Consider the following 922329-nt stretch of genomic DNA (forward strand, 5'->3'; position numbering starts at 1 on the left):
GAGGACTTAAAATATAGCGTCCCATAATCGCTAAACGTGTGGCCGGGGCCTCTTCCGGACGTGGTTTTTCAATCAGATCACGGGACCGGTAGATACGTTCGCCTATTTTTTCTCCGTCCACGATGCCAAATCTGGAAACCTGTTCTAAAGGGACTTCATGGACCGCGACAATACTGGATCCATACTGTTCGTAGATACTAATCATTTGTTTCAGACAAGGTATCTGGGCGTGAATGACGTCATCTCCCAGTAAGACCGCGAAAGGCTCGTTGCCGATAAACTTACTTGCGCAATAGATGGCATGGCCTAAGCCGAGAGCTTCTTTTTGACGGACATAAAAAATATTCGCCATCCGTGAAATATCTTGGACTGCCTCCAATAGTTCGTCCTTTTTGGTGTTTCTTAAGAACGTCTCCAGTTCGACGGCGCGGTCAAAATGGTCTTCTATGGCTCGTTTATTGCGACCGGTAACGATGACAATGTCTTCAATCCCCGATTGAACGGCTTCTTCAACGATAAACTGGATTGTTGGTTTATCCACAATAGGCAGCATTTCCTTAGGCTGAGCCTTTGTTGCCGGTAAAAAACGCGTGCCAAGTCCTGCTGCCGGAATGATTGCTTTGCGAATTTTATGCATACTTACCTCTTATTATTTATTATTTTATATAAATTTTATAACGGAAAATCTAAAAATATTACCATTTATAACTTAATCACAGGCCATGGCCGGTGTGCCGAAGATAAACGTGCCAAAACGCTAAAAACGTAGAAATGACTGGAGCATAACTGATAGGATTCAAGCATTTAATATGGATTTTAATAAAAACAAGCCCGCTTTGTTGAAACATCCTTCTGAATGAACTTGACTGGGAGCTTGAACGAAGAGGGCACAGAATTGTCCGCTATGCGGACGATATGCTTATCTTCTGTAAAAGCAAAAGGGCGGCGGAAAGAACACTGGCAAATCTAATCCTGTTCATAGAAAAGAAATTATTCCTCAAAGTCAACCGGGAAAAGACAGAAGTAGCTATGTGGGTAAAGTTAAACTCTTAGGTTATGCGTTCTACATTAATAAGAACAATGACGTAGGTCTGCGAGTACACCCCAAAAGCGTTGTAAAGATGAAAGTGAAGACACGCCAAATAACATCTAGAAGTAACGAAATGGGATACGAGCAGAGAAAGTTAAAACTCAAGCAGTTCATAACCGGTTGGGTCAACTGCTTTAAACTTGCGGATATGAAGGCACTGCTGAAAGAAACCGATAAATGGTTACGGAGACGTATCCGGATGGTTATCTGGAAACAGTGGAAAAGGGTAAGAACGCGATATGCGATGCTCAAGAAATTGGGCATTGTTGCGTGGGTAGCATGGAAAGGTGCAAACATAAGAAAAGGTTGCTGGCGTTGTGCCCGTAACCCGATTATTGCTAAAAGCATTTATTTTTCGGTCAACCTGTTGACTAACAAAATAAAATCATCCATTTTACGATGAACCTTCTCGAAAAGCAGACCGCCGCAAAACCAAACGGGAGCAAATCCCAACGTAATAAAACCGTTTATCGCCAGTGAATCTGTATACTCCCAGGGATAAACGCCAAGAACTTTAAGTAAAATTAGACCGCTGATATACTCAATTCCCCAAATCACCATTAACCAGATGAGTCCCCTCAGAGGCCACCTCCAATGTGAAATCTTATCATGCAAGGGCTCAAGAAATACAGCGGAGCCATAGATAAAAAACATCCACAGGTTTGTAAAGCCCATCATCCGAAAATCACCATGAATCAGAGAATTAAGGCCAGTCCATAGGATTTCAAGGCTCCAACCCATAAGTCCATAAAAGAAATATCGTCTTAGCATAATCTTAGTTTGTAACAGGAGCAGCGGATTTACTAATAGTAATATCTACCTAAATATCCACATATTGAAGTAGAGATCCTCCGATACCCATGGCAATATTATTCAGCGCACATGAATAGTTCGGATAATGTACCCAACAGAGCTATTTCTTCTTTACGTACCAATCCATGACGGAATCTTCTGTTTGATGCCGGATCGACAGCACGGGCTATGAGTTCCAGGCTTAAGGGTGCAATTGAAAAATCACGACATTCATCCAGAGAATAAAAACCGGCCTGCATCACCTCAAAAGGATCATGCATAACATCGCCACCGATATAATCCAGAAGAAAAGCAATATAGATATCTGAAGTTTCGCACCCCTCAAAACCCTTGTATCTCTAATTTAAAGGTATCCTAATGCCAGTGGTTCCTTCTGATTATTACCGATTAACTGGCATTTTTAAGGGCTATAAGCTGATTACTAAGAAAAGAATTCTCAAATAGTTCTTTCAAATGTTCATATTCACTGGAATTCCTAAATTCCAAAATGTCCACTAAACCAGACTTGGCGATGCTGGTGATCACCACTTGCAGCAAATCATCAAATAATTCCCAGAGCCGCTCCGCTACATTCTTCTCTATGAGTTCGTCCTTGATTTCCGCAAATAATCCTTCTAAGGATTCGTAGGCGTTTACTCGTCGAAAATAGGCTAGGAGTGTATAGAGGAGATAGCAGGTCGTGATATGGGCAATCTGCGCATCGAAATCCCTCGATTGACAAGTCCCGAGCTTCAAATGCTGCTTGGCTTCCTTAAAAAAGACTTCGATGGTCCAACGGATACTGTAAATCTCCAACATACTCAATAAACTAAGAGATATATCCGTCGAGAGGAACAGTCTAAATTTCTTTTGATAGGGAAACCGGCAAAAATACAGTTTGATTTGTCCGATTCCTTCATAATCAACAAGGACTTCGAAATAACGGATATTCCGTTTCCTACAGCGTTTTTCGTTTCCCTCACTTTTGAGGACCGATTTTAATTGGCTGGCATTAAGGGAAGTCTCTTTGTAGCGATACTTCCTCGTATCTTGCCGAACACCACAGACCAAATGCATCGATTTTTTGTCTAATCCTCGAATCGTTTGAATGAACTCGTAACTGCTGAACCAGCTGTCAACCAGGACATATTTAGCCTTAAACCCCTGTTTTACCGCCCGTTTTATCATATCCAGACCGTTCGAAATTTTGCTAACATGGCATTCTCTGATCCGTTTAGCCCCAGCAGATTTGGGGTCTCGTTGCTTTTTGAACCGTTCTTTACGGTGCCTTGCCTTTTTTAAGGGCTTTTCCACTTGTAAAGTGAAGTCTATAGGCGTGAGGCTTTTACCATCGAAGAAACCAAGGGTTAAATTTTTAAAGCCTAATTTGCTACCTTTCTTCCCTGCAACATGGTCAAACACCTGGGTCATTTGTTCAATTCTTCGACCTGTCTTAGCAAGAGTTGTATCATCTAGAATGAAAGCGGACTTTTCATCCACTTCGTTCGTAGGATTAACCAATCGTTGAAACTGTTTGGATATACCGATCAGCAATGCTCTCCAAGGCATTTTTTCATTGTTCTTCAGTCGATATATGGAATCTTTCTTCATAGTAGTAACCTTTTGGAAATCGCTTTTATATAACGCGTGGACACTTTTCAGTAACATTAGGGGCAACATCAACATTAGTGAGAGGATTTCCGCGGAACTGTAACCATCCTGTTTCAGAAAACCAACTTTGCGGCAAAGCGTTTTAAGCTTGAACGTCTTCATAACTTCACATATAATATTGTTAATCGAATAGCCGTGATTTTGGAGTACGTTTTCAATTTCTTTGACAGGTTTCCGCATGATAACACCTCATTTTTGGTTGATTTGGAGTAGCATCTTATTATACCAAAAACCTAGTGTTCATGCGGATTTTTATCGTTTTTTCGTCTTATTCTAAGCCGAATTTTCGGCTGTTTTATGGGTGCGAAACTTCAGTAGATATCATGCTTGATATTGGGTATATCCTCGGGATAATCTCTTACAGCCAAAATACTAACCGGCCGAGTCAATATTCCAGTCTCTTCTCTGACCTCTCTCACGGCAGCATCGGCAATCTTTTCATTTTGTTCGACATAGCCGCCGGGTATCGTCCATCGTCCCTTGCCGGGGTTATTGGCGCGCTGAATCAGCAAGGCTTTGCCGTCCTTGAGCACAACGCCGCCTACCCCTAATGAGTATTCTCCCCAATGGATATAATCGCAGGCCGGACAGGCCTGACGCATTTTGTCTTCGACCATACGCTGTTCTAACTCCGCCGAACAGACAGGGCAATATTTGAATGCGGTATAAAACGACGGCATGACATGTTCCTTCTTTCTAAGCTTTGCCTAAAAAATTGCGACTATTCATTATTCTATACGGAATACAATCAGAAGCAAATTTTATTTGAATAAAAAGCAAAATATTTATATTTAATTGAGGTACGAAGGATAAACAATATCTTTGTAGAACTACTAAATAAGGACTATTATCGACTTGATTTTCTACCTATGGGGGTTTTATTGATGAAAAATGAAAAGGAAAAAGAAATCTGGCTGAATCCTGAGGAACTTCAACAGCTTTTGGAAGGCGGGTTATACTGGAAAGACGTCGCACCAAAAATGAGCCTGGAGAACACGGATTCCTTTAAGAGACAGTTTAACATAGATAACGGTCCCCAGACTGAAAATCCCACGGCAGAAGAGGCTGTTTATACGCCTATTTCAGTTACTGCACAGGACGAAGAGGGGGATTCTCTTTTCAAGGACGATGCTGTTTATGAGGAAAACGCCGAAGAGTTAAGAACCATCCTTTTAGGTGACCGCAATGCTGTAAATGATGAACTGCAGGCGTCATTCATTTCCCAGGCGGCATCCCTAGAAGACGATTTCATTACAACCTTTGGAAATGAGGCTGACTTAGAAGACGCCACGGATGAATCTAAGAAGTTTAATAAAAACATGGAATCCGAAGACGATATGGTTTTTAATGATTCTGCCAATGACATTAATCAGTCGGAAGTAAAAACGGAATTCTTAAACTGGGAAAGTAAAGAGCCCTTAAGCGATAGGTTTGACCAACGGGATATGGAAAAAACGTTGATCATGAGTAATTTAGCCGATAGTCTGCGGATAGAGGATACTGAAGTGGGAGAGGACGAAAGAAGCAGTTTTTCCAATTTGAACACTCCAAAAAATCAAAGACAGGCAGATTACAATACGAATGATTTTGAAGATGAGGATGATGACGATGATCTTCAATATAAAGAAAGAAGTGCTTTTAGCGGATTGCTGGTCATTGGTTTAATCGCTATTGTTGCTTTAGTAACCTTTGGGCTCTGGTATTTCTTCATATCTTAAAGAGAAAAGTAACTCAGTTTTCACATTGATGAGCTATTAATTTTCGCCTGTTAACCACCTGTCCGATAATAGAGATATTTCGGATAGGTTTTTTCGTATATCAGAAAGTATAAATCTTTTCTAATATATCAAAGTGCAATTGACGGTCATGGATGACCTAATGCCGCGGACACCATGGACGGTGTAGTAGCGGCAAGGCCATGGATGGCATTGGAGCGAGCGAAAAAATTTATAAAAATAGTTTTCAAATCATGAAAAAAAGGGTAGAATAATATAAAGGTCAGAAAAGGTCATAAAGTCAGTAAAGGTCAACTTAAAGCGAGGATTGGATGAAATGAGTAATTTGGCAGACCGGATCGAGGAGTATCTAAAAAAAGTGATCGAACAGACCAATGAAGGATTTATCGTCCTGCAAAGAGGTTATCTTGCCGACTTCTTTTCTTGTGCCCCATCACAAATCAACTATGTTCTGACAACACGATTCACAGCGGAACGGGGATACCTTGTCGAAAGCAGAAGGGGTGGCGGAGGCTATCTCCGAATCGTCCGGCTGGGACTGGATCCTGAAGGCAAATTTCAGAGACTTATGGCTGAACTTATCGGAGACGATCTGTCTCAGGAGAGAGCGAGCAATCTGATTGACCGATTGAAAGAGGAAGAAATATTTACACAAAGAGAAGCGCTTTTGATTAAAACCATCTTTTCCGACAGGTTATTATCAGGGTTAGTCAATTGCCCTTCACATCTTCGAGCGCGTTTGATGAAAGAGATACTGGCGAATATGTGTCGGGATGATATTGATGCTTAGTTTATCCTTTTACATTCGATAGGGGGGGATTGTCATGCTTTGTCAAAAGTGTCATCAGCGTGAGGCTGTTGTCCATTTTACAAAGATAATCAATGGTCAAACATCCGATCTTTATTTATGCCAGGAATGTGCTTATAAGGCACAACCACCGGCCCAAAACGTTTATCCCAACATGGTCGCTGATTTTTTACAAGCATTGTTTGGGGCAAGTCCTTCACCATTAAATCAAGCTGGTCAGACGGCGGGTGAAATTCCACTGCAGAAATGCTCCGGCTGCGGCATGACGTTTGCGCAGATTCGGCAAGCTGGAAAAATGGGCTGCAGCCGATGTTATGATGAATTTGAGCCCCATATGGAATTGCTCCTGCGCCGAATCCATGGGCGTGGAAACCATGTCGGAAAAATCCCGGCTTCAGTTGGCGCTGCGTTTAAGAGCAGACAAGAGATAGTCAAGCTAAAAGAACAGCTCATGGGCCTTGTTCAGGCAGAAAAATTTGAAGAGGCTGCTGTTTTAAGAGATAAAATCAGAGACCTTGAAAACGCTGTCGGAGGTGAAAGCGAATGAATCGCGAATTGCTTGCTAAAGACAGCTATTGGATGAAGGATACGCGGGAATACCCTATCGTCTTAAGTACACGTATAAGGCTGGCCCGCAACCTGGCGGATAGTCCATTCCCGCATGCGATGTCACCAAGCGACGCCGAAAAGGTGGAAATGAAGGTAACGGAGGCATTCGCTGACTTTGATTTTGCCGGCGAAGCGCTTAACTATCTTCCAATGAAGATGCTGGTCCCTATAGAAAAAAAGGTTTTGATCGAAAAGCATTTGATCAGCCCTGATTTTGCGTCTAACGATCAGGCGCGGGGTATTGTCCTGTCTGACAGTCATAAGGCAGCAATCATGGTCAATGAAGAGGATCATCTTCGGGTCCAGGTTTTATTGCCGGGCAATAGTCTGAAAGAGGCGCTTCATCTGGCAGGCATCCTTGACGATTATTTGGAAACACGTCTGGATATTGCTTTCAAGGAGAAATTCGGGTACCTGACAACCTGCCCGACGAATGTCGGTACCGGCTTAAGAGTATCCGTGATGGTCCACCTTCCGGCCTTGGTTTTGACAAATCAGATTCAACAAGTTCTCGGAGCCATGACTTCTCTGGGCTTAGCGGTGAGAGGACTCTACGGTGAAGGTTCTAAGGCTTTTGGCAATATTTTTCAGATTTCAAACCAGGTGACCTTAGGAAGAAATGAGGAAGATACACTGACCCATCTGGAGTCGGTGATCGGACAATTATTGGAGCGAGAACTCACTATGCGCGAAGTACTGCGCAAGGAATCCCAACTCCTGGTAGAAGATAAGGTGTGGCGAGGCCGAGGTGTTCTGGAGAATGCCAGAATACTCAATTCCGAAGAAATATACTCGCTTTTATCCGAGGATAAGCTGGGCGTTGACCTGGGGATACTTCCTTCTGTATCCTCCGGATTTATTTCAACCCTGATCAATTCGATGCAAGGATGTTTGCAATATAACCTGAATGAACAATTGGATCCTTCCCGCCTTAATTTCGAACGAGCAAACTTTGTCCGCAGAGTATATGCACAAAAAACAAGCAATAATGTCATCTAGGGGATAACCTTCAGCAAGGTTAGCATACAACACAGAGTATAAATCATTGGGTTATGAAATTTGAATTCAGAGAAAGGAATGATTAATAATGGCTAAAAAATTCACGCAAAAGGCGGAGAGGGCGCTTTCTCTTTCCGAACTCATCGCTAAACGTCTGGGTCATAAAGTTATTGGAACAGAACACCTTCTGTTGGCGCTCATTGAGGAAGGTGAAGGCATAGCGGCACAAGCCCTTCACGGATTAGGTCTTGAGCCGGAAAAGGTCAAGGCGAAAATCGCTCAAATTGTAGGATCCGGTACACCTTACGAAGGTGAGGTAGCGCTTACCCCACGTGTAAAGCGTGTCATGCAGCTGGCAGCAGAGGAATCTCAACGCCAGGGAGTTAACTACATTGGCACCGAACATCTCTTACTTGGTCTTATAATCGAGGGAGAAGGAATTGCCGCACGCGTACTCGCTGACTTGAAGGTCAGTCCGGAAAAAGTTTGGGAACAGGTGATCATGCTTCTGGGTGGAGAGACGGAAGGTATGCCGCTCCCCGGCAGCGGCGGCAATTATAGTAACGCTAAAACCGGCCAGCCAGGCAATACGCCAACTTTGAATGAATTTGGTCGGGATCTGACCGTTATGGCTTTTGAGGGTAAGCTGGATCCTGTTGTCGGAAGGGAAAATGAGATTGAGAGAGTCATTCAGGTTTTAAGCCGCCGTACGAAGAATAATCCCGTGCTGATCGGCGAGCCGGGCGTTGGCAAAACAGCGATAGCTGAAGGATTGGCACAGCGTATCGTCAATAATAAAGTACCAGAAATTTTAGCGGATAAGCGGGTTGTGACTCTGGATATATCGTCGATGGTTGCCGGTACCAAGTATCGCGGCGAATTTGAAGAAAGAATGAAAAAGGTGATGGAAGAGATCCGCATTGCGGGCAACATCATTGTGTTTATCGATGAACTGCATACGCTTATAGGCGCCGGTGCGGCGGAGGGGGCTATTGATGCAGCAAATATCCTTAAACCGGCTTTAGCCAGAGGTGAGATGCAATGTGTAGGAGCTACAACCCTTGATGAATATCGGAAACACATCGAACGTGACCCGGCATTGGAGAGGCGTTTTCAACCCATCACGGTCGATGAACCAACCGTAGAGGAAACGATCGCGATCCTGCATGGACTAAGGGATCGTTATGAAGCACACCATCGGGTAAAAATTACGGATGAAGCGATTGAGGCTGCTGCCAGTCTGTCTGACCGGTATATTTCCGACCGGTTCCTGCCTGACAAGGCGATTGATTTGGTTGATGAGGCCGCTTCCAGAGTACGGCTTCGCGGTTTCACGGCACCTCCGGTTTTAAAAGATCTGGAAGAGGTTGTTGAGAACCTGAAGCAAGAAAAGGAAGACGCTGTTAAAAGGCAGGATTTTGAAAAGGCTGCGGCAATTAGAGACGAGGAGCAAAAAAAGCGGGAGGAACTAAGTGAGATCCGCAAGAATTGGGTTGAGAACAGAGAAAAAGCAATGATGTCCGTTGGGCCGCAGGATATTGCTAAGATCGTTTCGAGCTGGACGGGAATCCCGGTTGATAAACTCGCTGAAGAGGAAAGTGCTAAACTGCTTAAACTCGAGGAACTCATGCATGAGAATGTGATTGGACAGAATGATGCGGTTTCAGCCGTTGCTCGTTCTATTCGCAGGGCAAGAGCAGGTCTCAAAGACCCAAAACGTCCCATAGGCTCCTTCATCTTCTTAGGACCAACAGGGGTCGGCAAGACGCAATTAGCCCGGACTTTAGCCGAGTCGCTTTTTGGAGATGAGAACTCCCTGATTCGCATCGATATGTCGGAGTATATGGAAAAACATGCTGTCTCTCGAATGGTCGGTTCGCCTCCGGGGTATGTCGGCTACGATGAAGGCGGTCAATTAACAGAAGCCGTCCGAAGGAAACCGTATAGTGTTATTCTTTTTGACGAAATAGAAAAGGCTCATCCGGAGGTCTTCAATATTCTGCTTCAGGTTCTGGAAGACGGCAGGCTGACAGACTCTAAAGGCCGCTTAGTGGATTTTCGAAATACCGTATTGATCATGACGTCCAACGTCGGAGCATCCTTCCTGAAAAAAGAATCGTTGGGATTTGTTTCTGCACGCAGCGCAGAGAGTGACTATAAAGCGATGAGTTCCAGAGTCATGGAAGAACTTAAAAAAACCTTCCGTCCGGAATTTCTGAATAGGATCGACGAAATGGTTGTTTTCCACGAACTTCAGAAGGATGATTTAGTGAAAATAACGAAGATATTGGTTAAGGACGTCAGTAAACGGCTGAAAGAACAACACTTCGAGTTGACCTTAACTGACGCGGTGTATGATTATCTGGCTGAAGAAGGTAACGATCCCACCTATGGCGCGCGTCCCCTAAGAAGGGCGATTCAAAAGCTGATAGAAGATCCGCTTTCGGAAAAAATCTTAGAGGGAGTCTATCAAGCCGGTGACCAGGTAATGATCGAAATAGCAGACGGTAAGATTGAGTTTGCCAAACCTGAAGAAAAGAAAAAGGTGGCATCTTCAAAAAAAGCAAGCAAGAAAAAAGAGGATAATTGATCCTATTGCAAATGGATAATTGGGAAGGGGAGGTCGGATTTTTGGCTGGTTCAAAGACAAAGTTCTATTGCCGCGAATGTGGACAGGAGAGTGCCCGATGGTTGGGGCGATGTCCCGGATGCGGCGAGTGGAATACATTGATCGAGGAACGCGTGGAAAAATCCAAGCCCGCTGACAGGAGAGGGATCGCACAGGCGATCCCTCTATCTGAGATTCATACGATTGAAGGACAGCGGATGGATACCGGCAGCGCAGAATTGAACCGTGTGTTTGGTGGCGGAGTTGTTCATGGTTCTTTCGTACTGCTCAGCGGTGAGCCGGGGATCGGAAAGTCCACGCTTTTCTTGCAGATGGCAGATTATTTATCCAAAACGAACGATGTCTTATATGTTTCGGGTGAAGAATCTGCCCGGCAAATCAAGTTAAGAGCAGACCGCATGGGAATTAACTCCGAACGCGTACATATTCTTGCGGATAATTCATTGGAAGCTGTCCGTGCCGAAGTACTTCAAAAAGGCTATTCCGTTATTTTTATTGACTCTATCCAAACGATGACCCTCGAGGATATCCAATCGGCACCGGGAAGTGTCAGTCAGGTAAGAGAAGGGGCATCGTTTCTTTTGAAATTAGCTAAAGAAAACGAAATCACGGTATTTCTTGCCGGGCATATAACCAAAGAGGGTGCCATCGCGGGACCGAGGGTATTGGAGCATATGGTCGATACGGTTCTCTATTTTGAAGGAGATCAGCATCATCTTTTTCGTTTGCTGCGTGCCGTCAAAAACCGCTTCGGTCCTGCGAATGAAATTGGTGTTTTTGAGATGAGAGGAAATGGCCTGATCGATGTGACCAATCCTTCGATGTTTTTTATGGGAGATAACTCACGGGCACAGGCCGGCTCCGGTGTCGCTATCATTATGGAAGGGACACGCCCCATTTTGGTAGAAGTTCAAGCACTGGTTACAGCATCCGTATTTGCTCCTCCCCGGAGGACCGTTAACGGAATGGATTACCATCGCCTGCTGATGCTTTTGGCCGTGTTGGATAAACGGGCAGGGTATACGTTTGGCACCAGAGATGTCTTTGTCAATATAGCCGGCGGATTGGAAGTCGATGAACCGGCGGCAGACCTTGCGATCATCGCCTCCGTCATGTCGGGAATCAAGGAAAAGCCTTTAGGCAAGATCGCTTTTGTTGGCGAATTGGGATTAACCGGTGAGATTCGGGGAGTTTCGCATATTGAACAGCGAATTAAGGAAGCAGAAAAATTTGGTTTTCAAACGTGTCTAATCCCCGAAATCAATGCAACAAGCTTAGGCAGTACAGAATGCCGGATTTTCCCGGTAAAGACAATTGAAGAAGTATTAGACTATCTTTTTTAAAGGCAGAACCGGCATAATGGCGTTAAGGCACAATAAAAAGAGGAGTCAACGACATCCTCATACGTACTACTATCTTCAATTACCAATATACAATATGACTTAGTGTATGACCGGCAATCGAAATCCATTAATCTTCCTTTAAGCTAGGTTATCTAAAATTAAAAACCGTAAGTGTTTTTAATTTTTCCTCCTCCTTTTCCATGATATCATTCACAGATAAACCCAGCGCATTGGTCAGTGCAAATATATAAAACAGCTGGTTTCCCAGTTCGGTTTCAATGACTTCGCGACAATTGGCGCAGAGAGAACCGTTGAGATGATTCGACAATAAATACTTCAGGTCGGCAATGGTTGCGTTTTCAGGAATCGAATTTTTATGGGCATCAACGCGGATACACCCGCAAGAAGTGACCGACTTTATTACGGCCCGGTTGACACGCGAGGAAGCCTCTTGCCCTTTTGACAGGATATCAAGGATACTTTGGTGTCGAATCAACATATCATCTACAATTTTCGGGAAATCGTCTTTAATTAGGTCCATAACCATTCACTCCTTTCCACCAATTTAATTAATTATAGACAGCTTTTTGTCCAATTGTCAATTTTATCAAATCGGGAAATATTCGTGATAATTTAGGTTTTATGAAATAATTTGTCGTATACTTTGAAAGGGTCAGAACAAACTGTTATAATTATTGAATACCGGGCAAACAGAAAAAATAAATAAGGTACAAATTATTAGATAGCATGGGATTTAGGTATAAGAAAATGGTTTTTTAGCCAAAATATTGAAAAGGGAGGTGATACGATGCTTAGCAAAATTGTTCGCGGCATCATTACGCTGCTGTTTGGCGCAGCAGGCATTTATCTGAATTATCTATTACTCAAGGTTATTGAACTACAGCAGGTACTTGAATCAATCATTGGGCTTGAAGTTAAAACATTCTGGACTTATATCATCTTTTTTATTTTACTCTCAGTCATTGGCTTCTTTCTCGCCCCGGTACTTATGCGGCTGTTTATGGGACTTGTTAAATGGATGGAAAGCAGGCTTACCCGTATGCCGATCAGTGATTTGGTCGGGGGTGCGCTCGGTGGGATTGTCGGTCTGTTGATTGCAAGTCTTATAAGCAGTTCTTTTTCAGATGTCAAGTTTCTTGGACCGATTCTGTCGGTGATTGTCAGTCTCTTCCTGGGGTATGTGGGTCTTATCATTGGAATGAAACGGAAAGAAGACATTTTAGGTTTTTTTAATTCGTTATCCAAATTAAGAAGCGAAAGAAACGAAAAGGATAAAGGTCGGGATAAAGGAAAGGGAAAGCACTCCGGTGCTGATCAAACAGACTACAAGGTGCTGGATACCAGCGTGATCATTGACGGACGGATCGCAGATATCGTTAAGTCAGGTTTTCTGGATGGCATCCTTCTCATCCCGGGATTTGTACTGGAGGAATTACGCCATATAGCTGATTCCTCGGATGCAATGAAGAGAAACCGTGGTAGAAGAGGATTGGATATCCTCAATCAGATTTCCAAAGAAGCTATGATTAAAGTGGAGATCTACGAAGGCGATTTTGAAGATATCGCTGAAGTAGACAGCAAACTTGTCAAGCTGTCAAGCATTCTGGGAGCCCCGATCCTTACTAATGACTATAATCTCAATAAGGTGGCTGAACTCCAGGGGATTAAGGTGCTGAATATCAACGAATTGGCCAATGCGGTCAAACCTGTTGTTCTTCCGGGAGAAGAAATGTATGTTCAAATCATGAAGGAAGGCAAAGAAAACGGGCAAGGTGTAGCCTATCTCGATGACGGGACCATGGTCGTGGTAGACGGCGGAAGGAAGCATATCGGTCAACATACGACGGTCTTAGTAACAACGGTTCTGCAGACGGCTGCAGGTAGGATGATATTTGCAAAACCAAAAGGGATACAGGAGAAGTCCGTTGAGGAGTTTTCTCATGAAATCAATGCGTTCGGATAATATTGCTGTCATTGTACCCGCTGCCGGGCGGGGGAAACGGATGGGGGGTCAAGGCAACAAGCTTTTGCTTGAACTTGCCGGGACCCCTGTCCTTATTTATACACTAAAAACAATGCAAGATTGCCCATATATTAATGAAATAATTATTCCGGCGTCAAACGAAGACATCGCGGTGATCAAGGGACTGGTCAGCGATTATCACCTGTCGAAGGTAACCGCTGTCATTGAGGGAGGCGCAGAAAGGCAGGATTCTGTATTTCAGTCACTTCAAGCCGTTAGTCCAGATATAGAATTTGTCATGGTGCATGACGGAGCAAGACCTCTATTAAGACCCGGTGATCTCGAACTGTTTCTTGAAAAGACTGTTGATATGGATGCGGCCATCATGGCAGTACCATTGAAGGATACGATTAAGAAAGTTGACGACCAGGGGTGGGTCCTGGAAACGCCTCAAAGAGATAAGTTAAGGGCGGTTCAAACTCCTCAGATCTTTCGCCGGACACTTTTGGAAAAAGTGCACAAAATAGCAAGGGAAGAGACTTATTATACAACGGATGATGCATCTCTGCTGGAATGGCGGGGCTATCCGGTAAGTGTCATTGAAGGGTCATATGAAAATATCAAAGTTACGACGCCGGAAGACATGCTTTGGGCAGAAACGATATTAAACCGGCGCAAAGGGGAAATACCAATGAAGCGTGCTAAGACTGGGCTAGGTTATGATGTCCATGCACTTGTTGAAGGGCGACCGCTGATACTCGGAGGGGTGGAAATTCCTCATACTAAAGGTCTCTTGGGACACTCTGATGCGGATGTCCTTATCCATGCCGTGATGGACGCAATCCTTGGGGCGTGTGCCCTAGGGGATATCGGCAAACATTTTCCCGACAGTGATCCTCAATACAGGGGGATTTCCAGCAAAACACTTCTCGCTGAAGTGGTCAGACTTATCGAAAATGAGGGTTATCAGCTGGGTAACTTGGATTGCATCATTATCGCCCAGAAACCAAAGGTTTCACCTTATATAGACCAGATGCGGATAAACCTAGCTGAAATTCTAAGAGCTAATATTCAAAGCGTTTCCGTAAAAGCGACGACCACCGAACAGCTTGGGTTCGAAGGACGTGAGGAAGGAATCAGTGCCCAGGCTATCGTTTGTCTTATCCCCGTGTAAGCTGATATAATATACTAGTGCCATGTAAACCCTAATTCCTGTACATCCTTGCGGCAAATTTCATGTAATACTGCGTTGTCGTCAATCGGCATACGCTCGGTATGCCTCAATCCTCCGCCTTGTCTTACAAGAAATCTGCTCGCAATTATATTACAGTTATAGAGTTTACAAGGCACTAGGGTAAATCAGATACGACAGAAGAAGCGAGGTTTATTAATCATGACAGTCAAAGTAAGATTTGCTCCCAGTCCTACCGGGCCACTGCACATAGGAGGCGCCCGGTCTGCCCTGTTTAACTATTTGTTTGCTGCGGGCAGAGGGGGTACTTTTGTATTTCGTATAGAGGATACCGATCTGGAACGCTCCAGCCGGGAATCGGAGCAGGATATCATGAAGGCTTTGCATTGGCTGGGTATCACCTGGGATGAGGGAATTGACGCCGGCGGCGATTCCGGGCCATACAGACAGACGGAAAGACTGGATACATATCAACATTATACCGAGAAGCTGATGCAAAGCGGGCAAGCCTATTATTGTTATTGTTCAGAAGCTGAACTGGAACAAGAACGGCAGGAACTGAGCGCACGCGGTGAAACTCCGCGTTATCTCGGCAAATGCCGCCATCTGACGCCTGATCAGCGACTGGCATACGAAGCGGAGGGACGGAAGCCTGTCGTCCGTTTTAAAGTGCCGGAGGGTCAGGATATCGTTATCAATGATTTAGTTCGGGGAAAAGTGGTTTTTGAAAGCGACGGCATCGGGGATTATATTATTGTCAAATCAGACGGAATCCCAACCTACAACTATGCGGTGGTCATCGATGATGTCCTTATGCATATCACCCATGTTGTTCGCGGAGAAGAACATCTCTCCAATACACCGCGCCAGGTCTTGATTTATGAGGCATTGGGAATGAAAGCACCGGATTTTGCCCATATTTCGTTGATCCTGAATACGGAAGGGCGTAAGATGAGCAAACGGGATGGGGATACAGCCGTCATGGACTACTATCATAAGGGCTATTTGCCGGAAGCGGTTGTCAATTTCATCGCGCTTATGGGTTGGTCGCCATCCGGAGAACAGGAATTTTTTACGATGGAAGAGCTTAAACAGGCATTTTCCTTGGAAAAAGTATCAAAAAGTCCGGCGGTGTTTGATCTCAACAAGCTGAATTATATTAATGCTCATTACCTGAAACAGAAAGAAGCTGCGGATTTAGTGGAATTGGTCCTTCCGTTTTTACGAGATAAAGGGATTTTTCCGGCGGCTGTCCTCAGTGAGTCAGAAAGGCAATGGATTACCGCGTTTGTTGAGGCTGTAAAGGAAAAAATAAACTGCTTAAGTGAAGTGAAAGATTATATTCATTACTTTGTTGGTACAGAAGTGGATGACTTTACAGAGGAAGCCGAGGCAATCATGCAGGCAGATACCGTATCGGCGGTATTGGATCTTTTCGCCAGCAAAATCCGCCAGGCGGAAATACTGGACATGGCGACATCAAAATGTATACTGAAGGAAATAACCAAGGAGTTGAGCTTAAAAGGGAAAGATGTCTTTATGCCGGTGCGTATTGCGCTTACGGGACAGATGCACGGACCGGATCTTGATCGAATTATGGCTCTCTTGGGTAAGGATAATATCTACGGGCGTTTAGCTCAAACGGCAGGGAGGAGATCATAATGACTATCCGATTATATAATACGATGACTCGCCGCAAGGAGGAATTAATTCCGCGGGAAGCCGGTAAGGTATCGGTTTATGCCTGCGGCCCGACAACCTATAATTATTTCCACCTCGGTAATGCCCGGATGCTTGTCGTCTTTGATATGATTCGGCGTTATTTGATCCACAAGGGATTTGATGTCACCTATGTGCAGAATTTTACTGATGTGGACGATAAAATCATTAACCGGGCAGCACAGGAAGGGATCGACCCTTTGGTTCTGGCAAGTAAATATATTGATGAATATTTTGTTGATGCCAAGGCTCTGAATATTTTGCCTGCGGATATCCATCCCAAGGCAACGGAGCATATTCAGGATATGATCGAAATCATTACAAAGCTTGAGAAAAAAGGGCTTGCCTACAATGTTGATGGGGACGTTTACTACGCCGTGGATAAATTCCCCGGCTACGGCAAACTATCCGGACGGACACTTGAGGATATGCAGGCTGGGGCACGCGTCGATATCGATGATAAAAAACATAACCCGATGGATTTCGCCCTGTGGAAAAAAGCCAAAGAGGGTGAACCCTACTGGGAAAGTCCCTGGGGTCAAGGTCGGCCAGGATGGCATATCGAATGTTCAGCCATGTCCCTAAAGTATCTGGGCCCCGGGTTTGATATTCACGGCGGCGGCGGTGACCTGGTCTTTCCGCATCATGAGAATGAACTCGCCCAGTCAGAGGGAGCGTCTGATGGGCAGCCATTTGCCAGGTACTGGATGCATAACGCGTTTATTACGGTGAATCAGGAGAAAATGTCTAAGTCATTGGGGAATTTCTTTCTGGTAAGGGATGTAACAGAAAAATTCCCTGGGGATGTGATCCGGTTCTATCTGCTGGGGACGCATTACCGAAGCCCGTTGGACTTTGATGATGAGAAACTGGTCATGGCATCCAAAGGACTTGATCGTCTAAAGAACAGTATCCGACTTGCCAAGGAAGCGATCGGAAAGGCGCCTATAGCAGTGGGTTTGACAACAGAGAATGGTGGCGAAGACGTTGTTGAAGCTGCAAAAATAGCTCAAAATGCCTTTGAACAGGCCATGGATGACGATTTTAACTCAGCTCAGGCCTATGCAGCACTTTTTGAGCTATCGCGAGCAATCAATACCTACGTTTCTAAAGGACAGATTGAAGCACAGGCACTGCAGGTCTCTGCGCAGACACTGATTGCACTGTCCGGTGTTTTGGGATTTGACCTGGAGGCAGAGTCTGAGGCGGATCAAACGGATTCCGGAAAGCTGGGGCCGGTCATGGATCTGGTCATGGAGATACGTGCTAATGCCCGTAAGAACAAAGATTGGGCCACAGCGGATCTCATCCGGGACCGGATTAAAGAAATTGGCATTATTATCGAAGATACGCCTGAAGGAGCCCGCTGGTATATTAAATAACGTGCTGAGGGAAGGGACTATCTTGGAGAATCATCACCGTCCTGATCAAACAAAAGGTAATAATGACCTGCCGGACATATGGTCGGTCAAACTGGATAAACGGTGGCAGGATATTAATATCCTGCTGCTTGCCTATATAGGCGATGCCGTTTATGAGTTATGGGTAAGGAAGCATCTTCTTGAGCAGAATATCACCAAAGTTCAACAGATGCACAAACGTGCGATTACTTACGTTCAGGCGAAAACCCAGGCGGGGATATTGCGATACCTCATGGATGAACTGGACGAGACAGAAAGAGAAGTCGTACTCCGGGGACGAAATGCGAAAGGGCATTACCCACGCAATGTCGATGTTGTCACCTATCGGCATGCCACTGCGTTTGAAGCCCTTGTGGGCTACTGGCATATTACGGGACATACCAGCAGAATGAGCGGAGTATTTATCCGCTTAGACGAAATATTGGAGAAAATCGCCGCAGATACTTCAGGGAGAGGGGAATCTGAAGGATGAGGATCACTCATTTCGAACATACGGGACTTGAAAGAATTATTACGTGGGCAAAGCGGAATAATATCCAAGAAATGCCGGAGAGGGATCTGAAGGAGGTATTGAAGACGATCAATATTTCCTTCGTGGCTGAAGGCATCAACAGGGTCCAAAGCATGCTGCTCTGTGAATTGAAAGCTTCTTATGTCCAGCAGAGCCAACGCTATGTGGCAATGGGCGACGATGCTTATGTCTTTCCGGATCTTCCGCCGAATGAAAGCCGGCGGGCCGTAGAGTTAGGCCAACGGGCCATGGAGCTTTACGCGAAAATGGGCGCATTAAAAAATGGCAGTTTTAAGGGACGCCCCAAACCGGAACATTACCTCTACGGTATCCCAATAGAAGATGCGCGCTATATTCTGCCATTAGGGGCAAAAACAAATCTGGCTTTTGCTATGACCGGTGATAAATTGACAGAGCTCTACCGACTTCTCTCTGATTACCGATATGGGGATGTGTTTTGTGAGTTTAAGCAAGAATTGAGCGCCTGTCTTCCAGGAGAGCTCCTTCGGGTTATGCCTCAAAATGTGGACGGCAAGAATAGCGAGATTATTGAGGATTTCTACCGCGAAGACTTAGCAAAAATCACTCCAGTGGAAGATGTTGTTCTGCTGACCAGTTGCCAGGATCCAAACACAAAGGCCGGATTGGGAGCGTTAACCAGTACGCAAAGCAAATCGTCTTCCGAGATACTGAAAGCCTGGGGCGATGAAGCGGACAAAAAGGCCCGGGAAACTGTGCAAAGAGTAATGGGATACGGCCACGAAAGCATAGCTGAGCAGGCTCGAACCACATTTGGGATAATGTGTTCTTTCGTCACCTACCACCAGCAGGTTCGGCACCGTCTTCCGGAAATGTACAGGGAGGACTTATTGCATGTCCTCTTGGATTTGGAGAGGCCTGTTGTTATACCGGACAGTATTCGCCAATCACCTTTTTATAATGACTATGTGACATTGACTGATGATTTCCGGAAATTTGCTAAGGATATCTGTTTACAACATGGATTGGATAAAGCCCTGCCATTTATCCTTAATTGTCAGCTTATAAAAATCGTCATGTCCACAAACGCGCGAATTGATAATGCGATGCTCTCGGAAAGAACCTGCTTGAATGCCCAATGGGAAATAAGACAGCTTGCTGTAAAAAAACTCAAGATTCTAAGGGGACTATCCGATGTTCTTTATGAAAAAGCACTTCCACCATGCCTTATCAGCAAATGTAAGGAAGGCAAGATGGCCTGCGGGAGAGTGCAGGAAGTCAGAAAAATGTTCCTGGGTTAAGAATTAATCCATTGATAAATATTTAACAGTTATAAAATGCTTATCGAGGTGGCACGATGAAAGCAATCGTATCGGTTGATCGAAATTGGGGAATTGGCTATCAAGGAGATTTGCTGATGAAGATTCCCGATGATATGAAATTCTTTAAACAGATGACGGTCGGGAAGGTCGTTGTCATGGGAAGAGGGACTTATGAGTCTCTGCCTGGGAAAGAGCCGCTGAAAGACAGAATCAATATCGTCATCAGTTCCAATAGCCAATTTCAGGATGACCGGGTCATTATATGCCGCTCTTTGGATGATTTGTTGCTTGAGTTAAAAAAATATCCGTCGGATGACATTTGTATTATTGGCGGAGAGTCGCTTTTTAAACTCATGATGCCTTATCTGGATGAGCTCTATGTCACCAAGATAGGAGCGGCTTTTCCGGCGGATACATTCTTTACTGATGTTGATCAAAATGAAGATTGGAAAATAGCCTCCGTCGGCGAAATGAAAAATTATAATGGAATTGACTATCAGGTGGTAAAATATATACGGAAATTATAGGTGTACACTGCTTGCTTATTGTCAAAAATGTAACACACCACCTGATGTTGTGCTAAGAAAATTGAAAAATGCTTTACTGGAAGGTGAAATATTTTGGGTGAAAATATCGTATGTGGACGTAATGCTGTCAATGAACTGCTCAAATCCGGTAATCCAGTGAATAAGATCGTGATGAAAAGTGAAAAAGAAAACGGTCAGGGCAGGAATGCCGATATCGTCCATCGGTGTAAAGAACGCGGCATACCCTTTCAATTTGTGGACAATGCGGTTCTGGATAAATTGAGCGCAGGTGAAAAGCATCAGGGCATTGTTGCGCTATCGGCAGCCAAAGAATATGTAGAGCCCTCGGATATTATTGCTATTGCCCGGCAGAAGGGTGAGGATCCATTCATATTGGTACTGGATGAGATCGAAGACCCGCATAATTTAGGGGCGCTTCTGCGAACAGCAGATGCAGCCGGTGTTCATGGCGTGATTATACCCAAAAGACGAAGTGTTGGTTTGACACCGGCCGTCGGCAGAACCTCTGCCGGTGCAATCGAATACGTGCCTGTAGCCAGAGTCGCTAATCTTGTTCAAACCTTGAAATACTTAAAAGATGAAGGCTGCTGGGTATCCGGGGCGGAAGCCGGCGGCAAAGATATTTACCAGGCTGATTTAAAAGGCCCCAGAGTTGTTGTCATTGGCGGAGAAGATAAGGGTTTAGGCCGCTTGGTCAAGGAGACATGTGATGAAGTGATTTCACTGCCAATGCTTGGAAGAATTGCATCCTTAAACGCCAGTGTTGCGGGCTCAATCATCCTCTATGAGGTCCTAAGGCAGAGAAATAAAGGTTGAACCGACATATACCGTCAAACTTCGTCTTGACGCTGTTTGTACAATTCAGGTATAATTAATCCGGTGTAAAGCGCATAAACAAGGCTTCAGCGTTTCCTTCGGGATTGCATTCGGGAGGGATGGACTTGACCTATAGCATTCAGACAGAGATTCAAGAGGATTTCGAAGCTAATGAATACATAGCCGATGAGGAACTAGTAGAGTTAGCGAAGATAGGTGACGCAGAAGCTCAGGAGTACTTAATCAACAAGTACAAAAATTTTGTTCGAGCTAAAGCACGCTCGTATTTCCTGATCGGCGCAGATCGGGAAGACATTATTCAGGAAGGCATGATCGGGCTTTATAAAGCGATTCGTGACTTCCGTGGGGACAAGCTGTCGTCGTTTCGCGCATTTGCTGAGTTGTGTATCACCCGCCAAATCATTACTGCTATTAAAACAGCAACCCGACAGAAACATATCCCCCTTAACTCCTACGTATCGCTAAACAAACCCATTTACGACGAGGATTCAGACCGAACCTTGCTTGATGTTATCTCGGGGACGAAGATTACGGATCCGGAAGAACTTATCATCAGTCGGGAAGAGTTTGATGATATTGAAGAAAAGATGGGCGAGATACTCAGCTCGCTCGAATGGGAAGTTTTAATGTCCTATCTGGAAGGGAAATCTTATCAGGAGATTGCTGTCGACCTTGACCGACATGTCAAGTCTATTGACAACGCACTACAGCGAGTGAAAAGGAAGCTTGAGAGATACCTGGAGCATCGGGGAGCTTAGGTAATACGTCCTAAAAAATACCACAAAAAAACTTGCTTTTTTTATTGACAACACACAACGATATTTGTTACAATACACTAGTCTCTCCTGCCGATGTAGCTCAATTGGTAGAGCAGCTGATTTGTAATCAGCAGGTTACAGGTTCGAGTCCTGCCATCGGCTCCAAGTGAAAAATGGGTAGGTGGCCGAGTGGTTAAAGGCGGCAGACTGTAAATCTGTTCCGAAAGGTACGGTGGTTCGAATCCATCCCTGCCCACCATTTTGATCTTAAAGATAACGATTTCTTATTGAAAAACAGTTGCCAGAATTAGCATGAATAACAGTCTGAATCTTAGATATAATAAAATAGTTATCGTCGCGGGGTGGAGCAGTGGTAGCTCGTCGGGCTCATAACCCGAAGGTCGTCGGTTCAAATCCGGCCCCCGCAACCAAAGAAATTAGAATAGGCATAAACTGCCTATTTTTTATGCCTATTCTAATTTCTTTTTTCATCCTAAACTCCCGTAAAATTATAATATACAGATTGGTTCTATATCAAAACAGTAGAAAGCCAAGCATGAACATCGGGTGAGGACAAACCACAGGCTGTCAGGATATCCCTTTGTTTTTTCGTTATCGGCGAAAGTAGCCTTTTCCCCTCAAGTGTATGAACATACTTCATTTTTCGAAGCTCCTTCATAACCGACGATAAAGTCAAATTAGTTTCGGACATATAATCCCGAAGTTTGTTAAGCCAAAAGCTTAGAGTTTTTTATTTTTCTGACATCCATTTAATTGAATTGACATCCAAAATCGATCTTTCATTCTATTTTTTGGTATGCTAGTATATAAATAAAAATTAAAATCATAGACAATAAGGTAAAGGCTTTATAATTGATAAGACTTTTTTCCTGGCTTCATACTCAAGGAGCCTGTTACGCACTGATTCCGAATCAAGACCGTTTTCCAGGGAGATCATGAGGTTATCAATTTTCGAATTCAATAATGCTATTTTTATTCACATTTTTGGTAACAAATACATAATATAACAAAGACTATTCGATCTCTTATATATTTAAAGGGGGATACTCAATGCTTTCTGCAATAACAAATGCTTTATCTTGGTTGTTTACTCGTATCTGGGCTGTTTTACCAAAAATTCTTCCTTATCTTAATAGTATTTTCCAGCAAACTCAAACTGCTTAAATTAAGCAAGCAAAGCCCCGAGGAAGAGATCCTTTGGGCTTATTTTTTCGATACACCTCAAATCAGGTCTGCGTTCCACAGTTCCGGCGACAAGCAGAGCATGGATTGCGTAGCGCAACGGTCCATGGATGGACCTAAGTTAAAAAATCGCCAAGGAGGGCAAAAGAATTTTAACTTCCTCAATGCAAATTCATGGAGGGCACAAGAGCCGAAAGCGGAATGTGGTATGCAGACCAACCTCAGAAAAAAAGCTTACGTGTTTGTTTGCGAAGTTATTTAGAATACACTGTACTAGTTTTTATGAACCGTAAAAAGCAGCCAGCGGAACGTGCCTGGCTGCTTTTCTTGTTTTTATAGACCTGATTGTTGGGTATAATTTTTACATAGGGAAAATTTCGTGCTGCTCCCAAGACTCGACAATCCAGATTGCCTGTCTGTATGAATATCCTCTTCCTATCATATAAGCAATTAAAGCAGCTTCAGTAACAGCATGATTTAGACTTATGGGTGTCTCACGTAGGCTATGTTGTACGGCGGGCATAACTTCTTTAATGGCTTGGTTATATTCTGGCGTAGCCGGTGGAACTCTCACTTTTTTTACCCCCTTTCTAACTATGGATGCTTTACAATATGTTTTGGCTAAGGTAGAGGTGTGTGCATAAAAAAACCACACAATCTGTGTGGGAAAGAGATATGGGTTATTCGGATATAATAGCATATCCAAAACATGGGAAAATGTGAAGAAAGTTATTCGCTCTTTCTGTACCTGAAAAGCAGCTATGTCCTGATCAGTTAGCCGGTACTGCGATTTCTCAAAAAGATATTCCACTAAATACATACCAATAGGTTGTCCCAAATTCGACATCAATGTCGAATTTGGGACAACCCTTCAGAGATTACTACGCATCAACTGGCAGCACACATCGTCTTTTTCACTGCATAAACTATGAAAAAGGAAGTGTGTCGTCTTGAAAATTCATGTTGTCAGTGCCGGTGAGAGCATCTATCTCATTGCCAGGAAATATGGTGTTTCTCCCCAGAAAATTATTACGGATAATGAATTGGCAAATCCCGATCAATTAGTTGTTGGACAGACGCTGGTAATTATCCAAAGTACCCGCAGACATACAGTTGCCGCCGGTGAATCTCTCTATAGCATCGCCCGAAAATACGGCGTCAGTCTGCAGGCGGTGTTAACGGCGAATCCTCAGATACCTAACCCCAGCCAGATCGTTATCGGTCAAGTTATTACAATACCAGGAGAAAGCCAAACTTATGGAACAATAGAAGTCAATGGCTATGCCTTTCCGAATATCGCGATGGAAACACTGCGTAAAACGCTTCCTTATCTTACATACCTAAGTATTTTCAGCCATCAAGTGAATTCTGACGGCAGTGTGACCAACATCACGGACTCTCAGCTTATACAGGCGGCGAGAGCGGCTAGAGTAGCCCCGTTGATGGTGATAACCAATATCCAGAGCGGCGGCAGCTTCAATAGTGACCTGGCGAGGTCCATCCTGAGGAATCCGACTGTTCAAAATACGTTAATCAATAATATCATAAGGATCTTGAGAGAAAAAAACTATTATGGCCTGGATATCGATTTTGAGTACATCTATCCGGCGGACAGAGAAAACTATAATAACTTTTTGCGGCGGGTCGTCAACACGCTTCGACCCTTAGGATATTCGGTGACGACAGCATTGGCACCGAAGTTATCGGCCGAGCAAAAAGGAGTACTCTATGAAGCCCATGATTATCCTGTTCACGGTGCTTTAGCCGACCATGTCATTCTCATGACCTATGAATGGGGCTACACCTATAGTCCGCCAAAGGCTGTTGCGCCGTTAAATGAGGTGCGGAAAGTGTTAAACTATGCTGTATCCGCTATCCCAAGGCAAAAGATTTTTATGGGAATTCCCAACTATGGTTATGACTGGACACTTCCTTATGTAACAGGGACTGCTGCTAAGACAATTTCCAATACCGCTGCTGTTGATCTTGCCAGAACAAAGGGTACAATGATTCAATATGATGCGACGGCGCAATCGCCTACTCTAACCTATTATGAAGCAGGCAAGAAACATGAGGTTTGGTTTGAAGATGCCCGAAGCATCTATGCCAAACTGACCTTAGCCCATGAGTTCCGTCTGGGAGGCGTTAGCTATTGGACGATTGGCCGCTATTTTCCACAAAATTGGCTTGTTCTGAGGTCTTTATACACCATAAGAAAAGTATTATAACTTTCCTTTGATCATGAACCGTCTATGGTCATCGAATAGGTGACCCGATGTCGCTGTCTTTGCCAGAAATAGAAAAGACGTTAACTGGCATTGACTTTTTTTTATATAAAGCTTAAAGTGAAATCGTGTAAAAAAGAAGTATATTTTTATCCTTCCGAATTCTAATAATGAACAGGAAGATCTCTGTCTTTTAGATGTTGCTTGGTGAGAGTCTATGTGCACTGGTGGAGGGTAAGATGAACAATAGCGATGATTTAGAGAAACTGCGAATTATTTTGCCCATACTGGCAAAGACATCCGGTGGCTATGCTACGATTACGGATTTAGATGGCAAAAGATTATATACTATTGACTGGAATGGAAATGAATTAGAAAGCTATAGGGGCGAGATATATGAGCTGGCGAGAGAGGCTGCACAGCGAAATGAGCCGCAAATCGGCTATTCTCAAATCGAAGATCAGGCCGACGCCTGGGCATTGAAGGTAGGTAATTATGTTCTGTCCTGCAGCAATGTGGAACGAATAAAAAAAGAACAAAAATTTGTTGATGCCTTGGTCAAGGCACTTCCGATGATTGCCCAAGTTGCAGGCGGAGAGGCGGTTATCTTCAATGAAAGAGGCGAGCGCTTATACAGCTTTTTTTCGGATGGAAAGGAACGACACGAATTACGAGGGCAAATCAGTGATCAGGCCAAGCAAGCGATGCTGTCCCAGGAACCCTTTGTTGGAAAGTCATTTTCCACACATGGGGCAATGGCCGTACGTATTCCCATCACTGAAAAAATTGGTTTTGGATTTAACAACGAAAAAGTTGTCAGCAAACAACAAAAGCTTTACGATGAAGTGAAAAAATTTCAGAGTGCTAAATATCGTTTTGAAGACATCATTGGTGAAAGTGAACAAATAACAAAAACAAAAACATTGGCTAAATTTATTGCCGAGGGTGTGTCTTCCATTCTTATTTATGGAGAGACGGGAACGGGTAAGGAGTTGTTTGCTCAATCGATCCATAATGCCAGTGAACGCCGTTACCAGCCGTTTATTGCGATAAACTGCGGGGCGTTACCCGCTTCACTCATTGAAAGTAATCTATTTGGATATGAAGAAGGTGCTTTCACCGGGGCAAAGAAGGGTGGCAGCGTCGGGGCTTTTGAACAAGCAAACGGTGGTACAATATTTCTTGATGAAATAAGTGAGTTGGAATTTGGCCTTCAAACGAAGTTACTGCGTGTACTGCAGGAAAGAGAAGTCGTGCGGGTTGGCGGATTTAAAGCTAAAAAAGTGGATGTCCGGGTTATCGCTTCAACCAATAAACAACTTGCCCATTTGATTGGGGAAGGAAAGTTTAGGGATGATCTTTATTATCGGTTAAACGTTGTTCAGCTCACTGTACCGCCTTTAAGGGAACGTCAAGATGATGTTATTTTACTGACGCGATACTTCATTAACAAATACGCTTATTCTTTGGGAAAAGCTGCTGTGGATATTGATGACAACACGCTTACAATCCTGAAAAAATACTACTGGCCAGGAAATGTTCGTGAACTTCAAAACTGCATTGAATCGGCTATGAATATGATTCGAGGCCAAGCCATGCTGCTGCCGGAACATTTGCCGTTATACTTATGGCAAGGGGAGAATCAGAATGAAGCCTTACAGATTAATTTTAACCATGAATCCTTGAATTTGCAGAAAGCCGTTATACAAACAGAAAAGATGATTATTAAGAAAGCCCTGGAAATGAATCAGTATAAGAAGGCTAAAACGGCTGAAGTGCTAGGAATAAGTACCCCAACCTTATGGCGAAAACTCACTGAATATGGAATTGAATAAATATTTATTGTTGCTTTTTGCGATAAGTTTGTCAAAAGCGTGATAATATCGCTTAAACCATTTCAAATATGAATTAAAAACATTCACAACTGAAATTAATGAACGAAGAAACAACGGACCCCATTTCAACTATGAAATGGGGTCCGTTGTTTCTTCGACAAATTATGGTCTTAAATTATCTAGCTATTTAAGAATCATTACATAATTGAATTATATAGCGTTAGTATTTCTGTTGCTCTATATGAAGCAGAATAAAGCTAGAACCCGATGAAAAGCCACTTTTGATGCTTTTGACATTTAGTTTTGGGCAATTTGATAGATCGTAAATTAAAATATGGCGTGAAATGTTATTAATATAATTTGAGTTTTCGGGAATAATTACTTTCTGATTGGTTGGTACAAAAATTGCAATATATATAGGCACATCAAAACACAGTCAAAGACAAAGTGGGAACGCGTTTTTTACGCATTTCAGCTCGTAAGATCATGGATGCAGTAAAAAATGCAGAAATGGTTTCACCCGATAAAGGAGGGATTAATAGACCGGGATTGAAAATCTACGTATCCGACACCTTATTAGAAACAAGGGAGGAAAAGAAATGCCAGAAAAACCCAAAACACCAGCTTATAAAAAGACTGAAAAATGGTGGTTAATACTCGTTGTACTATTCTACGTCCTGTACAACATACCGGGGGTTCCTCAATATGGCGATGCCAGAGGGGCGATTATTCATGGGGCATTAACGATTATACCAATCTGGGTCATCGTTTATGTCGGCATGTATATCTTAAATCGTCAAAGGAAACTCAAAGTTAGACAGGATGCGGTTGCCTCTAGTGATAATAACTCAGAGGAGGGTGTTTGATGTTATCAGTAACTTCAACATGGGCAATTTATATCATCTACATGGGTGCTTTAATTATCTTCGGGGTTTTTGTTTGGTGGCGTGACCGGCATAAATCAACGACGCACTTTTATACAGCGGGGAATTCAATTCATTGGTTTGTTCTTTGTATGACATATATTGCTGCGCTGATGAGTACCTGGGTGTTCTTTTCCGGTCCGGGAGGATATTACCGCGGCGGTTTCGGCTATTATATGTCGGAACTCAGCTATATGCCCCTGTTCCCGGTGCTCACGTATTTTGTCATGAATAAAGTATGGCTGATCAATACACGGCGAGGCTACGCCACACCGGCGGATATTTACGCGGACCGCTTTAAGAGTCCTGTATTGCGTCTGATTCTGGCTCTTGTGTTTTTTGCTGTTTCCATGCCTTATGCAGCGGCAATTTATGTCGCCTGCGGTCAGGCCGCAAATGTTGCCAGCGGCGGGCTGATATCAAACACATCCGTTATTATCTTCGTCGGTATTACAGCTTTGTTATTTGTGCCTTTTGGTGGTGTTAAATCCGTCGCTTGGGCAGCCACAGTCCAAGGCTGGATTTTTATGATCGCCTTGTGGACCATCGGGATCAGCGCCTTTGTCGTTGGTTTCGACGGATCGTTCGGGGATGCAGTGGCCAGTGTTTGGACCAATTCAAACAATTGGTTCTCTTATCCCGGTCCTGCCAGCTGGGCTCCCTATTCGGCGAGACTTGGGTATCCCCTCGCCTGCGCCATCGGCTGGACAATCATGCTGCCGGATGTATTCATTCGCGCGGGCTATTTCGGGAAGGACCTTGCCGCTCAGCGCCAACTCATGCGTTTCCAGCCAGCACTGCAGTTAATCGTATGGACCGGGTGTATGGTTATCGGGTTCGTTGCGATTGCGCTCGTACCTGGATTATCCGGAGCCGATACCGAGCTGGTAATACCTTACTTGATCACCGAAATTATTTCGCCGGAAATGATGGGATTTGCGATCATTCTTATGTCGCTGTTCGTCTGGGGTGTTTTAGCCAAAGGTTTATCTGCTGCGACGTCACACCTTTTAGTCGCAGGCTCCATCATCTCAGAAGATATTCTGGCCAAACTGCTTAAACTCAAGGTCTCCAAGAACACCCATATGGTTATCGCCCGCTTAGCCGTTGCCGCACTCGGCATTGCCGCTATGGTCTTGGCGATCAACCCGCCCGACCTGATCTGGACATTGATTATGTTCGCCATTGCTCTGGTTATGCCGATCTTCCCGGTACTTGTTGCCACCCTTTATTGGCGGAGAGCAACAGCCCCCGGAGCGATCTGGGCTTCGATTATCGGTGTTATCGGCGTTATCGTAACCTATAAAATGGGTTATGGTGATGCGTGGTATGGCTTGTTCGGTATGATTGCCGCAGCAGTTGTTTTGGTTGTCGTTTCACTGCTTACAAAACCAATGGATAAGGCTGTTTTGGACGAATTCTACGGACAACTTGAAGCAGCTGAAGATGAATACTATGAGCAGGAAGCTGCTCGTGGCGCGGCTAAATAAGTCGCGGGGTTTTACTGAATACTATTTTATTGAATACTAACAGAATTAATTAGTCGTTCGTTGACTGCAAAGTCATAAGAGGCGCAGTCAAAGCAGGGTTTATCTGCTCTGCTTTGACTGCAGACTCAAAGATATATTAGATATATTGAGGAGACAAGTTCTTAAGGAAATAAGGATCAGAAGCTAATCACGTGTGATTGTCAGCGTGCCTTAAGATCGTATAAGGTGGATTAAATAAAAGAGGGAACCCGGCAATTTACAATTGCTAGAAATATTTTTAGGAGGAAATAAAAATGATTACGTATGCCGATCTTGCTGAGAGTGTAATTCTGGGTGATGAGGATCTCGTTATTGAACAAGTGAATAGCCTAGTGGCTGCAGGAAACAATCCGTTAGAGATCATCAACGACGGACTCATCGGCGGAATGAACGTGGTGGGTGTCCGCTTCAAAGCCGGCGACATGTTTGTACCGGAAGTCCTTATGTCAGCCCGCAGTATGGCAGCGGGTGTAGAAATCGTTAAACCCTTGATTTCCTCGTCCGATATGGGCGCGTCCATCAAGGTCCTGCTGGGAACAGTTAAGGGCGACTTACACGATATCGGGAAAAACCTGGTTCGGATCATGATGGAAAGCAGCGGACTGGAAGTTAAAGACATTGGAATCGACATAGCACCGGAGGCATTTGCAGCGGCAATAAAAGAATACAACCCGGATATCCTGGCCATGTCAGCGCTGCTGACAACGACGATGAACCAAATGAAAGCCACCATCGATAAGCTGGCCGAGGAAGGTTTAAGAGATAAAGTGAAAATCATCGTCGGCGGTGCTCCCATTTCCCAAGAATTTGCCGACAGCATCGGAGCTGACGGTTTCGCACCCGATGCAGCATCTGCTGCAGATCTTTGTAAAGAACTTGTCAAGAAGTAAATTGTTAAACATGAAGCACGTGATATAAGGGGAGGTATAACCATAATGGCAACGGGATTAAAGGTAAGTATTTTAACAGCAGAAGAACTGGCATTTCTGAAAAGCAAAGTCAAGGCGCTCCTCACGGAGAAGGGCTTTAAAATTGAACACAAAGAAGTTGCTGAGATCTTAAAGAAAGCCGGCGCTTCGGTCTCGGATCAAGGTTTAGTCAAATTAACGGATGCGTTATACGAAGACGCGTTGGCAAAAGTACCGCGTGAGTTCACCTTAGCCGCTATCGATCCGCAATTTGATTTAAAACTCCCTCATCCGAAAGGTCTGTTCCATACCCGGACGAACACCGGCGGTATGTACTATCCCAATAACATTGACAGCGATGAGTATCATCATATCCTGATCGAAGAAGTGGCCGAGTTCATACGCCTCATGGATAATCTGCCAAATATCGACTTCTGGTCACTGCCGTCAACGAATCCGGTCAATTTCCCGGCAGAAACGATCGATATCCATACATTCGATACAGTTCTGCGTAATACGCGGAAACATGGATGGGTACAGCCTTATGAAGCCGAAAATATTAAATACCTGATCGAAATGGCCGCGGCTGTGGTTGGAGGAAAAGACAAGCTGCGTGAAAGACCGATCATCAGCGCGATCTGCTGTTCCGTTCCCCCTTTGACCTATAAATACATGGATATGAATATCATCTATGAATGCGCGAAAGCGGGAGTTCCGCTGCAACCGTGTTCATTGCCCGCAGCTGGCGCCAATGTGCCCATCACCCCGTCCGGGATTGCCTTGATCGCAGTGGCTGAGACACTGGCCATGGCCTTGATGGCCCAGATCATTGCACCGGGGACACCGTGTGTATGCACACCGCTGCTATTCGAAATGGATATGCAGACAACGTCCACAACCCAATCAGCAATGTCCACCACACTAGGTAGAATGATTGCGATGCAGCTGCTCCAGGATGGCTATGGCATACCCGCTCATACCTATGCAACGGGTACAGATAGCTGCATAATGGATGCCCAATCGGGATTTGAACAAGCATCCTTAAGTCACATGGTTGCTTTGGCAGGAGCTTCTGTTCTCGGCGGCGCAGGCCAGCTGGAGACAGCAAAGGCTATTAACCCCATTCAGCTGATCATCGACAATGACGTATTTGGTATGGTCCGGCAACTGAAGGGCGGCGCGGTCATCGATGAAGAATCCGTTGACTGGGCGGATATCATTTCCCTCGGTGAGCATGAGGGCTTTGTCGATAAGAAACACACCTTTAAGCACTTTAGAGATGCTTATAAAACAAAAGTATTTTCCCGTGACACCCGAACAGGTTGGGTGGAAAAAGGCAGCAAAGACATTGTAGCCCGGGCGAAAGATGCGTTTGCGAATCTGAAACAGAACTATGCTCCTATTGAGCGTTCGGCGGACGTATTAAAAGAACTCGATGCGATTGTTAAACGGGCCGATGAAGAACTGGGCAAATAAATAGAAAATCCGTGACGCGTAATGAGGCGATAATCACACTAACTTCACTGGGATAAGAGGGCGCAGCGGCGATAAAATGGATGGGGACGCAGACATGCGATCGGTGTCCCCGCCAGACTATCGTTTGCAGATCGAAAAAGAACGGGATAGTGACTCGACAGCGAAAAGAAGACTTCCGTATGAGTAATGAGTGTCATGCGTAATTGGTGGCCGACATGGGCAATTATTGATTATAAGGATGCGATGATATGCTGAATTTGAAAGAATATTACCAACCGCAATCGCTGCAAGCCGCTCTGAAAATATTGGCAGAATCAGACGGGGCATTAAAGCCTTTGGCCGGCGGAACCGATATTGTTCCGGCATTGGGTAAAGGCGAATTAAATACGGCAGGATTGGTTGATTTATCGAAGATAGAAGAAATCCGGGGAATCCGGCTGGAAGGCGATGAGATACGGATTGGCAGTGTGACTGCTTTTTCACATATCGAAGCGTCTTCAATTATACGGGAAAATGTGGTGTTGTTGGCGCAAGCGGCTGGGGCAGTTGGTTCTCCGCAAATTCGTAATTCAGGAACAATTGGCGGCAATATTGCCAATGCTTCACCGGCTGCGGATACAGTGACAGCACTTGTAACCTTAGATGCTGAGGTGAAGCTTAATTGTTTAAATGGGTCGCGTATTGTTCCTGTATGTGATGTTCTGCGTGGCGTCGGAAAAACCACTATTGAGCCGCAGGAAATCATTACGGAAATCATTTTTAAGATACCCCCTGCCGGCAGTAAGACCGGATTTATCAAATTAGGACGCCGTAAAGCGTTAGCGATTGCCAGAATGAGTATGGCGGTTATCTATAACCTAGAAAATGACCATATAACCGATGCCCGTGTCGGGATTGGTGCAGTAGGGCCTAACCCAAAGCGGTATCCCGTACTGGAGGAATCGCTGATAGGGAAACAACTCACTGATGATTTAATCGATTATTTTGCTAATAGGTCACAACAAGAAGTCACTCGCGTATTAGGCACCCGTCCCTCCGCTGTTTGGAAAAACGAGGCGGTGAAGGGTATTGCCCGGGATTTACTGAGTGCCTTATTTATGGAAAGCAGACAGGGGGTGCGATGAATGGCGGAGTTTCATTTGGAAACAACAGTCAATGGCAAATCCATAGTTAAGAATATTGACCCAAGTATGCGTTTGCTTGACTTTCTCCGTAATGTCCTGCATTTGACCGGTACAAAGGAAGGATGCGGGGAAGGGGAATGCGGCGCTTGTTCTGTCATTCTGGATGGGGAACTGGTAGACTCCTGTTTAGTTATGGCACCTCAAGCTCATGGTAAAGAGGTTATTACGATTGAAGGACTTGCTGAAAGCGGCGAGATTGCTCCATATCAACAAGCGTTCATGGAAGTTGGGGCCGTGCAGTGCGGATACTGTACACCCGGAATGATTCTGGCGGCAAGGGTATTGCTGAACAATAATCCGAAACCGTCTAAAAAGGAAATAACCCGGGCCATATCCGGCAATATGTGCCGTTGTACAGGTTATACGAAGATCATTCAAGGGGTACAAACGGCAGCGTCACTTAAAGAAGCCAAAGATCAACAAAACGTTGATATCGAATTCGAAAACCTTGCCGAAATGGATGCGTCCCGTCATGCTGCGAAAGAAGGTGTTACCCGTGAATGACTATACCACAGTGGGAAAGTCAGTTATGCGTATTGATGGACTGCAAAAAACGACGGGTGAAACAAAGTATGCCGGTGACATCGCTCTTCCGGGTGCGCTTTGTTTAAAAGTATTACGCAGCAAAATCGCTCACGGTCTGGTCAAAAATATTGAGATCTGTGAGGCTATGAAAGTCCCTGGCGTGGTGCAGATATTCACGCATGCTGATGTACCTGGGATCAATGGTTATGGCATAATTGTCAAAGATCAGCCGATGCTTACAGATAAGGTACGTTTCAAAGGGGATGCGGTGGCATTAATCGCTGCCGAGGATGAGGTCAGTGCTGAAAAAGCCATGGCGTTAATCAAGGTTACGTATGAAGAACTGCCCCCGCTCTACGATGTTCTGGATGCAATGAAAGAAGATGCGCCGGCCATTCATGAGAAAGGGAATATCCTCGGGATTTATAAGATCAAAAAAGGCGACGCAGAGTCCGCACTGCAATGTGCGGATGTGGTGATTGCCAGAAAATATACAACCCAGCGGATTGAACATCTCTATATTGAAACCGAAGCAGGCGTCGCGTATATGGATAATGACATGCTTGTCATCAAGGCAGGTACGCAGAATCCGCATTACGATCGGCGTGACGTGGCCCGGGTCTTGGGTCTGCCATTGAATAAAGTCAGGATAATGCAGACGCCGACTGGCGGCGGTTTTGGCGGCAAACTGGATATTTCGGTGCAATGCTTCCTGGGATTGGCGGCTTTAAAGCTGGGTCGTCCGGTAAGAATGGTTTATGACCGCGAAACGTCCTTTATCGCTTCCGGTAAACGCCATCCTTTCTATATTGATTTTACGACAGCAGCAGATAAACAAGGTAAACTGGTTGCTGTTAAAGTAAGAATCATTGGCGATACAGGCGCATACGGCTCCTATGGACCGGCAACATTGAATCGCGGAGCAGTACATGCCACTGGACCGTACGAAGTTCCAAATGTCGATATCGAATCTTATTGTGTTTATACAAACAATCCATTCAGCGGAGCGATGCGAGGTTTTGGCACACCGCAGATGGCATTTGCCACGGAAAGCCAAATGGATCTGGTAGCAAACGCCGTGGGAATCAGTCCGGTGGATATACGCCGCCGCAATATTCTTAAAGAAGGGTCGCTGACTGCAACTCAGCAGCAACTGAATTCCAGTATCGGCATCGGTAAAACAATCGAGGCAGCCTGGGAAAAAGCACTTCAGGTCATGCCCGGTCTGGGGGATGAAAACAAATGAAAAAACGTGGATATGGTATAGCAAATATGTGGTATGGCATCGGCAATACAGCTGCTCCTAATCCATCCGGTGCATTTGTTGATTTTCTGGATGACGGGTCGGCGATTGTTATGACCGGCTGTGCGGATATTGGGCAGGGTTCAACGACGATCCTTGGGCAAATTGCCGCAGAAACCTTAGGCATTGGTATAGACGAGGTTGTGGTAATTTCAGCGGATACGGAAGTAACGCCAGACGCCGGGGCAACCTCGGCATCACGGCAAACGTATATTTCCGGGAACGCTGTTCGTTTGGCGGCTGAAAAGATCAGAGACCAGGTTATCCTCAAGGCTGCTGAAATATTGAAACGGGAGCCCGAAACAATCAGTCTCTCTAACGGTTCTGTCTTTGCCAATCATACGCCCAGTGGGTTAACCATCAAAGAAGTTATTGCCAAGTGCCGCAGCAATGGGATCTTAACCCTGGCCCATGGGTCCTATAATCCGTCCACCACATTGCTTGACCCGGAAACAGGCAAAGGTATCCCTTACGAAACCTATGCATTCGCGACACAGGTCGCTGAAGTAGAGGTTGATACGGAGACCGGTATCGTTGAAGTTCTAAAAATTGTCGCCGCGCACGATGTCGGTAAAGCTATAAATCCACAAAATGTCGAAGGACAAATCGAAGGCGGCTGTGCGATGGGTATTGGGTATGCTCTGATGGAGGAAGTCAACATGAAGGAGGGCGAAATCCAAAACCCGGCTATGTCCACCTATCTCATTCCAACGGCAATGGATGTACCAGAAGTGTATTCCATTATTATTGAAGAACCAGCTGACAAAGGCCCTTTTGGGGCCAAAGGAGTCGGTGAACCGGCCTTGGTTCCGACGGCAGCGGCTATCGCCAATGCAGTCGCCGATGCCATCGGTGTCAGGATCTATGATTTGCCGATGACCCCGGAGAGAATCGTGGCGGCGCTCCAGGCGGCCAAGGAAAAAGTAGAGTAAGAGAACGCGTTAAGTGAGAAACACGATATATCATGTTTTGGGAGGTATTATCATATGGCAACAATCGCTTTCATAAACATCGGAACGATCCTGACGGGGGATATGGATGAACCAATAAGCCAAGCAAATACCATCGTCGTTCAGGACGGAAAAATAGCGCGAGTCGGCAACGCGGATATCCTCGAAGGATTTAAGCTCGATAAGACCATTGATGTTTCCGGAATGACGGTCGCTCCAGGGTTGATAGACTCCCACGTTCATCCGGTAATTGGCGACTACACCCCGCGTCAGAAAACACAGGACTATCTTGACAGTGCCATCCATGGCGGCGTAACCACCTTTATCTCGGCAGGTGAACCGCATGTCCCCGGCCGACCCAAAGATCCGGCCGGAACGAAAGCACTGGCCATCCTGGCTCATAAATCCTTTAATAACCTGCGTTCATCGGGTCTCAAAGTTCACGGCGGCGCAGTCATACTAGAAAAAGGGCTGGTTGAGGCTGATTTTGCCGAGATGGCCAAGGAAGGTGTCTGGCTGGTAGGGGAAGTCGGACTTGGCAGCGTCAAAAAGCCTGAAGACGCGGTACCTATGGTCAATTGGGCGAAGAAATACGGCATGAAAGTAGCGATGCATACCGGCGGAACCTCCATTCCAGGAAGTTCTGTGGTGGGGGCGGACGATATCATTGCCGTCCAGCCAACCGTATCTTCTCATATCAACGGCGGACCTACCGCGATTTCTCCGCAGGAAGTCGACAGGCTGATCAATGAAACAACTATGGCTCTGGAAATCGTCCAATGCGGCAATCCGAAAATTGCAGATTATACCGTTCGCCAATTGGCAGCAAAAGATGACTTGGGTCGGGTTATTTTAGGAAATGATTCCCCATCCGGTTCTGGTATTATCCCTCTCGGGATCCTGAGGACCATTTGCCTCATTGCTTCCATGTCGGATATCCCAGCGGAAAAAGTTGTTGCTATGGCTACCGGAAATACGGCACGTGTCTTTGGTTTGGATACTGGTTTAATCAAAGAAGGCAAAGAAGCTGATTTGATTGTCATAGATACGCCGATCGGCTCTATAGGCAGCAATGCGTTGGAAGCAATAGCAGCCGGTGATATCCCGGCAGTCGCTCTCGTGATGATCGATGGGATTATTAAAGCGAACAAAAGCCGTAATACACCGCCCTCGGCACGAGACTGTATAGTTGGTTAAGTAATTATTTATCCATGAGGATAACGGGGAGATGATAAGATGGCGGTAATTATTGATAAGGCACTCTGCACGGGCTGCGCCTTGTGTGCCAGAGAATGCCCGAATCAAGCGATAATGATGAAAGATAAAAAGGCAGTCATTTTGGAGAACTGCTCCAGCTGCGGGATCTGCACCCGCGTGTGTTCAAAAGGGGCAGCGATGAAAATGGCAGATATTAATGAAGGTGCAGTGAAATGCACGTCATGCCCGGTACAGTGTGAAGTACCGGCTGGGTTTGTCGGTGCTTGCCAACGTTACCGCAATGAGGGCGGACAGCTTATCCGAAATCGGCAATTAGTTACGGATACCGCTCCGGGAGGCCCGCTCATAACCGCAGTCGGAGCCGGAACGAACTATCCGTGCTGCAAGCCGGCACCGTATATTGTTCAGGACACCGTCGACGGAGTTGAGATGGTTACGGTTGTTACGGAAGCACCCTTAAGCTACAGCGGCGTAAAAGTAAAAATTGATACCAATTTGCATATCGGTGAAGAGGGAGCTAAGGTCAAACGCAACGGCAAAGTTGTGGGTATGGTTGATATGGAAGAGTATGGCTCCAAAATGCTGACCATTGGCGGTGCCAACCTGCTTACCGGTAAAGATGGATTTATCGTCGCCCGAACCGTTGTGGAAATTGCCAATAGTGAACGCGTCACGTTGAAAGTGGACGATAACGTCCTGGAACTTCAAGTCGGATTCCCCCCGATCATTAATGGGGTCGAAGATCGCAAGATGCGTGTCGGCTGCGGAAGTGCTACCATTGGAATGTTTGCCGCCCGCTTAAAAGAAGCGGCGGATGAAGTTATCATCTTAGATTATCACATTGTCGGATTACTTTCGGAGCATATGGCAGGGGAAGCGGTTGGTTTGAATTGGAGCGGGGTCACTCCCAATGCCAGAAGAAGCACCCGCGGGCGCTACTTCGGAGAACATGGCCATGGTTGGGGCGGAACGGATATTGAAGATCCGAAGGATGCCATTAAATCCATTGACATGTCCTTAGCCAAGGCAGGAATGACTATCCTTGTAACGGAGACCACGGGAAGAATGGCAGCCCTGTTTGAAATACAAAACGACGGTTCCGTAAAAGAGATACCGATGACGACGGAAGCACAGGATGCGGTGGATACGATCCGTGACACCAGTGAAAATGCACGCGTATCCGCGCTGTATGTCGGAGGCACAGGCGGAAGTGCGCGCGCCGGTGTTGCGGTAAATCCTGCCCGTGTAACCCAAGCGGTTCATGACGGTGATGCGGTATTAACCATCGGCGGCGCAAAAACCTTTGTACTGCCCGGCGGGGGTATCAACTTCATGGTCGATGTGGAGAAAGTGGTGCCTAAGGCCTTTACCTGGGTTCCGACGCCGGCAACCGTCGCTCCGGTCGAGTATACCATGCCATTGGATAAGTACCAGAAAATCGGCGGACACATCGATGCTATTAAAAAACGAAGTGAGATCATCAACCAGCCGGAATAATCGGAAGAGGGTAAGAAAATGATCACTGTTCTAGCAGAAGATCGGGTGTTTTTGGATTATGGACCGGTACAAATGACACTCACGGCCAGATCAGAGGGCCGTGCCATGACGGAAGAACTACAGGATGCGGCTAAATATGTGGTTCGCCTATTGTCCGATTTAGCTGCGGTTCAAAAGCAGGCAAAGGATATTCTCACTTTGGACGCACCGGATTTAAGGGTTTATCCATTGCCGCTCCAGCTGATGGTGCAAGCTGTTCTTGATGCAGGGGGCCGGACGTTAACGCCGATGGCTGCCGTAGCAGGAACATTCGCTGACTTGGCCGGGGACTGGCTGATAGAAAAAGGTGCCACCAAAGTACTGGTGAATAATGGCGGGGATATCGCGATCCGCTTGCTGGGAGAAGAAAAAACAAAGCTGGGCTTGATGCCGAGCATAGAATCTTGCGAGTATAGTCATGTCATTGACCTTAACTCGGGAAACAATATCGGAGGGGTGGCGACGAGCGGGCGGGGAGGACGCAGTTTTACCAAAGGTATTGCCAGTGCAGTCACCATCATGGCCAGGAACGCCCGCACCGCAGATGCTTGTGCCACGCTGGTAGCTAATCACTGTGATATCGCCGATCCAGCTATCATCCGTCTCCCGGCGGAACAACTGGATCCGAATACAGATATAAAAGGGCACTTGGTCACCGTCAACGTTGGGTTTTTAAAACCCGAAACAAAGGTTAAGGCTTTGGAAAGCGGCGTGCGCAAAGCCTTGGAATTAAAGAATGAAGGCATTATTTGCGGCGCAGTACTTTTTCTTGATGACTATATGGCGATGATACCGGAAAACGTCTGTCAACCTGTAATAATTGAGGGAGGGCTAAATAATGGAAATTAGAAAAATCATTACCATTGTGGAAGAAACGCATAAAGACGGTGAGAAATGTGTCGCCGTTCCAACACGCAAGGCGGCGGCAGTTGCTGTCATTAAGAATCCATTCGCCGGACAGTATGCAGAAGATCTAACGGAACTGATGGAAGTCGGTGAACAATTAGGCTCCCTGCTTGCGGAAAAAGCAGTGAAGGCGCTGGGAATTCCCAAAGAGCACGTGGAGAGCTATGGTAAGGGCGCCATTATCGGGGAGAAAGGCGAGCTCGAGCACGCCGCAGCTATCCTACATCCCCGTCTTGGAAAACCGTTCAGAGATGAGGTAGGCGGCGGCAATGCGATTATTCCCTCAGCTAAAAAGCTTGGCGGCGTAGGAACGGGTTTAGATGTCCCCGTACATTATAAAGATGCCGCATTTGTTCGGACACACTATGATGCCATGGAAGTGAGAATTGCCGATGCGCCAAGGGCTGATGAACTTGTTGTCGCACTGGTTGTGACTGACGCCGGACGTCCGCACCCACGGATTGGCGGTCTGCAAAAAGACGAAATAAAGGGTGAAGACGGTCTTCGTTAAGAACGGTACAGATTAAGGAGGTGTTTCCATTGAAAGTCGGGTTTATAGGCATAGGCGCCATGGGAAAACCGATGGCCAAGAATATAATGAGCGCCGGATATCCGTTGGTTGTAAACGACGTCAATGACGCTGTTGTTCAAGAACTGGTTGCTGATGGCGCAATACGGGCTGAAAGCCCGCGTGAACTGGCTCAAGAGGTCGATGTCGTTATTCTGATGCTGCCCAACGGGGCTATTGTGGAATCGGTCCTATTTGGGGAACAAGGAATAATTGCGGGTGCAAAGCCTGGATTTGCCATTATTGATATGTCCAGCGTGTCTCCCACATTTACCGAAAAAGTGGCTAACGCAGCAGCGGCGTATCAGGTTGACTATATTGATGCACCGGTCAGCGGCGGCGTAAAGGGAGCAACGAACGGAACGTTAACGATTATGGTCGGTGGGGAAGCAGACGTAGTGAAGCACTATCAACCGCTGTTGGAAGTAATGGGTAATAAAATCTACCATGTCGGAAAAGTCGGCGCGGGTGATGCTGTAAAAATTATCAATAATTTGCTGTTGGGCGTGAATATGGCTGCTGTTGCCGAGGCGTTTGCTTTAGGGACTAAGTTAGGACTGGATCCCCAGGTTCTCCTGGAGATTATTAATGTCAGTTCCGGCAGCAGTTATGCCCTCGCAGCGAAAATGCCCAACTTCGTTTTTAAAGGTCAGTTTGAACAGGGATTTGCGATTGATTTGCAATACAAAGATTTAGAACTGGCAATTCAGACAGCAAAAGAGGCCAAAGTACCGATGATATTAACGAACCTCGCCCAACAGGTCTATGAGCAGGCCCGTGCTGCCGGATTGGGAAGAGAAGACATTTCAGCTGTCATCAAACCGCTTGAAGAGCTTTTAAAGATCCAAGTCAGAGTGTAATACTAATTTGGAGATGATTGCCGTGGAAAAGATTATTGCATTAATTCAACAAAAGGGATATGAAATCGGCCAATTAACCATCGGCGAAATTGTAGAAGTAGCGGATGATTTAGGTGTCCGTGCCAGTGAAGTCATCATCGCTGAGGGAATGGCGCAGAATACAATGACCCGGGAAGAGGTTATCGATGCGATGATCAATGCTTTTGCGCATAACCTGTATGCTTCGGAAGTGGGGCTTACATCCGGTTCCAGTATGCTTCTTGGCACGGTGCCCCAAGAACTTGTCTATAATAATTTCTCACATTCGCTATTCAAAGATGAAATTATTAACAAGATCTTGGTGTATACACTGGCCGCTCAAGTCGGTAATCATTCTTGCGGGTTGCAGCCCTGTGCCGGGACAGGCGATTCTTGCGTCTATACCGGGATATTCAGAGCGCTCAAGGAGATCATTACAGATAAAGAAGAACTTGGCCGGGTTCTTGCTGTGATGTTAAAAGTCGGGACTATTTTCCGGGCGGGAAAAACCACGACGGGCTGTAATATGGAAGGCTTTGGTGCCAGCGCGGCGGCCATGGCGGCCTGCATGGTCGAATTTCGCAATGGGCGACCCAAAGCAATAGCGAAAGCAATCGTTCTGGCGTTATCGCCAACCATTGCCGTTCCCTGCACGCCCAGGGTCATGGTATCCGGATTGTGCGCAACCCATATCGGCGGCGGTGTGGTTATTGGGAATTTAGCAGCTAACCTGGCACTGAATACCAATATACCGTTGGATGTTCCGGTGGATGTCATGATCGCTATGGCGGCGGCAGTACACCCGGTTTCAGCAAAGTATGTTGTTCCTGTTGTTAATGAGTATATGCAGCCGTTCTTTAAAACGAATACCCATGTGGAATCCTTTGTTGATGATTCCGTCAAGGATGCTGAGCAGAAAAATATTAAGGGTACGATGGAAAAAGCCTTAGGCGAAGCGCGTACACTCGCTAAAAAGGCGAATTCGATCGTGAAGCCTTTTGGGGAAGCCGTCGTGGGAGGGAGCAGCCAGGCCGTAGGGTCACCGACCAATGCGGGACGTATAGCCTATGCTTTAGCCAAAGGAGAGATTACCGGGGTCAAAATAGAGTTATATCCGGAACTGTTTGCCCGGCGCGGTATTAATGTACCCGGGATTTTAATGGCGGCAGTTTTGGGTGCCAGTACAGATAACGGTCAAACCTACCGCGATATTATGCAAATCGTGAAAAATAAAAAGATAAAGGTAGAGATAAAGCAAGTCGATGAGCCGCAAATGCAGCGAATCACCATCTACGCCACGGAGCAGGGCTCAATGGTTGAAACCTTAAATCGAGGCGGCGCACGTCTGGTACTGAAAGATGCCAGGCCCTCGCTGGATCAAGCAATTATTGCCGCTCAAAGGTTGGGGATTGTACTTGTGGATTAAGCGAAGCGGAGGGGAAGCAGAGTGAACCAAATTGAAGAATATTTGGCAGTGGCAGCTGGAAAAAGTGAGGTTCACGCCGGTGATGATATCACAGTAAATGTTGATCTGGCGATAGCCCATGATATTACCGGGCCAATGGCTGTGGAACAATTCAAGAAAATTGGTATAGATCACGTTTTTGATGCAAAAAAAGTAGTTTTCGTTCTTGACCATATTATTCCAGCTGCGACCGTCGAGGCAAAAGTATTGCACAATGTGCTTAAGGATTTTGCCAAAGATTATGGTGTTCAACTTTATAACAAAGGGGAAGGGGTTATTCACCAGGTGGTTGCCGAAAAAAATCGTTTAAACCGGGGGGCGATTTTGGTCGGCGCTGACTCGCATACGTGTATGGCGGGTGCCTATGGCGCTATTGCCATACCGGTGGGAGCGACTGAATTAGCCGCTGTCATGGCAACCGGAACCCTTGATTTGGAAGTGCCCGAGGTTTTTGAGATTCGTTTAGAGGGCAAACTAAATCCCGGTGTTTATGCAAAAGATGTCATCCTGCATTTAATTGGCTATTTTGGGACGGCGGGATTTACCGACCAGGGCGTTATATATACCGGAAGTTTGGTCGACGAATTAACAATCGATGATAAAATGACCATATCCAATATGGGCATTGAAATGGGAACCATGATTAGTTATTTCGCCGATCGGGACCGTCCCGTTGGAACGGTCAAAGAGGTCTATACATTCCAGGCTGAGGATATCCCAGCCAGGGTAGCCTGTCCGCCTAACCCCGGTAACGTCGCCAGCGCGTCGGATCTCAGTGGGGTCAACATATCGCAAGTGGTTATTGGAAGTTGTACAAATGGACGATTCAGCGATATGCTTGTCGCCGCTAATATTCTTAAAGGGCGCAGGGCGGCCGAAGGCGTAACGCTGCTCATTATTCCCGCTTCTGCCGAGATAGCCAAGGAAATGGAGGAGCAAGGATTAAACCGGATATTCCGAGAAGCCGGGGGAATTGTTACCAGTCCGGGATGCGGTCCTTGTTTTGGAGCCCATATGGGACTGTTGGCATCGGACGATGTCGCTGTATCGACGACAAACCGTAATTTCCCGGGCCGGATGGGTCATCGGGAGGCCAAAGTCTATCTGGCATCGCCGCGTGTCGCTGCGGAGAGTGCCATTGCCGGAACGATTGTACCGCCGGGTACGGTGGTGCCTTTAGGAGGTTTAGAAAATGAGTTGGCATAGTCAGTTGCGTGGACGTATATGGAAATTAGGCAAAAATATCGACACTGATCAGATTCTCCCAGGCTATGCGATGGCAGCACCGATGGAAAAACTCAAGGACTATGCGCTAGCCGGCAGTGAAATACAGGATTTTGCCAGTAGGGTACAGTCCGGAGACATTCTTGTGGCCGGTGAGAATTTCGGCTGCGGTTCCAGCCGGGAACAAGCGCCGGTTGCCTTGAAAGACGCCGGTGTCAGTTTAATCATTGCCAAGTCATTCGCCAGGATATTCAGACGGAATGCGATAAACATCGGTTTGCCCGTTCTTATCTGTGACCTTGAACAGCATGTTGAAAACGGACAGGATATTGAAGTGGATCTTGTGTCGGCCGAAGTAACTGTTAGTGCAAGTGGCAGTAAGATCAGCGGAACGGTTCTTGCCCCCAACGTCTTAGAGACGTTGGAAGCGGGCGGGCTGATAGCAAAAGTCCGTAAACAATTAAAGATTTCATGATCATTTGCTCACAATAGTTAGGAGGAAATCGGATGCAAGAGAAAACAAAGAGAATTATTAAAGAAGATTATGAACGGGTCCAAGCTTTTGAAAAAGTTTTTGGCGTTGAAATGCCAAAGGTAGGCCCCGATGGTTCAGTTACCGGTTTACCGGCACCCTTTCCCCGGGTGGTGAATGGGGTTGAACGCAGCGGTTATCGGATTGCGGAATTGGGCCGTCAGGCGGCGCTTACAGGAATTCCTGTGCAAAACCCCATCTTAGGACGGAATTCGGCAGAGGAAACTTATCAGGAATCTTTGGCCATGTACAGCGTTGCCGAAGAACAAAAAATCACCTTGTTCCACTTTGTCCATGCCGAAGCTACCCGACATATTGATCCTCTGGACGGCGCTGAACTGATTGAGCAATCCCGCGGTAAAGGCGGTATTACTCCGGCCGGTGAGCGCGAATTTATCGCCATGGGCGGAGGATCAAAGCATCCGGTTCGTATTAATGCTACCGGAGACACCCCGCACTTATCCATTATTAATTCGTTAATTGCCGGTTTTGACGGCACCGATATCGGACCTGTCATTCATGTTCATTTTGGCGGCCGGGGGGTTCATGATTATAAGACGAAAGTCTTAAACGGATATAGAGCACTGCAAATCTGTGCCGAAAACAATATCTTCGTGCAGACCGATTCCCATAAACACCTGAATAATATCGGCGGCACGGACGGAATGGCCTTGGCAATGTGTTTACTCGCCGAAGGATTGGCTGTTCATGCCGGCTTGGACAGAGCGCTGAGCGGTATTCAGATGAACGTTGCCGGAATCAATCTGCTTGCGGACTTAGCTGTGATGCGGGCTTTCAGGCAACTGGTGTGGAGTGAATTCCTGATTGTTGTGCCGGAGACATTTCAAAATCCGCCTGCGGATTTAATTGCCGAGCAGGCTCACTTCGCCCGGATGGCAGTCAGTGCCAAATTAGGCGGCGCCAACTTTTATCGGCCTAAGGCGGCGGAAAACGTCGGGATCCCGACAGGGGCGTCCATGGGCAAGGCTATTTGGGCCACCCAAAATGTATTTGAAAATACCGCTCTGGTGAAAATCAGCGATCCGTATATCGATGAGCGTCAGGCTGAAATTGTCACGGAGGCTTTGGCCGTCCTCACCCGCGCATTGGGATTATCCAAAGAGCTGACACCGGAAGAAGTCGGTCCGGATCTCTGGCTGCGCTATGGAGATGAAGAATTAATTGATCTGATTGTCGCTGCCGGAAAGAAAGGGGTTCTGGACGCACCCAATGCGGCAGCGTGGGACCTGAAACGCGGCGTTAAAACATACCGTGGAAAAGATGGCATTCGCCGTTATGTGCCGTGTTATGGACCGTGTGATATTGCTGAGGATAAAGTTTGTTTTACTTGCGAAAAAGTCGTTGTCGAAGCGAAGAAGCCCATCATAAAAAAGGAAAAAATCCTTTTGGCAACCGTAGGTGCTGATGCCCATGTGGTTGGTATCAACGTCATCCGGGAAGCATTCGAACAAGCCGGTTATGAAGTGATCTACCTGAGGGGGATGAATCTGCCTGAGACGGTAGCCGAAATCGCCGCCGAGACCAAAGCGGATGTGGTTGGCATCAGTAATCTCTTGGGATTGGGTTCCATGCTGTTCCCGAGGGTCGATAATCGTTTGAAGGAACTGGGGATCCGGGATAATGTCCTGCTCATTGCCGGCGGACGGATCGCCGAGAAGGAAGAAGAGCATGCCAAGATTGAACAAAAAATGAAAACAGAGGGAACCGGTTTCTTGGGTGTCGATAGTTTCTTCGGGCCCGGAACTGACCCACAAGATGCAATCAAGTGGGTAGAAGAGAGAGTACAAAGGGGGAATTAAGGTGACAGAACAACGCAGAATTCGCTGTGCTATTTTAAGGGCAGGCACAAGCAAAGGGATGTTCCTCATGGAAAATGATTTGGCTTCCGATGCAGCGCAGAGGGACAGAGAAATATTAGCGATCTTCGGCAGTCCAGATGTCAGGCAGATTGACGGCCTGGGCGGAGCAGATCCGCTGACGAGTAAAGTAGCCATCATTGGACCGTCAACCCGGGATGATGCGGACGTGGATTATACATTTGGTCAGGTGAGCATTAATACGGCGATGATCGATTATTCCGGGAATTGCGGAAATATTTCAGCCGGTGTGGGTCCGTTTGCGATTGATGAAGGTTTGGTAAGAGCCGTTGAGCCGATTACCCTTGTTCGTATCAACAACACCAATACCGGGAAGATTCTCATAGCGGAAGTGCCTGTGAAAGACGGAAAAGCGCAAGTTAAGGGCGACTACAAAGTTGACGGTGTTCCCGGGACAGGGGCCAGGATCATGTTGGACTTTGCCGGTACCACAGGTTCCGTAACAAATAAGATGCTGCCCACAGGAAATGTTGTTGATGTGCTAACAATTGAAGGGTTTGGCAAGATCGAAGCATCGATTGTGGATGTTGCCAATCCGATGGTTTTTGTCAGGGCTAAAGATTTAGGGCTTACGGGCACGGAAACGCCGGCCCAGATCAACGGAAACAAAGAAATGCTGGATTTGTTGGAAAAAATCCGCGGGAAGGCAGCCACGATGATCGGTATGGCCAAAGATGAAGCTGGTGCCTTGAAGAACAGTCCGGCATTCCCGATGATTGCTTTTGTGAGTGAAGCTCAAAACTATTGTGACTTTACCACAGGCAATGAAATCACGGCTGATCAGGTTGATTTTGTATCACGGCTAATGTTTATGCAGGTGGTCCACAAAACCTATGCGGGCACAGGAACAACCTGCACGGGAGCGGCTGCCAAAATCCCCGGCTCCATAGTCAATCAAGTAACGCATTCCGAATCGCCTCTGGTCAGGATCGGACATCCGGCAGGGGTTATCGATATTGAAGTTCAGGTATCTAAAGAGGGTGATGGGATTAAGCTTGAACGCGCCGCTTTTGGCCGGACAGCCCGTCGTATCATGGATGGCTATGTTTACATTCAATAAATAAGAATAGAGGGGTTGTCAAGGAAGTGATTCACATGCCCCGAGTCGATCTTTTAGTCTATGATGTGGGAAGTACGTATACCAAAGTCTCCGCGTTTATGAAAGAGGGTGCCGGTTATAAAATGGTCGGTCACTCTCAGGCACCAACCACTGTGGAGAATATTGAATCCGGACTGACCAACGCCTGTCACAATCTGGCAGTTGAGCTGCAGTGGAACAAAGTAGAGGCATCCTATACGCTGGCAACGAGCTCAGCAGCAGGGGGATTGCGCATGGTGGCAATGGGGTATATGCCCCGAGTTACGGCCAAAGCAGCGAAAGAAGTAGCGATGAATGCCGGGGCCAGGGTTTTGGAGATTATCTCGCACGAGACGCCTTTGGATTTTCGTCTCGAAGTGTTACAGGAAATAAAACCCGATATCATTCTTCTGGCGGGGGGCACAGACGGCGGTGATCAGGACTCTCTTCTGGAAAATGCAGAGGTTATAGTCAGCAGTAAAACAAAAGGGGTCGTTATCATCGCCGGGAATATTCAAGCCCAACCTGCGGTGGAAGAAATATTAATAAGGGGTAGGATTGCCAATAAACGAGTACCTAACGTCATGCCCACCATTCATGAACTCAATGTCAAGCCAGCCCGGGAAGCCATTCACCAGGAGTTTATTCGTCAAATCACCCGTGCTAAAGGTCTGGAAAAGCTTATAGAAACTGTCTCCAACGGACAGGTCATACCCACGCCGGGGGCAGTACTCATGGGAACAGAGCTTATCGCTCAGGGGACCCATGGTAAGGCGGGCTATGGCAATGTGGTTGTTATCGACATTGGTGGGGCAACAACGGATATCCACTCAGTCTTACCGGACTTTGCCAACCTATCTAACGAGGAAAAAGGGTTGGTTATCTCCAACGAAAAGCAGCTGTCCTATCGTACGGTTGAGGGAAATCTGGGCTTAAGGGTGAGCGCTACCGGTATTGTGGAAACAGTTGGCACCAATGAGGTATTGGCGAAAGTCGGTTTAGCCGGTCAGGAGTTAGCGGATGAGCTGTTAAATTATGTTCAGTATCTTGAGAAGAATCCGGCACATATCAGCAGGGATAAACAAGAGATTATTTTTGATCACGCGTTAGCTATCAGTGCCATAGAAATTGCATTGAAACGCCATGCCGGTTATATTGCCCAGAGCTTTGACCCGGTTCTCGGGATCATGCCGGGAACACCCGTAGGGCGCGATTTGAGAAAAGTGGAGCGGGTTATCGCTGTCGGTGGGATCTTCGTTCATACGTCCAAAGAAGATTCCATGAAGATCTTAGAAAAATCGTTGGAAAATAGAGGGATTTCCTTACTGCCGGAAAAGCCGGAGTTTATCGTCGATCGTTACTACCAATTATATACGGTTGGAGCGATGTCTGAAGTATTTTCGGATCAAGCGCTGGATTTAGCAGAGAAATATATTTTAGAGGGTAATAATGAGTGAAGGAGTTATTCATCATGAATAAGGGTAAAGAATTAAGGAAATTATTAGCAGAAAAAGAAATACTGATTGCCCCGGGGGCACATGATGCCTTAACTGCTAAGATCATCGAAAAAGCCGGTTTTAATGTCGTTTACATGACGGGTTATGGTCAGGCAGCCAGTCATTTGGGCACAGCGGATGTCGGGCTCATGACGATGACAGAGATGCTTTCTCGGGCAAATAACTTTGCCAGTGCCGTCACTATTCCGGTCATCGCGGATGGTGACACGGGATTCGGCAATGCGGTCAACGTTATGCGGACAGTCCAGCAATATGAGAGGGCGGGAGTCGCAGCAATTCAATTGGAAGACCAGGTCGCCCCCAAAAAATGCGGTCACATGATTGGACGCCAGGTTATTCCCATGGATGAGATGGTAGGCAAAATCAAGGCAGCTGTCACGGCAAGGGATAATCCCGATTTTGTGATTATTGCCCGTACGGATGCACGGACGATTCATGGCATTGATGAAGCGGTCCGCCGTGGAAAAGCATACGAAGAAGCCGGCGCGGATATCATCTTTATTGAATCACCGGAATCCGTGGATGAAATGAAGCAGATTACATCAGAATTTAAAGTACCTGTTTTAGCTAATATGGTCGAAGGCGGACGGACACCGCTTCTTACCGCAAAAGAGTTGGAACAGTTGGGCTATGATATCGTTATCTTCCCGACGGCATCAACCTACATGGTCGCTCAAGCCATGAAACGTTTGATGGATGAACTGATGAAAACAGGAACCACTGCAAACTTAATGAATGAAATGATCCCATTTACCGAGTTTAATGATTTAATCGGACTGACAAAGATTCGTGAACTGGAAGCGGAATATGTCATCGGATAAGCGGATTATCATAGGTGATCTTGGTTTTTAAATATTTTATAATTTTGGAGGAATGAAAATGATTATTGTAGGCGAATTAATCAATGCAAGCCGTAAGGCTATCAAAGAGGCAATCGAAGCACAGGATGCGGCATACATTCAACAAGTGGCAAAAGACGAGTTTGAAGCGGGATCGAATTATCTTGATGTCAATGCAGGCATCTTCGTAGGTAAAGAACCGGAATACCTGCAATGGTTAGTTACCAAGGTACAGGAAGTTGTTAATTGTCCCTGTTGTATCGACAGCCCCGATCCGAAGGCGATTGAAGCCGCTTTAGCGGTGCATAAGGGTGTCGCGATGATCAATTCTATCTCGTTGGAAAAAGAACGTTATGATGCCTTGCTGCCTATCGTCGCGGGAACGGATTTAAAAGTGGTGGCGCTGTGCATGAGTGATGATGGAATGCCTGAAACCGTTGACGATCGTTTGAAGATTGCCGATAAACTGATCAATGGACTTGTCCAAAGCAATATCCCGCTTGATCATATTTATGTGGATCCATTGGTACAACCGCTTTCGACCAACAGCATCTTCGGTGTTGAATTCATCAACTCTGTCGAAGCGATTACGACGAAGTTCAAAGGCGTGCATACAATGTGTGGCTTGTCTAATATTTCCTATGGTATGCCGGAACGGAAATTCATTAATCGCACATTTGCAGTTATGGCTGTAAGTAAAGGATTAGACGGTCTAATTATTAACCCCTTGGACAAAATGATGATGGCCAGTTTAGTTACCGCGGAAGCCTTGGCCGGACGGGATAACTACTGTGTCAAATATCTGAAGGCCTATCGTAATAAATTATTTGAGTTTTAATCGAAGGAACCCATGTGCAGGCAGGTGAGATTATGTTACGGTCTGCAGAATTGAATAATTGCATGACGTACGGTTCCCTATGGGATATGACTGAGTACGCGCGTGTTGTTACCTTTATTGGTGCAGGCGGAAAAACGACGTGTCTGCGATCGATGACACAAGAAATTGTCACTGCCGGTCAATCGGTAATTTCATCGACGACAACGAAGGTTTTTCCGGAAGACGCCATCCCCTGCTGGAAAAGTGATAATCCTCCGTATCAAAGGCACGGCGCTTGCTTTTGGTATATTAATGAGTTGGCTGAAGGGGGGAAATGGATCGGGCCATCCCTTGAGATGATCGATAAGGCGATTGCCCAAGATCCTAACCCCCGACGCTATTGGATCATCGAAGGAGACGGAGCGCGGGGACTTAACCTTAAATGCTGGGATTCCCATGAGCCGCAAATTCCACTTATTTCTGATTGTGTTGTTCTGGTTGTGGATGCCGGTCTCTGGGAACACGTGCTGCAACCAGAGCATGTGCATCGGCCAAACATTTGTCCTGATCTTATCGGCCAAATTTGGAATGCAGACAATGCCTGGTGTTATCTTTTACGTTCACCTGCTTTTTCCCGGCCGTATGAAGGTATGTCCTGGATCATCCTGTTTAATTCCAAGAAGGCAATGGATGTATCCTTGCTGTTAAATCAACTTCGTTGTCAATGGGTCAACGGCCATCAGGGCGGAGACCAAATGAAACATATACCCAAGCACTTGCGATTGGCTGCCGGAGATGCCAAAAAGGGGGGACTGCAGTGGTTAGACTTGTGGTGATGGCCGCCGGTCAAGCGACGCGGATGGGACAGGATAAGCTTGTTATGCCTTGGAAAGAAACCACGGTACTTGGCTACGTTTTACAGTCTGTTCATGAGGCGATAACCCTTCAGCAGCATCTTCTGCCCAACGTTTTTTCCGCCAATGGGATCATGGAAATTGTCGTTGTTGCCCGGCACCCCATTGACTACTATTTATCGGAAGAAGAAAGGTGGCAATTTCACCTTCATGACGGGATTTGGATCGAAGAGCCGACCCCAAAGCCGCTCTCGGATACGATTCGCTCCGGTCTGCAACATATAAACAATCACGTTCGCTATATTGGGTTTCTGCCCGGGGATCAGGTCGGCGTCACGGGACATAAGCTGGCCGCCTATTTGCTTCAGGTTTCGCAAAGTCATGCAGGCTTTATTGTTCCGATGGCCGGCATGAAGGCTGTGTCGCCTGTGTTCTTTCAGCAGCGATATGTGTCCGAGCTGAGGGAGCTCCAAAATGAAGAAGGTGGGAGAACTATCCTCTATCGGTATCCTGAACAGTGGTGGAAATACCCCGTGGATGAATGTTTTGCCTATGATGTAGATACCATGGACCAATACAACGCACTGAGAGGTCAAGTATATACTTCATTGAATAAGGAAGATATAAAATGAAGAAAGTACGCATGATGGAAGGACCGATTGTTTTAATTCGGGGAGCGGGAGAACAGGCTTCCGGCGTGGGATGGGTGCTTGCTAAAGCGGGATTTCGGGTGGTCATGACCGAATTGGCAGAGCCATTAATGATCCGCTGGCCTGTTTGTTTCGGCAATGCCGTCTATGAAGGGCGATGGCAGGTTGAGGGTATTCCTGCTATCCACCTGGACGATCCGCTGGCGTGTCAAGCTGCTTGGCAATCAGGAGAAATCCCGATACTTATTGACCCAAATTTGAAAAGCTTATCCGCCTTAAGTCCCCTTATCGTGGTTGATGCGATCCTGGCCAAACGTAACACGGGGACAACGCGAAATATGGCTAAGTTAACATTTGGCTTAGGTCCGGGTTTTACGGCAGGGATCGATGTTGATGTCGTGATTGAAACGAATCGTGGCCACGACCTGGGACGCTTGATTTATGAAGGCAGTGCGCAGCCTAATACGGGTATCCCAGGTGAAATTGGGGGCAAAACATCCCGACGCGTCCTCTATTCACCCAAAGCCGGGATATTTAAAGCAAAACGGGCCATTGGAGACTATGTACACACGGACGATTGCGTCGGTGAAATTGATGATGGTGTCTCCTCCGCAGCGGTCTTTGCTTTATGTGACGGTATCTTAAGAGGATTATTACGAACCAATACGGCAATCTCACAAAAGGTGAAGATTGGCGATGTCGATCCGCGAGGACGTCAGGACTATTGCCGGACGATCTCAGAAAAGGCCAGAGCTTTAGGCGGCGCAGTATTACTCGGCATTGCAGAGAGCGGAATTCTCTATGTATCTTATGCGATAGAATAACATCCGTTAAGTTTATTCCACTACATTCGTTGTTACTCCTTTCACTTACGCCTGTATCCGAAGGGCAGTACAGATGAAAGGTGTTTTTGTTGTGCCAATTTTTAATTGGATTTATTCCTGTTCATACCAGTAAATGATAAAGGAGGAAAAACAAATGGCTAAATTAAAAACAATGTCGGGGAATGAAGCTGCAGCGCACGCTTCTTATGCGTTTTCAGAAGTTGCAACCATTTTCCCAATCACCCCTTCATCCGACATGGCAGAATTTGTTGATGAATGGGCAGCCCATGGCCGCAAGAATATATTCGGCCAACCGATGAAAGTCGTGGAAATGCAGTCCGAAGGCGGCGCCGCCGGTGCATTTCATGGCTCACTGCAAGCCGGTGCGTTAACCACGACCTATACCGCATCCCAGGGACTTCTGCTTATGATCCCAAATATGTACAAGGTATCCGGGGAATTGCTCCCGGGAGTCTTTCACGTCAGTGCCCGTGCCATCGCGGCGCATGCGCTTTCTATCTTCGGGGATCATCAGGATGTCATGTCCGTTCGGATGACCGGATATGCCATGCTCAGCTCCGGCAGCGTCCAAGAAGCCATGGACATGGCGTATCTCGCGCATCTTTGCGCCATCAAAGCACGTGTACCTTTCCTTCATTTCTTCGACGGATTCCGGACATCTCACGAGATTTCCAAGATCAGTGTGCCCGACTACGAGGAAGTAGCCACACTCTTGGATCACGACGCCCTGAAGCGATTCAGAGACAATGCCTTGAATCCGGAGCGGCCCTGCCTGAGAGGAACGGCGCAGAACCCGGATATCTACTTCCAGGGCAGAGAAGCGTCCAACCTGTTCTATCAGGCTGTTCCCGCTATCGTCGAAGATTACATGAATCAATATAAAGAACTGACCGGCCGGGAATATAAACTGTTTGAGTATTACGGCGCACCGGATGCCGAGCGGGTCATTATCGTCATGGGCTCCGTCGGTGATACCATCAGTGAAACCATCGATTATCTGGCAGCCAAAGGCGAAAAGGTCGGGGTTTTACGGGTTCGTTTATTCCGTCCGTTCTCCGTGGATCATTTCCTTAAAGCCTTACCGGCCACCGTCAAGAAAATAGCCGTTTTAGAGCGGACCAAAGAACCCGGTTCCATTGGCGAACCCTTGTACCTGGATGTCGTCGATGCCTTCTACGATAAGGCCAATCAACCGGTCATCGTGGGCGGACGGTATGGACTGGGATCCAAAGATACCACACCGTCGCAGATCCTGGCGGTGTATGAAAACTTAAAAGCCGACCAGCCGAAGAACGGATTCACCATCGGCATCGTCGATGACGTCACCTTCACCTCGCTGGAAGAAAAAGAATTCATCGATACCACACCGGAAGGGACGATCAGCTGTCAGTTCTGGGGACTGGGAGCGGACGGGACCGTCGGAGCCAACAAACAGGCGATCAAAATCATCGGCGACCATACCACCATGTACGCCCAAGCCTATTTCTCCTATGACAGCAAAAAATCCGGCGGCACCACCGTATCGCACTTGCGTTTCGGGAAGAACCCGATCAAGGCGTCCTATCTGGTCAATACCGCAGATTATGTGGCCTGCCATAACCAATCCTATGTGGATAAATATAACCTCTTAAAAGGCCTGAAAAAAGGCGGAACCTTTGTCTTAAACTGTCAGTGGAGTGCCGAAGAACTGGATGAGAAACTGCCGGAAGCGCTGAAGCGGGTCATAGCCGACAAAGAAGCCCAATTCTATATCATCGATGCCGTCAAGATCGCCAAAGAGCTGGGACTGGGCAACCGGATCAATATGATCATGCAGTCCGCCTTCTTCAAACTGGCGAAAGTCATCCCCTTAGACGACGCACTGCAATACCTGAAAGATTCCATCGTCAAAACCTACGGCAAAAAAGGCCAGGATATCGTGGATATGAATAATAAAGCCGTGGATGCCGGCTGCGATGCTCTCGTAAAAGTGACGATCCCAGCCGCCTGGGCTCAGGCAGATCCGAAGAAGGGGCTGTTCCTGGGTGACGAGAACGAACCGGCCTTCATTAAAGACATCGCTCGGGTGATGGCAGCCCAGGAAGGCGACAAACTGCCGGTAAGCGCCTTTACCGGCCGTGAAGACGGCACATTCCCCGCCGGGACCTCCGCCTATGAAAAACGCGGAATCGGTACGGCAGTGCCTGAATGGATCAGCACCAACTGTATCCAGTGTAATCAATGTTCGTATGTATGCCCGCATGCCGCCATCCGTCCGTTCCTTCTGAGTGAACAGGAAGCAGCCAATGCACCGGAAGGCTTTGTAACAATTAAAGCCGTGGGCAAAGATCTGGCCGGACTGCAATTCCGGGCCCAGGTCAGCCCGCTGGACTGCACCGGGTGCGGCAACTGCGCCGACGTTTGCCCGGGGAAAGAAAAAGCCCTGGTCATGAAAGACGTGGAAGAAATGACACGGATCCAGGCCCCGCTGTGGGACTATGCCATGACCATACCCGATAAAGAAGACAAAATCACGAACAGGAATTCAGTGAAGAACACGCAGTTCTTAAAACCCCTGCTGGAGTTCAGCGGCGCCTGTCCGGGGTGCGGAGAAACGGCGTATGTCAAGCTGATCACCCAGCTGTTTGGGGACCGGATGATGATCGCCAACGCCACGGGCTGTACCTCGATCTGGGGCGGCAGTGCACCATCCATACCGTATACCGTGAACAAGGAAGGCAAAGGGCCGACCTGGGCCAATTCCCTCTTCGAAGACAATGCGGAATACGGGTACGGCATGTATCTGGGTGTAGAGCAGCAGCGCAGTCAGCTGGCGGAAGAAATGAAGCAAGCGCTGGCACTGGATATCCCGGCGGCCATGAAAGATGCTTTCCAGGAATGGCTGGCCAATAGGAATGACGGTGAAGGTTCCAAGGCGGCGGCTCAAAAAGTATTGGCAGCATTTGCCGGTATGGATCCCAAAGGCGATGCGCTGTTAACCGGCATCTGGAATAAGAAAGAGCACTTAGTCAAGAAATCCCAGTGGATCATCGGCGGCGACGGCTGGGCCTACGATATCGGGTACGGCGGATTGGATCATGTACTGGCATCCGGGGACGATGTCAATGTGTTGGTACTGGATACGGAAGTATACTCCAATACCGGCGGCCAGGCATCCAAAGCCACACCCCGGGCAGCCATCGCGAAATTTGCCGCCTCCGGCAAGAAAATCCGGAAGAAAGACCTGGGCATGATGGCGATGAGTTACGGTTATGTCTACGTGGCCCAGATTGCCTTAGGATCCAATATGAGCCAGACCCTGAAAGCCATTCAGGAAGCCGAAGCGTACAAAGGCCCCTCGCTCATCATTGCCTATGCGCCGTGCATCAACCACGGTATCCGTTCCGGTATGGCCACCAGTGTGACCCAGGCGAAGAAAGCGGTGGAAGCCGGCTATTGGCACCTCTACCGTTACAATCCGGATTTGCTGGAAGAAGGCAAGAATCCATTCAGTTTGGATTCCAAAGAGCCCACGGCATCGTTCCGGGATTTCATTATGTCGGAAGTGCGTTACAGCTCGTTGTTAAGAACCTTCCCGGAAACAGCGGAGGAGTTGTTCACCGGTGCTGAGAAGTTTGCTAAAGAGCGGTATAAGTCCTATAAACGCCTGGCAGATCAGAATTAATGGAGAGCTCGTAGACCATTCTCGAATCAGTTACTCAAATTACGCCATCGTAAGGTCGCCTGCACAATGTCGCTGTCAAGAAGGTATTAAAAGAACGGTAGACTTGTACATCATTCTTGTATTTTTCTTTACGCCTCAAATCAGGTCTGTGTGCCACAGTTCCGGCCGACAAGCGGAGCACGGATTGCGTAGCGCGGCAGATAGCGCCATGGATGGCGCTATCTGCCGAAAGCGGAATGTGGCATGCAGACCCAGCCCAGATTATTGTTGCTTCTGTCATGGTATTTAAAGAGTGATGTACTAACAATCAGGTGTGTGGCAACCCACACCTGATTTAAAAATAGGCTGAAGTGAATATTGTAATTCCTGACAAGAAAAACATTCAAACATAATTCTTTGACATTGTTGAATACTAATAAGCAGGTTAAATATATCCCGGCATCAATTTAAAAATATAATCAGATGGAAAATGTTGAAATGGATAGGGCGATGAGATAAAATATTATTGCACTATTTAACAAGCAATGATTGATACGGGACCGACATCACCATAAGGTCGGTTTTTATATTTAATGATTCTGGTTAATACATATAAAATATCTGGGAGGTAATATTATGCCACTGGTAACATCAACTGAAATGTTCAAAAGCGTTTATGGGAAATGTGCTGTTGGCGCATTCAACGTCAACAACATGGAAATCATTCAAGGGATCGTTGAAGCAGCAAAAGAAGAACAAGCCCCATTAATCCTGCAGGTTTCCGCCGGAGCCCGCAAATATGCCAAACATGTCTATCTCATGAAATTAGTTGAGGCGGCTGTAGAGGATACCGGATTGCCGATTTGCCTGCATTTGGACCATGGCGAAGACTTTGAGGTCTGCAAGAGCTGTATTGACGGCGGTTTCACCTCAGTCATGATCGACGGATCAAAACTTCCCTTTGCCGAAAATATCGCGGTCACGAAAAAGGTTGTTGAATATGCGCATTCCAAGGGCGTTGTGGTCGAGGCTGAACTGGGCAGACTAGCCGGTGTTGAGGATGATGTCAATGTCAGTGCGAAGGATTCCTCCTATACGGTTCCCGAGCAGGCAGCAGAGTTTGTTCAAAAAACAGGCTGTGATTCCTTGGCGATTGCTATCGGCACCAGTCACGGCGCCTATAAGTTTAAAGGAGATGCCAAGTTGGATTTTGAGCGTCTGCAAACAATTGCCTCACTGCTTCCGGGCTTCCCGTTGGTTCTGCATGGTGCGTCGACCGTTCTGCCGGAATTTGTGACCAAATGCAACCAGTACGGCGGCGAAATCAAAGGGGCGCAGGGTGTTCCCGAAGAAATGCTCCGGCAGGCCGGTACGATGGGAATTTGCAAAATAAACATCGACACGGACTTAAGGCTGGCCATGACCGCTTCCGTCAGAGAATACTTAGCCTTAAACCCAGCAGATTTTGATCCCCGTCAGTATCTAAAACCGGCACGCGAAGCCATTAAGAATATGGTGAAACATAAAATCAAAGATGTGCTCAACTGCAGCAACATGTTGATTGATTAAAGGATAAAATAGGTTAAATTAATCGGCACTTCATGTGGCAAGGTATATTTAAGCGGGGGCTGTTGCACAACGAACGTAATTTTTCGTGGGCAATAGCCCTACTTTTGTGCCCAAACCAAGAGCGAATGCGGGCTTGAATAGTTCGCATAACGCCATTATCTATACAGGTCGGTTTATTAATAAAAAATCCACCCCAGCCGTAAATTATCATTCATTATGACAATATACTAATGCAGGGTGGTGTTAACAATGAATGATGTTTTCAGCATGAGTTATCTTAGTTTTGGCAATACCTCTAAATATATCGAACAGGTCGATAAAACCAAAGGAAATTTAAACATGGTTGCCCCTAATTATTTTGAGTTGAAGCCACAAGGGACTCTCAAAATCACTTCACAATGTGATCCCGTTTTCATTCGGCACATGCATGAACGGGGGATTACGGTTGTCCCTTTTCTTAGCAACCATTGGGATCGGGGGCTTGGCCGCGCAGCTTTAGCTGAGAGAACTCTGCTTGCGGGTCAATGTGCCGATTTTATCGCGATGAACGATTTAGACGGTGTCAATATTGATCTAGAGAATGTGACGGACGCTGACCGGGAAGCGTATACCGATTTTGTCCGGCAGCTGCGCGAAAGGATTCCGGCTCCTAAAGAAGTATCCGTTGCTGTAGCGGCGAACCCCAACGGATGGACAAAAGGCTGGCATGGTTCCTATGACTACGCTGAGTTAGCAAAATACGCCGATTATCTCCTGATCATGGCCTATGATGAGAGCTATACCGGAGGACCTGAGGGACCGGTTGCGGGCTATCGTTGGGTAGAACGCGCGATTCATTACGCCTTAATGAAAGGCGTGCCACCAGAAAAAATAGTCCTCGGAATTCCGTTTTATGGCCGCTATTGGAAGATAGGACAGGCGGTGGGAGGTATAGGTATCTCCAATAAACGTGTTGATGAATTGATTGGCCAGTATGGTGGTACTGTTATTTTTGATGATACCGCCAAATCACCGCGAGCAGTCATGACGATCTCGGGTGGAAGTATCCCGGCACCAGTAGCAGGTAAGGTTCTTACCCCGGGGACATACCATATCTGGTATGAGAATAACGATTCGATACGGGCGAAACTCTCACTGCGGCGTCAATATAATCTCAAAGGGATCGGAAGCTGGAGCCTTGGCCAAGAAAATCCGTCTTTATGGCAGTCCTATCGTTTCTGGATCCAGTAGACCATTCTCGAATTAGTTACTCAGATTACTTCAGAGTAAGGTCGTCTGCAATACAGGACATTTTGCCTGAAATTATTCGATTTCTGGTATCGGTATTTGGTATCAATATTTTGGTATCGATATATAAAACCGGCCACGCAGATTATTTGGCAGCTTCGACGGAATGGACATAACCTTTATTGACCAAATGATTCCACGATAAAAGACTGATAAAGGCAGCAATAAAATACATTATTCCAATGATCACGATTCTGTTCGTCCAATCCAAAGAAATAAGTATCATTCCAAAACTTCCGAAAAGTGTCATAATAAAGTTTAAAAGGGAGGAGACACTGCCATTATCTCGTGGGTGCTGTTCAAATATAATATTGGTGGAAGGGGGCCGTAAAAGGCCGCAGGCAAGTGTCGAGGGAATTAAAGTCAGAACAAAAAATAGGGGTGAATGACTGCCAAACAGGGCAATCAGAAAACCGCTGAGTGCGGTGATGATAAATGCGGAATTGATTATAGTTTGATCAGAATGGCGCCGACACAATTTGATATAGAGAAATGGTGCAATGACAGAAGCGACGGCATTGGCTGCAAAAAAGAAGCTGTATAGTTGCTCAGACAAACCAAACTGATCGATATAGATGTAGGAGGAACTCGATACGTAGGCCATAAGCGGAATCGCTCCAAGCGAGAAGGTCACGGTCAAGGACGAAAAGCCGGGATTGCGGAGAACAGTTCCCAGTCTGCAGATGGATTGAAAAACATTGCCTTCTGTTTTTTCTTCTAATGTTTCCTTAAACAAGATGATACCGATTAAGGATATAAGGCCGATAAGGCTAAGAAAACCAAAAATCCCCCGCCAGGTCGTCACTTTCAAAATAAGGGCCCCGACAACGGGTGCGATAATGGGAGCCATAAAGATCATCGACTGCACAACAGCTAAAATAGAAACGCGTTCTTTTTCGTCATAGACATCTTTAATAATGGCCATGGAAACAGCGGAAAGGGCACCGCTTCCCAGGGCTTGAAGTACTCTATATCCAATCAAGAGATAGATACTGGAGGCAGCGGCGCATAGAATGCTTGAGATTATATACACAATTATACCGAAAAGCAGCAGAGGTTTTCGTCCAAATCGGTCACTTAAGGGCCCGAAAATGAGTGAGCCAACGGCATAAAAAATAAAGAAAAAGATCAAGGTCATATTGACCACACCGGCAGTGGACTGAAAACTATCCGCCATATGCGGCAGAGCAGGCAGATAAAGGTCTGTTGTCATAGGTACAAATGCACTGAGTAAGGCAATAAGAACAATCAGACCACGATTTCCAAGATATATTTGTTTTTTAAATTTTTCATTTGTCATGATAGTTATCGGAAGCTCCTTATTCACATCAACTATTTGATTTCAAATCTTTTTATATTATATACGATGGTGTTTGGAAATGCAATACCAACTTGAATACTCATGTATATTCAGGTTGGCGCATATCAACGGCTAAAATAAAGGATCGCTTTATTATTCAAGCGATCCAACTCACTATTAATTCTGATAGCCACGCTTTTTATCAAGTGCTTCGTCTCGGATTTCTGCCCGCATATTGTCTAAGGCATCCTGTCTGCGATCATTTTTTGCTTCCAGATCCTCTTTCGATTTTGGATCATCTGTCCTTGCGATCATTTCATCCGCCAGTTCCATATTTTGAATGGTGTGGTTAATATTTTTTTGGATTCGGTCTACGTTATCCCTGCGATCATCGGGTTTGCTTTTCACCGCGGCGTTCCTCCTTAAAAAATCTTTTGTTTATTGTTTGAAAAGTAAGGCGGTCTTATTCAGACCCGACACGTAAACATTTTATATTTGAGTTTAAAATACATAAGAATTAATCGGCGTATAAGTGTTAAGAGGAAAACACACGCGACTATAGAATTTTATGGTGTGCTTTTAAAAAAAGTAAAAGAAAAATAGTTGATAGGAAATGGACAATGAAAGACGTTGATAGAACGAATAACAATCACGACGATAGGATAAATAACACCAGAAAAAAAGCGAAAATGGAAAAAGCTGATTTTGAGGTCCACGTAACAGAGTATGACGAAAAAAACGCCCAAGCTGAGGCATGTGGAGACGCTGAGAATCACGGTGGATATGAAGACCCCGAAGACCCTGAAGATTCAGCAGATCCGGTACGTCGCACCTGGGCAAAAAAAATTTTGGCGATGATAGTTATTCTTGCTTTCCTTGCTATTTCTTTGCCGAATATGCCATACCTTTTATCTGAACAACTTGGCTTTCTTGATGAAAGCAGATCGTTGTTGGAGGATGACCTCGTCAAGAACTGCCGTCCGGCTGTTGTCAGTATTGAAACACAGTTGAAAGCAAATAAAGCTGAGAAAGGTGCAAAGAAACAAGGAACGGGATTCAATATATCTCCTAGCGGGAGAATCATCACGAACCGGCATGTTGTTGAAGATGCAGAAGCAATTACCATTCGATTTGCGGATGAAAAAGAGTATAGTTCAACACACTGTATAATTATCCCGGACGCTGACATTGCTATTCTCTCAATCAAAGGAAAGGATCTTCCTGCTCTGTCGCTAAATCGAAAGGATCCGCTTAACCATGGGGATACAGTGACTGTTATCGGCGATCCGTTGGGATATGAAAAGATTGCACAACGTGGCCAAGTTGGACGGTATTATCAGATCAATGAAAGCAAGATCCCTGTTTTTTCAGTTCATATTGCGATCAATCCCGGCAATAGCGGAAGTCCTGTCATTAATGATAAAGGCGAGGTCGTTGGTATTATATTTGCAGCAGCTACGATTGAAGAGGATGATTATTCGGGTTCTCACGGACTGGCAATTCCATTTCATGCCGTACCCGAGAAATACTTTACAGAGTGATTTTCAAAACGTATTCTATGATCTGTTTAATTAAAATAACAATTTAATTAAAATAACAATATAAAATACGATATAAAAAGTATCTCATTTCAAATAACAGATAAAACAGCGTATGTTCTCAATTAGCGTATGTCATTTATAAGGGGAAAAAGGTATAATCGTTATAAGCGATAGGGATCGCAACCAAATCATAACTGTAAAGGAAATAAATCAATGAATATCGGTGCTAGAACATTAAAAACCGCACTGGCTGTTGCGATCAGTGTCTATCTCTGTGAACTGCTTCATATAGGCCCTGCTTTGTTTGCAGCTACCTCAGCGGTGGTTTGTATGCAGAAATCACTGGGCAGAAGCTTTAAAACTGCGCTCGAGGAAATTACCGTCAATGTGATTGCGATTGCCGTGGCAGTTACTTTGGGGTTGTTGATACCGATCCAATTCTTGAGTATGGCCCTGGCAACGATCATTTTAATTGTGTTTTTTACAAAGGTTATTAAAGTGCCGAACCAGATCGTCCTGGCGGTAATATCCGCAATTTTTATCTTAGCTTCACCACAGGATGAATTTTTGACCCAGGCAACCTCGCGATCTCTGGCTTTGTTAATCGGTTTAATCACAGCCAATGTGATTAATTTGACCATTGCTCCCCCCAGCTATCATCGATCGCTGCAAGCCAAGCTCATTGAGCTGAATAACTTTTCTGCCCAGATGCTCATCGATGCTGTTAACCGCTACCATTATATTAATACCATCACAGATGAGGAGAAGGGGAAAAACAAAGCTGAACTTATCATGCTGTATCAGGAAGCGGACAGTCTATACGACCTTGTTCGTCAGGAATGGAATGTGACTTGGTTCGGGATAAGAAAATCAACAGGAAAGGGACACATATCCAATGATTTTTATAAGGAGTACAAAAATTATTGCCAAGGTATATGGCAACGGTCACAAGACTTAATCTTCTTAGCAGAAGAAAGAAAGGCCCGTCGTGAGAAAGCAAATGCCCAAACGGTAAGTCCGGAGTTTGACCGAATTTTTGAAATGCTCCATCATGTTATATTTAGTGCTACTAGTTACAATCAGCAGCTTCAGCTAAAAATTAAAGGTGAAAAAACAGCTCCTTTACCGGAGCTGCATGTTTGGAGTAAACTGCATGAAATTATCAACGAATGGCAGGAAAGCAAACCGGACAATTCTTTTTATGCCCATGCACTCACAGAATTATCCGTGGTGACATACAGCATTCGATGGTTTGCCAAAGAATCCTCACGCCTTTTAAATATGGAATAACTGACGGGCATTGTCCCAGAGTATCTTTTGATTCTCTTCTTGGGTTAAACCTAAGGACAAAAATCTCTCAATTTCTGCTTCGGGGGACCACATCGGATAGTCCGTACCAAACAGGACTTTATCCACGCCATGAGTACGAATAATTCTCACTGCGGTTTCTCTGTCCGTCAGCATGAGTGAACTTGATGTATCAATGTAAACATTTTTCTTATAGACACTCTCATTGAATTCATCCCATAGGCTCCATCCTCCCAAGTGGGCGGCGATAACTACGAGGTCGGGGAACATGTCCAAAACACGAGCGAGTCTTCGCGGACTGGAATAATCTGTGCGGATGTCGCCAATATGAAAAAGGATCGGAAGCCGGCCTTCAGCCGCTTGATATATTGGGAGCAAAGCAGCATCATCAATATTGCATTGCTGAAAATCCGGATGGAGCTTTAAGCCTTTTATGCCGAGTGATGCCGCACGTTCTATTTCCAGCTGCGGATGAGGATACTCAGGATGAATCGTTCCAAACCCAATAAACCGGTTATCCTTGCAAACATCCGCGATAAAATCGTTGATGGATTCAACCTGCTCCGGTCGCGTAGCAGTTGAAGAAACCAGAAAATAATTGATTCCGGCATTGGTACCTGATGTCAGAAGGTCGGAGACCGTCCCTTTCCCAGGTTCCATTTCCGGAATAAGTTCATCATAAAAAGATAATATGGAATCAACGGCTTTGTAAGATATTTTTTGAGGAAAAATGTGGGCATGGGCGTCCATGATATTGGGAAAATTGGGGTTCGCCATAAAAAAGACCTCTGTTCTTTAATATTTTGTTCTATCCAATAAAAAACTAGCCAAATTATTGTATAGATATGGTATACTTGTACAATATTAATAATCCTAAAACAGCTTACGGATTTTGGCAAGAGTAATTTGGTCATGGATGACCTAATGCCGCGAGGTCATGGATGACTAGGAGCGGCAATTGTAGTTTATTGTAGTTTATTCGCTATAATAAAGTAATCTTCCTTGACAAAGACTTTATTATTGTGTTAAATTATTCTGTGCGACTTGTAAAATATGTAGTTTAATGCCATGGCTGGGGGGGTGTTCCGGATGCGTGTTGCGATCACATTGGCTTGTACTGAATGCAAGAATAGAAACTATCAAACCAATAAGAATAAAAAAAATGACCCAGATCGTATAGAGATAAAAAAGTACTGCAAAACTTGCAAAAGTCATACTGTTCATAAGGAAACGAAATAGTACGGTTCGGAAGATTTTCCGTTAAGGATGTGAGAAGATGGCAGTAGCAAAGAAAGCAGAAAACACAGGCTCTAAAGGCGGCTTTCTTGATAGGCTCAAAAACCCCGGTAAACGGTTTGGCTTTTTCCGTGAAGTTTGGCTGGAATTGAAGAAAGTGCATTGGCCGACACGTCAGACGTTGCTGACCTATACCGGCGTAGTGCTTGTTTCGGTTATTATTGTTGCCATATTGGTTTGGATTGTTGACAGCGGGCTGACCTTTGCGATGGATCACTTGCTGAGTCTGTAGTATTTATAGTGAATCTTTCTTAGGAGGCTTTCGGTTGATGACGAAGAACTGGTATGTTATTCACACTTATTCCGGTTATGAGAACAAGGTGAAAACAAATCTGGAAAAACGTGTTGAGTCCATGAATATGGAGGACAAAATATTTCGCGTTTTAGTTCCTATGGAAGATGAAATTGAAATCAAGAACGGCAAGAAGAAGGTTTCAAAGCGCAAAGTATTTCCGGGTTATGTTTTAGTAGAAATGGATATGACGGATGACTCTTGGTATGTGGTGAGAAACACGCCCGGAGTAACAGGGTTTGTCGGCAGCGGCAGCAAACCGATACCGCTCTTGGAGCACGAGGTTGCTGTTATTTTGCGCCAAATGGGTCTTGAAAAGGTTCGTACCAAAATCGATGTTACGGTTGGCCAATCTGTCAAAGTCATCGCCGGTCCCTTTAAAGATTTTATTGGCGTTGTCAAAGAAGTCTTGGATGAGAAACAAAAAGTCAGGGTCTCGGTTTCTATGTTTGGAAGAGAGACGCCCGTCGAGTTGGAATTTGGGCAAGTGGAAAAGCTTGACTAAATAGATATCCTTACAGCAAGGAGGTGTAACTATGGCAAAAAAGGTAATTGGATTGGTAAAATTGGCTATCACTGCAGGTAAGGCAAATCCGGCACCTCCGGTTGGTCCTGCTTTGGGTCAGCATGGTGTCAATATCATGGGATTCTGCAAAGAGTACAATGAGAGAACCAAGGATCAAGCTGGATTGATCATCCCTGCCGAGATAACGATTTATGAAGACCGCTCCTTTACATTTATTCTGAAGACGCCGCCCGCATCCGTATTGCTGAAGAAAGCAGCCAACATTCCGTCTGGTTCTGCTGTACCCAATAAGCAAAAGGTTGCAAAAGTGACGAAGGATCAAGTAAGGGAAATCGCTGAGCAAAAGATGAAAGACTTAAATGCAGCGAGTGTTGAAGCAGCCATGCGTATGGTTGAAGGAACCGCGCGCAGTATGGGAATCGATATTATTTAAGATTCCATGGAACACGTGGGAGGGTTTAACCCGAAGACCACTAGGAGGTTTAAGAAAGATGCCTAAAAGAGGTAAAAAGTATCTGGATGCTTTAAAAGCATTTGATAATCAGGCTCTGTATGAGCCAACCGAAGCGATTGGCGTTGTCAAAACAAATGCCAAAGCGAAATTTGACGAGACTGTAGAAGTTGCTTTCAAATTGGGAATCGATACCCGCCATGCTGATCAGCAGATCCGCGGAGCGGTGGTATTACCCCATGGAACCGGCAAAACCTTGACTGTTCTTGTTTTTGCCAAGGGAGAAAAAGCAAAAGAAGCTGAAGCAGCGGGCGCTGAATTTGTCGGTGCTGAAGATATGGTAGAAAAGATCCAGCAGGGGTGGTTTGGTTTTGACGTTGCCGTAGCGACACCCGATATGATGGGAACTGTCGGTAAATTGGGTAAACTTTTGGGACCCAAAGGACTCATGCCGAATCCAAAGACTGGAACCGTATCCTTTGATGTCGACAGAGCAGTCAAAGAAATCAAAGCCGGTAAAGTGGAATATAGAGCAGATAAAGCTGGTATTATCCACGTGCCGATTGGTAAGGTTTCTTTCGAGCAGGATAAACTGATGGCTAACTATAAGACGATTGCTGAAGTTGTCATGAAAGCAAAACCTGCAGCTGCTAAAGGACAATATGTCCGAAGTGTAACGGTATCTTCCACCATGGGACCGGGAGTGAAAATCAATCCTTTAAAAATAGTTTAAAACTATTTTTAAAGACTGAGATAGACTGGGTTTATAAAGTGAATAACATTTCCGCTGTAGAAAGCAGGAGCTTTAGATGAGCTTAATTGCCTGCCGAGGTGGAGTCAAGTGCCGTCTTTATATCACAAAAGACTGTGAAAATCTTGCCTCTGCGTTTCTGCAGAGGCATGTTTATTATCCATGACTGGATCAATACCGATTTTCTATCATCCATTAATTGCAGAAGCTGAAAATTCACTTTTGTTATGGAAGATAGAACCGTAACGTTTGGAAGGAGGTGTATATATGCCAAATTTTGATGAAAAGCAAAAAGTAGTCGAGGATATCAAACAGAAGTTTCAAGGGGCTTCCGGTGTCGTGCTGGCTGATTACAGAGGACTCACTGTGGCTCAGGTAACAAACTTAAGGGTGGAACTGCGTCAGGCCGGTGTCGAATACAGAGTATTAAAAAATACGATGGTTCGTCGCGCTGCTGATGAAATGGGTATCAAAGGCCTTGATGAATTTCTTGAAGGGCCGACTGCTTTAGCCTTTTCCGCCGATCCTGTTGCTCCTGCAAAAATTCTCAGTGAATTCAGCAAGAAGACTAAGACACTGACAATCAAAGCCGGAGTACTTGAGGGACGTGTCATTGACGCAGATAAAGTCAAAGACCTTGCTAACCTTCCCTCCAGAGAAGTCCTTCTCTCCCAGGTACTTGCCGGAATGCAGGGCCCGCTTCAGGGTATGGTCAATGTTCTGCAAGGACCTATCCGCAAATTTGGTTACGCTTTGGAAGAAGTTCGTAAACTTAAAGAAGCCCAAGCGTAGGTCGCAGTACGGGATTCGACGCCCGAGGCTCGATGCATGTGGAGATGCTGGCACGATCAGACATCTGACATTGGGAATCGGACGGTATCGGATGTGAACAAATTAAATATTCGGTTAAAAACAAAAAATTATGAATTATATTAAGGAGGAACCCCTAATGTCCAAAACTGCTGAAATTTTAGAAGCCGTAAAAGGCATGACTGTTCTTGAACTCTCTGAGCTGGTTAAAGCTTTTGAAGAAGAATTCGGTGTAAGCGCTGCTGCTCCTGCTGCCGCTGCTGCTCCTGCTGCCGCTGCAGCTGCACCTGTTGTTGAAGAACAGACTGAGTTTGATGTTATCCTGACCAGCGCCGGTGCTGCAAAAATCAACGTGATCAAAGTTGTTCGCGAAATCACCAGCCTGGGCTTAAAAGAAGCCAAAGACCTTGTTGACGGCGCTCCGAAGCCTGTTAAAGAGAAAGTTGCCAAAGATGAAGCAGAAGCTATTAAGGCTAAATTGGTTGAGGCCGGTGCCAGCGTAGAAATCAAATAATTGATTCTGCAATAACGATAATATCCTAATTGATATGACAAACACAGCCGGTTCTGCCGGCTGTGTTATTTTTTATTTTGCCTTCGGAATAAGACGGTATCCCAAATTCGCAATCGCATGCGAATTTGGGATGTTTTTGTGATCCTTCGCCTTAACGGTTGCTCCAAATTCGTCACTGGTGACGAATTTGGAGTATATTTTTAACGGCATTCATTGTCTATATCTTATTTAAGCCAATAATGATAAACTTTCTTTAAGGATTTGGAACAAAATCCTTTATTATTATGATTTTTATGGGTATAATAGAATATATTTGCACTATTTGGTAAATGGATATAATGGGGTTGATTGGAAAAAGAGATGACAGCTTTTAGCTATCAATGAAAATTATTCTTGACATTTGCGAATTCTCTTGTTAAGATTAATAACTGTCACTGTATTTTTGGCTAAAAAAACCAATAAAGTTGGGAGATAATAGTGTGGATGTATTGCATCTCATATGAGATAGCTCCATAAACATTGAAGCGAGGTTTTTCGTAAAAAAAGCCTTGCTTTTGGTTGTTTATGCCCTCCGTACTTTTATATGCCTTATCGATGCAGCACATGTCATGTTTTATGGGATCACTGGACTACATAACTAATTTACTTATTTATGTGCTTTTTTAAATAATAATTTGAAACATTCATTATTTCTTACGTGTTCTTTGTTAGTTTGTACAAAAAAATCGAATTGTTTCTTGTTTTGCTAGTGAATGACTAGTCTTCTGTTGGAACGAGAACGATCAGGAAATTATACTGGAAGGGTGAAACGGCATGGTTACTCCTATCAAAGTTGGAACAAGAGAACGGGCAAGTTATGCGAGGCTTAGGGAAGTTCTGGATATGCCCAACTTAATCGAAATTCAACAGAATTCCTATGAGTGGTTTCTGAGAGAAGGGCTGCGCGAAATGTTTCGCGATATTTCCCCCATTCAGGATTTTACCGGAAATCTGGTTTTGGAATTCATAGATTACAGTCTGGGCGATCCAAAGTATGAGGTAGAAGAGTGTAAAGAGCGCGATGTCACATTCGCAGCACCGCTAAGGGTTAAAGTCCGTCTTATTAATAAAGAAACGGGTGAAGTAAAAGAGCAGGAAGTATTTATGGGGGATTTCCCACTGATGACGGACAAAGGCACGTTCATTATTAATGGTGCCGAACGTGTTATCGTCAGTCAGTTAGTGCGGTCTCCGGGTGTTTACTATTCTGAGACAATTGACACCAGCGGCAAAAAGCTCTATGGCGCAACGATAATACCTAATCGCGGTGCATGGCTTGAGTTTGAAACGGATATCAATGACAATATTTTTGTCCGGGTGGACAGAACACGTAAACTGCCGGCAACAGTTCTGGTCAGAGCTCTGGGTTATGCAACAAATGGCCGTATACTCGAGGCATTTAACGATAATGAAAACATTCGAATAACTCTGGAAAGAGATAGTACGGAATCGACGGAAGAGGCACTGGTTGAAATATACAAACGGCTGCGCCCGGGTGAACCGCCTACAGTTGAGAGCGCCCGCGGACTCTTGGAATCACTTTTCTTTGATCCCAGACGGTATGATTTGGCAAAAGTCGGACGATATAAATTAAACAACAAACTCGGGCTTGATATTCCCCAGAACATTCGTCACCTGACATCTGAGGACATCCTGGCGTCTGTTTCTCGGCTATTGAATATTATAAATGGTGAGGGACATACGGATGATATCGACCACCTCGGCAATCGGCGCCTGCGTTCTGTTGGGGAGCTCCTGCAAAACCAATTCAGGATCGGTCTCTCCCGTATGGAAAGGGTCGTTAGGGAAAGAATGACGATTCAGGATATTGAGGGGATCACCCCCCAGGTCCTGATCAATATTCGTCCGGTTGTAGCGGCCATTAAAGAGTTCTTTGGAAGCAGCCAGTTATCGCAGTTTATGGATCAGACCAACCCTTTGGCTGAATTGACGCATAAGCGGCGCTTAAGTGCCTTGGGCCCGGGGGGCCTAAGCAGAGAGAGAGCGGGCTTTGAAGTGCGTGACGTACACCATTCTCACTATGGCCGTATGTGTCCGATTGAGACGCCTGAAGGACCGAACATCGGTTTAATTGGCTCTCTAAGTACGTACGGAAGAATTAATGAATATGGATTTATTGAGGCCCCGTACCGTAAAGTGGAAAATGGCAGGGTCACTGACGAAATTCATTACTTAACGGCTGATGAAGAAGAAAAATATATTATTGCCCAGGCTAATGCCGCCGTTAATGAGAACGGCCAATATATGAGTGAAAAGATCGAAGCCCGTCACGGTGAGGATTTTGTACTTGTTCCGCCTGTCAATATTCAATACATGGACGTTTCGCCGAAACAAATGGTTTCAATTGCCACAGCGCTCATCCCGTTCCTTGAGCATGACGACGCTAACCGTGCGCTGATGGGTTCCAACATGCAGCGGCAGGCTGTGCCTTTGCTTAGGACGGATGCTCCCTATATCGGTACCGGTATGGAATATAAAGCGGCTGTTGACTCCGGTGTTTGTCTGGTGTCACCCAAAGAAGGAACCGCAGTCAGGGTCACTTCGGATGAAATTATTATCCAGAACAACGACGGGACCACGACGCGCAACAAGCTGTTAAAGTATTTGCGCAGCAACCAGGGAACGTGCATCAACCAACGCCCGATCGTAGTCAAAGGGCAGAAAATTACCGCCGGTCAGGTCATTGCTGACGGCCCGTCCACAGATAATGGTGAATTAGCTTTGGGGCGTAACGTGCTTGTCGCCTTTATGCCCTGGGAAGGATATAACTATGAAGACGCTATCCTCATCAGTGAAAAACTGGTGAAGGAAGATTACTTTACGTCTATTCATATCGAAGAATATGAAGCCGACGCCCGTGACACCAAACTCGGACCGGAAGAAATAACCCGGGATATTCCCAATGTTGGTGAAGATGTACTGAAAGATCTTGACGAACGCGGAATCATTCGTATCGGTGCAGAAGTTCGCCCCGGAGATATCCTCGTGGGCAAAGTCACTCCGAAAGGAGAAACGGAACTGACTGCAGAAGAAAGGCTGCTAAGGGCTATCTTCGGCGAAAAGGCCAGAGAAGTTCGGGACACGTCACTTAGGGTTCCCCACGGCGAAGCCGGCAAAGTTGTTGATGTCAAGGTATTTAAACGCGAAAACGGTGATGAGCTGGCCCCGGGTGTCAACCAACTTGTCAGAGTCTATATTGCTCAGAAACGTAAGATTTCAGTCGGTGATAAGATGGCCGGAAGACACGGAAACAAAGGTGTTATTTCCAGAATCATGCGGCAGGAAGATATGCCGTTCATGCCGGATGGGACACCCATTGAAATTGTGCTTAACCCCCTGGGCGTACCTTCCCGTATGAATATCGGGCAGGTACTGGAGACACATCTGGGCTGGGCGGCAAGAGCACTTGGAATCTATATCGCGACACCGGTATTTGATGGAGCCAGAGAAGAGGACGTCTTTGAGACCTTGGCAAAAGCCGGCTTGCCGAATACCGGGAAATCAGTACTCTTTGATGGTCGAAGCGGTGAACCATTTGATAATGAAGTCACGGTCGGCATCATGTATATGCTGAAACTCCACCATTTGGTTGATGATAAAATCCACGCCCGTTCAACAGGACCATACTCCCTTGTTACGCAGCAGCCACTTGGCGGGAAAGCCCAATTTGGCGGTCAACGTTTTGGAGAAATGGAAGTCTGGGCACTCGAGGCTTATGGTGCATCCTTTACTTTACAGGAGATACTCACCGTTAAGTCTGACGACGTAGTCGGCAGGGTAAAGACCTACGAATCTATCGTTAAGGGCGAGAACATCCCGGAACCTGGCGTGCCGGAATCATTCAAGGTACTCATCAAGGAATTACAGAGCCTTGGCTTGGATGTCTCTGTGCTGTCTGAGGAAGACCAGGAAATTGAAATCAAAGATATGGATGAGGATGTTACTGAAGTCGCCCATGAATTAGGGATGGATGATCAATTCTCAGTTATCGGTGCCAATGATGAAAGCGGGATCGGGTTCGATAACGAGGATACAGCCGGTACGGATGATCTTGATGAGGAAGACGAAGATTTTGCCGCGATTGAATCACCAGGGCCGGTGCTTGTTGACGATTATGCCGACGACATGGCTGACAGCCTGGAAGAAAACCTGGACGATGATTTTGAAGATGATTTTGACCAGGAATTTTAATTCAGCCAAAGTCAGACCGATCTAAGGAATAGTCCCGATTGAAAAAAGCTTGCTGGGCGAAAGGAGAAAATACCGTGCTTGATGTAAATAATTTTGAGAGGATGCGTATCGGTTTAGCTTCCCCGGAAATGATCCGGAAGTGGTCCTATGGTGAAGTTAAGAAACCCGAAACCATCAATTACCGCACCTTAAAGCCCGAAAGAGAAGGCCTTTTCTGTGAGAAAATATTTGGACCTACCCGTGACTGGGAGTGCCATTGCGGAAAATATAAGAGAGTCCGTTATAAAGGGATCATATGTGATCGCTGCGGTGTCGAAGTGACACGTTCAAAAGTCCGTCGTGAGAGAATGGGTCATATTGAGCTTGCAGCACCGGTTTCCCATATCTGGTATTTTAAAGGAATACCCAGCAGAATGGGGCTTCTACTGGATATGTCTCCGCGTTCTCTGGAAAAAGTTCTTTATTTTGTTGCTTACATCGTTGTGGATCCGAAAGATACCTCTTTAATAAAAAAACAGTTGTTAACAGAGACAGAATACCGTGAAGCCAGAGAAAAATACGGTAATGGCTTTAAAGCCGAAATGGGTGCAGAGGCCATCAAGGAACTCTTGAGGGAAATTGATCTGGATAAGCTGAATTCGGAGCTCCGAACTGAGCTTAAAGAAGTCTCGGGGCAACGCAAAATCAGAGCCATTCGGCGTTTGGAAGTCGTTGAGGCATTTAAAAAGTCCGGAAACAGCCCGGAATGGATGATTCTCGATGCGATCCCGGTTATTCCGCCGGAACTTCGCCCCATGGTCCAGCTCGATGGCGGGCGGTTTGCCACTTCGGATCTCAATGACCTTTATCGCCGTGTTATCAACAGAAATAATCGTTTAAAGAAGCTGCTTGACCTGGGAGCTCCAGATATCATTGTGCGTAATGAAAAACGGATGCTTCAAGAAGCCGTGGATGCTTTGATCGATAATGGCCGCCGCGGCCGGCCGGTTACCGGTCCTGGAAACAGACCGCTCAAGAGTTTGAGCGATATGCTGAAGGGTAAACAGGGACGCTTCCGTCAAAACCTGTTAGGAAAACGTGTTGACTATTCCGGTCGATCCGTTATCGTTGTCGGCCCGACACTGAAACTTTCTCAGTGCGGACTGCCCAAAGAAATGGCTATTGAATTATTTAAGCCTTTTGTTATGAAGAATCTTGTTAACGAAGGCTATGCCCATAACATTAAGAGTGCTAAACGCATGGTAGAAAGAGTCCGGCCTGAAGTTTGGGATGTACTGGAGAAAGTTATTGCCGAACACCCTGTTCTCCTGAATCGTGCGCCAACGCTTCACAGATTGGGTATTCAAGCCTTTGAACCCGTTCTTGTCGAAGGTAAGGCACTGCAGATCCATCCGCTGGTTTGTACGGCATATAATGCTGACTTTGACGGCGACCAAATGGCAGTACACGTACCTTTGTCAGCCGAGGCGCAAGCTGAAGCCCGTTTGCTCATGCTTTCATCACATAATATTCTCAATCCAAAGGATGGACGTCCGGTGGCTTCGCCGACCAAAGACATGGTTTTAGGGTGTTATTATCTGACCATGGAAAGACCCGGTGCGCTAGGCGAAGGTAAAATATTCAAAGACCATGACGAAGCCGTTTTAGCCTATCAATCGAAAGCAGTTCATCTGCAGGCTATGATCAAAGTACGTAAGGATGGGAAATTGCTCGAGACAACGGTTGGCCGTTTGATATTCAATACGGTTATTCCGGAAGAGGCCGGCTACATCAATGAAATGGTAACAAAGAAATCACTGGATAGAATTGTTGCCAAGACCTATCGTTTCTGCGGTTATGAGAAAACAGCCTTACTTCTGGACGGTATTAAGAATTTAGGCTTCAGATACTCGACACAAGCCGGTGTTACCGTTGGTATTGACGATATTCAGGTCCCCGAATTGAAACGGTCTATATTGGCAGAAGCCGATGTTGCTGTCGCCAAGACAGAACAGCAATACCGCCGCGGTCTTATCACCGATGAGGAACGTAAGATTCTGGTTATCGAGATATGGACGAAAGCCAATGATGCCGTAACCAAAGCATTGATGGATTCTCTGGATAAGTTTAATCCTGTTTATATGATGGCTAACTCCGGTGCCCGTGGTAACATCCAGCAGCTGCGTCAGCTGGCGGGGATGCGCGGATTGATGGCTGACCCGTCCGGAAGAACGATCGAATTGCCGATTAAAGCAAACTTCCGTGAAGGACTTACCGTTCTTGAGTACTTCATCTCATCACACGGTGCTCGTAAAGGTTTGGCTGATACGGCACTGCGTACAGCCGATTCCGGTTACCTGACCCGCCGTCTTGTTGACGTATCACAGGACGTCATTGTCCGGGAAGACGACTGCGGCTCGGATAAAGGGATCATGGTTGAAGACATCAAAGAAGGCAGCGAAATGATCGAAAAACTGGAAGAGCGTCTGGTTGGACGTTACTTGGTCAGAGAAATCATTCATCCGGAAACAGGAGAACTTTTAGCTTCACCGGATAAGGAAATTAATGAAGAGCAAGCGAAGGCGATAGCCGACGCCTTTGAAAAAGTGGAGATCCGCTCAGTGCTGAACTGCAAGACCCGTTACGGCGTATGCAAAAAATGCTATGGTCGGAATCTTGCTACCGGTCGCCAAGTTGAAATCGGTGAAGCCGTCGGGATTATTGCTGCTCAATCTATTGGCGAACCCGGAACACAGCTTACGATGCGTACATTCCATACCGGCGGAGTTGCCGGCGATGATATTACCCAAGGTTTGCCGAGGGTTGAGGAATTATTCGAAGCGCGCAAACCGAAAGGCCAAGCGATCATTACTGAAGTTGGCGGAACGGTCGCGATCAGGGAAATCAAGGGGCGCAGAGAAGTCGAAGTCACAACCGAAACCGGTGAGCAGGAAGTCTATACGATCCCGTTTGGTTCCCGTCTGAAAGTCAAGGAGGGTCAAGTAATTTCCCCCGGTGATGAATTGACGGAAGGCAGCGTCAATCCGCACGATACGCTCAAGATCAAAGGCATCACCGGTGTTCAGGTATATCTCTTGGGTGAAGTTCAGCGTGTTTATCGTCTGCAAGGGGTTGATATCAATGATAAACACATTGAAGTCATGGTCAGGCAGATGCTGAGAAAAGTCAAAATCGAAGAATCCGGCGATACCAGCCTGCTGCCTGGCGGACTGATCGATATCTTCGAGTTTGATGAGGAGAATGAAAGAGTCATTGCTGCGGGCGGTGAACCTGCTGAATCACGTCCGGTGCTGCTCGGAATCACCAAGGCATCCTTGGCAACCGATTCATTCCTGTCGGCTGCATCCTTCCAGGAAACGACCCGTGTCCTCACGGAAGCTGCTATTAAAGGGAAGGTTGACCCCTTGATCGGTCTCAAAGAGAACGTCATTATAGGGAAATTGATTCCTGCCGGGACAGGGATGAACAAATACCGTAACGTAAAAATTACCGAAGAAGGGGTCTTGCACTCCTCGTAAGAGGGGTGCCCTGACCCAAAGATATACCGTGTGTACGAAATTTGTATTCTTGACACGGAAAAAGGCTACTGCTAAAATAGTATAGTCTGATTTTAAAATAGGGGAGGAAAGCATTATTAAATGCTTGATGCATCTATTAAAAAGGCACAAAATGTGGTTGTTGGCATAAAGCAAACCATACGATCCCTGGAAAAAGGCGAAGTTAGCTGGGTTTATCTTGCCCAAGATGCCGATGCAAAAATGATTCGCCCTATTCGGGAAATGTGTGCCGCCAGACAGATCGAAATCAAAGAAGTGCCGACGATGTCCGAACTAGGCAAAGCCTGTGGCATCAAAGTGGGAGCTGCCGTCGCAGCAGTGCTGATAAGCTGAGACGGAGTATGCCTTCGACATTTTTTTGGTTCATTAACATTATAAAAACATCAAAAAATGATAATCTTATTGGAAGGAGGTGCAGCTATGCCGACAATTCACCAGCTTATCCGCAAAGGGAGAGAAAAAGTTATTGCGAAATCTACCGCTCCGGCTCTGCAATGGGGTCATAATTCGCTGAAACGCAAAGATTTCCCATCCGGTGGTTCGCCTCAAAAGAGAGGGGTATGTACAAGAGTATATACCACAACACCGAAAAAACCGAACTCTGCCCTGAGAAAGGTAGCCCGTGTCCGTCTGACAAATGGCATTGAAATAACCACGTATATCCCTGGAATTGGCCACAATCTTCAAGAGCACTCCGTTGTTCTTGTTCGCGGAGGTCGTGTTAAGGATCTTCCGGGCGTACGTTACCATATCGTTCGCGGCGCATTGGATACTACCGGTGTTCAAAACCGCAATCAGGCCCGTTCCAAATATGGAGCGAAGAGACCCAAGAAGAAATAATTCGACAGCAAGATGGCAACTATAGAGTAGTTATGCTCGTAGTACGTTGAGAAAGGAGGAATACTAGTGCCCAGAAAAGGTTATATTGCTAAAAGAGAAATCCTGCCTGATCCGATCTACAAGAATAAGACTGTCTCCCGATTTATCAACCAGATTATGTTAGATGGTAAAAAAGGCGTTGCGGAAGCGAATTGCTACAATGCATTCCAAATTATTCAGGAAAAGACAGGCAAGGACCCGATAGAAGTATTTGAAGCAGCATTGAAAAATGTGATGCCCGTACTGGAAGTCAAAGCACGCAGAGTCGGTGGTGCCAACTATCAGGTGCCCATCGAAGTCCGTGCTGACCGTCGTCAGACCCTCGGCATTCGCTGGCTGGTGGAGTATGCCCGTAAACGGGGAGAAAAGACCATGCAGGAGAAGCTCGCCGGTGAACTGATGGATGCAGCGAACAGTACTGGCGGTTCGTTCAAAAAGAAAGAGGATACCCATAAGATGGCCGAAGCAAACAAGGCATTTGCACATTATCGCTGGTAATCATACAGAGAAGTGTTTGGGGTGTTACTTTTAGATTTTTATTTTCTGGAGAAAGGCTGATAATAAGTGGCAAGGCAAGTTCCCTTGGAGAAAACTCGGAATATCGGTATCATGGCCCATATTGATGCTGGAAAGACCACAACAACAGAGCGCATTTTGTTTTACACTGGCCGCGTTCATAAAATCGGTGAAGTACATGATGGTGCAGCGACTATGGACTGGATGGTTCAGGAGCAGGAACGTGGTATCACCATTACCTCTGCTGCTACTACCTGTCAATGGAACGGGCACAATATTAACATCATCGATACACCCGGACACGTTGATTTTACAGTTGAAGTTGAACGCTCGTTGCGTGTTCTTGATGGTGCTGTTGCTGTATTCTGTTCGGTTGGCGGTGTTGAACCTCAATCAGAGACAGTATGGCGCCAAGCCGACAAATATGGGGTACCCCGTATCGCCTATATCAATAAGATGGACAGAGTTGGGGCGGATTTTTTCCGTGGAGTCTCCATGATTGTTGATCGATTGGGATCCAATCCTGTTCCTATCCAAATTCCGATCGGTGCGGAAGATAAGTTTATAGGTTTTATTGATTTAGTTACCATGAAAGCAACTGTTTACACCGACGACCTTGGAACCGCGAGTGACACCAGTGATATTCCTGCTGATCTGCTAGAACTCGCTCAGGAATATCGCGAAAAACTCCTCGAAGCAGTTTCCGATGTCGACGAAGAAATCATGATGAAATTTCTTGAGGGCGGAGAAATTACAGAGCAAGAGATCAAACGGGCGATCCGTATCGGTACTATCGGTTTGAAATTCATTCCGGTACTTTGTGGGTCATCCTTTAAAAACAAAGGCGTACAGCCTTTGCTTGATGCTGTCGTGGATTATATGCCCTCACCTCTCGATGTTCCTGCTATTCAGGGTGTCAATCCGGATACCGGTGAAGAGGATGTTCGTAACTCGGACGACAATGCACCGTTTTCTGCGCTGGCATTTAAGATTATGGCCGATCCTTATGTCGGGAAACTCACTTTTTTCCGGGTTTATTCCGGGACATTGAGTGCGGGTACGTATATTACGAACTCGACGAAAGGCAAGAAGGAAAGAATTGGTCGAATCCTTCGGATGCACGCGAATCACCGTGAAGATGTGGATGAAGTCCGGGCCGGCGATATCGCCGCCGCTGTCGGGATCAAAGAAGTCAGCACCGGTGATACCCTGTGCGATGAAAAGAGCAGGATTATTCTTGAATCCATGGTGTTCCCCGAACCGGTTATCCATATCGCCATTGAGCCCAAGACCAAGGCCGATCAGGAGAAACTTGGCGGATCACTGGCCAAGCTGGCAGAAGAAGATCCGACGTTTAAAATGCGGACAGACGAAGAAACCGGGCAGACCATTATATCCGGGATGGGCGAGCTCCATCTTGAGATTATCGTTGACAGACTGCAGAGAGAATTCAAAGTAGACTGCAATGTAGGCCGTCCTCAGGTTGCTTATAAAGAATCGATCCGCAAATCGGTCAAAGCCGAAGGTAAATATGTCCGTCAGTCCGGCGGACGCGGACAGTATGGTCATTGCTGGGTTGAATTCGAACCCCTCGAACAGGGCACAGGTTATGTATTTGAAAGTAAAATCGTCGGCGGTGTTATTCCTAAAGAATACATCTCCCCGATCGGCGCAGGCATCGAAGAGGCCCTGCAAAATGGTATACTTGCCGGATATCCGGTTCTGGATATCAAAGCAACCGTTGTAGACGGATCCTACCATGATGTTGACTCTTCGGAAATGGCCTTCAAAATTGCCGGTTCAATGGCCTTTAAAGCCGCTGCTTCCAAAGCAGATCCGTGTATCCTCGAGCCTACGATGAAGGTGGAAGTCACTGTACCGGAAGAGTATATGGGTGACGTTATGGGTGATTTGAACTCACGCCGAGGCAGAATCGAAGGGATGGAAGCACGTTCGGGCGCCCAGATCATCCGGGCCTTTGTACCGCTTTCAGAAATGTTTGGTTATGCCACAGAATTGCGTTCCCGTACTCAAGGCAGGGGCGTTTACAGCATGCAGTTTGACCACTATGATGAAGTGCCCAAAAATATCGCCGAAGGCATCATCGCCAAGCGGCAGGGGGCTTAGTAAATAAGCTGCACTTAGCCTGTAGGAAGAATAACGCTTTCTGCAGACGAAAAAATTAAAAAGGTATAAATTTTTTTAAGGAGTGAAACAAAATGGGTAAACAAAAATTTGACCGCACCAAACCTCACGTTAACGTTGGAACAATTGGCCACGTTGACCATGGTAAAACGACCACGACTGCTGCGATTACATTTGTATTGTCTAAGGTAGGTGGCGCAGTCGCTACTGCTTTCGATCAAATCGACAAAGCACCTGAAGAGCGTGAGCGTGGCATCACCATTTCCACAGCCCACGTTGAGTATGAAACAGCTAACAGACACTATGCGCACGTTGACTGCCCAGGCCACGCTGACTATGTTAAAAACATGATCACCGGTGCTGCCCAGATGGACGGCGCTATCCTGGTTGTTTCCGCTGCTGACGGCCCGATGCCGCAGACGCGTGAGCATATCCTCTTAGCCCGTCAGGTAGGTGTACCTTACATCGTTGTATGGCTTAACAAAGTTGACATGGTAGATGATCCGGAACTTCTCGAACTGGTTGAAATGGAAGTTCGTGAACTGTTAAGCGAATATGAATTCCCCGGTGATGACATTCCTGTAGTTCCCGGTTCCGGCTTAAAAGCTCTGGAATGCGGCTGCGGACAGAGAGACTGCGAATGGTGTGGCAAGATCTGGAATCTGATGGATGCTGTTGACAGCTATGTACCAGAGCCGGAGCGTGCTATTGATAAACCGTTCCTGATGCCTGTAGAAGATGTATTCACAATTACCGGACGTGGTACGGTTGCTACCGGCCGTGTTGAGCGTGGTATCCTTAAAGTCGGCGACGAAATCGAAATCGTCGGCATGACAGAAAAACCCCGCAAAACTGTTTGCACAGGCGTTGAAATGTTCCGTAAATTACTCGATCAGGCTCAGGCCGGTGACAACATCGGTGCGCTGCTCCGCGGTGTTGAGCGTAAAGACATCGAGCGTGGTCAGGTTCTGGCGAAACCAGCCAGCATCAAACCGCACACCAAATTTACCGGAGAAGTTTACATTCTGAGTAAAGAAGAAGGCGGACGTCATACACCGTTCTTTAATAACTACCGTCCTCAGTTCTACTTCAGAACCACAGACGTTACCGGTGTGATCAAACTGCCGGAAGGCGTTGAAATGATTATGCCTGGTGACCGCGTCACGATTGAATGCGAACTGATTACGCCAATTGCTATGGATGAAGGACTTCGTTTCGCTATCCGTGAAGGCGGACGTACCGTTGGATCCGGCGTTGTAGCCAAAGTTGTTGAATAATATGGTTTGCTGATAGCCGAAATGGGGAGCTGCCAGAGGAGAATCAAAGCAGCTTCCCTTCCGGCGCTTATCGCCAGTTTGATATGTCAGATTTTACGCAAAAGGTTGCTGCCTGCAGTGACTCCGCTGCAGAGCAGGGAATTTTTGCGCTCATCGCCTGTATAACAGGCACAAAATTTAGGAGGTATAATCATGAATCAAAAAATCAGAATCAGACTCAAGGCTTTTGATCACAAGACATTAGATCAGTCGGCAGAAAGAATTGTTGATACGGCGAAGAGAACGGGTGCCAGTGTTAACGGCCCGATTCCGCTGCCAACAGAAAAAAGTATTTACACCATTCTGCGTTCTCCACACGTGAATAAGGATTCCCGCGAGCAGTTTGAAATGCGGACTCATAAGAGATTGATCGATATCATTGATCCGACATCAAAAACCGTTGATGCATTGATGCGCTTAGATCTTCCCTCTGGTGTAGATATCGAAATTAAATTATAATTCTACTGGTATTTGCCAAACATTTGTGGTATAATAGATATGTTTGTGGCGCGAAACACCCGGGGGTGTGGAACATCCGGGGAATCGCAGTTGCACAGAAAATAAATTTATAACGCTATTGTGCTCCGTTTTGTGCGGTGCACTTCAAAGTGTCTAGGAGGTGGCGTCGTGTCTAGAGGAATTCTAGGAAGAAAAGTGGGTATGACCCAAATCTTTGCAGAAGACGGAAAGGTAATTCCGGTTACTGTCGTTCAGGCCGGTCCTTGCTTTGTTCTGCAGAAAAAAACAACAGCAACGGATGGGTATAATGCCATTCAGGTTGGGTATGACGAGAAAAGAGATAATCTCGCAACGAAGCCTGAGAAAGGTCATTTCAAGAAGTCCGGTATTAAAATTTTACGTTTTGTAAGAGAGTTTAAGACTGCAGATGTAGATTCTTATGAAATCGGTCAGGAGATCAAGGCGGATGTCTTTGCGGTAGGGGATAAAGTCGATGTTGTCGGCACATCCAAAGGCAAAGGGTTTGCTGGGATGCATAAGCGTCACGGATCTCGCCGCGGTCCGATGGGTCATGGTTCCAAGTATCATCATCGTACGGGTTCCATGGGCGCGAAAGGGCCGGCTCGTGTTTTTAAAGGAAGAAATTTACCTGGCCGCACAGGTGGCGAGCGTGTAACTGTTCAAAACCTGGAAGTCGTGCGGGTTGATACTGATAAAAACTATATCCTGGTCAGAGGATGTGTGCCAGGTGCTAAAAAGAGCCTGCTGATACTGAAAGAATCGGTAAAAGCGAAATAATTCGCCGGAAAGGAGGATATGCAATGCCTAAGGTACAAGTTGTAAATATGCAGGGATCTCCTGTTGAAGAAATTGAATTAAATGAGTTGATTTTCGGGATCGAACCCAATAACAGCGTTATGCACTCTGCTGTTGTTGCTCAGTTAGCCAATGCCAGGGTTGGTACTCAATCCGCATTAACCCGGAGCGAAGTACGGGGCGGCGGACGCAAACCATGGAGACAAAAAGGTACTGGCCGTGCGAGAGCCGGTACGATTCGTTCTCCCCTTTGGAGAGGCGGCGGTATCGTTTTTGCACCGAAACCGAGAGATTACAGCAAAAAGCTTCCCAAAAAAGTAAAAAGGCTGGCGCTGTGCTCCGCACTGTCCAGCAAGGTTATTGACAACAGCCTGATTGTCGTTGATCAAATTAGCTTTGAAAAGCCAAAAACCAAAGAAATGGTCAAAATGCTTGAAGCGCTTAAAGTCAGTAAAAAAGCGATGGTTGTTTTAGAAGGCTGCGACGAAAACAATGTGATGACTTCAGCACGCAACATTGAAGGTGTCATTATCTCTCGTGCTGATACGTTAAATGTTGTTGATCTTTTGAAATATGATTATGTCGTATTTACGAAGGCGGCTGTGATGAAGACTGAGGAGGTGCTGAGCAATGCGTGATGCACGTGACGTTCTGATTCGACCGGTCGTTTCTGAGAAATCTGTCGGATTGGTTGAAGAAAATAAATACTCCTTCTGGGTTAGCACGGCTGCAAATAAGATTGAAATTAAAGCTGCTGTTGAAAAGATGTTTAAAGTCAAAGTTGCTGACGTTCATACCATGAAGGTAGTTGGAAAAGAAAAACGCCAGGGCCGTTATGTTGGCAAGACTCCGGATAGGAAAAAGGCCATCGTGACTTTACAGCCTGGCAACAAAATCGAAGGATTTGCAGGTCTGTAAGCAAAGGAGGGAAAGTAATGCCAATTAAATCATACAAACCAACATCACCTGGACGCAGACAGATGACTGCGCTCACGTATGAGGAGATAACCAGGACAGAACCTGAACGTTCCCTTCTCGCTCCCCTGCGCAGAAAGGGCGGAAGGAATAACGAAGGCCGTCTGACGATTCGTCATCAGGGCGGCGGTCATAAAAGACGCTACCGTCTGATTGATTTCAAACGGAATAAAGATGGCATACCGGCCAGAGTGGCCAGCATCGAGTACGATCCGAACCGTTCCGCAAATATCGCTCTTCTGAACTACGCCGACGGTTTCAAAACGTATATCATTGCACCAAACGGTGTGAAGGTTGGTCAGGAAATCGAAAGTGGTGAAAAGGCCGATATCAAAATCGGTAACACGTTGAAGCTTAAAAACATACCGGTCGGTACGCTTATTCACAACATCGAAATGAAACCGGGAAAAGGCGGTCAGCTCGTACGCTCTGCAGGTGCTTCGGCCCAGCTGATGGCGAAAGAGGGCAGTTATGCGACACTTAGACTTCCTTCGGGTGAAATGAGAATGATCCATATCGAGTGCCGGGCTACCATTGGTCAAGTCGGTAACCTCGATTACGAAAATGTCACCATTGGTAAAGCCGGAAGAAACCGCTGGCTGGGAATTCGTCCGACGGTTCGTGGTTCTGTTATGAACCCGGTAGACCATCCCCACGGTGGTGGTGAGGGACGTAACCCGATCGGGCGTAATCCGGTCACTCCTTGGGGTAAACCTGCCCTTGGGGCAAAGACCCGCAAGAAGAAAAACCAGAGCAATCGATTTATTGTAAAGCGTAGAGATAAGTAGTAAGCGAAAGGAGACCTCATAATGGGCAGATCTCTAAAAAAGGGACCGTTTGTCGAAGTTCGTCTGCTGCAACGGATCGAAGATATGAATAAGAGTGGCGAAAAAAGAGTATTAAAAACGTGGTCCAGACGTTCCACCATTTTCCCGCAGATGATCGGTCATACGATCGCGGTTCATGACGGAAGGAAACACGTACCGGTATATGTTACTGAAGATATGGTTGGACACAAACTTGGTGAGTTTGCAATGACCCGGACGTATAAAGGACATGCCGGAAGCGAAAAATCGAGCGGCTTACGCTAGTTGAGAGGAGGTAAAGAAAAATGGAAACAAAAGCAGTAGCTAAATTTATCCGTATCTCTCCTCGCAAGGTGCGCCTGGTTGTCGATTTGATTCGCGGCAAAAAGGTCGAAGAAGCAATGGCGATCCTCAAATTTACACCGAACATCTCCGCTGAGCCGGTGAGCAAGGTACTCAGATCTGCAGTTGCCAATGCTGAACACAACCTGGAAATGAGTCCGGATGATCTATTTGTTACCAAAGTATTCGTTGATCAGGGACCAACCTTGAAACGTATCATGCCCAGAGCGCAGGGTAGAGCTGACAGGATTCGTAAACGGACCAGTCACATTACCGTTGTTGTCGGGGATAAGAAGGAGGATTAGACTAAGCATGGGTCAAAAAGTTAATCCCAAAGGTCTTCGTATTGGCATTATCCGTTCCTGGGAAGGCCGCTGGTATGCTGATAAAAATTACAGTGAGCTCCTTCACGAAGACTTAAAGATTCGAAAATTTGTTATCGAAAAACTCCAACAAGCCGGAGTGCCTAAAGTAGAAATAGAACGTGCTGCAAACCGGGTCAAAGTCTCTGTACATGCTGCCAAACCGGGTATCGTTATCGGACGTGGCGGGGCAGAAGTAGAAAACCTGCGTAAAGCACTGGAAGTAATGACCGGTAAACAAGTTGCAGTCAATATTGTTGAAATCAAAAAACCTGAACTGGATGCCAAACTCGTTGCTGACAGTGTTGCACAGCAGCTGGAGAAACGTATCTCCTTCCGTAGAGCAATGAAGCAGACCGTGGGTCGTACCATGCGTTCCGGCGCTCAGGGAATCAAGATTTCCTGCAGCGGACGCTTAGGCGGTGCGGAAATTGCGCGTACCGAGTGGTATAACGAAGGCAAAGTGCCGCTTCATACTCTGCGCGCGGATATCGACTATGGATTTTCTGAAGCCAATACCACGTATGGCAAAATTGGCGTAAAAGTATGGATCTACCGTGGAGAAGTTCTTCCGACCAAGAAGGCAGTCCAGGAGGAAGGAGGAGTATAAAATGCTAGTACCAACCAGAGTAAAGCATCGTAAACAACATCGTCCCAGCTTAAAAGGAACAGCCCAAAAGGGCAACAAGGTTGCTTACGGTGAGTATGGACTCATGGCTCTCGAAAGTGCTTGGATCACCAATCGTCAGATTGAGGCAGCACGTATTGCAATGACCCGTTACATCAAACGTGGCGGTAAAGTATGGATAAATATCTTCCCCGACAGGCCGATTACGGCAAAACCTGCTGAAACCAGAATGGGAAGCGGAAAAGGTACTCCCGAGTACTGGATTGCAGTCGTAAAACCGAACCGGGTCATGTTTGAACTGGCCGGGGTTTCTGAGGAAGTTGCCCGCGAAGCATTAAGACTCGCAATGCATAAACTTCCAATAAAATGCAAGTTCGTCCGTAAAGAGGATCAGGTCGGAGAACAGGCTGGAGGTGGCGTAGATGGCGAAGAATAAAGATTTCCGTGACATGACCGATGAAGAGCTTCTGAAACAAGTTGACGGGTTGAAAACGGAATTATTCAATTTGCGTTTCCAAATGGCTACGGGACAGCTGGACAATCCGATGCGGATCAGAGAGGTTCGTAAAGGAATCGCCAGAGGCAAGACCATTCTCCGTGAGCGCGAGCTCAAGCGTGCTTAAGGCAGGAAAGGAGGCAGAAACATTGGAAAGATCACAGCGTAAAACCCAATCTGGAAAAGTTGTCAGCGACAAAATGGATAAGACCATCGTTGTCGTTGTTGAAACCCGTAAAAAGCACCCGATCTATCATAAGACGGTTAAAGTAACAAAAAAATACAAAGCGCATGATGAAAATAACGAGGCAAAAACAGGTGACACTGTCCTCATTATGGAAACCAGACCCTTAAGCAAAGAAAAGAATTGGCGTTTGGTAAAAGTAGTTGAGAAAGCAGTTGTTCTCTAAGATCTCGAGAATTTTAAGCAGCTAAGAAAGGAGGTTCCGCCCAATGATTCAGGCTGAATCGACCCTTAAAGTGGGAGATAATACCGGTGCAAAGAAATTATTATGTATCCGTGTATTGGGTGGTTCTAAACGTCGTTACGCAACAATAGGTGATGTGATCGTTGCTGCTGTTAAAGAAGCAACACCAGGCGGCGTTGTCAAAAAAGGTGATGTTGTCAAAGCTGTTGTTGTTCGTACTAAGAAAGAAATAAAAAGACCGGATGGTTCGTATATCCGTTTTTCCGAAAATGCCGCTGTCATCATCAAAGATGATAAAAGTCCGAAAGGTACGCGTATTTTTGGGCCGGTAGCCCGTGAACTCAGAGAAAAAGACTACATGAAAATTGTGTCGCTGGCACCGGAAGTACTCTAATAAATCCGGACGGAGGTGAATGATAAATGTCCGCCGAAAAAACAAAAGTGAACGTAAAAAAAGGCGATATGGTGATGGTTATTACCGGTAAGGATGCCGGGAAAAAAGGTAAAGTGCTCGAAGTCCTTCCGCAAAAAAGCAGAGTTGTGGTCGAAAAGGTCAACGTCGTTAAAAAGCACCAGAAACCGACCAAGGACAACCCTCAGGGCGGAATCATGGACAAAGAAGCGCCGATCCATAGTTCAAATGTCATGTTGTTCTGTACAGAATGTAATTCTGTAACCAGAAAAAGTATAAAAGAGACCGGCGAAGGAAAAGTTCGCGTCTGTAAAAAATGCGGAAGCAATTTACCTGACGCAAATAAGAAGTAATTCTGGAAGGGAGGTACTCTGGTGGCCCGCTTAAAAGATTATTATAAAAATGAAATAACCCCGGCACTGCAGAAGAATTTTAACTACACGAACGTGATGCAGACACCGAAGCTGGATAAAGTCGTGATCAATATCGGATTAGGGGAAGCGATTCAAAATCCGAAAGCGATTGACTCAGCTGTTGATGACATCATGACCATTACAGGACAAAAACCTGTGGTAACACGCGCCAAGAAGTCTATTGCTGCGTTTAAACTTCGTGCAGGAATGCCAATTGGAGTAAAGGTGACCTTAAGAGGTGACCGGATGTATGAGTTTGTTGACAGACTGATCAACGTTGCACTTCCTCGGGTAAGAGATTTTCAGGGAGTATCCGCTAAAGCCTTTGATGGAAGGGGTAATTACACCCTTGGTATCAAAGAACAGCTGATTTTCCCGGAAATCAATTTCGACAAGATCGATAAGCTCAGAGGTATGGATATTGTCTTCGTGACAACGGCGAAAACTGATGAAGAGGCAAAAGAACTTCTTAAGGGGTTCCGGATGCCATTCCGTGACTAGATAAGAAGGAGGCTTAAACTATGGCCAAGACGTCAATGAAAGTTCGTCAATCGCGCCAACCAAAATATAGTGTTCGCGCCCATAACCGCTGCAAGATATGTGGCCGTCCTCACGCTTATATGAGGAAATTTGGAATATGCAGGATATGCTTCAGAGAATTGGCTTACAAGGGCGAACTGCCCGGTATAACCAAGGCTAGCTGGTAAGCATTATTGGAGAAAGGGGGAAAACCAAGTGTCAATAGTATCAGATCCTATCGCCGATTTCCTGACCAGGATCCGGAATGCCGGTATGGTTTATCACGATAAAGTCGAAATACCTGCCTCTAGTATTAAGAAGGATTTGGCCGAACTGTTGAAACAGGAAGGCTTCATCAAGGATTATGAATATATTGATGATAGCAAGCAGGGGGTTCTGAGGTTATATCTCAAATATGGCCCCAACCGGGAAAGAGTCATCAGCGGACTGAAACGAATCAGTCGTCCCGGCCTGCGCGTATATGCAAAAAAAGACCAGATCCCGAAAGTATTGGGTGGTCTGGGAGTGGCTGTGATATCTACCTCCAAGGGCATTATGCCTGACCGAAAGGCTCGCACTGAAGGTTTGGGTGGAGAAGTCATCTGCTATATTTGGTAAAGGATGGAGGTGTAGAATATGTCTCGAATTGGTAGAAAAGCGATCGCTATCCCCAGTGGTGTCGAAGTAAAGATGGATGGCCAGATCGTTACCGTAAAAGGTCCCAAAGGAACGCTCACAAAAGAATTTCGTCCTGAGATCGCGATCCAGGTCGAAGAAAATACAATCACAGTTTCCCGTCCCAATGACGAACCTTTCTACCGTTCGCTGCACGGACTGACCCGCACCCTTCTCGCCAATATGGTAGAAGGTGTGTCCAACGGATTCAGCAAAAACCTGGACCTTGTGGGTGTTGGCTATCGTGCTGCGCTCCAGGGAACAAAGCTTGCCCTGACAGTCGGTAAATCTCATCCTGTGGAAATGCTGCCGCCAGATGGGATCGTAATCGAAGTCCCTGCCCCGAACAAAATCGTCATCAAAGGGATCGATAAAGAACAAGTCGGCAATTTTGCTGCAGACGTCCGTAAGCAACGTGAGCCTGAGCCGTATAAAGGCAAAGGTATCAAATATGAAAAAGAAGTCATCCGCCGCAAGGAAGGTAAAACCGGCGGTAAAAAGTAAGGTAAGGGCAAAATCTCTTGCTGCATAGAAAGGATGAATCTACGTGATTAATCGTAAAGATCGCAGACTGGCTTTAAAACAAAAGCATAAAAGTGTCCGCAAAAAAGTTTACGGAACTGCTGAAAGACCGCGCATGGCCGTCTTCAGAAGCTTAAACCATATCTACGCTCAGATCATCAATGATGATCTCGGAATAACACTTGCCGCCGCTTCCTCGCTTGACGCAGAGTTTAAAGCAGCTGAGTTGTCTGGTGGAAATATTGAAGGCGCCAAGAAAGTTGGCGAACTTATTGCCAAAAGAGCTTTAGAAAAAGGTACTACCCAAGTTGTCTATGACCGCGGCGGAAGCCTCTATCACGGAAGAGTTGCTGCTCTGGCTGAAGCCGCCAGAGAAGCAGGACTCGACTTCTAAACCTTAGAAAAGGAGGGAAAATCATTGTCAAACATTGATCCGAGCAAATTGGAACTTACCGAAAAAATTGTTCATATTGCCCGTGTTGCTAAGGTTGTCAAAGGCGGAAGACGTTTCAGCTTCAGTGCACTGGTCGTCGTTGGCGACGGTAACGGAATCGTCGGTGCAGGACTCGGCAAAGCGAGCGAAGTCCCGGAAGCGATCCGCAAGGGCGTTGAAGATGCCAAGAAAAACTTAATCGCGATCCCCTTAAAAGGAACGTCCATCCCACATCCGATTATTGGCCAATTTGGCGCTGGCGAAGTTCTTCTGAAACCGGCTTCCAAAGGTACCGGTGTTATTGCCGGGGGACCTGTACGTGCCGTGCTCGAAGTAGCAGGGGTTAAAGATATACTCACAAAATCACTGGGATCTTCCAATGCCCATAATGTTGTCAACGCCACTATGGCCGGACTTAAAGCCTTGAAACGTGAAGGTGATGTGGCCAAACTTCGTGGCAAAGCAGTGGAAGAAATTATCGGATAACGGCCACGGATGGCCTAATATCGCGGGCACCATGGACGGTGCAGGAGCGATAAGGCCACGGATGGTCTAAATGCCGCGGTTCCACGGATGGAAAGGAGCGGCAAACTTACAACAATAGCGCAGTACCAAGTAAGGAGGTGTCCATTTTGAAACTCCATGAACTCAAACCTGCAGAAGGTTCGACGAAATCACGCAAACGCGTTGGAAGAGGAAACGGTTCCGGACTGGGAAATACAGCCGGTCGTGGCAGTAAAGGTCAGAAAGCCCGTTCCGGCGGCGGTGTTCGCCCGGGATTTGAAGGCGGTCAGATGCCCATTACCCGCAGACTTCCTAAACGTGGTTTTACAAATATCTTTGGCAAAGAATATCAGGTCATTAACATTTCCGACCTGGAAGAAAGATTTGAAAACGGAGACGAAGTAACCATCGAAGCATTATTCGCTTGTGGGCTGATCAATAAAGTCAAAGACGGAGTCAAACTTCTTGGCGACGGTGAACTGACAAAACCATTGACTGTTAAAGTTCATAAGGTCAGCAAAACTGCAGCAGACAAAGTTATCGCTGCCGGCGGAAAAGTAGAGGTGGAATAAATTGATACTTGAGACCCTGAGAGATGCCTGGAAAGTTTCGAGCATTCGAAAAAAAATAGCTTTCACCCTGCTCATGCTTTTGGTATTCCGAATTGGATCCCATATTCCAATTCCGTTTATGGACCGGGATTTACTCCAAAATATGATGGGCAGCGGTGGATTATTTGACTTCTTCAATACATTCTCCGGCGGTTCCCTCAAACGTTTTTCTGTTTTTGCCTTAAGCATCATGCCGTATATTACGGCTTCAATCATTATCACTCTATTGACAGTGGTTGTTCCTTATTTGGAGAGACTGTCTAAAGAAGGCGAACAGGGACGAAAGAAAATTGCTCAGTTGACACGTTATGCGACGGTCGTGCTCGGATTTATCAATGGATTTGGTCTCACCATCGGCTTAAGAAATGCGCTGACGATTCCTCAAGAAAACCTGCGTTACCCTATTTACATTATGGTTGCGCTGGTACTGACTGCAGGAACGGCGTTCTTGATGTGGCTGGGTGAACAAATCACCGAAAAGGGCATCGGCAATGGTATTTCGTTGATCATCTTCTGCGGTATCGTCGCTGGGATACCTGACGTCGTTAAAAATATGGTTAGCCTTTTAAAGGTTGGCGAATTAAACTGGTTTGCGGTATTGGGGCTTGCGATTATTGCAGCTGCCATTATCGCTGGTGTTATTTTCATCCAGGAAGGGCAAAGACGCATCCCGGTCCAATATGCCAAACGCGTGGTCGGGAGAAAAGTCTATGGCGGACAGAGTTCGCATATCCCGTTGAAAGTCAATCAGGCCGGCGTCATTCCGATTATCTTCGGTGTATCGCTGGTAGCCTTTCCGGCGACGATCGCAACGTGGTTCCCAAGTGATTCCGGTTTCGCCACCTTCGCTAATAAATGGATGACAATGAACGGCGAACTGACATCGATCCCGTACCTGGTGGTGTATGCCCTGCTGATTATCTTCTTTACGTTCTTCTATACAGGCATCACGTTTAATCCCATCGATGTCGCAGATAATCTCAAGAAATACGGCGGATTCATACCCGGTATTCGTCCCGGTCGACCGACTTCGGATTATTTGTTTAAAATCATGAACAAGATTACCTTAGCAGGCGGGATTTTCCTGGCGATCATTGCAGTTATTCCGAGTCTGATCATGGGATTCACGAATATTACTAACATCTATTTGGGCGGAACCTCGCTCTTAATCGTTGTCAGTGTTGCCTTGGATACTATGAAGCAGATGGAAAACCAATTGCTGCAGCGACACTACCAGGGATTCTTAAAGTAGGAGGCAAAACAGAATGCAAATTATACTCATGGGTCCTCCTGGCGCAGGCAAAGGAACTCAGGCGGAGCAGCTGATCGAATATTTCAAGATCCCACATATTTCTACAGGCGATATGTTCAGAGCTGCGATTAAACAACAAACTCCTCTGGGACTAAAGGCAAAGGAATATATGGATGCCGGTGGTTTAGTTCCGGATGAAGTAACTATCGGGATTGTCGCAGACAGATTGGCTCAGGCTGACTGTCAGAATGGCTTCCTCCTGGACGGGTTCCCCCGTACGGCTGCACAGGCGGATGCTTTGGCGAAGATCCTAAGTGATACGCACATTACGATTGACGGTGTCATCAATATCGAACTGAGCGAGTCTGATCTCCTGGAAAGACTTACCGGGAGACGGGTGTGCAAACAGTGCGGCGCTACCTACCACACGGTCTTTAATGCGTCTAAAGAACACGGCGTATGTGACAAGTGCGGCGGCGAACTCTACCAACGCAGTGACGATACACTCGAAACAGCTCAGAACCGGTTAAAGGTCTATAATGACCAAACGGAACCTCTGATTGCCTATTACAGCAAATTGGGTTTACTCAAGCAGATTAACGGCGATCAAGAGATCAAACAGGTTTTCAGTGATGTTCTTCGTGCTCTGGAGTAGTCTATTATGATTGAGCTTAAAAACAAAGAACAGCTGCAGCGGATGCGTAAAGCAGGACGGATCGTAGCTGAAACTCTGGAACTAATGAAAGAACTTGTAGCTCCCGGAGTAACAACAGAAGATCTGGACCGGGCAGCAGAAGAATATATCGTCAAATGCGGCGCGATCCCCGCTTTCAAGGGTTATAACGGGTTTCCCGCAACACTGTGTACCTCTGTTAATGAAGAGGTTGTACACGGGATCCCTGGTTTAAGGCCTTTAAAAAGTGGAGATATTATCAGTATTGACTGTGGGGCAATCATTGACGGGTACGTCGGTGACTCGGCAATCACCTTGGCAGTGGGTAAAATAAGTACCGAACACCAGAATCTGCTGGTGGTAACAAAAAACTCACTGGCAAAGGGAATTGCTCAAGCCCATAAGGGAAATCGGCTTTTCGATATTTCGCATGCTGTCCAGACCTATGTCGAAGATAACACTATGTCGGTTGTACGGGACTATGTCGGTCACGGAATCGGCAGAAAAATGCATGAAGAACCTCAAGTACCCAATTTTGGCAAACCCGGGAGGGGGCCGAGACTCGAGGTAGGGATGGTCCTGGCAATAGAACCAATGGTCAACTTAGGAGGCTATCACGTGGAAACTCTTGAGAACCAGTGGACTGTAGTAACCAAAGATCGCCGAGCATCGGCGCATTTTGAACACACAGTGGCTATTACTGAAGATGGCCCTGAAATACTAACTCGAATTTGAGGCTGACCCGATAAAAAAATGTCAAAGGAGGGATACAAGAATGTCTAAAGAAGATGTTATTGAGGTCGAAGGTAAAGTACTGGAGCCGCTGCCGAACGCCATGTTCACGGTGGAGCTCAACAATGGTCATAAGGTACTGGCGCATGTCTCGGGCAAGATCAGGATGCATTTTATCAAAATCCTGCCGGGAGACAGAGTCACTGTGGAGCTTTCTCCCTATGACTTGACCAGAGGAAGAATAGTATATCGATTTAAGTAAGGAACAAGGGAGGGATCACAGTGAAAGTAAGGCCTTCTGTGAAACCGATTTGTGAAAAGTGTAAAATCATTAAACGGCACGGCAAAGTTATGGTTATATGCGAAAACCCTAAGCATAAACAACGTCAGGGCTAAGTCGAGGTTCGAAGTTCGATGTTCGATGTTCGATAATCTGCATGTCAGAACGGCAGAGACTGCGAATTAAGAATATCGCGCGACGTACAGCGAATCGCAACGAATTATAGTAGATGCCAAGCCAGAAGGTGAAGCATATTCACAGCATGTCATCAGCAGATGCGAAAAACAACGCAGTAGCTATTTGTTAACTGCAGAACTGTAACTCAGAAACAGGATTCGAACATCGAATCACGAATATCGAATATCGATTACGGAGGTGTTAAACTTAGATGGCACGTATCGCAGGGGTGGATATACCTCGGGACAAACGCGTTGAGATTTCTCTGACCTACATTTATGGCATCGGAGTATCTCAATCCAGAAAAATCCTGGCAAAGACCCAGATCAATCCGGATACCCGGGTTAAGGATCTTACAGACGATGAAGTCGCTAAAATCAGGGAACTACTTGATAAAGAATACATGGTTGAAGGCGATCTGCGTCGCGAAGTGTCCCTCAACATTAAGCGATTGATGGAAATTGGCAGCTATCGTGGCCTTCGCCATCGTCGCGGACTCCCGGTGCGGGGACAGAGGACCAAAACCAATGCCCGTACAAGGAAAGGTCCGGCAAGAGCAATTGGCGGGAAGAAGAAAAAGTAAAGGGGGGCATTGAAGCATGGCACGTAAAATTGTTCGTACCAAAAGAAGAGAACGTAAAAATGTTGAAAGCGGCGTAGCGCATATCAAATCCACTTTCAATAATACGATCGTTACCATAACCGACACAACGGGAAATGCACTTTCCTGGTCCAGCGCCGGTGCTTTGGGTTTCAAAGGTTCGCGTAAAAGCACACCTTATGCCGCTCAGATGGCTGCAGAAACCGCTGCCAAAGCAGCTATGGAACATGGACTTAAAATTGTCGAGTGTTTTGTAAAAGGTCCCGGATCAGGTCGTGAAGCTGCAATCAGAGCATTGCAAGCCGCTGGTCTGGAAGTTAATCTTATTCGGGATGTAACACCGGTTCCGCATAACGGATGTCGGCCGCCCAAGCGCAGAAGAGTATAGGGGGTGTAAGAATGGCAAAATATACAGATTCAGTATGTCGTCTGTGCCGGCGCGAAGGTCAGAAGTTGTTCCTGAAAGGGGATCGCTGCTATACCAATAAGTGTGCCGTTGACCGCCGGGCTTATGCTCCTGGTATGCATGGACAAAATAGAGGCAAGAAACCGACAGAGTACGGTATCCAGCTTCGTGAAAAACAAAAAGTTCGCCGGATTTACGGCGTCATGGAAAAACAGTTCCGCGGGTATTTTGATAAAGCTGCCCGTCAAAAAGGGATGACAGGGGAAAACCTGCTCCGCTTATTGGAACGCCGCTTGGATAATGTTGTTTACCGACTTGGTTTTGCTGCATCCAGACCGGAAGCACGTCAGCTGGTTACCCACGGTCATATCACCATCAATGGGAAACGGGTCGATATCGCCTCCTATCTGGTACGTGTCGGCGAAGCAATTTCTATCAAAGAAACCAGCAGAGACAATAATCGGATCAAGGAAATGGCAGAATCCATCAAGGATCGTGCAATTCCTGCTTGGCTGAGCATGGATGCCAACAGTCTGACCGGAACAGTCATTAATCTGCCGTCCCGTGAAGATATCCAGATTCCGATTGAAGAACATCTTATTGTCGAGAAATATTCTCGTTAAACTTTTCCGGGAAAGAAGGGGTGTATTCCGATGCTTGAAATCGAGAAACCCAATATCGAGTGTGTTGAGAGATCAGAAGATAATACCTATGCCAAATTCGTCATTGAACCTTTGGAGAGAGGCTATGGCATTACTTTGGGGAATTCCCTGCGTCGTATCCTGCTTTCTTCTCTACCCGGGTCGGCAGTTACTTCAGTCAAAATTGAGGGAGTACTCCATGAGTTCTCAACCATTCCAGGAGTCTTAGAAGACGTAACAGAGATAATCCTCAATATCAAATCCCTTGCGCTGAAAGGTTTTACCGATGAATCGCGTGTGCTCCGTCTGGAGTGCGAAGGGGAAAGGGTTGTCACAGCTGGAGACATTATCACCGGTCCCGATATTGAGATCTTAAATCCTGACTTGAAGATCGCCACGTTGGATAAAGACGGGCGTCTCTTCATGGAAATGAACGTCGAACGGTCCCGCGGATACGTCTCAGCTGAGAAGAACAAAAAAGCAGATCAGGTAATAGGTGTTATTCCTGTCGATTCTATCTTTACGCCAATCTATAAAGTTAACTATGCTGTTGAAGACACCCGTGTCGGAATGATGACGGACTTTGACAAACTGACATTGGAAGTATGGTCCAACGGCAGCATTACTCCGAAAGAGGCCACAAGCCTTGCAGCCAAGATTTTGAGTGAGCATCTGCGGCTCTTTATCGGACTGAACGATAATCTGGGTAATGTTGAAATCATGGTGGAAAAAGAAGAAGAGGCCAAAGACAAGATCCTGGAGATGACTATTGAAGAACTCGATCTCTCCGTCAGATCTTATAACTGCCTGAAACGCGCCGGCATCAACAGTGTAGAAGAATTAACGCAAAGAACAGAAGAAGATATGATCAAAGTACGCAATCTTGGGCGCAAATCTCTGGAAGAAGTCGAACATAAGCTCAGAGAACTTGGGCTGGGATTCCGTACTCCTGAAGATTGACCTAAAGGGGGGATCACAGTTGGCATACCGTAAGCTAGGAGTTAACATGAGCCGCCGAAGGGCTATGTTAAGAAATATTGTTACTTCCCTGTTGAAACACGGGAAGATCGAAACGACGGAAGCAAGAGCAAAAGAACTGAATGCGCTGGCAGAGAAGATGATTACCCTTGGCAAAAAGGGCGATTTGGCAGCCAGACGTCAGGTAATGGAATATTTGCTGGATGAAACTGTCGTGAAAGACCTATTTGATACGATTGCACCAAAATACGCCGATCGGCAGGGTGGTTACACCCGGATCATGAAATCCGGCTATCGTCGTGGAGATGCTGCCGAAATGGTTATAATTGAGCTTGTAGACTAATTGATGGTTCAATAACCGAAGTTCGAAGTTTGAGGCAATAATCGAGGTCCGAGTCCGAGGCTTGGCGTCGGAAGTCTCTGAACATACCTGATGTTCGGCTTCGAACTTCACATTGGATCATTCGCTCTGTCTTTGCATCAAGGTGCTCAATCTGCTTTCATAAAGTAATCGATTTACTGGAGAAAGAACATGCGCAACATCCTTCTGCGATTAGCCTACGATGGTACAAACTACCATGGATTCCAGCGCCAACCGGAGGAACATGGATTAACGGTCCAGGGAGAACTGGAAAAGGTCTGGAAGAAGCTTTTTGCCGAAGAAGTTAAGGTCATCACAGCTGGCAGGACTGATACCGGTGTCCATGCTGCGGGGCAGGTTGTTAATTTGAGCTCAGAGGCCCGTATACCTGAGGATAAAATACCAAAGGCGATGAACAGTATCTTACCTTGTGATATTCGGGTACTGGAAGCCAGGGATGTCCCGGCAGAATTTAACGCTAGAAAAAGCGCTAAATGGAAACGATATGATTATCGGATTGACAACGGGAAAATTCCAAACGTATTTAGACGGTTATATTCCTGTCACGAGCCGATTCCACTGGATACCAAGGCCATGCAAATGGCAGCATCTTTTCTCGAAGGGACTCATAACTTTAGAGCATTTGCCGCTGCCGGATCTTCGGCCAAAAGTTTTGTCCGGACCTTGTACCACTGCAAAGTCAGTCGTATGGACGGGCAAATCATGATTACATGCATAGGCAATGGTTTTCTTTACAATATGGTAAGAATCATTGCCGGGACACTCATGGATGCAGGTAAAGGACGAATCGACCCAAATGCTATCCCGATGATCCTGGAATCTCAGGATCGTACCAAAGCCGGTGCTACCGCGCTGGCTAAGGGTCTGACTCTGACGTTTGTCGAATATGACGGGACTGATCCCATAACGATTTTCCCGGAAATTGAGCCTTGATGCCTGTAAACATGAAAGAAAAAGTTGACTTCAACGTTTATTTTCGATAAAATTTTTTAGTAGTCTTTTTACCAAAACGTGAATGAGCCCTCACGTCAGGTGATGATATACTGAAAACCAAAAATTAATGGCAATGGACGCGATTAAAAATGGAGGGAACAACATGACCACCACACAATTTGCGAAAGCCCATGAGGTGGACCGTAAATGGTTAGTCATTGACGCAGACGGTGTCTCTTTGGGAAGAGTGGCAGCAGAAGCCGCCCGCTTGCTCAGAGGAAAACATAAACCAATCTTCACACCGAACGTTGACACCGGTGACTTTGTCATCATCGTCAATGCTGAGAAGACACTGCTCACCGGCAATAAACTCGATCAGAAAAAATACCGTTGGCATTCCGGATATCCGGGTGGCTTGAAAGAAGTAACCTACCGGGTGCTTATGAGCAAAACACCGGAAAAGGCCATGGAACATGCTGTTAAAGGAATGCTTCCTCACAATAAGCTTGGTGCCCAGATGTATAAGAAATTCAAAGTATACGCAGGCCCGGAACATCCGCATCAGGCACAGAAACCTGAAACATGGAATTTGAAATAGATTGGAAGGAGGTTAAAGCATGGCAGCACAGCTTCAATATCAAGGTACAGGAAGAAGAAAAAATGCAGTTGCACGGGTCAGATTACTGGCCGGCAACGGACAATATAAAGTGAATGAACGCAGCTTAAGCGAATACTTTGGCAAGAAAACCTTAGAAATGATTGTTCAGCAGCCTCTGGAAATCACCGATACCCTCGGAAAATATGACATTATTGTCAGAGTGCACGGTGGCGGAACCACAGGCCAGGCAGGCGCAGTCAGACACGGCATTGCCAGAGCATTGATCAAAGCCGACGAAAGCCTTCGTCCGGCATTAAAACGTGCAGGCTTCCTGACACGTGACCCACGTATGAAAGAACGCCGTAAATACGGACTCAAAAAAGCCCGTAAAGCACCGCAATTCAGCAAACGCTAGGACTTTAGAAACAGAATCCCTCAGCCGTATATGGTTGGGGGATTTTTTTGTGTTAATAAAGTATTAAATAATTTTGAATATCATAAAAAACTAACAGATACAAAATATGGTGAAATGGCCTCCAATTTATTCTTTCCTAAAATTAAGACTGATACAAGAGAAGGTAAGTTCATAGGTTACATTATTACTCAGATCAACCTTGGATTAACAGGAGTAATAATATCGTATTTGCTTTCCGCTACAGGTCGTGATAAAGCGGTAATCAAAGGTGTAGGAGTTACTACATCAGCATGGCTGTTCTATTATGGAGTTGCTTCAAGATTAAGTACTAAGCAATAAGCCTGGACAAAATTTACACCACTTCTCAGTCTTATCGATTATATTAGTTTAGGAGGTTTATGTGGTATTCTTACTCATTGCTCGGTATAAGAAGAGCAAGAGTATCTCAGTGGAAATTCATTATTATCTGGGTTTGTATTATTGCATAAATTATTGCCGATTAAAGGTAGCTTTGTTTTATTAGAATTTATCTTAATATCTGGAAAGATACTATCATCTCCAAGCTTTGAGATGCAATAACCACATACAGAGCCTGAAATAGTATGTATTATAAAACTATATATAGGTGTATGAGCTCTTTTCGCCTTTGTATCCAAGACCTCTTTATATATCAGCCCATTAAAAGTTAACCAAGACAATGCATAAACCCCTATTCCCTTTAATATCGGTTTATCACGTCCAGTAGCAGATAATAGATAACTTGCTGAGACTCCCATAATACAATTTGATATATTATTAACCAAGGCTGATACAATTTTGCCAGAAAGTGTATTTGATTTTGACCTCTCCACAAATAAACTTGCGGCATGATTATAGTAATAATCGGACAGTCTTAGTTTGTTTGCTATTAAATCAAGTGCAGTTCCAGGAATAGCAGCAATAAGGCTAGATATAATTCCAAGAGTAATACGATCCTTTATTTTTGCCATCTAGATTTTCCTCCCGTATTATTTAATTGATACTATTCTTTCCATTGGGAGTCATAATATTTCTGGAAATTATACTTAATAAGTATAAGTATAAGGTTATGGATAAGATGCGTTGAACCATCTGCGAGAGGTTATAGCTGGGATAAACTCATATAAGTGTTTACTAGACTCTATACATAATACACGCATATGACACAAAAACGCCGGAAGTCCGCTTATAGTGCGTATTCCAAATTCAGCAAACGTAATACCCCGCATATACAGAATCCCTCAAACACGCATGGTTGGGGGATTTTTACAACTATGAGTTATAACTGTAAAAAACTTAATTACTCATTCAATTCGAGTTTTATAAGTACATATTTTGTTCAGAAGATAACCTTCAAGTATTCCATTAAAAACTATATATCCAAATAATGCAACCCAAGGGACAATTAGGGAATTCTTATCCCCCTGTGAAACAATTATTAGAAAGACAAAATAAGGCCCCGATGCACTCATTGTAATGCTTTTTGCATATAAATAGTCTTTTCCAGTTAAGAATAGAGTAAGACTTAATAATACGCCAGTGGCGACGGATAATCCGATTGCATCGATCATCCCGTGGATTTGAGCACTAGGCATCATTGTTAATTTTCCCCCGTAGAAAACTCCTGCCATAACATGCCAAAACGTTTTATATTGTATACCTACTGCAAGTAATAACGCGTTATACAGTAGGTGTGCAATCCCTCCAAATAATCCTGCAATTATTCCGGCAAAAAACCAGTCGTTAAATTTCTTCATGATTTCCTCCTAAAGATATTTCGTTATTATCATGGTAGAAATTTATAATAATATGCATTATATAGAATGAAGCCCGCATACAGAGCGGACTCCTAATTCAGAAAACGTTAATACCCCGGATATTCAGAATCCCTCAAACATGGTTGTTGGGGGTATTTATTATAATCACGTTATTCCGGCTTCTTTAATCCAAACACAGCTCTGGCACTCTCCGCTTGAGGATCATGTTTGATGTTTTTGGAATGAAACTCTCCATCCTCCTTTCTATTGTTTTTTGTGTTTCGCTTATTGTTACCATTGGGCATAGGAATGTCCTCCTTTACACGTCGTTATGCTTAATCGATTTTTTTTTGGCATTCTTATTTTGATTTTGGTTTTCTTGAGTCAGAGGAATTTGACCATTTGCCTTTTCTATTCGCGCTCTTTTATTATCCGGTTGACTGTCTTTGGGCATCGATAAACCTCCTGATTTAAACGAATATCCGCTAAGCTTAGTATTTCAAGTTTAACAAAGATCATTCTTAATGAGGGCACAAGAGCCGAAAGCGGAATGTGGTGCGCGGACCGGACCCGAAAAGAATATATTTGTCTAATTATTCAAAGATCATAATACGAGAGCACCTTGCGAAAATACGGTCTTGGTTCACAACGGGCTTCTCGGGCTTTTCACGAAGTAACTCATCCCTGGCATAAGATGATGATAACAAATCAGAAATTGAGGAGGAAAATGCGATGAGCCTTCAGTTAAACAGAACGCTTAAAATTGGCATGAAAGGCGACGATGTGAAACTGCTGCAAAAAGCACTCATCGACTTAGGGTACGATCCCGGAACGCTTGACGGCGTGTTTGGTTCCCGCACCCAATTAACAGTGATGGCCTTTCAACGTAATTTCAGGCTATTACAGGATGGCATTGTGGGTCCGGCCACGCTGCTGGCGTTGAATAAAGCATTGACAGAACCCGTTTTACTTAAAGTGGGTTCTCGAGGTCCGGAGGTAGCCACCATTCAGTCTGCGCTGAGAGAATTAGGCTATGGTCCGAGCTTAGCGGATGGCGTATTTGGACCAGAGACCCGAGCCGCCGTGATTTCCTTTCAAAAAGATTATGGGCTTAAACAAGATGGTGTAGCCGGTCCTCAGACCTTTACCGTGTTGGATCAGGTACTCCGGTATCGAAGAAGGTAAGCTTAATTTCCATAATGAAAATGCTTGCCAAAACGATAAGTAATCTCCGCTTATCGTTATTTCTTGTGCCCCAAAAAGTCGGTAAAATCACCTTTTTTTTTACTGACATACCTGGCCCGTTATATGCATTAGATAATTATCGTGGGAAATAGAAGTGTCAAAATATTAGGAAGGAGAGAAACTATGGCTGAAGAAATCAAAAACAAAAATGACGAAGAGTTTCAGCGCCCCGATTATTTTAAGGAGAGCGAAGAGAAAATTACGGCAGGTAATTTACCATGGCGCTGGGAAGAAGACGGATTAACAGTCACCCGGACAGCAGCATGGGCGGCTCCCGGTTGCCATGATGGTTGCGGAGCCTTGGTTTATACCGACAAGAACGGCCGCTTAGTCAAGGTAGAAGGAGACGAGGAAAACCCATTCTACAATGGTCGTCTCTGCATCCGTTGTCTCGCTTTGCCTGAAGTGGAGTATCATCCGGATCGCTTGCTTTATCCGATGAAAAGGGATAAGGCTGATCGTGGGAAGAACAAGTGGCAGCGCATCAGCTGGGATGAAGCCTATGATATCATTGAAACAAAATTCAATGAGTATAAGCAAAATTTCGGGCCGGAATCCGTCGTATTCAGTCTTGGTACCGGTCGCGGAACTTCCGCTTACATGACCAGACTCTGCTATTCATTTGGAAGCCCCAACTATGCCTATTTTCAGAGCGGCGCCGCCTGCTATGTACCGAGAATCTCTGCCTCAATGACCATGATGGGTACCTATACCTGCCCGGATTGTTCCCAATACTTTATCGACCGTTATGACAATCCGAAATGGAAAGCACCCGGAGTTATCTTCATCTGGGGTAATAACCCGATTATTTCCAACGCTGACGGCAATATGGGTCACTGGATCGTTGACTGTATGAAACGGGGTTCCAAGCTGGTGGTTGTCGATCCGCGTCTGACCTGGCTGGCTGCTAAAGCCGATCTCTGGCTCCAGTTGCGTCCGGGAACGGATGCTGCTTTGGCCATGGCCATGAACGACTACATTATCAAAGAAAAGCTCTACGATAAAGAATTTGTTGAGAACTTCGTTTACGGATTCGACGAATTTGCCGAAAGAGTTGCCCAATATCCGGTGGAAAGAGCCGCAGAAATTACCTGGGTTCCGCAAGATAAAATTATTCGAGCCGCCAAAATGATGGCCACGAAGCCCGTATCGGTTCAATGGGGACTTGCCCTGGACCAGACCAGAGAAGCCATCAACGGAACCCTTGCCGTAGCCGCTCTCTGGTGTATTACCGGAAACCTGGATATCCCCGGCGGTATGATCCCGGTTCACCACCCATTCAACATTCAGGTATGGGCACCGCCCGATCCTCAAGAAATGCTGCCGCCTGAGGTTTGCGCTAAGAGAATCGGCGGTAAAGAATATCCGATGTATGATTACGGCGGTGTCGTACTGACCCAGCCGGATTTAACCGTTGACGCCATGTTAACCGGTATACCCTATGAAATCAAAGCCCATTGGATTCAATCCACCAATCCCATTGCCTGCACCGCGCAAGACGCCAAGGACCGCATGCTGGCCGGCTTCCTTAACGCGGAGTTTAATGTTGTCGTGGATATGTTTATGACACCCACCGCGATGGCTTGTGCAGAAATCGTACTTCCTGTCGCTACCTTCCCGGAAAGAGACGGAATCCGCGAAGTCTATTACTATGTCCAAACAACCAATAAAGCCATGGAGCCCGTCGGCGAATGTAAGTCGGATATGCAGATCACTTATGAATTAGGCAAACGCTTTAATCCGGAAGCATGGCCGGGTGACACCTTGACCGAATTCTTCAGCTACACCATGAAAGAGATGGGAATGACCTTTGAAGAAGTCAGAAAGGAAAACTGGGTATATCCGGAATATAACTACGGAAAATACTTAGAAGGCAAGCAACGTCCGGATGGTATCCCCGGATTCAATACACCCACAGGCAAGATCGAGCTGTATTCTACCCTGTTTGAAGAATGGGGCATGGACCCGCTTCCGTTCTTTGAAGAGCCGGATCAAAGCCCTGTCAGCACACCGGAGATCATGAAAGAGTACCCGTTGGTGCTTACAACCGGCGCGCGTCGTTGGTCCTTCTTCCATTCGGAACATCGTCAAATCAGCAGACTGAGGGCAATCCATCCGGATCCCCTCGTCGAGATTCACCCGCAAACCGCGAAAGAACTGGGGATCAATGAAGGTGACTGGTGCTGGATCGAAAATACCATGAATAAAGTTAAAATGAGAGCCCATCTCACCCTGGGGATTTCACCGAAGGTTGTCAATTGTGACCATGCTTGGTGGTATCCGGAAAGAGATCCTGAAAAGCTGTACGATGTATTTGAAGCCAATGTAAACCTGTTAGTTCCGGCTACATTCGGCCGCAGTGGATTCGGTGCAAACTGCAAATCATTAATCTGCAAGGTCTATAAGGCATAGGAAGGAGATAAAAAAATGTCGCAAAACGGTTTGTTGATCAACTATCAATTTTGCACCGGCTGCCACACGTGTGAAGTAGCCTGTCAAATGGAGCATAAACTCCCTGTCGACCAATGGGGAATCAAATTAGCGGAAATTGGCCCATGGCAGATCAGTGAAGAAAAATGGCAGTATGAATTTGTACCGATCCCGACGGATCAGTGTGATCTTTGTGCTGACCGTGTGGCTAAAGGCAAAAAACCAACCTGTGTCAAGCACTGTCAGTCCTTGGTCATGGAATACGGCCCCATTGAAGAATTAGCTCAGAAAATGGCCGGTAAACCCAAAATGGTTTTATTTGCCCCGAAATAAACCAGAAGAATGAATACAAGCAAGAGATGCTTCATCTCTTGCTTGTATACCCTTAACAAATAAGCAAAACAAAAAGACTAAAAAATAAATATATAAAAAAATGCGGTGCTGTATGACTACTGTCTATAAAGTAGGATTACGGCACCGCCTTCTTCTCTATAATTAACCGCAGCCTTCCTGCCAAGGAATCGAATGGCGTTCTATCATTTATGCGTTTATCCATTATCGCCGATAATGATTTTGCTTTCATACTTCTGGGTTACAAAAATATAGATGAGTGCAAAGACAGCAAAAGCGGCAAAAATTTTGCCGGCGAGAGTAAAGACATCCCGTGTCGATTCGGCTAACGAACCGAGCCATGGGGTAAAATATCCGGATAAAAATTGACCGGCATATATTGACAGGCTTAACAAGGTAACGGCCATCGTTTTGGCCGGTTTTGAAGCCACTTGGGCAACCCGGGTCATCATATAGGGGAACATACAACCCAAGCCGACACCGGTAAAAATCGATCCGATATAGATCAGCGGCATGCTGTGCGCTGTGCTGTAAACGAAATAAGCAAAAGCAAACATCACCAGACCTAATAAAGCTAAATAGCGTTTCAAGTGTTTAAAGAGATACCCAAAAGCAAACGACATGGTTATGGAAGCCACGGTAATTAAGGAAGTCGCCAGTCCCACTTGGGCAGTATTTCCCATCTTTTCAGTGGCCACGAAGATAGAGACATAATAAAGGTTGACCATAGCGACGGTCATGAAGATCAGCATGGCCCCGGCTGTTAAATAGACAGGTAAGCCAAGACGGGTCTTCTGCACTGTGAATCCGGCTGCCTGCGTAATGGAACGATCCTTCTTTTCAGGTGGAAAAGCCGGGAGCAGAATGGCCTGCATGACAATGACAACAACGAATATCAGGTAAAAATAAAACGCATGCCGCCAGTTGGTAAGGGCAACATAACCAGCTGCGATACTTAAAAAGAAGGAGAAGATGCCGCCGACAGCGTTGGACCAGCCGATCATCTGGGCTCTCTCTTTGCCATTGAACAGGTGGGCGATTATCGATGGGGCTAAGGGGTAAACGATACCCATTCCGATCCCTTCAAAGGCGCGAAAAATGACCAGAGCTTCAAGATTGGGAGAGTACATGCTGCCGAAACCGGATGCAACAAAGATGAAGCTGCCAAACATCAGCATATACTTTTTACTGATGAAACGGGACAAATAACCGGTGATCAGAATCGCCGGTATCATCAAAAGCGATGGCAGGGATATTGTCTGATTGAGCAGAACAGGAGACGCATCAGGAAACTCTTGCATGATGCTCCCTAATAACGGAATCATTAATGCACTGGCCACCATGCCGTCAACACTGCTGAATAGTAACGACGCTTTGAGTAGAACACCTCTTATACCCTTGTAAACCGTGTCAGTCATGATAGTTTCCTCCCAAAAATAGTACTCTGTATGGTTTATGCACTGGACCGATGAGTACGATGTCTATTTTAATAATAGAAAGAAGACAATATAATCTATCAAAGGAAAAGTGTACTTAACTGCAAGAAATTCAATGGATTTCTTTTCTATAGTTTTAGCAAGAGACTTCTAATCAAAACGTCTTTTTTAGTATATCAGAAAAACTCTAAGTGACTTTCTGTTCCAGAAACAGCGTTGCGTGTGATCGATTGCTCTTGAATCAGATTGGATAAAGTGACAGGGGACGCACAATCATTTAGTTATACGTCCCCTTAGTCTCTAATCAATGACGCCAGGAATTCAATTGGTCCATTGGATTAGGAAAATGGTGTATCACGCCTTTTTCAATTGGATATCACCGATATTGATGCTCTTATTGACGTGTACTTCGTCGATCTGGTAGGATAGATATCCTCCCTTTTCCATGCTAATAGAATATACACCATCCGGTAATTTATTAAACCAAAAATCGCCAAAATCATCCGTTTTGGTTACGCGTATTTCCCCTGATGCTTTGTCAATCAGGGTGATTGTGACGTCTTCCAGATCCTCATCAATTTGTGCGTCCCAGACCTCCCCCGATACAAAATTCTTTGGCAGGTTTAAATAGTAGACACGGGGTTTGGATCCGGACTCCGGAAGCAGAACTTCTGCCTGGCTGATCAGATCCGCAAAATCTTCTTCTTCCCCGAAGAGCAACGCATCCGTGCAGCACGCCTCCACACAGCGGGGAATTTGGCCTTCATCCAAGAGGTGAGCGCAGCCGGTGCATTTCTGAGCCAGCTTAAGTTCTTCATTCCAGTAAATCGCGCCGTAGGGGCAAGAATTTACCAAAGACGAATTTCCTTGGGCCTTTTCCGGATCGATGATCACCATGCCGTCGGGGCGTTTATAGACGGCACCGCTGCCCGCCGTGATACACGGTGCGTCATCACAATGCATACAGGGTGTCGGCGTGTAGCTGACTCTGACCTTCGGAACACTGCCGAGGGTCTTTTCATTGACTTTCATCCAAAAGTGGCCAATTTCCGGCTGGGGTTTGGCAATCGGTGTCCAATCATTTTCGACGTGCTCATCTTTGCAGACGATCTGACAGTTATAGCAGCCGTTGCATTTGGCAACATCAAATATAAATACCTTCATTATTTATTACCTCCTTCGATCCAGCTGTCAAAGACAAGACCGTAAGCCGGATCATAGTCGCGGGAGAACGCATCCGGGTACTGTGCTTTCAGCGCATCCAGGTCTACTTTTTCTACGCCGACCAGGAAGCCGCTGGTGACTTCGCCTACGCAATTGCCTGATGTGACTTCTGTCGGACAGATCAGGTTATTGGCACCGCCGCGGTCAAGTTCTCCCTGCACGATGGGATCAAGTCGCGCACCGTGGTCCTGATAAACAACGCCGGGCATGATCCGTTCGGTGATATAGGCGCCGCCGAGGACACCGCCCCGTTCATTGTAGAGTTTGACCACATCACCGTTATGGATATCCATCTTTTCTGCATCAACCGGATTAATCCACACGGGCTCATAGAGATAACCGTCAGGACCTTTGACTTTACAGGTGGGAATTTCACGCAGCCAGGTAATATCGTCCATGTTGGCGTGAATGCGCCAACGGGGATGGTTCGAGACAAGCAGGAACGGATACTTTTTACCGCGTTCCAGATAGGTCCGTTCCTGATGGCGTTCATTGTGGGAAATCCAGCGGGGAACAGGCTTGCGTTCTTCATCGTCCGGGAAGTGTTCGGCTAATCCCACACTGAAGAATTCCAATTTACCGGTGGGTGTCGGTAAGGGATAGTTGACCGGGTCATTGGCAAATTCACTGTAGCCGGGAGCCCGATCTTCCCATCCCTCACGGATCGGAACAACGAAATATTGGTTGTCTTTCCAATCATCATAGCTGATCATGGTTTCCACCCCGGAGTTCATAAAGCCGAGAATAATTTTATCTTCAATGGACATTCCCTGGGTATATTGTTCATACAAGCCAAGTTTCTTGGCCACTTCGCAGACGGCTTCATAGTCGCTCTTGGATTCACCGACGGGCTCGACGCATTGTCCTTCATAAACCAGCATTTCATATTGCCCGCACTGGGTATCCGCCGCAATATCTTCTGTTTCATAGCGGGTATTGGTAGGCAGAATAATATCCGCCATTAAACAGTCATTTTCCATCCAAGGATGCTGGACCACAACGCATTCGATCTCCGTGCTCCGTAAGGCTTCGATAAATGAGTTTCCGCCATTCCAGCAGGTTGTCCAGCAGGGGGAGTCACTCCAGATCATATGGATCCGCGAACCGCCCTCGATGGGGAACTGATAGCGGTCAAATTGATCTTCCCGGGGCATGGATGCCACGACCCGGCCATACCAGCTTAATGTTTCGTTAGTTAAAATCGCTTTGGGGACAAGAGTCTTGGGGATGAACTGCCCGTTAGGTTCCAGCATGGCACCGCTATAGGCTGCACCCGCAGAAGGCGATATGACAGAAGCGGGACCGGGGTTAGCCACATCGATGCCGAAGAAGCCCCACTCCAGCATTTTAAGCTGGCCCTTTCCAGGCTGGCCAAGACCTTGCATGCCAAGTAAGCATACTTCCAGGCGCCCGGGTTCATGTGAGAAAGCAGAGCGGATAAAGGAGCCGCCGTTCCCATGGACAATGGATGTGGTTTCCTTAGCCCAACGGCGAGCCAGTGCTTTAATATTGCGTGAAGGTACACCGCAGATTTCCGCAGCCCAAGCCGGTGTCTTAGGGATACCGTCATCCTCACCCAGAACCACTTTCTTGAACTCATCAAAGCCGTGGACATGGCTGGTTACATAATCCTTTTCAAAGGTGTCTTCAGTAATCCAAATATAAGCGATTGCCAATTGTAATGCCGAGTCGGTATTGGGTTTAACCGGAATCCAGCGATCAGCATGGACAGCGGCAGCATAGTTCAAGTCCGGTGAAATATAGATTTGTTTAATACCCAGGTCAGCGTACCAATAGGTCAAACGACTGGCTGTCTGACCTCCCCAACCCCAGGGTGTGGTTTCCTGATCGCAGCCCCAGAAGAGCAGATTCTTCGCATGTCGGGCGATGTCTATCCAGAGGTTTTGCTGGCGGCCTTGACCCAAAGTCGTGCCGTCTCCGCCCCAGATATGTTTGGCTCCCCAGTACCAGCCTTCCCAGCTGTCCGGCTGACGGGCCTGAACGGTAAATCCGCCCAGAAGATTGAGCAAATGGGTTTGGCAACCGTGGGGTGCATGAACGACTTTACTCTCACCATGGCCGTCGCATTGCGCCAGAACAGTGGTTGCTCCATATTTTGCATACACACGTTTTAATTCTTTGGCAATGAGCTCCGTTGCTTCGTCCCAGGAAATCCGGACATATTTGCTGATGCCGCGGTTTTGGGGATTTCGTTCACCCTCCGGATGCCAGTCCACCCGTTTCAGTGGGAATTTAATCCGGTTGGGGGATGTGACCCTCTTCTTATAGGCGTAACTATAGGGTGCATTTAGTGTCTTTTCTTTCGGTTCAAATACTTTGCCTCGGACTTCCAGTCGCCACTTATTTACATCTTTCTCCGTGTATTTATCGAAGTAATAGAGGGGGCGGGTTCGTACTATTTTCCCATCGCAGATTTCGACCTGCTGGGTATTCGTCCCGCTGCCATTACCGCATAATCCGGAATGCTTGAATCTGATGGTGATGTCTTTGGAATTAGGCTTAGTCATTAATAGTTCCTCCTTTACCTTAGATTAAATCGGATACTTTTATGAATTACTGCAGTCTCTATTATCTAATGCAATTTCTATGCCATTAGGCACCATAGAGATCCGGACCGCGCTATTCGTCTATCTATGGATAAAAAAAGACCTGAAGACATGCATTTGCCTTCAGGGGATGTTACCAAGATGAAAATGGTTGCCAAAACGAAAATGGAAGAGCCGTGTTTTTGGTTTTGTTTAAGGAATATCGATCTCGTATTCTTTTAATTTCCGATAAAGCGTTGTCCGCCCAATGCCGAGAATCTTGGCTGCCTTGGAAGTATCATTGTTAGTGCTGTTCATGGTCATTTCGATGGCATCCTTTTCCAATTCCGCCAGCGAAGCCAGGGCTTTCCTGGTAACAAGCGGATTGTCATCCCGGGCAGTTATTTCGTCCGGCAAATCTTTGGGTGTGATCGTCTCTCCGTTACACATATGGACAGCAAACACCATCGCGTTCTCCAATTGTCTGGCGTTCCCGGGCCACGTGTAATCAATAAGGACATGAAGTGTTTCTTTACTGAGTACCGGCGGTGTCATTCCGATTTTCTGGCAGGTCGTTTCCACGAAATAATTGGCTAATACCAAAACATCCGCGTTGCGTTCCCTTAATGGCGGTATAGTGACCTTGAATACGGCCAGGCGGAAATAAAGATCTTCCCGGAACTGGCTCGTTTGGATCATGTTATATAAGTTCTTGTTGGTTGCGGCAATGATTCGAACATTCACGGGGATGTATTTTGAGCCCCCGAGCCGCATCACTTGCTTTTCTTCCAATACCCTCAAGAGAACAGGCTGAATTTCGATGGGCATATCACCGATTTCATCAAGGAAAATCGTACCGCCATTGGCCAGCTCAAATTTTCCCGGACGTCCTTTTTTTTCAGCGCCGGTAAAGGTACCGCCTTCATAACCAAATAATTCGCTTTCGATCAGCGTTCGGGGCATTGAGGCGCAGTTGACGGCAATGAAAGGGCCATCCGGGCAGAAACTATTATGAATAGCCTGAGCGAATAATTCCTTACCCGTACCGCTCTCTCCCATCAGGAGGATATTGGCATTTGTTTTAGCTATTTGTTTGGCCATATTCAGTGACCGTAATAGAGGTTCGCTGTTGCCTTTGATATCCGTGAACGTATAACTGGCTTTTGTTCCGCCCCGATGACCGACTAACCGGTCAATCCGGGAAGATCGGGTCAGGCGAATCACCGCGCCGTTAAAGCGGGTCTTTTCATAATTGGATATGGGTTCGATGGACATGATATATCTTTTTTCCATAAAGTCATTGCTCATGGAAACCTCAACATCGTGAACAGGAGAGCTCGTCCGGATAACATTTTCGATATTCGGATCATAGCCAAAATACTTGGTATAGTGATGGCGGAAATCATCGCCTTGGTTAATACCGAATATGCGGCAGGCTTCTTTATTGATATTGGAGATCATGCCATGATCGTCCAGGGTAATGAATCCTTCCTCAATAACAGACAAGGTGGCTTCCAGCGTTTGGTAAGCTGTTTCCAGCTGTTCATTTTTCTGTTTGAGTTCCAGTTGGCTCGCGATTGCCTTGGCCATGGATGAAACCCAGCCCAAGGAATGAGCCCGGGTACTGTCCGGTTGGCTCCAGGCACCGAAAGACTGGATGATACCCAAAGTACCAATGACATCGTTGTTGCTGTTGACAATGGGGGCAGAAGACGCAATGTTGTTTACCCGTTCCATCAGATAATTACTCGGACCTACCAGTTGAACGGGGCGTTTATGCAAAATACTCAACGACGTCGCCGTCGTCCCGGTAATCTCTTCGCGGCAAGAGGAAGTACCGATACCATAGTTCTCATTCTTAACGGAGTTGACTTCGTTACGATCCCCAATGATAAATAGAACCACACCGGTACTGTCCGTGAGTAACATCAGATAATTGGAAATAGTCAACAAGGGTATGAATTTTCGAATGAAGGGAATAGCTGTTTGCAGGAGCAGCTTATTGGCTTGAAGTAACGCACGGATTTCCTTTGGCTCAGGTGTTTTGTGCTCTTTCTCATGATGCGGATCGATTCCGTATGCCCGGGAACGGATCCACGATTCGGCGACTTCCGGGGCAATATACGCATTATTTCTTGGATCCTCATCATTTTCTATGAAGCGCTTTTTAGCCAGAACAATCTGGTTCAGATTTTCCGGGGTGGTCTCGTAATCAATGATTGGACGGTCATCAAAGTTTACCATGTCGTCTCCTCTATCCACTTTATTTCTATTTTGAAACACAAGCGTGCTATGAATTTTAAACCTATTTCTATTTTAACATAGATTTTCAAAATGGTAATGTACTTTTAAGGAAATATGCTATTCTGAAAATGCATTTCCATTGTTAATATGCCATCACAGATTTGTTTTTTGAAGAAAGGGTCAAGACGAATGTATTTATTCCTAACGCCATAGATATAGACTGTAGGGAAGGGGGATAAAACATGCGAATAGATAGATTATTCCATCGAAATAAACCCAGGCCGGTTGTCCTATACGTCGCTGCCGGGGTTCTGGTGATCGCCATATGCTTAGGCCTATATCATACGGCGGTCAACACAAACAAGACTGCGGGTGATATCCCCGGATGGAGTTGGGTGCTCGGAGGGGTTACCGTGACAATTGATGCCGGCCATGGTGGTGTTGATCCGGGTGCAGTCGGTGCGCATTCGTTGGAAAAAGATATCAATTTGGAAGTAGCAAAAAGGCTGCAGCTGCTTTTACGACAAGCAGGAAGTAATGTTATTATGATAAGAGAAACGGACAGGGATTTTGGGACGTCAACGAGCCTGATGCAGCGCAAGCGGGAAGACTTGGCCTATCGGATCCAAACAGCTGTAAACTCCCAAGCAAAGATATACCTTAGTATTCATGCGAATAGTTTCCCGGATGAACGGCAGCATGGTCCCCAGGTATTTTACCATCCCGATTCAGAGGAAGCGAAGTTTCTGGCAAAATCCATCCAAGATAGCATGAATAAAATTGCAACGAAGAAACGAGAGGCCAAAGCGAACCAAAGTTATTTTATTTTAAAGAAGACCGATATGATTGCGGTAACCATCGAAGTTGGTTTTATCTCTAACCCGGAGGAGGAAAATAAGTTAATTGACAGCGCTTATCAGCAGCAATTAGCCATGGCTATTTTCGAAGGAGTGGGAAACTACTTGAGCAATGACCGTCCGGTTGTGGCAGATGATTGAATCGCGGAAAAATTCAATTAAAAAAAGGAAGTTTTCAGATGAATCCCGAATAGTATGCCTAAATTAATGAACGATGAATACATATGGGGACTTCAATGGAACATGTGAAGAACAACATCATAAAGGCCGCCGCAGATAGGCATCAGGATATTTGGGATCTTGCTTACCGGATCGGGATTCATCCTGAGCAAGGTTATTTGGAATATCAGGCCTCACATCTTCTTTCTTCTTATCTTGAAACGAGAGGATTTGTTATTGAGCACAGCCTGAATGGTATGGCTACTGCTTTTTTCGCGCGTCATAAAGGAAAGCAGCCGGGCCCGACAATTGCTTTTCTGGCGGAATATGACGCCTTGCCGGACCTGGGGCATGCCTGCGGACATAATTTGATCGGCGCTGCCAGCACGGGTGCAGCGGCTGTCTTGAGTATGATACCGGAAATGCCCGGAGAGGTCTGTGTTATTGGCACCCCCGCCGAGGAAACCAGTGGCGCTAAAGTGACCATGATCGAAAACGGAACCTTTCAGGGACTGGACGCGGCATTGATGTTTCATCCCGGAAACGCCAACGTACCGGAAATTGGCAGCCTGGCGCTTGATGCGATAGAGGTCACCTATTACGGTAAGTCCTCCCATGCGGCCCTCGTTAATCATAATGGCATTAATGCCCTTGAAGCCGTCTTAAATCTATTTAAGAAAGTGAAGCGGCTTAAATATTGGCTTGCAAAAGATGAAAGAATCGACGGTATCATCATCGAAGGAGGGAAATCACCGAATATAATCCCGGATAAAGCAGTTGCTCGATTTTATCTGCGGTCTGGGCGGCGTGAGGACCTGGAGATACTTCGTCAACGGTTTATTAATGCAGCCCAAAAAGCCGCTGATGAGGAAGGTGCTCGGCTGGACGTTTGCTTCTACGAGCATTCCTATCATGAGATGGTGACGAATAAACCGCTGGCACATACATTTGCGAATAATTTGCGGACATTAGGGGTAACCGACATCGAATCGCCCCAATCCATTCTGGGATCAATTGATATGGGCAACGTCAGTCATGTGGTACCGGCATTGCACGCTTATTTAAAGATGGGCGAAGGAAAGGATATTCAGCATACATCGGAGTTTGCGAAAGCGGCAGTATCTGAACCGGGGGAAAAAGTCCTTTTGCTTGCGGTCCAAGCACTTGCTTTGACCGGCTGGGATGTGCTTACCGATCGTCGGCTTCTGGAGCAGATCAAGAAAGATTTTTTTTAAAGCATGCAATATAATGCTTTCGTATTTTGGGCTGGGCCGCCTGCACAACGCCACTTTCGGCTCTTGTGCCCTCCATGAATTTGCATTTAGGAAGTTAAAATTCTTTTGCCCTCCTTGGCGAATTTTAACTTAGGTCCATCCATGGACCGTTGCGCTCCGCAATCAGTGCTCCGCTTGACGTCGGCATTGTGCAGGCGACCTTACTCTGGGGTAATTTAAGTATCTAATTCGAGAATGATCTACTATTTAACGAACGCTAAGTAAATAGACATTCAATTATTAATAATTTGTTTAGATTCTGTTTACGGATATTCAAGATATTGGGAGTATGATTATACTTGGAAGTCTTCCAATTTATGAAAAGGAGTAATTACAGATGAGAATATCAAAAAAAGTGGTACTGCCGGCTGTGTTTATCGCGGGGATTCTGTTGTTTGCCACGACAGCTTTTGCGGACATCGTCAATAAAAGCGGCTATGATACACTGAAAGATGGCGTGAAACAAACAGCGGCAAGCTGTTCGGAGAGTTTTAACAACTTCACCCTGGATTTTTCTTATGCCGTCAAATATAAAGGCGAAACCATCAGCTCTGAAAATGAGGTTAAAAAGTATGATCGCCAGAATGGGGCAACCGAAGATAATTCCTATAGAATGAATCCGGATGGCACTACTTACAGATCGTATTATTATATGGATAAAAGCACATGGATCACCGGCAATGACATCGGTACGAGCAATGAAAGCTATGTTTATACGGAATATACTGAGGGAAGGGAAACCGATACCGATCGCTTTAGCAATCCGTTCAAACAGAGTGAAGCCGCGGATATTGAGAAAATCGTGGATGCCGTTGTGGGAAGTTTGAAGGACCAAGTTGTGGTACAGGAGAATGCCGACGGCAGTAAATCCCTTTCGGGATCCTTATCCGAAGTCCAGATTCCGGCATTGGTGAATGCTGTGGCTTCCTTGCAGGTTAAACAGGCCTTTGCCGGAGATAATAGCTTAAGAGCTAAAATTCCTGCCCTAACCCAAGATATCTATGTCAAACAAATCGAAGGTTCGGCAACCATTGACCCGGACGGAGCTATGAATTATCTGTTGGCAACCTTAATTCTTTCCGGTAAAGACGCTCAGGGGCAGGTCCATGAAATTACCATGGAAGTGCTTGTTAAACTAACGGATGTCAATGCCACGGTAGCTCAAAAACCGGATCTCACTGGTAAAAAAGTTGAGAAAGTAACAGGGAAAAGCAGTTCCGGTCCGCAGATTTCCAATCCGGAGATGTTTGCCGGTACCTACAGTAATGCCATTATCATTCAGCAGGACGGCAAGTTTATCAAGATTGGGGAACGGTATCTCCTGATAGCCCATGCGGATAACACAACCATTGCCGGAAGATATTACGAAGAATATAAAGAAGGCTATGAAACGTATGCTCAGAATGCGCTTGCCTTTACCTTTGATGCCAATACCTCTGAGCCTGAAAAGCAGGATGCCATGTTTGAATTCATAGACAGCGCAGGGTTGAACCGGACAGGGAGTATCTACCTGGATGAACGAACCGCCAAGATCTATTTCAATCTCAATATCCCGAGTGATTCCTATGACCCGGTATTCATGCCGGTTTTGGAATGAAGGACTTAAGGAAACACAACGAAAAAATCACTCACCGTATGAAAACAGGAGCTGCCGGGGATTCCCCGGTAGGCTCCTCGAGGTGTATATTGGGGGAAACTGAATGGAAAAGGTAATTGAGATCGTCAGCCTGACCAAAAAATATAAGAATGGCCGTGGTATAGAGGATATCTGTCTGGATATCTATCAAGGTGATATTTTTGGTTTTCTTGGCCCAAACGGTGCCGGGAAAACAACAGCAATGAAGATCATGACCGGTTTGATTCGACCGGATCGCGGCGATGTCCGAATTTTTGGCCATAGCATTACCGAAGCCTATGAGCTGGCCATGGCAGAGGTTGGCTGTGTTATTGAAATAGCGGACTCCTATCCCTTTTTGACAGCCTATGAAAACCTGAAGCAGCAGGCGCGCTATTATCCCGGAATCGATAACCGGAGGATTGACGAGGTCCTGGAACTGACAGGAATGCTGAAGTATAAAAAGGAAAAACCAAAGAAATTTTCCTTGGGGATGAAGCAACGCTTGGGTTTGGCTGCGGCAATTCTGTCCAGACCAAAGGTCCTGATCCTGGACGAGCCGTTAAACGGACTGGATGTGGAAGGAATGATCGATGTCCGTAATATGATTAAACATATGGCCGAACAGGAAAGAACGACATTTTTTATATCCAGCCATTTGATTCATGATGTGGAACTGACCTGCAATCAAATTGGGGTTATTTATAACGGAAAGATGCTGAATGTGGATACAACGGAGAATATCCTCAAGAATTACGCCACATTGGAAAACTACTTTGTCAGCGAGGTGGAACAAAATGGCCGCGTTTAAAGCTGCTTTGATCAATGAAATCGAAAAGCTGTGCAAAAAAAAGAAAGCCCTCGCCATCGTCATCATTTCACTGGCCGTGATCGTCATAGGGCAGCTTGTGGTCGTCGGCGTCAGAAACGGTTTTGGTGTTAGAGGGACAGGCAGTCTGGAATTCCCCGTCTTAGTTCTATCTGTGGTCGTCAACACCATATTGCCCCTATTTACTGCGCTGATTGCCATCGATTGTTTTTCAGGTGAATTTTCTCATAATCTGATGCGGGTCACCTTGACACGGCCCGTAAGCAGATTGAAAATATATTCAGCCAAAATGACGGCTATTGCCGTGTTTATCCTGGCTAATCTGCTGATCTTGATGGTCTTATCGATGCTGGCGGGTTTTCTGTTTAACGCGAACTCGGCATCGTTAGCGAGCTTTGGGCGAACGGCGCTGGCCTACGTCATCAGCTTATTTCCCTTGCTGACGCTGGCCTTAGGGGTCGTACTTCTGGCGAACATATTTAAAAGCGGTACCTCCGTGTTCTTTATTGCCATCATTGCATTTTTGGCCATTAAGGCATTTGGCATATTCTTTTCCCAGTATTCAAGCTTGTTGATTACCTCGCAGCTGGATTGGTATAGTTTATGGCTCTCACATAGTATTTCATTGTCTAAAATTGGACGGGACATAGGGCTGATGCTGGGTTACGCACTGATGTTTTTTACCGCCGGTTTTTATCTGTTCGATAAAAAAGAGTTTTAAGAGGATCGGACATGAATCTAAAGAAACGCTTAATTGCAGCCAATGCAGCCACCGTGGCCATACCGTTACTGATAACGGTACTGGTCGCTGGGGCTTATTTGTTTATCTACAGTGCACTTTATGGCAATCTTTATTCCTGGGAAGAATACCAACACGCATCACGGGTCGAAGCTGTTCGGCTGGATTCAGAGCGGATGGTTCAGCAGAAGGGTGCCGGGGCCATCGATAATGATCTGTTTCGGCAGCAGTTAAGCGATAAAATGAGTGAGATCGGAGGGAAAGTTCTGATCCTGCGGGAGGGTAGCCTGGTTTATTCTTCGGCAGACAATGCGGTTTTCAGCAAAATCGACCTGGCTAAGGCAGTGGAGGCGGGGCAAGGAAAACAAGGCAGTAATACCATAGATATAGCCGACCGGTCGTTTAAGGTTCATGTTATTGCGCTGAATTCACACGACGCTGACAGCACCGGCAACTCGGGTAACTCCGGTAACTTGGCTAACACAGCTAATTCAGATAACATTACCGTGCTGCTGCTGGTGCCGGCCGACGCCTCTTCCCAAGGACTCATTTCGTTTCTTACCGTAATCATACTGACATTTTGTCTCTCTTTTGTGATCACCAATATCCTCATTTCTTACGGGTTTTCACAAGCTATCTTGAAGCCGCTTAATCACCTGCAGAAAGCGGCAGCGGATATCCGAACCGGAAACCTGGATAGTCCCATCGCTGAGGAAGGCGACCATGAAATAAAAGCATTGTGCCGTGATATGGAGCTGATGCGAATCAAGCTGAAGGAATCCATCCTCACCCAGCTTAAATACGAGGATAACCGAAAAATGCTCATATCCAGTATCTCGCATGATCTCAAAACGCCGGTAACGTCAATTAAAGGCTATGTCGAGGGTATTTTAGACGGGGTCGCACATACTCCGGAAAAGATGGAGAAATATCTAAAAACGATCTATGTGAAAGCAGAGCAGGTCGATACAATGATTGATGATCTCCTGTTATATGCGAAACTGGACGTGAATCAACTCCCGTTTAATTTCGAAAGGACTGACATTCAAGAATTCATTCAACATTGTGTGCTGGAAAGCGATCCGGAACTTGAAAAACACGGCATCACGATAGACGTAGTCAACGATCTTAAACAGCCAAGGGACGTATTGCTGGATCAGGAACGCATGAAAAGAGTCGTTATGAACATCGTTGATAACTCCCGTAAGTACATGGATAAAGACCACGCCTTGATCCGGGTCCATTTAAGAGAAAGATCCTCCCGGGTTATCCTTGAGTTTCAGGATAACGGGTGCGGGGTCAAAGAAGAGGATCTGCCCCATATCTTTGACCGGTTTTACCGTTCCGATCAGGCCAGAACAGGCATCGCAGGCAGCGGGCTTGGCTTGGCGATCGCCAAGCAGGTGGTTGAAGGGCACAAGGGGAGTATCTGGGCTGTATCCCATGGTGACGAAGGAACCAGTATCCTGATTTCGTTAGCCTATCTTAAAGATGCTTGAACCAAGAGAACACATCGGGTATTCTGTAGATAATACGATTTCGAAGAGGCATTATGAAGAAAATACTGATAATTGAAGATGACCGGAATATTGCGGAACTTCAGAAGGATTATTTAGAGGTTGAGGGGTTAGCGGCTGATATTTGTACAGACGGCGCTGCCGGATTGAAACAATTTCAGGAAAATAGCTATGATCTCCTCATCCTCGATATCATGCTTCCGAATCTTGACGGCATGGAGATTCTGCGCTGTTTGCGGGAAGAAAAAGAAGTCCCGGTCATTCTTGTCTCCGCTAAAAAAGAGGAGATCGATAAAATAAAGGGATTCAATCTCGGTGCCGATGACTATATCACCAAACCATTCAGTCCGGGAGAACTGGTGGCCAGGGTCAAAGCCCATCTGCTTAATTATGAAAAGCTAAAGGAAAAATTCAATAAACATCACCATGCAGGCGGCGTTGAAGGCAGTGCCGTTATAGTCCGAGGCCTGCGGATTGAGAAAGCCGCCCGCAGAGTATTTATGCATGACCGGGAGGCGAATCTTGCCCAGAAAGAATTTGAACTGCTCTTATTCCTCGCTGAGAACCCCAATCGGGTGTTCAGTAGGGACGAACTATTCGAAAGAGTATGGGGACTTGAGGCCTTTGGTGATTCAGCGACGGTCACGGTGCATATCGCCCGTCTTCGGGATAAAATAGAAAGCGATCCGTCAAACCCGCAGTATATTGAAACCGTATGGGGAGCGGGGTATCGGTTTCGAGTGTGATTACCGGAGCGGATACTTGAAGGCTGTACTTAGATTGCCGCCGAGGGCAAGGCAATGGTACAGTGTATTCTAAAAAACTAGGAGTCTGACCGACGAAACGTTTTCGTTGAATATCTATGCATTTTGATGAGCAGAACATGGCTTATTCGTGCATAATTCATGCTGTTTTGAATAAATATTCTTGGTTTTTCTTTCGTCGGTCAGACTCCTAGTACACCGTTCGTTTAATATGTTAGGTATTATTCGTATTTGGGGCTGGGCTGCCTGCACAATACCACTTTCGGCTCTTGTGCCCTCCATGAATTTGCGTTAAGGAAGTTAAAATTCTTTTACCCTCCTTGGCGAATTGCAATCGTTAACAGGAAGTTCAAATTCTATTACCATCCGTGGTGAATTTGAACTTAGGACCATCCATGGTCCGTCATCCATGGACCGTTGCGCTCCGCAATCCGTGCTCCGCTTGACGCCGGTATTGTGCAGGCGTCCTTACTATGGAGTAATTTGAGTAACTAATGAGAGAATAGTCTACTAGGTACATCATTCTTTAAATTCATTCACAATGACCCAGTAGTAGGTCTGGGTGGCTCAGTTCCAGCGCCGAGCGGAGCATGGAGGCGGAGCGCGGCTGTTTGCGCCATGGAGGGCGCAACAGCCGAAAGCGGAATTGAGGCACACAGACCAACCCGAGAATTCTCATTTGATGACATATTTAGAGAACGTTGTACTAGTACTAGGCATGTGTTCACCTTGTTCACAATGTAAATAATTGGTTCATGTTAACCAAAATACTAAACAAATGCGTTAGAAAGAAGAAGATCGTCTTGAGAAAAAGAAGAACTAACAATAACAGATCCCGTAAACCATTAAAGGTAGGATTCTTTGTGATAGCGATACTATTTGTTGCTGCCAGTTTGATGGCTTTTTTTGGCGGACCGGAAGCCGTCGGGGTATTTTCACTGAACGATTCAAGCCAAGTACAAAACGCGCAAGACACGCAAGACACCGCTTCCGCCGTCCAAAACCAACCAAATGGATCATCGGGTACTGAGGAAAACACGAACGGGAATAATCCGGAGGCAGCAGACAGCAAACAAGGGACTGAGGAGGAACAACCGGGAACAGTACAGGCTGGGGATAAGGAGACTAATCCCAGCGGAGATTATCGAATCGATGTGGATTTGGCTAAACAAATTGTCACGATCTATTTTCAGGGCAATGCCGTTAAACAGTTCACAGCGTCTACCGGGGTGAATGATTCAACGCCGCGCGGTGATTTTGAGATCCAGAACCGGGGCGAATGGTTTTTCTCCGAGAAATATCAACAGGGTGCTAAATATTGGGTTTCCTTCAAAGACTGGGGTGTGTATTTATTTCATTCCGTCCCGATGGACAAAAATAAGAACATCATCCCTGAGGAAGCCGCTAAACTTGGAACCCCGGCTTCGCATGGCTGTGTCCGATTAGAAGTAGAAAACGCGCAATGGCTATATGAGACGATCCCTCAGGGGACGAAAGTGCATATTCATTAGTTCGGAGAGATTTAAGGAATTACAACGAGGTTTTGCGCGATGTTTCCGTTGCCGAGCCTGTCTTTTTAACGAAAAATGGTTTACATTCTCAATTTTACCATTTTTATGAAGGTATTTTTTGTAACTGACAGGTTTTACGGGTATTCGACAAGAATTGTGTGCCATAATAAGCAAGGAGTTAGGGCTGAACGAGAACTGCTGCGACCAAGGAAATAGCGTTACTGATCTTATCGGATTAGAGATATAACTAAAGATAACTTTTCTTGCTTTGCTATGCAGTTAGCCTATATTTGCGCTGGAACTTATTTGTGTTACCAGCTTCTGTTTCGTGAGAGGAGTTAAAAATGGCTATATTTGCACACGGCGAAAAGCAAAGTTTTAGAGAATTTAGAGAAAAGGAATATTTTAGTCAGGAACTCACATATACAAATTATTACAGGATGCGCTTTTTTAGCTTAATAATTATTGCTGTTATGATAATTCTTATGTTCATTATTGATCTGCCAAACTTGCAAAAGGGCTTCGAAGCCGTTGGCAATGAATACAAGGTACTTTTCTTTTTGCACTTATCCACCGGACTATCTATGCTTGTTTTCTTCGGCTTTTCCTGGCGAAAGCTCAGGCTGCAATCTACCAAGTTCACCAGGTGGGATAAATTGCTTAATTTCCTCTTCAATTTTAATATTGCAATTATTTGTGCGTTGTTTTCGGTTAACGATCAGCGGATAGACGGGCAAATAACGCTTTATATCCTTGGAATATATGTAATTGCCATAGTTAATTACCACCATCCTGTACGGAGTTTGTCGATCTATTTGGCAACCCATATAATCTTCATTCTGGGAATAACCGAATTACAGACTAACGCCCTTCTTTTACGCGGTTATTATTTCAATAGCACCGTCATAATCATCTTAGCATGGTTTATATCCAACATGCTTTATTACGCTAAGAAAAGGGACTTCTTAGCGGAGAAAGCTCTCCAGCAAAGTGAACAGAGAGCGCTGGCTTTGGTCGAAGATCTCAAAAAAATAGACCATCAGAAGAACCAATTTCTTAACAGCCTTTCCCATGAACTGAGGAACCCATTAGCCGCAATGATGATGAGCCTTTCTATTATTGAACTTGCAGATCCCGCATCTGCGCAGGTGGCTCAAGCTATGGAGATCTTCAAGCGGCAGACGATTCAACTCACTCGATTAGTCGATGACCTCATGGAAGTAACCCGGATCACCCAGAACAAGATTAAACTTAAAATAGACTTAATCGAGCTTAATAGCCTGGTTATAAGGACAGTGGAAGACTATAAGCATATGTTTGTGGAAAAAGAGATAAGGCTTGAAGTTGAAAATAATTTTCAACCGGTATATATACTTGCTGATTCAACCAGGCTGATCCAAATTATCGAGAACCTGTTGTATAACGCCTTGAAATTTACCAACGTTGGAGGGGGCGTTCAGGTTATTGTTTCGAAAGATGAAGACCAGGGCGAGGCTGTGATAAGTGTTAAAGACACCGGGATTGGTATTAAGCAAGAACTTCTGGAAGATTTGTTTCTGCCATTTGTACAAGCGGATATTTCGCTGGACCACAGCAGCGGAGGGATCGGTTTGGGCTTAGCTATTGTCAAAGGGATGGTAGAATTACACGGCGGGAAAGTTTCAGCCCGGAGCGATGGTTTAGGAAAGGGGGCTCAGTTTATCGTCCAACTTCCGCTTGCGGTTAATCGAGAGCCTCAAACGAGCTTTAAGCAACAAAAAGACCGGAAAAAATCCGGCAAACGACGGATATTGGTTATTGATGATATTCCGGATGTGGCGGAGATCTTGTGTTCCTTGCTGCGTTACTTAGGCAATGACGTTGTTTCTGCTTCCGATGGCATAAAGGGATTGGCCAAAGCAAAAGAATTTCAGCCGGATATCATATTTTGCGATATTGGGTTGCCCGGTATGAACGGATATGAAGTGGCACGCAATTTGCGGAGGGATGGGCGCTTGCATGACGTCTATTTGATTGCCCTATCGGGGTACGCCCAGCCGGAGGATATTGAACGCTCCCTAGAAGCCGGCTTTAATATTCACGTTGCTAAGCCAATAGATTTCGCTAAATTAGAAAAAATCTTAGAGGAAGATAATCAACTAGAGTATGGCCAAGCCTAGACTTCCAGGTTAACTCGCATATTTACTGCGATTGGGGGTGCATTTATGGTTTCCCATAAAATCTTATATCCTCTTACCAATGCCCAAAAATCCATCTGGTTTATTGAAAAATTTTATACAGACACACCATTTGTCAACATATCATTTATGGTCGAATTAAAAGAATGCATCGATTACATTCTGTTAAATAAAGCAATTAATCTTGTTATTAAGAATAATGACGCGGTGCGCACGCGTATCGTGGAAAACGGCAAAGAGCCTCAGCAGTATTTTTCAGAATACATAGAGCGGCAATTTGAGCTTCTTGATTTTAGCTATGTAAATGGCAGAGAGGAATTAAGCTATTGGGAGAAGTTAAGAAGCCGTGAACATTTCAAGTTATTAGATTCTGACCTCTATGACTTTGTAATGATTCGGCTTAGCGATCACGAAGGCGCTTTTTTCGGTAAGGTCCACCACATTGCGGCTGATGCCTGGAGTCTGACCAATCTGGTTAGTCAAATCCTGCAGAACTACTGTAAATTACGGGACAAGGAAGAAGTCGTGTGCGAAGAAAGACCTTCCTATAAAGATTGTATTCAGACTGAAATAGAATTTTATGGCTCGGATCGATATCAAAAGCATAAAGCCTTTTGGAATGAAATATTTTCGGATCCTCCGGAATTCACTCTTTTCAATAATAAAGCCGTTCCGAATCCGACGGCCGCTGAACGGAAAACCTTTATTTTGCCGAGCGACCTGACCGCTATGGTCAAAAAATTCAGCAGTGTGGAAAAGGTTTCTCCATTTTGCATTCTTTATGCCATCTTAGCCATACTTATTTGGAAATTGACTTCCAGAAAAGATATTGTTATTGGGACTCCCGTCCTTAACCGCAGCGGTGTCAAAGAAAAGAATACCATGGGAATGTTTATCAGTGCGATTCCTTTTCGTATGGAATTGAATGATGATCTCGATTTTGGATCCTTGGTTAAAAAAGTAAGCCAAAAATGGGGAATGTTGCTACGACATCAAAAATACCCTTTAGAACAGATTGTCAAGTATGTCCATGAAACCCATGCCAGACATGATAAACTATTTGATATTTCGTTATCCTTTCAGAATGCCAAATTCGACATTGGCAATATTAATTATGACATAAGATGGCTATTCAATGGGTCGCAGCTTGATTCCCTGACCCTCCACATCAGCGACCGTGAAGACAGCGGAAATTACACGATGGACTATGATTATTTAACCGATGTCTTCTCGGGAACAGATATTCATCGATTGCATCAATACTTTGTGACGCTCCTTCGTAATGCTATCGATAGTCCGAATTTGCCGCTTTCGGACATCAGGATCTTATCCGCTGGGCAGGAAGCTGATTTGCTGTGGAAATTTAATGATACCAGTCAGGAATACCCCAGGGAAGAGACTATTGTTACTTTGTTTGAGAAACAAGTGAGTTTAAATCCTGAAAAAGTTGCGGTGATCTTTGAGAATAGGGCAATAACTTACTTGGAACTGGATCAGCAATCTAATCAACTGGCCGGGGCACTACGGGCGCAGGGAGTAGAAAAAGGCGCGGTTATCGGTTTGGTAATGGATCGGTCCGTGGAAATGCTTGTCGCCATTTTGGCTGTTTTAAAGGCCGGAGGGGCCTACTTGCCTATTGACCCTGTTTATCCAATGGAAAGAATCAATTACATGCTGGAGAATAGTCATTGCCGGCTGGTATTGACCTACACCATAGATAATCCTGACCTACTATTGAAATCGCCTACATTTAACCTTCATGATCAGGAAATATTTAAAAAAGGCATAGCAAAGCTGGATGATGGACCGAAGCCGACGGATTTAGCCAATATCATTTATACTTCCGGCTCAACCGGAACTCCCAAAGGGGTAATGATCGAACACAGGGGATTGAACAACCTGATCCATTCTTTTTTAAGATCAATAAACTGCTCCGACATGACGGTTTTAGCGATTTCTTCATTTTCATTTGATATGTTCTTTGTCGAAACAATTTTCCCCTTGGTAAAAGGGATGCGTATTATCTTAGCTAACCGGCAAGAAGCTGTCGTTCCCTATTTGCTGCTTAATCTCATCGAAAATCACCATGTCGATTTTCTGCAAACAACGCCTTCTTTAATGAAATTAATCCTTAATGACCAAAACGCAAATAAGTTGCGGTTTTTGACAACAATTATTCTTGGCGGAGAGAGTTTTCCGGAACAACTATTAAGTGAACTTAAAAGAATTACGCAAGCCGACATCTTCAACGGTTACGGACCAACAGAATGTACAATTTGTGCGACCATAAAACACCTCAAGGAACAGGAACCCGTAAGTATCGGCAAACCTTTAGGCAATACCCAAATATACATTCTGGACGAAAAACTGAAACCCGTTCCGATTGGTGTATCAGGAGAAATCTTCATAAGCGGCGACGGTGTGGCACGGGGATACATTAACAACGAAGGGTTAAGCAGAGAAAGATTTATTGAGAATCCCTTTATTCCCGGTTGTAAAATGTATAAGACAGGGGATATTGCTCGCTGGCTGAACAATGGTGAAATTGAATACTTGGGCCGGAATGACAGTCAAGTTAAAATAAGAGGGCTAAGGATTGAGTTAGGGGAAATCGAAAGCGCCCTGCAAAAGTACGATAAGGTGAAAGAAGCCGTTGTTTTATGCAATGAAGACCGTCACCAAAAGAAGTACCTCTGTGCCTATGTCACGAAGCATGCTCAAAGTTACCTATCACGCTCTGATTTAAAGGAACATTTAGCAAAGAATCTTGCCAATTATATGATTCCGGCGCATTTTGTTATACTTGACAGCCTTCCCCTGACCTCAAACGGAAAAGTTGATAGAAAGGCGTTGCCTGAACCGGATATTGGGGCTGAACACAAGCTTGCCTATATTCCCCCCCGCAATGAATTAGAAGGGAAACTGGCCTTTCTTTGGCAGGAAACGCTGAAAATAACGCAAGTGGGAATCGACGATGATTTTTTTGCGCTGGGCGGCGACTCCCTTGCCGTATTGGAGGTTCTATCCGGTCTTTTTCCCAATGATTGGGGATTATCCGCTCAGGACTTCTATGATTTTCCAACTATCCGAAAACTATCGGAAAAGATCACAGGGTACAATTCAGTTCCGGTATGTGTACAAACAAACGAGCAAGAATTTCCTAAAGCAGTTAGCATTGAATCGAAATTCTCAAATATTAACACGGGTAATATCCTTTTAACAGGGGCGACCGGGTTTTTAGGAATTCATATCCTGTATGAACTGCTTGCTACGACCAGGGATACCATTTACTGTTTAATTCGCGGTAAAGACCCGGAGAAGAACCTTTATCAACTACTGGATTATTACTTTCCATTTTTCGCCCAAAGGCTGCTGCCTGGCAGAGTCATCGTCGTCAATGGGGATGTTTCCCACGAGAATTTTGGGCTTTCGGTGAAGGATTATCGTCATTTGAGCCAAAACGTTGATAGAATTATTCATGCGGCAGCATTGGTTAATCACTATGGTAATTATGATTCATATTATCGGGTTAATGTTAAAGGAACAGAGGAAGTTATTAAATTTTGTATGAATCATGCCAAGAAGTTAAACCACATCTCGACAATCAGCGTGGCTGGGAACTATAGGAATTATGATCACATAAACCAAAAGTTTACCGAGCGAGACTTTTATATCGGGCAGGATTATAAAGCCAATGTTTATGTAAGATCTAAATTTGAGGCGGAGAATCTCATTTTCAAAGCTGCTGAAAATGGGCTGAATGCCACTATTTTTCGGGTTGGGGTCTTAACCGGAAGATATACTGATGGGCAGTTCCAGATTAACATCCACCAAAATGCCTTTTATCGGCAATTAAAAGCTATTTTCTTATTAGAATCTGTGCCAGAGGACTACCTAAGAAAGTCTCTGGAATTTACCCCGGTAGATTATTGTGCACATGCTATTGTTAGCTTGCAAGCACTTCAGGAGTGTTTACCGGTTTATCATGTCTTTAATCATCACATGATTAGTGCCAATAAAATGCTTCAATTTTTAAAAACCATCGGAGTTAATATCAATGTTTTGTCACAAAACGCGTTTGATGATCTATTAACATCTTTTGCTGTGACTAACTATGGTAAAGAGATTCTTAGCGGAATTATTCCCAGTATTAATTCTAGCGGCACAATTGGCCTTGATTCTAACGTGGAGATTGGTTCATCCTTAACTCTCACGTATTTAAGTCAAATCGGTTTTGAGTGGCCTGAAATTGATAAAGAGTATGTCTTAAAAATTCTATATCACATGCGAGCTACGGGATTTTTGCAAAATGATGGTATAGAAGAAATAAAAAAGGGATAACAGAGGATATTATTTCGTTTATTGTATATATATGAAATAGTATAAAGAAATATGATAAGTTATTTCATATTTAATTGACAAAACGAAATAACGATGTTATTCTATGTTCGTTATTTCAGGTAAAGGAAGTGCGATATGAAAAACCGCGCCGGGGAATTCAAAACTAATTTAACGGGCGAGCTCCAATATAAATCCTATTTTCCTAGACCGTTACCACCTGTCCCATCCCTTGAGTTGGATGAAGAAACCATCAAAATGCTAGTCAACGCAAATCGAAGCATCGGCATATTAGAAGGGTATTCCAGACAGATCCCGAATATTGAACTGTTTGTTTCGATGTATGTCCGCAAGGAAGCACTCTTATCTTCGCAAATTGAAGGGACCCAAGCAACATTGGATGACATACTTGACCCCAATATTGAGGAAAACACCAATCAGAATGTTTCAGATGTTATTAATTATATTAAAGCCTCACAATTTGCAATGGCCCGTCTAAATGATTTGCCAATATGCAACCGGCTGATCAAAGAAACGCATCAGATCCTGATGCAGAATGTCCGCGGAAGTGAGAAAAACCCGGGGGAGTTTAGAAACAGTCAGAACTGGATTGGGCCCGCAGGCAGTACATTGAAGGATGCCCGATATATCCCTCCGAATGTTGAGGATATGACAATAGCGATGTCAGACCTGGAAAAATTCATTAACGAAGAGGACGACCTGGAACCATTGATTAAAGCCGGATTGATTCATTATCAGTTTGAGACTGTTCATCCGTTCTTGGATGGCAACGGCAGGATCGGAAGATTATTGATTGCGCTTTACCTGATTGATAAACAAATAATGAGCCATGAGACTCTCTATATTTCCTACTTTTTGAAAAGAAACAGAATCGAATATTATGATCGGTTAACCGAGGTCAGAGCAAAAGGTAATTATGAGCAGTGGATAAAGTTCTTTCTCCAAGCTGCCTATGAATCGGCAAAAGACGCCATTGAGACGATGGAAAAATTGATTAAACTGCATGAAAAAAATCATGGTATCATCAAAGGCAAGGGAAAATCCGCCAAGACAGTCATCAAGGTATTTGATTACCTGGAACGCAGCCCAATTATTGATATCAAAAAGACAAGTCAAGAACTTAATCTCTCCTTTAATGCGGTATCCAATGCCGTAAACAAGCTCATTGAACTCGGAATACTAAAGCAAACGGAAAATGTTCGTCGCAGCCGCGTTTTTGCTTATGAGGAATATCTCGGAATTCTTAGGAAAGATACCTGATTGATATAGCGGTTGCGTCCAAATAACACCGCTGATAGTACTGGCGGCTAACATAGGTTTCCTTATCACACCGGGAAAGCAGGTCATAGAATCTGTCCCGGTGTTTTTTTCTGTTCATTTTTCAGCCTGGGTTTTGCAAGTCTGGACAAAGCTTTGAATTATATAATTGAATTCTGCTGCTTAAGATAAACTGCTATTTACTGGTTCGTAATAAGTTCAAATATTATTGGAAACTAAAAAGGAAACTTGAAAATAAGAGAGAATTAACAAATGTGTATAATTTAGTAAATTAAATTCTATTAATATCAATGTAACTTATCTAAACGTTTATTTAGCAATCTTCTTACAAGGCGGTACAGAAAATGGAAGTAACTGAGCATAATTTAGCCAAGACACGGATACTTCAGATTTTTAAATATTTACAGGCGTTAAATCAGTTAAGAAATCCTGTTATCCGGGATATTGATCTTCAACCGTGGTGTTTATGGTTTAAGGATCTTCCAGATTATAAGACAATAGGTAGAGGTCAATTTGAAAATAATGACTCCGATACGGTTTCCAATAGTATCGAACAATCAAACAGTTATGTGCTAAAAGTCCAGCGGCCAGATTTAACGGATGCACCACTGCCACCAAAAGAATATAGCTCAATCCTTAAAGATTCTTGGAAGAAGCCTGACCAGACTATTCATTTTCATTTAGAGAGTATTGCGCTAACAGGCGAAGAGGAAGAGGAAGAGCTTACCGATACGAAGGTACTTCATACGTACTTAAAAGAGCCTTCATTTGAAGAATGGTATAAAAGAAGAGAAATATGGGTGGAAAAAGAAATTTCGGCCCGGAAAGCTATGAGTATCTATAACCGGCTTTTTGAGTTATATGCACGGTTGGAAAAAGAAGCCGAACAGTATGAAATAGTTCTTGGTGATGGGTTATTAAGCTGGAACCACACGACTGGGAAGATTCATCATCCCATCTTACTAATGGGACTTAAATTGGAATTTGACCCTTCTGTACCGGAATTTTCGCTGCTGGAATCAGAGCAGCCGATCGAGATATATACAGCACTCTTTCGTTCAATCTCTGAGGTTACCGGAATAGCATTAAATCATTTACAGGAGGAGTTGGAACATAGTCAGTTCCATCCTTTAGGTGCACAGGAGACCGAAGAATATTTAAAACGGGTTGTTACGCAGCTATCTCCGTATGGACAATTATTTGAAAAAGAAGAGAGAACCCAAACCTCAGACACGCCTTGGATAATTCGCGAGCCTCTGGTATTTATGAGAAAACGGTCTCTTGGTTTTAGCAAAGCCATTGAAGAAATTATTCAAGATATTCCAGAGAATGAAGAACTCCCCGGATTTTTGAAAAATGTTGTTGGGATTGAGTATGAAGAAAAGCCCCAGGACTTTGAAGATACCATAAGAACCATGGACCCCAACGGTGAAGATGAAAATATTCTATTAAGCAAACCGGCTAACGCCGAGCAACTACTGATTGCTGATCGCTTGAATCATTCGAGTGCTGTACTTGTTCAAGGCCCACCTGGAACAGGGAAGACACATACGATTGCCAATTTGATTGGTCATCTTTTGGCGCAGGGCAAAAGCATTTTAGTAACCAGCCATACGTCGAAAGCCCTTTCTGTTCTCCATGAAAAGATCGTTGAACCCATACAGCCTCTTTGTTTAAGTGTCTTAAAAGACGACAGTCGCAAGCAATTGGAAAGCGCATTGGATGCGATAACGGAACGTCTTACTAATAGTAATCCGGAACAGTTGGAGCAGGAAGCTGCCACTCTGCAACAAGAAAGAATTAAATTATTGCAGGAGCTCCGGAATACACGTGAAAAACTTCTGCAAGCACGATCAGATGAGTATCGAAAAATCATTATTGCTGGCGAAGAATACGATCCATCTCAGGCTGCACGCTGGGTAGGAAATAATAAAGAAAAACTAAGTTGGATTCCTGGGCCTGTTCAACTGGGGATAGCTTTGCCCTTGTCAGAACGGGAATTGATTGAGCTTTATCGTACCAATACGGCTGTATCCGTAGAGGATGAAGCTGAATTAAATACGATTCTGCCAGACTTCAAGAAACTATTAACCCCTCAAGAATTTGAGGAAATTGTTAATCTCTATAAAGCTCTTTCTCAGGAAGATCTTTGTTATGGCAAGGAATATTGGGATACAAATAGAAATACGGATGTTCAAGAACTTGAAGCCCTATTCCAAGAAGTACGGACGGGAGTTCAGATTCTGCAAAAAGCTACGGAATGGCAGTTTAGTATGATTGAAGCTGGAATGTTAGGTTCTGAACATATTATTCCCTGGCAAAACCTCTGCGCTCAAATTGAGAGTACCTATGGAAAATCGTCCCAAGCTAAAGAACTTATCCTTGAATTTAATCCATATATTCCTGAAGATTCAATCACTGAAGAGATGCAAACCACGATTAAAGAAATAATTGATCATCTAAAAGAGGGAGGATCACTGAATTTCTTTAAACTGCTAACCAAAGCGCATTGGAAAACTTTTATTAATCAGGTTAAGATCAATGACAAACCGCCGAGCATCATCGACCATTTTGAAGCTCTCCAAAAGTACCATGACTTAAAGATTAGTCGGAAGAAATTAATGGAACGTTGGGAAAGACAAGTTACTGTAGTGCAAGGACCTAGCCTACAGGAATTAGGTTTTGAACCAGAGTATTCTTGCCATCAATACCTTTCCCATATTCAGGAATCAATTAATTGGCATACAAAAAGCTGGCTTACTTTAATCGAAAAAATGGAGCATTTAAGTTTTTTCTGGACTGCTTTCTATAATCAATCCGAAGTTCAGCTTGGGAAACACGGGGAGCTGTTGCGGTTAAGAAATGCTGCAGCTGAGGATTTAATCCAAATAATGAGTACACAAATCCGGCGCCTGCAGCTAAAACAAATCGAAACACAGCTCCATGAATTAAGGATAAGGCTGGAGAAAGAAAGCAGTACATCCTCTCATATCTCTCAACGACTTTTAGAAGCAATTCAAACTTTAGAACCGCTTCTTTACCGACAGTCTTTTCAGCGGCTTGTCGACATAGAAAACCGTGCTTCTGACCTAAAGGTAAGAAGGGAACTTTTGGCCAAACTGGAAAAAGACGCCCCGGCTTGGGCTTCAGCCATCACACAACGGTTCGAGGGTCATGGCGCAGGATTACTGCCTGGAGATCCAGGTGAAGCTTGGCAATGGCGGCAATTAGAAGATGAGTTAGCTGATCGTTCCAAAAAATCGATGGAAGAGCTCCAAGGGCAAATTGTAGAACTTGCCAAACGTTTGCGGGAGAAAACAGCAGTGCTTGTTGATAAGAAGGCGTGGGCCAAGCAGGTCCGCAGAACAACAATAACCCAAAGACAGGCACTTAACGGCTGGAGACTTCTGATGCAACGAATAGGTAAAGGAACCGGCAAACGGGTTCCAGAGTTAATGGCGGAAGCTCGAAGGCTAATGCCGGCTTGTCAAAGTGCTGTTCCTGTTTGGATTATGCCCTTGAGCCGAGTTGTAGAAAATTTTAATCCAAGGACAAATTCTTTTGATGTTGTCATTATTGACGAAGCCAGTCAAGCTGATGTCTTAGCTTTATCTGTGCTTTATATGGGCAAGCAGGTTATTGTTGTCGGGGATAATGAACAAGTAAGCCCTTCGGCTGTTGGACAAAAACAAGAAGAAACCGATAAGCTAATTGAAGAAAATTTAAAAGGAATCCCCAATGCCAAACTATATGATGGGCTTTTTTCCATATATGATTTAGCAAGTACTGTCTTCCAGCCCCTTTGCCTCCGCGAGCATTTCCGATGTGTGGCTCCCATTATTCAATTCAGTAATTACCTTTCTTACGAAGGTAAAAAAATAAAGCCTTTAAGAGACGATAGTACGTCAATGGTTCATCCGCCGACGATTGCTTACCGTGTCAAGGACGCCTTTAGCCAGAGGAAAGTAAATGAAAAAGAAGCAGAGGAAATTGCATCTTTAGTTGTTGCTTGTACTGAACAACCAGAATATCAGAACGCAACGATCGGAGTTATCTCTTTAGTGGGAGAGGAACAAGCGGTTATCATTGACCGCTTCCTGCAAGACCAGCTTTCGGCTGCGGATTATAAAAGAAGGCGAATTCAATGCGGGAATGCTGCCCAATTTCAGGGAGATGAGAGGGATATTATCTTCCTTTCTCTGGTTGATACGGCTATGGAAGAAGGACCGCTCAGTAAGCGGGCTGAAGGTGCCAATGATATGTATAAGAAACGATACAATGTTGCCGCCAGCCGAGCTAGAGATCAGATGTGGGTGGTCTATTCCATGGATCCGGAACGGGATCTTAAACCGGGGGATATTCGTGGGGAATTGATTAAGCATGCGAAAGACCCGCAAGCAATTCTTCGCCTGCTGGATACTGCAGGGAAAGAGACTGAATCCGAATTTGAAAAGCTTGTACTTTTCCGGTTGCGGCAAAAAGGTTATACAGTTCATCCGCAATGGAAAGTGGGCAGTTACAGGCTTGATATGGTGGTAGAAAATAAAGGTAAGCGTATCGCGTTGGAATGTGATGGTGATAAATGGCATACGCCGGATAACCTAGCTGAAGATATGTCACGGCAGGCAATCTTAGAAAGACTTGGTTGGCGCTTCATTCGGATTAGAGGAAGTGAATTCTTCAGAGATCCTGAAATGGTAATGCAGTACGTCTACGATAAATTAGCTTACTTTGAGCTTTTTCCGGAAAATACTCAGACAGACGATGAACAAAATGATGTTAAAGAAAACGATAACGAATTAAAGGATCGTGTTATCCGGCGAGCCGCCGAAATTCGTAGCATTTGGAACGGAGGAGAAATTGATGAAAGAGAACCTGAGTCAACTAATGAAGCGGTGCAGATAGCTAAACCATCAGAAACGTCTGATACTTACGAATATAAGCCTGACTCTTGTTTGATAGAATTGGTAACCGTTGAAAAAACTGAACCTATATTAGGACAGCAAAAGGAAGAAGATTTAGCCTTAGAAGAAAAGCTGCCTATAATAGAAGAAAAGAAAATTGAAGCTATAGAAGAGGTGAAGCCTGAAATACCTCAAACTGTATCCACACCGTTTGAGCTAATTTCTTTTCTTCAACAACACAACTTAGAATTTATTGATAATCGTCATAAAGGCGGAACAGTCTGGATAATCGGTAACCAAGATTTATCCCCATTAATTGAGAAATTAAAGACGTTCGAATATCTGTTTCGGTTAAAGCCGGAAGGCGGCAGAACGACCAAGAATCGTCCAGCTTGGTATTTACTCGGAGGTAAATCATAATGAAAGAATCGGTAGAACGATTTTCTAATAATATAAAGACGCAACTTGTTGATTTTACTGAACATCTGCTTGCAAAGGTGAAGGAAAATGAAGAAACCAATCTAAAAAAGGATGCAGATATTGAAAATCTCTCCAATCAATTAGCACAGGCCTTGCAAGAGAATAAAGAACTAAAAAATATTATTGCCAGTCAGGATTTTGAGTTAGACAGGCAGCGACAAATAGCCGATTTATCGACTTCGGATAGTCAGTTGATCATTATTTACCAGCCTCAAGATATTTTTAGTTATCCTCGTCACATTATACGTTGGTATTTTAATGAAGTGGATTTTTCCAGATTATCTTTTGAGGACCTTTCAGCGGCTATCAAGGGCTTATTGGAGTTTGGTGATTGTGAAACCATTGACGAGATCATCTATTATATCTGTGATTCCTGCTTGGATAAACTAAAACCAGCTGAAGTTCCAGTGTTGCTAGATATAATAAGAGATTATCTGGATATGCAGTATAAGAAACAATATTATTCTCCATCGGGTATTTATTATTTCCTTAATTCACTTCACATAAAGAATTGGACGAGCCTGCTCAAAGAAAACGGATTTGTCCAGCATTCAATGGGTATCCTTGAAGATCTGATCTTTCGAATCGAGGATTTTTCATTTACGATCAAGGAACCGCTTACGTTGTTAAAAGTATATATCGATCTAACCTTAAATGATGAAGCTAAGATGTGGTTGAAAAGAATCCTCACCTACATGGTTCCCGAGGCGGAAACGGATAGCAAAACACAATTGGAATTTCTATATATTGGATTCTGCTATCAACTTGATCAACAAGTGCTTGAATTTTTCCCGGAATTAAATGAGACTACTGCTGATAATCACTTATCTGAACTGAAAGCCTATATGGCTTACCAGAAAGCAGTCAATCGGCAAATGAATATCCAACAGGCTCTTGATACCATTCAAAGTCTTAGAGATGAACCACCGGTTATTGAAAAGTCTTTAAGAAAAAAAGTCTATGATCAGATGCTCGAAAAGCTCAAATTCAAGTTTTTAACTGAAATAAACCTTCCCCAGCAAGAAAATCAAAAAGATGAGAGCCAAACGTTATTTGATATGTATGAACTGGATAGCCTTGATCTTGTATTCCCAAAACAAGATCCAAGTCAAGAAAACACTGTGGATGGATGCTATACTGATAAATGGAATGAAGAATCTGACCTTAAGAAATTAGGCTATAGAACATCTTTATCTAGCTCAGAACGATGGGATGTTCTGGTTCATCGTGCTTTACCTAAGCTTGGTTATCAACGGGTATGCCAATACCTGAAATGGTTTATCGAACAGAAAAGTAGGATAAAACAAAAAGATTTCAGTCATGCTATAGCTATTTGGCAGCTGGATTTAAACAAGTTGAACAAATATATAATCGAGCATAATAAAATTAAAGATAGATTGTAATTTTAGAATATAAATACTAGACACTCTTGTTAGCTCTTTAAATTCTATTGATACTACAATTATGATGAGATAGTTTTATGATTCGAGGGTACTCCTATGCACGAAGGACGCCGAATCCGCCTGAAAAGACGCTTTCTTGAAGAAGGCCTCGATAGCTTTGAAGATCATCAAATTTTAGAGCTGTTGCTATTCTATGCCATTCCGTGCAAAGACACCAATGAACTTGCACATGTTTTAATCGAGAAGTATGGCTCTTTGTCCAAAGTCTTTGATGCTGATCCTAATGAATTAACCACTACGCCGGGTTTGGGAGAAAACTCAGCTGTTTTGCTGTCATTAATGCCATCTTTGGCCCGAATTTATTTCAAGGATTGCTGGGGAAGCGGACCCAACCTTGACAGTACGGCTAAAGCAGGAGAGTATATCTTAACTCTCTTCGCGGGAAGACCCTATATGATGGGATCATGATCAAAGTTATGACTATTATGTTGATAATCTATGTGGGAAGATTGTGCTAGAGCATCATGATGAAGAATATAAAACGAAAGATTCAGAAGTTATCGGAGATTTCCGTAGTCATTACTTTTATCATTGTGACCCAGATGGAAATTTTCTTGATATGCTTGATTCAGCCGATTCAATTGATGGTGATCTTTGCTTAGCTATCGGAGCTATTAAACATTCGAAGAAATGGAAGGAATTATACGAGTATTCTTCTGGAATCTTAAATATTGATAGATTTTATCTTAAACCAGAATTTAGGGGGAAAAATTTGGATATTATATATTTCCTGTACTAGTTGATGTCTTATCCAAACGAAAAGAATCGCTCATTACTATTATTCCTGAACCAATTAATGATATGGTAAGAGAACTAAGGAAAGATGAATCTTACATCAAAGGAACTTCGGAATACAAAAAGGCATTATCTCAGATGCAAACTTTTCTTAAACACTTTGGCTTTGAGCGCATTTATAAACAGCAAGTATGGGCTGCGGCGCTCATGGACGAATTGTTTTATAGCAGATGAAGCAATTTAATATTATATTATGTAATACCTCCTGAAAAAAATATTCGGGAGGTTTTGTTTCAGTTAAGAAACTCATACATTATACCTTGCCATTAAAAATCATTAAATTAATAGATGGTAATTAGTGAATCATTACAAATTCTGTAAAGGAATAAGATGGAATATGTCGAAATTACATTTGATTTAGTATTTATTTGTTTCAAGAATTGAAGGATGTAAAATGGCACAGCGAAAAAATGAGTTTTCAGAACATATGTCTTTTGAATTCCTGGAGTTGTTGCGCAAGAAGAATCCGGCCTGGCGCTTATTGGCTTCACCGCAGGCTCCCCTGATTGCTGCCTTCCTATATAAAGAGTTTATTGCGGAAAACCGGCGTCAAATCGCTGAGCAAGAGCTAATTGGCCGACTGGAAAGTTTTATTGACCAGTTGAATCAGGGTCGGAGCGATAACCTGTTTCCACGCTCAGGACGGGAGTACCTGGATGAATGGGCAAATGATCATCATGGATGGCTGCGCAAATTCTATCCTTCAGGACAGGACGAGCCCCATTTTGATGTAACCTCACTGGCTCAGAAAGCAATTGAATGGCTGCTGAATCTAAGGCAGCAAACCTTTATCGGCACGGAATCACGGCTGATTACTGTTTTTGAACTCCTTCACCAAATTGTAGAGCGGTCCGAGACGGATCCCAAGCTTCGTCTGGTGGAACTTGAGCGGCGAAAAGCTGAAATCGATCAGGAAATTACCCAGGTAAAAAACGGGCAAGTAGAACTATTGGATGAAACGCAAATCAAAGAACGCTTTTGGCAGGCGATGACAACAGCGCGGGAGATCCTTGCTGATTTTAGGGAAGTTGAACAGAATTTTAGAGAATTGGATCGTGGCATGCGGGAACAGATTGCTACTTGGAACAGAGGGAAAGGGGAATTGTTGGAAGCGATCTTTGAAGAACAAGATGGGATTTCCCAGTCGGAGCAAGGAAAAAGCTTTGCAGCATTCTGGAAATTTCTTATGTCTCCATCTTACCAAGATGACTTTGAGGAAACACTGGCAAGAGTTGTGCAATTAAGACCGGTGCAGGAAATGGGCGCGAGCCGGAATATTCGTCATATTCATCATGACTGGGTGAATGCCGGGGCTCATGTTCAAGAAACAGTAGCAGCCTTATCTCAGCAATTAAGACGCTATGTGGATGAGAATTTTCTGGAAGAAGAACGCCGGATCAATCAAATTGTACGGGAGATCGAAGGAAAAGCTGTTACTGTCCGTAACAATCCCCCGATAGAATGGGAAATAGACATTGACGGGGTGAAGCCTGATATTCAATTGCCGCTGGACAGACCGCTCTTTACACCGCCTCAGCGGCCTGTAATTATTGATGATACGATAGATGTTGGAACGGAGGATGTTCCGGCCGAAGCGCTCTTTTCCCAGGTTTATGTAGATAAGGAAAAGTTAAAGAGCCAAATTGCTTATCTGCTGCAGGCTCAGCACGGGATCACGCTGTCCAAAATCATTGAGCATTACCCTTTGGAGTTAGGTCTCAGCGAGCTGGTAACTTATTTGGTGATTGCCAGCGAGAGTCCACAAGTGGATTTTTATCCTGATGATTTGGAAGAAGTATGCTGGAAGGATGAAAAGGGGAGAGTGCGGATGGCAAGAATGGCCAAAATACTTTTTAGACGCGCTTAAAAGCCTGTCTTTTGGAGGATTATCAATATGAGTCAATTGGATGATTTCGCGTTTTCACGGACTTTGGTGGCACTTTTTAAAAATGTCGTGTTTAAAGAAGCGGAGCCGGAACACTGGAAAGTGATTACTGATCAAAAAAACAGAATAGAAGATTATGTGAGCAAGATCGGGTTGACACTGATTGTAGACGAGATGGACGGTTACGGGTATTTGAAGCAGCGATCATATGGAGAAGGTGAAGAGGAGATCCCACGCTTGGTGCCCCGTCACGCGCTGAGTTATCCGGTTAGTCTCCTGTTAGTTCTGCTGCGGAAACAATTGTTGGAGTTTGATTCGACAACCGGAGATCAGCGACTCATTGTAACCAAGCAGCAAATCGTCGAACGAATGAGTTTATTCTTGAAGGACACAACGAACGAAGCGAAACTTGTAGGAGATATAGATAAACATATGGAGCGTGTTGAAAAGATGGGTTTCTTACGCCGCTTGCGAGGCAGCGAAGACAGTTTCGAAGTGCAACGTATTCTCCGTAGTTTTGTCAATGCTGAGTGGCTGAACAATTTCAACGAGCGGCTGGGTGCGTATCAACGGTATGCCGGCGGTGAATTCAAGGAAGAGGAGTAGCGGTCATGAGTTTGTTTAATCTTGAACAAGATCCAGGAATGCTATTCGGAGCTACGCCAGGATTCCGTTTATCCAAGCTTGAGGTATTCAATTGGGGTACTTTTGATGGGAAAGTCTGGTGCTTTACCCCACAAGGACAAACAGCACTGTTAACCGGTGATGTTGGTTCAGGTAAATCGACGCTGGTCGATGCTTTGACGACGCTTTTGGTATCACCAAGGAAAGTCGCCTACAACAAAGCAGCCGATGCCAGTGCGAAAGAACGGTCGATCACTTCTTATGTACGCGGCTATTTCGGACAGAAAAGAAGTGCTGAAGGATCGGGTCAACCCGATTCCTTGCGAGATCCCAATCATTATACGGTCATCTTAGCCACATTTCAGGATCAAGGTTTGTCTCAGTATGTTACGTTAGCGCAATTCTTCTGGTTTCAGGACCCGCAAAAACTTCCTGTTCGTTTTTATGTCGTAGCAGATAAGGAAATGGCAATTGCTAAAGATTTTTCGAAGTTTGATAAGGATGTCCGGATTCTGAAAAAGCGTCTTAAGAATAGTGACAGGGTGTATGTGTTTGAGGATTATACCCGGTATGCTGAATCATTTCGCCGGAAATTTGGCATTGAGCAAGAGCAGGCTTTGGACTTGTTCCAACAGACGATTTCCATGAAGAAGGTTGAGGCGCTGACAGATTTTGTGCGGGCCAATATGCTGGAGGCTCCTAATACAAATGAGGATGTAGAAAAACTGATTAATCACTTTCATGATTTGAACTGTGCGCATGAAGCTGTGATAAAAGCAAAAAATCAGATTCAGAAGTTAAACCCGATTGTTGAACAGGGCGGCCTTTACGGTCAGCTGAATCAGAAACAGAATTTGCTAACCAGCGCACGCCGTGCACTGGGACCGTGGTTTGCCGAGCAGATGGTTGTCTTACTGACTGAAAAGATGACCAATCTTGAGCGAGAGTTGGCTTTGGCCACGGCAGCACGTGAACAGGCAGAAGTGATCAAGGGCAATATTGAGATAAATATTAGTGATATTGAGAAAGAAATTTATTCAAATGGCGGCAGTGCACTTGAAGCGCTAAAAAAAGAAATTGAAAATTGCCAAAAAACACTTGAACGTGTTCGGAAGGATCTGCAAAATTATACGAAGCTGGCTCAGGTATTGAAACTGCCTTTACCCACATCTTTGGAGATCTTCGTGAATAACCGTCAAAAACTGCCGGAATTAAAGTCTGCCGAAGAAAAACTACGGGGGACGTTAAAGGAAGACCTCGAGACGGCTCTAACAGAAAAGAATGAAGCAGATCGGGAATTGAAAAAAGTGACGGCAGAACTTGAGTCGCTGCGTTCCCGAAAATCCAGTGTACCCCGGGAATTTATTGAGAAACGGAAACAGCTCTGCGAAAGTCTACATATTGCCGAAGAGGAACTGCCATTTGTGGGTGAACTGCTCGAAGTTAGAGCGGAAGAAGGGAGCTGGGAAGGCGCAATTGAAAGATTGATGCACAACTTTGGTCTATCCATGTTGGTTCCGGAAGAGCATTATCCCTCTGTCCTGCAGTGGGTGGACCGAACATCTCTGGGAATGCGGTTGGTTTATTATCGGGTTCAATTTGAGAAGGTCCAGCCTTTTTCCGGGCATCGCAATCCTTTGGCAGTTTCGGAAAAACTCAATATAAAAACGGATTCGCCATTTGGCATTTGGCTGACCAGAGAACTACAGCAACGCTTTGCGCATATCTGCTGCGAGGATATGGACCAATTCCGCCGTGAACAGCAAGCAATTACCAAGGCGGGCCAGATAAAAGCCAATGGGAGCCGCCATGAAAAAGATGACCGGCACAACATCAATGATCGCAAGCGTTATATCTTAGGATTTTCGAATCAGAAAAAAATTGCTGCCCTGGAAGAAATGGAACGGAATTTAATAGAAGAGGTTCAATTCTACGGGGCGGAAGCAAACGATATTCATGAGCGCCAGAACGCCGGGCAGACGCGGTTGAATGCCATCAATGACTTGGACAGTATTACGAACTTTTCAGACATTGATAGTGGACCAATCGAGAAGGAGATCGCAGATAAAGAGAAAAGAAAGTCGGAACTAGAGCAGGAAAGTGATATACTCCAAGGGCTTCAAAGGCAGTTGAAAGATCTAAAGAAGCAAAAGTCCGACCAGGAAGCAATTTTCGACGATGCTCGAAAAAACGAGATAACGTTGGAAAATAAGCTTAAGGAGATAATTCAGGAGAAAGAACGCAATGTACATATCGCCAGTGAAGCTTCACCAGGTATGCGCGAACAGGAATATCCGTTTTTGAAGAAGCACGCAGCAACGGCTTTACAGAATAGTAAACTGACATCGGAAAATGCGAAAACGCTGGAACGAAACTATTCTGATTGGATTGATCGAGAGCGCGAAACACTTGACAAAGAGATTGACCGGCTAAAGGGTAGGATCATTAGATCGATGTCGGAGTACAATAACAGCTATCCTGAAGAAACCAAAGAGGTCGTTTCCGATATCGAGACTCTCCCAGAATATGAACGTATGTTGGCACAGCTTGAAAAAGACGGATTGCCGAAATTTGAATTGCGCTTTAAACAGTTACTGCATGAAAACACCATTAATCAGATTGCTCTATTTCAAGCAAAATTAAAACAAGAACAAGATACCATTAAGAACCGGATCGAACAGATCAATGGATCTCTCAGCACTATTGACTATAATGAGGGACGGTATATCCGGTTGGAATATGATGAAACCTATGATTCCGATATTAAGGATTTTCGAGTACAGCTTAAAGCCTGCACCGAAGGCGCTTTGACTGGCTCAGAAGATGAACAATACGCTGAAGCCAAGTTTTTACAGGTCAAGACCATAATCGAGCGTTTCCGAGGCAGACCCGGAGAGACTGACAGCGATGCGCGCTGGACTAAAAAAGTAATTGATGTGCGCAATTGGTTCTTATTTGCCGCTTCGGAAAGATGGCGCGAGACCGATGAAGAATATGAGCATTATACCGATTCCGGCGGCAAATCTGGGGGACAAAAGGAAAAACTGGCCTATACCATATTAGCGGCAAGCTTGGTTTACCATTTTGGTCTGGAAGGGCAGGATAGCAGGCCGCAATCCTTCCGCTTTGTTGTGATCGATGAAGCCTTTTTGAAAAGTTCGGATGAATCGGCACGTTTTGGGCTGGAACTGTTTCGAAAGCTCGATCTTCAGCTCCTGATCGTGACACCGTTACTCAAGATACCCACGATCGCGCAATTCATTGCCCATGTCGGCTTTGTGCATCATGATGATGTGAAGCATCAATCCATGCTTCGCAATATCTCAATTGAGGAATATGAGCGTGAACGAAAAGTCCGGGAGGCAGCGCATTATGTCAACCAAGTGGTCTGATCCAAAGTGGATTCGGGAGGAATTAAACAAAAAATGGGAATCAGGACGTATTCTGCGCTCAATATTCGAACAAGATGATTTATTTCCGCTTCAGATATCTCTGAAAAAACCACTGCGAAATGAGGTTAACGAGAATTTCGCAGAAATCTCCAGATGGATCAAATTACTAAAAGATCATTGCAAAGAGAAAATTGGTTTTGGATATGAATTAATCGAAAAAGAAATGGTTCTACGGCAAGCCGGGCGCAACCAAATGCCTACACATGCTATTATTCCGACAGTGCAGGATGCCTTGCGGTTGATTAAAAAAGAATACGAAGCGAATAGGTTTGTGGAACTTTCCCGAGTGATTCAATCATCGTGGCCAAATTTAGATGAATGGATTGGTAAATATCCTCATAAAGTGCTTGATGTAGGTAATGAATGGAGCGGAATTCTGGCAGTGCTGACATGGTTCTATGATCATCCCCGATGCGGCTTATATATGCGGCAGCTAGATATTCCGGGGATAGATACTAAGTTTATTGAACAGCGAAAAGGAATTATAACGGAACTATTAAATATCATTCTACCAGAAGATGTGATTGAGAAGAATGTCCCTTCTTTTGAACAGCGTTATGGATTACGGGTTAAGCCAGTAACGGTCAGATTGCGTATGTTGGATCAAGAACAGTATATTTTTGGTCTTTCAGATATGATAATCCCGGTTGAACAATTAGCGCTATTGAACCCGCCGGTATCCAGAGTTTTTATTACCGAAAATGAAATCAATGGATTGTGCTTTCCGGATGTCAGGAGCAGTATGGTAATTTTCGGGTTAGGTTACGGTGTGGATGTACTAAAGGCTGTTCCCTGGTTAAAAGAGAAGGAAATCTATTATTGGGGCGATATTGATACCCACGGGTTTTCCATGTTGGATCAAGTTCGAAGTTTTTTACCGCAAACTCGATCCATGCTTATGGACGAAAGGATTCTGCTTAATCATCATCATTTATGGAGTGTGGAAGAAAAACCTTTTTTCGGCCAACTAACTCGGTTAACGGCTGATGAGTATAAGCTTCTTTGCTTGCTTCAAGGGAATTCATGGGGCAGGGGTGTCCGGCTAGAGCAGGAGCGGGTTTCTTTTCAGCAGGTAAGAGATGTGATAGAAATTATTATCCCTAGATAATAATAAAGGATATCCCGATAGATAAATATTAATAAGGTTATAACTTTAGAGGTTTTAGGATTCTTTGCTAACCCTTTCTGGGGTTAATCCCTTAAAAAACTCTTCATAATCAACATCAAAAATCTCCTTAAATAAAATCAGATCGCTGACATAGATGTTCCTGACTCCTTGCTCAATATGGGCATAATTTGCCCTTGACATGGAACGGCCTAATAATTGAAGCTTGGTTACCATATCCGTTTGGGAATAGTTGAGGCTTTTTCTTAAACGTTGAATATTTGCCCCAATATGCAGATCTTGTAATAATTTTTGCATCATGCGTTCCTCCAGCTACGATACTATATAGTATCCATTTTTTATTGATTTTAGCAGGAAGAAAAAGTAAAATAGATACCAAGTGGTATCTAGCGGGATATATTTTAGACTTTGCTTCGCAGATGCTGGGAAATACTTCGATTATTAAGGTGATATAAATTGGTGGATTATAAAAAGATGTACACGGAACTGTTCAATAAAGTAACTGGTATCATTGAGCAACTACAGGAAATTCAGCAGCAAACAGAGCAAATGTACATAGAAAGCTCGGAACCAAAAATTATTCGGTTAGTGCGGGAAGATGATATGGTTAGTCCAGAGCGGAATGAGTAAAGGCATTAATCTTTTACATCATTTTCATCTTGATCAATATTTTCCTGTACTTTCGGAGCTGTTCGGGACGCTTTCTCTATTCTCTTTAACTTGTTCATCGTCTTAGTCATTAGCTTATTGGCATGTGCTATATATAATTTACATGTATCCGGGTCCGCTGCGGCCATTTCTTTGATGGCGATAAAAAGATCATCGAATCCTTTGGCTATCAGCTCAAAGCGGGCATCTGCCTGGGTCATGGAGAGGTTAAGCTTTAAAAGGCTGTTTTCTTGCTCTATCTGGGCAATGTGCTTGGCTTCTGCATTTTCATTTTTCAGGATGTCAAGCTTCCGCTTCAGCTACAAAACATTTCCCTGCTCGGCCCATACCGCTTGCAGGTTTTCAATGGCTTCTTTTTTTGCCCGATCGCGCTCATCGGATAATTTAGTGATTTTATCTTTTTGCTCAGCACAGACTTTCTGCAGGTCATCATTATCGGCAAGATCCTGGTTTCTCATAGATACTGCCTGCTGCAGCTGCTGCTTACTCATGTTGCCTGCGTCATTCTCAGCGATAAACTCATCCCGTTCCTCTTCCGGGAGCCCGAGAATAATGAGTGCTTGGGTGTTGGTGTAGGTCAGATTCGTCACTGGTGACGAATCTGATATTTCCTGACCTTCGGATGAGACTTGCAGTTTAGCCTCACATTCATCGAAGATTTGCATCATCCTATCTGCCGTTCTTTGAGAATAAATGCGGCAGCAGCGCTTTGGCTTCCTTTGAGGCGTTTTGTCAGCAAATCACTCATAGTATCCCGCACTTTCCTGTTCTTTCGTGACATAATATGGGATAAGCCTGACAATAGTGACAATGGATGGAGACAAATTGACTATTTATCAGCTCTTAATTTATAGGAATAATAAGATTGAAGAAGGCAATAATATTGTTGGTATTATTCCGATGATGCGGTATACTAAAAAAGACTCAGGAGGTGAAGATATGGAATACTTAACGGTAAAACAGGCTTCGGAGCGCTGGGGCATATCCGATCGGCGTGTTCGCGTGCTTTGTGAGGAGGGGCGGATACACGGTGTAATCAGAAAAGGACGTTCTTATCTTATTCCGGCAGATACACTAAAGCCAATTGACGGACGCAGTCTCCGTGGCAAGGAGATTCCGGAACAATATGCGGCACTCTTTGCGTCTGTCGATGGGATGAAGGCGGAGCTTGACCGTCGGCGTCCGCTGACAAGCGGGGAATTAAAGCGTTTGCAGGACGAATTCCTCGTGGAATTCACGTACAACTCAAACGCGATTGAGGGTAACACGCTGACACTTCAGGAAACGGCACTTGCCTTGGAGGGCGTGACAATTGACCAAAAACCGCTCAAAGATCATTTGGAGGCGGTGGGACATCGCGATGCATTCCTTTATGTCGTTTCTCTTGTCAGTGAAAAGGTTCTTGTTTCGGAACGGATTATACGTGAAATTCACGCGCTTGTTTTGATTGACAGACCGGAAGACAAGGGTGTATATAGGAGAATTCCAGTAAAGATCATGGGTGCACACCATGAACCTATGCAACCTTATCTTATTCCTGTTCAAATGGAGCGGTTAATTGCGGAGTTAGCCAACCATAACCGGCATGTCATAGAAAAGGCAGCGCTGTTTCATTTGAATTTTGAGGGAATCCATCCGTTTATAGACGGAAACGGGCGTACCGGTCGGTTGATATTGAACCTCATGCTCATGCAGGCGGGCTACCCGCCCATTGATGTGAAATTTTCCGACAGGAGAAAATATTACGCCTGTTTTGACAGTTATTATCTGGACAATGATGCGTCGCCGATGGTGAATATGGTCGGAGAGTATGTAAAAGAAAGACTTTCACAGTATTTGAACCTATTGCAGGATTAAAAAATGGGTAATTATTCAAAACAGATATTGAATAATTATGCGTTTGTATGTATAATTATAAAAACAATCATTCTGCCGCCATCGGTGTTTGGAGGGAATAATTATGATCACGATTGGCATTCTTGGCGTAACCGGCTATACAGGACAGGAACTGCTTCGATTATTGAATAATCACCCCGAGGTCAAGGTAACTTACCTTGGCTCCTCGAGCTCAGCAGGTAAACGTATTTCAGATATATGCCCCCATTTTCAGGATAGTGTGGATACCGTACTGGAGACAGAAGACGTACCTGATGTCGATGTCGTCTTCATGGCCTTGCCGCATGGCATTGCATCGGCCAGGGCAAGGGAGCTGCTGCAGCGAGGTATTAAGATTATCGACCTTGGCGCCGATTTTCGGCTAAAAGACGTTGCGACCTATGAGAGTTGGTACAGGGTAGCTCACGCGGACCCTACGCTCTTGAAGGAGGCTGTCTACGGGCTGCCTGAACTTTACCGAGAACAAATCACCGGCAAAACCCTGATAGCCAATCCGGGCTGTTATCCGACAGCATCCCAGTTAGCACTCGTACCGCTGCTTCGCGCAGGGCTGATTGAAATGAACGGCATCATTATTGACGCGAAATCAGGCGTCTCAGGGGCTGGACGCGGGATCGTCCAAAACCTGCATTATTCTGAAGTGAACGAAAATTTTAAAGCGTATGGGGTTGGCGTTCACCGACACACACCGGAAATCGAACAGCAATTAAGTGATGCGGTAAATTCACCGGTGGTTATTAACTTTACGCCTCACCTCGTACCGATGACACGCGGGATACTGACAACGATTTATGCCGCCATCACGAGCGGCGTCAGTGAAGAGGATCTGAAGAACTGCTGGCATTTGATGTACGACAATGAACCGTTTATCCATGTGATGCCGGAAGGTGAATGGCCTCAGACAAAATACGCCTACGGCAGCAACCACGCCTATCTGCAGCTTCGATATGATCCGCGCACCAACCGCGTTGTCCTTGTCTCGGCCATCGATAATCTCGTTAAAGGAGCATCCGGCCAAGCCATTCAGAATATGAACATCCTGTTCGGGCTCCCCGAAACCACCGGCCTCCAACACACCGCCCTCTGGCCGTAGGTGACAAAAGGGGCGGGGGACAAAAGGGACGTAGGTTTTTGTCTCCTTTCTAGTACAACCTTCTCTAACTCTTTGTACACTTCCCTGTTACATTTTTTAATACCCCAAATCAGTCTGGGTGCTGCAACAAGTCCGGCGTCAAGCAAAGCACGGATAGCGAAGAGCAACGATCCATGGAGGGCGCAAAAAAGGCCTTATCTGGCCTTTTTACTGCTGAAAGCGAAATTGTGGCAACCAGTCCAACCCCAGACGCTTATTTTTACAGACTTGCTTATTGATTTAGCGAACGTTGTACTAGGAGTCTGACCATTCTTGAATTACTTACTCAAATTGCTCCAGAGTAAGGACGCGTGCACAATACCGACGTCAAGCGGAGCACGGATTGCGAAGCGCGGCTCTTTGTGCCATGGAGGGCACAAGAGCCGAAAGTGGTATTGTGTACGCGGCCCAGCCCCATATACGAATATTTGCTAACTTATTTAAAGAACGTTGTACCAGTCAGAAAAATAATGTCCTATCAAATCAATAAAGACCGCAAAAGGAGGAAGTGTTATGTGGAAGCAGATTGATGGCGGAATTTCCGCACCGCTTGGTTTTTTTGCCTGCGGTGTTCAAGCCGAAATAAAATATAAGGATAAATATGACCTTGCGCTGATCGTGTCCGATGTACCGGCCAGCGCATCCGGTGTATATACCCGGAATGTGGTAAAAGCCCATCCGTTGGTATTGACTGAAAACCACCTGCAGAAGGGGAAGGCCCAAGCGGTTGTTGTCAACAGTGGGAATGCCAATGCCTGCATGGGTGAGATCGGCGATCAAGCCGCCATGGAAATGGTAAAAAAGACAGCGCAGGAACTGGGGCTTTCCCCCGAGGATATTGTGGTATCCTCAACCGGCGTCATTGGACAGCCGCTTCCCCTGGAGAAGGTCGTCCCGGGTATTCATTTAGCCGCAGAAAAGATTGCTTCACTAAAAGGGAGCAACGATACCGGTGCGAAAATGGAAGCAGCCCATCATGCCGCGTTGGCTATTATGACCACCGATACCATGGTTAAGGAGATGGCGTTTGAGCTCGAATGTGCCAAGGGCAGCATTAAGCTGGGGATCATCGCCAAGGGATCCGGGATGATCCATCCCAATATGGGCACCATGCTTGGTTTTATTACCACGGATGCCAAGGTTGAGGCGTCTGCATTGAAATCGTTGCTCAAAGAGGCCACGGATGAAAGCTTCAATATGGTCACCGTGGATGGCGATACCAGCACCAATGATATGGTCGTCATGTTAGCCAACGGAATGTCCGGGATTCAGCCGGAAGGTACCGATTGGGAGAATTTCTCGGCAATGGTGCGTCACGCCTGTTGTTTGATGGCCCAAGCCATCGCCCGGGATGGCGAGGGTGCCAGCAAATTTATTGAAGCGAAAGTGACCGGAGCCGCTTCACTGGACGCGGCAAGGCAAATTGCTCGCAGTATATGCGGGTCGAATTTGGTTAAATCGGCCATGTATGGTGAAGATGCCAATTGGGGCAGGATTCTCGCCGCCGCGGGTTATTCCGGCGCGACGTTTGATCCCAAGCAAGCGGATATCTATTTAAACGGACTTCAAGTAGCAGCCCATGGCCAGGGTCTGGCTTTTTCGGAAAATGACGCTGCCGCACTGTTAAAGAAAGCGGACATTGTGGTCGAAGTCGTTCTTGGCGACGGGGATTACAGCGCTGTTGCCTGGGGTTGTGACCTTACTCATAAGTATATTGATATTAATGCAGACTACCGAACCTGATCCGATATCAGGGTAACATTTCCGGAATTAACCTGTACACATACAGATTCATCTAAAGAAGTTAACAAGAAGTTAACAAACGATTAACGTAAGCAAATAGTTCGTGTGAGCGAGGAGTGATCGGCGGTGGAAAAAGCCATTGTCAACATGAATAACTTGGATAAAGCGACTGTTTTGATCGAGGCGCTGCCCTATATTCAGAAATTTACAGGAAGCACGGTTGTGATCAAATACGGCGGCCATGCCATGATCGATAAAGAATTAAAAGAAAAGGTAATGTTGGATATCTTGCTTTTGCACTCGGTGGGCATCCGACCGGTTATTGTCCATGGCGGCGGACCGGAAATTAATGCCATGCTGAAACGTGTCGGTAAAGAAAGCACCTTCATCCAAGGCTTGCGTGTTACGGATAAGGAGACGATGGAAATCGCCGCTATGGTCCTTGTCGGTAAACTGAATACAGAGATTGTGTCCTTGTTGAATGGTTTCGGCGGCAAAGCCGTTGGCTTGAACGGACAGGATGCCAAACTGCTGGTGGCGGAGAAAAAACCGATGCAATTAGAGAACGAAGACGGACAGGTGGAGGAAATCGATCTTGGCTATGTCGGTGAAATAAAAAAAGTCACCCCCGGGATCATCACCAGCCTGCTCGATCAGGGATATATTCCCGTTATTTCGCCATTGGCCGGCGGTGATGACGGAGAAAGCTACAATGTGAACGCCGATACGGCGGCCGGAACTATTGCCGGGGCGTTAAAAGCGGATAAATTCCTTCTGCTCACGGATGTCAAAGGGATCATGCGGGACATCAACGACCCGGATTCACTGATTTCGGTGATCGAGCGGCGTGAAGTCCCGGCGATGATGGCTGCCGGGATATTCAAAGGCGGTATGATACCAAAAGTTGAATGTGCTGTAGACGCTTTGGAACAAGGAGCCGGCACAGTTCATGTTCTGGACGGGCGACAGCCCCACGCGATACTGCTCGAGCTGTTTACCGACGGCGGGATCGGAACGATGATCAAATAAACAGAAAGGAATGAAAATGAAATGATTGAAAATAAATTAAATCAACCGATGAACACAGAAGATATCATTAATATGGGCAAGGAAAATGTGATGAATACCTATGGCCGGCTGCCCATGGCCCTGGTCAAAGGGTTGGGCACCCATATTTGGGATAGTGATGGGAAGGAATATCTGGACTTTGTCGCCGGTTTAGCCGTCACCTCATTGGGGCATGCCCATCCGGACATTGTTGCTGTGATCAGGGAACAGGCCGGAGAAATTCTGCATACGTCGAACCTGTATTGGATCCCCAGCCAGGTGAAATTGGCCAAAATGCTTACCGCCAATTCATTTGCCGATAAGGTATTCTTCTGCAACAGCGGGGCTGAAGCCAACGAGTCGGCAATTAAGTTGGCCAGAAAATACGCCAAAGAACACCATGGGGACCATAAATTCCACATCGTATCACTGAAAAATTCGTTTCACGGCAGAACCTTGGCAACCCTTACAGCCACTGGACAGACCAAATATCACCAGGGCTATGCTCCTCTTCCGGAGGGATTTTCCTATATAACCATGGATGATCAGACCGAGCTGGAAGGAATTATTAACGTCGATACAGCCGCGGTGATCATCGAACCGGTCCAGGGCGAAGGCGGTGTATATCCTGTCTCCAAGGAATTTTTGCAGAGAGCAAGAGAATTATGTGATCAGTATGGCGCCCTGTTGATTTTCGATGAGGTTCAGTGCGGACTGGGTAGAACCGGCAAATTATTCGCGTATGAATGGTCGGGTGTCACGCCGGATATCGTCACCTTAGCCAAAGCCCTTGGCAACGGGGTTCCGATAGGCGCGATGTTGGCAACAGACAAAGCAGCCGCATCCTTCCAACCCGGCGATCATGCCTCAACCTTTGGCGGCAACCCTCTGGCAACCGCCGTGGGGTGCAAAGTAATTGAAATCATGACCGGGGACGGATTCCTTGCGAACGTCAATACCAAAGGCGACTATTTCCAAAACAAACTGCAAAGTCTCGCGGATAAATATAACTTGCAGACGAAGGTCAGAGGATTGGGCCTAATGCTCGGCCTGCCGGTTGGTGAAAAGGCCCCTGCTATCGTCAGCGAGTGCTGCGCAAACGGACTGCTGATCAACTGTGTGGGCGGAAAGACACTGCGGTTCCTGCCGCCGTTGACAGTGAGTATCGAAGAAATCGATCAGGCGATGGTCATCCTGGAGCAGGCGTTCGAGAAAATGATCTAACGGTATCAAATAACTACTGATACGCATTAATATGTAAAAGCGATAGCATCCTACTCCTTTTCTTTTAGCAATAGGGCACTATCGCCTTCTTTGTGTCAGGAGCTATCAATCTATCTGCCATCTTCCTAATAAAATGAGTAATAATATGAAGCTTATTTTATAGCATTAGAAAAATATACTACCCCTTATTGATTCTAAGCAAAATCAAATGGGAATAGTACATATTGTGCAGCTATTTAGAAGGTGGTATAATATGGATAAGAAAATTATCAAATTGAAGAGAGGGGGCAATGGTATGATGAAGCAAAAATTCAAATCGCTGAATCTAAGTAAGCTAAATGGAAAAAAAACTACTATTGTTTCATCTGAGAAAGCTTTAGAAGACATTACCCCTATTAACTGGTCTAAAGATGTCCTGTCCGGAAAAAAGAAAGTCAGAATAGATACTGGTAAATAGTATGGAGTTACCTTGATGTGTAATGTTGGAGATATTATTGTAATAGAGAATTATATGCATAAGGGAATTAATCTAAGTAAGCATTCATTTGTAGTTTTAAGCGATGACTCAGGACAAATACAAGGATTGGATTATAATCTAATATGTAACGTGATGTCTTCTTTCAAAAATGAAGAACAAAAAAAGAAGAAACTAAGTTACCCAGGAAATTTTCCAATTGTTCCTGATGATTATGGAGCCATTGATGGTAATAACAAAAGTGGATATATTAAAGCCGAACAGTTGTATTATTTCAACAAAGATAAAATAGAATATATTGTAATTGGACGTTTATGTGAAGATATTTTTAAGCTATTGCTGGAATTTATCGAAGAAGAATTGTCTGAGTATGAACAAATAATTGATAACTTATAAGACCCCATAGCGGGGTCTTATTAAATTTCTGGAACTAAATTAATTGACTTTCCGCTGAGCATGTGATGATTTAAAAAAGATACTAGAGATATTATTCTGTAAACACCATCGTAAAATAACTCGTCGTCTCCATCGTGTCATTTTGCATAATGATCCCGGAATTGGTATTCTCCAGCAGGGTGAACGTGTTAATCCCTTGCTTTTGGGCCAGAAGGAAGGCTGCCGTCAGCGATGCGGGAGAATCCAAATAATCGCTGTTTAAACGAAAGAGTGCCGGGTAGTTAAACTGTTTCATGTAGGTTAATGTTTCCTGGTCCTTTAATTGGGCCTCGTTTCGGGTCAGGTAATGGGAAAAATCAACCGAAGCCATCAGTACGGAGCGTTCGGTGAGAACAGGCTGAAGAACATCCAAGAGTGCTTCCACTTCCTGGCGGCTGACACCATGATGAAGGATGATTGGTACGATTCGGGTATCGGGAAGATAGTGGCGGATCAAGGGTACCAGCGAGCCAATAGCGTGTTCTGTAGAAAGAGTCTCTTCGTCTTTGACGGCGAGATGCTGTGATAATAGAAGATCGACAATCCCGGGATCGGTTTGAACGACACCTTCAGGTGTCTGCCAGCCGTAGGTTCCTGTAATGATGGGATTCCCTTTGTTGGTATGATTCGGGCCGATCAGGATGATGACATCGGGTTTCTGAGGAGCTAGCAGCTGCAGGACATCAGAGATCAGACGGGCTGCAGTCAGGTGATGGGGAATAACGGCACTGACGATCCGGCCATTAATCGCGGGATTAGCCGAAAAGGGAGAAGAAGATTCAGAAACGCTTGCCAGCACCGCCCGCCATTCGCTATTCGTTATAAAGCTGGGGTGAGTAGGTTCTTGAACCGAATTGACTGAGTCCCGTTGATCACAACCGGTCAGAGACAACACGATCATCCCGGAAAAGAGAACCAATAAGACAACGTAAGTTAAGGAGAAGGCGGGTTCTCTTTTTTTATTGTTACTCGGAATCATTTAATCACAACCTTGCCCTTGTTGCCGCTGGTGTATACCGTCGGGTTGCTGATATTGCTTAACACGGGATTTTCACAGTTGAATTCGCCTGGGGAAACCACCCGGGCCAGATAAGTGATGGTTTTATCTTCCTGCGCCTTGGAGGCATAGAAAACAAGACGCTGGCCGTTGGCTTCGCTGGGATAATCCCAGTAGTCATTATTCGAAGCCTGCTCTTGATAATTATAGGGGCGCGGAATAAAGGCCAGACCTGCCGGCAGGATATCCACCACCTCATAGACGCCTTGGGGTGCTTTATCACCGATATCATAGGTGATCGTGATTTCCACCAGATCGGAACGCCCGAATTGTGTCGTCTGTTTGGCATTAACACGATAGTTCCGGCTGATACTCAAATCCTGTCCGGCTTGTGTTTCTCCCGCGGGAATCGGCACGGTGTAACTGCTTATTACGCCGACTTTGCCATTGATCCCGCTGAAGGTGATCTTATTCAGGTCTTGAGGCAAGAGTGTCATCTCGAACAGTTCCATATCGTTCAGCGTTTTCTTGACTTTGCTTCCGTTCAGTTCATAGGTAAAGCTGACGGGGGTGGTCTTCATATATTTCAGGTTATAGGTCAGTATCTGCAGTTGTTCCACAGAATTAAGAATATCCGTACCGGTGTTTTCCAGTAAGTACTGGTAGAGCTTATTTTTTGTTGATTCATCCAAACGGGCTGCCAAAAGGGCCATCCGGGTGGTGGCCTGGATAATCTCATCCTGATCCTTGCCAACATTGATTCGGAGAACGGAGCCCAGATCCTGCCCGTAGGCACTCAGCAATTTCTGATAGACCTCTTGGGCATAGGCGCCGTCTCCCAGTTCAAGCAAGGCTAAAGCCAGGTTGATTTGGACTTCCGGTGCCAGGTCTTTCGCTTGGAGCGCATTCTCAATCTGCAGGAGAACAGGTTCATTGAGGGCGGCAAGTCCCATCAGGGCCAGACTGGGATCGTCACCCTTTTCCTCCGCTGCTGCCAAGGCCTTATCGAAATAGGCGATCAGCGCATGGTGATCAAAGATATCCGGGGTTGTTACCGCTACCATGGCGGTCAAGGCTAATTCACTTTCACCATGAGGAAGAATACTGATGCCGCCGTCAGACTGTTGGTAAACCAGCAATGATTGGGTGTCTGCATCCTCTCCGAAGATCGAACTGTCGGAGAAATACGTTTTCAGGAGTTTGCGCGCTTCCTGAGCGGCTAATTTTTGCTCGAGACGGCTGCCGTTACTCCAAGCCAGCTCGTATAAACCGCGGAGATATTGGCTTTTCTCATAATTACTGAAGATAAGTGTCGTTGGTTGCTCTGCGGACCCCGCGATGCCCTGGCCTTCTTGCAGGAGGGCTTGTTCAGAAACAGTGCGTTGCTGGAAGGTTTTAGCGACAATAAACTGCCGTGATAGGGTATCGGTGGCTGTCGCTTGATTTCCTGATACGGTCAGCGTATATTCACCCGCTGTCAGGACAGGGAGTTTCCAGTCAAGTGAGGCAAAGGCTTTAACTGATTCTGTCCATGTTTTTTCATTACCCTGTGGGTCGGTGAGCTTGAGACGATAGGACACCGTTTGGTTGCTCTTTAAGGTGGTGCCATAGGAGCGCAGAAGAATAACCGGCGCATCCCCCGCAAGGTAGGTGTCATTCATCGTCATATCGATAAAGAAGGGAAGCGTGACCGGTATTTTGGATGTCCCGCTGCCGGCATGAAGATCAGAGGTGAAGGCCTGATAGGTGACCCGCCAGGAAGTCAGGTTATCCGGCAGGGTAAACGCGGTGGTTGCCTGACCGTTATTATCGGTCTGCAGGGTCGTAAATAATACGGTATCACGGAAATCACTGCGTTCACCGCCGCCTTCCCCGCCGGATTCGGCACCGCCTCTAAAATCAGGGTGATCGTGGGATTTTCGGGTCATGACATAGAGATAGCGATAATCGCCGTAAAGTGCTTCCACCAGATTGACGTACTGATCCTGTAGATGAAAGAGGGCTTCGTCAACAAGATTGATATTAACCTGTGCACCTATGAGCGGATTACCTTTCGCATCGGTGACCTTCGCCATGAGGGATACCTGTTCCCCCGGCCGATAGTCCTTCTTGTCCGTGGTCACGGTGACGGCGAGGGTTTTGGTATTCGCCGCAAACGGGATATTTACCATAGTGACATCATTGTACTTATAGCCGTCAAAGTAAACGGCATAGACATTGACATTGGGGATATAGGCCTGAGTAAAATCAAAGCTGTATTGGGAACTGGCGCTGACCTGATAAGAATCGATGACGCTTTGGCCATGGAAATAAAGAATATTATTACCGGTTGGCACGAGTGGTTCTTCATTGACCATCAGGGTCACCGTGACTTTTTCTCCCGGGGTATAAACGGCAGTCTCTGTGGTGCCATCGTTGGTGGTACCTACGGTTTGCGCATCTTCCAAGTGGTAATAGGGTGTACCGGAAGAATATTGACTGCCGATAAAAATCTGTCGGGTAAATGCCCGTCCGCTGGCATCCGTGGCCGTAAGCTTGAGATAATAGGACTCTTTCGGATCCAGTTTTCCGGTATAGGTCACGGTGCCATCGGCTCCTGTGGTCAAATCAAAGGTGGCGACTTGCTTCGCTGAATAGGTATAGTAGTATGAAGGGACAACCTTTTTGCTGATATAGTCGTAATGCTGTCCGGATTTGACTTTGGTCATCACTTCCTGGAAGAGGGCTGCTTTGATCCGGCTGCCTGTAACCGGGCCCTGAAGAAAATTTTCTTCCGTGGGGTATTCCCCGTTATTGATCTTGCTTAAATCCACGGATGACAGTTTTGCATTCAGCGTATACGTATTGGTTTGCCGTTTGGCCTCTCCGGTAATATATACGTTGCTTTTAAAGACGTAGATTGGATCGATGGCGGAGAGCTCACCGGCTTCAGGTAAGACGGCATTGACGAATAAAGTGGTATAACGATACGGTTCGTCATTTTGCGCGGGGAAGACGGCTGTGTAAGGGATAGCAGCCTCGCCCCGGGAATTGGTTGTGATACTGTTTTGAACATCGTCTGTCTGATAATGGAGAGATAAACCGGGAACGGGTGTCCCTTCGAAGAAGGAGGCTTTGGCCAGGAAGTTGACTTTCTCTCCGGCAAACACCGCCTTCTTATCCGCTGTTAACGTGAGCTGATAGGCAGGCTTCCGGTAATTCTCCACACTTAAGGAACGACTGATCAGCACGGTGTCGCCGGCCTTGACACGCAACTCATAATAACCCGGTTTAAGGATGGGCAGCTGGATTTGGCCGGTAAATGTTTTATTTTGGACGGGGACTTTGGTGGTCAGGATGGGAGCCACTTCCCGCCCGGAATCGTAATAATATTCATAACCGTACAGCTCAAGCGTGAGTTCATTGACCGGGGTGACACTCTTTCCTTGGCTGCTTTGATCCCTGGCGGCAACAATGCCCCAGAAATTCACAGTGTCTCCGGGTTTATAAAGTTCGCGGTCCAGGTAAAGGTATTTCCAGTAATCGGAAGGGATGGTGCTTTGGGATGCGTTTTGCTCACCTGTGCTTTGAAGGGGAACAAGTATTTCTTTCCCACCGCTCTGGAGATAGGCATAGTTGTGTTTATTTTCGAAATCACTATTGAGATTTTCCTTAACCAAAACAGTACCGGAGGCATCACCCTTGGCGGTGATATTTTTATTGGCAATACTGACAGCCACATTGGCTGCCGGTTTTTTTGTCTGGAGATCATTCACCCAGAAAAGCGTCTTGTCTTGACCCTGGGCGAAATAGACGGCTAAGTCGGTCACTTCGAACCAGACCTGTCTGGTGGTATCGCCTGCTTTCAGTTCAGCAGCATAATAACCCGCCTGGAGCTTTTCCGGGAAGACGACATATTTATTGTACGGATCTGTTTGAAGCAGCTTGATTTGATACTCTGCTGTTTTATAGGAAGGGTCGATCTTTTCCAGATAACGGTTCCAGGTATAGTATGACCACTGAGGAAGTGCATCCCGTTTTTCCAGAGAGGTTTGGAATACACGATAATCGGGATAACGGTAAAGTACTAGCTGGACATCCGAGGCAACGTCATTATCGCTATAGTTACTGTTGTAGAAATAGACGGGGAAGACCGGCGGCTCAGTGGTACTGAACTCGGTCAGAGAGGTGTCCAGATCAAACGAAAACAGGGGCGTGTTCGAATCGGTGCTGGCAGTCTCAAAACGAAGGGAGTGATCCTCCGCCAGGGTATCCGACGTACCGGGTACGGTGTAACCCTTTTTTAAGGTGACCGTATATACCGTGGAGGGCTGCAGGGGTTTTTGGGGAACAAAGACCAGTGTATTTTTATGTTTTTCAAATGTGCCGTCCACCGCCGGAGAAATGGCAAAATAATCGGTGATAGCGTCAACATTCCCAAAATCGGCGGTAAAGGTTAACTCAATACCGGTGTCGATGGGAACCATGGTACTTTGATTGCTGGGCAAACTCCGCAAGACCATAAATGTCGCTTTGGTTTGGAAAGCCCAACTCTGCTTTTCCTGATCGGTTCCTTCCGGATCGTATGACAACCGATAAACCGTATTCGGTTTTAACGTTTCTTGAGGGGTTATCGTATAAGTAAGGCCTCTGTCCTGTTTATCCAGAGTATAAAGAAACTCGGGATATGTCTTCAATACGGCTTTAACCTGTTTTTCGGAAAGGGGTTCACTGCTGGTCAGTTGAAATGACGTATTTGTTTCCACACCGAGTCTGTCGGAATCCGTGGCTTTAATGGTGACCTCGGAGGCGAGAACCTCTCTTTGTCCAAACCAGTTGCTATTGATACCGTAAATTACGGAGGCAGCCAAGAGGATCACTAACCCGATGGCAACACCTTTTTTCCAGGTCATTTTTCTCAGATTATTACTCTTTTCTTCCCTCATGCTTTAACCATCCTTTCGTCTTAAAGCATAAACTTTGTGATTCTACACAAGTACTACCTTATTAATATCTCCGCTGACAGGCAATATGCTAAGAAGCTGATGTTTTTATGTATTAAAAAAATCTAACATAACGTATTCGATACAGCAGGGCAGATATCCTGTGGCCAGCCGAACGAATATTTATCCCTATACTATGACTGCCGTGACGCGGTCAATCTGATGAGACCCCAGTACTCTATTTAATAATCCCCGTAGTTTAAGAAAACAAAGGTACTAAATAACAAAATATATGTAGAAAAAGGATGAAATTTTTTATTCTTTACGCTATTATAAAGAGGAATTGTTTCGTTGACACCATAGATTTCACCACAAAAACAACAACGTCGATGATGAACATCTGGAATAATAATAAGTATATAGAAGCTAAGAAATAAATCTGCAAAGATGATGAGTGAAAGGATTGGAAAATATGAAGCTGTCCCAGCGCATTCTGGGTATGAAGCCGTCTGCGACCCTGGCTGTCGACGCGAAGGCCAAGGAATTGAGGAGTCAGGGGAAAAATGTTATTTCCTTTGGGTCCGGAGAACCTGACTTTACATCACCGGAGGCCGCCTTCCGATACGCCAAAGAAGCTATGGAAACGGGTAAAACGCACTATACGCCGACACCGGGTATCCCGGAGCTTCGCAGAGAGATTTGTTCGTATTATCAGAAGGAATTTGGTTTGGAATTTCTGCCCGAGCAAGTTGTGGTCGGTTCCGGTGCCAAGCCGTGTATTTATGAAGCCTTAGCTGCTATTGTTGATCCGGAAGACGAGGTTATCCTGCCTGCGCCGGCTTGGGTCAGCTATATTGAACAGATCCATTTACTTGGCGGCAAAACCGTCATTGTGGATACAGAAAGCAATAATTTCATACCAAATATCGAAGACATTGAAGCCGCAGTGACAGATAAAACAGTGGCGTTGCTGCTGAACTCGCCATCCAATCCCACCGGCATGGTCTATAACGAAAATACAATTCGTGGCTTAGGAGAGATAGCGCTTAAGCATAATCTCTGGTTAATATGGGATGAGATATATGAGCAGCTGGTATATGGAGACAACAAGCACTGCAATCCCCTTCAGCTGATGCCGGAACTTGCAGCCAGGACAATCATCATCAATGGCGTCAGCAAAGCCTATGCGATGACCGGATGGCGCATTGGGTATTCTATTGCGCCCAAACCACTGGCCTTAAAAATCAATGACTTTCAAAGTCATTTGACCTCCAATGCCAGCTCGATTGCGCAATGGGCTGCGGTTGGGGCGATGAGAGAAAGCATGGACGATGTAAAAAATATGAAGGCGGCTTTTGAGAGCAGGAGACGATTGATCTGCGATTTATTACGGGCAATGCCGCACATTGCTTTTCGTGAACCGGAAGGTGCTTTCTATGTCTTTGTTAATATTAAAAAATGTATCGGTATGACCTATGAAGGGCAATTAATCACGGATGATATGGACTTCTGCAGCAAGCTGCTTGAAGGGCAACTGGTTGCAGTGGTTCCCGGCAGTGCCTTTCTGGCACCGGGATACTTACGGATTTCTTACGCCAGTTCCCCCGAGACAATCACCGAGGGGATGCAGAGGCTGCATGCATTTTTAAATAAGCTTCAATAGCTTAATGAATGTTAATAAGAAGGGCAAGAGATCCTATTCGGAATACTCTTGCCCTTTAAGATGTTCAGTGAGATACGCATTACCTTTGAATGCCTATGGGTTCGCTTATTCAGTCTTTCGCCGGCGGCATATCCATAAAGCTGTTTGTGGCGTTTATATGGTCAATTTCCTTAATAATCTGTTGGATTAGTTGCGGAAATACGGCTTTGATTTCTTCAGATACTTCCATTCCCCAATCCAGACTTTTTGGCTGAACACCGTAGATCAACGTTTGCGGTGCATTGCCGAGAAGATCGGCAACATTCAGGACCTCGATGATACCCACCTGGTGAAACGATACTTCAAAGGCATCCGGCAGTATGCGGATATCCTCCGGTCGAAATCGGAAAACGCTCCCCGGTTCCGACTTGGCGTTCACGGCATCGACTAAGATCAGAAAATCAACGTCCTTGATCAGATGAACAAGTTCCAATCCGGCAGTTCCGCCTTCGATGAGCTCAACATTATCGGGCAGAGCGTCCTTATCAAACGCATCGAGAATGCGAACACCTAAACCTTCATCGCTCAATAATACATTGCCGACACCCATGATCATAATTTTTGGTGAGTTCATACACTGAAGTCCTTTCCCTTAAATGTTTCAGCTGTTTGCAGACGATTGTTCCGCTTCTGCTGCCGGGTGCTGTTTGCTCTTTTTACTGGTCTTCCCGAAAAACATCACCATAAACTGTTCAGCAGCTTCAGTAAATACCAGATAAAGGTGAGCGATAATGATCAGAATAAACAGCCAAGTAATGATATAGTGGATTCCTCTGACGGCACCCATGCCGCCGAGCAGCATGGCAGCTCCCGCGAACTTCATCGGCAGATAGAGAATGAATCCGGTAATCGCCTGTAGTACCCCTAAAACGGGTAAGGCAAGATAGGCGCATTTCTGAAGCGGATTATATTTGCCTGTCTTAGGATGCTTTTTACTGATGAACAGATAGTATTTCAGCTGGGGAATAAAGGTTTTCAGATCCTGTTTATTCAGGAGGATATCTTTATAATCCTTATGTTTCCCAAAAACGGCGTAATAGACACGTACAATCCCGTTAGCCAGGAAAACATACATAAAGAAAAAGTGGAGTCCCCGGACTAAGGCCATATCCGCTCCCTGAAAAGGGGAGTGAATGATAAAGCCTGTCGGGATAAAGACAATAAAGCAGATGAGATTAATCCAGTGAGAAATCCGCTGAAAAAGCGGGTGATCAGATACTGTAGCCATTGTATTTTCCCCCTCTTTCTTTAAAAGCCGACGCGGAATTCTTTGATTTCGTTGCTCTTGGGATCGATGAGGTGAATAGCACATGCCAAGCAGGGATCATAGGAGCGGATGACGCGAACGACATTGATGGGATTTTCGGGATCCGGTACAGGAACACCGAGCATCGATTTGTCAACGGGGCCTAAAAGACCGTTTTCATCCGTGGGCGAGAAGTTCCACGTCGACGGAACGACCATTTGATAATTTTCTGTTTTATGGTCTTTCACTTTGATCCAGTGGCCCAATGCACCGCGGGCGACTTCAATTAACCCTGCACCCTGACCACTTTCGGGGATCTCCCAATGGTCGGTATCATGGATCTTAAAGTTAGGCTTGCCCATTTCAATGATCAGGGAATCGACCCATTCCACCATCTTCTTGGCCATCAGAAGGGTTTCTACGGCACGAGCAGCATGACGGGCGACCGCTCCGGGTAAAATCTTGTATTTCGTGATGACATCCATCAGTACTTTGGGCTGCATCACCAGCATCCGGGCCAGCGGGCCGACTTCCATGGGTTTGCCTTCATAGCGCGGTGCCTTGACAAAGGTATACCCATCTTTCTTTTCCAAATCAACCACGGTATCTTCTTCATACGGTGTTCTGCCTTTATCGCTCTTATACCAGGCATGAGAGATGTCTTCCGTAATCTTATCGCTATTAAACGCATGAACCGTAGCCAGATTATTGTCAAGAATGATGCCGGGTGCGAACAACAAGTCTTTTCCTGCCGCGTCTCCGGCAAATCCGCCATAGGACATATAATTGCCGTAACTGCCGCCGACACCCGCTTGGGCTAAAGGCAGTAACGGACCGGTACCAAAGGTCAAGACGTCTTGCAGGTAGACATTTTCCACAAAATCAATTTGTTCCATCAGCATCGAACGGTATTGGAAGACCTGCTCCAGATTTGGCAGCATGGTGACGCCGCCAACAACAATGGAGGATTGATGCGGTTGTTTTCCGGCGAAGATAGCAGACATTTTCTTCGCTTTCGCCTGCATTTCCAATGCTTTCAGATAGTGAGCCACTGCCATTGTCACCAGTTCGGGGTCACTGACACAATACTGATCGGGAGTATAGCGCGGGGTCAAGGGTGCTGTATCGCCGGCGGCGACAAGTTTCATAATCTTGCTTTTGACATTGAGCAGACCGGCGTCACTGCCGCTGTATTTGGCGATAGCCATAATATCGATATAATCGAGCGCAGACAGATGATAGAAGTGCAGAGGATGATCATGAAGGAGTGTCGCACCGTAAATAAGATTACGAATAAGCCGGCCGCCATAGGGGACTTCAGCGCCAAAAGCGGCGTCTAAAGCTAAGGCCGAAGCTAAACCGTGGACGGTGGCGCAAACGCCGCAGGCTCGTTCGGTAACATAGCTGGCGTCCCTGGGATCACGACCGATAACCAGATTCTCCAGGCCCCTGTACATGGTGCCAATGACGCGGGAATCAGAAACGACGCCATCGGTTATCTCGACTTCTATTTTCAAGTGACCTTCAATACGGGTAATGGGATCAATAACTATTTTTTGTGCTGCCATCGTTTATTCCTCCTCGTGTCCATGTTTTTTGCTCAAACGGCCGGTTGCTGCCGACGCAGCCAGATGAACCGCAACGCCTGCGACTGCCACACCGCCTACCACTTTGCCGGCGGTATCCACATTGACGGGCCCGACGCCAGGTAGTTTGAACATCTCTTGTTTTTGATACAGCGGGCTGAAGTTCGCGAAAAATCCTGTTTCGGAACAGCCTGAACAGGGTGAACCGGCGTTGATGCAGAAGTTGGTGTTGTCGTTGTACCAAACCTGGGCACAGTCGGTATAGGTTTTTGGACCTTTACAGCCCTTGAGAAGCAGACAATAGTCTTTCTGAGTGGGATCGTTCCAGTCTTGTAAGAAATTGCCGGCTTCGAACTGACCCCGCCGCGGGCAGTTGTCATGCAAAAGATTGCCATAAAACACAGTAGGACGGCCCTGATCATCGAGAGGCGGAACGTCGTTGTAGGTAAGATAATAAACAATCGTACCCAACATGGTCGCCGGTTTGACCGGACAACAGGGCAGATTGATCACCGGCTTGTTAATATTATTTAATTTCAAAAGGTCGCGGACACCGACAGCACCGACTTCACAGGCACCCGGGATACCGGCACCATCTGTGGCGCAGCTGCCGACAGCAATAATTGCTTTGGCTTTCTGTGCCGCTTCAAGGACGGTTTTTCTAAAGGGTTTTTGGGCAACCATACAGTACATGTCCATGGCTTCATTGGGGGGTATAGCACCTTCAACAACCAGAACGAAATCACCTTGGATGGCCTCATGATAAGCTTCTTCTGCCACATAGCCCTGACCAGCCATAATGGTTTCGTGATAACGGATCGACAGCATATCCAGAACAACCTCTGCAGCGGATGGATTAAGCGTCGCCAGCAGTGATTCTGAACAGCCGGTGCACTCCATACCGTGGAGCCAAACAACCGGCGGCTTATTTAATGCTTGTTCGACGGCATTGGTTACCTTTGGACCCACTGCGGCAGGCAGTCCCAGTGCAGCTGTGGTTGCTGCCATCAGCTTGAGAAAACTACGCCGAGATACTCCTCTGGCTGCTAAATGATCTAACTTCTTCATCTGCAATACCTTCCTCCTTAAATATACTAATACTTTTGAATATTAAAAATATTGAGAAAATAATTTTTTGCATAAAAAGTTCCCCTGTAAATTGTGAATAATTTTACAATGTTTTTCTTTTATGCAATTTTTGAATTTCACTAATTAAATACATGCAAGAAGTGTGCCAAAATAGGCAACCATAATGAAAAACTCGAAAAGTGCATTAAATGCGGGACTTTTTGCAAAAGGATGTTATTAAAATTCCAGATAAAAAACTCAAAATGATAAATTTGATAAAGAAATTCTCAAAGTGATTGTTTTTTAGGATTACTTAGTCAATATGAAATTTTCTCTGTGTGTTGCCCAAGAGACATTGTGTTCAGTAAAATGTCACACGATGAACTGGCGTGATACATTAGTCTGTGTAGAATTTGATACTTCCCACCCCCATGCTGATATCACATACGATTTGCACTGATTGTGTTTGGAATCCGGGCGAAATATACGTATCGCCGTCTTTGATCAGGCCAAGATCAGACAGGTTATTATCTGTCAGAGCACTTTTCAGCGTAATCTTCAGGCCGGCATCCTTCGGTACGTGAATATCCAGATCAGATGCACCGGATTCAATAGTAACGTCTGTGAACTTATTTTGCTTGCCAAGATAGAGATCGATATCGGCAGCGCCGGTTCCCAGATCAAGATGGCTAACCGGAATTTCCGTCAGGTCCAGGCTTCCTTGGGCAGCGCCGAGATCAATATCCATATCCCAAACAACGTCCGTGTTTAGGGCAAGCTTACAGTAGAGTTTGTCAAAATCATAATCTGTAATAAAATTATCGTTTGCTGTGGTAAAGTCAACAACCGCCATTTTACTGTCATTCTCCAACCGGTAATCATATTTGAGGTCGTAGTTGGTCTCAAAATTCAGCAGACCCTGGTCCGTGCTTGTTATCGAAAAATCACCCGCGCCATAGGGTAAGCGAAGTTGACCTTCCTTTGTCCCCGTATCCTTCATAATTGTCTTGGTATGGCGAGGGAGTCTGTCACCGGCGTCATCGCCTTGATATCGGTTGTTGGCATTATAACCATAGATCCCATAGGCCATAACAGATAGAATAATAATGATCCAGACGATAAGTTTGATTAGGGGTTTCTCCTTAATCAGGATACTGATTCCGATACCGATGAGGATCAACGGCCAAAGCTGTCCAAGTGCTCTGAAAAATATATTAACGTATGAAAACGAGAAGATGTCCAGATTACCAAGCAGCCAAATGACACCAATCAGAATGATGACGATCCCGAGGGTGAGGTTTTTCTTCATGGTCTTTTCTCCTTTGCAAATAAAACATACACACCGACAGCAATCAACGCGATGGGGAAAACCACACTAAAGTCAAACCAGCCAAAGAAACGGTCACATAAGAAGAGCGCACCGATAACGATCAGGGCAGCCCCCAGGATTCGGATGCCTTTTTCTTTATTGACAGCCGCATTTCTCTGAGATTCGTAGCTATCGCCGGCAGCGGATGCATCCTGGAAAGTATCAAACGGGCTGATCGGTTTCTCGGGAATAACAATCCAGCACACAATATAAGCAATGATCCCTATGCCGGCAAAAAGCGCCAGAACCCAAATCAGCCTAACGATTGTCGGGTCAATTTCAAAATATTCTGCGATGCCGGCACAGACGCCGCCAATGACGTTATTGCGGGAAGATCGGTATAATTGCTTATTCATAATTATCCCCCTTAAAATCCCATTATTATCTGGGTAACGCACTAAGCGCTATATGAGACCTGCATGGACATAGGTTGATAAGGTTGCTAAAAAGGCTTTGCATTTTATTATACTTGATGCTCTTGGCACTTACCACAGAAAATTGAATTTTCTAAATGTGAAAATATTCTCAAAATTTTTTTGTTAAAAACTATTAATATAAGACATAAAAAAAGCTCCGCCTTGTCAGAACAGTTTTGCTATTAGAACTGTCTGCTTCCAAGGGGAGCTTATCCATGTGCGGGGAGGTTAAGTCACGCGATGATTATGCTACTGCCCTTCATATCCGGATCCTCAATTTGGGATTCGGCGGTGGTGAAGGTAATGACCTTATCCGGTTTTCTTACAAATATTTATAGTTATTAGCTTGCAATAATTTAGAAATAATTAATTTATACGGTTTGCCTTTGGCGAGCTGGCATTGCGGCCGGATGATAAATGTCCTTTCCGCTTTTTGGCCAAACCGTTCATTATTTCCGGGAATAAGATTAGCTCCGATCGTTGTCATTCTTGCCGGAACAAGAGAGAATTTCTACATTAAATTAAAACGGTATATGAAATAGACAGCGAAGGTCACTATTGTATGAATAATAACCCCTCCAATTGGCAAAATAACTTTGCATCATGTCTTTGGAGGGGATCTTTATTCTTGAATCGGAAATTATAAAAATAAATGATAACAGAACCGGAATAAGTAATCAGATCAATCAGGATAATAATCAGAAAAATACAGTTGAACTCCTTCGCCTCGGTATCGATGTCGGATCCACGACAGCCAAACTCGCACTTTTAGACCAGAATGACACCCTGCTGTACAGCAGGTACATACGGCATTATTCCGATATATGGCGTACGCTGAAAAAACTCATTGACGAGGTTTATCAAAAATATGCTGACGGACAACGGGTTGTGACGGCAGCGGTTACAGGCTCCGGCGGCATGGCTGTTGCGGAGCATTTGCATATCCCGTTTATTCAGGAAGTGATTGCTTGCAGCAAAGCAGTGGACAGGTTTCTGCCCGGTACGGATGTCGTTATTGAACTGGGCGGGGAGGATGCTAAGATCACCTTCTTTGAAAACGGATTGGATCAGCGGATGAATGGTATTTGTGCCGGCGGGACCGGCGCTTTTATCGATCAGATGGCGGTTCTGTTAAAGACCGATGCCGCGGGTCTCAATCAACTGGCGGAAGGTTATCGGACAATCTATCCGGTGGCAGCCCGCTGCGGTGTTTTTGCTAAAACAGATATTCAGCCGCTCTTAAACGAAGGGGTGCGCAAGGAAGATATTGCCGCGTCCATCTTTCAGGCGGTGGTCGATCAGACCATCGGTGGGTTAGCCTGCGGGCGCAAGATTAAGGGGGAAGTCGGGTTCCTGGGAGGTCCGCTGCATTTCCTGCCCCAGCTCAGACGCCGTTTTCAGGAAACACTGGCTTTAAAAGACGAGGAGATGATTATCCCTGAAAATGGGGAGGTCTATGCGGCCATCGGGGCTGCCCTCGCCTCGGCTCAAAAACATGAATCAGCACAGGAGTTGGCATGGACATTTGAACAATTCCATCAAAAATTCAAGATCGATAAAAATCTGTTCAAATACGAAACGGCTGCGCTGGAGCCGCTTTTTGTTGATGAGAGTGATTACCAACGTTTTGTTGCCCGTCAGGCTAAAAACAAAACAAGAAAAGCCGGGCTGGAGCAATATAAGGGTAATTGTTTTCTGGGCATGGATATTGGGTCTACGACGGCGAAGGCGGCGTTAATTGACAAAGAGGGGGAGCTTCTCTATTCTGCGTATATTAATAATGAAGGAAGTCCTCTCGATGCAGCGGTATCGATTTTAAAAGAGATATACGCTAAACTTTCAGCAAACGTGCAGATCCGATACTCTGCTGTAACCGGTTACGGCGAGAATCTGGTGAAAGCCGCGCTTTCTTTTGATATGGGAGTTGTTGAAACGATTGCCCATTATCAAGCAGCTGAACATTTTTTGCCCGGAGTGGATATGATTCTGGATATAGGGGGCCAGGATATGAAATGCCTGCGTATCCGCGACGGTGTCATTGATAACATCATGCTCAATGAAGCGTGTTCCTCCGGCTGCGGATCGTTCATCGAAACATTTGCACGATCGGTGAATATGACAGTTGAGGATTTCGCCAATCAGGGATTGATAGCAGAAAAACCGGCTGATCTTGGCTCTCGTTGTACAGTTTTTATGAATTCGAAAGTCAAACAGGCACAAAAAGAAGGGATGACAGTCAGTGACTTATCTGCCGGTCTAGCATATTCCGTTATTAAAAATGCTTTATACAAGGTCATCAAAATAAAAAGTCCGGAAGACTTGGGTGATAAGGTTATTGTCCAAGGTGGGACTTTCCTGAATGATGCTGTGGTTCGCAGCCTGGAACAAATCACGGGTAAAAAAGTGATCCGCCCCGATATCGCTGGTATCATGGGTGCCTACGGTGCAGCTCTCATTGCCTGTAACGCCTGGCAAGAGGGAATGGCATCGACCCTCATACCCCTTGAACAAGTAAACCAATTCGGGGTATCGACGAGCGCCAAACGCTGCGCGATGTGTACTAACAACTGTTTGTTAACCGTTAATCGCTTCAATGACGGACGTAAGTTCATTACCGGAAACCGTTGCGAAAAGGGTGCAGGACGTGATCTTTCTCTGAATATTCCTGATCTCTATGCGTATAAGCTTAAACGGTTATTTGAATATGAGCCTCTTCCCGAGGCACAAGCTTATCGGGGAACCATTGGGATTCCTCGCGTGCTTAATATGTTTGAGAACTACCCGTTCTGGTACACTTTCTTTACGCAACTTGGCTTTCGGGTTGTTCTCTCGCCGATGTCCAACCAAAAGATTTATAAGGCTGGTATTGAAACCGTGTCATCGGACACAGCCTGCTTTCCGGCCAAATTAGTCCATGGTCATATAGCTGCTCTTGTCGACCGAGGGATTAACTTCATTTTCTACCCGTGTCTCCCTCGGGAAAGAAAGGAATTTGCAGGTGTAGATAACGCATTTAACTGTCCGATTGTCAACGGGTATGCGGAAGTCATCAAAGCAAATATGGATATTCTCAGAGATAACGGGGTCGTTTTTTGGAATCCCTTTCTTCCTTATGACAATAAGGAGAGGCTTAGTCACCGTTTATATGAAGAATTTAAGACGTTACAGCGTAGTGAAATAAAAAAACAGCCTAATTTTAAGGGACTGTCTTCGATAACCCGGAAAGACGTAATCACGGCGCTGGAAGCTGCCTGGCTTGAAGATCACCACTTTAAGGAGGATATCCGGCACAAAGGAGAAGAGGTCATCGCTTGGCTTGAAAAAAATAACAGCAGAGGGATCGTACTCTCCGGACGGCCATATCATCTGGACCCGGAGGTCAATCACGGAATCCCGCAAGTGATCACGTCACTGGGGATGGCGGTGCTGACAGAAGATTCTGTTGCGCATATGGGAAATGTTCGGAGGCCGCTAAGAGTGCTTGATCAATGGATGTACCATTCGCGTCTTTATGAAGCAGCTGATGTTGTCGCGCGTCGGGCTGACCTTGAGTTAGTTCAACTGAATTCATTTGGCTGCGGACCGGATTCGATTGCTGCGGAACAAGCCCAGGAGATCCTGCATCGCGCAGGGAAAATCTATACGCTATTAAAGATTGATGAGGTCAATAATCTGGGTGCGGTAAGAATAAGACTTCGCTCTCTTCAAGCAGCGATGGAAGCCAGAACACACTGGCGGGAAAAAGATGGCGTGCACGAATTTCAGGCAGAGCAGTCCTTAATGCAAGAAGAGACGCGGCCAATCTTTACGAAACACATGCGTAAAACGCATACCATTCTTGCACCACAGATGGCCCCCATCCATTTTGAACTTGTCCAAGCGGTGGCCCGTTCTGAAGGATATAAACTGGAAGTTCTTTCTGAGGTTGAGAAAGAAGATATCGAAGAAGGTCTCAAATACGTCAATAATGACTCCTGTTATCCATCTATTATTATTATTGGACAATTACTGAGAGCTTTAAAATCCGGTAAATACGATGTCGGACATACCGCTCTTATTATGAGTCAGACAGGTGGTCCCTGCAGAGCCAGCAATTACCTTGGGCTTTTGAAAAAGGCGCTTCAGGCCAATGGCTTTGAAAATATTCCAATCATATCGCTGAATGTTGCCGGGCTGGAGAAAAACCCGGGGTTCAAGCTTTCCCTGGCTATGGGACACAAAGCCGTCATGGCAATCATATACGGCGATTTACTGATGAAGGTTCTTTATCGGGTCAGGCCCTATGAAGTCGATGCGGGAACGACAGAAGAGTATTTGCGTAAATGGCTGCATATTTGCAAAGCGAATCTCCGCACGGGGGACCGTCCTGTTTTTCGTGAGAACCTAAAGGGAATTGTCCGGGATTTTGAAAGTATTCAGATTTATCCTTACCGTAAGCCACGTGTGGGTTTGGTGGGTGAGATCTTAGTCAAGTTTCATCCGGCGGCAAATAATCACATGGCCGAATTCATCGAAAAAGAAGGCGCCGAAATGGTCGTTCCCGGCCTGATGGAATTTTTCCTGTACTGCGGCTATGGCAAGGAAATAGAGAATAAATTCCTAGCGGGTAAAAAGATTACCGCAACCCTCGGCAATCTCTTTGTCCGCTATGCTGAAAGCTATCGTGACGATCTTCGGGAAGCTTTAAAAGAAAGTAAACGGTTTGATGTTCCGCCAACGATTAACGAGCTGGCTGATAGTGTAAGGCCGCTCTTGTCACTATGCAACAATACCGGGGAAGGATGGCTGCTCACCGCAGAGATGGTAGAACTGATCCAGCAGGGAGCAAACAATATTGTCTGTATGCAGCCATTCGCCTGCCTACCGAATCATATCACGGGTAAAGGCATGATCAAAACATTGAAAGAACGTTATCCCCAACTGAATATCGTCACCATCGATTATGATCCCGGAGCCAGTGAAGTTAATCAGATCAACCGAATCAAGCTTATGCTCGACAGGGCCTTTACCAAGTCCTATCCCCCAAATGGCCAAAAGGTATTACCGGATAACAAAATGGGGACCATGCATTAATAATTCAATCCGGAGCCTTGTTATACGGAAATTTTCTCGTCGAGTAAAGCATGTTTTAGGTGTTACAAGGTACTAGAATTTGTAGAAATCGTAAGAAATAACGCGGAATTGAATTGCCGCATTGGCTCATCCCCCTATTATAAATGAAAAAAGTGACTATAGTTTCTTTGCTTATTTTTCATTAATGAAGTATATTATAGTTTGGGTGTGTGCTAAGATAATGATGGATAAACAGCGAATATTAATGATATTAGTCAAGAAAAAAAGCAGTTAAACGAAGGTATAAGGCCATATGCAGGCATGGAGGAGGAATAATTGTGCCTAAAAAAGAAAATGACTTTTTTCTATTGATGAAAGATAGCGCTGAGCTGATTTGTGAAAGTTCACAGCTTTTACTGGAAGCAGTTAAAGATCCTGCTAGTTTTCCGGAAAAAATGAAAGAACTCAATGATTTGGAGCATCGTGCCGATGACATAACCCAAAAAATCATCGACAACCTGAATAAGACTCTGGTTACCCCTATGGACAGGGAAGATATCTATTCGTTAGCAACTACCATGGACGACATTATTGACTTTATTCAAGGTGCACTGGAACGGATGATCATGTATAAGGCAATACCGCCCCATTCGGGTGTTTTAGAGTTAATCCAGGTGTTGGACGAATCCAATCGTATCATTAAGACATCCATAGACAACCTTCCCAATATTCGAACGAAGTTGGATATGATTTTGGAAAACACAGTAAAAGTGAACAAGCTGGAAAGCGAAGGGGACCGCCTTTACCGCAGCGAAGTCGGCAAATTATTTGAAGAAGAAAAAAATCCGATTGAAGTCATCAAATGGAAAGAGATCCTGGAACACCTGGAAGATGCTACCGACCGGTGCGAAGATCTCGCCCTCGTGATCAAAGGGGTCGTGCTGAAATATGTCTAGTATAACGATTGCCCTTGTCCTTGTTGTCTTATTTGCTGTTGTCTTTGATTTTATTAATGGATTTCACGATACAGCTAACGCCATTGCAACGTCAGTCTCAACGAGGGCATTGTCGCCGCGGGCCGCTATTATTATGGCTGCAATACTTAATTTTGTTGGGGCGATGTACAGTACAGGGGTAGCAAAAACCATTGCCAAGGATATCATTGATATTAATAGCGCTACATCCCAGGTCATGGTAGCGGCGTTGATCAGTGCGATATTATGGAATTTGCTGACCTGGTATTTTGGAATTCCCAGCAGTTCTTCCCATGCGATTATTGGGGGGATTTTGGGTGCGGGAATTGCCAAAGGCGGTTTAGCAATTGTGCAGATTGCCGGGATAAAAAAGGTTATCATTGCTCTTTTATGTTCCCCAATTATTGGTATGGGTTTAGGATTTTTAATTATGACCATTCTGTATTACCTCTTTCGGAATAAGGCTCCGATGAAAACAAACAGTATTTTTCGACGTCTGCAGGTAGTTTCTGCCGCAGCCCTGGCCTTTAACCACGGTTCCAATGATGCTCAGAAATCCATGGGGATCATTACTCTGGCGCTTATTGCTGCCGGTGCCCAAACCACTTTGGACGTCCAGCTCTGGGTTAAAATATTATGCGGCGTAGCCATTGCAGCCGGAACAGCTGCGGGAGGCTGGCGCATCATTCATACCCTTGGTGGGAAGATCTTTAAAATTGAACCGATCAACGGATTCGCCGCTGATTTGTCTTCTTCAATCGTCATTTGGCTGGCGACAGCCTTACCGGGACTGCATCTGCCGGTGAGCACCACGCATGTCGTATCCGGTTCGATCATGGGAGTTGGCGCTGCGAAACGTATTTCCGCAGTGCGATGGGGCGTCGCTCAGCAAATGTTGACGGCGTGGGGATTAACGATACCTTCAACAGCAATTGTTGCAGCGATTGCCTATTTTATCATCTCCTTCCTGGGTAACCTTGTGATGTAACTGCTTTTACAGTAATATTCGGCATGATATAATGGATAAGAACTACATAGAATTGCGTGCTTTTCTTATAATCCTCAGAGTTAATCCTGTTTTAACTCTGAGGATAGTATCTTTTATAGACATAGTAAGCAGTTATTAATTTTTCAAAAGAATTATTGAATATTTATGCATGCATTGGTATAATAATGCAATACGTCAGTATATTAATGCATAGCGTGGTGGATTAATCTGTAAAGGAGATAGAGGCTATGATTGAGTTAAAAAAGGAACTGTTCAAAGGTAGGGATTTTATTACCTTGAACGCGTTTACTGCAGAAGAGATAGCGCATATGATTGATGTTGCGATTGCACTGAAACAGGATAGGAAAAATGGGATTCCTCATCCGGTTCTCCAAGGGAAAGTTCTGGCGATGATTTTCACGAAGTCATCAACCAGGACACGAGTTGCCTTTGAAGCAGGCATCTATCAGCTGGGTGGTTCCGGCATGTTTCTCAGCGGCAGAGATATCCAATTGGGCCGTGGGGAACCGATTGCCGATACAGCCCGTGTTCTTTCGCGGATGGTGGACGGGATCATGATTCGGACCTTCAGTCACCAGGAAGTCCTTGATCTTGCTCAATCTGCCTCTATCCCGGTCATTAATGGGTTAAGTGATTTCCTGCATCCGACCCAGATACTGGCGGATATGGTTACCATCAAGGAACATAAAGGACAAGTGGAAGGAATGAAGCTGACCTATATCGGGGACAGTAATAATGTGGCTAATTCCCTGATCCTTGGAGGAACAAAGATGGGAATGCATATTGTCATTGCATCGCCGCAAGGTTACCAACCCGTACCGGAGATCTTGGATATGGCTTGGAAGAATGCGGCTGTAAGTAAAGGATCGGTCATGGTTGTGGAGGACCCGGTGGCTGCCGCAAAAAATGCAGACGTGCTTTACACCGATGTGTGGGCAAGCATGGGTCAGGAAGAAGAGTCGGAGATCCGCAAAAATGTCTTTGCGCCATACCAAATCAATGATGAGGTTCTTCAAGCTGCGCACCCCGAAGCCATTGTGATGCACTGCTTGCCGGCTCACCGGGGGGAAGAGATTACAGATAAGGTGATTGAAGGACCCCAGTCGGTGGTTTTTGATGAAGCGGAGAATCGGCTGCATGCACATAAAGCGATCATGGCACTTGTCATGTAGTTAAATCATTAAGAAATAGTATAGAAAATTCTACTATTAAAAGGAGATTGAAGATGGCTAAAGTAGTATTGGCTTATTCCGGGGGATTGGATACCTCGATTATTATTCCCTGGCTGAAAGAAAATTACGGTTATGATGTTATTGCTATGGCGGCAGATCTTGGGCAGGGAGAAGAACTTGAACCACTCCATGAAAAAGCCCGTAAGACTGGTGCTGAAAGACTGTATATTGAAGATTTGCGCGAAGAGTTTATTACTGATTTTATATTCCCAACACTGCAGGCCGGTGCCGTATATGAAGGGAAATATCTGCTGGGTACGTCCTTTGCCCGTCCCCTTATTGCGAAGCGTTTGGTAGAAATTGCTGAAAAGGAAGGCGCGGTGGCTGTTGCGCATGGGGCGACCGGCAAAGGAAATGACCAGGTCCGTTTTGAACTCGCTGTCAAAGCGTTGAATCCCGATCTTAAAATCATTGCACCCTGGAGAATATGGGACATCAAATCCCGGGATGATGCCATTGACTATGCCAAAGAACGTGGTATTCCTGTTCCGGTAACCAAGGATCGTCCTTATAGTATGGATCGTAATCTCTGGCATTTAAGCCATGAAGGCGGCGATCTGGAAGACCCCTGGAACGAACCTAAAGAAGATCTCTACCTTTTAGGGGTTGCCCCGGAGAATGCCCCTGACAAGGCAACGTATATTCAGATCGATTTTGAAAAGGGAATTCCGATGGCCATCGATGGTGAAACGCTTTCACCCATCGCCCTCATCGAAAAACTGAATGACCTTGGCGGGAAAAATGGCATTGGCATCGTGGATATGGTCGAAAACCGACTTGTTGGCATGAAATCGCGCGGCGTCTATGAAACACCCGGGGGCACGATTCTTTATGCCGCTCATCAGGCATTGGAGCTTCTGACTCTGGATCGCCAAACCCTGCATTATAAAGAACAGATTGCGTTGAAATATGCGGAAATGGTATATGACGGCGTCTGGTATTCCCCGCTCAGAGAGGCACTGGATGCCTTTGTTAAGGTGACCCAAAAGAATGTCACCGGGACGGTCCGTATGAAGTTATACAAAGGCAACTGCGTACCGGTGGGAATCAAATCGCCTTATTCTCTGTACAATGAGGAGTTTGCGACTTTTGGTGAGGATGCTGTCTATAATCAAAAGGATGCCGAAGGCTTCATTAACCTGTTTGGGTTACCGCTCAAGGTCCGTGCCCTGATGGAAAGAAAGTCGGGACTGCGCTAAATTTTTTTCCAGAAAGGGGTTTTACCATGAAATTATGGGGCGGTCGTTTTGAAAAGGATACCGATTCTCTCGTTGAAGATTTCCATTCATCGATATCCTTTGATCAGCGTCTTTATAAGTTTGATATCCAAGGCAGTATAGCCCATGCCAGAATGCTCGGTACCATTGGCATTCTCTCATCAGAAGAAACGGAAAAGATCATACAGGGCCTTGAAGCAATACTCGCCGATATCGCCCAAGGAAAGATAGAATTTGAAATCGGAGCCGAAGATATCCATATGAATATCGAAAAGCTCCTCACGGAACGGATCGGTGACACCGGCAAAAAGCTACATACCGGCCGAAGCCGTAATGACCAGGTGGCTCTTGACTTTCGTCTTTTCTTACGAGAGGAGATCGATCATACAAAGGATCTCTTGGCAGCGCTGCTGGATACACTGCTTGAACTTAGCGACAAACACATCGAAACCTGGATGCCCGGCTATACCCATCTGCAGAAAGCACAGCCCATAACCCTCAGTCATCATCTGATGGCCTATGTCCAGATGTTCCTTCGGGATTTAGGGAGACTGGGTGATACCCGCAAACGGCTGAACCTATCCCCGTTAGGTTCCGGAGCTCTGGCAGGAACAACTTTTTCTTTGCGTCGAGACGATGTGGCAGCAGAACTTGGCTTTGACGGGGTGACCCTCAATAGTCTGGACGGGGTCAGTGACCGGGATTTCGCCTTGGAATTCTTGTCCGGCGCCGCTATCATGATGATGCATCTCAGCCGATTATGTGAGGAGTTAATCATCTGGTCCAGTGGGGAGTTTTCTTTCATCACCATCGACGACGCCTATTCCACAGGCTCGAGCATCATGCCGCAGAAGAAAAACCCGGATGTTGCCGAATTAGTCAGAGGGAAAACAGGAAGGGTCTACGGCGATTTAATCACATTGCTTACAGTGATGAAAGGCTTACCCTTGGCATATAATAAAGATATGCAAGAAGATAAAGAGTGCGTCTTCGATGCCGTGGATACCATCCAGAAATCGTTGCTCGTCATGCGACCGATGCTGGCTACGATGAAAGTTAATGCCGACGTCATGGAGAGGGAAGCAAAGAAAGGTTTCACCAACGCAACCGATCTGGCAGATTACTTGGCAAAAAAGAATGTCCCTTTCCGAGAAGCTCACGCCATTGTCGGTAAGCTCGTTTTAGCGTGTTCGCAGCGATCCTGTGCACTCGAAGATTTGACCTTGGCCGAGCTCAAAAAAGTATCCGATTGCTTTGAGGAAGATCTTTACGACGCAATTTCACTGCAGACCTGTGTCCAGAAACGCCGTGTCATCGGAGGGCCTGCCCCGGAGATGGTACGTGAATCTATCCGCTTAAGTAAATCCCAACTGCAGGAACTTGTTTGGTGAAAAGGTAAAATATAGTCGAGAAAACGAGTATATAAAATCATTGTGTAATCTTATGGATTATAATAAAACATTGTAAGAATATATTAAGAATATGTACTTATAATGTAACAATAATGTGTAAAAATCAAAAATAAATACACCCTGCGATGTTCGGCGGAAATCAAGGAGTGCTGGAAAAAAACCGTAAGCTGGTTAAGGATTTTGTGGATAAAATTGTGGATATTGTGGATTAAGTTAAAAAAATGCTTTAGAATAAATCATAAAGATTAACTATCATGTCTAAACTTAGCGTAATATTCGCAAATGATCTTTGCAAAAATACCATATTTATGCGTGTTTTTACGGTTATTGAAAAAAGCCGCTGCGGGTGGCAGCTATTTTTCGTTATATCAGAGATTAGAGGGAAGAATTGGATGAAATTACGGATTGGACTGGATATCGACGGCGTTATTGCGGACAGCTTTCCTGTCTTTACGGAAGAACTTAATCGGAAGTATGGAAAAAGTATTCCTCAAATAGACGATTACGACTTTGGAAAGGTTTATGATGTCGATTGGGAAGAGTTAAACCACTTCTTCAATCAAAATATGGAATATCTTTTTTCTACACCGGACCCGGTATGCGGCTCAGTGGAAAGTATTCTCTCATTGGTTGAAACAGGACATGAAATCGTTTATATCACAGCCAGAAAGACCGGGGCAGAAGAAGAGATCACGTTGAAATGGATGAAAGAAAAGCAGATTCCACACGCCGCCAGCGTATTCACCGGAGGGCTTAGTAAAACAATGGCGGTGAAAGAACACGGTATTGACGTATTTGTCGATGATTTTATTTCCAATTCCACAGAGATTGCTTCCCTTGGTGTTCCTGTACTATTAATGGATGCGCCCTATAACCAAGGCCATCTTCCGGATGGGGTCATCCGCTGCTATAATTGGAACGATGTTGTCATGCATATCGACAGGATCAGTAAAAATTAACCTACCAGAATAACGGGGGGGACAAAGGGAACGTTGGGAGACAAAGGGGACGTAGACCTTTGTCTCCTTTTTTAAGGGGACAAAGGTCTACGTCCCCTTTGTCCCCCGCCCTTTCGTCCCGGCTGTCTCCCGTCCCCTTTGTCCCCCCGTCCCTTTTGTCTCCCTAAATTTTGAAGAACAGATATTCTTCAAAAGTAATATTTTGTTTGTAAAGTGTCGACGCGAGTTCCACACCAACATAGCGAAGGTGCCAGGGTTCGTAGGTATATTCGGTCAGGTATTCCTTGCCTTTGGGATAGCGGATAATAAAGCCGAACCGGTGGGCGTTCGCTATCAACCAGGAAAATTCATCTGTGGCACCAAATGTTTCTTCAAGTCCAAAATTAACACTTTGGGATGTGACATCCATAGCCAGGCCGGTTTGGTGCTCGCTTTGCCCTGGTTTAGCACTGATTTGATTGGCTTTTTCCTCGCTGCCATACCGGCGGACAAAGTTGGCAAAAAGCCCTTCTTGGGTCTGATAGGAGCGATAACCGGAAACGCCGTAAAGAATAATATTTTGTTCTTTAGCAGCGCTGAATAGTTCCTCTAACTTGGTCGCAGCTTCCTGACGAAGCATTCTTTTTGGAGCTTGTTCTTTAAAAGTGAAAGGAATATTTACATTGACAAGATCTGACGGGACATAGTCGGCTGGCAGGTCATTTTGCTTATTGACAAGAACCGCTATGCTGTTCACATCGTGATAGTCGATAGTTCCTTGAGCAGCGGCACCCACCCGAAGCAGGAATGTATCCACCGGAATAGCCGACTGGGTATTTTGCGGATTGTCCTGCGCGGACGGTAAATCCGTGTTGGGATTTGTTTTTGTGTTGACATTCGTACTGGAATTGGGAGTATCCGTCGCTGTGGTTTGGTTACAGCCGCTTGTGAATAAGGTAATAATTATACCAATAAGGATAAGCGTCTTTTTCATGATGTCTCCTGGATAAAAAATTGGGTATTATGTTTGCTACACTCTTTGGCACACGTGATGCTGTAGTATATTGCGTTTAGCAAACAAGATTTTGGCCGACTTTGTAAACATCACCGGCACCCAGTGTAATCACAAGATCATTTTTCTCAAGGGTTTGATCGAGATAGGAGCTTATTTCTTCAAGGGTGGAAAAATACCGTGTAGTAATACCCGTTTCCTGCATTAATGCCGCAAGCTTAGCCGATGAGACGGAATGGGTTCCCGCTTTTTTTTCTCGCGCAGAGGAAAAAATCTCTGCGATAACGACCTCGTCCGCATCGTGAAATGCCTGAGAAAATTCATAGAGTAGTTTTTCCGTGCGGCTGAATGTATGGGGTTGAAATACGGCCCGAATCCTGCGGTTGGGATAGGATAATCTGGCGCCGTTCAAGGTGGTCTGGATCTCTGTTGGATGATGAGCATAATCGTCCACGATAACCGCGCCGTGTTTTGTCCCCAGTCGTTCAAATCTTCTTTTTGTCCCGTTGAAATTACTCAGTGCTTCCAAAATGACCGAGACAGGGATGTTTAATTTTATGGTTAAGGCGATTGCGGCTAAAGCATCGAGAATGTTGTGTTTACCTGAAACGGTCAGATGCAGATTGCCGAGTTTTTGATCTCCGAGCATGACGTCAAACGTACTGCCGGCGTCGTCAAATACAATATTTACTGCTCGAACATCGGCTTCCGGAGAAAACCCAAATGTCGTAACAGGTGCTTTTGTCTTTATTCGAGAGCGATTGAGGTCTTCATGCCATATAATGAGGTTTCCACTGGCGGGAAGTTTCCAAGCCAGTTCACTAAATGCTGAAATGACATCATCGAGATCTTTAAAATAGTCAGGATGGTCTAATTCCATATTGGTTATCACTAAATGTTCGGGAGCATAATTTAAGAAATGTCTGCGGTATTCACAGGATTCTGCCAGAAATAACTCGCCCTGACCGGCATGGGAGTTCCCCCCGATACAAGGGACGTCACTACCGACGACAATGGAAGGATCCAGCCCCGCGTCAAGAAGTATCTTACCTGCCATAGCAGTCGTCGTTGTCTTGCCATGAGTTCCGGCAACACAGACGCCTTTTTTCTTAGCCATAAGCTGTCCTAAAAACTGCGCATACGTCAGCACAGGAATTTTCAACGCGATAGCTCTGGCTATTTCAGGATGACTGTTATCATAGGCCGCCGATGTCACAACCAAGTCGGCACACGTGACATTCTCGGGATCAAAATCTAAAACTGTGATGCCGGCTTTCTCTAAAACAGCATCCGTAAAGAACCGCTGGGGTACGTCAGACCCGGTGATACAAGCATCTATGATCATAGGGGTTATTTGAGAAAGGGCACTCATTCCGGTTCCCTTAATACCTACAAAATGAATATGTAATGGCAATGGTCATCTTTCCTTCCGGTATTCTAATCCTACTACATTATACCCAAATAGTGAGCAAATGGTATCACATATAAAGTCGATTCTGAGATTTTTTAATTACACCTGGCCTATAAATTATGACCGTTTAGCGGCAGATACATACTGTTAGCCTGCTAACCCGAGTCAAAGGCCACATATTCTATTATAATACAATCAGACTTAAAATATAGTATATTTCATTGAATTCATAATTTTGTCTTTCATCATTGTACAGATCGTGTCAGAGGGGCGAATGGAGGGGTTATCATGTCCGGTTATGCGCTTTTACAAGATGTTAATATGCCATATGATAGAGAACTGGAAGGGCTCGTCGAAGAAGATAATTTTGTCAGTTATTATCAGATGGAGTCTTCCTTATATAATTACCCAAAAGTGCTAGGGGCAGGAGTCATTATCAGCCGTCAGGATGGCGAAAATCCGGTGCTTAAGGTATATCTCGCGTTAGAAGATTCATTCCTGGGCAAAGAAGATAGAGAAACGTACTGCAGTGAAGTAGAAAGCTATATCCGTAAACGGTTTTCTTTGAAGGCGCCGATCAAAGTCCATATCCATGAGAAATTGCCGATGACCAGATCCGGTAAAGTCATGCGTTCCGTCCTGCGCAATTATGAAGATTAGTATTCAATAATATAACAAAACAATTGAAATATCAAAAAATGAAAGAATCATTAAACAAAGCAAGAGACTCATCAACGGAATTTCATAAATTTACAATGAAAAAAACCTTCCTGCTGGAAGGTTTGTAAAAAAGTATAAGTGCATTAAATGAAACTAAATGAGTAAAACGAAGATAATATAATAATATATGTTTATTGCTGATTAATCAATAAAATATTCTATCCAAAATAGTATATTTAAACCAATAAATCTAAATTGTAATAATTATATACTTCTTGTGTTAATATTTTGGTTAAATATTATAATCCAGTATTTGCCGATGAAGGACAGGCATATTTTTTAGGTTGCAGGCTAAAATAATAGTGGGGAAAGGAAAAATACCGTAAGGTAGATACCTTTCTTAAAGGCTATCCGCCCTGTAGCGGAAGAAGTACCCGTCAGTTTATACTGGCGGGTACTTGCCGTCTAGCGTGATTAATAATAAAGGTATAGATAATTTTACATTCTAAGTATAAAATTGCATTTAATTTGAAAAGATATTAACAAATATATTTCAAATTCATAAGGAGGCATCTTTGTAAATGAGTACTTGGCAGAAAATCTTGCTGGCCATTGTTATCATCGGTGCAATCAACTGGGGACTTATCGGTTTCTTCCAATTTGATCTTGTTAAGGCATTACTTGGCGGGATCAGCCCTATTCCCCCGAGAATTGTTTATGCAATCGTTGGTTTAAGCGGGCTATATTGCATAACATTGCTGTTTAAACCTCGGGAGGAATTTGAAAGAGAAGGCCGGGTCCAACATAATCCCTAAGCTGAGTGGGCAAGTGCAAAAGTAGTATGAAAACAAGATACAGAATAGTATGAAAAAATGAAACAGAGGATACTGTTTGCCAGCGGTGTCCTCTGTTTCTGGTATAATACTACCACCATTCTTGAATTTTCTTTACACCTCAAAATCAGGTCTGCGTGCCACAGTTTTCTTATATTTGTTTCAACGAATGATGTCTTGACGCTTTTTCCTTGGAATCTCTGTAATAGTGATTAAGTTTTCTTAAGTTAGTGATCCACAAATAAATCACATAGGGGATAAAAGCCGTAAGCAATATCGGTATCTGAGACATCAGGATGAAATCAAAGAAACCATGCAGAACCAGCGGAACAATTAATGCTTTTCGTAGGTTTGCTTTTTCTGACTTAGAGTCTTTTGAGAATTTAGCTAAAGACAGATAGTAACCCATCGTTACCCCAAGCAGAACATGCGTTGGCACTGAAAATATTCCCCGGGAAAGACCTACATAAGGGTTTGCTGAAAAGTTGATGACGACATACATAATATTTTCCACCATCGCAAAACCAAGCGAGGCGAATACGGCATAGACAATACCATCCAGTTTTTCATCAAACGCTCGGTTACGATAGGCGGTAAGAAGTACAACTTCCCTTTTAAAGAACTCTTCTGTAAATCCTGCGACGATAAATGCGCTAAAAAAAGCTGCGGCAGCACCGGTGAATATATTGAGTGATGTAAGAAACCGTTCAATATAGACGATGGGGATCACAGCCAAAGAGCCCAAGATAAACACTTTAAAAATCAATTTGAGAGGCTCTTTATCATAACGGTCTGTAAAATAGACGGCTAGACCAAGTGCAATTACGGGTGTCAAGGCAATAACTATTAGGCGTATGTCTGTGATAACGATCATCCTCCTCCATATTTCTTTGTTTTTACTTATTATTATCGTCAGCAGAAAGTTCAATCATACAACCCGGTAAATTTGGTATCTTTGAAAGTAATTCCTATATATCATTCATTTTACCATTAATATTTGGATAAATTTTTACACAAATTTTTTGTTATTTAATAAAATTTGCCCTTAACAAAGTAAAAATCGTATGATATACTGTTTAAGCTAATGCAATCAAGTATAGCTTGCCGATGTGGCTCAGGGGTAGAGCAGCTCACTCGTAATGAGCAGGTCGTCGGTTCGATTCCGACCATCGGCTCCACAGGAGATAATTGCTGGATTTGCCAGCATTTCAGGTTAAAAGGCATACAAATAAGAGCAATTCATCTTTTAGTGAAAAATAAGGGGTGAATTGCTTTTGTTTTTCCTAAACTCTGCAATAAAAATGTAGAGGTGGATTGATTATGCGAATCTCAATGAAGAATGAAAGAAATGTGTCTTTGGAAGAGGGATTTAAAGAGGTATTGCAGTATGCCAATGTAAAAAATTTGTCAGGAGCAACAATACGAAACTATCGAATGACTTATGATTATTTTGAAAAGTATTTTGGGGCAAACAGATTATTGGCAGAAATCAATGATAAGGTAATAGCAGAATATACAATTTTTCTAAAAGCAAATTTTCATATGAATAGTATTGAGAGCATTAACACTTGCCTGAGATATTTAAGAGCAATGGTCAATTATTGGGTTGAATTAGGCTATGTCTCCAAAATAAAAATCACTCTTCTTAAAGGGAATACAAAAATAAAAGAGGCATATACGGATGATGAACTAATAATTCTTCTAAAAAAACCAGATACTAAAAAGTGTTCTTTCCCTGAATATAGAACATGGGTCATAATAAACTTTTTTGTTGGTACAGGGTGCAGGGTAAGAACTCTGGTTAATGTTAAGATTAAAGACATTGATTTAGAAAGTGCCATAATAAAATACTCGGTGACAAAGAACAGAAGACAGCAAATTATTCCAATTACAAAATCGTTAACAAGTATACTTGATGAATATCTAAAATACAGAAAAGGAGTAGAGAATGACTATGTTTTTTGTTCAGAAACAGGAACAAAGCTATTGGAAACAAGTGTTTCTCATTCGGTTTTAAAATATAATAGAAAAAGAGGTGTTCAAAAAACTTCAGTTCATTTGTTCCGACATAGTTTTGCTAAGAATTGGATTCTTGCAGGCGGTGACATATTTCGTTTGCAAAAGATTTTAGGTCATCAAAGTATCGAAATAGTCAAAGAATATGTAAATATGTTTTCGGATGATTTGAAGAGGGATTTTGATAGATATAATCCTCTTGAAAAGTTTTGTTTCGATAGAAAGACAATTAGACTAAGATAATTACAATACCCCTCAGAGCCACATAAAGCACTTCTGAGGGATTTTTTAATTAGTTGTTAGTTATAGAAAAGATGATTTTGAAGCGGAATTTAAACTATAAAGTGTTGGCTATGTGGAGTAAGGAATAGCAGAAAAAATAAATGTTTGCTTAAGAATTGCAGGAAGGGAATGGTAACTGTAGAAATAAGAGGTTAGACTTTTGGAATATATTTGGAGAAATAATTTATGATAGTAATTTATGACAATTTCAGTATTATAAAAAAACTTTCGCATTGCACCTTAATAGAATATACCACAGTATATGGAATTAAAAAGAATGCTATCATTCTTAATGATGCGAAAAGAATTATTTGCGATTTAGATAAGAACCAGAACTTTCATAATTTTTATGAGCAAATTTTAGAAGAGCAGAATAGAAGGTTTTATTCCAACAAAACATTAGGATTTACCATAAGGTTAATAGGTGACTATGAATTTAATAAAAATGAATATATTGTAAATATTCCATATAATTTAAAACTGAAATTTATATATCAAAGTTCTCGTAGTTTACATTTTATGTCTTGTACCTCTCAACTTTCTAAAAATATGAATAAGGTTATAAAACTTATTTTGAGCCAAGCTAGTAAAGAAGATATGAGGGAACTCCTCAATCACCAAATAAGTAAAATAGATAACAGTATGATTGTATTCTATGAATTTGATGAAGATAAAATAATTAGTCTCAGTAAAAAAAGAGCAAATGAGAAACGTGAATATAATAGAGAAACATATGAAATATTGATGGAAAAATATTATGAAGAAAAGGCATTAATGAACGGAAGGAATTCTAACATTGAACATAAGAAGAATGAACTACCAAAGGAAATCATTAAGGAAACAAAAAGTGAAATACAAGTAAATTCCTTATATAAAGATATCAAGCATATAGAGATAGTGCCAAAAGAGCCAAATGATCAAATAGAGAATGATTTCATATCTGCCAATGTATTGATTGTAAGTTCTGTCAAAGACGAAATGAAAAATAAAAAAATAATAACGAACATAAATATATCCGTTGAAGATAATTTATTAATTCCAACTAAGGGAAGCCTCGAACCACAAAAGAAGCTTAGAACATTTACAGCAACAAACCGAAATCTAACCATCGTAAAATATCTTAAAGCCTTATATCAAAATAAATGCCAAATCTGCGGTGAAGCAATAGAAGTATCCCCTGATAACTTTCTTAGCGAAGTTCATCATATAAGACCACTGGGGGAACATAATGGAGCTGATGTCATTGAAAATATGATTGTTCTATGCCCAAATCATCATGCAATGTTTGATAGAGGTTCAATCACCATTGATCTTTATACAAAAACGGTAATCCATTTTAATCCAAATAATCCGTTGAATAATGAGCAAATAAAATTAAAACATGATATCGACCGGAATTACATTGAATACCATAACCAATATATTTTTGTGAATACTGCAAAAAGTCAGATATCAAATTGTCAGGTAGAAGTTACTAATGATATTGAGGTTTTCCAATATCGCTCGGTTGACTATGGGGATATTGTAACTTTGCAAGATATTCAAAACGGTGAAATATTTGATGTGAAGCTAGAAGATAAATACAATAAAGTATTAATGAAGCCATTAGAAAAGAATTTGATTGGTAAATTCCTTGATGATACTATTGAACATAATGGTTTTTGCTATAAAATAATAACATTCCGGGAAGAAAATATTAGTAAAAAATGAAGCTTTCTATGTCTTTGCGGAAATTAATTGTAATATTCATTATTGCAAGAAAAATTGTTTCAACTCTTCATCAGCTTCATCAGTTTTATAAAAATAATAAAAAAATCTATTGACAGAACAATTTCGGTATTATCTACTTGTAATAGAAGCAGTGGGAGATTTATGCATATTTTTAAATTTCCTAGATTATCCAAAAAGGATAGGTGATTTTTTAGAATTCAAGAATTAATACAGCTACATAAACCAAGCCGGTAAGTGCTGTAATTATAATGAAAATGGCACTTTTTTTATTATCTTCAATATTTAGAAATTAAAATAACACAGCTTAATTTTGCTGTGCTTACTGTGTTTGCTTTGCATTGATATTGTACTTGTTTGGATTACATACCAACAGGTTAAATATACTATTAAATTAAAGGGGGTGGTCTATGCCTTTATACCAGTTCTAAGATATTAAATTAAAGGAGGTGAAATCTATAATCTTATTGTAGTTTTTAGTTAGTTCTTAAAAAGTAGCAAAAATGCATTCCCAATACACTTTTGTATTGTATGTCAGGGCGGCGTATGTTGTCAAGATAAAATTGAAATTTTAAAGCAGCAGAATTATAAAATCAATTAATGAGAAGGGGAAAAACAAATGAAAATAAAAGATAATAATAAAACAAGTAATATTCAGGTTCCTCAAAATGTTCAAGAGGGACTTCCATATTTCACTGAAATAATGGCTAATTGGGTTGCCAATCAAAGCCACTGTGATGAAAAATCACCTAGTAAAAGAAAGTCATTTATAGCAAAAAATATTAAATTCTCAGAGGAATGGACTGGCTCGGTCGGATTACTTAACTATTATTTATTTCACAATAAAAATAATTATGTGCCTGGCAAATCATTTTTAAAAAGAATAAATCCTAATTTGGGGTTTTCGCCAGAAAATTGTGTAATCGTACATAAGAACGAAGTATTCAATACTCATAAAAAGAGTAAACCAAAAAGAGAAAAGAAAGACAGTATTGTTGACAACGAAATCAAAATTGTTCCCACTAATAATTCTGAAGAGTTATTAAAAATACTTTTCGAGTTAAATTTGCAACCAACAACCATTATAATGCTTGCGAGTAATGAAGGGAGAAGAAAATAATTTGAAGACAGCTAAAATAGATAAATACACAAAAGAAATTCTTGCTGAGTTGAAAGAAACTCAGCAAACCGTAGTAATCAATCCTTCGCAGGATTTTTATATAAATAGTATGGTGTATACCTTCGTACATAATGACATCTATTATTTGGTTAATTCTGATAAAAAAATAGTTAAATATGATGATTTCGAGGATATGGGTATTAAGTTAAGAAACGGAAATATTCCTGCAATGTGTAATCTAAGAGCAGTAACGGCAGTTGATTTTATCAAAGGCATTAGAAAAGTCAGTCTATATCAATGCTTTGACAAAATAAATACACATATGAAAAAGTATATTGTCTTTGAAGACGATAGAATTTTTCCAATATTAGCTTTGTGGGTTATTGGTACATATTTTTATAAAATATTTAGATATTATCCGTATATTTGGCTAAATGCTGATAAGGGAAGTGGCAAAAGCAGAGTCATGGAAGTGATTGTACCATTAGCGTTTAATGCAGTAATGGCAGTCAATCATTCGGAGGCTTCGGTCTTTAGACTCGTTGATGTTGATGGAGCAACGTTGTTGATTGACGAATTTGAAAAGTTAAAGAAGGATAATCAACAGGGAATTATGACATTGCTAAATAGTGGATTTAATGCTGAAGCTACTGTCATAAGAAATGAAAGAAGAGGAGATTCCTTTAAACCTGTAGCCTTCTCATCGTATTCGCCAAAAATGTTTGCAGGAATTGATGATATTTCTGATGTACTAATGGACAGATGCATAAGAATAAAGATGTTTAAGAAACCGAAAGGTATTGAAGTCCAAAGATATAAGATCGACAATGAAACTGATAAGTTCCTAAAAGATTTAAGAGATGATCTATATATATGTGGCTTACAATATGCAAATCCAATTAAGGAAACTTATGATAGCAACATTATTGAATTGCCGTTTGAATTGTCAGATCGTGAAAAAGATATTTGGGAAGTCTTGTATTCTCTAGCTCAATTCATCGATAATGAGAGTAATACTAATTTAGAAGAGGAGATTAAACAGTTTTCAATAGAATCCAGCAAAGAAAGATCTAAAGCAAATATTGAAAAGAATGATTCCTATAAACTGATTAGTATACTCATTGACATTATTCCGACGTTACAACCAGTCAAAATTGATGGGAATACGATGTTTTATGATTCGGATAAAGTATTCAATAAGTTTAAGGGGACTGAAGAGTTTAGCTGGCTAAAATCAAAGAATTATCTCACGACAATGCTTAACAATAAATTTCATATTTCTTGTGAGAGGGCTACGATTAACGGTAAAAAGACCAGAATGTACTGCATTTCAAATAATCAATTAAAGGAGTTGGTGGATAGGTATAATCTGAATGAGGTTATTGATTTGGCTAATATATCATAATTGGTCTAGTGGTCTCGGTGCGGTCTCGTAAAAATGTAGTATTATCAAGGGTTTGAGGGTTGTTAGACCAATAGACCAAAGAATAATATAATAAATATAAGGGATATTTTTCAGTAAACTATTTCTTGTCATACTTTGAAAATGTGCGGTCTTGTGGTCTTGAATGCTGAAAAACGCTTGAATAGGGCGTTTTTGGAGAAGTGTTCGGACTGCAAGACCGATTTATTTGTAAAAATATCACTTCTATTAATGGATTCATGTTATCGAGTACGAACATTACAATATTTTTTAATCTTAGCCTAAGATTAAAATGCTATTTCTCTAATTTATGAAATCGGGAGCAAACTGAAGAAATACTGCGAAATAATGAGAAACCCTACCGTACGGAAAATCGTCTAATTTGAACAAATTTAGGCTTATATGGACTTTGAATATTTGTATTCTTGATGGTAATATTTACACAAATATTGTAAGTGCTTACATGATATTAAAGTGAGGAGTGATTCAACCTATGAATATCTACTATGAAGCACAAAGAGAACTAAATGGGTTTTTGTTTGAATGTCCAGATTTAAGGGCTGATTTAGTAAATTTGATAAATTATTATACAGATGAAAGGTTTCTATTATCGGGTTATACTCAAAAAATAAGTGCTTTATTTAAAACTGCAGCTAACCCACATGGTAAAAAAGTATTTATGAACGAGATACAATCCGAAATAAACAATCAAATAAATCGTCTCTATCAGAAACATGGACAATTATTTGAAACATTTGTTGATATAATAAGGAATTATGCTTGGAATGAAAAAATAAGTTATTGTGAACAAGCGAGGCTTATTATGGGTGAATCCCCAGAATCTGTATTTAAGAAAAATAATGCTTGAAATTTGAATTCTTGATAGTGGCCTATAACCCTAAACAATAATCTAAATAAATGAAATCATAGTCATATCTTAACAGTATTGACTATGATTTTTTGTTGTAGTAAAATAAAGGCATAGAACGTAATCAAAACTTATGGTCATAATGATAATCTGGAAAGAGGTAAATGTAATGAAAACTATAGGCTATGCCAGAGTTAGCACAAGACAACAAGCGAATAGCGGAAATAGTTTAGAGGAACAAGAAAAGGTTTTAAGAGAAAAAGGTTGTTCTGAAGTTTATAAAGAAAGCTATACTGGCACAAAAACGGATAGACCAGTATTTAATGAAATGCTAAGTATACTTGAGGCTGGTGATACACTCATGGTTACAAAGCTTGATAGATTTGCAAGGACGGCCACAGAAGGCGTTAATTTGATTAGAGAATTAATGGCTAAAGGTATTGGCGTTAATATATTGAATATGGGTATGGTAGAAGATTCACCGATCGGTAAAGTAACATTAACGGTGATGAGTGCATTTGCCGAATTTGAACGAGATATGATTGTGGAACGGACTCAGGCTGGTAAAGCAATTGCAAAGACAAAAGCAGGATTCAAAGAAGGTAGACCAAAGTCATTTACCGATACTCAAATAAATCACGCTTTGGATTTGCTTGAAAACTATTCATATACACAAGTGGCCGAAATGACAAAAATCAGTAAGGCTACTTTGACTAGGGAATTAAGAAAAAGGGAGGCGGAGTTAGTGTCAAATGTTGATAACCTGTATTTGATTAACAATTATTTACAGAGCAATTTGACTCGGGGAGAAAGCGTTGATGCAATTACAGCTGCCAAATGGTTAGATGAAGAAAAGCTACTTGAGGATTCTGTAAGAACACCTGGTCTTCCACTAAGAAATTTACTTAGAAGAGGTTTAATAAAAGGGGGCAGACAAGAACCCAATCATAGATGGTTTATTGATTTTGTAGAATAAGAATTGTATTTAATAATTCTATTGATAAATGGGGTATATATGAAAGATAAACATATTAAAGTATATGCAACCTATAGTCATATTTTTGGTTATAAATATGATAAAAGTGAATTAATAGAAATCATTAATGATCTACCATTAGGCACTATCTTCCCCATTATTTCACAATTGCTTTTTTCGCCCAAGTTGGCTAATAGTCAGGTAATTAAGGATAGTTTTATTAAAGATTTAGAAAATATTGATTCTGATAAACTTTTTTCCATTAGGGAAAAAATCGGTGATTCAATTATATACACGCCTCAAAGCTTACTTACAACTTGGAAATGGTTATTAGCTTATGGAAATCCAGATAATTTAGACAAAACGGTAGAACCAGTACAGGGTTTACGAAATATTTTATTCTTAAATTTGGCAATATCAGATTACTTATTTCCTGAAAACGAAACTAATGAAACAGATATTATTTATGAGTTATTGAGAAATATTTCTTTTAATTCCTACGAAGATATTGGTTCATCAATAGGAAGAGCGTATTATATTTATTGTGACATAGCTATAAAAAAGGAACTATTTATTGAGAATGAGTACATCGATTTTAATAATGATTTTATTAAGAAGAATGGTTATTCTATTGAACTACTACTTGCAATTTTATTTGGGTTATACTCATCTTTTATACAAGAATCTAGCATTACGAACAACTGGAGAAAAGATATTACAGTACTTTTTTCAAAAACATCTATTCCATCAAATATTTCTGAAATAATTAATCCATTACTATTAAACTATTCCGATGCTAATTTATGGGCTGTAAAAACAATAGAATATCCATGGAACTATCAATGTTTTAAAGATAAACCATTTTTCCAATTTGAAGACAAGACAATTATTCCGATATCTGGGAAAATGTTTACAGAACAAGTTTTTCACGAACTGTTTTACAGGGTTAGAAATTGCTATGACGAAGACGATGTTAGGTTTATTAGTTTTTTTGGTAGACCTTTTGAGATTTACATTGCAAATTTATTGGAAAATTGTGCAAAAATGTCATCACTAAAATATGAGGTAATCAAAGAATTTAGATATGGAAAAGATAATAGCAAAAAATCTCCTGATGCGTTTTTAAAGCTAGAGAAAAAACTCATCGTTATAGAAGCAAAAAGTCAAAGAATAAAAGCTGATGCTATTGAAATCAATGACAATAGCCTATTGGAAAAAGAAAAGCAGCGGTTAGTTTTGTCGCCATTAAAACAAATGTGTAATAGATTATCAGAGATTATGATCTGTGAATGTCCGATTGACCTTTCTTCGATTTCCGAAATCTATCTTATAATAATTAATGTATCTGATTTTCCAACTTTACCACCGATTGAAAAAGAATTTTCAGAACAACTAAAGGAGTATAGTAATCTTCCCATAAGAGGATTCATTCATTTAAATATTATTGAGTATGAAATATTATGTTACTTACTAAGTAGGAAAAATGGTCGACCAATAACACGAATCTTAGAAAACTATATTGATACATATGAAAAAACATCTTTTAGAAACTTTCTTAAAGATTCATCTATTCCATATAAACGCCCAGATATAATATCTCGCTATTTAGATAGAGCCTATAAAAGATTCAATGAAATTTTATTCCCGAAAAAATAATAATCAGATGTTCAAAACGAAATAGAATATCAAAGAAAAACAGGTATCACAGAAGGGTGAAAACACTTCCTGTTTTTTAATCAGAGTGGGGCGTAGTTTACATCAATTAAGCTTTTATTGGTTTCCCTACATATGAGAGCTATTGCTTCCACAGACTGCTGTTAGAAAATATCCGAGACATACAATTTCTAGCTATATCTGAAAAGGGAATACCGGATATTCCTTTTTATTATTTTTATGGGTAATTACCTCCATAGCCATATTACTCTATAATTTATGATGTCTTATTAGAGGAAAAGGTAAGGTAATATAGAATATAGAAGTATTAAGTAAGACATCAAGAGAGGGCGAAATAAGCTATGACTTATCCCGTAATATCTTTGTTTAGCGGTGCCATGGGGTTGGATTTAGGATTAGAAAAAGCTGGTTTGGACATTAAAATTGGACAAGACTTCGACCCGTGGTGTGCTAAAACTGCTACATCCAATAGTAAACCATTTGTTTTAGGGGATATTCGTCAATTGCTTATTGAAGACCCTTCTTGCAAGTTTCTACTTGAACCTGCTGGATTGATACCTGGAGAAGCATTCGCCGTGGTCGGGGGGCCGCCATGCCAACCATTTAGTACAGCTGGAAAACGACTAGGAACGCAAGACCCTCGTGGAAGTCTTTTTATGGAGTTTGTAAAAGTAATTAAGGTCGTTCGTCCACGGTTTTTTATAATGGAAAATGTTAAGGGTTTACTATCTGCTGCAATTAAGCATGTGCCGCTAGATGAACGTAACGGAAAACCAGTAGACCCCGAGGAACTTCCTGGTTCAGTATTTCACTTTATTAGAGAGACATTCCAGGAATTGGGATATAAACTTGTTCACGGTATTTTGGATGCATCTCATTATGGTGTACCACAATTTCGAGAGCGTTTATTTATTATTGGCTCTCGAGACTATGAAGATATTTTTTTACCCGTACCTACGCATTTTCAATTTCATCAAGACTTAGGTTATCGCTGGCTAACCTTGCGAGATGCCATAGAGGATTTAGAAGGCAATCCTGGCCCGTATACGACGTTTTCAGCAGAAAGATTAAAGTATTTAAGGCTTGTCCCTATGGGCGGTAACTGGCGTAATTTACCTCCTGATATTGTTGAGTCGGCAATGGGTGGAGCATATAACAGTGGAGGAGGAAAAGTTGGCTTTTATCGTCGTTTAGATTATGAGCAACCCTCTCCAACTCTTGTAACAAGTCCAGTACAAAAAGCAACAATGCTTTGTCATCCAATACAGGATAGGCCGTTATCAATTAGAGAATATGCTCGGATACAACAATTTCCTGATGATTGGATAATTGAAGGTAGCATTAGTGATTGTTATCGTCAAATAGGCAACGCTGTTCCCCTAGGATTAGGAAAAGCAGTTGGGCAAATGTTGTTAGCGGTTGCAAATGGAACGGCTAAAATTAATACAAGACGTTTTCGAGGGACTTCAATTCATGATAATTTGGCTAGAATTCAAAATATTATGTTAGAAGCTAATTAAAAAAGGTGTTGTTTTAATGGTTAATTCTTTGGAGTTAGAACAAAAAATCAGTGACTTATTGGACGACTTTTACAGAAGACGTATTGATAAGATTAAAACTTTGAAATTGAATCATGCATTATCAAGAAAAAATCCCTATTTGTATAGAGCAATAGGGGTTCAAAAAGCATCGGATATAGTTGAGGGGTTATTATCTGCCTATATGTCCAGTAGTGATGAAGGGATTTTTGGTGACGCTTTTTTTGAGCCATTAGCAAAGTTTGCTTCTGGCGGTGTCGTATCACCATCCGAAGGGGTGGATGTGGCTAGAGAAACGGAAGCAAGCTACTCTGCCATAGCTGTAAAAAGCGGGACGAATGTTTTCAACGCTCAAAGTCGAAGAAGACAAGGTGATGATTTTAAAGCATTAGAAAACCGTTTGCGAAAATTACAGAAACATTTTGATCCGGTCGTTGGTTATTGCTATGGGAAAAAACAGCAGAGCAAGAATTCTAAAGCAGCATTCCGAGAACTTGCAGGACAGGCTTTTTGGGAGTTTATTACTGGTGATTCTGACTTTTATCTAAAGATAATTCAGTTAATGAAAGATAAACCTCAAGAGCATTTGATTGAATATAAAGCTGCTTGGGACTCAGCTATTAATCGTTTTACGCATGAATTTATCGAAGAATTCTGCGATGAAGATTATAATATTGATTGGGAAAAGCTAGTAAAATTTAATAGCGGGTTACCACTTCAAAAGGGGAAATGAAAACATTACTTGCTAAACAGATACTAGATGTTTTAACGAAGAGGAATAAACTCTTCGTTTTCTACTTCAATCGGTATGCTCACTTTTCAATATTCTTAACAGGATACAGAAAATGACTATTGCCAACGTTTTTAAACATTGGTAATATTAGATAAGCAGAGTAATGATGAATTGCTTAATTAAGTCTATGAAAACTTGAAATGCTGATTATAAGCCACGATGTGGCTCAGGGGTAGAGCAGCTCACTCGTAATGAGCAGGTCGTCGGTTCGATTCCGACCATCGGCTCCACTGAAAACATAGACACCGCAATGATTTGCGGTGTTTTTGATTTTATAAACTAAGCTTATTTGTCCTAACACTGCAATGCGTTGCAACCCGATTATTTTCGTTGTAAGATTATAGCAATCTGGATAAGCAGCAGCCATATTTTCCAACTGCAACAAAGGAGTATGAGAAGACAAGGGGGAATTAGATGATCAGCGCAGCAGATCAAAGGTTTCGTGAGCTGAATAGGCTGTATGAAACGGCCTTTGGCGAACGCATACCACTGATGATGATCCCGGAGACTGAAACAATTGATGGTTTGTGGAAAAATATCCACGATAGCCTGGTTGCTGGAAAGAACTTACTACCTGAACTATATGAATGGATAGATGATGTCTTATATTAAGAACCACTTTCTTTATTAAGGTGGGTTTTTCGATACTGTTCATACCCCTAAGACGTGTCATGAAGCGTTGAACGTTTAATCTAACACCAAAAGAAAGCCAAACGTTGCTTTACAATAGTGGAAGTCAGAAATAACAAAAACACAGGAAAAGTCAAAAAAGCCATAGGGCTTTTTTTTGTGTCAGGAAGTAAATACCTTTAATAAGACAAATTCGAGCGAGCATATTAATGAATATAGAGTAACTGTAAAGAGGTGGATCGCTACAATAGAGCAATAAGTAACTATTTTGGATGTTTTAGTAAGTTTAAATCTGGTGAATCTATTAAGGAGTGATTTGATCTGCCCATTTACAGCCTTCAAGGATGACGTTTTATGAACAAATTACCATACATTTTAATTTTTTTAATGACCATAGCAGATACTTTGTTTACCGCAGTGGGAATGACTAAAGGAATCATCGCGGAAGCCAATCCAATCATTAAATGGATTTTTAGCGTTAATACAACACTAGCTTCCGTTACCGTAGTCATGTTTGTCGGTGTCTTGCTATTAATGATTTACAGATTCCGAAACCACATACGTTGGATAAAATATGGTCTGGGCTTGTTGGTTATAGCAAAGGTAGGAGTTTTAATACTGCACTTGAGGTGGATTATAGAAGTTATATAGTACTGATTATGAAAATTGATACCCTCAATAACAAAAAAACGACTATGATCTGTGAAGATTAAGTCGTTTTCTTTCATAAGTTAATATCCCTTAACGAAGTATACCTTATAGTAATGTACTCTGTTTAATTATTCCAGGCGGATACTTCCTTGCGTATCCAGCCGGCTAATTCATCAAAGCCCTGACCGGTCTTTGCAGAAACTTCAAAAATAATAATATCGGGGTTTAATCGGGTTGCGCGTTCCCTAACAGCAGCAAGGTCAAAGTCAAAATAATCCAAGCAATCTATTTTATTGATGATCATGATATCGACAGTCTGGAAAATCAAGGGATATTTCAGGGGTTTATCGTCGCCCTCGGGCACGCTGAGGATCATGGCTTTTTTGGACGCACCGGTATCAAATTCAGCGGGACAAACAAGATTTCCAACGTTTTCCAGAATGACAAAATCCAGATCGTCAATTCCAAGGTTGTCAATTCCCTGTTTTGTCATATAGGCGTCAAGGTGACACATACCGCCGGTATGAAGCTGAATTGCCTTAATTCCAGTCTTGGCAACTTTTTCGGCATCCACAGCGGAATCAATATCAGCTTCCATGACCCCAATGTTCATTTCATTTTTTAATTTTTCAATGATGCGCAGAACAGAGCTGGTTTTACCTGAACCAGGAGAGGACATAAGATTAAGCAAAAAGGTTTTGTTCTTCTTCAGCTCGTCTCTAAGTTTATCTGCCTCCATATCATTGTTTTCAAAAATGCTTTGTTTAATTTCGATAATTTTTACACTATCCATTAAAAACACCTCATTATGATATTTCTTTTTTCTTATTTTATCATAAGAGCTTAATAATACAAAATATAGCATTTGACATTTATGTGTTTGTACAATAAAATTTTTAGCAAATATATCTTCTGGGATAATCGATTGAAAAGTTAAAATATTTTTGCTAAACTTTTGTCACGGGCAAGAAACTTGTTTGTTTAATATAAACAGTCCTATATTAAACAAAGGAACTTATTGGCAATACATTTGAGTATGGAGGCACAGATGATAGATTTAAAGATATTAACGGATGCCGTTGGTGACCTTGATGAAGACGCCCTTATGAATATGCTGAACAATTTTGTTGCTTCACATCCTTCGCCAGAAGAAGGTCAGGCAGTTGTTGCGGCTTGTCAACTGGGAATGGCTAAAGTCGGTGACTTATTCGAAAGTGGCGAATACTTTGTTGGTGACCTTATTTTTGCTGGCGAACTTCTTACCCAATCTATTGAGATTCTCAAGCCTGTGATCGGCGGGGGAAACACAGCTAAGGTAGGAAAAATCGTTGTCGGAACAGTAGAAGGTGACCTGCACGATATAGGGAAGAATATCTTCAGGAGCATGTGCGAAGCTGCCGGATTCGAAGTCATTGATCTGGGAATTGACCAGAGTCCCAGTGCATTTGTTCAAAAAGTAAAAGAAGTACGACCCGATGTGGTGGGTATGAGCGGTGTATTGACTTTAGCGTTAGACTCCATGAAAAAGACTGTCGAGGATTTAACTACAGCCGGAGTACGTGACAGTGTCAAAATCATCATCGGTGGTAACCCGGTAACACAAGAAGCTTGTAAACAGATTGGTGCCGACGCCTTTACCACTAATGCTGCTGAGGGAGTAAAGATCTGTCAGGCTTGGGTTCAATAGATAACACGTTAAGTACGGAATTACGACAGGTCCTATAAAATTTTTCAAATAATTGCAAAATTTTTTAAAAAGAATATTTACAAAGCTGAAATAATGTATTATAACCTGAATTCCGAAGCAAATTAGATAAAATAACAGCGCAAACCCTTGGTATATAAAGGATAGCGCTGTTTTTGTTTTATCAAATTCTCATGGTGTAATTTAGCTCTTTTTAGTATCAGCTAAAATATTTTTTATCTCTTTTAGCGTGAGGAACTCTTTTGAAAAATCAACGCCCAAGACATCTTTCAATGCTAAAGATATCTCATCAACATGATCAAAGATGTATAGGTTTTTGTCTACTCGCGTACATTCTATTTTTCGTAAGCTATCAAGAATGTGCGTTGCCGAATACTTTCCATCAAATTGGTGCTGAAGAATCCGAATGATGGCCAGAGCCATAAAACAAATAAGGAAGTGCGATTCTATGCGGTCTTGCTTGGAAAGGTAAATCGGTCTGGTTTTTAGGTCGCTCTTCGTGATTTTAAAAGATTCTTCAATCCGCCAAAGCCCACGGTAGATTTCGATGATTTCCGTATCAGACTTATCCAGTTCACTGGTAACGATGGCATAGTACCCATCAAATTTTTCTTCTTCCCGAAGTTTTGCCTCATCAAATACCGGTCGTTTGTTTGCGGTAATGATCTCGCCGGTTTCTTTATCGTATTCAAGATTTTTAACGTATTTGGCAGCACCGTAGGAAGTGGCCCTATTGTACTTACCAGGGTCTCTTACAAGCTCCATCGCTTTAAGTAAAGCCGGTTCTCTTTCAGCTTTGGCACGTCGATCATAGTCTCTTGAATAAAAAATGATCTGCTTTTCATCAATGCGTTTTTTCACCGGTTTATTGTCGTTTCCGACGACACTGATCTCTCTGGGATAGATTCGTGATTTAATCTTGTAGTCATCGCCGATCCAAGTATAGCCGTCCTCATCAAAGACATAGTCTTTCAGTTCCTTATGAGCCCCTCGAACGGTCTGGCTGTACACATACCCGTCGCCGCGCATGACGTGGTAGTTAATGTTCTTTGCTGTGTTGTTTCCCTTATCGGCGACAATAATAACACGACCTATGTCATACTCTCTTTTCAGCTCAGCCAGCATGGGACGCACCGTTTCGCAGTCATTGGTGTTTCCCGGGAAAAGCTTGTAGGAGATTGGGATACCCATCGTATCCATAAATAAACCCATCTGAATGATTGGATCAGGGCGATGTTCTTTAGAGACACCTTTCTTCTTCATGTCGTCTTGTTCGTCGATCTCGAAATAGTAATTGGTTACATCGTAGTATACCAACTCTGTCGTTCTGCCGCAGAGAGCTTTAACCTTGTTATGGAGATGGACCTGTAAGTCATCTCGGTACTTGGCAATGATACTTAATGCTCCGTACACATTATCCAGCGAGAAATCCATATTTTCAAAGTACCGGTCTTTGTTCTCGAAGGCTTTTTTCTTTGAAGCCGGATCTCTAAGGCGTTCAAAGATCAATAACTTAACAACATTGTTCAGGATATATTCAATATTCAGATTCCGCGCCCTGTTAACAAAAAAAGTATGGAGTTCAAGATCGTGATATATCTTACTTAATGCAGCATAGCCGAAATACTTTCTGTTCATATTACCAATAGTTAGAGTAGCAGCCCTGTTAATCTTAATCTGATCGATGGATTTAGATAGCTTCTCCTCAGCATCCATTTTTTCAACGACTGAAGTGAAGTGTTCAATTGGATCGGGATATATTTTTTCAAGGACATCCACGTAACCAAACGATTCAATGGTTCGCGTTCGCGATTGTTTTCTTACAGGATCATAAAAGTTTGTGGCAGCTGACAAATAGGTTCTGCCTGTCTTAGAGTGAAATGCTTTTTTTAAATACATGAAAACACCTCGCGTTCACTTAGACTATATACTTAATTATATCACAATACGTTACATTACGCCATATAAATATGATTTAATTTGACTAAAAATATATTAAAAAAACCTTGCATTTGCAAGGCTATTGCTCACTTATTATTAAATTATTGCTTCTGAATTAGGGAGTAAAGATCTGTCAGGCTTGGGTTCAATAGATAACACGTTAAGTACGGAATTACGACAGGTCCTATAAAATTTTTCAAATAATTGCAAAATTTTTTAAAAAGAATATTTACAAAGCTGAAATAATGTATTATAATGACCTCACAAATCGATAATAGCAAACTTGTCGAAAGGCAAGGACGCAAAGCTACGGGCCTAAAACCTTCGGGTTATGGTCGCCGGGTTGCCGAAAGTGTAGGACATCAGTATATATGCCCTCTTTAGGTAACCCCCTAAAGAGGGCTTTTTGTATAGGCTGAAAAGGTATGTCGATTTGAACACGAAGAGGGTTATACAATGAATGCATTCATTATTCTGATTTCCGGTATACTCGCCGGCTTACTCATGGAGAAGATCACAGTTCTTCTCGTGAAGAGAAGAGTGAAGGAAATCGAAACCCCAAAATTTACGGGAACACCTCTCCGCAGCATGGTCTGGGCGCTGCTCAATGGATTAAGCTGGCTTGCTGTGTACCTTTTAGATGGCCTTAGCGCAAGAGCCATCGAATGTGCACTGGTCATCTCGGTGGTCATTATTATATCCGCCATAGACATTTCGATCAAGAAGATTCCCAATGAGTTGCTCTTGTCCCTTCTAATTATTCATACCGGCGTACTTATTGCTGAGGGACAAATCAACAGTATTCTTCCAGCGATATTTGGACTCGCAACCGGATTCTTCGTCTTTATGCTTCCTTTCCTTGTTGGCAAAAGCGCTGGCTTTGGTGATCTCAAATTCTCTGCAGTGGTCGGGTATATATTAGGTGTCCATGGCGTTCTGCTATCAGTTATTATCATGGTTGCCCTGCTTATCCTGTTTACGCTTTATCTAATCGCAACCCGTAAAGGGGGCTTGAAAACAAGATTGGCGCTGGGTCCTTTCATGGCAGCAGGCGCTCTGGCGGTTATGATCTATAATTTGGCATTAGGACAGAATCTCTTTAGCTTCATTACCCTATTTACGCTCTAATCGTACAGGTATAAATCCAAACCAATGATCTTAAATAATTATTTTGTTTTAATAAAGGAGGAGAACCCAAATGAAACAAATCGCGAAAAGATTCTTTAAAGAGGAAGACGGACAAGGTATGGTCGAGTATGGACTTATCATCGGACTGATTGCTATCGTTGTCGTTGTCGCGTTAGTTATCCTCGGACCGAAGATTGCCAACCTGTTTAATAATGTCAGCAACAAATTGTAATCCCTAAATTGGCTTAAATTGAATTTGATCTGTGGTGAAACACCTTGTTTTAGCTGCGCTCTGTTGATCTTATGAACTCGGGGTGCAGCTAAAGCACTATTTGGCTGTATTGCGGTTTTCGAAGGATTACGAAGGCTGTGATTGCAGCAAATGCTTGATCCGGAAGGAATGATCCCATTGCTGAAACAATTGTTAAAAAAAATAAAAGGGAATAAGGGGCAGGCTGTGGCAGAGTTTGCACTCATCCTTCCGATACTTCTGCTTATTCTGGGGGGGATTATTGACTTCGGCTGGATCATGATGAACCAGAACGCAGTCGATCACAGTGCCAGAGAAGGCGCGCGGTATGCGATTGTTCATGCCATAGAACCCAATGCAGTAACCAATATCCAGAACTATACGAAGGCATTGACGCCGTCTTTTATCTCCGGATCACTTGTGGTTACGGTAACCTTTTCCAATACGACTTATCCGAGGGAAGGCAATGTCACCGTATTGACTTCCAGCGACGTCAGCATATTGACACCGATTGTAGGAGTATTTGTCCAAGGCGATACAATTCATCTCGATTCTTCATGTACGATGAAGGTGGAATAATCATTGAGAAACATCACTATTACATATAAAACCAAACAATTTAAAATTCTGTTAAAACGATACCTATCCATAGCAGTGAAAAATGAAAAGGGTGTCGTGGCTGTTATCGTCGCTTTTGCCATGGTCGCCATTTTAGGAATGGCAGCCCTGTCGCTAGATATGGGTACAGCCTATTTAAGCATGGGGAAAATGCAGAAAGCGATTGATGCTGCGGCATATTCAGCCGGGAGACAGCTCCCGGTTCGAGTCGATGATTATTATGCTATTAATGCGATAAAAGAAAAAGCCGCGCAATATGCCAGCATCAATGGGTGTGATACATTATCTGCAAGCGATGTCACTTTGGGGGGTGCGGTTTTTGACTATTACACCAATATACAAATCCAAACCCAAGGCAGTGTGGATACGTCCTTTGCCCGTATTTTTGGCGTTGATTCTTTAGACTTCACCAAAAAGGCCATGGTCAAGATGTCCGCCATTGAGCAAACCACAGGTTTGACTCCCTTAGGCGTGGAAAAAGTAGAGTTCCAGCAAATTGTTCAGAAACAATTAACTGACGGTATACAAAAAGCCGTATTGAAGAACAGCGCCGGCGGAGGCATCGGACCGTTTTACAGCATTTTGGATTATGACGGAAAAGGCGGCCAGGGTGTGGACTATAGTCGGGATTTAGGACCATTGGGCTATACCGGGGTTGTAAAAGTTAACGATATATTATTTAAGGGGTTTGGGGCCAAAGTGGGTATCAGCAATGAAATTTATGAAGCGCATGCCTGCCCTCATTATCCAGCTTGTACACCGGAGAATTATGTATATGGCTGCCCGAGTATATTGAAAATACCGGTTTACACCGTTGTGGATAAAAAAACGATACGCGTGGATGGTTTTGCTGCTTTTCTCCTGCAACCGCGTACCGAGGAAGAAAAATCCTCTGATGCGATCGTTGGGATCTATGTAAAATCGCTCAGTACGGGCACAGCCAGCGGAGGCGATGTCACCGAGTCCGATTTTAACTGGCTGCAGACCTTAATGCTTGTAGAATAATGGAAAGGCGAGGATTGGTGTGAAAAAGCTTATTATCTTAGCACTATTACTGGCCGTCATAACCGGAATGGCGGGCTTCTTATTTCTTTCTAATTTGGAAAAGAAGGTGGAGAAGAATGCCTTGGGAGGGACAACACCGGTCGTCGTCGCCAAAGTCCAGATCCCGGAACGGACAAAGATCACACCCGAGATGGTCGAAGTAAAGAATATGCCCACGGAAGCCGTTAATCCGCTGGCGGTAAAGGACGGAAACAGTATTGTCGGGCGGGTCACGAAAGTAACGGTAGAATCCCAGGAGCAACTATTGACGTCGAAGCTGGTGGGTGAGGCAGATCGTGACGTAGAGCTTGCCTATGCTGTCAAAGAAGGATATCGGGCCCTCTCCATCCGAACGGATGATATTGACGGCGTATCCGGATTTCTTGTTAAAGGGGATCGCGTTGATCTTATCATGACTATTGATTTAAGAATACAGAGTAAGAACGAAACCGTCACAACGGCCACGATGGTCGCAGAAAATCTGGAGGTCTTAGAAATCGGACTCAAGCAATCCCCTGAAGATGGGTCTCAGCTATACACCGCGGTTACCTTAGCTGTTCCAGCTAAGGATGTTTTAAAGGTCAACTATGGTATAACCAAAGGAGACTACCAGCTGGTTCTGCGTTCAGCCGCGGATAAGACCATCGTTAATCCGCCGGATATAGTGTACTATTACAAAGAGTAATAAATGTTATCACGACTGAAATCCTTTCCTGGGAAGGAAGTAGCAGATGGAAAAAATTAAGGTTATGCTTATTGGGGTCGATGGCAGTAAACTATTTGAACTGAAAAATCTTCTGCGGCATGAGGATGTCGCCATCATGGGCTATACCAAGCTTGAGGATGGCGCCCTGGAGAAAGTATACAGCTTGAATCCCCATGTCGTTCTTGTCCAGTGCGGCAGTGAATATGACAGCTCCGTTAAGCTTGCCGAGCAGGTCTATGTTGAACTTCCCGGCTGCAGTGTCATCCTTCTGTGTGACAACACCGACAACAGTATCGTGGAGCGCGCGATGCTCGCCGGTGTACGCCGGGTACTGCCAATGCCGATCGATGGGGATACGCTCGTTGAAAACATCAAGACAGAATTCTCCATTGAAAAGCTTCGGCTGCAAAAAAGCAAGCATACAGCGGCGGTCAACCTACAATCCAAAGTCATTACTGTGTTTGGAGCTAAGGGTGGTATCGGGAAAACCACGATTGCAGTCAATCTCGCAGTCTCTTTAGCGCAGATGGGCAGTAAAGTTGCTGTCATCGATGCGGACTTGCAATTTGGCGATGTCAATGTGTATTTTGACATTGAAACAAAGAATACAATCGCCGAATTATCTCAGGGACAGGATACCGCCGATATTGATGCGATCAGGCGATTTACCGTTTTGCACCATTCAGGCGTCAACGTGTTATGTGCACCGAACAGTCCTGAATATGCTGAATACGTTTCACCGAAGAATATTGAAACAATCATTAATACCATGCGGCCGTATTATGATTTTGTTATTGTCGATACACCACCGCTATTAAATGATATTTCACTGGCCGCCATTGAAAATGCGAATTTGGTACTGCAGATCACGGGCATCGATATCTCAACGGTGCGCAATACAAAAACAAGCCTGAATATATTAGGATCGCTCCAACAGACCGATAAAATTGAAGTGATTGTTAATAAGTTTACCAATAGTATTATTACCGTAAAAAATATTCAGAAGATCATTGATATGCCCATTAAAGGACAAATACCTTTTGATTACAAAACAGCGTTGGAAAGCCAGAACAAAGGTGTCCCGGCAGTACTTGATGCTCCTCGGTCACCCATGGCTAAAGAACTGGTGAGGCTGGCCAGCGTTGTCGCTCAGAGCATAAATCCCAGCAACAGATAATACGTTGCAACAACATATTTATAACCGTATGGGCAGGTGAAACGGTATGGGACTTCTGGATAAAATTGAAAGGCAGAAGGGGACCCAACAAAAAGGCGACGAACATGAGGAAATAAAAAGAGCCGCTCGCAACCTGGATGCTTACTTAGATTTGAAGTTAAAGATCCACCAGGCAGCCATCGACGAAATCAATAAAAAGCAGATGAATGCACCCAGCCGTGAAATAGCCGAGGACATTCGCAAGATTATCGATGGTCTGATCAACATTGAAGCGGAAGACATAAATATTTCCCAGCGCAGTAAGCTCGGCGAAGAGATCCTTGACGATATCGTTGGTTACGGACCGTTGGAGGCCTTAGTCAAAGACAATACGATTACAGAAATCATGGTCAATGGACCCAAGCGAGTATATATTGAAAAAGACGGAAAAATCCAGCTTTCGGGTATTGTATTCCGGGATAATGACCATGTGATGAATATTATTGACCGAATCGTATCCTCCGTGGGCAGACACATCGATGAGTCCAGCCCCATGGTTGATGCCCGGCTTGATGACGGCTCCCGTGTCAATGCCATTATTCCGCCCTTATCGTTAATTGGTCCGGTGATTACGATACGTAAATTCTCCAAGACACCGATTCGGGTGGAACAGCTCTTGGATTTTGGTTCTTTATCAAAAAAAATGGTGGCCTTCCTGGATGCCTGTGTCAAAGGCAAACTGAATATTATCGTATCCGGAGGGACAGGAAGCGGTAAAACCACGTTATTGAATGTCTTATCCAGTTTTATTCCGGACACTGAGAGGATCGTTACGATTGAGGATGCTGCCGAGCTGCGGCTGCTGCAGGAACATGTGATCACGCTGGAAAGCCGGCCGGCTAACCTGGAAAACAAAGGGCAAATAACCATCCGTGACCTCGTTGTCAACGCCTTGCGTATGCGCCCGGACAGGATCATTGTCGGTGAGGTTCGTTCATCAGAAACATTGGACATGCTGCAAGCAATGAATACGGGTCACGACGGCTCTCTTACTACGATTCACGCCAATTCCCCAAGAGACTCTCTGTCCAGGATCGAAACCATGGTATTAATGTCGGGAATGGATCTGCCCCTCAGAGCAATTCGGGAACAAGTATCTTCGGCAATCGATATCATAGTCCAGCAGTCCCGGATGCGGGACGGGACACGTAAAATTATCAACATTACGGAAGTCAGCGGCATGGAAGGTGACACGATCATCATGCAGGATATCTTTAAATATGAAATGTCCGGTGAATTTGACAGTCATGGCAAGATCAGAGGAAAGTTTGTCAGTACCGGCGTCAGGCCGCTGTGTGTGGAAAAGATCAATAACAGTGGGATCATGATCAATCCAGACTGGTTTGTAACCGACTGATATCCGAGGTGAAAGACGATGGAAAAGGTCATTTTGACGATACTCATCATGATGGAACTGTTTCTGATCATCATGATCATTCTGCAAGTAGGTTATAAAGATAAACTGCTTATTAAAGCGCGTTTCAAACGAGTCATGTCCATCACCGGTCCAGACGAAAGACAAATTATTAAACAAGCCAAGCTGAAGCGAAAGAATAAATTAAAAGAGAAAGATAAAGAAGCGGGACGCTTGGGCAAGCTGCTGACGAACCTGGAAAATGAATTATCCTCTGCGGGCGTGTTAATGCGCTCTTCAGAATATTTAGCTATCTGGGCATTTGCCTCGATCGGGATTCCACTGATATTTTATCTCATCACACGCAATGCCATTGTGGTTATGGCTATTCTGGTTATCGGTTTTGCTCTGCCGCCATTGTTGTTGCATCGCAAAAAGCAAAAACGCGTCGATTTATTTGAAAAACAGCTGGTGGAAGCGATAGCAGTCATGTGTACAAGCCTTAAAACAGGACTAACCTTACAGCAATCAATGATGAGTATTGCCAATGAAATGCCTGAACCGATATCCAAAGAATTCGGACGGGTTCTCAGGGAGATCAGCCTGGGAAGCAATCTGGAAAAAGCACTGTTTAGCATGGCGGATCGGCTTAATAGCAAGAACTTTATGATCATCGTCTCTGCAATTTCGATTCAGCGGCAGATTGGGGGCAATTTGTCGGAAGTGCTTACGAATCTTTCAACCACCATCAAAGAAAGATTTCGGATCAAAAGTGAAATCAAAGTAATGACCGCGACCGGCAGGACTTCGGGCTTAATTGTCGGATTTCTGCCTATCGCCATGCTGCTGATGTTTATGTTGATCAATCCCTCCTTTGTGCATGCCTTTTTTGATTCCACAGCGGGCATTATTCTTATTTCGGTAGCAGCGCTTCTTGAGACAATCGGGTTTCTATTCATCCGGAAAATCGTCAACATTAAGTATTAGTGTTATCGAATATAGTCAGGAGAATAAAACATGCAGTTTTTTGTGATTAGCCTATCGGCATTGGTTTTTGTCCTTACCCTGATCCTATTCTACAAATGGGCCAGGATGTCCGATCACAAGTCCAGAAGAATCAAGGCCATTAAAGGGAAAGGCAAAGTTCAAATCGATGAGGAATTGGAAAAGCCTTTTGTCCAAAGGGTTATCCTGCCCTTTTTTACAGCACTGACGAAGTTAATTTCTAACCTGCTGCCGAAACGCAAGTCGAGCAAGAGGAATGAAAACAGCAGCAAGTATCAAAAAACGGAGAAGAATTTAAAACTGGCCGGTTTGACTTGGAATATCAATGATTACAACGCTCGTCGCATCATTTTGCTCGGTGGACTCTTTTTCATCTCGTTGATCGGTGTTTTATTCGCATCAGCTAAACCGGAGTATGCTTTTCTGATTATCGCGACGACCTTAATTATCGGCTATATGCTGCCAATACTGTATATTCGAATGCGGATTAATCGGCGTCAAGAAGAAATAACCAACCAGCTTCCTGACGTTATGGATCTTCTGGCTGTATCGGTTGAAGCCGGATTGGGGTTTGATGCTGCTTTAGCAAAGATCAACGAGAAAATGAACGGTTTGCTTATCGATGAATTCAATGTTGTCTTGAACGAAATAAAATACGGTAAGCCCAGACGATCTGCCTTAAAAGATTTAGCAGAACGGACACCGGTTGAGGAACTCAAGACATTTGTCAGTGCGATGATCCAGGCAGAGCATCTCGGAATCCCTATTAAAAATGTATTGAACACACAGGCGCAGCAGATACGTACTGCCCGCAGGCAAAAAGCGGAAGAAAAAGCTGCGAAGGCACCGATTAAAATGATGCTTCCCCTGGTGCTCTTTGTCTTACCGGTGCTCATTATTATCATTCTTGGTCCAACAGTTCTGATCCTGATGGAAAAATTTGGATAAACCCAGGTCAGTGTCGCAGCGTGAAATAGGTGAGTGAAGGAACGGTGTTACCAGTGAAGAGATGCAAGATCCAAATCGGTGAAACGCTCATAGCCGACAATATTACCGTTGCCGACAGTTTCGTCAGTCGACTGGTCGGACTATTGCGTCATAAGCAGCTGGCAGTTAACGAAGGTATGTTGATAATCCCGTGCAGCCAAGTTCATACGTTTGGCATGAAATTTAATATTGACGTGTTATTTTTAACCCAGAATAATCAAATCGTTGCCATAGAACAGAAAATGACACCGGGAAAAATGAGCAAAATAGTGAAGAATTCCCATCACGTTCTCGAGCTCCGGGCTGGAGCAACATCACAGTTTGGCTTACACATCGGCAATCAATTAGAAATTGTTTCGATATAACAGTACGGTATACGGAAGGAGAGTTAAACTTGAAACTAAGCGAATTACGTGAAGGTGCAGAGGCTACCCAAGAATTCGGTTTTTCCAAGGTTACATTTGGCGGGTATCATCGTGAGCAGGTGGAGGAACATATCAAATTACTGAATGACCGTCTGAATAAAGCAGAAGCTTCCTTTCAAAATGAACTCGAAGAATATCAGGCCATGACCTTAATGCTGACAAAAGAAAGAGATGAATACCTCAGGCAGTCCAACAGCGCAAATCGCATCAATCAGGAACTAAACCAAAAATTGGAGACCTTGTCTGAAGAACTCTTACACCATAAAGAGCAAATCAAAGAACTCCATGAAAAAAATGCCCAGCTTGAAGAAAACACGATCACAGAAAAAGATATTGAGACGTATGAAGCAACACTTCAACGCAATAATGAACTGGAAAAAGATTGTCGTAAGCTACAAGAAGAAAACAGTGAACTAAAGAAGGTTAACAATGCCAATAGCGAACTTGAAGAAACCAATAACGAATTACGTACACTGACTGAGAAACTTCAAGCCCAAGTTGACGAGCTGTTAGCTGATGAAGGCCAAGCCGAAGAAATTGAGGCTCTGAAAAGAATGAATCTCGAGCTTGACAATACAGTGGAAAAATTAAACTTACAAATTCAAATGCTCATTGAAAATCAGGTCAGCAAACAGGAATATGACAGCATGGTTTGTGAATTTGAAAATTTGCAAAAGGAATATGGGGAGTTAATCACAGAAAAGATCATGCTTGTGACAGATAAGAAAAATTTACAGGATGAAAATAGCCGAATCACTGAAGCTCAGGATAAATTAATCCAAGAAAAAAGCAAGCTGGTTGAGGAGAATATAAAATTGAAACTGAATACGCGGAAACTAATCTCTGTCTTTGATGCCAAAGCGTATGAATTTACTCAGTACAGGGATCAATTCACCCGTCAGATACGCAATGATGTGCTGAATGTATTAAAGATCCTCGATACGGAGCAGGCGAATTCGGCAAAAATGCTGGATAGCGGGATAGAGGGAATTGATGATTTTATGCTTGAGCTGAGTAAACCCGAATAACTAATCGGGAGACAAAGGGGACGGGGAGACAAAAGGGGAGACAAAGGGGACGTAGACAGTTGTCTCCTTCTTAGGGGACAACTGTCTACGTCCCCTTTGTCTCCCCTTTGTCTCAATAGAAAATAAAATAAGTGACACCGTCATAATTGACGATGTCACTTATCTCTCGATGCCGATTATTTCTTTTTAGAAAAGGCGAGAAGAATAACTTCTTCATTTAAATTGCGGTGTTTCGTATTAAGCTGGGATTCCGCTTGTTGGATCTGAGTTAATTGTTCCTGGTCGAGTTCGGCATATTCAATGTCCGAATGATGCATAATAGGATACTCCTTTCAACTTAAAATCGGTGTTGATAGAGATCAATTCCGCCCAAGACAATATGAGCGAGACCAAAACCGATTATACCCGCGCTTAACAATGGGAACATTTCCCGCTTGTTCATGCCGTTTTTCTTCATATCATTGACCCTCATCGCAACACCCGCAGCGGTGACGGCAGTACCTAAAGCGCTTGGTATCAAACCTTGACGTACCATATTTGATTCCTCCTCATCATTCTTTCACTATGTATTTTCTGCTAAAACAGCGATTTTTATTGAATAAAAATATTGGAAAAATGCGAACATTAAAACTTAAGCCGCAAAAAAATATTACCCCTGCGTCCAGGAGTAATAAAGCTGCGCTTAGTCTAAAAAAATATGTATCTGAGAATACTTTAGCACACTGAAATATTAGCGGTCAATAGGATAAATGCAGGATAAATCTCTACCTTGTCAATCCACTTGCTTTTTTGTCCAGCGATTGCTGTCCCGGAGGCGATATTTTTCCATCATTTCCTCAAAAGATTTTTCCAGGTCTATATCGAGGGAATTAGCCATACACATGATGATGAACAGGATATCAGCCATTTCTAAGGCGATATCACCTTCCTGCTCGGAAGGTTTTTTGGGCTTTTGTCCATAGCGATGATTGACTTCTCTGGCAAGCTCACCAACTTCTTCAATCAACCTGAGCATCATTGAGGAGGGTTGCCAATACCCTTCTTCAAATTGCGAAATCCAGTCATCGACAACTTTTTGCCAATCTTTAATATCCATGAACAAAGCCTCCTCAATTCATTGCAATTATTTTACTTTATGTGTAATTATACTGGCTATTATACGGGGTTTTCAGGTATAATTTTAAGTGAATTTCTATTACCAGGCAAGGAATTCTAGAATATACGTAGAATATCGTACTATTAATTATTCTAAGGAGTGAGACTGTGGCATATCTGCACATGTGGATGGATGCATTTCAAACGACGGATATTGTGGATATTGCCGTGGTTGCCATTATTATTTATCAGCTCTTGATGTTGATAAAGGGGACGCGGGCTGTCCAGCTGATCAAAGGCCTTTTTGTGCTAATGGTGATCTATTTATTAGCCAGGCAGATGCAGTTGGACACCTTATCATGGATATTGAATAAGGTCTGGGGTATGTTGCTTGTCGCTATCCCAGTGGTTTTTCAGCCGGAATTGCGACGCGCACTGGAGCAGATCGGCCGTGGTAAATTTATCACGATGCATCCCGGAACAACCGGTGCTGAAGAGTACAAAAAGCTGATCGAGGAACTTGTCCGCTGCAGTCAGGTACTGTCCCAGAGCCGGATAGGGGCTCTGATAGTTATTGAGAAAACAACCGGGATTCAGGAATATATTGAAACCGGCGTTAAAATTGACGGTGTCGTTTCTTCTGAATTTCTGGTCAATTTGTTTATTCCGAAATCACCCCTCCATGATGGGGCTGTAATCATCCGCGGTGACCGTGTCGCTGCGGCAGGTTGTTTTTTGCCACTGACCCAATATAACGGTCTGCAGAAGGATTTGGGAACACGACACAGGGCTGCGCTGGGTCTTTCTGAGGTATCCGATGCACTGATCATTATTGTTTCAGAAGAAACAGGCGTCGTTTCTACAGCCAAGAACGGCAAGATGACCCGATTCCTCGATGAGAAGAGCCTTCGCGATCTCTTGAAAAATGAGATTCTGGTGGAAAAGGCGAAGCGGATCAATCCGTTCAAGCGAGGTGACAGCAATGCGTGAGCTTTTGGCATTACGGGACATTATTCGTCGCAATATGGGATATAAAATTATTTCCATTGTGCTGGCCGTCATCTTCTGGGCGTCCATCGTCAGTACCACGAATCCGTCGCTGCTTGGCCAAAACAGCCTGCCGACACAGCTTGTCACCAAGAACCAACCCTCCAATCTGGCTATTATCTCTTCTATTCCCACGATTACCATATCATTAAATGATTCTGCCCAGACACAGAATATCAGTGAGTTTGAAGCCTACATTGACCTCAAAGGGGCTACTGCCGGGGAACATACCTATGAAGTTAGTATAGATAGTCCGGATGCCAAGATGATTAAAAATTGGAGTCCAAAAACCGTCACACTGACTTTAGATTCTGTTAAGAATAAGATTGTGACAGTTCAGCCGACGATTATTGGTGAGCCTGCTGAGGGCTATGATGTGGGGACATTGATCCTTAAGCCGGAAGTTGTTAATATTCGCGGACCCGAATCCATTCTGGAAAAATTAGATAGTGTCAGTGTGGAAGTCGATCTCTTGGGATTAAGTGAGAGTAAACGAATATCGCTTCCCGTGAAATTTAGTGATTCGCAAAAAAGTATATCGACTTCGGACCCGACGCTGCAGTCGGTGAAGTTTTATCCGGATACAATTGAAGTTATCATCCCCATCTTTGAAAAGGGCAACGCCAGCAAAATGGTTCCGTTACATGTGGATACCAAAGGAACACCGGCGGAAGGCGTTGAGGTACGCCAGATTATACCGGTACCCTCGCAAGTCAAATTAATCGGACCCGAGAACGCACTAAAGGGAATAACGTTCTTAAATTTAGGGACGATAGATATTGAAGGGCTGAGCGACAGTAAAGAATATGATATTGCGCTGAACTCGATAGCATTACCGAGTGGTGTGACCTTCGCTGCAGGAACGAAGATCAGTGTGATGGTCACGGTTGCTCCGAAAGCGGTTATGCAGAATATCCAGGTATCTGTTGAGGTCAAGAACACAGGAGAAGGACTGACGGCTGAAGCGATCACCCCGATTACGGTCACCGTCAGCGGGTATCCGGATACACTTAAAACCTTAAAGGCTGCAGATATCAATGCCTGGGTAGATGCCAAGGGGTTAAAGGAAGGAACCTATAGTGATACCACCGTCCTGTGGGAATTGCCATCGGGTGTTACCATGGTGAATATCCCAAAAGTTGAGCTGGTGCTGAAATCAGTGACAGCCAACCCACAATAATCATACCGTGATGAATATCAGAGGATTTGATGCAGAGAAGAACAGCAATAGAACCTGATAAGAATAGCCTATAGAACCTTTTACAGTAAACAGTAAACGATAATAATAAACGATTTGGAGTTATTTGTGAATCTTGTTTGGACGGATATAAAACTGCCTGTAGATCAGGATGTTGCGGAGTTACCGGACATCCTGGCCCGCAGGTTAAAGCTCCGCCGGGAATATATAAAAAACTGGCAAATAGTTAGGCGTTCGGTAGATGCCCGTAAAAAGCCGGAGATTTTTTTTGTCTATACGGTTGCTTTTTCTATTCCATCTCCCGGATCGGAATTTAGAAGAGTACTGGCGCGGTATCCGCAGCTAAGGGAGAGATCTGTGGATGAAGTCCGCATTATCAATAGCATACCTGAGAAGCGGCTTTCTTCTCGGCCTGTGATCGTTGGGTCCGGGCCTGCCGGCTATTTTGCGGCGTTGACCTTAGCAGAGAAAGGCTACCGGCCGCTTGTTTTGGAGCGAGGCGATGATGTTGAAACCCGCAGCAGCATTGTCAGCGGCTTTTGGCAGGGGCAGAAGCTGGATCCAGAGAGTAACGTCCAATTCGGCGAAGGCGGTGCGGGTACGTTTTCGGACGGGAAATTAACGACCCGGATCGATGACGCCCGAGTAAGGAAAGTGTTAGAGACTTTTTGCGCCTTTGGTGCAGATCAAGAAATTTGCTATGCAGCAAAACCGCATATCGGAACAGATGTTCTTAAACATGTTGTTGCGGCCATACGGAAAAAGATCCAGGATCTGGGCGGGGAGGTTTGTTTTCGTACCCGTGTATCCGGACTGATCATTCGCAACGGACGCCTGGAAGGGCTCGAAATAGATGCAAAGGATTCCTTGTTCGCGGAGGCTGTCATTCTGGCCGTGGGGAACAGTGCGCGTGACGTCTATGAATTTCTTCAACAATCGGGGATATCCTTGGAATCGAAACCGTTGGCCATTGGATTGCGAATTGAGCACCCTCAGGAATTGATCAATCTCTCGCAATATGGGGTTATCCGTCATCCGCGGCTTGGTGCAGCGGATTACCAGCTAACCTACAAGGATGCGGCTACCGGCAGAGGGGCTTATACCTTCTGCATGTGTCCCGGCGGGCAGGTCATCGCTTCTTCCTCGGAAGAAGGCGGTATCGTAATTAACGGTATGAGTAATTCCAGGCGGGACAGCGGCATCGCCAATAGTGCTGTTGTGGTCACGGTCAGCCCCATGGATTATGGTTCGAGAGACCCTCTTGCGGGGATTACCTTTCAGCGAGAATGGGAACGAAAAGCTTTTCAGGCCGGAGGGAATAACTACTATGTCCCCGCCCAGACAGTACAGGATTTTCTGAACCATAAGCTAAGCGGGGAATTTGCCTTAAAACCAAGCTACCAGCCGGGTTATGTACCCAATGATCTGCATGCGGTGCTGCCGAAGGAAATCAGCGGTGTTCTGGAGAGGGCACTAATGGCTTTTGATCAGAAAATTAAAGGGTTTGCCGGAACCGAAGCCACCTTGACCGGCATTGAGTCGAGAACCAGTGCACCGGTGCGAATCCTGCGGGATGAGTCAGGACAGTCAGTGAACGTCCAAGGCTTGTTCCCTGCCGGTGAAGGCGCAGGTTATGCCGGCGGTATCACGAGCTCTGCTGTAGACGGCATTAAAGCGGCAGAAAAATTAATGGCCCACTATGCGATGAAAGAATAGTCCAAAGGCAAAGAATCGCGTATAATCGAAATCAGGACGATACCAATGCAAAACGCTTTCAGTACTAGTAAGAGAATGTCAATCGCGATAGATATAAAGGAGGAACTAAGTTTGGCAAGGCTTTTTGGAACCGATGGGATCAGAGGAAAAGCAAACAGTGAACTTACCCCGGAACTTGCTTTCAAACTGGGAAAGGCGGGGGCTTATGTCCTGGGTAAAGGGAAGGAACATGCCCAGATTATCATCGGCAAAGATACCCGGATTTCCGGCAGCATGCTGGAGGCAGCGCTTGCAGCAGGCATTTGTGCCATGGGAGTTGATGTCATCAAAACGGGTGTCCTGCCGACACCGGGAATCGCCTATTTAACGCGTACGCTCCAAGCGGATGCCGGCGTTGTTATCTCGGCTTCCCATAACCCGTTCGAAGATAACGGTATTAAGTTTTTTGCCGGAAGCGGCTACAAGCTTCCGGATGAAATGGAAGATGAAATCGAAGCCGTACTCAATCGGCTCGACGAGCTGGAATCACCTTCCGGAAGCCGGATCGGGACAATCATGGATATGGATGACGCCTCAGAAAAATATGAGCAATTCTTAATCAACACGGCACCATCCTCGCTTGAAGGTTTAAAAATAGTACTCGATTGTGCCAATGGGGCTGCCTATAAAATCGGGCCTAGGGTCCTGACCGACTTGGGTGCCGAAGTTATCCCCATCTTCAATCAGCCGAATGGGACGAATATCAACGTTCAATGCGGCTCTACCCATCCGGAAGCACTGGCGAAGGCAGTTGTCGAGAGCGGCGCGGACATCGGTCTGGCCTGTGACGGCGATGCAGACAGGATCATTGCGGTAGATGAAAAAGGTCAAATCATCGATGGGGATTATATCATGGTTATCTGTGCCAGCGCGTTAAAGGAAAACGGCAAGCTGGCCCAGGATTCGTTAGTCGTGACGGTGATGAGCAACATGGGATTGCATAAAGCCTGCCGTCAAGCGGGGATCCACGTGCTGGAGACAACCGTCGGCGACCGTTATGTCATGGAAAAACTGAAGGAATCTGGTGCGGTATTAGGCGGCGAACAATCCGGACATATTATCTTCTTAGAACATAACACGACCGGGGATGGCTTACTTTCTGGGTTGCAGCTGCTGGATGTGCTTAAGGCCAAGCAAATGCCGCTGTCGGAATTAGCGGCTCAGATGCGGCGCTTCCCGCAGGTGCTGCTTAACACACGGGTTGACAACAAGGATAAGGTCATGGCGAGTGGCCAGCTGAAAGAGAAAATTTCGGAAGTTCAACAGCACCTCGGCGAAGACGGACGGATTCTGGTGCGTCCATCAGGTACGGAATCGTTGATCAGGGTTATGCTGGAAGGACCTGATCAGGAGGAACTTGCCAGCCTGGCACAGGCAGTTGTTGCGGTGGTTAAATCGATCGATTGCTGATGTTATGCATTTTCCGTTTTGCCTCTGGAAAGAGACGGTATCCCAAATTCGCAAGCGGTTGCGAATTCGAGATATTTTTTTAAAACGTTGCACATATAACGTTATAAATAATAATATAGTAATATTCATAACGATTTAATGCTATTTTTGGCAATCTGATCCGCCTGTGAACAAAAGTTCACAGGTTAGGACTATCTCTCAATAGGAAAATCGATTATAATAGGTGGAGTGTAGCCAGGATGCGGGAGGTGTAAATGAACAAGAGAAGATAATAACGTTTACTAAATCGAATAACTGAATAGTCAAAATGATCAAGACGGTCAAATAATTTAGCGCCAGAACCCGACTAAGGGTTGACGAGGTAGAGGTTAATCGAAGTTTTCGGCGGGTGCCTCTCGGTGGCTTGTCATCGTAAGATTTGCTACAAAAATGAGGAGTAATCTTCAGAACAAAGAGTGGATCAAACAAGAGCAGGGGTTTCTGTGAGAGACCCGAGTATTCTTATGCCATTAAGGACATAGAATTTAGTTTCATTTGCCATCGTGTTAATCGATGCGGTGCGTTGTTAATCCAGCGATGGCGTTACTAATTTCTTTGTTCAGCCAATTTATGAGCTTTGTCATTATCGGCCGTCTTCTAAACGGCTATTTTTTATTCGGATATAGCTAAGTTTACACATCGGCGATGCCTATCTGTGTAATTTGAGAGGAGAAAAAGGTATGTGTGGTATTGTTGGATATTTTGGAGAAAAGCAAGCTGTTCCCATATTGGTTGAAGGTCTAAAGAAATTAGAATATCGCGGCTATGATTCTTCGGGGATCGCCGTTATGGAAAAAGGCGGGATCCGGATTACGAAGAGTGTTGGTAAATTAGCACATTTAGAAGAAAAACTGACCAATCGAAAGTATGTCGCCAATATCGGGATCGGTCATACCCGGTGGGCGACCCATGGCCGGCCGTCAGATAATAACGCGCATCCCCATATGGATTGCCATGGTGATTTTGCCGTCGTACATAACGGGATTATTGAGAACTATCTGGCCTTAAAAGAGTGGTTAATCGCAGAAGGGCATCACTTTCGCTCAGAAACGGATACAGAAGTGCTCGCGCATCTGGTTGAACATTTCTATGAGGGTGATCTTCAGGAAGCAGTAAGAAAGGCTCTGGCAAAAGTATCGGGATCCTATGCTGTCGTCGTCTTAAGTTACAAAAATCCGGATATTTTGGTTGCTGCCCGTAAGGACAGTCCGTTGATCGTTGGTATCGGAGATGGCGAATATTTTATCGCCAGCGATATCCCGGCTGTTCTGAAATACACCCGGAAAACCTATATCATGGAAGACGGAGAAATGGTGACCGTGTCTGCCCAAGGGTTGGCTTTCTGCAATAGTATCACCGGCGAGTGCGTTTTTAAGGACGTTTTTGAAGTGACCTGGGATGAGACAGCGGCTGAAAAAGGCGGATATGAACATTTTATGATCAAAGAGATTTTTGAACAGCCCAAGGCGTTACGCGATACACTGGCCGGGAGGCTTAACCATACGAAAGTGACTCTTCAGGAAGTCGACCTAACACCGGCTGAAATCGCTCAGTTTAATAAAGTGGCGATCGTGGCCTGCGGGACCGCTTATCATGCCGGACTGATCGGTAAAAGACTGATCGAACAGTGGGCGAAGCTGCCGGTGGAAGTGGATATTGCTTCCGAATTCCGCTATCGTTCCCCGCTGATTGATGACAAGACGCTGGTCATCGTTGTCAGCCAATCGGGAGAAACAGCCGATACCCTGGCCGCGTTGCGCGAATCAAAGAAGAAAGGTGCCCGCGTCATAGCCATCACTAATGTGGTTGGCAGCTCTGTCGCACGGGAAGCGCATGATGTCATTCATACCTGGGCAGGACCGGAAATCGCTGTCGCTTCGACGAAAGCCTATACGACCCAGATCGAGGGTATGATCCTGTTAGCCTTGTATCTTACCCAAGCCAAAGGGACGATGCCACAGGAATGGATTACTGAAATCATTGCCGAGTTGGGCAAAATTCCGGATAAAGTAGAGATCTTGTTAAAAGACGGTGCGGAGAATATTAAAGCTTTAGCTAAATATTTTGAAGAGACAGATAGCTCATTCTTTATCGGACGTGGCCTCGATTGGTGTGTTGCTCAGGAAGGCGCGCTGAAACTGAAGGAAATCTCCTATGTCCATGCCGAAGCCTATGCTTCCGGCGAATTGAAGCACGGTACTCTTGCCCTGATTACACCCCATACGCCGGTTATTGCGCTGGCAACCCAACGTGATCTTTACGAGAAGACCGTATCCAACGTCATCGAAGTCAAAGCCCGGGATGCGATGGTCATTGGATTCACCTTTGAAGGCAACACGGATTTACATAAGTCCGTGAATGATATCTTTTATATTCCGGAGACCGTCAATGAACTGGCCCCGATCCTGACGGTGATTCCGCTGCAGCTCTTAGCTTACTATGTGTCTGTAGCCAGAGGAAATGACGTGGATAAGCCGAGAAATTTGGCTAAGTCGGTAACTGTAGAATGATATAATTCGAATTAATGTCCACTTTTTGTGGATTTAAAATAAAGTTTGTTCGTTTAAAATAAAGTTTGTTCTTTTTGAAATAAAGTTTGTCTAAAAAGCTTTTTGAACAAATGATAGCAGCAGATTGGATTTATTGGACATTAAGATTAAAAATGTCACAAATAGTCTAATTTGATATAATAAAAGACCTTGTTTAAAACAAGGTCTTTTATTATATCAAATTAATTAATTGGAAAACCGAAGTTGCTTTATAAGACTCCAAGCAGTAACAAATCTACATTGAAACAACCAAGTGCGTTAATTATACTTTGAATCTCCCTGATATTCACATGATACAAACTAAATTTATGAGATCTCGTAAAATTCGATATAAGGATCCTTAATATAATCTGCTTCTAAAAGCAAATCATATACGTGTTTTTTCTGCTTAATAGATTCATTATAGATATTTCTTAGATCATTTTTTGAAAGCGTATTTTTTCCTTTTTTAGAATCTTTCGTATTATCTTTTTTGATATTTAGATTACGTGCATTTTCAAATACTTCAGTTCTTAGTGAGGATATATCAGTGAGGTCAGTCGTGCTTTCAATAGCAGTGTTTACTATTGTCTTAAGTTCATGATCTGATAGATTCTTAAAGATTCCGAACATCTTCAGTTCTTCATAAATATTATTAGATATATTTGTTATTGATGTTTTGTTCAATTCTTGTTTATCCTTAAGCAACTTACTATAAGCTCCATGTGACTTATAGGCATTTTCAATACTATTTATTATTACTTCATAATCAATTATAACATCTTCATATCTAATAAGTTTCTCATAATCATTTGTTCTAATAGCCTTAATAATCTTCTGGACAATAAAAAGGTCTTTTTTAGCCGTTTTTCTGATTAGCGCGGGAGTAATCAGTTCCTTTTCTGTAAATAAAGCTCTACCTTGAACCAAAATAAAGAGATTAACAGCAATAGCTGTGATTCCCTGTGATTGTTCATACATTACCTCATTTAGCTCTGGTGTAAGGGGTATTTTTTCTTTAAGATACTGAAAATACCACATTGATTCTAAGAACAAATCCCATTCTACATCTTTATCCATCTTATCCCAGAGTATTCCTGCTTCGCTGCATACTCTTCGACCAGACTTTAGTTCCTTATCAAGCAGTTTCATTGCCTTAAATGTTCCTATTAGGACCAACGGGATACCAACAATATTGGTTAAAGTAACTAAAAAATTAAGAATGTCTTCAGATTCAGATTTTGGCTTAATAAGAAATTGTATTTCGTCTATTACAAGTAATCCAATTCCATGAAGTGAAGATAAATAGGCCATATGTATCATCATAGTAGATGTAGTTTCAGAGTTATATTTACTAAAATAATCAGTACTTTCCAATACACCATCTACTGCTTTAAAAAAATTTTTACATAAGGTTTTTAAAGATCCATCATAAGGGCTATCAATTTTTAACCATACTATTTGAGTCCTTGTAAGTGGGACCCCTCTGTATTCCTGATGGTAAATTACCTGCGGATACATCAATAATATTTTTTCAACAGCAGTAGTTTTACCAATGCCACTAATACCAATAATACTTATGCTATCTGCTGTTGAACGTAAATAAGAATCGAATTCTTTACTGACTTCTTCATCAATTATATTCTTTTTACTTTCTTTTACAGTATTTAATATCTGTAATCGTTTAAGAAACTCTTTTGTAATGGGATTTCTTGCAAGGTATCCTCTTCTTATCAGGACAGAGATACTCTTCTCGATATCAAAATGAACCGGTAAAGGTTGTATAAAGCTTCTAAGTCTACGAATCAAATGAAAACGGACGTTTTTCGAGTAATCTAATTCATCCTCTGTTATTAATGGATAAAATAAGAGGTTTTCAGCTACTTCATCCTCACTGAAAATGGGAGGAAGAGATTCAATAAAAGGATTCCCTTCATAGTCCTGAACTATTTGAGTAATATATTTTGCTTGATCTACAACAGCCCCCTTTAAAAGAGGATTTTCTGTAGGGAAATTATTTTTTGTCACCTTGATATTCATCCTTTTTATTTCTAAGTCTATTCAGAAGGTTAAGATTTTCTTCCTGTAATTCCTCGTCTATTACGTTTATCTGTAAAACAGGAGCTTTATCGTCATATCTGTTAGTTCTTGCAAGAGTGAATGCCTCCTCCTTGCGTATTAACTCCTTTTCTTCGACCCTGTTTTGCTGGATATTGCTAAGTCTAGCCTTTTTGGATTCTTCTGGAAACTCCTTCTTTACATTATTTGTAAGCATTTTAGCGTTAGATATAATCCTTCGGCCTTCTGATTCTCTATCTGCAATCATCTGGCTTTGTTCGCTATATGAAGCCTTCTGTAATTGCCTCATTAGGTCTTGGTTAAATAATAATTCATCTAATGACCATTCACTAAACTCTTTACACTTAGGTAACAAAGAACATGTAGTATAACTTTTCCATTTTGCGTCTGGAATGTATATATTACTTAGTTTCCTTGGGTCATAGACTATTTTAATCTTCTCTTGAGTACGATCAATAAACCATTGTTCTGCTATAGCCTTTTCTGAGCTATAGAATAAGTCCTTATGGAATTTAATTCCTTCCCTCGTGATATTCGCAATATCCACAGGGAGGGTATTCAATCTAAGATTATCCCTATCACATTTTTTAAAACCAACAGTTTTCCTAGACAAGCCCCAATTCCACAAATTGATGGGGGTTGGCTCTATTTCATGTGAATACATTTCTGTATCCAGGGGATAATCGGAAATGACCTTTTTATTATGTAACAAGATGCTATCGATCATCAGTTTAGTAAAATCATCCATTGTCAACGTTGCATCTAATCTGTAGTCGTGATGGTGATTTGCTCGGGCCTCTCTTACTTCTCGAAATTCCTTCTCTACAGCACCTGGAGATAAACGTATAATTCTAGAATTTAGTGTTCTAAAGTATCTTTCGACAATTCCTTTAAGGTCACCACGATAAGGTGGTGCAAACTCAACACGTATTCCCATATTACTAGTAAGTCTTTCGGATTGTATCCCTTTAAATTCACCGTTGTCTACTAAAAAGATTGTAGATAATAAGGAATTTGGCCATTCGCTTGGATTGATTAGTATCCCATATTTTTTACATAATTCCACTTTATCTTCTAAAATACTATCTATCGCTACCAAAGCTGCTAGCCAAGAAGGCCCTTCCAATGTAACATTAAAACCTACAATTAACCTAGAAAAAACATCGATAATAACATAAACTACAGGTCGCCCTATGATTCTTCGCCTTTCCCTATTTAACAAATAAATATCTGCAATTGTTGCATCAATTTCATATCGCCATCCAGGCCCAAAGGTTTCCATATTAGAATTACCAAGCAATTCTCTATAATGTGTTAGGAAAAAGTTTTCTCCGCGACTTTTTGTACTTCGATATTCAATTTTAATATTATTCTTAAACCAATAATTAAACTGGTTGTATGTGGGGGTCAAATTTTCATCCCATCTTTTATACTTTGTTTCCTTTCCTATAATATATTTGTCTGAAAAATAGTGATCCTTCATTATTTCATAAACATCTGTTATCGTCGTTTTGCTATTATAATAACGATCTACGGAAGTTTGAAATATTTCCTTTATATTGTTATCAACGTTAATTCCGTTGACAATAACACCTCCTAGTCTAACCTTTGGGGGCCTCCCTCTTTTCTTCTCCGTACAATTTCTGGATTTTCCTCTTGCTCCGGAGTTGGAATAGTCAGGAAGAAGAGCGTTTTTCGTCATTCCTCTTTGCCAAAAACGTATCATTATTCTTTGAACTTTATAGACCGGTACGTTAAATTTAGTTGCAGCATCTTCTAAGGAGCTTTGTCGATAATTCCGAAATAATACTTTTGGTTCTATTGCATTCCAGAGATAATCCGCTATTTTCCATTCATTATCTCTTTTTTCCTTGTCAGAAGGTTTTATACTATCTTCATCAAGAAACTGAAGATAGGGATCATTGATTTCTCTGATCAGATTGTTATTAATTGCTTCTTCCAATTCTGAAATTCTTATAGTATTTGGCAATTTCAATCCGGATTCAAGTGGAATGGAATAGGCATAAGAGTAACCTGGACTAACCCAAATAATCCTCATTTTCCCTGCAGATTTAATATTTTGTAATACCGTATTTACATGAATCTTCACACTACCGCCTCTTTAAGTTGAACTTTGTTGAACATTAAGGATAATGGTTTATCTAAATTGATTTTCTCCTGAGATAAATCAGTAAATACAGCTTTTGTTTTTAATAAATGATAATATATTGAAATACCTGAACCAGATATTAACCCTAATCGGTCATCAAACTTCTCAGTAATATCTCGAATAATTAATGGCTGTGTATGTTTATATAATCCCTCAAATAATTCATTTACAAATCTCTCAACTCTTTCGAGGGAGAAATCTTCAAAGAGGGCTAAATCTTCTACATTGTGATAATCGTATATCATTGAGATATTGTCAGCTAATGTTTTATTTATCTGATGTTCTGTTACTATACCCCAGTCAACCCCTTTTCGTTCCCAAAATTGTCTTTCTAGTTCAAATTTTTCTAACTGACGAGGATTCAATAAGTCATCCTTGGGTTTAATAGTCCGAGCAAAATACTTAAGTTTATTACCTTTTTTGCCGGTTAATAGCATATCCGTAGTTAAGACGAAAGCGTGCTTTGTCTTGTTGTCTTTTGGATGATTAATTCCTAATTCCTCTGCAATTAGTAAAGTTTCTTCAAGGGGAAGGGGATATTGTTCACGGATATCAATAATATAATCAGAGTATTCCGCAATAAAGAAATAATTTCTTTCATTATCTGAAAGAAAATGATGAGTTCTTTGACATTTATATCCACGAATTTGATGTTCTCTTCCAAGTGAAGATACATCTCTAACTGTTAACCATGGTTTATAGTCTTTTCCCACTCCTTGGCCTCTACCTTCATCGATCCATCTTTTATACTTTGTTTCGTTCATCGAGTAATTCCTATTTGGCATATGTACCTCCATATCCGCTATATTATACCATTTTTAGTATATATTCTAAACAATCATTATTTCAGAAACTAAATATTAAGCAAAAGTATTATATATATAGGAATAAACGGAAATAATCATTGGGGAAGTAAACTTAAAATTAACGTAAAATATGAAGTTAATTTCTCTAGTAAATTAGACTGATGAAAGAAGATATTATGATGTTTTTTCCTGACCCGTATCCAGATGAAATCTTATATAGTACTTTTGCTAGGTATCATTTTTATAGTGGAAATAAGAGCTATAGAGATACCCTAGAAGAGTTATTTGGTAGCGGTAATATAATGCCTAGTGTTTTATTTCCAAGTAAAATTGAATCTGTTTCAAGACGGATAAAAAATGGTAAATATTTACCAGATTACCTTATCCAAAATCATACGCTATTTCCATTATATATTCAGTTACAAACATTCGAGAAAAGACAAAATCTAATAAAAGCTATCAAACATGGAGATAGTGAAGGTCTCTATGCATCTCTAGGGGTAGCAGCTGGCAGCATTTGCTCTAAAAAACATTTATATTACTGCCCAGTATGTGTGGAAGAAGAAGTTTCAAACTATAACGAGGCTTATTTTAAAAGAACCCACCAAATTCAAGGTGTTTTTGTGTGTCATATACATAGGTGCCTTTTAAGAGAATATCCAGTTGATTATCGGAAATACAGTAGAATCGGGTTTATTAGGCTTGACCACAAAGTCATTTCAAATAGGGTTGCTTATAATATTGAATTGCCGAAAGATACAGATCATTTTAGAATATCGCAAGCCGCTAACTACTTTTTGAATCACCCTTTAGAGGAAGTAAGTCTAGAAATAATTAAACAGAAATACAAAGAATTGTTATATGACCGAGGGCTTGCAAAACACAGTGGACAAGTAAATCAATTAAAACTATATGAACAATTTATTGACTATTATGGATCAGACTTTCTTAAGTCGTTAGAATCTTTTCCGCAAAAGGACAACGGATATTGCTGGTTAAAAGTAATAACAAGGAAAATAACCAGAGCTATCCACCCCATCAGGCATATATTACTTATCCTTTTTTTAAGTAATAATGTTGAAGAATTTCTAAATTACAAGAAAAAGCAAGAGCCCTTCGGCAGGGGTCCTTGGATCTGTCTTAATCCAGTAGCATTTCATTATAAACAACCTGTAATATCTAATGTTAATATTACAGAGGATACAAAAACAAAAGAACCTGTTGGCACATTCAATTGTTCTTGTGGTTTTATTTATTCAAGAAGGGGCCCTGATACTTCGCCGCAGGATATATATAAAATTGGAACAATTAAAGCTTTTGGGGGATCATGGGAAAATACTTTGGAAAAAAAGCTTTCTCAAAAAACATGGAGCTTAAGAGAACTCGCAAGAGAAATGAAGTGTGATCCAAAGACAATAAAAAAGTATAGTCAAAAACTTAATAAATCATTAGATGATTCTGTTATAATTAATAAAACAGAAAAGTTAAAAAAGGGAGATTGCTACACAAAATCACTCATTTGTTATTTAGAGTTGAACCCTGACTGTTCGAGAACTCAGATTAGGAAAAAGTTCAATAGAGAATATGCATGGTTATACAGAAATGATAAACCTTTATTAGAGAAAGTATTGCCTTCTTCAAAAAAGTCTCCTACAAAAAAATATAACAGAGTTGATTGGGTTCAAAGAGATTTTGAAATAGGGCATGATGTTAAAAAAGCACTCTCAGAAATAAAGCAATTGGAGGATCATGAGAGGATAACGTTAGCGTTAATTGGCAGGGCAATTGAGAAAGAAGACTTACTTAGGAAGTATAAGCAGAAGCTACCTTATACAATGAGAGTAGTATCTAGCGAATTAGAAACAATCGAGGATTATCAAATTCGGCGAATCGGAAATATTAGTAAAAAACTTTACAAAGAAAAGGGCAAGTTAAGAAAATGGGAAATCCTTAAAGAGGCGGGATTAGACCAGAAAAAGTTATCTATTCGGATCGTAAATGAAATTGAAATGGTATTAGAAGCAACTAAAGCATGAAATAAACGGATTTTTCTTATTTTGATTGCATTTTATGATATAGATATTTGGAGAAGATGCGATGTTGAGTTACTTCCCAGACCCTTATGAAAACGAATTATTATACAGCACAATTGCAAGATATCACTATTACTCAGGAAATTTATCTAATGCTCATACTTTAAAAGATCTTTTTAATATCTCCACAGTTAAGCCTTCAATTTTCATTCCTATAGGAATAAAAACATTGGCTGATAAAATTCGGAATAAAAAATACACTGTAGATTACTTACTACAGAATCATACTATATATCCATTATTTAGTCCCTTTTTAAATCAGAAAACTAGGAATCATATTATAAACGGGGTAGATTCCGGAAAGGGTAGGCTAAATAGTCTTAGAATCATGCGGAACTATGATAATTTAAAATACTGTCCTTTATGCGCTAAGGAAGACTATAATAAACACACAGAAGCTTATTTTCGTAGGGAGCATCAAATACCGAATCTTAACATTTGCTGCCACCATAATTGTAAATTAAAAACTTATCCAATTTCTAGACTTAATGTAAGTCCAGATTCCTTCATTCGTTTTAACTACAGTTTAGTCGAAAAGGAGATAAATGATAATCGTGCATATACGGATCCAATAAATGAAAAACTTGATAAGGTATTAGTTAATAGCGCGTATCATTTATTGACAAGCAATTTCCAGAATGCTGAGAATTCATTACGGCAAAGATATTTATATTTTCTTAGATCAAAAAACTATATGTTCAGTAGAAATAAAATTAATGAACTTAAACTAATGACTGATTTTAAAAACTTTTATACTGAAGAAAGTCTTAGTTATTGGAACTTAAACTTTGACGAAAAACATAAATATAACTGGATACGACGATTTTTACAACGTCCAGATGGATCTCAAGATCCAATTAAAAATATCTTGCTTATTTATTTTCTCTGCGGTGATTTATATTATTTCTTTAGTATCAATATTAACGATGAATTAAATTTTCCATTTGGGGAAGGTCCATGGCCATGTTTAAATCCAATAGCAGAGCATTACGGACAGAATGTTATTACGAATTTTGAATTAGTAAAGAATCGTAGTATAATGGGATACTTTAAGTGTTCATGTGGTTTTACTTACAAAATTAATATCTTTGATAAATCGAGATTTACTAATTTAACAGGTTCCAATATTGTAGAATTTGGATATGAATGGGAAGAAAAGCTAAAGGGATTAATTCTTAAAGGATACGGAATTACACGGTTAGCAATGGAAATGAAATGCTCAGATAAAACCATTTTAAGATGCTCAGAAAAAATTGGCTTAAGGGATAGAATTAATAGTGATAAAAAATATTCGCATTATATTTTTAATAAGAATATAAATCAGGATCAAAAAATGGTGAATTACAAGAAGCGAATACTAAATTACATAGAAAAATATCCACAAGCAACAAGAAGCCAGATAAGAAGAAATCTCCATAGCACGATAAGTTGGCTTAGATTAAATGATCCAAATTGGCTAGAGGATCATTTGCCTAGCAATAAAAGCCCTAACTTTACATATAATAACGAACAATATTGGCATGAGAAAGACGACAAACTATATAGCAAAGTGTTAGAAACATACAATCTGATTAAAAATCAACCGATGAGATTAACTAAAGGACGTATTTTTAGTAAATCAGGTATAAAAGTGAATAATTTTATAAAGTTGCCAAAAACCAAGGCTATTTTTGATAGTATAGTTGAAACTATACCCCAATTTGTGACTAGATTGGTTGACTTTCAATGTAGGAAGTGTTTTGAAGAGTATGGAGAAATTAATATCACAAAAGTAAGAGCTGGATGTAATTATTATATGCGTACAAACTTACAGAAGTTAATTAACGAAAGGATGGATTATAATATAAGAATACTTGTGAGAAGTACGAATAGTGGTTAGTGGGCAAATAAGACGGGTTGACCACTATATGTAGTGGTTTTATGGTTAGAAATGAGCAAAAGCGGGGCAAATAAGTGCATTTTTTGCCCCGCTTTTTTGGGCTATTTATAGATGACATTGGGTATCTTGATAATGTTACCCTATTATTGATATTTCGGAGTGCAATTTTATTTACTTGCCGATACAAATATATGTGTCATTTACCATTGGTATTTATTTGTGCTTTTACTTGATTTTTAAAAATTGTCTTTAGCATCGGAAACAAAAAATGCTCTTTATTCAAAGAGTAAAAATTCCACACAGCTTCTTGTCGCTTTATTAGCAGCCCATTATCTGTTAGTATTTTTAAATGATATGAGAGAGCAGATTGTGCTGTAGCAAAGTATTCACTTAAGCTGCATACACATTTCTCCTCATTTTGGTAAAGGTAGAAAAGGATATTTAGCCTAAGCTTGTCCGACAATGCTTTAAAACAAGTTGCATAGTTGGAAAATGAAGAATCTATGATTAACGCCTCCTTTTATATCAAATAAAATCGATAAAAATATCAAATATCCTTGATATAACTAATTATATGAACAATTCCTATTTACGTCAATAATGAAAAGGGAGGCGAGAGATACTCTCCCCAACCTCCCAAATCTAGTTCATACACCCATCTCATCCTGTATATATTTTTTAATTTCATCTTTACTTGGGACTCTACCCATAGACTTTACTTTCTCATTTATAACAATGGCCGGAGCCTTCATAACGCCATATGCCATTATCGTTTCCATATCTTTGACTTTCTCGACTGTCGCGACTATACCTATTTCTTTAATCACTTCATCGGTTTTCTCTTTCAGACCATAATCAGAACAGCAGGATACCAAGACTTTAATATTCATTGAAAATTCAACCCTTTCATATTTAGAAAATAATAAGACTTTATGACCTACAGCCAGGAAGTCAATTGTTCCAAGAATTCCCGGCTGTAAGCTCAAAATGATTGTCTGGCTATTTCACCGGTTTAAAAGGTCCCTGTAAGCGGAGTGATTTATTGCCCGGTAGCGTTATATTTGTGTAAACTATACCTTTTTCGAAATCCTCAATATGGGTTACGGTTGTTTGATTTTCTTCCTGCCAGCCAACCATAAATATACCTGGCCGAATGGGCATTACGCTTATCTCAACAGTTTGGGTAAATCCCTTGTGCTCGCCTTTCAGTCCATAAATTGTCATTGAATTCACAGAGTGATATTCGAACTGGACAAGAATATCTCCCCCCAGGTCAGCTTCATAGGTGTGGCCTACAGCTGGGAAACTGTCTGCTTCTGGGGTTCCGATTTTAAGAAAATTAATATCAGGCATCTTTACCTGCCTCCTTTGTTGTCTCGTACAGACCATAGTCGCAACGACATGATACTAGACTTTGCTATTCATCTTGTAATCAATCCTTTCTTGTTTTGATATATCACTAATCTGCATGAATGCAGGTACAATGATTGGTTTTTCTAGACTAAAATTATATTGAAAAAGTAGCCTATAAATACAATGGTAACTGCCATAATTCCTATAAATACTGCAAGTAATCTAGGCTTTAAAACCTTGCGGAGTATAATCATTTCCGGCAGACTTAAGGCAGTTACCGCCATCATAAACGACAACGCCGTACCCATAGGGACTCCCAGCTTAGTGAGTTCGCTGACAATAGGCAGTGTGCCTGCAGCATTGGAATACAGGGGTATACCAATAAGAACGGCGATTGGAACTGCAAAAGGATTGCTTCTTCCAGCATACTTAGCGAGCCAATCACCGGGAGCCCAACCATGTATGGCAGCGCCAATGACCAGTCCAACAATGATATACGGCCATATTTTTTTTACTAGATCCAGAGCATAACTCCATGCATCTGTAATCCGCTGTTTCCAGGAAGGCTTTACTATCTCAACATCGCCTATCTTAATGCTAAATACATCGTCCTCAAGATATTTTTCCATCTTCAATTTGCCAATAATGGCTCCTGCAATAATTGCTACAGTTAACCCGGTTGCCATGTATAATAAGGCTATCTTCCAGCCGAACAAAGCCCAAAGCATAGTAACAGCTACCTCATTTATCATAGGTGACGCAATGAGGAACGAGAATGTTGTTCCCAAGGGTACTCCTGCTCCAATAAATCCAATAAAGACAGGAACGGCAGAGCAGGAGCAGAAGGGGGTTGCAATACCCAGAACGGCGGCAACAACATTACCGATAAATCCTCTGGCTTTTCCTTGCTCCCCTAAAAGCTTTCTTGTTCTTTCTGGCGGAAAAAAACTCCTTATGATTGATACGACAAATGTTATCGCGATAATCATTAAGAATATTACAATTGTATCTGTGAAAAAGTATTCTACGGAGTCCTTGAAACGTGCCGAATCCAGGAATTCCGGATTCTGGCTGAACAAGCTAAAGATCCATTTTAGCAACGCGGTTAGCAAATTGTATAAAAAACTTGATATATGACCTATTAATGAAAACACCTATACCACTCCTCCAATTTTGAAAACTATTTAGTTATTGCTGTTGTACTTGCTGAGTTTGCTGCGCTCTTTCTATAACAATGCTTTTTTTAGTGATAAGTACGATTAATGTCAATAGAACTAAACCTACAGTATAGACAGAGAACAATGTTACATAGTTATTGCTCCCAAGTATCCTGCTACCAATAGCCGTGCCGATACCTCCGCCGCCCATATAGCAGAAGGCTACCAGGGATGTGGCGACTCCTCTCGACTTTGCAGCAAATTCAGAAGCGAGTGTAAGGAAGGTTGAGTGTGCCAGCATAAGACCTAAACCTAACAACGCGATACCGATTATCAGCAATGGAAGTATATTCGCTGCAAGCACGTTAATAATGCTTGCTAATGTCGCACTTATAAGACCAATGATGACAGTCTTTTTATATCCTATTTTTGCGGACAGTTTTGCTGCCAAACGTCCTCCTGCAATTGCCATCACTCCAAAGACTGACATTATCAGCCCGATAATGAGGTTGTTGAAATTATATTGATTTTCGATAAAGCCTCCAAGGAAAGAAAATGTTCCCATAATAAGGAGACCCTCAAGAATTACAATAATGTATATACCGCTACTTTTGCCGTTTTTCAGCAAACCTCCCATGGGTGCAAATAATTTACTGTCTTTGTTTGTAACAGCAGGTATGCCTTTGCTGACAGTAAACAACAATATTGTTGGGATGACAGCCAGTATTGCGTAAATCGCAAATACGCCTCGCCAATTGAAGAAATAGGCGATTGTACCACCGATAATCGTACTTAGTCCCTGCCCGAGGAAGCCAATGCCCAAAAATGTGCCGATTGCCGATTGGCGCTCATTCAGCGGAAAAACATCACCGATTAAAGCAAAGGATACCGGCATTACCGAACCAGCAAACATACCGGTCAAAGCCCTGAATATTGCCAGGTCGGTGAGACCGGAGGCGATAGCGCATAATGCCGTGGCGATAGTGAAGAATACCATAGTCACATTGATGACCTTTACTCTGCCGAACCTGTCTCCAAGGTAGCCGTATAAGGGCTGAAACAGGCCAAATGGTATCATGTAGGCTGTAATAATTAACGCCGCACTTCCGACAGTTACGCCGATATCCTTTGAAATGGTAGGAAGGATAGGCGATACAACCCAATTGTCCGCCATGACTACAAATGCAGCCAAGCCAAGTATTGATAAAATCTTTTTCTTATTCATAATTGAATCCTCCATAAACTTTTTGCTTAACAGTTACAGCAACCTGAACTGCTGCAGCAGCCATTTGCTGCGTCACCAATATATTCGATTGCTCCTGAAGGGCAAAGAGTACGGCATCCTTTACATCCCTCGATACAGTTTGGGGATTTACTACTACCGGACGTGTATTTTTTAACGCAAATACATCGTTAGTACATTTGTTAAAACAAGCCCCACATTCGTTGCAACCCTCATAGTTAATTACCGGATACCAAGTTTTTGACATTTTAAAGACCCCTTTCTCAGATTTTATTATTAGAAACATACGATGATTTCTCATAATGATTTACAGCATAAGGCTTTTTCACCTGCTCAATCTTGTACAAACTATGTCTGCTGAGAGTGCGTTATAGAAGAGTGAATAGGTTATCCTTTGCGGGCTTGTGAGGTATGCGCATTTGTTTCTATTTATCAAAACTATTTTATATATACATCAAATAATTTTGATGTATCCAAGTATAGAGTACATATTTCCACATGTCAATACATCAAAATAAATTGATATAAGCATTCGATTGCGCTTAGTCTAAATCTATTAAATCGAGAACATTGACAGTTTTGAATATCTACTATAATATATAAACATATCGAAATATATCAATGTATTAATGATTGAGGCGATTTACTTGGAAAAGAATTATAAAGATTACGCTTTAACAATGAAAGCATTATCTGATGAAACAAGACTGAAAATATTTGATATGTTAACCGACGGTGAACTATGTGCCTGCAAAATTCTTGAAGTGTTTAACATTACGCAGTCCACGCTTTCATATCACATGAAGATCTTATGCGAGAGCGGTCTGGTGATTGGCAGGCGGGATGGCGTCTGGATACGGTATTCCATTAATCATAATAAACTTGAAGTCATTGCCGGTTTCTTTAACCAGGTTACGAAAAATAAATAATAACAATTTGACTTAAACTAATCAAAATAAAGAGAAGAAGGTGACGCAAATGGTATTTGGATGGTTAAACGACCAATTGCTTAGAATGGAATGGCTTTCGAATTTGGTGAAGCTCTTGGTCGAGAATATATTTGGACTCAGTATTCAGGAACGTTTTGGTGGCGGGCTTCACTTTTTTATCTATGACGTGATAAAAATATTTATTTTACTTTCCGTTTTGATTTTTTTAATTTCATATGTTCAAAGCTTTTTTCCGCCGGAAAGAACAAAAAAAATACTGGGACGCTTCAATGGTATTTCAGCCAATATTTTAGGAGCGCTACTTGGCACGGTTACACCATTTTGCTCGTGTTCTTCGATTCCGCTCTTTATTGGATTTACCAGTGCCGGACTTCCCATCGGAGTTACCTTCTCGTTTTTAATATCGTCTCCTCTGGTGGATTTAGCTTCCGTGATTTTGATCGCAAGTATTTTTAATTGGACGACGGCTATTGCCTATGTCGTTGTTGGTCTGATTCTGGCCGTGATCGGCGGAACGGTGATTAGCAAAGCAAAAATGGAAAAGTATGTAGAACCGTTTGTATTCAATAATAGAATGCTGGAGATGGAGCAGGAACAGTTGACAACCTTGGAAAGACTGGGTTTTGCTAAAGATCAGGTTAGGGACATTGTGAAAAAAGTGTGGATATATATTCTAATAGGTGTTGGCATTGGCGCTGCGATTCACAACTTTATTCCAGAGGATGTTATTTCCTTACTACTGGGTCAGGATAAATGGTATTCCGTCCTATTGGCCACTGTGGTGGGCATCCCGATGTATGCCGATATTTTCGGGACATTGCCGATTGCCGAGGCTTTGGTCGCCAAGGGGGTGGGTTTGGGAACGGCCTTATCGTTTATGATGGCCGTAACCGCACTGTCTCTGCCCTCCATGATCATGCTTAAAAAGGTGGTCAAAACCAAACTCCTGGTCGTATTTGCAGGGGTTGTAGCCATAGGCATACTGATCATCGGCTATTCTTTTAACGCTTTTGCCTATTTGTTGATGTAGGGGGGAACATTTTTTGAGCACATATATGCTTTACGGCGTAACAATTGGTTTCTTGCTAATTTCTCTTTTTAAAGACAAAAAGAAAACCAAAGTGTCTTTAAAAAAGGCATGGAAGTCTTTCGAAAATATTCTCCCAGAATTCTTAGTAATTATTTTATTGGTAGGCGTGTTGCTGGCAATCATTAATCCTGAAGTTATTTCCAAAATAATTGGCGAAAGTTCTGGATGGCTTGGTGTAGTCATAGCAGCAGTTGTCGGAGCCATTACTTTAATCCCCGGCTTTGTGGCCTTTCCGACTGCGGCGATGATTTTACAAGGTGGAGCAGGGTATATGCAGATTGGAGCCTTTGTGTCCACACTCATGATGGTAGGTATTGTTACCATGCCCGTCGAAATAAAATATTTTGGGAAGAAGCTGACTATCTTAAGGAATTTATGTGCGTTTCTGTTCTCCTTTGTAGTGGCCTATATAATTGGTCTGGTAGTAGGTGGCATATGAAAGTAATACTGAAAAGATACCAGGCATTTGGAATTGTGACTTTACTGCTTGTTCTTCTAACCTTATTCAACCAGAGCACGGGGCTCAAGGCGATTGGTATTGCGGCCTATTCCTTTAAGGAAATGCTCCTTGTGATACCGCCTGTCTTTATTCTCCTGGGGTTACTTGATGTCTGGGTGCCAAGAGAAACGATGATCAAATATATGGGTGAAGGTTCCGGGATAAAAGGGATTGTGTTGTCAATCCTGATTGGTTCCGCTGCAGCTGGCCCCCTGTATGGCGCATTTCCAGTGGCGGCAGTCTTTATGAAAAAGGGCGTAAAGTTTAGTAATATTCTTATTTTCATTGGGGCCTGGTCAACCACCAAAATCCCGATGCTTTTATTTGAAGTGTCATCTCTCGGCGTTAAGTTCGCACTCACCCGGTTACTGATTGATATCCCCGGAATTATTATCATTGCCTATATCCTGTCAACTTTAATATCCAAAGAAGAAGTTGAGAGAATATATCTAAAAGCGGAAAGTCTCAGTAGATAACCTATTATAAAGATAAAAAAGGAGAGAAATGAATGTCAAAAACATGGTATCCAGTGATTGATTATGGAAAATGTATGGAATGTGGCGTTTGCACCGACAAGTGTCAGCATGGGGTTTATGACCAACAAAAAGCGCCGACGCCTATTGTAGTCCAGCCTGAGAATTGTGTTCACGGGTGTCGCGGCTGTGGAGAGCTTTGTCCTGCAGAAGCGATCAGTTATGTTGGGGAGAACAATCGGCAGAGTAATTCTTGCGGTTGCGGCTGTTCTGATGACAGTGGTGGTTGCTGTGGCTAGGCAAACTGTAAATGATTCTGATGATCGTGATCGAAAAAACAGCAAAGTAGCTAAAATTGTTGTGCCGCTGATCATCGTAATCATCGTTGCAGGTATTTGGATGGTAAAGAATTCTCAGAAAACAGTCCAGCCGGGTATAGCAGATAATGCCGACTTTGCACTCAATGTAACGGACCAGTTGGACCTAGATCAGTTAAAATCTTATGGCCTACCGATTATTATCGACTTTGGAGCAGATTCCTGTGTGCCGTGCAAAGAAATGGCACCTGTCTTAAAAGAACTGAACGAAGAACTGCAGGGAAAAGTAATCATTAAGTTTGTTGATGTCTGGAAATATCAGGCGTTGGCTGAAGGATATCCCATTCGCGTTATCCCAACCCAGATTTTTATTGACGCTGAAGGAAATCCCTATACTCCCAGTGATCCGGAGGGTATGCAAATGAATCTCTACACTTTGCGGGATTCTGAAGAACATGTCTTCACCAGCCATGAAGGCGGTATGACCAAGGAACAGCTGTTAAACGTCATCCGGGAGATGGGGGTCAACTGATGCAGGCACTGATTAATCAATGGCTGGAAGTTATTTCTTTGACAATCGCCTCAAATATGTGGATGGCACCTTTATTTGCATTGTTGGCAGGAGTTTTGACCTCTTTTACCCCTTGCGCCCTGGCGAGTGTACCGCTTGTCATCGGCTATGTCGGAGGGACGGCCAAGCAAGAGCCGAAAAAAGCCTTTGGCTTGTCTGTCACCTTCACCGTTGGTATGGCGGTTACGTATACCGCGTTGGGGACAGCGGCCTCTCTTTTAGGAAGGCTTCTGCAGACAACAGGTTCCTGGTGGTATTTATTGCTCGGAGTACTCATGCTATTAATGGCGCTGCAAACCTGGGAAATCTTTAACTTTATTCCTTCCACCTATGCACTAAGCAAGAATAGTAAGAGAGGACTTATCGGGGCCTTTATCGCGGGTATTTTAGGCGGCTTTTTCTCTTCTCCTTGCGCAACCCCAGTCTTAATCGCACTGCTTGCCATCGTCACTAAAGAAGGAAATTTTTTATGGGGCGTATTGCTACTCTTGTTGTATTCAGGAGGACATAGTTTTTTGGTCCTGATAGCCGGAACTTCCGTTGGTTTTGTCCAAAACATTTCTGCCAATAAACGCTATGGGACGGTTAGTAAAGTATTAAAGCTCTTGATGGGGACAATAATTCTATTGATTGCGTTTTATATGTTTTACTTAGGGTTTTAAATCTAACAAGTGAAGGAGTGTCTAGATCATGATTATTAAAATTTTAGGATCAGGTTGCAAAAATTGCGTTGCCCTTGCCGAAAATACCAAAGTTGCCTTGGCAGAAGCAGGAGTTACTGCCGAAGTAATGAAAGTTACCGATATTCAAGACATCATGGCCTATGGTGTTATGTCTACGCCAGCATTAGTTATCGACGAAAAGGTGGTATCCTACGGAAAAGTCCTGAAATCAAAAGAAATCGTCAAGATTTTACAAACTGTGAGGTAATAAGATGTCTCCGGAAGAACTTTGGCTTAGGTATAATCCCAAACTCAAAAATTATATTCTAAAACAAGTACCGGATCAGTATTGCGCGGAAGATATCCTGCAGGAAATAGGTCTGCGGATACAAAGAAATGCCGACGAAATTCAGGAGATCACGAATGTAGATGCCTGGCTTTATCGCATCACGCGAAATCTAATTGTGGATTATTACCGCTGCGCGAAGAAGTATACGTTGATGGAAGATATCGCTGATGTTGCTGATTTAGCGGAACCGGATGCAGCCGGGCTGGAAAATTACAATAAGGAAACAGTGGAATGCTTGCTTAAACTCGTGGCATACCTGCCGGCTATCGATCAAGAAGCTATTCTGGAATGCGATTATAAGGGGACTAAACAAAACGTCCTGGCTGAAAAGTGGGGAATAAGCAAGTCGGGAAGTAAAAGCCGGATTCAGCGGGCGAGAAAAAGATTAACTGCTGTGATGCAGGGCTGCTGTGAAGTCAAAAAAGATCACGCAGGGAATATCATTGAGTTTAATCATAAAGACCATGCCGGAACGAAGTTTTCCTGTTTAAAGTGCTAAAATCGTGCGTCCTTTTCTAAAACGTACCGTCTTAATAATTGAAGTTTGTATTCAAACATTTTTATAGGAGGCATGGAAATGAAAACACTGAAAATTGAATGGAAACACCTTGATTTAGAAGGGGAGACCTGTGATCGTTGTTATGATACGGGCGAGAATCTGGCTAATGAAGTAAAACGATTAAACAGGGCCTTACAGTCAAAGGGCATTGAGGTCGAATGGATCGAAACCAAACTTGACAATACGCAGATACCTCAATCGAATACCCTCCTCTTTAACGGAGTTCCCATTGAGGATATCTTAACTATTGAGGTATCAGAGAACTACTGCGATTCCTGTACCACCTTGCTGGGTACCGAAACCTACTGCCGGACAGTAAAGTATGACGGCAATGAGTATGAAGATATTCCCGCCAAGGCCATCCGTCAGGCGGCTCTCAAGGTTTTGGGCATAGAGGAAGAAGCGTCGATGACAGGAAAATCAACAGCAGGAAAATCTTGCTGTAGCTGCGGTAGCGGTTGCTGCTAATGTTTACTGAAAAAGGATATAATAAATCGGGGGGCTAGAGTCCTCCGGTTTTTTTATTTTATGGTTTTGATACCGAGAAAAAATACTAGAATTTCAGCAAAATAGATTGTATATAAAAACTTTTGCTGATAAAAAAAATACTTCCCTAATTAAAAAAACGAGATATAATAGTTATATAACCGCATAAACGAATATACAAATAGAATAGGAAGTGGATAGATGAAAAATATTGAAGATATCCTGAAAGCTTTAGCGGATGAAACCCGATTACGGATCATTAACTTACTGTATGAAAAGGAGCTTTGCGTTTGTGATATCCATGAAGCTTTAAATATAACACAGACCAAAGCCTCAAGGCATCTGCAATATTTAAAGCATGCCGAGCTCGTAGGCGATAGAAAGCATGCGCAATGGATCTATTATTCAATAAAGAAAGATGAGTCATTATCATTTATCGATAATCTGATCTTAAATAACATGAGAAATTCAGAACAATTCCAAAAGGATTTGGAAAACCTAAAGGAATGGCTTAAACGCAAAAGTATTGATTGTGATTAATATTTGTGTATTTGGAGGTTAGTCGATATGGAAAAGGAAAATCATGTAAGGTTGTCGTTTTTAGACAGATTCCTGACACTCTGGATATTTGTTGCCATGGGTGTTGGTGTTTTAGGCGGTTATCTATTCCCAAACCTAGCCGTATCTTTGGGAAAGTTTAGTACGGGGACGATATCCTGGCCCATTGCGATCGGACTGATTGTGATGATGTATCCGCCTTTGGCGAAGGTAAAGTATGAAGAGATTGGCAAAGTGGTCCAAAATATAAAGGTTTTCAGCTTTTCCCTCATTCAGAACTGGATTATCGGTCCGCTTTTAATGTTTGTTTTAGCCATTATATTCTTAAGGGATATGCCGGGCTTTGCGATTGGCTTGATCATTATCGGTTTAGCCCGCTGCATTGCCATGGTGATTGTCTGGAACACCTTGGCCAAAGGCGATAATGAATATTGCGCAGCCTTGGTGGCGCTCAATTCCATTTTCCAGATACTTTTGTATTCGGTTTATATCTATCTGTTCGTGACACTCATTCCTAAGTGGCTGGGGCTATCCTGGGGCGGGCAAATTATTGATGTATCCATATGGGATGTGGCTAAAAGTGTCCTGATCTACTTGGGGATTCCTTTTGCAGCCGGTTTTATTACCCGGTTTGGGCTGATCAGAGCCAAAACAAGAGAGTGGTATGAAAAAGTATTCATTCCCAAAATATCCCCATTAGCTTTAATCGCACTACTTTATACGATCATCATCATGTTTATTACCAAAGGTCAGGAAATAGTAACAAACCCAGTGGGAGTAGTTCGGATCGCCATTCCCTTATTAATCTATTTTGCAGTGATGTTTTTCGTCAGCTTTTATATGTCTTACAAGGGCGGCTTCAAATATGAGCAGACCGTAACCTTAGCTTTTACGGCGGCCAGCAATAACTTTGAACTGGCTATTGCTGTAGCTGTAGCTGTCTTTGGCATTGCTTCCGATGTGGCTTTTACCGCTGTGATTGGTCCTTTAGTGGAAGTACCGGTGATGATTGCCCTAGTGAATGCCGCACTAGCCTTAAAACGCAAATATTATAATCAGCAGGGTTTGCCACGAAGAAATAAAGAAGGTGTAAAGTAATGAAGGAAAAAATGGCAACTGAAATACCGGACAGAATTAAAGTAGCTTTTGTCTGTGTTCACAATTCCTGCCGCTCCCAGATGGCGGAAGCTATCTCCAAAATAATTGCTTCGGAGAGTTTTGAAGCCTATTCGGCAGGTACTGAAATTAAAGGTAGTATTAACCCTGATGCGGTAGCCGTGATTAAGGAACTCTATAACGTTGACATGAATCAGTCACAAAAACCGAAATTAATATCGGATATTCCGCCAGTTGATGTTGTCATTACAATGGGATGCAATGTAAATTGTCCGTTCGTACCCTGCAAATACAGGGAAGATTGGGAACTTGAAGATCCAACGGGGAAAGATAGACAGGAGTATATTCGCACGGCTAAAATCATCGAAGAAAAAATACTAAATCTAAAAAACAGGAAGAGCAGTTTAGTATAAAATATCCCATGATGCTTAAATATAGATGGAATAATTTCCTATCTAAGATGTGTTCTGAAAAAAACAGGGCACTTTTTCTTTTTTCAATAAAAAATATTGTAAATAACATTTTAGAGACATATAATAAATACATAATTATATACTTATATATTAAAGTGTAAGGAGTAAGTTGCGTATGTATGAAGATCAATTCAAAGCTCTGGGAGAACAGACGCGTTTGAAGATTATCAAATTGCTGTCCAGTAAAGATTTATGCGTGTGTGAGCTTGAAGAAATTATGCAATTCAGCCAGCCGCGTATCTCTCAACACCTCAAGGTTTTGAAACAAGTCGGCTTGGTCAAGGAGCGAAAAGATGGACAGCGCCGGGTATGCAGTTTAGACACAACACTCCTAAATAGTACGATGGAAGAGTTTATAGATTATATTGCTAAACCGCTTAAGGAAATCCCAGAATTGAATGAAGAGTATGAGCGGTTGCTGAACCTTGACGGTGAATCATGTTCAAGAAAATTAAAAGAATAGAATCGATCTTTTTCATAAAAGGATGAGGGATATGAATCAACTGGAAACGTTTCTGGCTGTCTTGGGAGGCGGCCCGGCGGGATATGTGGCGGCCATACGAGCGGCTCAACTCGGTGCGAGTATCGTTCTCATCGAAGAAAAGGAGCTGGGTGGTGTCTGTTTAAACCAAGGCTGCATTCCAACGAAAACCTTTCTTCAAAATTCTGCTGTCATGAGTCTTGTTAGCAAAAGCAGGGAATATGGAATCGAAAACTCAGCCTCTCGAATTGACTGGTCATCAGCCTGGTTCCGCAAAGAACGCGTCGTCAAAAGTTTGCGTCAGGGAATCAATCAACTCATGGTAGAGAATACGATTACGGTTATCAGAGGAAAAGGGCACATTGTCACTCCGAGTAAAATCATTGTGATGACAGAGGAAGGAGAACAGTGTATATCCTGCCAGAAGATTTTGATTGCTGTTGGTTCCGAACCGTCTCTTCCGAATATTCCAGGTATTGATCAGGAAGGGGTTATGACCAGCAATGAAGCTTTGGAGCTTACGGACTTACCTGAATCTCTCATCATATTAGGCGCTGGCGTTATCGGCTTGGAATTTGCTGAGATGTTTCAGCAAGCCGGTACGAAGGTAACCGTCATCGAAGAGCAGGATCGGATTTTGTATCAGGAAGATCAAGAATGTTCGGAGGAACTCTACAAAATCCTTAAGAGAAGCGGGATTGTTTTTAAGCTGGGCACTCTCGTACAGAAAATTACTAAAGAAAATGTTAATTTCCAGATGACCGTTTTAGAGAAGGGCAAAGAAGCAATTTATTCTGCACCCAAAATATTGGTTGCAACCGGCAGAAAACCTCGGACTAAGATGTTAGGACTTGAAAACATCGGTCTAAATCTGAATAATAACGGTGCGATCCAGGTTGACGATACATTAGAAACGACGTGTGCAGGCATTTATGCCGCCGGAGATGTTACCGGAGGCAGGCAGTTAGCCCATTTGGCTTTTGCACAGGGGAAGTGCGCAGTAGAAAATGTCTTAGGTTTGACTAGTAAAATCAATAATTATGCGGTTCCGTCGTGTATCTATACCCATCCGGAATTGGCAACGGTAGGCATGACTGAAGCTGAGGCGATAAGTTACGGAATCCCCATTCAAGTTGGCCGTTTTTTCTTTCGGCAAAATGGCCGAGCCTTGGCCAATAACCAAAGAGACGGTTTTGTAAAAATAATGATGCATAAAGACAGCCATATCATCTTGGGTGGACAGATTTTGGGGGAACAGGCTTCAGAGATGATTTCCGAGTTGACTTTGGCCATTGCTCTTCAGGCAAAGGCAGAAATTATAGCTGACATGATCCATCCGCACCCGACCTTAAGCGAGGCGGTCATGGAGGCATGTGCTGATGCAGTAGGAAGATCCATTCATAAGAGTAGGAAATAAAAGGAGGAATCGGTGATGGAAGAAAAAGAACGTTTGGGATTCATTATGTGTGTATGTACAGGAAAATGTCCGGGTTTTCAAGCAATGGATATCTGGGACTTCATTAATCAGGTCCGAGTGGAATTACCCGTAGAATATGCTTTCATTCATCCCCAGCTATGCGAGGAGGATGGCGACCGTTTCCTGGCTGACTTCTTAAAAGCTAACCGCAAAGTGATCATCGGCGCGTGCGCACCCAATATGCAGAAAAAAATGTTCAAACAGGCTTTCAAAGACGCGGGACTGGATGTGGAAAAAGATTGTGTGATGCTGGATATCCGCGATATGACCAATGAAAAAGCTTTCGGTATTGTCAAAGATGCGCTTAAGAAACTAGGCTTTGAAGGGGATGAGGAAGAATGAGTGAATCCACTTTTATGGGCGTTCCCAGAGACAGGATTGACTGGAGCCCACGAATCGATTACACAAAGTGCAATTACTGTATGGAATGCGTAGAATTCTGTCCGCATCAGGTGCTTGAAGTCAATATGGACGCTGAAAAAAAGCTGATCGTGAAAAATCCGAACAATTGTGTTATCTTCTGCCGGGCCTGCAGTAAGACGTGCGGCCTTGACGCGATCGATTTCCCCAACAAGAATGAAACAACCGCACATATCAAGGAAATCAGAAAGGAAGCTGGCGGAAATGAGTAAGTCCTATGCCATTCTGCCCTGTAATGGGCTGGATAAACCTGCCGGCTGTCTATCGAAAGAATTGGCGCTGCAAATTAAGGAACAAACAGAGAGCAGCGAAATCATCTGCCCGACCTTTGTCCGGGTATCCGATGCGCCGTATAGAAAAATATTGGATGAAAAAGAGCTTTTGGTTATCGACGGCTGTGGCACACGCTGTGCAGGAAAACTTGCAGCAGAAAAAGGCTGGAAAATAGCAGCGAAGGTAAATGTCTCAGATGAGAGTAAAAAATACGGCATATCCCTGGGAACTTCTTTGCGGGTAGAAGAAGACGGTCTCCGGTTATGTGGTCAGATCATTAACAATTTGCTGCAAGAACAAACAACTCCGGAATCAAATACAGGCGCTGCTTCGGGTGAGGGAGTAGCTGACGCGTGGTTCCCCCAGAGTTTGGCTTATGAAACCTACCATAAAGATAAATTCATTTTCCGGCTTCCTAAAAATGAAAATTTTTACTTCAATGAAAACGACTGTTGGGCCTATGTTTCCGGTCATAAAGCCCGTATCGGCGTCACGGATTTTGTCCAAAAAAGTCTGTCCGATATCATGTTCTTTACGCCTCCCGGACTGGGTATAACCGTGGAACAATTTGAGGATGCCGGTTCAATTGAATCCGGTAAAGCGGTTTATGAAATCATTTGCCCTGTTTCCGGTAAATTTACAGCTGTCAATTATGAATTGCTGGATCACCCAGAATACATTAATGAAAACCCCTATGAAAAAGGTTGGATCGCAGAGGTTGAACTTTCAGATTTCCCCAGTGACCAGGAACTCTTACTCCAATTTGACGGCTATTTTGAAGTGATGAAAAGAAAGGTAGATGAATTTCATGTCTGAAAAAGTGAAAGTCGTTCCCTGTAGTGGGATCGGCAAAGTTCACGGTTTACTCGCCAGAGAGCTTGCCTTAAAGGTGGCCAATGAACTGTGCGCGGAAATTACGGAGACGCCCTGTCTGGCGTACATTGTAACCGAGGATCCGGAGATCAAGGAGAAGATCGCCCGAGGCAAATGTGTCACAATTGACGGCTGTCCTAAAATGTGTGCAGCCAAAAGCGTTGCCCATGCCGGAGGGGATATTGCGGAAGAAATCAAGATCATTGAAATACTGAAGAACTATCGCGGCGTGCAGCCTGGCAATGCCACCGCACTCAATGACGATGGCTGGAAAATTGTCGACGAAGCGGCGCTCAAGGTGGCAGCGCGTGTGCAACAAGTTTATGAAGGTGAGGTATGATGCAATGGAATCAATAGGAACAAAGCCACCAACGACCCCAGTTAAGGTGGGTGTCATTTCTTGCAGCGGGGAAGATTGCCTGGGTGGCACGATTTCGCGTTTAGCGACGCGTAAAATTCTGGAACGAATTCGTCTGGGAGAAGCGGTGACCATTTGTCTGCCATTATTCATTGCCGGAGGGGAAGAAGAAAGAGCTTTTGCAGCTGTTTTCCCAACCATCACCGTGGATGGCTGCAATAAATGGTGTGCCAAGAGAGCAACTGAAAACTTAAGCGGGAAGGTCAGTGACACGGTTCTGGTTGCCGATATTATCGGCGCGGAAGTAGCGGAAAGTGCCGTACTTTCTACCCGAAATCTTACCCCGGAACATATGGGAATGGTGGATAAAGTCGCAGAGGAAATAAGGGTGAAACTGGATCGTCTGGCTGACCAAAATCGGAGGTAACCAAAATGTTGGAAATACAACTTAACAAGTCCGTAGGTGTCATTTGCAAAGTTGGCAGGGTGTTTGTGAAAAAGGGGGATATCGTTCATAACGATGATGTCCTATTTACGGTGGAATCACGCAAAACACAGACAGTTATTCATGCTAATTTCGAAGGCAAAATCACCGGCGTAAATCTCGTCGGCGGGGGTGCGGTTAAGCCAGAAACTGTTATCATGACGGTGGATGGAAAAACAGCAAACGAATCAAAGGTACTGATAACAAATTCCAGATAATCAATTATCCAATCCGGGAGGTAATTATAATGCTGGGAGTCAAGGTGAATGATTATATCACGTCGACCTGTAAAATTAGCGGTATTTTTGTCAATGCAGGAGATTCTGTGAGCTGCGGTGATGACTTGTTTAGTGTGGAATCCCAAAAAATGAGCAAGGTGATTAAAGCGAATTTTGAAGGAAAAATCAACTATGTTAACTTAGTTAAGGGTGACGAGTTGATTGAAGGAGCTTTTGTTATTACAGTAGATGGCGATGTCATTGAGAAATCTGATGACATTGTGGTGGAACACATATAAATATTAAGGGATTTGTTTTCCCTAGGACCAATTCCTTGGAATCATATGTATAAGGAGGTTATGGAAGTGCTTGAAGTAAGAATTAACCAGCTGACCGAGGTCTGCAAAGTGAACAAAGTGTTTGTCCAAGAAGGGGATATCGTTAAAAATGGTAGTGCGATATTCAGTATTGAGATTAAAAAGTGCCAGATCGTTTATAACTCAAACTTTGAAGGTAAGGTCGTAAAAGTCTTTCTTAATCCGGGTAAAAAACACAGTTCGGAAGAACTCGCCCTGCTAGTGGAAGGGAAGGTTACCGGAGAATCCAAAACATTTATGATTGAACAAAAGGTCGTACCGGCTAATTCTTAACTTAGGAGAAGTACATGTCCAAGTTAAAACTTAAAGTGATGGAACCGAAGAGTCATGATCCATGGCTAAACCTGGCAATAGAAGAATATTTACTTCAGGCCAAAGCATCGGAAGAAATTATCCTTCTACTCTGGCAAAATGCGAAGACAATTGTTATTGGCGCGAATCAGAATCCTTGGAAAGAATGCAACATCGGTCTTTTAGAAGAAAACGAAGGTAAGCTGGCTCGCAGGATTTCAGGAGGCGGTGCTGTTTACCATGATCTGGGAAACTTGAACTTCAGCTTTTTAATGGATCAGTCCGATTACAATTTGGCAAGGCAACTTAAAATTATCACGGACGCCCTGGTGGAGCATCAGGTTATCGCTGAATTTAAGGGCAGAAACGACATTCTGGCTGACGGGAAAAAATTCTCCGGAAATGCGTTTTACCAAAGCGGCAATAAAGCTTTGCACCATGGAACTCTCTTAGTTAATTGTGATTTCTCAGAAATGACCAAGTATTTGCAGGTTTCAGAGAAGAAAATTCAATCGAAAGGCATTGACTCGATCAGCGCCAGGGTCATTAATCTCAGAGAATTGAATCCAAACATAACAATCAACGGTTTAATAGAGAGCATCAAGAAGCTGTTTGCCATGAGTTACGGAGAAAATTATGTCCAAATGACTGAGAATGAACTCGACGCGGACAAATTAGACGTAATCTATCAAAGAAATCGTTCTTGGGAGTGGCGATTCGGAGATACTCCCGAATGCCAAATATCTTTTTCCAACCGCTTTTCGTGGGGAGAGCTCGACATTAACTTAAATGTCGATAAAGGGTTGATCAACGATATTCGAATATATTCCGACGCCATCGATGTTCGTCTGGTGGAAACGATAAAAGAACTTTTCATTGGCTTGCCGTTAGATGCTGCCGTTATCCAAAAAAAGTATAAAGATTATACGGGGGAGCAAGCGTACAAGGATGTCATCAACTGGTTTATTAAAGAAGTCAATCATTATTAAGCCAGTAATATAGTGAGCGCTGATCAACAAGTAAAACGAATTTGTTTCTGTTGCTGAGAGTTTTAAAATTGGGGTTAAGGAGGAGGCGGCATTGCCGCTGACTACGAAGATGGTGAAAAATTGTTCGAACTGCGGGTTGGGAATTCCTCAGTCTGACGGCCAAATAAGCTGTTTTAAGTATAGAACTTTAAATAAGGACGATGAAGATAAAACTTCCTGTCTATTTCATATCGAAACAGTGCTGGAGGATGGTGTTCCCTTGCTTCCTATGCAGCATTTATTGTTAAAGGAAGTAGAAATAAAGCAACGCGGCATGATAGGCCCATTGGGACCAAACTGATTTTGTATGCAATTTTTTATTAGCGCCCTAGCTTGATATTGACAATAAAGGACAGTGCTTAATTAAACAAGTTGAGTCGTTGGAGGATAATAAATGAATAAAGAAATTCTCGAGAAAGTGACGCGCTCAGTAGAAAACATAGGGGGAGCAGGGGATCAAGGGTGTGCCTGCATGTCAGATTTCCTTACTGATCCAAGTATATGGGTTGCTTATGATGTTTTTAAAGACTTAGATGTTAAAGATGACTGGAAGTCAAACGTGTTAAATCAAAACAAAGAATATTACATCCCTGTGGGTGACAATAATCAGCCTGTTTTATCAGAAGAACTGATTATGAGGTTGGGATTGGAAGGGGCATCTTCAGTACGTGTCGTCATCCATGAGAATAAAATAGAACTCTACCCCAATATCCACAGTCTGTCCAAGTTATATATTGAACCAACGTCAAAATGTAATCTGGGCTGTCAGACCTGTATCCGTAATACATGGGAAGAACCGTTAGGCTCAATGGGCCGGGATGTCTTTGATAAGTTGCTCGAACAGCTCAAAGAGTTTAAGACTTTGAGGACCGTTATGTTTGGCGGTTTTGGGGAACCAACGTTTCATAAAGACATACTCTATATGATTGCCAGTGTCAAATCTCTCGGTCTCAATGTCGAATTAGTGACAAATGGGACATTGTTGAATGAGGAAATGGCAAAAGGACTTATTGCCAGCGGACTTGATACGTTATGGGTTTCCTTTGACGGAACAAGTGCGGATAAATTTAATGATATCCGGGAGGGAGCCAGTTTTGAAGCGGTCGTTCAAAATCTGATCCGATTAAAACAGCTCAATTACGAGAGACCTCATCCGATGAAAGTTGGTATTGCTTTTGTTGTCATGAAAAAAAACATTGATGAACTGAGCAATCTTGGGGCTCTGGCCAAAAGGGTCGGAGCACAGATGGTATCTGTGAGCAATGTGATTCCTTATAGCAGGGACATGGTAGAACAGATGGTGTGTGATTTGGATGTTGAAAAAGTTCATCAGACAAATTACCTGGGTTCTGTACCAGTTAACATCCCGATCATCGATAAAACAGAGCTGACAAAACAGCCGTTATATGAGCTATTTCGGGACAACAATAACATCAGTATCATGAAAAACAAAGTTGGGGCAGAAATCGAAAGCTGCAGATTCATCAAAGAAAGATGCACCTTTGTTCGTTGGGACGGAAAAGTCAGTCCGTGCATGGGGTTGCTTCATTCCTATAAAACTTATGTCGGAATAGCTAAAACCGAAAGGGAGATTTTACATTATGCCATCGGGGATATCCGGGAAAAGAAACTCACAGAAATCTGGGACTCCAAGGAGTATCATGCATTCAGAGAAAAGGTTGATACATTTGATTTCTCACCCTGCCTCAAATGCTCCATCTGTGATCTGGCTGAGAAAAATGAAGAAGACTGTTTCGGGAATACCTTCCCGACCTGCGGCGGGTGTCTTTGGGGACAGGGAGTCATTCAGTGCCCGTAATAAAAATAAGTAAAAACAAAAGTTAAAATTATAGGAGATAGAAATGGACGTTAAAAAAATACCGTTAATTCTTGGACTAGCTGGCTTTGTTGTTATGGCAGATAATTGGGTCGTATCACCGATTTTGCCTTCGATTGCGGGAGATATTGGAGTCGATGTTGCCCGGGCGGCACTGATTATTACCGCCTATATGATCCCTTTCGGTTTGTTCCAATTAATCTTTGGATACTTGGCAGATAGGTTTGGCAAGAGGCAAGTGGTCAGCTTTTCTATGGTCATCTTTACGGTTGCGACAGCGCTTTGCTCTCTGGCTACCGGATTGACTGATCTATCGATATATCGGTTCTTGACAGGAACCTTCGCTGCTTCCATCATGCCGATTTCAATGGCTTTGATTGGCGATCTCTTTCCGATGCAGGAACGTCATGCTGCTATTGGGACTTTCATGGGAATCGCCATGCTGGGGCAGGGCGCAAGTATGCTGCTCGGCGGTTCAATTGCCTATTTCTTTAATTGGCGGGGTGTTTTTGCTGTCTATGCTTTTATAGCCATTATCGTCACGGCACTTTTACTGACGACCGGCAAAAAAATTCCATCAGAAAAAGGCCGCGCCATCAAAAAGGAAGAGCTCCTCAAGCCCTATAGTGATGTTTTGAGTAAACCGCGCCATTTAATCATTTATCTGATGGTCATTTTTGAAGGATTCTTTCTGGCTGGTATTTTCTCATTTCTTGGTGCCTTTATCAAAGTTACCTATGGTTTTAATAACTTTTTGATCGGCGTGGTCATGACCTTATTCGGCATAATGGCAGTAGCCGGCAGCCGTTTATCTGGAAAAGCGGTCCCGAAATTCGGACGTAAGAAAACAATAGCGATTGGACTTGCCTTGACCGTGATTAGCGCTCTATTTTTTTCAGTATTAGGTAATATTCTCGGTGTTTTCATTATTGGAATTGGGCTCTTCGGCTTTGGCCAAATGTTTGCTCACTCGACATTCTTAACAATCGCTACCGGATTCTCAGAAAAATGGCGGGGAGTCGCCATGTCGTTTATGCCATTTTGTATGATGGGCGGCGGTGGTCTGGGGACAGCATTTGGCAGCACCATTGTCGGCAATCAGAGTTACACCCTGCTTTTCATCCTGTACGGTATCGGGCTGACTCTGTTGACCTTAGCTGTAATGATTAGTAAAAATGATCTTTTTGCCTGAACATTTAGAAGAAAATGGTACTATTTCTATCAGACATTGCGTTATAATAATTTTGACACATAAGTTATGAAAATATTTTTCAAAATAAAAACAAATAGGGAGGACAAAGGTAATTATGAGAATGCTTGCTGAATTGTTTCCGGAATTTGCTCAAAAACTGGACGAAATCGATGAGTTGTATAAGGAGAAACGTCTGATCGACGAGAAAACCTATCAGTTTATCTGCTTTGCCGTATCGATCAAAGCCCGTTCCAAACCGTGTGTGATTAAGCATTATAAAGGCGCCTTGGATGCGGGAGCAACCCCGCGTGAACTAGCGTACATTTTCGCACTGGTTATGAGAGAAGCCGCAGGTGCTGACGACTGCTGGACGCATGACGTTCTAGGGGATTGGACAGAGATTGTGGCCGGTAATGTCGACTGCGGCTGTCAGAAATAAGTTTTGTTGCCATTGCTCAAAAAATCGCATCTAAAAATATATAGGACTTTAGCATCAGTTAATCTAAAATCAATATTAAGCGGACTTTCAATACGAGCTTAGAAAAGTTATTTAGACTATTCTAAGCTTTTTTTCTTCGGCAAAAATCAGAAAAGGACTTAAAAATAGTTGACGAAAGCAACTAAAGTGGCATACAATATAGTTGATTACGTCAACTATATTGTATGGTGGTTGGTCAAATGGATAAAAGGATAAGGACTATTTATAATTTACTCCAAGAGCTTTCCTGGCAATTTGGAGATCATGGGTTTAATGGAGAATGTTGTGCTGATCTTTCCTTAGTCGAGTATATGGCATTGAAAAAAATTCTGAATACCAGAAGTATTCCTATTCAGGAGATTGGAATCGCTTTGAATTTTACAAAGAGTGGTGCCACTCGGATTATTGATCGCCTGGAGCAAAAGGGATATGTTATACGGGAACAATCGCCAAGTGATGGGCGCGTGTGCTGTGTAACGGTTACGCTCAGAGGCGTTGATACAATGACAAATATAATTGAGAGATATTCAGAATATGTACAAGGCATACTGAAAGAGTTCGAGCCTGAACAAATTGAACAAATCGAAAATTCATTGGAAATGCTGGTTGCAGCAGTACAAAAAAATAAACCATTTGAATGCGGTTTCTGATAGCTGAAGGGAGGATACCATCTTGAACACGTTCATGGTCACCCTGAAATATTTTATTACGATTATGGCGGAGCTCACGGTTCTTTTTATAGGAATCAGCACGATCATCGCCTTAGCGTTAATGTATATTCCTCAGGATAAATTAAAAAATTGGATGTCGAGTAAAGGTGTCTGGGGCAATATAATGGCGGTACTTTTTGGCGCTGTGACACCGTTCTGCGCATGTTCCACCGTACCTTTAACGCTTGGTTTTTTGCAGGCCGGGATTCCGTTCGGCACGGTAATGTCCTTTGTTATCGCCTCACCTTTAATGGACCCTCTTGTATTTTCATTGCTAACGGCATTTATGGGCTGGAAAGTGGCTGTTGGATTTCTGCTTCTGACATCTTTATTTGCGGTGGCTTTTGGAATGCTATTAGAAAAAATGGGCTGGGCAAATCAAGTCAAAAAAGTTCGCCTCAAGGAATCTGGCTACAGTACTGAAGTTGAGACAAAAGAATTTAAAGGTAGATTGAAAATGGCTTTTTTAAAAGCCTGGGGAGATTTTAAAGGCGTGTTTATCTATATGGTGGTTGGTGTCGCGATCGGAGCAGCGATCTATGGTTATATGCCAACGGATCTTCTAGCAAAAGTGGCCGGACCCGATAATCCGTTTGCTGTTCTTGTCGTCGCGTTGATCGGCATGCCGTTATATATTCGGGTAGAATCTGCAATCCCTATCGGTCTTGCCTTGCTTGGAAAAGGGGCCAGTATTGGTGCTGTCATCGCCTTCATTATTAGCGGGGCGGGTATTGCTATCCCTGAGTTATCTATGCTGGCAAGTGTATTTAAGAAAAAAATCATTATCGCTTTTGTTATTATTGTTTTCGTTACCGCAGTCCTATCGGGATTGATTTTCAATATGCTTTTGTAAGCATATTAAAATATAGATTAAAGCAAAGGAGTCATGTTTTATGAAAAACGAAGATGAAAAAAAGGGCCTCTTTGGTCTTTTTGCCGGAGGTAACAAAAACAAGAAGGATTCATGTTGCTGCTGTAATTACGAAATAGAAGAGATTAGCGATGAAAATGACGATACCAAGCAAGAGTCATCAAAAGAGGATAAGGATAGTTCTGACTGACAGCAGACAAAATGTTAAGCAATCAAAAAACCTTAGACATATACCAATAGTCTAAGGTTTTTTCAACAGCATATTGTTAACTTATATCTACAGTTATATAATGGAGGTCATAATTATATCATTATATGATTATGTGTTTGGGGCAAAGCTATATTAATGGCTCACTTATATCAAGCCCTTACTGTTAACACATTGGTTTCGATATTAATGACTTCGAATGAGGAGGTGTTAATTTTGGGAATTTATTTGGACAATGCCGCAACATCATTCCCTAAGCCTCAAGCTGTTATTCAATCAATGGTTGATTTTATGATTGAAAATGGCTGCACATCCGGTCGCGGCGCTTATGAAAAGGCAATTGAAGCTGACAGTCGCATTTATCAAAGCCGTAAGGCGATTGCTCGTTTGTTTAATTTTAATGATCCAAAAAAGGTTATTTTTACGTCCAATGTAACGGAATCATTGAATTTGGCGATCAAAGGGATCCTAAAAAAGGGTGATCATGTCATTGTCAGTAGCCTAGAACACAACGGCGTATGGCGGTGCGTTAAAACAATGGAAAGAGACTTAGGAATCCGTATTTCCAAAATACCGTGTTCTGCGGAAGGCTATACACTAGCAAGAGATTTAGAAAAGCTGATCCGTGAAAATACCGCTTTAGTCGTCATGACGCATGCTTCAAATGTTCTTGGTACCATTCAGCCTATTGCGGAAATTGGCCAAATTTGCAGACAATACCGTATTCCGTTTCTGGTTGATGCGGCACAAACCGCCGGGGCTCACTACATTGATGTCGTAAAGGATCAAATTGATTTGTTAGCTTTTACCGGGCATAAAAGTTTGTTAGGACCAATGGGAATAGGCGGTCTCCTTATTAATTGGGAAGGAGATATTTGTCCGCTTAAATCTGGCGGAACAGGCGGTGATTCCGCCTATGAGTATCAACCGGATTATTATCCGAACAAATTGGAAACCGGTACTTTAAACGTTCCGGGAATTATCGGTCTGCATGAAGGGATAAAATTCATCGAAAAGGAAGGTCTGGACAAGATCAGGAAGAAAGACGCTGAACTAGCGGATTATGCGCTGGCGAGATTAAAAGAAGTTGATGATATTATCCTGTACGGTCCTCAAGACAGCGGCAAAATAATCGGAGTCATTTCTTTTAATTTAAAAAGTAAAGCCTGTGAGCAAATTGCTTATGAATTGGATCAAAATTTTGGCATCATGATCCGCGCCGGGTTACATTGCGCCCCGAGCGCCCACCAAATCATAGGCACTGAAAAATCAGGGACTTGCCGAATCGGGATAGGTTATTTTAATGAAAAACAAGATATCGATCAGTTAGTTGAAGCCCTAAAATCAATCAGTATAAATTGACACGTTATTAAAGGGGTGTTTACTATTTACCTGGAAAAGATCCAAATTACATTTATCGAACCGTGTACAGCCGATATTCAAAAAATGAGGTTTAAGGCAAAATTTTCGAGAGATATTGCCGGCATCTTGCCCTTTTTAAACCGGCGGCTAAAGTCGGGGCAATACAATGATCAAGCAAAAACCCTGACCTACAATCAAGGTATTATGATGATTACCATTCAGCGGGATACTTTGGCAGTTGCTAAAATCGTTAATGAGTCTGAAGCTTATGAAATGAGTGATTATATTAAGGATCTCATCAACGAAACATACGAGATGAAAGACTCACTAATACCTTTGTATGAGCAACGTAAGAAGCCATCTGCTCTCGAAATTTATAAATATTTACCTAAAACGAATTGTAAAATGTGTGGAGAGTTATCTTGTATGGCTTTTGCTGCCAAGCTCATAGCTTCAACAAAGAATATTGAGTTATGCACTTCTCTATTCAATAAGGATAAAAAGGATAACGTGCAAGAAATTAGAGGACTATTGGATTTTTAACTAATTACATTTGATTATTGTCATATAATTTAATATGAATTTCTAAGCTCACCAACTATACGAATCAACGGAACGACATTTCTTTAAATGTTACTGAAACTTCTTGTAAGGACTGCGGAGATAATTGCAGAGACTCTGTAGATTGTAGATCCTGGGTTTATTAGGTGTTGAACATGATTCTTCTAATCCCTAGATAATAAAAATCTAGGGGTTTTATTTTTAATAGTTCCCTTTTTCAACTGTAGCTTAACGACTACCCCCTTTATTGAATTATCAAATAATAAATATATATTGGCTTCATGTTTGGGGAACAAACAGCAAATGGACTATTGTTGATGGGGATAAGGTTAAGCTTCATAATATCAATCGGGGACTCCTTTATACTGCTTCTGATGCAGGTTGGCTAACATCAACTGAATCATATAAAGCTCAAGTAGTAGCTAAATTCTTACAGGACGCAACTTTTATTTCAAAATGGTACGATTTAGCCGCTGAGATTAAAGATACCCCTTTTGATGTTGTCCTTGCATTGGCAAATGAAAGAAATGTCCGAACTGCCCTAGCTCATCGGAACGCTCCAGTTTTACTTCATGCAACAACAGGAGAAAACTGGTTAAGCCAGTTACATCGACATGTTGCCGGAGCAGATGATTGTATTGAATGTCGAACTAGTGAGGTAGCTAATTTACATATGGAATGTTCTATAGGGACTGTTAAAACGACTGAAAAAGAGAATCAATCTAATGATGCCGCATTGCCTTTTCTATCAGCAACTAGTGGTCTAATGCTCGCAACTTTGCTACAGAAGCTTGAAGCAGGTCTTATAATGGAAGATTTTCATAATGATTGGCGGTTCGACTTTTTGTCCACTAAACGAATGGCGTCGGCTGGAAAACGACGTTGCAGAGAAGGTTGCGCTATTTGGCAGCCTCTAGAAGTACGCCGATGTGCAAATAAAGGTAACCGCTGGCTTCACCTTGATAGATAATGTGCTAGAAATATAATTCAGACGTGATTCGAAAGTCATATGATACATATATAAGCCCTATTTAGTAAATCTATTGTAAATCAATATACCTATTTTGCTAATAAGTACTAATTTGTATAATAAATCCGCTCAATAATAAAGCTCATATTCTAATTTTATAAACATCAAAAAGTCATTTCTGGGTTGAAAAAATAATGAGAACCTTATATTTTCAACAATGTCCAAACACAGGTAGACTTGTTAAATAAGAGTTCAAAATCTTTGAGAGCTCCTCTAAGATTACCTTGACATCGAAAAGTGATGTAAGATACATCGGCTTGTTTATCTTCAATCTGGTACAAAACTTTTCTAATTTGTATTACCTCAAAACAGCCATCTTTAATCATTCTAAGTCGCATCGGCCTAGGCGTACCATTACTTGAAAAAACTGCAATTACTTCGATTGCTTTCATAACGATTTGTATGAATATCACCTCGGACGAACGTATGTTTGCAATAGTGTGTACCTCAAAGCGAATTATTATGCTATTATTTAACGATATTCCTTAATTTAAGACTTAATTATCAAAATTAGAACGTAGAATTACCAACGCACTCCAAATACTACATTTGGCAATAAGCATAGTCACTTTTGTGTAATTTATGTGTGATAATGAATAAAACAATTACCGAGGAGCTATTTATGAAAAATAACAAGCAAAGGTATTTATCAATAGCTGATATTGCTGGCAAATTTGATGTTTCGGAACAAACGGTTATTGAATGGATTAAAATTGGAAAAATCAAAGCAACATATTTTAATCAAGGGAAATGGGATATCTTGGAAAGTCAGTTCCGAACTACATCTGAACAGGATCATGAACGTAGATCAAATTTTAAAAAGTTATGGAATAAAAGAGATCGACTTCCGGAAGAGAACAGAGAACAATAAGGAAGAGCACAAAACAACGTTAAAGACCATTTGCAAATTTAGATGTTCCCATTGACAATCCCTCAAAATTTGACCGTCTGATCCGATGGGTAGTCGCATGAGTAAAATGCTTGATGCCAGAGAAGCTATTGTAGACATCTACTGCAAACAACTTTCAGCCAGTGGCAATGAAAAGGTAACTGTCGAAATCTCGTTAAATACGTAAGTCGTAACGCCTTGGTTCCTATTCCTAAAGTCAATTCCATTGTGGAATTAAAATTGAGTATTACCAACACATTGGGAGCCAATAATGTACAATCTTTACTTTCCTATAACCTATATTTTGTTATGGCGCATGGCTATAAGTAGCTGTTTAAAAGAACAAACTTTATTATAAAATTACACTTTTGGCGTGATAAAAAATAGTTTTATCGTTGCTTAAAATAGTTTAATAAAAATAGTTTTGTCAAAATATTATAAGAGATTTGATAGCCCAGAGAATTGGGCTATTTTTTGTAGATTTTGCTTTTTAAATTACAGCACTCTCCAAAAAAAATATGAAATTTGTCGGGGAAATTGCAGCTTATTGCAGTAAACAACTTTTGTCATTAGTTAAGAAAAATCTGGTGGTTATATGGCTGACGAAATTAAAGTTGATAAATATACTCTTATCTACATCGTTTTGGCTTCATGTGAAGCCAAAACGGCTATAGAACAGTATCTACAAGGCAATCTGTAATTATATATTATTGACATATGACCGAAATAATACTAAGATAAACTTAAAAATAAAAGGACAATGAGTCAATGAAAATTGCTGTAACAACCGATGGAAATACCCTAGAAGATTTGGTGGCCGAAGAATTTGAAAAGAGCGCTTTTTTGTTAATTGTAGAGACAGATAATTTGAGTTATAAGGTTTATAAGACCGATACGCAAACGGATGGGTCAGGTCTGGCCATGGCTCAAAAAATAGTGGATGAAGACTGCGAAGCGCTTATTTGCGGCCCGATCGACGAACCGGCGTTTGAAATCATCGCCGACGCTTGTATCACCCGCTATTTGGGTGCTAACTATCCAGCTGCGACTGCTTTGGAGCGGATGGCTCGCCATCAACTGGCATTAATTCCTGCATACAACGGCGAGGAAAGGGATTCCGAAAGTCATGAACATGGCGTCAGCTTTTTTCATAACCCTGAAGAATGCACCTGTGGCGCTTTTTCAGACAATACTGGCTTGGATAGTATAGAACACTATACTGATATTGCCATTGAGCATTTTATGTGTCCGAGAAATATTGGGAGCATGGTTAATGCCGATGGCGAAGCCACGTGCGGAGACCCTGAATGCGGAGACAGCATGACCGTTTTTATCAAAGTAGAAGATAATATTATAAAGGAAATAAGCTATTTGGTTTTTGGGTGTCCGGGCGCAGTTGCTACCAGCAGTATAACATCCGTCTTAGCCAAAGGGAAGACACTGGAAGAAGCGCAAAAGATCACGGAAGAAGATGTCATTGAGGCGCTGGGGGGATTACCCGAGAATAAAAGGCATTGCTCGCTTCTCGGAGTCGAGGCTTTAAGAAAGACAATTGATGATTATCATAGAAAAGTCAAAAAATAGGATGTTGCCTAAGCCGTGTAAAAACATTTTGGAATTCACTATGCCATAGGGCAATGCGAAGAACCCGTGAAAAAAGGCGTTAGCGGACTGCATTTTTATACCATGGATCGAAGTAAATCCGCAGCCAGTATTGTGAAAGAGAGTTAACAGATCGGATATAATTCCGGGTTGAAAATTGCCGGCAGCTTTTGGTCAAATGGTCAGAACTACCGGCAATTTTACAAAAATTTTGGGATATATGTGTGATTACAAATTAAATAGGGGTGGTTTATTTGGAAAATTCAATATTGAGCGTTCTCAGGCAAAATAATTCAGAGAAATTTGTATTGGCAACGATCATACAGACATACGGTTCGACGCCAAGAATGCCGGGCACAAAAATGCTGGTTGGCGAAGATGGCTTACTCGCGGGAACGATTGGTGGCGGAATGGCAGAGAAGACTGTCTGTCAAAGGGCGCTGCAGCTTTTGCAGATGAATGAAAGCACTGAAATAACTGCTGAAATACAATATGGATTGCCAACATGTGGGGGTAGTGTTGATATACTTATGGAACTTCATCCAGACAAGAATTTTTGGCATTTTGTCAATGATATTCAGTCGAACGGAAAAGAGGCGGTGATCTTGACAGCCTTATTTCCACCGTACCAAAAAAGCATTCACGGTATTGATGCAACAGTCGTCCATGGTGTAGCTCAACCAAATCTGAAATTGTCAGACCAAGATAGGCAAAGGATTTTTCAAGATAAGCGTACTGTAATTATTGGTAAGGAAAAAGAAATTTGGCTCGCGGAACCATTGGCGAGAATCGAAAAACTATTAATTTTGGGAGCTGGTCATGTTGGTAAATGGGTAGCCTATGGGGCTAAGCCGCTTGATTTTCAAGTTACAGTTATTGATGAAAGAGAAGATTTTGCGCAATTAGAACAACTTCCGGGAGCGGATGCGGTTATCTGCCGTGATTTTATTTCAGGGATTCAGAGTTTTCAGCCGGATACTGATACCTATGTTGTGATTGCAAGCTGGAGCCATCAGACCGATGCGGATTGTCTGGAAGAAGTCTTGAAATACGAGGTTCCTTATGTTGGAATGCTGGGGAGTACAAAAAAGATATCCGGAATTGTCAGCAATTTGCAGAACAAAGGTATTACTACCGAAAAACTTGAACAGTTAAGGGCGCCGATCGGTTTGGATATTCGAGCAAAAACTCCTCAGGAAATTGCAATTGGTGTATTGGCCGAGATCATCTCTATCAGAAGAAGAGAATAAATTCTACATAAACAAAGTGGGAAAAATATTAAGGCGTATAAATAACTAACATTAAATGTATAATACGCATAATAAAGGGGGGAGTTATGCGGATGTTTAATATGAACGATAACACCATCGGTATTTTAGATATTGTGATCAGAAGTATACTATCGGTTTTAGTCTTATTTTTATTAACCCACTTGCTGGGGAAAAAGCAGCTTTCTCAATTAAGTTTTTTTGATTACATCATCGGTATTTCTATTGGTTCTATAGCAGCATCCTTAGCGATCGATGATGAGATTCCTTATCTGCATGGAGCGTTAGGAATACTAATTTATGGAGGGTTTGTATTGCTATCTTCTTATCTATCCCGCAAAAGTTTTCGAGCCAGGAAATTTTTATGTGGAGTGCCGACCATACTTATACAGAATGGCAAATTAATCGAACAAAATTTAAGAAAGGCCCGGTTTCATATTAATGAAGTATTGGAAGAATGCAGGAATAAAGGAGCATTTAGCATTAGTGAAGTAGAAACTGCAATACTTGAAACCAGCGGGCAAGTTAGTATTCAACTTAAAGCACAAAAACAGCCTTTAACCCCTGAAGATATGAATATTTCCCCTTCAGCTAAAGGTATTGCTGCTAATCTGATCATTGACGGGACGGTCTTGACAAAACATCTTACCTTGGTAAATAGAGATGACAATTGGTTAAAGGAGGAACTGAAAAAACAAAATGTTCATTCACCCCAAGAAGTATTACTGTGTTCTCTTGATTATAACGGTACTTTGCATGTAGATTTAAAAAAAAGTGATCCGGTACCCTTAGATGTACTTGAATAGTGTTCTTAGATGTGTATTTTAACCAGAAAACCAATGCTTTCTGGCTAATGGAAGAATTAGAAGAGCCGGGTTTTACTTTCATTACCCGTTAAAGATTTATAGTAGTGGCGATGTCCCTGGTCGATTGTTGTAGGACCTTGATATTCATGAGTATGCCCGCCTCCGGCGAATGGTATTGCCGGTCCTGTCACTCCTGAGTATTGATGACAGTGCGCATTGTTATAAGTTGTTATGCCATCATAAGAATGAACATGAGAATCACCGTAAGGGATTTCATAACTGGACACACCATTCATTCTATGAAGATGACCATGATCATAAGTGGTTTCGTTATAATAATCATGAACGTGATGACCTTTCACTTGTTTTGTTAACACTCCTTTTCACTATTCTTATTTTGTTAAGTTATCCAATAACAATAATATAGAGATGCTGGTTGACTAATTTAAAATAACTACGAAGGCTAAATAATCGCAGAAGTGAGAATTTGTCTTCGTGGTTTTTTATTTGTTTTATCCTTTATTAAAAAAGGTAATGACACAGCAGAAAATGATTATTGACATATGCAATTTTTTTGATCCCGCAATCAATTATGACAAGTCGATCGATCAGACAGAAGATCCCATCGTCATGGCCTTTAACGATACGATAGAGTACCTTCAAACTGATTGCCATGCGTATATTGGTATGCATGGCTATACGCATCAATATGGGAATTCCAGATCCGCTGATGGGTATGAATTTAACCATTTTGGACCATGGGCAGCAGAGGAAAAAATGCAGCCATTGATATTCAAGCAAGAGGATTTTGGAAGGCCGTGCATCGTGGCCAGGCATCCGACGTCGGCTCATGGCGATTTTGATATTGCTTATAATGTTATATTTAATAGAACATGATAGATATTTTTCTTTTGATCAGGATACTTTATAATTGATTTATGATTAAAACGAAATAATTTCCGAACGAAATAAAAGGAGAACGTATGTTGTATGAACCAGGCCATCTTGTTTGTCCTATTAATCATGGTCATAAATATTACCTTTGTGTCGCTGACTACCGTGCGGTTTATTCTGGTGATCAAGGGGTTAACCGCCTATGCTTCGCTATTGTCCATGGTTGAAGTGTTTGTGTATATTTCGGGATTGACAATTATTCTGAACAACTTGAACAGCTACTGGAATATTGCTGCTTATTGTATCGGATACGGTATCGGCGTGTTTCTGGGAAGCAAAATTGAAGAAAAGCTTGCGCTTGGGTACTTAACAGCTCAGGTTATCATTGATACCTTGGATGATCCGTTAACCGAAGTGTTACGGGAACGTGGTTTTGGCGTTACGAGCTGGTTAGGCGAGGGTAGAGACGGAAAACGCACGGTTATGTTGGTCTTAGCTAAGAGAAACCGCCAGCAGGAGCTGATGGAAATTATTGATCAGTCCTGTCCCAGTTCGTTTGTCTTCTTTCAGGAACCTAAAAACTTCAGAGGGGGCTTTCTAGCAGGAAGAAGGTAGCAGCTTTATATTTGGAGGAGATTATGTAATAGTATTCGATGGAAAACACAAAATATTTTAGTTAGTGTCAAAGACCCGCGCTTTGAACCTACCTTGACCGAACCTAATTGATCTCCTATAATAATATATAGACCCACATGCCGCGATGCGGCACCATCAAAGAATGAAAACCACAATCTTGGAAATTAATACCCTATACAGCTAGCGAATCGAGTTCAATGTTGAAAGTTGCAAATTAAAGGGACTTTTGTACTCGATTAGCCCAAGGTTGGAGCTAAAAATCGTCTGTGGGTCTAGGGAAATGTTTTATCATTGGGTAATAAAAAACTATGTTTTCAGGGTAGAATTTATTAGATTCAGTCGACAAGCTGAGATTAGAAATAAGAATTAAGAAATAGAATATTAAGCACAGAAAATATTAACAGTAACTGCTATCAAAAAGCTAGTTTTGTAGCTATTAATTTCAAAATTTTATAAAAGTTGATGATGAAAAGATTGGCTGGCAAGTGAGTAGAGCGCGAGATAACTCAAAGGAGTGATCTTATGCCATCTAATAATCGGACTGTAAACATGGGAATCTCTTGTGTAACTGAAAGTGATCATTATAGAGTTTTTGAATCCCTACCTCATTCACTATTTATTCTTGATCCGAAGGGGAATGTTTTATTATCAAATTCTACTCCTCCTGTGACATTAGGAATGACTTTGGATCAATTTTTAAAGTCCAATGTGAAACAGCTTGTTCAGGAAGGATTTTATGATCATTCGTTTTCAGCTGAAGCAGCTCAGGATAAATGCGAAAAAGGAGGGTTAATCAAGACAAAACTGAATATCTCGATCATCTCATTGAGTACACCTGTACTTGATGAAAATGGAAAAGTCAAACTCGTTGTGACAACCTCCTTGCCTAAACTCGCAATGGAGAAATTAAATATTAGAGAAGTGCAAGAATATAACGCGCTTCGCAACAGGGAGATTGAATATTTACGTACGCGGGTTCTTGAAAGCGACAAAGTGATTGCTGAAAGTCCCTTAATGCGCAAAGTTTTCCTTTCAGCCCATGCGGTTGCCCAGACTGACAGTACAGTCATGTTGTATGGAGAGTCCGGAACAGGGAAGGAAGTTCTTGCTCAATATATTCACCGGCACAGCAAAAGGGAGCAAGGACCTTTTGTCACTGTTAATTGTGCAGCCTTGCCCGAGCAATTAGTCGAATCCGAGCTCTTCGGTTATGAGAAAGCTGCTTTTACAGGAGCATCTGCACATGGAAAAGCGGGACTGTTTGAAGCAGCTAACCACGGTACGCTGTTTTTAGACGAAATTGGGGAGCTTCCCCTTTCTTTTCAGGCAAAACTGTTGAGAGTGGTGGAAAGCGGTCAATTAAGACGAATTGGAGGACTCAATGACCGGCCAATTGATGTTCGATTGGTTGCTGCGACGAACAGGAACTTAGAAAAGATGACGGAAGTTGGTTCGTTCCGGAGTGATTTGTTTTATCGTCTGAATGTTTTTCCGATTCACATTCCTCCGCTGCGTGAACGACGGGAAGATATTATTCCTTTGGCCACCATGTTTATGGAATTGTTTAGAAAAAAATATAACCCTGCTGCCGAACTTGACTTGGATACTCTTCTCTCTCTGCAATCCCATGATTGGCCGGGAAATGTCAGGGAATTAAGAAATGTGATCGAAAGACAGGTTATCAATAGCCTAATGATTACATCATCAGGAAAAGATTTGGAACAGATATCATCTTTATTACCAAGAGAATATCAAGATGATTACTTATTAGGCCATAAGGGTACTTTAAAAGAAGTTCTTAGAGATGTTGAAAAGAAATATATCACCAAAGTTTTGATAGAATCCGGTGGTAAATTGGGTTTAACTGCTGATAAACTGGGTATCTACCGAACAAGCTTATACCGCAAACTTAAAGAATTTATGATAGAAAACGATCTATAATTTAGAATGTAAAATAAATAAAGATGTCTTTAAACTACACAATGTTTAAAGACATTTTTATTTATGCACCAAGAAGTGACTCACACGTGTAGATGATTTATTTTTGGATAAACTAAAATGAACCAAAAATGCAACATAACAATTTTGCTTATAGCGTAAAGCTCTATTAACGGTACACGGATAGGCTGACGAAGAATCAAAATACCTGTTGTTTTTACTGTTTCTCAAGAAACATGAAGTACCAAGGCGTCTGGCCCGATAATTGCAATTGAAATAGGGTGTAAAGTTCAGTCATTATTTCTCAATCATTATTTAAGGAGGGAACAATAATGCCGGAAATTATTACTGCGGAACAAGCTGCTGAATTGATAAGAGATGAATCTACGGTAGCAGCAAGTGGTTTTGGTCTTGCCCAATGGAGTGAAGAGGTGGCTCTTGCTATCGCGAAAAGGTACACCGATACCGGTCATCCTAAGAATATCCAATTAGTCCATAGTGCTGCCCTAGGTGACTGGAAAACCAGAGGTGTCACCCATCTGGGGATCGAAGGACTTGTCAAAAGATGGATCGGTGGTCATATCGGTTCAGCCTTTGATCTGATAAAACTTTTGTATGATAATAAACTTGAAGCATATTGCTTACCGCAGGGAGTTATGGTTCAGCTTTGGCGGGAAACAGCGGCTAAAAGAGCCGGGCTGCTTACCAAGGTAGGCTTAGGAACTTTTGTTGATCCCCGGATTGACGGAGGTAAGATGAATCCCGTCACCACGGAAGACATTGTCAAAGTCGTCGAATTTGAAGGGGAAGAATGGCTGTTCTATAAAAGATTCCCGGTCGATTATGCTTTAATCCGCGGAACGACAGCTGATGAAAACGGCAATATTACCATGGAAAAAGAAAGCATGATTATGGATGGTCTCCCGCTGGCTCAAGCCACCAAAAACAGCGGCGGCAAGGTTATTGTCCAGGTTGAGTATTTGGCGAAAGCCGGTACGCTGCATCCCAAACAAGTAGTCATTCCCGGTATTCTGGTAGATTATGTCGTTGTGGCCACCAAACAGGAAGCTTGCTGGCAAACTGAAGGTGTGTACTATAATCCGGCTTTTAGCGGGGAGATTAAGATTCCTTTAAATGCTATTCCCCCGCTTCCCTTGGATGAACGCAAGATTGTAGCCCGTCGGGCTGCCATGGAGCTGATTCCTAATGCTGTGGTGAATTTAGGCGTGGGCATTCCCAGCGATGTTGCAGCCATTGCCAATGAAGAGGGCGTCAGTGAGATGATGACCATGACAACTGAGTCCGGCGGTGTTGGCGGTGTTCCGGCCAGCCTTCCCCACTTTGGAAGCTCCTATAATGCGGAAGCGCTCGTTGATACCTATGCTCAGTTTGACTATTATGACGGTGGTGGTATTGACGTAACATTTGTTGGTCTTGCTCAAACCGATAAAGATGGGAACGTTAACGTCAGTAAATTTCGCGGTAGGGCTATTGGAATCGGTGGTTTTATGAATGTGACTTCCAATGCAAAAAAAGTTGTCTATTGCGGTACCTTTACAGCCGGAGGATTAGAAGTGAAGGTTGAAGAAGGTAAGCTCAGTATCGTTCAGGAAGGAAAAAACAAAAAATTTGTTGACGCTGTAGAGCAAATTACCTTCAGCGGTAAGTATGCTCAGAAGAAAAAGCAACCGGTTATCTACATTACGGAGCGGGCTGTGTTTGTATTAGAAGATGGAGGACTGACGCTCACAGAGATTGCTCCCGGCATAGATTTACAAAAAGATATCTTGGACCTGATGGAGTTCCAGCCCAAGGTTTCCCCGAACTTGAAAACAATGCCGGCTGAGATCTTTCAGCCTAAGTTCGGAATTCTCAAAGAAGCTATTGAAGCCAATAAGAAAGGTTGATGAAACGATGCTCGATAAGTCTCTTACTCCTGAACAACAAGAATATCAGCAACTGGCGCGGGATTTTACCGCGAAGCATATTATTCCTGTAGCGTCTGAATACGACCGCACCGGTGATTTTCCCGAGTTCATTCTTAAGGAAGTTAAAGAGGCCGGAATAAATTGTATGGCGGTACCAAAAGAATATGGCGGACCGGGACTGAGTTCGCTGATCCAATCCATCGTTGTCGAAGAATGGGGTTACGGTTGTGCCGGATTTGCAACAACGCTAGCAGGCAATGGATTGTCAACATATCCCGTACTCATCGCCGGAACTGATGAACAAAAAAAGTCTTTTTACCCCTATATCGTAAACGGCGGAATGGGAGCATTTGCGCTAACAGAACCGGGGGCCGGTTCAGATGCAGGTGGAGTCGCCACGGTGGCTAAACGTGAAGGAGATGAGTACGTCATTAATGGCACCAAGTGCTTTTGCACCACAGGCAGCTATGCCAGTGTCTTCATCATCTTTGCTTCTACCGACCCCAGTCTGGGAACCAAGGGGATCAGCGCCTTCATCGTAGAACGGGAGCGCGAAGGCTTAACGATTGGGGCTGTTGAGCATAAACTGGGTATCCGCAGTTCCAATACAGTCGAAGTTCTGTTGAAAAATGTCAGGGTACCTGCTGCTCACTTGCTTGGGCAAGAAGGTGACGGGATGAAGATTGCCATGAAAACCTTGGATATGGCCAGACCGATTGTTGGTGCTATTGGCGTGGGTTTAGCCCGGAGAGCCATGGACGAATGCATTAAATATGTCAAAGAAAGATTGGATATTAACGGAAAGCCCTTGGCAGCACATCAGAATGTTCAATTCAGAATAGCCGATATGGCCATTCAGGTGGAAGCTGCCAGGCAGCTCTTACGCCGTTGCATGAGTCTCAAAGAGGCCGGTTTGCCATATTCCAAAGAATCTGCCATGGCCAAGACATTTGCTACCGATACGGCGATGAAAGTATCGGCTGAGGCAGTTGATTTAATGGGTGAATTTGGGTATTCGTTGGACTCGGTTGTAGAAAAGTTAATGCGTGATGCCAAAGTGATGCAAATATACGAAGGAACAAACCAGATTCAACGGATGGTTATTGCCGGACAGTTGCTTAGATAGGAATAAGGAGGATTAGCATGAGTTACGCTTTAAGCGAAGAACAAAGTTTAATTCAGCAAGTAGCGCGGGAATTCGCGCAAGAATATGTCGAGCCTTTGGCTGTAGAAATTGATCTTAAGGATGAGCATCCTGCAGAGTTACTGCAAAATATGGGTGAACACGATTTTCTGGGATTGTTCATTCCTTCAGAATATGGCGGAGCGGATTCGGATTATTTGAGCTATGTTTTGGCAGTGGAAGAAATCTCCCGTTTAAGCGGCTCCGTGGGATCCATTCTCATCAACCATAGTTCCCTTGCGGTATACGCTATAAACCGTTGGGGATCTGGGCAGCAGAAGGAGAACTATCTGCCTGGAATGTGCCAGGGGAAAAATATAGGCTCATTTGCCTATGCTGAAACCGGTGCTGCACCTGGAGTTGGATCGGCAAAACTGGTGGCTACCCAAGAGGGTAACGGTTATGTCCTTAATGGCCGCAAGTCGTACGTGGCCAACGGCGGGGTAGCTGATATTTATGTCGTTGTGGCTTTAACCGATCCAGAGGCCGGAATGAAAGGAATGAGTGCTTTCATCGTAGACGCAACGACCCCAGGCTTATCTGTAGGCCGTAAAATTGAAAAAATGGGGTTGCGCGGCTGCCAGTCCACCGAACTGATTTTCGACAATGTGCAGGTAACGAAAGAAAACCTGCTTGGTGCGGAAAACCAAGGGCAAGCCATCATTGCTGAAGCTTATGCAGTTGCCGCGGTGGCCAAAGGTGCTCAGGTTGTCGGAATTACCCAGGCAGCTTTAGAGGATGCGGTCAAGTATTCTCAACAGAGGGTTCAGTTCCGCCGCCCGATTTCGAACTTTCCGGCCGTTCAGGCCATGTTGGCCAGGATTGCAACAAATCTGCATATGACTCGTTTAGCTGTCTACCATGCCGCAGGCTTGATTGACAAGGGAGAGCCGTTTGCTTATGAAGCCGCTATCATTAAGAATTTTGTATCGGAAATAGGACACAGCTCCCTTATTGAGGCTATTCAAGTTGAAGGCGGTTACGGATATAGCCGGGATATGCCCGTATCACGCTTGTTCCGGGATCTGAAAGGCACGATGATTGCGGAAACTTCAGAGGAGTATCCTATTAAAACCATTGCCGCAGGGTTACTCGCCTGATGAAAATGAAAGGGTGGGGGTTAAGAAGTATTCCCCCTAGGAAAGGAGAAAAAAATGCCAAGAATTCTAGTTTGCTATAAATGGGTTTTAGATGAGCAGGACATTAAGATTAATCGCGATAACCTTTCCCTGGATACCAGTAAAGCCAAATATAAAATCGGTGAATATGACCGCAACGCCATAGAAGAAGGGGTACTACTGGCAGAAAAACTTGGAGGCAGTGTCGATGTGCTTACCTTTGGTACCGCTGCCGTCAAACAATCCTTGAAAGATGTGCTTTCACGCGGTCCTGAAAAAGCGTACTTCATTGGCGATCCTCTGGCTGAAAAGGCAGATGCTTCGGTGACGGCAGCGGTTCTGGCCGCAGCCATCCGGAAAATTGGTCCTTACGACATCATTCTCTGCGCAGAGGGAAGCACAGATGAATATAATCAGCAGGTTGCACCGCGGTTGGCTAAAATGCTCGATATTCCTGCTGTTACCTTTGTCAATAAACTTTCTCTTGAAGGGAATCAAGTGCAGGCAGCGCGTAAATTAGGCGACTGCACCGAAGTTCTCCATGTTGAAGGGGCCGCTGTGGTCAGTGTCATGCCCGAAATAAACAAACCGCGTATTCCAAGCCTTAAGCAGGTTCTGGCTGCAGCAAAAAAACCTTCCGAGGAACTAAAGCTTACTGATTTGCAGCTGGATGAGAAAGCGCTTACGCCGAAAGTTATCAAGCTGTCCATTCGTGGATTTGTGATGAACCGTAAGAACATCATTCATAAAGAACTCAGTCAGACTGATAACGTGGCCAAGCTTGTGGCTGAGCTTGCCAAAGAAGGAGTTTATTAAACCAAACCGACAATGGAAAGGAGTTAAAAAGATGCAAGGAATATGGATTTATTCTGAAGATAGCACCATTGCCAAACAATTGCTTACTGCCGGTCTTAATCTGAAAGAAGCAATGAATCAGCCTTTAGGGGTAATCACATTGGATGCAGGACAAGCAAAATCACTGATTGACTCAGGCGCAGATAAAGTCGTTGTCTTGAAAGGAGAAAATAACTGGCCGGAAAGCTATGCGGAGGCTATCGGCAAGTTTGCCGTTCAGGAAGAAACGGGAGTACTTCTCGTTGGAGGAACATTGCGTGGTAAAGACCTGGCTGCCAAAGTAGCCGTATCTTTAGATGCCGCGTTGGTAACAGATGCTCAAAGCATCAAAGCTGCAAATGGCTCCCTGGAAACAACCAGGCTCATGTACGGCGGGCTGGCTGTATGTACTGAACAGGTCTCGCTGCCGGCGGTTCTTACCGTACCGCCAAGTAATTTTGAGGAAGCCAAGCCGGTAGAGGGCAGGAAAGGTGAAACCAGTACCATAGATGTTTCAGAATTTGACCAACGAATTTCAGTTAACGAAGTATGTCCGATTGTACGACAGGGTGTGGATATTACAACGGCTGGCAAAATTGTCTGCGTTGGCCGCGGAATCAGCCAAAAAGAAGACTTGAAAATTGCCGAGGAACTGGCGCAGGCCATGGGCGCGGAAATAGCTTGTACCAGAGGTATTGCTGAAGATTACCACTGGTTGCCTGAAGAAAGGTACATTGGAATATCCGGACAGAAAGTGAAGCCGGAAGTCTACATCTCCATCGGCGTTTCTGGTCAGGTTCAGCATGTGGCCGGAATCAGGGATTCTAAAATTATTGTGGCGATAGATTCGAATGAAAAAGCTCCTATATTTGAAGCTGCAGATTATGGTATCGTGGGCGATCTCTACGAAGTAGTGCCGATGCTAACCGCAGCCCTTGGAAAAAAATAAACCGGCGCAAACAATGAGGAGGTGAATACCGGAATGTCGGGAGACGACAAATTTGATGCCATAATTATCGGAGCAGGCCCTGCCGGTTCAGCTTGTGCCTATACCTTGGCGAAAGCAGGCAAATCCGTATTGATGATTGAAAGAGGAAATACACCAGGAAGTAAAAACGTCACCGGTGGAAGGTTATACTCCTATGCCTTGGATTTGCTTGAACCAGGCCTTTGGGAAGAAGCTGCCCTGGAAAGAAAAGTAACCCATGAACAAATTATGATGCTCAGTAAGGAGCAGAGTGTAAAAATTGATTATTCCAATCCGGCCTATAACCTGGAAGGGCAGATTCCCCATTCCTTTACAGTTCTAAGAGCGGTATTTGACGAATGGCTGGCAGGTAAAGCTGAAGAAATGGGAGCCATGGTCGCTTGCGGAATCCTGGTCGATGACTTGATCGAAGAAAACGGGCGCATCGTAGGCGTCAAAGCAGGCGAGGATGATATGTATGCTGATGTGGTCATTGCGGCAGACGGCGTCAATTCTTTTATCGCTCAAAAAGCCGGAGTTTTTGGAGATCTTGAAGCGTCAACCCTGGGAGTAGGCGTTAAAGAAATCATTGAATTACCGGCTAAAACTATTGAAGAACGTTTCAATCTAAAAGACGGGGAAGGTACAGCCTTGCTTATCCTTGGCTGTACTGAGGGAATTCACGGAGGAGGATTCCTGTATACCAATAAAGAGAGTATCAGTCTGGGATGTGTATTTACCCCAACCGAGGCTGCTGAGAACGGGAGACAAATACACGATATTTTCCAGGACATGAAGATGCATCCTGCCATTCTGCCCTTATTGGAAGGGGGTCAAACCGTAGAATACGGAGCGCATCTGGTCAGGGAGGAGGGTTTTAGGGGAATTCCCCAAAAGCTTTACAAAGAAGGTCTTCTGGTGATAGGGGAAGCTGCTGGCTTTGTTATTAACGTAGGCTATTCCATCCGTGGAATTGACCTGGCCATTGTCAGCGGGATAGCTGCTGCTCAGGCCATCATTTCCGGGAAAGCACCGGGACCCGCTTATATGGAGCAGTTGGCAAGTTTGAAGCTACTCCCCTCCATGAAAGCGGTGGACCGATACTTTGATCTTCTGGAGATTCACCGCCTATATTCAACCTATCCCAATATTGCGACAGATGTATTCCATCTCTTATTTACCGTGGATGGCAATGAACCGCCTAATGTTAAGAAAGAAATGCTAAAAATCCTTAAAGAAAATAACTTATCTGTTTGGCAACTGATGAAAGACGGAATAAGGGGGGTTAAGTCGATATGAGTATAGAAAAAATGGAAGCAACGGAACTCCTGGGATTCAATAAATTTGAAGTGGATGAGGAAGAACCGCATATCGTTTTAGACAAGGAAATATGCAAAAAATGTCAGGAGAAACCTTGTCTAACAGTATGTCCGGCTGTATTATACACGCTGGATAAAAACGGGGATATCAGTTTCGACCATGCAGGCTGCCTGGAGTGTGGCACTTGCCGGGTAATGTGCAAGAACAAAGGGATACAAAAATGGACCTATCCCCGGGGGACCTTTGGCGTGAATTTCAGGTACGGGTAAAACCGGCAACCCTTGGAAGTGTTTACTAAAAACAGTTGGTTACCGGGGACCTGCGTAAAGGTATGCCCAAGCACCGCCATCGTCAGGCTGCTTTCCAAAAGTAGGCAATAATTATTTGTTGATAGATTGTTACCAAGCCATGACATGACAGTCCGCAGGAGGATGAACATGAACTTAATCAGTATTATGCAAGAAAATGCCGGCCTGTTTTCTGACTCTGTCGCGGTTATTGACGGTGCGACCGAAAAATTCATAACCTATAAAGAGCTTTGGCGTCAGGTAAATGCTGTGGCCAGTGGATTAAAATCAATCGGAATAGCAGCCGGAGACCGTATAGGTTTATATCTGCCCAATGGCGCTGAATTCATTATTTCCTATTTTGCCATACTGATGATCGGGGCCATTGCTGTTCCCTTTGATATTTTATTTAGAAATTTTGAAATCAAATATATTTTAGAAAACTCATCGGCTAAAGCCGTTATAGGATTGGAAAGAGAACTAAGTCGGTTGCTTTCAATGCGTAATGAACTTCCAAATCTGCTATCGGTGGTTGGAGCCGGCGACCAGATGAATATTCAAGTAGATAGAAGATTGTCAGACTGGATCCAGGCCGAATGCCTGAATTATACAGAACCGGTTCAAATACTGGATAGTCAGCCTGCTGCGATTCACTATACATCGGGGACTACAGGGCGAATGAAGGGTGTCGTTCTCTCCCATTATAATATTGCGGTGAATACAAAAATTAACGGACATTATCTGCTTGGGTTGAACGATCAGGATAGGGTGTTAGGACTGTCGCCGTTTAATCATGTATACTATTTCCAGGTTGTTCTTGGGCCTCTGAGTGTAGGGGCTGCTGCTGTGACTTTGCCACGTTCTTCCCCACGACTGGCGCTGGAAGCAATTGAAAAATATCGGATAACGCATCTTTCGACAGTGCCAACCATGTTCCGTTACCTTCTTCAGCAATTTAAGGAAAAGAAATATGATTTAAGTTCCTGGCGAGTCGCCGGTTCCGCAGCCGCCAATATCAATCCGGATCTGGTTATGCAAATCAGGAATACATTTGGAGTTGATTTCTTTGATACCTATGGCAGTACCGAAGCGAGTTCAACCATAACCTATACCCGGCTGCGTCATTACAAAAGCGGATCGGTAGGAATGCCTGCCCATGGTTATATGGTAAAGGTAGTGGATGATCAGGAACTGGAGGTACCCGTAGGTGAAGTCGGTGAATTAGTTGTCCGAGGACCGGGTATTTTTAGAAATTACTGGGAATTGCCTGAAAAAACAGAAATAGCTTTTACGGTAGGCGGATGGTATAAGAGCGGGGATATAGCTCGTCTGGATCATGAAGGGTATGTCTATATCATTGGCAGAAAAAATGACATGATCATTTCCGGTGGTTATAAAATCTATCCTTTGGAAATAGAAGAAATGTTACTGAGCCATCCGGAGATAGCCGATGCCATCGTCGTCAAGAGAAAAGATCCCAATCTGGGAGAAGTTCCTGTAGGTTACGTCATTTTAAAATCCGGAGCAGAATTAACACCGGATCAAATCATAACTTTCTGCCAGGAACGGTTGGCAAAGTACAAATGCCCGCGAATAATTGAGATTAGATCAGATTTCCCACGCTCACCTTCAGGGAAAACTTTAAGAAGATGCCTGGAAAGTGAGAATAATAAGACACAGGAGTAATGCAGTTCCAGGATAATATTTCCAACTCTATAACTTTATGTCCAAAAAATGTGGCCAAAATTTATCAACAAGACTTGCAAAACGTTCGATTGCCGTGTCAAAATAGACTTAGATCAGCTGCTTTGAACAGCTAATCGAACAACCGGCGTTGAAAAAGTACCTGATCACTTCGCAAAGGGAGGGGGCTTGTTCGGCGCCTTCTTTATTGGACTTCTAAAAAGCGTAACAAAGAAGGGTTTTGGCTGTAAAAAAGAGCTCATTTTTTTGGGGCTATGAACTGTTATTTATTTCCATAAACTGCATAATTTTTTTTTTTACAGATAGTATTTTGACAATACAATGGCTATGATTATTTATCACCGATATAATTTAGCTTTTTATGCAGGCATATTGGAATTTTGATCGAATATATAAAAATCGCCATTGAATATAGCGAACCATGTTGATATCAATCGAATTATAGGAACTTATGAGCGGATGTGAGTCGTATTTTAAAAAAAAATGACTATATCGATATATTTAAAGAGTTCATGAAATATGTCGTTGCCGGAGGAATCGCGTTTATCGCTGATTTTTCCGTTCTATTTGTATTTCACGAGTATGTCCTGAAGGATCTGGCGTACTCGCTGTACATAGCGACATTTTTGGGGTTCATGGCCGGATTAACAGTCAATTATTTTCTTTCTCTAAAATTTGTTTTTTCCGCAGCGAGAAATACGTCCTTAGGACGCGGGTTAAAAAATCAAATGATATTTACCCTGATCGGCGTTGCCGGATTGGCCATTAACGAATTGGGTATGGTTATCGGTGTAGCGATTCTGGCTTTAGATTATAAGATCATTAAAGTCGTCGTAGCGGGGATCGTGATGGTTTGGAATTACGGTGCACGTAAACTTTTTATTTTTAATCGCAAATACCTTGCCCAGCACCATGTCATGGTAGTCTCAAAAGAAACAAAGAATGAAGAACAGGGAGAATGGTGAACGAATGCCTAAAAAAGCGCTTATCATCGGTGGAGGCCCGGCGGGGTTGACAGCCGCCTATACGTTACTGAAGCAAACTTCGATCATCCCCGTCATCGTTGAAAAAGAAGATTTTGTCGGGGGGATATCGCGGACAGCCAATCACAATGGCAATCGGATCGATATCGGAGGGCACCGTTTTTTTACCAAAAGTCCGGAAGTTCTAAATTTGTGGCACGCACTGATGCCGGTCCAGGGCAAACCGTCTATCGATGATATTCTGCTTAATAATAGCGAAAAAATTCTTGTTCCGGGTGGTCCGGATCCCGAAACTGTCGATAATGTTTTTCTCATCCGCAGAAGGGTATCCCGGATTCTTTACTTGCGAAAATTCTTTGATTACCCTATCAGCCTCAAACTGCAGACACTGACAAATCTAGGCTTTATCAATGTTATCAAGGCCGGCACGGCCTATGTCACTTCACAGGTATTCAAGCGGGAAGAAAAAACACTGGAAGACTTTATGGTCAACCGTTTCGGAACAGCCCTTTATAAAATGTTTTTTAAAGATTACACCTACAAAGTATGGGGCAAAGATCCCAGTGAAATCGCTGCGGATTGGGGGGCTCAACGAATCAAAGGCTTATCGTTGACAAAGGCCGTGATTCATATGCTGAAAAGCCCGTTTATGAAGAAGGACCTGGCTCAGAATAGCGTTGAAACCTCGCTTATTGAACTGTATACCTATCCCAAAAAGGGGCCGGGACAATTGTGGGAGGTCATGGCGGACCAGATCCGCGCCATGGGCGGGGAAATCCGATTGAATACCACGGCAGAAAAGTTTACATTAGCCAATGGAAAGCTTGTCTCTGCTGCCGTCAGGAACCATGAAAGCGGATTGCTGGAGAATATGGAAGCAGATTTCGTTATCTCCTCCATGCCGATCTGTGAGCTTGTGTCTGCTCTGGGACCGGATATCCCGGCAGAGGTTAACGCGGTGGCATCCGAATTACCCTATCGTGACTTTATCACCGTCGGGCTTCTGGTTAAGTCCATCAAGTTAAAGAATACAACGAAGATCCCAACCGTTAAGGATCGGGTACCGGATTGTTGGATCTATATTCAGGAACCGGATGTGAAAGTCGGCCGCTTACAGATGTTTAACAATTGGTCACCGTATATGGTTAAAGACTTTGAAAGTACAGTCTGGCTTGGTTTAGAATATTTCTGTGAAGAAGGCGACACCATGTGGACCATGTCCGACGATGATTTTATCGCATTCGCCATTGATGAAGCAGAAAGAATCGGTATACTAAATAAAGGCGATATCCTGGACAGTGTACGGATCAAGGTGCAGAAAGCGTATCCAGCCTATTTTGGAAGTTATAGCCGTTTTGATCTTGTCAAGGAACACTTGAATACCTATTCCAATCTATACTGTATCGGACGAAACGGACAGCATCGCTATAATAATATGGATCATTCCATGATGACCGCTATGGAGGCAGTCAGGCTAATTCAGAACGGCGAGAGCATGAATGACTCTCTGTGGAATGTCAATGCGGAAAAGGATTACCACGAAGAAGCAGACAAAAAGTGAGGATAGCAAATGGATCTGGGGCATACAACACGGAATGATATTTATGGTAAGACCCGGAGATTCTTATTCCTTATTTTCCTCTTGCCGTGTATGGCGAATTCTCTCCGGGAGATTGATAACGATTTCTGGTTTATTTTGAATCATGGTCGCTATGTTCTTGAACATGGGTTTCCGACGATAGAACCGTTTTCCATCCATGCCGGACTGAGTTTTGTTATGCAGCAGTGGCTGACTGCGGTTATTTTCCAGCTCATTTATACCGCACTTGGAACCGTCGGGATCAAACTTTTAGTATTTGTCTGTTATGTCATTAGCATTAGTGTTTTTTATAAATTATGCATGAGGTTGTCCAGGAATTTTTTCTTCTTATCCTATCTCTTGACCATTGCATTCAGCTTACTTATTTCTTTTTTTATGGTGGAACGCCCCTTTGTTCTGATGACGCTGATTCTTTTAGTTGAGATATACGCACTTGAAGCGTACGCAGAAAATGCAGATAAAAACAATGCGCGACGCCTGATAATTGCCTTGCCTATTTTATCGATACTCTTAGTCAGTATACAGGCATCGATGTGGCTGATGCTTTTTGTATTGCTACTGCCCTATGTTATCGGCTCATTTCGATTTAAAATCGGTGCCGTTTATGGGGAAACGCTGCCGAAGAAACCGATAGTTATCACGGTGGTATTAATGGCGGCAGCGGGTTTTGTCAACCCGTACGGCGGCGATGCCATGACCTATCTTCTCCGCTCCTATGGCGTCGATGAGATTAATTCACTTGTTGCTGAGATGTACCCCACAACAGTGACCAGCGGACTAGGGATGATTATGTTCGGGATGATCGTTGTGATTTTCCTTGCCTTTGTCTTATACCGGAACGACCGCATGCCGGTCCGGTATGTCTTGCTTGTTCTTGGCACGGCGTATCTAGGTCTGTCTTCCTACCGCGGTTTCATATTCTTTATTATCTGCGGGATATTCCCCCTCGCCGCTCACTACCGCGATTTTAAGATCCCTGAACTGAGTGGCAATAGCAGTCCGCGCACCTTGAAAATAAGGAAGATACTGATTGCTTTAGTGGGGTGCGCATTGATCTGTTTAGTGATTGCCGGCGGCAGCCAATATAAGAATTTAGCCTCCACACCAGGCAATAGTGAGTTGCTGAATGCCGCAGTGGCCGTGGTAAAGCAGGATCAAGAGCAGGGAAATGTCATCCTCTATACAGGATATAATGACGGGAATCTGGCAGAATATAATGGGATAAGGGCATATCTAGACACCCGGGCTGAGGTGTTTATCAAGAACAACAATCATAAAGAGGATATTCTTAAGGAATATTATGAACTGCAGACCGGCAGGCTGCATTATAAGACATTTCTGGAAAAATACCACTTTACGCATCTCATCTTAAATAAGAACAGCACTGAATTGCTTAGGACATATGTCGCACACGATCCTGAATATGTGATGATTTATGCCAATGACAGTTATGAAGTATACCGATTAAAAGCCTATAAAGGGGGAATATGATGACGGAGTATCATGCAGCCGCTTGGGTGATTCCTATGGAAAGCGGACTGAAAAAGAAACATATCGATAAGGTACTGCGGATGTTGCCGGAAGATAGCGAACTGGTCCCATTTGAAATTTTGGGGGAAGGTTCTTGCGCTTATGGGTTTGCTACAGTGGCCGTTATCGAAGAGGAAAACGGCCTGGGAGCGGTTATTGATCTGCTGGAGCCACTCGTCGAGGATTGGACGGAGGACGCCTCCGACTGCACGGTGACATTGCCCGGAGGGAAGAAAGCTTTTATCGGCTGTGACTATCGAACCGTTCTAGTCGGCAGAATAGAGCCCGAAGACCATCACCGTTAAATATGAAGCATTGGTTTAACCTATAGTGATCACTTTATCAGCCTGAGCCATTAAGTCCATATTCAGGTACATGTTCCCGATTTCGCCTACTTTGACCTGGTCCTTCAGATTATAATAATCAAGACAGATTCCGCACGCATAGAGGGTGACTCCCTTTTCGACCAGTGTCTTTAAGGTATGAAGCACGGGAGCTTCTTCTGTGACTAATTTGACGCCTTCATTGAGGAAAAGGATATGTGAGGGTAGGTTGTCGCCTTCACTCAGACTATATAAATAAGAATACATTAGTTTTTCGCCAAGAACAGCTTCTCCTTTTCCGAATCCTTTACCGGATATTAACAGAACATAATTCATTTTTTATTTGCTCCTTTAATGATTTTTTCTATTCCATTACGACAGTTTTCTCTATCAGAATGCCGTGTTCATTTAAGAATAACCCCACAGCCGACTGATTAATCGGATCGATTTGAATCGCCAGGCCGCATCCTTGGCTAATTTTCGGCGGAACTGGAATAAGTAAAAAGGGCCAGGAGCCGGCAGCAAGGCATTGTTCCGCTTCAAGTGTTTTATGGACAGACCCGAAAATCAGAGCACATTTTTCTTCCTTTTTCACTGGTCTAACCTCCGACAATGGCTTTGAGAGCATCGAGCAGGCCCCGAATGTCGTCGTCATTCTGGAAATAATTCAAACTTATACGCAGTGCGCCCTGATCGATGGTTCCGGCAGTCCGATGGGCGAGGGGTGCACAATGAAGTCCGGAGCGGGTTACGATATCGAAACGGTGATCCAGTTCCAGTGCAACCTCATCCGGTGTAAAATGATTGAAGATACAGGATACCAGGCCGACTCGGAGCTTGGGGTCATCCGGTCCAAGGATCCGAATCTCCGGAATAGCCCTTAATCCTTCCAGAAGTAGGGACATCAGGTCGAGCTCGTGTTTGCGGATCTTATCCAGGCCTTCGTTCAGAATAAAATCAACCGAGGAACCCAAGGCAGCTATACCGGGGGTATTCCGTGTGCCGCTCTCCATTCCTTCCGGCCAGGTATCGGGTTGTTCCAAGGTTAGAGAATGGAGGCCGGTACCGCCGAAGATCAAAGGATTAATTTTTAACCCCGGCCGGGTATAAAAACCACCCACACCTTGCGGGCCCATAAGGCTTTTATGACCGGTAAAAGCTAAAAAGTCGATCTGCATTGTATCGACATGGATGGGGATAACCCCGGCGCTTTGAGCGGCATCGACCATAAACAGACAGTTGTGCTTTTTGGCGACCTGCCCGAGTTCAGCAATGGGCAAAATTCGTCCCAAGACATTGGAGGCATGCGTGAAGCAGAATAACCGGGTATTCTGCTGAATGCACGCTTCGACATCGTCTATAGTCAGCAGACCATCGTGACTGCAGGGAACTGCCGTATAACTGACTCCCTTGGCTTTTAAATATTCCAGAGGACGGACGACGGCATTATGTTCGAGAGAACTGATGAGCACATGATCGCCCGGTTTAAGCAGACCCTGAAGTCCTACGTTGAGAGCTTCGGTCACATTTTGCGTAAATACGATCCGTTCGCTGTCGGTAATACCAAAAAGTGCGCTCAGGGATTTTCGCGTAAACAACAGCCCGCGTCCTGCTTGTAAGGACGCGCGATTGACGCCGCGTCCTGCATTACCGGCTTGTCTTAAAATACGGTCATGCGTGGCATAGACAACTTCCGGTTTTGGCCAAGACGTTGCTGCATTATCAAAGTAGTGCAAGGTATTCTCCCCTCGATTCGTTATCGTCGTTATATGCGTCATATGCATCATATTCTTTTTGGTCTTTTTAGTTTGCATATTCTTTATAGTCTTTATTATCTTTATAGGGTAGGATCATGTTTAACACGGATAGGGAATTGCCTGTTAGTGGCGATACCGATTCGTATTTATTGATTTAATCGATGGTGTATGATAGGTTTAATTTTAGCACAACACCTTATTCTTTGCACTTAAGGCATGGAACCTATCGGAATAATCCATAGATCATAGGCTATCATATCGAAAATTTCACTGAATACGATCATAGGCATCAGCCTATCTATTGGACAATCAGCGCGTAGCCCATCTGGGATTTTACGGCGTTCATGGCGGGGGTATCAATGAAACGATTTCAAACATATCACATTTCCGAAGACCACAAAGGATTATCCCTTGAGCATTATCTTAAAACAATACTGGCGTATTCGGGAAGAACCATTCAAAAATTGACCAGGCTTAATGGGATCAAACTTAATAATAAAAATGTCTTTCTGCAAAGGAGACTTCAGCAGGGCGATGTGTTGGCGGTACGGATACCCGATGACCGGTCTTATGGTGTTCTGCCTGAGAAAGGGCCTGTAGATATACTCTACGAAGATCAGGGAGTGATTGTGTTAAATAAACCGCCGCATCTGCTTGTCCATCCTGCGGGGCATACGTCAACGGGGACACTCGCCAATTTTCTGGCCGGTTATTTTCAGCAAAAAGGCGATGTGATTACCATCCGTCCTTTACACCGGCTGGATCGGGATACATCCGGCTGTATTGTTTTTGCCAAGGATTCCCGAACCCAGACGTTTTTAGAAAAAGGATTGTCAGATGGCCGTTTTAAACGCACGTATTGGAGCGTTGTCGAAGGGAAGATTGAACCAGCAAGCGGGATTATTGACATGCCGATCGGACCGCATCCAACCTTGCCCAACAGGCGAGCCGTTGACATCAATGGAGAAAGAGCGCTGACCCGATACACAACATTAAAAGCTTCAGAAAAATGGACACTCTTGGAGCTCAATTTGGAAACGGGAAGAACTCACCAGATTCGCGTCCATTTTGCCCATTTCGGGCATGCTGTGGTTGGCGATAAAATGTATGGGAAGCGCTCTCCACTGATTGACCGACAAGCCTTACATGCTAAATCAGTGACCTTTGTTCATCCGGCAAGCGGACAGCTTATTGAGGTACAAGCCCCGTTGCCTCCTGATTTGGCAAAGGTGATTGACGATTGATAAGATTAGATCTTACCACCACCAGGTCCGATAGCGGTATCTCGGTCCCCAACCTCCGAAGAAAACGGGAAATCCAAATGGAAAGCCAAAGAAAAACATGCAATATCCCCCCTATTGATCACATGGAAAAATTAACCATCTGGTATACTATATGGTTACCGGGGGTAGAAATTATCTTGTCTTTATCCATATAACAGATTTCTGTTGAAAAACACAACGCTATTGCAGTAACGACCTTTAGTAGGCATTACAGGCTATTTATGAGCGAACGATTAACAATTATAGCATCTCTGTAATGAGACTGCGCTTTGTCATGCTGAATTCGATAAACGCTTGAGCCCAAGGGGATAGCGTCCTTTTTTTATGATATGCAAAGTATAATATTCGCTTCTCGGGAAGCTCAACGACTTCGCTGGCGTTGAGCTTTTTACTTCTGACATAGTCTGCGGCGGCAATTTCGGAAATAATGGATATGCCGATTCCTTCTTTAACGCCTTCTTTAAGGGCTTCCAGATTGTTGAAGTAGCCTATTGTTTTCAGATGAGAAAGATTTATACCATACAGAGCTAGCATCCTAACGAGGTTAGCTTGTGTACCTGAATCGGATTCCCGGAAAATAAACGGATGATTTTTCAATTCTGTCAACGAAATCCTGGGTGGCAAAAGCAAATCACTTGCAGAAATCAGGACTAATTTTTCTTCGATATAAGGTAAATAGACCAGCTGGTCTTCCTCGTATTGCTTGCCGAGCATGCCGATTTCGGCATCGCCGTTGATGAGTTTTTCAGCAACAGACTCAGAACCACTTTGCACTACGGCGAAGCGGATCCCGTTGTATTTCCCTAAAAACTGAGAAAGAAGACGCGGGAGTAGATAATGAGCAGGAACACTGCTGGCTGCGAATCGTAAATGGCCTTCTATTGTTGGTGCCCCGTCTTTCATTTCCCAAAGGGCTCTATCCTTCAAGTTAAGAATCTCTATAGCCCAGGGATAGAGCTTTTCGCCAAACGGTGTTAAAACAATCTCTTTGCCAAGACGATCAAAGAGTTTACTGCCAAAGTATTTTTCCAAATTGCTGATATGTGTACTCACCGTTGATTGGCTTAAAAACAATGCTTGAGCCGCTTTAGAAAAACTATTTTTTTCGGCAACCTGTTTGAAAATTTCCAATTGATGGAGCAGCATCAGCAATCTCCTTTCTAAAGTAGAGAAAATAGTGCGTTGATAAATCTAATAGTATTGCTTTTAACGATAGATATCAATCCTATTTATAGATATCTTGTATTTAATATTTTCTGGACAGATTGATATAATGAATGGAGTCTGACTGGGACTCACAAATAGCAGGATAAAAGGGGATCAGCTATGACACTGACAGTTGGTATTGATATAGGGTCTGTTTCTACAAAAGGTGTACTTTTTGATGGAAAGCAATACGAACACCGAATTATTCCCACAGGTTGGAGCCCTTCCCAGGCGGGTAAGGACGTGTTAGCTCGTCTCCTGGAACCACAGGGACTCAGTCCGGACAATATCGACCGAATCGTTGGCACAGGTTACGGACGGATCCAGGAAGGGATGTTTGATCAAACCTACAGTGAAATTACCTGTCATGCCCGCGGGGCCCATTTCCTGTTTCCGGGAGCCGGCGGCCTTATTGATATCGGCGGTCAAGACAGTAAAGTCATCTCTTTCGGGGAAAGAGGAAAGGTTTTAGACTTTGTCCTCAATGACAAATGTGCGGCAGGAACGGGCAGGTTCCTTCAGGTCACGGCGCAGGCGCTGGGGCTCGAAGTATCGCAGCTGGCAGAGCTTGCTGAGGGGGCTGCTCCTGCAGCCATTAACAGTATGTGCGCTGTTTTTGCTGAGTCAGAGATCATCGGTTTACTGGCACAAGGGATACCGGTGGAAATGATTGTTTCCGGATTACTCCATTCTATTGCCAAACGCATCACTATCATGTCCGGGAAGATCCGTTTTCAGGATACGATTGTATTCTGCGGCGGGGTCGCTCAAAATACGGTTTTGCAGGATTTGATCCGCCTGGAAATTGGCTGCAGGCTCGCCGTTCCATCCTGCCCGCAGGCGGTTGGGGCCCTGGGTGCTGCGGTACTTGGTCATGACCAAATAGGAATACCATGTTAACACGAAACCGATAAATGCTTACGGCTGTAAGGTTAAAACGATGGTAAGAATACAAAACACGAGGAGGAATAAGATCTATGCGTGCTCAAACCATGGCTTACTTCGACCAGCTGATTCCAAGCGGGATGGTAATGGCAAAGGAAGCAAAGGAACAAGGTAAAAATGTTGTCGGTTACTATTGTGTTTTTTCTCCAATCGAACTGATTGAGGCAGCGGGTGCCGTACCGGTTGGTCTTTGCGCCACGAAACTGGAACCCATCGCTGAGGCGGAAAAAGTATTGCCCCGCAACCTTTGTCCGTTGATCAAATCCAGTTATGGCTTTGTTGTCAGCGGTAAATGTCCTTTCTTTCACTTTGCGGATATTGTTTTAGCCGAGACGACCTGTGACGGCAAAAAGAAAATGTATGAACTTTTGTCGGAACATAAGCCGATGCTTGTTCTGGATATTCCCAATAGTTTCACTTTGGAAGATAAACAGGAACATTGGGTCAAACAGATCTATCGGGCCAAGGATTATTTCGAGAAGAATCTGGGAGTCCAGATCAGCAAAGAGAAGCTTTCCGAAGTAATCACGATCTATAATGAAGAAAGAAAACTTCTGATGGAATTAGTCGGTCTTAACAAACAGCATCCGACACCGATTTCCGGAACGGACCTATTGAAGGTTTTATGGGGAAAGAGCTTCCAGTTTAAACGCGAGGAATATACGGCGAAAGTCAACGAATTGATTGCGGAATTAAAAGAAATGACTGCCCGAGGTGAGAGTGTGTCTCAGCCCTCCAGTAAACGTATCCTCATCACCGGTTGTCCGACCGGAACGGGTCAGGAAAAAGTCATGCAGATCATTGAAGAAGCGGGTGCGGCTGTTGTCCTTCAGGAATCCTGCAGCGGGATCAAAGGGCTGGTCGATCTGGTTTCGGAAGATATGGACCCGTTTGAAGCCTTAGCTGAAAAATACAGTAAGATTCCCTGTTCCTGCAGTTCCCCGAATACAGGTCGGTTAGAACTGCTCAGCCGACTGGTTGACGAATACAACGTGGACGGGGTAGTGGATATTACCCTTCAGGCCTGCCATACGTATAATATCGAGTCGTACTCCGTTAAGGAACATCTGAAAAAGAACCATAATATCCCCCTGCTGCAGATTGAGACAGATTACAGTGACGCTGACCGCCAGCAAATTAAGCTGAGAGTCGACGCTTTTCTGGAGATGCTGTAAAATGGCGGTTTGCAGTAAGTATGTGCTAGAAAAGTAAACCGTTCTTAAATATCTAGACAATTCTTAATAAATAAGACCCTCATCCTTTTGAAAACAATTTATTGGCAAAAGGGTGAGGGTCTTAATCATCATACTTTCATTTCGTTGATAATTATATACGCATGCCAATTGGTACATAAAACAGATAGAGTTTAATCACGGTTAACAGGATAATGAAGACGGCATGTGGCAGTAGGCCAGCGGTGTTACTCTTTGTCGAAGATGGCCTTGCCTTCTGCAAACAAATGGAACAGTGATTAATGTGTGATCAAAATGTGAAACGTCAATTTTTGATAAAAGCAGAACCCTCACCATCCGCAACCTATCTGCGTATGCTGTGTTTAGGCAAATAATGAGAGGATGGGCGGTATGGATAATCCGGCTAATGAACGCACGCCGCAGCTCATTGCGGCTGAAATAAATATGATCACCAGCCAAACAAAAAAAATTCTGCTCAGCAGCGCCGTAGAAATTGGCCGCCGTTTGCAGGAGGCCAAGGAACTGCTCAAACACGGAGAATGGGGTAAGTGGCTGGAAGAGTCTGTGAGCTATTCCCAGAGCACAGCTAACAAGTTGATGCGCCTGTACGAAGAGTACGGGCCCAAACTGCTTTCCACCTCTATCGTAGATGGCAGCTCAAATTCGGAATTGATTCCGAATTTGACTTACACTCAAGCCATTCTCCTGCTGGGATTACCGGCAGAAGAGCGGGAGGAGTTTCTGGCGCAAAATGATGTCTGCAGCTTGACAACCCAGGAGCTGCAGCAGGCGCTTAAGGACAGGGACCAAGCCAATCAGGCAAAGGACCAGGCGCTTCAGGAAAAGGAAGTGGCATGCCAGGAGAATGAAGTGCTAAAAAAAGGCCTGGAGACTATCGACAGCACAATCTCCGAATTAAAAAAGGAGCAGGCTAATACCCTGTCAAGGCTGACGAATCCGGAAAATGTCAAAGCAGAAGCTCAATCTGCCAACAATGCCTCCTCTGCCGGTAATGCCCCCTTTGCAACGACAGCCCCTTTTACCCACAACCTTAAAACCGAGCGCGCCCCCGACGATCACATCAAGTATGTAGAACAATGCGACGCTTACTGTAAAACAATTGCCGATACCTTCTTCGCTCTGACGACGGCACTTACCAATCTGGCTCATCTCGATCCGAAGCTGAAAGAAGAAAAAAGAAAACAAGCTAATAAGCTGATTAACTACATGGCGGAGACGGTTAAAGAGTGGCCGCCTCCCAGAAAGCCCCTTCGGGGTAATTCCTGATTTTTGCAGCAGAAAAGCAAAATTATCTTTTTCAGCCGCTGGTGGGAAATCATTTTCAATAACAATACAACCGAAGATGTATATCAATACCATATAAAATAAAACGCGCTCCTAATCAGGAACGCGTTTTTCACTCACTTAAGGTTTGACAGTATGTAATTTAGCATTATTTTTCATCACGCCCCTTTTTTTGAGTTCGTACACTAATGTTGTCATGTAAGTATAAAATTTGACAGGGTTAAATATTATTACTTTCGCGAAGTTAAGAAAGAATAATCCTCTAAAAACAATGCACACACGTAGAGAAGGATCCGAGCGGTTGACATACTATAAACAATTGATTATGATATTCTTACCCCTCCCCTGGTAGGGGGTGGTGAGGAAGGGTGGATAAACATGAATACGCAAAAAAACCAAGCTTTACAGGCGTTAAAAACATCGAAAGGTCAAATTGAGGCGATTATTAATATGATCGAAGATGGCAGATATTGCGTTGATGTTTCTAATCAAATCATTGCAGCGCAATCACTTTTAAAAAAAGCAAATTTGCTGATCCTTCAACAACATATGGAGCACTGCGTTACGGAAGCTTTTGAGCACGGTAACGGTAAGGAAAAGATTAGTGAGATCATGCAGATTCTTGCCAAATTGACTAACAAGTAACGATACTATCCGTACAATTCATGAATAAAAATGAATGAATCACGATGAATTACCGGATTCTAAGGTTACCATGTCTTTTTTAAGGAGGGAACAAAGTGACGTCTAAGTCGTTAAAAATAGAAGGGATGACCTGTGCCGCCTGTGCTAAAGCTGTAGAAAGAGTGACCAAAAAGCTAGATGGCGTATCGGAAACCAACGTCAACTTCGCCACAGAAAAGCTAAATATCAGCTTTGATGAAGGGATTGTTTCAGTCGCTGATATTCAGGCTGCGATAGAGAAGGCAGGCTATAAAGCAATTACCGATTCCGTCAGTAAGAACCTAAAAATAGAAGGAATGACCTGTGCGGCCTGTGCCAAAGCCGTAGAAAGAGCAGTCAAAAAGCTGGAGGGTGTAAACGAAGCCAATGTCAATCTAGCTACTGAAAAACTGAGCATCCGTTTTGAGCCTACGCAAGTCAGGATATCGGATATCAAAAAAGCGATTGAAAGAGCCGGATACAAAGCTTTGGAAGAAGATACCGCCGTTGACGAAGACAAAGTAAGAAAAGATCAGGAAAGACAGGTGCTTTGGCAAAAGTTTATTCTGTCTGCAGTTTTCACCGTGCCGCTGCTGACCATTTCCATGGGCCATATGTTTGGGGCTCCGTTTGGTTTTCATCTTCCGGATCTCATTGACCCGATGCTGAACCCGTTCAACTTTGCTCTGATCCAGTTAATCCTTGTCCTGCCCGTAATAGCAGCAGGCTATAAATTCTTTACGATTGGCTTCAAAACATTATTTAAAAGAAGCCCGAACATGGATTCTCTGATTGCGATCGGGACTTCAGCAGGGTTTTTGTATGGCGTTTTTGCTGTGGTCCAGATTTCAGCCGGAAATTCGGATTATGCCAATCATTTGTACTTTGAGGCAGCCGGTGTGATCATTACCCTGATTACCTTAGGAAAATACCTCGAATCCGTAACCAAAGGCAAGACATCGGAAGCCATTAAAAAATTGATGGGGCTTACCCCCAAGACCGCGATCATCATCAGGGATGGCCTGGAAAAAGAAATCCCCATTGACGAAGTAGAAGTTGGCGATCTTATTTTTGTCCGACCCGGAGAAAAAATGCCTGTGGACGGAAAAGTTGCCGAAGGGAGTACTTCCGTCGACGAATCCATGCTGACGGGAGAGAGCATCCCGGTGGAAAAGCATCCCGGAGACCCTATTATCGGAGCAAGCCTGAACAAAAACGGCACCATCACCTATGTTGCGACCCGGGTTGGTAAGGATACGGCACTTGCCCAAATCATCCAACTGGTGGAAAATGCCCAGGGATCGAAGGCGCCGATTGCCAAGCTGGCAGATATTATCTCCGGTTATTTTGTCCCGGTGGTTATTGGTATCGCCCTTCTGTCCGCGCTGGCCTGGTATTTCGTTGGCGGAGAGTCCGCTGTATTTGCCCTGACGATTTTTATCTCGGTACTCGTCATTGCTTGCCCCTGTGCTTTAGGACTGGCTACACCCACAGCGATTATGGTGGGGACAGGCAAGGGTGCGGAGCATGGCGTTCTAATCAAAAGCGGAGTCGCTTTAGAAACCGCACACCGCATCAATACCATTGTCTTTGATAAAACGGGGACCATTACTGAAGGAAAACCTAAAGTAACCGATGTTGTCGTCTTTGGTGGTTTATCTTCCACAGAAATTTTGCAGCTGGCTGCTTCTGCGGAAAAAGGATCGGAGCATCCGTTGGGAGAAGCCATCGTTAAGGATGCGGAATCAAAAGGACTCGGTTTAAAGAAGCTGGACGCCTTTGCGGCGATTCCTGGGCAAGGAATTCAAGTAGTGATAGAAGGGCAAACCATTCTGCTCGGCAACAAAAAACTGATGGATGAAAGCAGTGTTCCTTTGAAAGAGTTTGAAGAAGTCTCTGACCGATTGGCGGAAGAGGGGAAGACCCCCATGTACATTGCCCTGGATCGGCAGATGGCTGGGATAATTGCTGTCGCCGATACAGTCAAAGAAAACAGCCGAAGAGCCATTCACGTCCTTCATGAAATGGGCATTAACGTGGCCATGATTACCGGGGACAATAAGAGAACAGCCGAAGCGATTGCCAAACAGGTAGGAATAGACAGAACCTTAGCCGAAGTCTTGCCGCAGGATAAAGCACTGGAGGTGAAAAAGCTCCAGGAAGAAGGCTGGAAAGTGGCCATGGTGGGTGATGGGATTAATGATGCGCCGGCACTTGCCCAAGCAGATATCGGAATCGCAATTGGTTCCGGTACGGATGTGGCGATGGAATCGGCGGACATAGTGTTGATGAGAAGCGATTTGCTGGATGTCCCCACAGCGATTCAATTAAGTAAGAATACGATAAAAAATATCAAACAGAATTTATTTTGGGCTTTCGGCTATAATATCCTCGGAATCCCAGTGGCCATGGGCATCTTATCTCTCTTCGGCGGACCGTTGTTAAACCCAGTCATTGCGGCAGCGGCCATGAGTTTTAGTTCGGTTTCTGTACTACTCAATGCCCTGCGATTAAAAGACTTTAAGCCTGTAAGATAGAAAGGAGTAATACGATGAAAAAGAAAATTGTTATCGAAGGAATGAGCTGCAACCATTGTGTAAATCACGTGAAAGAGGCCTTAAGCGAACTTGCCGGGGTTACCGATGTCGCGGTGGATTTGGCTGGGAAGAATGCCGTCATCCAAACAAGCAGTGACATACCTGATGAACAGATCACCGCGGCGATTGAAGATGCCGGCTATGAAGTCAAGGGAATTGAAGCGTGGAAATAAACCATATTCATCCAAAATTCACTGCGTTATCATGACGTTTCCTTCAGGAAATCAATACCGATAGAGGAAAACAATTGTAAAATAATACCTAGAGGAATATTTCTGATTATACAGAAATAATACAGGCGAATACGTGTATTGGGGGAGGAATCCTTTTGGTACTCGAGCCAAATATGAATGTACTTCTTTCCACTCAATGGGAAATGAAGACAATGCCGGACTTGCAAAGCCTTATTGATTCTCTTCCTTTTTATGTAATCATTGTCAACGAAGACCATGAAATCGTTCTGGCAAATAAAGCCGTCGAGCAAAAGCTCAATGTGGAACTCAGAGATATTATTGGTAAGTATTGCCCCAAAGTGATTCATGGAAGTGACGGGCCTGTTCATTTTTGCCCGCTTGAAGCATCGGCTGCTCATAATAAACCTATTGAATTTGAGTATTTTGAACCGTCGATGACAAGCTGGATTTCTTCAGCAATTTACCCGATTGAAGGAATGGTAGCGAAAAATAAAAGACTGTTTTTTCATATGGTTCAGGATATCGATCAACGGAAACGGACAGAAGCGGAACTATTACAAACGGTAAAACGATTGGATAAAGTCATCCATTCTACGGTTAAAGCGATTACTAAAACGGTTGAAAAACGCGATCCATATACTTCCGGTCACCAGCAAAGAGTGAGCAGGCTTGGCGAAGAAATAGCCAAATTAATGGGCTTATCTGATGAGCAAGTGGCAGGAATCGTGGTTGCAGGACTGGTTCATGACATAGGAAAAATTGCTGTTCCTCTGGAAATTCTCAGTAAACCCGGTAAAATTAACGTTTATGAATATCATCTGATCAAAGATCATTCCGAAACGGGATATGACATATTGAAAGAGATTGAGTTTCCATGGCCCGTGGCGGAGATCGTGCTCCAGCATCACGAGCGAATGGATGGCAGCGGGTATCCCCGAGGATTGAAAGGAAATGAAATCATCCAGGAAGCCCGCGTACTCAGCGTAGCAGATGTGGTGGAGGCTATGTCATCCCATCGACCCTATCGTCAGGCTTTCGGTATGGAATTTGCACTTAATGAAATTAAAAAAAATAAAGGGATAATGTATGATCCGGATGCTGTCGAGGCCTGCCTCGAAGTGATTCAAAAGGGATTTTATTTTGCGTAGACGCCCCTGATAGGGGGTTGATTCGAAGCAATATTACCGTCGTAAAGGATTTTAATAATATCGAATAAGCCTTAACACTAATAATAACGCACAAAATCATCAATCCTATGGATAGAATGGATGGGATGATCGACAGCGATGAAATAACACAGGAATATGAGGGGACTTAACTATGCAGAATCAGTTTTCCCGGACAGAACTGTTAATCGGACAAGAAGGTCTGTTAAAACTACAGAACAGTAAAATCATCATCTTTGGTCTGGGCGGGGTTGGTTCATATACAGCCGAAGCTTTAGTCAGAGCGGGTGTAGGCCATTTTAAGCTTGTGGATTTTGATGAAATATGCTTAACCAACATTAACCGGCAGCTTCACGCTCTCCATTCCACAATTGGCAAGTCTAAGGTTGAGGTGATGAAGCAAAGGATGTTGGATATAAATCCAAAAGCAAAAATAGAGACCGTCCAGTCCTTTTATCAGGAGGAAGGTGGAGCGGGTTTCTTTGCAGAAAAGCCGGACTATGTGGTGGATGCCATTGATACGGTAAAAAGCAAAGTGAGCTTGGCCAAAGAATGCTGCCAGAGGGGGATACCCCTCATTTCCTGTATGGGAGCGGGTAATAGACTTGATGCCCTGAGCTTTCGTGTTGCCGATATCTCGAAGACAAGCGGCTGTCCTTTAGCAAAATCCGTACGGAAACTTCTGCGGGAGGAAGGAATTACGACGGGATTTAGAGTTGTCTTCTCACCGGAACCGGCGCTAAAACCGCTGGTACAGGAAAACAGCTGTGCATCCGATTGCATCTGTCCCAGCGGTGATGCCCACTGCGCCGTGAAACGTCAAATTCCTGGCAGTATATCCTATGTACCTTCAGTGGCGGGTCTTATCATGGCTGGGGAAGTCATAAACGGTCTCATCGCGGCAAATTATCATGAGGTTACACCACAATAAGACTAATCGCCGTCGTTTCGAACCTGGCTATGAAAGACGTCCTTTTCCCGATCATGGCTAACGGGGTGTACTTCGGAAATGACGCGTTTAACACCTCTTGCTCTGGAAGCAGCATTGGCTGCAGCTTTGATTTCATCTTTGTCGTCAGAACGACCAACTAAATGAACGCTGCCGTGGTAGCTTTTAGCCCCAATATGCTTTGTATCGACGCGGGGATCTGCCTGAAGTTCTTCAGCCACTTCAAACTCAACACCTCTGTCGGTGATCAGGCCATCGGTAGATATCGTCAGGCCGTTACTCACATGGACAACGCCGGGTATATTCTTGACGAACCGTTCTAATCGTTCCTTTTCCGAAAGGGTATCAACAACTCCTAATAGCTGAACTTCTTCTTCAATAACGTCAACATGGATAGCGTAGCGGTTACCAAGCTCTTCATCTTTTTCAATCGCTGCTTCGACGCTATTCTTTAATTCGATATCTTTGGAATTAGACATAGTGCGGACTCCTTTTTTACTGGCAGTATTATTGGCGTGACTACAAAAAACACTTAGACTTTGACTGCGATTTTATGGTAGCAACGACGTTATTGCAGGATCGTAATTGTTTTATTCTGGTCATCAACGTCTATATAACCATGTTCTTTTAAATTTCGAAGCCACGCAGAAATCTGCTCCATAGAATCCAGCAGGTGGTTCTTGAAGTCCACTTCAGCACCCGCAAGATTCAAGAGGGAATATACACCGGCCTCGGATGCTGTCAGAGTCTTGCTGAAAATCATGTTACGCAGAACAGTTTGGTTGATTCCCATTGAATTTTCGATATGATATTTCATCATCTTTCTTAATCTCCTTACGATGCGTATTGGTTATCTTAGTATTTGAATTCGCAGGGCATTTATTCTAAAAAATGTTCTCAATGGAAACGGTGGTGAATACGATAAATAGCCTCGATATTTTCTCAATGAAAGGAGGTGTATGCCCATGTTCACAAAACACTGGATGCTGCGCGAAACCGCTCATTGTAAAGAAGGCTGCATAATTTAGTCCCGGGGAAGACGGTAAACTCTCCGCAAGAGCCCACATGATAATGGGCTCTTTTCTATATGCGTCCGGCTGCGGTAAGTGATATCGAATGATATCGGATAGGCTGAGTATTAAGCCGAGATATTTTGTGATATAGTATATGTGTTGACCGCAGAATGAGAGGGTATGGCCCATGGATATGAATATTAAACTGGACCTGCTGCGACAGGATTTGAACCAAATGAAGTATGTCATTGTTGCTTTTTCTGGCGGAGTAGACAGCACTTTTTTATTGAAAATAGCCTACGATATACTGGGAAATAACGTTATGGCCATCACCGCCAGATCCTCGACTTTCCCAGAGAGAGAATTAAACGAGGCTATCGGTTTTTGCCGGCAGAATGGAATCCAACAACAAATAATTGATTCTGAAGAACTTGATGATCCGCTCTTTGTCAATAATCCGCCAAATCGTTGTTATCTTTGTAAGAAACAGCTGTTTGAAAAGATCTTTCAAATAGCTTCAGAAATGGGTATTCCGTATGTTGTGGAAGGTTCAAACAAGGATGATCTCAACGATTATCGGCCGGGAAGAAAGGCTTTGCTTGAATTGGGGATCCAAAGTCCGTTGCTCAAAGCAGGCTTGACGAAAGAAGAAATAAGGCAGCTATCTAAGGCCATGGGACTGGCGACCTGGGATAAACCATCTTTTGCCTGTCTCTCATCACGCATTCCTTATGGTGAAGCAATAACAAAAGAAAAACTAACGCGAATTGACCTTGCCGAACAGTACCTGGTCACGCTTGGATTTAAACAAGTCAGAGTAAGGTGCCATGGCGATCTGGCACGGATCGAGGTTTTGCCTGAGGAAAATCCACGGATTGTTGAGAAGCAGATGGCAAACGCCATCTATGCTGCCTTTGCCAAATTCGGATTCCAATACACGGCCCTTGACCTGAAGGGATATCGCAGCGGCAGTATGAATGAAGGAATTCTGGCTGATACGTGATCTGAGACGACATGCAAATAGATTGTGAGGGAAGGGATGGATCAGTTTGGATGCGGAAATTTTAGCAGTTGGCACGGAACTCTTGATGGGGCAAATCGCCAATACCAATGCGCAGTATATCTCCGGGCGATTACAGGATATTGGGATCAATGTCTTTTATCATAGCGTCGTCGGGGATAACCCGGAACGCCTTCGGGCATGTCTGCAAATTGCACTGAATCGTTCAGACAGTGTTATTATGACCGGAGGACTGGGGCCGACTCAGGATGATTTAACGAAAGAAACGGTGACTGACATCGTTGGAAGAAAACTGGTATTGCACGAACCCAGCCGTCAGCGAATCACCGATATATTTCAAAGAACCGGATGGACGATGACGGATGCGAATCTGAAACAGGCTTATCTTCCTGAAGGCAGTATGGTTATCAATAATGATCATGGGACAGCACCGGGGTGCATTATCGAAAAAGATAATAAGGTATTGATCATGCTGCCAGGTCCGCCTTCTGAGATGAAACCGATGTTCGAACAAAGCGTTGTACCTTATTTGGAGGGAAAATCCGGGTACAGGATTGTTTCCAAATACCTGAATATAGTGGGGATTGGCGAATCCTATCTTGAGACGCAGTTAATGGATCTTATCGATGGTCAGACCAATCCAACCATCGCGACCTACGCAAAAGAAGGCGAAGTGACGGTTAGACTTACGGCAAGACTGCCTAAAGATGACACCACTGACTTAATCGCACCACTCGAGGCGATAATTCGGGAAAGAGTAGGCAATGCAATTTATTCCACAGGCTTTGAGAGTATAGAGGAAGTCGTTGGCAGACTACTCCAGGATAATAATTTATCCCTAGCCATTGCGGAGACGGTAGCCGGGGGTACACTCGCTTCAAACCTATGCATGATACCCGAAATACCCAAAGGCCGATTTCATAGTATGACGGTGGATCATAGTGGATCGATTGACCAGGACAGTGCGATTAATCAAGCCCAAACCATTAGGGAGTTCTTTGACACAGATCTTGGGGTTGCAGTTATTGGCAGCATTGGGGAAGCTGAAAACAACGGTTTGGAGCAAACAGATACTGTATATATAGCTCTTGCTTCCAGAAATAAGGATAACCCGGCAGTGATTGAACGTCATTTGTTCGGGGATGTGAACCGAAAACGTCATTCGGCGGTATTGCATGTTTTAGACATGATCCGCAATTATATCCTAAATATGCCTGAAACCAATAAGCGGCATGATATTTAGAAGAAGCAACGTGAACGTACCAATTTGGTGCGAAATTGACTTAGGTTATCTTACTTTGTTACAATACCTTAGAAACCATAACTCATTCCGAGGGGGAACAAGATGGTTAAAAAACAGGAGCAAATGACTCAGCTGATTTCACATATCGCTTCCAGTTACCAGGAACAGCCCAATTCTTATACAAAGATCACCTGTCAGCTTCCCAGCCGGGATGCAATTATTGAAATTATCCGTCTCTTGCGTGAATTATTATTTCCTGGATATTTTGGCAAGCAGAACTTAACGGATAATACTCTGGACTATCACATTGCCAATCTCTTGATTGAGATTAATGAAAAGCTGACCCAACAGATAATGTATGCCCTTCGTTACGCGCTTCATACCAAGGAATCCTGGGATAACGTGGATGTAAAAACACAGGCAGAAGATATCAGTTGGCAGTTTTTAAGCAAGATCCCGGAAATAAGAGAATATTTAGCGACAGATGTGCAGGCCGCTTATGATGGAGACCCTGCTGCCGATGACAAGGCAATTATTATCTTTGCCTATCCCGGACTGTTAGCTATCAGCATTTATCGGATGGCACATGAATTATATTTGCTCAACGTACCGCTTATACCCCGGATCATGACCGAATATGCCCATAATGAAACCGGGATCGATATCCATGCAGGTGCTGAAATTGGCAAGTATTTCTTTATCGATCACGGTACTGGCGTTGTTATTGGACAGACAACGATCATAGGTGATAACGTCAAAATTTATCAGGGTGTAACGCTGGGCGCGCTGTCTACACGCGGCGGTCAAAGTCTGAGAAACCATAAACGCCATCCCACGTTAGAGGATGATGTAACCGTTTATTCAGGTGCTTCCATATTCGGCGGCGAAACGGTCATTGGTAAGGGGGCGGTCATAGGCAGCAATGTCTTTATTACGCGGTCTGTTCCGTCCGGAACACGGGTCATCATTAAGAATCCAGACCTGATCTTTAAAGAACACGAGGCACATAAAGATAAAGGCGAATTGACAAATGAACTGAAACTCGAAACATAAAAAGTTATCGTTAACAAAATAAACCAGATTTCAAAAGGGGCGTTGTACCACGAACGTAAAGGTTCATGGACAATAGCCCTTTTTTTACCTCTATCAAATAGAATAATGATCAAAGGAATTACAGCTCATTTTGTTGTATTCTTCCATCAGACTGGCCAAAGTATATGAATCCAGTACGTTAACCATCGCATTTTTAAGCTCTTCCCATACCCTTTTCGTGACACAAAACTCGGCACGGGAGCACCCCGTATCGTGGGCGTCGTTAACACAATCAACGGGGGAGATCGGTCCCTCTAAAGCCCTGATGACATCACCCACAGTGATATTTTCAGGATCTTTCCCTAATATATAGCCACCTTGAAATCCACGGATACTTTTGATTAAGCCGTTTTGTTTCAGAGTAATAAGCAGCTGCTCTAAATAACGTTCAGATAAATTCTGTCGTTTAGAAATACTGCTAATGGTTACCGGCCCGGTATGCTGGTTCAGCGACACATCCAAAATTGCTCGAAGACCATATCTTCCTTTTGTTGATAACTTCACGCCAATCCTTCTTTCATAAATTCCTATAAAGTGTAAAGGTCTTAATCAGCACCTTCTGCTATGCAATGGCATTTTAAGTCCCTAAAATCGATAGTTTCAATATACCATACTCGGACAACATGAGGTAGTCAATCATTGACAGACTCTCGAATAACACGAACATCACCGGTCAATTGTCTGGCACGAAGACGCATAATATAAAAAAAACTGTTAATAGTATTGACAAATTATCAAATCATCACTAGGATAACGCTCATAACTTTAAACACTACTAAAACTATAGACATTATATATTATCTATTATATATTATATATACGTTTAATTATTGATAGCAAGGAGGAACCGTTAATGGGCAGAATTTTTGAGGAACTCACGGACCTAATTGGAGGGACCCCATTAGTTCGATTAAAGAAAGTAACCGCGGGTACAAAGGCGAGTATTGTGGCTAAATTGGAGTCATTTAATCCTGGCGGCAGTGTTAAGGACCGTATCGCCTTAAATATGATCAAAACGGCGGAAGATAATGGTCTGCTTAATAAGGAAACAGTTATTATTGAACCGACCAGTGGCAATACCGGGATAGGGCTAGCGTTTGTCACAGCGGCCAGAGGTTATCGTTTGATTCTCACGATGCCGGATACAATGAGCATCGAAAGGCGCAGTCTGTTAAAGGCATACGGCGCGGAGCTTGTATTAACACCGGGTGCCGAAGGCATGAAGGGCGCCATTCAAAAGGCATTAGAACTCGCTGAACAAACGCCTAATTCCTTTATTCCTCAGCAGTTTGAAAATTCAGCCAATCCGGAAATTCACCGTAAAACAACAGCGGAAGAGATTTGGAACGATACCGACGGTCTGGTTGATATTATTATCGGCGGTGTTGGCACCGGCGGAACGATTACGGGAGTGGGTGAGGTCCTTAAATCCAGAAAGCCTGACGTTAAAGTAATTGCCGTCGAGCCCTATGATTCACCGGTTCTTTCTGGCGGTAAACCGGGACCGCATAAGATACAGGGTATTGGTGCGGGGTTTGTCCCTCAAGTTCTTAATCCAGGTATTGTGGATGAAATTTTTAAGGTAACGAACGAACAGGCTTTTGATACCGGTCGTAAGCTGACACGGGAAGAAGGTATTTTAGTGGGCATTTCATCCGGTGCGGCAGCGTACGCCGCCTTGGAAGTGGCAAAACGTCCGGAGAATGAAGGGAAATTGATTGTTGTCATCCTGCCGGATACAGGTGAACGCTATCTGAGTACGGCTTTATTTCAGGAGAGTTAATTTATATATACTGCGAATGAACGGATGCAGTAACCCGGTTGGTGATAGCTGCGTCATAAAAAAATATACAAAGCAAGAGGTGTGTTACTATGAGCAAAGAGAACTGGAAATTTGATACCTTGCAGGTCCATGCCGGTCAGGTTTCTGATCCGACGACCGGATCCCGAGCCGTCCCGATTTATCAGACAACATCCTACGTATTCAGAGATGCCAAACATGGCGCGGATTTATTTTCCCTGGCAGAACCGGGCAATATCTATACTCGGATCATGAATCCGACGACGGATGTCCTGGAGAATCGGATTGCTGCTTTAGAAGGCGGTGTAGGTGCTCTTGCCGTTGCTTCCGGTTCTGCTGCTATCACCTATGCCATTCTTAATATAGCCGGTGCGGGCGATGAGATCGTATCGGCCAGCACACTCTACGGGGGAACATATAACTTATTCTCGGCCACGCTGCCGAAGCTGGGAATCAAAACTCATTTCGTCGATCCGGATGACCCAGCGAATTTCCAGGAAGCGATCACAGAGAAGACAAAAGCGATTTATATCGAATCCATCGGCAATCCCGGTATTAATCTTATTGATATCGCGAAGGTTGCCACTATCGCTCATCAGAACGGGATTCCATTAATTATTGACAATACGTTTGCCACACCGTATTTATTAAGGCCTATCGCGTTTGGAGCAGATATCGTTGTTCATTCTGCAACGAAGTTTATCGGCGGGCATGGTACGTCAATCGGTGGGTTGATTATTGACAGCGGAAAATTTGACTGGGCAGCCAGCGGGAAGTTCCCGGGGTTCACAGAGCCTGATCCGAGCTATCATGGATTGGTTTATGCATCCCTCGGAGCTCCGGCTTTCATCCTCAAAGCCCGTGTCCAGCTTTTAAGAGATACCGGTGCAGCTTTAAGTCCGTTTAACTCCTTTCTCTTTATTCAGGGTTTGGAAACATTGTCACTAAGGGTCAAACAACATGTGGAGAATGCCTGGAAAGTCGCCAGATATTTGCAGGATCACCCGAAGGTCTCCTGGGTCAATTACCCCGGATTAAAGGGTAATCAATACTTTGATCTGGCATTGAAATATTTTCCCCAAGGACCGGGTTCAATTTTCACATTTGGCATCAAAGGCGGTGCGGAAGCAGGGATTAAATTTATTAATAATCTGGAGCTCTTCTCCCTGCTCGCCAATGTCGCCGATGCAAAATCCCTGGTGATTCACCCCGCCAGTACGACCCATGCCCAGCTTTCGGAAGAGGAACAGCGGGCTGCCGGGGTGACCCCGGATATGATCCGTTTATCCATTGGAATTGAAGATGGCGAAGATATTATTGCCGACCTTGAGCAGGCATTTGGTAAGATTGATAATTAAGTTAACAACGGGAGATATTTAATGAGCAAGTCTGTGGTAGTTGCAATGAGCGGTGGCGTCGATAGTTCCGTTGCCGCCCTGCTTTTGAAAAGAAAAGGATATGATGTTATCGGTATCACGATGCAGATTTGGCCGCAGCCGGAGGATAAAGCAAAAGCCTGCTGTAGTTTGGAGGCAGTGGATGATGCCCGTCAGGTTGCGGCGAAACTGGACATTCCCTATTACGTCATGAACTTCCGGCAGGAATTTGCGGAAAAGGTCATTGATCGTTTCTGCACGGAATATCTCCGCGGCAGAACACCCAATCCCTGCGTTGACTGCAATAAATACTTAAAATTTGACTCACTGCTGAATAAAGCCCGGGGTCTGGGCGCTGATTTTATTGCGACGGGACACTATGTCCGGAATGACTATGACCCTCAGGCAAAACGCTGGCTTTTAAAAACGGGAATCGATCCTTCGAAAGATCAAAGCTATGCGCTGTATAACCTGACTCAGGAACAGCTTGCCCAAACGCTCTTCCCGCTGGGGACATACCGTAAAGCGGAGATTAGGGAAATCGCTGCCGAAGAAGGATTGCCTGTGGCACATAAAGCCGAGAGCCAGGACATCTGTTTTGTGGAGGGAACAGCCGGTGATTTTATCAAGGAATACCGTCAGCTCAAAGACGACAGAAGTTTGGGGAAAATTATCGACACTCAGGGTAATGTTCTGGGCCGGCATAAAGGGATCTACCGCTATACCGTCGGTCAGCATAAAGGGCTCGGTCTGGCGCTGGGGTACCCTGTCTATGTAACCAAAATAGATGCTGATAACAATACGATTCAAGTCGGAAGGAGAGAAGAACTCTTTAGTTCAGGTCTCATTCTGGAAGAGGCTCATTTTATTTCCGGTGAGATTCCTGAGCAGACTCAAGAAATCCAAGTCAAGATCCGTTATAATGCCCCGAAAGTTCCGGCAGTCCTTTTACCGAAGCTTGAAGGTGAAATTGAAGTGGCTTTTCAGGAATGTCAGCGGGCAGTAACGCCGGGGCAGGCAGCCGTCTTTTATGACGGTGAACATGTCTTAGGCGGGGGAATTATCCGTTCTGCAATAGAATAATTTGCGAAAAGTATTGAAAAATAATAGAATATCGGATATAATTTCACTTGCGAAAAGAGGCATGGAGCCTTTTCAGCAAAGAATTTTTGACCGTTTTCTGTGGGGAACACAGGGGACCAAGGCCATACGGACAGCCGGGTCAAAAGCCGAAAATGGCAACTTTGTTGCCTTATTGATTGAGCCAACATCACACTTGTGAAACGGTCAATAAGAGTAGTAAAAGTAATTCCTTGCTATATAGACTCTGAAACCTCGAAAGCAGAATAAATAACTTTGCATCCATGACCAGTACGTGTTTCCAGCGGATGTGAAGCCAAATAAAAGTTTTTCTTGATCGTTGCGCTTAGGTGTGATTGTAACTGTATACACTACAGTTGCAGCCTAAGTTTTTTTTCTGCCCACGGATGGGAAACTGTCGCGAACACCACGGATGGTGTAGGAGCGATCTGCCCATGGAGGGGCAACTGTCGCGAACACCACGGATGGTGTAGGAGCGACCATTTCAGAAATTATACGATTGGAGGAAACTATTATGGGAAAAGTATTAGTCATTGGTTGCGGCGGGGTCGCTGGGGTTGCTATCCATAAGATCTGTCAAAACCATGAGATCTTTAGCGAGCTGTGCATCGCCAGCAGGACAATATCAAAATGTGATGCCCTGGCTGAAAAACTGGGCGGTGGCAAAACAAAAATTACGACCGCACAGGTCGATGCGGATAACGTCGAAGAATTAATCGCTTTAATTAATAAAGAGAAACCCGATGTCGTTCTCAATTTGGCACTTCCCTATCAGGATCTGCATATCATGGATGCCTGCCTGGCGACGAAGACGCACTATATCGATACGGCAAACTATGAGCCGGAAGATACCGCTCATTTTGAATATAAATGGCAGTGGGCGTATCGGGAAAAGTTTAAAGAAGCAGGAATTACCGCGCTGCTTGGTTCCGGCTTTGATCCGGGTGTGACCAGCGTATTCAGTGCCTATGCCCTGAAACATCATTTCGATGAGATTCATGAGATCGACATTCTTGACTGCAACGGCGGTGACCACGGCTATCCGTTTGCAACCAATTTTAATCCGGAAATTAATATCCGTGAAGTGACGGCTAACGGAATGTATTGGGAAAACGGCCAATGGGTCGTCACGGAACCGATGGCCATCAAACGCGAGTATGATTTTAAGGGTGTCGGAAAAAAGGATATGTATTTGCTGCATCATGAGGAGATCGAAAGCCTTGCGTTGAACATCAAGGGCATTAAACGGATCCGCTTCTTCATGACCTTTGGGCAAAGTTATCTGACCCATCTCAAATGTCTGGAGAATGTTGGCATGACGAGTATTGAACCTATCCTATATAACGGTATGGAAATTATCCCGCTTCAATTCCTCAAGGCCGTACTGCCTGACCCGGCCTCCCTCGGGCCGCGGACGAAAGGTAAGACCAATATCGGCTGTATTTTCAAAGGAATCAAAGACGGGAAGGCGAAGACATACTATCTTTATAATATCTGCGATCATGAGGAGTGCTATCGCGAAGTCGGCAGTCAGGCTATCAGCTATACAACGGGTGTTCCGGCAATGATTGGTGCCATGCTGGTAATGAACGGGACATGGCAAAAACCCGGTGTCTATAATATGGAAGAATTCGATCCCGATCCATTCATGGCGGCGCTGAACAAATGGGGCTTGCCTTGGGAAGAAGACTTTGCCCCAGTATTGGTACCCTAAAGTATCACGTTTTCGCTGAGTTAGATTGTGATCGTGCTAAAAAACTTCAATGATCGGATGTACAGAATGATTGATAAAATGGACTTTATTGATAAGATTCCGACTCCCAGTTATGTGATTGATGAAAACCTCCTGATAAAAAACCTTGAGATATTGAAAAGTGTCCAGGAACGAAGCGGGGCCAAAGTTCTGCTCGCACAAAAAGCATTTTCAATGTTTCGGGTATATCCGCTGATATCCAGGTACCTATACGGGACGACCGCCAGCGGACTCTATGAGGCGAGACTTGGGCGGGAACAATTTGGTAAAGAAGTGCACATTTTCAGTCCGGCTTACCGGGAGGATGAATTTGAAGAAATTTTAGCTGTTGCCGATCATATTGTCTTTAATAGTTTTGCTCAGTGGAAAAAGTTTGGCCAACGGGCTCTCGCAGCGGGAAAAGAGTGCAGTCTCCGTGTCAATCCGGAGTGTTCGACCCAGGAGGGCCATGGGATGTATGATCCTTGCGGTCAGTATTCAAGACTGGGTGTCACAGCGGCCAATTTTGAACCGGATCAGCTGGAGGGCCTGGCAGGACTTCATCTGCATACGCTTTGCGAACAAAATGCAGACGCACTGGCAGTGACAGTTGACGCTATGGAAAAGACATTCGGAAAGTATCTGCACACAATGAAATATCTGAATCTTGGCGGTGGTCATCATATAACCCGTGAAGACTATGACATTGAACTGTTGATACGAACGATCAAGCATTTGCAGGTGGTTTACGATGTGGAGGTGTATCTGGAACCGGGGGAGGCTATTGCCTTAAATGCAGGGTTTTTAGTATCTTCCGTATTAGATACTCTGCATAACGGTATGGATATTGCCATACTGGATGCATCCGCAGCTTGTCATATGCCGGATGTGTTGGAGGTGCCGTATCGTCCGAATATTATCGGTGCGGGCAAGCACAATGAAAAAAAATACACTTACCGTTTTGGCGGACCAACCTGTCTCGCCGGGGATATTATCGGCGATTATTCGTTTGATGCACCGCTCCATCCGGGTGATCGTCTTGTTTTTTGTGATATGGCGATTTACTCCATGGTAAAAAATAATACTTTTAACGGGATCCGTTTGCCGGATATCCTTCTGCTCAAAACAGATGGCGCAATAGAATTAGTACGCAGCTTTGGTTATGAAGATTTTAAGAATCGTCTGTCCTAACGCTACCTAATACTGCTGGAATGGAAAGGAATAAAATGAACAAGCTGATTAGGGGCTGGCAATATCGTCGGAAATAGATTATACTAATTTGATGAATGACAGCGCAGCAAGGAGGGACGCATTATGCCGATAAAAATTCCGGATGATCTGCCGGCCAAAGAAATACTGGAAAATGAGAATATATTTATTATGGGAGAAGATCGGGCTGTTCATCAGGATATTCGCCCATTAAAGATAGCTTTGCTCAATATCATGCCGACAAAGATAGTCACAGAAACGCAATATCTGCGGCTGATGAGTAATTCTCCGTTGCAAATAGAGATTACTCTGTTGTATACCTGGACACATAAACCGGCAAATACATCCGAAGAGCATTTAAGCCGTTTTTATAGCTCGTTTGACGAAGTTAAGGGCCAACGGTTTGATGGTCTGATTATTACCGGCGCTCCGGTGGAAAATCTTGAATTTGAAGAAGTGGATTATTGGGAAGAACTCAAACAAATCATGAAGTGGAGTTTGACGAACGTCTATTCTACGCTGCATGTCTGCTGGGGTGCCCAAGCGGGTTTATACTACCATTATGGCATTCCTAAGTATCCGCTTGGCAGTAAAATGTTTGGTATATTTCAACACCGGATCACCAATAACACGAACAATCGATTCCTGAGGGGATTTGACGAGATATTTAATGCGCCGCATTCCCGACATACAGAAGTACGGATCGAGGATATCCAGAAGCATCCTGAGCTGGAGGTATTGGCCATGTCAGATCAGGCTGGGGTCTACATGGTAGCCGGAAAACATGGCAGACACCTTTTTATTACCGGACACCCTGAGTATGATGCATTGACATTAAAGACCGAGTACGACCGGGATATCAACAAAGGATTGGATATTGCGGTGCCGGTCAATTATTTTCCTGATAATGATCCTAAAAAGACACCGATCGTCACGTGGAGAGGCCATGCTAATCTTCTCTTCTTGAACTGGCTGAACTATTATGTATATCAACAAACGCCGTTTGATTTGGGTCAACTGACCGACACGGATTAAAGACATGTTTTATGTCTATATCGTTGAATGTAAAGACGGAACACTTTATACCGGTTGGACCGTCGATATAGCAGACAGACTCCAAAAACATAACCAGGGCAAAGGCGCAAAATATACGCGTTCCCGGTACCCTGTTGTTCTAAAATATCTGGAGCAGGCTGCTTCTAAATCAGAAGCATGTCAGAGGGAATACCGTATCAAGCAATTGAGCAGAGAGCAAAAAAACCAATTGATTGAAAAAGGATTTGGATAATTTTTCTTCGCATAGACATCCGGTAGCAGGTAAAACATTATAATAATTCGCAAATGAAACACAGTAAGACCCAATCCGTGAAAGACTTGGGTCTTACTGTGTTTCATTTGCTTTAAAGTTTCAGTTCAAATTACTTTAGGGGAATTCCGGAATCCCGCTCGTATTTTTGGAGTAACGGATGTATCGTTACAGCCAGGATCAGACTGAGATAGGCACATATAAAACCAAAAGCTAAAAAGTCAAGCAGCCATGACCAACTGAAATGAATGGTACGGTGAAGAAGAAAGATGCCTAAACCACACCAGAAGCCTTGGCAAAACGGACATCCAAATAATTTGCGGAAGAAATACCCCTTTCCCTTGAGATAGTTGCGTATTCGTTTAAAAAGGACAAAATCGAAAAAGAAAAAGCGGAGACTCAAGGCGAATAAGATTTCCAGAATCATGAAAATCACCTTTTTGGTTTATAGGATAAGAAATGATATATACCATTATATGGTAATAATCGCTTTGGCGTGATAACAAAAAAAACATAGCCGGCGACAAAAACTCGGTGCCGGCTATGTTTTTTCTTATTACTTATTTTCCGCCAAGGTTTCGCTGTCTTTCCATACGTGTACGCGTATTCTTCTCCAAATACCGTTTGCGAAGGCGAATATTGATCGGAGTAATTTCAACATATTCATCATCATTGATATATTCCAAAGCTTCTTCAAGCCCCAGGAGTCTTGCAGGCTCCAGTCTCAAAGCATCATCGGAGCCGCTGGCCCGCGTATTGGTCAGCTGCTTTTTTCGGGTAACATTGATGTCGATGTCCTGTTCGCGATTACTTTCCCCAACAATCATGCCTTCGTACACTTTGGTCGCGGGATCGATAAACATCCGACCGCGGTCTTGCAGTTGGAAGAGAGCATATGAGGTGGATTCTCCCGGATCGGAGGCGATCAGCACGCCGCGGCTGCGTCCTTGAATATCACCGCGATAGGCTTGATAGGAGTGGAAAACATGGGCCATGATTCCTTCTCCCCGTGTTTCGGTCAGAAAATCGCCTCTGAAACCAATAAGTCCACGTGCCGGGATCAAGAACTCCAAGCGTGTAACTCCGCCGGACATCGTAATCATATTCTGCATTTCTGCTTTTCGAGTGCCCAGCATTTCAATCACCGTTCCCATGGCGGAATCCGGAATATCAATGGTAAGATGCTCAAAAGGTTCACATTTGACGTCATCGATATGTTTGATAATAACCTCCGGTTTCGAAACCATGAGTTCGAATCCTTCTCTGCGCATATTTTCTATAAGGATCGAGAGGTGCAATTCACCGCGCCCTGAAACCTGGAAGCAATCGGTACTTTCCGTTTCCTCCACGCGCAGACTGACGTTAGTTTCAATTTCTTTAAACAAGCGATCCCGCAGTTTACGTGAAGTAACGTGTTTTCCTTCCGTACCAGCCATTGGCCCGGTATTGACCATAAATAACATGGTCAGGGTAGGTTCATCGATTTCAATTGTTGGCAGCGCTTCAGGATTCAGGGCATCGGCCACCGTTTCACCAATATTGATATTGGGAATACCGCTGATGGCTACAATATCACCGGCATCGGCTTCGGGTACGTCGACTCGGTTCAGGTTTTGAAAGGTAAATATTTTGCCGACTTTCACTTTTTCGATGGATCCGTCCCGTTTGATGACGGCTACCGGCGTATTGGCGGTGAGTTTCCCTCTGAAAATCCGGCCAATAGCGATCTTGCCAAGATAATCGTTATAATCGAGGGTCGTTGCCAGCATTTGCAGCGGGCTGTCCGGATAGGATTCCGGCGCGGGGATTTCTTTCAGAATAGTTTCAAAAAGTGGGACCAAATCCTCAGCCATGTCATTGGGTTCATAGCCGGCTGTTCCCTGGCGGGCGGATGTGTACACCAGCGGGAAATCAAGCTGTTCGTCGTTTGCTCCCAACTGCATAAACAATTCCAGCACCTCATCAACCACTTCATAGGGGCGTGCTTCGGGCCGGTCGATTTTATTGATGACAACGATCGGTTTCAGATTAAGTTCCAGGGCTTTGCGCAGGACAAACTTTGTTTGGGGCATGGGTCCTTCAAACGCGTCAACAACGAGAAGGACGCCGTCAACCATCTTCAGGACGCGTTCAACTTCACCGCCAAAATCGGCATGACCGGGTGTATCGACGATGTTAATTTTTATCCCGTTCCATTTGACGGATGTATTTTTGGCAAGGATCGTTATGCCGCGTTCTTTTTCCAGGTCGTTAGAGTCCATAATTCTCTCTTCGACCTGTTCGTTGGAACGAAAAGCACCGCTCTGCCTGAGCATAACGTCAACAAGGCTGGTTTTGCCATGGTCGACGTGGGCAATAATTGCCAGGTTTCTTAGATTCTCTGCGTACATTAAGGCATTCTCCTGTCATGACTTGAATCCTATTACATCACAATTGCTTCTCACCCATCAACAAGGAGAAGCAATTATTATTTCTCTCGGTTTGCTTTCTTCAAAGCCGTACCAAAAAAGAGTTAAATAATAGTTCAATTTTTTCTCGTAACCTTTAATATTATAATACGTTTAAACTTTTTTTCAAATTAATTTATTTTTAGATAATATGTTGCTTTTTTTTATTATGTTTCAATCGAACCTTATATTTTATACTACCGGTTCTGCAATTTTTGCATAATTAAGTACGGCAGGCAGGCTTGCCAGATCGGGCAGAGAAAGATATAATCTTTTTGGACGTACAGTGAATGGCTGTACTTACTCGGTATTTGTAGATCTGTACATTAAAATAGTTATAATCATGATGGTGCAAATGAAAGACTTATGATTAAGCTCACGATCACGAAAAACACACAGAATAGACATAAAGGAGCATCATGATGAGAAATCAAAGGCGATATTACAGCGCAAGATATTACCGTAGAAAAAATAACACGTCATTGCGTTTTGGCATATTATTGGTTGTCCTTGCAATAGCTATTGTAACCGGATCCAGAATCTTATCCGATGAATCATCAAAGGATATCCAGACAGCATCAAGCTATGGTGCACAATCCTCCGAACACTCCCGGGGCGATGCAGACGCGTCTCGACTGATCCGGCAGGCCGATGTTGCTGCTGGAACAAAAATCGATCAATATAAAGGCGTAGCTGTCTATTCCAATGGAACAGACTATATGTCCAGCCACGGCCTCAGCTATAGTGATGATGGATACTATTACGGTTATAAGTGGCAATGTGTCGAGTTTGTTAAACGTTTCTACTACGAGGTCTACCATCATGAAATGCCTGACGGTGCCGGCAACGCGAAATACTTCTTTAATCCGATGCTGGGTCAGGGAGAATTGAATGAGCAGAGAGACCTCATCCAATATGACAACGGCGGCAACGAAAAGCCCCAAGAAGGTGACCTTCTGGTATTTAATGAAAGCGCCTACGGGCATGTTGCTATTATCTGCGGTGTTGGTGAAGACTGGATCGAAGTGATTCAACAGAATTCGGAGGTGCCAAGGGAAAAATATCGTCTGGAAAATAAAAACGGGTTGTATACGATAACCGGAGAACGTGACCCGGCAGGGTGGTTAAGGATGAACAGCCGTTAAGGTAAGAGACATGGCATAGACCCCGTGTCTTTTTATTTATGTTTTTTTGACTATCTGAATATTCTACGGGAATGGTGCAATACTAAATCGTAAAAATAAACGATGTTAGGAGCACCGGTATGAGGATTCCTAATCATATCGGGGTCATTCCCGATGGCAACAGAAGATGGGCGGCACAAAGGGGATTGCCGAAGGAAATGGGGTACCGGGAGGGATTGGAGCCCGGTCTGAAATTACTGAGGTTATGCCGGGACATGGGAGTTAAAGAGCTGACTTATTATGGATTTACTGTAGATAATACAAAAAGACCAGCACCCCAAACAAAAGCATTTATTCAAGCCTGCATTGAAAGCATCGCCATGATTGCTGAGGAAGATGTATCTTTGCTGGTAATGGGTAATACACAATCAAAAATGTTTCCTCGAGAGCTTCTGCCCTATACACGCCGAACCAACGTGGGAAAAGGCGGTATGCGTGTTAATTTTCTGGTGAATTACGGCTGGGAATGGGATTTGAGCAATCTGCTTGCGGCACAGCAGCATAGAAAAAAAGTAACTAAAGGAATCAAGTCCAATGATATTTCCAGGGTGGATCTTTTAATTCGCTGGGGAGGAAGAAGAAGACTTAGCGGGTTCTTACCTGCCCAAAGCGTCTATGCTGATTTCTACGTCATCGACGACTATTGGCCGGACTTTCAAGAGAAGCATTTTTATGATGCGTTAAATTGGTATGATTCTCAGGACATTACACTTGGAGGTTAAACCAACACATCCAGGTTTTAATCCGTTTTGAAAAATATATATTCGGTAGTCTTGACAGCCATATTTCCTGCTGGTATGATTTAGAGAAATCATACGTGAAAGACGATGACAGGGAATAATAAGCCCCGAAGTGCGTGTGCAGAGAGCCGCTGGTTGGTGTGAAGCGGTCAGGACTAAAGGCTGAACTCCCCCTAGAGTTGCCGGCTGAAACCATTAAGAAGTAGGACCGGACGGAAACTTCCACCGTTAAAAGGAAGGGGATATCGGAAAATTGCCAGGCTCTTTTCCCGCATCCTGTTGAGTGAACGGCTTTGGCCGTTAACATGAGTGGTACCGCGAAAGTAAGCTTCGTCTCATTAATTTGAGACGGAGTTTTTTTATTCACTCACCATGGATGCATTGATTAAGGGAACAGCGATTCAATCATCAAAAAAATATTGGAGGTCGTATTTATGCGTAGATTGTATTTATTTGACACAACATTAAGAGATGGGGAGCAATCCCTTGGAATTACCTTAAACGTCAAGGAAAAACTTGAGATTGCCCAGCAATTGGTCCGGCTTGGCGTTGATGTTCTTGAAGCGGGATTTCCCGCTTCGTCCCCCGGCGATTTCGAATCGGTAAGTACACTGGGAAGAGAACTCAAAGGGGTGACCGTCTGCGGTCTTACCCGCTGCATAAAAAAAGATATTGATATCTGTGCTGAAGCATTGAAAGGGGCGGAAATCGGCCGGATTCATACCGGCATTGCGGTATCACCGATCCACATGGAGAAAAAGCTGAGGTTAAAGCCGGAAGAAGTAATTCAGATGGCTGAGGAGGCTGTCCGCCACGCTAAGAAATATCTGCATGATGTTGAGTTTTACGCCGAAGATGCATTTCGCAGTGAGCGCACCTTTCTTGCCCGGATATTTGAACGGGTAATCAAAGCAGGGGCCACGGTTATCAATATCCCGGATACGGTAGGGTATGCGACGCCATGGGAATTTGGTGAATTGGTAGCGTATATTAAAAATAACGTTGCTAATAGTGACCAGGTTAAAATAAGCGTACACTGTCATAATGACTTGGGAATGGCAACCGCCAACGCGTTAGCCGGTATAATGGCCGGTGCGGATCAGGTAGAAGGAACAATCAATGGTATTGGTGAAAGAGCGGGAAATACCGCTTTGGAGGAAGTCATCATGGCTATTAGCACCCAGAAAGAGCGATATGGCGTCGATATGGCGGTTCATACCCGCGAAATTGCTTCGGCCAGCAGGTTGGTTTCAAGCATAACCGGTGTTCCTGTCCCCAGTCATAAGGCTATCGTTGGAGTGAATGCATTCATGCATGCATCCGGTATTCATCAGGACGGTATTCTGAAAGCGAAACAGACGTATGAAATCATCGACCCCGAAAGCGTAGGCGTGCCGAGAAATCAAATCATTCTTAGCGCGAGATCAGGACGGCATGCATTGAAACACCGACTCGAAGAATTGGGGTATCTGATTGCAGATGATAGGTTAAATGATATTTACAATGACTTTTTGCAGCTGGCCGATAAGAAACAAGAGATTTATGATGAAGACCTGCATGCACTTATGGGAGCATCGAATCCCGAAGGCAGCAAAATAAAAATCATTAAGATATCCGTTGCTACTTCCGGAACACAGTCGGCAACTGCTGCTGTTACTCTAGAAATCGAAGGCGCAGAGGTTACCGATGCGGCAATCGGCAATGGTCCGGTGGATGCGGTGTTTAATGCCATTGATCGCATTTCCGGTAATGAAGCCCGTTTGGAGGATTACAGCATCAAATCAGTTAGCCGGGGCAAGGAAGCTTTGGGAAATGCCACGGTTAAGATTTTCAGTGGCGGCAATTACTATGTCGGCAAGGGCATCAGCACCGATGTCATTGACGCCAGCGCCCATGCTTATGTAGATGCTTTATCTAAAATAAAATAAGGGGGGACAATGGGGACGGGGGACAATGGGGACGTAGACTTTGTCCCCTTGGCATAGAAAAAGGGGACAAAGTCTACGTCCCCATTGTCTCCTAGAATATGTTCCGGCCGGAGAAAATCTCCGTCATTTCGTGTTTGATTCGTTGTTTGATTCTTCGGCGTTTGCTTGAAGAAAGTTCATCTTTCTCCGCACCGAACAGATAGTGATCCAGATCAAATTCCTTTAGAAGCATTTTTGTATTAAAAATATTATCTTGATAAACATTAACGTCGATCATTTGGTATCGGTTCCGGGTTTCCTCTGAAATAAAGTTCTGAATTGAATTGATCTTATGATCAATAAAATATTTTCTACCGGTGATATCCCGTGTGAATCCCCGAACGCGATAGTCGATGATCGCAATATCAGGTTCAAAACTGGTTATCAGATAATTCAGGGCTTTCAATGGTGAAATATGGCCGCAAGTTGAGACATCAATATCTGCTCGAAATGTACTGATCCCTTTGTCAGGATGGTTTTCTGGATAGGTATGGACAGTGATATGACTTTTATCTAAATGTCCTACTAAGGCTTGGGAATCGGGACCTGGAGACTCCGTGTCTGTTATTTCAATACCATGCTGACTAATAATTTGATTTTCGGCAACGAGCATGGTTACGCTGGCACCCTGTGGGTCGTAATCCTGATTAGCGACATTTAAAATATTTGCTTCGATTATTTCAGCCACCGAGGTGAGAATTTTGACAAGGCGATCGGCATTATATTCTTCATCAATATACTCGATGTACCGTTTATGTTGGTCTTGGCTTAAAGCGTAACAGATGTCATAAAAATTAAAGCTCAGTGTTTTAGTGAGGTTGTTAAATCCATACAGTTTTAATTTCTTGTTTATCGGCTTTATTTGCATTAATATCCACCACTTTTTCTTTCAGCTTCGGCAACAACTTTTAGTCTATTATACATTTTTTTGACCATTTTCTATATATAATCGTCATATTTTATAAATTATTTCACCCATCATATTTTATTAGGTACTTAAATAATTCTGTGCTCTGTATTTTGTGTCTTATTTCATGGTTATGCTATTACCATGGTTAACCATAAAAGAATATCTTCTGTATCCTTTGTATCAGCAAGTTTATGGTATATAATTTATAGGAATAATTCGTGATGGTGAGTGAAGTAAATGAGGATTGGTTTTTTTGACTCCGGAGTCGGAGGCATCACGGTTCTTTATGAGGCTTTAAAACAATTGCCGCAAGAGGATTATATTTATTATGCGGATACCGATCATGTTCCATACGGGACGAAAAGCAAGGAAGACGTGCTGCGTTACGCTTTGGAAGCGGTTGAATTTATGGCAGCCGAGGGGATTAAGGCTTTGGTTGTCGCTTGTAATACGGCGACAAGCATTGCGATAAATACACTGCGGCAACGGTATGATTTCCCTATTCTAGGTATGGAACCGGCAGTAAAGCCTGCTGTAGAAAAGTGCTGTTCGAAAAGGATCTTGGTCATGGCAACGCCATTGACACTTAAAGAAGAAAAGTATCAAAACCTTGTTACCCGTCTAGACCACGATCATTTAGTCGACGGCCTGGCATTGCCTGAACTTGTTACCTATGCTGAGGAATTTCAATTTGACCCAGATGAAATAAAAACCTATTTAAGGAGTAGACTTAACGGTTATGACCTCGACCAATATGGTACAGTCGTGCTCGGCTGCACGCACTTCCCCTATTTCAAAGGAATTTTGAAGCAGTTATTTCCTGAAGGCACCAATATCATTGATGGGAGCGCGGGTACGATCTGCTATTTAAAAACGGTTCTGGGGCAAAGGAACCTCCTGTCTTCCAGCGGCCAGGGGAATATTTTGTTTTACTCCTCCGGCAGAAGGGAACCCTTAAATTCGAGGTATACTCACTATCTTGATTATCTTCACCATTCTAAAATCTAAGGGAGAATCATCTCCCTTTTTTAGGTGAATACCTTCTGACTTCCAGATCCTCGACGGTTATTAGGCCTTCCTGAACAGCATCATCCAAGAATGCGAGAAATTCCTTTAAGTATTCGGCGCTGTCAATGACCTCGACGATAATTGGTAAATCACTGGACAAGTCCAGTATTTTCGATGTTTTGATTCGAGAGTTAGCACCAAAACCTTCGAGGCCCTTAAAAACTGTGGCTCCGGCCAGTCCCAACTCCTTGGCCTTTAAAACTATGGCGTGGTAAAGATTTACACCATGATATTTGCTGGCTTCTCCGATATAAATCCGAATTCTTTGGGCTTGACCGGATATTTTAACCATTAGGGATCCTCTCCTTATTAACATTAACACATACAAATTAATAACATGATAGTTTCTAATGCCAGTTTACTTCACAATTAGTTTTGTTAGAACCATCCCAAGCCATACCGCCAGCAGACCGACGACGAGACTGCCGATGCTGTTGAATAACGCAGTCTTTACATCCCCGCTCTTAATGATATTCAGAGTCTCCAGACTAAAGGTGGAAAAAGTTGTGAATGCGCCAATAAAACCAACCGATAGAAATAAACGGGTATTAGAACTCAGGATAAGGTTTTCGACACCGAGAACATAAACAATTCCTATAATGAAACATCCCAGCATATTGACGGCAAAAGTACCCCATGGAAATGCGTATAGAAATTTCTGAGAAATCCAGCTTGACATGGCATAGCGTGCGACAGCGCCAAATGCCCCGCCGAGACCGATGACGAGGTATACTGACAAATTCAAAAGAAACCATCCCTTCCGCACGGATTAAAGTGATATTCCCCAAAAGTATATTAGCAGTATAGCATTTATTACTGCCGGATGACAACGCAATGGTTTTTCTAAAAAGGATACCGTTATTACTATCTGATTTTAAATTTAGAGTACACTGTTATTTAACAAATTTCGAATAAATAAATTGACGAAAAGGGCAATTTGAGTTATATTATGAACGAAGATGATAATCATTATCACTAAAAAATTATATATGGTTTGACTCTGTTTAAGGAGTGAAAAAAGATGTTAACCAATGACCAACTAACCATGGATAAGATACCTGTCGAAACGAAAGCGAAAATTGTGAGAATCAATATGGACAGACTGCTTAAGAAAAAGTTGACTGATATGGGTTTGATTGCAGGTACTGAATTCAGAGTCGATGGACAGGCGCCATTAGGTGATCCGATCAAGATCTCGATCCGGGGTTATCAACTGGCGATCAGACGAAGTGATGCCAAAAAAATTGACGTGGAAAAGATTTGATGCACATGAAAAATAACAATTTCACAATTGCTTTAGTCGGAAATCCAAATTGTGGCAAGACAAGTTTATTCAATGTTTTGACCGGTTCCAGACAACATGTCGGCAACTGGCCGGGAGTAACCGTTGAAAAAAAAGAGGGAACCGCGTTTTTGAATGGCAGAGAGATAACCGTCATCGATCTTCCGGGAACATATAGTTTTTCGGCAAGTTCTGAGGACGAAATCGTTGCTGTTGCGTACATTATGGATGAAAAACCGGATATGATCATCAACGTCATTGATTCAGCCAACTTGGAACGCAACTTGTACCTGACACTACAGCTTATAGAAATGAACATGCCCTTAGTTGTTGCTTTGAATATGACAGATGAAGCAGAAAAGAAAAATATCTACATCAATAAAGAAAAGCTCTCGGCAACACTCGGTGTTCCGATTATTAATACGGTAGCAACAAAGAATATCGGTATACAAGAACTTCTGGAAGCTGCTTTAGCTGAAGATACACTGAAGAGAACTTCTGTACTTGATTATTGGAAGGGATTGATTAACGAATTTAAACCGCTGACAGATGCATTTGCGGATACAGGCAGCTTCGATAAAGAAACGAGAACCTATTTAGCCATGCGGGCGTTGGAGGATGACGCTTATGCAAAGAATCTTATCGATAGTAATGCGTCACTCAGAGAAATTATTCAAAACGAAAAAAAGATGGTCAACGATCGCTTGGGGTTCGAGCCGGCGATGGTTATTGCCGATAAACGGTATAGTTGTATTGCAGAGATTATCGAAGCCAGCGTTCGGAGAGAAAAAACAGTAAAAAAAGATATCACAGACATGATCGATACGGTAGTCACAAACAAATGGCTGGGTATTCCTTTATTTTTTGGAATTATGTTTGTTCTCTATCAGTTTACGATGGGATTTGGCAATAATTTTCTAGGCGGCTATGTCGAGCTGGCTTTTCAGATGTTAGCTCAGTGGGTTTCTGTACTTATGGCGGAATCGCCGCTTCTGCTTCGTTCATTTGTAAGCGATGCCCTTATTGGCGGGGTCGGTTCCGTACTCGTATTTGTTCCGTTGATGTTTACAATGTATTTTCTAATCTCTTTTCTTGAGGATAGCGGCTATATGGCACGTGCGGCGTACGTCATGGACCGGTTAATGCAGGCGGTAGGTCTCCACGGCAAAACTGCCGTGGCGATGATTGTGGGCAGTGGCTGTAATGTTGCTGGAATTATGTCTACGCGGACTTTGGATACCCGGAAGGATAGAATGATCGGGATACTCATCAGTCCGTTTATCTCCTGCAGCGCCAGGCTTCCGGTATATGCGCTGTTTGCAGGCGCTTTTTTCAAGGACATAAAAATCGGTTTTTTACCCGTTGCCGGCTTGGTGATTTTTTCACTCTACCTGCTTGGTATTATTGTTGCTGTCGCAGCCGGGAAGTTGCTCAGCAAGACGGCATTTAAACAGGAAAAGTCTTATTTTGTTATGGAACTTCCGCCTTACCGCATGCCGACATTAAAGAGCTTGTTCCGTCATATGTGGGAAAAAACAGAGTCCTTCGTTAAAAAAGCAGGCACGACGATCTTGGGTATTGTCATTTTGCTTTGGGCGCTGTCGGTTTTCCCGTTTGGTGTTGAGCCTGGAAGCGCAGAGAGCGTTTTGGGCAAGATCGGTGCGGCTATTGCACCCGTATTATCGCCCGCCGGCTTTGGAAGTTGGCAGTCCGCGGTATCTCTTGTCGTCGGAATCGGAGCCAAGGAAGCCATCATTGCGACGCTGGGGATGGTTTACGGAACGGGAGAGAACACCCTCAGTGCAATTTTACCACTCTATTTCACTCCGCTTTCGGCCTACGCGTTCATGGTTATGACGCTGCTCTACTCACCCTGTGCCGCTACCATCGCGATTATTAAGAAAGAGACTAATTCTTGGCAATGGGCGATACTTTCGGTAGCCTATTCACTGATAATCGGCTGGACCGCGGCGACGCTGATCTATCAGCTGGGATCATTAATCGGGTAATTAGTCAAGGCAAAATATAAATAAAAATAGTTATATAAGCGGAGGAAATCATGCTGATCAGAGTACTCAAAGAAATTGCAGGAAAGGAAACAAATTCTCTTACCGGTTTAGCCAAGAAGATGAACCTTCGTGTTGATATGTTAGTCCAGATGTTAAAGAATCTGGAGCGAATGGGATATCTCGAGTTTGATGATGCTTCCTGTGCTGACGATACATGCAGAGAATGCGGCGTATGCTGCACGAAGAAAAATAAAGAGGATAAGCAAATCAAAGAGATCGTGACGGGACAGTGGAAGCTTACGGAAAAGGGCAGAGGAGCTATCTGATTTCTTCACATATTCAGACTTGCACAGTACCACACGTCATTTTCAAGCTGACGTCTGTCGTTTGGGGCGAAGTTATAGGGCCCTCTGTTATGGGATAGGGTGCCTTGCTTAGTTAAACGAAGGTATCGCTAACACTACTCTTTTTGTAGGTCTGCGATACCTTCGTTCTTTGTTTACCATTTCTATTTACTGGATAAAAGCAATATTAGTCAATAAATTTTACTCCGCTTCAGGCATGGCCTGATTCATCAGGTCGTTCATATCCATCACTTCTACACCCGACGGAAGATCAAAGGTGCTGTCGGGTACCGTTCCGGTACCAATTTTAATATTTTTAAATTCCATGGTTATTGTTTTTCCGTCCACTTCCTGTTGGACTTTTACGATCATGCCGTTTTCTTCATTGATCCATTCCTTGGCGTTGAATTCTTCGCTGCTTACTGTAATAACTCGGCATTTCATACCATTGACCGTTTCTGTGCCGTTGACGGTATAGGCGGTATCCGTCAGCCCATTAGCATAATCCAAAGGGGTTGCGTTGTCTACACCTTCATATTCCGGAATTTTTACTTTAAAGGCCATATTTTGCATAATGGTGATGCATTCACCGCTGGCAAAGTCGAAATAAGAGGTGCCTTTGACACCATTCATCGTGGTTTCGGCTTTCATTTTCTTATTTTTATACCAGACCTTGCTGTCGGCAGTTGTTCCGTCGCCAACCATAACGAGTTCATAGGACATTTCGTTAATTGTCTGGCCTTTGCTGATAAGTTCAGCAACAATTGTCTTATCATCTTTCACGGTCTGGGTTTGTTTGGGTGTTGACGTTGCAGACTGAGACGACGATGACTGATTCTGGTCTGCAGTTTTCCCCCCGCCGCAGCCTGAAAGAATCCCGGCACACAACAAGATAATCACCAATAGATAAACAAGGCTTATTTTTCTTTGTGACATCAGATTTCCTCCCTAAAAATAGAATGAATGTCGTATACGCCATCAAACTGATTCCATAACAATCAATGACCTTGAGAATAGATCGGAACGGCACTAATACATTATGTTTGGTGCGACTGTTATATTCGAGTTAGGATCTTATTGAATTGAGATATTATTTTCGTTAAGACCATTTAAAAATCCTTTTTTTAGAAAATATAAATCAATACGTTACATTTATTTAGCATTCTGTGTAGAACATGGTATAATATTTAAAGTTAGCCATTAATGATGCAGAAGCATCGCATAACACATTTTGGGAGGGTTGGTAATGATGAATAACAATGTTGAAACCCGAGAGTTTCAGACAGAAATCACACAGCTGTTGGATATTGTTATTAATTCTCTCTATACAGAAAGAGAGATATTTTTAAGAGAACTCATATCCAATGCAGCGGACGCTACGGAAAAACTGCGCTATTGCAGACTCACCGAAAATGAGACCTGTGAAGCGGAGCAGCCTCTAGAAATTTATATTGATACGGATGAAGAGGCCCACACCATCACAATCACCGATAACGGTATTGGTATGACTCACGAAGATCTGATTGAAAACCTTGGTACGATTGCCCATTCCGGCTCCAAAGAATTCATTAAGCAGTTGACGGAGTATGGGAAAGTAGGGCAAGGAAATACCGATTTAAGCCTGATCGGGCAGTTTGGGGTTGGTTTCTACTCGGCTTTTATGGTTGCCGATACAGTGACAATCTACACGCGTTCATTCCGCCCGGGGTCTGAAAGCTGGATATGGACCTCTCAGGGGACCGGCAGCTATTCCATTGAACCGGGTGATCAGACAAATTATGGGACAAAGATCGTTCTCCATTTAAAAGAAAACGCCTATGATTTCTGCAAAGCAGATGAAATCAATCGGATCATCAAGCAGTACTCAGGCTTTGTTCCTTATCCGGTCAAAGTCAACGGCGAGAAGGTCAATACCGTACAAGCTATCTGGACGAAGAATGCCTCGGAAATCAGCGATGAGGAATATACCGAATTTTATAAATACATCGATAATGCCTATGACGAACCGTTATATCGGATGCATTTTACTGCGGATGCACCTTTGGCTATTAAAGCACTGCTTTTTGTCCCAGGCGAAAATTTTGAACGGTTTGGTTTTAGCAAAATGGAACGCGGCGTGAACCTCTATTGTAAAAAGGTAATGATCCAGGAAAAATCCGAAGCGATCGTTCCCGAATGGATGCGTTTTGTCAGGGGGGTCATAGACAGTGACGACCTGCCGCTGAATATCTCCAGAGAAACGCTCCAGGACAATGCGCTGATAGCGAAGCTTAACCGTGTCGTCACAGCGCGATTTTTGAAATTCCTTGAGGAAAAGGCCAAGGATGATGCCGCTAAATATAATGATTTCTGGAGGAAATTCGACAAATTCCTGAAAGAAGGCGCTGCTTCGGACTATACGCATTGCGACGCCTTGGTCCGATTGCTTCGTTATGAATCCAATATGACCGGCGAAGGTGAGTTAATCTCATTGGAAGACTACGTCAGCCGGATGAGAGACGAACAAAAGGCAATTTATTATGTCAGCGGAGCAAACCGGCAGGTCATTGAGTCTGGCCCCTATCTGGAAATATTCAAGGATAAAGGAATCGAAGTGCTCTATACGTATGAACCGATCGACGATTATATCCTCAGCAACTTGCCTGACTTTAAAGGCAAGAAAATGATTGCGGCTGAACAGGACAGCGCTGATTTGCCGGATATGCCTGAGGAGGACAATGCCAGCGCAAGTGAAATCCAAGGGGATGAGCTTAATGAGTATCTCGAATGGTTTAAACAAACATTGGGTGATAGAGTCACTGAGGTTCGTGCCTCTAAACGATTAGTGGACAGTCCAGCGGTGGTGTTAAGTGCTTATGGTACTCACAGCATGCAGAAGATGATGCAAATCGTCAATAAAGACTTGAATAACATTCCTGCAGGAATCTTGGAGATCAACAGCAAACATCCCGTAATTAAGGGTATCAATGAACTCCGAAAATCCGGTGACCTTTTCGCGTCTGCAGCAGCCGAACAGGTTCTTGAAAATTCACAGATCGCAGCCGGTCTCATCATTGATCCCAGCAGTATGGTCAACCGGCTATACAGCATTCTGGAAAGAGCGGTCGAGAAAAAGAACTGATTGAAGCATACCATGAAATAAAAGTACCCGCATAGAAAGACTGCCTGTCGTGAACGATTACGCATATCGAACCGGGCAGTCTTTTTTTATTATTAAAATCATTGTTATTTTATCTGTTAGATGATATCATGTATGACGCCAATAACTATATTTCGGAGTGATCTTTATTTCTATTCTGCTTTACGGATTGATAGCGGGACTCATTACCGGTCTGGGCGCGGTCATATCCATTTCAATCAAAAACATTACGCATAAGATTCTCTCGGTTTCCTTAGGCTTTGCTTCCGGGATCATGATCGGAATATCGGCCTTAAGTCTCATTCCGACAAGTTTGAATATGAGCAACGCGGGCATTACCATTGCAGGATTTGTCGCTGGGGGGCTTTTTCTGTTCATGGTCGATATTTTTATGCCGCATATTCATAAGGTCGAGGCAGATTGGGACGGATATGCCAAGATGGGCTACTTTATCGCGCTGGGCATCGCCTTGCATAACCTACCTGAGGGGATCGCTATCGGTGCGACTAGTGAAGTGTCGTATCATATGGGCCTGGTGACAGCGGTAACGATCGGTTTACATAACATTGCCGAAGGTCTTTGCGTAGCTATGCCGTTGTGTCTTAGTAACGTTCGAAAAAGCAAGATTGTTATCATTACGACAATGACCGGTTTATCGACTGTCGTTGGTACCGCCATGGGGATGCTCATCGGGAATATTTCGACGATTTTTATTGCGTTTTTCCTGGCGTTTGCGGCAGGGGCAATGATTTACATCACCAGTGATGAGCTCATTCCAAAAAGTCATAGTTCACATAGTGAATATGCTAACGTGGGAATCATGCTGGGTTTTATTATTGCCTTAATCCTGTCATAACAGGAAAACTAATTCTAAAGCAAGTGCCCTCACCGCGTTGACTTTCAACGTGGATATCGCCGCCGCGATGACGAACAAGTTCAGAGACAATGGCCAGGCCCAAACCGGAGCCCTGGCCTTTTTCGTGGGTCCGAGAGCGGTCTGAGCGGAAAAACCGTTCAAAGATATGAGGAATATCCTCGGGAACGATTCCTTCGCCGTTATCTTTAATGGAGAGGTGCAGCCTGCCCTTATCCATACCGGTATCGATCGAAATGATTCCGCCTGCTGAGGTATGCTGGATGGCGTTGTTAATTAGGTTGTACAGGATCTGCTTCAGCTCATCCGGCTTGAGGGGCAATAGCTGTTCACTATCCGGCGATTTCAGGTCATCCTCGGCAAGTGTCACGATATCTTTTCCATTGAGCATGAGGATACGATCATGCAGCAGGGGGGTAAGTAACGGGAGCAATTCCGGCAGAATATCACCCAGACTGGACGTATACCGGACCAGACCATCGGTGCTCTCTTCCTGGGTGATCCGATTAAGGGTTAATAGTCCTTCCGTCAGTCGGATGAGACGTTCAGTTTCAATAAGCATAGTTTGATGGGCGGTTTCCAGGGTTTCTTTATCTGTGGTTCCGGTCCGCTGTAATATTTCTAAAAATCCCCTGATCGATGTCAATGGCGTACGAAGTTCATGCGATGCATCGGCTATAAATCGTGCCATTCGATTCTTGGCTGAACGTTCGGTTTTCAGAGCATTTTCCATTTGGCCAAGCATATGGTTAAGTGTTTCCCGAAGCTGCAGAATCTCGGAGGCGGCATTACTCATCGTGGGAAGACGCAGGTCGTAGCGGCCGTTGGCAATTTTGCGGGCAGTAGAGGAGATGATCAGCAGCGGTTCTAATGGTTTTTGCAGGGCAAGTGCGGTCAAAAAGGTACTGAGCAGGATAATAATAATCGCATTGAATACAAAACTACGGAGGTTCTTGTTTAATATCGCTTCCTCTTGGGTTAATGGTTCACCGATCAGGGCATAACCGGCATAAGCCGGAGCTGTAGCAGGCTTCTCCATCTGAAGACTGTTTAACGAAGTCGGCGTGTTTAATATCGTTGTAGCCAAAAACATATAGTTGACCTTTTTATCATCCTCATAAGTGAAGCATTCGCCGGTTCGTGCCTTTTCCGCAAGATCAAATGGCAAACCGCTGCTATTCAAATTAGGGATAGAGCTTTGTTGTCCGTAACTGTAAACAATCGATTTGAGTGTGTAATCGCTGGTATAAAAGGCTACAAAATTCCCTGGACGAAGTTCCGCAAATCTACCGGGAGGAAGCTCATCGTTTAGAATCCATCCCGGCATGTTATTCTTAATGGAAAAGTAGTCCGATAGCAAATTTTGCTCGACACTCTGATAGAGTGAATTCTTAATAGAATTATATTGGATAAAGCCAATCATCGAAAAAAAGATAATATGACAAATCCAAAAACGGACCAGAAGCTGGCCGACCAGGGATTTTCGCCAAATATTCAGATTCTCCAGTGGATGGACTTTCATAAAACAGCTCCTGTCGTCACTAAGCTTCGGTCTGAAGGCGATAGCCTAAACCGCGAACCGTTTTGATGATGTTATGATCAAAATCTTCAAGCTTCTCACGCAAATAACGAATATAAACCTCAACGATGTTATCTTCACCTTCAAAATCATAACCCCAGATATGATTCAAAATCTGCTCCTTGCTTAACGTTTGGTTGGTGTTCCATAAAAGATAGGATAGAAGCTTATATTCGGTTGGGGAAAGTTGAAGGGGGTGATTATCCAGCAGAATCATCTTTTTTAGCTCGTCCACTGTAAAGCGCCCAATCTCTTTTTGTCCCGACAAGTCAGGAAAACGGTTGCGTAGCTGGACCTCAATCCTGGCCAAGAGTTCTTCAAAATGAAACGGTTTAACTAAATAATCATGCGCACCCAGACGAAGACCTTTGACAATGTCTGATGAAGTGTCTTTTGCTGTCAGCATGATCATCGAAGCTCCGGATATTTCTGGGATGATCTCACATAATTCGTATCCGTCCATAACCGGCATCATAATATCGAGAATGATTACATGGGGTTCGAACTCAGGTATAGTATCCATCGCTTTTTTCCCGTTTTCTGCAGCGCGCACATCGTACCCTTCTTGTTTAAGTCCCATGGTCAGCATTTGACGAATCGAAGCGTCATCATCGACAATCAGTATTTTAAATTTGTTGGCCAAACCAAATCCCCCCTATTGATACAATGAATATATACCATTAATCTGAAAAGAAACTGAATGATTTCAATGATTTTTGCATGTTTATTGTCTTGCTAACCTCATTTTAATAACAGGATGATGATCTTACAACTTTTTTTCTGTACGAATTCTTAAACGGGTGATACAATAAAGGATAAATCTTTAAACCCGGAGGCTGAAAATATCACAGCTGTATATTGGGTTTGAATGAAAAAATGAATTGGAGATGGTGTTGATGAGTAAACAAACCTTAATAGACCTAATTGCGGAAAAAGTGCTGGTCATGGACGGCGCAATGGGTACCATGCTCCAAATGAAAAATCTATCGACAGCCGACTTCGGCGGACCTGAAAGCGAAGGGTGCAATGAGATCCTGATCTTGACTCGTCCTGATATCATACGAGGGATTCATGAGGCGTATTTGGAAGCCGGAGCCGATATCATTGAGACGAATACATTTGGCGGGACACGAATCGTCCTGGATGAATATGGGCTTGGTCAAAAGGATATTACGATTAATACTGCGGCCGCGCGGCTGGCATGTGAAGCTGCTGAAAAATGGTCTACGCCGGACAAACCGCGTTATGTGGCGGGATCAATCGGCCCAACAACTAAAATGCTATCGCTTTCTGTGGATATAACGTTTGCAGAAATGGAAGAAGCGTATTACCGACAAGCGCTGGGATTACTCCAAGGCGGGGTTGATCTGTTTGCAGTGGAAACATGTCCGGATACATTGAATATCAAGGCCGCTGGGTGTGGTATTAATCGGGCAGCAGCTGAGGTCGGTCGTGGTGTTCCGCTAATTGTATCAGTAACCATTGAACCAACAGGCACGATGCTTGCCGGACAAAATATAGAAGCGTTATATATTTCTATCGAACATTTAAAACCGCTTGCGGTAGGGATGAACTGCGGGAGCGGGGCAGACCAAATGACAGGTCATTTAAGAACGATAGCGGGAATAGCTTCTTGTGCAGTTAGCTGTTATCCGAATGCGGGACTGCCTGACGAAGAAGGGGGATATCGGCAAACGCCGGAAGAGTTCGCAGATAAAATGACCCGTTTCGCTGAAAATGGGTGGCTCAATATTGCAGGCGGATGCTGCGGCACCACTGACAAGCATATTCAGGCATTGGCTAGGGCTTTATCAGGCTGCAAACCGCGCCCAACCGGGTTATCTCTGAAAAGCAGTGTATCTGGGCTGGAACCACTCTGGCCTGAAGAGGAAAACCGTCCCCTGATCGTGGGTGAAAGAGCGAATGTGATTGGCTCTAGAAAATTTAAGGAGTTGATTGCTGAGGGACGGTATGAAGAAGGGTCGGAGATTGTTCGGAACCAGATTAAGAAGGGTGCTCAGGTTATTGATATTTGTGTCGCTAATCCCGACCGTGATGAGCTTCAGGATATGATCCGTTTTCTCCCGCAGGTTGTCAATAAGGTCAAAGCGCCATTGATGCTTGATACGACGGATCCACAGGTTTTAGAAGCAGGACTTCGTATGGTCCAGGGTAAAGCAATTATCAACTCAATCAATCTGGAGAACGGATTGGAACGCTTTAATGATGTTGTGCCGCTAGTGAAGAAATACGGTGCGGCTGTCGTTGTCGGGTTGATCGATGAACAGGGGATGGCACTGACCAGAGAACGAAAACTGGCAGTTGCCGAACGCGCGTATAACCTGCTGGTCAGCCAATTCGGACTATCCGCTGCGGACATTATTTTCGATCCGCTGACCTTCCCGGTTGGCACCGGGGATACTCATTATTTGGGCTCAGCTGTGGAAACAATCGAAGGACTTCGTCTGATTAAGAAAAAATACCCGGAATGCAAAACGATCCTGGGCGTCAGTAATGTCTCGTTTGGTCTGCCTGCCGCAGGCAGAGAAGTATTGAACGCTGTTTTTGTCTATCATAATACGCTGGCCGGATTAGACTATGCCATCGTCAATGCCGAAAAGTTAGAACGCTATGCATCCATTCCGCAGGCAGAACGGAAACTGGCTGCGGAGCTGCTTTTAACTACAAATGAACAGACATTAAAAGCTTTTACGGATTACTACCGGGAGAAACAGACCGTAGAAAAGACATCAATAGCGACGCTTACACTTGAAGAGCGGTTAGCCTCGTATATCGTTGAAGGAACGAAGAGCGGGCTGGAAAGCGACCTGCAGCAGGCAATGCTGAAATACACACCGCTGGATATTATCAATGGTCCGCTGATGAAAGGAATGGAGGAAGTTGGAAGGCTGTTTAACCAGAACCAACTCATCGTCGCCGAGGTCCTGCAGAGTGCCGAGGTCATGAAAGCGGCTGTGACCATTTTAAAACCGCATATGGCAAAAGCGGAAGAAGCAATTAAAGGCAAGATTCTTTTAGCTACGGTCAAAGGCGATGTTCACGATATCGGAAAGAATTTAGTTGAAATCATTCTATCAAACAACGGTTATCAGGTTATCAACTTGGGGGTCAAAGTCAGCTCTGAGCAATTGATTGCGGCGGCAAAACAAGAACAGCCGGATGCTATCGGGCTATCCGGATTGCTTGTCAAATCGGTACAGCAGATGCTTTTGACGGCTCAAGATCTGCAGGCTGCCGGTATAGCCTTGCCTTTGATACTCGGTGGAGCGGCATTATCCCGAAAATATACCGAGGAAAGGATTGCACCGCTATACGGCGGACCGGTACTTTATGCCCGGGATGCGATGGACGGTCTAAACTTACTTAATCACGTAATGAAAAATAGTGAAAATAACCCCCACGCTAAGTATACGGCAATTGCGGAGACCCAAACGCGTATAAAAACAGTAACAGCAGCTAATGAAAAAGCGCCTGATCCCGTTCCGGAAACCGATTTGGAGGAGTCAACCGACCATACAGCAAACCCGTGGGAGTTTCCGCTATATCGACCGCAGAGCACGGATCGTTACCTTATGCGGGATTATCCGCTGGAAGAACTGATACCAGCGCTTGATTTGCCCTTTATCCTCCGACGTTATCTTGGGGTCAAAAGAAATCCGCATCACCTGTTGAAAGAAGAATTGAATACGGCGGCCCAAGCGCTGGCTGCAGCACAAGCACACGATCAGAACCAGCTCAGGTTCGAAGAATATTTGTGTATTGTCGAGGATTTTCTTAAGGAAATTGCTGAGAAGAAATTGATCACCGTCCATGGTGTCTATGCCATTTACCCTGCATACGCTGCAGGCAATTCCATTTGCATTCTTGATTCCAGGGACGGCCAATCTGTTCTGGAGGAATTGCGCTTTCCGCGACAGCACAAAGCGAATGGGGAAAAAGGTCTGTGTCTGGCTGACTTTATCAGGCCACAGCCTGAAATTATAGGCAACGGAACGGTGCGAGACATCGCGGATTCGGATTACATCGGTATCTTTGCGCTAACAGCCGGCAAGGGTATCAGGGAAAAGGCGCATGCTTACAAGGAAGAAGGGGAGTATTTAAAATCCTTCTTGCTTCAAGTGCTGGCACTGGAACTAGCCGAAAGTTTTGCGGAAAAAATGCATGAAATTATACGCCAAGCTTGGGGCATAGAGATGCGCACAACGTTAACCAACGCCAATGGTTCAGCAGGGAAACGCCCCATAACATATCAAGGTATCCGGGTTTCACCGGGTTATCCAATATACCCGGATCTGGAGGAACAGGGCAAACTTTTCAGGCTTCTCAAACCGCAGGATATTGGGCTGGAACTAACGGAGAGTTGGATGATGGATCCGGAGGCTTCGGTTACTGCCGTTGTTTTTTCACATCCCAATGCCAGGATTTTCAATATTTTACGGTAATATTCTATAAGTTGCCAACAAATTGAGGTATAATCAAAGACCGTCCCTAATCTTGCAAGTGATTTGAGGGCGGTCTTTTTTATTATTCATTTGTTCGATCGTATTTTTTTATAATATTCCCAGCATTGGCAGCTATGATCAGCCTTAAAGTCGTGGATTCAGATGTTTTATAGGTGTTTTCTTATTGTGACAGGTTATTTGCTGATTGTCATAGCATTGAATTTGTTTAATAGTCAAAATTATAGCGCCTTCTGCTAAACAGACTGGATTGATAAGACGTATCCACGTTAGGACCTAAACCCTGTGATTCATGAAAAATCGGTGAATTTGGCTGTTCCGGCGCTGGAGGAAAGTGTGGAACCTGTGATGGCTGATGCTGATTAACCGAATGCGTTCCCGGGTTCGTTGGTGGACTCGTTATTGGATTTGGTATTTCCGATGGGAGATGAAAATGATTGCTGTAGTTAAGCAGCGTGTTTCTGTTTCTTCTTCCGAACAGCCCTGAATTTCCCGAAGGCCCAGCGTTGTGCCTTGTTTTAGAATTTTTTGTATCCTTGCGTTTATTTTTTTTGTTTTCTTTTTTTCGCGAACTAAAAATGCGGGCTAGACCTTTTTTGTTTACGGATTGAATTGACTCCTGAAGCGGCTGATCAGAGGATGTCGTCTGGGATGGCGGATTGGAGGAATCGGAAGTTGGCACTAGGGTTGATAAATTTGACGGCAGTGTCTTTACGGGCGTTCCAGGAACTCCGAGAAGTGTTGAAAGATTTCCTTTAAACAGCACGTTATTAATCATGGGGTAAGCGACACGGTTAAACAAAAATGTTCCGCTTCTGCGGGCGAGAGGGATGCCAACCTTTTTAGCCAGCGGAAGTCCTATTCTTTTAGCCAGAGGGATACCGACTTTTTCTGTTAGAAAAGGGCTAATTTTGGCTGTGATGTAGGGCTGGAGCTCTCTCATAATAATCGGAGCTGCTTTTTGTATAAGATAAGAGGATTGTTCAAGAGCCATAATAATTTCCTCCTTGTGGTTATAATGGTAAATAATTACATTAAAGCATATGCGCCATATGGGGTTGTGTGTTTGTACACCATAAATTTAAGTGTAAATAATCGTCAATACCAAAAAGAAAGCAAAACGTAAGCATAATCGATCTATCGGCAATTATTTGGATAAAAACGCCTTAGAAAGCTATTGCTTACTAGATATAGTATTGGTAAAATAAAACATATACAATATATAGGTTGATACTACAGCTATAGGAAGGATGAGGGTATTGCGCTGTCCTTTTTGTCAGAGTGATGATACTAAAGTACTGGATTCCAGGCAGATCGAGGAAGGAACAGCTATCCGACGCAGACGGGAATGTGATGTCTGCACCAAACGATTTACGACATACGAACGATATGAAGATTTCCAATTGAGTGTTGTGAAAAAGGATGGTCGAAGGGAACTATTTTCTCGGCATAAGCTCTTGTCTGGTTTAAACAGGGCTTGCGAAAAACGGCCGGTTTCCGCTGAACAATTGGAAACAATGGCTACCGATATCGAAAGAGAAATGCGCGATTTGAACGATCGTGAAGTACCCAGTGAACTTATTGGTGAAGCCGTCATGAAACGATTGTTTGAAATCGATGAGATTGCCTATATTCGTTTTGCTTCGGTTTATCGGCAGTTTAAAGATATTCAGAAGTTTATGGAAGAATTGAACGGACTGGTAAAACGACGCAAGTAAACTTCTGGCACTTCATTTACACGCCAAGTCGAACACGATGAGAACAAGGTATTTACAGTGATACAAACCATTATATCACTCAGTATTCTTTAGGTTTGCCTATTTACAAAATATAGAGAAGCGGGAGGATACACCATGTATGTTATGAAAAGGGATGGAAGAAGAGAAATATTTAATCAGGAAAAGATTTTGAAAGCGGTTGAAAAAGCGTTCATTGCCACTGAAACACCAAATGTCTCGCATTGGGCAAAAATTGTTACTGACAGAGTACTTTTTGAACTCGAAGCGGTTTACAGTAAGAACGAAGGATTTCCGATCGAACTGATTCAGGATAAAGTTGAAGACATCCTCATGCATACAGGGAATACGAATGTGGCCAGAGCCTATATCCGGTATCGCTTCCAACATGAAATTATTCGCAACCAGGAAAACGCGAAAAACGATAATAATAAACTATTTTCTGAATACCTGGGTCTTGGGACCTGGGAAATCAAAGAAAACTCGAACATGGGGTTTTCAGTTCAGGGTCTGAATCGCTTTGTCACCAGCAAAGCAACAAATGCTTTCTGGCAATCCCTGCTGCCTGCAGAAGTAGGTAAAGCGCATGACTCCGGAGCCATACATAACCACGATATGGGAGATCTTGCGCCCTACTGTGTTGGCTGGGATCTTAAAGATCTTCTACTCGTCGGCTTCAGAGGAGCTGAAGGCAAGACGACATCCAATCCGGCTAAGCATTTTCGTTCGGCACTGGGCCAAATTGTTAATTTCGTTTATACGCTGCAAGGGGAAGCTGCCGGTGCTCAGGCCCTTTCCAGTTTTGATACCTATTTAGCTCCTTTTGTCCGAGCTGATAATCTAGATTATAACCAAGTAAAACAAGGTATTCAGGAATTTATATTCAATGTCAACGTTCCAACCCGGGTGGGCTTTCAGTCTCCGTTTTTCAATATTACGCTCGATGTAAGGGCCGGCGAATCGGCAATTAAAGACGAGCCGGCTGTTATCAACGGCAAATTCTTGGATACACCTTACCGGGACTATCAGGCGGAGATGGATATCATTAATCTCGCTTTCTGTGAAGTCATGCTGGAAGGCGATGCCGATGGCAATGTCTTCAGCTTCCCAATTCCGACGTATAATATTACCAAGGGGTTTGACTGGAACAGCGAGGTATCCCGAGCGATTTTCAAAATGACAGATAAATATGGCATACCGTATTTTGCCAACTTTATCAATTCCGATATGAATCCGGAGGATGCCAGGAGTATGTGCTGTCGCTTAAGATTGGATAACCGTGAGCTTAGAAAGCGCGGCGGCGGTCTTTTTGGTGCGAATCCATTGACTGGAAGTATTGGGGTGGTTACCTTGAATCTTCCGCTTTATGGCTATCTGGCTAAAGGCAATTGGGATCAGTTCATCGCGTTGATTGATAATCATATGAACATTGCGCGCGGCTCACTCCAGACCAAACGCAAAACGTTGGAAATTTTAACAGATAACGGCTTGTATCCTTATACCAAGTTTTATTTGAGAGATATCAAAAAGCGTTTCGGCAAATATTGGACGAACCATTTCTCCACCATCGGTTTAGTTGGAATGAATGAAGCTATCCGCAATTTTACCAGCGATGCTGACGACATTACCACTGTTTTCGGACAGAATTTTGCCAAGGAAACACTCAACTACATGCGTGATCGAATCCAGCAATTCCAGGAAGAGGACGGCGATCTATATAATTTGGAAGCTACGCCGGCTGAAGGCACCAGTTACCGATTAGCCAGGATCAATAAGAAAGATTATCCGGATATCATCACTGCGGGTGATAATGAACCGTATTATACCAACTCCACGCATCTGCCTGTGGGCTATACCAGCGATCTTTTCCGAGCCGTAGAACTGCAGGATGACCTCCAGACACTGTATACCGGCGGGACTGTGCTCCACGGTTATCTGGCCGAGAGTCTGGATGATCTTGCCGTTGCGAAAGCGGTAGTGCGCAGGGTATTTGAAAACTACGAGCTGCCTTATTTCACCCTAACCCCGACCTTCAGTATTTGTGAGAATCATAAATATCTCAAGGGTGAACATTTTACCTGCCCGGAGTGTGGCAGAGAAACCTTAGTTATGACCCGTGTCACCGGATTTTATCGTCCGATTTCCGCAATGAATCCCGGCAAACAAGAAGAGAAACATCAAACCGTTAAGTACCGAATTGCCGGCGTAACGCCAAGTCTTTTCGATGGTGTAGCGAAATAATACTTTGGTGAATAATATGTTGATGCATTTAGAACCATTTTCTTTAGTGGATTATCCCGGGCATATTGTAGCAACGGTCTTTTTCGGCGGCTGTAATTTCCGGTGCGGCTATTGCCATAATCCCTCTTTGGTCCATATCACGGAGAAGTCTCAGACTTCTCCGTCTGCTGTGGTTGCATTTATGAAATCCCGGAAGGGCTTATTGGATGGTGTTTGTCTCACCGGTGGCGAGCCTTTGCTATCGATTGATCTGCTGCCTTTCGTCAGAGAAATCAAAGAGCTTGGATTCAAAGTAAAACTCGATACAAACGGAAGTAATTTGGAAAAACTTCAGGAAATCGCTGGGTATTTAGACTATATTGCGATGGATGTCAAATGCCTCCCTGAAAAATACGACGCGTTGACCGGGTGCGCGAACAGCGGCAGTATGATAACCCGTACGATTAATTGGATAAAAAATAGCGGGATCCCCTATGAATTCAGAACAACGGTGCTTCCAGTGTGGCATCCCATTGAAGATCTGCATGCGATCAGGGAGTTTCTCGAGTCTGAAACAACGTGGGTACTGCAGCAATTCCATCAGCCACCGCCACCTCAGGCAGTTTTGGATGGCATGATCTATGAGGGTTACTCTGAGGTTTGGCTTAAGGAAATAGGAAAGATATTAAACTGCTCTGTGCGTGGTACTCGGTAAGTAATGATGACTCAGGGTGAAAGAAAAATAAGGACATATTCTCAACTAAGGAGCATCGAATCATGGCAATGATAATAAGAGAATTTCAGAACGCGGATGTACCGGCGATGGTTGCTATTTGGAATCACGTTGTCGACGAAGCGAATGCCTTTCCGCAAATGGAAAAATTGACAGAAGGCGATGCTAACGAATTTTTTGCTTCCCAGACGTTTACGGGAGTAGCGCTATTAGATGACAACATTGTCGGATTATACGTATTGCATCCCAATTATATTGGACGCTGCGGTCATATCGCCAATGCGTCTTATGCCGTTGATAGAACTTTTCGGGGCTTGCATATGGGCGAAGAACTGGTACGGCATTCGATAAAAATGGGGCGGAAATCCGGATTCCAGTTACTGCAATTTAATGCGGTTGTCAGTACGAATGCCGGTGCGATTCATCTCTATGAGAAAATCGGATTTCATCGCGTAGGGGTAATTCCAAAAGGCTATTTGAATGGCTATGGAAATTATGATGATATTATCATTTATTACATCGAATTATAGTTATAATAATCCCTTTATCAATAGGGGACGCATCTTACAATGTCCGTCGAATTTTGGTTGTAATGATTTTAACGAAAGAAATCTCTTAACTTTGAAGTAGAAAAATCGAAAAGAATACACACTATAGTGTAGGTAAATAACCAACCACATGGTGAATAACCGGGAGGAAAGTATGAACAAAAAACGTTGGATTTCTTTAGCTGTCATTCTTGTTTTGCTGATCGTGTATATCCGAACTGATGTTATGGCGGGGGCAAAGAGAGCCGGTCTATGGAGTGAATCCCTGAACCCACTGGCTTCACAACCGTCATTTACTACGGAAACATATCAGGCCGGAATAGGTCAAACCATTGCTATTCTAAATGTTAACGGAACAATCCAGGATACGGGTGATACGCTCACCGGAACCAATAGCTATAACCATCAATTATTTTTAATGGAATTAGAGGATGCCTTCCAGAACCCTGATATTAAGGCCATCATCCTTGCCGTTAATTCACCGGGTGGTGGTGTCTATGAAAGTGATCAGATCTATCAGAAAATAAAAAGCCTCAAGGAAAGCTACGAAAAACCGCTTGTTGTTGCGATGGGTTCTATGGCAGCCTCCGGCGGTTACTATATTTCCATGCCGGCAGATAAAATCATAGCCAATCGCTATACAATGACCGGATCCATCGGCGTCATCCTGTCAACATATAACTATAGTGAGCTGGCAGAAAAAGTAGGCATCGAAGAAATAATCTTTAAGAGTGGGAAAAATAAGGATATTATGAATCCGATGCGTGACATGACGTCTGAGCAGATACAGATTATGCAGGCGATGATCAATGAGTATTACGGCTATTTTGTCGATATCGTCGCAGAGGGCAGACATATGGACCGCAAAACAGTCATCGGAATTGCAGACGGCAGGGTCTATACTGCCACCCAAGCAAAATCACTTGGACTAATTGACAGTATTGGTGATCTGGACAATGCCATCAGTGAGGCAGCAAAAATGATCAATGAAACAAGTCCAACAGTCATTCAATATAAAAATGAAGAAGGTTTCAATTTCGAGAGGCTTATCTATCAGGCTATGCCCTTGAATATGACGGGGGTTATAGAGGAATTGCAGAACAAGGCGGTGCCTACCGCGATGTACCTGTATCGCTAAAGGAAGGTGATCGAAAATGGAAATAGTGATCGATGAAAACATAAGCGAGCAAGTTATTCCCAACGAAAGTGTTATATCGTTAAGAGCAGCAGGCTTTTGGAGCCGGGTTGCGGCTTTTCTGTTTGATGTGATAGTCATCGGCATGAGCAGCCGGATATTTTTCAATTTAGTTTGGCCGTCCGGACTGGAAAACGCAGGGATCCAATCGTTTGTTATGGTCAATAGCCTTTTTCCGGGCATATGGGGCTCGTTGTATTTTGTGTTGATGACGAAATTCTTTGGGCAGACGCTGGGCAAAATGATTATGGGAATCCGGGTGGTCAACAAAGACGGACGTCCTTTAAGCTGGATCACTGTGGTGATGAGAGAAGTGGTTGGACGGACTATGTCACAGCTTTTAGGCAGCTATCTGGGCTATCTGGTTTGTGCGTTTCATCCCCGTAAACAGGGATTAACGGATATCATCAGTGATACGTACGTGGTCTATGTCCAAAGTCAGAAGGGCAGGGCAGTGGAGATTCCGGCACAATCAGCAATGAATGAAACAGTTTAATAACGATCTTGACCTATTAGCCTAGTACTCTGTAACACCTAATTACTTACATTATCGCCGGAGTAATGCAAGTTTTAGGTGTTACAAAGTACTGTTGAAATGGAGTTATGCAAAAGAAGAGGCCAACCCCGGGCTTCTATTTTCTTATTTGACGGGTAAAGTCCTGCAAGTTCCTTACAATTTATGGTATACTATATGTATTAGGAATCAATTAATCGTTAGATAAATCATCTGAGAAAGGCATGTTGAACGTTTATTTTGAGGAAGGTTGTGATGGATTGAAACGCATAGTGACACGCGAATTCAGACAGAATATGGTTTTTCTTATTATTACAGTAATGATTTCTCTTTTAATACGGACGAATGTGGCTGTAGCGGCGTTTGTTCCAACAGGCTCAATGCTGCCGACGATTCAGCTTCAGGATCGTATTATCGTCGAGAAGATTACATATAAAGTCCAGGACATAACGCGAGGAGATATTGTTGTATTCCATCCGCCAGAGTATGTCCAAGCAAAGGGCCCGGATTGGGTAAAAAGAGTCATTGGGCTTCCCGGCGAACGTGTTGAAATTAAAAATGGGATGGTATACATTAACGATTACCCCCTTGAAGAAGACTATATATTAGAAAAGCCAACATATGATTATGGACCGATCGTTGTCCCCGCGGGAACTTATTTTGTGCTTGGGGATAATCGTAACGAAAGTCGTGACAGTCATGAGTGGGGAGTTTTAGCAAAGGAAAACATTATCGGCCGTGTCGTCTACACGATTTGGCCTATCGATCATATGGGTGCAATGACCCAAGCACAAAGCCTAACCGCTGATCCAATCATTACCACCGGTAATTAATAACTAATCGCGTATTCTCATTCTTGGTGCTTTTTCAAGACTATCTGAACCTGATTTTACTTGCTTTTAATGGAACAAAGGCTTTTAATATATATAAACGATTTAAATGCGAGTTCACATAAAGGAAGGGTGATCCAGCGTGGGTATGACGGATATATCGGATTTTACCGAAATCATGGAAATCATGGCTGATACTGATTCTGCTGATTTAGCAGACACAGAAGGCAAGGGTAATATTCATCATGCATGGGGTATGCCCATTGCGACAAATAACCTAAGCACATATATGAACGCGAAGAGTGATTATCGCTTTTTAGTTGTAGGGGATTCCATATCCAAAGGGGTTGTCTATAATGAAGACCAAGGTAAATATTCGATTCTCGACTCTAATTATGTTGCCATCCTTCAAAACAGTTTGAAAGGAATCATCTTTAATGCGGCAAAATTTGGAAATACTGTGAAACGGGGGATCGAACGGTTAAACCAGGACTTATCCAAAGCCAAACCGGATATTGTTCTGATTGAGTTTGGCGGCAATGACTGTGATTTTAATTGGAAACAAGTGGCCAGTGATCCGATGGCTGAACATATGCCAAATACAGATTTTAACGTATTTGCCAAGACCTTGAGAGAAACTATCCACGCCTTGAAAAATAATAATATTGTCCCCGTGCTTATGACCTTGCCCCCGTTGGATGCGGACAGGTATTTCCAGTGGGTCAGTAAAAACAGCACGGAACTGGGGAAAAACATACTGACTTGGCTTGGCAGTGTCAATAAAATTTATTGGTGGCAGGAACGCTATAATTCAGTGATTGTCAGTCTTGCTCAAGAAACCCGGACACGGTGGATCGATGTCCGCAGCGCGTTTCTTAAGACACCGGACTTTACACAATTACTGTGTATCGATGGGATTCACCCCAATGAAGCCGGACACAAAATTATTGCGCAAAAGGTTATCGACTATTTAAAAAGAGATTATTTATTTCTCTTGAAGGATACAACTTCAGGATAATACCAGGAAATTCTTTAGAACTGAAAGAATTTCTTGCTGTTTCCTGCATGAGTGGCATAGATAATTAAGGAGCTTGTAAAGAGTTTAATTATGTTCATTAATATATTCTTTAATCGGGTATCAGGCTTAAAGAATAACCGAATTCCTGTTCTTGTCTTTGTCTTATTCATTATTGCCCTTATTGTTGTGAAATTTGTCTTCATTGACATTGTGTATATTGGTCAGCAATATGAAAAGAACAGGATCATGACATCTTCGGGTGAGAAATTTAAATCAGGGAACTTATCTGTGGATTATTCGATAGATCAGACACTGCAAGATATTGAATCTCTTCAATTAAATACGGTGAACGTTCCGATTATCATCGATATCCCTTCTTTAACCTCAAACACGATGAGAATCAATGCCGAAAGTGAGAAGAAGGCAATAAAACTGATTCGGATGCTGCGATATCGGGGAATCAACGTGATCCTGGAGCCTTATCCGTATATCCAGAATGGGGAAAAGTATGAAACAGCGCTTTTGCCGGACAATGTGGATTTATGGTTTACAAACTGGAAGGCAGTTCTTCAGGAATTAATTCATGATGTGGCCAAGCCGAATAAGGTATACGCGATCTGCATCGGATCCAATTTTGAAAAATTTGAAGATCGGACAGATTATTGGACGGATGTTGCTGATTTTGTCCGTCAGGAATTTCAAGGAAAAATGACTTACCGTACGAACTGGTGGTATACGGCTGTATGGAACACAGACAACGATCCACAAAACGACACGTATACGCCGAAGTTAAATAATCCAATATTCGGCAAAGTCGATTTTATTTCTGTTGCTGCTTACTTCGAACTTTCTGACAAAGAAACCAATACGGTGGAGAATTTGATCAGCGCTATCTATAAAACGAAAATTTACAACAGAGAACAGAACATTTACAGTGAGTTAAAGAGTCTGTCAGGAAAATGGAACAAACCGATATTCTTTGGAGAATTAGGATTTCCGAAGCGGAATGGAGCCGCCACTCATCCTTGGAACCCAATCCCGACGGATATTATGAATGGCCAGGAGCAGGCTAATTGCTTTGAAGCATATCGGCGGGTATTCACCCCCGAGCCATGGCATATGGGTTTTTCAGTTTTTGCCATCGGCAAGATTGATTCGGAAAAAAACTACTACCCTAGTTTTCAAAGCGCTGAAATAATCAGGAAATGGTATATAGAATGACTAGTCCAAGGAGAAATATAGCCACGGTTGCTAATCACCTTTGGTTAATGCAGGTTGTGTATCGCTTGAGTGTACAGCTTCCGATTGACCAGTAGTAGGAAGTTCATATTTATAACCGCTGATGATCGATGAGACCGTAGCGTCATCATCCAGTATATCTTGACGAAAGACAAGATAGAGGTGGATCAGAAGAAAGACAACATAAGCCCAAGCTAAGACATGATGAACCATTCGAACCATATTTTCATTATGCATGAAGGGTATGACCCAGGAAAAAAGCATGCCGCCAACCCCGCTTGGGTCAGTTCCTACGCGCATGGCAAACCCGGTAAAGATCATGACAACACCAAAAATCCAGATAAATACAATATAGGATATTTGAGCCAACGCATTATGGCCGAGGTGTCCTCTATGTTCGGCGCGCATAAAAAGATAATAACGAATGGTATTGATTAAATCCTGCCAAAAGACTTTTTTCCAGAAACGGATTTTTGCATACTCATTTCCTGCCCAGAACCAGAAGGCACGATATATCATATTGGCAGTAAAGATAAAGGCAGCGATTCCGTGCCAATAACGCATCGTCCCTATAATAAAATGCATTACAGCCTCGCCAGGGGCGACCAGAATCGGATTGGCGATATACATGCCGGTTAGAAACAGAACGGCAATAGCGAAGGCATTGATCCAGTGAAACAATCGGACAGGGAGTTCCCAGACATAGACAGGCCGGCGTATCGCTATATGCTTCATAAATCGTGCCCTCCGGGAGTTATTAAGTGGGTTGCACATGCAATACAGGGATCGAAGGAGTGAATGGTTCTGAGTAACTCCAGAGGCTGCCCTGAGACAGCCATGGGGGTATCCAGCAAAGAGGCTTCATAGGGTCCTTTTTGACCCGATGCATCCCGGGGTGAAGCATTCCATGTCGTAGGAACAACAGCCTGGTAGCTTTCAACTTTACCATTGCGGATTTTGATCCAATGGGCCAATGCACCGCGGGGGGCTTCAGCCCACCCCACGCCGTGTGCTTCATCTGGCCAACGGCTGGGATCCCACTTTTCAGGGTTAAACGTTTGGGTATCTCCTGCTTTGATATTGGCGATCAGGTCGGCATAAAACCCTGCTAAATGGTCAACACAGTATTTTGTTTCCAACGCCCTGGCTAAGGTTCTTCCCAGGGTGGAGTAAAGCGCATTAAGAGGGAGATCAAGTCTTTTCAGCGCATTATCCGTCAGTTCTTTGATCTCTTTATTGCCTCTGGCATAAGCAATTAATAGCCGCGCAAGAGGTCCTACTTCCATCGCATGTCCCTGCCAACGCGGTGACTTGATCCAGCTGTACTTCTTTGTTTCATCCAGGTTTGTATAGGGGGGCTTGGGGCCGTCGTAGGCTGGATCCGTATGCCCTTGCCATGGATGAAGTCCGGTATCGGCGTCCGGGTATTTATACCAGGCGTGGGACACAAACTCCTGGATTTGGTTTGGATCTTTTAAATCGAGGTCATAAACCTTATTTAGGTTTCGGTTTAGAATAATACCGGCGGGAAAAAGATAACTGTTCGCCTCATGGATATCAGTAGTCGGAACACCGCCGTAGGACAAATAATTGCCGATTCCGCCGCCCCAGAGGTCGTGTTTATAGAATCCGGCAATAGCAAAAACATCCGGGATAAGTACTTGGTCAACAAAGGTTTGGGCTTCTGCGATTTTTGTTTTAACGAGATTCAAACGCTCCATATTGATTACATGGACATCATCCAGGTTGATGGTTGAAGAATGCCCGCCGACTAAGTAGTTCGGATGGGGATTCTTTCCGCCAAATACCGTATGGATCTTGGCGATCTCTTTCTGCCAGTTTAAAGCCTCCAGATAGTGGGCGACAGCCATAAGATTAGCCTCGGGCGGCAGTCGATAAGCCGGATGTCCCCAGTAGGCATTCGCAAAAATTCCCAGCTGACCGCTGTTGACAACATTCTTAACTTTATTTTGTGTATCGCGGAAATACCCTTCAGAGGCGTTGGGCCAAGCGGACAGTGACATCGCCAGCTGGCTGGTGGCTTTCGGATCTGCTTTCAAGGCACTGAGCACATCAATCCAGTCAAACCCATGCAAATGGTAAAAATGGATTACATGGTCCTGGGTAAATTGGGTTAGTGTCATGATGTTGCGGATGTAATTGGCATTCTTCGGTATGGGATAGTTTAAGGCGTCTTCTACGGCACGGATAGAGGCAATGGCGTGGATATGGGTACAGACGCCGCAGATCCGTTGAACAAAGGACCAGACATCGCGAGGGTCCCTGTTTTCAACAATTTTTTCGATTCCCCGAAAAACGGTACCGGAGCTTACAGCATCTGTGATTCGATTGCCATCAACCACAGCCTCTATCCGCAAATGACCTTCGATCCGGGTAATAGGGTCAACCACAATACGTGTTGCCATTGAATCCAAACCTTTCTTATCATTTAATCAGTTTTGTTTCCCACTTTTTTTAAATTCTATATTCGGCTCACGCTTTATAATAACAATGGTGTCTATTTCCTAATCGGGACACCGCGTGTATTTGTCCCCTTCTGCTATTTGTTCAGCGAGTGTCTTTTTCGGAATCAGATCCGTCTTTATTGCTTCGGCCCCTGACGGCAGAAGTGACTGCGCCATGAACGATTACCCCCGCTCCGGCAATGCCTAAAGCTGCCAGTCCGATTTGATCTGGATTTTTACCGATGACATCGTTGGGTATTTCGGCTAAATGAGTATAAAATGGTGTGCTGGAATCATACCAATTATTCTCGGAACAAGCCATACACGGATGTCCCGATTTTACAGGGAAACTGACACCATCGTTCCATTCCGTTACCGCACAGGCATTGTAAGCAACAGGGCCTTTGCAGCCCACCTTGTATAGGCACCAGCCTTTTTTTGCGCCCTCATCATCGAACTGTTCGACAAACTGGCCCGCATCAAAAAAAGCCCGACGAGTACACCCGTCATGGACGCGCTTTGAGTAAAAGGCCTTTGGTCTGCCAAGGCTTGTGAGTTCAGGGATGGTACCGAAGGTAATATAATGGACGATTGTGCCGGTGATCACTTCTGCTATAGGCGGACACCCAGGAACATCAATAACCGGCTTGTCTTTGACAATCCGACGAATGGGCACCGCCTGCGTTGGATTGGGGTGAGCGCCTTGAATACACGCATTCGTGGCACAGGATCCGTAGGCAATCACCGCAGCAGCGCCGGCGGCACATTCCTGAAGCAATTCGTTAGCGGTAACTCCTCCGATGGTACAGTAAATACCGCCTTCTCCTAACGTTGCACTGCCTTCTACCACCAGAACGTAATTACCGTAATGTTCGTTCATTACTTTTTTCCTGGCAGCCTCGGCCTGTTCTCCTGCAGCGGCTTGCAACGTTTCCATATAGTCGAGGGAAATCATATTTAATATGAAATCAGAAAACAGGGGATGAGATGAACGGATCAAGGATTCACAGCAGCACGTGCACTCCTGAAGATTCAAATAGATGACCGGCAGTCTCGGTTTCGTTTCCAGGGCGTTGGCGATACGTGGAATGGCAGTGGCTTCTAAGCCTAACATTCCAGCCATCATCGTGCAGAATTTAAGAAAATCCCTGCGTGTAATCCCTTTTTGAACTGCCCAGTGATAATAACTTTCCATAGGTGATTCTCTCTTTCTAATTCTCACCCCATATTTTGCATTTTTACGGATATTTTTATGTACGTGCTCACATTTTATTTGCCGAAGCAGCTTACTGAGCCTAAGCAGCCTGGTTAAGACAGTTATACGTATTTATCTTGCACTATTTTTGCATTCAAATGAAAATCCTTATACAATAAGTTTCAGGGGGAGAATTAAGTGGAAAATAAACATTACTTCTTACTGCGAGAACAAAAAACCGTCCAAGTCATGATCGATATGTATTGCGGACATCACCATAAGGGCAAAGAGCAAAGCCAAAAACGCTGCAATGACTGTCAGAAACTATACGAATATGCCTTAAACAAGATCGAAAAGTGTGTGTTTGGATTAGATAAACCAGTGTGCTCCAGCTGCACGAGACATTGCTATCAAACGGACCAAAGGGAACAGATCCGAAAGGTCATGCGCTATGCCGGACCGCGTATGCTATACCGTCATCCGATTTTAGCGGGATATTATTTTATCAATAAACACAAATCAAGACGCAATAGAGCCAAGTGACAGGTGACAAAAGGGACGCAGGTGACAAAAGGGACGTAGACCATTGTCTCCAAAAAAGGAGACAATGGTCTACGTCCCTTTTGTCACCTGTGCCTTATGTCACCAAAATCGCCATCGATGGCGATTTTGTATCTGAACACATGGCGGTGATGATTCGGCAATTTTCGATAACCCCTTGGCAAAAACAAAGAAGAGAAGGGTGTGCCTTCTCTTCTTTGTTTTTCTGAAGGGTTTAGTGCCATGTCAATCTATGGTTAACAAGGTACTCAAAATTAAAGTAGAAACAGCATTTCAGCGTAGGTTGGAAGCGGCCAAAGTGCGTCATCCACCAACGTTTCCAGCTTATCCCCATAGGTTCTCAACTCGGCCATTGCTGTAAATACTTTGTCACGGTAGGTAACAGCGCCGGTATGAACCTCAGTAATATCAGCAGCTTCTTGAACAGCCTTTTCCAAAGCAGTCGTCTTTGCTTTAAACGTACTTAATGTGGAACATACTTCGTTAATTACATCTTCCTGTGCTGAGGTATCCGCAGCAGAAACGACAGATTTAACGCTTTGCACAGAGGCAGCGAGGTCACCGGCAAATTTTGCTGCTGCAGGGAAGATCATTCTGTTGGCCATGTCAATCATGGTCTTTGCTTCAATATTGATGATCTTATTGTACTGTTCAAGCAGGATCTCGTAACGGGAATGAACTTCTTGTTTACTCAGGACACTATGCTTCTCTAAAACAGCGACATTTTTATCCACTATGAAGCATTCAACGGCTGCAACCATGGATTTAATATTGGGAAGTCCGCGTTTTTCCGCTTCATCGACCCATTCATCCGAATAATTATTGCCATTGAAGATTATCCGGTTGTGTTTCGTCAATATATCTTTTAAAACCGCTTGGAGTTCACTATTGAAATCCTTGGCCTTTTCCAGTTTGTCAGCAATCTGGCAGAGACTTTCGGCGACAATGGTATTGAGTACCATGTTTGGACCGGCAATGGAGTTGCTGGAACCAACCATGCGGAATTCAAATTTATTCCCGGTAAATGCAAACGGAGACGTTCTATTACGATCCGAGTTATCTTTGGGTATTTCCGGAAGAGTAGAAACGCCCACGGTCAGCGTACCATTGGGGATAGAACTTTTGACACCGCCGTTTTGAATCTGCTCGACAATATCGGTCAGCATATCGCCAAGGAACATGGAAATAATCGCAGGAGGGGCTTCGTTGGCGCCCAGGCGGTGATCATTCCCAGGGTTAGCTGCTGAGAGTCGGAGAAGGTCGGCGTATTCATCTACGGCTTTGATTACGGAGCACAGGAAGGTAAGGAACTGGGCGTTATCGTGTGGGTTATTGCCCGGATCAAGCAGATTCTGTCCATCGTTGGTGCTCATGGACCAGTTGTTGTGTTTGCCGGAACCGTTAACGCCTGCGAAAGGTTTTTCATGAATAAGGCATACCAAATCGTGGTGGAGAGCAACCTTTTTTAACGTATCCATGACCAATTGATTATGATCTGTGGCAACATTCGTCGTTGAGAAAATCGGGGCGATTTCAAATTGAGCCGGAGCAACTTCGTTATGTTGGGTTTTTGCCAGGATCCCCAGTTTCCAAAGCTCTTCATTTAGCTCTTTCATGAAAGCAGCGATACGTTCTTTAATGCTGCCAAAATAGTGATCTTCCATCTCCTGGCCTTTGGCAGGGGGTGCTCCAAAAAGTGTTCTGCCGGTAAGAATCAGGTCCATACGGGCATCAAAGAATTTTTTATCGATCAGAAAGTATTCCTGCTCAGGTCCCACGGTCGAAATGACCCGACTGGCCGTTGTATTGCCAAAAAGTCTTAAAACCCGGATAGCTTGTTTGGATAAAGCCTCCATGGAACGCAGAAGAGGTGTTTTCTTGTCCAATACTTCACCGGTATACGAATAAAATACTGTCGGGATCGTCAAGGTTATTACACCATTTTTGTCTTCCCGGCAAAAGGCCGGCGATGTGCAGTCCCAAGCAGTATAGCCTCTGGCCTCAAAGGTTGCCCGAATGCCACCGCTAGGGAAAGAAGAGGCGTCAGGTTCACCTTTAATTAATTCTTTGCCGGAAAACTCCATGATGACTTTACCATCATCGGTAGGTGAAATAAAGGAATCATGTTTTTCAGCTGTAAGGCCTGTCATGGGCTGGAACCAGTGGGTATAATGGGTGGCACCTTTCTCGATGGCCCAGTCTTTCATCGCATTGGCGACGACTTCAGCGACGTCGAGTTCAAGCGTTTTTCCCTCATTAATGGTTTTTTTCAAGGCTTTGTAGGTTGCCTTGGGTAGCCGTTCTTTCATGACGGCATCATTAAAGACGTTCATTGCAAAGATATCCATTGTTCAGAATCCCCCTTCAGATTAGATAAAATGAGATCGACTTATCCATTTTTAACACATGGATATTAACGTTTGGATTAAATAGTCATTATAAAAACAAAAAGGCAAAGAAAACTATCCTCACGGTAAAAACCGTTGAGGAATAAGCATCTTTGCTCAAAGTTCTTATAAAGCTATTAAAAAATTAACATACCAGCAGTAAATTAGCAAGAGTTTTTTCCTGTGTATACAATATAAATAGTTTAATATAAGTAAGGATAGTAATTTTATTCAGCAGGATAAAGAATTTAAAAAAAGAAATTATAGTATGGGAATCATTTTTTGTATCATAATCATTTAATTCTTCAGTCATACTTAAGCATTATTAAACACATGGAGGTATTTACCATGAGTCTTGTGTATGTTGGATTTGTTCCACATCCCCCAATCATGATCCCGGAAGTTGGGCGGGGTGAAGAAAAAGGCTGCCAACAGACAGCGGATGCTTTTATTAAGCTTGTTGAAAATGTTATAAAAATGGATGTCAATACGGTTCTGATTGTATCACCGCACGCGCCGTTATCACGGGAAGGGTTGATTTATCTTGAGGGGGAACAGCTTTCCGGAAATTTCAGCCGATTTGGTGCAAGTCACGTCAGCCTGTGCTTTGAAACTGATCAGAACATTCTGATAGCAATAAAAGAAAAGTTAACGGGGTCTGTCCCAGTGACAGCCGAATTAGATCATGGGTCGCTTATTCCTCTCTACTTTCTGCAAAAAGCAGGATGGACAGGGAAAATTGTTGTTGTTGCTATGCCGCTGGATAAACCGGAACGTTTTGGGAAAATTATTGGGGAAATACTCAATGATTCCGAAAAGCGGTGTGCACTCATAGCGAGCGGCGATTTATCGCACCGACTGAAAGAAGACGGGCCGTATGGTTTTCATCCCTCCGGGCCTAAACTGGATAATCTTCTTGTTAAGGGGCTGAAAAAGGATACCACTCTAATTCGCGCGATACCCGAATCGCTAATTGAGGAAGCCGGACAGTGCGGTTACAATTCATTGTTGTTTGCCCTTGGGGCCAGAGAAGGTGCCATTAAGGTTTTGTCTTATGAGGGACCCTTCGGTGTCGGTTATCTTGTCGCAGAGATATATCGCTCATCGCCTGTAGCTGGTTACGCCCGTGAATGTTTGGAATATTATCTAACCTCTAAGGCTTTTGACAAGCAGACGGTTCCTGGCGACCCTTTACTTAAAGAGAAAAGAGGATGCTTTGTCACGTTATATAAAGATGGGACGCTTCGTGGGTGTATTGGGACAATCCAGCCGGTGAGAGAAAATCTTGCTTCTGAAATTAAACACAATGCAATTGCCGCAGGTACTCAAGATCCGCGTTTTTGGCCGGTTCAAGAGGACGAATTGCCCTTGATCACGGTATCGGTAGATGTTCTCGGCGAGACGGAGAAGATACCCGGTCCGGAGGAATTGGACCCGAAGCGTTATGGTGTCGTTGTCCGGCGGGGTGGCCGAGTTGGATTACTGTTACCTCATCTGGAAGGGATCGATACGGCTGAGGAGCAGGTCCGTATCGCCAAACAAAAAGCGGGGATTGACCCGAAAGAAGACGTAGAGTTCTGGCGCTTTGAAGTCGATCGGTATTATGAATAACGTAGTACTTGTACAACCTATATGAAATAACTACTCACAAGAATAGCCCAAACATTTACTTCAGATTAGGTTTACGTGCCACAGTTCCAGCGATAAGCGGAACATGGATTGCGGTGCGCGGCTGTGACGGTCACGGATGACCTAATGTCGCGGACACCATGGAGGGTGTAGGAGCGACAAGGTCACGGATGACCTAGTACAGCATTCTATAATTTTCTTTACACCTCAAATCAGGTCTGCGTGCCACAGTTCCGGCGACAAGCGGAGCACGGATTGCGTAGCGCGGCTCTTTGCGCCAAGGATGGCGCAAGAGCCGAAAGCGGAATGTGGCATGCAGACCAGCCCAGATTATTACATCCTTCTGTCGTGGTATTTAGAGAACGTTGTACTAGGATAAAGGGGATGGAAACATGGCGGATTTTATTCAATGTGGATTATGCCCGCATCATTGTAAGCTTAAAGAAGGACAATCCGGCTTCTGTAAAGCAAGGTCCTGCATCGGCGGAAAAGTTGTTTCCTTGACTTATGGCGAAATGGCTGCGTTTCACCTTGATCCCATTGAGAAAAAACCACTTTATCATTTTTACCCCGGAAGTCGGATCTTTTCCGCAGGCGGCTTCGGTTGTAATCTTCGCTGCTTCTTTTGCCAAAACCATGAGATATCCCAACACGTCAGTCATGGTCAGTACGTAACACCACAGCAAATGGCGGCAATGTCCGCGGAGAACGATTCTTTGGGGATTTGCTTTACGTATTCGGAGCCGCTCGTATGGTATGAAATGCTCATGGAAACAGCACCTTTAGTCAAAAAACAAGGCGGTAAGGTAGTGCTTGTTTCCAATGGTATTATTGAGGAGGAGTATCTGAATAATCTTTTACCCTATTTGGATGCCGCTAACATTGATATCAAGGGATTCAGCGAAGAGTTTTACCATCAGCATACCGGTGGTAAGCTCGAATGGGTATTGAAAACAGTGGAAAAACTTGCCGCCAAGGTTCATACTGAGATAACAACGTTGGTGATTCCGACCTTGAATGACAGTCCGGAGGAAATAACAGCCCTGGCCCGTTGGCTGGCTCAATTGGATATGCCTATTGCTTGGCATTTGAGCCGCTATTATCCGATGTACAAAAGTAATATTCCGGCAACCGATATGGGGCATTTGCGCGTGCTGTGGGACCAGGTTAAAGACATTTTGCCTTATGTCTATCTCGGAAATATGCCCGGCGGAAATACCACCTGCTGCCCAAAATGCGGACGGGATGTTATTCGCCGCGACAACGGAATACGAATGGAGACCAAAGACAGCAAATGCCCGGATTGCGGTCAGCTGATTTGGGGACAGGGTCTACGGTGAGTAAACTGTGGAGGCGACAAGCTTGCATAAAAAATACAATACAGTATACAAATCCAACCGCGTTGTATACAATATTTATCCTTAAAATGGCTTTACAACGCGCCAAATAGATATTATAGTACTGGTAAGAGAATTGATTCAGCTGAAGATAACAATACTCACCGGATACCGTCAAGAACGAACGATTATATAATTGTTCACCAAGTTAATAACCAAGGCAATGGGGCCTCAAAGAAGCAATCGCTTTTTTGAGGCCTTTTATTTCAAAAAAAGATTGTAGGTCTTCATAGATCTAAAAAGGAGGAGTTACTATGAGTTTCAATCAGGGCGATATTGCTTTTATGCTGATTTCCAGCGCACTTGTTCTTTTAATGACACCCGGTCTGGCCTTTTTCTATGGAGGATTGGTAAAGAAACGGAATGTATTGTCCATTATGATGCAAAGTATTGTTCCAATGGGGCTAGTCACTATCATATGGGTAGTATTGGGTTACTCACTGGCTTTCGGTCCAGACATTAAAACAATCATTGGTGGTCTCGATCATGTGCTCCTAAAGGGAGTCGGTGTTGAGGCCAGAAGTGAAGGCGCAACCATTCCACATCTGCTGTTTATGATTTTCCAAATGATGTTTGCCATTATCACCCCCGCATTAATGTCCGGTGCCACTGCCGAAAGAATGCGTTTCAAAGCTTATGTTTGGTGGATAGGGTTATGGAGTTTGTTAGTATACTCCCCCCTTGCTCATTGGGTATGGGGTGGTGGCTGGTTAGGCAGTCTGGGAGCCCTTGATTTTGCCGGTGGTACAGTTGTTCATATTAGTTCTGGTATCTCAGCCCTAGTGGGAGCTATTGTCATCGGAAAGCGCGTTAATATGCGAACAGACCCTACCATACCACATCATATGCCCTATGTGATCTTAGGCGGATCATTACTCTGGTTCGGTTGGTTTGGCTTCAATGCAGGTAGTGAGCTTGCGGCAGACGGAGTTGCTGTAATAGCCTTCGTAACGACTCATGTTGCAACGGCTGCCGCTCTTCTAGGCTGGATCATCGTCGAAAAAATACATCATGGTAAAGTCACTGCTTTGGGTGCCATGTCCGGTGCTTTAGCTGGATTGGTTGCAATTACACCGGCCTGTGGTTTCGTCACCCCGACATCCGCAATTGTCATTGGATTGTTGGCAGGCGGTATCTGTTACTGCTCGGTTGTATTCCTGAAAGCCAAATTTGGATACGATGATGCACTTGATGCTTTTGGTATCCACGGTGTTGGCGGAACTTTTGGAGCCATTGCGACTGGAATTTTTTCCACTTCCGCAGTGAACTCTTTAGCCAGCGACGGTCTCTTTTATTCAGGTGATTTTCATCAGGTGCTAGTACAATTGATCGCTGTCTTAGCAACATACGTATATGCAGGCGTTATGACTTTCATCATCCTTAAAGTAATTAGTGTCTTTACACCGCTTAGAGCAACAGATGATGACCAGGTTACAGGTCTTGATACAACGCAACATGGAGAGAGTGCTTATATGGATGCGGACGCATTTTTGACAAGTTCAGCAAAATAAGTTAATCATGATTAAACCGGGATTCGGATGTGGAACAACTGTTGCGGTTGGAAAGCATCTGGATTCCGGTTTTATTAGTTGAAGATTAGCTTTATGATCTTACTTGAATATGTGTTATAAGACCCCTCAAGAATTTTTGGGGGTCTTAATTTGATCTTCCAGCTGTTGAAACGTTTGTTGTTAATTCACTCCTTGGCTGGCCACTTGTAGAGATTATCTCTATTTTCAGCGTATAATGATCTGAATAATACATCGAATCTTTGCCGGTTTTCCTGTTTATTTTGATACATTTCTTTATCAGCATTTCTGTAGATTTCATCAACATTGCCAGGATGGGCATCTCCCAATGCTGCACCGATTGAAAAACTAACAGGCATAAACGGGTTTTGTTTATTGTGTTTTGCCAGTTCTATTTTAATTTTTTCGCAGACCACTTTTAATGAATCAGAGGGGCTGCATGGTAGGATGATGGCAAATTCATCGCCTCCTACCCGCGCCACGACATCGCTTTGCCTCACGGAACGACGGAGAATTTCAGCAGTGACACTAATGAGAACATCGCCGGCTTGATGTCCCAACGTATCGTTTACAACCTTCAGCCCATCTACATCACATTCAATTATCGCTACCGGATTAAACCTTCCAGAACCTATTCTCAACAATTCCTCATTAAAAAAAGCGCGGTTGTATACCCCGGTAAGGTCATCATGAAAACTTATATATTTCAGCCTGTCTTCAATTTTTTTTCTATCGGTGAAATCGGTAAAAATGATGACTGTACCTTTATATTTTTCACTAACATCCAACATGCGGTGAAATCGGATCACCAAATTTCTGGTTTCAGATCTGGGTAACTCTAAATTCTTCTCAATACATACTTCAGTGTCATGACCATGAATAAATATCGTGAATTCTTCAACAAGCCAGGGTAATATTTGTTCTAAACCCTGACTATTTTTGTGATTGGAATAATACGTCGCTCCCGTAATGCCTGCATCCCTAAGAAACCCTTGCGCAGCTTTGTTCATATTGTCAACCCGGTTATCTTTATCCAGAATAATGGCAGGGGTCGGAATACTTTCAAAGATGGTTAAATATTTATTCTTCTCGTTGGTCATCAGTCGGTTGGTATTCTGAAGATTCATCATCAGCGTCTCTTTTGTTTCTCTGGTCCATTCACTGCAAAAAGCGACTTCCACGCGGTCAAAAAACCTATTAATAAATGCGATAAAGTAATCACGGTCTACATTATGTTCGCTGTAAGATTCTGTTAGCAGATCAAGATAAGATTGACGGTAATATTTCATCAATCCTAGGAACATTTCTAAGGTGATCCCGCGATTGCGGTGGCGCTGTGCTTCCAGTAATCCAAAGGCTGCGATTTGATCATTGGCATAGTCTTCATCCACATTTAATTCAGGTATACACGAATAGGATTTGAGGGCGTTCGTTAATGCCTCCGATAACCCACTTATCGAGGTACGCCAGGCTTCTTCGAGGGTTGACGTGTATTTCGTATAATTATGAAGTTTTGCATATTCCAAGGTACGCCGCATGAGAAATATTTCGCTTTGCTCAATTAGATTAATCAAATTCTTCATACTATTACCCCCTCTCCCCCAATTTAAGCAAAAGAGCTATAAAAGAGCTTTAACTTAAATGAATTAAATTCGACAAAAAAATGTAAATTCCTCTCTTCTTCTTAAGGAAGGATTATGGTAAAACGCGTGAATGAAAGCTTGATGGCAAAACAATTTATCATTTTTCTGCATAAAAACGCGTGGATAAGATGACTTCTATCTAATCCACGCCTTCAATATTGAGAAGTCCTAAAATCGACCTTTAAATCTTATAAACAGGTGGCTCCAGAACATATCCTTTGAGTTTTCCATACTCCAAAAACTTGTCATATAGTTTGATTTCTTCAAACAAAAAGGTCATGAAGAGATCCCTGATTACCGGAGAAGTACTATGAATCCTATTCATGATCATTTGCATTAAAAAGATGATTTTTATAGTGTAATACAGGAAGTTTTAACCAGAATCATATATATCATCAGTAAAGCCTATATGAACCGATACTGGAGTTCGGACTTTATTTCCCCCGATTTGGGGCACCATGCCACCCATATGAGAATTCTTGAACTAATTAGGAATCATGATGCGGAACAAGCAAGAAAGGCTATGATTGAACATTTTGAATTCGGAAGAAAATTCAATCAATTGTATTTTAATAGATAACAGTTGTACTGGTACATGCTATAAAAAGGATTGCTTGGTAAGAAGCAGTTCTGCTTCTTCATGTATAAGCGGTTTACTGAAAAGAAATCCTTGAGCACTGTTGCATTGTATGTCTTTAAGAAAAATGAGTATTTCTCTAGTCTCAATTCCTTCGGCAACAACTTCTAATCCCATACCGTGAGCTAAAGTAATGATCGTTTTGGCAATCAATTTTTGTTTGTTGTCTTCTAAAATATCAAAGACAAAATCCTTATCTAATTTAATGATATCAATTGGCAGCTCTTTTAAATAATTCAGAGATGAGTAACCTTTCCCAAAATCATCCAATGCTATTCGTATTCCATAATGCTTTAGCCTATGTAATACATGGATCGTATTATTGATATTCTCAATAGCAGTACTTTCTGTGATTTCCAGTTCAATGTTAGACGGTGACACTCTCGTTTCGGAAAGAATCTTTTCGATAGTTTCAGTGAAATTAGGCTGTTTAAACTGCCTTGCCGATAGATTAATGGAAATATTTAAGTGTTCGTGTCCCATATCATGCCATCCTTTTAACTGATGACACGCAGTGTGCAACGCCCATTCTCCGATAGGAATGATTAGACCAGTTTCTTCTGCTACCGTAATGAATTCCGTAAGTTTGATAAGGCCCTTTTTCGGATGGTACCATCGTATTAACGCTTCAAAACCCTTAATCTTACCACTAATTAAGTCAATTTGTGGTTGATAGAACAAAACAAGTTCATTCTTTTCTATCGCTCTTCTTAGTTTGTTTTCGATGTCTACCCAGTCCAATAAACTCTGATTCATTGAATTTTCATAAAAGCGGAAACCGTTCTTTCCGGAGTTCTTTGCATGATACATTGCAGTATCAGCATTTTTTAATAGTGTATCCACATTTTCTCCGTGCTCGGGATATATCACTATTCCAATACTTGCAGTGATAAAAAACTCATATCCATTTAAAACAAACGGTTCTCTAAAATCTGCCGAGATCCTTTCAAGAATCGATAAAATCTGAATATTATTATCTATATTACGTAATAATATGCCAAACTCGTCCCCTCCCAGACGGGCCACAGTATCGGCTTTCTTGACACAGGAGCTTAACCTTTTGCCAACTTCCATCAATAATAAATCCCCATGAATATGGCCTAATGTATCATTTACAGATTTAAAATTGTCCAGATCTAAATAGAATAACACTGCTTTTTTCTGATTTTGATCAGCCTTGGCAATGTATGAGGATACCTGTTCAAATAATAGGGTTCTATTAGGTAAGTTGGTCAATTGGTCATAGTGAGCTAAGTATAGCAGCTCTTCTTCCGACTTTTGGAGTTCGTCATATTGCTGCCGCAGTTCTTCCTCCGAAGCTGATATTTGTTCATAGGTAACCTCAAGTTTATTATATGCTAACGCCAATTTCGAATAACTTTCGTTGAGTTTTTGAACCATATTTTCAAAAGCTCTAGCTAAGCTCCCTACTTCGTCCTTAGAATGAACATTGACCGTTGTGACGCTTAAGTCTCCTCCGGCAACTCGGTTAGCTTCTTTTTCCAGAACCTCGATCGGCCTTACAATAAATAAAGTGACGTGAACTAGAATCAATACAACCAGAATAAGTACCCCGATAATAATACACATGGATATCTTAGTAAATGATACCAGATTATTATTTACCTCTTGCAAGGGTACAGTAATTGCAATCGACATGTCGGTTCCTGGGACTGGTGCGTATGCGATATATCTTTCTATGCCCTTATATACATAATTGCCGAACCCTTTTTCACCTCTCGCCATTTTTCTCACGGCTTCTTTAAATGATTCAGAACTATCAGGGTCGGTAAGACAATTTTCTCTATTAGCAACATGGATATCAGGGTGGATTACGGTAAGCCCGTCGCTGCGAACGATGAAGGCATAGCCGCTTTGTCCCACTTTAACCGACAGTATGTGTTGTTCAATATCTCTGACAGTAACAGGAATGGCAATCTCACCGGTGACTTTTCCGTTATTGACGATAGGCGCAACCACAGATACCACAAGTTTACCGGTGGATGGAGAAATCAAAGGGCCTTGAATGATTGTTTCACCACTTAATACCCTATTAAAATCTTCAAGTGTGGATACTTTAGCTACGATACCGTCTGCCCCAAAAAAATGTCCATCGGGATCAGCCCAGAGAATATTTTCAAATAACGGATTGTTTTTCCACTCAGATCTAAGATAAGTTAACCCTGCTTCACGGTTACCGTTTAATAATACAGGCGATCTGGCAATTGTACCAACTTCAGCCTTTCGGATGTCAAACCACATTTTGATGATTTCTGCCTGACTATCGGCTGTTTTTACTAACTCATTCTTAATATTTTTAAGAATTACATTCCTTGACTGCCAATAGTTTAGCCCCGCAAGAATGCTAAGTGATATGGTAAAAATTAAAACAAAAATTATGATTATTTTTATCCTTATACTTTTCATTGTGGTTCTCCCATTAACGTAGATGCGTTCGGAAATTATTCCCTAAGATTCAACATCTTTCTCAGGATTTCCTTTTATTGCGCATAATAATTTGTAAGCGCTGGAACAATACCGTCGGAAAGAACAACCTCCCCACTGATACACTAAAAAACAAGTGATCATGGGGAGGTTTTATAATGATTCAAGTTCATACAAATTTTATATTCTAGTACAACGTTTTCTAAATAACTGGACATTCAGCTACATAGCACGGTCTGCGTACCACTATTCCAGCGCCAAGCGGAGCATGGAGGCGAAGCGCAACGGTCCATGGATGGACCTAAGTTAAAATTTGCCAAGGAGGGCAAAAGAATTTTAACTTCCTTAATGCAATTTATGGATGGCGCAAGAGCCGAAAGCGGAATGTGGTGCGTGGGCCGGACCCTAAAAAATCTATTTGTCTAATTATTTAAAAATCATAATACTAGAAGCTTAATTTGAAATCTAAAAGATTTCTTTTTGGCGATTTCTAATTAAAGTATAGAATAAATTGTCATTCGGGAACTAACGTGATATTTAAGAATTTGTTTTAATCAGATAATCTAAATTCAGAGGGATTTTGCTTTCATCGCCTCTGCGGATATTGTCGAACCCGCATTCGAACAACATCTTTCTGCAGCGCGCCATATCCATTCCCCGGTTTTTTGATGTATCGGCTTGGCTATCACGCGGGTTTGCTCCGCTCTCCGCAGTGATAATGTTGGCACCCGATGCATAACTTAATTCATTCGGTTCATGAACCCCCATATAGGCCATAGTGGGAACGGTCAGAGAGCAAAGGGAAATCGTCGCAACAATATGTGCTAGCCTTAGCTCGCTGATTTGACCGTATTTGGCAAGGGGAGAATCAGGAACTGCGACTCTCCGCATTGCCGCGTGCTGAGTTATCCCGATTTCAATGCCGATAAAGATATTGCTAACCAGCTCGTCAACGCCATGCTCCGGGCCTATTGGCTCGCAACAAGTATATAGTTCAAGCCCTGCATCAAGCGCGTTCTTCATTGTTTGAAGACGCTCTCTGGGATCAAGCTTGGTATCAACACCTTCTCTGATCCGACAAACATGGTAGACTCCTGTAACTCCTGCGCTCTTCATCTCTTTAAATGCTTCCAGACTACTGTCTCCGACATTGGCCCATATCTGAGTAGACTTTGGAGCCAATGCTTTCGCCTTACTTATGATTTGCAAATACCGGTCTAGATCATAAGAGTGCATTGTCATAAGATATAATCCATATAAATCATCGTACTGACAGAAGCTCGCTATTTTTTCTTCCAATTCCTCATCACGGAGATGGTTATCTTTGAACCGCGTATGATCCTCTCCGAAAGTACAGAATTTGCATCCGCCGGGGCAAGATGTCACATCAACTCCGATTTGACCTAAAATGATAGCGGAATTATCATTCTTACTCCTGATAATGCTTGAAGCAGCAGATCTGAGTAAACCTGACTCGAAGCTGAGCTCATCAATTGTCAAAAGGTATCTGCAATCCTGCCGATCAAGCGGTATGTTGCTCCAAGCTTTTTCCAGTATTTTATCGAGTTGAGGCGAGATTTTCATTAGTCTGCTCCTTATCCTTTAACTTAAGTTGCGTTACAATTTTATGGCAAGCGGTGCGTATCTTTTTATTCCATTGGCTATGACACTTGTTATTCCGATGCCCACGCTAGAGATAAGCACAATTTCTGAACATGATGTTTTGCCGGGCCATGGGAGTATCAGCATATGAGAACGTACACCGCTGACGGTGTAATCCGTATCGCCGACTTTGGCAAAACCTTTTATGCGATAGGTATAGGGAGCAATAAATTTAAGAAATCCTTGCAATTCATCCAGCGTAATATGGTTCAGAATCTTCAAGATAAAGGTTTGCGGTCTGTTTTCCGGGGTGTTGGAAGAGGCTTTACTTGTTACTTCTGAAGGTTTAATCTGGCGAAATAGTTGCGCAATATCCAGATTGCAGTAGCTCGTAAAATAGATCGGAACATTTGGGTTAACCGTTTTAACCACATTTAGAATCTTGGATTTAACTTCGTCATTAATCAGATCCTCTTTGTTGACAATAGCAGCACCTGCATAGGTCAATTGTTTCCGGACAGCTGGAAGCACACTTTCCAGTTCCAGAAAGGCTTCGCCGTCCAATACGCAGAGGGAGCCGCAGTATCGGCAGGGATGAACCGTTTCTGCCTTTATAGCTTGTAGGATTTGCCCCATACTGCTTGGATCGGCAAGGCCGGAGGCTTCGATCAAGAGGTATTCGATCTCTCTGGAGGACATTTTGATGATGGCCTTGACAAAATTTTCTTTGATACAAGCACAAAAAATTGACCCGTTGGAAAGCTCTGACATGGGTATCCCGTCTTTCTCTATCAGACGGGCATCGATGTTGATTTCGCCAAATTCATTGACGATCAGTCCAATTGGCGTATCATCAAAGTGTTGGAGCAGACGCTCAAGAAGCGTGGTTTTTCCCGAACCCAGGAAACCGGTTAGCAGGATGATCTTGATCACAAACATCCCTCCTTTTTGACATATCAGAAAAACTCTAAATGACTCTTTGATTAATTTCATGGGGTTATCTTATTTGTCATGTTTTTTATTGTATCTTTTAGTAACTTCGGTAATGAGCTCATCGCTGTCAGGGATAATTGAAATGTAGACGCTCTCTCCGTCAATACACATGGTGGGAAGGTTTTTGAGTCCCATTTTTGCGGTTCTAGCGATATCCTCTTTAATAAAGTATTTGTAAACAACATAGTCGGCCATGTCTTTGATTTCATCGTAGATATCGGTAACGCTCTTTACCATATAGGTGCAAGCTGCACACTGCTCAGGATCAAGGGTAAACAACTCGATATAGACTTTGTCCCTGCTTGCATAATCAGGAATCGTAATTTCAATGTCATCGAATCCGCTTGACGAATAGTTGGCAATCATCGACCGGACTTCATCCGGACGATGAACCGCCATCGCACAGGCAACGGTATTCTCTGGCGGTACGTCATAGGGCATGTCACACCCTGGGCTGATAATGAGGTTCTTTTTGTTGTCAATACTGTCAATTAAATCCAGAACGCCTTTCATATTATCTTGTTGGGTCCCAAACAGCATCGTTGTTGTTAATGGAATATTGCCGCTTAATGCAATATTGTACTGGTCGGTAATCACTTTGGCAGCAACCATATCGACATTTTCATCGACAGCCATGGAGTCCGGATACGTCTCGCACATGACTTTAATTTGATAGGATGCATTGCCGCAGACAAAGAAGGACGACTTAACACCTTTCATCCGGATATAATCAAAGACGGCTTTGAACGGTTCATGCAGCAGCTTTGAAAACGACTTCGGAGAGATCTGGCTGACAAGGGGATCAACGACGGCAATGACATCCATCCCTGCTTCAATATATAAGTCGGCCATTTTCTGTGCATATTCGGCACAAAAAGACGTGAGCTGGACAACATAATCCGGATTTTTATTGACGTCTTTAAAAAACTCGCTTCCGCGAAGATGCGAGGCCAACGTCAATGGTCCGCAGATCAATCCGTAAAGCGCCGTTTGATCACCGACTTCTTCTTTCATTACCCGCATCGCTTCCAATACGATCGGTATGCGTCCGGATTCTGCCGTCGGAAATTTGCATTTGCAGGGAATCCCTTTTTCTTTGTCAAAGAGGTGAGATACCACAGAGGGTGGATTGTAATCAGCCCATAGCAGTTCGCACCCTAGAATTTCGGCTTCAATCTGCAAGTCAAAGACAATTGGCATCCCGTCCGGTTGATATAATCTGTAGACTTCCCGCAGACATTCAATTAATTTTGCGGAATCTGTTAAAATTTCTTTTCCCGTGTAACCTTTAAGTTTTCCGGCATGAACACCGGCGAAAGGAATCCATGGGAGCTGTCCATTGGTATCCTCGTGATTCAGTACCTTCATCAGCAATTCTTTACTCATGCTTGCGTCCTCCTAATGGTTTGAATTAAATAGTTATCCAGCGGCCCTGCGTATTATGCAACGTTTTAGCATAAAAAAAGACGCTTACCAAATGAATGGCAAAGCATCGTTGCTTTGGATCGCCTCTTAAACAAAAGTTTAATATTTATAAACAGTGTAAATCACGGTTTTAAAATTGTTAAGCTACAATTTGAAAGGATTTTTAGGATACAATTCAGCGGTGATGATAACGTTTTAGCATAAAAAGATCAAAAGAAATTGTATCCCGAAAAAATTCCGGAATTGTATCTTTGAACTCGGGCATGAGCAATCTATAATACGAACATAGAGTTGACACAGCGGACAAATCATATCGGGATATCCTAAGAGACAATGGAGTCGCAAATATTTTGTGATTCCTTTTTTTATTGAACGCTTTTGGGTGTCGTCGCCGGGATATAAAACAGTCCTGTGTCAAATCAAAGCATATTGTTAGCTTTTAGTTCTGCGTTCCGGGCAAACGGATCAGAATGACAAAAAGCAAGATATGAAGTTCCATAAACAATAAATTTTATAATTAAGGAGGAGAGAAACACGTGAGCAAAGAGATTTTTGAAAAACTCAAAAATTCGATTGTGGAGATGGACAGCGATTTAGCTGAAGAAGCGGCTAATGAAGCAGTTGAAGCAGGTCTTGATCCGTTGGAATGTATTAGTTCCGGCCTTGCGGAAGGCATGACGGTTATGAGCAACTTGTTCGACGAAGGCGAGGCGTTCGTTCCTGATCTTATGATGGCTTCGGAGGCATTTGAAACAGCAGTAAAAATCCTGACGAGTTCACTGTCCGACGAGGAGAAAAACAAGACTTCCTACGGAAAAGTGCTGATCCATACTGTACAGGGAGACATCCACGATATCGGGAAGAACATTGTGAAAACAATGTTTTCGGCCAACAACTTTGAGGTGATTGATTTGGGCCGCGATGTGCCTGTATCCACTGTTATCGAGAAGGCCGAAGAATATAAAGTCGATATCATTTGCGGATCCGCCCTCATGACAACCACAATGGCATCCCAAAGAGATATCATCAACCTTCTGATCGAAGACGGAATTCGCGAAAAATACATTGTGATGTTTGGTGGTGCTCCTGTATCTGCTAAATGGTGCCAAGATATCGGGGCGGATGCCTATGGCGACACAGCCAACGAGGGTATCGCAATTGCCAAAGAGTTAATGGCAAAGAAAAGAGGTGCATAATTCGTGAAATCAATTGGTAAAGGCGTTACAGTTTTTGATGTCTATGACCGGGCAAAATCCGGCCCAAAAGTAGAGGAAAAGGAATGGGATTTTAATATTATCCCCAAGACCGCTACCAAGCTGAAAAAGCAATACGGAATCAAGATGGACAAAAAGACCATTATTCCGGAAGACAAGGAATTGATCGACAATCTGTTCAACGCAGGGTTGGATATGCTTGTGGAATGCGGTGTCTATTGTATTGACACCGGTCGTGTAATCAAGTATACACGCGATGAAGTATTACATGCCATCAAAGTGGCTCCTGACCATTTCACTTACGGTGAAGGTAAGGAAGCGATCAATGTTGTTCCTAGATCATATGCCTCGGCAAAGGCTCCTGTGATTCAGGGAGGACCTACCGGTTCCCCTTGTTCGGAGGAAATGTTTCTGCCAATTCATCAGTCTTATGCCCAGGAACGGATCGTGGATACCATTGTTGACGGCGTTTTGCAGACCGTCATGGGCAAAGACCCTGTACCGGGTTCCCCGTGGGAAATCATGGCTGTGCGTTCCGAGGCCTTACAAGTTCGTGAGGCACAACTCAGAGCGGGACGCTCAGGAATGGGATTGTAGGGGAACGAGACTTCTTTAAGTGCTGCCGGAGTCATCGCTGCTGACTTCGAAGGCGGCATGAGGCCTTCTGATTCCCACGAGGTTTCTCAGCTGAATGAGCTCAAAATCGACGTAGGTGCGTTGGTTGTTGGTGCCCATTACGCTACAGCTGGTGTAAACGTCATGGTAGAACAGATGCCTATTTTTGGCGGATACGCGGGTGGTTTGGAAGAGACCACGATCGTTGATGTCGCCACAACTTTAAATTCATTTGTCATGTTACAGGCCACCTGGCACTTAGATGGGCCCGTGCACGTACGCTGGGGCATTACAACGGCGAGAGAGGCTCTTGCTGTTGCGGGTCACGCGGCACGTGCCATTGAGGAAAACACTCATCTGATGCTGGGAAATCAGTACTATACTTTGGCAGGTCCCTGTACGGTGATGTGCTTGCTGGAGACAGCGGCGCAGGCCATTACAGATACGGCCAGCGGGCGCGAGATTTTGTCTGGTGTCGCAGCCGGTAAAGGTGTTGTCACCGACCTCTTTACCGCAATGGAAGCGCGTTTTATGGGTGAAGTTGCCCACGCAGTCGCTGGTATGGATCTTCATGAAGTAAACATCCTTCTCGATAAACTGGTTTCGATGTACGAAAAAGATTACAAAACAGCTCCTGCAGGGAAAACCTTCCAGGAATGCTACGATCCAAAGAAACTGGTTCCTACCGAGGAATACATCACGGTTTACGACGAAGCTGTTCAAATTATGACTGATTTAGGCCTGACCTATTGGAATGATTAATTTCCATCAGGCATAAATACGAAAACGGTATTCATCTGCCGACAGTCCGTAGGTTAAACGCTTACTGACTCAGGGTGGTTCGTAAGTTCCAGTACCTTGTTAACCCTAAAATTGTAATATAATGGCGGCAGATTTTTTGTAAGACAAGACGGAGGATTGAGGCATACCGAACGTATGCTGATTGACGACAACGCAGTATTACAAAAAATCTGCTGGCAGAATATATGAGATTAGGGTTAACATAGTACTCGCTGCGGGCTGTTGTCAGATGACCACATGGAGGGTGGATCGTAGTGATCTTACGGACTCTAAATCCGTACAGCCGGGTGCGACTCCGGGACTCTCCGCCATAATGTATTTCGGTATAGGTGTCTGGTAATCTCTAAACATTCCGATATGGGACAGGGTTGTTTCATAGAAGAATGTTAACGGGGTTGCAGGCATCTATTTTATTATAATTCAGACGTTTGGGGATGGTATCCATGTTATGTACGCTTGTTTTTCAGCCTTTTGGCACAAGAGTAACACTACAGGAAGGAAAAACATTGCTGCAGGCAGCTCAGGAAGCAGGCGTGCACATACCTGCTTATTGCGGCGGGGAGAAATCTTGCGGTAAATGCAAGATCAAACTCGTTGAAGGAAACTTTGAACAATATCAGATCACTTCGTGTGCAGGTCATCTCTCACCGTTAACAGCGGAAGAAAAGATTCTGCTTTCCGAATCGGAACGCCAGTCAGGATACCGTCTGGCCTGTATGACGCAAGTTCAGGGCGACGTTGTATTGGAGGTACCTCATGAAAGCCGGTTGCAGCCCCAGGTAATTCTTGAGGCAGGAGAAGTCAGAGAAATCCCTTTGGAACCGGCGGTGAAAACATATTATCTTGAGCTTGGTACAGCAACCTTGAAAGATAATCGGGATGATTTCACAAGGGTAAAAGAGGCGCTTTCCGTTTATAAAGAATTGGATGAAAATCTAACCATCGACGTTGAAGCACTGCGCATGCTTTCCCCAGCCATACGGACGGGAGGGTGGAGAATCACCGTTTACATTCTGTATGGCAGGCAAATCATTGGCGTAAGCCCAGGAAGGATTCGCACGTATTACGGTGCAGCAGCAGACATCGGAACGACGACGGTTGTCGTTTACTTGTACGATTTAAGTACTGGCAAGCTCTTGCAGACAGGTTCTTTTATCAATCCGCAGGTACGCTATGGCGATGACGTTATTTCGAGAATATCGTATTGCATGGCCAATAAAAACGGTGTGAAGATTTTACAAGAACTTTTGGTTGATGAACTCAATAAAACCCTGCAAGAGCTGGCGGCAGCCGAAGGATTCTCTTCCGAAGAGATCTGTGAGCAGGTTTTGGTTTTCAATACGGTGATGGCATGCATCGCCCTGGGTTTTTCGCCGGAAGCCCTGGGTGTATCCCCGTTTATTTCTCCCATAGCGCAAGCGTTGGATATTCCAGCCCGAGAACTTGGGATCCGGATCATGCCCGGAGGAAATGTCCATTGTCTGCCTTCGGAAGCGGGCTTTATCGGAGCAGATAATGCGGCGGTTTTAATTGCGGAAGGGCCCCATAAGCAGGATAGAATGAAGCTGATTATTGACATCGGGACAAACAGTGAAATATGTCTTGGGAATCGTGAGAAGCTATATTCCACCTCCTGTGCAACGGGGCCGGCGCTGGAAGGGGCTCAGATCAAATGTGGGATGCGTGCGGCTAAGGGGGCAATTGAAGCAGTTAAAATCAATCCGGTCACGTTGGAGCCTGAGCTAAAAGTAATCGGAACAGAGGGGACGGTGCCGGTTGGAATTTGTGGTTCCGGAATCATCGATGTGATCGCCCAAATGGCCGTGACCGGAATCATTGAACCCGACGGAAGGTTTTCGTCGAATGCAGAATCCCAGAGGATTCGTTTGGGGGACAAGGGAAAAAAAGAGTATGTCCTGTATTTCGGAAAAACACAGGAGGAACGGGACATTGTTGTAACAATGGCAGATGTTAGAGCGGTACAGCTTGCCAAGGCGGCATTGTACGCGGGTGCCAAAACATTGATGCAGCGGTGCGAAATCGCCGTTGTGGATGAGGTCGTCCTTGCCGGCGCTTTTGGCAGCTATATCAATCAGGAAAATGCGCTGAATCTGGGACTGTTCCCGGACTGCAGCTATAAAAACATCAAAATATCAGGAAATGCGGCCGGTGCCGGCGCCCAGATGGCACTATGCAACAGTGACAAGAGGCGCGAAGCTGAAGCGGTGGTCCGCAGGGTGGAATTTGTTGAAACAGCCATGAGAGAGGATTTTGCCAAGAGCTTTTCCCAGGCAATGGTGATTCCGCACAAACACGATCCATTTCCAATCAACAAACCCATGGCCTTTTCCTGCCCGGGTATTCACAATGGGAAAGGGGAGGCATGTGCATACCCCTTAAGCAGCCCCGACGAATTGTTGAACAAAGAGGTTCTCCTCAAAAGCCTGTTGGTAACTGCTTTAGCCGAAAATTCGCGAAAGAGCCTGCCGGAAGGCATGATTGACCTGCCGGGCCCGTTTGCGGCCTTAGGGTATATGGTTTCTCCTGTATCCCTTTATACTTTCGGAAAAAAGCACTCGGAAATGCTTGAAGCAGTCCTGAGCCTGATATTAAACGAATTGTCCGCATATGCCAAAGCGGCAATCGACCATGGCGTGAAAATCATATCCTATGCCGATCCGGCAGGTGACATGGAATATGTGGGGGAGCGGTTCTACAAACAGTTCAGCGGGAAATATAACCGGCTTTTCTTTGGGCAAATAGAGCCCCAGCTGAAAGAGGCGTTGATTCACGTATGCGGTAAGACTTCGTATTCCATGGAAAAGGCAGGATACCTGTTGGCAAGGCCATACCGGGTAGATGCATCAAAGAAATACCGGGATATCTTGTTTGAAGAAACGAAAAATTCCAAGGTAAAATTTTTAGGGCATCACTGTATCAATCAGGAAAGACTACGGGAACCCATTATTTATCGGCTGGAAATGATTTAAGTGAGCGGGAGGATGATTGCATGCTGGAAACACTGCTTAGAAAATGCCTGAAAGGGAATCAAATATCATTCGGTGAGGTTGAATATCTGCTGAGCCGAACAGAAGAAAGCGAAACCAATCAGATTTTTGCAGCTGCAAGACAGGCGCGGCAGGCCGCATTCGGGAATAAAGTTTTTCTCTATGGCTTCGTGTATTTTTCAACATTTTGTCAAAACAGCTGTACGTTTTGTTATTACCGCAAAGAAAATGCCAATCCTCACCGATACCGCAAAACACTTCGGGAAGTGGTCGCCATCGCTGAGGAGCTGCAGAAATCCGGGGTGCATTTGATTGATTTAACCACGGGAGACGATCCTTTTTATACAAAACACCCGGAGCGGCTTGCTTCGATTGTCAAGGCAGTCAAAGAGAAAACAGGGTTGACAGTCATGGTTTCGCCAGGTTTGCTTGACCGGCGCGGACTGGAACTGATTCAGCTGGCAGGGGCCGATTGGTTTGCTCTCTACCAGGAGACACATCGGAAAGCACTGTTTACCCAATTACGGCAGGGACAGAGTTATGAAAAACGGATGCTTGCCAAGCGGTATGCGCAGGATTTGGGGATGCTGCTGGAGGAAGGTCTATTGACCGGTGTTGGCGACACGCTGCAGGATCGTGTTCATTCCTTCAGCGAAATGAGGCAGCTGGGAGCGGCTCAGATCAGGACGATGACCTTTATCCAGCAAGAAGGAGCACCGCTTAAAGGAACGGTGAATCCGGAATATCATAGCGAACTGATGAATATCGCAGTCATGCGGTTGCTGTTCCCGGATGAATTGATTCCGGCTTCGCTGGATGTCGAAGGGCTGGCCGGCCTTGAAAAAAGGCTGATGGCCGGGGCTAACGTGGTCACCTCGATCATTCCGCCCGAACAAGGATTCTCTGGAGTTGCCAACTGCAAGCATGATATTGATGAAGGCTACCGCACAGTGGCAGGTATTCAGAATACGTTAAAACGATGCCACCTGGAGAATGCCGATACCCAGGACTACAACCGCTGGGTTGCAGACAGAAGGAATGCGGACAAAGCCAACGTTCGGACAGGCTGCCGATAATATATTCATTTTAGAGGGAGTCATTTTATGATAAACATACTAATCATCGGTGCGAAGCTGCAGGGGGTTGAGGCTATCTATCTGGCGAAGAAGGCGGGATATTATGTTACGGTGATTGACCATAACGCAGAAGCCCCGGGCCGCGATCTGGCGGACGAATTCATTAATGCGGACATTTTTGATGAAGAAGCTGTGCTTTCGGTATTGTCCAAAGCGGAGGTCGTGCTCCCGGTCATTGAGGATGCGGACGTCCTGGCAAAAGTACAAGCGTATGGGCAACGGTTGGGTCTGAAAGTCTTGTTTGATCTCAAGGCGTACACTATTTCGCGTTCAAAAACCAACTCCAACGACCTATTTTTTAAGAATAACCTGCCGGTGCCAAAAATTTATCCGGACTGCACTTTCCCGGTTATTTTAAAGCCGGACGGAGAAAGCGGCAGCAGGAATGTCATCAAGGCTTACAGTCAATCCGAAATTGAAGCGTACCTGGAGGGACATATTGGGGAACAAACCGTCGTCCAGGAATATCTAGAGGGTGCGTCCTATTCCCTTGAGGTTATTGGAGACGGAGAACACTTTTATTTTCCGCAAATCACCGAGGTCGTGGTGGCTGATGATTACGATTGCAAACGGATTATTGCTCCCGCCGCTATAGGAGAAACGGAAAAGCAGCAGATGCTGGCAATCGGCCAAAGTTTGGCGGAGAGTCTGAAAATTAAGGGCATTTTCGACATTGAAGTCATCAGCCACAAGGGGAAGCTGAAACTATTGGAAATTGATGCGAGGCTGCCGAGCCAGACACCCGTCAGCGTCTATCATTCCACAGGGATGAACATGGTGCATATGATGACGGAGCTGGCACTGGGAAACAGCGAAAGCGTCAGGATCCTGCCGGCAAAGCAGGTTTGCATCTATCAGCAGATACACGTCAGCGGTGGGAAAATCACGGTGGCAGGTGAACATATGATTGCGTCCTGCCGGCATTTAAAAATTCGCGAGGGCCTTTTCGGCTGTAAGGAAGCGATTACCGACTATGAGGAAGGCAGCCATAATTGGAAAGGAATCATTATTGTTGTTGGGGAAAGCCAGGAAAAGGCATATGCGGCTTTTGACAGGTTCATTGGGCAGATGAAAAAAGAACTGGAGATAGAAAACTGGGAATTAGTTGATTGAAGGGAGGTAAGTACTAGCGGTTATGTCAAGACTACTGAAGTCCGATATCAATTTCATTAAAGCTCAGATCGGGGCTTATGACGAACATTTTAGAGAGCAGACAGGCTGTAAAATGGCGGAAATCGCCAAGAAAGCGGTTGGCTATACACAGGAGGAGTGCGTGGTCAAAACGGCAGTTGTCCCGGTTACAAGCGGTTTGGGTCTGATATCGGGATTCTCACAGGCTGTGGGGGCAATTCTTCGTTACGCAGGGGCAGAGGTGATGATTACGGAAAAGACGGATGTCGCCGGGCTTCAGCACGCCTTCATGTCACCATGCAAGCTGGCATTCATGGCTGATGATGACGTTTGTGCGGCTTTTGGCATCAACGCTGCTGCCCATTCCGACAATGGCTGGGCTACGGGAAGCGGTTTTGCCGCCGCCCTGACAGAGGCGATGAAAAAACAGGGGATTGATCCAGTTGGGCAACGGGTGCTGATTATTGGCTCTGGACCTGTGGGACAGGCGGCAGCCGAATATATCGCCCAGCAAAATGCGGTGCCGGTTATCTGTGATTTGGATCAGCACAAAGCTTCCGCTTTAGCAGCATCACTGCGGAATTCACAGTGGGTTTCAGCACCCGCGCCTGTCAAGGAGTATGCCTATATTGTGGATGCCAGCCCGGCTGGGAATTTTATTACGGGAAAGGACGTAAGGGCAACGACAATTATCGCGGCGCCAGGTATGCCCTGCGGGGTAACGCCTGAGGCGACAAAGAAAGCGACGGTTATTCATAATCCTCTAGAACTGGGGATCATGACCATGTATTTTGATTGCCTGAAACAGCTGGAGGGCTGACTTATGGAACAAGCAAAAAAGGATTCCCAAAAACAAAAAAATATACGATTCATATCCAAGAATCAAAGTCTCTTTCGATTAATCGACAAAGTAAAACTCTGGCCGTCGCGCACCGGAACACTGCACGGGGTTAAAACACTGGAAAACAGAGGAAATAACATGGTTGTGACAACGCACTGCGGGGAGACGTTTGTTGTCTGGAATTCGAAAAACAGCCGAAGCGCACGGTGGCTGCGCAATCGATGGTGTAAATATCCCTGCGAAAAGTGTAAAATTCCTGAGTGGAAGCTGACCAAATACTCACAGACGGTATTTACGGATAACAGAAGATAGGTGATAATATTGAGCATGGAATTTACGGAAACGCAAAAAAACAGGCTGACGGAGCTGGGAGTCAAAAGAGAAGCCGCAGCTTCGAATTTTAATACGGCCATGGAAAGAGATCAGGCATTTAAAATAATTGAAAAGACGGCAGCTGAGAAAAACAAGGAAGACTTGCGACAGCTGCTTGGAGTCAGTCATAAACCTGCGCTGTGCCGCCTGCAGCAGGAATTGGCGGACGCGTTGTGCCGCAACGGATTTACTCAAGTGACTACCCCAACCATCATCACGTCAAAAGCCATGGAAAAGATGACAATTGACCAGAACAATCCGCTATATAAACAGGTATTTTGGCTCGATGCTAAAACCTGTCTGCGTCCGATGCTTGCGCCGAATCTTTATGAAGTCTCACGCAAAATAATGACCAGCCAGAAGCTGCCGCTGCGCATTTTTGAAATCGGGTCCTGTTTTCGCAAGGAATCGGAGGGCAACTCCCATTTAAAAGAATTTACCATGCTCAATCTCGTCGAGTGGGGAACACCCGAGGACGAAAGAATCGACCGGCTGAAGGGCTTGGCAGAGCTTGTCTTAAAGACTGCCCAAATCGACGATTATTCCCTCCAGGAAGAGGACTCGGTCGTTTATGGCATCGGACTGGATGTGGTAAGCAAAGATGGCTTGGAGTTGGCATCCACTTCGATGGGGCCGCATCCGCTGGATGATCAATGGAATATGACCTGTTCTTGGGTCGGTATCGGCTTTGGGTTGGAACGGCTGCTCATGCATCGGGAAAAGCAAAACGGAATTCAGCGTTATGCGAAAAGCAATGTTTTTCTGGATGGTGTTTGTTTAAAGATCAAATAACGCTGTGCTGAGGACAGAGGGAGAAGATGCCAATGAAAAACCACGTGATTCGCTTAGATAAGAATCAGGGAAAGGATCTTGCCGAAAAAGCATTTCGGGATATGTGCGGTTATAACAGGGGAAAAACAGTCTCTCCAAAAATCATTGAGCGATCACTGCGAAGCTTGGATGATGTGGATGATCAAATTGCGATTACTGTCTTAATCTCGGAATATGAAAAACCGTATTATGACGGAACTGAAATGATACTGGACGGACAAGCGTTTTTCTGCCAGGCATTGGCCCAAATTCCGGCGGGGGAGATTGAGCGGGTTTACGTCTACCTGCTGACTGCCGGCGAGGTGGATTTGAGCGGTGCCAGCGGCTTAAATAGTGTCTACTATGATATTTGGCAGAATGCCTATGTGGACGCCGGACAGGAAATCTTAAGACGCCATCTCCAGGGGCTAAGCTGCAACCACGATAAATTCGTATCAGGGAATTTTGGACCGGGATATTTCGGAATGGAAATTTCTCTGGTCGAGAAGATTTTTTCCATACTTGACGCAGACAAAATAAATATGAAATTGCTCAGCGGTGGTTTTATGTACCCCCTTAAAAGCTATGCCGGATTTTTCGCAGTTACAAGCAGCAAGCAAAATGTTGCTGAAATCGACTGCGATAATTGCATGTCTTCGGGGAAAACTTGTGTGTACTGCAGGGCGGGAAGAAAAATGAAACAGGCGTTATTCTCGTGATATCCAATAAGTGAATAAACATTTTATTATTGAGCATAAAAATAACCGGAACACATATTAGAAATGCTGTTGACCATAGCAATTTTCAACAATTGTTTTGCTGAGACAGTTATTTTATAATGATTATAATAGCTTTGTATGTGTCAATCGTGAGAGAGGGATTTTTGTGCTTATTCTTAATAACAACGGCCGATCTTTGTATGAACAATTATACGAAGCCTTGCGGCAGAGTATTCTACAAGGAGATCTGAAAGAAAACGATGCTCTTAAGCCGATTCGGGTTTTGGCAGAGGAACTGCAAATCAGTAATAACACAGTAAGCAAGGCCTATCTGCAATTGCTGGATGAAGGCTATATTCGATCAGTCCAAGGCAGCGGGTATTATGTGGAAAACGTGGAAACACTAGAGATTTCAAGGGCGTTAGCCGGTACAGTACCGGAGAAAATAGTAAAATCGGGAAATAGTTCAGAAGGTGCAGCCTCGGAGCAGTCTGCCCAGCTGAAATATGATTTTAATTATGCGAGCTTTGAATCAAGCTTTTTCCCTTGGACAAAGTGGCGAAAGTATACGCTGGACGCGATGCTCGAGGAATCCTACGCCATGGATATCGCATATGAATGCAACAAAGGAAATGTAAAATTAAGAGAAAGTCTGTGCAATTATGTGAACACCAGCCGGGGTGTAAAATGCACTTTAGATCAACTTGTTATCTCTGCCGGCACACAATTTGCGATGGATATTATACTGGAATTATTGCCCGAGGAAATACACACCATAGGCGTAGAAGACCCCAGCTTTATTGGTATGCAAAAAATCTTTACAAATAAACGGTTTTCAATCAAAATGCTCCCCCTTACCGATTCCGGTATTGATATGGATGCCTTAGAAAACTCAAAATGCCAATTGCTTTATTTAACGCCTTCCCATCAATTTCCCACCGGAGTCACGACATCTTTAACAAAACGTCTGCAGATTCTCGAATGGGCAAAAAAGAATCAGGCCTATATTATTGAAAACGATTATGATAATGAATTTCTGTATGGAGAAAAACCGCTTCCGTCTATTGGGTCTTTGAGCAGCGGGCAGAATGTTATTTATTTGAGCACCCTGTCAAAGGTTCTCTCTCCTTCGATACGGTGTGCATATTTTGTACTGCCATACAATCTCATGGCGGTTTATCAAGAAAAATACAAATATTACAATTCGTCACTTCCAACTTATCATCAAACGGCATTAGCTTATTTCATCAGGGATGGGCACCTGGAAAGACACGTACGAAAACTCTCTCAGCTGCATCGGAGAAAATACGAGATATTCAAAAAAGTAATGCAGGAGCAGCTTGCAGACAGCGTTAAAATTTATCCGACGCCAGCGGGTTCGCATGTATTAATCCAAATAATGGGATGTATGAATCAGGAAGATTTGATAAATAAAATGAGACTAAGGGGATTTGGCATTTACGGCACAAAAGTCTACTGGCAGAACCAGCAAAAAGCTCCGGAAAACATTTTTCTTTTTGGGTTCAATTCTCTGCCTGAGGAAGAAATGGAAGCGGCGATTAAGGGACTTGCCTGTGCCTTAAAGGAGATTTTATGAAGTTTTAGGCTATAATCAAATGGAAATATAATGAAACAAATAACATGGTGTAAAGGAGAAAAACATGGCTATCCTGGTTACAGGCGGCGCCGGATATATCGGCAGCCATACCGTCTCAGAACTTACTGCCCATGGTGAAGATGTTATCGTTTTAGATAATCTTCAAAAAGGACACCGTCAAGCCATAAACAATGTTGTTTTTTATCATGGGGATATCCGTGACCCTCAAGTAACAGATCGTATTTTTAGTGAAAACCGGATCGATGCCGTCGTCCATTTCGCAGCAGATTCTCTGGTCGGTGAAAGCGTGGCAGATCCTTTGAAATACTATGATAATAATGTCATTACGGCGCAGCGTTTGTTAACCCAAATGAATAAGCATCATGTTAAAAAGATTGTTTTTTCATCAACAGCTGCTGTATATGGTGAACCGGTCAATATTCCAATTAAAGAAACCGATCGGACACTTCCTACCAATCCGTACGGTGAAACGAAGCTGGCTATAGAAAAGATGCTGCATTACTGTGACCGGGCTTATGGCATCAAATACATTGCGTTGCGCTATTTTAATGCAGCCGGTGCGCATCCGTACGGTACTATCGGTGAAGATCACCATCCGGAAAGTCATCTGATTCCAATCATTCTGCAGGCTGCCTTGGGTCAGCGCGGAGAAATAGCGATTTATGGCAACGATTACCCGACACCGGACGGAACGTGTATTCGTGATTATATCCATGTCATGGATTTAGCCCAAGCGCATCGCTTAGCACTTCAAAGACTTAAGAATACTGAGGAAAGCGACGTTTATAATCTCGGGAACGGGAAAGGTTTTTCTGTATTCGAGGTCGTAAAAAAAGCACGAGCCATAACAGGTCATGCTATCCCGGCCAGCATCGTAGCCAGGCGTCCCGGCGATCCCGCAGTCCTTGTGGCATCATCGGAAAAAGCAAGGACCTTGCTTGGATGGACGCCGCACTATCACGAATTAGATGAAATCATAGCTAGCGCCTGGAAGTGGCACAAAGCAAACCCGGGTGGATTTGGTAACTGATTGGACGTTGGCATTTTACCGATTCTTGGTTAATAAAGGAAGTCATTATGCATAAAAGGTATCATACCCTTAATGAACACTTACGCGAGGTTTTTGGTGAAAAGGTTATTAAAGTATCTCTTGATGCTGGATTGAGCTGTCCAAATCGGGATGGGACATTGGGCAGCGGTGGCTGCATCTTTTGCAGCGAAATGGGATCCGGTGATTTTGCAGGGCAAAGAGGTTTATCCATTAAGGAGCAGTTTGACCAAGTCCGGGCTAGGACAGTCAAAAAATGGCCCAGAGCAAAATATATTGCCTATTTTCAATCATTTTCTGCGACCTACGGTCCAGTGGACTATCTCGAAAAAATATACAGAGAAGCCCTGGCAGTTGAACATGTTGTTGGAATATCCGTATCGACAAGGCCGGACTGCCTGAATGAGGGAATTCTTAATGTACTGGAAAAATTGAACAGAGAAACATATCTATGGGTGGAGCTTGGACTGCAATCAGCACATGACCAGACTCTTGCCTGGATGAACCGGGGACATGACTTTCGATGTTTCCTGGAAGGGGTTCAAAAACTCAAGCAACGGAATATCCGCGTATGTGCCCATATGATTATGGGAATTCCAATAGAGACCAGAGAAGACATGCTGCAGACGGCTCTTACGCTTGCCAAGCTGCCTATTCAGGGTGTTAAAATTCATTCACTGCATGTTCTTCGCGGGACAAAACTTGCCGAATTGTACGTACAAGGAGGACTTAAGCTTTTGTCCATGGATGAATACATCCGTCTGGTTACAGATATCCTCGAGATTCTCCCCCCGGAAATGATCGTTCACCGGTTGATGGGGGATGGACCACTTAACGATGTCATTGCTCCCGAATGGACACGACGTAAATGGGAAGTTTTGAACGGGATCGATCAGGAAATGGAACGGCGCAACAGCCAGCAAGGGATTAACTGTATTCCCTAGTGTTATAACAAAAGCCGCGTATCCGAAAAACGGTTTGATGGGTTTATGATCCGCAACGAAAATTGCTTACGGTTCATCGTCGGTACAATGATTTTCATAGTACACAATTTTCCCTTCCCAAGTCTTTAATACAGCCCTATGTTCATCAAGGGACAACAGATACTGTGGAAGAAGCGGAGTTTTACCGCCGCCTTTTGGAGCATTTATGATATACGTCGGAACCGCAAGACCGGATGTAAACCCCCGGAGAGCTTCCATAACCGCAAGTCCTTGCTGAATGGAAGGGATAAAATGGCGGGTGCCTTTTACGTTTTTAGCATGGAAAATATAGTAGGGACGAACCCGGATCTTTAACAGCTCCTGGTTCAATTTTTTCATGACATGGGGGTCTGTATTGATTCCTTTTAAGAGCACGGCCTGATTGCCAAGAATAACACCGGCGGAAATCAGTTTGTCAGCCGCTAACTTTGCCGCAGGAGTCACTTCCTTGGGATGGTTGAATTGTGTATTCAAATAAATAGGTGGATACTTGGCTAGAATCTTGATCAGATTATCGGTAATGCGCATGGGTAACGTTACCGGTACCCGGGTACCTATACGCTTAATTTCGACATGAGGGATGGCGTGTAGTTCCGAAAGGAGCCAATCCAGTACATCATCACTTAATAGGAGTGCGTCTCCCCCGGTTACCAGGACATCCCTGATCTCGGGATTCATACGAATATAATTGAGGGCTTCTACAAGTTCCTGGGTTGATTTATGTTCATCTGTTTCTCCAATATTTCGGCGGCGCTGGCAATGACGACAGTACATCCCGCACATATTGGTCACGTTAATAATCAATCGATCAGGATAACGTCGGGTAATGCAGGCGGCAGGTGAATTCAAAACTTCACCCATAGGATCTGTCTCGCCATACTTATCCTGCAGTTCGTCTATGCTTGGTAACCCTTGCATGGCAATAGGGTCACGCGGGTTGCTAAAATCCATTAGGCTTAAGTAATAGGGGGAAATTGCCCAACGGTAAACACGACCAACTTGGGTAATCTCCATAATTTTCTCTTTAGTCATTGGGAAAATAGCGCTTAGAATGCTGGCGTCAGTAATTCTATGGGCCATCTGCCAGCGCCAATCATTCCAATCTTCCAGAGAGGCATTAAAGAAATGGCAAATTCTGTCTCTTTGAGAATGGTACAACTCCGATATATTAAATCCAGTAGGAATGATGGCAGCCTTTTTAAGATAGGGTTGGGCATGATGTCTTAGCTCAGCGGCTCGTTTCAAAGCAAATGAACGGGATTCATGATCATTTCGATATAAAGCAATCGCCATAATATCCCCTCCTCATCAATCAGGAATTCCAACACCGTATAAAGAAAAAAGCAGATATAAGTAAAATATTTACTGCCAACCAATCATAACATTTAAAGTTGTCAGATGCAAGGGGGAAATAATTGCATAATTTGCGCATTTTAATAGAAATAGTGTGAATGATTACGAATAATCCGGCTAAAATCGTGTAAATCATCTTAGATGACAGTATTTAACCGGCAAATAGGTTATCTGTGTCAAAAGTAGGGTATAATGCCTAAAAAACCATTGTCATCCCTATTCCCCTGGGGTAGAATTGTAACAACAGGAAAAGTAAAGATTTATTACGTACGCGAAAGTAAGGGGTTTAAATTGGAACAGGCAAGGTATCAGGAAATCGCCTATGAAATTGCACATGCTGTCGTTCTTGGGGAGTATCATGAGGGCGATAAGATTCATGGAAGATCGACGTTAGCCGGAAGATTCAATGTTTCTCCTGAAACCATCCGCAGAGCCATAGCAATCCTGCAAAGCGAAGGTGTCGTTGAGGTCAAACAGGGCAGCGGTATCGTTGTGGTTTCACGTACGGAAGCTGAAAAATTTCTAAAATCCTTTGACCAAAAAAATGAGATCCAAGCATTTATGGATGAGTTAAAAAGTTTGATGGATAAACGAAAAGAAATTGATAAACAGATTGACACCCTTTTACAAAAGGTTTCTACGTATGCCGATCGATTTATTACGCGCTGGAATGATGTTCAGGAAATAGAGATTCCGCAGGATTCAGCAGCGGTAGGTTCAACATTGACCGAGCTAAAGGTAAGAGAAAAGACTGGCGCAACGGTTGTCGGTGTCGTTCGTAACGGTGTCGAGAACTTTTCGCCCGGTGCGGACTTCCTTTTAGACGCAGGTGATATTTTACTTCTCGTTCTAAATTCAGAGGAAGGAAGAAAGAAAATCCAGACCTTACTTAAAAAGGGCGTGAAGAAACGATTATGACAGAAAACGTTTTGAAAACAAGTAAAGCCAAAGTAAAGATGATTACCATTTGGAATAGGAATAAAGATACTGTACTCTTGCTGGTTTTTATTTTAGAAATAATACTCGGTATTTATCTGGAAAATGCTTACCTTCTTGCTGCCTTTATGATCTTGGATGCCTGTTATTACTACTGGGAAAAAAAGAGAATGGAGAAAAAAGCAGCACCCCAAAATACGATGCAGCGTGAAGCATTGAGCGTGAAAATAGCACATGAGACACTGCCTTATATGCGCGGTGGGTTAAATGAACAAAACGCAGCAGAAATCGCAAGGATCATACAGGATATTTCACAGGTCGCGGCCGTCTCGATCACTGACTGTGAAAAACAGCTGGCGTATCTTGGGGCCGGCTGTGAGATGCACCATCCTGGGGATAAAATCCTGACTGAAGCCACACGGGAAGTCATACGGACGGCTAAGTATAAAATAGTAGAGACACAAGCCGGATTAAACTGCCCCATGTTCGGGAGTTGTGATTGCCCGTTAGCAGCAGCAATCATTGTCCCTTTGGTTTGCCGCGGCAATGTTGTCGGGACGTTTAAACTCTATGAGACAAAAGGTGGAGCAATATCGCCGGATATCGCTCGCTTAGCCATTGGAATGGGTCAGATCTTAAGCCTCCAGGTGGAAATCGCCGAGTTGGACCATCAGGCGAATTTGGCCATGGAAGCTCGTCTCGATGCCCTGCAGGCACAGATTAATCCGCATTTCTTTTTTAATGTGCTTAATACGATTATTGCCACCAGTCGGACGAATCCCAATCGTGCCCGGAGGCTGCTGATCCATCTGGCAGAATTCTTCCGGAAGGCATTAAAGTCCAGGGGTACTCAAATCTCGCTGTTGGAAGAAATGGAGTTCGTAAATAATTATTTTGTCTTGGAAAAAGCGCGTTTTGGGAAAAAACTGAAAATAAAGCATGAGATTCCGAGGGATCTTATGAACGCAGAAGTCCCCCGATTAAGCATCCAACCGTTAGTGGAAAATGCGGTGAAACATGGTATTACCCCCATGCTTACACCGAATGGTATCGTAACCATCAACGTAACAAAAATGGAAAAGGACGATGGAAACTCCGAACTGATGGTGAAAGTGATAGATAATGGTATGGGTATCGAAGAAGAACGATTAAAAGATGTTCTTCTACCCGGTGTCGGTTCCGGCAACGGCGTAGGACTTGCCAATGTTCATGCCCGGCTCAAGGGAATGTACGGCGAAGAATACGGTTTAACGTTTGAAAGTAAACTTGGAGAAGGTACGACCGTAACCATGCGGCTTCCCTATTCGGAAATCATCAAGCCGGATAGTCCTGTCAACAGGTCCGATGACATCATGACGCTGACGGATAATAATATGGCATTAATGGATAATGATGCGAATGGATAGAAAAGTTGCCTTCATTAGGAATAATGTTTAGAAATGAGGATCAGCGTGTATCCTGGAATTGATATAATTGAAATTTCACGGTTTGAGCAAGCATACAGACGACACCCCAGATTAGCCGCTCGTCTATTTACGGAAAAAGAACTGGCTCTGCTCGAGAATAAAAACATCGCTTCTTTAGCGGCTCGATTTGCCGGTAAAGAAGCGGTTTTAAAGGCTTTGGGGATTGGACTTAGCGGTGTTTCCTGGCATGATATTGAAATATTCCAGAACACAACAGGAGAACCCTATGTTGTACTTAGTGACAGAGCGTGTATCATAGCCCGAGCAAGAGGGGCCGGCATAGTGCGTCTCAGCCTTTCTCATACCAAGGAGATGGCAATTGCGTCGGCCATTTTGGTATAAACGCTTTTTTCATTTGACGCAGTACGCTATAATAATAAAAGTATATTCAATAAGAAATATAATTTTCCGAGGAGGGCTATAAGATGCGTATTGTAAGTGCCGGACAAATGCGCAATATTGATTCCCATGCCATTAATGACTTCGGCATCCCGGGATCAATTCTCATGGAAAATGCTGCTCTGGCTGTGGTTCGGGAAATAAAATCCCTTCTGGAAGTTGGCGGAAAATGTCTGCGCGGACAAAAGGCCGTCATACTTGTCGGTAAAGGAAACAACGGCGGTGACGGTCTGGCTGTCGCCAGGCACCTCCGCATTTTAGGGATGGAAGTAACTGTTTTTCTCTTTGCTGTCCCCACCGAACTGCAAGGGGATGCCAGGTTAAACTATGATTTATATCAAAAAATGGGTGAAAAGATTATCCCGGTTGATGATGAAAAACAGCTTCGTTTGTTCAAACTGGCACTGATGCAATCGAATGTGGCTGTTGACGCACTCTATGGCACCGGTTTTAAAGGGGCTATTCCTGAATTTATCCAGGGTTTCATTGAAGATTTGAATAAAACAGATCTTCCTGTTGTTTGCATTGATATCCCCAGCGGGTTAGAAACGGATACCGGAAAAGTACATAATATTGCGGTAAAAGGGGATGTCACTGTTACGTTTGGGCTGCCAAAGCTGGGGCATTTTCTGGGAGAAGGCCTGATTTATACAGGAAGGCTGGTGACGGATCCGATTTCTATACCGGAAATTGTCATCAGCGAGGAAAAAATATTTGCCTACCTTTTAACGGATGAAGTTATCAAACCGCTCATCCCGATTCGGCATCCATTAGGGCACAAAGGGACACATGGCAAGGGGATATTGATCGGCGGATCATTGGGGATGAGCGGCGCCGTCATGTTAGCCGGGCGTTCTGCTCTACGCTGCGGTATCGGACTGCTTCAGATCGTAACACCGGAAGCAATCGCGGAAACAGTTGATCTGGGTGTAATCGAAGCAACCGTTTGGCCGGCGCCGGACTATGAAATGCTCTCAGCCAATGCCTGGCTAAATATCAAAGAGCGGCTGACGGATGCAGATGCTTGTGCTGTTGGACCGGGACTTAAGCAAACGGAGTCATTTCTTGCAGTTATAAAAAATATACTTGTAGAGACAAATATTCCAGTCATACTCGATGCCGATGCGTTAAACCTGATGGCGAAGGAACCGGAACTCTTAAGTGCCAGGAAAGGTAAGGGCAATCTCATTTTAACGCCGCATCCGGGTGAAATGGCACGCTTATGCGGTATGACACCAGCGGAAGTACAGGACGACCGCCTTAAGATTGCGATGGCTAAAGCTGTTGAGTGGGGAGCTATCATCGTTCTTAAGGGGGCGGGTACCATTGTGGCATCACCTGACGGGAGAGTATTCCTTAATATGACCGGGAATACTGGCTTGGGTACAGGCGGTACCGGGGATGTCCTGACTGGCAGTATCCTATCCTGGACTGCCCAAGGCGTGCCGCCACTTGGTGCAGCGTGTATGGGAGTATACCTTCATGGTAAAGCAGCGGATTCCTTGAAAGAGCAATATGGGTTATCTGGCTATACCGCATCGGAAGTAACGGAGTATTTGCCCAAGGTTCGCAGAGAAATTGAAGAGCAAAAAAATTAATATATGGACAGAACACATGAGGAGAATAAAATGGAATTTTTTCGTCCGGTTTGGGCAGAAATTGATTTAGGCGCATTGAAACGAAATTTCAGAAGGGTAAAAAGTTTCACCAAAAGTGATGTGATGCCCATTGTCAAGGCAGATGCCTACGGACACGGTGCCATAGCGGTAGTCCGCGCTTTAAGAGAAGAAGGGGTAACTCGTTTTGGCGTTGCGATATTAGATGAAGCACTGGAATTGCGGAAGGAATTTCCGGATATTGCCATCATGGTCATCGGACCGACGCTCCCGGAGTATTCGGAGATCATGGTCAGAGATGATATTATCCCGGAGGTATTTCAACTGCGCCAGGCTGAGGCCCTATCGGCTGCGGCCGAGAAGTTGCATAAAACAGCCAGGCTGCATATCAAAGTGGATACAGGGATGGGCAGGATCGGGTTTCGGGATAATGCGTTTGAAGCGATTCAAAAGATTGCCGGGCTTCCCGGTCTTTTTTTGGAAGGAATCTATACGCATCTCGCTACTGCTGATGGCACCGATCTGACCTATGTCTCCAAACAGCTAACGCTATTTAATACCCTTCGTGATCAGTTACGTGCTGCCGGAATTACTATTCCGATCCGCCATGCGGCTAATTCTGCAGCGATCATCCAAGTGCCTGAAAGTCATTTTGAACTTTGCCGTCCGGGGATTATTTTATATGGACTTTTGCCGATGACGCATACCGGCCAGGAAGCAGGATTTGAACCGGTACTTTCATTGAAGACGCGTATATCTCAATTGAAAACAATCCGCAAAGGGGAGAGTGTCGGATATGGCAGGACCTTTGTTGCGGAACGTCCGACGCAAGTGGCGACGCTCCCGATCGGCTATGCTGACGGTTGGCGGCGGTCATTGTCCAATAACGGTGAGGTCCTGATCAAAGGGAAACGGGCGGCGATCATCGGCAGGATCTGTATGGACCAAACGATGGTGGATGTGACCGATATTCGCGGGGTAGACGAAGGGGACGAAGCGATCTTAATCGGCGATTGCGGGGAAGATCGAATTACAGCCGATGAAATTGCGGGCCGTTGCGGGACTATCAGTTATGAGATCACCTGCGGCTTGACCAAAAGAGTGCCGCGAGTGATAGTAGACAATGATATTTAGAGAATAATATTGTCGAAAATAATAGTTGATTCCATTATAAAAGGGCGCTATAATGAGTCTGGATTATATCCAAAAACGATTGAATCCAACTTAATGGATAATTGAATACGTGTAGAACAGGTGTTGAATGATGCAGGCAGCATCATTTAGTGAAAAGGAAAGTCGGGTTAAAGCCCGCGCGGTCACGCCGCTGTAATAGAGGAGTTCTTCAGGAATGCCACTGGGAAACTGGGAAGGTCTGGAGAATGATGATACTGGAGCCAGAAGACCTGCCTGTTTGATCTCACCGTTATACTCTACGAGCGATAGAGAGGTGTGTGGTATTTCAAAAGGTATTTCCTTCGAATATAACCTCTCAACATAACGAGTTGAGAGATTTTTTTTCTGTTCACGGATGAACAACTGGGCCGAACAAAGATCATTCATAATTCGCAGTACCTTGTTTATTGCAAACTATCGGCTTAGTCCATATGGAGAGTTGGCGCTTCACTTATGTCACGGATGACAAGAAGAAATCCGGAATATCAATTTACGGCTTCCAATAAATCGGATATCTTCTGGAGATTTCGATATACTTCAAATAAAGTTAATTGAGCTTTACATAGAAATAAATTTAAACTAAGGAAATAAGTACTTATGGACCAGGCAGAACTTTATGTCCTCAAACAAAATAAAAAACTGCGCTGCGGCTTCACGACAGGATCCTGCGCGGCGGCAGCAGCCAAAGCCGGAACTGTGATGCTGCTGAGCGGCGAACTGTGTACGGAAATAGCCATTGCTACACCGAAAGGCATCGTCACCACGATGAAAGTACTGGAAATACAGCGGGATGATCATCAGGTGACCTGTGCCGTCAAAAAAAACAGCGGCGATGATCCGGATGTGACCGACGGGATCCTCATTTTCGCTACGGTTGCCAAAGCGCAAGAGCAGGCTATTCGCGTCGACGGCGGCACGGGAGTTGGCCGGGTCACAAAGCCCGGACTGGCCTGCCCAGTAGGAGAAGCAGCAATCAATCCGGTTCCCCGAAGTATGATCATCGCGGAAGCAGAGAAAGTCTGCAACGCGCTGGGCTATGAGGGTGGTCTCACTATTACGATTTCTGTTCCGGAAGGGGAAGCGGTTGCCAGGAAAACTTTCAATCCCCGTTTGGGTATCGTCGGCGGGATTTCGATTTTGGGGACTTCCGGCATGGTTGAACCCATGAGCGAGAAAGCGTTGATCGATACGGTTCGGCTTGAGATGAACCAGCAAAAGGAAAAGGGCTGCCGCCATCTGTTGGTGTGCCCGGGAAACTACGGGGAAACATTTGCCCGCGGGACATTAGGATTACAGAATACCTTGGTCCAGTGCAGTAACTATATTGGTGAAATGCTCGATTTTACCGTGGAATTGGGCTTTGACAGCCTGCTTTTGATCGGACATGCCGGAAAACTGGTTAAGCTGGCTGCCGGTATCATGAATACCCATTCTCGCTATGCGGACTGCCGGATGGAGGTTATCGCCGTTCATGCAGCCCTTCACGGTGCTTCGCGGGAGATCGTTCAGGAGATCATGCGTTGTCTGACAGCACCGGAAGCGGTTGCCGTTTTGGACCGCTATGGCCTCCGCAACGATGTATTCGCGTCGATTATGTTAAAAATCAATGACTATGTACATTACCGTCTGCAAAACAAAGTGAAAGCCGGTGTGATCTTGTACACTAACGAACAGGGCATCTTGGGCAAAACTCCGGAAGCAGATGAAATCATAAATAAGCTTAAAAGGATGGAAACAGCATGAACGCAGCATTATATGGAATAGGCGTTGGGCCTGGGGACTTTGAACTAATGACGCTGAAGGCGATACGGATCATCAAAGAAGCAGACCTGATTGCTGTTCCGCGTACCGATGAAAAAGAAATGACCGCCTGGAATATCGCTAAGCAGGCCGTTGATCTTTCCCAAAAAGAAATACTCGAACTCTATATGCCGATGACCCGGGATGCTCAAATACTGGCACAAAGCCATCAAAAAGCGGCTGAGCTCATCATGGACCAGCTCAAACAGAACAGGTCGGTGGCGTTTCTGACCCTCGGGGACCCGTCAATCTACTCGACATATATTTATTTGCACAACCGAGTACTGGATGCGGGTTATGATGCCCGGCTGATACCGGGAGTCCCCTCTTTCTGCGCAGTTGCCGCCCGGCTCAACACCCCCCTTTGCGAGGGAGCGCAGCCGCTGCACATTATTCCGGCATCCTATGAGGGATCCTTCGATTATCTGAGTTGGGGCGGGACCAAGGTCCTAATGAAATCCGGCAAAGAATTCAGCAACGTGAAGGAAGAATTGCTCAGCAGAGACCTGGTTGAGGATACCCAGATGGTAGAATGCTGCGGTATGCCCACGGAGAGAGTGTATCATGATATCCGAAATGCCAAGGGGAAAGCAAGCTATTTTTCGACGATCATTGTCAAAGAAAAGGAGATCACCAAATGATTTATTTTGTTGGAGCCGGTCCGGGAGCAGTTGATTTGATTACCGTGCGCGGCAGAACGCTCTTAGAACAGGCCGATGTTGTCATCTATGCCGGTTCATTGGTTAATCCGGAACATTTGAGCGTTACAAAAAAAGAATGTGTCATTTACGACAGTGCGAAAATGACGTTGGAAGACGTGATCGCAGTGATGGTTCCTGCCGAACGGGCTGGAAAAAAAGTGGTTCGCCTGCATACCGGTGATCCGAGCATTTACGGTGCGATCCGTGAACAAATGGATCTGCTCGATGAAGAAAAAATTCCTTACGAAGTGGTTCCCGGAGTCAGCTCTTTTTTCGGTGCAGCTGCCTCCCTAAAGAAAGAATATACCTTACCGGACATCAGTCAGACTGTGATCATCACCCGGATGGAAGGCAGAACTCCGGTACCACCGAAAGAAGATATTGCGCTATTGGCATCCCATCAGGCCACCATGGCGATTTTTCTCAGTACCGGGATGCTGGATAATTTAAGTGCTAAGCTGATCGCAGGCGGTTATACAGCTGACACACCGACGGCCATCGTCTATAAGGCCACATGGCCCGACGAGAAACATTTCCATTGTACGGTAGGGACCTTGGCCCAAACAGCCCGCGACAATCAGATCACCAAGACCGCGTTGATTCTCGTAGGATGGTTTTTGGGGGATGTCTACGACCGTTCCAAACTCTATGATCCGACATTTACCCATGAATTTCGGGAAGGTAACGATTCGCGATCTTGAAAATGAGGGTTGATCATGAAAATAGGCATCCTGGCCTTTACGGTCAACGGTGCGGATCTCGCACAGAAAATAAAAAAGGTGTTTGCATCCCAGGGTGATGAAGCCCGCTGTTATCTGCCGGAAAAACTTTGCGGACAAATCGGCGGCACGGAGCTGGCAGAGCCGATCCTGCCTGATTTAATAAGCTTCACGGGCAGACTGTTTACGGCGAATGAGGCCTTGGTATTTGTCGGGGCCTGTGGGATCGCAGTGCGGGCCATCGCCCCCTTCGTCCGGGATAAGACGGCCGATCCGGCAATTATATGCCTTGATGAAAAGGGAAAGTTTGTCATTCCGCTTTTGTCCGGTCATATTGGCGGTGCCAATAGGCTGGCCGACAGGATTGCTGAGTCGCTGCAGGCCGTCCCGGTGCTTACTACCGCTACAGATGTCAACAATCTCTTTGCCGTTGACGAATGGGCCGCAGTCCATGATGCCTGGATATCCGATATGAAAGCAGCGAAAGAAATCTCAGCGCGGCTGCTGGCAGCTAAGCCTGTGGGCTTTTACAGCGAACTGAAAATTGAAGGAAAATTGCCCCGACTAATCCAAAAGGATCGACCTGACCTTGATCTTGGCATTTGTGTTTCGCTGAATGCCAAGATACACCCATTTACACACACGTTGAATATTGTTCCGCGGACGGTATATCTCGGGATCGGCTGCCGGCGAGGTACGCCGCAGAAAGAGATCGGAGAGCTCGTATTGGAGCAGCTGGAAAAAAACAGGATCAGTCCCGAGGCGGTTGCAGGGATTGCCAGCATCGACCTTAAGGAAGATGAACAGGGTTTGCAGGACTTTGCTGCCCAAAATAGCCTGCCGCTGCATTTTTATACGAAAGACCAGCTTCTTACCGTACCGGGTAACTATACAGAGTCAGAATTTGTCAGCACGATTACCGGTGTCGGTAATGTTTGTGAACGGGCTGCCGTACTGGCAAGCGCCGGTGGGAGCCTGATCAGTCCGAAAGTATCCGCTCATGGGGTGACCGTTGCTCTGGCCCAGAAGGAATGGAGGGTTAGCTTTGAATATTAGAATGATCGGCATCGATCATGAAAAAGCGTCCTTAAAGGAACGTGAACTGTTTGCCTTTACGCCGACTCAAAGCAGACAAGCGATGGAGGCTGTTGTCAAAAGGGACGGTATGGAAGGGGCCGTGATTATTTCCACCTGTAACCGTACGGAGCTATGGCTCAGCGAAAAAGAGGGTTACATGGTTGATTTGGCCCAAGTTCTATGTGACCTGAAAAACTTGGAGAAGACAGAACGGGAAAACTATGAGCACCTCTTTGTCCTTCGCCGTTCCCAAGAAGCGTATGTTCACCTTTTTCAGACGGCCTGCGGACTCAAGTCCCAAATTTGGGGCGAAAGCCAGATTTTGTCCCAAATCAAAAACGCCATCGAGGAAGCCAGAGAAGCCAACACAGCGGACCTTTATTTGGAAAAGCTGTTCCAGATGGCAGTGACCTCTGCCAAGAAAGTTAAAACAGAGATTAAGCTGACCGCAACCGATGTGTCGGTGGCGACCAAAGCGCTGGAGAGAATTCAGGAAGTTGTGCCCTCTCTGGTGAATAAACGCTGTCTGGTCATCGGCAACGGCGAGATGGGAAAGATCGTCGCCAGCCAGTTAGCATTGTGCGGCGCAGAGGTTTATATTACCTTAAGACAGCATAATCATAAGACATATGTCTTACCGAAGCGTTGCAAGGGTGTAGATTATGAAGAACGTTATGCTGAAATGGCGGAAATGGATATTGTGGTCAGTGTGACGTCCAGCCCGCATTATACCGTGAAAGCGGAGGCCTTGGCTGAAGTCCTGGCCCCCGGGTATGGAACAAAAGTTTTTTGTGACCTGGCCGTGCCGCGGGATATTGAACCTACGGTGCGTGAAATAGATAATATCATTTTACTGGATATGGACAGTCTGGGACTGGCGAAGGCAGAGCTTCGAAATAAGCGTTCTTTAGCTGCAGCAAATGCCATCATTGAGGAACATATCGCGAAGTTTATCGCCTCCTTTGAAATCCGGAACTATCTGCCCCTTTTGCAAAACATATCCAGTTCAGCTTCGGAAAAAATCTGCCGCAACTTGCAAAAAGATCTGGAGAATCTCGATTTAAGTGATCAGGAAAAGACGGCATTTGAAAACCGATTGGCCCAAGTCGCAGAAAAAGTAGTCAGCTCGGTACTGTATGGATTCAGAGACAGTATTGATCGCGATCTTTGGAATGAGTGTTTTACAAATTTAGAGAAAGTGATAAGGTAAAAAGAGACGATGAAAATATATGTGGTAGGCTTAGGACCGGGCGGTCCGGAACAAATGACCAACCGTGCGCTGGAGGCACTCCGGGAAAGTGACATCTTAGTTGGCTATACGTTCTATATCGATTTGATCAAGGATCAATTCCCCGGGAAAGAAATAATTGCCACCCCGATGAAAAGAGAAGTCGACCGCTGTCGGACAGCCATCGAAAAGGCTTTGGCGGGTGCGACAGTGGCAGTGGTTTCCAGCGGCGATGCCGGAGTGTATGGTATGGCAGGGATCGTACTGGAACTTGCCGAGCCTTATCCCATGCTGGAGGTTGAGGTCATTCCGGGAATTACCGCTGCCTGCAGCGGGGCCGCCGTTCTTGGAGCGCCTCTCATCCATGATTTTGCCGTGATTAGTCTCAGTGATTTATTAACGCCCTGGGAAAAGATCGAAGCCCGGTTGGCGGCGGCAGCCCAGGGGGATTTTGTTATTGTACTCTATAATCCGTCAAGCATGAAACGGCACGATTATTTGCAAAGAGCGTGTGATATTGTAATGCGTCATCAAAGCAATGGTGTACCGTCGGGTATTGTGCGCAGTATTGGCAGAGACGGCGAAAACTACGAGCTTGTCTCCAGTTTGACGGAATTACGAGAGAAAAAAGTGGATATGTTTACGACGGTCATTATTGGAAATTCGCAGACACGGATCATTCATAACAAACTGGTGACACCAAGGGGATATAAAAAATGATGAAAAAGCCGGTATTCTGGATCATTGCCGGGACAACTGAAGGAAGGGAATTGGTCGGTGCGCTGCGCCGCAGCAACGCCGAAGTCTATGTTTCAGTGGCCACCGATTATGGCCGGGAATTGATTCAGGCTGGCAGGAATATTCACATTCAGGCCCGGCGTTTGAGCCCGGAGGAAATGAAGGCTTTCATCGGGGAGGTTAAGCCGGACTGCGTGATCGATACTACGCACCCTTATGCCCGGGTCGTAACGGATAATATCCGGGAAGCGTGCCTTGAGACATCAACAGACTATATCCGGCTGCAAAGAGCAGAGGATCAATCATACCAAGAAAAAACAGTATCTGATCCGAAAGTATCGGATAATATCATCAGCGTAAATAGCAGCAGGGAAGCAGCCCAGATATTAAACGAAACCACCGGCAACATTTACCTGACCTGCGGGAGCAAGGAAATCGACGCCTTTACTATAGTCCGGGACTACCGGGAAAGAGTTTTTGCCAGAGTCCTGCCCATGCCGGAAGTGATGGCAAAGTGCGAAATGCTTGGCTTCAAAAAGTCCAACATCAGCTATATGCAGGGTCCTTTTTCCACGGAGCTGAATATCGCGATGCTGCAAGCAGCCAAGGCTGACTTCCTGGTCACCAAGGATTCCGGTATCGCCGGAGGATTCCGGGAGAAAATGGAGGCAGCCCGGGAACTCGGTATTACCGTTATACTGATTAAGCGTCCCGAGCCTGGCGCCGTGGTAACCAATCAAGGGGAGCAGACAGATCAGGCAGATAATACAGATAAGGTAGATATTGTAGATCCACATCAGACAGTATGGTCAGGGCAATGTACCATTACCGCTAAAGACGAGCTTCTACAAAAATTGGTTACAGACTATTCGTTGGAATGGCAGCAGGAGCATCCTTGGTTTCCGCTCTTTATCTCCCTGGAGAATAAAAAAATTGTTATCTTCGGGGGCGGGAAAATCGCGGCAAGAAGAATCAGAACCTTGCTGCAATTTAAGGCCAGCATAACGGTGATTGCCCCAGAAATCATTCCGGAGCTTGAAGCAGACCTCGCAATCAATGAAACGTGTTCCGTGTATCGCCGCCACTATACTGAAGGAGACTGTCAGGGTGCATGTCTGGTCCTGGCCGTAACCAGTGATTCCCACGTAAACCGACAAATTGCTGAAGAGTGCACACGCCATGGCATTCCAATCAGTGTTGCGGATGCCAAAGAACTCTGTACATTCTATTTCCCGGCTGTGATCCGACGAGGAAATATGGTGATCGGGCTGACGGCCAGCGGGGAAGACCATAGGGGGGTCAGGAAGGCTGCAGATAAGCTCAGACTGCACGTGGATGAATTACTGGAATGACACGCCAGTTGTTCGGAATGAAACCGATACACATCGCGACATAATAACCTAATTTAATCATGACAGTATCGCTTAAGTCAGATTTGTTAGGAGATAAAATAACAGGTTTAACCAGAATAGAGGTAGCCGCATGGGAAAAAGGAAAATAATCGTTGGCAGCCGGGATAGCAGGCTGGCGGTAATCCAGTCAGAGATGATCATGGGAATGATCCGGGAAAACCATCCTGAACTGGAACTGGAGCTTATCACCATGAAAACCACAGGGGATGTTATTTTGGAACAAACTCTTGATAAAATCGGTGGTAAAGGTCTTTTTGTCAAAGAATTGGATAAAGCCTTGAACGAGGGTGTGATCGATATCGCGGTACACAGCCTGAAAGATATGCCGGCTGAACTTCCGAAGGATCTGCCTATCGTGGCTTTTTCCCAAAGAGAAGATCCCAGAGACGTCTTGGTCCTGCCACTGCATATGGAATCGATGGCGAACATGGACAAAGAGAAAGCGGTAGGCTGTTCCAGTGCGCGACGGACGATCCAGCTTCATGATCTTTATCCGGGATTTCAGGTCAAACCGGTCCGGGGCAACGTAATAACCCGCTTAAGAAAACTGGATAGCGGCGAATTCAGTGCCTTGTTGCTGGCTTATGCCGGACTCAAACGCTTATCATTGGAAAGTCGGATCAGTAAAATTTTCTCTACTGAGGATATGATCCCTTCAGCCGGCCAAGGGATACTCGCAATCCAAGGCAGAAAAGGGGAAGATCTTAGTTTCCTGCAATGTGTTAATAACAAGGATTCACAAAGTGCAGCGCTGGCGGAGAGAGCTTTTATCCAGACACTGGACGGAGGATGCAGTTCGCCTGCTGCCGCCTTTGCCGAGGTAGCCCATAATGAAATCCGGATCACGGGTCTGCATGTCGATGTCATTACCGGCGCCCAGGCGAGAGGTACAATCAGCGGGAACACCGAGGATGCTGCGGAATTAGGACATCGTTTAGCCGTGAAACTGCTTTCGGAGGTAAAATAAATGGAAAACAGGAAGACAGGAAAAATCTGGCTGGTCGGAGCAGGCCCGTCGGATGCAGGACTTTTAACGCTGAAAGGTCTTCGTGTCCTGCAAGATGCGGAAGTCGTCGTCTACGACAAACTCGTCGGGATTGAGATATTGAATCTTATTCCAAAAGAAGCGAAAAAGATCGATGTTGGCAAACTGCCGACCTATCATCGTGTCCCGCAGGAAGAAATCAACCGGATCCTGCTGGCAGAAGCACTGGAGGGCAAACGTGTCGTCCGCCTGAAAGGTGGAGACCCGTTTATGTTCGGACGGGGCGGCGAGGAGCTGGAACTTTTATCTGAACGTAAGATCCCCTTCGAAGTGGTACCCGGCGTCACATCCGCCATCGCTGTTCCGGCTTATGCAGGGATCCCGGTGACGCACAGAGATTTTTGTTCCTCACTGCATATCATTACCGGCCATACCAAGGAAGGCGAGGCACCCAATATTGATTTTCAGGCTGCGGTCAATATGAAAGGAACCCTGGTCTTTTTGATGGGGGTCTCCGCAGTTAAAAGTATCTCCGAGGGACTATTAAATGCGGGTATGGCTGCCGATATGCCGGCAGCGGTCATTGAAAAAGGAACCACAGCCAGGCAGCGCAGGCTGCTGACCACTGTCGGCTCGTTGCCCGAGGACGTGGCCAAAACAGAAATTCATAACCCAGCAGTCATCGTGATTGGAAAGGTTTGTTCTCTGGCGGAGAACTTCGAATGGGCAGGACTGCGTCCCCTTGCCGGCAAACGGGTGGTGGTCACCCGGCCCGAGAAACTCAATTCTGTGCTCAGTCAGAAGATCCGTGATCTGGGCGGAGAAGCGGTGGAGTTTCCGTGTATCCAAACCAGAGCAATTCGTGAAAATCCTGAATTTAATGCTGCTTTGGAACAGATCAGGGACTATCATTGGCTGGTGTTTTCCAGCGCCGTCGGTGTGGAGACCCTTTTTGATAAAATGAAGGAAATGAAGCGCGACATCCGTGAACTCTACGGGCTTAAGATTGCGGTTATCGGCAGCGGAACAGCGAAGCCGCTTACGCAGCGCGGCATGTATGCGGACTATATGCCGGAAACCTTTAATGTGGCCAGTCTGGCCGAGGGATTGACCAAAGTCCTGGCTCCAGGGGAAAGGGTTCTTGTCCTCAGGGCCCGGGAAGGATCCGATGATTTGAATCAGATATTCGACCGGGAAGGCATTGTCTATGATGATATTCCCGTCTATGATACTGTTTATGAAGCCGACGGCAACAGCTTTTCCAAGGATATTATACAGGCCTATGATTTTGATTATGCCGCCTTTACGAGCGCTTCCACAGTGAAAGGCTTTGTCAATGCCCTGCCGGAGCTTGATTTTACCAAAGTTAACGCCGTTTGTATTGGGGAGGAAACGGCGAAGACTGCCGAGGCCTATGGTATGCATTGTATTACTGCTGAAAAAGCGACGTTGGACAGTATGGTTGAGGCGATTGCCAATCTCATTGGTAAATAAGTTGAACTGGACTTGTTGATACTTTTATTGATGATTAAGAAATAAATGATTGAATAAAAGTTTAGTGTAAGTACCGAAGGAGGACCCTATGGATGTAATCAGGCCAAGGCGATTAAGAAAAGACCCAATTACCCGGGAAATGGTACGTGAAACCCGTCTGGCGAAGAGTGCACTGATCTATCCGTTGTTCATCACGGAAGGAAACGGGATTGAAGAAAACATTGCGGCGATGGACGGACAGAAACGGTACAGCCCGGACCGGGTCGAATATGCGGTTGAATCGGTTATCAAGGCAGGAATCAACAGTATCCTGTTGTTCGGTGTACCGGAACACAGCCATAAGGATGAAAGCGGCAGTGAAGCCTTTAACGAAAACGGAGCGCTGCAGCAGGCAGTGAGGAAAATCAAAACAAGTTTTCCCCAGTGCAATGTCATCACGGATGTCTGCCTCTGCGAATATACCAGCCATGGCCACTGCGGTTTGCTGGACGGCCGGGAAGTGGATAATGACAGGACACTGCCGATATTGGCAAAAGTCGCAGTTTCTCATGCCCAGGCCGGCGCGGACATGGTGGCACCATCCGATATGATGGACGGCCGGGTTCAGGCTATTCGCGAAGCACTTGATCAGCATCATTTTACTAATATCCCCATCATGTCTTATTCAGCCAAATATGCATCTTCTTTTTACGGCCCGTTTCGCGAGGCGGCAGGGTGTGCGCCATCCTTCGGCGACAGGAAAACCTATCAGATGGATTATCACAATCAGCGGGAGGCCTTGCGTGAATCGGAGCTCGATGTCCAGGAAGGCGCAGATATCTTGATGGTCAAACCGGCCTTAGCTTACCTGGATGTGATAGCCCGGATGAAAGATACATTTGATCTGCCGCTGGCGGCCTATAGCGTCAGCGGAGAGTACAGCATGATCAAGGCAGCAGCCAAGGCGGGACTCATCGATGAGGCCGCCATGGTCTGCGAAACCACCGTCGCCATTTTCCGGGCAGGGGCTGATATGCTTATTACCTATTTTGCACCGGAAATTGCCGCTTATATCACGGAAGGCAGAATAGGCTAAAGAAAGACAAGGCAGGTATAGGGTATGAAATCGGAAATATTATACGAAAAAGCTAAGAAGCTGATGCCGGGCGGTGTCAACAGTCCGGTGCGCAATTTCCAATCGGTGGGCGACACACCGCGTTTCATCAGTCGCGCTCAGGGCGCCAGACTTTACGATATCGACGGCAATGAGTATATCGACTACATCGGTTCCTGGGGACCGATGATCCTGGGACATGCCAACCCGGAAGTATTAGAGGCAGTAAGAAGAGCAGCCGAAAACGGCTTAAGCTTCGGTGCAGCCACCGAAGCGGAGGTCATTATGGCCCAGTTGATCTGTGATTTGGTCCCGTCTGTGGAAATGATCCGGATGGTTAATTCCGGGACTGAGGCGACCATGAGCGCCGTCCGGGCGGCTCGCGGCTTTACAGGGAGAAATAAAATTATTAAATTTGAAGGCTGCTATCATGGGCATAGTGATGCAATGCTGGTCAAAGCAGGCTCGGGCGTCATTTCTTCCGGCGTACCCAGCAGTCTTGGGGTTACACCAGGCTGTGCCAATGATACGCTGACTGCGGTTTTTAATGATATCGGCAGCGTCCAGGATTTGTTTGCAAACAACAAAGATCAGATTGCAGCCGTGATTGTTGAGCTTGTGCCGGCCAATATGGGCGTCGTTTTGCCGAAACCCGGATTTCTCCAGGATCTGCAAAGAATATGTGCAGAGAACGCGGCCCTTGTGATCGCCGATGAAGTCATTACGGGATTTCGGCTTGGACTAGGTGGAGCGCAGGAATATTATGGCCTTAAACCAGATATGACCGCTTTCGGAAAAATCATCGGCGGTGGGATGCCGGTGGGGGCCTATGGCGGCCGCAAAGATATCATGCAGCAGATCGCACCCTGCGGCGGTGTTTATCAAGCCGGGACCCTGAGCGGAAATCCTGTGGCTATGGCTGCCGGGATTGCCCAGCTTACCAAACTGAAAAATAATCCTCAAATTTATAGTCATATTGACAGCCTTTCAGCAAAGTTCAGCAGTGGACTTAGAGAACTTCTGAAAGTGACCGGAGTAGCAGCGACGGTTAACGCCATCGGCTCGCTCTCAACCCTGCTGTTTACAGAGCAGGAAGTTCATAACTACACCGATGCCTTGACCTGTGATACAAAGCGGTATGGCCGCTTTTTCAGCGCCATGCTGAAGCAGGGGATTTACCTCGCACCTGCCCAGTTCGAAGCGGCATTTATCTCTTATTCCCACACGGAAGCGGATATCGACAGGACGCTGGAATGTGCGGAAAAGGCTCTTCGGGCGCTCTAAAAAATTTGTCCATGGATGACATTGACATTCGACTGACTTATGTCGCAGTTGATATGGATCGCTTATTATTCTGGATTAAATTAAATTGCTGATTAAATTTAAAGAGAAGGATGAGAGTAATGACGGGAATTTTAATATTAGCTCACGGCAGCAGACAAAGCGAAACGGAGAATACACTGAAGGAAATCATCGCAATGGTTCAAACAGAGCTGAAAACGACAATCAGCGCTGACCTGATTACCTATGCATTCCTACAGTTCTCTGAAAATAATTTGGAAATGGGCTTAAAGAAGCTTGTTGACCAGGGTGTTAACAAAATAAAAATCATACCTTATTTTCTATTTGATGGCGTTCATATCCAGGAGGATATTCCGGCTGAGATCGATGAATTCTTAAAGGATAATCCCGGTGTGGAAATCAGTTTTGGTAAAACATTGGGAGCGGATAGAAGATTGGCGAAGATCCTTGTTGATCGGATAAGTGACATGACAGGTGAAGTCTGATGCTTACGGTCAGCATCATTGGGATGGGTCCCGGAAATCTGCTGCAGCAGACCCAGGAAGCCGTGGAGGCCATAGCGAAAAGTGACTATCTGATTGGGGATAAACGCATCCTGAAGGAATTGGCATTCCCGGATAAGACTCAGCATACGGCGACTCATGTCCCCCAAATAATGGAACTGATGAAAGAATTTCTGACTGAGGGCAGAGCTGAGGTTGCCGTTGCCGTACTGGTATCAGGGGATGTTGGTTTCTACAGCCTGGCGAAATCGCTGCTCCGCGCCCTTGAAACGGAAAATATAACAGACCTTAAGAATGTCCGTTTGATTTGCGGCATTGGGTCACTTCAGTATTTTTCCTCGAAAATCAAAACAGCCTGGGACGATGCGGCAATCTGCAGTCTGCATGGCCGGGAAGGGAACATTGTCGGCAACGTGCTGAATAACCGGAAGGTATTTGTCTTGACCGGCGGAGACCAGAATCCGGCTGCCATTTGCCGAAAACTGTCTGATTTCGGTTTAGCGGAGGTTAAAGTCAGTATCGGTGAGAACTTATCCTATCCAAATGAGCGGATTGTTACCGGGACAGCCCAAGACTTTACCAAAGAATCCTTTGCTTCCTTGAGTGTCATGATGATTGAAAATCCTGCTCCATTGGAAAGAGCTTACATAACGCATGGCTTGCCGGATGAGTGGTTTATACGCGGTGATGTGCCCATGACCAAACAGGAAGTTCGGGCAGTCTCGTTATCAAAGCTGCGTCTTAGGCAAAGTGACATCACCTATGACATTGGTGCGGGTACCGGTTCTGTTTCCCTGGAAATGGCACTGCAGCAGACCCATGGTTTTGTTTATGCCATCGAGAAAAACGAGCAGGCCGTTGCGTTGATTCACCGGAATAAAGAACAGTTCGGGGCTAAAAATCTTATCATCATCACGAATACAGCCCCTGAAGGAATTGCAGAACTGCCACCGCCGGATAGGGTTTTTATCGGCGGGAGCGGCGGCAATCTGAAAGAAATATTGGATACGGTGTATGCCAAGAACAACGATGCCGGGATCGTGATCAATGCCATTACGTTGGAGACCTTGAACGAAGCAATGGCTTATTACCGGGATCGTACGGCATACGAGGTTGAGCTCGTGCAGGTAACCGTAGCCCGATCCAGGAAATTAGCGGACTATCACCTGCTCATGGGTCAGAATCCGGTCTTTGTGTTGTCGGCCTGGCCTGCCGGGCAGAATGCAACAGGGACTGCAACTCAGACAGAAACTAAGTAACGCTGGCAAAAAGATAAATGATGAAAACAAAAAAGAACGAGTTTACCATAAAGTCGGAAGGTGAATGATGATGGACTATCAATTTGAAAATGTACTGCCTGAGGAGATAGAAAAAAGAAGCTTTGCCATTATTACTGAGGAACTGGGGGATATAACCCTGGATCCCGAGAAAGCACCGATCATTAAACGCGTCATTCATACTTCGGCGGATTTTGATTATGTGCAGAATTTATGTTTTTCGGATAATGTGGTACAGATTGCCCAGGATGCGCTTCGTAACGGGGCATCGATCTTAACGGATACCAAGATGGCCAGCGTGGGTATCAATGCCGGGAAGCTAAAAACCTACGGCGGGAAAGTCTACTGCTTTATGTCCGACCAGGATGTGGCGCTGGAGGCGAAGGAAAAGGGCAGCACTCGGGCGGCTGTTTGTATGGATAAAGCGTGTACCATCGAAGAACCGCTGATCATTGCTGTGGGGAACGCGCCAACGGCGCTGATTCGCTTGGACCAGCTTATCCGGGAAGGCAGGATCAATCCCGTGTTGGTAATCGGGGTCCCTGTTGGTTTTGTCAATGTCGTCCAGTCTAAGGAATTGATTATGCAGTCCGGCGTTTCGTTCATTGTGGCCAGAGGCCGGAAAGGCGGAAGCAATGTTGCTGCAGCCATTTGTAACGCCCTTTTGTATTCGCTGACCTAGTGCCTTGTAAACTCTAATTCCTGTACATCCTTGCGGCAGATTTCATGTAATACTGCGTTGTCTTGTCGCTCCAATGCCATCCATGGCATCCGCGACATTTGTCCATCCGTGGACTTTAATCGGCATACGCTCGGTATGCCTTGCCTCCGACGGCCAAGGATGGCCTAGTGTCGCGATGCCATGGATGGCAAGGAGCGACCGCCTTGTCTTACAAGAAATCTGCTCACAATTATATTACAGTTTTAGAGTTTACAAGGCACTAAAATTATTGTTGTGCCACCATGGTAAGAAAGAGCCCCCTGTAAGCATTATTGATGCATGCAGGGGGCTCTTTTTATTCTTTTTGTCTCTGGATAGGAACGGTATCCCAAATTCGTCACCGGTGACGAATTTTATACAAGACCCTGAGCCATCATGGCATCGGCAACTTTCAGGAATCCGGCAATATTAGCGCCTACGACCAGGTTGCCTTCATGGCCATATTCTTTCGCAGCATCGCTGGCGTTGCGATAGATATTAACCATGATGTCTTTAAGTTTAGCATCGACTTCTTCGAAAGTCCAAGAATAACGCATGCTGTTTTGGCACATCTCCAGAGCGGAGGTGGCAACACCCCCGGCATTGGAAGCTTTGCCAGGAGCAAAGATGACGTTGTTGGCATGGAATACTTCAACGGCTTCCGGTGTGCAAGGCATGTTGGCGCCTTCAGCAACCGCGAAGCATTTGTTGGCAACGAGTGCTTTTGCAGCCGCTTCATCTAACTCATTTTGGGTAGCGCAGGGAAGGGCGATGTCACACGGAACAGTCCATATTCCTGCACAGCCATCTTTATACTCAGCCTTCGGATGGAATTCGAGATAATCCTTAATTCTTCTTCTTTCCACTTCTTTGAGCTGTTTAATGGTTTTTACGTCGATTCCGTTTTTATCATAGATATAACCATTGGAGTCGCACATAGCCACAACATTGGCACCCAGTTCAATCGCTTTTTGGGCAGCGTAAATGGCAACGTTACCAGAACCGGAGACGACAACGGTAGCCCCTTTGAATGATTTACCGGCATCTTTGATCGCTTCGTCAATAAAATAGACGCAGCCGTAGCCGGTTGCTTCGGTACGGGCTAAGCTTCCGCCGAAAGTAAGCCCTTTACCGGTAAGTACACCTTCAAACAGATTCGTGATCCGCTTATATTGTCCGAACATATATGCAACTTCTCTGCCGCCAACACCGATATCACCGGCAGGAACGTCAGTGTCTGCACCGATATGTCTGTAAAGTTCGGTCATAAAGCTCTGGCAAAAACGCATGACTTCAGCGTCTGATTTGCCTTTAGGATCGAAGTCACTGCCGCCCTTGCCGCCGCCGATGGGAAGACCGGTCAGAGAATTTTTGAAGATTTGCTCGAAACCTAAGAACTTGATGATTCCGAGGTTTACGGATGGATGGAAACGCAGACCGCCTTTATAGGGGCCAATGGCGCTGTTGAATTGAATACGGAAACCGCGGTTGACTTGAACATTTCCTTTGTCATCAACCCAGGGAACTCTGAACATGATTTGACGCTCCGGTTCAACGAGCCTTTCAAGAATTCCGGCTTTTTCAAGTTCAGGGTGTTTAGCAAATACCGGCTCTAAAGATTCCATTACTTCTTTTAGTGCTTGGTGGAATTCAGGCTCGTTAGGGCTTCTTTTAATAGCCTGTTCCATGACCTGCTGAGTGTAAGACATATTTTTTCCCTCCAGAAATTATAGAGTTTTCAATAATGGTATTCTACAATATTATTTTACGTTTGAACATAATGTAACAAACAATATAATGTATACATAATAACGTATTTTACGTTCAGAATTTTTAATATAAAATATTTAAAAATAAATTTAAACAATAATTCCAAAAATATGTAATAAAATTAAAAAAAAGAAAATATTTTTAATGAATACAATATTTTTTAGATAAAACAGTATTGTTATTTTTAATTATTTGGTAAAATCGTAAAGATAATAATGATATAAACTCCAAAAGAGGGTGTGTAATATGGAAAACTATCTATCTCCGAAAAAACAAGGTCTCTATGATCCAGTCTTTGAGCACGATGCCTGTGGTATGGGCTTTGTCGTTAATATCAAAGGAAAAAAATCACACGACATTGTCGAAGAGGCTCTGACAGTCTTGGAAAACTTAAGTCACCGAGGTGCCAGCGGTGCGGAAGAGAATACCGGGGACGGTGCCGGAATACTCGTTCAAATACCTCATGATTTCTTTCTGCGAGAATGCGATGTTCTGGGTTTTGAACTCCCTGCGCAGGGAATGTATGGCGTCGGTATGATTTTTGCCCACAAGTACGACGATTTCCGCTTCACACAAATGGATACATTTGAGAAAATTGTTCGAGAAGAAGGGCAGAAAGTTCTGGGCTGGCGTGAGGTACCCATCGATAAAACAAAGGTTGGCTTAAGCGCTAATGCGGTAATGCCAAGGTTTATTCAGGTTTTTGTCGGCAGAAATCCTGAACTGACCGATGAAATGGATTTTGAAAGAAAACTTTACGTTATTCGAAAAAGAGCAGAAAAGACCATTATTCCGATGTGCGAAGATAAGGGCGGTTCATTTTACATTGCCAGTCTTTCCTCGAAAACCATTGTTTATAAAGGAATGCTGACTGCGGAACAGCTGCGGAATTTCTATCTTGATCTTTCTGACCTGGATTTTGTTTCCGCCTTAGCGATGGTCCATTCCAGATTCAGTACGAACACCTTCCCCAGTTGGGAGAGAGCACATCCCAATCGCTATATTGTCCATAATGGAGAAATCAATACGATCAGGGGCAATGTCAACTGGATGAAGGCCAGACAAAAATGCATCGATTCGCCGCTGTTTGATGATATTTCGAAAGTATATCCCATCGTTGACGAGTCAGGAAGTGACTCAGCCATGTTTGACAACAGCCTTGAATTCATCTACCTTACCGGAAGATCGCTGCCGCATGCCATCATGATGATGATTCCTGAACCATGGGAAAAAAATGACTTGATCTCCAAGGATAAAAAGAACTTTTATGAATTCAACAACTTCATCATGGAACCTTGGGACGGACCGGCGGCTATGGGCTTTACGGACGGAACGGTTATCGGCGGTGTTTTAGACAGAAACGGATTAAGGCCATCACGTTACTATGTGACCAAAGACGATAAAGTTATTTTGGCTTCTGAAGTCGGCGTTATGGACATTAAACCAGAGAATATCCAATACAAGGGCAGGCTGGAGCCCGGTAAAATGCTCCTGATTGATACGGCTGCACAGAGAATTATTTCAGATGATGAAATCAAACAACGCGTTGCGGGTATGCATCCTTATGAAGAATGGAACAAGAAGCATATTGTTTACTTGAATGCATTGCCTGTTGAAGATGAACCGGATAAACCAATAATCGCTGACCTCATCGCGCAACAGAAGGCCTTTGGTTATACACAAGAGGATATCACTAAGATAATCCAGCCTATGGCTGCTAACGGTATTGATCCGATAGGATCAATGGGAATGGATTCTCCCTTAGCCGTTCTTTCCGAACGACCGCAAATGCTCTATGATTATTTCCAGCAACTTTTTGCTCAGGTTACGAATCCGCCAATTGACGGCATCCGCGAGGAAATCATTACATCAAGTTCAGTGCTTCTCGGCAATGCGGGAAACCTGCTTGATCCTGACCAAACAAATACGTACGCAGTTTATTTAGATTCACCGATTCTGACAAATTCCCAGCTTAAAACAATAATGAAATTAAATACCGGCAGATTCAAAACAGCGCGGATATCTATCCTATATCGTGCAGCGGGCGGCGTCCGCGCGATGGAAAGGGCTTTGGACAAGATTTATCGCGAAGCAGATAAAGCCATTGCTGAAGGCACGAATATCCTTGTTCTTTCTGATCGGGGCGTCAATAAAGAATTTGCTGCCATACCCGCTTTATTAGCCTCCTCAGGACTTCATCATCATCTCATTCGCCGAGAAATACGAACCAGTGTGGGGATTGTCCTGGAGACAGGTGAAGCAAGAGAAGTTCACCATTTCTGTACACTGATCGGGTATGGGGTTACGGCAATAAATCCGTATATGGCCTATGAAACCATTCATGATTTGGCTCTTAAAGGCATGACCGATGGATTAAGTTATCACGAAGCAAAAAAGAACTATATCAAAGCGTCGGTCAAAGGGATCTTGAAAGTCCTGACCAAGATGGGTATTTCCACGATGCGCAGTTATCATGGCGCCCAAATCTTTGAAGCGGTTGGTTTGAAAAAGGATTTGATCGATAAATATTTCACTCAGACACCATCCCGGTTGGAAGGGATCGGTCTCGAGGAGATTACCGCTGAAAACCACATGCGTTTTGAAAGTGCTTTTGACGAGAATACACTTTATGCCGACACCCTCGAAGTTGGCGGCTTTTATCAATGCAAAAACACCGGAGAGATCCACCGCTACAATCCGGAAACGATTTACCTGCTGCAGCGGGCTTGCCGGGAAGGAAATTATAATCTCTTTAAAGAATATTCTAAAAAAATCAATGAGGAAGAAATATATTCACTGAGGCACCTGCTGGACTTTAAGATAAGCGCTGGCGATACCATTCCTATCGAAGAGGTGGAACCGGTCGAAGCCATCGTCAAACGCTTTAAAACCGGCGCCATGTCCTATGGATCGATCAGTAAGGAAGCTCACGAATGCATGGCGATAGCCATGAACCGACTTGGAGGCAAGAGCAATAGCGGTGAGGGCGGTGAGGATCCCGAACGTTTTCAGAAATTGCCCAACGGAGACAGTATGATCAGCGCCATTAAACAGGTTGCTTCGGGACGGTTCGGGGTGACGAGCAACTATTTGATTAATGCCACTGAGCTGCAGATAAAAATGGCCCAGGGAGCAAAACCCGGCGAAGGCGGACAGCTTCCGGGAAGAAAGGTTTTTCCGGCTATTGCTAAGGTCCGTCATTCGACACCCGGTGTGGAATTGATTTCACCGCCGCCGCATCATGATATTTATTCTATCGAAGATTTGGCTGAGTTGATCCATGATCTGAAAAACGCTAACAGAAATGCACGGATCAACGTGAAACTGGTGTCTGAGGTTGGGGTTGGAACTATCGCGGCGGGTGTGGCTAAAGGCAAAGCCGATGTGATTCTTATCAGCGGTTATGACGGCGGAACAGGAGCATCTCCCAGAACCAGCATTAAGCATACCGGCTTGCCTTGGGAGCTGGGTCTGTCAGAGACACATCAAACGCTTGTGCTCAACCGCTTAAGAGACCGCGTCGTTCTGGAAACAGACGGCAAGCTTCTTTCAGGAAGGGACGTTGTGATTGCAGCCCTTCTCGGCGCCGAAGAATTCGGATTTGCGACAACGCCTTTAATTACCATGGGTTGTGTCATGATGCGCGTGTGTAATTTAAATACGTGTCCGGTCGGAATTGCTACCCAGGATGAAGAGCTGAGAAAGAACTTCACCGGAAAGCCGGAATACGTTGAAAACTTTATGGTGTATGTCGCTCAGGAAATGCGTGAAATTATGGCCAAACTCGGCTTTAGGTCCGTCAACGAGATGGTTGGACGTACAGACAGACTGAAGCACAAGGATAACGTGAAGAATTGGAAAGCATCACACGTTGATCTATCTCAGGTTCTCTATCAGCCGTATGCCGGCGCAGATATCGGCCGGTTTAAAATGCAGGAACAGAACCATGGATTAGAAGAGTCTTTGGATATGCGCAAACTGTTAAGAATGTGCAAACCGGCTCTCGAACAGAAAAAATCAATTCGGGCAAAACTGAAGATCAACAATGTCGATCGCGTTGTGGGAACGATTGTTGGCAGCGAAATAACGAAACGTTTCGGCGAGGAAGGCTTGCCCGAGGATACGATCAAGCTGACCTTTGTTGGTTCAGCCGGGCAGAGCTTTGGTGCTTTTACACCCAAGGGGATGTCCCTGGAGTTGGAAGGGGATGCCAATGACTATATCGGCAAGGGCTTGTCCGGCGGAAAAATCAGTGTCTATCCGCCTAGAAATGCCGATTTTGAACCGGATAAAAATATTCTTATTGGTAATGTTGCCTTTTATGGGGCCACCTCAGGTGAGGCTTACATCAATGGTATAGCCGGAGAGAGATTCTGTGTCAGAAACAGCGGGGTCAAGGCTGTTGTTGAAGGGGTCGGTGATCACGGCTGTGAATATATGACTGGGGGCAAAGTGGTCATCTTAGGTAAAACAGGAAGAAACTTTGCAGCGGGGATGTCCGGCGGTATTGCGTATGTTCTCGATTTAGATGAAATCTACTGTAATAAGTCATTGGTACTACTGGAGAAAATCTGTTCAGAAAAGGAACTGAAAGAAGTCAGAGAAATGATACGCAGGCATGTCACTCATACCGGAAGTCCGCGAGGCAAGGCAATCCTGAATGGGTGGACACAATATGCCCCACGCTTTACAAAAGTCATTCCCAAGGACTATAAAGAGATGATGGAAAGAATTGAGAAGGCTTATGCGGCGGGATTACGCGGAGAAGAAGCGCTGACGGCAGCCTTTGAAGGGAGGGTTTGATCATGGGAAAAGCAACCGGATTTTTGGAATACAAACGTATCGATCCTCTAAAAAGACCACTGGACGAGAGAATTAAGGACTATAATGAGGTTAAGCTTCATCTGGACCCCGAGGTGATTAAAACCCAGGGCGCGCGGTGTATGGACTGCGGTGTTCCTTTCTGTCACGGAGGGATACTACTGAATGGCGGAGCTTCAGGTTGTCCTGTGCGTAATTTGATTCCGGATTGGAATGAACTTGTCTATAATGGACAATGGCGTGAAGCATACAAGCGTCTCGCCAGGACAACACCCTTCCCTGAATTTACTTCTCGGGTGTGTCCTGCACCCTGTGAAGGGGCGTGCACAGAAGGGCATATTATGGAACCCGTTACAATCAATAGTATTGAATACGAAATTATTGAGAGAGCGTTTGCTGAAGGCTGGGTGACACCCAAAAAAGCAAAGCCTACCGGTAAGAAGGTTGCCATCGTCGGATCCGGGCCATCCGGACTGTCTGCGGCCTATTATCTGAATGCTGTTGGGCATCAGGTGACAGTCTATGAACGGGATGATCGTGCCGGCGGGTTAATGATGTATGGTATTCCGAATATGAAACTGGAAAAACGCTTTATTGAGAGACGTCTTGATGTCCTAAAAGCTTCCGGGGTTGAATTTATTCTTAATGCCGAAGTGGGAAAATATTTGAAAGCCCAGGAGCTGGTGGATAGTTATGATGCTGTCCTGTTGTGCACAGGTGCTACCAAACCGCGGGGATTGGATGTTGAAGGAAAGGATCTTAAAGGTATTTACTACGCTGTAGACTTTTTGAAAGCAACAACCAAAAGTCTTCTTAACTCCAATTTAAAAGATGAGAGCTTTATCAGTGCCAAAGGAAAGAAGGTCATTGTCATCGGCGGCGGTGATACGGGAACGGACTGTGTCGCCACAGCAATTCGGCATGGATGTGAGAGTGTTATCCAATTCGAGATCCTGCCGGAACCGCCGCAAAAACGCGTTGAAGAATCGAATCCCTGGCCGGAGTGGCCGAAACAACTGAAAGTGGATTACGGACAGGAAGAAGCCATTTATCTTTACGGAAAAGATCCAAGAAATTACTGTATTTCCACGACAAAGATTATTGGTGATGCCAAAGGGGAGGTCAAGGAAGTACACACCGTGGATATCAGTTGGGTTAAAGATGCTGCCGGCAGGCTTGTTCCTCAAATTGTTCCCGGCAGTGAAAGAACATGGGAGGCGGATCTGATACTTCTCGCGATGGGTTTCCTGGGACCGGAAGACAATATCGCTAACGAACTAAAACTGGAAAGGGATGCCCGAAGCAATATTAAGGCGGAATATGAGGTCTTTGAAACGAATGTTGATAAGGTTTTTGCAGCCGGAGACACACGCAGGGGCCAAAGCCTCGTGGTGTGGGGATTCCAGGAAGGGAAGCTTGCAGCCAGAGAAGTCGATAAATATCTTATGGGTAAATCCGGTATTATGTAACCTTTCATGGTCCTGTCAGAAAGCAATGCGAAATGATTGAAGTTTTTCTGAAAGCTTCTGATTCTTGACGATTCGTGATGTGTGCAGATACCAATAAAACCAGGCAATGGCGATGGATCATTCGTTTCATTGCTTGGTTTTTGCCTAATAATAGGAAAAGGTTGATGGGCTTCTTTTTAGCTCGGTTATATTGGAAACATGTATTTCAAAGGTGGTGTTAAATCGATGACTCAGCGCGAAAGGATTAATTCCGGGCTCCCGGGGATGGATGACGTTCTTGATCATCTTCGGATCGGGGATAATGTCGTACTTCAGGTCGATAATATTACCGATTATGAGGCATTTGTGCTGCCTTTCGTCAAGGAAAGCCTTGATAAAGGCAGGAAGGTAATCTATATGCGGTTTGCACGGCATTATCCCATCATCGAAAATGAAGATAATGTTACTATTTATCATATTGATGCTGAACACGGCTTCGAAACCTTTTCTACCCAGGTCCACCAAATAATTGGGACGGAGGGCAGAGAAGCATTTTATGTATTTGACTGTCTTTCAGATCTTCTGTATTCCTGGGCCACAGACTTGATGATCGGTAATTTTTTCCAGATTACCTGCCCCTATTTATTTGAACTGGATACGGTTGCGTACTTCGCTATTTATAAGAATATGAATTCGTATGAAACGATCTCAGCGATTCGTGAAACAACCCAAGTACTGCTGAATATTTACAATGTCCGTGGTCAAACTTATTTGCATCCAGTGAAGGTCATTGACAGATATTCACCGACGATGTATCTTCCCCATATTAAACAAGGACAAGAATTTATACCCCTTACAAGCAGCAGCGATGCATCAAAACTTTTCGCTGACATGTCATTGAATGTCTTTGATGCATCTCGACGGCATCTTGATTACTGGGACCGGATGTTTTTGAAAGCATCTGATGCCTACGAAAAGATAAGGTACGGCCACAATCCTTCTAATGAGGAAAAAAAACTTGTAGAAAAACTTTGCCGATCAATCCTAAGCCGGGATGAGAACCTGCTGGAATTATTGACAGTCATGTTTTCACTTGAGGACCTGCTGCAAATAAAGTCTAATTTGATTGGGTCCGGATTTATCGGAGGGAAAGCAGTAGGGATGCTTTTGGCCCGAAAGATCCTGCAGCAGGAAAAAGGCTCGCCTTTTAAGAAAATTCTTGAACCTCATGATTCTTTCTATGTAGGTTCTGACGTATTCTATACCTACCTGGTAAAAAATGGTCTCTGGAAAATGCGGATGGCGCAGCGGAAGCCGGATAATGACCACTATTTCTCGCTGGCCAGAGAGTTAAAGAGCCGAATGCTTGACGGCGTGTTTCCCGAGAATACCAAAAATCATTTGATCAGGGTGTTGGAGTATTTTGGCCAATCACCGATTATTGTCCGGTCAAGTAGTTTATTAGAGGATGGCTTTGGCAACTCTTTTGCCGGAAAGTATGAAAGCGTTTTTTGCACGAACCAGGGAACGCTGGAGCATCGCTATCAGGAATTTGAAAGCGCAATTAAAAGGGTCTATGCCAGTACAATGAGTGAAGAGGCTCTAATGTACCGCCTCAAACGTGGATTGGCGGAACAAGATGAACAAATGGCGCTGTTGATTCAAAGGGTTTCAGGATCTTATCGACAGAATTATTTCTTCCCTGACCTGGCAGGTGTAGGATACTCAAATAATATCTATGTGTGGGATAAAAAAATGTCTCCTCGGGCAGGTATGCTGAGGCTTGTTCTTGGGTTGGGCACCCGGGCGGTCAATCGAACTGCCGGTGATTATGCCCGAATCGTTGCTTTGGATAATCCAATGTCAATGCCTCCAACCGGGCATCACAAGGTCATAAAATATTATCAGAAGAATATTGATGCCTTGTTACTATGTGATCATAGTATATCGCACCCATTGAAGAGTGAAGTAACAGAAAGCCCTGTTTCAGATGACGGTATCGAACGCTATTCTACCGATAATAGTATCGTTAGTGTTTCCTTCAACGAGGTCGTGACTTCAAGTAATGACAAGATACTTCCGTATTTTGCCCAGAAAGTTCCCGGTGATGCTAGTCCTGCAGATGAAAGCAGCATAGCATTGGCGTCGGACGGATCCATATCCTGGGTCGTTGATCTTGATCAGTTCCTCTCGACTTCTTCTTTCAGTGGTGTTCTTCAAAAAATGCTGAAAACTTTGGAGAAAGCCTATGCCTATCCTGTCGATATCGAATTTACAGTCAATTTTAAAGACAAAGAAGACTACCAGATCAACCTGCTGCAATGCCGAACACTTCCGGCAAAGGGACTGAAAAGTAAGGTTGAATTCCCGAGGTACATCGATTTTCAAAAAACCCTCTTTCAGAGTAATCATTCATTTATGGGAGGGAATATTCAATACGGAATACAGCGGGTCATTTTCGTAGACTCTGTCATGTACAGCCGTTTGGATAAGCAAGATCGGTACAAAGTTGCCCGATGTATCGGTAAACTTAATAGCATGATCATCAAAGAAAAAATGGCTGTATTTTTACTTGGACCGGGCAGATGGGGAACAAGTTCACCGGAACTGGGTGTGCCGGTTGCCTTCTCGGAAATCAATAATATCACTGTGCTGGGGGAATTTGCCCTGGAAGAAAGCGGGTTCAGTCCCGAGGTTTCTTATGGAACTCACTTTTTCCAGGATCTGATTGAAAATGATATTTTTTATGCGGCATTATTTGAAGGGAAAGGTGGCATCTTTCAGCCGGAACTTTTAGATCAGTATGACAATAAGCTTGCGGAAATTCTTCCGGATGACGCGCTGCTTGCGCATGTTGTTAGAGTATATGATTTCGGACCAGAAATAAAGCCATCGTCAACTGCTTTAGAAATCATAGCCGATGTCGGCAAACAAAAAACGGTCTGCTTTTTCAAATCATAAAGAATAGCCCCCCGGGGCTATTCTTTATGATTCCACTTGCATTCCACCTTCTAGAACGAATACGGTTTCAAAATCTGAGTTTAGCAATAGCTTTGCCGGGACTTGTCCCAGATTCCGCAACGTATCGGAATTTGAGACAAATAGTCTATATTGGGTTTGTCACATTCATCATCTTCCGAGAAAAAACGATTATATTCCGGATAATTCGTTTTGTATGGTATAATATCGGATAGAATTATTTTAAAATGCGGAGATACATATTAATCCATTAAACGGGAGGCAAAGCCATTGCGCAACGCACTGATAATCTTTACAAAGGTACCAAAAGCAGGAGAAACAAAAACCCGGTTGACTGAGGCCCGTGGAGGTATTCTTACCCCAGAGGAAGCAAAAGAATTTTATGAGTCCAGCCTGTTGGATGTCATTGATGCCTGTATTGCTTCCGGAAGCGGAGATATCTATATCTGTTATAATATTCACGGCGACAGTGACTATTTAAAAAAAATGCTGCAAGCAACAAGTAATCCCGGGGCCATTAAGGGAATATTCCCTGACGAAGGAAGTACATTTGATAACGGTATGCAGTACGCATTTGACTATATATTTAAAGATGGCGGAGAATCACGACTCGCCGACAGCGCAATCATTATCGGCGGAGATGCCCCTTCGATTCAGCCATTAGCAATTAAAGCCGCTGCGGATAAGCTGGAAAAGCTCTCGCGGGGGCCTATGGCCATGGCATGTGCCAAACGTACCGCTAATACTGTTCCGGAAATCGGCGGTGCAATGATCGAATCGATCGATCAGGAGGGAGGATTTAATCTGATCGGAGTGACTTATACGGCACCTTTCAGATTTGATGGCGTATTTTATAATATGAGCGGCGTGACTGCTCTCGATATGATTGCCTTTAAAGCAGCCGAGCTGCGTCTCCCGATTAGTATCGTAGAAATGATTCCCGATGTTGATTTACCGACGGATTTGGCCAGCCTCATCCCCATATTGAATACGTTGCAGTTGGCTGAACAATACGATCCAGAAATAATCGCACCGAAACGAACCATCAGGTATCTCGAGGAGCTCGGACTGCAGGCGGTTGCAACTGTACCCAAATAACTTGCGTGGAGTGCTGAGTATGGAAAAACGTTATGATGTCCTGCAGAAGCTTGTTCAAGAAAAATTGTCGTATGCCGCCCATGATTTAGACCATGTCCTGCGAGTATATCATCTGTGTATTCTATTGGCGCGTCATGAACAGAACGTGGACTTAGACGTTCTGATCCCGGCGGTATTGCTGCATGACATTGCCAGAGCTAAGGAGGACGAAGATATATCCGGAGAAATTGATCATGCTGTTCTTGGTGCAAAAATGGCTGAAACGATTCTCCTTGATTTAAATTACGATGGGGAACTGATCTCGAAAATTTGTCAATGTATTTTAACGCATCGTTTCCGGAGCGGCAATCCACCCAAAAGCATTGAAGCCAAAATCCTTTATGACGCAGATAAATTGGATATCATTGGCGCCACAGGGATCGCTCGGTCATTTATGCTGGCTGGACAGCATGGCGAGCGCCTTTATACCGATGTGTCAATTGACGACTATATCCGGGAAAATATCGGTGAAAACGGAAGAATCAAGGATCCATCAAAGCATACGACCTATATTGAATTTGAGCTTAAACTAAAAAAGCTCCCTGACCGACTGTTTACAGACGAGGCAAAAAAGATAGCTGAGCAACGCATTGCATATATGTCTCAATTTTTTGAAACATTAAAACAAGAAATTACTGGCGATATATGATTATTCGACACCATTGTCCTCAGGAAGGAATATAGTAACAGAATAAATCATGAAATAGCAATGTCGTTGTATGCTATTTCATGATTTATGTATTCAATGCGTATTTTGTAAAAAAGAAAGCAATATTTACGAAAAAATAAAAATCACAATTGAAACTATCAAAAATTTATTATATACTGAACATGTGGCTGAGATATTTGGCATGAATCTTGCAACAAAGTTAAAATTGATGTATTATGTAAAGTGGTTAGCATATATATAATGTATATAGAAAAGCTATCCTGATTTTTTTGTGAAAGGAGGTACAAGCATTAATTCGTATTCAAGTGAAAAAAAATCTCATGATCATATGATTGTTTTCGCCAACCAAGGGGATGAAGAAGCACTCAGGGAAATTCTATTGGAATATGACATGGACATTTCCGGAGATATTGAAGATCATATTGTGATTAAAGATAAGACTGAGATCATGGGCGGCGCTAAAATCGGGATATATGATCACCGTTTTTATCTTGAAGTATTTGGTGTGAAAAGCGATAGCCGAGGCCAGGGACTTGGCGGAATTCTTCTTTCCGAACTGATAAAACATCCTTGGAAATACTGTGCGGAATGTCAAACAGACCCACTATCTGAATCGCGTTTTATAATGACGACTGTAGCAAGAGGTACCGCTTCGGGTTTTTATAAGACGTATGGTTTTGAATCCTGTAGTTTTTCTGAAATACCTGAGCCGTTTAGGGATCAGTGTGACTTCTGTCCAACAAAAGATGACTGTAATCCGATTCCAATGATTTATTTTGGAGGTTATTAATGAAAAAGGCAATTATTGTATTTACTAAAGTGCCCAAAGTCGGGGTAGTAAAGACCCGGTTGACAGAAGCTCGGGGTGGAATCTTAACACCGGAAGAGGCCAATACATTATATGAATCATGTATGCTGGACGTTATTGATGTTGCTCTGAGTCTGGATAATGTGGACATCTGGATTTGCTACAACAATGACGGTGACAGGCCTTATCTGGATTCGATCCTGGCCCAGGTTAGTTATCCGCAAAAGATTGCAGGCGTGTTCAGTGATAATGGCGGAAGTTTTGATGATTGTATGCAATATGCGACGGATTTCTTGCTTAAGACAGGTCGTGCAGATCGGCTGGCCGACGGGATCCTGCTGATCGGAGGCGACTTACCGACGCTTCAACCCTATATTTTGGTTGATGCTTTAAATAAACTGGAGAAATTAAGCGAAAGCGAAGCAGGCCGGAAAGCAGCAAAGACGATTTCGACGGCGCCATCCACAGGTGCTGCGATCATCGAAGGGTCCTGCCAGGAAGGCGGATTTTCAATTGTTGGACTTACCTGCACCACACCGTTTGATTTTCACACCGTTTTTTATAATATGGATGGGATTACGGCGCTCGATGTTTTGGTTGCTAAGGCCGAGAATGAGAATATTCCGTTGGGTATGGTCGAACAGGTACCGGATGTGGATATCCCAGTTGACCTCGCCAGCGCGATGCCGGTAATCAGGGCAATTGAATTAGCGGGTAAATACGATGATACACTGATGATACCGAAGCGCACAATAAAGTTCCTGAATGATGTCGGACTGCAGTCCGTAACGATGCCGTCCGTCCGAGAAACTGTGTAATTTTTTTTGATCCAGAAGGTGGAAGGAAAATATGAGGCAAATTCGCCAAGATGTATTTCTTGAACAACAACAGAAATTGTTCATGACCACTGAACTGCGTCAGGCAATTTCTGTATTGCAGATGTCAACTCTGGAGCTAAGTGAGTATATAACAAAAAAAATAGAAGAAAACCCTTTTCTGGACGAAGATGAACCCAGCGAAAATGTGAATTCTGAAACTGTAACCAAGACATCGACGAAGGTCAATATTGACGACCTCATTGAACATTTTGGAGACAGCAATATTGGTCATATTTGGAATGACAAAACAGAACGAAATGAAAATAATTCACCCTATGACCAGTTTTTATCCGATAAGCCCAGTCTATACGAAAATTTGGAATGCCAACTCAATTTGGAAATCAAGAATTCCACAGACATCATTATTGGCAATTACCTTATTGGAAGTATTGATCGGAACGGGTATTTAACTATTGATTTGGAGTTTGTAGCAGAAAAATTAAATGTCTCTGTGGATAGAGTCGAGGATGTTCTGCGGGTTATCCATACTTTTTACCCGACGGGTGTTGGCGCAAGGAACCTTCAGGAATGCCTGCTGCTTCAACTTAAAGCCAATGGTAATGACACCCCCCTTGCAGAAAGAATCCTGGAAGAGTATTTTCAAGAATTGGCTGATAGAAAATTCAATAGAATTGCTAATACTCTTACCGTATCGGTAAAAGAAGTTCAGGCAGTATATGACTTAATTCGTACGTTGGATCCCAAACCCGGACTGCAATTCGGTGCAGAACGGAACCCGTTTATATGGCCTGATGTGACGATTATGAAAGACCAGAATAACTATCTGGTGATCGTCAATGACTTAGATTTTAACTACCTTAGGATTAACCAGACTTATGTGGATATTTTTAGGACAAACAACGGATTGCCCGATGATGTGCGGAAGTATCTTGAGGAAAAGTTTGATTCGGCCTTGGGACTTATTCGTGGTATCGAACAAAGACGACTGAACATCTATAAGGTTGTACAGAGTATCGTTGATATTCAACGGGATTTCTTTGATCATGGGATTGAGTACCTTAAGCCGCTGACGATGAGTCAGGTTGCGGATCTGGTCAGTATCCACGAATCGACAGTGAGCCGAGTAGCCTGTAATAAATATGTTCAAACTCCCCGCGGTTTATTTTCTTTGAAGTACTTCTTTAATTCGGGTGTTGGCTCATATGATTGTGATAAAGTAAGCTCGAAGAGCGTAAAACATCTTATTCAGGAGATCATTAACAAAGAAGATCCAAGTGAACCGTTAAGTGACCAAGATATTATGCTGATGCTTGTGAGTAAAGGGGTAAAGATATCCCGACGAACGGTGAATAAATATCGTACAAGCTTAGGAATCCCGACAAATTTGCAGCGGAAAAGGTATTAATAATGCATGCAATTAGAATGAAGGTAGTTTATGAACAATAAAAAAAATAATTTACTAAACGCATGTCAGAATATTACTGAGAACTGCATTGGATGCAGGCAATGCGTTGATGCATGTGAATTCCTTCAGGAGATTGGTGAAGATCCCATTACCATTGCAGAAAGAGGCCCTTCTGTTGAAGAGGCCTATTCCTGTTCTTTATGCGGTTTATGCGAGCAGGTATGCCCCGTCACCTTAAGCATGAAAAACATTTTTTATGAAAAGCGTATAGCGGCTGTAGAGAACAGGGAGATTGACCTGAGTGACTATCGTTATTTGTTACCGGATAGAAACACAACGCCGCAGTCATTATATCGCGAGCTGAATAATATTCACTATAACGACTTAGCAGCGGAAGGTGAAGTGCCTGTTTTGTTTTTCCCGGGCTGCACCATGCTGACCTATGCAGACCAATTGGTCAGAGCATTGTACGCTGAACTGCAATTAAAATACGAAAAGGTAGCTGTATCAATGGATTGCTGTGGGCTGCCCCTTTATCAATTGGGAATGACAGAACGCGGTGATACGTATGTGTCAAGTGTCAAAACAGGATTTCAAGAGCATCGTGTAAAAACGCTGATTGTTTCCTGTCCAAATTGTTATTACCAATGGCGGCCGATTCTAAAGGATATGGGAATCACCTTACTGACGATTTATGAAGCGCTAGCCGATACCAATGTATTTCGTGATCAGCATGAGGGCAACAACTCCGCTGAGTGGATTACAGTACATGATTCCTGCCCTGACCGGGTTGACGGTATATTTGCCAGGCAGACCCGGGAGGCACTTCTAACTAAGGGATATCAACTCAGCGAAATGGCACATAGCCGGGAGATGTCGCCTTGCTGCGGCAGCGGGGGACACGTCAGCCATTTCTCCCGTCCGCATTTAGCCGATAATCTGCGAAAAGGTCGCATGGAGGAAGCCTGTAACAGCAAGGCAGAAAAATTGACCGCATATTGTCTTTCCTGTGTGCTGAATTTTGCCAAGGAATCCGGGGCTAACGGGCCGAAGGTACAACACGTACTCAATTTACTCTTGGGTTTGGACCAGGATTTCTCAGAAGTCAAACGTCAAGCTAAGGAAATATTTGAAGGCCCTGAAGGGGAAACGAATTGGAATAGGGTCATGTCAGATGAGTAAAAGTCGATATGGTTGTTGTTAAACGTTCCATTTGCTTAAAGAAGGGGATTTGCTTTGAAATATCAGGAAATGTCTAAAACGATAAAAGAAATTTTAGGATTGCGTTGGGATCCGGTAGCAGTCCGTATGATGCGGCGGGGCGAAGAACGTCCTCCGGAAACAATTGAGCCGAATATTCCGTTGCGGCACTGCCAATCCGTCATCGTCGCCCGCAGAGGGAATTGTTTGTATATGCCGCCGCGCAGCCATGCCTGTCCGGATGGCTCAGGTATATTGGGGCTTGTAGAAATGTCCGAAAAGTTTAAATCAGGCGAACTGTATTTGCTTTTTAAGAAGATGCCAAACATTGAGACGGCCCAAAAGATGATCGGATCGCGGCTGGAATTTGAGCCTTACAGTTATGAGGCCACACTGCTTGCGCCACTTGATCAGGCTACCTTTGAGCCGGATGTTGTCATATTCACACTCTACCCGGAACAGGCAATGTGGATGTGCTGTGCCCAGACTTATAGTAACGGCGAACGGCAAAACTTCAGGACATCTGGTTTTAATTCAGCTTGTTCGGATTTGATTATTCAGCCCATGAAAACTGGAGAAATGAATATTTCCTTCGGTTGTTACGGTGCGAGGGCATCGAGTGAGATCAATGATTTTGAACTTTATTTATCCGTACCAACAGCGATGTTGGAACCAATCGTTGAGTCCTTGCAAAAGCTGGGGCAAAAGAGTATTCCGGAGGAAAGACGGAAGATCTATATCCATCCGGTTATGGATAAAATCGGGTCCAGGCGGGGTGAGAGCAAAAAAGGGGAAGAAGCTTCCGCGATAGATATCTTTATTGACGGCGACCTATGTACAGGCTGCGAGTTATGTGTGGCGTTCTGCCCAGCCAGCGTCCTGGAAATCAAAGAGACGGACGAGGGCAAAAAGGCCCAGGCGGTAAAACCGGAATTGTGCAGTTTGTGTTATACGTGTTCCGGGCAATGTCCGCAGCGCGCGATAAAAATAGCTTATCTTTAATCTTATCTCGAAGAGAATAAACTAAAAACAATATAAAATAATAATAGGAAACTCAAAAAATTGAAATCAGAAAATAGAAATTAGAATTCAGGAACTGCCGGGAATAGCTTTAAGGTATATTTTATTCGCGGCAGTTTTTTTTAATTGCTAAAATCAGTTATAATCATATTATTAAACAGCATAAGCGAAAATCTCCGTAGCACCCTCACCATCATGTTTTATATAACAAAAATTCTTTATATATCATCAAGGAGGCTGGCGGCATGGCTGTGGCATTTAAAATATTAGGGACTGGTGCGGGTCCCGGTATCCCTTCCTATTACTGCGACTGTATTTCTTGTAATGAGGCCAGGGAGAACCCTTGTCTGGCGCGAACCCGCAGCGGTGCCGTTGTTAACACCGGCAAAGAAACCGTTCTGATCGACGCCTCGGCGGACATGCGGGCACAGCTGGTTAGGGAAGACATACGTCATGTGGATGTGGTGTTTATCTCCCACTGGCACTATGACCATTTTGGAGGCTTAGGCGACCTGGAGTATTATGTCCGTCTTTATCGCAAGGAAAAAATTAAGCTCTTTCTGCCGCCGGATGCCCTCGAGGAATTCGAAGCCGCTTATCCGTTTTTGTTGGACGTCTTTGATATCGCTCTCTGGCAGTTTGGCGAAAAGTACACCTTTGGTGAATGTGACCTGATACCGCTGCCGGCAAACCACAGTCGGCAAACCGCCGGTTTTGTCCTGGAAGCAAAGCAGCGGTTGGCGTATTTTACGGATACAGCGGGCTTACCGGAGGAAACTGCGGCCCGGATCCGGGGGATAGATTATCTGATCTGCGATGCAACCTTTTATAAAGACAACTGGTATCCTCACAGCCACCAATCGGTGGCGCAAGCCATCCAGCTGGGACAGGACCTGAACGCGCAAAGCACTATTTTAACCCATATGGCCATGCATTACAGTGAACCGGTCACCGTCGCCCAACTGACAGAACAGTTACAGGCTTATTCGAGTGCCGTGTTAGCCTATGATGGGATGGTTATCACTCTTTAAAGTGAAGTAAGAGAATTCGTCTTGCGGATGATACCTTTCCACTAACGGGTTCCATTCTGAGGTGCAAAAACAAAAATACTTTTTTAACAGGTGAACCAATGTATTTATACTTGAATTGATTAGGTGAAAACGATTTTAGGTCTGAGCTCTTGTTGCTCATATAAAAAAATAATGGACAATACATATTTTATATGACTAATATGATTGTCCGTTTGTTTAGCTATAGATTCCCGTTAGATTACTTATTTTACTTATATAATATTACTGACTTTCCTATCATTTCGAATAATATTCAGCAATTGGTCGTAGCCAATTGTTTCGTGCGATTTTATTAGCAGTTGCACTATCTTGACCTTCAAAAGCTTGTAGAATTGTTTCATGTTCATCAACCGAGTCATGTTTAAGGATTATAGAATTATGAAAAAAAAGTCTGCGAACATGGGCTTGAAGCATTGATATCGTGTTGCTGATATACGCATTTTGCGTTACTTCTACAATCTCTCTATGAAATTGTTCGTCCAGTTTTAATGCGGAATAATAATTACCTTTCTTAATAGCTTGTGAAAACTCCGTGTTAATTCGGCGTAGAGAATCTATGTCCTGTTGATTAATAACAGATGTTGCTAGCTCTGCGGCTAAAGCCTGTAATACTGCCAAAGGAGGTAAAATTTTAGAAATATCTTCTTTATTTACCGCTGTGACCTGTGTAGCCACTCCTGGATGCATTACAACGAAACCGTGAACAGCAAGTAATTGTAAAGCTTCCCTTATGGGAGTTCGGCTTACCCCCAAAGCTTCTGCTAGTTCAACATCATTTAGCTTTTCTTCGGGTTTCAGAGTACCATCTATAATCCATTCTTGTATTTGTATAAACGCACGTTCTTTTGCAGATTTAGGAGCGGTAAAGTTTCTTGGTATAGGCATTAACGGTCTCCCTCTGATATTTAACTATTTTATACATAGTATATTACTGAAATAAATTATATGCAATATATTGAAATAGCAAACCATGGATGATACTCTTTATATATAATAGAGATATGCAATATATTACATTGGTATTTTGGGAGGATTACTTTGGAAAATCTGGCTATGTATATTTTAATCGCAATAATGATGGTAATAGCACCAGGGGTAGATACGATTTTAATAACTAAAAATACTCTAACTCTTGGAAGAAGGGCAGGGCGGTTTACAACTCTTGGTATTGCAACAGGTCTTTCAGTTTGGACAATAGTAGCAGTGCTTGGTTTAGCGGCAATTGTTGCACAATCTATAGTCTTATTTACTACGATTAAATACTTAGGAGCGGCTTACCTAATCTTCATTGGAATTAAGACTTTCATGGCTAAGAATACTTTTTCGTTTGAAATGAATAACTTAGAGAATAATGAAGTGAGGAACCCATACATCGGTCAATATAAGAAATGTTTTTTACAAGGGTTTTTAAGTGACGCCCTTAATCCGAAAACAGTTATTGTTTATATTACTCTGATGCCCCAATTTATTAATCCACATCAAAACGTTTATTTACAGTTAGTAATATTAGGAGCCATCCTCATTTTTACGGCTATTGTATGGTTTTTAGTTGTGGTTTATATTTTAGATTATATTCGTATCTGGTTTAATAAAAAGGAAGTCCAAAATATTTTTAACAAACTGACAGGGCTTATGTTAGTTTCACTTGCAGTTAAACTCGCTTTGGAAAAGAGATAGTTTATTGATTCGCGTTATTCTTATAATGGTAAATATGGATGACAATGCCTGATTATAAACAACTGTATTTCCAACTCGCCGCAAAAGTAACGGATGCCATCGATATCCTCGTCGAAGCCCAGCAACAAGGGGAAAATAATTATATCCAGGAAGAAACTCACGTCATTTTGCTCAAAAAGCCTGAACAGGAAAAGGATCAGAATAAGTAAATGGCATCGAGTCATGGCGCTTTAGCTAAGCCGCCATGACTCGAAACCGTTATCAAGGCGAGAATCATCACACCAGACAGCTTGTCTACCCGTTAAAACTTATCGGGATTGTATTAATAGCCATTATTCGGATTATGCCTCCGGTGGGTCGTACAAGTCGTCGGTGGTTGTGTCAACGACTTTGATATCTCTTATTCCGGTAAGCGCACCACTGGAGGTCAGGAATATATCGCTTGTTATAATCGTGTTCATCACAGCCATGACTTCAGCCTGCAACAGACCTGTCTTTGGATTCGGCACAGTAACCGCCAAGGTTTTACCGCCGGCGGTTGTGAAGGTAAGTCTCAGGACGCGATTATTTGTTATCGCCATAAGCGCACCTCCTTTGGATCGGATTTGGCCGTCGGTTATTCATTGGTTAACTCGAAATTTTTACGATAAAGCACGTCGATAACCGGATATTGTGACAGACTGAATAACGCCTGTGCTGCGTCATAGAGTGCTTGTTCCGTGGCGTTGGCGCGCACATCACTCAGGCTTTTTTGCCGGGTTATCGGAGCGCCAACGCTGGTCTCGCCTGTTTGGTAGGCGACGACCAGCGTTGAATTCAACGGTGTAGAGACAACTGCCAAATTTCTCACACCCTTTCATATAAATTGACAGACCGCTTGGATTTGGCCAGTCCTTATAGTCTATGATGATGTTTGTCCAAAGGTATATAAAACAAGTCAATGATTTTTTTATCAAGGGGATGCAGGAGCGAATGGGGAGTAAATAAGATCTGAGGAATTTGGAAAATAAATTCTGGATTAAATAGCGATCAATTCTTGAGGAAACAGCATTTCCGTTAATTTGTCAAATCTGGTATAATACTGATCATAGGAAACCTCCGAAATACTGGTATTTTTGGTTTGTGGTAATTCTCATTATACCAAATTTGGCGGTTTTCTTATTGTATTTAAAGATAATGAGGATAGGAATCATTAATGGCTGAGTTATTTTCATCTCTACAAATCAAGGGTTTGACCCTGAAAAATCGGCTGGTCATGCCCCCTATGGCCCTGGATAATGCAGCTGAAAACGGTGAAATAACGGAGGAACAAATTGACCATTATACGGTGCGCGCCAGACCTGATAATATCTTAAATACCGGGATTGGTCTGATCATTGTCGAACATACCTTCATCCATCCGAAAGGGAAGTCCCATGTGAGACAATTGGGAATCGATGATGATGCAAAAATATCCGGACTGAAGTATATGACGGAAGCGGTACACCAGGAGGGGGTTCCGCTAGGGATACAAATTACGCATGCCGGAGCCAGAGCACTTTATAACCCTGTAGCACCTTCTGCTGAATTCTGTCCGCATATTATACGCAACAAACCGATGACAGATCCCAATGATCCGCCGCATGAACTTACTGTCGCCGAGATCAGCGATATTATTCAATACTTTGCCGATGCAGCACGCAGAGCGAAAAAAGCCGGATTTGATCTTATAGAAATTCATGGTGCTCATGGTTACCTGCTCAATCAGTTTTATTCCCCGCTTACCAATAAGCGGACAGATAACTATGGCGGGTCGTTAGTTAATCGCATGCGTTTTCCGTGTGAGGTTATCAGCGCGGTAAGAGAAGCTGTAGGGTCGGATATGCCTGTATTTTATCGATTAGGAGCCGATGATCGTCTGCCGGGAGGGACTACGATTCAAGACAGTATTGAAGCGGTACCGTATTTTATTAAGGCAGGGATCGATTGTCTTGATCTGTCCGGCGGGATTTGCGGGTATCTGAAGAACGGACCGGAAGCATTCTTTGCCTATATGGCCGAAGCGTTAAAACCCGTTGTCCATATTCCCGTACTCGTTACCGGTGGAATAAAAACGGTTCAGACTGCAGTGGAATTGGTCAAGAATGATACCACTGACCTGGTTGGTGTCGGACGGGCGATGCTTTCGGATCCGGATTGGGCGAGGAATGCCCGAAAGGCTGTAAGCCCCTGTTAGATAAACGGAAAACGAGCATTAAAGAGGGATATATCCATGCTGAAATATGAATTGCTTGTAAATCTGCCGGCTTATATAGAACGCAGCGATTTTAAGCGGGAGTTGGGTGTCCAAGGACAACTCACACTCCAATTTTTAGCGCAAGGTGAGTATAATATCAACTTTGTAATAGAAGGGCAGGCAGTGCCTAAACAGGATCGGAGCCTCAGATTTGTAATACGCGTCAATACTGGCAGTCAGATAAAGTCAACAAACCAAATCGCCTATGAATATCAGGCATTGGCACTATTAAGCGCCACGGGAGTAACGCCAAAGCCGTACTATTTGGATGACAGCCGATTGTGTATACCCTACGGGCTCTTGGTGATGGAATACCTTCCGGGGGAGCCGCTTGATTATCGCCGGGATTTGACAAAGGCGGCAGAAACATTTGCGCACATCCATCGTTTAAAACCGGAGAAAACCGCAACCGATTTTCTGATCAGAGATTCTAATCCGTTTTCCGCAATTGTGAGTGAGTCCGAGGACTTACTGACTCACTATTTCAATTGCCCGGATGCGGATCCGATAATACGCCAATTGTTAGAAAAGATACTCTTAGAGGCAAGGGAAAGAAAAAACGGGGAAATTTATCTCCGGCAGGAACCCTGGTTGGCTGTCATTAACACGGAAGTTAATTCTCATAACTTTATTGTCAATAGAGAATGCCAAACCTGCCATCTAATCGATTGGGAGAAACCGATCTGGGGAGAACCCGCACAAGACTTAAGTATGTTTGTCATTGCTACAACTACCCTGTGGAAAAGAAACTATCGGCTGAGCCGCGACGAAGAAACGCTCTTTATCAATGCGTATAAAAAAACATTGATAAAAGACGGTTATGATAAACATGTTAACACGTCGTATCTACCCACTTTGTCGGATCGGATTGAGATGTTCAAGTTCTTTAATTATCTCCGGGCAATTTCTTGGTGTGCGATGGCCTGGACGGAATATATTAAGCCGGGCCGCCCGTTGGTTAACACGGATACCTTTGCGAAAATCAAGACTTACCTTGAACCGGCGTTTTTAGTGGAATGTTTTCCCTTTGTTAAAAATTAGAGCCATATCGAAAGCATGAGGTAACACGATAGGATAGTTTTGTACAGGTAATAGATATTATCGATTATCGATTATCGAATTAGAAAAATGTAATTGTTGAAAAGGAAATAGCAATAGTAATGATAAATACAAACAACCAATTGAGTAACTCGGAAAACAAGTTGTGGACGACGCAATACTTCTTGGTGATGATGGTCAACTTACTTACCTTTATCAACCATTTTATATTTATTGCGTTGTTGCCCGTTTATGTCATACATATTGGTGGTACGAACACCGATGCAGGGCTATTGACCGGGCTCTTCTCAATCGCGGCACTGGTATTCCGACCGGTTTTTGGGAAATTGCTGGATAATAAAGGGCGTAAGATTGTACTCATCATGGGATTGACGCTTATCACTATTATGTCGGCGAGTTTTATCTTTACCCGTACCATTTCTTTATTGATGATTTTCAGAATCATCAATGGGATTGGTTTCAGTGCGGGGAGTACCGCAATTAGTACTGTTGTAGCTGATATATTGCCAAAAGCCAGGCTTGCTGAGGGCATTGGGTACTTTGGTATATCCAATAACATAGCGCAGGCCATCGGTCCGCTCATCGGGCTATATATTATCCAGGGCTATGGTTATACTGCTCTTTTTGTTGCTGTTGCAGTGGTATCTTTTATCAGCATGATTTGTTCATTCCCAATTAAATATACAAAACAGCATGCGAAAGAAAAAGAAGAGAAAGGGAAGCTAGCGGGCCAAAGCGACAGAAACACAAACATACGCTTACGCTTTTTAGAAACCGCTCTAATATCTCCGGCCCTGATGATGTTGCTTATTGCTACTGTCTTTGGCGCAGTTCAGACTTTCGTGGCTAAATATGCACTGAGCATGGGGATCAGCAATATTGGGATATTTTTTACGGTCTATGCGTTGGCAACCATTTTTTCCCGTTTTTTTTACGGACAGTTAATCACAACGATGGGTTTGGGGAAAACCTTGGTGCCGGCCATTCTTCTTGTTATCCTGTCCCAAATAATCCTCTCATTCGCCACGACGTTATGGATGTTTATCCTTTCGGCTATTTTTTACGGGTTTGGAGCGGGATTTATTATGCCGACGCTGAATACGATCATCGTATTATTTGCATCACCCAGCAAAAAGGGAATGGCACTTGCTCTTTTCTTTAGTGCCATGGATATCGGCGTCGGGTTCAGTGCTATCATTTGGGGGATCCTATCTCAGAACTTTGGTTACCCAGTCATCTATATGGGTAGCGTCGTATCCTGCGTCCTTGCTCTAATTATTTACGCAGTCTCATTAAAGAAAAGTCTTCACGAGCGACGACACCCTCAGGCGGATTAAGTTTATATAATATAGAAAATTTTTATTTTGCATCATAGGGATAACCATTACCTATGGTGCTTTTTTATTTAGTAAGTCGCTAGCAAATCTTAAATCGACATGGCTATCTCAAAACTAGATAAAGCGTTAACTTTGCTTATTATCCTGGGAAAATCAACTTACCCGCTGTTCTTAATCCTAAAAAGACATGGCGGAAAGGTATCAAGCTATAAAAAAAGCTCGAAATATCAGGGGTTTCAGCATTATTTTAACGTGGCATGCATTTTGCATAATAATCATGCGTTCGATTAAGACGGAATTAAGCCCAATTTTCGAAACTGATTTGAAAGGAAGGTAAGCTAAATGGAAAACCAATGGAAAAAGTTTAACCAGGACGGCAGCTACACAGTAAGAACGTGTGGATGGTCGCCGCCGGGAGATCATCCGGTAGGATGCGGTATGAAATTGCACGTCAAAGACGGCAAGCTGCTTAAAGTAGAAGGTGACCCGGAACATCCGATTACGCAGGGTAGATTATGTATTCGTTGTCTGTCACTGCCGGAATATGTCCATCATCCTCAGCGTATCACCTATCCGATGAAGCGGGTAGGCGAAAGAGGAGAAGACAAATGGCAGCGGATATCCTGGGATGAAGCTTGGGATATCATTGTAGAAAAGATCAATTACTTTAAAGAAACTTCCGGCATGGAGTCCATCGTAGTATTTGGCGGAACCGGAAGAGAAGCTTGTCTGTATTATTATCCTCTCGCCTTTTCTTCGATTGGAACACCGAACTGTTGTTATGCCTTGAGCGGCTGGTCCTGCTACGGTCCCCGCTGCTCGATCACGGACTACATCCTGGGAGCAGGATATCCTGAGATCGACTTTGCCGGTTATTATCCGGATCGTTATGAGCACGAGGGTTATGTATTACCTAAATATGTTGTGCTATGGGGCAAAAATCCGCTCATGTCCAACCCGGATGGATTCTTCGGCCACTCCCTCATCGACCTGATGAAGAGAGGAACCAAGATGATCTGTGTTGATCCGAGAATTCACTGGCTGGCAACCAGAGCAGAATATGTACTGCAATTGAGACCGGGCTCAGACACGGCTCTGGCGCTTGGATTGCTGAATGTCATTATTAATGAAGAGTTATATGACCGTGACTTCGTAGAAAACTGGACCTATGGTTTTGAAGAATTAAAAGAGCGTGTTCAGGAATATCCGCCGGAAATCGTATCGGAAATCACCTGGGTACCCAAGCAAAAGATCATCGATGTAGCCCGGATTCTTGGCACCTGCCATCCCGCGCCGATCCAATGGGGTCTGGCCGTAGACGAAAATCCGAACGGCGTACAGCTGGGTCATGCGCTTCTTTCGATCGCAGCCATCACCGGCAATTTGGACGTACCGGGCGGCATCACGTTAGGACCACCGGCTTCGATGTTGGGAAAATGGCGTATGGAAGTACGCAGCCAGATGCCGAACGAACTTTGGGAAAAGAGAATCGGTGCTGCCGAATGGCCGGCATTAAGTACAGCTATGGCGACAACGCATCCGGACGAAACACTGGATACATTGGAAACCGGCAAGCCGTATAAGCTCAGAATGGGCTGGTTCAACAGCAGTAACTTCATTACCCCGACCTGTTCCGCGCAGCCGGACAGATGGTACCGGGCATTGAAACAGCTGGAATTCTGTGTTGTACAGGATTGCTTCATGACACCGACCGCGCAAGCCTTTGGTGATATCTTCCTGCCGCTGCCGACGTTTGCTGAGCATGACGGTGTTGTTATTACGCACTTTGGCCGTAACGCCATCTTCCTTGGAGCCATCAACAAGGCATTTGAAGTCGGCGAATGCAAGTCGGACATCGAAGTCTGCATCGAGCTGGGTAAGAGACTGCATCCGGAACATTGGCCCTGGAATACGGCGGAAGAGTTCTTTGATGATCAACTGAAGCCGGAACTGGGCATTAGCTTTGACGACTTGAGGAACATGGGTGTATATCAACCCAACTACGAATATAAGAAATACGAAAAAGGTCTGCTGCGTTTTGACGGAGAACCGGGCTTTAACACGGTAACCGGTATGGTCGAATTGTGTTCGACACTCTTCGAATCGTGGGGAGAAGATGCGCTGCCGTACTTCAAGGAGCCGCATTACGGTCCTAACAGCACACCGGAACTCTTCAAAGAGTATCCGTTTGTTCTCACAACCGGAGCGAGAAAGTTCACCTCCTTCCATTCTGAGCACAGACAAATACCGACATTGCGTGAAATCGATCCGGATCCGGTCGTGGAAATCCATCCGGATTCCGCGGAGAAATACGGAATCAAAGAGGGCGATTGGGTCTGTCTGGAAAACATGTTCGGCAAAGCGAAGCTGAAAGCGCATTTAACCGCGACGATCCATCCGAAGGTTGTCCATGCTACCCACGGCTGGTGGTTCCCGGAACAGGATGCGAAAGAACCTCATCTGTACGGTGTATGGGAATCCAACATCAATACCCTGATCCCGCACAAACACATTGGGAAGCTGGGCTTTGGTGCTCCGTTTAAGAGTCTGATTTGTAAAGCTTACAGGGTCGAAGAATAAGACGACATTAGAGGAATGGAGGGAAAAGCAATGAAGGGATACGGTTTATTAATAGACTACGAATATTGCACAGGCTGTCACAGCTGTGAAGTTTCCTGCAAGAACGAGCATAAGATTCCTCTGGGCAAATGGGGGATCAAACTGGCGGAAGTCGGACCGTTTAAGATCGATGAAGATAAATGGGAATGGAACTATGTTCCTGTACCGACCCAGCTTTGCGATCTCTGTGAAGACCGGATCAACAGGGGAGAAAAACCATCCTGCGTGCTTCACTGCTTAGGTCTGGCTATGGACTACGGTCCGGTAGAAGAGCTGGCTAAGAAAATGGCTGCCAAAGGAACAAAGGTCACACTGTTCATGCCATAAGCGATGTTTTTGTAAAGCGTCTAATCACTGATTTTGTTACCTTTAGACATTGCTCCTCGTTATATGTGCCGTAGGTATCCTTCGGGGATACCTGCGGCCGATCTAGACTTGGTATTTAATTAAGGCAGCTGTTTTTTACCAATTAATTCTTAGCAAGCTGTTTATCTGAAGCAATTATAAAGGACATCCTAATTTGAAATATTGTCGCAAAACAAGAATGATTGTCTAAACCAATCATTATGCTCAATTTACGGATTTACTAAAATAAGCAATCCTAAAAAAAGATAACCCATGTGAATCATCACACAGGTTACTAATTTTAAATCCTTTATAAATCCAAGTTCCCGAGCCTTGGGGCATTTTCAGCAAGCTGGTACGTTTATTGCAATAGTTTGTGATGGACGATGCAAGTAGCTGAATATAGCAGACGTAAGTTATGATGACGTAGGCTATTGACCATCTATGATCTTTGAGATCATACCGAGGGGGTGTAGAGGACTAAGGAAGATCATCGTATAAGGTAATAGTTGGAAAACAACAATGGTCATTCAGAGTATCAAAAATACGAGTTCTTGAAAGGGTGAAAAGCGAATGGAAAACCAATGGAAAAAGTTTAACCAGGACGGCAGCTACACAGTAAGAACGTGTGGATGGTCGCCGCCGGGAGATCATCCGGTAGGATGCGGTATGAAATTGCACGTCAAAGACGGCAAGCTGCTTAAAGTAGAAGGTGACCCGGAACATCCGATTACGCAGGGTAGATTATGTATTCGTTGTCTGTCACTGCCGGAATATGTCCATCATCCTCAGCGTATCACCTATCCGATGAAGCGGGTAGGCGAAAGAGGAGAAGACAAATGGCAGCGGATATCCTGGGATGAAGCTTGGGATATCATTGTAGAAAAGATCAATTACTTTAAAGAAACTTCCGGCATGGAGTCCATCGTAGTATTTGGCGGAACCGGAAGAGAAGCTTGTCTGTATTATTATCCTCTCGCCTTTTCTTCGATTGGAACACCGAACTGTTGTTATGCCTTGAGCGGCTGGTCCTGCTACGGTCCCCGCTGCTCGATCACGGACTACATCCTGGGAGCAGGATATCCTGAGATCGACTTTGCCGGTTATTATCCGGATCGTTATGAGCACGAGGGTTATGTATTACCTAAATATGTTGTGCTATGGGGCAAAAATCCGCTCATGTCCAACCCGGATGGATTCTTCGGCCACTCCCTCATCGACCTGATGAAGAGAGGAACCAAGATGATCTGTGTTGATCCGAGAATTCACTGGCTGGCAACCAGAGCAGAATATGTACTGCAATTGAGACCGGGCTCAGACACGGCTCTGGCGCTTGGATTGCTGAATGTCATTATTAATGAAGAGTTATATGACCGTGACTTCGTAGAAAACTGGACCTATGGTTTTGAAGAATTAAAAGAGCGTGTTCAGGAATATCCGCCGGAAATCGTATCGGAAATCACCTGGGTACCCAAGCAAAAGATCATCGATGTAGCCCGGATTCTTGGCACCTGCCATCCCGCGCCGATCCAATGGGGTCTGGCCGTAGACGAAAATCCGAACGGCGTACAGCTGGGTCATGCGCTTCTTTCGATCGCAGCCATCACCGGCAATTTGGACGTACCGGGCGGCATCACGTTAGGACCACCGGCTTCGATGTTGGGAAAATGGCGTATGGAAGTACGCAGCCAGATGCCGAACGAACTTTGGGAAAAGAGAATCGGTGCTGCCGAATGGCCGGCATTAAGTACAGCTATGGCGACAACGCATCCGGACGAAACACTGGATACATTGGAAACCGGCAAGCCGTATAAGCTCAGAATGGGCTGGTTCAACAGCAGTAACTTCATTACCCCGACCTGTTCCGCGCAGCCGGACAGATGGTACCGGGCATTGAAACAGCTGGAATTCTGTGTTGTACAGGATTGCTTCATGACACCGACCGCGCAAGCCTTTGGTGATATCTTCCTGCCGCTGCCGACGTTTGCTGAGCATGACGGTGTTGTTATTACGCACTTTGGCCGTAACGCCATCTTCCTTGGAGCCATCAACAAGGCATTTGAAGTCGGCGAATGCAAGTCGGACATCGAAGTCTGCATCGAGCTGGGTAAGAGACTGCATCCGGAACATTGGCCCTGGAATACGGCGGAAGAGTTCTTTGATGATCAACTGAAGCCGGAACTGGGCATTAGCTTTGACGACTTGAGGAACATGGGTGTATATCAACCCAACTACGAATATAAGAAATACGAAAAAGGTCTGCTGCGTTTTGACGGAGAACCGGGCTTTAACACGGTAACCGGTATGGTCGAATTGTGTTCGACACTCTTCGAATCGTGGGGAGAAGATGCGCTGCCGTACTTCAAGGAGCCGCATTACGGTCCTAACAGCACACCGGAACTCTTCAAAGAGTATCCGTTTGTTCTCACAACCGGAGCGAGAAAGTTCACCTCCTTCCATTCTGAGCACAGACAAATACCGACATTGCGTGAAATCGATCCGGATCCGGTCGTGGAAATCCATCCGGATTCCGCGGAGAAATACGGAATCAAAGAGGGCGATTGGGTCTGTCTGGAAAACATGTTCGGCAAAGCGAAGCTGAAAGCGCATTTAACCGCGACGATCCATCCGAAGGTTGTCCATGCTACCCACGGCTGGTGGTTCCCGGAACAGGATGCGAAAGAACCTCATCTGTACGGTGTATGGGAATCCAACATCAATACCCTGATCCCGCACAAACACATTGGGAAGCTGGGCTTTGGTGCTCCGTTTAAGAGTCTGATTTGTAAAGCTTACAGGGTCGAAGAATAAGACGACATTAGAGGAATGGAGGGAAAAGCAATGAAGGGATACGGTTTATTAATAGACTACGAATATTGCACAGGCTGTCACAGCTGTGAAGTTTCCTGCAAGAACGAGCATAAGATTCCTCTGGGCAAATGGGGGATCAAACTGGCGGAAGTCGGACCGTTTAAGATCGATGAAGATAAATGGGAATGGAACTATGTTCCTGTACCGACCCAGCTTTGCGATCTCTGTGAAGACCGGATCAACAGGGGAGAAAAACCATCCTGCGTGCTTCACTGCTTAGGTCTGGCTATGGACTACGGTCCGGTAGAAGAGCTGGCTAAGAAAATGGCTGCCAAAGGAACAAAGGTCACACTGTTCATGCCATAAGCATGCCATGATGGTACCTCTAAGGGGGGATATCCCCCCTAGAGAACCTTTTGCCTCAATCAATCATTATAGTAGGAGGTAATATCATGAAGAAACCAGAATTTTTAGCGCTGGATGACGACAGCAAATTGAACTATCTTAATGAAGAAGCCGCCAAGGGACTGTCCTATGGTGATATCTGTGTAGGTATTGGTATGACCAAAGAAGAACTTGGTAAAATTGGTTACTATTTTGTTAGAAACAAGTTTATGAAGAAACCCATGAAGGGTTACGGGACAACAGAGCGCAGCGGTAATGAGTATACCGACAGATTTAAATAATTTCTCCTAAGAAAATCATTTACCAGTTTACAAGCACTATTGTTTTAGCATACGTTCGTTTATCATAGGTATTAAAATCAATGCAGGCAATAGTGCTTGTCGACTATTATAGCAAAATGGACTGATCATCGTATTTTAATTCTTTGTATCGCTTATTATTTAAATAGGAGGAAGTTTATATGGTAGAAAAATTAAAGAATAGCATCGTCAATCTCTATGGTGTTGGCGAATTAGGATTTATTCTCTTAATGACAATGGCGACATCGTACTATTCATACTTTATTACCGACGTTGCTTTATTATCGGCTGCGGCTATGGGTACCATTCTCTTAACCGCCAGAATTGTTGATGCGATCTCAGTATTTTTTGCTGGTGGAATTATAGAAAAAAGCAACTTGCCATGGGGTAAATACCGTTCCTGGCTCATGATCGGTCCTGTATTTATTGCAATATTCTTTTTAGTGATGTTTTATAATCCGAATCTGGCTCCTGCTGCTAAAGCGTTGTATTTAGGCATTGCTTATGTCATTGCACACGTTTGTGTTAACCTGTCAACAGTTGCTTACTATACGATGGTTGCTGTCCTAGGTAAAGATCCTTCGGACAGAATTGTTCTTTCAGCTAGAAGAGGACAAGCAAACGCAGCAGCTAAAGTAATTTTCGGTTTAATTGCCATGCCTATGGTCATTTTTATCGGCGGCGGAAACGAAGCAAAAGGATTTTTCCTGACAGTACTAATTTTCGCAATTATCATGATGGCTTCGTTCTTCTTGATTGCTAAAATTTCTAAACCTTACGATCTTCCAAACAACGCCAAAACTACAGGCGCGCCTAAAGTAACTTTAGGTGACATGGGGAAAGCCATCGGGACAAACAGCCAGCTCCTGCTTCTTATGCTCACGGAAGTTACCCGATTTACAGCGATGTTCGGAACTTACGCGATGGTAACTTACTACTTCAAGTATGTTGTGGGAAGCATGCTGATGATATCCATTTTCTTTGTGGCGATTAACGTTGCAATGCTGCTTGGTACCATAGTATCTCAGATACTGGCTAAAAAGATTGATAAGAAAAACACGTATCTTACAGGTTTAGTTATTTTCCTTGCCTGTCTTGTTTTAACGTATCTGTTCGCGAATAATGCGACAACATTTATCACGCTTATGGCAATCGGCTTCTTTGGCTTTGCATTTGGAAACACGTTAAATACTGGTATGTATTCCGATGCTGCGGATTATGCGGAGTGGAAAAATGGTAAAAGTACTAAAGGCGCTGTAATGGCGATGTTTACACTCCCGATCAAAATCGGAATTGCCATCGGCGGAGCAGTTGCTGGTTATGGTCTGGCAGGGATTGGCTACGTTGCCAAGGCTCCGGTTACTCCTGAGTTGATTAGCGGTGTTAAAATGTTAATTACAGCCATTCCTGGAATTGCAGCGATTATTGGAATTATCGTATTGCTCTTCTATAAACTGAGTGCTACTAAACTTGCGCAATATCAAAAGGAAATAAGAGAAAGAGCATAGTATCTCGTTATAGTGTTAATAATTTGGCGGTGAATTTAGTCTTTATCTATAGATATGAATATACTTAGAAAAGATTAGATTCACTGCCTCCTCTTCTGTCTGAGTATAATAAGCTATTGTTTATAAAATTGCTAAGATTATTATTAAGTTTGCAATGGGATATTATTTTCATGAAATCATTTTATTTACTGATGGCATCTTACTTACTGATAGCATCTTACTTACTGAAATAATTTATATCAGCATTTAAAATGCTGATATATAGGGGGAAAATACATAGTGATTATCATTGGCGAAAAAATCAACGGCGCGATTCCATCCGTCGCCAAAGCCATCGCGGAAAAGAATGCAGATTTCATCTGCAACCTGGCCAAAATACAGACTGATGCCGGAGCTAATTTCATCGACGTCTGCGCATCCACCGATGTCAGCCTCGAGGTTGAGACCCTGAAATGGCTCATCGACCTGGTTCAGGAAGTGACCGATACCCCAATTTGCATCGATAGCCCCAATGAACAGGCCATCGTTGCTGCCATTCCGTTCTGCAAACGCCCGGGACTCATTAACTCCGTATCCGGCGAAGGCAACAAGATCGACGTTATTTTCCCGATCATCGCGGATACCAAATGGGAATGCGTCGCGCTGCTCAATGATGACAGCGGCATCTCTAAGACGGCGGAAAAACGTCTCGAAGTTTTTGCCAACATCATGAAACGGGCGAAAGAATTCGGCATTGCCCCGTCCCGTCTCCACATCGACCCGCTGGTTGAAATGCTTTGCACATCCGAAGACGGCATCAACATGATCGTCGACGTCATGAAAGAAATCAAACGGCAATACCCTGCCATTCATATTACCGGCGGCTGCAGCAACGTCTCCTTCAATCTGCCCGCACGGAAGCTCGTCAATCAGGCTTTCCTCGTACTGGCCATGAATGCCGGTATGGACAGTGGTATCATCGACCCGACCAATCAGGACCTGTTGGGGATGATCTTCGCTACCGAAGCGCTCATGGGTCAGGACGAATATTGCATGGAATACATCGGTGCCTTCAGAGAAGGCAAATTCGGTCAGAAGAAATAATCTCACCGTAACATCATGTAACATCATTTAACCTTATTTAACCATAAGTAACCTTTAAGTAACCTTTAAGTAACCTTTAAGTAACCTCACCGTAGTCTCGTCATCTGTCATACAGTGATACCGTAATCAAGCAACCTATTTGTTCATTAGGTAAACTTTAATCAATAAATAATAATACAATTTAGGGGGACTTTTAAAAATGGCAAAAATCGATGAAGTCAAAGCAATGGTAGAAGCAGGGAAAACTAAGCTGGTTCCCGGTCTGGTGCAGGAAGCACTGGACGAAGGCAGTGCAGCCAAAGACATTCTTCAGGGCATGGTTGATTCCATGAGCGTTGTCGGCGATAAATTCTCCACCGGCGAAATCTTTGTTCCGGAAATGCTGATGGCTGCTAAAGCCATGGCTAAAGGTGTTGACGTCTTAAAACCGTTAATGGCTGGGGACAGTTCCAACTCTTTAGGCACCTGCATTATCGGCACTGTCGCAGGCGACCTGCACGATATCGGTAAAAACCTCGTTTCCATGATGATCGAAAGCGCCGGCTTCACCATGGTTGACCTCGGAGTTGACGTTCCTGCAGACAGATGGATCGAAGCCATCAAAGAAAACCAAAACGTCACCTTAGTCGCTTGCTCCGGTCTTCTGACCACCACCATGCCTGCGCTGAAAGAAGCTGTACAGACAATCAAAGGAAGCGGACTTCTCGGATTCAAAGTCATCGTCGGCGGAGCGCCTGTGACCCAGGAATTCGCTACGGAAATCGGTGCCGACGGATTTGCGACCGATGCCGGAAGTGCTGCCGTTAAAGCCGTGGAGTTAGTAAAAGCATAAGTAGATGTTTAATACCTATCTTCTATGACGCATATTAAAGGAGGGAAAATACATGCTATCAAAGAAACAAAACTTATTAGAAACCATTAAGGGAGGAAATCCCGACCGTTTCGTTAATCAATATGAGTTTATGAATTTAATTATGGAATCTCGCTTTATTCCTTCAGTTGGACCAGGACAGATAATAAAAAATGCTTGGGGTATAACTTTTAGTTGGCCTGAAGGCCAGCTCGGAGGATTTCCTATGCATGACCCTGATCACAAGGTGTTGAAGGATATTACGCAGTGGGATAAATACGTTAAAGCACCTGCTATACCAACTTCAGATGAATTTTGGGCTCCAGCAATTGCCCATGCCAATTCTGTTGATCGCAATGAAGAATTTGTTACAGCACCGCTCATCCCTGGAATTTTTGAACAGGCACATCACCTGATGGGGGTGGAAGATGCCCTCATGGCTTTTTATGAAGAACCTGAAGCCATGCATGAGCTGTTTGACTATTTGACGGAGTTTGAGCTGAATGTTGCCAAGGTTTTGATTGATAAAATACACCCTGATTGCGTTTTCCATCATGATGACTGGGGCAGTCAAAAGAACTCATTTGTTTCGCCGGACATGTTTGAAGAGTTTTTTTTACCGGCCTATAAAAAAATATATGGATTCTATAAGGAAAATGGCGTAGAGCTTATTGTACACCACAGTGATTCTTATGCTGCTAATCTTGTTCCTTATATGATCGACATGGGTATTGATATTTGGCAAGGTGTTATGACTACGAACAATACACCTGAGCTTATCAAAAATTATGGTGGGAAAATCTCCTTCATGGGACAGCTTGATAGCGGAAAAATCGATTACCCAGCTTGGTCCCGTGAAGAAATCGCCAAATATGTAGAATTGGCATGCAAAGAATGCGGTAAGCTGTACTATATTCCTTGTTTAACTCAAGGATTAAACAGATCCTCATTTCCTGGTGTTTATGATGCTGTAAGTGAAGAAATTAATCGAATGAGTAAAATCATGTTTTAGTATTGTATACTACTGAACCTGTCGAATAATAAAAAGCAGGCGGCGGATTTCGTTACATTTGGTAATTCGTTGTAAAGAAGGAGTCCGCCTCTTTTATTTACTGTCAAATGAAATAATCAGTTGTTGTATCATTCCTAAAGTAAGCGTTTGTACCGATGGGAGATTCGAACACCAATGTACCAAAGAAGGTAAGTTTGAAACAAGGCGATGTAATTATTATAAACAATAAATTTCAAATTCTTTAGGTTATGAAGGCTTAAGGAGATGCAATGCAATTATGAAAAAAGGAACTATTTTTTCTATCAGTATCCGATCAGATGTTGAAAGAAAGAAAAAAGAGATACTCGAAGCAATTGTCTTGGATTCTGGTATCCAAGGTGACGGGTACAGTCAAGAATGGGGCCGACAATGGGGGCGCCAAATCTCATGTCTGAATCTAATGAGTATTATGACCGAGTTAAAGGAGCGTAATCAGATGGTTGTACCGGGAGAATATGGCGAAAATATTCTTGTCGATGGTATTGATTTATTTGAGCTCAATGTTGGAGACCGGCTAATACTCGGAGAAATGGTTCTTCTAGAGGTTACGCAGATCGGTAAAGAACGAAGCACGATACCCGTGCCCAAGACGGTCAGGATGAACCTGCTCTCATCGGAAGGGGTATTCTGCAAAGTGATTAAGGGTGGCGTAATAAAAAAGGGTCATTCGATTAGAGTTATTGAAAAGTACGCCAGATAAAGTGACTTTAGTTAAAAGTTGTTACATTTTAAGTCCTTTTTTATGGTTAGCAGAATATGCTTGACCTTTTTGAACGCTATCATTTTTTTTGCGAAAGACCCATTCTTCGTGTATAATAAATAACAGAACATACAGAAAAGTCAAAGAAGTTACAAATAACGACAGTAATGGATTTTTTCCTGTAGATAAAGCATACTCCATCAGATAATTATATACATCGGTCTCACAGCGAATAAGTCAAACCTTTATCACGGTTACTTAGACGATAGGGAGGAGATTTAAGGTGGCACCATTATCGGCGATTTCAAAGATGGATGATCCCCGAATGATCGATCAGTCCCAATTTATAACGCAAGAACAGTGGGAACAAATCATTATAGCCAAGACGCGTTTTCTTGAAAATGAGGATGAAGATCCATTAAAGAATAAGTATGTCAATAAAGACATCGCTGAATCCTGGATTCGTTCGCGAAAGATGGGTGTTAACCCATATATTAAGACGTCTCAGCGTCAGCTTAACGCTTTGGAATACTCAAAAGTTATCGATAAAAATCAACTTCTTGTTGAAATTACAGAACCTCTCATGAAAAGGTTCAAAGATATGGCCGTATTAAACTCTGGCTATATCCTTTATTTGTGTGATTATAATGGTGTTTTTCTGTTGCAAGAGGGTGATATGATCCGCAGAGTAACAGAAGGGCTTATTTGGAATGAGTCAACCATTGGGACGTGCGCTCATTGTTTATGTTTACAATTAAAAAAACCCGTTCAAATTCTTGGACCTGAACATTACTGTATCGAGTTACATGACATTGTCGGAACAGCAGCGCCGATCCACGATGAGTCCGGGGAAATTATTGCAACCCTGATCCTTGGTCAAAGGATAATTGAACGGCCATGGCTGGAGAGTTTTCAAAATATCCGTTCCCATACCATGGGTTTGATTACCGCGTTAGCTGCGGCTGTGGACAGCCAGCTGAAATTATCCAGTATCAATCTCAAATTAAAAGAAAGTTATGACCAATTACGTAAAGTCAATCAGAAAGTGACGACAGCGCATGATACATTAGAAGCAACATTGACGTTCATTGACGAAGGAATTCTGACAATTGATTGTAATGGGGTAATCATCCATAGTAATAAAGAAGCAAACCGGATACTGAAGATGAAGCAGGGAGAAATCGGATTAAGGCATATAAGCGAATTCTTAAGTGATGATTCCCGCATTATGTCATTAGTAAAAAAAGGAAAATACATCGAATTAGAAGAAACCCTCATCGTGGGGAATGATGAACAGCCCTATATGATTATGATACGCCCTGTTCTTGACAAGGAAACTCACGAAGCAGACGGCGCAGTATTAAGACTGAATCATGCTGAAAAAGTGAATGCGTTGATCGCTCGCCGTTCCGGCGGAATAGCAAGGTATCATTTTGAAGACATACTTGGCGAGAACAAAGAATTTAAACGCATTATTGAACTCGCGCAACGTTTTGCATTATCTCCTGAAAATGTCTTGCTCATCGGTGAAAGTGGAACAGGGAAAGAACTTTTTGCGCAGTCTATCCATAATACCTATCGCCCCAAAGGGCCTTTCATGGCGGTAAATTGTGCAGCTATGCCACGCGAACTGATCGAAAGCGAACTATTCGGTTATGAAGGCGGTAGTTTTACAGGTGCTGAACGGGCCGGGCGCCCTGGGAAAATTGAATTAGCGAATGAGGGAACACTTTTTTTAGATGAGATTGGGGACATGCCACTCGAACTACAAGCCGTTCTGCTGCGGACATTAGAGGATAAGCAGGTCATGCGAATCGGTGGTCGGAGTTATAAGAAAGTAGATTTCAGACTGATTGTAGCGACAAATAAGAACATTTATCAAATGGTGAAAGAAAATCAATTTCGCGAAGATTTGTATTTCAGACTTTCTGTCTTAACCATTAACATTCCTCCCTTGCGGGAAAGGTCGAAAACGGACATTGAGATCCTCAGCAACTATTTTGTTAGAAGCTATTGCGAGAAACAAGCGATTACGCTTACTCAAATCAGTCCGGAGGCCCAAAAGATTATTAACGAGTATCACTGGCCAGGCAATGTCCGGCAGCTTCAAAATGCCATGATTTATGCGGTAAATACAGCACAGGATAATACGATATGGCCTGATGATTTGCCAAGCTACATTCTTCTGGATACGAGCCCTTTAAAATTTGAGCATATTATCAATAATGGCGGCAATATTGCTGAGGTGCTTCGTATTGAAAATCTTGAAAAAACAGCCATTAAGACGGCCATGCAGCATACGAGTAACGATATTCTGGTAGCAGCTGAAATTCTTGGTTTAAGCCGATCAACGCTGTATCGAAAAATCAAGGAATATAATTTAGAGTTATAATATCTTTTTAATGTTTCAAAAAGTAAAATTGCCTGTCGGTCAAAATCGGCAGGCAATTTGATATTAATGGCGAGTATGCAATATCCTAAAATAATACAACAATCTCAAAAAAAGATTTAGTATTTTTTGCTGTGTACGGCTTACTTTACTTGCACTCGTTCTGTGCGTATTCCAAAAAGAGATTTTAGATTTATGCTTCCGTGCGGATTATGTGGCTTAAAGCCTTGATTTAAGCAGGTTTTCCTCATTTTATCAACTGGCACAATTAATGCAATAGTATGGGTTGGGTAATACAAGCACTTGATATAGACGACACTATTCATTTCGTATCTTTATCATGACCTGAGGAATAAAGGGGGTGTCTCGTTGAGTTGATCCGTTGATACTCTAACCTTGTTGGATGTCTAGGATGTTGTTGCTTGTGTTACGTGTTTATTTATTGAACATAGCACTATTATTATTTACCCTTTGTAGCTAATCTCAGTTTTTTCCTACTATCACACATACGGCGGCGAAAGGAGTATTAAGATGAGAAAATTTACCATATCGGAAGTCATGGATTCCTTAGGGGTAAACAAATTTACGTGGTCCATATTCTTTTTCTTGGGCTTAGCAATGGTTTTTGATGGTTATGATTATATGATTGTTTCCTATACGATGCCCCAGATCAAAGCAGAATGGGCATTAAGCAGTGTTCAAACAGGCAGTCTGTCTTCCTGGAGTCTTTTTGGTCTTATTATTGGCGGAGCAATTGCAGGTATTGTCTCTGATCGGATTGGAAGAAGAAAAACATTAACCTTTGCAATTATGATATATTCGTTGTTGACTGTACCCATCTTTTTTGTCGACAGTTTCACCGGGTTTGCTGTTTTCCGCGTATTGGCCGGTGTTGGATTAGGCGCTTGTATTCCTGTTGTTACGACGACTTTTTCTGAATCAACACCAACGAAGCGGAGGGCCTTGTTCATTACCTTTGGTATGGCGTGGATGATTGTGGGTTGGGTTCTGGCCGGTGTAGTGGCGACTTACCTCGTCCCGAAAGTAGGCTGGAGGTACTGCTACTTAGTTGGCGGCATTCCATTTATATATGCACTTTTTCTATTATTTAAAATGAAAGAATCGGTTTATTGGCTGGCGAATAAAGGGCGCAGAGCAGAAGCAGTTAAGAATCTTCAATATATCGAGATGAAAGCGACTGGTAAAGTTACTGATTGGGATCCTGAAGGATTGATTATTCCGCCGCCGCCGAAAGTCGCTGGTGCCAAGGCGCTTTTCTCTAAGAAATATATTGCCATTACACTGGGGGTCTGGATAACTTATTTCTGCGGCTGTTTCACCGTTTATGGAATTAATGCCTGGCTGCCGTCTTTGATGTTGGAAAAAGGGTTAAAACTATCTTCGGCATACGGTCTGGCAATCGCCCAGAATGGAGCGGCTGTCATTGCTAACTGTTCCACCGGGTTTGTGGCGGAAGCAGTTGGCCGAAGAAAGAACTTGATCATCAGTTATTTTGTCGCTGCTGTCGGCGTCTTGATCGTCGCCTTTGTCGGGAGTAATTTTGCGGCTATTCTTGCAGCAAATATCTTTATGGGTTTTGCCATCAATTATTCGATCACCGCGGTCCAGCCAATAATGGCAGAAGCCTATCCAACCGAGTTCAGAAACACAGGGGTAGCCTGGTGTCAGGCCTTTGGACGATTCGGGGGCGCGCTTGCACCCATAGTAGCCGGTTTGGTCATTCAATTGAAATTGGGTTATTCGATGTCTTTCTTGTTCTATATTCTTCCATTGCTTGTTGGGATGTTGGCGGCTATTTTGTTTGTTAAGAATGAAACGAAAGGTAAATCTCTTGATCAGCTGGCAGAAGAACGTCACAACAACGTATAACATTATATTCAACGTATGGTAAATTGAGGGTGCTGCAATGCTGTTTTTAAACAGTTTGCGGCACCCTTTTATGTGCGATGAGCGGCACGTTAGTACTGATTACTTTAAGATTGCTCGTGAGTTTGTTGACGGTTAGTGTAAACCGTGTGCAGCAGATGATGTGACACTTCACCGAGCGGTTCGTATAGAAATTCCTCATAGAGTTTTTTAATCCCAGGATTTTCGTGAGATTTTCGCAGCGGCATTGTTAGATCCACAGAATAAAGTGATGCGATCCGTGCTTTTCTGACAACATCGGTCGTACCATAAGGCTGTCCGCCGCCGCCAATGCACCCTCCCGGGCAGCACATAATTTCAATGAAAGTATAATCAGAACCTTCGCCGTTTTTTATCATTTCCATGACTTTTTTGGCGTTAGCAAGGCCGTGAGCAATTCCAACTTTTACTTTGCGTCCGGCAAGGTCGATTTCAGCAGTTTTGAAACCTTTCATTCCGCGTAGGGAAGTGAATTCCAGATCATTCAGTGTGTTTCCTGTTGCTACTTCATAGACCGTACGCAAGGCAGCTTCCATTACTCCGCCGGTTGCGCCAAACACTGCCGCAGCACCGGTTGATATCCCCAGAGGCGTGTCAAAATCTGTCTCAGGCAGCTTTGAAAAATCAACACCTTCGTGCCGCAGCATACGTGCAAGTTCTCGGGTTGTGAGAACCACATCGACATCCTGATAGCCGCTTGCAGTCATTTCCGCACGTTGTGCTTCGAATTTTTTCGCCGTGCAGGGCATAACGGAAACGACAAAAATATCTGCAGGATTGATTGCGTATTTTTGGGGATAGTACGTTTTGGCCAAAGCACCGAACATTTGCTGGGGTGATTTGCAGCTGGAAATATGAGGTAACACTTCCGGATAATAATGTTCCGCATAGTTGATCCATCCGGGGCTGCAAGAGGTTAGCATTGGCAGAACGCCATTATGTTTGATCCGTTGCAGCAATTCATTACCTTCCTCAATAATCGTCAGATCAGCAGAAAAATCCGTGTCAAAAACCTTATCAAAGCCCAAGTGCCGTAAAGCAGAAACCATTTTTCCCGTTGCAATTTCACCGGAGGGAAGTCCGAATTCTTCGGCAAGGGAAACACGCACAGAGGGAGCGACTTGCACAATGACATGTTTCCCGGAATCTGACAGGGCTTCCCATACCCGGTCGGTATCATCCTTTTCATGGATTGCTCCTACCGGGCAGACTAAGGCACATTGTCCGCAAAGGACACAGGCTACCGCATTCAACTGTTTGCCATATTCCGGCGTAATACAAATATCGGTGCTGCGGTTATGGGTGTAAAGGATACCAACTTCCTGAATATGATGGCAGGCTTCGGCGCACCGTCCGCATTTTATGCATTTATCTGGGTTTCTAACCAAGGCAGGGGTTGACATGTCCATGCTGAAGGTAGGTTTTGTTTTTTCTCCCTGGATATCCCTAACTCCGAACTTTGCGGCAATTTGTCTGAGTTCACAATTGCCATTACGAATACACGTCAGGCACTCCTGCGGATGGTCGGCAAAAATCAGTTCTAAAATCGTACGTACGGTATCTCTTACGCGTGGGGAATTGGTTGTGATTTTCATACCCGGCGCAACGTGCGTGGAACAAGAGGGAACTAAATTTTTATAGCCTTCTACTTCAACAACACAAACCCGGCAATTCCCTTTGATGCGTTGGTCGGGGTGATGACAAAGCGATGGAAGTTCTATTCCCTGCTGCCTTGCCGCCTCCAATATGGTTATTGACGGGGCTACCGTAGCAGGCTTGCCGTTAATAAAAATTTCGATTGAATGCATTATGCAGTTACCTCCTTGTTATGTGATAATTGGTTGTCCTGGCAGGCAGCAAGGTATTCTTCAGCATAATACATGAGGGAAGAGTGTAAGCTGTTCCCGGCAGCTTGCCCAAGGCCGCAAAAGGAGGCATCCTGTATGGCACGGGTATATCGCGTAAGGGTGTCAATATCCGTTTTTACAGCTTTTCGGGACAGCAGTCTATCCATAATAATGTTTGTTTGTCTTAGGCCCTCTCTGCAAGGCGTGCATTTACCGCAGCTTTCATGCAAAAAGAAACGCAGGCGGTTATGAACGTTAGCCAGAATAGACCGTGTATCGTCCAAGACGAATACAGCTCCTGAACCGATCGTGATTCCGGTCTTTGCACAAGCCAGATACTCAAGGGGGGTGTCGAGTAAATCCGGTGGTATCAGCACTCCGGATGCCCCGCCGATATTGACCGCTTTGATCGCGCGGCCAGGTTTAGTTCCTTCCCCGTACTTATTGATAATCTGATTGAAAGAAATACCAAAGGGAACTTCATATAAACCACGGCGATTGACATCCCCTGAAAGAGATATTAATTTCGTCCCGGGACTGTCTTGGGTACCCAAGGAACGATACCATTTTGCGCCATTTTGGATTATTTTTGGTATATTTGACAGGGTCTCCACGTTATTGATTAACGTTGGTTTATTCCAGAGACCTGCCTCGGTTGGATAGGGTGGTTTTAACCGAGGGCGTCCTTTTTTTCCCTCTATCGAAGAGATTAATGCGGTTTCTTCGCCACATAGATAGCTGCCGGCACCTGAAAATAATTCCAAAGTGAAGTTATAGCTGCTTCCCATGATATTTGATCCTAATAATCCGCTCTTTTGAGCTTCAATAATGCTTTCCCGCATAATTCTTTGCGCTTCGGGATATTCATGACGGATATAAATATAACCATGGCCTGCTCCAGCTAAAAAAGCTGCGATAGTAATTCCTTCAAGTAATTGAAACGGGATGTGCGTCATAATGAACCGGTCTTTAAATGTGCCTGGTTCTCCTTCATCAGCATTGCAAATGATATACCTGAGATCACTGGGGTTTGAACGTACCATTTTGATTTTATTTGCTGTCGGAAAGGCAGCGCCGCCTCGTCCCCGAAGCCCTGCTTCTTCAATTTCTTTGATTGCGGTTTCAGGAGCTTGCTCTAAAACTTTTTTCAGAGCAGTATATCCTCCGTGGCAGCAATATGTCGGTAAATCGACATAACGATCAGGGCAAATATTGAAAATAAGTTCATGATTAAGCACTCTGCTCATTTTGGTGTTCCTTTCTTAAACGACGTATTATGGACACCGCACTATCAGGGGTCAGGTTACCGTATATTGTTTCATCTATTTTAATTGCAGGAGACATATAACAAGCGCCCAGACAATTGACACATTCCAAAGTAAAGAGCCTATCCGGTGTCGTTTGACCGGCTATGATTCCTAATTCTTTTTCGATCGAAGTAAGAATAAGTGCTTTTTGGGCGTTTTCACAGGGGGCATTAGAACAAACCCGTATAACATGACTGCCTCTGGGTTTTAGAGATACCTCGCTATAAAATGACGCGGTAGAGTAAACCCTGCTTCGTGAAATATTCATTTCACTGGCGATTTCATTCACGGCCTCTTCGCTGAGATAATTCAGGGGGGCAGCGTCCTGGACAGCGAGAATAATTTGAAGCAGTAATCCCGTGTTACCGCCATATTGGCGAATAATTTCTTTTATTGAATTCATACGGCCCGTCTCTCCCTCTCTAAAATTAAATTATTTTGCAGCTAGTGTAAGATAACGAGAAGTATAATTCAAGAAAAGTTATATATTAAACAAAGTCACATGAAGTAGAATCAGATTTGTTGAACGATATTTAAAAATTGCATAATATAAGTCATGATATTGATAAAACTTTATCAAACTATATTGGATTAAATTGAGCGAAAACCGTATGTACCAGATCCTGTGACAGAAGACTATCGATATCTCTGTGTAAAGATAAAACGGTGTTGCATACTATTTTTGAAGTTATACAACACCGCATACTATCTGTTATAACAATGTGAAACGGATTTGATTAGCATAAAGAATATACGCAAGAATACAGCAATTTTAACCCTTTTCTTTCATATTATACCCTAATACCATGAGACAGTCGATGAGATGTGTATTCTCTACAATGATGTCTTCCGGCAAGTTTAATTCCACAGGAGAGAAATTCCATATGGATTTTATTCCTAAATCAGCTACCAGGCCGGCAACTTCCCTTGCATTATTTTCAGGTACCGTCAAAACAGCAATGTCGACCTGATTTGTGTTTGCGAAAACAGCAAGATCATTGATATGCAGGACCTCAAGGCCGCGAATTTTTTCTCCGACCAAAAGGGGATTGATATCAAAAATGCCTATGGTTTTGAAACCGCTTTTGTCAAAATTGCTGTGCTTGGCCAGAGCATGCCCCAAACTTCCCGCACCGATGATCACCATGGTATGTATGTTGTTGAGTCCCAATAGCTTATGAATTTCCTGGCACAGGAAGCAGACATCATATCCATAACCTTGCAGGCCGTTGCCACCAAAGCTGAAGAAATCCTGGCGAACCTGGGATGATGTTAAACCCATTCTGTTCCCCAGGTCTTTTGATGATATTCTGCTGATACCCATTTGTTGAAGGGTAGACAAATAGCGATAATATCTCGGTAATCGCTTTATGACCTGGCTTGATATTTTTTTCTCAGTGACCAACAATACCACCTCATAACAAATAATGCTTCTAGTATAGCATATCCGCTGAAAAGATGGCGATCTTCATAATGCTTTTCGTCAATGATTGTTTCAGTACACTAGAAAAGGCTATTGGCTTATTGCCAATAGCCTTATTCTAATGTTACCGTATCCGTAGTCTGCTATGCTGACAGGTCACCATGTCAACTATCGCGAATCAAAAGATTGACTATTTGTTATTCGATTCATCCGTCAATTCGACTTTGCAAAAAGGACATTTCTTTTGTTTTACGCCTCCGACTACGGGTAGTTTTTTTCCACAATTAGGGCATACAACAGCTTTTGTTGCTTCACTTGGTCTAAAACACATAAATGATACCTCCCTTCTCTAAAAGCATACATGCAAGATATATGCCACCTCCTATTTTTGAATTAATTATTGATAAAACCTTGATACAAGCGCATCCCAGAAGGGTATTTCAAAACAGTCAGCGCGTAAACAATCTCTTTTTACGATTGATTAGATATGGATAGAGTGGATATCACTGGAGATAAGCGGCAAGCTGCAGATTCTTTTTTTGCAATACAATCTCGTTTTAGGATTAATATGGCTTTATTGAATTATCTGCACATTAGTATGGCTCAATGTCACACAATTTATTTCATGCTTGCTGCAATAATTCGGGGGATGGTATAATTCATTGCTGAGACTATTTTCTAATATCGCAGATTAAAATTGGATTATTTTTTTCATTTTGATAAAATCGATTATTGACTCAAAAGCAAAAAGCCTGATTTTATCGGGTTTTCAGCATTAGTGTTCTCTGGCATAATACTTGCATATATTTCATACAGGGTTTAAAGTGAACTTTTTCATAAAATATTTAAATCTGGAGGCATCAGATGAACAGAAATGTTGATTTGGAACAAGAAGGTATTGAGATCAAGAAATCTTGTTGCTATTTTTGTCATCAGAACTGCGGCGTTAACGCCTATGTCAAAGATGGCAAAGTCTTAGCAATCGAAGGCGATCCCGATTTTCCGACCAATACCGGTGGATTATGCTGCCGTGGAAACATCGCCTTACTGCACCTTGATCATCCCGAGCGCATCAATTATCCTCTCAAAAGAGTCGGTAAGAAGGGCGAAGGGAAATGGGAACAAATTCCCTGGGATCAGGCGATCAGCGAAATCGCAGCGAAACTCGCTGCTATACGGGACGAATTTGGTGCTGAAGCTGTAGCAACAGCTGGCGGCACCCAGCGTACGGATGACTGGGCCCGCCGTCGTTTTATGAATCTTTTCGGCAGCCCGAATGGCTTCCATAATGCACTGCTTTGCTGGATTCCTACTTTTATGGTAGAAACCGCAGTCTGCGGCTGGAGTCCGTTTGAAATTGACTTAGGCTCCAGCAAATGTCTGGTACTCTGGGGACAAAACCCAGGAGCTTCCAGCATGCCGGAGATGCACCATCTGACAGAGCTTAGAGAAAAAGGTCTAAAAATTATTGTAATCGACCCCCGATTCACTGAAACAGCCGCTAAGTGTGACATGTGGCTGCCGGTACGTCCGGGTTCTGATCTCGCCCTCGCCTTGGCTTGGCTGAATGTCATACTCTATGAAGGCTTGTACGATCCGGATTTTGTTGAGAATCAATGTGTCGGATTCGGTGAATTATTTGCCCATGTTGAACAATTTACACCGGAATGGGCAGAGCCGTTGACCTGGATTCCTGCCGAACAGATCAGAGAGAGTGCCAGAATGTATGCCATGAACAGACCGGGTAACATTCAGTGGGGAACTGCCTGTGACCAGCAAGGTAAACCATCGGGAGCTCTCATGCATGCGCGTGCCCTTCTCAGGGCAGTCACCGGCAATCTTGATGCGCCAGGTTCTGACCTCTTGACCGGCCCGAGCTTGGAATACATCACGGATGAAGAGATGGAAGGCAACGAGTTCCTTAAGGATGAGCAAAAAGCAAAACAGATCGGTGCTGACAAGTTTAAACTTTGTACTTGGCCGGGCTATAGTAAGATTTGTGAAACGACTAAGAAAGTTTGGGGTAAAGTTCCAACCGCTGAATGGATGTGTGAGGCACATGCGCCTTCAGTTTTCAGAGCTATTCTTACCGGTGAACCATATCAAGTCAAAGCGATGATTGTTAATGCTACCAATCCGATCAATTCTTATGGCGAGAGTAAACTGACGTTGGAAGCCCTAAGGAAAGTGGACTTTCTGGTTACCTGTGACTATTGGATGACGCCGACTGCGGTACTTTCCGATTATGTTCTGCCGATTGCCGGCGCTCTTGAGCGTCCGACCATCACCAGCAGCTATGGCTGTACAGACTTCCTGCTGGCATCACAGCGTGCGATTCAGCCGATGTACGAACGCCGCAATGATTATAACTTCTGGAAAGATCTCGGCGTTGCCCTAGGTCAAGCTGAACATTGGCCTTGGGAAACCGTCGAAGATGCATATTTTGCTAAAATCGAACCGCTTGGCTATGGCACTGAGAACTATGATCAGTTCGTCGAATGGTACCGTTTCCACTTCCCAGAGAGAGAATATCAGAAATACTTGAGACAGGGATTTGCAACCCCCTCCGGAAAAGTAGAGCTATATTCCAGTATCCTGGAGGAGCTCGGTTATCCGCCAATGCCCGAATATACAGGCCCTGCAGAGAATGAGAACGACAATCCGGAACTAGCGCAGGAATACCCGCTCGTGCTCTCTACCGGTAATGGATTTATGCCGTTTCATCATTCAGAACATTTCAATATAAGAAGTGTTCGTTATATCAATCATGAACCGCATTTCCAAATCAACCCGGAAACAGCAAAAGAGTACGGTATTAAGGAAAATGACTGGGTCTGGATCGAAACCAAACGCGGCAGAATCAAACAAAGAGCCGATGTCACCCAGGCTGTAGCACCGAAAGTTATAATCACCGAGCGAGGCTGGTGGTTCCCAGAGAGAGACATCAATGAGCCGGTTCTTGGCGGATGTCTGGAATCAAATACCAATGTTTTAACCAGTACAAGCGATGAAGACTGTGACCCGATCAGCGGAACCTGGGCTAATAGAGGTTTGTTATGCAAAATTTACAAGGTAGACGGAAAGGAGGGGAAGTAACATGGCACGTTATGCAATGGTAATGGATACCCGAGCATGTGTCGGCTGCCAATCCTGTACGGTGGCCTGCAGAACCCATAATAATCTTCCGGTGGATATGATGTACAACCCGGTGACGACAGTGGGACCGGAAGGGGTATTCCCTGATCTGCACATGATTCATATTCCTTTGATCTGTATGCATTGTGAAAATACACCTTGTGTCGATGCCTGCCCGACCGGTGCTTCCCAGCGCCGTGATGACGGAATCATTTTTGTCGAAGAAAAGAAATGTGTCAGCTGCAAAGCCTGTGTTATGGCTTGCCCCTATGGCGCCCGTGTTTGCAACCATGAAAAAGGTGTTATCCAGAAATGCGATTTCTGTATGGACCGTGTCGACAAAGGCAATGTTCCCCGCTGCGTCCAAACCTGTCACCAGAAAGCCCGTACTTTCGGCGATCTGGACGACCCAAACAGCGAAGTTTCCAAGCTGATTAAGAAACACAATGCCGTTCGTTTGCTTGGTGAACTCGGAACAGAACCCTATGTATTCTATATTGGATTGGAGGCGCAGATCCGATGAGTCACAAACATCATGATGGTTTTGGTTGGATGCTTGCTGTTGACTTTTTCTTCGCCGGAATGGGCGCAGCAATGCTGGTTATAGCCGGTCTCGCAGATTTGTTGTTGGGTGAAGGGATGACCTCCGTCCTGGGCAATTTCGTTGCTCCCTTATGTGTATGCGTTGGAGCCGGATTGCTGCTGCTTGAACTGCCCAATCCTTTAAAGGGTTGGCGGGTATTTATGAATCCGAAAGCGGTCATCTGCTTTGGTGCCTATATGATGACACTTTGTATCGGTGCCGGGTTGATCTACGCTTCCTTCGGACTTCCTTTCCTTCCCTGGGCCGGATTTGTTATCGCCCGGAAGTTCTTTGCTGTTTGTTGTGTGATCTTTGGTTTGATTGTTGCCACATACCCTGGCATTCTGCTGGGACGCAACAAAGCCCGTCCGTTTTGGACCGGCGTTGGGATGATGACTATCTTCCTGCTTTCCTCTCTGGTTACGGGAATGTCCTGCTTTATTTTAAGCGACCTGCTGCTGCCGGCACAAAATGTGGACGTGATGAATGTGATGCCCTGGCTCGCAGCTGCCGTCCTGGCTTTCCAACTGCTGACCTGGTTTGGTTACATGTGGGTTAAGCTCACCGGAACAACCGAAAGGGAAGCTATTGCTGCCAAAATGTGGATTGATGGCAAATATGCGATGGCCTTTAAAGGCGGGATCCTCTTTATTGGAACGTTCATCCCATTGGTTCTGTTTCTGATTGCTCCGTATATTGTCATGGCCGACACACTCCTGGCCATAGGCGGTTTATGCGTCCTGCTCGGCGGTTTGATTATGCGTAATGCCGTTATCTTCGCAGGGCAAGAACGTACCTGGCTGCCCGGCGAACAGAAGTTCAGAGGAAAGTTGCCGCATGGCGATGAAGATTTCATGAAGATATTAAAAAATTGATTGACCTTAGCGCATGTTTCAAAATAGTGTGGGTTCAGTAAAATGATATTGATGGATATACGTCATATCGATACGGCTGTATACGATGTGGCGTATATCTTCATCATGACGGTTATTCTGGTGTATATTTAAGGTTGGAAACCCAATATGCGGATTTTACAGACAGCAACAGATAGTGTATCCTACTATCGGAACTACAACCTCGGAAATTGTTATTAGTATATTTGTGGTTTGCCCTTATTTGATTATCTTTTTTAGCGTATTTCGTATTATATAAATGCCCGGTGATCACGATCGTATGATGAGCGGGTCAAAAGGAGAAGGTTCTATGTTGAAAAATGATACCGCTGTCTTAGATCATGCCGAAATTATCGATCAGACCCAAAGTGTCTGTCCTGTCTGCTTAAAAGTAATCGATGCGCAAATCGTGGTGCAGGATAGAGCCGTCTATATGGAGAAGACGTGTCCGGAACACGGGAAGGTTATTACCTATGTTTGGCCGGATATCGACCACTATCGCTGGATGAGTGATCTTCGCCTGCCCTTGAAAAAACCGCAGGTTTTCAGGCAGTCCCAGCAGGGTTGTCCGCATGATTGCGGTTTTTGTACATCGCATCTCCGCCACTGCACACTGGCTGAAATCGAGGTTACCGAACGTTGCAATCTTCGGTGTCCGGTCTGCTTTATGGCAGCTGAAGCGGCGAAAGGTGTCATTCAACATGACTTTGACCTTCAAATTATTGAAGATAAATATAAAGCAATTCTGGCGCAATCCGGGGCACAAACCAGTATTCAACTGACCGGCGGTGAGCCGACTATTTGTAAAAATCTGCCCGAAATTGTTCGAATGGGAAGAAGAATTGGGTTTGATTATATCGAGGTCAACACCAACGGTGTTGTCATTGCACGCGATCCGGCATATATTCAGGAACTGGCCGAAGCAGGCATCAGCGGCATATATATGCAATTTGATGGATTGACTGGTGACGTCTATGCAAAGATCCGGGGAGAAAATATCTTGGAGTATAAACTGAAGGCGATTGAGAATTGTCGTAAGGTGGGGGTACAGGTTGTCCTGGCCATGACAGTCATTGAAGGCATTAACGAGGACCAAATGGGTGATGTACTCAACTTTGCGCTGCAAAACCGGGATGTTATTGCCGGACTAGCGTATCAGCCTGCCTTCGGCTCCGGACGTTTTGACGTCACGATTCAAAAAAGGCTGACCATGGGTGATGTCGCTTTCATGTTGGCAGACCAAAGTAAAGGATTGATTCAACCGTATGATTTTCTGCCGCTGGGATGTTCTCATCCTATCTGCTCATCGGCAACATATATCATTGAAGAAAAAGGACATTTCCTGCCGTTTACCCGGCAGATATCACCCCAGGAATATATAGAAGCTTTCAATCCGGACAGCCCTCAAGGTTCTGTATTGGGAGATATAGCCTCTAATAAATATCCTGATCTCGTATCCGGCGTGTCTATCGTCATCATGAATTATATGGATGCTTTTAGTATGGATCTCAAACGTTTAAAGGAATGCAGTATGACTGTTGCGAGAAATGACGGGTGTTTAGTGCCCTTTTGCTCCTATCAGCTGACCAATATCGACGGCAAACGGATGAGTGATCTCTTTGCACCGGAAGGATGATGACGTTATGGGTAGTAATGATAATGTGTTTATCACATCTCACAATAATGGTTTAGGAACCGGGAATGCCGATAGGAATTTGAACGAAAAGACAGTTCGGACAAACTGCCGATTCTGCGGATATCAATGCGGTTTGACCGCAACTGTCCAAGACGGGAAGGTGACTTCAGTCAGTCCTGATCCCACGCGCTTTCCGGGTGATGCGAATATTCAAAAGGGCTGTCGGCGATGGCGAATGGCCCCGGAAATACTGGATCATCCGCAGCGAATTAACTTTCCTATGAAAAGAGTGGGGGAACGCGGTAGCGGACAATGGGAAAGGATTTCTTGGGATCAAGCCCTGGATGAAATCGCTGCAAAACTTCAGTCGTTAAAGCAAAACTATGGACCTGAAATGTTAGCTACCAGTATCGGCGGACCGCACACGACCTTTTGGCCGCTGCATCGTTTCATGGCCCTTTTTGGAAGTCCAAATAATATGGGTATCGGCCAGATTTGCTGGAACCCGGGTATCTGGATTAATTCCCTGACATATGGCTGGCCAATTGACATGGAACTTGACCAGGAAGAAACAGGCTGCCTGATTCTCTGGGGTGTTAATCCTGCCGAATCAGATAACTCCGTATTATGGCGTACGATACAGGCTTTCAGCAGGACGGGAAAACCGTTTATCGTTGTTGATCCAAGAAGAACCCGGTCCGCGGAGATTGCAACCCATTGGGTGGGGATTCGGCCCGGAACCGATGCGGTATTTGCTTTAGGCTTGCTTCAGGTGATCATCACGGAGAATTTATATGATCAGGAATTTGTCACACAATGGTGTCATGGTTTTGAGCAGCTTAGACAGCATGTGCTTTCTTATAAGCCGGATCTTGTTGAGGAGATCACCGGTGTCCCCGCGGACATGATCAGGGAGGTGGCACATTTATATGCTAAAAATGGACCGGCTACCTTGCATAGTGGACGGGGCATCGATCAGCTGGGGCCAAACAGTGTGCCAACCCATCGGGCAATTGCTATCTTACGTGCCATTACCGGCAACCTGGACCGACCGTATGCTTCCCATATCAGTGAAATGCCCGATTTTATTCCCGAAATCGATTTGGAATTAAGTGAACAGCATGCGGCGGCGATGGCGGCAAAATACATTGCCAAGGATAAACTCAGTTTACAGGCATTCACCGGGTATGAAAAAGTCCGTCAGCAAACGATGAAGCATGGGAAACGCCTGCCGATGCGCTATTTGACTTCAGCACACCCCAACCTTGTTTGGAATGCCATGTTAACGGGTAAACCCTATCCTGTCAGATCACTTATTGTCATGGCTTCGGATCCGTTACTAACGCAGGCAGATACCCATCTGATCTATGAAGCAATGAAGAGCTTGGACCTGATGGTTGTGTTGGAATTGTTCCCAAATCCCACCTCCATGCTGGCTGACTATGTGCTGCCGAGCGCAGGAATTCTGGAACGGCCTCTTATTGAGACAAAGGCTGGCACCGCCAATATTGCCTATGGCGGCGACCAAGCGGTAGAACCCTATTATGAACGCCGACCGGACTTTTACTTCTGGAAAGAACTGGGGCTGCGACTGGGCCAATCGGATACGGACTGGCCATGGGAAACTTACCACGATGCCATGATCTCATCATTAGCTCCGGCGGGTATTTCCTGGGAAGAATATTGTGATACCGGACTTTATTGCCCGCCGAATGACTATTTTAAGTATGCGGATATCGATCCGGCAACCGGCAAGTACAAAGGTTTTGCCACAGTCAGTGGAAAAGTGGAGCTTTTCAGTGAACTTCTGCAAGAGATCGGCGCCGATCCGCTCCCTACGCCAAAACCCGTTCAGGCCCAATATGAGGAATATCCATTAATATTGATTAGCGGTGCACGTTTTCAACCGTATTACGCGTCGAGTTATCACCATTTGGAAAAATTCCGGGCGACACATCCGGAACCTTTAGCGGAAATAAGTGCAGCTACCGCTGCAAAGTTAGGGTTGGAAGACGGATGCAAAGTCCAGGTCGAAACAGATCGGGGAAAAGCAGTGTTTACTTTAAAAATATCTGTCATGTGTGACGATGTTGTCAGTCTGGAGTATGGATGGTGGTATCCGGAGATGCAGCCAGCAGAACCGGATCTGGGCGGACTATGGCTGGGGAATGCCAATATTCTTACCAATGCGGATATTGAAACTTCCGATCCGTTGATCGGTACTTGGACCTATAACGGTTTGTCCTGTAAAATCAAAAGGTTATAAAATAAAAAATTGACTGGCATAGATATTGCATTATAAAAGTATGACCGGAGGGTTCTTTTGCATAAGAAGATTATCTTTGACTGTGACAATACGATGGGCGTGCAAGGCGCGGATGTTGATGATGGTCTGGCCTTGATTTATCTCTTGGGTAAGATGGATGCGGAAATATGCGGAATTACGACGACTTATGGAAACAGTGACGTCGAGACGGTCTATACCAATACACAACGTATGCTGCATGAGATTGGACGGTCGGATATACCTTTCTTCAAAGGCTGTCCGGATAATCACACCCATATCAGCGACGCTGTGGATTTTCTTGTAAAGACTGTTGATGCCGATCCGGGGAGTATTAGCATACTGGCGACTGGTTCGCTAACTAACATCTATGCGGCCTTTCTCAAAGATCCTCTCTTTTTTCAGAAAACTGCTGAAATCGTTGTCATGGGGGGCATTACGGAACCCTTGATCATCAACGAGAGAAATTTGGATGAACTGAATTTCTCTTGTGACCTGGAAGCGGTTAAGGTGCTGATGGAAAATGGAAGAAATATCTCTATTATTACCGGTAATAACTGTCTAAAGGCCTTTTTTAGCCGAGAGGAGTTTATTGGAAAACTCAACTGTCCCAGTCCATCAACCCACTATCTCCGCGATAATTGCATGTACTGGTTTACCCATATAATGAAGATATTTGAAACAGACGGATTTTATAATTGGGATGTTGTCGCAGCTGTATATTTAATGGATAGGTCACTGTTTACCGATTGTTTTAAGATGCTAAAAACAAATCTGGAAGACTTGAAGCAGGGTTTTCTTCTGTTTGATGATACTAAGGATTCTCAACACTCCGGATTACCGTTTATCAACTTGCCGGTAATAACGGACTCACGGGATTTTATTGAGGAAGTGTATACGACTTGGTTATCTTTTCATATCAAGTGATCAGTTGGCTTTGCTAAATTAAAACGCAAATGTAATAAAATGTAAGCCTTAATGAAATCACACTATTTTATAATAAGATAGAGACAGAAAACGGTTTTTAGGTTATAATGTAGGTAACAATTTTTATAAAAATCATATAATTTTTCTCCGAGCCTTAAAGTCCTAAAGTATTATGCTATGGACCTGAGGTCTGGACAAAGTCCACGGAGTGACAGAAGAAATTTTGTTACTTGCTGTATCGCGAAGGAGATGCGAATATGAATGGTTTTTTCAAACCAAAAATTTATTCCTGCATGTCCGTGCAGGAATTTATTTATTCATGGATGAATTTGTGCCACGGATGGCAAGGAGCGGCGATTATTCATGGATGAATTTATGCCGCGGTACCACAGGTGGTAAGGAGAGACGATTTTTTATGAGGAGGATCAACGTTGAAAAACAACATATCGCTGGAAGAAGCTCAGAGCCTGTTATTTGAATATTGTAACGTTGTGGAAAGTACAAAATTGGACTTGGCTGATACCCTGGAAAGTGTACTATCCGAGGATATATATTCTCAGGAAAACATACCGCCCTTTGCCCGTTCACCTTATGATGGGTATGTATTACGGGCTGAAGATACAGTAGAAGCAAGTCCGGCTAAACCTGTAACACTGGAAGTTATTGAAGAAGTACCTGCAGGCTATACCGCCAAGCAACCTGTCCGACCCGGCCAGGCGATAAAAATCCTTACAGGTGCTCCAATTCCTGAAGGAGCTGATGCTGTGACCAAATTTGAAGAGGTTGCGGTTCGGGATAATACGATTACCATAACCAGACAATATAAACCCGGAGAAGATATTGTTCCAGCGGGAGAAGATATTGCTGCGGGGCAAATCATGGCGACCAAAGGTACGCTCATTACACCCCCGTTGATGGGAGTAATGGCTTCGCTTGGCGTAGCTCACGTGCCGGTTTATAAAATACCCAAGGTAGCGTTGATCTCAACGGGTGATGAACTGATCGATGCCTCAGAGGATCTCCGTCCCGGAAAAATTCGAAACAGTAATATCTATACACTCCAAGGTTACCTTCGTACAATCGGGATCAAACCGATCGTCATAGGAATGTGCAAAGATACAATGGAAGCAGTAGCCGATTTAGTGGAAAAAGGATGGGAGGAAGCCGATGTTGTCATCACAACCGGCGGTGTATCTGTCGGCGACTATGACGTCATCCGTTTTGCAGCCGACTATCTTGGTGCAGAAACGCTGTTTTGGAAAATAGATATCAAACCCGGCTCAGCCTGCCTCGTCGCTGTCAGGGAGGGAAAAATACTCATCGGTTTATCCGGCAATCCTGCGGCAGCAATAGTAACATATCAACTTCTTGTCGTACCTTTTCTTAAAAGGATGGCGGGTAGAAACGCTTATCACAATGAGACGCTTGTAGCGACTATGCAAGCAGATTTTCGCAAAGGAAGTCCTCGCAGACGATTTATCAGAGGCAGGATTGTCTTTGAAAACGGTTTAGCCAATATTGAGACTACCGGGGAACAAGGTAACGGTGTCCTCAGTTCGTTGCTTGGATGTGATGCTCTGGCAGAGGTCCCTGAAAAGAGCGGACCTGTTAAAGCCGGAGAAAAGTTGACTGTTTATAAGGTTGAATAATTTGTTGATCAAAATAAACCATAGAAATGAATCAAAAAAAGTCATACCGGAGGAGATATAAGTGAAAAAGGTAGCAGTTCAAGATGCAGTGGGTATGATTCTCTGTCACGATATAACGAAAGTAATCCCTGGAGAATTCAAAGGCGCTGCGTTTAAGCGAAATCATGTTATCTGTCAGGAAGATGTCGAAGAACTATTAAGCCTAGGAAAAGAACACATATACGTTTGGGAAGAAAACGCCGGCGAGATTCATGAGGATGACGCGGCTGTTCGTATGGCACAGGCTGTGATGGGTGAAAACATCCGGTATACAGAACCGCAGGAGGGAAAAACAACTCTCATATCCACAGAAAAAGGCTTATTACGGATCAAAAGCTCACTTTTATATGAGATCAATTCCATTGAGCACGTGACTATTCCCTCTTTGCCGAGTAACTTTAAAGTGGAAGTAGACCAAAAGATAGCTGCAGCACGTATAGTTCCCCTTGTTACGAAAGAAGAAAATATACGCAAAGTGGAAGAGTTGTGTATTTTACATGGACCGGTATTTTCTGTTCAGCCTTATAAAAAGCTGAAAGTCGGTATTGTAATCACCGGCAGTGAGGTTTTTAAAGGCAGGATCAAGGATAAATTCGGACCTGTCATTCGCAAGAAAGTTGATTATTTTGGAGCTGAAATCATTGGTCAGGAATATTGCCCGGATGAGCTGGAGCTTATTCAGGGTAAGATTTATGAATTTATGGACAAGAAGGCTGATTTGATCATTATGACCGGCGGCATGTCGGTTGATCCGGATGATCTGACACCGGGGGCAATCAGAGGAACGGGTGCAGAAGTGATTACTTACGGCGTGCCTGTTCAGCCCGGAAATATGTTTATGCTGGCCTATTTGCGTGGTGTACCTATATTAGGTGTACCCGGTGCCGCAGCTTATTATAAAACGACTGTTTTGGATGCGGTATTACCGAAAATATTTACCTGCGAAACCCTAAGTAAAAACGATTTCATTCGGATGGGTGAAGGCGGCTTATGCAGCAACTGCCAAATGTGTCAATATCCAAACTGTTATTTTTGCAGATAATTGACCCTGACCCCAGATCCAGGATTATAAAGTGTCATGTCCAAACTATAGAATCGTCAGCAAAATACGTTTTACGCGCATTTGAGGAGAGATAAAATATGATTGATGGTTATGGCAGAGATATCAACTATTTACGGATATCCGTCACCGATCTGTGTAATTTAAAATGCACTTATTGTATGCCGGAAAATGGTATTGATAAAAAAGAACACCGGGAGATCTTAAATCTGGAAACGATTGAAAAAGTAGCTGAGAGTGCAGTTAAGCTGGGTATCACTAAAATCAGATTAACCGGCGGCGAACCACTTGTTCGCAGAGGTATACTTGATTTGGTCCGTAACATTTCTGCCTTAAAAGAACACGGTCTCAAAGAACTGGGACTTACGACCAACGGGCTGCTTTTGAAAAATTACGCTGAAGACTTAAAAAAAGCGGGTTTAACTCGGGTCAATATCAGCATCGACAGTATGGATCCGGATAAATATCGTCAAATTACGCGATGCGGTAAGGTAGACGATGTTCTAGAAGGAATCCGCGCAGCGAAAGAAGCTAAATTGTTTCCGCTGAAGATCAATATTGTGCTGATCGGCGGATTCAATGATGATGAGATCGAAGACTTCGTTAATTTGACCAGGGATGAAGATATTGAGGTGCGTTTTATTGAACTCATGCCGCTAGGTGAAGCCAGCGAGTGGGATACGGAACATTTCCTCGCCAATGATGAAATATTGAAAAGAGTGCCTACGCTAATTTCTATGCCTTCTAAAGGACACGGCAGCGTGGCGCGTCTTTACAAATTGCCGAACAGTAAAGGTAAGGTAGGTCTGATCAGCCCGCTCAGCAGCCATTTCTGCCATTATTGCAATCGGATCAGACTGACGCCGGACGGCAAGCTAAAACCGTGCCTTCACTCCAATGTGGAGATTGATATTAAAGATTACGCTGAAAATGAATTTGATAAGTTCTTGATGGATGGTATCAAAGCCAAGCCAATGCGTCACTGCATTCAAAGCAACGATTATGAACCAGTCATTCGGAATATGCACGAAATTGGCGGATAATAAAGAATACAAGGGAGTAGATGATTATGAGTGAACTAACTCACTTTAACAAAGAGGGACGCGCCAGAATGGTCGATGTCAGTGAAAAAGCAGATACAGTTAGGGTAGCCGTTGCCCGTGGTGAGATACGAATGAAGCCGGAAACATTGGCGTTGGTTAAGCAGGGAGCCTTGGCTAAAGGTGATGTATTGGCTGTTTCCCAAGTTGCTGGCATTATGGGTGCAAAAAGGACGTCGGACCTCATTCCGATGTGTCATCCCCTATTGCTTTCTGGTATTGATGTTTCTTTCAATATAAATGACGCGGAAAGTAAAGTTGAGATTGAGGCAACAGTTAAGAATACCGGACAAACCGGTGTCGAAATGGAAGCGTTGACCGGCGTATCGATTGCCGCTCTAACGATCTATGACATGTGTAAAGCCGCCGAAAAGAGTATGGTGATCGGAGACATCTGTCTTGTGAGCAAATCCGGCGGCAAGAGCGGCAATTATTTGAGGGAAACGCAACCATAATCGTTGTTTTTTCCTTGAATCCATTTGGAAGCATGGGTCATGAACTAAAGAATAGAAGACAGTGTGTATAGGTAAGAGGTGAAAAACATGATAACTGTCGGTGTTATTACAGCCAGTGATAAAGGTTCCCGCGGAGAAAGAGAAGATTTAAGCGGACAAGTGATTAAATCGATGGTTGAAGAGATTGGCTGGGAAGTCAAGGACGTAGTTATTGTCCCGGATGAACAGAGGGTCCTTGAACAAAAGATGATTGAATTTGCTGATGAACTTAAAGTAGACGTTATTTTAACCACCGGTGGGACGGGATTCTCACCACGAGATGTTACCCCAGAAGCAACCCTTACAGTCGTCGAAAGATTAACACCTGGGATTCCTGAGGCTATGCGCTATGCAAGCCTGAAGGTCACACCCAGAGCGATGCTTTCAAGGGCTCAAGCCGGGATAAGAGGCAAAACAGTGATTATTAATTTACCGGGCAGTCCCAAAGGTGTGAAGGAATGTCTCGCTGTTGTCCTGCAGTCGCTAGAACACGGTATTGAAATATTAAAGGGAACCGCCGGCGAATGCGCTCAAAAACCTTAAGTTAAAGAAAGCTTGTCGCCGGAACTGTGGCACGCAGACCTGATTTGAGGTGTAAAAAGAATTCAAGAATGCTGTACTAGAATACAAAAACGAACGGATAGATACCTGTACCATCGATACGATAAGGGGAGTGGGGTATATGGCAGGTACAATGTTATCGGTCAATAGCAGTGATATCAGAAATGGACGTCATAATTACCATTCGGTATCTGGGGGAGATACGGGCAATAACTCATCGGAGAAAGCGGCGAGCGCTGTCCCGGTAGTTTGTTTTGTTGCTGCAAAATCAGGAACCGGCAAGACGACTTTCCTCGAGAAGCTGATCAGGGAAATGACCGAACGCGGTTATCGGATCGGTGTAATCAAAAGCGACGCCCACCGGTTTGATATTGATAAACCGGGTAAAGATAGCTGGCGTTTTGCCGAAGCAGGATCAACGGCTACCGCGATCATCGGGCCGGATAAATATGCGGTCATTCAAAAAACTGAAACCAAGAAGGATATTGAAGAGGTTATTCCAATGATTGAGAATGTCGATATTATCCTGGTTGAAGGTTTTAAAATGTCCCAAAGGCCGCGTTTTGAAGTGGTTAGAAGAGAGCTGGGAACAGAGATCGTATCCCCGGCAGAAAATCTGCTTGGCGTTATCACCGATGTCGAGGATCTTGCAGCCCCGGTTCCCTTGATTGATCTCAATGATTATGTGCGTGTTGCGGACATCATTATTAGCGTTTTTAACCTGAACCAATGAGCATAGTGTGTACAGCACATAAGTATCTGCGATCTCATGCTGTCATATAGCGTCATCATTATTTTTTAGCTTTGGAAGGGGTCTTAACTCATGGCAAAAGTTATTGCGGTCAATATCAGTGAAACAACCGGTGTCCCGAAACAGGAAATTGAAAAAGGCTATTTTGAAGTGAATCATGGTTTAGTTGGCGATGCGCATGCTGCCAACTGGCATCGTCAGGTCAGCTTATTAGGCACGGAAAGTGTTGATAAGTTAAAACAAGCCGGACTTACCGGTCTTGATAATGGAAGGTTCGCTGAAAATTTAACAACAGAAGGCATTATTTTATACGAACTCCCGGTAGGAACCAAACTTAGAATCGGCGAGACGTTGATGGAAGTCACTCAAATAGGCAAGCAATGCCATAACAGTGGCTGCGCGATCAAACGGATTGCAGGGGATTGTGTTATGCCGCGAGAAGGTATATTTACTAAATTACTGTCACCGGGCTGGATCAAGCCGGGAGATAGCATCGAGGTTGTAGAATAGTACTGCCATATCGAAAAAGAATATTTCAATAAAAAATCTGCTCCCTTTTCTTAACACGGGAGCAGATTTTTTATTGAAATACACGAAAGGAAATCTATTTTGCAGCAGTCTCTGAATTAGTTTTTTTCCATTTTGGGCTGCCCCATATGATTGCGGTCCAAGCAATACCGATAATGACAACAGCAGCACCGGTGATATAATAAGTCCCGCCCCAATCGCCGTTGACCATTTTTAGCATAAAGCCATCCCAATAGGAGCAAAGGAAGTTACCGACATTCATACCGATCCAGAAAAGGGAGGCGGCCCATGCCAAACCGGCAGTATTTGTGAGCGTAGAACTTTCCAAAACAATGATTGGGAGAACAGCCAGATAACCAAGACCAAAGATGAGAATTCCAACGGTAAACATGGCAACACTCATAGCATTTGCGACGATAAGACAGCCGATCATAGCGACAACCATACCGGCTAAGAAGGAGAATTGCTTAAACATTTTGACCAAGGGCCCCGTAATGACCGTAGATACAACTCCGGCCAAAACGAAGATACTGAGCAAGGTACCGGCGACGCCAGGACCCGCATTGATTTTAGAACCGATAATACTGGAGAAATTCATCATAAAAGGACCGGTAACCATACCGATAAAGACAGAAAGAACAACGATAGCCCACAGTCTCGGAGCCAGCTTGACTCTCTTAGCCGATTCGAACTCACTGGCGTCTGTTTTTCCTTCGGCTTTAAGGAGTTCGTCCATTGTCGGGGGCTCTTTAAATGTAAGCAGGAAGAGTACTAAAGCAACAAATGCAACCAGATATGCCAAGAACGTGTACGACCAGTGAATGGCTGCAAGCCAGCCGCCAAGAAGAGTCAGCATGAAGCAACCGAATAAATCAGCAGCTTTACCGAAGCCCAAGTATTTGCTACGGGTCTCGTAGTCACGAATGTAACGCAGGTAGGCAGCCGCGCCAATAGGAGCAAGAAGGCCGGCACCGAAGCCATAAAGCACACGAGCGATTAGGATCTGATAAAAAGTGCCATGGATGAATGTCGGCAAGATTCCAAAGATGCCAAAGACTAGGAAGGAAACGATACCGGCGGTTTTAAAGGAAATCTTTTTGCCGAGGATCGATGACATTAAAATGGAGCCGATAATCAGAGTAATAGACGGCAGCGTATTGATCATTGAAATCGTTGAAAAAGGGACATCCGGGAAAATTTGAGACATACTGAACAGGGCACCGGTAGCAGCACCGTTACCGGAATTTAGAAGGTATAGCATAAATATTCCGAATGAAACACTAGCAGCAATAGGCTTTTTACTCATTTCCATATTTTAGCCTCCCATTTAAATATACTAAATTCTTATTATTCTCTGTGGTCTGAGCATAAAATGATTGCAGTTACATTGGCTCCGCGTAGATTGACGATGGCATTGGGCATTGTTTTCCCGGTTTTTACAGTACGAACCGTCTCGTTTACCACCTGTTGAGTCTGTCGACGACACCTCACGCTTTCGTCCTGACAGAAACTGTTTGGACCTGGGCTTCCGTGGCCGCCACTGCCTCACTGTTTGTTGCTTAGTACGGCAGTCGGTAATACGAAATATTTCTTATTCGTGAAGTTCACGTAAGAGTTATAAGCCGCAATTCCGCTCTGTTCAAGCCTCGGTACACATAGTCCTTAATTTTCTTCCTCCTTCCGTTAAGTAATTATGAATATCATCGCCAAAGCGCTTAGCCGCTTCACAGACGATTTCCCAGTCGCTCATAGACTCGCCTTAAAGATGCGATGCTTTGCGCTTCATGGAAAACCAAATTGAAATTACCATCCATCACGATAATGCCGAAAGCCTCATCTTCCACACCCATTTATATATTGCATCAACTATGCCAATGAGAGAGATAGAATTATGAAGGTGTTTTCTAGCAATCCGGCATGATTTAAAACACATTGTTTCAGATTGAAACGGTTATTATTGCAACATTCTATTCCTAAAATTGACCAGTGCCATAGGCTTAAAGCAAAATAAATAGACTGACTAATAAATCGATGTTTATTAGCCAGCCTTGATTGCTATGACCCATATTAATTGGTACTAATTCACCCATATGGCGATTTCAATGATAATCAGGTTTATTTGGAAATGTTGAATCAAATTGTTGATACTCTGTTGAGATATTCCCAGGAACGTCGGATGTAGCTCTCGCAAAGTCTTTGATTAGCTGCAATTTCTTCCGGTGTTAGTTCCCGGACAACTTTGGCGGGAGAGCCCATGATTAAAGTATGAGGCGGATACTTTTTTCTTTCGGGAATCAGTGATCCTGCAGCTACAAGACAATTCATACCGATTTCCGATTCATTCAAGATAATCGTACCCATTCCGATGAGACTGCCGCTATGAATGGTGCAGCTATGAAGAATACACCCGTGTCCAACAGATACATTATCTTCGATCAGCGTAGGCAGGTTTGTATTCACATGGATCATACTTAAATCTTGAATATTTACGTTTTTGCCAATCATGATCGGAGCAATGTCCCCCCGTAGCACCGAGTTGAACCAGATGCTCGATTGGCTGCCGATGGTGACGTCGCCGATGACTTTTGCCCCTTCAGCAAGATAGACGTCTTTACCCAATACAGGGCTTTTTCCCAGATAATCAAAGATCATAGAGTGTACCTCCGTAAAAATACTTTAAAAGGATGAAAGATAGGATTATGTTCTCATTATCCATAAGGTTGACATCAAGTTCAAGTATCGCCCATTTGCATTCTGGGACATTTTACTATTTAGATGCAGTTAATGTCATGTGCGGCCGGCTATCCCCAAATGTGAATAATCGCAAGTATTTAAAGAACGGTATACTGGGTGTTTATTTTATGGCTTAATTAGGTTATATTATTGAGTGTTACTATTTTCGTAAAGTATTTTATTGCAATTTTGATGGGTGATTGGAGTAACTATGCGAGCGCGCTTTTGGACAGCACTTTGGTTCGGTAAAATTATATCAAGCGTAATGAAATTCTTAGGCAGAAAAGGAACGACCTTGCCTGGAGCAATTGCGTTAAAGATCTGTCCTTTTATGATCAAATCTTTGGCATCTCTCTTTGCGGAGGGTGCTATCATCATTACTGGAACCAATGGTAAGACAACGACAAACAATCTGTTAGCCGCTATACTCCAGACAGCAGGTAAGAAGATCGCTTTCAACAGAGAAGGGGCTAATATGCTGACCGGAATCACCGGTGCCTTACTGCAAAACACAACCTTTACCGGTAAACCGTTGGCATCGATATTATTGCTGGAAGTGGATGAAGCAACATTACCGGCTTTGTGCAAACAATTGACCCCGCGTATCGCCGTCATCACGAATTTCTTTCGCGACCAGCTTGACCGTTATGGAGAATTGGATACGACGATTAAACTAGTCAGGCAATCGCTGCCTCCAGAAACAGAACTGATTCTTAATGCTGACGATCCACTTGTTGCTCAAATCGGAGCCGGGCGGAGCCGTGTTTATTATTATGGAGCGGATAGTATACCCTCCAGCAGAAAAAAAAGCACGGAGACGCGGGAAGGCCGATTTTGCACACAATGTGGTGAGGAATTGGCATATTCACTTTTCCATTACGGACAGCTGGGGATTTATCATTGCCTAAACTGTGGATTCAAGCGTCCAGACCCGTATATAGAAGCAAAAGCGGTGTATCAGGCGAGTGGTGGCATCACTTTTGAAATCGACAAGCAACCATTTCGGCTTAATCTGCAAGGCAGTTATAATCTATATAATGCCTTGGCTGCATTCAGTGCGGCAGAACGTATGCAAATCTCCAGAGATAGTATAAGACAGGGACTTCAACAGTATATTCCTGATGCGGGTAGAATGGAACCATTCACGCTACCGGGGGGCAAAGCGACTCTGACGTTGGTAAAAAATCCCACTGGTTTCAATCAAGTTATTCGAACGATTACGGAGGATCCAAGGGAATTGCGTCTGCTGATTGCCATTAATGATTTGGCTGCTGATGGCCGGGATATCTCCTGGCTTTGGGATGTCGATTTTGAAATACTGGCTGAGCGGAAAGCGGATATCCGGAAAATTATCTGCGCAGGGCTCAGGGCGGAAGATATGGCACTGCGGCTGAAATATGCCGGATTTCTGGAGAAAGAACTAACTCTGGAACCTTCTTTGGAAAAAGCTGTCCTCCTTTTGGAACAGGATTCTGCAAAATATGAATTAACGGATGATCGACCGACAGATGATCAGGTTAAAGAAAACAACCCAATGTATATTCTTCCAACGTATACGGCTCTATTCCCCATGCGGGATATCCTGGTCAGAAGAAAGACAGATTTGAAACGAAATAAGGCGGAAAGTATATGAAGCTTGTAATCTATCACTTGTATCCGGATCTATTGGACCTTTACGGCGACCGGGGAAATGTGGCGGTGCTCGCTGCCCGTTGCCAGTGGCGAGGTATTGACGTCGAAATCCGCAGAATATCGCTGGGGGAGTCAGTCGATTTTTCCACAGCGGATATCATCTTTCTCGGCGGTGGTTCGGACAGAGAGCAAAACCTCTTAGTTGCGGATTTAAGCGCGCGATCGCGTGAAATGAAAGCGGCGATCGAAGACGGCTTGGTTCTTCTGACGATTTGCGGCGGGTATCAGCTATTAGGACAGTATTACCAGACTGGCGAGGGTAAAAGGATACCCGGGTTGGAAATACTTGATTTCAACACAGTCGCTGGAAATAAGCGCTTAATTGGTAATGTCATTATTGAAATAGATCATGATTTAAGAGAAAGCATTTCGGAATTTTACACTGTGGATAATCGGTATGGGGTTGAATTCAATACCTTAGTTGGGTTTGAAAATCATTCCGGGAAGACCTATCTTGGACAAGGGCTTAAACCATTGGGGAAAGTTATTCAAGGCTACGGCAATAACAGTGAAGATGAATCAGAAGGTGTCCGGTACAAAAATGTTTTTGGCACCTATCTTCATGGCCCTCTGCTCCCAAAAAATCCGCATATGGCTGATTTGCTGCTGGGGCTGGCTTTGAAAAGGAGGTATGGCAGCGGCAAACTGGAAAGATTGGAAGATCAAATTGAAACAGCAGCACATCAGGCAGTCGTCAGTCGATTTTTAACCTAGTACAACGTATTTGTAATAAATACGTAAGCTTTATTCTGCGGTTGGTCTGCATGCCACATTCCGCTTTCGGCTCTTGTGCCCTCCATGAATTTGCGTTAAGGAAGTTAAAATTCTTTTGCCCTCCTTGGCGAATTTTAACTTAGGTCCATCCATGGACCGTTGCGCTACGCAATCCATGCTCCGCTTGTCGCCGGAACTGTGGCACGCAGACCTAATTTGAAGTAAATGTTGGAGATAATCTTTTGTGTAGTTATTTCAAATACGTTGTACTAGTGAACTGCTGCGCAAATCTGGAAAGAATTACATCAATAAAAACAGCGATATTTGAGTAAAAAAGCCTGTCCTTATCGACAGGTTCGTTGACACTTAAGGTCGTAAATCGCTATAATAAATTAGATGAGTTAATATGAGCCTTCCACGGCCGTTAGGGGGGACCTGGTTTGGCAGAGACCAGACGTATAATTGTAAGTTTGCCGGAAAGCATCATTGATGAAGTAGATGAAATCGTTTCCTCTGAGAAGAAGGACCGAAGCGATTTTATTAAAGAAGCGATTTACAGCGTTCTGTTAGAGAGACGGAAGGCGGGCATACGCGAGCAGATGCGGCAAGGGTATGTAGAAATGGCACAAATCAATTTGTCGATGGCCTGTGACCTTTGTCAAGCTGAAGAAGAGGCGACAATTCGCTATGAAAAAAAATTAGCTTGGAGTGTCGGCTATGAGTATTAAACGCGGGGAAATATTTTATGCCGAACTGAACCCCGTAGTTGGTTCCGAACAAGGAGGTATCCGCCCCGTATTGGTGATTCAAAACGATATTGGAAACCAGTACAGCCCGACTACCATCATTGCTGCGATCACATCCCAGATCTCCAAGGCTAAGCTGCCGACCCACGTTGAGGTCAAAGCAAGACGGAGCGGACTAGAACGAGATTCTGTTATATTGACCGAGCAAATAAGAACCATTGATAAGAGCCGTTTGAAGGAAAAAGTAGCTGTTCTGGATGAGGAAATAATGCTCAGGGTCGATGAAGCGATAGAAATCAGCCTTGGGCTCGCAGAGATATAATTTTCTTGAGAGAGATACAAATTACATAGTACGAATGAATTCAGCGTACCGTAACGCTGATTTTCTTTATTCATGGCTGAACGAATGGCCGCGAAGCCACGTAGGCTATGAGCGGAAAGTGAAGGAAGAGGGTTAACGAATGGATGTAGTCAGCACGATCTCTAAAGAACTTGGGCTCAAGTCCTGGCAAGTCGCAGAGACGGTAAAACTCCTGGATCAGGGCAATACAATCCCGTTTATTGCCAGATACCGTAAGGAGGCGACAGGAGAACTGGATGAAACTGTTCTTCGGACACTGGTTGATCGGTTGGAGTACCTGCGCAACCTTGAAATCAGAAAAGAAGAAGTTATTCGTTTGATCGATGAACAGGGCAAGCTTAACGATCAACTGAGAATAAAAATAGAAGCTGCTGTAAAACTTCAGGAAGTTGAGGATTTGTACAGGCCATACAAACAAAAGAAGAAAACCAGGGCGTCGGTTGCACGCGAAAAAGGACTGGAGCCTTTGGCTAATATGATATTCAGCCAGCCTAAGTGGATTGATATCGATTCTGAGGTACATAAATATATTAATCCGGAACTCGGAGTGAATAATGCGGATGAAGCTGTAAACGGCGCCTTGGACATTATTGCAGAGACTGTTTCAGATGATGCCGAGACGCGCAAACTCATCCGGATGAAGACTTACGAATGGGCGGAAATAACGGCAAAGGCAAAAAAAGAAGAGCGTTCCGCTTATGAAATGTATTATGACTACCGCGAACCCGTACGAAAAATACCTCCGCACCGAATATTGGCATTAAACCGCGGCGAAAAAGAGGAATTTCTCTCTGTAGGGGTCACACTCGAATCAGATAAAATTCTAGAGTTACTCACACGAAAGTATTTACGCGAAAGTCCTTGCCAAGATTTTGTTAGAGAAGCTTTAGCTGTCGGCTATAAGCGGCTTATTGCTCCTTCGATTGAAAGGGAGATACGAGCAGAAATAACGACGCGTGCCGGAGAGCAGGCAATTAAAGTATTTTCAGCTAATTTGCGCCAGTTGCTTCTCCAACCGCCGGTCAGAGATAAAGTGATTATGGGCCTGGATCCCGGCTATCGAACCGGCTGTAAATGGGCACTTATTGATGAGACAGGAAAACTGGGTGAAGTTGGGGTTATTTACCCGCACCCTCCCCAACATAAATGGGAAGAGGCCAAGACGAGCATTGAAAAGGTTGTTAAACAATACGGTGTCCAGATTATCGCTATTGGTAACGGAACAGCTTCGCGTGAAACCGAGGAACTGGTCGCAGAATATATCCGGGAAAGCAAGCGTTCGCTCGAATATATTCTGGTCAGTGAAGCTGGCGCCTCTGTTTATTCTGCCTCACCCCTGGCCAAAGAGGAATTTCCTAACTTTGACCTATCCTTAAGAAGTGCTGTGTCGATTGCCCGCAGACTTCAGGATCCTTTAGCTGAACTGGTCAAAATCGAGCCGAAGGCCATCGGCGTTGGACAATATCAGCACGATATCCAGCCCAAGCTTTTAGAAAGTTCTTTGGGCGGGGTCGTTGAATCTTGTGTTAACACGGTTGGTGTAGATTTAAATACCGCGTCGCCGTCAATCCTGAAATTTGTCTCCGGACTTAATTATACCGTTGCCAAAAACATTGTTTCTTACAGAGAAAAAAATGGAAAATTCAGGTGCCGAGAGGAACTCAAAAAGGTATCACGGCTTGGTGAGCAAACCTATACGCAATGCGCAGGTTTTATTCGTCTGCCGGATGGAGACAATTATCTTGACAACACACCCGTGCACCCCGAATCCTACGCACTGGCAGCAGAAATACTGCAGAAAGCAGGTCTGAGCTGCGATGACCTTAAGACCGATCCCACCCGTGTCTATTCTGGATTAGGCGGCTTTGATCCGGAAATCCTGGCACGAGAACTTCAGGCGGGTGTGCCAACAGTAAAAGATATCATTGAAGCACTGCTCAGACCAGGACGTGATCCGCGAGAGGACCTTCCCCGTCCGCTTCTTCGGCAGGATATTACGAAATTAGAAGATCTGCAAGTAGGGATGAGCTTGGAGGGGACGGTACGGAATATTGTCGATTTTGGTGCATTCATCGATATTGGAGTGAAAAACGATGGTCTCGTTCATGTATCCGAAATAAGTGAGCATTACATCAAGCATCCGATGGAAGTTGTCTCGGTCGGCGATATCGTCAAGGTAAAAGTCATCGGTATCGATGCAGCCAGAGGTCGTGTTAGTCTTTCGATGAAATATGTTTAGAAAATGCGGATCAGCCCATTCATTTTGTATTTTTCTGTTTTTCTATTTAAAGAAGTAACTGGGTACAAAGATTTTGTAAGAAATAGAGAGGAATAATAGCCAATGAATAACGAGCCAATAATCATCGCGAACGGGATGATTAAACCGATGACCGGAGAGAAAGAATTTGTAGGAAGTATTTTAGTTAATGAGGGGAAGATAGCGAAAATTTTACCCTGTGATTTTTCAGAAGATGAAACTGGCAGACCGGAAAATATGCCTTATTCTGAGAATACCTTAAAAGAGGTATTCGGACTTAGTACGGATCTAAATGTTAAAATCATCTCTGCACAGGGTAAGTGGGTCCTGCCGGGGTATATCGATGCGCACTGTCACGTTGGAATTGGGGAAGAAATATTTCAATACGAAGGCGATGATATCAATGAAGCGACTGATCCACTGACACCGGAGCTTCGTGCTATCGATGGTATTAATCCGGAAGATGAAGGTTTTCGGGATGCCCGTCTTGGCGGTGTAACCGCCGCCTTCACGTGCCCGGGGAGCGCAAATGTTATTGGGGGAACAGGCGTTGTCGTAAAAACGGCCGGTCGTGTTGTCGAAGAAATGATTCTGAGAGAACCGGCTGGTCTAAAGGTTGCTTTCGGTGAAAACCCTAAAGTGGTTTATGGAGAGCAAAAAAAAATGCCGATGACAAGAATGGGAACGGCAGCCTTGTTACGACAGGCACTGGTTGATGCCCAAAACTATCGAGAAAAGTTGGAGCAGGGGAAAACAGACCCGGATAAACTGCCGGAACGTGACCTTGGCCTGGAAACCATCAAGCTTGTCCTGGAAAAAAAGATTCCACTGAGGGCACATGCTCATCGGGCTGACGATATTATGACAGCGATACGGATCGCTCGTGAATTTAACGTCGATCTCGTTTTGGAACATTGCACTGACGGGCATAAAATCGCAGATATCCTGCAGAAGTATCACTACCCGGCGGCAATAGGACCTTCGTTCACCAATAGGGCCAAAGTTGAATTGAAGGATAGGACATTCAGCACACCCGGAGTCTTAGCTAAAGCGGGTCTTAAAGTGGCGATTATGACCGATCATTCGGTGACGCCAATTCAGTATTTGCCATTATGTGCGGCTATGGCGGTTCGCAGCGGGATGGATATTGAAGATGCTTTAAAGGCCATTACGATTTGGCCGGCTGAGATTTTAGGTGTTGCTGACCGAATAGGTTCACTTGCGGAAGGCAAGGATGCTGATATCGTCATTTGGGACGGGGAACCGCTCGGTTTCCATTCCGTTCCAGAAACAGTACTGATTAATGGGACTATCGTTAAACCCGAATAAAAGAAGAAACATCCGGTATATGCGGATATGTACAATAAAATACTGAAACATGGTTCAGGAGGCTCTGTATGGAAAAAATAATTGAATCAAGCAGTCCGGAAGAGACTTTTAAACTGGGTAAGTCTATCGGAGAAAACATCCATTCAGGTTTGGTTATTTGTCTTTATGGTGATTTAGGTTCCGGTAAAACTGTCTTAGCTAAAGGAATCGGCGAGGGACTTGGCGTAAAAGAAAATATCACGAGCCCAACATTTACTCTGATTCAGGAATACAATACCCGTTTTACCGGACTGCGGTTTATCCATATGGATCTCTATCGGCTAAAATATCCAGAAGAAGCGGAGGTTATCGGGGCAACGGATTATTTCACCAACGACTGTGTCTGTCTGTTGGAATGGCCGGAGATCATTGAGGGATTGTTACCCACGGAGAGAATCGATATCCGCATAGAGGGCAGCGGCATCGAACAACGGCGAATCATTTTATCCGGTAGAGACATACCCGAGTGGCTTGAATTCTGATAAAATAGAGAAGAATACAAAGGTGTAAAAAAAGGTTTGTGAGAGGCATATGAAATACCTGACTATCGATACAACAACTAAGATTACGGCACTAGCCCTTGGTGAAGATGGGAAATTAATTTGTGAAGGATTCCTCCATACCGGGAAAACGCACTCCGAAAGGCTTATCCCCATGGTGGATCAGCTATTTCAAGCATCAGGCTGGAAACTGAATGAAGTGGATCTTATCGGTGTTGTACGCGGACCGGGATCGTTTACGGGTATTCGTATTGGTATCGCTACAGCTCAAGGTCTGGCCCAAGTGATGAATATCCCTATCGTAGGGGTTTCCTCGCTGGATGCCTTATCCTGGGCAGGGAATGGCAGGCCGGAAGACACCATTGTCATTCTTGACGCTCGGAAAAATGAGTGGTATTATGCGCGTTACCAATGGCAGGATGATCAAAGAGAGTGTATAGAAGGCCCAAAAGCGATAGCACCGGATGCGCTTCTGGAAGAACTAATTCACGACGGTAACTGTTTTTTCTTTGCCGGAGACGCTGTTACCGTAGCAAAACCTTTTTTACAGCAAGGTCTTGGGAGCAAGGCAGTCATTCTGTCGGAATATCATTATCTGCCCAGAGGTGCCTATGCTGCCAGTGAAACATGGAAAGTATGGAATACGAACAGACCGTTGGATGGTTTTTGCACCGTTGAACCAGTCTATATCCGGGCGTCGGAAGCGGAAGTCAATTATTTAAAGAAACAGAGGGCGTCCATGTAAACTATCAGTAGATAAAAGCATAAAATACAGGAATACTGATAGAGCTGGGTGATAAAAATGGTTAACAAACATACATCAGACAACACAGCGGGTGATACGGGACAGTGGAATCCTGTTATTCGTAGCATGACCCTGAATGACATCCCGGCAATTATCGCCATTGAAGAGGCATCCTTCTCAACCCCTTGGACGACCGCTTCGTTTACCTCGGAGTTGCAGAACAACACATTGGCCCACTATTTTTGCCTGGAGCTCGATGACGCGGTCATAGGATATATGGGTTTATGGGTTGTTATGGGGGAAGCCCATATCACAAACATTGCAATATGGCCGGGATGCCGCGGCATGGGATGGGGAGAATATTTGATGCGACAGGTAATCCAGCATATGTTGGGTAAAGGAATCCTGCGCTTTACACTGGAAGTAAGGGTATCCAATCAGACCGCACGAAACCTTTATGAAAAGTTAGGGTTTAGGGCGGCAGGGAGGCGCAAAAATTATTATTCCGATAACCAAGAAGACGCCATTATTATGTGGGCCAGCCTGTAATCATTGGAAATAACTTTCGAATTAAGAGTAAAGAGGATATGAAAGAAAAGCAACGTATGGAAGCAAAGCAAGACATCATTATTTTAGGAATAGAAACGAGCTGTGATGAAACATCAGCAGCTGTGCTGCTGAATGGCCAGGAACTGAAAAGCCATATCATTTCTTCGCAAATCAGTACGCACCAGAAATATGGCGGTGTGGTTCCGGAAATTGCCTCGAGAGAACATTGTGTTCATATTAGCCAGGTAGTGAATGAAGCCCTTAAACAAGCGGGCCTGCAGTTTGATAATTTATCTGCAATTGCTGTAACCTATGGACCGGGTCTTGTCGGTTCCTTGCTTGTTGGTGTTTCTTTTGCCAAGGCATTGGCTTATGCCGCCGGAATTCCCTTGATTGCGGTGAACCACCTGGAAGGACATGTTTATGCCAATTACCTTGAACATAAAAACCTGGAATTCCCTTTACTGGCACTCTTAGCTTCTGGGGGACATACGAACTTGATCATTTTCAAGGGACATTTGGATTACGAAGTTATTGGCAGTACCCGTGATGACGCAGCAGGGGAAGCCTTTGATAAAATTGCCCGCGCCTTAGGATTTGGCTACCCCGGTGGTCCAAACATACAGAAGGCTGCTGTCGGCGGGAATAAAACCGCCTTTGACTTTCCGAGAGCAATGTTGGAACCCGGAAGTCTTGATTTTAGCTTCAGCGGGTTAAAATCATCGGTTCTAAACACACTGAACAGTGCAAGAATGAAAGGGGAGAGTTTAAATAGCTCGGACCTGGCAGCTTCTTTTCAGGCTGCTGTTGTCGACGTCCTTGTCCAAAAAACACTAAAGGCTTTAGACCGCTTTCCTGCCAAAACATTTGCTTTAGCCGGGGGGGTCGCAGCTAACAGTAATTTAAGAGAAGCTCTTCAAAAAGAACTCAATTTACGCGAGGTCCGTTTTGTTTACCCTTCACCGGTCTACTGTACAGATAATGGTGCTATGATTGCTCTCGCTGGGTATTATCGTTACCTGAAGCAGGATTTTGCTTTATGGAAGTTAAATGCAATACCGGGTTTAAGTCTATAGAAGATTATCGTAACAGGTGTGAATCGTTCTTATTACTATATGAGGAAACGACACAGACATATTATTTTCGGAATTTTGAAAATAGGGTCCTATTCTATTTAAAGCATAATACGACAAAATATTGACATGAAACGAACTTATTCGATAGGTGAAAGAATTATCCACAATCGTTGTGGATAATGTGGATAAAATAAGAAACAACTTATTATTCGCTCGCTATCTATGGGGATAATTTTGTCAAAAGAATAATTATACCTGTATGATTATCGCGAAATAGTATCAATGAATCATGAAATTTGTCGGTAAAAATCGATTATGTATCCTGCATTATCTTACATTTTTTAATGAAATCAATCGTTCGTGCAGGTTTTGGCATATTACATGCTCTATCCCAGGTTTTTAAGTAAATAGGAGGAATCAATGTGAATAGGACTGAAAAAAATCTTCTTCGAAAGACGATTCTAAAAAATCGAAGAGCAATCAACGAAGAGGAGCGCAGCCAAAAAAACGCTGCTATTGAAAGGAATATATTGTCGTTGCCCATATATAAAGAATCTGGGACAATTATGATGTACTTAAATTATTGGGATGAAGTCGATACCGGAGGAATAGCGGAAGATACGCTGCAAGCGGGAAAAAGATTGGTGATCCCGTTATGTAAGGGTGAGATCATTATACCCTATGAGATAAAGCGTTTAGAAGAAGATGTCCAGATTGGCATGTTTGGAATCAGAGAGCCGCGCCCTGGCAATTCACGCGTCGTCGTGCCAAGCGATATTGATATCGTCTTAGTTCCAGGAGTTGCTTTTGATGGCAGAGGTAACCGCATCGGGTTTGGGAAAGGCTTTTATGATCGGTTTCTTCCACAGCTTAGAGACAATGTCACAATTGTTGGACTGGCTTATTCTTGTCAAATTGTTGACAAGATTGATGCGGAAGCGCATGATTTCACAATGTCTTTACTGGTTACAGAAAATGGTGTAATCTATTGTTCATAGGTGGCTATTTTAGAAAAATTCCAATTTAGTAAGCTTTTGGAATGTTATGACAATTTTAGAGGAGAATGAGTATGTGTAAGTGTTGTGACTCGAATCCCGAAAAAACGATTGTCGATCCCAAACAGGACAGGCTACAGGAAATCATTGCATCTCATCAAGGCCATAACGGTGCATTGATCCCCGTACTCCAGGAGGCTCAAGAAGTCTTCGGATATTTGCCGGAAGATGTAATGCGGACAATTGCGAAGGGACTCAAAGTGCCGGAAGCGCAAGTGTATGGTGTTGCCACATTTTATGCTCAGTTCAGGCTGAAGCCCGCGGGGCGTAACCTGATCCGTGTCTGTATGGGAACAGCTTGCCATGTCCGAGGTGCGCAGAAAGTATTAACGGAGATTGAAAGGGAACTTCACGTTGATGCTGGTGAAACCACGGCAGATCAGAAATTTACCTTAGAGACAGTCGCTTGCATTGGCGCATGCGGCTTGGCTCCGGTCATGACCATCAATGGTCAGGTGTTTGGAAACATGAATACCGGTAAAGTACCGGAAATACTTAAGAAGTTTGAATAGGGGAGGATAAAAGTTATGAAGACTTTAGCGGACGCTTGTTGTGAAAAATGTCATCATACTGCTACCAATCCCTGTTCCGATTATGTTTCGTGCAGAACGCTGGGACCGCTCTGCCATGATGATATGGCCTGCAGACAAAAGAGAAAGCAGTTGATATCTGTCATTTTGGAACCGGACAAGAGCAATAAACAGATATTGGTCTGTAATGGGACAGGCTGTTATTCGTCCGGGTCACAGACATTGATCGATTTACTGAAAGAGGGATTGGCCGAAAGAAATATCACTGATGTCGATGTGCGGTCCACCGGTTGCCATGGTTTTTGTGAGCAGGGCCCCACAGTCATTATTGATCCTGGTAACACATTTTATACAAAAGTAAAATCGGAAGACATTCCGGAAATTATTGCTAAGGATATTGTTGGGGATGAAAAAATACAGAGACTCCTCTATCAGGATCCCACCTCGGGAGAGTATGCTGATAATTTTCAAACCGTTAACCTTTTCGCCAAGCAGCAGCGTGTTATCTTAGATAACTGCGGCAAGATCGATCCCGAGCAAATTAGCCATTATCTGGCCAAAGATGGTTATCAGGGATTGGAAAAGGCAGTTAAGAGGATGAGTCCAGATGACGTTGTAGCCGAAGTAAAAAAATCTGGTTTAAGAGGCCGAGGTGGCGCAGGTTTTCCGACGGGCCTAAAATGGAGCTTATGCCGTCAATCTGAAGGCAATAAAAAATATGTGATATGCAATGCTGACGAGGGTGATCCGGGTGCATTCATGGACCGGGGCGTTCTGGAAGGCGATCCGCATGCCGTGATTGAAGGGATGCTTATTGGTGCCTATGCGATTGGCGCTGACGAAGGATACATTTATTGCCGTGCCGAATACCCGCTGGCCATTGACAGACTGAAAACAGCCATCGCCCAAGCGGAGAAAATCGGAATCTTGGGCAATAATATATTAAATTCTGGATTTAACTTTAAACTCCATATTAAAGAGGGTGCAGGCGCTTTTGTCTGCGGCGAGGAAACCGCGCTCATTGCTTCCATCGAGGGAAAACGCGGCATGCCTACCGTCAGACCACCTTATCCTGCTGTTAAAGGCCTTTGGGGCAAACCTACGAATATCAATAACGTTGAAACATGGGCCAATGTGCCATACATTTTGCGTAATGGCGCCGATTGGTATACGCAGTTTGGCACTGAAAAGAGTAAAGGAACGAAAATATTTGCCCTGACCGGGAAGGTCAACAATACCGGGTTAGTCGAAGTGCCTATGGGTATGACGCTTAGGGAGATCATCTTTGATATCGGCGGTGGGATTAAGGATGGCAATACATTTAAAGCCGTACAGATTGGCGGTCCATCAGGAGGTTGTCTCCCGGAGGGAATGCTGGATCTTGAAGTGGATTATGATAACCTGACAGCAGCCGGGGCTATGGTGGGATCGGGTGGTATGGTCATTTTGGACAATACGACATGTATGGTTGATATTGCCCGCTTTTTCTTAAGCTTTACCCAGAAGGAATCCTGCGGCAAATGTACACCTTGCCGAGAAGGAACGAAGCGGCTTCTGGAAATCTTAGTCCGGATCACCAAAGGTGATGGTAAGATTGAAGATCTGGAGACGCTTGAACGGTTGGCGAAAGTTATTAAGCGCACATCACTTTGCGGTCTTGGACAAACAGCACCGAATCCACTTTTGGCTACATTAAAATACTTCCGCCATGAGTATGAAGCGCATATCCTGGAAAAACGATGTCCCGCTCATGCTTGTACCGCGCTTATGGAATATACCATCGATAGTGAAAAATGCAAGCGGTGTGGCAAATGTGCAAAGGTCTGTCCTGTGGGATGTATTTCAGGTGACAAAAACACACCGTATGTCATTAATACTCAGCTCTGTATCAAATGCGGCGCCTGTAAGGAAAATTGCAAATTTGATGCCATCAGCCAATTATAAATAATTCTGTGAAAGGGAGTGAGAGTGTGGACAAGGTTCAACTCCAAATCGACGGGAAAATGGTGTCTGTATCGGCTAAATCAACGATTCTGGAAGCAGCCAGAAAAAACGGTATTTCTATTCCGACCCTGTGCCATGCGCCGGAATTGACCAATTGGGGAGCCTGCAGACTTTGTATGGTTGAAGTCGAAGGTATGCGCAATTTGGCAACAGCATGTACTATGGAAGTTTCACCGGGAATGGTTGTCAGGACAGCGACGCCGGAAATCATAGAAGCGCGAAAAACCATTTTAGAACTGATCTTGGCCAATCATGATATTGATTGCCTTACCTGTGAAAAAATGGGTGATTGTGATTTGTCACGTTATGCCTATGAATATCAAATCAAAGGTGATGTATTCCATGGTGAAAAACGCCAGACCGATGTGGAGGACAGCAATGCGTTTATTCTCCGGGATATGAATAAATGTATTCTTTGCGGCAAGTGTGTCAGAGCCTGTGCTGAAATCCAAGTCAATAATGTGTTAGACTACTCCAAGCGCGGGTTTGAGACTCAGGTCGGGCCAGCCTTCAATCTGCCATATGGCGAATCGGAATGTGTATTCTGTGGTTCTTGCCTGGCGGTTTGTCCGGTTGGTGCACTAACGGAAAAAGCCATGGTCGGCAAAGGACGGCCCTGGGAAATTAAAAAAGTTCGGACAACGTGCCCTTACTGCGGGACAGGGTGTAATTTTGATCTCAATGTCAAGGAAGGAAAAGTGGTCGGGGTCACGGCAAGCCCAGATGCGCCTGTTAATGGTAAAGCATTATGTGTTAAAGGCCGCTTCGGTTATGATACGATCCACAGCCCGAACCGCCTGACGACCCCGTTGATCCGTAAAGATGGTGAGCTTGTAGAAGCTGAATGGGATGAAGCGCTTGATTTGATTGCCGAGAAATTTTCTGCAATCAAGGCAGAGTCTGGCCCCGATTCGATAGGTGCTTTAAGTTCGGCACGCTGTATCAATGAAGATAATTATGCCATGCAAAAATTTATGCGCGCGGTGATCGGAACCAATAACATAGATCACTGCGCCCGTACCTGACACGCTCCCTCCGTGGCCGGTCTGGCCACTTCATTCGGCTCGGGAGCAATGACGAACTCCATTGGCGAAATACCCCGTTCCAAGGTGATTTTTGTTATCGGATCCAACACCACAGAAGCACACCCGGTTATCGGCAGCAAAATCAAACAGGCTGTCCGTAACGGCTGTCGGCTGATTGTGGCCGATCCCAGGGGGATCGAACTTACAGGACATGCCGAAGTTTGGATGCGTCTGCGGCCGGGCACGGATATTACTCTCATTAATGGTCTGATGCATATTATCTTGAGTAAAGGCTGGGAAGACAGAACCTTTATCGAAAAACGTACGGAAGGCTTTGAGAAACTTGAGACGATTTTACCCAAATATACCCCGGAATACGTCAGTAAAGTAACCGGTGTTTCTGTGGAAAAACTCTTTGAAGCTGCCGAAATCTATGCGACAGCTGAAAGTGCGCAGATATTCTATACACTGGGGATCACAGAGCATACAACCGGAACAGATAATGTTATGTCACTTGCTAATTTAGCAATGATAACAGGGAATTTGGGTAAAGAGAATTCCGGCGTGAATCCGCTGCGCGGGCAGAACAATGTCCAAGGGGCTTGCGATATGGGTGCTCTACCTAATTTCTACCCCGGTTATCAAAAAGTAGAAGACGAAAAAGTCCGTGAGAAATTTGAAAAGGCTTGGAATGTATCCTTAAATCCGAATAAGGGTTATATGATTCCGGATATGTTTGCGGCCTCTTTATCCGGTAAATTAAAAGCGCTGTATGTCATGGGTGAAGATCCTGTATCTACAGATGCGGATGCCAACCATGTGCGCAAAGGACTGCAGGCGCTGGATTTCCTTGTTGTCCAAGATATTTTCCTGACAGAAACAGCCAAACTCGCCGATGTCGTGCTCCCCGGTGTTAGTTATGCCGAAAAGACCGGGACGTTTACCAATACGGAGCGTCGCGTCCAGATGGTCAATAAGGCAGTTGAACCTGTTCAAGGAGCAAAACCGGACTGGCAGATCATATGTGCTATTGCCAGCCGGATGGGCGTTGATTTCGGCTACCGCACGACGACGGATATCATAAATGAGATAGCTTCCCTGACCCCACAGTATACAGGAATCTCCCATGACCGACTGGGAACACACGGGCTGCAGTGGCCGGTCACCTGCGATAGCCATCCCGGAACGCCGATTCTGCATATCGATGGTTGTACTCGGGGCAAGGGTTTGTTTATGCCAATTGATGCACGGATATCGGATGAACTGCCGGACAAGGAATACCCATTCCTCTTAAGTACTGGCCGTAAACTCAGCCATTATAACATTTCCACAAGGTATTCCAGCGTACTGAGCGCTTATTCATCGGAGGAAATGGCCGAAGTTAATCCTGAGGATGCCAAATTACTGGAAATTCGCGACGGAGACAGAATTACCGTCACATCCCGACGGGGTGAAGTTCAGACACGCGTCAAACTCACGGAAAAGGTACCGCCGGGTATGGTCTTCATGACGTTCCACTACGTGGATTCACCAGTCAATGTTCTGACCAACGGTGCCTGCGACAAGGTATCCGGCACCTATGAATATAAGGTGTGTGCTGTTAAGATTTCGAAGTAAACCGCAAAAAGAATACGTTTTGGTTAAACAAAAGTAATAAAAGTCTTCCTTTGATAAAATGAAAGGAAGACTTTTTCCTTTTACCTTCTGTAAAGAGACGGTATCCCAGATTCGTCACTGGTGACGAATCTGGGATCTTTTCTTTTCATGGATGAATTCATGCTGCGGTGCCATGGATGGCAAGGAGCGGCGATTGACAACGATACGCTGGCATCTCTTCTTTAAAAGAACTGTCACTCCTTGTCCTAACGAAACATATAGTGTTACAGGATGGTAAGAAGACCGAATAATGTAACAGTAAAGGGGTATCTCCATTGAAGGCATTAGGATTTGTTGACTACGAAAATATCTGGCAAGGCCTTCACGAAAATGGTTACAGGCTTCAGCCGGAAGAATTTATCCAGCTATTGGAGGATTATGCCGCTCGTATTGGGGTCGAACTTATAGCTGTTTATCTCTATGCAAATTTTGATAAAGAAGAATTTTGGCGGACTCAAACCGCTTTCGAGAAAAATAATATTTTTACACGTCATGTTTATGGCAAAAATAACTATGTCAACACGGATATTCGGGCAAATGCGGCCGATACTGAGCTCATGCTCGAAGTGCAGGAGATATTAGTAACACGCCCAGAAGCAGCAGATATTTTTCTTTTATTTACCAGTGACGGGGACTTTTTGCCGATTATCCGCAGAATTCGCGCCTGGGGAAAAGAAGTAAGAATTATTGGTGTCAAGGACAAGATTAATCATCGGCTGTATCCGTATTGTGAAGGGCTGGATGTTTTTTATACATTTCTAAATAAGGAATATACAAAATATAATCCAGGTGATGATTTCGTCGAAGGAGTAAAAATTATTGCTCAAATGCAAATGCGGCTCCCTTACCTCGCTTCGACACGTGCACGTTCCTATCTGGTTACAAAACTGGGAAGGTCAACCTCGGAGATTAAAGAGTTCATTCACTTTTTGCTGGCTCAAGATGGTTTAATTGAAAAGGAATTCCAGGACCCTCACCTCGTTATCAAGAAGACGAAAATATACCAGCTAAATTTAGCTAATCCCCAAATTGCACAAATCTTGGACGACCAAACAATGGAACAGCTCACTTTGCGCTATGCTCGGCTAGCTTCTGAAATGGCAGAGTAGATATTCTCAATTGACAAAATGAAAGGCCTGACATATATTTTATATAGAAATAATTTGAATCTCAAAATAAGCAAAAAGCGGTGGATTATGAATAATATTTATGGAACACTAAATGAACTGTTAGTAAAATTATTCAACAATATTTTGCATATTGAAGAGCTGGCACTCAAAGCGGGTGAGTTCAATGATTTAACAATCAATGAGATCCATGTTATCGAGGCTATTGGTTTAGATCGGCGTAATATGTCTTCCGTAGCCAAAGATCTGGATATTACAATTGGAACATTGACCATTTCGATTAATAACCTTTATAATAAAGGCTATGTTAACCGGACCCGTGGTAATGAGGACAGAAGAATTGTGTTTATATCACTTACGGATAAGGGACAGCGAGTTTACAGTCATCACGCTGCTTTTCACGAAGAAATGATCAAGACAACGATATCCAAACTAAACGAAGAAGAAATGGCGGTCCTGGTTTCTGCATTAGGTAATATCAACATCTATTTCAAGGAAAAATATAATACGAATAAAAAGGGCTAATATGGATATACCGGATGTGGTTTTGTATAAATAATTATGGAAAGCACTGTAAGACAGTATGAGGTGGGTAAATTGGCAGTTAAGATTATTACGGACAGCACAAGTGATATACCTAAGCACGTAGCTGATCACTATGGAATTTCAATCGTACCTCTTAAAGTGCTTTTTGGTGATCAAGAATATCGCGATGGAATTGACTTAACCAATGAGGAGTTCTATATAAAACTTTCGCAGCATAGGGAGCTGCCAAAGACGGCTCAGGTTAATCCGGGCGAGTTTGTGGAAGCATTCAGCAAGTATCTCAATAACGGCGATGCAGTTATCGGTATCTTTATTTCCTCCCAATTAAGCGGAACGTATAATTCCGCGGTGATGGCCAAGGAGATATTAAATAATGACAAATTGTATATCATCGATTCAAAGAGTGCCACCTTCGGACTTGGGCACTTAGTTATCGAAGCGGCAGAAATGGCTTTTCAAGGGATAGAGGCTGAAGATATTTTTAAGCAAATAGAAGTACTTAAAAATCAGATTGCTTTTTATGGTGTTATTGACACGTTGGAATATTTGAAAAAGGGCGGGAGACTATCAGCTACGAGTGCTATCGCCGGAAGCATCCTCGGGATCAAACCTATCATATCCCTTATTAACGGGGCAGTTGCCGTTATAGGAAAAGCGCGAGGCAGGAAGAGAGCTTTTCTTTGGATGTTAGACCATCTTAAACAAAACCAAGTGGATTTAACGGACAAACGGGTTTGTATCGCACATGCTGCATCGCCAGAAAGTTTGGAAGAGTTAAAACAACTGATACGAGATAACTTTAAAACTAAGGAAATCATTGATTTTTCGCTGGGACCGGTTATTGGGACGCATACAGGTCCCGGCTGTATTGGTTTTTGTTGCTTTACATAAGATTTTAAATAAGATAGGGAAAGATATTAGCGCAGGCGAGGATGCAGACCTCGTCTTTTTTTGTATTGCTTTCCAGTAACACAGAAAAGAAATATCGCATGGTTAGGAGAGAAGGTTGACAAATATATCTATATATCTTAATATTTAAATATAGTGATTTAGTTAATGAGGTGGTTCTATGCAGTCTTATAATGACGATCCGGAGTATTATGAAGAAAAGGCGGAAATACTAAAAGTGCTTTCACACCCTGTTCGATTATGTATCGTCAAAGGGCTGATTGAAAATGGCGAAACAAATGTGATGAATATGCAGAATTGTCTTAAGGTTCCGCAGTCGACAATTTCCCAGCATCTTTCGGCGCTCCGGTCTAAAGACATCATCAAAGGGAGACGCCAGGGCTTGGAGGTATATTATTCAGTTCAGAGTCTGCTGGCTAAGGATCTGGTCAACGTGCTCTTTGACAATACCTGATTATTATTTGATATCGAGTACGTGACGTGCAATAAAGATAAAATAATTGGTAAAAATGATAAACGGTTGGTTACCAATTGAGGTTTCTTCCTTATGATAACTATACTATCGTCTGTGAAATGTGTCACACCTTGTCGTTTGTGTATATATTGCTATTTATCAAGCATATTCAATAACCTTACAGGAGGCAAAATGTATGAATAAGAAAATTGTGATTGTCGGAGGGGTCGCAGGCGGGGCGACAACAGCAGCGAGGCTCAGGCGGCTTGATGAAAATTCAGAGATCATTCTTTTGGAGAGAGGAGAGCATATTTCATTTGCCAATTGCGGACTGCCGTATTTTATTGGCGGTGTAATCAAAGGAAGAGATAAACTGCTTGTTCAAACCGTAAAAGGTATGACCGACCGATTCCGTATCGATATCCGGATTAAATCAGAAGTGACGGCTATTAATCGGCAGGATAAAAAGATTGAAATCAAGAATCTGTCGACAGGTCAGGTCTATGAAGAAAGTTATGATATTTTAATTCTATCTCCCGGCGCAAGTCCGATTGTTCCTGGAATCGAAGGAATTACTGGAAATCCCCGGGTGTTTTCACTGCGGACAATTCCGGATGCCGAAGCGATCGATCATTTTATTGACCAATATCAAGCCAGAACAGCCGTAGTTGTCGGTGGAGGTTTTATCGGACTGGAGATGGCTGAGAATCTAAAGGAAAGGAACCTTGATGTTTATTTGGTTGAAGCAACGGAGCAAGTCCAACCTGCTCTCGATTATGAAATGGCATCCCTGCTTCACACCCATCTACAGGATAAAGGCATCCGGTTAGTTTTAAAAGATAGTGTTGTCAAGCTGGACGGATCCCGGGTATTTCTTCAGAGCAGGCAGCAGATCGAAGCCGATATGATTATAATGGCGATCGGTGTGCGCCCGGAAAATATGTTAGCCGTTAAGGCTGGATTGGAAATAGGAGAAAGAGGCGCTATTCGGGTCAACGACTATCTGCAGACCAGCGACGAATCTATATATGCTATCGGTGATGCCATCGAGGTGAAGCATTACATTACCGGACAGCCGACAAATATTCCGTTAGCCTGGCCGGCTAATCGTCAAGGAAGACTTTTGGCCGATAATTTATATGGCACTCCGAAGCCGTATCGCGGTACTTTGGGAACATCTGTCGCGAAGGTTTTTGATCTTACAGCGGCTTCTACGGGAATTAATGAGAAACAAGCTATTAAACTTGGTTTAAAGTATCGCGTTATTCATATCCACCCCAATTCTCATGCCGGCTATTATCCGGGATCCACAGTATTGGATATGAAGCTGATCTTTACTGAGGAAGGAAAAATCCTCGGAGCACAGGCGGTTGGATATAAGGGCGCTGAAAAGAGGATCGATGTCATCGCCACAGCCATTAAAGGCAATCTTACCGTCTATGATTTACAGGATCTCGAGCTGGCTTATGCGCCGCCGTATTCCTCCGGAAAGGATCCCGTGAATATGATCGGTTATGCTGCGGCTAATATTCTTGACAATAAGGTTAAAACCATCCAATACCATGAAATTGATGCTGTTGTTGCTGCAGGAAATATTCTGGTAGATGTTCGACAGCCCGAAGAAATTGAGTTGGGTAAAATAAGCGGTTCGATCAATATTCCCCTGCCGGAGCTTAGGTCCAGGCTGGGTGAACTTCCCAAAGATAAACCCATCTACCTGACGTGCCAGATCGGACTCAGAGGATATATTGCGGCACGGATTCTCGCTCAGCATGGATTTGAACCCATCAACCTGGACGGTGGTTTTCGGACCTATTCCAGCGTCAACTGGGCAGCAGAGACAAAGGATAAAGAGATGATTAAAGTCGATGATACGGGAAAGGCTATTGCTGAAGCCACGACGGAACAAATAACGGCAGACCGAGTGATCGACTGCTGCGGACTTCAATGTCCCGGACCAATCAAACAGGTATTTGAGAATATGAAAACGCTGCAGGACGGCCAGGTGCTGGAAATCCTCGTCACCGATCCGGGTTTTGCCAGGGATATTGAAGCTTGGTGCAGTAAAACGGGTAACACCTTAATTAAGTCTGAGACGACGGCAGACTATACAAAAGCATATCTGCGAAAGGGAAATTCCAGGTCGGAAAACCAGACGATAGCATTACCTGAACAATCTGCTGTTACCGAAGTGACAGACAAACCAAAAGGTGCCACACTAATTGTATTTGAACAAAATATGGATAAAGCATTGGCATCGTTTATTATCGCTACCGGGGCTGCTTCTATGGGGAAAGAAGTGACCATGTTCTTCACTTTCTGGGGTTTAAATATACTCAAAAAGCACAATGCACCAACGGTTAGCAAGGATGCTCTGGAGAAAGCTTTTGGGATCATGATGCCGCGCGGTCCAAGAAAGCTGCCCATATCCAATATGAATATGGGCGGTATGGGTTCCAAAATGATCAAATATGTGATGAAAAAGAAAAACGTCGATACGCTGGAGGATCTTCTGCATAATGCCATGGACATGGGAATCAAACTGGTTGCCTGCTCGATGTCCATGGATGTCATGGGCATTAAGAAGGAAGAACTAATCGACGGTATTGAGATCGGCGGTGTAGCCACCATGCTGGCCAAAGCCGAGGAATCGAACCTAAATCTGTTTTTCTAACAGGACGAAGGAGACATCTGGGACAGGGAGACAAAGGGGAGACAAAGGGACGTAGACACTTGTCTCCTCCGTCCCCTTTGTCTCCTCTGTATACTCCCATGAAATAGGAAGAAGGTATTGTCCTGAGACGATACCTTCTTCCTATTTCATTTGTTTGGATTAAAACATAAGTTTACTCATTCTGTCAATTTCCGTGTTGATCGCCTCATAGACGCTTGGGAAATGGCTCATCGGCCCAGCATGAGTGATGCAAGGAATAAAATAGTGTTTTCCATTAGCCCGGCAAGTGCTTTCAACCGCTTCGGCCACAATTTTCTTTGTCCAGCCGGGGGCATCGACGTCGCCGCTTTGGATTCCGCCCATAAAGGATATTTTTCCGCCGTATTTTTGGATCAGCTCGGGGATATTGTTACTGTTCATAACACCCTGAAAAATATCAATTCCCATCTCAATCATCGCGGGCACCAGATTGGCTGCATACGAATCACTGTGATGCACGATCAGCTGAACCCCGTTGGCTTTATAGAAACCATAGATTTTCTTGTAACACGGTACAATAAATTCAATGAACATTTCCGGCGACAGGAAAGAATTGATGCTGCTGCCCCAATCATCGTGCTGGAAGAGGGCGTCCGGATGCAACCTGTCGATAACAGTCCGGGCAAAATCCAAATAAAATTCCGTAATACAGGCCAGAAGATCATGCATGGCTTCGGGCTCTTCGTAAAAAGCCATCAACGCCTGCTCCATTCCCATCAGGTTGTGGGTCATATCAAAAACACCGGGATAAACCATAGCGGTTAAAAATTCCTCACGGCGATCGATGGCCTTAGCATGAGCAAGAGCAGGGGCCCAAGCCTCATCCGAAGTTGGGATAATGGGTTTTTTCACATATTTTTGCCATTGGGAAATATCCTTAAGGACGGTATGCTCAGCATCATGAACCGGAAAGGCTCCGATTTGTCCTTCCGGGTACTGCCAGGTTACACCCCAGGGGTCTATTCCGGTATTACCGGGAATGTAAGGTATTCCCGCCATGGTAAAAGCGGCTTCCGGGATCATATTTAAGAATTCATGCTGTTTGACAAAACGATCGGGGTTTCCGCCTTTTATGGTCTCTAAGAGATTTTGCCGTTTGGTTAACATTTATTTAATCCTCCTTGATCTGGGCGCTATTGCCAATTGGAACATATATTCGGAACATATTTATTATATAGGGTAAAGGAGCAATAGAATTTTGAACCTATTGCTCCATAACAGCAGACGGGGTATTCGTTTGAGTATTGATCGTTTGGGTTATTGATTTCCGTTAGGTGTTAATGGATATATCCCAGGCCTCATAGTGCCCAGGACAAAATCCTTCAGGTTCGATTTGGCGTGTTTAGGTTAGTGCCGGTCAGTGTTTGATCCAGTTCATGATGCTGACACCGGTGCCTTTGACATACTCGCGATTAAATGCCTCGGGGTATTCTTTGGCCAGCGCGTCAAGATCAGCTTTCTCGATATTGACCAAATAACCGCTGGTGACCTCGCCGGGACAATTCTTTGAGGTGATAGTCGTCGGGCAGATCAGGTTATTCGCACCGGAACGATCGGACTCGCCGGCGACGATCGGGTCAAGGCGTGTACCATGGTCCTGATAGACAACTCCGGGCATGATCCGTTCGGTCACATACGCACCACCGAGGACCCAACCGCGGTCGGTGATGATCTTTACCACGTCGCCGCTTTGAATTCCGTGCTTTGCAGCATCCCGGGTGTTGATCCAAACGGGCTCGTACTGATAGCCATCAGCTCCGGTCACTTTACAGGTCGGGATTTCTCTGAGCCAGGTCACATCGTCCAGCTGGGCATGGACACGCCAGCGTGGATGGTTGGAAACGATCAAATAAGGGTATTTCTCACTGCGGGGGTGCAGCAGGCTTTCCTGATGGCTTTCGCCAAAAGGCACAAAGCGTGGGTACGGCATGCGTTCGGTATCATCCGGGAAACAGCTGGCCAGGGCTTCGGAATAGAATTCCAGCTTACCCGTAGGCGTATTTAACGGGTACTCTTCCGGATTCTTACAGAAGTTTTCAAATCCCGCCGGAACATCTTCCCAGTTTTCCTTGGTGGGTACAGCATAATAGCCGTTTTCCTTAAACTGTTCAAATGTAATTTTTTCTGCTAAACCGGATGTGGCAAACGCCTTTTTGATCCAACCTTCAATATCAAGACCGTGGGTGAATTCTTCATAGAGGCCGAGAGCCTTGGCCACTTCGCCCACAGCTTCCCAGTCACTCTTGGATTCACCGATAGAATCGATACACTGTCCTTCATAGCAAGCGATACAGAAATTGCCGTTGTCGTTGTCCGTGCACATATCCAGTTCTTCAAATTTCGTGTTAATTGGCAGCAGGATATCCGCAAACAGGCAGTCGTTTTCCATCCAGGGGTGCTGAGCAACGACACACTCTATTTTTTCACTGCGCAGGGCTTCAATCATCGAGTTACCGCCGTTCCAGCAGGTGGTCCAGCAGGGCGTGTCTGTCCAGATCATATGGATTGGATTGGCATCCAAAAGGGGATAGCGGTATTCGATGAACTGATCCTCTCTGGGCCAGCCGGCGACCGGATAGGAATGCCAGGTCAGCGGATTGTCCGAAGTATAATCCCCGAGGATCGCTTTGGGGATCAAGGTCTTGGGAATAAAGGAAGGTTCCTGTTTGTTGATATAGCCGCGATAGCCGTCCTGCGGATTCGGTGCAAATTCGGAAGCAGGCGCCGGCATCTGGTCGGGAAGCCCCATCAGGTTCCATTCTAAAAATTTCATCTGGTTACGTCCCGGTTTGCCGAGTCCTTGCATCGCTAAGCAGGCTATTTCCAGACGGGCTGGTTCATGAGAATAAGTAGAGCGAACCAGCGACCCGCCGTTACAGTGGGCAATCGTTGTTGCTTCCCGATGCCATTTTCTGGCCAAGGCTTTGATGATGCGGGCAGGAACGCCGCAGATGGGTTCAGCCCAGTCCGGGGTCTTCGGGATGCCGTCTTCTTCCCCAAGGACATATTTTTTGAAGACATCGAAACCGACGGCATGGGTTGCAATGTAATCCTGATCCCAAATCTCTTCTTTGAGCCAGGTGTACATGATCGCCAGGTGCAGGGCAGAGTCGGTATTGGGCAATACCGGGATCCATTTATCAGCGTGAACGGCGTTGCCATAATTCACATCCGGGCAAACGTAGATCTGCTTAACACCGAGTTCGGTCAGCCAGAAGCAGTAACGGCTGGCAATTTGGCCGCCCCAACCCCAGGGTGTCGTTTCCATGTCACAGCCCCAGAAGAGGACCATACCGCAGTTATTCGCCATATCCCAGAGCAGATTGCCAATGGAGCCCTGACCGAGGGGATCCTGTCCCCACATATGCTTTGCTCCCCAGTACCAGCCTTCCCAGCTATCTGGATTGCGAACCTGCCAGGTAAAGCCGCCGGTGAGTTCCAGCAAATGGGTCTGGCAGCCGTGCGGTCCGTGGACTAATTTGGTTTCGCCATGACCGTCACCCTGAGCTAAGATGGACAGGGGGCCATAAACTTTGTTTACCCGTCTGATTTCGGAAGCGATCAGATTGGCTGCTTCCTCCCAGGAGATTCGGACGAATTTGCTTTTGCCGCGGTTCTGGGGATTGCGTTCCCCATTGGGATCCCAATCTTCGCGTTTTAGCGGGTAGGGGATACGGTTGGGCGAGTAGGTTCTTTTCTTATAGACAATGCTGAAAGGCGGAATCAGGGTTTTCAGAGAAGCATGGTATTCCTTGCCGCGAGCCTTGATAGTCCACGGGCGGAGGGATTCGCGGTCATAATGCTTGTCGATTTTAAGCGGCCGGACTCGCAGGATTTTGCCGTCCTTGACATCGACTTCGACAGTGTTGGAGTTTAAACCAAATGCACCTAACCCCAATCCTTTATAATACGTTTTAACTTTGCTTTTATCATCGTAAGCCAAGCAATTCACCTCTTTCAAAATCGGGTATTTTTTCGGTAAATAAATAGATGGTAGGTGTTATTTTTCTAACGGGAAATCGCCGAGGTTCAGGCTCTTCTCCAACCGGATATGATCTACGGAAACGCTTTTGTAACCGTCGGCCTCGATGGTTAGAGAATAATTGCCCGCATTGAGTTTCTTAAACCAGAAATCACCGAAGTCGTCGGTTTTGACGGTCATTTCGCAGCCGTTTTTGCCTTTGAGTGTAACGACGGCGTTTTCAATAATCTCATTGTCAGCACGGTCCCAGACATCGCCGCCGATGAAATATTTTGGCAAATTGAGATAATAAACGCGCGGCTTCTGTCCAAGTTCGGGCTCAAGAACCTCTGCATTGGCAATTTCCGCAGCAAAGTCAGCTTCTTCGCCAAAACGCAGTGCGCCAGTGGCACAGAAGTCTGCGCAGCGAGGCGATTTGCCTTCATCAACAAGGTGCGCACAGCCGGTGCATTTCTGCGCAACATTGAGTTCTTCGTTCCAATAGATGGTGTGGTAGGGGCAGGCGTTGACAAGCTCTTTATTGCCTTCTGCTTTGACGGGATCGATAATGACCAAACCGTCTTCGCGTTTGTAAACGGCACCGTTGCTTGCTTCGATACAGGCGGGTTTATCACAGTGCATACAGGAGACAGGGCGGTATTCCAATTTGACTTTTGGGACTTGGCCATGGACGGTTTCCTCAATTCGCATCCAAAAATGACCGGTATCCGGCTGGGGTTTGGCATAAGGCATCCAATCGTTGTTCACGTGTTCATCTTTACAGGCCAGTTGGCAGCCGTAGCAGCCATTGCATTTGGCCATATCGATAACAAATACTTTCATGATCATTCTCCTTCCTTGATCCAGTTAGTGAGGCAGACGCCGCGGGCGTCGAATTCTCTGCCAAAGGTTTCCGGGTATTCCTTGGCGAGGGCAAAGACGTCACATTTTTCGATATTGACCAGGAACCCGCTGGTGACTTCACCGACGGCATTTTTCGACGTCGTGTTTGTCGGGCAGATCAGGTTATTGGCGCCGCCGCGATCGGAAACGCCGGCTTCGATCGGGTCAAGACGGGCACCGTGATCCTGGAGGACCACACCGGGTTTGATCCGTTCAGTAACATAAACACCGCCTAAGACCCAACCGCGGTCATTGATAACTTTAACGACGTCGCCGTTTTTAACACCAATTTTTTCAGCATCAAGCGGGTTGATCCATACGGGTTCATACAAGTAACCATCGGGCCCTTTCACTTTACAGGTCGGAATTTCTCTGAGCCATTGGATATCGTCCAACTGAGCATGGCAGCGCCAGCGCGGATGGTTGGATACGATCAGATACGGATATGTTTCACTGCGGGGATGGAGTCGGCTTTCCTGGTGTGTTTCCCCATAAGGGATAAATTTAGGATAAGGAGGCCGTTCCTGGTCGTCCGGGAAATAGTGCGCCAATTCTTCAGAATAGAAGTGGACTTTGCCGGTGGATGTCTCAAGCGGATTGTTTTCAGGATCCTTATAAAATGCTTCAAAACCACATTGGTCTTTTTCCCAGTCCTTGGCGATCGGGACAACGAAGTATTTTTTTTCGTTAAATTCGTCGTAGCTGAGATAATTGTGTACGCCGGATTGTTCGAAACCGCGGCGGATAAAGCCTTCGACATCCAGCCCTTCGGTAAACTTCTCGTAAATATCCGGGCCGAATCGTTTGGCGACCGCACAGGCGATTTCCCAGTCACTCATGGACTCGCCGATGGTGTCGATACATTGATCCTCGCGGTAGATCAGGTTGAAGTCACCACCGCAGATGTCAACGCTGATATCCGTTTCTTCAAACTTGGTGTTGACCGGCAGTAACAGGTCGGCAAATAAGCAGTCGTTTTCCAGCCAGGGATGTTGAGTAACGATAAATTCAATATTGGGTGAACGATAGGCCTCAATCATGGCGTTACCGCCGTTCCAGCAGGTCGTCCAGCATGGCGCGTCGCTCCATATCATACGGATCGGATTGGCACCCGGGATCGGATATTGATATTCGATGAATTGCTGTTCCGCCGGAAAGCCGGCATCGGGGAAAGAATACCATTTTAACGGATTCTCCGCCGTATAGTTGCCGCTTAAGGCTTGTGGCATCAACGTCTTGGGAATAAAGGACTCGACCAGTCCCATCATCCAGCCGTGGTAGGCACCGCCGAGATGCGGGATGATTTCAGAACGCGGGCCTGGCATCGCGCTGTTCAAACCGAACATCTGCCATTCAATAAATTTCAGGACGTTGCGTCCTGGTTTGCCGATACCTTGCATGGTTACGGCGAGGACTTCCAGCCGAGCCGGTTCATGCGAATAGGTGGAACGGATATAGGAGCCGCCGTTGCAGTGGCATAAGGTCGTTCTGTCTTTGGCCCATTTTCGGGCCAGGGCTTTAATGATCCGAGCAGGTACACCGCAGATTGGCTCGGCCCAATCCGGAGTCTTCGGAATGCCATCTTCTTCACCGAGGACGTACTTAAAAAAGATTTCATAACCATCGGCGTGAGTTTGGACATATTCCTTATCCCATAGGTTTTCCTTGAGCCAGGTATACATAATGGCCAGATGAAGCGCTGAGTCGGTATTCGGGAAGACAGGGATCCATTTGTCAGCATGAACTGCACAGCCGTAGTTCACATCCGGACAAATATAGACCTGTTTTATGCCGATCTCAGACAGCCAGAAGCACAAACGGCTGGACTGCTGTCCGCCCCAAGCCCAAGGGGTTGTTTCCATATCGCAGCCCCAGAAGAGCAGCGTGTCGGTATGATGGGACACGTCATACCACAGGTTATATTGGTTAGCCTGCCCTAATGGAGCCTGGCCCCACATGTGTTTGGCACCCCAATGCCAGCCTTCCCAGCTGTCGGGCTGGCGGCCTTGATAGGTATAGCCTCCGAGTAGTTTCAGCAGTTCCGTTTGGCAGCCATGAGGTCCGTGAACGGCTTTGGTTTCACCGTGACCGTCAACCTGTCCCAGTACCGAATAGGGTCCATATTCTTTATGGACACGTTTTAATTCAGAGACGATGATATCCAGTGCTTCATCCCAAGAGATGCGGACAAATTTACTTTTACCGCGATTCTGGGGATTACGTTCCCCATTGGGGTCCCAGTCTTCTCGTTTTAATGGATAGGGAATACGGTTGTTGGAATACGCCCTGTTTTTATATACCAGGCTGAATGGCGGGATTTGGGATTTCATTGAAGGTTTGTAGCTTTTGCCCCTGGCATTTAAAGTCCAGGCGTTCATTTGCTCCGGTGTATAAAGTCTGTCATAATGCATCGGTCGGATACGGACAATCTTACCATCTTTGACATCAACTTCAGTGGTATTCGAACCGCAGGCACCTCCGCAAAACCCAAGGCCTTTATAATAGGTTTTAAGGCCATCCGGTTTGTTCATATTCTCACTCCTTGTTTAAGAATCTTTTTCGCTTCTTTGCGTGTCAAACAATAAGCGATCGGTCACCCTGTACCAAAAAAGTAAAATTGCATAATCCATGCCACATACGATCTGATATGGTTGAATTGAAATATATTCTCTATTCTCGGTCAATTGAAGGTGTTTCTGCCGGGCATAAAGTTCGGAGTACGGGTGGATTTTAAAAATGTGCAATTCGTTTTCAGGTTTATTCTGCAAATGATTCAAATCTGAACGTTCAAAAGCGCTATTATTTATGATGATTGCTGATCGCGTATACTGCACCATAACAAAGAACAGACTGCACCATAAGAAATAACAAAAAATAAACACCCTTGGAGCGGCTCATTATGAACAACTCCTAGGGTGTTTGCAGTCATGCTGAAGGTCGACCGTGGAAAAGTCATTCGGCAAAAAGACGTTGTGCAGGCATAAGCAGATTTTGCCCGATAAGGACAACTCTGTCTTCGCTTTTACCCGTATAGGTTTCTCGCCGCCATTTTCCAAAGACATAGTCGACTTTGATACGATGACCGTCAGCCATCGTCAGAAGACTTTTTGTGCGGAATACGACGCCAAAACAACCATCAGATACTAAGGAAAAAAACGTATTTAAATCATCTTCAGAAAAACGTTTGATTGGACGCAGCGATATATATGAAAAACCTTCATTATTGTTTTCTAGCCCATGATGAGCGTGTTCACTGTGCTGATGGTTACCACGTGCGGATTGCTCCGCAGGTTTGTAGAAGCTAAACCGATGTGAATTATGACGCTTTTCGGCGTTCGTTTCCAGCCGAGATAGGGTTTGCTCCTCGGCGATGGCCAAGATGTCGAATGCTGAAATTTCAGCCCAAGGCTTAGCGATGACATACGCATTTGGGTTTAGTTCGGACAGTGTCAAAACCACAGACTGAACCTCTTCCTCGGATTCACAATCTTCGATATGGCTGACCAGAAGAGTATGGGCAGTCTTGATTTGATCGGAGTATAACTCACCACCCATATCGATAAATACCGGAAGCATTGTAGCGTCGAGGACGGTTATAACCGCATTGATCTGGGCCAGACCTTCACCAACAATTTTGTGACAAGCACGGATGACATCATTGGATCGGCCGATGCCGGTGGGTTCGATCAGGATACGTGATGGATGAAGATCGGCAATGATTTGGCTGAGCGCAATCATAAAATCTCCATACAGCGTACAGCAGATACAGCCGGCAGTGATTTCTCTGACCTGAGCGTTATACCCGGAGAGCAACTCCCCGTCAATACCGATTTCACCAAACTCATTTTCGATGATGACCATAGACTCGTCGTATGCTTCTGAAAGCAGCTTATTAATCCAGGTTGTTTTCCCTGCACCCAGAAATCCGGAAATGATATCGATTTTGACCATAGCCTAACCTACTCGACGCAAGCAGCGATGAGGGCGTCAAGATTCTTAGGCTTCGTATTGTGCGGAAGAGTACAAGCGCCGCTCATGATAAAACCGGTGGGCCCAAAATCGGCGATTTGTTTCTTGGTTTCCTCATACACCTCATCCGGGGTACCGAGAGCCATGAGTGAGGCGCTGGCATTTCCGGTTATGCACATGCGGTCACCAAGGATTTCTTTAAGTTTGTAAATATCGGTCATCCCATCGCTATCAAAAATGCAGCGGTTGGCGGGGAATTCTTTGAAGTAGTCAAGAATGGGAGTCCAATTGGCGTCCATATGGAAATAAGGCGTTCCGCCAATTTCCAGGACTGCGTTAGCTTCTGCCTGTAGAAGGGGCCAGACGAATTTTTCAAATTTTTCTCTGGAGAGAAAATCACAATTACCACGAACAGCAGGGGCTATACCTACCCGAATTTTTTCACCGGGACAGCGCTGCTGGAAAGCCGCCAAATCACGCCGGAAGTCAGCGATCATTTCTTCCTGCATGACATCGAGCGTAGCCTTGATTTTCTCCGGCATCCGGCGCAAATCACGGGAGAAGTTGACAATACCGCGGCCGGCGCAGAGACTGTCGTAGATAATTGGCGCCATCATTGGTGTCATGTTCACACACCCGATTTCGTTTAATTTTTGGTCAGTATACGCCATATATTTGCCGCCGGCGATCAGATCTTCTTCCGTCAATTCAAGGTAGTTCTCAAAATAGTAGTTTTGATAATACTTCCATCCTTTATCCAGGATAACATCATAGTCTTCCACTTTCATACAAGCGACTTCATCGATCTGCCAGGATGCATCTCGCGGCAGTTCGATACCAGGGAGTCTGGTTTTGGACATCCAGACAGCGCCTAAAGATTTTCCGGGGGCGATCCCCAAAACACTGACGGCATCAACATGTTTCATTTGTTTTAAAGCATCCAGCGCCCGGTCAAGCGCCCAAGGAAACTTTTCGACATAATCAGCCGTCACTGCGGACGGTTCAGCATAATGAAAGAATGCAAAGTCTCCGGAGAGGCAAATCGGAGTTCGATCTGTTTTTTCCAAACATACGGCTTTGTCAATGCGTTCTTTGCTACTCAATTGATTCATTGCTTACACCCCCAAAAATTTACGGGCTTGCATCATACCATCTTGGGCATCGTTACAATAAGCGTCGGCTCCGGTATAAGCTACCGTATGCGCATCAACAGGACCGCCACCAATGATAACAAACCGGCCTTCGGTTAATCCTTCTGCTTTTAAGGCATTAATCAGTTCTTTGACATGATCGAATGCCGTTGTCAGTAAGCAGGATATTCCGATAATCTGCGGCTGTGCTTCTCTGACGGCTTTGACAAAGTCCTCTTTCGGCACATTGATACCGATGTCAACGACTTTAAAACCATTGGATTTTAATACCGAAGCAGCAATATTCTTACCAATGTCGTGAATATCGCTGTATACTGTACCGATCAGAAAAGTACCGACGGAATTGACACTTTCATCTTCGGTCAAGCCTAACAATTCAACGGATTCTTTAAAAAGCTCACCTGACATGATCAGGTCGGTAAGAAAATACTCTTGCGTCTGGAAACGGCGTCCGACTTCAAACATACCGTCCTGCAATGATGCCATAATTTCATCTGTAGATGTACCGGCAGCCATTTCAGCACGGATTTCGTCAAATAAAGCATCCTCGTCCAATTCGGCCATTGTGTTTACAAGTTTTTCGATCACTTCAATACCTCCAACAATAGTAATAATTGAAAATTTATCTCCAAGCATAATTCATTGCAATATCCATGCCAAATAAAAATAGCCGATAGATACTGTATTTAATGTATAAGAAGTTGTAACATAATGCAATTTGTACAAAGATGAACGTCCAAATGTGATATTTAATTTTGGACAGTGCGATACTATTAGCGTATTCTCATTCTATTATCATTATGGTATACTATAATCGTTCAATTTTGAAACTCGAGGGAGTGGGGCAATACGATGATTAATAATGGGAACATTATTTTTCGGCCAATGTCCCGGGAACGCTGGGATGAGCTTATCCGGTGCAAACAGGAAATACAGGAACTTGGTCCGGATATTCCATTGGCCAATGTAGATATTGATCCGCGCATTGCGGACTGTTGGATCCGGTGTTATCGGGAAGGTATGCGTCCAGATAAGAAAATTCATCGCATTGAGACATATGATCGGGGAGCTGTTTCCCGAGCCATGAGCCGCAACGAGGCGCTTATTGAAGCTGCAAAAAGTGTATTTGATCAGATTTATCAATATCAAGATGACAGTTGGCCCTTTTATCTCGAACTTGTCGATCGCGATAATGTGCGACTTTTAGAAAGAGGCGTGTTTGATGATTCTGTTTATAATAATCCCATTCCGGACGAACATGTTGTGGGGATGAACTGCCACTCCCTCATGCGCGAGCATCATTGCCCAATGCAGGTCTGTGGTCCGGAAAACTACTTGGAAGCATGTTATCCCCATATGGTTTGGGGAGCACCTGTTTTCGATGATAACGGCAACTATTACGGCGGTATTTTTCTTTCGAAAAGGTTAAAGGATACAGAATGGGGCGAAATGAGTGATACCGCCCAAATCACCAATTTATATTTGATCAGTGCCATTGCCATCGGGATTGAGCGCTGTTGGACTGAAAAAAGGACGAAAGAACGCAGTGAAAAAGAAAAAGAATACAGGCGTTATATACAGGATATTATTATGAACCTGACGGAAGGCGGTATGATCATACTCGACAGAGATGGCTACATTATTGACAGCAACCGTCAGGCAATATCGTATCTCGGTATCCGTAATGTCGATAATAAACCCGTGGATAAGCTTCCGCTTACCAGTTATTTAAAGAACCCCAAAACACTCTCTATTATCATGCAGAGGCGGGAAGCTACCTTTTTTGAGGGAGGGATTATTACTGACCGGGGCGAAAAAAATTATACATTTATTTATACCCCGCTCAATAAGACGGATCCCGATGATCGCGCTTATGCAGCTATCCGTATTGTAGCCAGAGAAAAAGAAATTCCACGAAACGAAAAAACGATTGGAATGAAGACCAAGTTCTGTTTTAATAACATTATTGGCGAAAGTGCTGTCATTAAAGAAACGATAGCGATAGCTAAAGACCTGGCCATGTCCAACGAAAACATTCTGTTGACTGGCGAGAGCGGGACGGGCAAAGAACTCTTTGCGCAAGCGATTCACAGCGCATACAAGCCGGACGGCCCGTTTATCGCCTTGAACTGTGCAGCTTTTCCGCGCAGCTTGATCGAAAGTGAATTGTTTGGTTATGAACAGGGGACTTTTACCGGAGCGGAAAAACACGGACGTCCGGGGAAGATCGAATTGGCCAACGGTGGTACGTTGTTTTTGGATGAAATCGGCGATATGCCCATAGACGTTCAGGCTATCCTTCTCCGTGTGCTTCAGGATAAACAAGTGGTCCGTATCGGGAGTGTAAAATATAAGCCCGTAGATTTTCGCATTATCGCTGCCACCAATCAAAACTTAAAACACTTAATCGATGAAAAACGCTTTCGTCAGGATTTGTATTTCCGTCTTGCTGTCCTGCCCTTAACAATTCCGCCTTTGCGGGAACGGGAAGGCGATATCGAGCTGTTAAGCAGTTACTTTTTGGAAAAGTACTGTCTCAAAAATAATCTCCCGGTCCCGGAAATGACGCTTGAAGTAAAAAGGATGTTCAGAGAGAACCAATGGCCGGGCAATGTTCGGGAGCTGGAAAATGCTGTCGTATACTGTATCAGCATGTCACGAGGCAAAACGATCACCACAAAGCATGTTTTTGAAGATATCCATAAGGGAACTAACGGTTTTAAAGGAGCGGTCATCACTCGACGAACAGCGATGGCGAAGGAAAAGGAAAATGACTCGGTCCCCTCATTGGACGAACTGGAATCACTTTATGTTGAGAAAGCATTGCAAGCGGCAAACAACAATGTGACTCGGGCCGCAGCCATGCTTGGCATTAGTAAAACCACACTGTATCGTCGGATGAAAAAGATTTAGAGAAACAGTGATAACTCAAATTGTCAATTAATAAGGGCAAGTCGATTGACGTGTCCTTTTAATGCTTCCTTCTCGTTGTCTAGACCCATCCCATAGGATCCTTGGTATAGGATTGAGTAAATACGAAATTGAACGATCACTTTTGAATCGATAACAGAAATGGACGTTCGGAGAGAATGCGCACTCGGCTATGAGAATGAAAAATGCATTCATTATAATGGTCGAATTCAGCGTTTCCTGCGCTTTGGTGATATTAAGTGATAATTGCTTTGGCTGGCACAAATATTGCAATTATTGGTGATGTGTCAAATAATAAGCTGGCTTCGAAGAAGCACGCTGAAATGTAAATGTGGTGTATCTTGTATCCAAATCCAGACGTAGCGAAGCATATTTTTTTGAAAGGAGAACGTTTTTCTTTTTTATTAAATGCGAAACACGCCAGAAAGTAAAAAAATGTCAATGCTTTAATGCTAATAAGAGTTGGGGGCGTACTAAATGAGTGAAGCTGTTCATAAAGGTGCAAAAGGTGCTTTGTTGAAAGCAGCGCTATTGTTCAGCAGCGTCGACGGCATGGTAGCCAGTGCGTTAATGGTTCCGTTATTGGGAAGTATTGCAGCTGAGTATCCAGATGCTGCTCCGGGTCTGCTAAATCAAACGCTTTCATTACCTTCGTTGCTCATGATCCCTGCAATTATAATAACAGGTTATTTGTCAAAATATATCAGCAAGAAGTATCTTTTGATGCTGGGCAGCATTATCTTTGTTGTGTCCGGCTTCGGCAGCATGTACTCACCAAGTCTTGAAGCGCTTGTGGCTTTCCGGGCCTGTGAAGGAATCGGGATGGGGATCGTATACCCCTTGGCACCGGCCATTATCGCGCATTTATTCTATGGAGAAGAAAGAGCAAAATTGATTGGCTGGACCAATGCCTGCGGCGGTATATTTTCATTCGTGCTAGGGATAGGAGCCGGTTATGCGGCGCTCACGGATTGGCGGCATGCCTTTTATTACTATCTGATATTTATCATCGTTGTCGTCATGCAGGGAATCCTGCTTCCGGCATTTCCGCCGGAAAAGAAAGATGAGACGATTATTCAGGCTGCTACATCCGGTGAAAAACCCAAGCTGGGTTATGCTGTTTATCTCACCATCGGGGCAATGCTTATTTTTATGTCGGTAGCCATGGTTATTATTTATAATCTGGCCATCTTCATCATGAGTGAAGGGATTGGAACTTCCGCCGACGCCGGGATGGCATCTTCGATTAATACCGTAGCTTCTTTCTTTATCAGCTTGGGCTTCGGTTACATTTTCCGCTTTCTGAAACGGTATATCTCAGTGTTGGGCCTCTTTTTCATGGCGTGCTCCTACTTTATTTTAAGTTCGGCACATACGATGTCCTTGGTCTATGCCGGTACGATTTGCCTTGGGGCATCCATGGGCTGTATTTTCCCTTATTTGATGACCCGGGTGGCACAGGTCGCGCCGAAAGCAGTCAAAACAATGGCAGTAACCTGGCTGAGTATGTCAATCTATCTCGGTCAATGGCTATCCGGATATTTTGCAGTATGGATGGCCAATATGGTCGGCGGAACGACGCGCCAGCTTTTCTCGGCAGTAGGTATGATTTTTCTCGTCTTTGCAGTTCTTGCTGCTGTTTTCATTGCAGTGACCCAGAAATATGAAAGCAAAGTCGTCGTCATCGAACAAAAGATAGAATTGGATGATGTTGCTTATAAAGTCCCATAATGACCATAAGAGACGATCCCCAAAGAAGCGTATAAAGAAGAACAGAATAATGAACCGTTATTAAAGGGCGTATATTATTGCAGGATAGGCGTATATTATTACAGGATATAGGTATGAAGACTATGGACATAGTTGGTATTTCGCTGCTTATCGAACGAGATTAACTTTAACAGCACGGGATGGCAATAGTTAGTTAGATCGGATGAGTCGTAGTTTTCAGCTATATGATAGATAGCATCGTTATCCTTATAGGGATGCAGTCATTATTTCACTGCATCTCCTGTTTTTTTTATTCACAGTTTTCCCTTTACATATTTTCCAGATATGTTAAATTATTAATGGTTACGAGAATAATATATTGACATGGATTTTATTGAAGGAAGATGCACGTGGAACATAAGAAGCTGGATATTACCGGGGTGCTCCTTGTTGGCGGGGAGAGTAGGCGTATGGGTCGGAACAAAGCGTTTTTGGAAATAGCGGGAAAGCCGTTATTGGAAAGAAATCTTGAAGTTATGGGAAGTATCTGCAACGAAGTTATCATCAGTTGCAGAGAGACCGATCAATACGAAGGGTATACAAAACAGTACCAAGTCATTGCGGACAGAATTAAAAATAAAGGCCCCCTGGCAGGCTTGTGTTCCATCTTGCCACTGGCCAAATACGAGTATATTTTTATGGCAGCCTGTGATATGCCTTTGCTCAATAGACAAGCCATCGCCTATATTTACAGTCAGATTGAAGACTATCAGTTGATCTATCCCTATGTTTGGGACCGATTGCATCCCTTGCATGCCTTTTATCATCAAAGTATCCTGCCTGTGGCAGAAAAACATCTGCAGGAGGATCAGCTTAGTTTGTTGGACCTTCCCAAGGGATGCCGAACAAAAACGCCCCGAGTCTCTGAACTATTAGCGGGAAATCCTACTAGAGAATTAATTGAACAAAGTTTTCTTAATGTTAATACGCCTCTGGAATGGGATCGCATCAATGAAAAATTAATGAGAGAGGTATCCCGAAATGAAAAAAATTGAAGCAGTGATCCGCGGTAATAAGCTCGATCAGGTTGAAAAAGCTCTCGGTAATATCGGGATCAGTGGGATCACCGTATCGCAGGTGCTTGGATGGGGGCGGCAGAAAGGCAATATTACCGAGGTATATCGTGGAACGGAGATTTCGGTGCGACTGCTGCCTAAAGTCAAGCTCGAAGTCATCGTCGACGATGAAGACAGTGAAAAAGTTCAAGAAGCTATTCGCCAAAACGCCCATACCGGCGCTCATGGGGATGGCGTACTTTGGGTCACGCCGGTGGAAGATTTCATGCGGATCCGCACAGGGGAGATATTTCTGGATTAAAATGCCTTATGCGGTGATAACTGATGCATAAATAAGGAAAAAATCGGTTATTCTATAGTTGGTTTTCATGGAGAGACAATGATTTTCTTCCAGAAAATACATAATGTTAACTATATAGTATTTGAGCGAGAAATTAAGAAAAATAAAGTAAACCAATCATAATCCGTTGTAATCATGCTTGGATAGAGTTGCATTACTTTCTATCCTTGCATATTATTATACCTAGGTATTAGCACTCATCTTAAATGAGTGCTAACAATATAAAGCTTATTAATAGATTTCAAGGAGGGAAATCATTTATGAACCTAAAACCATTAGCCGACAGAGTAATCATTAAGGCTATCCAAGCTGAAGAAAAAACAAAAAGCGGGATCATCATGCCCGACACTGCAAAGGAAAAACCTCAGGAAGGTGAAATCATTGCCGTGGGACCCGGCAAAGTTGAAAAGGGCGAAAGAATTCCGATGGAAGTTAAAGTCGGCGATCGCGTAATTTATTCTAAATATGCCGGTACAGAAATAAAGGCAGATGGTGAAGAATATCTGATCCTGAGAGAATCGGATATCCAGGCCATCATTGACTAGTTAAACTTTTATTGTGTAAATATAAGGAGGAACACAAAGGTGGCTAAACAGATTGTTTTTAATGAAGATGCCCGCCATGCAATGGAGCGTGGCGTCAATAAGCTGGCGGAAGCTGTCCGCGTTACATTAGGACCTAAAGGACGCAATGTTGTTCTGGATAAAAAGTTTGGATCTCCGCTCATCACCAATGATGGTGTGACCATTGCCAAAGATATCGATCTTGAAGATCCGTTTGAAAATATGGGCGCTCAGCTGGTTAAAGAAGTTGCAACCAAAACCAATGATGTTGCAGGAGACGGCACAACCACAGCAACTGTTTTGGCTCAGGCTATTATTCGTGAAGGCCTGAAGAATGTTGCTGCAGGCGCTAATCCGATGGAAATTAAACGCGGTATTGAAAAAGCGGTTGAAGCGATTGTTGCCGATGTTAAAGCCAACGCCAAGACCATTGACAGTAAAGAAGCGATTGCACAGGTTGCTTCCATTTCCGCTTCTGACCCTAACATTGGTTCACTCATTGCTGAAGCGATGGAAAAAGTCGGTAGAGACGGGGTCATCACAGTAGAAGAAGCTAAAGGTATGACTACCGAACTGGATGTCGTCGAAGGGATGCAGTTTGATCGCGGTTACGTTTCTGCCTATATGATTACCGACACAGAGAAAATGGAAGCCGTTTTGAATGATCCGTTCATTTTGATCACAGACAAGAAGATCAGCGCGATTGCTGATATCCTGCCTGTATTGGAAAAAGTGGTTCAATCCGGAAAACCGCTTCTGATCATCGCTGAAGATTTGGAAGGCGAGGCAATGGCTACTCTTATCGTCAATAAACTCCGCGGTACCTTTACCGCTGTTGGTGTCAAAGCGCCAGGCTTTGGTGATCGCCGTAAAGCGATGCTCGAAGATATCGCTGTACTTACCGGCGGACAGGTTATTACCGAAGATCTCGGCTTAAAGCTGGAAAATACCACGCTGGATATGCTCGGACGCTGCCGTCAGGTTAAAGTCACGAAGGAAGAAACAACCATTGTTGACGGAACCGGCGACCTGCAGGTAATTAAAGCCCGGGTTGAAACCATTAAGAAACAAATCGAAGAAACTACCTCAGATTATGATAAAGAAAAACTTCAGGAGCGTCTGGCTAAACTGTCCGGCGGTGTAGCAGTGATACAAGTCGGCGCAGCTACCGAGACTGAAATGAAAGAAAAGAAACTGCGCATCGAAGATGCACTGGCAGCTACCCGTGCTGCAGTTGAAGAAGGCATCGTTGCCGGCGGCGGTACCACGTATCTTGATGCACTTAGTGCCCTTGAAGGATTGGATGTCTCCGGTGACCAAAAAACCGGTGTGGCTATAATTCGCAAAGCATTGGAAGAGCCTGTCAGACAGATTGCCAACAATGCCGGACTTGAAGGCTCCGTTGTCGTGGAAAAAGTCCGTAACAGCGGCAGAGGTATCGGCTTTAACGCCATGACCGAAGTTTATGAAGATATGATTTCGGCCGGTATTGTTGATCCGGCAAAAGTAACCCGTTCCGCGCTGCAGCATGCAGCTTCCATTTCCGCAATGCTCTTAACCACGGAATGCTTGGTTTGCGATCTGCCAGAGAAAGAAAATCCTGCTGCTGCTATGGGCGGCATGGGTGGCATGGGCGGCATGGGCGGCATGATGTAAGAACGCTGCGGCCTTGATCACAAGGAACAACTGCGCTTCCATGCCCTTGAAAATGGCCTGAGGCAGTCTTAGGGCGAATTGGAGTAGGATCAGCGCAAAAAATAATCCCCTTATTGGGGAATGATATAAATCCTCAGGAGAAGCTTCTCACTAGTTCACCGGAACTTTTGAGGAGCTTCTTTTTCGTAATTACTCTGATTAGAAAACAACCGTCGCTAACGCGAAATAAAATTCTTCACATTCTTAAAATACCGATAAATATGAAATTATTAGGAATTCACTGTAAATATTGAATAATCAAAATATTCATTGATGCTGTCTGAATTATATATTATAATGAGAATAATAGAACATTTTTCCAGATTAAGCGATAAATACAAGGGGGTATTAAACGCTTTTTCCTGTTAAGAGCAATTAGCGTAACCGACCGCCAACAGTCGGTTTTAGTTTTTTTGTTATCGTTTTATGTCCTGATTAGAAGATGTCATGGGATATTAACCTATTAATCACAATAAAGGAAGAGGAGGGCAATCTGTTATGGCAAAGGTAAATATGATTGAGGGGATAGGAGAAGCGTATGAGATGAAGCTAAGAGCGGCAGGGATAAGTACGTTGGAAGTTTTTTTGGAAACGTGTGCGCTTAAGAAGGGGAGAACAGCATTGGTGGAAAAAACCGGAATTTCGGAAAAACTGATTCTAAAATGGGCAAATCATGCGGACCTGGCCAGAATTAAGGGAATCGGCGGCGAGTATGCTGAACTGCTGGAAGCCGTAGGTGTTGACTATCAGAGATGCTGCCGGTGAGCCAATATATTCGCTGACTGGCAGCATTCTCTTCATTAATAAAGAAAAATGTTTACTTTCTTATATCTGAATGATATATATAGGATTAGCGTTACAGTCCATATTTCCAGGAGGAGAAAACATGAAAATCACTAAAGCGATCATTCCTGCGGCAGGGCTTGGGACACGGTTTTTGCCTGCGACCAAAGCCCTGCCCAAGGAGATGCTGCCAATCGTTGATAAACCCACGATCCAATACATTGTTGAAGAAGCGATTGAATCCGGTATTGAAGATATTCTGATCATTACCGGCAGAGGCAAATGGCCTATCGTTGATTATTATGATCGTTCGCCGGAACTTGAAGCTCATTTGGAGAAAACAGGAAAGCTGGATATCCTGGAGAAGATCAAAAATTTATCTTATATGGCGAATATTCATTATATACGACAGAATGAACCCCTGGGTCTGGGGCATGCCATTCACTGCGGCAAATCATTTATTGGTAAAGAACCTTTCGCAGTACTTCTTGGTGATGATATAATCAAATCTCAGATTCCTGCCACGAAGCAGCTGATTGATTTAGCATCTAAGACAAAGGCGACGGTGATCGGTGTTCAGCAGGTAGCTGAGAGCGAAGTGAGCAAATACGGCATTATTGATCCGCTTGAGCATCATGGGAATGTTGTAAAAGTCAGAAACCTAGTGGAAAAGCCGGCGACGGATAGGGCACCATCACGCTTGGCAATTATGGGCCGATATATCATAAATCCTTCTATTTTTGGTTATCTGGAAGGGATTTCAGCCGAGGCTGGCGGAGAGATCCAGCTGACGGATGCCTTAAAAGCTCAGAGCAGAGATGAAGCTATCTACGCCTGCTTATTTGAAGGGAAGCGCTATGATGCGGGTGACAAACTGGGTTACCTTAAGGCCACAGTGGAATTTGCGCTGGAAAGTTCCATTCTGGGGGATTTATTCTCCAAGTACCTCGATGAACTCTATTTACAACGTCATCAAGCAACAGAAAAGAATGATCCTGCAGTATCTTAAAGACGATGGATCATCACCATGACGATGGATCATCACCATATTGATATCGTTTATATTCTATCTATACCGGCCCGGGGCAACTACGGGTCGTTTTAGTTATATTAATTTTCCAGTAATACCTTTTCAGAGACGGGCATAGTAATAATTAAGAACTCCGCCGGGAGGCAAGGGTATGAGAAAAAAAATAATTATCGGGGCCATTGTTGTCTGTATTATACTGATCGTTGGCGTATTGATTGGCGTTTTGCGTCAGCCTGACCCGGATCAGTTAGTGAGTCAAGCGCTGGAGAATTTGAATAAAGCCAATTCGTTTTCTTATCATTTGACTCAGCAGCAAATCGTCAATGGCAAAGAACGCCTGCTGACCCAGATCACCGGTTACAAAAGCGGCGATAATATCCAGATCCAGGGTCAGTTGGCAGGAAGTAACGTCGAAATGATCCAAGTCAATAATGTACTTTACAACAAAGATCCCTTTAGCGGCAAATGGTTGAAATTTAGTGATGTGACGATTGTTCAGAAAGTTTTCCTGGTGGAGCTTGACCCAATGGCTACCTTGCAGTTAAAGGAATGCGGGGAGGTGGTGCTTAAAGGCGAAGAGGTAGTCAACAGTAAGAAATGCTGGGTGTGTACCCTAAAACCGAGTGTTCAGAATCAATTGATGGAAAGTCTATGGACCGATTTTGAGTACACGCTTTTTATTGCAAAAAGTGCAAAAACAATAATAAAAGCCGAAGTCAAAGCAATAAATAAAGAAACGGAAGAGCCGATGGTATTGGTTCTGGAGTTCAATGACATTGGCAGGAAAATAACGATACAACCGCCGGGTCGATCTGAATGAAACAACGAATAGCGTATTCTCGGTGAAAAATAACTGATATTTTATAGGGAAGAAGGCTGTGATAACGTAAGTTCACAGCCTTCTTCCCTTGCAGTTCACAGATAAAAATACATATTTATCTGGAAAAGGGCTGGATTACTATCGATAGTAAATGTATGATATAATATGGCAATGGTATCATCATAATGGAGTGATAAAAATGGAAAGAGTGATCGCCAAAGTCCTTGTCAATGAGGAGCAAATTAAGAAAAGAGTCGCTGAACTTGGCGAACAGATCACGCATGATTACGCGGACAAGAATCTTCTGATCATTGGAATTTTTAAAGGAGCAGTGCCTTTTTTGGCTGATTTGATTCGGCAGATACGGATCCCGATACGATACGACTTTATGGCTGTGTCCAGTTACGGGAGTTCAACGAACTCTTCAGGAGCTGTTCGGATATTGAAAGATTTGGACCGCAGTATTGAGGATTGTCATGTTCTCATTGTAGAAGACATCGTGGATACGGGCTTGACACTGCAATATCTGAAAGAAAACCTGCTTGGCAGACAACCGTTAAGCCTGAAAATTGTTACGTTTTTAGACAAACCGGAGAGAAGAAAAGTAGACATTCACCCGGATTACAATGGATTTGTCATCCCAAATGAATTTGCGGTCGGTTATGGTCTCGATTACAACGAGTTGTACAGAAATCTTCCGTATATCGGTGTATTAAAACCGGAAATATATGAGCAGTAAGCTTAACGCATTAAACAAATAATAGAGGCAGATGGAGGATAGTGTGCATGGAACGCGATCTAGTATTAGTTTTGGATTTCGGCGGACAATATAATCAGCTGATTGCCCGTCGGGTGAGGGAAGCTAAAGTATATTCAGAAATGATCTCATATAGGACCCCAATTGATAAGATCAGAGAAATGGCTCCTAAGGGGATCATATTCTCGGGTGGACCTGCCAGTGTGAATCAAGAGGGAGCGCCTTTGATTGATCCTGCAATTTATGAATTAGGTGTACCCATCCTGGGCATATGTTATGGAATGCAGCTCATGACGGTACAGCTGGGCGGCAGTGTGGAAAAGCCCGATGCCCGGGAATACGGAATTACCGAAATTACCATTGAAACCGATGAGGGCGTCTGGTCTGGAATTCAGGGAACGCGTCAGTGTCTGATGAGCCATGGCGATTCTGTAACCGTTTTGCCTGCTGGCTTTGAAGGAGCTGCCCATACGGCGAATACACCGGTCGCAGCGATAGCCTGCCACCAAAAGAAATTCTATGGTGTGCAATATCATCCCGAGGTCAAACACACACCCGAAGGACAAGCCATGCTTGAAAATTTCCTTTACAAAATTTGCGGTTGTCATGGCAATTGGACAATGGAATCGTTTATCAAGTCCCAAATCACGGAGATTCAGAATAAGGTCGGAAATAAAAAGGTATTATGTGCATTAAGCGGCGGTGTAGATTCTTCTGTCGCTGCGGTTCTCGTGCACAAGGCGATTGGTGATCAATTGGTGTGTATTTATGTCGACCATGGCTTTATGCGTAAAAACGAATCGGCACAGGTCAAAGAGACCTTTACCAATAAATTCCGTTTAAATTTGGATTTTGTTGATGCATCGGAACGGTTTATGGCCAAGGTCAAAGGGATATCCGAGCCTGAAGAAAAACGCAAACGGATCGGTAATGAATTTATCCGCCTATTTGAAGACGAAGCCCGCAAATTAGGCCAAATCGATTACTTGGTACAGGGTACTCTCTATCCCGATGTCGTCGAAAGCGGCACGGAAACGGCAGAGACGATCAAGACGCATCATAATGTCGGTGGCCTGCCGGAGGATATGCAGTTTGAACTGATTGAGCCCTTACGCATGCTCTTTAAAGATGAAGTGCGTGAAGTCGGACGTGAATTAGGGCTGCCGGAAGAAATAGTCTGGCGCCAGCCATTCCCCGGGCCGGGATTAGCCATTCGTATCATCGGTGAGATTACCGAAGAAAAATTGTCGCTCTTACGTGATGCCGACGCGATAATTCGGGAAGAAATAATTAACGCAGGGCTTCACCATGAAGTATGGCAGTACTTTGCTGTCCTGCCTTCAATCCGCAGTGTCGGTGTTATGGGAGACGGAAGAACCTACGGCTATCCGATCATCCTTCGCGCTGTCACCAGCGACGATGCGATGACAGCAGACTGGGCCAAACTGCCGTATGAACTTCTGGAGACCATCTCCAATCGGGTGGTTAACGAAGTCCACGGTGTGAACCGTGTCGTCTATGACATCACCAGCAAACCCCCCGGCACGATTGAGTGGGAATAAGAAACACAACAGCCCCGAGAACCTCAGTAAATCAAGGCCCTTGGGGCTTTTTATGCGAAATCGCAAAAAGCCGCGCTCTGCATCCGTGCTCCGCTCGGCGCTGGAACTGTGCCACCCAGACCTACTATTGGGTCATTGTGAAAGAATTAAAGAATGTTGTACTAGCGGTTACTAACGACTTAAACTTTGCGCCACTTTTTCGTTGGTTCTTTCATAAAGCCTTCGTCGCAAGTCTGCGGCCAGATTAGTTTCCATTCCATATATTCGGCCTTGCTGATGATCCCGTCGGCAAGGTCTTTTTTGCGTTGCTGCCATTCTGAGGTAATGGAGCGCCACGGCATTGAGTGGGAACAGCTTGGCACTCACGAAGAGCACCTGAGTGTTGTTGACTACAAAAAAGTCCAGCGCGTCAAAGAAGTTGCTGCACTTGAGGAAACAATTTCCGGCAAGCAGGAAGAGCTTGACAATTTCCTTTCTCGGCTGGTGGATATTCAAGATCAGCTGCAAACAGCGGAAAGCAAAGAAAGGTTTATTGCCCAAAATGCCGGCCATTATGATAATGACCCGGAATACCAATTGCAGGAGCCAAGACCTTTGATGTCAGCAAAAAGCTATAGAGAGAAAGTTGCAGAGCCATTGGTGCAAAAGCTTAAAGTTGTAATTCGCAGTATCTTATCACAGTTCTTTGAAAAGACAAGAGCGCTGATGATTGAACTTGATCGGGCGAATAGTCAAATCGGAAGCCTATATAAACGACTTGAAAAAAGTGAAGCAAAAGGCGAACGTCTTCAAGGGGTTGAAAAAGACTATAACCGGCTGCGCCGGTTTTTGGGAGGTGACAGGACAGATGAGATAATTAGTGACGTAAAGGTACAGGAAATGGCGGATAAGGCAAAGAGTGAAAGAAAAGGTGAAGTTTTTTCTTTTTACTGGAAGGCTAAATGCCTACTTACGCGAAGTTGACGTTAAAGCCCAGGAGATGTATGACAGGATGGTCAGAGAATATTCCCAGCAAGGTGTAAGCGAGCAGCTCACCTGGTATAACGCGCCCCGCTGAGCGGCAATGTCAAAATCCGGGCGGTTGCCACTGACTTTGTCGGTAATACCAGTGATATAAACGCATAGAGGCGAAGCGGCAATGAAATAAAATCCTGCAATAGATTTCTGGATTTATTATTTTGCAAAAAAGCATAGATTTAAACTCTTGAACATATGTTCGATATATGGTACTATTTTCCTGTAGCATATTTTGAGAATTCAAAAGTTTTCTTGTCGCATATTGAATAGGGAGGCATATTTGATGCCAAAGGATAAAAACTTTAAGGATACTATTTTCGCTAAAGGGACTGAGATCACTGTTATTTCCAGTGAAGATGAGAATGATTATATTTCATTGACCGATATCGCAAAATATAAAACAGACGAAAACCCTGGTTATATGATACAGAACTGGATGAGAAATCGTAACGTAGTTCAATTTCTTGGCTTATGGGAGAGGTTAAATAATCCAAAATTCAATTGCCTCGAATTCGAGGCAATTGAAAATGAAGCTGGACTCAATAGTTTCGTTTTGACACCTAAAAAGTGGATTGAAAAAACAGGAGCTATCGGTATGACTTCGAAGCAAGGCCGTTATGCAGCTACCTTTGCGCATTCCGATATCGCCTTTGAGTTTGCCTCATGGATTTCGCCGGAGTTTAAACTTTACATTATTAAAGATTATCAACGCTTAAAAGCGGATGAAAATAGCCACCTGTCAATTGGCTGGAATCTCAACCGTGCTCTTGCGAAAATTAATTATAGGATACATACGGACGCCATCAAAGAAGTACTAATCCCACCGGATGTTACTCCGCAGAAGCAGAATATTACTTATGCCAATGAAGCTGACCTTTTGAATGTTGCTTTGTTTGGTATGACTGCTAAAGAGTGGCGACTGGATAATATTGACGCTAAAGGAAATGTCCGTGACGAGGCATCACTTCAGCAGCTTATTGTTCTGTCAAATATGGAAAGCTTGAATGCAGAGTTCATCCGCCAGGGGTTACCTCAAAAAGAACGTCTCCTGAGGCTTAATGCCAGCGCTAAACAAATGATGAGATCACTGCTGGATAGTGCAGGTATTGAACGAATGAAGCAGTTGGAACCCCCTAAGAAATCAAGCGCACAGACTATTGAACGAGAGGAAATTCGCAAGCTCAGAAATTCAAAGAAGAAGCTGATGCTGGACGAATAGCGGTGTGTTAGAAACTTGAAATAGTGGAGCGTTTCTGATAGCATTTTGATAACAAAAAATCGGCAAGCGTCGGCTAATATAGAAAACAGATATAAAAAGCATAAGGAAAAGCATGAAACTACCCCAAATAATATATTTACGTAAAGATTGTCATACACGTGTTATCGAGGATGAGGGGAGAGTCTTATCATGAAAAAAAAACAAAAGATGGTATTTATTTTGGTTGCGCTAATTGCTGTTTGCCTCATGTTCCCGGCTTGCGCCTCTGTTCAAAGCGCTATGGAAAACCTACAGGGATCGCTGGTAGGGGATAACTTCAAGATTCTTACTTATGACGATTACGGTAATAATACGTTGACCGCTCAAGGGAGAAATATCAATATCGGGTTGTTTAAAAACTATGCCAATGAAACAGGAGAAGGTTATGCTTCAGAGGTTCTGGAAATCACGGTGGAAGGAAAGCAGCTTCTTCATGTAGGATCGACAATCATCTTTGCCGAAAAAGGGATCAATATGATCAAGGATTTCGATTTGCAGTACCTCAAAAATGCAACAACCCAAGGGAAAGCAACGTTTGTTGCCCTGGATAGATCGGTGAACAACTACACTAATCTGATCGGTAAAAAGAAGACAATTATCGTTAAATCCCAAATGGGCATTTTAATCGGCGTGTATCAAGGGGACAGAGTGCTGGTGGAAATCCCAACTGATTTGCCTAAAATGACACGTCTCATTATTGATGGCAAATCTCTCTATATCCACCGGGCCGATTACGAGATTTTTGATACAGGTATGTTCAAATAGAAAAGATATGGTAAAATATAGCATGGTATTAAGTAATCAACTATAAGATCGTATTACGAAATAAATTATAGGTTGTGGACCCTCTTGGGCAGAGAGGTTATGGTCCTGCCGGAATGAGGTGACTGTGCTGGAAAATACATTGGTTGCCGTCTTTGTTTTGATCTATGGCCTGATCATCGGCAGTTTTTTAAATGTGTGCATTTATCGGATTCCGATTGGAAAGAGTGTCGCCAAGGGACGTTCCTATTGCCCCCATTGTGATTCGCTGATCCCGTGGTATCTGAACATTCCTCTGTTCAGTTATCTTTGTCTGAGGGGGCGCTGTGGGAATTGCCAAGCGCCGATTTCTCCGATATACCCGCTCGTCGAAGCACTAAACGGGATTCTGTATTTACTCGCTTGGTATACCTACGGGCTGAGCGTGGAAGGCTTATTTGCCGCTATTCTTTTGTCGCTATTGGTCGTTGTGGCCTTTATTGATATGAAGCACAAGATCATCCCCAATAGTCTTGTTATCATGATATTTGTTCTTGGTGTATTGCATGCGGTTTACCAGAGTGTTTATCTCGGGGTGGATTGGTACTTGGGGATCATCGGCTTAGTGGCTGCCTCTGTCCCGCTGCTGCTGATCATGCTTATTTATCCGCAGGGGATGGGCGGCGGTGATGTTAAGCTAATGGCGGCAGCCGGAGTGTTCCTGGGACCAAAGATACTGCTTGCCTTGTTCATCGGCGCTCTGTGCGGAGGATTTTTCTCGTTTTTTCTTTTAGCATGCCGTAAAGGAACAATGAAATCGGAAATCCCGTTTGGGCCTTTTCTTTCTTTTGGGATATTTACTGCGGTGATCTTTGGAGAAGCTCTTCTTTCTCTGTATTTATCGACTTTCTTCTAGAAAAATTACATTTTATAGAGATACCACGTGCAGGTTTGGACTTCGAACTTCAGTTCAAATAGCTTCAATAAGTTGTTGACTTCTGCTTCACAGCGAAATATCAGCATACGATTGCCGGCGGTTTTTTCTTCCGTACGGTGTACAATACGCTGGATCGAGACGATCTGATAGGTACCATCCTCAGCCGTGATACGGTATTTTAAAGGCTGTGGAATCCCGTCACGGGTGAACCATGCAATAAGTTCAACCGGTTGCATATATACTTTCATTGTGCTCCGTCCTTTTAGAAAAATGACAGGGTGAACATCCTATATTCACTAAATATCATATACTCACTATAACAGAACATATGTTCGATGTAAAGTTAAGATAACAGTATATATTTACCATAGCTTTCATCAATTAGGGAGCTATGGTAAATATATTAAATAGTTAATTTGAGCGGCGGAGGTAGTATTCAAAATTCTCCAGGGCCCAAGTTTCATGATACACATGTCCTTCCCGTGAGGCAGGATCCAGAAGGGAAGCGCAATACGCTGTCCGTTTTCCTTCGGCTAATTCATTAAAGAGTTCGAGGTATTTCCACTTGGCATATTTAGCAAAGCTTTCGTTGCGGTTAGTTTGCTTGGCGAGCATAAAGCAGGTTTTGACGCTTTTATTTAAAGAACAGGAATTCAAAGCGGCACATTGGTCACAGCCTATAGACTGTGTCATATCGATCTCTACGTTGGTCATGAAACCCACTTTATATGAGGTGTAATGCGTAATCCTTGGCGAAAGTTCGGCATCACCGTAGCCGCATTCTTCGCTCCAGTAGCCGATCTGTTCGAATAGTTCCGGTCTCAAGCCTTGAAGGGAGCCGGGAATGAAATCCATGATAACATCAACAGCGGCGTTTTTCAGCTGGAGATAGGACAGATCTCCCTTGACTCGGGGTATAACTGGGGGCAAATAACGGGGATAGGGGTTGTCGCGCATCACACCGAGAAGGCCCACTTCTGGAAAAGCCTCAAATACGGCTATATATTTGCTTAGCCAATCTTTGGTGCGGATAAAGACATCGCTGTCAATGGTGAAGAAATATTGATTAGGTTTTCTTTTTTTAAGATTATAGTTCAAAACATAGATCGGACCCCGGTTAACACAAAACCGGGTCTTTGATTTTATGCGTTCGTCCTGAAGACCCTTGATATATTCCCAGGTATCATCCTTGGAATTACAGTCGATGATATGCATCTCGAAATTTTCATCCGAGTTTAAGATATTGTTTATATTCTGAATCGTAAGGCCCATTCGGTTAAACGTAACAAAGCTGATAAACGGAGGCGGGGTAGTACCTGGAGAATGCTGTGCGTCCGGTGAAATTATTTCTTCGGCAATCCCGGGATCCATGATCAGGCGATGAACCTCCGCCGGATCCGGCTTTTCCAAGGGGGTTAATGGTGTCATGTTACACTGTTCAGGCGGCTTTGTCTTGATCGGAAACAGGCGTTCATTGGGTGCAAGCGGTCCGGACGATGGAAATGATTTAACCATCGTTTTATAGAGTTCAAGTAGAACCGCTGAAACAGTAGGCGTTGGTGGGACAAAAGGAGCAGAAGGTGCAGAAGGACTTGCTGCATCTGATATAGTGGGTGCCACAGGCGAGAGGCCGTTTGTTTTATATTGGATTGCGGGAATGACGATATCTTTGAGAAAAAATAATCCTATGCTATTGAGGGCAGAAAATAGCTCATTCAATGAATATCAACCTTTCTACCGAAGTCGCTTCCGGTTATTGTTATGCTTAACAAAGATGCGATTATTTAATTTGTCTTTGTTTACTTATTTTGCGTATGATATCACAAATCCGAGCAACATCCGATTCTGCAAGATTACCGTATAGCGGCAGACTAAGCACTGAGTCGGCAACTCTGTTCGCAATTGGCAGATGGTTAAGAGAAGCCGAGGGTAGGGAGCGATAACACCCAAAATTACTGCACAGCGGATAGAAATACTTGCGTGAAAAGATATTGCGCGTCATTAATTCCTGATAAAGGGCATCGCGTGTAAGGCCGAATTCGCGTGAATCGATCCGGATAACGCAATAGGGATAATTGGGTGTAATGTCTATTTGGGGCAAAATCATACGAATGCCGGGTATATTCGATAGCAGCTGATGGTAAAGCGTTATCAAGACTTTCCTTTTTTCGATTTCCTCGGTCACGGTTTCAAGGAGTAAAAGTCCGACGGCAGCTTGTATTTCATTCATTTTTCCGTTCGTACCCGGTTCGGAAACCAAATTATCGTCATTAAGACCAAAATTACGCAGGCGGTCTGCTCGTTTTTTAAGTGCTGGATCTTTGAAGGACAGCGCGCCGCCCTCAACGGTGTGAAATACTTTCGTAGCATGAAAGCTGAACATGGAAATATCGCCATAGCTCCCGATGGGGCGGCCGCTTGCTTTAACGCCAAAAGCATGGGCGGCGTCATAAAGTGTTTTAAGCTTGTATTGAGCCGCAATTGCTTCAATTTTTCCTATTTGGCAGGGATTACCGAAAACATGAACCGGAAGAATTCCCGTTGTTTCCTCGGTAATCAACGCTTCCAGGTGATTCGGGTCCAGTGTGAAGCTGTCTTCTTCGATATCACAAAAAACTGGGCGAATACCGCTCCAAGCCAAGGCATGTGCGGTAGCGGCGAAGGTGAAGGGCGTTGTAATAACCTCACCGCGCAGATCCAACGTTTTGCAAGCGATTTGCAGGGCAATGGTGCCATTGGCAAATACAGATAAATTGTCATTTCCGAGATAGGAAGCAAGTTTATTTTCCAACTGACGCACCATCTGCCCATGATTACTTAACTGCTTGCTCTGCCAAATCTTCTCCAGCATGGTACACATGTCTTGCAGTTCGGGTAGGGCGGGTTGGGTTACATAGATTGGATTTATCATACTATCAATTTCCTTTTTCGATATAGAATTGTAAATTCTCTATAGCCCAGTCCAGATTGTAGGGCACAGATGAGACCGAGTCATCGCTGAATTGCGATGTACAGTAAGGTGTACGGGCACCGCTGATCAGGTCTTTGCATGTTTCATTATATTTCCAGTAGAATTTCTTACGAAACGCGGCATTTGAATTGAGTTCTTCGTACAGTGTGATGCAGGTTTTCTGTGGTGTATCAAGTTCGCAGATGTTTTGGCAGGGACATTCTGCACAGGTGACTTGTGAAGGGATGGAAATGGCAACGTTTAATAATATTGCGGTTTTATGCGGCGTATAATTGTTTGCCCTGTTGAATAGCTCCATGCTGCCATGATAGTTTTCCTCGCTAAAATAGCCAATTTTTCTGATAAGATCTGGTTTTAGACAGAGGATATCGCCGGGTACATAATGATCATGCGCGTCGGACGGTAATGCCTGTTCTTTGGAGAATTCCATACAGATAATCTCATTCTTGACCCTTGGCTTGACTTGCGGCAAGTTGGGCGGAGGGAAGTTGTCATGGATACAGAGCAAGCCGATATCCGGGAAAACTCTAAAGGCACGCATGATAGTGGTCAGCCAATTTGGCGTCTCGACAATAACATTATTTTCAACAGCAATAAAATATTGGTTATCACGCCGCTTGGAAAGATTATGGTTTAAAGCGTAGACATGCCCCAGATTGACAGGAAGCCTAGTTTTATATTTTATGCGTTTGTCAGTAAGCTCTTGGATATAATTCCAGGTACCGTCTCTGGAGTTATTATCGACGATAGCAAGCTCAAAATCTTCCCTGCTTTTTAAAATACTGGACAGGCTCTTCACTGTTAGGCCGAGCCGGTTGAAAGTGATATAGCTGATTAATGGGGCTGCCATGGTGTTGTCTCCTCGCTTAACGTTATTGATGGGGCCAGACAGGTTCTCGTTCACTTTATTATATGGGCGAGTTGTCCTTGGGTTCGTCACCATTTGTATATTTGATGAGTACTATATTAAAAAAGACAACCTAGTACCATGTCTCTCTTATGTCGATGTATTATTCTGAAGGGTATCTCTTTCAGCAAGACTCTGTGTGAGCGAAAGGTTAAATAGTTAATCAGGTGCTAGGCCTAAGAAGGCGGGAGTAAAAAATTGAAAGCGTTGATTTTAAGTGGGGGAACGGGTACGCGGCTCAGGCCCATCAGCTATACGAACGCCAAACAGCTGCTCCCCCTCGCCAATAAACCAATCATAGTTTATCTCATTGAAAAGGTAGTTAAGGCAGGTATCCATGACATCGGGATTATCGTAGGCGAAACCCAGGAGCAAGTTAAACAGACACTTGGTAACGGAGATCAATGGGGCGTTTCGATCACGTATATTTATCAGGAGGGTTCGCTTGGACTGGCTCATGCTGTGCGTACGGCTTCAGGCTTTATTGACGGCAGTGACTTTGTGATGATTTTGGGCGACAATATTTTCAGCATGGGACTAGAAAGTGTTATAGAAAATTTTTATACCTATAGAGCCAATACAGCGGTACTTCTCGATCGGGTGACCAACCCCAGCCAATACGGGGTTGCTGTTGTCAATGATAATGAAATCACCGCACTTTGCGAGAAGCCAAAGGAATATATCAGCGATTTGGTACTCACAGGCGTATATGTTTTTGATAAAAGCATTTTCACAGCCATTGGCAGAATTAAACCTTCTAGACGCGGTGAACTCGAAATAACGGATGCAATCCAAAATCAACTGACTTCCGGAGGCAGGGTAACTTATGAGTTGGTTCAGGGTTGGTGGAAGGACACCGGTACACTGCAGGATTTATTAGAAGCAAACCGTCTAACCTTTGACGATATCGAAAATATCGAATTGCCTGATAAGGATAATCAAGGTATTATCCTGGATGATTCATTGATGACTGGGAAAATCCTTACGGGAAATAACGTCTATTTAAAAAACAGCAGGATTATTGGCCCGGTCCACATTGATGACGATGCAGTCATCATCGACAGCACAATCGGTCCGTATACAGCGATAGGCAAGAGATGTCAAATTATGGGTTCGACTATCGAAAATAATATTGTACTGAATGATGCCAGTATCATGAATGTGCCTAAAAAGATTTTTGGAAGCTTGATCGGCAGGAACGTGTCGTTAAAGGGGTCTGAGAATGAAGTCACTATGCTTTTCCTCGGCGATGACACCGTTATTGAACTTTAAAATCCCATTGAGATACCATCTCAATGTTCGTATAATTAAAGGAGTAGAGCTATAATGAGAGTCATTTTGGTGACCGGCGGAGCCGGATTTATCGGATGCAATTTTATTAAGTATTTTCTGGAAGCGGATAATGAGGCAATTATTATCAATTATGACAAACTGACTTATGCCGGAGACTATACTCATATCAAAGACCTCGAAGGACATGGACGGTACTATTTTGTCCGGGGAGATATTGCCACCAGCCAGGTAAAAAAGATAATTCGAGAGTGCGATCCGGACTATGTGGTCAATTTTGCTGCCGAATCGCATGTTGACCGAAGTATTTCCGACCCGATGATTTTTGGGCAAAGTAATATCATGGGGACTCTTAATTTGCTGGAGTGTCTGAGAGAATTTTGGAGTATTGAGGGCAAAGGCACTATCCCCAGAGAAAAACGTTTTCTTCAAATTTCTACAGATGAAGTGTATGGAAGCCTTTGTTTTGCTGATGACCCAGTTACAGAAGAATCCCATATTCAACCCAACAGCCCTTATTCGGCTTCGAAGGCAGCCGCTGACTTATTGGTACGGGCTTACGCCAGAACGTATCAATTTCCGGTGCTGATTACCCGCTGCTGTAATAATTACGGTCCTTATCAGAATGAGGAGAAATTTATACCTGCTTGCATTAAACGCGCTTTGAATAATGAACCGCTTGCTATCTATGGGGACGGCTCGAATATACGTGAGTGGATCCATGTACGCGATCACTGCACGGCGATTGCCAAAGTATTGTTTTCCGGAGAACTCGGAGAAGTTTATAATGTGGGGAGCGGAGAAGAGGTTTCGAATAGTGCGATGGCAGCCATGATCCTGCGTCAGCTTGGCAAGCCTGAGGATGCGGTCATTAAGGTTGCTGACAGGCCGGGACATGACTGGCGTTACGCTTTAAACAGCAATAAAGTAAAGACTAAGCTAGGATGGGAATGCCAATATGGCTTGGAAGAAGGTATCCGTGACACGGTTCAGTGGTATCGGGAGAATCAATAAATAATAAACTGTTGTAAGCGCGGTGTTGCGATATTGAAGTTAACACGATGGTAATCTATCGATGATACCGTTAATGTACTCACGTCAGAAAAAGAATGAATAAGGAGGACCATCGATCATGGACAGAGACATGGAAAAAAAGCTTCGATCGGGTCGTTATCAGCGGAATTTTGACCTTCTTACGGGAGAGGACCAACTGAAATTACAATCATCCACTGTAGCAATCGTCGGTTGCGGAGGACTGGGCGGTTTTCTTGCGGAAGAGCTTACCCGTATCGGTGTCGGGCATCTGATCCTGATCGATGGCGATGTCGTTGAAATAAGTAATCTCAACCGGCAGTTGTTTGCCCTTGAGGACAATATCGGTGAACCCAAAGTCAAAGCAGCAAAGGAAAGGCTGCTCAAGGTCAACTCGCAAACGGTGATCGATAGTTATGAACAATGGTTTACGGAAGAGACAGGAAATTCCCTGCTCGCCGGGGCAGATCTTGTTTGTGATGCTTTGGACACGGGCAAGGCACGACTTATCTTGGAGAATACCTGTCACGATCTGGGCATTCCGTTAGTACTCGCAGCAATCGGGGGTTGGTATGGCCTGGTAGGCGTCAGTTTTCCGGGGGATAACATTGCAGTGAAGCTGTTTGGGCAGGACAGGCAAGGAATCGAAAAGCAACTGGGCAATCCTGCATTTACCCCGGCGGCTATCGCCAGCCTGGCGGTGGCTGAAGCTGTCAAAGTCCTGATTGGGAAGCCAGCATCATTACATAGAAGCATTTTATATATGGATCTTTTAACCATGAAATTTGATCGGTTCAGTATCTAGTATTATGATTTTTAAATAATTAGACAAATATATTTGTTAGGGTCCGGTCCACGCACCACATTCCGCTTTCGGCTCTTGCGCCATCCGTGAATTTACATTATGGAAGTTAAAATTCTTTTGCCCTCCTTGGCGAATTTTAACTTAGGTCCATCCATGGACCGTTGCGCTTCGCCTCCATGCTCCGCTTGGCGCTGGAATTGTGGTACGCAGACCGTGCTATGAAGCTGAATGTCCAGTTATTTAGAGAACGTTGTACTAGTACCATGTTAACCCTAAATCTTATACATCCTGACGGCAGATTATTTGTAATACTGCGTTGTCTTGCCGCTTCTTCACCATCCGTGGTGACCGCGGCATTAGTCCATCCGTGGACGTCAATCCCCATATGCTCAGTATGCCTCGCCTCCGACGGCCAGGATGGCCTAGTGTCGCGATGCCTTGGATGGCAAGGAGCAACCGCCTTGTCTTACAATACGTTTTCACTGAGGCTCAGATGGTCTCATAATAGTACCAAATCTCTCTTTATGAGAAAGTTTTTGAATACGCTCTTTCTGAAAATTGCCCAAATAGCACAATTCCCATTGTGGCACGATTTATGCTATATAGTTCTTCCAAGGCAACATTTATTCGTGCCACATTTTCCATTACCGGTTAACTTGAAACTATAGAAGGCGACCATAAGGGGGCTGAAATCAGTGAAGAATCAATGCTGTTGCGTGCAGGATGCCCGCAGTTTGGAGGTGGAGATGGAGGACGGTACCGTCAGGTTTTTTTTACGTATGAGTGGAAGTTAAACAAGAAATAAATAGGCAGATTATATAGCAAAAATCACTCAATGACTTATTTACTACTAATGATGAAATAGTAGGGAGGTTTCATTACTATGATTTTTGATATTAATTATCCGACAAAGGTAATGGTTGGCGTTGACGCCACTGCGAAGACCGGAGAAAAATTAAAGGAATTGGGTGTTACAAAAGCACTTATCGTTACAGATCAAAACATGAAGAAATTCGGAGTGGCCGACAGGATCATAGAGAATATTCAGGCTGCCGGGATCGCTGTGGTTGAATATGATAAAGTTTTGCCGGATCCCCCCGACACCCAAGTCAATGAAGCAGGTGAGTTAGGCCGGAAAGAAGGCGTTGATGGCATTGTCGGAATCGGAGGCGGCAGTGTATTGGATTCTGCCAAAGCCATCAATGTATTATTAACCAATCCTGGGAACATCCAAGATTATTTTGGTTTTGGCATACCGTCTAAACCCGGAAAACCGACAGTTTTAATTCCAACAACGGCCGGGACAGGAGCCGATATCAGCGTCGTATCTGCTATTTCCGATTCCAGAAATGGCGAAAAAGCACCGCTTTTCAGCCCCGCCATTGTACCTACTTTGTCTATTGTTGATCCGCTGTTGACCGTATCCGTACCGCCCAGCCTCACGGCCACGACCGGTGTTGATACCTTGATGCATGCCATTGAAGCATATACTTCTGGAACAGGTAATCCGATGGCCGATATCATCTCTCTCGAAGCGATTGCCTTAGCTGGGAAAAACTTAAAAACTGCAGTACTTGACGGCAAAGATGTTGATGCCAGATATGGGATGAGCTTTGCTTGTACCTTAGCCGGAATGGCGATTACCCAGGCATTTACCCATCTTCCGCATGCTGTCGGAACACCGATTGGAACCCGATACCATATACCGCATGGCAATAGTGTAGCGCCGCTTCTGCCGATGTGTATCACTTACTGTGCGGAAATCATGCCTGAAAAGACCCGTAAGATTGGTCAAGCTCTTGGTCTGGAGTTAGCAAAAGAGCTGTCAGCCAAGGAAGTCGGTAATATTATTGCAGCATACCTCCGTAACCTCCTCAAAGAAATCAAAATCCCTTCATTAAAAGAATTAAACATTCAGGAAGCGGATTTACCGGCTATCGCTCAGGATTCATTTGGAAACCCCTGCATCAATTTTGTTCCCCAAGCGGTTACTGTCGAACAGATACTGGAATTGCTGAAGACCGAGTATAACGCCTGATCGGTTCTATACATGAAAGGATGAGAGCGGGATGTTTAAAGTATATCGGGTGAATACACGGACGCACGCCATCACACAAGAGGACTTTAAAGATGAGTACCGGGAATTTGGCAATAGGGGAATTATTGCTAAGGTACTGACGGACGAAGTCAATCCGAAGTGTGATCCTCTGGGGCCGGAGAATAAGCTGATTGTCTGTACGGGCATGCTAGCAGGGACTTCATTAACAACTGCAAACAGAGTTTCCTGCGGGGCGAAAAGTCCGGTTACCGGTGGAATAAAGGAATCAAACGTTGGGGGGAACGTTGGTTTCTATCTTGTCGGACACGGCATTAAAATGCTTATTTTTGAGGAAATGCCGGAAGATGACCGATGGTATATTTTCAAGGTAAACAGCGATAGTTCTGTGGAGTTGATCTTTGCTGATGAGTATATGGGGTTAGATACGTATGATACAGTTGAAAAAATGCATCAAAAATACGGGAAAGATATTAATGTTCTGACGATTGGAACCGCAGGAGAACGCGTTTTTCGTGTTGCATCACTGCAAGCGACGGATGCAACAACACACCATCCATCCCGTTCTGCAGCCAGAGGCGGTATGGGCGCTGTCGCCGGCTCCAAAAAAATTAAAGCTATTCTGATCGAAAAACCGAGTGAGCGTGCAAAATATCCATACGTGGATAAGGCGTTATTTGATAAGGCCAACAAGACAGTTGTGGAATGTTTTAAAGAACCTGGACCTGCGCAAGGACTCAATGCCATCGGCACGAATGCGATGATTGATTTAACCGCACAGCTTGGGATGCTGCCGACATTTAATCACAGCGGTCGAATGTATCCGCCGGAGATGTTGGAAACAATCAACATAAAATCATGGCTGGAACGCGTCAATCAATACGGCGGCAAACAGGGAACAGCCTGTCAGAACGGCTGTCTGACTAAATGCAGCAATATCTACAATAATCCGGATGGCTCAGCCCTAACCGGGGGCCTCGAGTATGAATCATTCGCCGTCTGTGGGCCAAACTGCGGGATGACCAGTCTGGATCTGATTGCGGAGATGGATCGTTTCAGTGATGACTTGGGAATAGACGCCATGGATTTCGGCTGTGCAATCGGTGTCCTTATGGATGAAGGGAAGATTCCTTGGGGAGATCCCGAAGGCGTACGGGATGCGATGAAGCAGATGCGTGAGGGAAAGACTGAACTCGGCAAACTGTTGGCAGAAGGAACGCATCGCCTGGGTGTAGCCATAGGCGCCAAGAGGATACCGACTGTCAAGAAACAATCGATGGGTGGTTATGATCCCAGAAACCTAAAAGGATTGGGTATCACCTATGCGACAAATCCAATGGGAGCCGACCATACGTCCGGCAACACCATGGGTCCTGGGGAACATCATAAAAAGGAAGGTCAGGTCGCGTTGTCCAAGGAGAAGCAAGTCGAAGCAACGATGCTGGATAATATCTGCTGCATGATGGCTATTATGCAGGCCGCAGCGAAGTATTCGGAAGTACTGCCGCAGTTGATGCAGGGTGCTCTTGGCGGCGAGTGGGATTATGATAAAGTATTGGATATTGGCAGAAAGACATTAAAATTGGAATGGGCGTGGAACGAAGCAGCCGGATTTACCAAGGACGATGACAAACTGCCTGACTTTATGTATGAACAGCCCACGGAGAATACACAGGCCGTCTTTGACCTTACCACAGAAGAAATGCAGGAGATATATAATCTCTGAAAATGAACTGGCAGACGCTAGTACCTTGTCAACCCTAATTCTTGTATATCCTTGCGGCAGATTTCATGTAATACTGCGTTGTCTTGTCGCTCCTATGCCATCCATGGCATGCGCGACATTTGTCCATCCGTGGACTTCAATCGCCATACGCTCGGTATGCCTTGCCTCCGACGGCCAAGGATGGCCTAGTGTCGCGATGCCATGGATGGCAAGGAGCGACCGCCTTGTCTTACAAGAAATCTGCACACAATTATTATAAAGCTTTAGAGTTAACAAGGTACTTGTCAACAGCGACGGCTTAAAATGATACTGATGAAGCGTCTGCCGTTATTCCCGATTTGAGGTAAACGTATGATTAAGGTAAATAACAGGGAATATGAATGGCAAGAAAGTCAAACATTCCACGGGATCCGGGAAATGTTAATCCAAAAAGAAGAGCTTAAGGCTATCCTGGAAGGAAACTACATGCTGATGATCAATGGACGGTATGTATCGCCGGGTGAACGGGATCAAGCGATCATTGCGGATAACGATACGCTGCTGCTGCTTCCCTCGGCCACCGGAGGTTGAGGGGGGATTTTTACAGGAATTAAGGAGGCGAGATTTTATTATGATCGGAATTATTGGAAAGATGGCGATTAAAGAAGATAAGATCGAAAAGTTCCAGACGGAACTCTCAGCGATGATTGAAAATGTGCGGAAAGAAGAAGGCTGCCTGGTTTACCAGCTGTTTAAAGTCGAGAACGAGAAGAACATCTTTATGTCAGTAGAAGAATGGGAAAGTATGCCGCTCTTACAGCAGCATTTACAGTCAGAAGGAATCAAAGCAACAATGGCTTTATTTGGCGAGTGCTTGGAGAAAGAGCCGGAAATGACGATATGTACTTTAGTTAAATAGGTAAAGCATAATGAAGAGTTGAAAGACTCCCAATAAGCTAAGAAATTCTAAACTTCCGGATCATATGCTGCTGCATCCTCGCTGAAAATTTTTTCTGTTGGCCCATAAGCTCTTATTTCACCGTGGAGAATAACCGCGACGTTGTTGGCAAGGAGAGAATGTTATGTGAAAAGGTTTAAACTGAATATGTCGATCAATTAAAGAAAAAAGAATGCGCATAGGGGAACTATGTGCATCCTTAACGGATGAGATATATGTTTAAAGTTATATGGGTGCCAATTGGTTAGAGGATGTAAGTTAATTATAACGATATCACAGCATAGAGTCAAGACTAATTATTTTAATGTATAATGAAATAAACTAATTTAATTTGATTAAGTTTATAATAGGTAGTTTAAGTTGGTTATTGTGGTTAAGTTTTAAAAAAATTATGAAAACTTATAATGAATAAAAAAGATGTAAAAAAGACGCATATTCGTCTTTGATATGCGTCTTGCATAAATTGCATTAGCTTACGTTTCTCTAATTTATTTTTTTCTGCCAAGATTGAAATTCGGGGTCTCAAAGATGATCTGGCCGGTTAGCGAAGCATCGTATCCCGCTTGCTGTTCAATCGCCCGGTGAAATGCAGGCATGTTTAAAACCGTTCGGATCTGCTGCCATTCAGATTGGGTTGCTGTCTCGCGGAGGATAACCAAATCATATCGCTCCTTAAAAAGCGGGATGAAGCTCAAACCCATTTTTTGTGCAGCCACTTGAATGCCAATACCAGCATTGGCTTCGCCATTGGCAATTTGTAACGCAACACCCAAGTGAGTATCTTCTATGTTTTCGTACCCTTGAATTTGGCTCACAGGGATTTCATGGGACATTAAGTAATGGTCCAGACGTAACCGTGTGCCTGATCCCCGCTGACGGTTAACAAACCGAAGTTCCCTGCGGTTAAAATCATCCCAGGATGTGATATTCATGGGATTCCCTTCGGGGACGATCCAGCCTTGAACCCTTTGAACAAGATTAACGACCAATAGGGATTCGGATGGAAGCAAATGATTGATGAACGGGATATTATATTCATCAGTTCTTTCGTCCCAAAGATGAATACCTGTAATCTCTGCTTCTCTACGGAATAGCGCGATCAGCCCTTCCATGCTTCCTTTAAACGCCGTCTTTAAATCAAAAGGCGATGGCGAATGCTTCAAAAAATCCGAGAGCAGTTCGATAACCATATCATGACTGCCTACAAACCGGAAGCCACTGTCCGACGGGTTGTCATTATGAACTTCGCCACGTTCCTGAGGACGCTTGAAATGAGAATCTCCCTGCAAATATTGCATAAGAATGTCGTAATCGATCCGGATCTTGCGGCCGATCCGACGTGCGGGAATTTCGCCGCGCTTAATCAATTCGTAAAGGGTGTACCGGGATATCTTTAGTATTTGGGCGGCCTCTTCAGGCGTTAATGGAGGTCTATCCGAAATGGCAATTACCCCCTTTCGATATACGAAATTAATTATAGTCTGGTAGATAATACAATGTCAATCAGCTACAATAGGGATAGTGTATTTAGGTAGCTTATTGGAAGCCTGTATGCGGAACATCATTTCGGATTTTCTGGTTATTTCTGATAAAAAAATGAAGAGACAGTATTTAAACCGAGTTGGCCTTTGCTGAATAAGTGCTCAGTACTTCCCGTAAAGAGAATCCCGCCAGGATTGAGAGAATCTGTAAATTTTTTATACAGAGTATCTTTGGCATCATCCGTAAAATAGATGACGACATTGCGGCAGGCAATGAGGTCGAAGCTGCGCTCAAATCGGTCCGTGAGCAGATTCTGCATTTTATACGTAATGTTTTTCGCTATGTTTTGGCTTATTTGGTATCTTTTGTTCTGAACCGTAAAATATTTATCGATCAGCTTGGGTGGTGTACTGGCGAAATCCTTCTCGTCGTATACACCACATTGCGCTTGTTTCAGGACATTGGTGTCAATATCGCTTCCCACGATACTGTAATTGACATTGGGGAAATATTCAGTAAGAATAATACCCATTGTGCAGGCTTCCTGACCGGCAGAGCAGCCGGCGCTCCATATTCTTAATGACGAACGCGATTTAAGAAGTGTGGGTATTATCGTTTCACGAAATATATCCCATTGCTTAACATCGCGAAAGAATTGCGTCACATTGATAGTTAAATGTTTGAAAAAGGCGTCATATAGGACTTGGTCCTGATTGAGGTTGCGGATAAAGTCAGTATAATTTTCCTGATATCCCCGCTGGCTCATGAAATTCAGAATCCGTCTTTTCATCTGGTTCTCTTTGTAAAAATTGAGATCAAGTCCGCTGATGGAATGAAACGCTTGGACAAATTTGGAATAGTCAGTAATAGTGCCTGTAAAATATGCCATCGTGATCTGCTCCTTACGCATTAGAGTTCACATAATATCCGTCACCGGTCTTCAAGCCAATAGATCGATGATTAAACCTTTGATTTCTCCAATCTTCTCCAAAATCTTCAGAGGTTCTGTTTGGGTATTCAGTACTTCCTGCCCGAGGTCCTCTAATGCTTTATTAATTTTATTGACGTGTGCCATGATTTTGGGTTGACCCCGAAAATCCCAGAGCGTGTCTTCCTGCATCGTCCGGCTCCTTCCGAATGTCGACTGCAGAAAACCTTTGACTAAATTTTTAAACTCGGTTAGGTTCTCGATGGATTTCGTTGCTGAAAGCTTTTTCCCGACAATATCGAGACGTTGAATAAAAACCTCCAGTTCATTGCTTTTCAATTGCCTTGATTGTGATAAAATGGTGCTGAAGTTGCTGTCTCTTTTTCCCGAAATCAGTTGATGACTGGCATCCATATTGCTTTTTTGATTTGTACCATTTATTTTCAATGCGATCATTCCCTTCATGAAAGGATCAGCTCTATGATTTCGCGCCGAATTTTTATTAAAATTGCCGCCGGTTTAACAGCATTTATCCTGCCTTGGACTGCATTGCCGGGAATTTGTGGGAACGTTGTCAGGAATCTTTTGGGAAGGCCAGCCGTTTTGTTTGGTAGTGATGTCAGTGAAGAAATGATCGTTCCTTCGGATCAAACGCTTTCCAGAAAAGCGATGGATGATATCACGGTTTTAGCCGGTGATGATCTTGAAGGGCGACGAGCCGGTACGGCCGGAGAGACACGGACTCTTGTCTATCTTGAGTCCCAGTTTAAATCACTGGGTTTAAAATCATTCAGTGGGGATAATTATTGGCAGCTATTTTCTATCCCGGCGATGAAAGAAACTGTGATCAATGGCAGGGCCCTTTTTCGTCCGGACGCGAATGATACATTACGAATTCCGGCGGCTAACATCGTCGGCGGGATATTAGGAGAAAATCACAATAAGACGTTAATCCTGTCAGCTCATTTCGATCATCTCGGTATCTATAACGGCAAACTTTATCCCGGTGCGAACGATAATGCGTCCGGTGTGGCTTGTATCCTGGAAGTGATGCGCAGATTAGTTAAAGAAAAACGTGAGGGGTTTAGACCGAAAATCAATATTGCGGCTGCTTTTTGGAGCGGTGAAGAAATGGGTTTTCGAGGCTCAAGGTATTTTATCCAAAACCCGCTCATACCCTTGGAACAAATTCGAGGGGTGATCAATGTGGATACGGTGGCTTATGGTGCCGTCAGTGATTTTATTCTCTGGTCAGCCGGCGAGCAATCCGCGTCACTGATCACTACCTTGAAGAAGGCTGCCCGGGTTAACGGTGCGATGATAGAAACCGCATCAGGCGGGGGACACCATAGTGATGAGTTCGCTTTTCAAGGAACAACGGTACCTGCTGTGACGTTACTCAGCAAAGAGTGGCTTACGCTAAACCATACGCCTGAGGATACGGCAGAGCATATTAACAAAGAAAAATTGGATATGATCTGTTCTGTGGTTTATAAAGCGGTCAGAAGCATCGCTTATTGATTTGTGCTTCATTCCGTGCTATAACGGCCAGGCTCCAAAACGTCATACTTCGAACGAAGGATGACCAGGTCGACCCGACGGTTGGCGATACGCCCCTGCTTCGTGTTATTGTCGGCGACAGGCCGATATTCACCGTATCCCACCGCGGATAAACGGAGAGGACTGATGCCGCCTTCTTTCGCCATCAGCTGAACAACGTTCGTTGCTCGAATAACTGAAAGCTCCCAATTGCTTGGAAAGTTAGCATTATGGATCGGCAGATTGCAGGTGTGACCTTCCACACGAATATAATTTGGCGAAGCATCAAGCACGGAACTGATCTTTTTGAGTATGTTGCTTGCCTTCGGGGTAATATCAGCGGAACCGCTGCTGAATAACAGTGTGTCTTGAATGCTGATGACTAAGCCCCTTTCTTCAATTGATGAATTCAGTTTACCCGATATACCGTTTTCTTTGGCGAATTGGTCAAGTTTGGTTTTGATTCCTTCAATGGTGAGATCTTCTTGCGTATTTGGGCTGCTGTCCGCTGGCTCATTAGCAGGTAATGACGTCGGCTCAGAGCTATTTGGGCTTACTTGGCCCGGTAAGCCGGGATTAGAAGCTTTCCCGCCTTCAATGACGGATGGACCGACTGAAGAAGTTGACAGATCGAGCTCAGACGACGCAGCACCGCCAAGCGTTACGCTTAATGAATCAGCAATTGCTCTGAATTTTTTGGCATCTAACTGACTCATTGAATACATAACGATGAAGAAAATCATAAGCAACGTTATCAGGTCAGAGTAGGTGACCAGCCAACGATCCTGTCCGGGAGTATGTGTTTGCAGTTTTCTGTGCCTTCTGTTCATAGGTTCACCATTTCTTATTCAAAAGTATCTGCCATGATTTCAGGATATCCTGACGCATTCGGAATATAGCCCAGGTGTGTTTTGAGTTTTTCTTTAAGTATGAAAGGGTTTTCCCCGGATTGGATGGAAATGATTCCGTCCAGGATCATTTCCATTTTCTGAACTTCCATCTGGCTTTTTAATTTTAGTTTTGTCGCGATGGGCAAGTAGATCAGATTAGCAAAACACACACCGTAAAGCGTGGCGATAAAAGCAGCTGCAATGGACCCCGCCAATTGGTCTGAATTGGAGAGATTACCCAGTACATGGATAAGTCCCATTACAGTCCCGATGATTCCCAAGGTAGGGCTATAACCGCCGGCGGATTCAAAGAAGCTTATGCCAAACCGGTGGCGGGTTTCCATAACATTGATTTTGGATTCCAAAATATTTTTTGTTATTTCGGCGTCGGTACCATCAATAACCAGCTGCATACCCTGACGGGTAAATGTATCTTCGATGCTATCTAATTCCTGTTCCAAGCTTAAGAGGCCTTCCTGCCGGGCTTTTTCAGAAAAATGAACCAGCTTGAAATACGCATCCTCCGCTCCAAATGCATGGTCAGTGAAAGCAATTCGCAGCCATTTTGGCAGATTTCTAAGCTCCTTGAGGGGGATGCCGATCACGGTAGCGCCCAATGTGCCAAGGACAACGATAAGAAAGGGCGGGATACCGACTAAAGCTCCCAAATGTCCTCCCTCGAGGATAAAGCCAAATAATATGCCAAATAACCCGATAACCAAACCCAGAATCGTGGTTATATCCATGTATTATTTCCTCCTAATGTATTGCGGATATTGTACTATGGGATATCATTTCTCAGCAATATGCCTCTGTACGTAAAATCTCTCTATGAATAAGTATACTATTTATATTAACGTCATTTAAACCCAAAAAATGAAGGGTTTTTTAAAATGTTTTCAGTTGGTACCTTATTTACCCTAAATCGTATATATTCTAGCGGCAGATTTTCTCTGATCCTGCGTTGTCTTCCTGTTTTCTGATAACCAGATGAAATAGTCTTTAAATCAAGAAAATTATTTGGGTCTTTTGCATTTAAAATAGAACAATATGCGTTGAAAAATGAAGTAATGGTATAAAAATGAAAGGATGGAAGAGGTAATTTGGAAAAATGGGTTTTCAGGTTGAAGGATCAATAGACGATAACTTTTATGTATTGGTAAACAAATAATGCGTAAATGGGTTGGTGTTAGTATGAAAATCGAAGGAACGTCCACACCATCTGTGAGCGGCATACAAGCCGTATCGCGGGCTGCTAAAATTGAAAGATCGAATCCTATCACGGAACAAGATAACATAAATGTATCCCAGGATGCCCAGGTCTATCAGAAATTGGTGCAAAAAACAAAAGAACTGCCGGATATTCGGGAGGATAAAGTTAAAGCTATATCTGAACAGATTGCCAAGGGTGAATTCAGTTTTGACGCGGCATCGATTGCAGAAGGCATCCTTTCTTCCAAAGAGACAGGAGGTTAATTAATGACCGAATATGTTGCCGATTTAGAAAACAATCTTAAACAGCAAATTACGATCTATCGCCGCTTAGTAGAATTGGAGCAGGAAAAGCAAAAAGCCCTCGTTGAAAATGTGATTGAAAAAATTGATACAATTACCGCCCAGGAAGAAACCATTCTGCTCGAAGTCGGACATTTAGAGGAAAAAAGACTTCACTGGGCAGAATTTTTTGCCAAAGAAACACAGAAAAATAGTGACGATATTACGCTTACTGACCTGTCCGCCAACTTTCCCAGTTTAGAATCAGTCAGAATTGATTTAGAGTCGGTTATCGGAGAATTGCGTAATCTGCATGAAGTCAATACCCAGTTGCTTGAAAATGCTGTTAAACTGGTTAACTTTACAGTTCGGCTGCTGACGAATGATCGGCAGACGACGTACAGTAACCCGGGAGATAAAGGCAATAGAGTCCAACCAAACAGCTTGAAAGTGATTGACCGAAGTATTTAAGACGAATAGCCGGCGGATCGGACGGTGAAAAATGGATAGAAACTGTTACGATCGGCAATACGGTTCAGAGGGGAAATAATCTATGAATTCCACATTTTTTGGTCTTGAATTAGCGAGCCGAGCGCTCAGCTCGCAGCAGGCGGCGTTAGGGGTTACGGGACATAATATTTCCAATGCCAGTACCCCGGGTTATACCCGCCAAATAGCGGAGCTTAAAACTTCGGTGCCCATAACTCTGACAGCGGGAGGCAAGTTCATGACACTGGGGACCGGATCAACTATGGATACGGTGTCCCGGGCCCGGGATGCCTATTTGGATGTGCAATTCCGATCTGAGACCTCCAAATTTGAATATTGGTCCGTGCAGCAAGACACACTCGAATTGCTTGAAAGTATGATGAACGAACCGTCGACTTACAGTCTCAGTAATGATATGACCAAATTTTGGAATTCGTGGAGTATCTTAGCCAACAACCCGCAAAATGCCGGGGTGCGAACCTCGCTGATTGAACAAACCAAGACGCTGGTGGATACGTTTCATCATATGAATACGCAGCTGACAGAAACTCAGAATGATCTTGACAGCAGTGTGACAGCGGCAGTAACGAAGATTAACACGATAGCCGAACAGATTGGCGCCCTTAATATTCAAATCAAAAATAGCGAGGTAAGAGGGGATAATCCCAACGACTTAAGAGATCAAAGAGACAGTCTGGTGGACGAATTATCCAAAATCGTTCCGGTCAAAGTCGTTGAGTCCCGTGATCCGGCATTTACTGACCGCACGGTGAATAATTATAAAGTCATTATTGGCAATGAAAACGATCCGGATAACGTCTTGGTTGATTATCAAACGGTACGGCATCTTCAAAGCCCACCCCCAACGGTGGATGGTTTCACCAGGGTAGTCTGGACTGACGCAGCTTCTCCGGCTGTTAATACCGGCTCGGCAGTCACCGTGCCGCTAACCATCAGCGACGGCGAACAGATTGCCATCAATATCGATGGCACGAGTTATAATGTGGATCTTTCCAGTATACGCGGCACCTATGACGGGTCGCCGGGGCATACCCTGACAGACTTGGCAGCCAACCTGCAAACCGTGATTAATAGTGTTTCGGGACAGGCGGATATTACCGTCGCCTATGCGGGAGGACACTTAACGCTTACCTCCGGAACCTCCGGGGGTACGTCATTAATCGCCTTTGAGCCCGTCACCGGCAGTTTGGGCCGTACATTCACTGATCCGGCTCCGTTGGCGGACGCTTCTTCCAATACCGGTGCGGTAACCAGCATGACCGCCTTAGGAACCTATTCGGGCAAAGGAAATACCCTGAAGGCAACCTATAACGGGACCACAAGTACGTGGGAGTTATCGGACAATAGCATCCCGCCGCTGACCGCAGCCGGCCTTACCTTAGCGGGCATCACCGTGACTGTCGTCGGAGCGCCTGCCGACGGCGACACGTTTACCCTTGATCTTTCAGTCCATGACAGTATGGCAAATCTCGGCTTTACACCGGCGGTTGCCAGCAACTGGATCGATCTCGGCACCAATATGGGACAGCTGGCCGCCAATATCACCATGCGGGATAATTACTTGGATAATATTCGCTCGCGCTTAGATACGTTGGCAGCAGGCATCGCCGATGCGGTTAATGTGCTGCATCGTACAGGGCAGGGTCTTGAATTGGAATCCACAGGAATTGATTTTTTTGCAGCCAGTGACGGGACAGCGATAACCGCCGCTAACATTCAGATCAACACGGTTGTTGAAAAGAACTATAACCGCATCGCTTCCGGTACGAGAGTGAATCCGCTGGAAGTCGGAGACAGCACCGTGGCTTTGGCCATATCCTCTTTGGCCAGTGGCTGGAGCAGCATAGAGACGCAAATCGGGCAGAATATATTTGGAATAAACGGTGCGAATCCGGTGAAGGGCACCTCTTTTTCCGATTATTACGGATCGATGATTTCGGATTTGGGGGTCAACTCGGAGCAGGCGATTAGAATGGTGAAAGGTCAATCCGTGCTAGTCGAACAAATGTATACTCAGCGCGAACAACTTTCCGGTGTTTCCCTGGATGAGGAAATGACCAACCTTATAAAATTTCAGAAGGTATATAGTTCCGCTGCCCGCTTGGTTACGATGCTGGACAGCATGTTTGATAATCTTTTGGGGATGGGCACCACTAAATAATTTCGGGGCAGGTGACGATAAATGCGGGTAAGCAATAACATTTTATCCCACAATCTATTAAGCAATCTTGAACAATCCAATCAAAAAATGGTTCTGCTGCAGAATCAGCTGGCAACCGGCAATAAGATTACCAAACCCTCGGATGATCCGATTGGCACCGAGACGATTATTCGGTTCAACAGTTCCATCACCACCATGGAACAATGGAAAACCAACGCCGATGAAGCGATTGCTTATCTGCAATCCAGTGAAAGTGTGTTAAGCGGGATGACGTCCATGCTGCAACGAATCCGGGAATTGACAGTTCAGGGGGCCAATGGTTCTCTCTCTAATGACGACCGTTCCCAAATCGCCAAAGAAGTGGATCAGCTTAACATGCAGTTTCAGGTTATGGCCAACAGCCAGGTGAATTCCAAATATATATTTTCCGGCAGCAAGATTGACACGCCGCCGCTTTCTGGGAGTGCTACCGTTCCATTTACGTTGACCCAATGGGAAGGGAATGATAAAGTGATCCAAATGGAAGTTGGACCGAATGTGGCGGTGGGGGTGGCGATTGAAGGCTCCAAACTGTTTGGTATTACCCACAATGGCGATGGCACGGAAAGTTCCAGCTTTTTCAGTACCTTGAATAAACTGAGCTCCGCGCTGACCAACGGCGACGAGACCCAGATCAATGAAGCCTTGGCTGAAGTGGATGATCATTTGGATAACTTTCTGGCCTTACGGTCAGAATTAGGAGCCAGAACCAATCGCATGAGTACGATCGGTGATCAGCTCGTTAATAATGTGATGAACCTCAAGCAGAATCTGTCGGCTGTTCGCGATGCCGATCTGGCGGAAACCATCATGGATTTTAACGCAGTCAATAATACATACAAAGCGGCGTTATCTGTTGGCGCTCAGATCATCCAGCCGTCGCTGGTTGATTTCATCCGGTAAAGACCTTTTAAGGATGTGCTCCCATGATTGACCTGCAATTTTACCGGCAACCGCCTCAGCTCGGTCTGGACATCCCTAAAGCGAGCTATGATTTGAACGTCAGAAAGGCGGAGGTGGCTATTCAGCAAGCGCCTGCGGAGATTGAGCTGTCGTCTACTTATCCGGATGTGCACGTGGATACATCCGCGGTGCGCCAGGCATTAGGCTATGGCGGCCCGGAGATTAGGGCCATGTTATTTGCCCAAGAAGCCAAAGGAGACTTCCTGGAAAACCTCGAGCAAACGGTTCAGCAAGGCTATGTCTTTGCTGATACGACCAACCGGGCGACTATTCCCGAGATCGTCAGCCGCTTCGCCGAGCCGGGTGAGAAGGAACTTGCGGTTGTGCCGCTGCCTTCGATCTCGATGCGCGGTATCCCGTCGACACTGGATTTTCAGGCTCAGCTGGGAGGGACAGAGACGCAGCTTGAGGATTGGGGCGAGGTAAGCATCGACAATTTTGCACTGCCCCTGCTGAAAGTGTACTGGGAACAAGAACCGTATCTGAAGATTGAGGCGGTGGGGCAGATCGTTGATGTTCAGGAATAACGTGTTTAATCCCAGGCACGTGAGAAGTACTGGGATACAAATCACTGTCGGAAAGACAATACAGTAATACCACTGAAGGAGTGATAGGCATGAACCGGACCATTATTGATTTTCCCAGATGTATTCCCGGATTTGACGCTTATTGTCAGTACGGACTTGTGGAAGAGGAAGACACGCTGCTGGCCAGTCTAAAAGCAACAGAGGATGAACATGCCCGGTTTATTATCGTCAGGCCGCAAGCTTTTTTTCAAGACTATCTATCGACTGTCCAGCTGGATCCGGATGAGGCAGAGCTTTTGGAGGTTACTGCCGATGATTTACTTGAGGTCTGGGCGATATTAACCCTGTGTCAACAGGATATGAAAAAAACTACCATTAACCTGCGCGCACCGCTCATTATCAATCGCCGAAGCGCCAAAGGCGCCCAGTTTATTTTAAGTGAGGAGCGCTATTTATCCAGACAGCCTCTATTTGCTGAGCTGCAGACGGAAGATAACACAGGCGTCAGGGAAGGGGTTGCCGGCTAATGCTCGTTTTATCTCGGAAAATCGATCAGAAGATCATCATTAACGATAATATTGAAATCACAATCGTCGCTGTTAGCGGCGATCAGGTCCGGATCGGCATTAATGCCCCGAAGGATGTCAAAATTCTGCGCAGTGAAGTGGTGGAAGAGATCGAGAAGCAAAATAAAGAAGCGATGCTTGCTGCTGTCGCAGAGGAAAAGAATTCAAAAGTAGTATTAGAAGAAATGCTGCAAATCAGAATAATGGAGAAAGAAAAGAAATAAGTTGATCACAAATAATTGACAACAGAGGCAACATACGCAAGCGGCTATCTAAGATTGCTGTCGGCAGATAGAGCAAAAACTTCGTTGACGTTAGGTTTTTGCTCTATTTCTTTACGTTCAAATGGTTGTGGGTCACCACCCGAAGTCCAGCGGCATATGCTTCAAATTACCAACCGGTTGGTAATTTGACTTACACCCAGTCCCTTCTCCTACTGGGTTTACCGGCAGAGGAATCCTTTTACTTTTACTGGGGCAATCACAGGGACAAAACAATCACAGCACAATCACAGGGACAGACAACCATAGGGACAGACAATCAAAGGACAATCACACGACCTGCTGTCCCCTTGATTGCTTAATTCAGTTAATTGTAATATGGATTTCCTTGCCAAGGCTGCGGGCGATTTTAATGACAAAATCCAACGAAGGATTGTAGTCACCGCTTTCAAAACGAGATATGTTGGATTTTTGTGTCCCAACACGTAAGGCAAGCTCTTCCTGAGTAATGTTCAGCTGATTCCGAGCATCAATGATTTGTGCGATCAACTCATAACGGGGTTTTAGTTTTTCGTATTCTGCCTTAAATTCCTCGTCCCTCATCAATCTTGCCTTAATATCTTCAAATTTCACTCCTGCTTTACTCATCTTGACACCTTCTTTCATAATCCAATTTATAGCTTAATGCTTTTTCAAGCTCTTTTTCTGGTGTTTTATTGGTTTTCTTTACAAAGCCATGCAGCAGTACAAAGGTATTTTTTTCTATTTCCCAGTCCAATCTGCCGCCTCCCTTAATATTATATGTCTGTTATGACAATTATGTTATCATATATGATAACATAATTGTCTATGAATATTCACATCCTTTTTAGCTCTACGTAGAAGAGGCGTAACCGCAAAACAAGAAGGTGTATAGCGATAGAGTAAAACTAGCCTATCCAAAATCTTTGCTCTATTTACATGTTGCTTGGATTTCCAGATAGTACGTAAGTGCTTGATAAAACAGAGTGACTTATATAAAAAGCTGATCCATATGATAATAAACTTCAAAGTTTTCAGCGTTTTTCAAGTTATAGTTCTTCGAGTTATTCAGCACAAAATTCATCCCGTTCCTCATCCGAAAGTCAGGAAATGTCAGATTCGTCACTGGTGACGAATCTGACATTTCCTGACTTTAAGGCAACCGAGCAGCAACCGGGGTAATCACAGGGAGGTAATCACAGGGACAGAGGTAATCAGAGGTAATCACAGGGTAATCACAGTAATCACAGGGACACAGGGGTAATCACAGGGAGGGGTAATCACAGGGACAGAGGGGTAATCACAGGGACAGGTACCATGATTGACCCGGGGTAATCACAGGGACAGGTACCATGATTGACCCTAGCACTTACCAATCACGGTACCTGTCCCCTTGATTGCCTGATTGCCGGTAATCACAGGGACAGGTACCATGATTGACCCGGGGTAATCACAGGGACAGGTACCATGATTGACCCTAGCACTTACCAATCACGGTACCTGTCCCCTTGATTGCCGATAGCACTTACCAATCACGGTACCTGTCCCCTTGATTGCTAAATCACGGTACCTGTCCCCTTGATTGCTTCTGTCCCCTTGATTGCCTTCTTGATTGCCCTTTTGATTGTTCTTGATTGTTGATTGTCTCTGATTGTCTCTTGATTGTCTACATGCAAATTTACTATGTTAACTATTGTAACTTAAAACAAAATGCATCCCTAAGATAATTTGCCAAAAAACAAAGAAATAATGAGAAATTCAGAGATAATTAAGATTAAGGCGTATATTTTGATCAAATATGCTTGTTAAGAACCATAAAACTTATTCCGATAAGATAATTGAAATAGTTTCCAGACCGGCCTGGGAACTCAAGTAAAGACGTTCTGCAAGGATGCGGAACGAATAAAATTCATGGAGGGATATACATGATAGTCAACACTAACATTTCGAGCTTGAATGCTCAACGTAGTCTGTATAGTACCCAGAGTACGATGCAGAAATCTCTGGAGAAACTTTCCTCTGGTTACCGGATTAACAAGGCTGCCGACGATGCAGCAGGTCTGGCCATTACCGAGAAAATGACCGGTCAGATCAACGGTTTGAACAAAGCCATCAGCAACTCTTCCAGCGCGATCTCTTTGATTCAAACTGCAGAAGGTGCCTTGAGCGAATCTCACAGCATTCTGCAAAGAATGAGAGAACTGGCTGTTCAGTCTGCTTCCGACACTAATACTGCCAGTGACCGTACAAAACTCCAGGCAGAAGTAGACCAATTAGCTAAAGAACTAACAAGAATTTCCAATACCACAGAATTCAATACTCAGAACTTGCTTGCTGGCGGTTTAAATGACACCTTCCATATTGGTGCTAACGCCGGACAAAACGTAAGTCTTTCTGTTGCTGCAATGGACGCGTTCTCACTTGGCGTAGCTACTGGTCAGAATCAAGCGGGAACTTTTACTGCAAATGGCACGCTTCTAACAGCAAATAATATTCCTACTGCTAATCTTGGTAGAGGTCTAAGTGCCCAGACATATAATCTTGTCGTAGATCACACTGTTGCTTCTACAACTGAAAATGTTGACGGTGTCACAGGTGGTGTTACATCAGGAGGTACTTTCACCGGTGCAAGAAACGAAAGTCTAAGGATAAGAGTTGCTGCAGGAGGTAGTGGCGCTGCTGTAACTTCTGCTGAGATTTCTACTGACGGTGGTACAACTTGGACTGCTCAGGCTGTTGCTGCAAACGTCATGACCTATAAAGGTGCAACCTTTACATTTACAAATACAGCTGTAGTTAATGAAACAGCCGAGTATAGTTTAGCTGCTGCAAAAGATACTATTCAGCTTCAGACTACTGTTGGAGCTGTAAACATTGGTTCTGCACAAACTGTATATTCTGACATGACAACTGTTACAGTTGGTGATGCAGCTACTAGTAGAACAATGAAGATTGATTCAACGGCGCTCGGTGCTCTAGCTGATGGTACGGCAACCTTAGTAGTAGCTCAACAGGCATCTACCGCTGCAACGTTTAATGCTGATGGAACTCTTCTTGCTCAGGCAGATACTGTAGCCGGTGTAGATATTTCCACCCAAGCAGCTGCCAACACGGCAATTACAACCATAAACAACGCTCTAGAGAGTGTATCATCTCAGCGTTCCACCCTCGGTGCCATGCAGAACCGCTTAGAACACACCATTAACAACCTGCAGGCTGCAGCCGAGAACCTGACTTCCTCCAAATCGACCATTAAAGATGTCGATATGGCACAGGAAATGTCCAGCTTCACCAAGAGCCAGATCCTCAGCCAGGCCGGTGTAGCCATGCTGGCCCAGGCCAACCAGGTACCCCAGGCAGTGCTTAAACTCTTGGGTTGATATCTTAGGCTTCTTCGCCCGAAGTTTGCCGGTTTAAAACTTTGTGTGAACTAACTATCCGGCCGGCTTAATGCCGGCCGGTTCTTCAATCAAAGAAAAGAATTCAAATTAAGGAAAAGACTTTAATTATTCAAGGAAGAGAATTCAATTAGGAAGAGAGGGCGATAGACGTGGTAACGCCGATCCAACCTATTGCCAACCAGTTCCCGGTATTGCCGGCGGATACATTTTCCGGGCAGAAGCTGCAGCGCGGCAACGATGAATTGCCCCAGCTCGTCGTCGATAAGAAAGAGAATGCGTCGGCTGCCAAAGAGGATGTTCCTCGGGAAGAAGTGGAGCAGGCTGCCGAGAAAATGAACCGTCTTTTAGGTTTGATTAATAAACGCATGAAATTCGAGATTCACGATAAAACCAATCGGGTAATGGTAAAAATCATTGATGAAGACAGCGGCGAAGTCTTAAGTGAGGTTCCGCCCAAGAAGCTTTTGGATATGTTAAGTTCGTTGGATGATTTTGTCGGACTGTTGGTCGATGAAAAGGTGTAGGCGGCGCAATAGTCTTTAGGGGGTTGAAACGATGTCTGTGAGTAGTTCAAGTCTGTCTTTGCCGGGATTATCGGGGTATGATTTCTCGTCCATTGTCGATACGCTGGTAACCAGCTACAGCCAGCCCATAACCCAGATGCAGACCCAAAAAACAGCATTAGAGACGAAGAAAGGCGCTTGGCAGGATGTCAATACGCGCTTATCCAGTCTGGAAAATACATTATCCAAATTGCAGTCAGCAGCCACCTGGAACGGCACCACCGCATCTTCCAGTAATACCGCCTTGCTCACCGCTGCCGGATCGTCGGGAGCTGTGCAGGGAACCTATAGTATTCAAGTGATGCAGGCGGCGGTGGCGCAAACGGCAGTGAGCGAGGTTCAGACGGTAACCGATTCCTCGGCGGCAACGACGCTGGTGGCCGGAAGTTTTAAAATCACCGTCGGCGAAGATACAGCGGATATCACGGTTGCAGCGGGCGCCAGCTTAAACGATATTGCTGATGCCATTAACCAGACCCAGGTTGGGGTCAGTGCCTCGGTCATTCAGGTGGAGGGTGGCTATCGCCTGGCGGTGATGTCCAAAGAAACCGGGGTGGACAATGCGGCGTCGTTCACGGAAACCAGCGGCACGGTACTCCATCAGTTGGGGATAATTAAATCGGACGATGCCTTAAATGTCAGCCTGGAAGCAAAAGACGCGCTGCTGACCATTAATGGGATTACCAATATCAAGAGTGCCAGCAACAGCGTGACCACGGCGATCCCGGGGGTTACCCTGAATATTAACAGCGAAGATCCTGCTAAGACGGTCACAGTCAAAGTGACTGCAGACTATTCGGGGGCGCAAGCCGCTGTGCAGGCGTTTGTTGACCAGTATAATTCCGTGATGAGCTTTATCGACACGAAAATCTCCTACAATGAGACAACTAAAGCCAAAGGGGATCTCTATGCCGATCCGGCCTTGCAGGCTATCCAAAGCCGTCTGCGGACCATGGTATCGAACCAGGTGAACAATCCCACCGGACCGTATAAAATCCTGGCAGATATCGGGGTGGCGACCTCGGCGGATGATTACGGCAAGAGTGCGGCCTTAACCTTGGATGCCGATAAGTTCACCAAAGCCATGAAAGAGAATGCCAACAGTGTGGCAAACCTGTTCGGGGCAGAGGCCGGCGGAGTAACGCCGGTGAAAGAGTCTTCCGGAACGGCGCAAGCTCAGGGACTGGCCAATATCATGACAGAATATCTCCATCCGATGCTCATGTACGGCGGCACGATGGATAAAACCAAAGGAACATATGACGACCAGATCAAGGATGTTAAAAAGCAAATTGAAGACTTTACCGTCAAAATTGCGGCTTACCAGGAGAAAACCAAGTTGCGATTCGCCAAGTTGGAAACCCAGCTGGCGGGGATAGGCAGTCAGAGCGCATGGCTTTCTTCAATGGTCAATTCCCTGTCAACCAACAACGAGGATAAATAAGCGGTAAACTGAAGGAGAGAGGCGTCATGAGTACAATGCAGCAAAATATCTATAACAACCCGCAAGCGGCTTATAAACAGGCAGCAGTGGAAACGGCCTCGCCGGATAAACTTTTAATTATGCTCTATACCGGCGCGATTAAATTCCTGCGTTTAGCAGAGAAGGCCCTTCAAGAGAACAAGCTTGAAGCAGCAAATAATCATTTGATCCGGGTCGGGGATATTATCAATGAACTGAACACAACCTTGAATATGGAAGCCGGCGGAGAGATTGCCGCCAACCTCCGTGCGTTGTACGAATTTTATCAGGGCGAGGTTATCAAAGCAAATATTAAAAAAGATCCCGCCTATCTGCAGCCGGTCATAGAATTCTTTGAAGCGTATCGCGATATATGGATGGAGACGGCCAGGATCATTCGGGTGGGGGCATAACATGGTGCAGGAACACATTTTGACGTTGATCGGCATCTATACGGAGGATTGTTTGGATTATCAAGAGCTCCTGAAAAAAATGCAATCTTTCAGGAGCTTTTTGGATAGTTCGGAACAACCGAGTCAATGGAATGATGAGCTGGAACAGAAAATGTCCGTTTTCTGTGCGGATCGGGACGCATTCTTTATCAAGTTTAGAGAAAGAGCGGAACTAGCAAAACATATTCAGAATATGATCTGGGCTGATATGAATAGCGCTGCCGCTCCGGAAACACACGCATTCGATATCAGGCAATTACAGCCTTATGTTAATCAAGCCGTTTATGATCACCTGCTCGCGGCCTCGCAGGAACTGCGGAAGTACCGGCAGGAAGTGCTTGAACTCGACAGCATAATCATTCCGAGATTAGAGATAGCCCTGGAATCGATTAAGCTGGAACTGCACCGCATGCTAAATACGCAGACGACACGCAATCTCTATCAGCAAAAAGGGACGATCGAAGCGCGTTTTATCGACAAACTGAAATGAAACTGGAAAATCCTGATAAAGGATTTTTTTTGTAAGTGCTACAAGAATGAGAAATGACGAATTGGAATACAATATCGCAAAATTTTCGGTGATAAGCAAGAAATATGTAAGGAATAATATTGCACCATTAACTTAATTATCCTATAATGTTGTTATGTAAGTGAACATTCACTCGCGTTAGGAGAAGGCGGATGAAGAATAACTTCCCCAGTCGAAAAGATAATATCGTTCTTACTGCCATCGAAATAATCAACGACTTAGGCATACAGGGCCTTTCGACCAAGGAACTGGCTAAGCGGCAAGCAATCACCGAGTCGCTCTTATATCGGTATTTTAGGAGCAAGGACGAGATTATCGTTGCCGTATTGGAGAACTTCTCCCGATTTGACCAAAGTATCCATAAGACCATTGGGAATGCAAGCACAACAGCTAAGGAGAAAATCCTCGAGTACTTTCGTCTTTACACCGAATACTACGAAAATTATCCGGCGATTATCGCGGTCATGTTGTCGTTTAATGAGTTCGCCCATGATCCCAAAACGCATCCCATCGTCGTAGACATTTTCAACAATCGTAACGCTTTTTTGTCGGAAACAATACATTTTGGCCAAAAGAAAGGAGAAATAGGTTACTATTTCTCTTCTGAAGAACTTACTGAGATATTATCGGGATTCTTTAAAAATGTTGCTTTCATTTGGAGGTTGAAGGAGTATTCCTTTTCCCTTAAAGACCATACACTCACTGCAGTTCAGAAAATACTGGATAATCAAATAATGAATAAATAGACGAAAGATGCTTTATTTTGAGCTTCTTTTTAGTATACAGAGTACGAGTGATCGAGAGCAGGTGAATGAGTGGAGAACACGTCTATGCATCTGGAAAAAGAAAGGTTAACCAACCTACTGAATTATATCGGTGACGGTATTATTTCTGCCAACAGTGACGGTGTAATTGATTATATGAATACCTCAGCGGAAAAACTCACCGGTTGGACCTTGTCAGACGCCTTAGGGAAGACATTTGCGGATGTGTTTGTCCTGCGAAATCTTCGGACAATGGCCGTTGTTGATAATCCGCTCTATCAAACGATCCGGGAAAAGAGGCAGATCGGACTTCCCAATTATACCGCGCTGTTTGCTAAAGACGGTTCCGTTAAGCTGATATCGGCAACCATGTCGCCGGTACGTGATGAGCGGAATGAAATAACCGGTGCCGTTGTCGTGTTTCGGGATATAACCCGGTATAAGCAGATTGAAGAAGAACTGACGATCCAGCGAAACGATCTCCGCTATAATTTCGATCATACACCGGTGGCAATGGCGATTGTTGCTGAAGATCACCGTCTGGTATATGCCAATGAGGCATTTCTCCATTCTTTTGAAATTATGGCAGAAGATCTGGGAGGATGGCGGATTGGGGAAGTCATCAGCTGCCCCAGAAGCCTAAAAGGCGGATGCGGAAACGCGGAGGAATGTCCGGATTGCCAGCTTCGCCAATCGATTATATCGGTGCTTGAGAATTTGCGTCCGGTAAAGGATATCTATAGAGAAGGCATTCTGCATAAAAAGGGGAAGGAATGCTATAAGTACCTTAAGTTAAATTTTGTTCCTTATATCGATGCCAGTACAACCCATGTCCTGGTGAGTATTGAAGATATTACGGAACATAAGCTGATGGAAGAAAACCTCGTCCAATCCCGGGATTTCTATCTGGCTCTTTTTGACAATTTGCCGGCGCTGATTTGGCGGTCTGATGCTGATGGCCAATTCAACTATTTCAATAAGCCCTGGCTCGAATTTAGAGGCAAGTCACTTAAGGCAGAAATTGCAAATGACTGGCGGCAAGATATCCACCCAGACGATATCGCATTGTATCGAAAGATTTGCCGGGAAAGTTACGCCACGCAGACAGCGTATCAGATTGAATACCGGATCAAACGATTTAATGGGGAATTCCGCTGGGTCATCGAGCGATCCAATCCGTACGATGACCTTGAAGGGAATTTTGCTGGCTACATCGGTGCCTGCAATGATATCACCGAGCAAAAAAGGAGCACGGCTGAAAGAATCAAAGCTGAAAAGGCTTTAAGAGAAAGCGAAGACAAATATCGAAACCTTTTCAATGCGGCGGATGACGCGATTTTCCTTATTGAATCTCGAAAAACAGCAGCCGGCCGGACCGTTTGGTTTCGGGAAGTCAATGATGCTGCATGCCGGAGGCTTGGGTATACGCGGGAAGAGCTTTTGCGTAAGGGGCCGTTAGATATTGTGCCGGACAGTCAGATTCCGCTCATGACGGAAATCTACATGACACGTAAGGGAAGACGTGAAACGTTTGAAACCATACATTTGGCTAAAGACGGTACAGAAATACCGGTAGAGATTAATTCTCATAATGTGGTAATGCAAGGCGGTACCTATTGTCTGTCCATTGCGCGTGATATTTCTGAACGCAAACAGATCGAAATGCAAATGAAAAAAGCAATGGAAGAAGCCAACGCTGCCAATAAGGCTAAAAGTGAATTTCTGGCCAATATGAGCCATGAGATACGAACCCCGCTGAATGGTGTCATTGGCATGATCGACCTAACCATGATGACAGATCTCACGGAGGAACAAAGGGACAATCTGGTAACCGCAGAAACGTGTGCGGATTCCTTGTTAAAAATCATTAACGATATATTGGATTTTTCCAAGATAGAAGCGGGAAAAATGACTATCGAAAATAAAGACTTTGAGTTGCTTCAATTAATGGAAAAGATCGTCAAGATACATTATCACCGAGCAGTTGAAAAAGGTTTGACCTTCCATTGTCGGCTCCCGGACGAAATGCCGGTGATTAAAGGCGATCCCGGAAGACTCCAGCAAGTTCTTAATAATATTCTTGGAAACGCGGTAAAATTCACGGAAAAGGGCTCCGTAGGGATTACGTTAACCGTACAGGAGCCAGAAAAAGACCGGATTAAATTGCAGTTTTGCATTACGGATACGGGTATCGGCATAGCGGATGAAGAAAGAAGCCGGCTATTCCAAAGCTTTTCACAAGTTGATGGATCCTATTCGAGAAAATACGGCGGAACTGGATTGGGCTTAGTTATATCGAAACAACTCGTCGAAATGATGGGAGGGACGATTCAGGTCCAGAGTGAGAAAGGGAAGGGGAGTACATTCAGCATCGAGCTGACATTTCCGACTTCCAGCCGCGAAAAGGAATTTCACTCGGCCCCGGATCAGGAACAACTGATCGATGTAACGAAGCATCATGCCAGGGTATTACTGGCAGAAGACGACATTATTAACCAAATTGTTGTCAGCCGTATGCTTAAGGAGATGGGATACGCCTATAGCGTTGCCAATAACGGCATAGAGGCTATTCGGATGTTAGATAAAAAAGATTACGATCTTTGTTTAATGGACATTCAGATGCCGATAATGGATGGGATCCAGGCGATGACGATGATTAGAAAAAGCGAAGAGATAACGGGACACCATCTACCAATCATTGCACTCACTGCGCACGCTTTATTGAATGACAGGAAGAAATTTGTATCCCTGGGAATGGATGATTATTTAGCGAAACCTTTTCGAATGACTGATCTATATGATTTGATAGAAAAATTGCTGTCCAAATATGGCAAAGTACCGGACGATGCCGGTGATATACGGACAGCACCTTCTCTCTGGGGTAAGACAAGGCAAATTTCGGATACACTTGAAGGTGAGTTAGCATTTGTCAAAAGTGAGATAGCAGAGACTATCGAGACACTTCTTGCTATAAACCCTCTCAAGGAACAGCTTGAAGCGGAAAAACTTGCGCACAAAGTAAAAGAACTATCTGCAATGATCGACGCGGACACACTGAAAAACTTGGCTTTTAGAGTGGAATTGGCCTTGCGTCGAAGTGATTATAATGTTGTTCCGGAGCTAGTCAATGAAATGAGCACCCTATTTCAATGCCTGACGGGTGAGGGAGAGTTTCTGAAGGAGAGAGTGAATTGAAATGAATATTTTAATAGCCGAAGACGATTTGGCCAGTAGAAAATATTTATATAAATGGATGTCGAAGTATGGGAGCTGTGATATGACGGTCGACGGGATTGAAGCCGTTGAAGCGTTTACTATCGCGTTGGATATGGGGAATCCTTATGACTTGGTTTGTTTGGATATCATGATGCCGAAAGTGGATGGAATAAAAGCATTAAAGGCTATTCGGGATATTGAAAAACAACGCGGTACCCCGGAAGGCAGGCGGGCCAAAATTATCATGACCAGTGCCCTTAATGAAGATGATGTTGTTTCTGATTCCTTGACGGCAGGCAGTGAAGCCTTCGTGACTAAACCGATCAACCTTGGGCAAATGGAAGCACTAATAAAAGATCTTCTAGCCTAAACAAGAGTGATAAATATTAGAAGTGAAATTTCATTATTAACGGTATTTCTTAATAAACAATTGATCTAAGCAAGGGTGTTGGAAGGAATTTGAATTCATACGGCGAACTTTGTATTTTAAAGTCTCATTAGCAATGAATGTGCGGTATTTTGAAGATGTATCCGATATTTTGCAGTAAGTAATTTAAGGAGTGAATCAGATGGAAAAAGGTACAATGGGAATAGATCTTGACGATTTTCTTGAATTTTATTTGCTCGATTCACAAGAGCAAATCGAGCGTCTGGGTGCCGGATTGCTAGATTTGGAAAGAAGCGGCGAGAATATTTCACTGATAAATGATTTATTCCGTAGTGCCCACAGTCTGAAAGGCGCTTCCGGAACCATGGGGTTTACTCCGATCGTTGAATTGACACACGCCGCTGAAGATCTGCTGGATAAACTGAGGCAAGGCAAGATGTCGGTAACGAATGATATTATTGATGTTCTTCTCGCTGTAACGGATAAAGTCAAACTTATGCTGGGACAAGTCGAAAAAAGAATGAATATCACCGTTGACTTCTTCGATTTGAAATCTCAAATGAAAATGCTCACAGAGACGGGGGCTTTGGCAGAAACAGCACCGGCTGGTGCCAATTCAGCACCTGTCAATCGTGTTACGCACAATGAAAACATTATTAATATTAAAGAAATCATAAATAACGACATAAACCAGCGTAAAACAGAAGTGAAAAAGGCCGTTGATTTTAAACTGCTGACAGAAGAACAAGAAAAAGTCTGTGATGCACTTTCGGTTGGTAAATATGTCTATCGCATTGATGTTCGGCTATCACAGAATACGATGATGAAAGCCGTCAGAGCTGTCATGGTTATCCAACGGCTCGAGCAACTGGGCGATGTTGTGAAGATTACGCCTACGGTGGAAGAACTTGAAAGTAATGAAGACAATGAATTTTACATTTTGTATAGTACCAATGAGGCTCCCGAAGATATTCAATCGGATGTCCTTGAGGTTTCTGATATTGACGAGGCGATGGTTTCTTATTTTGTATCAGAAGAAGCCGAAACGATGAAAATTTCCGATCTGGAAGACACAGCGGTCGAAAACCTGACACCGACTGAAAATGGGACTGCTCAGGTTAAGGTAGAAGATGCGGCTGCGGAGAAGATGATCGTTCCGATGAATGCAAGTCGTGCAGGTGATGTTTCAACAACGGATGGGCAGAAGGAAGGAAGCAATCAAGTCCATACCATCCGAGTGGATACAGCGCGAATGGATAATCTCATCAATCTTGTGGGAGAAATGGTCATTACCAGAACACGCCTGGTCAAAATCGGGCAGGATTTGCAAGCGGTGAATCCATCGGAACCCTTAGTAGCCAATTTGAATGAATCGAATATGTATCTGGGCAGGTTAATGAGCGATCTTCAGGAGAGTGTGATGCGGCTGCGTATGGTTCCGATCGGTACTGTTTTCAGCCGGTATCCCCGTCTGGTTAGAGATTTCTGCAGAAAAACCGGCAAGAAGATAGACCTTGTTATCAAAGGTGAAGAAACAGAGCTTGACAAAACAGTCATTGAATTAATCGGAGATCCGCTGACCCATATCATCCGTAACTCCGTTGATCATGGGATTGAGACGCCGGAAGAACGGTTAGCAATAGGTAAGCCGGAGGCTGGAACCATCACACTCAACGCCTATCATGAGGGTAACCATATTGCCATCATTGTTTCGGATGATGGCGGCGGCCTGAACTTAGAGAAAATCTATGAAAAGGCGCTGGCGAAGGGGCTTATAAGTAAGAAAGAGGAACTTTCTGAAAAAGATATTGCCAATCTTGTCTTTTTGCCGGGTTTCAGCACGGCAGATCAGGTAACCGATATATCCGGACGTGGAGTTGGGATGGATGTCGTGAAAAAAACCATTACCAGCCTTGGTGGTATGATCGATATAAGAACCGAAAAAGGACAAGGAACATCAATGGTAATCATGCTGCCTCTGACCCTGGCCATTATTCAGGCGCTGCTTGTCGGAGTCGGTGAGGAAACATACGCTGTGCCACTATCGTCTGTCCTTGAGACGTTGCTGGTTAAAAGAAATGAATTTAAGGCAGTCGGCGGTATACCGATGGTTCAGCTCAGAGGGAATACCCTGCCGCTGATCTCTCTAAAGGATAAATTTGATCTGACTGAGCATGAACAGCTGAATGAAGAAGTCTATATCGTCGTCGTCGGTCTGGGTGACAAGTCGATCGGGATCATCGTCGATGAACTTCTTGGCCAGCAAGAGGTTGTGATCAAGTCACTTGGCGAGTTTTTAAACGGAATACCGGGTATAGCCGGTGCTACGATATTAGGCGACGGCAAGGTGACGTTGATCCTCGATATCGCCTCGCTGATCCAAGATATCCTGATTAGCCGTTAATTCATAGATTTCAATAAATCAATTCACGCTATCCCATGGTAACGATTCAACAACGTATTTAAACAATACAAGCACCAGCTGATTCAAAAGCCATATTCAAGACAAGAAACCAATCAATTATGTAGAAAGAGGGGGATATCATGGCAGAAGAGCAAATGGTCACTTTTTCATTAGGAACAGAAGAATTTGGTGTCGATATTATGAAAGTCCAGGAAATTATACGCATCCCGCCAATAACACGGGTTCCCAAGGCAAAAAGTTACGTGGAAGGCGTTATCAATCTGCGTGGAATTGTTATCCCGATCGTTAATCTCAGGACGCGTTTTGGCATGCCTAGTGCCGTAGAGACCGATCTCAGCAGAATCATTGTTCTGCAAATCGAAGGTAAGGTATTTGGCATTATGGTCGATAGTGTTGCCGAAGTATTGCGCCTCAATGATGATGCCATCGAACCGCCTCCGCCCATCGCTCTGGGCATGGATGCCAATTTTATTCGCGGTGTTGGCAAAATCGGTGAAAGATTGCTTATTCTCCTGAAATTGGATCAGATCATCGGTGGAGATGCTCAACATGAACAGACTGCATAAACCGATTCGCCTTTTAATTGTTGACGATTCGTCTTTTATTCGAATGACATTGAAGAAAGTATTGAGCAGAGATCCGGAAATTCAGGTACTGGATACAGCTCAGGATGGACTTGAAGCTCTGATGAAGGTCAGAACGCTCAAACCCGACGTCGTAACCATGGATGTCGAGATGCCGGTTAAAAACGGCCTTGAAGCACTCGAGGAGATCATGCGCTGGCAGCCGACACCGGTTATCATTTTAAGTTCAGTCACCACAGACGGAGCAAAAATGACGATGAAAGCGTTTGATTTGGGAGCAGTAGACGTTATCGCTAAACCATCCGGTAAAGAAGGTGATGTACTAGCTAACCTATCCGATGAAATTATTCTCAAAGTAAAGAGCGCAGCCCGCATCGATCCTGCCCGATTAGGTCGTCATGGCTTTAAAGCGATACCGGACACGGAAAAGCAAAAAACGCCGAACCCTCGCCTACCGCTTTCGCCTAAACACAGTGAACCCCAGCCGGAAGCCAGGCTCATCTCGCGGACAACAAATTCCCCCGAACACAGGATAGATATTGTGGCTATAGGCACATCTACCGGTGGCCCAAGTGCCTTGCAAACAGTGCTCACCCAGCTTCCGAAGAATTTCTCAGTTCCGGTAATCGTGTCCCAGCATATGCCGCCAGGATTTACCGCATCGCTGGCTGCCAGATTGAATAGTATCTGTGAAATCACAGTGAAGGAAGTCGAAGATGGTGAAGTCTTGCGAGCGGGAACCGTGTATATCGGGCAAGCAGGGAAACAATTTCAGGTCATTGGCAATAACGGCAATTATACAGCAAAGGTCACTACGGAATCACCGATTGCAACTTTGTATAAGCCTTCGGTGGACGTCATGTTCATGTCGCTGGCTAAAACATCGGGAGCGGGAACGTTAGCCGTGGTCATGACAGGCATGGGCAATGATGGTCTCCAAGGGATGAAAGAACTCAAGGCCAAAGGAGCTTATGCCATTGCTGAATCTGAAAAAAGCTGCATCGTCTATGGTATGCCCCGGGCAATTGTCGAGGCTAAACTGGCGGATAGAATCGAGCTGTTACAGGATATTGGGAGCACGATCACGGCGTGTGTAAAAAGGAGGTCAAACATGTAATGGGCCTATTTACAAGTATGAATATCAGCGCTTCGGCGTTAACGGCACAAAAACTAAGACTGGACCTCATATCGAATAATATTGCCAATATCAATACGACCCATATCGGCGAAACGACCGCATCAGGAAACGCTGTTCCTTATACACGAGAAGTCGCTGTATTCTCAACGCGTCCGGCAGAATCCAGATTCTCGGATTATTTCAAGGATGCCTCACAACGAATGAGCAGTGAGGGCGTACAGGTTGCGGCAGTTATTCAGGATACAGAGGAATATCGGCTGGAATACGATCCGGATAATCCGGATGCTGCAAAAACAGCCGAAGCAGGAATTCCAGTCGGCTATGTGCGTTATCCCAATGTTAACTTGACAGAAGAAATGGTGGATATGATCTCGGCCTCCCGTTCGTATGAAGCGAATGTTACTGCGCTGAATACCAGTAAAGCCATCGCACTGAAAGCACTCGAAATTGGCAAGGGTTAAAAGGTTGGTCAGAGAAAAGGAAGAAGGAATAAATAATGAGTAATTCGATTGGTCCTATCATACCGATCAAGCCTCTCGCTCCCCTTGATAACAGCTTATCCAGTGTATCTAAGGGTGATGAAGGAAGTAACACCAGTTTTTCTTCGATCTTGACTGACGCGTTGGATAAACTGGAAACGACTCAGGCTGAAGCGCAGCAGTCGACGGCGGATTTTATCAGCGGCCAAATTGATGACTTTCATACACCGGTCATCGCCTTGCAAAAGGCAAACCTTGCGATGAATCTGGCCGTTACGGTAAGGAATAAAGTTGTCACTGCCTATAAAGAAATCATGCAAATGCAAATTTAGGTTTGGGGGTAAGTTAGTTGAATTTTTCCATAACTGAAATAGTAAAATCATTGCAAAACTTTTGGAAAAAACTGACTCGCCCTCAGCGTGTTTTGTTAGTTGTTATTCCCGTTATAGTCGCTGTTGCCTTGTCACTTTTTATTTTCTGGGCTAGCCGACCGCAGTATGTTGTCTTGTTTTCCGAACTGGAAACCACTGAAGCCGGCCAGATTACGGAAGAACTAAAAAATCTGAAGGTTGATTATCAATTGGCTGAAGGCGGAACGACGATCGAGGTTCCGCAAAAGGATGTTGCCGAGATTAGGCTGGAGTTAGCCAATGCCGGGCTGCCAAGCAAAAGCACGTTTAGTTTTGATTATTTAAACGAAATGCGGTTGGGTGAAACGGAACAGGACAGCAGGTTAAGATATGTTTTAGGGTTGCAGACAGAAATAGAGACGACGATTGAAACCATGGACGGGATCGACTACGCCAGGGTACATATCGTCCTGCCTGAGGAGTCACTTTTTGATGAAAATAAAGAACAAACAACGGCGGCAGTAACCATCAAGCGGAAAACAGGCGCAGAGATTTCTGAAGATCAAGTGCGATCCATCGCTAATCTTTTAGCTTATTCCGTTGAAGGATTAACAACGGAGTATATCACGATCAACGACACGAACGGAAATGTCTTATCGGATGTTCTTGGGAACAGCAATTCCCCGCAGACATTGACAGCCAACCAACTGCAAGTCCAACAATCGGTGGAAAACAAAATGCAGCAATCGGTTCAATCTATGCTTGATAAAGTGTTGGGTACAGGAACAACGATCGTCAGAGTCAATGCGGCGATCGACTTCGATCAGAAAAAAATCACCAGTCAAAAAACGGAAGAAGGGACAGTGACCAGCCGGGAACAGATAACAGAAAAAAGCTCGAGCACGTCCAGTCAAGGCGGTGTGCCGGGAACGGAGAGCAATATTCCGGATTATCTGGTGAGCGGCAACGATACAAATTCTAGCTCCGAAAAATCCAGCCTGACTGAAAATTTTCAACCGAGTGTCACTCAGGAGGAAACGGTTGTCAGTCCCGGTCAGATCAAGCGTTTAACCGTTTCCGTACTTGCTGATTCGGACGGGGTAACCGACGATCAGCTTTCTGAGATCAAGACGATCGTATCATCGGCTGTCGGCATTGATCAGACTCGCGGGGATGTGATCGAAGCCGCCCGGATTCCTTTCAATAAGACAGGCCTGCTGGAAGAGCAGGCTGCGATGGCAGCGGAAGCGCGTAAAGCCCAAATCATGATGTACGCTCAAATCGGCGGGGGTGTCTTGCTCGCTGTCCTTATCTTATTATTCTTCTTAAGGTCCCGGGCTAAGAAAAAATCAGGTGCAAACGCCATGGACCTTGCCGATGGGCAGAAACTGGTCACGTTACAGGAAGCTGAGCAGATCCTGGCAGCCCAGCTTGAAGCGGAACGGGAGGCGGATTTGAAGCTTGCCCGTAAGAAAGTGAAATCATCCGAAGATATCGAAAAAGAAAAGATCCGACATGAAGTAGAAAAATTCTCCAAAGACAATCCGGATGACGTTGCACGGCTGGTTAAAACCTGGCTGACTGAGGAGCAGTGATCATGAACAGCCTTTATAACGGATTACAAAAAGCAGCAGTGTTGCTCATTACGTTAGGCCCGGAACGTTCTTCGGAGATCATTAAATTTTTATCCGAGCCGGAGATAGAACAATTAACGTTGGAAATGTCCAACATGCGTAAAGTTACCGAGGACCAGCGGGACTTTGTTCTGGATGAGTTTCACAAAATGTATATCGCCAGTAATTATATCGCCCAGGGCGGTATCGAATATGCCCGAGACGTACTGGAAAGAGCTTTGGGTGAGCAGCGGGCATTCGATATTATCGGTAGGCTGTCGTCATCATTGAAAATGCGGCCGTTTGATATGGTACGGCGGACGGATGCCAAACAATTATATTCCTTCATCCAGGGTGAGCATCCACAGACGATATCGCTGATCATGACGCATCTTCCCGCTGACAAAGCTGCCGTTATTCTATCAAGTCTTCCACAGGATTTACAGGCGGAAATCACCAAACGGATTGCGCTGATGGGCAGAACGAGTCCGGAAGTCCTGAAAGAAATAGAAAAAGTTCTTGAAAGTAAATTATCGAATCTTGCGCCAACGGATTATACGGCATCAGGCGGCATGCAAACAGTGGTTGACATGTTGAACAGAACGGATCCGGGGACATTAAAAACAGTTATGGATGTTTTGGAAATGGAAGATCCGGACCTGGCTGAGCAAATCAAACGGCAGATGTTTGTATTTGAAGATGTTATCCTGCTGGATGACCGCTCCATTCAGCTTGTTCTGCGTGAGGTTGAGACGAAGGATCTGGCTCTTGCTCTTAAGGGGTCAAACGAGGATGTTGTGGCCAAGATACTTGGCAACATGTCCAGCCGGGCCTCGGCCATGCTGAAAGAAGATATGCAGTTTATGGGACCTGTCAGGCTGCGAGAGGTTGAAGAAGCGCAACAGAGGATTGTTAAAGTGATTCGTAAGCTGGAGGAAGCCGGCGCAATCGTAATATCCAGGGGTGGTGCTGATGAAATTATCTACTAGAACATTCGTCATAAAGAGTAACGTTGTGGAAATATCGTCTCCGAGGATTCTGGAGTCACCAGATCCTGCTTTCTATCGAAAGAATCTGCGTATACTGGATACCCTTGCTGTAACAGCGGGCGCTGCGTACAATTTTGCAGCGCAAGACATACCCGCCGGAGAAATACTAGCGCCGGTAATTCCAGAGACAGCTGAGGCGATGGAAGAAACGGAATCCATACTCCAAGCCAGGATAAGAGCGGATGAGATTATTCTGGAGGCGGAGCAGAAGGCTGCTGAAATCCTGGAAAAAGCCCGGTTGCAAGCCCAAGCCGAAGCGAAACACATGGAGGAGATTATCCGGAATCAAACGTTTGAACAAGCTAAAGCCGAAGGTTATGCTGAGGGCTTGGCTATCGCCCAGGCAGAAGCAGAAGACCTAAGAAAGCAAGCAAAGGATTATCTTGAATCGGCAAGGACCGTATTTCAGAATGAACTTGATAAAGTTGACAAAGATCTGGCCGGATTATGTATCCAGATTTGTGACAGGGTCCTAAACACAACATTACAGCTCCAACCCGAGATCCTTCTCAATATGATCCGTAACCTGACTCTCCGTCCGACAGATAAGGATAGTATTAAAATCCATTTGTCCAGCAAAGATTGGGAATGGTATCGCAAATTATCGAAAGAAGAGAAACCAGAATATCCGGTCATCGTTGATGAAACATTAAAAGACGGAGATACGTTTCTGGAGTGTTCCGAGGGCATTTTTGATGCCACTATTGATCACCAGTTAAAGAGCATTGGAGAATACCTGCAAAGGGAGATCAGTCATGGCCAACTGGGCAGAAATCAGCAGGAAAATTAAAAAATACGATGCAGTAAGCGCAGTGGGCAAAGTATCCCGAATCAGCGGCCTGCTTGTTGAAGCTGCCGGTCCCAGAGCAAGTGTCGGGCAATATTGTTTGATCAACCCGTCTTTTGGTCCTTCAATCCCGGCTGAGGTAGTAGGCTTTAAAGATTCGACAACATTACTGATGCCTTTGGGAGAATTAGAGGGAGTTGCTCCCGGTGATCTCGTGTTCCTGCAGGAAGAGTTGCTCAATGTGAAAGTTGGACCTGGCCTTTTGGGGAGAGTCCTCGATGGATTAGGAAGGCCGATTGATGATAAACCCTTGGTTGCAGAAAAAGCTTATCCATTGCATAATAAGCCGCCGAGCGCCTTGTTCAGGCCAAGGATCACGGAGCCGCTTAACGTGGGTGTCCGGGTAATCGACTGCCTGCTCACCATGGGCAGAGGTCAAAGAATGGGTATTTTTGCGGGTTCCGGTGTCGGCAAAAGTACCTTATTGGGTATGATGGCTCGTAACTCAGAAGCCGATGTCAACGTGATTGCCCTCGTCGGTGAGCGAGGACGTGAGTTACGCGACTTTATGGAGAAAGATCTGGGACAGGAAGGCCTTAATCGGTCGGTCATTGTTGTGGCAACATCGGACCAACCGGCCCTCGTCAGGCTAAAAGCTGCATATACAGCGACGGCCATCGCTGAATACTTCCGGGATGAGGGCTTGAATGTCTTACTGATGATGGATTCTGTCACCCGTTTCGCAATGGCACAGCGTGAAATCGGCTTAACGGTGGGTGAACCTCCTGCCACTCGAGGGTATCCGCCATCCGTATTTGCTATGCTGCCGAAACTATTGGAACGTGTTGGTCTATCGGAAAAGGGAAGTATCACCGGATTATACTCCGTATTAGTCGACGGGGACGACCATAATGAACCAATAACCGATGCGGTTAGAGGTATTCTGGACGGACATATTGTACTGACCCGGGATTTGGCAGCAAAAAATCACTATCCTGCTGTCGATGTTTTACAATCGATCAGCAGGCTCATGTCGGATATTGCTGATCCGCAGATCGTTAAATATGCCGGCACGATCCGGGAGCATATGGCAGTATATCAGGATGCAAAGGACTTGATCGATATCGGTGCGTATGTAGCCGGAAGCAGCAAAAAAATCGATGAAGCCATCAAATATATCGATAAGATCAATGACTTTGTCTGTCAGAGCACCAGTGACAAATGTTCCATAACCGATATGCTCAATCGGATGAACGCTATATTTGAAGCAGGAGATGCTTGATGGCTTTTAGATTTCGTCTTCAGACCAGTCTTCGTCTGGCGGAACAAGAAGTGGATATTGTCAGAGCGCTGCTTGCTCAGGAGATTAGCAGACTTCGGGATATGACAGATAAAAGAGACAATCAGGAGCGTATCTTCAAACAAGCATTAGCAGGACAAACATCTGCATGTATCACAGAACCCCACAACCTGCATCTGTGGCAGGCGTATACCGGGGAACAAAAAGAGATTCTTAAGGTTTTGGAGGTCCAGATAGAAGAACAAAAAATTCGGGTGGAAGAAAAAAGACAATTGCTGGTAGAGCATCGGATCAAAGCAGAAAAGTACATACGATTAAAAGAAAAACAGGCTAAGCACTATAAATTAGAAGAATTAAGAAAAGAACAGAGCCTCATCGACGAGATCGCCCAGAATCATAAAGGGTCAAGTTAAACCATACCCAAAGCTAATGGAGGAGGAGTATCGTGATTTATCTGACACGGATAAACGGTAAAGTGTTCACAATGAATCCGGATCTGATCGAAACGGCGGAAGCGACACCGGATACAATTATCACACTGACCAATGAAAAAAAATACGTCGTCAAAGAATCAATTGAGGTTATCATTGAGCGGGTCGCCGAATTCAAAAGGCGATGCCATCCGGAATTCAGAGGAGGACCACAGGTTAATGAAGATTAAAATCAATAAAAAAATCATCAGTTACATACTCATCCTTGTCATCGGGATTGGTGTCGGCGCCGGCGGCATGTTAATGAAGGATAAATTTCTGCCAAATACGGGCCAAGACACTGCCGAATCGCATGAAAGCACAAAGGATGAAATTGGGCCCCTCGTTGAGCTCTCCGAATTTACGATAAACCTGGATGGCGGAGGCATCGTTAAGACTAAGGTAGTTCTGGAAGGGGTTGATAAGAAGTCCAGTGAGGAGATCGAAGAAAAAGCCGCGTTTCTTGAGGATAAAGTGATTGCTGTTATGGGTTCTAAAGACCTGGAGGATATGCGGACGGCAAACCGCGAGGATTTGAAAAAAGAGCTGGTGACAGAGCTGAATAAGATATGCGATGATCAAATCCAAGATGTTCTGTTTATTAGCTTTATGTATGATTAAAATGACCGTATTGTGATGACCGTATCCCAGGCGAAATTGACAGATCGCAGAAGAAAGGAGAGGTAGGATTGGGTGAGGTACTGTCTCAGGAAGAAATTGATGCGCTGCTCAACGCGTTATCGGATGGTTCTGTTGATGAAGAAGCGATAAAGATGACCAGTCCCCATAAAATCAAAGTATACGATTTTAAACGACCCAATAAATTTTCCAAAGGCCATCTGAATTCATTGATGAACATTTATGATAATTTTGGCCGATCTCTGGCTACATACCTTGCCGGCAACATGCATACCGCAGTCGATGCCAAAGTCTTGTCAACAGAGCAATTGACTTACGATGAATTTATTCGGTCACTGCCATTTCCAACCATTCTGGGGATATTTAAATTTAACCCACTGGATGGAAACGGATTAATGGAGATCAGTCCTTCTCTCGCTTTTATCATGGTAGAAAGACTTCTGGGCGGATATGGCATGGTGCCGACCAAGAACCGTGATTTGACTGAAATAGAACGCAAAATCATTGTCAACCGGTTGGGCAGGATCATTCAATTGATGGGGGATGCTTGGAATGACATATTTGAGGCAAATGCCCAACTGATCAATGTGGAGACTAATTCGCAGTTTACGCAGATCGTGGCACCGAATGAAATGGTCGTTGTCGTAACTATCGAAGTTAAGATCAATGAACAAATCGGTATGATTAACGTGTGCCTTCCCTATATCGTCATGAAACCCGTGCTGGAGAAACTGAATAGTCTGATGCTTTTTTCATCCGGGGAGAAGTCGATCTCGGAAGAGCAAAAAGAGATCATCAGAGAAAAAATCGAATGGGCAAAAGTACCGTTGAAAGCCGTTATTGGTAAGGCACAGATCACAATTCAGGATCTGATTAATTTAGAACGAGGTGATGTTATTCCGTTAAACCAGAATATTAAAGATTCGCTGGCTGTCTTTGTCGGTGACTATATGAAATTCAAGGCAATGCCAGGAGTTTATGGAAACAGAATCGCAGTTCAGATTACAGAAGTATTAGCTAAAGGGGGGAATGCAGATGGGTAATGGGATGCTTTCACAAGAAGAAATCGATGCATTGCTTTCAGGTGCAATGGATGCGGGATCAGAAGAAGTCAAGGAATCTCCTTTAGCCGAAGGCAGTATACAACTCTCTGACATGGAAATGGACGCCATGGGAGAGATCGCCAATATCTCCATGGGCACAGCCGCGACCACCTTATCCCAGCTTGTGGGTAAACGCGTCGAAATCACGGCACCCAAAGTTGATGTGACGACTGCGAAACAAATAATGGAAGATTACCCTGTGCCGCATGTTCTTATTGATGTCAAATACAAGAAAGGGATCGAAGGTTCGAATATGCTGGTACTTTCCCGAGAGGATGGGTCGATTATTGTCGATCTCATGATGGGTGGTACTGGAAATACACCTTCCACTAATCTTTCCGAAATTCAGTTAAGCGGGATTTCAGAGGCAATGAACCAGATGATGGGGTCTGCGGCTACCTCGATGTCGACGATGTTCAATTCCGTGGTCGATATTACCCCGCCGCGGGTCATTCTGGCCGAACTGGATAATGAGGAGCAGGAATTAAGTAAAGGCCTCAGTACCAGCGAACCAGTAGTCAGAGTATCTTTTCGCATGGCGATTGAAGGCATCATTGACAGTGTGCTGATCCAGGTTTTGCCGTTTGATGTCGCAAGAGGAATGGTAGAAAAATTGATTGGCCAGATCTATACATCCACAACAAAAGATCCGGTGATTGAGCATCCTCCGACACCACCCCTGGCGGCATCTGCTGCGCCGTCAATGCGCGCTCAGATGGGATCGACAGCACCAAGCCAACCGATGATGATGCCTCCAGTGATGGAGGAGCCATGGCAGCCGACAACGGATTATACGATGCCAAAAAACCCACCAACCTTTGTTCAACCGGCTCAATTTGCGCCGCTGTCACCCAGCGGCATGGCAGGGATGCAAAACAATTTGGGGCTGATATACGATGTCCCGCTGCAAGTCAATGTAGAATTGGGTAAGGCGACCAAAACAATCAAAGAGATTTTGGATCTCGGTCCGGGGTCCGTGGTGGAACTCGATCGTTTAGCCGGTGAACCCGTAGATATGATTGTCAACGGCAAGCTCATTGCGAAATGCGAGGTCGTTGTCATAAACGAGACATTTGGAATTCGAATTACAGAAATTGTCAACCCAAATGATCGAATCGACACTTTAAATTGAGGAGGAGAAAACGTGAGTAAAAGAGTATTATTGGTTGATGATGCCGCTTTTATGCGAATGATGCTGAAGGACATTCTGGTAAATAATGGCTATCAGATTGTCGGAGAAGCCGAAAACGGGATGATCGGAGTCGAGAAATATATGGATCTCAAGCCGGACATCACCGTCATGGATATAACGATGCCTGAGATGGATGGACTGGCGGCAGTCAAAGAAATCCGCTCAAGAGATCCCCAGGCCAAAGTCATTATGTGCAGTGCCATGGGTCAGCAGGCCATGGTTATTGAAGCAATCCAATCCGGTGCCAAGGATTTTATTGTGAAACCATTTCAGGCCGATCGTGTGCTGGAAGCGATTGCTAAGGCATTAAAATAATGAATGGAATAGAAAGTCAGCCTTACAATCCCACTACACCAACAACGGCAGCAGCCCCGGAAACAATTTCCTGGGCGGGTACGATCGGTACCATTGTTGTCTTTTTGATCATACTTCTTGTTGCTCTATGGATGATAAAAAAACTGAATCGCTATTCTGTTCGCAACATAGAGTCTTCCTGGGTAAGAGTACTGGATCGACAGGTTTTAGGCGGTCAACAAACACTTTATCTGGTGGAGATTGCAGGGAAGATTCAGGTACTGGGGGGAACAGACCACCACATATCCAAAGTAGCAGAAATCGACGATGTGGATGTTGCTGCGGAGATCCTGGATGAAATCGCCCGGCAGCCACAGGAGAAAATGGATCGATTCCTGTCCGGAGTAATGAACAAATTCAGACGGAAGGGAAAGGGTAATTCCTTTTCTGCTGAGCTGGAACGCTATCTCGAGGAGGAGAGAAAATGAACGTAACCCTTGACTTAGGACAGACCGGCTCTGCAGTTCAATTATTTCTGCTCGTGACAGTCCTCTCCTTCGCTCCGGCAATCTTAGTCATGATGACATCGTTTACCCGGATTGTCGTCGTTCTGTCTTTCGTCCGTAACGCGCTCGGCACACAGACACTTCCGCCGACGCAAGTGATCATCGGTTTATCCCTGTTTCTTACCTTTTTCGTCATGATGCCCACCTTTCAGGATATCAACACCAATGCACTGCAACCGTATATGCAGAGTAAGATCACGCAAGAAGAGGCTATTGACAAAGCGGAACAACCCTTGCGAACGTTCATGTTCAAGCAAACCCGGGAAAAGGACCTTGCCTTATTTGTCAGTATGTCTAAGATGGAAAAGCCTAAAACATATGGCGATATCCCGACCTATGTTCTGATTCCGGCTTTCGTCATCAGTGAGTTAAAGACAGCGTTTCAAATGGGTTTTGCGATATTTATTCCATTTATCATCATTGACTTGGTCGTTTCGAGTACACTCATGTCGATGGGGATGATGATGCTGCCGCCAATGATGATCTCTTTACCGTTTAAGCTCTTGCTATTTGTTCTGGTCGATGGGTGGTCATTGGTGGTACAGTCACTGGTTTCAAGCTTTAGCTAGCGAATCAACAAAAAGAGGCAGGGATAAAGATGCTATGACAGAGAATCAGATCCTTTTGATAGCAAAAGAAGCGGTTGGAACAGCCATCATGGTCAGTGGACCTATTTTAGCAGTGAGCTTGCTCATCGGACTTATTGTCAGTGTTTTTCAGGCAATGACCCAGATTCAGGAACAGACACTCTCATTCATACCCAAGCTTATTGGAATTGCGGTGGTAATCATTATCCTCGGCCCATGGATGCTGAACGTGTTAACAGGCTTCACAACGAACCTTTTCACGGATATTGCATCCTATGCCCGATACTGATGCGGAGGAAGTGAATTGAATTTATCGGACCTTCTGCAATGGAACGTATCCTTATTCTTATTGATCCTGGCCCGATGGGCGGGCATGGTGATGCTGGCGCCGGTTTTTGGGGCGAATGGGGTACCCGTGATCGTCAGACTTGGATTGGCAACCGGATTATCTGCAGTCATCTTTCCTATGATCAGCGCAACAAACCCTGTCATACCGGCAGAACTTCTCCCCTGGGTTGCTCTATTGATTAAAGAAACCTTAATGGGGTTGGTCATGGGTTTTCTGATGAACCTGATAACCAACATCATGCAGGGTGCAGGCCAGTTGATTGATTACCAAATGAGTTTCACAATGGGAAATGTCATTGACCCAATCAATGGAATGCAAAGCCCATTGTCTGGCAGTTTCCTGGCACTGATTGCAACGATGCTGCTTCTGGCAACAAACTCGCACTACTATATTCTCGCTGCAATTGTAAAAAGCTATCACTATCTTCCAATTAATCCAACGGGTCTATCTTACAGTCCTGCATTCTTTATCGCGATTACCTCAAAGGTTTTCGTTTTATCTCTTCAGATTGCCATGCCGATTTTTGGGGCAATCTTTCTGGCCGATATCGGGGTTGGATTATTATCAAAAACAGTCCCCCAGCTGAATATTTTCTCAGTCATATTTCCGGTAAAGATTATTTTCGGATTTGCTGTCTTCTGGCTGATGATGCCGGCATTTGGTGACTCTGTATCCCGAATTTTTGAAAACAGCATTGAGTGGCTATATGACTTATTCAGGGGGTGGAGCACATAGCAGAAAAAAGGTTCCCGGCAACTGCCAAGAAAAAACAAGAAGCACGAAAAAAGGGCCAAATCCTAAAAAGTCAGGAACTCGTTTCTGCGGTTATGCTTCTGGCAATGGTCGGTGTACTGAGAATCTGGCTTCCCGATGTGTTTAACCGTATTGCTAAACTTTTTGTCATTGTGACCAGTATTAACACGGAATGGACGATATCGTCCGTTGGTCACATCGCTGTGACCATGATGGAACAGTGTCTTTATATCATGGCACCGATTTTCGGGGTAGCTTTCGTTGTTGCCATTGCCGTAAATTATTTTCAGGTAGGTGCTTTATTTGTAATCGACCCGATCATGCCCAAGTTATCCCGGCTTAATCCCTTAGAGGGAATAAAAAGGATGTTTGGATTAAAAGCCCTGGTCCAGTTGGTTAAGTCCCTCCTCAAGGTAATCATCATAGGCTATTTCCTGTATGATGTCCTGCGCAGTAATATGAGCATTTTCCCTGCACTGCAGACAGTGTCTGTCGGGCAATCGGTTATCCTGCTCAGTGATTTGCTTTTTGAACTGGCCTGGAAAATTGCTCTCGCTTTCTTTATCGTCGCACTTATAGACTTTCTTTACCAATGGTGGGAATACGAAAAAAATCTTCGCATGTCCCATGAAGAAATTAAAGAAGAATTTAAACAGATGGAAGGCGACCCGCAAATCAAAGGCCAAATCAAAAAAAGACAACGGATGATGGCAATGCGGCGAATGATGCAAGACCTTAAAACAGCCGATGTTGTCATTACCAACCCGACGCACTATGCCGTCGCCTTAAAGTATGATCAGACTAAATTTGCCGCACCGTATGTTGTGGCTAAAGGGCAGAATGAAGTGGCGCTGAGAATCAGAGCCATTGCTGAAGAGAACAAAATCGTTATTATGGAGAATAAACCTTTAGCCCGTGCGCTTTATTCCCAGGTTGACCTGGGAGAAGCCGTTCCGGCTGAGTTATATAAAGCGGTTGCGGAGATACTGGCGTTTGTCTACCGCCTCAATAAACGCAGAACCAATACCAGTGCCTAGCAGACGAATTAAACAAGCGGCAACAAAGGGGGATAATGGCTTTGGCAACATCGACCACGAGTGGAAGAATTATAAGAAATACCGATATTATCGCGGCTATCGCCATCGTCGGGATCATTGTTGTCATGGTTATCGGAGTACCTGCGGAATTATTGGATATTCTGATCACCGTCAATATCACCGGCTCCGTCCTGATACTGATGCTTGCCGTTTTTACCAAAGATCCGTTGGATTTTTCCGTGCTACCGTCCCTACTTTTAATTATGACCCTGTTCCGCTTGTCTTTAAATTTAACGACAACTAAGCTTATTTTACAAGAAGCAGAAGCCGGTCAAGTAATCCAACAGTTTGGACAGTTGGTTATCGGAGGGAATCCGGTGGTTGGTTTTATTGTTTTTGCTATCCTTGTTGTTGTTCAGTTTATTGTCATCACGAAAGGTGCCGAGCGCGTCTCCGAAGTTGGCGCACGCTTTACCTTGGATGCGATGCCAGGGAAACAAATGAGTATTGACGCTGATCTTAATGCCGGTATTATCAATGACCAGGAAGCGCGGATTCGGAGGCAAAAAATCCAGAAAGAAGCAGACTTTTATGGGGCTATGGACGGTGCCAGTAAATTCGTCAAAGGGGACGCCATTGCTGCGATCATCATCCTGCTCATCAATATTGTCGGCGGCTTTATTACCGGCATGATCATGCACAAGATGGAGATTACCGAGGCGCTCTATACATATACGCTGTTAACCATCGGTGACGGACTTGTTACCCAGATCCCGGCACTTTTGATATCGACAGCTACGGGTCTGGTTGTCACCCGGGCCGCTTCCGATTCTAACTTGGGTCAGGATCTGACGAAACAGCTCTTCAGTACCCCAAAGGCATTATATATCACTTCCGGGGTACTCATTGCCTTAGCCATGCTTGGCTTACCCGTTGTCCCGCTAACTATCCTTGCTGTTGCCACGGCGGGTGTCGGATATTATCTGCAGCGAAATTCGGCAGTGACGGCGAAACAGGAAATGGCGGCGGCTGCCAAAAGCAACGTGGACGAAGCGAAGAAAACGGAAAACATCATGAATATGCTGGGCGTTGATTATATGGAATTGGAGATTGGCTATGCGCTCATTCCACTTGTGGACTCCGGCCAAGGCGGGGATCTCTTGGACAGGATCATTTTGATCCGGAGGCAGTTAGCCGGAGAGCTGGGCTTTATCGTCCCCGTGATCCGGGTACGTGATAATATGAACCTCATGCCGAATCAATACAGTATAAAGATTAAAGGAGCAGAGGTGGCCAGCGGCGATTTGATGACTGAGCATTATTTAGCTTTCAGCGGTGGTATGGAAGATGAATCGATACAGGGTATTCCAACCAAAGAACCGGCGTTTGGTCTTGATGCCAAATGGATTACAGCCTCGGTAAGGGAAAAGGCTGAAATGTTCGGGTATACGGTCGTTGATACACCGACGGTGCTGGCGACGCATTTGACCGAAGTCATCAAGTCCCATGCGCATGAAATTATGAGCCGTCAAGATGTGAAGAAGCTTATTGACCATGTCAAAGAGCAGTCACCCGCGGTAGTGGACGAGCTTATCCCGGATCTTTTAAGCTTGGGACATGTCCAGAAGGTGTTGGGTAATTTGCTAAGGGAACGGGTATCCATCAAAGACATGAGCACCATCTTGGAAACATTGGCTGATCATGCGGTTATGACAAAGGATATTGACAGATTGACGGAACATGTCCGTCAAGGGCTTGCCCGGCAAATCATTCAGCCCTTTCTCAATCCGCAGAAAAAACTGCCTGTAATTACGCTGGATCCGCGAATCGAGCAGATGATTCTTGATAACCTGAGACCTTCGGATTATGGCAGTTATGTTAATCTTGATCCAAATATTCTGCAAAGACTCTTAAAACGCATCGGAGCCCAGGTAGAAAGAGTTGTCCTAAACGGTCATACGCCGGTGATACTCTGTGCGCCAGTGGTCAGGATAAATTTGAAAAGGATGACTGAAAGACAGCTGCCCCAGTTGGCTGTCCTGTCATATAACGAATTGGTACAAGGTGTCGAAGTACAAGCATTAGGAATGGTGGTGCTGGACAATGAGGGTTAAACGGTTTGTCGGTGATAATGTGACGGATACAATGAGTAAAATCAAGAAGGATCTGGGGCCTGAGGCTGTCATTCTTCAAACACGCCAGATCAAAGAAGGCGGATTCCTGGGTTTTTTCGCCCGGACCAAAGTGGAAATCACCGCAGCCATCGAAGAAAAAATCCAGCCCCCCCTCGACATAGCGGCTGGGTTGGAATCTTTGGAAATAGCTGAAGAACATAACAGACACATTAATTCGGATGTCATCAAGAAAGCCTACGAAGCGTATCGGGATAAGGAAAACGAGAATACGTGGAAAAATGAAGCAAAGTCGGAATTAACTGAGTATGCAAATTTAGAAATCAAAGAAATGCACAGCATACTCAAAGAGATCAAAGGCCATCTGGATAATACAGACTATCAGATACAAGCGGAAAGCAAACCGTATAGGGACTGGAAAGATTATTTGACCGAACAGGGTATAAGCAGCGGATTAAGCACAAACCTTCTTAATCAGTTAAAAATGAAACTGAGTGATGACGAGTGGAAATCCAGCGATGCCGTTATTTCTGCCTTAACCAACGAGGTATCTGCTCTTTGTACCAATACGACCACGATCCGGCCACGAAAGACAAAAACCCTCGTTGTCGCCATGGTGGGACCAACCGGGGTTGGCAAAACAACGACGATCGGTAAACTGGCTGCCGGGTTCAGTATCATTGAAAGAAGAAAAGTCGCTCTGGTAACTGCGGATACCTTCCGGGTTGCCGCCGTAGAACAGCTCCGCACTTTTGGAGAAATCATCGGAGTCCCTGTCGAAGTGGTTATGACACCCGATAGCTTGAAGGAAGCTATCGATCATCACCGGGACAAAGAACTGATATTCATTGATACGGCTGGAAGAAGCCCCCAACATGACCTCCATATGTCGGAACTCGATGCCTTTCTTAAAAAAGCACAACCTGACATGACCATGCTGGTGACCAGTGTAACCACCAGTTTCGCAGACCAAATCAAAGTTTTTGATAAATTCAAACCCATCGCTACGCATTTGATCCTAACGAAACTCGACGAGAGTTATTCTCTTGGATCCATACTGGACTTATTGGTAACGACCAATTTGCCTGTGGCTTATTTAACTAACGGACAGAATGTTCCGGATGATATTGACGCAGCTACTTCAGAGAAACTTACCCGGTACGTTCTAGGGAAGGGGATTCAGAATGGTTGATCAAGTCAGTACACTCCGAAAACTGGCGGAGGAAAGAGTGGAAGCCGTGCCCGGCAAAATGCGGGTGATCGCTGTCAGCAGCGGCAAAGGAGGTGTTGGGAAAACGACCTTTGTTGTGAATTTGGCCCTCGCTCTGGCTGAATACAATTATAAGGTAATTATCCTCGACGGCGACTTAGGCTTAGCCAATGTCGATGTTGCTTTTGGGATAACGCCAAAATACAGCATCAAGCATCTGCTATCCGGGGAAAAGAAGATCGAAGACATCCTCTATCCGATAGGCCGTGATATCAAGGTGTTGCCGGGTGCGTCCGGGGTTGTTGAGCTGGCTAATCTGGACAGAGGGCAGTTGAAAAATGTACTGGTCAATTTTGGCCGGTTGGAAAAAATGGCGGATATCCTGCTGATTGATACCGGGGCGGGACTCGGTCATACCGTCTTGAATTTTATCGGCGCATCAGACGATGTGATTGTTATGCTGACATCGGAGCCGCCGTCGATGACCGATGCCTATGGACTGATAAAATCAATTAAGAGCCCTTCGGGAAAACACAATATAAATGTGGTGGTTAACCGGATCAAAAATGAGCAAGAAGCACATCAATCCTTTGAACGCTTGGAACGCGCTGTGAAAAAATTCATTGGAATACCGATTAATCTGCTGGGCTGGATCTATGATGACCCGTCAGTAGGGCGTTCTGTAATGGAACAAAGACCAGTCGGATTGTCTCAGCAGCATAGCCCAGCGTTTCAATGTGTCCAATGGATCGCAGGCAATGTTACCGGCGTTTATTTACAGCCACCCACACCGAACAATGGTATAAAAGGCTTCATCACATCCCTGCTTAAATTAAATAAATAACAAAAAAAACGACATAACCAATCGATTGCGCTGCAATACCTACTTTACTTAAACAATCATGGCCAGGGGGGACTAACACTGAGCACAGATGAACTATTCGAAGGATTAAGCATACAAATCATAGTCCATGACGGCGATTATAAGGGCAGATATCGAACCAGAATCGAAGAAATCGGACAGAAAATCATCACCATTGGTGTTCCGGTCTTAGAAGGCCAATTCATACCGCTCAGAGTCGGAACGCCATTGGAAGTGGTGTTTGCCAATGAAATTTCTGCCTATTCCTTTGCAGCGACTGTATTAAAAAGATATGACGTTCCCATTCCAACGCTTATCATCGAATATCCGGAGAAAATCAATAAGATTCAAAGAAGACGATATGTCAGAGTTCAAGCCATAAGCCCAGTAAAATATTACGTAATGGAAAATGAAGCGTATAGCCCGGAAAAAATCGGGTATATGCATGATATAAGCGGCGGGGGGATGCTTTTTCAGTCAAAAGAGGCATTACCCGTACGCACCCGGCTGATGCTGGAGTGGAACCTATGCGGCATCGAGTTTAAACTATCAGCCCTTGTTATCCGTTCTCAAAAGGAAGATGAGAAAACATACCTCATATCGGTGGAGTTTTTTGATATAACCGAAAGAATGCGTGACAAAATTATTCGTATTGTATTTGAAATACAACGGGAGATTCGAAAGAAAGGACTGGGTTAAATTATGGAGATATCCACAATTCGGCTCGAAGCACTCAAAGAAATTGGGAATATCGGCTCGGGGCATGCCGCAACCGCACTATCCAAACTCCTTGATACCAGGATCAATATGTCTGTCCCCAAGGTATGGACGGTCGCATTGAAAGATCTCAGCGAAGCACTGGGGGAGTATGATACACCTCAAGTTGCGCTTTATCTTAAAGTTGAAGGAAACGCCCCCGGTAAAGCACTATTTATTCTATCTTTGGAAAGTGCCGAATACATTGCGCAGACGTTGCTGCGATATACAGAACGTCCGGACTTATTCTCAGATGAGATGGCACAGTCCGCTTTGCGCGAGGTAGGAAATATTCTTGTTAGTTCTTTTGTCATTGCCCTATCCGAAATATCCGGAATCAATCTCCATCCATCCGTGCCTGCATTGGCTATCGATATGGTCGGGGCGATCATGGACGCGGTTTTATTGGAAGAAGGAATTATTGACGACAACGTTCTGATTATTGATACAAAACTGTCGGGTGTCGAAGAAATGAAAGGAAAGTTCTTCTATATTCCGAACGAGGGTTCATTAGATAAATTGTTGGGAGTATTTGGTATATGAATACAACAATCATGGTAGGCATGGCTGATTTTAAAGTAGGAAGATCGCCTGACAAGCTTATGACTGCGGGGCTGGGTTCCTGTATCGGTGTCTGTATCTATGATCTTCAGGCGAAAATTGGTGGGATGGCGCATATCATGCTGCCCAACTCGGTGGAGAGCCTACAGGGGAACCCGCTTAAATATGCGGATACCTGTATCGTTATGATGCTGGAGGAACTCTATAAACTGGGTGTTATCAAGTCCCGGCTAAAGGCAAAGATGGCCGGCGGTGCTCAAATGTTTTCTTTCGGCGATAAGAAACCCTTGCTACGAATAGGCGAACGTAATGCAGAAGCTGTGCAGCAGGAATTGAAAAAAGCGGGTATACCGCTTTTGGTATACGACATCGGTGGAAATTTCGGCAGAACCATCACTTTCGATATTCAGACAGGTGATTTAAATGTCAGAACCATCAATCATGGGGAAAAGGTGATTTGATGTCTTTCACCGAGCAAACATTCAATACGTATTTGATTCGGATTTCCGTAGCTGCAGCCATAATAGCACTCTTATTTTCCGCATTTAATGGCTATGATTACGTTGCGATCATCCTGCGGACAATACTGTCTTTTGCATTTATTTATATATTAGGCAAAGGTCTGGGGGCACTGTGGAAGAAGTTTGAATCTCCGCCTCCCGTCGTCGAGGAGGATAACCGATCAGCTAAGATAGACATTTTGCTCGGGGAGATCAATGAGTTGGAGAATGAAATTAAAGCAGCACAGAATCAGTCATCGGCAGTTTACCCAGGGCAAATCAACAATGCTGTGATCGACGGACTTTCGGATACCGCCAAGAAAGCTGAAATTGTTAGGAAGATGGGCTGGGGAGAGGACGCATAAGGAGGTGTCGCAGCGAATGTATCAAGGTCAATATGTCATGAAAAAAGGTTCCTGGTCGGAAGAATATCTCGAAAAGTATTTACCGCTGGTGAAACGTATTGCCGGCCGGTTAGCAATTTCTCTTCCTGAACATGTCGACCAGGAGGATCTTTATGGCTATGGTGTTTTCGGTCTGCTTGATGCTCTTAACCGATTTGATCCAAGCCGCGGTGTTAAGTTTGAGACATATGCCACGTTAAGGATCAGGGGTTCAATCATTGACGGATTAAGAGCGATGGATTGGGTTCCGCATTCCGCGCGACAGAAAGTCAAACAAGTTACGCAGGGATTTACCTATCTGGAAAATACAATTGGCCGCAGCCCAACAACAGAAGAAGCTGCTGCTTATCTGAACATGACTGTTTCAGAACTAAATGAAACGCTGCTTCAGGGACAATATATGACCTTGGTCTCACTAGAAGATGTCAATACGACCGATATTAACGACAACACAGTATCCCCTCTTGATCTTCTAATAGATCAAAGCTCCCAGGAGTCATTTAGTCAAATTGAAAAAGAAGAACAAAAACAAATTCTCGTTGACGCCATCGAAAAATTATCTGAAAAAGAAAAAATGGTTGTCGCACTTTATTACCGTGAAGAGTTAACGTTAAAAGAGATTGCCGCGATCATGAACCTCTCCGAATCGAGGATTTCGCAAATCCATTCCCAGGCAATATTAAGGTTAAGAGGAAGTCTTGGGCGTCAGAAAAAGAATTTATTTTAGGTTTATAAACCATTGTCTTTATTCGGTAGATTGATTAAAGTAAAAGACGTCTTTTTACGATAAATTAAGTAGTCATTTTTCAATACTTAATGGAGGTGAAAGGATGAATATAGCAAGTGTTCCTCAGCCGAAAGGATCAGAAGAGCTGAAAACGAATTCAAGCGCGGCAGATAAGGGTTCCAAAGGCTCCGGGATGGAGCAGGACTCTCTCTTGTTCGCGCTTTTTCTTCAAAATTGCCTATCACAGGACGCTGTGGGACAAACACCAACTGGAGAATTATCGGATGACGCTGACGGTGATGTCAGTCCTGAACAAGGGGACAGTATCATCGGGCAGAATGCATTCGTACAGGTTCTCCAGAATTTATTTCCGGCTGGCATGGAGGCCACTTCCGGATCAATAGGAGATCATAATAGTACTCTGCTTACCGATTTGACTCTCGGCGCAGATGGCATCGATATGATGTCACTGAACAAAGCACTGGAAAGCTTTGCTTCGACGGGAATCAATGGACAAACACGGGAATCCTTGACTAACGGTGAAGGATTAAAGCTGGGTAACTACCTGAAGGCTTTTGGACTACAAGGGATTGATGGTTCTAAAGCTCACTCTCTCGATCCAGCGGAGTTGGATAAATATAATACAACGATGAACTACTTGAAGGAACTCTCTGGGACAATAACAACCGAAACCGAATTGAAAGCGGGGTCCCAAGACAATCCCGCAGCAGCTATCGCCTTACTGCAGGTCATTGCCGGGAAATCTGTTTCTAAAAGCAATGACAACCAAGCAACCGGTAGCATACGGGATGATTTGAATGCGGCGGAAGCGGCTGCAGAGGTATCCGGCACCAACGCTCTGAATGCGGTAAGCTCCAGCACAACCCAGACAGCTGCGAATAATGAGCAATCAAGCGATAAAGCAAACGATACCATGAGCTCTGTTCTAACAGCACAAGCAGGGAATAAGACAGAGATGACGACGGATATGATTGATGAACATGCCCTGGATACTGATGCATTGAGCAGCGGAAAGGTCTGGGATCAAGTTCTCGACGCATTGAAAAAGCAGGACATACGCTCTGCGGAAATCAACACACTTTCTATCCAGTTACAGCCTCAGGAACTCGGTAAAATGGATATAACCATGCATTTGAAAGATGGACAGCTTCATCTGGTGATTAATGCCAGTGAACAAGCAACCGGGGCACTGATACAGAACAGTCTTCAAGATCTAAGAGAGGGTCTGGCCGATATCGGAGTTACCTGCGGTTCAATGGAGTTGGGAAACCAGAGTAATCACCAAACCCCGAAAAAAGGACACTATCGTTATACTGAGGCGCTTGACACACCACTGCAGGAAGAAGATATGACGATTTCACCCATATTTACGTCCTATCTGAATCCCTATGCGCAGAGCGGCAGGATTAATGTCAGTGTCTAAAGGAGGATTACCATGACGGTAAATAATGTTGCCGGAATAAACGCGGCTGGAAATACAGCTGCGACCAATAACACCACCAGGGCTGAGCAAAACGCGAACGCCAGTCTGGATCAAAACGCTTTTCTTAAATTGTTAATTGCGCAGCTGCAAAATCAGGACCCGATGTCGCCCATGGACGACACCCAATTTGTATCCCAAATGGCCACGTTCAGTATGCTCGAACAGATGACCACTATGGCGTCGAACATTGGGGAATTAAAGGATAGTTTAACAGCACAAAGCAGTCAAACTCTTCTGACTCAAGGCGCTGCTATGATCGGCAAGTCAGTGACAGGTAAGGACGCGGACGGCAATGATATAAGCGGGATTGTGTCCTCGGTTAAACTCGTCGATGGGTCCCTGTCGGTGTTGATTGGCAATACCGAAATAACTTTAGACAATGTGCTTGAAGTAAAGAATTCCGGCTAAACGTAATGTAGAAGATGAGTTGAGACGGAATGTTAAATGTTGGGGGATAAAAGTTTAGGAGGTAACGCCATATGATGCGTTCGCTATACTCAGCCATTACGGGGCTAAAAAACCATCAGACATCCATGGATGTTATCGGTAATAATATTGCTAACGTCAATACTGCCGGTTATAAAAGAGAGAGAGCCAGCTTTGCCACTATGCTCGGACAAGCGATACAGGACGCTTCAAAACCGACCACGGGCGTTGGCGGAACCAACGGAATAGCGGTCGGTCTCGGCAGTGTTCTCGGGTCCGTAGAAATAATCGGTACCCAGGGCAGTTCGCAGTATACTGGAAAAGATACGGATATGATGATCCAGGGGAGTGGGTTCTTTGTCCTTAATCAAGGAGGAACACCTTATTATACACGAACAGGAAATTTTGGTTTTGATGAAAACGGATATTTAGTTGATAACAATACTGGTGCCTATGTTCAAGGTTATTTGAACCAGGATTTAACGGTTGCCACCCCTACTTATCTTGATAAAACCCTAAGCACCAGTTTAAAGAAGATTAAAGTGTCAGATGCCGATAGTATCGATGATGCAGATACAACGGCAGACCCACTCATCACCGGCTATTCACTGGATAGCTATAGTATTGATTCCAAAGGGGTTATTACCGGAGTGTTTGTTGATAATTCCACCGGCATCCAAATGACCCGAGAAATAGCCCGAATTGCTTTGGCTTCGTTCAGCAATCCCACTGGATTGAGTTACGAAGGAAATAATTTTTATACAACGAGCAATAACTCAGGGACAGCAAATCTGGGATATCCGGGGGATAGTGGGAAAGGTGGCATTACAACAAGTTATCTGGAAATGTCTAACGTGGATCTCTCCCAGGAATTTACGGATATGATCGTTACTCAGCGTGGCTTCCAGGCAAACTCCCGCGTGATCACCGTTTCCGACTCTCTTCTTGAAGAATTGATTAACCTGAAACGCAGTTAATGGCGAAAGAAAACAGGTAGCGTTGACAAAACTAATTGATGCGCCAAAATAGTAAATACCCTAATCATTTGGTGTTGATATAAATTGGTAAATAAAGGGGAGGAGATGGTCCGATGCAGGTGTCCGCACATTATCTCCATTCACTGCAAAACCGTATGAACTTGATATCCAACAACCTGGCCAATACCGCGACAACCGGCTTCAAACAACAGCTGTTGTCTCTGGAGGAAAGTTATGATGCTCAGGACAGAAGCAATACCGCTGCCCTGTACGGCGGATTTCCGGAAACGACGCTACCGGTTATCCGCCTTAACCCATATGATGGCAAACGCTATGATTTTAGCCAGGGGGCGCTGGAGAATACCGGCAACCCTCTGGACCTTGCGGTAAGCGGTGAAGGCTTCTTTCAGGTAAAAACTTCAGATGGCAGGATAGGTTATACCCGCGCAGGGTTGTTCATGGTTGACGGGGCAGGAAACTTGGTCAATAATGAAGGTATGACCCTGGAAACCAACGTAGTTGTGCCTGAGGATGTTTCTGAAGTCAGTATCGGCAGCGACGGAACGATATATGGTTTAAAAACAGCCACCGAAACGGCAGAGGCAGGCACGGCTGGCGCAGAAACCGAAGAAGGGCAAAACGCAAACAACTTTATTGAACTTGGGAAAATATCCTTGTACCGTTTTGCAAATGCGGATGGTTTGGAGCAAACCGGCGGCACCATGTTTTATGCGACAGATGCCTCAGGTAAAGCCATTGAAGGAACATCCGGCGAAGAGGGTTTCGGCACGATCCAAAACGGCATGGTGGAAAAATCCAATACCAATATCATGACAGCCATGGCAGATCTTATTCAAGCACAGAGGGCTTATCAAATTGACATACGGATTAAACAAAATCAGGATGAAATGATGGTAACAACCATTGGGATGAGAGGATGAACATAAGATGGCCGGTTGGTTGGATTCACCGTTATTTAAACTAATGGAAAGAGGGTTGGATGGGACAAGTTTAAGACAGCGTGTCTTGGCGAATAACATTGCCAATAATGACACACCGGATTATAAGAGGTCCGATCTTCAATTTGATGCGTATCTCCAGGCAGCATTGAATGACTCCGAATCAACGGTGACAACAGTAGGTACAGAGCCAGGACATATTCCGATTACGATCAATAAGCACCTTACTGATAATTATGTTGTTCAGGATAATCATACGACGTATCGCAATGACGGCAACAATGTCGATATCGACACGGAAATGACGCGGATGGTAGAAAACCAATTGCAATATAATGCGCTTTCATCCATGATAACTCAGCATTTAACTCTTCTTAAACAGGCAGTATCTGAATAAATAGCGGAGGGGGTGGATTAATCTGCTACGAGGATTATATACAGCGGCATCCGGTATGGTTCTTAATAATCAACAAAGTGATGCTATCGAGCGAAATATAGAAAATGTAAATAGCCCGGGCTATCTTGAAGAAAGCGAGCATGCCGTCGCGTTTCCGCAATTGTTTGTGAGCCGGATCACACCGTCCAAATCCAGTGCTGAGCCTTCTGAAAATGTTCCGCTGGGAATAATGGGAACTGGTGTCTATTCGGATAAAACTGTCTATCGGACCGAACCTGGTCTGATCAGGGAAACAGGAAATAATACCGATATGGCCATAAATGGTGAGGGGTATTTTGTGGTCGAGACACTGGACGGCGATAAATATACCCGTAACGGTCACTTTCAAATCGATCCGTCCGGAATGCTGCGGACAGCAGGTGGCAATTTAGTTATCGGCCAGAATGGTCCGATTGGACCTCTGCCTGATGATTTTATAATCGGTCTGGATGGAACCATCGTTGGCAAGGATAACCGACAGGTTATCGATCGACTGAAGATCGTGAATATCCCGGCCGACAATCTACAGCGTGAGGGCTTAACCAGCTTGTATGACAGCAACACGGCGCCAGTGGATGCGGATGCTCAGAATATCGAAATTCGTCAGGGTTTTATAGAAGAATCCAACGTGGATATTAATGCGCAAATGGTCAAAATGGTTCAGGTGACACGTTCCTATTCGGCTAATCAGAGGGTCGTTCAGACGTATAATTCAATTTTGGAGAAGGCTGCCAATGACATCGGCAAATTATAAAGTTGGTAATCAAAAAAATGAGGTAAATAGCATGCGTACTCAATCCGTTATATTTACACTGGGGGATGAAGAATATGGGATCCCCATCGACGCTGTACAGGAGATTACCCAGATTGAACAGATCTTTCCCGTTCCTAAGTCTGTGAACTATGTGCGGGGTCTGATCGATATTCGCGGTCATGCTATCCCGCTTTTGGATCTGAATATGCGGTTCGGACTGAACGCTCAAGAAAAAAGCGATTTTGCGATTATTATGAAGATCAACGATGATGTTGTCGCTTTGGGTGTTGATCAAATCAAAGAAGTTATTTGGCTGGATGATATTGTACCGCCGCCGCCCTTGATTTCAGCTGCCTTTATTGAGGGTATCGTTAACCTTCCCGGCAGGATCATTATCCAGCTGTCTCCGGAGCGAATCCTGGAAAAAGAAGAACTCATGAGCTTGCAGACTTTAGCTTGACAACAAAATGATTTTTAGTTATAGTATATGGAAATTGGCATATGGAATTAAGGATGCTTAGCGAATACTACGTATATCTGTTAAAAATGAGTTGGCCGGCTCTGAGCTGGCTTTTTCTTATAGGGATCCTTTTGGGAAGCCGTTGTTTGCAACTGGTGATAAGGGTTTTTTCGGAGAAATCCTATTTAACCCGATTTATGCAGGTTTTAAAAATACTATTTTTGGTTATGATCATTATAGTTTATGCGCATATGTTTGTTTTGAACTACAGTGACTGGTTCCATAAACCCAGTGTTGCCCGCGGTGTGATCGAAAGTATAAAAACGGATAATGATTTCAAGGGCTATACCCTTGTCGTGATTACCGGGGAAGAAAGGCTGACGGTTAAAGTTGATCCCGCAACCGCCGCACAGCTGCAGAAACATGATTTGATTGAAGTCACTTATCTCTCCCAGAAAAGAGATGCAGTCAAATGCACCGTATTAACCCGACAAGCTCAAAATAGCATATAATATCATAACACATGTGGCATTATATGGAAATAATTATTGACTTTCTGTGGTATAATACAATTAGGAGTAGTTTACAATTTTTTTTCAGGAAAGGAGAGATGAAAATATATGCGTATACTCAAGGTCAATGATAATACAATTCGCGTTTTTATCTCCTTTACCGAGCTTGCAGACCGCAATATATCCCTTTCGGATTTCTTTCAACGTTCCGCACGAACCGAACAGTTCTTTTGGGAATTGATATCGAAAGCCAAGGATGAGGTCGATTTTAATTTAGATCAGCCGTTTTGGATTCAAGCGACCCTTGCCTCTGAAGACGAATTTGTTATTACCGTGATCAAGCAAGAAGAACAGCTTGATTCGGATATAAATCATATCATTCAAACTTCAATCGGGGAAAAGAAAAAGACGCAGCCCTCGCCGAAGTTTACTGCAGAACGGGATTGGGTCTATGTATTCGCTGAATTTGAAGATGTTGTATCCGCTGTCAGTTTTCTGCCGGGGATGATCCAAATTAAGTCGTCACTCTATGCCTATAGCGGTGAATATTATCTGACGATCGGGAATATAGGAAATCCACGGAAGAAGAAACTTGCGGAAGCGATCTTGGACGAATATGGTGAGTCTGTAATGACGACGGATACCTTTCTAAAAGAACATGGGGAATTGATCATTGAAGAGGAAGCCGTCAAAGTCTTAAAACGGCTTGACAAACAACAAAAAAGGAGCTGAGTAGCTCCTTTTTGTATACCAGATCGTCACGCTTTTTCTGATTTGTCTTTCCTTTTTTCACGTACCGGCCTGAGTAAAGTATCCTTCCTCATAAAGTTTACGGATATCATTCATGCAGTCCAGACAAACATGTTTCTTTCGAAAGCATCCGAGGTCATGCTTACAACCGCAAATGATGCACACTCTTAGCGTGTGGTCTGTTTTGGATTTCGTTCGTAATTTGTACGCGTTAAAATCATAAACCTTCGAGGACGGCATGATAGTACCCCCACATATCACCAATATTTTTCTTAGCATGTTTAACAAAGTATAAAAAGTATAAGTCAAAAAGCTTGTCGAAATCCTAAAAAATCACAGAGGCGAAAAGAAAAGTTTTTGTCTTAGATCTAAGAAATTAAGCATATTAATATAAATATATGAGTATGGGGTGTTTAATTTGTCGAATAATAGAAATTCCCTGCTGCGACTTCTGCCGTCTGTAAACGAGCTTGTTGCAGAAATAGCTCAGAGCGAGGGAGCGAAAGAATACGATTTGCCGGCCATGACCTGGGCAGTAAGACGGGTGTTGGAAAAGGCGCGAAATCAGATGCTGGAACAGGAATTGGAGCCGGCGGAGGATATTGTGCTGGACCTCACGTATTGGCTGAAAAGAGAGATATTCAAGGAGTTGAAAGGTTCCGGCAGTTTAAAAAGGGTGATCAATGCCACCGGGGTCATTTTACATACGAATTGCGGCAGGGCATTGCTTGCGCCCGAGGCAGCGGCGTTTGTTGCTGAACAGGCCACCTGCTACAGTAATCTGGAACTGGACATTGAGACCGGAAGCAGAGGATCACGCTATCATCATGTCGACGATATACTCACGGAACTAACGGGTGCTGAGGCGTCGTTAGTTGTCAATAATAATGCCGCGGCGGTACTTTTGATTATGAATACCTTTGCGGATCAGAAAGAAGTCATCGTCTCGCGCGGGGAATTAGTTGAAATCGGCGGGTCATTCCGCATACCGGAAGTTCTTAAAGCCGGCGGCGCGAGACTGATTGAGGTAGGAACAACGAATAAAACGTGGCTGCATGATTACCGAGAGGCAATCAGCGCGGAAACCGCCATGATGCTGAAGGTTCATCCCAGCAATTTCCGAATTGAGGGATTTCATCATGCCGTCAGCACCGCAGAACTTGTTGGTCTGGGCGATGAGTTAGGGATACCGGTGGTTGAAGACTTAGGGAGCGGGAGTTTTTTTGCTGGGACTGACTATGGACTTCCGGCGGAGCCGACAATTCAGGAAACCGTTAAATCCGGTGTTTCACTTCTCTGTTTCAGTGGCGACAAGTTACTCGGCGGGCCGCAAGCGGGGATCATTCTTGGTAAAAAGGAGCTCATCGAAAAACTGAAGAAAAATCAGCTGACCAGGGCATTGCGCGTGGACAAACTGGTAATCGCAGCGCTGATAGGAACCCTTCGCCTATATCAAAAAGGACAAATCGAAAAAATTCCGGTTTGGAATATGATCTCCCGAACCCGGGAAGAACTTGCGCGGGATGCGCATAGACTCGCTGCTTTATTATCAGATATTTCCGATTTGGAAGTCCGAGTACAAGAAGACGAATCCTGTATTGGGGGAGGAGCCTTCCCAACGGCAGCCCTGTTCTCTGTCGTTTGTGCCGTTAAGCCTAAGTCCAGACCTGTCGACAGTTTGGAAAAATTTATGCGACAGGCGGACATCCCTATTCTTGCCCGTATCGCCAAGGATTGGCTGATTTTAGACCCACGGACGCTTCTGCCCGAAGATTATACAATTATTTCCGAACGAATGCATGCCATTGACCTATAATCGGTGGTTCAGAGTCAGCCTGCTTTGAGAGAAAGTCGGGAAATTTTGGAATTACCGTGTTAATTCGTTGAAGCTGTCGATTGTTCTTGATATAATTGCTTTTGGATAAGCGATAGTAAGGGGTGAAAGCAATGACCGGCGAGAAGATCCGTTTGACGCAATATTCAAGTAAATCCGGCTGAGGGTGTAAAATAGGTCCCAGTGACCTGGCACAAGTTTTGTGTCATATATCAACGGAACATCATAATCCGGATTTATTAGTTGGAATTGAAACGTCAGATGATGCGGGTGTTTATCGACTTAATGACAGTCAGGCAATCGTTCAGACCGTCGACTTTTTTACACCGATCGTTGATGATCCCTATGCATTCGGGCAAATTGCGGCAGCGAATGCTTTAAGCGATATCTATGCTATGGGGGCGCGTCCGATCACAGCATTAAATCTCGTCTCTTTTCCGATTGACACGCTTGAAAAGAGTATCTTGACGGAAATACTAAGAGGGGGACAGGATAAAATCAGCGAAGCAGGTGCAGTGATTATCGGCGGACATTCTATTGATGATCCTGAACCCAAATACGGTTTATCAGTTACCGGTATTGTTCATCCCCGCTCAATTCTTACGAATTCCGGTGCGCAGGCTGATGACGTGCTTGTTCTGACAAAACCACTGGGCCTTGGCATCATTACCACAGCCATAAAAAGTGGCATCGTATCATCGGCAGATGAGTCCGAAGCCATACACGTCATGGCCAAGCTTAACCGGAAGGCCTCGGAGATCGCTGTTCGTATTGGAGTCAATGCCTGTACGGACATCACTGGCTTTGGGTTATTGGGACATCTGCATGAGATGATGCAGGCCAGCGGGTGTCACGCTGAACTATACTGCAGCGATATTCCGGTACTGAGGGCGGCTTGGGATTGCTTAAATAATGGCACGATTCCCGGAGGAACACTTTCGAATTTGATTTATCTGGAAAATAACCTGGAGGTATTCTGCAGCCTGGACTGGAAGCTTATTCTTGGTGATGCGCAGACCTCGGGTGGTTTGCTGTTGGCGGTGCCGCCAGAGAAATTAACGGCGCTGTTGGCAGCTTTTCAAGACGAAAACGAGAGCCCGGCGGCAGTGATCGGACGTGTTATGCCGGGAAAAAGCGGAACAGTGGTTATTCGCGAGGGGAATAGGTACGATGTAAAGCATAATGGAGTGGAGTCATAAACCAATGGAAGTGACAACGAATAATAATCTGCCAAAAGATCCGAACGGTAAAAAGAGAAAGAAAAAGAAAAAAGCATTGATCGTCTTCGCTATTTTGCTGGCAGGGATATTGATTGGCACGGCCGCTTTTGGTTACGCCTATTTCAAGCCGGACAACACCACCGGCGACAGCAGCGGAGGCAATGTAACTTCGACCGCACAGCTGAGTAACAGGGTAAGTTTTCTCTTGATCGGAGCTGACAAACGGCCTGGTGATACAACGTATAATACCGATACGCTGATGGTTGCCAGTGTCGATCCGAACACAAAGATAATCTCTTTATTATCGATCCCGAGAGATACGCGAATTGAACTCAACGGATCGAAGTATCTGAAGATCAATTCCGTTGTTATGTATGAAGGGCTTGATGAACTGAAGAATCAAGTAACCGAATTGACAGGGATCGAACTGGACGGCTATGTTCTGACCAATTTTGATGGTTTTAAAAATATTATCGATACCCTCGGCGGAATCGATCTTTATGTTGAGATGGATATGTATAAAGAAACCGGAGACAAGGTTGACGGTGTTATCAATTTGAAAAAAGGGGATCAGCATCTCAGTGGAACCCAAGCGCTGCAGTATGCCCGATACCGCGGTGATAATACCGCGGATATCGGACGGACGGCGCGCCAGCAGAAAGTATTGACCGCTGTCGCCAAAGAGGTGCTGCAGCCATCAACGCTGACGAAGCTGACAGCACTCATTCCGCAATTGAAAGAAGCAGTAGAGACGGATCTGAGCTTAGCGGATATCCTCAGGCTATCAAAAGCCGCAGCTAATTTTGACAGCTCCAACATGGTGACGCAGACGCTTCCAGGCTACGGTTTATATCTTAATGGTATCAGCTTTTGGGAAGTGAACCGGGATCATGCCAAACAGATAGCAAAGAACTTGCTTCTCGGGATCACCACCGATATGACCATCGACGGAACAGTGATTGATTTGTTGGATCCGGATATCAAAGCGAATATCACGGTTCCCGGAAGTTCCAGCGATCCTAACGGGACCGCATCACCGGGTCATGAACAAACCGATACAAAAGATGAAGATACAGATCAACTCCCTGCTGCAGATCCGGATAACCCGGACTCTGCCGATGAGGATACAAGCGATCCAACAAATCCGACAGACCAAACAGAACCAACGGAACCAACGGATCCAACGGATCCAAGCAAGCCCGGTAATGCCGAAAATACCAGCCCGGATTCGGAATCAACCGATGATGTTGGTCAAACGGACCAGATAAATCATATCGATTATATTATTACAGTCCAATAGTGGAATGGAATAAATGAGGTCGTTGCCTATGTGCTTTAGCTCATTGATATGCTCCCTTCTAGGTAGACAAGTGAAATAATAAAAACTTGTTGCTTAGAGGGGAGTATATTTTATGTCAAAGAGAAAGATATCTGGCAACGAGAAGTTAACTGCTGTATTACGGTATCTAGATGGAAAAACTAGCCAAAATCAGATTGCCCGTGATCTTAATGTAAGTTTAGCATCTGTTCAACAATGGATTTTTAATTATGAGTCCATGGGAGCCGATGTTTTCTTAATGAAAGGAACTAAAAAATACACAAAAGTACTTAAGATACAAGCTGTTGAAGATTATTTAGCTGGTTTGGGCTCTCAAACTGATATTTGTAAAAAGTATGGAATTCGATCAAAAGGTAAGTTACAACGCTGGATAAAACAGTATAATGGTCATGAAGAACTAAGGTCTTCTGGAACAGGAGGAAGTACCATCATGACCAAAGGAAGAAAAACCACTTTCGATGAACGCGTTGAAATCGTGCGGTATTGCATTGCACATGATCATAATTACGCAGAAACATCTGAAAAACATCAAGTATCCTATCAGCAGGTGCGTAACTATACTGTTAAATATGAAGTCTATGGGGTTGAAGCATTAAGAGACAATCGGGGGAAGCGAAAGTCTCAGGATAAGATGAGTGAATTAGAAAAGCTGAGAGCTGAAAATAAGATTTTAAGAGCAGAAAAAGAACAGGCCGAAATGGAGGCATCTTTCTTAAAAAAACTCGAGGGGATAGAGAGGAGGCGGGACTAAGCCTGGTTCGCCATGAATTTATATATCAGGCTATAAAAGAAGAAAACCAAGAACATAATTATCCGATCAGCACCCTATGTAAGTTTGGAAAGGTATCACGAGCAGCATATTATAAGTGGCTGCATAGAGAAATACCTGAAAGCGAAGCAGAAAATCTTCGTATCGCTGATGAGATTGAAAGAATTCATGAGGAAAGCCCAGATAAAGGGTATAGAAGAATCAAGGATGATCTTGAGCGGTATCATAATATAAAAGCGAATGACAAGCGAGTTTTACGCATTTGTCGTAAGTTAGATATAAAATCCACCATTAAGTATTCAAACAATGGGTGTACACGACAGGCAGCCAATCCACAGTATATAGCAGAAAACATACTAAATAGAGAATTCACCTCTGGAGCTCCAAATGAAAAATGGCTTACAGATGTAACAGAATTCAAGTATTACGTTGGAATAATAAAGCACAAACTATATCTTAGTGCAATATTAGATTTATACGATAGACGAATAGTTTCATATATTATACGTGATTCTAATAATAACGCGCTGGTATTCGATACATTTGATGCTGCCATTGAAGCTAATCCGGACGCACATCCAATCTTTCATAGTGACAGGGGATTCCAATATACGAACAGAGCATTTCATGCGAAGCTTGAAGCAGCTGGAATGACCCAAAGTATGTCAAGAATAGCCAAATGTATTGATAATGGCCCAATGGAAGGCTTTTGGGGGATTATTAAACGAGAACGCTATTACGGAAAAAGATTTACCAGCAGAGACTCTGTAGTAGAAATGATTGAGGAATATATCGATTACTATAACAACAAACGATTACAGAGGAATCTTGGTGTATTAACACCTTTGGAGAAACACGAAAGTTATTTACAAGCAGCATAAAACTGCCAGCAGGTTATACCTACTGGCAGCAGAGTTTTATTTTTTTAATTGTCTACTTGACGGGGAGCGGTTCACAGTGTGGCAACGGCCTCATTGTTTTAATCACAGAATTTTGCGATATTTTTACACCTGATTTCATAAAGTGGTATGGTGAATTAGGAATCGACATGATATGATATTATTGATATTTTTAGCATTAATTCAAACATATTTCAGTGTATCTTTTCGAGTTAACGGACGATATAGTAAGTATCATTATATTTACATAAAACAAATTCCAAATAATTTAGGGGATGGGAAACGATGAAAGAAAAAATCGTATCTGGAAAATCTCTCGAAGAAATAAGAGAAATGGTTTCTCTAGAGTGGGCGTGTACTCCCGAAGCGCTTGTGCTGGAAGTAATCGAAAAGCCAGGCTTATTTAACCGGAGTTTTAAAGTCAAGGTCGTATTGCCCGAAGCGGGTGTTCAGAGTACGGAGCAGGAAGAAGTTTGTGAAAATACTCAGGAAAATGGGGATCAGTCTGATATTACTCAGGCTGACGAGGTGAATCGGACAGGACTGCCGGATAAGACCCTCGTTATTTTGGAAAATACAACCTATCGAATTCAACCGGGCACGTCTGTTGAGAAGATCGTCCCTTATCCACAAGCCGGAAAACTGCTTATTAACGGAAAAGAAATCACCTCGGAATCACCGGTCCAACCGGGAGATGCGATTGAATTTCTGCCTTCCACAGGGAAAGTAATGATGGTTTGGGATATTATTGCGGATACAGACGGGCGTAAAGCAGTTGCGCGTGTTTGGCGAGAAAATACTGGCCACACTGTTTTGAGTGAAGATATCAAGAATGAACCGGTAATTATTCTGGCAAACCATATCATCGATACGACCGGATCGCTTCCCGGCAATGAGAAAGTAGCAAAAACTGAAAACGATTTGATGAAAGACATAGCAGCCAAAGGGATTATACACGGAATCAGACCGAACGTTTGGAACGAGTTGCAGTTAGTTGAGAATCAAGGAGAAATTATTATTGCCGAAGCCACGCCGCCTGTTCCGACTGTCCAGCCTGAAATCATCGATTACGTCGGTGAACCGTTGTCCTCCAACGAGGATAGCAATGAAGCAAAAATCGATTATTTTGCTTGCAAAATCCGTATATGTGAAAAAGATGAATTGCTGGCGCAAAAGATCCCGGGAAAAGAAGGAGTTCCGGGTACCGACATTTTCGGAAAGCCCATTCCGGTTGATAAAATAAAGGATTTTAAACTTAATCTGAAAAGAAATGTTTATTTGACGCCGGCGCAAGAAGTAAGAGCATCCTGCTCGGGGACTCCGATCAGATCGAACACCAATACCTATTCCATTGAAAATATCTATGTCCTGAATAAGGATGTTGACCTTAGTACCGGCAGTATCGAATTTCCCGGTGACGTCTTCCTCGGAGGAAATGTAACTGACAACCATTATATCCATTCAAAACACGGTATGGTTAAGATTATGGGTTCGGTCTCGGGGGCCGAAATCAAAGCAGATACAGGATTAGTTGTGAAAAATAATATCATCGCCAGCAAGATCGTTGTCGGTGAAAAACACGTTTGCCGTTCGGAATTTATCAAATCACTGCAAGAGGTTCATGAGGAACTTGGGTTATGCTTGGCACAGCTTGAGCAGCTGCAGATGGCTTCGGGCAATACAAATGCAGGTCAGATCTTCAAACTTATTTTGGAAAAGAACTTTCAGACTCTGCCGAAAAAGGCTGAAGATACGGAAAGACTCTTAAGTGTTCAGGAACCGGACTTTGTTTCTAACGATCTTGATTTAGCTATACGCACCCTGAAGCATTTTCTGGTAGGCCTCGGGCCGCTCCAGCTTAAGGATGCGACGTACTTAAAAAATGCATTACGGATCATCGATTATTTTATGGAGCAGAAAGGAATATCAACACCAACCAGCGTCGTCTGCGATGTCAGCTATATCCAAAATTCAGAAGTGAGCTGCGCCGGTGATTTTTTCTGCCATAAAGGGGTTTATAACTCCATTTTGAAAATAGAAGGATCTGTGAAAATTCATGGTGTCTGTCGAGGCGGTGAAATAAGCTGCTCAGGTGATCTCTATATCTGGGAGCTTGGCGCATCGAATATGAGCGCAACAACCATCCGGGCAGGAAAGAAGAGTCATATCACTATCGAATTATGTTATTCCAACATTAAAATATTTGTTGGGAAAGAATTGGTAAAAATCGATGAACCGTCTCAGAAGATAGAGATTTTCAGAGACAGAGGCATTTTGCAGGTTGCCAAGCTGCGTTGGGACGGGAATAACGGGAATAACACGAATCAAGGTAATAATCATCATGCATGACAGTCAAGGCCTGATCTTTTTCAAGATTCGGCTGGCATAGGGCAGGAGAGGCAAGAGCATCAGGGAAGAGAGAATATTATAGATGGTATGAGCATTAGCAATCTGACGGCTTAGAGAACCCCCGATGAAGTAGAGTATCCCCGCCAGTGGGTTTAACAGCGGGAAGAATACAAGGACACCGAAAACATTAACCAATACATGAAAAAGCGCGACACGCTGCGCCGATGGGGAGGTGAAAACGGATACCACCAAAGCCGTTACACAGGTCCCGATATTGGCGCCGAGAATGAAAGCTAAGGAGGTTGGCATATTAAGCCAGCCTTTTTCCGTTAAGACCATCACAACACCGGTTGCCGCGCTTGAGGAGTGCAATGACGCTGAAAGAATCATCCCGGCTGCCACACTCTGCAGGTAGTTCGTATTGAGGTGAAGCAGCCAACTTTGGACTAAAGCTGTATCTGTAAGCGGAATCATAGCGGATTCCAAGAGATTAAGAGAGGTGAACATGATCCCGATTCCGGCAAGCGCATAAAAAATATACTTCGTTCTTGTTTTGACTACCCAAAAGCCCGCTAGTCCTGCAGGAAGCAGCCATACGGCCATATCCTTGACAGGAAGAGATAATAACTGCGGTGTAATCGTACTTCCGATATTACTTCCCAGTATTAAACCCAGAGCATTTTCAAAACCGATCACGCCTGCATCCACAAACGATAAAACCATAACAGTAAACGCTGTGCTCGATTGAAGCAGACCGGTGGCGGCGATGCCGGTGGCAAAACTATTGATGGTTGTTGCCGTTAGTTTTTGCAGAAGCAAATTAAAGTAAGAACCGGAGTACTTCTCTAAACCATCCCGAAGAATTTTCAAACCGAATAATAATAAAGTAAGCCCGGCAATTGTCAATAAAATAGATAAGACCATCAGACAGCTCCTTGCAAATCTGTAATCAGTCTATTCTATTGGCTTACCGGGGCTTTCATGCAAAAAGAGAAGGAGGCAGGGGGATATTTCGTCTGTCCTCTTACGAAGACACGATAAACCTCCCCCTGTCCCCCTTCGAAAAAGAGAGGAGTGGGGATAAATTGGAAAACGTGAGACTATTTCCAGTGTGCCCCGTTTATCAATAAAGTATGCAAAAATCTGCTTTTCTCGGACAAACGATTTGGTGCTTTTTGAGAAAAATGCTAAAATTGAGATAAGATGATTACGGTGCTTCCCAAAAAGTTATCGCGATTAGTACCATGTAAACCCTAATTCCTGTATATCCTTGCGGCAGATTTCTTGTAATACTGCGTTGTCGTCAATCGCCATACGCTTGGTATGCCTCAATCCTCCGCCTTGTCTTACAAGAAATCTGCTCGCAATTATATAGCAGTTTTAGAGTTTACAAGGTACTAGACGGATAACGGGAAGGTGAATCGTTGTTTTGTGACAGCAGGGGAGGGAAATGCTTGAATCCGGAAAGTATCAGAGCCATTGTGGAAAAGACGGTTGCCCAAGTTCCGGGGGGTTATCTCATCGTTCGGGCGCAATCGCTCAGAGAAAGGTCAGTTAGATTTAACAATGGCAGTTTGCAGAACCTATCCATCGCCGATGAGAGCGGGATTGGCGTTCAGGCATTTACGCGAAAAGGGGCCTGCGGTTTTGCTTCGGTCAATTTTATTGATGACCACCATGCGGAGAGAACCGCGTGGGATGCGTTTAGATTAGCTGAAGTCAATGAGAAATCGGGCTGCGATCTGAACACAGCCATATTTGACGCTGTAAAAGTAAGAGACGCTGTCGCCAATTCGGCTGAGCATCCCTTTGATTCCTTTACACCGGAAGACCTTCAAATGATGACCGCATCGATTCATAATAACCTTATGGCTCAGAGACCGGAGCAGGGAACACTATCATGGCAGACAAGCTTCCGCTTGATCGAGGAATTTTGGTGTATCGGTCGCACAGACGGAACGTTGGTTTCCTTTTTTGTTCCCCGGGCGGTACTATCGCATCATGGTACGGTAAAAGAAGGAGATAAAGCCCAGAGTTTTGCGGTGAATAGGAGCGGTGTGGATGCCGGCGTTCTTCTGGCGGAGAAAACCGACAGCGCTCTGTACCATAAAGCCGTGGATAAAGCCAACTTTATCTATCGGGTAGCGTTATCTTCCGCCATACCGTTCGGCAGTTATCCATTAGTCATTGATCACGCGCTGGCGAAGGGATTAGCCCACGAAGCGTTTGGACATGCTGTCGAATCGGACTTGGTGGAGGAGTCTGTCTTAAGCAGCGACGGCAAACTAAAGATAGGGCTGCCAATTTCTAATCCCGCTGTTGGCATTATTGATGGTCCTCTCCCCGAGGATTGGGCGTATCAGCCTTATTCTGCCAACGGGATACGGCGCGAGACAGTTGAAATAGTCAAAAAAGGCATCCTGGCCCAAGGCCTTGGCGATATTTTCTCTGCTCAAAAAGCGGGTATTCCAGTTACCGGAGCTGGCCGCTCCGAATACTATGGTTCTGTTTCTTTGCCCAGAATGACAAATATTCGACTGATGGTATCAAATAAAATGCCTTTGCCTCCCAGTACCCATCTTCCAGAAGAAATACGCAACCTGCGCCAGACACTCATGGATAATAACACGCTGGCCAAGGACCACCATTATTTGCTTCTGGGGTATCGGGGCGGCCAGGTCAATATTAAAACCGGCGATTTTGTTTTCCAATGCGACGGAGCTGTTAATTTGGCCGACCCGGATCTCGGTGTTTATAACCCGGGGATATTCAGCGGGAAGATATTATCCGTTCTGGAATCGGTTCGATCCGCCATCGGGGATGAACACTATCATGCTATCGGTACTTGCGGCAAATCCGGGCAAGGGGTTCCTTCCAGCGGAGGCGGAAATGGCTATATCCTGCTGGATAGTCATCCTAATGTCAAGCTTGGGGGTAAAGATGATGGAAAATAAGTCTGATGAAACACTGATGGATCAGATTACGGATATGCTGAAAAAAGCGCAGACTGGAAAATCCGCGATCCCCACACGCCTCAAAGATTGGCGTGTCTATCTTATGCGGACGGAGATGATTTCGCTGGGGATCAAAAATAACGCTGCCGGCAGCGTGTACTCTCCCCCGGCGGCTAAATTAATGGAAAAGGCAGAGCTGTTTCTGGTCTGGGAAGACGAAAAGTGCAGCAAAGCTGTTGTGCAAAATCCCCCGCCGGGCAGGGCGGATCATTGGGCGGATCATTGGGCGGCCGAATTAGTCAATTGGCGGGCGGCAGCATTTTCTGATCCGTATCGAGCGCCGATCCCTGCACCGCAAGCACTGCCGGAAGTCAAAGTGATTGATGCGGCTGTCGAGGAAGTTACAATATCGAATAGAGAGACTTTATTTGAATATCAGCGTAAAATCTTAGACGAGCGCCCGCGACAAGCAATGAGCAACGGCCATATCATGGCCATGCTGGGAAATCATCGAATTTGGACATCAACCGGACTTAATGCAGCGTATCACGATAGCCGCTTTGCCGTATCCTGGTCTTTCGACAGTATTGTTGGGGAAAGCTTTGCTCGAAGACGGCTCATCAGCGGTGCGGAATGGCGATCCCTATGGGATAACTCGGTCATCACGTATAATCAGCTCCAAACAGATGGCTGTCCCGTCTCCCGGAATACAATCATCATACTGACTCCTTCTGTCGTCTTCCAGATGATTGAACAATATGTCCTGCCAAATTTTCGGGGGGAAAACGTTTTAGAAGGCCAAAGTCGGTTTGCTGTAAACGATTTCGTCACGGAAGCAGTCATTGGGGATACGGGACTGACGCTGGACATTGATCCGCTTCAACCGGACAAATGGGCCAGTTATAGGATGACCGGCGAAGGAATTCCGGCGATGCGCACGACGCTGTTAAGCGCAGGAAAAATAAAATCTCCGTATCTGAATCTCAAAGATGCCGGGCGATGGAATGCAGCGCCAACAGCCATTCCTCAAGGTGCAGCCGGAATTCGGATCGGTCATAGCAGAGAGGAAAAATGGGAAGAACTGATTGGGACTATCGACGACGGTATCATCATCTTGTCAGTGCTGGGATTGCATACTCAAAATCCGGTAACCGGAACATTTTCTTTATCAGCTCCTCATGCCCTGCGGATTATGAATGGAACAGTTACCGGCAGGACGGATGTTCGTATAACCGGTAACTTTTGGGATATTCTTAAGGACAGTAATACGCAATATGCCACAGAGGAATATCACGATCATCCCTATGTACTCTATGCCGGACGCCCTGAAAACCAATAATAGAGAAACATAGGCCATCGATTTATGAAATGATATAAAAGAGGGTAACCGTATGCTTGATTTACATGTACATTTGCTTGGACATCGCGACCGCGAAGCAAACAGAGATAACATCCGGAGTTTCTTAGGCGAAGCTTTACGCAAAAAGCTAACACGGATTGGATTTGCTGATCATGATTATTATTGGCATGAACTGAATTTTGACCTTATTCGGGAAACCGCATTGGAATATCCTGAATTAGAAGTACGGGTCGGACTGGAAGTTGACTACCGGGAAGAAAATGAGGAGTCCATTCGCAGGATGATTGACCAGTATGATTTTGATTATATTATCGGGTCTGTTCATGAAATCAAGGGCTGGCTTTTTGATTACCCGGAAGAAGAAGAAGAACACCGTCGTCGTAACCCGGATCAACTCTATACAGATTACTTTTCTCTCATCGAAAAAGCGGCACGCAGCGGCTTATTTGATATCATCGGACACATCGATCTGGTCAAGCTTTTTGGAATACGGCCGTATACCGATGTTCGGATTTTAGCCAAACCGGCCTTGGAAGTGATAAAGCAGAACGGACTGGTGGTGGAAGTCAATACCAACGGCAGATATAAAGCGGTCAATGAATTTTATCCGGATTTTAACCTGATAGAAACAATTAAGCAAATGGATATAGCCTTTACACTGGGCTCCGATGCCCACGAGTTCGGGAACGTTGGCCGTGATTTATTTGAAGCAGCGAAGCAGCTGGAATCGGCAGGAGTCAGAACACTCACGGGGTTCACCCGGCGGATACCGGATATACTTCCGATTAAATCCCAAATGGATGTTTAAATTCTATATTATTCGTCTATACTATGGAATAGTACATCGTAAAATCTAAACATGATTTTTCCCTTGTTCACAATAACACATAGGAGATGGATCCAATGATTGAAAAATGCCGAGCCTGTGGCCATGAACACGATGATATTTCCAAAGTATTATTTCGCCGTAACCATGTAAGCAACCGCATGCTGCCCTATTGTTCCTATTGTATGCGCCGGTTATATAAAGTGCCGTATAGGCCATAAATAGAGATTGATTAAATAATTTTCATTATCAAAACTTTGTCCAAAAATATACTTGCCTTTTTTTCTGCACTTTGATATAGTTGCTTGTGTAAAGAGAAAAGGGGGTTGGGATTATGGCATACGTTATTACAGACGATTGCACCAGCTGCAGCAGCTGCGTTGATGAATGTGCAGTAGGCGCTATCAGCGAAGGCGATGGAAAATATGTCATTGATGCCGATACATGCGCAGAATGCGGCGCTTGCGTAGATGCTTGTCCATCCGGCGCGATTATCGAAGAGTAATTAAATAGTGTCAAAACATAAGAAAGAGTACCTTGTGATGTACTCTTTCTTTTTGTTATGGACAAATATTGTATTCCAACGCATTGACGCTAACCAGAGCGCATTATATAATTAAAATAATTCTAAGTAATAATTGTTAATTTAATTTTTGATTATGCAATAGTCCTCTTATTTTAGAAAGGAAAGGAACTGAGCGTTGTGAATGCTGTTGAGATTCTGAAAGGGTTAAAAGACAAAGGAATACGCTTTACTCCCCAAAGACAGGCTATATTGGAATATTTGCTGGCAACAGATACGCATCCGACCGCAGAGGAAATATATAAACAGGTCAAGCTCAGATTTCCCGGTGTCAGTCTCGGAACGATCTACAACACCTTAAATATGTTGAAGGACCATGGGTATCTTCTGGAACTCCCGTGCGGGGATATGTCCAGTCGTTTTGACGGCAACCCGAATAACCATTATCATGTGATGTGTACCAGCTGTGGTAAGGTTGTTGATTTTCACAGTAACCTGATCGATATGGATAAAATGGTTACGGATAATACCGGCTTTGATATTCATACCCATAACCTGGTATTTTACGGCACGTGCCCTGCATGTCAAAAGGAAAATCTAAGATTGAACTAAACCTGAGGTATTCAATCGCGAGATAATGTGAACATAAGCCTGAGAGTGAACACATTGAGATCGGTTGGACTAATTAAAATAACCGGAATATATTTCCGGTTATCTTATTTTGGAAGGTTTTTTCTATTTCGTTCTCGAAATAAGATAATGATTGGCAGACCCCCCGCTCAGTACCATGTAACACCTAAAATTGTAATATAATGAGGAGCAGATTAATACTGATTTTGAGGAGTTCTATGTTCAAAAGAATAACGGGCATTTTTATTGCACTTTTAATATTATCAATTCTCATCTTAACTCTGTATTGGGACAGTGTTCCAGGAACAGCACTATTTAGTGATACCCCGGTCACGACTCCCTACAGGATGGCTCAAGACTTTAGCGGAAAATGGAACAGCTATTCGTCACTAAGAGAAGCATGGAACAGCGAGAACCGGGCCCAGGAGGCACATTTGCACTTTTTACCGGCGAGTAAAACGGATAATGTCATTATTCCCTCGAATAGCGGCATAGAGGTTATCGCGAAAAAGTTCTCAGTGACAGGGAAGTGGAGCTATAAGACGGCCCAACTTGTGGTTGAAGGGGTTTATGGCAATGCCGACATTTACTTGAATGGTATGGACGACGTCCATTTTATCGGCAAGATAGAAGGGAATGGCGGCGTTTATACTCTGAATTTTTCTCCTTCGCGTTTTGACTTTAGCAATACCAATATTCTTCTGATCAAGGTTTCCAAAAGCAGTATGGATTACAGCAAGGCTTTCGGTTGGCTGTGGCCGGAGAAAGGAAAAATAACCGGAAAGGTTCACTTGCAGGCAGTCTGTGAAACAACCATCGATGTGTCGCAAATCGCCATTAACTATGATCCAATGAAAAAACAAATGGCAGCCACGGTTACGATCGGTCACCATGATTTACTCGAACAAGGTCCGTGGGCTCTGCGAGGGGAACTTTTTTCAAAAGGACAAAAGATTGCGGCATGTACCTTGCCGTTAAATACGAACGGAAAGGAAGAACAAACAGCAAAACTCCTGTTTACAGTTCTGAATGGGCATTATTGGACGGCCAAGGATCCTTTCCTCTATGAAATCAATCTGGAATTGACGAATAACCGAGGCGAATTTGATTCCGTTCAACTTCCGATTGGGATGAGAGACTCAAAAGATATACAGGTAGATGGGGAAATCATCTCACAAGTACAAGCATATCAAATAAGTCACGAACGGAAAATCGATGCGTATTTGCAGTCGTTAAAAAATAGTGGAAAAAACACCGTTTATTTCATGGGCTTTTTCCCAAATGAGAGCTGGCTCTATGCCGCAGATAAACTTGGCGTCAATGTCTGGCTGGAACTTCCAGCTAATATGGCAGCGGGAACAAAACTGCCTCAGCCAGCTCAGTTTAAAGAACTGATCGCCCTGGCGGCGAAGCATCCTTCCGTATTCGCTTGGACAACGGCAAAGGGTCTGGAGGATTCGCTTGAAACCACGGGTTATTTGCAGAAGATAGCGGGTACTCTGGCCGGTTTCTCAACCTATCATTTGGTCCTTATCAACAGCCCGGACATTACCACTGAAGTCACCCCGATTGTTTTGACGCCTGATGGTTTATCCGGCGACTGGGGATCATTAAACTACTTAGCGGATAACGGTGCATCAAATGGCACCAACAAAGGAAACGCCAATGTGAGAGCAGAGCGCGTGGCGGTTATCCTATGGCTCGTATGGCTGATCTTTGTCAGTATTCAGAACTTCCTGTCATTTCGCTGGAAATATAGAGAACTCGCCAATGATATTCCTAAAATGTCGGTACGAAAAGCATTCTTTTGGTGCGCGATGGCGTTAGTCAGTCGTATGGCCACCCTGGCAATTTTCGTGACGCTTTTGATCCAGCGCTTACCCGTAAGCATTCCCCCGTGGGTGCCGTATGATCTGTCAATGCTCACAATGATCCAAGCGATACCTTCGGTTGCTGTCGCTTTCTTCCTCACATTTTTGCTTGTTTGTCTGCGGCTTTTACAGACCGGAGTAGCCGCGCCGGCGTTTCCTGATAATCCGGACGCCTTAGGTCTTGCCTGTTGGATAGAACGAAAATATGGTTGGAATTTACTGTTCGGTATCGCCATCATCCTGATGGTTTATGGGTTGCCGTTTTATATCCCAATCGCCGTTTATCTTGTCCTATCTCTGATTTTTCTGCCGGCGAGGATACGCAGTGCCTGGATAACGGGTGGAAGCTATTTCCCGCTGCTCGTCGTGCCGGGTACGATCTTGCTTGCGCTCCTGATACTCTGCGCCTGGCATTATCCCGATTTTGTGTATCTGTATAAGGTGATTCTGCCGAATATCGCGCTGCCGTTTCATTGATAGAATAAGGAAAATATAGAAAAACAGATGCTTTTTTTGAATTGAAGCATCTGTTTTTTTCTATGGGGCTTATGAATTTCTATTATTAAAGAATTTAATGCGTTCGATTAAGAAATTCGATCCATATTTCATTTTTATGTGTTCAATTGAGAATTGGAATTTTACATGGTGTTGAAGGTGTTTTACAATAGGAAAAAATGACTCGAGTTCTATATTTTTGATTTTTTTTCATTCTTAAGATTATTGATTGAGGAGTAGGATTATGAACATACAAATAAAAAACAATACAGTGTCCTGTTCATTTGGGAATAACGCGAATTATATTTTAGGGATTCTATTTACATTAATGATATCCATGCTGGGCACGTTTTTAGCCAATCTTCCTGTTATCGGAAAAATCGGACCAATGATTATTTCGATTATTATTGCAGTAGTGTATCGGAATGTGATTGGATATCCGGAGCTAATACGCAAAGGAATCACGTTCACCAGCCAGCACATACTGCGTTTCGCCATCATTTTGTATGGTTTTAAACTCAATATGGATGTCATTATTCACCAAGGGGCAGGATTGTTATTGCGTGGAAGCTTGACGATCGTAATTGCAATTATGGTCACGATGATAATCTCATATTTACTGCATGGCGAGAAGCAGCTCTCATTGTTACTGGGCATTGGTACCGGTATATGTGGGGCGGCGGCTATAGCCGCTGCTGCTCCTATTCTGGATGCAGATCAGAAAGATACCGCGATCAGTGTCGGAATCATCGCACTTATCGGGACCATTTTCACCATCTTGTATTCGATTATTATGCCGTATTTACCGTTAAGCCTGGAGCAATATGCTATTTGGAGTGGTCTGAGCCTGCATGAAATTGCCCATGTAGCCGCGGCGGCTTCGCCTGCCGGAAATAGTGCCTTAGCTGTAGGATTACTCGCGAAACTTTGCAGAGTCTTTTTACTGATCCCTTTTTGCTTTGGCTTATCCTTATTCATAAGGATTAAGGGAAATAAGAATAAAACCAAAGTTCCAATGCCATGGTTTCTATTAGGGTTTATTGCAACAAGTTTAATTGGCACCTATCTGCCTATTCCCCAAAACGTGCTTCAGAACGTTTCAGTAATAGCCACTTATCTGCTTGCAGCGGCTATGGTTGGATTAGGATTAAACGTCCAGTTTTCAAGCCTAAATACAAGGATTTTTAAATCTCTCCTGTCAATGACGATAGCGTCAATTCTTGTATCGGGTATCTCATTTCTTATAACCTATATTTGTTAATAGCCTCAGTGGTAACATCACTAGCATTTGTAAACAATTTGAGCTGTATGCGATTAAACCTAAACGTTGTTTTCTTCACGGCATGTGGAAACTTGTTGTTATATCATATGATCAAAAAATTTTTTATATCTAAGTGCTAATAATGGGTCTTTAAAATATTTAAGAAATCATTATAAGCAGGAGATGCTCCCTTTTTTTTGTTTGTAATAATACCGACATAATATTTAATATCATCACTTATCGGAATACAACTAATATCATCCGGGAAGTGTTGAGGATTCTTTTTATAATTGTATTCCGAAGTTAAATTAACCATTAGTCCTTGGGCCGAAGTCTTAGTATTCGTGAAAAAATTGTCCGATTCGAGAGTTATTTGGGGTTCCCCATAAAGGTCTGAATACGTTTCCAAGTAATTTATTAGACTTTTTAAACGATTATTTACGACAAGTTGACACTGAAGCAATTCTTTTATCGATATCGATTTCTTTGAACCAAGCGGTGATTTTTTTCCTGCCACAACCATGACATTTGTCAGAAATAATTTTTCCAACACAAGATTCTTTTTCTTCAATATTTCTTTAATATTCTTGATATTATTATTGATGAAAGACACCAAACCAATGTCGGCATATTCTTCAGATAATTGCTCGATAATTTCAAGCGAATCCATTTCTTTTAGACACAGCTTTACATCAGGATTGGTACTCTTAAATTCTGAAACTGTTCTTGGAATGATATAGGGGAAAAAGAGAGGTGCTGCATAAATATTTACAGTACATAAACGTTTTTCTAATGATGACTTCTTGACTGCGGATGTTTCTTTTCTTAAATCTTTCAGCTCATCAAGGAACCTCGTAGCCCAATGTACGTACTTTTCTCCAGCTTCTGTAAGCTCGACCCCACTATAGGTGCGCTTCAATAAAGCAACATCCAGCTCTTTTTCCAATAAGGAAATCGCGCTGCTTAGACCCTGATGGGATACATACAGGCGTTTACTGGCATGTGATATGGACTTTGTTTTTGCAATTTCTATGAGATATTCCAAATGCTCAGTTCGCATTATAATCCTCCTAAAGATAAGAGTGTCCCCATAGAATCACCGATTAAACGCTATGAAGTAATAAAAATTAATGCGAATAATTTTATTATTCCATAAAAACAAGTATATATTAATTCCCCCTTTTCCGTAACTCATTTGAACAAAAGTTCTAAAATATTTGAATTAACATTTAAGGACACATTGATTCGTCCATTTTCCCGATGGACATTAACAGGGTAATCCAAAAAGCTGGAAAGTGATTCACGATTAAAGATATCTGTTGTAAGGCCTTTATTAAAGACGATACCGTTTTTTAACAGCAGACAGCGCTCAAAAATATTCATTATCTCCTCTGGGTAGTGGGTAATCAATATAATCGTCATATCGGTTCCCAAGGCCAGATTACGTATAGTGCTGAATAGATATTCACGGTTGAAAACATCCAAGCCGGTACCCGGCTCATCCAGGATAAGAATTTGAGGATTAGCTATCAAAGACCTTGCCAATAGGACAATTTGTTGTTCCCCTTTTGATAGAAAATCATAAGGATGATTGATTTTATGGGGTAATCTTAATTCCTTCAAAAGAGTCTTGGCTCTTTTGATGTCTTGAGTTGTAATATCGTAATCCAATCCCATAGTACCGAAAAGACCGCTCAAAATAATTTCCAGGGCAGATTCTTTGGAATAAACCTTATCAAAAAAGGAACAGCTGACCCAGCCAATTTTTCTGCGTAATAACAGGATGCTGTCGTCCCTATAGGGTTGGCCAAACACTTTTAAGTCACCATGAGTAGGAAAAGCGTACCCGGCAATGATACTGAGCAGCGTGGTTTTTCCGCTGCCGTTCAGACCGAATACAACCCAATGCTCGCCTTTGTTGACAGTCCAATTAATATTTTTTAAGATGTAATGATTCCCGGCTTTATAACCTAATTGAGCCGCTTCAAATATTGGTTGTCTCACGGTTTGCCCTCGCTGCTGTCTGGGATATCCTGCATTGTATACGGAGATAGAGAAATCTTCATACCGTTTTTATCTAAAATACCCCAATTCTTGCATCCCCAACTGAGGATCTCGCACACTTTGGAAATATTGAGCTTATAGGTTCTATCATTTTCCTCTAAATCATGAAAATAATTAAAATCTAATTCATCTACAAAAGTTTTGGCTGCTTCATAGATTTCCGGCTCAGTGCCAAATTCAATTTTTTCACAACTGGGACAAAATAATTCGGCTCCCGCGCCGCCATACTTGTTGAAAATAATTACACGTATTTCTAATGGGCCTCCGCAATGTTTGCAGCAGCACCTTTTTTCACGTTCTTTCATGTCCTCTGATCGCATTTTAGATAAATACCTCAATATTTATTTTCTGCCTTGCTTTACGCCTAATTTATCGCTTATCTATAATACAAAGTAAAGTATAGTTTTTGTTATCATTCATTAAAATTACTTTTCTTAATAATTGTCATAAAAAAACAATAGAGATATGTATATCGTCTTTAGGTAAAATGCAAACCAGCTAAGTTTGGGTGGAATAATAAACATGGGTCTTCGACTTAGCCGATTTGCATAATCAATTAACACTTATTCAATAGGTTTATAAAAATCGATCATCGAATTTTTCTGATATCAATTTACATCGTTTATATCTTCCAATGTTCTCTGGCTTGTTTTTTCTCCAAAAATCAAAACGCTTATGGCTGGGATGATCAATACCAAAGCAGCTAACCAATGAGCCCCGCGCCAGCCGTATGCCGCGAGTACAGGCGGTACGATCAGCACGGCATTAGCGGATACGATTCTGGCGACGCCAAATACGATACCGACAGAATTACTGCGGACATGCGTCGGATAAGATTCTGCTAAATAAGTATACAGCATGGACATTGAGCCGCCACCAAAAGCGCTTCGAAGCAGCATCAAGAATCCGACAATAGAGGCAATAGGAAAATATCCGATAATTAGAAACAATCCTGCGCTGATAAATGAAAATACACAGATTGGAATTTTACGGCCACCCTTATCGGAGAAAAAGGAAGCAGTCAGATCGCCAAGCGGCACCCCCCAATTGGCGATTGTCATAATTAATAAAACGCTTGTTATCGATAAGCCTACGTTTTCTTGGAGCATAGCAGGATAGAAGCTGCCTAATAAAAATCCCCCTAAAGTGATACTAATAGCCATTAATAATAATAGAAGAGTCCGTTTAATATATGACTTGCTTAACATCACTTTTATGGCTTCAAGGGTACTGCTTCTTTGCTCTTTGCGATTAGCTCCTTCACTGAGATCGACTTTTTTTCCGGTTATCTGTTCAACAAGTCTTTCCGCCTCGGTGATACGGCCTTTAGATACCAGCCAGCGGGGAGACTCTTTAAACCAAAATAAACCCAGAAATACAAATATAATGGTCCCGCCCCCTAATATAAAAACAAAACGCCAGGTTTCCGGCCCCAAAGGAATAACCCACTTGGCAAACATCGTACCAAGCGGGGCTCCGATAGTACCGCAGGCTATCGTCAGCGCCTGATAGCGTCCCCTGTTTTCAGAGGGCAGCATCTCGGCAATATAGACCATGGCGATAACGACCGTACCGACGACACCAAATCCGGTAACAAAACGGGATACAATCAAATGCGGTAAGTTTGTAGCAAAACTGTTAAAGATTGAAGCCAGGGAAAAGGTCGCAACAGAGATGAGCAGTCCTTTTTTTCGTCCAATTTTATCGGCAAGCCAGCCCCCAAAGATCGCTCCAAAAAACATACCCCATAAATTTGCAGAATTGACTTGAGCGATTTGGCTCATAGTTAAGTGCCAGGATTTCATTAAAACAGGCGCTACATTTGTGAATGTAACTAAATCCATTTGATCAAAAACATAGCATATGGCCGCTAACCACAGAAATTTTCGTTGAATGGATCCAATTTTTGAACCGTCAAAATAAATGGGAACACCTTGAATAGGATGTGACATGTTCATTTGCCTCCATGTACGACAACATTGTGCTAATCAATGGAACTAGGTTTAAGAAGACAAGGGCTGCAAGAGGGTGATAATCAATTTGATTGTCTTCTGCAGCCCTTCTTATAATTCGTATTTTCAAAATTCTTGCTGGGTATAATATGGCAGATGAGATAGCAAATTTGACGGTTTTTGTGTAATGATTAGCAATTACTTCCCTTTGGTAGGTTTTCGCGTGTATTGTTCTTCCTGGAATCCCTCCAAAGCCTGCCAGATGATGCCTCCTTCTGTGTTGCTGGGGACTTGAGTATCCGTTAAATGACAGATGGTAGGAACAACGTCGGTTACACGAGCGACTCGCCGGAATAATTCTCCTTTCTTAAGACCTGCTCCGATCATCATTAACAAATTGTCAAGTGAGTAACCTTCATGTGCCACCGTCGTCGGACAATTCCCGTGCGTTTCACAATAAGTCGGCATCAGTTCGACGATAATATCGCCACAGTGCGGGCCTCCAAGGCCGATACTTTCCATTTCGTTCCGAGTCATGCAAAAAGCAACAACCCGTTTGCCGGTTTCCGGATGACGATAACTGTACAAATCCGAGATAAGCTGTTCGACGACAGCATTGTACTCTTCAGACTCAACAATTCCCTGCGGATCGCGTCCTTTCAGGTTGACATAGACATGGCCAAGTCTCGCGCAGATTGCTTTCGTTCTGGACCAATCAATTTTCGGTTTCTTAGTATACCGTGTTTCTTCATGGAGAACAGTATATCCCAAGTCTTCCATTACTTTAACGGCGATACCGGAAAGATGACCAAATCCGGGGTTTTTATCACCAGGCGAATTCGGAATGGCGGCATGGTCGGAGGTAATGATGATACTGGTATCGCCATCCAAATATTCGAGCATTGCCCCAACATACTTATCGTTGATTTCGTACATTTTATAAAGCAGTTCCTGGTAAAAATCCGATCGCTTATCCCAACCCGGAAGGGTATGATTAATATACCAGTGATTGAAAATATCGATCCCGTGGAGATGGACATAAAATAACTGCCAATCCGGATATTCGTTAAATAACCACTTGGTCGCATCAATATGCCAGTCAAAGAGATTGGCCCAAGCTTCAAATTCAATGATCCCGGCATCCTCACGGACATCGCCCAGTTTGGCATGGGGCATCATGGGGCCGACTTCCTCAAGGAGCTTTTTCCCCATTGCGCGTGGATAGAAATAATCTAAGTTTTCAATATCCATGGCATTGGTCATCAGCATTTGAGCAAAGTTGCCATCTGCGGCTAGTTCGATCAAACGAATACGGTAGGCAACTTTGACAGGTTTATCATCGATCGTAAAGGTGTCAAAAATATTTTCGGTCCACTCACCAACTTTGGTCTGCCCAATCGGTGCAGTATCTTTCCGGTTAGCGTAAATTGTAAGCGTATCATAGGTTTTTCCATCACTGGCCGTTATGACGAAGTAACGGCGGACGGTGCTCTTGGCGAGAGGAACGATGGCAACTTTTGCTCCCTCAGGCAGCTCAAAACTCCACTTTTCAGGGGCTTTCAAAGCGGCGGTAATTCTGTCAACCTCATCAATTCCTGCCCCCTCGTCATCGGCTTCCGGTGTATATACCTTAAAAGGAAATTCAATCAGCGGAGTATCTTCGTAAGGATCAGCCTCACTTTGTTCCTTAGCCGCTTTAGCAGCCTGCTGATCGTCGTTTCCCATCATTTCTTCCAGCATATCCGTGCTGATAATACAATCGCTCGCGTTATCCTTAACTCCATGAGCAGAAACTTCTGTCGGGAAATTCCCTTCTCTTAATGTGATAAATTGCGGCGAATCAATCTGACAACGGATAAAGGGAATAACTCCCGTACCGTCGACATAGACAGCGTATGGATCATCCTTGATACGAGGCGGCCAAGCTTCACAGTAGTTCAGCATAATACTGCGTTTGCCTTCACGACTGAATGCTTCCCAGATCAACTCCGATTCAACTCTGCGGGAATCCCAGTTTAATTGCGCTAAATCCAATTCATCTCCCAAGGTTTGATTAAAAAAGCAGGTTACGCCATGCGTTCTGGGCCAGTTTCCGGTAGCAATCGAAGCCCAGTTAGGCGGTGTTACGGAAGGATAGGCGCCTACCATGGAAAGGTTTTTATTGGCGACGCCTTCCTCCAAAACTTTTTTTAGGTTTGGCAATCTTCCTTCGGCTATCATTTTTTTAACAACCAAAGGGTCGGCTCCGTCGAGACCAAGCATCATTGCTCTTTTCAATCCCATCTTGTACCTCCATATAAAAAATAATTCATTATCCTAAGCACTTTATTCATCAGGGAATATCCTAACCTTTAGATATTAAGAACGTTGTGAAATATATCACTTCCATAAAATTATTTATCTAAAGCGTTGAATCCTAAAATTATTTAAGTGCTTATTTGGGGTAAACATTATTGAAAATGTACTTATGCGAATTATATACTTCAGCTAAAGTTATCGTCTAGAAACAAGACATTGCAACAAAAGCCGTAAGTTATCATAATTTGTTGCAGCTAATTTAATACCAATTAAAAATGAATATTAATCAAAAAAGCAATACTGCTTTTGGCGGTACGGCTTTTCTATGACTGATTATTCTTTTTTGTTAATTCTCAGGAATATATATAAATTGCTACCTATTTGAATGGGTTTTCTTTTGATCAAGCGCTTGAACTGGCTGTGGACTAACGAAAAGCTAGGCTTAACTTAAGCCGATTTCAGCAAAAAAGGCAAGTTTTCATATCATCTAAGACGTCCAAAAATGCTTGTGAGCATACGGATAATGAATTGTTTTTGTTAACTACCAAACAATTCAACAAACTGATATCATCACATAGCGGTAAAGTAATAATATTATCCGATACTTTTTTTTGAGTATAATTTAACCAATTATAGTGTGACATCAAACCAATCGTTGATCCTTCTTCAATAATTCCTAGATTGATTAGATCATTTTCTGATTCTATCGCTATATCTGGAGTACCATATAAGTAGGCATTATTCTCTAAAAATGTTATAACGTCTTTCATGCTATAATAAACGGCCAGTGGATATCGGAGTGTTTCTTTAAGTGTCACTGATCGATTTGAAGCAAGTGGCGATAATTTAGATGTTAAAACACAAAGATTATCAGAAAATAGTTTTTGTATTTCAATTAGATTGTTCTTAGCATTTGACTTAATTTTTTTATATTCTTTGTTGACGATGGTAATTAAACCAATGTCTGCTTTACCCTCTTTAACAGCCGTTAAAATGCCTTGGGAATCGGTTTGTTTAATATTGATCCTAACAAGCGGGTATTTTTTTTTATATTCACTAATAACTTTTGGCAATATACAAACGCCCAATAAAGGTGCAGTATAAATACATAATGCGCCTGTTAACAATTGCCCATCTAAGTTTAATGATGCATTCTCTTCGGTCTTTAGCGCTTCTAACCTTTCCAGAAAACTGCTTGTGCAATCCGCATATTTCTGACCGATTTCAGTCAATTCAACGCCTTTATTGGTACGAACAAGAAGGGTTTTCCCTAATTCTTTTTCCATCATAGAAATGGCATTGCTCATACCTTGATGAGAAATATAAAGCTGTTTTGCTGCCAGAGAAATTGACTTAGTTTTGGAAATCGCCACAAGATACCCAAGTTGTTCAATCCTCATTAAATAAAACTTCCTTTACATAAAATCTTATACTGACGCTCAAGCTTCATTCTAAGGAGTGTGGCACATAAAGGGGGTGTATGAAATCGGATAATAAATCTTATTGACACCCTTATATCGATTATTATAAGTGATATTTTTGTTATTTAACATTCGAATTTTATATCATAACAATAAAATGTAACTATGAACAGTGGCAAAACCATCTTGCAGTATGGTCTTTTGGTGCATGGTTTCTTTTCTGGACGAGAAAATGCTGATTCTATAAAATTTACAGTAGTATTCAAATACGATAGTAATTTTATAGAAATTGGAGGAGAAGCCTATGAAAGAAGAAATGGATCGCAGGCAAATCAATGATAAGATTTTAATACTTGGCGTAGACGCTTTAGATCCAAGAGCCACTGAACACTATTTACAGGAAGGAAAACTGCCGAATTTTAAAAAATTTATGGATCGTGGCGCGGCAAGTAAAGATTTGACGATGTTGGGAGGCCACCCAACCGGAACCCCTCCGATGTGGACAACACTGGCAACCGGATGCTACGCCAATGTTCATGGTATTACGTGTTTTTGCTCTCCGAGTGAGAAGGGGCTGGATTATGTCGGGTATGGTTTGGATTCAAGAAAGTGCAAAGCAGAGTTGTTATGGAATGTATTTGCCGAAAACGGTATGAAGACACTGGTATTTAATTGGCCGGGAAGTTCTTGGCCTCCAACCAGTGACAGCCCTAATCTGCATGTCGTGGATGGTACACAACCAGGCGGCGTCAATCAGGGAATTGGTATCATTAATCATGATTTTTATATTGTCGCCAATAAGGATATTGAGGAAGTAACTTATCGCAGAAAAGGTGAAGTTCAAGGAATTGCTCCTTGTGAGATGAGCGATTTGGATATGGATAAGGATGAGAACGCGATAGGTCAGCCTGACAAAAAAACGGTCATGCTGAATAATGATGAAGGAACAGATGGTTTTGTAAAACTAGGTAAGTTTGACTACTCCATGAGTCCTATTAAAAAAGCAGGTAATTGGGTTGATGCGCCTGAGGATGCCTTGGAATTCACGTTATTGATATCTGAGGGATTAGTTCGGCGTGTGGGTTTAATCATAAAAAACGAAAACGGGGTCTATGATACAATCAAAATATATCGCAACAAGAAAGAAACTGAACCGATAGCCATTTTACCCAAAGACGTCATGGTTCACGACATCATTGACGATGCTTATCGCGGGAAAAAGAAACTAAACGGAATCCGAAGCATGCGGGTTTTAGAATTGGCCGACGACGGCAGCAGTTTGAAGATATATTGTTCAGCGATCGTTGATATTGACGAGGATAGAGTTTTTTCCCCAACCCGGTTATACAAGGATATCGTTGAGAATGTAGCGTACCCTGAGGATGCTCCGATGCTCTGCGCGCAAAATGCCGATGATTTGTTTAAGTGCATGCTGCCGATGTGGGACCGTTATTGCCACTGGCAATCCGATACCTTGCATTATCTGATTGAAAAAGAGAAGTATAATGTTATTTTTTCACACAACCACAATGTTGACGCGCAGATGCACGTGATCGCAAGGAATATGAAGAATCGCGATTATAGTAAATATTCAGCTGCGGATGCTCAAAAATGTATGGAAGAAATATACTTGCAAACAGATGAGTATATTGGTTCCTTCTTGCATTATTTGGATGAAGGGTGGACTATTTTTATCGTCAGCGATCATGCACTTATATGTGCCGAATATGAACGTCCCGAGGTCGGTGACGTTATGGGAGTCAATGTGGGCTTAATGCGTCAATTAGGATTTACGGAAGTCTTAAAGGATGAAAACGGAAATGATACCCATGACATTGATTGGTCTAAAACAAAAGCCGTCGCCAGCCGGGCAAACAACATTTATATTAATGTGAAAGGGAAATATGAGCACGGTATTGTGGAGCCTGAGGATCAATATCAGGTTGAAGAAGAGATAATGACGGCGTTGTATGGCGCAAAACATCCGATCAGCGGACAGCGAATTATTGCTTGCGCTTTAAGAAACAAGGATGCGGTTATATTTGGTATGGGCGGCTCCGAATGCGGTGATATCCTATATTGGACGGCAGAAGGCTATAATGACGATCATTTTGATGCTTTGTCAACGACATATGGGATTAACCATACCTCTCTGAGTCCGATATTCATGGCCGCTGGACCGGGAATAAAACAGGGCTATATGACCGATCGTATTATCCGGCAAATTGATGTTACACCGACAGTAGCGGTTATCGGGGGAGTTCGTATGCCGAATCACTGCGAAGGCGCGCCGGTCTATCAGATATTGGAAAAACAATATTAATATAGGGTGTACCGATTTTCTGGTTATACTTTAACGATAAACGAATAACGTTAACCCCTTTCAATTTTATAAGCTCCCCTTGTGAGACAGTTCATAATGAAACAGTCTATAACAAGGGGAACTTTTTACGTCCCGCAAAGAAGTTGTATGGAGCCCTGTTAGTATCCGGCATACTTGAGTGGGCTATCCCATTCAAAGGCCGGAATTTTTGATATCTGTATTGGAAGTTACTAGACGCAGCGGGAGGCGATGCTAGTGCATATTTTGTGCCAGAATTATTCCTGTGCTTGTATTTTGTGTCTATAAAAAATTGCATGTAATTACAAATGGTGCTCAGTTTCCTTTCTAGACGACTTAGACTAAGTTAACTTACAATGATATCATGCATGCAGGAGAATTCTCCATTTAAAGAATTAGTAGGGGGTAAATTTATGGAACAAAACACTAGCCAGTATGGACTTGGCGTAAAAGCTGCGGCACTTTCCACCTGTATCCTCCTTTATGGCGCAGCTTTTGTTGCTCCGGCAATGGGAGCAATTTATAAAGCATTCCCAGACACTAATCCCGAGATTATTAAAATGATCGTTTCTTTGCCAACAATTATGAATGTCATATTTGGTATAGTTGCCGGACAATTGGCCCGTCGCTTCCGTGTCAAAAACATTTTATATGTGGCTATGTTTTGTATTTTAGTCGGCGGCGCAATGCCCGGTTTCTTTGGAAACAGCATCAAGTTCATCTTTTTCGCAAAAGCTATTTTCGGTATAGGCGTCGGTTTAAGCTTTACTCTAAATACTGCAGTAGTGGCGGACTTATTTACCGGCAAAGAAAGACAGAGTTTAATGGGCTATAAATCTGCAGTTGGGGCTACTGCAGCTATAATTTTCTCACTTCTCGGCGGATATTTGGCCAATATGAATTGGCGATACACTTTTTACGGATACTTCCTTTTCATCCCTGTATTTTTGCTTATTATCCTCAAACTCCCGAATTATGGGGTGATGGCTAAGAATGAAGAGCTTGTGAAGGAAGAGGGTCCTAAAAAATTATCTTCATTAACTCCGGCAACATTTGCATGGTCATTTGTCCACTTTATTGACACGGCGATGATGTTTTCATTCATGACTTCGGTGGCCCTGGTTATAACCCAATTAAAAATTGGTACACCGGCTCAAGCTGGCCAGATTACGGCAATCATGAATTTGTTTAATTTTCTTGGGGCATTAGTTGCAGGAAGATTCATATTCCGTTATTTGGGGAAATACTCAATCCCGCTTGGGATTTTGTTGAAGGGATTGGCATTACTTATTTTGGTTCTGTCAAACACGATGACAGGGTATTATCTTGCCACAGTACTATTTGGGTTCGGATTCGGCACGTATAATCCAGCGATGTATCTGCTTATTGCTTCGACAGCAAAGAGAAGCGCTTCTGCTTTAGCTATGTCTGTATTTATTGCTTTTCAAGGCTGCGGACAATTCTTGACGACATTGATTCTGATGGGAGTTACTTCAATGCTAGGTATAACCGGCCCAACCGCAGGCTGGAAAGTAGCCTCGACCGTGCTTCTTGTTCTAGGCATTGTGGTTGGTATTGTAATGGTTTTACAAAAGAATAAGAGCTTCGACGATTCGATTAATAGTTCGAAAGCTGTCAGTGCGAAATAAAGTTAACAAAAAAAGGTCTTCCTATTAACTATCTTATAAGGGCGTAATGATTGGTTTCTATTACGCCCCCTTTTATACTATACCTAAAAATTATATTAGCTATATTTATTTAGAAAAAGCTTGTGGGTTAGAGACTGCAAACAGTTGTCTTGTCAAACATTGAATATAAAACGATATTCATCAATAAATAGTATATCATCGCAGTATAGAAAAGGAGACAAAATGTACACATGTAAATATCCACATCTATTTTCCCAAATTAAGCTCGGGAATACCGTTTTCCGAAACCGATATTTTTCTGCCCCCATGGGCTATCCGTATGTATCTCCAAATAATCATCCCCTTGAAGAGACTATTGCCTTCTATGAGCGCAAAGCAATTGGCGGAGCAGCGACAGTAACCATTGGTTCAGCTGTAACGGACAGTAAGAGAGGATGTAGCGGAGCGGGTAACCTTCACTTGGATGACCCTGGGGCGCTTCCTCCGATCTACCGACTGACATCAGCTATTAATCGCCATGGCGCAGTCCCAGCCATTGAGCTATGTCATAATGGGGCAAACTCTTATTACAGTGCAAAATGCGGTAATCAGATCTACGGCGTTGTCGACGGGTTAAATGCGCTTGGCCAATTTGTCCCGGCAATGCCGGAGGAAATTATTGAGGAAACAATTGAGGGTTATGCCGACGCGGCAGCCTATGCCAAATTCTGCGGATTTGGCATGGTCATTATCCATGCGGGGCACGGCTGGTTCCTTAATCAGTTTTTAGATCCTAAAGTTAACAATCGTAAGGACCAGTGGGGCGGCAGCCTGGAGAACCGCTGTCGTTTACCGTTGGCTATTGCTGAAAGGATCAGGAAAAAATGCGGAAATGGTTTCCCGATTGATATCAGGATCAGTGGATCGATGTGTTACGACGGCGGATATGATATCGATGAGGGTGTTGCCATCGCCAAACAGCTTGACGGAAAGGTCGATCTGATCCACGTTTCCGCCGGGAGCCACGAAGTCCCGGAAGTATTCACCGTAACGCATCCCAGTATGTTTTTACCGGACGGCGTCAATGTCGTTTATGCAGCTGAGATTAAAAAGCATGTAAAAACGCATGTAGCAACGGTCGGTGCCCTAGGGGATCCTGAACTTATGGAAGAGATCATCGCCTCTGGTAAGGCGGATGTCGTTTTGACTGCGCGGGCTACGTTGGCTGATCCTGATTTGCCTAAAAAGGCACGGGCGGGGAAAGCCGATGAAATCAGACCGTGCATGCGTTGTTTTCAGTGCTTTGCCAGTGTCGCCGCCAAACGCCAGGAAACATGTGCAGTTAATCCGGAAATTGGCTTTGAGCAGGAATGCCGCCACGAACTGCCGTCATCTGATCAAAAAACTGTTCTCGTCGTAGGCGGCGGAGTTAGCGGAATGCAAGCGGCATTAACTGCTTCTGAGCGCGGGCACAGGGTTATCCTCTGCGAAAAAAGTGACCGATTGGGCGGCACACTTCGGTGTGAAGAGAAAGTCCCATTCAAGAAGCATCTTTCTGACTATCTTGATTATCAAGCCAGAATGATTTCGCGCAAGCCAATCGATATTCGGATGGGTACTGTGGTGACACCTGAGTTTGCCAAGGCCGTCGGTGCTGATGTTATCATCGCTGCACTCGGTGCCCGCCCGATGGTACCGAAGATACCGGGGATTGACAGCAAGAATGTGCTTGGAGCGGAAGAAGCCTATCTAAATCCGGAAAAGACGGGTGAGAAGGTTATAATTCTTGGTGGCGGTCTTGTGGGGGTTGAACTTGGCATCTTTCTAACCGGACTCGGGCGGAAAGTCACGGTTATTGAAATGATGGATGTGTTGACTTACGGCGATAATTTGATCCATGGCCTGGCTTTGAATAACGAGATTAAAACGTGCGGAATCCAAGTAGTTACAGCAACCAGAGCACTTGAAATCAACGATCAGGGTGTCATTGGCGAGTATGTCGGAAATGCTTATACGTTACCTCCGTCCAAGACAGCACAGTCTGGCGGGCTTCAATCAAACAGCTTCGGCCGAATTGTGAAGGCTGATTCAGTAGAAGGAAGCAGAAAGTTATATGAAGGTGATACTGTCATCTATGCGATTGGCCAACAACCGCTTCAAGCTGAAGCCGCAGCTTTGTCTTTATGTGCTCCGGAGTTCTATCAAATAGGCGATTGCTTGACTCCAAAAAATATTCAGCACGCTACGAGCATGGCATTCACCATTGCACGTGATATTTAAAAAAGTTGGGATCGATTATCGTTTTTTCTTGACCATATTGAACCCTATTAGCTCAAAACAGTGTACAATCTATAACAGGTGTATGCTGCTTTGGGCTAATCTTTTTTATAATTATGTATAGTTATTTTTTATAATAATGATTAAAAACTTAAATTTTACAGAGTCAAAATAATTACTTATAGTATTTTGATGAATTGATATTTTAATAAAGGAGGGTTTATAGAATGACTGCACCAGCTTTCGACCCGAGAGAGCTCGAGATCGTTCGCCGGGTTCCGGCATTGTTGGCGGGGAGGCCTGATTCCTTGATATATAATTTCCCGGTGACACCACGAGAAGCGTTTAACGGAGTCTATACGAAAGAACCAATATGGCAAATAATTGGCAATGGTGTCGAAGGGAAACTATTTACTCCCGGAGTGAACCCGGATAATGTTGCCCGGGCGTTTGTCTTTGACGGAACATTTATTCCCGGCGTCAGTAATAAAACCGGCGGCAAGGATATGTTCGGAATTGAATGGGAGTATGTTCTTCAAGTCGGTGGATCGATGGTTCGTCCAGGAAAGCCCTTGTTGGAGGATGCTAACGAATGGGTTGACAAAGTCGTTTGGCCGGACATTGAGAGTTGGGATTGGGAAGGCTGTCAAAAAGCGAATGAACAGTACTTAAACAGCGATAATTTTATTACGTGTATGTTTTTGAATGGATGGTATGAGCGCCTGATCTCTTTCATGGAATTTGAAGGAGCCATTATCGCTGTCATTGATGAGGATCAAAAGGACGCAGTTAAGGATTTTATGGAAAAGCTCAGTGACTTATATATCCGGATATTGGATAAATATATGGCATATTTCCCGAATATTGATTGTTTTTGCATGCATGATGACTGGGGTTCACAGAAGGACACCTTCTTCTCACCAGAAACGGCATCGGAAATGATTGTACCGTATATGAAGAAAGTGACGGATTTTCTCCATACCAAAGGCAAGTATTGCGAGCTACACAGCTGCGGTCAACTTTTAAAACAGGTTCCCAATATTATTGCCGCCGGCTGGGACTCCTGGAATCCGCAGGCAATGAACGATACCCACCAAATATATGAACTATATGGAGATAAACTACTTATTGGTGTGTTGCCGGAAAAATTTGATCCTTTATTGACCACGGAAGAGGATCAACGGGAGATGGCAAAAGCCTATGCCGATAAATTCTGCCGACCGGATAAACCCTCTCTATGGAATATGTATGGTTGGGAAATGCTTACGCCTGAATTCAGTGAGGAGCTCTATAAACAGTCCAGGATCAATTACAACAGAAAATAGAAAAAGATTATTTTAAGGAGGACTCTCAAAATGGCAAAAATTGATGACGTCAAAGCAATGGTAGAAGCAGGGAAAACGAAACTGGTAGCTGGTCTGGTACAGGAAGCACTGGACGAAGGCAGTGCAGCTAAAGACATTCTCCAAGGCATGGTCGATTCCATGGGTATCGTTGGTGACAAATTCTCCACCGGTGAAATCTTCGTTCCTGAAATGCTGATGGCTGCGAAAGCAATGGCTAAAGGTGTTGATGTCCTGAAACCGTTACTGGCTGGCGACAGCAGCAATTCACTGGGAACCTGCATCATCGGAACCGTTGCTGGTGACTTACACGATATCGGTAAAAACCTGGTTTCCATGATGATCGAAAGCGCCGGTTTCACCATGGTTGACCTCGGCGTAGACGTACCGGCTGGCAGATGGATCGAAGCCATCAATGAAAACCAACACGTAACCTTAGTCGCTTGTTCTGGTCTTCTGACCACCACCATGCCGGCTTTGAAAGAAGCGGTGCAGACAATCAAAGGCAGCGGACTCACCGGTTTCAAAGTCATCATCGGCGGCGCACCTGTTACCCAGGAATTTGCTAACGAAATCGGGGCTGACGGATTTGCTCCGGATGCTGGTAGTGCAGCAGTTAAAGCTGTGGAATTAGTCAAAGTATTATAATCATTGTAGTAAATGGCCGATGAAACCTACTGAAACGTAATGATGTTTCCCCTGGGCCTTCTTCCAATAATGAAAGCATTCAGGGTTTGATTATGATGAATTACGTAAGACACTGATAGTCAAGATAGTCTGATAATATGTGTTTTTACAATACGCCGCATATTTTATAAACGGAGTACACATTTTTATTCTCATGTTAGTACAGATTAAGATAAATAGTACACATAGAAAATAATTAGGACGCAGATTTGTCTTTTGATACCAGTCAGAAAGACAAAGTCGCGTCCAAATTATTATTGAATCAAAAAAGGATTTTACTCATACGGTCTATCTCTGTGTTAATTGCTTCATAGACGCCTGGAAAATGGCTCTTTGGGCCTGCGTGGGTGATGCAAGGTATATAATTGAGCTTACCATTAGTCTGACAGGCGTTTTCCACTGCTTCGGCCACTATCTCCTTTGTCCAGCCAGGGGCATCCACATCGCCGCTTTGGATCCCGCCCATAAAGGAAATTTTACCGCCGTATTGTTTAATCAATTCCGGGATATTGTTGCTGTTCATAACCCCTTGGTAAATGTCGATTCCCATCTCGATCATCGCCGGCACCAGATTGGCCGCATAGGAATCGCTGTGATGGACGATCAGCTGAACCCCGTTGGCTTTATAGAAACCGTAGATTTTCTTGTAGCACGGCACAATAAATTCATTGAACATCTCCGGCGACAGGAAAGAATTGATACTGCTGCCCCAATCATCATGCTGGAAGAGGGCATCCGGATGCAGTCTGTCGATAACGGCCCGGGCAAAATCCAAATAAAATTCCGTGATACAGGCGAGGAGCTCATGCATGGCCTCAGGTTCTTCGTAAAAGGCCATCAGCGCGTTTTCCATGCCCATCAGATTATGGGTCATATCGAAAACACCTGGATAGACCATGGCAGTCAAAAACTCTTCATTGCGGTCGATGACCTTGGCATGTGCGAGCGCAGGGGCCCACGCCTCATCAGAGGTCGGGATGACGGGCTTCTTGACGTATTTTTGCCACTTCGTAATATCCTTAACGACAGTATGCTCCGCATCATGCACTGGAAAGGCTCCAATTTGTCCTATCGGATACTGCCAGGTCACACCCCAAGGGTCTTTTCCGGTATTCCCAGGAATGTACGGTATTCCCGCCATGGTAAAAGCGGCTTCCGGGATCATATTTAAAAATTCATGCTGCTTGACGAAACGATCGGGGTTTCCACCTTTAATGGTTTCTAACAGGTTTTGTCTTTTGGTTAACATTTAGTTTTGCCTCCTTATATCTGGGCGCAATAGCCAATCAGGAACACATTGATCGGAACCTATTTGATATATAGGGGAAAGGAGCAATAGGATTTCGAAACTCTTGCTCCAAAAAAACGAAAACGTATATTTCGTAGGATAAACTTGTTTGATTAGAGATTGTGATTAGTGATTATGTCAGTTATTAATGGATATATCCCAGGCTTGGAAAAGCCCAGGATGATATCCTTCAGGGTTTGTTTGGCGGAATGTAAGGAATTAGCGTCATTTCTGATCAGTGTTTGATCCAGTTCATGATGCTGACACCGGTTCCTTTGACATACTCCCGGTTAAAGGCTTCGGGGTATTCTTTAGCCAGTGCGTCCAGATCAGCTTTCTCGATATTGACCAAATAACCGCTGGTAACCTCACCAGGGCAGTTTTTGGAGGTGATGTTTGTTGGGCAGATCAGGTTATTGGCGCCGGAACGGTCAGATTCTCCGGCAACGATCGGGTCAAGGCGTGTGCCATGATCCTGATAAACAACGCCGGGCATAATCCGTTCGGTCACATACGCGCCGCCGAGGACCCAACCGCGATCCGTAATGATCTTAACGACATCGCCGCTTTGGATTCCATGTTTAGCAGCATCGTTGGTGTTGAGCCAAACAGGTTCGTACTGGTAGCCGTCAGCTCCGGTCACTTTACAGGTCGGAATTTCCCTGAGCCACGTCACATCATCGAGTTGAGCATGAACACGCCAGCGTGGATGGTTGGATACGATCAGATACGGGAATTTCTCGCTGCGCGGATGCTGCAGGCTTTCCTGATGGCTTTCGCCGAAAGGCACATAGCGCGGGTACGGCATGCGTTCGGTGTCATCCGGGAAAAAGCTGGCCAGGGATTCGGAATAGAATTCCAGTTTACCGGTAGGCGTATTTAAGGGGTATTCTTCCGGACTCTTGCAGAAGTTTTCGAAGCCGGCGGGGACATCTTCCCAGTTTTCTTTGGTTGGCACGGCATAATAGCCATTTTCCTTAAACTGTTCGAAGGTAATTTTTTCAGCTAAACCGGATGTATCAAACGCCTTCTTGATCCAGCCTTCAACATCGAGCCCATGGGTGAATTTCTCATAGAGACCGAGGGCTTTGGCAACTTCGCCGACAGCTTCCCAGTCGCTCTTGGATTCCCCGATGGAATCGATACACTGTCCTTCGTAACAAGAGATACAGAAGTTGCCGTTGTCGTTGTCGGTGCACATATCCAGCTCTTCAAACTTCGTATTAATTGGCAGCAGGATATCCGCGAACAGACAGTCGTTTTCCATCCAGGGGTGCTGGGCAACTACGCACTCAATTTTTTCATTGCGCAGGGCTTCAATCATTGAGTTACCGCCGTTCCAACATGTGGTCCAGCAGGGCGTGTCTGTCCAGATCATATGGATCGGATTGGCGTCCAAAAGAGGATAACGGTATTCGATGAACTGGTCCTCACGGGGCCAGCCTGCGACCGGATAGGAGTGCCACAACAACGGATTATCTGAAGTGTAATCCCCAAGGATCGCTTTAGGGATCAGGGTCTTGGGAATAAAGGATGGTTCCTGTTTATTGACATAACCGCGGTAACCTTCGCGAAGATAGGGTACAAACTCCGCAGCCGGTGCCGGCATTTGGTCGGGCAGTCCCATCAGGTTCCATTCCAGGAATTTCATCTGGTTGCGTCCGGGTTTGCCGAGTCCTTGCATTGCTAAGCAGGCAATTTCCAGACGGGCTGGTTCATGGGAGTAAGTAGACCGGACAAGTGAACCGCCGTTGCAGTGGGCGATGGTGGTCGCTTCCCGATGCCACTTCCGGGCCAAGGCTTTGATGATGCGGGCAGGAACGCCGCAAATGGGTTCAGCCCAGTCCGGGGTCTTCGGGTTGCCATCTTCTTCCCCAAGAACATACTTTTTGAAGACATCGAAACCAACGGTATGGTCTGCAATGTAATCCTGATCCCAGGCACCTTCATTAAGCCAAGTGTACATAATCGCCAGGTGCAAAGCGGAGTCGGTATTGGGCAATACCGGAATCCATTTATCGGCATGAACGGCGTTGCCGTAATTCACATCCGGGCAAACGTAGATCTGCTTAACACCAAGTTCCGTCAGCCAGAAGCAGTAACGGCTGGCCTGCTGACCGCCCCAACCCCAGGGTGTCGTTTCCATATCACAGCCCCAGAAGAGGACCATGCCGCAGTTATTCGCCATATCCCAGAGCAGATTGCCGATGGAGCCCTGACCGAGGGGATCCTGTCCCCACATATGCTTTGCGCCCCAATACCAGCCTTCCCAGCTGTCTGGATTGCGAACCTGCCAGGTAAAGCCGCCGGTGAGCTCCAGCAGATGAGTCTGGCAGCCGTGCGGGCCGTGGACCAGTTTGGTCTCACCATGGCCGTCGCCTTGGGCCAGGATAGAGAGCGGGCCGTAGGTTTCATTGACCCGTTTAATTTCGGAAGCAATCAGATTAGCGGCTTCCTCCCAGGAGATACGAACAAATTTGCTTTTGCCGCGGTTCTGGGTGTTTCTTTCCCCATTCGGATCCCAGTCCTCACGCCTGAGCGGGTAGGGGATCCGGTTCGGGGAATAGGTCCTTTTTTTATAGACAATGCTGAAAGGCGGAATCAGGGTTTTTAACGAAGCATTGTATTCCTTGCCGCGGGCCTTGATAGTCCACGGACGAAGGGATTCGCGGTCGTAATGCTTGTCGATTTGGAGCGGCCGGATGCGGAGGATTTTGCCGTCCTTGACATCGACTTCGACGGTGTTGGAGTTTAAACCAAATGCACCTAACCCTAACCCTTTATAATACGTTGTAACTTTGCTTTTATCATCGTAAGCCAAGCAATTCACCTCTTTCTAATCGGGTAGCCACTATAGGTTAAATAGACGCAGTATTTATCGCTACGGATGACATCATATAAGACTTCAATACGTCCATTTCTGCCACTGTTATTTTTCTAACGGGAAATCGCCGAGGTTCAGGCTCTTCTCCAATCGGATATGATCTACGGAAACGCTTTTGTAACCGTCTGCCTCGATGGTTAGAGAGTAATTGCCTGCACTGAGCTTTTTAAACCAGAAATCACCAAAGTCGTCGGTTTTGACGCTCACTTCGCAGCCGTTTTCACCTTTGAGTGTAACGACGGCGTTTTCAATGATTTCATTGTCAGCACGGTCCCAGACATCGCCGCCGATGAAAAGTTTCGGCAGATTCAGATAATATACACGCGGTTTTTGGCCGAATTCCGGTGAGAGAACCTCCGCACTGGCGATTTCAGCGGCAAAGTCAGCTTCTTCACCGAAACGTAGCGCGCCGGTGGCACAGAAATCAGCACAGCGGGGGAGTTTGCCCTCATCAACCAGATGTGCGCAACCGGTGCACTTTTGAGCGACGTTTAATTCTTCGTTCCAATAGATGGTGTGGTAGGGGCAGGCATTGACAAGCTCTTTATTGCCTTCTGCTTTGACGGGATCGATAATGACCAAACCGTCTTCGCGTTTGTAAACGGCGCCGTTGCCTGCTTCGATACAGGCGGGTTTATCACAGTGCATACAGGAGACAGGGCGGTATTCCAATTTGACTTTTGGGACTTGGCCATGGACTGTTTCCTCAATTCGCATCCAAAAATGGCCGGTATCCGGCTGGGGTTTGGCATAAGGCATCCAATCGTTGTTCACGTGCTCATCTTTACAGGCCAGTTGGCAGCCGTAGCAGCCATTGCATTTGGCCATGTCGATAACAAATACTTTCATGATCATTCTCCTTCCTTGATCCAGTTAGTGAGGCAGACGCCGCGGGCGTCGAATTCTCTGCCGAAGGTTTCCGGGTATTCCTTGGCGAGGGCGAAGACGTCACATTTTTCGATATTGACCAGGAATCCGCTGGTGACTTCACCGACGGCATTTTTCGATGTCGTGTTTGTCGGGCAGATCAGGTTATTGGCGCCGCCGCGATCGGAAACGCCGGCTTCGATCGGGTCAAGACGGGCACCGTGATCCTGGAGGACCACACCGGGTTTGATCCGTTCAGTAACATAAACACCGCCTAAGACCCAACCGCGGTCATTGATAACTTTAACGACGTCGCCGTTTTTAACACCAATTTTTTCAGCATCAAGCGGGTTGATCCATACGGGTTCATACAAGTAACCATCGGGCCCTTTCACTTTACAGGTCGGAATTTCTCTGAGCCATTGGATATCGTCCAACTGAGCATGGCAGCGCCAGCGCGGATGGTTGGATACGATCAGATACGGATATGTTTCACTGCGGGGATGGAGTCGGCTTTCCTGGTGTGTTTCCCCATAAGGGATAAATTTAGGATAAGGAGGCCGTTCCTGGTCGTCCGGGAAATAGTGCGCCAATTCTTCAGAATAGAAGTGGACTTTGCCGGTGGATGTCTCAAGCGGATTGTTTTCAGGATCCTTATAAAATGCTTCAAAACCACATTGGTCTTTTTCCCAGTCCTTGGCGATGGGGACGACAAAGTATTTATTCTCGACAAATTGGTCATAGCTGATATAATCCTGCACGCCGGATTGTTCAAAGCCGCGGCGGATAAAATCTTCGGTATCCATACCTTCGGTAAGTTTCTCGTAAATTTCAGGGCCAAAGCGTTTGGCGACAGCGCAGGCGATTTCCCAGTCGCTCATGGATTCGCCGATCGCATCGATACATTGCTCCTCACGGTAGATCAGGTTGAAGTCACCGCCGCAGATGTCGACGCTGATATCCGTTTCTTCAAACTTGGTGTTGACCGGAAGGAGTAAGTCTGAAAATAGACAATCGTTTTCCAGCCAAGGATGCTGGGTGACGATAAACTCAATATTTGGTGAACGGTAAGCTTCGATCATGGCATTGCCACCATTCCAACAGGTGGTCCAACACGGTGCATCACTCCAGATCATGCGAACAGGTTTAGCCCCTTCAATCGGATATTGGTATTCAATAAACTGTTGCTCCGCAGGGAAGCTGGCGTTGGGATAAGACCACCATCTTAAAGGTTCGTTCGCTGTAAAGTTGCCGGTTAAAGCTTGTGGCATCAATGTTTTGGGAATAAAAGATTCTTCTAATCCCATATGCCATCCATGGTAGGCTCCGCCGACATGGGGGATAATTTCGGAACGCGGACCAGGCATCGCGCTGTTTAGGCCAAACATTTGCCATTCAATGAATTTAAGGACATTACGTCCAGGTTTACCGATACCCTGCATGGTCACGGCAAGTACTTCCAGGCGGGCAGGCTCGTGGGCATAGGTGGAGCGGATATACGAGCCGCCGTTACAGTGAGCCAGTGTCGTTTTGTCTTTAGACCATTTCCGGGCCAAAGCTTTAATGATCCGGGCAGGCACGCCGCAGATCGGCTCAGCCCATTCAGGGGTCTTGGGGATACCGTCTTCCTCGCCGAGCACATATTTGAAGAAAATATCATAGCCGTCGGCGTGGGTCTCAACATATTCCTTATCCCACAAATCTTCTTTCAACCAGGTGTACATAATGGCCAAATGGAGAGCAGCATCAGTATTCGGAAAGACCGGGATCCATTTGTCGGCATGGACAGCACAGCCATAATTGACATCCGGACAAATATAGACTTGTCTGATGCCTAATTCCGTAAACCAGTTGCAGAGACGGCTGGATTGCTGGCCACCCCAGGACCAGGGGGTTGTTTCCATATCGCAGCCCCAGAACAAGAGCATATCTGTGTTATGGGAAACATCGTACCACAGATTATATTGGTTGGCCTGACCTAAAGGCGACTGGCCCCACATATGTTTGGCACCCCAGTGCCAGCCCTCCCAGCTGTCCGGTTGACGGGCTTGATGCGTAAAGCCGCCTAAGTGTCTTAGTAGTTCGGTCATTGTGCCGTGAGGGCCATGTACGGCTTTTGTTTCGCCATGGCCGTCAGCCTGGGCCAGAATAGAATAGGGACCGTACTCTGCATGCACCCGTTTTATTTCTGAGACAATGATATCCAGGGCTTCCTCCCAGGAGATCCGGACAAATTTGCTTTTGCCGCGGTTCTGAGGATTGCGTTCCCCGTTCGGGTTCCAATCTTCCCGCTTTAAAGGATACAGTATCCGATTGTTGGAATAAGCTCTGTTCTTATAAACCAGGCTGAAAGGCGGTATTTGGGATTTCATTGAAGGCTCGAAGGTTTTGCCTCTGGCGTTTAATTTCCAGGCATTCATCTGCTCTGGCGAATACATCGTATCGTAGCGCATCGGGCGAATTCGGACGATCTTGCCATCCTTGACGTCCACTTCCGACGTGTTTGAGCCACAGGCACCACCACAAAACCCAAGGCCTTTGTAATAGGTTTTGAGGTTATCCGGTTTGTTCATTTTCTCACTCCTTTTTATAAAATCTGGATTAAGCTGTTATTGCGTGTCAAACAATAAGCAGTAGTTTGTGCACATTGTATAATTGCAAAATTCGTGCCATAGGATTACGGGCAAGGGGAAAGTTTTTGACAAAATACGTTAAACCCTGTAGCAGTGGTAATTTTTGAAGTCTCGTCGGTCAATAAGCGTTTATAATAGAATAGCATATCGTTTTTTTATGCAAAAAAAAACAAATTTGAACGTCTGAAAAAAATCCAACAATTTCTTAGAAATTGATAAAGCTAATCTATATTACCAAACCCTGTATACGCATCGTAAAAGGCAGATGCAGATACAGGGTTCAATAGAAATGTTTATATTAAATAATTTGTATTTATAATTTTAATTTAATAATTTATAGAGCTACTGATTTTCTTGGCGTTTTCCTTTAAATCTATTAGTAGCCAAGAAGAGAGAGCGTCATTTTCAGTTCATTCGCAATCGCTGTACGTTCTTCAGCGTCATCATTCCAGGAGGGGTCTGCTTTAAGCTGTTCAAAAAGTTCATCAACGGTATAATCGAATTGTTCGTTTTCCATTATTGTGTATCCTCCTTTATTTTCTGCTCAGTTCATTTGCAGTCTGATAAACGGCAATGAGATTATCGATCTTGACGTCATTGGCAGCGATAAGCGGTTTGTTTAAAGTAAACATGAATCCACCGCCAGGCGCAAAAGTATCAAAGCACTTTTTAACATAGTCGACACATTGCTGTTTCGTACCATATTGCATCAGGTCTGTACGGATGCCGGTTGCCACAGTCTGCCAGTCACCGATGATTTTATAGGCCTCAAATGGGTCATCCTCATCCAGCATGATGACCATAGATCCTTTAGGAAACTGTCTATATCTGTCCAACAGCTTAAGAAACTGGCCTTCACCCTTAAGATAGAATTTTAGACCGTTTTCAATCAATTCACCATATCCGTCTAGGAAATAAGAAAAAATCAACTCGTCAAACTGTTTGGGTGAGATGAAGCATGCACTATGATAGAAGGTCCTGCCGAAAAGAAAAGGTTTATCTTTATAATTATCAGGATTAATGAGAGGCTTTGTTTGCGCCCAGATCGCATCGCAAGCTTCCTTAACTTTGTCTGGCCTGCGTCTGATATCGGTGAGGGCGTTTTTAATTCCGCGCATATGGTCAAATAGCGTATCGAATGGAGCGTAATACATAGGTGAGCCCGGCCCAGTAAGCGAAACGATTTGTTTTTGGTTGAAAACGGTTTCGCGAATAAGATTATTCATATCGCGTAAAGGTTTATACTTTTGAGCGGCGTCTTTCAGAGCAGCGTAAGCTTCATCCCGCGGAAGGGAAAAAGCAGAGGCGGTACGTCGGATAAATACGTTTTTTTGAAATCCTTTAGGGTCTTTAATATAGTTGTCATATTCTTCTGCTTCCATGTATTGGGTGTAAACTTGCTGATGCTGAATACACGTATCGTCAATAGCGATTTCATAGCTTTTGATGCCCAGAGAATGGAAAGACTCAATCGGAAAGGGGACACCAGGCGCGCCCCATACCCAATCCAATTCGATATTGTCTAGAAACTTGACATAACATTCAGCCGCACGCTTAGGGTCATGCATTACTTCGCGATAAGTGACCCCGGCGTAGGCAAATGGCCAGGTGATGAATTCGATACCTACAGGCACCTTTTTAGGTTCTATGAAATTAGTCGTATCTAATATGTTTTGAATTCGTTCTGCTTTTAATGCTTGTTCCAAAATAATACGCTCCTTTTAATTTTGATATCGGTTCTTTAAATTCTGTCTTGAAAAAAGTTCACTCCTCTTTTTAACAGTGTGAAAGTATGTCAAACAACAAGTGACCAGACGTTACAACAAAATATATGCATCTTTTATGCCAACGTTCATTTAATTTAAAATACTGGTCAACTTTTGCAATGTCTGAGGGTTATTTATAGGTGAAAATTAAGATATACGCGTATTATGCTTATAAACAAATTGATTAAATTTCTTGCGGTAAAGAAGTTATTTTTGAAAAATAATTCAGTTTTCAACGTTCATATATGAAAAAAATGATTACATACAAAGTGCTATTCTGAGTACATAATTTATTAAATGCAATAATAGACGCTTTGCTGTGGAAAAATTAAGATATGCAACGCAAATTATATATTTTTATCTTGAAATGCATTATATTATATATAATCGTCCATATTTGATACGCGGGGGAGTGAGCTTATGAACACACAAGACAAAGAGAATATGATTTTTTGTCCTATGTCCAAAGAACGTTGGTCTAATCTTGTCGAATATAAAAAGGAAATTCGGGATAAAGGAATTGATACTGAGACGGAACAGATCTATTTGGATAAGCGCATTGCTGCTTCCTGGCTTCGTTGCTATAGAAAAGGTATGTTTCCTGATACTACATTGTTGATAGAAGATAGGCACGAACGAGAAAATGTGTTGCTTGCGATTGCCCGCAACGAAGGGATTATTGAAGCCGCAAAATCTGTCTTTGATGAGATCTATCACTATCAGGAGCAAAATGGGACTTTTGATCTGGAACTTGTTGATAGAGATAATATCCGGATTTTGGAAAGATGGGTTTATATAGAAGCTGTCTATGCGAATCCGATTCCTGGCGAAAATATCCTGGGGACGAATTGCCATTCGTTGATGCGAGAATACCATTGCCCAATTCAGCTCTGTGGGCCTGAAAACTATCAAGACAGCAGGGGTAAGCATCTTGTTTGGGGGGCCCCAATATTTGATGAGGCCGGTAATTATTACGCAGCCGTATTTCTAACGAAAAGATTGGAAAGTCACGAATGGATTGATATGGCAGAAGATGCTCAATTAAATAAATTACATTTCGTTTGTACAATTGCTTTGGCCATAGAACACGCCTGGAAAGCAATAAAAATAAAGAATAACTTAGAAAAGAAGATGGTATACCGACTCACCTTACAGGATTTCATTTTAAATCAATTTGATGATGGCATGCTTACAATGGATCGGGATGGCTATATTATTGATATAAACCAGCAGGCGATGGAAATCCTGGGGATTGCCGACACAGAAAAAAATAAATTTGGGAAACTTCTGTTTACAAATTATTATCATGATCCCAAAACCTTTCTGATGATCATGCAGAGGGGAAAACCGGCTCATTTTGACGGTTCAATTATAAAACATCAGACCAAAAAAAAATATTCATTTCGCTTTACACCGTTTCCCATGAAAGACTCAACTGAGCGTGTATATGCATCTCTTTGTATTACAGCAAAAGAAAAAAGCCTTCTTAAGGCTGAAAATGCAATTGGGATGATAACTAAATTTAGTTTCGATAATATTATCGGGCAAAGTCCAGCCATTAAAGAAACTATTAAAGTTGCCAAGACCCTTGCCCGCTCGAATGAAAATATACTTTTAACAGGGGAAAGCGGTACGGGAAAAGAACTTTTTGCCCAAGCAATTCATAGTGCTTATAATACAAACGGACCTTTCATTGCCTTAAATTGTGCAGCCTTTCCGCGCAGTTTGATCGAAAGTGAATTATTTGGGTATGAACAGGGAACTTTTACAGGAGCAGAAAAAAATGGGCGCCCAGGCAAAATTGAACTGGCAGATGGTGGAACGCTTTTTTTGGATGAGATCGGTGACATGCCTGTTGATATCCAGGCAATCCTACTTCGTGTACTTCAGGATAAACAAGTCGTGCGCCTAGGCAGTGTTAAATATAAAACTGTTGATTTCCGAGTAATTGCTGCAACAAATCAAAATTTGAAACAACTGATTACAGAGAGGAAATTTCGCCAAGATCTCTATTTTCGTCTCTCAGTCCTGTCCTTAAATATCCCGCCATTACGGGAAAGGGTAGGTGATGTTGAACTTTTAAGCCGATATTTTTTGGAAAAATACTGCAAGAAAAACAACTTGCCAGTCCCAGAAGTAATGCCCGAAGTCCAGCGGATGTTCCACGATAACCAGTGGCCCGGAAATGTCCGCGAACTGGAAAATGCAATCGCTTATTGTGTGAGTATGGCTTATGGAAAGAATATCACTACGAAACATGTATCGGAGGATGTTCAAAAAGGTACGAGCAAATTTCGGGGAGTGTTGGATAGATTGAATAAGTTAATCGACAATGATATCGAAATGAACTTATTACCTTCTTTGGATGAAATCGAAACAATATATGTAAAAAAAGCTATGGAAGCAACAAACAATAATGTCACTCAGGCCGCAGCAATGTTAGGAATCAGCAAAACGACCGTATACCGTCGCATAAAAAAATAATCTAGGGTTGCAGTGAGGTTTACTCCCCTTGTCATCGTGAGGAAAGTATAAACACTCTATGACAAGGAGAAGTTTTTTTATCACACAGGCTAATCCATGATAATTCAAACAGTAAGCTTATCGCCTATTATTGCAACAAAAATCATAAATAGACGGCCATAAAAGTAAATCTGTTTGCCTGTCGTATCGATAAGAAGTATATTCGCCTGTTTTTTACCCATAGACAGCAATTCTGTAGATACATTGCGAGTTGGTACATAATTTGCATTTACATAGTTGCGTGTCAAACATAAGTGTACAGTCTTGGTGAAATCACAAAAGCTGGTCGCTTTTCAAAAAGTCCAATAATTGGGACGAGTAGAAAAGTGCGACGGGTGAAAAGAAAATTGTTGGATTACTGACCTCTGTATATTTGTCTTATCATCATGGCTTAACAAATGTTAACTTATCAAAAAGAATGATGATAAATCGCTATTTATGAAAGGGTGTTAAAAATGCTTCAATTAACGGAAATAACGAAAGCAGTTGGACAATTAGATGAGGAAAAACTAAACCAGTTACTGGAGAGTTTTGTCTCAGGCGGTCCGACAGAGGAAGAGGCTCAGGTTGTTGTTAACGCTTGCCAACAAGGGATGGCAATAGTCGGGGAACTTTTTGAAAGCGGAGAATATTTTGTTGGGGATTTGATCTTTGCAGGTGAACTTTTAACCCAATCAATGGAAATGCTGAAACCGGTTATTGGAAGAGGAAAGTCTGTTAAAGTTGGGAAAATTGTCTTGGGGACAGTCGAAGGAGATTTGCACGATATAGGCAAAAATATTTTTAGAAGCATGGCAGAAGCAGCGGGATTCGAAGTTTATGACCTCGGAATCGACCAAAAACCGAGCGCATATGTTGATAAAATCAAAGAGGTTCGGCCGGATGTCATTGGGATGAGCGGGGTATTAACGCTGGCTTTGGAATCTATGAGAAAGACGGTCGATGAAATCTGTAAAGCAGGTATGCGAGATAAAGTAAAAATCATTATCGGAGGGAATCCTGTAACTGCAGAAGCCTGCATGCAGATTGGCGCGGATGCATTCACGACGAATGCAGCGGATGGCGTGAAGATCTGTCAGGCGTGGGTTAAGTAAATGCTTATTAATTAACAAAATAAAAAGGTTTGAATTTAACTAACCATTGCAGGACTTTAATTTTAGGTAAAAATATTATGCGTACGTTAAACATGAATTCATGTTTTTTCGAGAAACAGCGGGGGGCTAAGCCCCTCTGCTTTAATAAATATTTTTGTTCTATTCTACTAATCTTCATCTTATCTAAAAGCATATTCGTCAATAATTACGCAATTGTTGCTTTACGTTAATTATAAAAGTTGTGATGCTTCGCTACGTATAAAAAAAATTACTCCATAATACGTCCTGATTGCTATAAATTAATTGAAGTTATGATTTCGCCGATAATCTTGGTACTAAGATGGAGAGTGTACGGCCGGCATTTCTCCTCTTGTATAACTTGTTTCTCAAATCTCAGAGTAGAACACTATCCCTATTAAAGTCTTATTAAACTTTAGAAAGAAGGTGAATTAGGAGTTTTATTCGTATGGATGTAATACTATTATATTGAAGTGGAGGGACTTGTTTTTATGGCAGGTAATGCTAGTGGCGGAGCAACCTATTTTGATGGACATAAAATCAATAATACCCAAAGACGGTTTTTGTGGGTAACAGCATTTGTTTATGTTTTTGACCAAATGGACAACGCAACTTTTCAGAATGCAGCTCCGACATTAATGAAGAGATATGGTATTACAGCGCAACAAATCGGCGATATTAACTTTTATAATTTCTTCGGGGCTTTTATTGGCGCCGTTTTTGGCGGATGGCTTGCGGATAAAATTGGACGTAAAAAAGCTATTCTTACAACCGTAAGTGTTTTTTCTCTTGGGTCACTCGGCAATGCAATTTTTACAGTTTATCCTTTAATTGCAGCTTCTCGTTTAATTACCGGTATGGGTTGTATCGCAACGGTCGTTATCGCGATGGTGTATATCTCGGAAATGATGCCGTCTGAAAAAAGAGGCCGGTATCAGGCGATCACCATTGCATCAGGGACAATCAGCCTACCCTTAATCGGCATGTTTGCTGCTTATATTATTCCTAAAGGTCCGGATAACTGGCGTATTGTTTTTCTCCTTGGAGCTCTTGGAATTATTCTTGTATTCATAGGCGCATCATGGTTGCGTGAATCTCCTCGCTGGCTGGTAACCAAAGGCAGAACTGCCGAAGCGGAGAAAATCGTTGAAGAGGTTACGGGAGGAAAATGTGATTTAAGCCAAGAAGCCGCAAGGATAACCCGAAAGGCCAGTGCCATAGAAGCTTTGAGAGTTATGTTTGGCAAAGGGTATATAAAACGGACGATCGTATTGTTTATTTTGACAATCGGCGTAACCGGCGGTTCTATGCTTTTCTTCAACTTCTATTCCACAGCATTGGTGATGGGCGGTATGGCAATGCCGACAGTTCTGATGGTTATTTCCTTGTCCTTGTGGGGCATTCCAACCGGGGATTTCCTTTCCTCTTTCTATACTGATCTTGGGGGACGGAAATTGCCGTTGTTCATCTGTATGGTTGGTCTGGCTGTGACCTATGTCTTAGCTGGGATGACATTAGTACCGGTAATTCTTATAATTGTGATGTTTTTCCAAAAAATCGTCGGCTCAGGCTGCAATACCATGCTTTGGACTTATCTGGCTGAGTCTTATCCTACTAATGTCAGAACCAATGCAGTCGGTTATATTTTCGGCACGGTACGTTTACTGATTTCCTTCTGCCAATTGGCAGTACCAGGATTATATGCAGCATACCATTGGATGGGAATCAATATGATCAATGCGGCTATTATTGTAATCCCGGCTGTTGTACTCCTTGTTTGGGGTGATAAGACAAGTAAGATTTCCCTTGAGGAAGTCAATAAACAAGCCTATTTACAAGCTAAATAGATGCTGAGAAGTTAATTAATATAATGGTATTAGAGCTTGTTCGGAAGTTTCTAAGTGAATATCCAGAATAAGCTCTGTTTTATTTATAATCTAGAAACGGGAAGCAGAGGGTTTAGTTAAAGCATAAAGGAGTGTCATTCTTTATAAAAATGTTGCAGTGCTTATGAGTTTGTAGCATCTTTTATAGTCGAAAGTTCAGCTAAGTTTTGTGATTTCTCAGTGACTTCTTCGATTGCAGCAGTCATTTCTTCCGTAGCAGCGGCTTGAGTCCCTGCAATATCTCCAATATCGGTAATATCGGCTATAATTCCTTCAATCGATTCTTTCATCTGGGTAAGAATTTGAGTCACGGTTATTGCCGAATCTTTACTTTGGGCAGCGAGTATTCGCATTTCTTCAGCAACGACAGCAAATCCTCTGCCTTGTTCACCGGCGCGGGCTGCCTCAATGGCAGCATTAAGGCCCAGCAGGTTGGAGTGAGAGGAAATATCTGTGATGGCATCGATTACTTTATTAATTTCTTTTATTCTTGTGGCAGTGTCTTGAGCAGAATGAACAACGTAATTAATTTTATTGGAAAGACCTTGCGAACCTGAAGCTATCTCTTGTAAGCCGGCATTCATTTCTTCAATTGTAGAGGCTAAACCGTGCGATATCTCGGCAATGGCATTCTCTTTCTTCAGGCTCCGTCCTAGGGCTAGACAGCCGATTCGATCTCCGTTTCGATTTTTAAGCGGGTATGTGATTGAGATAAATGGAAATCCAAACCTTTCTTTATCGGCAATGCCGAAATAACATTTTCCGCTTTCCACCGTATGAACAAACGCGCCAGTGGGCGGTAACGGCTGCCCGACAGGATTTTCTCCGGGAGGAAATTTCATTTCATTACCCGGGTAGTAGTATAAAAAGTGAGTTTTATTTGAGATTGTGACCATCAGGTCTTCCTTTAAAATTTCTTTAAGTTGTGAAAAAACTTCCGCATAACACTCCAATAATTGATCGTTATTCAAATCAATAATCATTTAGTTTTCCTTCCTTCATTCCATAATTAATAATATTTTGATATGTAGTTAAGGGAATGCTTTGCTAAAAATACTCCAACAATTTAATTATCGGAATGGAACGAAGGATAGACTAGAAACAAAAATATGTAACAGTATCATTTTTTTGTTGCGACTGAAAATTGAAGGATAAACTATATGAGAAATAAAGAACTTATCAACAAAATATTGAATACGTATCACAATTTTGTTTCTGGACTAAGCGTTTGCAAGTACGCATAATAAAAAAGCTTTCAATTAATAACTAATCTATTTATTTATAAGAAAGGTGATTTTAATGATTCAATTATCAGAAGTAACGTCTGCGGTGGGACAGTTGGATGAAGAAAAATTACTTCAACTACTGAATGATTTTGTTGCGAGCAACCCTACCGAAGGAGATGCTCAGGCAGTTGTCAATGCCTGTCAACAAGGGATGGCTATCGTCGGTGAACAATTCGAAAGTGGAGAGTATTTTGTCGGAGATTTAATCTTCGCGGGGGAATTACTTAGTCAGTCGATTGAAAGCCTGAAACCAATCATTGGAAGTGCAAGTGCCTCGAAAGTTGGCAAAATTGTCCTAGGAACTGTTGAAGGGGATTTGCATGACATCGGAAAAAACATCTTCAGAAGCATGGCAGAAGCAGCTGGTTTTGAAGTGTTTGATTTGGGAATCGATCAGAAACCAAGCACCTTTGTCGAAAAAGTTGAAGAAGTTAAACCGGATGTTATCGGAATGAGCGGAGTATTAACTCTTGCCCTAGAAGCAATGAAAAAGACAGTTGAAGAACTCAAAAACGCCGGTCTGAGGGATAATGTAAAAATTATTATTGGTGGAAACCCGGTTACTGCTGAAGCATGCAAGCAAATTGGTGCCGATGCTTTTACGACAAACGCGGCAGAAGGCGTTAAAATATGCCAGGAGTGGCTTAAGTAAATTACGATATAATGGGAATGCCCTTAATATTTGTTGAAATGGGTACTTAGCAGAGATAGGAAGGATTATCAAATTTTAGCCCAGATTTTTAGAACAAAAATCCGGGCTTTGATTATTCTTCGTCATAAAACAATAAAAAATTGTTATAGTATCACTATTTTGTTTCTGGACGAAGTTTTCAGTAAAAACCATAATAGGTGATGTTGAAATTTCATCGTAAATTATGTGAAAGGAGCAATTTTTTTGTCAGAAATTAAAACAACAATCAAAACGTTAGGTTTCTGTGGTCCGTGTACAGCCTCCGATCCAGCGGAAATTGACGTCAAAGATGGAAGACTACTTCGGACACGGCCGTTTAGTTACACTGAGCACGCTCCGAAAGAGGGATTGAACACCTGGAGCATTAAAGCACGTGGCAAGGAATTTAAGGCTAAAGAGAAGTCCGAAATTACCCCGTTTGCGCTGGCCTATAAACAGCGTGTTTATTCCCCAAATCGAATTTTATATCCGATGAAGCGGGTGGATTTTGATCCCAATGGGGAAAGAAACATCCAAAATCGCGGTAAATCTAAATATGTACGTATTTCCTGGGATGAGGCGACTGAGATTATTGCCAAAGAAGTATTGCGGATCAAAGAAAAGTACGGGATGAATTCAATTTTTGTGCAGTCGGACGGACACCATGCAGTCAAGATGATCCATGGACCCCGCGGAACGGAAGGAGCCATGCTGGATGCGTTAGGCGGATACACGTTACAAGCACGCAATGCGGACAGCTGGGAAGGTTGGTATTGGGGTGCCAAGCACATGTGGGGGCAAGACCCTATCGGACAAGGCGATCAAAATAATTTATTTCACGATGTAGCTAAGAACTCTGATATGGTTTTGTTTTGGGGCTGCGATGTTGTTACGACTCCCTGGGGCTGGGGAGGACATTTTCCAAGCCGTTACTGTTTCTTTTTACGGGATATCGGTGTACGTCAGGTCTATGTATGTCCGGATGTTAACTATGGCTGTGCTGTGCACGCCAACAAGTGGCTGCCTGTTTTGCCTAATACGGATTCAGCCCTACAATTAGCTATTGCCCATACTTGGATCAAAGAAGATCTCTATGATAAAGAATATATTAAGACCCATGCCGTCGGTTTTGAATACTTTGAAAATCAGGTAATGGGACTGGACGACGGCATTCCCAAAACGCCGGAATGGGCTGAGGCTATCTGCGGCATACCGGCACGGCAAATCAAGGCGTTGGCCCGTTCGTGGGCGAAACAAAATACAACGATTGCGCACTGCAATGGTGGGTCTTTCATTCGTTCTACGTATTCGCATGAACCAGCGCGGCTTGAAGTGGCTCTTCTAGGCATGCAAGCATTGGGTAAGCCCGGACGTAACCAGATGAAAATGATGGAGTATCAAATTTTCAGTATGGATTCGCAGATGCCTGCTCCGCGTTCGAAATTTATTCCCACTCTCGGCTCTATTTTATTCCCATACCGAGCAAATCAGAGGGAATCGTTAGTTCCGGAAACACTGGTACCGGAAGCACTTGCTGGAGATTATTCCCATGAAAATCCGCTTACTTGGCATGGGTGTACAGTTGCCGGTACTCCGGTAGAAGATCAATTCAGAAAATTAACGTATCCGGTTGAAGGCTCTGAAAGAATTCACATGGTTTGGACGGATTCCCCTAAATGGACATCTTCCTGGAATGGCGGCTTCAAGTTTATAGATGCGCTTCATAGCGAGCATATCGAATTTGTTGTAGCCCAGCATATTTGGATGGAAGATGATTGCTTGTTTGCAGATGTTATCCTACCGATTAATACAAAATTTGAAGAATATGATATTAACGCAGATATTGGCTCCGGCAACTACAACACGTTGGTATTGGAGGAACAATCCATCGAGCCTTTGGGTGAGTCGAAAAGCGACTATGAATCGACTCTGGTGATAGCGGAGAAGCTGGGTGTTCTGAGTGCGGTTTCCAAGAATGAAACAATAGAAGATAAAATCAAAAAAGGTTTTGAAAACTCTGGTGTACAGGACTATATGAGCTTTGAAGAGTTCAAAGAGAAGAAGTGTTATGTTGTCCCAGCCGCAGATAATTGGGAAGGGGATTTCGCAGGATTCTATCCGTTTTATATTGATCCGGAGAGTTTCCCGTTGACGACCCCGAGCGGATTTATCGAATATTATTCCGAGCGCCTGGCAAAATATTTCCCGGATGATGATGAGCGCGGTCCTTACCCGAAATGGATCGAGAAAGGTGAATCCCATCCGGATGAACGGCTGACCACACCGCGGGCTGAAAATTACCCGTTCTTACTCGTATCCAACCACCCACATTGGCGGCTCCATTCCCAGCTTGATGACTGCGCTTGGTTCCGGGAGGTCAAGACGTGTAAAGTGAAAGGTCCTGACGGCTATGCTTATGAACCGGTCTGGATCAATCCGCTGGATGCACAAAAGCTCGGTGTAAAATCAGGAGATATTGTCAAGATTTTCAATGAACGTGGGTGGGTACTCGGTGGAGCTTATGTCACCGAGAGAATTCGGCCCAGTACCGTTCTTCAGGATCATGGAGCCCGAATTGACCCGATTGTCCTGGGGGAAAGTGACAGGGGGGGATCGAATAACCTGATTGCGCCCAAAACGATTATTTCTAAGAATTGTGCTGGTGAAGTCACCAGCGGTTATTTGGTAGGTATCGAGAAGGTTGATGTTTTTGAATTAGCTAAGCAATACCCTGAGGCTTTCTCCCGCAAGTATGATCCGGAGACAGGCGTTGTTATCGATGCTTGGCTCGCAAAATAGGAGGAGCAAGATGAAAGTATTTATATTTGACGCTGAACGCTGTAATGGTTGTTACGGGTGCCAGGTGGCCTGCAAAGATGAGCATGTCGGTAATGATTGGATGCCTTACGCTAAACCCCAACCGAATACGGGTCAATTCTGGCTGAAGGTTAAGGAAAAAGATCATGGCCAGGTTCCAAAAGTTTTTGTTGAATACACTCCCTGGTTATGTATGCACTGCGATCAGCCGGCATGTCAGCAGGCTGCACCGGACGCAGTGTATAAACGGGAAGACGGTTTGGTCATTATTGATCCGGTAAAGTCAGAAGGCAAACGCGAACTGGCAGCATCCTGCCCGTACGGTGCTATTTACTGGAACGAGGAACTTAAAATTGCCCAGAAATGTACTGGATGCGCGCATCTCGTTGATGAAGGGAAAATACCTCACTGTGTTGATCTTTGTGCTACGGGCGGACTTAGCTTCGGTGAGGAAGCAGATTTTGCCGAGGAAATCGCCAAGGCAGAAATCATGCTGCCAGAAAGTGATTGCCGACCGCGCGTTTACTATTTGAACCTGCCTAAACTATTCCTGGCTGGTGAAGTATGGGATCCCAGTACAAACGATATCATTGAGGGCGCTTCCATCAGTCTTGTTACGCCCGAAGGGAAAACTTATCAAACCAGCACCGACGATTTCGGGGACTTTTGGTTTAGAAAACTTAATAGGGGGGTATATTCCCTTAAAATTGAGGCGCAAGGCTTTGAGACTGTGGAAAAATCAGGGATTGAACTGAGCGAGAGTCTGAATATTGGAGATTTTCCGTTGAAAAAGTTAAGCTAAAGTTGTGTTAAAATCACATTAAGATATCAAAATCGTAAGGGGGTTCCGAACGTGGATTCAAATTCTTTGTACAAAGAAAGAGAACAAAATTTATTTGATGCAACCAGTTTTAGGGAGCCTAAAAAAGTGCCCGTCGGCATGGAGTTTGTTTATTGGCCGTTTACGTATGCCGGAGTCACGTATAAGGAGGTTGAGCATGATCCAAAGCTTACCGCTGAAAAGTTTCTCAAATTTCTAGATGATATTTGTCTGGACTATATTTGGGCAGGCGGAACGTTGCCCTATCCGTATAAAGCTTTTCAGGCCCTGGGCTGTGATAATTTTTACTTGGCTAATGACGATACAACAGTTGCCCACGCCCAGGTCGCTGACGTTTATATGAAAGACGAAGACTATGACGAGTTGATCAGGGATCCACATGAATTTTTAGAGGAGACCTTTCTTAAAAGTAGAATTCCTGCTTTTCAAGAAGAACGAAAAGAAGATGCTTATGCAGCCGTCAAAAACAGTATGGTTGAATTTAAAAAATTCATGGACACCAATGACTTGATTAAACAGGGCTTTAATGACAAATCGTTGTATACGCTCTGCAATTTCCCCCTGATCTACACCGCGCCGTTGAAAGTTATTTTTGATAAGTTAAGAGGCATGAAGGATACGTTGATCGATCTGCGCAGGAGACCGGCCAAGGTCAAAGCAGCCTGTGACAAAATGTTTGAACAGGATATGGCAGCCCTCAGAATAACGCCAGAGGATGTAGCCAAGATCCCGGGTCTTAAAGTCGGAATGACCGGTTATCACGTTGAATGTTTCTTAAATGGAAAACAATTTGATGAATATTTTATGGAACCTTTTCTCAAAATGTATGAACCCTATATGAAAGCCGGCTTGAAGTTTTTCCTGAAGGGTGAAGGGAAGTTTCTCAACACCATAGAGCGATATCGCCAGACGCCCAAAGGAAGCATGATCATCATGCTCGAGGAAGATGATCCGTTTGAAGCACATAAACTTATTGGTGATTGGTGTACGCTGGCCGTTGGAATAACAGCTAACTTATTAAAGTATGGGACAAAACAGGAATGTATCGACTACGTTAAAAAATGCTTTGACACGTTTGCTCCAGGCGGAGGGTTTATCTTCATGCAGGACAGACCTTTGCTCAGTGCACAGGATGCCAAAACCGAAAATGTTTTGGCAGTTTATGAATTTGCGAATGACTACGGTAAAAAATAAGAAAGGAACAGTTAAAAATGACAAAAGAAAACTATACTGTTGCTGAATTATTAGCCATGCTTCAGGAAGATGATTCCTGGGAAAAGGATCCGGATAAGAGGGCTAAGCTGGTCCAAGCCTATCGGATGCGTTTATCTGTACCGTCTGGGTTAAAATCCAATCTTAGCAATGCAATGGGGCAAACATCGAGTGGTCAACACAGGGACAAGTTGGATAACAACGAGAATCACAATTAGAAAATTTACTATACCAGAAATACCTTCATTGATCATTATCACTGAAGGTATTTCTACTTGAGAATAGAAAATCCATAAGATTTGAAAAAATGCCAAAACCAATATTCAACATCAAAATGAATCCGACTACTAATCACGTTGAATTGATTATAGTAAACCAAATGATACGATTTGAAACATCATTGGGATAAAGGAGTGTTCATATTGTCGAACACAGTAAGAAGAACGAATAATTATTTTGATGGCCTTCGGGTAACAAAACAACAAATATTTCTTTTTGTCATTATTGCTTTAGCGTATTTCTTTGAGCAATTAGATAACAACAATTTTGCTTTTATTGCCCCAGCTATGATCAAAAGTGGTTTTCTGACCAAGGAAAAAATTTCGTTGATTACTTCCCTCTATTTTTTAGGTATGACCCTTGGCGGATTTCTTGGCGGTATTCTGTCTGATCTTTTTGGGCGCCGTAAAACCTTTTTGTATGCAATGTTGATCTTCTCGACCGCATCTGTTCTTAACGGTATGGTTACAGATTTTCCTCTTTTTGTTCTGGCTAGAGTGACGACGGGTTTTGGTATTCTCATGCTAATGGTTACTTCGATGGCCTATATTTCTGAAATGTCTCCCGCGGAAGGACGGGGAAAATGGCAAAGTTTAATAAACACAGGTGGATTCTGCGCTATGCCGGCTATTGGTTTTATTTCCAGAGCGATAATCCCAACCGGTCCTGAAGCCTGGCGAATTATATTCTTTTTTGGTGCCTTAGGATATACTTCTTTCCTGCTGGGGCTAAAATATCTTAAAGAATCGCCGCGCTGGCTAGCTTCGAAAGGCAGAGTCAGTGAAGCAGAAAAGATAATCCGTGAACTCAGTGGGATTGATGTGGATCTAAGTGAGGCAGTTAAAAATATTCCGCCTAAAGTCAATGTTTATGAACAATTTACCGGTATGCTGACCCGAAAATATTTAAAACGTACTGTCATCTTACTCTTGTTCGGTACGCTTACGACGGTCGTCAGCTTTGCTTGTGCTGTATGGATTCCAACCCTGGCTTCACTCAAAGGATTTTCTTTGGAACAAAGCTTAAGCATAGGGACAGCCTATATGTGCGGGGCTCCGCTAGGATTAATGGTTGTTTCTTTTTTTGCTGATAAGGGTGGGCGTAAGATTCCCTTAACTGTCTGGATCTTTTTTATGGCTATGATGGCGTTTATCTATGCGCATATTAATGTATATATTGCAACGCTGATCATGGCAATACTACTGAATGCAACATTGATGGGTATGAGCAGCATGCAGACCGCATATATACCGGAACATTATCCCACGAAAATGCGGAATACAGCAGTCGGTACAATTAATGCGTTTTATCGGCTGGCCGTTTCTCTCTCGCAACTGTTTATCCCTGTTATCGTGTCCGGATATGGCGAAAAGGGCTTGTTTATTATTCTTGCGGTGATGTTGGTGCTTGCTTCTATCATACTGTTAACATTTGGTGAACGAACGGGTGGAATCTCATTGGAACTAATCGAATAATAAGCGTGATGACTTAACGCAAAAGAATAACGCTGAAGAAGATTAACGTGTTAAAAAGGATCTGAATCTCATCATTTGAGAATCTGGTCCTTTTGTTGTGATATTGTCTTAACAGTTTGCTTTAAGAATATTTATAAACACTTTAGCAGCAGCAGACAAGGCACTTTGACTATTTACAATATAACCGCAATAAAAATTGAGCTTATCACTAATTGGAATGGCGATAATTTCTTCGGGGTTTTCGTCCATGCTCTTCCTTAAAGTATATCTATTGGAAAAACCGACAGCGAACCCTTCAGAGATAACTTTATTTCGGGTTGGAATATTATCAGAATCCATAATAACCTTTGGTTCACCATATATATGTTTATTAGCCATAATGTGATTGAGAACGATATTATTCTTAGAATCCATATAAATGACGAGAGGATAATTGAGCAATTCCTTTATAGAAACAGATTTTCTGGAAGCTAAAGGAGAGTCTTTGGATACTAGTGCATAAATGGGATTTGAAAATAATTTATAAAATTTAACGTGATTTTCGGTGCCTAAAAAGTTAGTTTTGCTTTCTTTTTCTAACATAATTAAGCCAACTTCTGAAGCGCCAGTCACCACAGCTTCGATTACTTGTCCGGTATGACCTTCGCGTAAACTTAATTTGATATTGGGGTACATCTTGCATAAAAAAGTAGTTACCTTTGGTAATATATCGATATTAAATGGTGTAGTACTATAAATTGCTAAAGAACCTTCCAATTCGAAGGATTTCGCAGCCGGGTTATCCAGTGTTTGCAGTTTGAGTGCTGAAAGATCGTTAAGATAATGGCTGCTTAACTCCAAATATTTTTGACCAGCCTCGGTAAGGCAGACACCCTTTTTCGTGCGATTCAACAGCTTAAAACCAAGCTCGTTTTCTAAGCGGGCAATCGAACTGCTTATTCCCTGGGGTGAGATGTGTAATACTTTACTGGCCAGAGACATCGATTCTGTTTTAGCCAGTTCCATTAGAATTTCCAAATGATCCGCACGAATTTTAATCACTCCTTAATATGGCGCAGAGGAGAGCACACTTGCATTTAATTTCAAGCTAGGTTAGAGAATATCTTTTCATCTTACGATACACTGTTGATCGACTTATTCCTAATTCTTTTGATACTTTCGAGATGTCATGATTATGTTCTTTAAGTAGTTTTACTAACATTGTTTTTTCGATATTGTGAATTGTTCCAAAGGTATCCATGCCTTCGTTGCTAGAAATCACCGACTGTGGATTGGATTGGCGTATGGCTTGAATGATAATATCCGGCATATGTTCCGGTAATAGAGTTAGGTGGTTGCGGCTTTTAGCTATGGTTAACATGTAGAGGACAACATTCTCGAGTTGACGGACATTACCGGGCCAATCATATTCTTCTAGGATTTGGAGTGCTTTGTTTGAAATAGAAAACGGTTTTATCGCGTTTAGGCGGCAATAATCATCCATGAAGTACGAAACTAATAAACGAATATCGCCTTTGCGATCACGCAGGGGTGGAATATTAATAGGGAACATGGATATGCGATAAAAGAGGTCAGGACGAAAATGGCCTTTTTCCATCAAGTCTTTTAGATCCTGGTTAGTCGCTGTGATTAAATTAAATTCGACTTTGTGGGAGACGTGATCACCAATGCGTGTTATCTGTTTATCTTGAAGTACGCGTAATAAGACGGATTGAAGCTCATAGGGCATATCGCCGATTTCATCCAAAAATAAGGTACCACCGTCAGCCATTTCGATTTTCCCCTTACGGCCTTTTTTGTCGCTTCCGGTAAACGAACCGGCGGTATACCCGAATAACTCACTGCTGATGAGCTCTCGAGGTATTGCCGCACAGTTTATCGCGACAAACGGACCCTCTTTACCCTGATAATTGTGAATTGCTTTGGCGAATAATTCTTTACCGGTACCACTTTCTCCAGTTAAAAGAATATTCCCATTGGAGTTAGCAAAACAAATCGCTTGATCGATTGCATTACGGAAGGCATCGCTTTCCCCGATCAGATTGTGAAAGCTGTCGGCAGGTGGCGGCTCGTTACTTTTAATACTAACTTGGTTCAATTCTTGAACGTCAAAAAAATGAAGAATAGAACAGGGATGACCGTCAACCGTAAACGGACTAATCTGAATAGAATAACGGCATGTTTCTGTTGATAAAAATATGGATTCGGTTATAGTCGATTGGAGCTGCTTTTGAATGGATGTTATTACTTTTGAATTTCTCGGGAGGTAAGTTTTAATATTGTTAGATTGTCCATCTTTAGGCACTGTTGTAAAAAACCGTTGCCCAGATGAATTAACACCGATAATAATCCCGATCGGGTCGACGACAAGGATTGGTGGATCAGCTACAAGCTGTGAAGTGTGTTCCTTCGAAGGGACGAGGAAGTGCTTGCCGGGGGGCGGCAGGATGCTGGTCTGGATTCTGTACGCCAACAGGAGCGCTTGCGTAAATATGTTGGATACTTTTTCTTCAACAGCTTTTCCCCAAAACTGCTCTTTTTCCTCATATGCCAAAGTGAGAACCGCAGCGAGTGAACCGTTAGCATCAAAAATTGGCGTAGAGGCACTGTTCATATTCAGATCACTTTCTAAATAATGTTCCGGTCCAAAAACGATTGAAGGACGTAATGATCTTTTACAAAGTAAATGAGAAGTTAAACCGCTTTTAAGTATCTCTTTTGGTTCATCGCTAAAAAGGAGCTCTTGAACCGAATAGGTTTGAATACCACTTTCAGTCTTGCGAAAAAAGTAAGTATTTTGCCGGTCGTGGATATTAATAAAGATCGGCATATTATTAAATTCTCCAAGGTCAGTCACGGTAGGCAATACAATCTCGGCAAAAGGCATAATATTTTTCATAATGAGATTATCATTCGCAGGATCAGGGGTTTTATCTGAAGGACGCAAACCCATCTTATACGATTCAATCCAGACCTTTTTGATCTCTGCAGATGGGTATTCTGAAGCCATAACAGCATCAAAGTCTTCTTCAAGCAAAGCTTTTTTACAGCGAATAGTACATTCCCACCGTTCCTTGGTCATTGGACTATGGTCAATATTCCAAAAGGTAGTTTGTTGCATATTCGGCGTAATCATTTGTTTCAATGCTTTAACAAATTTTTTATGATCAGCCATGTTAACGGGCATCGTTTTTTCCTCCAAGACGAACTATCAGAAAAATTACTAACTTGTATATCCTAGTATTATTCTACCATTTTATTAAACAAAAAGACATCCTTACCACGAAAATATTGTAAATACGCGTTAATTACTCTCCGTAGTTCAATTTGCGACTGTCTCATTACCTAAGTGCAATATGCTACACGAGTCATTTTTTATCTTGATAGGACGATGTTGAATAAATATATTCACTTTGCTTTTTGTATTGATGGAATCTATTAAAAAGTCTTGTATTTAGCAAAGAAACAGAGTGTAAATCGCTCGTGCTTTGAATAAATTTTAAAATTACTTAATATGAGTTTTATTATGGCATGAATTTTGCAATGTATACTGGCGTAGGCAATATCCTAAACAACGATTAATTGGAGGAATTCTAATGGCAAAACTACATTGGAAAGAAAATGCTGCTCCAGCCGTTACAGAATTAGAAGACGGTACTAAGATCTATCGTACCAATGCTTGGTCACCCCCTGGGTGTCATGCGGTCGGCTGTGGTCTGCGTATTTTTGTGAAAGACGGTGAACTTCAGAAAGTAGAAGGTGATCCCGATCAGCCGATTACCAAAGGTCGTCTGTGTGTTCGCTGTTTAACGATGAAAGAATATTTCTATCATCCGGATAGAATCAAGTATCCCATGAAACGCGTCGGGAAACGCGGTGAAAACAAGTGGCAGCGTATTACCTGGGATGAAGCATATGACACCATCGTGGAGAAGTATCATGAGTGTGTAGAAAAGTGGGGTGTCAATTCGGTTTCGGTTTTTGCCGGCACCGGACGTGAAGCCTGCCGCTACCATACGCCTCTTTGTCTGGGTGTCTTCGGCAGTAAAACGATTGTACATCCCAATAGTGGTTGGTCTTGTCTTGTCCCCCGACAGGCAGTGATGACATGGATTCTCGGCAGTGCTTATGTCGATTTTGACTATGCCGCCGGGTTACCCTTGCGCTACGATGATCCCAATTGGGAACCTCCAAAATATATGCTTATATGGGGACGTGATCCCTTGCGCTGCAACGCGGATGGCATGTGGGGGCATTCTATGGTTGAACTTATGAAGCTGGGTACGAAACTTATTACGGTCGATCCACGTGCTAACTGGTTGGCAACGCGATCAGAGTACCATCTCCAGCTACGCCCCGGCACGGATGCTGCGTTGGCGCTGGCGATCCTTGATGCCGTCATCAAGACAGATAAATATGATAAAGAATTTGTGGAGAAATGGTGTTATGGTTTTGACGAACTGGCCGAAAGGGCAGCACAGCATAGTCCGGAATGGGCAGAAAAGATAACTGGCGTACCGGCCGAAGATATCTATGCAATCGCAGAATGTCTTGTCCAGAAACCTTCCAGCGCATGCGTGGGTTTGGCTATTGACCAAAATCCGAATACGATTCAAATCGGACATGCCCTTTACAGCATTTTTGCGATCACGGGCAATATGGACATCCCTGGAGGCTTGTTTATGGGACAGCCGTCGATTTTCCCCGGCCGTGCCCAGGACAAGAAATCAAGTGAAATACATGAGGAACCGGAAGAAGAATTTGAAGGTATCGGCTATAAGGAATTCCCTGCAATTCCACTGATCGTCAATACCACTCATCCTGACTGCACCCTGGATACCTTGGAAACAGGCAGGCCTTATCCAATCAAGTTTGCCTTTATCCAGAGTTCAAACTTACTCGCTTCCTCTATTGTTGTTCAGCCTTCCAGATGGTATGAGGCCATGCGGAAACTGGAGTTTATTGTAGCATCTGATATTTTCATGAATCCAACGATTGCCGGTTTAGCAGATATTGTCTTGCCAATCTCCACCTCGCTTGAACACGAAGGAATAATTACCCGTACCGGGGCCTCCCAACCCGGACAGTTCAGTGCCATTGTCAAAGTCATGGAGAATTATGGTGAGACAAAGAGTGACCTGGAAATCTGCCTTGATTTGTACCACCGCCTGCATCCGGACAGTGACGATCCGCGCTGGAAGGATACTGACAGTTATCTCAGCAGCGATTTAGCGCGGATCAATGGTGCGAATGTAACTTTTCCGGAGCTAAGAGAACGTGTTTCAGGCCAGTATGAATTGGAATACCGCAAATATGAAAAAGGGCTGCTGCGCCCGGACGGTGAACCCGGATTCAATACGATAACTGGTAAAATTGAATTGTTCAGTACCATGCTGGGGGCACTTGATGAGGACCCGCTTCCGTACTATCAAGAGCCAAAATTCAGTGCAGTTTCTCGGCCGGATATGGCCAAAGATTACCCGATGACCATGACCACAGGGGCAAGGCGTTTTACCTCCTTCCATTCGGAACACCGGCAGATTAAGACATTGCGGGAGATACACCCCTGGCCGACGGTGGAAATCAATTCTAAGACAGCTGAAGCCAAAGGGATTACAGAAGGATCCTGGGTCTATGTGGAAAATCCCTGGGGCAGAGCCAAACTTAATGCGCATTTGACCCCAACTTTAATAGAAGATGTCGTTTCCATGGATCACGGCTGGTGGTATCCGGAAAAAGGTGAGGAAGATATGTTTGATGTTTGGGATTGCAACATAAATAATTTGATTCCGAATAAGGAAAACGGCAAACTTGGTTTTGGTACCCATTTTAAATGCATGCCCTGTACTATTTACAGAGCGGAATAAGAAAAGGAGGGTTAAACGATTATGAAGCAATACGGTCTGATGATTGACAACGAATACTGTACCGGCTGCCATAGCTGTGAAGTAGCCTGTAAAAATGAGCATAACCTTCCGTTAGGGCAATGGGGTATTAAGGTCCTGGAACTGGGACCGTGGAAATTGATGGACGATAAACACTGGGAATATCGCTATATTCCAGTTCCGACCACTTATTGTGATCTCTGCAAAGACAGAGTTGCAGAAGGTCAAAAACCTTCCTGCGTGTTCCACTGTCTGGCCAGTGCGATGGAGTATGGTACGCTTGAAGAACTTACCGCTAAGATGGTAGCTAAAGGCAAGATGGCATCCATATTTATACCCTGATAACCCCCAGCAGTGTAGACGATAAGGAGGTGATTGAACAATAAGTTGCTATTTTCGTCGTCCATATTTGTTGTTTTTTGCATAATTAAACGGAGCTCAACCTGATTTTAAAACAACTTTGCTGCAATGAACGATGAACAATTGAGCCCATTTCTTTATGCTATTTGTTATCAATAATACTGTGGCACGAATTTTGCAAAATACATGTAAGTCCTGATCTATGCCAATCAATAAACAAGAACTTATACTCATTATAGGAGGGAAATGGAATGACTGTACCCGCATTTGACCCGAAAGAGCTGGAAATCGTACGGCGAATTCCAGCAATGCCGGGAAAACCGGAATCTCCGGTATATAATTTCCCGGTAGCTCCAAGAGAAGCTTTTAAAGCAATGTATGATAGAAAGCCGATCTGGCAGATTACCGGGGTTGAGAGCACATTATTTACACCCAAGGTGATCCCGGATAATATTGCGCGGGCGTTTGTGTTTGACGGAACCACTGTTCCCGGAGTCAGTAACAAAACAGGCGGCAAAGATATGTTCGGAATTGATTGGGAGTATGTGGCACAGGTAGGCGGCTCGATGGTACGACCCGGAAAACCGTTACTCGAAGATGCCAATGAATGGGTGGACAAAGTGGTTTGGCCGGATATTGACACCTGGGATTGGGAAGGAAGCCAAAAAGCCAACGAGCAATATTTAAAAACCAATAATTTTGTTAACTGCATGTTTATGAATGGCTGGTATGAACGCTTGATCACCTTGATGGAGTTTGAAGGCGCTATTATTGCCGTGATTGATGAAGAACAAAAGGATGCCGTTAAAGCTTTTTTAGAAAAACTCAGCGATTTATATATCCGTATTTTAGATAAGCTTCTGACCTATTTCCCCCAGATTGATATTTTCTGTATGCATGATGATTGGGGTTCGCAGAAGGATACCTTCTTCTCACCGGAAACAGCTGCGGAAATGATCGTGCCGTATATGCGGAAAGTAACTGATTTTATCCATTCCCGTGGCAAAAAGTGCGAACTTCACAGCTGCGGTATGCTGGAAAAACAGGTTCCGAACATCATCGCGGCAGGCTGGGACTCTTGGAATCCTCAGGTTATGAATGATACACAAAAAATTTATGAACAGTATGGTGATAAAATTCTGGTTGCTGTATTACCAGATAAGTATGATCCTGCGATAACCTCCGAGGAAGAGCAGCGGGCACTGGCCAGAGCTTATGCCGATAAATTCTGCCGGCCAGAAAAACCCTCCCTGTGGAATATGTACGGTGCGGATATGCTAACGCCAGCTTTTAGAGAAGAGCTCTATAAACAATCCAGGATCAACTACGGCAAAGGCTAACTAGTACAGCATTCTTTAATTTTCTTTACACCTCAAATCAGGTCTGCGTGCCACAGTTCCGGCGACAAGCGGAGCATGGATTGCGTAGCGCGGCTCTTTACGCCAAGGATGGCGCAAGAGCCGAAAGCGGAATGTGGCATGCAGACCAGCCCAGATTATTACATCCTTCTGTCATGGTATTTAGAGAACGTTGAACTAGTAATTATTAATTTTATTAAGTAAATAATATAAATTTATAAGGAGAACTAACTACAGTGATTATCATTGGCGAAAAAATCAATGGCGCGATTCCTTCTGTCGCCAAAGCCATCGCGGAAAAGAATGCTGACTTTATCCGCAATTTGGCCAAACTCCAAACAGATGCCGGGGCTAACTTTATTGATGTTTGCGCATCAACGGATGTCAATATCGAAGTTGAAACCCTGAAATGGCTGATCGACCTGGTTCAGGAAGTGACCGATACCCCGATCTGTATTGATAGCCCCAATGAACAGGCTATTGTTGCAGCCATTCCGTTTTGCAAAAAGGCTGGACTCATTAACTCCGTCTCTGGCGAAGGCAACAAGATCGACGTTATTTTCCCGATTATTGCCGATACCAAATGGGAATGCGTGGCGCTGCTCAACGATGACAGCGGTATTTCCAAGACGGCTGAAAAACGGCTCGAAGTTTTTACGTACATTATGAAACGCGCGAAGGAATTCAATATTGCGCCATCCCGTCTGCATATCGACCCGCTGGTTGAAATGCTTTGTACATCCGAAGACGGTATCAATATGATCGTCGATGTTATGACAGAAATCAAACGGCAGTATCCTGCCATCCATATCACCGGCGGCTGTAGCAACGTATCCTTCAATCTTCCTGCGCGTAAGCTCGTGAATCAAGCGTTCTTGGTTCTGGCCATGAATGCCGGCATGGACAGCGGTATTATCGACCCGACCAATCAGGATCTGACCGGTATGATCTTCGCTACTGAAGCCCTCGTGGGTCAGGACGAATACTGCATGGAATACATCGGTGCCTTTAGAGAAGGAAAATTCGGACAAAAAAAATAGGCTAAGACCGTAGAGTTATTTAATAAGATGAATAAGTTTTAATTACTTTTTTATATGGTGGATAATAACAAAAAGAATCAATATTTTAGGAGGAGAATTTAATATGGCAAAAATCAATGAAGTTAAAGCAATGGTTGAAGCAGGAAAAACAAAACTCGTTGCAGGTCTGGTTCAGGAAGCCCTTGATGAAGGAAGCGCAGCGAAAGACATTCTCCAAGCCATGGTAGACTCCATGGGTGTCGTCGGAGATAAATTTTCCACGGGTGAAATCTTTGTACCTGAAATGCTGATGGCCGCCAAAGCCATGGCGAAAGGTGTCGATGTTTTGAAGCCGTTAATGGCTGGAGACAGCTCCAATTCATTAGGTACCTGCATTATAGGAACCGTCGCAGGTGACCTGCATGACATCGGTAAAAACCTCGTTTCCATGATGATCGAGAGCGCCGGTTTTACCATGGTTGACCTCGGCGTAGACGTACCGGCGGCTAGATGGCTTGAAGCAATTAAAGATAATCAGAACGTGACCTTAGTTGCCTGTTCCGGACTTTTGACGACAACAATGCCGGCGTTGAAAGAAGCAGTAGAGACCATCAAAGGCAGCGGTCTCACCGGCTTCAAAGTTATTGTTGGCGGCGCGCCTGTCACCCAGGAATTTGCTAACGAGATCGGTGCCGACGGATTTGCCCCGGACGCTGGAAGCGCTGCCGTCAAGGCGGTTGAACTCGTAAAAGCATAAGTCAAAAGGAGGATTTAATAGCGTGCTTACGAAAAAGCAAAACTTATTAGAAACCATCCGGGGTGGGAATCCGGATCGGTTTGTAAATCAATATGAGTTTATGGAGTTAATTTTTGAAGTCCCATCGGATATAAAACGGGTTCGCGGTACAAAGTTTAAAGATGGTTGGGGTGTTACGCGGCAATGGCCCGAAGACCAACTTGGTGCTTTTCCTTTGCATGACGATGAACACAAGGTGTTGAAAGATATAACACAGTGGAAGAAAGTTGTGAATGCTCCGGCAATTATTACGTCTGATGAAGAGTGGGCTCCTGCAGTTGCCCATGCCAAGGCGATTGACCGTAATGAGAAATATGCCGCTGTCATTGTTGGACCGGGCGTATTTGAGATGACCCACATGCTGATGGGTATGGAAGACGCTTTGATGGCTTTGTATGAAGAACCGGAAGCAATGCATGAGCTCATAGACTATATTACAGAATACGAGCTGAGATATGCCCAAGTTATAATCGATCGACTTCATCCCAATTTACTTTTACATCATGACGATTGGGGAAGCCAAAAAAATTCCTTTGTTTCTCCGGAGATGTTTGAAGAGTTTTTTGTGCCTGCGTATAAGAAAATCTACAGTTTCTATAAAGCCAATGGCGTCGAACTCATTGTCCACCACAGCGATTCTTATGCTGCCAATCTGATTCCTTCGATGATCGAAATCGGCATTGACATTTGGCAAGGCGTGATGAAAACGAACAACATCCCAGAAATAATTAAAGAATATGGCGGAAAAATCTCGTTTATGGGCGGGCTTCACAGCGGTGAAGTTGATTACCCTACGTGGACACCTGAAAACTGCGCCAAACATGTGGAAGAGGTTTGCCGTAATTACGGAAAACATTATTTTATCCCGTGTTTAACTTCCGGTTTGCCGATGAGCTCATTCCCAGGCGTATATGACGTTGTTACTGAAGAGATTGACAGAATGAGTAAAGAATTATTAGAAAATATATAGATTATTGCAGAATGTCATTAATTAATATGCCTCCCTAAATGGTCCTAAATGGGGGCGTAAAGAAACTTAGCCTAAGCGAAAGACGTCATAACTGGCGTCTTTTCTTTTTGGGGTTTTGCAGGCTTGCCCGACGCCCCCTTTTATATACAAACTCACGGCACGTAACTTGGAGGCAAATATTTTTCTTAAGAGAACGGCTATTTTTGCATAAAACAACAATAATAGTCGCAGACAAAAAGATGTTTGCTTTTAAATAATTTAAAATTATCAGTATATCAGCAGATATAAAAAAAAAATTTAATTATTTCACCCGTTGGTATGTATTTTGCATTTATATGTCTGTGTCAAACTAAAGTATTTCATTTAACAGAAAAATCTATCACGAGGTTACAAGAAAAAGGAGATGGGGTAGAACCTATAGTTACAACAAAATACTTGTTACTCTATCAAAATGTTGTTTCTGGACGAATTAATTCGTAATTAGCATAATAGGTGATAACAAGGATTCTGAGTGCTAAGTAAAGGGGAAGATGATAATAGAAATTGTCGAAGCAATAGATTACTAGGGAATATCTGGATAGAATAATTGCCTGGCATCTTCGGTTCATAGGGAATTAGCTCAAGCGCATTATAATGCATTAATTTTTCAAGTCAATACGTTATGATCATTATGTTTTCTAAACAGGATATCGATTTGATACGCAGTAGGTATTATGAATTCGACAAACTATGCGAGAGGAAGGAGGTGCTAATATTAAATCGTATTCTGTAAAAAAATTCTTATTTATATAGATGCGTATAGCATGAAGCTAAGCTAATCCATACATGAAGCAAGATGCCAATCGAATGAGTTCATTATCCGGATACCTTCGTAATATAATTTTTTTAGATGAAAGGGTTGAGACGTGAATGTCACAAGAAACATCAAAGTATAAATTAAACTGGGTGATCATGGTTGGAGTCATATTTGCCGTCATTTATCAGGGCGCTGCAAAATCGGCTGTTCCCGTTTTGGGAAGTCTCAGGCAAGTTTTTCCTGATGCAAGTGCGACAACAGTTCAAATGCTTGTCACGCTACCCTCGCTTTTGTCCATGCTGGTTTCTCTCATTTCGGGTGTTATTGTTGCGTATGTACTCAAAAAAACGCTTATCCAATTCGGACTCGCTTGTTTTCTGATAGGCGGAATCATACCAGGCTTTGTTCACTCCTTACCTGCTTTATTCTTTTCCGCTGTCCTTATTGGAATCGGACAAGGGTGCCTTATCTGTATCGCTTCATCCCTTTTGGCAGAGAATTTCGAGGGAAATGCTCGCGCTACGGCTATGGGACTTAGACAGGCAGCAGCCAGCATTGGTATCTTAATCCTGACGATGGCCGCTGGCTTTTTGGGGCAAATTGCCTGGTATAAGGCCTATTACATCTATTTCTTCGTACTTGTGATTATGGTCATTGTTGGGTTCCTATTACCGAAAGGTAAACTTGATGATAAAATAGTCGGGAGTGGCCAGGGGTTAGCTGGATTAAAAGACGTATTTAATCCCTCTTTGGTTTACTTATCGATCCTGATGTTTTTCCTCGCGGTTTTCAGCTCAGCATTTTTCACCAATCTTGGTATGTCTATCATGGACAAAGGTCTCGGCGGCCCTGCCCAAATTGGTATTGCCACGGCATGGAATCAATTTGCTCAGATTATTATTGGAATTATCTACCTCGCCTTGGTTAAGCTATTTAAAAAATATATGCTGGTTGTATCAACATTTCTTGTGGCCGTCGGATTATTTGTTTTAGTCAATGGACCAAATCTTTCGTATTATGCTATCGGTGGGCTCCTCTTCGGTGTTGGATGCGGTATTCAGTTTATTGCAACGGTCCATTTTGTTTCTGAGACAGTCGAGTCTTCGAAAGCTGCAATGGCACTTGCAGTATCCATGGTTGCAACCGGTTTAGGGGTTACCGTATCACCGCTTATTGTTAATCCGATTACACAGATGTTCGGAGAAATCAATGGTACAAATGGGTTGCTGGTTGCAGGTGTCGCTTTTGCAATCATGATGGTAGTGGAATTGATCCGCGAAGTGTTCTTTAACAAGAATTCGAAGATCGGTATGCCAATTAAGGCTAATACAGAAAGCGTCAACTAATAAATCTTTCATTAGCAATGGAAACTTAGCCATAAATACCTTCATTATTATGACGAGAGTCAGATAATGAAGGTATTCTTATTTTGTACAAATATTAGCCTGCCCATTTAGAATTTTTATTGTCACAATCAAAAATGCGAATTTTACAGACCTTGGGGGCTATTTTACACTATTGATGTACAGAATTTCACGAGGATCACTTTGAAACGAAGAACGTTGAGGGGAGAGAAAGATTTTGCTGCTGACAATTTACCTTTTTATATCGGTGTTGTTCTTTATCGTTTTTTCAGCTTACAAGGCGTGGAAATATGCTTCTATGCCGATTCATAGCCGACTTGAGCTTTATCCTGTGCCGAAAGAAGCAGGCAGGGCAAGTTATGGCGGTTCTTATTATGAGGAAGTGGAATGGTGGAATAAACCCCGTCAGGTATCCCACGGCAATGAAATTAAAGATATGTTGCAAGAAATGCTTTTTATCAAAAAGCTATTTGAGAACCATCAACGGCTCTGGTGGCCATCCTACTCATTCCATATAGGAATCTATTTTTTGTTTTTATGGACTATTTGTTTACTCATTGGGACTGCTTGGCCAGAGCAGGCGATAACCTATCTAATCAACATTACGGGTGTTGCCGGTTTTGTTTTGGCAAGCATCGGGAATATTGCGCTTTTAATTCGTAGGATTACAGATCATGACATGCGTAAATATACGACGCCGCAGGAGTATTTCAATTTGTTTTTGATCTTGGCAGTACTTTTGAGCGGCATCTATGCTTGGAGCGGAAATGTCCTCTTTTTTCTGCCCAGGGAGATTATTCATCAACTACTGACATTTCAAGCTTTACAGGTTGATCCGGCCGTTTTAATTCATTTAATTCTACTTAGTTTTATGTTCATTTATATCCCCTTAAGTAAAATGAATCATTATGTTGGCAAGTTTTTTACCTTTCACAAAGTCTTATGGGAAAATGAACCGAATCTGCCCGGAAGCAAAGTAGAAAAAGAATTAATGGAAGCAGCAGCCCACCCGCCTGCCACTAAATGGTCTGCTCCCCATATGAATCAGGATTAAGGAGTAATTAACATGAGTCATTCATCTGAAATACAACCGAAAGATATCGCGAAACCGGTAGATAAACTTGGTGAAGTTTATTCGTTAATGGTTTTGTCTGCTCCTTATGATAAAGAGGGAATGGAACCAGATCTTAAAGAACCGAAAGATTCTTGGAAAACAAAATTCTGTGCGTCGTTGGACGGGTTTATTGCTTTGGATACGCTTGTCAGACCATCAACATCTGAGGAGGAAGATGAGTTTGTACAAAAATTTATTAATGGTTTAGCAAAATTATTTGCAGATAGTAATAATAATTTTCTGCAGCCGTTACAATTAACGATGGATTATTGTGCTAAATGCAATACGTGTTCGGAAGCCTGTCATGTATTTGAAGCGACAAATCGCCATGAATTATACAGGCCTATTTTTCGTTCTGAGGTTTTCCGAAAAATATATAAAAAATACTTTACGCCAGGCGGAAAGCTTTTAGGCAAATTTGTCGGGGCAGATATTGATATCAACTGGGAAAGTATTGCCCGCCTTGGCGAACTTGCATATCGCTGCAATTTATGCCGCCGTTGCGCACAAACTTGTCCGCTTGGCCTGGATAATGGTACGTTAACGCATGAAATCAGAAAAATATTTAGTCAGGAAATGGGTATTGCGCCGACCGCATTGCATACGAAGGGTACCGAGCTCCAATTAAAAACCGGTTCTTCCACGGGAATGAATAAACTTGCTTTTTTGGATACAATCGAATTTCTTGAGGAAGAGATCGAGGAAAAAACAGGACGCAAAATTAAAATTCCAATTGACAAAAAGGGCGCTGATTTTCTCTTGACACATAACGCCGGAGAATATTTGGCCTGGCCTGAAAATCCGGCGGCTTTTGCTATTCTTTTTGAGGAGGCAGGACTCAATTGGACCCTTAGCAGTTCAATGATTGGTTATGATAATGTGAATTATGGTATTTGGTATGACGATACGATGGCCAGAAAAGTAGCTCTGCAACAGTTCGAGGCAGCCAAAGAGTTGGGTATCCAGCGCATTGTTATCGGAGAATGCGGGCATGCCCATAAAGCTGGAATTGTAAGCAGCGATCGCATGACATATGGTGAAGATAAAGTTCGTGTTGAAAGCTGTCTGCCGCTTTTATGGGAGCTTGTGGAAACAAAACGCCTAACCTTTAATCCGGAAAAAAATAATTTCCCTGTGACGCTGCACGATCCATGCAATATTGTTCGCCATATGGGTATTGTCCAGCCCCAGAGAAATATATTAAAAGCAATTTGCCCCCAATTCAGGGAGATGACACCGCACGGTGTAGATAATTATTGCTGCGGTGGCGGTAGTGGCTTTGCGGTGATGCAATCATTAAACTTTCCGGATTTCCGTAATAAGATCAGCACGCGCATGAAATTTCAACAGATCTTGAATGCCTTTGACGAAGAGTTGGTTACCAATACCGACATCGTCAAATATGTCTGTGCACCTTGTTCCAACTGCAAAGGAGCGATTCGGGATATGCTGGAGTATTATCAGGCAACAGACCGATTCAATATTCACTATGGCGGGCTGGTGGAGTTAATGGTCAATGCGTTGACTACCTTGGAACAGCCCTATTTAACATTCACAGACGAATAATTTTTTTTTGTGTGAATATTTGGCGGTAAAGAGGCAAGCCTGTTTTTGTGAAATATGTGATAAATAACGTAAGGCGTTGTACGAATTTGAGGAGGTGTATTTTATATGAAAGTTGTGATTATCGGTGGTGTTGCGGCAGGTCCCAAGACGGCTGCGCGTTTAAGGAGATTAATGCCGGATGCCGAAATTACCGTTATTGAGCAAGGTGACGTTATTTCTTACGGCTCCTGCGGATTACCTCTCTATATTGGCAACCTGGTTCCGGATATTATGGACCTCATGACGACATCCTCCGGCAGTGTCCGAGACCGTGAATTTTTTGCGGATACCAAAAATGTCAAAGTTCTTAATAATACCCGGGCTGAAGCAATCAACCGAGAGAAAAAATCAGCACGTATCCATAACCTTATTTCAGGGCAGCAGGAAGATTTCTCTTATGATTATTTGGTTCTGGCGACCGGAGCAAAACCTGTTGTTCCGAACATACCGGGAAAGGATCTTCCGGGAGTATTCAGTCTTCATCATCCGCAAGATGCGCAGGCTATTCGTGAATTGGTACGTGTAAAAAAAATCAAGCACGTCACAATTATTGGTGCAGGTTTGATTGGGATGGAAGTAGCGGATGCATTAGCAGGACCCCGTTTGAAAGTAACAATCTGCGAAGCTTTGCCTCAAATTTTGCCGAAATTGCTGGATGCGGATATGGCAGCGATGGTGGAGCGGCAAGTCCGGGCAAAGGGCGTCGAAATATTTTTAGGGTCAGCCGTTCAATCGTTAATTGCCGGAGAAGACGGCGCAGTGGCGAAAGTCAAAACAGCGACTGGCGAAATCGATACCGAGGCAGTCATTCTTGCGATCGGGATGCGGCCGGCAGTAGAGCTTGCCCGTGATGCCGGGTTAAGTATAGGAATTACCGGAGCGATCAAAGTGAATTCCCAGCTTCAGACGGATGATCCGTATATCTATGCGGGCGGCGATTGTGTAGAAAATTTAGATCTCATAACAGGTGAGCCGATATACTCCCCGCTGGCATCGACGGCCAATAAGCATGGCAGAGTCATCGCCAATAATATCGCTGGTCAAACAACAGTATTTCCGGGCGTTAATAAAACATCGGTATTGCAATGTTTTGATTACAATATTGGACGCACAGGTTTAGGGGAAGATGAGGCTATCCATAAGGGATTTGAAACCAGCACCGTCCTTATTTCGGGCTATGACGCAACGCATTATTTTCCGATGCATGACAAGGTAAAGGTAAAGCTAATCGCTGAGAAAAAGTCCGGAAAGATTTTGGGAGCTCAGGTACTTGGTGAAGGGGAAGTCATCAAACGTCTGGATGTTTTAGTAACGGCTATGAAATACGGCGCTGACCTGGAGGACGTAGCCAGTCTGGATTTGGGTTATGCACCACCGTTCTCCACAGCTATCGATTTAGTGGCTCATGCAGCCAATGCCTTGCAGAATAAAATCAAGGGTCTTGTTCCCAGTGTATCCACTCAAGAACTCATGATGATGTTGCAAAATAAAGAGAGTTTTCAATTTCTTGATATCCGTACTTGGGACGAAATTCAAAACAAGCCAATCTCTTATGAGAATAAAATAGAAATACCCCTTAATGAACTTAATAAACGCTGGCCGGATTTACCAGCCAACCAAAAACTCATCACAGTATGCGAATTGGGGATCCGCGGGTTTGAGGCGGCTTGTTTGCTTAAGGGCAAAGGAATGAGTAATGTATTTTTTCTGGAAGGCGGAGTTTCTGCCTTGGCTTCGGATTAAGTTAGTGTCGCTAATGATTATGTGTATCAGTTTGGAGGTGATTTTATGTATATTGTTTCGATCAATGAAGATCTATGTTCAGGCTGCAATCAATGTGCACCGAATTGTCCGGCTAAAATACTTGGCTTTGAAGACGGAAAAGCTGTCATTACCGGTGACGACAGCGAATGCATGGGCTGTGAGTCCTGTGTCGTTGTTTGTCCGACAGAGGCAATTTCTATCATGGAAATTTAATTCAGTAAAAATTAAGAAATTGGAGGCAATACAATACCATGACAGAGAAAAAAACACCCCAAATGGATGAATTGGAAAATGGAAAATGGCCTAGTTTTGTAACGGAAATAAAAAAGGCTGCCGTAAAAAACCCTGCCGCAGAAGAACTTCTTCAACTTTTAGAGAAATCCTACGAGGATAAAATCGGCCACTGGAAACACGGAGGAATCGTCGGGGTCAGAGGGTACGGCGGCGGTGTCATCGGGCGTTATACGGACGTTCCGGAAGAATTCCCGCATTTGGCCGAATTCCATACCATGCGTTTAAGTGCACCTTCAGCCTGGTTTTACAATACCAAGACACTGCGGAGGATTTGTGATATCTGGGAAAAGCACGGAAGCGGGCTCACTAATTTCCATGGATCTACCGGAGATATTATTATGTTAGGGATGAACACGGAACATATCCAGCCTGCTTTTGACGATTTTTCTGAGGCAGGGATCGACCTTGGGGGATCCGGATCCTGTTTGAGATCACCCAGCTGTTGTGTCGGTCCTGCTCGTTGCCAGAATGCCTGCTATGATACGTTAGAAGCCTGTTACAACATCACAAATGAATATCAGGATGAACTGCATCGTCCGATGTGGCCCTATAAATTCAAATTTAAGTTTTCCGGCTGCGCGAATGATTGCACAGCCTCGATCGCCCGTTCGGACTGTTCGGTTATTGGGACGTGGAGAGATTCTATCATTATCGACCAGGAAGCTGTGAAGCAATACGCCGCGGAGGGCATGAATATTCAGGAGCGCGTCTGCGACAAATGCCCGACCCGCGCTTTGAAATTCAACCATGATACCAAAGAACTCGCTGTCATCGCGGAAGATTGCTCGCGCTGCATGCACTGCATCAATGTTATGCCGAAAGCGGTCAAACCTGGCAAGGAAAAAGGCGCAACGATTCTGCTCGGCGGAAAATCCACGATCGTACAGTCTGCATTTATGTCTTGGGTTATCGTACCATTTATGAAAATGGAAAACGAAGACGATTATGCCGAATTTAAAGACATGATGGCTCGTATTTGGGAATGGTGGGATGAAAACGGTAAAACACGTGAGCGCATCGGTGAGACTGTTTATCGTCTGGGTATGGGTAGGTTCCTGCGCGAAGTTGGTCTGCCGCCTGTTCCGCAAATGGTATTCCGCCCGCGTGCTAATCCGTACGTCTTCTGGCAAAAAGACGAGATCATTGAATAGTGTTTTTTAATGATCCGAGTCATTTGTTGCGGCTCTCGAAAATTATATGAAAAGGTGGAACTTGAAAATGGCAAAACTCGATCAAGGCCCAATAAATTATAAAGATATGCTTCCTCCGATCATTGCGGAGAATTATGGCCAATGGCAATATCATGAGATTCCCCGTCCGGGTTTGCTGAAGCATGTTGCGGAAAGCGGCGCGGAATTATACAGTGTTCGGGTCGGATCGCCACGCTTGGTAAGTCTCGATTTTGTTCGGGAAATCTGCGATATAGCGGATACTTTTTGTGACGGTTATCTCCGTTTTACCAGCCGGAATAATGTGGAGTTTCTTGTTTCCGATCCGACGAAAGTCGAGCCTCTAATTGCAGAATTAGAAGCGAAAGGATTCCCTGTCGGCGGTACTGGCGCAGCTCTCGGCAATATTGTTCACACCCAGGGATGGGTCCATTGCCATACCCCTGCGACGGACGCTTCTGGGGTCGTTAAAGCGGTCATGGATGATCTTTTTGAATATTTTGGTTCGATGAAACTTCCGTCAAAATTACGGGTCGGATTAGCTTGCTGCCTTAATATGTGCGGGGCCGCGCATTGCAGTGATCTTGCTATTGTTGGTGTCCATCGGACCGTTCCCCGGATTAATCATGAGAAGATCAGAAAGGGAACTGAGATCCCCAGTCTGGTTGCCAGCTGTCCTACCGGCGCGATTCGTCCGGATCCGAAAAATAAGAGTGTTATTGTTCACGAAGAAAAATGCATGTATTGCGGAAACTGCTATACAATGGCTCCGGGGATGGAAATCATGGATGCCAAGAATGACGGCTGCGCGATCCTGGTGGGTGGAAAAGTCTCCAACGCCCGGACAAATCCCAGTTTCTCCCGGATGGTTATCCCCTTCCTCCCCAATAATCCGCCGCGCTGGCCGGAAGTTACCGCTGCAGTTCGGAATATTGTTGAGACATGGATTGTCAACGGTCGCAAAGGAGAACGCCTGGGAGAATGGATTGAACGGATCGGCTGGGAAAAGTTCTTTACGCTTACCGGTATTCCATTCTCAGATAAGCTGATTGATGATTACATCTTCTCCAGAGAAACCTTCCGCACCTCAGCCACATTTAAGTATTAATCATGAACGCTTGGAAAGGGGGACTTTTGTCATGGAAAAAGGTCCTGCAAACCCTATTATCAAAGAAAAGGTCGTCGCTTATCTGCATACGGTTCAAATGGCTAAGAGCAAAGATGTTGCTGCCGCTATTGGGGAAAAGAAAGCAGACGTCGATCTTGCAGCGAAAGAACTGGCGATAGAAGATGTCATTGAGTATTTATATATCACCACAAGTTTTCTGGCGATTAAAGGTAAAGTCGGCACACCGGAATAGGCCTCCGGTGTGCAGGCCAAATATCTAAATTGAGAGGAAGAATGGCATGAATATCCTCTTTGGAGTGGTAATTCCATATGTTGTCATTGTTTTATTCCTGGTTGGTATGATCCTGCGCGTTATAGCCTGGTTGAAAATACCAATCCCGTTTAAACTAACGCTTTTTCCCGCTCCGAAAAACAGGGGTGGGGCTGCAGTTGATCTGGTTAAAGAAAGCGTTGGCTTCAAAACGCTGTGGAGAGGGAATAAAAATCTGTGGTTTATGTCCTGGCTATTCCATATCTCTTTAGCCTTCATCCTGATCGGTCATTTTTTTGGCATCGGTTTTTTGGGCCAGCAATTCATTCTGTTTGGTGCAAGTTCTGAAGAGAGCATGCGTTTGTCGGTTTTGTTTGGAACCTATGCCGGGGTCGCGTTATTATTAGGATTAATGCTTTTGGCCATTCGCCGCACCGCATCTCCGACCTTGCGTTTTATTTCATCGTTTGCCGATTATTTCGTCTTAGTTCTGTTACTCGGCATTGTCGGCAGCGGGATGTATATGCGGCTGTTTCATGAAATCACGTATGAGGCTGTGCAAAGTTACCTGCTCGGGCTCATCACCTTCCACCCGGTTCCATTACCGGATAATACGGCGTTTGTCTTTCATTTCACTGTTGTCCAGCTGCTTTTGCTTTATTTTCCATATTCCAAGCTTGTCCATTCCTGTGGGATTTTCTTTAGCCGCTGGTTGATTGTCAGACCGCACGAAAGACAGGTGACGTTGAAATGAGTGAGAAGGTAAGGATTCCGTACGAAACAAAAGAAAAAGACCTGAAGGATATGTTTTTGTATCCGGTAGCAGTGGAAGATCAGCCAAGGGCTGCGATCACGCTGCTTGGCGAAATGCTCAAATATAAAAGGTCGTTAAAATTGTACCTGGATGTTTGTACGCACTGTGGGGCGTGCGTGGAACAATGCCATTCTTATCTCGGGACTAAGGACCCCTACAACATGCCCGTCGCCCGTGTAGATTTGGTCCGCAGCATCTATAAGAAAGTATTTGGTCCGGGTCCATCCTTCTTAAGGGACTGGGACGGGGCGAAAGCAATAAGTCAGGAAACCATTGACCTCTGGTACACGTACTTTCATCAATGTAACCAATGCCGTCGCTGTGCAATGTTCTGCCCCAAAGGTATTGATACCGCAGAGGTGACGATAGCCATACGTGAGATTCTGGCTCATCTGGGCCTCGTCAGCAGGTTCCATGCCGGAATTGTCAAGAATATGAATAAAACGGGCAATAATATGGGCACACCGCATCCTGCCATTATGGATGGGATTGAGTTTTTGGAAGAAGAACTGAAAGAAGAAACCGGATTAGATATCCCGATTCCCATGGATCAAGAAGGTGCTGAAGTTCTCTTTAACCCCTCGTCATCCGACCTCTTTAACAATACTGACGGTTTGATGGCCGTTGCGAAAATATTCTATAAGGCGGGGGTATCCTGGACACTAAGCTCACAGATAACTGAAACAGCCAATTTCGGGTTATTCTTCCACGAACCGACATTGCGAGAGCACAGCCGTCGTTTGGTTATGGCGGGGAAAGAACTTGGTGTCAAAAGACTGGTTGCCGGTGAATGCGGTCACGGTTGGAGGACCTGGCGCATGTTCACCCAGACCCTCAATGGGCCGCTGCCCTTTCCGGTTCTGCATTTATTTGAAGAGGTTCTGGGTTATTATCGTGCTGGCAGGATCCAATTCGATAAAACAAAGAATCCGGAAGTCGTAACCTATCATGACCCGTGCAACTATGCGCGTGCCGGGGATCTGATCCAACAGCCGAGAGAACTTTTAGCTGCATGTGTTCAAAATTTCAAGGAGATGACCCCAACGGCCCAATACAGTTTTTGCTGCGGCGGCGGTTCAGGAATCCTGATGGATGAGGCGAAAGATATTCGGATGGCCTTAGGACAACCCAAAGCGGAGTGTGTCCGAAGTACCGGAGCGGAAATTCTCTGTGCACCCTGCGCGATTTGTAAAGCGCAGCTTCCCGACGTGATGAAACATCACAAGGTGGATGTCAAAGTCAAAGGTTTAAGTGATCTTTTAGGACGGGCGCTTATATTGTAGCTTCTTTATCTAGCGCTGAATAATACAATTAAATGATTTATGGAGGTAAAACATTATGGCAGAGTTAAATGTTAATGGCGTCGTTATTGCATTGGACGAAGACGGTTTTATGGAAGATGGCGATTTGTGGAATCCTGATGTAGCCCTTGCTCTGGCTCACACGGAAGAGGTTGAAGAGCTTACTGATGAACATTGGGTAATTATTAATTACTTGCGCGATTACTATCAAAAGTTTGGTGTCGCGCCAATGATCCGTAAAATTACCAAAGAGACAAAAATTGATCTGAAAAGAATATATGAGCTTTACCCAAGCGGTCCTGCTAAAGGTGCTTGTAAAGTTGCGGGACTGATGAAGCCGACTGGTTGCGTATAAACAATGAACGCCCAACATACAAAAATGGTTAATCGTCTTGTAATAGCTGCACCCCAAGGGCGGACCGGCAAAACGACAATAACCTTGGGACTTCTGCGTGCATTTCGCCGCAGGGGTCTCAAGGTTCAGCCATTTAAAAAAGGACCGGATTACATTGACCCCAGCTGGTTGTCAGCTGCCGCAGGTATGGCCTGCCGTAATCTGGACGCTTATTTTATGGAGCCGGAAACAATCTGTAAGTCAGTTTTTATGGCAAAGGATAATTGTAATTTAGCCATTATTGAAGGCGCGATGGGCTTGTATGACGGCCTTGACCTTGCCGGCAGCAGTTCTACTGCCGAGATCGCCAAAATAACCCGAACACCGGTTGTCTTAGTACTTGACGCTTCACGCATGACACGCAGTGCCGCGGCCATTGTCTTGGGGTGTCAGCATTTTGACCCTCAGGTAAATATTTGCGGCGTTATTTTAAATAAAGTTAGCAGGCTCCGCCATGAAACAATCTTAAGGGAAGCGATTGAAACTTTTTGCCATGTCCCTGTCTTAGGGGCAATCCCCAAAGATACAGGTTTAAATATTCCGGATAGACACCTTGGACTTATTACTCAGGGGGAGAGTAATGAAAGCGACCGGTTGTTGGATTACTTTGCAGATATTATCAGCATGAATGTTGACTTGGATAGTGTGTACCAAATAGCAGCTTCCCAACCTGGAGCAATCATATACGATGCCAATGACACATTACCACAAATTACTCCGATTAATGAACGTCAAAAAACGGTTAAGATCGGGGTACTAAGGGACAAGGTCTTTAGTTTTTATTACCCGGAAAATATAAACGAATTGGTCCGGTTGGGTGCGCAGATTATAGAGATTGACAGTCTTACTGAGCCTAGCTTACCGGCAGATCTGGATGCGCTTTATATTGGCGGTGGATTTCCTGAAGTATTTGCGGCTGATCTGGAAAAAAATGATGCTTTTCGCATAGCAATAAAAGAGGCTGTGGAATCATACCTGCCGGTTTATGCCGAGTGTGGTGGGCTCATGTATCTGGGACGTTCCATGACGGTTAATGAACAAACGCACAGCATGGTTGGTGCTTTACCCTTCGATGTTATAATGGAAGCAAAGCCGCAGGGTCACGGATATACTTTGCTCGAAGCTGCTGAGTCTAATCTATGGTTTGATCCCGGAACAACGATAAAAGGCCATGAATTTCATAATTCGCGTTTGATCGATTTGGATCCGGCTATAGCCTTCGCTTGCGAAGTCAAACGGGGTAATGGGATTGACGGCTTTCATGATGGCATCATCTATAAGGGCGTATTTGCTTCGTATAATCACCTGCATGCCTATGGAAATCCTCAATGGGCAAAACACTTTGTCAGTAATGCAATGAATTACCGTTCAGCTAAACATTTGCAAGAAGTATTAGGCTAGGCTTCCTACCGCTGATAGCCATTGCATTGCCGTGGTAAATTAACCTGTTATCAGGTATACTTAAAGAGAATTCAGACAAAGGAATAGCTTCTTGGGTATTATCGATAGGGGGAAGTAGGTTATGTGGGAACAGCAGTTTCTTGTATTTAAAGAGGTTGCCGAAACAAGAAATATTACCCTTGCCGCCAAACGGCTTCATATGAGTCAACCAAGCATCAGCATTCAGATCCAAAATTTGGAGAGCCAATATGGAGCCAAATTTTTGGAGCGGACAAACAAAGGGGTAACCCTTACCCATGCCGGCAAGATCTTTTATCAATATATTTGTCAGGTGATCCAAGTCATGAAAGAAGCGGGAGAGAAAATCGCTGATTTGACTGAGGATAAGCGCGGAATGATTTATATCGGAGCGACCTTAACTATCGGCGAATATTTGTTGCCGCATATTCTGGGTTACCTGTATCGAATTCGGCCCGATATCGATTTCAAGGCTAAAATTGCCAATACCGAAATCATCGCCCAAGATGTGATTGAAAAAAAGATTCACATCGGCTTAGTCGAAGGCCCTGTTCCTCAGAACCCGGAACTGGTTGTCGAAAGTTTTTGGCAGGATGAGCTCGTTGTGGTTGTACCTTATCATCATCCATGGGCTTCACGTTCGAGTGTGACGCTTACTGAGTTGTCGATGGAAAGAATGATAACTCGCGAACAGGGATCCGGGACCCGTAAGGTTATGGAAATGGCCCTGGAAGAAAGAGGGATAGATCCGGATGAACTAAATATCACCATGGAACTCGGCAGCACACAGGCAGTAAAGCAAGTTGTCTCAGCCGGACTTGGCATCACGATCATATCAGCATTGACTGTCGCTCAAGAGTGTAATCAGAAGATTTTAAAAGCGATCAGGATTCAAGGCTGCCCTTTATATCGGCCTTTAAATATTCTGACCCACGCTCAGACCTATCAGACGAAAGAGGAACGTTATTTTATTGACTTTTTGCATAACCGGGAACAGCTTACGGACATTCTCCAAGCCAATACTGCGAAGGATGAACCTTGAGCTGACCGAGTAGACGATAGAAAATATCAATAGAGGAGTGAAGAAGTTGGCTATTGGGATTATTCAATGTGGGGTCTGTGGTTTTACGCTTAACGTCGAAGCGAAGAAAGATATCAGTGAAGCAGATTCACGCAGCAAAATTATTAAATTAAAGATAACAAGCGACTGTCCGAACTTCAAGAAAATGGCCGATGAGTTGACGGAAGTTGATGCCTATAAGGAAATGTTCAATAAACTGCATACGGGAAAGGTATATGAGATATTTGCTAAATACAGCCCGCATCCCAGCTGTCCCGGAGTATCCGGAATATTGAAGACAGTGGAAGTGGAAGCAGGATTAGCCTTAGTCCAAACTGCAAGCATGAGCATATCAAAGTGAGTAAATTACTTGTAAAATGAATGCAGTTAACAAATCACATTACGATAAATGATGTTAATAAGGGGATAACGCTGCGTGGACAGGAATTGTACGATTGGACTTGTACAGATGGAAGCCATCGTAGGCCAGACCCAAGCCAATCTGGCCAAAATAATCTGTTTGGCGGAAGAAGCGGCAGGTAATGGTGTTGACATTCTTTGCTTTCCGGAGATGTCCTTGCATGGTTATTCAACAAGAGAAGCGGTAAAACTGGCCGAACCGATATCCGGGGATAATGTACGTAAAATATCAGAATGTGCGGTTCGGCTGGGAATGACCTTATTAGTTGGCATGGCTGAAGAAACAGGGAGCGGGAAACCTTATTTAACCCATATTGTGGCGTTCGCTAGTGGAGAGATCGGAGCTTATCGCAAAACGCATCTTGGCCGAAGTGAAAGTAATTATTTTACTCCTGGCCAGGAATTTCCCGTCTTCCAATCCCACGGTACTAACTTCGGGATCGGAATCTGCTGGGATTGGCATTTTCCAGAGGTAGGGACGATTTATTCCCTAAAGGGGGCCGAGGTTTTATTTGCTCCGCATGCCTCACCTAAGATTATCGGAGATAGAAAAGAAATTTGGCTGCGTTATCTACGGGCCAGGGCTTATGATAACTCCGTATACTTTGGCGCGTGTAATCTATTGGGGCAAAACGGTATGGGCCAGGAATTCCAGGGAGGTGCTCTTCTACTTAATCCCAAAGGCGAGATATTAGCCGAACAATTTAATGGTAAAGGGATTCTTACATGTGAATTAGCAGCGGAACCGATAAACTGCTTGCGCCAACGTAAAAGCAAGACGATGAAAGAACTCTTTTTTCTTGCTTATAGACAAAAAGATCTTTATAGGGAATTACTTGATTTGGAAGTATCTGAGAATAATGCTAATTTGATATAGAGAAACACTATGCTACAAGCGCAAAAAAAATTGACAAGACGATAAGAATAGTATGTTCATTATTTTATTTCACAGGAGTGATAAAACATGCGTACTGAACACTTGGAGATTCTTGTTGAATTAGCTAGAACCCAATCGATGTCCCTTGCCGGTAAATATCTTCACATTTCCCATCAGGGGATCAGCAGTTCGATTGCCCGTTTAGAGGATGAACTGGGAGTGACCCTTTTAACTCGGACTAAAAATGGCGTCTTTCTAACGGAAGCCGGGCAAGAATACGTTGATTTGATGAATCAATTTTTGATTGAGTTAGCTGCCTTGAAACAAAAAACAACCAAAAGGCAGCATGAAAAACCTAGCGACTTGGAAGGCTTTCTGACAATATATAATACCCATCCTTTTAACATTGAAATCCTGCCAAATACCATTTTAGGTTTTTGCAGAAAATACCCTAAGATAAAACTAATCAGCAGGGAAGTGCACACGACTCAAGTTATTAAAGCAGTTGAGGATGGTGATTCAGAAATTGGTTTAGTTATGCTGCTTGAGGGGACAAATAATGAACTCGCAGAGAAGACCTCATTGAAATTCGAAAAACTTTTTATTAACCCAATCTATGGGTTGGTGTCAAAAGATTTAGCGATCTCATCAAGAAAATCGGTGTCCTTTAAAGAATTGCTAAAATACCCGCTCGTTGCTTTTTTGGATTCCAGGAATATCGTCATCAAACATATTTTGTCAAACCCTGATATTTACGGAAAACCAAAAGTTGTTCTCGATTCGGATGATACGAAAACCCGAAGTAAGATTATTTCTGAGGGTGGTGCAGTGGGGTTTACTAATAAATACGCCTTGAGCATGCGAGATGAATTTCCTGAGAATGTTGTTGCGATTCCAATAAATGATAAATTGAATTTTGTCTGTGGTTATATTCGAAATGTCCAATATGATTTAACACTTGCAGCCGAGGCATTTATTGAATTTCTTAAGACGAATATTAAATAGTTTTCTTCGGACGTTAAATTGAAGTAAGCACGCGTTTTGAAATAAGGAATCACTTTTGGGAGAGTTTAGATTTAGGTAACTCCTAAAAGAATTCCTTTTTATTATGAAAAAAAGCATGCCAAGTAATACAAAAAATAGTTGAAACAGTAAGCAATATAATGTTGTAACAGTGGCATTTTTTTGTTTCTGGACGAAAGCAGGACAAATAACCATAATGTAACCATCAAGACTGTTTTGGTTTTATTATGCGACATGGCAAGAGCGGAAAGGAGGATTCAGCGGAGCTTTATCATGTCACAAAAGACAAGGTCTCAGTGGTGATTATTTACCCTGAAACAAAAACAGAGACAGGAATTATAGGGAGGTTTATTTATGGAGCAAAGAGTTAAAACCGGAGCGACTATTTCTTATGGACTCATTTTATTTGCATGGGGACTCCTCTTTTCCATGAATACAGCGTTTTGGGCGTACTTCATGACAGATATACAGAAGATGCCTACGATTTTGATGGCTAAAACCTTGCTTGTAGCGAATGTTGTAGACTTTTGTATGGTTATTGTTGCTAGTATCCTGTTGCAAAAACTTTATCCGAAAGTAAAGTATAGTACATGGCTGTTGGTAGGACCGATCGTTGTAGCTGTTGGTTTTGCCGTGATGTTTGCCCCTGTTGGCGACATCTCTGTGACGGCTAAAGCAATCCTGTTTGGCGGTGCTTACTGTATTCAAGCGGGATTCCAGAATATCGCCTTTGGTGCTGTAAACACAATGGTTCCGCTTATGGGGAAACATCCACTTGACAGGGCTGCTTTCTCGGCAAGAAAAGCTGTCGGCACCAACGCGGGAAAATTAGTATATGGTGTTATCACCGTGCCGATGATCATGGCGATCAACGGTGGAGTAAAGGCTTCGGCGAATGGTTATTTTGCCATTGTTATTCTTTATGGAATCGTCTTTATTGCTGCCAATTATTTGATGTATCGCTATTCCAGAGAGGCTGATATCGCCTTGGCTTCGGAGTATATTAAAAGCGATAAAAAATCAGAACCGCTGCTTGAGTTGTTTAAAATATTCTTTACGAACAGACATCTTCTAGGAATCATAATTGGTGACATCGTCCGCATCCTGGCTCAGTTTATTACCTGGGGTCTCGGTGTATACTACTTCATGTACGTACTGAAAAGTATGCCGTTATTTGCAGTTTTTCTTACGACGGTCAGTGTCGCAGGGCTTTTAGGTTCGATTGTCGGAGAGATCCTCGCCCGGAGGTTCGATAAACGGTATGTTTATGCAGCAGGTTTAGCCATTTTGTTCTTGGCGCATTTAACGAACTTCGTCTTATTCCCAAAGGTTGCCGTTACTTTTATGGCTGTGTTGGATGTTGGATATTTCGGAATGGCGATCGCCAACGCCTGTGCTATTGCGATCACGTCTGAAGCCGCACTTTATTCCGAACTAAAAACAGGTAAGGAAGTTAAAGGGTTCCTCATGACGATGGCTATTCTTGTTCCGAAGGTTTCTAATATTATCAGTGGCTCTGTGCTTGGATTTGGTCTGGCTGCTATCGGTTATGTTGCCAAAACGCCGATGACCGCTGAACAGCTGGTTGGATTGAACAAACTGATAAATTTCATTCCGGCAGCATTCTTGGCAGTGGGTATTATCGCGATCCTTACACTGAATAAACTATCTACAGCCAAAGTAAATGAAATGCAAGTAAAGATGGCCGAAAAAAATAATATATCCGCCTGATTTTAATGTCTTATTGTAGCATGGACAGATAGGATTGAGGCCTATCTGTCCGCGGCTTTCTCTTTGTTTTGAATCGTATTCTTGAGATTATTAATGTTGTTCTTTGCCAATAGGAAAGTAATTGCTAAACAGGATATGAAGGGAGCTTGTGTTATTATGGCTTCAGTAATTAGCGGTGGCCCAGGCTATTTTGACGGAATGAAATTAGGAAAAACGCATAAAAGGTTCTTATGGCTGGCAGCTATCGTCTATATTTTCGATCAAGCAGACAATGCTACGTTTATGTATGCAGCACCATCGTTAATGAAGGTCTTGCATATTACGCCGCAACAGATTGCGAATATTAATTCAATGAACTTTTTCGGTATGTTTTTAGGTGCAATCTTCGGTGGTTGGCTTTCGGATAAGATCGGACGCAAAAGAGCAATCATGACGACGGTGACGATTTTTTCTGTGGGGTCTTTTCTGAACGCTGTAGTTTCAACATATCATTTGATTGCTGCAGCGCGGTTGATTACCGGCTTCGGAGTCATAGCGACAGTCGTCATCGCCATGGTATATATCGCTGAAATGATGCCGTCGGAAAACAGGGGCAAATATCAAGGTATTACCATTGCATCAGGTTCAATCAGCCTTCCCCTGCTTGGTTCATTTGCTGCTTGGATTATCCCCAAAGGTCCAGATAACTGGCGAATCATCTTTTTAGTTGGATCCCTTGGAATATTTCTATTAATCCTTATTCATTTCTGGTTTAAGGAGTCCCCACGCTGGCTGCTGTCTAAAGGCAGAGCCAAAGAAGCGGAAGCACTGGTTGAAGAGATTAGCGGACGCAGACTTGATTTGAGTGAAGAATATAAGAAAATTCCTAAGAAAGGAAGTAATGCCGAAGCATTAAGAGTAATGCTCAGCAAAGAGTATTTTCGCCGGACTTTTGTCCTTTTCTTTTTAACGTTTGGCATTAGTGGCGGATCAATATTTCTGACTAATTTTTACACGACTGCCCTGACGATGGGCGGTATGGCGATGACGACGGTCTTGACCGTTACAGCTTTATCGTTTTGGGGAATTCCTGTCGGCGATTATACATCATCCTTTTTTAGCGACCGTGGCGGTCGTAAAATGCCGATCTTCATCTTTGCCCTTATTGAAGTCGTTACTTTCTTTGTTGCCGGGGCAACTTTCTTGCCAGGAGTAATTGTGATTGCCCTGTTCATTCAAAAAATCTTCGGAGCGGGCGCAACCACGATGGTATGGACCTATCTTGCGGAATCATTCCCGACGAATGTACGGAATAACGTTGTCGGATTTATCTTTGGGACTGTCCGCTTATTAGTATCCGGAATACAGTTAACTCTTCCAACGCTGTATTTGACATTGGGGTGGTTTGGTATGAATGCAGCCAATGGTGCTGTCATTCTTATTTGCGCACTGATTGCCTTGGTCTGGGGCGAAAGAACGAGCAAAAAATCTTTGGAAGAGTTAAACCGTCAAGTATAAACACAGCATAAGTATCTGTTAATCATATCCCTTTCTTCATATATTAGGTTGCCTGCGCAAACAAAGAGGCAACCTAATCTTTTTATGTGTCCGGAATAGATATTATCCAATATGTAAAATGCAGCTTTTTTGTTGCTCTGTTTTCCTGCAAGACGTACAGCTTTTTGTTTCTGGACGTAAAAAAAAAGCGCGCGCTATAATTTAACTGTATTATTCTAGGATATACTTTTTTCTCGTCTAAGGGTACCACATGAAAGTTATAAGGAGGCAAAGGAATGAAAAGAGAAGCTTTAGCTAAAAAACTTTTGGTTTTGGGGATAGACGGAATGGATCCCCGATTCACAAAAGTAATGCTGGAAAAAAACAAAATGCCGAATCTGAAGAAAATCATTGAAAAGGGATCTGCAAGAGAAGACCTTACCATGCTCGGTGGACATCCAACGATTACTCCTCCGATGTGGACAACGCTATCTACCGGTGCATATCCATGTACGCACGGAATTACCTGCTTTTTCCGTCAGACGGATGAAGGTTTGGATTTACTGGAGTACAATTTGGATTCAACAAAATGTCATGCTGAAGCGTTGTGGAATGTTTTTGCCGAAGCAGGTAAAAAAACCCTGGTTTGGCATTGGCCCGGTTCTTCCTGGCCTCCGACTTCTGACAGCCCGAATCTCCATGTTGTTGACGGTACAAGTCCTGGCAGCGTCAATATGTCGATTGCCCATCTCGAAGGAGAAATCGTCTTAGTCGCCAGTCCGAATGTTGAAGAACCGTTATTCAGGGCTAAAGCTGCATGTGATACCAATGTTCCATGCGTTATAACGGATGCGGAAGTCAGCAATGCCAAAGGAAAAGATGATATGGCTCAGATTGATTCCCCTGTAATGAAAAACTTGATTGTTTTCCCTGAAGATGGTAAAGAAGGCGGAACCGACGCGCCGTTTGATGCTGCTGTTTCACCGATCATTGATCCTAAAGGATGGGAAAATGCTCCGGAAGGCGCGAAAGAGTTTTATGCGATGTTTGCCGGCGGCTTAATTCGTAGACCATGCCTGCTTTTGAAAAACGATGCCGGTGTCTATGATCGTATTGCCTTGTATAAGAGCAAGAAAGATAAAGAACCGATTGTGGTTGCTGCAAAAGGGCAATATGTTCGCGATATATTTGATGAAGGCATAAATAGACAAGGGACAAGATGTAAGGTCAATAGAAATCTGAGAGTGTTGGAATTAAAAGAAGACGGATCTTACGTGAAAATTTGGTTTTCCGCTGCAATGGAATCAGAAAATGATTCTTTATGGCATCCCAAAGAGCTGTATAAAAAAGTAACCCAAAATGTTGGTTACCCTACACCGACTTCCATGGTTGGCGGAGCAGACAGACAGTTAATCCACGACTGCATGTTTGAAAGCTGGAACGCCACAGGTGATTGGCAATCAGCTTCCATCAACTACCTAATTGAAGAAGAAAAGTATGATGTTGTTTTCTCCCATTTCCATAATATCGATTTGCAAAGCCATATGGTCGCCGCCTTCTTGAAAGATGGTCACGGAAATTTGAAACCGGAAGACTATGTCGGATTCTATGAAGATATGTATTTACAAACCGATGAATATTTAAGCAAATTTATGTACTTATTAGACGAAGGTTGGACTATTTTCATCGTCAGTGACCATGCTTTGGTCTGCGCTGAGAATAAGTCTCCATATTTGGGCGATCCGACCGGAATTAGCGTTGGTTTCATGCGGGATTTGGGCCTGACTGCTGTGAAAACAGATGAGAACGGAAATCTTTTGCACGAAATCGACTGGGAGAATACAAAAGCAATCGCCCAGAGAGCTAATCACATCTATGTCAATCTTAAAGGCCGTGATAAGAATGGTATCATTGATCCTAAAGATAAATATCAGGTCGAAGAAGAGATTATGACAGCGTTATATGGCTATAAACATCCGGAAACAGGACAGCGCGTTATCGCTCTGGCGCTTCGTAATAAAGATGCTTATATCCTCGGAATGGGCGGTCCTGAGTGCGGCGATATCATCTACTTCAAAGCGGAAGGCTACACATATGACCATGGTGATAATCTATCTACCTGCTATGGCGTGCAAAATACGTCGGTTTCACCGATCTTTATCGCAGCAGGACCTGGGATCAAAGAGAACTATGTTACCGACCGTATTGTCCGTGAGGTAGATCTTGCGCCGACAATGGCGGTTCTGGGCGGCGTTCGTATGCCGAAACAATGCGAAGGAGCTCCGGTATATCAAATCTTAACTGAAGAGTTCTAAAAACAAATTATAAACACTTATTACAATAAATGTTTAGATGAAAATGACTTCAAAGATGACACCGATTGGAAGAAGTTGATAATAGGTGTTTGGTATCAAAAAATACCAAACACCTATTATGTTACTTTGCCATTAAAACAAAGGGGGAAGTTGATATGCTTACAAAAAAACAAAATTTGTTGGAGACAATGAAAAGAGATGGTAAGCCAGATCGTTTTGTTATTCAATTTGAATTTATGGAGGTCCTTTTTGATACTCCGTGGGGACTTACCCTGGCACCGTGAGAAATAGGAAAAGATGGGTGGGAGGTAACATTCAGCTACCCTAAAGATCAGATTGGTTCTTTCCCGCTTCATGATCAAGAGCACAAGGTCCTGAAAGATATCACCAAATGGCGAAAACATGTGTACGATGCTGTCACCAAAGAAATTGATAGAATGAGCAGAGAAATGTATTAATGATATCTAACAGATTATGATTTTGTTATAGAATATTTTTATTACAGTAATTTAAAAACGTAATTTTACAGAGGGTTTTAAATAATTTAAAATTAAATGTGACATTATGATGAGATTCGTTTTTGACCATATCCAACATATATAACGAAGGTAAATCGCGGGTTCAGATTATTGATCGGCAAATGATTGGTTCTCAAACGATAGAAGGGTAGGGTAAAACTTTGACGAATATTTATGATCTGTTAATTATTGGCGGCGGTCCAGCCGGACTTTCAGCAGCAATATACGGGGGTAGGGCAAAACTTAAAACGATTGTTGTCAATAAAGGCGAAGTTGGCGGATTGGTCAATACCACCAGAGAAATTGTCAATTATCCAGGTTATATCGAAGTAAGCGGACCTGATCTCATGAAGGATTTTAAAAAACATGCGGAGTCCTTTGGCGTGGAATTCTTAAAGGATCAAGTAATCGCAGCAGATTTAGCTCAAGAACAAAAAGTAATTAGAACTAAAAAAGGGAAAGAACTGGTTGCTAAAGCTGTCATTATCGCCTGCGGAAGTGAGCCGAGGCTCCTGAATATCCCTGGCGAGACTAGGCTCAGGGGGATGGGCGTAGCTTATTGCGCTACGTGTGATGCCGAATTTTTTGAAGGTGAGGATGTTGTTGTTGTCGGCAGTGGTGACCAAGCCATTGAAGAAGGTATCTACATCACGAAATTCGCACGGAAAGTAACCGTCATCGTATTGCACGATGAAGGGATATTGGACTGCAATAAAGTAAGCGCTGATAAAGCCTTTAATAATGAAAAGATGGACTTTGTGTGGAATTCTACCATTGAGGAAGTCTTAGGAGAAGAAAATGTTGAAGGGATAAAAATTAAAAATATTAAAACAGGGGATTCTTCCACATTAACATGTCAGGGAGTGTTTTTCTTTGTCGGTATGATTCCTTCAACGGGATTTTTGAAGAATACCGACATGGAAATGGATAAAAGGGGGTATATCCCGGTTAATGATCTTATGGAGACGAATATTGAAGGCATATACGCGGTTGGGGATAATCGCGTAAAGTATTTGCGGCAAGTAGTCACGGCAGCGGGCGATGGCGCTGCAGCAGCCGTTGCTGCTGAACGATACATTGAAGAAATGGATGATTTTAATAAAAACGTGCTCCAAAGCGAGGATAAAGTATTATTATTATTCTTCAATGCGTTCAATAATGAGAGCTTGGATTTCAGCACGTTGCTCGAGGATGTCAATAAGGAATACAGCAGTCCGTATCGGATCGTTAAGGTAGATACCGCGACTAAAAAAATGCTTGCGCAGAAATATGAAATAAGAGAGGTACCGGCAGCCCTGATTATGGATAAGGGGATCAAAATCAAAGAAATAACATGCACGATGGATAGAGAAGAGCTGAAGCTGCAGTTATCGGCTAACTAGTACAACGTTTTTGAAATAACTACATATAAGAATATCTCAATCATTTACTTCAAATTAGGTCTGCGTGCCACAGTTCCGGCGACAAGCGGGAGCATGGATTGCGTAGCGCAACGGTCCATGAATGGACCTAAGTTAAAATTCGCCATGGAGGGCAAAAGAATTTTGAGAAAAGAGGAGAAAAGGATGTCACTGCAAAAATTAGATTCTGTAAGTTTTGAAGAAATTATTTATGATAACGGAGATCCTTGTTTGGTTATATTTTCCAGGAAAAGCTGTCATGTGTGTCAAGGTGTTGTACCAGTGTTGGAAGAGCTAGAGCCCAAATACCGAGGGAAATTTGCTTTCTATTACGTCGATATTGAAGATAATCCGCCATTATTTCAGAGATTTTCTCTCAAAGGAGTCCCTCAGATACTGTTCTTCAATGAGGGTGAATATGCTGGGAAATTAGCCGGAAAAGTAGAAGATGACCAAGTGGAGGAAAAGATAGAGGAGATCATCGGTTAAAAACAGCATCATAAGTTATGAAAGGATGGGCTCATTCATTTGAATGCAGCCCGTTTTTTGAGAATCGCTATTATCAATATGATACGAGATCGCTAAAGACCATAAGGAGTGGGGGGGTAGCTTTGTCTATCAGAATGATCGGTATCGATCATGAAAGGGCCTCATTAATAGAACGTGAGATTTTTGCCTTTACGCCTGTCCAGTCCAGGCAGGCAATGGAGACAGTTGTTAAAGACTATGGCGTGGAAGGCTGCGTGATTATATCAACCTGCAATCGTACGGAGTTATGGGTAAGTGAACGGAAAGAATCTCCTGTTGATTTAAAAAAAGTTCTGTTCAATATTAAGCATATCGTGAAAGAAGATTTGGAATGTGATAAACATCTTTTTGTAATTCGTGAAGGCCGGGAGGCTTATCGTCACCTTTTTATGACTGCCTGTGGATTAAAGTCTCAGATTTGGGGTGAAAGTCAGATCCTATCCCAAATCAAAAAAGCAATTGAAGAGGCAAGGAAAGCGAAATCAACAGACATCTATATTGAAAAGCTATTTCAAATGGCTATCACCGCAGCAAAGAAAGTCCAAACCCAGACCCGTTTGACGAAGATTGATGTATCAGTTGCCACAAAAGCGTTGGAGCAGATATTGGGATTCTTCCCGTCATTAGATAACAAACGTTGCCTGGTTATTGGAAACGGTGAAATGGGTAAAAACGTTGCTGAACAACTGGTATCCAACGGAGCCGAAGTATACATCACATTGCGGCATCGTAAACACGGGGCATACATTTTACCGCTAAACTGCATGAGCGTGGATTATGATAAGCGCTATCAAGAATTGACTGAAATGGATGTCATAGTCAGTGTGACTACAAGTCCGCACTATACGATAACAGCGGATTTATTAGCAAAATCATTATTAGCAAATTCAACGCCAAAGATTCTCATTGATCTTGCTGTCCCACGGGATATCGATCCGGCAGTGAAGGAATTGAATAATCTCAAACTGCTGGACATGGACACATTAGGCTTTGGTAAGGAAGAGTATAGAAATCAGAACGTATTAACAGACGTATATGAAATTATTGATGAGTATATTGGCAGATTTGTAGAATCAATCGAGATTCGTAATTACCTTCCGATCCTACAACAAATATCAAATTCCACGTCGGAGCGAATATGTCAAAATATGCAGGCAGATCTCGAGAGTCTTGCTATTAGTGAGGAAGAGAAACGCAGACTTGAAAACAGATTAATCCAGATTGTTGATAAAGCTGTGATATCCGTATTGTTTGGTCTTAAAGATAGTATTAATCGAAACCAATGGAATGAATGTTTTACAAATTTGGTTAAGATGGTTAGGTGATATCTCGCAGGGAAAAGAAAGATCAACAATCTCTATATAAATACTAGGAATTGATTGCTTCTTAATATCAAATGCTTTATAATACACTTGTACAACCTTTAGACAGGAGGATAATCACATGATTACCAAAGATATGGTCATTGGCCAGGTTCTAAAACAGCACCCTGAAACTGCTGAAGTATTTTATGCATTAGGCATGCATTGTCTGGGCTGTCCGTCTTCAACCATGGAGAGTGTGGAAGGTGCGGCGATGACTCATGGTAAGAACCCGGATGAATTGGTCTCGGAACTGAATAAAGTCATCGGACAATAAATAAATGATGTACCTGTTAAGCGATTTTTGGCTTAACAGGTTTTTTCAGCATAAGTCAAAATCGACATTGATGTCGATTTTGACTTTTTTGTCTAACGAAAACCACCTGCTATGCAGGTGGTTCAAGAGGGGACAACGGGGACGTAGCACTTGTCTCCTTTTGCAAAAGGAGACAAGTGCTACGTCCCCGTTGTCCCCCTGCCCGTTGTCCTCCTGCGTCCCCCTGTGCATTATCTAATATATGCAGTATAATTAATTTGGAATGGAAAAGTGTTTCGGTGATAGACAGGAGGGGTACAATGAACGGGCTTGCTTTAGAGGGCGGAGGCGCCAAAGGATCCTATCAAATCGGAGCATGCAAAGCGCTGCAGGAATTAGGCATAACCTATTCGGCAGTAACCGGGACCTCGATTGGCGCGCTGAACGGAGCAATGATTGTTCAAGGGGAGCTGAACAAAGCTTATGATCTCTGGTATGAGATGTCCCCTTCGAAAGTCTTTGACATTGAGGAAGGACGCTTAGAAGAACTCAAGAAGCTGGATATCACCCACGACGGGCTGTTTTATTTTATGAAGAAAGCGAAAGAAATTGCCTCCAGCAAAGGGTTGGATATCTCGTTTATTAAAAAGCTCTTGGCCGATATCGTTGATGAAGACAAGCTGCGAAAATCGGAGATGCTTTTCGGCATCGTGACGATATCCTTGACGGACATGAAACCCCTGGAGTTATTTGTGGATCAGATTGCGGATGGAAAAGTTGTGGAATACCTTCTGGCCAGTTCGAATCTGCCGGCTTTCAAACAAGAGAAAATCGACGGAAAACGCTATACGGACGGCGGTTTCTATGATAATTTGCCCTTGAATATGCTGGTGGAGAAAGGGTATAAGGATATTATTGCCATCCGGACCAACGCCTTAGGACGGCGGAGAAAAGTTACCGACAGCACGGTTGTCGTGGATTACATAGCCCCGGATGAGACACTTTGCAGTGTTCTGGATTTTACCAATGAGCCTGCCAGATATAACCTGAAATTAGGCTATTATGATGTTCTGAAACATTATCGCGGCTATAAAGGCCGAAAATATTATATAGAATCAACGAGGGACGAGGACTATTTTATTGACCTTATGCTCTCGCTGGGCGAAACGAAAATAATTCAGTTGGGAGCAACACTGGGTTTTACGGGTATCCCATACCGCAGGCTGCTCTATGAACACATCATCCCTAAAATCGCGGCCCTCCTCGACCTGAAAAAAGAAAACAGTTATGAAGAAGTGACTATTGCGCTTCTGGAATTTGTTGCACTGGAAAAGAAGCTGGAACGCTTCAAGGTCTATTCATTTCCTAAATTTCTTGATGCTGTAAGAGACTGCTGCTTTACGCAATCCTGTTTTGGTATCAGAGAGGAGCTTGCATTGCCGGCATTCGTCAAACAGAGCAGCGTCCTCCCCAGACCGCTGAAGGAACGTATCCTGCGCGAAGTGGCCTCCCAGCTCTTTAGTTCCCAAAATCGTTTAGTTGCGGAGCTGCCTTCATAATGGCTGCGACAGACTAGTACAACGTATTTGAAATAACTAGACATAAGAATATCTCAATCATTTACTTCAAATTAGGTCTGCGTGCCACAGTTCCGGCGACAAGCGGAGCATGGATTGCGTAGCGCGGCTCTTTGTGCCATGGATGGCACAAGAGCCGAAAGCGGAATGTGGCATGCAGACCAACCTCAGAAAAAAGCTTACGTGTTTGTTTGCCAAGTTATTTAGAATACACTGTACTAGTAGGCCTGGCTTAAGCAGCGTGTCGATGACACGCAATCATATGCAGATCGAACTGAAGTAAGAAAAAATAGGACTTTGCGCCTATTTTTTCTTACTTTTATTTTTTACAAGCAGGATTTTTCAAAAAAATAGAGAATAAGTGGGGTATTGTGGGTGAAAGTGGTAGCAAAGTAAGCCTGGGTGGGGTGAAGATCCATGTTCATGGGGGAATTCCTCCATACGATAGACAATAAAGGCCGGTTGATTATACCAGCAAAATTCCGGGAACTCCTTGGTAATACATCTTTTGTCACCAAGGGTCTGGATAATTGTCTGTTTCTTTACCCTGAACACGAATGGCAGTCCTTTGTCGAGAAGCTTCAGAAGCTCCCCGTTTCACAGCCCAAAGCCCGTGAATTTGTCCGTTTGTTTTTTTCCGGCGCTGTAGAGGGTGAATTCGACAAGCAAGGCAGGATTCTTGTACCGGCTAATTTGCGGGAATACGCCCTATTGGACAAGGATGTCATTGTCGTCGGTGTCATGAACCGAATTGAGATCTGGGATGCAGCCAAGTGGAAAGAATACAGCAAGGCAGCTGCTGACCATTATGATGAGGCGGCGGAATCCCTTGTTGATTTGGGGATCTAGTATCGTAAGCATACATACACGAACGTTAAGGCAGACATACTCTAAGTAGGAACGCTTGTTTGAAGCCCTGTACCCGCTGTCACGAGGTGCGATGCGCGCAGGGTGATGATGGAAAGGATGACCGACGTGGTGTTTGAACATAAAAGCGTCCTGCTCAACGAATCGATAGAGCTCGTGTTAACAGATCCCAACGGTCTTTATGTCGACTGTACCTTAGGCGGAGGCGGCCATTCCGAATGCCTTCTGAATAAATTAAGTCCGGTGGGCAGGCTGGTATGTTTTGATCAGGATGAAATAGCTATTGCTAATGCCCGAAAAAAGTTTGAAGATGATCCCAGGGTCACCGTATTTCGAAATAATTTTGCCGAGATGGAAGAGACCCTTCAGAATAATGGATTACTCCCTGTGGATGGGATCATGTATGATTTGGGAGTGTCTTCCCCGCAGCTCGATGAAGCGGAACGCGGATTCAGCTATATGCAGGACGCCGTCCTCGATATGCGGATGGATCGCCGGAGGTCGCTTACAGCGGAGGAAATCGTCAATACCTGGAGTGTCGAAGACATTGCGGGAATTATCCGGGACTACGGTGAAGAAAACTGGGCGGCACGGATCGCTAAATTCATCGGCGAAGCGCGTGTCACAGAACGCATTCGGACCACAGGACAGCTTGTGGAAATTATCAAAAGCGCAGTACCTGCTGCTGCCCGGCGGGAAGGACCGCATCCCGCAAAACGAACATTTCAGGCAATCCGGATGGCGGTGAACAAAGAACTTGAGGTACTGGAGGAAACGCTGGATCAGGCCTTACGCTGTTTAAAACCGGGCGGAAGGGTGGCCGTGATCACGTTTCATTCTCTGGAAGACCGGATTGTAAAGAATACGTTTCAAACGTGGCTGGGTAAATGTACATGTCCGCCGGGCCTGCCGGTTTGCCGCTGCGGTGCTGAACCCAAGGCTAAACTTGTAAATAAGAAACCGATCCTTCCGTCACAGGAAGAGGAAGATAATAATCCCAGATCACGAAGTGCAAAGCTGCGTGCCGCTGAGAAATTAAGGTCTAAATAGGAGGGGAAGAGAATACGATGATATCAGCACAAAGAAAACTGCAATTCAATGAATCCTTTGCCTACCAGGATGATGTTGAGTATCGCGTTCCGGTAAGGCAAAACGTAAAAAAAGCCGCCGCCCCATCTAAAAAGACCTCCCAGGCTCAGAAATACCGGGTGCTGGCCCTGGTGACCATTTTAGGAATCATCGGCATGTTTGGCCTGATTGGCGCAAAAACGGTACATATCACGGTTGTTAAAGCGGCAGAAATCAAAGCACTGGAAAAAGATCTGCAAACATTGGGTGTTGAAAATGATCTTCTTCAAGTCGAAGTCGATAAACTCAGTTCCGTATCGCGAATTGAAAAGGTCGCTTTAGCCATGGGAATGGAAAAACCGACAGGCACGATTTACATTGCCAGCAGTCTGATTCAACCAGAAAATACAGCTGAGGTGGATACAACTCAGAAGACGGCGGCTGCCCAGGTAGAAGGCGAGACAAAATCAGCATTTGGTAATATATTCAGTATTTTTTCCAGCTTTTTTGCCTCAACCCAGCGTTAACTGCGTCTCAGTTTGATCTACCTCTGTCAGGAGGTAGATTTTATGATTCAAAGCCTTAAAATGCGTAAACGCATCGTGTTGCTGTTTGCGTTGTGCAGTGTGTTCATTATCGTCTTGATTATTCGGTTAGGGTTTGTCCAATTACGCGACGGCCCTTTTCTTAAAAACCTGGCAGACGATCAGCATTACAGAGGTGTGCCGGTTGCAGCCAAGCGAGGTAACATCGAGGACAGTAACGGAAATATTCTGGGGATGAGTGTAAGCTCGCAAACGATCTACGCTATTCCGGCTGAAGTCCGCAAGTCAGGGCAGCAGGAAGAAATTGCCGCTAAATTGTCCGATATCCTCGATATGAAGAAGGAAACTGTTCTCACGAAAATAACGAAAAGAACCTCTATCGAATATGTCAGAAAAAAAGTATCTGCGCAGGATGCCGCTATCATTACGGAAGCAAACTTAGCGGGGATCGGGGTGGTCGAAGACAGTACCCGTTTTTATCCCAACGGTTCGTTAGCAGCGCATGTTATTGGATTTACGGGTGTAGACAGTCAAGGACTGGAAGGAATCGAATATTCCAGAGATGAGGAATTAACAGGCATATCCGGCAGTATTCTTACGGAATACGGTGCAAACGGCATCCAGATCCCTGACGCTCAGCATGAATTTCTGCAACCGGTGCAAGGGAATACGGTTCGGCTGACAATCGACAAGAATATTCAAGCCTTTGCTGAAAGAGAGTTAGCTAAGCTCATGGCAGGGCAGGGTGTCAATATGGCAGGCAAGATCCCCAAAAGTGCTTCAATCCTCGTGATGGAGCCTTCCAGCGGGAAAGTGCTGGCAATCGCTTCCGCGCCGACCTTTGATCCGAATAATTACCAGGCTTCCAGTATTTCTACCCGCCGGAACATTGCGATCCAAAACGGTTATGAACCCGGATCGACGTTTAAAATTATCACCCTGGCAGCGTCCATCGAAGAGAAAGTATTTAACCCCAAAGAAATGTTTACCGATCCGGGTTATGCCACCGTCCTCGGGAAAAAGATCCGCTGCTGGAAGTCAGGCGGACATGGGACTCAGACGATGGTCGAAGTGGTGGAGAACTCCTGCAATCCGGGATTCATTATGCTGGGTCAGCGTCTGGGTATGGATAAGTTCTATCATTATCTGACTGCGTTTGGGTTTGGACAGAAGACTGGGATCGAAATGTCAGGAGAAGCCAAAGGTATTCTGGCCAATAAAAAGAAAGCTACGGCTTTGGATTTGGCAACGATGTCCATTGGCCAAACCAACAACGTGACTCCAATCCAGCTGCTTACCGCCGTTTCGGCGGTGGCTAACGGCGGGACCCTTTTGGAGCCGCAGCTTGTTCAAGAAATTACCGGGCCCGACGGCAATGTCATCACCCCGTTCACCAAAAAAGTCGTGCGTCGCGTCGTGAGTGAAGATACCGCCAAACAGGCGCGTGAAGTCCTGGAATCCGTTGTCACCAATGGCACGGGTCGACGGACATTTCTGCCCGGTTACCGTGTCGCCGGGAAAACAGGCACAGCCCAAAAAGTCAGTAACGGCGGATATATTCAGGGCGAATATGTCGCTTCCTTTGTGGGCTTCGCACCGGCGAATGATCCTAAATTAGCAATTTTAGTGGTTATCGATGGGGTGCCTTTCTACGGTGGTGTTGTCGCCGCGCCGGTATTCGCCAACGTGATGCTGGACTCTTTGAAATATCTCGGTGTCAAGCCTGATCCCAATGCGCCGCTCACGCCGGGCGAACCGCTTTATGGCGTGGAATTCCCGCCTGTGAAGGAAGCCGCTGTAGTACCGTCCGTTTTAGGATTGACGCAGTCTGATGCGGAAACCACGTTGAAGAAAGACGGTTTCAAGGTGAAAGTCGAGGGGACGGGGACAACGGTGATCGATCAGATTCCGCACGGGGAAGCGTCAGTAGAAAAAGGATCGACGGTATTGCTGTATCTTGGATCTGAAGCAGGTAAGCCAACACTGGCGCCATGGCGGGAACTCTATGATCCGGATATCGAAGCCATCGCCGGCTTGGGCCAGCGTATTCCGATTAGTTCAAATTCTGAGTTATCGGAGTGACGGCAGTCTAAAGCCCGAGTGCTTTTGGTTATAATAGAGGGACTTAAGAAATTTAGGAAAAAAGGGATAAGTGTGGTAATATAGCTGAGGGAGAGTGAGACGGTTGAAGAAGCAGCAAAGAACAATAGCAGAGATCACAGCGGGAATAAACGGTGCGGAAGCCCTTGGCGATACAACGGCAATAATTAGTGGAATTACCCATGACTCGCGACGCGTAACCCGGGGAGATCTTTATGTTTGTATTCGTGGTTACAAGTCAGACGGGCATGATTTTGCCGGTGCTGCTGTTCAGGCGGGTGCTGCAGCACTGGTTGTTGAGGAATATCTGCCACTCGATATCCCACAAATAAAAGTAGCGGATACGCGCCACATGATGGGATATCTCGCTGCAGCAGTCTATGGCTATCCGGCATGCTGTCTGGAACTAGTCGGGGTGACCGGAACGAATGGTAAGACGACGGTCACACACCTGATTGAACGGATCGTCCAGCAATGCGGCAAGAAGACCGGCTTGATCGGTACCTTGGGCAGCCGGATCGGCGATAAGGAATATCCGGGAGAGCATACAACACCGGAATCAACAGAAATACAACAGCTCATGGCGGAAATGGTCTCCCAGAATGTTCAGCTGGCCGTGATGGAAGTATCCTCACATGCCCTGGATCTTGGCCGCGTCAACGGATGTCTGTTTAATGCCGGGATATTTACGAATCTGACCCAAGACCACTTGGATTATCATAAAGATATGGAAGAGTATTTAAAGGCGAAGTCCCTTTTATTTTCGGGTATGAATGGCGGTAAAAAAAATCAGCTGGCCGTACTCAACGCAGATGACACTGCTTGCGGCTTTCTGAAAGAACAGTCGAAGAAAGCAGGCTGTCGTATTGTCACGTATGGCATAGAACACAATGCCGATTATAAAGCAGGGAATATCCGTCTCTCCGATCGCGGGGTCGAATTTACGATGCATTATCGGCGGAAAGAGGCGGAGTTGTTTTACAGCACTCCGGGCAAATTCAGCGTTTACAACGTACTGGCGGCAGCAGCCTGGGCCCTGGAATCAGGGTATGATCCGGATAACGTGATCAAAGCTTTAGCCGGTATCCATGGGGTGCCGGGGCGTTTCGAAAGTATCCGCCAAGGACAGCCTTTTTTGGTTATTGTCGACTACGCCCACACACCGGACGGCTTGGAAAATGTTCTGCGCACGGCACGGGAAATTACATCAGGTAAACTGATCACCGTCTTTGGCTGCGGCGGAGATCGTGACCGCAAGAAACGACCGCTTATGGGTGAAGCAGCCAGCCGCTACAGTGATCATCTTGTTGTTACTTCGGATAATCCGAGGACGGAGGATCCAGCGAAAGTGATAGAAGATATCTTGCCGGGAATAAGCGGTGTGGATTATATTGTGATTCAGGACCGTCGAAGCGCAATCGGTGAAGCCAGTGCGATGGCTGAGCCGGGTGATACCGTTCTGATTGCAGGTAAAGGACATGAGGATTATCAGATCATCGGAACGGAAAAGATCCATTTTGATGACCGTGAAGAGGTTGAAGCAGCATTAAGGAGATTGGGATATGTGGACTAGTATGACGATTTCCCGGATTGTCGAAGGAGAACTTCACGGTTCGGAGACGGCAACCTTCAGGGGATGCGTGATCGATAGCAGAAAAGCGCAGAATGGAGAAATATTTATCGCCATTCAGGGCGAGAATACCGACGGCCATCGGTTTATCAGCAGAGCTTTTGAAGCAGGAGCTGCAATCGCGCTTGCCCAGACGGACAGACTGGAGGCTGTCGGCTTTCCAGACGTACCTCCGGACAAAGCCCTGATCGTCGTTCCGGATTCACTTCAGGCATTGCAGGAGTTGGCTAAAGCCTGGCGGCAGGAAATCGGTTCCTTCGTTGTCGGAATCACCGGCAGCTGCGGTAAAACAACGACAAAAGACATGGCAGCCGCGGTACTTGCGAAAAAATTCAGAGTCCACAAGAATTTGGAAAACCAGAATAACGAGATCGGTATGCCGATGACGATATTAAACGCACCGGAAGATACGGAAATAATGGTCCTGGAGATGGGGATGCGTCAGTTAGGGCAAATTGAAGCGCTTTGTGAGATTTGCTGCCCGTCAATCGGTGTGATCACCAATATTGGAACAACGCATTTGGAGTTTTTAGGCTCTCAAGAAAATATTGCCCAAGCAAAATGGGAATTGATCAACAGTCTGCCCACAGAGGGTATTGCGGTGCTCAATGCCGATGATCAATTCAGCATGATCCAAGCCACTGGGGCTTCAGTTAGGAAAGTTCTCTATGGAATCAACGAACACTATGCCCATGCTGATATACTCGGAACCCATATTTGCAGCATGGGGCCGCTTTCGACCCGATTTGAGGCGATAGCCGGTTCGGAAAGAACAGAGGTAACATTGCCTCTGCCAGGTGAACATCACGTCCTGGATGCACTGGCTGCACTAGCAGTGGGTATCCTCAAGGGCATATCCCTTGAGGAAGGGGCTAAAGCCCTGGCTGACTTCACCTTATCCAAGATGAGACTGGAAATCTTACATGGAGTTCATCGCAGTACGATTCTGAACGATGTTTATAACGCCAACCCGGATTCCATGAAAGCATCTCTCAAAGTACTTGCCGAACGCGGTGGAGCTAGAACAGTCGCCATCCTTGGTGAAATGTATGAACTGGGGGATGAATCCGTAGCCGGCCACCGCTCGGCTGGCCGTGCAGCAGCCGAACTGGGAATCAATGCGCTGGTCACAGCAGGGAAAATGGCGGAAGATATCGCTCAAGGGGCAGTCGATGCCGGCTTCCCCAAAACGGCCATCCGTGTCTGCTGTGATTGCCGTGAAGCAGCGGAATGCGCTAAAGAGATACTGGCTGATATGGGGGATGGCGCGTGGGTCCTGGTGAAAGGATCACGCGGCATGCACATGGAGAAGGTAAGCGAGGCGCTAACAATGAGCGCAATCCAAGAGCCGTTTGATACGCGTCAGTAAAATTATTATATTTAGGAAAGGATCATCGGAAAGTGACTGAAAAAATCTATCTGGCAGCGGGCATCGCCCTGCTGGTTAGCCTTATCGCCGGACCTTTTCTTATTCCGGTCCTGCGTACGTTAAAATTTGGACAGAGTATTCGGGAAGATGGGCCGAAGCGGCACTTGGCGAAAGCCGGGACACCGACAATTGGCGGACTTATATTTCTTATTGGAATTGCAGCAGGCGTTCTGATCATAGCGGAAAAGCCCTACTCACCGGGGCTCTTAACCATGCTCGGCATGTTGCTTGGATTTGGACTGATTGGTTTTCTTGATGATTTCTTAAAAGTTTTACGCAGACAGAACCTGGGGTTACGGGCATGGCAAAAGCTTGTTGGACAGATTTTCCTTGCTGTGATATTAGTCGGGATCGCAACGCTCCTTCTGAACAGAGGGACAGCCTTAGGTATCCCGTTTACGACATATACCTTGGATCTTGGCATATTCTATTATCCTGTCATAGTCATTGTCATCGTTTATTTTACGAATACAGTCAATCTGACCGATGGGCTGGATGGTTTGGCCGCAGGCTGCACGGTATTTTCTGCGGTCGGTTATGTGGTTATTGCCTATCTTGCCGCCCGAACCGGATTCTTAGGAGATATCCTGGTATCCTCCAGTGATCTGGCTGTTTTTGCAGCGGCTATTGTTGGCGGATGTGTTGGTTTCCTGCGTTTCAATATGCACCCGGCGCGTGTGTTTATGGGAGACTGCGGCTCACTGGCTTTGGGCGGCGGACTGTCCGCTTTGGCGGTGCTCAGCAAAAGTGAGTTCGTCCTTCTGATCATCGGTGCGGTCTATGTCGTGGAAGGACTGTCGGTTATGCTCCAGGTTGTCTCATTCAAAACCAGAGGGAAACGCATCTTTAGAATGGCTCCGCTTCACCATCATTTCGAGCTGGGCGGGTGGAGCGAAAAGAAGGTCGTCAGATTCTTTTGGACAGCCGCAGCACTGTGTATGGTCATTGGCATCGGCTCATTTTGGATGATGATCACCTGAGGTACTAGTAGGTACTAACCGTTGTGGAGGATTGAACAGTATGGAATTACACGGAAAACGCGTGCTTGTGGTCGGCGGCGGCAGAAGCGGATTGGCGGCAGCTCAAAAGCTGATGCAAAAAAATGCTGATGTCTATCTGACGGATATGCAGCCTTTGTCTAAATTAACGGGGGTTGAAGGATTAGGACTGGATAAGCAAAAGCTCATCTTGGAACAAGAGCCTGATTTGGATGTGATTCAACCTGATCTGCTGGTTCTATCGCCGGGAGTATCCCCATTGCTCCCATTCATCCGGCGGGCATCGACAATGAAAATCCCGATATGGAGCGAAGTTGAATTGGCCTTAAGGGATTCTCAGGCAACGATTATCGGTATTACAGGCAGTAACGGTAAAACGACAACAACGACACTCATCGGTGAGCTGGCCAGAAAGACAGGGCGACGGACGGTTGTCGCCGGCAATATCGGATTGGCTTTATGCGGGCAAGTGGAACATTTGGATCAGCATAGTATTATTGTCGCCGAATTATCCAGCTTTCAGCTGGAGTTGATCGATAAGATCCGGGTCAATATTGCCGTATTCTTGAATCTGACACCGGATCACCTGGACCGGCATGGTACGATTGAAGGCTATGCTGCGGCAAAAGCCCGGATCCTGGAAAACCAAACGGAAAATGACCTTGCTGTCTTAAACTGGGATGACCCTATTGTCAGAGAGTATGCGAAACAAGCTAATGGCCGCATAACCTTTATCAGTCTCAAAGAAGATCTGGCCGAAGGGATATGTTTACAAGGCAAGGATATTCTCTGGAAAAAAAACGGGATTGCCGTCAAGGTCATGGATACGCGTGAGCTGCTATTACGCGGTAACCACAACATTGAAAATGTGATGGCTGCCATCGGTGCCGCTCTTGAACTGGGTCTTTCGTTACCGGATATTAACCATGTCCTACGCCGTTTTCAGCCAGTGGCCCATCGGCAGGAAATTGTCGGCACATTCAATGGCATCCTTTATATTAATGATTCCAAAGGTACAAATCCGGATTCTTCGATAAAAGCACTGCAATCGTATGAGGAACCCGTCGTTTTGATAGCCGGGGGGAAAAATAAAGGGCTGGATATGACCGAATTCCTGGAAGAAGCCAAGAAAAGGATCAAAAGCCTTGTTCTGGTCGGTATGGCCGCACCGGAAATGGCTGAGATCGCCCGCCGCTTGGGAATCGAGAGAATCCTGATCAGCACAGGCTTTGAGGATGCTGTAGATAAGGCTATTAAGGAAGCCGTACCCGGCGATGTGGTCTTACTGTCACCGGCGTGTACCAGTTGGGACATGTTTAAAAACTTTGAAGAAAGAGGAGAACTGTTCAAACGCTTAGTGACCGACCATTATTCCGTTTATAACTGATTGATCGACAGAACGCATTCAATACTACTAAGTCTTACTAAATCTTCCTTGAATTCCTTATACTCATCAAATCAGGTCTGCGTGCCACAGTTCCGGCGACAAGCGGAGCACGGATGACAAAACATGCAAATTCAGGAAGGCGCTATCTGCCGAAAGCGGAATGTGGCATGCAGACCAACCCCAGATTGTGACGTATCTCATTAAGGATATTTAGAAATTTCTGTACTACTAAAAGATGCGAGAATCACATAGTTATATTCTGAACCCCGATTGATTATGGAGGAGGGAGCTATGTGATCCGAAAAATTCTGAAAGTTGATCCTGTCTTATTGGGAGTCATTCTTATACTGCTCTTGATCGGGATCGTCATGACGTATAGTTCAAGTGCGGTTAAAGGGTATCTGTATTATGAGGATCCGTATCATTATTTTAAAGCGGAATTGATGTGGGTCGCTTTGGGGCTAGCCGCGATGGCTTTTGCTCTGGCCATCGATATGCAGCTCCTCTATACATGGGCAAAACCGATCCTTATAGCCGCTTTGATTTTACTCATTTTGGTTAAAATACCTGGAATTGGCCGTACCGTTAACGGCGCAACGCGTTGGATCGGGGTGGGCCCGATGTCCATTCAGCCATCGGAGGTTATTAAGCTGGCCATGGTTTTGACAATGTCCCGATTTCTCTCATTGAATCCGAACAGGATCCTGTCTTTTCGTCAAGGAATTATCCCTTCATTGGGACTGCTGGGCGTTGTCTGTGCTTTGATTATGCTGCAGCCAGATTTAGGAACAACGTTAGTGATCGCGGCTACCGTCTTCTTTATGCTTCTGGCTGTAGGCGCGAGACTTGGACATATGGCCGGGCTTGGGCTGGCTGGGATCGCGATGGTTGCAGCGGCGATTGCCGCGGCGCCCTATCGCATGCGGCGTATCTTCGCTTTTCTTGATCCGTGGGCAGACCCGTCGGGAAAAGGATATCAGACCATCCAAGCACTTTTAGCATTGGGACCGGGAGGATTATTCGGACTGGGCTTAGGCCAAAGCAGACAAAAATTTCTCTATCTGCCGGAGAATCACACGGATTTTATTTTTGCGATGATTGGCGAAGAGCTTGGCTTTATCGGGGCATCCTTGGTCGTCCTGCTGTTCTTTCTGTTCATCTGGCGAGGGTTTCGAACGGCAATGCTGGCGCCGAATGCCTTCATGGGACTCATGGCTGTGGGGCTGACCTCTTTGATCGGAATCCAGGCAATGATTAACATGGGTGTCGTGTCCGGAGTTCTTCCCGTAACCGGAATCACCTTGCCTTTTATCAGCTACGGCGGGACATCCTTGTTGTTTACAATGATAGGTACGGGTCTTTTGTTAAATATATCAGCGGTGTCAAATCGATCGGAGGAGGTTTTTTAATTGCGGGTCATCGTGACTGGTGGTGGAACGGGTGGACATATTTATCCGGCCATGGCAATTGCTAAAGGCCTTTTGGACAAGGTCAATAATATGCAGGTTCTGTATATTGGGACCCGAAACGGAATGGAAGCAAAAATTGTTCCCGAAAACGGACTCGACTTCAGAGGGATATCCGGTCGAGGCTTGCCCCGAAAAGTAAGCATAGAAACCTTTAAGGCCGCAGGAACAACGCTGCGCGCTTTTGGAGAGACTAAGAATATCATGAAACAATTTAAACCCGATCTTGTTGTGGGGACTGGCGGTTACGTCTCAGGTCCAGTTGTCTTTACGGCGGCTTTTTTTGGTGTTCCAACCCTTTTGCATGAACAAAATGCCCTTCCGGGCATCACCAATAAACTACTTTCAAAAATGGTCAAGCGGGTGTTAGTGACATTCCCGGAGAGCGAAAAATACTTTGGGGTGAAAGAAAAATTGACCGTTGTCGGACTGCCGGTGCGGGAAGAAATCGGCACAATCACCCGCAAAGAAGGAGCACACGCCTTCGGTCTTGATTCCGCCAAACGAACGATCCTTGTGACCGGAGGAAGCAGGGGTGCGTTAAGCTTGAATAATGCCATGCTCGATATTTTGCCTGTTCTGGCCGAGCATCCCGAGATACAGCTTATTTGGGCGACAGGAGCAGGTAATTATGAGTCTGTTGTCACCGTGATGGAAGATAGAGGACTGAACCGGCAGACCGAATCCTGGCGGATTATGCCCTATATTAACACGATACCGCACGCACTGGCCGGTGCGGATCTTTGTGTTTGCCGGTCGGGAGCATCGACGCTGGCCGAACTGTCGGCAGCCGGGAGAGCAAGTATTTTAATTCCCTATCCCTATGCAGCGGAAAACCACCAGGAATATAATGCCAGAGCATTTGAAAATCATCAGGCATCTTATGTAATTCTGGATAAAGAATTAAGCGGCCCTGTCTTATGGAATACGATCCAAAATATTATTTTTGACCCCATCAAGACAGAAAGCATGGAGGCCAGAGCGAAGGAAATATTCAAACCGGGGGCACTTGACAGGATTGTTACGTTGTGTTTAGAAACAGCTTGGCGATAATCCTTCACATCATCCCCCTTACCGGCATAAGATAATGCGAAGGAGGGAGGGATCATGGCTGGGGATAAGGGTCGATAAGACATAAATTTCTAAACCATGTTACCGTGGGTGTGACATGACACCTGAACGACCCGGAGGAACATAATGGATTTTTCCACTTTAATTTTATTGTGAACAAGGGGGATGCATCTTTCCGGGATATCCTGCGTTTGATTCTGGTATTCAGGAGGATGTATTCGAGAAATTCGGTATCTGTCTGGAGACGGAGGTCCGGATTATTCGGTAAAAAAATCAACAGAGTATAGATGGTGTTAAAAAGGGGGAGGAGACATGACGATGGATCGTTATGTCATAACCGGAAAACAGAGACTCGAGGGTACGATCCGAACGAGCGGCGCCAAGAATGCCTCTCTTCCGTTAATGGCTGCAGCTATACTTGCTGAGGGCACAACGGTTCTACAAGAGATTCCCCATCTCACGGATATCACCAGTATGGCGGATGTGCTGGTAAGTCTTGGCTGTAAAGTGACACTCGACCACAATGAATGCTCTATCGATACATCGGCTTTAAACGATTGTATTGTAGATGAAACTCTGATGCGTAAAATGCGCGCCTCGAATCTGATCTTAGGGCCGATGCTGGCAAGAAACGGCAGAGTGAAAATTTCCAGACCCGGCGGCTGTGCTATAGGAACCAGACCAATGGATCAACATATCAAGGGGTTACAGGAACTCGGCGTGACTATTGAAGAAAGACACGGATACATAGAAGCCCGGGCGGATAAAATGCGGGGAGGAGAAATCTATTTCGATATCCCCAGTGTCGGGGCAACTGAAAATCTGATGATGGCCGCCGTACTGACGGAGGGAACGACGCTGATTCGAAATGCGGCGCGAGAACCCGAAATTGTCGACCTGCAGAATCTGCTCAATAAAATGGGAGCGAAGATCCGGGGAGCGGGAACGCATGTTATACGCATTGACGGTGTTCACAAGCTCACCAGTACGGAGCATACGGTCATCCCGGACCGGATCGAAGCGGGCACACATATGGTTGCCGCCGTCATGACGGGGGGCGATATTACCGTTGAAAATATCATTCCGGAACATGTGAGCCCCATCATCGCCAAACTGCATCAGGGCGGTGCGGAGGTTACCCAAAATGGGGACAGTGTCCGTGTCAGACATAATGGGAAATTTAAAGCGGTGGATATAAAAACATTGGTATATCCCGGTTTCCCCACCGATTTGCAGCCACAATTCCTGGCGTTGCTGACCATTGCTGATGGAACAAGTATCGTGACCGAGACGATTTTTGAGAACCGGTTCCAGCATGTCGCTGAGTTAAGACGAATGGGTGCAAAAATCACAATCGAAGGCAGAACGGCGGTTATTCACGGCAGACCGAATCTTGAAGGCGCTTTTGTTGAAGCAACCGATCTTCGCGCCGGCGCAGCCTTATTTTTAGCCGCTTTGGCCGCAGAAGACGGCACGGTGCTTGAGCGGATTGATCATATCGACAGGGGATATGAAGATTTGGAAAGAAAATACAGGGAAATCGGCGCAAAATTACAAAGAGTTGTGAAACAATAGTATTGCAGAGCATTGACAAGATATTGTAAAATAGACAAAACAAGTCTGTTTTACGTGGACACTGCCGGTTTTATCCCCGGTGAAGGAGAAGAACATTGTCAAAAGCACGGTCCAATACAGTGACGATTTATCTGGCTGCGCTGCTCTGCTTGATAGCAGCCGGACTTTATCTTTTTTCTAAATCCGATTTTTTTTCAGTAAAAGAAGTAAAAATTAATGGATCTGAAAAGATAACACATGATGAAGTATTGCAGTTGCTAGGAACCGTTAAGGGTGAAAATATATTCTTGACTGACAAAAAGGCGTTGGCGATGAAAATTGAACTCCATCCCCTCGTCGACAATGCGACAGTAACTAAGAAATTACCTGCGACGATAATTGTCCAGATTCAGGAAAGACTGCCTGCAGCGTTGATTTTAAACGGTGAAGGGGTTGTTGAAGTCGACTCACAGGCAGTGATCCTCAAATTTTATGATTCCTGGCCTACGACGGATACACCGGTACTTACCGGTATTGCTGTACCAGAAACCATTGGCCCAGGTCAAAAGATCAATGATGCCAATTTGACAAAGGCACTTCAATTACTTGGACAAGCACCAAAGGATCTGCTGCCGCTGATTGGAGAACTGCATTATATATCCGATGGACAATTCAATATCTACTTGTCATCAGGCACCGAAGTTAAGTTGGGATTTGACGACGACTACACAGAGAAATTGACATTACTGAAAAAACTGCTGGACAGTAAGGATTATGATAGTGTCCAGAATAAGATCAAATACATTGATCTTACCAGCGGAAAGCCCGTTCTGGGCAGATAGCGGAGGAACCTTAAATGATTTGGCTTTCGATTTTTGGATTAATTATTGGACTATTCATAGGGTATATCAGCCCGATCGATATACCGATTGCTTATGCGAAGTATTTTTCTGTTGCCATACTGGGCGCACTGGACTCCGTTTTAGGCGGTATCCGGTCGTATCAGGAAGAACATTTTGACAGTAAGATCTTTATCAGCGGCTTTTTTGTCAATATTATTCTGGCGAGTCTATTGGCATTTACCGGGGATATCATTGGTGTCGATCTTTATTTGGCGGCGGTTGTTGCCTTTGGGACCAGGCTGTTCCAGAATATCAGTATTATCCGACGGCATATTATTAGCCGCGACCGTAAATCGCAATAAAAAATAAAATATTAGGCGTAAAAAGAGGAGTAATAGTCCTTTATCTCGAAATCATATAGCTGGTATTGTTCTTATTATCCTTTGGGATATAAGCGGATAAATGAGTGGTCAGGATTATAAGGAGAGGCAGGGGAAAAAATGCTTGAATTTGATAATAACGAAATGCAGTATGCCCGTATTAAAGTGATCGGGGTCGGCGGCGGTGGAAATAACGCTGTGAACAGGATGATATCCGTTGGTCTCAAGGGTGTTGAGTTCATCGGCATAAATACAGATGCACAGGCTCTGCAGATGTCCAGAGCAGCTGAAAAAATTCAAATCGGTGTTAAGCTGACGAAAGGCCTTGGTGCCGGGGCGAATCCGGATATAGGCCATAGCGCAGCTGAAGAAAGCCGTGATGAGATTGCCAAGGCTTTAGTGGGTGCCGATATGGTTTTTGTCGCAGCGGGTATGGGCGGCGGTACAGGGACGGGCGGAGCGCCTGTTGTTGCCGATATAGCCCGATCTCTCGGTGCACTGACAGTCGGTGTGGTTACCAGGCCTTTTTCTTTTGAAGGAAGAAAAAGAGCGATGCAGGCAGAAAGAGGGATCATCGAGCTCAGGGACAAAGTAGATACACTCATTACGATCCCGAACGACAGACTGCTGCAGATCGTTGATAAGCATACGACAATCCAAGAGGCCTTTAGTATTGCCGATGATGTCCTTTTGCAAGGGGTGCAAGGTATCTCCGACTTGATCACCATCCCCGGCCTGATTAACCTTGACTTTGCTGACGTTAAAACCATTATGTCCGATACCGGGTCGGCATTGATGGGAATTGGACAGGCTTCCGGGGAAAATAGAGCCGTGGATGCTGCACGCCGTGCTATTTCCAGTCCGTTATTGGAGACATCCATAGACGGTGCTAAGGGTGTTCTCTTAAATATTACCGGCGGGCCAAACCTGACCTTGCTTGAAGTGAATGAGGCTTCGGAAATTGTCGCCGAAGCAGCGGATCAGGAGGCGAATATTATTTTCGGTGCCGTTATTGATGAGAATCTCAAGGACGATATCCGGGTAACCGTAATCGCAACCGGCTTCGACCAACGGACGGCCTTCGTGAAGAAACCGAAAAATTCTCAGCAGGATAATACCAAAATGGACGATTACAATCCATTCAAAGACAATGTCGATATACCGAACTTTTTAAAGTTCAAAAGATAACGTTCTTCTATGACTTGGATTTCAATCTGAATATGTATCCGATATTGATAGAAAAAAAGAAAGAAGAAGGCACCCAAAGTAAGATCGGGATGCCTTCTGTCATTTTAATGCAAAACTAATCTGCAGAATGCCGAATAATTTGAGGGTTATAACGCCAGCATTATAACTTTCCACCGTTTTCAACCATACTGTTTTCTGCAAATTCAATCATTTTCCGGACCATATTCCCGCCGATTTTACCGCCGATATGGCCGCCGATTCGTCCGGCATCGCGTGAGGTGATGTCGCCGTTGTAACCATGATTCAGCTGAATTCCCAATTCATTAGCTACTTCATATTTGGTTTCATCCAAAAATTGTTCATAATCGTGAGCTCCGCTGTTAATATAGCCTAATTCTTTGGATACTTCATACTTCAACTGGTCAAGAGCGGGATTGGAATTGTTTCTTTTCCCCATCTTTTCTCACCTCATTTTTTATATTTCTTTACTTAGTTTGCGCAGCAAATGAAAAAGAATGACTTGAAATTAAATCAAAATGGGTAATTTATAGTCATTTGAAGTAATTTATAGTGATTTATAGTGATTTAAAGTGATTGAATGGATAAAAATATGTTAAACTAGGAATAGGACATTACGATTTATTTTTATACACGATTCAAAAAAATAACATGATTGTCAGCGTCGACGATGACATTTTTTATCTGTCCGGCTACTATTAGGAACCTTTCGTAAGGAGTATATGATGAAGTTATATTTTAAACCTTTGGTAATTGGAGATCTCATTGCGAAGATTCCAATCGTTCAAGGCGGTATGGGCGTCGGAGTTTCCGGTGTAGGCCTGGCTACCGCAGTGGCAAACGAGGGTGGCATCGGTGTGCTTTCGGCAGCTGCTGTCGGCTTTAAGGAGAAAGATTTTGTTACAAACAACACGGAGGCAAATATCCGAGCTCTGATTAAAGATATACAGAGTGCAAAGGAACGGTCGAAGGGGATCATCGGACTCAACATCATGGTGGCGCTATCAAACTTTGCCGATATGGCTAAAACGGCAATTAAAGAAAAAATCGACATCATCTTTGCAGGAGCAGGCTTACCATTAAATCTACCATCCTTTCTCCAGGAAGGAGATAAGACAAAACTGGTACCTATTGTGTCCTCCCGTAGAGCACTGAATATAATAGCAAAGAAATGGTATAGAAATTACAACTATATTCCGGACGCAGTCGTCGTTGAGGGGCCAAAAGCCGGTGGACACCTGGGCTTTAGCTATGAGCAACTTTCCGATCCGGCGTATTCTCTGGAGAATATTCTGGTAGATGTTGTGGAGGAAGCGAAACTGTTAGAAGAAAAATACGGCAAAACCATTCCTGTCATTGCCGGCGGCGGAGTATACGACGGCAAAGATATCCGCAGGATAATAGACCTGGGTGCAGCCAGTGTACAAATGGCAACCCGGTTTGTGGCGACGAAAGAATGTGACGCCTCCGATGAATTCAAGCAACTCTATCTAAATAGCACGAAGGAACAAATTACCATCATTAAGAGTCCTGTGGGCATGCCGGGCCGTGCAATTCGAAACGATTTTATCAGCGCAGTGGAGGCCGGAGAAAAAGTGCCATTCAGGTGCCCCGTCCATTGCATCACCCAGTGCGACTATAAGTCGAGTCCCTACTGCATTGCGCTGGCCTTAATCAGTGCCCAGAAGGGAAATATGAGAAACGGCTTTGCGTTCGCCGGCGAAAATGCCTATCGCATCGATAAAATTACGACAGTGAAAGACCTTATGACGTCACTAACAAAAGATTATAATAATACATTTGTGGAATAATCGCCGCTCCTTGTCATCCATATCCCTGTAGCATAAGATCAAGGCGGTGTTGCAAAACTACTAAAGTAGTTCGCGACATCGCCCTTTTAATATCTATTATTTAATCCAGGATCTAAAAAATATAAGTTTTATGAAAGACAAAAAACCAAAGAAGGTAGGGCTATGCAATGTACAACCGCTTTCGGCAGTTGCGCCCTCCATGGCGCAAACTGCCGCGCTGCGCAATCCGTGCTCCGCTTGTCGCTGGATGTACATTGCATAGCCTAGTCTCTGGTTTTATGTAATCGTTTATTTTTGAAGATTAGTCTGTGTTTCAAGCCGTTCTTAGCGGATGAAGCGGTTTCCCGATGCGTTCATTCTGTATCTTCGCATTAAACTTGTTCACGTTATATCCAATACACAGCAACATGAATTCATTTTTGACGTTTTTCCTGCCGCGTTACAAAATAGCATTTCGCCTTTCAATTACGTATTGACTATTATAACCTTGATGTGATTCGTAATAGACCGCGCGTTTATCAATAATTATTTATTGATAAACGATAAATATGCTGTTACAATGAATGAGCAGGCATTCTGGAAATCCTGGGAATAACTTGGATTGAAGCGAAATTACGTATGAGGTAAGCGTATGATGTATGATATTGTCATCGTAGGGGCAGGTCCTGCCGGATCTACTCTTGCCCGATTAATTGGCAGCAAATATAAGGTACTGTTGTTAGATAAACGGGATCTGGAAAATGAGAATCCCAAAAACATGGCTCAAAAATGCTGCGGAGGACTGTTGGCCCCGGATGCTCAGAAAATGATTGCCACGCTGGGCTTAGGCATCCCAAAAGACATTTTAGTTGATCCGCAGCTTTTTGCTGTAAGAACCATTGATCTGACCAATCATTTGGAAAGACTGTACCAGCGATTTTATTTTAATATGGACAGGGAAAAAATCGACAGATGGCTGGTTTCAATACTTCCTGCCGAAGTTGATAAAAAGTTTAACGCCATTTTCAAGAACTACACAGATATAAGGGGTGGATATGAAATTCACTATCGCGCTAACGGACAAGAGAGATCGGTAAAAACAAGAGTCATCGTTGGTGCTGACGGTGCTTTTTCCAGGATAAGAAGGACGATTGGCCACGATACTGCTACCTCTGCTGATGTCAGTATCCCTGAAAAGTACATTGCCATTCAGGAATGCTATGAAAGCAAGGATCAGATGCCCTATTTCACAGCAATTTTTGATGAAGAAATCACTGATTTCTACGCCTGGATAATACCCAAAGGCGCTCATATATTTGTGGGGGCAGCACTTCGGCAGGGTAACAAACCGCGGGAGAAGTACGCGATATTAAAATCAAAACTAAACAGGCAGGGCTTTCATTTTGATCACCCCCTCAAAAAGGAAGGGGCTTATATCAATAGGCCCAGGAAAGCGTCGCAGCTCTGGGTTGGAAAAGATGATATCGCCCTGGTCGGAGAAGCCGCAGGAGCGATTAGCCCCAGCTCTGCTGAAGGAATCAGCTATGCATTAAAAAGTTCTTTATATTTGGCTAGAAGTCTTGAAGAAGGGATCGATGGTTTTTTAGGTAGATATAATCAGAGAATGCGGGATATCCGGTTAAATTTGAGCATGAAAAATCTAAAATCCCCCGCCATGTATAATCGCTTTCTCAGGCAATTAGCAATGAAATCAGGACTGCAAAGTATAAAATAACCCCTTTCGATCAATTTCGGCGCGGTAGAAATAACATATTCTTTGTCCGATTAGCATAAAAAAATAAGAGACAACTTAGATAGTAAGAAAGGAGTTATTGTTTGATGAATGCTGCGCTTCCTTTGGAAGAATCTAACCAAGGGGTGATACTGCCAAGGCAGGTTATTGGTCTGACAGCCTGTATTTTAGCCGGCACAGCAACGATCCCAATGGCTCATTATCCAATTCAAGAAGTCGTTGCTTTGCCATTTGATATCCCAGGTCAGGTGAGGATCATCGATGAGGATATGAACCAAACGGTACCGCTGCCTCAGCAAACCGAAAACATCCGAATGCTGGAACAAAAAGCGGCCGCGGGCAGCTTTTCTTGTACCAATCTAAGAACACTCTCTCAAATCGAGTCCAGAAAGAATACCGCCGAAATGCAATATAATATCATCAATTCTGTCATGACCTGGGAAGGGACTGCCTATCAATGGGGTGGTCGGACACGATCAGGCGTGGATTGTTCCGCTTTAGTGCAAAATGTATTTAAGGAAAACGGAATTCAGCTGCCCAGAACGTCCTACGAGCAATTTCGGATGGGTTTGGGAATTCCTCAATCAAGATTAGAGCCCGGTGATCTAGTCTTTTTTCATACCAACGGAGCCGGTGCCAGCCATGTGGGCATCTATATCGGAGATAAACAATTCATTTCCGCTTCCAAGCATAGTGTTCAAATTTCCTCTCTGGATGAGCCGTATTGGGCGAAACATTATCGGGGAAGCAGACGCGTGATTGCCTAGTTTGGAGCGGGTATCCTTGACATAATACGGAATAATTACTATAATCGAAATGACCGAATTTTGCGTTAGGGCTATAAATATCTAGATAAAGGTACTGCCTCTCGTCTCAAATGGAGATGAGAGGTTTAGTTTATTTACATTTTTCACACGGAGGTAGATGGGATGCGGATCCTGGTAAATAACAAAGTAGCTGAAGCCGGTATAAAATTATTGCGTGAGGAACACGACGTCGATACATATTGTTCATTATCGCAACAGGAACTCATTGAAATCATTCCGCAATATGACGCCCTGTTGGTCAGAGGCGATACGATTGTCAGCAGTGAGGTCATCGAAGCGGGCAGAAACTTGAAAGTTATAGGAAGAGCGGGACTGGAAGTCGAACATATCGATATTCAAGCCGCCACGAAACAGGGCATTGTCGTGTTGAATGCGCCTCAGGGCAATAGTGCCTCCACGATCGAATATACACTGGGGATGATCTTAGCCTTATCCCGGCATATCCCACAAGCCTATGCATCCATTCAAAACGGCGCCTGGGAAAGACAACGTTTTCTCGGCAGAGAGCTCAAAGACAAGGTGCTTGGCATCATCGGACTGGGACGAATCGGCATGGGGGTAGCGAAAAGAGCGAAAGCGTTTGACATGCGCGTCATTGCCCACGACCCGTTTTTAAGTGAAGAGAAAGGCAGAGAATTGGGCATTGAACTGATTGAACTCGATGGGATTCTTCGTAAATCGGATTATCTGACCCTGCATATACCGCTAACCGTTGACACCCGGGATATGTTGAATCAGGATGCTTTTTCCAAAATGAAAACAGGCCTCCGTCTCATCAATTGCGCCCGGGGAGGCATTATTGATGAAAAAGCGTTGATTTGGGCGCTGCAGCAAGGTATAGTCGCCGGCGCCGCATTGGATGCCTTTGCTGAAGGTCCGATTGATCCAAGCAACCCATTGCTTCGAATGGAGAATGTGATATGCACGCCAAGAATCGCTTCTCGTACGCAAGAAGCTGAAAATGAAGTCGCCGTAGGAGCTGCTCGGGGTATTTTAGCTGCATTGCGCTTAGAACCGGTAGCCACATCCCTGAACATGCCCCCCGTCACTCGCGATGTGATGAACACGATCATGCCTTATTTTAACCTCATGCGTAAGATGTGTGCCTTGGCTGTGGCTTTAGCGGAGGGAAGAATAATAAATATTGATGTGCGCTACAACGGCAATATCACCACAGCCGATACCAAATTATTAACGCTGACTGCCATTCAAGGGGTCTTGAATCCGATACTGCAGGAAGACGTCAATATCGTCAACGCACCTGAAGTGGCCAAAGAGCGTGGGATTACCTTCCGCGAAATCAAGAATAAAGAATCACAAAATTTCGTTGATCTGATCAGTTTAACCGTTAAGACAGATATAACGGAACATAAGGTGGCTGGCACCCTCTTTGGAAAGAGCGATCAACGCGTCGTTGAAATCGATGACTTCCGGGTGGAAATCGATCCAACCGGATGTTTTCTGCTGATATCGCATGATGATTTCCCGGGGTTGATCGGTAAAGTTGGAACTATTCTCGGCGAGAGCAACATCAATATCACGAGTATGCAGGTCGGAAAAATTAATACATCGAGCCGAGGCGTCATGATTGTCGGGATTGATAGTGAAGCGGATGCCCCAGTGATTAACCGTTTAAAAGAGATCAAAGGGGTGCAAACCGTCGATATGATCGTATTTGAAGTAGAATAAAAACGCTCCGCAATCCGTGCTCCGCTTGACGCTGGCATTGTGCAGGCGACCTTACTCTGGGGTAATTGGAGTATCTGATTCTATATTGTCTACTAGTAGAGGAGAGACGCAAGTGGATATAAAATTTGGAACCGCGGGAGTACCCTTTTCCGCCAAGGACAGCTCGACAGAGGCCGGAATCATCCGCGTGCGGGAGTTAGGCATGGATGCCATGGAGGTCGAATTCGTTCAGGGAGTCCGTATGAAAGAAGAGAAGGCTGAACGTACAGGGAAAACCGCAGAGAGAGAACAGATCGCACTCTCTTGTCATGCACCCTATTTCATCAATCTGAACTCAAGCGAAGCGGAGAAAGTGACGGCGAGCAAATCGCGGATTATCCAAACCGCAAGGATTGGCAAGATCCTGGGAGCAACGGGAATTATTTTTCATCCGGCCTTTTATGGCGGAGAGACATCGGACAGGGTACTGGCTAAAGTGGTTGATGAATTGCAGGCTGTCAGAAGAGAACTGGATCAGGAAAATAACGACGTGATTTTGCGGCCGGAAACGACCGGGAAGCCGTCTCAATTTGGTGATTTGGCCGAAACCATTAAAATTGCCCAGGAAATTCCGGGAGTGCTACCGTGTATCGACTTCAGCCACCTCCATGCCCGATCCAATGGGGAATACAACAGCTACGATGAATTCTGCCGAATCCTGGAGCAGACGGCGGAGGGACTCGGTGACCGTTGGGTAGCCAACGCCCATTTTCATATCTCCGGCATCGATTACGGTCCCAAGGGCGAAAAGAAACATCTTGTCTTACTGGAGGCCGATCTCCGGTATAAGGAACTCATGCAGGCGCTGCTTTCTTTTGGCATTAAAGGGACGGTTATTTGTGAGAGCCCCAATTTGGAAGAAGACGCCCTTCGCTTGCAGGAGGCTTACAAAGAACTAATCGGCGCTCCGGCTTAACAACTTTGAGCATTATACATTATATGCTGTAACAGAGTTCGCCTGTCATAGCTCATTGGCTATCTTTAAATGGAAAACAAAGAGGCCGGTTGCACCTGGTATTAGAAACCATGTGCAACCGGCCTCTTTGTTTATAAATTATAGACGCAAAATAGTTTATTTGTAGTTTTTTGTTTTTGGATTTCGCAACAGGAAATGGATTTCGTACTGTGAAATGGATAAAGCCTGAAGAGTGTCTGTGCTATCAGCAAAAACACTGGATTCAGGCTTTATTTTATTTAATCACGCCTTGGCATAGAATTTGCAAATATCATTGGCGAGGATTATTCCTCGAATAATAAATTGCAGAAAATGAATTGGAGGGAATGCAATGCCACAATTGCATTGGAATGAAAATGCTGCTCCTGCTGTTACCGAACTGGCAGACGGTACAAAAATCTATCGCACCTGCGCTTGGTCGCCTCCAGGCTGCCACGGTGTCGGCTGCGGTCTGCGTGTTTTTGTTAAAGACGGCGAAATTGACAAAATCGAAGGCGATCCGGATCATCCCATTACTAAAGGTCGTCTCTGCGTGCGCTGTCTAACCATGAAAGAATACTTCTACCATCCCGACCGGATCCGTTATCCGATGAAGCGTGTCGGGCAGCGCGGCGAAAACAAATGGGAACGCATCACCTGGGATGAAGCCTATGACATGATCGTGGAAAAGTACAATTATTGCAAAGATAACTGGGGAAAGAATTCCTGGGCCGTCTTTAACGGGACCGGCCGGGAAGGCGGACGCTACCATTATGCCTTCGCCATCGAAGTGTTTAACACCAATACAGTTGTCCAGGACATCAGCGGTTGGTCCTGTATCATTCCGCGGATGGCCGCCATGTCCTGGTTTATCGGCAGTGCCTATATCGAGTTTGATAATGCCATCGGTTTGCCCTTGCGCTACGATGACCCCAACTGGGAATGCCCGAAATATATGCTGATGTGGGGACGGGATCCGCTCCGCTCCAATCCGGACGGTTTATGGGGACACTCCCTGATCGAAATGATGAAACGCGGTATGAAGCTGATCACCGTGGATCCGCGGGCCAATTGGCTGGCCACACGTTCGGAGCACCATCTGCAGCTGAGACCTGGTACCGATGGCGCTTTAGCCTTGGCCTTGCTGCATGCGGTCGTCAGAACCGGAAAATATGACAAGGCATTTGTCGACAAATGGTGTATCGGCTTTGACGAGCTGGCGGAGAGAGCCGCCCAGTACACACCGGAAGCGGTGGAAGCTATCACCGGCGTGCCGGCCGCAGATGTCTATGCCGCTGCCGAATGCCTGATCCAAAAACCGGCGACTCTTAGTATGGGTCTTGCTGTTGACCAGAACCCCAACAGCATTCAAATCGGGCATACGCTTTTGTCTATCTTTGCTATCACCGGTAACTTGGATATTCCGGGTGGATTATTCTTAGGACAGCCTTTGCGTGCTTTTGAAGGGCTGCAAGGAGAAGAAAACACGAATCCCTACGCACCGGTCCTGGAACCGGCTGAAGGCATCGGCCATAAGGAATTTCCGGCTCTGCCGATGGTCGTTAATACACCCCATCCGGATGTCATGTTGGAAGCCATCGAAACAGGCGAGCCTTACCCCATTAAAGGTGCTTATTTCATCACCCATAATCTTCTCTCTTGCATGACGGCCCAACCCAAACGTTGGTACGAAGCCATGCGCAAGATGGAATTCATTGTGATCAGCGATCTGTTTATGACACCGACGATTATGGGCTTAGCCGACCTCGTCCTGCCGGTTTCCACTTCGCTGGAGCGGGAAGGAATCGTTATCAATAACATGGCATCCCAGCCCGGGCAGTTCGGAGCGCTGGTGAAAGTGATCGACAATCATGGCGAGACCAAAAGCGACCTGGAAATCATGCTGGATTTGTACCATCGCCTGCATCCGGAAAGTACCAACCCCAAATGGAAAGATACCGACAGCTATCTGACGGCGGATATGGCGCCCATTGACGGGGTCGACATGACCTTCCCCCAATTGAAAGAACATGTCATCTGCCAATATGAGCTGGATTATCTGAAATATGAAAAAGGCTTGCTGCGAGATGATGGGGAACCGGGCTTCAATACGCCTACCGGAAAAATTGAATTAAGCAGCACGATGCTCGCTTCCGTAGGTGAAGATCCGCTGCCGTATTATCAGGAACCAAAGTTTAGTGGGATATCCCGACCGGATATGGCCAAGGATTATCCGCTGATCATGACCACCGGAGCTAGACAATTCACATCTTTCCATTCTGAACACCGTCAGATCAAGACCTTAAGAGAAATCCATCCCTGGCCGACCATGGAAATCAATCCACAGACGGCTGCGGAAAAAGGCATTACAGAAGGCTCTTGGGTAACTATCGAAAACCCCTGGGGCAAAGCGAAAGCGGTGGCCCATCTGACACCAATCGTCAAGGAAGATGTTATCAGCGTGGATCACGGCTGGTGGTTTCCGGAAAAAGGCGGCGATGACATGTTCGGTATTTGGGATTCGAATCTAAACAATATGGTCCCGCACAAAGAAGTCGGAAAACTGGGTTTTGGTACCCATTACAAAAGCCTGCCCTGTAACATTTACAGAGCGGAATAAGGAAGGGAGGATACAAGAATGGCACAATATGGTCTGATGATCGACAACGAATACTGCACCGGCTGCCACAGCTGCGAAGTGGCCTGCAAAAACGAACACAACCTGCCGCTGGGACAGTGGGGGATCAAGGTCCTTGAGCTGGGGCCTTGGAAACTGATGGACGGCAAACACTGGGAATACCGTTATGTTCCGGTTCCGACCTCTTATTGCGATCTGTGTAAAGACAGGGTAGCCGAGGGTGGGAAACCAAACTGTGCACTGCACTGTCTGGCCAGCGCCATCGAATACGGTACGCTGGAAGAGCTGGCGGCCAAAATGGAAGCCAAAGGGAAAATGGCATCCATCTTTATTCCTTAATTATATGAAAGGCGGAGAAGTATGTTAACGAAAAGACAAAACCTATGGGAAACGATTAGAGGCGGAAATCCGGATCGTTTTGTCAATCAGTATGAGTACCTGAATCTCATTCTGGAAGCCCCGACATTCACCTTCATGCCGGAAATAGACAAACTGACCAAAGACGGCTGGGGAGTAACCTGGTCCTGGCCGAAAGACCAGATCGGCGCTTTCCCGCTGCATGATCCGGAGCATAAAGTATTAAAGGATGTTACCGAGTGGAAGAAATATGTCAAAGCACCTGTTGTTCCCACCTCAGATGAGGCATGGGCCCCGTCGGTGGCCCATGCCAGGTCAATCAATCGCAACGAGGAATTTGTTGCCGCCTTCTACGGCCCCGGTGTGCTGGATATGACCCACATGCTGATGGGCATGGAAGATGCACTCATGGCTTTATATGAAGAACCTGAGGCTATGCATGAGTTGATCGATTATATTACGGAACACGAGTTGAAATGCGCCAGAATGCTGGTGGACAGACTGCAGCCGGATGCGCTTCTCCATCACGATGATTGGGGCAGTCAGATCAATTCTTTTCTTTCTCCTGCTATGTTTGAAGAATTTTTCTTGCCGGCCTATAAAAAAATCTACGGTTTTTATAAAGATAACGGGGTTGAACTGATTGTCCACCATAGCGATTCTTACGCCGCCAATCTCGTGCCAATGATGATTGAAATGGGCATGGATATCTGGCAAGGTGTGATGAAGACGAACAATATTCCTGAACTTATCAAGCAATACGGCGGAAAAATATCCTTTATGGGAGGGCTTCACAGCGGTGAAATCGACTTCCCGGACTGGACTCCGGAAAACTGTGCCAAACATGTGGAAGAGGCTTGCAGAACGTATGGCAAGTACTACTTTATTCCCTGTCTGACGGCGGGTCTACCGCTGAACGCGTTTCCCGGCGTGTACGACGCTGTGACTAATGAGATTAACAAAATAAGCAAAGTGTTATTTTAAAGCCGGCGCACTAATTAAATATGAGTGATTCGAGACATTACAGTAAGACAAAACGACAATAGATGAGGAAGTGTTAACTATGAATAATAAGGGCTTGGCCTTAAAGGCGGTCATCTTATTAAGCTATACCTATACCATGATGGCGACAACGTTTATCATCCCGATCATGGGAAATTTAGTCCAAGTATTTCCCGATGCCGGGACCAAAATCAGTATGTTGATTTCCCTCCCTTCCTTGATTATGATTCCCGCCATTCTTTTGTCCGGTTATTTAAGCAAATACATCAGCAAAAAAACTATTTTGATTATCGGGTCTGTCCTTTATATCATTGGCGGGCTTGGCGGCGGCTTCTACGATAATATTGATTTTATCCTGGTGATGCGTGCCATCGGGGGCTTGGGAACCGGCCTCGTCTTTCCGCTTGTTCCAGCTTTGATAGCCCAACTCTATCATGGCAACCAGGTTCCACAAATGATTGGCTGGGGGAATGCCACCGGCAGTATTTGCTCCATGATATTTGCTACGGTCACCGGCTACCTTGCTGTCTTAAACTGGCATAATGCTTTTTATCTTTATGCGATTTACATTCTTTTGCTCATCGCACAGATCATCATACTGCCGAAAGTACCGCCTGAAAAACAGGATGTTAATGTGCTCCAAGCTAAAGAAAAATCGAAATTGAACTGGCTTGCTTATATCTATGTGCTGGCAACCTTTGTTTATATGGTGATTTCCATGGTGTATATCGTCAGGGTCTCTGTGTTTATCGCCCAGGAGAACATTGGTAATTCTGCGCAAGCCGGGATGGCCTCTTCGGTTGTTTCTGTATCAGCTCTGATTATCACACTGATTTTTGCCCAGATATATAAGGCTTTTCAACGGTATACCTTTATTATTGGGTTTGCTGCCACCGCGCTGTGTTTTATCCTTTTAGGCATTTCTAAAACGTTTTCCACGATTGCAATCGCTTCTGTTTTCATGGGAATCTCTTTAGGGCTGGTACTGCCTTATTTGATGACCAACATTACCAAGATCCTGCCCAAAGCAGCCCGCACAACCGGTGTGTCGTTTATCAGTACGTCCATGTATATCGGCCAGTTCTTAGCTGCTTATTTTGTAGCTTTCCTGGAAAGTATGACAGGCTCCACCAGAACGTCATTCACTGTCTCGGGAGTTATCCTCGTCATCATTGCGGTCATCTCCGTTGTTTTTATCCTGGCCACAAAAAAACAATTCAGCACGTTGTATGTTGCTGATGATTCTGTGAACAGTTAATAAAACGTACGTTTTAACAAAATAATCACCATCATAAAACCCCCGACAGCGTTAAGGGCTGCGGGGGTTTGTCGAAAGGAATGATTCTTCTTATGAGTGAACCTGCTCAAGCGGGTACGAAGCGTATTTTGTTGAAGCTATCACTATTGTTCAGCAGTGTTGACGGTATGGTTGCCAGCGCACTTATGGTGCCGCTGTTGGGAAGTATCTTGACGGAATATCCCGATACTTCTCCAGAACTGTTAAATCAAACCATATCGCTGCCTGCACTAGTGATGATACCGACGATTCTGCTTACCGGTTATTTATCCAAATTTATAAGCAAGAAGTATTTATTGATGTTTGGCAGTGCTGTCTTTATTGCCTCCGGATTCGGGAGCATGTATTCTCCCAGCGTTGAAGCGCTGGTCGTTTTCAGGGCGTGTGAGGGAATCGGGATGGGGATCGTTTATCCTCTGGCGCCGGCCATCATAGCCCATCTGTTTTTCGGTGAAGAAAGGGCAAAACTCATTGGCTGGACAAATGCCGTCGGCGGCATCTTTTCCTTTTTTCTCAGCATCACGGCCGGGTACATCGCTCTGGTGAATTGGCGGTATGCGTTTTATTTCTACCTTATCTTTGTTATCGTGATCATCATGCAAGGGTTTTTACTTCCTGCTTTCCAGCCTGAGAAAAAGGATAAAGAAATCATAGGTGACTCCGGTTTATTCGACATAAAAGCCCGGATGGGACTGCCGGTCTATCTGACCGCCAGTGCCATGCTGATTTATTGTACGGTGGGTATGGTCATCCTTTACAACCTAGCGGTATTTGTCACTACGGAAGGTCTGGGCAATTCAGCTCAAATCGGACTGGCCACGTCATTTAACACATTTGCCTCGATCATATTCAGTTTTTTCTTTGGCTATATTTTAAAATTTTTAAAAAGATACCATACGGTTCTCGGACTTATCTTATTTGCTTGTTCCTATTTTACCTTCAGCATAGCCAATACGATGACCCTGATCTACGCCGCCAGTCTCTTGACCGGAGCTTCTCTAGGCTGTATTTTCCCATATCTGTTAACACGGGCTTCCCAGGTTGCTCCCAAAGCGGAGAAGACGATGGCGGTTACCCTGCTGAGCATGGCGATCTATTTAGGCCAATTTTTGTCTGGGTATTTTGCTGCCTGGATCAGTGGACTGGCCGGATCACATCGGCAGTTATTTTTGGTTGAGGGAATCCTATTCCTGGTGTTTGCTGCGTTTGCCGCCCTCTACATCAGACTCACCCAGAAGTACGAAAGTAACTTTTAGTACTCTATCCCATATTCTTTAAATCGCTTGTACAGGGTCGTGCGTCCGATGCCCAGTAGTTTGGCAGCGTGTGCCGTGTCATTTTTTGCAATGTTCATGGCTCGGATAATCGCTTCTTTTTCCAATTGGGTGAGGGACAGTATCTCACTGGTTTTTTCCTGGTGGTGATCGGTCTGGGTAATTTCCAATGGCAGATCGTTAACGGTGATGTTTTCCGCATTACACATATAAACAGCATGAACAACTGCATTTTCCAGTTGTCTGGCGTTCCCGGGCCATGGATAGGCGCTGATCACCTCGCGGGCGTCAGCAGCGATTGCAGGCGGTTTTTTTCCGATTCTGCGACAGGTCATTTCCACAAAATACTGCGCCAGCAGGAACGCGTCATTATCTCTTTCCCGAAGTGGCGGGATAGTAATTTTAAAAACAGCTAAACGGAAGTATAAGTCTTCTCTGAACAGGCGATTCTTGATTGATTCGGAGAGATCCTTATTCGTCGCGGCGATGATCCGGGCATTGACAGGAATAAATTTGGTCCCCCCGATCCGCATCATTTGTCTTTCTTCCAAAACACGCAGCAGGACAGGTTGGATCTCCAGCGGCATATCCCCGATTTCATCTAAAAAAAGCGTGCCGCCGTTAGCCAGCTCAAATTTGCCGGGGCGGCCTTTTTTATCTGCGCCGGTAAAAGCACCGGCTTCATAGCCGAATAGTTCGCTCTCAATCAAATTACGGGGCATTGAGGCACAGTTAATCGCCATAAAGGGACCGTCGGGACAATAAACGTTGTGGATGGCCTGGGCGAACAATTCTTTACCCGTACCGCTTTCCCCGATCAGCAAGACATTGGAATTGGTGGCTGCAATCTGTTGCGCAAAGTTTTTTGTTTGCTGCAGTTTCCTGCTTTCGCCCCGAATATCGCTGAATGTATAGTAAGCCTTCATGCCACCGCGCTTACCGATCAGTTTATCCAAGCGCGACGATTGGGTCATATAAATAACGGAACCTTGCTTTTCTGTCTTTGTGTCATTCCATATTTTATCAATGCTGATAATATACTTTTTCTCCTGAGATTCCGGACCAATTGCTAATTCCAAATCGTGAACATTCGTATCATTCAATAAGGCATCTCTGAGGTTGGGATCCGGTCCAAAATACCGGGCATAATCCTGTCCCATATGGGGGCCTTCACTTAAGCCCAGCATATCCATCGCTTTTTTACTCATATGGGTGATGAGGCCGCTTCTGTCCAGAGTGACAAAGCCCTGTTCGGCAACGGATAACGAATTTTCGAGGGTTTTGTAAGCCGCTTCGAGCTGCACGCTTTTGATTTTCAGTTCAAGCTGGCTGGTGATCGCTTCAGCCAGCGAAGTGACCCATCCCAGCGTGTGGGCAAAGATTTTCTGAGACTTACTGATGTCTGCGTAGCTCTGAATGATCCCCAGGGTACCGATGACTTCGCCTTCCTGGTTAAAAATAGGCGCGGCCGAGGCGATAAAGTTTTCGGCTATCGCCAGATAGTTGTTGGGGCCGATTACTTGGACGGGAATCTTATGGATGAGTGCCAGACAATGGCCGTTGGTACCGATATATTCTTCACCGGCGGAGGTATACGGCATCTTTTTTTGAAATTGGGTGAGGGACTCAAGGTCATTTTCATCGCCTGCACTGTATAACAAAAATCCGGAATTATCAGTTAAGGATAAAACATAATTGGATATAGTGAGAAAGGGCATGAATTTCTGGATAAATGGCACGGAACATTGGATCAAAAGCGCATTACTTTCCAATATGTGTGTGATCTCTTTTTGGTCCGGGACCTCCTGCTTCTTTATTTCATAGGGGCTGACACCGTAGTTCTTTGATCGGATCCATGATTCGGCCACTTCAGGGATAATATCCGGATTACTGCGAGGATCTACGTTTTCTTCAATAAAACGCCGTTTTGCCTGTGAAATTCTCTTCCACGTGTCTGGGTTATAATCGTAATTCATAATGACGTTATGATTTGTTGCCAATCTGAGAACCTCCATTCTTGGCGACATCAACCATGGCATATAACTGAAATGAGATGGCGATATAAAGTTGTTCCGCCCAGTTATCCAGGTCGACGCCGGTGAGCTCGGCGATTCGTTCCATTCTCTTGAGAAACGAACTGCGGGCAATATAAAGGGATTTTGCGGCTGCTGTTGCATTGTAGTGTTTGTCCATATATTCATATAAGGTCTGATAGTAGCGGGTGTTATAAGATCGGTCATATTGCCGTAATACGACTAAAACCTGACTGCATACCTGATCGGGATCAAACCGGCCCAGACCGTTTTTAAGCAAATAATCCAAGGCAACATCGTTAAATTTAAAATACCAATAGGTGGGGTTTTTGATTCTGCCTAATTCAAACGCAATATTTGTTTGGTGGTAAGCCGCCCGGAGGTCCAGAAAATCAGTAAATTTTCTGCTGATTCCCGCAATCAATAGGCTATCTCTCAAAAAAACCACCATTTCCTGAAAAAAATCTTTCCTCATGATCCGGGTGTATTTGGAAATATTCAAGAGCATCAGGATATAAGAATTATTCTCTAAACAACAGGTTCCCGGCCATCGATGCTCCAGCTGCGGACTAATATAATCGGCATAGATCGTGTTATCTGCGTTAAAATTTGTACGGAATTGAATTAAATAATAGGTGTCATCGTTTTGGTGATCATTCGCAGCTAATAATTCTTTTAATTTATTAAATTGCGCATCATTGTCGTAGATAATCCCAGAAATCGTTTTTTTAAGCAGCTTTAAAGAATATTCATCCTTAATAAAAGAGCCGCATCGCGAATACAGTAATTCCGCGTATTCGGCAATCGTGGCAAGAAGGCAACGGTAATAAGCATTCTTTTCCTCATCGGACGAATAGGGAATGCCAAGACGCCCGATATATTTCTCCTTGAAGTAAATATTTTTGTGCAGAAAATGTGCTTCACCGGAATATTGAAAGACATCTTTCGTTGATTCCAGTTTTTTGAAATCGGGCATGGCCATCAGATTCTGGGCACCTTCAAGGGGGATCACTCCATTCGCTGCATTCAGAGTATCTTCATATTTGCCTCCGGCGGCAAGATTTTTAGAATACCCCAAAAAACGGAACTGCGTATTCATCAGGAACAGAGGATCCTCCAGGATACAGTCGCAGCAGTTAATCAACTCCGATACCGCAGCAAATTGATTGATCACCATGTTAATCTGATTTTCCCACGAATCAAATACGGCAAAAATCTTTAATAGAGCATTGAAAACGCGTGTGATTGGAACGAAATCATTGATAATGAGAATATTATTGCCTGAATTCAAAAAGGTTTTAGACTGGTCTTTATGACAGACAAAAACAACATCCTCATATCTCCGGACAATTTGTAGATTACAGGATTTATCGAGTACAACGATATGACCGGATATGTCGATCTTTTCATCATAAAAAAGAGGCATGTCCACTTTGATATCATGCGTGAATATCCTGTAATCACAGCTAAAATCTTTGGATAGGTGATACTTAATGATGAGCCCGTCTAATAACATGACACCCTCGTTCCGGTTCTGCTTTATCGCACTACATATTGTACACTCCCCCTCGCTAAATTTCAAATAAATTGACGTATTACTGAGTTTGATTATTCAGGCTATACTGAAATTACATATAGTTATAGAAGGGGAGTAACAAGATGAGCAGAGCGAAATACGATCCTGTGAAAGAACATGAGGTCATCGGTGTGTATCCGGGAATCAAAGGGTTCTCAATTGGATTTGCTCAGGGTGGCGTACCGGAAAGTCCACGATTTTATCGCCCAATCGAAACGCGCGAGAATTTTAAAATGTTGTTCCGGGGTGAAACCCCTTACTGGATTCCGGAGTGCGGATGGATACTCTGTGATGTCCAGGAATTCAGGCCGAGGCAGCATCCGGATAACCTGGCTAACCACCAATTGCTTGACGGCGGGGAAGAAGTTGATTTTAAACAAATCGGCAACGTGATTACAGGGTGGTTTGACTTGGAATATCAATGGGAAAGCTTGTCTGGTGGAGCGACGGTAAGACCGGGCCTGATTAAAGTTCCGGATATTACAAAGTGGGAAGATTATATTACCATGCCTGATCTTGACGCCATGGACTGGAAGGCGATCGCCAAAGATAATACAGTCTTTTTGGGCACCGATAAAGTCAATCAATTGGGCATCCAGTTCGGTTTCTGGGAAAGGCTCATGAATATTATGGGGGTAGCTGAGGCTGCCATTGCACTGATTGACGAGGACCAAAAGGACGGGGTTCACCGCTTTTTTGACCGGTTGGCCGATCTTTATAGTGACTATATCCGCAGAATTTGCGCCTGTTGCCCCATAGACAGTGTTTTCATGCATGATGACTGGGGGCACCAGACCGGACCGTTTTTCTCGCTGGCCGTTTGTCGGGAAATGATTGTACCCTATATGAAGCGGGTGATCGATGTCTGTCATGACCTGGGACTGGTATTCGAACATCACAGCTGCGGCAAAGCCGAGGCCCTGGTGCCGGCAATGATTGAAGAAGGTGACGACCTCTGGTTTCCCCAGCCAACGCTCAATGACGTTGACGGCATGCTGGAAAAGTATAACGGTGCGTCTATTGCCTTTGCCGTTGTGAACCCGGTGTTGACGTCCGAGATGTCGGAGGAGGAAGTCCGTAAGCTGGCCCGGGAATGGGTCGACAAATATAAGGGAAAAAGAGCTCTTTTAACACAGAATATCTACTTCCCGGAAAAGTCTGATCCTACGAAATACCCAATCTTTAAGGACGAGGTATACGCTTACAGCCGGATGGCTTATCAGGATGCAGATCAATAAAGAGTGATATCTCCGGTGAAAGGAAAAAGAAATGAACAATACGACAGCAGGTATATTGCCTCTGCTGTCGTATTTTTATCTCCGATATTATTGATATGACAAAAAAACAATAATAATTAGTCGGCACAACAATTTTCGAATCAGCTTTCTCTAATGGGATAACATGTAATCAAAAAATATCCAATACCAAACTTCTCTGATAATAATTGTGGCTGAGATCTGTGAAGAAAATACCAAACAATTCCGATATATGGTATAGTTATTGCGGTTAATTTCGATGAAGTGAATGAACATTTGTAATGAGAGTTAACCGGAGGTCAGCCTAAATGAAAGCGGAGTTTTACGAGTGTATTAACGCAGGATCGTAAGACCATCGACCTGATCATGAATACATTATTTGAAAAAAGTGACAGAGAGATGCTGCATTCCAAACGGGTCAGTGCCATATGCGGTGATATTGCCGTGACAATGGGTTTTGATGAGGACGATGTGAAGCAGATTCGCTTAGCCGGACTGATGCATGATATCGGAAAAATAGATATTGACAATCATTATCAATAACGATAAAATATAACTAAATACCACGTGATTATTTAATTGACTATAAGTTAGAATAATCTAACTCGAAGAGGGGGAGCAACAATGTCTTTAACAAAAGGCAAGCTGAATACACCTTATACGGTTAGCAGCGTGAAAACCAATTACGAAGATATACGGCAATTCCTGTTCTCGCTGGGGTGTTATCCCGGGGAGAAAATAACCATTATTTCTAAATTAGCGTCTAATTACATCGTCAATATTAAAGATGCCCGATATAGTATTGATGAAGATTTAGCAAATGCGATTATCGTCTGAACATTAATAGACAATGTATGAGTACCCAGAGGGCGTCATTTTTTAACAAAAAAGTTAGAGCAATCTAACATAGTTTTGAGGAGGAACCGATGCGAATTGCATTAGCAGGAAACCCAAATAGCGGAAAAACAACATTATTTAATGCGCTGACGGGTAAAAGTGAGCAAGTGGGTAACTGGGTCGGCGTCACCGTGGAAAAAAAAGAAGGCATTATTAAGCAGAGCTTATACCAGAGCAGCTTAAACCAGAGCTTAGATCAGAGTAAAGAAAATACGATCGTGGTTGATTTGCCCGGCGCTTACTCGATGTCGCCTTATACACAGGAAGAGTCCATTACCAAAGAGTTTGTACTGAATGAAAAACTGGATGTGATCATCAACATCGTCGATGCTACAAACATAAGCCGGAGTTTATTTTTTACAACCGAATTACTGGATTTGGGCATACCGATCGTCATCGCTCTGAATAAAAGTGACTTAACCCAGAAGAAGGGCACAATGATTAATGTGCAAGCGTTGAGTGAGGCATTGAAATGCCCGGTGGTAGAAACGATATTAACCAAATCCGACAAGAATGGTCTGAAGGAATTGCTGGCGGAGGTCTTCGCTGCGGACAAAGCTAAAATAAAACAAAACCCGCCGAATATAAGGGGATCTGTGACAGTTACCAGTAAGGAAGAATACCAACAGACAAATCTAAAACGGTACGCCTTTGTTAATGCGATCGTCGCCGAAGTGGAAAGAAAAATGATCAGCTCCGAAAAACAAACCCTACAGGATCAGGTTGACCGGATCGTTGCGCACAAATGGCTGGGAATCCCGATCTTTGCGGCAGTCATCTATCTTGTTTTCTCTATTTCGCAGACGTGGGTCGGACCATGGGTGGCGGATATATTTGTCGGATGGATCGATTTATTATACGGCGGCGTTGCCGCTTTGCTGGGTGACAATGTGAACCCGGTGTTAAGCGCGTTACTGCTCGACGGTATCATTGGCGGCGTGGGAGCAGTCCTGGGATTCTTGCCACTGATCATGATGTTGTTTTTCTGTCTGGCCTTATTGGAGGACAGTGGCTATATGGCCCGGGTAGCCATCGTTTTTGATAGATTCTTCAAGAAAGTCGGTTTATCCGGCAGATCCATCATCCCGATGATTATTGGTACAGGCTGCGGGATACCCGGTATCATGGCGACTCGAACCATTAAGAATGAACGACAGCGGCGTACCACGGCAATGCTGGCGCCCTTTATGCCCTGCGGGGCAAAACTGCCGATCATTGCTCTTTTTTCCGGAGTATTTTTCAGCGAGAATGCCTGGATCGGGACTTCGATGTATTTTCTCGGTATCCTGGTGATTATTATCGGGGCGTTGATCATCCGTCAAATCACCGGAGATTATTCCAAGTCCTATTTCATTATGGAACTGCCGGAATACAAGGTGCCCAGCCTGAAACGCGCAGCATTTTCCATGCTGCGGCGGGCAAAGGATTTCATCGTCAAAGCGGGTACCATTATCCTTGTCTGCAATGCGGTGGTTCAAATCCTGCAGACTTTTGACTGGCACTTCCGGGCAGTGGGCGCAAACTCGCCGGAGACGAGCATCTTAGCCAGTATCGCCACGCCGTTAGCGATCCTCTTTATTCCCCTGGGATTTGGTTTGTGGCAATTTGCGGCAGCAGCAGTGACAGGCTTTATTGCTAAAGAGAATGTTGTGGGAACCCTGGCCGTTTGTTTTAGCGTGACGAATTTTATCAACGTTGAAGATTTGACACTGGTTGGCGGCAGCGCTGAAGTCAATGCCGTCTTCGGGATTAGTGCGACGGCTGCCCTTGCCTATTTGGTATTCAACCTTTTTACACCGCCATGCTTTGCGGCCATCGGTGCGATGAATACGGAACTGGAATCCCACAAATGGCTGTGGGGCGCCATTGGCTTCCAATTCAGTATGGGGTACGTCTTGAGTTTTCTTGTATATCAGGTTGGAACGCTCATTTTAACCGGAAGCTTTGGTCACGGTTTTGTGGGAGGGTTAATCGCTGTAGGGATTATCGTAGGAATCATTGGTTACTTTATGCTGAAAGGCGGAAAAATTAACCAAGGCTATGACGGAATAAAGGCGGTGAATTTATGAGTATGGAGATAAATCTGATCGATATCATTGTCAGCGTGGTAATTATCGCAATCGTAACCCTGGCTATATATAAAATCCGACAGGACAAAAAAAGAGGCACCAAATGCACCGGCTGCAGCTGCTCAGGATCGCCGCAATGCACCCGCGCCAAAAGCTTAGAATACACCGATTGTCCCAAATGAACAGAAAGCCCGAAATATACGGATATATGATCCATATAACGCAATAACCTCTTTCAGGGCGATGACGCAATGCAAGAGGTTATTTTTCCGGGAGAACGGTACGAGTCGAGAGATGCTTTTGCATGGCTTTAATCGAATCGTTGCTGATTACATGTTCTATCGCACAGGCATCCGAATCGGCAATAGCAGGATCCACATGTAATATTTCCGTCAAATACTGATGGATAACCTGATGTTTGCAGGATGTCGACTGTGCCAGTTTCAGTCCGCTGGGGGTAAGGTATATTTCCCTGTATTTTTCAGCGACAATAAGGCCTTTTTCTGAAAGTGAGGCCATGGCACTGGTGGTACTCGCCTTGGAAACGCCCAATTTTCTGGCGATATCGGATACTCTGGCGCTATTGCCATCACGGGACAACTCATAGATGGCTTCCAGATAGTTTTCCATTTTATAACTCAATTCCTGCATTCTTTTTCCTCCCGATACCTCATTATACCCGAAATCAGAATAAATTTTCTACTTCCTAAGTCAAAACGCCAATGGGCAAACAAGAAGGAGGGTTTGTCACTATCATATTTGGAGTGAAAGAAAGTGTATGGTAAAATTAGTTTTATCTGTCAAATAATAGATCAGAAGCCAATAAGCTGATTTTTGCGTTGGATTTGATACCTTTTTATGTTAGGGAAAAGAGAAAGATTTAAAATGGAGGCTATTGTGAAAAAATATGTATTGGTTATTGCTATATTATTCCTGGTATTATGCCTTCTAAATGCTGGAATTACCAAGGGGAGGGTACTGGCAGAGACAGACGATGGTTTTGTTACAGAAAATTCAACTGAAAATGAATCAACACCGGTTGAAAAGTTTTCAAAGGGAATTGTTGTTAGAGTAATCGGTGAGACAAAGACACAGGATTTTCTGAATATGTCGGATGAAGTAATTACACAACAGTTGGAAGTAAAGCTCACGCATAAGGAGTATGCTAATCAGACGGTAATGATTGAAAACCTTGTTCACAAGGGGTCGAATACCATGGGGACATATGATCTGAAGGCGGGAGATCGTGTTGTAGTTTATCTCGATACGGATAACGAAGGGAAAATAGTCAATGCGCATATTCAGGATATATCAAGGGAGTATACACTGTATGGTTTGTTATTCTTTTTCGCTTTAGCTCTCATATTGCTAGGAAGAAGAAGAGGCCTGGCATCCCTTGTGAGTCTCACATTTATCGGGATGCTCATTTGGTTTTGGTTTATTCCGTATATCAAAAACGGTGGTAATCCGTTAGTGGGAGCTGTGGCCGTATGCTCTGCCGTTACCATAATCACGATTCCGCTTGTTCATGGATTTAACATAAAATCCTTTGCAGCCATCATTGGCACCGTTTTCGGAGTTGTCATTGCTGGCATGGCAGGTTATGCGTCGGCTATTTTTGGGAGAATTCAAGGGATTGAATTTGAATACATGAATATTCTAAGTACCGTACCCAATGGAATAACTTATGATTTTAGAGGCATTTTTCTCGCAGGAGTTCTTATTGGTTCCTTAGGGGCTGTAATGGATACCAGCATTTCTGTTGCATCGGCGATACAGGAATTTTATGAAATCCATCCCGATATTAAACCGAGCAAATTATGGAAGACGGGAATGAATGTCGGGAGAGATGTGATGAGCATGATGTCCAGCACGCTGATCCTGGCTTACACTGGCGGTGCTATAGCTCTTCTGCTTCTTCTTAACATATTTATGTCTGATCCGATAAAGTTCTTAAACTCGGATCTGTTCGTAAGTGAAGTTATCAGGATGCTTTCAGGATCTATCGGGTTGATATTGGCGGTTCCCATTACGATCTATTCGGCAATCAAACTCGTAAGGCGATCAAGGAGATTGAAAAGTAATAATGATTAAAGCAATTTAGAGAATCAAAGCCGTATTGGTATGGCATCATCGGCGGATTAATTTTAGTCTTGTACGGCATTATACCGACATTACAGAACTTCCCCAATTTTGCAAGAGTCTATCATTGAATAAAAAAAAAGCATGTTTGTTTATCAGTCCGATAACAAGCATGCTTTCTCTCCTTTTGGGGGAGAGATATTTTAGGAGGACTTAATATCAACCTCAAGCACGCCGGCAAAAGCTTGCCTGAGGGTATCCGCGAATGAGTAAACCAAGGTTGAATAAAAAAACCTCTTATCCTATGGATAAAAGGTTAGATCACAGTGTATCTGCATGATTTATGCAGAAATATAATCCATCCTCCTATCAACCGTAGGCGTCCAATGAATTAACTGCAAGCAGGTCTTCTGGCTTAAGGTTCATCGTTATCCTTACCTTCCCGAATCCGGTGGTTATTCAAGGACTCCTCACCTTTTACAGCGGCGGGACCGCACGGGACTCTCACCCGTTTCCCTATTCTACCGGCAACAGCCGGTCACTTACAGATAAATATTCAATTACTTATGATTATACTATAAATAATGGAAAAGGCAAGTGCTTTATAAGTATCTATTATTTCATCGGTGTATCGTTGTCTTCGGCGGCATATCTCGTATTATGATCTTTCAATAATTAGACAACTATATTCTCTTGGGTCCGGTCCGCGCACCACATTCCGCTTTCGGCTCTTGCGCCATCCGTGAATTTACATTGAGGAAGTTAAAATTCTTATGCCCTCCTTGGCGAATTTTAACTTAGGTCCATCCATGGACCGTTGCGCTTCGCAATCCTACTCCGCTTGACGCCGGAAATGTGGTACGCAGACCGAGCTAATGGGGTTTGAATGTCCAGTTATTTAGAGAACGTTGTACTAGGCAGCTGCTTTAGGTTTCCGTCTTTTTAAAAAATGCAGGACAAATCCTACCATTATAAGCAATGCGAGTGTAAGCGCGCCGCCAACGAAACCGGAAACGGATGTTCCAGCACTTACAGCAGGCCAAGTATCTCCGGTTTCTGCTGCCGGTTCAGTGTGAGCTTCGGTATTTGTTGTTTTAAAACCATAATCCGGCAAAAAAGCCGTTTTACTTTGAATTCCGGCTAAAAAACCATGAATCCCGTCCGTTGCTTCCAGTTCCGTGACGCCTGCGGTTTTCTCCATTGACCATTCCAGTCCGTCGGGATTAGCAGATGCAAACCAGGAAACACCGCCGCCGATCACCAGGGCAGCGATCAAGAAGCCGATGACAACACGTTTAATTGCTTTGGTACCGGAAGTATTAGTTACTGCCGATTTTTCCAACAAGTCAGGCCGGGCTTTCCAAACGAAGGAAATTACGGCAGCGGTTACAAGCCCTTCAACAATGCCAATTGCCAGATGGATCGGCTGCATCATGAGTAGAAAAGCATTGAAAGGAAGTTCCGTTTTTCCAGACAAGAATGTCTCAAATACCACACTCAAAGCCCCCAGCTGAAGACCCGCAATCGCTGCGATCATTGAACCGGCAAGAATGCGTTTGGGCGAGATTCCTTTCTTTGTTATGGTTTTGTAAATCAGTGGATAAGCAAGAAAACACGTATAGAAACCAAGATTAAATACATTGCAGCCATAAGCTAACAACCCGCCGTCACCAAAAAATAAGGCCTGAATCAATAAAATGGCAGCCATCGTGATAAAGCCGGCATAGGGGCCGAGCAAAATGGCAAGCAAAAGTCCTCCCCCAAGGTGTCCGCTGGATCCTGTACCCGGGATCGAAAAATTAATCATCTGTGTAGCGAAAACAAATGCGCCCATTGCCCCCATTATCGGGATCTTTTTTTCATCCAGTTCAGCTTGGACTTTCTTTATCGAATAGGCAGCAACCCCTGCTGTCGCAGTCCACATTACCGCTCCAACGACCGGTGAAATTAATGCGTCAGCCATATGCATAATAATCACTCCTCTTAATTCTGCTGTCAAAATCATTATAGTGTGCTCGCATATTTTTACAATCCTGGTAGGGGGGATAAAATTCTGATCGTTAAAGGCGACGACTTGTTTGAAACAGTAAGAATATGAGGGTATAAAGGATGAAGGTATGAGCGAAAATGCAGAATAATAGCTTAGAATTAAACTGTACAGTTTTAAGCTAGCATGCTATAATATATCAAATTGAATATACAGTAATGAGTTATTCCTGCCCGAGGGCAAGAATTGAAAAGGGAAGTCAGTTGGAGCTGACGCGGTTCCCGCCACTGTACGAGGGAGTCGAATCACATAATGTCACTGGGATTAACCTGGGAAGACGTGATTCGATAAAGATCTTAAGCCAGGAGACCTGCTCATACTGGGTACTGTAACTACCTACGGGATGTTAGGGAGGTGAATGCCTTATGTTTTCGGAATTCTTACCGCTTTCTGATACAGGTTAGATCCTTTACCTTTTCATGGTAGAGGTTTTTTTCTATCCATGGAGGGATTACTGCCGCGGTGCCACGGATGGCAAGGAGCGGCGCTATCCATGGAGGGATTACTGCCGCGGTGCCACGGATGGCAAGGAGCGGCATTGTCTCGGTTTTATCTATAGGCTAAGGAGGTTCAAATGATTGTCCTTCTGGGAGAAACATCGGCAGCTTTTGAATTAAGTAAACATCTCCAAAACAGGGGGATCAATTTTATTAAGAAGTCGGCTTGGACGGTTAAAGACTGTTTGCCGGCGGATTCAGTTATTCTTGATGTCAGCCATCCTTTGAGTGATAAGTTCTGTTCACTGAGACAGTTATGTGAACAATTCCATATTCCGTACCTCAGATTAGAAAGACCTGAAACCCACATCCCAGAAAATTCCTTGATATTCCAGACATATAATTGGGATGAAGTTTTGTATCGTCTTAATGAGCGCGTTGGTGCATTACACCGGGAAAAAGGACGAAAGGTTAATGTTTTTGTTACTACCGGCAGTCACCAATTGGGTAGTATTGTACATAGCGCTTTTGCGGGCATGGCCCGTTTTATTGTCCGGGTTCTCCCTGAAGGACGACTGGTACAGAAATGCCAGGACTTAGGTATTCAACCCCGGGACATCGTCGCCATGCAAGGTCCTTTTTCCAAAGACATTAACAAAGCGCTTTTTAAGTTCTATGGAGCGGACGTCGTGTTGACAAAGGACAGCGGTCAAGCCGGCGGGACGGATACGAAAATTTCGGCTGCGTTAGAATCGGGTCTGGAAATCATTGTAATTCGAAAAAACAAAACGGACTATGGTTTGACCATGAGGAGTGTCAATGAAGTAATAACATGGCTTGATAATAATATTTTATGAGAAGATTTTAGTTTAGATCAAGAAGAAAGGTGACACGAATGAATACGAAACGAATAACAATGGTCGCAAGCATCACCCTGATGCTGATCTTATTGCCTCAAAATGTTTTTGCCATGCACATCATGGAAGGGTTTCTTCCCCCGGTCTGGTGTATCTCCTGGGGCGTTCTGTGCATCCCGTTTGTCGCGTATGGCTTATACGCCATGCGCAAAATAACCAATGAGTCTCCAAAACTAAAGTTGCTGCTGGCAATGGCCGGTGCGTTTGTCTTTGTCTTATCCTCTTTGAAAATACCTTCCGTTACCGGGAGTTGTTCACATCCTACAGGAACTGGTTTGGGAGCTATCTTGTTCGGCCCTGCCGTTATGAGCGTACTTGGCATTATTGTTCTTCTGTTCCAGTCGATTCTACTAGCTCATGGTGGGCTGACGACGCTTGGCGCCAATACCTTTTCCATGGCGATTGTCGGTCCGTTTATCGCCTACGGTGTTTTTCTGCTGGTGAAAAAACTAAAAGGACCGGAGTGGCTGGGCGTGTTTCTGGCGGCGGCCTTGGGGGATTTGGTTACCTACATTGTCACATCGTTGCAGCTGGCGGTGGCATTCCCTGCCGCAACTGGGGGTATTGCAGTCTCAGCCGGCAAATTTATGGGGATTTTTGCCTTTACCCAAGTGCCTCTGGCCATCAGTGAAGGCATATTAACGGTTATTATTTTTAACGCGATCAAGACTTACCTGAAAAGCGACGAACTTCATTCCTTAAAAGTATTTGCTGGGGGGGATTTAAGATGAGCAGTAGCAACAATATGCCGAATAATAAAAGCAGGCTGACAACCAATCTTGTCCTGATTGCCATCGTTATTTTGCTCGCCATTGTTCCGCTGGTTATGAACAAAAACGCTGAATTCGGCGGAGCAGACGGTCAAGCTGAAACGGCGATTACTGAAATTAATCCTGAATACACGCCGTGGTTTTCTTCTATTTTTGAGCCGCCCAGCGGAGAGATTGAAAGCTTACTGTTCTCTCTGCAAGCAGCACTTGGTTCCGGTATACTCTTTTACGGACTCGGCTATATGAAGGGACGCTATAAAAGGGAAGAGAAAAACAAAAACTAATATAAGGAAATCAAAAGATGATCAATATCGATAAATATGCCTATGCTTCCAAACTAAGTAAAACAAATCCCATGGAAAAAATGGCGCTTGCTTTGCTGACGTTATGTGTCTGTCTTTGGGCAAACTCTATCCTGCTTTCGGTTACCGTATTATTGATTATGAGCTGGTTGACTGTCAAAAAGGGAGGCATACCCCTCCCTTTTTTTCTTAAACTGATGCTCATACCAATGTCTTTCCTTATTCTGGGTGTCCTTATGATCGCTTTTCAAATTGTAAACGATCCGCATCAGTTTATTCTGGCTTTTCCAGTGTTTGGTTTTTATTTGGGATTCTCCAAACCCGGTATGGAGACGGCGATACAGCTTTTTTTCAAAGCTTTGGGAGCGGTGTCCTGTTTGTATTATTTGTCTTTGAATACGCCGATGGTTGATCTGCTGTCCGCACTGCGCAAGCTGAAATGTCCGCAGCTTATGCTGGAAATGATGAGCTTGATTTACCGGTTTATATTTGTGCTGATGGAAACTGCGGAGACCATGTATACGGCTCAAAATTCCCGCTTGGGTTATTCGAGCCTGAAAGCAGGGTATCGTTCGTTAGGGATGTTGGCCTCAACGCTTTTTATCCGGGCCTACAAACGTTCAGATGATATGTATACGGCGATGGAAGCCAGGGGATATGACGGCAAAATCGCCGTGTTGGAAGAAATAGCGCCCTTCTCTTGGCGGCGTTTCCTGGCAACAATAATAATGAATGTTGGTTTGATTACAGCGGTATTGCTGGCCAGACAGTATTGGGGAGGTTTGCTCTAATGAAGGACTGCATACTGGAAACGCAAATGTTATCTTACACGTATGCCGACGGGACCAGCGCTTTGGATGAGGTTACTCTGGGCATCAGAAAAGGGGAAACGACCGCGGTATTAGGAAGTAACGGCGCCGGAAAATCCACGTTGTTTCTGAACTTTAACGGGATTTTGAAACCGTCCTCCGGGCAAGTATTCTTCAGAGAGACGCCGCTTGATTATACAAAAAAAGGACTGCAGGAACTGCGCAGGAAGGTTGGTATTGTTTTTCAGGATCCGGATAACCAGCTTTTTTCCGCTAATGTTTATCAAGATATTTCTTTTGGGGCCGTTAATATGAAATTACCGGAAAAGGAAATTCGCCGCAGAGTGGAAATCGCGATGGAGCGAACAGGAATAACCCATCTGAAGAATAAAGCGACCCATTCTCTCAGCTTCGGTCAGAAAAAAAGGGTGGCTATTGCCGGGGTGCTTGTTATGGAGCCGGATATACTGGTGTTGGATGAACCGACAGCAGGGCTTGATCCGATGGGAGTCAGTGAGATCATGAAACTTCTTAAGGAAACCCAAAATGAACTTGGGCTTTCCATTGTTATCTCGACCCATGAGATTGATATTGTTCCGCTCTACTGCGATTTTGTTTATGTCCTGGATCGAGGAAAAGTCATTCTGGAAGGGACGCCGAAAGAAGTCTTTTCAGAAAAGGAAACGATTCGAAGTGTTAACTTAAGGCTGCCGCGAATTGGGCATCTAATGGAAATACTGAGGGCGAAAGATGATTTTGCTTTGACAGAATCGGCGATGACCATATCTGAGGCGCGGAAGGCATTAAATGATTGGAAGAATGAAAAATCAACAAAATAGATTGTTTTGGTTTCCTATTTTGCAGATTATCGCAGCCGCCGCTTTGTTCGGGGCCAGTGTCCCTTTGGCAAAGCTGCTGTTAGGGGATATTGCCCCTGTACCGCTGGCCGGATTCTTGTACATAGGCAGCGGTATGGGGATGTTGCTTTGGCGCGTTTTGTTTAAGGCTGATCAAGGCAGTTGCCGTGAAGCAAAAATTGTTAAACAGGATTGGCCATGGTTGATCGGGGCCATCTCATCCGGCGGAATAGCCGCTCCCATTGTCTTGATGGTTTCACTGAAACAGGCACCTGCTTCGACAGCTGCCCTTTTGTTAAATTTTGAAGGCGTGGCGACAACCATTATTGCCGGGATTGTGTTTAAAGAACACATCGGGAAGCGTATTTGGGGGGCAGTTCTATTAATTGCCGTTGCCAGCATCGCGCTGTCCTGGAATACTTCCGGGCAATGGGGTTTCTCCCTTAGTGCCGTCGGGGTACTCGCCGCTTGCGGCTTGTGGGGCGCGGATAACAATTTTACACGGAATATCTCAGCTAAAGATCCATATATGATTGTTGCCATCAAAGGTTCGTGTGCAGGAATATTCTCTCTGCTCCTGGCGCAAATTATCGGACAGCCATTTCCGCATTTGTCCTATGCGGTAATGGCAATGTTCTTGGGGTGTCTAAGCTATGGCTGCAGTATCGTTTTCTTTATTCAAGGCATGCGAGAACTGGGCTCAGCCCGGACAAGCGCCTTATATGGCATTGCGCCTTTCTTGGGAGCTGTTTTATCCATCGCCTTATATAGAGAGGTTCCGGAAATACAGTTTATTGTCGCAATGCCTGTGATGATACTGGGTGCCATTTTGTTATTAAAAGAAGACCATGTTCATTGGCACAGACATCACTATACCGAACATGAACACCGGCATTGCCATAGTGATGGGCATCATACCCACAGTCATCAGGGTGATACGAAATTGGAAAAAAACTATCATTCGCATGTCCACCAACACGAAGAGACAGAACATTGGCATGGGCACACGCCAAACATTCATCACCGGCATAGTCACTAGATGACAACAATCAGTTTTCTACATTACCGTGACTGTATGTAACCAATTGGAAAGAAGGAGTTGAGGGCGTTCCCAGCGTGTTTATGGAACAGGATAGTTTCGCGAGAAGTATTGAAAATTTGTCATATTGCCCTTTAGTTAATTGCCGGCAATGACATGTCAGGACGACCAATACCGGATTGCCGGCGATGTTGTTCAGCACTTTCAAAGCATGGATATAATTGCGGTTATCTTGTATTGTCCCAATAATAATTATTGGCATTTGACTCCATGATTCCCAGGATAGGTTAAGATAACGCAGCTTGTGATTGGCACGGGGATTTTGAGTCAGCAGACCAAGAATCAGGGGGGCTTCACACTCCGTATGCTGCGTATACGCTAGAAGATTAAATCCCGAATCAACGACAGCAATGTGACTGTCGATGATATTTTCGCTGATATCCAGTAAATCCTGTAAGCCGCGGCCAGCAATAAGAGAGCGCTGCATGTTGCTTTCCCACTCCTTGAAAGTCTTAAAAACCTCCTTAAACCTAAAAAACGAATCATAATTAATCTTACCGTCAAACATAATCACTCTTCTCAAAGCGTTGTCAGCCACGTATTCCTGTAAACCGTCCCGGGGACATAATAAGTAGAGGTTCGGAAAAGACTGACTTATTTTAACGGCTTTTGTGAAGTTACACACATAAAGGTAATCTGGGGAAAGACGGCTGCTATGGCAGCTTAGCATTTTGATCCCAAGAAATTTTGGATTTTCCTTTTTAGGGGCATAAGAAACAAGTGGAAAATGATCTAATAAAATATTTAATGTAACCGGCATCTTGGAACCTCCTTCCAAAATTTGAGTAATTAATACCACTTGTAAAAAGAAAAAGCATGTTTGTACCTCAGTCCAATGACAAACATGCTTCCTCTCCATAAGGGAGAGATAATCAAGGAGAACTTAAAATGTCAATCTTATGCACGCCGGCAAATAGCTTGCATAAGAGTGTCCGCGAAATAAACAAAGCGAAAATAAAAAAACCTTTTGTCCTGTGGATTCAAAAAGGTTTACAAAACTGTGCATCTGCATAGATTCAAGCAGTAACACAATCCATCCTCCTATCGACCGTAGGTATACAATGAACTAACTGCAAGCAGGTCTTCTGGCTTAAGGTTCATCGTCATCCTTACCTTCCCGGATTCGGTGGTTTTTCAAGGACTTCTCACCTTTTACAGCGGCGGGACCGCACGGGACTTTCACCCGTTTCCCTATTATACCGGCTATCAACCGGTCACTTACAGCTGAAATATTCAATTACTGACGATTATAGATCCAAATTCAATAAAAGGCAAGCATTTTTTCATCATGTGTATTTATACAAGCAGTTGCAATCAAGCTGCTGAATCAATGATAAATTTATACATAATTCTGACACATGGAACAGGCATAGGTATCACCTATATGAATAACCGGACATTGATTCTCTTCTATCCTTGGTATGATTATGCCTGAGGGGAAGGAAAAATGCCGATAAATTTTTTCGTGACATAGCATTTGGGATGCGATATAATCAGACTGAAAACAAAATATTGGAAACAGGTGTCGGTTATAATTTCGCTGAATAGAAGTTATGAGCCGGTGAAAAGGGAAGTGGGTGTAAATCCCACGCGGTCCCGCCGCTGTAAAAGAGGAGTCCCTCCAGGAATGCCACTGTAACCGGGAAGGCAGGAGGAGACGATGAGACTTAAGCCAGAAGACCTGCCTGCGTTTCGTACACTAGCAACTTCACGCGTGATGGAGGGTGTTTGAGTTTTTGTTCGCTTATATTTGAGACGGACTCTCATTGCTTATGTTGTTAGGCATTGAGAGTTTTTTTATTGAAAAAAACGATGTGGGCGAGGAGTAGGGAACCATGTCAAAATCGCTTGTAATTGCAGGCACAGCAGAAGCAAAAGAGGTCATTATTCAATTGCTGAAAATGAATATCGAAGTTTCGGCAGTTGTTACCTCGAGACTTGGAAGCCAGGCTTTGGCGGATATTGAAAATATCCGTATTCATCAAGGGAGGGTCTCAAAGCAATGGATCGCCGGCTTGCTCGATAGCATTGAGCCGGATTACGTTATTGATGTTTCCAATCCTTTTTCTTTGGAGACAACCCGCAATGCGATGAGCGTTTCCCAAATAAAAAAAATTGGCTATATCCGCTATGAAAGAGAGTCTGTGATTGACAATTGGAAAGATATTATCCGTGTAAAAAACCATGATGAGGCATATAAAAAACTCTTAAGCTGCCAGGGCAATATTCTATTGACTATCGGAAGCGGCAAAGTCAAAGTATTTACAAATATTCCAGAGTATAAGAATCGTTTGTTTATCAGGGTCCTTCCTGACAGCAAAGTCATTGAACGGTGTGAAAAAATGGGTTTTAATGCCAATAACCTTATCGCTATGAAGGGGCCTTTCAGCGAAGAACTAAATATTGCCTTGATCAAATATTGCAACGCGGCTGTACTGGTAACAAAAGAAAGCGGAAATACAGGAGGCGTCATGGAAAAGATTCGTGCGGCACAACGTATTGGGATTCCGGTAATTATGATTGAACGTGAGGAACTGCACCATGAAAACAAAGCCAGGTCTGTGGATGAGGTCATCCGACTGATACAAAATATTCAACAGGAGTGAAATTTGGAAGATAATCGAACTTCCGAAATTCAAAGATAAATTAAAATTAATTGGAGGTGTCACCGCTGGTTAACGTTTCAGATTAGTGATTGCGTGATCTAACACAAGAAACCTGCACGCAATTAATATTAAGCTTTCAAGTTAACAAGGTACTGGGTTACTTAATAAAAACATGAAAATGGAGGAATTATCATGATTCGGGGTCATCAAAAAAATGTTTGTTTAATTGTCATTATAATTATGCTTTGTTCCGCACTTATGGTCGGCTGTTCCGGCGGAACTGAGAAAAGCAATAAAGCCTTAACTGGCAAAGAGGTCAGTTTGAGCTATACGAGCGCGTTTAAAATCGTCGATTACGGTGATAATTTCACCCTATTGACAGATGCTGAAGGCAATCAGTTCCTGCTGGTGCCGGAGGGTACGGAAACCCCTGAAATTAGCGAGGCTGCAGGTGCGACGGTGGTCAACACGCCCCTGAAAAAGGTGGTTTATTGTTCGACCACGCAGGTGGGGCTGCTGCAGGCGATATTTACCGATCAGGAATGGGACAGCATCGCCGCTGTGACCACGGACACGGCGGACTGGTACGTCGATGCGGTTAAAACGCGTATGGAGAGCGGCGCTATCCAATATGTCGGTACTGGGGGCATGGCGGATCCGGATTATGAAAAAATCCAGGCGCTGAACCCGGATATGGTCTTTGTCTATACCGGGGATTACGGACTGCAGAAAACGCTGGCCAAAATGAAGGAGCTTAAAATCCCCTGCGCGGTGGTCAATGATTATACGGAAGCGACGGATCTTGGACGCTTGGAATGGCTGAAATTTTTAGGCGCCTTCTATAACAAGGGTCAGGAAGCCGCCGTCTTTATCGAGGCGAAAGCGGCGATGCTGGATGAGATTGCCGCTGCCGTCAAGGATAAACCGAGTCCAAAGGTTGTCTATGGCATGATCTACGATGGCAAAGTGTATATTCCGGACGGCGGATCGTATGTCGCCAAGCAAATCAAGGAAGCCGGAGGAGACTACGTCTTTGCGGAGGTTAATCCGGATAAAGCCAGCAGCTCCCAAGTCACCGTGGAGGAATTCTACGCTAAAGGCAAGGATGCGGACGTTTTCATTTATTCATCGATGGTTGCCTATATGCCTTCACTGGAAAGTCTGCTGAAAACCGAGCCGTTGTTAAAAGATTTTCAATCCGTTAAGAACGGAAAAGTGTATTGCTTTGCCCCCTGGTACTACATGTCAATTAATAAAACTATCGAAGGCGTAAAGGATATGGCTTCGTTCTTCCACGAAGGACTGTACCCGGACTGGGAACTTGTCATGTTTCAGCAGATGCCTGAAAAGTAAGGGCTGGAAAAAATAGCGGGATTCGTGAATAAAGCCTTGTTTTTAACAAGGCTTTATTCAGACGAATTATAATATTCACCATCTGTATGAAAGTCGAAAAAGCACGATCCATGCTGGATTAAAAGCCGGAATCGATAAAGGGAGAGGAAATAATTGAAAATTCATATGTTGCCGACAGGGGATGAAGTTCACCGGTATCAAAAGAGCATTGTTATTCCGTTTAAGAATAGCCGAAAGGTCTTAAGCACGTCGCCTTTAAATGGAGGCTACCGCGAAAATCTTCTATCAGCCTTTAACCATGATTCAAACCCAGGAGCAGGAATTTCCTGTTCGCTCAGGACCGATTCCTACTTGAACGATCTGAAGCTGCTCGCCACGGAGATCGGACTCGATCCGGCTACGGCCACGGGCATATCCACAGCCGCGTCGATGGACAATGTTGCAATCAAAGCGGTTTCTTATGAAAACCTGACGGTGACCGCCATTGTTACCGGGGGTGTGGAAGTAAACGGCGGGAGAGTCGGAGATCCCGCATCTTACCACGAAGCCCGGGGGAAAACCGTTATGACCAAGGAAGGCACGATCAATATCATTCTGGATATTGATGCGGATCTACTGCCGGGTACGTTGGCCCGCGCTCTGGTAACCTGCACAGAAGCCAAAACGGCAGCACTGCAGGAACTGATGGCGGGAAGCAGCTATTCCCGGGGGTTAGCAACCGGCTCAGGGACTGACGGGACGATTATCATCGCCAACAGCCAATCAGATTTAAAACTGACTTACGCGGGCAAGCACAGCAAATTAGGTGAGCTAATCGGCCTGGCTGTGAAACCGGCTGTCAAAGAGGCGTTGTTTTTGCAGACCGGTTTGTCTCCAAAGAGCCAGCATAGTATGCTGAGACGCTTGAAACGGTTTGGCATAACGGAAGATGGTATCTGGAACAAACATGGCGTCTTAGGAGAAAAAACACTGGCCAAGCCTGTTTTCATTCAACAATTGGAAAGTGTAGATCGCGAAGAGGAGCTTGTCGCTCTTACCTCACTGTATGTCCACCTGCTGGATCAAATGGACTGGGAGTTGATTACTCCCGGACGTGCTGCCCAGGAAGGCAGATATCTTGTGGAGAGAATAAAACAAAAGTATCAGCTTGACGTGGAATATACTTTTTCCTGGCAGTCCGCTGAGGAGACAATAACCGGAATGCTGGCGAATTTCACGGACGTGATAGCCAGAATCAGCGCGGGAGGTCCGGATGTTTAAGATCGTTTTTATTATGTCCCCGATGGATTCCTCTTACAAACTGAAAGAAGCAAAAAAACAGATTGAAGAGGAACGAAAAGATATCCACATTCAATTTGTCGACAGTTTTAAGATGGATACGGACCCAGCGACCGCCGAAGCGGCAATGCAGCAGCTTGAAGAAGCAGAATTGGTCCTGATTCTGATGCATGGCGGGATCACGCATTTTCAAAGCTTTGAAGCGGTGATCTGCCGGTTTGAAAATAAAAAGAAATTTTTTATCCATACCGGGCTCGAAGACGAAAACCGGCTCCTGCTTGCCAGAACAGGGATATCCCATGGGGAATATCTGGAAATTTTACGGTATATTCTATCGGCAAACAGAGAGAACGGCGTTAATCTGTTCAAATATTTAGCTTCCCGGTATGGCGGGGTGGCAGTTGATTACGCGCCTCCCATGCCCATGGTCTGGGAAGGGGTCTATGATCCGCGCCAGGAGGACATTGACGTTGCCTCCGCCTTGGAAAATGCTAACAGTTCCGGCAAACCGGTCATTGCCATTCTGTTTTACAGCAAGTACAAGCATGAACACGATTTGGCCCATATTGACGCCTTAATTGCCCAAGTTGAAAAATTAGGCGGTTATCCGCTGGCGGTGTTTTCGACCTCGGCGCCGGATCCGGTCATGGGATGCCAAGGCTTTCGATGGGTGATCCGGGAGGTGCTGCTAAAGGAGGGTGTCTGTCAGGTTGATGCCGTGATCAACACGCTCGGGTACTCTCAAAGCATTATGGCCAATCCGGGAAACGGTACGGCAATGGTAGAACATAGTATTTTTGAGGAACTCAATGTGCCGGTGATTCAGGCAATGGCGACGTATCAAACTTATGAGAATTGGCTGGACAATCTCCGGGGGATTGACATGATGTCCTTTCCCATTTGCGTTTACTATCCTGAATTTGACGGTCAGATTATCACTGTGACTTATGCTTATAGTGAATATATCCGGGATGAAATCGGGGAAAGAATCTTGCGCAAGCCGATTCCGGACAGAGTGGATCAGATCTGCCGTCTGGCCATGAATTGGGCCAAGCTGAGGAACAAGCCGATTCAGGATAAAAAAATCGCGATTTTGTTCCATAATATGCCGCCCCGCAATGATATGATCGGCTGCGCCTTTGGGCTGGATACCCCGCAAAGTGTATTTCTGATGATCGAGGCCCTGAAAACAGAAGGAATCCGAACAAGCTACGATTTTGCAGACGGGGATGACATTATCGGCAGGATTATTGCGGCAGTCAGCAATGATACCCGTTGGCTCTCGGCGGAAAAGGCGCTGGCAAGAAGTAAAAGTATCATCACAGGGGAGACATATAGAAACTGGTTTGCAGAATTCCCCGCAACGGTAAAAGAACAGCTGGTGCGGGATTGGGGCAAGCCGCCCGGAGAATACATGGTGCATGAAGATCAGCTCCCCGTCCCGGGAATCATCAACGGCAATCTGTTTATCGGCCTTCAACCCCCCCGGGGATACGAGGAAAAGGCGGATGAAGTCTATCACAGCACGGATATTGTACCGCCTCACCAATATATTGCCTACTATGAGTGGCTGAGAAATGATTTTCAGGCTGATGCGGTGGTGCATGTCGGGACGCACGGTACCCTGGAGTGGCTGCCTGGGAAGGAAATCGGTCTGTCGCAGCGCTGTTATCCCGATGTTGCGATTCGGGACCTGCCGCATCTGTACCCTTACAGCATCACCGTGTTGGGAGAAGGCATCCAAGCCAAAAGAAGATCCAACGCGGTGATCCTCGACCACCTGATTCCGGCATTGATGCGCAGTGGGACCTATGACGCGATGGAAGCACTTGACGATCTGGTCAAACAGTATTACCAGGCCAAACAGACAGACAGCGGCAAAGTCAGTATTATCCGGAACGCCATCATAGAGTCCGTTGTCAAAAACGACTATCATACCGACTTGAACGTCAACCCCGAAGACATAAACGCCGATTTCGAACCATTCCTCGCCTTATTGCACAATTGGCTGGAAGAGATCAAAAATACCCTGATTAAGGATGGACTGCATATTCTAGGCAAGGCACCGGAACATGAAAAATTGGTTCATATGGTTTGCGCCCTGCTGAGACTGCCCAACGGCAAGGTGGTTTCGTTGACAGAAGCGGCGTGTTCAGCCTGCGGGTACGCTTATGATGATTTAAAGAATAATCCTCATTTCACGGATCATACCGGCAAGACCAATTTGATGCGTTTTGACGAGTTGGAAGACATCAGCCGGGATATCATCCGCTGCTATTTGGAAAGCGGCTTTGATCAGGAAAAAAGCCTGCAGATTCTGTCAGAATCTGAGCTTGGTCCATTCGAGAGAGACCTGGAACCGTTGAAGACAGTCTTGGCGTTTATTCTTGAGGTCGTCCTGCCCAAACTGCAAAAAACGAAGGAAGAGATTATATATTTGCTGGCGGGTATTCATGGCCGCTTTGTGCCTCCGGGTGGAGGAGGGTCCCCAACCAGGGGAAATGTCAATATCCTTCCCACCGGCAGAAATTTTTATGCCATTGACCCGATGTCCGTTCCGACCCGCGCTTCCTGGCAGGTGGGGAAACAGCTGGGAGACAGGCTGATTGAGCGCTATCTGCAGGATGAAGAAAAATACCCGGAAACGGTGGTTATTGTTGTTTATGCGGGGGAAACCATGAAAACTTGCGGTGACGATATTGCTGAGATTCTGTACTTGATGGGGATACAGCCTAAATGGCTGGACAGCTCCGATAAAGTAATCGGACTTGAACCGATTCCGTCGGATGAGCTTAAACGGCCGAGAATCGATGTCACCCTGCGGATTTCCGGATTATTCCGCGATACTTTTCCAAATTTGGTGAATTTGGTGGAAGAGGCGGTCACCTTGGCAGCCGGACTGGACGAAAAGGAAGAAGAAAATTATATTCGCCGCAATGTCATGCAGGAAGTTACGGAATTGACTGCACGGGGTATGAGTTTGGAAGCTGCCAGGGAAGAAGCCGGTCTGCGGATTTTCAGCGATCCCCCGGGAACGTACGGTGCGGGTGTAGAACAGCTAATCAACAGCAAAAACTGGAAGGATGTCACCGATCTCGGCAATAACTATACTTTCTGGGGCGGCTATGCTTATGGCAGAAAAATGCACGGTAAAAAAGTAACGGAAGTGTTTGCCCGACGGTTGTCTTTGGCACAGGTCACGGTAAAAAATGAATCGTCCATGGAAATTGATATGCTGGAAAGTGACGACTTTTATAATTATCATGGCGGATTGATTGCAGCCGTCAGGACGCACTCCGGTCTAAAACCGAAATCGTATTGCGGCGACAGCAGTGATCCGTCCAGGGTAAAACTGAGTGACGTACGGGAACAGTCGGCAAAGATCATGCGTTCCAGAATACTTAACCCGAAATGGTTTGACGGACTCCGGGCGCACGGTTACAAAGGCGCTCAGGAAATATCGGGCATGGTCGATTTTGTTTTTGGCTGGGATGCGACCTCGGACATCATTGAGGATTGGATGTATGAAAAAATCTGCGAGAATTACTTGTTCAATGAAGAAAGAAAAGATTGGATCGCGAGTGTGAATTTATGGGCGGTTCAAAATATGGTCGAGCGATTGCTGGAAGCCCAGCAAAGAGGCATGTGGAAAGCTAAGGAAGTAAGCCTCGAAAAGCTGCGCGCTATTTATATGGAGATTGAGGGGAATATCGAGGACTGCACATAAACGGATTTGTTTTCTTGGATTGGTTCGGATTATTAGCGTGAATATCCGGTAAATATTAATACCTGGGAGAGTATAAATGGATCAGCAGAAACAAAGAGTCCAAAAGCATTTATTATTCATTATTATCCTGGCGCTGTTGGCGACAATCGTATTTCTCTTCAATGTTTCAGTGGGTTCTGTCAATATCAGCTTGGATCATGTTGTTAAGATCTTGACGGGACAGGAAACAGGCAGCAGCACCGACGCGTCCATCGTCATGAATATTCGTCTGCCAAGAGCCTTGGCCACCCTTGCCGGCGGAGCCTGCCTGGCGGTGGCGGGGCTTTTGCTGCAAATCTTCTTTAGGAACCCGATTGTCGAACCTTATGTCCTGGGAATTTCCTCAGGCGCCAGTTTGTTTGTAGGACTTGTGTTCCTGGGAGGATACTCCTTTGGCGTAAAAGAAATTACCCCAATGTTTCTGTTCGCCGGCGCTTTTCTGGGCGCGATGGTGGTGATGCTTGTTGTTGTCTTCGCCGCTAAAAAAGTAAAAAATATTACCACCCTTCTGATTATCGGGTTGATGGCGGGGTTTGTCTGCAGCGCGATGACCAGCATGCTGACAGCGTTTGCTGATAAAGAAAATATCCACGTGTTTATGATGTGGACGCTGGGCAGCTTTTCCGGGTTTTCCTGGATGCAGGTAAAATGCTTGTATCTGATCAGCATTCCGTTCCTGCTGCTGTCGTTGCTCATCTGCAAACCCCTTAACGCCATGCTTTTTGGAGAAAAATACGCGTTATCCATGGGCTTAAATATCAAACGTTTCCGCATGCTGGTTATCCTTATTTCCAGCGTGCTGACCGCGGTGATCACGGCGTTTGCGGGTCCGGTTTCCTTTGTGGGTTTGGCGGTTCCGCATATGGTCAGAATTTCTTTCGGTACATCGGATAACCGAATCTTGCTTCCGGGTGTCATTCTTGCGGGCGCCTTAATGACCGGGATTTGTGACTTGGGAGCGCGGATGCTGCTGGCGCCGACGGAGTTGCCGCTAAGTGCGATCACGTCTTTGATTGGCGCGCCGATTGTTGTTTATCTGCTGCTGAGAAAGGGGAGTGAACTGTGAGTAATGTGATTCTTGCGGAGAATATGGATGTCGGCTATGAAAAGAAGGTAATCGTGGAGAAGGTTGACCTCCGTGGCATCAAGGGACAGCTTATTTGTTTGCTCGGTCCTAACGGAGCCGGAAAATCTACGATCCTAAGGACACTGGCCGGACTGCTCGCGCCTGTAAAAGGCACGGTATACATTAACGGCAGTGATTTAAAAAATATCAAAAAAACCGAGTTGGCTAAAAAGTTAGCTGTAGTTCTGACTGAGCAAGTGTCACTGGGACTGCTTACGGTTTTTGAAATTGCTTCAATGGGACGCTTCCCGCATACCAATCTGATCGGGAAACTGACAGAAGAAGACAGAGCGATTGTCCAGGACGCCCTGCAGGCAGTGAATGCCGTTCACTTGCAGGACAGGTATTATACGGAACTCAGTGACGGCGAAAAACAGAAAGTAATGATTGCCCGCGCTCTGATTCAGCAGCCGGAGCTGATCATTCTTGATGAGCCAACAAGCCATCTGGACGTCAAGCACAAAGTGGAAGTCATCAGTATCCTGCGCAGGTTATGCCTGGAGAAAGGCATAACGGTGGTCTTATCACTCCATGACATTGATCTGGCCATTAAAGGCTGCGAGACTATCCTGTTGATCCAGGATGGGAAAATCGCAGCTCAAGGCTCGCCGGAGGAGATCATTAAGGACGGAACGATTCAAGCGCTGTATGAGATTGAAGGAGCACAATACAATGAATTGCTGGGAAGCCTGGAATTTTCCAGCCCCAAGAACCCTGAAATTTTCATTGCCGGCGGAAACGGAACAGGTGCAGGCATCTATCGGGCTCTTTCCCGGGCGGGATACGGAATGTGTTGCGGCGTGCTGCACAGCAATGATATTGATATCCATATCGGCATGGCTTTAGGCTGCGAGATTATTCACGAAGAAGCCTTTAACCTTATCAGTGAAGAAAAATACCAACAAGCCATGGAAATCATTCGTACCGTGGACTATGTGGTTGACACGGGATTCCCGGTTGGAACCATCAATCATCGGAATCTGGATCTGATTATTGAGGCAGTTAAAATGAGAAAAACTGTGTTTTCTCTTGTCGCCGGGGAGCAAGCAGGAAGTCGCTACGGCAAGTGGGGGACAATTATCCGCTCTTGCCGAAATGGGGTGGAAATCAGTAAATGTATTGCAAAGCAAAAAAGCACGGAAAGGAGATGAGGGCTTATTATGATAATCTGTAAACTCCCCACGGGAGATATAGTCTACAAATACAACCGCTGCTTGGTGGTACCTTTCACGGGGAAACGCAAGGTGATGAGTACTTCCATGCATAACGGGGGCTACAGGGAAGATTTAACGGCAGTGTATAACCATGATGTCAATCCGGGTCCCGGTAGGGAATGCGAGCATTGCAAACCAGGACAGGAAGAAAAGATAAAGCGGTTTATTATTGATGATCTGGGGCTGGATTACGACACCGTTGCCTATATGGCAACCATTGTCTCTATGGACAGCGCGGCGTTTAAAACGGAAACCTACGATGAACTAACTGTTACCGCCATTGCCACAGCCAGTTTGGAAGTCAACGGCGGACGGGTGGGCGAGCCTGCCACAAGTTATGAAAAACGGGGCCAAAGCATCAGTCTCCGGCCGGGAACCATCAATATTATGGTCTTTGTCAACGCCGATATGACGCCGGGCTGCCTGGCGCGCAGCATGGTTACAGCCACCGAAGCCAAAACCGCCGTCTTACAGGAACTGTTGGCCGGAAGTTTGTATTCATCCGGAATTGCCACCGGATCAGGAACAGACAATGTCATGATCATTGCCGATGCGGAATCGGATAATACCTTAACGTATGCCGGGAAGCACGGCAAACTGGGAGAACTGATCGGCCGGCTGGTTATGGATGTAGTCAGGGAATCCCTGGGGAAACATATGGGTCTTACCAGAGAGAGCCAGCACAGTATGCTGGCCAGACTGAAACGGTACGGGATCAGTGAAAAAAGCTTTGGCGCCAAGTGCCGTGAGGTCTGTAACGGACTGAGTCTGGCCGATGGGATCGACCGTATCCATGTGCTGGATTCTCAGGAAGAAATCGTTTCTTTAACGTCGCTATATGTCCATTTGCTGGATCAATTGTCTTGGGGATTGCTTTCTGTAAAGGAAGCCGTGTTTTCCGGAAAAATGATATTGCAGAAGCTAGCCGAACACTTGGAGACGACACCGGCATGGACCGCCTGGACAAAGGCAGATAAAAAAGGATTGGTTCAAGCGATGCTGGATTCATATGTCACCACAGTCTGCCTCGGGACGACAACGGCAATGCAAACGAATGGAACTAGGGATTCTTGACTATAAGAAATTATTCACTCACTTTAATGATCAACTAATTTATGAAAGAGAAAGAGGAGTTCCATGGTCACTATTGTTGTCATCCTGACACCGACGGAGCCTTTTTTGACGTTTAAAGAAGCGCAGTCGGAATTGGATAGCCAATACCCCGGACAATTTCAGATTCATCTGTTTAATACAACGGAACTTGACAACGACAGGGAGCACTATGCCGCCTGCTTGGAGGCGAGCCGTAACGCGGATTTTGTCCTGATAAAAATTCACGGGTCCTTATCCTTTTTCAAAAGCTTCCTGAATCTCTTTTCAGACCTCAAGCAAAGACAGCGTCTCTTTGTTCATACCACCATTGAAGAAGAGATATCGGAAGTCTTTCCGGATTGCAGCATCCTGCCGGAGGATTTCAAGACCATCTATCGGTACTATCAGTCCGGCGGGGTGAAAAATATTGCCAATCTGATCAAATGGCTGGGCAATCAGTACGCCGGATCAGGAGTTCCCTGGGATGAGGCCGTTTGCCCGAAATGGAGCGGGATCTACGATCCCGATCTCCAGACGGTAGACGAAGACGCTTATCTGACCCGGGTGAAAAAAAGCGGGCCGCCAACAATCGGGATCATTATCAACGTAATGCTGATTCAAAAGAATAATTTGGGCCATATTGATGCCTTGATTCGTGAAATCCGCAGGCAGGGAGCTGTTCCTTTGTGCGTTTATTCCGATATGCTTCCGGACCAAGACCTAGGCTGCGAGGGAATACGGGCCGCTCTGGAACGTTGTATGCTGTCCGAGGGAAAACCGCTGGTGGATTCCATCATTAACACCACTGCTTTCAGCCTGACCATCCTGGCTGACCCCGGTGACGGATCCAAGCCCAGGGATACAAGTATCTTCGAGCTTTTGCAGGTTCCGGTTTTTCAGGCTATGACGACCCTGCAATCCTATGAGGAATGGAATAACTCCGTCAAAGGGTTGGATGGGCTTTCTTTAAGCTGGAGCGTCTTTCAGCCGGAATTTGACGGACAGGTTATCACGTTTCCCTTCGCGACCACGGAAACAACAGAAACAGCGCTAGGGCCCAAAAAAGAAGCGCGGCCAATCGCCGAGCGGGTGGAAAGTATTGTCACGCTGGCGATTAATTGGGCCAAACTGCGATACAAGCATAATGCCGAGAAAAAAATCGCGATTATCCTGCATAATAATCCGCCCCGCAATGACAACATCGGCGGCGCTGCCGGCCTTGATACCCCGGTATCCTTGCAGCGGATGATCAGTCGGCTGGAAGACTGCGGCATTAAGACGGATTATCATTTTACCGACGGCAAAGTAATCATTGACCGGATCACCGCGGGACTGACTAACGACGGTCGGTGGTCCTCCCCGGAAACCATGCTGGCAAAGAGTATCGATACCGTCAGCAAAGAACAGTACGGACAATGGTATGATCAATTTATTCCCCGGCTGCAGGAGAATCTGGTCAAATACTGGGGGGAACCGGTAGGGGATTTTATGGCGGTGGAGGATCAATTGCTGGTTCCGGGCATTCTGAACGGCAATGTTTTTATCGGGCTGCAGCCGCCGCGAGCGTTTGAAGAAAAGGCGGAAGAGATGTACCACAGCACGGATATTCCGTGCCCGCATCAGTATATTGGCGTTTACAACTGGGTGGAAAAGATATTTCAAGCGGATGTCATTATCCACGTGGGTACCCATGGCACCATTGAATGGCTGCCCGGTAAGGAAGTCGGGCTGTCCAAGGATTGCTACAGCGATATCTGCATCGGCACGGTTCCGCATTTGTATGCTTACATTATCAATGCTCCCGGTGAGGGAACCCAGGCCAAAAGAAGGACGTATGCCACCATCCTGGATCATATGGTTCCTTCGATGATGGAAAGCGGGGTTTATGATGAACTGGCGGAAGTCGACGAGCTGATGAAGCAGTATTATCATATCCAGAGCGCCGATCCGAAAAAACTGCCGGTTATTCATAATCAGATCCGCGATCTGGCGGTTAAGATCAATCTCAACAACGATATCGGTCTTACCCCGGAGATGCTAGAAGCAGATATTGACGGCTGTATTAAGAAGATGCATTCCTGGGTCAGCAAGGTCCAGGCCTGTGATATTTATGACGGGTTTCATATTTTCGGCATGGTTCCGGAAGAGGACCGGTTCCGGAATATGCTGAAGATGCTGGTGCGCAACAGAAACGGGGATATCCCTTCCCTGCGGGAAGGCGTCTGTGATCTGCTGGGACTTGATTTTGAAGCGCTCTTAGCAGCGCCGGCGACACCGACGGCAGACGGCAAATCCTACGGAATCCTACTGGCGGAAGCGGACGAAACCGGCAGAGACATCTTTTTGGAACTGGAAAAACACTATTATGAGCTTCAGGCCGTGGAGGGAATTGTTGAACAGTTCAAGGCGAAGCTGGAAAGCAGCCAAAAAGTCCCGAAGGATTCAAACAACAGTTTCAGAATCGTGAGCGACACGCAAAGGTTAAAAGAATGCCTGAACTTTGTCTGTTCCTTTATTAAGCCGCGGGTGCTGCGGATTACCGATGAACTGGATCGATTTATCGGGGGTGTCAACGGAAAGTTTGTGCCCCCGGGTCCTTCCGGGGCGCCAAGCAGAGGCAATGCCCGCATCCTTCCGACCGGCCGTAATTTTTACTCTGTTGATCCGGGTGCCATGCCCTCGCGGTCATCTTGGGAAATTGGCCAGACCTTAGCGAACCAGCTGTTGGAACGGTATCTTCGGGATGAGGGGAAATACCCGGAAAGTGTTTCGATCTTAGTCTATGCCACCGAAGCCATGCGGACGTACGGGGATGATATCGCTGATACCTACTATTTACTGGGGGTAAGGCCCGTCTGGCTGGGCAATACGGACCGGGTCATCGGGATCGAAGCCATTCCTCTGGAAGAACTGGGACGGCCGCGCATTGACGTGACGTTAAGAATCACCGGATTGTTCCGGGACGCCTTCCCCAACTTAATCGAACGGGTGGAGGATGCGGTGAATCTGGTCGCCTCCCTTGACGAACCGGAAGAACAGAATTTTATCAAAAAACATGTTCGGGAAGAAGTCGCCGAACTGGTCGCCCAAGGAATCACGATGGAGCAGGCCTGTGAATATTCTCTGATCAGGGTCTTCGGCGACGCGCCGGGAGCCTACGGCGCCGGCACCAAGAATGTGGTGGAGAGTAAAAAATGGCAGGATGTCACGGATCTGGGCAAAGTCTATACTACCTGGGGCTGTCATGCTTACGGCAAGAAACTCCACGGGGAAAAGCTTCCGGAAGTGTTCGCGCTCAGAATGAAAAAAGTCCATGTCGCGGTGAAAAATGAGTCCACAAGGGAATTTGATATGCTGGACAGCGATGATTTTTATAATTATTTCGGCGGCATGGTGGCGGCGATAACGACGCACAGCGGTTCCCAAAAGCCGGCTTATGTCCCGAGCACCTCCGATACCGACCATATTGAGACGTTGTCCCTGCATGAGGAAGCATCAAGGGTCATGCGGGCCCGGGTCAATAATCCCAAGTGGATCGAGGGCCTGAAAAAGCACGGTTACCGCGGGGCAAAGCAAATTTCGGCCATGGTGGATATTACCTTTGGCTGGGACGCGACGACCAATGTGATTGATGACTGGATGTATGATTGTATTGCCCGGCGCTACGCCTTTGATCAGGAAACGGCGGACTGGATGCGGGAAGTCAACCCCTGGGCGCTGCATAATGTTGCCGAGCGTTTGCTGGAAGCCAATCAGCGGGGAATGTGGCATGCCCCGGAAGAAAGTGTGGAGAAATTGAAAAAAATCTACCTGGAGATGGAAGGCAGCCTGGAGGAACTGGGATAGATGTTAAAAAATGGAACTGTGACATGCAGACTGATAAAAGTTGTTTAAGTAAGATCAGTAGATAGGAGATGAAATGATTGACTCAAGTTTATCCCTTTGCCGCGGTTGTCGGGCAGGATGCCGTGAAAAAAGTCTTGATTTGGAATATGGTTAATCCCCTGATCGGCGGCGTGCTGATCAGCGGCGAGAAGGGGACGGCGAAATCCACGCTGGTAAGGGGAATCAGCCACATAGCCCCGGATATCCGCTTGGTGGAATTGCCTCTTAACGTGACCGAGGACAGGTTATGCGGCAATATCAACTTTGAACATGCTGTGAAATACGGGGAGAAACGTTTTGAAGCCGGTATTTTGCACCACGCCCATGGTAATATTCTTTATGTGGATGAAGTCAATCTGTTAAGTGACCATATCGTAAAAACCCTCCTCGAATCGGCATCATCCGGGATGAATATCTTTGAAAGGGAAGGGATTTCGCACAAGCATGCTTCCCGCTTTATTCTGGTAGGCAGTATGAATCCGGAAGAAGGGGGCCTGCGTCCGCAGTTTTTAGACCGTTTCGGACTGTATGTCGAAGTCAGCGGAGAGAAGGATACCCGAATCAGGGCGGAGATCATCCGGCGGCGGGTGGAATATGAAAAGGATCCGGCGGCATTTTGTGCAAAGTGGCGGGAAGAAAGCGAACAGTTGCGTTGCGACATCCGGCGGGCCAAAGCGGCCATCAACCGGGTTGAAGTAACGGCGAATGCCATGCAGCTGGCTGCCGCCATCGCCAGGGAAGGAAACTGTGCCGGTCATCGGGCGGAATTGGTGATTGTGGAAACGGCTAAAGCGATTGCCGCGATGGATTCCCGTATCGCCCTGAATATTTCGGACATTAAAGAGGCCGCGCAATATGCCCTGCCCCACCGGACAAGAGAAAAACAGGAACAGCCGCCGTATCCTCAGCCGGAGCAGGAAGAACAGGACCAGACGCAAGCAGAGAACCCGGGCCAGGATCAGGAACAGGATCAGGACATGGAGCAAAGCCAGAGTCCGGATCAACAGCGGGATCCGGCTGATTCCGGGGAAGAACAGAAGGAACGGCAGAATCAAACCGATAACGATCCACCGTCTAAAGGACAGGAGGATAGTCCGTCTTCTGACGAGCAAAGCCAAGATGATCAGGAAACAGATGAAGAACAGGAAGGTGCCGAAGGGCAAGCTGAGACTTTGGATCTTCCTGGAGAATCGTTTATTGTTTCCCGGTGGCTTTCCGATGCCGGCAGCAATACCATCCGGAAGGGAAGCGGCAAACGAAGCCTGGTCAAAACATCATCACAGCAGGGAAGGTATGTGCGCTACCGTTATCCGGGCAAAGACGGGATGGATGATCTTGCTTTTGATGCCACTCTGCGAGCAGCAGCCCCGTACCAGGTTTTCAGAGAAAAAAACGGCAGAGCGGTAGCAGTCGAGAAGTCGGATATCCGGGTAAAGATACGCGAGAAGCGGACAGGAAATACTATTGTCTTTGTCGTGGATGCCAGCGGTTCCATGGGGGCGAACAAAAGAATGGCAGCGGTGAAGGGGGCAATTCTCTCGCTGCTCAATGATGCTTATCAGAAAAGAGATAAGGTCGGGATGATTGCCTTTAAAAACCATTCGGCGGAACTTCTTTTGGGCATTACCCGCAGTGTGGAATTGGCGGAAAAAAAGCTGGCGGCCCTTCCTACCGGCGGCAGGACACCGTTGGCTGCGGGGCTCAATCTGGCGTATGAAATCGTGAAAGCAGCGACAATAAAAGACAAAGATACGCTTCCGGTGATTGTTTTAGTCTCGGACGGCAGGGCAACCTACAGTGAAAGCGGCTTGGATGCGTTTGAGGAAGCCCTTGCCGCGGCCCAAAGAATCGGGGCGGAAAAAATCAAAGCAGTCGTCATTGACACCGATCAGAGCTTTATCAAATTGAACCTGACGGAGAGGATTGCCAAGAGTATGAATGCAGACAGCTTTATTATTGAGGACCTTCGGGCGCAGAATCTTGTCGCGGCAGTGTCATTATCGATCTAGTAGATCGATTCCAAAGTAGCATTAACAAAAAGGCTTACACTAACCCCAGACTAGTCTTCGTAATGAATAGCCAGCGTCAAGCGGAGCACGGATTGCGCAGCGCGGCTGTTTGCGCCATGGAGGGCGCAATCTGCCGAAAGCGGCTATCATTACGAAGACCAGCCCGAGCAAAGCTTCTGTATTTGTATGTTAGTAGAATTTGCAAATCGATCAATATGTATTAAATGAGGAGAAAATGAATGAATAACGAGATCATACAGTATCCTTTTACGGCAATTGTCGGTCAGGAAAAGATGAAACTGGCATTAATACTGAATGTCATTAATCCTTTTTTAGGCGGGGTCTTAATCCGCGGCGAAAAAGGAACAGCAAAATCAACGGCTGTCCGCGCCCTGGCCGATATGCTGCCGGAACGCTCGCAGGTAGAAGGCTGTCAATTTTCCTGTGATCCGCTGCAGCCGGATAAAGCCTGCGGCGAATGCGCGGAAAAATTGAACAGCCAAAAAACGCTGAAGCAAATCACCTCCAAAATGAAAGTTATCGATCTGCCGGTAAGCGCCACGGAAGACCGGGTTGTCGGCACGCTTGACATTGAGCATGCCATTAAAAAAGGGGAAAAAAAGTTCGAGCCGGGTATTCTGGCCCAAGCCAACCGAAATATTCTTTATGTCGATGAAGTCAATCTGCTCGACGACCATGTAGTGGATATCCTGCTTGATTCGGCAGCAATGGGAATCAACACGATTGAAAGAGAAGGCATCTCCTTTTCTCATCCGGCCAGATTTACCTTGGTTGGAACTATGAATCCGGAAGAAGGGGACTTAAGACCCCAACTGTTGGATCGTTTCGGACTTGTGGTCGATGTCGCCGGGGAAAATGACACCCCCAAAAGAGTAGAGGTCATTAAAAGAAGGCTGGCTTACGAAAAGGATCCGGAAGCCTTTGGCCGTTCATTTGACCGGCAGCAGTCGGAGTTGACCGCGAAAATTCAAAAGGCAATAGCACTGCTTCCCCGGGTAAGCTTTAAAGACGAACTTTTAGAAATGGCTGCGAAAATATCGATCGCTCTCGGAGTGGACGGGCATCGGGCCGATATTGTCATGATCAAGGCGGCCATGACGATTGCTGCTTTTTATGGCCAAGACAGCGTGACTAAAGAGGAATTAAGAGAGGCGGCTGCCTATGTTTTACCGCACAGAATGCGACGGAAGCCTTTCGACGATTCGCGGATGAGCATGGATACAATCGAAGAGATCATCAATAAAATTCTTGGTCTGGATGTGTAGAAAAAAATAAAGGTAAGTATTCATCAATGAAGAAAGAAAGAACCCTGATTGTTTTATGGACCACCAGCAAATGCAATCTTCAATGCCAATACTGCTACGCCTCGGCTGCCGGAGAACAAAAAGACATGGCCTGGGAAACCGCGGTGAAAATTTTGGATTACTTCGCGGATCAGCCTGTAAAACTTCAGTTAACAGGCGGAGAGCCCTTGCTCAATTATGACCTGATCTGTAAACTATACGAATATATTGTACAGCGCGGCTATGACATCTCGCTGCAGCTGCAGACAAACGGAACGCTTATCAATCAGGAAATCGCCAAAGGCATTAAAAAAATGAAGATGGCTGTCGGCGTGAGCCTGGACGGTCCTCCGGCAGCGAATGAAAGCTTAAGAGGTGGAACGCAGCAGACAGTTCAGGGCATTCAGCATTTAGCCAAAGCAGGGGTTATGCTTAATGTAAACAGCGTGGTGACAGCGCAGAATGTCGAGAAGCTGCCGGAACTTGCAGATTTTGCGCTGTATCTTGGCAATGTGGCCGGTATTGGCTTCGATCTGCTGAGAAAGGCTGGACGGGCCAAAGAAAGCAGCGGGGCGGTGCGCAGGCCCACCGGTGAACAATTAAACAGCGCTTTACGACGCCTTTATGAACGGTCGGAGTCAATTTATCGACAGTTCGGCAGAAAGATCATGATCCGGGAGGTCGAAGAAGCGAAGAAGCGGCTGTGCTCTCCGGCATGCAGTCAGGAATATTGTTATGCGTCCTGTGGACGTTCCTACGTTTTTTTACCCAATGGCGACTGCTATCCCTGCGGCTCGCTGATCGACGCTCCAGATTATTATATGGGTAATATCTGGAATCCGTCGCTGAAACCGATTGCTTTAGCCAAGCAAAGAGCAGGCCAATGTGAGGCCTGCAGCTATCAAGCTTTCTGTCCGGGAGGATGCCCCTCCCGCCTGATTATCAATGCGGATGAAATGGATGATACGTTAGACTGTGTTTTAAAAAAATCGGCTTTTAATATTGCCTCTAACTTATAAAAAAACTCAACAAGTATTTATAAGCGAAAGCAATGGTTATAAAAAAAATATAAGAGGAGCATATCAATGTTACGTCTTATCAACCTGACCAAAAAATATGGAAACCTTACAGCCGTTAACGCCCTTAACCTGGAAATTGAAGACGGGGAATTTTTTGGACTACTGGGGCCGAACGGAGCAGGAAAGACTACGACGGTAAGAATGATCAGCACCCTGACCCCCATCACTTCCGGCGACATCATCATTAACAATGAAAGCATGGATCGGAATCTGGTTGCTGTCAAGATCAAAATCGGCGTTGTCCCTCAGCATAATAATCTGGAGAATGAGATGACTGCCTGGAAAAACCTGGAAGCTCACGGAATGCTCTATCATATGCCGAAGGCTTTAAGGAAACAGCGAATTACTGAACTGCTGGAATTTACTGAGCTGGCGGAACGAAAAAACGACCTGGTGGGTAAATATTCCGGCGGCATGAAAAGAAAACTGATGATTGCCAGGGCGCTGATGCATAATCCGGAGATTCTGCTTTTAGATGAACCGACCGTCGGACTGGATGCTTCGGCCAGGAGGAAAATGTGGGACTTGTTAAGAAGCTTGAAAAGCAGAGGTCTGACCGTGCTCTTAACAACGCACTATATTGAAGAAGCCGAGGTGCTGTGCGACAGGGTAGGACTCATTAATAGCGGGGCCCTTGTGGAATTGGATACCCCCCGGAACTTGATTGATAAAGTCGGTAAATTTGCTGTTGAAAATTTTATCAACGGCAAGACCAAGGAAGAATTTTTTGAGACCAGAGAAAAGGCTGTAGCCTATGCAGCTGCTTTAGAAGGAAGCGTCAATATCCGGCCGTCCAATCTGGAGGATGTTTTCCTGAAATTAACCAACAGAAGGGTGGAATCCTGATGGCTGCCTTATACGGCATATTGTGGCAGGAGTTTGTATTATTTAAAAGAAAATTTTGGAGCACAACGATCGGTGCCATGGTTTCACCAACACTGTATCTGATCGCTTTCGGCTGGGGTTTGGGGAGCGGGATGCAGGTAGAGGGACGCTCTTACATGGAGTTTGTGATTCCGGGGATTATCGCTATGAGTACGATGCTGGTGAGCTTCAGTAATTCGGCCAACTCGATCAATATTTCCAGAATGTATTACAAAACGTTTGAGGAATTTATGGTGGCACCCGTGAATATGACGGTTTTTGCGCTGGGCAAAATCATTGCGGGCGCGTTTTATGGCGCTTATTCCGCACTTTTAATTATTGTCTTGGTATCTGTTTTTGCCGGAGGCCTTGCCATAACACCGTATTTTATTTTGATTACCCTGTTAAACTGTTTTGTCTTTGCGGCCGGCGGTTTTTTAGCCGGTTTGTTGATCAACTCGCACGGGGGCATGGCTAAGTTTTCCAACTTCGTGATAACCCCGATGTCTTTTCTTTGCGGCACATTTTTTTCCATTGAGAAAATGCCTTTGGCACTCCAGTATCTTATTCAGGTGTTGCCACTAACCCATACCAGCTCGGGATTAAGGAGCACGGGCGAAGGAACGGCGATGATGGTGCTGCATTTTGGTGTTCTGGCCTTCTATTTCATCGCACTATTTATTGTAGGATCACGCTATTGCAAAAAGGTTGAATAAAAACAGTATATTGTTGTATAACAAAATATTGGAAACAGGTGCCGGGTGTCTTTTTGCTGTATAGAAATGATTCACCGGTGAAAAGGGAAGTGGGTGTAAATCCCACGCGGTCCCGCCGCTGTAAAAGAGGAGTCCCTCCAGGAATGCCACTGAAAATCGGGAAGGCAGGAGGAGACAATGAGCCTTAAGTCAGAAGACCTGCCTGTATTCGACACACTAGCAACTTCACGCGTGATGGAGGGTGTATGAGGATTTAGTACCTAATTTTCGAGTTAGGCTCTCATTACCCGTGTTGCCGGGTGATGAGAGTTTTTTTAGTATATCAGATTCATTATGAAGGGTGGAAAAATAGTTGAGTCGATTTGTATACCCTTTTTCAGCAATTGTCGGCCAGGAAAAACTGCAGAAGGGACTTATATTCAATGCGATAAATCCTAAAATCAACGGCATATTAATCCGGGGAGAAAAAGGCACCGCCAAATCAACTGCAGTAAGGGCGCTGGCAGCTCTGCTCCCGGTAATAGAAATGGCGGAAGGTTGCAGGTTCAACTGCAATCCGCAAGACGCAGCCAGTTTATGCGCAGATTGCCGGGAAAGAATTGCGGCGGGGCAAGTTTTGACAACGAGGAAACGCCCGGTGCAGGTCATTGACTTGCCGGTCTCGGCGACCGAAGACCGGGTTGTTGGGAGCCTGGATTTTGAGTATGCCATAAAATACGGGAAACCGCGTTTTGAACCGGGCATCCTGGCCAAAGCCAACCGGGGAATTGTATATATCGATGAAGTGAATCTTCTGGATGATCATATAGTGGATGTGCTACTTGATGCGGCGGCTATGGGTACCAATATTGTGGAACGGGAAGGGATTTCCTATGCGCATCCGGCGGAATTTATGCTGGTTGGCACCATGAACCCCGAGGAAGGAGAACTGCGGCCGCAGTTTTTGGACCGGTTTGGTTTATGCGTACAGGTTCAAGGGGTCAAAGACCCACAGATACGCGTAGAAATCATTAAACGGCGCGAAGAATATGACGCGGATCCCCTTGGGTTTATTGCCAAATGGGAAAAAGAAGAACAAAACCTGGCCAAACGGATTGCTGCGGCCAGGAAGATTGTAGCTCAAATCCAAATCTCCAATGAGTTGATTAATCTGGCAGCTGACTTATGTGTCAAAGAAAATGTCGCCGGGCATCGGGCGGATATTACGCTGGTCACGACTGCCCGTACCATTGCAGCCTGGCACGGACGGACAGAAGTATTGGCAGACGATATTCAGGAAGCGGCGGAATTGGTTCTTTTCCACCGTTTCCGCGAAGCGCCTCCGCCATCCCGGGAACAACAGGAGACCCAGCAGGAGGAACCGGAGGAGCAAGACACGAACGAGCAGGATCCCGCGGATAACGACCGGACAGAAGAAGACCCGAGGCAGGAAGATGCTGAACCGCAAGAACCTAAGGAAACGGAAGAAACACTGGAACAAGAAAAACCTGAACCGCAAACGGACCCTGAGGACGGGGAGGAGCAGGAAGCGGAAGAAGATCCGGAAGAACATTCGGAAGAAGAACAGCCGATGTCCCCGCCGTCAGCCCCGTTGGAGAAAGTCTTCGCAATCGGCAACCCTTTTACCGTCAAAAAAATCGCCAATGAAAGGGACCCGATCTTGCGCAAGGGATCAGGACGGCGTTCCCGGACCAAGACCGCTTCCCGGGCAGGACGGTATATCCGCAGCACCCTGCAGCGCCGGAATAATGACCTGGCCTTTGACGCTACCATGCGTTCGGCAGCGCCGCACCAGATTTACCGCCGCAGGGAGGGTGTCGCCATTGCCATTGAAACAGCGGATATCCGGGAGAAAATACGGGAAAAACGCATCGGCAATTTATTGCTTTTCTTAGTTGATGCCAGCGGTTCCATGGGAGCCCAGCAGCGAATGGTAGAAACAAAGGGAGCGATTCTATCGTTATTACTGGATGCTTATCAAAAGAGAGACAAGATCGGGTTAATTGCTTTTAAGGGTAATACGGCTGAGGTGCTCCTGCCTCCGACTAACAGTGTGGAAATGGGACAAAAATTGCTGGAGGAATTGCCCACCGGAGGTAAAACGCCTTTGTCAGCGGGGCTATACAAAGCGTATGAGGTAGCCAAGACCAATCTCTTTAAAGAACCGAACATTTCCCCGCTGCTGATCATTATTTCCGACGGCAAGGGCAATGTGAGCATGGGAGAAGATAAAGCGTTGGTTGAAGTGCAGAAAATGGCGCAGATTATCCAAGAAGCGGAACGAATCAAAACACTGGTGATCGATGTGGAGAAAGAGGGTTTGATCACTTTTGGCCTGGCCCAGAAGCTGGCGCAAACACTGGGGGGAGACTATTTCAAAATAGATGACCTGAAAGCGGATACCCTGGTGCAGGCAGTCAAACAGGCCTGAGAACAAAGCTTACACGAACCCCAGACCAGTCTTCGTAATGAATAGGTACTATATTTTCTTAAAGGTGGTATTTCGCTAATGAGCAAATTAAAAAAAGTATATCCGTTTGCCGCAATTGTCGGCCAAGAGGAAATGAAAAAAGGATTACTGTTAAATGCCATTAATCCCAAGCTGTCCGGAATCTTAATCAGAGGGGAAAAAGGGACGGCCAAATCAACAGCTGTCCGGGCGCTGGCGGCCTTGCTGCCGGAGATAGAAGTTGTCGCCGACTGCATTTTTGGCTGCAATCCGGACGATGCGGCCAGTATGTGCGGCAGTTGCCGGGAACGCCTGGCAGCAGGGGAAACACTGCCCAGGACCAAACGACGGATGCGGGTGGTAGATCTGCCGGTATCCGCTACCGAAGACCGGGTTGTCGGAACGCTGGATATCGAACAGGCCATCAAAAAAGGAGAAAAGCGTTTTGAACCGGGAGTACTGGCTCAGGCCAACCGGGGGATCCTTTATGTCGATGAAGTCAATCTGTTGGATGATCACATTGTGGACGTGCTTTTGGACTCGGCGGCTATGGGAGTCAATACCGTGGAGAGAGAGGGTGTGTCCTTCAGCCACCCCGCCAACTTTATTCTGGTGGGAACCATGAATCCGGAGGAAGGCGAGCTCAGGCCCCAGCTTCTGGACCGCTTCGGACTCTGTGTGACGATAAGCGGGATTCTTGATCCGGCGTTGCGGGTGGAGGTCGTTAAACGGCGGGCTTTTTTCGAAGAGGCACCGGAAGATTTTGTGGTTCAATGGGAAGGGGAAGAAGAAAAGCTGCGTCGGCAAATCAGCCAGGCCATGGGGCTTCTACCCAAGGTCAGCATCTCTGAGGAAATGCTTTATATGATTGCCCAGATTGCGATTGAAATGGGTGTGGACGGGCACCGGGCTGATTTGGTCATGATGAAAGCCGCCAAAACGATGGCCGCTTTAAATAATCGGGAGAAAGTCAGTAAAGAGGACGTTCAGCAGTCGGTTGATTTGGCCTTGCTTCACCGGATGCGCCGCAAGCCGTTTCAGGAGTTGGGGATTGACAGGCAGAAGATCCAGGGTGTGATGAGCAAAAACTAAGAACAGAGTATAAACGGTTTGATTAACGCAGCCGGAGGAGTGAGCGTATGTCGGTAAAAATCATATTTCTGACTTCAGTGGAGGGTGATATTCCTACCTTGGTTCAGGGAGGTAAGCAGATCATTGCGCAGTATGGGCCGGTGATAGAAATTGTGGCCCGGACCAAAAACGATTTGGCCACGGAGGAGCGTATTACGAAATTAACCAAGAAGATTCAGGATGCTTGTCTGGTCATGATCAATCTGATGGGAGGCAAAGAGACCCTGCCGGGTTTTGACAGGGTGGTGGAGACAGCTGCAGCCTGCGGAATCCCTTTGCATGCCCAACCTTCGGCGCCGATGCCCACCAGGGAGTTAAAGGAGCTTTCGACGGTAGCGCCGGATGATTATGCCCTGATTCAAAAATACATCTATTACGGGGGAAAAGAGAACAATGTCAACCTGCTGCTTTGGGCAGCCAACCGTTTTGGCGGGCATACCTTTCCGGTGGTCGAACCCAAGATGCTTCCCTGGGAAGGAATCTACCATCCGCGTTTTCCTCAGGGAATCAGTCTTCAGGACTATTACCAGCAGAATTGCATCCCCGGCCGTGTGACAGTGGGCATATCTTTTTACCGGAGTCACTGGCTTGCCGAAAACACGTTTTTTGTGGATGCCCTTATTGCGTCTTTGGAAAAGCAGGGCGTCAATGTCCTGCCGGTATTCCTCTATACGACCCGTGACGAGGAATTGGGAAGCCAGGGTTTGCCCTGGGAGATTGAAAACTATTTCATGCAGGATGGTCAACCGTTGATTGATGCGCTGATCAGTTTACTCAGTTTTTCCCATTATTCATCATCGTCTCCCAAAGGGGCGGACGGCAGTGTTGACTTATGTCTGGAAAAGCTAGGCGTGCCGGTGATTAAGGCGATTGCCTCCATGAACAATTATCAGGACTGGTCCGAAACCATCCAGGGATTAAATCCCTTGGATGTTTGTATGAGCGTGGCTTTGCCTGAGTTTGACGGAGCCCTGATTACGGTGCCGGTCGCGACCCGGGAATATGGCCAGCAGGACCCCCTGACCGGCGCCAGTACCGTCTATTACCGGCCTATTCCCGAACGGGTGGACAAAGCGGCCAGGATGGCCGTCAACTGGGGAAGACTGAGGCACAAGCCCAATGCGGAGAAAAAAGTGGCCATTATCTTTCATAATTATCCGCCCCGCAATGACCGGATTGGCTGTGCTTTCGGATTAGATTCGGCGGCCAGCGTGTGGAATATCCTGCGGGATATGCAGGCAGCGGGATATGTGCTGGAAGCGTTGCCGCAAGACGGACAGGAATTGATCGAAAACATCATTCAACGGGTAACCAACGACCGGCGCTGGTCCAGTCCCGAACAAATGGCGAGGCTGGCTGTTGACGGTGTGACCCCGGAAGAATATAACAATTGGTTTGCAAGTTTTCCGAGTAAGGTGCAGGAGCAAATGACAGGTGACTGGGGAAGGGCGCCGGGCGAAGTATTCAACTATGATGACCGACTGCTGATCCCGGGGATTATCAATGGCAATGTTTTTATCGGCTTGCAGCCTCCCCGGGGTTTCGGGGAAGACCCGGCTAAGATCTATCATAGCCCGGATGCTTCACCAACCCATCATTATCTGGCCTATTACCGCTGGATCAGGGACGACTTTCAGGCGGATGCCATTATGCATATTGGCAAGCACGGTTCGCTGGAGTGGCTTCCCGGCAAGTCGGTGGGCCTTTCCGCAAGCTGCTACCCGGACCTGGCCATTACCGATCTGCCGAATATTTACCCGTATATCATTAATAATCCCGGGGAAGGGACTCAGGCCAAGCGCCGAAGCTATGCCTGCATGATCGATCATCTGATTCCGGTGATGACCAATGCCGACGCCTATGATGAGATGGCTGGCATCGAGGTGCAGCTGGAGGATTATTATCACGCCAAAACCCTTGATCCGGACAAGCTGCCGCATCTGCAAAAGCTGATCTGGGAAAAGGTGGTTGCAGCTGATCTGGATAAAGACCTGAATATCGATCAGGATACCGCCCTGGCTGATTTTGATGAATTTCTGGAAGACCTGCACGGCTATCTGAGTGAAATCAAAGATACCCAAATCAGAGACGGTCTGCATATTTTTGGAGAGCCGCCGCTTGACGCCCGTTTGGTGGAAATGCTCGTCGCTTTGACCAGGCTGGCTAATGGTTCAGTCCCTTCCTTGCGGCAGGCCGCGGCGGAAGTACTGGGTTATGATTATGACGAACTGCTGGCGGAAAGAGGAAAATTGCTGCCGGCTTTGGGAAAAACCTGCGGGCAGGTTCTGGATGAGATTAATGTCCTGATTCTGAAGATGATGGACGAATTATTCCAAAAGGATTTTCAGGTTGAAGCAATTCCGGCACTCTGCAGACAGTTTCTGAATAAGACTGCCAAACCGGTGGAACAGGCGTTGCGCTACGCGGCAACGACGCTGGTGGAAAAATTAAATAAAACGACTGACGAGCTGGCCAATACACTGAACGCCTTAAACGGCGGGTTCACGCCTCCGGGACCATCCGGCGCGCCGACCAGGGGGATGGCGGATATTCTGCCTACAGGACGCAATTTCTATTCCGTTGACCCCCAGGCCATTCCTTCGCCGGCAGCCTGGAAAGTCGGTGTCAGTCTGGGTGATGCGCTGCTGGAAAGATATTTGGCGGATGAGGGCAAATACCCGGAGAGTATCGGGATCATCATTTGGGGTACCGGCGTCATGCGGACCAAAGGGGATGATATTGCCGAAATCCTGTATTTGATGGGAATCAAGCCTGTTTGGGAGGAAAGAAGCGGCCGGGTGAAAGGGCTTCAGCTCATGTCCCTGGAAGAGCTGGGGCATCCCCGCATTGATGTGACCCTGCGGATCAGCGGCTTATTTCGCGACGCTTTCCCCAATATCGTATCTTTGCTGGATGAAGCGGTGGAAATGGCGGCAGGCACAGAAGAGAAGGATGAAGACAACTATCTGGCCAAACATGTACGCCAGGAAATTGAAGAATATATGCAGGCAGGAATGGATCGGGAGACAGCCGCGGAATATGCCGGTTTCCGGATTTTCGGCTGCCGCCCGGGGGCTTACGGGGCCGGGGTCAGCAATGTGATCGAAGCCAAGAACTGGCAGGATGAAAAAGACCTGGGCGAGGTGTATGTCACCTGGGGCGGTTATGCTTACGGGCGTAAAACGTACGGCAAAACCGTGCCGGAAGTATTCAAGAAGCGCTTGAGCAAGCTGGACTTGACGGTCAAGAATGAAGATAACCGGGAATATGATTTCCTGGACAGCGATGACTTCTATTCTTATCATGGCGGGATGATCGCGGCCGTTAAAGCTTTCAAAGGCCAGCTTCCCCAGTCTTACAGCGGGGATTGCTCCGATCCGGACAGGGTCAAGATGCGTTCCACAGCGGAAGAAACCAAGCATATCTTCCGCAGCCGGGTTCTCAATCCCAAGTGGATCGCCGGTATGCAGCGGCATGGTTATAAAGGAGCCGGGGATTTGTCGGCGTTGGTCGACAATATCTTTGGCTGGGACGCGACGGCGGAGGTCATGGAAGACTGGATGTACGAACGGCTGGCCAAAACCTATGCCCTGGATGAGAAGATGCAGGAATGGCTGAAGGAAGTGAATCCGTTTGCCCTGCAGAATATCACCGAGCGGCTGCTGGAGGCTATAAAGCGCGGCATGTGGGACGCCAGTCCCGAGATGGTGGATGAACTGCAGGAAATCTATCTGGATGTGGAAGGAGAGCTGGAGGGGCTTTCAGATAATTAAGAAAATCGTTTGGGGTTAAGTCAGATAGTATTGTTGTTAATGTTATTAAAAATTGCATAAAGTAGTTTATGGTGCCCAGTTAAGGGAGAATAGGGAAGTCCGGGGACAGGCGAGAAGCCTGAGAAACGGCGCGTACCCAACACTGTATACGGCGATGAATCTCCACTTCGGAAAATAGGAGAAGCCTTTTTCTGAAGCAGAGCCACTGGATTGAACAATCCAAAATAATTGTTTCAAATTTCCGGCAAATAGTTGTCAAGAAAAGACAGAGGCAGATCATGAAGAGGTATTCAATGGTTAAAAAAAGGATAAAAACGAAAAGTCATCTCTCAAAACGGATAATGTTGGTCGTTTTCGTTTTGTTGTGTTTGATCCAGACGGTATTAATTTCGTCTGAACCGCTTTTGGCGGCAGACTCAACCTTTGATACCGTAGAAGGAAAACTGCAGTGGGGGGACGGGATAGCTGTCACTGAAGGTCAGGCGGTTTTTCAGCTGAAAGAACAGGAGAATCAGTCTCCCGTGAAGCTGGGATGGTTCTGGCAGGGCTCGGGACAGGTGTGGGCTTCGGTGGAGTTTTCCGATCGGAACAGCATTTATTATGTTCTGGAAGGGACAACAGCGCCGGCAATTGATAAAACAACGTTTATCGATAAGAACGGCGTTCCCCGAATTATTGTACCGATCATGGTGGAAGTTCCCACAGGAACAGTATCTCTGGATTTGCTACAAGACTATTGCCGCTATTTCGGGAAGAACGACGTCAGGGCAACAAAAGTGCGTTTTGGTTTCGATGCGACCGGGTTAACCGAAATAAAAAACGTTGCTGTCGATGCGGTGGCGTCGGGTGATGGTCTTGTCAATAGCGGCGACAGTGACGTTTTAAAGGATATCTACTTGCAAATTGAAATTCCTCAGGGCAACAAGGATCGTTATTATCTTGTTCAGGATGTTGAAATCCCGATTCAGGTCGAGGTCAGAACCCTCTTGGATCAGAACGAGAACGGAACCCTGACGATCAGTTTCCCTAAAACGTTAACCGTAACAGCATATGATCAAACCAAGCTGAGCCTTGACGCTGAAAACAGGCTGTCCATGCCGCTTACTATGGGAACGGGGTATGATGCGGAACGATTTGTCATTATGGCCAAAGCATCCGGCTCCGGCAGCCTGTCCGCCTGCGTGCAGCTTGGCGCCAAAACGGAAAACATCGCTGCTGAAATCGCCTGTCCTGATCTGGAGACTATCCGCGATGGCCTTGTGCTGTTGGACGAAGGTGTTTATCCGGAACAGAAAACCGCGCATAAGGTCACATTAAAGAAAGAACTGAAGAATTATATAAAAATTCAGGAAGATGTCGTATCCACGCTGCATCGGCTGTTTGGCACGCTGGAGTCCTATGACAATACGGCGGGGATGGCTTGCGGCGTGCTCCAAAACAATACCGGGTATTCTTTGCCGATCCACATCAAGTTTTCAGTGCTGGATGAGAACGGAAATGAAAACACGAATTTTCGAGGCGCCGATATTCTGAGAGAGGATTCAATCGATCCGCCTGTACCGGAAACCGTGATCAGTGTGGCCAATGCGACAACCCAGGACTTTAAAATGCCGCTTTTCGCCAATGTTTACTCTATTAAACCCGGTATCTACGACGGGAAGCTGGAAGTCTCACTGTTTGGCAGTGATACTGTGCTCGCGGTCCGGCAGCTGAATCTGCATGTTGAAAAAGAAAGCCGTCTCCAGATTCTGATCGGACTGGCAGCCGTAATCCTGTCCCTGGGCAGTATTTTACTGATGGCCTTCAAACAGAAAAAGTGGATCAAGCAGCTGAAGACTAGTGAAATCATTTTGATCGCGCTCTTTACCGCAGTGCAATTCTCCATTGTCGATATCCCCTGGTTTGTTTTCGGGGATGTCCTGCGCGCGGTATTAGGTCCTCTCGGGCCATTTATGAGTATCGTCACAGGGATATTTAATGATATCCTGCAAGCCATGTTTTTAGTGGCCTTGATCGTGCTGGTACCGAAGCCCGGAGTCGTCATTATTTCCGCTATTGTCCGCATCATCCTGCAAGGGATTGCTTTTGGCACGTTTAACCCGATTACGATTCTGTTGATGCTGTCGTATGCCTTTTTGGCGGATGTCCTGCTTAATCTCAGCGGATATACCAGCGGGAGAAAAACTTTTCGCGAAAGTTGGGCCACATTCTCTGTTCTGGGCGTTATTTTTTCCATTCAGCATGTTTATTCCACCTATACGTTCTATTACATCTGGATGTATCTCTACCGTCTTTTCTATCCGGACTGGTATATCAATGTCAATGCCGCTGTTTCCGTAATTTATTCTATTATGGGAGCTGTTATGGGTGTGTACTTGGGGAATAAATTAAGGCGGGTGGTTGAATAATGCGGACGAGATTTCTGGAAGCGGAATTAAAGGATACCATATTTCACCGGCTGGATGTCCGGACCAAGATGCTGATGCTCTTATGTGTCGCCGTTCTCGGCATGGCGCTGGAGCAGTGGAAGGCTTTAGCCGTTGTTTATCTGGCAGTATTGGCGCTGGCAGTGGTGGCCCGGCTGTCTGCTGACAAGTGGAAAGCACTGTTGATTCTTTCTTTTCTCACCTTGTGGGGGATGATGTGGGTTCAGGCGATTTTTTATAACGCCTATCCCCGGACACCGCTGTTATATCTGCTGCCGCCGATGGTCATCAGTCCGTCGACGCCTCTGCTCGGCGGCTTATGGGAGGGAATCGCCTTTTATTATGAAGGATTTACCTACGGCATGGCTCAGTCATTGCGCATGATTGCGCCCATGACCCTCGGTCTGGTGATTTTCTGGACAGAGGATCCGGTGAGAATACTGACCGGACTGAACAAACTGAAACTACCCTATGCGGTATGTTTTATGGTGATGACTTGTTTGCGCTTTATCCCGATTACTTTTGCGGAAGCCAAAGTCACTTTGGATTCGCAGCGCCTGCGCAAATACAAGCCGTTTGAAGCCAAAGGGGTTATCTTGGGCTATGGAATATACAAAACGACGGTTCGGGTGCTGGTACCGCTGCTGGCCAATTGTGTGCGCAAAGCGGCCAATATGGCCAAGAGCGCTGATTCGCGGGCCTTCCGGGCTTCGGATCAGCGAACGGAGTTGCACGAGGTGAAAATTAAGGCCGGAGACAAAATGGCGGTGCTGCTCTTTGTCGGCGTTCTGATTGTGATTCTGGCCTGCAAACTACTGCTGTATCTTTCGGAAGCAGACCGGTTTACCAGTGATCTTTTTGTACCGATTTATTGGTTCACCCATCGCTTTTTATAATACGGAACAGCAAATTTCAGCGTATTGCTGACAGCGCAAGATGCCGAATGAATGGAGGAGGATTGCCATGATCAAAATTGAGAATCTGTCGTTCAGATACCCGACGCGGGAAGAATACGCCCTGCAAAACATTAATTTGGAAATAAAGAAAGGTGAGTTTGTTTTGCTGACCGGCTCAACGGGTTGCGGGAAAACGACCTTGCTGAAGTGTTTGAACGGTATCATCCCGCATGAATCCTCAGGCGAATTGGGTGGGAATGTTTGGATAGACGGTATGGATACCCGGGAACAACCGATTAACATCCTGGCTCAGAAGGTTGGTCTGGTCTTTCAAAATCCGGACGAGCAGCTTTTCTCCACCCGGGTTTTGGATGAGGTTGCCTTCGGGCTGGAAAACCTCTGTTGTCCGTGGGAGGAGATGCGGGCAAGGATTGAATGGGCGCTGGCCAAAGTCGGCATGGCGGCCTATCAAAACCACAGCACCAACGCCTTGTCGGGAGGACAAAAACAAAGGGTGGCGGTGGCCTCTTTATTGGCTTTACAGCCGGAAATACTGGTGCTGGATGAGCCCATCAGCCAGCTGGATCCCAGTGGTGCTCAGGGAGTCCTGGAAGTCGTCAAGAAGCTGAGCGACGACGGCATCACCATTATTCTGGTCGAACACCGTATCCACGAGGTCGCTGCCTGGGCCGACCGGATTGTCGTCATGGATAAAGGCAGAATCGAATTGAATATTCTATCCGAGGAAGTCGGTGAGCATCTGGATACGTTTCAAACGCTGGGTCTGCGAAGTCCGCGGGGAAATAATGATTTTAAGGTGCGATTGCAGGAGGCGGCATCCGCGGCGGTTAATCCTGTCAGAACCATGGCGAAGACGCGGAAAGCGCAAAAAAAGAAAGACCTTGAGACCCCAAGGCCGGCCCTCGGGAACGAGCAGGGAAAAAAGGCAAAGAAGCTGGTTGAAGTCAGCGATTTATGGTTCTCCTACGATAAGAAAAAGGCAAAAAACAAAGCGGAATGCACCTTAAAAGGCCTTGATCTGAATATCTACGCAGGAGAAATCGTGGGGGTGCTGGGGGAAAACGGCAGCGGCAAAACAACCCTGATGCAGCATCTGGCCGGACTGCATCGCCCGCAGAAAGGCCGGGTAAGTATCGAAGGGAAGGATACGGCGAAATATGATGCTTACCGGCTGGCCGGCACGGTGGGGATCCTGTTTCAAAACCCTTCGCTGATGCTGACCTGCGATACGGTCTATGAGGAGGTAGCCTTCGGCCCCCGTAATTTAAAAATGGGGAAGGAAGAAATCGCGGCCCGTGTTGGCCGCTGCCTAAACCTGATGGAACTTGAAGAATTAAGAGTATGCCATCCGCAGACCTTATCCGGAGGCCAGCGTCTACGCTGTGCCGCTTCGACGATTCTGTCCATGAGTCCGGAGGTTATTTTGCTGGATGAACCAACCAGCGGACAGGATATCCTGCATATCCGGAAATTGATGGTCCTTTGCCAGGAATTGGTTAAGCAGGGTAAGGCCGTGGTCATGATTACCCACGATTTTGAAATCGCCGCCGAATACTGTGACCGGATTATCGTACTGAGCAACGGGAACATTGTCCTGGAATGCAGGCCGCAAGAAATACTTGGGTCGTGTGCGCCGGCGGGTGCCAGTCTGATCTAAAACAATCAGAGTCAGTTATTCCGGAGTGAGAGGGCTTGGTTCGGAAAAAATGATTTTGTTTCAATATAAATAGGTAAGTGTTTACTAACTGATTGAAGGAGGAAGATTTCATGTTCCCGATAAAAAAAGCAAAATCAACACTGATTATTTCCCTGATAACAGCTTTAGTGCTGGCGGTCAGCGGCTGCAGCCAATCCGGCGCAGCATCCGGCAGCGCGCAGACCAGCCTGAAGCCGCAGCTGGAACTGGTAAGCGAGATTGCCATGGGCGACGTAGCCGAAGATAAAATTCCCGACGTGACCGCCGCCAGCTGGACCTTTGCGGTGCAGCCCAACAGCCCGATTGTCAGCCCGGACGGTAAAAACGTCCTGGTCGTCGGTGAGGACAAAATGACGTTTAACGACACGACCACCGGAAAGGAGCTGTGGAGCAAAGCGACTTACGGCGGGATAGCATCGTACCTTGTGGACAATAACCGGATTTATATGGCAGAAAAATATGCCAGCAAAAAGGAAAAAGAACACGGCTATATCATTTGTCTGGATAGCGGCACCGGTAATGAACTCTGGAAATATGACGTCCAGAGCGACCTGGGTCCCCTTGTGGCCGCCAATATGCCTGCGGGTACCGCGCCCAGCACAAGCTGTTCGATTAAACTTGTGTTGGATGAAGGCAATATTTATGCAACCGGCGGGACAAGCTGGAAAATAAAAGAAGATAATAACAAGGCTGAAGTATTGCTGTGCATTAATGAAAACGGAAAACAGGTCTGGAAGAAAGAATTCAGCGGCTTACCGGGATTGATCAGCATGAGCAGCCTGCGTTTCATTGACGGCAAACTGGTCATGGGCAATTACAGCTACGGCGACAGTATCAGCGGTCCGGCCTGTGTGAGTGCTTTCGATACCAAAACCGGGGAACTGGCCTGGAAATATGAGATTCCGAATGATCCGGAGCTGGCTAGTTCGGGGGCGACCAATGTGGCTGTTGAGGTGGTCGGAGATAAGGTCGTCGCGGTGGCGCACTTTGGCAAAGCGGTGGTGCTGGATGCCAACGGCAAGAAAATCAATGAGTTTATCGCCTATAAACCGGAGCAGAACCAGAATTATACTTTGTACACAAGTGTTTATGCCAGTGGTTTGGCTGCCGGCAAGGATGAAATCATTATTTGCCCCGGTTCGACTACCGTGAAAGGGGCCAGTGATGTCAAGGTCGACGTTCAGCATTCGGATTCTAACTCCGTCATGGTCTACAGTCTGAACGGGGAACTAAAGTGGAAATTCCGTTTGGGCGGCCAGGTTTCCGCCAGTCTGGTCAAAGACAAGTATTTGCTTCTTTCAACCCTGCACAATGCCAATACACTGGATTACAGCTATTGCGGCGTCTATGTTTTTGACCTTACTCAAAAGACAGATGACACCAATATGGATACCTCGGACCAGAACGTTCTCGATAAATACGTTGGTTTTTATAAGACAGACGGGGCAGTGCTTTATAACTGCCTGAGCGCGTCGGATGACGGAAAAGTTATTTGCGCCACCACCTATCCGACACGAGCCGGTGCGGCAAAAACCGGCAAAAACTCCTTGTATATCCTGAAAATTAATTAATACGATATAAAAGACAATAACCAAAAGACCGCAGCCAAAACCCCGGCCTTCCTTGGTGAAGGCCGGGGGTATTGGTCTGCAGGAGGCAGATAAATGGAATCATTTTTATTGCAGCAGCCGGAAATATTGCTTGAGGTATTGCGATTCAGCCTGCGGGCTTTCCTTTGGATTATTCCGGGAATACTTGTTGTGAACATGCTCATCGAAATAGGTCTCCTGCAAAAGCTTGTCGCCCCAGTGGGCTGGTTTTTCAGAAGATTTGCCAATCTGCCCCCGGAAATCGCCTCTGCTTTTCTTGCCAGCTTCGGTTCGTCCTATGCCGGGGGCTCCATGCTCGTCAATTTTAAAAACAGAGGACTGCTGAACGACCGGCAGGTCCTGCTTTCTTCCATCACGTTTTCGATCCCTTTTCATATTCGGGAACTCTTTTCCTATTATATACCGATTTCTTTTTCGATATTGGGATTAACACTTGGCGGCATGTATATTGCTGTCCATACGATAACCATTATTGTCAAGTTCTTTTTTGTGATTGCAGCGGGAAGATTAACCCTGCCGGCAAAAGATAATAACGAAAGTTACAGACAAGCCGAAGCGGAGAAGCCTTTTCCAAAAGATTGGGTCTCTGTTTTTAGAAAAAGCACCCGGGAGTGCTTCCGAACGGTAAAACGAATGGCAGTAAGCATTCCTTTGGCGGCTTTGATTATATACGAACTAAGCGCTTTGGGGGTATTTCAGCTTTTACCGGTTCAGGCGGAGAGTCTTGGCTTGCCTTCCTGCAGTACGGCTTGCCTGATAACCTATATGGCAAATTCACTGATGGGCCTGACTGCAATAGCGGCCTGCTTCCAAGGGGCTGAGCTGACGCTTATCGAGGCGATCAAAACCATGCTATGGGCAAGTATTTTGGCGGCACCTGTTTTTTTGATCCGGTTTTCGGGAACCTATTATTTTGGGGTATATGGCCCAAAATTAGGTTTAAAAATCGGATTGATTTCATCCGGGTTGAATATTTTTGTCTATGCGGTTTGCCTGGCGGCAGTCTCTTTGTTTTAAGAAAGGAATGGGTTATCACAATGAATAAATACTCGGTTGCTGTGATTGGTCTGGATATTGAAAAAAGGGTGCTGCTGGAAGCGCTGGCGGAAATCGATTTCCTAGAGATGACGTTCTTTTCCGGACAGCTGCTGGACAGCAAGGAAAGCAGCGAAGAAGTACTGGCCTATATCAAAAATAAGGCGCGGGCAGTGCTGATCAAAGAGCATTCCGGCAAGTATACACCGGACAAGTTTTATCACCGGTTAAAAGAGGCAGCCGGTGAGGTACCGGTGGTTCCGCTGGGAGCCGAAGCTGTTCAAGCCGGGATATCTGACCTTGACAGCGAGAGCATTCGAGAAATGAATCGTTATTTTTCCTTTGGAGGAAAAAATAACCTAGTTAACGCGTTACGCTACCTGGGGTCTCAAATACTGAAAAACGGGATATCCGCCGAAAAGCCTGTGGAATTACCTATGACCGGGATTTTTCATCCCGAGGCTCCGGAGGTCTTTGCTTGCTGGGAAAGTTATGCCGAATGGCTGGTAAGACGGCAGGGCGGCAAGAACAGAGACGGCAAGACGAATAGCAATAGCAGCGGCTGGGAAGCCGGGCGCACGGTGGGGCTGCTGACGCACCGTGGCAATTGGGTCACCGATAACCTGGGAGTTGAAGCCGCCTTGATCAAACAGCTCGAAGAGCAGGGGCTATGCGTGGTACCTGTCTTTAATGAAAACGGGGAGTTTCAAGAGCTCGCCGATACCTATTTTTCGCAGCAGGGACGCCTGATGATTGAGGGCCTGATCAATTTGCAGATTTTTACCTTTAAAGGTGACAATACCGGCCAAGACATATTTCAAAAGGCCGTGGAGAATTTGGAAATACTTAATATTCCGATATTCCGACCGTTAATCAGCTATCTTCATAGTATGGAAAGCTGGAAAGAAGCGCAGGATCTTGGTATGGAAATCCCCTGGGCGTTTACAACTCCCGAGGCACAGGGCATGATTGAACCGCTGCTGATCGGTTGCCGGGATAAAGAGGGTAAAGCGGTACCTGTTCCGGATCGCGTGCTCCGGTTGGCCCAAAGAGTAAAGAAATGGCTTGAACTCAGAAATACGGCTGCCAAGAATAAGAAACTAGCGATCTTTCTTCACAACGCGCCGTGTTCGGGCGTGGAAGCCACGATTGGGATGGGAGCGGGTCTGGATGTTTTTGCTAGTACGTCGGCCATTCTAAAGGAATTACAACAGAGCGGCTGGGGGGTGGAAAACCTCCCCAAAGACGGGGCCGAACTGCACCGGTTGATTATGGATAAGAAGGCCTACGCTGATTTTCGCTGGACTTCGGTGGAAGATATTATTGCAGGCGGTGGGTGTCTTTACCGCATGTCCCTGGAGGAGTACCGGCAATATTATGACCGGCTGGCGGCTTCCGTAAGGGAAGCGATGGAAGATACCTGGGGACTGCCGCCGGGTGAAGGTATGGTCAGCGGGAATGATCTGGTAATTACAGGGATTGAGTTGGGGAACGTGACGTTGCTTGTTCAGCCCAAACGGGGCTGCTACGGGGCCAAGTGTACCGGGGAAGTCTGCAAAATTTTGCAGGACCCGGCTTGCCCGCCTCCCCACCAGTATCTGGCCACTTACAAATATGCGGAAGAAGTTCTGAAAGTTCAGGCGGTGCTCCATGTGGGGACGCATGGCAGTCTTGAATTCCTGCCGGGGAAAACCAATGCCTTATCGTCAGCATGCTATCCGGATATCGTCCTTAGTACGCTTCCCAATTTATATATCTATAATGCGGGGGTGGGTACCGAAGGGGTGCTGGCCAAAAGAAGAACCAACGCGGTGATTTTGGATCATTTGCCTCCTGTCTATGGGAACCGGGATACGGAATATGTCCATTTGCTGGAGGGGATCAATCAGTACGTTGAAGCCCGGAGTCAGCAAAGCGACCAGGTGTCGTTTTTGGAAGCGCAAATCCGGGAACAGGCGGCAAAGATCCCCGGAGCCTTGAACATACTTGACGGGCACAGGGAACAAAAGAAGACGTTTCCGGAGCAGTTGCTGCAGCTAAAAAACAGGCTGACCCAAGCGATATGCAATCCGAAATCAGAAAAACTTCACGTTTTTGGACAGGAAGCGACTATCGAGGACGCGTTTCGATATATTGAAGAAGTATTGCGGTCTGATCTGGTGTACAGGCAAGGACTCAGAAGACAGTACCCGGATGATTATACCCTGCACCGCTTTCTAAAACGGTTTATTGAACAGGTAATACAGGGCATTGATGGTGAAATCAGTGCTTTTCCGGATAGGGGCAGGGAGATCTGCGGTGAGTATGAAGATAAGCAGGAAGAACTTCAGAAAATGTTGCCGGCGATGACTGACGCGGTACGGGAAGTTTACGGAAAACTAACCGGAGAACAGCTGGAAATTAAGAATTTGCTGCGGGCACTGCAGGGGGAATATATTCCGCCCGGACCTTCCGGGATGCCTGACGACAACGGCAGGAACATTATACCGACGGGCAGGAATTTCTATTTGCTGGACATTGAAAAGGTGCCGTCCAAAGCAGCCTGGGAAATCGGCTGCCAATTGGCCGAACAGCTTATCGCCTTGTACCTTGAGGAAGAAGGAAGCTTTCCCGAGAAAATCGCCATGAATATGATTTCACTGGATATTTCCAGATCCAAAGGGGAACAGCTGTCCCAAATTCTTTATTTAATGGGTATCCGACCGGTCTGGGACCAAAACGCCAAAGTGGTCGATCTGGAAGTGATTTCTCCGGAAGAACTGCGAAGGCCCAGAATAGACGTGACAATCCGGATTTCCGGAGTCTTAAGGGATTGTTACCCGCGGGTGATGGATTTGATTGACCGGGCGGTACAGATGGTGGCTTCTTTAGACGAATCGGATGACAGTAACTTTGTGAAAAAGCACAGCAGACAAATCGCGGAAGCTTTGGTAATGACTGGAGAGGGAAGTGATCTGATGCGGCGGTCAACGCTGCGGATTTTCGGGGACCGTCCCGGCACGTACGGGGCCGGTGTAGATTTGGCTTTGAAAGCAAGCGCCTGGAAAGAGGATACCGATCTGGCCAAGGTATTTGTCTATTTTTCATCCTATGCCTACGGTCAGGAACTGCACGGCAGACAAGCCCGGGAAGAATTTTTGGAAAATGTGAAAAAGGTTCAGGTCGCATATGACACATCTACTTCCAAAAGATATGATATCCTGGCTTCCGGCTTCGGCGCTTCGGTGCAGGGAGGCTTTAATCTTATCAGCAGGATTTTTCGGGGTCAGGACATTAAGCAGTACCACGGCAGCAGGGAAAACCCCGAACAGGTCAGGGTTGGCCTTTCCCGGGACGCGCTGAGAGAAACGCTGAATGAAACGCTGTTAAATCCGCTCTGGAAGGAAGACATGCAGCAGAAAGGCTACCGCGGCGCTGCGGAGCTCATGCAAAGACTGCAAAATATCTTTGACTGGCAGTGTCTGTCCGCTGGTTTTACCGATAATGACCTTGACAGTCTGGTGCAGGCGTATGTCAACGACCCGGAGACCAGAGCCTGGTTTCAGGAGAATAACCTGTTTGCGCTTGAGGAAATCGCCAGAAGGTTCCTGGAACTCCACCAACGGGACAAGTGGCAGGCTGATCCGGAGGTACTGTCGGCATTGAAAGAGAACTATCTGGATTTGGAAGGCGAGATGGAAGACCGGCTCGGGGATATCAAGGGCGAGATCCAGGCCGGGAACATTGAAGTCCAAAATGATGCCGACATCCGGGAATGGCAGGACAAGCTGAAAGAAGTCAATGAGTTATTTAATAAAGTCAAGGTGCGAAATCCGTCAAAAAGTGGATTAAAGAAAAAGTAAGATAAAAGAAGCAGCATCCAACCCGTGATGCTGCTTCAGGAAATCTGGTATTTTTAACCGTGGTGTTCATGGTGCTCGTGCGTATGCTGTTCTTCCTTGCCGGAATCATGTTCATGCTGGTGTGAGTGTTTGTAAGCAGGGTGTACATGTTCGTGTTCATGGATTTGACCATCATGAATGTGTTGGTGAATATGCTTTTGTTCGGGATGTTCATGCTCATGCTCATGATTATGGACATGTTCATGACATCGATTATCATTGCCCATAAAACTTGCCCCTTTCAATTAACCAACTAATATTTTGGAGTACTTACTTTGTACTAAATTATATCATAGAACTCAACACAAATGAAACGGGACATCCCCCCTCACGGGATTGTAAAAGAATAATAGATACGTATAATAATATGATAGGGTAAATACACTAAACGAAGTCATGAAGACCTTGATCATGGTGTATATTTGTCGTCAACAGCTAAGCAGTTTAACCACGAAGGTTGGATTATCCGCAGAAGCGGGGATTAAACTTTGTGGTTTTTTTATTTGCCAAATATAAGGAAGTGACAATGTTGAAAAAAATTGGTATCGTATGCTGTTCCAAAGTAACGCAAAAAATGGGGTGTTCAAGCGCGCAATGTCTCGGCGCTTTAAAAAACAGAATCGGATCCTTCAGCAAATATCAACGTGACGAAGAGGTCCGATTAGTCGGCTTGATAAATTGTCCCGGCTGCCCGTCGGAGGACGGGACGGACAGTCTGGCGTTACACCTTAACAGTTTAATGGCTTATAAAGCGGAGGAGATCCATTTCAGCAGCTGCGTGAACAAGTTCTGTGCTTTTCGTTATGATTTTCAGGCCCTGCTTGAACGGGATTTTCCTCAGCTTGACGTGCTGTTGGACATCGAAAGGCCGCATTGGCCGGAGATTCAGATCGCGAATAACGGCACGCTAAACTGATAATTGCCAGAATCGGCTCACGTTACAGGATACAAGGCTAAGTGAGGAATACGATTTAAGAGGAAGTTAAACATATGGAAAAAATAGGATTATTCTGCTGTTCAAAATCAACCCGGGAAAACCGGTGCGCGTCAGCACAGTGCCTTAATAACATCAATAACCGGACAGGTGATTTTCAGGAATACTCCGATGAGAAAGAGATTGACCTGGTCGGTATCATTAACTGTCCCGGGTGTCCTTCGGAAATCCCGCCGGACAGGCTTTCCAGTCAAATAAAAAGCTTAGCGGAGCTTCAAGTCAATAAGATCTATTTCAGCAATTGCATGAATTCGTGTTGTGTTTTCCGATACGACTATCAGGCTATAATTGAAAGGGATTATCCGGATATTGACGTGTTTATAGGAACGGATAAGGAGCTGAAGGGAAACAGCAGCGAATGGATCATTACCCGAAGGGTCATCCGTTTTGATTGAGGAGTATGCGTAATGGAAAAAAGAAAAACGGTGATCGTTACCGGAGCGTCCAGAGGGATCGGCAGAACAATCGCTATCTTATTTGCGTCTAAAGGCTATCGCGTGCTGATGAATTATCATCAATCCGCCATCGCGGTTTATCAGACCTGCGAGAAATTAAAAAAAGAAGGAAAAGCAATCTACCCGTATAAAGCGGATGTGACCAAACGTAAGCAGACAGATTCGATGGTGGAGCGCTGTTTAAAACTATACGGCAGTGTGGATATTTTGATAAATAACGCGGGAATCACCCAGCAGAAGCTTTTTACGGAGATTACGGAAAGAGAATGGGATAAGATCGTAGATACCAACTTGAAAGGTTCTTTTAACTGTGCGCAAAGCGTTTTAAAATATATGATCGCCCAGAAAGAAGGCAAGATTATTAATATTTCCTCAATTTGGGGAATGGTCGGAGCTTCCTGTGAGGTTCATTATTCCGCGGCCAAAGCGGGAGTGATCGGGATGACCAAGGCTCTCGCCAAGGAGCTGGCACCGTCAAATATTCAGGTTAATTGCATTGCACCGGGGATTGTGCAGACGGATATGCTTGCTTTTTTCACTGCGAATGAATTGGATGAGTTAAAAAATCAAACACCGCTGCAGAGAATAGGGAGCACAAAGGATGTTGCCGCTTGTGCTTACTTTTTGGCATCTGAGGACGCTGATTTTATTACAGGGCAGGTAATTAGCCCGAATGGGGGGTATGTCATGTAGTTTTGGACAATTTTGATAAATAATCCCCCCCACGAGGATAGTTAAAAACATATTTTTTTTATAAAATGATAATAAATATATATGCCACGAAGGCATTTAACGGATTGGGGGAGTAATGTGCGTATCGCTGTAATCGACGGGCAGGGCGGTGGCATCGGCAAGGTGATTGTCGAAAAGCTGCGTAAGGGACTGCCTGAAGAGATTGAAATCATTGCACTGGGAACAAACGCGCTTGCTACTTCCCTGATGCTCAAAGCCGGTGCCAACGAAGGGGCCGCGGGGGAAAATGTCATTATCTACAACGTGGATAAAGTGGACATTATTATGGGAACGGTTGCGATTATCGCGGCCAATTCCATGCTGGGTGAGTTGACTCCGGCTATGGCCGCGGCGATAGCACAAAGTCCGGCTAAAAAAATACTTTTGCCTGTTAACCGTTATAATATCGAAGTCGTCGGTATTGATAAAAGCGAACCTCTCCCGCATTTGATTGATCGTGCAATTCGTCTGATAAAAGTATAGGCTGAGGTGAGAACATGTGTGAAGCGAATGCTTATTTACTGGATGAAGCCGGTGCGGAAAAGTTATTATTGGAATCGGTTGACAAGGTTTATCCGGAAGAAGACAACATTATTTTGGAAAGCATTTTTGGCGAAAGAAAAATCATTAAAGCGAAAATCGTACGCATGGAACTGGTAGACCACCGGATTATCCTGCAAAAGCAGGATTAGCTGCAACATCCCCTTTGTTCACGAAGAAAATGATATAAGAAAATTAAGCCACGAAGGCTATGCGTATCCGTAGAAACGGGTACTCTGCTTCGTGGTTTTTATATTTATGATCACAGCGTAAATAACAGGGGAGTTATTTGCAGTTATATCCTTCTATGGCGGATAGTAACAAAGGGTGAAACTTTAATAATATTAGTTTTATTGAACGAGGTGATAAGCATGGAGATACAGGATATCCGCAACATGTGGAGTCTAAAAGAACATAACAAACAAGCGAGTGTTGATATGTGGAATTCGATGGCAGGGAGCTTCGGCGACTTTGTACTCCCTGGTTTTGAGGAAGATTCGTTTCTGAAGCTGCTGAAAAATAAGAAGATGATTAGTCCGGCAGGGCAGGTTCTGGACGTCGGATGCGGCGCGGGCAAATATGCGCTGGCGATAGCCGGGAGCTGCGGCCAGGTGACAGGGGTTGATCTTTCACCTCAAATGATCGCTCTTGCCGAACAAAAGAAAAAAGAATACAAAATCAACAACACCGCATTTTATTGCGAGGATTGGCACGAGTTGGACTTGGCGCAGGCCGGGTGGGAGCATCAATTCGACCTCGTGTTTGCTCATATGACACCGGCGGTTCAAAGCGCGGATACCTTTGAAAAGCTGAGTGCCGCGTCAAAAGACTGGTGTGTATTAGCCAAGCCGATCAGGCGAACGGATCCGGTATCGGATGCTGTCAAAGAACTGATCGGAATCAAGACCAAGCGTGAAAGCAGCGAGGAGGAGGTGCTGTATGCATTTGAGCTGCTTTGGCGTCAGGGGTATCTCCCCGGATTGGAATATGAGAAGCAGGTCTGGAATATGAAGAAAACGTGGGAACAGGCCGAAGGATTATACCTCAACCGGATGAAAACGTATCGTGAACTTTCCCCGGCAGAGGAAGATAAGGTCAGGGATTATTTGCGTTCGCTTCTGAAGGATGGGTTTATCTGCGAAGATGTGGATACAACCATTGCAACCATACATTGGCAGGTAGGACAATAGACGGCAAAAGAGATGAGTATGTGATTCACGTTTGTACAGACCATAATAATCATAAGGATAATAAGGAGGAAGTCGACAATGTGCAGGCAACTTACAGATTGGGAAAAAGCGATTGAATTTCACGGGCATGTCTGCCCCGGACTCGCCATAGGCTACCGGGCGGCAGTCATCGCGAAGGAAAAAATGGATGTCCGCTTCTCGTCAGATGAGGAAATCGTCTGCGTCACCGAAAACGACGCGTGTGGGGTCGATGCGATTCAGGTATTGACCGGATGCAGTATCGGTAAAGGTAATTTAATTTACAGAGGGACCGGCAAAATGGCGTTTAGTTTTTTCAACCGGAAAGACGGTGAAAGCTTGCGCCTGGTTTTGAAGTCATTTCAGGGAGAAATGACCCGGGAAGAGCGCAAGGATTATATTCTGAACGCTCCGGCGGAAGAGGTCTTTCACGTTATGAAACCGCGTTATGAATTGCCCGAGACGGCTCGGCTGTTTACGTCTATTGTCTGTGAATCCTGCGGGGAAAGCGCTCCGGAGCATAAGATCAGGTTACAGGATGGGAAAAAAGTCTGTCTGGACTGTTTTAAAGATTACAGCAGAGGCTGGCAGTAAAAAGGTAAGGAATATGGAAGATGAAATTTAAAACGGCAGGTACCTTAGAGACAGATGGTTACCATAAATACACACGAAAGAAAAGAATCGTGATTCTGCTGCTGGCATTTTTAATTGTCTTTTTGTCCGTGGCTGCGGTCAATGCCGGTTCATTCAATCTCAATCCGTATCAAGTGATCCAATCGGTCTTTGGAAAAGGGAACGCGATTTCCGGTGTTGTCATCTGGCAGATCCGGATGCCCAGAATTTTAGCGGCTGTCATTGCCGGCGCCGGATTGGCGGTGGCCGGTTGTGTGATGCAAAATAATTTGCGCAATCCGCTGGCCTCGCCGGACACCCTGGGTATTTCCCACGCCGCGGCTTTCGGAGCGAATATTGCCATTATTGTTTTAGGAGCCGGCAGTATTTCCAGCACAAGTACGGATGCGGTGACCATCAATAACCCGTATCTGGTAACGCTGTGTGCATTTGTTTGTTCCATGGCGGCAACACTGGTTATTTTGCTGTTGGCAAGAATTCGGGGGTTTTCCCCCGAAGCCATGATCCTGGCCGGGGTAGCACTGAACTCCCTGTTTATGGCCGGTACCATCTTGATCCAGTATTTTGCCAGTGATGTTCAGATCGCGGCGGCTGTCTTCTGGACCTTCGGGGACTTGGGAAGGGTTGCTTGGAGGGAAGTAGGAATACTGGCCTGCATTGTGATTCTTTCCTTCATATATTTCCTATTTAAAAGGTGGGATTATAACGCGCTGGACAGCGGCGAAGAAACCGCTAAGAGTCTGGGCGTCCGTGTGGAAAGAGTCCGGCAAGGAGGGATGTTCATTTCGGCGTTAATCGCGGCCGTTGCGGTCTCTTTCCTTGGTATTATCGGCTTTGTCGGACTGGTTGCTCCCCAGATTATGCGCAGGATCATCGGCGGGGATCACCGTTACCTGATACCTGCTTCAGCGCTGATGGGATCTGCGCTGCTGCTTTTTTCTGATACCATCGCCAGGACCATGGTGGCGCCGGTGGTGCTTCCTGTCGGGGCTATCACGTCCTTTTTCGGGGCGCCGCTCTTTTTATACTTGCTGGTAAGGGGGTATCAAAGACGATGATATTATCCGTTAAAGGATTGGCCTTTAACTATCCGAGCCGGAAGGTATTGCAGGATATCAATTTTTCGGTGGCCAAAGGGGATTTTTTGGCTATTCTGGGAGTGAACGGCGCGGGTAAATCCACGCTGCTGAAATGCCTGAATAACGTGCTGGGTCCCCATTCCGGCACCGTGTTGATCCGGGAAGAAGACACCGGCAAGCTTAGCCGGAGGGAGCTGGCCAAAAGAGTCGGTTATGTTGCCCAACGCCAAGAAGGGGTATGTACCACGGTTTTTGATGCGGTTCTGCTGGGAAGAAAGCCCTATATCCAATGGGAAGCTTCTCCAAACGATCTGGAAGTCACCCGCAAAGCTTTAAAATCGCTTGATCTGGAGGAATACGCTTTACGCTACTTGAATGAACTCAGCGGAGGAGAACAGCAAAAAGTTGTCATTGCCAGGGCCTTGGCGCAAGAACCGGAACTTCTTTTGCTGGACGAACCGACCAGCAGCCTGGATTTAAAAAATCAGCTGGAGGTCGCCAGAATTATCCGGAATGTTGTCCAAGACAAGCAGATGTGCGCGGTGGTTACGATGCATGACTTAAATCTGGCGATCCGGTATGCCAACAAGTTCCTATTGCTGAAAAACGGCGTCATTTTTGCTGCCGGCGGTCTTGAAGTGATGACGCCTAAAAATATTGAAAGTGTTTATGCTGTACCGGTTACAATTAAAGAAATTGAGGATATCCCGGTTGTGGTCCCGGTATAAATAGACAAATGAAGATAATGTTGCAACATTATATATCAATAATTGACGATGGAGGTAAATATGAAAAGAAGGATTTTCTCGAAAAGACAATTAATTGCCTTGGTACTGGCGGCCCTGTTCTGTCTGACCTTTGTGTTCAGCGGTTGTTCCGCCCAATCATCCCAGAATGCTTCCGAGAAGTTCACCGTGACGGATATGCTGGGAAGACAAGTGGAAATCAACGGAACAGCCAAAAAAGTGGTTGCTATCGGTCCAGGGGCCCTAAGACTTTGCTGCTATTTCAAGAATATAGAGATTTTTGCAGGAATTGAACAAATGGAAATTGATAGCCCGACAGGCAGGCCCTATCTTTATGCCAACCCATCGCTTGCCGATCTTCCGGTTATTGGGCCGGGAGGACCTAATAACGCTCCGAATCCGGAACAAATCCTGGCCGTGAAACCGGATGTTATCTTTACAACCTATGCAGCGGATCAAGCTACTGTAGACAATTTACAGTCCAAAACCGGGATTCCGGTTGTGGCGTTAAGTTATGGTAAAACAGCGACGTTCGATTCCCAGTTGGATGCTTCCCTGACGCTTATCGGCAAAACCATCGGCATGGAGCAAAGGGCGGAGGAATTAATCGGTCTGATGGCGCAATATAAGACGGACCTGGATACCCGAACGAAAGATGTGGCTGACGATCAGAAACCGTCCGCTTATGTCGGCGGTTTGGGGATGAAAGGTGTCCACGGCATCGAGAGCACCCAGGGTAATTATTCACTTTTTAATGTCGTTCATGCTAACAATGTGGTTGATGAAACAGGAAAAACAGGTTCACTGATGATTGACAAGGAAAAATTAATCAGCTGGAACCCGGATAAGATATTTCTTGATGGGGCCGGATATCCTTCCGTTCTGGAAGACTATAAGAAAAACCCGCAATACTATCAAAGTTTGTCTGCAGTAAAGAACGGGGAACTGTATGCCATGCTTCCGTATAATTATTATTCCACGAATATCGATACATCAATCGCTGATGCTTATTATATCGGTAAGATACTCTATCCAGAGCAGTTTAATGATGTTGATCCGGAGAAAAAAGCGGATGAAATCTATCAGGCTCTGTTAGGCAAAGATATTTACGCCCAGATGGCCAAGGATTTTGGCGGATACAGGAAGGTCGAACTAACGAAATAATAGAATATCTTTAACCAAGAAGGAATACCCATCAGGTTGAAAAAGTCACCTGATGGGTTATTTCAAATAGTGATCACTAACTTACACAGCCGATGCCAGCAAGAGTATATTCTTGAGTTTATATTCTTGCCCACAAATTCATGTCTTCATAGGCACCGCCTATATGGCAATTATTAATCAGACGGCCTTGACAGCGATAGCCAAGCTTGTGAAATACCCGGTTCATACCGTAGGATTGCGCACGTGCCAATGTGTAGAACAGCAAAGGACTTTGGATTTTGTTCTTAATTGCGTTTTCAAGAATCTCTAACAAACGCAGGGTCAGCGAAAGACCCCGATAGTTTTCTAGTGTTGCACAGTCCGTCATCTCACAGCGTCTTAGCCGCAGATCAGGATAAGCGGCTGCAACAGCAACAAGCTTGCCATCATCGATTGCACCGGCAAACAGGTCACCTTTTTGAAATAACGTGTGTATATAATCCGTATCTTCTACAGGCGTAGGATAACTGGCAAACGTCTGGGTCAGTAAAGCGGATATTGGGGAAACAAAGGATTCATCCAAAAGGAGAAGATTCATCCCGGCAGGCAAAGGCGTGAGTGGCTGGATAGGATCCTTTCGAACGGAATACAACAGTTTGTCTTCTTCAGCAAAATTGTTGGAATAGGAACGTGATTGGCTCACATAATAGGCCAGGCTGACTGAGAAATTTTCTTCGTTGTTCTGAACGAGACTGCCTTCAATTTGAAAGCCCTGCTGCAAATATATAGGAACATCGGCCGGTAAAGCCCAGACCCATATTTTCTCCAAATCATTGGTAAAGGCTGTCTGGATTAGCTTTTGACTCAGGGCCGGAATGGCTTTTTCAGCATATCCGTCCAGGACGAGGCGTTTATTTCGCCTATCAATGAAGGGATTGGTGCTTCGAATACTATTTGATGTGAGCATGGATCTTACCTCGATACGCTGTATTATTTTTTTCTCTTCTCTCCATGCGCATATTTTCCTGAGGGGTCAGACTGATTTTTTGACCTCTCAGCAATTTGCCCAGACCTATTTGGCGGGATTTTGACGCGAGACAGGGATCAGAGCATGTTTTACAGCGGTTTGTTTTATTCTCGGGCTCATCGTAAACGCAGATCACGCCCTCATAGTTGCGCAGGATTATTTTTTCACTGGACTGAGACAATAAATAGTTGGGTTGCAGAGGAATTTTGCCGCCGCCGCCCGGCGCATCCACAACAAACGTTGGTACGGCAAAGCCGGAGGTATGTCCTCGGAGCATCTCGATTATCTCTAATCCCACACTGACGGGAGTACGAAAATGCTCGATACCCGTGGATAAGTCGCATTGGTATAGATAGTAGGGTCTAACCCTGCATTTTACCAGCTCATGAACCAGTTTTTTCATGATTGTCGGACAATCGTTAATTCCTTTCAGCAGCACCGACTGGTTGCCAAGCGGAATACCGGCGTTGGCTATTTTGCTTAACGCAGTACGGGCTTCCATTGTTAACTCCACCGGATGATTAAAATGGGTATTAATCCATACCGGGTGATGCTTTTTAAGCATCGTCAGGAATGAATCTGTAATCCGCATCGGAAGGACCACCGGTGTTCGTGTGCCGATACGGATAATTTCAACATGAGGAATTGCGCGCAAACTGGTTAATATGAAATCCAAACGTTCATCCGAGAGAGTCAAAGGATCGCCGCCGGATATCAGGACATCGCGAATCTGACGATTAGAGCGGATATATTCTAAGGCAAGCTTAAACTGATTCAACGGCAAAGCGTGATCACTCTGGCCAGCCATTCTCCTTCGAGTGCAATGCCGGCAATACATAGCGCATTGATCGGTTACCAGGAGCAGAACACGGTCCGGATAACGGTGGGTCAAACCGGGTACAGGGCTGTCTGCTTCTTCGTGCAGCGGGTCGATAAGATCACAGGTGCATGTGTTAAGTTCTTGGATTGAGGGAATAGCCTGCTTGCGGATTGGGTCTTCGGAATCATTGGGATTAATCAGCGAAAGGTAGTAGGGCGTTATCGCCATGCGGAAATTTTTCAGGCACCGCGCGATATTTTCAGCCTCCCCGGATGAAAGGGAAAACGCATTGAGCAGATCTTCCTGGGTTGTGATGCGATTGGCCATTTGCCAGTGCCAATCATACCAGTCGTCATTGCTTACTTGCGGGAATAACGTTTCTCGCTGTCTGTTCATTTCTTCTACCTCCTTTACTATGGAAGAAATTATTTTGCGCACGATTATTTTAGTCATTTCATATTTTTTTTTTGACAAAATATAAATGCTACAACTTTGATTTATATAATAAGTTGTCAGGTATTATATGTCAACCCATGTATTAAAAAAATATATATACCTTGACATATATATATAAATTTAATATATTTATTCACTAAGGAGAGGTTTTAAATATGGTAAGCAGATTAACAACAAAGGAAGACCTTATAAAAAAAGTAAACGAAATGATAAGCGACAGAGAAGGACCTTTCAGTATCGTCACGGCGGATATTGACAATTTAGCCAGTATCAATCATTCCCTTGGCCGAAAAATCGGTGATGAAATCATTGATAAATTAATCACCATTTTGACGAATAATCTCGCTGAAGCTGATTTAATCACACGGCAGGGTGATGAATTTATGATTCTGCTTGTTGGAAAAGGCGCTGAACGGAGCCTGATGGAAATGGAGGAAATACGGAGTTATCTATCGGACAACACGTTTAATTTCTCCGATGGTGAAAAGTCGGAAGATATCTATGTCACGGTCAGTTTTGGCATTGCTTCCTGGCCAAGAGATGCCAAAAATGGGATCGAACTATTTCGAGTGGCGGACAGTGCGTTATTCAGGGCCAAAAAACTCGGAAAGAATAAAGTATGTCTTTCCGAAGTTGAAAGTATGGTGCTTAAATCCAGTTATTTTACCAAGACCCAAATTGATCGTCTTTCAGAAATGGCAAAAGAGATGGAAAAGACTGAGGCCTTTTTATTACGGGAAGCTTTGGATGATCTATTCAAAAAATACAGCAAATGATAGTAATTCATTCTCTCACATGTTCGATTACTGTTAGATCCTTAGACGCGCTTGCCCATTGTGAAGCGAGGTGATGGACTAAAAACGGATGACTATAAATGAATATTGGAATACGCTGAATCCAAATGGAACGGGAAACCCAACACGTGGGGTGAATCCGGAGCTGCTGCTCTGGTAGGGTTAATTCTTTCGACCCGAATCCGTCAGCTAATCTCGTAAGCGTTGGAAGAGAAGGTGATAAAATCAAGCTTTATCGGACCTTTATTAAGGTTATATTTTTTTTGTATTTTACTAGCACTACAGAACTTCTCTGTGGTGTATTTTATTGTCTTAGGATGGTGGTAATATGAATCAAACCTTAGAGAAAATTGTAGTGACTGATTTAATCAAAATATTTGATTCCCGCCCTCAGAAGGCACTGGACTTACTGGCACAAGGAAAAAGCAAAGTCGATATTCTTCAGGCAACCGGACAGACCGTTGGCATCAATAAAGTCAGTTTTGCGGTCAGGCGGGGTGAAATCTTTGTCGTCATGGGACTTTCCGGCAGCGGGAAATCAACGATTCTGCGCTGTCTGAATAGGCTGATTGAGCCAAGTTTCGGTTCCATTGTTATTGACGGTATTGAGATCACGAAGTTGAAAGAGAAGGATTTACGAAAGATTCGCCAGGAAAAGATGGCCATGGTCTTTCAGCAGTTTGCGTTAATTCCCCACCGTACGGTTCTTCAAAACACGGTGTATGGATTGGAAGTTCAGGGGGTTGCCAAAAAGGACAGGGAAGTTAAAGCGCATAAGATGCTGGAGCTGGTCGGTCTCAAAGGCTGGGAAAACAAATATCCGGATCAGCTCAGCGGCGGGATGAAGCAACGGGTCGGACTCGCCAGAGCGTTAACCAACGATGCCGATATTTTGCTTATGGATGAGGCTTTCAGTGCACTTGATCCGTTGATCAGAGAAGAAATGCAGGACGAACTGTTAAGTCTCCAACAAAAAATGAGCAAGACCATTGTGTTTATTACCCATGATTTAAATGAAGCGCTCAAGCTTGGCGATCGTATTGCGTTTCTCAGAGACGGTGCTTTAGTACAGGTCGGTACTCCGGAAGAAATTATTACCAATCCCGCCGACGATTATGTGGCTAAGTTTGTGCGTGGCGTGGACCGGAGTAGGATCTTGACGGCCGGGGATGTGATGAAGAAGCCCCAGCCGTTGATCACTTTGCGTGACGGACCCGGAGTTGCGCTGAGGATTATGAAGGAGCATGGGCTGTCCAGCGTCTTTGTCGTGGATAAGGAAAAGAATTATCAGGGACTGATTACCGTCGATATGGCGGTTGACGCCCGTAATGACGGGAAATCCAGTTTGAATGATATCGAACTTGCCCAGGGGCCGGTGGTTTACGAAAATACCCCTGTCCAGGATACGCTGGGTATTATTGCCGAGAGTAAGTTGCCGATGGCCGTGGTGAGCGAGGAAAAGAAATTAATTGGCATCATCGTGCGGGGATCCGTCCTTGCGGCGCTTGCCGCTCAGAAGCGGGGTGAAGACAATGACTAAGTTCCCTTTGGCAAAACTAATTGACCAGGGTGTTGCCTGGCTGCAAACCAATTTCGGAAACAGTCTGGACGTTTTTTCCGACGCTTTCAGCCGGACTGTCCGTGAGTTTGGAAATGGGCTGGCGGCGATTCCTTGGTGGGTAATTATTTTGATCTTTGCTGTCTTGGCTTGGCGGGCCAACGGTTGGAAACTGGCTCTTGGAACAGTTATCGGGCTGCTGTTCATTTATAATCTGAAGCTATGGCCGTCATTTCTGGATACCCTGATTTTAGTCATCATTTCGGCGATTGTATCGATTGTCATCGGTTTACCGCTGGGGATTCTGGCGGGAAGAAACGACGGATTCCATCGGGTGCTTACCCCTGTATTGGACGTGATGCAGACAATGCCTTCGTTCGTCTATCTCATTCCGGCTTTGCTCTTTTTTGGCATAGGAAAGGTGCCGGCAGTGTTCGCCACCGTTATATTTGCCATGCCGCCGGCTATCCGACTCACCGATCTGGGTATCCGCCAGGTCCCACAGGATTTAGTAGAGGTTGGTGAGGCTTTCGGGTCAAACCCAAGGCAGCTTCTCTGGAAAATTCAGCTTCCGGTTGCATTACCGACCATTATGGCCGGTATCAATCAGACAATGATGCTATCCTTATCCATGGTGGTGATTGCCGCGATGATCGGTGCCGGCGGACTTGGCGCAGGCGTGCTGGAAGCAATAGGACAGCTTAAGATCGGGATGGGATTTGAATATGGCGTTGCCGTCGTGATCATGGCGATTATTTTGGACAGACTTTCTCAAGGAATCGGTCGTTCGGTAAGAACGACGGATCAGAAAAAGGAATCATGACAATCATCATGATCATGAGACAGAGAAAGACTGTCCGGATAATAATAAATAAAGAAAGAACATGGAGGAAAATGGTATGATGCACTTATTCAAAGGGCGCAAATTGCTGGTACTCACAATGATCATCGTTCTTGTTGTAAGCTTTACAGCCGGATGTTCATCTACCCGGCAGGCAGCGGACAAAGGAACTGTAAGCATTGGCTATGTCAATTGGGCTGAATGTGTGGCAGTGAGTAATCTCTGGAAAGTAATTTTGGAGGATCAAGGCTATCAGGTGGAACTGACTCAGCTTGATGTGGCACCGCTTTTTGTTGGTTTAAGCAAAGGGGATCTTGACGTCTTCATGGATGCCTGGCTGCCCATTACTCACGAGACATACTGGAATGAATATCAGGATAGCCTGGAAGACTACGGGATCTGGTATCAGGAAGAGGCTAAGATAGGGATTGTCGTACCAAAGTATGTCACGATTGATTCCATTGCCCAATTAAAGGATGAAGGAAGCAAATTCAATAAGCAGATAATCGGAATCGATCCCGGTGCCGGTATTATGAAAGCGTCAGTGAGGGCTAATACGACCTATGATTTGGGTTATGACGTGGTACAGGGCAGTGAAATGGCGATGATGGCGGCAATGGATAAGGCCTACGGCAAAAATGAGTGGATTGCCATTACCGGCTGGAGTCCGCATTGGATGTTTGCCAAATATGACCTGAAGTATCTTGATGATCCGGAGGGAGAATTTGGTGAAGCGGAAGAGATTCATATCCTCGCCAATAAAGAATTCAGCGGCAAGCAAGCGGATGTGGCAACCATGCTTAAAAAGTTTAAAATGACCGATGCGCAGATCGGCAGTCTGGAAGGGCTGATCAATGAGGGGATGGAACCGGCTGAGGCAGCTAAAAAATGGATTAACGAAAATAGCGATGTCGTCAACGGGTGGATCGGTAAGAATTAAGCGCTCCGTAATGAATTAGATGTAAGCAAATTTATGCTTAAAAGCCGTAGAACGGATGAAATTCAGCATTGTCTGATTTTCATCCGTTTATTAATCCACTGTTTAGTCCGCAGAATTTGTGTTATATTGGTTAAAACTTTCCCATGACCTTAACCATGGTGACTGATATCGTGAACAGCGTTGATTACAATGAAAATAGCGAAAAAATATATCGTGAAGGCAGAAGAAATCGGAGGATTGACATGCTATCTATAGATATTCCTGGTTGGAAAACATTAAACATACGTATGCTTGTCTTGGATTATAACGGGACATTAGCTCTGGATGGGATAATATCAGACAGGACCAAATCCTATTTAAAGCAATTGACAGCGGATTTTGAAATACATATCTTAACCTCTGATACCTTTGGAACAGTGGCTGACCAGTGCAGCAACCTGCCGGTTACGATCAATAGGTTAAAAAGCCAAAGCCATACGCAGGAGAAGGCAGATTATATGAAATACCTTGGAGGCAAAGGGATTGCGGCAATCGGTAATGGAGCCAATGACCGGGTGATGGTCGGAGAGGCAGATCTGGGAATTGCAGTAATTGGACCTGAGGGTTGCAGTCCCGAAACCCAATCACAGGCTGATATTATTGTAAATAAAATTGAAGACGCGTTTGAACTCTTGTTAAACCCGAATCGCATCATTGCTACCTTAAGGCGTTGATTACTTACTTAATAGCATCTAAGGCTAAACGGACTTCCTGGGACGTGTTGAAGTGGCTTTCGTAGGCGGCTTCTGCGTTGTCTTTTCCCGGAAAATCAAGAGAGGCGACCGCAGTTCTGTTTTCAATTTCTTCAGATCCGATCAGAGCAACGCCCTTCAACTGGGGAATATTGTGGTAGGTGATTTTAAGCTTGGTTTTGCCGGACAACCGATCGCGCACACCGATGGTCTTTGGAATGCCCTGGGTATACGGGTCATCCACGACGGGCGTAAAGAAATGTTAATGGGGATTGGGATAATGAACACAGCGATCAAAAGGACCTGGCGGATGAGGATGCCATTCGCAAAACGATTGAAATTATGTCGTATCTGAACAAAGACGCCTGTGAAGCAATGCTTGCGGCGGGTGCCAATAGTCAAAAATAGAAGCATGTTTGTATCTTATCCAGGAACAAACATGCTTTCTCTTCAATCAGGTAGAGGTATTTCAGCATCAAATATCAGATCCCAGGCAATATTAAGCAGGAAAAATATGGAATAATGTAGAATCATGTTATTAATACAAAACAATAAGATCGAAACATATTCTTAAATCCATTGCGAGGTCGATTAAACCAATGAATAAGACATTATCAGATGAAACACTGTTGAATGAAAAGCTTTTTCGGGCCTGTACTTTGAATATAAAGGGGATCGGCAGCCAGAAACTCCGGCATCTTATTGCCATGTTCGGCAGTGCGAAGAATGCCTGGGAGGCACCTACTGAGGATTATAGCGATAAAAAGCGTGAATACCCTTGGCTCAATGATTTTCTTGTTGGCAGAATCTCAATTGATCCTAATCAATTTCAGGATAAGCTCAATCGTGAGGAAATTTTACTGGCGATACCCGGTGACGATAGCTATCCGAACATGTTGTCTGAATGGGTGGGAGCACCGCCGTTGCTCTTTTATAAAGGGATGCTGCGCTCGTCTCACCCTGCCATTGCCATTGTTGGCGCACGCCGGGCATCACCTTATGGTAAGGCTGCTGCGAAACATCTCGCTCACGGGATCAGTGAATCAGGATATGCCGTAATCAGCGGGCTGGCCAGGGGAATCGATACAGCAGCCCACCAAGGAGCACTTGAGGCTGAGGGTATCACTTGGGCGGTTATGGCCGGCGGTCTGGACACGATTTATCCTGCTGAAAATTCGCGGCTGGCTTCGGCTATTATGGAAAAGGGAGCATTAATCAGTGAGTATCCGCCGGGTTCTCCTCCGGAAGCGACTCACTTCCCTGCTCGAAACAGGTTGATCAGCGGGTCAGCCTATGGGGTGATTGTGGTCGAGGCTGCAGAAAGAAGCGGTTCATTGATCACGGCGGATTTCGCCCTCGAGCAGGGAAGAGAAGTATTCGCCGTACCCGGCCCTATCTTTAGTGAACTCAGCAAGGGCACACATCAGCTATTGCGCATGGGTGCCAAACTGGCAGAGAACATACAGGATATCCTCTCAGAATTGCCGGCTAAAGAGACTAACAGCGATGCTTTGTACATACCAAAATCAGATAGAATGACGGAAAAAAATGCTGAGTGCAAGCGGAATAATAAAAGGAATGCACGAAAAACAGATAACACCCTTTTTACTCAATGGGATCTGATTATGGCGTGTTTAAGTGATATCCCGATGCATATCGACCGATTGACCATCCTGTGTCCTCTGCCTGCCCAGGAAATTGCGCTCGGACTACTGGAACTTCAGCTTGCCGGAAAAATTCTGCAACTGCCCGGACAACATTTCGTTCTGCAGCGCTAAGTATATGAGAACAAGTCGCCATATAAAGGTGCACCGCCAAGATTAGTGTAGTATCTAGTACAACGTTCTCAAAATAACTGAACATTCAACCCCCATAGCTCGGTCTGCGTACCACATTTCCGGCGGCAAGCGGAGTAGGATTGCGGAGCGCGGCTCTTTGCGCCACGGATGGCGCAAGAGACGAAAGCGGAATGTGGTGCGCGGACCGGACCCAAAAGAATATATTTGTCTAATTATTGAAAGATCATAATACTAGTACCAACCTTTGGGGTGCACCTGAGTTAATTCATCCTATTAGAGAATTCTTAGCGCAAAATACTGGGCAGCCAAGTGGAAATTGGTGGAAAAAGAAACAGCAATATCAGTGTGACCAGTGTGCCTATCACAAATGGAACTGAGCCCTTATAAATATCCGACATCAGCATATCCTTTTGCATTCCTTTCAGAACAAAGAGGTTGATACCGACGGGCGGTGTGAGATTGCCCAGATTCATCGCAATGCAGGAGAGAATAAGAAACCACATCGGGTCGATGTTCAAAGCTGTCGTGATGGGGAAGAAAATCGGGATCGTAATCAGGATAAGCGATATGCCGTTCAGGAAGCATCCCAGGAAGGTAAAGATGAGCATGGTCACGATGACAAAAATGGAAGGTGTCATATTCAGATCAAGAACAAATCGCTTCATAGCGCCGGATACATTCGACCAGGCCAGCATGCGGGTAAACATATTTGACGAAATAACGATCAGAAAGGTCATGGCGATGACATTGCCGGATTCCAGGAGCGTATTTGCAAAAATTTTAAAATTTACCCTTCGGCCGAGCAGCCCGAGAATTAAGGCAATGAAGGCACCGATTGCGCCGCCTTCCGTCGGAGTGAATACTCCGGTATAGATACCCCCGATCACAATGACAAAGAGAATGACGACGGGACCAACGGCTTTTAACGAGATGATGCGTTCTTTCCAGTTGGATCTTTCGCCTGGGGGGGCCAGTGTTGGATCCATTTTGCACCAAATGGAGATGATGGCGATAAAACACAAAGCCATAAGAAGGCCCGGAAATACGCCGCCCATGAACAAGTCCCCGATGGAGACACCGGTGAGGAGACCAAACATAATGAAAATGACACTCGGTGGAATAACCGGTCCCAGGCTGGCACCGCCAACGATGGCGCCGGCTGTCAAAACATCCTTATATTTATATCGTTTCATTGGCTCGGCGGCGACAGACGACATAGTTGCGGTTGCAGAGACGCTGTCCCCGACAATCGCACCGAAAGCCGCGCACGCAGCGACGGTAGCCATGGCCATGCCACCGGCTTTATGGCCTATCCATTTAAACGCAGCAACAAAGAGATCGTCCCCAAACCTGGCGTAGAGGCAAACAAACCCCATTAAGGTAAAGAATGGCAGTACGGACCAGGAATACGAGCTTACAGTTCGGAAAGTATCCGAAGCGAGCATATCCAAAGCGGTGGGAATACCTCGGACATTGCCGACAAATATAAAGCTGACAAAAAACATCGTGTACGCAATCGGGAAACCGACGAGAAACAAGACAACAGATAAAACGATGCCAATGATCCCCACAGTGACCTTGTCGATATGCCAAAGTGTCGGCTGCATCCAAAAATAAGAGAAGACGGCGATCAAAACAGGGATGCCTATCATCAGCAGCCATTGGAATCCCTTAAGTTTACAGTTGAGTCCGTCACGAATATTGATGAGAAAATCACGAATCAATAAGAGCGTCAGTAAAATACAGCCGAAGGCAATAATGGCGTCAAAGGGTGCGTTGGGAAGAAATAAATACTGACTGTGATTGGAGTTATTAGCGGCAAAGTAAATAGTCTGTAAGATAACTTGCCAAATAATAATGATGAAAATGAACGTTGCCAGCAGATTATGCATCCCTTCCATAATCAGTTTCGGGACGGGTTTCAATTTTTCCGTAATGAGGTCAACACTGACATGCCCTTTTTTATTTTGGGTATGGCCTATCGCCAGGAAAACGGCCATGACCATCAGGACTTCGGTGATTTCGACAACACCGACAATCGGCGAGTTAAAGAACTTACGCATAATAACATTGATGAAAGTAAGGACTAACATAAGGAATAACATACCGACACCGATAATATTGACATAGCGGCATACCGTTCCGACTTTGTCCAAAACGGCAATCATTTTATCCAAGCCACGCAGCTTTCCGGGGGGAAGTATGTCCACGTGCAGTTTCTGCGTGATTGCATCATCCATCTCAGTTATCTCCTTCATCTTTGTATGGTGTGACTGTTGAGTCATCTGTGTGCAGGCTGACAGTGAAAAGAAAAATGAGTGTATGGTATCGTTATATAAGTAGGGTATAAGCACCAGGATCCCTGGTGCTTATATTCCCGTCAAGGTTAAATCATGGTTAGACAAGTTAAGTCTATTTTTGAGGCGCATATTCAGCAGCTGAATATTTATTCTCAAGTTCAAGGAAGTAATTCTTTACTTCCGTACCGGGAAGACCTTTTTTATCAAGTTCTGATGCAAGCTTGTTCCGTACGGGAGCACCGGAGGCTTCGAACTTTTCCAACTCGGCTTGCGGTACGTCGATAAACTGGACGCCGTATTTCTCGGTTACCGATTGTTGGAAGCCCGGATCGGCGTTGACTTGGATCTCGTCATGTTCCTGAGTGAACTTAAGACCGGCGTCAGTCAGAACCTTCTGAAGATCTTCAGGCAGACCGGCAAATTTATCTTTGTTCATGATCAATGCCAGGTTCGTACTGTCACTGTTGACATGGCTTAAGTATTTGATCGCATCGCCAAAGCCCATACCTTCGAAACTTAATAAAGCAACGGCTGTTCCCTGTAAAACACCTTTCTGGAGTGAGGAGAACAGGTCGGAAGGGGGAACATTCGCCGGGGTGGCACCCCACGCCTTTAATCTGCTGGCACTGGCAGGGCCGTTAGCTAAGAACTGTAAACCCTTCATATCACTAAACGTTTTAATTGGTTTACTGACGGTTCCGAGGTATGGCTCATAAAACTGGCCGACACCCAGCAGCTTTACTTGGCTGTATTCAGTCTGCATTTCCGGGAATTTTTCAATGAGTTCCCAGTAGGTTGTGCCCGGGCGGTAATTGACCTTATTTGACGATGCCAGCGTATTGATGTCGGATAAGGGGAATTGACCGGAAACCAAAGATGGGAATACTTCGGCCATATCCACGGTTCCTTTGACCACCGCATCGTACGCATCCATGATCCCGACAAGTTCACCGCCGTAATGGACTTCAATATCCAGTTTGCCGTTGCCCGCTTTTTCCGTTTCCTCAACCCATGGGTTCAGTATGTTTTGGCACCACCAGCTGCTTTCGTTTTCATGGGTACTGAGAATGAGCGTGACTTTTTCGTTTTGCGCTGTGCTGGAACTGCTGCACCCGGTTAAAGAGACCAATAAAATCAGACATAAGCTCAGAACGATAATGAGTGGGCTCTTTTTTCTCACGCTATTTCCTCCCTTGTACGGTATTCCGTTTTTAATTTTCTCTACATAAGTTCCCGATGCACCACTAACGAATGACATTTCATTTGAATTGAATGAGGATACCATCACCTCCATAATTCGCTTCATTTATCTCGATGTATGCAGAAAACATGCCAAGGCAAAAAAGTCTGAAAATAACGATGTTTCTCATAAATGTGGCAATGAATCGATCGCATTTGGATTTCTATTATGGGAATATGGTTCCATTATGAAAATCGATACCCATCAACTGAGAGGTGTTAAACAGATCTTTTCAATACTATATATTTTTTGCTGAATATTTTCAATAGTCCAAATAGTTTTGTATTTTCGTTCAAAAAGTCTTTAGGATTGTGATTTTTTAAATTAATGGTATAATTTGTTTTACTTTTTTTTGTAATCGGTTATTATATTGCATAGTGCATAGTAATTTATCTTAAATTGTTTTATATTTATAACCGTATTATATATGAAAGAAATTAATCGTTGAATGGACTAAGCAATTTAGTTCAATCAATAAATTATGAGGTGCAGCATGGCCAAAACCTTGGTAATTGTAGAATCACCGGCGAAAGCAAAATCCATCAGCAAATTTTTGTCCAAGAATTATCTTGTCAAAGCGTCTATGGGACATTTGCGGGATTTGCCTAAGAGCCAGATCGGAGTCGATATCGACCGTAATTTTGAGCCGAAATATATTGCTATCCGGGGCCGCGGGGATCTTGTGAAAGACCTCAAGGCATCGGCAAAAGCAGCGGATAAAGTCTTGCTGGCCTCCGACCCTGACCGGGAAGGGGAAGCGATTGCCTGGCATTTGATGCATCTTCTTGGGTTGGATCCGGAAACATCTGCCCGGGTCGAATTCCACGAAATTACAAAACCGACAATTTTAAATGCGGTCAAGAATGCACGCAAGGTCGATATGGATCTGGTCAATGCCCAACAAGCGCGCAGAGTCTTGGACAGACTGGTGGGATATAAACTGAGTCCTCTCCTGTGGCGAAAAGTTAAAAAAGGCTTAAGCGCGGGAAGAGTACAATCGGTGGCAGTCAGAATAATCTGCGACCGGGAGGAAGAAATACGCGGTTTTGAACCGGAGGAATATTGGACATTAGAAGCCAGTCTTGTATACGCCGGAGGGATATTCACCGCCAAACTTCTCCATAAAAACGGCAAGAAGTTAACCATCACCGGCAGGGATCAAATGGATGGCGTTCTTAGTGATTTACGCTCGGCTGTCTTTCGGGTTGCCGAGGTGAAAACAAAGGAGAAGCGCAGGCAGCCGGCGCCGCCGTTTACCACCAGCAGTCTTCAGCAGGAGGCATATCGAAAACTGAATTATTCGCCCAAAAAGACAATGATGCTAGCTCAGCAGCTGTATGAAGGTGTGGATTTAGGAAAGAACGGAACTGTCGGATTGATCACCTACATGCGTACGGACTCTGTCCGCATAGCTGAAACGGCTCAGGAAGAAGCGAAAGCATATATTTTGGAGAATCATGGGGACCCTTATTATCCCCCCGAAACACGGATATTTACCAGTAAGGGCCGTGCTCAGGAGGCCCATGAAGCCATTCGACCCACGTCCGTTCTTCGGACTCCGGATGCCGTCAAACCTTACCTTGGACGGGATCTCCTCAAACTCTACCGGTTGATTTGGGATCGTTTTGTGGCCAGTCAAATGAGTGCTGCCGTGTATGATACCCTGACCGTTGATATTCAAGCGGACAACTACCTGTTTAGAGCAAATGCCTCCTCGGTGAAATTTCCGGGGTATTTAGCCGTGTACGAGGAAAGCCTGGATGAACCAGAGAAACAGGAAAACCCGGAAAGCAGCCTGAAAGGAAATCTTGAAGCAAATCAGCAACTCCATCTTGAAAGCCTTCAGGAAAGACAGCATTTTACCGAACCTCCGCCGCGTTTTACCGAGGCTTCGCTGGTCCGTAAGATGGAAGAAGAGGGTATCGGACGGCCAAGCACCTACGCGCCGACTATTGAGACGATTCAAACCCGCGGCTATGTGGTGAAAGAGGAAAAGAAATTAGTTCCGACAGAATTGGGCGAGATTATTGTGACGCTGCTTAAAGAACACTTCCCGGATATTGTCGACCTCGAATTTACTGCCAATATGGAAGAAAAATTGGATAGTATCGAAGACGGAAAAGTGGATTGGAAGCAGGTCATTGGAGAATTCTACGGTCCTTTCGCTGAAACCTTGGAAATTGCCGAACAGACTATCGGCAAAATTAAGGTTCAGGATGAAGTGTCGGATGAAGTCTGTGAATTATGCGGCAGAAACATGGTCATTAAGATGGGACGGTTCGGTAAGTTTTTAGCTTGCCCCGGATTCCCGGATTGCCGAAATGCCCGCCCGCTGTTAGAAGAGATCGGAGTCAACTGCCCGAAATGCGGCGAAAAACTTGTAGCCAGAAGATCGAAAAAGGGCCGTAAATTCTACGGGTGCAGCAAATACCCTGAATGCGATTTTATTGCCTGGGAAAAGCCGGCACCGTATCCGTGCCCGGAATGCGGTGGAGCGATGGTTGAAAAAAACAGCAAACGCAGCCGGAAATATGTCTGTACGAATAAGGACTGCCGACATATTGAGGAATTGAAAGATAACGAATGAGTTTTTGGATACTCTAAGTGTAGATTAAGCTTTTACGATTATTGTAAAACGACAAGGTGGTACTCAATGGATAAAGTCATGGTAATCGGCGGTGGTTTGGCAGGTCCGGAAGCAGCTTGGCAATTGGCCCAGCGCGGCATTGCGGTTGAGCTTTACGAAATGAGACCGGATAAATCAACCCCGATTCATAAAACCGGTTCCTTTGCCGAGCTGGTTTGCAGTAACTCGCTTAGGGCAGCCGGTTTGGAAAATGCCGTGGGCCTGCTTAAGGAAGAAATGCGCCGCTTGAATTCGCTGATCATGCAGGCGGCCGACGCCACATCCGTTCCAGCCGGCGGGGCGTTGGCAGTTGACAGGGAACAGTTCTCACAATGGGTCACAGATCGGATTTCTGCCCATTCCCTGATTCGGGTGAACCGTGAAGAGGTTACGGCAATACCGCGTGATAAAATGGTTATCGTTGCCTCAGGCCCCCTGACATCGGATAAATTAGCAGAGGACATCCTGCAATTAACCGGAAAGGAAGCCCTTTCCTTTTTTGATGCCGCAGCGCCCATCGTAGACCTGGCCAGTGTCGATATGCAAAAAGCCTTTTGGGCTTCCCGCTACGATAAAGGTGAGGCTGATTATTTGAATTGTGCGATGAATAAAGAAGAATATGAGGCATTCTATGAAGCGTTGATTACCGCGGAAACCGCTGAGGTCAAAGGCTTTGAGAATAAACATGTATTTGAAGGCTGTATGCCTATTGAGGTCATGGCGCAAAGAGGGCCCATGACGATGGCCTTTGGCCCGCTGAAGCCGGTTGGTATTCGCAATCCGCATACGGATGAGAGGCCTTATGCTGTTGTTCAGTTGCGTAAAGAGAATATTCAAGGAACGCTTCTGAATATGGTCGGCTTTCAAACCCATTTGAAATGGTCGGAACAGAGACGGGTTTTCCGCATGATTCCGGGACTTGAGAACGCGGAGTTTGTGCGTTACGGCGTCATGCATCGGAATTCATTCCTTGACGCGCCGCAGGTCCTCCGGGCTGATTTTAGTTTACAAGACAGTCCCCATATCTTCTTCGCCGGTCAAATTACAGGTGTTGAAGGCTATGTTGAATCGGCAGCAAGCGGTCTGCTTGCAGGTTTAAATGCCTATCGGCGGGTCATGGGCATGGATACACTGGTTTTCCCGCCGGAAACAGCCTTGGGAGGATTAGCCCGTCATCTGGAGGGGTCACCGAGTGTGGATTTTCAGCCGATGAATATTAATTTTGGAATCATCGCCCCACTGGAACAGCGTATCAGACGAAAAAGGGAAAAGAACGCCAAGATTTCCGAAAGAGCCCTCGTGGCATTGACAAAGTATGTGCAAGAAAATGAGATTAACCTATAAGTTAACTGTTTCAAAGGTTTCAGAAAATTGTTATAATGATTGCAATGCTTATATGAACTTGCTATAATGAGAGGCGGTTTGCCAAATAAATCCATTCCTGTGAAGATGGAATAGTATAACCTATCTTCAATCTATAATGGTTAAGGGGTGTTGGCCGTGCTGGCTGACCATGCTTTAGATTCTTTTTCCGATTACCTGAAAACAAAGAATTCCTCTGAACTGACCATATCCTCCTATCAATCCGATTTACTGCAATTTCTGGAATTTGCTGCCGGTGAGTTAGGGACGGATGTCGAAAACCTTGATGTTAATGCCGTCGATAAATATATTGTTCGCAGTTTTATTGGACGCATGTCGGAAAGAAGGCTGAAGCGTAAAAGCATCGCTCGCAAATTAGCGGCAATGCGCTCTTTTTATCGCTATCTCAGCCGTGAGGGACATATCGGTCAAAATCCGGTTCAGAACATCACCACACCGAAAATAGAGAAGCACCTGCCGCGGTTTCTTTTCCAGGAGCATATGGAAAAACTCCTCACAGCGGCTCAGCTGGATTCCCGCTTTGGTTGCCGGGATCAGCTCATTGTTGAACTTTTATATGGATCGGGACTTCGGGTAAGCGAACTGGTTAGTTTGAACATAATGGATGTGGCCATCGGCGACTGTTTGATCAAAGTCAGAGGAAAAGGGAAAAAGGAGAGGATAGTTCCTTTAACAGAACCGGCTGTCGCTATCCTTAGACAGTATCTTTCGCAGCGCCGGGATCAGGAGGAGGCATTGATTCTCAACTACCAGAATACGCGCCTCACTGCCCGTTCAGTACGGCGAGTTCTTGAAAAGATTGAGAAGGAAGCCAAGGTGAACCAACATATCCATCCCCATATGCTCCGGCATACGTTTGCCACGCATCTCCTGGAAGGCGGTGCGGATCTGCGAAGCGTCCAGGAATTATTGGGACATAAGAAATTATCGTCGACTCAAATTTATACCCATTTGACCCGGGAAAAACTGCGCAGCGTCTACCGCAGCGCCCATCCCCGCGCAAAATAATTTTATTTTGCAAAAATTTTTAATATTCATAAATACAATTGCATTTTTGAATATTTTGCCTTGACTCACGTATTATTTAAAAGTAAACTTCACTGTAGGAGGTACCATATGTTTCATGCAACAACGATTATTGCCATTAAAAAGGGCCGCCAGGTAGCCATTGCCGGCGACGGACAGGTGACCATGGGACAGGCGACGGTGATGAAACATAAAGCCCGGAAGATCCGCCGTCTCTATCAAGGGAAGGTCTTGGCTGGATTTGCAGGCTCGGTAGCCGATGCGTTTACCCTTTTTGAAAAATTCGAAGGGAAGCTTGAACAATACCACGGAAATCTGGCAAGGGCTGCTGTTGAACTTGCAAAAGAATGGCGTACTGACAAGATGCTGAGAAATTTGGAAGCATTGCTGATCGTCGCTGATAAAGACACGATTCTGCTTATTTCAGGTTCCGGCGAAGTCATTGAACCCGATGATGGCATTGCCGCCATCGGATCCGGTGGGAATTATGCACTTGCGGCGGCCAGAGCGCTGAATGCGCACACTGACTTAAGTGCCGGAGAACTGGTAAAGGAAGCAATGAAGATTGCTGCCTCTATTTGTGTTTATACGAATGAAAACATCATTGTGGAAGAACTGGAGGACAACGTCTGATGGAGCAGCTGACACCAAAAGAAATTGTGGCTGAATTAGACAAATATATTGTTGGGCAAAAGGAAGCTAAACGGGCAGTTGCCATTGCCTTGCGCAACAGATACCGCCGTTCGCTTTTGCCGGCTTCACTGCAGGAAGATGTGCTTCCCAAAAATATTTTAATGATCGGTCCCACCGGGGTTGGAAAGACAGAAATTGCGCGGCGGTTGGCCAAACTGGTCAAAGCACCGTTTAACAAAGTCGAAGCAACGAAATTCACCGAGGTGGGATATGTCGGAAGGGATGTTGAATCCATCATCCGTGATCTCATCGAGATCGCTCTGCGTATGGTCAAGGCAGAAAAAATGAAGGAAGTAGAAGCACAAGCGGAAATCAATGCAGAGAGACGACTGCTCGCCTTGTTGGCTCCCGGCAAAAAGAAAGAGACATCCAATCCGAATCCATTTCAGTATTTATTTAATCAGGATGCGGAACAGGAAAAAGAAGCACCGGTTTCGCCCGAAGTAGAAAAAGACAGAGATTTTTTAAGACAAAAATTGCATAAAGGGGAACTCGAAGACCATACGTTGGAAATCGAAGTCGAGGAAAGCCAGCCTTATGCTGATATGCTCGGGGCGTCCGGCATGGAGATGGGTGTCAATTTACAGGATATGATGGCCGGGATGTTTCCCAAAAAACACAAAAAACGTAAAGTTACCGTGAAGGAAGCGCGCAGGCTCCTGACCCAGGAAGAAGCGCAGAACCTGATCGATCAGGATGAAGCGGTACAGGAGGCAGTTCGACGGACTGAGCAGGAAGGGATTGTTTTTATCGATGAGATCGATAAAATTGCCGGCAAAGAGGCAGCCGGGGGGCCGGATGTTTCCCGCGGCGGTGTCCAGCGCGATATCCTGCCGTTAGTCGAAGGATCGACGGTAATGACCAAATACGGGCCGGTACGGACGGATCACATTCTGTTTATAGCCGCTGGTGCCTTTCATGTCTCGAAGCCGTCCGATCTTATTCCGGAACTGCAGGGGAGATTGCCGATCCGGGTGGAACTGGAATCTCTGAGTGTCGCCGATTTTAAACGCATACTTACCGAGCCCCAGGCCTCGCTGATTAAACAATACAGCGCGCTGCTCTCAACCGAAGGCATCAATGTTATGTTTTCGGAAAATGCAATTGAAGAAATTGCTGAGATCGCCTTTCATGTCAATGCCTCAACAGAGAATATCGGAGCCAGAAGACTTCATACCATCGTGGAAAAAGTACTTGAGGAGCTTTCGTTTGAAGCCTCGGAATTACCGGAGGATTATGCGATAACCATTAACCGCGAATATATTCAGAAACGGGTTGGCGATGTGGCTAAAGACCAGGATCTATCCAAATATATTTTATAATATAGGAAAATGGTTCTTTCAATTTTTATCGTGTTTGGATATAATTGAAATAATATTTTGAAAATTATTATGATTCAACCTTGTTGGAGAAAGATTTAGGGGGTATTACTTGTGGAAAGGTTACTGGAAAAAACCAGGACCATTAGCAGGCTTGTCCAGAGCGCCGCTGGCAAACCTGTCGACTTTGCTGAAATGGCTAAAGTATTGGGAAAAGAAATTGATGCGAATTGCTATATCGTCGGGCGCAGGGGAAAGATCCTCGGTTATCAGTTTATGGAAGACTTTATGTGCAGTCAGATGGAAGAAATTGTTCATCATGCCGAACGGTTTCCGGAAAGCTATAATGAGGGACTATTGAAAATCACCGAAACTCACGCCAACCTGACCCAAAAGGAAAATGCGTGTGTATTCGGTCCGGAAGACAAATGTATATTCAAGAATAAGATAACCACCGTTGTTCCGGTCCTCGGCGGCGGAGACCGTATTGGGACCTTGATCCTCGCACGGTTCGATAAGGAATTTACCGCAGAGGATTTGATCATGGCGGAATATGGCGCGACGGTCATCGGTATGGAAATTCTAAGAGCCAAGGCGGAACAGGCGGAAGAGGTTGCCCGTAAAAAAGCGGCTGTTCAAATTGCCGTTGGGACACTGTCTTATTCCGAACTGGAAGCAGTCGAGCACATCTTTGCCGAATTAGGCAGCGGTGAAGGACTGCTGGTTGCCAGTAAAATTGCTGACAGAGTGGGGATCACTCGTTCAGTTATTGTCAATGCGCTGCGCAAATTCGAATCAGCCGGTGTGATTGAATCGAAATCCTTGGGGATGAAGGGTACCTTTATTAAGGTTCTCAATGAATTCCTTCTCGAAGAATTGGACAAGTACTTGCATCGTCACCACTGATCGGTCAGCAGGTAACCGTGTATTCATATAGTACTGAAGAAGGGTATTATCACTATGTATGCGCAAGAATATATGTACCGCATGAAACCGATTGTCATCCCGGGAATACTCTATTTGATTCTGTATCCGGTTCTGTTTGCATCAATCAGCTTTTTTATCTCTTTGCCTGATCTGTATCTGCTGGTGCTTGCCGGTATTTACGCTGTAACGGTACTGGTTATTCTGACCATCTGGCTCACAGCCAAAAGCAAACGTATTGCCATCACAGGCAATACGATCATATTCCGTTCTCTTTTCGGAAAGAGGGTATTGGAACCGAAGGATATTCGAAAAACAGCTTTCTTTTGGACAAAGAAAAACGAAGAGATTGTACTGATCAAAGCCGGGAAAAAAGTGTATTACCTGACAGATCACTATTTCCCCTACAACGAGTTGTTAACCGATTTAGAAGAGTATATTGCCAACCATCATATCCGCTCCAACCTGGCTGCTCACTACGGATTGAAAGAGGCATAGACCTGCTCTCACTAAAAGGGTAGAAAAATATAGAGTTAACATGGGTTTTGCTTGCATTCATGTATGGCATATGGTATCCTAATCGCAGTGTGATTTTTTATAAATACACACGCAGTGGGACTTAGGTACAGGTTCTTTGCTTGCAAAGGGTACCGGGTATGAACCTGCGGAGGAAAAAACAAGTGTAGAGAGGAGGTGTAACACAATGGCTGTAATTTCTATGAAGCAACTCTTAGAAGCCGGTGTACACTTCGGGCACCAGACCCGCCGCTGGAATCCAAAAATGGCGCGTTACATTTTCACGGAAAGAAATGGGATTTACATCATCGACCTCCAGAAAACAGTGAAGAAGGTCGACGAAGCCTATAATTTCATCCGGGATATCGCTGCTAATGGCGGAACAGTATTGTTCGTTGGCACCAAGAAACAGGCTCAGGAATCCGTGAAGGAAGAAGCAGAACGCTGTGGCATGTACTTTGTCAATGAGCGTTGGCTCGGTGGTATGCTGACCAACTTCCAGACGATCCAAAAACGGGTACAGAGACTGCATCAACTGGAAAAGATGGAAGCCGAAGGTGTTTTTGAAGTGCTTCCGAAAAAAGAAGTTGCTGCACTGCGCCATGAAATGGGTAAACTGGAACGTTTCCTTGGCGGAATCAAGAACATGAAGAAACTGCCGGATGCATTATTCATTGTTGACCCGCGCAAAGAGAGAATTGCCGTTGCCGAAGCAAGAAGACTGAACATTCCGATCGTCGGGATCGTCGATACCAACTGTGATCCGGATGAGATCGATGTCGTCATTCCGGCTAACGATGATGCTATCCGTGCTGTCAAGCTGTTAACAGCGAAAATGGCCGATGGAATCATCGAGGGACAACAGGGAAGCCTCGACGACGATACTGAAGAAGCTGAAGAGATCAATCAAAACATTGAAGAATAGTTAAAAAACAGGGGGTAAGTTTTGGGTATGTTCTTCATGACTTACCCTGTTTTTTATTGCATTAAGTTAAAGTAAGGAGGTTTGATTATGGCTGAAGTAACCTCTGCTCAGGTTAAAGAACTCAGGGAAAGAACCGGAGCAGGCATGATGGACTGCAAAAAAGCACTGACCGAATGCGGCTGCGATATGGACAAAGCCATCGATTTCTTAAGAGAAAAGGGCTTGGCCGCAGCGGCTAAGAAAGAAGGACGCATTGCTGCCGAGGGAATCGTTGAAGCTTATATCCATGGCGGCGGAAGAATCGGCGTACTGCTCGAGATCAATTGTGAAACCGACTTTGTTTCTCGCGGAGACGAATTCAGACTGTTAGCTAAAGATATCGCGATGCAGATTGCAGCTGCCAAACCGCAGTATGTTAATAAAGAAGACGTTCCGGCCGATGTCATTGCCCATGAAAGAGAAATCTTCAGGGCGCAGGCATTAAATGAAGGCAAACCGGAAAAAATCGTCGATAAAATGGTTGATGGCCGTTTGGAAAAGTTCTATAAAGAAGTATGTTTAGTAGAACAGCCGTTTATCAAAGATCCCGATATTTTGGTCAAGGATCTGATCATCGGCAAGATAGCTAAAATCGGAGAGAAAATTTCTGTTCGCAGATTCGCCCGTTACGAACTGGGTGAAGGAATCGAAAAGAAACAAGATAATTTCGCCGATGAAGTTATGAGAGAAATCAATAAATAAGAGAACACTTTCGTGTTCTCTTTTTTGAGGGAAAAGGATTTTTTTCTTTAGTGTAGAAATAAACTTTGAAGAATTGACGGAGGTTCGTATATGACAGAAGCGCGTTACCGCCGCATCGTTCTTAAACTGAGCGGAGAAGCACTCGCCGGGAATCAGGGATTCGGCATAGCTCAGGATATGCTGGATACAGTTGCCAAGCAGATCGGTGAAGCCAAGAAGCTTGGGGTAGATATTGCACTTGTCGTCGGCGGGGGAAACATATGGCGCGGAATTGCGGGAAGTTCACAGGGGATTGACCGCGCAACGTCTGACTATATGGGCATGCTGGCCACTGTTATGAATGCCCTGGCCTTGCAGGATGCCTTGGAACAGCACCATATCGATACCCGGGTATTATCGGCAATTGAAATGAGACAGGTAGCTGAGCCTTACATACGAAGGCGCGCCATTCGCCATATGGAAAAAGGAAGGGTTGTCATATTTGCAGCAGGGACGGGCAATCCCTATTTCTCCACAGACACAACGGCAGCTCTCCGGGCAGCAGAAATTGAAGCGGATGTCATATTGATGGCAAAACAGGTTGATGGTGTTTATGATTGTGACCCCCTCAAAAACACAAATGCACAAAAATTTGAAAAACTGAGTTATTTAGAAGTGTTGAGCAGGGGACTCGGCGTAATGGATTCAACGGCAACCTCATTATGTATGGATAACGATATTCCGTTGATTGTTTTTAATTTGAAACAGAATGGTAATATTATTAAGGCAATCCAGGGAGAGCCTATAGGGACATATGTAGGGAGGTAATACAATGGTCAATGATATCTTAAATGAAGCCGACTCGAAAATGCATAAAACAGTCGAAGTGCTGCGTAAAGACTTGGCGACAGTCAGAGCGGGACGTGCAAATCCGGCAATACTGGATAAGGTGACCGTTGACTATTACGGTACACCGACTCCCATCAATCAGTTAGCTAATATTTCGGTACCCGATCCGCGGATGATTACGATTCAGCCCTGGGATAAATCATCGATCAAAGATATTGAGAAAGCCATTCTCAAATCCGATCTTGGCCTTAACCCATCCAATGACGGAATTGTGATCAGGCTCAGTATTCCGCAGCTTACGGCAGACCGTCGTGCAGAGCTCGTCAAGACGGTCAAGAAAAAGGGTGAAGATGCAAAGATTGCGATTCGTAACATTCGCCGTGAAGTGATCGATGACATCAAACAAGTTGAAAAAGAAAAACTCGTTTCTGAGGATGATGCAAAAAAGGCGCAGGAAAAAGCTCAGAAGCTAACGGATAAAATCATTAAGGATATCGAGGATATCCTGGAGAAAAAAGAAAAAGAAGTAATGGAAGTGTGATGCGTGTCATTGCTCGGAAAAAAATGGAATGATGTCCAGGCGGAATTGGCACAAACAAACAAAGAATTTTCGTTTGAAGTGACCTGTCCATCGGGACGGGTGACTCCGTGCGGAGACCTGCGTGTCCTCCGAGTAAGCCATTCAACCGATGAAAAGTTGCATTTTATTCTAGTCCATGATAGATTTAAAAAGGAATGAGTGATAGGCCCCCTGGGATTAGGGGGTCTTTCCGCAGGCAATCTATATCAAGGCAAGAGGATAAACGATTGTGAAAGTTTGGAAGAAAGCTACCGATGACTTTTCAAAGAAAAATATTGATATAACGCGAATTCCAAAACATCTGGCCATTATTATGGATGGAAACGGTCGTTGGGCTCAGAAGAAAGGTTTACCGCGGGCCATCGGCCATCGTGCCGGTGTCGAAGCCCTGCGTGAAATCGTCAGAGGCAGCAATGATCTTGGGATCAAGTATTTAACAATCTATGCTTTTTCCACTGAGAATTGGAAAAGACCTCAAACCGAGGTAGGGATTCTGATGTCCTTGCTCAATGAGTATATTCGCAAAGAATTGGCTGAGCTTCACGCGAATAATGTCAAGATCTGCATTTTGGGACATCGGGAGGATATGCCTGCCGATCTCAGAGAGGCATGCGCCACGGCCAGTAAAAAAACCAGTGATAACACGGGCTTGGTGCTTAACGTAGCCTTGAATTACGGCGGTCGCTCGGAAATACTGAAAGCGGTCAAGGAAATAGCCCTCGAAGTAAAGAACGGGATTCTTGACGCGGATCAAATAACCGAAGAAGTTTTTGAAAGTCATTTGTTCACAAAAGGTTGTCCCGAACCAGAATTAGTCGTTCGGACTTCGGGTGAAATGCGCTTAAGCAATTTTCTGCTCTGGCAAGCCGCCTATTCGGAAATTGTAATTGTTGACGAATGCTGGCCGGATTTTAATCGCGAATCCCTGCTGAAAACCATAAGTAACTATCAAAAACGAGACCGTCGTTTTGGCGGTATATCGGAATGTTGAGGCAATAATGACAAAGAGAATTATCAGTGCTCTCATTGGAGCCCCTCTTTTATTAATTGTGACCTGGCTTGGCGGCTGGTATCTGAGTATTCTGGTCGTGATTCTTGCCTTGCTGGGACTGAGAGAATTTCTCTATATCGGACGCAAGGCGGGTTTCATTATCCGTCAATGGCCCATGGTTGTTTTCTGTACGATTTGGCTGATCGTATTTGTTTCGGGATTGAAAGAATGGCTGCTTCCCCTTGGTGTTGTATGGCTGATGCTGACCCTGGGAAGTTATGCGTTAAGATACCCGAACGTATCTCTGGAAAAGGTCGCCTATTCTTTTTTGGCGCTGATCTATCCTGTTTTCATGTTTACCTTTCTCGAATCCCTTCGGGGTCTTCCTGATGGTCTCTATTGGTGCTTTTTCGTTTTTGCCATGGTTTGGCTGACCGATACCGGGGCGTTTTTTGTCGGAATCACGTTGGGAAAACATAAACTTGTACCGAAAGTCAGTCCTAACAAGTCGGTGGAGGGTGCCATCGGTGGTTTGGCTATGGCGCTGATCAGTGGTCTGGCCTTTTGGCTGATTACCGATATCGGATCACTGCCGGGTATTCTGGTGTTGTCGCTGTTAACGAGCATGGTCTCTCAAATCGGCGATTTATTTGAATCCGCATTGAAACGAACGGCCGGGGTCAAGGATTCCGGGAAGCTGATTCCCGGGCATGGCGGTATTTTAGACCGGTTTGACAGTTTCCTTTTTGCCCTGCCTTTAGTATATTATGCGATCCAGCTTGGGATCGTATACTAGTACTCTGTAACACCTAATTCCTTAGATTATCGCCGGTTAAATTTCCGTCTAACTGTGTTGTCGGCATTCGTAATACAACCAGTATTACTCAATCCTCCGCCTTGTCATACGAAAATTTTCCTCGCCGAGTAATGCAAGTTTTAGGTGTTACAAAGTACCGTCCTTTTAAGGAAAACTTAAGTAATTAACCGTATAGTATAATGATAATTGATGTCCAGCATAGTGCCGGTTTGGTTGTACACCGCCAGCGTAAGGCTGGATATTTTGGAATTGGAGAACAAAGCAGTGAAAATGATTTCGGTATTAGGTTCCACGGGTTCCATCGGTACACAGACATTGGATGTAGTGAGAGCTGCCGAAGGGAAACTGAAGGTATATGCTCTTACAGCAAATGCCCGGACAGACTTAATCGAACAGCAGATCCGTGAATTCAATCCCGCACTCGCTGTGATGATGGATGAGCGGCGTGCACATGATCTTGAAGAAAGAGTCAAAGACCTTCCGGTAAAAGTCCTTGCCGGTGTCGAGGGTTTAATCGCAGCAGCGACGGCAGAACCGGTGGGAACTGTTGTAACCGCAGTCAGCGGCAGTATCGGCCTTGAGCCCACCTTGGCGGCACTGCAAGCCGGTAAGGATATTGCGCTGGCGAATAAAGAGACACTGGTGGCTGCGGGAGAACTTGTCATGAGAAAAGCTGCTGAAAACGGCTGTTCCATTTTACCCGTTGACAGTGAGCACGCGGCGGTATTCCAATGTATAAATGGAAATAAGAAACAATTGAGAAAGATTATCCTGACGGCATCCGGCGGCCCCTTCAGGGGGTGGACCGGTGAGCAGTTGGCCAAAGTTACGCCAGCCATGGCGCTCAAACATCCGAACTGGACCATGGGGGCGAAAATTACGATAGACTCCGCGACGATGATGAACAAGTCCCTCGAAGTAATTGAAGCCAAGTTCTTATTCGGTGTCGACTATGATGACATTGATGTTTTGGTGCATCCTCAAAGCATTGTTCATTCCATGGTTGAATACGGCGATGGTTCTGTGATCGCTCAGCTTGGTGTACCGGATATGCGGATACCTATTCAATATGCTCTGAGTTATCCTGAGCGGTGGACCAATACGTCGGAACACCTTTCCCTCGCTGGAAAAAACCTGACGTTTGAAGAGCCGGATCTGGATGCTTTCCCAGCCCTAAGGCTTGGCTTCAGCTGCGGCAGACGCGGCGGAACCCTTCCGGCAGTGATGAATGCCGCCAATGAAATCTGTGTACATGCTTTCCTTGGAGGCCGCATACACTATCTTGAGATCCTTGAATTGGTTGAGGAAACCTGCCGGGCCCACAAGGTCCTGCCGGTAGACAACATAAATACCATTCTGGATGCAGATGGATGGGCCAGGGAGTACGCGAACGAACTTATTCGAAGCATGAAGCACAATGCACGAGACTAGTACAACGTATTTAAAATAACAGTAACATATCCTGAAGGGAATACATAAATCGGACCTCGGGCATCATGCCTCGCACATCGATTATTGGGGGTGAATCGAATTGGTTTACATGTTAAAGACGATAATTGCATTTATCATTATTTTCGGTGTTCTGGTCTTCGCCCATGAATTTGGTCATTTTATCATGGCAAAAAGAGCAGGAATCAAGGTTTTGGAATTTGCCTTTGGTATTGGACCGAAAATTTTCGGGTACCAGGGCAAGGAAACGCTATATTCGGTCAGACTCTTACCCCTTGGCGGGTTTAATCGGTTTTTAAGTGCTGAAGAGATTCAGGCCGGCAGGGAAAATGGAGAGAATCTGGATATCAGTGAACAGGAATTACGGGACCACAGCTTCGAGAATAAATCCTTATGGCGCAGAATGCTCGTCGTTGTCGCCGGGCCCATTATGAATTTTTTGTTAGGGATGGCGCTGTTTGTATTTCTCTTTGCCGTCTTTGGCGTTGCTAATCCGCAAAATGTCAACATCATCGGCGAAGTCTCCAAGGATAAACCGGCTGCCGCCGCTGGGATTGTTGCTGGTGATAGGATCCTGGCAATTAACGGGGTGAACACTCCCGATTGGAATTCAGTCACAGCACAGATCCATGCCCATCCCGGTGAGGAAATGCAGTTTACGATCCAGAAAGCGGCGACGAACGAAGTTGTCAGCCTGGAAATAACACCGGAATATGACCAACAGTCGAAACAGGGACTGATTGGAATCACTCCGAGCTATACCATGGAAAAGGTCTCCGTAGGGCAATCGATTAAGTACGGCATCCAGCGGACAATTGAGTTTACCCGTATGCTGATTCTTTACATCGTGGATATGATTACAGGAAAGGTCCCGCCCGAGTTGTCAGGCCCTGTCGGCGTCGGCCAGGTTATCCATGAGGGTGTTCAGCAAGGGATGTCCACGTTAGTTACTCTGACCGCTGTTTTGAGTATCAACTTTGCTGTTTTGAATCTGCTGCCGCTGCCCGCACTTGATGGGGGACAGCTTGTGGTTATGATCTATGAAGGGATCCGGCGCAAGCCTTTAAGCGCGGAGAAAAAAGGATGGATCCAGCTCACCGGCTTTGCCCTGCTCATCGCGCTGATGATCGCGGTGACCTATCAGGATATTGTGAGGCTGATTACGAAGTAAGCTAGTATAACGATCTTTAAGTAAATAGACATTCGATTATTTGGGGTAGGGCTGTACGTCACATACCGCTTTCGGCAGATAGCGCCATCCATGGCGCTAACAGCCGCGCTACGCAATCCATGCTCCGCTTGACGCCGGTATTGTGACATACAGCCCTTTTTATAGAATTGGACAAATATTTAAGAATGTTATTTCAAGACATACTGGGGGCCCGATAAGTAATATTTACCCGCTTTCGGCAGATTGTTGCCTCAGTGCCTTTGTCACTTGATGCCATCCATAGCATCCGTGACATTAGTTATCCATGATCTTGCCATTCCTACACCATCCGTGGTGTCCGTGGCAATTGGTCATCCGTTACCTTTACTGCGGGGCTGCGCTATCCGTGCTCCGCTTGTTGCTGAGTATATATTACGTAGCCTAGCTCTGTGGTTATGTAATTGTGAACATTCCAAGCTTAAAGCAATGCTTTCGGGTCACTCTGCCGGAGAAAGACTTAGCTGCGAGATGGCAAGATGCACTATTAGTGGAAAATGGGAAATAATTATTATTGCTACAGAAAAAGCGAACCTGAGCATCTGACAGGTGAATATAAACGCACACCGACCCGAAAGATTGTAGCTTTTAACATAATACGCAGTGAGGTGATGTGCCAGTGGCGTTAAGCGAGCGAGAACCACAGCGTTTGGAAATGCCAACGGTTCACTTACTGAAAGCATCGGGGTTTTGGCATTTTAGCGAGGCGATGCAGAAAAAGAGTCCGGTGGACTGTTTGTCAAATCGGAGCGAGTAGCCACGAAAACATGCGAACGGAGTATTATGTCCAAAGCGACAAACCCAAGGAAAAAAGAAGACTAAGCCAAAAAGCTAATGAGGAGGTTATCGCATGGAGCGCAGGATTGCTAAGGAAGTGAAGATCGGATCGGTACGGATTGGCGGGAATAATCCTGTTGTGATTCAGTCGATGACCAATACGGATACACGGGATGTTCAGGCGACACTAGCCCAGATCCGGCAGTTGGCTGAAATCGGCTGCGAAGTTATTCGCGTGGCGGTATTGAATGAGCAGGCAGCTGTGGCTTTGGAAGAAATCTGCGGAATGAGTCCGATTCCGGTCGTTGCGGATATTCATTTCGATTATCACTTGGCTCTCAAAGCGGTTGAAGGCGGCGTGCACGGTTTAAGGATCAATCCCGGTAATATTGGCGAGAAGTGGAAGGTTCAGGAGGTTGTCCGGGCGGTTCAGGAAAGAAAGATCCCGATTCGGATCGGCGTGAATACAGGGTCGCTGGAAAAGGACATCCTGGAGAAATACAGGGGCGTGTCGGCGGAGGGTATGGTTGAGAGCGCATTAAGCCATGTCCGGATTCTTGAAGATCTGGGCTATGATCAAATCAAAATATCGCTGAAGGCATCCAAAGTACCGCTAATGGTCGACGCCTATCGCCAAATCGCGGGGATGGTCGATTATCCGCTGCATATTGGGGTAACAGAGGCAGGAACCGTAAAATCGGGAGTGGTTAAGTCGGCGGTGGGTATCGGGACACTTTTGGCTGAAGGAATCGGCGATACGATCAGAGTATCCCTCACAGGTAACCCGATTGCGGAAATCCCGGTAGCTACAAATATTTTGCGTGTGTTGAATTTAAAAGAGGGCGGCTTTGAGTTAATCAGTTGTCCGACCTGCGGTCGGACCCAAATTGAATTAGCCCAACTGGCTGATGACGTGGAACAACAGCTGGAGGCCTTGCCTTCACCGGAAAAACGCATTACCGTAGCCGTAATGGGCTGTGTCGTTAATGGACCGGGTGAAGCACGGGAAGCAGACTTTGGTATCGCCGGTGGCAAAGGAAGAGGCATGCTCTTTCAAAAAGGAGAAGTCGTCGCCCATCTACCGGAGGAAGAGCTTGTTCCCGCCCTGATGCAACGGATCAAGCAGCATATTCAATGTCGGTAATAGCCAGCAAATGTTTAAAATGCAAAACGGATTTGTCTTCAGTAAAACAAAAGACGCAACACGAGTATGTGATAGAATAGAGTGGATTATATCGTACGACTGAACTCCATGATTGAAACGTCATGGGGTTCAGTTTTTCTATTTATTTAGGTTATATTACTAGACAAACTTGCATAAAAATTTTAAGAGAAAAGTGGACAAGGAGAAATGATATGGACTTAAGTTATACTTTACCGGCAGTCATTGGCTTGGGAGCATTGCATTCATTGGAACCCGGACACGGAAAGGCGATTATATCGGCCTATTTAATATCTACCGAGGCGAAGGTGAAGGATGCCGTCATCATCGGATTGATTTCAGCGCTGGCTCATACCCTGTCAATTGCCCTTTTGGCCTTTTCGGTCACCACGGCAATCCAATTGCTGCTTCCGGAAAACCTAATCTATTGGATTCAATTATTTTCCGGAATCGGCGTTATTTATATCGGCTTAGATATAATTTTAAAACGGCTCATTCCCCAAAAAGAGACGAGTCGCTGCAACAATCACGTGCAATGCGATTGCCACGGAAGTTGCGGGCATGATCATAGCGAACCATTATCAAAAAAGGGGTCTTCTCATTCTAATTTATTTCTAATGGGTTTCTTTACTGGGTTGGTTCCATGTCCGAGTGCTTTAGCTCTTCTGCTGGCAGCAGTATCAGCCGGTAAAATTTCTTTAGGGTTAGGGTTAGTATGTGCCTTTTCAGTTGGCGGAGCCATAACAATGGTTGCCATAGGCCTATTCGTTGTGAAAGCAAGTAAAAAAATAACAATAAGTCCTGAAAGATTGAACGTTATAAACGGCATAGCCATTGCATCATCCTTTATAATACTATTTCTTGGTGCTGTGGTGATTCTGGAATCAGTCAATCATATATAAACCATAAAAATTGCAATCAGTATATATCGGCTACCAGACAGATCATTTAAGATTCCCCTTTGGTTTTGAGGGGATTTTTTATTTTTTACTGCATTGCATTGAATGACATTGTCAAGACATACCTGCCAGCCGTAATATATCCCAGAAGATTAAAAGTTAGCTGAGGCTAACCAAATTATTTCAAACAATGTTAGCCTGGGGCAACAAATAAAGATTAACGATCGGAGGAGTTTCATATGAAGAATATACATAAAGATTAATCAATGTGTACCCCATCTGAATCATTGAAAATAACATCATAGGGAGCGAATAATTATGGATTAAAATGGTGTCCCAAATAAGGTTATATTGTGCTTCTTGGTTGCTCAAACTGCAAGGTTATTTGGGTTGGTATAATCAAAAAATGTATCTCCCGGTGGACATCCGACACGTTAGCGGTATTTGCATAATTGAAATATGTCCATAATAATTATACAATAATTCTATAATTTCAATAAAAATCGCCGGCAGCTGTTTGGTCAATTGAACAGAACTACTGGCAATTTTCTTAGTGACCGGAAAGGTTGCTTTTTGGGAGGATGACAATGCATCAAATAGAAAAAAAAGTACTCCATGTAACGGAAAGCATATGTCCCGTCTGCCTGAATAAGATACCTGCAAAGCATGTTTCAAGCAACAGGGATATCTATATGCATAAAACGTGTCCCCAGCATGGTGATTTTTCAACAATTATTTGGCGGGGCTGTGAAAAGCTTAATTTTCAGTCCTGGAAAAAAGAAAAATTGCATTCCAATCCTCAGGTGTGTATGACGGAGGCAAAGGACGGGTGCCCTTTTGATTGTGGCTTGTGTGCCAAACATCTGCAGCAAACCTGTTGTGTTGTGCTGGAAGTAACCGAGCGCTGTAATCTTAACTGCACTTATTGTTATGCAGAAAGCAATAAAGCAAGTGCCGACCCTTCCTGGGAAAAGATTAAGGAGTGGCTGGAATTCCTGGCCAATCGAGGCAAACCGTTTATCCATATTTCCGGAGGAGAACCTACGGTACGCAGTGATTTGCCGGAGATTATCCGACTGGCCAATCACTTGGGTTTTCCTTATATTCAACTGAATACCAACGGGCTCCGTCTGGCACAAGAACCTCAATACGCAAGAAAACTTAAGGAGGCTGGCTTGTCTTCTGTCTTCATGCAGTTTGACGGGACACGGGATGAAATATATCAACAACTCAGAGGACGCAGCTTGTTAGCCGAAAAAGAAAAGGCAATTCAGGTCTGTGATGAGAATCAACTGGGTGTTGTGCTTGTACCAACAGTTGTACCGGGAGTTAATGCAGATAATATCGGCGAGATCGTTCACTATGGTTTGGCAAGAATCCCGGCGGTTAGAGGGATTCATTTTCAGCCAGTGAGCTATTTTGGCAGATATTCGGACAAGCCATCGGATGAGCAGCGCATAACACTGCCAGAGGTGATACGGGGTATTGAAGAGCAAACCAAGGGTGTTTTCAAGGTTGAGAATTTTAACCCCTCGGGATGTGATCACGCTCGCTGTGGTTTTTATGGAGATTTTGTCATGTACCCTGACGGCAGTGTTAAGTCGTTAACCCGGAGAAAAGAGCAATCATGCTGCAGTAAGCCAACGGAAGCGACAGCGGTTCAGAAAAATAGAAATTTTGTAGAACAACGTTGGGAAAGAGTGTATGTCGAAGATGACCAGGATCAAATTTTAAAAAAATCGGGATTGGACAGCATGGACTATTTCCTTTCCAGAGTCCGTTCCCATAGCTTTACCATTACCGGAATGGCTTTTCAGGATTGTTGGAATATTGACCTCGAAAGATTGCGGGAATGCAGTTTGCATGTATTTAGTCCGGAAGGAAAGATCGTGCCTTTTTGCGCCTATAATCTAACCAGTACGGAGGGAGAATCGTATTACCGAAAACCAGGGCAGCTGTCGAAGATAGATACGGCTAATCAAACTGCTAAGGATCAAGAAACGATAAAGCTGGAGACATCGTGTTGCCAAAGTGTGAAGCAAACGGAAGGCTGTTTGCTTTGTGGAAGCGATTTAATCTATTCAGAAAAAACCTCGGTGAAAGAAATCTGCTTAATTTGTGGGCAGGAATATGAATCAAAGATACGATGCGTAAACGGCCATTTCATATGTGACCGATGCCATAGTGCGGATATTCTTTATCTGCTTGAAAGCATTCTGACGGCTAGTACTGAGGACAACCCGCTCATACTTATCACGCGGATTTTTGATCTTCCCGGTTTGAATATGCATGGGCCGGAATATCATAGTATTGTACCGGCTGTCCTCGTGACTGCCTTCCAAAACTTGACGGGCATAAAAGATGGGGCAAAAATTAAGGAAAGCATCTTGCGCGGCAAATTTATTCAAGGGGGTGGCTGCGGCTATTATGGCGCTTGCGGTGCTTGTGTCGGAACTGGTATTGCAGTGGCAGTGATCGAGGATGTGACCCCTATGTCCGGCGATAAACGCGGCTTGGCTAACGCCGTAACCGGATGGGCTTTGTCAGAAATAAGTCAATATGGTGGTCCGAGGTGTTGCAAACGAGAAGCTGTAAGCGCCATAAGAACGTTTATGAAAAATACGAACTATTTTTCGGAGACACCTGAAGTGAAATATGTATGTCAGCAATACCAGTACAATAAAGACTGCATTCAAGAAAAATGCCCGTATTATCCAAATTAGAGTGCAGTGAAATAGTTATGGAATGATAGCAGGGTTATTCTGAAGAGCTCGCCGCAATGGCGGGCTCTTTCTATAAGAAATACACGCATATGATTGTTATCAACAGGGTAACCATAATTTTTTAATGAACATATACCCGATATTGACGGATGCACGAAAATAGTATAAACTGTGTTATGTTAGTTTATATTCGCTTGTGATTAATTATGTACTGATTATCTTATTGTTACAGTTTGATTATGTTTGGTATTGACCTGGTGAGTTATTATTATGCTGCGGTATCCATTCGTTAGTATAAGAGAAATATGAGTCAAAAGGAAGGAAGAGAAATGTTCAAGAAAGCTAAACACAAGGTTCTTACAGTAATTGTTGCAGTCCTGTCATTCAGTATTTTGCTTCTGGGCGGCTGCTCAAGCCCATCCACAGAGAGCAACCAAGCAACCCAGGGCAGCAGTACGACACAAACGCAAGCACAAACCAAAACACTATTTGCCTATGTTGGAGCTAATCTTAAGGGACCTGTGACTGAACTGGCAGCATCCTATGAGAAAGAAAAAGGAGTGAAGGTAGAACTCACCTTTAATAATTCCGGTGCTTTAGCAAGCCAAATCCAAACAAGCAAAAAAGGAGATATTTTTATTCCCGGTGGTACCACCTCTATTCAGCAAGGGAAAGACAACGGATATATCGATCAGGTTGTTGGGCCTCTTGCCTATCAGACCCCAGTAATAATTACACCAAAGGATAATCCGGCAAAAATAGCTACAGTTGATGATTTGGCTAATCCGGGTGTTAAACTGGTGATCCCGGATAAAGACGCAACAGCCATTGGCAAGTCAGCCTATAAAATATTTAACAAAATCGGAAAAACCGAAGCAATTGAAAAGAATATCATGGCCAGCTTGGAAAGTCCGGCTAAAGTATTGGCTGCAATAAAAATGGGTCAAGGCAATGTCGGGATTATCGAATACAGCAATACCGTAAAAGACAAAGAGGCGATCACTGTCATCGAAATCGATCCTAAGGTCAACGCTGTAGATCAGATCAATGCCGCCTCTCTGACCTATGCTGCAGATAAGGAACTAGCCAACGATTTCTTGCAGTATCTCCAAAATAACGGTTCGGCTGTTTTCGAAAAATATGGATTTAAAATCACCAAACCTTAATAAAATAAATAAGAGTCTGTTTCTAGGGTCTTTTTGGCTAACATTCATGGTGATGATGCTGTTCCTCTTATTGATCATTGTCAGCTTATTCACTTACAGTGACCCCGGAACACTGTTCGATGTATTGAAACAGTCCGAATTTCATTTTGCACTCATTTTTACTCTCTGGACATCCTTAGTGGCAACTTTTCTGGCCGTCGGAGTGGCCTTGCCTTGCGGCTATATCTTAGCGAGGTACAAACTGCCTGGGCAAGCCTTGTTTGATACCTTGGTCGATATACCGATCGTTTTGCCGCCGTTAGTCAGCGGAATTGCCTTGCTGATCTGCTTTGGCCCGCTGTTGGGAGACCATCTGGCCAAACTAGGTATCAGCGTTGTCTTTTCACCGCTGGGAGTTATCATGGCCCAATGGTTTGTGGCCGCCCCGTTTGCCATCAAAAGCTTCAAACAAGCCTTTATCAATGTGGACGTGCGGATGGAAAATGTAGCTCGGACATTGGGATACTCGCCGGGGAAAGTATTTTTCAAAGTGTCACTTCCACTGGCCAGAAGCGGCATTATCAGTGGTATTATGATGGCCTGGGCACGTTCTTTGGGAGAATTCGGGGCTACAGCAATGTTGGCAGGAATTACCCGGATGCGGACGGAGACGTTATCTGTAGCCGTATTTCTGAATATGTCCATTGGTGAAATGAAATTTGCGGTTTCTACAGCGATCATTATGTTGTTTATAGCTTTGGTTCTGCTGATTATTTTAAGAACACTGATGTCCGGAGAAGTTGAAGTATGAAAACATCCTTATTGCAGGTATCGGATCTCAACGTAAAAGCAGGAAAATTCGCTCTGCAGGACATTTCCTTTTCCTTAAGAAAGGGTGCTTACTTAATCGTTCTGGGACCGACCGGTTGTGGTAAGACCATGCTGTTGGAGACATTAGCCGGCCTGCGCAAACCGGCATCGGGTAGGATATTGCTGGAAGGAACCGAGATTACAGCTCATTCTCCGGAAACGCGGGGGTTTGGCTTTGCTTATCAGGATAGTCTGCTTTATTCCTTTTTGAATGTTAAAGAGAACATCCTATTTGGGGCTAAAGCCCAGAAAAAGCATAAAGACACCGCTTTAATTAAAAGAATGAATCGACTGGCGGAAGCCATGGGCATTACCCACCTGTTGCAGCGTTATCCCAGTCATTTAAGCGGTGGGGAGAAGCAAAGGGTATCTCTGGCCAGGGCAATATTAAGCCATCCGCCGCTCCTTTTATTGGACGAACCATTATCGGCGCTGGATCCTCAAACGCGTGATTCCATGCGGGCTATCATGCAAGAAATTCATCAGTCGGAAGGGATGGGGATCATCCATGTTACCCATGACTTTAATGAAGCATTACAGCTTGGCACGCAGATAATGGTCATCAATCAAGGGAAAGTCCTCCAGCAAGGAGAACCTCTGGCTGTATTTGATAAACCCAATTCTCTTTTTGTAGCCGCATTTCTGCAAAGTGAAAATATTATTAAAGGAAGAATTCAAAGCGATAACGGGGAATTTCGGTTCAGAGGGATGGATTCCAACTGGGACTTTGGGCCGATTGCTAAAGAGGCTTTGCCTTCCAATATCGTGAGCGAAGCCTATCTTATCCTTCATAGCGGGCATATTCAAGTTTCTGCTGGATCTATTGAAGAAAAACCGGCTGACAAACAGATCATCAGCTGGAAGGCCTTCGTTGAAAAAGTAAACGTCAACAGTAACCATGTAGACTTAACGTGCCAAGGAAAGGGCAAGTGGCACGTTACTTTATCCAGGAACGAATGGAAAAAAATGGTGTTGATGACTGGAGAAAATGTTGATTTATCCGTAGATATGAAATATATTCATCTTATTGCAGCTTCTTAACCAGGATGGCATAATCAGGATACTAAATAAACGTATGCTATGAGCAAATTTGATTGATTATAAAAGGAGGAAAACATGAAAGAGACCGGTGCTGCTTTTTTGGAAAAGCTTCAGAAAGACTTTCGGGAATTGGCAGAGAAGAATGAATTAGGTGACCAGGAGATAACGATAACCTGCAGTGTGTTGACCGCTCAGGAAGCAATCGGCGATCCAGGCAGGGAGGATTTCCCAATCCAAAAAGGCAAAGAAAAATTGATGCAGGCGTGTTTTGGTTCGTCTAAGGGTCAAGCGTTCACGGACATGCCCAATACATTTACAGGAAAAATGAAAGACATAACAACAATGCCTTTAAATACAAACTATGACCGGGCGGTCTTTATTTCGGGACTTAATGCAGCAATGCGGGAACTAAAAATGGCAGATCGCACCGTGCATTGTAAAGACGACGGCCCCAAACAATGCAGTTTGGAATTAGCGGAAATGATCGCTAAGGAATATGGCAACCCCAGAATTGCTTTGTTTGGACTGCAGCCGGCAATGGCAGATGCTTTATCTAACCATTTTCAATTGCGAATTTTTGATCTGGATGATGACAATATTGGGAAAGAAAAGTTTGGTACTATAATAGAAAACGGAATGTGTAATATAGAAGAGGTTGAAGAATGGGCGGACCTTTTTCTTGTTACGGGAAGTACTATCTGTAATGGCTCAATTGTAAGCTTTCTTCCCATTAAAAAGCCTGTTGTTTTTTTTGGTACGACCATTGCCGGTGCCGCTTCCCTGCTGGGGTTAAAACGGTTTTGCCCGCAGGCTCTTTAGGGGACAAATGGGACGTAGACTTTTGTCCCCTTCGTCCTCTTCGTCCCCTTCGCTCGTTTTTCCCCTATCCCCATATTTATCTGAGAAACACGATGGACGGCTTTTGGACGACTCCCTCATAATTCTTCTTTTTAAAATAATACTCAATCAAGCTGTATTTTGCCATATTCTTAAGGATATGGCATTATTTCTGTAGGATAGAATTGTTCGTGAAGGCGTAATTTAGTTAAGTTATGTTAAGTTAAAATCCTATTGTTCTTAAATCGACAAGGGGACAAAGGTCTACGTCCCCTCTGTCTCCCTGTCCCTCTGGCTCCCAATAAATTTTTGGGGGATTATGATGGATTACATCTTATTAGAGGTTGTTTAACCCCCTGAAAAAATGGTAATATTGACTATGGGTTTGGAATTAAACATGCGCTTGAAAGGATGAAAATAGATAATGAAAGTAAGTCAACTACTTAATCCCACCTTACGTGAAGTCCCGGCTGAGGCCGAAGTTGTCAGTCACCAGCTGATGCTGCGGGCCGGTTTTATTCGGAAAGCCGCTGCAGGAATATATACGTATCTGCCGCTGGGTTTACGAGTCCTTAAAAAAATCGAGCACATCGTGCGGGAAGAAATGGATGCTAAGGGCGGACAGGAAGTCATGATGCCAATTGTTCAGCCTGCTGAGCTCTGGAAAGAAAGCGGACGCTGGGATGTTTACGGACCGGAAATGTTTCGGCTGAAGGACCGGCATGACCGGGAATTTTGCCTGGGACCGACCCATGAAGAAGTCATCACCGATTTGGTAAGGTCAGAAGTGCGTTCTTATAAACAACTGCCGCTTTTGCTTTATCAGATTCAGAATAAATATCGTGACGAGCGCCGGCCGCGCTTTGGACTGATGCGCGGACGGGAATTTATTATGAAAGATCTTTACTCGTTTGACAGGGATCCTGAAAGCGCCAGAGAAAGCTATCGTCAGATGTATGAAGCATACGAGCGGGTCTTCACACGCTGCGGACTGACATTCCGGGCGGTGGAAGCGGATGCCGGAGCGATCGGCGGCACCGGCGGCACCCATGAGTTTATGGTTCTGGCCGAATCCGGCGAAGCAGCTGTTGTATTCTGCCCGGATTGTAATTATGCCGCTAATGTGGAGAAGGCCGAATGCGTGTCGCGTCCTGCCGGGGAAGATCCGGGTCTTGCCGGTCGTTCGGGAGACGTTCTCACACCGGATATCAAAACCATCGATCAGTTGGCGGATTTTCTCGGTATTCAAACATCGTCCACGATCAAAGCCCTGCTTTATAAAGGCGATGACCGGTACATGCTTCTTTTGGTCCGCGGTGATCGTGAAATTAACGAGATCAAAGTCAATAATGCCCTCGGGCCTTTTCTGAATCTCCGGATGGCGGATCCCGGTGAAGTACAGACCGTTCTGGGGTGTGAGCATGGTTTTATCGGTCCGGTCGGTCTTGCCTCCGATCTTTTTGTGGCTGCTGATTTGGAAGTCGCAGAAATGACCAATGCCGTGTGCGGCGCCAATAAGAAAGATTACCACCGGATGGGTGTGGCTTGTGGAAAGGATTTTATCCCTAATACGATCACCGATCTGCGGATGGTTATTGCCGGCGAACCCTGCCCGAAGTGCGGAGCTGCTTTGCAGGAAGCCCGCGGCATCGAAGTCGGACAAGTCTTTAATCTCGGAACAAAATACAGTAAAGCCTTAAAGGCCACCTATCTGGATGATGCCGGCAAAGAACAGATCATTTCCATGGGCTGTTACGGTATCGGCGTCAGCCGGACGATGGCGGCGGCCATTGAGCAGAACAACGATGAAAACGGCATTATATGGCCGATTCCGATCGCACCCTATCATTGCATTGTTGTTCCTGTCACTTTAAAGGATGAAAACGTTGTGGCCACAGCGAATACACTCTATGCGGAATTAAACAAAGCCGGAGTGGAAACGGTGATCGATGATCGCGATGAACGCCCCGGAGTTAAATTCAAGGATGCCGACCTGGTCGGATATCCGATCCGACTGACCATTGGGGCTAAGGCACTGGCTGAGGGGAAAGTCGAATTTTATACCCGCAGTACCCGGGAAGTTGAATTAGTGGAAGTCGACTGCGTGTGCGGCCGAGTTCAGCAAATTATCCGAGAAGCTTGTCAGGCCTAAAAGTGATTTTGGAGGAATACGGGTGTTGAATGCGGCTGTCAAATTAGATGAGACACCATTTTTTAAAGGACTATCGACGGCAGCGGAAACGGATATCGGTTCTGATGCAGATAATCACGATACGAATAATAAGGATATCAGCGCATTCCTGAATAGAATATGGCTGGAAAAGGTGGATGTTGTTCCTGAAGAAAGAAAGTGGATCCTCCGCCTTTCTTCGTCATGTCCGGTACCAGATCAGGTATTGCACAATTTAGCTGAATTATTGGAAGAACAGCTCGATCATGGCATCCAGGTCGACATACAGATCAAGCTGTCCCCGGATATCGGACTGGAACAATTATGCGAGGATTATTGGGAAGAAATAATTCGGGAGATTCACGACAAAGTACCGTCTCTGAAAGTATGGCTGAATGCGTCGATCCGTTACGAGGTCATCGAGAACAGACTGACCTTTTTCGTTGCGAATCAGATGGCCTTGGAATACTGCAGAATGAAACAGGAAAGCATCGAAGACTGTTTTAGTCAAAAATACGGCTTAGATACAAAAATTGCTTGGGAAATCGAAGATGAACCTTCAGAAGAAGCGACGTTCTTCGATTGTGAAAAGGAAGAGCAGCGTTACCTTGAGGAGATCTTTGCCCAGAAGCCCGCTGTAGAAAAGAAGGAAACTAAACAAAGCTGTATCTTGCTTGGCAAAGAGATCAAAGCAGCAACTCATCGCATCGCCGATATTATCGATGAAGAAAAACAAGTCATCGTGGAGGGTGAAATTTGCGAAGCAGAAATCCGTGTGCTGAAAAGCGGACGGCAGTTATTGTCATTCGGCATGACGGATAAGACCAACTCCATCAGCTGCAAACTGTTCTTTGACGAGGGTCAAACCCCGATGGAACTGAACGTCGGCGAGAATGTCCGGGTTCGTGGGCCGGTTCAATTTGACCGTTATACCACCGAGCTGACCCTGATGCCCAGAGACCTGATGCGGATTCCGAAAATAATCCGACCGGACGACGCGGAAGAAAAGCGGGTGGAACTGCACTTACATACGAAGCTTTCCGAGATGGACGGCGTCTCCACCGTTCAAAATATTATCAAAAGGGCCGGGGAATGGGGACATCCCGCCATAGCCATCACCGACCACGGCGTCGTTCAGGCGTTTCCGGATGCCGCAGAAGCAGGGAAAAAATACGGCGTCAAAGTGATTCTGGGCATGGAAGGCTATTTAGTCGATGACGAAGGGAAAAATGCCGGCGAAATTAACCGCAGCAAATCATGCCATATCGTCCTGCTTGCCAAAAATTATACCGGTTTAAAAAATCTCTACAAGCTGGTTACCTTGTCCCATATGGAATACTTTCATCGCCGTCCGCGTATCCCGCGTTCGTTACTGGTTAAGCACAGAGAAGGATTGATTCTGGGTACGGCGTGTGAATCCGGTGAATTGATGCGGGCCATTATTCAAAAACAAGATGCCTCAACACTGGAGAAAATTGCGTCTTTCTATGACTATCTGGAAATACAGCCCATCGGCAACAATTACTTTTTAATCAACAGCGGAGAAGCTAAAAATGAGGACGAGCTTAAGAATTTCAACCGGACCATCGTTGAATTAGGCCGGAAACTAGCGATTCCGGTTGCGGCGACCTGCGATGTCCATTTCCTGGACAGGGAAGACGAGGTATACCGACGGATACTTATGGCAGGCAAAGGCTTTGCGGATGCGGATAATCAGGCACCTCTTTATTTCAGGACAACCCGGGAGATGCTCGACGAATTTTCCTATCTTGACGAAGCGGATGCGTATCAGGCGGTTGTCACCGTTCCCCGGATGATTGCGGATCAAATCGAAGAACTGAAGCCATTTCCTGACGAACTCTATGAACCAAAAATTGAAGGGGCTCCGGAAAAAATTCGGGATATGTCCGTCGCCAAAGCGCATGAGCTCTATGGCGATCCGTTGCCGGAAATCGTCCAGAAGACATTAAAGAAAGAACTTGACTCGATCATCGGCAATGGGTTTTCGGTGCTTTACCTGATTGCCCATTTGCTGGTGAAACGATCGAACGAGGATGGTTATCTTGTCGGCTCCAGAGGTTCCGTCGGCTCGTCGTTGGTGGCGACGTTCACCGGGATCACGGAGGTTAATCCGCTGCCGCCCCACTACCGCTGTACGAATCCGGAGTGTCGGTATTCTGAATTTGTCACCGATGGAAGTGTCGGTTCGGGTGTTGATTTACCGGATAAGCTATGTCCAAAATGCGGCCAGGAACTGTTTAAAGACGGGCACGACATCCCGTTTGAAACCTTCCTTGGTTTCAAAGGTGACAAGGTTCCGGATATTGACTTGAATTTCTCCGGAGAATATCAGCCCCGGGCGATGAAATATACAGAAGAGATATTTGGCAAGGAAAACGTTTTCCGGGCCGGGACGATTGCGACGGTCGCTGAGAAAACGGCCTACGGTTTTGTCAAAAACTATCTCGAAGAGAGAAAGCAGAAATTTAATCAGACGGAATTGAACCGCCTGGTTAAAGGCTGCAGCGGGGTTAAAAGGACAACCGGGCAGCATCCGGGCGGGCTGATGGTCATACCGAAAGAATGCGACGTTTTTGATTTTACACCGCTGCAGCGGCCGGCTAACGACACTTCCTCAGACATTATCACAACGCATTTTGACTACCACTCGATTTCCGGGCGGTTAGTCAAACTCGACCTCCTGGGACATGACGACCCGACATCGATCAAAATGCTGGAGGATCTGACCGGTGTTGATGCCAAAAAGATTCGTCTGGATGACCGGCGGACCCTCTCGCTTTTCTCCAGTACCGACGCCTTAGGTGTTACCTCGGAGGAGATTGGCTCCAATACAGGCACGCTCGGTATCCCTGAATTCGGGACGAAGTTTGTCCGGCAGATGCTGGAAGATACCAAACCCTCAAGCTTTTCCCATTTGGTTCGAATATCCGGACTTTCTCACGGCACCAATGTGTGGGTAGGCAATGCGCAGGACCTGGTCCTGGAGGGGACGGCAGATATCTCCAATATTATTGCTTGTCGTGACGACATCATGATCTACCTGATTCAAAAGGATCTGGATCCGAGTCACGCCTTTAAGATCATGGAGCAGGTCCGGAAAGGCAAAGGCTTAAAGCCGGAGGATATTGAGGCCATGAAGGCCAAGCATGTTCCGGATTGGTACATCGACTCCTGTCAGAAAATCAGTTATATGTTCCCCAAAGCCCACGCTGCAGCCTATGTGACGATGGCGTATCGTATCGCTTGGTTCAAAATCAATTATCCGGAAGCCTTCTATGCCACATTTTACACGGTCAGAGCAGATGAATTTGATGCGGAACTGATTTGCGCCGGTGTGGAAAAATGCCGGGAAATGATCAAAGAAATCGCCGGTAAGGGGAATAGCGCCACCGCCAAAGATAAAAATCTGCAGACAATTTTGGAACTTGCTGTCGAAATGTACTGCCGTGGCATCAAACTTCGCAAAGTTGACCTTTGGGAATCGGATGCCGATCAGTTCCTGATCACACCGGATGGGCTGCTTCCGCCATTATCTTCACTGCAGGGGGTTGGCGATACCGCTGCCGGAGTACTGGCAAAAATCAGAGATCAAGGCGGAATCAAATCCATCGAGGATCTTCAAGCCAAGTCTCAGGGGAAAATCAGCAAAACCGTTATTGAAGCACTGCAAAAACACGGCTGTCTGGACGGGATCCCTGAGAAGAATCAATTAAGCTTATTTTAGCGCTATTTGACGATGTTTTTCAGGTCAAGATATGATTCGGAATATTGCAGTCCGAAAAAGTATATGATATAGTAAATGCAGGAATATTATTCTAAGCAGGATTTTTGGTTTGGAGTGGGGATTACCCACTCTTTCATTTGGTATAGGACTCTGGTACTTAGTACCATGTTAACCCTAAATCTTATACATCCTGACGGCAGATTTTTTGTAATACTGCGTTGTCGTCAATCCCCATACGCTCGGTATGACTCAATCCTCCGCCTTGTCTTACAAAAAATCTGCTCGCCATTATATTATAATTTTAGAGTTAACAAGGTACTTGTCAACCTTAAAACCGTGGGGATAACCAAATGTCCCCAAGAAGAATTGATTCGGGTTGTCAATGGGATGAAACGGAAGGGGTAAAAGCTTATGAACGCTTCTATTCTGAATAAGGTAAGACAATTGGCCGAACCGTATGTTGCGGAACTGGGGCTGGAATTAGTCGATGTTGAGTATGTCAGGGAAGGTGCCTATTGGTATCTCCGTATTTATATCGATAAAGAGGGCGGCGTCGATATTGACGATTGTACTGAAGTCAGCCGTAAGATGAACGATGTTTTGGATAAAGCCAATCTGATATCCCAGGCTTATATGCTCGAAGTCTCTTCGCCGGGGATCGAAAGGCCCTTGAAGAAGCGGGAGGATTACGAAAAATATAAAGGAGAACTCGTCAGTATTTACCCGAAAGAACTCTATCAGGGTTATAACTGTTTTACCGGCAATCTGGTCGGACTGGTTGATGATCAGGTCGTACTTGAATATGAAGGACAGCAAATAGCAATACCCTTGGCCCAGATCGAGAGGGCACATTTATCTTTTGATTTTTAAATTTTACGCTAAGGAGGGATTTGCCAGATGAACATGGAGTTTATTGAAGCTATTCACGAACTAGAGAAAGAAAAAGGTATTTCTACGGAAATATTATTTGAAGCAATTGAAGCAGCACTTATTTCAGCATATAAAAAGAATTTTTCATCTTTACAGAATGTAAGGGTCCATATAGACCGTGTCAATGGCGAGATTAAAGTTTACGCCCGCAAAAATATCGTGGAAGAAGTAGAAGATGCCCGCACGCAAATCGCTTTAGAAGAAGCAAAGAAGCTCGATCCCAACTATGTATTAGACGATGTGGTCGAATTCGAAGTCACTCCCCGTGACTTTGGACGGATTGCTGCCCAGACGGCAAAACAAGTCGTTGTTCAAAGAATACGCGAAGCTGAACGGGGAATGATTTATGATGAATATATTAATCGTGAAGGCGATATCGTCACGGGGATCGTTCAGCGGTATGAACAACGCAATGTCATTGTGGACCTGGGCAAGGTTGAAGCGGTACTGCCGGCATCAGAGCAGAACCCCGGTGAATCCTATCAGCCGTTTGAAAGAATCAAGGCCTACGTCGTTGAGGTCAAGAAAACAACCAAAGGGCCGCAGATTCTGCTGTCACGTACGCATCCCGGTCTTATTAAACGCTTATTCGAATTGGAAGTCCCTGAGATTCATGACGGCATTGTCGAAATCAAAGCCGTCGCCAGGGAAGCCGGAGCGCGTTCAAAGATCGCCGTATACTCCAAGGATAAAAATGTCGACCCGGTCGGCGCCTGCGTCGGACCCAAAGGAAGCAGGGTTCAAAACATCGTCAATGAACTTAAAGGCGAAAAAATGGATATCATCAATTGGTCCCTCGATCCCATCGAGTTTGTATCCAATGCGCTTTCGCCGGCCAAAGTATTGGGCGTTTATCCGCGTTATGACGATAAGGTCACCTTGGTCGTTGTTCCGGATTATCAATTATCCTTGGCCATTGGCAAAGAGGGCCAGAATGCAAGGCTTGCAGCCAAGCTGACTGGTTGGAAAATCGATATCAAAAATGAAACTCAGGCTGTGGCCCAAAATCTTATTCCGCCTGAAGAATACCTGGATGAGACTGGGGAAGGCGAATATTACGAAGAATATGACGAATATGAGGATGGCGACTACACAGACGAATATCCTGAAGGTGAATATTCGGATTATGACGAAGAAGGCTATGACGAGTATGCTGAAGAAGGCTATGAGTCCGACGACTATAGCGAGCCTGCCGAAGGTTACACGGAATATGAAGAAGATTATGAAGAGGGCTACGAGGAATACGCAGAAGGTGAATACACTGAATATGATAATGATCAGTATGAACCCGTCGAAGAAAGTGAAGCGTACGGTGAGTTTGTGCCTGTAGATTATATCGAAGATGAAGAAACAGCGGCATTCCCTGTATCGGATACCCAAACAGACGACGGCGATGACGTCGGGACGAAACCGAAGAAAACGAAATCGTCCAAAAAGTAATAGGCATGACTATCATTGTTTAACAATTGAAAGGTGAGAACATGAAGGTAAGAAAGATCCCTATGCGCATGTGTCTTGGCTGTCAGGAAATGAAACCGAAAAAAGAATTGTTGCGGATCGTAAAAACACCCGAAGGCCATTTGGAATTTGATCCAACTTCCAAGAAAAACGGGCGTGGAGCTTACCTGTGTAATAATAAGGATTGTTTAACCAAAGCCATCAAAAATCATCGCTTTGAAAAAACATTTGAGGCAAAACCAACACCGGATATGCTGGCCGAAATCGAAAGGCAGATGAATACGTCATGACGCCGAAAACCCTTTCACTGTTGGGAATGGCTCGGAGGGCAGGAAAGATAACCTCCGGTGAATCGCAAGTAGAAGCTTATTTGAAAAAAGAAAAAGGTTTTTTACTTCTGATTGCAGCCGACTCTCCCGGAGCGGTAAGTAAATATCGGCGATGGGCCGAAGACAGCCATATCCCCGTACTCATCGATGGCACAAAACAGGAACTGGGTACGGCCATCGGTTTATCACCCAGGGCACTTATACTTGTTATGGATGAAGGATTTGCCCAAGCTATTATTAAATCAGGAACAGTTTCCTGAAGATATAAATATTTGAACTTTTTACTTTTTTAATATATGACAAGGAGTTGAACGGCTATATTTTTATTTTCGGTTTTTGGGGGTGACAATGTGTCCAATATTCGGGTTCATGAACTGGCAAAGGAATTAAATATTTCCAGTAAAGATCTTATAGAAAAACTGAATGTTATTGGTGTGCCTGTAAAAAATCATATGAGTGCCATTAGTATGGAAGAAGCTGAAAGTCTGAAAAAGACTTACAAAAAAAGTAGCGGGTCCCAGGATATGAAGGACAAGGAACCTGCCGCGCCGATCGCCGCAGCGGATCGGGATATCCAAGGCAATCGGCCGCCAGTTAAGGATAGCGGAACACAGGATGAAGGGCACATGCGGCGCAGACCCCCTGAAGATGGGCAACGTATGCAGGGGCAAAGGCCACCGGGGGAAAGACCGGCAGGTGACAGGCCGATGGGACAAAGACCTTCCGGGGACAGACCCCAGGGCGACAGGCCTATGAGTCAGCGCCCCATGGGAGACAGACCTTATGGCGACAGACCGCCCCATGGCCAAAGACCCCAGGGTGACAGACCGATGGGACAGCGTCCGCAAGGGGACAGACCCTATGGCGACAGACCCATGGGACAGAGACCGATGGGAGACAGACCATACAGTGACCGGCCCCAGGGGCAAAGACCTCAGGGTGACAGACCGATGGGGCAAAGACCGCAGGGCGACAGACCCTATGGTGACAGACCCATGGGACAAAGACCTCCCGGAGACAGACCCATGGGGCAGAGACCGATGGGAGACAGACCATACGGTGACCGGCCCCAGGGGCAAAGACCCCAGGGTGACAGACCGATGGGACAGCGTCCGCAAGGGGACAGACCCTATGGCGACAGACCCATGGGACAGAGACCGATGGGAGACAGACCATACGGTGACCGGCCCCAGGGTCAAAGACCTCCGGGGGACAGACCGATGGGCCAAAGACCACAAGGAGACAGACCCTACGGAGACAGACCCCAAGGCCAAAGACCCTATGGTGACCGACCTCAGGGTCAAAGACCTTATGGTGATAGACCGCAAGGGCAGCGCCCGTTCGGCGACAGACCCCAAGGCCAAAGACCGCCGATGGGCGGAGACAGACCGTTCACACCAAGACCCCAGGGTGATTTTCGTCCCTCACAGCGCCCAGCTGGTGATGATCGGAGACAGCAAGGCGGACGTCCGCCGTTTGGGGATACCAGCAGAAGACCTGGTCAAGGTCAGCGTCCCGGATCCGATAAAAAAGCCCCGCAAATGCAGCGGATCAAGATCGAAGGAAAATCGGTTGAGCTTACTGTTAGCGAACAGCCTGTCAAACGTCAAGCGCCGGATAAAAAGAAAGCGCATGAAAATAAACAATTTTTCGATAAGAAACGCAGTGACGAAAAAGATCTGACCACCATCTTGAGAAAGAATGACAGGACTCCGCTTAAAGCACCGAAAGAAGTCGTACCCAAGCATATTGTCATTCCGGAATCGTTGTCGGTTCAGGAACTGGCGATGAAGATGAGCCGAAAAGCCAGCGAAGTCATCAAAGAGTTGATGAAACTGGGTGTAATGGCGACCATCAACCAAGAAGTCGATTCGGATACAGCGACAATCGTTGCCACCGAAATGGGTATCACGGTGGAGGTTAGAGCGGAAAAATCAATGGCAGTGATTGATGAGATTGAAGATGCCGAAGCCGATCTCCGTTTCCGTCCTCCTGTCGTTACCGTCATGGGCCACGTCGACCATGGAAAAACCTCGCTCTTGGATGCCATCCGGTCAGCCAATGTCACGGCTTCTGAAGCCGGCGGCATTACGCAGCATATAGGAGCCTATCAGGTCGAAATCAAAGGACAAAAGATCACCTTCCTGGATACCCCCGGCCATGAAGCGTTTACCGCGATGCGGGCCAGAGGTGCACAGGTCACAGATATTGCTGTTTTAGTGGTCGCAGCGGATGATGGTGTCATGCCGCAAACCGTTGAAGCAATCAACCATGCCAAAGCAGCCAATGTTCCGATTATTGTTGCTATTAATAAAGTCGATAAAGAAAACGCCAATCCCGACCGGGTGAAACAGGAATTGACTGAATACGGGCTCGTTGTTGAAGAATGGGGCGGCGAAACAATCGCGGTTCCCGTATCCGCCAAAGCGCGGCTTAACATCGATAATCTATTGGAAATGATATTGCTTGTGGCCGAAATGAAAGATCTGAAGGCCAACCCTAACCGTCAGGCCACAGGAACAGTTATCGAAGCGAAGCTCGATAAAGGCAAAGGGCCTGTAGCCACAGTTCTCGTTTCCAAAGGTACCTTAAATATTGGCGATATTATCATAGCCGGGCATTCCTTTGGGCGCATCCGGGCAATGGTGGACGACAAAGGGCGCAGGGTCAAAAAGGCCGGGCCATCCCTGCCGGTAGAAGTGCAAGGATTGTCGGAAGTCCCGCCGGCCGGAGAGATTTTCAACGTTGTTAATGACGAGAAACTGGCCCGCAACATTACGGATGCGCGTGTCGATGAGCGTAAAGCTGAAGAAATCAAAGCAAAGTCAAGAATCAGCCTCGATGACCTCTTTGAAAAGATCAAAGAGGGCGAAGTTAAAGACCTGAACATCATCATCAAAGCCGATGTACAGGGTTCTGTCGAAGCAATCAAACAATCCCTGGCGAAACTGACGACTTCCGAAGTCAGAGTCAATATCATTCACGGTGGTGTCGGTGCGATCAGCGAATCCGACGTCATGCTGGCAGCCGCTTCCAACGCGATCATCATTGGCTTCAATGTCCGTCATGATTCCAATACAAAGTCAACGGCTGAACTTCAGGGTGTCGATATCCGTCTCTACCGCGTCATCTACGATGCCATTGACGATATCAAAGCCGCGATGGAGGGCATGTTGGATCCTGACTTTAAAGAAGTCATTCAGGGTAAAGCGGAAGTCCGACAGACTTTCAAAGTGCCCAAAGCCGGTATGATTGCCGGCAGCTATGTAACCGAAGGCAAGATCCACCGTGCCGATAAAATCCGGGTCATCCGAGACGGTATCGTCATTCATGAGGGTGAACTTGAATCCCTAAGACGTTTCAAGGATGATGCGAAAGAAGTAGCCGAAGGCTACGAATGCGGAATCGGTATCAAGAACTTCAATGACATCAAAGAAGGCGATATCGTGGAAGCCTTTATCATGGAGGAAGTAAAGAGAGAGCTCTAAACAGCATTGGAGGGATTCTAATGTCTAAGCACAGGGCTTTTCGCCTGGCTGAATCGATCAAAGCCGAGGTATCTAAAATTATTAGAGAAGATATCAAAGATCCCCGACTTGGTTTTGTCACCGTCACGGATGTGGACGTGGCCGACGATTTACGGCACGCTAAAATATACGTGAGTGTTATGGGGAAAGAAGATGAAGTAACGTCCAGCCTGGAAGTTCTGAATAAAGCAGCAGGCTATATTCGGAGTGAATTGGGGCGTACCATCAGTCTTCGCTATTTCCCTGAGATTACGTTTAAATATGATCAGTCCATCGAAAACGGCGCGCATATATCTAAACTGTTGCGTGAAGTTAACGCGAAAGGTGATTCGGCAGATGGCGAAAACAATGAGGAATAATATCCTCCACGAATTAACTGCAAAAATTAACGCTATCTCCGAAGCCGCTTTGTTTTCACATGAGTCTCCCGACGGAGACTGTCTGGGTTCCATGCTGGCCTTAGGTCTGGCTTTGGAAACCCTGGGTAAAAAAGTACAATTTTATAATACGGGATATTTGCCGGGAAACCTGAACTTTCTTCCGGGAGCCGACAGAATCAACGCTGTCATGACTCCGGAAGAATTTTCGGGTACCCTTATATTTTTAGACTGTGCTGAGGCCGAGAGAGCCTCCAGCGAACTCACAGAAGACGTATTGAAGGATAAGACGATCATCAATATCGACCATCATATATCCAATAACGGTTTTGGGACAATCAATTGGGTTGACGAAGCAGCTGCCACCGGCGAGTTGGTTTATGAGCTTATTAAGGAACTTGGCGTCCCCATTTCCGCTGATATCGCCGTCAATCTCTATACCGCGATCGTTACGGATACCGGCCGGTTCAGCTACAGCAACACAACGGTAAAAAGTTTTCAGATCACAGCCGAACTATACCAGACCGGTATTGATATCGTTAAAATCAATGAGATTCTTTTCGAAAAGAAAAGTCCTTCTTACATGAGGCTGCTTCAGAGCGCGCTGGCCAACTTAAAAGTGTTCCATAACGGCAGTGCGGCACTGATCGTACTCTCCATGAATGATTTTCAGCAGTCCGGTGCGGATGAAAGCATGAGTGACGGCTTAGTCAATTACGCCCGTAATATCGAAGGGGTGGAGGTTGCTGCCTTACTAAAAGAGGTTGCAGCGGATAAGGTTAAAGTCAGCTTTCGTTCCAGTTCCTGGCTCGATGTGAACGCAATTGCCGGCAGCTTCGGCGGCGGCGGTCATCAACGCGCTTCGGGATGTACGGTCAATGCGACGCTGCAGGAGACGGAGAGGTTAATTGAATCAGTACTGGGGGAGGCACTCACACGTGGACGGGATCATTAATGTCCTGAAGCCGATCGGAATGACGTCTACGGATGTCGTACGCTGGCTGACCAGGAAAACAAAAGAAAAGAAAGCCGGGCATATCGGGACATTGGATCCAGGGGCTGCCGGCATACTGCCTATTTGTCTGGGTAAAGCAACCCGATTGGCCGAATATCATACCGCACAGAATAAGAGCTATCGCGCAGAAATCACCTTGGGCATTTCCACCGATACCCAGGATGCCTTCGGTCAGGAAGTATCCCGCGTCATACCCCAGGTAACAAAAGAAGCATTTACAGCAACACTGGAAAAATTTCTTGGTGCCATTGAACAAGAACCGCCGATGTATTCAGCGGTCAGAAAAGACGGCAAACACCTTTATGAGTATGCCCGTCAGGGAATCGAATTTACCCGTGAGAAGAGACAGGTGACGATCCACAGTCTGAAATTGATTGAATGGTATGAAGACATTTTTCCAAGAGCCCTGTTCGATATCGATTGCTCCAAGGGAACATATATCCGGACACTATGCTTGGATATTGGCAACGAACTGGGCTGCGGTGCACATATGTCCTTTCTCCTGCGCTTAGATGCAGGGAAATTCACGCTGGATAACAGCTACACACTGGAAGAGATCGCGCGCTGCCTTGCGGCTGGTGATGAGCGATTTCTCCTGGCACCGGAATGGGGACTGCCGCTTCCGGCGGTTAAATTGCCGGCGCACCGGCTGGCTGCCTTTAAGAATGGACTATCCACCGACTATAGCCGGCAGGAAATCCCATTAACCACAGACAAGGCCACTGTCCAGGTATTCTGTGAAAATCGGTTTATTGGGATCGGGACTTGGGAAAACCATGTTCTCACGCCAAGTAAAGTCATGGTTTAAGGGGGTTAATCTCTTGAAAATATTCACCACTCTCCCTGAACACGCAGCGGAACCAACCGTATTGGCCCTCGGTAATTTTGACGGGGTGCATCTGGGTCATCAGCAGCTGCTGCGGCAGGGTTTGGCTAAAGCACGGGAACTGAATACCCATTTTTCTGTTCTGCTCTTTGACCCTCATCCGATGAAGGTGCTCTTCCCCGAAAGAAAGTTAGAACTTTTGACCGGAAAAGACGAACGGTTGCTCCTCTTTGAAAAGATGGGCGTCGATCAGGTATTTCTTTTGCCATTCACGATGGAATTTGCGAATACGACCCCCGAAGAATTTGTGGAGAAAATCCTGATGAAGATCGGAGCCGTCCATCTCGTTGTGGGATTTAACTATTCCTTTGGCAGCCATGGCAAAGGAACCCCAGCCGACCTGCAGAAATTCGGACAGGACTATCATTTTGGTGTCAGCATCGTCCAAGCCCAGAAATTTGAGAATAAAGTCATATCCTCCTCAGAGATCCGGCGTTATCTTCTGCATGGCGACATCGCTATGGCGAAAGAAATGATGGGGCGAGCGCCGACCCTTACCGGTATCGTCGGTCACGGCGATGGGCGGGGCAGAAATATCGGTTTCCCCACCGCCAATTTGGAAACAGATGCTGATCAGTTAATACCAAAAAATGGTGTATATGCTGTTACTTCAGTGATTGATGGCAAGCGGTACGGCGGCATGATGAATATCGGAGTCCGGCCGACATTTAAATCGGACGCGGATAAAACCATCGAAATATATTTTTTTGACTTTACCGGTGACCTGTACAACAAAAAACTGACGATCTATATCGAAGCTCGGTTGCGCTCGGAAAAGAAATTTTCCGGTGTCGAGGCGATTGTGGACCAGTTAAACAAAGACAAGGAACACGCCAAAAAAACTTTACAAAACATATAGAATAGGATAAAATATCCTAGTATCTTGTAACCCAAGAAATTATAAGATACCTGAAAAGGAACCGCTGACTGGGTTTAACGCGACTCCACCGTTTTACTTGGCAGCTGGCGCTTAAAATTTATGGAGGTGCATTTTAATATGCTTACACCGGAACAAAAGAAAGAAATTATTGCGAAATTCCAGCAACACGAAGGTGACACCGGTTCGCCGGAAGTCCAGATCGCCATCATGACAACACGGATCAACGAATTGACCGAACACTTCAAAACCCATAAGAAAGATCATCATTCCCGCCGCGGTCTTTTCAAATTGATCGGCCAGCGCCGTGGTATGCTGAATTACCTGAAGAAAACAGATTTTAACCGTTACCGTAAAGTTGTTACCGATCTTGGCTTGCGTCACTAAAACACGAATAAAGTAAGTCAATTTACAGGAGCGTGATAAGCGCTCCTTAAGTTTTATTCCGATATTTGTTTTTTTTCCTAAAGTGCAGGAAATAATAAATAATATGTCGAACATTTTCTGGATATAAAAAAAATGAAATAAAAGAAGAATTAAGGAGGTTTCCAAAGTGACTCAAGAAGTCTTGGAACGCTCGATGCAGGTTGGAGGCAGGAACCTGTCGTTTGAAACCGGTATTATAGGTCGTCAGGCCGGTGGTGCTATTTATGCCAGATATGGCGATACCGTTATATCTGCTTTTTCTACGACCAGTTCAAAACCGCGGGAAGGGATCGACTTTTTCCCTTTAACTGTTGATTTGGAAGAACGCTTTTACGCTGTAGGGAAAATCCCCGGCGGATTTATTAAACGCGAAGGACGGCCCAGTGAGAAAGCGACGCTGTCGTCACGGCTCATCGACCGCCCGATTCGCCCCTTGTTTCCGGAGGGCTATCGCAATGATGTCCAAATTTCAGCGATGGTCATGTCCGTGGATCAGGACTGTGCCCCCGACATTACGGCAATCAATGCGGTATCTGCCGCATTGACCATTTCCGATATACCTTTCTTGGGACCGATTGCCGCTGTCAGTGTCGGACTTGTCGACGGCGAATTTGTTGTCAATCCGTCGGTTGCCCAGGCTGAACAAAGCAAATTACAGCTGACGGTTGCCGGCACCAAAGATGCCATCATGATGGTGGAAGCCGGTGCGAAAGAAGTACCGGAAGACCAAATGCTTGAGGCCATCATGTTCGGGCATGAGGAAATCAAGAAAATCACCGCATTTATCGAAGAATTCCGTGAAGCAGCTCTGGCTGTCGGACTGGCTAAAACGAAGAGAGAAGTCACTCCGGTGGTCATACCGGCAGAAATATCGGAAAAGGTACTGGCCTGGGGTTATGATAAGATGGATCAGGCGATCCGCATCGAAGAAAAACTGGCGCGCCAGGATGCCGTTGAAAAAGTGAAAGCGGAAGCGCTGGAAGTTTTTGCTGAGGAATATCCGAATGATTTAAAAACTGTCACCAAAATACTGGATGACGCGATGCACCGGATCGTTCGCAGACTGATCACCCATGAACGCATCCGTCCGGATGGCCGGGCCACTGATGAGATCCGTCCCATAACCATCGAAGTCGGACGTTTGCCGCGGACACACGGCAGCGGATTATTCACCCGGGGACAGACTCAGGTACTTACAGTCGCCACGCTGGGAGCTTCCGGAGATGAGCAGATTATCGATGGTTTAGGGCTGGAAGATTCCAAACGGTACATGCATCATTACAATTTCCCGGCCTTCAGTGTCGGTGAAGTTCGTCCGAACAGAGGACCCGGCCGCCGTGAAATCGGTCATGGCGCTTTAGCTGAACGGGCTCTGCTGCCGATGATCCCACCGGAAAGCGAATTCCCCTATACCCTACGGCTGGTTAGCGAAGTTCTGGAATCCAACGGGTCCAGCTCCATGGCTTCCGTTTGCGGCAGCACCCTGGCGCTGATGGATGCCGGTGTACCGATCAAAGCACCGGTTGCTGGGATTGCCATGGGTCTGATCAAGGAAGATGATGAGTTCGCGATCCTGACGGATATCCAAGGTTTAGAGGATCACGACGGGGATATGGACTTTAAAGTTGCCGGTACCGCAGAAGGTATCACCGCGTTGCAGATGGATATAAAAATCAAAGGCGTGAATAAAGAGATTCTGGCTCAAGCGCTGGCCCAGGCCAAAGCCGGCAGGTTGTTCATCCTGGATAAGATGCTGCAGGTCATCCCGCAGTACAGACCGAATCTTTCGCCGTTCGCACCGCGGATTATCACTTTCGGAATTAATCCGGATAAGATCAGAGATGTTATCGGACCAGGCGGAAAAATCATTAAGAAAATCGTGGAAGAGACGAAAGTCAAAATCGATATTGAAGACGACGGACAAGTCTTTATTGCCGCTGTCGACGGTCCTGCCGGTGAGAAAGCCGCTGAAATCATCCGGGCGATAACACAGGATATTGAGGTTGGCCGGATTTATAAAGGCAAGGTTGTACGGATCATGGATTTTGGGGCCTTCGTTGAAGTTATCCCCGGCGTGCTTGGCCTTCCCGGCAAAGACGGGTTAGTCCATATTTCCCAATTGGATACCAATCGTGTGGCCAAAGTCGAAGATGTCGTCCGCCTCGGTGACGAAATCCTGGTGAAAGCTACCGGTATCGACAAGCAAGGAAGACTGAACCTGTCCCGCAAGGAAGCAATGAGCCAGGAGAAGGAACAATAAAAACAAAATATTTTTGCCAATAGTAGAAGCAAAACAGACAGCCTCGGTACAAAATTATCAATAAACGTACCGGGGCTGCTTTATTCTTTTTGCTCTGGAAAGCAAATTCGCCATCGATGGCGAATTTGAGATGATTCTTATGATTGGAACAGCAGTCTTCTGCAAGTATCCCGGTCTGCTATCCTCTTTATGCGCATAAGCATGTAGGGGAGGAATAGCGGATGGCGAAATGGAAGTTGACGAAAATCAAGTTTAAAATACTAACCCTGGGGGTTGTTTTTATCGGGCTGATGCTGATGGAAACCAGGGCCGTGCATGTCGGGCCGGCAGGTATCCCGTCGCCGGTCGAACAGATAAAAACAGAAGAAAAAGTAATTGCCCTTACCATCAACGTTGATTGGGGCGAAGAGTTTATTCCAGCCATATTAGATACCCTTGACGACTATCAGGCGAAAGCAACCTTTTTTGTTACCGGCAGATGGGCCCAGAAGAACCCGGAGATCCTGAAGACAATTGCAGCCAGAGGGCATTTGCTGGAGAATCACGGGTATTCACATCCGCATCCGGATAAAATCACTGTGGCTGAAAATAAAGAGGAAATCAGCAGGACAGAAACGATTATCTTTGACCTGACCGGTAAGAGAACCGTGTTCTATGCGCCGCCCTACGGTGAAAGAGGCACAAACGGGCTTCGGGCCGCCAGTGATTTAGGCTATGTCACTGTCCTTTGGACATTGGATACCATCGACTGGCGCTCGGACAGCACACCGGCACTGATCACGCAGAGAATACTTGATCCTAAAATACGCTACGGTGTTAAACCCGATCATAAAGGGGCAATCATCCTGATGCATCCCAAAGAAAATTCATCGAAAGCGCTTCCCGCCATCCTGAAAGGACTTCAGGATAACGGGTTCCGTTTTGTTACAATGGAAAAATTGGTTACTTATGAAAAAACAGCGGAGTAAATTTAGAAAAACATAAATACTTAATAACAAGCCTACTAACAGGATATACTACTCTGGAATGATCTGAAGGAGTGGTATTTTTGTTTAGGAAAATTCAATTAATCATACTCAGCTTGTTCGTCTATCTTCTCACGGCAAGCACTCCTCTCTATGCGCAAAATGCCATGGAATTGACGGTTGAAACGGCAAAGCAGTATGGCGGAAAATGGACGCTGCCGTCCGTAAGCGCCCACTCAGCCGTGCTCATCGATGCTGACACCGGTCAGGTCCTCTATGAGCGCGATGGCAAAAAGCAACGTCCTCCGGCCAGTACGACGAAAATCATGACAGCTATTCTGGCAATTGAACTCGCTGGTCTTGATGAAGTATCCACTGTCAGCGAAAGAGCCGGGGGAGTAGGCGAATCTACGATTTATCTCGATAAAGGGGATAAAATCAAAATCAGCGAACTATTGGAAGGTGCGCTTCTCAGTTCCGGTAATGATGCCTGTGTCGCCCTGGCCGAGCAAACCGCCGGCAGCCTGGATGAATTTATTTGCCTGATGAACCAAAAAGCCGTTTCAATCGGAGCGTATCAGACACACTTCGAAAATCCCAACGGGTTGCCTGACCCGGAACACCTTTCTACGGCCTATGATTTGGCGTTAATGGCGCGCTATGCGATGAATAATCCGGTGTTTTCGGACATCGTGGGCATGAAATACGCCACCATCCAATTTGAATATCCGCCTAAATCGCAACAGGCAAAGAACACCAATAAGCTTCTCTGGAACTATGTGTATGCCGACGGGGTAAAGACCGGAACCACCAATGCGGCCGGAAAGTGCCTCGTGGCTTCGGCCAGCAGGGATGACCGCCGCTTAATTTGTGCTGTCTTAAATGCCCCTGACCGCTTTGGAGACGCAGCACGGTTGCTGGAATGGGGATTTCAGACAACGACAACATTAGTCATAGGTAAGAAAGGTGCCTCAGCGGCATACTGCGAGCTGGCAGACCGGCGCATCCCGATGGTATTCAGCGAGGACGTCAGGATATGCTTAAATAAAGATCAGCTGGTTGATCTGAAAAGCTATGCCGAACCGAATCAGGATAGGGTGCTCCCGATAAAAGCGGGAGATCGCTTGGGGTACTATATTGTCAGCATCGGCGATCAACAACTCATAAAAACACCCCTGGTGGCTGCGGAAGATGTTAATCTCCCCAATGGGCTAACAGACCGGTTTAATATTATTGTTAACGATTTGCTGGATTTCTTTGCTAAGAAAGGATAAACTAGATACAATATCTATTGCCGGAGATTAAAATAGGATATCAGAATAAGCGATCAAAGATTGCGAATTTGACGGATAAATGCCGCTTGATGCACTAAAGGAGGAAAAGCATGTACCGTAAACATGTACTGCCTAATGGGGTAAGAATAATTACTGAAGAAATCGATTTTGTCCGATCTGCCGCCATTGGTATATGGGTGGGCACAGGTTCCCGTAAGGAAACGGAAGGATATGAAGGCATTTCTCATTTTATTGAGCACATGTTTTTCAAAGGCACCCAAAAGCGCACTGCCCGGCAGTTGGCCGAGTCGCTGGAAATTGTCGGCGGACAGATCAATGCCTTTACTACAAAAGAAATGACTTGTTTTTACGCCAAAGTTCTCGATGAAGATTTGCCGTTGGCTATTGATGTATTGAGCGATATGTTCTTCAATTCCCTGTTTGACACCCAGGAAATCGAAAAAGAAAAAAATGTTGTTATCGAAGAAATAAAAATGTACCAGGATACCCCGGATGAACTGATCCATGATTTATTTTCCCAGTATGCCTGGAATAACGACCCGCTGGGCAAACCCATCCTCGGCATCGAAGAGACCATCCGAGGATTAACACGGGAGAAGATCCTGCATTACATTGAAACGCAGTATACGCCAGACCAAATCGTCATTGCTGTTGCCGGGAAGATCAACCATGACGATATCGTTCGTCAGCTGTCCATGTTCGGGGATTTTAACAGGAAGAAAACGGATGGGATGGCAGAGAATCCACAAGGATCGACTTTCCGGAAAACAGTCGGCAAAGATACTGAGCAGATGCACCTGATCATCGGCGTACCGGGCTTAGGTCAGGATGACGAGGATATGTATCCCTTGCATATTATCAATAATATTTTGGGTGGCGGTTTAAGCTCCCGATTATTTCAGGAGATACGTGAACAGCGCGGGTTAGCCTATTCTGTCTATTCCTATCATTCCACCTACGTCGACACGGGGCTGTTTGCAGTCTATGCCGGAACCAGCCCGGAAAATACAGACCAAGTCATCAAATGCGTTTTGGACGAATTAAATACGCTGAAGAATGACGGCCTTACCGAAGAGGAATTAAAGAATGCCAAGGCTCAAATCAAGGGTAACCTTTATCTTGGCTTGGAATCCGTCAGCAGCCGGATGAGCCGTCTCGGGAAAACGGAACTGTGTTTCGGCGAATACAAGACACCGGAAGAAGCCGTAGAGAAGCTGGAAAAAGTGACGGTCGCCGATGTGAAGCGCGTCATGGAACGCCTGTGGCAGAAGGAAAAGGTCAGCATATTGACGTTGGGGCAAAAGGATTATCATTCTGACTTTGAGCAGATCATGAAAGAGGCATTTTAAGAAAACACTTATTCATATGAATGCGGTATGTAAAGCCCCGGCGGGCTTTGCATTCTTTTCGCCATGTTTGTGGAATTTTTTCATAAAGTATTATGATATTTTATTAAATCGGAATCGTGGCACGCAGACCTGATTTGAAGGTAAGAGTAGGGTATCCTAAAATGAAGCGAGCCGGTAAATATACTGATAAATGAGCAGGGAGAGATGCAGATGAACGATGTTCTAATCGGAGTAAGAATCAAGAAAACACAGCCTCAGGCGCAGATACCTGTTTATGCCACAGCCGGAGCCGCCGGGGCGGACATCTATGCCTGTCTGCAGGAGGATATGATTATTGCCCCCGGAGAACGGGTTGGTGTTCCTACGGGAATTGCGATTGAGCTGCCTGATGCGCAGGTGGTTGCCCTGGTGTTTGCCCGCAGCGGCTTAGCCAGTAAGCAAGGCTTAGCCTTAAGTAACGGCGTCGGTGTCATTGACTCCGATTTTCGCGGCGAAATCAAAGTGCTGATGATCAATTTGGGTAACGCGGCGGTCACAGTCCGCCACGGCGACCGTATCGCTCAAATAGCCTTTATGCCGGTGCGGCAGGCGGCCTTTATCGAGGCACAGGAACTTGCGGAGACCCAACGCGGCGAGGGCGGTTTCGGGTCGACGGGAAAATGACATCTTGCCATTTGATGATGAAGCGGCTGCAGAATACGGAAAAATTTGCGCATCATTACGCCGTCAAGGAACTCCGATTGGTGCTATGGATATGCTAATCGCGGCACATGCGAAGGCTAAAGGCCTTATTATTGTAACGAATAATGTCCTTGAATTCGAGCGCGTTGAAGGCCTCGGACTCGGAAATTGGGTTAGTGCATAAAAGCCTGTTTGACATAGCTTAGCGGATTAAGCGTAGTATCAAAAGAGGCAGTATCACAACTTAGTCCCTTATTAAACGTCAGCAAAAACTGGTGCCATTTTTTTGACTCTGGAAAGAGACGATATCCCAAATTCGTAATCAACTACGAATTTGGGATGTTTTTTTGGGAGTAGAGCAGCTAACCTAACCAGTTGCATGTTTAAATACTTGCAAAATAAAAGAAAACAAGATATACTGCCATTGTATAACTGCATAAACAAATATACGAATATACGAATATACAAATATAAAAATAGGAACGGAGGTAGTTAGATGAACACAATTGAAGATATCTTCAAAGCCTTAGCGGATGAAACCCGATTGCGGATTATTAACTTACTTTATGAAAAGGAGCTTTGCGTTTGTGATATTTATGAAGCCTTACACATAACGCAGACGAAAGCCTCAAGGCATCTGCAGTATTTAAAACATGCGGAACTCGTTGACGATAGAAAGCATGCGCAATGGATCTATTATTCATTAAGAAAGGATAAGTCACTTCCATTTATTGATAATCTAATCGTGAATAACTTGAGAAATTCCGAAAAATTTCTAAACGATTTGGAAAACCTAAAGGAATGGCTTAAACGAAAAACTATTGATTGTTAACAATATTGATGTATTAGGAGGTTGTTCGAGATGGAAAAGACAAGTAAAGCGAGTTTGTCATTTTTTGATAGATTCCTGACACTCTGGATATTTGTTGCCATGGGGGTTGGTGTTTTAGGTGGTTATCTATTCCCAAACCTGGCCGTGTCTTTGGGTAAGTTTAGTACGGGGACAATATCCTGGCCGATTGCGGTTGGGCTGATTGTGATGATGTATCCGCCCCTGGCAAAGATCAAGTATGAAGAGATTGGCAAAGTAGTCCAAAATAAAAAGGTTTTTAGCTTTTCCTTAATTCAGAACTGGATTATCGGTCCGCTTTTAATGTTTGTTCTGGCCATTATCTTTTTAAGGGATATGCCGGGCTTTGCTATTGGCTTGATCATTATTGGTTTAGCCCGCTGCATTGCCATGGTAATCGTTTGGAATACCTTAGCTAAAGGCGATAATGAATATTGCGCGGCCTTAGTGGCACTCAATTCCATTTTTCAGATACTCTTATACTCTGTTTATATCTATCTGTTTGTAACCCTCATTCCGAAGTGGTTAGGTTTATCCTGGGGCGGGCAAATCATAGCTGTATCGATATGGGATGTGGCGAAAAGTGTCCTGATTTACTTGGGGATCCCTTTTGCCGCCGGATTTATTACGCGGTACGGGTTGATCAGAACCAAAACGAGAGAATGGTATGAAAACGAATTCATTCCCAAAATTTCTCCGTTGGCTTTAATCGCCTTGCTTTATACAATCATCATCATGTTTATTACCAAAGGTCAGGAGATCGTGACAAACCCAATGGGGGTAATTCGAATTGCCATTCCCTTGTTGATTTATTTTGCAGTGATGTTCTTTTTTAGCTTCTTTATGTCTTACAAGGGTGGCTTCAAATATGAACAAACAGTAACCTTAGCTTTTACAGCGGCCAGCAATAACTTTGAACTGGCGATTGCTGTCGCCGTAGCTGTATTTGGTATTGCCTCCGATGTCGCGTTTACTGCAGTGATTGGTCCTCTGGTCGAAGTACCGGTGATGATCGCTCTGGTCAATTCCGCACTGGCCTTAAAACGCAGATACTATAATCAGCAGGGATTCCCCCGCAGCTCGAAGGGAGGCGCGTGAGTTATGACGGAAAAGCTGAAAGTAGCTTTTGTCTGTGTCCATAATTCCTGCCGTTCCCAGATGGCTGAGGCTATCGCTAAGATAATTGCTTCAAAGAGCTTTGAAGCGTATTCGGCAGGCACCGAAACGAAAGACAGTATTAATCCCGATGCGGTAGCCGTGATTAAGGAACTTTATGACGTGGACATCAATCAGTCGCAAAAACCAAAACTGATCTCGGACATCCCGCCGGTGGATATTGTTATTACCATGGGCTGCAATGTAAATTGTCCCTTCGTGCCCTGCACATACAGAGAAGACTGGGGACTTGAAGATCCAACCGGGAAAGACAAACAGGAATTTATCCGCACCGCTGGGATCATCGAGAGAAAAATAAAGGATCTTATAATCAGATTAGGTTTTTAACTTACCCAATATAGGAAGAGACACTAAATTATTGAAATAAAAGTAAATTTTTGATAAAGTTGGCATAGAGAAATTTTTAAGATTTCGGAGTGAATTGATGGCAACTTATTTAATAACCGGAGGCAGCGGCTTCTTTGGCAGCATTATGAAGCGGACTCTTTTAGAGCGCGGCGATTATTGTGTCAATATCGATTTACAGGCTGACCCGTACTTGCATGATCACTTGACGTCAATCCAGGGGGATATCCGCGATTCTGAACTCATGGAAAAAATATTTAAAAAACATCAATTTGATGCCATTTTTCATTTTGCTGCCCTGTTAGCCCATGTCAAAAAAGATAAAAAAAACCTGTGGTCAAACAATGTCGATGGCACCCGGTGTGTTTTAAAATGCGCAGAAAAATACCACGTAAAGAAGATTATCTTTACGTCAAGCAACTGTCTTTGGGCCCAGAATTTTGACTATCCCATAACAGAAGAGGAAAATCCGCATCCAATAGAGATTTACGGCAAATCAAAGTTGGAGGGAGAAAATATATTATTAACGGAAAGTACCGCGGTGAACTCTGTAATTTTTCGCTGCCCGACCATCATCGACGAAGGTCGTTTGGGGCTTTTGGCCATATTGTATGAATTTATCGATGAAGGCCGTAAGGTGTGGTTGGTCGGTGATGGCAGCAATCGATACCAGTTCATCTATGCGCAAGATTTGGTTAAGGCCTGTTTACTGGCTTTAGAGTACCCACAGAGTGACATATTCAATATCGGATCGGACAATGTGAAGACCTTCAACGAAACCTATACGTATGTCATAAAAAAATCCGGGTCCAAATCAAGACTGGCGCATTTTCCGAAAAAACTGGCGATATGGGGCATGAAAATGTGCTATGTATTAGGGATTTCTCCGTTGGGACCTTATCAATATCGTATGATATCTTCTTCCTTTATATTTGATACGAGTAAGATCAAGGAGAAACTTGGTTTCACCCCAACCTTGACCAATGAAGAAATGATGCTTAAATCCTATACGTATTATCATAAGAACCGTGACGAAATCAAACAGCGAAAAAATGCCTCTGCCCATAACGTAAGCGCTAAAATGGGAGTAATCAGGATTCTGAAATGGCTGTCATAATGAGAGAATATGTGCACAAACTGACGGCAAAAATTAAGCAAAAGGAAAAAGTAATTAGCGCAGCTGCTTTCCTAATGTTTATCGTCTTTGCTTTGATTACTGGTTTACATCATGAACCCTGGACTGATGAAGCGCAGTCCTGGCTGATCGCACGGGACACCAATTGGACCCAGTTATTCTCAGTAATGGCCTATGAAGGCAGTCCGGCGTTATGGCCCATCGTGCTTAAAATATTTATCTCTTTTGGCTTAGAGTACCAAAATCTTTTTATCGTTCCGCTCATTTTCTCGACACTCGGTGTATGGCTCCTGATCTATAAATCGGATTTCCCTTTGCTTATTCGTGTTTTTCTTCCCTTTACCTATTATATTTTCTATCAGTACACCATTGTTGCCCGCAGCTATAGCCTGATCCTGCCGTGTATTCAGCTGATTGTTTTATTCTATAAGGATCGATTAAGGAAGCCCTATATCTTCGGCATCTTACTGATCGTGCTGTCCGGTATCAGTGTCCATGCAATGATACTGTCTGGCATTCTGTTTTTATTCTATTGCTGGGATATACTCAAAATAATGAAAGCAAACGCCCCGAGCCGGCAGATTATTGCCAATAGTGCTGTGGTAGGTGTTATTGCCTTATCTTACTTATTAACGGTATCTTATTTAATTCCGCCAGCTGATTTATCCTTTGTTGCAGCGAAATTTGATTGGAATCTCCTCAATATCATTACCCGGTTTTGTGTATTGATTGGTGAAGCACTGATCTTTAATACCAGTACAATGTACAGCTTTATCGTGATGGGAGTCATCGCGGCGATATTTGCACTCGTTTATCAGGGAAATGGGAAGTTTTATATTATTTGCACGTCGATTTGTCTATTTCTTTCCTGTTTTTATTGTAACAAATGGCATATCGGCTTGATCTTTCTGAGCTTTCTTCTCGCACTGCAATTATTTTCCCCGACATTAAAGGCCAAGGATACCCGTATCCGATACGCCGTATACGTATTGATTGGGATTGTATTCTGCGTGCAAATCAGTTGGGGTATTCGAACGGCCACCTATGACTGCAGGAATAGTCACTCCGGAGCTTACGCCGCCGCGGAATTTATCAAAGAAAACAGGTACGATCAAACCCGGATTTATGGACTCGGCTACTGCAGCACGGCGATAGAGCCGTATTTTAACACGAATATTTATAAAAACCGCACAACGGCATATTATCTTTGGAGTCTGAATAACGGCGACTTAACAAACCAACAGATAGTAAATAATCTGCCGGATGTTGTCGTGTATTCTGAATTTGATAGCGATGACTATACGGATATTACTGCGATGTTTATCCGGTCGGGTTACCGTAGTTATTCTTTCACGGGGGCAACGTTTATCAAAGACAGCGTCTATGAGACACAGACATACACTGTTTTCGTGAGGGATAATAAAGATATAGAAAAGACAGACATAAAGACAGGTATGTATGTAGGAAAACCCTATGATATAGCTTCCTCGTTTATGCCGATTATAACATTAGAAAATAACAATAAATTCACGTTTGAATTAGGAATTGGAATGGCTATCGAAGGCAGTTATACACAAGATGAAAATAAAATTACTTTTAATGCTGCAGATGGCGAAAGATATGTTTTCGGTGTTAGTGAAGAGAAATTAATAATTGAACAAGAGATACCAAAACGTGTAAGACAGAATACCGTCTTTAAATATTCACCTTCATGTGATGAATTGCTTGGAAAAAACTAGATCCCAGTAAAAACCTAAAAATATTGAAGCAGAATTGAATGATTCAATAAAGACCGTCCATACTCGGATGGTCTTTGTGTTTTATTAACAAATGATTATCTGAAAGCTTTTTCGTATTAAATTGTAATAGAGTCCGTGATTTGAGGATTATAAATTCAATAATGAGATCTAAGCAGGATAAACAATACCTATATAGAATAATGGTATATAATGGATATTATTGCAATATAAGGTGAGTACTTTGTATAAAGCGGTTATCGTAGAAGACAATACAGTGTTTCGTCAGGATTTTGCAACGGTACTTTCCTCACAAGCCGGCATTCAAGTGGTAGGAACATATGCCTGTGGTGAAGATTTTTTGCAGCATATAAGAAGGCTGGATCCTGATATTGCCTTTTTAGACATCGGATTGCCGGGTATCTCCGGAATACAGGTGGCAGAAGCTATTCGCAAAGACTATCCGTATATGGAAATCCTGTTTATCACTGCGGATGATAATCATCTCGAAGATGCGATGCGCCTTTATGCCTCTGACTATATCACCAAACCCCTGAATGTTCCAAGATTAGAGCAGACCTTGAACAGAATCATTAAGAAGTCAGCCATGCCCGGTTTGATGGTTGAACTTAAAACCGAGGATACTAACGAAATTATTCGGCAGGAAGATATTCTATTTGTGGAAGCCATGGCGAAAAAGAGTATTGTCCATACCCGAAAAAGGTCATTGGTCTGTCTTCAACTGATACGGGAATTAGAGGCGTGTTTGGATAATGATCAGTTTTTAAGAAGCAATCGTTCTTATTTGATAAACCTCAAATGGATCGATGCGATCAGGCAAGAATCCAGAACGACTTATCGGATTACGTTTCAGGGAATTGAGGCGTGTGCTTATCTGCAGAGAAATCGCTATCCGGAATTCCGGAAACGTTTAAAACAGTTTTTTGGGGAGGAAAAGCAAAAGTAATGGTTTCCTATGTGTTCGAGTGGTTATTCTTTTCAGTGCCGGAAGCCATTGTGATTCTCTGCTTAGCCCTTAGCATCCTTGGCGAACGGACAACGATACTGAAATTGATAGGAATAGGGTCGGTACTCAGCCTATTAATCTATACGACGCGCATCATTACCGGAAGTTTTATCTTAAATATTTTCATATCGGGACTGATTGTCGTTCTACTTATAAAAACGGTTACCTCAACGCCATTTTCGGAAGCAGCAGCCAGCGGTTTACTGGCTATATCCTCATACTTATCAATAGAATTTGTCAATGTGAAGATCTGGCAAATGTTGTCCGGTGTTAATCCAGCCAAAATAGAGCAGGATTTATATTTAAAAATTGCCTGGTTCAGTTCTCAAATCATTGTCATTTTGATCCTGCAGTTTGTGATCGGACATTTTACCAGAGGAAAAAGAGAATTGAAATATGAAAATAAATATTTATAAAGCAGCTGTCATCATTTTCGTTACCCAAGCGTTGATCAATGTGATTCTTCAAAACAATAACTATATGAAGAGTTATGCCATCCTTCAACCGGTCTATGTTGAATGGCTGGAATTAATTCTTGGCTTAGTCATTGTTCTGCTCAACTTAGCCGGGGTCGTTATCATCAGAACATTATATCGTAAAGGGTTAGAAGAGGAGAAATTAAGATCTGCCGAATTAAAATATGCCGGCATCATTGAAAAAAACCAGATATACCGGCAGCATCATCATGACTTAAGGAACCATCTTACGGTTATCGATGGCTTTGTGCATTTAGGAAAGTACACGGAATTAAGAGAATATCTGGATTCCTATATTGATTCCATTGACGACGTCCTCTTGAAGGTCAATACGGGTGTGGACGAGGTGGACATACTTCTTTCTACTAAGATACAAGAGGCAAAGCAAAAGAATGTCGAAATCACATTGCAATTAAATACGAAAATAACTTGCAGCAAAAGAAATATCGTGAATCTGATCGCTATTATTGGCAATCTGCTTAACAACGCGATCGAGGCTGTACAGGAGTTAGACCCTGACTTAAAAAGGGTAGAAATTATCTTTAACGCTGATCCGTTAGAATACATTTTTGAATTTACTAATCCGCTATCGGCTAATGAAATGATACCGTACCGCAATTTGGGGGCAGAAGGTTTCAGTACAAAAGGTGAAGACAGAGGACAGGGGTTAACCATCGTCAGGAAACTAGCCGAACGCATGAAGGGGAGTATCGATATCGATACAGCCGGTCAGCAATTCAGAATCACGATAGCAATCCCAAAACATCACCTGGAGGCAGAATAGGCGTGTTAAGTCTGGAGGATATAGCCCATCATTTAACAGTGAATATGACCAGAGGCATGAATATGAATACAATTCAAACAGCGAAGATCGAATATGGCTTAGCGATACTGCTTGGCATTACAATTGAAACTGTTTTGACAGTGGGTGTATCCGCTTTGATAGGAACAGTAAGTTACACGCTGATTATGATGCTCGCTGCATTGATCGTTCGGTTTTTTACCGGAGGGGCCCATTGCTCCAGCTTTCGGCGGTGTGTAATATTTACGGTGTTTTCGTTTGTCGTTTTATCTATGTTGGCTAAATTGATGGCTTCAAACGTATCCTTCAATCAGGCGATTGAAATCGTTATTTTCCCTACCATTATCGGTATTGTTTTTCAGAGCGTTATGAAAACCGGTATCGGTGCAAAGTTGGTTTTAATGAGTGACAGACTGATGCAAAGAATGAAGATTTAGTCGGTCGATGCATTTTCATTCCTTAAAATGACACATTCATTCCTAAATCATCTCTTTGGTAAATTTTTACGATAAACTAAACTTAGTTTTCTAAAAAAAATTAAAAGGGGATGAATGGTATGATAAGTACAAAACGAATGGGGACGTCGATGATTCTTCGGATGTTGGCGTTTGTCGGGTCAGTAGGGGTAGAAAAATCAGATTGCTTGGGATGGTTCTATAAACCTAAAATGCCGAAAGATCTTATTCAGGATAAGGTAAACCAATAATTTATGCTATGCAGTTCTTTGGCTGCTAGAGTTTAAAACTATGTAACGTCCGTTAGCTTCCATGATGGAATTTTATTGCTACAAACAGATCCCAAACAAGGAATCCTCAGAATAGAATCGTATGAAAGGAAGAAATATTTATGAAAATAAAACAAAATAAGTATTTGCGTTCTATAATTTTATCAATTTCATTTATTATTCTTTTTGTTACACCCGTATATGCAATAACACCAACATTTACTTATTCATGCTCTAGAGGAGTAAATGTATATTATTATATAGAGAATGGATCAAGCAATCCTCTATATACTCCGATTAGAGATGCCGCATATAACTGGGAACATACAGGCTTTGGATATAATCCAATATATTTATATATTAAAAGTACAAATAGTGGAACCGCAATTGATTTTTATGCTAAGACTAGCGCCTATTGGGGTGAAGACGGAGATAATATAGGGGGACAAACTCGCCCAATGAATGCGTCGGGTTATGAAATAGACCCAAATTTAAGTAATTGGTTGTATTCAGAAATATATTTAAACAATACTGCACTATCAACTCTGTCTTCTTCATTAAGACAAGGGATATCGGCACATGAAATGGGACACGCATTTGGGTTAAAACATTATAATACTAATCCCACAGGTAGTATTATGTGTCAAACTTCCTATGGTAGAACAGTACAAACTGTACAACAAGAAGATAATGATGCAATAAATGCAAAATATTAAAAATACGAGGAGTAACTTTTATGAAAAAGAAAAACGTTATAATTCTTAGTAGTATAATTATTATACTATTGTTAAGTGGCATCACTATATTATCTAAGACAGGCAATAATTCCGTATTAGTATCTGTAAACAATAAAAACACAATTTATAAAAATACGAGTAGCTTAAATACAACTGCGGAAAATAAAGATGTAGTATTAGACTTAAGATCTGAATTAGACTATTTAATTAACACAACTGATAAAAATGTAAGAAATGAAAATTCGGATTTTATAATTATTGGGACAGTCCAATCAGTAGATGGAGGCATAAATTATAATCCTAAAAGAGAATTATATACAGAAATACAAACAATTGGAAATTTAAATGTTGAAAAAATTATAAAAGGGAATGTGGAGGATAATATTATTCCATTTATGAGACTTGGCGGAGTAATTAGTTTTAGTGAATATGAAAAAGGACTAACCGAAAGTCAAAAAGCAAAAGTAGAATTAACTAAAACGCTTACAAATGAAGAAAAAAAGACAAAGTATGTTTCTTCAAATATAATGAACAACATAAATATAGAACAAGGTAAAACATATTTAATGTATTTAAAATATGATCCTGATTATGGAAGATACGCCATTGTATTTTTACAGGATGGTTTGAGAGAAATTGATAAAAGCACAATGGCAAAATCAGAATCTAAAAAATTAAATAAAGACGAAATGTCAATGATAAAAGTAAAAAATAACGAAACTGAAAAATTTGAAACTATTAGTGAAGTACTCGGTGATTTATAAAAAGGGTGTATCCCGAACTCTGTGTAAAACTCCATAATCGATGTAAAATAAGGCAATTATTTTATGGGAGCAATAGCTTAATAAGCTATCGCTTCTTTTGTCTGCAATATTTAATATCCCCGCATTGATTTTGAGTTATAAATTCCAAGGTGACCTTGGTTCAAGATTAGAGCGTATAATATAAATGAAAAATAACACAAATTTTGAAGAGCTCATCAGAGAAGGGATAATAATTTTCGAAGACGTAATTAACAATGACAAAATTAACCTGGTACTATCTGAAAGGACACTCAGCGTTATCTGGTAGAGTACCGAGAACAGGGATTTACGGGACTCATGCCCAAAGGCAAAGGAAGACTGGAGTCCCAAGCGATTAAGCCGGAGCTTATGGAAGAGGCCATTCTTTTTCGGTGGGAAGTACTGAGCTGCAGTATTGCGGACTTGTAAAAATTGCTAAAGTAATCTTAGTCATATAATAATTATAAATAAGCTTTCGAGAAGGATGATGCTTTTTGTCTAAAAAACTGTTATGTTTAGTAATAATGTTGTATCTCATTCTTTTAATGTTTGGTCGTAGAAGCGAAAGCAATATTCCTCCGCTTCCTATATCAGCTAAGCAAACTGTTGAAGGCCAAATAATGATTCCTTTCCCATATGGGGATAAATTCCCGAGTGGTGATGAAAGATGGTTTCTTGATAGAGATACTTCAAATAAATTTGTATTGAGAGTGTCTTTTAGAAGTCAGGATATAGGCAAATTTCCTGTCAGGAATACTGGACTAAATACACTTAAGGGGGAAATAACTTTGGGTGGTATAGAATATTCTGTTGTGAGTATTTATTTAAATAATGATGAATTATCAGGGTATATGATTTTACATCAAAACGATAACTGAATCCGTGATGTTAGTGCTATCGCATAGCTGTTCAGAAACTGACGACGGTGATGTCCGTGGGAAAAAACGAGTGACAGGTACCATGATCAATATCAGCTTCACAAGGTACAAGTGGTGGAGAAATGACAGCAATAGATAAAAGAGAGTGTGTTTCTTCTACAGGAGGACCGGTCTTTATTTCAACCAAGGGACCTGTCCCTTTGATTGTCAGGTACGTATGGTATCAGGGTATCCAAGTGGATGGTATGGGGGACTAATAGGAGGTGGAGGCACTTCACAGTGGGAAAATGTTGAAGGTTTCTATAACTATGTTACAAGCAGCAAAACATATGGTCCTAAAGGTACAGGGTCAAACAATAATCAAGTATACTACAATCTTGCCCCTAGCGCGATAATATATGGAAACGTTATTCAGTTAAAAAACATAAACTTACACTCTGAGTATTATCATTCTGTGTATGTCACATACCCACAAAGCGGAGCAAATTATTATTACCAAGTTCTGGTTTCATATCACTCTAGTAACCATTACAATAGACCCCTTTGGGAAGTTATTCAAGCATTTGGAGAAAATAGTTGTTACATGAGAATGATTTCTTTCAGTACAGCTAATTTCGTTAGTTAGTTTGATTTGAATGATATGCCATCATTTTTAGAAATGATGGCATATCTCATAAATTATTATAGGATGAGTACTATGAAAAAATGGATATTATTGTTCTCCATCGTTGCATTAGCTATCATATCAGTCATTATTGCTAACACTCATTTTTCCAAGGCGATTAACAATTCCGATATTGCTCAGGGTAAGCAAACAGTAGAAAACTTCTTTATTGCCCTCAACAACGAGGATGAAGAAGGGGCGAAAGCCCTCTTGGCCAAACATAAACAAGGCATATTTGAAACATCGGATCAACCTCATAAGTGGAAACCTGAATTAATCGCCATCGAGTATGATAATAGCAGTTATCTTGAAATATCGTCAGAAACTTATAAAAGTGTCTATGGCCATGATCCCCATAAAGCAATGTGTCTGCGTGTTACCTTTTTTGATAATACGCAAACACAGAAAACGGTCAATTACTTTTACCTTACCAAGGAAACAAAAAATGATCAATGGGTCATCTTTGACTGGGGATATTAGAGATACACAACGAATACCCTGGCTTTTTTAAGAAGAAAGTCAGGACAAAGGCCAGGAGTATTTACTTCAAATGAGGTATACGTGCCACAGTTCCGGCGACAAGCGGAATGTGGGACACAGGAACATTGAGGATCATGCCCAGTGTAACCATTGCCGCAAGGTACTATCCGTACCATGCGGCATTTTTATAATAAATTTTACAAACGCATAATACTGGCTAAACATTTGTTATTTATAATCATAAATGAAGGAAGTATTAAGAAGATACGCAGAAGGGGAAACAGGAAGGATATGAAAATTGCTTACTTTACCGATACGTATCTGCCTCAAATCAATGGTGTAACCAATACATTAAGCAGACTGGCTGCTTATTTGGACCACAAGGGGATAGAAAACATTATTTTTGCGCCGGCTGGAAATAGTTATTGCTACCAGACCATGGTGGATACATCTTTCAGTATACGGTTCTTTTTATATCCAGAGTGCCGTGTGAGTATTCCGAACCTTTATCGAATCGGCAAACGACTGGCGCAGTTTGAGCCTGATCTGATTCATTGCTACACCCAGTTTAACATGGGTCTTGCCGGTTTGAACTACTGCCGTAATCATGGCATCCCCGCCGTCGCATCGTACACGACCAATTTTGATCAATACCTCGATTACTATAACCTTCCATTCATGAAAAAAATTATCTGGGATTACCACAAGTGGTTTCACAATCAGTGTCTGGTCAATTATGCGCCTTCCAGAGAAACCATAGACATTTTGCAGGATAAAGGCATCACCAATACAGCCTTATGGCGTCGCGGGGTAGACACGGAATTATATCATCCGTGTAAGCGAGATGATGAATTGCGCCGGAAGTGGAACGCTTCCGAGAAAATTGTCCTGCTATATGTGGGCAGAATTGCTGCAGAAAAAAATCTGCAGCTTTTAGCTAATAGTTACCGGGTACTGCAGGCCCAATTTGGGGATGGCATTCATCTTGTACTGACAGGAGACGGTCCGCTCCTACCCGCTTTACAGCAGGAGGGATTGACGAATGTTACATTTACCGGATATAAAACCGGCGAGGAACTGGCACAAATATACGCATCTGCGGATATTTTCGTTTTTCCCTCCACGACTGAAACCTTTGGCAATGTTGTTTTGGAAGCAATGGCTTCCGGGCTTCCGGTGGTCGGATTTGCGTCGGGAGGAGTCAAAGAGCTTATTTGTAACGGTGCTAATGGCGTTCTCTGCGGCAGCAGCACCGATCACGAAAAATTTGCACAGGCTAATGTAGACATAATTCGGCAATCAGACTTGCGCAGCTCGCTTGCCAACGGAGCCAGGCAATATGCGTTGACACAATCATGGTCCAGCATTTTTGCTTCATTGTTGGATTCCTATCAGAAAGTAGCGGAGGATGGTCATAGGTGGAAAAAGTCTGCCTGAATTATCAGTAAACAATGGCAATAAAAATACGGAGGGAATTCTATGAATATCTGTATTGTTGGCACCGGTTACGTAGGGCTGGTCACAGGTGTGTGTTTTTCCCATCTGGGACATAAGGTCATTTGTATTGATAAGGATGAACAAAAAATAACTGTCTTAAAAGGTGGTAAAGCACCTATTTATGAACCAGGCATCGAAGAACTCATTAGGGAAAACGTGCAATCCGGCAGACTCTCTTTTGATACAGATTTAGAGACCGGGGTCCAGGCTTCGGAAGTCGTATTTATTGCGGTAGGCACCCCGGAAAAAACGGATCAAACAATCGATTTAACCTATGTTAAAGAAGCCGCTTCCGCCATAGGAAAAGCTCTGAACGGATACAAAATCATTGTAGTTAAGAGTACGGTGCCTGTGGGAATGACAAAACTGGTAAGAAAAATTATTGCAGATCAGAATGCGGCTTCCGAACCCTTTTCGGTTGCCTCGAATCCCGAGTTTTTGCGTGAGGGCACCGCAGTAGCGGACTTTTTAAATTTGGAGAGGGCAGTCATTGGAACTGATGATATTCAGGCAGCCGAAACACTTCACGCCTTATACCGTGACTTTGCGGGCAATATCGTTATGACGGATCCTGCAACGGCTGAAATGACAAAATATGCAGCGAACGCTTTCTTAGCAACGAAGGTAACCTTTATTAATCAAATTGCGAATATCTGCGAGAAAGTGGGTGCCGATGTTGACCAGGTGGCATTGGGAATGGGTATGGATAAACGGATTGGCTCTTCGTTCCTTCAAGCCGGCGTAGGCTATGGCGGTTCATGTTTTCCTAAAGATACCCGGGCATTGGCTAAGCTGGCTAGGGAAGTCGGGTATCCTTTTTCAATTCTCGATGAAGTGATTAAAGCCAATGAACTTCAACATCACCGGGTGATTGAAAAGCTTCAGGAAATCTTTGGAGATCTAGGGTCACGAACGATTGCTATTCTTGGAGCGACATTCAAACCAAATACGGATGACACCCGCAGTGCACCTTCACGGAAAGTCATTGAAACGTTATTGCAGCACGGGGCTTCGGTAAAAGTTTTTGACCCAATGGCTGAAGCCATTGTGAAGGATGATTTTTTTCGCGAACTACCGGTATCCAATGACTTTTATGCTACTTTGGGCGGATGTGACGCGGCAGTTATCCTTACAGAATGGGTGCAAATAAAGAAAATGAATCTAGCCAAAGTCAAGGATATTTTGCGCCATCCTGTTCTGGTTGACGGTAGAAATATTTTTTCATTACAGCAAATAAGGGGAGAGGGTCTCATTTACTGTTCTATTGGTCGGCCAAATATTTAAATACAATTAGATGTAACACAAACTTAACGCCTCGTTGTTATTGCTTTAATAATTGTACAGTATGATGAAATAGATTAAGAATTGAGCAGGAGGCCGAATGTGGATTACATCACACCGGTATTTAGCTAAAAAAATCTATCATTATATCCGGGATAAGTATGGCTTTGATTTAAGACTCGATTTGCTGCAGTATGGCAGCATCATACCCGACATTCAATGGCGGTATATGAAAAATAACCATTATTACGAGATAGGGTATGTCGACTGGCTGCAAGAGATTGGACAGCTTTTTAAAGATCACAGGTATAAGGACATCGGACAATTTAGCCAAAAATTAGGAATTATTCTTCATTATACAGCGGATTATCATACGTATGCTCATATTAATGAAGAATTAAAGAAAAACAAAAGAAAGCATCTTTTGTATGAGCTTAAGCTGCACCAGGCACTCCTGCAATATGACTACCGTGTGGACGAAAACCAGTATCGCTGCGGCAATGTCCATTCCCTAATGCAGAAGCTTGGGCATGAATATTCCTTAACGAAACCAAGTCTGGAAAACGATATACAATTTATCTATACAGCATCAATAGCCATAACCAATCTTATAGTAGAAGCTGTCCTTGTACCCGCTGTAAACGCTGTATAGCTATACAATATTCAATAGAATAATTAAATAATAAACGCAGATTACACAATGCAGTTCTATACTCTAAAGTGTAAAGGAAGGAGTCGGGTTAGATGCAATTTCAGGAAGAACTTAGGCGGTTATGCTATGAGGTGGAGCAATACATGGTAACGTACACTTATTTGTTTTGCCCTGATGCGGATAACAGATTTATCACCAAGAAAAATGAAATTCTAAGTATTCTAAGAATGCTATATGGCGAGAATTCCAGGGAATTTAAAGTGGTATATTCAACATCTTTACCTGTCACAGTTGTTAAGGTTTTAAAGCATGTTATTAAAAGAAGAGATGTTCATACACGGAACAACGTTTTGGCTAATGTGGGAGTGAAATAAAACGGTAGTAATGTGTCTGCGTATTACCTTTTTTGATAATACACAGACTAAGAAAACAAAAAGTGATCAATGGGTTATCTTTGACTGGGGATATTAGAGATACCCAACGAATACCCGGTTTTTTTTAAGAAGAAAGTCAGGACGAAGGCCAGGATACACAGAGCGAAGGAAATCATAAACGCCAGGGAGTAGCTGTTGGTAGCGTCAGCGATTCTGCCGGCCATTAACGGGCCGAAGACACCGCCGACTCCCCATGCGGTAAATACGAAGCCATAATTGACCCCGGCGTTTTTGGTGCCGAAGTAATCGTAGGTAGCTGATGGAAAAAGCGAAAGTAACGCGCCATATCCCAAACCGGCAGCCGCCGCGCCGATGGCAACCAACATGGCGGAATCATAGTGCGTGAATAACAGCATATTGATCGCCTGAAGCAGGAAAAACAAACGCATAGATCCGGCCCGGCCGATTTTGTCCGAAAGCCATCCGGCAGCCACGCGGCCTGAGGCATTAAATATGGCAAGAAGCGCAACCATGGCATAACCCCAGGTTATCCCCGCCTGAGTTTTGGCAATGGAAGACAGCTGACCGATGATCATCAGTCCGGCACTGGCCCCGGCTGCGTACATCAGCCACAGAAGATAAAATTCCTGCCGCTTGAGCATGTTCCGCCAAGGAATATTATTGGATGAGAGAGAATTTACAGGAACCAACCGCCGGACATTGTCCGGTTCCTTGCTGTCCGGCTGATCGCCAACCCGCGGTACGGCCAGGACTTGCGCAAGCAGGATAATAGTGACAAGAAACAGGATGCCTTCCAACCGGAAGGTGTTTTCTATGCCAAACCGTTTGAGCAGAAAGTTGGTTAGCGGCGCAATATACAGGGAGGCCAGACCAAAGCCGGCAACGACAATACCGGAAATGAAGCCCTTTTTGCCGGGTGGAAACCATTTGACGGCAGCGGGGGTTGCCGACGCGTAGCCCAGTCCAATCCCGATCCCGGCCAGCAGGCCAAAGGTGAGCATGAGCATACTCAGCGAATGGGTTAAACTGCTGAGGATGAGGCCCAAACCGGCGAAGATACCACCGGCAGAAGCGATGATGCGCGGACCAAACCGGTCCTGCAAGTATCCCCCCGGGACCATCATCAGGGCAAATACGGCACAGGCCAGCATATAGGGAACGGAGGCAGCCGTTTTTGTCCAGTGATACTGCTCGATCAGCGCAGCGGCGAAAACACTCCAGGTGTAAAGTACGCCAAGCGCCAGGTTAATGCCGGTTCCGGCCAGAGTGACTGACCAACCGCGTGCTGTTGTGTTCATAGTTATCCTTCCCTTCATGGCGCTTATGAGTGACCTTCTTTGGACAATCTAGTACACCATTCTTTAATTAGTTGCTCAAATTACTTCAGGGTAAGGTCGCCTGCACAATGCCGGCGTCAAGCGAAGCACGGATTGCGTAGCGCAACGGTCCATGGATGGACCTAAGTTAAAATTCGCCAAGGAGGGCAAAAGAATTTTAACTTCCTTAATGCAAATTCATGGAGGGCACAAGAGCCGAAAGTGGTATTGTGCAGGCGGCCCAGCCCCAAATATGAATATTGCTACTTATTTAACGAACAGTATACTAGCGCGTCGGGTATCATGCGCATTATGATTTATCATATCAATAAATTAAAAAAAGAAAGCGGAATGGACTGTAAAAGACTATATAACGGCTTAAACGGAGGAAAACAAGACTTAACCGGAAGAGTGCACGGTCTGACCGGAGGATCATATATCGAAAGCAAAAAAAAGAAATTCAGAAAAGTATGGGAAATCAAGAGGCATGTTTCAGATGCGACTCTCATAAAATCGTACAAGTGATAGGATGGGGGTAAAGATGCTGCGATGAAAATTGGTCTGTGTATTTTGCTTCTGGCAGCTATTGTCTTGTCGATACGGACTCGGTTTAAAATGAATCGCTGGCGGTCGTCGGAAAGCTCAGATCGTCTGGCCAAAGCCATAGCCCAGCTCGTTGGGACAGCGGGAGGACTCTATCTCTCGTTGGAACTTCTGCTGACTTTTCTTGGGATCCCGGAAAAGTATTGGGATCCGCCATCCTTCTATCTGTTTAAACCGCTGGCTGTTTTTTCGCTCCTTGTCGCTATCCTGCAGCCCTACGGCCAAAAGCTGATCCACTATTATCGAAATAGGAGAATGTAACATGCTGTTAAGCGAACTGTCCGGTAAAGAAATTGTTAACCTGCACGACGGTGCCAAGCTCGGTTTGATTGGCGATAGCGACATCAAAATCACTGCTGAGGGAAAAATTGAAGCAATCATCATCGCCTCACGTAGTGGCGGGGGCCGGTTCTTCAGTAAGAATACGGAAAGGGAAGGCAGCCTTGTGGTCATCCCCTGGAAGGCTATAAAAAAAGTTGGTACGGAGGTAATCATCGTCGACATCGATTATGCCCAGTTTAGTTAATGAAGATTACGGCTGTATTAGGCCATCCGTGGCTCTCAATTGACAGGCAGTTCCCGGTATAATACAATAAGAACAGTGTAACCCCGAAATGCTTATAGCGGCGGGGTTTTGCCTTATTGTATTCAGGAGGGGTAATTTTGAATAGAATTCGTGTATATGTCGCAGGGGCCTGTGGCAAGGTGGGTATGGAAACGGTCAGAACCATTCTTACCCAGAATGATATGGAGCTCGTCGGGGTCTCCGATATCCGAAATCAGGGTGAAGACATAGGAACCATCCTGGGCCAGGCTCCGGTCAACATCGGAATATCCGGCCCATTGGAAATAGAACGCTTAAAAGAACTCCGGACGGATATCCTCGTTGACTTTACGAATCCCCAGTCGGTCTTTTTAAACGCCAAGCTGGCGATCAAAGCCGACGTCGTGCCTGTGATCGGAGCCACCGGTCTTGATGAACAAGAAATCAGCGAGCTGGAAGAATTAGCGAAAGAAAACAGTGTCGGCGTGTTTATTGCGCCTAACTTTGCCCTTGGCGCGATTCTCATGATGAAATTTGCCATGGAAACGGCAAAATACTTTCCCAATGTGGACATCGTCGAATATCACCATGACCAGAAACTCGACGCGCCGTCCGGGACGGCACTCAAGACCGTCGAAATGATATCCAAAAACCGCAAACCGATGCTGCAGGGGCATCCCAATGAGTATGAGAAAATCCCCGGTGCCCGGGGTGGGGATATGGACGGGATTCATGTTCACTCCATAAGACTTCCCGGTCTCATCGCGCATCAGGAAGTGATCTTCGGCGGCTACGGACAAACATTGACGATCCGGCACGATGCGTTGACCCGTGAAACCTATATGCCGGGTGTCTTGCTCGCCATCCGTAAGGCTCGCAATCTCAAGGGCCTGCTCGTTGGGCTGGAGCATTTTCTGGACTAGTACAACGTTCTCTAAATAACATGACTGAGCTACGTTATTATCTGGGGTTGGTCTGCGTGCCACAGTCCGCTTTCGGCTCTTGTGCCCTCCATGAATTTACATTTCTGAAGTTAAAATTCTTTTGCCCTCCTTGGCGAATTTTAACTTAGGTCCATCCATGGACCGTTGCGCTCCGCAATCCGTGCTCCGCTTGTCGCTGGACTGTGGCACGCAGACCTGATTTGAGGTATAAATACAACCTGGCTGCCCGATTTGGCATATTAATCCGTCGTGCCGGAAGCAATGGTATAAGCACCGCCTTTATTGCCTGCTCATATAATGGATAGTAGTTATTGGACATTATCCAACGAGGAGGCATATATATGGATGCGGTACTTAAAGGTGTACGCCTGGCCATTATCGGCGGTGATGACAGAGAGATATACCTCATTCCGGAATTACAGAAGCTTGGAGCCGAAATCATCGGGCTTGGTCTAGAAAAATCGCCGCTGGGAAACAGCATCGCGCATGCCCGATCATTTCCGGATATAATCACCCAAGCGGATGTACTTATTTTACCCATGTTTGGGACCGATGAAAGGGGCCTTATTAAGGCGAAATATTCCAATTCACCCATCGTACTTAATAACGAAGCCCTGGAATCGATACCGCCGGGTATACCGTTATTTATTGGGTGGGCGCGTCCGGCTCTGATCAACGCCGCACAGAAGATGAAAATCGATTTGGTGGAAATGGGAAACCGCGATGAAATTGTCATCTTAAACTCCATTCCCTCCGCCGAAGGCGCCCTGCAAATGGCGATTGAAGCGACGAACATTACCATTCACAGCAGTCAAAGTTTTGTTCTGGGGTTAGGCCGCTGCGGTCTGACGCTGGTTAATCTTTTGAAGGGAATGTCCGCCAAGGTAACCGCAGTCGCCCGCAAGCCCAAAGACATTGCCCGTGCCCTGGAAATGGGCGTCAACGCTATTTCTTTTGTTGAATTGGAGCAGGAAATCAGCCGGGCCGAAATCATTTTCAATACCGTGCCGGCGCTTGTCCTGGATAGAAATATGCTTGATAATATTTCTCGGGACGCGGTGATCATTGATATCGCCTCTATTCCGGGAGGAACGGATTTTGAATACGCGCAATTGCTGGGCATCAAAGCACAGCTTGCACCGGGCCTGCCGGGTATCGTCGCCCCGAAAACAGCCGGCAAGATTCTGGCTAAAGTATATCCGCCGTTAATTCTTCAACATCTCGCATCCAATCCTCAGTCTTCAGCGGAAGGGGGTGCGATTCAATGATGTTGCACGGTTTAAAAATCGGATTTGCCCTAACCGGCTCCCATTGTACCCTGGCCAAGGTTCTGGAGGTAATGACAACCCTCGTTGACGCAGGGGCGGAAGTCACACCGATCATTTCTTATAGTGTGGATGGTGTCGACACGCGTTTTGGCACGGCCGACCACTGGAAAACACGCATGAAGGAGATCACCGGAAAAGATCCGCTCCGGACCATAACGGAAACAGAACCCATTGGGCCTAACAAGTTATTTGATTGTCTGGTTATCGCTCCCTGTACCGGAAACACACTGGCCAAAATAGCCAACGGCATTATCGATACGCCGGTCCTGATGGCAGCAAAAGCCCATTTACGGAATCATTTACCTCTGGTCGTCGCCGTTTCGACCAATGATGGCCTGGGTGTCAACGCCAAAAACATCGGCGCGTTGCTTTCAACCAAAAATATTTACCTGGTCCCTTTCGGTCAGGACGATCCGTTAAAAAAAGCGAACTCCCTTGTCGCTTGTATGGATAAAATCCCGGATACGATCCTCCAGGCATGTGAAGGAAAACAAATCCAGCCGGTATTGGTGGAATACCCATTTTAAGCATAATAAATTCATAATTTCCAATAAATATTATAAAATTGACTATTCTTATTATGGCCATTTGCGATTATAATATATGAAACTGTAGATTTTGGAGGGTCTTATGCCGAATATCGCAATAGTCGGTGCTACCGGTGCAGTAGGTCAGGAATTCCTGAAGATTCTAGCTGAACGTCAATTTCCTGTTGAAGAGCTTCGCTTGCTGGCAACCAAGCGGTCAAGCGGTTCCCTGATCAACTGGCAGGGAAGAGAGTATGAAGTACAGGAAACAACATATGATAGTTTTAAAGGCATAGATATCGCTTTATTTGCGGGCGGATCTGCCAGCACGGAATACGCGCCGGCCGCAGTACAGAGTGGTGCTGTTGTTATCGACAACAGCAGCGCGTACCGTCTGGACAGTAAGGTGCCCTTAGTCGTGCCGGAGGTCAATCCGGAGGACGTCACCTGGCATCAGGGGATCATCGCCAACCCGAACTGTTCCACCATTATTATGGCGGTGGCCTTGAAACCGTTGGAAGACCTGTCCCGGATCAAGCGGATTGTGGTCTCAACCTACCAGGCTGTTTCGGGTGCCGGCAAAGAAGGCATCGCCGAGCTGGAAGATCAGGTCCGGACGTGGTGTCAAGGGGAGACGATCACCCAATATAACACCTTCCCGTATCAAATCGCGTTTAATCTAATCCCTCGGATCGACGTCTTTCAAGATGGTGACTATACCAAAGAAGAATGGAAAATGGTCAAAGAGACTCAGAAAATATTTCACAGGGACGACCTGCGCGTTACCGCAACCTGCGTGCGTGTTCCGGTATTCCGTTCCCACTGTGAATCCATCAATATAGAGACAGAGAACAAACTGACTCTGGAACAGGTAAAGACAGCATTGGCCAAGGCGACAGGCGTTATCCTCAAGGATGATCCATCTCAGGATATTTATCCCATGCCAAAGGACAGTTCCGATCGGGATGAGGTCATCGTCGGGCGTATTCGTGAGGATTTTACCATTGAGAATGGGCTAAACCTGTGGATAGCCGGTGACCAAATTCGAAAAGGTGCGGCAACAAATGCCATACAAATAGCCGAACTGCTGTTATAATAAGATATACTAATGGATTGGGGAAGGAGTAATTACAGTGCGTATATTGGTTCAGAAATACGGCGGGACCTCTGTAGCCACGCCTGAAAGAAGAGCGCAAGTCGCAGCAAAGGTCATGGAAGCAATCAGCCAGGGCTATTCACCGGTCGTGGTTGTTTCAGCAATCGGACGCGCTGGTGATCCGTATGCTACAGATACATTGATGAAGCTGGTTTCCAGTATCTACTCGGAAGTGCCGAAGCGAGAGATGGACTTGTTGTTAAGCTGCGGTGAAGTCATTTCCGGATCCGTCATGGTCAGTACGCTGCAGGGACTCGGGATTGAGGCCGTCTTATTAACAGGCGGACAGGCTGGCATTATCACGAATAATACCTACGGGGATGCCCGAATCGTGCGGGTAGTACCGGAAAATATCATAAATCAGCTGCAAGAAGGAAAAGTGGTGGTAATCACCGGTTTTCAAGGTATAACCGAAGACGGACAGATCACGACCCTCGGCAGAGGTGGCAGTGATACGACGGCGTGCTCCATCGGGGTCGCCCTCGATGCCGAAGCCATCGATATTTATACCGATGTTGAAGGCATCATGACAGCAGATCCCCGGATTGTCGAAGATGCCAAGATCCTCGACGTGATCACGTATAACGATATCTGTAATCTTGCCCATCAGGGGTCCAAAGTCATCCACCCCCGTGCGGTGGAGATCGCCATGCAGAAAAATATTCCCTTACGCGTCAAATGCACATTTTCGGATGCGCCGGGAACCCTGGTCACCAATGTTCAGCCCGACTTAGCGGAGGGATCGGATATGATCGGAGATCGGATCATCACCGGGATCGCGCATACACCCAATGTCACGCAGATTAAAATCGATATCGCGAAGGAAGAAGATAAGCCCAAGACAGTCACCAAAATCTTCAAAGGGATGGCCTTGGCGGATATCAGCGTTGATTTTATCAGTGTTCAGCCTGAAACGGTGCTCTACACAGTCCGAGATGAAATCGGCAATAAAGCAATTAACATTCTGAAAAACATGGGCTTTGAACCAGTAGCCGCACCCAGCTGCGCCAAAATTGCCTTGGTTGGCGGCGGCATCGCCGATGTACCGGGTGTTATGGCCAACATGGCGGAAGCGTTAGCGGAAAGCGGCATCGAGATCCTGCAGTCGGCAGACTCTCATACAACCATATGGGTTCTGGTCAAAAAAGAGCATATGGCGCCTGCTGTCCAAGCCCTGCACCGGAAATTCCATCTCGGAGTCTGACGTCATGCTGGTACACCATCAACCCTAAATCAATATATTCTAAGGTTCACAAGGTACTAATCATTTCATCTAGCGGCATAAATTAAATATTAAGATCCAAAGAAATTGGAGAGTGAAAAGTAATGTTTGGTAGTGTCCTCACAGCGATGGTGACACCGTTTAATGAAAAGCTGGAAATCGATTATGCGGCGGCGGCTGCATTAGCCAAATATCTGGCCGGAAATGGTACAGACGGTATCGTCGTTGCTGGAACCACAGGGGAATCCCCTAATCTTAGTCCCGAAGAAAAGCTTCAGTTATTTTCTGTTGTTAAAGAAGCGGTGGGTGACTCATGCAAGGTGATTGCCGGTGTGGGTACATATTCAACCCATGAAAGTGTTGCCATAACGAAAAAGGTACCGGGCCATATTGACGGGATTATGGCTGTTGTTCCTTATTACAGCAAACCATCCCAGGAAGGCCTCTATGCCCATTTTAAAGCCATTGCAGAGGCTACAGAGCTTCCTATGATGCTCTATAACATCCCGGGAAGGACGGTGGTTAATCTCCAACCGTCAACCGCAGCGCGACTCGCTGAAATTCCGAATATCGTCAGCATCAAAGAAGCGGCAGGATCCATGGACCAAATGACCGAATTGAAAGGCATACTGCCTGCTTCCTTTGCTATCTACTCCGGTGATGATTCCTTGACCTTGCCCTTATTATCACTGGGAGGGGCGGGCGTTGTCAGCGTGGCTTCCCATCTCGTCGGCAGCAAAATACAGAAAATGGTCGCCGCCTTTAAAGCAGGCGATATAAGCAAAGCACTGGAATGGCAGCTGCTCTTGTATCCGATTTTCAAAGGCATGTTTATCGCGACAAACCCCGTACCCGTAAAGTATTTGCTGAACAAAGCCGGCGTTAACGTGGGCGGCTACCGGCTTCCCATTGTCGGTCCGACACCGTCGGAACAGGCTTTCTTAGATGAGCTTTTCACGAAGATCCTGGATCTTCCGGAGAGCGTTTAACCGCTGAAGCCACCTTGCCAAGCATAAGCATCAACAAAGTCAGCTGCAATAGCATTGTGGCTGCTTTTTGTGTCCGAAAACATGGGTAAATTATGCCGAAGTTTTTCTTTTTCTAGCGAAAAGGGAATAATAAAAAAGGATAATCTGCTGTCCGCTTGCATATCTTAAATGAAGGTAATATAATAAGAGCAATGGTGAAATGTACGGTTAACTGCATATTGGCATGGGGTTTAGAAGGTATTTTTACCTGACGTGATTTTTATATTCTCATAGATACTTCTGAGTATCGACGTGTTTCCTATTGTTTCTTATTGTTTTTTTTCAGTTGCGGCTTTTCGTGTTTTATTGAAGTATTATTTGGAATAAAGGGACATCAATTTATTTCGAAATTAATATGGTTCAATATATATAAAATAATTTAAATGGAGGTTTCAGCCTTTGCCAAAAGAACACAAATTACAGATCATACCGCTAGGTGGATTAGGGGAGATCGGAAAGAACATGACTCTGATCCGGTATGATAATCAGATGATTATGATCGATGCCGGTTTAGCTTTTCCGGAAGATGACATGCCGGGGATCGACATCGTCATTCCCGATTATTCCTATGTTATCGATAACCGGGATATCTTATTAGGTATCATGGTTACCCACGGTCACGAGGACCATATCGGAGCCCTGCCTTATCTTTTAAAAGATATTGACGCACCTGTTTATGCACCGACCCTGACGATCGGACTGATCGAGGCCAAATTGAAAGAGAGCAACGTGTCACGGTATAAGACAACCGTGGTCAATCCCGGTGAGAATATCCGGCTTGGCGTATTTCGCATCGATTTTATCCGGGTTAGCCACAGCATACCGGATGCGGTTGGCCTGGCGATCCATACCCCGTTGGGTGTGATCGTCCATACCGGGGATTTTAAATTGGATCACACCCCGGTCACCACCGAGATTCTCGATGTATTTAAATTCGCGGAGTTGGGCCAGAAAGGCGTCCTTTGCCTCATGTCCGACAGCACGAATGTGGAAAAGCCCGGTTTTACCCAGTCGGAAAGAGTTGTGGGCAAAATGTTTGACGAGGTTTTCTTCTCGGCGAAAGAGCGGATCATCCTGGCAAGCTTTGCATCTAATGTCCATCGGATTCAGCAGGTAATCACCGCGGCATTTAAAACGAACAGAAAAGTAGCCATTGTCGGCAGAAGTATGCAAAATTATGCATCCATCGCGGCGGAATTAGGCTATTTGATCATCCCGGAAGGAACGCTGGTCGATGTGGAGGAAGCCATTCAGCTTCCGACGAACCAAGTTTGTATCATTACTACGGGGAGCCAGGGAGAGCCTATGTCGGCCCTGACCCGGATGGCTTCCGGCGATCATAAAAAAGTGGAAATCGTACCGGGAGACACTGTTATTATTTCGGCTAGTCCGATTCCCGGAAATGAAAAATCCATATCGCGGACGATCGATCAGCTCTTTAAATTGGGGGCGAATGTGGTTTATGAGAAAGAGGCCGGTGTCCACGTATCCGGCCACGCCAGCCAGGAAGAACTCAAGCTGATGATCAATATGGTTCGCCCGGAATATTTTGTACCCGTACACGGCGAATACCGTATGCAGGTCAAACACGGGCTGTTAGCCGAGCAGCTTGGCATACCGCATAAAAATATCTTTATCGCCGAAAACGGCAGTATCATCGAATTTACGCGAAATGGCGCCACTGTCGCCGGCCGCGTCCCGTCGGGGAGGATCCTGGTGGATGGACTGGGTGTCGGCGATGTCGGGAATATTGTCTTAAGAGACAGAAAACAATTATCCCAGGACGGCATATTGATCGTCGTCATCGGTTTAAGCCGGGAGACTAATTCCATCGTTGCCGGCCCGGATATCGTCACCCGGGGCTTTGTCTACGTCAGGGAATCGGAAAGTATGCTGGAAGAAGCGAAAGACAAGATCAGAAAAACAACAGAACGCTGCTTGGAAACGGGAATTATTGAATGGGTCACTATGAAAAATCAAATTAAGGATGTTCTTGGCAAACATCTCTATGAAAAAACAAAGCGAAGACCCATGATTTTGCCCATTATTCAGGAGATAAAATAAATTGTATATGAAATAGTCAATATTTTTCTCAAAATCGGGTTGACAAGATTCGCGCATTTAGCTATACTATCAAATGTTCTCGCTCTTTTGGCCCGTTGGTCAAGCGGCCTAAGACACCGCCCTTTCACGGCGGTAACACGGGTTCGAATCCCGTACGGGTCACCAAATTCATTCGAAAACTGGGATCATTTCGATCTCAGCATCCGAAAGGGGCGATTAGCTCAGCTGGGAGAGCGCCTGCCTTACAAGCAGGATGTCGGCAGTTCGATCCTGTCATCGCCCACCAAACTCGAAGTGCGAGGCACGAAGCTCGAGGTTCGAAACAGAGGGAATCGCTGAAGCGATTCCGACAATGATCGAATATCGAACATCGAATCACGTACATCGAACACGGCCCCGTGGTGTAGTGGTTAACATGCCTGCCTGTCACGCAGGAGATCGTCGGTTCAAGTCCGATCGGGGTCGCCATACTCGCTATTCGAAGTTCGCAGTTCGAAGTTCGAAATGTAGAAGTAAGATTCTGCAGAGTAGATTCAAACACGCTGCTTTGAATGATAGATAGGTAACGCAGAGGCTTCTGAAGTTCGATCAACGAACCTAGCGCCTCGAACATCGATCTTGGGGTGTCGCCAAGCGGTAAGGCACCAGACTTTGACTCTGGCATTCGTTGGTTCGAGTCCAGCCACCCCAGCCAGCAATTTGGGCCATTAGCTCAGCTGGTAGAGCACCTGACTCTTAATCAGGGTGCCCAGGGTTCGAGTCCCTGATGGCCCACCATTAAGAATCCACATTTATATGAGCCATTAGCTCAGTCGGTAGAGCACCTGACTTTTAATCAGGGTGTCCCGCGTTCGAGTCGCGGATGGCTCACCAGCATGTTGTCTCATGCGGGTGTAACTCAGTGGTAGAGTGTCACCTTGCCAAGGTGAAAGTCGCGAGTTCGAATCTCGTCACCCGCTCCATAATATTCTCATCCATGCGCTCGTAGCTCAGCTGGATAGAGCGTCTGACTACGAATCAGAAGGTCGGGAGTTCGAATCTCTCCGAGCGCGCCATATTTAAAAAAGTTTTCGCCGTTATAGCTCAGTCGGTAGAGCGTATCCTTGGTAAGGATAAGGTCACCGGTTCAATCCCGGTTAACGGCTCCAGCAAGCGGGAGTGGCGGAATTGGCAGACGCGCACGTTTGAGGGGCGTGTGGTTAACACCGTGCGGGTTCAAGTCCCGCCTTCCGCACCAAAAAATTACTTGCATCAGAAGAAGGGTCTTGAACGGGAGGAAAAGAAAATGTGACCTGAGGGAGCATTTTCCCGACCTGGCGTGATAGCGAGCATATGAGTGCCGTAAGGCGCGAATAAGCGAGCGGAGCAAGTCCCGCCTTCCGCACCAAATGAATTCAAGTAATATCAATCAAAATCATCAGTTCTACGGAGAAGTACTCAAGTGGCTGAAGAGGACGGTTTGCTAAACCGTTAGAGTGGGTAACTGCTGCGAGGGTTCAAATCCCTCCTTCTCCGCCATTCAATCTTCAAATGATGGATTTGAACGGCCGTTAAGAAAATGCGACCTATGGAAGCATTTTTAGGCCCGGCGTGATAGCAGCGACAGCTGCGGAGCAAATCCCTCCTTCTCCGCCATCATTTATTTAATCACCATATTCCTCGATAGCTCAATGGTGGAGCAACCGGCTGTTAACCGGTAGGTTGCTGGTTCGAGTCCAGCTCGGGGAGCCATGGCAGGGTAGCCAAGTGGTCTAAGGCAAGCGGTTCATACCCGCTCATCCGAGGGTTCAAATCCCCCCCCTGCTACCATGCGGGTGTAACTCAATGGTAGAGTGCCAGCCTTCCAAGCTGGTTACGTGGGTTCGATTCCCATCACCCGCTCCATAGTAAAAAACAATCCAACGCAAAGCGTTGGATTTTTTTTTACGGAGCGGGTGATGGGAATCGAACGGGCGACAGGGAAATGCGACCTATGGGAGCATTTCCCCGCCCTGGCGTGATAGCGAGCTTATGAGCGCCAGAGGGCGCGAATAAGCGAGCGGAGCGATTCCCATCACCCGCGGTGTTGAGGTATGAACATAGTAAAATAGATAGTATAAGCGCCCTATGGAAGCGTTTTCCCGACCTGGCGTGATAGCGAGCTTATGAGCGCCAGAGGGCGCGAATAAGCGAGCGGAGCGATTCCCATCACCCGTGGTGTTGAGGTATGAACATAGTAAAATAGATAGTATAAGCGCCCTATGGGAGCATTTCCCCGCCCTGGCGTGATAGCGAGGAAATACCGCGGCAGACCACGGTATTTCCTCGCGGAGCGATTCCCATCACCCGCAAAGTAGAGGGCTAAGGATAGTAAAATAGAACGTATAGAAGGAAACCCTCAATCGTCATAATGACCTTTGCAGCCAATAATATAGATTGTGTCATTCTCGATTTTGTAGATAAGCCTGTCTTTTTCGGTTATTCGTCTGCTCCAGTAGCCAGTTAAATCATGTCTTAATGGTTCTGGTTTACCCAATCCCTCATAACCATTACGATCAATGTCCTTAAGAAGTTCATTAATCTTCTTCAATACTTTTTTATCCTCTATCAGCCACATTGTATAATCTTCCCATGCAAAATCCGAAAAAATCTTATTCATTTTTCCATGTCCTCTAGCTCTTGCATGGACTTAGTAACCGATGAATTCCGTTCAATTTGCTTACGGCTTTCAACGAGCCTGTCGTAATTCTTCTTATTACTCATGACAAATAGATTTTCCATTATATTGTTATATTCTTCCAGACTGATAAGGACAACATTCTTTTCGTCTTTTCTAGTAATAATGACAGTTTCATAATCATCGGTTACTTTATCGCAATAGTCTTTTAACTTATTACGAATTGTTGAGTAATTTACTGCTAACATAATAACACCTCACTTATTGCGCAGTATATTGTACAATTTATTGTACTCTGTTATTATATGTATGTCTATAGATTTTGATACAACAAATCCCTCAACCCTATCGGGCTGAAGGTGTAAAAATAAACTGCTAACACAAAAAGGAAAAATCAGACATGTCTAGAATAATACTACGGAAATATACCAAATAATTATGGATTTACGGAAGGTTACATGAAAAATAAACGACGCGTCCGCTTAGGCGATATGTTGATCCACTATGGAAAGATAACCACAGAACAATTGGAAGCCGCCCTTTTCATCCAGCGAAATAAAAACGAAAAGCTGGGCAAAATTCTTGTCGATATGGGCTGTATCGATGACAAAGATCTCTATATGATCCTCGGAAAACAATGGGGCATACCCTGGGTGGATCTTACCACACAGAATATTGACCCCGAGGCCGCTTCCCTGGTCCAGAAGAATTTTGCCCTGGCGAATAACCTGATTCCATTCAAAAAGAAATGGCGCTTTTTGCACGTAGCAATGTCTGATCCGATGAATCTGTTTACCTTAGACGATCTCGAAGAAATTACAAAATGCCGAATTTTGCCCTACTTTGCCTCTCCGGTCGAAATAACACACGCCATAGCCCAGCATTATCAAGAAGAAACCGTGCCGGGGTCAGCAGACGATTTGATTCAGGTGCTCAGTACCGTTATCCAACAAACTGTTCAGGAAAGAGCCAGTGATATTTGTGTTGAACCCAGTATTAATCGTTTAAACATCCGTTTTCAAACCGACGGTAAAACGGTGGAAGTCTCGATCTGCAAACACGGATAATATATTTGTAGAAATGATCAGGGTAATTGGAGAGGATAAAACAAAAATATCCTCTCTTTTTATTTTTGCCCAAAGAACAGAGACATCGAATATTTATTTAAGATAAGTCTATTGAACTTACGAAACTGCATTTTAATCCATCTTTTTCACGAGATGAAAAATAGACTATTTTGCGTAGATTTGTTGGCAAAAAACCTACCTTGATAGAATATTGGAAATATTCTATCAAGGTAGTATAATAGGTTAAACAAGTGTAAAAATATGTATTTGTGATAAATTGAATTAGCGAAAATCAAATTAATTAACCGAGGAGGATACATCATATGGGCAACTCATTATATCAAGAAGTTTTACGAAACATGCCTATTGGTTATTCGCTTTATAAAGTGATTACCGATTTAGATGACCGGCCTTGTGACTATAAGTTTATTGAGATGAATCGCGCATTTGAAGAAGCTACTGGTTTGCTCGAATCAAAAACAATTGGTAAAAAAGTTAAAGATGTTCTGCAATGGTTAAATGAAGAGATTGATTGGGTAAAAGCATACATAGACATTACGTGTAAAGGCATGAATTTAGAGTTTGAACGATATTGTCTAGATCAGGATAAGTGGTATAGAGTGAGTGCATTCTCACCAGAAAAGAACTATTTAGTTACGCTCGTGGCCGATATAACAATTGAAAAAAGGAAATACCTCGATTTAGCGGGTAGTAATAAAAACGGGATAGGTGCATATATTCGAGATATTTCAAAGCATAAAAAACAGGAGCAATATTTGAGAAAACAATTGGAAAGACAGAACATCTTAATCGATATATATATGAGAACATTTAATACTATGCAGGAACAATTTAATTTTGCTCTTCATGAGGCGCTCAAACTGACAGAGAGTGAATTTGGATATATTTTTTCATATGACGAGAATAGTGGCGAATTTGCTCTTTACTCTTGGGAAAATAGTATGATAACGGATCAAAATGTTATTAAAGGGCAAGCCCAATCCCATGTTAAAGAATCAGGTGTCTGGGATAAGGTTGTACAAAAAAGAAAACCTATTATTGTTAATGATTTTCAGAAGATCGATAACAGAAACAATTGGTTACCAAAAGGACATACGATGGTAGCCAATTTCATGTCGATTCCAATAATAATCGACAGTCATATTGTTGCAGTTATTGGAATGGGAAACAAAGAAAACGGATATGATGAATTTGATATTAAAGAAATCACAATTTTGATGCATAGTGTATGGCTAGCAGTCGAAAAAAGAACTGCTCAGGAGCGGGTCCTGATTGAGCGCGAAAAATATAATTCGATTTTGAATGAGTTGCCCGCTATGGTCTGTGAATTTTTACCAGACAGCACACTTACTTTTGCCAACAAAGCATATTATGATTATTTTGGTGGGGAATACGATACATTGATTAACAAAAAAATTCTTGATATTATACCGAAAGAAAAAAGTAACAAAGTAAAATTAAAATACATGGATCTAACACCGCAAGAAAATACAATTAAGTATATTTCTACGATTAAGTTCAATGGGAAAATTAGATCTTATGAATGGCAGGATGTTGGTATTTTTAACAAACAGGGCATACCGATATGTTATTATTCCATAGGGCTTGATATAACCGAAAGAGTAAAAGCGGAAGAAGAACAGAATAGAGTTCTTAAACAACTGGTTGCCATGTTTAACAGTCATGAAGCAGTAATGCTCCTTATCGAACCTTTTTCCGGAAATATTGTGGATGCTAATCCTGCAGCCACGACTTTTTATGGGTATACAAAAAAAGAATTGCTTAAGATGTGTATCAATGAAATAAATACCCTACCCAAGGAAGAATTAGCAAATTTGCGCTTAAAGGTATTAAATAAGGGTCAAAAATATTTTACTTTTCCACATCGGCTACGAAATGGAGAAATCAGAATTGTAGATGTTTATTCCTCACCAATTTCTTATAATGGCAAAAAGTTGTTATTTTCGATTATTTTTGACGTAAGCCAGAGAGAAGAAGCATATAAAGAAATAGCATATCTTAATTATCATGATAATCTTACAGATTTATACAATAGGAGATTTTTCGAGGAGGAATTCAAACGGTTAAATGTAAAGAGACGATTTCCGATAGCAGTCGTTATGGGAGATGTAAATGGCTTGAAACTGATCAACGACTCCTTTGGCTATTGTATAGGTGATAATCTACTTAAAGAAGCGGCAAAGATAATAAAAGGGGCTGTAAGGGCTGATGATATTGTTGCCAGAATTGGAGGAGACGAATTTGGCATTATACTGCCAAATGTCGATGAACTTGAAACCAGAGCATTAATTAAGCGAATAGAAGAACAAATAAACAAGAAAGATGAAGAAAGCATGACAGGAAAGCCCTACTTATCCATTTCCTTCGGCTATGCGGTTCAGGAAAGACCTGAAGACAGTTATGATAAGTTGGTGAAAGATGCTGAACGCTTCATGTATTCCAGGAAACATTATGATAGTAGAAGCCTAAAGAGTAATACAATCAATATTATTATGAATACGCTTTTTGAAAAAAGTCAACGGGAGAAAATACACTCGGATAGAGTGGGGGATATTTCCGCTTCTATTGCCAGGGCGTTGGGTTTAGATGAAGGGACTGTTAATAAAATAAAGGCAGCTGGCTGCCTACATGATATTGGTAAAATAGGTATTCCAGAGGACATATTAAATAAACAAGGCATACTCGATGAGAAGGAATGGGAAATAATGAAATCACACTCAGAGAGAAGCTGGAGAATATTAGAAAATACCTATGAGTTTTCAGAAATTTCAAATATAGTTCTTCATCACCATGAAAGATGGGACGGCGACGGTTACCCCAAAGGTATCAAAGGAGAAGAAATTCCGCTGGAAGCCAGAATAATAACAGTAGCCGATTCTTACGATGCGATGACAAAAGAAAGAAGTTATGGAAAAAACATTAGTAAGGATGAAGCTATTGAAGAACTTAAGCGGTGTTCGCAAAAGCATTTTGATCAACGCATTGTGGATGTCTTTATTAATCACGTTCTACAAGATTATGACTGAACCTGTTAAGCATCACTGTTCTACTATAAGTCCTATCGAGTTAAGTCAATATTATATTATTTCTAAATATTAAGAAAATTTCCATATATTACCTTGATTCAATTTTTAATCTATTATAAAATATGGTTAAAAATAGTAATAAACCAAACCTAAAAGGCCTTGATTAGTAATTAAAATAATTCCTTAGAGCGAGGTAGTAGATATGTCAGAAAATACAAGGAATTTGATTGATTCATTAAATAAAAGGCTCATTTATGAACAATTAATTAATAAGATTAGTAATATTGCAACAAAAAAAGGTAATTTCGATGATTGCCTAAATCAATGTCTTTGTATTATAGGAGAAACGTTATCTGTTAGTAGGGTTATTTTGTTTGAATATTTGAATGGTAAGTATAAAGCTAATATATGGGAATCAAATGTTTTTGGAGATCATGTTAATAGTATACAGTATACATATGCATATTATTTATCTTTATTTGAAAATAGAAGTGATTCGATAATTATTTCAAACACGGATAATATTCCTCATCAGGAGTTTAAAAAAGTAATACTTAACCAAAAAGTTAAATCCATATTAATTATTCCATTAATTTATAGTAATAAATCTAATGGTTATATTATTTTAGATGTTTTGAATACTTATCGCGAATGGTTAGAAATGGAAGTAAAATGTATCGAATCAATAGCAAAAATTCTTTGCCTATTTTTAAAAAATAATGAGCTAACAAATATCTTGATTCAGGATCATAAACAATACTGTGATATATATGACAGTATAAATGCAGGGGTTTATATTTCGGATATTGAAGACTACAAGATATTATACGCAAATAAATATCTTATTAATTTATGTGGCAAAGATCCAACTGGAATGGAATGTTATAAAGCATTACACAATAAAGATCATCCATGTTTTTTTTGTACAAATAACATTATTAGCAAATTTCCTGATAGACCCTGCATTTGGGAATTTAATAATACATATTTACATAAATATTTACAAATTACCAACAAAATAATCAAATGGAAGGCTGAAAAAAATGCTCGTTTTGAGTATATGATTGATATCTCATCGTTAAAAGAATTACAAAATGAACTATCAATAGAAAAGGATGAAATTAAGTCATCACAGGAAATGCTAAAAGAAGCAAATAAAAAATTACACAATTTATTAAGTTCAACAATTAAAGCGATAAGTGAACTTTTAGAGCAAAAGGACTCATATACTTCAGATCATCAGAAAAATGTTGCAAAACTTGCATGTGACATAGCAAGGAAAATGGAATTACCAGATGACCAAATCGAAGGAATTAAGATAGCTTCTTTATTACATGACATTGGAAAAATTGCTATACCATTAGATATTCTAAATAAGCCTCATAAATTATTAGAGAGTGAATATAGCCTAATCAAAGAACACGTTATTAATGGCTATAATATTGTTAAGGATATAAATTTTGATTGGCCAATTGCGGATATAGTTCTTCAACACCATGAAAGAATTAATGGATCTGGATATCCTAATGGTTTAAAAAAGAAAGAAATACTACTCGAAGCAAAAATACTGGCTGTTGCAGACACAATAGAAGCAATGTCTTCTCATAGACCTTATCGACCTAAACTTGGAGTATCTGAAGCAATAGAAGAGATAAAGAGAAACTCTAATATTCTATATGATGAAGAAGTAGTCAAAGCTTCTTTATCGCTGCTCGAAGAAGATTATTGGAAAGCTTTATTACCCAATTATGTAATTAGTAAATATGATTCTTTTAGAAAACATATAAATAAACTAAATATTGTTAGCTATGATACATAGGCCTTTCGCAAAGGCCTTTTTACGTATATCATTTGGAGAAGCTCAAGGAATTATGGAGGAGGCTAAGAGATGAGCACATTAATTCATCGCAGATGGTTTTGTATTATGATGGTGATTTTATTGCTCGGAGCCTTTAGTTTATTAATGGAAGGTTGTATAGGAAAAAAACCTATCCTTATTGGATTTTCCGCCCAACTAACCGGTAGACAATCTGAATTAGGCGTTCAAGAACGTAATGGTGTCCAATTAGCAGTTGAAACAATTAACGCTAAGGGCGGTGTTGCAGGACATAAGATCGATTTAATTGTCCGAGATGACTTCGGTATTCCTGAGAAAGCAAAAGAAGCCGATCAAGAATTGATAAAGGCTGGTGTCCTGGCAATTATTGGACATGCCACTACTGCGCAAACTGTGGCAGGCCTTGAAGTAACGAATCCCGCTAACGTGATAATGCTTAGCCCCACAGTTTCTTCTCCGAAATTAAGCGGCTTGGATGATTATTTCTTTCGGGTATACCCTTCATTCAAAAACAGTGCGCAAGCATTTGCTCAATATACTTGTCAGCGGGATGGCATAACAAAATTGGCTGTTATCTATGACCTTGATAACGCTGCTTATGCGAAGACATATAGTACAGCCTTTGTTGAGAAATATCAGGCAATAGGTGGGAAAATAACCAAGGAATTAAGTTTTTCTTCAACAGCCCAACCTGATTTTGCGCCATTGCTATTAAAATTACGTGAAAGCAAAGCAGATGGCCTGCTGATTATTGCTTCGGATATAGATACAGCACTCATTGCACAAAGAGCCCGTCTCATGGATTGGAAGGCCCCTTTGTATACTTCTGCTTGGGCACAGACCGAAACCCTAATAATTAATGGCGGGCAGGCCGTTGAAGGACTTAAACTCGAACAGTCCTACGCGATGAGTTCTCAATCGCCAGCATTGCTCGATTTTCAGTCGCGTTATCAAGCCAGATTTGGAAAGGCCCCGTCTTTTGGTGCAGTTTTTAGTTATGAAGCCGCCCTGGCCCTTGCAGCCGCCTTGGAAAAAACAGGTGGCAAAGCGAAGGGGTTACGGCAGGCGTTAACAGAAATTCGTAACTTCCAGGGACTGATGGATACCTTCTCTTTCGATCAGTATGGCGATGTTGCGCGTCCTTTTTATTTGAGTACTATCCGCGATGGCAAATTCATTATTCTTGAAAAGATGACATTAAACTGAGCTGGAGGTAAGTAATGACAAGCACAAAGAATGCTCCTTCCCTCCGTCAAGTATTGTTGCAGTTAGTACTTTTTCGCTTGTTCCTTCCTCTTTTAGTCTTGGGATTTACAGCAATTGTTGGAATAGCCTATTTAGAGGAAAGAAATCTGGAAATCCAGCAGTACCAAATTGCGCAATCAATGGCTACTATTGTCGATCATCATCTTGATCAAGGAGGGCGTATCCTGGACGCGGTTGCTGAGTTGGCTGAATTTTCCAGGGAAGATAGTTTATCGGCTTATATGACAAGCACTTGGAAGGCCTATGGATATTTTGATACTTTGTATTATTTGGATGAAGCTAAGAAGGTTAAATTATTAACACCTGCCGATTCACGTTATTTAGGCCTGGATATGGCCAATTTACTGGATATTCAGCAAATAAGAGATACGCAAACCCTCATTATTTCCAGGCCCTTTATTTCGCTGCGTACGGGTGAACCTACGGTTTATTTGATTAAAGCCCTTGCCAGCCAAGGCTATGTCGTGGGCGAACTCAATCTAGGTTTGTTCCAGCAAGAAATTGTCAACATCACGGGTAGGTCGGGCAAGGATTTTGTGTTTATTATGGATCAAACCGGGGCACTAATAGCTCATCCCTCTCCTGACTTGGTTAAACAGCAAATCAATTTAAGTTATTTAGAAATTTTCAACCGGATTCAAACCGGAAAGGTTAATGGTTTTTACCTATATAACGGAACCAGGGTTTTGGGGAGTGCTATTCGGGTAGAACGAACAGGGTGGTTAGTGGTAGACCAGGTTCCTTTATCTTCTTTTTTCGGTTTATATCTAGGGATATTAGTTTTGATACTTTTCACATCAGTTATCGTTTTGCTGTTGTTGATATGGTATATTCGAAAACAATTACAGCGCTTTGTAATTACCCCGCTGGAGCAGTTCAGCCGGGCTACACACGCTCTCGCAGCAGGAGATTTTACCCAAGCCAGTTCTTTGACAGCGCAGTCAACTGCTTTTGCTGAGTTAAATAAGCTGGCGCATGATTTTCAGTCCATGAGCAATACCCTTCAAACAAAGAAAGAAGCGTTGTATAAAGTTAAGGAAGATCTCGAGGTTCAGGTGTCACAGAGAACCCAGGAGCTGATGGCTGCCAACAAAGAACTGCAGATGCTCTCCTCGTTGGATGGTTTGACCGGAATTGGCAACCGGCGTTATTTTGATCAAGTTTTAACCCAAGAATGGGATCGAGGGATGAGACAGGGAACGACATTGGCACTTATTATGCTCGATATCGATTTTTTTAAAAACTACAATGATTTTTACGGACATCAAGCTGGTGATGACTGTTTGAAACAAGTAGCCGGTATTTTTAAAGGTACGTTAAGACGGAGTATAGATTGTGCTGCCCGTTATGGCGGTGAAGAATTTGCCGCTATACTTCCTGATACAGATATTTCAGGTGCTGTATTTTTAGCTGAAGAAATGAGATCTAAGATTGAAGAGCAGGCAATTAAACATGAAAGTTCAGGCATTAGCATGGTGATTACTGTGAGTGTAGGTGTAGCTGCTATTGTCCCCTTAGCAGGTTCACAACCATCAATGATTATTCGCTTAGCAGATCAGGCAATGTATCAAGCGAAGCGCAATGGTCGTAATAGAGTTGAAGTGGGAAGGATGATAGGTCCTCTATAACTTTTCCAATATCAATATCAGTGAACGCAAGCGGGAGATAGCTACGCTGAAGGTATCGTCATTGTCAACACCATCACCCATTTCAGTTTAAAGAGAATCGATATGATCGAATCCCTGAAAAGTGTGGAATAGGACGGAAAGAAAGAGAGAGGCGTGTCCCTCAAAAGGGATACTGCCTCTCTCTTTAATAGTACAACGTTCACTAATATCTGGACATTCAACTCCCATAGCTCGGTCTGCGTGCCACATTTCCGGCGGCAAGCGGAGTAGGATTGCGGAGCGCGGCTCTTTGCGCCACGGATGGCGCAAGAGCCGAAAGCGGAATGTGGTGCACGGACCGGACCCAAAAGAATATATTTGTCTAATTATTGAAAGATCATATTACTAGTACTAATTCCATTGAACGTACGAAGGCTTTCTCATAAGCATTGTCTGCCGTTGCCTTATCCGAATAAATCGCTGTGGGTTACAAAAGCTCCTTCATCATCTGTTCGACATCGGTATAGCCTTTAACCGAAGCATCGCGGCTGATGCGATCAGCCTCCTCCATGGCGGTAATCGTCTCGGCATTGGGAGTCTCTAGAGCAATGTCAAACGGAATTCTCTGCCTTTTTCTCATCCGAAGGTCAGGAAAGGTCAGATTCGTCACCAGTGACGAATCTGACCTACACCCAAGCTCATAAAACATTTTAAAAGATCAAACAACTTGGTAAGTAGAGATAAATATTCTGAACGATGCCTGAATATATATCTCAGTGGTGGGCTCATATACTTCATGCACTACATAAATGAAACACCACCGTTTTTATTGATATAAAGAGGGAGGTGTCAGAACAAATAACGACGATATACCTGGGAATCAAAAGAATTAAGGAGGAAGAACATGATCACGAAGGGAAAACGGTTATCGAAGGCCATAGCACTGTTTACGGTTTTTGCTTTGGTCTTCACCTTAGGGTTTATCGGAAACCCGAAGGCAGCAGAGGCATGTACCAATGACGGCGTCATCACGGTGCAAAAGACAGCCGCGGATAATAAAACAGACGGTTTTGTGAACGTCAAATTTACATTAAAGAAGAAGGTAAACCCGGAGCGCAGCCCCTCCTTCTATGAGGAAGTTGCCTCTCAAAACACCAACACCGAAGGCATCGCCACCTTTACCGGCCTGGCACCGGGAGATTACAGGCTATATGAGGATGTTCCCAAAGGATACGCGTCGGATTTGAATGATGAAAACAACGGGGCCACCCTGACCGAATTCCGAGAAGGAGAACAACGGGGGCATGTCAGTTCCTATACGTTTAATGTTGTCAACACGCCGGTTGTTGTCCCTGTCCCCAACATTGCCCTAACCAAAACAGCAGATAAGACAACACTGCCCTTGGGCGGAGGAACCGTTGTTTATACGTATAACGTCACCAATCCGGGAGATATGAAGCTCTTTTTGGGGGTCAAACGCGCTTACGGTGTCAGCGATGACAACGGAACCCCTGAATTTAAGAAGGACGATTTCTTTGCCACCTATGTCTCCGGTGACAGCAATAACAACTATTTACTTGAGCCGGGAGAAACCTGGATCTATACCTCCAGTGAACGCACCATCAAGAAAACAACCACCAATACGGCCACAGCCAAAGGGTATTACGCAAAGGGCGATGAGAAATATGTGACAGCGACTGCCAGCGCCACGGTTAAGGTAGAACCGCCCATCGATATCGTCAAGACCGCCAACCCCACATCCCTGGCTTATGGCGGCGGCTCCGTCACCTATACCTATGAAGTAACCAATAAAGGCAAAGTACGTCTTTACAAGGTTCAGGTGCTGGATGATAACGGCACCCCCGCGGATCCAACCGACGACTTTACGCCGGAATGCGTCTACGAGATGACCAAGACAGCGGATGTCGAGACAGACAAAATCGGCGACGCTCTCGCTCCGGGCCAGACCTGGAAATATACAGCTACACGGACCATTCAAGTGACCACAACCAATACAGCCAAAGTCACTGCTTACCTGTGCGGTGAAATGATCAGCGACGAAGCTAGCGCCACAGTGACCGTTGCCCCGTATGTCCCGTCGTATAATCCGCCGGCTTCCCGGGTTCTGATTGCCCTTGCCAAGACGGCTAATGTTGCCACCTTGCCCTTTGGCGGCGGACCGGTAACCTACACCTATACGGTCACCAATCCCGGTGATGTCCTGCTCAGCGGCGTCAGTGTCAAAGATGACAACGGCACACCCAGCGATACAACGGACGATTTCACTGCGACCTATGTATCCGGTGATACAGTAAACACGGGGTACCTCGATCCCAGCGAGACCTGGATCTTTACCGCCACCGCCACCGTAAAAGCAACCAAGACGAACATCGGGACAGCTGCGGGTACGTATGGCCAGCAGACCGTCACTGCCACCGATAGTGCGGAAGTCATCGTGCTTCCTCAAGAAAAAGTCTTAGTGCCCACAGATGACGACCCCGTGGCACCACCAGCGAAAGAACTGCCCAAGACCGGCGGCAGTACAGCGGCATTCCTCGTGAGCGGCTCGGCCATCACAGCAGTTGGCGCACTCGTTCGGCGGTTTAATAAGAAGTAATTCGGCTCAAATAATTAAGCGATAAAAAAGGATTGTTAGCAGGGTGATAACCCGAGGCTGATGATCCTTTTTTTTGCCGATGGCCAGCATAGCCAACACCCTGTGTCACCCCGGTGTAATCATGTGACTATTTTGTGACAGACATGTTACGAATTTATGACGGGTATAGTTTATTTTATAAATACAATAATATTAAGACAAGCAAGGAATTTGACCCGTATGAACAACAAAATACACTTTTCGCGAAAAACGGTTCATCTTACCGGAACACAGGAAGCGACCTTCCTGATCCGGGTTTCTCCCGGTCTGGAAGGCGACATTCAGGGGAAGATCGAACATATCGGATCGGGCCAATACCAGGAATTCCAAAGCTACGGCCAAATGATCCAGCTGATTAACCGAACACTCGAAGAAACCGGATTACCCATGTCCGATTCTATCTTAAGGAAATGGTAACTATTCTGCCCAAAGGTGGTGGCGAAATGTCTGAAGAAGAAAAGAACACCGGGACACGGCCCCCGGAAGCATCCTTTCTGATCCGTATCCAATACAGACAGAATGCCAGCTGGCAGGGAACAATCCAGTGGTTGGACCAGAAGAAGACCCGGAAGTTCCGAAGTGAGCTGGAACTCATGATGCTTATCAATGAAGCCACACAAACAAATCTGGTTTCATGGAAGAATAAAGAGGAGGTGTCCTAGCGGAGTATCTTTACTGAATGATATAAAAAGAATTGAAAAAAACGTATTTAATGAAGAGAAGGAGGAATAAACATGCTTAGCAAAAGAAGTTTTTTTGCAAAACCTTTGGCAATTATGACCGCAGTAGTGCTGGTATTTACCCTCGGATTCTTCGGGACTCCGAAGGAGGCATTAGCCTGCCACAATAATGGTGTCATAACAGTCCAGAAAACTGCCAGCGACAATAATAAAGACGGCTATGAAGGGGTAACATTTACTCTGTACAAATGGAATGATAAAAAAGACAGGTATGAAAATGTTGCCAGTAAGTCAACAAAATCCATAGGGAATAAAGGTGAAGTGGAATTCAAAAACCTGACACCAGGAAAATACGCTATTTCCGAAACAGTTCCCGACGGCTACACGACTAGTTTAAACGATAGTAATAATAAGACAACGCTGATTGAATACAAGTCTAATCCTCATAAGGGGGATGTTAGCACTCACACGTTTATTGTCGAAAACACTGTTAAACCACCGGCTTTAACCGTTAAGAAAACAGCCAGTGCAGCATCGGTGATGAGCGGGGATTCAGTTACTTACACGTATGTTGTAAAAAACAGCGATAACAAAGAAATTACTAATATTCAAATAACCGATGATAAAATTGCGGCTGGCCAGATTTCCGAACCGGAAAAGACCGGCGGTGATTCGGATGGCAAACTGGAAAAAAATGAAATATGGACCTATACGGCTACGGTTGCCCTGACTGCAACGACAACCAATACGGTCACTGTAACTGGAAAATGCGGCAGCAAAAACCTGACGGCTACCGATTCGGCCACAGTCAGAGTGACTCAGCCTGATCCTCAGATTAACATTGCAAAAAGTGCCACTCCGGATACTTTGCCGGTTGGCGGCGGTTCAGTGACCTATACCTATACCGTAACAAATCCCGGTAATGTTCCATTAAGTGATGTTACAGTTGCCGACGATAAAATCGACCTTTCGTCTGTTGTTCCCACCGGCGATGCCAATAGTGATGGCAAACTTGACACGACTGAAACCTGGATTTACACAGCTGCTGCAACCCTGACGGAAAGCACCACAAACATGGCGACCGCGAGCGGAACTTATAAAGATATGACTGTAACCGATACAGCCGAATTCACTGTACCGGTCGCCATACCGGAAACAGGAAGCATCGTCATCAATAAAACCTATTCTAATTCGCCTGATTCCGATGCCAACCTGGTCGCTGGATTCGTGTTGACCGGCAGCGAGGAGTGGAGCGATGAAAAGTCGCTTACCGGCCCGGGCAGCGTAACCTTCAGCGAACTGACTCCCGGCACCTATGAACTGACGGAAAACGCACCGGCAGGATTCACACCGTATATTGGAGAACTACTCATGCCGGCAAATTTTTCGGTTGAAGTTGCAGCCGGACAGGCCGTGGTTATCAATATTGTCAATGAATTCAATGTCCAACCGGGAGTCAGTATTGTGAAGACCCCAAGCACAGCATCACTGCCATACGGCGGCGGTACGGTAACCTATGAATACACCGTAACCAACACCGGCAATGTCCCGCTGTATATCGGTCTAGAAGATGTCCTAGATGATAACGGCACACCGCTTGACGATGGGGATGACTTTCCTGCAGATTATGTCTCCGGTGACGACAATGAAAATGATTTACTTAACATAGGTGAAGTTTGGAAATTCACCTCGGATAGCATCAATCTCACAGCAACAACGACCAATAAAGTCGTTGTGACTGCCTGGACGCATAGAGAAGACAGAGTGACAGCTGAAGCGACAGCCACTGTCACCGTCGGAACCCCGCCGGTAATTCCAACAATTCCTCAGATCGCTATCGTTAAGGAAGCAAATGTTTCCGTGATGACGGCTGCCGGTGATGTAACCTACACCTATAAAGTTACCAATCCTGGCAACGTGCCTCTGACTGGTGTAACAGTCAAAGATGACAACGGAACACCTGCTGTTACAACAGATGATTTCAGCCCTGCCTTTGGTTCTGGCGATACGGTTAACGTTGGTGTTCTCGATCCGGGTGAAACCTGGATTTATACAGCCACTAAAAATATCGCTGTGACCACCACGAATATCGCTGTGGCAACAGGAAACTATGGAATAGAGTTGGCAACAGCCACGGATTCCGCTGAAGTTACTGTGCAGTCTCCGGAACAACCGGTCTTAGTCCCGGGAGAACAAGGTGACGAAGCTGTAGCAGCAGCGGATGACCAGCCCGCGTTGCCTCAAACCGGTGGCAACACAGCAGCTTATATCCTGAGCGGCTCAGTCATCACCGCCATTGGCGCGCTGATCCGTCGGTTCCAAAAATAAAAGATAATATCTGACAGGCATTCAACCTCGAACTGCTAAAAGGCGTCACTGTGTGACGCCTTTTAGTTTTGACATGGTTTGTGACATAAATGTCATTGCCAAATATAGCGGGTACGATTTCCTGAACGTATTTATGATGATAAACTGATATTACAATAGGTACTAAATATTGACAAAAAATTACAGAAGTATTTACTTTTTCTACATACTTGTTATATACTTAAATTAGAGATATTATGCGTAATAATCGGACAATTCTTTTATAAGTTATTTCTGAGTTATAGAATTTTATACTGCTACACGAAAAGGTGATGGACATTAATAACTCTGGCCTGAATGGAAAAACTAATACGGGGTTGGACAGGTTCTTTGAGAACAATAAAAATAGTTTTCGCAAAATCGGTGATTTACTTATAGAAACGGGCGCGATTTCAGAAGAGGACCTCAAAAAGGCACTCGTTCTTCAAAAAAAAACCGGCAACCGGCTTGGTGAAGTATTGATCAGTAACGGTTTCCTTGAAGAGCGTGTCTTGCTTGAGATCCTGGGATATCAGACAGGTATGTCCTATATCGATCTGGAGAGTCAGAGTATCAACCCGGATATCCCGAATTTAATCCAGGAAAACATGGCACGCAGACACCTGGCCTTTCCCTGGCGCAAACATGACAATACACTTTCAGTTGCAATGGTTGATCCGATGAATGTATATGCTATTGATGATATCCGTTTAAGCACCGGTATGGAAATCGAACCGATGTTTGCTGGAGAAAAGGACGTTGTCAAAGCCATCGACCGATACTATGGGAGACAAAGTGCAGAACAGGCGGTCGAAGATTTAAAGCGCCAATTCGATTTAACTGACGCGAATGAACTGAGCGAAGCGGCATTAGCCGACATCAATAATGCGCCGATGGTTCGGTTGGTCAATAATCTGATCCGGCAAGCTATCCAAATGCGGGCCAGCGATATCCACATCGAACCCTTTGAGGCAAGCGTCCGGATTCGTTTCCGGATCGACGGTGAATTGCAGGAAATCATGACACTGCAAAAAGCTTCCCACTCCGCATTAATCACTCGGATTAAGATTATGGGAAGAATGGATATCGCAGAGAAACGCATTCCCCTCGACGGCAGGGTGGAGACTGAAATTGACGGCAGGATGATTGATATGCGGCTGTCATCTTTACCGACAATGTTTGGGGAAAAGATGGTTATCCGGTTGCTTGACCAGGGCGGGTTCCTGGTCACCAAGAAAGACTTGGGGTTTACTCCGGATAATATGAAACGGTTCGATACGATTGTCAGTCATCCGAACGGGATCATCCTTGTCACCGGGCCCACCGGCAGCGGTAAATCAACGACACTCTATTCCATTATGCTGGAATTAAATAAAACTAACCGCAATATTATCACCATTGAGGATCCGGTCGAATACCGCTTATTCGGGATCAATCAAGTCCAGGTCAACAACAAAGCCGGTCTGACTTTCGCCAGCGGACTTCGTTCAATTCTCCGTCAGGATCCGGATATTATCATGGTTGGGGAGATTCGGGATGCCGAAACAGCGCAAATCGCAGTCCGGGCTGCTATTACCGGACACTTGGTAATCAGTACCATGCATACGAACGACACTGCGGCAACCGTCTCGCGGTTGATCGATATGGGTATCGAACCCTACCTGATCTCATCCTGTCTGGTCGGTGTGCTGGCTCAGCGTTTAGTACGCAAACTTTGTCCCAATTGCAAAGAAAAATATCTGGCCGGGGAAAATGATAAAAAACTAATCGGTGCCAGGGATGAAGAAGTCATTCTCTATCGGGCCAAAGGATGCAATTCCTGTAGTCTGACCGGGTATAAAGGCAGGACTGCTATCGCGGAAATCATGCCGATCAGCCGCTCAATCCATAATTTGATTGATAATAAGCGACCGATCGAAGAAATCAGGGAGGCAGCGAAAGCAGACGGTATTATCACCCTGCAGGAAAACTGCACCGAATTGGTACGGACAGGGGTAACATCGATCGAAGAATTATTGAAGCATAAATACAATTTGGAATGAGGGATGTCAATGGATATCTTTGAATTATTCCGGCATACGTACGACGCCAAAGCATCAGACCTGCATATCACCGTCGGCATCCCGCCGGTGATTAGGGCTAACGGCAGCCTTAGATCGCTGGCTTACGAAGCGTTAACACCCACTGATGTGATGAGCTTGCTCCAGCAGATCATGAAGCCAGTGCAGTTGAAAGAACTGGAAAATAAGCATGAATTGGATTTTTCCTTTTCCCACAGCGGATTTGGCCGTTTCAGGGTTAATGTCTATAAACAGAGAGGAACATTCAGCGCGGCTTTCCGATCGGTCATGGGCAGGATCCCCTCCATCGAGGAGCTGGGACTGCCGCCGGTCATCAATGAGTTAACGAGCAAACAGCGCGGACTGATTTTAGTGACAGGGCCGACGGGAAGCGGCAAAACGACAACCTTGGCCTACATGATCGATAAAATGAATCACGAACGAAAATCGCACATCATTACCTTGGAAGATCCGATCGAATATCTGTATAAACATGATCAATGCATTATTAACCAGCGGGAAGTCGGGAGTGATGTCGACAGCTTCTCCAATGGACTGCGGGCGGCACTGCGCCAGGATCCGGATGTTATCTTAGTCGGCGAGATGCGGGATCTGGAAACGATTAGCATTGCGGTTACGGCAGCGGAAACAGGGCATTTGGTATTGTCTACACTGCATACGGTCGGTGCTGCGAAAACAATCGACCGTATCGTTGATGTCTTTCCGCCACATCAGCAGCAGCAAATCCGGATTCAGCTCTCTACAGTCTTGGAAGGAATCGTCTCCCAGCAATTATTGCCGACGGCGGATCAAAAGAGCCGTACTGTCGCTGTAGAAGTGATGCTGGCCAATAACGCGATCCGCAACTTGATCCGCGAGAATAAAACCTATCAGATTCAAAATGTCATTCAAACCGGTGCAAAACAGGGGATGCAAACTATGGACGGAAGCCTTCTCAGCTTATACCGTCAGGGGACGATCACCCAGGAAGACGTGTTTAAATATTGCATGGAGACGGATATCGTCAGACGCTATATTAATTAATAGGAAATGACTTCCGGGAATGCAGGGGGAGAAAAAATGGCAAATTACGAAGTCAAAGCGTTGACCAACTCAGGCACCAGTGTCCGGACGACGGTCGTTGCCGAGACCAAAATGGAAGCCCTGGACATTATCAAAAGACAAAACCAATACCCTTTGTCTATCCAGGAAACCAGCGGCAAAGACCTGTCAAAAGTGCGTTTTTCCAAAAAACCGAATGCCAAAGATCTGGCTGTTTTCTGCCGCCAGTTTTATACGATGCTCAATGCAGGTATATCGATCATCAAGTGCCTGGATATTCTGCGGCTCCAGCTGGATAACCGGAAGCTGAGGGAAGCAGTCACTAACGTCTATGAAGACGTGCAAAAAGGACAGATTCTTTCAGTCGCCATGAAGAAACATTCTGTATTCCCGGACCTGATGACTCAGATGGTCGCTGCAGGCGAATCCAGCGGTACCTTGGATACGTTATTGGAACGAATGGCCGTACAATACGAGAAAGACAATAAGATAAACAATAAGATCCATACGGCGATGATCTATCCGATCATCCTTTGCGTCTTGGCGATTGCCGTCGTGATACTCTTGCTGACAGCGGTGATGCCGACATTTATCGGGCTGTTCCAGTCCAGCGGCATTCAGCTTCCCTGGCCAACACGGGTCGTGCTGGGGGCCAGCAACGGACTCCGTTCCTACTGGTATATTTTCCTGATCATCATTGCCGCGCTGATCTATGTCATTAAGAGACTGCTTGGCAATGAAAACAGCCGCTATAAGCTTCATCGTTTAAGTTTGCGTTTGCCGATCGTCAATAAATCCATCCGGATAATCTATTCGGCCCGGTTTGCCAGGACCTTAGGAACGCTTCTGGCAAGCGGTATCTCACTAATCCCGGCTCTGGACGGGGCAGCCAGCGTCGTCGGCAATCTTGTCGTAGTAAGAGAGATCAAGAAAGTCGTCGAAGAAATCCGGGAAGGCGTCAGCCTCTCCGATTTACTTCATAAAACCCTGCTTTTCCCGCCGATGCTGGTCAGTATGGTCCGTATCGGGGAAGAATCCGGTAGTCTGGAAAATATCCTGGATAAGACGGCCAATTTTTACGACGAGGAAGCGGAAGTATCCCTGCAGAAACTCGTATCCATGCTCGAACCGGTTTTTATCCTGATCATGGCCGCACTAATTGGGTTTATTGTGATAGCGATTCTCATGCCGGTCTTCGACTTGTCCAAAACAGTATAGAGAGGGGGAGAATATTGCCAAGAGGGCGCAGTCGATGGAAAAATAATGGATAATACTTAATTGGTTTACGGAAAAAATTAAAAATAAGAAAGTTAAAGGAGAGAAGAACATGTTACTTCAAAAAATGAACAAACAAATGAAAAACAAGAAAGGATTTACCCTGATCGAGCTGATAGTCGTCATGGCTATTCTGGCGATCTTGGCTGCGATTGCGATCCCGCGGTTCAATAATATGCGACTACAAGCTGCTTTTAATGCTGATGGAGCTACTGCAACGCAGATTGTTAATGCAGCAAGGATTCAAGAAACGCAAACTGGATTCGCTGTTTCAAAGTTAACGCAAACAGACACTGTAGCTAACGGTGACCTACAAAAAACATATATGGAAGTGCCAACTCCACAGGTGGGTGGTTCATTTACAATTGGTAAGGACGCATCTGGACATTACCAAGTGACCTTTACGGCAGCTGGCACTTATGCAGCTATATCTGCTGCAGCGCAAGTTGTAACTGAAGGCACAAAATATGTTGCACCGTAATAAATCGCTTATTAGGTTAAGTACTAGGGATATTTGTTGGCTTAATTTATTGTTTCATTTTAAATAAAGTGGTTTTATTTACCATCCAGGGGACGACGCCAGAATCAAAGGCGTCATCCCCTGCTTTGGAAACTATTACACTTGCGATTGTTAACGGCATAATCTGGGGATTGATGGTTTACCAATACGGTCTTTCTTTGGATTTTCTGCATGGGACTATTATAAGCAGTATTCTCTTAATGATTTTCGTCATCGATATCAAGGAACAAATTATCCCCGATCTTGTAAATCTTATCTGTTTTATCTGCGGACTTTTTTCTCTTTTTTCCGGGACAGCATTCCGGTTGGTTTGAAGCGTTGGTTGGCGCGCTGGTCGGCGATATTAAACTGATAGCCATGCTCGGAAACTGGCTGGGATGGTGCCAAATTTTAGTCGTTTCATTTCGCATCGGTCATCGGTGGGGTCACAGCGTTGGTTTTCGTTCAAATTGGCAAAAGACATGAAGGATACCGTTACTTTCGTTTCTAATATCGCACTGGTGGTACTATCCTCATTTTTGGGGGGAGACCATACTGGATACATTAAGGTACACATAGAAATAACACAGGGAGCTGGTGATACAAGATGAATACAACCGACATATTATCTCTGGATATCGGGTCGTTTTCGACCAAAGGGATTATTTGCAGAGATTCCGGCAAAGGACTTAAAGTAATAAAGAAGATCCTGTTTCGAACTCCAGACGGTACGGCAGCCAATGGTAATTTGATAGATGTGCCTACCTTAAGTGCCACCATACGGGATCACTTGATCAAAAACGCCATCTCGGCAAAGAAAGTTGTCTTTTCCATTACCAGTTCCGATATCATAACTCGTGAATTTACACTTCCAACCAAGAAAACTAGTGAAATCAAACAGATGATCGGCTTTGAGGTGGAAAAGGCCCTGCCGATTCAAATGGATCAGTATATTATCGAGTTTTTTATTATACAATCCGGCAAAAATAAATCTGAAAACAGTTCGCGCATCTTTGTCGCAGCCACACCCAAAGAGATCGTCGAAAAATATTGGCAATTGGCGGAAATGCTCAAGCTTCAACCCCTCGTCCTTACGATTCACGCCTGTAACATCGCTGCATTCTTTAATGAAAAACAAATCATCAACGGAAGAGAATTTGATCCGGTAAAGACCACAGCCATTCTGGACATTGGTCATGTCTATACGGAATGCAATATTATCAAGAATGGGAATATTCTGTTCCACCGCACAATACAGCTTGGCGGAAAGAATTTTCTATCCGAAGCCAGATCGGCAAATACCAGCGATGTCGCTGCGGCTCAGGACGCTGTTGATGTCGATGAAATTAAAGTGGGAATTTGGCTGCAGGAGATTCAAAGAGGGATGCGTTATTATAGCAGCATGAATACAGGCAATCCGGTAGAAAATATCATCCTGACTGGAGGATGTTCCGATATAAAAATGTTACCTTCTTATATCAGTGATTCTTTGGAGATCCCGGCAGAGGTATTGACAGCATCGAGTATCATTCAGGAGAGCGAAAAGACGATGCGGGATACCTGCCAGTATTTTATAAATACGCTTGGTGCATTGATAAAGAAATAATAACTTCAGGGGATTTGACCCGGGAAGGTGATGATTATGCAGCAAATTAATTTATTTAATCCATATTTAAATAAGAAAAAGCTTCAGCCGAATCAAAGAATCATGATTGGCGGGGGGATTGTCGTCGCATTGATTATCCTGTCACTGGCTTTTAACCTCATTGCTGCGATGATGGTTCGCAGCGAGATCGGGAAACAGGAAGCCTATTTGTCCAGTGAGGTTGTTCAGAAGGACAGGGCGGCATTAACCCAGGCCCAGGTCGACCTTGCTAAAATGGGCACCTATTTGACCACGGTCAACGAGATTGCGCAAGGTTTGAAAAAATCGGATAAACTCAACCGGAGCCTGCTGGATCAGATTGCAGCAACTGTGCCTGCGGGATTATCTTTCCAATCCTTAGCTGTTACAGAACAAAAAAGTGTCGCGATTCAGGGTACAGCGCCTTCTCGGGATACAGTTGCTGAATTGCAGCACAATTTAACCCAATCAGGGCTGTTTGCCAATGTCCAGGTTGTTAACATTAACCGGGATAGCGGTTCCGGCTCTTATAAGTTTAATCTTGAGGGAACTTTGAAATAAAGGAGGTGGCACAGAATGAAGCTTTCGTTGAGGGAAAAATATCTGCTTTTCGGATTAGCGGGAATTATCGTACTCATTATTTATTATTTATTTGTTTTTCAGCCGCAGTGGCAAAACCTGACTCAGCTTCAAGCCCAGGCAGCTGCAAATGCCAAGCTCATTGCGGATATTAAAGAATTTCAGCAGCCGGACAGCGTCATAGCGGAAGAGTATAAGCTGATGAAGGCCAAGGTTGATAACCAGACCCGGATGTTTTTCCCGCTTAACAGTCAGGACAAGACGATCATCACGGTTGATCAGCTTCTAAGTTCAGCGGATTTAAGCGGCAAGGCGCTCAGCTTTGCCTATCCGGTACTTAAGACGGATACTGCGGTAGCGGCTTCCGGCGGTTCAACCGAGATGACATACTATTTGCATGACCTGCTGGCAGGCTCTCAGGCGGCAGGTACACCTGGTGCGGCAATTAATCCGAATAACCAGATTCCGAGCATGGATCTGACGATCCAGTTTAACGGTTCATATAGCAGCTTGCTTTCCTTCTTAAGTAAAACAGAAGCCTTGGAAAAGAAGATGTTTCTTAAAAGTATGACAATCACCCCAAGCACAGAAACAGCCGGGGTGTCGGGTAACGTTGTTTTCCGTTTGTATTTACTGCCTAAGTTCAATGGTGCCGATGCGGACTTCTTAAACTGGGATATCCAGGGGACATACGGCACTGCCAATCCGTTTGTCGCGGTTGGCGGCACCGTTGCCGCCTCGCAGGCTCCTTCTGCCTCCGCCGCGGTACAGACATCACCCACCGATTTTTTAATGTCGGTTGCACCGGTCACGGCCGATATTCCGGCAGTTATCCTTGGCAAAAGCAACGACTATACACGGAGCAGCTATGTCTACAGCGATGAACAGACTTTCGTCAGTGTGTCGATCCGGTTGACTGAAAAAGAAGGAAAATACTATTATCAGTTTACCAATGCCGGCGATACCTATCCCAAAACTGGAACCCCGGAAGAATTTGTGCCGATTGGTAATAATCTATCGTTGGCTGTCTACTCCGCAGTGCGAAACCAACAAAACGACCAGAACGGTGTCAACCTGACTATATCAAATGATACAGACAAGCCGTTTACTGTCCAGATCCTGAATGATGATACAAAAAGTCCAAGAATAAAGATTGTCAAGACCAGTGGAGAGGTTCGTATCCAGTAAAGTTTGGGGGGGATGAAATGGAACAGAAAAGAAGAAATCAGGACGGGTTTACCCTGATTGAAGTTCTGGTGAGTCTGGCCATCCTGGGGATCGTGATTATGCCAATTGCCGCTTTCTTTTCCAATTCTGTCCACTATAACCAGATATCAAAGAAGCAGCTGCAGGCCAACCAAATAGCACAGTCGTATATTGAAAATTATAAAAGCAAATCGTTTAGCGAGTTGAATACGATCATCAATAACGGCAGCTTCGGGATGATGCCTCCGATCCATGATACCGGTAATCGTGTCGATATCCAGGTAAAGGTGGAAGCGGTTAAGTCAGTCTCAGATATTTCATACTCCCATACGTTTTACAATTTCTCCGCCTATGACGGGGAAACATTAACCCTGATTGCAGACGACACGAGCAATACCGTTGCGTTGATGAGCTCAAGTGTTGTAGAGAGTTTTGCCAGCGATTTCGCGTCGCCGGTCAAGGTCAAATTCAAACTACCCGACGCTGCCTTGCCTCTGAGTGGGGGAATCACGATCAATATCGATAACCAAACCGCGCAGAAGCTGGAAATTTATCATGAAGCCGGGGACAAACTCCTCTTCGTTCCGACTTTGGGAGACAATGCCGTGATCGTCTTGGGGAGCGAACCGACGCCGGAAAGCTCCGCACAGGAACAAGGCGCGAAAATAACGGTATGGGTTCTGCCCCTGAACGACACAGACTTAGCTGACGCTATAACCGAGCTCAGTGTGGTAAAAATGGCCAATTAGAGGAGGTGAATACAATGCGGAGAAAGCTGATTCAATCGGACAAGGGTATAACCATGGTCATGGTTATCATGGTCACCGCGATCTTAAGCATCTTAGGTATTGCTATTCTGACTCTGACGGTATCCAATCTCAAGGTGATGGCCAGTGACAAAAACGTCAAGAATACGTTTTATATTGCCGACTCGGCAGTTGACCAGGCTTATGGTCTGCTTAGCGAACAGGTAAAAGCTGCCGCCAAGGCAGGCAATGAGGCGATCAACATCGAAGTGGATACGATTATCGCCGACGAGCGGGTTAAGCTCCTGACCGATGAAACCTATGTCAGTCCTTGGTTGAACGCCGACGGATCGTTGAAAGAGGACTATTTGATCCAGCAGGTGACAGACCCTTCGGCAGATTATTACGATGAGTTTTTGGATCTGTTTAAGACTGCTTTTGCCGGAAACATGAACGGGAATACCGTGGCCAAGCTAACGGATACAACAAACAATAACTATAAACCCGTGCAGGGTGAAATTCCTGAAGCGGTTACCGTAAACGGTGCGATTACTTCCTTTAATCCCGCAGATGGCAGCGGCACGCTGAGCATCCCGCTTACTTTTACGGTTAGAAAGACGATTAACGGTCAGGACATAACTCAGCAGATTTCCTCCACCTTTACCGTCGATGCCCCGGACAGGATCATTGGTTACCAGACGGAATCATCCATCGCTCTGCTTCATGATCAGCCGCTCTGGCGCACGGCGCTGGCCAGCTATAAAGACATCACGTTCTCCGGCAGCGCGGCCGATATTACTGTCAAAGGCGATATTTTTGCCTGCGGGACCAAACAAGGCGATTTATCCGACATGCGGAATTTCGGCGGGATCACAGCCGGAGCTGACGCGACGGACAATACGCATGTCTATGTTTATGGGGATGCTTACAGTTACGCCAACCTTCAGGTCAATGCGGACAATTCCGGCATTTTTGTGAAACAAAATCCACTCACTGCCACCGGTGGGAACAGCTATATCGATAATCTGGTCGTCCAGCAGGGTACGACAGCCGGCACAGTCCAGGTTGATAACAATGTTTATGCCAAGGATGATATTGAAATGAACGGGACCAATGCCATGGTAAGCATAGGCAAGGACTACTACGGTTATTCGATGGGGTTATCCGGAGTTGATATGAGCAGCAGCATCATTATCAATAGTGAGGATATTGACCAGGAAGAGGGTTCGTCGCTCCAGATCCTCGGCAATACCTTTTTAGCAGGATCTTCTTATATCGATGATCCGACACCCTATCAGACCGGTGAAAGCGTTTCCGTCGTCGGCAATTATCGATCCTATGGCTATCTTGAACCGGGGGATTTGGACAAATATTCCTTTCGCCAGGTCGGGGACTCCATGCTTTTAATGGATAAAAATCTGAATACTGACGGCACAGTCAGCAGCGATGTCACAGCGGACGATAAGGCGCTACGGATTGTGGATATCTATACACGTTTCCTGAACTTCCTGAATATTGGATATAACGACCCGGTAGCTGAGGGCCAGCCCGTCGTGACCAACAGTGCTTCGGCGATCAACTTGCAAGGTTCGGTTCGTGCGGTGGGAGCCTTTATCAAAAACGGCATCCAATGGGTTCCGTTTAACTTAAACGACGTAGCCGACAGGCAATCATACGAGAACCATTGGACAGCTGTCCTGAATCAGTTTACCAATGATTTTAGCAACAGAGTCAATACAGCCATGCTGTATGATGGTTCCTCCTGGATCCGCAATAATGAAATCGATTCGACGGGGTCTATCAAGGAAGTCTCCTGTATCCAAAACCAAGATATTTATATTTTAGGACCGGAATACACGGCAGCGGATGTCCCGGCAGGCAGTATCGTCGTCACAGCACCGGGATCGCCATCGATGTTGTTTGGCGGACTGATCCTTACCAGCGGAAAGGTCTACGTCCTGGGGACGGTTACCTTCTATGGCTCGGTTATTGCCGGGGATAACATCGTGGTAAAAGACCAATACGCCAAGAATTTTATCGGCAATGAAAACCTCGTCAAACACGTTGTGGCTGCGGAAGGGCTGGATGATTTATTCAAATCGCCGACAGGAGATACAGATCCGTTCAATTATGCCGGAGGCGGCGGCGCGCCGGATGAACTGAGCGCGAATCCCTATCAGAGCTTGATCAAGGTGCAAAATTGGCAACGGATGTAATGAAGCGAGGTTTTACCGATGAAAGACGCCTTGAAAAATAACAAAGGTTTCACCATCATCGAGCTCTTGGCAGTCATCTCCCTGCTGGCGATTGTGACGGTGACAATCTCCACATTTTTCCTGAACAATCAGCGGGCCTATAAGATGTCAGTGGATGAAGTCACTGTCCAGGAACAGGCGCAAACAGCTATGAGCACGATCGTAGAGAAAACGATCGAAAGTAAAGGGATTGCAGCACTGGCGACAGATCACGCCACGTATTACCGGTTGGACATCCTTAATGCGGATGGTACAACGATGGCATTAAATTGGGATGTCGTGAATAAAAAGCTGAGCTGGATGAATTTGACTGGTGATACGACTGTTCATGAGCTAACAGGCCGGTTTACTGCCTTCTCGGTGACAACCCTGGAAACAGACCCGACCAAAGCCTCCAAAGCTGATTTTACAATCACGGTTGAAAGGCCGCCGACCACCTCACCGGAACCTCCGGTTTCAGTCACCCTTACCAATACGGTCAAATTCCGGAACTATTCGCCGACTTAAAGAAATTAAAATTAAATTCCGATAAATTAATATAACCATTTCACGCTTCTAATTAAATCTCACAAAATAAACATCAAGTAATTATTGATAAACAGACAAAGAATCGGAAGGAGGAAAATATATGCTGAGAAAAAGATGGGCAAAATGGCTGCCAATATTGCTGTCACTGACGCTGATTTTCCCATTCGGCATAACGAATACAACGTTTGCTGCGGATACGGTTGTGACTTTAACAACAATCGGCAGCAATACTTGGACTTGCCCAGCTGGAGTAAGTTCAATTAAAGTTGAGCTATGGGGCGGCGGCGGCGGTTCCGCCCGTGCCAGGAATGGCACTAAATTGATTGGTGGTGGCGGCGGCGGAGCCTACACGATGGGAACGTTAACCGTTACACCTGGGACAGCCTATAGCTACACGGTTGGGGCCGGCGGAACCGGAGGGACATCCAGCAATAATTCCGGCGGTAATGGCGTAAACTCGACCTTTCAAGTTGGAGCGATCACCTTAACGGCTAATGGCGGACGTGGATCCTCAAACGCCAATGGTGCCGCCGGGGGTGCTGCTTCAACAGGCACCAGTGTCACAACCAGTTATAAAGGCGGAGACGGCGCTAATGCCGGAAGCACTTACAGCGGCGGCGGCGGCGGCGGAGCCGGTCGGACCGGTGACGGCGGTAATGCTGCGACTTCTGCTGCCGGTGCGGGTAACACGCCAGGCGGTAACGGTGGAGCTGGCAGGTCCAGTCAAAACACCGGAGCAAATGGATTGACCTATGGCGGCGGAGCCGGTGGCGCATTCAGAGCGTCTTCTCAAGGTACTAATCAAAACGGTGGTAATGGTGCACCGGGGCAAATTGTTATCACTTATACAGCGATCCCGACTTACGCGCTGACGATGGCTGTGAATACAACAGCCGGTGGTGCGGCGACAGATAGCACGGGAACAAGCCCCTATATTGCCGGAAAAGTTATCAATATTACAGCAACGGCTAATAACGGGTATACATTCAGTTCCTGGACATCATCTTCCGGCGGCAGTTTCGGAAGTTCTGCACGCAGCAGCACGACATTCACCATGCCGCCTAATGCGACTACAGTAACGGCTATTTTTACTGCGGCAACACAGACCATCACCTACAACGCCAACAACGGAACCGGAACCGCCATGGCAAACACAACCGGCCTTACGGACTCGACTGTGACCCTGGCGGCAAATAGCTACAGCAGAAACGGATACACCTTCATTGGCTGGAATACCAATGCCAGTGCGACCACGGCGACGTATACCAATGGGCAGAGTCTCACGATGCCGGCAGGGGGACTGACACTCTACGCAATCTGGAGTGGAAATCCCCAGACCATAACCTATAACGCCAATGACGGTACCGGAGCAGCAATGGCCAGTACGACAGGTGCAACAGGGGCTTCGGTAACACTGAGGACTAACACGTATACAAATACCGGTAAAGTATTTATCGGATGGAATACCGATTCCGCAGCGACAACAGCGGCATATACCGATGGGCAAACCATCACGATGCCGGCAGGCGGATTATCCCTCTACGCGGTCTGGGGAACCAGAACGGCGCTGAGTGTTTTGGAAGTGGAGCCGGGAACAAATTATCTGCTGCCAGCAACTGCCACTGTATCCAATTATGATGTAACGGTTACGCGGATGCCAATGACGCAGTTTATCAGTATGGTAGACAGCATCAATGGAAAATATGACATTGTTGTGATTGGGAATAATGCCTATACGGATACCGTCAGCAATACCCATTACGATTTAACCCGACTGGGCGGCAGTGCAAATGTGACTGTCGGTTACAGCGCAGCCGGGTTGCATTATCCCACCACGACCACCGGAACCACGTTTGCTTTGCCTCAGGGCGGAACGACTGATTCCTATGAGAATTATTACGTAAACGATGTGACAAACCGCAAAGCGGCCGATGTGGACGAGTATCTAAAAACCGGGCAGCTGACCGTCTTTGCCGATTCAATCCTCAGCAGCTCCAGCACGATCAAGGATACCATTCTCTATAACAAATTCCACACCTACCGCAACAATTTAACGTATCCAAATTTTAAAAGTGTGACGACGATCGATATTAATGATCTGGTCAGCAAATATGCCTCTGCAAACAAACGTCCGACACTGAACCTTCAGGACCAACCGTTGGAATATGACGGGACGGATGGGACAAAGCTTACGGACAACCGTGTGATGAGCTACGGGTTCTATCTCACTGGTGCGCATACCATGACAGCGAGCTTGTACATTGATGCCAATGGAGACGGAATCTTTACCGCTACCGAAAAAATGGCGACAGCGGCCGGACTGACGTCTTCAGGCAATAATGACAGTCCGTATGCCCTGAACTACCGTCTGCCGGATGCCTTTACGGGATTGCAGCCTTGGAAGCTTGTTATAACCGATGAGACCACCGGTGCCAAGACGTATACTACTGGGTATACCGCGTTTAAGGGGATTCCGCTCAATGTCCGGGTGCTGCAGCTGGTACCCTCGGGTTCCACGCTGAATGTGAAGACGGATATGCTGCAGCCTTTGACGGCAACAGGCGAATATACTATTAGCGTCACGGTGATGAACGTTACCAATTTTGACAACGCCTATGCCGGCAGTCTGACCAATCCGAGCAACGCCGACGATGTTTACGGCGTTTCACAGCCGACCAAGCTGGACGGCAATTACGACATGATCATCATGGGATTTGCTGATACCTACGGCGGTGCCGACCTTAAGAATGCAAACGCCATTACAGCTTTGAAGAACTTTATCGCTTCCGGCCAAAGCGTCATGTTCACCCATGACACGATGACCTTTGCCACGAACAGCACGAGTGGCTGGGACTATAACCTGACCAAGAATTTTCGTGATCTGATCGGACAGAATATCTATCAGAAAGACGCATGGAATGCCGATGCCGTCTCGACGGTCTCCCACGTCCTTAAACGGTTGCTATACCCGGTAACGACGAATAACTCTTTTGGATTTACCCGAATTGCATTGGACAGAGCGAATAACGGCGGCGATTTTCCGACAGCGACCAGCACCGCGAAGCTCAATGACGGACTGATTACGAAATATCCCTATATCCTGGGCAATACGCTGTCAGTCGCATCGACACACTACCAGTATTATCAGCTTGATCTGGAAGATCCGACTCTTGTACCGTGGTTTACCCTTAGCGGCACCGGTTATAACAGCTGGGACGGACGAAATGACTACTACACCTATACAAAAGGCAATATTACCTACTCTGGTACAGGGCATTCCACGCCAAATAATGCGGAAGAGCATAAACTGTTCATCAATACCATCATCAAAGCCTCGCGCGGCGCCAACCACGCGCCCATTGTCGGAATATACGACATCAAAGACGGACAGGAGATATATACCGACCAGACAACGCTGAATTTCTCCTTCCAGGCCAGCGACTTGGATGTGGAAAAGGATAAGACTTTAAAAGCGAGCATCACCCTGACCTATAACGGAACCGACTATCCGGTGACGGACTTCACGGCAGATGGCATTCATTATACACCTGCCAACTTGGACAGCAACAAAGCTTTCACCATGAACAATAACAGCATTGTCACGATCTCCATGCCGCAGTCCGTTCCAACGACGAAAACCAGCTTTAAACTGACCGTCAAAGCCAAGGATACGTCGAATGCTACCGGTTCCAAGACAATAACCCTGAATCTGGTATCGCCGCCGTCAATGAAGATCACTGCTCCTCAAAACAATTATTACCTGGTTAACGATACGGCGACGACGACCTTCTCGGTCATCCCGAACAGCGCAGTAAAAGATATGACTAATGTTGTGCTGACCATCAATAAAGACCAAAGCGGGATCGCTTCAATCACCAATCCTGCCGGTGGCACCGTTACAGATAACGGCGGCTCCTTTACAATCAAGCTGCCGGATTATGCGGTCAGTACAAGCAGCCCAAATCACTGGAGCCAGCAGACTCCTTCCTACCAGATTACCTTCACGCAAAAGCCGATCACAGGGACGGTAAGCATCAACTACACGCTGTCTTACCAGTCGCTGCTGAATAACGTCCTAACGACGCGGACGCTAAACCAGTCTGTCGACTATCATGTGAATATTGGAGAAATCCGCGGCGACATCAAAGATGATAAGGGCCGTGTGATTAAGAACACCGGAAATATCCAAAATATCACTCTGAAAAATGCCAGCGGCACCGTCGTGGCAACGACGGCATCCGGCAGCACTGGCGCCTACCTTTTCACCGGGGTGAAAACCGGATCGTATACGGTGACAGTTGCTGAAAAGACCGGCTATACGACATCGTATAAGTTCAATGCCACCGGCACCCTGACAGCCGGAGCGACGTCAACGCTCTTCACGCTCAGCAACAGCGCCACCGACAACACCAGCTATCAGAAAGAAGTCGATTTTGTCCTCAGCGGAACGATGATGAATCAGGTCAAAATCACCGCTTCGACCGTAAACGGCGGAACAACGAATTCGGCGGCTGCAAAGTGTATTCCGAAAGGGACCACCTATGCCAGCATTCAATTCACAGCCTTAAGACCGCTGGCAACGATGAAGATCAACCTGGCCAATACGCTTAACGGTACCACCATTTCCAATCTATCTGTCAGACCGTACAAACTGAAACTAAACGGAACCGCGATATCCGTGAAAAATGTTGTCATCAGCGGCAATACCATCACCCTGCCCGATGACCTTGCTGCCGGGAGCTATGAGCTGATCGTCGCCATCGATGCTGTCAGCACGGCGAAGATCAACGATGTGCTCCGGGTCAATATCAGCAGCATCTATGCCAAGGATCCGGATATCGACGAAACTGATACACTGACTCCGCCTGGCGATGCGTTTGGGAACACGGCTTTGTCCATCACGATCGTAACACCGAATAGAATATACTAGACACAACAGTAACTGCATCATCATGGCCGGTATGGTTTATGTCGTACCCAAGGTCTTGACGATGAAATAAAAATAAGCCCGGATTTTGAGAATTCGGGCTTATTTTAAGTCAGCCACGCCATGGTGCGTAACCAACAAACGTTTCAAGCGGGTTGGATACCATAGTTTCACGGAATACTATTCTGCGAAGTAACGTGTAAACTATTGAAGTGCTTTATGCCGAACACACAGTCTTGTCGGAGGTCGGATACTTAATTAATGAGTAGCCATATTCCTGATTGATGCTGATTTTCCGTAAGCTATTCGACTAATCTACAAGTGCCGCCGTCCGGACTGCTATAGTTCGTTGGGAACTGGTTATTCGCGATATCATAAACATGGAGGCAGGTCAGGTAGAGTGTTTTTCCCTTGTAATCGTAATCATGGAAGATACATTCGAGCAGGACGATCTGACTCGGATCGATGATATCGCCGTTTTTCAGGCTGCTCAAGGACCGCACGGTGCTGTCTTTTAACATGACCTGGCCGCTATTCATAACGGCGCTCGAAAGGCTGAGGATATAGACCGGTTCATCCGGCTTATGCTGGTCGTAGACATAACCGACTTCTTGTTTAATCGTAGCGACAGTTCCCTTTTTTAATTCGACACCATTTAGATAGTCCACCTTAAAATACAGAGTAGCAGGATCATTGGGATTGATGATCTCGTAATTGCTGATACTTTCAAAGTCACCGGGTGATGTTTTCTCCCAGGCTTCTATCTCCGGATTGGAAGTGTAATCGTCGTCCAGGTTAAGAAAGGGCAGGGCTTCGCCGGACCATTGTGAATACTTTTGGGCTACCGCTTGCGCAGAAAGTGTTTTGTCCGTAAAACCGAATATCTTGGCGAAGGAATACTCAACAGTATCCGTACAGGTGACCTTGATCTTAGTTGAATCTCCGTTATAAGGTGTCAGGACTGTTGTATTCTCTGGAACGATGCCGTTCATTGCCGCATATGCATTGGCATTGCTGATCGCTGTGCTGACATTCGGCAGATCCATGGCGGCGGCCAAAGCCGCCGCATCGGCAGCGCTCTGGATCTTTGATTTTGTCAGGTACGCCATTCCGATATCGAGAACAAAGGCGGCAAAGCTCAACAGAATTACGATCAGGAAGGCGATCAAAACCACCGCTTGGCCTTCCTCGTTTCGGATAAATTTCACTCTCTTTCTCATTGAACTGCTCCTTTTTTTCAGAATAGTTCTTAATATCTATTATACTTGATATGTAACCATAACCTAATATATTTGAAAATTATGAATATTTATCTCCGATAATAATTTATATTGAAGTCGTTATAAACAGAGGTTGCGCACGCATCCGGGTCATCAGCTCAGTCCGGTCAACTTTGTAATAGGCATGCGCAGTGATGCACATGAGCATCCCGAAGAACTGCCCTATTGGACACAGCGCAGAACCGATATTCAGGCACGGGATGTGATCATCGAAGAGAAAAGCTCGGATATATTAGTCCTGGAAATGACCGGACTTGGGAAACTCTATACCCAGGAGCTCCTGAATGAACTCCTCCGCAAAGGGGAGGACCTCTGGCCGGTGAAATTTAAGCAGGCCATCGCCCGCTTCCAACGGTGATCCGGACACTAGCGTGGTGAAACATCCGTATCTGTGTATAGGAAACCGGCAGTGCCTGATGGGAGCTGCCGGTTTGTGCATAGCAATGGGTTTGTCCACAGCGGTAGACGGCAAAGCCAAATTATGTCTTGACACCGTTCGTGACAAGCCGCATTATATTAATTAATAGGACATGGGTATCCAAAAGGAGTATGAAGCAACGGCATGAATTTTGGCAAGAAATTAGACGTACTAATGAACATAACAAGAACCTCAAACAGCCTATTGGCCCGGGCGACGACGCTGGATGCTTCCTATGTCAGCCGGCTGCGCCGGGGGGAGAGAAGACTCCCCAAAAGGGCGAATTACGTAGAGGCAATGGCAGCCTATTTTGCCCGGCATAGTCTTGACGCATATCAGCGGAAAGCATTAGCCGACATTATTAATGACGATCTTCTCACCGCCGGGGAAGACAGAATCAGAGAGCTGCTCGCCATGTGGCTTCAAGACCAAACTGTCAATGAAAAATCGGTTCAGAGTTTTCTGGATAAGTTATCCCAATACCAATACAAGAAAGCGGCTCAACCGGCATTGAGTATCAGGCTGAGCTATCCTGCCGGTACCGGCGATCATGACCAGAAGAACGAGACCCTGATCTATTACGGTATTGACGGGAAACGGGAAGCCGTACTGCATTTTTTGTCCCACGTCTTGCTGACAGAAGGCGAACCGCAAACGCTGCTGCTGTTCAGTGACGAAAGCATGAGCTGGATCAACGACAGCCCGGATTTCAGGACAAATTGGTCACGTATGATGCTCCAGGTGATCTTGAAGGGTCATCGGATAAAAATTGTGCATACGGTCAATCGTCATTTGGATGAGATGCTGATGGCCATTGAGGAATGGATGCCGCTCTACATGACCGGCGCGGTGGAGCCGTATTATTATCCGCGAAAGCGGGATGGTATCTTTAAGCGCACGTTGTTTATCGCGCCGGATACGTGTGCCGTCATTTCAACCAGTGTCGGCGATATGGAAAGCAAAGCAGCTAATTTTTACTTAAGGGGCAGTAAAGCGGTAGAGGCCGTGAGTCAGGAATATATGAACTATTTTGCCTTGTGCCGGCCGCTGATGCGGATATACACAAAGAGAGAGAAAGAAGATTACTTCCGGATATTATTGGATTTCGAAAAGGAAAAGGCGGATTCCATCATGCGGTCCGGGTCATTATCTATCAATACCATCCCGGAAGAACTCAGTCGGCACGTATTGGATCGCGTCAATGACCAGGACCGGGAATTAATACGGCATTATTTTGTGCAGCGGGTTCAGAATCTGAAACAGACGCTGTTACAAAGCCGTTATACGGAGATCATTTCCTTGCCGGACATCGCTGCGATAAAAAGCGGAAGGGTCAAATTTGTTCTTTCCGATTTGCTGGAAGTCGAAGGGGTGTATTACCGGCCGGAGGAATATCGGCTGCATCTGGAGAATATCGTTAAACTCTTGCAAAGCCATGAAAATTACCACGTCTGTATTGATGAGTCGTTCATGGAGGACAGTTATCTGTTATATGTCAGGGAGGATATCGGGGTGATTGTGGCAAAAACGTCACACCCTTCCTTAATTATCGCGTTTGACGAAAGCAATATGGCGGCTGCTTTCTGGGATTTCCTGAACAGGAAGCTGGATCATCTATCCGAAGACAGTCTTCGAAGGGAAAAAACCATCAGCCGCTTGCAGGCGATTATCGACGAACTTAGAATTGAGGATTAAATAACCATGAATACTGAGATCGCGATTAATCTTATCTACAACATCACCACGTTATTGACGATGGCCTTTATCTATTCCTTATTTCAGAATAAGAATCGGATTGATAATCGCTATTACAAAGTCTTGCTCGGTGTGTTTATCGGCGCGGCGGGGATTCTAATTATGATGACCGCGCTGCGGTTTGAGGATGGGATTATTTTTGATGCGCGATCGATTCTGATCAGTGTTTCCGGAATGTTCTTCGGCGCTGTACCCACGATCATCGCCGCTTTCATCATGATCGTCTTTCGGATCATCTTGGGGGGAGCCGGCACCGTGATGGGTATTCTGGTCATTCTGACCACATCCTTCATTGGTATCCTTTGGCATCGGTATCGCTTTCATGGTATTCTTAAACACAATAAATATGCCGTTGAGTTCTACCTGTTTGGGTTAATCATTCATATTGATATGATTGTGTGCATGTTTGTGCTGCCCTGGGATATGGTGATGAAAACAATTCAAAATCTGTTCATCCCTGTTATTGTTCTCTATCCTATTGGCACGTATCTTCTGTGCCGCTTATTCTTAAACCAGTTTGAACGGAATAATTTATTTCGGCAGTTAAGTGAAAGCGAAGAAAAGTATCGGCAAATTGCCGAGAATACCTCTGATTTGATCTGGACAGTGGATATGAATCTGAACTTGACCTATGTCAGTCCTTCATCCGAAAGACTTTTCGGAGTGAAACATTCTTCGTATCTCAAGACAACGTTGGAGGAAAGGTTTCCGCCGGAAGAGGTGACCAAACTAAAATCAGTTCTTATAGAAGAACTGGAAAAAGATTGGGATCCGGCTTCAGATAAAGGCAGATCCAGAATCATCGAGGCGAAGCATTATCGCGGCGATGGCTCCATAGCGTGGGTCTCTATGAATGTATCCACCATTCGTGATGAAGACGGTAATATTGTAGCGCTCAATGGCATAACCCGGGACATTACGGAACTGAAAAAAGTGGAATTGGAAAAGGCCAAACAGACGGCGTTGATCGTATCTTTAATCGATGCCATCCCGGACTTGATTTTCTTCAAAGACACCGAAGGGGTCTATCTTGGCTGCAACAGCGCTTTTTCCGAATTTGTCGGTAAACCCAAAGAGGATATTATCGGCAAGAATGATTATGAACTTTTTCCGGCTGATACAGCGGATATCTTTCGCTATCATGACAATATCATGTTAAAAAACAGAAAGAAGAGGCGAAATGAAGAATGGGGCCGCTATCCTGACGGCAGAGAGGTTCTCCTGGATACACTCAAGACACCCTATTTGGATGCAGACGGCAGTCTGATTGGGATTCTAGGAATCAGCCGGGATATTTCCGAACGCAAGCGTAAAGAAGACGAGATATCCTATATCGCCTACCATGATTATCTGACAGGCCTGTATAACCGGCGGTTCTATGAAGAGGAATTACGGCGTTTGGATGTCAGCGAAAATCTGCCGTTAACCATGATTATGGGTGATGTCAACGGTTTGAAGCTGATCAATGACTCCTTTGGGCATTTAGTGGGTGATGAACTATTGAAAAAGGTCGCTGAAATCATTAAGGCGAGTTGCAGGGCAGACGATATCATCGCCCGCTTCGGCGGGGACGAATTTGTCATATTATTACCCGAAACAGGTGCGGCAGAAGCAGATAAAATTATTGAGCGTATTCATGAGCTTTCCGCCAAGGAAAAAATAAACGGCATAGAAATCTCCATTTCCTTCGGTCATGAGACAAAAGTAAACCCATCTGAAAATATCGCTGACATTATCAAGAACGCCGAAAACAGTATGTATCGGGATAAGCTTTTTGAAAGCGCCAGTATGCGCAGCAAAACCATCGACCTGATCATGAATACGCTGTATGAAAAGAACAATCGGGAAATGATGCATTCCAAACGCGTCAGCAAACTGTGCGAGGAAATGGCCCTCCATATGCATCTTGGCAGAACGGCGGTGGAGCAGATTAAATTAGCCGGATTAGTCCATGATATCGGTAAAATAGGAATTGAAGAGATAATCCTGAACAGTCCCAATAAATTGAGTGGTGATGAATGGCATGAAATGAAGAAGCATTCGGAGATAGGCTACCGCATCTTATCCTCCGCCGCAGAATTCACGGAAATCGCTGAATACGTTCTTCAACACCAGGAGAAATGGGATGGGTCGGGTTACCCCAAGGGCTTAAAAGGGCGGGAAATCGCATTTGAAGCCAGACTCATCGCCATCGCCGATGCCTACGATGCCATGACCGGTGTCAGAACGTATGGCCGCGTGTTTACCCGGGAAGAAGCGTTGGAAGAGTTAGTAAAATGTTCAGGGACGCATTTTGACCCGGATATGGCAGCGATTTTTGTGGATTTTATCTCCAAGCAGATAAAGGATAACGATTAAGGGATTCTCTATGATCATCTATACCATGACGAAATAACGGCATCGAGGGATGAGAAATGGAAAAGTTAATGGGGCTGTTTAAACCTGATATCCCCGAAAAATACAGAGCGGACTTTTACCGGCAGCTTCTCACGGAGAACTATTCCCGGTTATTTCCTACCTTAGTGGTGCTTTTTATCCTAGAGGCAGGGCTCTACCTTGTCCGGGACAGACTTTTCGGTGTCGGTCCGGTCATAGGGATATTTTTGCTGGTCAATGTCGTCATGCTTCCGGTTATATGGGTGGTCAACGCCAGAATCGCGTCCATCGCTACCGGCATAGCGAAAATGGTTCAAAGTATCACGGCTCTGATGCTGATTCTTTTTGGGATGGCCCTGGTACTTTTCGTTCAGCAGGATGTGGATCTGCTTTAACTTAAGTCATAAGCGACACTGGTGGATTAGGGAGGTAATCATGGCACGCTGTGCTTGCATTTGCAAACATAGCGTGCCATGATAACTTTAAATAACTACTCAAAAGAATATCTCAAACCTTTACCTCAAATCAGGTCTGCGTACCACACTTCCAGCGCCAAGCGGAGCATGGAGGCGGAGCGCGGCTCTTTGCGCCACGGATGGCGCAAGAGCCGAAAGCGGAATGTGGTGCGTGGACCGGACCCTAACAAATATATTTGTCTAGTTATTTGAAAATCATAATACCAGTACCGGCATTCTTAACATAATTGTTACAAATGCGCAAAAAAATGAAAACATAGGATTGCTATGCTATATACATAAACGATCTATTAATGATCTTTTGAAAGGCAGGAAAACACAAATGAAAAAAGTCTTAACACTCTTATTAGTGGGTGTACTGGCGCTCACATTCAGCGCCTGCGGAAAAACTGACACGAATCAGACGAGCAATCAACCGGCACAAACCGAATCGGGGGAAATAACCATCGCAGGATCGACTTCCGTACAGCCGATTTCTGAGGCACTGGCCGAAGCATTTATGGTCAAGTATCCCAATATTAAAGTCAGCGTTCAGGGCGGCGGTTCCAGCGCGGGAATTAAGGCGGCGCAGGAAGCAACAGCAGATATTGGCGCTTCTTCCCGTGAACTGAAAAGCGAAGAAAACGGATTGACGGAAACCGTCATCTGCAAAGACGGCATCGCCATTGCGGTTAACAGCGCCAATGCAGTTAAGGATTTAAGTATTGAGCAAATTATGAAAATCTACAGCGGAGCGATCACCAATTGGAAGGATGTCGGCGGCGCCGATCAGACCATCAATGTGGTAACCCGTGAAGATGGCTCCGGAACACGCGGTGCTTTTGAAGAACTCGTCATGGGCAAAGATAATCCAATCTCTGACAAAGCTCTCGTCCAGAATTCCACCGGTGCAGTGAAAGCATCCGTAGCCAGTGATCCGAACGCCATCGGGTACATCTCTCTGGCCAGTCTTGATGAAACCGTGAAAGCGGTAACTGTAGAAGGTGTCCAGGTCAGCGCGGATAATATCGTTAACGGCACGTATAAGATTTCCCGTCCGTTCCTTTACCTGACCAAAGAAGCGCCAGCCGGTGCAGTCAAGACCTATATGGACTATGTCATGTCAGCTGAAGGCCAAAGCATTATTGAAAAAGAAGGTCTCGTGTTAGTTAAATAGTCTTAGTTAAATAATGAATGGTTGAGCACAGATAAGTTAATTCGACGGACTCTTTGGGCTGCTGCCCGGCGAACGATAGCGTTCACCGGGCAGCAGCTTTAGTGTATTAACTATAATCGGAGTCTTTTTTGTAATAATTATCAATAATATACATCAGAAGTTTACGATAATTTAAAATTCAACGTTCTTTAACTGTTTAAATTGCAAACAGAACATATGTTTGATATAATTCTAATAAGATTAATTTGCCATAATAAGGAATTCAATAAAGAATATTATCAAATTTGATAAGTTTAAGGTTCGAAAGCAGTGAGGTTTGAAATGGAAAAAGAAAATTCTATTAAACTATTTGAAGAAAAAACTATTCGCACTCATTGGGATGAGGAAAGAGAGAACTGGTATTTTTCTATTGTTGATGTAATTGCAGTCTTAACCAACAGCGAAAATCCACAGACATACTGGCGTGTTATGAAAAAACGCTTGATTGAAGAAGGAAATGAAACCGTTACATATTGTAACGCTTTGAAAATGAAAGCTGCAGACGGCAAAATGCGCATGACAGACGTTGCCGACACCGAGCAACTTCTGCGGCTTATTCAGTCAATTCCAAGCAAAAAAGCTGAACCGTTTAAATTGTGGTTAGCTCGTGTGGGAACCCAGCGGATTGACGAAACCGCCGATCCTGAGATTACCATTGAACGCGCATTGGAAACCTATCTGAAAAAAGGCTATACACGCAATTGGATTAACCAGCGGCTGAAAACAATCGAAGTTCGCAAAGAACTGACTGATGAATGGGAAAAACGCGGCATAACTGATAAACTTGATTTCGCAATTTTAACTGATGAGATAACGCAAGCATGGGCAGACAAAACAACAAGACAATATAAAGAATTCAAGGGTCTTAAAAAAGAGAATCTCAGGGACAATATGACCAATGTTGAGTTGGTTCTAAATATGCTGGCGGAAGTTACTACCACCGATATTTCTCGTCAGGACGAGCTAGAAACTATGGCGGAACATAAAAGTGTTGCACAGCGCGGTGGTTCGGTCAAAGGCAGCACGTGTGCAGTATGAAAAACAGACAGGAAAAAAGGCAGTATCCCCTTTGAATGCTAATGACCTTAAAGGTTTGGTAGACAAAATTTGATAGTCAAATAACGTCACATATGACGATACCAGCCAATGTTTATTACACATCGTAATAAACATTAAGCTGGTATTATTAATTATTACAAGTAACGTTTTATAAGAACGGTGTACTAGGAGTCTGACCGACGAAACGTTTTCGTTGAATATCTATGCATTCATTCAACCCTCATAGCTCGGTCTGCGTACTACATTTCCGGCGGCAAGCGGAGTAGGATTGCGGAGCGCGGCTCTTTGCGCCACGGATGGCGCAAGAGCCGAAAGCGGAATGTGGTGCGCAGACCGGACCCAAAAGAATATATTCGTCTAATTATTGAAAAATTATAATACTTGATTCAGGTTAAGTTCAGGCTGCTTCAATGACACTGACATGCAGTCCCATAGCCCCGATATGCTCTATATCGATCGGGATGAAGAGGGTGGGGGTGCGATGGGTTATTTCAATTCTTTCTCCGACGATGACGGTAGGCGGGGTGATGTCAATGATCACGTTGATGATCGAGAATTCTGTAGCGGCATTGCCCAGAATCATATTGGCCAATTCACCCACCGCGCTCTTGGTCAGCTCGTCGAGAGCAGACGTTTCATAGCCGCCTAATAACGTACTGGCAGCTTTCATTGCGCTGTTATCTTTGAATTCCAAGGTTACCTGTCCCTTTATTTTTCCTGTGATCCCAATGATAACTGCGGTATTGCCGATGGTGTAGGGTGTGTTCAGCAATGAAATGCGACCGATGTTCGGTTCTGCGTTACATAGGGGCGAAAAGACGGAAGCGATACCCTTAAGGAATGGGTTGATATGTTCTGCTTTCAAAAAATTATTCTCCTCTCATTTTGGACTGCGGTTATGTTATTCCTATAGATTAAAGGTGCGCATAATCGGAAGTGTGATGACAAATTCCGTGCCGCTGCCTTCATTGGTTGATACGGTGATATTTCCGCCTAACTTTTCAGCCTCATGTTTCACAGCTGACAAACCGATTCCTCTTCCTGACAGCGTGTCCACAGCGGCTTTGGTAGAAAAATGCTCCTTGAAAATAAACGGCAGCAAATCCGCCGGCGGCATGCAGGACAATTCCTCCTGCGAAGCCAGTCCGGCTTCCAATACTTTATCTTTTATTTTCATTAAGTCAATACCGTGACCGTCATCGGTGACGGACAGGGCAAAATAATTCGGATCCAAGCGGCGTATTTGACAGGTAATGGCTGCGCATTCCGGCTTTCCGGCTTCCATCCGGGCATCCGCAGACTCAATACCGTGATCCGCCGCATTGCGGACGATATGGATGAGTGACTTCAACAGACCGGAATATAATGGCTTATAGACGAAGATATCATCGCCCTCGATGTGCAGCGCAATCTTTTTTCCCAGGCGTGAACCCAGGTATTCCACATAGCCGTCGTATTCTTTCAGAAAATCTTTGAAATTACGGCAAAGCAGCTTTTTGACGGCTTCTGTCAAGGCGTGCTGCTGTTCTTCCTTGCAGACACGTTTAATCAGCGTACAGATAGCTTCAATTTGTTCTTTGGTAACCACAAAGGTTTCTGTTTTCGTGAAATAGTCTTCTCCTAAAGCACCGGTGATCACCTGCATATCGTCCGCCAGGATAGCGCTGGGATCAATGCCGGCAAGGATGTTTTTCAGATGGTTTAACAGGCTGGGATTTTCAGCTTCTTTTAATAGATCCGCCAGTTGATCTTCAAGCGCGTGCAGATGAGCGGAGGTATTGTATAAGCCATGCTGTGCCAGCTCCCCCTTATAGGTATGCACACTGCGGAAGATTTCCGTCAGTGTCTCACCGCCGTTTTGGGATTCGTCAAGGCGATTGTTCCAGCCGGTGCGGAAAAGCTGGCACATCTCCTCGATGCTCATTTTCATATCGTCATAGTTCTGAATGGCTTTTAAAATGAGCCGGAGGTTCTTTTCTTCCTCTTTCATCCTGCGGTTAAGTTCTATTTTTTCCGTGATGTCCGTCAAAATGACCATGACTTTCAGATCGGATTCGGATAATAATTTATATTCTAAAGCCACGGTCCTGCCATGCACGGTCATTTCCTGGGGCAGAAGAGAGAAGTAGACCTCGGCGGATATGTCATTCTCACCGGCAAAGAGCATGGTTAATGTTGCTTCCATCCCGGCGACATCTGCCGGTTTGAAATACGGGGCGACTATGTCCAGAAAATGTCGCGCAACTATTTCACAGCCGAAGATTTTGACACATTCCGCGCTGTATTCATTGTGTATAAGATAATTGCCGGAGAAAGACAGAAAACCTTGACCGGCATGGTCCAGCAGGTTTTTAATCGATTCGTTTTTCTGACTGAGTTCGGCATTGGTGGCAGCAATCGTATCGCTGAACGCTTTCTCCTTTTCGTTGGCCATTTTCAGCCATTCGATTTCTTTTTCTCTCTTTTTCGTCAGCTCCATCAAAAAGACCCGGATACTGACCACGCCGAGAAAGACATCGTTTTTCGTGACGACAATGAGATCATAAATGTTTTTGTGGTCGCGCTTCATGGCCAGCGCACTGACCTTGGCTATCTCAACGGAGTGATCGACAATCAGCATACTGGTTTCCATGAGATAGGTGACAGGTCGTCTGCTGTAAAGCGAATACCCGTATTGCGTCCCGATCTTCTGGTAATAATCCGCTCGCATAATTAATCCGGCGGGTCTGTCATTATCCAATATAACAATGCCTTCCAGCAGGCTTTGCTGCTCAAATATTTCATGGGCTTTAGAGCCAGTATCTGTTATACAGCAGGTTGTTGTGTGTTGAACAAGCCTGCTGATAGGATCTTTAATGTCGATGTCGGTCATGGATATGACGCTGGGAATCGTTGGATTATCGTGACTCAATCAGGACAGCCTCCTTAATGGTGAGCTTTTTCTCCAGAACCGCGTTCAATACGCTTGCCGTTTTTTCGGAATTAAAGGGTTTTAGAATGTAATTGGAAGCACCGGCTTTGATGGCTTCAAGGACTTTGGTCTGCTGTCCCAGGGCGGTGATCATCACGATACACGCGTTGGGCGCTATTTCCTTGATTTTCCGGCACGCGGTGATTCCGTCCATGACCGGCATGGTGATGTCCATTGTTACCAAATCCGGTTTCAGTTCAACGAATTTTTTAACGGCTTCCTCGCCGTTGGCAGCTTCCCCTGCAATTTCAAAGTCATTCTCACACAATATTTGCTTTAGATTGAACCGTGTAGCCAAAGAATCGTCAACAATCAATATTCTGGCCATGTTTTCATCCCTCCTATTATAGCTTTATCGTACTTGGTGAAAGTAAAGAGAGTATGAACAATGGTTTATTTTTTTGTAAAGTTTGGACAAAGATAAATAATGAGAAAAATTTACATAGTGTTCACAATAGCTTAACGTTGCCCAGTTAAGATAGAGATAAACACAGGGAGAGGAGGTCAGGATTATGACGGCAAAAGAAGAAGCGATCATCAGGGCAATCTGGGGCAGCGGACGAAAGAAATAAATCTCCTTGAAGAATCGAAAGGCATAGCGTATTAACGCAAGAAAACACGTTCAGGAGATATGGTAATGAATGAAATGCAGCACTATGGTCAGACATACTGTGATAATACAATAAGTAATTCAAATCAGACGCATATACTCCAACTATTGCAAGATGAAAGCATAGGTGATTCATTTATGCAGGTATTAGAGAAAAAAGAAATTTCTACACTGTTTCAGCCGATTGTGTCTTTGAAGGATGGACATATCTTAGGCTTTGAAGCACTGAGCAGGGGCCCGAAAAATTCGATGCTTGAAAGTCCGGCGGTTTTATTTGACGTTGCCCGGCTTTATGGCAAGCTTTGGGAGCTTGAATTCCTGTGCAGGATCAAAGCGTTGGAAAATGCAGCGAATATCAACCAAGAGTATTTGATATTTATCAACGTGGATCCGAATATTATCAATGATGAAAATTTCACCCGGGGATTTACCAAGGAGTTCTTAAAGGGCTTTAATATTGACCCGGAAAATGTTGTCTTTGAATTGACGGAAAAGAATACAGTTCCCGATATTCATGGCTTCAAGAAGCTGATCGATAACTACAAGGATCAGGGATATAAGATCGCCATCGATGATACCGGCGCAGGCTACTCGGGATTGAAATTAATCACCGATATTAATCCCAATTATATTAAATTGGATATGGCCCTGATCCGGGATCTGGACAAGGACGGGGTAAAATATGCCCTGATCAAAACCTTATATGAATTTTGTCAGGTGACCAATATTAAAGTCATCGCTGAAGGCATTGAGACGGAAAATGAACTGAATGCTCTGATCGATATCGGGGTGGATTATGGACAAGGCTATTTTATCCAAAAACCTATTAACGCTTTGGCTGACATCCGGCCGGATGTTGTGAAATCGATTACGGTGCGAAATAAAAAGAAAAGCGCGCTCTATAATGCCAAGCCGACGACGGTGTTTGTCGGTGATGTCTGCCGGTCAAATTTGTGCCTGGAACCGTACAATATATGTGAAAAAGCACTGCAAGTATTCAACGAAAATAAAGCATTAATGGGGATACCGGTGGTAGAAAACGGCGTTCTCTGCGGTCTATTGATGCGAGATAAATTTTTTGCGGAACTTGGGACAAAGTACGGCTATGCCTTATATGTCAACAGGCCGGTATCGATGGTAATGGACAACCGCCCCTTGTGCGTAGAGTACAGTACAACCATCGATGTTGCTTCCAAGCTCGCCATGAACCGCAGCAGCAATAATCTATACGACTATATTATCGTGACCAATAACAATAGGTATTTCGGCATTGTCACCGTCAAGGATCTGCTGGACAAAACCATTGAACTGGAAGTGAACTATGCCAAGCATTTGAATCCCTTGTCCGGACTTCCGGGAAATGTCCTGATTGAGCAGAAGCTCACGGAGGTCATTAATCATGACCTGGAATTCACCGTGCTTTATATTGATATCGACAATTTCAAGGTGTACAACGATATTTATGGTTTCGAGAAAGGCGACAGGATGCTGCAGTTTCTGGCAAGAACGATTTCTGAAACCGCCGCAGGATTGAACGGGGCAGATCAATTTGTCGGGCATATCGGCGGCGATGACTTTATCGTTATCCTTGACAGCTATGACGTCGAAGCCCTGTGCAGTCTGCTTGTTCGAAAATTTACGGACGGAATCAAGGAATTTTACTCCCGGCAGCATATCGACAATCAGTGCATTATTGCCAAGAACAGACACGGGCAGGAAGAACAATACCCGCTGGTGACGCTGTCCATTGCCGGTATTCATAACCGGGGCAAAACCTTTGCGGATATCTACGACCTCACGGAGCAAGCGGGCAGAATCAAGAAAAAATGCAAAGAAATATGGGACAGCTGCTATATAATCCAGTAGTAGGAATCAGGAGGCGGAGATGGAAAGAAAACTGGTGTCGGTTTCTGTTTTACTGGGGATGATCCTCATGCTGTTATCCATTCAGATCGTTATCAGTTCGCTGTAACGCGCTTATGTGTTAATAAACGACTGCGGTATTCAGACGAACACACGATGAGATGTAGTAATACTATGAAAACAGGTAAAATATTTAGAAAAATATATTGAGAGGAGGTGAAAAAATGATATTAGAAGCGGATCTGCACGTTCACACGGTAGCCAGCAATCACGGCTATAGTACGATTAAAGAAAATGTCACTATTGCCGCTGAGAAAGGATTAAAAATGCTTGCCATCACCGACCACGGTCTCAATATGCCCGGCGCACCGCATTATTACTACTTTACCAACCTGATCTCATTGCCCCGGCAGATGGAAGGGGTCCGGGTATTGCGCGGCGTCGAAGCAAACATTCTGGATACCCAAGGCAGCATCGATATGCCGGAGGGGATTCTGGCGGATTATCTGGATATTGTCCTGGCCGGATTTCACGATTTGACCGGGTATACCGGATCCAGTATCGCGGATAACACCCGGGCGATGATCGCAGCCATAGAGAATCCGTATGTTCATATCATCAGCCATCCGGGCAATCCGAAGTTTCCGGTGTTTGTTGAAGATGTAGTATTGGCGGCGAAACAGCACCATAAGGCTCTGGAGCTGAATAACAGTTCCTTTGTGGTCAGACCCGGCAGCCAAACCTTATGCAGCCAGTTTGCCAGAATGGCCAAAAAGCATAATGCGCTGGTCTGTATCAACAGCGATGCTCATATCTGCTATAACGTCGGAGAAAATGAAAAAGCCGCGGATTTAGCCGTCAGCGCAGGAATCAGAAAAGCCCAGATCCTCAACGCCTCGGTATACCGGATCAATGAATTCCTGGCTTACCATAAGCAGCGGATACAGGGACTGAAAAGGGTACAATAAACAGAGGTCCAACAAATTGAAAATCATTAAAACTAACCAGTCTTGTGGCGATAGACTGTTTTTTATTGCTTTTTTCGGATGTTTTCGTAAAAGAGATCCTGGCTGTTTATGCTAACCGCATGTTTGTTCTTCTTTCTTACACGGGTATATTGACCGTCCGGGGCAAGTTTGCGTGCTTTTTGAGTATCATTGAGAGAAATAGATAACGTCGTAATCATTTCTTGTTTTATTGCCGGGTCATCGACGGGAAAGAGGATTTCGATGCGGCGGTCAAGATTTCTTTCCATCAGATCGGCACTGGAAAGGAAAAGCTCTTCATTGCCGTCGTTTAGAAAATAGTAGATGCGGCTGTGTTCAAGATAACGGCCAACAATACTGTAGACCTGGATGTTATCACTTATATTCGGAACACCGGGCTTTAAACAGCAAATCCCCCGAACGATTAATTTGATGGTGACGCCGGCTTTTGACGCATCATAGAGTGTCTCTATGATTTCCCTGTCCACCAGGGAGTTGACTTTGGCTATGATTGCTGCTTTTTTGCCCTGTTTGACATTGGTGGTCTCTCTTCTGATCAATGTCAGGAGTTTTTTTCGCAGGTGGTATGGTGCAACGGACAGACGATATAATTCTGCCGGTTCAGACAGGCCGGACAGCATATTAAACAAATTGGATGCGTCGGCTCCGAAGTAGGGATTGGCTGTAAATAAGCCGATATCCGTATAATAGCGCGCTGTTGCGTCGTTATAATTACCTGTGCTGAGGTGAACATAGCGTTGAATGCCGTCATCTTCCATACGAACAACCAATAAAATTTTGCAGTGGGTTTTTAATCCGGTCAATCCGTAGATGACGTGACAACCGGCGGTTTCCAGACGTTTGGCCCATTGAATATTATTTTCTTCGTCAAAACGGGCTTTCAGCTCCACGAGGACTGTTACTTGTTTGCCGTTTTCAGCTGCTTGCGCCAGTGCTTCAACAAGCGGAGAAGAACCGCTCACCCGATATAGGGTTTGTTTAATTGCAAGTACCTGAGGATCGGCTGCTGCTTGTCGAACAAAATCAAGCACCGGCTGAAAAGAATGATAGGGATGGTGCAGGGTGATATCCTGAATACGGATAGCGTCAAAGATCTCCTTATGAGCAGAAAAAACAGCGGGATACACCGGATCAATCGGCATATAGCGTAAATGGTCGTAGCCTTCCACAGTATAAAAACAATGAAGAAAATTCAAGTCGATGGGTCCGGGAATTTTATAAACGGCCATATTATCAATTTCTAATTCGGCAGTGAGTCTTTCCAATAGTCTCTGATCCACGCTGCTTTCTATTTCCAAGCGTATGACGGAGCCCCATTTGCGCTGACGTAAGGATTGTTTTATCGCAGCCAGCAAATCTTCTGCTCCCTCCTCGTCCAAGCTTAAATCGGCATTGCGTGTTATGCGGTAGTAAGCCGTTGTCAGGATTTTATGACCGGAAAAAATGGAAGATAATCTCTCTTTGATAATTTCCTCTAATAGAACAAAGATTTTCTGCCCATGGCTGGCCGGTATTTCAATGATTCGTTTTAAGACAGAAGGAACCTGGACTGTGGCAAATAAAGGTTTTTGGGGTTCGTGCGGATTCGCCAGGAGTAGAGCAATGTTCAGACTCTTATTTAAGAGCAAGGGAAAGGGGCGGCTGCTGTCAACGAGCATGGGGGTCAGGACGGGGTAAACCGTGTGCTCAAAATACTGCGCCGCATAATTCTGCTGTTCAGGGTCTAATTCCTTGACATTGGCCAGATGAATTTTTTCCTTTTTCAAGGAGCGTTTCAGTGCATGAGTGTAGCAATGATATAATTGCTGCATTATTTGGTGCGCACGATGAGATATTATTTCCATTTCTTCTGTGGGCAATAGACCCGAAGGATCTTTCTTCAAAAAACCGGCCAGTACTTTATCCCTGATCGATGCGACTCGGATCATGAAAAATTCATCAAGGTTTGAAGCTGTAATAGCGGCAAATTTCAAACGTTCCAGGAGTGGATTTTGTTTGTCACAAGCCTCTTCCAGAACGCGGTGATTGAATTCCAGCCAGCTGAGTTCCCGATTTATAAACATTTTTTCTCCCATGATACCAATCATCCTTTAATGAAAAATATGTTTGGTTGCCGGACTTACGCCCATGATCGCTTCAAAAAACAACGCTACTTTGGCAAAGGCCCATTCCTCCAGTAGGGGGCTTTGCCTCGAATAGAGTTTAAAGAGAGCACTATCTTTGTTAATTGAGATATCCAATTGCTGTATTTTGTCTTCGTGGGATATATCTAAACTGTCGGCCATTTTTAAGAGAACAGCCAGTTTTGAAATTATCATGCGGTATTTGTGGGTAAAGGACGGTTGATTCAAATCATGATCGCCGGGTAATTCTGTACCTTGGTAACGCACAACGTTGGCAATGATATCCAACTCCAGGTTGGAAAGGCCCATAATATTTTGCTTTTTGATCAACTCGTAGGATAGACGATGGTGTTCGCTGAAATTCACAAAATAACCGATATCGTGCAGTATGGCAGCAATATGGAGGTATTGCCGTTCTTTTTCACTCAGTTTGTGCAGTTTCATGGTTTGGTCAAATATGGCTAAGGCAAGTTTGGCCACCTGTTCGCAGTGTTTTTCATTTGTCCCATATTTCTTCGCGATATACCAGATGGAATGAATAATGTCTTTTTCAAAGTCCTCCCTCCGGGGACAGTTGTAAATATGATCTGCCAAATCATAAATAACACCGTAGCGGAAGACAATAAGCGGTATGAATACCCGCTTCGTTTTGGTAACCTTAAGTAAAGCGTTCAGGATGATGACGGAAGGCACAAACGTTTCTAACTGTTTGGGTGTCAGCTCATAGGTTTCTTTTAGCTGATCATCATGCATTTTGCAGACATTGTCATACAATCTAGAAATATGGTCCCTGTCTATCAATTGCAGGTCCTTTTGGGTCAGTTTATGATAAATCGTATTAATTTCACTGCCTAAACCGATCATATTTTGAATATCGGCATTATGAAGCAGCGTATAAAGAAGAGACAGCTCGCTGTTGATATAGTCTTCAATCATCTGATAATAGTTGGTTTTCTTCGTTCTGAACTCAGAGAGGGTTTCAAAAATCCGGAGTGAGCCGATGTTGATGTATTCGGTTAAGCTCAGGTTGCCTTTGTTAAATACAGAGATCTCGAGACCTCCGGAAGAAATGTTGACGACGAGGGTTGATTCTTTGGTATGGGAGACATTAAAGTCCGGGTTATGGTATTTCAGAGCTTTATATAAATAGAATCTTTCCTGGGCACTGTTGATGACCTCCACCGAAAGACCGGTTTTCATACGGATAAATTCAAGCACATATTCACGGTTGCTGGCTTCACGCAGCGCGCTTTTGGCAAAGGACCGATAATGTTTTACTTTGTATTCCTTCAGGATACGGACAAAACCCAACAGGGATTCCGTCGTGGCGCGCATGGTAGATGTGGAGATTCGACCGAAAGTAAACGCATCATTGCCGATATTGGTTGGTAGGGTCAAGTCTTCAAGAATATCCATCTTGCCGTTGTTATTGATTTGGGCAACGGTCAAATGGAGATGGTTAGTACCGACGTCGATGGCGCCGACAACATCATAATTTCTTCTGGCCACGGGAATACTCCTTTGGTTGGTCAGGATATTTCATCCATTATTAACTCACGGTTGAAGTGTTTCTTAAAGGCAGGTGCGGCATTTAAGGCGTTGGTGATTTCAAAATTGGCGTTTGTTCCAGCAATAACGGTGATCGTTACCTGAGAATGGTCATATTCACAGCGGATTTCTGTGATATTGCTGTTATGTCTGCGATCAAGATTCTCCGCAATCCGGAGCAATACCCCCAGCTTTTGCACGGCAGCTATTTCGGTGTCGCTTAATATGGATTGGTATGGAGCGGCAATTCTGACCTCGTCTTTACGGTGCATGGAAGCAGTCAAAGCAGCCATAATCAGCTCTTTATGGCTCAAGCCATTAATACGGCTGTTCAGGATGCTGTAGAATGAGTGCATGTGGTGGTTATAGTAATTAATAGTGATACCGCAATCATGGAGCAGTGCGGCTGTTTTAAGAACGTTTTTCAGGTTTATCCCGCAAGCCAGTTCATCATGCAGACATTCGAACAGCCCGCTGCAAAGCTTCCAGACCTGCTGGGCATGAGACAGATCCACATGGTGATGGGCCATTATGTTTTGTAGAGAATGATCCAGGATATTTGGCAAAGGTTCTCGGGAAGTAAGCAGGCGCTCATAGAAAAGGCCCTCTCTCAGGCCGGACCCGCTGATAAAGAGCTCTTTAACTCCGCTCACTTCTAATAAAACGGTCATTTCGGCCAAGGCAGCGAAAAAGATATCGGCACGTTCTTTAGACAAGCCTTTGACTTTGGAGCGCTGTTCTAACGACAGTTGTGCGAATGAATCATAGTTCTTCCATACGGTAGCCGCATCCATTGGATAATTATGAGTAATCTCCAGTGGATATTTCTTTTGCCTGCGGTCAATTTTGCCGAGATTGCGAAAAGAACCGCCGATCCCGATTAAAGGCCAATCGCCGGAAACCCAATTGATTTTTTGAAAATGGTCATTCAAAAAGGTGTGGAGATTCATTTTTGTCGAATCATTTATTTTCCCATTGAGACCAAACCTCTGAGTAAGCGTAAGCGTACCGAAAGGAAGACTGACTGCTTGCTCAAGCTGTTTATTTCTGAATAGTACCAGTTCCGTGCTTCCTCCGCCGATGTCCATAATCAGACCGTCCGCTAAATCCAGCGTATTAATGACGCCAAAATAACCGTAGTAGGACTCTTCTTCACCGGATATGATCCGGATATCCAGACCGATATCTTCTTTCGCTTTGGTGATAAATTCATGCTTGTTAACGGCTTTGCGAACCGCTTCGGTGGCTACCGTTATGATCTCATCCACTTGGAGTGCCTGGCATAAATCGTTAAAGAAGCTGAGGGTATCCAAAGCGTAAGCCATTTTAAGCATGCTTATCCGGTTCGCCCCGTTGGCTTTTTCGCCGAGACGCACGGTTTCCTTAAGTTCGTCAATAATTTTATAAGATCCGTCCTCTTCAATTTGGACGATGAGTAAATGCATGGAATTGGACCCGATATCGATTATGGCATATCTGCGCATGGTGATCCTCGTATTCTTCCTATAATAGTATTTTTGACATAATTATACGTTATCTGTGTTAAGGCAGTGTTAATAGGATGTTAATGAGATGTTAAGCTTCTCTTTCAAATGATGCGTTCATAAGGAAGGAATTAATATTTACACGAAGTTAATATTATGTGCCTTTGGAATTAACATGACTATGCTATCCTTAACATCAGAAAGCGATCAATTCTTTTTTGTTAAAGTTACCCCTATCAACTTCTCATATATACCAGGGAAACGGCGGTGTCGCGAAACTACGAGAGTAGTAGCGATTCCGCCTTTTTCTATAAGCTTCAATTCTGCGGGATCTTAACACAATTGTTACAATTTCGTAATGCCGATTTCATATTTGCAAGGTAGCATTGACTTGAAAGCAGGTGATTCAGATGGAAGCTATCAGCCAGTTGTTGCTGCAGCCCTATAGCTACCTGATCTATATGGCCATTGCCTGGGCGCTTCTCTGGAAAGGCATCGCCCTGTGGTATGCGGCCCGCTGCGGACAGTTAGCTTGGTTTATCGTTCTTTTTTTGGCGAATACCGTCAGCATCCTGGAAATTATTTATGTTGTTTTCTTCAGAAGAGAAATAGACGAAACAGAAAATGACGACCAATGCTGTTAACACAAAACATCATATGGTTCCATAAAGAGGCCGTTGCACATTATTGTTATACTTATGTGCAACGGCCAGCTTATTCCCGTCATGCCGGTATCCATGATGAAATAATTGAATTTATGGTATATAATAGCCTTATAAATTATTCCAATAGGCTTGAGAATTATTTCCAACCCCGGGAAACAGAGGTTCAGCAGAGGAGGACACCATGAGCAAGAAAATTCTGGTCGTGGAAGATGAAGAGGCGATAAGCCGGCTGATCAGTTATAATCTGAAGAAGGAAGGATATGACGTAACCGTTTCAGCGGATGGCATCAATGGCCTCGCTAAAATCAGGTCGGAAAAACCGGACCTGCTTATTCTGGATATTATGCTTCCGGGGATAGATGGTTATGAAATTTGTCAAACTGTCCGAAGAGAGAACAGCGCACTTCCGGTGATCATGCTATCCGCGCGGGCGGATGAGGTCGACCGGGTTCTCGGCCTGGAGCTGGGCGGAGACGACTACTTGACGAAACCCTTCAGTCCCAGAGAATTGATTGCCCGGGTCCGTGCCTTGCTGCGTCGGACACAGAACCTGCGGGATACACTGGACCATGATATCTTTACGATCGGCGGGCTGTCTGTGGATTTTTCCGCTCGTGAAATCAAGGTGGATAATCAGACCGTACCGCTCACACCGAAAGAATTTGAACTGCTTGAGTTTCTGATCCGCAATAAAGGAAAAGTTGTCAGCAGGGATCAACTTCTGGACCGGGTTTGGAATTACGATTTTGCCGGAGATACTCGAATCGTCGATGTCCACGTCAGCCGGCTTCGGGAAAAAATTGAACCCGATCCCAAAAATCCAACGTACATTCAGACCGTTCGCGGTGTCGGCTACCGCTTTAAGGAGCGTCATTAATGTTGAAAAGTCTGAAAATGAAATTTTCATTAGGCTTTATCACACTGGTGGTATTGTCCGTGCTGGCCTCGGGCATATACCTGATCACGGTGCTGGATAAGTATTTTATGGATAACTTGCAGGATAAACTGCTGGCTGAAGCCAAGCTGATCCGGGAAATGGTTGAGGGCGAATTCGGCACGGCTTCAATGGCTGCGGGCTTGGGGAGCATGGCCAATGACCTGGGAAAGGTGACAAACACCCGGGTCACACTGATCGATGCTGACGGTGTTGTTCTTGGTGATTCACAGGAGGATCCTGCGCTGATGGAAAATCACCGCAACCGGCCGGAAGTACAGCAGGCCATCCGTGAAGGTGTCGGCATTGCTGAGCGCGAAAGTGCGACCCTGAATACGTCCATGATGTATCTGGCGTTACCGGTGGAGAAGGATGGGGAAATTGAAGGGTTTGTCCGCTTGGCGCTGCCAATAACCGAAATAACCACCGCGCTGTCCCGATTATGGACCATGCTGATTACAGGTTTATTAATCGCCACAGTCATTGCCGGCTTATTAGGGTACACACTGTCGCAGCGGCTGACAAAGCCCATTCAGGAAATGACCGCAGCAGCCCAACGGATTGCAGGCGGTGATTTCAGTCTGCGTACCTATACGACCCAAAAGGATGAGATCGGCATACTTGGCCAGGCCTTAAACCAAATGGCAGAGCAATTAAAAGAAACCATTGATGAGGTTTCTGCCGGAAAAAGCAAACTGGAAACCGTGCTTGCCAATATGGTCAGCGGCGTGATTTTCCTTAAGGAAGATGAAAAAATCGATCTGATTAATCCGGCCGCCATGAAAATTTTACAGGTTGACTCCGCCAATGTCAGCAACCGCCATCAAGTAGAAATCATCGGGAATTATCAATTAAGCTCTCTGATTGAAAAAGCATTGCAAACGCATACGGCGGTGAAAGAAGAATTATTGATCCTGTCCCCCCAGGAAAAAAATATTGAAATTAACATCACACCGATCTTTGGCAAGCATGGCAGTGATATCGGCGCCGTCGTGGTTCTGCACGATATTACCGATTTTCGCAAACTGGAACGGATGCGCAGTGATTTCGTCGCCAATGTCTCCCACGAATTAAAGACCCCGGTCACGTCCCTGAAAGGATATGCGGAAACATTGCTTGACGGCGCACTGGATGATCCGGATACGGCCCGGGAATTTGTGGGGATCATTCTTACCGAATCGGAACGGCTCCGGCTGCTGATTGATGATCTGCTGGAATTATCACGGATCGAATCCGCTGCGGATCCCATTCAGTGGCAGCAGATTGATGTCAGCGCGCTGCTTTGTTCGGTTGCAAAAAAATTCCGTCCTCAGCTGGAAGCCCGGCAAAGCACGCTGGAAATAGTCTCTCCTGATAATCTGCCCGCCGCCTGGGGAGATTACACGATGGTCGATCAGGTGGTAACAAATTTAGTTGATAATGCAATTAAATATTCTCCCGCAGGAGGAAAAATCAGGCTTGCCGTATCCGAACAAGCCGAAGGAATCCTGTTTGAGGTGATCGATTCCGGTCCGGGTATCCCAGAGCATGACGTTCCCCGAATTTTTGAACGGTTCTATCGTGTGGATAAAGGCCGAAACCGCAAGCAGGGGGGAACCGGTCTGGGACTGGCAATTGTCAAGCATATTCTGGAGACCCACGGAACACGGATAAACGTAGAAAGTACCCTCGGCCGCGGTTCGCGTTTCTACTTCACGCTGCCGAAACGATAATGCAATCAGCGCGCGTACCGGCTTTTAAACCGGTAACCCACACCGCGCATTGTCTCTATTGCGATAGTGGCCGGTTCTAATTCGATTTTCTGTCTCAGGTGGCGGATGTGGACGTCCACCGTCCGGGTGTCGCCGTGATACTGATACCCCCAGATACTATCAAGAATCCGTTCTCTTGTAATACATTTCCCTTCATTTTGGGCGAGTAAATAAAGGAGCTGAAATTCTTTGGTTGTCAGATCCAGCATTTTTTCGCCCAGCTTTGCTTCGTATTTCTCCGGATAGATGGTTAATCCGCCGCGGATAAGCTTATTTTCCTGGGCGCTTTCCTGCTCGATCCAGGTCGTTCTTCGCAAATGGGCTTTTACCCTGGCTACGAGCTCCTTGACGCTGAAGGGTTTAGTCACATAGTCATCGGCACCGACCTCCAGGCCGACGATGCGATCGATTTCTTCGCTGCGTGCGGTAATCATGATAATGGGCAGCAAACGGGTATCCTCATTCTGACGTAATAGACGGCATATTTCCAGCCCGTCCATTTCGGGAAGCATGCGGTCCAAAATTACGGCATCGGGCTTTTCCGCAAGAATACGCTCATATGCTGTATTCCCGTTGACTTCATAGTCGGCGCTATAACCGGATTTGATTAAATTGTATTTAACCAGCTCCGCAATATTGACTTCATCTTCCACTATGAGTATTCTAGCCATTCGTTCTCCTTCCTTGCTGATACACGGCCCGGATTATAGTAATAAGGAAGCTCGTGTCGCTAATTCGCTTCGTTCTCCTTTGGTTAAGTAAACCTGCCCATAAAAAGGCTGTCCTTTAAGTCGGGAGGCAACATAAGCCAGTCCGTTGCTTTGTTTATCAAGATAGGGGTGGTCAATTTGATCCGGATCACCGCAAAGTACTATTTTTGTGTCTTCTCCCGCCCGGGTGATAATCGTCTTAATTTCATGTGCGGAAAGATTCTGGGCTTCATCGATAATGAAAAACTGATTGGGAATGCTTCGGCCTCGTATATATGTCAATACCTCGATTTCCAGGAGATTTTTCTTCTTTAACAATTCAATAGCACTGTCAATATAGGATTCGATATTTTTTTCCTGCATCTTGTCCTTAGGCGTCATAAGAAATTCCAAATTGTCATAAAACGGCTGCATATACGGACGGACTTTTTGTTCTTTTTCGCCTGGCAGAAAACCGATATCTTTGCCAAAGGGAATAATCGGTCGTGCGCAGATTATTCGGGTGTAGCGCTCCTGATGGACAGTTTGTTCCAAGGCTGCAGCCAGTGTAAGCAGTGTTTTGCCCGTTCCTGCCGGTCCCATTAATGACACCAGCTTGACTTGCGGGTTGTTCAGCAAAGCTAAAGCCCATGTCTGTTCAGTGTTTTTTGGTGTGATACCCCAGGATATTTGGTCATGAGGATTGGCTAGGATAGCACTTTCGCCGTCTGCAGAGGCCAGTAGTGGGATTTCACTTTCATCTGTAAGTACGGCATGCAGGCAGCTGTTTGGCAGAACGGGTGTGGGGAGTAAAATCATTTTCTTTTGATAAAGCTTGCTTAATTCGAGATCCTCGATAGTGATTCTCGAAAGGTCGCTGTTTTCAGGCTTAAGAGATACCTTATCATTATAATAATCTTGGGTCCGAAGGTTTAACGCATCTGCCTTGACACGCATGGCGATATCTTTGGTTACAAGTATAACGGGTTTCTTTGTTTCTTTGCTTAGGTTCAAGGTAACAGCAAGAATCCGGTTATCGGGTAAGCTCGGGTCGGAGAGAAGTGGCAGTGACTCACCGGAACAATGATTGATCTCGATTTTGAGTTTTCCCCCTTCGGGCAAGCTAACGCCTTTGGCGAGCTTTCCTTTTTCCCTGAGGTTGTCCAATATGCGTATCGTTTGGCGGGCTAGCCTTCCGACGTCATCGAGCTGCCTTTTCTTATTTTCCAGTTCTTCCAGCACGGCGTAAGGAATGATCAGGTCGTTTTCCTCAAAGTTATAGATCGCTTCGGGGTCATGAAGCAGAACACTCGTATCCAGTATATATGTTTTTTTCAAATAACTCCCTCCTTATAAGTATTCTACATTCCGATTGTTAAGGAAACATTGCGTGATTGTAAATACTTTTTATACAAATATTCGTTTCATCGTGCTTCAGTTAAATGAAATAGAATCGTTGAAACCGAGTATAATAACACAATAAACCGAATTATTGCAGCGGCAGAAAGATTAGTAAAGCATTCTTGAATTTTCTTTACACCTCAAATCAGGTCTGCGTGCCACAGTTCCGGCGATAAGCGGAGCACGGATTGCGTAGCGCAACGGTCCATGGATGGACCTAAGTTAAAATTCGCCAAGGAGGGCAAAAGAATTTTAACTTCAGAAATGTAAATTCATGGATGGCGCAAGAGCCGAAAGCGGAATGTGGCATGCAGACCCAGCCCAGATTATTACATCCTTCTGTCATGATATTTAGAGAACGTTGTATTAGGCTATGGATATTTACAAAATCGTTACAATTCCGCAAAGTGAATGCAATACGTAAATGGTATTGTTTTCATAGGAGTTTAACGGAGGAGAACTAATTCATGCAGAAAAGTATGCACCTGAAAAAAAGTGAGATTGTAATCGAAAAAGCACTTCTTCTGAGTGCTGTCGCCGCCGTTTTTATTATTGCCTTAATCGCGGTGTTCGTGATTATTTCGGGATGGCCTGTTCTGCAAAAAACAGGCTTTTTTGATTTTGTGCTGGGAATGAAATGGGATCCGACCCATGGTGTTTACGGGATATTGCCGATGGTGGTCGGGTCTATCCTGGTGACCGTCGGGGCGTTAGTGTTAGGGGTCCCTTTCGGGGTAGCCGGAGCTATCTTTATGGCCGAAATCGCTCCGCCGAAAGCCGCAAAAATCATCCGGCCCGCCATTGAACTGCTTGCCGGTATTCCGTCGGTGGTTTACGGTTTTTATGGGATGGCGGTGGTTGTTCCTCTGATCCGCAATCATTTCGGCGGGGCGGGCTTCAGCATCCTGGCCGGATCCCTGATCCTGGCGATCATGATCCTGCCGACGATCCTGAATCTGTCCGAGACGGCGCTGCGGGCTGTACCCAAGGAATACAAAGACGGCTCGTATGCCTTAGGGGCAAATTATTGGCAGACCATTAAGTGGATCTCCCTGCCGGTAGCCCGCTCCGGTATTATTACCGGCGTTGTATTGGGCATGTCCAGGGCTATCGGCGAAACCATGGCGGTAATTATGGTCACAGGCAATGTAACGCGCCTTCCGGGAAGCCTGTTTGACCCGATCCGAACGCTTACCGGCAATATCGTCATCGAGATGGGCTATGCTTCCGGTGAACATCAACAGGCATTGTTTGCCACCGGGATCATTCTGTTTCTCTTCATTATGATTTTAAATCTGGTCGTGCAGTTCAGTGCGAAAGGAAGGTGGCAGCAATGAAGGGAGCAGCCCGATTAGAAGAACGCATAGCGAGGATAGTGCTCTGGTTGCTCGCAGGGTGTACGCTTTTGGTGCTGTTAAGTATCATCGCGCATATTTTGATCAACGGGATCAGCGGTTTAAGCTGGGATTTTATTTCCCAGAACCCGAGAAGGATGGGGAAGGAAGGCGGAATTCTTTCCGTCATTATTGGTACGGTTTATCTGACGGCTGCGGGTGTTGTTTTGGCCACGCCCATCGGCGTCGGGGCAGCCATCTTTCTGACGGAATATGTCAAGAAAGGCCGGTTGGTTCAGATCATCCGGTTTGCGACAGAATCATTGGCTGCCGTACCCTCGATCATCTTTGGTTTATTTGGCTTTGTCCTGTTTGTTATTACTCTCAAAATGGGATGGTCAATTCTTTCCGGCGCGCTGACCCTTGCTTTTATGATCCTGCCTACGATTATCCGAGCTGCGGAAGAGGGCATTAAAACGGTGCCGGATTCGTACCGGGAAGGCAGCCTCGCCCTGGGTGCAACCAAATGGCATACCATTCTCAAGGTGGTCCTGCCTTCGGCATTGCCCGGGATTGCGACGGGAGTGATTCTGGGGATCGGGAGAGCCATCGGAGAAACGGCGGCAGTGATTTTGACTGCCGGAAGTTCGCTGGGTTTGCCTACGTCGATATTCGAGCCCACCCGGACGCTGTCCGTTCATCTCTATATCTTAGCTTCGGAAGGGATATCCTCCCAAAATGCCTATGCCAGCGCCACGGTGTTGATTATTGTTATCGTCATCATTAATTTCTTGGCAAACAGACTCATGGCCAGGCTGGCAGGAAGCAAAAGTATCAGTCATTGAGAAGGAAACATAAGTATAGTCAAAGAAGGAAACATAAGTATAGTCAAAGAAGGAAGCAATAGGGATACGTTATAAGGAGCAATGGGATTAGTTTATGAGAAGGAAGAAGTAGGATTAGTCAACAAAGGAATTATTAGATTAGTCAATGTAAAAGAATTGTAGGATTAGTCAATGAGAAGAGAATAAGCGGATTAGTCTATGAGTGAGAGGGGGCAGCAGCTATGCTGATAAATAAATCAGAAACTAAAGATGAGCATCGCAATAAAATGGAGACTAAGGATCTCGACTTATACTACGGAAATTTCCACGCGCTCCACGCCATTAGTCTCCCGATTCTGGCGAATCAGGTGACCGCACTGATCGGACCTTCGGGGTGTGGAAAATCGAGTTTCCTAAAAACCCTGAATCGGATGAATGATTTGGTTGAGGGTGCGGTGGTCAAAGGAAATGTCTATCTCGATGCTAAAGATATTAATTCATCGGAGATTGATCCCGTTACCTTGCGCAAACGGATCGGTATGGTTTTTCAAAAACCGAATCCATTTCCCATGTCAATCTATGACAATGTTGCTTATGGGCCCCGGGCGCATGGGTTGAAGGATAAACAGAAACTGAATGAGATCGTTGAAAGAAGTTTAAGGGAAGCCGCACTATGGGATGAAGTCAAAGACCGCTTGAACCGATCCGGTCTGCAGTTATCCGGAGGACAGCAGCAGCGGCTGGTCATCGCCAGGGTACTGGCTGTTCAGCCGGAGGTCTTGCTGATGGATGAACCGGCTTCTGCCTTGGACCCCATCTCAACGGCTAAACTCGAGGACCTGATTCTGGACCTCAAAGAGCAATACACGATTATTATCGTTACCCATAATATGCAGCAGGCCGCCAGAATATCGGACTATACGGCATTTTTCTTGACTGGGGATATGATCGAATACGGGGTTACCAAAGAGCTGTTTACCCAACCCCGGGATAAGAGAACAGAAGATTATGTTACCGGCAGATTCGGATAAGGAGGATAAATAGTATGACACGAAATTCGTTTGCATCGTCTTTGGAGGAACTGAGCCATGATGTCTTAATGATGGGGAACCTGGTGGAGAGCGTTATTTCCTCCGCAGTTAAATCTTTGGAAGAACGAGACTTGCAATTGGCCGAAAAAGTCATCGCCGATGACGACACGGTGGACCATTTTCAGTTGGATATTGAAGACAAATGTTTAACGATGCTGGCACTGCAGCAGCCCATGGCCGGCGATCTGAGAACCATAGGCACGGCACTGAAAATAGTGACGGATCTGGAACGGATTGCCGATCACGCCGTCGATATTGCTGAAATAACCCTGAAGTTGAGCGATGAACCTTTGGTTAAGCCCCTTGTGGATATTCCAAAAATGGCCAAACTGGCGCGGGAAATGCTGAGAGACAGTATTACCGCGTATACGAACAAGGATCTGGACCTGGCCCAAAGTCTTATTATTAAAGAGAAGGAAGTCGACAGGCTTTACGCGTTGGTGTATGAAGATCTCTTGCACCTCATGCAAAAGGATCAAAAAAATATCGCCCAAGGCATCAATCTGCTGCTTGTTGCGCTGTCGCTGGAAAGAGTAGCGGACCATGTAACCAACCTGGGTGAATGGACGATCTATCTGGCAACAGGAAAAAGAAGAGATCTCAACGATGATCAGTTTTAATACTAAATGAATCGTATTGAAAGGATGCATGAAGTAATGAAAAAGTTATTGATACTTATTCTTGCCGGGATTCTGGCCCTGTCTGTCAGTGGCTGCGGCAACAGCGGCACCGCCCAACAACAGGCGACGATTACCGTTGCGGGATCGACGTCGGTGCAGCCGATATCCGAAGCACTGGCCGAAGCATTTATGGAAAAAAATAAAGATATCAAGGTCAATGTCCAGGGCGGCGGCTCCGGAGCGGGAATCAAATCCGCTCAGGAAGGCACAGCTGATATCGGGTCATCCTCCCGGGAACTGAAGAGCGATGAAGCCGGGCTGACGGAAACGGTGATTTGTAAAGACGGTATTTTAGTGGCCGTCAATCCCCAAAACACCGTTTCTGATCTGACCTTGGAGCAAATTAAAAAGATCTATAGCGGCGATATCACCAATTGGAAAGAAGTCGGCGGAGCTGACCAGGCCATCAATATAGTTACCCGAGAAGCGGGATCCGGCACACGGGGCGCCTTTGAAGAACTGGTCATGGGAAAAGACACGGCCATCAGTGATAAAGCCGTGGTCCAGAATACCACCGGTGCGGTTCGTGCCGCTGTGGCCGGCGATGCCAACGCCATCGGCTATATATCCATGGCCAGCATTGACGACACAGTGAAAGTGATCACGGTAGAAGGCGTGGCGGGGAATGCAGAAAACGTGATTAACGGAACCTACAAAATCCAGCGTCCGTTTCTGTATTTGACAAAAGGAGAACCTGCCGGTGCAGTGAAAACCTTTATCGACTTTGTTTTATCGGAAGAAGGTCAAAGCATTATTGAGCAGGAAGGGTTGGTTCTGGTAAAATAAGGTTGAAGTGGAAAAGTAAGAAATCACATATGTCAAGATAATTCATGAATAATTAACTGGTATTACAAAAAAGTTTTGCCGCTGCACATGGTTTCTAAAACCCATATGTCAGCGGCTGATTTTTTCCCAAAATCGTATGTTTTAGTTCATAAGGTATACTGACCACGATGTATTTATGGTAACATAAATATATTGTATTGTAGTGTAAATGAAAAACAAACGGTTAGTTGTTCATTCCATTATCATATGAAAAGTCAATCTGATCCATGGTTTTGTCTGATTTCCTGTTTTTTCAATGTAGTCACAGGGAGGAAAGGGATGGAAAATTTTTTGGTAGAACATAAATGGTTGTTTTATGCTGTATTGTTTGTGATTGGACTGGTTATTGGACGGCTGGTCAAAAAGATAATTCAAATGACCATCGATGAAGAGAACGTACGGCTTAAGGCACCGCTAGTCGTTGAAATCTTCAATGCCCTTCTTTATTGTTTTGCAGTTTGGAAGTTTGGCGTATCGTTATATGCGCTGTGTACGATGCTCACAATATCGCTTCTTTTGATGGTTGCGTTTATTGACTTTAAAACAATGCTTATCCCCAATTGGAGTGTTTATGCGATTATGGTCCTTGGTATTGCGGCCATATTCCTGAACCACGATATTTCCTGGTGGGAGAAGATCATTGGCTTCTTCGCGGGCGGAGTTATTTTACTGCTCATATACATCCTTTCCGGCGGCGGGATCGGCGTCGGTGATATTAAACTCATGGCAGCCGCAGGATTTTTTATGGGATGGAAGCTGACGCTGTGGTCGCTCCTGGTGGGCTCCATTATCGGCGGGATCATTGGGGTGATCATTTTATTAACCGGCAAAGGAAAACTAAAAACAGCCATACCGTTCGGGCCGTTCTTAGTCATAGGGATATTGAGCAGCATCCTTTTTGGTGACATGATGATTGAGTGGTATTGGCATTTCATTATCCGATAAATATCGCTAAAAGGTATACTAAAGTATAATTATGTATGGTCTCTTGGTTTCATTTACTAAAAAAAGGATTGATTTTTGTCAAACTGTCGGATATTATTGGAATTAATTGAGAAAGTTTGTAATTGAAAATTTCCGAGATAACCTGGATAATTGAGTTGAGGATGAAAACATTTCCCTGGTAGAAAAAAATAAGAGACTAATTTTAGTGTGATGCGATGATATACAGTATGCAATGGTTACTCTGTACTGTATGGAGCGAGTAGTGAAACCGGCACACGGCATCTGATGCTGTGTGCTTTTATTTTTGGATGACGAAGCGGCGATGATTATGCAGGAGGGGAATATATCGCATGCTGGAAGTAAAAAAAGTAGTGAATGCGAAGTATCGCGCGATTACCGGTTACCGATACATATCCTGGTTTTTGACTTCGATGATCTACCTGATGGATTCGTCTGCAATTACGCTAAAATACTGCATTGCCGTTGTGGTTTCTCTTTTGGTTATTACCATCAGTATCAACAGTCTGTATCTCAAAAGTGAATCCAGAGTGGCAGTCGCGAGGGTAAATATTGCCGAAAGTCTGGTCATCGCCATCCTGATGATTTCCACCGGGGGATTGGACAGTCCATTTATCTGGTATGCCATTAATCCGATTTTCATTACATGTGCTTTTTTCAAAACGGTCTACTGTTTCGTTAATCTTGTCTTTTACCTCATCGTTGCGTCTGTGACCAGCTTGCTTTTGTTCAATCCGCAAGGTCTGGCACTTCCGGACCTGATCACAGAAAAGTGTTACATTATCCTGGTATTCGTCCTGATTGTTGCCGCTATCCGCATCTTGTTTACCATGATTCAGCATCTGGATGATCAGGCTAAGGCTTTCCATAAACAAAAAGAGGAACTTCTCGGTATGAACCTCAAACTGGAACAGGCCAATGCCAGCGCCAAGAATTCCATGGAACATATCATGTCCTTGTACCGGATTATTGAAGTTTTTGCAGCAAGGGAGAACGCCCGGGATATTCTCAAACATTTGGTGAAACTGGCCAATGATATTCTGCAAACAAAGTATGCCTTCATCTGGGTAGCTCCTTTCGGAGAAGACCCTGACAGTATGGTGACCGGCAGCGTCTTTGAACCAAATGAAGACTGTCTGAAAGAACATATTACTTCATGGTTTACAACCAATGAAGCGGATGCGCTTAACCCGGCCCGCCAGGTTATTGGTTTCCAGGGGGTTCACTACTTGCTGGTTTCGCTGAAATCCGTTTCCAGATTTTATGGTTATTTTGGCATTAAGTTGGTTGATAAGAATGAACCGGATCTGTATCAGGAACTCATCAAATTTTTGGCTGATATTATTACCATGGTTCTGGAAAGGAATCACTTCGAGAAAATATCGTCCCAGTTAATGATTCTGGAGGAACAAAACCGTATCGGCAATGAACTCCACGACAACGTCTCACAGCTGCTTTTCAGCATTGTCTATGGGATACATGCGCTGAACAGCAACTGGCCGAAAATGAACCGGGAAAATATCGAACAGCAGCTCAATGTGCTGGAACAAACGGCCAAGAATGTCAGTACGGAATTGCGCACTTCAATCTACGGATTGAGTACCCGTAAACGAGGGGAACGGGTTTTTGAAGAAAGTATTCAAAAGTATCTTTGTGATTTTTCCAGTCTGAATGACATCAAGGTCCTCTTTGATTTCCAGGGTGATGAGGAATTGTTGTCCTATCCTTTAAAGCAAGCCATGTTCCGGATTATCCGGGAAGGCTGCGGTAATGCCATCTGGCACGGGTGGTGCAGCGAACTGAAGCTGCACATTCAGGTCCGGATTGACATGTGTGAACTAATGATTCAGGATAACGGACATGGCTTTGATGTTGAGAAATTCCTCAAGGATAAAACCAGTAAGGGCTTGGGGCTGCATAACATGCAGATCCTGGCTCAGACCTTCAATGGGACGTTTGATCTGCGCAGTGAAATTACGATAGGAACAACTCTCATCATCCGGTTCCCGTTAAATATTGGATCTCTTCATTTTTTTAAGGAAGAGAGGGGAGTAGTAGCATGAAAATAATCATTGTCGATGATCATCCGCTCGTTCGTCAGGGATTAAATGCGGTAATCTCAACTGAAAACGATATGGTAGTCGCCGGAGAGGCTTCAAATGCCGAGGAAGCAATCGAGCTCATCCGTTCCCTCCAGCCGGATATGGCGTTGATTGATTTAAGGCTTGCGGATTCTTCCGGTTTGGATGTGATAAAAAAATGCAAAGAAATGGTGCCGCAATGTAAGTATGTTGTCTTGACGTCATCCGTCAATAAAGAGGACTTTCGTAATGCGGATCAAATTGGGGTAGATGGCTATATTCTAAAAGAGGCTTTCCCGGAAGAACTCATTTCCGCCATGCGGCTGATCCATCGGGGAAGAAAATATTATGATCCGTTAGCCATTGAGTTTATGATGAAAAACCAGTCCAACGACACGATCAACCAATTGACGTCACGGGAACTGGATGTTCTGCTTACCCTGAGCGAGGGTTTAAGTAATAAAGAGATTGCGAAAAAGTTAATTATTACAGAATTCACCGTCAAGAAACATATCAGTCAAATCCTGGCTAAACTGGAGCTTGCCGATAGGACACAGGCGGCGTTATATGCCAGAGACCACGGGTTGTGCAACAGCCGATAAGGAAAGGAGCGATTGGACTTGGCTTATAAAACACAAAAACGACATTCATTTGTCAGAACGTTCGTATTTATTACCTGTATTTTCACCCTCGGTTTGTCAGGAGTAAGTTATGCCTATTGGACCAATGGATTGGAGATTACCACGAAGGTTGGAACCGGTAGTCTGGATGTGTCTTTTTGCGACCCGGCCTCCGACAATAAAGAGGCGGAAGAAAACGGCGGTTTGCAGGTTACGTTCGATCAGGATAAAACGACTATGACCATTGCGGGAAATGTTGATCCTGGTTTTCTGGGCACGGTGGAATATGAATTCGCTAATAACGGAAGTATTCCTGTGAAATTAGCTCAGGCTTCGGAAACGTCGGATATCATCCAAAACCAACTGTCCTTTGTGGAAGGAAATCAGGTGGTATCCTTGGGCGACGGAGGATATCTGCTCAAACAAAACGGTTCGGGAACCGGTACAATTCAGATCGAGATCGCCGAAAGCACCGGAAGTGAAGAAGAATCGTCCACGACGTACCAGTTTGAAATGAAGATTCCGTATGATCAATGGACTTCAAATTAGCGTTATCACGATGATGGGGGCTTGTAAAGATGAAGGGGAAAATAGCGATAGTTGCACTATGTTTAATTGCCGGATGTCTGTTAACATCTGGTGGATATGGCTACTGGCAAAAGGATTTAACCATCAAGGGAATCATTACCGTTACTGAGCCGGAGAAGAAGGTGGAGAACGATGAGCTGCTGAAATCGAAAGCCGGCAACGTACCTGAAGGTATTGGAACAGGCGATCCCGGAGCAGGCGATCCCGGTGCAGGCGATCCCGGTACAGGCGATCCCGGTTCAGGCGATCCCGGAGCAGGCGGTCCCGGTGCAGGCGATCCCGGTGCAGGCGATCCCGGAGCAGGTGATCCCGGTGCAGGCGATCCCGGTGCGGGCGATCCCGGAGCAGGTGATCTCTTAACAGGTGATTTGGGATCAGGAGCCCTTGAAACCAAGTGATGAAAGAAATAAAGATTAATGAGATATTATTTCAGCGCCGACTAATTCTATTAGTAGGCCTCGTTTTTTTTATTTACCTTACAGATCAAACGCTGTTTAAGGCAGTAACAGGACAATCGGTGTATCATTATGTTTTCAGGCCCCTGCTATGGATCCTTGCAGGAGGTCTGATATTGCTGCTCCCTGCGGTGCGACCTGCTGGTAAGCGAAGAATCTGGGGTTCTTTGCGTATGTGGGCGTTTAACTTTGGCATCATTATGATTGCGGTACACGTAATGGCCGGGTTATTGGACGGTTTTGGCAAGAGTCCCTATGATTTATCACCAAAAGGGATACTGCTGAACCTGATTGTTGTCGGTTCTGCTTTATTCGGCAAAGAATTGGTCAGACACTATGTCATTAATAGTCTGACGAAAAAGGTAAATTATAAGGTCTTTTTTCTTGTGGCATTATTGATGACGGTTATTGTCTTTCCGATTACCAAGTATGCAGAGTTAAAGAACGTAGAGGATCTGGTACGGTTTATTGCCCAGTTTTTTGTACCGGAGCTTACGAAGAACTTACTGGCAACCTATCTTGTTTTTTATGGAGGGCCGGTACCATCAATCATATTTATGGGAATGGTGGATGTGTTCCAGTGGTTTTCTCCGATACTGCCCAATCTCAAATGGATCACTGCTGCCTTAGTGGGCATCCTTACACCTGTTTTCATGCTTTGTGCCATGGAAGGCATTTTGCGGAGGGAAAACAGGGTACGCAAACGTAAATATATGAGCGAAGAAGGCCTCTTGGGCTGGATTATTACCACGTTGATTTCCATCGGTATCATTTGGTTTACAGTTGGGGTTTTCCCGGTTTATCCCTCGGTGATCGCTACGGGCAGCATGATCCCAATGATTGACCCCGGCGATGTGATTATCGTTGATAAATCGGTTGACAGGATGAAAATGCCTGTTGGAACGGTAATTCAATTTCAAAGAGGAACAATATTAATCTCGCACCGTATTATTGAAGAAATCATTGCAAAGGACGGAACCAAGAGTTACCGGACAAAAGGTGACAATAACAATGCAGCTGACAGTCAGCTGGTAAAACCGGAGGATATTAAGGGAGAGGTTATTCGGGTGGTGCCCAAAATTGGTTGGCCTACCTTACTTATGAAGAGCGATAAAGAGATAAGCTTTACCAGCCCGGAATTTTAGTTGATTCTTCGGCTGCTACTTATACCCTCCATGGTGTCCGTGGCATTAGGTCATCCGTGACCGTCAGAGCCGTGCTCCGCAATCCTGCTCCGCTTGAAGCCGGTATTGTACAAGCGACCTTACTATGGCGTAATTTAGGTCTGCGTGCCACAGTTCCGGCGCCAAGAATTTTAAGTTAACGATCAAAAAAAAAGCCTCCGCTGTGCGTATCATACGCCTTCGGAGGTTGTCAATATGAGGAAATAGAAAACATTTCCCGGCGATTCGGGCGGAACAGAGATTAGTTGACTTGCGTGAAGTTTAATGCTAAATCAAATTTGGTAGTGTCATCTTCAAACTGGCTGCCGGTGATGCTGGAAGGCATTAAAACCTGATATCCGGGAGCTTCATTTTGATTGGGCATTAAGATGTTGTGTGTTGTCAGCATGATCTCTTCCCCAGGTTGGATTTCAATATTCTTCAGCGCATTAGTCAGACCTGCAGCGAGATCGGAAACATTGTTGGCATCAATGGCATCGATTGCTTGATATGTGATCGGACCATATAATGGTTTTCTTACAACTTGGTCAAACTTGTAGTTCAAAGCATTTGCCAGATCGGTATTTTCGGTAATCGTGCCGGTAACGTTGGCGATTTTCGCAGGAACTGTACCGGTATTTCTAACAACAAATTTCAGATAAGCACCGGCTCCCGGGTAAAAATTCCCGACAGTAAAACTCAGTGTCTGTTTGTCTGTGGAGATATCACTGTTAACGGTTACCAAATCACCGGGGATATGTGCGATATAGCCGTCATCCCAATCACCGTCGCTGTCACTGATAAACTGAACATCCAAATAGCCTGTTGATACGGTGTTGGCAATGGTGATGGTCTGGGTCCAATAAGCGTAACCGGCTCCCATGAGCATGACGGCGACAGCCAGAGCCGCTACTAAAATTTTATGTTTTTTCATTTTTTACACTCCTCTTTTATTTTTTGTGTACTCGATAAATCTTCTAAGCGCGCTTTTAGAAAATCCCTATCTGAGTTGCAGTTCTAAGTATAGTCTTTTCACTTGGATTTTTAGCCACTCATTGGGATAATTGTTTTTTGTGATTTTGGATAACAAAATATAGGTTTTTAGGAGTATGTCTTCTTCCACTAAAGTACCATGAACAATAAATAATAAACGGCTATACTGAGATGTACGGAATTACCCTGCAAATACAAGTGGGAGTGTGCCAGATGCGAAAAAAAACGATCAATCGAAATATAAGACTGGCTTTGATTGCAGTAATAATATGTTCATTATTAGCCACCGCGGTTATCCTGTATCAGAAAATAACCAGACCGGATATGGAAGAGCAGAAAACGACGTATTATAGCTATACAAATAAACTGGATGTAGGGTATGAAGTTTCGCTGAAACCCAATCATCTTTTTGATCAGGTAATCCAAGGTGAAGATAAGGTATATATATCTAATCTGGTCGATGCCATTACGGCTTCTTTTTCCTATCAGTTTATAGGGGATTCCCAAGCTGAGATTAAAGGAAATTATGATATCGTGGCGGTGATGGAAGGGTATACGCTTCAGAATCAACAACGTATTTCTATTTGGAAGAAACAATTTACGCTGGTTCCCCAAACCAGCTTTGAAACCAAGGATAAGAAGATTTCAATCGACCGGAATGTTGTACTAAATTTTCAGGATTATAGAGATTTCGCCGGTACGATTAAAGAAGAAACAAAAATTGACTCCGACGTCACATTGACTGCTTATATGACTGTCCGGACACAAAGTCTGGTCGAAAAAGGATCTGTCAATGAATCCATATCGTCATCCATTGCACTGCCTGTAAAAGGAAGCTATTTTGAAATATCGAAAAAAAGTGAGGATAAACCCGGAGCGATTCAGGAAGTAACGCAGGTGCCGGTAAAAAATAGCACCATAATCAGCATAACGGTTATCCTTATGGTTGTTTTTTTAAGCGCCTTGCTTGGCTTGATTTTTTATACAACCAACAGGAACGAGGATCGTTTGTTGAAAAAATTGAAAGGGATTTTAAAAAAGTACGGGAACAGAATGGCAGCATTAAATATGGAAATCATTCCTCAGGGGGAGAGCTTTGAAGTCCGATCCTTTGAAGACCTGGTGACATTCAGTGATGAAATAGGCAGACCCATCGTTTATAAACATTGCGATGATATGCGCCGGATTTCTGCGTTTTATGTCTTAGACGGAAAATGGACCTATTGCTTTTTTTTGAAAAACTAGCATAAAAGTCAATAGATATTGGTACCAAAGTAGTATGTCAACGCGTCAATCACCTGATATAATCGTGCATAGATACATAATGCGATCAGGCGTGCAGAAACCTGATAATATCGAAATGATAAAGGAAGATGCAAGTTGCTAAAAAAAGCTGGGATTCTAAGGTATGTCCGTTATTTCTTTGCAGTGACAATCATTGCTGTCGCAATGATATCGCTGATAGCCTCACAGGCCCAGATAGCTTATGGAATCCAGACCAACGGCGTCGATTACGGATTAACCATATCGCCTGAAGGGCAGCTCTTTAACACGACCGGACTGGCCCCCGGGCGCAGCGACACGACGACAATGACTGTAACCAATGAAGGTCAGGAGACATTTACTTATGATATTCGGGTAATTACAAACGACCCGAATAGCATCCTATATCAAGCCTTGGACTTTAAGATAATGAAAGGGAACAGTGAGCTGTATAATGGAAAACTCAAGGACCTAAAAATTGTCTTGGGGACATTAGTGCCGGGAACCGCGGATACGTATGATTTGACATTAGGCCTGCCAATAGAGTGCAGTAATGAATTTGAATCTCAAGATCTCAGCTTTGAATTTGTTATCAACGCATCAGGAGGCAGCAGTGGCGGAAATAATGACAACGGCAGCACGATTCAAACTATCAATGTGATGACACCGGAGGAAGAAGCGGTTTTGGTGCCTGATGTACCGAATGAGACGGAACAAATAAATATTCCCGGAGATGAAAGCGTACAAAGTCCTAATATGCCGGCAACGGGCGTAGCAAGTGTTATTCCGTATTACGCAGCAGGTTCTGCTGTTCTATTGGCGGGAGTTCTTCTGATAAGAAAGAAGAAATAGAAAAATCAACAAAATGGAAAACGCGAATATTGAGGGTTTAAATAACAAATAGCTGGGGTAGACTCAGCTATTTGTGCGAGTGAAGGGTTAACCATGTGGAAAAAAGTATTGGCAGTATTATTGATTATCGCTGGGTTAAGTGTTATCGGTTTTCCGGCTGCCCATGATTATTATCTGAAATATCAGCAGAAAAAAATGATCAATCATTGGCATGACAATTTGCTGCAGGTGAGTGACGGAACCGATCAAGAACATGAACAGGAAAATCCCAGTAACTCGGACGCTGTTAATCAACCCGATCTGACCAAGGAAATGGAAGCTCTGCTGATTATCAAAAAAATCGACTTGGAAATTCCCGTATTAACCGGAGTAACCGATCGAAACCTTGACTTGGCAGCAGCCAGCATCCTTGGAACCGGAAAACCTGGTGAAATAGGAAACTACTGTATAGCAGCCCACCGCAGCCGAACGTATGGTGTCCTGTTTAACCGGCTGGATGAGCTAAAAAAAGGAGATCAGATCATTGTTACAACCAATGAAGAGACCTATACATATAATGTAACGGAAAGCATGATTGTTCAGCCTGATCACGTGGAAGTACTGCAAAACGATGGAACGAAACGGCAAATTACGTTAATAACCTGTGATTACAGTTCGAAGCCCTATCTGCGTTTAATTGTGAAAGGTGAATTAAGACTACTTCATTCAACGCAATGATAGGGCAGGAGTAAACATATTTGTGTCAAATCCCGTAATGTTCTGAAATTGAAATATGCACCATTGTATTATGTATAAAAAAATCGCATTTTGCTGTTGACACAGAAAAAGGTGCGTGATATTATAATAAAGCGTCTCGGGGCGGTGACACAAAAGAAAGCCGCCAGCGCTTGAAGAAAGCGGCGAGCGAGCGGAAGAAAAAATTGGCAGTTGACTTTAATGAGACAATTTGTTAAGATAAGATTCCGTCGCGAAAGACGCCAGGTCATTGAAAACTGAACAACAAGAAAAGAACAAAATGCTAGACTCGTCAAATGATAATTGAGTAAACAAACGAGCTGAATCAAGCTCCGTAATAGTTTTTATGGAGAGTTTGATCCTGGCTCAGGACGAACGCTGGCGGCGTGCCTAACACATGCAAGTCGAACGGTCCGATACCTAACACCGAGTGCTTACGTGTAAACAGCAAGCATCTAAAGCGAGTGCGCGAACGAAGAGAGCGCACCACGCTATTAAAAAGTGACTGACACATAATGCAGAAGAAAACTTTTTAGTAGGTGGGAGCGAACGAAGAGAGCGCACCACGCAAATAAAGCTTGCTAACACATGCAATGAGCATTGGGTGTTAGGTAGAGGATAGTGGCGAACGGGTGAGTAACGCGTGGGTAACCTGCCCTTAAGACCGGGACAACAGCTGGAAACGGCTGCTAATACCGGATGATTTTCCTTGAAGGCATCTTCGAGGAAGTAAAGCTGGCCTCTGAATATGCTAGCGCTTAGGGATGGACCCGCGTCTGATTAGCTAGTTGGTGGGGTAATGGCCTACCAAGGCGACGATCAGTAGCCGGCCTGAGAGGGTAAACGGCCACACTGGGACTGAGACACGGCCCAGACTCCTACGGGAGGCAGCAGTGGGGAATCTTCCGCAATGGACGAAAGTCTGACGGAGCAACGCCGCGTGTATGAAGAAGGCCTTCGGGTTGTAAAATACTGTTGTTAGGGAAGAACTTTAGAGGTGTGAATAATGCCTTTAATTGACGGTACCTAACGAGGAAGCCCCGGCTAACTACGTGCCAGCAGCCGCGGTAATACGTAGGGGGCAAGCGTTGTCCGGAATCATTGGGCGTAAAGGGCGCGTAGGCGGCTATATAAGTCTGATGTGAAAGTGCGGAGCTTAACTCCGTAAAGCATTGGAAACTGTATGGCTTGAGGACAGGAGAGGAAAGTGGAATTCCACGTGTAGCGGTGAAATGCGTAGAGATGTGGAGGAACACCAGTGGCGAAGGCGACTTTCTGGACTGTAACTGACGCTGAGGCGCGAAAGCGTGGGGAGCGAACAGGATTAGATACCCTGGTAGTCCACGCCGTAAACGATGAGTGCTAGGTGTAGAGGGTATCGACCCCTTCTGTGCCGCAGTTAACACAATAAGCACTCCGCCTGGGGAGTACGGCCGCAAGGTTGAAACTCAAAGGAATTGACGGGGGCCCGCACAAGCGGTGGAGCATGTGGTTTAATTCGACGCAACGCGAAGAACCTTACCAAGGCTTGACATCCATAGAATCCTTAAGAGATTAGGGAGTGCCCTTCGGGGAACTATGAGACAGGTGGTGCATGGTTGTCGTCAGCTCGTGTCGTGAGATGTTGGGTTAAGTCCCGCAACGAGCGCAACCCCTATATTTAGTTGCTAACAGGTAAAGCTGAGAACTCTAGATAGACTGCCGGTGACAAACCGGAGGAAGGTGGGGATGACGTCAAATCATCATGCCCCTTATGTCTTGGGCTACACACGTGCTACAATGGACGGTACAGACGGAAGCGAAGCCGCGAGGTGAAGCAAATCCGAGAAAGCCGTTCTCAGTTCGGATTGCAGGCTGCAACTCGCCTGCATGAAGTCGGAATCGCTAGTAATCGCAGGTCAGCACACTGCGGTGAATACGTTCCCGGGCCTTGTACACACCGCCCGTCACACCACGAAAGTTTGCAACACCCGAAGCCGGTGGGGTAACCGTAAGGAGCCAGCCGTCGAAGGTGGGGTAGATGATTGGGGTGAAGTCGTAACAAGGTAGCCGTATCGGAAGGTGCGGCTGGATCACCTCCTTTCTAGGGAGCAATAATCCGGATGAGGATTATTGGATTTGAGTACTTCAAATTCATCTCATCATGGATCTACTCCAAGGTCGGTACTTTGAGCAAAGCAGGGTAACCTGGACTGGCTTAAGGTAAACGAGTTTAGTATCCTTTCTCTTGTTGTTTGGTTTTGAGTGACCCATGGGGGTATAGCTCAGCTGGGAGAGCGCTTGAATGGCATTCAAGAGGTCGCCGGTTCGATCCCGACTACCTCCACCATTAAGTTTTTTTTTACAGAGCTTGCTTGGGAAACTCGAATTTTCATGACTTTGGATTTATCTGAGGTCAGTCAAATCGGAGGTTCAATTTCTAAAGCCATCCATGGCGAAATTGAACTTAGCGCACGAGAAATCGGAGGT

823 protein-coding genes, 20 tRNA genes, 1 rRNA gene, 7 pseudogenes, 10 riboswitches and 2 other annotated features (1 of these 863 running past the window's edge) are annotated in these 922329 nt (G+C 44.6%); of the genes and pseudogenes, 702 read left to right on the forward strand and 149 right to left on the reverse strand.

All coding sequences use genetic code 11. The annotated features are described in order from the left end of the window. Nucleotides 1–637: the 5' portion of a UTP--glucose-1-phosphate uridylyltransferase GalU gene (galU, locus tag LPY66_RS03320; RefSeq protein WP_337986687.1), read on the reverse strand. Its footprint begins 263 nt before the window's first position; 637 of the gene's 900 nt are visible here — the first part of the coding sequence; the start codon lies at nucleotides 635–637; its stop codon lies beyond the left edge, outside the window. Between the two features lie 257 nt (nucleotides 638–894). Here galU (LPY66_RS03320) and LPY66_RS03325 point away from each other — a divergent pair, with 257 nt between their 5' ends. Then, nucleotides 895–1053: a reverse transcriptase domain-containing protein gene (locus LPY66_RS03325; protein WP_337988015.1), complete on the forward strand. Its 159-nt coding sequence runs from the start codon at nucleotides 895–897 to the stop codon at nucleotides 1051–1053. A gap of 110 nt (nucleotides 1054–1163) precedes the next feature. After that, entirely contained in the window at nucleotides 1164–1493 is a 330-nt protein-coding gene (locus tag LPY66_RS03330) for a group II intron maturase-specific domain-containing protein (RefSeq protein WP_337986688.1), read from the forward strand. On the opposite strand, the gene LPY66_RS03335 is transcribed toward LPY66_RS03330, so the two are convergent. The 4 genes from LPY66_RS03335 to LPY66_RS03350 form a co-directional block, all read right to left on the reverse strand. Continuing rightward, complete coding sequence (locus LPY66_RS03335) at nucleotides 1439–1861, reverse strand: putative ABC transporter permease (RefSeq protein WP_337986689.1); 423 nt, start codon at nucleotides 1859–1861, stop codon at nucleotides 1439–1441. The genes LPY66_RS03330 and LPY66_RS03335 overlap by 55 nt on opposite strands. Before the next feature lie 98 nt (nucleotides 1862–1959). After that, on the reverse strand, nucleotides 1960–2163 hold the full coding sequence (locus LPY66_RS03340; RefSeq protein ID WP_337986690.1) for a hypothetical protein: 204 nt from the start codon (nucleotides 2161–2163) through the stop codon (nucleotides 1960–1962). 127 nt (nucleotides 2164–2290) lie between these two features. Next, nucleotides 2291–3733 (reverse strand): IS4 family transposase, encoded by a 1443-nt coding sequence (locus LPY66_RS03345; protein WP_015042633.1) that lies wholly within the window; start codon nucleotides 3731–3733, stop codon nucleotides 2291–2293. 131 nt (nucleotides 3734–3864) lie between these two features. Next, nucleotides 3865–4233 (reverse strand): NUDIX domain-containing protein, encoded by a 369-nt coding sequence (locus tag LPY66_RS03350; RefSeq protein WP_443112456.1) that lies wholly within the window; start codon nucleotides 4231–4233, stop codon nucleotides 3865–3867. Nucleotides 4234–4437: 204 nt separating this feature from the next. Here LPY66_RS03350 and LPY66_RS03355 point away from each other — a divergent pair, with 204 nt between their 5' ends. The 6 genes from LPY66_RS03355 (at nucleotide 4438) to radA (ending at nucleotide 11677) form a co-directional block, all read left to right on the forward strand. Next, nucleotides 4438–5271 (forward strand): hypothetical protein, encoded by an 834-nt coding sequence (locus tag LPY66_RS03355; RefSeq protein WP_337986691.1) that lies wholly within the window; start codon nucleotides 4438–4440, stop codon nucleotides 5269–5271. Between the two features lie 334 nt (nucleotides 5272–5605). Further along, nucleotides 5606–6079, forward strand: a complete 474-nt coding sequence (locus tag LPY66_RS03360; RefSeq protein WP_337986692.1) for a CtsR family transcriptional regulator — start codon at nucleotides 5606–5608, stop codon at nucleotides 6077–6079. 34 nt (nucleotides 6080–6113) lie between these two features. Then, the gene (locus tag LPY66_RS03365) at nucleotides 6114–6644 is read left to right on the forward strand and encodes a DNA helicase UvrBC (RefSeq protein ID WP_337986693.1); all 531 of its coding nucleotides are present in this window, start codon (nucleotides 6114–6116) and stop codon (nucleotides 6642–6644) included. After that, nucleotides 6641–7705, forward strand: coding sequence for a protein arginine kinase (locus LPY66_RS03370; protein WP_337986694.1), 1065 nt, complete (start codon nucleotides 6641–6643; stop codon nucleotides 7703–7705). The genes LPY66_RS03365 and LPY66_RS03370 overlap by 4 nt, the downstream gene beginning before the upstream one ends. Before the next feature lie 88 nt (nucleotides 7706–7793). After that, entirely contained in the window at nucleotides 7794–10295 is a 2502-nt protein-coding gene (locus LPY66_RS03375) for an ATP-dependent Clp protease ATP-binding subunit (RefSeq protein WP_337986695.1), read from the forward strand. A 41-nt stretch (nucleotides 10296–10336) separates the two neighbouring features. Next, complete coding sequence (gene radA, locus LPY66_RS03380) at nucleotides 10337–11677, forward strand: DNA repair protein RadA (RefSeq protein ID WP_337986696.1); 1341 nt, start codon at nucleotides 10337–10339, stop codon at nucleotides 11675–11677. Nucleotides 11678–11825: 148 nt separating this feature from the next. Here radA and LPY66_RS03385 read toward each other — a convergent pair whose 3' ends face one another. Next, a complete protein-coding gene (locus LPY66_RS03385) occupies nucleotides 11826–12218 on the reverse strand; it encodes a DUF1573 domain-containing protein (RefSeq protein ID WP_337986697.1) in 393 nt (130 codons plus the stop codon). Nucleotides 12219–12485: 267 nt separating this feature from the next. On the opposite strand from LPY66_RS03385, the gene LPY66_RS03390 reads away from it, so the two are divergent. The 12 genes from LPY66_RS03390 to LPY66_RS03445 all read left to right on the forward strand — a co-directional run bounded on the left by LPY66_RS03390 (nucleotide 12486) and on the right by LPY66_RS03445 (nucleotide 22379). Then, nucleotides 12486–13661 (forward strand): PIN/TRAM domain-containing protein, encoded by a 1176-nt coding sequence (locus LPY66_RS03390; RefSeq protein ID WP_337986698.1) that lies wholly within the window; start codon nucleotides 12486–12488, stop codon nucleotides 13659–13661. Then, on the forward strand, nucleotides 13639–14835 hold the full coding sequence (gene ispD / locus LPY66_RS03395) for a 2-C-methyl-D-erythritol 4-phosphate cytidylyltransferase (protein ID WP_337986699.1): 1197 nt from the start codon (nucleotides 13639–13641) through the stop codon (nucleotides 14833–14835). Before LPY66_RS03390 ends, ispD begins: the two co-directional genes overlap by 23 nt. Before the next feature lie 219 nt (nucleotides 14836–15054). Further along, entirely contained in the window at nucleotides 15055–16515 is a 1461-nt protein-coding gene (gene gltX, locus LPY66_RS03400; RefSeq protein WP_337986700.1) for a glutamate--tRNA ligase, read from the forward strand. Then, nucleotides 16515–17954, forward strand: coding sequence for a cysteine--tRNA ligase (gene cysS / locus LPY66_RS03405; protein WP_337986701.1), 1440 nt, complete (start codon nucleotides 16515–16517; stop codon nucleotides 17952–17954). Before gltX ends, cysS begins: the two co-directional genes overlap by 1 nt. Nucleotides 17955–17976: 22 nt before the next feature. After that, on the forward strand, nucleotides 17977–18465 hold the full coding sequence (locus LPY66_RS03410; protein ID WP_337986702.1) for a Mini-ribonuclease 3: 489 nt from the start codon (nucleotides 17977–17979) through the stop codon (nucleotides 18463–18465). Beyond that, the gene (locus tag LPY66_RS03415) at nucleotides 18462–19784 is read left to right on the forward strand and encodes an FAD-dependent thymidylate synthase (protein ID WP_337986703.1); all 1323 of its coding nucleotides are present in this window, start codon (nucleotides 18462–18464) and stop codon (nucleotides 19782–19784) included. The genes LPY66_RS03410 and LPY66_RS03415 overlap by 4 nt, the downstream gene beginning before the upstream one ends. A 56-nt stretch (nucleotides 19785–19840) precedes the next feature. Further along, nucleotides 19841–20332 carry a dihydrofolate reductase gene (locus tag LPY66_RS03420; protein ID WP_337986704.1) on the forward strand — a complete coding sequence of 164 codons (492 nt, stop codon included), beginning with the start codon at nucleotides 19841–19843 and terminating at the stop codon, nucleotides 20330–20332. 93 nt (nucleotides 20333–20425) lie between these two features. Continuing rightward, nucleotides 20426–21169 (forward strand): 23S rRNA (guanosine(2251)-2'-O)-methyltransferase RlmB, encoded by a 744-nt coding sequence (gene rlmB, locus LPY66_RS03425; RefSeq protein WP_337986705.1) that lies wholly within the window; start codon nucleotides 20426–20428, stop codon nucleotides 21167–21169. A gap of 119 nt (nucleotides 21170–21288) precedes the next feature. Next, the gene (gene sigH / locus LPY66_RS03430; protein ID WP_443112457.1) at nucleotides 21289–21948 is read left to right on the forward strand and encodes an RNA polymerase sporulation sigma factor SigH; all 660 of its coding nucleotides are present in this window, start codon (nucleotides 21289–21291) and stop codon (nucleotides 21946–21948) included. An 89-nt stretch (nucleotides 21949–22037) separates the two neighbouring features. Further along, a tRNA-Thr gene (locus LPY66_RS03435) sits at nucleotides 22038–22113 on the forward strand. A 10-nt stretch (nucleotides 22114–22123) separates the two neighbouring features. Then, nucleotides 22124–22207, forward strand: a tRNA-Tyr gene (locus LPY66_RS03440). Nucleotides 22208–22304: 97 nt separating this feature from the next. After that, nucleotides 22305–22379 (forward strand) — tRNA-Met (locus tag LPY66_RS03445). Between the two features lie 1133 nt (nucleotides 22380–23512). Here LPY66_RS03445 and LPY66_RS03450 read toward each other — a convergent pair. Further along, nucleotides 23513–23989 (reverse strand): hypothetical protein, encoded by a 477-nt coding sequence (locus LPY66_RS03450; protein WP_337986707.1) that lies wholly within the window; start codon nucleotides 23987–23989, stop codon nucleotides 23513–23515. Between the two features lie 112 nt (nucleotides 23990–24101). Between LPY66_RS03450 and LPY66_RS03455 the strand changes: the two genes are divergently transcribed. The 29 genes from LPY66_RS03455 to LPY66_RS03595 all read left to right on the forward strand — a co-directional run bounded on the left by LPY66_RS03455 (nucleotide 24102) and on the right by LPY66_RS03595 (nucleotide 59276). Then, nucleotides 24102–25379, forward strand: coding sequence for a glycosyl hydrolase family 18 protein (locus LPY66_RS03455; RefSeq protein WP_337986708.1), 1278 nt, complete (start codon nucleotides 24102–24104; stop codon nucleotides 25377–25379). A gap of 236 nt (nucleotides 25380–25615) precedes the next feature. Next, nucleotides 25616–27211, forward strand: coding sequence for a sigma-54 interaction domain-containing protein (locus LPY66_RS03460; RefSeq protein WP_337986709.1), 1596 nt, complete (start codon nucleotides 25616–25618; stop codon nucleotides 27209–27211). 599 nt (nucleotides 27212–27810) lie between these two features. Continuing rightward, complete coding sequence (locus LPY66_RS03465) at nucleotides 27811–28077, forward strand: hypothetical protein (RefSeq protein ID WP_337986710.1); 267 nt, start codon at nucleotides 27811–27813, stop codon at nucleotides 28075–28077. Next, nucleotides 28077–29624 carry a sodium:solute symporter family protein gene (locus tag LPY66_RS03470; protein ID WP_337986711.1) on the forward strand — a complete coding sequence of 516 codons (1548 nt, stop codon included), beginning with the start codon at nucleotides 28077–28079 and terminating at the stop codon, nucleotides 29622–29624. The genes LPY66_RS03465 and LPY66_RS03470 overlap by 1 nt, the downstream gene beginning before the upstream one ends. A 293-nt stretch (nucleotides 29625–29917) precedes the next feature. Further along, entirely contained in the window at nucleotides 29918–30553 is a 636-nt protein-coding gene (locus LPY66_RS03475; RefSeq protein WP_337986712.1) for a cobalamin B12-binding domain-containing protein, read from the forward strand. A 45-nt stretch (nucleotides 30554–30598) separates the two neighbouring features. Further along, on the forward strand, nucleotides 30599–32047 hold the full coding sequence (locus LPY66_RS03480; protein ID WP_337986713.1) for a trimethylamine methyltransferase family protein: 1449 nt from the start codon (nucleotides 30599–30601) through the stop codon (nucleotides 32045–32047). A gap of 248 nt (nucleotides 32048–32295) precedes the next feature. Then, on the forward strand, nucleotides 32296–33171 hold the full coding sequence (locus LPY66_RS03485; protein ID WP_337986714.1) for an FAD binding domain-containing protein: 876 nt from the start codon (nucleotides 32296–32298) through the stop codon (nucleotides 33169–33171). Next, nucleotides 33172–33735 (forward strand): (2Fe-2S)-binding protein, encoded by a 564-nt coding sequence (locus tag LPY66_RS03490; protein ID WP_337986715.1) that lies wholly within the window; start codon nucleotides 33172–33174, stop codon nucleotides 33733–33735. Next, nucleotides 33704–35002 (forward strand): xanthine dehydrogenase family protein molybdopterin-binding subunit, encoded by a 1299-nt coding sequence (locus tag LPY66_RS03495; RefSeq protein ID WP_337986716.1) that lies wholly within the window; start codon nucleotides 33704–33706, stop codon nucleotides 35000–35002. Before LPY66_RS03490 ends, LPY66_RS03495 begins: the two co-directional genes overlap by 32 nt. Beyond that, a complete protein-coding gene (locus tag LPY66_RS03500) occupies nucleotides 34999–35991 on the forward strand; it encodes a xanthine dehydrogenase family protein molybdopterin-binding subunit (protein ID WP_337986717.1) in 993 nt (330 codons plus the stop codon). The genes LPY66_RS03495 and LPY66_RS03500 overlap by 4 nt, the downstream gene beginning before the upstream one ends. A gap of 54 nt (nucleotides 35992–36045) precedes the next feature. Further along, the gene (locus LPY66_RS03505) at nucleotides 36046–37206 is read left to right on the forward strand and encodes an amidohydrolase family protein (RefSeq protein ID WP_337986718.1); all 1161 of its coding nucleotides are present in this window, start codon (nucleotides 36046–36048) and stop codon (nucleotides 37204–37206) included. Nucleotides 37207–37245: 39 nt separating this feature from the next. Then, nucleotides 37246–38724 (forward strand): DUF362 domain-containing protein, encoded by a 1479-nt coding sequence (locus tag LPY66_RS03510; protein WP_337986719.1) that lies wholly within the window; start codon nucleotides 37246–37248, stop codon nucleotides 38722–38724. An 18-nt stretch (nucleotides 38725–38742) separates the two neighbouring features. Continuing rightward, the gene (locus tag LPY66_RS03515) at nucleotides 38743–39612 is read left to right on the forward strand and encodes a UPF0280 family protein (protein WP_337986720.1); all 870 of its coding nucleotides are present in this window, start codon (nucleotides 38743–38745) and stop codon (nucleotides 39610–39612) included. After that, on the forward strand, nucleotides 39602–40180 hold the full coding sequence (locus LPY66_RS03520) for an amino acid synthesis family protein (RefSeq protein ID WP_337986721.1): 579 nt from the start codon (nucleotides 39602–39604) through the stop codon (nucleotides 40178–40180). The genes LPY66_RS03515 and LPY66_RS03520 overlap by 11 nt, the downstream gene beginning before the upstream one ends. Before the next feature lie 11 nt (nucleotides 40181–40191). Next, nucleotides 40192–41097, forward strand: a complete 906-nt coding sequence (locus LPY66_RS03525; protein ID WP_337988016.1) for an NAD(P)-dependent oxidoreductase — start codon at nucleotides 40192–40194, stop codon at nucleotides 41095–41097. 13 nt (nucleotides 41098–41110) lie between these two features. Next, nucleotides 41111–42541, forward strand: a complete 1431-nt coding sequence (locus LPY66_RS03530) for an L-serine ammonia-lyase, iron-sulfur-dependent, subunit alpha (RefSeq protein WP_337988017.1) — start codon at nucleotides 41111–41113, stop codon at nucleotides 42539–42541. A 21-nt stretch (nucleotides 42542–42562) separates the two neighbouring features. Then, a complete protein-coding gene (locus LPY66_RS03535; RefSeq protein ID WP_337986722.1) occupies nucleotides 42563–43786 on the forward strand; it encodes a 3-isopropylmalate dehydratase large subunit in 1224 nt (407 codons plus the stop codon). Beyond that, the gene (locus tag LPY66_RS03540) at nucleotides 43773–44279 is read left to right on the forward strand and encodes a LeuD/DmdB family oxidoreductase small subunit (RefSeq protein ID WP_337986723.1); all 507 of its coding nucleotides are present in this window, start codon (nucleotides 43773–43775) and stop codon (nucleotides 44277–44279) included. The genes LPY66_RS03535 and LPY66_RS03540 overlap by 14 nt, the downstream gene beginning before the upstream one ends. A 32-nt stretch (nucleotides 44280–44311) precedes the next feature. Then, entirely contained in the window at nucleotides 44312–46156 is a 1845-nt protein-coding gene (locus LPY66_RS03545) for a cobalamin-dependent protein (RefSeq protein WP_337986724.1), read from the forward strand. Between the two features lies 1 nt (nucleotide 46157). Next, nucleotides 46158–47294 (forward strand): 2-methylaconitate cis-trans isomerase PrpF family protein, encoded by a 1137-nt coding sequence (locus LPY66_RS03550; protein WP_337986725.1) that lies wholly within the window; start codon nucleotides 46158–46160, stop codon nucleotides 47292–47294. 35 nt (nucleotides 47295–47329) lie between these two features. Beyond that, complete coding sequence (locus LPY66_RS03555; RefSeq protein WP_337986726.1) at nucleotides 47330–48769, forward strand: glutamate mutase L; 1440 nt, start codon at nucleotides 47330–47332, stop codon at nucleotides 48767–48769. Nucleotides 48770–48783: 14 nt separating this feature from the next. Further along, nucleotides 48784–49650, forward strand: a complete 867-nt coding sequence (locus LPY66_RS03560) for an isocitrate lyase/PEP mutase family protein (protein WP_337986727.1) — start codon at nucleotides 48784–48786, stop codon at nucleotides 49648–49650. Nucleotides 49651–49708: 58 nt separating this feature from the next. After that, nucleotides 49709–50506, forward strand: coding sequence for a methyltetrahydrofolate cobalamin methyltransferase (locus LPY66_RS03565; RefSeq protein WP_337986728.1), 798 nt, complete (start codon nucleotides 49709–49711; stop codon nucleotides 50504–50506). Between the two features lie 32 nt (nucleotides 50507–50538). Beyond that, nucleotides 50539–51321, forward strand: a complete 783-nt coding sequence (gene yqeC, locus LPY66_RS03570; RefSeq protein ID WP_337986729.1) for a selenium cofactor biosynthesis protein YqeC — start codon at nucleotides 50539–50541, stop codon at nucleotides 51319–51321. Further along, nucleotides 51303–51971, forward strand: coding sequence for a nucleotidyltransferase family protein (locus LPY66_RS03575; RefSeq protein ID WP_337986730.1), 669 nt, complete (start codon nucleotides 51303–51305; stop codon nucleotides 51969–51971). The genes yqeC and LPY66_RS03575 overlap by 19 nt, the downstream gene beginning before the upstream one ends. Next, nucleotides 51968–52813: a selenium-dependent molybdenum cofactor biosynthesis protein YqeB gene (gene yqeB, locus LPY66_RS03580; protein ID WP_337986731.1), complete on the forward strand. Its 846-nt coding sequence runs from the start codon at nucleotides 51968–51970 to the stop codon at nucleotides 52811–52813. The genes LPY66_RS03575 and yqeB overlap by 4 nt, the downstream gene beginning before the upstream one ends. A gap of 154 nt (nucleotides 52814–52967) precedes the next feature. Continuing rightward, nucleotides 52968–56498, forward strand: a complete 3531-nt coding sequence (gene nifJ / locus LPY66_RS03585) for a pyruvate:ferredoxin (flavodoxin) oxidoreductase (RefSeq protein WP_337986732.1) — start codon at nucleotides 52968–52970, stop codon at nucleotides 56496–56498. 615 nt (nucleotides 56499–57113) lie between these two features. After that, entirely contained in the window at nucleotides 57114–58046 is a 933-nt protein-coding gene (fba, locus tag LPY66_RS03590; protein WP_337986733.1) for a class II fructose-1,6-bisphosphate aldolase, read from the forward strand. A gap of 249 nt (nucleotides 58047–58295) precedes the next feature. Next, on the forward strand, nucleotides 58296–59276 hold the full coding sequence (locus tag LPY66_RS03595; RefSeq protein WP_337986734.1) for a glycosyl hydrolase family 18 protein: 981 nt from the start codon (nucleotides 58296–58298) through the stop codon (nucleotides 59274–59276). A 142-nt stretch (nucleotides 59277–59418) separates the two neighbouring features. Here LPY66_RS03595 and LPY66_RS03600 read toward each other — a convergent pair whose 3' ends face one another. Beyond that, complete coding sequence (locus tag LPY66_RS03600; protein WP_337986735.1) at nucleotides 59419–60633, reverse strand: multidrug effflux MFS transporter; 1215 nt, start codon at nucleotides 60631–60633, stop codon at nucleotides 59419–59421. 177 nt (nucleotides 60634–60810) lie between these two features. Next, nucleotides 60811–61041 carry a small acid-soluble spore protein Tlp gene (gene tlp / locus LPY66_RS03605; protein ID WP_337986736.1) on the reverse strand — a complete coding sequence of 77 codons (231 nt, stop codon included), beginning with the start codon at nucleotides 61039–61041 and terminating at the stop codon, nucleotides 60811–60813. Between the two features lie 212 nt (nucleotides 61042–61253). Here tlp and LPY66_RS03610 point away from each other — a divergent pair, with 212 nt between their 5' ends. Both LPY66_RS03610 and LPY66_RS03615 read left to right on the forward strand, forming a co-directional pair. Further along, nucleotides 61254–62174: a S1C family serine protease gene (locus LPY66_RS03610; protein ID WP_337986737.1), complete on the forward strand. Its 921-nt coding sequence runs from the start codon at nucleotides 61254–61256 to the stop codon at nucleotides 62172–62174. A 213-nt stretch (nucleotides 62175–62387) separates the two neighbouring features. Beyond that, a complete protein-coding gene (locus LPY66_RS03615) occupies nucleotides 62388–63464 on the forward strand; it encodes an FUSC family protein (protein WP_337986738.1) in 1077 nt (358 codons plus the stop codon). On the opposite strand, the gene LPY66_RS03620 is transcribed toward LPY66_RS03615, so the two are convergent. Continuing rightward, nucleotides 63450–64259, reverse strand: coding sequence for an amidohydrolase family protein (locus LPY66_RS03620; RefSeq protein WP_337986739.1), 810 nt, complete (start codon nucleotides 64257–64259; stop codon nucleotides 63450–63452). The two genes, LPY66_RS03615 and LPY66_RS03620, sit on opposite strands and share 15 nt — an antisense overlap. Nucleotides 64260–64571: 312 nt before the next feature. Between LPY66_RS03620 and rpmG the strand changes: the two genes are divergently transcribed. The 48 genes from rpmG (at nucleotide 64572) to LPY66_RS03860 (ending at nucleotide 98594) form a co-directional block, all read left to right on the forward strand. After that, nucleotides 64572–64721 carry a 50S ribosomal protein L33 gene (rpmG, locus tag LPY66_RS03625; RefSeq protein ID WP_337986740.1) on the forward strand — a complete coding sequence of 50 codons (150 nt, stop codon included), beginning with the start codon at nucleotides 64572–64574 and terminating at the stop codon, nucleotides 64719–64721. A gap of 37 nt (nucleotides 64722–64758) precedes the next feature. Continuing rightward, complete coding sequence (secE, locus tag LPY66_RS03630; protein WP_337986741.1) at nucleotides 64759–65010, forward strand: preprotein translocase subunit SecE; 252 nt, start codon at nucleotides 64759–64761, stop codon at nucleotides 65008–65010. A gap of 37 nt (nucleotides 65011–65047) precedes the next feature. Then, complete coding sequence (nusG, locus tag LPY66_RS03635) at nucleotides 65048–65575, forward strand: transcription termination/antitermination protein NusG (protein WP_337986742.1); 528 nt, start codon at nucleotides 65048–65050, stop codon at nucleotides 65573–65575. Between the two features lie 31 nt (nucleotides 65576–65606). Then, nucleotides 65607–66029 carry a 50S ribosomal protein L11 gene (rplK, locus tag LPY66_RS03640; RefSeq protein ID WP_337986743.1) on the forward strand — a complete coding sequence of 141 codons (423 nt, stop codon included), beginning with the start codon at nucleotides 65607–65609 and terminating at the stop codon, nucleotides 66027–66029. Nucleotides 66030–66087: 58 nt separating this feature from the next. Beyond that, nucleotides 66088–66780, forward strand: a complete 693-nt coding sequence (gene rplA / locus LPY66_RS03645) for a 50S ribosomal protein L1 (RefSeq protein ID WP_337986744.1) — start codon at nucleotides 66088–66090, stop codon at nucleotides 66778–66780. Nucleotides 66781–66816: 36 nt separating this feature from the next. Continuing rightward, nucleotides 66817–66963, forward strand: a sequence feature (ribosomal protein L10 leader region). A gap of 102 nt (nucleotides 66964–67065) precedes the next feature. Further along, nucleotides 67066–67590, forward strand: coding sequence for a 50S ribosomal protein L10 (gene rplJ / locus LPY66_RS03650; protein ID WP_337986745.1), 525 nt, complete (start codon nucleotides 67066–67068; stop codon nucleotides 67588–67590). A gap of 157 nt (nucleotides 67591–67747) precedes the next feature. Next, nucleotides 67748–68122: a 50S ribosomal protein L7/L12 gene (gene rplL / locus LPY66_RS03655; protein WP_337986746.1), complete on the forward strand. Its 375-nt coding sequence runs from the start codon at nucleotides 67748–67750 to the stop codon at nucleotides 68120–68122. Nucleotides 68123–68935: 813 nt separating this feature from the next. After that, complete coding sequence (rpoB, locus tag LPY66_RS03660) at nucleotides 68936–72373, forward strand: DNA-directed RNA polymerase subunit beta (protein WP_337986747.1); 3438 nt, start codon at nucleotides 68936–68938, stop codon at nucleotides 72371–72373. Between the two features lie 74 nt (nucleotides 72374–72447). Further along, nucleotides 72448–75891: a DNA-directed RNA polymerase subunit beta' gene (rpoC, locus tag LPY66_RS03665; protein ID WP_337986748.1), complete on the forward strand. Its 3444-nt coding sequence runs from the start codon at nucleotides 72448–72450 to the stop codon at nucleotides 75889–75891. A gap of 120 nt (nucleotides 75892–76011) precedes the next feature. Then, the gene (locus tag LPY66_RS03670) at nucleotides 76012–76263 is read left to right on the forward strand and encodes a L7Ae/L30e/S12e/Gadd45 family ribosomal protein (RefSeq protein WP_337986749.1); all 252 of its coding nucleotides are present in this window, start codon (nucleotides 76012–76014) and stop codon (nucleotides 76261–76263) included. An 87-nt stretch (nucleotides 76264–76350) separates the two neighbouring features. Then, a complete protein-coding gene (gene rpsL / locus LPY66_RS03675; RefSeq protein ID WP_337986750.1) occupies nucleotides 76351–76770 on the forward strand; it encodes a 30S ribosomal protein S12 in 420 nt (139 codons plus the stop codon). A gap of 66 nt (nucleotides 76771–76836) precedes the next feature. Beyond that, the gene (gene rpsG / locus LPY66_RS03680) at nucleotides 76837–77307 is read left to right on the forward strand and encodes a 30S ribosomal protein S7 (RefSeq protein WP_337986751.1); all 471 of its coding nucleotides are present in this window, start codon (nucleotides 76837–76839) and stop codon (nucleotides 77305–77307) included. A gap of 66 nt (nucleotides 77308–77373) precedes the next feature. After that, nucleotides 77374–79452 (forward strand): elongation factor G, encoded by a 2079-nt coding sequence (gene fusA, locus LPY66_RS03685; RefSeq protein ID WP_337986752.1) that lies wholly within the window; start codon nucleotides 77374–77376, stop codon nucleotides 79450–79452. Between the two features lie 92 nt (nucleotides 79453–79544). Beyond that, the gene (gene tuf / locus LPY66_RS03690; RefSeq protein ID WP_337986753.1) at nucleotides 79545–80747 is read left to right on the forward strand and encodes an elongation factor Tu; all 1203 of its coding nucleotides are present in this window, start codon (nucleotides 79545–79547) and stop codon (nucleotides 80745–80747) included. A 192-nt stretch (nucleotides 80748–80939) separates the two neighbouring features. Next, nucleotides 80940–81245 (forward strand): 30S ribosomal protein S10, encoded by a 306-nt coding sequence (rpsJ, locus tag LPY66_RS03695; protein WP_015043943.1) that lies wholly within the window; start codon nucleotides 80940–80942, stop codon nucleotides 81243–81245. A 168-nt stretch (nucleotides 81246–81413) separates the two neighbouring features. Beyond that, complete coding sequence (gene rplC, locus LPY66_RS03700; RefSeq protein WP_337986754.1) at nucleotides 81414–82043, forward strand: 50S ribosomal protein L3; 630 nt, start codon at nucleotides 81414–81416, stop codon at nucleotides 82041–82043. A gap of 23 nt (nucleotides 82044–82066) precedes the next feature. Beyond that, nucleotides 82067–82699 (forward strand): 50S ribosomal protein L4, encoded by a 633-nt coding sequence (gene rplD, locus LPY66_RS03705; RefSeq protein ID WP_337986755.1) that lies wholly within the window; start codon nucleotides 82067–82069, stop codon nucleotides 82697–82699. Beyond that, nucleotides 82692–82979, forward strand: a complete 288-nt coding sequence (rplW, locus tag LPY66_RS03710; protein ID WP_337986756.1) for a 50S ribosomal protein L23 — start codon at nucleotides 82692–82694, stop codon at nucleotides 82977–82979. Before rplD ends, rplW begins: the two co-directional genes overlap by 8 nt. A 17-nt stretch (nucleotides 82980–82996) precedes the next feature. After that, entirely contained in the window at nucleotides 82997–83824 is an 828-nt protein-coding gene (gene rplB / locus LPY66_RS03715) for a 50S ribosomal protein L2 (protein WP_337986757.1), read from the forward strand. Nucleotides 83825–83845: 21 nt separating this feature from the next. Beyond that, complete coding sequence (gene rpsS / locus LPY66_RS03720) at nucleotides 83846–84127, forward strand: 30S ribosomal protein S19 (RefSeq protein ID WP_337986758.1); 282 nt, start codon at nucleotides 83846–83848, stop codon at nucleotides 84125–84127. A gap of 20 nt (nucleotides 84128–84147) precedes the next feature. Next, the gene (gene rplV, locus LPY66_RS03725) at nucleotides 84148–84489 is read left to right on the forward strand and encodes a 50S ribosomal protein L22 (RefSeq protein WP_337986759.1); all 342 of its coding nucleotides are present in this window, start codon (nucleotides 84148–84150) and stop codon (nucleotides 84487–84489) included. A 7-nt stretch (nucleotides 84490–84496) separates the two neighbouring features. Then, nucleotides 84497–85156, forward strand: coding sequence for a 30S ribosomal protein S3 (gene rpsC, locus LPY66_RS03730; protein ID WP_337986760.1), 660 nt, complete (start codon nucleotides 84497–84499; stop codon nucleotides 85154–85156). A gap of 1 nt (nucleotide 85157) precedes the next feature. Then, entirely contained in the window at nucleotides 85158–85610 is a 453-nt protein-coding gene (gene rplP / locus LPY66_RS03735; protein ID WP_337986761.1) for a 50S ribosomal protein L16, read from the forward strand. Continuing rightward, entirely contained in the window at nucleotides 85597–85797 is a 201-nt protein-coding gene (rpmC, locus tag LPY66_RS03740) for a 50S ribosomal protein L29 (protein WP_337986762.1), read from the forward strand. Before rplP ends, rpmC begins: the two co-directional genes overlap by 14 nt. 22 nt (nucleotides 85798–85819) lie before the next feature. After that, the gene (gene rpsQ / locus LPY66_RS03745; RefSeq protein ID WP_337986763.1) at nucleotides 85820–86080 is read left to right on the forward strand and encodes a 30S ribosomal protein S17; all 261 of its coding nucleotides are present in this window, start codon (nucleotides 85820–85822) and stop codon (nucleotides 86078–86080) included. Nucleotides 86081–86123: 43 nt separating this feature from the next. Further along, entirely contained in the window at nucleotides 86124–86492 is a 369-nt protein-coding gene (rplN, locus tag LPY66_RS03750; protein ID WP_337986764.1) for a 50S ribosomal protein L14, read from the forward strand. Nucleotides 86493–86518: 26 nt separating this feature from the next. Then, entirely contained in the window at nucleotides 86519–86863 is a 345-nt protein-coding gene (gene rplX, locus LPY66_RS03755) for a 50S ribosomal protein L24 (protein WP_337986765.1), read from the forward strand. A 21-nt stretch (nucleotides 86864–86884) separates the two neighbouring features. Continuing rightward, nucleotides 86885–87424, forward strand: coding sequence for a 50S ribosomal protein L5 (gene rplE, locus LPY66_RS03760; RefSeq protein ID WP_337986766.1), 540 nt, complete (start codon nucleotides 86885–86887; stop codon nucleotides 87422–87424). Between the two features lie 20 nt (nucleotides 87425–87444). Then, on the forward strand, nucleotides 87445–87630 hold the full coding sequence (locus LPY66_RS03765) for a type Z 30S ribosomal protein S14 (protein ID WP_337986767.1): 186 nt from the start codon (nucleotides 87445–87447) through the stop codon (nucleotides 87628–87630). A 28-nt stretch (nucleotides 87631–87658) separates the two neighbouring features. After that, nucleotides 87659–88060 carry a 30S ribosomal protein S8 gene (gene rpsH / locus LPY66_RS03770; protein ID WP_337986768.1) on the forward strand — a complete coding sequence of 134 codons (402 nt, stop codon included), beginning with the start codon at nucleotides 87659–87661 and terminating at the stop codon, nucleotides 88058–88060. An 18-nt stretch (nucleotides 88061–88078) separates the two neighbouring features. Then, the gene (gene rplF, locus LPY66_RS03775; RefSeq protein WP_337986769.1) at nucleotides 88079–88621 is read left to right on the forward strand and encodes a 50S ribosomal protein L6; all 543 of its coding nucleotides are present in this window, start codon (nucleotides 88079–88081) and stop codon (nucleotides 88619–88621) included. Nucleotides 88622–88664: 43 nt separating this feature from the next. Further along, nucleotides 88665–89033, forward strand: a complete 369-nt coding sequence (gene rplR / locus LPY66_RS03780; protein WP_337986770.1) for a 50S ribosomal protein L18 — start codon at nucleotides 88665–88667, stop codon at nucleotides 89031–89033. Between the two features lie 24 nt (nucleotides 89034–89057). Next, on the forward strand, nucleotides 89058–89558 hold the full coding sequence (rpsE, locus tag LPY66_RS03785) for a 30S ribosomal protein S5 (protein ID WP_337986771.1): 501 nt from the start codon (nucleotides 89058–89060) through the stop codon (nucleotides 89556–89558). 146 nt (nucleotides 89559–89704) lie between these two features. Beyond that, nucleotides 89705–90148, forward strand: coding sequence for a 50S ribosomal protein L15 (rplO, locus tag LPY66_RS03790; protein ID WP_337986772.1), 444 nt, complete (start codon nucleotides 89705–89707; stop codon nucleotides 90146–90148). Nucleotide 90149: 1 nt separating this feature from the next. Then, entirely contained in the window at nucleotides 90150–91439 is a 1290-nt protein-coding gene (gene secY, locus LPY66_RS03795) for a preprotein translocase subunit SecY (protein ID WP_337986773.1), read from the forward strand. 13 nt (nucleotides 91440–91452) lie between these two features. After that, nucleotides 91453–92094: an adenylate kinase gene (locus LPY66_RS03800; RefSeq protein WP_337986774.1), complete on the forward strand. Its 642-nt coding sequence runs from the start codon at nucleotides 91453–91455 to the stop codon at nucleotides 92092–92094. Nucleotides 92095–92100: 6 nt separating this feature from the next. After that, entirely contained in the window at nucleotides 92101–92847 is a 747-nt protein-coding gene (gene map / locus LPY66_RS03805) for a type I methionyl aminopeptidase (protein ID WP_337986775.1), read from the forward strand. A 40-nt stretch (nucleotides 92848–92887) separates the two neighbouring features. Continuing rightward, nucleotides 92888–93106, forward strand: a complete 219-nt coding sequence (gene infA / locus LPY66_RS03810) for a translation initiation factor IF-1 (RefSeq protein ID WP_337986776.1) — start codon at nucleotides 92888–92890, stop codon at nucleotides 93104–93106. A gap of 20 nt (nucleotides 93107–93126) precedes the next feature. After that, nucleotides 93127–93240, forward strand: coding sequence for a 50S ribosomal protein L36 (rpmJ, locus tag LPY66_RS03815; RefSeq protein WP_083916719.1), 114 nt, complete (start codon nucleotides 93127–93129; stop codon nucleotides 93238–93240). A 272-nt stretch (nucleotides 93241–93512) separates the two neighbouring features. After that, nucleotides 93513–93884, forward strand: coding sequence for a 30S ribosomal protein S13 (gene rpsM / locus LPY66_RS03820; RefSeq protein WP_337986777.1), 372 nt, complete (start codon nucleotides 93513–93515; stop codon nucleotides 93882–93884). A gap of 16 nt (nucleotides 93885–93900) precedes the next feature. Then, entirely contained in the window at nucleotides 93901–94290 is a 390-nt protein-coding gene (gene rpsK, locus LPY66_RS03825; protein WP_337986778.1) for a 30S ribosomal protein S11, read from the forward strand. A gap of 11 nt (nucleotides 94291–94301) precedes the next feature. Then, complete coding sequence (rpsD, locus tag LPY66_RS03830) at nucleotides 94302–94931, forward strand: 30S ribosomal protein S4 (protein ID WP_337986779.1); 630 nt, start codon at nucleotides 94302–94304, stop codon at nucleotides 94929–94931. A gap of 30 nt (nucleotides 94932–94961) precedes the next feature. Next, nucleotides 94962–95909 carry a DNA-directed RNA polymerase subunit alpha gene (locus tag LPY66_RS03835; protein WP_337986780.1) on the forward strand — a complete coding sequence of 316 codons (948 nt, stop codon included), beginning with the start codon at nucleotides 94962–94964 and terminating at the stop codon, nucleotides 95907–95909. 19 nt (nucleotides 95910–95928) lie between these two features. Beyond that, nucleotides 95929–96270, forward strand: coding sequence for a 50S ribosomal protein L17 (gene rplQ, locus LPY66_RS03840; RefSeq protein ID WP_337986781.1), 342 nt, complete (start codon nucleotides 95929–95931; stop codon nucleotides 96268–96270). 189 nt (nucleotides 96271–96459) lie between these two features. Then, nucleotides 96460–97242 carry a tRNA pseudouridine(38-40) synthase TruA gene (gene truA, locus LPY66_RS03845; RefSeq protein ID WP_337986782.1) on the forward strand — a complete coding sequence of 261 codons (783 nt, stop codon included), beginning with the start codon at nucleotides 96460–96462 and terminating at the stop codon, nucleotides 97240–97242. Nucleotides 97243–97405: 163 nt separating this feature from the next. Then, nucleotides 97406–97840 carry a 50S ribosomal protein L13 gene (gene rplM / locus LPY66_RS03850; protein WP_337986783.1) on the forward strand — a complete coding sequence of 145 codons (435 nt, stop codon included), beginning with the start codon at nucleotides 97406–97408 and terminating at the stop codon, nucleotides 97838–97840. Nucleotides 97841–97859: 19 nt separating this feature from the next. After that, nucleotides 97860–98255, forward strand: coding sequence for a 30S ribosomal protein S9 (rpsI, locus tag LPY66_RS03855; RefSeq protein WP_337986784.1), 396 nt, complete (start codon nucleotides 97860–97862; stop codon nucleotides 98253–98255). 30 nt (nucleotides 98256–98285) lie between these two features. After that, a complete protein-coding gene (locus LPY66_RS03860; protein WP_337986785.1) occupies nucleotides 98286–98594 on the forward strand; it encodes a hypothetical protein in 309 nt (102 codons plus the stop codon). A gap of 74 nt (nucleotides 98595–98668) precedes the next feature. On the opposite strand, the gene LPY66_RS03865 is transcribed toward LPY66_RS03860, so the two are convergent. The 4 genes from LPY66_RS03865 to LPY66_RS03880 form a co-directional block, all read right to left on the reverse strand. Beyond that, nucleotides 98669–99244, reverse strand: a complete 576-nt coding sequence (locus LPY66_RS03865) for a hypothetical protein (protein ID WP_337986786.1) — start codon at nucleotides 99242–99244, stop codon at nucleotides 98669–98671. Between the two features lie 333 nt (nucleotides 99245–99577). After that, the gene (locus LPY66_RS03870; protein WP_337986787.1) at nucleotides 99578–100030 is read right to left on the reverse strand and encodes a hypothetical protein; all 453 of its coding nucleotides are present in this window, start codon (nucleotides 100028–100030) and stop codon (nucleotides 99578–99580) included. Between the two features lie 170 nt (nucleotides 100031–100200). Beyond that, nucleotides 100201–100335, reverse strand: a complete 135-nt coding sequence (locus LPY66_RS03875; protein ID WP_337986788.1) for a CPC_1213 family protein — start codon at nucleotides 100333–100335, stop codon at nucleotides 100201–100203. 14 nt (nucleotides 100336–100349) lie between these two features. Continuing rightward, a complete protein-coding gene (locus LPY66_RS03880; RefSeq protein ID WP_337986789.1) occupies nucleotides 100350–100484 on the reverse strand; it encodes a hypothetical protein in 135 nt (44 codons plus the stop codon). A 278-nt stretch (nucleotides 100485–100762) separates the two neighbouring features. On the opposite strand from LPY66_RS03880, the gene LPY66_RS03885 reads away from it, so the two are divergent. From LPY66_RS03885 to LPY66_RS03895, 3 genes are all read left to right on the forward strand, one after another. Then, nucleotides 100763–101215: a peptidoglycan-binding domain-containing protein gene (locus LPY66_RS03885; RefSeq protein ID WP_337986790.1), complete on the forward strand. Its 453-nt coding sequence runs from the start codon at nucleotides 100763–100765 to the stop codon at nucleotides 101213–101215. Nucleotides 101216–101398: 183 nt separating this feature from the next. Then, on the forward strand, nucleotides 101399–103687 hold the full coding sequence (locus tag LPY66_RS03890; RefSeq protein WP_337986791.1) for a molybdopterin-dependent oxidoreductase: 2289 nt from the start codon (nucleotides 101399–101401) through the stop codon (nucleotides 103685–103687). Between the two features lie 15 nt (nucleotides 103688–103702). Beyond that, nucleotides 103703–104038 carry a 4Fe-4S dicluster domain-containing protein gene (locus LPY66_RS03895; protein WP_337986792.1) on the forward strand — a complete coding sequence of 112 codons (336 nt, stop codon included), beginning with the start codon at nucleotides 103703–103705 and terminating at the stop codon, nucleotides 104036–104038. Between the two features lie 215 nt (nucleotides 104039–104253). Here LPY66_RS03895 and LPY66_RS03900 read toward each other — a convergent pair whose 3' ends face one another. From LPY66_RS03900 to LPY66_RS03915, 4 genes are all read right to left on the reverse strand, one after another. Next, nucleotides 104254–105474, reverse strand: a complete 1221-nt coding sequence (locus tag LPY66_RS03900; RefSeq protein WP_337986793.1) for an MFS transporter — start codon at nucleotides 105472–105474, stop codon at nucleotides 104254–104256. 372 nt (nucleotides 105475–105846) lie between these two features. Then, entirely contained in the window at nucleotides 105847–106656 is an 810-nt protein-coding gene (locus LPY66_RS03905) for a 4Fe-4S dicluster domain-containing protein (RefSeq protein WP_337986794.1), read from the reverse strand. Then, nucleotides 106656–109244: a molybdopterin-dependent oxidoreductase gene (locus LPY66_RS03910; protein WP_337986795.1), complete on the reverse strand. Its 2589-nt coding sequence runs from the start codon at nucleotides 109242–109244 to the stop codon at nucleotides 106656–106658. Before LPY66_RS03910 ends, LPY66_RS03905 begins: the two co-directional genes overlap by 1 nt. A gap of 231 nt (nucleotides 109245–109475) precedes the next feature. Further along, on the reverse strand, nucleotides 109476–111506 hold the full coding sequence (locus tag LPY66_RS03915) for a sigma-54 interaction domain-containing protein (protein WP_337986796.1): 2031 nt from the start codon (nucleotides 111504–111506) through the stop codon (nucleotides 109476–109478). Nucleotides 111507–111748: 242 nt separating this feature from the next. On the opposite strand from LPY66_RS03915, the gene LPY66_RS03920 reads away from it, so the two are divergent. The 19 genes from LPY66_RS03920 to LPY66_RS04010 all read left to right on the forward strand — a co-directional run bounded on the left by LPY66_RS03920 (nucleotide 111749) and on the right by LPY66_RS04010 (nucleotide 143296). Next, the gene (locus LPY66_RS03920; RefSeq protein WP_337986797.1) at nucleotides 111749–112504 is read left to right on the forward strand and encodes an N-acetylmuramoyl-L-alanine amidase family protein; all 756 of its coding nucleotides are present in this window, start codon (nucleotides 111749–111751) and stop codon (nucleotides 112502–112504) included. Nucleotides 112505–112599: 95 nt separating this feature from the next. Then, nucleotides 112600–113757 carry an amidohydrolase gene (locus tag LPY66_RS03925; protein ID WP_337986798.1) on the forward strand — a complete coding sequence of 386 codons (1158 nt, stop codon included), beginning with the start codon at nucleotides 112600–112602 and terminating at the stop codon, nucleotides 113755–113757. A 376-nt stretch (nucleotides 113758–114133) separates the two neighbouring features. Then, nucleotides 114134–115393: a hypothetical protein gene (locus tag LPY66_RS03930; RefSeq protein WP_337986799.1), complete on the forward strand. Its 1260-nt coding sequence runs from the start codon at nucleotides 114134–114136 to the stop codon at nucleotides 115391–115393. Nucleotides 115394–115496: 103 nt separating this feature from the next. Then, entirely contained in the window at nucleotides 115497–116222 is a 726-nt protein-coding gene (locus LPY66_RS03935) for an ABC transporter ATP-binding protein (RefSeq protein WP_337986800.1), read from the forward strand. After that, nucleotides 116209–116961 carry an ABC transporter permease gene (locus tag LPY66_RS03940; protein WP_337986801.1) on the forward strand — a complete coding sequence of 251 codons (753 nt, stop codon included), beginning with the start codon at nucleotides 116209–116211 and terminating at the stop codon, nucleotides 116959–116961. Before LPY66_RS03935 ends, LPY66_RS03940 begins: the two co-directional genes overlap by 14 nt. A gap of 11 nt (nucleotides 116962–116972) precedes the next feature. Further along, nucleotides 116973–118478 carry a sensor histidine kinase gene (locus tag LPY66_RS03945; RefSeq protein ID WP_337986802.1) on the forward strand — a complete coding sequence of 502 codons (1506 nt, stop codon included), beginning with the start codon at nucleotides 116973–116975 and terminating at the stop codon, nucleotides 118476–118478. 53 nt (nucleotides 118479–118531) lie between these two features. Beyond that, nucleotides 118532–119242 (forward strand): response regulator transcription factor, encoded by a 711-nt coding sequence (locus LPY66_RS03950; RefSeq protein WP_337986803.1) that lies wholly within the window; start codon nucleotides 118532–118534, stop codon nucleotides 119240–119242. 773 nt (nucleotides 119243–120015) lie between these two features. Then, nucleotides 120016–120771, forward strand: a complete 756-nt coding sequence (locus LPY66_RS03955; RefSeq protein ID WP_337986804.1) for a L,D-transpeptidase — start codon at nucleotides 120016–120018, stop codon at nucleotides 120769–120771. A 344-nt stretch (nucleotides 120772–121115) separates the two neighbouring features. After that, on the forward strand, nucleotides 121116–122930 hold the full coding sequence (locus LPY66_RS03960) for an ATP-binding response regulator (RefSeq protein WP_337986805.1): 1815 nt from the start codon (nucleotides 121116–121118) through the stop codon (nucleotides 122928–122930). A gap of 45 nt (nucleotides 122931–122975) precedes the next feature. After that, complete coding sequence (locus LPY66_RS03965; RefSeq protein ID WP_337986806.1) at nucleotides 122976–127289, forward strand: amino acid adenylation domain-containing protein; 4314 nt, start codon at nucleotides 122976–122978, stop codon at nucleotides 127287–127289. Nucleotides 127290–127424: 135 nt separating this feature from the next. Then, nucleotides 127425–128567 (forward strand): Fic family protein, encoded by a 1143-nt coding sequence (locus LPY66_RS03970; RefSeq protein ID WP_337986807.1) that lies wholly within the window; start codon nucleotides 127425–127427, stop codon nucleotides 128565–128567. Nucleotides 128568–128929: 362 nt separating this feature from the next. Then, nucleotides 128930–133909, forward strand: coding sequence for an AAA domain-containing protein (locus LPY66_RS03975; RefSeq protein WP_337986808.1), 4980 nt, complete (start codon nucleotides 128930–128932; stop codon nucleotides 133907–133909). After that, entirely contained in the window at nucleotides 133909–135372 is a 1464-nt protein-coding gene (locus tag LPY66_RS03980) for a hypothetical protein (RefSeq protein WP_337986809.1), read from the forward strand. The genes LPY66_RS03975 and LPY66_RS03980 overlap by 1 nt, the downstream gene beginning before the upstream one ends. Before the next feature lie 96 nt (nucleotides 135373–135468). After that, nucleotides 135469–135840, forward strand: coding sequence for a hypothetical protein (locus LPY66_RS03985; protein ID WP_337986810.1), 372 nt, complete (start codon nucleotides 135469–135471; stop codon nucleotides 135838–135840). Nucleotides 135841–135883: 43 nt separating this feature from the next. After that, complete coding sequence (locus LPY66_RS03990) at nucleotides 135884–136171, forward strand: hypothetical protein (protein WP_337986811.1); 288 nt, start codon at nucleotides 135884–135886, stop codon at nucleotides 136169–136171. Between the two features lie 450 nt (nucleotides 136172–136621). After that, entirely contained in the window at nucleotides 136622–138094 is a 1473-nt protein-coding gene (locus tag LPY66_RS03995) for a DUF3375 domain-containing protein (protein WP_337986812.1), read from the forward strand. A gap of 27 nt (nucleotides 138095–138121) precedes the next feature. Beyond that, nucleotides 138122–138718 carry a DUF4194 domain-containing protein gene (locus tag LPY66_RS04000; RefSeq protein ID WP_337986813.1) on the forward strand — a complete coding sequence of 199 codons (597 nt, stop codon included), beginning with the start codon at nucleotides 138122–138124 and terminating at the stop codon, nucleotides 138716–138718. A 5-nt stretch (nucleotides 138719–138723) separates the two neighbouring features. Further along, on the forward strand, nucleotides 138724–142128 hold the full coding sequence (locus tag LPY66_RS04005; RefSeq protein WP_337986814.1) for an ATP-binding protein: 3405 nt from the start codon (nucleotides 138724–138726) through the stop codon (nucleotides 142126–142128). Beyond that, the gene (locus LPY66_RS04010) at nucleotides 142109–143296 is read left to right on the forward strand and encodes a Wadjet anti-phage system protein JetD domain-containing protein (RefSeq protein WP_337986815.1); all 1188 of its coding nucleotides are present in this window, start codon (nucleotides 142109–142111) and stop codon (nucleotides 143294–143296) included. The genes LPY66_RS04005 and LPY66_RS04010 overlap by 20 nt, the downstream gene beginning before the upstream one ends. Nucleotides 143297–143350: 54 nt before the next feature. Here LPY66_RS04010 and LPY66_RS04015 read toward each other — a convergent pair whose 3' ends face one another. Then, nucleotides 143351–143614, reverse strand: a complete 264-nt coding sequence (locus LPY66_RS04015) for a helix-turn-helix domain-containing protein (protein ID WP_337986816.1) — start codon at nucleotides 143612–143614, stop codon at nucleotides 143351–143353. A gap of 174 nt (nucleotides 143615–143788) precedes the next feature. On the opposite strand from LPY66_RS04015, the gene LPY66_RS04020 reads away from it, so the two are divergent. Continuing rightward, a complete protein-coding gene (locus tag LPY66_RS04020; RefSeq protein ID WP_337988187.1) occupies nucleotides 143789–143944 on the forward strand; it encodes a hypothetical protein in 156 nt (51 codons plus the stop codon). Nucleotides 143945–143949: 5 nt separating this feature from the next. On the opposite strand, the gene LPY66_RS04025 is transcribed toward LPY66_RS04020, so the two are convergent. Continuing rightward, a complete protein-coding gene (locus tag LPY66_RS04025) occupies nucleotides 143950–144183 on the reverse strand; it encodes a hypothetical protein (protein WP_337986817.1) in 234 nt (77 codons plus the stop codon). Between the two features lie 99 nt (nucleotides 144184–144282). Then, the gene (locus LPY66_RS04030) at nucleotides 144283–144651 is read right to left on the reverse strand and encodes a DUF3102 domain-containing protein (protein WP_337986818.1); all 369 of its coding nucleotides are present in this window, start codon (nucleotides 144649–144651) and stop codon (nucleotides 144283–144285) included. Nucleotides 144652–144922: 271 nt separating this feature from the next. Here LPY66_RS04030 and LPY66_RS04035 point away from each other — a divergent pair, with 271 nt between their 5' ends. From LPY66_RS04035 to LPY66_RS04065, 7 genes are all read left to right on the forward strand, one after another. Next, nucleotides 144923–145840 carry a Fic family protein gene (locus tag LPY66_RS04035; RefSeq protein WP_337986819.1) on the forward strand — a complete coding sequence of 306 codons (918 nt, stop codon included), beginning with the start codon at nucleotides 144923–144925 and terminating at the stop codon, nucleotides 145838–145840. A gap of 103 nt (nucleotides 145841–145943) precedes the next feature. Then, the gene (gene argC, locus LPY66_RS04040) at nucleotides 145944–146972 is read left to right on the forward strand and encodes an N-acetyl-gamma-glutamyl-phosphate reductase (protein WP_337986820.1); all 1029 of its coding nucleotides are present in this window, start codon (nucleotides 145944–145946) and stop codon (nucleotides 146970–146972) included. Between the two features lie 552 nt (nucleotides 146973–147524). Continuing rightward, nucleotides 147525–148754 carry a bifunctional glutamate N-acetyltransferase/amino-acid acetyltransferase ArgJ gene (gene argJ, locus LPY66_RS04045; RefSeq protein ID WP_337986821.1) on the forward strand — a complete coding sequence of 410 codons (1230 nt, stop codon included), beginning with the start codon at nucleotides 147525–147527 and terminating at the stop codon, nucleotides 148752–148754. Nucleotides 148755–148901: 147 nt separating this feature from the next. After that, nucleotides 148902–149783 (forward strand): acetylglutamate kinase, encoded by an 882-nt coding sequence (argB, locus tag LPY66_RS04050; protein ID WP_337988018.1) that lies wholly within the window; start codon nucleotides 148902–148904, stop codon nucleotides 149781–149783. Nucleotides 149784–149804: 21 nt separating this feature from the next. Beyond that, nucleotides 149805–151025 (forward strand): aspartate aminotransferase family protein, encoded by a 1221-nt coding sequence (locus LPY66_RS04055; RefSeq protein ID WP_337986822.1) that lies wholly within the window; start codon nucleotides 149805–149807, stop codon nucleotides 151023–151025. Between the two features lie 253 nt (nucleotides 151026–151278). After that, on the forward strand, nucleotides 151279–151482 hold the full coding sequence (locus tag LPY66_RS04060) for a hypothetical protein (RefSeq protein WP_337986823.1): 204 nt from the start codon (nucleotides 151279–151281) through the stop codon (nucleotides 151480–151482). Between the two features lie 15 nt (nucleotides 151483–151497). Further along, nucleotides 151498–151896 carry a hypothetical protein gene (locus LPY66_RS04065; RefSeq protein ID WP_337986824.1) on the forward strand — a complete coding sequence of 133 codons (399 nt, stop codon included), beginning with the start codon at nucleotides 151498–151500 and terminating at the stop codon, nucleotides 151894–151896. 91 nt (nucleotides 151897–151987) lie between these two features. Here the strand turns inward: LPY66_RS04065 and amrB are convergent, their stop codons facing one another. Next, nucleotides 151988–152914 carry an AmmeMemoRadiSam system protein B gene (gene amrB / locus LPY66_RS04070; RefSeq protein WP_337986825.1) on the reverse strand — a complete coding sequence of 309 codons (927 nt, stop codon included), beginning with the start codon at nucleotides 152912–152914 and terminating at the stop codon, nucleotides 151988–151990. Beyond that, nucleotides 152911–157857 (reverse strand): Ig-like domain-containing protein, encoded by a 4947-nt coding sequence (locus LPY66_RS04075; RefSeq protein ID WP_337986826.1) that lies wholly within the window; start codon nucleotides 157855–157857, stop codon nucleotides 152911–152913. The genes amrB and LPY66_RS04075 overlap by 4 nt, the downstream gene beginning before the upstream one ends. A 469-nt stretch (nucleotides 157858–158326) precedes the next feature. On the opposite strand from LPY66_RS04075, the gene LPY66_RS04080 reads away from it, so the two are divergent. Then, nucleotides 158327–159517 (forward strand): pyridoxal phosphate-dependent aminotransferase, encoded by a 1191-nt coding sequence (locus LPY66_RS04080; RefSeq protein ID WP_337988019.1) that lies wholly within the window; start codon nucleotides 158327–158329, stop codon nucleotides 159515–159517. Nucleotides 159518–159626: 109 nt separating this feature from the next. Here LPY66_RS04080 and LPY66_RS04085 read toward each other — a convergent pair whose 3' ends face one another. From LPY66_RS04085 to LPY66_RS04115, 7 genes are all read right to left on the reverse strand, one after another. Continuing rightward, nucleotides 159627–160130, reverse strand: coding sequence for a HyaD/HybD family hydrogenase maturation endopeptidase (locus LPY66_RS04085; protein ID WP_337986827.1), 504 nt, complete (start codon nucleotides 160128–160130; stop codon nucleotides 159627–159629). 27 nt (nucleotides 160131–160157) lie between these two features. Then, entirely contained in the window at nucleotides 160158–160784 is a 627-nt protein-coding gene (gene cybH / locus LPY66_RS04090) for a Ni/Fe-hydrogenase, b-type cytochrome subunit (protein WP_337986828.1), read from the reverse strand. Nucleotides 160785–160804: 20 nt separating this feature from the next. Continuing rightward, on the reverse strand, nucleotides 160805–162370 hold the full coding sequence (locus tag LPY66_RS04095; protein ID WP_337986829.1) for a nickel-dependent hydrogenase large subunit: 1566 nt from the start codon (nucleotides 162368–162370) through the stop codon (nucleotides 160805–160807). A gap of 3 nt (nucleotides 162371–162373) precedes the next feature. Next, complete coding sequence (locus LPY66_RS04100; RefSeq protein WP_337986830.1) at nucleotides 162374–163456, reverse strand: hydrogenase small subunit; 1083 nt, start codon at nucleotides 163454–163456, stop codon at nucleotides 162374–162376. Nucleotides 163457–163853: 397 nt separating this feature from the next. After that, nucleotides 163854–164765, reverse strand: a complete 912-nt coding sequence (locus LPY66_RS04105; protein ID WP_337986831.1) for a LiaI-LiaF-like domain-containing protein — start codon at nucleotides 164763–164765, stop codon at nucleotides 163854–163856. Then, the gene (locus tag LPY66_RS04110; protein ID WP_337986832.1) at nucleotides 164762–165181 is read right to left on the reverse strand and encodes a PspC domain-containing protein; all 420 of its coding nucleotides are present in this window, start codon (nucleotides 165179–165181) and stop codon (nucleotides 164762–164764) included. The genes LPY66_RS04105 and LPY66_RS04110 overlap by 4 nt, the downstream gene beginning before the upstream one ends. Before the next feature lie 382 nt (nucleotides 165182–165563). Next, nucleotides 165564–165728: a hypothetical protein gene (locus LPY66_RS04115; protein WP_337986833.1), complete on the reverse strand. Its 165-nt coding sequence runs from the start codon at nucleotides 165726–165728 to the stop codon at nucleotides 165564–165566. A gap of 116 nt (nucleotides 165729–165844) precedes the next feature. Here LPY66_RS04115 and LPY66_RS04120 point away from each other — a divergent pair, with 116 nt between their 5' ends. The 7 genes from LPY66_RS04120 to LPY66_RS04150 all read left to right on the forward strand — a co-directional run bounded on the left by LPY66_RS04120 (nucleotide 165845) and on the right by LPY66_RS04150 (nucleotide 177096). Next, nucleotides 165845–170314, forward strand: coding sequence for a 2-hydroxyacyl-CoA dehydratase (locus LPY66_RS04120; protein WP_337986834.1), 4470 nt, complete (start codon nucleotides 165845–165847; stop codon nucleotides 170312–170314). Nucleotides 170315–170631: 317 nt separating this feature from the next. Further along, nucleotides 170632–171249, forward strand: coding sequence for a DUF47 domain-containing protein (locus LPY66_RS04125; RefSeq protein WP_337986835.1), 618 nt, complete (start codon nucleotides 170632–170634; stop codon nucleotides 171247–171249). Next, the gene (locus tag LPY66_RS04130) at nucleotides 171242–172255 is read left to right on the forward strand and encodes an inorganic phosphate transporter (RefSeq protein ID WP_337986836.1); all 1014 of its coding nucleotides are present in this window, start codon (nucleotides 171242–171244) and stop codon (nucleotides 172253–172255) included. Before LPY66_RS04125 ends, LPY66_RS04130 begins: the two co-directional genes overlap by 8 nt. 248 nt (nucleotides 172256–172503) lie before the next feature. Continuing rightward, complete coding sequence (argF, locus tag LPY66_RS04135; protein ID WP_337986837.1) at nucleotides 172504–173448, forward strand: ornithine carbamoyltransferase; 945 nt, start codon at nucleotides 172504–172506, stop codon at nucleotides 173446–173448. A 53-nt stretch (nucleotides 173449–173501) separates the two neighbouring features. Next, the gene (locus tag LPY66_RS04140; RefSeq protein WP_337986838.1) at nucleotides 173502–174707 is read left to right on the forward strand and encodes an argininosuccinate synthase; all 1206 of its coding nucleotides are present in this window, start codon (nucleotides 173502–173504) and stop codon (nucleotides 174705–174707) included. A gap of 26 nt (nucleotides 174708–174733) precedes the next feature. Further along, complete coding sequence (gene argH, locus LPY66_RS04145; RefSeq protein ID WP_337986839.1) at nucleotides 174734–176116, forward strand: argininosuccinate lyase; 1383 nt, start codon at nucleotides 174734–174736, stop codon at nucleotides 176114–176116. 329 nt (nucleotides 176117–176445) lie between these two features. Next, complete coding sequence (locus LPY66_RS04150) at nucleotides 176446–177096, forward strand: 5' nucleotidase, NT5C type (protein ID WP_337986840.1); 651 nt, start codon at nucleotides 176446–176448, stop codon at nucleotides 177094–177096. 163 nt (nucleotides 177097–177259) lie between these two features. Here the strand turns inward: LPY66_RS04150 and LPY66_RS04155 are convergent, their stop codons facing one another. Further along, nucleotides 177260–178069, reverse strand: a complete 810-nt coding sequence (locus tag LPY66_RS04155) for a M15 family metallopeptidase (protein ID WP_337986841.1) — start codon at nucleotides 178067–178069, stop codon at nucleotides 177260–177262. Between the two features lie 76 nt (nucleotides 178070–178145). Continuing rightward, complete coding sequence (gene murC / locus LPY66_RS04160) at nucleotides 178146–179501, reverse strand: UDP-N-acetylmuramate--L-alanine ligase (RefSeq protein WP_337986842.1); 1356 nt, start codon at nucleotides 179499–179501, stop codon at nucleotides 178146–178148. 285 nt (nucleotides 179502–179786) lie between these two features. Here murC and LPY66_RS04165 point away from each other — a divergent pair, with 285 nt between their 5' ends. Beyond that, complete coding sequence (locus LPY66_RS04165) at nucleotides 179787–180158, forward strand: AMP-binding enzyme (protein WP_337986843.1); 372 nt, start codon at nucleotides 179787–179789, stop codon at nucleotides 180156–180158. Between the two features lie 581 nt (nucleotides 180159–180739). After that, complete coding sequence (locus LPY66_RS04170) at nucleotides 180740–180973, forward strand: DUF378 domain-containing protein (RefSeq protein WP_337986844.1); 234 nt, start codon at nucleotides 180740–180742, stop codon at nucleotides 180971–180973. 169 nt (nucleotides 180974–181142) lie between these two features. Here the strand turns inward: LPY66_RS04170 and LPY66_RS04175 are convergent, their stop codons facing one another. Continuing rightward, nucleotides 181143–181865 (reverse strand): PrsW family intramembrane metalloprotease, encoded by a 723-nt coding sequence (locus LPY66_RS04175; protein WP_337986845.1) that lies wholly within the window; start codon nucleotides 181863–181865, stop codon nucleotides 181143–181145. 229 nt (nucleotides 181866–182094) lie between these two features. Between LPY66_RS04175 and LPY66_RS04180 the strand changes: the two genes are divergently transcribed. From LPY66_RS04180 to LPY66_RS04240, 13 genes are all read left to right on the forward strand, one after another. Then, nucleotides 182095–182169, forward strand: a tRNA-Thr gene (locus tag LPY66_RS04180). 142 nt (nucleotides 182170–182311) lie between these two features. Continuing rightward, a complete protein-coding gene (locus LPY66_RS04185; RefSeq protein ID WP_337986846.1) occupies nucleotides 182312–183250 on the forward strand; it encodes a tyrosine-type recombinase/integrase in 939 nt (312 codons plus the stop codon). A 225-nt stretch (nucleotides 183251–183475) separates the two neighbouring features. After that, the gene (locus LPY66_RS04190) at nucleotides 183476–184999 is read left to right on the forward strand and encodes an HNH endonuclease (protein ID WP_337986847.1); all 1524 of its coding nucleotides are present in this window, start codon (nucleotides 183476–183478) and stop codon (nucleotides 184997–184999) included. 637 nt (nucleotides 185000–185636) lie between these two features. Then, a complete protein-coding gene (locus LPY66_RS04195; RefSeq protein WP_337986848.1) occupies nucleotides 185637–186137 on the forward strand; it encodes a hypothetical protein in 501 nt (166 codons plus the stop codon). Continuing rightward, nucleotides 186118–187542, forward strand: a complete 1425-nt coding sequence (locus LPY66_RS04200) for a hypothetical protein (protein ID WP_337986849.1) — start codon at nucleotides 186118–186120, stop codon at nucleotides 187540–187542. The genes LPY66_RS04195 and LPY66_RS04200 overlap by 20 nt, the downstream gene beginning before the upstream one ends. 511 nt (nucleotides 187543–188053) lie before the next feature. Further along, nucleotides 188054–188428 (forward strand): hypothetical protein, encoded by a 375-nt coding sequence (locus LPY66_RS04205; RefSeq protein WP_337986850.1) that lies wholly within the window; start codon nucleotides 188054–188056, stop codon nucleotides 188426–188428. Between the two features lie 169 nt (nucleotides 188429–188597). Continuing rightward, the gene (locus tag LPY66_RS04210; RefSeq protein ID WP_337986851.1) at nucleotides 188598–189404 is read left to right on the forward strand and encodes a recombinase family protein; all 807 of its coding nucleotides are present in this window, start codon (nucleotides 188598–188600) and stop codon (nucleotides 189402–189404) included. Nucleotides 189405–189443: 39 nt separating this feature from the next. Further along, nucleotides 189444–191060: a hypothetical protein gene (locus LPY66_RS04215; RefSeq protein WP_337986852.1), complete on the forward strand. Its 1617-nt coding sequence runs from the start codon at nucleotides 189444–189446 to the stop codon at nucleotides 191058–191060. Nucleotides 191061–191419: 359 nt separating this feature from the next. Continuing rightward, a complete protein-coding gene (locus LPY66_RS04220; RefSeq protein ID WP_337986853.1) occupies nucleotides 191420–192598 on the forward strand; it encodes a DNA cytosine methyltransferase in 1179 nt (392 codons plus the stop codon). A 16-nt stretch (nucleotides 192599–192614) separates the two neighbouring features. Then, entirely contained in the window at nucleotides 192615–193349 is a 735-nt protein-coding gene (locus LPY66_RS04225; RefSeq protein ID WP_337986854.1) for a PmeII family type II restriction endonuclease, read from the forward strand. A 213-nt stretch (nucleotides 193350–193562) separates the two neighbouring features. Next, nucleotides 193563–193639: transfer RNA gene (locus LPY66_RS04230), tRNA-Thr, on the forward strand. Nucleotides 193640–193823: 184 nt separating this feature from the next. Then, nucleotides 193824–194021 (forward strand): hypothetical protein, encoded by a 198-nt coding sequence (locus LPY66_RS04235; protein ID WP_337986855.1) that lies wholly within the window; start codon nucleotides 193824–193826, stop codon nucleotides 194019–194021. Nucleotides 194022–194393: 372 nt separating this feature from the next. Continuing rightward, nucleotides 194394–194690, forward strand: coding sequence for a DUF5658 family protein (locus LPY66_RS04240; protein WP_337986856.1), 297 nt, complete (start codon nucleotides 194394–194396; stop codon nucleotides 194688–194690). Nucleotides 194691–194814: 124 nt separating this feature from the next. Here the strand turns inward: LPY66_RS04240 and hypB are convergent, their stop codons facing one another. Then, on the reverse strand, nucleotides 194815–195483 hold the full coding sequence (hypB, locus tag LPY66_RS04245; protein ID WP_337986857.1) for a hydrogenase nickel incorporation protein HypB: 669 nt from the start codon (nucleotides 195481–195483) through the stop codon (nucleotides 194815–194817). Nucleotides 195484–195738: 255 nt separating this feature from the next. Between hypB and LPY66_RS04250 the strand changes: the two genes are divergently transcribed. Further along, nucleotides 195739–196377: a cobalamin B12-binding domain-containing protein gene (locus tag LPY66_RS04250; protein ID WP_337986858.1), complete on the forward strand. Its 639-nt coding sequence runs from the start codon at nucleotides 195739–195741 to the stop codon at nucleotides 196375–196377. Nucleotides 196378–196578: 201 nt separating this feature from the next. Here the strand turns inward: LPY66_RS04250 and LPY66_RS04255 are convergent, their stop codons facing one another. Continuing rightward, complete coding sequence (locus LPY66_RS04255; protein WP_337986488.1) at nucleotides 196579–198294, reverse strand: IS1634 family transposase; 1716 nt, start codon at nucleotides 198292–198294, stop codon at nucleotides 196579–196581. Between the two features lie 308 nt (nucleotides 198295–198602). Further along, nucleotides 198603–198687: riboswitch (cyclic di-GMP riboswitch) on the forward strand. 105 nt (nucleotides 198688–198792) lie between these two features. On the opposite strand from LPY66_RS04255, the gene LPY66_RS04260 reads away from it, so the two are divergent. From LPY66_RS04260 to LPY66_RS04310, 11 genes are all read left to right on the forward strand, one after another. Beyond that, nucleotides 198793–199464 carry a prepilin peptidase gene (locus LPY66_RS04260; RefSeq protein WP_337986859.1) on the forward strand — a complete coding sequence of 224 codons (672 nt, stop codon included), beginning with the start codon at nucleotides 198793–198795 and terminating at the stop codon, nucleotides 199462–199464. Nucleotides 199465–199534: 70 nt separating this feature from the next. Beyond that, nucleotides 199535–199696 (forward strand): Flp family type IVb pilin, encoded by a 162-nt coding sequence (locus LPY66_RS04265; RefSeq protein WP_337986860.1) that lies wholly within the window; start codon nucleotides 199535–199537, stop codon nucleotides 199694–199696. 150 nt (nucleotides 199697–199846) lie between these two features. Continuing rightward, a complete protein-coding gene (locus LPY66_RS04270) occupies nucleotides 199847–200293 on the forward strand; it encodes a TadE/TadG family type IV pilus assembly protein (RefSeq protein WP_337988020.1) in 447 nt (148 codons plus the stop codon). 3 nt (nucleotides 200294–200296) lie between these two features. Then, nucleotides 200297–201337 (forward strand): TadE/TadG family type IV pilus assembly protein, encoded by a 1041-nt coding sequence (locus LPY66_RS04275; protein ID WP_337986861.1) that lies wholly within the window; start codon nucleotides 200297–200299, stop codon nucleotides 201335–201337. A gap of 19 nt (nucleotides 201338–201356) precedes the next feature. After that, nucleotides 201357–202061 carry a Flp pilus assembly protein CpaB gene (gene cpaB / locus LPY66_RS04280; protein ID WP_337986862.1) on the forward strand — a complete coding sequence of 235 codons (705 nt, stop codon included), beginning with the start codon at nucleotides 201357–201359 and terminating at the stop codon, nucleotides 202059–202061. 46 nt (nucleotides 202062–202107) lie between these two features. Next, entirely contained in the window at nucleotides 202108–203259 is a 1152-nt protein-coding gene (locus LPY66_RS04285; RefSeq protein ID WP_337986863.1) for an AAA family ATPase, read from the forward strand. 46 nt (nucleotides 203260–203305) lie between these two features. Next, nucleotides 203306–204655 (forward strand): CpaF family protein, encoded by a 1350-nt coding sequence (locus LPY66_RS04290; protein ID WP_337986864.1) that lies wholly within the window; start codon nucleotides 203306–203308, stop codon nucleotides 204653–204655. 18 nt (nucleotides 204656–204673) lie between these two features. Beyond that, entirely contained in the window at nucleotides 204674–205639 is a 966-nt protein-coding gene (locus LPY66_RS04295) for a type II secretion system F family protein (protein ID WP_337986865.1), read from the forward strand. A gap of 30 nt (nucleotides 205640–205669) precedes the next feature. Then, entirely contained in the window at nucleotides 205670–206605 is a 936-nt protein-coding gene (locus LPY66_RS04300; RefSeq protein WP_337986866.1) for a type II secretion system F family protein, read from the forward strand. 53 nt (nucleotides 206606–206658) lie between these two features. Further along, nucleotides 206659–207009 carry a DUF192 domain-containing protein gene (locus LPY66_RS04305; RefSeq protein ID WP_337986867.1) on the forward strand — a complete coding sequence of 117 codons (351 nt, stop codon included), beginning with the start codon at nucleotides 206659–206661 and terminating at the stop codon, nucleotides 207007–207009. Nucleotides 207010–207038: 29 nt separating this feature from the next. Further along, the gene (locus tag LPY66_RS04310; protein WP_337986868.1) at nucleotides 207039–208097 is read left to right on the forward strand and encodes a hypothetical protein; all 1059 of its coding nucleotides are present in this window, start codon (nucleotides 207039–207041) and stop codon (nucleotides 208095–208097) included. A 176-nt stretch (nucleotides 208098–208273) separates the two neighbouring features. Here LPY66_RS04310 and LPY66_RS04315 read toward each other — a convergent pair whose 3' ends face one another. The 3 genes from LPY66_RS04315 to LPY66_RS04325 all read right to left on the reverse strand — a co-directional run bounded on the left by LPY66_RS04315 (nucleotide 208274) and on the right by LPY66_RS04325 (nucleotide 209193). Continuing rightward, a complete protein-coding gene (locus tag LPY66_RS04315; protein WP_337986869.1) occupies nucleotides 208274–208414 on the reverse strand; it encodes a hypothetical protein in 141 nt (46 codons plus the stop codon). 20 nt (nucleotides 208415–208434) lie between these two features. Continuing rightward, entirely contained in the window at nucleotides 208435–208632 is a 198-nt protein-coding gene (locus LPY66_RS04320; protein WP_337986870.1) for an asparagine synthase, read from the reverse strand. Nucleotides 208633–208869: 237 nt separating this feature from the next. After that, nucleotides 208870–209193 (reverse strand): nucleotide pyrophosphohydrolase, encoded by a 324-nt coding sequence (locus LPY66_RS04325; RefSeq protein ID WP_337986871.1) that lies wholly within the window; start codon nucleotides 209191–209193, stop codon nucleotides 208870–208872. A gap of 182 nt (nucleotides 209194–209375) precedes the next feature. On the opposite strand from LPY66_RS04325, the gene cdaA reads away from it, so the two are divergent. The 5 genes from cdaA to glmS all read left to right on the forward strand — a co-directional run bounded on the left by cdaA (nucleotide 209376) and on the right by glmS (nucleotide 217151). After that, nucleotides 209376–210182, forward strand: coding sequence for a diadenylate cyclase CdaA (cdaA, locus tag LPY66_RS04330; RefSeq protein ID WP_337988021.1), 807 nt, complete (start codon nucleotides 209376–209378; stop codon nucleotides 210180–210182). Next, nucleotides 210175–211419, forward strand: coding sequence for a CdaR family protein (locus tag LPY66_RS04335; RefSeq protein ID WP_337986872.1), 1245 nt, complete (start codon nucleotides 210175–210177; stop codon nucleotides 211417–211419). Before cdaA ends, LPY66_RS04335 begins: the two co-directional genes overlap by 8 nt. Before the next feature lie 126 nt (nucleotides 211420–211545). After that, nucleotides 211546–213153 carry an NAD(P)/FAD-dependent oxidoreductase gene (locus tag LPY66_RS04340; RefSeq protein WP_337986873.1) on the forward strand — a complete coding sequence of 536 codons (1608 nt, stop codon included), beginning with the start codon at nucleotides 211546–211548 and terminating at the stop codon, nucleotides 213151–213153. Between the two features lie 111 nt (nucleotides 213154–213264). Then, complete coding sequence (gene glmM / locus LPY66_RS04345) at nucleotides 213265–214602, forward strand: phosphoglucosamine mutase (protein ID WP_337986874.1); 1338 nt, start codon at nucleotides 213265–213267, stop codon at nucleotides 214600–214602. 719 nt (nucleotides 214603–215321) lie between these two features. Continuing rightward, nucleotides 215322–217151: a glutamine--fructose-6-phosphate transaminase (isomerizing) gene (gene glmS / locus LPY66_RS04350; protein WP_337986875.1), complete on the forward strand. Its 1830-nt coding sequence runs from the start codon at nucleotides 215322–215324 to the stop codon at nucleotides 217149–217151. A gap of 345 nt (nucleotides 217152–217496) precedes the next feature. Here the strand turns inward: glmS and LPY66_RS04355 are convergent, their stop codons facing one another. From LPY66_RS04355 to LPY66_RS04365, 3 genes are read right to left on the reverse strand one after another with little or no spacing between them, the layout of a single operon-like run. Then, on the reverse strand, nucleotides 217497–219197 hold the full coding sequence (locus tag LPY66_RS04355) for an ATP-binding protein (RefSeq protein WP_337986876.1): 1701 nt from the start codon (nucleotides 219195–219197) through the stop codon (nucleotides 217497–217499). Then, the gene (locus LPY66_RS04360) at nucleotides 219184–221358 is read right to left on the reverse strand and encodes a Mu transposase C-terminal domain-containing protein (protein WP_337986877.1); all 2175 of its coding nucleotides are present in this window, start codon (nucleotides 221356–221358) and stop codon (nucleotides 219184–219186) included. The genes LPY66_RS04355 and LPY66_RS04360 overlap by 14 nt, the downstream gene beginning before the upstream one ends. Continuing rightward, complete coding sequence (locus LPY66_RS04365; RefSeq protein ID WP_337986878.1) at nucleotides 221355–222182, reverse strand: TnsA endonuclease N-terminal domain-containing protein; 828 nt, start codon at nucleotides 222180–222182, stop codon at nucleotides 221355–221357. Before LPY66_RS04365 ends, LPY66_RS04360 begins: the two co-directional genes overlap by 4 nt. Before the next feature lie 203 nt (nucleotides 222183–222385). On the opposite strand from LPY66_RS04365, the gene LPY66_RS04370 reads away from it, so the two are divergent. After that, nucleotides 222386–224260, forward strand: coding sequence for a TnsD family transposase (locus LPY66_RS04370; RefSeq protein WP_337986879.1), 1875 nt, complete (start codon nucleotides 222386–222388; stop codon nucleotides 224258–224260). A 61-nt stretch (nucleotides 224261–224321) separates the two neighbouring features. Next, nucleotides 224322–226196 (forward strand): TnsD family Tn7-like transposition protein, encoded by a 1875-nt coding sequence (locus tag LPY66_RS04375; RefSeq protein WP_337986880.1) that lies wholly within the window; start codon nucleotides 224322–224324, stop codon nucleotides 226194–226196. 196 nt (nucleotides 226197–226392) lie between these two features. On the opposite strand, the gene LPY66_RS20960 is transcribed toward LPY66_RS04375, so the two are convergent. The 6 genes from LPY66_RS20960 to LPY66_RS04400 form a co-directional block, all read right to left on the reverse strand. Then, nucleotides 226393–226704 carry an ArsR/SmtB family transcription factor gene (locus LPY66_RS20960; protein WP_443112473.1) on the reverse strand — a complete coding sequence of 104 codons (312 nt, stop codon included), beginning with the start codon at nucleotides 226702–226704 and terminating at the stop codon, nucleotides 226393–226395. A 139-nt stretch (nucleotides 226705–226843) separates the two neighbouring features. Continuing rightward, complete coding sequence (locus LPY66_RS04380) at nucleotides 226844–227182, reverse strand: thioredoxin family protein (protein WP_337986881.1); 339 nt, start codon at nucleotides 227180–227182, stop codon at nucleotides 226844–226846. 13 nt (nucleotides 227183–227195) lie between these two features. After that, the gene (locus LPY66_RS04385) at nucleotides 227196–227549 is read right to left on the reverse strand and encodes a MoaF-related domain-containing protein (RefSeq protein WP_337986882.1); all 354 of its coding nucleotides are present in this window, start codon (nucleotides 227547–227549) and stop codon (nucleotides 227196–227198) included. Between the two features lie 143 nt (nucleotides 227550–227692). After that, on the reverse strand, nucleotides 227693–228703 hold the full coding sequence (locus LPY66_RS04390) for a permease (protein ID WP_337986883.1): 1011 nt from the start codon (nucleotides 228701–228703) through the stop codon (nucleotides 227693–227695). Between the two features lie 34 nt (nucleotides 228704–228737). Continuing rightward, nucleotides 228738–229931, reverse strand: a complete 1194-nt coding sequence (locus LPY66_RS04395) for an MFS transporter (protein WP_337986884.1) — start codon at nucleotides 229929–229931, stop codon at nucleotides 228738–228740. Continuing rightward, entirely contained in the window at nucleotides 229924–230196 is a 273-nt protein-coding gene (locus tag LPY66_RS04400) for a 4Fe-4S dicluster domain-containing protein (protein WP_337986885.1), read from the reverse strand. The genes LPY66_RS04395 and LPY66_RS04400 overlap by 8 nt, the downstream gene beginning before the upstream one ends. A 433-nt stretch (nucleotides 230197–230629) precedes the next feature. Here LPY66_RS04400 and LPY66_RS04405 point away from each other — a divergent pair, with 433 nt between their 5' ends. From LPY66_RS04405 to LPY66_RS04570, 34 genes are all read left to right on the forward strand, one after another. Beyond that, nucleotides 230630–230878: an ArsR/SmtB family transcription factor gene (locus LPY66_RS04405; protein WP_443112458.1), complete on the forward strand. Its 249-nt coding sequence runs from the start codon at nucleotides 230630–230632 to the stop codon at nucleotides 230876–230878. A 49-nt stretch (nucleotides 230879–230927) separates the two neighbouring features. Next, nucleotides 230928–231929: a permease gene (locus LPY66_RS04410; RefSeq protein WP_337986887.1), complete on the forward strand. Its 1002-nt coding sequence runs from the start codon at nucleotides 230928–230930 to the stop codon at nucleotides 231927–231929. A gap of 13 nt (nucleotides 231930–231942) precedes the next feature. After that, nucleotides 231943–232428 (forward strand): permease, encoded by a 486-nt coding sequence (locus LPY66_RS04415; RefSeq protein WP_337986888.1) that lies wholly within the window; start codon nucleotides 231943–231945, stop codon nucleotides 232426–232428. Next, on the forward strand, nucleotides 232425–232964 hold the full coding sequence (locus LPY66_RS04420; protein WP_337986889.1) for a permease: 540 nt from the start codon (nucleotides 232425–232427) through the stop codon (nucleotides 232962–232964). The genes LPY66_RS04415 and LPY66_RS04420 overlap by 4 nt, the downstream gene beginning before the upstream one ends. A 32-nt stretch (nucleotides 232965–232996) precedes the next feature. Further along, nucleotides 232997–233260, forward strand: a complete 264-nt coding sequence (locus tag LPY66_RS04425; protein ID WP_337986890.1) for an ATP-binding protein — start codon at nucleotides 232997–232999, stop codon at nucleotides 233258–233260. Next, complete coding sequence (locus LPY66_RS04430; protein ID WP_337986891.1) at nucleotides 233184–233810, forward strand: thioredoxin family protein; 627 nt, start codon at nucleotides 233184–233186, stop codon at nucleotides 233808–233810. Before LPY66_RS04425 ends, LPY66_RS04430 begins: the two co-directional genes overlap by 77 nt. Further along, the gene (locus LPY66_RS04435) at nucleotides 233810–234511 is read left to right on the forward strand and encodes a cytochrome c biogenesis CcdA family protein (protein ID WP_337986892.1); all 702 of its coding nucleotides are present in this window, start codon (nucleotides 233810–233812) and stop codon (nucleotides 234509–234511) included. Before LPY66_RS04430 ends, LPY66_RS04435 begins: the two co-directional genes overlap by 1 nt. A 28-nt stretch (nucleotides 234512–234539) precedes the next feature. After that, a complete protein-coding gene (locus tag LPY66_RS04440) occupies nucleotides 234540–234779 on the forward strand; it encodes a thioredoxin family protein (RefSeq protein ID WP_337986893.1) in 240 nt (79 codons plus the stop codon). A 4-nt stretch (nucleotides 234780–234783) separates the two neighbouring features. Beyond that, nucleotides 234784–235359 carry a sigma-70 family RNA polymerase sigma factor gene (locus LPY66_RS04445; protein ID WP_337986894.1) on the forward strand — a complete coding sequence of 192 codons (576 nt, stop codon included), beginning with the start codon at nucleotides 234784–234786 and terminating at the stop codon, nucleotides 235357–235359. Between the two features lie 78 nt (nucleotides 235360–235437). Continuing rightward, nucleotides 235438–235887, forward strand: a complete 450-nt coding sequence (locus LPY66_RS04450) for a DUF2703 domain-containing protein (RefSeq protein ID WP_337986895.1) — start codon at nucleotides 235438–235440, stop codon at nucleotides 235885–235887. A gap of 219 nt (nucleotides 235888–236106) precedes the next feature. Continuing rightward, complete coding sequence (locus LPY66_RS04455; RefSeq protein ID WP_337986896.1) at nucleotides 236107–236445, forward strand: ArsR/SmtB family transcription factor; 339 nt, start codon at nucleotides 236107–236109, stop codon at nucleotides 236443–236445. A gap of 27 nt (nucleotides 236446–236472) precedes the next feature. After that, the gene (gene arsB / locus LPY66_RS04460) at nucleotides 236473–237561 is read left to right on the forward strand and encodes an ACR3 family arsenite efflux transporter (protein ID WP_337986897.1); all 1089 of its coding nucleotides are present in this window, start codon (nucleotides 236473–236475) and stop codon (nucleotides 237559–237561) included. Beyond that, the gene (locus tag LPY66_RS04465) at nucleotides 237561–237992 is read left to right on the forward strand and encodes an arsenate reductase ArsC (protein ID WP_337986898.1); all 432 of its coding nucleotides are present in this window, start codon (nucleotides 237561–237563) and stop codon (nucleotides 237990–237992) included. The genes arsB (LPY66_RS04460) and LPY66_RS04465 overlap by 1 nt, the downstream gene beginning before the upstream one ends. Nucleotides 237993–238167: 175 nt before the next feature. Beyond that, nucleotides 238168–238515, forward strand: coding sequence for an ArsR/SmtB family transcription factor (locus LPY66_RS04470; RefSeq protein ID WP_337986899.1), 348 nt, complete (start codon nucleotides 238168–238170; stop codon nucleotides 238513–238515). Between the two features lie 31 nt (nucleotides 238516–238546). Then, nucleotides 238547–239950, forward strand: a complete 1404-nt coding sequence (lpdA, locus tag LPY66_RS04475) for a dihydrolipoyl dehydrogenase (protein WP_337986900.1) — start codon at nucleotides 238547–238549, stop codon at nucleotides 239948–239950. A gap of 15 nt (nucleotides 239951–239965) precedes the next feature. After that, complete coding sequence (locus tag LPY66_RS04480) at nucleotides 239966–240352, forward strand: hypothetical protein (protein ID WP_337986901.1); 387 nt, start codon at nucleotides 239966–239968, stop codon at nucleotides 240350–240352. Continuing rightward, entirely contained in the window at nucleotides 240349–240642 is a 294-nt protein-coding gene (locus LPY66_RS04485) for a 4Fe-4S dicluster domain-containing protein (RefSeq protein WP_337986902.1), read from the forward strand. The genes LPY66_RS04480 and LPY66_RS04485 overlap by 4 nt, the downstream gene beginning before the upstream one ends. Continuing rightward, nucleotides 240635–241519 carry a putative zinc-binding protein gene (locus tag LPY66_RS04490; RefSeq protein ID WP_337986903.1) on the forward strand — a complete coding sequence of 295 codons (885 nt, stop codon included), beginning with the start codon at nucleotides 240635–240637 and terminating at the stop codon, nucleotides 241517–241519. Before LPY66_RS04485 ends, LPY66_RS04490 begins: the two co-directional genes overlap by 8 nt. After that, on the forward strand, nucleotides 241512–241916 hold the full coding sequence (locus LPY66_RS04495) for a putative zinc-binding protein (RefSeq protein WP_337986904.1): 405 nt from the start codon (nucleotides 241512–241514) through the stop codon (nucleotides 241914–241916). The genes LPY66_RS04490 and LPY66_RS04495 overlap by 8 nt, the downstream gene beginning before the upstream one ends. Nucleotides 241917–241920: 4 nt before the next feature. Continuing rightward, the gene (locus LPY66_RS04500) at nucleotides 241921–242361 is read left to right on the forward strand and encodes a putative zinc-binding protein (RefSeq protein WP_337986905.1); all 441 of its coding nucleotides are present in this window, start codon (nucleotides 241921–241923) and stop codon (nucleotides 242359–242361) included. Nucleotides 242362–242366: 5 nt separating this feature from the next. Then, on the forward strand, nucleotides 242367–242636 hold the full coding sequence (locus LPY66_RS04505; RefSeq protein ID WP_337986906.1) for a biotin/lipoyl-containing protein: 270 nt from the start codon (nucleotides 242367–242369) through the stop codon (nucleotides 242634–242636). Between the two features lie 29 nt (nucleotides 242637–242665). Next, nucleotides 242666–242935, forward strand: coding sequence for a biotin/lipoyl-containing protein (locus LPY66_RS04510; RefSeq protein WP_337986907.1), 270 nt, complete (start codon nucleotides 242666–242668; stop codon nucleotides 242933–242935). A 66-nt stretch (nucleotides 242936–243001) separates the two neighbouring features. Next, complete coding sequence (locus tag LPY66_RS04515; RefSeq protein WP_337986908.1) at nucleotides 243002–243286, forward strand: biotin/lipoyl-containing protein; 285 nt, start codon at nucleotides 243002–243004, stop codon at nucleotides 243284–243286. Between the two features lie 14 nt (nucleotides 243287–243300). Continuing rightward, complete coding sequence (locus LPY66_RS04520; RefSeq protein WP_337986909.1) at nucleotides 243301–244293, forward strand: lipoate--protein ligase; 993 nt, start codon at nucleotides 243301–243303, stop codon at nucleotides 244291–244293. 91 nt (nucleotides 244294–244384) lie between these two features. Continuing rightward, a complete protein-coding gene (locus LPY66_RS04525) occupies nucleotides 244385–244633 on the forward strand; it encodes a hypothetical protein (protein ID WP_337986910.1) in 249 nt (82 codons plus the stop codon). Nucleotides 244634–244726: 93 nt separating this feature from the next. Beyond that, nucleotides 244727–246151: a radical SAM protein gene (locus tag LPY66_RS04530; RefSeq protein ID WP_337986911.1), complete on the forward strand. Its 1425-nt coding sequence runs from the start codon at nucleotides 244727–244729 to the stop codon at nucleotides 246149–246151. A gap of 43 nt (nucleotides 246152–246194) precedes the next feature. After that, on the forward strand, nucleotides 246195–247361 hold the full coding sequence (locus LPY66_RS04535; protein ID WP_337986912.1) for an MFS transporter: 1167 nt from the start codon (nucleotides 246195–246197) through the stop codon (nucleotides 247359–247361). A gap of 115 nt (nucleotides 247362–247476) precedes the next feature. Beyond that, nucleotides 247477–247800 carry a carboxymuconolactone decarboxylase family protein gene (locus LPY66_RS04540; protein ID WP_337986913.1) on the forward strand — a complete coding sequence of 108 codons (324 nt, stop codon included), beginning with the start codon at nucleotides 247477–247479 and terminating at the stop codon, nucleotides 247798–247800. 239 nt (nucleotides 247801–248039) lie between these two features. After that, a complete protein-coding gene (locus tag LPY66_RS04545) occupies nucleotides 248040–248489 on the forward strand; it encodes a MarR family winged helix-turn-helix transcriptional regulator (RefSeq protein ID WP_337986914.1) in 450 nt (149 codons plus the stop codon). 22 nt (nucleotides 248490–248511) lie between these two features. Beyond that, entirely contained in the window at nucleotides 248512–249402 is an 891-nt protein-coding gene (locus tag LPY66_RS04550; RefSeq protein WP_337986915.1) for a permease, read from the forward strand. A 40-nt stretch (nucleotides 249403–249442) separates the two neighbouring features. After that, nucleotides 249443–249610: a hypothetical protein gene (locus LPY66_RS04555; protein WP_337986916.1), complete on the forward strand. Its 168-nt coding sequence runs from the start codon at nucleotides 249443–249445 to the stop codon at nucleotides 249608–249610. 225 nt (nucleotides 249611–249835) lie between these two features. After that, a complete protein-coding gene (locus LPY66_RS04560; RefSeq protein ID WP_337988022.1) occupies nucleotides 249836–250990 on the forward strand; it encodes an aminotransferase class V-fold PLP-dependent enzyme in 1155 nt (384 codons plus the stop codon). 84 nt (nucleotides 250991–251074) lie between these two features. Then, nucleotides 251075–251533 carry a (Fe-S)-binding protein gene (locus tag LPY66_RS04565; RefSeq protein ID WP_337986917.1) on the forward strand — a complete coding sequence of 153 codons (459 nt, stop codon included), beginning with the start codon at nucleotides 251075–251077 and terminating at the stop codon, nucleotides 251531–251533. Between the two features lie 265 nt (nucleotides 251534–251798). Further along, nucleotides 251799–252521, forward strand: coding sequence for a ThiF family adenylyltransferase (locus LPY66_RS04570; RefSeq protein ID WP_337986918.1), 723 nt, complete (start codon nucleotides 251799–251801; stop codon nucleotides 252519–252521). 203 nt (nucleotides 252522–252724) lie between these two features. Here the strand turns inward: LPY66_RS04570 and LPY66_RS04575 are convergent, their stop codons facing one another. Next, nucleotides 252725–252973, reverse strand: coding sequence for a hypothetical protein (locus LPY66_RS04575; protein WP_337986919.1), 249 nt, complete (start codon nucleotides 252971–252973; stop codon nucleotides 252725–252727). A 230-nt stretch (nucleotides 252974–253203) separates the two neighbouring features. On the opposite strand from LPY66_RS04575, the gene LPY66_RS04580 reads away from it, so the two are divergent. The 6 genes and pseudogenes from LPY66_RS04580 (at nucleotide 253204) to LPY66_RS04605 (ending at nucleotide 257146) form a co-directional block, all read left to right on the forward strand. After that, the gene (locus tag LPY66_RS04580; protein WP_337986920.1) at nucleotides 253204–253452 is read left to right on the forward strand and encodes a hypothetical protein; all 249 of its coding nucleotides are present in this window, start codon (nucleotides 253204–253206) and stop codon (nucleotides 253450–253452) included. Nucleotides 253453–254238: 786 nt separating this feature from the next. After that, a pseudogene (locus tag LPY66_RS04585) lies at nucleotides 254239–254523 on the forward strand (NifB/NifX family molybdenum-iron cluster-binding protein); the annotation flags it as partial. Nucleotides 254524–254676: 153 nt separating this feature from the next. Next, complete coding sequence (locus LPY66_RS04590) at nucleotides 254677–255054, forward strand: iron-sulfur cluster assembly scaffold protein (protein ID WP_337988023.1); 378 nt, start codon at nucleotides 254677–254679, stop codon at nucleotides 255052–255054. 33 nt (nucleotides 255055–255087) lie between these two features. Continuing rightward, entirely contained in the window at nucleotides 255088–255201 is a 114-nt protein-coding gene (locus LPY66_RS04595; protein ID WP_337988024.1) for a methylenetetrahydrofolate reductase, read from the forward strand. A gap of 125 nt (nucleotides 255202–255326) precedes the next feature. Beyond that, on the forward strand, nucleotides 255327–256322 hold the full coding sequence (locus LPY66_RS04600; protein WP_337986921.1) for an XdhC family protein: 996 nt from the start codon (nucleotides 255327–255329) through the stop codon (nucleotides 256320–256322). A gap of 86 nt (nucleotides 256323–256408) precedes the next feature. After that, nucleotides 256409–257146, forward strand: a complete 738-nt coding sequence (locus tag LPY66_RS04605) for a DUF421 domain-containing protein (protein WP_337986922.1) — start codon at nucleotides 256409–256411, stop codon at nucleotides 257144–257146. A gap of 56 nt (nucleotides 257147–257202) precedes the next feature. Here LPY66_RS04605 and LPY66_RS04610 read toward each other — a convergent pair whose 3' ends face one another. After that, nucleotides 257203–257523, reverse strand: coding sequence for a YmaF family protein (locus LPY66_RS04610; protein ID WP_337986923.1), 321 nt, complete (start codon nucleotides 257521–257523; stop codon nucleotides 257203–257205). 157 nt (nucleotides 257524–257680) lie between these two features. Here LPY66_RS04610 and LPY66_RS04615 point away from each other — a divergent pair, with 157 nt between their 5' ends. The 15 genes from LPY66_RS04615 to LPY66_RS04685 all read left to right on the forward strand — a co-directional run bounded on the left by LPY66_RS04615 (nucleotide 257681) and on the right by LPY66_RS04685 (nucleotide 274373). Next, the gene (locus tag LPY66_RS04615; RefSeq protein WP_337986924.1) at nucleotides 257681–258043 is read left to right on the forward strand and encodes a DUF2334 domain-containing protein; all 363 of its coding nucleotides are present in this window, start codon (nucleotides 257681–257683) and stop codon (nucleotides 258041–258043) included. Between the two features lie 93 nt (nucleotides 258044–258136). Further along, nucleotides 258137–258655 carry a DUF2179 domain-containing protein gene (locus tag LPY66_RS04620; RefSeq protein WP_337986925.1) on the forward strand — a complete coding sequence of 173 codons (519 nt, stop codon included), beginning with the start codon at nucleotides 258137–258139 and terminating at the stop codon, nucleotides 258653–258655. Between the two features lie 543 nt (nucleotides 258656–259198). Then, nucleotides 259199–260617, forward strand: a complete 1419-nt coding sequence (locus tag LPY66_RS04625; RefSeq protein WP_337986926.1) for a sigma-54 interaction domain-containing protein — start codon at nucleotides 259199–259201, stop codon at nucleotides 260615–260617. Between the two features lie 329 nt (nucleotides 260618–260946). Continuing rightward, nucleotides 260947–262521 carry an acyl CoA:acetate/3-ketoacid CoA transferase gene (locus tag LPY66_RS04630; protein ID WP_337986927.1) on the forward strand — a complete coding sequence of 525 codons (1575 nt, stop codon included), beginning with the start codon at nucleotides 260947–260949 and terminating at the stop codon, nucleotides 262519–262521. A 7-nt stretch (nucleotides 262522–262528) separates the two neighbouring features. Further along, the gene (locus LPY66_RS04635) at nucleotides 262529–263668 is read left to right on the forward strand and encodes an acyl-CoA dehydrogenase family protein (protein ID WP_337986928.1); all 1140 of its coding nucleotides are present in this window, start codon (nucleotides 262529–262531) and stop codon (nucleotides 263666–263668) included. A 17-nt stretch (nucleotides 263669–263685) separates the two neighbouring features. Further along, the gene (locus LPY66_RS04640) at nucleotides 263686–264825 is read left to right on the forward strand and encodes an acyl-CoA dehydrogenase family protein (RefSeq protein WP_337986929.1); all 1140 of its coding nucleotides are present in this window, start codon (nucleotides 263686–263688) and stop codon (nucleotides 264823–264825) included. 54 nt (nucleotides 264826–264879) lie between these two features. Further along, entirely contained in the window at nucleotides 264880–265659 is a 780-nt protein-coding gene (locus tag LPY66_RS04645; RefSeq protein WP_337986930.1) for an electron transfer flavoprotein subunit beta/FixA family protein, read from the forward strand. Nucleotides 265660–265690: 31 nt separating this feature from the next. Continuing rightward, entirely contained in the window at nucleotides 265691–266626 is a 936-nt protein-coding gene (locus LPY66_RS04650) for an electron transfer flavoprotein subunit alpha/FixB family protein (protein ID WP_337986931.1), read from the forward strand. A 33-nt stretch (nucleotides 266627–266659) separates the two neighbouring features. Further along, nucleotides 266660–267943 carry an FAD-dependent oxidoreductase gene (locus tag LPY66_RS04655; RefSeq protein WP_337986932.1) on the forward strand — a complete coding sequence of 428 codons (1284 nt, stop codon included), beginning with the start codon at nucleotides 266660–266662 and terminating at the stop codon, nucleotides 267941–267943. Next, nucleotides 267940–268233, forward strand: coding sequence for a ferredoxin family protein (locus LPY66_RS04660; RefSeq protein WP_337986933.1), 294 nt, complete (start codon nucleotides 267940–267942; stop codon nucleotides 268231–268233). The genes LPY66_RS04655 and LPY66_RS04660 overlap by 4 nt, the downstream gene beginning before the upstream one ends. Before the next feature lie 168 nt (nucleotides 268234–268401). Beyond that, complete coding sequence (locus LPY66_RS04665) at nucleotides 268402–269937, forward strand: class I adenylate-forming enzyme family protein (protein WP_337986934.1); 1536 nt, start codon at nucleotides 268402–268404, stop codon at nucleotides 269935–269937. Between the two features lie 530 nt (nucleotides 269938–270467). Then, the gene (locus tag LPY66_RS04670; protein WP_337986935.1) at nucleotides 270468–270920 is read left to right on the forward strand and encodes a GtrA family protein; all 453 of its coding nucleotides are present in this window, start codon (nucleotides 270468–270470) and stop codon (nucleotides 270918–270920) included. A 4-nt stretch (nucleotides 270921–270924) separates the two neighbouring features. Beyond that, nucleotides 270925–272499 carry an NAD(P)/FAD-dependent oxidoreductase gene (locus tag LPY66_RS04675; RefSeq protein ID WP_337986936.1) on the forward strand — a complete coding sequence of 525 codons (1575 nt, stop codon included), beginning with the start codon at nucleotides 270925–270927 and terminating at the stop codon, nucleotides 272497–272499. 9 nt (nucleotides 272500–272508) lie between these two features. Continuing rightward, complete coding sequence (locus LPY66_RS04680) at nucleotides 272509–274029, forward strand: hypothetical protein (protein ID WP_337986937.1); 1521 nt, start codon at nucleotides 272509–272511, stop codon at nucleotides 274027–274029. Then, nucleotides 274029–274373 (forward strand): hypothetical protein, encoded by a 345-nt coding sequence (locus LPY66_RS04685; RefSeq protein ID WP_337986938.1) that lies wholly within the window; start codon nucleotides 274029–274031, stop codon nucleotides 274371–274373. Before LPY66_RS04680 ends, LPY66_RS04685 begins: the two co-directional genes overlap by 1 nt. Before the next feature lie 15 nt (nucleotides 274374–274388). Here LPY66_RS04685 and yedF read toward each other — a convergent pair whose 3' ends face one another. Genes yedF through LPY66_RS04700 form a run of 3 tightly spaced genes read right to left on the reverse strand, consistent with a single transcriptional unit; the run spans nucleotide 274389 to nucleotide 276205 of the window. Continuing rightward, a complete protein-coding gene (gene yedF / locus LPY66_RS04690) occupies nucleotides 274389–274727 on the reverse strand; it encodes a sulfurtransferase-like selenium metabolism protein YedF (protein WP_337986939.1) in 339 nt (112 codons plus the stop codon). A gap of 28 nt (nucleotides 274728–274755) precedes the next feature. Beyond that, nucleotides 274756–274986: a DUF3343 domain-containing protein gene (locus LPY66_RS04695; RefSeq protein WP_337986940.1), complete on the reverse strand. Its 231-nt coding sequence runs from the start codon at nucleotides 274984–274986 to the stop codon at nucleotides 274756–274758. Nucleotides 274987–274990: 4 nt separating this feature from the next. Beyond that, on the reverse strand, nucleotides 274991–276205 hold the full coding sequence (locus LPY66_RS04700; RefSeq protein WP_337986941.1) for an aminotransferase class V-fold PLP-dependent enzyme: 1215 nt from the start codon (nucleotides 276203–276205) through the stop codon (nucleotides 274991–274993). Between the two features lie 302 nt (nucleotides 276206–276507). Here LPY66_RS04700 and LPY66_RS04705 point away from each other — a divergent pair, with 302 nt between their 5' ends. Beyond that, nucleotides 276508–277392: an RluA family pseudouridine synthase gene (locus tag LPY66_RS04705; protein WP_337986942.1), complete on the forward strand. Its 885-nt coding sequence runs from the start codon at nucleotides 276508–276510 to the stop codon at nucleotides 277390–277392. Between the two features lie 279 nt (nucleotides 277393–277671). Here the strand turns inward: LPY66_RS04705 and LPY66_RS04710 are convergent, their stop codons facing one another. Further along, nucleotides 277672–278577 carry a selenium metabolism-associated LysR family transcriptional regulator gene (locus tag LPY66_RS04710; RefSeq protein ID WP_337986943.1) on the reverse strand — a complete coding sequence of 302 codons (906 nt, stop codon included), beginning with the start codon at nucleotides 278575–278577 and terminating at the stop codon, nucleotides 277672–277674. A gap of 180 nt (nucleotides 278578–278757) precedes the next feature. Here LPY66_RS04710 and LPY66_RS04715 point away from each other — a divergent pair, with 180 nt between their 5' ends. The 8 genes from LPY66_RS04715 (at nucleotide 278758) to LPY66_RS04750 (ending at nucleotide 287631) form a co-directional block, all read left to right on the forward strand. Then, nucleotides 278758–279537 (forward strand): acyl-CoA dehydratase activase, encoded by a 780-nt coding sequence (locus LPY66_RS04715; protein ID WP_337986944.1) that lies wholly within the window; start codon nucleotides 278758–278760, stop codon nucleotides 279535–279537. A gap of 77 nt (nucleotides 279538–279614) precedes the next feature. Continuing rightward, complete coding sequence (locus LPY66_RS04720) at nucleotides 279615–280757, forward strand: double-cubane-cluster-containing anaerobic reductase (RefSeq protein WP_337986945.1); 1143 nt, start codon at nucleotides 279615–279617, stop codon at nucleotides 280755–280757. A gap of 408 nt (nucleotides 280758–281165) precedes the next feature. Then, the gene (locus LPY66_RS04725) at nucleotides 281166–282062 is read left to right on the forward strand and encodes a DUF3102 domain-containing protein (RefSeq protein ID WP_337986946.1); all 897 of its coding nucleotides are present in this window, start codon (nucleotides 281166–281168) and stop codon (nucleotides 282060–282062) included. 396 nt (nucleotides 282063–282458) lie between these two features. After that, the gene (locus LPY66_RS04730) at nucleotides 282459–282725 is read left to right on the forward strand and encodes a metal-sensing transcriptional repressor (RefSeq protein WP_337986947.1); all 267 of its coding nucleotides are present in this window, start codon (nucleotides 282459–282461) and stop codon (nucleotides 282723–282725) included. Between the two features lie 95 nt (nucleotides 282726–282820). Beyond that, entirely contained in the window at nucleotides 282821–285280 is a 2460-nt protein-coding gene (locus tag LPY66_RS04735; RefSeq protein WP_337986948.1) for a heavy metal translocating P-type ATPase, read from the forward strand. Between the two features lie 14 nt (nucleotides 285281–285294). After that, nucleotides 285295–285513, forward strand: a complete 219-nt coding sequence (locus LPY66_RS04740) for a heavy-metal-associated domain-containing protein (RefSeq protein WP_337986949.1) — start codon at nucleotides 285295–285297, stop codon at nucleotides 285511–285513. Nucleotides 285514–285686: 173 nt separating this feature from the next. After that, nucleotides 285687–286682, forward strand: a complete 996-nt coding sequence (locus LPY66_RS04745) for an HD-GYP domain-containing protein (RefSeq protein ID WP_337986950.1) — start codon at nucleotides 285687–285689, stop codon at nucleotides 286680–286682. Nucleotides 286683–286854: 172 nt separating this feature from the next. Beyond that, complete coding sequence (locus LPY66_RS04750; protein ID WP_337986951.1) at nucleotides 286855–287631, forward strand: tRNA threonylcarbamoyladenosine dehydratase; 777 nt, start codon at nucleotides 286855–286857, stop codon at nucleotides 287629–287631. Nucleotides 287632–287633: 2 nt separating this feature from the next. On the opposite strand, the gene LPY66_RS04755 is transcribed toward LPY66_RS04750, so the two are convergent. Beyond that, nucleotides 287634–288128 carry a BON domain-containing protein gene (locus LPY66_RS04755; protein ID WP_337986952.1) on the reverse strand — a complete coding sequence of 165 codons (495 nt, stop codon included), beginning with the start codon at nucleotides 288126–288128 and terminating at the stop codon, nucleotides 287634–287636. A gap of 89 nt (nucleotides 288129–288217) precedes the next feature. Next, complete coding sequence (locus LPY66_RS04760; RefSeq protein WP_337986953.1) at nucleotides 288218–288469, reverse strand: hypothetical protein; 252 nt, start codon at nucleotides 288467–288469, stop codon at nucleotides 288218–288220. 380 nt (nucleotides 288470–288849) lie between these two features. Here LPY66_RS04760 and larE point away from each other — a divergent pair, with 380 nt between their 5' ends. The 3 genes from larE (at nucleotide 288850) to LPY66_RS04775 (ending at nucleotide 291979) form a co-directional block, all read left to right on the forward strand. Continuing rightward, nucleotides 288850–289665: an ATP-dependent sacrificial sulfur transferase LarE gene (gene larE / locus LPY66_RS04765; protein ID WP_337986954.1), complete on the forward strand. Its 816-nt coding sequence runs from the start codon at nucleotides 288850–288852 to the stop codon at nucleotides 289663–289665. A 46-nt stretch (nucleotides 289666–289711) separates the two neighbouring features. Continuing rightward, complete coding sequence (locus tag LPY66_RS04770; RefSeq protein ID WP_337986955.1) at nucleotides 289712–290926, forward strand: competence/damage-inducible protein A; 1215 nt, start codon at nucleotides 289712–289714, stop codon at nucleotides 290924–290926. A gap of 102 nt (nucleotides 290927–291028) precedes the next feature. After that, nucleotides 291029–291979: a serine O-acetyltransferase gene (locus LPY66_RS04775; RefSeq protein WP_337986956.1), complete on the forward strand. Its 951-nt coding sequence runs from the start codon at nucleotides 291029–291031 to the stop codon at nucleotides 291977–291979. 93 nt (nucleotides 291980–292072) lie between these two features. Here the strand turns inward: LPY66_RS04775 and LPY66_RS04780 are convergent, their stop codons facing one another. Continuing rightward, complete coding sequence (locus LPY66_RS04780) at nucleotides 292073–292522, reverse strand: RrF2 family transcriptional regulator (RefSeq protein ID WP_337986957.1); 450 nt, start codon at nucleotides 292520–292522, stop codon at nucleotides 292073–292075. A 349-nt stretch (nucleotides 292523–292871) separates the two neighbouring features. Between LPY66_RS04780 and cysK the strand changes: the two genes are divergently transcribed. The 8 genes from cysK to LPY66_RS04820 all read left to right on the forward strand — a co-directional run bounded on the left by cysK (nucleotide 292872) and on the right by LPY66_RS04820 (nucleotide 300525). After that, nucleotides 292872–293801, forward strand: a complete 930-nt coding sequence (cysK, locus tag LPY66_RS04785) for a cysteine synthase A (protein WP_337986958.1) — start codon at nucleotides 292872–292874, stop codon at nucleotides 293799–293801. Nucleotides 293802–293890: 89 nt separating this feature from the next. Then, entirely contained in the window at nucleotides 293891–295177 is a 1287-nt protein-coding gene (locus tag LPY66_RS04790) for a homocysteine synthase (RefSeq protein WP_337986959.1), read from the forward strand. Between the two features lie 21 nt (nucleotides 295178–295198). Further along, the gene (gene mnmA / locus LPY66_RS04795; RefSeq protein WP_337986960.1) at nucleotides 295199–296278 is read left to right on the forward strand and encodes a tRNA 2-thiouridine(34) synthase MnmA; all 1080 of its coding nucleotides are present in this window, start codon (nucleotides 295199–295201) and stop codon (nucleotides 296276–296278) included. A gap of 61 nt (nucleotides 296279–296339) precedes the next feature. After that, nucleotides 296340–296477 carry a hypothetical protein gene (locus tag LPY66_RS04800; protein WP_337986961.1) on the forward strand — a complete coding sequence of 46 codons (138 nt, stop codon included), beginning with the start codon at nucleotides 296340–296342 and terminating at the stop codon, nucleotides 296475–296477. Nucleotides 296478–296810: 333 nt separating this feature from the next. Beyond that, nucleotides 296811–298010 carry a saccharopine dehydrogenase family protein gene (locus LPY66_RS04805; RefSeq protein ID WP_337986962.1) on the forward strand — a complete coding sequence of 400 codons (1200 nt, stop codon included), beginning with the start codon at nucleotides 296811–296813 and terminating at the stop codon, nucleotides 298008–298010. Between the two features lie 66 nt (nucleotides 298011–298076). Further along, entirely contained in the window at nucleotides 298077–299219 is a 1143-nt protein-coding gene (nspC, locus tag LPY66_RS04810) for a carboxynorspermidine decarboxylase (protein ID WP_337986963.1), read from the forward strand. Nucleotides 299220–299342: 123 nt separating this feature from the next. Continuing rightward, nucleotides 299343–300272 carry a homoserine O-acetyltransferase MetA gene (gene metA, locus LPY66_RS04815; RefSeq protein ID WP_337986964.1) on the forward strand — a complete coding sequence of 310 codons (930 nt, stop codon included), beginning with the start codon at nucleotides 299343–299345 and terminating at the stop codon, nucleotides 300270–300272. Between the two features lie 4 nt (nucleotides 300273–300276). Next, nucleotides 300277–300525: a GIY-YIG nuclease family protein gene (locus tag LPY66_RS04820; RefSeq protein WP_337986965.1), complete on the forward strand. Its 249-nt coding sequence runs from the start codon at nucleotides 300277–300279 to the stop codon at nucleotides 300523–300525. Nucleotides 300526–300655: 130 nt separating this feature from the next. Here the strand turns inward: LPY66_RS04820 and LPY66_RS04825 are convergent, their stop codons facing one another. Both LPY66_RS04825 and typA read right to left on the reverse strand, forming a co-directional pair. After that, complete coding sequence (locus tag LPY66_RS04825; RefSeq protein ID WP_337986966.1) at nucleotides 300656–300970, reverse strand: hypothetical protein; 315 nt, start codon at nucleotides 300968–300970, stop codon at nucleotides 300656–300658. Between the two features lie 133 nt (nucleotides 300971–301103). Next, on the reverse strand, nucleotides 301104–302933 hold the full coding sequence (gene typA / locus LPY66_RS04830; RefSeq protein WP_337986967.1) for a translational GTPase TypA: 1830 nt from the start codon (nucleotides 302931–302933) through the stop codon (nucleotides 301104–301106). A gap of 476 nt (nucleotides 302934–303409) precedes the next feature. On the opposite strand from typA, the gene LPY66_RS04835 reads away from it, so the two are divergent. The 3 genes from LPY66_RS04835 to LPY66_RS04845 all read left to right on the forward strand — a co-directional run bounded on the left by LPY66_RS04835 (nucleotide 303410) and on the right by LPY66_RS04845 (nucleotide 306842). Further along, nucleotides 303410–304135, forward strand: coding sequence for a CHAP domain-containing protein (locus tag LPY66_RS04835; protein ID WP_337986968.1), 726 nt, complete (start codon nucleotides 303410–303412; stop codon nucleotides 304133–304135). Between the two features lie 119 nt (nucleotides 304136–304254). Beyond that, nucleotides 304255–304896, forward strand: a complete 642-nt coding sequence (gene uppS, locus LPY66_RS04840) for a polyprenyl diphosphate synthase (protein WP_337986969.1) — start codon at nucleotides 304255–304257, stop codon at nucleotides 304894–304896. Between the two features lie 96 nt (nucleotides 304897–304992). After that, nucleotides 304993–305255: a binding site (T-box leader), on the forward strand. A gap of 93 nt (nucleotides 305256–305348) precedes the next feature. Beyond that, complete coding sequence (locus LPY66_RS04845) at nucleotides 305349–306842, forward strand: 2-isopropylmalate synthase (RefSeq protein ID WP_337986970.1); 1494 nt, start codon at nucleotides 305349–305351, stop codon at nucleotides 306840–306842. Nucleotides 306843–306933: 91 nt separating this feature from the next. Here LPY66_RS04845 and speD read toward each other — a convergent pair whose 3' ends face one another. Further along, nucleotides 306934–307749 (reverse strand): adenosylmethionine decarboxylase, encoded by an 816-nt coding sequence (gene speD / locus LPY66_RS04850; protein ID WP_337986971.1) that lies wholly within the window; start codon nucleotides 307747–307749, stop codon nucleotides 306934–306936. A 279-nt stretch (nucleotides 307750–308028) separates the two neighbouring features. Here speD and murI point away from each other — a divergent pair, with 279 nt between their 5' ends. Further along, nucleotides 308029–308799, forward strand: coding sequence for a glutamate racemase (murI, locus tag LPY66_RS04855; protein ID WP_337986972.1), 771 nt, complete (start codon nucleotides 308029–308031; stop codon nucleotides 308797–308799). Nucleotides 308800–308806: 7 nt separating this feature from the next. On the opposite strand, the gene LPY66_RS04860 is transcribed toward murI, so the two are convergent. After that, on the reverse strand, nucleotides 308807–309151 hold the full coding sequence (locus LPY66_RS04860) for a DUF190 domain-containing protein (RefSeq protein ID WP_337986973.1): 345 nt from the start codon (nucleotides 309149–309151) through the stop codon (nucleotides 308807–308809). Between the two features lie 66 nt (nucleotides 309152–309217). Then, nucleotides 309218–309604 carry a fluoride efflux transporter CrcB gene (gene crcB, locus LPY66_RS04865; protein ID WP_337986974.1) on the reverse strand — a complete coding sequence of 129 codons (387 nt, stop codon included), beginning with the start codon at nucleotides 309602–309604 and terminating at the stop codon, nucleotides 309218–309220. Nucleotides 309605–309880: 276 nt separating this feature from the next. Here crcB and LPY66_RS04870 point away from each other — a divergent pair, with 276 nt between their 5' ends. The 3 genes from LPY66_RS04870 to LPY66_RS04880 are packed head-to-tail and all read left to right on the forward strand — an operon-like array spanning nucleotide 309881 to nucleotide 312476. Continuing rightward, a complete protein-coding gene (locus LPY66_RS04870; RefSeq protein WP_337986975.1) occupies nucleotides 309881–310123 on the forward strand; it encodes a FeoA family protein in 243 nt (80 codons plus the stop codon). A 5-nt stretch (nucleotides 310124–310128) separates the two neighbouring features. Then, nucleotides 310129–312150 (forward strand): ferrous iron transport protein B, encoded by a 2022-nt coding sequence (feoB, locus tag LPY66_RS04875; protein WP_337986976.1) that lies wholly within the window; start codon nucleotides 310129–310131, stop codon nucleotides 312148–312150. Nucleotides 312151–312200: 50 nt separating this feature from the next. Then, a complete protein-coding gene (locus tag LPY66_RS04880; protein ID WP_337986977.1) occupies nucleotides 312201–312476 on the forward strand; it encodes a FeoC-like transcriptional regulator in 276 nt (91 codons plus the stop codon). A gap of 219 nt (nucleotides 312477–312695) precedes the next feature. Here LPY66_RS04880 and LPY66_RS04885 read toward each other — a convergent pair whose 3' ends face one another. Then, nucleotides 312696–313430: a LolA family protein gene (locus LPY66_RS04885; RefSeq protein ID WP_337986978.1), complete on the reverse strand. Its 735-nt coding sequence runs from the start codon at nucleotides 313428–313430 to the stop codon at nucleotides 312696–312698. 310 nt (nucleotides 313431–313740) lie between these two features. Between LPY66_RS04885 and htpG the strand changes: the two genes are divergently transcribed. Further along, entirely contained in the window at nucleotides 313741–315615 is a 1875-nt protein-coding gene (htpG, locus tag LPY66_RS04890) for a molecular chaperone HtpG (RefSeq protein WP_337986979.1), read from the forward strand. 157 nt (nucleotides 315616–315772) lie between these two features. After that, a complete protein-coding gene (locus LPY66_RS04895; RefSeq protein WP_337986980.1) occupies nucleotides 315773–316489 on the forward strand; it encodes a ZIP family metal transporter in 717 nt (238 codons plus the stop codon). Here the strand turns inward: LPY66_RS04895 and LPY66_RS04900 are convergent. After that, nucleotides 316467–318029 carry a sensor histidine kinase gene (locus LPY66_RS04900; RefSeq protein ID WP_337986981.1) on the reverse strand — a complete coding sequence of 521 codons (1563 nt, stop codon included), beginning with the start codon at nucleotides 318027–318029 and terminating at the stop codon, nucleotides 316467–316469. The genes LPY66_RS04895 and LPY66_RS04900 overlap by 23 nt on opposite strands. A 19-nt stretch (nucleotides 318030–318048) precedes the next feature. Further along, nucleotides 318049–318729, reverse strand: a complete 681-nt coding sequence (locus LPY66_RS04905) for a response regulator transcription factor (RefSeq protein WP_337986982.1) — start codon at nucleotides 318727–318729, stop codon at nucleotides 318049–318051. Between the two features lie 253 nt (nucleotides 318730–318982). Between LPY66_RS04905 and metH the strand changes: the two genes are divergently transcribed. Beyond that, nucleotides 318983–322549: a methionine synthase gene (metH, locus tag LPY66_RS04910; protein WP_337986983.1), complete on the forward strand. Its 3567-nt coding sequence runs from the start codon at nucleotides 318983–318985 to the stop codon at nucleotides 322547–322549. Nucleotides 322550–322775: 226 nt separating this feature from the next. Here the strand turns inward: metH and LPY66_RS04915 are convergent, their stop codons facing one another. After that, the gene (locus LPY66_RS04915) at nucleotides 322776–323561 is read right to left on the reverse strand and encodes a hypothetical protein (RefSeq protein WP_337986984.1); all 786 of its coding nucleotides are present in this window, start codon (nucleotides 323559–323561) and stop codon (nucleotides 322776–322778) included. A 265-nt stretch (nucleotides 323562–323826) separates the two neighbouring features. Here LPY66_RS04915 and nrdR point away from each other — a divergent pair, with 265 nt between their 5' ends. The 9 genes from nrdR (at nucleotide 323827) to LPY66_RS04960 (ending at nucleotide 332582) form a co-directional block, all read left to right on the forward strand. After that, complete coding sequence (gene nrdR, locus LPY66_RS04920; RefSeq protein ID WP_337986985.1) at nucleotides 323827–324285, forward strand: transcriptional regulator NrdR; 459 nt, start codon at nucleotides 323827–323829, stop codon at nucleotides 324283–324285. A 135-nt stretch (nucleotides 324286–324420) separates the two neighbouring features. Continuing rightward, nucleotides 324421–326544 (forward strand): ribonucleoside triphosphate reductase, encoded by a 2124-nt coding sequence (locus tag LPY66_RS04925; RefSeq protein WP_337986986.1) that lies wholly within the window; start codon nucleotides 324421–324423, stop codon nucleotides 326542–326544. Between the two features lie 16 nt (nucleotides 326545–326560). Continuing rightward, nucleotides 326561–327238 (forward strand): anaerobic ribonucleoside-triphosphate reductase activating protein, encoded by a 678-nt coding sequence (locus LPY66_RS04930; protein WP_337986987.1) that lies wholly within the window; start codon nucleotides 326561–326563, stop codon nucleotides 327236–327238. Nucleotides 327239–327300: 62 nt separating this feature from the next. Then, complete coding sequence (locus tag LPY66_RS04935) at nucleotides 327301–327786, forward strand: GNAT family N-acetyltransferase (RefSeq protein ID WP_337986988.1); 486 nt, start codon at nucleotides 327301–327303, stop codon at nucleotides 327784–327786. A 172-nt stretch (nucleotides 327787–327958) separates the two neighbouring features. Next, nucleotides 327959–328942, forward strand: coding sequence for a signal peptide peptidase SppA (gene sppA / locus LPY66_RS04940; protein ID WP_337986989.1), 984 nt, complete (start codon nucleotides 327959–327961; stop codon nucleotides 328940–328942). 16 nt (nucleotides 328943–328958) lie between these two features. Next, nucleotides 328959–329495 (forward strand): RDD family protein, encoded by a 537-nt coding sequence (locus LPY66_RS04945; RefSeq protein ID WP_337986990.1) that lies wholly within the window; start codon nucleotides 328959–328961, stop codon nucleotides 329493–329495. Between the two features lie 314 nt (nucleotides 329496–329809). Next, nucleotides 329810–330346 (forward strand): signal peptidase I, encoded by a 537-nt coding sequence (gene lepB / locus LPY66_RS04950; RefSeq protein ID WP_337986991.1) that lies wholly within the window; start codon nucleotides 329810–329812, stop codon nucleotides 330344–330346. Nucleotides 330347–330491: 145 nt separating this feature from the next. Continuing rightward, nucleotides 330492–331361 (forward strand): SGNH/GDSL hydrolase family protein, encoded by an 870-nt coding sequence (locus tag LPY66_RS04955; protein ID WP_337988025.1) that lies wholly within the window; start codon nucleotides 330492–330494, stop codon nucleotides 331359–331361. Nucleotides 331362–331451: 90 nt separating this feature from the next. Beyond that, nucleotides 331452–332582 (forward strand): glycoside hydrolase family 113, encoded by a 1131-nt coding sequence (locus tag LPY66_RS04960; RefSeq protein WP_337986992.1) that lies wholly within the window; start codon nucleotides 331452–331454, stop codon nucleotides 332580–332582. A gap of 30 nt (nucleotides 332583–332612) precedes the next feature. On the opposite strand, the gene cybH (LPY66_RS04965) is transcribed toward LPY66_RS04960, so the two are convergent. The 3 genes from cybH (LPY66_RS04965) to LPY66_RS04975 form a co-directional block, all read right to left on the reverse strand. Beyond that, nucleotides 332613–333335: a Ni/Fe-hydrogenase, b-type cytochrome subunit gene (gene cybH / locus LPY66_RS04965; protein ID WP_337986993.1), complete on the reverse strand. Its 723-nt coding sequence runs from the start codon at nucleotides 333333–333335 to the stop codon at nucleotides 332613–332615. Further along, nucleotides 333332–335026 carry a nickel-dependent hydrogenase large subunit gene (locus LPY66_RS04970; protein WP_337986994.1) on the reverse strand — a complete coding sequence of 565 codons (1695 nt, stop codon included), beginning with the start codon at nucleotides 335024–335026 and terminating at the stop codon, nucleotides 333332–333334. Before LPY66_RS04970 ends, cybH (LPY66_RS04965) begins: the two co-directional genes overlap by 4 nt. A gap of 142 nt (nucleotides 335027–335168) precedes the next feature. Then, nucleotides 335169–336260: a hydrogenase small subunit gene (locus LPY66_RS04975; RefSeq protein WP_337986995.1), complete on the reverse strand. Its 1092-nt coding sequence runs from the start codon at nucleotides 336258–336260 to the stop codon at nucleotides 335169–335171. A gap of 198 nt (nucleotides 336261–336458) precedes the next feature. Between LPY66_RS04975 and LPY66_RS04980 the strand changes: the two genes are divergently transcribed. Then, nucleotides 336459–336803: a nitrous oxide-stimulated promoter family protein gene (locus LPY66_RS04980; RefSeq protein WP_337986996.1), complete on the forward strand. Its 345-nt coding sequence runs from the start codon at nucleotides 336459–336461 to the stop codon at nucleotides 336801–336803. Between the two features lie 272 nt (nucleotides 336804–337075). On the opposite strand, the gene LPY66_RS04985 is transcribed toward LPY66_RS04980, so the two are convergent. Further along, nucleotides 337076–339169, reverse strand: coding sequence for a glutamine synthetase III family protein (locus tag LPY66_RS04985; protein ID WP_337986997.1), 2094 nt, complete (start codon nucleotides 339167–339169; stop codon nucleotides 337076–337078). Nucleotides 339170–339556: 387 nt separating this feature from the next. Here LPY66_RS04985 and amrA point away from each other — a divergent pair, with 387 nt between their 5' ends. From amrA to LPY66_RS05000, 3 genes are all read left to right on the forward strand, one after another. Further along, nucleotides 339557–340819: an AmmeMemoRadiSam system protein A gene (gene amrA / locus LPY66_RS04990; RefSeq protein ID WP_337986998.1), complete on the forward strand. Its 1263-nt coding sequence runs from the start codon at nucleotides 339557–339559 to the stop codon at nucleotides 340817–340819. Nucleotides 340820–341229: 410 nt separating this feature from the next. Continuing rightward, on the forward strand, nucleotides 341230–342177 hold the full coding sequence (amrS, locus tag LPY66_RS04995; RefSeq protein WP_337986999.1) for an AmmeMemoRadiSam system radical SAM enzyme: 948 nt from the start codon (nucleotides 341230–341232) through the stop codon (nucleotides 342175–342177). Between the two features lie 311 nt (nucleotides 342178–342488). After that, nucleotides 342489–343745, forward strand: a complete 1257-nt coding sequence (locus tag LPY66_RS05000) for an ammonium transporter (RefSeq protein ID WP_337987000.1) — start codon at nucleotides 342489–342491, stop codon at nucleotides 343743–343745. A gap of 185 nt (nucleotides 343746–343930) precedes the next feature. Here LPY66_RS05000 and LPY66_RS05005 read toward each other — a convergent pair whose 3' ends face one another. After that, nucleotides 343931–345346 (reverse strand): sensor domain-containing diguanylate cyclase, encoded by a 1416-nt coding sequence (locus LPY66_RS05005; RefSeq protein WP_337987001.1) that lies wholly within the window; start codon nucleotides 345344–345346, stop codon nucleotides 343931–343933. Between the two features lie 442 nt (nucleotides 345347–345788). On the opposite strand from LPY66_RS05005, the gene LPY66_RS20965 reads away from it, so the two are divergent. Further along, nucleotides 345789–345986, forward strand: a complete 198-nt coding sequence (locus tag LPY66_RS20965) for an FCD domain-containing protein (RefSeq protein WP_443112474.1) — start codon at nucleotides 345789–345791, stop codon at nucleotides 345984–345986. 18 nt (nucleotides 345987–346004) lie between these two features. Here LPY66_RS20965 and LPY66_RS05010 read toward each other — a convergent pair whose 3' ends face one another. The 4 genes from LPY66_RS05010 to LPY66_RS05025 all read right to left on the reverse strand — a co-directional run bounded on the left by LPY66_RS05010 (nucleotide 346005) and on the right by LPY66_RS05025 (nucleotide 352469). Further along, nucleotides 346005–348470 (reverse strand): bifunctional diguanylate cyclase/phosphodiesterase, encoded by a 2466-nt coding sequence (locus LPY66_RS05010; protein ID WP_337987002.1) that lies wholly within the window; start codon nucleotides 348468–348470, stop codon nucleotides 346005–346007. 555 nt (nucleotides 348471–349025) lie between these two features. Further along, nucleotides 349026–350072, reverse strand: coding sequence for a radical SAM protein (locus LPY66_RS05015; protein ID WP_337987003.1), 1047 nt, complete (start codon nucleotides 350070–350072; stop codon nucleotides 349026–349028). Between the two features lie 33 nt (nucleotides 350073–350105). Beyond that, nucleotides 350106–351023 (reverse strand): CobW family GTP-binding protein, encoded by a 918-nt coding sequence (locus LPY66_RS05020; protein ID WP_337987004.1) that lies wholly within the window; start codon nucleotides 351021–351023, stop codon nucleotides 350106–350108. 69 nt (nucleotides 351024–351092) lie between these two features. Further along, nucleotides 351093–352469 carry a uroporphyrinogen decarboxylase family protein gene (locus LPY66_RS05025; RefSeq protein ID WP_337987005.1) on the reverse strand — a complete coding sequence of 459 codons (1377 nt, stop codon included), beginning with the start codon at nucleotides 352467–352469 and terminating at the stop codon, nucleotides 351093–351095. Between the two features lie 575 nt (nucleotides 352470–353044). Between LPY66_RS05025 and LPY66_RS05030 the strand changes: the two genes are divergently transcribed. The 12 genes and pseudogenes from LPY66_RS05030 (at nucleotide 353045) to LPY66_RS05085 (ending at nucleotide 366765) form a co-directional block, all read left to right on the forward strand. Next, the gene (locus tag LPY66_RS05030) at nucleotides 353045–353704 is read left to right on the forward strand and encodes a cobalamin B12-binding domain-containing protein (RefSeq protein WP_337987006.1); all 660 of its coding nucleotides are present in this window, start codon (nucleotides 353045–353047) and stop codon (nucleotides 353702–353704) included. 3 nt (nucleotides 353705–353707) lie between these two features. Further along, nucleotides 353708–355099: pseudogene (locus LPY66_RS05035) on the forward strand (monomethylamine:corrinoid methyltransferase). 482 nt (nucleotides 355100–355581) lie between these two features. Continuing rightward, nucleotides 355582–358128, forward strand: coding sequence for an ASKHA domain-containing protein (locus tag LPY66_RS05040; protein WP_337987007.1), 2547 nt, complete (start codon nucleotides 355582–355584; stop codon nucleotides 358126–358128). Nucleotides 358129–358148: 20 nt separating this feature from the next. After that, nucleotides 358149–359222: a methylornithine synthase PylB gene (pylB, locus tag LPY66_RS05045; RefSeq protein WP_337987008.1), complete on the forward strand. Its 1074-nt coding sequence runs from the start codon at nucleotides 358149–358151 to the stop codon at nucleotides 359220–359222. A 27-nt stretch (nucleotides 359223–359249) separates the two neighbouring features. Further along, nucleotides 359250–360395 carry a 3-methylornithine--L-lysine ligase PylC gene (pylC, locus tag LPY66_RS05050; protein ID WP_337987009.1) on the forward strand — a complete coding sequence of 382 codons (1146 nt, stop codon included), beginning with the start codon at nucleotides 359250–359252 and terminating at the stop codon, nucleotides 360393–360395. Nucleotides 360396–360417: 22 nt separating this feature from the next. Next, nucleotides 360418–361233: a 3-methylornithyl-N6-L-lysine dehydrogenase PylD gene (pylD, locus tag LPY66_RS05055; RefSeq protein ID WP_337987010.1), complete on the forward strand. Its 816-nt coding sequence runs from the start codon at nucleotides 360418–360420 to the stop codon at nucleotides 361231–361233. Between the two features lie 3 nt (nucleotides 361234–361236). Next, entirely contained in the window at nucleotides 361237–361566 is a 330-nt protein-coding gene (gene pylSn / locus LPY66_RS05060) for a pyrrolysine--tRNA(Pyl) ligase small subunit (RefSeq protein WP_337987011.1), read from the forward strand. Nucleotides 361567–361581: 15 nt separating this feature from the next. Further along, nucleotides 361582–362418 carry a pyrrolysine--tRNA(Pyl) ligase large subunit gene (pylSc, locus tag LPY66_RS05065; protein ID WP_337988026.1) on the forward strand — a complete coding sequence of 279 codons (837 nt, stop codon included), beginning with the start codon at nucleotides 361582–361584 and terminating at the stop codon, nucleotides 362416–362418. A gap of 32 nt (nucleotides 362419–362450) precedes the next feature. Beyond that, on the forward strand, nucleotides 362451–363155 hold the full coding sequence (locus LPY66_RS05070) for a vitamin B12 dependent methionine synthase (RefSeq protein ID WP_337987012.1): 705 nt from the start codon (nucleotides 362451–362453) through the stop codon (nucleotides 363153–363155). Between the two features lie 166 nt (nucleotides 363156–363321). Next, complete coding sequence (pdxR, locus tag LPY66_RS05075; RefSeq protein WP_337987013.1) at nucleotides 363322–364752, forward strand: MocR-like pyridoxine biosynthesis transcription factor PdxR; 1431 nt, start codon at nucleotides 363322–363324, stop codon at nucleotides 364750–364752. 64 nt (nucleotides 364753–364816) lie between these two features. Next, nucleotides 364817–365803 carry a UDP-glucose 4-epimerase GalE gene (galE, locus tag LPY66_RS05080; RefSeq protein WP_337987014.1) on the forward strand — a complete coding sequence of 329 codons (987 nt, stop codon included), beginning with the start codon at nucleotides 364817–364819 and terminating at the stop codon, nucleotides 365801–365803. Between the two features lie 47 nt (nucleotides 365804–365850). Beyond that, nucleotides 365851–366765: a TIGR01212 family radical SAM protein gene (locus LPY66_RS05085; RefSeq protein WP_337987015.1), complete on the forward strand. Its 915-nt coding sequence runs from the start codon at nucleotides 365851–365853 to the stop codon at nucleotides 366763–366765. Between the two features lie 66 nt (nucleotides 366766–366831). Here LPY66_RS05085 and eam read toward each other — a convergent pair whose 3' ends face one another. After that, complete coding sequence (eam, locus tag LPY66_RS05090) at nucleotides 366832–368097, reverse strand: glutamate 2,3-aminomutase (RefSeq protein WP_337987016.1); 1266 nt, start codon at nucleotides 368095–368097, stop codon at nucleotides 366832–366834. Nucleotides 368098–368448: 351 nt separating this feature from the next. Here eam and LPY66_RS05095 point away from each other — a divergent pair, with 351 nt between their 5' ends. The 19 genes from LPY66_RS05095 (at nucleotide 368449) to LPY66_RS05185 (ending at nucleotide 388758) form a co-directional block, all read left to right on the forward strand. Next, entirely contained in the window at nucleotides 368449–369075 is a 627-nt protein-coding gene (locus tag LPY66_RS05095) for a GntR family transcriptional regulator (protein WP_337987017.1), read from the forward strand. 38 nt (nucleotides 369076–369113) lie between these two features. Then, nucleotides 369114–370499, forward strand: a complete 1386-nt coding sequence (locus tag LPY66_RS05100) for a sensor histidine kinase (protein WP_337988027.1) — start codon at nucleotides 369114–369116, stop codon at nucleotides 370497–370499. Between the two features lie 45 nt (nucleotides 370500–370544). Continuing rightward, nucleotides 370545–370901, forward strand: a complete 357-nt coding sequence (acpS, locus tag LPY66_RS05105; RefSeq protein ID WP_337988028.1) for a holo-ACP synthase — start codon at nucleotides 370545–370547, stop codon at nucleotides 370899–370901. Nucleotides 370902–370984: 83 nt separating this feature from the next. Continuing rightward, entirely contained in the window at nucleotides 370985–372556 is a 1572-nt protein-coding gene (locus LPY66_RS05110) for an NAD(P)H-hydrate dehydratase (protein ID WP_337987018.1), read from the forward strand. Between the two features lie 30 nt (nucleotides 372557–372586). After that, nucleotides 372587–373708 carry an alanine racemase gene (gene alr, locus LPY66_RS05115; RefSeq protein WP_337987019.1) on the forward strand — a complete coding sequence of 374 codons (1122 nt, stop codon included), beginning with the start codon at nucleotides 372587–372589 and terminating at the stop codon, nucleotides 373706–373708. Between the two features lie 101 nt (nucleotides 373709–373809). After that, nucleotides 373810–373999: riboswitch (cobalamin riboswitch) on the forward strand. A 345-nt stretch (nucleotides 374000–374344) separates the two neighbouring features. Beyond that, nucleotides 374345–375490, forward strand: a complete 1146-nt coding sequence (gene cbiD / locus LPY66_RS05120) for a cobalt-precorrin-5B (C(1))-methyltransferase CbiD (RefSeq protein ID WP_337987020.1) — start codon at nucleotides 374345–374347, stop codon at nucleotides 375488–375490. Next, a complete protein-coding gene (gene cobI / locus LPY66_RS05125; RefSeq protein ID WP_337987021.1) occupies nucleotides 375487–376188 on the forward strand; it encodes a precorrin-2 C(20)-methyltransferase in 702 nt (233 codons plus the stop codon). Before cbiD ends, cobI begins: the two co-directional genes overlap by 4 nt. Continuing rightward, entirely contained in the window at nucleotides 376185–376949 is a 765-nt protein-coding gene (gene cobM / locus LPY66_RS05130) for a precorrin-4 C(11)-methyltransferase (RefSeq protein ID WP_337987022.1), read from the forward strand. The genes cobI and cobM overlap by 4 nt, the downstream gene beginning before the upstream one ends. A gap of 15 nt (nucleotides 376950–376964) precedes the next feature. After that, the gene (locus LPY66_RS05135; RefSeq protein WP_337987023.1) at nucleotides 376965–378023 is read left to right on the forward strand and encodes a cobalt-precorrin 5A hydrolase; all 1059 of its coding nucleotides are present in this window, start codon (nucleotides 376965–376967) and stop codon (nucleotides 378021–378023) included. Then, complete coding sequence (gene hemA, locus LPY66_RS05140; RefSeq protein WP_337987024.1) at nucleotides 378013–379254, forward strand: glutamyl-tRNA reductase; 1242 nt, start codon at nucleotides 378013–378015, stop codon at nucleotides 379252–379254. Before LPY66_RS05135 ends, hemA (LPY66_RS05140) begins: the two co-directional genes overlap by 11 nt. 9 nt (nucleotides 379255–379263) lie before the next feature. Further along, nucleotides 379264–379992 (forward strand): precorrin-3B C(17)-methyltransferase, encoded by a 729-nt coding sequence (cobJ, locus tag LPY66_RS05145; protein WP_337987025.1) that lies wholly within the window; start codon nucleotides 379264–379266, stop codon nucleotides 379990–379992. Further along, nucleotides 379989–381362, forward strand: a complete 1374-nt coding sequence (cobK, locus tag LPY66_RS05150) for a precorrin-6A reductase (RefSeq protein ID WP_337987026.1) — start codon at nucleotides 379989–379991, stop codon at nucleotides 381360–381362. Before cobJ ends, cobK (LPY66_RS05150) begins: the two co-directional genes overlap by 4 nt. A 130-nt stretch (nucleotides 381363–381492) precedes the next feature. After that, complete coding sequence (gene hemC / locus LPY66_RS05155; RefSeq protein WP_337987027.1) at nucleotides 381493–382389, forward strand: hydroxymethylbilane synthase; 897 nt, start codon at nucleotides 381493–381495, stop codon at nucleotides 382387–382389. Next, nucleotides 382390–383901, forward strand: coding sequence for a uroporphyrinogen-III C-methyltransferase (cobA, locus tag LPY66_RS05160; protein WP_337987028.1), 1512 nt, complete (start codon nucleotides 382390–382392; stop codon nucleotides 383899–383901). An 88-nt stretch (nucleotides 383902–383989) separates the two neighbouring features. Next, nucleotides 383990–384976, forward strand: a complete 987-nt coding sequence (gene hemB / locus LPY66_RS05165) for a porphobilinogen synthase (protein ID WP_337987029.1) — start codon at nucleotides 383990–383992, stop codon at nucleotides 384974–384976. 24 nt (nucleotides 384977–385000) lie between these two features. Further along, on the forward strand, nucleotides 385001–386278 hold the full coding sequence (gene hemL / locus LPY66_RS05170; RefSeq protein WP_337987030.1) for a glutamate-1-semialdehyde 2,1-aminomutase: 1278 nt from the start codon (nucleotides 385001–385003) through the stop codon (nucleotides 386276–386278). Between the two features lie 119 nt (nucleotides 386279–386397). Beyond that, on the forward strand, nucleotides 386398–386781 hold the full coding sequence (locus tag LPY66_RS05175; RefSeq protein WP_337987031.1) for a sirohydrochlorin chelatase: 384 nt from the start codon (nucleotides 386398–386400) through the stop codon (nucleotides 386779–386781). Further along, a complete protein-coding gene (gene cbiE, locus LPY66_RS05180; protein WP_337987032.1) occupies nucleotides 386781–388058 on the forward strand; it encodes a precorrin-6y C5,15-methyltransferase (decarboxylating) subunit CbiE in 1278 nt (425 codons plus the stop codon). Before LPY66_RS05175 ends, cbiE begins: the two co-directional genes overlap by 1 nt. A 70-nt stretch (nucleotides 388059–388128) precedes the next feature. Then, on the forward strand, nucleotides 388129–388758 hold the full coding sequence (locus LPY66_RS05185) for a precorrin-8X methylmutase (protein WP_337988029.1): 630 nt from the start codon (nucleotides 388129–388131) through the stop codon (nucleotides 388756–388758). Nucleotides 388759–389150: 392 nt separating this feature from the next. Here the strand turns inward: LPY66_RS05185 and gdhA are convergent, their stop codons facing one another. Continuing rightward, nucleotides 389151–390485: an NADP-specific glutamate dehydrogenase gene (gene gdhA, locus LPY66_RS05190; protein ID WP_337987033.1), complete on the reverse strand. Its 1335-nt coding sequence runs from the start codon at nucleotides 390483–390485 to the stop codon at nucleotides 389151–389153. A 307-nt stretch (nucleotides 390486–390792) separates the two neighbouring features. On the opposite strand from gdhA, the gene gltB reads away from it, so the two are divergent. The 11 genes from gltB (at nucleotide 390793) to LPY66_RS05245 (ending at nucleotide 407904) form a co-directional block, all read left to right on the forward strand. Beyond that, nucleotides 390793–395349 (forward strand): glutamate synthase large subunit, encoded by a 4557-nt coding sequence (gene gltB / locus LPY66_RS05195; protein WP_337987034.1) that lies wholly within the window; start codon nucleotides 390793–390795, stop codon nucleotides 395347–395349. 2 nt (nucleotides 395350–395351) lie between these two features. Beyond that, complete coding sequence (locus tag LPY66_RS05200; protein ID WP_337987035.1) at nucleotides 395352–396836, forward strand: glutamate synthase subunit beta; 1485 nt, start codon at nucleotides 395352–395354, stop codon at nucleotides 396834–396836. 225 nt (nucleotides 396837–397061) lie between these two features. Next, on the forward strand, nucleotides 397062–399776 hold the full coding sequence (locus tag LPY66_RS05205) for a PEP/pyruvate-binding domain-containing protein (protein ID WP_337987036.1): 2715 nt from the start codon (nucleotides 397062–397064) through the stop codon (nucleotides 399774–399776). A gap of 288 nt (nucleotides 399777–400064) precedes the next feature. After that, nucleotides 400065–400892: a TIGR04282 family arsenosugar biosynthesis glycosyltransferase gene (locus LPY66_RS05210; protein WP_337987037.1), complete on the forward strand. Its 828-nt coding sequence runs from the start codon at nucleotides 400065–400067 to the stop codon at nucleotides 400890–400892. A 19-nt stretch (nucleotides 400893–400911) separates the two neighbouring features. Then, a complete protein-coding gene (locus LPY66_RS05215) occupies nucleotides 400912–401580 on the forward strand; it encodes an HD domain-containing protein (RefSeq protein WP_337987038.1) in 669 nt (222 codons plus the stop codon). Between the two features lie 349 nt (nucleotides 401581–401929). Continuing rightward, nucleotides 401930–402391, forward strand: a complete 462-nt coding sequence (locus tag LPY66_RS05220) for a GNAT family N-acetyltransferase (protein WP_337987039.1) — start codon at nucleotides 401930–401932, stop codon at nucleotides 402389–402391. Beyond that, nucleotides 402391–403227 (forward strand): TIGR04282 family arsenosugar biosynthesis glycosyltransferase, encoded by an 837-nt coding sequence (locus tag LPY66_RS05225; protein WP_337987040.1) that lies wholly within the window; start codon nucleotides 402391–402393, stop codon nucleotides 403225–403227. The genes LPY66_RS05220 and LPY66_RS05225 overlap by 1 nt, the downstream gene beginning before the upstream one ends. 31 nt (nucleotides 403228–403258) lie before the next feature. Then, complete coding sequence (rpoN, locus tag LPY66_RS05230) at nucleotides 403259–404653, forward strand: RNA polymerase factor sigma-54 (RefSeq protein WP_337987041.1); 1395 nt, start codon at nucleotides 403259–403261, stop codon at nucleotides 404651–404653. Between the two features lie 30 nt (nucleotides 404654–404683). Next, complete coding sequence (locus LPY66_RS05235) at nucleotides 404684–405835, forward strand: (Fe-S)-binding protein (protein ID WP_337987042.1); 1152 nt, start codon at nucleotides 404684–404686, stop codon at nucleotides 405833–405835. Nucleotides 405836–405904: 69 nt separating this feature from the next. Further along, nucleotides 405905–406855, forward strand: a complete 951-nt coding sequence (locus LPY66_RS05240) for a DUF169 domain-containing protein (protein ID WP_337987043.1) — start codon at nucleotides 405905–405907, stop codon at nucleotides 406853–406855. Between the two features lie 263 nt (nucleotides 406856–407118). Beyond that, nucleotides 407119–407904: an MBL fold metallo-hydrolase gene (locus LPY66_RS05245; RefSeq protein ID WP_337987044.1), complete on the forward strand. Its 786-nt coding sequence runs from the start codon at nucleotides 407119–407121 to the stop codon at nucleotides 407902–407904. A gap of 276 nt (nucleotides 407905–408180) precedes the next feature. Here LPY66_RS05245 and LPY66_RS05250 read toward each other — a convergent pair whose 3' ends face one another. Continuing rightward, nucleotides 408181–408828, reverse strand: coding sequence for a GntR family transcriptional regulator (locus tag LPY66_RS05250; protein WP_337987045.1), 648 nt, complete (start codon nucleotides 408826–408828; stop codon nucleotides 408181–408183). A gap of 153 nt (nucleotides 408829–408981) precedes the next feature. On the opposite strand from LPY66_RS05250, the gene LPY66_RS05255 reads away from it, so the two are divergent. Together LPY66_RS05255 and LPY66_RS05260 are read left to right on the forward strand one after the other, a co-directional pair. After that, nucleotides 408982–409620, forward strand: a complete 639-nt coding sequence (locus tag LPY66_RS05255) for a LysE family translocator (protein WP_337987046.1) — start codon at nucleotides 408982–408984, stop codon at nucleotides 409618–409620. 44 nt (nucleotides 409621–409664) lie between these two features. Continuing rightward, entirely contained in the window at nucleotides 409665–409829 is a 165-nt protein-coding gene (locus tag LPY66_RS05260) for a hypothetical protein (protein ID WP_337987047.1), read from the forward strand. A 132-nt stretch (nucleotides 409830–409961) separates the two neighbouring features. On the opposite strand, the gene LPY66_RS05265 is transcribed toward LPY66_RS05260, so the two are convergent. Beyond that, nucleotides 409962–410201 carry a DUF2922 domain-containing protein gene (locus LPY66_RS05265; RefSeq protein WP_337987048.1) on the reverse strand — a complete coding sequence of 80 codons (240 nt, stop codon included), beginning with the start codon at nucleotides 410199–410201 and terminating at the stop codon, nucleotides 409962–409964. Between the two features lie 35 nt (nucleotides 410202–410236). Continuing rightward, nucleotides 410237–410461 (reverse strand): DUF1659 domain-containing protein, encoded by a 225-nt coding sequence (locus LPY66_RS05270; protein WP_337987049.1) that lies wholly within the window; start codon nucleotides 410459–410461, stop codon nucleotides 410237–410239. A gap of 354 nt (nucleotides 410462–410815) precedes the next feature. Here LPY66_RS05270 and LPY66_RS05275 point away from each other — a divergent pair, with 354 nt between their 5' ends. The 15 genes from LPY66_RS05275 to LPY66_RS05345 all read left to right on the forward strand — a co-directional run bounded on the left by LPY66_RS05275 (nucleotide 410816) and on the right by LPY66_RS05345 (nucleotide 430241). Beyond that, nucleotides 410816–411835, forward strand: coding sequence for an NADH:flavin oxidoreductase (locus LPY66_RS05275; protein WP_337987050.1), 1020 nt, complete (start codon nucleotides 410816–410818; stop codon nucleotides 411833–411835). Nucleotides 411836–411871: 36 nt separating this feature from the next. Then, entirely contained in the window at nucleotides 411872–412936 is a 1065-nt protein-coding gene (locus LPY66_RS05280; protein WP_337987051.1) for a phosphotransferase family protein, read from the forward strand. Between the two features lie 140 nt (nucleotides 412937–413076). Further along, nucleotides 413077–414291 carry an MFS transporter gene (locus LPY66_RS05285; RefSeq protein ID WP_337987052.1) on the forward strand — a complete coding sequence of 405 codons (1215 nt, stop codon included), beginning with the start codon at nucleotides 413077–413079 and terminating at the stop codon, nucleotides 414289–414291. Between the two features lie 342 nt (nucleotides 414292–414633). Further along, the gene (locus LPY66_RS05290) at nucleotides 414634–416871 is read left to right on the forward strand and encodes a molybdopterin-dependent oxidoreductase (protein WP_337987053.1); all 2238 of its coding nucleotides are present in this window, start codon (nucleotides 414634–414636) and stop codon (nucleotides 416869–416871) included. Nucleotides 416872–416901: 30 nt separating this feature from the next. Next, on the forward strand, nucleotides 416902–417237 hold the full coding sequence (locus tag LPY66_RS05295) for an oxidoreductase (protein ID WP_337987054.1): 336 nt from the start codon (nucleotides 416902–416904) through the stop codon (nucleotides 417235–417237). A 591-nt stretch (nucleotides 417238–417828) separates the two neighbouring features. Continuing rightward, complete coding sequence (locus tag LPY66_RS05300) at nucleotides 417829–420066, forward strand: molybdopterin-dependent oxidoreductase (RefSeq protein WP_337987053.1); 2238 nt, start codon at nucleotides 417829–417831, stop codon at nucleotides 420064–420066. Between the two features lie 30 nt (nucleotides 420067–420096). Next, nucleotides 420097–420432: an oxidoreductase gene (locus LPY66_RS05305; RefSeq protein WP_337987054.1), complete on the forward strand. Its 336-nt coding sequence runs from the start codon at nucleotides 420097–420099 to the stop codon at nucleotides 420430–420432. Between the two features lie 86 nt (nucleotides 420433–420518). Then, on the forward strand, nucleotides 420519–420752 hold the full coding sequence (locus LPY66_RS05310; protein ID WP_337987055.1) for a hypothetical protein: 234 nt from the start codon (nucleotides 420519–420521) through the stop codon (nucleotides 420750–420752). A gap of 179 nt (nucleotides 420753–420931) precedes the next feature. After that, nucleotides 420932–422278 carry an MFS transporter gene (locus LPY66_RS05315; protein WP_337987056.1) on the forward strand — a complete coding sequence of 449 codons (1347 nt, stop codon included), beginning with the start codon at nucleotides 420932–420934 and terminating at the stop codon, nucleotides 422276–422278. Nucleotides 422279–422557: 279 nt separating this feature from the next. Further along, nucleotides 422558–423361 (forward strand): methyltetrahydrofolate cobalamin methyltransferase, encoded by an 804-nt coding sequence (locus tag LPY66_RS05320; protein ID WP_337987057.1) that lies wholly within the window; start codon nucleotides 422558–422560, stop codon nucleotides 423359–423361. A gap of 199 nt (nucleotides 423362–423560) precedes the next feature. Beyond that, nucleotides 423561–424193, forward strand: a complete 633-nt coding sequence (locus LPY66_RS05325) for a corrinoid protein (protein WP_337987058.1) — start codon at nucleotides 423561–423563, stop codon at nucleotides 424191–424193. Nucleotides 424194–424245: 52 nt separating this feature from the next. Then, complete coding sequence (locus LPY66_RS05330; RefSeq protein ID WP_337987059.1) at nucleotides 424246–425223, forward strand: uroporphyrinogen decarboxylase family protein; 978 nt, start codon at nucleotides 424246–424248, stop codon at nucleotides 425221–425223. Between the two features lie 277 nt (nucleotides 425224–425500). Next, a complete protein-coding gene (locus LPY66_RS05335) occupies nucleotides 425501–425962 on the forward strand; it encodes an MOSC domain-containing protein (RefSeq protein WP_337987060.1) in 462 nt (153 codons plus the stop codon). Nucleotides 425963–426245: 283 nt separating this feature from the next. After that, a complete protein-coding gene (locus LPY66_RS05340; protein WP_337987061.1) occupies nucleotides 426246–428354 on the forward strand; it encodes a sigma-54-dependent Fis family transcriptional regulator in 2109 nt (702 codons plus the stop codon). A gap of 528 nt (nucleotides 428355–428882) precedes the next feature. Next, complete coding sequence (locus LPY66_RS05345) at nucleotides 428883–430241, forward strand: MFS transporter (RefSeq protein ID WP_337987062.1); 1359 nt, start codon at nucleotides 428883–428885, stop codon at nucleotides 430239–430241. A 104-nt stretch (nucleotides 430242–430345) separates the two neighbouring features. Here the strand turns inward: LPY66_RS05345 and LPY66_RS05350 are convergent, their stop codons facing one another. The 4 genes from LPY66_RS05350 to LPY66_RS05365 form a co-directional block, all read right to left on the reverse strand. Beyond that, the gene (locus tag LPY66_RS05350) at nucleotides 430346–432085 is read right to left on the reverse strand and encodes an NADH-dependent [FeFe] hydrogenase, group A6 (protein WP_337987063.1); all 1740 of its coding nucleotides are present in this window, start codon (nucleotides 432083–432085) and stop codon (nucleotides 430346–430348) included. Then, a complete protein-coding gene (locus LPY66_RS05355) occupies nucleotides 432085–433371 on the reverse strand; it encodes a complex I 51 kDa subunit family protein (RefSeq protein WP_337987064.1) in 1287 nt (428 codons plus the stop codon). The genes LPY66_RS05350 and LPY66_RS05355 overlap by 1 nt, the downstream gene beginning before the upstream one ends. Continuing rightward, nucleotides 433355–433834, reverse strand: a complete 480-nt coding sequence (locus tag LPY66_RS05360; protein WP_337987065.1) for an NADH-quinone oxidoreductase subunit NuoE family protein — start codon at nucleotides 433832–433834, stop codon at nucleotides 433355–433357. The genes LPY66_RS05355 and LPY66_RS05360 overlap by 17 nt, the downstream gene beginning before the upstream one ends. Nucleotides 433835–434203: 369 nt before the next feature. Beyond that, nucleotides 434204–434836, reverse strand: a complete 633-nt coding sequence (locus LPY66_RS05365; protein ID WP_337987066.1) for a redox-sensing transcriptional repressor Rex — start codon at nucleotides 434834–434836, stop codon at nucleotides 434204–434206. Nucleotides 434837–435718: 882 nt separating this feature from the next. Between LPY66_RS05365 and LPY66_RS05370 the strand changes: the two genes are divergently transcribed. The 13 genes from LPY66_RS05370 to LPY66_RS05430 all read left to right on the forward strand — a co-directional run bounded on the left by LPY66_RS05370 (nucleotide 435719) and on the right by LPY66_RS05430 (nucleotide 450476). Continuing rightward, nucleotides 435719–437950, forward strand: coding sequence for a molybdopterin-containing oxidoreductase family protein (locus LPY66_RS05370; protein ID WP_337987067.1), 2232 nt, complete (start codon nucleotides 435719–435721; stop codon nucleotides 437948–437950). Nucleotide 437951: 1 nt separating this feature from the next. Then, nucleotides 437952–438512, forward strand: a complete 561-nt coding sequence (locus tag LPY66_RS05375) for a 4Fe-4S dicluster domain-containing protein (RefSeq protein WP_337987068.1) — start codon at nucleotides 437952–437954, stop codon at nucleotides 438510–438512. Then, nucleotides 438509–439447, forward strand: coding sequence for an NrfD/PsrC family molybdoenzyme membrane anchor subunit (gene nrfD, locus LPY66_RS05380; protein WP_337987069.1), 939 nt, complete (start codon nucleotides 438509–438511; stop codon nucleotides 439445–439447). The genes LPY66_RS05375 and nrfD overlap by 4 nt, the downstream gene beginning before the upstream one ends. A gap of 328 nt (nucleotides 439448–439775) precedes the next feature. Further along, on the forward strand, nucleotides 439776–441101 hold the full coding sequence (locus LPY66_RS05385) for a radical SAM protein (RefSeq protein WP_337987070.1): 1326 nt from the start codon (nucleotides 439776–439778) through the stop codon (nucleotides 441099–441101). A 7-nt stretch (nucleotides 441102–441108) separates the two neighbouring features. Then, a complete protein-coding gene (locus tag LPY66_RS05390; RefSeq protein ID WP_337987071.1) occupies nucleotides 441109–443367 on the forward strand; it encodes a molybdopterin-containing oxidoreductase family protein in 2259 nt (752 codons plus the stop codon). 57 nt (nucleotides 443368–443424) lie between these two features. Continuing rightward, the gene (locus LPY66_RS05395; RefSeq protein WP_337987072.1) at nucleotides 443425–444312 is read left to right on the forward strand and encodes a nucleoside hydrolase; all 888 of its coding nucleotides are present in this window, start codon (nucleotides 443425–443427) and stop codon (nucleotides 444310–444312) included. A 133-nt stretch (nucleotides 444313–444445) separates the two neighbouring features. Continuing rightward, a riboswitch (molybdenum cofactor riboswitch) is annotated at nucleotides 444446–444578 on the forward strand. Between the two features lie 165 nt (nucleotides 444579–444743). Beyond that, nucleotides 444744–445961: a molybdopterin molybdotransferase MoeA gene (locus tag LPY66_RS05400; RefSeq protein ID WP_337987073.1), complete on the forward strand. Its 1218-nt coding sequence runs from the start codon at nucleotides 444744–444746 to the stop codon at nucleotides 445959–445961. Between the two features lie 61 nt (nucleotides 445962–446022). Further along, complete coding sequence (locus LPY66_RS05405; RefSeq protein WP_337987074.1) at nucleotides 446023–447042, forward strand: molybdopterin-binding protein; 1020 nt, start codon at nucleotides 446023–446025, stop codon at nucleotides 447040–447042. A 98-nt stretch (nucleotides 447043–447140) separates the two neighbouring features. Continuing rightward, complete coding sequence (gene moaA / locus LPY66_RS05410) at nucleotides 447141–448103, forward strand: GTP 3',8-cyclase MoaA (RefSeq protein WP_337987075.1); 963 nt, start codon at nucleotides 447141–447143, stop codon at nucleotides 448101–448103. Nucleotides 448104–448129: 26 nt separating this feature from the next. Then, on the forward strand, nucleotides 448130–448615 hold the full coding sequence (moaC, locus tag LPY66_RS05415) for a cyclic pyranopterin monophosphate synthase MoaC (RefSeq protein WP_337987076.1): 486 nt from the start codon (nucleotides 448130–448132) through the stop codon (nucleotides 448613–448615). 87 nt (nucleotides 448616–448702) lie between these two features. Further along, entirely contained in the window at nucleotides 448703–449197 is a 495-nt protein-coding gene (locus LPY66_RS05420) for a MogA/MoaB family molybdenum cofactor biosynthesis protein (RefSeq protein ID WP_337987077.1), read from the forward strand. Nucleotides 449198–449336: 139 nt separating this feature from the next. Beyond that, nucleotides 449337–449948 (forward strand): molybdopterin-guanine dinucleotide biosynthesis protein B, encoded by a 612-nt coding sequence (gene mobB, locus LPY66_RS05425; RefSeq protein WP_337987078.1) that lies wholly within the window; start codon nucleotides 449337–449339, stop codon nucleotides 449946–449948. Nucleotides 449949–450038: 90 nt separating this feature from the next. Continuing rightward, nucleotides 450039–450476: an MOSC domain-containing protein gene (locus tag LPY66_RS05430; protein ID WP_337987079.1), complete on the forward strand. Its 438-nt coding sequence runs from the start codon at nucleotides 450039–450041 to the stop codon at nucleotides 450474–450476. 94 nt (nucleotides 450477–450570) lie between these two features. Here LPY66_RS05430 and LPY66_RS05435 read toward each other — a convergent pair whose 3' ends face one another. Both LPY66_RS05435 and LPY66_RS05440 read right to left on the reverse strand, forming a co-directional pair. Continuing rightward, complete coding sequence (locus LPY66_RS05435; RefSeq protein WP_337987080.1) at nucleotides 450571–451806, reverse strand: MFS transporter; 1236 nt, start codon at nucleotides 451804–451806, stop codon at nucleotides 450571–450573. 821 nt (nucleotides 451807–452627) lie between these two features. Beyond that, nucleotides 452628–453146, reverse strand: a complete 519-nt coding sequence (locus LPY66_RS05440; protein WP_337987081.1) for a gamma carbonic anhydrase family protein — start codon at nucleotides 453144–453146, stop codon at nucleotides 452628–452630. A 292-nt stretch (nucleotides 453147–453438) separates the two neighbouring features. On the opposite strand from LPY66_RS05440, the gene LPY66_RS05445 reads away from it, so the two are divergent. From LPY66_RS05445 to LPY66_RS05535, 19 genes are all read left to right on the forward strand, one after another. Then, a complete protein-coding gene (locus LPY66_RS05445; RefSeq protein ID WP_337987082.1) occupies nucleotides 453439–454860 on the forward strand; it encodes a MurT ligase domain-containing protein in 1422 nt (473 codons plus the stop codon). After that, a complete protein-coding gene (locus LPY66_RS05450; RefSeq protein WP_337987083.1) occupies nucleotides 454857–455633 on the forward strand; it encodes a type 1 glutamine amidotransferase in 777 nt (258 codons plus the stop codon). The genes LPY66_RS05445 and LPY66_RS05450 overlap by 4 nt, the downstream gene beginning before the upstream one ends. A 440-nt stretch (nucleotides 455634–456073) precedes the next feature. Further along, on the forward strand, nucleotides 456074–456361 hold the full coding sequence (locus LPY66_RS05455; protein WP_337987084.1) for a CopG family ribbon-helix-helix protein: 288 nt from the start codon (nucleotides 456074–456076) through the stop codon (nucleotides 456359–456361). Further along, the gene (locus tag LPY66_RS05460) at nucleotides 456351–456701 is read left to right on the forward strand and encodes a type II toxin-antitoxin system PemK/MazF family toxin (RefSeq protein WP_337987085.1); all 351 of its coding nucleotides are present in this window, start codon (nucleotides 456351–456353) and stop codon (nucleotides 456699–456701) included. The genes LPY66_RS05455 and LPY66_RS05460 overlap by 11 nt, the downstream gene beginning before the upstream one ends. 139 nt (nucleotides 456702–456840) lie before the next feature. Next, nucleotides 456841–458979, forward strand: coding sequence for a Tex family protein (locus LPY66_RS05465; RefSeq protein ID WP_337987086.1), 2139 nt, complete (start codon nucleotides 456841–456843; stop codon nucleotides 458977–458979). Nucleotides 458980–459081: 102 nt separating this feature from the next. After that, nucleotides 459082–460326: an amidohydrolase gene (locus tag LPY66_RS05470; RefSeq protein ID WP_337987087.1), complete on the forward strand. Its 1245-nt coding sequence runs from the start codon at nucleotides 459082–459084 to the stop codon at nucleotides 460324–460326. Nucleotides 460327–460394: 68 nt separating this feature from the next. Next, complete coding sequence (tsaE, locus tag LPY66_RS05475; protein ID WP_337987088.1) at nucleotides 460395–460847, forward strand: tRNA (adenosine(37)-N6)-threonylcarbamoyltransferase complex ATPase subunit type 1 TsaE; 453 nt, start codon at nucleotides 460395–460397, stop codon at nucleotides 460845–460847. Between the two features lie 49 nt (nucleotides 460848–460896). After that, a complete protein-coding gene (gene tsaB / locus LPY66_RS05480; protein ID WP_337987089.1) occupies nucleotides 460897–461610 on the forward strand; it encodes a tRNA (adenosine(37)-N6)-threonylcarbamoyltransferase complex dimerization subunit type 1 TsaB in 714 nt (237 codons plus the stop codon). A 57-nt stretch (nucleotides 461611–461667) separates the two neighbouring features. Beyond that, nucleotides 461668–462159: a ribosomal protein S18-alanine N-acetyltransferase gene (gene rimI / locus LPY66_RS05485; RefSeq protein ID WP_337987090.1), complete on the forward strand. Its 492-nt coding sequence runs from the start codon at nucleotides 461668–461670 to the stop codon at nucleotides 462157–462159. A gap of 38 nt (nucleotides 462160–462197) precedes the next feature. Beyond that, nucleotides 462198–463235: a tRNA (adenosine(37)-N6)-threonylcarbamoyltransferase complex transferase subunit TsaD gene (gene tsaD / locus LPY66_RS05490; protein ID WP_443112459.1), complete on the forward strand. Its 1038-nt coding sequence runs from the start codon at nucleotides 462198–462200 to the stop codon at nucleotides 463233–463235. A 422-nt stretch (nucleotides 463236–463657) separates the two neighbouring features. Further along, nucleotides 463658–464233: a 5-formyltetrahydrofolate cyclo-ligase gene (locus tag LPY66_RS05495; RefSeq protein ID WP_337987091.1), complete on the forward strand. Its 576-nt coding sequence runs from the start codon at nucleotides 463658–463660 to the stop codon at nucleotides 464231–464233. A 71-nt stretch (nucleotides 464234–464304) separates the two neighbouring features. Next, the gene (gene nuoE, locus LPY66_RS05500; RefSeq protein WP_337987092.1) at nucleotides 464305–464802 is read left to right on the forward strand and encodes an NADH-quinone oxidoreductase subunit NuoE; all 498 of its coding nucleotides are present in this window, start codon (nucleotides 464305–464307) and stop codon (nucleotides 464800–464802) included. Nucleotides 464803–464817: 15 nt separating this feature from the next. Further along, nucleotides 464818–466764, forward strand: coding sequence for an NADH-quinone oxidoreductase subunit NuoF (nuoF, locus tag LPY66_RS05505; protein ID WP_337987093.1), 1947 nt, complete (start codon nucleotides 464818–464820; stop codon nucleotides 466762–466764). A 26-nt stretch (nucleotides 466765–466790) separates the two neighbouring features. Then, on the forward strand, nucleotides 466791–469466 hold the full coding sequence (gene fdhF, locus LPY66_RS05510; protein ID WP_337987094.1) for a formate dehydrogenase subunit alpha: 2676 nt from the start codon (nucleotides 466791–466793) through the stop codon (nucleotides 469464–469466). Nucleotides 469467–469780: 314 nt separating this feature from the next. Continuing rightward, nucleotides 469781–470614, forward strand: a complete 834-nt coding sequence (locus LPY66_RS05515) for an NYN domain-containing protein (RefSeq protein WP_337987095.1) — start codon at nucleotides 469781–469783, stop codon at nucleotides 470612–470614. A gap of 87 nt (nucleotides 470615–470701) precedes the next feature. Then, nucleotides 470702–471157, forward strand: a complete 456-nt coding sequence (locus LPY66_RS05520; protein WP_337987096.1) for a MarR family winged helix-turn-helix transcriptional regulator — start codon at nucleotides 470702–470704, stop codon at nucleotides 471155–471157. 72 nt (nucleotides 471158–471229) lie between these two features. Further along, nucleotides 471230–472069 carry a DegV family protein gene (locus LPY66_RS05525; protein ID WP_337987097.1) on the forward strand — a complete coding sequence of 280 codons (840 nt, stop codon included), beginning with the start codon at nucleotides 471230–471232 and terminating at the stop codon, nucleotides 472067–472069. Between the two features lie 178 nt (nucleotides 472070–472247). Beyond that, on the forward strand, nucleotides 472248–472541 hold the full coding sequence (locus tag LPY66_RS05530) for an ArsR/SmtB family transcription factor (RefSeq protein ID WP_337987098.1): 294 nt from the start codon (nucleotides 472248–472250) through the stop codon (nucleotides 472539–472541). Between the two features lie 196 nt (nucleotides 472542–472737). Beyond that, nucleotides 472738–475215, forward strand: coding sequence for a CoA-disulfide reductase (locus LPY66_RS05535; protein ID WP_337987099.1), 2478 nt, complete (start codon nucleotides 472738–472740; stop codon nucleotides 475213–475215). Between the two features lie 159 nt (nucleotides 475216–475374). Here the strand turns inward: LPY66_RS05535 and LPY66_RS05540 are convergent, their stop codons facing one another. The 7 genes from LPY66_RS05540 to LPY66_RS05570 all read right to left on the reverse strand — a co-directional run bounded on the left by LPY66_RS05540 (nucleotide 475375) and on the right by LPY66_RS05570 (nucleotide 485826). Next, on the reverse strand, nucleotides 475375–476361 hold the full coding sequence (locus tag LPY66_RS05540; RefSeq protein WP_337987100.1) for a uroporphyrinogen decarboxylase family protein: 987 nt from the start codon (nucleotides 476359–476361) through the stop codon (nucleotides 475375–475377). 250 nt (nucleotides 476362–476611) lie between these two features. Continuing rightward, complete coding sequence (locus LPY66_RS05545) at nucleotides 476612–479197, reverse strand: molybdopterin-dependent oxidoreductase (protein WP_337987101.1); 2586 nt, start codon at nucleotides 479195–479197, stop codon at nucleotides 476612–476614. 57 nt (nucleotides 479198–479254) lie between these two features. Continuing rightward, the gene (locus tag LPY66_RS05550; protein WP_337987102.1) at nucleotides 479255–480058 is read right to left on the reverse strand and encodes a 4Fe-4S dicluster domain-containing protein; all 804 of its coding nucleotides are present in this window, start codon (nucleotides 480056–480058) and stop codon (nucleotides 479255–479257) included. A gap of 2 nt (nucleotides 480059–480060) precedes the next feature. Next, entirely contained in the window at nucleotides 480061–482649 is a 2589-nt protein-coding gene (locus LPY66_RS05555) for a molybdopterin-dependent oxidoreductase (RefSeq protein WP_337987103.1), read from the reverse strand. Nucleotides 482650–483070: 421 nt separating this feature from the next. Then, complete coding sequence (locus tag LPY66_RS05560; protein ID WP_337987104.1) at nucleotides 483071–484069, reverse strand: CobW family GTP-binding protein; 999 nt, start codon at nucleotides 484067–484069, stop codon at nucleotides 483071–483073. Nucleotides 484070–484077: 8 nt separating this feature from the next. Continuing rightward, the gene (locus LPY66_RS05565; protein WP_337987105.1) at nucleotides 484078–485199 is read right to left on the reverse strand and encodes a uroporphyrinogen decarboxylase family protein; all 1122 of its coding nucleotides are present in this window, start codon (nucleotides 485197–485199) and stop codon (nucleotides 484078–484080) included. A gap of 3 nt (nucleotides 485200–485202) precedes the next feature. Continuing rightward, complete coding sequence (locus LPY66_RS05570) at nucleotides 485203–485826, reverse strand: cobalamin B12-binding domain-containing protein (RefSeq protein ID WP_337987106.1); 624 nt, start codon at nucleotides 485824–485826, stop codon at nucleotides 485203–485205. A gap of 264 nt (nucleotides 485827–486090) precedes the next feature. Here LPY66_RS05570 and LPY66_RS05575 point away from each other — a divergent pair, with 264 nt between their 5' ends. The 11 genes from LPY66_RS05575 to guaA all read left to right on the forward strand — a co-directional run bounded on the left by LPY66_RS05575 (nucleotide 486091) and on the right by guaA (nucleotide 498505). Then, nucleotides 486091–488151 carry a sigma-54 interaction domain-containing protein gene (locus LPY66_RS05575; RefSeq protein ID WP_337987107.1) on the forward strand — a complete coding sequence of 687 codons (2061 nt, stop codon included), beginning with the start codon at nucleotides 486091–486093 and terminating at the stop codon, nucleotides 488149–488151. A gap of 495 nt (nucleotides 488152–488646) precedes the next feature. Then, a complete protein-coding gene (locus LPY66_RS05580) occupies nucleotides 488647–489900 on the forward strand; it encodes an MFS transporter (protein WP_337987108.1) in 1254 nt (417 codons plus the stop codon). 383 nt (nucleotides 489901–490283) lie between these two features. Beyond that, nucleotides 490284–490934 (forward strand): molybdenum cofactor guanylyltransferase, encoded by a 651-nt coding sequence (gene mobA, locus LPY66_RS05585; protein ID WP_337987109.1) that lies wholly within the window; start codon nucleotides 490284–490286, stop codon nucleotides 490932–490934. Continuing rightward, nucleotides 490921–491256 carry a P-II family nitrogen regulator gene (locus tag LPY66_RS05590; protein ID WP_337987110.1) on the forward strand — a complete coding sequence of 112 codons (336 nt, stop codon included), beginning with the start codon at nucleotides 490921–490923 and terminating at the stop codon, nucleotides 491254–491256. Before mobA ends, LPY66_RS05590 begins: the two co-directional genes overlap by 14 nt. A 299-nt stretch (nucleotides 491257–491555) precedes the next feature. After that, nucleotides 491556–491840 carry a co-chaperone GroES gene (groES, locus tag LPY66_RS05595; RefSeq protein ID WP_337987111.1) on the forward strand — a complete coding sequence of 95 codons (285 nt, stop codon included), beginning with the start codon at nucleotides 491556–491558 and terminating at the stop codon, nucleotides 491838–491840. A 39-nt stretch (nucleotides 491841–491879) separates the two neighbouring features. Further along, nucleotides 491880–493514, forward strand: coding sequence for a chaperonin GroEL (groL, locus tag LPY66_RS05600; RefSeq protein WP_337987112.1), 1635 nt, complete (start codon nucleotides 491880–491882; stop codon nucleotides 493512–493514). A gap of 537 nt (nucleotides 493515–494051) precedes the next feature. Next, complete coding sequence (locus LPY66_RS05605) at nucleotides 494052–494318, forward strand: DUF4332 domain-containing protein (RefSeq protein ID WP_337987113.1); 267 nt, start codon at nucleotides 494052–494054, stop codon at nucleotides 494316–494318. A 121-nt stretch (nucleotides 494319–494439) separates the two neighbouring features. Beyond that, entirely contained in the window at nucleotides 494440–495345 is a 906-nt protein-coding gene (gene galU / locus LPY66_RS05610; protein WP_337987114.1) for a UTP--glucose-1-phosphate uridylyltransferase GalU, read from the forward strand. A 172-nt stretch (nucleotides 495346–495517) separates the two neighbouring features. Next, a complete protein-coding gene (locus tag LPY66_RS05615; protein WP_337987115.1) occupies nucleotides 495518–496186 on the forward strand; it encodes a hypothetical protein in 669 nt (222 codons plus the stop codon). A gap of 199 nt (nucleotides 496187–496385) precedes the next feature. Beyond that, nucleotides 496386–496925: a hypoxanthine phosphoribosyltransferase gene (hpt, locus tag LPY66_RS05620; protein WP_337987116.1), complete on the forward strand. Its 540-nt coding sequence runs from the start codon at nucleotides 496386–496388 to the stop codon at nucleotides 496923–496925. 47 nt (nucleotides 496926–496972) lie between these two features. Beyond that, nucleotides 496973–498505, forward strand: a complete 1533-nt coding sequence (gene guaA, locus LPY66_RS05625; RefSeq protein WP_337987117.1) for a glutamine-hydrolyzing GMP synthase — start codon at nucleotides 496973–496975, stop codon at nucleotides 498503–498505. A gap of 179 nt (nucleotides 498506–498684) precedes the next feature. Here guaA and LPY66_RS05630 read toward each other — a convergent pair whose 3' ends face one another. Next, nucleotides 498685–498846 (reverse strand): hypothetical protein, encoded by a 162-nt coding sequence (locus LPY66_RS05630; RefSeq protein ID WP_337987118.1) that lies wholly within the window; start codon nucleotides 498844–498846, stop codon nucleotides 498685–498687. Between LPY66_RS05630 and LPY66_RS05635 the strand changes: the two genes are divergently transcribed. The 5 genes from LPY66_RS05635 to LPY66_RS05650 all read left to right on the forward strand — a co-directional run bounded on the left by LPY66_RS05635 (nucleotide 498830) and on the right by LPY66_RS05650 (nucleotide 502437). Next, a complete protein-coding gene (locus tag LPY66_RS05635) occupies nucleotides 498830–499468 on the forward strand; it encodes a hypothetical protein (RefSeq protein WP_337987119.1) in 639 nt (212 codons plus the stop codon). The two genes, LPY66_RS05630 and LPY66_RS05635, sit on opposite strands and share 17 nt — an antisense overlap. Further along, on the forward strand, nucleotides 499416–499562 hold the full coding sequence (locus tag LPY66_RS20970) for a TnpV protein (protein WP_443112460.1): 147 nt from the start codon (nucleotides 499416–499418) through the stop codon (nucleotides 499560–499562). The genes LPY66_RS05635 and LPY66_RS20970 overlap by 53 nt, the downstream gene beginning before the upstream one ends. A gap of 243 nt (nucleotides 499563–499805) precedes the next feature. Then, nucleotides 499806–500741 (forward strand): KilA-N domain-containing protein, encoded by a 936-nt coding sequence (locus LPY66_RS05640; protein ID WP_337987120.1) that lies wholly within the window; start codon nucleotides 499806–499808, stop codon nucleotides 500739–500741. Between the two features lie 189 nt (nucleotides 500742–500930). Then, nucleotides 500931–501545 carry a DUF5052 family protein gene (locus LPY66_RS05645; RefSeq protein WP_337987121.1) on the forward strand — a complete coding sequence of 205 codons (615 nt, stop codon included), beginning with the start codon at nucleotides 500931–500933 and terminating at the stop codon, nucleotides 501543–501545. A gap of 124 nt (nucleotides 501546–501669) precedes the next feature. Beyond that, complete coding sequence (locus LPY66_RS05650) at nucleotides 501670–502437, forward strand: prepilin peptidase (RefSeq protein ID WP_337987122.1); 768 nt, start codon at nucleotides 501670–501672, stop codon at nucleotides 502435–502437. Between the two features lie 5 nt (nucleotides 502438–502442). Here the strand turns inward: LPY66_RS05650 and LPY66_RS05655 are convergent, their stop codons facing one another. The 4 genes from LPY66_RS05655 to LPY66_RS05670 all read right to left on the reverse strand — a co-directional run bounded on the left by LPY66_RS05655 (nucleotide 502443) and on the right by LPY66_RS05670 (nucleotide 506279). Then, complete coding sequence (locus LPY66_RS05655) at nucleotides 502443–502706, reverse strand: hypothetical protein (RefSeq protein WP_337987123.1); 264 nt, start codon at nucleotides 502704–502706, stop codon at nucleotides 502443–502445. Nucleotides 502707–502869: 163 nt separating this feature from the next. Further along, nucleotides 502870–503829 (reverse strand): glycosyltransferase, encoded by a 960-nt coding sequence (locus tag LPY66_RS05660; protein WP_443112475.1) that lies wholly within the window; start codon nucleotides 503827–503829, stop codon nucleotides 502870–502872. 409 nt (nucleotides 503830–504238) lie between these two features. Beyond that, nucleotides 504239–505369 (reverse strand): DegT/DnrJ/EryC1/StrS family aminotransferase, encoded by a 1131-nt coding sequence (locus tag LPY66_RS05665; protein WP_337987124.1) that lies wholly within the window; start codon nucleotides 505367–505369, stop codon nucleotides 504239–504241. Nucleotides 505370–505373: 4 nt separating this feature from the next. Next, nucleotides 505374–506279, reverse strand: coding sequence for a glycosyltransferase family 2 protein (locus LPY66_RS05670; RefSeq protein ID WP_337987125.1), 906 nt, complete (start codon nucleotides 506277–506279; stop codon nucleotides 505374–505376). Between the two features lie 255 nt (nucleotides 506280–506534). Here LPY66_RS05670 and LPY66_RS05675 point away from each other — a divergent pair, with 255 nt between their 5' ends. The 7 genes from LPY66_RS05675 to LPY66_RS05705 all read left to right on the forward strand — a co-directional run bounded on the left by LPY66_RS05675 (nucleotide 506535) and on the right by LPY66_RS05705 (nucleotide 514143). Then, nucleotides 506535–507608, forward strand: a complete 1074-nt coding sequence (locus LPY66_RS05675; RefSeq protein ID WP_337987126.1) for a glucose-1-phosphate thymidylyltransferase — start codon at nucleotides 506535–506537, stop codon at nucleotides 507606–507608. A gap of 54 nt (nucleotides 507609–507662) precedes the next feature. After that, complete coding sequence (rfbB, locus tag LPY66_RS05680; RefSeq protein WP_337987127.1) at nucleotides 507663–508640, forward strand: dTDP-glucose 4,6-dehydratase; 978 nt, start codon at nucleotides 507663–507665, stop codon at nucleotides 508638–508640. A 118-nt stretch (nucleotides 508641–508758) separates the two neighbouring features. Continuing rightward, a complete protein-coding gene (locus LPY66_RS05685; protein WP_337987128.1) occupies nucleotides 508759–509463 on the forward strand; it encodes a HesA/MoeB/ThiF family protein in 705 nt (234 codons plus the stop codon). 883 nt (nucleotides 509464–510346) lie between these two features. Further along, nucleotides 510347–511501, forward strand: coding sequence for an iron-containing alcohol dehydrogenase (locus LPY66_RS05690; protein WP_337987129.1), 1155 nt, complete (start codon nucleotides 510347–510349; stop codon nucleotides 511499–511501). A 31-nt stretch (nucleotides 511502–511532) separates the two neighbouring features. Beyond that, on the forward strand, nucleotides 511533–513245 hold the full coding sequence (locus LPY66_RS05695; RefSeq protein WP_337987130.1) for an aldehyde ferredoxin oxidoreductase N-terminal domain-containing protein: 1713 nt from the start codon (nucleotides 511533–511535) through the stop codon (nucleotides 513243–513245). A gap of 351 nt (nucleotides 513246–513596) precedes the next feature. Beyond that, nucleotides 513597–513815: a MoaD/ThiS family protein gene (locus tag LPY66_RS05700; RefSeq protein WP_337987131.1), complete on the forward strand. Its 219-nt coding sequence runs from the start codon at nucleotides 513597–513599 to the stop codon at nucleotides 513813–513815. A gap of 40 nt (nucleotides 513816–513855) precedes the next feature. Next, nucleotides 513856–514143, forward strand: a complete 288-nt coding sequence (locus LPY66_RS05705) for a putative quinol monooxygenase (protein ID WP_337987132.1) — start codon at nucleotides 513856–513858, stop codon at nucleotides 514141–514143. A 527-nt stretch (nucleotides 514144–514670) separates the two neighbouring features. Here the strand turns inward: LPY66_RS05705 and LPY66_RS05710 are convergent. The 3 genes from LPY66_RS05710 to LPY66_RS05720 all read right to left on the reverse strand — a co-directional run bounded on the left by LPY66_RS05710 (nucleotide 514671) and on the right by LPY66_RS05720 (nucleotide 517057). Continuing rightward, entirely contained in the window at nucleotides 514671–515675 is a 1005-nt protein-coding gene (locus LPY66_RS05710) for a substrate-binding domain-containing protein (protein WP_443112476.1), read from the reverse strand. Between the two features lie 86 nt (nucleotides 515676–515761). Further along, nucleotides 515762–516553 carry a CheR family methyltransferase gene (locus LPY66_RS05715; protein ID WP_337987133.1) on the reverse strand — a complete coding sequence of 264 codons (792 nt, stop codon included), beginning with the start codon at nucleotides 516551–516553 and terminating at the stop codon, nucleotides 515762–515764. 51 nt (nucleotides 516554–516604) lie between these two features. Next, on the reverse strand, nucleotides 516605–517057 hold the full coding sequence (locus tag LPY66_RS05720) for a YaaR family protein (protein ID WP_337987134.1): 453 nt from the start codon (nucleotides 517055–517057) through the stop codon (nucleotides 516605–516607). Between the two features lie 15 nt (nucleotides 517058–517072). On the opposite strand from LPY66_RS05720, the gene LPY66_RS05725 reads away from it, so the two are divergent. Beyond that, nucleotides 517073–518113, forward strand: a complete 1041-nt coding sequence (locus tag LPY66_RS05725) for a M20/M25/M40 family metallo-hydrolase (protein WP_337987135.1) — start codon at nucleotides 517073–517075, stop codon at nucleotides 518111–518113. 8 nt (nucleotides 518114–518121) lie between these two features. On the opposite strand, the gene LPY66_RS05730 is transcribed toward LPY66_RS05725, so the two are convergent. Both LPY66_RS05730 and LPY66_RS05735 read right to left on the reverse strand, forming a co-directional pair. Beyond that, complete coding sequence (locus tag LPY66_RS05730) at nucleotides 518122–518961, reverse strand: flagellar motor protein MotB (protein ID WP_337987136.1); 840 nt, start codon at nucleotides 518959–518961, stop codon at nucleotides 518122–518124. 14 nt (nucleotides 518962–518975) lie between these two features. Further along, entirely contained in the window at nucleotides 518976–519767 is a 792-nt protein-coding gene (locus LPY66_RS05735; protein WP_337987137.1) for a flagellar motor protein, read from the reverse strand. 424 nt (nucleotides 519768–520191) lie between these two features. On the opposite strand from LPY66_RS05735, the gene flgM reads away from it, so the two are divergent. The 8 genes from flgM (at nucleotide 520192) to LPY66_RS20975 (ending at nucleotide 525864) form a co-directional block, all read left to right on the forward strand. Beyond that, on the forward strand, nucleotides 520192–520497 hold the full coding sequence (flgM, locus tag LPY66_RS05740) for a flagellar biosynthesis anti-sigma factor FlgM (protein WP_337987138.1): 306 nt from the start codon (nucleotides 520192–520194) through the stop codon (nucleotides 520495–520497). A gap of 3 nt (nucleotides 520498–520500) precedes the next feature. Next, entirely contained in the window at nucleotides 520501–520986 is a 486-nt protein-coding gene (locus LPY66_RS05745) for a flagellar protein FlgN (protein ID WP_337987139.1), read from the forward strand. 82 nt (nucleotides 520987–521068) lie between these two features. After that, on the forward strand, nucleotides 521069–523186 hold the full coding sequence (gene flgK / locus LPY66_RS05750; protein ID WP_337987140.1) for a flagellar hook-associated protein FlgK: 2118 nt from the start codon (nucleotides 521069–521071) through the stop codon (nucleotides 523184–523186). Nucleotides 523187–523207: 21 nt separating this feature from the next. After that, entirely contained in the window at nucleotides 523208–524128 is a 921-nt protein-coding gene (flgL, locus tag LPY66_RS05755) for a flagellar hook-associated protein FlgL (protein ID WP_337987141.1), read from the forward strand. Between the two features lie 23 nt (nucleotides 524129–524151). Then, nucleotides 524152–524715 carry a DUF6470 family protein gene (locus LPY66_RS05760; protein WP_337987142.1) on the forward strand — a complete coding sequence of 188 codons (564 nt, stop codon included), beginning with the start codon at nucleotides 524152–524154 and terminating at the stop codon, nucleotides 524713–524715. Between the two features lie 89 nt (nucleotides 524716–524804). After that, complete coding sequence (gene fliW / locus LPY66_RS05765) at nucleotides 524805–525242, forward strand: flagellar assembly protein FliW (RefSeq protein WP_337987143.1); 438 nt, start codon at nucleotides 524805–524807, stop codon at nucleotides 525240–525242. After that, nucleotides 525242–525505, forward strand: coding sequence for a carbon storage regulator CsrA (csrA, locus tag LPY66_RS05770; protein WP_337987144.1), 264 nt, complete (start codon nucleotides 525242–525244; stop codon nucleotides 525503–525505). The genes fliW and csrA overlap by 1 nt, the downstream gene beginning before the upstream one ends. Before the next feature lie 125 nt (nucleotides 525506–525630). After that, nucleotides 525631–525864 carry a DUF3102 domain-containing protein gene (locus LPY66_RS20975; protein WP_443112477.1) on the forward strand — a complete coding sequence of 78 codons (234 nt, stop codon included), beginning with the start codon at nucleotides 525631–525633 and terminating at the stop codon, nucleotides 525862–525864. 1 nt (nucleotide 525865) lies between these two features. Here LPY66_RS20975 and LPY66_RS05775 read toward each other — a convergent pair whose 3' ends face one another. The 3 genes from LPY66_RS05775 to LPY66_RS05785 all read right to left on the reverse strand — a co-directional run bounded on the left by LPY66_RS05775 (nucleotide 525866) and on the right by LPY66_RS05785 (nucleotide 527014). Then, on the reverse strand, nucleotides 525866–526150 hold the full coding sequence (locus tag LPY66_RS05775) for a helix-turn-helix transcriptional regulator (RefSeq protein WP_337987145.1): 285 nt from the start codon (nucleotides 526148–526150) through the stop codon (nucleotides 525866–525868). Further along, the gene (locus LPY66_RS05780) at nucleotides 526143–526280 is read right to left on the reverse strand and encodes a type II toxin-antitoxin system RelE/ParE family toxin (protein WP_443112461.1); all 138 of its coding nucleotides are present in this window, start codon (nucleotides 526278–526280) and stop codon (nucleotides 526143–526145) included. Before LPY66_RS05780 ends, LPY66_RS05775 begins: the two co-directional genes overlap by 8 nt. 605 nt (nucleotides 526281–526885) lie before the next feature. Beyond that, on the reverse strand, nucleotides 526886–527014 hold the full coding sequence (locus tag LPY66_RS05785; protein ID WP_337987146.1) for a hypothetical protein: 129 nt from the start codon (nucleotides 527012–527014) through the stop codon (nucleotides 526886–526888). A 434-nt stretch (nucleotides 527015–527448) separates the two neighbouring features. Here LPY66_RS05785 and LPY66_RS05790 point away from each other — a divergent pair, with 434 nt between their 5' ends. The 45 genes from LPY66_RS05790 to LPY66_RS06010 all read left to right on the forward strand — a co-directional run bounded on the left by LPY66_RS05790 (nucleotide 527449) and on the right by LPY66_RS06010 (nucleotide 566925). Next, nucleotides 527449–528903: a flagellin N-terminal helical domain-containing protein gene (locus LPY66_RS05790; protein WP_337987147.1), complete on the forward strand. Its 1455-nt coding sequence runs from the start codon at nucleotides 527449–527451 to the stop codon at nucleotides 528901–528903. Between the two features lie 170 nt (nucleotides 528904–529073). After that, a complete protein-coding gene (locus LPY66_RS05795; RefSeq protein WP_337987148.1) occupies nucleotides 529074–529448 on the forward strand; it encodes a flagellar protein FlaG in 375 nt (124 codons plus the stop codon). 31 nt (nucleotides 529449–529479) lie between these two features. Continuing rightward, complete coding sequence (gene fliD / locus LPY66_RS05800) at nucleotides 529480–530931, forward strand: flagellar filament capping protein FliD (protein WP_337987149.1); 1452 nt, start codon at nucleotides 529480–529482, stop codon at nucleotides 530929–530931. A 26-nt stretch (nucleotides 530932–530957) separates the two neighbouring features. Continuing rightward, a complete protein-coding gene (fliS, locus tag LPY66_RS05805) occupies nucleotides 530958–531362 on the forward strand; it encodes a flagellar export chaperone FliS (RefSeq protein ID WP_337987150.1) in 405 nt (134 codons plus the stop codon). Nucleotide 531363: 1 nt separating this feature from the next. Continuing rightward, nucleotides 531364–531891, forward strand: coding sequence for a hypothetical protein (locus LPY66_RS05810; RefSeq protein ID WP_337987151.1), 528 nt, complete (start codon nucleotides 531364–531366; stop codon nucleotides 531889–531891). A gap of 191 nt (nucleotides 531892–532082) precedes the next feature. Continuing rightward, a complete protein-coding gene (locus tag LPY66_RS05815) occupies nucleotides 532083–532676 on the forward strand; it encodes a TetR/AcrR family transcriptional regulator (RefSeq protein ID WP_337987152.1) in 594 nt (197 codons plus the stop codon). 84 nt (nucleotides 532677–532760) lie between these two features. Beyond that, nucleotides 532761–535889: a PAS domain-containing hybrid sensor histidine kinase/response regulator gene (locus tag LPY66_RS05820; protein WP_337987153.1), complete on the forward strand. Its 3129-nt coding sequence runs from the start codon at nucleotides 532761–532763 to the stop codon at nucleotides 535887–535889. A 1-nt stretch (nucleotide 535890) separates the two neighbouring features. Then, nucleotides 535891–536280, forward strand: a complete 390-nt coding sequence (locus LPY66_RS05825) for a response regulator (RefSeq protein WP_337987154.1) — start codon at nucleotides 535891–535893, stop codon at nucleotides 536278–536280. A 214-nt stretch (nucleotides 536281–536494) separates the two neighbouring features. Continuing rightward, nucleotides 536495–538702, forward strand: coding sequence for a chemotaxis protein CheW (locus LPY66_RS05830; protein WP_443112478.1), 2208 nt, complete (start codon nucleotides 536495–536497; stop codon nucleotides 538700–538702). 140 nt (nucleotides 538703–538842) lie between these two features. Then, nucleotides 538843–539289, forward strand: coding sequence for a chemotaxis protein CheW (locus LPY66_RS05835; RefSeq protein WP_337987156.1), 447 nt, complete (start codon nucleotides 538843–538845; stop codon nucleotides 539287–539289). Beyond that, entirely contained in the window at nucleotides 539273–540424 is a 1152-nt protein-coding gene (locus LPY66_RS05840) for a protein-glutamate methylesterase/protein-glutamine glutaminase (RefSeq protein WP_337987157.1), read from the forward strand. Before LPY66_RS05835 ends, LPY66_RS05840 begins: the two co-directional genes overlap by 17 nt. Continuing rightward, the gene (flgC, locus tag LPY66_RS05845; RefSeq protein ID WP_337987158.1) at nucleotides 540424–540906 is read left to right on the forward strand and encodes a flagellar basal body rod protein FlgC; all 483 of its coding nucleotides are present in this window, start codon (nucleotides 540424–540426) and stop codon (nucleotides 540904–540906) included. Before LPY66_RS05840 ends, flgC begins: the two co-directional genes overlap by 1 nt. A 35-nt stretch (nucleotides 540907–540941) precedes the next feature. Further along, the gene (gene fliE / locus LPY66_RS05850; protein WP_337987159.1) at nucleotides 540942–541256 is read left to right on the forward strand and encodes a flagellar hook-basal body complex protein FliE; all 315 of its coding nucleotides are present in this window, start codon (nucleotides 540942–540944) and stop codon (nucleotides 541254–541256) included. A 17-nt stretch (nucleotides 541257–541273) separates the two neighbouring features. After that, nucleotides 541274–542869, forward strand: coding sequence for a flagellar basal-body MS-ring/collar protein FliF (gene fliF, locus LPY66_RS05855; RefSeq protein WP_337987160.1), 1596 nt, complete (start codon nucleotides 541274–541276; stop codon nucleotides 542867–542869). Between the two features lie 2 nt (nucleotides 542870–542871). Further along, entirely contained in the window at nucleotides 542872–543876 is a 1005-nt protein-coding gene (fliG, locus tag LPY66_RS05860; protein WP_337987161.1) for a flagellar motor switch protein FliG, read from the forward strand. After that, complete coding sequence (locus LPY66_RS05865) at nucleotides 543860–544726, forward strand: FliH/SctL family protein (RefSeq protein ID WP_337987162.1); 867 nt, start codon at nucleotides 543860–543862, stop codon at nucleotides 544724–544726. The genes fliG and LPY66_RS05865 overlap by 17 nt, the downstream gene beginning before the upstream one ends. Continuing rightward, nucleotides 544692–546005: a flagellar protein export ATPase FliI gene (fliI, locus tag LPY66_RS05870; RefSeq protein WP_337987163.1), complete on the forward strand. Its 1314-nt coding sequence runs from the start codon at nucleotides 544692–544694 to the stop codon at nucleotides 546003–546005. The genes LPY66_RS05865 and fliI overlap by 35 nt, the downstream gene beginning before the upstream one ends. Beyond that, nucleotides 546005–546436, forward strand: coding sequence for a flagellar export protein FliJ (locus LPY66_RS05875; RefSeq protein ID WP_337987164.1), 432 nt, complete (start codon nucleotides 546005–546007; stop codon nucleotides 546434–546436). The genes fliI and LPY66_RS05875 overlap by 1 nt, the downstream gene beginning before the upstream one ends. Before the next feature lie 32 nt (nucleotides 546437–546468). Next, nucleotides 546469–546684, forward strand: a complete 216-nt coding sequence (locus LPY66_RS05880; protein ID WP_337987165.1) for a flagellar FlbD family protein — start codon at nucleotides 546469–546471, stop codon at nucleotides 546682–546684. Further along, nucleotides 546674–547114, forward strand: coding sequence for a flagellar basal body-associated FliL family protein (locus LPY66_RS05885; protein ID WP_337987166.1), 441 nt, complete (start codon nucleotides 546674–546676; stop codon nucleotides 547112–547114). Before LPY66_RS05880 ends, LPY66_RS05885 begins: the two co-directional genes overlap by 11 nt. 68 nt (nucleotides 547115–547182) lie before the next feature. Next, nucleotides 547183–548175: a flagellar motor switch protein FliM gene (gene fliM / locus LPY66_RS05890; RefSeq protein ID WP_337987167.1), complete on the forward strand. Its 993-nt coding sequence runs from the start codon at nucleotides 547183–547185 to the stop codon at nucleotides 548173–548175. After that, nucleotides 548168–549367, forward strand: a complete 1200-nt coding sequence (fliY, locus tag LPY66_RS05895) for a flagellar motor switch phosphatase FliY (protein WP_337987168.1) — start codon at nucleotides 548168–548170, stop codon at nucleotides 549365–549367. The genes fliM and fliY overlap by 8 nt, the downstream gene beginning before the upstream one ends. Before the next feature lie 12 nt (nucleotides 549368–549379). Then, on the forward strand, nucleotides 549380–549742 hold the full coding sequence (locus LPY66_RS05900) for a response regulator (protein ID WP_337987169.1): 363 nt from the start codon (nucleotides 549380–549382) through the stop codon (nucleotides 549740–549742). Next, nucleotides 549742–550209 carry a FliO/MopB family protein gene (locus tag LPY66_RS05905; protein WP_337987170.1) on the forward strand — a complete coding sequence of 156 codons (468 nt, stop codon included), beginning with the start codon at nucleotides 549742–549744 and terminating at the stop codon, nucleotides 550207–550209. Before LPY66_RS05900 ends, LPY66_RS05905 begins: the two co-directional genes overlap by 1 nt. After that, the gene (gene fliP / locus LPY66_RS05910; protein ID WP_337987171.1) at nucleotides 550206–550856 is read left to right on the forward strand and encodes a flagellar type III secretion system pore protein FliP; all 651 of its coding nucleotides are present in this window, start codon (nucleotides 550206–550208) and stop codon (nucleotides 550854–550856) included. Before LPY66_RS05905 ends, fliP begins: the two co-directional genes overlap by 4 nt. A 34-nt stretch (nucleotides 550857–550890) precedes the next feature. Next, nucleotides 550891–551163, forward strand: a complete 273-nt coding sequence (fliQ, locus tag LPY66_RS05915; protein WP_337987172.1) for a flagellar biosynthesis protein FliQ — start codon at nucleotides 550891–550893, stop codon at nucleotides 551161–551163. Nucleotides 551164–551178: 15 nt separating this feature from the next. Next, nucleotides 551179–551958: a flagellar biosynthetic protein FliR gene (fliR, locus tag LPY66_RS05920; RefSeq protein ID WP_337987173.1), complete on the forward strand. Its 780-nt coding sequence runs from the start codon at nucleotides 551179–551181 to the stop codon at nucleotides 551956–551958. Next, nucleotides 551946–553013: a flagellar biosynthesis protein FlhB gene (gene flhB / locus LPY66_RS05925; protein WP_337987174.1), complete on the forward strand. Its 1068-nt coding sequence runs from the start codon at nucleotides 551946–551948 to the stop codon at nucleotides 553011–553013. Before fliR ends, flhB begins: the two co-directional genes overlap by 13 nt. A 35-nt stretch (nucleotides 553014–553048) precedes the next feature. Next, nucleotides 553049–555127 (forward strand): flagellar biosynthesis protein FlhA, encoded by a 2079-nt coding sequence (gene flhA, locus LPY66_RS05930; protein WP_443112462.1) that lies wholly within the window; start codon nucleotides 553049–553051, stop codon nucleotides 555125–555127. Further along, on the forward strand, nucleotides 555117–556337 hold the full coding sequence (flhF, locus tag LPY66_RS05935) for a flagellar biosynthesis protein FlhF (RefSeq protein WP_337987176.1): 1221 nt from the start codon (nucleotides 555117–555119) through the stop codon (nucleotides 556335–556337). The genes flhA and flhF overlap by 11 nt, the downstream gene beginning before the upstream one ends. Continuing rightward, nucleotides 556330–557199 carry a MinD/ParA family protein gene (locus LPY66_RS05940; RefSeq protein WP_337987177.1) on the forward strand — a complete coding sequence of 290 codons (870 nt, stop codon included), beginning with the start codon at nucleotides 556330–556332 and terminating at the stop codon, nucleotides 557197–557199. The genes flhF and LPY66_RS05940 overlap by 8 nt, the downstream gene beginning before the upstream one ends. Before the next feature lie 111 nt (nucleotides 557200–557310). After that, complete coding sequence (locus LPY66_RS05945; protein WP_337988033.1) at nucleotides 557311–557916, forward strand: flagellar brake protein; 606 nt, start codon at nucleotides 557311–557313, stop codon at nucleotides 557914–557916. 3 nt (nucleotides 557917–557919) lie between these two features. Further along, nucleotides 557920–558516 (forward strand): chemotaxis protein CheC, encoded by a 597-nt coding sequence (locus LPY66_RS05950; RefSeq protein ID WP_337987178.1) that lies wholly within the window; start codon nucleotides 557920–557922, stop codon nucleotides 558514–558516. Further along, nucleotides 558513–558995, forward strand: a complete 483-nt coding sequence (locus LPY66_RS05955; protein ID WP_337987179.1) for a chemotaxis protein CheD — start codon at nucleotides 558513–558515, stop codon at nucleotides 558993–558995. The genes LPY66_RS05950 and LPY66_RS05955 overlap by 4 nt, the downstream gene beginning before the upstream one ends. Beyond that, nucleotides 558995–559399 (forward strand): hypothetical protein, encoded by a 405-nt coding sequence (locus LPY66_RS05960; RefSeq protein WP_337987180.1) that lies wholly within the window; start codon nucleotides 558995–558997, stop codon nucleotides 559397–559399. Before LPY66_RS05955 ends, LPY66_RS05960 begins: the two co-directional genes overlap by 1 nt. A 16-nt stretch (nucleotides 559400–559415) precedes the next feature. Further along, a complete protein-coding gene (locus tag LPY66_RS05965; RefSeq protein ID WP_337987181.1) occupies nucleotides 559416–560165 on the forward strand; it encodes a FliA/WhiG family RNA polymerase sigma factor in 750 nt (249 codons plus the stop codon). Nucleotides 560166–560268: 103 nt separating this feature from the next. Further along, nucleotides 560269–561609: a flagellar hook-length control protein FliK gene (locus LPY66_RS05970; RefSeq protein ID WP_337987182.1), complete on the forward strand. Its 1341-nt coding sequence runs from the start codon at nucleotides 560269–560271 to the stop codon at nucleotides 561607–561609. Between the two features lie 12 nt (nucleotides 561610–561621). Beyond that, entirely contained in the window at nucleotides 561622–562077 is a 456-nt protein-coding gene (locus LPY66_RS05975; RefSeq protein ID WP_337987183.1) for a flagellar hook capping FlgD N-terminal domain-containing protein, read from the forward strand. A 71-nt stretch (nucleotides 562078–562148) separates the two neighbouring features. After that, nucleotides 562149–563072 (forward strand): flagellar hook-basal body complex protein, encoded by a 924-nt coding sequence (locus tag LPY66_RS05980; protein WP_337987184.1) that lies wholly within the window; start codon nucleotides 562149–562151, stop codon nucleotides 563070–563072. Nucleotides 563073–563185: 113 nt separating this feature from the next. Then, nucleotides 563186–564013, forward strand: coding sequence for a flagellar hook-basal body protein (locus tag LPY66_RS05985; RefSeq protein WP_337987185.1), 828 nt, complete (start codon nucleotides 563186–563188; stop codon nucleotides 564011–564013). A 7-nt stretch (nucleotides 564014–564020) separates the two neighbouring features. Continuing rightward, nucleotides 564021–564428: a flagellar basal body rod protein FlgB gene (gene flgB / locus LPY66_RS05990; RefSeq protein ID WP_337987186.1), complete on the forward strand. Its 408-nt coding sequence runs from the start codon at nucleotides 564021–564023 to the stop codon at nucleotides 564426–564428. A 22-nt stretch (nucleotides 564429–564450) separates the two neighbouring features. Continuing rightward, nucleotides 564451–565221 carry a flagellar hook-basal body protein gene (locus tag LPY66_RS05995; RefSeq protein ID WP_337988034.1) on the forward strand — a complete coding sequence of 257 codons (771 nt, stop codon included), beginning with the start codon at nucleotides 564451–564453 and terminating at the stop codon, nucleotides 565219–565221. A gap of 31 nt (nucleotides 565222–565252) precedes the next feature. Beyond that, nucleotides 565253–565681 (forward strand): chemotaxis protein CheW, encoded by a 429-nt coding sequence (locus tag LPY66_RS06000; protein WP_337987187.1) that lies wholly within the window; start codon nucleotides 565253–565255, stop codon nucleotides 565679–565681. Between the two features lie 146 nt (nucleotides 565682–565827). Next, entirely contained in the window at nucleotides 565828–566193 is a 366-nt protein-coding gene (locus LPY66_RS06005; RefSeq protein ID WP_337987188.1) for a hypothetical protein, read from the forward strand. A 108-nt stretch (nucleotides 566194–566301) separates the two neighbouring features. Beyond that, on the forward strand, nucleotides 566302–566925 hold the full coding sequence (locus tag LPY66_RS06010; RefSeq protein WP_337987189.1) for an adaptor protein MecA: 624 nt from the start codon (nucleotides 566302–566304) through the stop codon (nucleotides 566923–566925). 57 nt (nucleotides 566926–566982) lie between these two features. On the opposite strand, the gene LPY66_RS06015 is transcribed toward LPY66_RS06010, so the two are convergent. Further along, on the reverse strand, nucleotides 566983–567183 hold the full coding sequence (locus LPY66_RS06015; protein ID WP_337987190.1) for a hypothetical protein: 201 nt from the start codon (nucleotides 567181–567183) through the stop codon (nucleotides 566983–566985). Nucleotides 567184–567361: 178 nt separating this feature from the next. Here LPY66_RS06015 and selA point away from each other — a divergent pair, with 178 nt between their 5' ends. The 6 genes from selA (at nucleotide 567362) to LPY66_RS06045 (ending at nucleotide 575353) form a co-directional block, all read left to right on the forward strand. Next, nucleotides 567362–568759: an L-seryl-tRNA(Sec) selenium transferase gene (selA, locus tag LPY66_RS06020; RefSeq protein WP_337987191.1), complete on the forward strand. Its 1398-nt coding sequence runs from the start codon at nucleotides 567362–567364 to the stop codon at nucleotides 568757–568759. A 131-nt stretch (nucleotides 568760–568890) separates the two neighbouring features. Further along, complete coding sequence (gene selD / locus LPY66_RS06025; RefSeq protein WP_337987192.1) at nucleotides 568891–569976, forward strand: selenide, water dikinase SelD; 1086 nt, start codon at nucleotides 568891–568893, stop codon at nucleotides 569974–569976. 4 nt (nucleotides 569977–569980) lie between these two features. Further along, nucleotides 569981–571297 carry an LCP family protein gene (locus LPY66_RS06030; protein ID WP_337987193.1) on the forward strand — a complete coding sequence of 439 codons (1317 nt, stop codon included), beginning with the start codon at nucleotides 569981–569983 and terminating at the stop codon, nucleotides 571295–571297. Between the two features lie 112 nt (nucleotides 571298–571409). Beyond that, nucleotides 571410–572087 (forward strand): helix-turn-helix domain-containing protein, encoded by a 678-nt coding sequence (locus LPY66_RS06035; protein ID WP_337984414.1) that lies wholly within the window; start codon nucleotides 571410–571412, stop codon nucleotides 572085–572087. Between the two features lie 20 nt (nucleotides 572088–572107). Continuing rightward, a complete protein-coding gene (locus tag LPY66_RS06040) occupies nucleotides 572108–572986 on the forward strand; it encodes an IS3 family transposase (RefSeq protein ID WP_337988035.1) in 879 nt (292 codons plus the stop codon). 303 nt (nucleotides 572987–573289) lie between these two features. After that, complete coding sequence (locus LPY66_RS06045) at nucleotides 573290–575353, forward strand: FapA family protein (protein ID WP_337987194.1); 2064 nt, start codon at nucleotides 573290–573292, stop codon at nucleotides 575351–575353. Nucleotides 575354–575356: 3 nt separating this feature from the next. On the opposite strand, the gene LPY66_RS06050 is transcribed toward LPY66_RS06045, so the two are convergent. Further along, complete coding sequence (locus tag LPY66_RS06050; RefSeq protein WP_337987195.1) at nucleotides 575357–576277, reverse strand: Na/Pi cotransporter family protein; 921 nt, start codon at nucleotides 576275–576277, stop codon at nucleotides 575357–575359. 530 nt (nucleotides 576278–576807) lie between these two features. Between LPY66_RS06050 and LPY66_RS06055 the strand changes: the two genes are divergently transcribed. The 7 genes from LPY66_RS06055 (at nucleotide 576808) to LPY66_RS06085 (ending at nucleotide 585273) form a co-directional block, all read left to right on the forward strand. Next, entirely contained in the window at nucleotides 576808–578307 is a 1500-nt protein-coding gene (locus LPY66_RS06055) for a TldD/PmbA family protein (RefSeq protein WP_337987196.1), read from the forward strand. Then, the gene (locus LPY66_RS06060; RefSeq protein ID WP_337987197.1) at nucleotides 578273–579646 is read left to right on the forward strand and encodes a metallopeptidase TldD-related protein; all 1374 of its coding nucleotides are present in this window, start codon (nucleotides 578273–578275) and stop codon (nucleotides 579644–579646) included. Before LPY66_RS06055 ends, LPY66_RS06060 begins: the two co-directional genes overlap by 35 nt. Nucleotides 579647–579698: 52 nt before the next feature. Next, the gene (locus tag LPY66_RS06065; RefSeq protein WP_337987198.1) at nucleotides 579699–580475 is read left to right on the forward strand and encodes a histidinol-phosphatase; all 777 of its coding nucleotides are present in this window, start codon (nucleotides 579699–579701) and stop codon (nucleotides 580473–580475) included. Nucleotides 580476–580827: 352 nt separating this feature from the next. Next, nucleotides 580828–580998, forward strand: coding sequence for a DUF362 domain-containing protein (locus tag LPY66_RS06070; RefSeq protein WP_337987199.1), 171 nt, complete (start codon nucleotides 580828–580830; stop codon nucleotides 580996–580998). Between the two features lie 198 nt (nucleotides 580999–581196). Beyond that, a complete protein-coding gene (locus tag LPY66_RS06075) occupies nucleotides 581197–581628 on the forward strand; it encodes a Fur family transcriptional regulator (protein ID WP_337987200.1) in 432 nt (143 codons plus the stop codon). Between the two features lie 236 nt (nucleotides 581629–581864). After that, nucleotides 581865–583994: a beta-galactosidase gene (locus LPY66_RS06080; RefSeq protein ID WP_337987201.1), complete on the forward strand. Its 2130-nt coding sequence runs from the start codon at nucleotides 581865–581867 to the stop codon at nucleotides 583992–583994. A gap of 262 nt (nucleotides 583995–584256) precedes the next feature. Further along, complete coding sequence (locus tag LPY66_RS06085) at nucleotides 584257–585273, forward strand: YeiH family protein (RefSeq protein WP_337987202.1); 1017 nt, start codon at nucleotides 584257–584259, stop codon at nucleotides 585271–585273. 136 nt (nucleotides 585274–585409) lie between these two features. Here the strand turns inward: LPY66_RS06085 and LPY66_RS06090 are convergent, their stop codons facing one another. The 6 genes from LPY66_RS06090 to LPY66_RS06115 all read right to left on the reverse strand — a co-directional run bounded on the left by LPY66_RS06090 (nucleotide 585410) and on the right by LPY66_RS06115 (nucleotide 592987). Then, a complete protein-coding gene (locus LPY66_RS06090) occupies nucleotides 585410–586333 on the reverse strand; it encodes a LysR family transcriptional regulator (RefSeq protein WP_337987203.1) in 924 nt (307 codons plus the stop codon). A 131-nt stretch (nucleotides 586334–586464) separates the two neighbouring features. Then, on the reverse strand, nucleotides 586465–587277 hold the full coding sequence (locus LPY66_RS06095; protein ID WP_337987204.1) for an ABC transporter ATP-binding protein: 813 nt from the start codon (nucleotides 587275–587277) through the stop codon (nucleotides 586465–586467). Further along, complete coding sequence (locus LPY66_RS06100; RefSeq protein ID WP_337987205.1) at nucleotides 587274–587642, reverse strand: hypothetical protein; 369 nt, start codon at nucleotides 587640–587642, stop codon at nucleotides 587274–587276. Before LPY66_RS06100 ends, LPY66_RS06095 begins: the two co-directional genes overlap by 4 nt. A 303-nt stretch (nucleotides 587643–587945) precedes the next feature. Continuing rightward, the gene (locus LPY66_RS06105) at nucleotides 587946–589289 is read right to left on the reverse strand and encodes an MFS transporter (protein WP_337987206.1); all 1344 of its coding nucleotides are present in this window, start codon (nucleotides 589287–589289) and stop codon (nucleotides 587946–587948) included. Nucleotides 589290–589487: 198 nt separating this feature from the next. Beyond that, nucleotides 589488–591572 (reverse strand): alkaline phosphatase family protein, encoded by a 2085-nt coding sequence (locus LPY66_RS06110; RefSeq protein ID WP_337987207.1) that lies wholly within the window; start codon nucleotides 591570–591572, stop codon nucleotides 589488–589490. Nucleotides 591573–592045: 473 nt separating this feature from the next. Then, nucleotides 592046–592987, reverse strand: coding sequence for a LysR family transcriptional regulator (locus LPY66_RS06115; RefSeq protein WP_337987208.1), 942 nt, complete (start codon nucleotides 592985–592987; stop codon nucleotides 592046–592048). Between the two features lie 186 nt (nucleotides 592988–593173). Here LPY66_RS06115 and LPY66_RS06120 point away from each other — a divergent pair, with 186 nt between their 5' ends. The 6 genes from LPY66_RS06120 to LPY66_RS06145 all read left to right on the forward strand — a co-directional run bounded on the left by LPY66_RS06120 (nucleotide 593174) and on the right by LPY66_RS06145 (nucleotide 601245). Beyond that, nucleotides 593174–593347 carry a hypothetical protein gene (locus LPY66_RS06120; protein WP_337987209.1) on the forward strand — a complete coding sequence of 58 codons (174 nt, stop codon included), beginning with the start codon at nucleotides 593174–593176 and terminating at the stop codon, nucleotides 593345–593347. Further along, entirely contained in the window at nucleotides 593313–595331 is a 2019-nt protein-coding gene (locus tag LPY66_RS06125; protein WP_337987210.1) for an alkaline phosphatase family protein, read from the forward strand. Before LPY66_RS06120 ends, LPY66_RS06125 begins: the two co-directional genes overlap by 35 nt. A gap of 431 nt (nucleotides 595332–595762) precedes the next feature. Continuing rightward, complete coding sequence (locus LPY66_RS06130) at nucleotides 595763–596998, forward strand: MFS transporter (RefSeq protein ID WP_337987211.1); 1236 nt, start codon at nucleotides 595763–595765, stop codon at nucleotides 596996–596998. 222 nt (nucleotides 596999–597220) lie between these two features. Then, entirely contained in the window at nucleotides 597221–599257 is a 2037-nt protein-coding gene (locus tag LPY66_RS06135) for an FAD-dependent oxidoreductase (RefSeq protein WP_337987212.1), read from the forward strand. A 224-nt stretch (nucleotides 599258–599481) separates the two neighbouring features. Beyond that, on the forward strand, nucleotides 599482–600579 hold the full coding sequence (locus tag LPY66_RS06140) for a uroporphyrinogen decarboxylase family protein (protein ID WP_337987213.1): 1098 nt from the start codon (nucleotides 599482–599484) through the stop codon (nucleotides 600577–600579). 30 nt (nucleotides 600580–600609) lie between these two features. Beyond that, the gene (locus tag LPY66_RS06145) at nucleotides 600610–601245 is read left to right on the forward strand and encodes a corrinoid protein (RefSeq protein WP_337987214.1); all 636 of its coding nucleotides are present in this window, start codon (nucleotides 600610–600612) and stop codon (nucleotides 601243–601245) included. Nucleotides 601246–601546: 301 nt separating this feature from the next. Here the strand turns inward: LPY66_RS06145 and LPY66_RS06150 are convergent, their stop codons facing one another. From LPY66_RS06150 to LPY66_RS06175, 6 genes are all read right to left on the reverse strand, one after another. Further along, entirely contained in the window at nucleotides 601547–602533 is a 987-nt protein-coding gene (locus LPY66_RS06150) for a uroporphyrinogen decarboxylase family protein (protein WP_337987215.1), read from the reverse strand. Between the two features lie 274 nt (nucleotides 602534–602807). Continuing rightward, nucleotides 602808–605393 (reverse strand): molybdopterin-dependent oxidoreductase, encoded by a 2586-nt coding sequence (locus LPY66_RS06155; RefSeq protein ID WP_337987216.1) that lies wholly within the window; start codon nucleotides 605391–605393, stop codon nucleotides 602808–602810. Nucleotides 605394–605501: 108 nt separating this feature from the next. Then, nucleotides 605502–606305: a 4Fe-4S dicluster domain-containing protein gene (locus LPY66_RS06160; RefSeq protein WP_337987217.1), complete on the reverse strand. Its 804-nt coding sequence runs from the start codon at nucleotides 606303–606305 to the stop codon at nucleotides 605502–605504. Between the two features lie 2 nt (nucleotides 606306–606307). After that, nucleotides 606308–608896: a molybdopterin-dependent oxidoreductase gene (locus LPY66_RS06165; protein WP_337987218.1), complete on the reverse strand. Its 2589-nt coding sequence runs from the start codon at nucleotides 608894–608896 to the stop codon at nucleotides 606308–606310. Nucleotides 608897–609332: 436 nt separating this feature from the next. After that, nucleotides 609333–609473, reverse strand: coding sequence for a hypothetical protein (locus LPY66_RS06170; RefSeq protein WP_337987219.1), 141 nt, complete (start codon nucleotides 609471–609473; stop codon nucleotides 609333–609335). A 16-nt stretch (nucleotides 609474–609489) separates the two neighbouring features. After that, nucleotides 609490–610662, reverse strand: coding sequence for a hypothetical protein (locus LPY66_RS06175; RefSeq protein ID WP_337987220.1), 1173 nt, complete (start codon nucleotides 610660–610662; stop codon nucleotides 609490–609492). Nucleotides 610663–611268: 606 nt separating this feature from the next. Here LPY66_RS06175 and LPY66_RS06180 point away from each other — a divergent pair. After that, nucleotides 611269–613206 (forward strand): sigma-54 interaction domain-containing protein, encoded by a 1938-nt coding sequence (locus LPY66_RS06180; protein ID WP_337987221.1) that lies wholly within the window; start codon nucleotides 611269–611271, stop codon nucleotides 613204–613206. A 104-nt stretch (nucleotides 613207–613310) separates the two neighbouring features. On the opposite strand, the gene LPY66_RS06185 is transcribed toward LPY66_RS06180, so the two are convergent. Continuing rightward, entirely contained in the window at nucleotides 613311–613493 is a 183-nt protein-coding gene (locus LPY66_RS06185; protein WP_337987222.1) for a hypothetical protein, read from the reverse strand. A 207-nt stretch (nucleotides 613494–613700) separates the two neighbouring features. On the opposite strand from LPY66_RS06185, the gene LPY66_RS06190 reads away from it, so the two are divergent. Next, a complete protein-coding gene (locus LPY66_RS06190) occupies nucleotides 613701–614339 on the forward strand; it encodes a cobalamin B12-binding domain-containing protein (protein WP_337987223.1) in 639 nt (212 codons plus the stop codon). Nucleotides 614340–614848: 509 nt separating this feature from the next. Next, entirely contained in the window at nucleotides 614849–616204 is a 1356-nt protein-coding gene (locus tag LPY66_RS06195) for an MFS transporter (RefSeq protein ID WP_337987224.1), read from the forward strand. 161 nt (nucleotides 616205–616365) lie between these two features. On the opposite strand, the gene LPY66_RS06200 is transcribed toward LPY66_RS06195, so the two are convergent. After that, the gene (locus LPY66_RS06200) at nucleotides 616366–617226 is read right to left on the reverse strand and encodes a methyl-accepting chemotaxis protein (protein WP_337987225.1); all 861 of its coding nucleotides are present in this window, start codon (nucleotides 617224–617226) and stop codon (nucleotides 616366–616368) included. Nucleotides 617227–617542: 316 nt separating this feature from the next. Here LPY66_RS06200 and LPY66_RS06205 point away from each other — a divergent pair, with 316 nt between their 5' ends. From LPY66_RS06205 to LPY66_RS06230, 6 genes are all read left to right on the forward strand, one after another. Continuing rightward, nucleotides 617543–618181, forward strand: a complete 639-nt coding sequence (locus LPY66_RS06205; RefSeq protein WP_337987226.1) for a cobalamin B12-binding domain-containing protein — start codon at nucleotides 617543–617545, stop codon at nucleotides 618179–618181. A 243-nt stretch (nucleotides 618182–618424) separates the two neighbouring features. Beyond that, entirely contained in the window at nucleotides 618425–620998 is a 2574-nt protein-coding gene (locus LPY66_RS06210) for a molybdopterin-dependent oxidoreductase (RefSeq protein ID WP_337987227.1), read from the forward strand. 10 nt (nucleotides 620999–621008) lie between these two features. Continuing rightward, complete coding sequence (locus LPY66_RS06215) at nucleotides 621009–621818, forward strand: 4Fe-4S dicluster domain-containing protein (protein WP_337987228.1); 810 nt, start codon at nucleotides 621009–621011, stop codon at nucleotides 621816–621818. Nucleotides 621819–621869: 51 nt separating this feature from the next. Then, entirely contained in the window at nucleotides 621870–623051 is a 1182-nt protein-coding gene (locus LPY66_RS06220) for a hypothetical protein (RefSeq protein WP_337987229.1), read from the forward strand. 17 nt (nucleotides 623052–623068) lie between these two features. Next, a complete protein-coding gene (locus LPY66_RS06225; RefSeq protein WP_337987230.1) occupies nucleotides 623069–623287 on the forward strand; it encodes a hypothetical protein in 219 nt (72 codons plus the stop codon). A gap of 195 nt (nucleotides 623288–623482) precedes the next feature. Then, entirely contained in the window at nucleotides 623483–624823 is a 1341-nt protein-coding gene (locus tag LPY66_RS06230) for an MFS transporter (RefSeq protein ID WP_443112463.1), read from the forward strand. Between the two features lie 108 nt (nucleotides 624824–624931). Here the strand turns inward: LPY66_RS06230 and LPY66_RS06235 are convergent, their stop codons facing one another. Next, a complete protein-coding gene (locus LPY66_RS06235) occupies nucleotides 624932–625864 on the reverse strand; it encodes a LysR family transcriptional regulator (protein ID WP_337987232.1) in 933 nt (310 codons plus the stop codon). 46 nt (nucleotides 625865–625910) lie between these two features. Beyond that, nucleotides 625911–627959, reverse strand: coding sequence for a sigma-54 interaction domain-containing protein (locus LPY66_RS06240; RefSeq protein WP_337988036.1), 2049 nt, complete (start codon nucleotides 627957–627959; stop codon nucleotides 625911–625913). 460 nt (nucleotides 627960–628419) lie between these two features. Here LPY66_RS06240 and LPY66_RS06245 point away from each other — a divergent pair, with 460 nt between their 5' ends. The 45 genes and pseudogenes from LPY66_RS06245 to ftsZ all read left to right on the forward strand — a co-directional run bounded on the left by LPY66_RS06245 (nucleotide 628420) and on the right by ftsZ (nucleotide 679691). Beyond that, complete coding sequence (locus LPY66_RS06245; protein ID WP_337987233.1) at nucleotides 628420–630690, forward strand: molybdopterin-dependent oxidoreductase; 2271 nt, start codon at nucleotides 628420–628422, stop codon at nucleotides 630688–630690. A gap of 21 nt (nucleotides 630691–630711) precedes the next feature. Further along, nucleotides 630712–631050, forward strand: a complete 339-nt coding sequence (locus tag LPY66_RS06250) for an oxidoreductase (RefSeq protein ID WP_337987234.1) — start codon at nucleotides 630712–630714, stop codon at nucleotides 631048–631050. A 269-nt stretch (nucleotides 631051–631319) separates the two neighbouring features. Continuing rightward, the gene (locus LPY66_RS06255; protein ID WP_337987235.1) at nucleotides 631320–632408 is read left to right on the forward strand and encodes a uroporphyrinogen decarboxylase family protein; all 1089 of its coding nucleotides are present in this window, start codon (nucleotides 631320–631322) and stop codon (nucleotides 632406–632408) included. 254 nt (nucleotides 632409–632662) lie between these two features. Next, nucleotides 632663–633466: a methyltetrahydrofolate cobalamin methyltransferase gene (locus LPY66_RS06260; protein WP_337987236.1), complete on the forward strand. Its 804-nt coding sequence runs from the start codon at nucleotides 632663–632665 to the stop codon at nucleotides 633464–633466. Between the two features lie 103 nt (nucleotides 633467–633569). Continuing rightward, complete coding sequence (locus LPY66_RS06265) at nucleotides 633570–634202, forward strand: corrinoid protein (protein ID WP_337987237.1); 633 nt, start codon at nucleotides 633570–633572, stop codon at nucleotides 634200–634202. A 22-nt stretch (nucleotides 634203–634224) separates the two neighbouring features. Then, a complete protein-coding gene (locus LPY66_RS06270) occupies nucleotides 634225–635211 on the forward strand; it encodes a uroporphyrinogen decarboxylase family protein (protein WP_337987238.1) in 987 nt (328 codons plus the stop codon). A gap of 909 nt (nucleotides 635212–636120) precedes the next feature. Continuing rightward, complete coding sequence (locus LPY66_RS06275) at nucleotides 636121–637353, forward strand: MFS transporter (RefSeq protein ID WP_337987239.1); 1233 nt, start codon at nucleotides 636121–636123, stop codon at nucleotides 637351–637353. Nucleotides 637354–637588: 235 nt separating this feature from the next. Beyond that, the gene (locus tag LPY66_RS06280; RefSeq protein ID WP_337987240.1) at nucleotides 637589–638425 is read left to right on the forward strand and encodes a respiratory nitrate reductase subunit gamma; all 837 of its coding nucleotides are present in this window, start codon (nucleotides 637589–637591) and stop codon (nucleotides 638423–638425) included. Between the two features lie 12 nt (nucleotides 638426–638437). Next, nucleotides 638438–640051 (forward strand): (Fe-S)-binding protein, encoded by a 1614-nt coding sequence (locus LPY66_RS06285; protein ID WP_337987241.1) that lies wholly within the window; start codon nucleotides 638438–638440, stop codon nucleotides 640049–640051. Nucleotides 640052–640156: 105 nt separating this feature from the next. Beyond that, nucleotides 640157–641833 carry an FAD-dependent oxidoreductase gene (locus LPY66_RS06290; protein WP_337987242.1) on the forward strand — a complete coding sequence of 559 codons (1677 nt, stop codon included), beginning with the start codon at nucleotides 640157–640159 and terminating at the stop codon, nucleotides 641831–641833. Nucleotides 641834–641878: 45 nt separating this feature from the next. Further along, nucleotides 641879–642067, forward strand: a complete 189-nt coding sequence (locus tag LPY66_RS06295; RefSeq protein WP_337987243.1) for an indolepyruvate ferredoxin oxidoreductase subunit alpha — start codon at nucleotides 641879–641881, stop codon at nucleotides 642065–642067. Nucleotides 642068–642105: 38 nt separating this feature from the next. Beyond that, complete coding sequence (gene dsrA, locus LPY66_RS06300) at nucleotides 642106–643299, forward strand: dissimilatory-type sulfite reductase subunit alpha (protein ID WP_337987244.1); 1194 nt, start codon at nucleotides 642106–642108, stop codon at nucleotides 643297–643299. Between the two features lie 67 nt (nucleotides 643300–643366). Next, nucleotides 643367–644425 carry a dissimilatory-type sulfite reductase subunit beta gene (gene dsrB, locus LPY66_RS06305; RefSeq protein WP_337987245.1) on the forward strand — a complete coding sequence of 353 codons (1059 nt, stop codon included), beginning with the start codon at nucleotides 643367–643369 and terminating at the stop codon, nucleotides 644423–644425. A 31-nt stretch (nucleotides 644426–644456) separates the two neighbouring features. Beyond that, a complete protein-coding gene (locus LPY66_RS06310; protein ID WP_337987246.1) occupies nucleotides 644457–644678 on the forward strand; it encodes a hypothetical protein in 222 nt (73 codons plus the stop codon). Nucleotides 644679–644724: 46 nt separating this feature from the next. After that, nucleotides 644725–645450, forward strand: coding sequence for a respiratory nitrate reductase subunit gamma (locus LPY66_RS06315; protein WP_337987247.1), 726 nt, complete (start codon nucleotides 644725–644727; stop codon nucleotides 645448–645450). After that, complete coding sequence (locus LPY66_RS06320; protein WP_337987248.1) at nucleotides 645447–646793, forward strand: (Fe-S)-binding protein; 1347 nt, start codon at nucleotides 645447–645449, stop codon at nucleotides 646791–646793. The genes LPY66_RS06315 and LPY66_RS06320 overlap by 4 nt, the downstream gene beginning before the upstream one ends. Nucleotides 646794–646848: 55 nt before the next feature. Next, the gene (locus tag LPY66_RS06325; protein ID WP_337987249.1) at nucleotides 646849–647166 is read left to right on the forward strand and encodes a TusE/DsrC/DsvC family sulfur relay protein; all 318 of its coding nucleotides are present in this window, start codon (nucleotides 646849–646851) and stop codon (nucleotides 647164–647166) included. A 3-nt stretch (nucleotides 647167–647169) separates the two neighbouring features. Next, nucleotides 647170–648606, forward strand: a complete 1437-nt coding sequence (locus LPY66_RS06330; protein WP_337987250.1) for a cobyrinate a,c-diamide synthase — start codon at nucleotides 647170–647172, stop codon at nucleotides 648604–648606. A gap of 121 nt (nucleotides 648607–648727) precedes the next feature. Next, complete coding sequence (locus LPY66_RS06335; RefSeq protein WP_337987251.1) at nucleotides 648728–649666, forward strand: LysR family transcriptional regulator; 939 nt, start codon at nucleotides 648728–648730, stop codon at nucleotides 649664–649666. A gap of 46 nt (nucleotides 649667–649712) precedes the next feature. Then, nucleotides 649713–650045, forward strand: a complete 333-nt coding sequence (locus LPY66_RS06340; RefSeq protein ID WP_337987252.1) for a DUF6951 family protein — start codon at nucleotides 649713–649715, stop codon at nucleotides 650043–650045. Between the two features lie 75 nt (nucleotides 650046–650120). Further along, nucleotides 650121–650981 carry a nitrilase-related carbon-nitrogen hydrolase gene (locus tag LPY66_RS06345; protein ID WP_337987253.1) on the forward strand — a complete coding sequence of 287 codons (861 nt, stop codon included), beginning with the start codon at nucleotides 650121–650123 and terminating at the stop codon, nucleotides 650979–650981. Nucleotides 650982–651068: 87 nt separating this feature from the next. Next, complete coding sequence (locus tag LPY66_RS06350) at nucleotides 651069–651986, forward strand: LysR family transcriptional regulator (protein ID WP_337987254.1); 918 nt, start codon at nucleotides 651069–651071, stop codon at nucleotides 651984–651986. 372 nt (nucleotides 651987–652358) lie between these two features. Continuing rightward, entirely contained in the window at nucleotides 652359–653735 is a 1377-nt protein-coding gene (locus LPY66_RS06355; protein ID WP_337987255.1) for an MFS transporter, read from the forward strand. A gap of 156 nt (nucleotides 653736–653891) precedes the next feature. Further along, nucleotides 653892–655232, forward strand: coding sequence for an MFS transporter (locus LPY66_RS06360; RefSeq protein WP_337987256.1), 1341 nt, complete (start codon nucleotides 653892–653894; stop codon nucleotides 655230–655232). 275 nt (nucleotides 655233–655507) lie between these two features. After that, nucleotides 655508–657526, forward strand: coding sequence for an alkaline phosphatase family protein (locus LPY66_RS06365; protein ID WP_337987257.1), 2019 nt, complete (start codon nucleotides 655508–655510; stop codon nucleotides 657524–657526). Between the two features lie 155 nt (nucleotides 657527–657681). After that, nucleotides 657682–657933, forward strand: a pseudogene (locus tag LPY66_RS20980) (uroporphyrinogen decarboxylase family protein); the annotation flags it as partial. A gap of 272 nt (nucleotides 657934–658205) precedes the next feature. Beyond that, on the forward strand, nucleotides 658206–659426 hold the full coding sequence (locus LPY66_RS06375) for an FAD-dependent oxidoreductase (protein ID WP_337987259.1): 1221 nt from the start codon (nucleotides 658206–658208) through the stop codon (nucleotides 659424–659426). A gap of 183 nt (nucleotides 659427–659609) precedes the next feature. Continuing rightward, the gene (locus LPY66_RS06380) at nucleotides 659610–659933 is read left to right on the forward strand and encodes a thioredoxin family protein (RefSeq protein WP_337987260.1); all 324 of its coding nucleotides are present in this window, start codon (nucleotides 659610–659612) and stop codon (nucleotides 659931–659933) included. 122 nt (nucleotides 659934–660055) lie between these two features. Further along, entirely contained in the window at nucleotides 660056–661297 is a 1242-nt protein-coding gene (gene hemA / locus LPY66_RS06385; RefSeq protein WP_337987261.1) for a glutamyl-tRNA reductase, read from the forward strand. Nucleotides 661298–661415: 118 nt separating this feature from the next. Then, nucleotides 661416–661610 (forward strand): DUF1858 domain-containing protein, encoded by a 195-nt coding sequence (locus LPY66_RS06390; RefSeq protein WP_337987262.1) that lies wholly within the window; start codon nucleotides 661416–661418, stop codon nucleotides 661608–661610. Nucleotides 661611–661909: 299 nt separating this feature from the next. Continuing rightward, nucleotides 661910–663148, forward strand: coding sequence for a patatin-like phospholipase family protein (locus LPY66_RS06395; protein WP_337987263.1), 1239 nt, complete (start codon nucleotides 661910–661912; stop codon nucleotides 663146–663148). Nucleotides 663149–663583: 435 nt separating this feature from the next. Beyond that, on the forward strand, nucleotides 663584–664015 hold the full coding sequence (gene mraZ / locus LPY66_RS06400; RefSeq protein ID WP_337987264.1) for a division/cell wall cluster transcriptional repressor MraZ: 432 nt from the start codon (nucleotides 663584–663586) through the stop codon (nucleotides 664013–664015). A gap of 126 nt (nucleotides 664016–664141) precedes the next feature. Continuing rightward, on the forward strand, nucleotides 664142–665083 hold the full coding sequence (gene rsmH / locus LPY66_RS06405) for a 16S rRNA (cytosine(1402)-N(4))-methyltransferase RsmH (RefSeq protein ID WP_337988037.1): 942 nt from the start codon (nucleotides 664142–664144) through the stop codon (nucleotides 665081–665083). A gap of 17 nt (nucleotides 665084–665100) precedes the next feature. After that, nucleotides 665101–665628 carry a septum formation initiator family protein gene (locus tag LPY66_RS06410; protein ID WP_337987265.1) on the forward strand — a complete coding sequence of 176 codons (528 nt, stop codon included), beginning with the start codon at nucleotides 665101–665103 and terminating at the stop codon, nucleotides 665626–665628. A gap of 42 nt (nucleotides 665629–665670) precedes the next feature. Continuing rightward, the gene (locus LPY66_RS06415) at nucleotides 665671–667728 is read left to right on the forward strand and encodes a stage V sporulation protein D (protein WP_337987266.1); all 2058 of its coding nucleotides are present in this window, start codon (nucleotides 665671–665673) and stop codon (nucleotides 667726–667728) included. Between the two features lie 103 nt (nucleotides 667729–667831). Next, nucleotides 667832–669319, forward strand: a complete 1488-nt coding sequence (locus tag LPY66_RS06420; RefSeq protein WP_337987267.1) for a UDP-N-acetylmuramoyl-L-alanyl-D-glutamate--2,6-diaminopimelate ligase — start codon at nucleotides 667832–667834, stop codon at nucleotides 669317–669319. Continuing rightward, on the forward strand, nucleotides 669309–670745 hold the full coding sequence (locus LPY66_RS06425) for a UDP-N-acetylmuramoyl-tripeptide--D-alanyl-D-alanine ligase (RefSeq protein WP_337987268.1): 1437 nt from the start codon (nucleotides 669309–669311) through the stop codon (nucleotides 670743–670745). The genes LPY66_RS06420 and LPY66_RS06425 overlap by 11 nt, the downstream gene beginning before the upstream one ends. Before the next feature lie 32 nt (nucleotides 670746–670777). Next, nucleotides 670778–671785 carry a phospho-N-acetylmuramoyl-pentapeptide-transferase gene (gene mraY / locus LPY66_RS06430; RefSeq protein ID WP_337987269.1) on the forward strand — a complete coding sequence of 336 codons (1008 nt, stop codon included), beginning with the start codon at nucleotides 670778–670780 and terminating at the stop codon, nucleotides 671783–671785. A gap of 40 nt (nucleotides 671786–671825) precedes the next feature. Further along, entirely contained in the window at nucleotides 671826–673190 is a 1365-nt protein-coding gene (murD, locus tag LPY66_RS06435; protein WP_337987270.1) for a UDP-N-acetylmuramoyl-L-alanine--D-glutamate ligase, read from the forward strand. Nucleotides 673191–673483: 293 nt separating this feature from the next. Further along, the gene (gene ftsW / locus LPY66_RS06440) at nucleotides 673484–674599 is read left to right on the forward strand and encodes a putative lipid II flippase FtsW (protein WP_443112464.1); all 1116 of its coding nucleotides are present in this window, start codon (nucleotides 673484–673486) and stop codon (nucleotides 674597–674599) included. After that, complete coding sequence (gene murG / locus LPY66_RS06445; RefSeq protein WP_337987271.1) at nucleotides 674600–675709, forward strand: undecaprenyldiphospho-muramoylpentapeptide beta-N-acetylglucosaminyltransferase; 1110 nt, start codon at nucleotides 674600–674602, stop codon at nucleotides 675707–675709. 330 nt (nucleotides 675710–676039) lie between these two features. Continuing rightward, nucleotides 676040–677302, forward strand: a complete 1263-nt coding sequence (murA, locus tag LPY66_RS06450) for a UDP-N-acetylglucosamine 1-carboxyvinyltransferase (RefSeq protein ID WP_337987272.1) — start codon at nucleotides 676040–676042, stop codon at nucleotides 677300–677302. A gap of 95 nt (nucleotides 677303–677397) precedes the next feature. Continuing rightward, nucleotides 677398–678123 carry a cell division protein FtsQ/DivIB gene (locus LPY66_RS06455; protein WP_337987273.1) on the forward strand — a complete coding sequence of 242 codons (726 nt, stop codon included), beginning with the start codon at nucleotides 677398–677400 and terminating at the stop codon, nucleotides 678121–678123. A gap of 17 nt (nucleotides 678124–678140) precedes the next feature. Further along, nucleotides 678141–678485 (forward strand): small basic family protein, encoded by a 345-nt coding sequence (locus LPY66_RS06460; protein WP_337988039.1) that lies wholly within the window; start codon nucleotides 678141–678143, stop codon nucleotides 678483–678485. Nucleotides 678486–678623: 138 nt separating this feature from the next. Then, nucleotides 678624–679691: a cell division protein FtsZ gene (gene ftsZ / locus LPY66_RS06465; protein ID WP_337987274.1), complete on the forward strand. Its 1068-nt coding sequence runs from the start codon at nucleotides 678624–678626 to the stop codon at nucleotides 679689–679691. Nucleotides 679692–679851: 160 nt separating this feature from the next. On the opposite strand, the gene LPY66_RS06470 is transcribed toward ftsZ, so the two are convergent. Beyond that, nucleotides 679852–680148 carry an alpha/beta-type small acid-soluble spore protein gene (locus LPY66_RS06470; RefSeq protein WP_337987275.1) on the reverse strand — a complete coding sequence of 99 codons (297 nt, stop codon included), beginning with the start codon at nucleotides 680146–680148 and terminating at the stop codon, nucleotides 679852–679854. 286 nt (nucleotides 680149–680434) lie between these two features. Here LPY66_RS06470 and LPY66_RS06475 point away from each other — a divergent pair, with 286 nt between their 5' ends. From LPY66_RS06475 to LPY66_RS06520, 10 genes are all read left to right on the forward strand, one after another. After that, entirely contained in the window at nucleotides 680435–681520 is a 1086-nt protein-coding gene (locus LPY66_RS06475; RefSeq protein ID WP_337988040.1) for an NAD(P)H-dependent flavin oxidoreductase, read from the forward strand. Nucleotides 681521–682151: 631 nt separating this feature from the next. Then, the gene (locus LPY66_RS06480; RefSeq protein WP_337987276.1) at nucleotides 682152–683234 is read left to right on the forward strand and encodes an FAD-binding protein; all 1083 of its coding nucleotides are present in this window, start codon (nucleotides 682152–682154) and stop codon (nucleotides 683232–683234) included. Between the two features lie 104 nt (nucleotides 683235–683338). Continuing rightward, nucleotides 683339–684019 carry a C40 family peptidase gene (locus tag LPY66_RS06485; protein WP_337988041.1) on the forward strand — a complete coding sequence of 227 codons (681 nt, stop codon included), beginning with the start codon at nucleotides 683339–683341 and terminating at the stop codon, nucleotides 684017–684019. Between the two features lie 162 nt (nucleotides 684020–684181). Further along, on the forward strand, nucleotides 684182–685768 hold the full coding sequence (gene serA / locus LPY66_RS06490; protein WP_337987277.1) for a phosphoglycerate dehydrogenase: 1587 nt from the start codon (nucleotides 684182–684184) through the stop codon (nucleotides 685766–685768). Nucleotides 685769–685880: 112 nt separating this feature from the next. Beyond that, nucleotides 685881–686723 (forward strand): TIM barrel protein, encoded by an 843-nt coding sequence (locus LPY66_RS06495; protein WP_337987278.1) that lies wholly within the window; start codon nucleotides 685881–685883, stop codon nucleotides 686721–686723. Between the two features lie 370 nt (nucleotides 686724–687093). Beyond that, on the forward strand, nucleotides 687094–689361 hold the full coding sequence (locus LPY66_RS06500) for a molybdopterin-dependent oxidoreductase (protein ID WP_337987279.1): 2268 nt from the start codon (nucleotides 687094–687096) through the stop codon (nucleotides 689359–689361). 18 nt (nucleotides 689362–689379) lie between these two features. Further along, entirely contained in the window at nucleotides 689380–689718 is a 339-nt protein-coding gene (locus tag LPY66_RS06505; RefSeq protein ID WP_337987280.1) for an oxidoreductase, read from the forward strand. Between the two features lie 21 nt (nucleotides 689719–689739). Further along, nucleotides 689740–690720, forward strand: a complete 981-nt coding sequence (locus LPY66_RS06510; protein ID WP_337987281.1) for a uroporphyrinogen decarboxylase family protein — start codon at nucleotides 689740–689742, stop codon at nucleotides 690718–690720. 79 nt (nucleotides 690721–690799) lie between these two features. After that, on the forward strand, nucleotides 690800–691996 hold the full coding sequence (locus LPY66_RS06515) for an MFS transporter (protein WP_337987282.1): 1197 nt from the start codon (nucleotides 690800–690802) through the stop codon (nucleotides 691994–691996). Nucleotides 691997–692088: 92 nt separating this feature from the next. Then, entirely contained in the window at nucleotides 692089–693291 is a 1203-nt protein-coding gene (locus tag LPY66_RS06520) for an MFS transporter (RefSeq protein WP_337987283.1), read from the forward strand. Here LPY66_RS06520 and LPY66_RS06525 read toward each other — a convergent pair. Together LPY66_RS06525 and LPY66_RS06530 are read right to left on the reverse strand one after the other, a co-directional pair. Further along, nucleotides 693288–695309, reverse strand: a complete 2022-nt coding sequence (locus tag LPY66_RS06525) for a sigma-54-dependent Fis family transcriptional regulator (protein WP_337987284.1) — start codon at nucleotides 695307–695309, stop codon at nucleotides 693288–693290. The two genes, LPY66_RS06520 and LPY66_RS06525, sit on opposite strands and share 4 nt — an antisense overlap. Next, the gene (locus LPY66_RS06530; protein ID WP_337987285.1) at nucleotides 695293–696858 is read right to left on the reverse strand and encodes a PucR family transcriptional regulator; all 1566 of its coding nucleotides are present in this window, start codon (nucleotides 696856–696858) and stop codon (nucleotides 695293–695295) included. Before LPY66_RS06530 ends, LPY66_RS06525 begins: the two co-directional genes overlap by 17 nt. 143 nt (nucleotides 696859–697001) lie before the next feature. On the opposite strand from LPY66_RS06530, the gene LPY66_RS06535 reads away from it, so the two are divergent. The 5 genes from LPY66_RS06535 (at nucleotide 697002) to LPY66_RS06555 (ending at nucleotide 701322) form a co-directional block, all read left to right on the forward strand. Beyond that, on the forward strand, nucleotides 697002–698156 hold the full coding sequence (locus tag LPY66_RS06535; RefSeq protein WP_337987286.1) for a hypothetical protein: 1155 nt from the start codon (nucleotides 697002–697004) through the stop codon (nucleotides 698154–698156). Between the two features lie 384 nt (nucleotides 698157–698540). Beyond that, complete coding sequence (locus LPY66_RS06540; RefSeq protein ID WP_337987287.1) at nucleotides 698541–698717, forward strand: HD domain-containing protein; 177 nt, start codon at nucleotides 698541–698543, stop codon at nucleotides 698715–698717. 81 nt (nucleotides 698718–698798) lie between these two features. Further along, nucleotides 698799–699011: a FeoA family protein gene (locus LPY66_RS06545; RefSeq protein WP_337987288.1), complete on the forward strand. Its 213-nt coding sequence runs from the start codon at nucleotides 698799–698801 to the stop codon at nucleotides 699009–699011. Nucleotides 699012–699100: 89 nt separating this feature from the next. Beyond that, the gene (feoB, locus tag LPY66_RS06550) at nucleotides 699101–701140 is read left to right on the forward strand and encodes a ferrous iron transporter B (protein WP_337987289.1); all 2040 of its coding nucleotides are present in this window, start codon (nucleotides 699101–699103) and stop codon (nucleotides 701138–701140) included. Beyond that, nucleotides 701137–701322: a FeoB-associated Cys-rich membrane protein gene (locus LPY66_RS06555; protein ID WP_337987290.1), complete on the forward strand. Its 186-nt coding sequence runs from the start codon at nucleotides 701137–701139 to the stop codon at nucleotides 701320–701322. Before feoB (LPY66_RS06550) ends, LPY66_RS06555 begins: the two co-directional genes overlap by 4 nt. Before the next feature lie 79 nt (nucleotides 701323–701401). Here LPY66_RS06555 and LPY66_RS06560 read toward each other — a convergent pair whose 3' ends face one another. Further along, the gene (locus LPY66_RS06560) at nucleotides 701402–701791 is read right to left on the reverse strand and encodes a metal-dependent transcriptional regulator (protein WP_337987291.1); all 390 of its coding nucleotides are present in this window, start codon (nucleotides 701789–701791) and stop codon (nucleotides 701402–701404) included. 246 nt (nucleotides 701792–702037) lie between these two features. Between LPY66_RS06560 and LPY66_RS06565 the strand changes: the two genes are divergently transcribed. Beyond that, nucleotides 702038–703234, forward strand: a complete 1197-nt coding sequence (locus LPY66_RS06565) for a YibE/F family protein (RefSeq protein ID WP_337987292.1) — start codon at nucleotides 702038–702040, stop codon at nucleotides 703232–703234. Between the two features lie 8 nt (nucleotides 703235–703242). Continuing rightward, a pseudogene (locus LPY66_RS06570) lies at nucleotides 703243–703347 on the forward strand (YnfA family protein); the annotation flags it as partial. Between the two features lie 258 nt (nucleotides 703348–703605). Beyond that, nucleotides 703606–703783, reverse strand: a riboswitch (cobalamin riboswitch). 352 nt (nucleotides 703784–704135) lie between these two features. Here LPY66_RS06570 and LPY66_RS06575 read toward each other — a convergent pair. Beyond that, nucleotides 704136–705191 carry an energy-coupling factor ABC transporter permease gene (locus LPY66_RS06575; protein WP_337987293.1) on the reverse strand — a complete coding sequence of 352 codons (1056 nt, stop codon included), beginning with the start codon at nucleotides 705189–705191 and terminating at the stop codon, nucleotides 704136–704138. 221 nt (nucleotides 705192–705412) lie between these two features. Continuing rightward, nucleotides 705413–705600: riboswitch (cobalamin riboswitch) on the forward strand. A 243-nt stretch (nucleotides 705601–705843) separates the two neighbouring features. On the opposite strand from LPY66_RS06575, the gene LPY66_RS06580 reads away from it, so the two are divergent. From LPY66_RS06580 to LPY66_RS06605, 6 genes are read left to right on the forward strand one after another with little or no spacing between them, the layout of a single operon-like run. Further along, complete coding sequence (locus tag LPY66_RS06580) at nucleotides 705844–706563, forward strand: precorrin-6A/cobalt-precorrin-6A reductase (RefSeq protein WP_337987294.1); 720 nt, start codon at nucleotides 705844–705846, stop codon at nucleotides 706561–706563. 38 nt (nucleotides 706564–706601) lie between these two features. Further along, nucleotides 706602–707354: an energy-coupling factor ABC transporter permease gene (locus tag LPY66_RS06585; protein ID WP_337987295.1), complete on the forward strand. Its 753-nt coding sequence runs from the start codon at nucleotides 706602–706604 to the stop codon at nucleotides 707352–707354. After that, a complete protein-coding gene (locus LPY66_RS06590) occupies nucleotides 707351–707677 on the forward strand; it encodes an energy-coupling factor ABC transporter substrate-binding protein (protein WP_337987296.1) in 327 nt (108 codons plus the stop codon). The genes LPY66_RS06585 and LPY66_RS06590 overlap by 4 nt, the downstream gene beginning before the upstream one ends. 17 nt (nucleotides 707678–707694) lie before the next feature. Further along, nucleotides 707695–708486 carry a cobalt ECF transporter T component CbiQ gene (gene cbiQ / locus LPY66_RS06595; protein ID WP_337987297.1) on the forward strand — a complete coding sequence of 264 codons (792 nt, stop codon included), beginning with the start codon at nucleotides 707695–707697 and terminating at the stop codon, nucleotides 708484–708486. Beyond that, complete coding sequence (locus tag LPY66_RS06600) at nucleotides 708486–709343, forward strand: ATP-binding cassette domain-containing protein (protein WP_337987298.1); 858 nt, start codon at nucleotides 708486–708488, stop codon at nucleotides 709341–709343. The genes cbiQ and LPY66_RS06600 overlap by 1 nt, the downstream gene beginning before the upstream one ends. After that, nucleotides 709324–710400 (forward strand): DMT family transporter, encoded by a 1077-nt coding sequence (locus LPY66_RS06605; protein ID WP_337987299.1) that lies wholly within the window; start codon nucleotides 709324–709326, stop codon nucleotides 710398–710400. Before LPY66_RS06600 ends, LPY66_RS06605 begins: the two co-directional genes overlap by 20 nt. A gap of 10 nt (nucleotides 710401–710410) precedes the next feature. On the opposite strand, the gene LPY66_RS06610 is transcribed toward LPY66_RS06605, so the two are convergent. After that, nucleotides 710411–711220 carry a hypothetical protein gene (locus LPY66_RS06610; RefSeq protein WP_337987300.1) on the reverse strand — a complete coding sequence of 270 codons (810 nt, stop codon included), beginning with the start codon at nucleotides 711218–711220 and terminating at the stop codon, nucleotides 710411–710413. A gap of 298 nt (nucleotides 711221–711518) precedes the next feature. Then, nucleotides 711519–711697, reverse strand: a riboswitch (cobalamin riboswitch). A 266-nt stretch (nucleotides 711698–711963) separates the two neighbouring features. Next, nucleotides 711964–712163: riboswitch (cobalamin riboswitch) on the forward strand. Nucleotides 712164–712295: 132 nt separating this feature from the next. On the opposite strand from LPY66_RS06610, the gene cobK (LPY66_RS06615) reads away from it, so the two are divergent. The 33 genes from cobK (LPY66_RS06615) (at nucleotide 712296) to LPY66_RS06775 (ending at nucleotide 759221) form a co-directional block, all read left to right on the forward strand. Next, nucleotides 712296–713066, forward strand: a complete 771-nt coding sequence (gene cobK, locus LPY66_RS06615; RefSeq protein ID WP_337987301.1) for a precorrin-6A reductase — start codon at nucleotides 712296–712298, stop codon at nucleotides 713064–713066. A 192-nt stretch (nucleotides 713067–713258) separates the two neighbouring features. Further along, nucleotides 713259–714419 carry an ABC transporter substrate-binding protein gene (locus LPY66_RS06620; RefSeq protein WP_337987302.1) on the forward strand — a complete coding sequence of 387 codons (1161 nt, stop codon included), beginning with the start codon at nucleotides 713259–713261 and terminating at the stop codon, nucleotides 714417–714419. A 153-nt stretch (nucleotides 714420–714572) separates the two neighbouring features. Continuing rightward, entirely contained in the window at nucleotides 714573–715679 is a 1107-nt protein-coding gene (locus tag LPY66_RS06625) for an adenosylcobinamide amidohydrolase (protein WP_337987303.1), read from the forward strand. Further along, on the forward strand, nucleotides 715672–719424 hold the full coding sequence (gene cobN, locus LPY66_RS06630) for a cobaltochelatase subunit CobN (RefSeq protein ID WP_337987304.1): 3753 nt from the start codon (nucleotides 715672–715674) through the stop codon (nucleotides 719422–719424). Before LPY66_RS06625 ends, cobN (LPY66_RS06630) begins: the two co-directional genes overlap by 8 nt. Nucleotides 719425–719500: 76 nt before the next feature. Beyond that, the gene (locus LPY66_RS06635; protein ID WP_337987305.1) at nucleotides 719501–720529 is read left to right on the forward strand and encodes a FecCD family ABC transporter permease; all 1029 of its coding nucleotides are present in this window, start codon (nucleotides 719501–719503) and stop codon (nucleotides 720527–720529) included. Further along, complete coding sequence (locus tag LPY66_RS06640; protein ID WP_337987306.1) at nucleotides 720526–721740, forward strand: ABC transporter ATP-binding protein; 1215 nt, start codon at nucleotides 720526–720528, stop codon at nucleotides 721738–721740. The genes LPY66_RS06635 and LPY66_RS06640 overlap by 4 nt, the downstream gene beginning before the upstream one ends. Before the next feature lie 9 nt (nucleotides 721741–721749). Continuing rightward, complete coding sequence (locus tag LPY66_RS06645; protein ID WP_337987307.1) at nucleotides 721750–722877, forward strand: adenosylcobinamide amidohydrolase; 1128 nt, start codon at nucleotides 721750–721752, stop codon at nucleotides 722875–722877. Between the two features lie 63 nt (nucleotides 722878–722940). Beyond that, on the forward strand, nucleotides 722941–726741 hold the full coding sequence (gene cobN / locus LPY66_RS06650) for a cobaltochelatase subunit CobN (RefSeq protein ID WP_337987308.1): 3801 nt from the start codon (nucleotides 722941–722943) through the stop codon (nucleotides 726739–726741). 77 nt (nucleotides 726742–726818) lie between these two features. Further along, the gene (locus tag LPY66_RS06655) at nucleotides 726819–728789 is read left to right on the forward strand and encodes a VWA domain-containing protein (protein WP_337987309.1); all 1971 of its coding nucleotides are present in this window, start codon (nucleotides 726819–726821) and stop codon (nucleotides 728787–728789) included. 239 nt (nucleotides 728790–729028) lie between these two features. After that, the gene (locus tag LPY66_RS06660) at nucleotides 729029–730075 is read left to right on the forward strand and encodes an ATP-binding protein (protein ID WP_337987310.1); all 1047 of its coding nucleotides are present in this window, start codon (nucleotides 729029–729031) and stop codon (nucleotides 730073–730075) included. Between the two features lie 26 nt (nucleotides 730076–730101). Beyond that, nucleotides 730102–731112 carry a radical SAM/SPASM domain-containing protein gene (locus tag LPY66_RS06665; protein ID WP_337987311.1) on the forward strand — a complete coding sequence of 337 codons (1011 nt, stop codon included), beginning with the start codon at nucleotides 730102–730104 and terminating at the stop codon, nucleotides 731110–731112. 66 nt (nucleotides 731113–731178) lie between these two features. Then, nucleotides 731179–732018 carry an ABC transporter ATP-binding protein gene (locus LPY66_RS06670; RefSeq protein ID WP_337987312.1) on the forward strand — a complete coding sequence of 280 codons (840 nt, stop codon included), beginning with the start codon at nucleotides 731179–731181 and terminating at the stop codon, nucleotides 732016–732018. Continuing rightward, nucleotides 732018–732752, forward strand: a complete 735-nt coding sequence (locus LPY66_RS06675) for an ABC transporter permease (protein ID WP_337987313.1) — start codon at nucleotides 732018–732020, stop codon at nucleotides 732750–732752. The genes LPY66_RS06670 and LPY66_RS06675 overlap by 1 nt, the downstream gene beginning before the upstream one ends. Nucleotides 732753–732771: 19 nt before the next feature. Then, nucleotides 732772–732972, forward strand: a riboswitch (cobalamin riboswitch). Nucleotides 732973–733104: 132 nt separating this feature from the next. Then, nucleotides 733105–735183 carry a putative cobaltochelatase gene (locus LPY66_RS06680; RefSeq protein WP_337987314.1) on the forward strand — a complete coding sequence of 693 codons (2079 nt, stop codon included), beginning with the start codon at nucleotides 733105–733107 and terminating at the stop codon, nucleotides 735181–735183. A gap of 78 nt (nucleotides 735184–735261) precedes the next feature. Continuing rightward, on the forward strand, nucleotides 735262–736293 hold the full coding sequence (locus LPY66_RS06685) for an ATP-binding protein (RefSeq protein WP_337987315.1): 1032 nt from the start codon (nucleotides 735262–735264) through the stop codon (nucleotides 736291–736293). Between the two features lie 47 nt (nucleotides 736294–736340). After that, a complete protein-coding gene (gene cobN, locus LPY66_RS06690) occupies nucleotides 736341–740105 on the forward strand; it encodes a cobaltochelatase subunit CobN (RefSeq protein WP_337987316.1) in 3765 nt (1254 codons plus the stop codon). Between the two features lie 293 nt (nucleotides 740106–740398). Then, nucleotides 740399–742513: a hypothetical protein gene (locus LPY66_RS06695; RefSeq protein ID WP_337987317.1), complete on the forward strand. Its 2115-nt coding sequence runs from the start codon at nucleotides 740399–740401 to the stop codon at nucleotides 742511–742513. Continuing rightward, nucleotides 742513–743427 carry an energy-coupling factor transporter transmembrane component T family protein gene (locus LPY66_RS06700; protein ID WP_337987318.1) on the forward strand — a complete coding sequence of 305 codons (915 nt, stop codon included), beginning with the start codon at nucleotides 742513–742515 and terminating at the stop codon, nucleotides 743425–743427. Before LPY66_RS06695 ends, LPY66_RS06700 begins: the two co-directional genes overlap by 1 nt. Nucleotides 743428–743494: 67 nt before the next feature. Beyond that, nucleotides 743495–745105 carry an ABC transporter ATP-binding protein gene (locus LPY66_RS06705; protein WP_337987319.1) on the forward strand — a complete coding sequence of 537 codons (1611 nt, stop codon included), beginning with the start codon at nucleotides 743495–743497 and terminating at the stop codon, nucleotides 745103–745105. Between the two features lie 110 nt (nucleotides 745106–745215). Beyond that, nucleotides 745216–746715, forward strand: coding sequence for an outer membrane protein assembly factor BamB family protein (locus LPY66_RS06710; RefSeq protein ID WP_337987320.1), 1500 nt, complete (start codon nucleotides 745216–745218; stop codon nucleotides 746713–746715). Nucleotides 746716–746808: 93 nt separating this feature from the next. Beyond that, nucleotides 746809–747771 carry a nucleoside recognition domain-containing protein gene (locus LPY66_RS06715; RefSeq protein WP_337987321.1) on the forward strand — a complete coding sequence of 321 codons (963 nt, stop codon included), beginning with the start codon at nucleotides 746809–746811 and terminating at the stop codon, nucleotides 747769–747771. Between the two features lie 20 nt (nucleotides 747772–747791). Continuing rightward, nucleotides 747792–751631, forward strand: a complete 3840-nt coding sequence (locus LPY66_RS06720) for a cobaltochelatase subunit CobN (RefSeq protein ID WP_337987322.1) — start codon at nucleotides 747792–747794, stop codon at nucleotides 751629–751631. 146 nt (nucleotides 751632–751777) lie between these two features. Beyond that, nucleotides 751778–751927 carry a hypothetical protein gene (locus LPY66_RS06725; protein ID WP_337987323.1) on the forward strand — a complete coding sequence of 50 codons (150 nt, stop codon included), beginning with the start codon at nucleotides 751778–751780 and terminating at the stop codon, nucleotides 751925–751927. A gap of 269 nt (nucleotides 751928–752196) precedes the next feature. Beyond that, nucleotides 752197–752586, forward strand: coding sequence for a CGGC domain-containing protein (locus LPY66_RS06730; protein ID WP_337987324.1), 390 nt, complete (start codon nucleotides 752197–752199; stop codon nucleotides 752584–752586). Nucleotides 752587–752660: 74 nt separating this feature from the next. Further along, complete coding sequence (locus LPY66_RS06735; RefSeq protein ID WP_337987325.1) at nucleotides 752661–753059, forward strand: CGGC domain-containing protein; 399 nt, start codon at nucleotides 752661–752663, stop codon at nucleotides 753057–753059. A 12-nt stretch (nucleotides 753060–753071) separates the two neighbouring features. Next, nucleotides 753072–753812: an elongation factor P 5-aminopentanone reductase gene (gene ymfI / locus LPY66_RS06740; RefSeq protein ID WP_337987326.1), complete on the forward strand. Its 741-nt coding sequence runs from the start codon at nucleotides 753072–753074 to the stop codon at nucleotides 753810–753812. A 117-nt stretch (nucleotides 753813–753929) separates the two neighbouring features. Next, nucleotides 753930–754334 (forward strand): DUF3842 family protein, encoded by a 405-nt coding sequence (locus tag LPY66_RS06745; protein ID WP_337987327.1) that lies wholly within the window; start codon nucleotides 753930–753932, stop codon nucleotides 754332–754334. Nucleotides 754335–754348: 14 nt separating this feature from the next. Further along, on the forward strand, nucleotides 754349–754543 hold the full coding sequence (locus LPY66_RS06750) for a CooT family nickel-binding protein (protein ID WP_337987328.1): 195 nt from the start codon (nucleotides 754349–754351) through the stop codon (nucleotides 754541–754543). 219 nt (nucleotides 754544–754762) lie between these two features. Continuing rightward, nucleotides 754763–755581 (forward strand): class I SAM-dependent methyltransferase, encoded by an 819-nt coding sequence (locus tag LPY66_RS06755; protein ID WP_337987329.1) that lies wholly within the window; start codon nucleotides 754763–754765, stop codon nucleotides 755579–755581. A gap of 78 nt (nucleotides 755582–755659) precedes the next feature. Then, a complete protein-coding gene (locus tag LPY66_RS06760) occupies nucleotides 755660–756193 on the forward strand; it encodes an FmdE family protein (RefSeq protein WP_337987330.1) in 534 nt (177 codons plus the stop codon). Nucleotides 756194–756213: 20 nt separating this feature from the next. Further along, nucleotides 756214–757290, forward strand: a complete 1077-nt coding sequence (locus tag LPY66_RS06765) for a FecCD family ABC transporter permease (RefSeq protein ID WP_337987331.1) — start codon at nucleotides 756214–756216, stop codon at nucleotides 757288–757290. Next, nucleotides 757287–758039, forward strand: coding sequence for an ABC transporter ATP-binding protein (locus LPY66_RS06770; RefSeq protein WP_337987332.1), 753 nt, complete (start codon nucleotides 757287–757289; stop codon nucleotides 758037–758039). The genes LPY66_RS06765 and LPY66_RS06770 overlap by 4 nt, the downstream gene beginning before the upstream one ends. Before the next feature lie 60 nt (nucleotides 758040–758099). Continuing rightward, complete coding sequence (locus LPY66_RS06775) at nucleotides 758100–759221, forward strand: iron ABC transporter substrate-binding protein (RefSeq protein WP_337987333.1); 1122 nt, start codon at nucleotides 758100–758102, stop codon at nucleotides 759219–759221. Between the two features lie 118 nt (nucleotides 759222–759339). Here LPY66_RS06775 and ablB read toward each other — a convergent pair whose 3' ends face one another. Both ablB and ablA read right to left on the reverse strand, forming a co-directional pair. After that, nucleotides 759340–760167 (reverse strand): putative beta-lysine N-acetyltransferase, encoded by an 828-nt coding sequence (gene ablB / locus LPY66_RS06780; protein ID WP_337987334.1) that lies wholly within the window; start codon nucleotides 760165–760167, stop codon nucleotides 759340–759342. Continuing rightward, entirely contained in the window at nucleotides 760151–761443 is a 1293-nt protein-coding gene (ablA, locus tag LPY66_RS06785) for a lysine 2,3-aminomutase (RefSeq protein ID WP_337987335.1), read from the reverse strand. Before ablA ends, ablB begins: the two co-directional genes overlap by 17 nt. 215 nt (nucleotides 761444–761658) lie before the next feature. Between ablA and LPY66_RS06790 the strand changes: the two genes are divergently transcribed. The 5 genes from LPY66_RS06790 to LPY66_RS06810 all read left to right on the forward strand — a co-directional run bounded on the left by LPY66_RS06790 (nucleotide 761659) and on the right by LPY66_RS06810 (nucleotide 766349). After that, on the forward strand, nucleotides 761659–762279 hold the full coding sequence (locus LPY66_RS06790; protein ID WP_337987336.1) for a GGDEF domain-containing protein: 621 nt from the start codon (nucleotides 761659–761661) through the stop codon (nucleotides 762277–762279). A 103-nt stretch (nucleotides 762280–762382) separates the two neighbouring features. Next, nucleotides 762383–762517, forward strand: a riboswitch (cyclic di-AMP (ydaO/yuaA leader). Between the two features lie 108 nt (nucleotides 762518–762625). Then, nucleotides 762626–763837, forward strand: coding sequence for a quaternary amine ABC transporter ATP-binding protein (locus tag LPY66_RS06795; protein ID WP_337987337.1), 1212 nt, complete (start codon nucleotides 762626–762628; stop codon nucleotides 763835–763837). Further along, on the forward strand, nucleotides 763830–764678 hold the full coding sequence (locus LPY66_RS06800; protein WP_337987338.1) for an ABC transporter permease: 849 nt from the start codon (nucleotides 763830–763832) through the stop codon (nucleotides 764676–764678). The genes LPY66_RS06795 and LPY66_RS06800 overlap by 8 nt, the downstream gene beginning before the upstream one ends. Nucleotides 764679–764754: 76 nt before the next feature. Then, nucleotides 764755–765636 (forward strand): glycine betaine ABC transporter substrate-binding protein, encoded by an 882-nt coding sequence (locus LPY66_RS06805; RefSeq protein WP_337987339.1) that lies wholly within the window; start codon nucleotides 764755–764757, stop codon nucleotides 765634–765636. 242 nt (nucleotides 765637–765878) lie between these two features. Beyond that, entirely contained in the window at nucleotides 765879–766349 is a 471-nt protein-coding gene (locus LPY66_RS06810; RefSeq protein WP_337987340.1) for an HAD family hydrolase, read from the forward strand. Nucleotides 766350–766353: 4 nt separating this feature from the next. Here the strand turns inward: LPY66_RS06810 and LPY66_RS06815 are convergent, their stop codons facing one another. Further along, nucleotides 766354–766569 carry a hypothetical protein gene (locus LPY66_RS06815; protein WP_337987341.1) on the reverse strand — a complete coding sequence of 72 codons (216 nt, stop codon included), beginning with the start codon at nucleotides 766567–766569 and terminating at the stop codon, nucleotides 766354–766356. Nucleotides 766570–766966: 397 nt separating this feature from the next. On the opposite strand from LPY66_RS06815, the gene dprA reads away from it, so the two are divergent. Beyond that, the gene (dprA, locus tag LPY66_RS06820) at nucleotides 766967–768145 is read left to right on the forward strand and encodes a DNA-processing protein DprA (protein ID WP_337987342.1); all 1179 of its coding nucleotides are present in this window, start codon (nucleotides 766967–766969) and stop codon (nucleotides 768143–768145) included. A gap of 305 nt (nucleotides 768146–768450) precedes the next feature. On the opposite strand, the gene LPY66_RS06825 is transcribed toward dprA, so the two are convergent. Then, nucleotides 768451–770406, reverse strand: coding sequence for a TRAP transporter large permease (locus LPY66_RS06825; protein ID WP_337987343.1), 1956 nt, complete (start codon nucleotides 770404–770406; stop codon nucleotides 768451–768453). A gap of 172 nt (nucleotides 770407–770578) precedes the next feature. After that, nucleotides 770579–771646 (reverse strand): TRAP transporter substrate-binding protein, encoded by a 1068-nt coding sequence (locus LPY66_RS06830; protein WP_337987344.1) that lies wholly within the window; start codon nucleotides 771644–771646, stop codon nucleotides 770579–770581. Between the two features lie 553 nt (nucleotides 771647–772199). Here LPY66_RS06830 and topA point away from each other — a divergent pair. The 59 genes and pseudogenes from topA (at nucleotide 772200) to LPY66_RS07120 (ending at nucleotide 834717) form a co-directional block, all read left to right on the forward strand. After that, the gene (gene topA, locus LPY66_RS06835) at nucleotides 772200–774293 is read left to right on the forward strand and encodes a type I DNA topoisomerase (protein WP_337987345.1); all 2094 of its coding nucleotides are present in this window, start codon (nucleotides 772200–772202) and stop codon (nucleotides 774291–774293) included. A gap of 66 nt (nucleotides 774294–774359) precedes the next feature. Then, nucleotides 774360–775676, forward strand: coding sequence for a methylenetetrahydrofolate--tRNA-(uracil(54)-C(5))-methyltransferase (FADH(2)-oxidizing) TrmFO (gene trmFO, locus LPY66_RS06840; RefSeq protein WP_337987346.1), 1317 nt, complete (start codon nucleotides 774360–774362; stop codon nucleotides 775674–775676). 156 nt (nucleotides 775677–775832) lie between these two features. Continuing rightward, entirely contained in the window at nucleotides 775833–776723 is an 891-nt protein-coding gene (gene xerA, locus LPY66_RS06845; protein WP_337987347.1) for a site-specific tyrosine recombinase/integron integrase, read from the forward strand. Between the two features lie 108 nt (nucleotides 776724–776831). Continuing rightward, a complete protein-coding gene (gene hslV / locus LPY66_RS06850; protein ID WP_337987348.1) occupies nucleotides 776832–777374 on the forward strand; it encodes an ATP-dependent protease subunit HslV in 543 nt (180 codons plus the stop codon). After that, a complete protein-coding gene (hslU, locus tag LPY66_RS06855) occupies nucleotides 777374–778756 on the forward strand; it encodes an ATP-dependent protease ATPase subunit HslU (RefSeq protein WP_337987349.1) in 1383 nt (460 codons plus the stop codon). The genes hslV and hslU overlap by 1 nt, the downstream gene beginning before the upstream one ends. A 111-nt stretch (nucleotides 778757–778867) precedes the next feature. Then, the gene (codY, locus tag LPY66_RS06860) at nucleotides 778868–779659 is read left to right on the forward strand and encodes a GTP-sensing pleiotropic transcriptional regulator CodY (protein WP_337987350.1); all 792 of its coding nucleotides are present in this window, start codon (nucleotides 778868–778870) and stop codon (nucleotides 779657–779659) included. Between the two features lie 81 nt (nucleotides 779660–779740). Further along, nucleotides 779741–780175 carry a hypothetical protein gene (locus LPY66_RS06865; protein WP_337987351.1) on the forward strand — a complete coding sequence of 145 codons (435 nt, stop codon included), beginning with the start codon at nucleotides 779741–779743 and terminating at the stop codon, nucleotides 780173–780175. A 205-nt stretch (nucleotides 780176–780380) separates the two neighbouring features. Then, entirely contained in the window at nucleotides 780381–781118 is a 738-nt protein-coding gene (gene rpsB / locus LPY66_RS06870) for a 30S ribosomal protein S2 (RefSeq protein WP_337987352.1), read from the forward strand. Nucleotides 781119–781205: 87 nt separating this feature from the next. Next, on the forward strand, nucleotides 781206–781859 hold the full coding sequence (gene tsf / locus LPY66_RS06875; protein WP_337987353.1) for a translation elongation factor Ts: 654 nt from the start codon (nucleotides 781206–781208) through the stop codon (nucleotides 781857–781859). Between the two features lie 90 nt (nucleotides 781860–781949). Next, nucleotides 781950–782666, forward strand: coding sequence for a UMP kinase (pyrH, locus tag LPY66_RS06880; protein WP_337987354.1), 717 nt, complete (start codon nucleotides 781950–781952; stop codon nucleotides 782664–782666). 4 nt (nucleotides 782667–782670) lie between these two features. Next, nucleotides 782671–783228, forward strand: coding sequence for a ribosome recycling factor (gene frr / locus LPY66_RS06885; protein WP_337987355.1), 558 nt, complete (start codon nucleotides 782671–782673; stop codon nucleotides 783226–783228). A 268-nt stretch (nucleotides 783229–783496) separates the two neighbouring features. Next, on the forward strand, nucleotides 783497–784258 hold the full coding sequence (locus tag LPY66_RS06890) for an isoprenyl transferase (RefSeq protein ID WP_337987356.1): 762 nt from the start codon (nucleotides 783497–783499) through the stop codon (nucleotides 784256–784258). A 7-nt stretch (nucleotides 784259–784265) separates the two neighbouring features. Further along, nucleotides 784266–785054, forward strand: coding sequence for a phosphatidate cytidylyltransferase (locus LPY66_RS06895; protein WP_337987357.1), 789 nt, complete (start codon nucleotides 784266–784268; stop codon nucleotides 785052–785054). Between the two features lie 285 nt (nucleotides 785055–785339). Beyond that, on the forward strand, nucleotides 785340–786506 hold the full coding sequence (locus LPY66_RS06900) for a 1-deoxy-D-xylulose-5-phosphate reductoisomerase (RefSeq protein WP_337988042.1): 1167 nt from the start codon (nucleotides 785340–785342) through the stop codon (nucleotides 786504–786506). A 109-nt stretch (nucleotides 786507–786615) separates the two neighbouring features. Continuing rightward, a complete protein-coding gene (gene rseP / locus LPY66_RS06905) occupies nucleotides 786616–787695 on the forward strand; it encodes an RIP metalloprotease RseP (protein WP_337988043.1) in 1080 nt (359 codons plus the stop codon). Nucleotides 787696–788581: 886 nt separating this feature from the next. Next, a complete protein-coding gene (ispG, locus tag LPY66_RS06910) occupies nucleotides 788582–789652 on the forward strand; it encodes a flavodoxin-dependent (E)-4-hydroxy-3-methylbut-2-enyl-diphosphate synthase (protein ID WP_337987358.1) in 1071 nt (356 codons plus the stop codon). A 122-nt stretch (nucleotides 789653–789774) separates the two neighbouring features. Beyond that, nucleotides 789775–790572, forward strand: coding sequence for a nickel/cobalt transporter (locus LPY66_RS06915; protein WP_337987359.1), 798 nt, complete (start codon nucleotides 789775–789777; stop codon nucleotides 790570–790572). Between the two features lie 584 nt (nucleotides 790573–791156). Further along, nucleotides 791157–792515, forward strand: a pseudogene (trsS, locus tag LPY66_RS06920) (radical SAM (seleno)protein TrsS); the annotation flags it as partial. A gap of 273 nt (nucleotides 792516–792788) precedes the next feature. Beyond that, nucleotides 792789–793292: pseudogene (locus tag LPY66_RS06925) on the forward strand (DUF5714 domain-containing protein); the annotation flags it as partial. Between the two features lie 329 nt (nucleotides 793293–793621). Next, entirely contained in the window at nucleotides 793622–794458 is an 837-nt protein-coding gene (gene modA / locus LPY66_RS06930; protein WP_337987360.1) for a molybdate ABC transporter substrate-binding protein, read from the forward strand. 46 nt (nucleotides 794459–794504) lie between these two features. Beyond that, the gene (locus LPY66_RS06935; protein ID WP_337987361.1) at nucleotides 794505–795248 is read left to right on the forward strand and encodes an ABC transporter permease; all 744 of its coding nucleotides are present in this window, start codon (nucleotides 794505–794507) and stop codon (nucleotides 795246–795248) included. Then, nucleotides 795245–796348, forward strand: coding sequence for an ABC transporter ATP-binding protein (locus LPY66_RS06940; protein ID WP_337987362.1), 1104 nt, complete (start codon nucleotides 795245–795247; stop codon nucleotides 796346–796348). Before LPY66_RS06935 ends, LPY66_RS06940 begins: the two co-directional genes overlap by 4 nt. 75 nt (nucleotides 796349–796423) lie before the next feature. Beyond that, nucleotides 796424–797167 carry a Rossmann-like domain-containing protein gene (locus tag LPY66_RS06945; protein ID WP_337987363.1) on the forward strand — a complete coding sequence of 248 codons (744 nt, stop codon included), beginning with the start codon at nucleotides 796424–796426 and terminating at the stop codon, nucleotides 797165–797167. Nucleotides 797168–797609: 442 nt separating this feature from the next. Further along, nucleotides 797610–799337, forward strand: coding sequence for a proline--tRNA ligase (locus LPY66_RS06950; protein WP_337987364.1), 1728 nt, complete (start codon nucleotides 797610–797612; stop codon nucleotides 799335–799337). 136 nt (nucleotides 799338–799473) lie between these two features. Further along, entirely contained in the window at nucleotides 799474–803100 is a 3627-nt protein-coding gene (locus LPY66_RS06955) for a PolC-type DNA polymerase III (RefSeq protein ID WP_443112479.1), read from the forward strand. Between the two features lie 411 nt (nucleotides 803101–803511). Next, nucleotides 803512–803970 (forward strand): ribosome maturation factor RimP, encoded by a 459-nt coding sequence (gene rimP / locus LPY66_RS06960; RefSeq protein ID WP_337987366.1) that lies wholly within the window; start codon nucleotides 803512–803514, stop codon nucleotides 803968–803970. 27 nt (nucleotides 803971–803997) lie between these two features. Next, nucleotides 803998–805470 carry a transcription termination factor NusA gene (gene nusA, locus LPY66_RS06965; protein ID WP_337987367.1) on the forward strand — a complete coding sequence of 491 codons (1473 nt, stop codon included), beginning with the start codon at nucleotides 803998–804000 and terminating at the stop codon, nucleotides 805468–805470. A gap of 41 nt (nucleotides 805471–805511) precedes the next feature. Next, nucleotides 805512–805778, forward strand: a complete 267-nt coding sequence (rnpM, locus tag LPY66_RS06970; protein ID WP_337987368.1) for an RNase P modulator RnpM — start codon at nucleotides 805512–805514, stop codon at nucleotides 805776–805778. Next, nucleotides 805775–806077 carry a L7Ae/L30e/S12e/Gadd45 family ribosomal protein gene (locus LPY66_RS06975; RefSeq protein WP_337987369.1) on the forward strand — a complete coding sequence of 101 codons (303 nt, stop codon included), beginning with the start codon at nucleotides 805775–805777 and terminating at the stop codon, nucleotides 806075–806077. The genes rnpM and LPY66_RS06975 overlap by 4 nt, the downstream gene beginning before the upstream one ends. 90 nt (nucleotides 806078–806167) lie before the next feature. Next, nucleotides 806168–809305, forward strand: a complete 3138-nt coding sequence (gene infB / locus LPY66_RS06980) for a translation initiation factor IF-2 (RefSeq protein WP_337987370.1) — start codon at nucleotides 806168–806170, stop codon at nucleotides 809303–809305. 20 nt (nucleotides 809306–809325) lie between these two features. Continuing rightward, a complete protein-coding gene (rbfA, locus tag LPY66_RS06985) occupies nucleotides 809326–809703 on the forward strand; it encodes a 30S ribosome-binding factor RbfA (RefSeq protein ID WP_337987371.1) in 378 nt (125 codons plus the stop codon). After that, nucleotides 809681–810676, forward strand: a complete 996-nt coding sequence (locus tag LPY66_RS06990) for a DHH family phosphoesterase (RefSeq protein ID WP_337987372.1) — start codon at nucleotides 809681–809683, stop codon at nucleotides 810674–810676. The genes rbfA and LPY66_RS06990 overlap by 23 nt, the downstream gene beginning before the upstream one ends. Beyond that, entirely contained in the window at nucleotides 810660–811544 is an 885-nt protein-coding gene (gene truB / locus LPY66_RS06995; protein WP_337987373.1) for a tRNA pseudouridine(55) synthase TruB, read from the forward strand. Before LPY66_RS06990 ends, truB begins: the two co-directional genes overlap by 17 nt. A gap of 13 nt (nucleotides 811545–811557) precedes the next feature. Then, nucleotides 811558–812481: a bifunctional riboflavin kinase/FAD synthetase gene (locus tag LPY66_RS07000; protein ID WP_337987374.1), complete on the forward strand. Its 924-nt coding sequence runs from the start codon at nucleotides 811558–811560 to the stop codon at nucleotides 812479–812481. Nucleotides 812482–812619: 138 nt separating this feature from the next. Further along, nucleotides 812620–812886, forward strand: coding sequence for a 30S ribosomal protein S15 (gene rpsO / locus LPY66_RS07005; RefSeq protein WP_337987375.1), 267 nt, complete (start codon nucleotides 812620–812622; stop codon nucleotides 812884–812886). Between the two features lie 166 nt (nucleotides 812887–813052). Continuing rightward, nucleotides 813053–815185 (forward strand): polyribonucleotide nucleotidyltransferase, encoded by a 2133-nt coding sequence (locus tag LPY66_RS07010; protein ID WP_337987376.1) that lies wholly within the window; start codon nucleotides 813053–813055, stop codon nucleotides 815183–815185. 221 nt (nucleotides 815186–815406) lie between these two features. Continuing rightward, nucleotides 815407–816153, forward strand: coding sequence for a polysaccharide deacetylase family protein (locus LPY66_RS07015; RefSeq protein ID WP_337987377.1), 747 nt, complete (start codon nucleotides 815407–815409; stop codon nucleotides 816151–816153). A 71-nt stretch (nucleotides 816154–816224) separates the two neighbouring features. Further along, nucleotides 816225–817424, forward strand: a complete 1200-nt coding sequence (locus LPY66_RS07020; RefSeq protein WP_337987378.1) for a D-alanyl-D-alanine carboxypeptidase family protein — start codon at nucleotides 816225–816227, stop codon at nucleotides 817422–817424. A 110-nt stretch (nucleotides 817425–817534) separates the two neighbouring features. Then, a complete protein-coding gene (locus tag LPY66_RS07025) occupies nucleotides 817535–818794 on the forward strand; it encodes a M16 family metallopeptidase (protein WP_337987379.1) in 1260 nt (419 codons plus the stop codon). Nucleotides 818795–819004: 210 nt separating this feature from the next. Further along, nucleotides 819005–819457: a dUTP diphosphatase gene (gene dut, locus LPY66_RS07030; protein ID WP_337987380.1), complete on the forward strand. Its 453-nt coding sequence runs from the start codon at nucleotides 819005–819007 to the stop codon at nucleotides 819455–819457. A gap of 4 nt (nucleotides 819458–819461) precedes the next feature. Further along, nucleotides 819462–819659 carry a type II toxin-antitoxin system VapC family toxin gene (locus tag LPY66_RS07035; RefSeq protein ID WP_337987381.1) on the forward strand — a complete coding sequence of 66 codons (198 nt, stop codon included), beginning with the start codon at nucleotides 819462–819464 and terminating at the stop codon, nucleotides 819657–819659. Nucleotides 819660–819971: 312 nt separating this feature from the next. Then, nucleotides 819972–820307, forward strand: coding sequence for an ArsR/SmtB family transcription factor (locus tag LPY66_RS07040; RefSeq protein WP_337987382.1), 336 nt, complete (start codon nucleotides 819972–819974; stop codon nucleotides 820305–820307). A 30-nt stretch (nucleotides 820308–820337) separates the two neighbouring features. Next, entirely contained in the window at nucleotides 820338–821423 is a 1086-nt protein-coding gene (arsB, locus tag LPY66_RS07045; protein ID WP_337987383.1) for an ACR3 family arsenite efflux transporter, read from the forward strand. A 3-nt stretch (nucleotides 821424–821426) separates the two neighbouring features. Continuing rightward, nucleotides 821427–821828 (forward strand): arsenate reductase ArsC, encoded by a 402-nt coding sequence (locus LPY66_RS07050; protein ID WP_337987384.1) that lies wholly within the window; start codon nucleotides 821427–821429, stop codon nucleotides 821826–821828. Between the two features lie 97 nt (nucleotides 821829–821925). Beyond that, on the forward strand, nucleotides 821926–822963 hold the full coding sequence (locus LPY66_RS07055; RefSeq protein WP_337987385.1) for an NAD-dependent epimerase/dehydratase family protein: 1038 nt from the start codon (nucleotides 821926–821928) through the stop codon (nucleotides 822961–822963). Further along, the gene (locus tag LPY66_RS07060; RefSeq protein WP_337987386.1) at nucleotides 822951–824720 is read left to right on the forward strand and encodes a hypothetical protein; all 1770 of its coding nucleotides are present in this window, start codon (nucleotides 822951–822953) and stop codon (nucleotides 824718–824720) included. Before LPY66_RS07055 ends, LPY66_RS07060 begins: the two co-directional genes overlap by 13 nt. Nucleotides 824721–824952: 232 nt before the next feature. Next, on the forward strand, nucleotides 824953–825684 hold the full coding sequence (locus tag LPY66_RS07065; RefSeq protein ID WP_337987387.1) for a LytR/AlgR family response regulator transcription factor: 732 nt from the start codon (nucleotides 824953–824955) through the stop codon (nucleotides 825682–825684). Nucleotides 825685–825695: 11 nt separating this feature from the next. Beyond that, nucleotides 825696–826160 carry a hypothetical protein gene (locus LPY66_RS07070; RefSeq protein ID WP_337987388.1) on the forward strand — a complete coding sequence of 155 codons (465 nt, stop codon included), beginning with the start codon at nucleotides 825696–825698 and terminating at the stop codon, nucleotides 826158–826160. Continuing rightward, nucleotides 826141–827004, forward strand: coding sequence for a sensor histidine kinase (locus tag LPY66_RS07075; RefSeq protein ID WP_337987389.1), 864 nt, complete (start codon nucleotides 826141–826143; stop codon nucleotides 827002–827004). The genes LPY66_RS07070 and LPY66_RS07075 overlap by 20 nt, the downstream gene beginning before the upstream one ends. Before the next feature lie 2 nt (nucleotides 827005–827006). Beyond that, a complete protein-coding gene (locus LPY66_RS07080; RefSeq protein ID WP_337987390.1) occupies nucleotides 827007–827459 on the forward strand; it encodes an accessory gene regulator B family protein in 453 nt (150 codons plus the stop codon). Between the two features lie 119 nt (nucleotides 827460–827578). Continuing rightward, nucleotides 827579–827728 (forward strand): cyclic lactone autoinducer peptide, encoded by a 150-nt coding sequence (locus LPY66_RS07085; RefSeq protein ID WP_337987391.1) that lies wholly within the window; start codon nucleotides 827579–827581, stop codon nucleotides 827726–827728. A 140-nt stretch (nucleotides 827729–827868) separates the two neighbouring features. Next, the gene (locus LPY66_RS07090) at nucleotides 827869–828462 is read left to right on the forward strand and encodes a matrixin family metalloprotease (protein ID WP_337987392.1); all 594 of its coding nucleotides are present in this window, start codon (nucleotides 827869–827871) and stop codon (nucleotides 828460–828462) included. 20 nt (nucleotides 828463–828482) lie between these two features. Continuing rightward, nucleotides 828483–829247, forward strand: a complete 765-nt coding sequence (locus LPY66_RS07095) for a hypothetical protein (protein ID WP_337987393.1) — start codon at nucleotides 828483–828485, stop codon at nucleotides 829245–829247. 512 nt (nucleotides 829248–829759) lie between these two features. Next, nucleotides 829760–830143, forward strand: a complete 384-nt coding sequence (locus LPY66_RS07100; protein WP_337987394.1) for a hypothetical protein — start codon at nucleotides 829760–829762, stop codon at nucleotides 830141–830143. Nucleotides 830144–830360: 217 nt separating this feature from the next. Further along, nucleotides 830361–830768: an amidase domain-containing protein gene (locus LPY66_RS20985; RefSeq protein WP_443112465.1), complete on the forward strand. Its 408-nt coding sequence runs from the start codon at nucleotides 830361–830363 to the stop codon at nucleotides 830766–830768. A 72-nt stretch (nucleotides 830769–830840) separates the two neighbouring features. Further along, nucleotides 830841–831287, forward strand: coding sequence for a DUF4829 domain-containing protein (locus tag LPY66_RS07105; protein WP_337987395.1), 447 nt, complete (start codon nucleotides 830841–830843; stop codon nucleotides 831285–831287). Between the two features lie 291 nt (nucleotides 831288–831578). Next, entirely contained in the window at nucleotides 831579–832724 is a 1146-nt protein-coding gene (locus LPY66_RS07110) for a glycosyltransferase family 4 protein (RefSeq protein WP_337987396.1), read from the forward strand. Between the two features lie 42 nt (nucleotides 832725–832766). Beyond that, nucleotides 832767–834068 carry a UDP-glucose dehydrogenase family protein gene (locus LPY66_RS07115; protein WP_337987397.1) on the forward strand — a complete coding sequence of 434 codons (1302 nt, stop codon included), beginning with the start codon at nucleotides 832767–832769 and terminating at the stop codon, nucleotides 834066–834068. A 97-nt stretch (nucleotides 834069–834165) separates the two neighbouring features. Next, nucleotides 834166–834717 (forward strand): zinc dependent phospholipase C family protein, encoded by a 552-nt coding sequence (locus LPY66_RS07120; protein WP_337987398.1) that lies wholly within the window; start codon nucleotides 834166–834168, stop codon nucleotides 834715–834717. Nucleotides 834718–835165: 448 nt separating this feature from the next. Here LPY66_RS07120 and LPY66_RS07125 read toward each other — a convergent pair whose 3' ends face one another. Next, on the reverse strand, nucleotides 835166–836410 hold the full coding sequence (locus LPY66_RS07125) for an L-lactate MFS transporter (RefSeq protein ID WP_337987399.1): 1245 nt from the start codon (nucleotides 836408–836410) through the stop codon (nucleotides 835166–835168). 567 nt (nucleotides 836411–836977) lie between these two features. Between LPY66_RS07125 and LPY66_RS07130 the strand changes: the two genes are divergently transcribed. The 23 genes from LPY66_RS07130 (at nucleotide 836978) to LPY66_RS07240 (ending at nucleotide 847728) form a co-directional block, all read left to right on the forward strand. After that, nucleotides 836978–837292 carry a hypothetical protein gene (locus LPY66_RS07130; protein WP_337987400.1) on the forward strand — a complete coding sequence of 105 codons (315 nt, stop codon included), beginning with the start codon at nucleotides 836978–836980 and terminating at the stop codon, nucleotides 837290–837292. Nucleotide 837293: 1 nt separating this feature from the next. Further along, nucleotides 837294–837557: a YlmC/YmxH family sporulation protein gene (locus LPY66_RS07135; protein ID WP_337987401.1), complete on the forward strand. Its 264-nt coding sequence runs from the start codon at nucleotides 837294–837296 to the stop codon at nucleotides 837555–837557. Nucleotides 837558–837694: 137 nt separating this feature from the next. Then, nucleotides 837695–838498, forward strand: a complete 804-nt coding sequence (gene dapB / locus LPY66_RS07140) for a 4-hydroxy-tetrahydrodipicolinate reductase (RefSeq protein WP_337987402.1) — start codon at nucleotides 837695–837697, stop codon at nucleotides 838496–838498. 362 nt (nucleotides 838499–838860) lie between these two features. Further along, nucleotides 838861–839787, forward strand: a complete 927-nt coding sequence (gene dpsA / locus LPY66_RS07145) for a dipicolinate synthase subunit DpsA (protein ID WP_337987403.1) — start codon at nucleotides 838861–838863, stop codon at nucleotides 839785–839787. Then, complete coding sequence (locus LPY66_RS07150; protein WP_337987404.1) at nucleotides 839784–840374, forward strand: dipicolinate synthase subunit B; 591 nt, start codon at nucleotides 839784–839786, stop codon at nucleotides 840372–840374. The genes dpsA and LPY66_RS07150 overlap by 4 nt, the downstream gene beginning before the upstream one ends. A 103-nt stretch (nucleotides 840375–840477) precedes the next feature. After that, entirely contained in the window at nucleotides 840478–841470 is a 993-nt protein-coding gene (locus LPY66_RS07155) for an aspartate-semialdehyde dehydrogenase (protein ID WP_337987405.1), read from the forward strand. A 37-nt stretch (nucleotides 841471–841507) separates the two neighbouring features. Next, nucleotides 841508–842734 (forward strand): aspartate kinase, encoded by a 1227-nt coding sequence (gene dapG / locus LPY66_RS07160; protein WP_337987406.1) that lies wholly within the window; start codon nucleotides 841508–841510, stop codon nucleotides 842732–842734. Nucleotides 842735–842856: 122 nt separating this feature from the next. Beyond that, nucleotides 842857–843741: a 4-hydroxy-tetrahydrodipicolinate synthase gene (gene dapA / locus LPY66_RS07165; protein ID WP_337987407.1), complete on the forward strand. Its 885-nt coding sequence runs from the start codon at nucleotides 842857–842859 to the stop codon at nucleotides 843739–843741. Between the two features lie 438 nt (nucleotides 843742–844179). After that, entirely contained in the window at nucleotides 844180–845844 is a 1665-nt protein-coding gene (locus LPY66_RS07170; RefSeq protein WP_337987408.1) for a ribonuclease J, read from the forward strand. Nucleotides 845845–845933: 89 nt separating this feature from the next. After that, a tRNA-Glu gene (locus LPY66_RS07175) sits at nucleotides 845934–846009 on the forward strand. 45 nt (nucleotides 846010–846054) lie between these two features. Beyond that, nucleotides 846055–846130: transfer RNA gene (locus LPY66_RS07180), tRNA-Val, on the forward strand. A gap of 106 nt (nucleotides 846131–846236) precedes the next feature. After that, nucleotides 846237–846312, forward strand: a tRNA-Asp gene (locus tag LPY66_RS07185). Between the two features lie 151 nt (nucleotides 846313–846463). After that, nucleotides 846464–846538, forward strand: a tRNA-Gln gene (locus tag LPY66_RS07190). A gap of 7 nt (nucleotides 846539–846545) precedes the next feature. Then, nucleotides 846546–846621, forward strand: a tRNA-Lys gene (locus tag LPY66_RS07195). A gap of 20 nt (nucleotides 846622–846641) precedes the next feature. Next, nucleotides 846642–846717, forward strand: a tRNA-Lys gene (locus LPY66_RS07200). A 14-nt stretch (nucleotides 846718–846731) separates the two neighbouring features. After that, nucleotides 846732–846806 (forward strand) — tRNA-Gly (locus tag LPY66_RS07205). Between the two features lie 16 nt (nucleotides 846807–846822). Next, nucleotides 846823–846899: transfer RNA gene (locus LPY66_RS07210), tRNA-Arg, on the forward strand. Nucleotides 846900–846916: 17 nt separating this feature from the next. Then, nucleotides 846917–846992, forward strand: a tRNA-Thr gene (locus LPY66_RS07215). Nucleotides 846993–846996: 4 nt separating this feature from the next. After that, nucleotides 846997–847081, forward strand: a tRNA-Leu gene (locus LPY66_RS07220). Nucleotides 847082–847271: 190 nt separating this feature from the next. Next, a tRNA-Ser gene (locus LPY66_RS07225) sits at nucleotides 847272–847362 on the forward strand. 138 nt (nucleotides 847363–847500) lie between these two features. Continuing rightward, a tRNA-Asn gene (locus tag LPY66_RS07230) sits at nucleotides 847501–847575 on the forward strand. Nucleotide 847576: 1 nt separating this feature from the next. Next, nucleotides 847577–847653, forward strand: a tRNA-Ile gene (locus LPY66_RS07235). Between the two features lies 1 nt (nucleotide 847654). Beyond that, nucleotides 847655–847728 (forward strand) — tRNA-Gly (locus LPY66_RS07240). Between the two features lie 493 nt (nucleotides 847729–848221). Here LPY66_RS07240 and LPY66_RS07245 read toward each other — a convergent pair. Both LPY66_RS07245 and LPY66_RS07250 read right to left on the reverse strand, forming a co-directional pair. After that, entirely contained in the window at nucleotides 848222–848482 is a 261-nt protein-coding gene (locus LPY66_RS07245; RefSeq protein WP_337987409.1) for a Txe/YoeB family addiction module toxin, read from the reverse strand. Beyond that, nucleotides 848479–848748 carry a type II toxin-antitoxin system Phd/YefM family antitoxin gene (locus LPY66_RS07250; RefSeq protein ID WP_337987410.1) on the reverse strand — a complete coding sequence of 90 codons (270 nt, stop codon included), beginning with the start codon at nucleotides 848746–848748 and terminating at the stop codon, nucleotides 848479–848481. The genes LPY66_RS07245 and LPY66_RS07250 overlap by 4 nt, the downstream gene beginning before the upstream one ends. Before the next feature lie 210 nt (nucleotides 848749–848958). On the opposite strand from LPY66_RS07250, the gene LPY66_RS07255 reads away from it, so the two are divergent. From LPY66_RS07255 to LPY66_RS07275, 5 genes are all read left to right on the forward strand, one after another. Further along, nucleotides 848959–849567 (forward strand): hypothetical protein, encoded by a 609-nt coding sequence (locus LPY66_RS07255; RefSeq protein WP_337987411.1) that lies wholly within the window; start codon nucleotides 848959–848961, stop codon nucleotides 849565–849567. 323 nt (nucleotides 849568–849890) lie between these two features. Further along, the gene (locus LPY66_RS07260) at nucleotides 849891–852635 is read left to right on the forward strand and encodes an HD domain-containing phosphohydrolase (protein ID WP_337987412.1); all 2745 of its coding nucleotides are present in this window, start codon (nucleotides 849891–849893) and stop codon (nucleotides 852633–852635) included. Nucleotides 852636–852837: 202 nt separating this feature from the next. Beyond that, nucleotides 852838–854454, forward strand: a complete 1617-nt coding sequence (locus LPY66_RS07265) for an HD domain-containing phosphohydrolase (RefSeq protein WP_337987413.1) — start codon at nucleotides 852838–852840, stop codon at nucleotides 854452–854454. A 69-nt stretch (nucleotides 854455–854523) separates the two neighbouring features. Then, on the forward strand, nucleotides 854524–855678 hold the full coding sequence (locus LPY66_RS07270; RefSeq protein WP_337987414.1) for an ABC transporter substrate-binding protein: 1155 nt from the start codon (nucleotides 854524–854526) through the stop codon (nucleotides 855676–855678). Between the two features lie 14 nt (nucleotides 855679–855692). Continuing rightward, complete coding sequence (locus LPY66_RS07275) at nucleotides 855693–857366, forward strand: sensor domain-containing diguanylate cyclase (RefSeq protein ID WP_337987415.1); 1674 nt, start codon at nucleotides 855693–855695, stop codon at nucleotides 857364–857366. A gap of 466 nt (nucleotides 857367–857832) precedes the next feature. Here LPY66_RS07275 and LPY66_RS07280 read toward each other — a convergent pair whose 3' ends face one another. After that, nucleotides 857833–857985, reverse strand: coding sequence for a hypothetical protein (locus LPY66_RS07280; protein ID WP_337987416.1), 153 nt, complete (start codon nucleotides 857983–857985; stop codon nucleotides 857833–857835). Nucleotides 857986–858249: 264 nt separating this feature from the next. Between LPY66_RS07280 and LPY66_RS07285 the strand changes: the two genes are divergently transcribed. From LPY66_RS07285 to LPY66_RS07320, 8 genes are all read left to right on the forward strand, one after another. Further along, nucleotides 858250–859962, forward strand: a complete 1713-nt coding sequence (locus LPY66_RS07285) for a DUF7507 domain-containing protein (RefSeq protein ID WP_337987417.1) — start codon at nucleotides 858250–858252, stop codon at nucleotides 859960–859962. 219 nt (nucleotides 859963–860181) lie between these two features. Beyond that, a complete protein-coding gene (locus LPY66_RS07290) occupies nucleotides 860182–860418 on the forward strand; it encodes a hypothetical protein (RefSeq protein WP_337987418.1) in 237 nt (78 codons plus the stop codon). A 26-nt stretch (nucleotides 860419–860444) separates the two neighbouring features. Beyond that, nucleotides 860445–860663: a hypothetical protein gene (locus tag LPY66_RS07295; RefSeq protein ID WP_337987419.1), complete on the forward strand. Its 219-nt coding sequence runs from the start codon at nucleotides 860445–860447 to the stop codon at nucleotides 860661–860663. Between the two features lie 72 nt (nucleotides 860664–860735). After that, on the forward strand, nucleotides 860736–863009 hold the full coding sequence (locus LPY66_RS07300) for a DUF7507 domain-containing protein (protein ID WP_337987420.1): 2274 nt from the start codon (nucleotides 860736–860738) through the stop codon (nucleotides 863007–863009). A 311-nt stretch (nucleotides 863010–863320) separates the two neighbouring features. Continuing rightward, nucleotides 863321–865069 carry a GspE/PulE family protein gene (locus LPY66_RS07305; RefSeq protein WP_337987421.1) on the forward strand — a complete coding sequence of 583 codons (1749 nt, stop codon included), beginning with the start codon at nucleotides 863321–863323 and terminating at the stop codon, nucleotides 865067–865069. Nucleotides 865070–865078: 9 nt separating this feature from the next. Next, nucleotides 865079–866131: a type IV pilus twitching motility protein PilT gene (locus LPY66_RS07310; protein WP_337987422.1), complete on the forward strand. Its 1053-nt coding sequence runs from the start codon at nucleotides 865079–865081 to the stop codon at nucleotides 866129–866131. A 36-nt stretch (nucleotides 866132–866167) separates the two neighbouring features. Beyond that, nucleotides 866168–867367 carry a type II secretion system F family protein gene (locus LPY66_RS07315; RefSeq protein ID WP_337987423.1) on the forward strand — a complete coding sequence of 400 codons (1200 nt, stop codon included), beginning with the start codon at nucleotides 866168–866170 and terminating at the stop codon, nucleotides 867365–867367. A gap of 109 nt (nucleotides 867368–867476) precedes the next feature. Then, entirely contained in the window at nucleotides 867477–867905 is a 429-nt protein-coding gene (locus tag LPY66_RS07320; protein WP_337987424.1) for a type II secretion system protein, read from the forward strand. A 236-nt stretch (nucleotides 867906–868141) separates the two neighbouring features. On the opposite strand, the gene LPY66_RS07325 is transcribed toward LPY66_RS07320, so the two are convergent. Next, the gene (locus LPY66_RS07325) at nucleotides 868142–868303 is read right to left on the reverse strand and encodes a hypothetical protein (RefSeq protein WP_337987425.1); all 162 of its coding nucleotides are present in this window, start codon (nucleotides 868301–868303) and stop codon (nucleotides 868142–868144) included. Between the two features lie 227 nt (nucleotides 868304–868530). Here LPY66_RS07325 and pilM point away from each other — a divergent pair, with 227 nt between their 5' ends. The 7 genes from pilM to LPY66_RS07360 all read left to right on the forward strand — a co-directional run bounded on the left by pilM (nucleotide 868531) and on the right by LPY66_RS07360 (nucleotide 879791). Next, the gene (pilM, locus tag LPY66_RS07330) at nucleotides 868531–869529 is read left to right on the forward strand and encodes a pilus assembly protein PilM (RefSeq protein ID WP_337987426.1); all 999 of its coding nucleotides are present in this window, start codon (nucleotides 868531–868533) and stop codon (nucleotides 869527–869529) included. A 36-nt stretch (nucleotides 869530–869565) separates the two neighbouring features. Further along, a complete protein-coding gene (locus tag LPY66_RS07335; protein ID WP_337987427.1) occupies nucleotides 869566–870108 on the forward strand; it encodes a PilN domain-containing protein in 543 nt (180 codons plus the stop codon). 15 nt (nucleotides 870109–870123) lie between these two features. Continuing rightward, nucleotides 870124–871314 (forward strand): hypothetical protein, encoded by a 1191-nt coding sequence (locus LPY66_RS07340; RefSeq protein WP_337987428.1) that lies wholly within the window; start codon nucleotides 870124–870126, stop codon nucleotides 871312–871314. 17 nt (nucleotides 871315–871331) lie between these two features. Next, complete coding sequence (locus LPY66_RS07345) at nucleotides 871332–872081, forward strand: type IV pilus modification PilV family protein (protein ID WP_337987429.1); 750 nt, start codon at nucleotides 871332–871334, stop codon at nucleotides 872079–872081. Nucleotides 872082–872095: 14 nt separating this feature from the next. Then, nucleotides 872096–874294 (forward strand): pilus assembly PilX N-terminal domain-containing protein, encoded by a 2199-nt coding sequence (locus LPY66_RS07350; protein WP_337987430.1) that lies wholly within the window; start codon nucleotides 872096–872098, stop codon nucleotides 874292–874294. A gap of 18 nt (nucleotides 874295–874312) precedes the next feature. After that, nucleotides 874313–874840, forward strand: a complete 528-nt coding sequence (locus tag LPY66_RS07355) for a PilW family protein (RefSeq protein WP_337987431.1) — start codon at nucleotides 874313–874315, stop codon at nucleotides 874838–874840. Nucleotides 874841–874961: 121 nt separating this feature from the next. Further along, nucleotides 874962–879791: a DUF5057 domain-containing protein gene (locus LPY66_RS07360; RefSeq protein ID WP_337987432.1), complete on the forward strand. Its 4830-nt coding sequence runs from the start codon at nucleotides 874962–874964 to the stop codon at nucleotides 879789–879791. 299 nt (nucleotides 879792–880090) lie between these two features. Here LPY66_RS07360 and LPY66_RS07365 read toward each other — a convergent pair whose 3' ends face one another. Beyond that, nucleotides 880091–881008, reverse strand: a complete 918-nt coding sequence (locus LPY66_RS07365) for a pilus assembly protein TadG-related protein (RefSeq protein WP_337987433.1) — start codon at nucleotides 881006–881008, stop codon at nucleotides 880091–880093. Between the two features lie 133 nt (nucleotides 881009–881141). On the opposite strand from LPY66_RS07365, the gene LPY66_RS07370 reads away from it, so the two are divergent. The 6 genes and pseudogenes from LPY66_RS07370 (at nucleotide 881142) to LPY66_RS07395 (ending at nucleotide 888399) form a co-directional block, all read left to right on the forward strand. Next, entirely contained in the window at nucleotides 881142–881426 is a 285-nt protein-coding gene (locus LPY66_RS07370; RefSeq protein WP_337987434.1) for a hypothetical protein, read from the forward strand. 234 nt (nucleotides 881427–881660) lie between these two features. After that, the gene (locus tag LPY66_RS07375) at nucleotides 881661–883181 is read left to right on the forward strand and encodes a transcriptional regulator (protein WP_337987435.1); all 1521 of its coding nucleotides are present in this window, start codon (nucleotides 881661–881663) and stop codon (nucleotides 883179–883181) included. 6 nt (nucleotides 883182–883187) lie between these two features. Further along, entirely contained in the window at nucleotides 883188–885599 is a 2412-nt protein-coding gene (locus LPY66_RS07380) for a diguanylate cyclase (protein ID WP_337987436.1), read from the forward strand. 56 nt (nucleotides 885600–885655) lie between these two features. Next, a complete protein-coding gene (locus LPY66_RS07385) occupies nucleotides 885656–886012 on the forward strand; it encodes a hypothetical protein (protein WP_337987437.1) in 357 nt (118 codons plus the stop codon). 403 nt (nucleotides 886013–886415) lie between these two features. Continuing rightward, nucleotides 886416–887249 (forward strand): phosphate ABC transporter substrate-binding protein, encoded by an 834-nt coding sequence (locus LPY66_RS07390; protein WP_337987438.1) that lies wholly within the window; start codon nucleotides 886416–886418, stop codon nucleotides 887247–887249. 321 nt (nucleotides 887250–887570) lie between these two features. Further along, nucleotides 887571–888399, forward strand: a pseudogene (locus tag LPY66_RS07395) (BRO family protein). 345 nt (nucleotides 888400–888744) lie between these two features. Here LPY66_RS07395 and LPY66_RS07400 read toward each other — a convergent pair. From LPY66_RS07400 to LPY66_RS07410, 3 genes are read right to left on the reverse strand one after another with little or no spacing between them, the layout of a single operon-like run. Then, nucleotides 888745–889212, reverse strand: coding sequence for a chemotaxis protein CheX (locus LPY66_RS07400; protein WP_337987440.1), 468 nt, complete (start codon nucleotides 889210–889212; stop codon nucleotides 888745–888747). Between the two features lie 42 nt (nucleotides 889213–889254). Beyond that, nucleotides 889255–891258: an ATP-binding protein gene (locus LPY66_RS07405; RefSeq protein ID WP_337987441.1), complete on the reverse strand. Its 2004-nt coding sequence runs from the start codon at nucleotides 891256–891258 to the stop codon at nucleotides 889255–889257. Continuing rightward, complete coding sequence (locus LPY66_RS07410) at nucleotides 891245–891646, reverse strand: response regulator (RefSeq protein WP_337987442.1); 402 nt, start codon at nucleotides 891644–891646, stop codon at nucleotides 891245–891247. The genes LPY66_RS07405 and LPY66_RS07410 overlap by 14 nt, the downstream gene beginning before the upstream one ends. Before the next feature lie 309 nt (nucleotides 891647–891955). Here LPY66_RS07410 and LPY66_RS07415 point away from each other — a divergent pair, with 309 nt between their 5' ends. Next, nucleotides 891956–893794, forward strand: coding sequence for an EAL domain-containing protein (locus LPY66_RS07415; protein ID WP_337987443.1), 1839 nt, complete (start codon nucleotides 891956–891958; stop codon nucleotides 893792–893794). 221 nt (nucleotides 893795–894015) lie between these two features. Further along, the gene (locus LPY66_RS07420) at nucleotides 894016–894759 is read left to right on the forward strand and encodes a PHP domain-containing protein (RefSeq protein WP_337987444.1); all 744 of its coding nucleotides are present in this window, start codon (nucleotides 894016–894018) and stop codon (nucleotides 894757–894759) included. Between the two features lie 62 nt (nucleotides 894760–894821). Here the strand turns inward: LPY66_RS07420 and LPY66_RS07425 are convergent, their stop codons facing one another. Genes LPY66_RS07425 through ppx form a run of 3 tightly spaced genes read right to left on the reverse strand, consistent with a single transcriptional unit; the run spans nucleotide 894822 to nucleotide 899953 of the window. Further along, nucleotides 894822–896873, reverse strand: a complete 2052-nt coding sequence (locus tag LPY66_RS07425; protein ID WP_337987445.1) for an RNA degradosome polyphosphate kinase — start codon at nucleotides 896871–896873, stop codon at nucleotides 894822–894824. A gap of 15 nt (nucleotides 896874–896888) precedes the next feature. After that, nucleotides 896889–898430 carry a Ppx/GppA phosphatase family protein gene (locus LPY66_RS07430; RefSeq protein WP_337987446.1) on the reverse strand — a complete coding sequence of 514 codons (1542 nt, stop codon included), beginning with the start codon at nucleotides 898428–898430 and terminating at the stop codon, nucleotides 896889–896891. Between the two features lie 20 nt (nucleotides 898431–898450). Then, nucleotides 898451–899953, reverse strand: a complete 1503-nt coding sequence (gene ppx / locus LPY66_RS07435) for an exopolyphosphatase (RefSeq protein ID WP_337987447.1) — start codon at nucleotides 899951–899953, stop codon at nucleotides 898451–898453. 410 nt (nucleotides 899954–900363) lie between these two features. Here ppx and LPY66_RS07440 point away from each other — a divergent pair, with 410 nt between their 5' ends. From LPY66_RS07440 to pnpS, 3 genes are all read left to right on the forward strand, one after another. Next, nucleotides 900364–900597, forward strand: coding sequence for a DUF5652 family protein (locus tag LPY66_RS07440; protein ID WP_337987448.1), 234 nt, complete (start codon nucleotides 900364–900366; stop codon nucleotides 900595–900597). Between the two features lie 202 nt (nucleotides 900598–900799). Next, nucleotides 900800–901495 (forward strand): response regulator transcription factor, encoded by a 696-nt coding sequence (locus tag LPY66_RS07445; RefSeq protein ID WP_337987449.1) that lies wholly within the window; start codon nucleotides 900800–900802, stop codon nucleotides 901493–901495. Continuing rightward, entirely contained in the window at nucleotides 901495–903264 is a 1770-nt protein-coding gene (gene pnpS / locus LPY66_RS07450) for a two-component system histidine kinase PnpS (RefSeq protein WP_337987450.1), read from the forward strand. Before LPY66_RS07445 ends, pnpS begins: the two co-directional genes overlap by 1 nt. Before the next feature lie 5 nt (nucleotides 903265–903269). Here the strand turns inward: pnpS and LPY66_RS07455 are convergent, their stop codons facing one another. After that, nucleotides 903270–903974, reverse strand: a complete 705-nt coding sequence (locus LPY66_RS07455; RefSeq protein WP_337987451.1) for a response regulator transcription factor — start codon at nucleotides 903972–903974, stop codon at nucleotides 903270–903272. 33 nt (nucleotides 903975–904007) lie between these two features. Beyond that, nucleotides 904008–905330, reverse strand: coding sequence for a PhoH family protein (locus LPY66_RS07460; protein WP_337987452.1), 1323 nt, complete (start codon nucleotides 905328–905330; stop codon nucleotides 904008–904010). A gap of 530 nt (nucleotides 905331–905860) precedes the next feature. On the opposite strand from LPY66_RS07460, the gene pstC reads away from it, so the two are divergent. The 11 genes from pstC to LPY66_RS07515 all read left to right on the forward strand — a co-directional run bounded on the left by pstC (nucleotide 905861) and on the right by LPY66_RS07515 (nucleotide 915999). Then, nucleotides 905861–906730: a phosphate ABC transporter permease subunit PstC gene (gene pstC, locus LPY66_RS07465; protein ID WP_337987453.1), complete on the forward strand. Its 870-nt coding sequence runs from the start codon at nucleotides 905861–905863 to the stop codon at nucleotides 906728–906730. Continuing rightward, a complete protein-coding gene (gene pstA / locus LPY66_RS07470; protein ID WP_337987454.1) occupies nucleotides 906727–907572 on the forward strand; it encodes a phosphate ABC transporter permease PstA in 846 nt (281 codons plus the stop codon). Before pstC ends, pstA begins: the two co-directional genes overlap by 4 nt. Nucleotides 907573–907793: 221 nt before the next feature. Beyond that, nucleotides 907794–908582, forward strand: a complete 789-nt coding sequence (gene pstB, locus LPY66_RS07475; RefSeq protein ID WP_337987455.1) for a phosphate ABC transporter ATP-binding protein PstB — start codon at nucleotides 907794–907796, stop codon at nucleotides 908580–908582. A gap of 14 nt (nucleotides 908583–908596) precedes the next feature. Next, the gene (gene phoU, locus LPY66_RS07480; protein ID WP_337987456.1) at nucleotides 908597–909262 is read left to right on the forward strand and encodes a phosphate signaling complex protein PhoU; all 666 of its coding nucleotides are present in this window, start codon (nucleotides 908597–908599) and stop codon (nucleotides 909260–909262) included. A gap of 36 nt (nucleotides 909263–909298) precedes the next feature. Further along, nucleotides 909299–910108: a phosphate ABC transporter substrate-binding protein gene (locus tag LPY66_RS07485; RefSeq protein WP_337987457.1), complete on the forward strand. Its 810-nt coding sequence runs from the start codon at nucleotides 909299–909301 to the stop codon at nucleotides 910106–910108. A gap of 318 nt (nucleotides 910109–910426) precedes the next feature. Further along, nucleotides 910427–911092, forward strand: coding sequence for a prepilin peptidase (locus LPY66_RS07490; protein ID WP_337987458.1), 666 nt, complete (start codon nucleotides 910427–910429; stop codon nucleotides 911090–911092). A gap of 199 nt (nucleotides 911093–911291) precedes the next feature. Next, a riboswitch (cyclic di-GMP riboswitch) is annotated at nucleotides 911292–911375 on the forward strand. A gap of 67 nt (nucleotides 911376–911442) precedes the next feature. Next, complete coding sequence (locus tag LPY66_RS07495; RefSeq protein ID WP_337987459.1) at nucleotides 911443–913173, forward strand: sensor histidine kinase; 1731 nt, start codon at nucleotides 911443–911445, stop codon at nucleotides 913171–913173. After that, the gene (locus LPY66_RS07500; protein WP_337987460.1) at nucleotides 913170–913793 is read left to right on the forward strand and encodes a response regulator; all 624 of its coding nucleotides are present in this window, start codon (nucleotides 913170–913172) and stop codon (nucleotides 913791–913793) included. The genes LPY66_RS07495 and LPY66_RS07500 overlap by 4 nt, the downstream gene beginning before the upstream one ends. Nucleotides 913794–913811: 18 nt before the next feature. Then, nucleotides 913812–914360: a hypothetical protein gene (locus tag LPY66_RS07505; protein ID WP_337987461.1), complete on the forward strand. Its 549-nt coding sequence runs from the start codon at nucleotides 913812–913814 to the stop codon at nucleotides 914358–914360. A 29-nt stretch (nucleotides 914361–914389) separates the two neighbouring features. After that, nucleotides 914390–914797 (forward strand): hypothetical protein, encoded by a 408-nt coding sequence (locus LPY66_RS07510; RefSeq protein WP_337987462.1) that lies wholly within the window; start codon nucleotides 914390–914392, stop codon nucleotides 914795–914797. 173 nt (nucleotides 914798–914970) lie between these two features. Next, nucleotides 914971–915999 carry a signal peptidase I gene (locus tag LPY66_RS07515; RefSeq protein ID WP_337987463.1) on the forward strand — a complete coding sequence of 343 codons (1029 nt, stop codon included), beginning with the start codon at nucleotides 914971–914973 and terminating at the stop codon, nucleotides 915997–915999. Nucleotides 916000–916279: 280 nt separating this feature from the next. Here LPY66_RS07515 and LPY66_RS07520 read toward each other — a convergent pair whose 3' ends face one another. Beyond that, entirely contained in the window at nucleotides 916280–916951 is a 672-nt protein-coding gene (locus LPY66_RS07520; RefSeq protein ID WP_337987464.1) for a hypothetical protein, read from the reverse strand. 272 nt (nucleotides 916952–917223) lie between these two features. Here LPY66_RS07520 and LPY66_RS07525 point away from each other — a divergent pair, with 272 nt between their 5' ends. The 5 genes from LPY66_RS07525 to LPY66_RS07545 all read left to right on the forward strand — a co-directional run bounded on the left by LPY66_RS07525 (nucleotide 917224) and on the right by LPY66_RS07545 (nucleotide 922189). Beyond that, nucleotides 917224–918255 carry a DUF5305 family protein gene (locus LPY66_RS07525; protein ID WP_337987465.1) on the forward strand — a complete coding sequence of 344 codons (1032 nt, stop codon included), beginning with the start codon at nucleotides 917224–917226 and terminating at the stop codon, nucleotides 918253–918255. A 135-nt stretch (nucleotides 918256–918390) separates the two neighbouring features. Then, nucleotides 918391–919125: an LPXTG cell wall anchor domain-containing protein gene (locus LPY66_RS07530; RefSeq protein ID WP_337987466.1), complete on the forward strand. Its 735-nt coding sequence runs from the start codon at nucleotides 918391–918393 to the stop codon at nucleotides 919123–919125. Between the two features lie 93 nt (nucleotides 919126–919218). Continuing rightward, a complete protein-coding gene (locus tag LPY66_RS07535) occupies nucleotides 919219–919842 on the forward strand; it encodes a class D sortase (protein WP_337987467.1) in 624 nt (207 codons plus the stop codon). 361 nt (nucleotides 919843–920203) lie between these two features. Continuing rightward, nucleotides 920204–921943, forward strand: a 16S ribosomal RNA gene (locus tag LPY66_RS07540). Nucleotides 921944–922113: 170 nt separating this feature from the next. Next, nucleotides 922114–922189, forward strand: a tRNA-Ala gene (locus tag LPY66_RS07545). The last annotated feature ends 140 nt before the right edge of the window (nucleotides 922190–922329 follow it).

It is taken from the genome of Dehalobacter sp. DCM, from assembly GCF_024972775.1.
GTDB lineage: Bacteria > Bacillota > Desulfitobacteriia > Desulfitobacteriales > Syntrophobotulaceae > Dehalobacter.

Excerpts from the sequence above, each read along its gene's own strand:
- LPY66_RS03330 (WP_337986688.1), top strand. The coding sequence starts at position 1,164 with ATGGGATACGAGCAGAGAAAGTTAAAACTCAAGCAGTTCATAACCGGT.
- LPY66_RS03335 (WP_337986689.1), bottom strand. The coding sequence starts at position 1,861 with ATGCTAAGACGATATTTCTTTTATGGACTTATGGGTTGGAGCCTTGAA.
- LPY66_RS03340 (WP_337986690.1), bottom strand. The coding sequence starts at position 2,163 with ATGCATGATCCTTTTGAGGTGATGCAGGCCGGTTTTTATTCTCTGGAT.
- LPY66_RS03345 (WP_015042633.1), bottom strand. The coding sequence starts at position 3,733 with ATGCGGAAACCTGTCAAAGAAATTGAAAACGTACTCCAAAATCACGGC.
- LPY66_RS03350 (WP_443112456.1), bottom strand. The coding sequence starts at position 4,233 with ATGCCGTCGTTTTATACCGCATTCAAATATTGCCCTGTCTGTTCGGCG.
- LPY66_RS03355 (WP_337986691.1), top strand. The coding sequence starts at position 4,438 with ATGAAAAATGAAAAGGAAAAAGAAATCTGGCTGAATCCTGAGGAACTT.
- LPY66_RS03360 (WP_337986692.1), top strand. The coding sequence starts at position 5,606 with ATGAGTAATTTGGCAGACCGGATCGAGGAGTATCTAAAAAAAGTGATC.
- LPY66_RS03365 (WP_337986693.1), top strand. The coding sequence starts at position 6,114 with ATGCTTTGTCAAAAGTGTCATCAGCGTGAGGCTGTTGTCCATTTTACA.
- LPY66_RS03370 (WP_337986694.1), top strand. The coding sequence starts at position 6,641 with ATGAATCGCGAATTGCTTGCTAAAGACAGCTATTGGATGAAGGATACG.
- LPY66_RS03375 (WP_337986695.1), top strand. The coding sequence starts at position 7,794 with ATGGCTAAAAAATTCACGCAAAAGGCGGAGAGGGCGCTTTCTCTTTCC.
- LPY66_RS03385 (WP_337986697.1), bottom strand. The coding sequence starts at position 12,218 with ATGGACCTAATTAAAGACGATTTCCCGAAAATTGTAGATGATATGTTG.
- LPY66_RS03390 (WP_337986698.1), top strand. The coding sequence starts at position 12,486 with ATGCTTAGCAAAATTGTTCGCGGCATCATTACGCTGCTGTTTGGCGCA.
- ispD (WP_337986699.1), top strand. The coding sequence starts at position 13,639 with ATGAAATCAATGCGTTCGGATAATATTGCTGTCATTGTACCCGCTGCC.
- gltX (WP_337986700.1), top strand. The coding sequence starts at position 15,055 with ATGACAGTCAAAGTAAGATTTGCTCCCAGTCCTACCGGGCCACTGCAC.
- cysS (WP_337986701.1), top strand. The coding sequence starts at position 16,515 with ATGACTATCCGATTATATAATACGATGACTCGCCGCAAGGAGGAATTA.
- LPY66_RS03415 (WP_337986703.1), top strand. The coding sequence starts at position 18,462 with ATGAGGATCACTCATTTCGAACATACGGGACTTGAAAGAATTATTACG.
- LPY66_RS03420 (WP_337986704.1), top strand. The coding sequence starts at position 19,841 with ATGAAAGCAATCGTATCGGTTGATCGAAATTGGGGAATTGGCTATCAA.
- sigH (WP_443112457.1), top strand. The coding sequence starts at position 21,289 with ATGGACTTGACCTATAGCATTCAGACAGAGATTCAAGAGGATTTCGAA.
- LPY66_RS03460 (WP_337986709.1), top strand. The coding sequence starts at position 25,616 with ATGAACAATAGCGATGATTTAGAGAAACTGCGAATTATTTTGCCCATA.
- LPY66_RS03465 (WP_337986710.1), top strand. The coding sequence starts at position 27,811 with ATGCCAGAAAAACCCAAAACACCAGCTTATAAAAAGACTGAAAAATGG.
- LPY66_RS03470 (WP_337986711.1), top strand. The coding sequence starts at position 28,077 with ATGTTATCAGTAACTTCAACATGGGCAATTTATATCATCTACATGGGT.
- LPY66_RS03475 (WP_337986712.1), top strand. The coding sequence starts at position 29,918 with ATGATTACGTATGCCGATCTTGCTGAGAGTGTAATTCTGGGTGATGAG.
- LPY66_RS03480 (WP_337986713.1), top strand. The coding sequence starts at position 30,599 with ATGGCAACGGGATTAAAGGTAAGTATTTTAACAGCAGAAGAACTGGCA.
- LPY66_RS03485 (WP_337986714.1), top strand. The coding sequence starts at position 32,296 with ATGCTGAATTTGAAAGAATATTACCAACCGCAATCGCTGCAAGCCGCT.
- LPY66_RS03490 (WP_337986715.1), top strand. The coding sequence starts at position 33,172 with ATGGCGGAGTTTCATTTGGAAACAACAGTCAATGGCAAATCCATAGTT.
- LPY66_RS03495 (WP_337986716.1), top strand. The coding sequence starts at position 33,704 with ATGCTGCGAAAGAAGGTGTTACCCGTGAATGACTATACCACAGTGGGA.
- LPY66_RS03500 (WP_337986717.1), top strand. The coding sequence starts at position 34,999 with ATGAAAAAACGTGGATATGGTATAGCAAATATGTGGTATGGCATCGGC.
- LPY66_RS03505 (WP_337986718.1), top strand. The coding sequence starts at position 36,046 with ATGGCAACAATCGCTTTCATAAACATCGGAACGATCCTGACGGGGGAT.
- LPY66_RS03510 (WP_337986719.1), top strand. The coding sequence starts at position 37,246 with ATGGCGGTAATTATTGATAAGGCACTCTGCACGGGCTGCGCCTTGTGT.
- LPY66_RS03515 (WP_337986720.1), top strand. The coding sequence starts at position 38,743 with ATGATCACTGTTCTAGCAGAAGATCGGGTGTTTTTGGATTATGGACCG.
- LPY66_RS03520 (WP_337986721.1), top strand. The coding sequence starts at position 39,602 with ATGGAAATTAGAAAAATCATTACCATTGTGGAAGAAACGCATAAAGAC.
- LPY66_RS03530 (WP_337988017.1), top strand. The coding sequence starts at position 41,111 with ATGATTGCCGTGGAAAAGATTATTGCATTAATTCAACAAAAGGGATAT.
- LPY66_RS03540 (WP_337986723.1), top strand. The coding sequence starts at position 43,773 with ATGAGTTGGCATAGTCAGTTGCGTGGACGTATATGGAAATTAGGCAAA.
- LPY66_RS03545 (WP_337986724.1), top strand. The coding sequence starts at position 44,312 with ATGCAAGAGAAAACAAAGAGAATTATTAAAGAAGATTATGAACGGGTC.
- LPY66_RS03555 (WP_337986726.1), top strand. The coding sequence starts at position 47,330 with ATGCCCCGAGTCGATCTTTTAGTCTATGATGTGGGAAGTACGTATACC.
- LPY66_RS03560 (WP_337986727.1), top strand. The coding sequence starts at position 48,784 with ATGAATAAGGGTAAAGAATTAAGGAAATTATTAGCAGAAAAAGAAATA.
- LPY66_RS03565 (WP_337986728.1), top strand. The coding sequence starts at position 49,709 with ATGATTATTGTAGGCGAATTAATCAATGCAAGCCGTAAGGCTATCAAA.
- yqeC (WP_337986729.1), top strand. The coding sequence starts at position 50,539 with ATGTTACGGTCTGCAGAATTGAATAATTGCATGACGTACGGTTCCCTA.
- yqeB (WP_337986731.1), top strand. The coding sequence starts at position 51,968 with ATGAAGAAAGTACGCATGATGGAAGGACCGATTGTTTTAATTCGGGGA.
- nifJ (WP_337986732.1), top strand. The coding sequence starts at position 52,968 with ATGGCTAAATTAAAAACAATGTCGGGGAATGAAGCTGCAGCGCACGCT.
- fba (WP_337986733.1), top strand. The coding sequence starts at position 57,114 with ATGCCACTGGTAACATCAACTGAAATGTTCAAAAGCGTTTATGGGAAA.
- LPY66_RS03595 (WP_337986734.1), top strand. The coding sequence starts at position 58,296 with ATGAATGATGTTTTCAGCATGAGTTATCTTAGTTTTGGCAATACCTCT.
- LPY66_RS03600 (WP_337986735.1), bottom strand. The coding sequence starts at position 60,633 with ATGACAAATGAAAAATTTAAAAAACAAATATATCTTGGAAATCGTGGT.
- LPY66_RS03610 (WP_337986737.1), top strand. The coding sequence starts at position 61,254 with ATGAAAGACGTTGATAGAACGAATAACAATCACGACGATAGGATAAAT.
- LPY66_RS03615 (WP_337986738.1), top strand. The coding sequence starts at position 62,388 with ATGAATATCGGTGCTAGAACATTAAAAACCGCACTGGCTGTTGCGATC.
- LPY66_RS03620 (WP_337986739.1), bottom strand. The coding sequence starts at position 64,259 with ATGGCGAACCCCAATTTTCCCAATATCATGGACGCCCATGCCCACATT.
- rpmG (WP_337986740.1), top strand. The coding sequence starts at position 64,572 with ATGCGTGTTGCGATCACATTGGCTTGTACTGAATGCAAGAATAGAAAC.
- secE (WP_337986741.1), top strand. The coding sequence starts at position 64,759 with ATGGCAGTAGCAAAGAAAGCAGAAAACACAGGCTCTAAAGGCGGCTTT.
- nusG (WP_337986742.1), top strand. The coding sequence starts at position 65,048 with ATGACGAAGAACTGGTATGTTATTCACACTTATTCCGGTTATGAGAAC.
- rplK (WP_337986743.1), top strand. The coding sequence starts at position 65,607 with ATGGCAAAAAAGGTAATTGGATTGGTAAAATTGGCTATCACTGCAGGT.
- rplA (WP_337986744.1), top strand. The coding sequence starts at position 66,088 with ATGCCTAAAAGAGGTAAAAAGTATCTGGATGCTTTAAAAGCATTTGAT.
- rplJ (WP_337986745.1), top strand. The coding sequence starts at position 67,066 with ATGCCAAATTTTGATGAAAAGCAAAAAGTAGTCGAGGATATCAAACAG.
- rplL (WP_337986746.1), top strand. The coding sequence starts at position 67,748 with ATGTCCAAAACTGCTGAAATTTTAGAAGCCGTAAAAGGCATGACTGTT.
- rpoB (WP_337986747.1), top strand. The coding sequence starts at position 68,936 with ATGGTTACTCCTATCAAAGTTGGAACAAGAGAACGGGCAAGTTATGCG.
- LPY66_RS03670 (WP_337986749.1), top strand. The coding sequence starts at position 76,012 with ATGCTTGATGCATCTATTAAAAAGGCACAAAATGTGGTTGTTGGCATA.
- rpsL (WP_337986750.1), top strand. The coding sequence starts at position 76,351 with ATGCCGACAATTCACCAGCTTATCCGCAAAGGGAGAGAAAAAGTTATT.
- tuf (WP_337986753.1), top strand. The coding sequence starts at position 79,545 with ATGGGTAAACAAAAATTTGACCGCACCAAACCTCACGTTAACGTTGGA.
- rpsJ (WP_015043943.1), top strand. The coding sequence starts at position 80,940 with ATGAATCAAAAAATCAGAATCAGACTCAAGGCTTTTGATCACAAGACA.
- rplD (WP_337986755.1), top strand. The coding sequence starts at position 82,067 with ATGCCTAAGGTACAAGTTGTAAATATGCAGGGATCTCCTGTTGAAGAA.
- rplW (WP_337986756.1), top strand. The coding sequence starts at position 82,692 with ATGCGTGATGCACGTGACGTTCTGATTCGACCGGTCGTTTCTGAGAAA.
- rplB (WP_337986757.1), top strand. The coding sequence starts at position 82,997 with ATGCCAATTAAATCATACAAACCAACATCACCTGGACGCAGACAGATG.
- rpsS (WP_337986758.1), top strand. The coding sequence starts at position 83,846 with ATGGGCAGATCTCTAAAAAAGGGACCGTTTGTCGAAGTTCGTCTGCTG.
- rplV (WP_337986759.1), top strand. The coding sequence starts at position 84,148 with ATGGAAACAAAAGCAGTAGCTAAATTTATCCGTATCTCTCCTCGCAAG.
- rpsC (WP_337986760.1), top strand. The coding sequence starts at position 84,497 with ATGGGTCAAAAAGTTAATCCCAAAGGTCTTCGTATTGGCATTATCCGT.
- rplP (WP_337986761.1), top strand. The coding sequence starts at position 85,158 with ATGCTAGTACCAACCAGAGTAAAGCATCGTAAACAACATCGTCCCAGC.
- rpmC (WP_337986762.1), top strand. The coding sequence starts at position 85,597 with ATGGCGAAGAATAAAGATTTCCGTGACATGACCGATGAAGAGCTTCTG.
- rplN (WP_337986764.1), top strand. The coding sequence starts at position 86,124 with ATGATTCAGGCTGAATCGACCCTTAAAGTGGGAGATAATACCGGTGCA.
- rplX (WP_337986765.1), top strand. The coding sequence starts at position 86,519 with ATGTCCGCCGAAAAAACAAAAGTGAACGTAAAAAAAGGCGATATGGTG.
- LPY66_RS03765 (WP_337986767.1), top strand. The coding sequence starts at position 87,445 with ATGGCCAAGACGTCAATGAAAGTTCGTCAATCGCGCCAACCAAAATAT.
- rplF (WP_337986769.1), top strand. The coding sequence starts at position 88,079 with ATGTCTCGAATTGGTAGAAAAGCGATCGCTATCCCCAGTGGTGTCGAA.
- LPY66_RS03800 (WP_337986774.1), top strand. The coding sequence starts at position 91,453 with ATGCAAATTATACTCATGGGTCCTCCTGGCGCAGGCAAAGGAACTCAG.
- map (WP_337986775.1), top strand. The coding sequence starts at position 92,101 with ATGATTGAGCTTAAAAACAAAGAACAGCTGCAGCGGATGCGTAAAGCA.
- infA (WP_337986776.1), top strand. The coding sequence starts at position 92,888 with ATGTCTAAAGAAGATGTTATTGAGGTCGAAGGTAAAGTACTGGAGCCG.
- rpsM (WP_337986777.1), top strand. The coding sequence starts at position 93,513 with ATGGCACGTATCGCAGGGGTGGATATACCTCGGGACAAACGCGTTGAG.
- rpsK (WP_337986778.1), top strand. The coding sequence starts at position 93,901 with ATGGCACGTAAAATTGTTCGTACCAAAAGAAGAGAACGTAAAAATGTT.
- rpsD (WP_337986779.1), top strand. The coding sequence starts at position 94,302 with ATGGCAAAATATACAGATTCAGTATGTCGTCTGTGCCGGCGCGAAGGT.
- LPY66_RS03835 (WP_337986780.1), top strand. The coding sequence starts at position 94,962 with ATGCTTGAAATCGAGAAACCCAATATCGAGTGTGTTGAGAGATCAGAA.
- truA (WP_337986782.1), top strand. The coding sequence starts at position 96,460 with ATGCGCAACATCCTTCTGCGATTAGCCTACGATGGTACAAACTACCAT.
- rplM (WP_337986783.1), top strand. The coding sequence starts at position 97,406 with ATGACCACCACACAATTTGCGAAAGCCCATGAGGTGGACCGTAAATGG.
- rpsI (WP_337986784.1), top strand. The coding sequence starts at position 97,860 with ATGGCAGCACAGCTTCAATATCAAGGTACAGGAAGAAGAAAAAATGCA.
- LPY66_RS03860 (WP_337986785.1), top strand. The coding sequence starts at position 98,286 with ATGGTTGGGGGATTTTTTTGTGTTAATAAAGTATTAAATAATTTTGAA.
- LPY66_RS03865 (WP_337986786.1), bottom strand. The coding sequence starts at position 99,244 with ATGGCAAAAATAAAGGATCGTATTACTCTTGGAATTATATCTAGCCTT.
- LPY66_RS03870 (WP_337986787.1), bottom strand. The coding sequence starts at position 100,030 with ATGAAGAAATTTAACGACTGGTTTTTTGCCGGAATAATTGCAGGATTA.
- LPY66_RS03875 (WP_337986788.1), bottom strand. The coding sequence starts at position 100,335 with ATGCCCAATGGTAACAATAAGCGAAACACAAAAAACAATAGAAAGGAG.
- LPY66_RS03880 (WP_337986789.1), bottom strand. The coding sequence starts at position 100,484 with ATGCCCAAAGACAGTCAACCGGATAATAAAAGAGCGCGAATAGAAAAG.
- LPY66_RS03885 (WP_337986790.1), top strand. The coding sequence starts at position 100,763 with ATGAGCCTTCAGTTAAACAGAACGCTTAAAATTGGCATGAAAGGCGAC.
- LPY66_RS03890 (WP_337986791.1), top strand. The coding sequence starts at position 101,399 with ATGGCTGAAGAAATCAAAAACAAAAATGACGAAGAGTTTCAGCGCCCC.
- LPY66_RS03895 (WP_337986792.1), top strand. The coding sequence starts at position 103,703 with ATGTCGCAAAACGGTTTGTTGATCAACTATCAATTTTGCACCGGCTGC.
- LPY66_RS03900 (WP_337986793.1), bottom strand. The coding sequence starts at position 105,474 with ATGACTGACACGGTTTACAAGGGTATAAGAGGTGTTCTACTCAAAGCG.
- LPY66_RS03905 (WP_337986794.1), bottom strand. The coding sequence starts at position 106,656 with ATGAAGGTATTTATATTTGATGTTGCCAAATGCAACGGCTGCTATAAC.
- LPY66_RS03910 (WP_337986795.1), bottom strand. The coding sequence starts at position 109,244 with ATGACTAAGCCTAATTCCAAAGACATCACCATCAGATTCAAGCATTCC.
- LPY66_RS03915 (WP_337986796.1), bottom strand. The coding sequence starts at position 111,506 with ATGGTAAACTTTGATGACCGTCCAATCATTGATTACGAGACCACCCCG.
- LPY66_RS03920 (WP_337986797.1), top strand. The coding sequence starts at position 111,749 with ATGCGAATAGATAGATTATTCCATCGAAATAAACCCAGGCCGGTTGTC.
- LPY66_RS03925 (WP_337986798.1), top strand. The coding sequence starts at position 112,600 with ATGGAACATGTGAAGAACAACATCATAAAGGCCGCCGCAGATAGGCAT.
- LPY66_RS03930 (WP_337986799.1), top strand. The coding sequence starts at position 114,134 with ATGAGAATATCAAAAAAAGTGGTACTGCCGGCTGTGTTTATCGCGGGG.
- LPY66_RS03935 (WP_337986800.1), top strand. The coding sequence starts at position 115,497 with ATGGAAAAGGTAATTGAGATCGTCAGCCTGACCAAAAAATATAAGAAT.
- LPY66_RS03940 (WP_337986801.1), top strand. The coding sequence starts at position 116,209 with ATGGCCGCGTTTAAAGCTGCTTTGATCAATGAAATCGAAAAGCTGTGC.
- LPY66_RS03945 (WP_337986802.1), top strand. The coding sequence starts at position 116,973 with ATGAATCTAAAGAAACGCTTAATTGCAGCCAATGCAGCCACCGTGGCC.
- LPY66_RS03950 (WP_337986803.1), top strand. The coding sequence starts at position 118,532 with ATGAAGAAAATACTGATAATTGAAGATGACCGGAATATTGCGGAACTT.
- LPY66_RS03955 (WP_337986804.1), top strand. The coding sequence starts at position 120,016 with ATGTTAACCAAAATACTAAACAAATGCGTTAGAAAGAAGAAGATCGTC.
- LPY66_RS03960 (WP_337986805.1), top strand. The coding sequence starts at position 121,116 with ATGGCTATATTTGCACACGGCGAAAAGCAAAGTTTTAGAGAATTTAGA.
- LPY66_RS03965 (WP_337986806.1), top strand. The coding sequence starts at position 122,976 with ATGGTTTCCCATAAAATCTTATATCCTCTTACCAATGCCCAAAAATCC.
- LPY66_RS03970 (WP_337986807.1), top strand. The coding sequence starts at position 127,425 with ATGAAAAACCGCGCCGGGGAATTCAAAACTAATTTAACGGGCGAGCTC.
- LPY66_RS03975 (WP_337986808.1), top strand. The coding sequence starts at position 128,930 with ATGGAAGTAACTGAGCATAATTTAGCCAAGACACGGATACTTCAGATT.
- LPY66_RS03980 (WP_337986809.1), top strand. The coding sequence starts at position 133,909 with ATGAAAGAATCGGTAGAACGATTTTCTAATAATATAAAGACGCAACTT.
- LPY66_RS03985 (WP_337986810.1), top strand. The coding sequence starts at position 135,469 with ATGCACGAAGGACGCCGAATCCGCCTGAAAAGACGCTTTCTTGAAGAA.
- LPY66_RS03995 (WP_337986812.1), top strand. The coding sequence starts at position 136,622 with ATGGCACAGCGAAAAAATGAGTTTTCAGAACATATGTCTTTTGAATTC.
- LPY66_RS04000 (WP_337986813.1), top strand. The coding sequence starts at position 138,122 with ATGAGTCAATTGGATGATTTCGCGTTTTCACGGACTTTGGTGGCACTT.
- LPY66_RS04005 (WP_337986814.1), top strand. The coding sequence starts at position 138,724 with ATGAGTTTGTTTAATCTTGAACAAGATCCAGGAATGCTATTCGGAGCT.
- LPY66_RS04010 (WP_337986815.1), top strand. The coding sequence starts at position 142,109 with ATGTCAACCAAGTGGTCTGATCCAAAGTGGATTCGGGAGGAATTAAAC.
- LPY66_RS04015 (WP_337986816.1), bottom strand. The coding sequence starts at position 143,614 with ATGATGCAAAAATTATTACAAGATCTGCATATTGGGGCAAATATTCAA.
- LPY66_RS04020 (WP_337988187.1), top strand. The coding sequence starts at position 143,789 with ATGTACACGGAACTGTTCAATAAAGTAACTGGTATCATTGAGCAACTA.
- LPY66_RS04025 (WP_337986817.1), bottom strand. The coding sequence starts at position 144,183 with ATGACCCAGGCAGATGCCCGCTTTGAGCTGATAGCCAAAGGATTCGAT.
- LPY66_RS04030 (WP_337986818.1), bottom strand. The coding sequence starts at position 144,651 with ATGATGCAAATCTTCGATGAATGTGAGGCTAAACTGCAAGTCTCATCC.
- LPY66_RS04035 (WP_337986819.1), top strand. The coding sequence starts at position 144,923 with ATGGAATACTTAACGGTAAAACAGGCTTCGGAGCGCTGGGGCATATCC.
- argC (WP_337986820.1), top strand. The coding sequence starts at position 145,944 with ATGATCACGATTGGCATTCTTGGCGTAACCGGCTATACAGGACAGGAA.
- argJ (WP_337986821.1), top strand. The coding sequence starts at position 147,525 with ATGTGGAAGCAGATTGATGGCGGAATTTCCGCACCGCTTGGTTTTTTT.
- argB (WP_337988018.1), top strand. The coding sequence starts at position 148,902 with ATGAATAACTTGGATAAAGCGACTGTTTTGATCGAGGCGCTGCCCTAT.
- LPY66_RS04055 (WP_337986822.1), top strand. The coding sequence starts at position 149,805 with ATGATTGAAAATAAATTAAATCAACCGATGAACACAGAAGATATCATT.
- LPY66_RS04060 (WP_337986823.1), top strand. The coding sequence starts at position 151,279 with ATGGATAAGAAAATTATCAAATTGAAGAGAGGGGGCAATGGTATGATG.
- LPY66_RS04065 (WP_337986824.1), top strand. The coding sequence starts at position 151,498 with ATGTGTAATGTTGGAGATATTATTGTAATAGAGAATTATATGCATAAG.
- amrB (WP_337986825.1), bottom strand. The coding sequence starts at position 152,914 with ATGATTCCGAGTAACAATAAAAAAAGAGAACCCGCCTTCTCCTTAACT.
- LPY66_RS04075 (WP_337986826.1), bottom strand. The coding sequence starts at position 157,857 with ATGAGGGAAGAAAAGAGTAATAATCTGAGAAAAATGACCTGGAAAAAA.
- LPY66_RS04080 (WP_337988019.1), top strand. The coding sequence starts at position 158,327 with ATGAAGCTGTCCCAGCGCATTCTGGGTATGAAGCCGTCTGCGACCCTG.
- LPY66_RS04085 (WP_337986827.1), bottom strand. The coding sequence starts at position 160,130 with ATGAACTCACCAAAAATTATGATCATGGGTGTCGGCAATGTATTATTG.
- cybH (WP_337986828.1), bottom strand. The coding sequence starts at position 160,784 with ATGGCTACAGTATCTGATCACCCGCTTTTTCAGCGGATTTCTCACTGG.
- LPY66_RS04095 (WP_337986829.1), bottom strand. The coding sequence starts at position 162,370 with ATGGCAGCACAAAAAATAGTTATTGATCCCATTACCCGTATTGAAGGT.
- LPY66_RS04100 (WP_337986830.1), bottom strand. The coding sequence starts at position 163,456 with ATGAAGAAGTTAGATCATTTAGCAGCCAGAGGAGTATCTCGGCGTAGT.
- LPY66_RS04105 (WP_337986831.1), bottom strand. The coding sequence starts at position 164,765 with ATGAAGAAAAACCTCACCCTCGGGATCGTCATCATTCTGATTGGTGTC.
- LPY66_RS04110 (WP_337986832.1), bottom strand. The coding sequence starts at position 165,181 with ATGAATAAGCAATTATACCGATCTTCCCGCAATAACGTCATTGGCGGC.
- LPY66_RS04115 (WP_337986833.1), bottom strand. The coding sequence starts at position 165,728 with ATGACAACGATCGGAGCTAATCTTATTCCCGGAAATAATGAACGGTTT.
- LPY66_RS04120 (WP_337986834.1), top strand. The coding sequence starts at position 165,845 with ATGTCTTTGGAGGGGATCTTTATTCTTGAATCGGAAATTATAAAAATA.
- LPY66_RS04130 (WP_337986836.1), top strand. The coding sequence starts at position 171,242 with ATGTCTAGTATAACGATTGCCCTTGTCCTTGTTGTCTTATTTGCTGTT.
- argF (WP_337986837.1), top strand. The coding sequence starts at position 172,504 with ATGATTGAGTTAAAAAAGGAACTGTTCAAAGGTAGGGATTTTATTACC.
- LPY66_RS04140 (WP_337986838.1), top strand. The coding sequence starts at position 173,502 with ATGGCTAAAGTAGTATTGGCTTATTCCGGGGGATTGGATACCTCGATT.
- argH (WP_337986839.1), top strand. The coding sequence starts at position 174,734 with ATGAAATTATGGGGCGGTCGTTTTGAAAAGGATACCGATTCTCTCGTT.
- LPY66_RS04150 (WP_337986840.1), top strand. The coding sequence starts at position 176,446 with ATGCGTGTTTTTACGGTTATTGAAAAAAGCCGCTGCGGGTGGCAGCTA.
- LPY66_RS04155 (WP_337986841.1), bottom strand. The coding sequence starts at position 178,069 with ATGAAAAAGACGCTTATCCTTATTGGTATAATTATTACCTTATTCACA.
- LPY66_RS04165 (WP_337986843.1), top strand. The coding sequence starts at position 179,787 with ATGTCCGGTTATGCGCTTTTACAAGATGTTAATATGCCATATGATAGA.
- LPY66_RS04170 (WP_337986844.1), top strand. The coding sequence starts at position 180,740 with ATGAGTACTTGGCAGAAAATCTTGCTGGCCATTGTTATCATCGGTGCA.
- LPY66_RS04175 (WP_337986845.1), bottom strand. The coding sequence starts at position 181,865 with ATGATCGTTATCACAGACATACGCCTAATAGTTATTGCCTTGACACCC.
- LPY66_RS04185 (WP_337986846.1), top strand. The coding sequence starts at position 182,312 with ATGCGAATCTCAATGAAGAATGAAAGAAATGTGTCTTTGGAAGAGGGA.
- LPY66_RS04190 (WP_337986847.1), top strand. The coding sequence starts at position 183,476 with ATGATAGTAATTTATGACAATTTCAGTATTATAAAAAAACTTTCGCAT.
- LPY66_RS04195 (WP_337986848.1), top strand. The coding sequence starts at position 185,637 with ATGAAAATAAAAGATAATAATAAAACAAGTAATATTCAGGTTCCTCAA.
- LPY66_RS04200 (WP_337986849.1), top strand. The coding sequence starts at position 186,118 with ATGAAGGGAGAAGAAAATAATTTGAAGACAGCTAAAATAGATAAATAC.
- LPY66_RS04205 (WP_337986850.1), top strand. The coding sequence starts at position 188,054 with ATGAATATCTACTATGAAGCACAAAGAGAACTAAATGGGTTTTTGTTT.
- LPY66_RS04210 (WP_337986851.1), top strand. The coding sequence starts at position 188,598 with ATGAAAACTATAGGCTATGCCAGAGTTAGCACAAGACAACAAGCGAAT.
- LPY66_RS04215 (WP_337986852.1), top strand. The coding sequence starts at position 189,444 with ATGAAAGATAAACATATTAAAGTATATGCAACCTATAGTCATATTTTT.
- LPY66_RS04220 (WP_337986853.1), top strand. The coding sequence starts at position 191,420 with ATGACTTATCCCGTAATATCTTTGTTTAGCGGTGCCATGGGGTTGGAT.
- LPY66_RS04225 (WP_337986854.1), top strand. The coding sequence starts at position 192,615 with ATGGTTAATTCTTTGGAGTTAGAACAAAAAATCAGTGACTTATTGGAC.
- LPY66_RS04235 (WP_337986855.1), top strand. The coding sequence starts at position 193,824 with ATGATCAGCGCAGCAGATCAAAGGTTTCGTGAGCTGAATAGGCTGTAT.
- LPY66_RS04240 (WP_337986856.1), top strand. The coding sequence starts at position 194,394 with ATGAACAAATTACCATACATTTTAATTTTTTTAATGACCATAGCAGAT.
- hypB (WP_337986857.1), bottom strand. The coding sequence starts at position 195,483 with ATGGATAGTGTAAAAATTATCGAAATTAAACAAAGCATTTTTGAAAAC.
- LPY66_RS04250 (WP_337986858.1), top strand. The coding sequence starts at position 195,739 with ATGATAGATTTAAAGATATTAACGGATGCCGTTGGTGACCTTGATGAA.
- LPY66_RS04255 (WP_337986488.1), bottom strand. The coding sequence starts at position 198,294 with ATGTATTTAAAAAAAGCATTTCACTCTAAGACAGGCAGAACCTATTTG.
- LPY66_RS04260 (WP_337986859.1), top strand. The coding sequence starts at position 198,793 with ATGAATGCATTCATTATTCTGATTTCCGGTATACTCGCCGGCTTACTC.
- LPY66_RS04265 (WP_337986860.1), top strand. The coding sequence starts at position 199,535 with ATGAAACAAATCGCGAAAAGATTCTTTAAAGAGGAAGACGGACAAGGT.
- LPY66_RS04270 (WP_337988020.1), top strand. The coding sequence starts at position 199,847 with ATGCTTGATCCGGAAGGAATGATCCCATTGCTGAAACAATTGTTAAAA.
- LPY66_RS04285 (WP_337986863.1), top strand. The coding sequence starts at position 202,108 with ATGGAAAAAATTAAGGTTATGCTTATTGGGGTCGATGGCAGTAAACTA.
- LPY66_RS04290 (WP_337986864.1), top strand. The coding sequence starts at position 203,306 with ATGGGACTTCTGGATAAAATTGAAAGGCAGAAGGGGACCCAACAAAAA.
- LPY66_RS04295 (WP_337986865.1), top strand. The coding sequence starts at position 204,674 with ATGGAAAAGGTCATTTTGACGATACTCATCATGATGGAACTGTTTCTG.
- LPY66_RS04300 (WP_337986866.1), top strand. The coding sequence starts at position 205,670 with ATGCAGTTTTTTGTGATTAGCCTATCGGCATTGGTTTTTGTCCTTACC.
- LPY66_RS04315 (WP_337986869.1), bottom strand. The coding sequence starts at position 208,414 with ATGCATCATTCGGACATTGAATATGCCGAACTCGACCAGGAACAATTA.
- LPY66_RS04320 (WP_337986870.1), bottom strand. The coding sequence starts at position 208,632 with ATGGTACGTCAAGGTTTGATACCAAGCGCTTTAGGTACTGCCGTCACC.
- LPY66_RS04325 (WP_337986871.1), bottom strand. The coding sequence starts at position 209,193 with ATGGATATTAAAGATTGGCAAAAAGTTGTCGATGACTGGATTTCGCAA.
- cdaA (WP_337988021.1), top strand. The coding sequence starts at position 209,376 with ATGTGGATGGATGCATTTCAAACGACGGATATTGTGGATATTGCCGTG.
- LPY66_RS04335 (WP_337986872.1), top strand. The coding sequence starts at position 210,175 with ATGCGTGAGCTTTTGGCATTACGGGACATTATTCGTCGCAATATGGGA.
- glmS (WP_337986875.1), top strand. The coding sequence starts at position 215,322 with ATGTGTGGTATTGTTGGATATTTTGGAGAAAAGCAAGCTGTTCCCATA.
- LPY66_RS04365 (WP_337986878.1), bottom strand. The coding sequence starts at position 222,182 with ATGAACGAAACAAAGTATAAAAGATGGATCGATGAAGGTAGAGGCCAA.
- LPY66_RS04370 (WP_337986879.1), top strand. The coding sequence starts at position 222,386 with ATGAAAGAAGATATTATGATGTTTTTTCCTGACCCGTATCCAGATGAA.
- LPY66_RS04375 (WP_337986880.1), top strand. The coding sequence starts at position 224,322 with ATGTTGAGTTACTTCCCAGACCCTTATGAAAACGAATTATTATACAGC.
- LPY66_RS04385 (WP_337986882.1), bottom strand. The coding sequence starts at position 227,549 with ATGCCTGATATTAATTTTCTTAAAATCGGAACCCCAGAAGCAGACAGT.
- LPY66_RS04395 (WP_337986884.1), bottom strand. The coding sequence starts at position 229,931 with ATGAATAAGAAAAAGATTTTATCAATACTTGGCTTGGCTGCATTTGTA.
- LPY66_RS04400 (WP_337986885.1), bottom strand. The coding sequence starts at position 230,196 with ATGTCAAAAACTTGGTATCCGGTAATTAACTATGAGGGTTGCAACGAA.
- LPY66_RS04405 (WP_443112458.1), top strand. The coding sequence starts at position 230,630 with ATGAAAGCATTATCTGATGAAACAAGACTGAAAATATTTGATATGTTA.
- LPY66_RS04410 (WP_337986887.1), top strand. The coding sequence starts at position 230,928 with ATGGTATTTGGATGGTTAAACGACCAATTGCTTAGAATGGAATGGCTT.
- LPY66_RS04420 (WP_337986889.1), top strand. The coding sequence starts at position 232,425 with ATGAAAGTAATACTGAAAAGATACCAGGCATTTGGAATTGTGACTTTA.
- LPY66_RS04425 (WP_337986890.1), top strand. The coding sequence starts at position 232,997 with ATGTCAAAAACATGGTATCCAGTGATTGATTATGGAAAATGTATGGAA.
- LPY66_RS04430 (WP_337986891.1), top strand. The coding sequence starts at position 233,184 with ATGTTGGGGAGAACAATCGGCAGAGTAATTCTTGCGGTTGCGGCTGTT.
- LPY66_RS04435 (WP_337986892.1), top strand. The coding sequence starts at position 233,810 with ATGCAGGCACTGATTAATCAATGGCTGGAAGTTATTTCTTTGACAATC.
- LPY66_RS04440 (WP_337986893.1), top strand. The coding sequence starts at position 234,540 with ATGATTATTAAAATTTTAGGATCAGGTTGCAAAAATTGCGTTGCCCTT.
- LPY66_RS04445 (WP_337986894.1), top strand. The coding sequence starts at position 234,784 with ATGTCTCCGGAAGAACTTTGGCTTAGGTATAATCCCAAACTCAAAAAT.
- LPY66_RS04450 (WP_337986895.1), top strand. The coding sequence starts at position 235,438 with ATGAAAACACTGAAAATTGAATGGAAACACCTTGATTTAGAAGGGGAG.
- LPY66_RS04455 (WP_337986896.1), top strand. The coding sequence starts at position 236,107 with ATGAAAAATATTGAAGATATCCTGAAAGCTTTAGCGGATGAAACCCGA.
- arsB (WP_337986897.1), top strand. The coding sequence starts at position 236,473 with ATGGAAAAGGAAAATCATGTAAGGTTGTCGTTTTTAGACAGATTCCTG.
- LPY66_RS04465 (WP_337986898.1), top strand. The coding sequence starts at position 237,561 with ATGAAGGAAAAAATGGCAACTGAAATACCGGACAGAATTAAAGTAGCT.
- LPY66_RS04470 (WP_337986899.1), top strand. The coding sequence starts at position 238,168 with ATGTATGAAGATCAATTCAAAGCTCTGGGAGAACAGACGCGTTTGAAG.
- lpdA (WP_337986900.1), top strand. The coding sequence starts at position 238,547 with ATGAATCAACTGGAAACGTTTCTGGCTGTCTTGGGAGGCGGCCCGGCG.
- LPY66_RS04480 (WP_337986901.1), top strand. The coding sequence starts at position 239,966 with ATGGAAGAAAAAGAACGTTTGGGATTCATTATGTGTGTATGTACAGGA.
- LPY66_RS04485 (WP_337986902.1), top strand. The coding sequence starts at position 240,349 with ATGAGTGAATCCACTTTTATGGGCGTTCCCAGAGACAGGATTGACTGG.
- LPY66_RS04490 (WP_337986903.1), top strand. The coding sequence starts at position 240,635 with ATGAGTAAGTCCTATGCCATTCTGCCCTGTAATGGGCTGGATAAACCT.
- LPY66_RS04495 (WP_337986904.1), top strand. The coding sequence starts at position 241,512 with ATGTCTGAAAAAGTGAAAGTCGTTCCCTGTAGTGGGATCGGCAAAGTT.
- LPY66_RS04500 (WP_337986905.1), top strand. The coding sequence starts at position 241,921 with ATGGAATCAATAGGAACAAAGCCACCAACGACCCCAGTTAAGGTGGGT.
- LPY66_RS04505 (WP_337986906.1), top strand. The coding sequence starts at position 242,367 with ATGTTGGAAATACAACTTAACAAGTCCGTAGGTGTCATTTGCAAAGTT.
- LPY66_RS04510 (WP_337986907.1), top strand. The coding sequence starts at position 242,666 with ATGCTGGGAGTCAAGGTGAATGATTATATCACGTCGACCTGTAAAATT.
- LPY66_RS04520 (WP_337986909.1), top strand. The coding sequence starts at position 243,301 with ATGTCCAAGTTAAAACTTAAAGTGATGGAACCGAAGAGTCATGATCCA.
- LPY66_RS04530 (WP_337986911.1), top strand. The coding sequence starts at position 244,727 with ATGAATAAAGAAATTCTCGAGAAAGTGACGCGCTCAGTAGAAAACATA.
- LPY66_RS04535 (WP_337986912.1), top strand. The coding sequence starts at position 246,195 with ATGGACGTTAAAAAAATACCGTTAATTCTTGGACTAGCTGGCTTTGTT.
- LPY66_RS04540 (WP_337986913.1), top strand. The coding sequence starts at position 247,477 with ATGAGAATGCTTGCTGAATTGTTTCCGGAATTTGCTCAAAAACTGGAC.
- LPY66_RS04545 (WP_337986914.1), top strand. The coding sequence starts at position 248,040 with ATGGATAAAAGGATAAGGACTATTTATAATTTACTCCAAGAGCTTTCC.
- LPY66_RS04555 (WP_337986916.1), top strand. The coding sequence starts at position 249,443 with ATGAAAAACGAAGATGAAAAAAAGGGCCTCTTTGGTCTTTTTGCCGGA.
- LPY66_RS04565 (WP_337986917.1), top strand. The coding sequence starts at position 251,075 with ATGAGGTTTAAGGCAAAATTTTCGAGAGATATTGCCGGCATCTTGCCC.
- LPY66_RS04575 (WP_337986919.1), bottom strand. The coding sequence starts at position 252,973 with ATGAAAGCAATCGAAGTAATTGCAGTTTTTTCAAGTAATGGTACGCCT.
- LPY66_RS04580 (WP_337986920.1), top strand. The coding sequence starts at position 253,204 with ATGAAAAATAACAAGCAAAGGTATTTATCAATAGCTGATATTGCTGGC.
- LPY66_RS04605 (WP_337986922.1), top strand. The coding sequence starts at position 256,409 with ATGCGGATGTTTAATATGAACGATAACACCATCGGTATTTTAGATATT.
- LPY66_RS04615 (WP_337986924.1), top strand. The coding sequence starts at position 257,681 with ATGACACAGCAGAAAATGATTATTGACATATGCAATTTTTTTGATCCC.
- LPY66_RS04620 (WP_337986925.1), top strand. The coding sequence starts at position 258,137 with ATGAACCAGGCCATCTTGTTTGTCCTATTAATCATGGTCATAAATATT.
- LPY66_RS04625 (WP_337986926.1), top strand. The coding sequence starts at position 259,199 with ATGCCATCTAATAATCGGACTGTAAACATGGGAATCTCTTGTGTAACT.
- LPY66_RS04630 (WP_337986927.1), top strand. The coding sequence starts at position 260,947 with ATGCCGGAAATTATTACTGCGGAACAAGCTGCTGAATTGATAAGAGAT.
- LPY66_RS04635 (WP_337986928.1), top strand. The coding sequence starts at position 262,529 with ATGCTCGATAAGTCTCTTACTCCTGAACAACAAGAATATCAGCAACTG.
- LPY66_RS04640 (WP_337986929.1), top strand. The coding sequence starts at position 263,686 with ATGAGTTACGCTTTAAGCGAAGAACAAAGTTTAATTCAGCAAGTAGCG.
- LPY66_RS04645 (WP_337986930.1), top strand. The coding sequence starts at position 264,880 with ATGCCAAGAATTCTAGTTTGCTATAAATGGGTTTTAGATGAGCAGGAC.
- LPY66_RS04650 (WP_337986931.1), top strand. The coding sequence starts at position 265,691 with ATGCAAGGAATATGGATTTATTCTGAAGATAGCACCATTGCCAAACAA.
- LPY66_RS04655 (WP_337986932.1), top strand. The coding sequence starts at position 266,660 with ATGTCGGGAGACGACAAATTTGATGCCATAATTATCGGAGCAGGCCCT.
- LPY66_RS04660 (WP_337986933.1), top strand. The coding sequence starts at position 267,940 with ATGAGTATAGAAAAAATGGAAGCAACGGAACTCCTGGGATTCAATAAA.
- LPY66_RS04665 (WP_337986934.1), top strand. The coding sequence starts at position 268,402 with ATGAACTTAATCAGTATTATGCAAGAAAATGCCGGCCTGTTTTCTGAC.
- LPY66_RS04670 (WP_337986935.1), top strand. The coding sequence starts at position 270,468 with ATGAAATATGTCGTTGCCGGAGGAATCGCGTTTATCGCTGATTTTTCC.
- LPY66_RS04675 (WP_337986936.1), top strand. The coding sequence starts at position 270,925 with ATGCCTAAAAAAGCGCTTATCATCGGTGGAGGCCCGGCGGGGTTGACA.
- LPY66_RS04680 (WP_337986937.1), top strand. The coding sequence starts at position 272,509 with ATGGATCTGGGGCATACAACACGGAATGATATTTATGGTAAGACCCGG.
- LPY66_RS04685 (WP_337986938.1), top strand. The coding sequence starts at position 274,029 with ATGACGGAGTATCATGCAGCCGCTTGGGTGATTCCTATGGAAAGCGGA.
- yedF (WP_337986939.1), bottom strand. The coding sequence starts at position 274,727 with ATGAATTATGTTCTGTTAATATCCGGTAAAGGATTCGGAAAAGGAGAA.
- LPY66_RS04700 (WP_337986941.1), bottom strand. The coding sequence starts at position 276,205 with ATGCAAACTAAAAAGACCAAAAAGAATATGATGCATATGACGCATATA.
- LPY66_RS04705 (WP_337986942.1), top strand. The coding sequence starts at position 276,508 with ATGAAACGATTTCAAACATATCACATTTCCGAAGACCACAAAGGATTA.
- LPY66_RS04710 (WP_337986943.1), bottom strand. The coding sequence starts at position 278,577 with ATGCTGCTCCATCAATTGGAAATTTTCAAACAGGTTGCCGAAAAAAAT.
- LPY66_RS04715 (WP_337986944.1), top strand. The coding sequence starts at position 278,758 with ATGACACTGACAGTTGGTATTGATATAGGGTCTGTTTCTACAAAAGGT.
- LPY66_RS04720 (WP_337986945.1), top strand. The coding sequence starts at position 279,615 with ATGCGTGCTCAAACCATGGCTTACTTCGACCAGCTGATTCCAAGCGGG.
- LPY66_RS04725 (WP_337986946.1), top strand. The coding sequence starts at position 281,166 with ATGGATAATCCGGCTAATGAACGCACGCCGCAGCTCATTGCGGCTGAA.
- LPY66_RS04730 (WP_337986947.1), top strand. The coding sequence starts at position 282,459 with ATGAATACGCAAAAAAACCAAGCTTTACAGGCGTTAAAAACATCGAAA.
- LPY66_RS04740 (WP_337986949.1), top strand. The coding sequence starts at position 285,295 with ATGAAAAAGAAAATTGTTATCGAAGGAATGAGCTGCAACCATTGTGTA.
- LPY66_RS04745 (WP_337986950.1), top strand. The coding sequence starts at position 285,687 with ATGAATGTACTTCTTTCCACTCAATGGGAAATGAAGACAATGCCGGAC.
- LPY66_RS04750 (WP_337986951.1), top strand. The coding sequence starts at position 286,855 with ATGCAGAATCAGTTTTCCCGGACAGAACTGTTAATCGGACAAGAAGGT.
- LPY66_RS04755 (WP_337986952.1), bottom strand. The coding sequence starts at position 288,128 with ATGTCTAATTCCAAAGATATCGAATTAAAGAATAGCGTCGAAGCAGCG.
- LPY66_RS04760 (WP_337986953.1), bottom strand. The coding sequence starts at position 288,469 with ATGATGAAATATCATATCGAAAATTCAATGGGAATCAACCAAACTGTT.
- larE (WP_337986954.1), top strand. The coding sequence starts at position 288,850 with ATGGATATGAATATTAAACTGGACCTGCTGCGACAGGATTTGAACCAA.
- LPY66_RS04775 (WP_337986956.1), top strand. The coding sequence starts at position 291,029 with ATGGTTAAAAAACAGGAGCAAATGACTCAGCTGATTTCACATATCGCT.
- cysK (WP_337986958.1), top strand. The coding sequence starts at position 292,872 with ATGGGCAGAATTTTTGAGGAACTCACGGACCTAATTGGAGGGACCCCA.
- LPY66_RS04790 (WP_337986959.1), top strand. The coding sequence starts at position 293,891 with ATGAGCAAAGAGAACTGGAAATTTGATACCTTGCAGGTCCATGCCGGT.
- mnmA (WP_337986960.1), top strand. The coding sequence starts at position 295,199 with ATGAGCAAGTCTGTGGTAGTTGCAATGAGCGGTGGCGTCGATAGTTCC.
- LPY66_RS04800 (WP_337986961.1), top strand. The coding sequence starts at position 296,340 with ATGGAGCCTTTTCAGCAAAGAATTTTTGACCGTTTTCTGTGGGGAACA.
- LPY66_RS04805 (WP_337986962.1), top strand. The coding sequence starts at position 296,811 with ATGGGAAAAGTATTAGTCATTGGTTGCGGCGGGGTCGCTGGGGTTGCT.
- nspC (WP_337986963.1), top strand. The coding sequence starts at position 298,077 with ATGATTGATAAAATGGACTTTATTGATAAGATTCCGACTCCCAGTTAT.
- metA (WP_337986964.1), top strand. The coding sequence starts at position 299,343 with ATGCCGATAAAAATTCCGGATGATCTGCCGGCCAAAGAAATACTGGAA.
- LPY66_RS04820 (WP_337986965.1), top strand. The coding sequence starts at position 300,277 with ATGTTTTATGTCTATATCGTTGAATGTAAAGACGGAACACTTTATACC.
- LPY66_RS04825 (WP_337986966.1), bottom strand. The coding sequence starts at position 300,970 with ATGATTCTGGAAATCTTATTCGCCTTGAGTCTCCGCTTTTTCTTTTTC.
- typA (WP_337986967.1), bottom strand. The coding sequence starts at position 302,933 with ATGTACGCAGAGAATCTAAGAAACCTGGCAATTATTGCCCACGTCGAC.
- LPY66_RS04835 (WP_337986968.1), top strand. The coding sequence starts at position 303,410 with ATGATGAGAAATCAAAGGCGATATTACAGCGCAAGATATTACCGTAGA.
- uppS (WP_337986969.1), top strand. The coding sequence starts at position 304,255 with ATGAGGATTCCTAATCATATCGGGGTCATTCCCGATGGCAACAGAAGA.
- LPY66_RS04845 (WP_337986970.1), top strand. The coding sequence starts at position 305,349 with ATGCGTAGATTGTATTTATTTGACACAACATTAAGAGATGGGGAGCAA.
- speD (WP_337986971.1), bottom strand. The coding sequence starts at position 307,749 with ATGCAAATAAAGCCGATAAACAAGAAATTAAAACTGTATGGATTTAAC.
- murI (WP_337986972.1), top strand. The coding sequence starts at position 308,029 with ATGAGGATTGGTTTTTTTGACTCCGGAGTCGGAGGCATCACGGTTCTT.
- LPY66_RS04860 (WP_337986973.1), bottom strand. The coding sequence starts at position 309,151 with ATGGTTAAAATATCCGGTCAAGCCCAAAGAATTCGGATTTATATCGGA.
- LPY66_RS04870 (WP_337986975.1), top strand. The coding sequence starts at position 309,881 with ATGTTAACCAATGACCAACTAACCATGGATAAGATACCTGTCGAAACG.
- feoB (WP_337986976.1), top strand. The coding sequence starts at position 310,129 with ATGAAAAATAACAATTTCACAATTGCTTTAGTCGGAAATCCAAATTGT.
- LPY66_RS04880 (WP_337986977.1), top strand. The coding sequence starts at position 312,201 with ATGCTGATCAGAGTACTCAAAGAAATTGCAGGAAAGGAAACAAATTCT.
- LPY66_RS04885 (WP_337986978.1), bottom strand. The coding sequence starts at position 313,430 with ATGTCACAAAGAAAAATAAGCCTTGTTTATCTATTGGTGATTATCTTG.
- htpG (WP_337986979.1), top strand. The coding sequence starts at position 313,741 with ATGATGAATAACAATGTTGAAACCCGAGAGTTTCAGACAGAAATCACA.
- LPY66_RS04900 (WP_337986981.1), bottom strand. The coding sequence starts at position 318,029 with ATGAAAGTCCATCCACTGGAGAATCTGAATATTTGGCGAAAATCCCTG.
- metH (WP_337986983.1), top strand. The coding sequence starts at position 318,983 with ATGAGTAAACAAACCTTAATAGACCTAATTGCGGAAAAAGTGCTGGTC.
- LPY66_RS04915 (WP_337986984.1), bottom strand. The coding sequence starts at position 323,561 with ATGGCTCTTGAACAATCCTCTTATCTTATACAAAAAGCAGCTCCGATT.
- LPY66_RS04925 (WP_337986986.1), top strand. The coding sequence starts at position 324,421 with ATGTATGTTATGAAAAGGGATGGAAGAAGAGAAATATTTAATCAGGAA.
- LPY66_RS04930 (WP_337986987.1), top strand. The coding sequence starts at position 326,561 with ATGTTGATGCATTTAGAACCATTTTCTTTAGTGGATTATCCCGGGCAT.
- LPY66_RS04935 (WP_337986988.1), top strand. The coding sequence starts at position 327,301 with ATGGCAATGATAATAAGAGAATTTCAGAACGCGGATGTACCGGCGATG.
- sppA (WP_337986989.1), top strand. The coding sequence starts at position 327,959 with ATGAACAAAAAACGTTGGATTTCTTTAGCTGTCATTCTTGTTTTGCTG.
- LPY66_RS04945 (WP_337986990.1), top strand. The coding sequence starts at position 328,959 with ATGGAAATAGTGATCGATGAAAACATAAGCGAGCAAGTTATTCCCAAC.
- lepB (WP_337986991.1), top strand. The coding sequence starts at position 329,810 with ATGGTTTTTCTTATTATTACAGTAATGATTTCTCTTTTAATACGGACG.
- LPY66_RS04955 (WP_337988025.1), top strand. The coding sequence starts at position 330,492 with ATGACGGATATATCGGATTTTACCGAAATCATGGAAATCATGGCTGAT.
- LPY66_RS04960 (WP_337986992.1), top strand. The coding sequence starts at position 331,452 with ATGTTCATTAATATATTCTTTAATCGGGTATCAGGCTTAAAGAATAAC.
- cybH (WP_337986993.1), bottom strand. The coding sequence starts at position 333,335 with ATGAAGCATATAGCGATACGCCGGCCTGTCTATGTCTGGGAACTCCCT.
- LPY66_RS04970 (WP_337986994.1), bottom strand. The coding sequence starts at position 335,026 with ATGGCAACACGTATTGTGGTTGACCCTATTACCCGGATCGAAGGTCAT.
- LPY66_RS04975 (WP_337986995.1), bottom strand. The coding sequence starts at position 336,260 with ATGGAAAGTTATTATCACTGGGCAGTTCAAAAAGGGATTACACGCAGG.
- LPY66_RS04985 (WP_337986997.1), bottom strand. The coding sequence starts at position 339,169 with ATGGATATCTTTGCAATGAACGTCTTTAATGATGCCGTCATGAAAGAA.
- amrA (WP_337986998.1), top strand. The coding sequence starts at position 339,557 with ATGAGTCTTGTGTATGTTGGATTTGTTCCACATCCCCCAATCATGATC.
- amrS (WP_337986999.1), top strand. The coding sequence starts at position 341,230 with ATGGCGGATTTTATTCAATGTGGATTATGCCCGCATCATTGTAAGCTT.
- LPY66_RS05000 (WP_337987000.1), top strand. The coding sequence starts at position 342,489 with ATGAGTTTCAATCAGGGCGATATTGCTTTTATGCTGATTTCCAGCGCA.
- LPY66_RS05005 (WP_337987001.1), bottom strand. The coding sequence starts at position 345,346 with ATGAAGAATTTGATTAATCTAATTGAGCAAAGCGAAATATTTCTCATG.
- LPY66_RS05010 (WP_337987002.1), bottom strand. The coding sequence starts at position 348,470 with ATGAAAAGTATAAGGATAAAAATAATCATAATTTTTGTTTTAATTTTT.
- LPY66_RS05015 (WP_337987003.1), bottom strand. The coding sequence starts at position 350,072 with ATGAAAATCTCGCCTCAACTCGATAAAATACTGGAAAAAGCTTGGAGC.
- LPY66_RS05025 (WP_337987005.1), bottom strand. The coding sequence starts at position 352,469 with ATGAGTAAAGAATTGCTGATGAAGGTACTGAATCACGAGGATACCAAT.
- LPY66_RS05040 (WP_337987007.1), top strand. The coding sequence starts at position 355,582 with ATGTTATGTACGCTTGTTTTTCAGCCTTTTGGCACAAGAGTAACACTA.
- pylB (WP_337987008.1), top strand. The coding sequence starts at position 358,149 with ATGCTGGAAACACTGCTTAGAAAATGCCTGAAAGGGAATCAAATATCA.
- pylC (WP_337987009.1), top strand. The coding sequence starts at position 359,250 with ATGATAAACATACTAATCATCGGTGCGAAGCTGCAGGGGGTTGAGGCT.
- pylD (WP_337987010.1), top strand. The coding sequence starts at position 360,418 with ATGTCAAGACTACTGAAGTCCGATATCAATTTCATTAAAGCTCAGATC.
- pylSn (WP_337987011.1), top strand. The coding sequence starts at position 361,237 with ATGGAACAAGCAAAAAAGGATTCCCAAAAACAAAAAAATATACGATTC.
- pylSc (WP_337988026.1), top strand. The coding sequence starts at position 361,582 with ATGGAATTTACGGAAACGCAAAAAAACAGGCTGACGGAGCTGGGAGTC.
- LPY66_RS05070 (WP_337987012.1), top strand. The coding sequence starts at position 362,451 with ATGAAAAACCACGTGATTCGCTTAGATAAGAATCAGGGAAAGGATCTT.
- galE (WP_337987014.1), top strand. The coding sequence starts at position 364,817 with ATGGCTATCCTGGTTACAGGCGGCGCCGGATATATCGGCAGCCATACC.
- LPY66_RS05085 (WP_337987015.1), top strand. The coding sequence starts at position 365,851 with ATGCATAAAAGGTATCATACCCTTAATGAACACTTACGCGAGGTTTTT.
- eam (WP_337987016.1), bottom strand. The coding sequence starts at position 368,097 with ATGGCGATTGCTTTATATCGAAATGATCATGAATCCCGTTCATTTGCT.
- LPY66_RS05100 (WP_337988027.1), top strand. The coding sequence starts at position 369,114 with ATGATTACCATTTGGAATAGGAATAAAGATACTGTACTCTTGCTGGTT.
- LPY66_RS05110 (WP_337987018.1), top strand. The coding sequence starts at position 370,985 with ATGCGTATTGTAAGTGCCGGACAAATGCGCAATATTGATTCCCATGCC.
- alr (WP_337987019.1), top strand. The coding sequence starts at position 372,587 with ATGGAATTTTTTCGTCCGGTTTGGGCAGAAATTGATTTAGGCGCATTG.
- cbiD (WP_337987020.1), top strand. The coding sequence starts at position 374,345 with ATGGACCAGGCAGAACTTTATGTCCTCAAACAAAATAAAAAACTGCGC.
- cobI (WP_337987021.1), top strand. The coding sequence starts at position 375,487 with ATGAACGCAGCATTATATGGAATAGGCGTTGGGCCTGGGGACTTTGAA.
- cobM (WP_337987022.1), top strand. The coding sequence starts at position 376,185 with ATGATTTATTTTGTTGGAGCCGGTCCGGGAGCAGTTGATTTGATTACC.
- LPY66_RS05135 (WP_337987023.1), top strand. The coding sequence starts at position 376,965 with ATGAAAATAGGCATCCTGGCCTTTACGGTCAACGGTGCGGATCTCGCA.
- cobJ (WP_337987025.1), top strand. The coding sequence starts at position 379,264 with ATGAAAATATATGTGGTAGGCTTAGGACCGGGCGGTCCGGAACAAATG.
- cobK (WP_337987026.1), top strand. The coding sequence starts at position 379,989 with ATGATGAAAAAGCCGGTATTCTGGATCATTGCCGGGACAACTGAAGGA.
- hemC (WP_337987027.1), top strand. The coding sequence starts at position 381,493 with ATGGGAAAAAGGAAAATAATCGTTGGCAGCCGGGATAGCAGGCTGGCG.
- cobA (WP_337987028.1), top strand. The coding sequence starts at position 382,390 with ATGGAAAACAGGAAGACAGGAAAAATCTGGCTGGTCGGAGCAGGCCCG.
- hemB (WP_337987029.1), top strand. The coding sequence starts at position 383,990 with ATGGATGTAATCAGGCCAAGGCGATTAAGAAAAGACCCAATTACCCGG.
- hemL (WP_337987030.1), top strand. The coding sequence starts at position 385,001 with ATGAAATCGGAAATATTATACGAAAAAGCTAAGAAGCTGATGCCGGGC.
- LPY66_RS05175 (WP_337987031.1), top strand. The coding sequence starts at position 386,398 with ATGACGGGAATTTTAATATTAGCTCACGGCAGCAGACAAAGCGAAACG.
- cbiE (WP_337987032.1), top strand. The coding sequence starts at position 386,781 with ATGCTTACGGTCAGCATCATTGGGATGGGTCCCGGAAATCTGCTGCAG.
- LPY66_RS05185 (WP_337988029.1), top strand. The coding sequence starts at position 388,129 with ATGGACTATCAATTTGAAAATGTACTGCCTGAGGAGATAGAAAAAAGA.
- gdhA (WP_337987033.1), bottom strand. The coding sequence starts at position 390,485 with ATGTCTTACACTCAGCAGGTCATGGAACAGGCTATTAAAAGAAGCCCT.
- gltB (WP_337987034.1), top strand. The coding sequence starts at position 390,793 with ATGGAAAACTATCTATCTCCGAAAAAACAAGGTCTCTATGATCCAGTC.
- LPY66_RS05200 (WP_337987035.1), top strand. The coding sequence starts at position 395,352 with ATGGGAAAAGCAACCGGATTTTTGGAATACAAACGTATCGATCCTCTA.
- LPY66_RS05205 (WP_337987036.1), top strand. The coding sequence starts at position 397,062 with ATGACTCAGCGCGAAAGGATTAATTCCGGGCTCCCGGGGATGGATGAC.
- LPY66_RS05215 (WP_337987038.1), top strand. The coding sequence starts at position 400,912 with ATGGAAAAACGTTATGATGTCCTGCAGAAGCTTGTTCAAGAAAAATTG.
- LPY66_RS05220 (WP_337987039.1), top strand. The coding sequence starts at position 401,930 with ATGATTGTTTTCGCCAACCAAGGGGATGAAGAAGCACTCAGGGAAATT.
- LPY66_RS05225 (WP_337987040.1), top strand. The coding sequence starts at position 402,391 with ATGAAAAAGGCAATTATTGTATTTACTAAAGTGCCCAAAGTCGGGGTA.
- rpoN (WP_337987041.1), top strand. The coding sequence starts at position 403,259 with ATGAGGCAAATTCGCCAAGATGTATTTCTTGAACAACAACAGAAATTG.
- LPY66_RS05235 (WP_337987042.1), top strand. The coding sequence starts at position 404,684 with ATGAACAATAAAAAAAATAATTTACTAAACGCATGTCAGAATATTACT.
- LPY66_RS05240 (WP_337987043.1), top strand. The coding sequence starts at position 405,905 with ATGTCTAAAACGATAAAAGAAATTTTAGGATTGCGTTGGGATCCGGTA.
- LPY66_RS05245 (WP_337987044.1), top strand. The coding sequence starts at position 407,119 with ATGGCTGTGGCATTTAAAATATTAGGGACTGGTGCGGGTCCCGGTATC.
- LPY66_RS05250 (WP_337987045.1), bottom strand. The coding sequence starts at position 408,828 with ATGCCTATACCAAGAAACTTTACCGCTCCTAAATCTGCAAAAGAACGT.
- LPY66_RS05260 (WP_337987047.1), top strand. The coding sequence starts at position 409,665 with ATGCCTGATTATAAACAACTGTATTTCCAACTCGCCGCAAAAGTAACG.
- LPY66_RS05265 (WP_337987048.1), bottom strand. The coding sequence starts at position 410,201 with ATGGCGATAACAAATAATCGCGTCCTGAGACTTACCTTCACAACCGCC.
- LPY66_RS05275 (WP_337987050.1), top strand. The coding sequence starts at position 410,816 with ATGGCTGAGTTATTTTCATCTCTACAAATCAAGGGTTTGACCCTGAAA.
- LPY66_RS05280 (WP_337987051.1), top strand. The coding sequence starts at position 411,872 with ATGCTGAAATATGAATTGCTTGTAAATCTGCCGGCTTATATAGAACGC.
- LPY66_RS05290 (WP_337987053.1), top strand. The coding sequence starts at position 414,634 with ATGGAAAACCAATGGAAAAAGTTTAACCAGGACGGCAGCTACACAGTA.
- LPY66_RS05295 (WP_337987054.1), top strand. The coding sequence starts at position 416,902 with ATGAAGGGATACGGTTTATTAATAGACTACGAATATTGCACAGGCTGT.
- LPY66_RS05300 (WP_337987053.1), top strand. The coding sequence starts at position 417,829 with ATGGAAAACCAATGGAAAAAGTTTAACCAGGACGGCAGCTACACAGTA.
- LPY66_RS05305 (WP_337987054.1), top strand. The coding sequence starts at position 420,097 with ATGAAGGGATACGGTTTATTAATAGACTACGAATATTGCACAGGCTGT.
- LPY66_RS05310 (WP_337987055.1), top strand. The coding sequence starts at position 420,519 with ATGAAGAAACCAGAATTTTTAGCGCTGGATGACGACAGCAAATTGAAC.
- LPY66_RS05315 (WP_337987056.1), top strand. The coding sequence starts at position 420,932 with ATGGTAGAAAAATTAAAGAATAGCATCGTCAATCTCTATGGTGTTGGC.
- LPY66_RS05325 (WP_337987058.1), top strand. The coding sequence starts at position 423,561 with ATGGCAAAAATCGATGAAGTCAAAGCAATGGTAGAAGCAGGGAAAACT.
- LPY66_RS05330 (WP_337987059.1), top strand. The coding sequence starts at position 424,246 with ATGCTATCAAAGAAACAAAACTTATTAGAAACCATTAAGGGAGGAAAT.
- LPY66_RS05335 (WP_337987060.1), top strand. The coding sequence starts at position 425,501 with ATGAAAAAAGGAACTATTTTTTCTATCAGTATCCGATCAGATGTTGAA.
- LPY66_RS05345 (WP_337987062.1), top strand. The coding sequence starts at position 428,883 with ATGAGAAAATTTACCATATCGGAAGTCATGGATTCCTTAGGGGTAAAC.
- LPY66_RS05350 (WP_337987063.1), bottom strand. The coding sequence starts at position 432,085 with ATGCATTCAATCGAAATTTTTATTAACGGCAAGCCTGCTACGGTAGCC.
- LPY66_RS05355 (WP_337987064.1), bottom strand. The coding sequence starts at position 433,371 with ATGAGCAGAGTGCTTAATCATGAACTTATTTTCAATATTTGCCCTGAT.
- LPY66_RS05360 (WP_337987065.1), bottom strand. The coding sequence starts at position 433,834 with ATGAATTCAATAAAAGAAATTATTCGCCAATATGGCGGTAACACGGGA.
- LPY66_RS05370 (WP_337987067.1), top strand. The coding sequence starts at position 435,719 with ATGAACAGAAATGTTGATTTGGAACAAGAAGGTATTGAGATCAAGAAA.
- LPY66_RS05375 (WP_337987068.1), top strand. The coding sequence starts at position 437,952 with ATGGCACGTTATGCAATGGTAATGGATACCCGAGCATGTGTCGGCTGC.
- nrfD (WP_337987069.1), top strand. The coding sequence starts at position 438,509 with ATGAGTCACAAACATCATGATGGTTTTGGTTGGATGCTTGCTGTTGAC.
- LPY66_RS05385 (WP_337987070.1), top strand. The coding sequence starts at position 439,776 with ATGTTGAAAAATGATACCGCTGTCTTAGATCATGCCGAAATTATCGAT.
- LPY66_RS05390 (WP_337987071.1), top strand. The coding sequence starts at position 441,109 with ATGGGTAGTAATGATAATGTGTTTATCACATCTCACAATAATGGTTTA.
- moaA (WP_337987075.1), top strand. The coding sequence starts at position 447,141 with ATGATTGATGGTTATGGCAGAGATATCAACTATTTACGGATATCCGTC.
- moaC (WP_337987076.1), top strand. The coding sequence starts at position 448,130 with ATGAGTGAACTAACTCACTTTAACAAAGAGGGACGCGCCAGAATGGTC.
- LPY66_RS05420 (WP_337987077.1), top strand. The coding sequence starts at position 448,703 with ATGATAACTGTCGGTGTTATTACAGCCAGTGATAAAGGTTCCCGCGGA.
- mobB (WP_337987078.1), top strand. The coding sequence starts at position 449,337 with ATGGCAGGTACAATGTTATCGGTCAATAGCAGTGATATCAGAAATGGA.
- LPY66_RS05430 (WP_337987079.1), top strand. The coding sequence starts at position 450,039 with ATGGCAAAAGTTATTGCGGTCAATATCAGTGAAACAACCGGTGTCCCG.
- LPY66_RS05435 (WP_337987080.1), bottom strand. The coding sequence starts at position 451,806 with ATGGAAATGAGTAAAAAGCCTATTGCTGCTAGTGTTTCATTCGGAATA.
- LPY66_RS05440 (WP_337987081.1), bottom strand. The coding sequence starts at position 453,146 with ATGATCTTTGATTATCTGGGAAAAAGCCCTGTATTGGGTAAAGACGTC.
- LPY66_RS05445 (WP_337987082.1), top strand. The coding sequence starts at position 453,439 with ATGCGAGCGCGCTTTTGGACAGCACTTTGGTTCGGTAAAATTATATCA.
- LPY66_RS05450 (WP_337987083.1), top strand. The coding sequence starts at position 454,857 with ATGAAGCTTGTAATCTATCACTTGTATCCGGATCTATTGGACCTTTAC.
- LPY66_RS05460 (WP_337987085.1), top strand. The coding sequence starts at position 456,351 with ATGAGTATTAAACGCGGGGAAATATTTTATGCCGAACTGAACCCCGTA.
- LPY66_RS05465 (WP_337987086.1), top strand. The coding sequence starts at position 456,841 with ATGGATGTAGTCAGCACGATCTCTAAAGAACTTGGGCTCAAGTCCTGG.
- LPY66_RS05470 (WP_337987087.1), top strand. The coding sequence starts at position 459,082 with ATGAATAACGAGCCAATAATCATCGCGAACGGGATGATTAAACCGATG.
- tsaE (WP_337987088.1), top strand. The coding sequence starts at position 460,395 with ATGGAAAAAATAATTGAATCAAGCAGTCCGGAAGAGACTTTTAAACTG.
- tsaB (WP_337987089.1), top strand. The coding sequence starts at position 460,897 with ATGAAATACCTGACTATCGATACAACAACTAAGATTACGGCACTAGCC.
- rimI (WP_337987090.1), top strand. The coding sequence starts at position 461,668 with ATGGTTAACAAACATACATCAGACAACACAGCGGGTGATACGGGACAG.
- tsaD (WP_443112459.1), top strand. The coding sequence starts at position 462,198 with ATGAAAGAAAAGCAACGTATGGAAGCAAAGCAAGACATCATTATTTTA.
- nuoE (WP_337987092.1), top strand. The coding sequence starts at position 464,305 with ATGTGTAAGTGTTGTGACTCGAATCCCGAAAAAACGATTGTCGATCCC.
- nuoF (WP_337987093.1), top strand. The coding sequence starts at position 464,818 with ATGAAGACTTTAGCGGACGCTTGTTGTGAAAAATGTCATCATACTGCT.
- LPY66_RS05520 (WP_337987096.1), top strand. The coding sequence starts at position 470,702 with ATGAATAATATTTATGGAACACTAAATGAACTGTTAGTAAAATTATTC.
- LPY66_RS05530 (WP_337987098.1), top strand. The coding sequence starts at position 472,248 with ATGCAGTCTTATAATGACGATCCGGAGTATTATGAAGAAAAGGCGGAA.
- LPY66_RS05535 (WP_337987099.1), top strand. The coding sequence starts at position 472,738 with ATGAATAAGAAAATTGTGATTGTCGGAGGGGTCGCAGGCGGGGCGACA.
- LPY66_RS05540 (WP_337987100.1), bottom strand. The coding sequence starts at position 476,361 with ATGTTAACCAAACGGCAAAATCTCTTAGAGACCATAAAAGGCGGAAAC.
- LPY66_RS05550 (WP_337987102.1), bottom strand. The coding sequence starts at position 480,058 with ATGAAAGTATTTGTTATCGATATGGCCAAATGCAATGGCTGCTACGGC.
- LPY66_RS05555 (WP_337987103.1), bottom strand. The coding sequence starts at position 482,649 with ATGAACAAACCGGATGGCCTTAAAACCTATTATAAAGGCCTTGGGTTT.
- LPY66_RS05560 (WP_337987104.1), bottom strand. The coding sequence starts at position 484,069 with ATGGTCAAAATCGATATCATTTCCGGATTTCTGGGTGCAGGGAAAACA.
- LPY66_RS05565 (WP_337987105.1), bottom strand. The coding sequence starts at position 485,199 with ATGAATCAATTGAGTAGCAAAGAACGCATTGACAAAGCCGTATGTTTG.
- LPY66_RS05575 (WP_337987107.1), top strand. The coding sequence starts at position 486,091 with ATGATTAATAATGGGAACATTATTTTTCGGCCAATGTCCCGGGAACGC.
- LPY66_RS05580 (WP_337987108.1), top strand. The coding sequence starts at position 488,647 with ATGAGTGAAGCTGTTCATAAAGGTGCAAAAGGTGCTTTGTTGAAAGCA.
- mobA (WP_337987109.1), top strand. The coding sequence starts at position 490,284 with ATGCACGTGGAACATAAGAAGCTGGATATTACCGGGGTGCTCCTTGTT.
- LPY66_RS05590 (WP_337987110.1), top strand. The coding sequence starts at position 490,921 with ATGAAAAAAATTGAAGCAGTGATCCGCGGTAATAAGCTCGATCAGGTT.
- groES (WP_337987111.1), top strand. The coding sequence starts at position 491,556 with ATGAACCTAAAACCATTAGCCGACAGAGTAATCATTAAGGCTATCCAA.
- LPY66_RS05605 (WP_337987113.1), top strand. The coding sequence starts at position 494,052 with ATGGCAAAGGTAAATATGATTGAGGGGATAGGAGAAGCGTATGAGATG.
- galU (WP_337987114.1), top strand. The coding sequence starts at position 494,440 with ATGAAAATCACTAAAGCGATCATTCCTGCGGCAGGGCTTGGGACACGG.
- LPY66_RS05615 (WP_337987115.1), top strand. The coding sequence starts at position 495,518 with ATGAGAAAAAAAATAATTATCGGGGCCATTGTTGTCTGTATTATACTG.
- hpt (WP_337987116.1), top strand. The coding sequence starts at position 496,386 with ATGGAAAGAGTGATCGCCAAAGTCCTTGTCAATGAGGAGCAAATTAAG.
- guaA (WP_337987117.1), top strand. The coding sequence starts at position 496,973 with ATGGAACGCGATCTAGTATTAGTTTTGGATTTCGGCGGACAATATAAT.
- LPY66_RS05635 (WP_337987119.1), top strand. The coding sequence starts at position 498,830 with ATGGAGCGCCACGGCATTGAGTGGGAACAGCTTGGCACTCACGAAGAG.
- LPY66_RS05630 (WP_337987118.1), bottom strand. The coding sequence starts at position 498,846 with ATGCCGTGGCGCTCCATTACCTCAGAATGGCAGCAACGCAAAAAAGAC.
- LPY66_RS05640 (WP_337987120.1), top strand. The coding sequence starts at position 499,806 with ATGCCAAAGGATAAAAACTTTAAGGATACTATTTTCGCTAAAGGGACT.
- LPY66_RS05645 (WP_337987121.1), top strand. The coding sequence starts at position 500,931 with ATGAAAAAAAAACAAAAGATGGTATTTATTTTGGTTGCGCTAATTGCT.
- LPY66_RS05655 (WP_337987123.1), bottom strand. The coding sequence starts at position 502,706 with ATGAAAGTATATATGCAACCGGTTGAACTTATTGCATGGTTCACCCGT.
- LPY66_RS05660 (WP_443112475.1), bottom strand. The coding sequence starts at position 503,829 with ATGGATCCCGGGATTGCCGAAGAAATAATTTCACCGGACGCACAGCAT.
- LPY66_RS05665 (WP_337987124.1), bottom strand. The coding sequence starts at position 505,369 with ATGATAAATCCAATCTATGTAACCCAACCCGCCCTACCCGAACTGCAA.
- LPY66_RS05670 (WP_337987125.1), bottom strand. The coding sequence starts at position 506,279 with ATGGCAGCCCCATTAATCAGCTATATCACTTTCAACCGGCTCGGCCTA.
- rfbB (WP_337987127.1), top strand. The coding sequence starts at position 507,663 with ATGAGAGTCATTTTGGTGACCGGCGGAGCCGGATTTATCGGATGCAAT.
- LPY66_RS05685 (WP_337987128.1), top strand. The coding sequence starts at position 508,759 with ATGGACAGAGACATGGAAAAAAAGCTTCGATCGGGTCGTTATCAGCGG.
- LPY66_RS05690 (WP_337987129.1), top strand. The coding sequence starts at position 510,347 with ATGATTTTTGATATTAATTATCCGACAAAGGTAATGGTTGGCGTTGAC.
- LPY66_RS05695 (WP_337987130.1), top strand. The coding sequence starts at position 511,533 with ATGTTTAAAGTATATCGGGTGAATACACGGACGCACGCCATCACACAA.
- LPY66_RS05700 (WP_337987131.1), top strand. The coding sequence starts at position 513,597 with ATGATTAAGGTAAATAACAGGGAATATGAATGGCAAGAAAGTCAAACA.
- LPY66_RS05705 (WP_337987132.1), top strand. The coding sequence starts at position 513,856 with ATGATCGGAATTATTGGAAAGATGGCGATTAAAGAAGATAAGATCGAA.
- LPY66_RS05715 (WP_337987133.1), bottom strand. The coding sequence starts at position 516,553 with ATGGCATATTTTACAGGCACTATTACTGACTATTCCAAATTTGTCCAA.
- LPY66_RS05720 (WP_337987134.1), bottom strand. The coding sequence starts at position 517,057 with ATGAAGGGAATGATCGCATTGAAAATAAATGGTACAAATCAAAAAAGC.
- LPY66_RS05725 (WP_337987135.1), top strand. The coding sequence starts at position 517,073 with ATGATTTCGCGCCGAATTTTTATTAAAATTGCCGCCGGTTTAACAGCA.
- LPY66_RS05730 (WP_337987136.1), bottom strand. The coding sequence starts at position 518,961 with ATGAACAGAAGGCACAGAAAACTGCAAACACATACTCCCGGACAGGAT.
- LPY66_RS05735 (WP_337987137.1), bottom strand. The coding sequence starts at position 519,767 with ATGGATATAACCACGATTCTGGGTTTGGTTATCGGGTTATTTGGCATA.
- flgM (WP_337987138.1), top strand. The coding sequence starts at position 520,192 with ATGCGTAAATGGGTTGGTGTTAGTATGAAAATCGAAGGAACGTCCACA.
- LPY66_RS05745 (WP_337987139.1), top strand. The coding sequence starts at position 520,501 with ATGACCGAATATGTTGCCGATTTAGAAAACAATCTTAAACAGCAAATT.
- flgK (WP_337987140.1), top strand. The coding sequence starts at position 521,069 with ATGAATTCCACATTTTTTGGTCTTGAATTAGCGAGCCGAGCGCTCAGC.
- flgL (WP_337987141.1), top strand. The coding sequence starts at position 523,208 with ATGCGGGTAAGCAATAACATTTTATCCCACAATCTATTAAGCAATCTT.
- LPY66_RS05760 (WP_337987142.1), top strand. The coding sequence starts at position 524,152 with ATGATTGACCTGCAATTTTACCGGCAACCGCCTCAGCTCGGTCTGGAC.
- fliW (WP_337987143.1), top strand. The coding sequence starts at position 524,805 with ATGAACCGGACCATTATTGATTTTCCCAGATGTATTCCCGGATTTGAC.
- csrA (WP_337987144.1), top strand. The coding sequence starts at position 525,242 with ATGCTCGTTTTATCTCGGAAAATCGATCAGAAGATCATCATTAACGAT.
- LPY66_RS05775 (WP_337987145.1), bottom strand. The coding sequence starts at position 526,150 with ATGAGTAAAGCAGGAGTGAAATTTGAAGATATTAAGGCAAGATTGATG.
- LPY66_RS05790 (WP_337987147.1), top strand. The coding sequence starts at position 527,449 with ATGATAGTCAACACTAACATTTCGAGCTTGAATGCTCAACGTAGTCTG.
- fliD (WP_337987149.1), top strand. The coding sequence starts at position 529,480 with ATGTCTGTGAGTAGTTCAAGTCTGTCTTTGCCGGGATTATCGGGGTAT.
- fliS (WP_337987150.1), top strand. The coding sequence starts at position 530,958 with ATGAGTACAATGCAGCAAAATATCTATAACAACCCGCAAGCGGCTTAT.
- LPY66_RS05810 (WP_337987151.1), top strand. The coding sequence starts at position 531,364 with ATGGTGCAGGAACACATTTTGACGTTGATCGGCATCTATACGGAGGAT.
- LPY66_RS05815 (WP_337987152.1), top strand. The coding sequence starts at position 532,083 with ATGAAGAATAACTTCCCCAGTCGAAAAGATAATATCGTTCTTACTGCC.
- LPY66_RS05820 (WP_337987153.1), top strand. The coding sequence starts at position 532,761 with ATGCATCTGGAAAAAGAAAGGTTAACCAACCTACTGAATTATATCGGT.
- LPY66_RS05825 (WP_337987154.1), top strand. The coding sequence starts at position 535,891 with ATGAATATTTTAATAGCCGAAGACGATTTGGCCAGTAGAAAATATTTA.
- LPY66_RS05830 (WP_443112478.1), top strand. The coding sequence starts at position 536,495 with ATGGGAATAGATCTTGACGATTTTCTTGAATTTTATTTGCTCGATTCA.
- LPY66_RS05835 (WP_337987156.1), top strand. The coding sequence starts at position 538,843 with ATGGCAGAAGAGCAAATGGTCACTTTTTCATTAGGAACAGAAGAATTT.
- LPY66_RS05840 (WP_337987157.1), top strand. The coding sequence starts at position 539,273 with ATGAACAGACTGCATAAACCGATTCGCCTTTTAATTGTTGACGATTCG.
- flgC (WP_337987158.1), top strand. The coding sequence starts at position 540,424 with ATGGGCCTATTTACAAGTATGAATATCAGCGCTTCGGCGTTAACGGCA.
- fliE (WP_337987159.1), top strand. The coding sequence starts at position 540,942 with ATGAGTAATTCGATTGGTCCTATCATACCGATCAAGCCTCTCGCTCCC.
- fliG (WP_337987161.1), top strand. The coding sequence starts at position 542,872 with ATGAACAGCCTTTATAACGGATTACAAAAAGCAGCAGTGTTGCTCATT.
- LPY66_RS05865 (WP_337987162.1), top strand. The coding sequence starts at position 543,860 with ATGAAATTATCTACTAGAACATTCGTCATAAAGAGTAACGTTGTGGAA.
- fliI (WP_337987163.1), top strand. The coding sequence starts at position 544,692 with ATGGCCAACTGGGCAGAAATCAGCAGGAAAATTAAAAAATACGATGCA.
- LPY66_RS05875 (WP_337987164.1), top strand. The coding sequence starts at position 546,005 with ATGGCTTTTAGATTTCGTCTTCAGACCAGTCTTCGTCTGGCGGAACAA.
- LPY66_RS05885 (WP_337987166.1), top strand. The coding sequence starts at position 546,674 with ATGAAGATTAAAATCAATAAAAAAATCATCAGTTACATACTCATCCTT.
- fliY (WP_337987168.1), top strand. The coding sequence starts at position 548,168 with ATGGGTAATGGGATGCTTTCACAAGAAGAAATCGATGCATTGCTTTCA.
- LPY66_RS05905 (WP_337987170.1), top strand. The coding sequence starts at position 549,742 with ATGAATGGAATAGAAAGTCAGCCTTACAATCCCACTACACCAACAACG.
- fliP (WP_337987171.1), top strand. The coding sequence starts at position 550,206 with ATGAACGTAACCCTTGACTTAGGACAGACCGGCTCTGCAGTTCAATTA.
- fliQ (WP_337987172.1), top strand. The coding sequence starts at position 550,891 with ATGACAGAGAATCAGATCCTTTTGATAGCAAAAGAAGCGGTTGGAACA.
- flhA (WP_443112462.1), top strand. The coding sequence starts at position 553,049 with ATGGCTTTGGCAACATCGACCACGAGTGGAAGAATTATAAGAAATACC.
- flhF (WP_337987176.1), top strand. The coding sequence starts at position 555,117 with ATGAGGGTTAAACGGTTTGTCGGTGATAATGTGACGGATACAATGAGT.
- LPY66_RS05940 (WP_337987177.1), top strand. The coding sequence starts at position 556,330 with ATGGTTGATCAAGTCAGTACACTCCGAAAACTGGCGGAGGAAAGAGTG.
- LPY66_RS05950 (WP_337987178.1), top strand. The coding sequence starts at position 557,920 with ATGGAGATATCCACAATTCGGCTCGAAGCACTCAAAGAAATTGGGAAT.
- LPY66_RS05955 (WP_337987179.1), top strand. The coding sequence starts at position 558,513 with ATGAATACAACAATCATGGTAGGCATGGCTGATTTTAAAGTAGGAAGA.
- LPY66_RS05960 (WP_337987180.1), top strand. The coding sequence starts at position 558,995 with ATGTCTTTCACCGAGCAAACATTCAATACGTATTTGATTCGGATTTCC.
- LPY66_RS05965 (WP_337987181.1), top strand. The coding sequence starts at position 559,416 with ATGTATCAAGGTCAATATGTCATGAAAAAAGGTTCCTGGTCGGAAGAA.
- LPY66_RS05970 (WP_337987182.1), top strand. The coding sequence starts at position 560,269 with ATGAATATAGCAAGTGTTCCTCAGCCGAAAGGATCAGAAGAGCTGAAA.
- LPY66_RS05975 (WP_337987183.1), top strand. The coding sequence starts at position 561,622 with ATGACGGTAAATAATGTTGCCGGAATAAACGCGGCTGGAAATACAGCT.
- LPY66_RS05980 (WP_337987184.1), top strand. The coding sequence starts at position 562,149 with ATGATGCGTTCGCTATACTCAGCCATTACGGGGCTAAAAAACCATCAG.
- LPY66_RS05985 (WP_337987185.1), top strand. The coding sequence starts at position 563,186 with ATGCAGGTGTCCGCACATTATCTCCATTCACTGCAAAACCGTATGAAC.
- flgB (WP_337987186.1), top strand. The coding sequence starts at position 564,021 with ATGGCCGGTTGGTTGGATTCACCGTTATTTAAACTAATGGAAAGAGGG.
- LPY66_RS06000 (WP_337987187.1), top strand. The coding sequence starts at position 565,253 with ATGCGTACTCAATCCGTTATATTTACACTGGGGGATGAAGAATATGGG.
- LPY66_RS06010 (WP_337987189.1), top strand. The coding sequence starts at position 566,302 with ATGCGTATACTCAAGGTCAATGATAATACAATTCGCGTTTTTATCTCC.
- LPY66_RS06015 (WP_337987190.1), bottom strand. The coding sequence starts at position 567,183 with ATGCCGTCCTCGAAGGTTTATGATTTTAACGCGTACAAATTACGAACG.
- LPY66_RS06030 (WP_337987193.1), top strand. The coding sequence starts at position 569,981 with ATGGAAGTGACAACGAATAATAATCTGCCAAAAGATCCGAACGGTAAA.
- LPY66_RS06035 (WP_337984414.1), top strand. The coding sequence starts at position 571,410 with ATGTCAAAGAGAAAGATATCTGGCAACGAGAAGTTAACTGCTGTATTA.
- LPY66_RS06045 (WP_337987194.1), top strand. The coding sequence starts at position 573,290 with ATGAAAGAAAAAATCGTATCTGGAAAATCTCTCGAAGAAATAAGAGAA.
- LPY66_RS06050 (WP_337987195.1), bottom strand. The coding sequence starts at position 576,277 with ATGGTCTTATCTATTTTATTGACAATTGCCGGGCTTACTTTATTATTA.
- LPY66_RS06060 (WP_337987197.1), top strand. The coding sequence starts at position 578,273 with ATGTCAAGCTTGGGGGTAAAGATGATGGAAAATAAGTCTGATGAAACA.
- LPY66_RS06065 (WP_337987198.1), top strand. The coding sequence starts at position 579,699 with ATGCTTGATTTACATGTACATTTGCTTGGACATCGCGACCGCGAAGCA.
- LPY66_RS06070 (WP_337987199.1), top strand. The coding sequence starts at position 580,828 with ATGGCATACGTTATTACAGACGATTGCACCAGCTGCAGCAGCTGCGTT.
- LPY66_RS06080 (WP_337987201.1), top strand. The coding sequence starts at position 581,865 with ATGTTCAAAAGAATAACGGGCATTTTTATTGCACTTTTAATATTATCA.
- LPY66_RS06085 (WP_337987202.1), top strand. The coding sequence starts at position 584,257 with ATGAACATACAAATAAAAAACAATACAGTGTCCTGTTCATTTGGGAAT.
- LPY66_RS06090 (WP_337987203.1), bottom strand. The coding sequence starts at position 586,333 with ATGCGAACTGAGCATTTGGAATATCTCATAGAAATTGCAAAAACAAAG.
- LPY66_RS06100 (WP_337987205.1), bottom strand. The coding sequence starts at position 587,642 with ATGAAAGAACGTGAAAAAAGGTGCTGCTGCAAACATTGCGGAGGCCCA.
- LPY66_RS06105 (WP_337987206.1), bottom strand. The coding sequence starts at position 589,289 with ATGTCACATCCTATTCAAGGTGTTCCCATTTATTTTGACGGTTCAAAA.
- LPY66_RS06110 (WP_337987207.1), bottom strand. The coding sequence starts at position 591,572 with ATGGGATTGAAAAGAGCAATGATGCTTGGTCTCGACGGAGCCGACCCT.
- LPY66_RS06115 (WP_337987208.1), bottom strand. The coding sequence starts at position 592,987 with ATGAGGATTGAACAACTTGGGTATCTTGTGGCGATTTCCAAAACTAAG.
- LPY66_RS06120 (WP_337987209.1), top strand. The coding sequence starts at position 593,174 with ATGAACAGTGGCAAAACCATCTTGCAGTATGGTCTTTTGGTGCATGGT.
- LPY66_RS06125 (WP_337987210.1), top strand. The coding sequence starts at position 593,313 with ATGAAAGAAGAAATGGATCGCAGGCAAATCAATGATAAGATTTTAATA.
- LPY66_RS06130 (WP_337987211.1), top strand. The coding sequence starts at position 595,763 with ATGGAACAAAACACTAGCCAGTATGGACTTGGCGTAAAAGCTGCGGCA.
- LPY66_RS06135 (WP_337987212.1), top strand. The coding sequence starts at position 597,221 with ATGTACACATGTAAATATCCACATCTATTTTCCCAAATTAAGCTCGGG.
- LPY66_RS06140 (WP_337987213.1), top strand. The coding sequence starts at position 599,482 with ATGACTGCACCAGCTTTCGACCCGAGAGAGCTCGAGATCGTTCGCCGG.
- LPY66_RS06145 (WP_337987214.1), top strand. The coding sequence starts at position 600,610 with ATGGCAAAAATTGATGACGTCAAAGCAATGGTAGAAGCAGGGAAAACG.
- LPY66_RS06150 (WP_337987215.1), bottom strand. The coding sequence starts at position 602,533 with ATGTTAACCAAAAGACAAAACCTGTTAGAAACCATTAAAGGTGGAAAC.
- LPY66_RS06160 (WP_337987217.1), bottom strand. The coding sequence starts at position 606,305 with ATGAAAGTATTTGTTATCGACATGGCCAAATGCAATGGCTGCTACGGC.
- LPY66_RS06165 (WP_337987218.1), bottom strand. The coding sequence starts at position 608,896 with ATGAACAAACCGGATAACCTCAAAACCTATTACAAAGGCCTTGGGTTT.
- LPY66_RS06170 (WP_337987219.1), bottom strand. The coding sequence starts at position 609,473 with ATGGAAAACGAACAATTCGATTATACCGTTGATGAACTTTTTGAACAG.
- LPY66_RS06190 (WP_337987223.1), top strand. The coding sequence starts at position 613,701 with ATGCTTCAATTAACGGAAATAACGAAAGCAGTTGGACAATTAGATGAG.
- LPY66_RS06195 (WP_337987224.1), top strand. The coding sequence starts at position 614,849 with ATGGCAGGTAATGCTAGTGGCGGAGCAACCTATTTTGATGGACATAAA.
- LPY66_RS06200 (WP_337987225.1), bottom strand. The coding sequence starts at position 617,226 with ATGATTATTGATTTGAATAACGATCAATTATTGGAGTGTTATGCGGAA.
- LPY66_RS06205 (WP_337987226.1), top strand. The coding sequence starts at position 617,543 with ATGATTCAATTATCAGAAGTAACGTCTGCGGTGGGACAGTTGGATGAA.
- LPY66_RS06215 (WP_337987228.1), top strand. The coding sequence starts at position 621,009 with ATGAAAGTATTTATATTTGACGCTGAACGCTGTAATGGTTGTTACGGG.
- LPY66_RS06225 (WP_337987230.1), top strand. The coding sequence starts at position 623,069 with ATGACAAAAGAAAACTATACTGTTGCTGAATTATTAGCCATGCTTCAG.
- LPY66_RS06240 (WP_337988036.1), bottom strand. The coding sequence starts at position 627,959 with ATGATTACGCCGAATATGCAACAAACTACCTTTTGGAATATTGACCAT.
- LPY66_RS06245 (WP_337987233.1), top strand. The coding sequence starts at position 628,420 with ATGGCAAAACTACATTGGAAAGAAAATGCTGCTCCAGCCGTTACAGAA.
- LPY66_RS06250 (WP_337987234.1), top strand. The coding sequence starts at position 630,712 with ATGAAGCAATACGGTCTGATGATTGACAACGAATACTGTACCGGCTGC.
- LPY66_RS06255 (WP_337987235.1), top strand. The coding sequence starts at position 631,320 with ATGACTGTACCCGCATTTGACCCGAAAGAGCTGGAAATCGTACGGCGA.
- LPY66_RS06265 (WP_337987237.1), top strand. The coding sequence starts at position 633,570 with ATGGCAAAAATCAATGAAGTTAAAGCAATGGTTGAAGCAGGAAAAACA.
- LPY66_RS06275 (WP_337987239.1), top strand. The coding sequence starts at position 636,121 with ATGTCACAAGAAACATCAAAGTATAAATTAAACTGGGTGATCATGGTT.
- LPY66_RS06285 (WP_337987241.1), top strand. The coding sequence starts at position 638,438 with ATGAGTCATTCATCTGAAATACAACCGAAAGATATCGCGAAACCGGTA.
- LPY66_RS06290 (WP_337987242.1), top strand. The coding sequence starts at position 640,157 with ATGAAAGTTGTGATTATCGGTGGTGTTGCGGCAGGTCCCAAGACGGCT.
- LPY66_RS06295 (WP_337987243.1), top strand. The coding sequence starts at position 641,879 with ATGTATATTGTTTCGATCAATGAAGATCTATGTTCAGGCTGCAATCAA.
- dsrA (WP_337987244.1), top strand. The coding sequence starts at position 642,106 with ATGACAGAGAAAAAAACACCCCAAATGGATGAATTGGAAAATGGAAAA.
- dsrB (WP_337987245.1), top strand. The coding sequence starts at position 643,367 with ATGGCAAAACTCGATCAAGGCCCAATAAATTATAAAGATATGCTTCCT.
- LPY66_RS06310 (WP_337987246.1), top strand. The coding sequence starts at position 644,457 with ATGGAAAAAGGTCCTGCAAACCCTATTATCAAAGAAAAGGTCGTCGCT.
- LPY66_RS06315 (WP_337987247.1), top strand. The coding sequence starts at position 644,725 with ATGAATATCCTCTTTGGAGTGGTAATTCCATATGTTGTCATTGTTTTA.
- LPY66_RS06320 (WP_337987248.1), top strand. The coding sequence starts at position 645,447 with ATGAGTGAGAAGGTAAGGATTCCGTACGAAACAAAAGAAAAAGACCTG.
- LPY66_RS06325 (WP_337987249.1), top strand. The coding sequence starts at position 646,849 with ATGGCAGAGTTAAATGTTAATGGCGTCGTTATTGCATTGGACGAAGAC.
- LPY66_RS06330 (WP_337987250.1), top strand. The coding sequence starts at position 647,170 with ATGAACGCCCAACATACAAAAATGGTTAATCGTCTTGTAATAGCTGCA.
- LPY66_RS06335 (WP_337987251.1), top strand. The coding sequence starts at position 648,728 with ATGTGGGAACAGCAGTTTCTTGTATTTAAAGAGGTTGCCGAAACAAGA.
- LPY66_RS06350 (WP_337987254.1), top strand. The coding sequence starts at position 651,069 with ATGCGTACTGAACACTTGGAGATTCTTGTTGAATTAGCTAGAACCCAA.
- LPY66_RS06355 (WP_337987255.1), top strand. The coding sequence starts at position 652,359 with ATGGAGCAAAGAGTTAAAACCGGAGCGACTATTTCTTATGGACTCATT.
- LPY66_RS06360 (WP_337987256.1), top strand. The coding sequence starts at position 653,892 with ATGGCTTCAGTAATTAGCGGTGGCCCAGGCTATTTTGACGGAATGAAA.
- LPY66_RS06365 (WP_337987257.1), top strand. The coding sequence starts at position 655,508 with ATGAAAAGAGAAGCTTTAGCTAAAAAACTTTTGGTTTTGGGGATAGAC.
- LPY66_RS06380 (WP_337987260.1), top strand. The coding sequence starts at position 659,610 with ATGTCACTGCAAAAATTAGATTCTGTAAGTTTTGAAGAAATTATTTAT.
- LPY66_RS06390 (WP_337987262.1), top strand. The coding sequence starts at position 661,416 with ATGATTACCAAAGATATGGTCATTGGCCAGGTTCTAAAACAGCACCCT.
- LPY66_RS06395 (WP_337987263.1), top strand. The coding sequence starts at position 661,910 with ATGAACGGGCTTGCTTTAGAGGGCGGAGGCGCCAAAGGATCCTATCAA.
- mraZ (WP_337987264.1), top strand. The coding sequence starts at position 663,584 with ATGTTCATGGGGGAATTCCTCCATACGATAGACAATAAAGGCCGGTTG.
- LPY66_RS06410 (WP_337987265.1), top strand. The coding sequence starts at position 665,101 with ATGATATCAGCACAAAGAAAACTGCAATTCAATGAATCCTTTGCCTAC.
- LPY66_RS06415 (WP_337987266.1), top strand. The coding sequence starts at position 665,671 with ATGATTCAAAGCCTTAAAATGCGTAAACGCATCGTGTTGCTGTTTGCG.
- LPY66_RS06425 (WP_337987268.1), top strand. The coding sequence starts at position 669,309 with ATGTGGACTAGTATGACGATTTCCCGGATTGTCGAAGGAGAACTTCAC.
- murD (WP_337987270.1), top strand. The coding sequence starts at position 671,826 with ATGGAATTACACGGAAAACGCGTGCTTGTGGTCGGCGGCGGCAGAAGC.
- murA (WP_337987272.1), top strand. The coding sequence starts at position 676,040 with ATGACGATGGATCGTTATGTCATAACCGGAAAACAGAGACTCGAGGGT.
- ftsZ (WP_337987274.1), top strand. The coding sequence starts at position 678,624 with ATGCTTGAATTTGATAATAACGAAATGCAGTATGCCCGTATTAAAGTG.
- LPY66_RS06470 (WP_337987275.1), bottom strand. The coding sequence starts at position 680,148 with ATGGGGAAAAGAAACAATTCCAATCCCGCTCTTGACCAGTTGAAGTAT.
- LPY66_RS06475 (WP_337988040.1), top strand. The coding sequence starts at position 680,435 with ATGAAGTTATATTTTAAACCTTTGGTAATTGGAGATCTCATTGCGAAG.
- LPY66_RS06480 (WP_337987276.1), top strand. The coding sequence starts at position 682,152 with ATGATGTATGATATTGTCATCGTAGGGGCAGGTCCTGCCGGATCTACT.
- LPY66_RS06485 (WP_337988041.1), top strand. The coding sequence starts at position 683,339 with ATGAATGCTGCGCTTCCTTTGGAAGAATCTAACCAAGGGGTGATACTG.
- serA (WP_337987277.1), top strand. The coding sequence starts at position 684,182 with ATGCGGATCCTGGTAAATAACAAAGTAGCTGAAGCCGGTATAAAATTA.
- LPY66_RS06500 (WP_337987279.1), top strand. The coding sequence starts at position 687,094 with ATGCCACAATTGCATTGGAATGAAAATGCTGCTCCTGCTGTTACCGAA.
- LPY66_RS06505 (WP_337987280.1), top strand. The coding sequence starts at position 689,380 with ATGGCACAATATGGTCTGATGATCGACAACGAATACTGCACCGGCTGC.
- LPY66_RS06510 (WP_337987281.1), top strand. The coding sequence starts at position 689,740 with ATGTTAACGAAAAGACAAAACCTATGGGAAACGATTAGAGGCGGAAAT.
- LPY66_RS06515 (WP_337987282.1), top strand. The coding sequence starts at position 690,800 with ATGAATAATAAGGGCTTGGCCTTAAAGGCGGTCATCTTATTAAGCTAT.
- LPY66_RS06520 (WP_337987283.1), top strand. The coding sequence starts at position 692,089 with ATGAGTGAACCTGCTCAAGCGGGTACGAAGCGTATTTTGTTGAAGCTA.
- LPY66_RS06530 (WP_337987285.1), bottom strand. The coding sequence starts at position 696,858 with ATGTTATTAGACGGGCTCATCATTAAGTATCACCTATCCAAAGATTTT.
- LPY66_RS06535 (WP_337987286.1), top strand. The coding sequence starts at position 697,002 with ATGAGCAGAGCGAAATACGATCCTGTGAAAGAACATGAGGTCATCGGT.
- LPY66_RS06540 (WP_337987287.1), top strand. The coding sequence starts at position 698,541 with ATGAATACATTATTTGAAAAAAGTGACAGAGAGATGCTGCATTCCAAA.
- LPY66_RS06545 (WP_337987288.1), top strand. The coding sequence starts at position 698,799 with ATGTCTTTAACAAAAGGCAAGCTGAATACACCTTATACGGTTAGCAGC.
- feoB (WP_337987289.1), top strand. The coding sequence starts at position 699,101 with ATGCGAATTGCATTAGCAGGAAACCCAAATAGCGGAAAAACAACATTA.
- LPY66_RS06555 (WP_337987290.1), top strand. The coding sequence starts at position 701,137 with ATGAGTATGGAGATAAATCTGATCGATATCATTGTCAGCGTGGTAATT.
- LPY66_RS06560 (WP_337987291.1), bottom strand. The coding sequence starts at position 701,791 with ATGCAGGAATTGAGTTATAAAATGGAAAACTATCTGGAAGCCATCTAT.
- LPY66_RS06575 (WP_337987293.1), bottom strand. The coding sequence starts at position 705,191 with ATGCATATGGCTGACGCATTAATTTCACCGGTCGTTGGAGCGGTAATG.
- LPY66_RS06580 (WP_337987294.1), top strand. The coding sequence starts at position 705,844 with ATGATTGTCCTTCTGGGAGAAACATCGGCAGCTTTTGAATTAAGTAAA.
- LPY66_RS06585 (WP_337987295.1), top strand. The coding sequence starts at position 706,602 with ATGAATACGAAACGAATAACAATGGTCGCAAGCATCACCCTGATGCTG.
- LPY66_RS06590 (WP_337987296.1), top strand. The coding sequence starts at position 707,351 with ATGAGCAGTAGCAACAATATGCCGAATAATAAAAGCAGGCTGACAACC.
- cbiQ (WP_337987297.1), top strand. The coding sequence starts at position 707,695 with ATGATCAATATCGATAAATATGCCTATGCTTCCAAACTAAGTAAAACA.
- LPY66_RS06600 (WP_337987298.1), top strand. The coding sequence starts at position 708,486 with ATGAAGGACTGCATACTGGAAACGCAAATGTTATCTTACACGTATGCC.
- LPY66_RS06605 (WP_337987299.1), top strand. The coding sequence starts at position 709,324 with ATGAAAAATCAACAAAATAGATTGTTTTGGTTTCCTATTTTGCAGATT.
- LPY66_RS06610 (WP_337987300.1), bottom strand. The coding sequence starts at position 711,220 with ATGCCGGTTACATTAAATATTTTATTAGATCATTTTCCACTTGTTTCT.
- cobK (WP_337987301.1), top strand. The coding sequence starts at position 712,296 with ATGTCAAAATCGCTTGTAATTGCAGGCACAGCAGAAGCAAAAGAGGTC.
- LPY66_RS06620 (WP_337987302.1), top strand. The coding sequence starts at position 713,259 with ATGATTCGGGGTCATCAAAAAAATGTTTGTTTAATTGTCATTATAATT.
- cobN (WP_337987304.1), top strand. The coding sequence starts at position 715,672 with ATGTTTAAGATCGTTTTTATTATGTCCCCGATGGATTCCTCTTACAAA.
- LPY66_RS06635 (WP_337987305.1), top strand. The coding sequence starts at position 719,501 with ATGGATCAGCAGAAACAAAGAGTCCAAAAGCATTTATTATTCATTATT.
- LPY66_RS06645 (WP_337987307.1), top strand. The coding sequence starts at position 721,750 with ATGATAATCTGTAAACTCCCCACGGGAGATATAGTCTACAAATACAAC.
- cobN (WP_337987308.1), top strand. The coding sequence starts at position 722,941 with ATGGTCACTATTGTTGTCATCCTGACACCGACGGAGCCTTTTTTGACG.
- LPY66_RS06660 (WP_337987310.1), top strand. The coding sequence starts at position 729,029 with ATGAATAACGAGATCATACAGTATCCTTTTACGGCAATTGTCGGTCAG.
- LPY66_RS06665 (WP_337987311.1), top strand. The coding sequence starts at position 730,102 with ATGAAGAAAGAAAGAACCCTGATTGTTTTATGGACCACCAGCAAATGC.
- LPY66_RS06670 (WP_337987312.1), top strand. The coding sequence starts at position 731,179 with ATGTTACGTCTTATCAACCTGACCAAAAAATATGGAAACCTTACAGCC.
- LPY66_RS06675 (WP_337987313.1), top strand. The coding sequence starts at position 732,018 with ATGGCTGCCTTATACGGCATATTGTGGCAGGAGTTTGTATTATTTAAA.
- LPY66_RS06685 (WP_337987315.1), top strand. The coding sequence starts at position 735,262 with ATGAGCAAATTAAAAAAAGTATATCCGTTTGCCGCAATTGTCGGCCAA.
- cobN (WP_337987316.1), top strand. The coding sequence starts at position 736,341 with ATGTCGGTAAAAATCATATTTCTGACTTCAGTGGAGGGTGATATTCCT.
- LPY66_RS06695 (WP_337987317.1), top strand. The coding sequence starts at position 740,399 with ATGGTTAAAAAAAGGATAAAAACGAAAAGTCATCTCTCAAAACGGATA.
- LPY66_RS06700 (WP_337987318.1), top strand. The coding sequence starts at position 742,513 with ATGCGGACGAGATTTCTGGAAGCGGAATTAAAGGATACCATATTTCAC.
- LPY66_RS06705 (WP_337987319.1), top strand. The coding sequence starts at position 743,495 with ATGATCAAAATTGAGAATCTGTCGTTCAGATACCCGACGCGGGAAGAA.
- LPY66_RS06710 (WP_337987320.1), top strand. The coding sequence starts at position 745,216 with ATGTTCCCGATAAAAAAAGCAAAATCAACACTGATTATTTCCCTGATA.
- LPY66_RS06715 (WP_337987321.1), top strand. The coding sequence starts at position 746,809 with ATGGAATCATTTTTATTGCAGCAGCCGGAAATATTGCTTGAGGTATTG.
- LPY66_RS06720 (WP_337987322.1), top strand. The coding sequence starts at position 747,792 with ATGAATAAATACTCGGTTGCTGTGATTGGTCTGGATATTGAAAAAAGG.
- LPY66_RS06725 (WP_337987323.1), top strand. The coding sequence starts at position 751,778 with ATGTTCGTGTTCATGGATTTGACCATCATGAATGTGTTGGTGAATATG.
- LPY66_RS06730 (WP_337987324.1), top strand. The coding sequence starts at position 752,197 with ATGTTGAAAAAAATTGGTATCGTATGCTGTTCCAAAGTAACGCAAAAA.
- LPY66_RS06735 (WP_337987325.1), top strand. The coding sequence starts at position 752,661 with ATGGAAAAAATAGGATTATTCTGCTGTTCAAAATCAACCCGGGAAAAC.
- ymfI (WP_337987326.1), top strand. The coding sequence starts at position 753,072 with ATGGAAAAAAGAAAAACGGTGATCGTTACCGGAGCGTCCAGAGGGATC.
- LPY66_RS06750 (WP_337987328.1), top strand. The coding sequence starts at position 754,349 with ATGTGTGAAGCGAATGCTTATTTACTGGATGAAGCCGGTGCGGAAAAG.
- LPY66_RS06755 (WP_337987329.1), top strand. The coding sequence starts at position 754,763 with ATGGAGATACAGGATATCCGCAACATGTGGAGTCTAAAAGAACATAAC.
- LPY66_RS06760 (WP_337987330.1), top strand. The coding sequence starts at position 755,660 with ATGTGCAGGCAACTTACAGATTGGGAAAAAGCGATTGAATTTCACGGG.
- LPY66_RS06765 (WP_337987331.1), top strand. The coding sequence starts at position 756,214 with ATGAAATTTAAAACGGCAGGTACCTTAGAGACAGATGGTTACCATAAA.
- LPY66_RS06770 (WP_337987332.1), top strand. The coding sequence starts at position 757,287 with ATGATATTATCCGTTAAAGGATTGGCCTTTAACTATCCGAGCCGGAAG.
- LPY66_RS06775 (WP_337987333.1), top strand. The coding sequence starts at position 758,100 with ATGAAAAGAAGGATTTTCTCGAAAAGACAATTAATTGCCTTGGTACTG.
- ablB (WP_337987334.1), bottom strand. The coding sequence starts at position 760,167 with ATGCTCACATCAAATAGTATTCGAAGCACCAATCCCTTCATTGATAGG.
- ablA (WP_337987335.1), bottom strand. The coding sequence starts at position 761,443 with ATGAACAGACAGCGAGAAACGTTATTCCCGCAAGTAAGCAATGACGAC.
- LPY66_RS06790 (WP_337987336.1), top strand. The coding sequence starts at position 761,659 with ATGGTAAGCAGATTAACAACAAAGGAAGACCTTATAAAAAAAGTAAAC.
- LPY66_RS06795 (WP_337987337.1), top strand. The coding sequence starts at position 762,626 with ATGAATCAAACCTTAGAGAAAATTGTAGTGACTGATTTAATCAAAATA.
- LPY66_RS06800 (WP_337987338.1), top strand. The coding sequence starts at position 763,830 with ATGACTAAGTTCCCTTTGGCAAAACTAATTGACCAGGGTGTTGCCTGG.
- LPY66_RS06805 (WP_337987339.1), top strand. The coding sequence starts at position 764,755 with ATGATGCACTTATTCAAAGGGCGCAAATTGCTGGTACTCACAATGATC.
- LPY66_RS06810 (WP_337987340.1), top strand. The coding sequence starts at position 765,879 with ATGCTATCTATAGATATTCCTGGTTGGAAAACATTAAACATACGTATG.
- dprA (WP_337987342.1), top strand. The coding sequence starts at position 766,967 with ATGAATAAGACATTATCAGATGAAACACTGTTGAATGAAAAGCTTTTT.
- LPY66_RS06825 (WP_337987343.1), bottom strand. The coding sequence starts at position 770,406 with ATGGATGATGCAATCACGCAGAAACTGCACGTGGACATACTTCCCCCC.
- topA (WP_337987345.1), top strand. The coding sequence starts at position 772,200 with ATGGCCAAAACCTTGGTAATTGTAGAATCACCGGCGAAAGCAAAATCC.
- trmFO (WP_337987346.1), top strand. The coding sequence starts at position 774,360 with ATGGATAAAGTCATGGTAATCGGCGGTGGTTTGGCAGGTCCGGAAGCA.
- hslV (WP_337987348.1), top strand. The coding sequence starts at position 776,832 with ATGTTTCATGCAACAACGATTATTGCCATTAAAAAGGGCCGCCAGGTA.
- hslU (WP_337987349.1), top strand. The coding sequence starts at position 777,374 with ATGGAGCAGCTGACACCAAAAGAAATTGTGGCTGAATTAGACAAATAT.
- LPY66_RS06865 (WP_337987351.1), top strand. The coding sequence starts at position 779,741 with ATGAAACCGATTGTCATCCCGGGAATACTCTATTTGATTCTGTATCCG.
- rpsB (WP_337987352.1), top strand. The coding sequence starts at position 780,381 with ATGGCTGTAATTTCTATGAAGCAACTCTTAGAAGCCGGTGTACACTTC.
- tsf (WP_337987353.1), top strand. The coding sequence starts at position 781,206 with ATGGCTGAAGTAACCTCTGCTCAGGTTAAAGAACTCAGGGAAAGAACC.
- pyrH (WP_337987354.1), top strand. The coding sequence starts at position 781,950 with ATGACAGAAGCGCGTTACCGCCGCATCGTTCTTAAACTGAGCGGAGAA.
- frr (WP_337987355.1), top strand. The coding sequence starts at position 782,671 with ATGGTCAATGATATCTTAAATGAAGCCGACTCGAAAATGCATAAAACA.
- LPY66_RS06895 (WP_337987357.1), top strand. The coding sequence starts at position 784,266 with ATGACAAAGAGAATTATCAGTGCTCTCATTGGAGCCCCTCTTTTATTA.
- rseP (WP_337988043.1), top strand. The coding sequence starts at position 786,616 with ATGTTAAAGACGATAATTGCATTTATCATTATTTTCGGTGTTCTGGTC.
- ispG (WP_337987358.1), top strand. The coding sequence starts at position 788,582 with ATGGAGCGCAGGATTGCTAAGGAAGTGAAGATCGGATCGGTACGGATT.
- LPY66_RS06915 (WP_337987359.1), top strand. The coding sequence starts at position 789,775 with ATGGGGTTCAGTTTTTCTATTTATTTAGGTTATATTACTAGACAAACT.
- modA (WP_337987360.1), top strand. The coding sequence starts at position 793,622 with ATGTTCAAGAAAGCTAAACACAAGGTTCTTACAGTAATTGTTGCAGTC.
- LPY66_RS06935 (WP_337987361.1), top strand. The coding sequence starts at position 794,505 with ATGGTGATGATGCTGTTCCTCTTATTGATCATTGTCAGCTTATTCACT.
- LPY66_RS06940 (WP_337987362.1), top strand. The coding sequence starts at position 795,245 with ATGAAAACATCCTTATTGCAGGTATCGGATCTCAACGTAAAAGCAGGA.
- LPY66_RS06945 (WP_337987363.1), top strand. The coding sequence starts at position 796,424 with ATGAAAGAGACCGGTGCTGCTTTTTTGGAAAAGCTTCAGAAAGACTTT.
- LPY66_RS06950 (WP_337987364.1), top strand. The coding sequence starts at position 797,610 with ATGAAAGTAAGTCAACTACTTAATCCCACCTTACGTGAAGTCCCGGCT.
- rimP (WP_337987366.1), top strand. The coding sequence starts at position 803,512 with ATGAACGCTTCTATTCTGAATAAGGTAAGACAATTGGCCGAACCGTAT.
- nusA (WP_337987367.1), top strand. The coding sequence starts at position 803,998 with ATGAACATGGAGTTTATTGAAGCTATTCACGAACTAGAGAAAGAAAAA.
- rnpM (WP_337987368.1), top strand. The coding sequence starts at position 805,512 with ATGAAGGTAAGAAAGATCCCTATGCGCATGTGTCTTGGCTGTCAGGAA.
- LPY66_RS06975 (WP_337987369.1), top strand. The coding sequence starts at position 805,775 with ATGACGCCGAAAACCCTTTCACTGTTGGGAATGGCTCGGAGGGCAGGA.
- rbfA (WP_337987371.1), top strand. The coding sequence starts at position 809,326 with ATGTCTAAGCACAGGGCTTTTCGCCTGGCTGAATCGATCAAAGCCGAG.
- LPY66_RS06990 (WP_337987372.1), top strand. The coding sequence starts at position 809,681 with ATGGCGAAAACAATGAGGAATAATATCCTCCACGAATTAACTGCAAAA.
- rpsO (WP_337987375.1), top strand. The coding sequence starts at position 812,620 with ATGCTTACACCGGAACAAAAGAAAGAAATTATTGCGAAATTCCAGCAA.
- LPY66_RS07015 (WP_337987377.1), top strand. The coding sequence starts at position 815,407 with ATGGCGAAATGGAAGTTGACGAAAATCAAGTTTAAAATACTAACCCTG.
- LPY66_RS07025 (WP_337987379.1), top strand. The coding sequence starts at position 817,535 with ATGTACCGTAAACATGTACTGCCTAATGGGGTAAGAATAATTACTGAA.
- dut (WP_337987380.1), top strand. The coding sequence starts at position 819,005 with ATGAACGATGTTCTAATCGGAGTAAGAATCAAGAAAACACAGCCTCAG.
- LPY66_RS07040 (WP_337987382.1), top strand. The coding sequence starts at position 819,972 with ATGAACACAATTGAAGATATCTTCAAAGCCTTAGCGGATGAAACCCGA.
- arsB (WP_337987383.1), top strand. The coding sequence starts at position 820,338 with ATGGAAAAGACAAGTAAAGCGAGTTTGTCATTTTTTGATAGATTCCTG.
- LPY66_RS07050 (WP_337987384.1), top strand. The coding sequence starts at position 821,427 with ATGACGGAAAAGCTGAAAGTAGCTTTTGTCTGTGTCCATAATTCCTGC.
- LPY66_RS07055 (WP_337987385.1), top strand. The coding sequence starts at position 821,926 with ATGGCAACTTATTTAATAACCGGAGGCAGCGGCTTCTTTGGCAGCATT.
- LPY66_RS07060 (WP_337987386.1), top strand. The coding sequence starts at position 822,951 with ATGGCTGTCATAATGAGAGAATATGTGCACAAACTGACGGCAAAAATT.
- LPY66_RS07075 (WP_337987389.1), top strand. The coding sequence starts at position 826,141 with ATGAAAATAAATATTTATAAAGCAGCTGTCATCATTTTCGTTACCCAA.
- LPY66_RS07085 (WP_337987391.1), top strand. The coding sequence starts at position 827,579 with ATGATAAGTACAAAACGAATGGGGACGTCGATGATTCTTCGGATGTTG.
- LPY66_RS07090 (WP_337987392.1), top strand. The coding sequence starts at position 827,869 with ATGAAAATAAAACAAAATAAGTATTTGCGTTCTATAATTTTATCAATT.
- LPY66_RS07095 (WP_337987393.1), top strand. The coding sequence starts at position 828,483 with ATGAAAAAGAAAAACGTTATAATTCTTAGTAGTATAATTATTATACTA.
- LPY66_RS20985 (WP_443112465.1), top strand. The coding sequence starts at position 830,361 with ATGGTATCAGGGTATCCAAGTGGATGGTATGGGGGACTAATAGGAGGT.
- LPY66_RS07105 (WP_337987395.1), top strand. The coding sequence starts at position 830,841 with ATGAAAAAATGGATATTATTGTTCTCCATCGTTGCATTAGCTATCATA.
- LPY66_RS07110 (WP_337987396.1), top strand. The coding sequence starts at position 831,579 with ATGAAAATTGCTTACTTTACCGATACGTATCTGCCTCAAATCAATGGT.
- LPY66_RS07115 (WP_337987397.1), top strand. The coding sequence starts at position 832,767 with ATGAATATCTGTATTGTTGGCACCGGTTACGTAGGGCTGGTCACAGGT.
- LPY66_RS07120 (WP_337987398.1), top strand. The coding sequence starts at position 834,166 with ATGTGGATTACATCACACCGGTATTTAGCTAAAAAAATCTATCATTAT.
- LPY66_RS07125 (WP_337987399.1), bottom strand. The coding sequence starts at position 836,410 with ATGAACACAACAGCACGCGGTTGGTCAGTCACTCTGGCCGGAACCGGC.
- LPY66_RS07130 (WP_337987400.1), top strand. The coding sequence starts at position 836,978 with ATGAAAATTGGTCTGTGTATTTTGCTTCTGGCAGCTATTGTCTTGTCG.
- LPY66_RS07135 (WP_337987401.1), top strand. The coding sequence starts at position 837,294 with ATGCTGTTAAGCGAACTGTCCGGTAAAGAAATTGTTAACCTGCACGAC.
- dpsA (WP_337987403.1), top strand. The coding sequence starts at position 838,861 with ATGGATGCGGTACTTAAAGGTGTACGCCTGGCCATTATCGGCGGTGAT.
- LPY66_RS07150 (WP_337987404.1), top strand. The coding sequence starts at position 839,784 with ATGATGTTGCACGGTTTAAAAATCGGATTTGCCCTAACCGGCTCCCAT.
- LPY66_RS07155 (WP_337987405.1), top strand. The coding sequence starts at position 840,478 with ATGCCGAATATCGCAATAGTCGGTGCTACCGGTGCAGTAGGTCAGGAA.
- dapA (WP_337987407.1), top strand. The coding sequence starts at position 842,857 with ATGTTTGGTAGTGTCCTCACAGCGATGGTGACACCGTTTAATGAAAAG.
- LPY66_RS07245 (WP_337987409.1), bottom strand. The coding sequence starts at position 848,482 with ATGAATAAGATTTTTTCGGATTTTGCATGGGAAGATTATACAATGTGG.
- LPY66_RS07250 (WP_337987410.1), bottom strand. The coding sequence starts at position 848,748 with ATGTTAGCAGTAAATTACTCAACAATTCGTAATAAGTTAAAAGACTAT.
- LPY66_RS07255 (WP_337987411.1), top strand. The coding sequence starts at position 848,959 with ATGAAAAATAAACGACGCGTCCGCTTAGGCGATATGTTGATCCACTAT.
- LPY66_RS07260 (WP_337987412.1), top strand. The coding sequence starts at position 849,891 with ATGGGCAACTCATTATATCAAGAAGTTTTACGAAACATGCCTATTGGT.
- LPY66_RS07265 (WP_337987413.1), top strand. The coding sequence starts at position 852,838 with ATGTCAGAAAATACAAGGAATTTGATTGATTCATTAAATAAAAGGCTC.
- LPY66_RS07270 (WP_337987414.1), top strand. The coding sequence starts at position 854,524 with ATGAGCACATTAATTCATCGCAGATGGTTTTGTATTATGATGGTGATT.
- LPY66_RS07275 (WP_337987415.1), top strand. The coding sequence starts at position 855,693 with ATGACAAGCACAAAGAATGCTCCTTCCCTCCGTCAAGTATTGTTGCAG.
- LPY66_RS07280 (WP_337987416.1), bottom strand. The coding sequence starts at position 857,985 with ATGAGAAAAAGGCAGAGAATTCCGTTTGACATTGCTCTAGAGACTCCC.
- LPY66_RS07285 (WP_337987417.1), top strand. The coding sequence starts at position 858,250 with ATGATCACGAAGGGAAAACGGTTATCGAAGGCCATAGCACTGTTTACG.
- LPY66_RS07290 (WP_337987418.1), top strand. The coding sequence starts at position 860,182 with ATGAACAACAAAATACACTTTTCGCGAAAAACGGTTCATCTTACCGGA.
- LPY66_RS07295 (WP_337987419.1), top strand. The coding sequence starts at position 860,445 with ATGTCTGAAGAAGAAAAGAACACCGGGACACGGCCCCCGGAAGCATCC.
- LPY66_RS07300 (WP_337987420.1), top strand. The coding sequence starts at position 860,736 with ATGCTTAGCAAAAGAAGTTTTTTTGCAAAACCTTTGGCAATTATGACC.
- LPY66_RS07305 (WP_337987421.1), top strand. The coding sequence starts at position 863,321 with ATGGACATTAATAACTCTGGCCTGAATGGAAAAACTAATACGGGGTTG.
- LPY66_RS07310 (WP_337987422.1), top strand. The coding sequence starts at position 865,079 with ATGGATATCTTTGAATTATTCCGGCATACGTACGACGCCAAAGCATCA.
- LPY66_RS07315 (WP_337987423.1), top strand. The coding sequence starts at position 866,168 with ATGGCAAATTACGAAGTCAAAGCGTTGACCAACTCAGGCACCAGTGTC.
- LPY66_RS07320 (WP_337987424.1), top strand. The coding sequence starts at position 867,477 with ATGTTACTTCAAAAAATGAACAAACAAATGAAAAACAAGAAAGGATTT.
- LPY66_RS07325 (WP_337987425.1), bottom strand. The coding sequence starts at position 868,303 with ATGGCTATCAGTTTAATATCGCCGACCAGCGCGCCAACCAACGCTTCA.
- pilM (WP_337987426.1), top strand. The coding sequence starts at position 868,531 with ATGAATACAACCGACATATTATCTCTGGATATCGGGTCGTTTTCGACC.
- LPY66_RS07335 (WP_337987427.1), top strand. The coding sequence starts at position 869,566 with ATGCAGCAAATTAATTTATTTAATCCATATTTAAATAAGAAAAAGCTT.
- LPY66_RS07340 (WP_337987428.1), top strand. The coding sequence starts at position 870,124 with ATGAAGCTTTCGTTGAGGGAAAAATATCTGCTTTTCGGATTAGCGGGA.
- LPY66_RS07345 (WP_337987429.1), top strand. The coding sequence starts at position 871,332 with ATGGAACAGAAAAGAAGAAATCAGGACGGGTTTACCCTGATTGAAGTT.
- LPY66_RS07350 (WP_337987430.1), top strand. The coding sequence starts at position 872,096 with ATGCGGAGAAAGCTGATTCAATCGGACAAGGGTATAACCATGGTCATG.
- LPY66_RS07355 (WP_337987431.1), top strand. The coding sequence starts at position 874,313 with ATGAAAGACGCCTTGAAAAATAACAAAGGTTTCACCATCATCGAGCTC.
- LPY66_RS07360 (WP_337987432.1), top strand. The coding sequence starts at position 874,962 with ATGCTGAGAAAAAGATGGGCAAAATGGCTGCCAATATTGCTGTCACTG.
- LPY66_RS07365 (WP_337987433.1), bottom strand. The coding sequence starts at position 881,008 with ATGAGAAAGAGAGTGAAATTTATCCGAAACGAGGAAGGCCAAGCGGTG.
- LPY66_RS07375 (WP_337987435.1), top strand. The coding sequence starts at position 881,661 with ATGAACATAACAAGAACCTCAAACAGCCTATTGGCCCGGGCGACGACG.
- LPY66_RS07380 (WP_337987436.1), top strand. The coding sequence starts at position 883,188 with ATGAATACTGAGATCGCGATTAATCTTATCTACAACATCACCACGTTA.
- LPY66_RS07385 (WP_337987437.1), top strand. The coding sequence starts at position 885,656 with ATGGAAAAGTTAATGGGGCTGTTTAAACCTGATATCCCCGAAAAATAC.
- LPY66_RS07390 (WP_337987438.1), top strand. The coding sequence starts at position 886,416 with ATGAAAAAAGTCTTAACACTCTTATTAGTGGGTGTACTGGCGCTCACA.
- LPY66_RS07410 (WP_337987442.1), bottom strand. The coding sequence starts at position 891,646 with ATGGCCAGAATATTGATTGTTGACGATTCTTTGGCTACACGGTTCAAT.
- LPY66_RS07415 (WP_337987443.1), top strand. The coding sequence starts at position 891,956 with ATGAATGAAATGCAGCACTATGGTCAGACATACTGTGATAATACAATA.
- LPY66_RS07420 (WP_337987444.1), top strand. The coding sequence starts at position 894,016 with ATGATATTAGAAGCGGATCTGCACGTTCACACGGTAGCCAGCAATCAC.
- LPY66_RS07425 (WP_337987445.1), bottom strand. The coding sequence starts at position 896,873 with ATGGGAGAAAAAATGTTTATAAATCGGGAACTCAGCTGGCTGGAATTC.
- ppx (WP_337987447.1), bottom strand. The coding sequence starts at position 899,953 with ATGCGCAGATATGCCATAATCGATATCGGGTCCAATTCCATGCATTTA.
- LPY66_RS07440 (WP_337987448.1), top strand. The coding sequence starts at position 900,364 with ATGGAAGCTATCAGCCAGTTGTTGCTGCAGCCCTATAGCTACCTGATC.
- LPY66_RS07445 (WP_337987449.1), top strand. The coding sequence starts at position 900,800 with ATGAGCAAGAAAATTCTGGTCGTGGAAGATGAAGAGGCGATAAGCCGG.
- pnpS (WP_337987450.1), top strand. The coding sequence starts at position 901,495 with ATGTTGAAAAGTCTGAAAATGAAATTTTCATTAGGCTTTATCACACTG.
- LPY66_RS07455 (WP_337987451.1), bottom strand. The coding sequence starts at position 903,974 with ATGGCTAGAATACTCATAGTGGAAGATGAAGTCAATATTGCGGAGCTG.
- pstC (WP_337987453.1), top strand. The coding sequence starts at position 905,861 with ATGCAGAAAAGTATGCACCTGAAAAAAAGTGAGATTGTAATCGAAAAA.
- pstA (WP_337987454.1), top strand. The coding sequence starts at position 906,727 with ATGAAGGGAGCAGCCCGATTAGAAGAACGCATAGCGAGGATAGTGCTC.
- pstB (WP_337987455.1), top strand. The coding sequence starts at position 907,794 with ATGCTGATAAATAAATCAGAAACTAAAGATGAGCATCGCAATAAAATG.
- phoU (WP_337987456.1), top strand. The coding sequence starts at position 908,597 with ATGACACGAAATTCGTTTGCATCGTCTTTGGAGGAACTGAGCCATGAT.
- LPY66_RS07485 (WP_337987457.1), top strand. The coding sequence starts at position 909,299 with ATGAAAAAGTTATTGATACTTATTCTTGCCGGGATTCTGGCCCTGTCT.
- LPY66_RS07490 (WP_337987458.1), top strand. The coding sequence starts at position 910,427 with ATGGAAAATTTTTTGGTAGAACATAAATGGTTGTTTTATGCTGTATTG.
- LPY66_RS07495 (WP_337987459.1), top strand. The coding sequence starts at position 911,443 with ATGCTGGAAGTAAAAAAAGTAGTGAATGCGAAGTATCGCGCGATTACC.
- LPY66_RS07500 (WP_337987460.1), top strand. The coding sequence starts at position 913,170 with ATGAAAATAATCATTGTCGATGATCATCCGCTCGTTCGTCAGGGATTA.
- LPY66_RS07510 (WP_337987462.1), top strand. The coding sequence starts at position 914,390 with ATGAAGGGGAAAATAGCGATAGTTGCACTATGTTTAATTGCCGGATGT.
- LPY66_RS07520 (WP_337987464.1), bottom strand. The coding sequence starts at position 916,951 with ATGAAAAAACATAAAATTTTAGTAGCGGCTCTGGCTGTCGCCGTCATG.
- LPY66_RS07525 (WP_337987465.1), top strand. The coding sequence starts at position 917,224 with ATGCGAAAAAAAACGATCAATCGAAATATAAGACTGGCTTTGATTGCA.
- LPY66_RS07535 (WP_337987467.1), top strand. The coding sequence starts at position 919,219 with ATGTGGAAAAAAGTATTGGCAGTATTATTGATTATCGCTGGGTTAAGT.